This window comes from Ralstonia sp. Ralssp110 (assembly GCF_047325135.1).
GTDB lineage: Bacteria > Pseudomonadota > Gammaproteobacteria > Burkholderiales > Burkholderiaceae > Ralstonia > Ralstonia mojiangensis.
The window spans coordinates 339,740-1,245,322 of sequence record NZ_CP168610.1 but is presented as its reverse complement, the minus strand read 5'-3'; the positions used below and the strand labels follow the sequence as shown (position 1 = coordinate 1,245,322).

Genomic DNA, 905,583 nt, shown 5'->3' with positions numbered 1-905,583 from the left:
TCTTCGGGAACGCCATGGGCGTCGGCAGGATGCGGATCGGCAAATACTGGGCGCAGTGCGCCGCAAACTGGCGCCCCGTGGTGAAAACCAGATCGGTGCGCATCAGCACATACGGCACCAGCCCGAAATACGGTAGCGACACCTGGATCTGTCGCTTCAGCCCTTGCTCTGCAAGTGCCTGATCGATCATGCTGCGCTGCATGACGGCGTACGGCGCGGGTGCAAGATGCGGCATCTCCACATAGTGCTTGAGCGAGATTCCCTTGCGCGCCAGCGGGTGCTGTGCGCCCAGCATGCAGACGACTTCATCGTCGAACAGCGGCGAAATGTGCAGATGTTCGGGCGGCGACAGCCAGTTGCCGATCACCAGGTCCATGCCGCCCTGCTCCAGTGCGGCAAGGTAATCGACGCCGGCATTGAGCGGATGCACTACGAGTTTGGCCTGCGGCGCCTGCTTGCGCAGACGCTCAACGATGTTGGGCAGGAAAAAGGCATCGAGATAATCCGGCGCACCGAGGTGAAACGTGCGGGTCGTGTTGCCGGGGTCGAACTCCTGCGACGGGCGCGCGATGCGCTCCATCGCCTCCAGGCTCTGCTGCGCGAGCGCCAGCAAATCATGGCCGCGCTCGGTTGGCACCATGCCGTTCTTGCCGCGCACCAGGATGGCGTCGCCGGTGATTTCGCGCAGGCGCTTGAGCGTATTGCTGATGGCCGGCTGCGACTGGCCGAGCTTGACCGCCGTACGCGTGACGCTCTGCTCGGTGAGCAGCGTATAGAGAACGCGCAGGAGGTAGGTATCGAGGTGATCTTTGCCGTGCATCTGGAGGCGGGTATCGGCTGCGCCGACCCTTCTAAAAAACGTGCTTGGGGACGCTGCCAGTGTATGTCACTTGCACACCGCGCCGCCAGACCGCTACTGGCGGGTATACCCCGGATTTTGGCTTTCCGATGCGGGTTATCACATGGGCCAAATATTGCATTCCTGGCCCGGTGCTATGGTTCCGTTACACACACAAACAGGCGTAGAACCCCCATGGAGACTCAGCCCATCCGCTTCTTCCACCGCGGTCAGGTCCGCACCGTCACGGATGCCCCGATCACCCGGACGGTGCTTCAATACCTGCGTGAAGACGCACACTGCACAGGCACCAAGGAAGGGTGCGCCGAGGGCGATTGCGGTGCGTGTACCGTCGTGCTCGGCGAACTGCAGGAAGACGGCAGCGTTGGCCTGAAGGCCGTCAACGCGTGCATCCAGTTCCTGCCCACGCTGGACGGCAAGGCGCTGTTCACCGTGGAAGACGTGCGCGGCAAGGATGGCACCCTGCACCCCGTGCAAGAGGCCATGGTGGAGTGCCACGGGTCGCAGTGCGGCTTCTGCACGCCAGGCTTCGTGATGTCGCTCTACGCCTTGTACGAGAACACCGACAATCAGGCGCCCATTCCTTCGCGCCAGACCATCTGCGATTCGCTCACCGGCAACCTCTGCCGCTGCACTGGCTACCGCCCGATCATCGACGCCGGCGAACGCATGTTCGAACTCCCCGCGCCGGCAGGCATCGACCGCACGCAGTTGGCTGAAACGCTGCGCAAGCTGCAGCGCAACGACACCTTCAGCTACGCCCCCGTCGGCACCGAGAATGCGCCACGCTTCTACGCACCGCGTACCGCATCCGCCTTTGCCGCTATCAAGGCCGCGCATCCGAGCATCCGCATCCTGGCCGGCAGCACCGACGTCGGCCTGTGGGTCACGAAGCAGTTCCGCGACCTGGGCGACATCCTGTACATCGGCCAGGTGGCCGATCTCTACGCCCTGGAAAAACGCGACGGCTGGATCGAGATCGGCGCCGCCGTCTCGCTGGAAAAGGCCTACGAATTCCTGGCCGCGGACTACCCCGAAGTAACCGAATTGTGGAAGCGCTTTGCCTCGCTGCCGATCCGCAATGCCGGCACGCTGGGCGGCAACGTCGCAAACGGCTCGCCGATTGGTGACTCGGCGCCCGCGCTCATCGCTATCGGCACGCGCGTCGTACTGCAGCGTGGAGAAGTGCGCCGCGAGTTGCCGCTCGAAGACCTCTACCTCGCCTACCAGAAGAACGCGATGGAAGAAGGCGAATTCGTTGCGGGCCTGCGCATCCCCGCACGTGAGGGCCGCGATGCCTTGCGCTTCCGTACGTACAAGCTATCCAAGCGCTTTGACGAGGACATCTCCGCCGTGTGCGCGGCGCTGGCCATCGAGCTGGACGGTGACATGGTGCGTAGCGCACGCATCGCCTACGGCGGCATGGCGGCAACGTCCAAGCGCGCGACGGAGACGGAAAACGCCATCGTCGGCCAGCCGTGGAACGAAGCGACCGTGCGCGCTGCCATGGCAGCCATGTCGCGCGACTACACCCCGCTGACCGACATGCGCGCGACCGACAACTACCGTCGCATATCGGCTGCCAACACGGTGTACCGCTTCTGGCTGGAAACCCGCACCGATGCGCCGCTCGCGCCCGAACAGATCAATGTGCGCGCGGTCGAATTGAATACCCTCACGGCAGCGTAAGAACATGAACAAGCAAACCGAAGCCTTCCTGCTGGCGGAAGCCGATATTGCTGCCGCCATGCCCGGCCAGCGCGGCGCTGTGGTGGGCATTTCGCGCCCGCACGAATCTGCGCACCTGCATGTTGCGGGCACCGCCACGTACACCGACGACATTCCTGAGCTGGCCGGCACGCTGCACGCAGCGCTCGGCATGAGCACGCAGGCGCACGCGCGCATCGTCAACATGGATCTGGACCGCGTGAAGGCCGCGCCCGGCGTGGTGGCGGTGTTTACATCTGCCGACATTCCCGGCACGAACGATTGCGGCCCGATCATCCACGACGACCCGATTCTCGCAACCGACACGGTGCACTTCATCGGCCAGCCGATGTTCATCGTGGTGGCGACGTCGCACGATGCGGCGCGCCGCGCGGCGCGTCTGGGCAATATCGAATACGAAGTGCTGCCCCCCCTTCTGACGCCCGAAGAAGCGCGCGCCGCCGGCAAGTCCGTGCTGCCCCCGATGCACCTCAAGCGCGGCGAACCGGCCGAGCGCATCGCTGCCGCTCCGCATTCCGAAGCCGGCAAGATGTCGTTGGGCGGGCAGGAGCAGTTCTATCTCGAAAGCCAGATCTCGTACGCCGTGCCGAAGGAAGACAACGGCATGCACGTGTGGTGCTCGACGCAGCATCCGACCGAGATGCAACACATGGTGTCGCACATGCTGGGCTGGCACGCCAACCAGGTGCTGGTCGAATGCCGCCGCATGGGCGGTGGTTTTGGCGGGAAGGAATCGCAGTCGGGCCTGTTCGCCTGCTGCGCTTCGCTGGCGGCGTGGAAACTCGCCTGTCCCGTCAAGCTGCGTCCGGACCGCGACGACGACATGATGATTACCGGCAAGCGGCACGACTTCCGCTTTGCCTACGAAGCCGGCTACGACGACGACGGGCGCATCCAGGGCGTCAAGGTCGACATGACCTCGCGCGCCGGTTTTTCGGCCGACCTGTCGGGCCCGGTGATGACGCGCGCCATCTGCCACTTCGACAATGCCTACTGGCTGCCTGAGGTCGAAATCGACGGCTTCTGCGCACGCACCAACACGCAGTCGAACACTGCCTTCCGCGGCTTCGGCGGCCCGCAGGGCGCGTTTGCCATCGAATACATCATGGACAACATCGCGCGCTCGGTCGGCAAGGACGCGCTCGATGTACGCCGCGCCAATCTGTACGGCAAGGACAAGAACAACATCACACCGTACGGGCAGACCGTGGAAGACAACGTCATCCACGAACTGCTCGACGAGTTGGAGGCGACATCCGATTACCGCGCCCGCCGCGAAGCGATTCGCGCATTCAATGCGACAAGCCCAGTGCTCAAGCGCGGCCTGGCGCTGACGCCGGTGAAGTTCGGCATCTCGTTCAACGTGAAGCACTTCAACCAGGCCGGCGCGCTGGTGCACGTGTACAACGACGGCTCGATCCTCGTGAACCACGGCGGCACCGAAATGGGCCAGGGCCTGAACACCAAGGTTGCGCAGGTCGTGGCGCACGAACTGGGCGTGTCGTTCGCGCGCATCCGCGTGACGGCAACGGACACCAGCAAGGTGGCCAACACCTCGGCCACGGCGGCATCCACAGGCAGCGACCTGAACGGCAAGGCTGCACAAGACGCCGCACGCCAGATCCGCCAGCGCCTGATCGCGTTTGCCGCAGAGCATTACGAAGTGCCCATCGAGACGGTAGCAATCTTGGGCGACCACCTGGAAATCGGCGCACGCCGCGTGCCGTTCGATGAGCTGATCGGCAAGGCCTACGTTGCCCGGGTGCAATTGTGGTCCGACGGCTTCTACGCCACGCCCAAGCTGCACTGGGATCAAGCCAAGCTCAAGGGCCGTCCGTTCTACTACTACGCCTATGGTGCCGCGGTGTCGGAAGTTGTGGTCGACACACTCACCGGCGAATGGCGTCTGCTGCGCGCCGATGTGCTGCACGACGCTGGCCGCTCGATCAACCCCGCCATCGACATCGGCCAGGTGGAAGGCGCATTCATCCAGGGCATGGGCTGGCTGACGACCGAAGAGCTGTGGTGGAACAAGAACGGCAAGCTGATGACGCACGCGCCGTCCACCTACAAGATTCCGACGGTCAACGACTGCCCGCCGGATTTCCGTGTGAACCTGTTCAACAACGCCAACGTGGAAGACAGCATCCACCGCTCCAAGGCGCTGGGTGAGCCGCCGCTGCTGCTGCCGTTCTCGGTCTTCTTCGCCATTCGCGATGCGGTGGCTGCGGTTGGCGATGGCCGCACGAACCCGCCGCTGAATGCGCCGGCCACCAGCGAGGAAATCCTCAAGGCCGTGGACGCCATCCGCAGCGCCCCGCTCTCGGCCTAAGTTCGGAGACCACATCATGGACCACACGCAACTGCGCCCATTCCGCTTCGCCGACGTGCTTGCCACCGTGCAGGCCGGGCAGCCGTGCGTGCTGGTCACAGTGACCGACGTGCAGGGCTCCGCGCCGCGCGAGCCGGGCACGCTCATGCTGGTAGGCACCGACGGCTTCTTCGGCACCATTGGCGGCGGCCATCTGGAATGGCGTGCGATGGAAATCGCCCAAGCGATGATGGACGCGTCCGAGGCCTCCGGCGAAGCACGCCGCCAGTTCGTGCGCATCCCGCTCGGCCCCGCCCTCGGCCAATGCTGCGGCGGCGTAGTCCGCCTGTCGTTGGAGCGCCTCGATGCGCGCGACGTTGAATGGATCAGGCTTGCGGATGACGCCATGCGTCAACGCCGCAGCCTGCGTCGGTTTGTGCCGACCGATGTGGGAGCACCCGTCGAAGCGAGCATCGGCGATGCCGCCGCAGCCGGCGTGACGCTCGACGCCGGCGGTTTCACCCAAACCGTGCTGCCGCCCGACATGTCGATCGTGCTGTGCGGCGCGGGCCATGTCGGCCACGCAATCGTGCGTGCGCTGGCCCATCTGCCGTGCCGCGTGACGTGGGTGGATGAACGCGATGCGATGTTCCCGTTCCCTGCTGAAGTGCCGCCGAACGTCGTCATCGAATCCACCGATACGCCGGAAGCCGTGATCGATCACGCGCCCGCCGGCAGCTACTTCCTGGTCATGACGCACAACCATGCGTTGGACCTCATGCTGTGCGAACACATCATGCGCCGCACGGACTTTGCTTACTTCGGCCTGATCGGTTCCAAGACCAAGCGCGCGCGCTTCGAACATCGCATGGTCGAGCACGGCGTGGACCCAGCCCGCCTGCCGGAAATGGTGTGCCCGATTGGCGTGGCAGGCATTGTGGACAAGGCGCCGGATATCATTGCGGTATCCGTCGTCGCGCAACTGCTGCAGGTGCGAGAGCTGCAACAGCACGCGCTCACCAGCGCCAGCAGCGGCGCGGCGGTCCCTTACCGAGTCCCCACGCCTGTCTAATCATGCCGATCTCTTCCGCGCTTGCAGAACGCATCGCCACCAGCCCCAAAGCTGAACTGCACATCCACATCGAAGGCTCGCTCGAACCCGAACTGATGTTTGCGCTGGCTGAGCGCAACGGCGTGAAGCTGCCGTATGCGTCGGTGGAAGAAGTACGTGCCGCCTACGCCTTCGACGATCTGCAATCGTTTCTCGACCTGTATTACGCGGGCGCCAGCGTGCTGCTCACCGAGCAGGATTTCTACGACATGACGGCCGCTTATGTGGCGCGCGCGCTTGCCGACAACGTCCATCACGCCGAGATATTCTTCGACCCGCAGACACATACCGCGCGCAACGTGCCCATGCATGTGGTCATTCACGGTATCGTCCGCGCCCTGGATGACGCCGAGCGCGAGCATGGTTTTTCCAGCGCCCTAATCCTCTGCTTCCTGCGCCATCTGAGCGAGGAAGACGCATTCGACACGCTCGAAGCTGCGCTGCCCTATATCCAGGACCCGGCCAACCGCATCATCGGTGTGGGGCTGGATTCATCCGAGCGCGGCAACCCGCCGGAAAAATTCGCACGCGTATTCGCACGCTGCAAGGAACTCGGCCTGCGCCTCGTCGCCCACGCCGGTGAAGAAGGCCCGGCGCAATACGTGATCGACGCCCTCGACATCCTCAAGGTGGAGCGCATCGACCACGGCGTACGCGCCATCGACGATGCCGCGCTCGTCAAGCGCCTCGCCGCCGAACGCATCGCGCTGACGGTCTGCCCGCTGTCGAACGAAAAACTGAAGGTCTACCCCGACCTGCGCGACCACTCGCTCAAGCAACTGCTGGACGCTGGCTGCGCTGTGACGCTGCATTCCGACGATCCAGCCTACTTTGGCGGCTACATGAACACCAACTGGCTCGCCACGTTCAACGCCCTTGACCTGTCTGCGGCCGATGCGCACACGCTCGCGCGCAACAGCTTCGAGGCGTCCTTCCTGCCCGAACAGGACAAAGCCCTGTGGCTTGCCAAGGTTGACGACCACTGGAAAGCCACACACTAAAAATCCACGAGACGACATGACCACGATGCCTCCGACTTCCAACACCGTTCACGCTTACCGCGGCCGCGTGCTGCATTTCCTGCACGATCCGCAGTATCGGGAGCGCGATGCCTATGAATACTGGGAAGACGGCCTGCTCGTGGTCTCGGGCGGCAAGGTGGTCAAGGCCGGCGACTATGCCACGCTGCGCGAAGACCTGCCCGCCGGCACGCAATTGCACGACTACAGCGGCAAGCTGATCGTCCCGGGCTTCATCGACACGCATATCCATTTTCCGCAGACGGACATGATCGCGTCGCCCTCGCCGGGCCTGCTGCACTGGCTGGAGACGTACACGTTCCCGGAAGAGCGCCGCTTCGAAAGCGAGCAGTACGCCGCCGGCGTCGCCTCGTTCTTCCTCGACGAACTGCTGCGCAACGGCACGACCAGCGCGATGGTGTGGAGCACCGTGCATCGCGGCTCGACCGAGACGCTGTTCACGCAAGCACAGCAACGCGGCATGCGCATGATCACCGGCAAAGTGATGATGGATCGCAACTGCCCGGAATACCTGCGCGACACGGCTGAATCCGGCGCGCGTGACACGGCTGACCTGATCTCCCGCTGGCACGGCAAGGATCGTCTGGCCTACGCCATCACACCGCGGTTCGCGCCCACCTCGAGCGAAGCGCAGTTGCAGGCCTGCGCAGAACTCGCCAAGCAATACAAGGACGTCTTCATCCAGACGCACGTCGCAGAAAACCCCGACGAAGTGAAATGGGTGGCTGACCTGTTCCCCAACGCACGCAGCTATCTGGACGTCTACGACCGCTACGGCCTGCTGCGCAAAGGCGCCTTCTACGGCCACGCCATCTGGCTGGACGACGGCGACCGCCAGCGCATGGCCGAATCCGGCGCGGCCGTGGCGCACTGCCCCACGTCCAACCTGTTCCTGGGCAGCGGCCTGTACAACTTCCACAAGAACGACGCGTACCGCCTGGCGCTCACGCTGGCCACTGACGTTGGCGGCGGCAGCTCTTTCTCGATGCTGCGCACGATGGGCACGGCGCACAAGGTCGCGCGCATGGGCGGTTATCACCTGACTGCGCTGCGCATGTTCTACCTGGCCACGCGCGGCGCCGCTGAAGCACTCGGTTGGGAAGACCGCATCGGCAGCTTCGTGCCGGGCGCGGAAGCCGACTTCATCGTGCTGGACCCGGCTGCCACGCCGCTGCTGGCCCGCCGCAATGCGCGCTCGGAAACACTGGAAGAGCTGCTGTTCTCGTTGGCGTTGCTGGGCGAGGATCGTGCGGTATCCGCCACTTACGTGCAGGGCGAACCCGCGAAATTTGCGGTTGGCGCCAACGCTTGATGCACTTATAATCGCGGCTTCCATTGGGGAGTAGCCGCTCGAAGTCGTCACTTCGAGGGCCACGTCAACAGACTTGACCGCCGTCGCAACGACAGGTGGTTATGGCGTGGTCAGCCGCACTCAGGGTGCCACCCCGGCACCCGGTGACGCGCCTGGCGAGACCGATGACAACCCACTGCGGACAGGGCCGGCAGTGGCGCGTCATTGGTTCGCATACGGCCCGGACACCACAACAACATGGAAGCCTTTCTCGTCTCCACCGGCATCGTCGCACTCGCTGAAATCGGCGACAAGACGCAATTGCTGTCGATCTTGCTGGCTGCGCGTTTCCGCAAACCAGTACCGATCATTCTCGGCATCTTCATCTCCACCCTCGTCAACCATGCCCTGGCCGGCGCCGTCGGCGGTTGGATCACGCACGTGCTTGGCGAGAACGTGCTCCGGTGGATCCTGGGCGTGGGCTTCATCGCCATGGCTGGGTGGATGCTGATTCCGGACAAGCTCGACGACGAAGAGGCGCCTTCAACTGCGCAGCGCGGGCTGGGCATTCTCGGCACCACCATCGTCGCGTTCTTCTTTGCCGAGATGGGCGACAAAACACAGATCGCGACGGTGGCACTGGCAGCGCGCTTTAACGACGTGTTCTCGGTCGTGGCAGGCACGACCGTCGGCATGTTGCTGGCGAACGTGCCGGCTGTGCTAATGGGCAACAAGTTTGCTGCGCGCATGCCGATCACGCTGGTGCATCGGATTGCGGCGCTGGTCTTCCTGGTGCTGGGTGTACTGGCGTTGCTGGGCGTCGGGAAGTAAGTCGTCAATCCGAGGCTCTGGGGCTGCCCTGCCGGCGCCCCTTGCGGCCGGTGAGGCAGAGGCGAATCGAGCCCAGCCAAGGACACATCGCTGCAGACGCTTCAGGCGAAACGAAAAAAAACGGGGCCGTAGCCCCGTTCAACCCTCACCGGTCATGCCACCCGCTAGGGAACGAATGGCATGCTCCGATAAACCTTTCCGTTGTTGCTCAGCGTGCGCCTCAGTTCGTCTTGGCGCCGCCTTCGAACCACTTGGCGATGATCGTGCGCTCGTCGTCGGTGATTTGCGTCACGTTGCCCAGCGGCATCAGCTTCTGCTGCACGACCTGCTGGTAGACGAGCTGCGCATGCTTGCCCAGTTCTTCCGGCGTATCGAGCAGCACGCCCTTAGCCGGCGAAGGCATCAGGGTAGGATGAGCCGAGTGACATTGGTAGCACCGTGCGGTAACGACTGCCTGTACTTTGGCGAAGTCCGAACCGCCAGCGGCTGTCGGAGTGGCCGCTGCGGCCATACCCGTCGCTGCCGCAGCAGACGTGCTTTCGGCGGCAGGCGCTGCCGGACGCGACACCGGAGCAAGCCACAGCGCAACACCCAGCAGCACGGCCACGCCTGCTGCCGGATAGCCCCAGTTCACGACGCCCTTGTGCTTCAGGATGAAGAACTGGCGGATCAGTACGCCAGCCAGCATGATCAGCACCAGCACAGCCCAGTTGTACTTGGCGGCGTACGTCATGCTGTAGTGGTTCGACAGCATCGCAAACAGCACCGGCAGGGTGAAGTACGTGTTGTGCACGCTGCGTTGCTTGCCGCGCTTGCCGTGGATCGGGTCCGGCTTCTCGCCTGCCTTGAGCGAGGCCACCACCTTGCGCTGGCCCGGGATGATCCAGAAGAACACGTTGGCGCTCATGATGGTCGCGATCATCGCGCCGATCAGCAGGAACGCTGCACGGCCCGAGAACAGGTGGCACGCCGCAAACGCCGCAATCACCACGTAGATCGCCACCAGAATGCCCACCACGCGGTCGTTCTTGCCGAACACACGGCAGATCGTGTCGTACACCAGCCAGCCGACCACCAGGAAGCCCAGTGCTAGCAGCACGGCCGTCGTCGCCGTCATGTCGAACACGCTGCGATCGATCATGTAGACGTTGGCGTTGAACAGATACACCACCGTCAGCAGGGCAAAGCCCGACATCCACGTCGAGTACGACTCCCAGTAGAACCAGTGCAGATGATCGGGCAGTTGCTTCGGTGCCAGCAGGTACTTCTGCGGGTTGTAGAACCCGCCGCCGTGCACGGCCCAAAGCTCGCCGTCGACGCCCTTGTCCTTCAGGTCCGGTGCGCTCGGCTTGGTCAGGCTGTTATCGAGCCAGACGAAGTAGAACGACGAACCGATCCACGCGATCGCGACGATCACATGCAACCAACGCAAGAGCAAGTTGGCCCAGTCGAGGATATAGCCTTCCATGATGACTCCCTGCCCTGTTAGCTGCCGCGATAGGTCGAATACGACCACGGCGATACCAGCAGCGGCACGTGGTAGTGCGCGCTGGTATCGGCCACGCCAAAGCGCAGCGTCACCACGTCCAGGAACGCGGGCTCGGGGAGTTTGACGCCAGCGGCGCGGTAATACTCGCCAACGCCGAAGTCCAGTTCATACACGCCAGCCTGCAGCGCGTCGCCTTCCAGCAGCGGCGCATCGCAACGACCATCGTGATTGGTGCGAACCAATTTGATCGGTTGCCGTTGATTGTCGACAATTTTGAACAGTGCGATCGCCAGGTTTTGGCCCGGCGTGCCTGCGGCGGTGTCGAGCACATGGGTGGTCAAGCGTCCCATTTGTCTTCCTCTGTAGTTCGAATTTTCAGAAGCGCCGCTGCCTCCACTTGCACCTCGCGCCAAACCCTTGTGTGACAAGGGCTAGCGTCGGGGCCCGCTCGGTACGTGCTATGCACGCATCCCGGCGCGCGTCCAGCCGGTTTACGCCTGCCCTCCATATGGGGAGGGGCATGCCAAACCGGCAAAGCCGTCGCTCGTTCTGGGTCCGACGCCGTGTCTCTGCCGTGTCCCTAGACCAGGCTCGAAACAGGGATTTCCCTAGTTTGTCGGATTCCCGAACGCATTTTGTTGACAATATTGAAGGCGGCTATGAATAATTGTCAACAGGTTTTCGCAGTGGCCTATGCCGCGGCGCACTAATGAAAGGCAGGTCTGCCATGTCCAAGAATCTCAAGCTGGTCTCCACGGAAGTGGCGTCGAAATCGGGCGTCAAGGCATCGGGAGCAACACGCATGTCGGTCGAAGAACGGATGTATCACGAGATCTACGACGCGATCATGGAACACCGCCTGCCCCCGCGCACCAAGCTGACGGAACATGCGCTGTGCGAAATCTATGCCACCGCGCGTCATACGGTGCGCAAGGTCTTCTCCCAACTGGCCGCTGACGGCCTGGTCGACCTGGAGCCGAATCGCGGCGCGTTCATCGCAGCGCCCTCCATCGACGAAGCCCACGCCATGTTCGAGTTGCGTCAGATCCTCGAGCGTGCGGTGCTCGACAAGGTCGGCCGCAGCAGCAATCCCAAGGCAGCCATCGCCCCGCTGCTCGAACTCGTCAAGCAGGAACGCCAGGCGTTTGTCACGCAGGATCGCCCGCGCTGGATTCGCCTGTCTGCGGAGTTTCACGTGGCGCTGGCCGAGCAGTCTGGTAACCCGCTGGTGGTCGAGATGATGCGCCGGCTGGTGTCGCGCACCACCCTGATGATCGCCAGCGTCGAGGCCCCAGGCAACAACGCCTGCTCGTTCGACGAACACCTCGACATCCTCAATGCACTGGAGCGCGGCGACGCCAGCGCTGCCCAGGCCCACATGGCCCAGCACTTGCAATGTTGCGCCGATCGCGTACGCCCCGAAGCGCCCGCTGATTTCGATCTGCGTTCGGTATTGGGCCCGCGCGGCGGGAAGGACAAAGTCTAGGACCGGTTTAGCTGTATGGGCGAGCCGGCACGACAGAGGCCGGCCGCCCAAGAACCTGTTCACGATCCGCAGCAATCAGCCCAAGGTTGGCCCGGGAAACACAGCCCTACACGAGTACGGCGAGTGTCACAGGGCAAGCCCGCAGCGCGCAGCAGGAACGTGGTCAGGCTCAAAGCTGGACGCCGTCCGGCTTACCACCCAAAGGAGACCTTTATGGCAAGCAGCACCATCGCCGCCCCCACGGCGGACCTGACCAATGAGCGTGTGGCGTACGGACGCCTGCTCGCATTGGGCCTGCAACATGTATTGGTGATGTATGCAGGCACCGTGGCAGTGCCTCTGATTGTGGGCGGTGCACTGCATCTGCCCAAGGAACAGCTCGCTTTCCTGATCAACGCAGATCTTTTTGCCGCCGGCCTTGCCACGCTCATCCAGGCCTTCGGTGTGTGGAAGTTCGGCATCCGCATGCCGGTCATGATGGGCGTGACGTTCGCGTCGGTGGGCCCGATGATTGCCATCGGCACCGACCCGAGCATCGGCCTGCTCGGCATCTACGGCGCCGTGATCGCGGCGGGGTTGTTCGGCATCATCGTCGCGCCGCTCATGGGGCGCGTGCTTGGGCTCTTTCCGCCGGTCGTGACGGGCACCGTCATCACGCTGATCGGCATGTCGCTGATGGGCGTGGGGATCAACTGGGCAGCGGGCGGCCAGCCGACCATGAAGACCATGGTCGACGGCGTGCTCAAGACCGTGCCCAACCCGGCCTACGGCGATCTGAGCGGCCTGGGCATTGCGCTGGCAGTGCTCGTCATCATCCTGTTGCTGACGAAGTACGGCCGCGGCCTGATCGGCAACATTGCCGTGCTGCTGGGCATCGTGATCGGCACGTTCATCGCCATGGCGTTCGGCAAGGTCAGCTTTGCCGGCATCACCGAGGCCGACTGGGTGGCCGTGATCACGCCGCTGCACTTCGGCATGCCGACCTTCCACTTCGGCGCCATCGCTTCGATGTGCATCGTGATGATGATCACGCTGGTGGAATCGACCGGCATGTTCCTGGCGCTGGCAGAAATCACCGGCAAGAAGCTCTCCACCGATGACCTCACGCGCGGCCTGCGCGCTGATGGCCTGGGCACCGTGATCGGCGGCCTGTTCAACACGTTCCCGTACACCTCGTTCTCGCAGAACGTGGGGCTGGTGACGGTCACGGGTGTGCGTTCGCGCTTCGTGGCAGCCATGGGCGGCCTGATCCTGATCGCGCTGGGCCTGTTCCCGAAGATGGCGCACATCGTGGCGTCGGTTCCCTCCTTCGTGCTGGGCGGCGCGGGCATCGTGATGTTCGGCATGGTGGCCGCCACGGGTGTGCGCATTCTCGGCTCGATCGATTTCAACAAGTATCGCCACAACCTGTTCATCGTGGCGATCTCGATCGGCTTCGGCATGATCCCGACGCTGGCACCGACCTTCTTCCAGTACCTGCCGCATTGGCTGGAGCCGGTCACGCATAGCGGCATCGTGCTGGGCACGCTGGTCGCGGTCATCCTGAACCTTTACTACAACGGCATGCAGTCGGCCGAGCACGCAATGCGCGACGCTGCCGCCAACACCCACGGCACGGAGTAATTGCATGAACGCCACTGTCGCGCACAACGACCCGCTTTTGATCGCCCGCCATGCCGACGTGCTGGTCACCATGGATGCGCAACGCCGCGAGATCCCCGACGGCGCCCTGGTTGCGCGCGGTGGCGTGATCGAATGGGTCGGCGCCACGGCGGATCTTCCGTCGCAGTATCGCGAGGCTATCGGTCAGCCCAACGTGCGCGTGATGGAGTTGCGCGACCAGGTGGTCACGCCGGGCTTCGTCAACACGCACCATCACATGTATCAGAGCCTGACGCGCGCCCTACCCGCCGCGCAGGACGCGGAACTGTTCGGCTGGCTGACGAACCTGTATCCGGTGTGGGCAGGCCTCACGCCAGAGATGGTGCGCGTGTCCACGCTCACGGCGATGGCGGAACTGCTGCTCTCGGGTTGCACGACCTCGAGCGACCACCTGTATCTGTATCCGAACGGCAGCCGGCTCGACGATTCCATCGAAGCAGCGCAGCAGATTGGCATGCGCTTTCACGCGGCGCGCGGCAGCATGAGCGTCGGCCGCAGCCAGGGCGGTTTGCCGCCGGACCGCGTGGTCGAAGGCGAAGAGGCGATCCTCAAGGAAACGCAGCGCCTGATCGAAACCTGGCACAACGCCGATCGCCATTCGATGCTGCGTGTTGTGGTGGCACCGTGCTCGCCTTTCTCCGTCTCGCGCGACCTGATGCGCGAATCGGCCAAGCTCGCGCGCAGCTACGGCGTATCGATGCACACGCACCTGGCCGAGAACGACAACGACATCGCATATTCGCGCGAGAAGTTCGGCATGACGCCGGCCGAGTACGCGGAAGACCTCGGTTGGGTCGGCCGCGACGTCTGGCATGCGCACTGCGTGAAGCTCGACGCCCACGGCATCGACGTATTCGCACGCACCGGCACCGGCGTCGCGCATTGCCCGTGCTCGAACATGCGGCTGGCGTCGGGCATTGCGCCCATCCGCACCATGCGCGATGCCGGCGTGCCGGTCGGCCTAGGCGTGGATGGCAGTGCATCGAACGATGGCGCGCACATGCTCGGCGAAACACGCCAGGCCATGCTGCTCGCACGCGTCGGCTTTGGCCCCGCGGCGATGAGCGCGCGCGAGGCGCTGGAGATCGCCACGCTCGGCGGGGCGCGTGTGCTCAACCGCGACGACATCGGCGCGCTCGCACCCGGTATGTCGGCCGACTTTGTCAGCTTCGATCGCCACCAAGTCAGCTTTGCCGGCGCCGACCACGACCCGGTCGCGGCGCTGGTGTTCTGTGCCCCGTCCAACGTGGCGCACAGCGTGATCAACGGGCGCGTGGTCGTCGAAGACGGCCGCCTGACCACGCTTGAACTCGACGCCCATCTCACGGTTCACCGGAGGCTCGCGCTGGAACTGGCGCAGGCTGCCCGGGCAGTCCCGGCCTGACGCGATGGCGCTTTGTCTTGTTCATGACGCCGCTGTGATGTCGTGAATTTGGAAAGCCGCATTCCACTGTCTGACCGGTGTTGTATGAAGTCTCCTCGACATGAAAAAACCATGACAAACAATAACTATCCGCGCGATCTCATCGGTTACGGCAAGAACCCGCCCAACGCCAATTGGCCGGGCGGTGCACGCGTAGCCCTGCAGTTCGTCCTCAACTACGAAGAGGGCGGTGAAAACTGCGTCTTGCACGGCGACGCCGGCTCCGAGCAGTTCCTCTCCGAAATCATTGGCGCTGCGGCCTACCCCGACCGCCACATGAGCATGGAGGGCATCTACGAATACGGCTCGCGGGCGGGCGTGTGGCGCATCCTGCGCGAGTTTGAAAAGCGCGGCCTGCCGCTGACGATCTTCGGTGTGTCGATGGCCCTGCAGCGCCATCCGGACGTGACGCAAGCCTTCGTTGACCTGGGCCACGAAATCGCCTGCCACGGCTGGCGCTGGATCCATTACCAGAACGTCGACGAAGCGACCGAGCGCGAGCACATGCGCATCGGCGTCGAGATCATCCGCGAGCTGACTGGCAACGCACCGCTGGGCTGGTACACCGGCCGCGACAGCCCCAACACGCGCCGCCTCGTGGTCGAGCACGGCGGCTTCGCCTACGACGCCGACTATTACGGCGATGACCTGCCCTTCTGGACCGAAGTCCAAACCTCGTCCGGCGAGCACAAGCCGCACCTGGTGGTGCCGTACACGCTCGACACCAACGACATGCGCTTCGCCAGCCCACAAGGCTTCAACACGGCCGACCACTTCTACCAGTACCTGAAGGACGCATTCGACGTGCTGTACGAAGAAGGCGATCCCAGCGGGCTCGCGCAGCCGAAGATGCTCTCGATCGGCATGCACTGCCGCCTGCTGGGCCGCCCGGCGCGCTTCCGTGCGCTGCAGCGCTTCCTTGACTACGTGCAATCGCACGACAAGGTGTGGATCTGCCGCCGTATCGACATCGCGCGGCACTGGATCCAGAACCATCCGTATGCCAAGCAACCCGTTTTGAGCACCACAGCATGAGCCAGACCACCTATACCCTCTCGCAACTCAACGGCATGGACGCACCGCAGTTCATGCAAGTCCTGGGTGGCATCTACGAGCACTCGCCGTGGGTTGCCGAACAGGCCGCCACGCAGCGTCCGTTCGCCTCGGCGGAGGCACTCGCAGCCGCCATGCGCAATGCAGTGGATACCGCAGGCATTGAGCCTCAGCTCAAGCTGGTGCGCGCCCACCCGGAGCTGGCCGGCAAGGCTGCCGTGCGCGGTGAACTGACTGCCGAGTCGACGCGCGAACAAAGCGGCGCGGGCTTGAACCTGTGCACGCCGGAAGAGTTTGCGCGCCTGCAGGCGCTCAACGCCCAGTACAACGAGAAGTTCGGCTTCCCATACATCCTGGCAGTGCGCGGCTATGACCGCCACGGAATCATCGAGAACTTCAGCAAGCGCGTGGAGAACGACCGCGATACCGAGCTGCGTACGTCGCTCGAACAGATTCATCGCATCGCAGGTTTTCGCCTGGCCGACTTGATTTCAGCGAACTGATTTTTCAGGTTCATCAGCAAAAACAACGCTGTGGGCGCGGTGTCATGGGGCATGGGACGCCGATCGGCATGGAGCCTGACCAGCCGACCTGCGACCGCATCAAAGAATGCGGCGCAACCCGCAGTGATCTTCAACAACAAAGGAGGTAGCAATGCAGTCGAAATTCAAGCGTGGCGTAGCCGCGCTGGCAGTGGCATCGGCACTGGGGGCAGCAAGTGCCGGTGCGCAAGCGCAATCGTCCGTCACGTTGTACGGCCAGGTGGATGCCTGGGCCGGCGCCACCAAGAGCCTGGGCGCACCGGATCGCGCCTGGGGCGTCAACTCGGGCGGTATGTCGACCTCGTACTGGGGCATGAAGGGCAGCGAAGACCTCGGCAACGGCCTGAAGGCGATCTTCACGCTGGAAGCGTTCTTCCGCCCCGACACCGGCAAGTACGGCCGCTTTGACGGCGACACGTTCTTCGCCCGCAACTCGTTCGTCGGCCTGCAATCGAGCACGTGGGGCTCGATCAAGCTCGGCCGCCTGACGCCGCCGTACTTTGTCTCGACGATCCTGTTCAACCCGTTCATCGATTCGTACACGTTCTCGCCGATGGTGTTCCACACGTACCTCGGCAACGGCCTGAGCGGCCCCGGCGGCATCTCGGGCCTCGTCGGCGATTCGGGCTGGAACAACTCGATCATGTACTCGACGCCGGACTTCAACGGTCTGACGGCCAACTTCATCTACGGCGCGGGCGAGCAAGCTGGCCACAATGGCCAGAACAAGTGGGGCGGCAACTTCCTGTACTTCCATGGCAACTTCGCGGCCACGGCAGCCTTCCAGCAAGTGCGCTTCGACTCCGCTCCGGGTGACCTGAACGCGCTGGTGGCAGGCTTCTCGCGCCAGACGGCCGCGCAACTGGGCGCCACGTACGACTTTGGCGTGGCCAAGGTGTACGGCCAATACCAGTACATCAAGAACGCCATCAACTCGGGCGACGCGAAGAGCAACGGCGGCCAACTGGGCGTGTCGGTGCCGGTGGGCCCGGGCAGCATCCTGGCGTCGTACGCGTACACGAAGACCTCGGGTGCGGCTGACGTGAAGCGCAACACGTGGGCAGTCGGCTACGACTACTCGCTGTCCAAGCGCACCGATGTGTACGCCGCGTACATGCGCGACAAGGTGACGAACCTCAGCTCCGCAGACACCTTCGGCGTGGGCATCCGCGCGAAGTTCTAAGCGGTCGGCAGCAAAGAAAAACGGCGCCTGGACTTTCCCCAGGCGCCGTTTTCTTTTGGACCGCCAACCTTCAGCGGCCCAACATTCGGATCAACCGATCAGCGCGTAGCCGACACGTCTGCCACCGCCAGTGCCGTCATGTTGACGATGCGGCGCGATGTGGCCGACGGGTTCAGGATGTGCACCGGCTTGGCCGCGCCCAGCAGGATCGGGCCCACCGTCACGCCCTGCCCGCCCGTGATCTTGAGCAGGTTGAAGGCAATGTTGGCGGCGTCGAGCGACGGCATCACCAGCAGGTTTGCGCTGCCCGAGAACGCGCTCTTGGGCAGGAAGTGGTGGCGGATGTCTTCCGACAACGCTGCGTCGCCCTGGATCTCACCTTCCACCTGCAGATCTGGCGCTTCGGCCTTCAACAGGTCATACGCGGCGCGCATGCGGCGGGCCGATGCGTTCTTCGACGAGCCGAACATCGAGTGCGACAGCATCGCCACTTTCGGTTCCTGGCCGAAACGGCGCACTTCTTCTGCTGCCAGCTTGGTGATGTCGGCCAGCTCTTCTGCGCTCGGCATTTCATTGACGAACGTGTCGGTGATGAACAGCGTGTGCTTCTCCAGCATCAGGCCGTTCATGGCGGCGAACACCTTGGCGTTCGGCGCCAGACCGATCACGTCGCGCACGTGTTCCAGGTGGGCATCAAAACGGCCAACCGTGCCGCACAGCAGCGCATCGGCATCACCCAGACGCACCAGCAGTGCGCCGATCAGCGTGTTCGAACGGCGCAGTGCCGACTTCGCCATATCCGGCGTCACGCCGTTGCGGCCCATCAGCTCGTGGTAAGCGGTGTGGTACTGGTGATAGCGGCGGTCGTCTTCCGGATCCACCAGCTCGAAATGCACGCCCGGCTTCAGGCGCAGGCCCGCCTTCTGGATACGCATTTCAATCACGTGCGGGCGGCCGATCAGGATCGGCTTGGCCAAGCCTTCGTCGACCACCGTCTGCACCGCACGCAGCACACGCTCTTCTTCACCTTCGGCGTACACGACGCGCTTCGGGTTGGCCTTGGCGGCCGAGAACACCGGGCGCATGGTCAGGCCCGTGTGGTACACGAAGTCGCTCAGCTGGGCGCGATAGGCATCCAGATCCTTGATCGGGCGCGTAGCCACGCCGGACTCTTCCGCGGCCTTGGCGACGGCGGGTGCGATCTTCTCGATCAGGCGCGAATCGAACGGCTTCGGGATGATGTAATCCGGGCCGAAGGTCAGGTCCTGGCCGGCATAAGCCTGAGCCACTGCGTCGTTCGTTTCGGCTTCGGTCAGTTCCGCGATGGCCTTCACGCACGCAAGCTTCATCTCTTCCGTGATCTTGGTGGCGCCACAGTCGAGCGCACCGCGGAAGATGTAGGGGAAGCACAGCACGTTGTTGACCTGGTTCGGGTAATCCGAGCGGCCGGTGGCAATGATGCAGTCCGGGCGCGCCGCTTTGGCCACTTCCGGGCGGATTTCCGGCTCGGGGTTGGCCAGCGCCAGGATGATCGGCTTCGGAGCCATGGTCTTGACCATGTCGGCGGTCAGCACGCCTGCGGCCGAGCAACCGAGGAACACGTCTGCGTCGCGCACGATGTCGGCCAGCGTACGGGCCGACGTGTCTTGCGCATAGCGTGCCTTGTTCGGCTCCATCTTGGCGTCGCGGCCAACATAGATCACGCCCTTCGAATCGACCACGTAGACGTTTTCACGCTTGACGCCCAGGCCCACCATCACGTCCAGGCAGGCGATGGCCGCGGCACCCGCGCCCGACACGGCCACCTTTACGCTGCCGATGTCCTTGCCGACAACCTTCAGGCCGTTGAGCAGCGCCGCCGACGAGATGATCGCCGTGCCGTGCTGGTCATCGTGGAAAACGGGAATGTTCAGGCGGTCGCGCAGCTTCTGCTCGATGTAGAAGCACTCGGGGGCCTTGATGTCTTCGAGGTTGATCCCGCCGAGCGTCGGCTCCAGCGAGGCAATGATGTCGACCAGCTTGTCCGGATCGCGCTCTGCCAGTTCGATATCGAACACATCGACGCCGGCAAACTTCTTGAACAGGCAGCCCTTGCCTTCCATGACGGGCTTGCTGGCCAGCGGCCCAATGTCGCCCAGGCCCAGCACCGCGGTGCCGTTGGTGATCACGCCGACAAGGTTGCCGCGCGAAGTGTACTCCGCCGCCAGCGACGGGTCTTGCTCGATCGCGGTACACGGATACGCCACGCCCGGCGAATACGCCAGCGAGAGGTCACGCTGGTTGATCAGCGCCTTGGTCGGGCGCACCTCAATCTTGCCGCGCGTCGGGGAGCGGTGGTATTCAAACGCCGCGCGGCGCAGTTCGGCCTCGGCGCCTTGGTCTTGGGAATCCGGCGAGGCGTCGTGAAGCTTGTCGTTCATAGCAATGAATCCTGATGGGGAGTTCCGCAGATGGCGCACATGCGCTCAGGCAGAAACTCCCTGAGACGAAGTGGCAAAAAACAGTGGGAACAGAGAGAAACCGGGGGTGAGGCCGCACGCGTTGCACAGCACCGTCAAGAGGGTAGCGACGGGGCGGAGGCGGCGCCGGCCAGGGGTGGCGGTCGACGCGAGACGGGATGAATTGACAACGCTCAAGCGGGATACGGCTGGCGGCCTACAGATTAGGTCATGCATTCTAACGTAGACCGCCAGCCAAAACCCACCCTGGCGCACTACTTGGGTGTCGGCCCGGATGCGGGTTTCGCCGCCGGTTTCACCGATGGATCAACGGGCAATTCTATGAGGATGGGCTGCGCGTTCGGTGCCGGAAAATTGGCAAAGGCGCTGCGTACCAGATAGGGCATCACAGCCGTCAGCGATCCATCCCCTCCCTGCGTTTGCGCCGTCACCTGATACACGCGCTTGCCGGTGGCTGCCTCGTCAATTTCCACGTGATAGGCATAGAACGGCACCTGCACGTTGGTATCCACATATTGTGGCCCCCATGGGCCCCAGGGCCCCCAAGGGCTGCGCCACGGCCCCCAGGGCCCCGGACCCCAATATGGGTCCGGATACACGGGCTGGCGCACCTGCACGAGGCGCGTGGCGGTCGAGTAGTCCAGGCGAACCAGATAGCGTGCGCTGGCACGCGGCACGCTGGTAAAACCGTGGGAAGCTAGTTGGTCAGATGTCCACGCCTCGTAGGTCTGGCGTTCCAGATCATTTTGCTGCGGTGCGGTGTGCTCGAAGGCATAGGTGCGCGGCGGGTTGTCGGTCCAGCCGGGTTGCCGGAACGCGGTCACCTGGCTGGTAACCGTGCTCGCGCAGCTGGCCAGCAGGCTGGCCGCCATCAGCGCGCCGACCATCGGCCAGACGCCCGATGTCTTGATCCATTTCCACATAGAAAATCCCCCTACTCTCAATCAGACAGATGGTCGCGGGCCCCGGAAGCGGGGCTGCGCGCGCTCTGTTACTCAGAGTGACGCCCCGCGCGGAAGATTCCCGCCAAGGGCCTGAGTACAATGGCCTTTTGCGTACCGCTACGAGGATGTTACCGATGTTGCGCACCGATACCGCCGTCACGATTTACCGCAAGGACTACTCCGCGCCCGCTTTCCGCATTGACGAAGTGGCCCTGGAGATCGATCTCGTGCCCGAGCGCACCCGCGTCATCAACCGCATGCGCATGACGCGCACGGATGCCGGCAAGCCCCTCGTGCTGGCGGGTGAAGGGCTGGAACTGGCGGGCGCAACCGTTGACGGCAAAGCGCTGTCCGGCCTGCAGGCCTCCGGCGACACGCTCACCATCGATGCCGTGCCGGCCGATGTCGGCACCAGCTTCACGCTGGAACTCACGACGTACTGCAATCCCGCAGCGAACTCCTCGCTGATGGGTCTGTACGTTTCCAATGGCAATTTCTTCACGCAGTGCGAGGCAGAGGGCTTTCGCAAGATCACCTACTTCCTCGACCGCCCGGACGTGATGACGGTCTACACCGTCACGCTGCGCGCATCGAAAGCGGACTACCCGGTGCTGCTGTCCAACGGCAACCTTATGTCGGAGCGCGACCTGCCGGACGGCCGCCACGAAGCGGTGTGGCACGACCCGTTCAAGAAACCGTCGTACCTGTTCGCGCTGGTGGCGGGCAAGCTCGAGTGCATTGAAGAACGCATCCAGTCAGCTTCGGGCAAAGAGAAGCTGCTGCAGGTGTGGGTGGAAGCGCAAGACCTCGGCAAGACCCGCCACGCGATGGATTCGCTCATCCACTCGATCCATTGGGACGAACGCCGCTTCGGCCTGGAACTGGATCTCGACCGCTTCATGATCGTCGCCGTGGGCGACTTCAACATGGGCGCGATGGAGAACAAGGGCCTGAACATCTTCAATACGAAGTACGTGCTGGCCAATGCCGAGACGGCGACCGATGTGGACTTCGCCAACATCGAATCGGTGGTCGGCCACGAATACTTCCACAATTGGACGGGCAACCGCGTCACCTGCCGCGACTGGTTCCAGCTGAGCCTGAAGGAAGGCTTGACGGTGTTCCGCGATCAGGAATTCTCCGCCGATATGGCGGCACAAGCGGCCGCGCAAGCCGGCAATGAAGCCGCCGCTGCCAGCGCCCGCGCCGTCAAGCGCATCGAAGACGTTCGACTGCTGCGCCAGGCGCAGTTTCCGGAAGATGCGGGGCCGATGGCGCACCCGGTGCGGCCCGACAGCTACGAAGAAATCAACAACTTCTACACCGTCACGGTGTACGAAAAAGGCGCGGAAGTCGTGCGCATGTACCAGACGCTGCTCGACCGCGACGGCTTCCGCAAGGGCATGGACCTGTACTTCCAGCGTCACGATGGCCACGCTGTCACCTGCGACGACTTCCGCGCCGCCATGGCCGATGCCAACAGCCGGGACCTCACGCAATTCGGCCGCTGGTATAGCCAGGCCGGCACGCCGGTCGTGGCAGTCGAAGGCCACCACGATGCCGCCACGCATACCTACACGCTCACGCTGCGCCAGCGCTGCGAGCCGGTCGGTATCGAAGTGAACAGCGGCATCCAGAAGCAACCGTTCCACATTCCGTTTGCGATCGGCCTGATCGACAAGAACGGCCGCGACTTGCCGCTGCGTTTGCGCGGTGAAGCCGCATCGCCCTCGCCCGTGACCACGCGCGTGCTGGACTTCACTGAAACCAAGCAGACCTTCGTCTTCGAAGATGTGGCCGAAGCGCCGTTGCCCTCGCTGCTGCGCAATTTCTCGGCGCCGGTCATCGTGGAATACGGCTACACGACCGAGCAGCTCACCTTCCAGCTCGCGCACGATTCCGATCCGTTCAATCGCTGGGAAGCTGGTCAGCGTCTGGCCACCGATACGCTGCTGCGCATGGTGACGGACATCCAGTATGGCCGCACGCCGGTGGTTGATCCGGCGCTGGTTGAAGCCCTGCGTGCCGTGGTCGCCGACACCTCGCTTGATCCGGCCTTCCGCGAGCAGATGCTGATCCTGCCAGCCGAAGGCTATCTGGCCGAGCGCATGGACGTGGCCGATCCAGCTGCCATCCACACGGCCCGCCGCACGCTGCGCCGCACGCTGGCAGAAAAGCTCAACGCAGAGTTGCTGCGCGCCCATCAGGACAACCAGACCGACGGCCCCTACTCGCCCGACGCGGTATCTGCAGGCAAGCGCGCCCTCAAGAACATCGCTCTGGGCTACTTGGTGGAAACCGAAGCCCCCGAAGCACTGGCCCTGGCCGAACAGCAATATGCCCGCGCGACCAACATGACCGACCGCATGGGCGCCCTCTCCGCAATGGTCACCAGCTATGCCCCGGGACGCGAAGCGGCGCTGGCTGATTTCTACACGCGCTTTGCCGACGATGCCCTCGTCATCGACAAGTGGTTCTCACTGCAAGCCATGCAACCGGGCGCCGCCGGTAAACCGACGCTGGCCACCGTGCGCGCGTTGATGGCCCATCCGGCCTTCACGCTGCGCAACCCGAACCGCGCGCGCTCCCTGATCTTCAGCTTCTGCTCGGGCAACCCGGCGCAGTTCCACGCCGCCGATGGTTCGGGCTATGCCTATTGGGCCGAGCAGGTGCTCGCGCTCGACGCCATCAACCCGCAGGTCTCTGCCCGCCTGGCACGCGCGCTGGACCGCTGGCGCAAATACGTACCCACGCTGCGCGACGCCATGCAGGACGCGCTCAAGCGCGTGGCGGCGCATCCGAGCCTCTCGCGCGATGTGCGCGAGATCGTCGGCAAGGCGCTGGCCTGAATGTCACCGCTTGTATCGTAAAATCGCGCCCGTCTCAGGAGAACCCATGAAGCGCATCAACCTCACCCGCTACCTGATCGAAGAGCAGCGCGAGCACAACACCATCCCGGCCGAGCTGCGTCTGCTGCTCGAAGTCGTGGCGCGCGCCTGCAAGGCGATCTCGCACAGCGTCAACAAGGGGGCCCTTGCCGGCGTGCTCGGCTCGGCCGGCACCGGCAACGTGCAAGGCGAAACCCAGCAGAAGCTGGACGTGATCGCCAACGAAGTCCTGCTTGAAGCCAACGAATACGGCGGCAACCTGGCCGCCATGGCCTCGGAAGAAATGGAATCGTTCTATGAGATTCCGCACCGCTATCCGAAGGGCGAATACCTGCTGCTGTTCGATCCGCTCGACGGCTCGTCCAACATCGACGTGAACGTATCGATCGGCACGATCTTCTCGGTGCTGCACATGCCCCAAGCAGGCCAAGCTGTGACCGAAGCCGATTTCATGCAGCCGGGTGCAAAGCAAGTCGCTGCCGGTTACGCCGTGTACGGCCCGCAGACCACGCTGGTGCTGACCGTCGGTAATGGCGTGCACATGTTCACGCTGGACCGTGAAGTCGGCAGCTTCGTCCTCACCAGCCGCGACGTGAAGATTCCGGTCGACACGAAGGAATTCGCCATCAACATGTCGAACATGCGCCACTGGGCCCCGCCCGTGCGCCGCTACATCGACGAGTGCCTGGCCGGCACCGAAGGCCCGCGCGGCAAGGATTTCAACATGCGCTGGATCGCCTCGATGGTGGCCGACGTGCATCGCATCCTCACGCGCGGCGGCGTCTTCATGTACCCGTGGGACAAGCGCGAGCCGGGTAAGGCCGGCAAGCTGCGTCTGATGTACGAAGCCAACCCGATGGCTTTCCTTGTGGAACAAGCTGGCGGCGCAGCCACCAACGGCGAGCAACGCATTCTGGATATCCAGCCCGAACAGCTGCACCAGCGTGTGGCCGTCGTCCTGGGATCGAAGAACGAGGTGGATCGCGTCACGCAATATCACCTCGACGCCAAGAAAACTGCGTAACGACGCCCCGTAAGACTGTTGTTCCAGCGGTTCTTGCAGAGCGACAAAAAGTTCTGTTAGAATCGCTGTTTCCGACGCCGCTGTAGCTCAGTCGGTAGAGCAGCGCATTCGTAATGCGAAGGTCACCAGTTCGATTCCGGTCAGCGGCACCAGGACATCATTCAAAACCCAAGCCAGTGCTTGGGTTTTGTCTTTTTTGGCGTAATTTTGGCGTACTGCGAGTCCACCACAGCGGACATCGACCGCTAGCGCGATAGCCTCCATCAGGCGCGACACGCCTCCCGCCCCCTCCTACCTTCCCGGCCGCCATCGGAAAAAGGTAATCTCAGTAATCCCTCAAATCGTTTCCGCCGCAAACCTTTGTGGCACAAGGCTTTGCAGGTCATCGAGCAAAGGTAATTTCTTGGTAACCTATAGGTAATCTCATTACCTTTGTAGAGAGTTACCTCTCGCCTTGCTCGGATCTATAAGAATCAAGGGCTTACGAGGCGATTACCTTTTCGATTACCCAGCATTACCATGTAGAGGTAACCAGAAAAGCGGTGTTAGATCAAATAGATACGTTGCTTTTGGGGGTGGGATTACGGAAATTACCTTTTTCCGATACCAGATCCAAAACTACGACAACGACCAGGGCATCGGGTGTCGACGAAATCATTCCTCGCGACAGTAGAGTTTGGCGCTCACCATGAGCTTTCCGTTTTGGCCGCTCGCCTCAGTGAGACAACGGGGGTTGCGATGTCGAACGATGAATCCGGCCGATACGACGAGGCTCCGGCCTTCATTGGTGAGCATGGTGAACGCGAATTGACCGTCTTCGGTGTGCCAGAGGGACACACAGCCCATGCCCTCCCACGCTATTGGGACCCAGGCTCGGAAATCGTCATCGGCGAAAAGCATCACGTCTGTTCCGCTGGATGTTCGCCGCTCTCGCTGCACTATTTGCGATCTCCGAATGCCGCTTTGACGTAATCAGCAGCTTTCTCGCTTGTCCGAGTGACATATACAACAACACAACGTCGAACGCATACATTGCTACCAGCGACCACATTGAAAACTGACTGGGATGCGAAGATGTCTGAATCCCACCCATCAAGCCAATGACCGACTGGGCTCCAAACATAACGACGGCAAGGACACCCAACAATAAATACCGATCCGCGGCGGCGGCTGCCATTCGGCTCCGGTGGAGCGCCAAGTCGAAGTCGCGGTCGCTCTTGATGGCTCGCTCCAAAAGAACCGCATAGTACCTAGCCTCTTTCTCCGTTTTGACGAGACGTGAACGCGTATACCGATGGGAGAGCTTACCAAACCCAACTTGGAGCCACGAGCTGGCAAAGTTAATTAAAACGCCAACGAGTACGACGCTTAGCCAAAAGCTGCTTTTCGTGAGGTTTTGAATAAAATCACTCATCCCCAATCCCATTCATTGAAATTTGCTTGCGCGGGGCAGTTTACCGGATGGCGACGATTCTCAATCACACAAAAATTTACGGCGATGGCCCTGCTGCATCAATCATTTTCTTAAAAAACAAGCAATAAAAAAAACCCGCCTAAAGGCGGGTTTTTTGCGGCATGGTTTTAGGCAGCCTTTCGGTGTTCATCTGGCGGCGTTTCCTTTTGCTCGGCCTGTTCTTGCGCAAGCCTTTCTGCGTACTGAATCAGTAGCACCTTCTTTTCACCTTCCGCAAAACGCACCAGTGCTTCACGCATCAGCGGCTGATAGCCCATGTCGTGGATCTTCGCGATGAGCTTGAAGTCATCGATCAACGCCTTGGGGAGGCGAATCGATACAGCTTGCAGGCCAAGCGTCTTGTCGACCGCTTCACGCATTTCTGCGCTTACTGCCTTGGCATGCTGCTCATCGTTGCCCAGCACACCGGCATCCCAAGCTTCCTCGGTACCTGTGATCTTGTGGGCTTTGGTCATGGCGACTCCTTCCTGTGAGGTTTTTGTTACTTTCCGTGCCGATCGTAGATCCCCTGCACTTGGGGGGATGCGTCGTACGCGGACTTCAGCATGATGTTTCCATCGACTGGAACGAATATGATCTTGAGCTTCCGCCCTCGGTCCGTCTCTGCAACAAACCACAGGGTGGGCGGGTCGGTTCGATGATCCTCTCGATCATCGACAAGGTAGGTCCCGCAGAGGTTTAGAAAGCACTGACGAACCTCCAACTCGGTCACGCCGTGCCTGACTTCCAGCTTGTGTTTGATGCTGGGGGTGATAACTAAGTTCAGCATGCCGCCCCTTTTGTATATACGGACCACCCAGGGCAAAGCAAGGCTACATGCCTAAAAAGTAACCAAACTCCCCAAACGGATGACCCGGCAAGTGCTTTTTTATGCACATCTTTGGTGTTCAACAACTTGTTGAACGGATCATACGTATATACACGCGTTCTGGGAAGGATATCCTGCCGAACAAGTAGGGTCGTTGACGAACTCCTGTCGCGCGAACAACACGCCCCTTCTCCCGCGCGTAGAAGACATGGGGGTCCGGTGAAGCACTCACACAGAAGCTTTCTCAGGCCTGCATGCCGGTCTGCAACAGCCATGCGCATAAATGTGCATAGCTCCGCTGCAATTTGCCCCGGGGTCCACGCACCGTCGAATCACCGCTTTGAGGCCTATGCGCGTGCATAAAAACCGCTCGATGAAGCGCGCAGGTGAGGCGGGGTCCCAACGGCGCGCGCCGGGTCGCGGCACCAGCCTCGCCGGCCTCCTCACCGGTCGCATCAGAACCCCACCGGCATGCGCACAGCGCACGTAGCGACCCAATCAACACGGGATGACGCCACGGGCAACCCGTGCGCAAAGAAGCGCTCCAGCGCCCCGCTAGGTGCCTCACTGTCCACGTCTGCATTGTCTACGTTGACTCGTAGGATCGTGCCTCGGATACTGTATATCCATACAGTATTTTGCAATCATGGCAACGCCCTCTCCGTCCCGCTTCATCCACCGCTATCGCTACATGGAAGCGGGGAAAAAGAACTGGAAATCCACTCGCCACCACATGAGCGAGGAAGATGCCGCGAAGTTTTTTGCCCCAGGACCTGGGCGATACCGCGTTGTAGAAAAATGGGAGCCCATCGAGCAGTCCCGGATGGAGATTCCCGGCACGCCGCTAGAGATCGGACCGGGTGTTGGCGGTGGCCGGCGCAAAGAACCGCCTCGGCTCACGGTTGAAGAGATCAAAGAGATCTGGAAGCGCAACCGAACCCCAGACGTGCATCGGCTTGTCTGGGAGATTTGGTATCTACGGCAAGATATTCATTGGGCTCGCTATGTCGCTACAGTGCTTGAGGTGACTGGCATCGAGCGGCCATTCGAATACCGTCTCACGACCCTGCTGCAGTCGCTACGGCAACACCCTTCGCCCAACGCGCCGCCATTGCGATGGTTTCCCGATGAAGAAGCCGCGTTAGAGCGAATTGCGAAGTCTCGCCGCTGATCTATGATGGCCTGAGTCTATGGGAGCCGCCCATGTGCTACTCCGCCCAAATCGAAGCCGACTATCGACGGTTCGTACACGAGTACGGCGCCATCATGTCGCTCGACGACTTCACGCGGATGGTGATGGAGTACTTCGCCAACCCCAAGATGCGCGTGCCGAGGGCGATGACCGTGCACTTCCTCGAATCGCCCGAGACAGAAGAAGAAAAGAAAATCGCCGAGGTCATCCGCGCGCGCATGGCCGCAGACGAAATCGCGCTGCTGCAGGAGCTGGCCAAGCAGACCGAACGGCTCGAGAAAGCCCAGCAGGCCCTCGCCGCCAAGGCCACCAAGAAAGCCGCTGAAGACGTCCGCATTGCCACCAACAAGATCGCGGCGGCCAAGGGCAAGCTCGAAGAACTCAAGAGCACCGAGCTCAAGCCGCGCGACTCGCGCATCTACCCCGGCTGGTACGCGCCCGTGATGGTCATGGAGAACGGCCGACGCGTCGTCAAACCGATGCGCTACCAGTGCCGCCCCGCCGGCAAACCTGCCTTCTACGACGAGCAGTATCCCGGCACCTACAACGCCCGCCGCGACAACCTGCGCGGCTTCTGGAAAGGCCAGTACGGCCACACGCACGGCCTTGTCCTGGTCGACGCGTTCTATGAATACGTTGCCCAGCCAGACGGCACAAACGCCATCGTCGAATTCCGCCCCGACCCGCCGCAGACGCTGCTCGTCGCCTGCGTGTGGTCACACTGGCGCGCGACCAAGCCCGGCGAGAAGGATCTGCTGTCGTTCGCCATCATCACCGACGAACCGCCGCCGGAGATTTCGGAGGCTGGCCACGATCGGTGTCCGGTCCCTATCAAGCCGGAGAACATCGATGCCTGGCTGAATCCGCAACCGCGCAACCTGGATGCGCTGGACGCCATCCTGGACGATAAATTGCAGCCGTTCTACAGCCACCGCAAAACGACATCCATGTGACGCAGGGCTGCCTGCCCCTCAAATCAGATTTCAAATCTTTTCAGCACCCGTGCCCCCCAAAGCTCGCTAGCATGGCGCCGCCCCCACCAGGTGCACCAGGTAAAGCGTAGCAACGGAGGAATCCCGTGCCCTCAGGACAGAAGCCCTTCATCGTCGTGGGCGACAAAACCACCCACGGTGGCACCGTCATTACTGGCGACATGACGTCCACCATGCAGGGCAAGCCCATTGCCCGCTCTGGCGACATGACAGTGTGTCCAAAATGCAAGGGCACCTTCCCCATACTTAAGAGCGACAGCATCGTCGTTGACGGCGGTGGTAACACGTATGCCCGCCACTTGGACAAGACCGCGTGCGGTGCCAACCTGCTCGCCAGTCAGGCGACTGGTACCGCATCCGCGATGGTTTCCGGTACCGGCAGTCCCACCGGCGCACTGGCAGCACAGGCGGCAACAATTGCAGCACCGACAACGTCCGGCGTTTGCCTGTCATGCCTCATTAAAGCCGCCGCAAGTGGTAGCTCCACTGTCGTTCGGAGCTGATCATGGCGCTTGATGTAGCCGAGCGGTTGGCCGACCTGCAGACAGCCTTTCCCGCACTCCGTCTCTACGCGCTGGTCGACGGCATCCAGTACGAGAATCATCGCGGCGAACGATTGGACTACAGCCCCGGCTTTACATCACTGTTCCACGGCACACCGGATGGAGCGCTAGCGCACGCTGGCCCTTGGCTGGTCGACATCGAAGAGGCCGGCGAGGCCATGGCAAACGACCTCGCAGGCTTGGAGCGCGAAGCCCCGTCCGTGACATGGCTGATCACCGAAGCCGACTTGCATGGTCTCGCGCAACTGCTACGGCTCCACCTCGACGTGCGCATACCAGACGGCCGCGTCGCTCTCCTTCGCTTCTGGGATCCGCGCGTGCTTGCCAGCCTGGCCAACGTACTAGACCCAAAGCAGCGCAAAACCTTCTTCGCCCACATCCACGAATGGCATCTGCTGCGCGACGGCCAGCGCGCTCACATCGGGAGAAAGCATGCTGAGGCTTGACGAGCGCCAGTGGCAAGCACTACAGGCCTGCGACGCCAATCAGTTCGTTGCTACGGTGTGCGACCAGTTTCTGGCAAATCGCCCTGAGCTGCTGCAAGAGCCTGGACGCGAAGTGATTCTCGGGCGCATGCAGGCGGCCCATGACTACGCACAGCGCATCGGCTTCACCTCCACGCCCCATATTGTCTGGCTCATGTACATGGCTGCGGATGCACCAACGCTCGTGACTGATCCTGTCATCGAAACCTACCTTCGGAAGCCCGGCGCCACGCCAGAACAGCGACTAGACGATCTGGAGGCCGTGTTGCAAAAGAAACTTGAAGGGGGCCTTTGATGGCAGCTGCAGCCGCACCACTCATTGAAGGAGCGCTCGCGCGCCTACTGGTCGCCCTCGGCATAGGTGTCGTCGCCGACGGTGCGACCAAAGAAGTGCTCAAGCGGAAAGAGGAAGCCGATAACGCCCGCACCGCGCCCATTGCGAAGACCGAAGCACAAACTAAAACCAAGGAAAAGTGCAAAGACTGCACCCCCGACAAAGGGACCTTGGTAACGCGCAACTGGAATATGTCGGATGTGTCGCGCGCCTACCAGGCACGCATCACGGGCTTTGCGCCGTTCACTGAGTGGAACTTTGCGGGCGTTGATTTTGATGGTTTCCAATCCGCGCCGTGCCTGCTGCTAGAAGCCAAGGCAAAGTACGACCAGTTCTTCGATGATTTCGGACCGTTTGAGTGGTGGAAAGGTGACCAGCCCCTCATGGCAGAAGCCACCAAGCAGGCTCTGGTAGCGAAGCCGATGCCGCCAGTTCAGCTACATTGGCACTTTATGGAGCCACTCAGCTACGCCTATTTCACCCGGATTTTTGCCGCCATGCGGCTCACGATCGAAACGCATTACACACCATGAAGCGTCCCTACGAGCTAACCGCTGTCTTTCGTCATCAAGGCTCCCTGGAAGCCATTGCCTTGCTGCAGGAACTGGCTACGTTTTGCCGCGTGCTGGGTGACCAATCGCCCGAGCTGTCCACGTGGTACCTGAAAGGCGAGTCCAGAGAAGAGGCCACACGGTACGAGGTTTTCGACGCCAACGGCCCGACGACAGCCGCAACTGCGGTTGTTACCGAAGAACTCCGGAAAGAAGTGGATCCGCGCATCATCGGCATTTGGAATGGCAAGACCGACGCCAACGGCGCGTCCCTCCAAATCATCGCGCGGCCTGGCCCCGAGACATCGACTGCCATTTTGCGGGTCAAGCCTGGTGCCTTTCCCCAAGCCTACGAGGGCGCTGTAGCAGTCGTGCAAGCGGCAGCTCTGCAATGGCAAGCAAGCGCCATCACGCTGGAATCTGGCGGGTACTTTCCACTGAAGGTGTTCAAAGACCGCCCGGGCGTAGGCTGGATGATCTATTTGCCGAAGACGCTGACGGTGCAGCAAGTGCCCGAAGCCGGCGCCTTGATTCCTGTCATCGACGACAAAAAGCAGATTGGCACCATTGTCGTGAGCGTCACGGATGCGGCGTTCTCGGACGCTGACCCCGAGCACGTGCGCATCGCAAACAAAATCGAGGTCCGCCTGGTCGACCAAGATTTGCTGCCGCGCGTGGCAGACCTTTGAACGTTGTATGCCTCAGGCCTCGGCGAGCAGGTAAGGCTCAAACCTAACCACCTCCTCCCCCACCCACTCATTAATCGCCAACAGCCGATCCTGCAGCGGCTTAACCTCATTCCGCGCGAACACCAGAGCGGCCTTCTCCACATCCCCAAAGCCCCCGGTGTTCGACGGAATGATCCCCATAAGCTGGGGCGGCACCCGGTGCGAAGCGAGCTGGTCATCGCGCGTCACGCTCTTGATGTTCCAGAATTCATCCTTCGCCGCCACCTCTGACACTGGCAGCAACTGAATCCCGTCCTTCTTCCCCTCCGGCGCGTACACAAACAGGTTGCGGAAGTTGCCCGGCCCCTTCGAGTTCTTCAACGCCTCGCGCAGCGCATCCACGTCTTCCATCTTCTGCGCCGCGTCGGTCATGTACAAAATGAATCCCGCATGCGATCCGTTCTTGTAATACCGCCGGCGGAACAGCGTCGCCGACTCGTTCAGCCACGTCGCATTCAGCGACGATAGGTATTCCGGCAACCCATACACCTCCTGATTGATGTCAGGCTCCTGCAGGTGGAACACCGTGCCCCGCGCAAACTGGTGCGGCTCGGCGGCGCCTTGCACGAAGTAATACGTCGACAGATCGACACCCCGCCGCATGTACTTAGCCATCGCTGGCGCCAATCCCATGCTGGAGCCGGCCCAGCTCAATCGGTTCTCCAGATACGCATTCCCAAACACCTGCCAGTCGAGCACAAAACGCTCAAACGCCGCACGCGAGAACAGCGGATGCGGAATGAACGTGCTGACCAGGATGTTGCGCTTCACATAGATCGCCGAGCTGTGGTGCGCAGCGGCACGAAACGACCGCGCCAACCCTTCCCACGGCAGCGGCGGCTCGAACCACTTCTCCATCCGCATGCACTCCAGGTAGTCGAGCAGCTCGCGCCGATCGAGCACCTCCATCGGGTCACCAAACGAAAACGCCTCCGCACTTGGCGCGTGGCTGCTGTGCTGTTTGACGGACATGGCTGCGCCAGCGGCGCGGCGGTTCTTCCTGCGGCTCATGAAAACTCCAGAATGCTTGAATTGGTCGATGTCGCGCCTTCGAGCGGTTCGTGCGAAAGCGCATGCATGCAGGCCCACGCCAGATCGGCGTGGCTGGTGTCCTCCGAGCGCCCCGCCTGATAGGTGACGCGCGCGCCGGAGGCGGTAACGGTTTTCTTGATGGACATGAACGACGCGGCAAAGTCGGTCCAGCCCGCGTCGAACTCCAGCCGACCCTTGCTGATGACGTCGAACGCCTTCAGCACTAGGCTCGTCTTCACCTCTACGGAATACGAGAAGCCGCGCGCATCCGGCCGCGACTTCGTCACGAGCTGGTAGACGGCGTCTCCAACGCCCGTGCGGTCGATGCCGATGAAGGTGACGTTGTAGCGGCCGCAGACGCGCAGGATCGCGCGCGCTTGCTCCTCAAAATCGATGCCCTTGAACTGGTGCTTCTCCAGCACGCGGAACTTGCCGCCCGGCACCGCCGGGGGCGCCAGCACCACAATGGCCGCACTATCGCCGGTCGGCCCGCCGCCGTTGGGGTCATACCCGAGCCACACCTCCCGCGCCCCAAACGGACGCGGTGCAAACGGCCTAAAGTCCGGCCAAAGCTCCCAGCTATCCACCATCCCGCGCATCAGCATCGACAGCGGGAACACAGACGCCGTGTCATCCACGAACTGGCACATCAACAGGTTCGCGTAATCCGGCTCGCTGTACTCCAGGCGCAGTTGGTCCAGGTCGAACAGATTGCAGCCACCGCGCAGCGCATCCTCCACCGTCACGATCTGCCGCCACTGGCCATCGGCACAGCGCAGCCCGTCGCGCAGCGCGGCATGGCTCACATCAATCTTGACCTGGCTGTCCTTCGCCTTGCCCCGGTTGAAGAGCGCACCCGACCAGAACGGATACGCCTCATGTGCCAGACTGGAAGGCGTCGAGAAATACGTCTGCCGCCAGTGCTTGTGGATCGCCATCCCGGAGGCGACCTTGCGCAGCTCCTGGAAGCGCGGCACCCAGAAGTACTCGTCGAAATACAGGTTGCCGTGATAGCTCTGCGCCGTGCGCGCGTTCGTTCCCAGGAAGTACAGCGTTGCCCCGTTCGGCAGCACGATGGGGTCGCCCTTCAGCTCCACGCCGGCCGCGTCCTTCGCAAACTGCACCATGTATTGCTTGAACACGTGCGCCTGCGCCTTGCTGGCCGACAGAAAGATCTGATTCCGCCCCGTCGTCAGCGCATCGATAAACGCCTCGCGCGCGAAGTACCAGGTCGCCCCAATCTGGCGTGACTTCAGGATGTTGCGAATCCGCTCCGCCTCACCCGCGCGGTGCCACACCTCCTGATACCCAAACAGCGAATCGCGGAACGCATCGAGCAACTGCTCCTGCTCCTCCGGGCTGATCGCGTTGCGCTCCGCCTTCTTGCGCGGCCCCGCATTGCGGTTGGCCACCTTCGGGTTGAGGTCCGTCTCGTTGCCGCCATCGCGGTACCGCTCGCGCCGCGCCACGTTGTTGAGCTGCCGGTTCAACAGGTCAATCTCTTTGAAGTCTCGCCCTTCCTTCTGCTCCTTCGCCACCAGGCGCATCAAGCGCTCTTCAATCGTCAGCGCCACGCGCTCATCCGGCGTCGTGTCCGCCCATCCGTCACGGCGCTTCCAGCTATGCACCGTCACCGGCTTCACCTTGAGCATTTCCGCAATGCGCGCAACGCGGTAGCCCTGCCAGTAGAGCGATCTCGCCACGCGGCGCGGGTCCATTTCCGGATCGATTGAGAGAGAAGCGATAGGCGGCAACGTAGTCATGCCGCCACGCTACCGGCCGCGCGCGCGCGTGCCACGCGCTGCCTGTTGTGGCGCGGGTTCGCACAACACCAACGCGTTGCCCGCGCGATGCACGGCGCTGAAGATGACAGCACCAACGAACCACAGACCACCGAGGACAACATGGGCACCAAGGCCACCAAGTTCTTCCGCATCGCCACCGAAGGCGCCACCAGCGACGGCCGCGTCATTGAACGCGCAGACCTGCTCCAGATGGCGAAGAACTACGACCCGAAGGTCTACAGCGCTCGCATCAACATGGAACACATCCGTGGGTACGTACCGGAGGGGCCGTTCAAGGCATACGGCGACGTCATTGCGCTCAAGACTGAAGAAATCGAACTCGGCGGCAAGAAGAAGCTCGCCCTGTTCGCGCAGATCGACCCTACCGACGAACTCATCGCACTCACCAAGGCCCGCCAAAAAATATTTGCGTCGATGGAAGTGCGGCCGAGCTTCGCCGACACCAAAGAGGCCTACCTGGTCGGCCTGGCCGTGACGGACAACCCGGCAAGCCTCGGCTGCGAAGTGCTGCAGTTCAGCGCCACCGCCAAGATCAACCCACTGGCCGCGCGCAAGCAAGACCCCGACAACCTCTTCACCGAAGCCGTGGAAGTCGACCTCGACTTCACACCCGAGCAGCCCAGCGCCACTGCAGGCCTGGCCGACAGCATCAAGCGCCTCTTCTCGCGCCAGGCCAAAGCCGAGACCGGCACCGACGCCCGCTTCTCCGACGTGCAGGACGCCGTCCAGATCATTGCCACGCAGGTGCAGTCGATGGGCGATCAGTTCACCGCAGGCCTCAAGACCATCAACGATCAGTTGGTCGAATTCAAGGCCCAGGCAGATGAGCGCAGCAAGGCCTTCGACACGTTGAAGCACGGCTTGGAAAACACCCCGGCCTTCACCGCGCGCCCGCCCGCGACCGGCGGCGACGGCACCGCCGACATCAAGACCGACTGCTGACCCTGCCACGGCACAACACAGACCCACACCCGGAGCACTCAATGCGCAACGATACCCGCCGCCTCTACGACGCCTACACGGCCGAAATCGCCAAACTGAATGGCGTCAGCCGCGTCGACACCAAGTTCTCGGTCAACCCGAGCATCCAGCAGCGCCTGGAAACGAAGATTCAAGAGTCGAGCCAGTTCCTGTCCAAGGTGAACATCCACGGCGTCTCTGAACAGGAAGGCGAAAAGATCGGCCTGGGTGTGTCCGGCCCAATCGCCAGCACGACAGACACCACCAAGCAAGATCGCGAAACGGCGGACCTGTCGACGTTCGACGCCATCGGCTACCGCTGCGAGCAGACCAACTCGGACACGCACATCACGTACCGAAAGCTCGACGCCTGGGCCAAGTTCTCGGACTTCCAGACGCGCATTCGCGACGCCATCATCAAACGCCAGGCGCTGGACCGCATGGTGATCGGCTTCCACGGCATCAAGCGCGTGCCCACGTCCGACCGCGTGGCCAACCCGCTGCTGGAGGACGTCAACAAAGGCTGGCTGCAGCACATCCGTGAAAGCGCCCCGCAGCGCGTGATGACGCACGACGGCAAGAACGCCGACAGGATCGTGATTGGCGGTAGCGACTCCGCATACGAGAACCTGGATGCGCTGGTCTTCGACATGGCGGGCAACCTCATGGAGCCGTGGTACGCAGAAGACCCGGAGCTGGTTGTCGTGTGCGGCCGCGAGCTGCTGGCCGACAAGTACTTCCCGATCATCAACCAGCCCAACCGGCCGACCGACACGCTGGCGCTGGACATGATCGTGAGCCAGAAACGCATCGGCAACCTACCGGCCGTGCGCGTGCCCTATTTCCCGGCCAACGGCCTGCTGGTGACGCGGCTCGACAACCTCTCCATCTACTACCAGGAAGGCACCCGCCGCCGCACCATCGTCGACAACGCCAAGCGCGACCGCATCGAGAACTACGAGTCGAGCAACGACGCGTATGTCGTGGAAGAGCTCGGCTGCGTCGCAATGGCCGAGAACGTCCACATCACCGGCGCCGCGCCAAAGGTGGGCGAGAAATGACCAGCCCCGCCCGCAATCACTTCCTGCGGGTCTCCGCCGCCCAGGCGGCGCAGGCCGAGCTGGAAGCCAACCCGCTGCGCCACGCCACCGGCTACGAGCTCATGCTCGCGCAGCTCGCCGAGCATAAGCGCCAGCTCAAACAGGTGCAGTCCGTCGAGCGCAAGGCCGAAACCAAGCGCCGCATGCTCCCCGAATACGCGGCGTGGGTGGAAGGCGTCCTGCAGGCCGACAGCGGCACGCAAGACGACATCTTCATGACCGTGCTCGTCTGGCGCATCGACGTGGGCGACTTCGCCGGCGCCCTGCCCCTGGCCGACTACGCCATCCGTCACAAGCTGGCGATGCCCGACCAGTACCAGCGCACCACCGCCTGCCTCATCGCAGAAGAGTTCGCCAACATGGTCCTGAAGGCGCCCGAGGCCATCAAGGCCGAAGACGCCGAAGCGCTGGCGGAGGTAGAGAAGCTCGTAAGCGACCAGGACATGCCCGACGAGGTGCGCGCCAAGTTGCACAAGGCGCTCGGCTACGTCACCGACGCGCTGGCGACCGGGCAAGACCCGGCTACCGCCGCCGCGTGCCGCGAAGAAGCCCTTACGCATCTGCGCCGCGCGCTGGAGCTGCACGACAAATCCGGCGTGAAAAAAGACATCGAGCGCATCGAGCGCGAGATCAAGAACGCAGCCGCTGCCGGCGCCAAAGATCGCACCGGCAAAAGCTGACACCGAGCGTGACCCCGCGCATCAGGCGGCACGGGGCAGTCTTCCGGCGTGCCGCGAAGCCTCGCCCCGTCCACCGCCTCCCAGCCACTGAACCATGTCTTCCTTCATCGCAGCCGCATCCGTACCGCAGCCGGCCACGCCCGGCGGCCCACCCATCGCCAACGACGGCTTCTTCCCCGATGTCGATGTCGTCAACGCCTACGCCGCCATGCGCCTGGACGGCACCGTCACGCAGCAGCGCATGCGCGCCGCCCTGGTGGAAGCCATGCTCTCCGTCAACGAAGAGCTGGAGCCATGGAAGGCCGCGCAAATGTCCTTCGGCCGAAACACGCTGGCCACCGTGCCTGCACCCAAGATCGACGGCGAAAGCGCGCACCTGCACCGCTACCTGCGCGCCGTCCACTGCCTGGCTGCCGCCTGGCTCATCGAGCGCTACCGCACCATCGACGCCACCGCCGCCGGCGACCGCAAGGCCGAAGCGGAAAACCTCGGCGTAGAAGACCTGCGCCGCGACGCCCGCTGGGCCATCAGCGACATCCAGGGCGCCGCCCGCACCACCGTCGAGCTCATCTGATGCGCGTACGGGCCATCCAGGGCGACACCGTTGACGCCATCTGCCACCGCGTCTACGGCCGTACCGCAGGCGTCACAGAAGCCGTCCTGGCCGCCAACCCGGGCGTTGCCGACCTTGGCCCCGTCCTGCCCCACGGCACCGAGCTCGACATGCCCGACATCTCCCCGCAGCCGGCCATGCAAATGGTCCAGCTCTGGGATTGACCTCCAAGGAACCCAATGGCTGAACCCATCTCCACCGGCTCCACCGCCACCCTCGCCGTCACGGGCGTGGGCGCGTTGTCCCTGCTGCCAGGCGTCGACCCCGGCACCGTGCTGGGCGCCTTCGCCGGCGCCGCAGTGTTCGTGCTCAACAGCGGCGAGCTCGGCACCGTCAAGAAGCTGGGCTTCCTGGCTGCATCCATCGTCGCGGGCCTGCTGTCCGCGCCGCTGGCCGCAGCGCTCATCGCCAAGGCCCTGCCCACCAACACCGAAGTCAGCCACGCCGTGGGCGCCCTGGTCGCCTCCACCGTCGTGGTCAAGCTGCTCCTGGCGCTCATCCGCCTGGCAGACAACAGCGACCGCCTCTTCGCCTCACTCAAGGGCGGCGCAGACAAAGGAGGCAAGCAACCATGAAGACCCTGTTCATCGTGCAAGCCGCGTTGTGCGCGCTCATCGCGCTGCGGCTGCTGCTGTTCAAGCGCGGCGGTGCAGCGCACCGGCCGTGGGCCTCACGCCTCGCGTATGGCCTGGTCGTGCTCGCCGGCGCCGTCACCATCGGCGTGCTGTTCGGCCGGTATGACTGGGCGCTTGCCGCACAGAACGGCATCACCGCAGTGCTCTGCGTCGCTGTCTATGCTGTGCGCGGCAATGTGGTCGAGCTCTTCCGCATGGGCGGCGCGCGGCAATGCTGGTTCGTTCGCATCCTGCGGAGGTCCGCATGACCATCCTGCGTGAAGGCATGGTCGGCGCCGCAGTGCTGGAGCTGCAGCGGCTGCTGATCGCCAACGGCTTCAATGCCCCCGATACCTGCGTGTACTGCTCAGACACCGTCGCCGCCGTGCGCGCGGCACAGATCCGCTTCGGCCTGGTCGTCGACGGCATTGCCGGCCCCAAGACCATGGCCGCACTGCAGTCTGGTGCGCGCAACGTTCGGCACCTCTCCGCCGCAGACCTGCAGGCGGCTGCAGAAGCGCTCGACGTATCGCCGGCGGCCGTGCGCGCGGTGAACGAGGTGGAAAGCCTGGGCAACGGCTTCCTGCCCGACGGCCGCCCGGTCATCCTGTTCGAGCGGCACATCATGCATCGCCAGCTCCAGCGCGCCGGCAAAGATGCAGACGCCCTGGCCCGCCAATTCCCCAACCTGGTCAACCCCAAGCGCGGCGGCTACGTCGGCAACGCCGGCGAGCACATGCGCCTGGCGCGCGCCGTCCAGATCGATGAAGACTGTGCCCTCGCGTCGGCAAGCTGGGGCGCCTTCCAGGTCATGGGCTTCCACTGGAAGCTGCTCGACTACCCCAGCGTGCAGCACTTCGTGTCAGCCATGCGCACCAGCGAAGCCGCGCAGCTCGATGCGTTCGTGCGGTTTGTAAAGGCCGACCCCACCATGCTCAAGGCGCTGCGGGCCAGCAAGTGGGCCACCTTCGCCCAGCTCTACAACGGCCCTGCGTACAAAGCCAACCTGTACGACGTCAAGCTGGCCCGCGCCTTTGACCGCTACCAGGCCGAAGACGAGGTCGCGGCATGAAGCGCGCCGCCGTCATCGTCGCGCTGCTGGCAATCGTCGCAGGCCTCGCCTGGTGGGCCACCGCCAGCTACCACGCCGCAGTCCAGCGCGCCGACCAGGCCGAAACCACCGCCGCCACCCTGCGCAAGCAGCTCGACCACGCCCAGCGCGCCACCGTGACCGTCACCCAATACGTCGACCGCGAGCGCGTCATCCGCCTCAAAGGCGACACCATCATCAAGGAAGTCCCTCGCTATGTCCCCGTTCAAGCTGACGCTGCCTGCGTTGTCCCTCGCGGCTTTGTCCGCCTGCACGACGCAGCCGCCGCCGGCGCCGTGCCAGATGCAAATCCCGGAGATGCTGATGCGGCCCCCGCAGGCGTTGCGCTCTCTGCCGTCGCCGGCACCGTCGCAGCCAACTACACCGGCTGCCACGTCGACGCCGCGCGACTGAGCAGCCTGCAGCAGACGTTGCGCGACCAGGGCGTGACGATCATTGGGGAGGGCACCGCACCATGATGAAGGCCACCAGTCTGCGCGAGGCGCTGACGGCCGCAGTTCCCTACTTGGCCGCGCACCCTGAAGCGCTGCACGTCTTTGTCGATGAAGGAAACGTGGTGGCCACCGGCGCGCGGTCGCTCGGCTTCGAATACCGGTACACGCTCACCTTGATCGTGACCGACTACCCAGACAGCTCTGACACAGTCGTCGTGCCCGTCCTGGCATGGCTGCGCACCAACCAGCCCGACGCCTTCACCAACCCCGACAAGCGGGAAGACGCCTTCAAGTTCGAGGCCGAGATCCTCACGCACGACACCGTCGACATCTCTATCAAGCTGCAGCTCACAGAGCGCGTGACGGTCAGGGTGGATGGCAACGGCTACCAGGTCGAGCACCACCCGGAGCCGATCAACGAAAACGATGACCCGGCCACCTGGAGGCCTGCGTGAGCGACCTGCACGAGCTCGACGCCTACCTGGTCGGCCTGCTGGGAAGATTGGAAGCACCACAGCGGCGGGCGCTGGCCCGCGCCATCGCGGTGGAGCTGCGGCGCCGGCAGTCAGCGCGCATCGCCGCGCAGCGCAATCCGGACGGCTCGGCCTACGAGCCGCGCAAGCCGCAGCTACGGCACAAGCGCGGCGGCATCCGGCGCTCGATGTTCACGCGGCTGCGGATGGCGAAGTACATGCACATTGAAGCGAACCCAAACGCGGCTGTTGTCACGTTTGCAGGCAAGGTGCGGCGCATTGCGGCAGTGCATCATTTTGGCCTGCGGGATCGTGTCAACAAGAACGGGCTGGTGGCTAAATACCCTTCGCGCGCGTTGCTCGGGATTACGCATGAGGACATCGACCAACTTACAGAGCTCATCTCCTCCCATATAACAAACTAGATGAGATATGCCGCCAACAAAGCATTCGTTTTAGTTTGCGGCCGCAGGAGCCGTAGGAGCCGTAGGAGCCGTAGGAGCCGCAGGAGCCGCAGCGGCGAGCATCGCGTCACAAACCTTCTGTGCGTCCTCGTCGGTGAGACCAAGCAAGCCCTTAAGTTCATCGGTCTTGGCATTGACTGCCAATAGATGCGACTCCAACTCTGCGGAGGTGAAAGACACTCTAACGCTATGGCTGCCAACATGATTCACGAATGTAAGCTGGTCTGGGACGCCGACGATCACCATTCCATGAACAATGTTGTTCCTCTGACTGAACGAGATAAGGCCATTCAGCAAGTCAATAGCATCTTTGTGTGCGTTTCCGTGGCGCTTCAGCAAACTAACCAGCTTCCTTACGCGAGGTGCGAAAGTTGTTTTAGCTGTCTCCTCCACCGTCTTTTTTGCATCACCTCCGAGCTCCTTCATGATTCCCGCCAAGACAATGGACTCCAACGTAGCCCACATGATCATGAATAGGCCAAAGTTGTGAGTAACGAGGGTGTGGGGTTTCAATTGCAAGATTTGCTGCGAGTTTTGTGTTTGCATTTTTAATTCAAACTTCGGAGGATGGAGGACCTATCCTTCCACAGCATCAGCCCCCCCGGCAACCCATCTTTTGGTGGGCAAGAAGACGGTGTGTGCAGCCCGCTTGCCACGCTCGAATGCAGGCTACTATCCTCTCCATTCGAAACCGCGCAGATGGAGGGGAGAATGGCCACGGGTATGCTTGATGCACACATGAGCGCAATAGAAAATGCGCTGCTGCAAAACTCGCGGATTCCCGCGAATGCTGGACACACTTTGCACAGGGGCACGCCCAGAGAAAATCTGATCGCCACCTTCCTTAGCTCACATCTGAGTGCCAATGTCGCCATCGGAACAGGTGAAGTCATCGATCACAGGTCGAAACCCCGGGAGCAACGAAACCAGTACGATATTGTTATCTATCGCAGAAACTACCCAAAACTCGATTTCGGTGGTGTGAGCGGATTTCTAGTGGAGTCAGTAGTGGCGACCATTGAGGTGAAGTCGCTTCTCGACTACGGCGCGTTACGGGATGCCATGTCGGCGGCGGCTAACCTCAAGCGGCTCGAGCCAAACTATGGCCGGTCCGCTTCGTTTGGGTGGTTTCCGCCAAAACCTCTGTCATTCGCTATTGCTTACAGCGGGCCAGCAAGCATGGGCACAGTAGGGGACTGGATAGAAAAAGCTCGAACGGAGCTGGATATCGCCCCCGATAAGTGGGAACACGAGAATAGGCTGAAGAGCGCCGGAACGAGTCTAGACGGTATCAGTGTGCTAGGTCGTGGCGTTCACTACCTCTGCAATACCCCATTGTTTGGCGATCAGATAGACCCTCGAGCGAAGTGCTTCTTCTGCGACTGCGATAGTGGTGCTCTACTTCTATTCTTTCTAGCGCTCCAACAGGCATGCATGGGCACAGAGAGCGCACACCTTGTGACGCAGCCGTACCTCGCTGGACACTCGTTCAACGGCTCATTCGGCGTGTGACGCCGCAGGGCGTGCAGCATGCCGAAGCAGCCGCGCGGACGTGTGCAAGCGAAACAGCTAATCGCAACGAGCATATAGTCGATGCTAGCGGCGGACTGTTGTGGAGCCCGTGCATACAACTTTCATGACGTGACCCCCACGCGCGCGCACGGCACTCTGCAGGCATGGACCTCGCAGAACTCGCCCGCCTCATTGAAAACCTGATCCGCATCGGCACCGTGGCCGACGTGCGCCACGGCCGCCCACCGGCCGTGCGCGTGCGCACCGGCGGCGTCACCACCACCTGGCGCCCGTGGTGCGAACGTCGAGCCGGCGCCACCCGCACGTGGAGCCCGCCCACCAAGGGCGAGCAAGTCGTATTGCTCTGCCCCAGCGGTGACCCATCCAACGGCATCGTCTTGTGCGCAATCCCATCGGCCGCCAACGATGTGCCAAGCCATTCGCCCAATGAAACCGTCACGCTTTACCCGGACGGCGCGCTGACCAAATACGACCACGCCGCAGGCTTGCTCACCGTCCAGGGCGTCAAAACCGTCTTCCTGGAAGCCGCCACCAGCGTGCTGGTGAAGTGCCCGGATACCACCTTCGACGGCAACGTCAACGTCAAAGGCCTGCTGTCCTTCATGAACGGCATTGCCGGCCAGGGCGGCGACAACGGCAACGTCATCACCGGCGACCTGGCGCACCAAGACGGCAAGCTGTCGTCCAACGGCGTCGTGCTCGATGACCACGGGCACGGCGGCGTAAAGCAAGGCGGAAGCTGGACGGACGGCACGCGATGACTGGCATGAACAACACCACCGGCCGCGCCGTCAGCGACGTAGCCCACATCCGCCAATCCGTGTGCGACATCCTCACCACGCCCATTGGCTCGCGGGCCATGCGGCGCGAATACGGTTCTTGGGTCCCCGAGCTGCTCGACCAACCGATGAACCCGGCCACCCGCTTGCGCGTCATGTCGGCCTCGGTGTCTGCCTTGGTGAAATGGGAGCCCCGCATCCGCGTCGCGTCGATCCGGCTGGTTGTAGACGCAAAGGGCACCACTGTCGTCGACATCGAGGGCGACCGCGTCGACGGCCCGCGTCGTGAATCACTAGGCCCGATCTCCGTAGCACTTAGGGGCTAAACATGGGCGCAATCGACCTCTCACTCCTGCCCGCGCCCACCGTTGTGGAAGCGCTGGACTATGAAGCCATCCTGGCCGAGCGCAAGGCGTATTTCGTCTCGTTGCATCCGGCCGACGAGCAGGACAGCGTGCGCGCCACGCTGGAGCTCGAATCCGAGCCCATCAACAAGCTGTTACAGGAGAACGCATACCGGGAGCTTGTTTGGCGACGGCGGGTGAACGACGCCGCCTTGGCCGTCATGCTGCCCTTTGCAAAACGCAAAGACCTCGACAACCTAGTCGCCAACTTCAACGTCAAGCGGCTCACTGTCATGCCCGCTGACGACACGACCGTCCCACCCACCCCTCCCGTCACGGAGAGCGACGAGGCGCTGCGCGAGCGCGCCCAAGACGCGTGGGAAGGACTATCCGTGGCCGGCCCCACCAAGGCGTACGAGTTCTATGCGCGCTCGGCTGATGGCCGCGTTGCAGACGCTCGCGCTACCAGCCCGGCCGGCGCAGAAGTCGTGGTCTCAGTTCTTTCCCACCTAGGCGACGGCAGTGCCGATGAAAGCCTGCTGCGGATCGTGTACGCGGCCCTTTCAGGGGAGGACACCCGTCCGGTGGCGGACCGCCTCAAGGTGCAATCGGCAACAATCGTCCCGTATCGCATTCGCGCCATCCTGTACCTGGCACCCGGTCCTGCGGCAGAGCCGATTCTCGATACAGCGGAGAAGCAAGCAACCCGCTACACCACCGCCCGGCGTCGTATCGGCCGCGACATCAATCGCTCTGCCATTACCGCTGCGCTACACGTGGAAGGCGTGGAAAAGCTCGTTCTGGCTGAACCCGTTACCGACATTCCGCTCGATCTCACCCAGGCGAGCTACTGCACGGGCGTGGAGATCATCAACGGGGGCACCAGTGAGTAACGCCACGCTTCTGCCGCCCAACGCTACACCGCTTGAGCGCAGAGCCGCATCTGCCGGCCAGCGCATTGAGTACGTACCGGTGCCGCTGCGCGACCTCTGGAACCCGGCCACCTGCCCCGCCGAACTGCTTCCGTTCCTGGCGTGGTCTTTCTCCGTCGACAGATGGAACCCAGACTGGCCGACGTCCACCAAGCGCGCCGTCACATCCGCGTCGTACCTGGTGCATCGTCGCAAAGGGACCATCGGCGCCATCCGCCGCGCGGTGGAACCGCTCGGGTTCGAGATCCACGTCACCGAGTGGTGGCAGACGGAGCCGCCTGGCCCCCGTGGGTCATTCCAGCTCGATGTGCAGGTCGGAGATTTCGGCATTGACGAAAGCACCCACATCGAGCTGGAGCGCCTGGTCAACGATGCAAAGCCATGCTCGCGCCCGATGTTGGGCCTGCAAATCAGCCTCGTCACGCGCGGCGCAGACAGCGCCAGTGCAGCCGCCTATCTCGGCGACACATTGACCGTCTACCCCTATGCACCACCAGACATTGTCGTCGCGGGAACCACCCGGTTCTCCGGCGCGACGCATCACATCGACACCCTCACCGTCACTCAATAACCGCTATGTCGCAGACATTCTTTGTCGTCCCAACTGCCGCAGGTGAAGCACGCGATGCCAACGCCAAGGCGCTCGGCCTGCCACGTCGCTACACCCACATGGCCATCGGCGACGGCGGCGGCGCGCTTCCCACGCCGGACAGCTACCGCACAAGCCTCGTGCGTGAACACCACCGCGCTCCACTCAACGCCCTATGGCAAGACCCGGGCAACCCCAGCCAATTTGTCGCCGAGCTGGTCATTCCTGAAACGGTGGGCGGCTGGTGGATCCGTGAGCTCGGTCTGTATGACGAAGACGGCACGCTTTGCTACTACGGCAACTGCCCCGAGACCTACAAGCCTCAGATGGCCGAAGGCTCCGGCCGGACACAGGTCGTGCGCATGGCCGTGCTGTCCGCCTCCGGGGCCACCGTGGAATTGAAGATCGACCCCGCGCTGGTCCTGGCCACTCGGCAGTACGTCGATGAAGCCGCAGTCAGGCCGATTGCACAGCTCGCAAGCAACCAGTTGCTGCACATGACCACGGTATTGCGATCGCTCTGCGACACAAACAGGCTCGTCCTGAAGAACCACTATCTATGAAAGGTGAAGCATGACTCTTGAACAACAACTGGCAGACGCCATCGCCGCGCAAAATGCCCTGACACAGGTGGTCGCCGGTAAGCAGGCGCAGATCGATGGGGCGACTGGAGCACAGCAAGCTGCGTTTGCCGCATGGATGGACAACGCGAAGCATCAGTTCGCATCGAACAATCTCCGCGCCCTATTTGTAGGCGGCTCGGAGAGCAAGTGGTACCCGGTCGTTTTTTCCCTACCGGCCCGCGTGCTTGGCCGCGTCAACATCGGCCGCGGCGTGCACAACGATGCAGACAAGTACGGCAAGTTCAACGGTTCAATGAACTTCAGCCTCGATGTCGTCAGCGGTGAATGGGGCGGCGCGCCGGGGCGAGTCATCCCGATCAGTTACCAGTATTCCTTGGGCACGAACGCCGTGAATCCCTATGTCGCCGACTTTGCAGCAGATGTGTACGGCATGGCGCTCGTCGTTTATCTGTTGGGCCAGCGCACATACGACATCTCAACGTCCTGGCAAGGGGACGTGACGGCCTACACGGCAGACAAAAACAATCTGATCTTTTCCGCCGAAGGCGATGAATACGCGATCTTTCGAGACGCCAGAACGGAAGTCGCTGCGTCCATGCTGCCCAACAATTATCTTCGAGGAGGTTAATCATGCAGGCACCGAACGATTCCGTTGGCTTCACAGATCTGAGCGCCGCTCAGAAGGCCGAGCTCCTGAAACAATGGGAGTCTCAGCAGACTCAAATTGCCAAAGAGCGTTTGCGCATGCAAATCGAAGGCGTGGCCGACACAAAGACCCGTGAAGGCGTCATGTCGGACGTCGTCGGCATGATGTTTGTTGGGCTGGCCGAGCTCGTGGTTGCGCTGTCTAAGGCGAAGAGCCTTGCAGACATTAATTCGGCAGTCGAGCCGCTCTTCACGATCGGCAGTGCCGTCGATTCGGCAGTCAAGTCAGGCGCATTGAAACTGCCCTACATGGTCAAGGATGGCGGCGCACAGGGCGTGCTCGCTGACATGACGAAACTGTCGAATGGCATCGCCGCAGTCATTGCAGCGTCTGAGCCCGCCGCCAAATAGCAGCGCTGCCCCCGGGGGCTGGGCGCGTTCTTGTTGTAGCCCCCAGTCCCACAACACCCAGCGCGCGACACACTCGCGCGCGCGCCGCATCCTACCGGGACGATTCAACGTCGGCCCCATCCCGGAGGAATGCATGCCCACCGACTACCACCACGGCGTCCGTGTCATCGAGATCAACGAAGGCACACGCCCCATCCGCACCATTGAAACCGCCGTCGCCGGCGTGGTGTGCACGGCCAATGACGCGGATGCGTCCGCCTTCCCGCTCGACACGCCCGTGCTGCTCACCGACGTGCAAGGCGCCGTTGGCAAAGCCGGCGACAAGGGCACGCTCGCGCGCACGCTGCAGGCCATTGCCGACCAGACCAGCCCGCTCACCGTCGTCGTGCGCGTGGCTGAAGGCAAGGCCGAAGGCGAGACCACCAGCAACCTGATCGGCACCACCAACGACCAGGGCCGCTACACCGGCATGAAAGCGCTGCTGGCCGCGCGCAACCGCTTTGGCATCACGCCGCGCATCCTCGCCGCGCCCGGGCTCGACTCGCTGCCCGTCGCCTCCGAGCTGGCCAGCATCGCGCAAAAGCTGCGCGCCTTCGCCTACGTGAGCGCCGCCGGCTGCAACACCAAGGAAGACGTCGTCGCCTACCGCCAAAACTTCGGCGCGCGAGAGCTCATGGTGCTGTGGCCTGACTTTGTCGGTTGGGACAGCGCCGCCAACGCCGAGCGCACGCTGTGGGCCACGGCCCGCGCTGTCGGCCTGCGCGCCAAGATCGACAACGAGACCGGCTGGCACAAGACGCTGTCCAACGTGCCCGTCAACGGCGTCACGGGCCTCTCGCGCGACGTGTACTGGGACCTGCAGAACCCCGCCACCGACGCCGGCTACCTCAACTCGCACGACGTCACCACGCTCGTCCACCAGAACGGCTTCCGCTTCTGGGGCTCGCGCACCTGCAGCGCGGACAAGCTCTTCGCCTTCGAGAACTACACCCGCACCGCGCAGGTGCTGGCCGACACGATGGCCGAAGCGCACATGTGGGCCAATGACCTGCCAATGACCCCGTCTTTGGTGCGCGACATCCTGGCCGGCGTCAACGCCAAGCTGCGCAACCTGGTACGCAACGGCTACCTGCTCGGCGGCGAAGCGTGGTTCGACCCGGCCGCCAACGCCAAAGAGACGCTCAAAGCCGGCCAGCTCGCCATCGACTACGACTACACCCCCGTCCCGCCGCTGGAAGACCTCACCTTCCGCCAGCGCATTACAGACCGCTACCTCATGCAGTTCGCCGACGCCGTCAACGCGGCTTGAGCGGCGCCACCACCCTGACAAGGACCAACGATGGCACTCCCTCGCATCCTCAAACATTTCAACGTCTTCGCAGACGGTATCTCCCACGCCGGCGCGGTGGAAGAAATCACCCTGCCCAAGCTCACCCGCAAGCTGGAGGAATACCGCGCCGGCGGCATGAACGGCCCGATCGACATCGACCTCGGCAATGAAAAGCTGGAGCTGGAAACCACCTACGGCGGCCTGATGCGCGACATCCTGAAGCAGTACGGCACCACCACCGTGGACGGTGCCCTGGTGCGCTTCTCGGGCGGCTACCAGTGTGAAGACACCGGCGAGGTCGACGCCGTAGACATCATCGCGCGCGGCCGCCACACCGAAATCGACTTCGGCAACGCCAAGGCCGGCAGCAAAGACCCGTTCAAGGTTAAGTCGTCGCTCTCTTACTACAAGCTCTCCGTCAACGGCGAAGACTGGATCGAGATCGACCACGTGAACTTCATCGAGCGCGTATTCGGCGTCGACCGCCTGGCCGAGCAGCGCAAGGCCATCGGCCTCTGATCCCTCACCCGCCGCACAACGCGGCACCCCTCCACTTTCTGAGCCTTCACCACCATGGAACAACTCACCACCAACATCACCCTCGACACCCCCATCAAGCGCGGCGACCAGGTCATCAGCGTGCTGACGCTGCGCAAGCCCGGCAGCGGCGAGCTGCGCGGCGTCAGCCTGATGGACCTGATGCGCATGGACGTGACGGCTCTGCATACCGTTCTGCCGCGCATCACCGCGCCCACGCTCACCACCGCAGACGTGAGCAAGCTCGACCTGGCCGACCTGGTCAAGATCGCTACTGAAGTGACAGGTTTTTTGCTCTCGAAGCAGGACCGGGAAGAAGCCTTCCTGACCGAGTCGAAAACGCCGCCGCAGACGTTGCAGTGATTTTTTGCTTCCGCCTGGAGGAGCTGTACGCGATGAGCATTACCGACCTGATGGAGTGGCGCGAGCGCGCCCGTGAGCGCAGCGAGGCGCAGGAATGAGCGACGCTCGCCGCCTGCGCCTGGAGGTTGTGCTGCAGGCCGTGGACAAGGCCACGCGGCCAGTCCAGAGGCTGCTCGATGCCAACAAGGATCTCGCCCGCGCTGTGAAGCAAGGGCGGGATCAGCTCACGGCGCTCAATCGGGAGCAAAAGCGCCTGGACGGCTTCCGCGAGCTCAAGAGCGGCATCAAGGAAAGCGGCATCGAAATGCGCAATGCCACCGCAAAGGCGGAAGCACTGCGCAAGCAGCTCGATGCTGTCCAAGGCGGCGCCACCCGCAAGAAGGCCATCGACGATCAGATCAAGAGCCTGCAGGCGGTGGAAGCGCAGTTGGATAAGGCCACCATCGCGATGAACAAGCGTGCGCGGCTGGCGGGAAAGACCGCCTATGTCGACGCCGAGCGCGACGCTTTCCTGAAGCTCCAGGAACAGACAGCCAGCACGCTCCGGCAGATCAATCGGCTCAAAGCGGAACAGAAGGCTCTGGCCGCACAGACGCCTGTCAACACAGCGCAGGTCAGAAAACTCAGCCGGCAGTACAAGGACGCCCAAAGCACAGCCGACAAGCTGACGCAGGCCCACAGGAACAAACTGACCACGTTCCGCCAGATGCGAAGCGAGCTGCTTGAGGCAGGTATCCGAACCAAGGAATTCAGCCGCCACGAAGCCGAGCTGAAAACCCGGATCGACGCCACCAAGCAGGCATTGCGCGAGAAAGAGGCAGCGCTCGCCCGCCTTGCCGAAAAAGAGCGCCACCTGGCAGCCGCACAAGCGCAGTACCAAAAGGGCATGGCATCACGCAACGCCATGCTCGGCACAGGCGTTTCGCTCATGGGTGCCGGCACCGTTACGCTCGCGCCGGTCGCCAAAACCGTGAAGGACTACGTCGCGTTTGAGAACGCCATGCTGGGCATCGCTCGGCAGGTAGACGGCGCGCGCGATGCGGGCGGCAAGCTCACCCCTGTCTATTACGACATGGCCCGGCAGATCAAGCAGCTCGGCGCGGAGCTGCCAATCCCCGTCACGCAGATCGCCGAAATGGTGACCGCTGGCGCGCGCATGGAAGTCCCGCGCGAGGAGTTGATCGAGTACACCCGCACGGTGTCGATGATGGCCACCGCCTTTGACGCCATGCCCGACGAGATTGCCGAGAGCATGGGCAAGGTTGCCAAGAACTTCCGCATCCCCACCAACGCCATCATGGGGCTGGCGGACTCCATCAACTACCTGGACGACAACGCCATCAGCAAGGGCAACGACATCATCGACGTGCTCAACCGCACGTCTGGCGTTGTCTCTACCGTTGCCATGTCGGCCCGGGATGCCGCCGCTCTCGGCTCTACGCTGCTCACCTTGGGCGAGCGCACGGAAACCGCTGGCACTGCCATCAACGCCATCGTCCAGAAGTTCGCCGCTGCCGACAAAGGCACAAAGAAGTTCCGGTCTGCGCTCGACGAGATTGGCCTGAGTTCGGCACACGTCCAGCGCGGCATGGCAACCGATGCGACCGGCACGCTGTTTCGCATCATTGAAGCCGTCAAACGCCTGCCGGAAGACAAGCGCATCGGCGTCATGGTCGAGCTGGTGGGCCTGGAGCACTCAGACACGCTGGCCAAGCTGGTCGACAAGCCAGACGAGCTGCAGCGCCAGATCGGGCTGGCCAACGGCAGCCAGGCGAAGGGCTCCATGTCGCGCGAGTTCTCTGCGCGGCAAGACACCATGTCTGCGCACTGGCAGCGCCTGCAGAACCGCATCTTCAACACCAGCAGTGAAAGCGGCGGCGGGCTGCGCGCCACCGTCATCGACCTGATCGACAGCACTGGCCGTCTGCTGGAGCGGTTTGACACCTTTGCAAAGAACAACCCTGGCCTCGTGTCCGGCCTGCTCAAGGCGGCGGCTGCAGCAGGCGCCCTACTGCTGGCCGCCGGCGGCCTCACGCTTTCCATGGCGGCTATGCAGGGGCCATTGGTGATCGCACGTTACGGGTTGCGCCTGCTGAACATCCGCGCGGGCGGGCTTTCGGGCGGATTCAAGCTACTCAAAGCGGGTATCGGGAAAGTCGGCACCGCCTTGAAGTGGATAGGCCGCCTTGCGCTCGCCAACCCCATACTCGCCATCATCGCGGTCATTGCCACCGCCGCGTTTCTCATCTGGGACAACTGGGAAACGCTCGGGCCAAAAATTGAAGGCCTGTGGCAAAGCATCAAGGGCACCTGCTCCTCCGCTTGGAACGGGATAAGGAACACCTGGAACGAGTTCTGGCAGGACATGGACGCCCTCGCCAACGGCGGTACCGTCAACATTAATGCAACGTTGCTGAAGTGGTCGCCCATCACGCCCATCAAGGCTGTCTTTGTTGCCGTATGGGACTTCTTCGTCCCGGAGCAATTTCAGCAGTTCGGCAGCAACATCATCCAGGGCATCATCGACGGGCTGTTCAGCAAGTTCCCGGCGCTCAAAGACGCTGTGGGGAAAATCGCGGCGTGGTTCAAGGGCGTATTCGGAGACGACACCGCAGGGGCGCAGGCCGTTGCCAAAGCCACCCAGATCGAAGCCTCGCTGCCCAAGCCGGCAAAAGCGGGAGCCACCAAGCTGGCGGCCATTGGCACCGGTATCGCCATCGGTACCGCGCCCGCAATGGCGGCGCCCGTGTCGTTCGACACACGCCCTGCGATGACGGTGCGTAGCGCAGCGTCCACACCTGCGCCCGCGCCCATCACCATCAACATCAATGCGCCCGCCGGCGCCGATCCGCAGGCCATCGCGCGCCTAGTGCGCGACGAGCTGCGCCAGATCGACAACCAGCGAGCCGCCCGTCAGCGCTCGCGCCTTGCAGACAGGGATTGACCATGATGATGGCCCTGGGCCTGTTCGTGTTCAGCCTAGACACGGCGCCCTATACGGAATTCCAACGCCAGGTCGCCTGGCGCCACCCGGGCAACAACCGCGTGGGCCGGCGGCCGTCGCACCAGTACGTCGGGCCGGATGAGGAAACCATCACACTCACCGGCAAGCTCTTCCCGGATTTCACCGGCGGCGAATGGTCGCTCTCAGCCCTGGAGCTGATGGCCGACAGCGGCGACGCCTACACCCTCATCGAGGGCACCGGCCGCTACTACGGCCAGTTCGTCATCAACAACCTGGACACCACCCGTACCTACTTCTTCCAGGACGGCGCCGCCCGCGCGTGCGACTTCACCCTCAAGCTGACCCGCGTGGATGACGGCCTGCTATCCAAGGTGGCCAGCGTTGCTACCGGCCTGCTGCAATGACGAGCGCGACCACCGACGCCCTGTCACCCCGCCCAGCCTACCGCATCAAGGTGGGCAACAAAGACATCACCGGCCGCTTCCAGGGGCGGCTCATCAGCCTCACCCTCACAGACAACAGCGGCTTCGAGGCAGACCAGCTCGACATCGAGCTCGACGACAGCGACGGCAAGCTCGACCTGCCCGAGAAAGGCGTACGCCTGTCGCTCTCGCTCGGCTGGGAAGGCGCCGGTCTGGTCGACAAGGGCACGTACAAGGTGGACGAGCTGGAGCACAGCGGCCCGCCCGACCGGCTCATCATTCGCGCCCGCAGCGCCGACATGGACGGCGGCCTCACCACCCGCCGCGAGGGCTCCTACGCCGGCAAGACCGTCGCGCAGATCGTCCAGTCCATCGCCCTGCGCAACAAGTTCACCTGGCTGGTGGGCAAGAAGCTGGCCGATCAGGTCATCGCCCACGTCGACCAGACCGGCGAGTCAGATGCCAACTTCCTCTCGCGCCTGGCGAAGGAATTCGACGCCATTGCGACCGTCAAGAACGGCACGCTGCTTTTCATTCCCGCCGGCGAGCCGACCTGCGGGTCGGGCCTGCCGCTGCCCACCGTCAACATCACCCGCGCGTCTGGCGACACGCACACGTTCAGCATTGCCGATCGGGAGAACTACAACGGTGTGAAGGCGTACTACCAGGACACGCGCGCCGGCGTGCGCGGCGAGGTTGTTATCGATGCTTCCAATGCCGTAGCGACGAAGGAGGAGCGCGCCGCCAAGGGAAAAAAGAAGAAGCGGGAGACGGTACAGGCCGATCCGAACCCGGACAACGTGAAGGTGTTGCGGCACACGTACGCGTCACGCTCCAACGCCGAGCGTGCGGCGCGGGCCGAGTGGCAGAAGATTCAGCGCGGCGTTGCTACGTTCAATATCACATTGGCGCGTGGGCGGGCTGAGTTGTTTCCGTCGCTGCATGCCAAAGTGAGCGGGTGGAAGCCCCAGATTGATGGGACGGGCTGGTCAGTCGGCCGCGTCGTTCACAGTCTGAATGACGGTGGCTTTACGACGGCGCTCGAGCTGGAGATCAAGCCAGATAAGCTCGACACGTGAGACGCGATACCATGTGAGCCCTCACGAGGGAGCGCTCATGACGCACTTAGCTCAGGTTTGCAAGGCAGTTTTCGACGGGTACGGCAATTCCGATGCTGTAGGGATTGCCTACTTCGACCAACATGCCGCGGCTCTCGCCAATCTTGACTATGCCTTGCTGCTGAGTCACCAGGCGGCACACTATCCCCATCGTTACGTCCTGGACTTCATTCTAGGAACGGCAGCGCTGTGGCAGCCATTGGGCGCCAGCTTCTGGGAACGCTACCTGTTGTCGGCCCAGCGGCCTCATACCAGCGACACACTCGACCAAGTTGCGGCGTTCGCAGACATTGAGTTCCTTTCGCGATACGTCGGTGTTGATGCACTAGGCTACCTTTGGCAAAGCGCCGACCATTCCAAACGCCTTGCCCTCTCCGTCTATTTCGCAAAGCACCCCTATGCGCTAGTGCCCAGCGCGCTTGATGAGGCGGACCTAGATGGCATCTATTTTGTTTGCAAGACTGATTTGGAACTGCTGCGGGACAAGCTGACGGGAGCGATGGGCTTCCAGCGAGCGGTGTTTGACGACGCTGGTGCTGAAGCGTACCTCTCGCATCTTGCGGGCCAACTGGAGTTGCCTTAACAAGGCCGCTGTCGAATGCTGTTGTAGTTCTCGCTTACAGGAGCACGTCAACATGCTCGTCACAAAGATCGACGCGGCCCGACGGCAACTCATTACTGCCATTCGCCTTTTTTTCGATGGTGGCGATCCCGTTTCCGTGTACTCGCTCGCGTCGAACGCATGGGAGGTCATTGACGTGCTCTGCACGAGCGCGGGCGTGGATAGCTTCTCCAAACAGGCCCGCGAAAGTCTGCCTGCCGGACATACTCTTAAGCACTACATTAACGAGCCGTGTCGGAACTTCTTCAAGCACGCTCAGCAAGACCCGAACCCAAGTAGCTCGGTCGAACTGCTGGACGCCAACGTCACGGCCATCCTGTTTCTTGCCGTGGAGGACTACATACGGCTACGGCAGGGCGGTCCTGTAGAGGCTCAGGTCTTTCAAGCGTGGTTTATCGCAGTCTTCCCCGAAAAGGTCACCGAAGATGACCCTGTAGCGCAGTCAAAATTGGAAAGCGCCGCACTCGCTTTTCCCGGCATTGCGACGCTTGCTCCGTCAGACCAGGTCAAGATGGGCCGGCGAGTACTGGACGCCGCGAGTAAAGATGCCGAACTCGCGGCCGACACGAAGACCGAGCCAAGCCTCTGACTGCCCCTTTTTCCTTGACACCTGCGTATCGGGCGCGCCGCTGACAGTGCACCGCGTACATGCTCGTTCCAAAAGGCCATCCATGCGCCCACTCCTCCTCGTTACCGCTTGCTTGACGGCATCCCCCTCCTACGCCGCCGTCGCGTGGAAATGCACTTACAACGGCGAGACCTTTTCCGTAGGCATGCCGTGTGACGAGGCTATCAAGCGGGGCATCACGCCACCGTTCAAAGAGCGGCCGGACCCGCCCGAATGCGCAGACCTCAAGGATCAGAAAGACGTTTTGCGGGCAAAATTGAAAGATGCAGTTTCACCGCCCGGCAAAGTTCGTGACGAGGAGGTTGCTCGGCTGGATCGGAGCATTGCTGACTTGGGGAAGGAGCAGCATCGGCATGGATGCAAAGCTGCGCCTCCGGTGCCGTAGGGCATCAATCGAAATGCAAATGGTCGGATTGGCGTTCGTGTCGATCCACGAAGATCGTTGAGAACAAGGGCCACTGTGAGCTACGTATATTCGGCGGAAAACCATGACTGGGACCTGACCTTGCACGCGGCGTCTGAGCTGGTAAGGGCGGGCATACACATGGATCAAAAACCACGAGAGGGGACGCTTTCGATGGGGTTCTCCTACTTCACAGGTGGAATGGTGTTGTGCTTCTCAGCAATCGAGAGCTTCTCAGCTTCAGTGGCGTTCTGCATGGCGTCTGACCCACGCTACCCTAGCTTTGACTTTGAGAGCTACCGAAAGACATTTCGATTCGATGCAAAGATGAAGATGCTGATGGAGGCTGCAGGCATCGAAGTTGATTGGGGCCACGGCCTGTTTCAGCGCATCGCAACTATGCAGCGGTGGAGGAATCTAGTGACTCACGCCACCCCGTATCAAATTACGCCCACGCAGATCGATGATCCTTTGCACTCGCCTGCCTTACACACCGCCAAGCATCACGCCCTTGAGTACGCGCGTAGCTGTGACATCGAGACCGCAAAGGATTTCTACACAACCGCTTTCGACTTCATAAACCTGGTGACTGAAAAAACGGGAATCAATCCTCGTGCTTCCGCGACCTATGTGGCGGCTTGAGGTATCGGTCCTTATTCCGTGCCCCTCCAGATGAGGGAGCAGTAGTTAGTGGCATGTATCCGATACAGCCCCAGATCGCATGCTTCCTACCAAAGGTCCCCAACCAATCGCAAACCATCGTTACACCGCCTCCCTCGCCCTTCAAGTTCGACCACCCCCGCACTAAGCTCAACGTCTAACGCGTTGCCACACTCGTTGACCCACAGCCCCGCCACCGCGCCGTAGCCTCCCCAAGCGGCCCGCGCGCCGCTGTGGGAGATACGTAAGTGAGCAACAAGACAAACATCAAGCAGAGCATTTCCGCCGGCAATGGCAACGTGCAAATCGGCCAGGTCATCCTATGCGGGTCGGCCGCCCGCTCACGCTGCCCCACCCCGCCGGCGCCAGCCAAAGAACGCATGACCATCGAGCAGCGGGCAGAACTCACTCACATCGCATTGCAAATCGAATTGGCAGAGGAAGGCGCCATAGACGCCGGCACGGTTTGGAAGGCCCTTTGCAACCACCTCAACGGGCGCGGCCTGGAGGAGGTGCGAGACAACACCGAGTTGTCGCACGAGCAGTATTGGGCAGCTCGGTCTTACCTGGACGGCTGGTTAGCCTGCGCCCGTGGTGACAGCCTGCCGCGTACCGGCATGATTAGGGAATTAATGCGAATGTGGGGTATTCGCGGCGGGCTGCGTGAGGCCACAATCGGGTTCTGCTCAGCGCAGTTTCAGAAAACCACTTTGCAGAAGCTGACCGATGCCCAACTGAGAGCAGCGTTGTGGGTGACCGTGGCTGATTGGCGTCAGTTTTGGGAGCACAACGAAGCAAACCGCTTCGACTCCAGAAATCTAGGCAGTTGAACACTGTGCAAGCGGAGCATGTATGCGCATCCAACACCTGCGGCTACGCAACTTTCGGTCGATTGTCGATTCAGGACATCTCGCACTCGGTCCTATGAACGTGCTCGTCGGTGCCAACAATGCGGGCAAATCATCGGTTCTGCGCGGCCTGTATCTTTTGCAAGAAGGTTCAGGTCAGACCTTTGCGGACATACGCCTTGGCACGAATGAGTCGATCATCGACATTACGTTCGCGGAAAACACCCTGCCGTATCTGTTCAGCAATTTGCATCAGCCGGAGGGGTTGGTAAGAATTGTGATGCGGACTCAGGACCGTCGCAATGGCAACTTTGCGCTTGCAACGTCGAACACAAACGGCGACGGCGAGCGAGGTATCAATGTCATTCCTGGTGTTGATCCGCACCACCTTATTGTTCCATATCTGTCCAAACGCAAAACGGCGACCTTCAGCGAGGACGTGCGACTTGGTACCACTATGCAAGTCTCACATCAAATGGTGAACTTAGCTGCCAAGTTGTCGAGACTGTCAAATCGCTCTTTTCCAGGAAGCGACGAGTACGCCGAGGCATGCGAGGCAATACTTGGCTTTGTCGTCACAGCCACCCCTTCCGACAATGGGCAACGCGCAGGGGTGTACCTGAAGAGTCGGGAAGTGATCCCGATTGAGCAAATGGGCGAAGGCGTGCCAAACATCGTCGCGCTCTTGGCCGACCTGACGCTCTCCAGCGGAAAACTGTTCCTCGTGGAGGAACCGGAAAACGATCTGCATCCGGAGGCGCTGAAGGCCCTTCTTGACCTTATCGTCGAGAGCTCACAGCGGAATCAGTTCGTGGTCTCAACACATTCGAACATCGTTCTTCGGCACTTGGGTGCAGTAGAGGGAAGCAAAGTGTTTCACGTGAGCGCCCCGAAGGGGGAGCCGCCAACAACCGCGCGCATTGAAGAGGTCGAAAACTCACCCCAAGCCCGCCTTAACGTTCTCCGCGAGCTCGGCTACTCCTTCACCGACTTCGACCTATGGAGCGGCTGGCTAATCGTCGAAGAATCGTCTGCGGAACGCATCATCCGCGACTATTTGATCCCATGGTTCGCCCCAAAACTCTCACGTGTGCGGACACTATCAGCGAACGGGACAGGAAACGTAGAAGCAACGTTTGCAGACTTTGATCGCTTGATGCGTTTTGCTCACCTGGAGCCGATCTATTCGAAAGCGGCTTGGGTAAGAGTCGATGCGGACCCCTCTGGCAAGGAAGTCGTCGAGAAGCTGCGAAACAGCTACAAGACCTGGGATGCAGCCCACTTTGACTGTTTCTCCAAAGAACAGTTTGAGCACTACTATCCTGCGCACTTTGCGGAGAAGGTGGACCAAGTGTTAGCCATCCGAGAGCGTCAACCGAAGAGAGTGGCAAAACGCGAATTGCTCGATGAAGTACGACACTGGCTGGACGAAGACGAAGAGCGTGGCCGCACAGCGCTGGCGGCCTCTGCGAAGGACGTGATTGAAGAGCTGCAGCGTATCGAGGCTCAACTGCAGTAGAGGTCGCCCCGCCTGACGGGGCGCCTTGTTCCTACCCCTTCGGCCCACACCCCTTCAACATCGGGCTCCCCACAATCCTGCCATCCCCTTGGCACACCCAAGCAACCTTCGCCCCCTTCTTGAGCGAGGCGACCATCGCCGCATGCTGATCATCCAGATACGCATGCACGGGCATAAACGGATTGCCGGCAGCGAGCTTCACCACAATGCTGTCTGTGAAGTCCTTGTCGATGCTCTGCACCGTGCCGGTCACCAGTAGGCTCTTGCCCTTGTACTTCTGATCGGCCGCGACCTCGTTGTCCTCGTACGCGCGGAACAGCTCTTGCGCCTTGACCGGCAACGGTGGTTCGGCTGCGTCTGCGGCCTCTATTGCGCTGCCCGCTGTGGCGGCGCTCCCAGACTTCGGCTTCGGGTTCGTCAAGTCACTGAGCACACCAATCACGATGGCAGCGATCGCCAGGCCAAACAGCCACTTCACTACTTTCATTACTGCTCCTTTCTACCTTCCCGTCTGTGTGGATTGATAAAAAGGCTGTATGCCGCGCCCCCGCGTGGCTACTGCTCTATTGGAATTGACTCAATTGCCTCGCGGCTCAAAACAAAGCAGAACCGCGTCCGGCACGCGCATGCCGGCGACCGTAATGTGAAAGCGGTCCTTGTCGTATTCAGATACGACCCAGTTCCGGCCCGTGCTCACGAACTGCTGCGTCATTGCATCGAGCACTGTCACAAACCACGCGCCCGCCCGCTGAATGTCCTCCTGTGTGCGAGCTCCAAATGCTCGCGCCACAATAAACATGGCAGTTGCGGCGGCCTTCTGCGTGTCGTCCTCGTCCGGCGACCAGCCCATGCTGATGCTGAAGCGCGACAGGTTTGTCTCGTCGCCCTCCGCGATGATGCTCATGGAATGGGTGAAGGTGACTTCCGTGAACAATCCACCAGCGTCGTCTGGAGAAGTCTCACGCTTCCGCGCTTTCATGCCGTGAATCAGGTCTTCAAGACTGAGGCCGAGGACCCCTGGCCTCGCCGCGTCCTTCTCCGGAATCGCAGACTTTGTGACGATGCACGCCGCAGAACTAGGCGATGCCACAAACAGCGCGACGGCCGCAACGACACAAGCCCCCAGATTCTTTGCTTTCACTGTTTCGCCCTTTTTCCAGCTGTGCGCCGCGGCCCTCTGACCATTCCTGCGTTAGGCGGCACCTTGGGATAGATATTTCTCATAGAAGGAAAAGCACCGCACCAAACGCGAGAAGCACGCACCCGGAAACAAGTTGGGATTGGAGAATGGTCTGCCACCCCGGATAGCCATACGGCACGGGCGTCGAGAAGCGGATCGGGACAGGCAAGCGCAACAGCCAGATTCGCCATGCATGTGCCACCGCCATGAAGCCACAATCCAGCACGCCGAACCTAGCCAACCGAAGCGGATCCAGTTCAATAGGCAGTCTGAAAAGTTGCATCACGGGGAATACCAGCGCAGCGAGGGCCAATAGCACCGCGGAGGCACGGTAGGCCAGTGTGACGGCTGTCTTGAGCCACTGCGGTGCACCGCTATCGCCTTGCGGTGAGGGAGTCCATGTCATGTTCGTTCGGGGGCCGTTGCGTCTACCCTTGGTGTCAGTACTCAACCCACAAACCGCCGGACCGCAGCGCAGCTTCAATCGTATCGAAGTACTCCACAACAAAATCGTAATACGCCTGTGCTTCTGGCTTGCCAGAGGGGAATTCCTGCATGTGCTTCCGACCGCGCGGAATCAGCAGAGGCATTGGCTCGAAATTCTCACTGAGCCAACAGCCGACAAGATGGTTGACCGTCGACGAAAGGAAGTAGATCGTCGCGTCACGCCGATAAATGCGAGCGGCCATAAACTCCACCTTGTTCGCATCACGGCTCATAGCAGCGGCCTTCTGAACCAACTCCTGCGCCATGTTCTTTTTTGCCGCCGTCAGCAGGCTGTCACGCCGCGCCCTCGCCGCAGCCCGCCGGTCGAGAAGCCAGCGAAAGCGCCTGTACCAAAGCCCGGTCCGGAAAAGAAACGCGGCGCATCCAAGGGCAAAAATGCCCGCGATGTACCACTCAACCATGCGAAGTGTGTCGTCCATAGTCAGTAAAACCATTCCGGTGCATCGTCGGGCAGCTCACCCATCACAAGAGTACTGGCGGCGACACCACACCGCGTAGAGAGGGATGGGCCGACCGAGATTGTGCGGCCCATAGAGGCTCAACGCTGCGAGCGCAAACCTTGTGCGTAGGCTTGCAGCGCTTGACGCCGTGCTTTCGCAGCCGCCCGTCTGGCGAAAAAGCTGCGAAGGCGACGAGACCATAGCCACGCCCACGCCGCAAAAGCCAAACCGGCGACTACGTACATGCCGACAACCAACCAAGAGATGATGCTGAGGTCGTTGCCCATGATCAGAGGCGGCCCGCGACAGTACGCACAGCCAACACCCTGCCGGCTACCGGGTCATAGTCGCACTGGTAACTGACATTCTGATAAGCGCCAAATCCATTTTGGAATTGCACCTTGTCGCCGAGGAAAGTCAGTACGGAGTGTTCCTTGTTGGCCCACCGGAATCGTTCAAACTTCGGTTCAAGCGTGCCATCAACCCACTTGTGGCTGTACTTGGCGTGGCGCTCGACTTCCGGTACACAGGCGAATGTCGCGCGTATCAGGTTTTTGTCACCCCAGCATTGCAAGTCCGCCTTGCAAGCTGCTTCCTCTGCTGCCAACTGTTCGGGCGTTTTCTCAGACGCACCTGGCTTGGATTCGCCACCCATGCAGCTCACGACAGCCGCGATGCCGACGGCCAAGGCTCCCAAGCCAACCAACACCTGCCACGTTCCTACTCCAGGATTCTTGACGCCGCAGTGAGGACACGTCGGGGCAGAACTGGAAACTTCCTTCTTACACTCTTTGCACTTCGTGAGCGCCACGGCTCATCTCCTGCTCCATCCCGCTTCTCTGTTGATCGAATGGCGATATACCACGTCCCCGCGCGGCTATAGCTCTGTGCTTATTTCTTCGTCTTCTTGGCGACCGGCGTTTTCGTCCGGACGCTACCGACCTGGACGTTATTCGATCCGCCAACAATGATTTGGGAGCGCTTGCCAGCCCTCACCGGCTGCGCTTCTGTCGCAGCGCCCGAAAGCCCACCAATCAACGCCAGCACACCTGCGCGCCCGCGCGCATCGAGCTCTCGATAACCAGCAACCACCGCGTCTTCCTCTGGTGACATCAGGGAAGTCGTGTGCTTGCCCGTCACGATGTAAAGAACATCGGCGCCGTTCGCACCCCACCCGGCCAGGGACAAAATCCCGGGCTCTCGTTCCCCAGATTCGTAGTTTGCGTAGGTCCGCAAGGCCACACCGCCGAGCTGGGCCATTTGACCTTGGGACAACCCCAGCCGTATCCGCTCTCGCGCAAGGCGGACCCCGAATTGCAACATTGTGCTGTCCATAGCCAATCTATGTACGTTCGTGCATATCATTAGCTTTCATATGCAAGATTCCCTTTCACGAGTATATCGACCATGCCCCGTGGAAATGTCGCTAAACGTCGCGCGCCAATTGGCGTCGTGACTGACAAGCCCGTCTATATCCGCCTTCGGCCCGAGGAGCTCCAGAAGTTCAAAGCACGCGCCGCCACTGAAGGCCGGTCCCTCGGCAACATGGGCCGCGTTCTCATCCTCAGCGCGCTGGCCCAGCCGAGCCCCAACAAGCATATGCAAGCCGTGCCGCAACGGCACGCAACTTCCGTTGTGGAGGATTAACCATGCACACCCAACACCGAATAGAACACGCCCTGCGCCGCAAGCTCTCTGGCCCCACCCGCCAAGACGTGCAGCACACCATGGGCTGGGACAAAGGCGCCATGAGCCGCTTCCTGAGCGGCGAGCAAGGCGTGCTGATCGACAAGCTGGATACGCTGGTTGGCGTGTGCGGCTACGTGCTGGTCACGCGCAAGTACATGGATGCCGTGGCCACGCTGGGCGAGGTCGGCATGTTCTGTGAGTGCGCCCGCCAAGGCCACGGCGAGTGCGGCCGGCCGCAAGGGGGTGGGAAATGAAACACCTCTGCCCACACTGCGGCACCCGCCTGCATATCCGCACGAGCCGCGCTGTTTCGCTCACGTCCCGCGAGCTCTATGTGCGCTGCCCTGAAGAGCACTGCGCATATACCGGCAAGGCCATCTTGTCGATCATCAGCACCATCGCGCCCAGCATCAACCCCAACCCTCTGGCCTACCTGCCCGTTGGCCGCACGCGTGTGCTGCCCAACGGCACCGGCCAATTGAGCCTGCTGCCCGAATAGGCGCCAGCGGCTCCAGTTACCCCCTTCCCCTCGCATCCGCTTTGGCACGCTCCCCGCCCGGGGTGCGGGGGGCTTTTTTTGCCCATTTTTTCGAGGCCCGTATGCAAACCAACACAGTCCTGACCTTCGAGAACGTCGAATTCGATGTGGTCGATATCCACAACACGCCGTGGCTAAGGGTCTTCCAGATTGGAAGTGCCTTGGGCTACCGGAACCCCAGCTCCGACATGGCGAAGCTGTATGAAAGAAACGCGGACGAGTTCACCGAGAAAATGACCCGACTCTTTGAGGTCGACACAGTTGGCGGTCGACAGCAAGTACGCATTTTCAGCCCGCGCGGCGCCTACCTGTTAGCCATGCTGGCACGCACAGAGCGGGCCAAGGCTTTCCGCCACTGGGTGCTCGACGTGCTGGAAGGCCGGCTGGTGCCGCAAGAGACCGGCCGCATGACGGTGCCGCAGCGGCTTGCAGCGCTCCGATATCGCGGCTCGCTGGTCAAAGAGCTTGCCAATGCCCGCACGGCATCGCTGGCGGTGGAGCTGTACGCCAACCTGCAGCAGGTTTCCCGGCTGCTCGGCATGCAAGCGCAGTCCATCGGCGTACTCGCCCCCGTCGCACGGCAGAACAGCCTGCAGGGCATTGAGTAAGGGGGCGGGCATGAAAACCTACCTCGTCCGTGTCGCCGCCGGCGGCCGTCGGCTTTCATTCCACACCATCGCCGCATCGAGCACCGATGCACTGATGGCCGTCATGCGCACAGCAGAAGTGCTGGGCCTGTCCGCACGCGCCGGCTCGGCCCGCCTGGTCGGGGGGCACGCATGACCGCCCTGCAGCTCATTGCCATGCTCACCACGCTCGCTGTGCAGGCCGCTGCCGTGGGCGTGCTCTTCGCCTGGCGCAGCAAGAACGACCCCACCGTCACGGGCTACCGCGTGCCGCCGAAGCGCTTCAACGACGTCGTGCGGGTGCTGCTCTGGCTGGCCGTGGCGTGCATCGGCGCCGGCGTGGTCACCACGGGCGTGATGGCCTACGGCGTGTTGGTGGAGGCCGCGTAATGCTCGCCCTCGTCAATCTCTGGATGCTGCTCACGGCCTTCGTTTCCGTGGCGCTGCTCAACTACAGCGCCAACACGCAGCGCTGGGGCGCGCTGGTCGGCCTGCTTGGCCAGCCGGCGTGGCTGTACCTCACGCACGTGACTGGCGAGGCGGGCATGTTCACCGCGTCGGTGTTCTTTGTCGTCTGCTACGGGCGGGGCGTGTGGCTGGGCTTCGTCATGCAGAGGCCCCGGCATGGATAAGCCCGCCATCACTGAAGACGACGTGCGCTGGATGCACGGCTTCCTGTGTCTGACAACGCCGTATGAAGCCATGCAGCCGCTGTTGCGCACGGCCGTCATCGCGGCTGCAACGGCGCTGGTGCCGCGCCTGCGCAGGCGCGCTGCGCTCCCTCCTGTCGACTTCAAGCGCCGCGCCGCCGGCGACGTCGACGACTGACCCACTTCCCTGATCGCAATGAACCTCGACCTCTCCTCCGCCATTGCGTCGCGCCTGGTGCACGACTACGGCTTCAAGGAACGATCGAACAAGCTGGAGAAGGGCACATGCCCCTCCTGCGGCAAACGCTCGCTGTGGGCCTTTGCAGACGCGCCCTGGGTCATCCGCTGCAACCGGCTGAACAACTGCGCTGTCGAGTACCACGCCAAAGAGCTGTACCCCGATCTTTTCGCCTCCTGGAGCGACCGCTACGTCAAAACACCCGAAGCGCCCCACGCTGCAGCCGATGCCTACATGCGCGATGCCCGCGGCTTTGACCTGGCACGCGTCGCCGGCTGGTACACGCAAGAGAGCTACTACAGTCACGACCTGAAGATCGGCAGCGCCACCGTCCGCTTCCCCTTGAGCGAAGGCCGCTACTGGGAACGCATCATCGACCAGCCCGAGCGCTTTGGCGACCGCAAGGCCACCTTCAGCGGCTCATACGCGGGCACCTGGTGGCAGCCGCCCACCCTGCCGGCGCAACCAAAGGAGCTCTGGCTGGTGGAAGGCATCTTTGATGCCATCGCCCTGATGCATCACGACGTGGCCGCTGTGGCCACGTTCTCCTGCTCGCACTACCCGACCGCCGCACTGGCGGCGCTGGCCGAGCAATGCGCTGCCGGCGGCCATCGGCGCCCGCACCTGGTGTTCGCCCTGGACAACGACCCAGCCGGCCGGCGCTACGCACTCAAGCACATCGAGCGCGCCGAAGCGGACGGCTGGTCGGCATCCGCCGCGCTGCCCAAGCAGACCGGCCGCGCCAAGCTCGACTGGAACGAGCTGCATATGCGCGACCGCCTGTCGGCCGCAGACCTGAAGGAATACCGCTACCTGGGCGACCTGTTCACCGCGCCCACGCCGTCTGACAAGGCGCGGCTGATGTACAACCGTACCGGCGATGCGCAGTTCCCCTTCGAGCATCGCAGCCGCCTGTACTGGTTCAAGCTGGAGCTGGAGGCCTTCCAGCGCGAAACGACGGCTGTACGCGAGGCCAACATCTGCGAGAACGACGACCAGGTACGCGAGCAAGCCCTGCTGCGCGCCGGCGTCGTGCAGCCCATCGCCAACTGTCTGCCCACCGCGCTCTACTACCAGGCCAGCCCGCAGACCGATGAGTCCTGGTACTACTTCCGCATCGCCTTCCCGCACGATGGCCAGCCTATCAAGGCGACCTTCACCAGCGCGCAAATCGCCAGTAGCAGCGAGTTCAAGAAGCGGCTGCTGGGCGTTGCGCCTGGTGCGATGTACACCGGCAGCGGCCACCAGCTCGACGGCTACCTCGCGCGCCAGCTCGCCCGCATCCCGACCGTGCAGACCATCGACTTTGTGGGCTACACCAAGGAACACGGCTGCTATGTCTACGGCGACGTGGCGGTCAAAGGCGGCAAGCTCTTCCGCCTGAACGACGAAGACTTCTTCGACATCGGCAAGCTCTCGGTCAAAACCATCAGCCAGGCCGCAACGCTGTCCCTCTCCACCGACGTGCAGGGCATGCAAACGACCTGGTTGCCGTTGCTCTGGCAGGCCTTCGGCGCCAAAGGCCTGGCCGCGCTGGCGTTCTGGTTCGGCAGCCTGTTCGCAGAACAGATCCGCCAGGAACACAAGAGCTACCCCTTCCTGGAGCTGGTGGGCGAGCCTGGCGCCGGCAAGACCACGCTCATTGAGTTCTTGTGGAAGCTCTGCGGCCGGCGTGACTACGAAGGCTTCGACCCGAGCAAGTCATCGCTCGCCGCCCGGGCCCGCAACTTCGCCCAGGTGGCCAACCTGCCCGTGGTGCTCATCGAGGGCGACCGCGGCGACGAAGGCGCCAAGCAACGCGGCTTCGATTGGGACGAGCTGAAGACCGCCTACAACGGCCGCAGCACCCGTGCACGCGGCATGAAGAACGGCGGCAACGAAACGTATGAGCCGCCCTTCCGTGGCGCCATCGTCATCAGCCAAAACGCCGAAGTCAGCGCCAGCGACGCCGTGCTGCAGCGGATCGTCCACATCTACTGCGACCGCTCCGCACAGACCCCAGCAACGCGGGCTGCAGCCGAAGCGCTCGAGCGCATTCCCGTGGAGGATGTGTCGGCGTTCCTGCTGGCCACCGTCATGGCCGAATCGAAAGTGCTGGAAACCTTCGCCGCCCGCGTGGGCGTTCACGAGCAGGCCCTGATGGCCCGCCCCGACATCAAGACCGTGCGTATCGCCAAGAACCACGCGCAAATCATGGCCATGGTCGACAGCATGCGCCACGTGCTGCCGCTCACCGACGAGCAGCACGCCGCCGCCCTGGACGAGCTGGGCCGCATGGCCGCAGCGCGACAGCAGGCGATCAGCGCCGATCACAAGCACGTGCAGCAGTTCTGGGAGGTCTACGAGTACATCGAGTCAGCCGACGACGACCGCCCGATCCTCAACCACGCGCGCGGCGACGGCCTCATCGCCATCAACCTGCAGCACATGGAACAAGTCGCCGGCGAGCGCCGCATCGAGCTGCCCCCGATCGCGGACCTCAAGCGCGTGCTCAAGACCTCGCGCCAACGCAAGTTTGTCGATATCCGCGCCGTCAACAGCGCGATCAATGCCCACTTCAACCGTGAATACCTGACTCAGCCCAAGCGGCCGGAGACGGTGAAGTGTTGGGTGTTTGAATGCAATACGAAGGGAGCCAAAGCATGACCACCATGACCCCATTTGCAGTAAGCAACGTCACGCCGGAAGATTTTGCCCGCCTGCTGTCAGACCTACGCAACGTCCTGCAGGCCGTACCGGTATCGGATCAACTGTGGGATGCCGCTGCCATTGGCAACTGGATGGGCCTGTCGCCCGACACCGTCACGGACGCGGTGGTGGTGCGCGAGGGCTTCCCAGCGCCTGTGCAGCCGACCGACGCCCGCCATGGCAAACGGCTGTGGTTTGCCGATGAGGTCATCCAGTGGGCGCGAGCCAATCGCGGCCGGCTACCCAAAGGACGAGGCCGCCCGCGCCGCGCTTAAGCCGACTTCACAACGCCGTCGAGCTGGTCCGCCAGCTCTTCGGCGGTCGGGTTGTAGTACACCATCAAGCTCTTCAGATCCCGATGCCCAATGATGCGCGCCAGCGAAAGCACGTCGACGCGCTTCGACAACTGCGTGCACGCCTCGTGCCGCGTGTCATGAAAATGTAGGTCTTTGAGGCCGGCTTTGACCACGGCGCGGCGGAACAACGTGTCGGCTGTGCCGGTGCTCAACCGGAAGAGCCGCCCAGCCTCATCGCCAGGCAGCAGCTTCAGCAGTTCAATCGCACGCGCAGTAAGCGGCACCTCGCGCCGGTCTCCGTTCTTCGTCCGAGGCAAAATGACGTGCCGCTCACCCAAGCGCGCCGTCGTCTTCGTCAGGCCCAGGATCTCGCCCTTTCGCATCCCGGTCTCCAGCGCCACCAGAAACGCAATCGCAAGCTCCTGCTGCATGGACGTGGGCGCCGCGCCATCGTGAAAATCAAGCGCCTTCACCATTGCGGCCTGCTCTTTCGGAGATACGCGCCGGTTCCGTGGTGGCGGGTCGATTGGCCTGCGCAGGCCATGGGTGGGGTTGTCACGGATCCACTTCCACTCGGTCCGCGCAACCTCGAAGACGGCCGAAAGAAGGTTCAGCTCGCGATTGACCGTGCTGGCCCCGACAGGCTTGCCCATGCGACCGGCCACCTTGCCCGCCAGGCGCGCATCGCGCCACTTCCCCATATCGTCGCTGGTAATATCGCCGACCAGCAGGTCAGCCAGATCAACGGTGTCCCTCAGAAACGCCGTGAGCCGGATCGCCTCCCAGCGCGCGCCTGGCTTGGTGGGCGCCACCTCCTCGATGTAGCGTTCGACAACCTGGCGCAGCGTGCGCTTGGCCGGCTTGCCGCCGCGCCCTTGGTTGGCCAAGATGTCAGCCTCGCGCTCCGTTGCCCACGCAGCGGCCTCGGCCTTGGTGTCAAACGTGCGGCTGTCACGCACGCCCAGGCGAGCGACCTCCGCTTTCCAGACAGTGCCGTCTTTGGTCTTGCGCTTCGTGAATGTAGCCATGGTAGCGGGCGTAAATTTGGCGTAATTGCTACTGGCTTTTTACACCAGAACGCCTAATTTGAGCCCCTTGCCAGGCCATCCAAACAGTCACAAATGGCTACGCGGTGCGGCTTTGCGGGAGATCGCCCCTTTTTCTGGATGTTCGCCGAAAGGCCGGCATTTCCGGTCAGCGGCACCAGAATTAAAAAAAGCCCAGTCTTCATCGACTGGGCTTTTTGCTTTGCGCCTTCCGAAGCCAATCACACCGCCGGAATGCGCAGCTTCTGCCCCGGATAGATCTTGTCCGGATTCGACAGCATCGGCTTGTTGGCTTCGAAGATGGCCGGGTACTTGTTGGCATCGCCGTAGAACTTCTTGGCGATGGCCGAAAGCGTATCGCCGCGCTCCACCGTGTGCCATTGCGATTCTTCCGACTCGGTATTGACCGACATCTGGTCATCCACCGACTTGATGCCCTCGACGTTGCCGCAGCACAGGATGATCTTTTCGCGCGTGGCTTGATCGGGCGCTACACCAAACACCTTGGCAACATCGCCTTCAACCTGCACTGAAAGCGCCGTGGCGCTCAGGCCCTGCTGCGCGATGTAGTCCTGGATGGCTTGGCCCTTGGCATCGTCGGCTGCCTTGGCGGCGCCGGCATCCGCCGATGCATCGGCCGGCGCGGCCGCTGCGCTGCCGTGGAAAAGCTTCTCGCCAGCCTCTTTGATGAAGTCAAAAAAACCCATAACGACCTCCATAAGTACACAACGGGGAACGGGAAAGCTGAAGGGCATGCCCTGGGGGCCTGACCCGTCGCGGCAGTGTAGCCGCTCACCCGCGGTGTCTCCATGACAGTCTCAGGCGCAATTGCAAACTTTGAGCCCCGATGAGGCGTTCAAGAGGCGCTTCACCCACTTTGAATGCTGCGTCGCAACAAAATCACTGGCACACTGTCTTACCAACATCGAAACCACTTGCGGCCCTTCGGAGAGCACGGGCACCATCGTCCTCATCCGCGCCCATTTCCGCCGCCATGCACCGTACTTGGATGAAATCCATCACCCGGCTAGTCGACGCCCTGACCACGCCGGGCTTTGGCCGCCAGTCATGGCCGCCCAAACCGGTTAAGCCGCTCAAGCCAACCGCACGCCGCGATAGCCCACGCCGCGTACGCCCAACGCCCACCCAGGGTACCTTCGTGCGCGAACAGTTCATCTACGAACCCGAGTCGCCCGCCGTGGTGGCGCGCCGCCCTGAATACTGGCTCTACACGCCGCCCACACGCGGCAGCAAACCTCCTGCACTGATGGTGATGCTGCATGGCTGCAAGCAATCGGCAGAAGTGCTCGCGCATGGCACGCGCATGAACGCACTGGCAGACCGCGAGGGCTTTATCGTGCTGTATCCGGAGCAGCCGCGCCGCGCGCATCCGCAATGCTGCTGGCACTGGTATGACCCGGAGCACGCCGGCGCGCGCGAGGCCGACGGCATTGCTCAACTGATCGAACAAACCCTGGCACAAACCGGCGCAGACCCCTCGCGCGTGTACCTGGCAGGCTTGTCAGCCGGCGCGGGATTGGCCGGCCTGATGGCATTGCGCCATCCAAGGCTGTTCGCCGCGCTGGCGCTGCATTCGGGGCCAGCCCTGGGTGTCGCACGCTCGCCAGCGTCTGCATTGAACCTGATGCGTCGCGGGGCACGCGTCGACGCCGTCGATGCGCTCTCAAGCGTGGTGAACGTGGCCTCCTACCCCGGCATGCCGACGATGCTTCTGCACGGCCTGCGCGATGAGGCCGTCAACCCGGCCAACCAGGCGCAGTTGGCCGCGCAATTCCGCGCACTGAACCATCTGGGCGAGGGGGCCAACGTCTTACGCGAAACCACGCGAGGCGAGGGTTATGTCCTGCGCAACGACATACGCGACGGCGAATGCGTCGTCAGCCTGTGCCAACTCACTACCATGGGCCACGCCTGGAGCGGCGGCGACCCGCGCTACGCATTCCACGCGCCGGGTCCCGACTCGACGTGGCTATGGTGGCAATTCGCGCGCCGGCACGTTCGCGACACAGCGCTGGCGGCGTAACCCACGTCAGAGATCGATCGACTGCTGGACGGGGTTGCGTCCCAGCAATTCATCGATCAAGCCATAGCCGCGCGCGAGCCCGGCATCTTCGGCGGCTTCCCGCGTGGGCAGCGGGCGATCGTCATGCGAATGGGCGACAAGCGTTTCGACGGCCGTCGGGTCCGCGCCAGACTCGCAGATGCGCACGACAAAATCCCACTGCGTCGATCCCTGCCCACCCTTGTCCGATTTGCGCTCAGCACGGGGAATGGCCAGTACGTAGACATCGAAGTCCTTGTACAGCTCGGTGCGCCAGTTCGATTCCATTGTCATGTTGCCTCCCGGAAAGCGCCGCGGCCTCTTATCCGGCGGCTGCGCCGTCGACAGACCTGCCCGCAAAAAACAGGCCGGTACATGACCGGCCCGTCGCTACATCATCAGCATTCGCCCTTGCGCGCGTGGCCCGGGGGGCAGTGGTAACGGTCGTCGCGATCGCGGCGACCGTGATCCCAGTCGCGATCGCGGCCACGCCAGCGGCCGTCGTCGCCGCGATCCCAACCACCGTCACGCATTTGCCAACCGTGCGGACCCTGCTCCCAACGCGGCTCGCGCCAGTGGTAACCCGGCCGGCCATGTTCGCGATAGCCGCGACGCCATACATAGCGGCCATCGCGCCATTGCCAGTAACCCGGCACCCATACGTAGCCCGGCTGCAAGACCGGCACAGGCTCGTACTGAGGCGCCGGTGGCGCGTAGGTCGGGCCGATCTGCACACCGATCGACACTTGTGCCTGTGCAGGCAAAGCGATCGAACCGGCCGCCCCAGCGGCCGCCAAGCATGCAGCGAGAATCCATGCGTTCTTCTTCATGTGAGGACCTCCTTCTCAAACCAATCGAACTTGAATGGATCGTAGCATCGGGTTCCGCCGTCGCCTCTAGGGTGTTACGCGGCGTTACCTCCGTTACCGGAGGGCGGAAATGTGTTCACGTTTGCGTGACGTTGCGGTCGTTCCTCGCCCAGCCACGCGCAAAACGCCTGCACCACTTCGTCACCAAGATTGCGCGCAGGGCTGTACCAGTAGTAACTGCGTGCGACCAGCGCGAGATTCGGGAACGGCGCCACAAGACGCCCCTCCTCCAGATCATCCGTGATGAGTGCAGATGGACCCATCGCGACACCCAACCCATCGATCGCGGCTTGAATCGACAGATAGAAATGCTCAAACGTAAGCGCATGTGCGGGCCGCAGATTTGGCACGCCTGCCAGCACCAGCCAGCTTGGCCACACCGAGGGCAGCGTATCCGAATGCAGCAGCGTGTGATGCCGCAAGTCGGACGGCGTCGATAGCGGTAAGCGCTCCAGCAATACCGGGCTGCACACCGGAAAGCGACTCTCGTCCAGAAAGCGTTCCGACTGAAAGCCCGCATGAACCTCCGGCCCGCCGCGAATGATCACGTCGAAATGATCGGGCAAGTCTTCGATCTCTTCGATGGACGTGGTCAGCCGAACCTCCACGCGCGGAAAGCGCATCTGAAACGTCGAGAGCCGTGGAATCAGCCAGCGCATCGTGAACGTCGGGATGCTGTTCACGCGCAGGATGCGCACAGCGTCGCGGTCGCGCAGTGCCTGGCTGGCCGTGCTGATGCGGTCAAGTGCTACGCCAATCTCTGCCAGGTAACGTTGCCCTGCATCGGTCAGATCCACCCGCCGATTCAGCCTGCGAAACAGCGACACACCCAGCCACGCCTCCAGTGCCTGAACCTGGCGACTGACCGCGCCATGCGTGACGTTCAGTTCCTCGCCCGCACGCGTAAAACTCAGATGGCGCGCCGCCGATTCGAAGGCGCGCACGGCATTCAGAGGTGGCAGTTTTCGCATATCGCGTGAGTTTTTTGCACAGATCGAGTCAGTATATATCGATTGTTGAGTGCACTTTGCGGCGCTACGCTGGCACCTTCTTGCTCTCGCTGACACAGCATCGAGTGAGAAAAATCGACCCGACTCTCACTTCACGCACATCGTCACCGTGACCCCCGCCGTCATCGCCTTGGTTCTCTGCGCCGCCCTGCTCCATGCCTCATGGAATGCGTTGCTGAAAAGCGGCTCTGACCGCCTGCGCGCCATCACGTTGATGACGCTGGCCTCAGGCGCGGCAGCAATACCGATGGCGATTGCGTTGCCGTTGCCCGCGCCGGCCGCTTGGCCGTATGTGGCGCTGTCCGCGGTACTGCACGTCGGCTACAACGTGTTCCTCGCGCGCGCGTATCGGTTTGGCGAGTTCGGGCAGGTGTATCCGATTGCGCGCGGATCATCGCCGCTGCTGGTAACGATGGGCGCCGCGCTGTTTGCGGGCGAAATGCCGGGTGTGATTGCGCTGGCGGGCGTGGTGCTGGTGAGCGGCGGCATTCTCAGTTTGGCGCGGGGCCGGAAGGCCGACCTTGGCTCGACCCTGGCGGCGCTCAGCACGGGCGTATTCATCGCGTGCTACACGGTGTGCGACGGCATCGGCGCACGGGCAGCCGGCAATGCGAATGCGTACTCGGCATGGTTGTTCATGCTCGACGGACTGCCGATGGTGCTGCTCTATCGCGTGTGGAAGGGCTCATTGAACATCGACCTGCGCGACGCCAACACGCTCAAGACGTTTGGTGGCGGCGTGGTCTCGCTCATCGCCTACGGCATCGTCATCTGGGCTGTGACGCTCGCGCCGATGGGGCCCGTGTCCGCCTTGCGCGAAACGTCGGTGGTATTTGCCGCGTTGCTCGGTCGACTGTTCCTGAAGGAGTCACTCACAGCACGGCGCCTGTCGGCGTGCTCGGTGATCGCCTTCGGTGCTTACTGCCTGGGGCACCCGGCCTGAGTCCACACTCAAGCTGCGCGCGGCGGATATTTGACTTCGAGGATGTCGATCTGCTCGACGCCCGTCGGCGTGCGCAGCGGCACAGTGTCCCCCTCGCGCGCCTTGATGAGCGCACGCGCAATCGGCGAAATCCAGCTCACGTGCCCGATATCCAGATCGACCTCGTCCATGCCGACGATGGTGACGGTGGTCTCATCACCACGCTGGTTGACGTAGGTGACCGTCGCACCAAAGAAGATCTGATCGTTGTTACCTTGCAAGCTGGCGTCGACAACCTCGGCCTTCTCGATACGGCGCGTGAGAAAGCGGATACGACGATCAATCTCGCGCAGGCGTTTCTTACCGTAAAGGTAGTCGCCATTCTCAGAGCGATCGCCATTGGATGCGGCCCACGACACGATGCCGACCACTTCAGGTCGCTCCGTGTCGATCAGGTGCATCAGCTCAGTACGCAGGCGCTCGTAGCCCGCTGGCGTGATGTAGTTCTTGGAACCCGGCGGCAAGGACGCAGCGCCTTCGGGCAGATCGTCTTCGTCATCGCCGGAATCTTCCCGGACGAAAGCCTTGTTCATGATGGAAGCCACGGTGGATCAAGGCTCTATTATAGAAAGTTGGCCCTCTCGAAGAAAAAGTGAAGAAGGGGGTTCACAAGACGGAAAATCTCTGTATAATCTCATTTCTCGGTTGCGGCTGTAGCTCAGTTGGATAGAGTACTTGGCTACGAACCAAGGGGTCGTGGGTTCGAATCCTGCCAGCCGCGCCAACCTAATACGAGAACGAAAAGGGCTTCCAGAAATGGAAGCCCTTTTCTTTTGTCCGTGCCGAACTCGCATGCAGCGCTGCGTCAAAGCGCTCTAGTGTGTGCGCGGCAAGCGGACCACAAACAAAAAAGCGAAGCCCTCTGGCCTCGCCTTTTGTTTTTGCGTGGAGCATCAATCTCCGCCGCGATCTCGCGCAATGCGAATCACATCCGGGTTGCGCCGCAGCGCGCGCATCACATCGGCCAAGTGCACGCGGTCGTGCACTTGAATCAGGAACGTCATATACGTCGCTTCCTGATCGCCCTCCTGCTCCATCGATACGTGGGCCACGTTGGCGTCAGCCGAAGTCAAATCCGCTGCCACGCGCGCAAGAATGCCCTTCGTATTGCGCACCAGCACCTTGATCGACACGTCGAACGCACGCGTCGTATGTTCAGCCCACATGACGTCAATCCAGTGCTCCGGATCCTTGCCATGCAGGCGCTTGGCCACGCGGCATTCCTGCACGTGGATCTGCAAGCCTTCGCCCTTGCCGATATAGCCGACGATCGGGTCACCGGGGATCGGGCGGCAGCACGACGAGAACACCATCGCCATGCCTTCGTCGCCGCTGACAGTGACGGCGGGGGCTTCTTCGCCAGCAAAGGTGTGTACGGCCGCCATCAACGCCTCGTCGCCGTCGTGGCCACCTTCCTGCAGAAGGATTTCGAGGCGGCGCGCAACCACGGCGGCCACTCGCCGGCCGAGTGCGAGATCAGCGAAGACGTCTTCACGCGCCTTGTTGCCTGTCCATTGCACGATGCGTTCCCACACCTGGGCAGACACGGCCTTCATGTCGATGCCGATCTGACGCAGCGCCTGTTCGAGCAAGCGCTCGCCAAGTTGAATCGCCTCGTCAAGCTTGGCCGTCTTCAGAAAATGTCGGATTGCCGCACGCGCCTTGCCGGTGCGTACGAATGTGAGCCACGCCGGGTTCGGCTTCGAGTACGGCGCCGTCACCACCTCGACGATGTCGCCGTTCTTCAGCTCCGTGCGCAGCGGCAGCAGCTCATTGTTGATCTTGACCGCCACGCACTGGTTGCCCAGGTCACTGTGCACCGCGTAGGCAAAGTCCAGCGCCGTGGCGCCGCGCGGCAGTGCACGGATCTCGCCCTTGGGCGTGAACACGTAGACGGCATCCGGAAACAGGTCGATCTTGACGTGCTCCAGAAACTCCTGCGAATCCCCCGTCTGGCTTTGAATGTCGAGCAGCGATTGCAGCCACTGATGCGCTTGTTGCTGCGCCCGATCGGGCTCGTCGTGGTGCTGCTTGTACATCCAGTGCGCGGCCACGCCGGCTTCCGCAATCTGATTCATCTCGCGCGTGCGGATCTGGAACTCGACCGGCGTGCCGAACGGGCCCACCAGCGTCGTATGCAGCGACTGATAACCGTTGATCTTGGGGATGGCGATGTAATCCTTGAACTTGCCGGGCATCGGCTTGTACAGGCTGTGCAGCGCACCCATCGTCATGTAGCACTGCATCTGCGTGTCGACCACCACGCGGAAGCCATACACATCCAGCACCTGCGAGAACGACAACTGCTTGTCGTGCATCTTGCGGTAAATGCTGTACAGCGTTTTTTCGCGCCCGGTCATTTCGGCCGGGATGCCCGCGTCGGTCAGCGCACGCTGGGCCGTTTCAAGAATACGGCTCACGACCTCGCGTCGATTGCCGCGCGCGGCCTTCACCGCCTTCTCGAGCGTGGCATACCGGAACGGCGAACCGATACGGAAGCTCAATTCCTGCAGCTCCCGGTATGTCGTATTCAGGCCAAGGCGGTGCGCGATCGGCGCGTAAATCTCCATCGTCTCGCCGGCAATGCGGCGCCGCTTTTCCGGCGGCACGTGGTCGAGCGTGCGCATGTTGTGCGTGCGGTCGGCGAGCTTGACGAGAATCACGCGCACATCGCGCGCCATCGCGAGCAGCATCTTGCGGAAGCTCTCGGCTTGCGCCTGCTCGCGGCTCTGGAATTCGAGCTTGTCCAACTTGGTCAGGCCGTCGACCAGCTCCGCGACCTTGGGGCCGAACTTCTCGGCCAGCTCGCTCTTGGTCACGCCCTGGTCTTCGATCACGTCATGCAGCAGCGCCGCCATGATCGACTGCACATCCAGCTTCCAGCCTGCGCAGATCTCCGCCACGGCCACGGGATGCGTGATGTAAGGCTCGCCGCTCTGGCGGTACTGCCCGAGGTGCGCCTCATCGGAGAAGTGGAACGCTTCCTTCACCAGCTTGAGATCAGCCGGCTTCAGATACGAGAGCTTTTCGGTCAGCCCCGAAATGGAAACGACCTGCTGGCGAGGCGGTGCCGCAGGCTGCGAGGTCGGACCAAACAGATGCCGATAGGTCTGCTCCAACACCGCATCGATAAAGAGCGTGTCGGCACCCTCGGGCGTCGCTGCCTGCTCGGGCGCGTCGGCGCTTGCGCCCTTGTGCGATTTTGGCGGCAGGGCTGCCCGCTCCCCTACCAGGTCGGCACCACGCGGATCAGGCAAGTTCGGCGCGCCCGTACGAGGCGACGCAGGGCCGGAGCCGGAAGCGGAGGACGGCATGGAAACGATGGAAACGGTGGAAGACCCGGAAGGAACCGTGGAGACGCCCGGCGCAGAACCGGACGACCTCGCGGACGATTCCACCGACGGCACGTTGTGTTCGTGCGTGGCGGAATGTTTGGTCCTGGGCGAAGAAGCGGGCGAGGTAGGCATGCCGGGGTCTAGTGCGTTCGCGGCTTTCACATCCATGAAAGATCGCCAGAACGATCAATGACCGAGGCAGCGTACCACGCCAGGTAATGCCAGGTAACGCGCCTCAGCTCAGGACGGAACCTTCTTGAGCATCTCGATACCAACTTGGCCCGATGCGATTTCGCGCAATGCGGTCACGGTCGGCTTGTCCTTGGCATCGACCTTGGGCGTGTGGCCCTGCACCAACTGACGGGCGCGGTACGTTGCGGCCAATGCCAGTTCGAAGCGATTCGGAATCTGTTTCAAGCAATCTTCGACGGTAATACGCGCCATGAAAACTCCACCTGGTGGCAAATCTTGTTGATCTCGATATTTTAGCAGCAGCGCAGCACTCACTTCGGACAACACTGGAGCGCAGGCGCTACCACACTTTCGCAATCGCGCTGAAAAACGCGAATGCGCTGCTTGCTCAATGAATGCCCAGCTCGACGAACAGCTCGCCGTGGCGCGCCTTTTGAGCACCGAAGCGCAGACGCGTGGCCTGCACCACGGTGCGCAGCTCGGCCAATGCGGTATCGAACACTTCGTTGATGATCACGTAGTCGGCTTCGGGTGCGTGCGCCATCTCGGAGCCGGCCGCAAGGAGGCGGCGCACGATCACGTTGGGCTCGTCCTGGCCGCGTTTCTTCAGACGCTCCTCCAGCGCCGTAAGCGATGGCGGCAGGATGAAGATTTCGACAGCATTGGAAAAACGCTGGTGCACCTGTTGAGCGCCCTGCCAGTCGATCTCGAGCAGTACGTCGGTGCCGGCACGCATCTGCTCTTCGATCCACACGCGTGAAGTGGCGTAGTAATTGCCGTGCACTTCGGCCCATTCGAGAAACTCGCCGCGATCACGGCAAGCCTTGAACTCCTCGACGGTCATGAAGTTGTATTCACGGCCGTGCTGCTCGCCCGGACGCGGCTTGCGCGTGGTGGCGGAGACTGACAGGCGGATCGAAGAATCCTGCGCCAGCAGCGCATTCACCAGCGTCGACTTACCGGCGCCGGACGGTGCCACGACCATGAACAGGCTGCCCGGAAAATGATTCTCGATGGGCGTATCGACGGCAGAGTGCGCTTGAGAGGATGGCATGTTCTAGTTCTATCGTTTCGAGTTATTCGAGGTTCTGGACCTGCTCGCGCATCTGCTCGATGAGCAGCTTGAGTTCCATCGATGCGTCGGCCAGCTCCTTGGCGGCGGCCTTCGAGCCGAGCGTATTCGCCTCGCGGTTCAGCTCTTGCATCATGAAGTCCAGACGCTTGCCGATCTGGCCGCCCTTTTCCAGAATGTGGCGCGTCTCGCGCAGATGCGCCTGGAGGCGCGAGAGCTCTTCGGCGATGTCGATGCGGATGCCATAAACAGTGGCTTCCTGGCGGATGCGCTCGGACAGTTCGTCGCGCGTCAGTGCCGGCGTGCCTTCCGGCGCAGCCAGGCCAAACGCCTCGCGCAGGCGCTCGGTCAGCTTGTCCTGATGCTGCTGGATCAGGACCGGCACCATCGGCGTGAGTTTGTCGACGATGGCGAGCATTGCGTCAGCGCGGTCTAGCAGCACGGCCTTGAGCGCATCGCCTTCGCGGCGGCGCGATTCCAGAAGTTGCCTGAGCGCCTCTTTGGCAGCCTCGATTACGGCATCGCGCAGCGCGTCCTGTGTCAGTTGTGGCTCGGCCAGGACGCCGGGCCAGCGCAGGATTTCGCCCATGCGCAGCGAACCCGATGCCGGCAGGTGGCGCGTGACCGCCTGCTCCAGCTTGGCGAGTTGTTGCAGCAGGTCCACATTGAGCGCCGCGACATCGCTGGCGGCTTCCTGTCGCTGGAGGTTAATCCGGCACTCCAGCTTGCCGCGCGACAGTGCGCTCATCAGCATTTCGCGCAGGGCCGGCTCGAAGGCGCGGCACTCTTCCGGCGCCCGGAACAGCAGATCGAGAAAGCGCGAGTTGACGGTGCGGAATTCGACCGAGACGGTGGCGACGCTCCCGCTGGGTGCGCCATGGGCATCGGTAAAGGCTGCCTGGCGTGTCGCAACGCCGTAGCCGGTCATGCTGTAGATCATGGAATCGTGGTGTGTTGTTCTTGGTCGAATCAGGAAATCCGGCGGCGGTTATTTAACGCCCGGAATTGGCGGGGAATCCCCCACCTTTTGTCGCTTTACAACGTGTGGACTGGTCAGGGAGAATCCGACAGCCATTTCGCCACACAAACCCATGACAGAGTCAAAAGGCTCAGGACAGCCACGCAGTGCCCCGTTGCCGGTCGGCACCTTGCTGTCCAATTATCGTATTGTAAAGAAGTTGGCCAGCGGGGGGTTCAGCTTCGTCTATCTTGCGACCGACGAACATGGGACGCCGGTGGCCGTGAAGGAATATCTGCCATCTTCGCTGGCGCGTCGTGCGCCGGGCGAATTGATTCCTGTCGTGCCCGAAGAAAGCGCGAGTGCATTCCGGCTCGGGCTCAAATACTTCTTTGAAGAAGGCCGGTCGCTGGCCAAGATTTCCCACCCTGCCATCGTGCGCGTGCTCAATTTCTTCCGGGAAAATGGCACCGTCTACATGGTGATGACGTATGAGCAGGGAAAAACGCTGCAGGAGCACATCCTCACCGCGCGTCAGCAAGGCAAGCTGAAGATGCTGCGTGAACGCTTCATTCGCCAGGTCTTCCATGACCTGATGAGCGGGCTGCGCGAGGTCCACATCCACAAGCTGCTACACCTCGACATCAAGCCCGGCAACATCTACCTGCGCGAAGACTTTTCGCCGATCCTGCTCGACTTTGGCGCCGCACGGCAGACACTCACCGCCGAGGCCTCGCGCTTCCAGCCGATGTACACGCCGGGCTTTGCCGCGCCAGAGCTGTACCGCAAGCACAACGAGCTGGGCCCGTGGACGGACATCTACAGCATCGGCGCCACCATCTATGCCTGCATGGCCGGCACGCCGCCCCAGGAAGCCACGCAGCGCGAGAAAGACGACAAGCTGGAAGAAGGCCTGGAGCGCCTGCGCAAGGTCTATACGGCCAGCCTGATCGATCTAGTTGGCTGGTGCCTGAAGATGAAGCCGGAAGAGCGCCCCCAGAGCGTGTTCCGCCTGCAAAAAGTGCTGCGTGAAGAAAGCAACGCGCTGACCGAGCTGCAGGCGCTGACCGCCATCACCCAGGGTGGCCCGGTGCCTGAAGAAAAAGAGGCGTTGACGACACGTTTCATGAGCCGCCTGTTGCGCCGCCGGGACAGTTGACAGCCAAGTCGCCGCCGATAGGCGGAGTATGATTTCAAAACGGTGCAACACTAGGCAGGACTTGCCGCTGCACCGCATCTCCACATCGAATACTCATCTAGCCGCAATGCGATTCTCGGTTTATCAAGAAAGCAAAAAAGGCGCGCGACGCGTCAACCAGGACCGCATGGGCTACTGCTTCACGCGCGATGCCATGTTGATGGTGCTGTGCGACGGCCTGGGCGGGCATTCCCTGGGCGAAGTTGCCGCCCAGCAAGCGCTGCAGACCATGGCGCGCCAGTTCCAGCGCCACGCACGTCCGTCGATTCGCAATCCGCGTGATTTTCTACACGAGAGCATCATGCTCGCGCACCGCGACATTCACCGCTATGCCGAGACGAACGGCCTGCCCGATGCGCCGCGCACGACCATCGTCTGCGCGCTGGCCCAGCGTGGCTCGCTGCACTGGGCGCACGCCGGCGATTCGCGCATGTATCTGATGCGCAAGGGCGAACTGGTGACGCGCACGCGCGATCACTCCAAAATCGAAAACCTGCTGCAACAGGACCGTGTGCTGCCGATGCAGGTCGCGCACCACCCGGAGCGCAACAAGATCTACAACTGCCTGGGCTCGCCCAATCTGCCCCTGATCGACATCGGCGGGCCGGTCAACCTGGAGCCGGGCGACGTTGCCATGCTGTGCTCCGACGGCCTGTGGGGCAGTGTGCAGGAAGACGAACTGGTCGACACCTGCACCAGCTTCTCGGTCACGCAGGCGATTCCTGAACTGATTGCCCGCGCGCTGCGCAATGCCGGCGACACCGCCGACAACACCACCGCCATCTCCATGATGTGGGAGCTGGACGCGGTGACCACCACGCAGGATTCGGTGCAGACCGATACCCTCCCGCTGAACGCCTTCACCACGTCCATCCTGGACGCGCCGCAAAGCGAATCAGGGCTGATGTCGGAAGAGGAAATCGAGCGCTCCATCGCGGAAATCCGCGCCGCCATCGACAAGACCAGCAATCTGACACGCTAAACGCCGTCACACCGCCTCCATCCGGCCCGCCCTGCTAAGCGCAGCGCGGGCCGGTATCATGTCGGGCTATCCGTTTTCTTCAGCGAGACCCCACATGCGACCCAGCGGCCGCCAGCCCGACCAACTCCGCCCCGTCACCCTCACCCGCAACTTCACCCGCCACGCCGAAGGCTCGGTGCTGGTGTGCTTTGGCGACACGCAAGTGCTCTGCACGGCCAGCGTGTTGCCCAAGGTGCCGCCTCACAAGAAAGGCAGCGGCGAGGGCTGGGTGACGGCCGAATACGGCATGCTGCCGCGCTCGACGCACACGCGCTCCGACCGCGAGGCCGCACGCGGCAAGCAGACCGGCCGCACGCAGGAAATCCAGCGCCTGATCGGCCGCGCGATGCGCACGGTGTTCGATCTGCGCGCGCTGGGCGAGCACACACTGCATCTCGACTGCGACGTGCTGCAGGCCGATGGCGGCACACGCACGGCCAGCATTACCGGCGCGTTCGTCGCGGCATATGACGCTGTCTCTGTCATGCGTGAAAAGGGTCAGCTGGTGGGCAACCCGGTCCGCGACTTCGTGGCCGCCGTATCGGTGGGCGTGGTGGATGGCGTACCGGTGCTCGACCTGGACTACCCCGAAGACTCCGCCTGCGATACCGATATGAACGTCGTCATGACCGGCAGCGGCGGCTTCGTGGAAGTGCAAGGCACTGCGGAAGGCACACCATTCTCGCGCGCCGAAATGGATGCACTGCTGAACCTGGCAGACCAAGGCATCCGCACGCTGATCGGCCTGCAGAAACAAGCGCTGGGCCTGTGATCGTCACTGCCATGCGCAAGATCGTTCTCGCCTCAAACAACGCCGGTAAGCTGGCCGAGTTCAACGCGCTGCTGGGCACCCTCGGGTTTGACGTGACGCCGCAAGGCGCGCTCGGCATTCCCGAGGCGGAAGAGCCTTATGCGACGTTCGTTGAAAACGCGCTCACCAAGGCGCGCCATGCGAGCCGCGAGTCCGGCCTCCCTGCCCTGGCAGACGACTCCGGCATCTGCGTGCATGCGCTGGGCGGCGCGCCGGGCGTGTATTCCGCGCGCTATGCGCAATTGGTGGGTGGGCCGAAATCGGATGCCGCCAACAACACCCGCCTCGTCCGCGAACTGGCCGGCAAGGCCGACCGCGGCGCGCATTATGTTTGCGTTCTCGTCTACGTGCGCCATACCGATGACCCACAGCCGATCATTGCCGAAGGCAACTGGTTTGGCGAGGTGATCGACACACCGCGCGGCGACGGCGGCTTCGGTTACGACCCACACTTCCTGCTGCCCGATCTCGGCAAGACCGCCGCCGAGCTGACCAAGGCTGAGAAGAACAGCGTGAGCCATCGTGCGCAAGCCCTCGCGCAGCTCGTCGAACGGCTGCGCACCTTTGAGAAAGCCTGAAGTTCCGATGATCCCGATTCACCCCGCCGGCGCAGCCAAGACGCCTTCCGTGACCGCCGCTGAAACCGGTGACAAGGTCACCTCCGTCTTTCTGCAGCCGGGCAAGATCAGCCTGCCCGCTTCGCCGCCGCTGTCCTTGTACGTGCACGTGCCGTGGTGCGTGCGCAAGTGCCCGTACTGCGATTTCAACTCGCATGCGGAGCCGGAACAGGGCATCCCGGAAGAGCGCTTTCTCGCTGCCGTGCGGCAAGATTTGGAAGCTGCGCTGCCGATGGTGTGGGGCCGGCATGTGCATACGATCTTCATCGGGGGCGGCACGCCCAGTTTGTTATCGGCGCAAGGGCTGGACCGCCTGCTGTCGGACATCCGCATGCTGCTGCCGGTTGACGCCGATGCCGAGATCACGATGGAAGCCAACCCGGGCACGTTTGAGGCAGAACGCTTCCGCAGCAACCGCGCCAGCGGCGTGAACCGCCTGTCGATCGGCATCCAGAGCTTCAACGACGCGCACCTGCAGGCGCTTGGCCGCATCCACAGTGCCGCCGAAGCGCGCGCCGCGATCGACATCGCCCGCGCGCATTTCGACAACATCAACCTCGACCTGATGTTCGCCCTGCCGGGCCAGACACTCGCCGAATGCGAGGCTGATGTGGAGGCCGCGTTGTCGTTCGATACGAACCATGTGTCGCTGTACCACCTGACACTGGAGCCGAACACGTACTTCGCCAAATACCCGCCCGCGCTGCCGGATGACGACACGGCGTTTGCAATGCAGGACTGGATTCACGCACGGCTGGCGGCAGCAGGCTATGAGCACTACGAGGTATCGGCGTATGCCAAGGCGGGCAAGCGCTGCAAGCACAACCTGAACTACTGGCAATTCGGTGATTACCTCGGCATCGGGCCAGGCGCGCACGGCAAGCTGAGCTTTCCGCACCGGGTCATCCGCGAGATGCGGCACAAGCATCCCGACACGTATCTGCGTCAGGCTGAGACGACCGGCGGTGCGGCGGTCATGCAGGAGCAGCGCGAAGTCGACGTCGCCGACCTGCCGTTCGAATTCATGCTCAATGCGCTGCGTCTGACCGACGGTTTCCCGGTCACGCTGTTCCAGGAACGCACCGGTCTGCCGCTGCGCTCCATTGAGCGTGAACTCGACGCCGCCGAGCAGCGCGGCCTGCTGACGCGCGACCATGTCGCCATCCGGCCCACCGAGCTGGGTCAGCGATTCCTCAACGATTTGCAGGAATTGTTCTTGGCCGACGACGAAAACTGACGGTAACCGGTGCCAAGTTGCGCCAGGTACCGTTACAATGGCGCCCTTGCTCGCAACGAGCAGCGCAGCACGAAGGAAGCGTGGCCGAGTGGTTTAAGGCAGCAGTCTTGAAAACTGCCGATGGGGTGACCCATCCGTGAGTTCGAATCTCACCGCTTCCGCCAGTCCTTGTTCCAAGGCACTCCCAATTTCTCCCGCACTCCCCCGCCGCGTCGAATAACAACGCCGTTCCGCGAGCATTTCCGCTTTTGCCAGTTCCAGGTCTTCAACAGCGCATGCCGTGTTAGTGCCGCGCCATTGGCCAAAGCGCATCAGGATCTTCTCCAAGCGCCTTTGCAATGGCCAGCCGAACGCGCTTTGCCCCATTGCCCGCGATGGAAGAGGACAGCAATTGCGGAGTGACGTCGTCCAGGCCCAGCTTTTCTGAGAGTTCGCGCAAGGTGGCCTTGCCGAAACGCTCGTTGAGTAGGCGTTTTACGGTGGGTACGGTGCGGGGAAATTCGCGCGGATGGGGCGTGGGGCCTGCTACCGGATTTTTCGTCTTGCCCTCCTTCGGCTCTACCGAGAAATCGGCAGACTGAGGGAGAGGATTCTCGGCCATTGACCGGCCTAGGTTTGTCAAAGCTTCGGCTGCGTCTCGCCCTGTGCTGGAGCACATCGTGTCCGGTGCGACCAACACCGCGAAATAGCGTCCGCGATCTTGATACAACCTTACCTTGCAAATCAAATCCATATTATTCGGACGCTAAATCGAAACCGGCTTATTGATTATTCTTTTCTCGAATGGAATAACCTGACAGCCTCTGCTGGGCGTCGCTTCCCAAGCCAAGGAAGCAAGCGCCGCCCCAAGCCCCCCGGGCTTGGGGTTGGTCGAGCGCATGAAGACTCTTTCCCGTTCTTCAAAAAAGTACGACTCGTTTGTATGTTGTTCCCTCACCGATCTTATTGGTGAGGGCCTGCGCATCAACGCCGAAGCAATGTCGCGGAACGCCGACTCGCAAGGGCCAGGGAGAATCCGCTCACCCCGTGTCTACGAATCGGGTTTGGCCAGAGACGGCCAGACGACTTGCTGTTTTCCCCGTTACTCGCCCCGCGCCAGCCCCATGGGACCGCACAGGTGCTGAACATTCTTATTAGGCATGATGCTGACACCGCATATTGTCGGGAACGATAGCAGACGCTATTCTGACTGGCACCCTGCTAATTAGAGGTATGAACCCGCCAGCAGACGCCATTCGTGCAGGCTGCCTTTTAGTGCAGCGGGCTCGGATCAACATATCCGCGGGCGCGGCAAGTTGCTGGCAGCATTGTCATGATCACAACCGTGTGCAACCGTTCGTCGCAATCTGGGATTGCGACCAAGCATCGGTAATGCGCGTGCGGCGCCTGGCCACCGGGTCTTTTGTATTGCAACTAAACGCGGCAGACCATGGAAGTCCTCAATGATGTGAGCGCGATCGCTTTGGCCAATAGTCTTCCAGATGGCGTCTTTCTGGTCGACGAGCGTGGGCGGATCCGTCACGCCAATGCAGCGTGGGAAGACATTCTCGGTTATCGGCCATCCGAGCTGCTGGGGCAATCCATGCTCGAACTCGTGGCGCCGGACGACCGCGACAGAACGCAAAGGCAAGCGGGTCGCGTTCAGGCAGGTGGAAAGTGCACCGGCTTCGAGAATCGCTATCGGCACCAGCTTGGCAGCGATGTGCATTTGTCATGGTCGGCACAGTGGAGCGTCGAGCACCGATTGCGCATCGGCGTGGCACGTAACGTCACCGCAACAAGAACGGCGGCCGAGCGCAGTCCCTTGGCGCAGCTGCAGGCGCGCTTGGCGCCTCACGAATCCAGGGTATTGCAGTTGCTGTTGACTGAAGCTGCAGAAAAGCAGATTGCGGAACAGCTCGGTCTGGCCACGTCGACCACGCACTCTTACATCACGAGCGTCTATCGCAAGTTCGGCGTGCGTGGCCGCGCGGGGCTGATGAGCCTGTGGCTCAAAGAGATGCAAAGCCGCTGATATCCGTTCTGCATCACAGCACCGTCGCATCACCATCTGCCACAAATAGCACGCTCCCCCTGCGCTATACTGCCGCCCGTCGCGCACACAACGTGACCTCGGATTGGCGTCCGAGAGCAGATACAGGCGGGTAACCGCCGGCTGGCGGTTTTTTTACGCCCGTTCATCAAGCGCCTCCTATGGCCGGGCCTTGGTGAGGGAGCGCTCGCGCTCGCCGGTTTCCTGTATCGCCGGTACGCCAACCTTGCCTTGTGCCCGGCCACCCCGATTGGCGTCGGGGGTCGGGTAGCTAAACCCGATACAGGAGCATCGACATGCGCCACGCCTTCGGTCGCCTCGAGGACACGCAATCTCCTTTCCCAGATACCGTTGGTAGTCGCAACGACGCGACTGAATCGCTTCAGCAGCAACGCGCCGACCTCGTGCGAGCGCTGGCAGCGGCCGAAGCATCCGTAAAAACATTCCCCATCGGCTCATTGCAACAGGCCAAGGCGCGGGCCCGTGTCACGCGTTTGCAGAGAGAATTGCGACGCTTGAAAGCCGCGCTTGGCACGTCGAAGCGGCATCGGGACGTCGGCGATTTTTTGATCGAGATGTTCCGCGAGCGCGTTTCTTTCAGCGAATGGCAGTGCATCGTGGCCGAGGCGCGACGCCGCCATGATTCAAAGGCGACGGAAGGTCAAATCGGTACGCTCGCTGCGGGGGCGGGCGCACAAAGCTGATATAGTCGCGTCGCCTCCGATTTCTGAACTTTGCGATGTCTCTCGTACTCCGCCGAACCGTCCTCACGTTCGTTGCCGCAGCCTCGGTTGCGGGCGCCGGCCTCGTCCACGCGCAAGCCAGTGCGCCGCAAGCCCCTGCAGTGTCCACGGCTGTATCGGGCGGCACCGTAGCTGAACTGCAGCAATTGCTGGCGCAGAAGCGCCTGACCGAACTGCGCACGACCTACAACAGCGACTACGGCACGAGCCTGCTGCTGGTCAACGAAGACACCACGGCCTACGTCGCGCTGTCGTATCGCAAAGAATTGTGGCGTGTGTACAAGTTTGCGTCGGTCGCTCCAGCCGAAGGCGCATACGAGACACTGGCCAGCCAGACCCGGACGTGGGCCGAAGATGATCTGCGCCGCGCCGTCACGGCGGGCCAGAAGGCGCAATTGGAGCGCGAAGCCCAGGCAGCTCAGCAGCGCGCCGCATCGCTCAGCCAGGAAGTGCGCATCATGCAGGCGCAGCGCCAGAAAATGCTGACCGAACAGCAGACCATGCGCCAGGAGACGAAGGCGCTGGACATCGAGCGCCGCGCGTATCAGACCCAGGTCGAATCGCTGCAGCAGCAGATCCGCCTGCTGGAAAAGCAGCTCAACGATCCGCACTGGTCGCCGGCACCGTAAAAGTCCGCGACATTCACCTTCCTGGCCTGGCGCAAAAGCGGCAGGCCAGCGACCTTCCTGCCTTCGATGCAGCCCGCTTCGGCTTAAGAGCAATCTGATCGACCACCGTCCATCCACCGCTTAGCATGGCGCCTGCTTGCGCAGCCGGCTTGGATGCGCGCTGCGGCCATCAGCGGAGACGGACTTGGAATCCCCCAACTTCATCATCGACGGACACCTGCGCCTACCGGGCTTGGTGCGCATGCCGCCGCCCTTCGGGCCTGCGCTCGACAGCGCGCAGCCCAGCGCCGCGACACAGGTGAGCGCATCGTCCGATCCGGTAGCTCACACGTGCGGTGACGCCGGTACAGCCCGTCATGGGCAGTGGCGTCAACGCATGACAGCGCTCTCGGTTGGCATGGCATGTACGTTGGCGGCCGCGCTGCTTGGCTGGCAGACCGGGCAGCATCGGCAGCCAGCCGCAGAGTGGGATCAAGCAACCGTGGCCGCCATCGCCCCGCAGACCGTACCACCCCTTCCACTCGAACACGCCCCTGCGTCACCGGCGGCGTCGGCGGAACCAAACGAAGCCACGGAATCCGAGGTGGTTGCCACAGCCGTAGCCAACGTGGTCCAGGCACCCGACATGGCGCTCGACGAAACGGAAGTTGCCACGCCGGTCATCGCTGCAGCAGCGCCGGCCGTAACGCAATTGCCGGCGAGACCGGGGCGACCGCGCCCCGTGGGGCAGGCCGCCGTGCCCGCGTCGACGCCGCCGAAGTTGCAGGGCTCGCCCGTATTGCACGACGAAGCGCCAGCGGCCATCGAAGTCGAGTGGGCAACGGCCGAGACGGCGCCGATCACCTCAGCCTATGCGGCCCCGGGCACGCCGGTGCGCATCGAGCTGCAACGGCATACGCGCTTCACGGACTGACCAGAGCGCGTGTCGCCACGCCGGCTCAGTGCAACTGGCCGCCCGTCTCGCGTACGTCGTGCAACGTGCGCAACGTTGTCTCGATGGCGATGCGCAGGCCGGTGACGATGGTGTCGTGCGCCATGCTCGGTTGCCCCGGGTGCTTGGCGGCCTGCGACGGGAGATATGGGATGTGGATGAAACCGCCGCGCGTCGGCAGCTTGTGACGGGCGATGGCATGCATCAACCCATAGAAGACGTGGTTGCAGACAAAGGTGCCCGCTGTCTGCGAGACGGACGCAGGAACACCGCCCGCACGCAGTTCGCGCACAATCGTCTTGATCGGCAGCGTTGAAAAATACGCGGCCGGCCCGTCACTTGCGATGGCGATATCGATCGGCTGCTTGCCGGCGTTGTCGGCAATGCGTGCGTCGTCGACGTTGATGGCGATGCGCTCGATGGCCATCTCGGCACGGCCACCGGCCTGCCCCACGGCGATCACCACATCCGGCTTCAACGTCTGCAGCAACTTGCCGAGCACTTTGTTGGATTCACCAAAGATGGTCGGCAACTGGCGCGCGACGATGTCGGCGCCTGCGATTCCCTGCCCGTCGAGGGTGCGCACGGCTTCCCACGACGGATTGATGGGTTCGTTCTCGAACGGATCGAAACCGGTGACGAGGACGGTAGGCATGACGTTCTCCTGCTTGCTGCGTAAGACAAAAACGATGATAAACGTCCGTCGAACATCATGCCCAAGCGCGTTGCGGCGTCAGTTTGCCTTGCTGCGCTTGTTCTCGAAGTTCAACAGGATGTCGACTTCTTCCGTGCCTGCGGTGTGCAGCCATTCGCGCGTCAGACGCTCGCCCAGGCGGCGCATATCGCCCTGCAGCGTCACGTCCGGATTGAGCACGCGCACGCCGGTCTTGGCGAGTTCGGCTTCATCGCGCTCGTAGGTCTGGCGGCTCGAATCCCAGCCGCGCGTCTCGTAATCCTTGGCGAGCTTGAGCACCGTCTGCTGCATCGCCGGCGGGAGCTTGGCAAAGCGCGCCTCGTTGATGAACACGGCGTTCTTCGGGATCCACGCGTTGACCTTGTAGTAATAGGTCATGCGCTGGCCAGCCTTCGTCTCCAGACCGGTGGACGGCGAGGTGACCATCGTGTCGATCCGGCCGCCGGCAATCGCCGCGGTCAGATCGGCGGCTTCCACCTGCACGGCCTGGGCACCGTACAACTCGGCAATGCGCTTTTGCGCCGCGTTATACGTGCGCAAACGATGTCCCTTCAGGTCGGACAAACGGGCGATCGGTGTTTCGGAATACAGGTTCTGCGGCGGCCAGGGCACGGCGTACAGCAGACGCAATCCGTTAGCCTTCATCAGCGCTTCGATGTGGCTGCGCGAGGCGTCCCACAGCAGGCGCGCATCGTTGTAGCCCGACACCACGAAGGGAATCGAATCCACGCCGAACAGCGGATCGCGCTGGGCCAGCGTCGAAAGCATCACTTCGCCCGCTTCGGCCTTGCCGTCTTTAACGCCGTCAAAGATGGCGGCCGGCTTGAGCAACGTGCCGTTCGGATAGACCTCGAGCTTGAGCCCGCCATTGGTGGCGCTGCTGACGGCGCTGGCGAAGGCCTGCAGGTTTTGCGTATGGAAATTGAGGGCCGGATACGGCGTGGCCACTCGGAGCGTTTCCGCGCTGGCTTGCGCGGCGGAAATCAACGACAGCGCGCTGGCTGCGAGAACACAAAAAAAGCGGCGTCCCGACATGGAACGGCCGCTCGTCATCTGGCTGCTCATGAATCCCCCCGGAGAAGAGCACGATGCGAGGTCAACGACCGCACACCCTGACTACCCCCTCGGGCGGCGATCACGTCTGGCGGCGTACGCCGGCTGTATTCCGCCAGCGTGACGCGCGCCGCACGCGACGCATTAAACACGATTAGTGCAGCATCAGGAAGTACAAGAGCACGATATTGGCTGTAAGCAACAGCAGCGCGGTGGGGACTTGCGCTTTGATCACAGCGTTCTTATCGGACAACTCCAGCAGCGCAGCCGGCACGATATTGAAGTTGGCCGCCATCGGGGTCATCAGCGTGCCGCAGTAGCCTGAGAACATGCCGATAGCCGCCATCACCGCCGGGTTGGCATGGAACACGCCCACCAGAATCGGCACCCCCACGCCGCCCGTCATGACCGGGAAGGCCGCAAAGCCGTTGCCCATGATGACGGTGAACAGCGCCATGCCCACGCAATAGACGACGACCGCAACGAGGCGATAGTCCATGTTGATGTAAGCGGTAGTCAGGTGCGCCACGGCCTTGCCCACACCGGCATCGGCAAAGACGAGACCCAGCATGGCCAGCATCTGCGGCAGCACCAGCGCCCAGCCGAGCGACTCCGTCAGTCGACGCGACTCACGCATGGCCTGCACCGGCGTGTCGCGCGTCAACCAGCACGCCAGCGCCAGCGAGATGATGCAGCCCAGGCCCAGCGAGACGAACGTCTGGTTCTTCGGATCCAGCAGCAGATCGCCACCGATCTTGATGTCCTTCAGGAACACGCTGCCGATGACGGTGACCAGCGGAATGGTCAGCGCTGGGATGAACAGGCGGTTGCCCAGGCGCTTGGCGGATGCGCGGCGCTCTTCTGCCGGCAGTTCGCCATGCTTGCCCAGCGTCACGCCACCCGTGCCGGCCAGCAGCGCCATCACCACGGCCCCGATGCCCACCACGATCGGCGGGATCTTGTCGCCAACGAGAAAGATGACGGCGAAGATCGCCCAGAACAGGCCCGTGGTCCAGCGGCGCGGATGGTTCTTGTCGGCAAAGGTCATCAGCGCGGTGATCGTCAGGATGATCCCGGCCAGCCAGTACAGATAGTTGATCGACAGAATCATGGCTTACCCCTGCTTGGCCGCAGCCGTGTTGGTATTGCCGGCGGCGCCCCGCTGGTTACCCATTTCACGGGCAAGCCAGCCGTCCAGGCGCTTGAGACGCACCGAGTGGATCAGGAACGCGCAGACCGCCGTCGGGATGCCCCACACCGCGATGTGCAGCGGTTCCACGTCGATGCCCGAGCCGAGCAGGAACGTGTGCATCAGCGCGATGGCGCCGAAGGCCACGAAGATGTCTTCGCCGAAGAACAGGCCGACGTTGTCGGTGGCGGCGCAGAAAGCCAGCAGGCGTTCACGCACCGGCGCCGGCAGCTTGCCGAAGCGGTTTTCAGCGGCGCCTTCGGCCATCGGGGCCAACAGCGGACGCACCATCTGCGGATGACCGCCGAGGCTCGTCAGACCGGCAGCTGCCGTCAGCTCGCGCACGGCGAGGTAGACGATCAGCAGCCGGCCAACGGTGGCCGATTGAATGCGCGCGATCCAGTTCTGCGCGTGCTCACGCAGGCCGTGGCGCTCGAGCAGGCCCACCACCGCGAGCGGCAGCAGGATGATCAGCGGCAACGTCCGCGTCTTGATGATGCCCGTCCCGATCGCCGTCAGGATTTGGTCGATGGACATCGATGCCGCAAAGCCGGTGGCGATGGCGGCCACAGCCACCACCAGCATCGGATTGAATCGCAGGATGAACCCCGCGATGATGACGACCACCCCGATCAGCGGCCATAGATTCACTGCCGTACCCATGTGGTGCTTCCCCCCAAGTTAATAAAAAGCCCCGCTGGAAAACGGGGCCGTGGCTCAGGCGCCGGCGCGAACAGCGATGCCCTCGCTGCCAAGCCGTTCCCGAATGCGTCGCGCGAACGCCAGCGCGTGCGCGCCGTCGCCGTGCAGACAAACCGTTTCCGCGCGGATCGGAACCCACGTGCCGTCGATGGCCTTCACGCGTTGCTCGCGCACCATCGTCAGCGTCTGGTCGAGCGCAGCCTCCTCGCTGTCGATCAGGGCTCCCGGGGTGCCGCGTTTGACGAGCGAGCCGTCAGCGTTGTAGCCGCGATCGGCAAACACCTCTTCCTTGGCCTGCAGACCAAGTTCGCGCGCTGCCTTGACCAGTTCACCGCCGGCCAGGCCGAACACGACCAGCGAAGGATCGAAATCACGGATCGCGCGCACGATGGCGACCGCCAGAGGCCGGTCACGCGAAGCCTGGTTGTACAGCGCGCCGTGCGCTTTCACGTGGGCCAGCTTGCCGCCCTGCGCCCGCACGATGGCAGACAGGCCGCCGATCTGGAACAGCACGCCCGCGTAGATTTCGTCCGGCGGAAGGTGCATCTCCGTGCGGCCGAAGTTTTCGCGATCGGGAAAGCTCGGATGCGCGCCGATCGACACGCCCTGGCGCAGCGCCCAGCCGACGGTCTGGCGCATCGTGTTGACGTCGCCAGCGTGCCAGCCGCAGGCGATGTTGGCGGAACTCACCAGCGTGAGGAGCGCCTCGTCGGTATCGCAGCCTTCGCCAAGGTCGGCGTTCAGATCAATTGCAGTCATGATGTTGTCTTCCGGTGCATCAGGCGTTCAGTCGCGTCTTGGCGGTGCGGTGCGCGCTCGACAGAATGCCCTGGCGCTGCCAGTCCAGCGCGGTTTCGATTTGCTGCAGATACCGTGCCACGTCGGCGCGGGCGGCTTCGGCTTCTTCCAGCGTCACACGCTCGAAGCGCACGCGCGTGCCGAGCGGAATCTGCGCCAGGCGCCATTGGTCAGCCAGGATGACAGAGCCGATCTTCGGATAGCCGCCGGTGGTTTGCGCATCGGCCATCAGCACAATGGGCTGTCCGGACGGCGGCACCTGGATCACGCCCGGCACCACGCCGTGCGAGAGCAGATCGCCGCTGCGCTGCTTCTTGCGCTGGAGTTCCGGCCCCTGAAGGCGAAAGCCCATCCGGTTGCTGTTGGGCGTAAGCGTCCAGTCGGATTCCCAGAACGCGGCTTGTGCGTCGGCAACGAAATCGTCGTATTCGGGACCAGGCAGCACGCGCATGACGGGCGTGTCCTTCTGCGCGCGGTCGAACGTCCAGCGGGCTGCCTTCACGGCAACGGTATCGCCGCTGATGTCGGGGGCGTACGTCGTGTCTGCAGGCAACACCGGCAACCTGTCGCCGTCCTTCAGCGGGCGCCCCTCGAGGCCGCCGAAGCCGGCTTTCAGATCGGTGCTGCGCGAGCCCATCATCTCGGGCACATCGATGCCGCCGGCCACGCAAAGATATGCACGCACACCGCCCTGCGCCACACGCAAGGTCAGCGTCTGACCGCGCTGCACGGGGATGGCACGCCATGCATGCACCGGCGCGCCGTCAAGCGTGGCGCGGCAATCGGCGCCCGTCAGCGCGATCAAGCCATTGGCGTGGAAGCGCAGCGTGGCATTGCCCAGCGTGAACTCGATGCCCGCGGCATCGCTGCGGTTGCCGACCAGGCGGTTGCCCACATACAGCGACAGCGGATCGAGCGCACCGGACGTGCACACGCCAAAGCGGCGATAGCCGGTCCGGCCCAGGTCCTGCACGGAGGCCAGCACGCCGGCCCGCACAATCTCGATCATGGGTTGGGGTTTCGAGCTCATGCGCGCACCTTCGAGGCAACAAATCGGATGCGGTCTCCAGGCGAGAGCAGCGTGGGGGGATTGCGCTGCGGCATGAAGAGCGCCGCGTCTGTGCGGCCAAGCAGTTGCCAGCCACCGGGGGATGCGGCCGGGTAGATGCCAGTCTGCTCGCCGCCGATGCCAACCGAGCCGGCCGGCACGGCCATGCGGGGCTCAGCGCGACGCGGCGTGGCGAGCGACTTGTCGAGCCCGCCCATGTAGGCAAAACCGGGCTGGAAGCCTAAGAAATAGACGATGTATTCGGGCGCGGTGTGACGACGCACGACTTCGGCCGTGCTCAGGCCGGTGTGCTTGGCAACTTCGCGCAGATCGGGACCTTCGTCACCGCCATAGGCGACTTCGATATCGACGAGTTTGCCGTCGGCCACCAGCGCCTGGCTTTCTTCCCAGGCCTCGCGCAGTTGGGTGGTCAATCGCTGCGCATCGGCCAGCGGGCCAAACACGAGCGTGAGGTTGTTCATGCCGGGCACCACGTCGACCACGCCCGCCCAGTTGGACGCGCGCGAAGCCATCGCCCAGATGCGCTGCTGGCAATTCAGGGTGGCCGGCGGCGGCACTTCGCACAACAGCGCCAGTTCGCCCAGCCGGTGAATCGTGCACTGCAACTTAACCCCCGTCTCGTGTGCGCCGTTGGCAGGAAGATCCCAGCAAAACGACGCGCGTTTGAAAACGAAAGCGATACGTTAATAAATTGTCGATAAATTCTGTATAAGAAGTAACCCTTAGTCGCTCAGGGCCAAGTCGCTGCTGAACGCGGTCCGACTGCACCCATCATAGGTGCCGGACACGATCAGCGTGACAGGCATGTTATGCCAAAGTCATATGAAAGGATGAAGACGCCCCTAGAACAAGAGGCGTAGATCGAGACCGGAAGGGAGGGTCAGGCGGCGGGCTCTTCGCGCGTGATGCGCAGACCCAGAAGGAGCGCGAGGATGGCGCATACAGCCATCATGCCCAGCAGCGGCAGCGCGGTCTGGCCGACGGCGGCGACCACCGTGCCGGTCACCATGCCGAGGCCGAATTGCATGGCGCCCATAAGCGCCGAGCCCGTACCCGCACGCGCGCCCTGCCCCGCCATTGCCAGCGCGCCGGTGTTGGGCGAGATGCAGCCGATCGACGCGACGTAGCAGAACAGCGCCGCCAGTACGAGTGGCAGCGGCGTAAAGCCAGCCGCGGCGGCGCCAGCTGCCAGCACGCTGGTGATGGCCGGCACCCACAGCGCCCGCCGCAGCACGCGCGCCGGCGAGTACTTGCGCACCAGCCGCACATTCACGCGCGAGGCGGCGATCATCCCCGCTGCGTTGCTGCCGAACACCCAGGCGTACTGCGACGGCGTCAGCCCATAACCGTCGATCAGCACGAACGACGACACGGTGATGTACGCAAACATGCCTGACAGAAACACCGCCCCGCACCCCATATAGGCGGCGTAATGGTGATCGCGCAGCAGTTCCCAGTAGTCGCGCAGCACGTGGCCGACTGCCAGCTTGCGCGCCTGCTCGGGCGCCAGCGACTCGCGCATCAGGTAATGCACCGCCACCAGCGACAGCACGCCAAATGCCGTCAGCAAGGCAAAGATGACCCGCCAAGTCGCGAACTGCAGCACCGCGCCGCCAATCATCGGCGCGAGGATGGGCGCCACCCCCATCACCAGCATCAGCGTGGAATACGCCTGTGCGGCGCCGGCCGGGTCCATGCGATCACGCACGGCAGCGCGAGCGATGACCATGCCCGCGCAGCCGCCAAACCCTTGCACGCCACGCAGCACGGTCAACATCGTGGCGTCCTTGGCGAAGGCGCAGCCGATGGAAGCGGCGACGTACATTGCGAGGCCGATATAGAGCGGCGGCTTGCGGCCGAAGCGATCGCTGGCGGGGCCGTAGATCAGCTGGCCGATCGCCAAGCTAATCAGAAAGACGGTCAGCGTGAGCCCCGCCGCGGCCGACGACGTATTCAGATCGCGCGCGATGGTCGGCAGGCTGGGCAGATACATGTCGACCGACAGCGGGCCGATGGCCGTAAGCGCGCCAAGCAGCAGGAGCCAACCGGGAATCGGACCGGGCATGCGGGATCGTGCGGGAGCGGGAGCAGTCATGAAGGGAGAACGAGACGCGGCGGACGGTAACCCCGCGCCGGAGCAAACCGAGAACTTTAGCGCAAAGCGACGCGCCACGTGCGCGCACCGGCCAGGTGCAAGACTGCATGAGCGCCCCACCCAAGGGCTGCGCGTGCCACCTGCATACGTCGGCATGACAAGCTGGAACCGGCAAATGGCCCCGATAGGCCCGGCACGGGATTTGCACTCCGCCACCCCTCGTACGAGGCAATCGCCAGCGGGCCGAAATCGCGGTTTGGCACGATGTCGAACGATATAATTCCCGTTTGATGGCGAGCATCAGCCAACCATGATGATTGCTGCGATGCGTCGGCGCGAATCTGCGTCGGCGTCACCTGCTGTGAAGTGTCGTCAACACCCAAAAAGAGACCGCCTCCGCTGCATACCCTGCACGGTGAGCGGCACGGAAACCACGAGCCAACTGTTGTGACACCACTCCCACCACGCCTGTCGCTGACGGGCATGACCAAGCGCTACCCGAGCGTGGTCGCCAACGACGGCGTCAGCCTGACTGTCGCGCCGGGCGAGATCCATGCCGTGCTGGGCGAAAACGGCGCGGGCAAGTCGACGCTGATGAAGATCATCTTCGGCGCCGTGCAGCCCGACGCCGGCGAGATGCTGCTCGACGGCCAGCGCGTCGAGATCGCCAATCCGCACCAGGCGCGCGCCCTGGGCATCGCCATGGTGTTCCAGCACTTCTCGCTCTTCGACACGCTCACCGTGGCCGAGAACATTCTGCTCGGCCTGCCCGCAGGCACCGATCTGCGCGACGTGGCTGATCAGGTGCGCAGCACGGGCGAGAAGTATGGCCTGCCGCTGGAGCCCCATCGCCATGTACATACGCTTTCCGTGGGCGAGCGCCAGCGCGTGGAAATCGTGCGTGCGCTGCTCACCAAGCCGCGCCTGCTGATCCTTGACGAACCGACCTCGGTGCTGACACCGCAGGCCGTCGAAAAGCTCTTCGTGACACTGCGCAAGCTGGCGGCAGAAGGCACGAGCATCCTCTACATCAGCCACAAGCTCGACGAGATCCAGGCCCTGTGCCACACCGCTACGGTGATGCGCATGGGCAAGGTCACGGGCGTGTGCGACCCGCGTCAGGAAACGGCGACGTCGCTGTCGCGCATGATGATCGGCGGCGAGCCTCCGCGCGAGTTGCGCCCGCAGACCACACCGGGCGAAGTGCGCATGGAAGTGGCCGGCCTGTCGCTGCCCAAGGCCCACGCGTTTGCGACAGAGCTGCGTGACATCGCGCTGCAATTGCGCAGCGGCGAAATCGTCGGCATTGCAGGCGTGTCAGGCAACGGGCAGCAGGAACTGCTGGCGGCGCTGTCTGGCGAAGACACCCGCGCCCCGGCACAAACCATCAGCATCGGCAACGAGCCGGTCGCCAAGCTCGACCCGCGTGCACGCCGCAAGCGAGGGTTGTCTTTCGTGCCGGAAGAGCGCCTCGGGCGCGGCGCTGTGCCATCGCTGTCGCTGGCCGCCAATACGCTGCTGACGCATCAGCGTGCGCCGCAAGTGCGTGGCGGGCTCATCGACAAGAAGGCTGCGGCCAAACTGGCCACCAGCATCATCAGCCGATTTGGCGTGAAGGCCGGCGGCCCGGATGCATTGGCCAAGAGCCTGTCGGGCGGCAACCTGCAGAAATTCATCGTCGGCCGCGAAATCGAATGCGCGCCGCGCGTGCTCATCGTCGCGCAACCGACCTGGGGCGTAGACGTGGGCGCGGCGGCACAGATCCACAACGAAATCCTCGCGCTCAAGGCGGGGGGCTGCGCCATCCTCATCGTGTCGGAAGAACTCGACGAACTCTTTGCGCTGTGCGATCGCCTGCACGTGATCGCCAACGGGCGCCTCTCCCCCTCCACGCCCACGCACGCCACCGACCGCGAACAGATCGGCCTGTGGATGAGCGGCATGTGGGACAAAGCAACGGCTTCGGCAGCAGCAACCTCGGAGGTGCCACATGGCTGACGTCATGCATGGCAGCCGACTGGCGCTGCCGGTTTCGCTGGAGCTGCGCGCGATTCCGTCGCGCACCATGGCCTATGCCTCGCCGCTGATCGCACTCGTGCTGACGATGGTGTTTGGCCTGCTGCTGTTCGCGTTGCTGGGCAAAGACCCCGTGGCAGGCCTGCGCGTGTTTCTGGTCGAGCCGCTGGCCAGCAAACGTGCGATTGGTGAAGTGCTGCTCAAGACCGTGCCGCTGGTGCTGTGCGCGCTCGGCTTGTCGGTGTGCTATCGCGCCAACGTGTGGAACATCGGCGCGGAGGGGCAACTGATCGTGGGCGGCATTTTCGCGGCGGCCACGATCATCTACTTCGATACGCCCACGCCCGCCATCCCCGGCGGCTTTGCGTTGGTGCTGGCCGTCGTCGCCGGCGTCATCGGCGGTGCGCTTTGGGCGGCGATTACGGCGCTGCTGCGCGATCGCTTTCATGCCAACGAGATCCTCGTCTCGCTCATGCTCACGTACATCGCGCAGTTGCTGCTGCTGTACGTGGTCAACGGGCCGTTGAAGGACCCGAACGGCATGAACTTCCCGCAGTCGATCGTCTTCGACAGCGCATTTGTTCTGCCGACGCTCGTGGCCGGCACGCGTCTGCACGTCGGCTTTCTGTTCATGCTCGTGATGACGGCGGCGATGACGTTGTTCGTCTTCCGCAGCTTCGCCGGCTACCGCCTGCAAGTGGGTGGGCTGGCGCCGCAAGCGGCCCGTTACGCAGGTTTCTCGTCGCGGGCGGCGCTGTGGACGGCGCTGCTGGTGTCGGGCGGCCTCGCAGGCATTGCCGGCGCCTTCGAAGTCACCGGGCCGATCGGGCAACTGCTGCCATCCATTTCCCCCGGCTACGGCTTTGCCGCCATCGTGGTGGCATTCGTCGGGCGTTTGAATCCGGTCGGCACCGTGCTGGGTGCGATCGTGATGTCGCTGTTCTACATCGGCGGCGAGCTTGCGCAATCGCGCCTGGGCCTGCCGTCGGCCATTACCGGAGTGTTCCAGGGCATGCTGCTGTTCTTCCTGCTCGCCTGCGACACGCTCATCGAATACCGCCTGCGCTGGCGCGCGCATCACTGATCAGGCCGCACACATGGAAAGTCTCGCTCCCCTGATCGCCGCGTCGATCAACGCCGGCACCCCGCTATTGCTGGCCGCCCTGGGCCTCTTGATGAACGAGCGCTCCGGCGTGCTCAACCTTGGCGCCGAGGGCATGATGCTGGTGGCCGCCGTGGTCGGCTTCATGGTTGGCTACCAGACGCAGATTCCGCTGCTGGGTTTTGCCGCCGGCGCAATTGCCGGCATGGTAATGGCTGCGCTGTTTGCCTGGCTCGCGCTGGTGCTCGTGACCAACCAGGTCGCCACCGGTCTTGCTTTGTCGATCTTCGGCACCGGGCTGTCCGCCTTCATGGGGCAGCGCTTTGTCGGCATGTCGCTGCCTGCGCAGGCGCACGGCATCCCGGGGCTGGAGTCGATTCCGTTCGTCGGCCCCGCCTTGTTCGCGCACCACTGGATGGTTTATTTCAGCCTGCTGCTGTGCGGCGCGATTGCCTGGTTTCTGTTCAAGACGCGCGCGGGCCTCACGCTGCGCGCGATCGGTGAATCGCCGGAATCGGCGCACGCGCTTGGCTACCCGGTGCGCACCATTCGCTTTGGCGCGCTGCTGTTTGGCGGCGCATGCTGCGGGCTGGCGGGCGCGTACCTGTCGCTGGTCTATACGCCGATGTGGGTCGAAAACATGGTCGCGGGCCGCGGCTGGATTGCCCTCGCGCTGACCACCTTTGCCACCTGGCGCCCGCTGCGCATCCTGTTCGGTGCGCTGCTGTTCGGCGGCGTGACGATCCTGCAATTCCACCTGCAGGGGATGGGCGTGTCGGTGCCGTCGCAGATTCTGTCGATGGCGCCGTTTGCGGCCACCATCGTCGTGCTGGCCATCATCTCGCGCAATCCGGATTGGATTCGCCTGAACATGCCCGCATCGCTTGGCAAGCCGTTCCGCCCCGGGGCTGCCTAAACTGCAGCGTGAGCCTTCTGCATTTCCGTCTTTTGCTTCAAGCTTCAAAACAGTCAACGAGCCACACAACAGGAGAAATCGATGAACGTTACCCGCAGGATCACGCTGGCCGCCCTGGCCGCCGGCGCTGCCCTGACCCTCTGGGGTTGCGGCAAGTCCAACGACAACGCTGGCGGCAGTGCCGCGCCGGCCGCATCCTCGGCCCCCGCCGCTGCCGCACCGGCTCCGGCCAATGAGCCGCTGAAGATCGCGTTCGTCTACGTCGGCCCCGTGGGCGACGCAGGCTGGACCCACGCTCACGACGACGGCCGCAAGGAAGTCGAAGCCAAGTTCGGCGACAAGGTGAAGACCAGCTTCGTTGAAAGCGTTCCCGAAAGCGCCGCGGATGCCGAACGCGTGTTCCGCGACCTGGCCACCCAAGGCAACAAGGTCATCTTCGGCACGAGCTTCGGTTTCATGGAATCGATGCTCAAGGTCGCGAAGGAATTCCCGGACGTGAAGTTCGAGCACGCCACGGGTTTCAAGACCGCCGACAACCTCGGCCAGTACGACGTTCGCACGTATGAAGGCGCGTATCTGGCGGGCGTGGTGGCCGGCAAGATGAGCAAGTCGGGCAAGCTTGGCGTGGTGGGTTCGGTGCCCATCCCCGAAGTGATCCGCAACATCGACTCGTTCACACTGGGCGCGCGCAGCGTCAACCCGAAGGCCACCACCCGCGTGGTGTGGGTCAACAAGTGGTTCGATCCGGGCAAGGAGCGCGAGGCTGCCACTACCCTTATCGGTCAAGGCGTTGACGTGCTGATGCAGAACACCGACTCCGCAGCCGTCGTGCAAACCGCGCAAGAGAAAGGCGTTTACGCAATCGGCTGGGACAGCGACATGACCAAGTTTGGCGAGAAGGCCCACCTGGCTGCCTCGATCAACAAATGGGGCGTGTATTACACCAAGGTCATCGGCGACGTGCTTGAAAACAAGTGGAAGCCGGAAACCGTGTGGTGGGGCCTGAAGGAAGGCGCGATCGATCTGGGCGCGTACAACACCGTGGTGCCGGAAGACGTGAAGACCCTGGTCGAGACCCGCAAGAAGGGCATCATCGACGGCTCGGCCCCGATCTGGAAGGGTCCGCTCAAGGACAACACCGGCAAGGAAGTTCTGCCCGCCGACAAGGTCGCCGACGACGGCTTCCTGCACGGCATCAAGTTCTACGTAGAAGGCGTCGACGGCAAGATTCCGGGTTAAGTTCACCCCGCCTCGGCAAAAAGCCGGCACGTCGCAAGAGGGCCGGCTTTTTTCATGGACGATGGCGCCAAATCTTGAAAATCGGGCGGTTTCCCCAAGCTGATACGATGCTTTGCCGGTCAACCGCTTTCATGTGACGCCGGCTTTTCATCAAGGAGCCCACGATGTTCGGACGACTCGTCCGCCTGCGGAGCGTGGTGCGCAACGACGCGCGCCTGCTGTGGTTTGCGCTGCGCCATCCGGACAAGCCGTGGTGGCTCGCGCCGGCGGCGCTGCTGCTGGTGGGCTATGTGGTATCGCCGATCGATCTGATTCCGGATGTCATCCCGGTGATCGGCTGGATGGACGACATCGTGCTGGTGCCGCTTGCGCTGCACATGCTGCTGCGCGGCCTGCCCGACCGCGTGCGCGAGGATGCACGCTTTGCCGCCGACCGGCGTGTGAAGCCCACCGGGCAGTAACTTCCTGTCCTACGGCAAGAGGATCGTCGATCCGGTCGTCTTGCGCGATTCCAGATCGCGGTGCGCCTGCGCTGCGTTCTGCAGTTCGTAGCGTTGGTGAATTTCGATTTTCACCTTGCCGCTGCTCACCACATCAAACAACTCAGCCGCCATCGGTTCAAGCAGTTCGCGCCGCGCCGTGTAGGTCATCAGCGTCGGGCGCGTGATCTTGAGCGAGCCTTTTGCGCTCAGCACGCCGAGGTCAACCGGCGGCACCGGGCCCGATGCGTTGCCGTAGGTGACCATCATCCCGCGCGGTGCGAGGCAATCCAGCGAGCCCGTGAACGTGTCTTTGCCAATGCCGTCGTAGACCACCGGCACGCCCTTGCCGCCCGTGATTTCGCGCACGCGTTCGGTAAAGTTCTCGCGCGTGTAGACGATGGTGTGATCGCAGCCGTGCGCGCGGGCAAGTTCAGCCTTGGCATCGCTGCCGACGGTGCCAATCACCGTGGCGCCGAGCGCCTTCAGCCACTGGCACGCAATCAGCCCCACACCACCAGCGGCTGCGTGAAACAGCACCGTATCGCCGGGCTGCACGCGATAGCTGTCGCGAAGCAGGTATTGCGCGGTCATGCCCTGCAGCATCATCGCGGCACCGGTCTCAAAGTCGATCGCATCCGGCAGGCGTACGAGAATGTCGGCCGGCATCGTGCGCACCGCAGCGTAAGCGCCGGTGGGGCGGCCGGCATAGGCCACGCGGTCGCCGGGCTTAACGTGCGTCACCGCCTCGCCCACCGCTTCCACCACACCCGACGCTTCCATGCCGATGCCGCCCGGCAGCGGCTGTGGATACAACCCCGTGCGGAAATACACGTCGATGTAATTGAGACCGATGGCGTGCTGCTTGACCGTCACCTCGCCGGGGCCGGGCGCGGGCACGTCGACATCGACGTACTGCATCACTTCCGGACCGCCGGTCTCGAAGATGCGGATGGCTTTCGCTTGTGTCATGCGTGGATCTCCTTCGGATCGGGCGCCACCCGTTGCAGGGCCGACATCACCAGGTCTGCCGTTGCGAGGTTGGTGGCGCAGGGAATGTTGTGGACGTCGCAGGCACGGACCAGCGCGTTGATGTCGGGTTCGTGCGGCTGCGGCGTCATCGGGTCGCGCAGGAAGATGACGGCGTCGACACGGCCTTCGGCCAACTGCGCGCCAATCTGCAAGTCGCCGCCCCACGGGCCGGACAGCATGCGCTGCACGGTCAGGCCGACTTCCTTCTCGAGCCGGCCGCCGGTGGTGCCGGTCGCCAGCAGGTCGCATTGCGACAGGAAGGCCTGGTGCGTTTGTGCGAAAGCGACCATGTCGTCTTTCTTGTGGTCGTGTGCGATCAGGGCGACGCGGCGTTTGCGAACTGCGCTTTCGGGCGTAATTGGCGTAAGGGTGGTCATGTCGATTGGCTTAAAAGGTGCCAGGGAAGCTGCCGCCATCCAGCAGGATGTTTTGGGCGTTCAGGTAGCCGGCGTGCTGGCTGCACAGGAAGGCACACACGGCGCCAAACTCGGCCGGTTGACCGAAGCGTCGAGCCGGATTGCCCTGGCGCTTGCGGTCGAAATTCTCTTCTGCGCTGATGCCGGCAGCCTTGGCGCCCGCTTCCAGCGTCTTGGTCAGGCGATCGGTCTCGAACTGGCCCGGCAGCAGATTGTTGATGGTCACGCCGTGCTTGGCGACTTCACGCGCCAGGCCGGCCACGAAGCCGGTCAGGCCGGAGCGCGCGCCATTGGACAAACCCAGCACGTCGATCGGCGCCTTGACCGCACCGCTGGTGATATTGACGATGCGGCCCCAGCGGCGCTCGATCATCTTGTCGACGGTGGCTTTGATGAGGTCGATGGGCGTGAGCATGTTGGCGTTGAGCGCGGCATTCCATGCGTCGCGGTCCCAATCGCGGAAGTTGCCCGGCGGCGGGCCGCCTGCGTTGTTGATGAGGATGTCGGGCGAGCCGCCCAGGCGCTCGCACGCGAGCAGCGCTTCGGCGCGGCCTTCCGGCGTGGTGATGTCGGTCGCCACGGCTTCCACGCGCACGCCGTGCGCCGCGCGGATGCGCTCTGCGGCTGCCGACAACGCTTCGGCACCGCGCGCGACGATCACCACGTCCACGCCTTCGGCAGCCAGCGCGTCGGCGCACGCAAAGCCCAATCCCTTGCTTGCGCCGCACACCAGCGCACGCTTGCCTTTCAGGCCCAAGTCCATCTGTCTGACTCCTTGTGATTGTTATTTGGATTATTTCGATCGGCCGCCCGTCAGCCGCGACGGCGTGACAGCAGCGCCATACCGGCAAGCACCAGCGCACTGCCGGCAATCTGCCAAATCGTGATCGGCTCGCCCAGCAGCCACCAGCCCAGCAGCAGCGTCGACACCGGCCCGATCATGCCCGCCTGCGACGCCACCGGCGCACCCACGCGCGCCACCGCCATCATCGTCATCGTGACCGGCGCCACCGTACAGAACACCGAGTTGATGGCCGACAGCCCATACACCTGCCAGGGCAACACCAGCGCCGACATCGGCCGCAACACGAGAAACTGGACGATACAGGCCGCAGTCGACACGCACATCGCATAGGCGACGAGCCGCATCGAACCCACGCGCTTGACCAGCTCACCGCTGGCCAGCAGATAGATACCGTAGCTGACGGCGCTGGCAAGCACCAACCCGCCGCCCAGCCAGACGTTGTTGCCGCCCAGGTTCAGGTCGTGCGCGAACACCAGCACGATGCCGGCATAGGCCAGCGCCAGCGACACCCACTGCAAGCCGGTAATGCGCCGCTTGAATACCGTCGACGTGATCAGCAGCACGAATGACGGCGTCAGAAAGAGGATCAGCCGCTCCAGCCCGGCCGTGATGTACTGCAGGCCGAGGAAGTCGAGAAAGCTGGAGAGGTAATAGCCGATCAGCCCCAAGCCGACGATGCGCCAGCGGTCGGGCACGGTCAGAGGCTCCGCACGGCGCGACTGCCACCACCCCATCGCCATGAACAGCGGCGCGGCCAGCAGCATGCGCAGGGTGATGACCATGACGGCGTCCACCTGGTAGCGATACATCAGCTTGGCGACGATGGCCTTGGCGGAAAACAGCACGGCGCCCGCGGAGGCAAGCAGCAGCCCGCCGGTGTCGGTGGTTCTTGCGGGAGTGGTGGACGCAGAAGACGCGGTGTTCACAGCGGAACGCGGAAGAACCGCGGGCGGTGTTGGAGAGCGTCGTCGATTGTATTGGAATTCAACAAAACGTTCCGGCGCGGGGTGCGCTGCACTTGGCACAGCTTTCGCTTGAGCACGCCGGGGAGCGCCGTACAATCGCGCCTGCATTCCGAATATCTACAACGACAACGGATCCCACATCGACATGAGCCAAACCACCTCTTCCGCCTTCTCCGCGGATGCCGCCGGGGCACCCGACCCGACTCTCTGGAACGAAGACCTCAACCCCACGCCGCCCGCAGCCCGCACCTGGACGGCGACCAATTACGCCGCGCTGTGGGTATCGATGGTGGTGTCGGTGCCGGCCTACATGCTGGCTTCGGGGCTGATGAGCGAGGGCATGAACTGGTGGCAGGCGGTGCTGACGGTGTTCCTCGGCAACCTGATCGTGCTGGTGCCGATGGTGCTGGTGGGCCACGCGGGTACCAAGTACGGCATTCCCTTCCCCGTGCTGGTGCGGGCCTCGTTCGGCGTGCGCGGCGCGCAGTTGCCGGCCATTCTGCGGGCCATCGTGGCGTGCGGCTGGTTCGGCATCCAGACGTGGCTGGGCAGTCAGGCGATCTACACGATCCTCAACGTCGTCACCGACAACATGCTGGTGGGCAGCAACATTCCGGGGCTGGGCATCAACCCGGGCCAGGGCTTCTGCTTCCTGCTGTTCTGGGCGCTGCACATCTGGCTGATCACCAAGGGGCTGGAATCGATCAAGCGCTTCCAGGCGCTGGCCACCCCGCTGCTGATCCTGGCCGCGCTGGGCCTGGTCTGGTGGGCGTATATCAATGCGGGCGGTTTTGGACCGATGCTGTCGGCGCCGTCGGCTTTCTCGGCGGGCGGCAAGCGCGCCGGCGAGTTCTGGGGCTTCTTCTGGCCGTCGCTCACCGCCATGGTCGGCTACTGGGCCACGCTCGCCCTGAACATTCCCGACTTCACCCGCTTCGCGCGCAGCCAGCGCGATCAGCTCGTCGGGCAGGCGATCGGCCTGCCGCTGCCGATGGGGCTGCTGGCGTTGGTGGCCGTGCTGGTCACGTCGTCGACGGTGGTCATCTACGGCCAGGCCATCTGGGATCCGGTCACGCTGGCCGGCAAGATGACCGGCCCGTCGGTCATCGTGGCCTTGCTGGCGCTGATCACCGCCACGCTGATGACGAACATCGCCGCCAACGTGGTCTCGCCGGCGTATGACTTCTCGAACCTGGCACCGCACCGCATCTCGTTCCGTATCGGCGGCTACATCACGGCGGGCATCGGCCTGGCGATGATGCCGTGGAAGATCCTGGAAACCACCAAGGGCTACATCTTCACGTGGCTGGTTGGTTACGGCGCGCTGCTGGGCCCGGTGGCCGGCATCATGATGGTCGATTACTTCCTGGTGCGCCGCACGGTGCTCAAGACCGGTGAACTGTTCCGCGTAGACGGCCCGTACGGTTACGGCAACGGCTGGAACGGCCGCGCCATCGTCGCGCTCATCATCGGCGTGCTGCCCAATCTACCGGGCTTCTTCAAGCAGGCCGGGTTCGTCGCCAGCGTGCCAGGCGTGTTCGAAGCGCTGTACACGTATGCGTGGTTCGTGGGCCTCGCGATCTCCGCCGTGGTGTATGTGCTCCTGATGCGCGGCCGCCGCTGAGCGCTTCCAAAATCGACACGGGGCGCGCCGGTACAATGCGCCCCATCTGAGAATCCCTTGCCGCCATGAAACAAGATCCGCGCTTTCCGAACCTGTTCATCCTCAATCACCCGCTGATTCAGCACAAGCTCACGCACATGCGCGACAAGGACACGTCCACGCGCACGTTCCGCGAGCTGCTGCGTGAGATCACGCTGCTGATGGGCTACGAGATCACGCGCAACCTGCCGCTGACCAGCCGCCACATCGACACGCCGATGGGCCCGATGGAAGCGCCCGTCATCGCCGGCCGCAAGCTGGCCGTGGTGCCGGTGCTGCGCGCGGGCGTGGGCATGAGCGACGGACTGGTGGAGCTGATTCCGTCGGCGCGTATCGGCCACATCGGCGTGTACCGCGATGACCAACACCGCCCGGTGGAATACCTCGTGCGGCTGCCGGATTTGGAAGACCGCACCTTCATCCTGTGCGATCCGATGGTCGCCACCGGTTACTCGGCCGTCCACGCGGTCGACGTGATGAAGAAGCGCGGTGTGCCAGACGAGAACATCCTCTTCCTGGCGCTCGTGGCGGCGCCCGAAGGTGTGGAGGTTTTCCAGCAGGCGCATCCGGGCGTGAAGCTGTTCGTCGCATCGCTCGATTCGCACCTGGATGAAAACGCCTACATCATCCCGGGCCTGGGCGACGCGGGCGACCGCCTGTTCGGCACGAAAAACTGATCGCGCATTCCCAGCGCAAACAAAAACAGCCGGCAATGCCGGCTGTTGTCTTTGGTACGTCAGGCGCTCAGCGTTTCTTCGACCCGCCCAGAATGCTGCCCAGCACGCCGCGCACGATTTCGCGCCCGACGGTGGAACCGATGGTGCGCATCGTCGACTTGGCCAACGTTTCGACAATCGAATCGCCACGGCCGCTGCGGCCCGTGCCCTTCGTGAGGATCGAGCCGACATCGCCCAGCCAACCGCCGCTGCTCTCCTGTTGCGCCGGCGCAGGTGCAGGCGTGGGCACTGAGCCCGTCGATGCCCCGAAGTCCGTGCCGATGGAACCCGGAGTCGGCACCGATGCCGCCCCGCCCTTCGCCACGCGACCACTCAGGATTTCGTACGCCGATTCGCGGTCGATTGCCGTGTCGTAGCGGCCGGCCACCAGCGAATTGCTCATCAGCTCGCGGCGCTCGTCATCCGAGATCGGGCCGATGCGCGACGCGGGCGGGACGACAAACGCACGCTGCGTGATCTCCGGGCGACCGCCCTCGTCAAGCATGGAAATCAGCGCCTCGCCCACGGCAAGTTCGCCGATGGCTTCTTCGATGCTGAACTCCTGGTTCGCGCGCATCGTTGTCGCGGCCGCCTTCACGGCCTTCTGGTCGCGCGGGGTGAAGGCGCGCAACGCGTGCTGCACGCGGTTGCCGAGCTGGCCGAGCACCGTGTCCGGCACGTCGGCAGGGTTCTGCGTCACAAAGTAAACGCCCACGCCCTTGGAGCGGATCAGCCGCACCACCTGTTCCACCTTCTGCAGCAGCGACGGTGGCGCATCGTTGAACAGCAGGTGCGCCTCGTCAAAGAAGAAAGCGAGCTTGGGCTTGTCCACGTCGCCCACCTCGGGCAGATGCTCGAACAGCTCGGAGAGCATCCACAGCAGGAACGTCGCGTACAACTTGGGCGCATTGAGCAGCTTGTCGGCCGCCAGGATGTTGATCACGCCCTGGCCGCGCACGGTCTGCATCAGGTCGTTGATGTCGAGCATCGGCTCGCCGAAGAACTGGTCGGCGCCCTGCTCTTCCAGGGCGATCAGGTTGCGCTGTATGGCCCCGATGCTGGCCGACGAGATGTTCCCATACTTGTTCGTGTAGTCCGACGAATGCTCGCCAACGTGCTGGAGCATCGCGCGCAGATCTTTCATGTCGAGCAGCGCGAGGCCCGAGTCGTCCGCAATCTTGAAGACGAGGTTCAGTACGCCGGTCTGGATGTCATTCAACTCAAGCATGCGCGAGAGCATCAGCGGGCCCATGTCGGACACGGTGGCGCGCACGGGGTGGCCGCGTTCGCCATACACATCCCACAACGTGACGGGGCAACCAGCCCATTGCGGCTCTTCCAGGCCGCGCTCCTGCAGGCGGGCCTTGAGCTTGTCGTTCGACTGGCCGGCTTGCGAAATGCCGGTCAGATCACCTTTTACGTCGGCCAGAAAGACTGGCACACCAATCTTCGACAAGCCCTGGGCGATCGTTTGCAGGGTGACGGTCTTGCCGGTGCCAGTGGCGCCGGTGATCAAGCCATGCCGGTTGGCGAGCTGGGGCAACAGCACCAACTCCGCTTTGGCGTTCTTGGCAATCAGGATGGGATCGGTCATGGCGTTTGGACAAGGATCAATCTGGGGGGATGACACACCAGCAAGTCGACCGGATGGACGGGGCGGCGGGCGTGTGCAGCATGCTAAAATCCGCGACCGATTATAGAGCGTGCAGGTGGCGTCAAACCGCCATCTGGGCGCCAGATTCCACTGCATTCCGCTCGGAGAGTTTCATGGCCGGTCATTCCAAATGGGCCAACATCAAGCATAAGAAAGCCGCTGCCGACGCCAAGCGCGGCAAAGTTTGGACGCGCCTGATCAAGGAAATCACCGTGGCGGCCCGCCTGGGCGGCGGCGATGCCGACTCCAACCCGCGCCTGCGCCTGGCCATGGACAAGGCCACCGACGCGAACATGCCCAAGGACAACATCAACCGCGCCATCCAGCGCGGTGTGGGCGGCCTGGAAGGCGCGAACTACGAAGAAATCCGCTACGAAGGCTACGGCATCAACGGCGCAGCCATAATCGTCGACTGCCTGACCGACAACCGCACGCGCACCGTGGCTGAAGTCCGGCACGGCTTCGACAAGTACGGCGGCAACATGGGCACATCGGGCTCCGTCGCGTTCCTGTTCGACCACATCGGCCAGTTCATCTTTGCCCCCGGCACGCCGGAAGACAAGCTGATGGACGCCGCGCTGGAAGCCGGCGCCGACGATGTCGTCACGCATGAAGACGGCTCGCTCGAAGTCATCTGCCCGCCCCACGATTTCGCCAAGGTCAAGACCGCGCTGGAAGCCGCCGGCTTCAAGGCGGAACTGGCCGAAGTCATCATGAAGCCGCAGACTGAAGTCGAGTTCACCGGCGAAGACGCGGTCAAGATGCAGAAGCTGCTCGACGTCCTGGAAAACCTGGACGACGTGCAGGAAGTCTTCACCAACGCGGTCATCGGGGAGTAAGCCCCGGACACGCGCATAACGGCGATCGACCTCACGATCGCCGTTTTTGTTTTCCAGATTTCGAATCGGATTTTGCAATTTCAGGTAGGTACAGCATGAAAGTGATGGTGGTCGGTTCGGGCGGTCGAGAGCACGCCCTGGCATGGAAGCTGGCACGCTCGCCCAAGGTGCAGGTGGTATACGTAGCCCCCGGCAACGGCGGCACGGCGCTCGACAAGCGCCTGCAGAACCTCCCGATCACGGATCCGGAAGTGCTGGCCGCCTTTGCTGAGCGCGAAGGCATCCACTTCACGGTGGTGGGGCCAGAGGCACCGCTGGCCGCCGGCATCGTCGACCTGTTCCGCGCCAAGGGCCTGCGCATCTTCGGGCCGACCAAGGCCGCCGCACAGCTCGAATCGTCGAAGGATTTCGCCAAGGCGTTCATGCACCGCCACGGCATTCCGACCGCCAAGTACCAGACCTTCGGCGATGCTGCGCAGGCACATGCGTACGTTGACCAGGAAGGCGCCCCGATCGTCATCAAGGCCGATGGTCTGGCCGCCGGCAAGGGCGTGGTCGTGGCGATGACGGCCGAAGAAGCGCACAGCGCCATCGACATGATGCTGGCCGACAACCGCCTGGGCGACGCTGGGGCGCGCGTGGTGATCGAAGAATTCCTGGCCGGCGAAGAAGCGAGCTTCATCGTCGTGTGCGACGGCAAGAACGTCGTGGCACTGGCCACCAGCCAAGACCACAAGCGCCTGCTCGACGGCGACGCCGGCCCCAACACGGGCGGCATGGGCGCCTACTCGCCTGCGCCAGTCGTTACGCCGACGCTGCACGCCCGGGCGCTGCGCGAGATCATCCTGCCGACCATCCGCGGCATGGAGAAGGACGGTATCCCGTACACCGGCTTCCTGTATGCCGGCCTGATGATCGATGCAGAGGGCAACCCCAAGACGCTCGAATTCAACTGCCGCATGGGCGACCCGGAAACGCAGCCCATCATGGCGCGCATGAAGACGGACCTGTACGACGTGCTCGACCGCGCCATCGACGGCAAGCTCGACGGCATGGAGCTGGACTGGGACCGCCGCACCGCGCTGGGCGTGGTGATGGCCGCCCACAACTATCCGGACACGCCGCGCAAGGGCGACGTCATCACCGGCATCCCGAAGGAAACCGAAGACAGCGTCACGTTCCACGCCGGCACCACGCTCAAGGACGGCGTGCTGACCACCAACGGCGGCCGGGTGCTGTGCGTGGTCGGCCTTGCCGATACCGTCAAGGCGGCGCAGCGTGCGGCGTACAACGCCATCGAGCAGATCCACTTTGACGGCGCCCAGTACCGGACCGATATCGGACATCGCGCCATCCGCCATTGAGCGACAGCCCGCCGCGCCAATGCCCCACGATGGGGCAGGCGCGGCATCCGTCACCCCGGGTGATCCCCAACTTGCCCGCGCGGCCCGCCCGCTACAATGGTGACACCCGTATGACTCGGCCCGACTCGCCCCTACGAGCGGCCTCCTCCTGATCGCATGGATACCCAAGCCGTCCGCGCCTACCTGCTGGACCTGCAGGACCGCATCACCACTGCCGCCAGCGCGCTGGACGGCGGCACATTCAGCACCGACGCGTGGGAAAAACCGCCCACCGAGCGCCTGCGCGGCAGCGGCCGCACCCGCATCCTCGAAGACGGCGCAATACTTGAGCGCGGCGGCGTCGGTTTTTCGCACGTGATGGGCGACACCCTGCCCCCCTCCGCGACCGCCAACCGGCCCGAATTGGCCGGGCGCGGGTTCGAGGCGATGGGCGTGTCGCTGGTCTTCCATCCGCGCAACCCGTACGTGCCGACGGTGCATATGAATGTGCGCTGCTTCGTCGCCGTGCGCCCCGATGCCGAGCCCGTCTGGTGGTTCGGCGGCGGCATGGATCTCACGCCTTACTACGGCTTCGCCGAAGACGCCTCTCACTTCCACCGTACCTGCCAGGGCGCCCTGGCCCCCTACGGCGATGAGCTGTACCCCCGCTTCAAGCAATGGTGCGACGACTATTTCTATCTGAAACACCGAAAGGAAGCGCGCGGCGTCGGCGGCATCTTCTTCGACGACTTTGCCGAGCTGGGCTTCGAGCGCAGCTTCGAGATGATGCGCTCGGTGGGTGACGCCTTCCTGCCGGCCTGGCTGCCCATCGCCGAGCAACGCCACGCCACCCCCTACGGTGAGCGCGAGCGCGCATTCCAGGCCTATCGCCGTGGCCGCTACGTCGAGTTCAACCTGGTATTCGACCGCGGCACACTGTTTGGCCTGCAAAGCGGCGGCCGCGCGGAATCGATCCTGATGTCGATGCCGCCGGTGGCCAATTGGCGTTACGACTGGCAGCCGGAACCGGGTTCGCCGGAGGCCGCGCTGTACACCGATTTCCTGCCGGCGCGCGATTGGGTATGACGCTGCCCTCATTCGTGCGCCCCGATCTCGATCGCCCCTACCGGCTTGGCTTGCTGGGCGGCACGTTCGATCCGCCGCACGTCGGCCACATCGCCCTGGCTGAGCTGTGCATTGCCCGCCTCGACCTGGATGAGCTGCTGTGGATTCCGACCGGCGTGTCTTGGCAGAAGGCCGCTGACATCACACCCGCACCGCTGCGCTTTGCCATGACCGAACTGGCCGCCAAAGCGGTACGCAGTGGCCGCGCGCGCGTCCACGTGAGCAGCATGGAAGTCGACCGCCACGGGCCCAGCTACACCATCGACACCGTACGTGAATTGCGCGGTGTTTACGGCCCGGATACCTCCATGGCATGGCTCATGGGCGCCGACCAGCTCGTCGGCCTGGACACCTGGCACGGCTGGCAGGACCTGTTCGAATACGTTCACTTGTGCGTCGCCACACGCCCCGGTTTCGACCTTCAGGCGCTACATGCGCCGGTGCAGGGCGAACTCGATGTGCGCCGGGCCGACACGGCATTGATACAATGCGCACCCGCAGGCCATATGTGGATCGACCAGACCCTGGCTGTCGACCTGTCATCCACCCGCCTGCGCCGGCAGCTTGCCACCGGCGCGCGCTGCGACACCGACCTGCCCGCCGGGGTGGCCGACCTGATCCAATCGCATTCGCTGTACCGCCGTGCCAATGGCACGGTCAGTGCTTGACCGCGTGATTGACCACATTCACGCGTTTTTTCTGACCTTTTTCTCGCCCTTTAAACGTTCTTCTCACTCAGTATGGATATTCGCAAACTACAACGCGTGATCGTCGACGCGCTCGAAGACGTCAAGGCGCAAGACATCAAGGTCTTCAATACGACCCACCTGACCGAACTGTTCGATCGCACGGTCATCGCCAGCGGCACGTCCAATCGCCAGACCAAGGCGCTGGCCGCATCGGTGCGTGACGCCGTCAAGGAAGCCGGCGGCCACGTCATCGCCGTGGAAGGCGAAGACGTGGGCGAATGGGTGCTGGTCGACTGCGGCGACGCCGTGGTCCACATCATGCAGCCGCAGCTGCGCCAGTACTACAACCTCGAAGAAATTTGGGGCGACAAGCCGATGCGCATCGAACTGGGCGGCACCGGCAAGCGCGGCCTGCCCAAGGCCAGCGAAGGTTACGACGACGAGGAAGACGAGGCCGAAGAGGTCACGCCGGCCAAGCGCCGCACCACCAAGCCGAAGCTGGCAGGCGAACGCCCGACCAAGGCCGCCGCACCGGCCAAGAAGGCGCCCGCCAAAACCGCCGCCAAGAAGCCGGCCACCAAGCGGGCAACCGGTGCTGGCAAGACCGCCACCAAGACCGCCGCAAAAACGGCAACCAAGACGGCAGCCAAGCGCGCTCCGGCCAAGAAGCGCGCAGCGTAACGTCGAGCGCGCAGTCTCGCCATGCAGTTGCTGATCGTTGCCGTGGGGCACAAGATGCCGTCCTGGATCGAGGACGGCTTCTCTGAATATGCCAAGCGCATGCCGCCCGAACTGCGCATCGAACTGCGCGAAATCAAGCCTGAGCAGCGCTCCGGCAGCCGCACGGCCGCCACCGTCATGCAGCTTGAAGCAGCGCGCATTGAAGCCGCGCTGCCCAAGGGCTGTCGCATGATCGCGCTGGATGAGCGCGGCAAAGACCTCACCACAGTCGCACTCGCAGAATCCCTCGCCGGATGGCAACAGGAAGGCGGCGACATCGCCTTCGTGATCGGCGGCGCGGATGGGCTGGACCCGGCGCTCAAGGCCAAGGCTCGTATGCTGATCCGCCTATCGAGCCTGACGCTGCCGCACGGCATGGTGCGCGTGCTGCTGGCCGAACAGCTCTACCGCGCGTGGAGCATCACGCAAAACCACCCATACCACCGCGTATGACCATGGATGCACCCGGCGCGCCACACCTCTATCTCGCCTCGCAGAGCCCGCGCCGGCAGGAACTATTGCGCCAGATCGGCGCGCGTTTCGAGCTGCTGCTGGCCAACGACGATGAAGATGCCGAAGCGCTGGAAGCCGTGCTCCCCGGCGAGACGCCCGACGACTACGTCCAACGTGTCTGCGCATTGAAGGCACAGGCCGCGGTGCGCCGCCGCATCGCGCGCAACCTGGCCGCCCTGCCGATCCTCACGTCGGACACCACGGTATGCCTGGGCGGCGAGATCCTCGGGAAACCGACCGACGCAGCCGATGCCCACCGCATGCTGCGCGCGATGTCCGGCCGCAAGCACCGTGTGCTGACCGCCGTAACGGTCGTCACCACCAGCGGCACGCCGATGCACGCGCTGTCCATTTCCGACGTGCGCTTTGCGGTGCTGACAGACAACGACATCGCCCGCTACATCGGCAGCGGCGAGCCCTTCGGCAAGGCCGGCGCGTACGGCATCCAGGGCCGCGCAGCCGCCTTTGTGGCCCATATCTCGGGAAGCTATTCGGGTATCATGGGTCTACCCTTGTTCGAGACCGCAGCACTGCTCGCACAGGCGGGCATCACGCTGTAACTCGCCCCTGACCGGCCGCTGAAGCACGCACCGGACAGCGTGCGAGGGCCGGTTTCAAGACACGCTTCGGGCGCATACGATCAAGCCTGGAGGCGGGTGCTGAAACCCGCTCTCCTGGTACCTCTCCATGTCCGAAGACATCCTCGTCAATATCACGCCGCAAGAAACGCGCGTGGCCATCGTCCAGCAAGCCGCCGTTCAAGAGCTGCACATCGAGCGTACGCTGACGCGCGGCCTGGTCGGCAACATTTACCTTGGCAAGGTGGTGCGCGTGCTGCCCGGCATGCAATCGGCCTTTATCGATATCGGGCTGGAGCGCGCCGCGTTCTTGCACGTTGCCGACATCTGGCACCCGCGCGACGCCAAGGACGCGCCGCCCACCCCGCAGGTCGCCATCGAGAAGACGCTCTTCGAAGGCCAGGCGCTGATGGTGCAGGTCATCAAGGATCCGATCGGCACCAAGGGCGCTCGGCTGTCCACGCAAGTCAGCATTGCCGGCCGCACGCTGGTGTATCTGCCGCAAGACCCGCACATCGGGATCTCGCAGAAGATCGGCAACGAGGCCGAGCGTGAGGCGCTGCGTGCGCGCGTGACTGCCATGGTGCCTGCTGAGGAACGCGGTGGCTTCATCGTGCGCACCATCGCCGAAGAGTCGACCGACGAAGAACTGGCCAACGACGTCGCTTACCTGCGCAAGATCTGGGCGACCATCCGTCACAACGCGACCACCCTGCCCGCGCCGTCGATCCTGTATCAGGACCTGAACCTCGCCCAGCGCGTGCTGCGCGATTTCGTGACGGACGAAACCCGCAGCATCCAGGTCGATTCGCGCGAGAACCACCAGAAGCTCGTCGAGTTTGCGCAGGAATACACGCCGGCCGTGGTCGAGCGCCTGACGCATTACACCGGCGAACGGCCGATCTTCGACCTGTACAACATCGAGGCGGAGGTTGAGCGCGCGCTGTCGCGCCGGGTCGACCTGAAATCGGGTGGCTACCTGATGATCGACCAGACCGAGGCGATGACGACCATCGACGTCAATACCGGCGGTTACGTGGGCGCGCGCAACTTCGACGACACGATCTTCAAGACGAACCTGGAAGCAGCGCACACCATCGCGCGGCAACTTCGGCTGCGCAACCTGGGCGGCATCATCATCATCGACTTCATCGACATGGAGTCGGCCGAGCATCGCGACGCGGTGCTGGCGGAACTGCGCAAGGCGCTGTCGCGCGACCGCACCCGCATCACCGTCAACAGTTTCTCGCAGCTTGGGCTGGTGGAGATGACGCGCAAGCGCACGCGGGAGTCGCTCGCGCATGTGCTGTGCGAGCAGTGCCCGGTGTGCCAGGGCAAGGGTCAGGTGAAGACGCCGCGCACCGTGTGCTACGACATCCTGCGCGAGATCATGCGTGAGTCGCGGCAGTTCAATCCGCGCGAATTCCGCATCCTTGCTTCGCAGTCGGTCATCGACCTGTTCTTGGAAGAAGAAAGCCAGCACCTTGCGATGCTGGGCGACTTCATCGGCAAGCCGATTTCGCTGCAGGTGGAATCGTCGGCGGCCAGCCAGGAGCAGTACGACATCATTCTGATGTAGCACTGCGCCCAGCGCGGCAGCTACGGTTTGACCGGGCTGCCGTGCGAAACCGGCGCAGCTGCCATGGATGCTCGGGCACGCTCCGTTAGACGCGGAATCTGCTCGCGCATGGCGAGCAGCGCGGCCAACACCACCAACATCACGATTCCGAGCATGGCCAGATAGGCCACGGAGCCGCCAGCGGTGATGACGATTGCGCCGGCAAACGCGCTGAGAATTGCGCCCAGCCGCCCAAATGCCACCGCCGATGCCGTGCCTGTCGCGCGCACGGCCGTCGGATAAACGTAGGCGCACAGCGCATACATCGTCGATTGCACAGCATTGACGAACAGCCCATGCAGCCCCAGGCCGACGATCAGCAAGTTCGTGTTGAGCTTTGCATCGACACCCTGCAACGCAAAGGCGCTCACGGCCGCGCCCACGCAACACAGCGCCATTGGCCAACGCGATCCCCACCGTGCGATCGTCACCGCGCAGACCAACGCGCCGATCACCCCGCCCAGGTTGTACGCCGTCAGTCCCGAGCCCGCCACGCTCACGCTCAAACCTTCTGAAGCCAGCATCGTCGGCAGCCAGCTGAACGCTGCGTACACGGCGAGCAGACACATGAAGAAGGCCGCCCACAGCGCCACCGTGTCGCGTGCCTGCCCCGGCGCGAAAAGCGAGCGGAAACTGGCGTGCTGAATGACCTTCTGACCCGCCACATCGGCAAACGCCGTATTGGCGGGTACATCGCGCCCCATCTTCGACAGCAGATGCGCCAGTTGCGGCCAGTGCGATTGGCGACGCGCCAGGAAGCGCGGCGATTCAGGCAGCGCGACCACCAGCACAAATCCGAGCACGAGCGGTAGCGCACCGCCAATCCAGAACAGCCCGCGCCAGCCATAAAGTGGCAGCACGTGGCCGGCAAACAAGCCCGCCAGCATCCCGCCCAGCGGCACGCATACGATCGTGGCCGTCACGGCCAGCGTGCGACGACGCGCAGGCGTGAACTCCGCCGTCATCGTCGTGGAGCTTGGGAGCGCGCCGCCAATGCCCAGGCCTGCGATAAATCGCAGCGCGGCAATCGTCGCCACATTGGGTGCGAAACCGATCGAGCACGTCGCTATGCCAAACACGAACACGCTGCCGATCAACGCCCAGCGTCGCCCAAAGCGATCGGCAAACAGGCCCGCCAACGCGCTGCCCAGCCCCATGCCGATCAGGCCGGCCGCCACCGCTGGGGCGAACGCATTGCGCGTGATGCCCCACTCCTTGATGAGTACGGGGATGGCGAAGCCGATCAACTGGCCGTCGAAGCCGTCCATGACGATAGCGAAGGCCGCAAGCAGCACCGCCAACTTCTGTGCAAGGGAAAACGGCCCGTCATCAAGGACCGTACCGATATCGACCGTGGTGGAGTTCTGACTCATGCCGGCCTCCGCTGGGATGCCAAACATGCGAAAGCGCAATGCAATACCACCGCCGCGCTCACCAATCTGGAACTGCTCATCATGTGGTTGTCTCCGTTGATGTGGCGTCTGCGCGCCATCGAATGAAAGCTTGGGTCGCTCGGCCCGCTAATGCTCCTGCTGGTGTGCGGCCTGCGCCTGCACCTGCACCAACCGCACAAGCTGCATCAACGTCTCTGTGTGCGGCACAGGCACGCCATGCCGGCGGGCTGTCGCCACAACGGCGCCGTTGATGGATTCGATCTCGGTCGGCCGCCCGGCCAGCACGTCCTGCAGCATCGACGGCTTGTGCCCGCGATGCGCAACGATGGCGTGCCGCACGTTGTCGTTCACCTTGGCGGCGTCAACCGTAACGCCGCTGGCACGGGCCACGGTCAGCACTTCGCCCACAATGGTCAACGCCAAGGCTGGGCCGTCTTCTATCGCGCCCAGCGCGTCGACGGGCCGATTCAGCACGGTGCACAGCGGATTCAGCGCGGCGTTGAAGGCGACTTTCTCCCACACCGCGCCCCACACGTTGGCATCGGCCTGGCAGTTCAGCCCGGCGGCGCAGAGCGCATCGACCACGCGGGCCAGCATCGGATGCGGCGCGCCGTCTGCGGTCATCAGCCGGATCGCGCCCGCGCCGTGGGAGCGCACGTGGCCCGGCCCGGCAAGGTCAGCCGGCCACGTCGTCACGCCAACGAAGATCCGCTCCCCCGGCACGACCGACGCCAGCGCCTCTACATTGCCGAGCCCGTTCTGCAGCGTCAGGACATGCGTCGATGCGCCGATGAGATGACGCACGCTCGCCAATGCGGCCCGTGTGTGCATCGCCTTGGTGAAGACGATCAGCAAATCCGGCACGTCTGTCGCATCGCCGGGACGCAGGGCCTGCAGATTGCGGACGTGCCGGTCGCCGGTGGCGGTTTCCAGCCGCAAACCGTGTGCGGCAATCGCGTGCAGATGCGCATCGTTGATGTCGAGCAGCGTGACGTGTTGATCAGCTTCGGCCAGCAGCCCGCCAAACAACGAGCCCATCGCGCCCGCCCCCAGAATTGCGATCTTCATCGGCATCTCAGCTCAGAACGGGTAATGGCGCGGCGTGGTCTGCACCGTCATCCAACGCAGCTCGGTGAACTCCGCCACGCCAGCGCGGCCGCCGAAGCGCCCGAAGCCGCTTGCCTTGACGCCACCAAACGGCATCTGCGCCTCATCGTGGACGGTCGGTCCATTGATGTGGCAGATGCCAGATTCGATGCGGCGAGCGACGTTCATCGCGCGTGCTACATCGCGGCTGAACACGGCGGACGACAGACCATATGCGTTGTCATTCGCACAGGCAACGGCGGCATCGTCGCCGCTTACGCGCACGATGCCCTTGACGGGGCCGAACGATTCTTCCGCATAGATCAGCATGTCGGGCGTGACGTGGTCGAGCAGCGTGGCGGGCATCAACGTGCTGGTGGCCTTGCCGCCGCACAGCAGTTTCGCGCCTTTGGCGAGGGCGTCGTCGATGAGGTGATTGCAGCGATCGACAGTGCTCATGTCGACCACCGAGCCCAGCACCGCCGGCCCTTTGCGCGGATCGCCCAGCGGCAGCGCTGCAGCCTTGGCCGCCAGCTTGGCAACGAACGCATCGGCGATGGACTCGTCCACGATGATGCGCTCGGTGGACATACAGATCTGGCCAGAATTGGCGAATGCGCCAAACGCCGCACCATCGACCGCGGCATCGATATCCGCATCCGACAGCACCAGCAGCGGCGCCTTGCCGCCCAACTCCAGCACCACAGGTTTCAGATACGTCACGCAGGTCTGCGCGATGATCCGACCCACGCGCGTGGAGCCAGTAAAGTTGACGCGCCGCACGGCCGGGTGCGCGATCATCGCTTCCACCACCGCGCCCGCATCGGCCGGAGCATTCGTCACAAAATTGACGACGCCGTTTGGCAAGCCCGCCTCTTGCAAGGCTTCAATGATGAGCCCGTGCGTGGCGGGCGAAACTTCCGAGCCCTTGAGCACGACGGTGTTACCGCACGCCAGCGGCAACGCAATCGCGCGCACGGCGAGGATGACCGGCGCATTCCACGGCGCGATGCCCAGCACGACGCCTGCCGGTTGGCGCACGCCCATGGCGAGGCTGCCGGGCACGTCGGACGGAATGATCTCGCCCGCAATCTGCGTGACCATGGCGGCGGCTTCCTGCAAGCCGCTCGCGGCCAGATGCACGTTGAATCCGGCCCACAGTGCGGAGGCGCCTGTTTCGGCAGCCATCGCTGCGGCAAATGCCTCGCCCTTGGCTTCAAGCGCTTGTGCAGCACGCATCAGCAACGCACGGCGCTCGGTCGGGCCCATCGCCGCCCAGGCCGGGATTGCGGCTGCAGCGGCATCGACGGCGCGGCGCGCGTCGTCCACCGTGGCGGCGGGTGCACGCGTGGCCACGGTGCCGTCGAGCGGGTTACGCCGCTCGAAGACGGCGCCACTGGCAGCTTGCACTCGCTCGCCGTTGATCAGCATCGAGATGTTCTGCGCCGCGTCCAGCGGGGCGACATTCGTGTTCGTCATCAGTCGATCTCCACTTCAATCAAGGTTGGTCCGGTCGATTGCAGCGCGGTGCGCAGCACGGCCTCCAGCGCATGCGGGTCACTCACGCGCTGGCCGGTGCAGCCCATGGCGCGGGCCAGGCCGACAAAATCGATGCCGTGCAGATCCGTGCCCTGCACAGCGTCGGTCGGCGCAAAGCCGAACACCGGCGCGAAATCCTGCAGGGCCGCATAGCGGCGGTTGTTCAGGATCACGAATGTCATGGGCAACTTGAGCAGCGCTGCGCTCCACAGCGCCTGGATGGAATACATGCTCGATCCGTCGCCAATCAGACCAATCACGCGTGTGCCCGGTTTGGCGAGTGCCACGCCAACTGCGGCCGGCATGCCGTAGCCCAAGCCGCCGCTGTCCATCGTGTAGAACGCTCCCGAACGTCGCATCGGCAAGTAAGCCTGCATGGTTGAGCGCGCACTCGGAGCCTCTTCGACGACGATGTCTGCCGGGCCGCGCACCGTATCGAGCGTCTGCAGAACAAAGGCGACCGACATGGGCGAGCCCGGCTCGGCTCGCGGCGATTTGACGCGTGGCGCAGGCAGCGGCCGTGCCGGTGGCGCTGGGCGGGCGAGCAGATCCAGCACACCCAAGCGGATGTTGCCGACGGCGGAAATGCCCTCAGGCGTCCACGCAGCGGTCGCTGGATCGTCGATCAACTGCACGAGCTTCGCACCGACCGGCACATGCGGCCCATGGCCTTCCACGTGATACGTAAACGCCGGGGCGCCGAGTGCAAACACCACGTCGTGCCCCTGCAACAGGCTGACGATCTTTTCACGCATCGCGGGCAGGAAACCGGCGAACAGGCGGTGGTCTTCGGGAAACGCGCCACGCCCGGCCATTGGTGCGGTGAACACGCGCGCGTTGTGCCTCTCGGCGAGTTGCACGACGGCGTCCCACGCGCCAGCGCGGTCAATTGCTGCCCCCACCACGAACGCCGGCCGCTGCGCCGCGTCAAGCAGGTCGCCGATACGCGCTAACGTGGCAGGATCGGGCCGCACCGCGGTGGCAACTTCGTGCACGGCAACGGGCTCCGTCGGCTGATCCCAGTCATCCACCGGAATCGACACCAGAACGGGGCCTCGCGGCTCCTGCATGGCGATGTGATATGCACGGGCCAGCGCCAGCGGCACGTCCTGCGCACGCGCGGGCTCGATGCTCCATTTGACGTACGGCTTGGCCAACTCGGTCGCCTGGTTGGAAGCGAGGAACGGGTCGAACGGCAGGATCGACCTCGCCTGCTGTCCGGCGGTGATCACCAGCGGCGTGCGATTCTTGAAGGCCGTAAAGATGTTGCCCATGGCGTTGCCAACACCGGCCGCCGAGTGCAGGTTCACCAGCGCGGCATTGCCTGTGGCCTGTGCGAATCCGTCCGCCATGCCCACCACCACGGCTTCCTGTAACCCAAGGATGTAGCGAAAATCCTCCGGAAAATCGCGAAACATCGGCAGCTCGGTCGAGCCCGGATTGCCGAACACGTGGGTCATGCCGAGCCGGCGCAGCAGCTCGATGGTGGCGTCGCGCACGGTGGTCAGCGCGAGCGAAGTGCGGGTCATACTGGCAGCCTCCTTGGAACAGGCTGCCAGTATGGAACCCGTAGTTCTTAACGCGATATTGAATTATTTCGCCAAAGTCATTACCTTTTGGCATGACTTTCGATCTGCGCCAGTTACGCGCCTTTACCACCATCGTTTCTGCGGGCAGCCTTGGGCGTGCGGCAGAGGTTCTCCACGTCACGCAGCCGGCGCTCAGCCGCATCATCAAGCGGCTGGAAGACGAGATCGGCGCACCGCTATTCGAGCGGCATTCCAAGGGAATGCAACTGACCGCCATCGGGCAGGCGCTCCTGCCGCACGCGTCGCTGCTGCAGCACGAGGCCGATTACGCACGCGAAGAAATCGACGCGATGCGCGGCCTCGCCAAGGGCACCATCCGCGTGGGCGCGGTCGGGAGCATTGCGAGCTATGTGTTGCCGCTGGCCGTCGGCACGTTGGTCGCACGGTGGCCGAACCTGCGCGTGGAAATTCTCGAAGGCGTGTGGGATCGCTTGGCCGAAGGACTGGTCAAGCACGAAATCGATCTCGCGTTGTCGATGGCGATGCCGGATACCGACGAAATCATCGCTATCGCGGATTGCCGCTGGGAGGATGCGAGTTTCGTGGTCGCATCGCCGGAGCATTCGCTACGCCATCGCCCTGGCCTGACATTGGCCGATACGCTGGATGCATTCTGGGCCGTTCCGCCGCGCGGTACCGGCCCGTACGAGCACATGCGTCAGGTATTCGAGGCAGCCGGACTTGGCTTGCCGAACATCGTGGTGGAAACGCGCTCGGTGACGGCACTCAAGAGCCTCGTGGCGCGCTCCGGATTCCTGAGCTGGATGGCAGAACCGATGATCGATGCGGAGCGCCGCGCCGGCGTGATCGAGCCGCTGCCGATTCCCGGCTTGGTGGCGCGCCGCACCCTCACGGCGTTCCGGCGTCGACACGGCATCCTGCCGAGCCCCGCCGTCAAGCTGCTCGAAGCGCTGCGCGAGCTGACGGCGTAGGCCCGTTGCGCCCTATTTCTTCTCGCGCGGCAAGCGGCCGAGCAGGAAGAACTCGTCATTGGGCCGCATCGAAATTACATTCGCCATGCGGTTCGACAGGCCAAAGAACGCGGTGATGCCGGTGATGTCCCAGATGTCCTCGTCATCGAAACCGTGCGCGCGCAACGCTTCATAGTCGGCGTCATTGACGGTGTGCGAAGCGGTGCAGACCTTCATCGCAAAGTCGAGCATGGCGCGCTGGCGCGGCGTGATGTCGGCCTTGCGGTAATTGACGGCAACCTGGTCGGCCACCAGCGGATTCTTCTCGTAGATGCGCAGGATGGCACCGTGCGCGACCACGCAATACAGGCATTGGTTGGCGGCGGAAGTGGCGACCACGATCATCTCGCGCTCGCCCTTCGTGAGGCTGCTGCCTTCGCGCAGCATCAGCGCATCGTGGTACGCGAAGAAGGCGCGGCATTCGTCGGGCCGATGCGACAGCGCCAGGAAGACGTTCGGCACAAAGCCTCTCTTCTCCTGCACTTCCAGGATGCGCGCACGGATGTCTTCGGGAATGTCGGCCAGTTCAGGAACAGGGAACCGGCTAATGGGCGGCGTGGTGGTCGTCACGATGTCTCCTTTGATTTGAGCATCCTGAGCACGCCGCCCGAAAGGCAAGGCTTACTGGGTAGCGAACTGGATGCGATGGAGTCCAGCATACAACCCATCGCGCTCGATGAGTTCGCGGTGCGTTCCGGCTTCGGCGATCTTGCCGTGCTCCAGCACGATGATGCGGTCGGCGTTTTCGATGGTCGACAGACGGTGCGCGATCACCAGCGTCGTACGCCCTTCCATCAGGCGTTCGAGCGCGGCCTGCACTTGGCGCTCAGACTCCGAATCCAGCGCGGAAGTCGCTTCGTCCAGGATCAGGATTGGCGCGTCTTTGTAGATCGCGCGGGCAATCGCCAGGCGCTGGCGCTGGCCACCGGACAGCTTCGAACCGTTGTCGCCGACATTGGTATCGATGCCCTCGGGCAGGTTGTCGACCACATCGGTCAGATAAGCCGCTTCCAGCGCACGGCGCACGCGGGCCATGTCGATCTCAGAGGCGTCGCGCGCGCCATAGGCCACGTTGGCAGCGATGGTGTCATTGAACAGCACCACATCTTGGCTCACAAAAGCGATCTGGCGGCGCAGGTCATACAGCGCCAGATCCGCCAGCGCATCACCATCGAGCGAGATCGTGCCCGAGGTCGGATCGAAGAAGCGCGGGAGCAGGTTCACCAGCGTGGTCTTGCCGCTGCCCGACGGCCCGACCAGCGCGACGACCTCGCCCGGCTTGACGTGCAGATTCACGTTGTCGAGCGCTGCCCGACCATCTTCGCCGTAACGGAAGGTGACGTTGTCGAAGCGGACATCGCCGCGGGCGCGATCGATCTTCTTGCCGCCTTCTTGCGGTTCGATCGGCGTGTCGATCAGGCCGAAAATAAACTCGGCGGCGGTCAGGCCCCGCTGCAGCGGCTGATTCACGTCGGTCAGGTGCTTGAGCGGCGAAATCAGCAACAGCATCGCCATCACAAAGCCGGTAAAGCCGCCGACCGTGGTCTGATTGGCCTGCGCCTGCATCATGGCAATGGCCAGGATGATCGACAGCGCCAGCGCGGCCAGAAACTGCGTCACCGGCTGGTTCAGGCCACCGGCCACGGCCACGCGCATGGCGTAACCACGCAGACGATTCGTCATGGCATTGAAGCGCAGCGATTCATACGCCTCGCCACCGTGCAGCTTGACGACCTTGTAACCGCCCACGGCCTCTTCCACCACATAGGCGGCCTGGTTGGTCAGGTTTTGGCTCTCGCGGTTGAGCGAGCGCAGGCGGCGGTTGATACGCGACATCAGCAGCCCGATGATCGGCAGGATCACTGCCACCACCAGCGTCAGGCGCCAGTTGGTATAGAACAGGAAAATCAGCAGCGCCAGCACCGTCATTGAATCGCGCACCAGCGTGATGAACACACCGGTCAGCACCTGCAGCACCTGGTTGACCTCAAAGATGACCGCGTTGATGATCGACGCCGCCGTATTGCGCTGATAGTACGAAGCCGGCGCCTGCAGCAGGCGCTCGAACATCTTCATCCGCAGATTCAGCAGCACCTTGTTCGACACGAGGCTCAACAGATACGTCGATGCAAATTGCGCGATGCCGCGCACCACGGCAATACCCACCAACATGGCAGGCACCTGCCACAGCTTGCCGGCGTATTCACCGCCGAAGCCCTGATCCAGCAAATCCTTCACGACTTTGGGGATGATCCCCTCCGTGGCTGCCACCACGCCCATGGCAACCATTGCCAGGATGAAAGCGGTCAATTCGGGGCGCAGGTAGCCCCACAACCGCTTGAGCATCGGCTTGGCGGGCGCTGGGTGATCAGACTTTGCTTGTATACTCACGGCGTTTTCAAATGAGGGTGGGCAGCTTGCGTCGCATGGCGATCGGCTCTGCCGACATCAAGTGCGTTGCAGCGGCTGTCATCCGACAGACGGGCGACCCGGCATTTTAGCGGCAATCCACCACCCGGCCCATCCTGCTGCGCAATCCCCGGTCAAGACGGACCGACGCATCATCTGACGCTTCCGCAATGAGTTCGCGCGTTCCCACGTTTTTCATCAATCTTGACCACGACGCCGGTCGCCGCGAGGCACTGGAACGCCAGCTCGATGCGTTTGGCCTGCCGCATAGCCGCTTCCCCGGTGTGTACGGCAAGACACTTCCCGCCGACGAACTTGCGCGCCACTATGACCACGCACGCGCTACGAGCCAAAGCCGAGAGTTGACCGTCGGTGAAGTCGGCTGCGCGCTGAGCCACCTTGGCGTTTACCAAGCAATGATCGAGCAGGACTTGCCCTACGCGCTCATTCTGGAAGACGACGCGAAACTCGGGCCAGATGTGCCCGCCGTGCTCGACGCGCTGGCACAGAGCGTGTCACCCGACGAACCGGTCGTCACGCTACTCACGCACATCGACCGTTATTACAAACGTAGCGCCCGGCAACTGACAGCTGAGCACCGCACGGTCAAACTTGCCAACTACCAGTGGCTCGCGCATGGTTATTTCGTCACGCACGCCGCAGCCAAACGGATGGTCGAGCAGCTCTATCCCGTGTGGCTGGCCGCAGACTATTGGTACAAGTTCGAGCGTGAAGGCATCGTGCAGATGCGTGCAGTCGTACCTTATGTGATTGGCGTGCAGAACTTCGATAGCGGCTCAAACCTGGAAGCCGATCGCGCCATCAAAAGCCGCGAAGCCGACAACCGGCTCGGTGTCGGCCACCATCTGCACCAGATCTTTGTACGCAAGTTCCTCTATCAGATCTTCGTGCGGCCATTCCTCGGCATCGCCAAGCAGCAGAAGACTTGGTGAGCATGACGGCGCCCGCTCAGGCGCCTTGCTCTCGTAACTCTGTAAGCCCGGTTTCTGCTCGGATGGTGTCGGTATTGCGGCGAGCCATCATGCGCTGATAGTTGGGGCTCTCCTGCTCGCGCGATTGCTCGCGATGCCATAGGTGGAAGACTTCAGTCGCGCAGAAGCCGCGCTTGCGCCGCACGCCGGCGTTGTACAGGCGCACAACAAGGTCGGCGTCTTCATGGCCCCACCCGACGAAGCTCTGATCGAAGCCGTTCACGTGCTCGAAATCGCTGCGCCACACGCCAAGGTTGCAGCTCTTGATGCCGCGCAGGCTGGTGTCCTTGAACGTACGCGGCGCCCGCAAACCTGGCACCAATAGCGGCAGGAACTTGTTGATGCGCCCCGCACGCCAGGCGGCAAACCAATACGCGCGGTCCTTCAGGTGGATATCGATCTGCCGGGTAATGACTTCATGCGTCATCGCTTCATCGAGCAGGATGCGGCTGCCAGACACCAGGCGCCCCTGCTCGGCCAACGCGCGGTGCCGGGCCACAAAATCCGGACGCGGCACGCAATCGCCATCGAGAAAAACAAGGTAATCGGCATCCGTCGCCAGCACGCCTCGGTTGCGTATCTCACCAGCACGAAAGCCGTCGTCTGGGTGCCAGACATGGCGCAGCGGATACGGCGCGACCTTGGCAGCGGCTTCGACCGCCACGCGTGTGTCATCGCGCGAACCGTCGTCGGCGACGACGACGTCGAATGCGCGGTCGGTCTGGGCGCCACACCCTGCCAGCACGCGGGCAAGCGCGTCCGGGCGGTTATACGTCGTAACGATGAGGGCGATGCGACGCGGCGGCTCAGCGCTTGCCATGACGATGCAGCATCATCAGCTTGATGTAGCGGTAATAGGTGCCTTCGGCGTTCGACACGGCGAGCATGAAGCCCTCCGCGCCATCGAGAAAGCCGCGCTGGATGATGTACGTACGGATGAACGCCCAGAGCCCGTGGCCTATCGCGCTACCGAGCGACGCGCGCTTGCCCTTGGCATAGGCTGCGGCTGCACCGGCGGTCGAATAATCGTTGGCCTTATCGAGCGCAGCCCGCAGGTCCGGAATCGAGTAGTGAATGATCGGCGCGCGGAAGTCGCCCACCGTCCCCTCGAAGACCAGGTGCGAGTGCACCGGTGCGTCGAAGAACGTCACCTGCTCGCGCTTAAAAAAACGACGAATGCGGTCCGGCCACCAGCCCGAGTGTTTCATGAAGCGGCCACAAAAACTGGAACTGCGCGGCATGGAGTAGACAGTGTGCGAGCTGCCCGATTCCAGTACGGCGATCATCTCGGCCCGCAATTCGGGGCTGATGCGCTCGTCGGCATCCAGCGAGAGCACCCAGTCGGTGCGCGCCTCGCGCAGAGCGCGGTTGGACTGTTCGCCGTAGCCGGGCCAGTCGGTCTCGAACACGCGCGCACCGAGTTGGCGGCAGATGTCCTGCGTGCCGTCCGTGCTACCGGAATCGAAGACGATGACATCGTCCGCCCAGTCGCGCACGGAACGGATGCAGTCGCCGATATCAGCGGCTTCGTTCTTGGCGACGATGATGACAGCGAGCGTGGCTCGATTGGATGCGGACATGCGAAAGCGATCTTAGAGAACAGGAGCGGCGCCAAGCTGCTGCCGGCGTCGATGAATATGCGCGGTGAATACGGCCACCATCACGCTGTAGAACACGACCGTCTGCGCGATGATCAGCATCACCTCGGTCAGTCCGAACAGTACGAAGCCGACGCATAACGTGAGGCCCATCGCCCCCGTGGTACGGAGAACACGATCGTCGCACAAGGCGGCTCGCAGAAAGTACACGGCAGGCACCAGATACAGCGCCAGCAACGCGCCTATGCCCAGCACGCCAAGCGTGGCGCCATTGTATAGAAACTCGTTGTGGGCATGCTCGAAGGCAGTCGCTTCCTGTGTGATCAGGCCTTCCGCGTGAATCGCCTTGAGAGCGGGCTCAAATTGGCCTCTTCCCACCCCGGCTAGTGGATGGCGCGTCAACATCAGCGTCGCCGCCTTCCAAAGTTGGAAGCGGATGCCGACCGAGGTGTTGGTTTGCCCCGCCTGATAGGCATGGATGTCCTCCATCGCCTGACCAAAGCGGGTGCGCACCATACTCGACGACACGCATACGGTCACCAACAGCGCGAAGAACACCAGCAAGGCAGTCGCTCGCTTCTTCCAGCTCACATGCCGTAGCGTCGCCACGGCGATCAGCAGCAGTATGGGGATTGCAATCCAGCCACCCCGCGACTGCGACAGATACGACGCATAGAGCCCAGCGCCACCTGCAAACACGCGCAAAAGGATAAGCGGCCAGCCGTCACGATTGGACCAACCAATGGAAATCAGCGAGAACAAGCCCATCAACAGCGATAGATTGCCGAAGGGGATTGCATTGGCAAATGCGCCAATCTTGTCTGGCCGTCCGATACGCAGTTCGAGATAAGCCCACACTACCGAGGCCAGCGCGCCCGCAACACAACCCCATTGCACACTCTCCAACTGTTTAGGACGCAATTGCAACAGAGCAAACAGCGCCAAGCCGAACAACCAGAGCCTCCCATAGGCAAAAGGCACATTGCGCGGCGCGGCAGGATTCAATAGCGCACTGATCAGCATGGCAGTCGGCATGGCGGCCATTGCCAGAATCAGCCAGCGATATTCGCGCCACATCGCTCGCAGTCGGTTCATGGCCTCTGCAGGCGCTGCCAGCATCGACCAGATCGCAGCAATAAGTAGCAGCAAGAACGACAGGAACGCTGCGCCGCGCACCGACAGCATGAAGGCCGGGAGGATGGCAATTCCAAACACGGCCAGGGCCGCCGGCGCACTGGATATCAGCGTCCGGCCACGTTGCATCAAGCCGCTCATCGCAATGTCCCCGCGCCGGGTGCGAGCGCCAGCAGTGCATCGATGTGCGCAGCGATGCTCGGGTCATAGCGCAGGTGTTCACGCGGATTCGCGAGGCGCGCCTGGCCGGCCTGCGCGCGGGCAACAGCCGCCTCGATCGTGCGCGCCAGCGTAGCTGGATCGCTCAGATCAAAGGTGGGCGCACCTTCTTCCGAGATCACCTCGGTGCAGGCGATATTGGCTGCCAGTACGGCAGGCGTGCCGCACAGCACAGACTCCACCCCGATCAGCCCGAACGGCTCGTAGTGCGAAGCGAGAATCGTGTAGTCCGCCGCGCGGTAGACATTCTCGATGTCCTTGCGGTATCCCAGGTAGCGGATGTTGGGCGAGGACGACGACACCGGCCGTCCGATCACCGCCAGCTGCACAGGCAAATCCGTCTTCGAGAAAAACGCCTCCAGCAGCGGATAGCCCTTGCGCTTGTGGCTCGACGATGGGAACACAAACGTGACGCGATCCTTCGCAAAGCCCAGCTCATCGCGCAGGCGCTGACGCTCGGCCTCGCCCACCGGCGAGAACTTCGTCTCGCTCACCGGCGGGTACACCGTCTTCACCTTGGCCGCCGGAATGTCGTAATAGTCCAGCACTTCCTGCGCCATCAACCGCGAGTGCGCAACGACAACGTGCGAGCGCACATAGTCTCGGCGCTCCAGCGCGATCTGCTGGCGGTCCCAGAAGGCAGCCTCTTTGGAAAAGCTCTTGAGATAGCCAACGTGCGTACCGCCACAAATGGCGATATCCGATGCCCCCGTGCGGTTGCAGCCGATCATCAAATCGATGTGCTCACGCTTGGCCAGATAGCGCACCAGCCAGCCGAACGCGTGGTCATTCAATTTGCCGGGCAGCTTGCGCGTGGGCAATGCAACTGCCTTGACCTGGCGGTATTCGGGAAGCGCCTTGTCCACCATCTTGGCGAAGAACACAGGACGGATGGCGCGCTCATGCAGACCGCGCACCAGGTCCATCGCGTAGCGCTCGCTGCCGCCGCTGTAGCCCAGCGCGTTGCACGAGATTCCGACGTTCATGGATGCTCTAGTAATAATCGTATTGAGACTGCAGTCGTGCCGAGCGCCCGCCCGGCAATGGCGCCCCCCGCGCCATCTTCGAACTACTCGTACACCGTTGCCACGTTCTCGGCGTCCAGCGCCTGACGCAGCGCGGCGATTGCCGCTTCGCTCGGGACAATGCGCCAGGCGTCGCCGAGCACGGCTTCGCAGCGGGCCTGCTCGCAGACGTAGCTGATACGCACCGAGACGCCATTGCCATCCGCCGCCACATGCGGAGAGAGCAGGTCGCGCAGCCTGGCCGCCGTTGAATCGCCATTCATCGACAGACGGATCGCCCGCGCAAACTTGGCGCGCGCCTGCGTCATGTCCATGACCGACTCGGCTGTCACGCGCACGCCGCCAGTGAACATGTCGTGCCGGGCACTGCCCTGCACAATCAGCACTTCGTCTTCCTTGAACAGCGCGCGGTTGGCTTCAAACACTTCGTTGAAGACCGTCACTTCGGTGGCTTCGCTGGCAGAGCCGTCGTCGAGCATGACGATCAGCATCTTGCCGCGCTGCGTCATCTGGGTGCGCTGGCCGACGATCACGCCCGCCACCGTCTTGTTACGCGCGTCGCGATTGCCGTAGCCGCCGCCATTGCCCTTGTCGGTCACTTCGCGAGCCAGGTCGGCCAGCGTCGTACGCGCAAAGCGGCGCACCTCGTCACGGCATTCATCGAACAGGTGGCCAGAAAGGTAGAAACCCAGCGCCTGCTTTTCTTCCTGCAGCTTGCGCTTGGTCGACCATGCCGGCTCGTCGACGAGTTCGGGGCGATGCTGCTCGGCATCGTCGCCGCTCATCAGATCGAACAGCGACACCTGGTTGGCAGCCGCTGCCTTCTGCTCGGCGGCTTCCATGGCCAAGCCGATCGAGGCAAGCAGCTGAGCACGGTTGTCGTTGAGGCTGTCGAAGGCGCCAGCCCGCACCAGCGCTTCGATTGTGCGGCGATTGACCTGGCGGCGGTCAACACGCTCGCAGAAGTCGAACAAGTCCTTGAAGGGGCCATCCTCGCGTGCCCGCAGGATGTCTTCGATCGCACCCTGACCGCTGCCCTTCACGCCACCCAGGCCGTAGCGGATGGTCTTGGCGTCGGTTGGCGCAAAGCGATACTGGCTCGCGTTGATATCCGGCGGCAGCACGGTCAGGCCGTTCTTGCCTCGGGCATCGTCGTAGAGGATCTTCACCTTGTCGGTGTCGTCCATGGCGAGCGACATGTTGGCTGCCATGAATTCGGCCGGGTGATGCGCCTTGAGCCAAGCCGTGTAGTACGCCAGCAGCGCATAGGCAGCCGCGTGCGACTTGTTGAAGCCGTAGCCCGCGAACTTCTCCATCAGGTCGAAGATTTCGTCGGCCTTTTCGGTGGAGAGCCCGTCCTTGGCCGCGCCCGCACGGAACAACGCGCGGTGCTCGGCCATTTCTTCGGCTTTCTTCTTACCCATCGCGCGGCGCAGCAAGTCAGCGCCGCCGAGCGAGTACCCGCCCACGATCTGCGCCATCTGCATCACCTGCTCCTGGTAGACCATGATGCCGTAGGTCTCCTTGAGCACCGGCTCGACGCGCGGATCGGGGTACTCCACCTTCTCGCGGCCGTGCTTACGGGCGCAGAAGCTAGGGATCAGGTCCATCGGGCCCGGGCGATACAGCGCCACCAGGGCGATGATGTCCTCAAAGCGGTCGGGCTTGGCGTCCTTCAGCATGCCCTGCATGCCGCGGCTTTCCAGCTGGAACACGGCGACCGTGTTGGCCGTCTTGAGGATGTCGAACGCTTTCTTGTCCGTCAGCGGAATATGACTGCAGTTCCAGTCCGCCTTGGACGGATCGAGCATACGGATGTAGCGCTCGGCCCAGTCGAGGATTGTGAGCGTGGTCAGGCCCAAGAAGTCGAACTTGACCAGGCCGACGGCTTCCACGTCGTCCTTGTCGTACTGACTGACGACGCCGGCATCTTCGCCGCCCTGCGTGTAAAGCGGGCAGAAGTCGGTCAGCTTTCCTGGGGCGATCAGCACACCGCCCGCGTGCATGCCGACGTTACGCGTCATGCCTTCTACGCGTTGGGCGAGTTCCAGGAGCTGCTTGACCTCTTCTTCGTTGGCTTCGCGCTCGGCCAGCAGCGGCTCTTCCTTCTTGGCTTCTTCCAGTGTGACGAGCTTGCCCGGCTTGAACGGGATCAGCTTGGCCACGCCATCAACGAAGTTGTAGCCGAGGTCCAGCACACGGCCCACGTCACGCACAGCGGCCTTGGCAGCCATGGTGCCGAAGGTGGCAATCTGCGAGACGGCGTCCTTGCCGTACTTCTCTTTCACGTACTGGATGACGCGGTCGCGGCCGTGCTGGCAGAAGTCGATGTCGAAGTCGGGCATCGACACCCGCTCCGGGTTCAGGAAACGCTCGAACAGCAGGTTGTATTTGAGCGGATCCAGATCGGTAATGCCCAGCGCGTATGCCACCAGCGATCCGGCACCGGAACCCCGGCCCGGCCCCACCGGCACGCCATTGTTCTTGGCCCAGTTGATGAAGTCCGCAACGATCAGGAAGTAGCCCGGGAAGCCCATCTTGATGATGGTGCCGGTCTCGAATTCCAGGCGGGCGTAATACTCGGCGCGTTTGGATTCGCGCACGGCCTCGTCGGGGAACAGCACTTCCATGCGCTTTTCCAGCCCTTCCTTGGCAAGCTGGACGAGATAGTCATCCAGCGACATGCCATCGGGCGTCGGGAACAGCGGCAGCTTGGGCTTGCCCAGTTCCAGCTTGAGGTTGCAGCGCTGCGCAATCTGCACCGCGTTGGCCAGCGCGGACGGGATGTCGGCAAACAGCGCGCACATCTCGTCCTGCGTCTTGAAATACTGTTCGGTCGTGAAACGGCGGGCGCGACGCGGATTGGCGAGCAGTTCGCCCTCCGCAATGCAGGTGCGCGCTTCGTGGGCCGTGAAATCGTCCGGCGTCATGAACTGCACCGGATGCGTGGCAACCACGGGCAACTGCATGGCCGATGCGAGCTTCACGGCTTGCTGGATGTAGGCCTCGGTACCAGTCTGCCCGGCGCGTTGCAGTTCGATGTAGAAGGCGCCCGGAAACACGCGCGACCAGTTCGTCGCCAGCTTGCGCGCCAGCGCCTCGTTTCCGTTGGCCAGCGCCATGCCGATATCGCCGCCCATGGCGCCTGAAAGCGCCAGCAGGCCCGTGGCCAATGGGGCATTCTCCACGCCCGGCTCGTCGAACCATTCGGGGGCGATTTCCGCGCGGCCGCGATGTTGGTTGGAGAGCCAAGCACGGGCCAGCAACTGGCACAGGTTCAGGTAACCCTGCTTGTCACGGACCAACAACAGAAGACGTGCCGGCTTGTCGCGCTCGTCGTGATTGGTGATCCACACGTCGGCGCCGACGATCGGCTTGACGCCCTTGCCGCGCGCCTCCTTGTAGAAGCGCACCAGCCCGAAGGCGTTGGCGAGATCGGTCAGCGCCAAGGCGCCCATGCCGTCTTTGGCTGCGGCCTTGACGGCATCGTCCAGACGGACGTTGCCATCGACGACGGAATATTCGGAGTGGAGACGGAGGTGGACGAAGCGCGGCGAATTCATCCGCGTATTGTACCGGGTGACACCTGCCGTAAAGCATTCCGAGCGCGTCCGGTTGACCATCGACAACTCCGCGCGGCTGCTCGGGCGGCTATAATTTCGGCTTACGAATCAACGGGTTACCCAAGGCGCCAAAAACGGCGCGGCAGCACATGCAGATCGTCAATATTTCCGCTTACAAATTCGTCACCCTCGATGACCGCGAGACCCTGCGCCCCGCCCTGCTGGCCGAGTGCCAGGCGCGCGAGCTGAAGGGCACCGTGCTGCTGGCACCAGAGGGCATCAACATCTTCCTGGCCGGCTCGCGTGAAGCCATTGATGGCATCGTCGGGTGGCTGCGTGCCGACCCCCGTTTTGCTGACCTGGCACCGAAGGAAAGCCTGTCAGACCACCAGCCATTCCGCCGCTTGCTGGTGCGCATGAAGAAAGAAATCATCACCATGCGCCACCCGCTGATCCGCCCGGAAGACGGCCGCGCGCCGTCGGTTGCGCCGCCGGACCTCAAGCGCTGGCTCGATCAGGGCCACGACGACGAGGGCCGCCCCGTGGTGATGCTTGACACGCGCAATGACTATGAAGTTGCCGTCGGCACATTCAAGAACGTCGTCGAATACACCCTCAAGAAATTCACCGAATTTCCACCCGCCATTGCTGCGCACAAGGACGACTTTGCCGGTAAGACGGTCGTGTCGTTCTGTACCGGCGGCATCCGCTGCGAAAAGGCGGCGATCCACATGCAGGAGATCGGCGTCGAGCGCGTCTATCAGCTCGAAGGCGGCATCCTCAAATATTTCGAGGAAGTGGGCGGAGCCCATTACGACGGGGATTGCTTCGTGTTCGACCACCGCACAGCGCTCAACCCCGAACTGCTGCCGGCGGGACCGAAGCAGTGCTTTGCATGCCGCGCTGTGGTAACCCCGGAAGAACAGCAGTCCGCCGACTACATCCCTGGCCAGCGCTGCCCACATTGCGCCGACAGCCAAACGCGCGCCGCCGCATGAAGCGCCTTGCGGCCGCCGTCCTCGTCGGCACGCTATGCCTTGTCGCATTGGCGGCTTGCTCGACGAGCTGCGAGGGTGGCTCGAACCGCGGCGTCTTCTGCGGAGCAGGCATGCGCTTCTGAGCCTTAACAGCGCACCAACAAAAAAACGCCGGACATGCCGGCGTTTTTCTTTGACCGACTCGCTTTACTGACGGCCGCGCACGAACTGATTGGTGATGTCAACAATGCGCTCGCCGAACAGCTTGGCGGTTTCCAGGTCGCCCGGCAACGGGCCCTCTTCAGGGCTCGCATCAGACGGCGATTGCGCCAGCGCGCCGCCAAAGCCCGCCAGGTAATTCACGTCGTTGCGCGTAGCAGCCTTGCTGTTGGCCGGCATCATGCCCGTGCCGACCCAGATCATTCCGTGCTGCTGCGACAGCGTCCACAGGTACTGGATCGACGCGTACTTGTCTCCATTCATCGATGCGGAATTCGTGAACCCCGCGGCGATCTTGTCCTTCCACGCGCCGGTGAACCATGCTTTGGACGATGCATCGGCAAATTTCTTGAAGTCGCCCGAAACGCCGCCCATGTAGGTCGGCGCGCCAAAGACGATTGTGTCGACGCCGGCCAGCAGCGCCCACGTGTCATCGTTGACGTCTGTGACCGAAATCAGGTGTGCTTCGGCGCCGGCGCCTTGCACGCCTGCAAACACGGCCTCAGCCTGCTTCTTGGTGTGGCCATAACCGCTGTGATAAACGACTGCAACTCGTGCCATGGGAATCCTCTTGGGGTTGGGGTACCGCGGGGAACAACGGAAAAGAAAAATGGCGCACACAGCGTGCGCCACGAACATTACGGCAGATCGAACACCAGCACTTCGCTGTCTTCGCCGCCAGAGAGCGTCACCGCCTCTTCTTGCGTCAGCTTGGCTGCGTCGCCGCCGACCAGCGTGCGACCGTTGATGCTCACCTTGCCGCGAACCACGTGCACATAAGCACGGCGGCCTGCGGCGATAGGCAAGGACGCAGTTTCTGCGCCATCAAACTTGCCGGCATAGAGCGCCATGTCCTGGTGCACCTTCACCGAACCGTCGCGACCATCGGTGCTGGCGATCAGGGCGAGCTTTCCGCGCTTGGCAGCCTCGTCGAAATGACGCTCCTCATAGCCCGGCGTGAGATTCAACTGCGCGGGGAGCACCCAGATCTGCAGGAAATGCGTGGTCTGGTCCTGCGCGTGGTTGAACTCGGAGTGACGCACACCTGTCCCAGCCGTCATGCGCTGCACGTCGCCCGGGCGCAGCACGCTGCCGTTGCCCATGCTGTCCTTGTGCGCCAGTTCGCCATCCAGCACGTAGCTGATGATTTCCATGTCGCGGTGGCCATGGGTGCCAAAACCCATACCAGCGGCGACGCGGTCTTCATTGATGACACGCAACGGCCCGAACTGAACGTGTTCCGGGTCCATGTAATCGGCAAACGAAAAGCTGTGATACGACTTGAGCCAGCCGTGGTCTGCGTAGCCGCGATCTTGAGAAGGGCGGATTTCAATCATTTTGATGAATCTCCTATCCAAATTACTGCGTCGATGTGTGAATGGTACGCAGATTGGCTATAGTTTCGGGGTACAGCTTTGACTCAATACATCAAAAATTCTGAATATGGCGCTATCGCTGGAATCTCTCGAAGTGCTGGACGCGATTGAACGCAAGGGCAGCTTTGCCGCCGCGGCGCACGAACTCGGCAAAGTGCCGTCGGCGCTCACATACGTGGTGCGCAAGCTGGAAGACGATCTCGATGTCCTGCTGTTTGACCGCCGCCGCCATCGAGCGGAACTCACGCCCGCCGGCCGCGCATTGCTTGACGAAGGCCGTCACCTGCTGCAGGCCGCCGACGAACTCGCGCGCCGCGTCAAGCGCCTCGCCACCGGGTGGGAAGCCACGCTGACCATCGTAGTTGACGATCTCGTGCACTTTCGCGCACTCATGCCCGTCATCCAGGATTTCTACGCCGAAAACTCCGCCACGCGACTACGCTTTTGCCGCGAAGTACTGGCCGGCACGTGGGATGCACTGCTCTCCGGCCGCGCGGATCTCCTGATCGGGCCCGCGCAGGTGATGCAGGTGCAGGGCATTCAGACGCGCACGGTGGGCAGCATTCCCTTTGTATTTGCGGTGGCGGCACATCATCCGTTGGCGCAAATGGAGGAGCCATTGCCTGCAACCGCCATCACGCGACATCGCATCGTTGCTGTGGGAGATACGTCCCGCAATCTGCCCGCACGCACCATCGGCGTGATGGCCGGGCAGGACACGCTGGTGGTGCCGTCCATGGCTGACAAGGTGCAGGCGCAGATTCGAGGCTTGGGCTGCGGCTGGTTGCCCGTGCCACTGGCGCAGCCGTATCTGGATTCCGGCGTGCTGATCGCCAAGGAAACCACCGAAGACAAGCGCGCCGGCACGTTTCAGGTTGCCTGGCGCAACAACATGCGCGGCAAGGCGTTGCAATGGTGGGTCGACAAGTTGGAAGACCCGCGTCTGGGGCAGGCGCTGATGATGCAGTAGGCGTCCTGGGGCAGATAAATCGCGCACAATAGCGCCATCGACCTCTGCGCCTGGAGCGTTGCGTTGTCCCAAGCCAATCTCGATTTTCCGGAATCCACTACGTCATCGCGCGGCCAATACCGCGGCCGCTTTGCGCCCTCGCCAACGGGGCCGCTGCATATCGGCTCGCTGGTCACTGCGCTGGCGAGCTGGCTGGATGCGCGCGTGCACGGCGGCACATGGCTCGTGCGCATTGAAGACATCGATTTCCAGCGCAACGTGCCCGGCGCCGACCGCGATATCCTCGCCACACTTGATGTGCTCGGACTCATTCCCGACGAGGCGCCGCAGTGGCAAAGCACGCACCTGTCACTCTTTGAACAGGCGCTGGAGCAACTGCAGGCGAACGGCAGCCTCTACCCGTGCGGCTGCACGCGCCGCGAGATTGCGGACTCCGTCACCAGCATCGACGCAAATGGGCATGTGCGTCACCAGACCCTGATCTATCCCGGCACGTGCCGCAACGGGCTGCACGGCCGCCCCCCGCGCGCTTGGCGCGTGCGTGTGCCGGATGCCGATGCCGCCACCATCTGCTTCAGCGATCGCTGGCAAGGCACACAATGCCAGAACCTGGCTGAAGCCGTAGGCGACTTCGTGCTCAAGCGCGCGGACGGCATGTGGGCGTACCAGATTGCGGTGGTGGTAGACGATGCCACGCAAGGCATCACGGACATCGTGCGGGGCGCCGACCTGCTCGACTCGACGCCGCGCCAGATCTATCTGCAGCAGTTGCTCGGGCTGCCCGCGTTGCGCTACCTGCACGTGCCCGTGGTGGTGAACCCCGAGGGCGAGAAACTGAGCAAGCAGACAGGCGCGCGCGCCATCAACCGCAGTCAACCGCTGGCCGCGCTAACGGAAGCGGCACGGCACCTCGGGTTGGACATTCGTGCGGGCGATGTAGATGGGTTCTACCGAGACGCAGTCCCGGCCTGGGCCAATCGTCTTGCACGATTGACCACGGCGGCATAGTGGCCGCCGTTTTCAACAGACTGACTTAACGCTTGCGCGGCACGCCGCCGAGCAGCGCCGCAATCGGGCGCTTGGCGGTACGCGGATGCCCGGTCGCTTGCGCTGGCTTGGCAGCTTCCGCCGATTCCGCTGGCAGAGAGGATTCGTACGGGCGATTGAAGAACGGGTCGTCCGATGGGCGGAAAGGCGGGCGCACGATCGTGTGATCCAACACGCGGGCGCCGTTGCGGTCGTCCCGCTCACGGGCGCGGCGGACTTCACCGCGGGCACGCTTTTCGTCGCGCTCACGGCGCTCACGGTCACGCGCCTGTTCGCCAGTCGGATCGAAATCAGCCAATTGCTCGCGCGGCAGGTTTCGCTTGATCAGCTTTTCGATGTCGGCCAGGAAACGCTCATCACCCGGAGCGAACAGCGACAATGCGTCACCGGAAGCACCGGCACGGCCCGTGCGGCCGATGCGGTGCACGTAATCTTCCGCGTTGAACGGCAGGTCGAAGTTGATCACGCATGGCATCTGCGAGATATCGAGACCGCGCGCCGCCACGTCGGTGGCGACCAGCACATCGACGGTACCTTGCTTGAACGCTTCGAGCGTTTGCATGCGCTCGGTCTGCGTCTTGTCGCCGTGGATGGCGTTGGCGTTGATGCCTTCGCGTTCCAGCGCGCGCGCCAGGCGCGAGCAGCCGATCTTGCTGTTCGAGAAAACAATGCACTGACGCGGCAAGCCTTGCTCTGCGCGCTGCCGCAGCAGGTGCACGAGCGCCGCTTGCTTGTGGTTGTCCGGCACGGTGTAGATGACCTGGCGGACGTTTTCTGCCGTGGCGTTGCTGCGCGCCACTTCAATCGTCTGCGGATGACGCAGGTAGCTCGCGGCCAGCTTCTTGATCTCGGGCGAGAAGGTCGCCGAAAACAGCAGCGTCTGGCGGTGCGCCGGCAGCAGGTTGATGATGCGCTGCAGGTCGGGCAGGAAGCCCATGTCGAGCATGCGGTCGGCTTCGTCCAGCACCAGCATGCGCACCTGCGACAGATTCACGCTGCGCTGCTGCACGTGATCGAGCAGACGGCCCGGCGTGGCAACGAGGATTTCCACGCCGCGGCGCAGTTGCTCCGTCTGCGGGTTCATGTCGACACCGCCGAACACGACGGCGCTGCGCAGCGCCGTGTATTTCGCGTACTTGGCAACGTTGTCGTACACCTGGTCCGCAAGCTCGCGCGTGGGCGTGAGGATCAGCGCTCGCACCGGGTGGCGCGCCGGCGACGCGCTCGTGTTGGCGTCGGGCAGCAGGTTATGGATGATCGGCAGCGAGAAACCGGCGGTCTTGCCGGTGCCGGTTTGTGCGGCGCCCATGACGTCGCGGCCGGCGGTCACCACCGGAATGGCGGCAGCCTGAATGGGTGTGGGCTTGGTGTAACCGCTTTCGGTCAGCGCGCGGAGGACGTCCGGATGCAGGCCGAAGCTGTCGAATGTCACCGATTCATTGGCCGGCGCTTCTGACGCTTCAGACATCGTTGCAGTATTCATAGGGGGAGATGCGGCATGCCGGTTGGCATGGCGGCGCGCCAGACCCAAGCGGAAAACCCGCATGCGGCTCGCGCAAAGCGTTAAAAATCAAAAGTTTATCACGTGAGACTCAGCCTAGGACGGATGTTCGGGCCGCCCCGCTCAATGCCGGCACTACAACGGCCTTGACACGGATCAAGTGGGACGGGCACGCGCTGCGCCACCATCCAGGCATTCCAACCTGCGCCCTGCCCTCTCACATGGTCACCACGCTCTATGAAACGCCCGAGCATGTCTGCCTGATGTTTTCCGACCTGGTCGACGATCACGACGACCTGCCGGTGCAGACCAACCAGTTCCTCATCGTTGACCACGGCCACGGCGCGCTGATTGATCCGGGCGGTCAGATGACCTACAACGCGCTGTTTTTGGCGATGAACCGGTATTTTCCGCCCAAGCAGCTCGACTACGTGCTGGCCTCGCATGCAGACCCAGATATCGTCGCCTCGGCGGGCAGGTGGCTGACGAGCTCGAGCTGCGACATCTTGATCTCGCGCGTGTGGGAGCGCTTTCTGCCGCATTTCTGCAGCGTCGGCAAAACCGAAGGCCGCATCGTGCCGATTCCGGATACGGGCATGGCGATTCCGCTGGGGCAATCGCATCTGCTGGCGGTGCCGGCGCATTTCCTGCATTCGGAAGGCAATTTCCAGTTCTACGATCCGGTGTCGCGCATCCTGTTCTCGGGCGATCTGGGAGCGTCGATGGTGCATGCCAATGTGGCCGCCAAGCCCGTGGAAGATTTTGATGCGCACCTGCCGCTCATGGCGCCCTTCCACCGTCGCTACATGAGCGGCAACCGGGTATGCCGGCTGTGGGCGCAGATGGTGCGGGGGCTCGATATTGAATGGATCGTGCCGCAGCATGGCCAAGCCTTCCATGGCAAAGCCATGGTCAACCGGTTCATCGATTGGGTGGAAACGCTCGACTGCGGCATCGACCTGATGACGCCCGAGGTTTTCCGCCTTCCTGCGTTGCCGAAGGCGCCGGCCGGCGCGACGCTCAAGACGCGCGTGTAGCGCCCGATGCCGGGGCGGCCGGCAGAATGATCTTCATCATGGCGCTCGACAGCTCGTGCGCCAGCACGCCGGCGTCGATGCGCGACGGATCGTGCCACGTATACATAAACCCCATCACGCCGCCCATCGAGTGCGCCGCGACGCGCGCATCGCCAAAGTCGAACACGCCGGCGCGTTTGCCCTCGTCGAGCAGCGCATAGAGATCACGGTAATACGCCCGCGACATGCCATGCAGCCATTCCACCGTTTCGGGGCGCAGGTATTGCCGATCGCGATACGTCAGCGCCGCGGCGTAATGGCAGTCGATGCAACGACGCGCCATTTCCAGCAGACACGCCTGCAGACGCTCCCGCACGGGTAGGGCCAGGTCGGCGGTCTCACGGATGGCCGACAGACACACCTGTGCGGCCTCGCGACACAGAATGTCGAAGATCTCGTACTTGTCGGTGAAGTAGTAGTACACCGCCGGTTTGGTCACGCCGAGCGCGTTGCACAGGTCGCTCATCGTCATGCCGGCATAGCCCTTGGTGAAGAAGAGCTGCGCGGCTGTGTCGAGAATCTGCCGGCGGCGGGCCTCCTGCCGCTCGGCGATGTGCGGGCGCGTGGCCGGCGGTGTGACGCCGGGAGCTTCGGGCGCCTCGGTTTCAGCAGGCGGTTGCACGTCGGGAACGGCAGGTTTGCGGACGGTGGACATGGCGCATATTTTCGCATGTCGCCCGCGTATGCGCCGTCGCATACGCGCATCTTGGCGACATCACTGTCTCAAATGCTTGACGCATCAAAGAACGCTTTCTATATTCATACCCATTGGTATAAAAAATTACTTTCCAGTATAGATAGTGCGGCGCCGCAGTGCGTACGCACTGCACAACCCAACGGAGACAAGCTTTGGCGATGGACGAGTCCGAGTATCTCGGCCGCGTTCGCGCGCTCTGGGCGCGCGCATGGCCGGTCGATACCCCCCGCGAGCCGCATTACCCGATCGGGCGCGTTGCCCTCACCGACTATCTGCGGCACTGGGCGCGCACCACGCCAGACAAACCGGCCATCCACTTTTACGGGCACGACACGACGTTCGCCCAGCTCGACGATCTCTCCGACCGCTTCGCCGCGCTGCTCGCGCAACACGGCATTGGCGCGGGCGACCGCGTTGCGGTGTTCCTTTCGAACTGCCCGCAATTCAATGCGGTGTTTTTCGGCATTCTCAAGCTGGGCGCAGTGTATGTGCCGATCAGCCCGCTATCACAGCGGGCAGAATTGATGCATGCGCTGAGCGACGCGACACCGCGCGCCATCGTCACGCTTGATCGCCTCATGCCGCTGGTGCGCGACGTGCGGCCCGAAACATCGATCGAGCACATCTTCGTCACCCGTTACGCAGACGTGCTGCCCGCACAGCCGACGCTGCCGCTCCCGGCAATGCTGACCGAGCCGCCGCTGGCCTGCGACGATGCAATCGACTTGTTGCCCGCATTGGCACAGACCACGCCGATCCCCCTGCCGCCCGGCTCGCTTGATGCGGTTGCCGCGCTCAACTACACCGGCGGCACGACGGGGCTGCCCAAGGGCTCCATCCACACGCAGGGCGACATGGTGGATATGGCTGCCGCGTTCTCAGCCGTGTCGCTGCGCGCGGATGCCGACACCGTCATGCTCAGCTTCTATCCGCAATTCTGGATTGCCGGTGAGAACACCGGCCTGATCTTCCCTGCCTTCCTTGGCGTGCCGCTGGTGTTGCTCGCTCGATGGGATGCGGAGGCATTCATGGCTGGCGTGCAGCGCTACCGCGTGACCAACGGCTCGATGCTTGTCGACAGCGCGGCCGAGGTGATGGCACATCCGCGTGTGCATGCCTACAACTTACGCTCGCTGCGGCATACGGGCGTGTCGTCGTTCGTGAAAAAGCTCAACCCCGAATACCGCCGAGCGTGGCGTGAACTGACCGGCTCGATGATGGCCGAGAGCGCCTGGGGCATGACGGAAACGCAGACCTGCAACAGCTTCACGGTCGGCATGCAGGACGACGATTTCGACCTGCGATCGCAACCGATTTTCGTCGGGTTGCCGGTGCCGGGCACCGACTTCAAGATCTGCGATTTCGACACGCACGAACTGATGCCGATCGGCGCCGAAGGCGAACTCTGCGTGCGCACGCCGACGCTGCTCAAAGGCTACTGGAACAAGCCGGACGCCACCGCGCAAACCCTGCGCAACGGCTGGTTCCACACCGGCGACATCGGCTGCATCGACGAACACGGCTACGTCCACTACCTCGGCCGCCGCAAGGAGATGCTCAAGGTCAATGGCATGAGCGTATTCCCGGCCGAGATCGAAGCCATGCTCGGCAAGCATCCAGCCATCCTCGGTTCTGCCGTGGTAGGCCGCACCGATGAACAACGCGGCCAGCTTCCCGTTGCCTTCGTGATGCTGCGGCCCGAGGCCGTCGGCACATTGGATGACGCCGCGCTCACCAACTGGTGCCGCGAGAACATGGCCGTCTACAAGGTGCCCGTCGTACGCATCGTCGACGCATTGCCGCTCACGGCCACTGGCAAGGTGCGCAAGCAGGACCTCGCACCACTCGCTGAACAGCTCTAACCCACGCCCGCTCCATGACGTTTCGCAAACTGCTGATCGCCAATCGCGGCGAGATCGCCATTCGCATTGCCCGCGCAGCCGCCACGATAGGCTTGCCGTCCGTCGCTGTTTATTCCGAAGACGATCGCGACGCGCTGCATCCACTGCGCGCCGATGAAGCTGTGCCCTTGCCCGGCACCGGTCCGCGCGCATATCTCGACGGTGCGGCCATCCTCGCAGCCGCACGCGCCGTCGACGCCGATGCGGTGCATCCCGGCTATGGCTTCCTGAGCGAGAACGCTGCCTTCGCACGCCAGTGCGCGCAGGCAGGCGTGCAGTTCATCGGACCGTCACCGCGCGTGCTCGATCTCTTCGGCGACAAGGCACGCGCGCGGGCACTTGCGCACGAGGCCGGCATTCCCATCGTCAGCGGCACGCAAGGCGCGACCACGCTTGAAGATGCGCGCGCCTTCTTCGCCGCGCTGCCGCCCTCGCACGGCATGATGATCAAGGCCGTGGCCGGCGGCGGCGGACGCGGCATGCGCGCCGTGCACGATGCGCAAGCGATTGCCGACGCGTATGCGCGCTGTGTTTCTGAAGCCACCGCCGCGGGTGGTGTCGGCGACGTCTATGTCGAAGCGCTCGTGCCCGCACCGCGCCATATCGAAATCCAGATCGTTGCCGATGCACATGGCCACGTCATGCATCTCGGCGAGCGTGAATGCAGCCTGCAACGCCGTCACCAGAAGCTGATCGAGATCGCGCCCAGCCCCGCGTTGGACGACGCCCTGCGCACGCGCATCGCTGACGCTGCCGTCACGCTCGCCAAAGCGGCGGGTTACACCGGCATTGGCACATTCGAGTTCCTCGTGGAAGGGGCAGGCACGCCGCACGCCACGTTCTACTTCATGGAAGCCAACCCGCGCGTGCAAGTCGAACACACCGTCACGGAGATGGTGACGGGCGTCGACCTGGTGATGACGCAACTGGCCCTGGCGCAAGGTGCTTCGCTCGCCGACCTGGGGCTTGCCCGGCCGATCGCCCCTCGCGGCCACGCTGTGCAAGTGCGGATCAATGCCGAGACGATTGATGCATCCGGACAACCGCACCCGTCCACCGGCATGCTCACCGCCTTCGAGCCGCCCAACGGCCCCGGTGTGCGCGTCGACACCTGCGGCTACGCGGGCTACCGTCCGAACCCGCGCTTCGATTCGCTGCTGGCCAAACTGATCGTCCACGCGCCGCACGGCACATATGCGCAGACGCTGACACAGACGTACCGCGCGCTGTGTGAGTTCCGCATCGAAGGACTGGCCACCAACAAGCAGCTGCTGCAAGACCTGCTGCAAGATGCCGACGTGCAGGCCAATGCCGTGCACACGCAGTTTCTCGATGCGAAGCTCGCCGACTTGGCCGCCGGCAACGGCGAAACCCATCCCGCCCTGCATGCCACGTCGGTCGCCACCACCGATCTGACACCCGCGACCTCATTTGTCGATGAGCTTCCTGACGACGCTGAAGTCCTCACCGCGCCGATGGATGGCGCGCTCATCCAGATCCATGCAGAAGCCGGCGCCACGGTCGCGCGCGGCGAGGTGCTCGCTGTGATTGAAGCGATGAAGATGGAGCACGTCGTCATCGCGCCCGCGGCCGGACGCGTGCTACAAGTCTGCGCTCGGTCAGGCGCAACGGTGCGCGAAGGCCAACCGCTGGCCGTGCTGCAGCCCGGTGATGCGCAGCATGACACCGCTGCGGCCAATGCCAAGATCGACCTCGACCACATTCGCCCCGACCTGCAGGCCGTCATCGACCGCCATGCATTCGGCCTCGATGCAAACCGCCCGGACGCCGTTGCCCGCCGCCGCAAGACCGGCCAGCGCACCGCGCGCGAGAACATCGATCACTTGTGCGACGCCGGCTCATTCATCGAGTACGGCGCGCTCGCCATCGCCGCGCAACGTCAACGGCGCGCGCTCGATGACTTGATTCGCGCCACACCGGCTGACGGCATCATCACCGGTATTGGCACCGTCAACGGCACGCACTTCCCGGATCAGGACGCGCGCTGCATGGTGCTCGCGTACGACTACACCGTGCTGGCCGGCACGCAAGGCACCTTCAACCACAAGAAGACCGACCGCGCGCTGGAGCTGGCGCAGCAATGGAAGCTGCCCGTTGTGCTGTTTGCCGAAGGCGGCGGCGGCCGGCCGGGCGACACTGAAAAGCGCGGCGTCAGCGGCCTGGACTGCCCGACCTTCATTCATTTCGCGCGCCTCTCGGGGCTGGTGCCAACCGTCGGCATCGTGTCGGGCCGCTGCTTTGCAGGCAATGCCGCGCTGCTGGGCTGCGCTGACGTGATCATCGCGACGCGTGACGCCACCATCGGCATGGGCGGTCCGGCCATGATTGAAGGCGGCGGCCTTGGCATCTACGCGCCCGAAGAGGTCGGCCCCGTGAGCGTGCAGGCGCCCAATGGCGTGATCGATGTCCTGGTCGAAAACGAAACCGAAGCCGTGGATGTCGCGCGCCGTTACCTGAGCTATTTCCAGGGTCCGCTCGCCAACTGGGAGGCCGGCGACGTGCGCCACCTGCGCCACGCGATTCCCGAAAACCGCATGCGCAGCTACGACATGCACGCCGTGATCGACGCGCTGGCCGACACAGGCTCCGTACTGGAGCTGCGGCAGGCCTTTGGCGTGGGCATCATCACCGCGCTGATCCGTATCGAGGGTCGCGCCTTCGGTTGCATTGCCAACAACCCGCGCCACCTGGGCGGCGCTATCGATTCTGCAGCGGCGGACAAGGCGTCACGCTTCATGCAGTTGTGCAACGCGTTCGATCTGCCCATCGTCTCGCTGTGCGACACACCGGGTTTCATGGTCGGGCCGGACGCGGAGAAGACCGCCACAGTGCGCCACGTCAGCCGCATGTTCGTGACGGCGGGCAACCTGCGCGTGCCCTTCTTCACCGTCGTGCTGCGCAAAGGCTACGGCCTGGGGGCGATGGCCATGGCGGCAGGCGGTTTCCACGCGCCGTTCTTCACCGCGTCGTGGCCGAGCGGCGAATTTGGCGGCATGGGCATCGAAGGCGCCATCCGCCTGGGTTACCGCAAAGAGCTGGAAGCGGTGGAAGACCTAGCCGAGCGCGAGGCGCTGTTCCGCAAGATGGTCGATGCCGCCTACGAGGAAGGCCGTGCGCTCAACATCGCAAGCTATCTCGAAATCGACGCCGTAATCGATCCGGCCGATACGCGTCGCTGGCTGTTGCGCGGGCTGCAATCGACGCCGCCTGCGCAGCCGCGGCACGCGCGCGACCCAGCCACGCGCCGCTTCATCGACACTTGGTAGACGAGAACACACACAAGGAGGAGACATGCCCGCAGTGATCCGCTTTGCCCGTCCCTTGTCCGCATTGACTTGTGCCGGGGCGCTGTTGTGGGCACCACTGACCTACGCCGCCGACCCAGCCCCGATCAAGGTGGCGTTCATCGATCAACTGAGCGGGCCGCTCTCGAATGTGGGCGAGCAGTTTCTGGCAAATCTGAAACTCGGCATCGACGACGCCAACGGGCAACCGCAGGGCGTGCTGAACGGCGCCCGCTACGAGCTGACGACCTATGACAACAAGCTGTCGGCACAAGACAGTCTGTCGGCCCTGCAAAGCGCCATCGACGCCGGGGCGAAGATCGTCTTCACTGGCGGCTCGGGCTCATCCGTGGTGGCCGCCATGGTGGATGCCGCCACCAAGCACAACGAGCGCAATCCGACCAAGCGCGTGCTGATCATCAACTACGCGTCGATCGATCCCGATCTGACCGGCGCGCATTGCAGCTTCTGGCACTTCGCCACCGAAGCCAACACCGCGATGAAGATGCGCGCACTGGCCAATTTTGTGAAAACGCAGCCCGATATCCGCAAGGTCTACTCGCTGAACCAGGACTACGCGCACGGGCGGCTGTGGGCATCCTTGGGCAAGCAGATGATCTCGGCTGCGCGGCCCGATGTGCAGTTCACCGGAGAGACGCTGCACCCGATCGGCAAGGTGAAGGACTTCGCGCCCTACGTCTCGAAGGCCAAGGCGACGGGCGCTGACACGCTGCTCACCGGCAACTGGGGGCAAGACCTGAACCTGCTTATCAAGGCTGCGGGTGACATGAGCTACGACGTGCGCTATCTGAACCACAGCGGCGCAGGCGCCCCCGGCACCGTGCTAGCCGTGTCGCAGGCCAAGATCGGCAAGGTGACCTGGGTATCGGAATGGACGCCCGGCAACGGCAACGCGCAACTGATGCAGATGGATGCCCGCGTGCGCCAGACGCCCGCCAGCGAACACTTCGCCCCGCGCACCGTGTTGTCCGTCGAACTCGTGACGGACGCCATCCGCAAAGCCAATTCCACCGATCCGCTGAAGATTGCGCTGGCGCTGGAAAGCATGCAGAAGCAGAGCTTCCTGGGTGACGTCACGATGCGCAAGGTCGATCACCAGTTGCTGCTCCCGCAGGTGGTATCAACGATCGCCCCGGTGGACGGGAAGACCGTCAAGGTCGGCTACGACGGCACCCAATGGGGCCACAAGACCGAGAGCACGACCCCGGCCAAAGACTTGGACCTGCCGACCACCTGCAAGATGAAGCGGCCGGCGGGCGCTTAACCGATCAATCCAAAATCAATCAGCGCGGTCCGTGCGCAGCGGGCCGTACTCGATCGGCACCCATGCGAAGGCGTTGCCGTCCCGGCGCACGTGCCCCAGGCCCGGGAACGGCAGATGTGCGCCGGCCACCCAGAGCTTGTCCCGCGCGGCTTCCGCAAACAGCTTGCGGCGCGAGGCAACGGCCGCCTTCTTGTCGACGTCGTATTCGAATGCGACCTCTGGATGCTGGAATTGCACCGCGTGGCTGTGCACGATATCGCCCCACACCAGTAGGCTATGTCCCTTTGATGCAAACAGGTAACCGCTGTGCCCCGGCGTATGCCCGTTGGCGACGACCGACCGCACGCCCGGCACCACCTCATCGCCCGGCTTGAACTGCTTGAGCTTGCCTGCGGCCGCGTACGGGGCCACCGAGTCGCGTGCCATCTTGAAGAACGGTTGCATGTCGCTCGGCTTGGAAGCGGCGATCGTTTCGCTCAACCAGAAATCGGCTTCCGGCGCGGCCACATACACCTGCGCATTCGGAAAGGCCGGCTGGCCTTGCGGCGTCAACAGGCCGCAAGCGTGGTCCGGATGCAGGTGCGTCAACAGTACGGCGTCGATCTGCTCGGGCTGGTAGCCGGACGCACGAACGTTGCCGGCCAGGCCGCCCATCGTCGGGCCGAAACACGTGCCCGAACCCGTGTCGACGAGGATGCGTTTGGCACCCGTGTCGATGAGAAAACCGTTCACCGCCGTCTGCATGCCCGGCGTGTTCGATACAAACATCCGCGCCAGCAGGCTCTGCACCGATTGCGCGTTCATGCCAAGCAGGGTCTTGGCAGGCAGATCGGTGTAGCCGTCGTAGAGCGCGGTCACCACATCGTCGCCGAGCGCCATGCGGTAATAGCCTGGCACTTGGGTGCGTTGTTGCGTTGGTGCGGTGGCGGCAGATGCCGGCGTCTGGGCATAGGTGGATCCGATGGACGCCACCATCGCGGCGGCCACGGCGACTGAAGTAAGCAAACGCATGTCTTGGCTCCCGGAAAAGACCGCTGCCCCGGTGCAGCGGCAAAAGCCGGATCATGCCACCGCCGCAGCACTTTGCATTGCCGCCATTGGCGACAGGGGTATTGCCCAGAGAGAAATACGCGCCCCAAAAGAAACAAGGCCCGACATGCCGGGCCCATGCTTCAGACCAATCGACGGCGGCTGCGCAACCGCGCGTCAACCGGGTACGTGCTTATTGCACGTGGAACTTCGGCGTCGATACCACCGTGCCGCTCACCGTGCAGTCCGGCGTGAGCAGCGCGTTGGTGAACGTGAGCGACGAGTTCGGGTCATTCCAGGCGGTCACGACCTTGCTGGGGCCACAGCTGCCCAGCAGGAACACGCTGACCCCTGCGTTGTTGATCGACAGCTGGGTGGTGCTGTCGGCCTGGCCGGTCCACGGGGTCGTTCCCGAGATGAGGCCGCACGTCCCACCGCCGGTAAACGATGTGGACGTGATGTTGACGATGCCCGAAGGCGTGATCGTACCGGTGAAGGTCGCTGTGCAATTGGCGCTGATGGAGCCTTTGGACAGCGTGGTCTGGCCGGTGACCGAGAATGGCTCGCCATTCGGGTTCATCGGTTGACCATCGACACGCGATACGGTGACGGCAAGTGCGGGTGTGGCTGCTACGGTGGCAAGTGCGAGTGCAACTGCAAGAGATACGACTTTACGTGTGCTCATTTATTGCCTCACTAGAACTGACGGTAGAAACCGCCTTAAGAATGCGGCGCAAACCGGTTCCCGCTCGATTCACGCCGCGCCAATTAGCCAGGCGCAGACAGCCGACACCCGGCTAAAACTTGTACGACACCCCAACGAACGTGATGATCGGATTGGCCTTCAGCGTGGTCTTGGTGGTGGCAAGCGTGGTGCCGTCCGACGCCTTGATGACAGTTGCCGCTTCGGTCTTGAGCGGCAGGTACGACACCGTCGCCGTCAAGGCCCATTGCTTGTTGATCGCGTAGCTCGCCCCGAGGTTGAAGATCGGCGCCCACGAGGAGGACGATTTCCCTTCGACATACGTCGGCCCGGGCTTGCCCGCACCCGCTGCCAACACGCTGCCCAGTTCGCGATTCACCGCCGCCGCAAAGTACGGATTCAGCTCGATGTTGGTGAAGAAGCTGTAGACCACGCCCACACCCACGAACGGACGGAACGTCGACTGCGCGTGCCCGAAGTACCACTGCAGGATGACCCCGGGACTCCACTGGCGCGCCTTGCGCACGGCCGGCTGATTGGATGGATCGTCCAGATCGACGTGGCCCAGTGCGCCTGCAGGCCCGGGCGCGCGGATCACGCCATGCCCGGTCAGCTTGAATTCGGGCGGCACGCCGGCAATCGTGGTCAGCGCGATGTTGTCGGTAAAGAAATGCGTGAGCGTCAGGCCCAGCGTGTTGGCGTTGCTCACGCGCAGCCCGCTGTTGGGCGAGGTGAAGCTACCCGGCAAGCGCAGCGGATCATTGATCGGCGCATTGATCACGCTGGTGGTCAGGTTATTGCTCGAGTCCTGCGGCATGATGTGGAACCAGCCCACCGTCGCCACGTTGTCACCGGCCTGCTGCGCCATGGCGCCTGCGGAAGCGCAGGCCGCCATCAATGCGACAGTCAGTTTCTTCATGATGCTTCCTCCTGTTGTTCTGAGCGGAGCGCGGTTGTCTGTGCCGCGCCCCGTGGCGTGTTATTCCGGAAACGTCACTGCACGAAGGCGCCCACCGTGAAGTACGGGTTCTTCGTATCGCTCATATCCAGGAAGCCGAAGGTCTTGCCGGTGAAGATCAGCTTGCCCGTCGGGGCCGAGCCGGCAGGTGCGCTGGTCTGCGTGGTGCGGATCACGCCCGGGACGGCTTGTGTGAAGTCGAGGTTCAACGGTCGCGCCAGCGCTGCCTGCGACGCATTGAACGGATCGAGCATCGTGGCCTGCGCACCCACCAGCGCCGTGGCACGGTAGTTGAACGTGCTGTCTACACCCGTGTATTCGCCGTCTTGCGAGCCCTGCGCGATGTTGCCGACCGGCGCCATCATCGAAATGCCGGACTCGTCATCTGCCACAGGCGGGCCCGCTGTCAGATCGGAGTTGGCCGCACCCACGCGAATGAAGATCGGCACGAGCTGGCCATACAGCTTGCCCACAATCATCACGCCCTTGCCCGCCTTGGCCGGATCCAGCGACGACACCGTGGCCGGCACTTGCGGCTGATAGTTCAGCGTGGTGAAGGCCGGTGCATCGCCGCGCAGCGTCAGCTTCTGGTTGACCGTCGCGCTTGATGTCAGGCAGGCCCCGCCGTTCTTCACGCCCAAGTTGTCGCACTCGGTGTAGGTGCCGTCCGCGTTGATGGTGAAACGCGCGTCGACCGCCTGCTGCGAGAAGTTCTGCGACGGCACCTGGTGGTAACCCAGCTGGTTGTAGTTGCCCGCGATCTTGTTCAGATCGGTCTCGGTGTTCGAGAAGCTGATGAACGGGTAATACGGGAACGTGGTCTGCGGAATCTTGCCCACGCCAACGATGCCGTCGAACTGGATCGTCGCGCCCGGAATCGTGCCGCCCAGCACGCCCTGCCCAAGGAAGAACCGCGCCGGACGGCTCGGATCGAGGCTTGCGTTATTCAGGCGGAATGCGCACTGGTTCAGCTTCTCGGTCGGCAGCGCCGTTTCCTGCGTGAGCGTGCCGGTCTGCACGTTGTTGGGGGCCGTATCGCGCGTGGGCGCGACGGTGCCCGTCTTGACCGGAATCGGCGAGGCCAGATACGTGATCTGGTACGTCATCTTCGTCGTGTCGAGCTGCACCTTCACGAGTTCGCCCGAGCCCGACCCGCCGGTGAATACGGTGTTGTAGTCGATGGCCTGCGGACACAGGCGCTGGATCACCGGAGCCGGAGAATCATCTCCGCCACCTCCGCAAGCTGTCACCATCGGCGCGCACGCGAGCACGACCAACCATTTACGCCATTGCATTTGCGTCTCCTCCATGTTGTTGTTCAGCCGCGGCAGCGCAGCGCGCACACGTCACGCACGCCGCCGCATGTGGTTTCGTTGCTGCGCGCTTCACTGGACGAATGCACCGACCGTGAAGAACGGGTTGTACTTGTTGTTGTTCATGAGCATTGCGTACACGTTGCCCACCTTGACGGCCACGCCGGTGTCGCCCGCCTTGAACAACGCGACGTTGCCGCTGGCGCCTTGCGCGTTGAAGTCGTTCTGCGCGGTCACGATCAGCTTGCCTGGCGAGGTTTGCGTGTAGTCCAGGCCGAACTGCGCTGTCACACGCGAAGTGAGCGGGTTGATGAAGGCCGCGGTGCCGTTCTGGAACAGCGTGGAGGTGTAGTTGGCGGCCAGCGTCGATACGGCCGTGCCATCGCTGCAGTTGCCGGCATTGGCGTGGAAGAAACCGCCGCTAAAGGAGCCCGACAGTTCCGGGTGATCGATCGTCGCGTTCAAGCCGTTGCCGCTGGCAGGCGCACCGCTCGGGCCGTTGTTGGTGACCACGCCGCATGCCGAGCCGCTGGTCGCCCCGACATAGCCACCCTTGAGTGCATTGGCCGGGATCGCGGTTGCGGGCGAGAGGATCGAGATACCGATCTGGTCATCCGCCACCGAAGCCAACAGGTTCGTCGCATCGCTATGCGAGTAGCCGACACGGATCACCACCGGCACCACCTGCCCGTTCAGCTTGCCTGCGATGAGAATGCCCTTGGCCTGGCTTGGCGCCAGCAGCACCAGCGGCGAGACCTGGCCCACATACGGATACGGCACGCTGCTGCTGGTTGGGTTGCTGACGAACACATTGTCTTGCGAGCCATCGGCGTTCTGACGCAGCGTCCAGGGCGTACCCGTCGTGTGGCACGAATAGTCGATGCCTTCCGCGGTACACGTGCCGTCGGCATTCAACGTTTGCGTCCAGTTGACAGCGTCGGGCTGCCAGCCTTGCGGTGCGGAGGTCTGGCTGCCCGAGCCCGTGGGCGTGACGTGCACACCCACCTGGTTGTAGCGTCCCGCGACCTGCGAGAAGTCCGTCACGGTCTCGGAGAAGCCCAGGAACGGATAGAAATCGAACGTTCGCGAAGGCACTGCGCCAATCACGACGCCGGGAATCGGCTGGATGCCAGCAAATTGGATCGTCGCTCCCGGAATGCCGCCCCCCACGATACCCTGGCCGACAAACAACATCGGCGGGTCTTGCGGATTGACGGTGATGGCGTAGCTACTGTCCGCCGTCTTGCCGGACTGCAGCACGAAAGCGCAGCGGTTCTGCTCGGGGGTCGGCAAGTTGGTCGGATGAACGAACGTGCCGTCGATGGTCAACCCCTTGCGGGTCGTATTGATCTGCCCCGCCGAAGTCGGCACCGACGATTCCAGAAACTGCATCTGGTACGTGTTCTTGCTCGTATCGAACTTGACTTTGATGTACTCGCCGCTGCCAGAGCCACCGGTGTACGTGGTCGTGTAATCCAGCGCCGCCGGGCACAGGCTAGTCGGCGTGCTGGGTGTGGTGACCGCTCCGCTAGGAGGGCAGGAACTGCCCGAACACTGCGCAACATCCGACGAGCCGGGGTCGTCCGCCCCACCGCACCCGCCAATGAACGGCATGGCCACAATGCAACTGGTTGCCATGACAACAAAAAGATGACGTCGACTACCCATGGTTGTCTCCTCACGTTTTGGAACTTGTTGTGTTTTGGGCCGGCGAATGTGTGCAACGGCCGGTCAATACCCCCGCCTGCCGGCAAATGGCAGCCGACAGCGCACGACCTGCCCCGTCGGCAGATCGACCCGCAAACTACAAAAACGACGGACGAGCTTTGGTTGCGTTACCCGCTGGTTTGCCGGGTATCACGCAGATCGGCTGGGTGCCGATCCCAAGAAATCGAGCTAACGCTGCTAGCGTGGACGAGCCGCGCCACCGCTGCTGCAGTGACGACGATGGCGATGACGCGCGGGGGCACGCGCAGAAGCGGAATGCTGGAATGGCCCGTTTTGAATGCGTAACATCCTGTGTCTCCGAAGGATACGCCACTGGCTATTTACTTATCGTTATGGCCGAAACTATGGTCCGCTCAGAGTATGAAGTAAATAGAGATTTCATTCAAAACAGCGGCTGCAATCCCCCGCGCAAGTAGGCGCGGCGCGGTTTGACGGTTTTTCAAACGAGGGAATGAAACGGTTTCGTTTGAAGCGTTTTAAACTCCCCCCTCCATTTGGGGGGAATGACGGCGCAATACGGCGTTATTCAATTATTTCGAAATGAATATATTTCGCCAACACCCATCTGGGTAGCAAAATACGATCCCGCGACGATAGCGCGCGCAAAGGCGAGAGAAAGCCGCCGGATAAAAACGGCACGCAAACGCGGAGAAGGGAAAAAGCGGGAGAAGAAAGATGGTGGGCCGGGTGGGATTCGAACCCACGGTGTCCTTTCGGAGGCGGATTATGAGTCCGCTGCCTGCAACCAGCACGGCGTCCGGCCCCGTGAAACGGGAAAAAAAGAGACCCGGCGCTTAGGCCGGGCCTGGTGCGGGATTTTACCTGAAAGTGGGCGCAAGCCCACTCGGAAAATCGCCTGCTTCGCTACAGAATCAGCTGCCTTCCAGGAAGCTCTTCAGCTTGTCGGAACGGCTCGGATGGCGCAGCTTGCGCAGTGCCTTCGCTTCGATCTGACGGATACGCTCGCGGGTCACGTCGAACTGCTTGCCGACTTCTTCCAGCGTGTGGTCGGTGCTCATTTCGATACCGAAGCGCATGCGCAGCACCTTGGCTTCGCGCGGCGTCAGCGAATCGAGCACGTCCTTCACCACGCCGCGCATGGAGCCATGCAGCGCCGCTTCGGCGGGAGCCAGCGTGTTCGTGTCCTCGATGAAATCGCCCAGATGGGAGTCGTCGTCGTCACCGATCGGCGTTTCCATGGAGATCGGCTCCTTCGCGATCTTCATGATCTTGCGGATCTTGTCTTCCGGCATCTCCATCTTCTCGGCCAGCGTTGCCGGATCCGGCTCGTTGCCGGTTTCCTGCAGGATCTGACGCGAGATGCGGTTCATCTTGTTGATCGTCTCGATCATGTGCACCGGAATACGGATGGTGCGCGCCTGGTCGGCGATCGAACGCGTGATGGCCTGACGGATCCACCACGTGGCGTACGTCGAGAACTTGTAGCCGCGACGGTATTCGAACTTGTCCACCGCCTTCATCAGGCCGATGTTGCCTTCCTGGATCAGGTCGAGGAACTGCAGACCGCGGTTCGTGTACTTCTTGGCGATCGAGATCACCAGACGCAGGTTGGCCTCGGTCATTTCACGCTTGGCCTCACGGGCGCGGCGCTCGCCTTCCGACATCTTGCGGTTGACGTCCTTCAGCTCGGTCAGCGGCAGCACCACGCGCGCCTGCAGGTCGATCAGCTTTTGCTGCAGTTCGTGCACGGCCGGCACGTTACGCTCGACGATGGTGCTGTACGGCTTGCCGTCAGCCACCACGGTCTCGATCCACTTCAGGTTCGTCTCGTTGCCCGGGAAGCGCGCAACGAAGTCGCCGCGCGGCATACCGCACTTGTCGACCACGATGTTCAGGATGGCGCGCTCGAGTTTGCGCACTTCGTCCACCTGGCCGCGCAGCGTGTCGCACAGGCGCTCGACGTTGCGTGCGGTAAAGCGGATCGTCATCAGCTCGGCCTGGATGGCTTCCTGCGCCTTCACGTAAGGCTTGGATTTGTAGCCTTCCTTCTCGAAAGCACGACGCATCTTGTCGAACTGCTCGCCGATCACACCAAACTTGATCAACGCGGCCTGCTTGAGCTCTTCGAGTTGACGGGCCGAGGCTGCGGCAGCGCCGGCGCCTTCATCGTCCTCGTCCTCCTCTTCGTCGCCCTCTTCTGCGGCTTCCTCTTCCTCGAATTCCTCTTCTTCCTCAGCAGCAGCGGCTGCATCGGCTTCAGCGTTCGGGTCGATCAAGCCATCGATGTACTCGTCGATCTTGGCTTCGTCGTTGGCCACGCGCTCGCCCATGGCGAGGATTTCGGAAATGGTGACCGGGCACGCCGAGATCGCCATGACCATGTCCTTCAGGCCGGCTTCGATGCGCTTGGCGATCACGATTTCGCCTTCGCGCGTCAGCAGCTCGACCGTGCCCATTTCGCGCATGTACATGCGGACCGGGTCGGTGGTGCGGCCGAATTCGGAATCAACCGTCGACAGCGCGGCTTCAGCTTCTTCTTCAGCCTCTTCTTCCGTGGTCACGGAAGGTGCGTTGTCGTTCAGGAGCAGCGTTTCAGCGTCCGGCGCCTGCTCGTACACGGCAACGCCGATGTCGTTGAGCGTGGCAACCAACGTTTCCAGCGACTCCACGTCGACCATGTCGTCGGGAAGGTGGTCGTTGATTTCAGCATAGGTCAGGTAGCCGCGCGATTTGCCCAGCTTGATCAGCGCCTTGAGCTTCTGGCGGCGGGCCTCGAGCTCTTCTTCCGAACCGCCTTGCTGCGAGGCAGCGAATTCCTTGAGCAGGGCTTTTTCCTTGGCCTTGCGGTCACGGGCCTTCAGCTTTTCGGTTTTCGGTGCCGGAGCGGCGGGGGTGTCAAATTCTTCAGTCACGTCCGTGCTGCTGTCGTCGTCTGCCTGCGTCTCTGCCTTGGGCTTGCGGCCGCGCTTCTTGGGCTCGGCTGCTGCCTCGGCGCGGGGCGCAGGAGGAGTTGTAGGGGTGGCCTCTGCCTGGGCGGTGCGCTTGGTGTCTTCCGCAGTTGCCTTAGCTGGCTTGGCTGCGGTGCTGGTACGAGCGGTACCCGTCTTGGTTGCGCTTGCGCTGGCAGTGGTCTGCTTGCTCTCGACTTCGGTAACTTTCGATTTCGCCACGGTGGTTGTCTTGCCCTTGAGTGCGACGGAAGCGGCTGTGCCGCCAGGTCTGGCGCTCGTGCTCATCGACGTCGAGACCTTGCCTGAGGTTGAAGATTGGATCGCGCCCTTTGTGCGCGCTGTCGGTTTGACAGTCTTGGCAGCGACGGCGATATCGGCGGTCTGGCGCGGCTGGGTTTTCCCCGTCTTTGCCGGCGCAGTGGCCTTCACCCCTGTCGATCCTGCCTGCCCTATATGGGTCCGACCATTCGCGACTTTCGCCGTTCCCGCTGGTGTCTTTCCTCCTCCGGAGCCGCGCGCCGATGAGGATCGCTTGGCAGAAACAGAAGCAGGACTGGCCTTGGAACCGGCCTTCGCGGAGGTCTTCACCTTCACCATGGGCACGCTCACTCCCCCAAAAATGGGAAAAAGGACTTGCAATCCAAACCGGCTATTCTAGCACGCCAGACCAAGCCGGTCTAAACGAAAATCGGGTTTTCGCCTGAAAAATCAAGGGGCTACCCGCAATTGCCCGCCCCGCTTGGAGCTTGGCGCTGCGGCTTATGCGCTACACGAGCTGCCGACGGCGGCTGATTTCGCCCACCAGCCAGCGCATGCGCTCCTTGTCGTCATCGCCGGCATGGCCGGCTTCCATCTTCCGCTGCAACATCTCCAGCTCGCGCTTAAGTGGCTCGGCCAGCATCTTTTGTACGGCGGTATCGAATTCGGAAATGGCTGGCTCCAGCTCGATATCATCCTGGAGCACGGCGGTGCGCAGCCCGGCAAAAGCTTCGGCATAGGGCGTCTGTCCCAGACGCTCGACAAAGGCTCCGAAGTGCACTTCCGGACCCACGGCGTCGCATTCTGCCAGCAGCCCCGCCAATACCTCACCTTGGGGCAATTGAGGCGCAGTCAACTGGGTGCGGGCATCAGCGTCGAGCCGTGCGGCCAGTGCGGGATAGCGCATCAGGAGGCGCAGCACCTTCTGCTCCAGCGCAGTGGGTGCAGTGCGCGCCACGCGGGGTCGCTTCTGCGTCATGCGGCCTGCTTGGGCCGGGTCGCTGCGAAGGCCACATAGCGCCTCGATGTCGGCGGGCGTGGTGCCGGTCATGTCGGCCAGGCCACGCACGATCTGCAGGCGCAGGCCGCCGGCGGGCATGGCGCTCAGCAGCGGCTTGGCTTCGTATTGGGCGCGAGCACGACCCTCGGGTTGACGCAGGTCGAGGTCTTCGGTCACGGCCTGCAGCAGGAAGCGCGACAGCGGCATGGCGTTGTGCACTTCACGGGCAAAGGCTTCGGTGCCCTCTTCGCGCACGAAACTGTCCGGATCGTGCTCGGAGGGCAAAAAGAGGAACTTGATCGTCTTGTTGTCGGTGGCGTGCGGCAGGCAGGCTTCGAGCGCACGGCGTGCAGCCCGGCGCCCCGCGCTGTCCCCGTCAAACGAGAAGATGACGGTATCGACCTGCCGCAACAGCTTCTGCACGTGGATCGGCGTACAAGCCGTGCCCAGCGTCGCCACTGCATTGGCAAACCCGAGCTGCGCCAGCGCGACCACGTCCATGTAGCCTTCCACGACCAGCACATAGTCGAACTCGCGGATGGCGTTGCGCGCCTCGAACAGGCCGTACAGCTCGGTTCCCTTGCTGAACAGCGGCGTTTCGGGAGAGTTGAGATATTTCGGTTCGCCCTGCCCCAGCACCCGGCCACCGAAGCCGATCACCACACCCTTGGTATTGCGGATGGGGAACATGATGCGATCGCGAAAGCGGTCGTACCGGCGGTGCGAGCCATCGGCGCTGGTCTTTTCGCTTTCGATGACGAGCCCGGCCTCAATGAGCGGTGCAGCGGTGGCGTCTTCGCGATACGGACCGAACACGGCTTCGAGCGATTGCCAGTCGTCCGGCGCATAGCCGAGGCCAAAGTGCGCGGCAATCTCGCCGGTCAGGCCGCGGCCTTTGAGGTATTGGATGGCGTTGGGGGCGCCGCGCAATTGCTTGCGGTAGTGATCGCAGGCGCGCGCCATGACGTCGCCGAGTGCGACCGTCTTGGCTTGCTGTTCGGCACGCGCGGCAGGCGGCAATCCACCGCGTTCTTCGGGCACAACCATGCCGACGGACTGCGCGAGGTCCTTGATGGCCTCGACGTACGACTGCCCGGAAAACTCCATCAGGAAGCCGATGGCCGAGCCGTGCGCGCCGCAGCCGAAGCAGTGATAGAACTGCTTGGTGGGCGACACCGAGAACGACGGCGACTTCTCGTTATGGAAGGGGCACAGCCCCATGAAGTTGGCGCCGCCCTTCTTCAACTGCACGTAGCGGCCCACCACGTCGACGATATCGACGCGGTTGAGCAGGTCGTCAATGAACGGCTGCGGGATCACGCGGGGTGCGCCCCTTGGATGCTGCGACTGTGGAGGGGATTCAGGCGCCTGCCAGAGCGGCCTTTACGCGTGCCGAGACTTGCGTCATGTCGGCGCGGCCGGCCAGGGCCGGCTTGAGGATGCCCATCACCTTGCCCATGTCTTGCGGGCCAGCGGCACCCGCCTTGGCCACGGCGTCACGCACCGCGGCGTCGACTTCGGCTTCCGACAGTTGTGCGGGCATATAGACCTGTAGCACGGCCACCTCTGCCGCTTCCTTGGCGACGAGATCGTCACGGCCCGCTTGCTCGAATGCGGTGATGGAATCCTTGCGCTGCTTGAGCATCTTGTCGATCACGGCCAGCACGGCGGCGTCATCCAGTTCAATGCGCTCATCCACCTCGCGCTGCTTGATGGCAGCCTGCAACAGGCGGATCGTGCCCAGACGATCTGTTTCCTTGGCACGCATGGCGGCCTTCATGTCTTCCGTGATCTGTGCCTTGAGGGACAACTGCGACATTCCGAACTCCGATAAACGGCAAAACCCGCTTGGACGGTGGGCCCAGCGGGTTGCAAACTTTGAAAAATGGATCACTGATCGTAGCACAGAACCCAAACAGTTCCAGGACCGATCCGTGGGGGATCAGCGGGCGGAGGCAGCCTCGCCTGCCGCCACGGCAGACACCCACGCCCACTGGAAGTTGTAGCCGCCAAGCCAGCCCGTCACGTCTACCACCTCGCCGATGAAGTACAGGCCCGGCGCAGATTGCGCCTCCATGGTGGCCGATGACAGCGCGCGCGTGTCGACCCCGCCGCGCGTCACTTCAGCCTTGCGATAGCCCTCACTGCCGGAAGGCGTCAGCTCCCAGCGGTTGAGCGCGCCGCCCAGCACGCGCAGCACCTTGTCCGGCAACTCGGCAATCGGCGCCTGCGGGTTGGCATCGTGCGTGGCGCACCACGCCTGCGCGACGCGTTCCGGCAAGCGCTGCGCCAGCACCGTCCCGAGCTGTTTGCGTGATCCCGACTTCTCATCGCACAGCCACTGCGCGGCGTCAGCGTCCGGCAGCAGATCGATGACAAGCGGCTGACCTGCATTCCAGAAGCTAGAGATCTGCAGCACGGCTGGGCCGGACAACCCGCGATGGGTCAGCAGCAAGTCTTCGCGGAACGTCGTCGCGCTCCCCTTGCGACCACCTTTGCCCGAGGGCTGCGCAACGGTCACGTCCACTTCCATCGACACGCCGGACAGCGCCGAGAACGGCGCCCAATGCTCGGCATGGAAGGTGAGCGGCACCAGTGCCGGATGTGTCTCAACGATCTTCAACCCGAACTGCCGCGCAATGCGATACCCGAAATCCGTCGCGCCGATCTTGGGGATGGACAGGCCACCCGTGGCGATCACCACCTTATTGGCCGCGATTTCGCCCGCGCTGGTCGACAGGCGATAGGCCTCGCCGTCCTTGCCAACTTCAGCGATCGAGCAGCCGGTTCGCCAGATCACGTTGCCGCGCTCGCATTCCGTTTCGAGCATGCGGATGATGTCTTCGGCGCTGTCGTCGCAGAAAAGCTGGCCCTTGTGCTTCTCGTGATACGGAATGCGGTAGCTGGAAACGAGGCTGATGAAATCCTGGGCCGTGTACCGCGCCAGCGCCGAGCGGCTGAAATGCGGGTTGTTCGACAGGTAGTTGGCTGGCCCTGCGTTGACGTTGGTGAAGTTGCAGCGCCCACCGCCGGAGATCCGAATCTTCTCCGCCAGCTTCGTCGCGTGATCGATCAGCACAACGCGGGCGCCGCGCTGCCCGGCCACAGCCGCGCACATCATGCCGGCCGCGCCTGCGCCGATCACCGCTACATCGCACCGCATCATGATGGCTGCGCCGCCCTATTCTTGAAGAAACCGCGCATTTTAACTTGTGCTATCTTCGGCGGCCTTTCCATTGCAATTCCTCACTCCCGCTTGCCATGCTGGTCCTCGGCATCGAATCCTCCTGTGACGAAACCGGCGTCGCCCTATACGACACGGCAGTTGGCCTGCGCGCCCATGCGCTGTATTCGCAGATCGCCATGCACCGCGAATACGGCGGTGTGGTGCCCGAGCTGGCCTCGCGCGATCACATCCGTCGCGTGATTCCGCTGCTGGAAGAGGTGCTCGGCAAGGCCGGCGCCACACGCGCGGCCATCGACGCCGTTGCCTATACAAAAGGGCCAGGACTTGCCGGCGCGCTGCTGGTGGGCGCTTCCGTGGCGAATGCGCTGGCGTTTGCGCTCGGCAAACCGCTGGTAGGCGTGCATCACCTGGAGGGGCATCTGCTTTCGCCCCTGCTGGAGGCAGAGCGGCCCGAGTTTCCGTTCCTGGCGCTGCTCGTCTCGGGCGGGCATACGCAGTTGATGCGCGTCGATGCCGTCGGCCAGTACACGCTGCTCGGCGAGACACTCGACGATGCCGCCGGCGAAGCCTTCGACAAGACCGCCAAGCTGCTCGGCCTCGGCTACCCGGGCGGCCCTGCCGTTTCGCGGCTGGCCGAGTTCGGTAACCCGGGCGTGTTCGATCTGCCCCGCCCGATGCTGCATTCCGGCAATTTCGATTTCTCATTCGCCGGCCTCAAGACCGCGGTGCTGACCCAGGTGCGCAAGCTCAACCTTACCGATAGCGAAACCTGTTACCAGCCACGCGCGGATCTTGCCCGTGCGTTTGTCGACGCCATCGTCGAAGTGCTCGTCAAGAAAACGCTGCGCGCCGCACGCGAGCATGGCCTCAAGCGCATCGTCGTGGCCGGTGGCGTGGGCGCCAATCGCCAATTGCGCGAAGGGCTGAACACCGAGGGCAAAAAACGTGGCCTGCGCGTTTATTACCCCGACCTGCAGTTCTGCACCGACAACGGCGCGATGATCGCCTTTGCCGGCGCGATGCGGCTGCAGGCTGACCCCGCCCAAGTGCAGGACGGCTACGGCTACGGTGTCACGCCCCGCTGGGACCTCGAAGACATCCGCATCCACCAGGCATGAAAAAAGCCGCTCAACCGGGCGGCTTTTTCTTGGGGCGGCGCGTCGATTACTTATCGGTGCGCTTGTCGCGCTCGATCAGAGCATAGGCGCTGTGGTTGTGAATCGACTCGAAGTTTTCCGCTTCCAGCGTGTAGGCGACGATGCGGTCGTCCTGGTTCAGGCGCATGGCGATATCGCGCACCAGGTCTTCCACGAACTTCGGGTTTTCGTACGCACGCTCGGTCACGAACTTCTCGTCCGGGCGCTTGAGCAGGCCCCACAGTTCGCACGAGGCCTCTTCTTCGGCCATGCGGATCAGCGATTCAACCGGCGTATCGGCTGCCAGCTCGGCATCGATCGTGATGTGCGAGCGCTGATTGTGCGCGCCGTACTGCGAGATCTTCTTCGAGCACGGGCACAGGCTCGTCACGGGCACCAGCGCCTTGACGCGGACCTTGGTGTGGCCATCGCGCACTTCGCCGATCATCGTCACCTCATAGTCCATCAGCGATTGCACGCCCGACACCGGAGCGGTCTTGCTGACGAAATACGGGAAGTGGACTTCGATACGGCCGGCGTCGGCTTCGAGCTTCTCCAGCATCTTTTCCAGCAGCAACTGGAACTGCGCCAGATTCAACGGCTCGCGCTCCTCTTCGAGCAGCGCGACGAAGCGCGACATGTGCGTGCCCTTCTGGTCGGCCGGAAGATGCACATCGAGGTTGTACGTGCCAACGGTGTTCTGCACGCCCGAGGGGGTCTGCAGCGACATCGGGTAACGCACGCCGCGCACGCCAACGCGCTGAATAGGAATCTGACGGGTATCGTGGCTGGACTGCACGTCCGGCATCGCGAAAGCCGGGTTCATATCGTTCATGATCGGTTTCCTTTACGGTCGCCCGGCCATCGCAGTCGGCCGGTACGCAACGAGTGTGAAACCGCGGAACCTGGCTGACGGTGACCACCCCTCAAGTGATCGAATCGGCCCATCCCGCGACTGCGCACACAATTCACAAATAAGACTGGCGGAGTGTAAAAGAAATTTCCTACCTCTGCAGTCAACTACTCATACCCGCGGATGCAATACGGGTGATTGATTCTGCCTATGGCCCGAAGCCACAGGTGACTCAGGCGACGCGCGGGGCTGCAGCGCGCGGCTGTACGGCAAACCGCTCGCGGATGGAGGCGAGGATGCCGTTGGCATCGAGCCCGCATTGCGCCAGCAGCGCAGCGTGATCGCCGTGATCGACAAAGCGGTCGGGCAGACCGAGCTGCAGCACCGGCGTTGCGACACCAGCGGCAGCCAGAGCTTCCAAACAAGCGCTGCCGGCACCGCCCATCACGCAGCCTTCCTCGACCGTGACCACGTAATCGTGCGTGCGAGCCATTTCCAGCACGCAGGCCACGTCGAGCGGCTTGACGAAGCGCATGTTGACGACGGTCGCGTCCAAACGCTCAGCCGCTGCCGAAGCCGGGGCAACCATCGAACCAAACGCCAGAATCGCGACGCGCTGACCTGCTGGCGCTGTGGACGCGCGACGCACTTCGGCCTTACCCACCGGCAGCGGCTCCAGCGTCGGCTGCACCGCGACGCCCGTGCCGGCTCCACGTGGATAGCGCACCGCTGTCGGGCAATCCTGCGCGAACGCGGTACTCAGCAGCTGGCGGCATTCGTTCTCGTCGGCCGGCGTCATCACCATCATGTTGGGGATGCAGCGCAGGTAGGCAATGTCGTAGGCACCGGCGTGCGTGGCGCCGTCCGCACCGACCAGACCCGCACGGTCCAGCGCGAACACCACCGGCAGGTTCTGCAGCGCCACGTCATGAATCAGCTGGTCATAGCCGCGCTGCAGGAACGTCGAATAGATGGCGACAACCGGCTTCAGCCCCTCGCATGCCAAGCCGCCGGCAAAGGTGACGGCGTGCTGCTCGGCGATGCCGACGTCGTAATAACGATCGGGAAAGCGCTGTTCGAACTCCACCATCCCCGAGCCTTCGCGCATGGCGGGCGTGATACCCACCAGCCGCTTGTCGGCCGCCGCCATATCGCACAGCCATTGGCCGAACACCTGCGTGTACGTGACCTTTGCTGGGCGCCCAGAAGGTTTGATGCCCTCTTGCGGATTGAACTTGCCCGGGCCGTGATAAAGGATCGGATCAGCCTCGGCCAGCTTGTAACCCTGGCCCTTCTTGGTGACGACGTGGAGGAACTGCGGGCCACCGCCTTCGCGCGCGCGCTGGCGGATGTTCAGCAGCGTCGGCACGAGCGATTCGAGATCATGTCCGTCGATCGGGCCGATATAGTTGAAGCCGAACTCTTCGAACATCGTGGCCGGCACGAACATGCCTTTGGTGTGTTCTTCGAAGCGCTTGGCAAACTCGAGCACCGGCGGCGCCACCGACAGCAGCTTCTCAACGCCTTTCTTGGTGGCTGCGTAGAACTGCCCGCTCATCAGCCGCGCAAGGTAGCGGTTCAGCGCCCCCACCGGCGGCGAGATCGACATGTCGTTGTCGTTCAGCACGACAACCAGCGGCAGGTCTTTATAGACGCCCGCATTGTTCATTGCCTCGAAGGCCATGCCGGCGCTCATCGCGCCGTCGCCGATCACGGCAATGGCGACGCGGTCTTCACCGTTGGTCTTGGCGCCCAGGGCCATCCCCAGGGCAGCCGAAATCGACGTGGACGAGTGCGCGGTGCCAAAGGTGTCATACGGGCTCTCGCTGCGGCGCGGGAAGCCGGAGATCCCGTCCAACTGGCGCAGCGAACCCATCTGGTCGCGGCGCCCGGTCAGGATCTTGTGCGGATAGCTTTGGTGGCCGACGTCCCACACGATGCGGTCTTCCGGCGTGTTGAAGACGTAATGCAGCGCGATGGTCAGTTCGACCGTACCCAGGTTCGACGACAGGTGGCCACCCGTCTGAGAGACGGAATCGAGCACAAAAGCGCGCAGCTCGTTGGCCAGCGGCCCGAGTTGGCGGCGGTCCAGTCGGCGCAGGTCGGCCGGATCGTCGATGGTGTTCAGAAGTTCGTACGTCATGTGGGACCGCCGCTCAGGCGTTTTGGCAAAGACTTCTACCGTCTATGCAATGTTGTTCAGTGGCCACGCCGCACGATCAGGTCGGCCATCTCGGCCAATCGCACGGTACGGGCCTTGCCCAGTTCGCGGGCCAGTTCTGCGACTGCCGCTCCCGCCGCAGCATGCAGCTCGTCGGCCAGCGCCCGGGCCTTGTCCAACCCAAGGATGGAGACGTAAGTCGGCTTGTCGTTGGCCTCGTCCTTGCCGGCGGTTTTGCCCAGCGTTGCAGTATCGGCCGTCACGTCGAGGATGTCGTCGACCACCTGGAACGCGAGGCCGACAGCACCCGCATACGCGTCAACATGCTCCAAGGCAGCGGCATTCACGCCAGCACACTGCGCGCCCATCCGCAGGCTCGCCCGCAGCAAGGCCCCGGTCTTCATGCGGTGCATCGCTTCCAGCTCGTCCTGCGACAGCGCAATGCCGACGCTTTGCAGATCGATGGCTTGACCACCCGCCATCCCGAGCGAACCGGAGGCACGCGCCAATTCACCGACCAGGACGGCCCGCGTTGCGGGGCTTACCGCGCCCAACTCAGCCAGCACGATGAACGCCTGCGTCTGCAAGGCGTCACCTACCAGCAGTGCCGTCGCTTCATCATAGGCGCGATGCACGGTGGGGCGGCCGCGGCGCAAGTCGTCGTCGTCCATGCACGGCATGTCGTCATGGACCAGTGAATAGGCGTGGATCATCTCCACCGCGCAGCTCACGCCGTCGAGCGCCTCACCCGAGGCGTCACCCAGCGCACCGGCGGCGTGCGCCAGCAATGGGCGCACACGCTTGCCCGCACCCAGCGTGGCATAGCGCATCGCGGCATGCAGACGTTGTGGCAAGACGGTATCGGCAGGCAGCGCGCGCTCGAGCGCGCTTTCCGTCCGCGTGACGACGGACGCCATCCACTGGGCGAAATCACTCATGCGTCGCCCTGCTCGTTCGCGTTGGAGTCGTCGCCCAGCGGTTTCAGAGCATCGCCGTCCAGCACGCGCACTTGCTGCTCGACGCGTTCCAGCACTTGCTGGCAGTACTTGACCAACTCAGCCCCGCGTCGATACGCCGCAAGCGAGGCCTCCAGCGGCAATTCACCTGATTCCATGCTGGCGACGAGGGTTTCGAGTTCCGCCATGGCCGCTTCATAGGAAGCCGGCGTGGCAGAGGGAGTGGCGGACGCGCTGCTGGAGGCGTCGTTTGAGGCACGGGGCATGCCGGTTGCGGTCAGAAAAGGACAATCTGGCATTTTACGGCAATTCCGCGTGCGTTCTGCGCACATCCCGCAAGCTGTCGGGTAGCGGTGCGCGGCCGCCGGGCCGGGCATCATCCGCTCGGAGGCCCCATGGAAGGCGGCGGAAAGGGTTCGAAAATCAGGGACTTATCAATTCCCCTGGGGTACAATCCCCCCCTTTCCTCCAAAGGCCGGGCCGGCTTACGCCGCTCCGCACGATGGTTTGGGTCTGTTGGCCCATTGAACGTATGGTCGTTGGCCCAAGCGGGGGCCAGCAAGCGCTCGTTTCCTACCTCAACAGACCCTAGGCCACCTGCCGATGGCGTCCTTTCCCAAATCGATCTTGTCGATGGTTGGGTTGTTCACTGCTTTCACCGTTATTGGGAGTGGGGATAATGTCCAATCTCAGCGCCGCACTGAATCTAGTGCCGTCTGAAACCCAGTTGCCCGTCTCTGCTTACTTCGACGAGGCGCTGTATCAAACTGAAATCGAACGTCTGTTCAAACATGGTCCCGGTTACGTCGGCCATGAGCTGATGGTCGCGGAAGTTGGCGACTATCACACGCTTGCTGCCGAGGCCGAAGGCCGCGTGCTGGTGCGCAATCCGAACGGCGTCGAACTGCTCTCCAATGTGTGCCGACACCGGCAGGCAATCATGCTCAATGGGCGCGGCAATGCCCAGAACATCGTCTGCCCGCTGCATCGCTGGACATACGACCTGCAGGGCGACCTGCTGGGCGCACCGCACTTCGAAAAGCAGCCATGCGTGCATCTGTCGCGCTCGCCGCTGCAGAACTGGAATGGTCTGCTGTTCGAGGGCAAGCGCGACGTGCGCGAAGACCTCGCCCGCCTAGGCGTGGCGCGCGATCTCGATTTCTCCGGCTACATGCTCGACCACGTCGAGGTGCACGACTGCAACTACAACTGGAAGACGTTCATCGAGGTGTACCTCGAGGACTACCACGTCGTGCCCTTCCACCCAGGCCTGGGCCAATTCGTCTCGTGCGACGACCTGGAATGGGAGTTTGGTGAGTGGCACAGCGTGCAGACGGTCGGCATTCACGCCAATTTGCGCAAACCCGGCACGCCGGCTTACCAGAAGTGGCATGACGCCGTGCTCCGCTTCAACAACGGCGAGATGCCGAAGTACGGCGCAGTGTGGCTCACGTACTACCCGAACGTAATGGTCGAGTGGTATCCGAACGTGCTGGTAGTCTCGACACTGCATCCGCTCAGCCCGACCAAGACGCGCAACGTGGTCGAGTTCTACTATCCGGAAGAAATCGTGCTATTTGAGCGCGAATTCGTTGAAGCCGAGCGCGCTGCCTACATGGAAACGTGCATCGAGGACGACGAGATTGCCGAGCGCATGGATGCCGGGCGCCTGGCCCTGCTCAAGCGCGGCACGAGCGAAGTCGGGCCGTACCAGTCGCCCATGGAAGACGGCATGCAGCATTTCCACGAGTGGTATCGGCGCGTGATGGACTACTAGGCGACGACTGAAGGTAGGCATCCGCCGCCTTCCGCGTCACAATAGGAACGGTGCAGCCCTCACAGGCCGCACCGTTTTTTTTGCCCTCGCCCCTCCCTCTCCATGCCTGCCGATACTGCAACCGCTGCTCAGACTGCCGCCCAGACGGCCGACAGCTCTTCCCGCCAATCGCTGTGGATGATCCTCGCTGCCTTTGCCTTCTCGGCGATGGGCGTCTGCGTAAAACTGGCCTCGGCGCATTACAGCACCGGCGAGATCGTGTTCTACCGCAGCGTGATCGGCATGACGCTGATGGGCGCCATCCTGGCCAAGACCGGCGCGGGCATCCGCACGCCCTACCTCATGGCGCACATCAAGCGCAGCGTGTTCGGGGTGACGTCTCTCCTGCTGTGGTTCACGTCGATCAGCCTGCTGCCGCTGGCGACCGCCATGACGCTGAACTACATGTCACCGGTGTGGATTGCGCTGATCATCGGCGCGGGTGCTGCAATGGCCGGCAAGGCAGCGGGTGCCGACAAGAAGATGGTGGCGGCGATCCTGATGTCGTTTGTCGGCGTGCTGTGCCTGCTGCAGCCCAGCGTGGGTAGCGGGCCATCTCAGCTGGCTGGAGGCATGGTCGGGCTGGTCTCCGGCGTGTTCACCGCCCTCGCCTATGTGGAGGTCCGCCAACTGGGCGACCTGGGCGAGAACGAGGCACGTATCGTGTTCTATTTTTCTTTGGTGAGCGCAATTGCCGGCGGCGTCTGGATGCTGATCGGCGGCGCGCAGCCGCATACGTGGCACAGCGCTGGCCTGTTGCTGGCGGTCGGGCTTCTGGCCACGCTGGGCCAGACCGCCATGACGCGCGCCTACAAGCGGGGTAACACGCTACTGACTGCTAACCTGCAATACACCGGCATCGTCTTTGCGAGCGGGTGGGGTATGTTGCTGTGGAATGACCACCTGAACGCGCTGTCGTGGGCGGGCATGGCGCTCATTATCGGCAGCGGCATCGTGACTACCGTCATGCGCGCCCGTCAGTCGGGCACCGAGCATCCGACGCCGCAGACAGCCGTGTCCGGCCCGGAAGCCGAGATTCACCCAGAAGTTTGATCGACCCTGGAGATTGCCGCCATGAGCGAACACGCTCACTACGCCACCCTCATCACCGCACCGCAACTGGCCGCATTGCAGCAGAGCGCGCCCGATGCGGTGGTCGTCATTGACTGCAGTTTTGACCTTGCCAACCCTGCCGCTGGGCGCGATGCGTATCACGCCAGCCATGTGCCCGGCGCGTTCTACATGCATCTCGACAACGAGCTATCGGGCCCGAAAACCGGCACGAACGGCCGCCACCCGCTGCCCGATGCAGAGGCCTTGATCGCACGCCTGCAGGCACTGGGCGTCAACGACGACACGCAAGTCGTCGCGTATGACCGGCAGGGCAGCATGTATGCCGCGCGCCTGTGGTGGCTGCTGCGCTGGGTCGGCCATGCCGATGCGGCCGTGCTCGATGGCGGCCTGCAGGCGTGGGAAGCCGCGCACTTCCCCGTCGAACAGGTCGTGCCCGAAGAACCGCAGCTCAACGCCACGCCCGGCAACATCACGCGCAAGCCTTCGCTTGTGCAGATGGTGACTGCGGATATCGTGCAGAAATACCTGGGCCACGCCGACAAGCCCGTCGTCGATGCCCGCGCCCCCGACCGCTACCGTGGCGAGAACGAAACGCTCGATCCCGTTGGCGGCCACATCCCAGGCGCGCGCAACCGGTTCTTCCGCGACAACCTGCAGGCTGACGGCACTTTCAAGCCTGCGAAACAGTTGCGCGCCGAGTTTGATGGCGTGCTGGCCGGTGCCCGACCGCAAGACGCGACGCTGCAATGTGGCTCTGGCGTAACCGCCTGCCACAACGCATTGGCCATGGAGATCGCCGGCCTGACGGGCGCCGCGCTCTACGCCGGCTCATGGAGCGAGTGGTGCAGCGACCCATCGCGCCCCGTGGCGACGGGGCCGAATCCGTAATCCGCGAATCTGACGCACAGCAAAAAGCCCGGCATCGACCGGGCTTTTTTCTTGAAGCGGATGCGGCGCCTCAGTGGGCGTGACCGTGCAAACCTTCGGTCAGCAAAAAGATCATCGCGATGCCCGCTGCAATCAACGCGACCTGCACCGCCGATTCCTGCCAGCGCGGCCGGCGCTTCATCTGCGGCATCAGATCGCACACGGCGATGTAGATGAAGCTGCTCGACGCCACCACCAGCACGTACGGAATCCACGACGTCAGGCGGTCCAGCAGGTAATAGCCGAGCACCGCGCCCACCAGCGCACAAACACTGCAGAGCAGGTTGTAGACAAAGGCTCGGGTCTTGGAGAACCCGGCGTTGAGCAGCACCATAAAGTCGCCAATCTCTTGCGGAATCTCGTGAGCGGCAATCGCCAGCGCAGTGACGATGCCTACCTTGGTGTCCGCCAGGAACGCCGCGGCAATGACGATGCCGTCCGAGAAGTTATGCAGGCCGTCACCCACAAGGATCATCAGGCCGCTACGGCCCGCTTCCTGTCGGTCATGGCCGTGGTGATGGCCATGACCGTCGCCCTCGTGGTGGTGCGAATGGCGGATCAGCGAGATCTTTTCCAGCAGGAAGAAACCCAGCAACCCGGCCAGCAACGTGGCGAACAGCGCATGCGTATTGGGCTCGATGCCGCGATGCGCTTCGAACGCCTCCGGCAATGAATGCAGCAGTGACGTGGCCAGCAGCACGCCCACAGAGAAACTGACCATCCGATCGACCATGCGCGACAGCACCGTCAATGACAGCACGGCGGCGCCTGCCATGCTGCCGATGCCGGACAGCGCGGTGGCGAGAAGGATGCCTAACAAGGTGGTATCGAAGGTCATGCGGAGGTGACGCAGCGGAGGCCGACAAACGCAACAGAGTTGCAAGAAGGGCGAATTGTATGCCGCTTTATCAACCTTTGCCAGTGCAGGCAAAAAGAAAAGGCCCGAGGTCATGACTGGGGCCTTTTGTGTTCCACGCGTTGAGGCGCTACACCACGCCGTGGTCTTTCAACCAGGCGAGGCACTTCTTCCAGCCGTCTTCCGCGTCAGCCTTCACATAGCTCGGGCGGTAATCGGCGTGAAACGCGTGGCCGGAATTCGGGTACACGATGATGCGCGATGCGTGCGCCTTGGGGTTCTTGGATTTCTCCAACGCGGTTTTCATCGTGTCGCGCACGTCCTCCGTAATCACGGTGTCCTTCGCGCCGTAGAGGCCCAGCACGGGCGCCTTCAGTTCTTCAACCTTGTCGATTGGCGAAACCGGTTGCAAGAGATTCGGACTGCCTTTCAGTGGCCCGTACCACGCCACTGCAGCCTTGATGCTGGGATTGCGCTCCGCAGCCAGCCAGACCTGACGCCCGCCCCAGCAGAAACCGGTGATGCCAATGCGCGCCGCATCTCCACCGTTCTCCTTGGCCCACGCGATCGTGGCGTCGATATCGCCCGCCACCTGGGAATCCGGCACCTTGGAGACCACGTTGGCGACGGTTTCCTGAACCGTGCCGTAAGCACGCGGATCGCCCTGGCGCACAAACAACTCAGGCGCGATCGCCAGATACCCGAGCTTGGCAAAGCGCCGGCAGATATCGGCAATGTATTCGTGTACGCCAAAGATCTCGCTGACGACGATCACCACCGGCAGCTTCGTCTTGCCCTCCGGCTGGGCGCGATAGGCCGGCATCTTAAAATCGCCCACGGGCACCGTTACCTCGCCAGCCGTCAGCCCATTGAAATCGGTATGGATGGTCTGCGCCGACACCGGTAGCACCGCCGCCGCAAAGGCCGAGCCCAGTGCCGTCTTCATGAAGCCGCGACGGTCAAAGCTGCGGCCGGGTACCAGGCTCTCCACTTCTGCATCAAGCTGCATCGCACTCTCCTCGCGCCCACGGGCGGTTACGGTGAACGAAGCGGCTAGTCTACCGAAGCGGATGCATTGCTGCCGAGCCAGGCGTCCGGCGCAAGTACGAGGAACCGCCTAGTGCAGCTTGACTCGCGGATTCGTCTTGCTGCGCAACCAGTGCATGACCGTATCCACCGACATGCGCACCCAACCGTGCAACGCCAGCACGTGCATGCGATACAGCGACGTGTACATCAGCCGTGCCATCAGGCCTTCGATGAACATCGATCCGCCGATCAGCCCGCCCATCAGGCTGCCGACCGCGCTGAAATGGCCGAGCGACACCAGCGAACCGAGATCCTTGAACGCAAACGGCTGGACCGGCTTGCCATCCATGCGCTTGCGCAACGCATCGAACAGATACGTGGCTTGCTGATGCGCGGCCTGGGCACGCGGCGGCACGCTGGACGACGCCTCCGGCCAGGGGCAGCTCGCGCAATCGCCAAAGGCGTAGATCGAATCGTCGCCTTCCACCTGCAGCGTGCGCGAGACGACAATCTGACCCAGCTTGTTCACCGGCAGCCCCAACTCGCCCAGCACCGACGGTGCACGGATGCCTGCAGCCCACACGGTCAGATCCGCCGGAATGGACTTGCCGCTGGCCGTGTTGACGGCGCTGGCGGTGACTTCCGTCACACGTTCGCTGGTGATGACGTCGACGTCGAGCTTGTGCAGCAGCTCGGTGGTCGCAGCCGAAATGCGCTCCTTGAGCACCGGCAAAATGCGCGGGCCGCCCTCGATCAAATGGATACGGATGTCGTGGCGCGGGTCCAACTTGTGCAGCCCATAAGCGGCCAACACGTGGGCGGTATTGCGCAACTCTGCTGAGAGCTCCACGCCCGTGGCACCCGCACCAACGATGGCGATATCCACCTGCGGACGCGCATCGCCCATACCGTTCTGTGCGCGCATGCACGCTGCGATGAGCTTGCGGCGGAAGCGCTCGGCCTGCCATGCAGTGTCGAGGGCGATGGCGTGCTCGGCCGTGCCCGGCACGCCGAAGAAATGCGTCACGCTTCCAATTGACAGCACCAGCGTGTCGTACGCAATGGCGCGCTCGGGCAGCACCTCGGTGCCGTCGGCGTCAACGCATCCGGACACAACGATGGATTTGGCGACGCGATCGAGGCCCTTCAGCTCGCCCTGCTGGAATTCGAAGCCGTGCCAGCGCGCCTGTGCAGCGTATTCGAGCTGATGGGTGTTCGGATCCATGCTGCCGGCGGCGACTTCATGCAGCAGCGGTTTCCAGATGTGTGTGGGGTTACGGTCGACCAGAATGACCTGCGCTGCGCCGCGCTTGCCGAGCTTGTCGCCCAGCCGCGTTGCAAGTTCCAACCCGCCGGCGCCCCCGCCGACCACCACAATGCGCGGCCCGTTCGCCCCGCCTGCGCCATCCGTCTGCCCTGCCATGTGCCTCTCCTGGAGCCGTTGAATCTTTTCGATCACGTGATCTGTCAGGTGCAGTCTGCTGCAACGCAAAATTCACCGCAACCCCGCACGCATGGATATGGCGAATCATGACAGCCGCATGCCAAGGCCGTCCGCAGGCTGCCTCGGCAGGCAACTGGGCGCCGCGCCTTGCTTTGCGGGGTGGCGCTCTGCGGCAAGCGATTGCGTTAGTGGGCTTCTTCCCAGTTGGCGCCTACACCAACTTCGGCCACCAGAGGCACGCGCAGCGTTGCGACGCTGCACATCAGCTCCGGCAGGCGCTCGCGCACCACGGCCAGTTCGTCCTGCGGAACTTCCAGCACCAGTTCATCGTGTACCTGCATGACCAGGCGCGAGCGCATCGCTTCGGCTTCGAGCCAGCCTTGCACAGCCAGCATCGACAGCTTGATCAGGTCAGCCGCCGTGCCTTGCATCGGCGCGTTAATGGCGGCGCGCTCGGCAGCCTGACGGCGCGGGCCGTTGCCGCCATTGATGTCGGGCAGCCACAGGCGACGGCCAAAGACGGTCTCCACATAGCCTTGCTCGCGCGCGCTCTGGCGGGTTTCGTCCATGTAGCTCGCGGCGCCGGGGTAGCGTGCGAAGTAGCGATCGATATAGAGCTTGGCGGCGTCACGCCCAATGCCCAGATTGCTGGCCAGCCCGAACGCGCTCATGCCGTAGATCAGACCAAAGTTGATGACCTTCGCCACGCGGCGCTGGTCGGGTGAGACCTCCAGCGGCGTCACGTTGAACACTTCGGCGGCTGTTGCGCGGTGCACGTCCTGGCCTTCACGGAATGCACGCATCAGCCCTTCGTCCTGCGACAGATGCGCCATGATGCGCAGTTCGATCTGCGAATAGTCGGCCGACACGATCACGCTGCCCGCCGGCGCGATGAACGCTTCGCGGATGCGCCGCCCTTCTTCCGTGCGCACCGGAATGTTCTGCAGGTTCGGATCGGTCGAGGCCAGACGTCCCGTCACTGCCGTCGCCTGACCGTAAGTGGTGTGGACCCGGCCAGTGCGCGGGTTGACCATCTTCGACAGCTTGTCGGTGTAGGTGGACTTAAGCTTGGCCAGGCCCCGGTAATCGAGCAGCAGCTTCGGCAGGGGGTAGTCTTCGGCCAGCTTCTGCAGCACTTCTTCGTCGGTCGACGGCGCGCCGCTCGCGGTCTTCTTGATGACCGGCAGCTTCATCTGGTTGAAGAAGATGTCACCGATCTGCTTGGGTGAGCCAAGATTGAACGGCTGCCCCGCAAGCTTGTGCGCCTCGGCTTCCAGATCGATCAGACGCAGGCCCAGCTCGTTGCTCTGCTTGGCTAGGCGGTCCGCATCGATCAGCACGCCGTTGCGTTCCATCTTCTGCAGCACGATGGACGTCGGCATTTCGATCTGCTCGTAGACGTAGCGCAGCTTGTCATCTTCGGCCACCTTCGGGAACAGCGTGCGATGCAGACGCAGCGTGATATCGGCGTCCTCCGCCGCGTATTCGGTCGCGCGATCGAGCGGCACCTCGTCAAAGCCGATCTGCGACGCACCCTTGCCGCACACGGCTTCGTAGGTGATCGTCTTCAAGTGCAGCACGCGCTCAGCCAGTGCGTCCATGCCGTGATTGCGGTGGGATTCGAGCACGTACGATTCGAGCATCGTGTCGTGCTCGATGCCGCGCAGCGCGATGCCGTGGTTGGCAAACACATGCGCGTCGTACTTCAGATGCTGGCCGACCTTCTTGCGCGATTCATCTTCAAGCCACAACTTCATGCGCGCGAGCACGGTGTCCCTTGAGAGCTGCGCCGCTGCATCAAACCCGGCCACATCGGGGCCCCGATGCGCCACCGGAATGTAGCAAGCCTCGCCCGGCTTGACCGACAGCGAAATGCCAACCAATTGCGCAAGCATCGGGTCGATGGACGTCGTCTCGGTATCGATGCAGACGAGGTCCACTTCATCCAGGCGCTGCATCCATGATTCGAGCTGCGCTTCGGTCGTCACCGTCTCATACTTGATCTCGTCGGGCGGCGCTTCCACGTCGAACAGGTTGGCCTGGGCTTGCAGTTGCGCAGCCTCGCCGGCGTAATTCTTCACTGGCGTCGCGGCCTTGCGCGCGGCGCCCACGCTGCGCGTGTCGGGCAACGCTTCCCCGGAAGCCTCGCGCAGCCATGTCTTGAAGCCGTAGCGCGAGAAGAAATCGACGAGCTTGGATTTGTCTTCGCCGCCGTCGATCAGCGCATCGAATGTCGGCACTTCTTTGCTGAGGTCGCAGTCGAGCTTCACGGTCAGCAGTTCGCGGCCCTTGGGTAGCCACTCAAGCGTGTTGCGCAGGTTGTCGCCCACCACGCCTTTGATCTCGCCTGCACGCGCGATGACGTTGTCGAGCGAGCCGAATTCGGTGAGCCATTTCACCGCGGTTTTCGGGCCGACCTTCGGCACCCCCGGCACGTTGTCCACGGTGTCGCCAATCAGCGAAAGATAGTCGACGATGCGTTCGGGCGGCACACCAAACTTGGCTTGCACGCCTGCCGGATCAAGCGTTTCATTGGTCATGGTGTTGACCAGCGTGACGTGGTCATTCACCAGTTGGGCGAGGTCCTTATCACCCGTTGAGACGATGGTCCGAACGCCTTCGCGAGCAGCCCGTTCAGCCAGGGTGCCGATCACATCGTCGGCCTCGACACCCTCGATCACCAGAATGGGCCAGCCCAATGCCCGCACGGCTTCGTGGATCGGTTCGATCTGCGCGCGCAGGTCGTCGGGCATGGGCGCGCGGTGCTCCTTATAGGCCGGATAGAGGTCGTCGCGAAAGGTCTTGCCTTTGGCGTCGAAAATGCAAGCGCTATACTTGGCCGGGTAGTCGTTGCGCAGTTTGCGCAGCATGTTCACGATGCCGTAGATGGCCCCCGTAGGAAACCCTTCTCCGTTTCGCAAGTCGGGCAGTGCGTGATAGGCACGGTACAGATAACTCGAGCCATCGACGAGCAACAGCGTTTCTTGACTTTCCGACATTCCCATGGACTCTAAAGTGACTGGAACGCCAAAAGGCGTTTCCGATAATGGCGCTTCTGCTGAAGACGGCGTGGCAAAGCAGGCTGCTAGTGCTTCCGCGACGGAGGTTTCGGCGGCTGAACTGACCGGAGTGAGCCCCTCGCGCCAGGCCACCACGGCCGACATGGACGTCAACGTGACGGTGGGCGTTGAACACGAGCCCAAAGCTGACGCGGCACACGGCCGTACCGATCGCAAGATGATCCCCAGCCTGCGGGCACTCGCCGACGAAGAACGCGCCACCGCAAAGAAAGCGCGCGCCTCCTGGCAGATGTTCACGATTATGGCAGAGTTCATCGAGGCGACGGAGTACCTTTCGGAGATCCGTCCGGCCGTCTCGATCTACGGCAGCGCGCGCCTGCGCGAGGATTCGCCGTACTACGAACGCACCATCGAAATCGCCCGGCTGTTCTCGGATGCGGGCTTCGCCGTCATCTCCGGCGGCGGCCCCGGCATCATGGAAGCGGCCAACAAGGGGGCGCACGCCGGCAAGTCGGCCAGCGTCGGCCTGAACATCGAACTGCCACACGAACAGCAAGGCAATCGATACCAGGACATATCGATGCGCTTCCGCCATTTCTTCACGCGTAAGGTCACCTTCGTGAAGAACTCGGATGCGTTCATCGTCATGCCCGGCGGTTTCGGCACGCTCGATGAACTGGCTGAAGTGCTCACGCTCGTCCAGACGGGCAAGTCGCGCAGTGTGCCGGTGGTCATGTTCGGCAGCCATTTCTGGAAGGGCCTGCTGGATTGGTTCCGCTTTACGCTGCTGCCGATGGGCCTGATTGCCGAGCACGACCTGGACATCATGCGCATCGTCGACGAACCCAAGGATGCGCTCGACGCCGTCTACGAGTTCTACGAAAAGCGCGAAGGCACCTCGCCGATTCCGCCCAAGGAAGAAATGTTCTATCTGTAATCTCGGGTGTGGCATTTGGCGCCACGCGAACGGACGATGGCGGGAGGCTGGACTGCTAGAATGTAGGGTCCCAGATCACCCGCCGGAGTCCATGATGGATTCGCTGCTTCACCCGTCCGCCCCCGTCCACTCCGGCTTTGCCAATGCCGCGCGCCTGATGCGCCACGCTGGGCTGCTGGCAGGCGCCGTTTTCTGCCTCGCCCTGCCCGCGCACGCCGAGGTGACCTCCGACAGCGCCGGACTGGACCTGCCCGACGTCAAGGCGATCAACAATCAGCCGATTTCCAAGCCGACCCGCGGCGCGATCCACAACGAGCGCGTCAAGCCGAGCTTCGACTACCGCGACAACGACGGTACGCAGGTCGAGGAATACCGGTTCCAGAAGGGCCAGGCGCCGGATATCCATGTCAAGTCCGGCATGGGCACGTCCTACAACCTGAGCAAGCCGGAAGACAGCTCGCCCCGTATCCGCGAGCGTGGCGATATCGACCGTGTTCCCTCGGTCAACGTCCTGAAGTTCTAAGCCTGTGCCGCAACCGCGGCGCCTGCAGACCGGCCCCTCGGTGGGCTGGCCCGCTTTCCCTCCACCCGTTTCCCGTTCCTGAAGCATGGCTGTTTTCACCCCGGTCTCCGACGCAGAGATCGCTCTCTGGCTGGATCAATACGATGTGGGCGCCGTGCGCGCATTTCGCGGCATCCCGTCTGGGATCGAAAACTCCAACTTCTTCCTGACCACGGAGAAGGATGGGCAGACGCACGAATACGTCGTCACCCTGTTCGAGCGCCTGACGCTCGAGCAACTGCCGTTCTACCTGTACCTGATGCAGCATCTGGCGCAACACGACATCAGCGTGCCGGCGCCAATTCCGGGACGCGACGGCGAGATTCTGCGCACGCTCAACGGCAAGCCGGCGACCATCGTGACGCGTCTGGCGGGTCGCTCAAACCTAGCGCCCACGGTGTCGGAATGTGGCATCGTCGGCGACATGCTCGCGCGCATGCATCTGGCGGGGCGCGACTATCCACGCCATCAACCAAACCTGCGCAGCCTGCCATGGTGGAACGAAGTCGTGCCAGACGTCGTGCCCTTCGTGTACGGCGACACGCGCGCGCTGCTGGAAAACGAACTCGCGCACCAGCAACGCTTCTTCGCCAGCGCCGACTACGCCGCGCTGCCCGAAGGCCCGTGCCATTGCGACCTCTTCCGCGACAACGTGCTGTTCGAGCCGGCCGCCGAAGGTCTGCCGGAACGCCTGGGCGGCTTCTTCGACTTTTACTTTGCCGGCGACGACAAATGGCTCTTCGACGTGGCCGTCACCGTGAACGACTGGTGCATCGACCTGGCCACGGGCGCGCTGGATGCCGAGCGGGCACGGGCCATGCTCCACGCCTATCACACCGTGCGTCCGTTCACAGACGCCGAATCGCGGCACTGGCAAGACATGCTGCGTGCAGCAGCCTATCGTTTCTGGGTCTCGCGCCTGTGGGATTTCTATCTGCCGCGCGACGCCGAACTGCTCAAGCCGCATGACCCCACCCACTTCGAGCGCGTGCTCCGTGAACGGGTTGGCGCGGGCGCCCTGACTCTGGATCTTCCCCAACCATGCAACTGATTGAAGTACCGGCCAAGCAAGGCTACGTCTGGCTGCGCCAGGGTGCGTGGCTGTTTCGCAAGAACCCGATTGGTTTCCTGCTGCTGCTGTTCATCTATCTGTTCGCGGTCAACCTGCTGATGCTGCTGGTGCCGCCGATTGGCGTGTTCGCCATCCTGCTGGTGAATCCGGCCATCTTCGTGGGCTTCATGTCGGCCTGCCGCGATACGGTAGCGGGCAAGCGCGTCGGCCCGGCATCGCTCATCGCGGGTTTTCGCGCCTACGGCAAGGACGCAATGCGCAGCCTGCTCAAGCTCGGCGGCATCTATGGCGCGCTGGTACTGGTGGTCAGCGGCGTGCTGATGACGATGGTGGACGTTGATACGCTCATGACCGTGGTCAGCGACAAGCCGCTCACGACTGAGGCCATCCGCGAGTTCTACCTTGCCATGGTGATGGGCTCAGTGCTGTACATCCCAGTGGCAGTGCTGTTCTGGTTTGCGCCGTTGCTGGTGGCATGGCACAGCGTCCCGGTGGGCAAGGCGCTGTTCTTCAGCTGGATGGTCGTGTGGCGCAACCGGGCGGCCTTCATCGTGTATGGCGTGCTGGTCGCAATCCTGCTGATCGCCGTGCCGCTTTTCATCGATGCGCTGTTCGCGTCGAGCGGCGCCAACAACATCGCCCCGATCATCGCCACGCCGTACCGGATTCTGGTGATGGCGGTGCTGTACTGCTCGTTCTACGCCACGTACCGCGGCTGCTTCAACGTGACGCAAGCCGCCGGCCAGACGACTGACACGACGGCCTGATCGGTCCGATGGCCCGATCGACGCTCAGTTGATCGGGTCGAGCTTGGCGATACCCAACGCCAGCGTCTTCACCCCGTGGCGGTTGAACTTGATCTGGGCGCGCGCCTCGGCGCCCTCGCCTTCCAGCGTCGTGATGACGCCTTCCCCGAACTTGTTGTGGAACACCGACTGGCCGACGCGGAAGCCCGTGGCCTCCGCGCGCTTGGCATCGGCGTAGTTCTTGCCGGTGTCCATGCCGCCAGTCGGGCGGCCGGTGTAGGCGTCGTCATCACCGCGCTCGGGGCGCTTGAACCAGTCCTTGCCCCAGGCGGAATCGCCTTGCACACGGCGCGTCGCCTGGTAGCCCGAGTGCTGCGGCGTCAGCCACTTCAGCGTCTCTTCGGGCAGTTCATCAAAGAAGCGTGAGCGAATGTGGTAGCGGATCTGGCCGTGGAGCACGCGGCTTTGCGCAAACGACAGATACAGCCGTTCGCGCGCACGGGTGATCGCCACATACATCAGGCGGCGCTCTTCCTCCAGGCCGTCTTTCTCCATCTGGCTGTTTTCGTGCGGGAACAGGCCCTCTTCCAGCCCGGTGATGAAGACGACGTGGAATTCCAGCCCCTTGGCAGCATGCACGGTCATCATCTGCACGGCATCCTGGCCGGCCTGGGCCTGGTTGTCGCCTGCTTCCAGCGAGGCGTGCGTAAGAAACGCGACCAGCGGCGTCATCTCCGCGGGCGTCTCGTCGGTCACGAGCTCAGAGGCGGTATCGATCTCGCCGCCTTCGATGCGCAGCATGGCGTCGTGGCGCACAGGCAGCGCGGTTGCAATCGCGTCGATGCCGTAACCTTCTTCGGCAACGAAGGCTTGGGCAGCGGTTACCAGTTCCTGCAAGTTCTCGATGCGGTCCTGGCCTTCCTTCTCGCCCTGGTAATGCGTGATCAGGCCGCTGGCATGAATGACGTGCTGGACGATTTCGGGCAGCGTCATCTGGCGCGTGTCGGCACGCATCTGTTCGATCAGGCGCACAAACGCCGACAACTTGGTGCCCGCCGCGCCCGTGAGATACGGCACCGCCGCCGCGAGCGAAATGCCGTATAGCCGCGCCGCATCCTGCAGTTGCTCCAGTGAACGCGCTCCCACGCCACGCGCCGGGAAATTCACCACGCGACCAAACGCGGCGTCATTGTCAGGATTCTCAAGAAGCTGGAGATACGCCAGCGCGTGCTTGATTTCCGCGCGCTCGAAGAAGCGCAGGCCACCGTACACCTTGTAGGCGATGCCGGCCGAAAACAGCGCGTGCTCGATCACCCGCGACTGCGCGTTGCTGCGATACAGGATGGCGATTTCCGACCGCGACATGCCGGTGGCAATGCGGTCGCGGATCTCATCGACGATCCAACCGGCCTCCTGCCCGTCCGTCGCGGCCTGGTAGACACGCACCGGCTCGCCATGGCCGGCATCGGTACGCAGGTTCTTGCCCAGCCGACGCGTGTTGTGCGAAATCAGGTGATTGGCAGTATCGAGGATGTGGCCGTGCGAACGATAGTTCTGCTCCAGCTTGATCCGGTGCTCGACGCGGAATTCGCGTTCAAAGTCGACCATATTGCCAACGTTGGCACCACGAAACGCGTAGATGCTCTGATCATCGTCGCCCACGGCAAAGATGGCGTTGGGCGTGACGCCAGGCTCGCCGAGGCCGGCCAGAATCTTCAGCCAGGCGTATTGCAGCTTGTTCGTATCCTGGAACTCATCAACCAGGATGTGCTTGAAGCGCCGTTGGTAGTGCGCGCGGATAGCGTCGTTGTAGCGCAGCAGTTCGTAGCACCGCAGGAGCAGTTCGGCAAAATCGACCACGCCTTCGCGCTGGCATTGCGCGTCGTAAGCGGCGTAGAGGTCGGCCATGCGGCGGTCGTACTCGTTGGCGATTTCCAGATCGCCCGCGCGCAGGCCCTGCTCCTTGGCGCCGTTGATGAAGTATTGGACGTTCTTTGGTGGGAATTTCTCGTCGTCGATATTGAGCGACTTGAGCAGACGCTTGACGGCGGACAGCTGGTCTTGCGTATCGAGAATCTGGAACGTCTGCGGCAAGCCGGCATCGCGGAAATGCGCGCGCAGCAACCGGTTGCACAGGCCGTGGAACGTGCCGATCCACATGGCGCGCGTGTTGATCGGCAGCATGGCCTGCAGGCGGGCCGTCATTTCCTTGGCCGCCTTGTTTGTAAACGTGACGGCCAGCACACCTGTCGGCGAGACCCGCGCACTCTGGATGAGCCACGCGATGCGGGTGGTCAACACGCGCGTCTTGCCGCTGCCTGCCCCCGCCAGGATCAGCGCCGATTCATCGGGAAGGGTGATGGCAGCGCGTTGTTCGGGGTTCAGATTGGCGAGCAGGTCGGACATGCGGGAGGAGCCTCGGCAGAATCCTGAAATTATACCGGCCGCATTCGCCGCTTCGCCCGTGCCGGACATCGACACGCCGTATAATTCCAAGCTTTCGCCCGCCATTTTCCTGGGCCAAACGTCTTTTTGCGCCCATTGCGCCCCGTCAGCATGACCGATCAAAACCAGTCCCTCGCCAAGAGTTTCGAACCCGCCACCATCGAGCAGAAGTGGAGCGCGGCTTGGGAAGCGATGGGCGTCTCCCGCGCGACGCTCGAAGCCGGCAAGCCCGACTTCTGTATCCAGCTCCCGCCGCCGAACGTGACGGGCACGCTGCACATGGGCCACGCGTTCAACCAGACCATCATGGACGGCCTGACGCGCCACGCGCGCATGGCCGGCGCCAATACGCTGTGGGTTCCGGGCACCGACCACGCTGGCATCGCCACGCAGATCGTTGTCGAGCGCCAGCTGGATGCCCAGGGCGTGTCGCGCCATGACATGGGCCGCGAAAAGTTTGTCGAGAAGGTTTGGGAATGGAAGGAGCAATCGGGCTCGACCATCACACGCCAGGTACGCCGCATGGGCGCCTCGATCGACTGGGAGCGCGAATATTTCACGATGGACCCGAAGATGTCGCGCGCCGTCAGCGACGTCTTCGTGCGTTTGTATGAGCAGGGCCTGATCTATCGCGGCAAGCGCCTCGTCAACTGGGATCCGGTGCTCGGCACCGCCGTATCCGACCTGGAAGTGGTGAGCGAAGAGGAAGAAGGCTCGCTGTGGCACATCCGCTATCCGCTGGCCGAACCGGACACCGTGCGCGGCCTGACACACTTGACGGTGGCCACCACCCGTCCGGAAACGATGCTCGGCGACACGGCCGTGATGGTGCACCCCGAGGACGAGCGCTACGCCCACCTCATCGGCAAGTTCGTTCACCTGCCGCTGACCGATCGCAAGATCCCGGTGATTGCCGACGAATACGTCGACCGCGAATTCGGCACCGGCGTCGTCAAGGTCACTCCGGGCCACGACTTCAACGACTACGCGGTAGGCCAGCGCCACAAGCTGCCCCAGTTGTCGATCCTGACGCTCGACGCGAAGATCGTTGCCGATGCCCCCGCCGCCTATGCCGGCCTGGATCGCTTCGACGCGCGCAAGAAGATGGTCGAAGACCTCGAAGCGCAGGGCCTGCTGGCTGAAGTCAAGAAGCACACGCTGATGGTGCCGCGCGGCGACCGTACTGGCGTCGTCATCGAGCCGATGCTGACGGATCAGTGGTTTGTCGCCATGAGCAAACCGGCGCCGGAAGGCACGCGCTTCCCGGGCCGCTCCATCGCTGAAGTCGCGCTCGATGCCGTACAGAGCGGCAAGATCAAGCTCGTGCCCGAGCAGTGGGTCAACACGTACAACCAGTGGCTGAACAATATCCAGGACTGGTGCATCTCGCGCCAACTGTGGTGGGGTCACCAGATTCCGGCGTGGTACGACGAAGCGGGCAACGTGTACGTCGGGCGCACGGAAGAAGAAGCGAAAGCGCAAGCAGCCGCCAAGGGCTATACCGGCGCGCTCACGCGTGACGACGACGTGCTCGACACGTGGTTTTCGTCGGCGCTGGTGCCGTTCTCGTCGCTGGGCTGGCCGGCCGATACGCCGGAACTGAAACATTTCCTGCCGTCGACCGTGCTGGTCACGGGCTACGACATCATCTTCTTCTGGGTGGCGCGCATGGTCATGATGACCCTGCACTTCACCGGTGAAGTGCCCTTCCACACCGTCTACGTGCACGGCCTCGTGCGTGATTCGGAAGGCAAGAAGATGAGCAAGTCCGAGGGCAACACGCTCGACCCGGTGGACCTGATTGACGGCATCGCGCTGGAGCCGCTGCTGGCCAAGCGCACCACGGGCCTACGCCGCCCGAAGGACGCACCCAAGGTCGAAAAGCGAACGCGCAAGGAATTCCCCGAAGGCATTCCCGCGTTCGGCGCCGATGCGCTGCGCTTCACGTTCGCCTCGCTCGCCACGCTGGGCCGCAGCATCAACTTTGACCCGGGCCGCTGCGAGGGCTATCGCAACTTCTGCAACAAGCTCTGGAACGCCACGCGCTTCGTGCTGATGAACACCGAAGGCCAGGACTGCGGCATGCAGGAATGCGTCGGTGATTGCGGCCCCGAAGGCTACCTGCACTTCTCGCAGGCTGACCGCTGGATCGTCTCGCTGCTGCAGCGCGTGGAAACCGAAGTGGAAAAAGGCTTTGCCGACTACCGCTTCGACAACATCGCCAACGCCATCTACAAGTTCGTCTGGGACGAATACTGCGACTGGTATCTGGAACTGGCCAAGGTGCAAATCCAGACCGGCACACCGGCTCAGCAGCGCGCCACGCGCCGCACGCTGCTGCGTGTGCTGGAAACCGTGCTGCGCCTGGCCCATCCGATCATTCCGTTCATTACCGAAGAACTCTGGCAGAAGGTCGCGCCGATGGCCGGCCGCGCCAAGGGCGACGGCACCGAAAGCCTCGCGCTGCAGGAATACCCGCGCGCGGTGCTGGCAAAGATCGACGAGCAGGCCGAGCAGTGGGTCCAGCAGTTGAAGGCGCTGGTCGACGCCTGCCGCAATCTGCGCGGCGAGATGAACATCTCCCCGGCCCAACGCGTGCCGCTGTATGTCAATGGCGACGCCGAATTCCTGCAGGTGGCCGCGCCGTACGTGCAAGCGCTGGGCAAGCTGTCTGAGGTGAAGGTCTACACGGACGCGGCCGCCATGGAACAGGACGGCGCCGGCGCACCGGTCGCGATCGTCGGCGAGAACAAGCTGCTGCTGAAGATCGAGATCGACGTGGCTGCCGAGCATGCGCGCCTGTCGAAGGAAATCGACCGCCTGCGCGGCGAGATCACCAAGTGCGAAGCCAAGCTCAGCAACGAATCGTTCGTCGCCCGCGCGCCGGCTGCCGTGGTGGAACAGGAACAAAAGCGCGTGACCGATTTCAAAGCCACGCTGGCCAAACTGGAAGCCCAAATTGCACGGCTGCCGGTACAGGCTGCCTGAGCGCCCAGAACAATCGATATCAAGGAAACCACGATGCAACGCGTCACCAAAGCCGTTTTCCCCGTCGCGGGGCTCGGAACCCGCTTTCTGCCGGCCACCAAGGCCAGCCCGAAGGAAATGCTGCCGGTCGTGGACAAACCGCTGATCCAGTACGCCGTGGAAGAAGCCATGGCCGCCGGCATCACGGAGATGATCTTCGTGACCGGCCGCAGCAAGCGCGCAATTGAAGACCACTTTGACAAAGCCTACGAGCTGGAAGCCGAACTCGAAGCCAAGCAGAAGACCGCGCTGCTCGAAGTCGTGCGCTCGATCAAGCCGTCGCACGTGGATTGCTTCTACGTGCGCCAGCCTGAAGCGCTGGGTCTGGGCCACGCCGTGCAATGCGCTGAAAAGCTCGTCGGCGATGCACCTTTCGCCGTCATCCTGGCTGACGACCTGCTGGACGGCGAGCCGCCCGTGATGAAGCAGATGGTCGACCTATACGACCACTACAACTGCTCGGTGATCGGCGTGGAAGAGATCGACCGCGAGCAGAGCCGTTCATACGGCGTGGTCGACGGCCGCCCGTGGGAAGAAGACGGCAGCGTGATCAAGATGTCGGCCATCGTAGAGAAGCCGGCGCCGGAGAACGCGCCGTCCAACCTCGGCGTGGTCGGCCGCTACATCCTGACGCCGCGCATTTTTGATCACATCCGCAACCTCAAACCGGGCGCGGGCGGCGAGCTGCAACTGACGGACGCCATCCAATCGCTGTTGTCTGCCGAACAAGTCCTGGCCTACCGCTACAAGGGCGTGCGCTACGACTGCGGCAGCAAGCTGGGCTACCTGAAGGCAACGGTGGAGTTGGCGCTCAAGCACAAGGAAGTCGCTGACGACTTCCGAGCCTATCTGGCTGCACGCGGCTGAGCCAATAGGCGCGTCGCCATAGAAAAAACCCGCGCAGCGTGAGCTGACGCGGGTTTTTTGTTGCCGGATCGTGTCCCGTCCGTCCGGCGCGGAGTCCCACCCTTTTGCGAGGAGAGGCTGCGGCCTCTTCTTATTGCGGAGCTGCCAACGGCTTGATGGTGTTGTTCAGCAGGCTCCAGTACGAGCTCGTGCTGTACGGCAGCATCTGCTCAACGTAATTCCACCAGAAGTAACCCCCGATGAACCGCGGATCCGCTGCCATCGAGGTGGTACCCATGGGGTAGTACGACTTGATCAGATTCTGCTGCACCGACAGCGGCGCCGACGTACTGGACGTGCCGATCTCACCAAAGCCCACCTTCGCGACCGGGAAGATGCTTTCCAGCAACTTGAAATCGTTTGCCCACGACGGATTCAAACCGGGGCAGTCCTGGTACGGGTAGTAGCTGAACAACGCGTAGTCCGCACCCTGGCGCACACGCGAGGGCAGGAAGTTGGTCGCCCAGGTACGCCAAGAATCCATCGGCAACTCGTAGCAGTTGGTGCCCTTGCCGTCGTCGTTGTAGTACATCGTCACCGACACAAGACCGCCCGCGCCCTTCACGATGTCGTAGGCGTTGCCCACCATCTGACCGATCTGCTGTTCCTGCGACGTCGCCGTCGTAGTCGGACCGCTCGGATTGGCACGCAACCATTCGCCGTTGATTTCATTGGCGATTTCCCATACGTCCACGACATTCTTCAGCGTGCTCACCAACTCGTTGGTGCGTGCGCTGTAGGTCGTCGAGTCGACCGGGAAATAGTATGAATCCATCACTTCGCCCATCACGTAGGCGACTTGATGAAGCTTGACCAGTGGTGCGTAATAGTCGGCTGCCGATGTACCCGGGTCAAAGACCACGCGCACGGTCGGCTTGTACGGCAGGTGCGTAAGCGAGGCCACGATCGCGTTGATGCTGCTGACGTCGTCAAGCGTGACGCCGTAGATAGGTGCCTTCGGGCGCGTGGCCTGCGCCGAGGCGGTTTGTATTCCCAGGCCTGTCAGCGTTGCCGCCGCCGTCAGACCCACCAAAGCGCGCAGGCTCATGCGCGCCGCCCTCTGTGCTGCTTTTTTGGTTTCCAACATTGTGGTTTTCTATTCCCTCGGACGCAAAACGTTACGCCCAGTACTTCGATGGACAAGCGCCGTCCTACCTGTGCGGTATCCCGATGTGGTGTGACTCCTGTAGCACACTGAACACCGAACGGGTGCGAGCGTCAGATGACGCCCCGGTCGGCGAATGGATGCGCGATTAGAGGTCCTGCCGAGTCGATGGATTGATCGGCGGCCGTGCGCTTATGAGTGGACTGGTACAGCTGGCGCGAGCTCACCCGAGGGCAGCTCGCGGCTTGAAAACATGACAAGCCCTGCACTTCAGTTGACTGCCAACCGCGTTCCCCCCGCTGGCAGCCAAGCGGCATGATACCGGATGTTGCCGGGAGATCAACGAAATTTAATGCTGCTTACGCAGCAATAATAAAAAAACCGCGGGTCGGGCAGACACGCGGTTTCTTCGAAACGCCCACGGGATGGACGTCTTGGCGGCACAGCCGTTTTTACTTGTGCCGGTAGTTGATGCGACCCTTCGTGAGGTCGTACGGCGACATTTCCAGCTTCACACGGTCGCCCGCGAGAATACGGATGCGGTGCTTTTGCATCTTGCCCGATGCGTAAGCCCAGATTTCCACGCCGTTTTCCAACTGCACGCGAAAACGATTGTCGGGTAGTGCTTCAGACACCACCCCTTCAAATTCAATCAGTTCTTCCTTGGCCAAACTCGTTCCTTTGTATGCAGCACGCGGCTGCGCCGATGGTTGCAATGATGTGATGACCCACCCGAACCACGCCACACGCCTTGAGCGGCATGCAGCAGTACGCCGCGATCATCTGCCCGGACAGCGGGCCTGGGGGGTACCGAGTTGCACGAAACACAAATCGCGCCCGCCAAAGGCGCGCGCCGTTTCGTGCAAGCGAGAGCGAGGATGGGTGGCGGTCGCAGATGCGCGCCGCCCGACTCGGCGCGGGGTATTCCCCGGTGCTGGACTCAGCCGCCACCGGCCATGATTGGCGCGGCGGCGAGCCGGATTCGCCCGCTATTCTACCACGGGCAGATTCCGCGGTTTCAGGCGCCGTCGGCAGGAAGCGACAGTTCAGGCACGTCGCCATCGATGATGCTCTCAGCGAAGCGCAGGGCTGCTATGCGCGCAGCACCCACATTGCTGAACTGGCGGTCCCCCGAGAGGCGGAAGACCTGAGTCTGCCCCGGCTCGGGCGACTCCCCCGCCCGACAGATCATCACGGCCGCGTTGTAGCTGCGATCCTCCCTGGCCTCGGGCCAGCGTGCCGTGCGTTCATGTTGGAAAGCCAACGGATAAATGTCGAAGCCTTTGTATTGGCCCGCCGGCGAAGTGTCCATCTGAAATGCCCCCTTCTTGAACGTCGAGTGCTGTCTGACTATACACCCGTGTGTTTTGCATGGCGATGAAAGCGACGGCAACGTTTGACTTCGGGCACGGCACAGCGGGCGCGGGCATGTCGCCGCCGCAAAGACTTCCGGAGCAGCGGCGAAAGCTGGTCTACAGAAGTTTCAGAACGTCACCCCTCCTCGGCAGGGTGAAGCGCAATCCGATTGTGCTAGCTTGGATTGGTGCTTGCCGTGGCATCGAAACCGAAGCGTACGCGCTGAGCAAGGCACCCAATCCCAACCCTTTCAAGAATGACAATGCGCCTGATCTCTCCGATTGCCCTGGCGTGTGCCGGGCTGATGCTGTCTGCCTGTGGCGGTGGCGATGGCGGTCCCTTATTGAGCCCGCAAGTCGGCGCTGCTTCCGATACCGCGATTGCGTCGAAAACGGTAGCTACTACTGCCGGGGCCACCACACCTGCTTGCGGAGTCAACGGCACCTCGCCGCTGGCAGGAGTGCAGACGTGGATGTATCAGTTGCAAGGGATGACCACCGGCGCGCAGATTGACGCGCTGGACGCGCAGCCGTACGACATGCTGGTGATTGAGGCCAACAACACCATCAAGGGGCTGGAGAACTTCAACACCGTCGACATGGTGGCGCGCCTGCGCACCAAGCCCGACGGCTCCGCGCGCAAAGTGCTCGCCTACATTGACATTGGCGAGGCCGAAGACTTCCGCACCTATTGGGTGTCGAGCTGGAAGGCACCGACAGCAGACGGCCCCGGCACGCCCGACTTCATCATCAAGGCCGACCCCGATGGCTGGGCGGGCGACTACCCCGTCGCGTTCTGGGACCCCCGCTGGCAAGCGCTCTGGCTCGGGCCGAACGGTGCCGTTGCGCAACTGGCGCGCGAAGGGTTCGATGGCGTCTATCTGGATTGGGTCGAGGCGTACGCTGAACCTTCCGTGGCAGACGCGGCCCAGGCGGCTGGCATCGATCCGGCCAAGGCCATGGTGGATTTCATCACCAGGATCCGCGCGGCGGGCCGCGCCATCAACCCGCAGTTCGCGGTGATCCAGCAAAACGCACCCTCGTTGATCGACGACGGCGGTGGATCAACGTTGCTGGCAACGATCGATGGCATCTCGCAGGAAGACACGTGGTTCGGCGGCAGTTCCGGCGCCGCTTGGGGTAGCGCCTCCGGCGGCGACAAGGCCGCCAGTGCAGATGACACGCAATGGACGATCGACCAACTGCAGAAATACTGTGCCGGGAACGTGCCCGTCTTTACGATCGACTACGCGTTGAAGACCGCCAACGCGCAGAAGGTCTACACGGCCTCGCGCGGGCTGGGCTTCCACCCGCTGGTCTCGCGCATTGCGCTGTCCAAGCCGACGACTACGCCGCCTTGGAGTTACTGACCACGCTCAACGACGCACCGGCCGACGCATCGGCAAAAGGCAGGCCAACGTAGTTTTCGGCCAGCACGCGGGCGCCGGCTGGGGAGCTGGTCACGTAGTCCAGCTCGGCGCGCTGCAGCTTTTGCATGAACGGCGTGTGGTCGTCAAAACGATGCAGCATCGACGTCATCCACCACGAGAAATGCTCGGCGCGCCAGACGCGTTGCAGGCAGCGTTCGGAGTAGCTCGCAAGTTGGTCAGTGTTGTCCTGCTTGTAGCGGGCGGTGAGCGCCTGGGCCAGCACGCGAACGTCAGCCACAGCCAGGTTCATGCCTTTCGCACCGGTGGGCGGCACGATGTGCGCGGCGTCCCCCGCCAGGAACAGGCGGCCATACTGCATCGTTTCGCAGACAAAGCTGCGCATCGGCGTAACGCTCTTCTGTAGGATCGTGCCTTCCTTCAGGCGCCAGCCGTCGTTGTTCTCCAGTCGCGTGTGGAGTTCATCCCAGATGCGCGCATCGGACCATTCGGCCAGGTTCTCATCGGGCTTGCATTGCAGGTAAAGCCGCGTGATCTTGGGTGAGCGCATGCTGAACAACGCAAAGCCGCGATCGTGGTTTGCGTAGATCAGCTCTTCCGCTGCCGGTTCGGCTTTTGCCAGGATGCCAAGCCAGGCAAACGGATACACGCGCTCGAACACCGCTTGCCGCTGTGCCGGAATCGCCTGCCGGCAGATGCCGTGAAAGCCATCGCACCCGGCGATGTAATCGCATTGCAATGTCTGCGGCACGCCGTCGTGGACGAACTGCACCGACGGCGTGGCGGACTCGATGTCGTGCACCGACACCTCGCTCACATCGAACAGCAGCGGCGCGCCCTGCTCCACGCGCGCCGCAATCAGATCCTTGACCACCTCGTGCTGCCCATACACGGTGATCGAGCGGCCGCCCGACATCGCCGTCAGGTCAATACGATGGCGCTTGCCGCCAAACAGCAGGTCGATGCCGTGGTGCACGAGCCCTTCGCGGCGCATCCGCTCGCCCACACCCGCTTCGTTGAGCACGTCGACCGTGCCTTGCTCCAGCACGCCGGCGCGGATGCGCTCTTCAACGTACGCACGGCTCTTGGTTTCGAGGATGACGGCATCGATGCCGTTGCGGTGCAGAAGCTGCCCGAGCAGAAGGCCTGCCGGGCCTGCACCAATGATGGCGACCTGGGTGCGCATGGTGGTTGTCTCCAGATGATTTGGAATCGTTCTGGCAACCATTGTTGGCGGGCAACTTGATATCGCACAATGCAATATTGGCGATAAACTTTATCGCTAATTCAGATAGTGCGTTTGCCATGACTACCCTGCCCGACTTTGACCTGAACCTGTTGCCGATCCTGCTGGCGCTGCATGACGCGCGCAGCGTAAGCATGGCCGCGCAACAGCTTGGTATGAGCCAGCCGGGCGTGAGCACCGCGCTGGGAAAGCTGCGTGCCGCGTTGGACGACCCGCTGTTCGTACGCACCTCGCGCGGCATGGAGCCGACGCCACGGGCGCTGGCGCTGATTCCGGCGGCGCGCGACGTCCTGGCCCGCGTGCAGGAAGGCATTCTCGAGACCGGCGCGTTCGATCCGGCCACCACCACGCACAGGTTCTCGATCTCGTTGTCGGACGTGGGTGAGATGGTCTTCCTGCCGCGCATTGTCGAGGCGATGGCACGGGAGGCGCCGCGGGCGTCGGTGCAGTCCGTGTCGCTGCCGCCGGCCCAGCTCGAACGCGCGCTGGAGACCGGTTCGCTCGACCTGGCCGTCGGTTACTTCCCCGACCTGAAGAAGAACAATTTCTTCCAGCAGCGGCTGTTTACCCACTACTTCACATGCATCGTGCGCGCCGATCATCCCGTCACGCACGGCGGCAACACAAAGCTGTCGATGGCGCAGTTTCTGGAATACGGGCACGCCGTGGTGCGCGCGGAGGGACGCAGCCAGGAACTGTACGAGCGGTTTCTGGAGCGCAAGCGTATCCGACGTACGCCGACGCTGCTCACGCCACATTTCATGAGCATTCCATTCATCCTCGCACGCACGGACTTGATTGCGACGGTGCCACACGCGGTGGGCCTGTCGTTCATGCAATCGCACGCCAACATCTGCGTGATGGAGCCGCCGCTGGAACTGCCAAGCTTCGATCTCAAGCAGCACTGGCATCGCAAGTTCCATAACGACACGCGCAGCCAGTGGTTCCGGGCGCTGGTGTCGTCGCTGTTCAACGACGAGGCGGATGAATGGCGCGAGCCTGGCCATCGGCCCGCGAAACGCAAGAACACGAAGTAGTCGATCCATCCCGAATGTTCACAATCCGAACACTCGATTGCAATGCGAACACGGAGCCTTTAGGATCGTCGGCACGCGCAGGCGACGCCGTTGCGGTGTCTTTCGGCTCACGCTTGCCGATCAACCTTTGGAGACCTTCATGAAACGTCGTGTGCTGCTGCTGACTGCCGTTGCTGGTGCGCTGATGACCGGCCTGCCCGCCTTTGCGGACGAGCCGATCAAGATCGGCCTGATCGCGCCCTTCTCCGGCCCCTTTGCCGACTACGGCAAGCAGATGGAAGACGGCATCAAGGCGTATCAGAAGCTGCACGGCACAACCGCCGGCGGGCGCCAGGTGCAGATCATCGTGAAGGACACGACTGGCCCCGTGCCGGACGTCGCCAAGCGTCTCGCACAGGAACTGGTGGTGCGAGACAAGGTGGATTTCCTGGCGGGCTTCGGCCTCACGCCAGAAGCGCTGGCGGTGGCGCCCATCGCGCAGCAGGCCAAGAAGCCATTGGTGATCTTCAATGCAGCATCGTCGTCAATCACCACCAAGTCGGACTATGTAACGCGCGTATCGATGACGCTGCCGCAGGTCTCCACGCCCATCGCCTCGTGGGCCCTGAAGAACGGCATCAAGCAGGTGGCGACCGTGGTGGCCGATTACGCGCCCGGCCTCGATGCAGAAAACGCGTTCAAGCAGACGTTCACTGCCGGCGGCGGCCAGGTGGTCGAAGCCGTGCGCGTGCCACTGCGCAATCCTGAATTCGCACCGTTCATCCAGCGCGTGAAAGACAGCAAGCCGCAAGCCGTGTTCGTCTTCCTGCCGGCTGGCGAGCAAGGCGTGGCGTTCATGAAGGGTTTCCGCGAGCGCGGTCTGGCGCAGGCCGGGATCAAGGTCATCGCGACGGGCGACCTGACAGACGACCACGTGCTGCCGGCCATGGGCGACTCGACGCTGGGTGTCATCACGTCGTTCCACTACTCGGCCGCGCACGACTCGCCGCAGAACAAGGCCTTCCTGAAAGCCTTTGCCGAGGCCAACCCCGGTGCAGGCCGCCCGAACTTCATGGCGGTTGCCGCGTATGACGGCATCGGTGCGATCTACAACGTGATCAACAAGCTCGGCGGCAAGATCGACGGGGAAAAAGCCATGGCGGCCTTCAAGGGCATGAAGATCGACAGCCCGCGCGGACCGATCACCATCGACCCGGCCACGCGTGATGTGGTGCAGACGGTCTACATCCGCAAGGTGGAGAAGGTTGGCAACGAGCTTTACAACGTCGAGTTCGACAAATTTGCCGACGTGAAGGACCCGGGCAAGTAAGCCCTACGCAACGGCCACGAGCCGTTGCAGCAACGACGCATCGGCCAGCAGATCGGCGCTGGCCGATGCATGCACGATCCGGCCGCGATCGAGCACCAGCGCGCGCTGCGTGAGTTGCAGCGCCAGACGCGCATGCTGCTCCACCACGATCACGGCCATGCCGCCTTCATCAACGAGCGCGCGGATGGCTCGGCCAAGCTCCTGCACGATGATCGGCGCGAGGCCTTCCATCGGTTCATCCAACAGCAGCAGCGCGGGGTTCGTCATCAGCGCGCGCGCGATGGCGACCATCTGCTGCTCCCCACCCGACAGCTGATTACCAAGGTTGCGGCGCCGCTCCTGCAGGCGCGGAAACGTCTTGTAGACGCGCGCCACATCCCAGGGGCCGGGTCGCGCCACGGCGCTCAGGTGTTCCTGCACCGTCAGCGAGGGAAACATCCACCGCTCCTGCGGCACCCAGCCAAGCCCAGCCCTCGCCCGTCGATGCGGCGGCACCTTCGCGATGTCTGCGCCCTGCCAGCGGATACGCCCGGCATGCAAGCGCGTAAAGCCCATCAGCGTGGTCAGGAGCGTGGTCTTGCCAACGCCGTTGCGCCCCAACAGCGCGAGGCTGCCACCTGCCTCCAGTGCGAACGACACGTCGTCCAGCACCACGGCGTTGCCGTAGCCGGCCGTGACGTTCTCGAACGACAACAGTTCAGGCATGCTCCGTCTCTCCGAGGTAGACCTCGCGTACGCGTGGGTCAGTCGCGATCTCCTGTGGCGTACCTTCGGTCAGAACGCGGCCAGCCACCAGCACGCTGATCCGCTCGGCAAAGCGAAAGACGAGGTTCATGTCGTGCTCGATGAAAAGGATGGTGATATCGCGCGGCAGGCTGGCGATCACCTCGAACAGCTCGGTGCTTTCTCCGCTCGGGATACCGGCGGCTGGCTCGTCGAGCAGCAGGATGCGAGGCTGCGTAGCCAGCGCCAAGGCGATCTCCACCAGCCGTTGTTTGCCGTACGGCAACGCATGCGTCGGCAACAGCGCGTCGTCGCCGAGCTGCAAGCGGCACAGTAACGCCATCGCCTCGTCGCGTGCATCCTTGTGCGATGCGACGGTGCGGTGCCAATGCCACGACGCGCCGATGCGTTCGAAGATCGCGAGCATCACCGATTCCAGCGCCGTCAATCCCGGAAACAACGTGTTGATCTGGAATGTGCGTGTGATGCCTCGCTTGACGCGCTGGTGTGCGGGCAGCCGCGTGATGTCTTCCTCGTCCAGCAGCACCTGGCCCGCAGTGGGCGCCAGCGTGCCGGTGAGCAAGTTGATGAAGGTGGTCTTGCCCGCGCCGTTGGGGCCGATCAATGCATGGCGCGCACCGGGCGCAAAAGACAGCGAGATATCGGAATTGGCGTGAAAGCTGCCCCAGCGCCTGGACAGGCCTCGCGTGCTCAATGTGGGCGCCGGATGCATCGTCGGCACAGTCATGCCCTACCTCCCTTGCGAGCACCGCGCGCTCTGACCGCGGATACGGCAGCTTCCACCCCACCGAGAATTCCGCCACGCGCAAACAGCACGATCACCATCAGCAACAGGCCGATCCAAAACTGCCAGTAGACGGGATTGATGCCGGCCAACACGTCCTGCGCCACCATGAATACCGCCGCGCCGATCAGCGCACCGTACAGCCGGCCTGCTCCGCCCAGCACCAGCATGATCAATAGCTCTGCAGAGCGCGAAAAACCCAGCGAATCCAACCCGACAAACTGCGTGGTCTGCGCGAGCAATCCGCCTGCAACCCCGGCAATCGCTGCGCTCACCGTGAACGCCGCCACCAGCCGCATGCGGACATCCGCACCGATGGCCGGCATGCGTTTCGGCCCCTGCTGAATGCCGCGCAGCGACAGCCCGAACGGCGAGCGCACCAGACGACGCAGCGCCACAAACACCAGGAAGAGCACGACCAAGCTGTAAACGTACGCGGTGCGCCCCTCCAGATCGAACTCAAAGGTGCCGAGCAGGTTGTGCATCGTCACACCGGAGAGGCCATCGACACCGCCCGTAAGAAACGCCATCTTGTTGGCCGCTTCATACAGCATCAGGCCGATGCCGAGCGTGACCATCAATCGCGTCAGGTCTTGCCCGCGCACGACGAGGAAGCTCACACAAAAACCGCCCAGCGCCGCGACGATGGCGCCTGCCGCCAAGCCGGTGAGCGGCTCACCCCAGCCATGCGCCGCGAGCAGTCCGGCGGTATAAGCGCCAAGCCCAAAGAAACCTGCATGCCCGAGCGACACGATGCCCGCATAGCCCAGCACCAGATCCAGCGACAACGCAAACAGCCCGACGATCAGCACCTGGCTGCCAAAGACGAGGTAATCGGGAAGAAGAAAGAACACCGCGATCGGCACGCACCAGAACACGATCTCGAACGGCGACCAGCGCGCGCCCGGCAAGCCATGCGCGGGCGAGCGCTCGACCGGTTGCGCAGCCCGCCTCAGTTGCTGCAGCACACTCATGCGCGCCTCCCCAGCAGACCGCTCGGGAAAAACACGAGCAGCACCACCATCAACCCGTAGATGACGAACGCGCCCACGTCCGGCACGTAGTACTTGCCCGCCACGTCGAACACTCCCAACACAAGCGCGGCCAGCAACGCGCCCTTGATGGAGCCCGCGCCGCCGACTGCCACCACCAGCAGGAAGTACACCATGTACTTGATCGGAAACGCAGGATCGAGCCCGAGCACATCGATGCCCAATCCGCCGCCCAATCCTGCCAGCCCTGAACCCAGCGCAAACGTTACGGAGAACACCAGACTTACGTTGATGCCCAGGCCCGCCGACGCCTGCTGGTGATCCACCGACGCGCGCACCTGGGCGCCAAAGCGCGTGCGCTCGATCAGCCACGCCAGCAGCGCCGTCAGCGCAATCACCACGCCGATCAGGAACAGCCGGTAGCGCCCAACTTCCAACGCACTATCGAACACCCGCCATTGCCCGCGCAGCATCTCCGGCAGTTCAACGGGTTGCTGCGACGGCCCCCACACGTAAGTCGCACCCGCCATCGCCATGAAAACGAGCGCGATGGAGAACAGCACCTGATCGAGCGGGCTCGCGCGATAGAGCCGCCGGTACAGCGTGCGCTCCAGCACAAAGCCAATACCCGCGGTGACGATGAAAGCGATGGGCAGCGTCGCCAGAAACGGCACGCCGAAGCGGTTCATCAGCACCACGCACACATAGCCGCCCGCCATGGCGAACGCGCCGTGCGCGAGGTTGATGAAGTTCATCAGGCCCATCGTGACCGACAGGCCGATGCTGATCAGGAACAACAGACTGCCGTAGGCCAGCCCGTCGAACAACACACCCAATGCGCTGAGCATGGGTCTCCTCCTTGGGCTTTTTCCAGCTCGGCGGCCGGTTTGCCCGGTGTGTTGCGTGGCGTCTCTCCGGAGACGGCGGTGTTACTTCTTCGCAGCGCCCTCCGCATCCATCTCGGCAAACACCGTCTGCGCGAGATGGAAGGCATGGTTGGCAGCCGGCACGCCGCAGTAGATGGCCGTCTGCAGCAGCGTTTCCTGAATCTCGTCGCGCGTGACACCGTTGTTGGCCGCGGCACGCAGATGCAGACGCAACTCACCGTCGCGGCCGAGGGCGACCATCATGGCGATCGTCAGCAGACTGCGCGTGTGGCGCGGCAAGCCGGGGCGTGTCCAGATTTCGCCCCAGGCGTAGCGCGTGATGAGATCCTGGAACGGTGCGGTCAGCTCGGTCTGCGCGGCGTTGGCACGGTCGACGTGGGCATCGCCCAGCACCGCGCGGCGCACTTCCATGCCCGCGGCGTAGCGTTCGCGATCATCCATGGGCAACCTCGCGCACCACGCCGGTCGTCAAGAAGCTGACCAGCGCTTCGGTGTAGCCATCGGCCTGCTCCCAGTTGGCGAGGTGGCCGGCGGAGAGTTCGATGTATTGCGCACCGGGCACGCCGTCTGCAATGAGCTTGGTCTGCGCGGCGGGCGTGGAGATATCGTGCGTGCCGCCGATCACCAGCATCGGCACGCGGATGTCCGGCAGCTGCGCGCGTAAATCCGCATCGCGAATCGCGCCGCAGTTGCCGTTGTAGCCCGCGTCCGGCGTCGACAGCAACATCGCCTTGACGATGTCGACGCGGCTTGCGTTGGCATCGCGGTAGCCCTGCGTGAACCAGCGCTCCAGAACCGTTTCCGTAATGCTCGCCATCCCGCCCTGTTCGACCTGCGCGATGCGGGTGTTCCAGCTTTGCTGCGTGCCGATCAGCGCGGCGGTGTTCGTCACCACCATGCGCGGGAAGCGCTCGCCGTGATACGCGGCCAGCCACAGGCCAGTCAGGCCGCCCATCGACAGGCCGCAGAACAGCGCAAGCTCAATGTCGTAGTGATCGAGCAGTGCAAGCCCATCCCCGCCGAGCTGTGCGACGCCAAACGGCGCGTCGGGCACGCTCGACTGGCCGTGGCCACGCTGGTCATAGCGCAACAGGCGGAAGTGCTGACGCAGCGCTTCGAGCTGCGGCTCCCACATGCCCAGGTTCGTGCCCAGGGAATTCGACAGCACCAGCACCGGCTTACCCGTGGCGGGCCCATCATCGAATTCGTGATACAGGCGGACATTGTCGTGTTCAAGCCAGGGCATGGTGTCTCCGTGGAATGTGTGTTCAGGGATGATGGCGGCGAGCGTGTTCCGCGAGCACGCGGTCGACAGCGGCGCCCGCATCGCCAAGGTAATGGGTGGGATCGAGCAGCGCGCTCAGCCGTTGCGACGTGGCGGTGCCCCAGATGCGCAGGACGTCGGCGTCTTGGGCCAGCACGTCATGCAGCGTTTTGCTCTCTTGTACGGCTTTGCGGCTGGCCGCTTCGACCACATGGTGCGCTTGCAGGCGACCAAGATTTGCGCCGAGCGCCAGCATCACGGCTTCACCGAGGATCAGGCCGTGCGTAACGTCGAGATTTGCGCGCATGCGAGCCGAATCGACCTGCAGGCCTTCAACGATCTCGCACATGCGATCGAGCGCGCCCGCCGCAAGGCAGGCCATCTCGCGCAACGTCGCCCACTGCGCCTGCCAACCGCCGAGCGCGCGTTCGTGCTCCTGCGGCAGCGCGGCCAGCAGCGTGCTCGCCAGGCCAGGCATGCGCGTGGCCGCAGCCAACACCGTCGCGCAGCCAACCGGGTTGCGCTTATGCGGCATGGTGGAAGAACCGCCCTTGCCGGCACCGGACGGCTCGGCAACCTCGCCGACCTCGGTCTGCATCATCAGCGAGAGATCGCGCGCGAAGTGACCCAGCGCGCCGGTCAGCAGTGCAAGCGTGGTCCCAATATCGGCGATTCGATCTTGCTCGCCGTGCCACGACAGAGCAGGCAGCGGCAGATCAAGCGCGTGCGCCAGCGTTTGAGCGACGGCGCATGCATGTACGCCCAGGCTGGCAAGCGTGCCTGCCGCCCCGCCAAACTGCAGCGCGGGCACATGCGCGCGCAACGCGGCAAAACGATCCTGCGCACGATGCACCGCTTCCAGCCAGCCCGCAACCTTGCGCCCGAACGTGGACGGCAGGGCTTGCTGCAACCATGTACGCGCCACCATCGGTGTGTTGCGATGACGTTGCGCCAGCGCGGCCAGACCGTCCGCCAACTTCTGCAAATCCGCTTCGATCAACTCCGCCGATTGCCGCCACTGCAGCATCAAACCGGTATCGATGATGTCCTGGCTGGTCGCGCCCCAATGCACGTAGCGCGCGGCGTTTTCATCGTGCTGCGCGACGGCGGCGGTCAGTTGCTTGACTAGCGGGATCGCCAGGTTGCCAGCGCTGGCAGCGGCGGTGCCCAGCGCATCCAAGTCCAACGTTACGTTGGCGCACACCGCGCGGATCGGCGCGACGGCTTGCGCCGGAATCACGCCAACCGCGCCCTCGGCCTGGGCGAGAGCGGCCTCCACATCGAGCATCGCGCGCACGGTGGCCGCATCGGACCACACCGCCAACATGGCCGGTGTGGAAAATGCGCGATCGAGCAGTCCGCTGGTCACGGCCGTATCAAACGCGTTCGATCACCAGCGCAATGCCCTGCCCCACGCCGATGCACATCGTGCACAGTGCATAGCGTCCGCCCGTGCGTTGCAGCTGATACATCGCCGTCGTCACCAAGCGCGCGCCGCTCATGCCGAGCGGGTGGCCCAGTGCGATGGCGCCGCCATTCGGGTTGACGCGCGGGTCGTCATCACGCAGGCCCAGTTGACGCGTCACTGCCAAACCCTGCGCAGCAAACGCCTCGTTCAGCTCGATCACGTCCATCTGATCAATCGTCAGGCCCAGTTGCTTGAGCAGCTTCTGCGACGCCGGTGCCGGGCCAATGCCCATCACGCGCGGTGGCACACCCGCGGTAGCCATGCCGACGATGCGCGCACGCGGGGTCAGGCCAAAGCGCTTGGCGGAGTCTTCATTGGCAAGGAGCAGCGCGCAGGCGCCATCGTTCACACCCGACGCATTGCCGGCGGTCACGGTGCCGTCCGGACGCACCACGCCCTTGAGCTTGGCGAGCGCTTCCATGCTCGTGGCGCGGGGATGCTCATCCCGGTCCACCACAATGGCATCGCCTTTCTTCTGTGGGATCGTTACCGGAGTAATTTCCTGAGCGAGCGTGCCGTCTTCTTGCGCACGCGCGGCGCTGGCTTGGCTGCGCAGCGCGAAGCGGTCTTGGTCTTCGCGGTTGATCTTGTAGTCGGTGGCGACGTTCTCGGCGGTCTCGGGCATCGAGTCGACACCATATTGCGCCTTCATCAGCGGGTTGACGAAGCGCCAGCCGATGGTGGTGTCGTAGATGGCGGCATCGCGCGAGAAGGCGCTCGCGGCCTTGCCCATCACGAACGGCGCTCGACTCATGCTCTCCACGCCGCCCGCGATCATCAGCGCGGTTTCACCCGAGCGGATGGCGCGCGCGGCGGTACCGGTCGCGTCCATGCCCGAGCCGCACAGGCGGTTGATGGTGGAGCCCGGCACGCTGTCCGGCAAGCCGGCCAGCAGCGACGACATGCGCGCCACGTTGCGGTTGTCTTCCCCTGCTTGGTTGGCGCAGCCGAAGATCACGTCGTCGATGGCCGACCAGTCGACCTGCGGGTTGCGCGCCATCAGCGCCTTGAGCGGCACGGCACCCAGATCATCCGCGCGCACGGCAGACAGGCTGCCGCCGTATCGGCCGATGGGGGTCCGGATGGCGTCGCAGATAAAGGCTTCGGTCATGATGGTTCTGTCTCCAATGGTTCTAGGCACGACGCAACGGCGCCGCCGTCATCGTCTGCAGCGTATCGAAATCGAGGCCGACGGCCATCTCGCGCACCACCAGCCCTTCTGGCGTGATGTCGATCACCGCGAGGTCGGTGTAGATGGTATCGACACAGCCGATCCCCGTCAGCGGATACGTGCACGACGGCACGATCTTGCTTTCGCCCTGCTTGGTCTGGTGCTCCATCATGACGAAAACACGCTTGGCACCGATGGCCAGATCCATCGCACCGCCCACGGCTGGAATTGCATCGGGTGCACCGGTGTGCCAGTTGGCAAGGTCACCCGTGGCCGACACCTGGAAGGCGCCGAGCACGCAATAGTCGAGATGGCCGCCTCGCATCATGGCAAACGAATCGGCATGATGGAAGAACGATGCGCCAGGCTTGACTGTGACCGGCTGCTTGCCGGCATTGATGAGGTCTTCGTCTTCTTGCCCGGGCGCGGGCGCGGGGCCCATGCCCAGCAGGCCGTTTTCGGTGTGCAGGATGATTTCGCGATCGGCCGGCAACTGGTTCGCCACCAGCGTCGGCAAGCCGATGCCCAGGTTGACGACCGAGCCATCGGGAATATCACGCGCCACACGCGTAGCGATCTGGTCGCGCGTCCAGCGTTGAATCTTGGCGGTGGTTTCGGCGCTCATGCGGCCTCCTTCGCTTGCGCAGCGTTGCCGAGTTGCACGACGCGCTTCACAAAAATGCCCGGCGTGACGATGTGCTCCGGGTCCAGCTCGCCAAGCTCCACCGTCTCGCTGACCTGCGCAATAGTGCACTTGGCCGCCATTGCCATCACCGGCCCGAAGTTGCGCGCCGTCTTGCGATAAACGAGGTTGCCCCAGCGGTCGGCGCGCAGGGCCTTGATGAGGGCGTAGTCGGCGGTCAGCGGCAACTCGAACACGTACGGCTTGCCGTCGATGATGCGCGTTTCTTTGCCTTCGGCCAATTGCGTGCCATAGGCAGTCGGGCAGAAGAAGCCGCCAATGCCAGCACCTGCGGCGCGGATGCGCTCGGCCAGGTTGCCTTGCGGCACCAGTTCCAGCTCGATCTCGCCGGCGCGATACAGCGCATCGAACACATATGAATCGGCCTGGCGCGGGAACGAGCAAACGATCTTGCGCACGCGGCGCGCCTTGAGCAGCGCGGCCAGGCCCATCTCGCCATTGCCGGCGTTGTTGTTGATGATGGTCAGCTCACGCGCGCCATGCGCGATGAGCCCGTCGATGAGTTCCGATGGCATGCCGGCAGTACCGAACCCGCCAATCATGATGGTGGCACCGTCCGGGATATCGGCCAGGGCGGCCTCCACAGACGAACAAAGCTTGTTGATCACGTGCATTCTCCGGCAAGGGCGCCGCACATTCTCGATGGCTAGCGCGGTTCGGAGCATCGCGGGGGCCGGACATGGCCGAGCCGCAACCGGGCGGCGTGCGAGTCTCCTGTTTGACGATCGGATCGACACAGGCCTTTGCTGTCCGGCCCACGCTTATCTTCCTACATTTGTTCGCTATACGAACTCAAGTTCGATCCAAGAACTAATCTACGCCTGCCTTCCTGAGCGTGTCAAGGCGTACGCATACCGATCAACCGTTCGAGTAGCGAAACCGGGGTAATGCCAGTAGGCTTGAGGCCACTGCACCGCTTCCATCTTTTTTTGCATGTCTGCTGCCGAACTGCCCACCGAAAAACCCAGCGATTCCTACGTCCAGTCCTTTGCCCGGGGCCTGTCGGTCATCCGCGCGTTCAATGCTGAGCGTCCCGAGCAAACGCTCTCCGAAGTCGCCGAGGCCACAGGGCTGACCCGCGCCGGCGCCCGCCGCATCCTTCTCACGCTGCTCAGCCTGGGTTATGTCAGCTTTGAGGGCCGCCTCTTCCGCCTCACGCCCAAGATCCTCGATCTCGGGTTCGCCTATCTCACCTCGATGCCGTTCTGGAACCTGGCCGAGCCGGTGATGGAAGAACTCGTGCAGACGGTGCACGAAAGTTGCTCCGCCTCGGTCCTGGATGGGACGGAGATCGTTTATGTTTTGCGTGTGCCCACGCAGAAGATCATCGCGCTGAACCTGTCTGTCGGCAGCCGCCTGCCGGCGTTCTGTACGTCGATGGGTCGCGTACTGCTGTCGGGCCTTCCCGAGGACCAGCTCGACATTGCACTGCGCGAGTCCGACCGGCGGGCGCGCACGCAACGCACCATCACAGATGTCGACGCACTGAAGGAGATCATTGCCGGCGTGCGCCAACAGGGTTGGGCGCTGGTCGACCAGGAGCTTGAGGAAGGGCTGATTTCGCTGTCGGCGCCGATCCGCAATCGCGCGGGGGATATCATCGCCGCCATGAACATCAGCGGCCAGGCCAACCGGACTTCAGGCAAACAGATGACGAAGCAGTTTCTCGGCCCGCTGCAGCAGGCGGCCGAGCGTATTTCTGCCATGGTGCGGGTACGGACCTGACCTGAGTTAAAGGCGGCAGCGCCCAGTGCGCTGCGCGCCTCGCATCCCGACAGTTTTTTCAATAAAATTGTGGCTCCGTGGGCAAAGAGGATGTCTGTGACTCAACACACCGCCATTCACACCGGTCTGGATGTGAAAGGCCGCCAACGCCGGGCGCGTGCTTCGTGCATCCTGGCGCTTGCCCTGCCGTTGCTGTCCAGCCCTGTGTGGGCCCAATCGACGTCGCTGGCGACGGCCATGCAGGAATTGACGCCGCTGGCCCGCATGCTGGTGGGCGCCGCCACGGGTCGCAGCACGGCCGCCGCCGGCGTGCCGGCCCTCACGGGCCCTGCCCGCAATGCAGACCGAGCCCTCGCTCAGGCCTGCGCTGAAATCAATCGCTTCACCCCCGTCCCGCTCGACCGCGAAACCTCCCTGGCGCAATGCTCGCTGGCCCAGAAGAAGAACCTCGTCTTCGTCATCACGCTGACCAACTACGCGGCGCACTCGGCCGCATCGCAAGGCTTTCGGCTGAATTTCGTGCCGATCCTGCAGAAGAACATCTGCAATAACGGCGACGTGCGCATCCTCACGCGCCTGGGCCTGAGCTTGGTCTACCGCTATCGCGGTAACGATCACGAGACCGTGGGCGACGTGCCCATCAACGAATCGATCTGCGGAACGCTCTAAGCCCACCCTCTGCCCCGGGAATCCCCTGATGGAGCGCGGTCGGCTGCCATGTCATTAATGGCAGACAAAGTCTCATTTGATCCAACATCTGCCGGGCCCCTGCCTTGCTGCGCCAGCCTTACCGGGCTGCACGCGCGCAACCCGGCAACCCCAACACCCGCCTGTGCATTGCACCCCGCCCCGCTTGCCATCCGCCATCTCTGCCGAGTCGGCATGGACTATAGTTGGGCGTTCCGCGCGGGCCTGGCGTGGGCATTCTGCTCGCCGTCATATGGTTATCCGAAGTCCGCGCATGCAAATCGCGCATACGCCGGTATGCTCGCGGGCGATCCCCGATCCGATCTCGATTCGCACACTGTTCACCACCCAAGTCGTCAAGGAGGAAATCCGATGAAAACAAACCGACGTCTGACGCAATTTGCGGGTGCCGCCATCCTGGCTGCGGCCACCCTGGTCGCCGCCACTGCGCACGCTGATCAAATTTCCGATATCAAAAAGAAAGGCGAGCTCGTCTGCGGCGTGCTCGGCACCGACGAGCCATTCAGCTTCCTGAAAGACCCGATGAGCCGCGAGATCGTCGGCTACGACGTCGACATGTGCGACGCCATCGCGAAGAGCCTGGGCGTCAAGCCCGTGCTCAAGCAACTGGCCGTGGCCGCACGCCTGCCCGAACTGCAGCAAGGCCGCGTGGACCTGCTGGCCGCCTCGCTCACGCACAACAAGGAGCGCGAGGCACAGATCGACTTCTCGGTGTCGACCTTCATCACCGGCCAGAAGGCCATGGTGAAGAAGAGCAGCGGCATCACGTCGCTCGCCCAGCTTGATGGCAAGAAGCTCCTGACGGTCAAGGGTTCGACCATGGAAGCCAACATTGCCAAAGCCATCAAGAACGCCGACGTTGTCTCGTTCGACAACAGCCCGCAGGCGCTGCTGGCCCTGCAGCAAGGCAAGGGCGTCGCCTACGTGAACGACGAAACCACGCTGATCGGCAACATGGCCAAGATGGGTCCGGCAGCCAAGGATTACGCGCTCCTGCCGCAAAACCTGTCGACCGAACACCTCGCACTGGGCATCCGCAAAGGCGAGCCGGCCTTCAAGAAGCAGGTCGACGACGTGCTGCTTGGCATGGAAAAGAGCGGCGAGGCGCAGAAGCTGTTCGACAAGTGGTTCGGCCCGAACACCAAGATGGCCTTCCCGCAGCGCACCTTCAAGATTTCTACCGACAAGATCGATTAATCGTTAAAGGTCGGGCCGCCCGGACGCCGTTCTGGGCGGTGAATCTCCATGCCCCATTTTGATTTGTCGATGCTGCTCTCGGGGCAGTATCACCAGTGGCTCGTCAGCGGTTTCTTCCTGTCGATCAAGCTCTCAGTGCTGGCCTTCGTGCTGGCGCTGCCGCTTGCCATCGTCGTGGCGCTGCTGCGCCTGGCGCCGGCCGCGCCGCTGCGCGGCATCGGCCAGACCTTCGTCGAAGCCATCCGCAACGTGCCGCTGCTCGCCCATATGCTGTTCTGGTATTTCGGCGCGCCGCAGATCCTGCCGGAGTTCATCCGGGACTGGCTCTACAGCATGAACTACGAGGCCGCGAGCGCCGTCATTGCGCTCGTGCTCTACACCGCCGCGTATATGGCGGAAGACATCCGCAGCGGCATCCGCTCGATCCCGAAGGAACAGCTTGAGGCCAGCCGCGCGCTCGGGCTCTCGTTCCTGCAGGCCATGCGCCTGGTGGTGCTGCCGCAATCGCTGCGGGTGACGGTTCCACCGCTGGTTAGCCAAACGTTGAACCTGTGGAAGAACTCGAGCATCGCCATGGTCATCGGCGTGGCCGAGCTGATGTACCAGGCACAGCAGGTGGAGTCCGCCACCTTCCGCGGCTTTGAAGCGTTTGCGTTTGCCACCGCCGCCTATCTGACCATCTCGATTGCGATCACGGTGTTCTCTGCCTGGTATCAGCATCGCTACCCCGTCCGGACGCTGTAGCCATGCTCGATCTCATTCAAACCTACGGTATCTATTACCTGATCGGCCAGTACCCGAACGGGCCGCTGGGCGGGTTGGCGCTGACGTTCCTGCTGGCGTCCGCCGGCCTCGTGCTGGCGCTGCCGATGGGCATCATCCTGGGCCTGTGCCGTGTGAGCCCGATCGCCGCGCTGCGCTGGCCAGCCACCGCGCTCGTCTACGTGGTGCGCGGCACGCCGCTGCTGATGGTGATCTTCTGGGCGTATTTCCTGCTGCCCTCCGTCACCGGCCAGCGCACGGATCAATTCAGCACCATGCTGACCGCGCTGGTGATTTTCGACGGCGCGTATCTGGCGGAGATCGTGCGCGCGGGCATCCAGGCGTTGCCGCGCGGGCAGATGGAGAGTGCCCGCTCGCTCGGTCTGTCGTACATGCAGGCAATGCGGCGGGTGATCCTGCCGCAGGCGCTGCGCAACATGCTGCCGTCGCTCGTCAATCAGCTCGTCTCGACCATCAAGGAAACCTCGCTCGGCTACATCATCAGCCTGCCCGAGGTGTCGTTCGTGGCGGGGCAGATCAGCACCGCCGTGATGGTCAAGTCCGCCGAGGTGTACGGCCTGCTCGGTATCAGCTACTTCATCATGTGCTTCAGCCTCACGCGCGTGGCGTTCTACCTTGAGCGCCGCCTTGCAGCTAGCGCCCCGACCAAACCATGAACATGATCACGATCGAACACGTCGACAAGTGGTACGGCGATTACCACGCGCTGGTCGACATCAACGAAACCGTTGCCAAGGGCGAAGTGGTGGTCGTGTGCGGGCCGTCGGGTTCGGGCAAATCGACGCTCATCCGCACGTTGAACCGGCTCGAAGCCATTCAGAAAGGCCGCATCGTCGTCAACGGGCATGAAGTGCATGCGCCCGGCGTGGACGTCAACGTGTTGCGCAGCGGCATCGGCTTCGTGTTCCAGCAGTTCAACCTGTTCCCGCACCTGACCGTCATGCAGAACTGCGCGCTGGCGCCGGTGCAGCTCAAGCGCATGCAAGCGCAGGAAGCCAAGGATTTTGCGATGAGCCTGCTTGAACGCGTAGGGCTGCCGCACAAAGCAGGCGCCTACCCCGGCGAGCTGTCGGGCGGCCAGCAACAGCGCGTGGCCATCGCGCGTGCCCTGGCCATGAAGCCGCCCGTCATGCTGTTCGACGAGCCGACCTCCGCGCTGGACCCGGAGATGGTGAACGAGGTGTTGCTGGTGATGAAGGACCTCGCCCGCGATGGCATGACCATGGTCTGCGTCACACACGAGATGGGCTTTGCCCGCGACGTAGCCGACCGCGTCCTGTTCATGGATCAGGGACAGGTGCTGGAGCGCGCCACGCCGGAAAACTTCTTCCAGCGCCCGCAACACCCGCGCGCGCAACGCTTCCTGGCCGACATCCGCTCGCCCTGGAGCGAGCCCGCCTGAACCTTCAGGCAGCAGGCGAATAAAAAACGGGGAACACTGTTCCCCGTTTGCTTCGCATGCCGCGACAACGCGGCTTATTGAATGGCCTTGTCGTTCGGGTGTGCGTACAGCTCCTTCATGCCGGCCGTCATCGGGTAGTTCAGGTTCAGGCCCTTCGGCGGAATCGGCGACAGGAACCACTTCTTGTACAGATCGTTTGCCTTGCCCGACTTCATCAGGTCGGCAATCACGTCGTCGGCCACTTTCTTGAACGCCGGATCGTCCTTGCGCATCATGCAAGCGTAGGTTTCGGTCTGCAGCGGCTTGCCCGTGACGACCCAGTCGGCCTGGTTCTTGGCCTTGGTGCGCTCGCCATACAGCGGCGGCTCGTCCATCACAAAGGCCACAGCGCGGCCCGATTCCAGCGTCAGGAACGCCTGGCCGTGATCCTTCGCGAGGATCAGGTTCATCTTGTCAGCGTCCTTGGCTTCGCCGTTCATCTTTTGCAGGATGCGATCTTCGGTCGTGCCGGCGGTAGTCACCACGGTCTTGCCCTTCAGGTCGGGAAAGTCCTTGATGCCCGAGTCCTTCTTCACCAGCATCAGCATGCCGTAGATGAAGATGTTGTTCGAGAACGCCACCTGCTTCTGGCGCTCAAGGTTGTTGGTGGTCGAGCCGCACTCGAAGTCGATCGTGCCGTTCTGCAACAGCGAGATGCGGTTCTGCGATGTGATCGGCGTGAGCTTGACCTGCAGCTTCTTGCCCACCGTCTTTTCCACACCCGCGACGATCATGTTGGAGATCTCTTGCGAGTAGCCCGTGATCGTATTGGCGTCAGCCTGGTACGAGAACGGAATCGACGACTCGCGATAGCCCACCGAGATCACGCCCGATTGCTTGATCTTGGCCAGCGTGTCGTTCGACTGCGCCTGCGCACCGGTCGACAGCACTGCCAGCGCACCGGCCGCAGCCAGCGTCAGGCCACACAGAATACGTTTGGTCGAATGCAAGGTCTTCATGCTTCCCCTCCTATGGGTGTGTTCGCTCCAGACTACTTTGGTTACCAATTGGCGCGGGCCAGACGCACATCGTCAAGCCTGCACGCTCGGTCTTTGAATCTCGTTCTGAATCTCGTTCTTGTGTCATGCAGCCAGCGCATACGGCACTGGGGAAATCGCGGGCTTGCGGCCGGCAATCAGATCGGTCAGCAAGCCTGCGCTGCCGAGCGCCAGCGTAAAGCCCAACGCTCCGTGACCAACGTTCAACCACAATCCCTCCACCGGCGATGTGCCCACCACGGGCACGCCCGTTGGCGTCGCAGGGCGCATGCCAGCCCAGGGTGCGGCATCGGCGCCCGCATCATTCGCCCGCATGGCACCCGGAAACAGCGCGCGCGTTTCGTCATACAGCGTCTGGGCGCGGCGTGTGTCCAGCGCCGTCGACCAGCCCACCAGATCGGCCATGCCCGCCACACGCAACGTCTGCCCAATGCGGGCGTAGACGATCTTGCGCGCGGCATCCGTCACGCTGATCACCGGGGCAACATCGCCCTCCCCGAGCGGCAGGCTGATGCTGTAACCCTTCAGCGGATACAGCCCTGCGTCGATGCGCAATGGACTGAGCAGCCTGGCGCTCGTCACGCCCGCGGCCATCACCACGGCATCAGCGGCAACCTGCTCACCACCGGCCAGTTTGAGACCCCGCACACGGCGACCTTCGGTCCACAACGCATCGACACCGGTATTGAAGCGCAGCGTCACGTTCGGCATCGCGCGCAACCGGTTGAACAGGCCGACGCAGAGTTGGTGGCAATCGGCCACATCTTCGTCGGGCGTGTAGATGGCGCCGACGATCCGGTCACGCACGCCGGCAAGCGCGGGCTCGTGGGCCACGGTTTCGTCGGCGGACAACGCACGCTGCTCGCAGCCGAGCGTCGCCTGATAGCCGACCTGTGCGCGTGCCGATTCAAACGCCGCAGCATCGCGATGGACCACCAGCTTGCCACGGCGCGCAAAGCTGAACGCCAAGTCGGGCGACGCCTCCCGCAACGCTTCCATGCGTGCGCGGCTGTAGAACGACAGCGCGAGCAGCTCACGCGTGGTGCGATCAGCCCGATCACGATTACAGGCCGCGATGAAGCGCAGCCCCCAACGCAGCAACGCCGGGTCCAGCGAAGGCTTCAGGCGCAGCGGCGAATCGCGGCGCAGCAGCCAGCCCGGCACATGCGACAGCACACCGGGGCCCGCCAGCGGCGCCACATAGCTGTAGCTCAACTGGCCGCCGTTGGCGTAACTGGTGCCCTCGCCCGGGCCTGGATGGCGCTCGACCAAGGTGACCTGATGGCCTTCCTGAGCCAGCGCATAGGCCGTGCTGATGCCGATGATGCCGGCGCCGACTACTGCTATTTGCATGAAGAAGCTGCGTATTTTGGAATGTCGGTGCAGCTTAAGGAGCCCGGCAGGGGTTGGGCAAATGCGGAGTTGTTGGGGGGGATGTTGTGGGGCTATGGGTTTTTTGTTGGTTCTTTTGGACTGGTGGTCCATCCCTTGTTTCATCCCCTGCCGGGGCTGACTCACTTTCTTTGTCTTGCCAAAGAAAGTAAGCAAAGAAAGGCGCGCCCGAGATGGCGACTTCCCCTTGAATTTATGTCGCAGAGAGGGGAAGGGAAAAACTCGCTGCGCTCAGACAGTTTCCCTTCCTTTTTCCTCTCTGCAACAGAAATTCAAGGCGCCATCTAGGGCAGGAACGTCAAAGGCCAAACCGGCGCTGGGCTGGGGTCTGCGTGCTAGGGAATGCACGCCGGATGCGGGGATTGAGTGATCCGCGGGGGCGAAATTCCGTGCGTGAGCGGCGGGTGACGCAGCGCCGCTTGCTTGCCGCTAGCTCGCCCCGAGCCTGAAGACGCTCACTGCGCGGCGCAGGTTCCCGGACTGCTCCTGCATCGCTTGCGCTGCGGCGGCGGACTCTTCCACCAGCGCTGCATTCTGCTGCGTCACCTGGTCAATCTGACTGATTGCCTGGCTCACCTGCTCGAGGTTTTGGCTTTGCTCGTCCGACGCCACCGCAATTTCAGCAATGATGCTCGACACGCCTTCAATGGCCACACTCACGCGGGCCATCGCGGCATTCACGCCCGACGCCTGCTCGGAGCTGAGTTCAACTTTTCCGGTGGATGCCTCGATCAGCTCCTTCACTTCCTTCGCAGCCCCTGATGCGCGTTGCGCCAGCGATCGCACCTCGCCTGCCACCACGGCAAACCCTCTGCCCTGTTCGCCGGCTCGCGCGGCCTCCACGGCGGCATTGAGTGCCAGGATGTTGGTCTGGAACGCGATACCCTCGATCAAGCCGGTGATCTCGGCAATCTTCTTGGAGGCCGTGCTGACCTCGCTAACCGTTTGCACCATCGCGGTGACTTCAGCGCGTCCGGCTTCCGTCATCTCCCTCGCACTGGCTGCGAGCGATGTGGCTTGACGCGCGTTATCGGCGTTCCGCTTGACTGCCTCGGTCAGCTCCGTCGTGCTGGCTGCCGTCTCCTCGATCGAAGCGGCCTGTTGCTCGGTGCGCGTGGACAGATCCATGTTGCCCGCCGCAATCTGGCCTGCGGCGCCGGCCACCGACTCGGTTGCAACGCGGATACTTCCGACCGTACCCACCAATTGCTGCGTCATGTCAGCCAGGGCTTGCAACAGCTTGCCGGTCTCATCCTTCGAGTTGGCAGCTTCCACACTCGACAGATCCCCTGCTGCCACACGGCTTGCGATCCCGACCGCCACATGCAATGGCCGCGTGATGCTCACTGTCAGGAAGTAGGCAAAGACAAGGCCAAGCGCCAAGATCAGCCCTTCCAGCACCATCAGCAACGTGCGGCTCTTTGCGGCGCTGGCGTCGATGTCCTTCGCGATATCGTCGATCGACCGGCGCTGCACCTCCAGCAGTTGACGCATGATGTCCTGATACGCATTGGCACCTGGCACGAAGACCTGGTCGAGCACCCGCTGCGCTTCGTCTGGATTGCCCGCAGCCTTGGCCGCGTTGATGGCATCCCGCGCGCTCAAATAGCCTTTGCGCAGCTCGCCGATCTTGGCGAACAGCGTCTTCTCTTCTTCGGTGGACAGCAGCGCTTCCACCTTCTTCTGGTACTCGCCCGAGGCCTTTGATGAAGCCGCTGCCTCTTGTGAAAAATACGGCCCCAGCGTGGGGTCAGCGCTCTTGGCGACCGCAATGGTGCGGCGGATGCCGACGACCAGATTGGCATACCAGTCGCCAATCAGACGCTCCTTGAGCAGCGGCTCATTCATCATGGCCCGCGTCGCCGTCGCGGCATTGTCGAGACGCCAGATTGCAAGGGCGGTGATGACGACAGAAAACGCCAGCACAACGGCAAATCCGAAGGCAAGACGCTTGCCGATTCCCATGTTCCTGATGAGCTGCATTCTGTTCCGTTCCCTTCGCCACCCGCGTGGCCCTAGTCTGCTGATGCTCTCCGCCGATGCTTCGTCGGCTGTAAAGCAGTCCGGAGCGGGAGTTCAGCGCCGGAGCAGCAGCCAAGCGATGTGCAATAGCGAAAGCGAATCGGCCAAGAAATCTTGATTGGGCTGAGGGATGCGAAAAACCCTCCACTCAAAGAGGCCCTTCTTCCCTATCGGATCGAAGTGGAGAATCTGAACCCGCGTCTCGCGGGCAGTTTTCGCTCAGCCAACTCGGTGGGGGGCGGAAGCCAGCAGGCCACCCTCCGTCAGGGCTGCTCTTTACGCGGGACGGGCGGGGCCAGCAGCATGCTGGCCGTGAAACACGGCGCGTTTTCGTCTCTGGCCACTGCAAGCAGGCGTGCCGCAATGCCTTTTCCCTGCCCCAGCGCGGCTGCCATGGCAGCGTCCGTCGAATCGAAATCGGCCGAGGGGTTATGGAAACGCTCCAGGCGCGGATACATCATCACGTCGTCTTCTCGCGTGCAGACGAAGCCTGTGTACGAATAGCCGCGCCGCCGCCTGGTGCCCGGCACAACGAGCACGTGTATCGCACAGCCGTAGAAATGCTGAATCTGCCAGCCCGGCATCATTCCCTCCCCGTTTCTCTTTCCATCTCGTTGTTGCTGCAATATCGCTGGCCGCGCCTGAACGCCGCATCCCACGCCGCGTCTCCCGTCGCATCACGTTTCGAATGGCCTGGCAGCGGGAGCGCGGAGCAACACGAACGCGCTTTGGGCGCGCGCGTGCTATGCCACCTGGAAGTGCTTCACAGATTCCGCCAGCAGATTGCCTTGCTCTTCCAGCGCCTGCGACGCCGCGGCCGCCTCTTCAACCAGCGCGGCATTGCGTTGCGTCATCTCGTCCATTTCGGAAACCGCCGTATGGATCTGCGCAATGCCCTGGCTCTGCTCCGCGCTGGCAGACGCAATGTCCTCAATCAGGCACGTTACGTTGGCCACTGCAGTGGTGACAGATCGCATGGTGTGTCCCGCGCGCCCTACGGCAACATCGCCTTCGCGCACATGCTCGAGCGACGACTCGATCAGCTCTTTGATTTCCTTGGCCGCAGAAGACGAGCGCTGCGCGAGCGTGCGCACCTCGCTGGCCACCACCGCAAAGCCGCGACCCTGTTCACCGGCACGGGCAGCCTCCACCGCAGCGTTGAGCGCGAGGATGTTGGTCTGGAAAGCAATCCCTTCGATGAGCGCGGTGATCTCGTTGATGCGCACCGACCCTGCGCTGATCTTGCCCATGGTCTCGACCATGTTGTCCACCTCGTTACTGCCTTGCCGGGCAACGTCCGATGCGTTGACCGCCAGCGTGGCCGCCTCCCGCGCGTTGGCGGCGTTCTGCTGCACCGTGGTGGTCAGCTCTTCCACGCTGGAGGCCACCTCCTCCAGTGCCGACGCCTGTTCTTCCGTGCGGCTCGACAAATCCACGTTGCCACTGGCGATCTGGCTGGAGCCGGCAGAAACCGACTGTGCCGAATCGCTCACCCGACCGATGAGCGTGCCCAGCCCGTCGCAGATCTGCTTCATTGACGACAGCACGCTTCCATTGGATGCAACCTTGAAGTCTTCCTGCGCACGGAAATCGCCATCTGCAATGCTCGAGGCAATGGCCGCCAGCCTCAAAGGCTCCGCGCCCAGGGCACCCAGCACGCTTCGTGCAATGGCAACGCCCAGCACGCCGGCGGCTGCAAAGGCAAACAACCCGACCACGACGGCAATCCACATCGCAGTGGCTGCGTACGCCCGCGCTGCGTCCACGGCATCGCCCGACCGCTGGGATACGACCGTCTCATACGCTGCAACAGCGTCATCCAGTGCGGCAAGCAGCGGCACGCATTCTCGGTTGATCTTGTCGATTGCGGCGTCGCGATGCCCTGTCTCGCCCAACTTCGCGATGGCTAGCGCAACAGGGCCGTACTTATTCTCAACCGCGCGAATGGCGCCCACCAAGGCGCGCGTCTGGTCATTTGTGTCGGGGCCATTCTTGGCTTCTTCTTCCAGGCGTGTCAGTTGGCTTTGCACCGCTGCATGGGCTTTGGCGATGGCGTCTGACGCGGCGCGCCGGTCTGCATCCGTATCCGCAAGCACCAAGTTGCGTGCAGCAACGGCCCTTCGTTCGACATCCACCTGCACCGCGGCCACCAGCTTTGACCTGAGATAAAGCCCGCGCTCGAAATTCCCGAACCTCGTGCTGAGTGCGTTCAACTGAAAGCACGTCATGGTGGCGACGATGGCCACCAGAACAGCGAGTGCCGTGAACGCGGAAAAGAGTTGTGTCTTGATCTTCATGCTGCTCCCCATTGCAAAAAAACAAGTCTTTCTCTGAAGACGTTTATTCAAGCCACCGTGCGGCCTGTACCGTTCAAACTGCGCTGCCCGACAACGTTGCGTCGTGGTGCCGATGCCCTCCTGGTTTCATTGCTGAGTCACGCGCTGGACTGCGCGGCTTGCGTGGCCCTACCGCGCGAGTCGCTCTCCGGCATGAAGACCGCAAAGACGAGGACTGCCGCAACGGCCACTGCCGCAAGTGCGAGGAACGCGGCCGCAAAGCCGAAACGGTCGACCAACAGGCCGCTGGTGAGATTGCTGAGTGCCGCACCGATGCCCAGGCCCAACGAGACGGCGCCTTGCGCCAGGTTGAAGCGGCCGGTGCCGCGCATGACGTCGGAAAGCATGACGGTGATCACAACGCCGAAGATGCCGGCGCTCACACCATCCAGAAGCTGGATGGCAATGACGGCGTAAGGACTGCTCGTGAGTGCAAACAGAACGCCGCGCACCGGCAGGACCGCCAGCGCAACAAGAAACAGCTTCTTCCGGCCGACACCAGCCTTGATTGCACGACCGACACCGGCAGCAACCACCACCATCACCAACTGCGCCGCAATCACGCAGGCGCCCAGCCAGAGAACGCCCTTATGCGGCGCTTCTGCGGCAATCATCTGGCCGGCAAGCGGCAGCATGGCCGCATTGCTCAAATGGAACAGCACGACTGTGGCGAGCAGTGCCAGCAGATCGCGCCGTTTGAACACGTCCAGAATGGGCTGCGGTTGCCCGGTCCCGCCTTGCAGGTGCAGCGCTTCGCTGCCACGCGCAACCTCATAGTCGATGTCGGCCGGCCGGATGAGCGCCACTGCAAAGGCACTGGCCACAGAGAACGCGCAGACGATATAGAAGAGCCACAGCGTGCCCGCGTAGTGCGTGACGGTGGCCGCCAGGACCGCGCCGCTGAAGTTGCCCGCGTGGTTGAAGACCTCGTTGCGGCTCACGCGTGCGGGCAACCGGCGGTGGCCGACGATCCCAAGACTCAATGACGCGAGGCACGGCCCGATGACCGCGGAGACCAACGCCAGCGCAATCTGCGCGTACAGGATGACGGACCAGGTGGGCGACCATGCGATCAGCATGCAACCGAGTCCGATCACACCGGCCGAGATGGCTATCATGGCGCGCTTGGCGCGCACGGCGTCTACCAGCATGCCAGCCGGTATCTGGGCAACGGCACCAGCGAGGCCGCTCGCGCCCACGACAAGACCGATGTCTGACGAAGACCACTGTTGCGTCCCCTTCAGGAACACCGCCAGAAACGGTCCGACGCCGTCCCGGACATCGGCCATCAAGAAGCTCAGTGCGTCGAGGCCCCGCAGGCTGCGTGTGGAAGCGGTACGGCCGCCGTGCAGATCCAGGTTGGTGTTGGCGGCGACGGAATGCATCGTCATCAGGCGGCACTCGCCCGGTCTGTCCGGGTAGCTGGAGGGGCAATACCGTCGCTGGCCAGCGCGATCTTGTCCACATCGAGCGTACTGGCCAGCGCGCTCGCGACGAGTTCTCCCCACGCATGCACCCGGGTGCCCGGTGTGAAATAGCTCGACGCGTCTTCAGCGGCGCGCACGGCCATGCGCAGCGAAGTACCGCCGCCTAGCAGCGCGCCGCACAGTTCGCCCCCGGGGCCATAGAGCGGCAGCACCACCGTACCGATCATGTCGACCGGTACCCGTTCAACGTCTCGCTCGTCATCGTTATGGCGGCCCCGATTGCGCTCGCGTCCGTCGTCGACGATGGTCTTGCCGTCTTCGGCTTCAATCGCAACCACCGACATCACGTCGAGCCTGAGTGGCGCGACGCCTTTCACACGTACCGTGTCGCCTTGCATGACATGTGCCGCAACGCTTACCGACAAGTGCGGCGGGAAATACACCTGCCAGATACCGTCGAGAATGAAGCCGTCCAGGTCCCCGTGTTCGTTCATCAGGAATTGCGTGACAGAGCCTTGTGCTTCAGTCGGTCGTGCCGGGTCGATCGGATGCATCAGTCGTGCTTCAATCAAGTGGGAGGTGGAAAAGCGGCCGTGAAGTTGCGCCGTCTCGCAGACCCGACCAGGAGCGACGGCCTGCAGAACGATGCGGTATCGGGCGCGCCCGTTCTTGCAGGACAGGCGCTATGGGAGGGGGCAGGACCGACGGGCACAGCACGACATGCGCGTTGCGAAGCGCACGCGGGGGACGCGCAGCATGTCGAGCTTGAGGGGTGGACTGGATTCGTTGCATGGTTCACTCCCGTCGCGGGGCAGTGGATCCATTGCAAACGCTGTGCCATCCCAAAGGCCTTGATAGGACAAGGCCCCGGTGGCCAGTCGCCCCCGGGGCTGTCCGTTTGCTTGACACCCAGATGTCTGTTTTCTTGACGGGCTAGCTCAACCCGAGCGCCGCCATCTTGGTGTAGAGGGATTGACGGCTGATGCCCAGCCGGCGCGCGGCATCGGCCCGATTGCCGTTCGCCAGCGCGAGCGCATGCGTGATGAGCGCCCGCTCCACGCGTTCCACTGCCTCCGCAAGCGGGAGTTCGACAAGCTCGGCAGGCAGTGCGCGCCCGGGCACTGCAGGTGGCTTGCGCAGGAACAGCAGATCGTCTGCCGTGATGGCAGGCCCAGGCGCCAGCGAACAGACGCGCTCCATCGCGTTCTTCAGCTCGCGCACGTTGCCGTGCCACGCGTGCTCGACAAGCAGGCGCTGTGCCTCGGCGGAAAGATGCATGGGGCGCTCCGTCGCGCGCACTGCTGAAGCAAGGAAATACTCGGCCAGGGGCAAGATATCAGCCACGCGCTCGCGCAGGGGCGGCAGATGGAGCGCGACAACATTGAGCCGGTAGAGCAGATCCTGGCGGAACTGGCCCGCTGCCACCATCGCATCGAGATCGCGATGCGTGGCGGCCACCACTCGCAAGTCGATGGGTACGGCCCGGTTGGTGCCCAGCGGCGTCACCTGACGCTCCTGCAGCGTGCGCAGCAGCTTCGCCTGCATGGCGGTCGGCATGTCGCCGATTTCATCGAGCAGCAGCGTACCGCCATTGGCGGCCACCAGCCTGCCGATGCGGTCCGAGGTGGCATTGGTAAATGCGCCCTTGCGATGCCCGAACAGTTCACTTTCGAGCAGGTCGTGTGGAATGGCGGCGCAATTGACGGCAACGAACGGACCGCCCCGCCGATTGGAACAAGCGTGGAGCACGCGCGCCGCCACTTCCTTGCCTGTTCCTGTCTCGCCGGTAATGAGCACCGTCGCGTCGGTCATGGCAGCCCGGCCGACCATCTTCTGCACGGTACGCATCGCGGCGCTGATACCGAGCAGTTGAGGTCGGTCGGCTTCGGGCGCGTCCACGAACGGCGCGCCGCTGTCCGGAGTCATGGCGCACGGCTGATTGGCCGAGAAGATCCGCTCCAGCAGCACTGCGATGTCGCGGCGTCCGACCGGTTTCGTCAGATGCTCGAAGGCGCCCAGGCGCATCGCACCGATGGTGTTGTCGCAACTGGCATATGCAGTGAGCATGACGACCGGAAGCGCCTTCAGCGCGGGCTTTTCGCGCAGCGCCTCGAGCACATCGAGGCCATTCAGATCGGGCAAGCGGAAATCGAGAAACACGCAATCGGCGCACAGCCCGTCGCCCAGCATCTGAAGGGCGCCCTTTCCGGACCCGGCTTCCACAACACGATGCCCGAGATCGGTCAGCGTTTCGGTCAGGCCCTCCCGGAATGCGTCGTCGTCATCGACTACGAGGATGGTTGCCATGGCACTTCCATTACAAATGAGGTGAGGTCGGAGGTCTCGTCCAGCCATGCGCGGCCCCCATGGGCAGCCGCGACCTCGCTGACCACCGCGAGGCCGAGCCCCGAGCCCTCCGGACGGCCGGTTACGAAGGGCTCAAAGATGTGCTGGCGCTGCTCGGGCGGCACGCCGGGGCCACTGTCCGATACGGTGATCCTGAGGCTCGGCCGTGCGCCGGTCTCGATGCGGGTAGCGTGGGCCGTCACCGCGCCACCTTGTCCCGCATGGCGGATGGCATTGATCAGCAAGTTGTCGAGCGCTCGCCGCAATTGTTCCTGATCGAACCGGGGCGGACCGGGCAGTGCGTCGCCATCGGCGCCTCGAACGTCGCACGTTGACACCAGGTTCACGCGCCGCTGCTGGGCAAGCTCCCGGTGCGCATCGACCACGCCGTCCAGCCACTGCGCCACATCGGCTTCTTGCACATGCAGGCGCACCGGCTGTGTCAGCGCCAGCAGGCTGGTCAATTGTGTTTCGATGCGGCCAATCTGCTCGAGGATGACGCGCAGCGCTTCCTGCTGGCGTGTGCTGTCCCCTGCCAGTGCGTTCTCCGCCTTGAGCCGCATGGCCCCGGTCGGGTTACGTATCTCGTGTGCGACCTGCGCGGCCAGCTTGCCCAGCACGCTGAACCGCTCAGCCTGCGCCAGCCGCTGCCCGAGTCTGGCCGTCTCTTGCTGCAGCGCTTCCGCGCGCGCCACATAACCATTGAACGCATCGACGATGCGATCGAGATCCGGTTCCCCCACCAGCGGCAGGCGTGTGCCGTCTCCACGGGGCGGCAAGGCCATTTCGAGTTGCCCGAGTTGACGCTTCCAGCGGCGCAGCACAACCCCAAAGGCCACCGCTGTCACGAGAATCCCGGCAAGCACGATGGCAAGGCCGGTCACCAGTTCTCTGCCGGTTTGCCCCAGCGCGGGCTGGGCTCGCATCATGGTCCAGACGAACACGTCTTGGTGACCCGGGATCGGGCACGCGGCCACAACCACGGCATCGTGCCCGGTCACCACAGCGTCTGTGGCGACCTGCTGCCCTTGAAGGCCAGTTTGCAACGTGCGGAGGATCAGCGGAATTTCCGCCTCCGGAATGTCCCGCTTGATACCGCTGCCCTGGTAGGTCGGGAATGAATAAGCGAGAAAGCCGTTCTGGCTGGGCGCCGCGCGCGATGACCAGAACCCGCCCTCCACGCCCGGCGCCGACGCCAGAACGACGTCGAGAATGCCGCGCATCAGGTCGGCACTGGCAACCGCATCCGAGGGCAGTATCGATTGGCGATAGCGCGACGCAACGGCTTCACAGGTTGCCGTGGCCTGCACCTTTGCGCTTGCCACGTGCCTGTCTGCCGCAGAGCGAGCCATCACCCAGACGACCACGAGCAGCGTGGCACAGATGATGGCGACAAGCCCCCACAGGACGGCGAGCTGGGCGGAGAACGACGGACGTTTCATCGGGACGACCATGACGGCGCAACAGAACAACTGAACCGGTTCTTGGCCGTGAACAGGCGGGAAGCAATGCGAGCGGGGTCGAGCATCGACACCTTGAAGGATGCGAATCGGTAGGCCAGCTCAATGCGAGTTGGATGTAGGTGTGTCCTGGCGTTCATTGAACCGCGCTCAAAGGAGAGTTTCTCTCGGCAGGCCTTTCATCCGCCTTGCAGCATGCCCGTATCTCGACCCGGCACAGTGCGCGTGCGCTCATCCCGCTGTCATGACAGACACGCGGCTGGCGCAGAGGATTCCATCAAGGCCTCCAATCTAGCCCACGGCACCACGCACGGGAGTTTGCGCAAATGCAATCAACACGGGGCCAAGCCAATTCGATCGAATCTGCCGATTCACCTTCCATAGCAGCGTTTTCTAGCAAACGTGCTGATTTAAACGCCATCGTTGTGAGGCATCCGACAGCTCGGCATACACGTCTGCCGAGTAAAAAGCTCGGGGCGCGGAGTTCGGAACCCCATCCGTGGAGCAAAAAGCTCGGGCCGCCGAGCTCAGAGCTCCATCCGCCGAGCAAAAAGCTCGGCCAGTCGAGCTCAGAGCCCCATCCGCCGAGTAAAAAGCTTGGCCAGTCGAGCTCGGAGCTCCATCTGCCGAGCAAAAAGCTCGGGCCGTCGAGCTCAGAGCTCCATCCGCCGAGCAAAAAGCTCGGGCCGCCGAGTTCAGAGCTCCATCTGTCGAGTTCGGAACGCCATCCATGGGGTGCAAAGCTCCGCCCACCGAGTTCAGAGCTCAAAATTTCCGAGCAAAACGTGCCGATGGCCGAGTTCGAACCCCCAAGCGTGGACCACAAAGCCCGGCGCGCCAGCCTCCAGGCCCCGATTACGGAGCAAAAAGCGTCATGGTGTTGCTGCAAAAAGCAGCACGCGCAGAGCAAAAAGCCTCGCGGCTGGCGCTTGAAGCGCCGTGCACGAGGCTTGAAGGGTCGTGAACGGGGGTTGAAGTGTTGCGGGCGGGGTTCCGGACGGCAGCGGAGGCTGTCGGGCATCCTTACTGCAACATGAACGTCTCGTATTCCAGCCGATCCAGCTTGCGGTCCAGGATCACGAGGCTGGCCATCACCACCAACAGCAGCGAGACGGCAAATCCGTATCCGTACCAGGCGGGACCCAGCTGCAGCGTCATCCAGGTCAGCGCGCCGTTGAGCACCACAAACGCCGCCGTCAGCGCCAGCACCACGCGGCGCCGGTCGAGGTAGAAGAAGATGTTCACCACGCCCAGAAACACCACCTGCAAGCTCGCGGCAATGGTGTCGACATACAGCAGCGGCAGGTACAGCTCGGAAATCTGCAGCGCGCGCAGCACCGCGGCGCCCACGGCAAACAGCACCAGCGCGGCCATTGCCTGGATCTTCACGATCTCGTACAGGCCCGCGCGGATGGTCTGCACCATCGTGTTGCGCATGTCTTCGATGTGCTCGAGCGATGCGCCGCCGCGCACGGCGTCGTAGAAGGCGTCGTAGTACTCGACGAAATCCGTCTCGATGCGCACCAGGAACACGGCCATGCCGGGAATGATGCCGAGGTAGGCCAGGAACACCGGAATGTCATAGATGACCGACGCATTCAGCGGGCCGATCACCTGCTGCCCCGTGCCCGGCGCATACCAGAACATGAACTTGTCGAGCCAGATGCCGAGGTTGTACAGCAGCCCGATCAGCATGAGCGACGGGTATGCGAACCGCCGGTCGAACACCTCGAACGACAGGAAGCGCCGGCCGCTGAAATTGCGGTAGATGAGCGCGGCCATGCCGATCAGCAGGCACAGCTGCCCCGTGACGAAGCCCAGCAACAGCCCTTCGAGCCCGAGCCGGTTGAACAGCAGCGCCAGCAGCACGGTGAGCGTGTAGCCGATCAGGAAGATCCACACGATCGCCTTGTACTGCTTCATGCCCGACAGGAAGATCACCGCGATCCAGATGTTAGCCATGACCACGAAACCGGCCAGCATCAGCAGCCGGTAGATGGCCGATTGCTGCGGGAACGCAAAGAGGATGACAAGCAGCCCCAGGCCACCGGCGACCAGCGTCATCACAAGCGACACGGCGTGGTAGTTGGGCAGGATCAGGTCGTCGCGCTTCTCGAACAGGCGGTCGGACGTAAACCGCGTGAAGGCAAGCTGCAGCGGCCCGGTCAGGATCAGGCTGATCGCAATCAGGTAGGTAACCGACACCTGGAACTGCGTGATGAGCGAGCCGGGAATGACAAACGGCAGGCTGAGGATACCGATCAGCAGAATCCCGACGATGGAGAGAATCCACGGCCCGGAACTGATGATGCCGGCGTAGGTGTAGGCCCGCAGCAGCCCGAGCAGGCTGTCGCGCTTGAGCATCTTGCGCAGCTCAAAACCAATGCCGGCCATCAGCGGGCTCCCTCATGTGGCTTGTTCTGCTGGGCGTGGTACGGGCAGGCCGCCGCAGCGGCAGAGCCGGCCTTGGTGCCGTGCTCGGTACTCAGGTCGGGCAAGGTCTGCAGGCGCGTGTACAGCTCGCGGTAGCTGCCGACCATCATCTCTTGCGTGTAGTAACGCTCGACGCGGGCGATGCCGGCGGCCTGCGCGGCATGCCAGCGCGTTTCGTCGCGCAGCAGCGTCAGCACTTCGGCAGCCAGGGCGGCCGGGTCGGCAATGCGCACCACGGCGCCGGCCGCGCCCAGCGCCGCGTCTTCGCCGTCCAGGCCGAACAGCAACTGCCGGCACGAACCCACATCCGTGGTGACGGACGGCACGCCCGCGGCAAACCCTTCCAGCACCACGAGCGGCAGCGCCTCGCTGATCGAACTCAGCACGAGCACGCCCACTTTCGGCAGGATGTCGTCGATCTTCTGGAAGCCCAGGAACTTGATGCGGTCGCCCAGGCCCAGGCTTTCGGCCAGGCTGTGGCATTCCTGCGCGTATTCCGGATCTTCGTCTTCCGGCCCGGCAATCCAGCCTTCCGCGTCGGGCATCTCGCGCGTGATGGTCAGCATGGCGCGAATGAATGTCTTCACGTCCTTGATGGGCACCACCCGGCCGATCAGGCACATCACGCGCGGCACGCTGGCCTGCCGCTTTTCGCGCAGCGCAGCCAGACGCGGCAGGTTGATGCCGTTGGGAATGCTGCGCGTCTTCTCGGCGGGCGCGCCGTCGATGACCTGTCGCTGCCGGTTGCCTTCATACAGCGCGACGATGTCTTCGGCGGCGTCATAGCAGACCCGGCCCATGGTCTCGAAAAAGCGCACCCACAGGTCACGGAAGTAGCTGATCTGCGCGATGTCCTTTTCGAAGATGCTGCGGTTGTCGCGAATCCACTGGCTCTGGAACAGGTCGATCTTGCGTTCCTTCGTGTAGATGCCGTGCTCCGACACCAGCAGCGGCCGCCCGCGCCTGTAGCGCAGCAGCGCGCCCAGGAACCCCGCATAGCCGGTCGAGATGGTGTGGAACACCTTCACCGGGATGAGGTTTTCTGCAATGCGCACAAGCTGCCACAGCGGCTTGTGCATGATGCGCACGGTCCAGAAATAATCGGTGAACGACGGGTCGGTGCAATAGCGCCGGTAGTAGTCCGTCATCATGTCCCACGCGCGGTGGCTGTAGAGGAACTGTTCCTCGGCCAGCGGGCCATCGTCGCGCAGGTCGGCGATCGAGGCGCGGATCAGCTCGGCCGTCTCGCCCTTGTTGGCCGGATTGCGCAGCGCCTCGTGCAGCTTGCGCGAGCGCTCGAAAGCGGCGGCATCGCCACCACTGGCCTGCACCAGCGGCGGCGGCGGAAAGTCGTACAGGTAGTGGCACTCCAGGTGCACCACGTTGTCGGGAATGGCGTAGACGGGCTTGCCGTAATCCTCCCGGCGGCTGCCGATGAAGACGATGGCAAAGCGGATGTCCGGAAACGCCCGGATCATCTGGTTGACCCAGCTCGACACCCCGCCGCTCACATAGGGAAAGGTCCCTTCGAGCAGCAGCGCGACGTCGGCCGACTGGGCGCGAGGAAATTGGTCGTTGCTCATGATGTCCAGTAGCGCAACAGCGGGCGCAGCAACGGCAGCGGAGACCGGCTGGAGAACTGCGCCAGCGCGGCGCGCGCGCCGGCATAGTCGCGGCGCAGGTAGCAGGCTTCGGCCAGCGGCGGCAGCAGGCGGTCCCGCGGGAAGCCGAGGGACTCGGCGCGGCGCAGGTGGGACTCGGCCACATCCGGCTCGCGGCGCGACAGGGCAAGCCGGCCGCGCATGTACCACAGCGCGGCGTTGTCGGGCTGGATGTCGAGCGCGGCGCTGGCATAGCGTTCGACCTGCTCGGCGGTGTAGCGGTACACGTCGCCCTGCACCAGGTTCTGGTAGATCAGCTCCCAGTACAGGTCGGCCAGGCGCTTGTTGATCTCGTAGCGCGCCTCGGGCGTGGTGGCTTCTTCCAGGCGCGGCAGCTCGGCCAGGATCTTCTGCGTGAGCACCTTCTCGGCGTTGTCGAGCATGCCGTAGGCCAGCAGGCGGATATCGTCCACGGGGTCGGCCAGCAGGTCGCGCAGCACGGGGCTGGCCGTGCGCGTGGGCATCGACTGCATGGCCACCAGCGCGGTCATGCGGCTTTGCACCGGCGCGCGCTCGTTGCTCAGCTGCGCACGCAGCCGCGCCCCGCCCCCGTGCGTCACGCGCGAGATCAAATGCGCCACAAAAACCGGCAGGCCGATCTCGGCGATGTCCTTGTCGTCTTCGGGCTTGGGGAAGAGCTTGCCGAGCAGCAGGCTGCCGAGCACCAGCAGGCCACCGGCCACCGGCACGAAAAAGCACAGCGCCGTCAGGTAGCCATACGTCCACACGAACGGCACGCGATAACGGCGCGGCAGCAAGCGCCACGCAGCCAGCCCGATGAGCGCCGCGGCAGTGCCCTGCAGCATCAGGCACGACAGCAGCAGCGCAAGGCTGTTGCCGGCATGCAGCGCCATCGCCACTGCCGCAATCTGGGCCGAGATGCCGCCGAGCGTGAGCTTAAACATGGTCAACCTGCATGGCCGTCCGCCCCCTACCCCTCGAGATGGCAGCGCGCGAGGAAGCGCTGCAGCGCTTCGCCCGGATGCTCGCCGGTCACATGCAACGTCTGCACGCTGATGCGCCCGCCCTCGAAATCGACACCGAACTGCGCGCGCAAGCTGTCTTCAATACGCACCAGATATGCCGACACGGCACCCGCGCCCGACAGCGGCATCAGCGTGATGATGGCGCGGCGGTTCTTGCCGTTGGCCTGCCACACCACATCCAGCGCGCGGCGGCTGCGCACCACGCTCTCGAACAGCGCGTCGCTGGTCTCGTCCTTGTCGAAAATGAGCGCCACCACCGACGAATCGATGCCGGTATCGCGATGCAGCCGCGCCAGCCGGCCGAGATCGAGCGCGAACTCGTACGGCGCGTCGGGCACAAGATCCAGGATCTCGGAGCTGACGGTGAGGTGGCGCACGCCGTCGGCGTAGTAGCCAAGCAGCACAAGCAGGAACTGCAGGTTTTCGTACGACAGCGAGAGGAACGGCATCTGCTGCACGACCACCAGGCCGATCAGCTCATCCGCGCCCGAGAGCACCGGCGCGCACGCCACGTAGCGTGAGCCGTCTTCGGGGTTGTTCACATTCCGCAGCTCGGGCGCCTGTGGGTGGCCCAGCGTGTGGGTGTCGATGCAATGGCGGATCAACGGGTCATCGGCAACGATGTCGAACGGCGTGCCCACGCGGGCCACCGGTTCGGTGTCGATGCGGTTGCCCGTTACGCGCACCATGGCCGCCACTTCCAGCTGGCAGGCCTGCGCCGTCCATTGCAGGAACGGCTCGGCGCCGGGCAGTTGCGCCACGTCAGGCGCGTTGTCGCCCGTGCCGTGCTCGCGCGCGGCCAGCGCGATATTGCGCAGCTGCGTGAGCGTGTCGCGCAGCGTGGTCGGCTTGGCCAGCAGGTCGTTCTCCAGACGCTCGTGCGAGAGGCGCAACAGGAAGTGGTTCTTGGTGAGCGCCGACAGCCGGTCGTTCAGGTAACCGTTGACGGTGCGAGCGCGCGACAACCTCGCACCCCAGATGTCACCGTACTGCCCGCCGATCAGCACGAGCATCAGCCCGCCCAGGAAGTACATGCGCGGGAAACTGCCGGCAGCGGCCGTCTGTCCGTAGAACACGGCCCAGGCGCCCAGCACTACCAGCGCTGCGAGCGCACCGAGGAGCGTGCCGTAGCGCAGCGCCAGGATGAGCGGCACCAGCCAGATCCACGGAAAGCCATGGCCGAGCAGCAGCGGGTTGTCCGGCACGAACAACCAGACGACGCCAATGGCCACCACCACCGCGCCCAGCGTTTCAAGCACCGCGCTCGGGCTGGACACGGCAGGCGCAATCAGGCGCCCATACCAGGTCGACGCGCCAATGCCCTGCGCGTTACGCCGGCGCTCGGTTCGCCCACCCTGGCCGCGCGTATCGGCGGCGGCGCGGCCGGCCGATTGAGCGGATCCTGCCGACCCGGTTTTCATCAGCCTCGGCCCAGCGGCGAAAGCAGCTCGCGCAGCAGCTTCTGCGCCACCGCCGACACGGCATCGCGGCTCCAGCCGGTGCGGCTGCCCGCTGCGCTCCAGATCACGTTGCCGGTCTGCACGTCGATCACCTGCAGCGTAATGCCCACAGCGGGCTCGCCATCCACGCCTACCTTGTAGCGCCATTCATCCACGGCGCCGGTCAGGGCATAGCGGGCTTTCTCGCCGCGCGCCCAATCCAGCGCACGTGCCACGGCCTCGCGCTCGGCCGGCTCGAACAGCGACTCGCTGTTCAGGTTGGCCGGATACTGCTTCAGGTTGGAGAAACCACGCGCCTTGAGGATGCTCGCGGCAATCGTCTCCGCACGCAGGCCGGCCTGCGGCGTTTCGGTGTAGTTGACGATGGGCAGCACCACCCACGCATCCGACGCGCTGGTCGCCGGCGCACGTGCGCTGTCGACCACCGCGCAGGCGGACAACGCAAGTGCGGCACCAACGCCCGCTGCCATGGCCAGCCAACGCCGGCGGCCGGCCTTCATCTTGTTGATCAAGGGTGTCATCGCGTTCTCCCTGGAGTCTTCCGTTGTGTGCTTCATGTCGTTTCTTCCCCGTTGTCTTTGTCTTGTTCTTGCTTGTTGCTAGTACAGCCAGCGGTAGCGCAGGCCGATTTCCGTCATCGGCGCGGTACCGGCGCGCGTGATGGAGGCATGGCTGAACACCAGCGCCAGATGGTCGTTGCCAAACACGCTGCCGGCCACCCCCAACTGGAGTTGCGTGCCCCACCCTTCGCGGTTGTCATGCAGCAGCCCCACATCCATGAACGGGCGCCACGCACGCGTATAGCGATCAAGATAGTCCGTGCCAAAGCCGAACAGCAGCCCGAACTGCGTGAACGACTGCGGCATGAAGGCGGTGGCATCGGGCGCCGTATCGCCCGTGGCCGCTGCAGGCAAGAGCCGCCCCAGCAACGCGCTTGGCGAGCCCGAGGCGCTGTAGTTTGCACGCGTGCCGACCACGCGGATCGTGTAATCGGGGTACTCCACGCGGAAGCGGTAGCCGGCTTCGGCGTCGAACACCATGCCGCTGCCGAGGAACGAACGGTCCTGACCGTAGAAGCGGTTGCCCTCGATGCGCGCGCGAATGTATTCACGCTGCGTCAGGCGCCAGTTGCCGCCAATCGACACCAGATCCTTCACGCCGCCCACGCGCAGTTGCGTGGTTTCTTCGGCCGGCTGGTTGCGACCGACCGACAGCTCGGTGCCGAACGGGCCGGTCTGCCCCAGCAAGCCATCCAGCCGGAACGCGTAGAACGACGCCAGCCCCTGGCGCCAGCCCACCGTGCCCTTCCACTGGCTGTCTTGCGTCTGGTACTGCGAGATCCAGTCGACGCGGCGGTCCTGCGCGGGCACGCCGGTCAGTTGCGTCTCATCGGTTGAGCGCTGGTTCCGCTGCGTGGCGCGCACCAGCATGCTGTAGTGATCGGTCAGGCGAATACCGGCGGCAGCGCTGCTTTCAAAGTACGTGAGCGGCGCCTGCTTGAACCACGTTTCGCGCGGCTCCAGCGCCTGCGCGTTCGTCAGCAGGGTTTCCTGCAGCCGCTGGTGAATCTGCTCGTCGTCGGGTGCGGTGGTCAGGCCCTCGAACGACAGGCGCTGCGCCTCGCCCAGGCGGTCGGTGAGCGTGTTTGCATCGATGCGGTTGTAGAGCGGGATGCGATCAGGCGTGTCGTCCAGCAGGCGGTTGAGCGTTTGCAGGTCGCGCTCGGCCAGGGCGATGGAGATTTCGGCATAGGCCGGCCGCGTCATGCGGCGTGTGTATTGCTGCAGCAGCCACGCGCGCGCCAGATCGTTCGCCTCCCGCGACAGCGCCCAGCCGAGCGCGGCCTCCTTGGCCACGGCAGAGACAAGCTGGTCGCTCACGCGGGCGTTCTTGCGCTTGTCTGCGGGGGCTTCGGGCGGCTCCGGCGGCAACGTATCGATGTCGCCCAGCTCCGATTTCTGCACGGTGGCGCTGCCGCCTTCGCGGGCCTGCCGCGTGGCGCGGCGGTCATCGCGCAGCAGCTCGATCAGCAAGCGCTGAGCAAGATCGCCGGAGCCAAACGTCTGCGCCAGCGCGATGCGGCGGGCGCGCAGTTCAGTGCGAGCGCCCTCTTCAAGCGGTACGGCATCGTTGCGTGCGCCGTTACTGCCCACGACGACACGCGTACCAACGCGGCGATTGGCGGGGCCCTTGTCCTTACCGGTTGCGGCATCCACACCGCCGGCACCGTCAGCGCCCTCGGCACGCCACAGCAGCCACCACGCCTCGCGGCGCAGGCGCCAGGCGGCGTCGGCTTGTCCGGCCATTTCACGCGCATCGGCAAAGGCGAGCAGCCAGAGCGGATCGTTGCGCATCGAGTTGCCCTGGCGGCCGAGGAAGCGCAACGCAAGATTGGCATCGAAGAGTTGCAGACCGGCGGCAGCATACGCGCCCCAGTACGCGGAATCGTTTTCGGCTTCGCCACGCCACAGGGTCAGCGCGCGCTTGAGTTCATCGTTCTGGCCGGAATCGAGCAGGCCCCACAGGAAGGCGGCTTTCACGTCGCTGCCGGCATCGGGCAACGAGACGGCGCGGCGCAGATCGCGCATGGCGATATCCCACTGGCCGCTCTGGCGGTAGTACTCGGCGCGGGCGCCGAGCACGCCGGGCGATTGCTCGGCGGCACGGCGTTGTTCCAGCGTCAGCGAGGCCAGCAGCCCGTCGATGCGACGGAAGGCACGGGCGCGCGTGTAGTAGTAGATGGCCTGCTGCAACGAGGCCATCGTGCCGCTCTTGCGGAAGGCCAGTTCGGCCAGGCGGCCGGCGTCGATCGGGCTGGCATCGTAGAAATCGATCATCGCCGACAGATCGTCCGGCTGGGCGTTGCCGCCAATCAGCAACTGGCGATAAGCCTCGCGCGACAGGTCATCGCGCTGGTTCAAACGCGCGAGCTGGGCGAACGTGCGCCAGTAGAGATCGTCCGTGGGCGACGCCACCTTGCTGGCGACTTCCATGGCGGACAGCGCCTGCTCGAACTGCGCCCGCACGTACAGCATGTTGGCGAGCTTGAGCGCGTAGCGCGCGTTCGGGCCGAACTCCTTCTGCAGGCGCACGTAGGTGTCGTAAGCCTGGTCGTCCTTGCCGGCGCGCTCGGCCAGCATGGCGTAGCGCTCCAGAATCGCCTGACGATGCGGGCCCCGCGCAATGCTGTTCAGATAGGCCAGGCCTTCCACCGGCTCGCCCAACCGCTCATACGCGGCAATCACCTGATCGAGCAGCTTCATGTCGCCGGGCTGGCGGCTGGCCTGATAGCGCAGGCCGGCCAGATAGGCGTGGTCTTCGTTGAGCGCAGGCGCCAGGCGCAGCACGTTCTGCCAAGCCGCATCGTCGCCGGTTGACTGCGCGTAGGCCAGCCAGTACTTCAGCGCAGACATCGGCTGGCGGTTCCACTCCGATACCTGCGCGGCGCGTTCGGTCCAGATCTTCAGGTCCGGGCGCTGGCGCACGGCGGCCTCGGCCACGCGCATGGCGTCGTTCAGGTTGCCGCTGCTCATGAAGACGCGGTATGCGAGATCGTAATCGTCCGCATTGAACGGCGCGATCCCGCGTGCGATGGCCTCAGTGCCGGTGGGCTGCGTGGCGGGAGCGGCGGGTGCAGCGGGTGCGGCCGAATCGTTCACCTTGTCCGCTACGCGCCGGATGCGTGCGGCGTGGCGCTGACGCCGAGCGAGCCCTTCCGGCCCATCCATGAATACCGCATCCGTAGGGGATGGCAACGGCTCCGGCCGGCCCGCGAATGTCCAGTCATGACGGGTTGCGCCTGCGGCCAGGGCAATGCCCTCCTCTATTTGCCGCCACGACAGATGCAGCAGGCGGCGCGCGTACTGATCGGCCAGATCGGGCCGGTTGCACGCCAGGGCCAGGCGCGTGAGGAAACGCAGCGTTTCGGTGTCGTCGAGGAGCGGACCCGCGCGGCGCTGCGCTTCGGTCATGGCGTCGTCGAGCAGGTTGCCGCCTTGCAGCGCCTTGAGCCCGGCGATGAAGTAGCGGCGTTGTTCGTCGAGCGATTTGGCGCTGGCCTGCGCGGCAAAGTTGGCCGCGGCCGCAGCGCGGTATTCGCCCACGCCCAGCGCAATCTCGGCGGTGCGCGCCTGCCATTGCGCGGCGCGTGCCACGTCCTGCCTGGCCAGGCGTTGATAGAACTGCACGGCAATCGCACCCTGGTCCAACGCACGCGCCTTGCCGGCCAGGATCTCCAGCTCGGCGGCGGTCCAGCGGTAGTCGAGCGCCTGCTTGAGCAAGCCGCGCAAGTCATTCAGGATCGACGCGCGCCGCGGGTCGTTCGGCTGCAACGCATAGGCGCGCTGCTCGCGAATCGCAATATCAAGCAGCAGCGCTTCGCGTTCGAGCGACTTGTCGTGCAGCGCGCGCATGCGGTTGAGCATGGTCTCGGCTTCTTCCAGGCGGCCGGTGCGCACGTATTGCGCGGCCAGCACGCTCAGGAATTCGCCGTCGTTGGGGCGTACGCGCAGCCAGGCTTCCAGGTACGCCACCGACAGGGCATCGACCTTGCCGCCTTCCAGCAGGCGTGCTTCCAGCCGCTCGCGCGGGAACATCAAGGCGAGCGCCAGCCCGATCAGCGCGCCAAGCGTGCCGATCAGCCAGGGCGGAAGCAGCCGTTCGCGCGGTGTCAGGTCAGCAGACCACATCGATACGTTGGTAGGTCACGGATTGGGCGGCGGCGCCGTTCAAGTCCACGCGCACCGTATCGCCTTGTGCACGGGTGGTGTGGGCCGGCGCGCCGTTGACCTTCACGCGGCAGGCGCCCACGTTGGCCAGACGGACAAACGGCTTGTAATAGCCACCGGCTTCGAACGACAGGCCCTTGCCGCTACGCGTGAAATCGCGCACAAAGGCCGCGGCTTCAGCAATGTAGGCAGACTTGGCGGGCTCGCCGGCGGGCGCCATGGCAAAGCGTGCGGCGCCATCGTCCAGGTGGATGTAGATGCCGCCTGGTGCCTTGTCGTAGCCGACCACGCCCTGGGCGTCGGCCACGCGGGGCGTGCCGTGTGTCATCCAGCGCAGTTCGCGCAAGTCGCCGTTGCCACGAACGATCCAGTTGTCGTCATCGCGGGCGATGGCCATGTCGCGAAAGTCCATCACCTTCGCGACGTATTCCGTGGAGTAGATGGGAAACACCGGTTGCGAGAGCGCGTAGTCGTAGTCCTTCTTCAAGGCCTTGAGCGACGCAAGCTTGGTGCCCGAATACATGTGGTAGTAGATGTTGATGGGCTTGAATCGGTACGGAGCGTCCGTCATCTGCATCGTTTCAATCAGGCGTTCAAAGCCGTAGTAAGGCCCGGTCCAGTCATTGGTATAGACGTTTTCATTCTGATTGGGCGCAAACACCTGGTAAGCGCCGGGGCCCTTGTCAATGCCGATGGAGGCAATGTCCGTCCATGATGGCGAGCTGCGCGTGATGACGGTATCGCCGCCGTTGATGTTGACCACACCGGCCTGCCACGCCATGCGCACGGCCACTTCGGGCGGGCGGCAGTCGCCCGACCACTGCAGAACCTTCACGCGCTTGCCGGGGGGCGCCAGGCGCTCGTCGATGTAGCGGATGGAGCCGGCGATCTCGCGGTCGAGGCTGAACTTGTAGCCGGGAATGGTCAGCGCGAAGGCGGTATCGCCGCCGCCCGCGTCCTTGCCGGGGCCGGCCGTCGAGCTTTGCACCGTGCGGCTCCAGTCGAACGGGTGCGAATACGTATGGGAGCCCAGCTCGACATACGGCAGCGCAAACATCCTGCGGGCAATGCCTTCCAGCCGCGGCGAAATCTCCGGATACAGGCCCGTCGGGCCCACTTCGCCTTCAATGACGGAAAGCGTGGTCGGAATACGGTATTTGTCCCACACCTCCTGCAGCAGCACCTCGCCCGAATACTCGGGGCCCGGGAATTCCGCACGCGAGGCAAACCCGTCGCCATCCACATGCACGAGCATCAGGCGGCGGCCGTTTTCACTGGTCACGTCGGGAATAGGCATATCGGGCAGCGCCAGCGCGCGGCGCAGGAACTCGATGGGCTGCACCACCCAGCGCGCCTGGTCGATGGTCTCCAGCGCGAACACCGCGAACGGATACATCACGTAGCCGCCCCAGTCAGTGATGGCGGCGGCGTCAAACTCCTGATTGCCGGACTTCAACCGCAGCAGCGATTGCGCGGTGGCGCCGGCCCGGATGGGCACCGTCTCGCGGGCCAGCGGCCGGGGCGGCATCTCGAAGCCCATGATCCTGTCTTGCGACACCACCGACACCGGCCCGCCGCTGCTGGTACCGGCATTGGCCATGCCGCGCACGTATTGCAGGTGCAGCATGTCGGCCAGGCTGCCGTCCACCGGCAGGCCGAAGCGGTTCATGAAGGCAATGCGCACGCCGTCGCGCATGCGGGCGCGCACCCACGCATTGAGCGCCGCGACCTGCTTGACCGGGCTCGTATTCACCCACACCACCACCCCGGCATAGCGGTCGGGCGGCACGTCGGCAGGCAGCGGTTGATTGATGTCGGCGTATTCGACGTCGTAGCCAAGAAAATTGAGCGGCATGGCAACAAAGCGCACGCCCTCGCTGGTCTCGATGGTGGTGCGCGGGGCACGCTCCTGCAGGATCAGCACCTTGCGCGGCAGCACCTCGATCCGGCCCACGCCGATGGTCGACAACGCCGGATCGGTCACGTAGGGGATCAGGCCCTGCGCCTTGATGCGCTTGGCGGTGTCGCGTGCGCAGGCGCGGTCAGCCGGCGGGCAGTAGTCGATCGAGATGACCGGCAGGTGGTATTCGTCGCGAATCTTGCGCGCCTGCCCCATCAGCCAGTCGCGGTCGGCGTCGCTCACTTCTTTGTATTGCTTGGCGCCCTGGTCCCAGCCGCGATACAGCGATTCAAACGCCACTGCATACGCCTGTTCATGCACCTGCGGCAGGATCTCAAACCCGCGGTTGAAAATCAGCTTGGCGTCCGGATAGCGCGCCTTGATTGCGCGAATCACGCGCACCATGCCGCCTTCCTGGGCCGTGCGCGAGGCGTCGTCCTTGGCCACCAACTGATATGAGTCGAGCGTATCGAGGAAAAAGCCGCGGTAGCCCTTGTCCCACAGCGGCTTGATAACGTGATCGACATAAAACGCCGGCCACTCGGGCTGGGCCTGGTCGACCACGCGGGAGGCCCACGCGGCGTTGTCGCCAAGCAACCATGCCTTGGGCAATTCCTTGAACCAGCTACGGTCGGGCGTGACCTCGCCCAGGCTCACGTAGGCGAGCCATTGCGTCCTAGGCGTTTTGAATTGCAACGGGTCGAAGCCGTGGCCCGGCTCCACGACGACGGCATCGAAGGCGCGCAACTGCGCCACGGGCGGTTTGTCGCCGTAGTACCACGCGATGTTCGGCGCGCTGGCCGAGACCGAAGATGCAACCGCAGACACACCGGACCCGGTGGTGGCAGACGTCTGCTGCGCAAACGTCATACAAGGCATCGATACGATGGCAGCGACAAGAAGCCCTGCCAACCGTGTGATCGTCCCTGCCGTATTCCCCCGTTTCCCCCCGGTGCGCCGCTGTAAACGGCTGAGAACCCACATGAACTGGCACTCCGCTATGCAACTATGTGCATTAATTGGGCCGATCTGCGCCGGCACTGAAGATCGGCGCCTCTCATCACGCCGTACGGAACCGCTGTTTTTCTTCCCGGTCGCCGCCCGCAAACGCAGGCCCCGCAAGGCATACCGAGAAAATGTGTCCGAAGGTGAAGTATCGCCGATGCCATGGGTACACGGCAAACCACATTTTTGATGGCCGCCCATCCTCCTCGGACATAAACAATTGTTTGAGATCAGCCGCGCACGCCGTGGTTTGACAAAGCGATTGGGGCTGCACCATGATCAGTTGAAGCCACATTTCACGCGACCGGGCAGTTGTCGCTGCGCAACGCCGCGACTTGTCCGGGCGGCCCCGCCACCATGTCCGCCCTCATCCTTGCCCTGCTGATCCTGATCAGCGCCTTTTTTTCCGCCTCCGAAATTGCCCTCACGGCGTCGCGGCGCACGCGCCTGCAAACCTTGGCCGACGACGGGGACACTCGCGCCATGCGCGTGCTGCAACTCAAGGACATGCCCGGCAACTTCTTTACCGTGGTGCAGATCGGGGTGAATGCAGTCGCCATCCTGGCCGGCGTCATCGGCGACAGCCAGATCTCGGGGCCGTTGGCCGCGGCGCTGAGCGATTGGCTGCCGGCTGCCCGCGCGGAACGGATCGCCAGCATCGTCGGCTTCATCATCGTGACGGGGCTATTCATTCTTTTTGCCGACCTGCTGCCCAAGCGCCTGGCCGTGCTTTATCCCGAGCGCTGCGCGATGTCGATCATCGGCCCGATGCAGTCGTGCCTGCGTGCGCTGCGGCCGGTGGTGTGGCTGTTCAATGGGGCGGCCGACATGTTCCTCAAGCTGTTTGGCGTGCCGACGCACCGCGTCGACCAGATCACCACCGAAGACATCGCCGCCATGGTGGGCGCAGGTGCGCAAGCCGGCGTGCTGCGCAAGCACGAACTGGCCATGATCGAAAACGTATTCGAGCTGGAATCACGCACCATCACCTCAGTGATGACCGTGCGCGACGAGGTGATCTACTTCACGGTGGACGAGCCGGTGGAGTCGATCAAGATGAAGATCATTGCGCAGCCGCACGCGGAATACCTCGTCTGCCGCGAAGACATCGACTCAGTGCTCGGCTTCATCGCGTCCAAGGACATCCTGCAGCAGATCCTGTCGGAAGAGTCCTCCGCCGTGATCCGCAACATCAGCAAGCATTACGACAAGAATCTGCTGGTGCTGCCGGACACGCTCAACCTGTCTCAGGCGCTCACGCGCTTTCGCGAGATGCACGAACGCTTTGGCGCGGTGGTCAACGAATATGGGCTGGTGGTGGGTGTTGTGACGCTCGACGACATTGTCGGCGCGGTGATGGGCGACATCCTGTATCTGGGCGAAGACGAGCAGATCGTGCGCCGCGATGACGGCTCATGCCTGATCGACGGTGTCACACCGCTGGGCGACGTCAAACGCGCCTTCGACCTCGACGACCTGCCCGGCGAACACCACGTCGAAACGCTTGCCGGGCTGGTCATCTACGCGCTCAAGCGCATTCCCAAGAAAAGTGAAACCGTCGACATCGGGCCGCTGCATATTGAAGTGCTCGATATCGACAACCACCGGATCGATCAGTTGCTGGTTTCGCGGCGCATCGATCCGCCGGCCGGGGCCACGCTCTCGGCGTCGTGAGCGGCAAAGACTTCCTTGGCGGCAAACATGCCGTTGAGCGCCGCCGGAAAGCCCGCGTATAGCGCCATCTGCAGGATCGTCTCGGTGATCTCCGTGCGCGTGAGCCCGACGTTGAGCCCGGCCGCAATGTGCACCTTCAACTGCGGTGCCGCGTTGCCCAGCGCCGTGAGCGCGGCAATGGTGGCGATCTCGCGCTCGCGCAGCGTCAGGCCCGGGCGGCTGTAGACATCCCCAAACCCGAATTCGACGATGTAGCGGCCGAGGTCGGGCGAGATGTCGGCCATGGCCTCGACCACGCGTTCGCCAGCTACATCATCGACTTCCTTCAGCTTTTGCCAGCCCCGTACGTAGCGGTCGTCCTGCAGGTTGGCGTGGTTTGCGGCTTGTGCGGTGTGCGTGTTCGGTGTCATGCGCGTCCTCGTTCGGTTGGCGTTTTGGCTGGCGTTTCGATTTGGAAGATGAGGAAGCGGAGCCTGACGCGTTTTCCACGGCTTCAATGCGAGCCCGGATGCCGTCGTAGACGACGAGTTTGACGCGCAGCACGGCCAGCGTTTCGGCCCGCGCGCGCAGCTCCGCTTCCAGCGCCGCAGCATGCAATTCCAGCAGGCGTTGGCGCGCCGACACACTTTCCAGACTGTCGCCCTGCCGCCGCAGCGCGGCGTACGCCTGCATCTGCGCGATCGGCATGCCGGTATCGCGCAGGCGCAGCAGGAACTCAAGCCACGTCATGTCTTCGGCACGGAAGACACGATGGCCGTTATCGCGCCGCTGCACGCTGTCGAGCAGGCCGATGCGCTCGTAATAGCGCAGCGTATGCGTCGACAGGCCGGTGGCTTCTGCAACTTGGGCGATGGTCAGGAATGTGGTCATGAACGGAGCTTAGAAGTTAGAGTGCACTCTAAGTCAAGCGACTTTACGCGACTTTTTCCGGACCGCACAAAACAAAGCGCCGACCCCCTGTGAGAGGCCGGCGCCGTGGTGTGCAGAAAAACTGGCGGACCGCCGTGGATCAGCCGCCCACACCGTACGCGCTCTTGTCCTGATGCTTCGGACGATGGTCGCGTTTCTTTTTCTTCTTGTGGTGCTGTGCCTTCTTCTCGCCTGCGGCCGGTGCCGATGCTGCAGGTGCCGGCGCAGCGGCGGCCGGCGCAGCGGGTGCCGCCGGAGCGGAAGCCTGCGCAAATGCGCCGGCGCTGAAGACTGTAGCCACGAGGGCTGCCAGGAGCTTGTTCATCGTGTTGTCCTTATAGAAGAGACTGGTTTGTGGCGCGTTCCGGTATCGGGTGGAGCGTGACCCAATGCGCTCCCACGCCTGCTGTGCAATGCGCGGCCCGACATCGGAATGACCCGCGCATCACCACGCAGTGTGGTGTAGGCGCCATCGGTTGTCCACCTGAAGCCTGACGGTACGCCGATGCGCGGGGCCGGGCCTTGATGTGTCTCAACCCATCGCGACAGACATCGGAAGTAGCGAAACCCCACCTTGTTACGCGCGCTTACACCGTGGGCAGAACGCTTACAAACGGCGGTCAGCGCGTGCGCAATGTCAGGCGTTTTTGGAGGCATGGATCGCAAATGGGACGAGATCCATGTATCTGGAGTCCCAACATCCCGCTTGTATCTGATTAAGGAGTCTCACATGAAAGTCGCTCAATCCCTGGCCGCTCTGATCGTTGCTGGTGCCTTCGCAGCCCCCGTGTTCGCAGCTGGCACCGCCTCCGCACCGGCCGCCGCACCTGCACCGGCAGCGACCGCTGCAGCGACGACCACCGATGCCGCTTCGGCACCGAAGGCTGAAGCCAAGCACGAGAAGAAGCACGCTCACAAGAAGGCCCACAAGGCTGCAGCCAAGTCGGAAGCGAAGACCGACGCCGCTTCGGCACCGAAGGCCGCCGCGCCCGCCAAGCAATAAGGCAGTCGCCCCATGAAAGACGCCGGGATATTCCCGGCGTTTTTTTTTGCCTGTTTCCCATTGCATCCATGTAGATGCCTCAGAGGCTTCCCCTCTTCGATCGGGGTCCAGCGCTCCGACGGTTCCACTAGAATGGCGTGCCCGCCGTTTCCGTCGCTCACATTCCTTTCGAATTTCCGCCCACCCATGCCGCTGTCCTCGCGTGCCCTGCCCCGCTTTGCGTTCTTCCTTCTGATGACCATCGGCGCATTGAGCACTACCGCGACGGCACAGACAGCAGCCGCCGCCAACGCGGAAAACAGCGCCGACGCCAGCGACTGGAGCATTGCTGTCGGCCCAGCGATCTACATGTCGCCCAAGTACCCAGGCGCGAAATCGAGCTTCGTGTTTCCGTGGATCGATCAGGAGATCGAATACAAGCGCCGGTTCTTTTCCAAGGGGATGGACTTTGCCGGCGTGTACCTCGCCAACAACGACACGTGGCAGGTGGGCGGCAACTTCCAGTTCGACCCGACGTGGCGCCATGCGCATGACGACGCGCGCCTGAATGGCCTCGGCAATGTCAACGCCACGGTGCGCGCGAAGGCGTTCGCGCAGTACACGGTGTCATTCCTCACGCTGTCCACCGATGCGGAGCAGGACATTCTTGGCAATCGCCAAGGTTTGATCGCCAATGCCGATGCCTACGCGAGCGCGCCGGTCGGCCGCTGGCTGTTCAGCCTCGGGACCGGCGTGTCGTGGACGAACGGTCAGTACATGCGTACGTTCTTTGGCGTGGACGATGGGCAAAGCGCCCGTTCGGGCCTGCCGGTATTTGCCACGCATGCGGGGCTGCGCGACATCCACTTCAACGCCATCGTCACCTGCAAGCTCGACGACCGGTGGACGGCCAATGGCTCGCTCACGGTTGCGCGGTTGCACGCAGATGCGGCCGACAGCCCGATCACGCAGCGCCGCCAGCAGACCACAGCCATGGCCTCGCTCACGTACCGGTTCCGCTGACATCGCGCCCAAGACTGGGCGCCGCAGTGTGCGCAATCGCTTGCGCGGGTGGGTGACGTTTGCCTCGCACACTGTGCACACGAGGCAATCTGCCTATGAGACCAGAACTTGGCCCGCGCGCCTCTCAGCCAAACGGACCATGCTTCCTTTTCACAACAGGCATGCACGTGGACTAGCGCAATCGCCCTGCTTTTTTTGCTAGTCTGTTTGGCAAGCGGCGATCACTTCCGATCAATGCGCGGGCAGTGAACGGTGTCTTCCCACCGACGGCGGACACCGCAAGACAGGAGGGCTTGACCATGTTGCGGTGGATTGCAAACTGGGCCTTGAGCCACGCACCCTCTCCCGAGAAGCAGGCCGAACGCGCGCTAAGCGAATTGCGCATGGAGCTGTACCAGGCAGAGCAGCGCGTGATGGATGCACAAATGCACGCGGACTATTACCGCGCCCGTCTCACATTCCTGGAAGACGTCGTCAAGAAGGGCATCGAGCGCGTCTCCGACCAGCGCAAGGGCAAGCAGGAAAGCGCCCACGCATTGCGCGCCGGTCTCAAGTTCACGGCCGAGCTGTGGCGCGAATCGCAATCGCGCGACTCACACCTGCTCAAGCGCCGCACGGCGATGTCCTTCATCGACCCGCACGACGCACAGGCCGACGACTCGCATGCGCCAAAAATCCACCACTTCTCGAAGATCCCCGTGGATTCGCCGTTCGACGATAACGTGAGTGCACTGCCCTCCAAGCACGCCGCAGCGGAGAAGGCGTAGCACGTGAGCTGGCCGGGGCGGCCAGCCCACACGGCCAGCGCGTCAGGTACGTCGACACGTTCGGCTCCGTGTGCAGACGGTGGCGCCTACGGTGCCACCATCGACACGCCGTATTGTGCAAAGATGCGCTGCAGCTCGCCGCTGGCGCGCAGCGCATTGAGCGCGCTCTCCAGCGCCTGCGCCAGTTCACGCTGATCCGCCTTGACAGCCATGCCGATTGCCCAGCCACGTGCTGGCAGCAGCGGCGACTGCAGTTCGGTCGCCACAAAGCGTGTGGCAGATTGGTTCTGCGCCTTCAGCGCACTTTCATATTGCGCCCGCGTCACCATTGCCGCGGCAATCTGGCCGGAGAACAGCGCGCGCAGGGCTTCGTTGGCCTCCGGATAGATCTTCACCTTGTCGCGCAGGGCACCGTTGGCGCTGGAAAGCAGCGCACTCGCACCACCCGATCCCTGCTCGGCGCCGGTCGCCTGGCCGGCGAGATCTTCGAAACTGCTGACCCTGTGGACGCGCTCGCTGTCATACACCAGCACATAGCCTTCGCGAAGGTACGGCGCGACGATCAGCACCTGGCCATTCTGGCGAATGAAATTCGGGTCGACCGGCACATGCAGCATCACGTCGGCCGGGCCGTACCCGAGGTAATGCCCCTTCCAGACCATGTTGCGCAGGTCGCCCGACATACCGTCGTCATCCGCATCAAAGGGCAGCAGCGATGCCGACAGCCCCATCTGCTTGCCGAGCGCATTGGCGAGCGCCACGTCGATGCCGCTGAACTGCCCACCGACGTTGTCGGAGAACGGCGGCAGGCCCTTGTACAGCGCGACCTTCAGGGCGCCACTCTGGCGGATCTTCGCCATGTCGGCGTGTGCGGGCACGGCGCTCACCATCATGGCAGCCGTGGCAAGCAGGAGGGTGGCAAGGCGGCGAAAAGCGCCGGCCGCAGCCAACCGAAAACGGGCGTTCATGAGACATCTCCAGGCGGAAGAAAAATGAGCGAGCCGATGCACGCGAAGGCAGGGACAGCACCGGCTCGCCAAGCTGCCAACTGTGGCAGGCCGACCTACTCCTGTACGCGGCGCGATTCCAAGTACGTCTTGATTGACCAGACCGCTTCCTGGGTCAGCACGCCTTCAAACGGCGGCATGTAGACGCGGCCGTCGCGGGTGCGCCCGTGGCGGACCGTGGCGGTGAAGTACTGCGACACCTCGCCATAGCAGGCTTCCTTCTTCTTGGCGTCGGCCAACGACATGCAGTCGGTGTCGAGCTTGCGCAGGTCGGGCGCGATCCCGCCGGAGATGGCCTCCAGCCCGTGGCAGCGGGCGCAGTTCTGGTTGAACGCGGAGGAGCCGATGCGCAGCGCTTCGTCGTGTGCGGAGCCCGTCCGGTATGGATTGTCCTGACGCCAATCGGCACCGAGTTGCGGTAAGGTGTGCGTGTCTACGGCCTGAGGCGTGACATCGCCGTGAGCGGATGCGGCTGTGGGCAATCCCCCGGCCAGAAGTGCGCAGGCAGAAAGCAGCGCGAGCAAGTTGCGAGGCGTTTTCAAGAGTGTCTCCTTGTTGTCGTTGAAACGATTTTTGGGAGGCATTTCTGCAAGAGCCATACCAAGGCGCAAACCTGCCGGAGGACACGGCCAACATCCGCCAAACGCTCCGGATCTCGGATGCATCGGTTGGCACAGGTGCTCAGGAATGCAACACCCTGGCAAGGGTCTTGCTTCATGGCGCAACACTTCCGGTTCGCATCCTGCTCAAATGAGGCGATCCGGGCGACCCGCACACAGATTGCGGGCGAGGTTTTAGGAGACACACCATGACCCCTCACGCGGCAGCCGACCCGCGCGCTTCCGAGAACGCCCCAGCCGCGCTCGGTGATGCCCCGAACGATCAGCCCGAACTGATCGCGCAGTCCCACGAGCGATCCAAGTCGTACGGCCTGCGGCCCTATGAGTCGCCCGACTTTTGCCCGGTGCTGCACAACGAGCTGAAAACCGAGATCGAGCGCAGCCAGTCGCTGTTCACGCATGCGCTGCCCGTGATGGAGACGCTCTACAGCCAGATCGTCAACACGCAGAGTATGGTGATCCTGACCGACACGTCAGGCCTGATCCTGCATTCGATGGGGGACGACGATTTCCTCGCTCAGGCCAGCAAGGTGGCGCTGCAGCCCGGCGCGCTGTGGTCGGAAGCGAGCCGCGGCACCAACGCCATCGGCACGGCGTTGGCCGAGAGCAAACCCACGCTGGTCCACGGCTCCGAGCATTACTTGCAGGCCAACCAGTTCCTCACCTGCTCGTGTGCGCCGATCTTCGATCCGTACGGCGCCACCGTGGGTGCGCTCGATGTGACGGGTGATCATCGTGGCTTCCACAAGCACACCATGGCGCTGGTGCGCATGTCGGCGCAGATGATCGAGAATCAGTTGTTTGCCAACACGTTCCAGGACGTGGTCTGCATCCACTTCCACTCACGCCCGGAATTCATCGGCACGCTGGTCGAGGGCATTGCGGCGTTCACGCCAGCGGGGCGCTTCCTGTCGGCCAACCGTAGCGGCGAATTCCAGCTTGGCCTGTCGATCCGCGCGCTGCATGCACATACCTTTTCCTCGCTGTTCGGGCTGTCGATGTCGCAGTTGATCGACCGGGAACGCACCGCAGCGGCAGGCATCGTGCAGTTGCAGTTGCCCAGCGGCGTGAAGGTGTTTGCGCGCGTCGAATGGAAACGGCCGGCCAGCCACATGGTGGGCGGCGCGATGGGCGCAGATCTTTCGATCGACCGCGACACGGCACCGCGCCGGGCCTACATCGAGCCATCCCGGCAACCGGCCAGCCTGGAGGCGCTGGATACCGGCGACGCGCAGATCCAGACCGTGATCGGCAAGCTGCGCAAGGTCATCGGCAAGGACATCCCTGTCATGGTCCTGGGCGAAACGGGCACCGGCAAGGAACTGCTCGCGCGCGCCATCCACGCCGACAGCCCGCGCCACGCCGGCCCCTTCATCGCCGTGAATTGCGCGTCGATTCCGGAAGCGCTGATTGAATCCGAACTGTTCGGCTACGAAGAAGGCGCCTTTACGGGCGCGCGCAAGAAGGGCGGCATCGGCAAGATGGTGCTGGCCAACGGCGGCACGCTCTTCCTCGACGAAATCGGCGACATGCCGCTGCACCTGCAAGCCCGCCTGCTGCGCGCGCTGCAAGAGCGTGCGGTTTCGCCGCTGGGGAGCAACAAGCTGATCCAGGTGGATGTGGCGGTCGTGTGCGCGACCCACCGCAACATGCGCGAGATGGTGGCCAGCGGGCAGTTCCGCGAAGACCTGTATTACCGCCTGAACGGGCTGGTCGTGCGCCTGCCTGCATTGCGCGAGCGCACCGACCTGGGCGTCGTAGCCGACAAGCTGCTGAAGCTCGAACAGGCCGACGCGCCCCCCATCAGCGAAGCCGTGATGCAAATGTTCCGCAGCTACCACTGGCCCGGCAACATCCGCCAGCTCGGCAATCTGCTGCGCACCGCCCGGCTGATGGCGGAAGGCGCGCCGGAGATCACCGAGGACCATCTGCCCGACGATTTTCTTGAAGACTGGCAGGCGCGGCATGGTGACCAGCCGGCTGCGAACGTGGCAGGGGCAGGCGCGGTGGCAGCGGCTGCGCCGCCTGTCGCTCAAACCGTTGGCGGCACGCAGCCCAAGCGGCTGGCCGATGTGGAGAGCATGGCCATCATGGCGGCCGTGAAGGCGCACAACGGCAACATCTCCGCTGCTGCCAAGGCGCTCGGCATTTCGCGCAACACGATCTACCGCAGGATCGACGAAGCCGGCGGCCTGCCCTCAGATACCGACTGACCACGCCGACGCACGGATGGCAGCGCCCAGCGCTTTCGCCATCTCGCCCACCGCGAGGTGCCCGCCAGGCACCCACACCAGCCGCGCATGCGGATTCGCTGCAGACAACCGCAGCGCATTGCCGGGTCGGCAAACGTTGTCTTTGCGCCCATGCAGCAGCGTGACGGGCAATCCCCTCGCACCGATGCGCGCAGCCGCCAGCAGCAACGCAGATTTCCCGAGCCCCGCCCGCCGATACAGGTAATGCGCCTGCAGCTGGTACTTGCGCACCAACGCCAGCTGCTCCGGCCACGTCTGGCGACGTGCCTGCGGACGCAATCCCAACAGCCGCTGTTCCGCGCGCTGCCACGCCCGGGCGATGTTCAATTTCTGAACAGTTGTACCAAGCTGCAACATGTCTGTTGCAACGAGAAGGCGACCACGGGCTGCGGGAAAACCCTCGCCTCGCCCATCGATGCTTCGCAAGAGATCACGGCCGGCGCCGCGCGCGTTGAACAGCGCCTGCACATCGTCGAAACCGGTCAGGAAAGCGCCGCGCAGCACGAGTGCCGATACGGCATCGGGAAAGCGATCGGCGTAGGCCAGTGCCAGCGCTGCGCCCCATGACCCACCGACCACGCCCCAACGCTCAATGCCAAGTGCGACGCGCAGTTGCTCAAGATCGGCCAGCAGCGCGGTCACCGTATTGCGCCGTAGCGTGCCCGCCGGCCGTGAACGCCCGGCGCCGCGCTGGTCCGGCAGCACGGCGCGATGCAGCAGCGGATCGAACCACGCGGCCATTGAAGGTGTGCAGCCGCTGCCGGGGCCGCCATGCAGCACCAGCCATGGTTCGCCGCTGTCGGGCCCGCATTGGCGCACATGCAGGCAATGGCCGTCCGGCGTGCGCAGATTGAAGCGGGCGGATGTGGTTGGCCAGTCGAAAGTGGGCATGGATGTTGCCTTGATGGCGATGCGGCTGTGTTCGGCAAACGCCTGCGTCAGCCGCTGAACAACGCAGTGCACTCACTAACTATGCCAACCCTCAAGGAGGAGACATGAACTGGACAACGCCCGCCTACACCGAACTGCGACTCGGGTTCGAGATCACCATGTACATCGCCAACCGCTGATGCTGCGCGGCTGAGCACGCAAGGCTCCACAAGCCCGCCGGTTCTTCACGGCGGGTTTTTTTTCGGCTCGCGGCTCGCACGCTTTCTCGCCATCCCCTGGCCGACTTCTTGCTCAATCCGCCCGACACGTTGGATCTGCATCATGACAATACTCAGGGTTCTCGGCTCGGCCGCCGGCGGCGGTTTTCCACAGTGGAACTGCAACTGTCGCAATTGCGATGGCGTGCGGCGCGGCACCGTGCGTGCCACCCCCCGCACGCAGTCGTCCATCGCACTCGGCGATGGCCAACACAACTGGATCGTGGTGAACGCCTCGCCGGACATCCTCGCGCAGCTGCGCAATTCACCGGCGCTGCAACCCGCGCGCACGCCGCGTGATACGGGCATCGTTGGCGTCGTGCTGATCGATGCGCAGATCGACCACGTGACCGGCCTGCTGATGCTGCGCGAGCATCGGCAAGCGCTGCCCGTCTATGCCAGCGCGGCGGTCATCAGCGATCTGTCCACCGCTTTCCCGCTCACACGCATGTTGTCGCACTACTGCGGTCTCGACACGCGCGCGCTCGCGTTGGACGGCACGGCGTTCTCAGTGCCTCCGCTTGACGACGTAGCGTTGACGGCGATCCCGCTGGAGAGCAAGGCGCCGCCCTATTCGCCCAGCCGCAATGCCCGCCGCGTGGGCGACAACATCGGCGTGCGCATCGTCGACAGAAAGAGCGGCCGGCGTGCGTTCTACGCGCCCGGCCTTGCCCGCGTCGAACCGCATGTGTTCGACGAACTGGGGGCGGCCGACGTGGTGCTGGTGGACGGCACCTGCTGGCAGGACGACGAGATGCTCGCCCTTGGTTTTTCAACCAAGACGGCAGGCGACATGGGCCACCTCGCGCAATCGGGCCCGGGCGGCATGATTGAAGTGCTCGACCAGTTGCCGGCAACGCGCAAGGTGCTCATCCACATCAACAACACCAACCCGATCCTCGATGAAGATTCGCCGCAGCGCCGCGAGTTGGAGGTGCACGGCATCGAGGTGGCTTACGACGGCATGGAAATCTCGCTATGACACATCCTGTTGCGTGGACGGCCGAAGACTTCGAAGCGCGGTTGCGCGCGAAGCAGGCGGGCTATCACATCCATCATCCGTTCAACCTGCGCATGCGCGCTGGCGAATGCACGCCGGAGGAAATCCGCACCTGGGTTGCAAACCGCTTCTACTACCAGGTCAACATCCCGCTCAAGGATGCGGCCATCCTGTCCAACTGCCCTGACCGGGCAACGCGGCGCGAGTGGATCGTCCGCATTCATGATCACGACGGTGACGAGACACGCCCCGGCGGCATCGAGAGTTGGGTGCGGCTGGGCGAAGCCGTGGGGCTCACGCGCGACGCACTGTGGTCTCACCGGTATCTGCTGCCGGGGGTGCGCTTTGCGGTGGATGCGTATGTGAACTTTGCGCGCCGTGCGCCGTGGCAGGAGGCGGTGTGCTCCTCGCTCACGGAGATGTTCGCGCCGGACATCCACAAGGAGCGGCTGGCCGGCTGGCCCGATCACTATCCGTGGGTGCAGCCGGAGGGACTGGCGTACTTCCGCTCGCGCATTCCGCTGGCCTCGCGCGATGTCGAGCACGGCCTGCGCGTGACCCTCGACTACTTCCGCACGCCCGAGCAGCAACAGCGTGCGTTGGACATCCTGCAGTTCAAGCTCGACATCCTCTGGTCGATGCTCGATGCCATCCAACAGGCCCACGCACATGAGCCCTCCCTTGCCTGATCCAGCCCACCCCATGCTGCACCGGACCTTCCGGCTGCAATGGGAAGACATGCAGCAGAGCTGGGTGCTGCTGTACCCCGAGGGCATGGTCACGCTCAATGACAGCGCGGCCGCAATCCTGCAGCGCTGCGACGGCGCCCATACCCTCGACATGCTGATCGACGACCTGCAATCCGCCTTTGGCGTGCAGGGCATCGCTCCGGAGGTCCACGCCTTTGTCAAACATGCATTTGAACGCGGCTGGCTCGTTTGAAGCCGAATCGCTGCTGGCGCCGGCAGCTGCGCCGATGCCTGGTCCGCCGCTCTGGCTGCTGGCCGAGCTGACCTACCGTTGCCCGCTGCATTGCGCCTTCTGCTCCAACCCGGTCGACTACACACGGCACGATCAGGAACTCACCACGGAGCAGTGGTGCGACGTATTCACTCAGGCGCGCGCGCTGGGCGCGGTGCAGCTTGGCCTGTCGGGCGGCGAGCCGCTATTGCGCAAGGATCTCGAAACGCTGGTGGCGCATGCGCATGGGCTCGGGTTCTACGTGAATCTTGTGACGTCCGGGGTGGGCTTGACCGACGCGCGTCTTGGTGCATTGCGCGCTGCGGGGCTCGACCATATTCAGTTGTCGTTCCAGGACTCCACGCGCGAGATGAACGACTTTCTGTCGAGCACGCGCACCTTCGATCTGAAGCGCCGCGTGGCCGATCTCATCAAGGCTCATGGTTATCCGATGGTGATGAACTGCGTGATGCACCGGCATAACCTGCCGCACGTGGGCGCCATCATCGACATGGCGCTGGAGATCGGCGCCGAGTACCTGGAACTTGCCAACACGCAGTACTACGGCTGGGCATGGGAGAACCGCCTCGCGCTGATGCCCACCCTGGAGCAACTGCGCGACGCCGAGGCCGTCGTAAACGACTACCGGACCCGCATTGGCAACCAATGCCAATTGCTTTACGTCGTGCCGGATTACTTCGAGCAGCGCCCGAAGAAGTGCATGAACGGCTGGGGCACAACATTCCTGGGCATTGCGCCGGATGGCGTTGCGCTGCCCTGCCATTCCGCGCGCATGTTGCCGGGGCTGGAGCTGCCCAATGTGCTCAGCCAGCCGCTGCGCGACATCTGGCGAAGCAGCGACGCCTTTCAGCGCTTTCGCGGCACGCACTGGATGCCGGAGCCGTGCCAGTCATGCGAATCGCGCGAGGACGATGCGGGCGGCTGCCGCTGTCAGGCGTATCTGCTGACGGGCGATGCGACGCGCACCGACCCGGTGTGCGGAAAGTCTGCAGATCACGGCGCGCTGCAGAAGGTGGTGCTGCAAGGCCGGATGGCTGCGATGAACGGCTTCGGGCAGATGCGGGACACCCGTACCGGTGAAGTGCCGATCATGTTCCGGACCGATGCCAATTCACGCCGGCTCACACAGCCGTAAAGCGCGGTCATAGAAGAAAAGAAAGGGCCGGACAATGCCGGCCCTCCTCCCTTGCAAGCAACGTAGAGACTTACGAGCCCGAACTTAGCACCCAGGCCACCAATTGCTTCGCCTCGTCTTCCTTGAGGTTGGGATGCGGAGGCATTGGAATGCGGCCCCACGTGCCCTTGCCGCCGTCTCGTACCTTCTGCGCCAGTCTGGTCGGCGCATCAGCATCGCCCTTGTACTTCGCGGCCACGTCGGCAAAGGCTGGGCCGACGATCTTGGCATGCATGCTGTGGCACGAGAAACAGCCGCTCCTGTCGGCCAGGGCCTGCATGTCAGGGGCGGCGTGGGCGGGTGCCGCGCCAATTGCTGCGCACGCTACCGCCAGCAACGAAAACACTCCATTACGCATGATCACGATCTGAAACTCCATGAAGCTGTGCGAGAGGCTGCGCGCCACACAGGGCGCACAGCGCTCAACTCAGCACGTCAGTTCTTGTGCAGCTTGAACACCCAAACCGAACCGCCCTGCTCCAGGAAGTTCACGCGCTTGGCCACTTCACCGCCCCACAGCGGCACTGCACCACCCCAGCCCGACACCACGGCCACGAATTGCTCGCCGTTGTCTTCCCAGGTGACGGGGGGCGCAACGATGCCGCTGCCGGTCTGGAATTCCCAAAGCTCCTTGCCGGTCTTGGCATCAGCCGCCTTCAGGTAGCCCTCGGGCGTGCCCCAGAACACCAGGCCGCCGGCAGTCGTCATCACACCACCCCACAGCGGCGCGTTGTTCTTGATCTGCCATTCGATCTTGCCGGTCTTCGGGTTGATCGCGCGCAGTGCGCCGATGTAATCCTCATTGAGTGGCTTGATGGTGAAGCCGGCACCCAGGTAGGCCGCGCCCTTCTTGTAGCTGACGGGCTCGTTCCAGATGTCCATGCCCCACTCGTTGGCGGGCACGTAGAACAGGCCGGTTTGCGGGCTGTATGCCATCGGCATCTGGTTCTTGCCGCCCAGGAAGCCGGGCTCGGCAAACACGGCCTTGCCCTTCTTCTCTTCACCCGTGGCCTGCGACGGATCGCCTGGGCGGTGGTCCGGTGCGTAGTTCGGGCGGCCGGTCTTGAGGTCGATGCTGGTGGCCCAGTTGACCTTCACGAACGGGAACGCGTTGAGCAGCTTGCCGGTCTTGGCGTCGTTCACATAGAAGAAGCCGTTGCGATCGGCCTTGCCGCCGACGCGCTTGCCGTCCATATCGAACGTCACGAACTCGTTCACGCCGTCGAAATCCCAGCCGTCGTTGGGGGTGTTCTGGTAGTGCCAGACGATCTTGCCGGTGTCCGGGTTGATGGCCAGCGTCGACGATGAATACAGGTTGTCGCCCTTGCGCAGGTGGCTGTTCCACGGCCCCGGGTTGCCGGTGCCGAAGTAGACGAGGTTGGTCTGCGCGTCATACGTGCCGCCCAGCCACGTCGATGCGCCACCGGTCTTCCACGTCTCGCCAGGCCAGCTCGCGTTGAGCGTGCCTGTCATGCCATTCTCGGTCTTGTTGCCGTCCTTGTCGTACTTGTAGCCCATGTGGCCTTCGACGGTCGGACGCGACCAGATCAATTGGCCGGTCTTGGCGTCGCGCGCTTCCACGCGACCTACCACGCCAAACTCGCCACCCGACACGCCCGTCAGCACCATGCCCTTCACGATCAGCGGTGCGGCGGTCGTCGAGTAGCCGGCGGCGTAGTCTTCGATCTTCTCTTTCCAGACGATCTTGCCGGTGTCCTGATTGAGCGCGATCAGTTGCGCATCCAGCGTAGAGAAGATGACGAGATTGTCGTACAGCGCGGCACCACGGTTGACGACGTCGCAGCAAGGCATGATGCCTTCCGGCAAACGCTGCTCGTACTTCCACAGCTTCTTGCCGGTCTTCAGGTCGATCGCGTAGATGCGCGAGTACGACGCCGTGACGAACATCTTGCCGTTGTAGATCAGCGGCTGGGCTTCCTGCCCGCGCTGCTTCTCACCACCAAACGAGAACGACCATGCCGGCACGAGCTGGCCGACATTTTTTGTGTTGATCTTGGTGAGTGTCGAGAAGCGCTGCCCTTGCGTACCCATGCCCCAGGTCAGCACGTCGTTCGACGATTTCGCGTCGTTCTCGATCATGGCATCGGTAACGGGGGGCGTTGCCGCGTGCACGGCAACGCTTGCAGCCGCCATGGCAGCTGCAAGTGCAATCACTCGTAGTGTCCTCATTCTTGTCTCCTCTACCTCTATTTATGGTCCAGGTCCGGCAGTGTGATGTCACACCGGTCGGACTCAGGGCAAATCCCGTGCCATCGAAAAACACCGGGAAATCGCGGTTTCAACCAGCTTGCAGTGCGGTGTTGCGTGCCATACCGCAACACATCGTGTGTTCTGTTGCGAAATGGAGCAGGGCAATGAACGCAGCACGCGACGACCGCGGCTTACAGCGCCCGCGAGCGCCCGCCCGGCAACATGCGCTGCACGCACCGCTGTGCGTCGAGCCATTGGTGCTTGATCACCCCGGCAACGTGGAAGGCAACCAGGCAGAGCAGCAGGTCGGCCGTCGTGCTGTGAACCGTGTAGAACATGTGCTGCAGTGCGCTGTCGACCCAACCCCAGCGGGGCAATGGCACGCCCCAGAAGCGCGTTCCGTATTGATTGAAAGAAGACCCGAGGTAGCCCGACAGCGGCATGACGACCATGCACATGTAGAGCAGGCGGTGGGTGATGCGCGCAAGCTCCGCCTCCCAGCAATGCAGCCCCGGAATTGACGGGGGCGCAGCACGGCGTATGCGCACGGCCACGCGCCACGCAATCACCAGCGCCGCCGTCAGGCCGAGCGATTTATGCAGATTCACCCAGGCAGCCTTGCCGGGCACGCCCTTGGCCAGACCCGTCATGTAGTAGCCCAGCCCAAACAGCCCGCATAGCAGCAAGGCGCTGACCCAATGCAAAGCGATCGGCAGGCCCGCGTAGGCCGGCGCGGGTGCGACGGAGGAGCGATCAGCGCGGCGCATCAAGACTGCCCACCGAGGTTGGATAGGTCACCACACCCCAGGGCAGCTTGTAGCCCGGGAGCGTATCGACGACCTCGCGCTTCTGCGCATCGATCACCTGCACACTGTTCGACCGGCCACAGGCGAGCAGCAGCTTCTGCCCTCCGGGCATGAAGCTGAAATGCCAGCAACGCTTGCCGACCGGAATGGCGGCCACCGGCGCGAAGGTGCGGGCATCGAACACCTGCAGCTGATCTGCGCGGCTGGCGGCCACCCAGAGGTATCGGCCGTCGCGGTCAAACGCGATGCCGTATGGTCCCTGCCCTGTGGGCACAGTCTTGATCGGCTTGAAAGCGGGGTCGAGCAATAACAGGTTGTTCGAGTTTTCCAGCGTCACCACATAGGTCTTGCCATCCGGCGCGATCTTGATGCCGCGCGGCCGATTGCCGAACGGCGCAACATCCACACGACGGATCTGCTTGAGTGTGGACAACTCATAGACACCGACCGTGTTGTCACCCTCGTTCGCCACCAGCAGCAACTTGCCCTCCGGTGAAAATTCGATGGCTTCGGTCTCGCGTGCAGCCTTGATGCGGCCAACCACGGCCCACTGGCTGAGATCGATGATTGCGACTTCGGCGGGGGCTTCGTCCTTCTCGCCTTCGTCTTTCCGGGCACCGTCGTTCTTGGCCGGCGGCCCACCTTCAGACGACGGCTCGTAGGTGACGAATGCCCGGCGGCCGTCGGGCGAGATGCGCATGAATTCGACATTCCTGCCGACTGCGATGCGTTTGATCTCCTTGCGTGTGGCCGTATCAACCACCGACACATCGGCGCTGCCCTGGTTGGCCGTCAGCAGCCAGCGGCCATCGGGGGTGACTGCAAGGCCGCGCGGGTCCTTGCCCACGGCAATCTCGTCAACCCGTTTGAGCGTGCGTGCATTCAGCACGGTCACGCCGCCGCCTTGATTCGTGACATAGGCGACGGGGTCCGGCACCTCTGCTACCGCCTGGAGGGTGGATACCAAACCCACGCTGATCAACGTGGCAATCCGGATGTAGTAGGTCAATGCATTCATGATCGTCTCTTCTACGGGGGCTCAGTCCTTGTCGGCACTGGAGGCTTTGCCTCCAAACGAATACGTCAGGCCAATCCAGATTGCGCGTGGCGGCGCTGGCGTCATGAACTGCTGCGTCGCCAGCGTGTAGATGCTCCGCATGCCCGACAGGCCGTACGTGGAATAGCGCTTGTTGAACAGGTTGCTGATGTACGCCGAGATTTCGAGGTTGCTTGTCGGCTTGTAGTGCAGGTTCAGATTGACGAGGCCGTAGCCGGCCACCTGGCCGTTTGGGTCGGCATTGCTTTCGTTACCGTGCGCGATCTGCTTGCTGACCAGGATCACGTTCCCGCCCATCGACAGGTTCGGGCTGAAGGTGTACGACGCGCCAAGCTTGAGCGTCTTCGCGGGTATGCCGGGGATCTTGTTGCCGCTGACCACGTTCTGCCCGCTGGCCGTGGTGAATGCCGACTTGTAGATCGCATCGACATAACCAAAGTTGGCCGACAACGACCACTTGTCGATCTTCGTGCTTGCGCCCAGCTCAAAGCCACGCCGCTCCGTCTTGCCGACGTTGGCGAAGTAGCCGTACGTGTTTGACGTGGCGATGAACTGGATGTCATTGCTGAGGCGCGAGTCATAGACAGACGCACTCCAGTAGGTGGACTTGCCCAGCTTTCCGCGACCGCCGAACTCGACGGTTTTGGCCACCACGGCTTTCAGGTCTGGATCGCCGTTGAACCCGGTCGGCAGCGAGCACGGGCTGTTCGGATCGGCGCACGACAACTCGATCGATGTCGGCGCGCGCATCGATTCGCTATAGCTGCCGAAGATGCCCTGCCCGGCCCCGAGGTCGTAGTTGAATCCCAATGCCGGGTTGAACCGGTGATAGTGATGCGAGCCGGCCAGACTATTGGTTTCCGGCCCGGCCACTGCGCCTGCCGGGATCCCGTTCGGGGCGGACGCGGCGCCCGATCCGGCGTTCGAATACCGGTAGGCGTTCGCATAGCCGGGGTTGTAGTACGACACGCCCGATACGTCGTCCGTCCACGAGTAACCGCCGTCACCGTTCAGGTATTTGTTGTTGGCGCCGCCCTGGTTGAGGGTGGTGTAGTTGAAGCTTCCGGATGCCGTCACGCTCAGCTTGTCCGTCACGCTCAACGTATCGGTGAAGTACGCGCTGAAGTTGTTTACGTTGGACGACAGGTTGACCGCACCGATCACGTTGTTGCCTGTGAACAAAGCGGGGTTCGATGTCGACGGTGCCGATCCATTGGCGGTGAATCCGTACTCCTGATTGGGAATCACCACGGCCTGATAGTTGATCAACCGAGCCAGGTAAGTGGTCTGGTCGTAGGTGATGCGCGAATGGTCAAACGCACCACCGAACGTGAACGTATTGTTGTGCCCCGCCAGCTGGCTGAAATTCGACCACTGCAGGGACGAGCCCACCGTGTGTTCATGCGTGGCGGAATCGACGACGCTCGTGTTGATGGCGTTCGTCCAGCGGCCGTAGCCCAGCGCGAGCGCATTGGCGCCGGTCACGGCATTTACTGCCGTGCCGTTCGGCGCCTTGTTCGCGCATTTGTAGCCGGTGATGCCACCTGCGGTGGTCGTCGCCAACGAACCGTCGTCATTGAAGCAGCCGTCGTCCAGCTGCGCGTTGCTGTTGACGTTGTGCAGGTTCGCCTTGCGGTAGTAAACGCTGCCGGCCAGTTGATTGGTGTCGTTCAACCAATGGCTGCCCTTCAGGTTCAGCATCGCCATCCGGTTTGAGATGTTGTCGGGCCACGTATAGGCCGCGCTGCGGTTCGCCATCATGTCCATCGGCAACGACTGCGTGCCGCTCAGCGAGGTATCTGCCAGCGCAGCCGACAGCTCCAGTTGAGTAGCGCCGTCGTTGCCGTGCCACCGCGCTTTCCCATAAAGCTGTTTGACGTTCGAACCCGAGTGGTCGCGAAAGCCGTCTTGCCGGTCGATGTTGCCGGCGACGAAGTAATCGGTGCCGTGGGCCTTGTCGACGACGCCCGTCTCGAAGCTCAGCGCCCGGCGGCCAAACGACCCGCCGAGCGCCTCGATCGACGTGCCGGCGTTGTCCTTTCCGTTCTTGGTGTTGACGACAAGCGCGCCACCCAAGGTGTTGAGGCCGAACATCGGATTGGAGCCCGGCAGGATGTTGACGCTGGACATCGCGTTCATGGGAATGAGGTCCCAGTTCACGATGGAGCCGAAGGGCTCGTTCATCCGCACGCCATCAAAGTAGACCGATACGCCAATGGGCACGCCCAGCAGCGAAGACACCTGGAACCCGCGGTAGTTGATGTCGTTCTGGTACGGATTGCCCGATCCATTGCTGATGCTGACCTGGCCGAGGTTGTCGTTCAGCAGGTCCGCCAGATTCGAGCTGCGTTGCTCGCGCGCATCCTTTGCGCTAATGCGCTGCGCATTGGCAGGGAACTGCGACAGCGGGACGCCAATGCTGTCGATCGGGGTTGAGCCGACAACCTGGGCGGTGGGCAACGCCACCGCAATGATCTGGTCCTCGGCAAACGCCGGCGAGTACAGGCCTGCGGCAGCGAGCGCCGCCACCCCGCCTGCCAGACGTGGCGCGGCGTTGCGCAGACGGCTGGCGTCCTTGCCCGAACGGCTGGTATTCGAATGCACGGAGTGTCTCCCTGGTGTTTCTCGTTCGCCGAGCCCGGGCGCGCCAACGGCACATCCCAAAGTGGAAGCGTGGCGAGGGCTATTCCCGACCGGGAATCAGCGGCAATGGGGGGACACCTGCGCGCGCTGCGGCAGTGCAAATGGTTGGCACACGGCCATGTCTCCTCTTCTTTTTTCGCCGGCGAGGTCTTTGCCTCGCAGGTCAGCGGCTGGCGCACGGGTGTCGATGACCATGCGCCAGCCGTCCTGCTACACCATCAGAAGAAGCCCAGCGGCTTGGTGTCGTAGCTCACCAGCAGGTTCTTGGTCTGCTGATAGTGGTCGAGCATCATCTTGTGGGTCTCGCGGCCCACGCCCGACTTCTTGTAGCCACCAAACGCCGCGTGCGCCGGATACAGGTGGTAGCAGTTCGTCCACACGCGTCCCGCCTTGATGGCGCGGCCCACGCGGTACGCGCGGTTGATGTCGCGCGTCCACAGACCGGCGCCCAGGCCGAAATCGGTGTCGTTGGCGATCTGCAGAGCCTGCGCTTCGTCCTTGAAGGTCGTCACGGCAATCACCGGGCCGAAGATCTCTTCCTGGAACACGCGCATGCTGTTGTCGCCCTTGAGCAGCGTCGGCTTGATGTAGTAGCCCTTTGACAGATTGCCGGGCAGCACTTCCACATCGCCGCCGACGAGGCATTCGGCACCTTCCTCCTGCGCGATCTCCAGGTAGCTGCGGATCTTGTAGAACTGCTGCTCCGAAGCCTGCGCGCCAACCATGGTCTCGGTGTCGAGCGGGTCACCGCGCTTGATGGCGGCCACCTTGGTCATCACCGCATCCATGAAGCGGCTGTAGATGGATTCCTGCACCAGCGCGCGCGACGGGCACGTGCACACCTCGCCCTGGTTGAAGAAGCCCAGCACCAGGCCTTCAGCGGCCTTCTCGATGAAGCTCGGCTCGGCCTGCATGATGTCTTCGAAGTAGATGTTGGGCGACTTGCCGCCCAGCTCCACCGTCGACGGGATGATGTTTTCGGCCGCGCACTTCATGATGTGCGAACCCACCGGCGTCGAGCCCGTAAAGGCGATCTTGGCGATGCGCTTGCTGGTGGCCAGTGCCTCGCCGGCTTCCTTGCCGTAGCCGTGCACGACGTTGAGCACGCCCGCGGGCAGCAGATCGCCAATCAGTTCCATCAGCACGCAGATGCCCAGCGGCGTCTGCTCGGCCGGCTTGAGCACCACGCAGTTGCCGGCAGCCAGCGCAGGTGCCAGCTTCCATGCAGCCATCAGCAGCGGAAAGTTCCACGGGATGATCTGGCCGACCACGCCCAGCGGCTCGTGGATGTGATACGCCACGGTGTGCTCGTTGATTTCGGCAGCAGAGCCTTCCTGCGCGCGGATGCAGCCCGCGAAGTAGCGGAAGTGGTCGACAGCCAGCGGGATGTCGGCATTCAGCGTTTCGCGCACGGGCTTGCCGTTGTCCCACGTTTCGGTCACGGCCAGCAGTTCGAGGTTCTGTTCGATGCGGTCGGCAATCTTCAGCAGGATCAGCGAGCGGTCCTGCACCGAGGTACGACCCCAGGCGTCAGCGGCAGCATGGGCGGCGTCAAGCGCGCGGTCGATGTCTTCAGCGGTCGAGCGCGGGAACTCGCCGATCACCTCGCCCGTCACCGGCGTGGTGTTGGTGAAGTACTGGCCCTTGACCGGCGACACGAATTCGCCACCGATGAAATTGCCATAGCGCGGCTTGAACGAAACGATGGCGCCGGGAGTGCCGGGATGAGCGTAACGCATGGGTTGTCTCCTGATGTTTGAGTGATGACCGCAGCGTCGTTGTCTGCGCTGTGTCCGGTCGTCATCTGCAAAACCCGGGCCATCCCCTGCGGCGGATGCTGCATGCCCTTCGAATCAACTGTTCACGCCATTCCGCTTGTGAGACTGCTCCAGAATGGAACACTGGGTGTTGCAAAGCTCAACGCCCCATCGCCTGAACAGCCGATGGACGCGCGTGCGGACACCAAGCACGCATGGCATGACTTTCGCAACACGGGGCTTTCATCTGAACCTGCCAAGGCACACGATGAGAACGGCTTCACTCCATGCTGCCGCTGCCGCGCTGGCCGTCGCGTGCCTGTCTTGGCCGGCCTGCGCCGATACGAATATCGACCCGGCGGCCTCGCCGCTCTGGCCGACGATTCAGCAGGAGGTGTTTGGCGCGGCGCGGACAACGTTCGACAGCCGCATCAGGATCACCGGGCCGGCATTTGCGGAAGACCCGATGCAGGTGCCAATTGCGTTTGACGCGTCAGCGCTCGGCAAGGTCGAACGCATTGTCGTCGTGGTCGACCGCAACCCGATCCGCAAGGTGCTGGAATTCGCGCCCATGCACGTGCGCCCGGCGCTGTCGTTCCGTTTCAAACTGCAGGAGGCCTCTCCGGTGCGCGTGGCCGCACGCACGCCGGACGGTGTCTGGCATGTCGGCACCCTTCAGGTGGATGCCACCGGCGGCGGCTGCACGCTGCCCGGCGCCACACGCCAGGACGCCACGTGGAGCGCCACGCTGAACCAGGTCGAGTGGCGCGTGTTTCCGGGCTTCAACGGCGCGGGCAGCCGCATCCGCCTGCGCGTGATGCATCCGATGGACACGGGCTTGGTGGCGGGCATTCCGTCCTTCCATATCGAGCAGCTCAATCTGCTCGATGCCCGGCGTCAGCCCATGCTTGAACTGGCGCTGTACGAGCCCGTGGCCGAGAACCCGATCTTCTCGTTCGATCTGGATGGCCCTGTTGAACGCGGCATCAGCGTGGCCGGCGTCGACAACAACGGCAACCGCATCCGCGCACAGGTGACACGATGAGCCGACGGCATCCACGGTTGGGCTTCCTTCTGCTATGCCTGGCAATGTTGACTGCCATCGCACGCGCAGAAAGCCCCGATTACCACCTCGTACCGCACGCAATTGCGCCCGGCGTCTGGGTGCTGGAAGGCGCCAACGCAGATTTTTCGGCGCGCAATGGCTGCAACATCATCAACACCGGCTTTATTGATACCGGCGACGGCGTGCTCGTCATCAACACAGGGCCGTCACTGCTGTACGGTGAACAGCAGCGCCAGGCCATCCGCACGGTCACATCGGCGCCGGTGCGCTGGGTGTTCAACCTCAACCTACATCCCGACTATTTCTTCGGCAACCAGGCCTATGCGGATGTCGGTGCCCAGGCGCTGCCCGGCACCATTGCCGGTGCGCAACGCGAAGGCGCGGCCTATGCCGACAATCTCTACCGCATCTGCGGCGCGTGGATGCAGAACACGGTATCGACACCGCCCGGCACGTCATTGAGCCCCGGAGCACGCACCATGGGGCGCCATCGCATCGACCTCATCCGCCTCCACGGACATACCGACGACGATCTCGTCCTGGTGGACCGGACCAGCGGCGTAGTCTTCGCTGGCGGCATTGCTTTTCGCGACCGGATTCCCACCACGCCGCACGCCAACATTGCGCATTGGCTGACGAGTCTCGATCGGCTGCAGAAGATCGTTGCCGACAGCGGCGCGCGCGTGTTGATCCCCAGCCACGGGCCCGCGCTGGGCAACGCCGACGCCATTGCGCAGACACGTCAGTACCTGCAGTGGCTCGATGCCCGCATGCGCCGCGCGGCAACCGAAGGACGCGACCTGGCCGAGGTGATTGCGATGCCGGTAGACGCGCCCTACGCGCAGTGGGGTGGCATGCCCGCGGAGTACACGCGCAACGTGACCCGCTTCTACCCCGGCTACGAGCGCGCCGCGCTGGCGCCCTGACATGGCGCCAGACCCCGTGCGGCGACGTTGGATGCACATGATGCTCGCAACCTTGATCGCTCCGACTCCGGCAGTGTCTGCGGTACCCGCACGCGTCACGCTGTTGCGTCTGCAGGATGGCCTGTACGCTGCGCGCGCCGTCAACGCAGAAGCCTCGCGCGGGAATGCCGGCGAGGTTGTGCCCACGCTGGTGCACACGACCGGCAACGGCGTTCTCGTGGTGGACCCTGGCCCGCACGCGCGATGGGGAAACCATCTGATCGCGGCCATCCGGCACATCACGGCCGAACCCATCCGCTGGGTGGTCAACACGCACGCGCACCCGGAACACGTGCTCGCCAATGCGGCGTTCGCGCAACTGCAACCACGCCCTGCCTTCCTGGCATCGGCGGCCACCACCGACCTGATGCGCCGGCGTTGCCAGACCTGCCTGACGCGGCAAACCGCCCTGCTCGGTGCGCGCGTCATGCAGGAAACGCACATCGTCTATCCCGAGCCCGCATTGCGCGACGGCGATTGGCTGCACACCGGCAAGACAGCGTGGCAGGTCCACGTCCACACAGCAGCACACAGCGCATCTGACACGGTGCTGTACGCGCCGCAGCGCGGGGTGCTGTGCACGGGCGGCCTGGCATATCGGCAGCGCATTCCGGACCTGCAGGAGGGCTCGCTGGTTGGGTGGCAGCGCGCGCTGCATGCGCTCGAGCAACTGCCCGCCGGCATCGTGGTCGGCACCGCCATCGGCACGCCGGCGCAGATGCTGCAACCGACGCTGGCCTATCTCGACATGCTCGACAGCGCGATCACGCGCGCCATTGAAGCCGGTGGCGACGCAGCGCGAGCGCTCGCGTACGTCCCGGGCGACGCCTATCGCGACTGGCGCAACTTCCACCCCCGCCATGCGCTGAACGTCGGACGTGCGTGGCGCGAGCTCGAAGATCGCTGGATGCAAAGCGCGCCGAGCGCCTGATCGCGGCTGCTCCATTGCTGAACAGACGGCGGACATGTGTTGCATCAACTGTCCCGCCTCGCCACATCGCCGGCACAGGTGCCCGCGTCCGCAAACGTTAATCAACTGCTTGCAACTGCGTGCAATGCGCCGCGAACGCCGTGGTATGCATATTGCAAAGTCCCGCCGACGTTGAGCGCGCGCCCTGCGTGTTTAGCGCCAACACCGCATGCGTCCGAGCCAATTCAATGGACGCATCACACAACGACAATACGGAGACAACATGCAGAACACACGCCTTCGACCCTGCGTCCTGACCGCCATTGCGGCCGCCCTCGGCTGCGCAGCGAGCGGCGCCATCGCACAATCGTCGGTCACGATCTACGGCACAGTCGATGCCGGACTCCAGTATCAAAACCGCAGCTCAGCCGGCGGCAGCATCACGGAAATGCATTCGGGTGGCATCAGCCCAAGCATCTGGGGCCTCAAAGGATCGGAAGACCTGGGCAGCGGCCTGAAGGCCAACTTCAACCTCGAAGGGCATTTCAGCAGCGACACCGGCACGCTCACCACCGGCCCGGGCTTCAGCTCGGAGCTGTTCCGCCGGCAGGCGAACGTCGGGCTCAGCGGCAACTGGGGCGCGGTCACGCTGGGGCGCCAGTACAGCCCGGCGCTCATCGGCACGATCGGCACGGAAGCGCGCGGCTTCAAGGAGCAGTTCTCGAATCTGTACGGCTGGGCTTACAACCAACTGCCCGCACCGGGCAACGCGATGGGCGCCGGCACCAACCCCGGCAACGACGTGGGCGTGTTCATTGGCAATGCGCTGCAATACTCCAACAATTTCGGGCCCGTGTGGCTGGGCGTGGCGTACTCATTTGGCGAGACCGCCGGCAGCTTCAAACGCGGCAATGAACTCTCGCTGGGTGCGACGTACACGGGGCCGGTCACAGTTGGCCTCGGCTATCAGTCAACGGCCGACAGCGGCACGGGCGAGACCCTCAGCCGCTTGTGGAGCGCAGGTGTGGCCGTACCGTTCGGCGCCTTCACGGGCCGGGTCAACTACATTGGCGTGACCAACAACGCGCCGAGTGGCCAACGCGTGTCGGACGTCAAATCGATCGGCGCCGGGCTCGACTACAAGTGGAGCCCCGCCAATACCGCCACGCTGGCCGGCTATTACAGCAAGTACGAAAGCAGCGCGCACGACAGCTCCACCAAGTCGATCGTGCTGAGCAACGACTACGCATTCTCCAAACGCACCACGCTGTATGCGCAGCTCGTGTACGTCAATGCGGGCGCGGTGGGCACGGCCGATCCGCTGGAAAGTCTCAAGACTTCCATCGTTGCGGGCGGCACCGCGCCAGGCGCGAAAACGGTGCTGGCAGGTGTGGGGCTGAAGCATTCGTTCTGAGCCGGACCTGTGCAGAAAGAACCCTTGGCCAACACCAAGGGTTTTTTTTTCGCTTCTCAGAAGCGAAGCATGAATCCTGACGCAACGCATGGTCTGGACGGCCGATCCGCGCTACGCTCGCGTATCGTCAACATCACGATTTCTGCCTGCCGGGCCACCCGCGGGCGCTCATTGGAGGAGCCTTGATTCGCGTCCTGCCTGCCTTTGTACTGGGCACGCTTAGCTCAATCCTGCTGGCCCTGAACACACTGTTCTGGAGCGTGCCGCTGTTCACGCTCTCGGCGTTCAAGCTGCTGGTGCCGGCAGCGGCAGTCCGCCGCCGGATCGATCCCATACTCAACTGGGTCGCCACGTGCTGGATCGGTTGCAACAACGCCTGGATCGGCCTGCTGCAACGCCAGCCCTGGAGCATAGAAGGCGCCGACAGCCTGCGTTACGCGGGCTGGTACCTCGTCAATTGCAACCATCGGTCTTGGGTGGACATTTTTGTGTTGCAGCGGGTGTTGAACCGGCGCATCCCTCTGCTCAAGTTCTTCCTCAAGCAACAGTTGATCTACGTGCCGGTCATCGGCCTGGCCTGGTGGGCGCTGGATTTTCCGTTCATGCGGCGGCACTCCAAGGCAGCGTTGCGCAAGCACCCCGAGCTGCGCAATCAAGACCGCGAAACCACGCGTCGCGCGTGCGCCAAGTTCGCCCACGTGCCGACCAGCGTCATGAACTTTGCCGAAGGCACGCGGTACACCCCCGCAAAACACCGGAAGCAGTCGTCGCCCTATCGCCATCTGCTCAAGCCAAAGGCCGGCGCGCTGGCCTTGACGCTCAATGCCATGGGTGGGCGGTTCCAATCGCTGCTCGATATCAGCATTGCCTACCCAGACGGCACACCAAGCTTCTGGCAGTTGGCCAGCGGCCAAGCCGGCCGGGTGATGGTGCATATTCGCGAGCTGCCGATCCCGCCGGGCTTCTGCACGCACGACTACAGCACCGATGCCGCCTTCCGCAGCGACTTCCACCGCTGGCTTGCCCAGCTGTGGGAGGAGAAAGATCAGCAGATCGAAAACATGTTGGCGCGGGCTGCCAGCCGCGCGGCGTGACCGCCGGTGTCGACGCTTTTTCGCCAGACGAAATCTAAGCGCCAAACAAAAAGCCCCTTGGTGGTAAAACCAAGGGGCTTTTGCTACTGCTGGCGGAGAGGGTGGGATTCGAACCCACGGTACCGTCGCCGGTACGCCTGATTTCGAGTCAGGTACATTCGACCACTCTGCCACCTCTCCGGTAACTGGGTCGCTGAATCGCGAAACCGCGAGTATAGCAAAACTTTTCCGACCCGATCAAGGGGGTCTGCGCAACGCATCAAACTGCCGGTTTCAGCACTTCCTGGCCGCCCAGATACGGACGGAGCACCGTGGGCACCGTGACCGAGCCATCCGCGTTCTGGTAGTTCTCCAGCACGGCGACCAGGGTACGGCCCACGGCGAGGCCCGAGCCGTTGAGCGTGTGCACCAGTTCCGGCTTGCCCTGCGCGTTGCGGAAGCGCGCCTGCATGCGACGCGCCTGGAAGTCGCCCATGTTCGAGCAGGAGCTGATCTCGCGGTACGTGTTCTGCGCCGGGATCCACACCTCAATGTCGTACGTCTTGGTGCTGCCGAAGCCCATGTCGCCCGTGCACAGCACGACGGTGCGGAACGGCAGTTCGAGCTTGCGCAGGATGTTCTCTGCGCAGTTGGTCATGGCGTCGAGCGCGGCGGCTGAGGTCTCGGGATGCACGATCTGCACCATCTCAACCTTGTCGAACTGGTGCTGGCGGATCATGCCGCGCGTGTCCTTGCCGTACGACCCCGCTTCGGAACGGAAGCACGGCGAATGCGCAGCAAACATCATCGGCAGCGCATCGGCGGCAACGATCTCATCGCGCACGAGGTTTGTGAGCGGCACTTCGGCAGTCGGGATCAGGTAGAAGTTTTCGACGCGCTCACCGCCTTCCTCTTCTGCGCTGTGCCCCATCTTGCGCGGCACGCGGAACAGGTCTTCCTCAAACTTCGGCAACTGGCCTGTGCCACGCATCGACGCGGCGTTGACGATGTACGGCACGTAAGCCTCGGTGTAGCCGTGCTCCAGCGTGTGCGTGTCGAGCATGAATTGCGCGAGTGCGCGATGCAGACGCGCCACCTGCCCTTTCAGGACGGTGAATCGCGCGCCCGACAGCTTGGCGCCCGCATCGAAATCCAGCCCCAGCGCGGCGCCCAGGTCCACGTGATCCTTGACGGGGAAGTCGAACGTACGCGGCGTGCCTTCGCGGCGCACTTCCACGTTCTGCGTTTCGTCGCGGCCGGCCGGCACGCTTTCGTGCGGCAGGTTCGGGATCGACAGCATCAACTCCTGCACCTTGGCCTGCACCACGTCGAGTTGCGCGGCAGACGCCTTCAGCTCGTCACCGATACCCGACACCTCAGCCATCACGCCCGATGCATCCTCGCCCTTGCCCTTGAGCATGCCGATCTGCTTGGACAGGCTGTTGCGGCGTGCCTGCAACTCTTCCGTGCGGGTCTGGATGGCCTTGCGTTCCGCTTCGAGCGCGGCAAAGCCGGCCACGTCGAGCACGTAGCCGCGATCTTTGAGGCGCGTGGCGACGGCGTCGATGTCTTTGCGCAGCAGTTGGATATCAAGCATGGTGGGAAAAAAAGGAAACCGAAGATTGCGAGCGATCTGAACGATCGAAAAGGCCGATTTTATCGCACCGGCCCGGGGGATTATTTGTTGCGAGAGGATTTGTCCCGCTCGGCATGCCACTGCGCATCCAGCTCGCGCAGGTGCCGCAGTTTCTCGCCAATCTTGCCTTCCAGGCCGCGTGGCGTTGGCACGTACCAGTTCTGCGCGGGCAGATCGTCGGGGAAGTAGGTTTCGCCAGCGGCGTAGGCCTCGGGCTCGTCATGCGCGTAGCGATAGGCGTGGCCGTAGCCAAGTTCTTTCATCAGCTTGGTCGGCGCATTGCGCAGATGCACGGGCACGTTGCGCGACTTGTCCTGGCTGACGAAGGCGCGCGCTGCGTTGTACGCGTTGTAGCCGGCATTCGACTTGGGCGCGATGGCGAGGTAGATCACGGCTTGGGCCAACGCCAGCTCGCCTTCCGGCGAGCCCAAGCGCTCGTACGTTTCCGCTGCATCCAGCGTGATGCGTCCGGCACGCGGGTCGGCCAGCCCAATGTCTTCCCACGCCATGCGGACAATGCGGCGCGCGAGATAGCGCGGGTCGGCGCCCCCGTCGAGCATGCGGCAGAACCAGTACAGCGCGCCGTCGGGATCGGAACCGCGCACGGATTTATGCAGTGCGCTGATCTGATCGTAGAACGCGTCCCCGCCCTTATCGAAGCGGCGCAGGTTTTCCGACAACGCCGATGCCAACAGCGCCTCGTCGACCACGGGAACGGTATCGCCCTCAGCCTGCGAACGCGCGGCGCGGGTGACGATTTCAATGTTGTTGAGCAACTTGCGGCCATCGCCATCGGCGGAGGCGACGATGGCGTCGACTGCGGCGGGCTTCCACTCCAGCCCGCCCAGCTCTTGGCGTGCGCGTTCGGCAAGCTGCTTCAGCTCGTCATCCGACAGGCTCTTGAGCACGTACACCGCGGCACGCGACAGCAATGCGCCGTTCACTTCGAACGAGGGGTTTTCCGTCGTCGCGCCGATAAAGGTGAACAGCCCGCTTTCCACGTGCGGCAGGAAGGCGTCCTGCTGGCTTTTGTTGAAGCGATGGACCTCGTCGACGAAGACGAGCGTGCGTCGGCCATTGGCGCGAAACTGCTCCGCACGCTCCACGGCCTCGCGGATGTCCTTGACGCCAGAGAGCACGGCGGACAGCGCGATGAATTCTGCGTCGAACGCATTGGCCATCAGCCGCGCCAGCGTGGTCTTCCCAACGCCTGGCGGCCCCCAGAGGATCATCGAATGCGGTTCGCCGGAGGCGAAGGCGACGCGCAGCGGCTTGCCCGGCCCCAGCAGATGCTGCTGGCCGATCACATCGTCGGCGGAATGGGGGCGGAGGCGCTCGGCCAGTGGCATGTGGGCGGGCGCGTCCGGGAAGAGAGATGCGGAAGCGTTCATCCGGGGATTGTCGCAGAAACCGGGCGCAACCCCGGCGCCCCTTCGCGCGACGCGCGGTCAGTTTGACGCGCGCTGCACGAGCCCCATGAACGCCTTGGCCGGCAACGGCCCATGGCACGACTGCGGGCCGTTGGCCGCGCGGAGCAGCAACCAGACGTTCTCGCTGGCCGGCGGCTGAATCACGAACGGCTGACGCGCGGAAGCCTCGGGCAGACGCGGATCAACCGGCGCCTGGATCGGCACAACCTGCCCGGCGTGGCCTTTCACCAATGCGCTGCACTCGGCGCCAGGCAGCTCGGTCGCGTGCAGAAAATCCTTGTTGACCAAGGCTTCGGCGAGCACGGTGTCGGGCGCGGTGAGGAAGGAATCAACGTCAAAACGGGACGCCCCGGTGGAAGCGCATCCCGTAAAGACGGCTGCCGCTGACGCTGCGACAGCAAGAGCGGCCGCTCGGTGCAGCGACGTGGTGAACGGCAAAGGCATGGTCGGTCTCCTTGTCGAAAACCGGCCTGCACGCGTCATTGCTTGATTACGTCGGCCCCTTTGGGCGGCGTAAAGCGGAACACGTTGGCCGGCAGTTGCGGATTCTTCTGGATGTTCGAGAACGTCAGCAAGGTGGTGTTCCCGAAGGCGTCGCGCAACTCCATCCCCTGCAGCTCACCGCTGCGAAAACCGATGGCGATGCGCTCGAACTGGGTGTCCTTTGCCTTGGGGGTGAGTTCGGCCCAGTCGATGCCGTCTTTGGCCCCGCCTTCCTTGAGCGTGAAGTTCTTGGCCAGATCGTTGCTGCCGAACAGGATGGCGGCCGGGCTGGAGCCCAGCGACGCATCGAGCTTGCGCTCCGTGATCTGGTTCAGGTCCTTGTCGAAGATGTAGAGCGTCTGGCCATCGGCCGAGAGCTGCTGTTCGTAAGGCTTCACATAGCGCCAGACGAAGCGGCCCGGGCGCGAGAAAACGAAATCGCCGCTGGAGGTACCGGCCACGCGCAACGGGCTGCCGTTGGTGCCGCCCTTCACTTGTCGCTGGACGAACTCGCCGCGCGCGGTGCTGACGTTGCTCACGAAGGCGTTGAGCTGCTCGACGGCGCCCGCATAGGCGCCGGCAGACCACGCCGCCAGCGAGACCAGCCCGGCGGCCATCAGGTGACGTGCTTTCAACACAAACATAGGAATCCCGGTTTCAGTTGATCTTGTTATTAGTGGCCGGCCACGCCCGAACATTCCGCCCGCGAGGTAACGCGATGTAACTGCAAATGCGGGCAAATACGCGCGCCATGCAGGCAGCGTCATTCCTCTTCGACGACGTTGCCGTTGCGATTGGGCGCCAGGATTTCGCGGTTGCCGTTGCCGGACATGGCGGACACAAGTCCCGCCTTTTCCATGTCTTCGAGCAGGCGCGCGGCGCGGTTGTAACCGATGCGCAGGTGACGCTGCACCAGCGAGATCGACGCGCGGCGGTTCTTGAGCACCACGTCGACAGCTTGGTCGTACAGCGGATCGGCCTCGCCGCCGCCGGCACCCACAAGGCCCGCGCCGCCACCAAAGCCATCGCCGCTGCCCTCGCCATCGGCCACACCGCCTTCGAGAATGCCTTCGATGTAGTTCGGCTCGCCCTGGGCCTTGAGGTTATCGACGATGCGGTGGACTTCCTCGTCCGACACGAACGCGCCGTGCACGCGCACTGGCAAGCCGGTGCCCGGCGCCAGATACAGCATGTCGCCCATGCCCAGCAGCGCTTCGGCGCCCTGCTGGTCAAGGATGGTGCGCGAGTCGATCTTGCTGCTGACCTGGAACGCGATCCGCGTCGGCACGTTGGCTTTGATCAGGCCCGTAATCACGTCGACCGACGGGCGCTGCGTCGCCAGCACCAAGTGGATGCCGGCCGCACGCGCCTTCTGCGCGATCCGTGCGATCAGCTCTTCGACCTTCTTGCCGACCACCATCATCAGGTCGGCAAGCTCGTCGATCACGATAACGATCATCGGCAGCTTGTCGAGCGGCTCCGGCGCGTCAGGCGTCAGGCTGAACGGGTTGGGAATCTTCTCTTCACGCGCGGCGGCTTCTTCGATCTTCTTGTTGAAGCCCGCCAGGTTCCGCACGCCCATCTTGCTCATGAGCTTGTAGCGGCGTTCCATCTCGCCCACGGCCCAGTTCAACGCGTGGCCAGCCTGGCGCATGTCGGTCACGACGGGGCACAGCAAGTGCGGAATGCCTTCGTAGATGCTCAGTTCCAGCATCTTCGGGTCGATCAGAATCAGGCGCACAGCGTCGGCCTTCGCCTTGTACAGCAGCGACAGGATCATCGCATTGATCCCGACCGACTTACCGGAACCCGTGGTGCCAGCCACCATGCAGTGCGGCATCTTGGCCAGGTCGGCCACGACCGGCTTGCCGGCGATGTCCTTGCCCAGCGCCAGCGTCAACTGCGATGCGCTCTCGTTGTAGACCTGCGAGCCGAGAATCTCCGACAGGCGCACGGCCTGGCGCTTCGGGTTCGGCAGCTCCAGACCCATGCAGTTTTTGCCCGGAATCGTCTCCACCACGCGGATGGACACCAGCGACAGCGAACGCGCCAGGTCCTTGGCGAGGTTGACGATCTGGCTGCCCTTCACGCCCGTGGCGGGCTCGATTTCGTAACGCGTGATGACCGGCCCCGGATAGGCCGCCACCACCTGCACTTCCACGCCGAAGTCCTTCAGCTTCTTCTCGATCAGGCGCGAGGTGAATTCCAGCGTCTCGGCGCTCACGGTTTCCACAACCGGCGGAATCGGATCGAGCAGCGCGAGCGGCGGCAGGTCGGAATCGTGAATGTCGACAAACAGCGGCTGCTGCTTCTCGCGCTCCACGCGCTCGCTCTTGACCACGGCGGTCGGGCGCACGATCTGCACAGGCGGCGATTCTTCAATACGCACACGGCGGGTTTCGACCACCTCCTCGCGCTCGACCTTGGCGGCCTCGCCAATGGCCCGGTCCTGCTTGCTCTCGCGGCGCGTCTTGAAGCCGACAAACAGCATCTCGACGCCCGCGCCAATCTGCTCGGCCAGATTCAGCCACGAAAAATGGAAGAACAGCGACAGCCCGACCAGGAACGTGAACAGCAGCGCCAGCGTGCCGCCGGTAAAGCCCAGCGAATGCTGCATCGCCCCGCCGATCACGTCGCCCAGCACGCCGCCCGGCGCACGCGGCAGCTTCATGTGCAGCGAGTACATGCGGATGGCTTCCAGACCCATGCTGGAAGCCAGGATGAGTGCAAAGCCGATCCACGTGACACTGGCATCAACGCGCGGCATGGAGGTGCGCGGCAGGCGCTCGTCCGACATCAGCTCGCGCCAGCCGCGCCAGACCCTGCGCACCAGCAGCACCGCCCACCAGTAGGCGGACGCGCCAAAGACAAACAGCAGCAGATCGGCCAGCCACGCGCCCACGCGGCCGCCCAGATTGCGGATTTCGTCGACCTGGCTGGCGTGGGTGAAACCGGGGTCGGCCCGGTTGTATGACAGAAGAATGATCAGGAAGGCGATGGTCACCGCCAGCAACAGGAACCAGCGGACCTCCCCCAGCAGCCGGCCAATGCGGGACGGCAGTGCGGAGGGATCGGTACGGGTTGTCGGAGTGGTGGAAGCTCGAGCCATGCGGGGAGACGGGTGCGCCGCTTGGGCAAGGCCGCGCGGCTTGGGACAGCACAAATACGATGCCGAGGATTGTAACGCGGCCCTATCATCGCCATTGGAATTTACAACCGGGCGGACGAGGGGGTGCCACTTTATAATGGCGCCCATCACCCTCACCTAGCCTGCACGGCGGCGCTCCACCCCTCGTGCCGCGCACACACAGAACGCATCATGGCAAAACACGCAAAAGTGCTGATCCTTGGCTCCGGCCCCGCCGGCTACACGGCCGCGATTTACGCTGCCCGGGCCAACCTGAACCCCGTGCTGGTCACCGGTCTGGCGCAGGGCGGCCAGCTCATGACCACCACCGACGTGGAAAACTGGCCGGCTGACAAGGAGCACCTGCAAGGCCCCGAGTTGATGCAGCGCTTCCTGGAGCACGCCGAGCGTTTCAAGACCGAAGTGCTGTTCGACCACATCCACACCGCGCATCTGAATGAAAAGCCGATCCGCCTCGTGGGCGATTCGGGTGAATATACCTGCGATGCGCTGATCGTCTCCACCGGCGCTTCGGCCCAATATCTGGGCCTGCCGTCGGAAGAAGCCTTCGCGGGCCGCGGCGTGTCTGCCTGCGCCACGTGCGACGGCTTCTTCTACAAGGGCCAGGAAGTGGCCGTGGTGGGCGGCGGCAACACCGCCGTGGAAGAGGCGCTGTACCTGGCCAACATCGCGAGCAAGGTCACGCTCATCCACCGCCGCGACAAGTTCCGCGCCGAGCCGATCCTGATCGACCGCCTGCATGAGCAGGAGAAGAAAGGCAAGATCGAGATCAAGACGAACATGGTTCTCGACGAGATCCTCGGCGATGACTCCGGCGTAACGGGCGCCCGCCTGAAAGGCACGAACGAGAACGAAGGCAAGACCGAAGAGTTCAAGGTGGCGGGCGTGTTCATCGCCATCGGCCACAAGCCGAACACCGACATCTTCCGCGGCCAGCTCGACATGAACGACACGGGCTACATCCGCACGAAGAGCGGCCTGGACGGTATGGCCACCGCCACCAACATCCCGGGCGTGTTCGCCGCGGGCGACGTGCAGGACCACATCTACCGCCAGGCCATCACCAGCGCCGGCACGGGCTGCATGGCCGCGCTGGACGCCCAGCGCTACCTGGAAAGCCTGGAATAAGCGTCATCGCGCCGGAGCTTCCGGGCGCAAACAACACGGCCGATGGGTGACCATCGGCCGTTTTGCCATGGGCGGCACCTTCGTATAATCGACACACGCTCCACCTCGATGTGCTCGCCTGCCCTTCACCATGAAACGCGCCCCCTCCCCCGCCAACAAGCTCAGCCTGACCGACTTGGCCAGCCTGCGTGACCAGCTCAAGCACGAGACAGAAGCACGCGAAGCCGAACGGCAGCGCGCCGAAGCCGCCGCACGCAAGGCCGCAGAAGAAGCCAACGTGTTTCGTGCCAGCATCGGCGAGGTAAGCGCGCTGCGCCAGAACAAGCGCGTCGAGCATCCGCGCAATCCGCCCGCGCCCGACCCCGTGCATTCGCGTGCCGAAGAGCAAACCGTGCTGCGCGATTCGCTGTCGGATGAATTCGACGTAGACAACTTGCTGGAAACCGACGACACGCTTTCCTACCGTCGCCCCGGCATTGGCGACGACGTGCTCAAGAAACTGCGCCGCGGCGAGTGGGCCACGCAAGACCAGATTGACCTGCACGGCATGCGCCGCGAAGAAGCCCGCGAGGCACTGGCTGCCTTCCTGCGCCGTGCCGTGCAGCGTGGCATCCGCTGCGTGCGCGTGGTCCACGGAAAAGGCCTAGGCTCGCCCGACAAAACGCCCGTGCTCAAGGGCAAGGTGCGCTCGTGGCTGGTGCAGAAGGAAGAAGTGATCGCTTTTGTCGAGCCGCGCAACACGGCCGGGGGCGCTGGCGCGGTGCTGGTGCTGCTGCGCCAGCCACACGGTTCCTGAAGCGCTGTCCTTCCATTCACCCGCTTATCACAAGAACAACACGCATATGCACGTGACCCGCCTGCAGCTGGTGATGCACTGGGTGGAGATCCTCGCGGTCTTCTCATTTGCCATCTCAGGGCTGGCGGAGGCCAAACGGCGTCGGCTCGATGCCGTGGGCGCGTTCATCGTCGCGTTCCTGACCGCGTTCGGCGGCGGCACGCTGCGCGATCTGCTCCTGGATCGACGGCCCTTCTACTGGATCGAGCACGAGCAATACCTGCTCGCGCTGTTCGTAATGAGCCTGTTCGCCAACTGGGTGATCCGGCTGGTGAGCCAACTGGTGTCCGATCGCGTGCTGATCGTGGCCGACGCCATCGGCATGGGGCTCTTTGGCGTGCTCGGCACGCAACTAGCGCTCGATGCGGGCGTGCCGATCTTCGTATCGGTGATGATGGGCGTGATCACGTCGGCCTTTGGCGGCCTGCTGCGCGATGTGGTCTGTAATGAAGTGCCCATGCTGCTGCGGGACAATCACCCGTACGCAACGTGCGCGTTTCTCGGGTGCTTCCTTTACGTCGGGCTAACGCACACGGACTTGCTGCCGAGCGTGTCCGTGGTGATCGCCACGCTGGCGATCGTGATCGGGCGGCTGGCAACGCTGCGCTGGAACATCACCCTGCCGCGTTGATCAGCGCTGACCGGCGCGAGCGCGCCGGCCGCAGACAACGGCTTCAGACCGCTGCTTCGTCCTTCTCGCCGGTGCGGATGCGGATCACCTGCTCCACCGGCATCACGAAGATCTTGCCGTCGCCGATCTTGCCCGTCTTGGCGGCCTTGACGATGGTGTCGATCACGTTTTCGACCTGGCTCTCGGCCACCACCACCTCGATCTTGATCTTCGGCAGGAAGTCGACCACGTATTCCGCACCGCGATACAGCTCGGTGTGGCCCTTCTGACGGCCAAAACCTTTGACCTCGGTGACGGTCAGGCCGGTCACCCCCACGTCGGCGAGCGACTCGCGCACTTCGTCCAGTTTGAAGGGCTTGATGATGGCGGTGATCTGTTTCATGGGTGTCTCGCTCACTAGTTGGTGAAGTATTCAAGCGTCCAATAATACTGGAGCCGGTTAATGCGCACATCCTGGGCGATGCCGGCCACCGTTTGCAGCAGCGTCGGATCGTCCGGAAAGTTCTTCAGCACATCGTGCTCACTGCCGTCGCGCAGGGGGCGGCGCTGCCACGTATTGCCATGTTCGTCGTTGTAGGCGATGGGCGTGCTTGAGCCGAACACATACTGGTTATCGAACCACAGGATACGCACGCCGGGCCCGAGCGCGCGGTGCAGACCTTCGACGTGCTGGCGCAAGTCCTGCAGCGGCACATGCGACCACCAGCAGCCTGCCGTCATCACGTCGAATGTGCCCGGCGCGAACGGCAGCGCGTCATTGTCGGCACGCACAAACGATGCTCCGGGGATGCCCTTGTCGCGCGCGATGCGCAGCACGGTGTCGTTGAAATCCGCGCCGACAACGCTGCGCGCGTCCGTCATCGTTTCGGTCCAGAAACCGGTGCCGCACGCCAAATCCAGCACTCGCGCGCCGCGCGTCAGCTCGCGCACACGCGCCTTCAACCACGCCAGATCGCCCTGCCGCTCAGGCTTCGTATAAATGCGCTCGTATTCGGGGGCGCGCTTGGCGTAGTAGTCGAGCATGGCGGCGGCTTACTCTTTGAAGCGCGACGTAATCGGATACCGCCAGTCGCGCCCGAACGCACGCTGCGTCACGCGAATGCCCACTGGCGCCTGACGCCGCTTGTATTCGTTGATCTTGATAAGACGCACGATCTTCTGCACATCGGCCTCGGCAAACCCTGCAGCAATGATGTCAGCCACCGGCTGGTTCTGCTCCATGTAGCGCTGCACGATGGCGTCGAGCGCATCGTATTCGGGCAGGCTGTCCTGATCAGTCTGGTTTTCACGCAGCTCGGCCGACGGCGCGCGGGTCAGGATGCGTTCGGGAATCACTTCCGACAACGTATTGCGATAGCGGCACAGCCGGTATACCAACGTCTTGAAGATGTCCTTGATGACGGCAAAACCACCGGCCATGTCACCGTACAACGTGCAGTAGCCGACCGCCATTTCGCTCTTGTTGCCGGTCGTCAGCACGATGCGGCCGCTCTTGTTGGACAACGCCATCAGCAACGTGCCGCGAATGCGCGCCTGGATGTTTTCTTCCGTCGCATCTTCCGGCAGCCCGCGGAACTCCTCCGCCAACGCGCCCTTGAATGCGTCGAACATCGGGCTGATAGCGATTTCGTCGTACTGCACGCCCAGGCGGGCCGCCATGTCGCGGGCGTCCACCCACGAAATGTCGGCCGTGTAACGCGAGGGCATCATCACTGCGCGCACGCGATCCGCGCCCAGCGCGTCGACGGCAATCGCCAGCACCAATGCTGAGTCGACACCGCCCGACAAGCCGATGATCGCGCCCGGAAAGCCGTTCTTGCCGAGGTAATCGCGCACGCCCAGCTTGAGCGCCTCATACACCTGGGCTTCCAGCGAAGGCTCCGGCACGATCGCGCCCGGCAGCGCGCGTCCACCGTCGAACTGCACGTAGCCGACGCCCTCGACAAACTGCCCCATCCGCACGACAACGTTGCCTTCGGCATCGAGCACGAACGAGCCACCATCGAACACGAGCTCATCCTGCCCGCCGACCAGGTTCGCATACACATGCGGCAAGCCCGATTCCTTCACGCGGTCACCGATGATCCGCTCACGCAGGTCTTCCTTGTCGATGTGATATGGCGAGGCGTTGGGGATCAGCACCACCTGCGCGCCGGCCGCCTTGGCGTAAGCCGTCGCGGTGGCATACCAGGCGTCTTCGCAGATGATCACGCCGAAGCGCGTGCCGTCCACCTCGAACACGAAGGGCTCGGTACCGGGCTGGAAGTAGCGCTTCTCATCAAAGACTTCGTTGTTGGGCAGCTCCAGCTTGTTGTACCGGCCGACCACGCGGCCGTCCGCGGCCACTGTGGCGCTGTTCGTGGGCTTGGGCAACAGGCCGGGCGCCGGGGCTTCCAGCGAGAGTTGCGGGTGCCCGATCAGGACGTGCAAACCCGGGAAGGCCGCCAGCTCGGCAATAAGCGCGTCGAGCGCGCGCGCGCTGGCATCAATAAAGGCCGGGCGCAGCAACAGATCTTCGGGCGGATAGCCGGTGAGCGACAGTTCCGGCGTAAGCAGAATGCGCGCACCAGCCTGGTGCGCTTCGCGCGCGGCGGCGACGATGCGGGCAGCATTGCCGGCGAAATCGCCGACGGTGCAGTTGATCTGGGCGAGAGCGACAGAGACGGTCATGGGGGCAATGTGGATTGCAAGCGCGGCATCCGAAGCTGGAATTAGAATCGGCGGCATGACCTCTCGCCCCCTTGTTCCCGAGCCCCAAGCGCGCGCTGGTTCGCGACACGAATTGGCCGATTATCGCACGCGACTTGTGACCGATCTGCGCGACATCGGCCGCGAGGCGTGGGACGCCCTGCTCGCCCTGCAGCCCGAGGCGACGCCCTTCCTACGCTTCGATTTCCTGCACGCCCTGCATGAGAGCGGCAGCGCATCGCCCGACACCGGCTGGACGCCGCAATACCTGACGCTGTGGGAAGACGGCCCCGATGGCGAAGTGCTCGCTGCGGCCGTACCGCTGTATGTGAAGGGCCACTCCTATGGCGAGTACGTCTTCGACTGGGCATGGGCCAATGCGTACGCCCAGCACGGGCTCGAGTACTACCCGAAATGGCTGTCGGCTATCCCTTTTACGCCGGTGCAGGGCTCGCGGTTGCTGGCGCGGGATGCCGTTTCGCGCGCAGCACTTGTCGACACGTTGCTGGCGGTTGCGCGGCAGAGCGAGTTGTCCTCGCTGCATGTGCTCTTTCCCACCGCCGGCGAGGCCGAACAAATGCGTGCGGCCGGCATGCTGCTGCGGCAAGGGGTGCAATTCCACTGGTGCAATCCGGGCTTTGCCAGCTTCGACGACTTTCTGGCCGCGCTGGAACAGAAGAAGCGCAAGAATATCCGCGCCGAGCGCCGCCGCGTGCACGACGCTGGCATCACCTTCCGCCACGTGCGCGGCGCAGCGGCGACGGACGCGGACTGGCGCTTCTTCCACCGCTGCTATCGCACCACCTACCGCGAGCATCATTCGTCGCCGTATCTGAACCTGGAGTTCTTCCGCCAGATCGGCCAGACGATGCCGGAAAACCTGCTGCTGGTGATCGCCTCGCGCGAGGGCAACGACATCGCCAGCGCGCTGCTGGTCATCGACACGCGGCCTGAAGCGTCCGTGATGTACGGCCGATACTGGGGCGCGATCGAGCATCATCCATGCCTGCACTTTGAGACGGCGTATTACCAGCCGCTGACGTACTGCATCACGCAGGGCATCCGCACGTTCGAAGGCGGCGCGCAAGGCGAACACAAGATGGCCCGCGGCTTCGAGCCCGTTGCGACGCTGTCGGCACACTGGCTCGCGCACCCGGCATTTGCCGATGCGGTAGGCAGGTTTCTCGATCGGGAAACGGCCGGCATGGAAGCGTATCTCGACGAACTGACAGAGCGCTCGCCGTTCAGGCAACGACCCGAATCGGATTAGCAGGGGGAAGCAGCGGAGGCGGGAAAGACAGCGTCCGCACGACCGGCGGACGCGGGGGTGAAGCTTAGTGCGCGGGAGGCTTCTGCTGGGCGATCACGCAGTGTGCGGCGCTCGAATCGACGGCCATGGCGGTCGATGCGACGGCACGCTCGCCAGCGTGAGCTGCGTCCGGCGGCCCCACCAGCAGCGCCCACACGGTGAATGCAGCCATGGCCACAGCGGAAAGCACGGGAACGACAACGGTCTTGTTCAACATCGCAGTACCAAGGGGTGGAGTCAAACTTGACGGGGAGTCTAGAGGGGTCGTTTCCGGTGGGCAAATGAGCGTTTCTTAAATCTCTGTGTAGCAGAACTACCGGGCGGTAAGTATGCGGAATTCATGAAAAACATCATAAAACGCATACAACAGAGCAGATGGCGTTCTGACGCGTGTCGACAAATCCGCGCGCATGACGCTGATGACCTGTCCGCAAAGAAAAAATCCCGGCGCTCCATCCGGAGGCCGGGATTTGTCAGACATGCCGTACGGCAAAATCCTGAAATTGCTTACTTCTTATAGTTGGCAACGCCGTCGGCGATTTCCTTGTGGGCTTCTTCAATGCCGCCCCAGCCTTCGACCTTGACCCACTTGCCGGCTTCCAGCGCCTTGTAGTGCTCGAAGAAGTGCTTGATCTGATCCAGCAGGTTCTGGCCGATGTCCGACAGGTCGGTCATATGAGCCGTGGCCGGGCTCAGCTTGTTGACAGGCACGGCAACCAGCTTGGCATCCACGCCGGATTCGTCCGTCATCTTCAGCATGCCCAGAGCACGGCAGCGCACCACGCAGCCGTGGATGAGCGGGAACGGCGTGACGACCAGCACGTCGACCGGGTCACCGTCGCCCGAGAGCGTCTGCGGGATGAAGCCGTAGTTGGCCGGATAGCGCATGCCGGTGCCAACGAAGCGGTCCACGAACAGCAGCCCGGTTTCCTTGTCGGCTTCGTACTTGACCGGGTCGCTCTGCGCCGGGATCTCGATGATGACGTTGAAGTCGTTGGGGATGTCCTTGCCCGGCGAGACGTTGTTGAAGCTCATGGAAATGCTCCGGAATGCGCGAAGTGCGTAAAAACGCGACGCAAATGGTTAGAAAGAAGCGTGAAAAACTGTCGGCGGGCATTATAGCCCCTCATACCAGGCCGCTTGCTCTACCCGCCCCGCAGCCGTGCGAAAATCGCGCGTTGCCGATCTTTTGCAGGACCCCCCCATGCATGCCCAGCACTTCATCGCCAACCGTCTGATGTCGCCCGATTCGGGGATGCGCATCAAGGTGTTCGATCCGTCCGACGGCCAATCCTTTGCCGAGATTGCGCGCGGCAACGCCACCGACATCAGCGTGGCCGTGCACGCAGCCCGGCGTGCGTTCGAGGGCGTCTGGGGACAGTTGCCGCCAGCCGAGCGCGGCCGTGTGCTGATGCGTGTGGCCCTGCGCCTGGCCGATCACGAAGAAGAGCTCGCCCGCCTGGAAGCCCGCGACACCGGCAAGCCCATGCGTCAGGCGCGCGCCGACGCCCGCGCCGTGGCCCGCTACTTCGAGTTCTACGCTGGTGCGGCCGACAAGCTGCACGGGCAGACCATCCCCTACCCGGCCGACACCACCGTGCTGACCGTGCGCGAGCCGCATGGCGTGACTGCGCACATCATCCCGTGGAACTACCCGATGCAGATCTTCGGGCGCAGCGTGGGGGCTGCATTGGCAGCGGGCAACGCGTGCGTGGTCAAGCCGGCGGAAGACGCGTGCCTGTCTGTCCTGCGCGTGGCCGAACTGGCCGCCGAGGCGGGCCTGCCTGATGGCGCACTCAACATCGTGACCGGCTATGGCCACGAAGCGGGTGCCGCACTGGCGGCGCATCCCGGGATCAATCATGTGTCGTTCACCGGGTCACCGGAAACGGGCAAGGCCATCGTGCGAGCGGCCGCGGAAAACCATGTGCCCGTGACGCTGGAACTGGGCGGCAAATCTCCGCAGATCGTGTTTGCCGATGCCGATCTGGAAGCGGCCATTCCGTCCGTGGTGAACGGCATCATCCAGAACGCCGGACAGACGTGCTCCGCCGGCAGCCGCGTACTGATCGAGCGCAGCGTGTACGAGGCGATGCTGGACCGGCTGGCCACGGTGTTCGAATCCATCCGGGTCGGCCCCTCGTCGCTGGATCTGGATTGCGGCCCGCTCATCAACCCCAAGCAGCAGCAGCGCGTATGGGATTTCGTCTCAGATGCGCAGCACGCCAACATTCCGGTGATGGCGCAGGGCCAGGTGGTGCCCGAGGCGCCCGAGACCGGCTACTACCAGGCACCGATGCTGTTGCGTGACGTGCCGCACACGCATCGCCTCGCACAGCAGGAAGTGTTCGGCCCGCTGCTGGCCGCCATGCCATTCGATACCGAAGCCGAGGCGCTGGCCTTGGCCAACGGCACACCGTACGGCCTGGTGGCCGGCGTGTGGACGAACGACGGTGGCCGCCAGATGCGTCTCGCGCGCAAGCTCAAGGCCGGCCAGGTCTTCATCAACAATTACGGCGCGGGCGGCGGTGTTGAACTGCCCTTCGGTGGGACGGGCCAATCGGGCCACGGGCGTGAAAAAGGCTTTGAAGCGCTCTACGGCTTCACCACGCTCAAGACCATCGCCATCCGTCACGGTTAAGGCACAACGCAACATCCACCCACGACACGAGGAGACACCATGCGGCTTGCCGGCAAAATTGCCATCGTCACGGGCGCGGGTTCGGGTTTTGGAGAAGGCATCGCCAATACCTTTGCCCGCGAAGGCGCGCGCGTCGTCGTCAATGACTTGAATGCGGAGGCCGGCGAACGCGTGGCCAGCGCCATTCGCGTGGCCGGCGGCGATGCGCATTTCGTGCACGCCGACGTGTCGAATGGGGACTCCGTCGCCAAGTTGTTGGGCGCCACGCTGGCGCGCTACGGCGATCTGCACATCGTCGTGAACAACGCCGGCACCACGCACAAGAACAAGCCGCTGCTGCAGATCACCGAGGACGAGTTCGACCGCGTGATGGCCGTCAACGTGAAGAGCATTTACTGGACGGCGCATCACATCGTCCCGCACTTCCGGGAGCGCGGCGGCGGCGTGTTCGTCAATGTGGCGTCCACCGCAGGCATCCGGCCGCGGCCGGGCCTCGTCTGGTACAACGCCAGCAAGGGCGCCGTCATCACGGCCAGCAAGGCAATGGCGGCCGAACTGGGCCCCGACAAGATCCGCGTGAACTGCGTGAACCCGGTGATGGGCGCCACGGGCCTCATCGAGCAGTTCATGGGCGTACCTGACACCCCCGAGAACCGCGCGCGCTTCCTGGCGACGATCCCGATGGGGCGGCTCTCCACGCCGCAGGATGTGGCCAACGCATGCCTGTATCTGGCGTCGGACGAAGCGGAGTTCATTACCGGCACGTGTTTGGAAGTGGACGGCGGGCGCTGCGTATAAACCCTGCCGGCGGGCGTCTTGGCGCATTCGCCCGAGAAGCGCAGAATGCTGTGGCGGTTTTCCAGGCCGAGGTAGGTAACGAGGAGCACTCGGCCTGAACTCACAATAACTCTGGAGACCCGATGGCCATCACCACCCCTCCCACCTCACCGGTTGGCGGCGCAGGCACGCTGCCGCCACAGTCCACAAGCGCATTTGAAGAAGCTACTTACCGCAAGGTGACGTGGCGTCTCGTTCCGTTCCTGCTGCTGTGTTACGTGGTCGCGTATCTCGATCGCGTCAACGTGGGCTTTGCCAAGCTGCAGATGCTCAACGATCTCAAGTTCAGCGAGACCATCTACGGCCTTGGCGCCGGCATCTTTTTCATCGGCTACTTCCTTTTTGAAGTGCCGAGCAATGTGATCCTGCACCGCGTGGGCGCGCGCATCTGGATCGCGCGGATCATGATCTCGTGGGGCATCATCTCGGCGGCCATGATGTTCGTGACCACGCCGGCCATGTTCTACGTGATGCGCTTTCTGCTGGGCCTGGCAGAGGCCGGCTTCTTCCCGGGCATCATCCTGTACCTCACGTACTGGTATCCGGCGCAGCGGCGCGGGCGCACCACCACCTTTTTCATGACGGCGATTGCGCTGTCGGGCGTGATCGGCGGCCCCATCTCGGGTTGGGCGATGAAGGCATTTGCCGGCGTCTATGGCCTGGCCGGTTGGCAGTGGATGTTCCTGATCGAAGGCATTCCGTCGATCATCGTCGGCATCTTCGTGCTGGCTTATCTGGACGACCGCATCAGCCACGCGAAGTGGCTGACCGAAGAAGAGAAGGCGCTTCTCGCCCGCAACATCGCCGCGGAAGACGCCGAGAAGGAGGACCCGCCCATCCGCACCGTCATGGCCAGCCCGCGCGTGTGGCTGATGAGCCTGATCTACTTCACCTTCGTGATGGGCCTGTATGGCGTGAGCTTCTGGCTGCCGACCCTGATCAAGCAGACCGGTGTGGCCGATCCGTTCTCGGTAGGCTTGCTGACGGCGATCCCGTACGGCGCGGCAGTCGTCGCCATGGTCCTGGTGGCCCGCAGCGCAGACCGTCTGCGCGAGCGCCGCTGGCACATCGCGATTCCCGCGGTGGTGGGCGCGGTCGGGCTTGTCCTGTCGGCCGTGTGGCACACCGACACCACGCTGGCCATGGCCGCCCTCACGCTCGGCACCATGGGCATCCTGACCACGTTGCCGCTGTTCTGGAGCCTGCCGACTGCATTCCTGGCCGGCACTGGCGCCGCCGCTGGCATTGCGCTCATCAATTCGCTGGGCAACCTCGCGGGCTTCCTGAGCCCCTACGCCGTCGGCTGGCTGAAAGACGCCACGCAGAGCACCGATTCGGGCATGTACATGCTGGCCGCGTCGATGGTGCTGGGTGCGATCCTCACGCTTTCCGTGCCGGCACGGATGGTGAACAAATAGGTGCCGTCACCGCCAAGAAAAAAGGCCGGGATCATCCCGGCCTTTTTCATTTCACGGCAAGCAATGCGCTTTGCCGGTAGTGGCGCTGCGCGTCTTCCATGCGCTCCGTCTGCTCGAACATCTGTGCAAGCGCCAGATGCGCATGGGCGCGGAGGTTGCCGGAGTGATCGGCATCGGCGTACTTCAATGCCGACTCCAGGTTCGACTGCGCCTTGCCCCAGAGCTGCTCCTTGAAGCACAGCATGCCGAGCGTGTAGAACAGGTCGGCATCCACCGGATGCTGGGCGAGCCATTTCTCGGCCTGCTGGATCAGCGGCAGCGCCTTGCCCGGCACTGCGCAATCGGCGTAGCGGCGGATCAGGCGGCTATCCCAATGCGTCTTCAGGCCATCTTCAACGATGCGCTTGGCGTCATCGGTGCGGCCAAGCTGTGCGAAATACAGCGCTGCCTGCGAGGCAATGCGCGGCGAGCGGCGTTCTTCCGTGGTCAGCTCGCGCCAGAAGCTGTTCAGCGCATCGGCATCGTGGCGGCGCTCGGCCAGCAGCGTTTCACACGCCATCTGCTTAAGACGCGCGGCCAGCACAGAATGGATGGCGTTGCGCTTTTCCAGGGCGCGCGTGAGGCGCAACACCTCGCTCCAGTTCTTCAGATGCTGATGCGCACGCAGGGCAATGCGTTGCGCCTGAATCTGCCGCGAGCCCTGCGATTGCAGCTGCGCGATCTTCTCCAGCGCACCTTCCGCATCGCGGGCGTCGACCAGCAACTCGGCCATCGACACGAGTTTCGCCTGCTCACGATCGGGCGAAGACACTTCGGCCATCCAGGCGTCGCGGCGCTCGGTTTCCTGCATGCGGTGTGCGGCACGGGCGCCGATCAGCGCGGCCGTCTCACGCTGCGGCTCCCAGGCCTGGGCTTCGCGCGCCTGGCGTTCCGCATGGCCGAAGCGGCCGGCAAACAGGCTTTCCATCGCTTCGCGCAACGCGGCCGATGCCTTCAGGATGCGGTTGCGCTCGCGATACGCCGCAGCACGCGCCGGCATGCCGGCCACGTGGTGGAAAAGGCGCATCACAAGATGCAGCACCACGAACGTCGCCAGCAGCGCAGCCAGCACGAAATTGAGCGACATCTCGACCCGGTACGGCGGGTAGAACAGCACGACGTTGCTCAGGTTAAGTTCAGTGAACAGCGCCAGCCCAACGGCGGCGGCAAACAGGAGCGCGACCCAGAATACCCAGCGCATGCTCACTCCTTGCCCGAACCGCGCACGGCGGCAAGGCTGTCAGCCAGCGTCGGCACCTGCAGCGTGCCGGCCGTCGCGCGCACCTGAGACAGTTGATTCTGCACCGTGGTCACGCGCGAAGACTGCGTATCGAAGTAGCGTGCGAGCAGCGTATCGGCGCGCCCCAGGTCGGCACGGAACACAGCGTCATTGCGCGAGAGCAATGCCAGGCGCGCATTCATCAAGCGCAGCTTGAGGTTTTCGCGCAGGAACCACGCTTGGTCGGAAGATAGCAGCAGCGCTTCGGTCTGATCGACGCGGCGCACCTGTACGATCTGGCCGAGCTCGTCGCGAACGTCGTTCCACAGGCGGGCCCACCAGGCGCGCACACCCACCGACCATCCGGCGTTTGGCGGCGTCGCCGCAACCGGCGCCGACGCGGCCGCAGCGTGCGCCTTGGCATTCTTCGTGGGTTTCGCGGCCGCATGCGGCGCCTGTGCAGCCTGTTCCGCCTCCAGCGGCTGGGCCGACGAGATGAGCGGCAGCGTGTCGACAGCGTTGATTGCGTCATCCAGCCGCAGCGTCGCACCCGCCAGATCAAACGACGGCATCGCCTTGAGCTTGGCCATGTCGCGCGATACGGCCCGGCGCACGGCGTTGAACTGCGGCTTGTCGAGCGTGGCCAGGCGTGCATCGACCGTTTGCAGCGCAGCCAGCGCACCGGCGACATTACCGGTCAGTTGCAATTGCTCGGCCGTGACCTCCAGCGAGCGCTGAATCTCGGCGCGCTGCCAGTCATCACGGTTGCGCAGAAGGTCTTGGTTGGCCTGCTCCAGCGCGGCTTGGCGATCGCGCGTTTCAGCGGTGCGGGCGTCCAGCGCCCCGAATTTCTGTTGCAGTTGGGAAACCGAATCCCGGTCTGCACGGGACAGCACGCGCATCTCCTGCGCCAGCGCTTCATTTGTCTGGGCATGCTGACGGATCTCGCGTGCGAGGCGCTCATTGCGCACCTGCAGCGCGGCCACCGCTGCCACGACCGCAACCAGCACCACCCAGATCACCCAACCGCCACGGCGTTGCGCTTGGTTGACCGTCATGGTGGGCGCAAACGCAGCCGGCGGAGCAGCAGGCGCAGGGGCCGGGCTCGGCTTGGTTGCCGCGGATGCGGGCGCTGGTGTCGAAGCGGGGGCAGAAGCGGGAGCCGCCAAGGGAACGGGAGTCTGCGTCACAGTCGAAGAAGAAGTAGACGATTTTGATTCAGCCGACACCGCTGCCGGGGCATGCTCGGACGCCGATACCGGCCCGGCCCAGGCGAGCACGCTGGCGAGCAGCCGGTCGTCGCCGGCGCCGGTCAGCGTCACGTCGCGAAAGCCCAGCGATTTGGCCTGTTCGACGATGCGGGCGTGCGAAGCAAAGCACGGCGCGCCATGCAGCGTGTCGAGATCGGCCGGCGAAAGATTCGCGCGAGCCAGCTCATCGAGATTGCGGACAGCTTCCGAACTGGTGAGCGTCCAGGCATGGCGGGCCGGAAGCACGGCACGCAACGCGAGCCACGCCGCAGCATCGGGCACCGGGACGCTGCGGCGATACGCCTCCACCGTACGGACCGATGCGCCGGCTTCGCGCAGTTGATCGGCCAGCCATTCGCGGCCGCCATTGCCGCGCACGATCAGAACTTCACGACCGCTCAACGACGGCACATCCAGCCTCGCGTACAGCGCTTCGGAATCCTGGCGAGCGTCGTCGGCATGCGTGTCAGGCTGGATCACACGGTGCGCGGGCGGCGCAACGCCGTGCTGGGCGAGCGCCAGTGCGCTCGCGGGGCCCACCACCGCTACAGGCACTTCCTGCGGCCAGCGGAAGCCTTCCGGCATGGCGGCAAACGCCTGCTGCACGGCGTTAGGGCTGACGAACACGACCAGCACATAGCGCGAAGGATCGCCCAACGCGGCGCGCAAGTCGTCGAGATTGGGCGTCGGCGCAATGTCGAGCAGCGGAAACTGGTGCGTGCGCAGGCCGTGGCGCTCAAGCGCCGCCACCAGCATGGGCGCCTGCGCGCGCGGACGCGTAACCACCACCACGGGCGGGGTTGCCGGTTGAGCAGGCGGCGTGCTGGATGCGGGCGACGATGGTGACAAGCGCGGTGGCAAGTGGTCGTCCATGGCGAGCCGTGGGAGTTAGGTAGCGGGTGGGGCGTCGGCGCCCAGCATGGCAAGGATGTCGCGTGCGCCGCCAGTCAGCATCTGCTGGGCGACGTGCACGCCCAGTGCGTCGGCTTCGGCCAGCGTGGATGGCGTGGCCTCGCCATCTGCGGCAAGTTTGCGGGTGCCGTCCTGCGAAGCGACAAAGGCGCGCAGGCGCAGCGTGCCGGTATCCGACCACTGCGCAAACGAAGCCAGTGGCACCTGGCAGGAACCGCCGAGGATGCGCGAAACGGCGCGTTCAGCCGTCACGGCCAGCGCGGTGGGGTCATCGTGCAGCGGCGCGAGACACGCTCGTACGTCTGCACGATCGGCGCGAATCTCGATGCCGAGCGCACCCTGCCCTGCTGCCGGCAGCGATTCTTCCGGCGTGATGGTCGAGCGGATACGATCAGCCAGGCCAAGGCGTTTAAGCCCGGCAGCAGCCAGGATGATGGCGGCGTAGTCGCCACGATCGAGCTTGCCGAGGCGCGTATCGAGGTTGCCCCGCAGCGGCTGGATGACCAGATGCGGGAAGCGCGCCCGCAGCGAAGCCTCGCGGCGCAGGCTGGACGTGCCCACGATGGCGCCGGCCGGCAGCGAGGCCAAATCGGCGTAGTCGTTGGAAACAAAGGCGTCGCGCGGATCTTCGCGTTCGAGGATGGCCGAAAGCGCAAAGCCTTCCGGCAATTCCATCGGCACATCCTTGAGCGAATGCACGGCGAGATCGGCGCGCCCCTCGGCCAGCGCGACTTCCAGCTCCTTTACGAACAAACCTTTGCCCCCCACCTTTGCGAGGGAGCGGTCGAGAATCTGGTCGCCGCGCGTGGTCATTCCAAGGATGGACACGTCGCACGCGGGATAGTATTTTTGCAATGCAGCACGCACGTGTTCGGCCTGCCAGAGGGCAAGCCGGCTTTCGCGCGAGGCAATGACCAGCTTGGTCGGCGCCTGGGCTGCAGGAGTCGTTGCAAGCTGGGATTGACGGGAGGTCGGGCGGGCGTTGGAAGGCATGCGGCAATGGTAGCACGCAGCATTTTCGCGACAGTCCGGCTATCACGTTGAAGTGATGCAGAAAAGAGGGCCGTTCAGGCACCTTACCTACCCAATCTAGGAGACACCATGACGCAGCCCGCCGCGCGCCGCGCTTCCTCGCGCGCGACCCCCGCCCGCAAGGCTTCAGCCGCCCCCGCCAAGACCAGCAAGACCTCGAAAGCAGTCAAGACTGCCAAGCCCGCCGCCAAACCGGTGGTCAAGGCCAATGGGGCGGACGAAGCCAACGGCGCATCACTCGGCCCCACTTCCCGACGCTCGTCGGGCAGCGCCGCGGCCAAGGATCAGCCGCTGAAGGAAGACATCCGCTTCCTCGGGCGCCTGCTGGGCGACGTGCTGCGTGACCAGGAAGGCGGCACCGTCTTCGAAACGGTCGAGACCATCCGCCAGACCGCCGTGCGCTTCCGCCGCGACGGCGACCGCCAGGCCGAGCAGGATCTCGACCGGCTGCTGAAAACCCTCTCGCGCGACCAAACCACGTCGGTGGTGCGCGCCTTCAGCTATTTCTCGCACCTGGCGAACATCGCTGAAGACCAGCACCACAATCGCCGCCGCCGCGTGCATGCGCTGGCCGGATCGCCGCCGCAGCCGGGCAGCCTGATGCGCGCGCTGCTGTCGGCCGCCGATGAAGGCATGTCGGGCGACGTGCTGCGCCGATTCTTCGAAACCGCGCTGATCGTGCCGGTGCTGACCGCCCACCCGACCGAGGTGCAGCGCAAGAGCACGCTCGACGCACAACGTGAAATCGCCCGCCTGCTGGCCGAGCGCGACGCGCCGCTCACCACGCGCGAGCGCGAGCGCAACACTGCGCTGCTGCGTGCCCATGTCACCAAGCTGTGGCAAACGCGCATGCTGCGCACCACGCGTCTGATGGTGGCGGACGAGATCGAGAACGCGCTGTCGTATTACAAAACCACCTTCCTGCGCGAAATTCCCGCGCTGTACCGCGAGCTTGAAGAAGACATCGCGACGGTCTTCCCGCGTCGCGGCGCACGCGGCGAATCGGCACCGTTGCCACCCTTTTTCCAGATGGGCTCCTGGATCGGCGGCGACCGTGACGGCAACCCGTTCGTCACCGCGACGACGTTGCTCGACGCTGCACGGAAGCAGGCGAGCGTGATCCTCGCGTGGTACCTGGAAGAGATCCACGCGCTGGGTGCGGAACTGTCGATGTCGACGTCGCTGGTGGATGTGAGTGCCGAGCTGCAAGCGCTGGCCGAGCGCTCACCCGACCACTCCGAACACCGCGTGGACGAGCCGTACCGCCGTGCGCTGATTGGCGTGTATGCACGCTTGGCTGCCACCTGCCGCGAGCTGACCGGTGAAGACGCCGGCCGCCACGCCGTCGGGCCCGCTCCGGCTTACAGCAACGCAGAAGAACTGCGCGCCGATATCCAGATCGTGATCGATTCGCTGGCGGCGCACCACGGCGAGGTGCTGGCCGACGCGCGGCTGGCATCGCTGGCGCGCGCAATTGATGTGTTCGGCTTCCACCTGTCATCGATCGACCTGCGGCAGGTGTCGGACGTGCACGAAGCGACCGTCGCCGAGCTGCTGAATGTAGCGGGCGTGGAAGGGGCGTACGCCGCGATGTCCGAGGCCGACAAGCGCACGCTGCTGCTGCGCGAGTTGCAACAACCGCGCGTGCTGACGCTGCCGTTCCACGCATACAGCGAGCAGACCACGTCGGAGATCGACATCTTCCGCGCCGCGCGTGAGGTGCGTGCCCGCTACGGCAACCGCATCGTGCGCAACTACATCATTTCGCACACCGAGACGCTGTCCGACCTGCTGGAAGTGATGCTGCTGCAGAAGGAAGCCGGCATGTTCCGCACGGGCGCCAATGGCAGCGGCAGCGCCGCGCTGGACGTCATGGTGATCCCGCTGTTCGAAACCATTGAGGACTTGCGCAACGCCCCCGAGATCATGGGCGACCTGCTTGCCCTGCCCGGCTTCGATGCCGTGCTCGCAGCGCAGGGCAACGAGCAGGAAGTGATGCTCGGCTATTCGGATTCCAACAAGGACGGCGGTTTCCTCACCTCCAACTGGGAGCTGTACAAGGCCGAGTTGGCGCTGGTGGAGCTGTTCGAGCGCAAGGGCGTGCGCCTGCGCCTCTTCCACGGCCGCGGCGGCACGGTGGGCCGAGGCGGCGGCCCGACCTATCAGGCCATCCTGTCGCAGCCGCCGGGCACGGTGAACGGGCAGATCCGCCTGACCGAGCAGGGCGAAATCATCTCCAGCAAGTTCGCCAACCCCGAGATCGGCCGGCGCAATCTGGAAACCATCGTCGCCGCCACGCTGGAAGCGACGCTGCTGCCCACGCGCAACCGTCCGAAGGGCCTGGAAGATTTCGAAGCCGCCATGCAGGCGCTGTCGGACAACGCCTTTGCCGCGTACCGCAATCTCGTCTACGAAACCCCGGGCTTCAAGGATTACTTCTTCGCCACCACGCCGATCACCGAGATTGCCGATCTGAACCTGGGTTCACGCCCGGCCTCGCGCAAGCTGATGGATAAGAAACACCGCCGCATTGAAGACCTGCGCGCGATTCCGTGGGGCTTCTCGTGGGGCCAATGCCGTCTGCTGCTGCCGGGCTGGTTCGGCTTCGGCAGCGCGGTGCAGCGCTGGCTCGACGATGCGGGCAACGCCAAGGCCCGCGCCGCGCGCCTGGCCACGCTCAAGCGCATGCACAAGCAATGGCCGTTCTTTGCGAACTTGCTCTCGAACATGGACATGGTGCTGTCCAAGGCCGATCTGAACGTGGCCTCGCGCTACGCGCAGCTCTGCGACGACCGCAAACTGCGTAACGCGGTGTTCTCGCGCATCTCGGCGGAGTTCACATTGACCGAGCAGATGCTGGCCGCCATCACGGGGCAGTCGGAGCGCTTGGCCGACAACCCGCTGCTGGCGCGTTCCATCAAGAACCGCTTCCCGTATCTCGACCCGCTGAATCACCTGCAGGTCGAACTGCTCAAGCGCTTCCGCTCGGGCAAGGCCGGCAGTGACGATGCGCGCGTGCGACGCGGCATCCATCTGTCGATCAACGGGATTGCTGCAGGCCTTCGCAATAGCGGCTGATCAGGCAACCAGCGCGGTGGCGGCCGGGCGACGGCTGATCCACGCCATCGCCATCGCGCCGGCGTACGACAGCGTCATCAGGCCAAACACCAGCGGCGAGGCATGCGCCAGACCGGGCACCACCGTAACGACCGCGCCCGCCGCTGCGACGCCCAGCAAACTGCCCGTCTGCCGGGCGGCGTTGAGCAAGCCCGACGCCGTGCCGGCCAATTCGCCCGGTGCCGCAGACAGGATGGTCGACGTCATGGGCGCAATCGCCAGCGCGGTACCGCCGCCGTAAGCCATCATCGTTGCACTGACCACCCAGATGTGCACATGGCCCGTCAGCGCAGCCGACGTTGCCAGCAAACCCGCAGCGCCGATCAAGAGACCACTCAGCATCATCGTCGGCGTAGAAAAATGTGCCATCAGCTTGCCCGCGAAGATGTTGCCCGCCGACAGGCTCACCGCCATTGGCAGCATGACCAGGCCGGTCTGGCGTGCGCTCAGCTGTTCGACATTTTGTAAATGCAGGCTTAGCACGAACAACGCGCCGTAATAGCCGAAGTTCAGCAGAAACCCCACGCCGTTGACCGCGCCCAGCGTGCGATGCCCCAGCCAGGCCAGCGGCACCAGCGGTGCCCGCGCCCGGCGTTCGGCCAAGACGAACAGCACCCCGGCCACCACCGTCAACAGCGCGGTACCCCACACCCACGGCGATTGCGCGCCGCGCACCGGCCATTCAATCGCGGCAAAACACAGCGCTGCGAGCATCACCGCGCTCGTCACCTGCCCCGCCCAGTCGAACGGCTTGGCGCGTGCAGGCTGCACGTGACGCACGATGACCCACGTGCCCAGCATGCCGACCACGCCCAGCGGCACGTTGATCAGGAAGGCACTGCGCCAGCCATATGTGTCAACCAGGACGCCACCCAGCGCAGGGCCCACGGCCGCGGCTGTCGCGACGATTGCACCCCACAGGCCAATGGCCCAGGCCCGCTCACGGGGGTCTTCAAACGTGCTGCGAATGAGCGATAGCGAACTCGGCAGAAACATCGCCGCGCCCACGCCCTGCAGGATGCGCGCGGCAATCAGCGTGGTCACTGAAGGCGCCAGCCCACAGCCGGCGGAGGCCACGATGAACACCGCCATCCCCGCCATGAACACGGTGCGAGCGCCAATGCGGTCGCTCAGCAAACCGCCTGTGAGGATGAAAGCGGCAAAGGCCAGCGTGTAAGCGTCAACAATCCAGGCGAGTTCTGCGACGCTGCTGTGCAGGCTGTCGCGCATAGCGATGAGCGCCACGTTGACCACGGTCGTATCGAGCACCGCCATGAACACACCCGACGTGAGAATGCCCAGCGTGGCGTTGCGGCGCCACCGGCTGAGATCGGGTTGCAAGTCAGCTCGGGGACCGGCGCCCAAGGTATTGGCGTGGCATGAAGACATGGCGGAACCGTTTGGCAATTTCATGCAGCCAAGTGTAGGCTGGAGAACGCATGCAAAAAAGCAGCGTTTTTGCATTGCAACGCTGCAAATTTGCATCACTCATCTACAAATATTCGGAGCCCGATGTGAACTGGGACAACGGACGCTTCTTCCTGGCCGTGGCGCGCACCTGCACGCTGCGCGGTGCGGCACAGCGCCTGGGCGTGGATCAGGCCACGGTGGGCCGCCGCATCGCCGCGCTGGAAGACGAGCTATCGGCCAAGCTCTTCCTGCGCACGTCGACCGCACTGGTGCTCACACCTGCCGGCGAAGCGCTGATCGGCCCGGCCGAAGCGATGGAGCAGGCGGCACACACCATCGAGCGCCGCGTGGCCGGCATCGACGAGCAACTCGCCGGCACGATACGCCTGGCCACGACCGACACCATGGCGGCCACCTTTGTGTTGCCGGCTATTGCGACGCTGCGGCACCGGCATCCTGGCATCGACGTCGTCTGCATAGCGTCCAAGAGCATTGCCAACCTGACCAAGCGCGAAGCCGATGTGGCCGTGCGCACGCTGCGGCCGGATTCGCCGGACCTCATCGCGCGGCGCATCGGACAAATGGAAACCGGCATCTATGCGAGCCGCAGCTACGTTGCGGCCCGCGGCGAGCCGGAGGAAGGGACGGCCTTTGCGGGGCACGACCTGGTGCTTTATCCGCGCAACGAAGTGCCGTGGATGTGGGAAGACCTTTGCGGAGAGCCCATTACGCGCGGGCGCGTCGTCTTGCAGAGCAACTCGGCGCTGGCGCTGTTCGAGGCGGTGGCCGCAGGCATTGGGATCACCGAACTGGTTTGCCGCCGCGCGCAAGCGTATCCACAACTGGTGCGCGTGCTGCCAAACCGCCGGAGCATGCAGGACGTCTGGCTCGTCACGCACGCCGATCTGCACAAGACCGCACGCGTGCGGGCCTTGCTCGATTGCATCGTCGAAGCGTTCGACGCGCACAAAAAAACCGCCACACCGTAAACGAGCGGCCGGCGTGGCGGCCCAACAAACCCTTCAGCTGATGAATGCCACCGGCACCGGGTCTTCACCCAACACCGAAAGCAGCACTGCCCAATGCATTGCCTCGTCGCCCAGGATGCTGGCGGCGGCCTTGGTCAGGTCGCGCGTGTAGAAATTCGGCAGCACGCCCAAGTAGGCCGAAGTGGCGCCCTTTTCCAGGCCGGCGGCAAAACGCAGCACGTCGGCCTGCGTCTTGAGCTGGCTGACCGGGAAGTTGTATTCCGCCACCTTCTTTTCCATGACCGGCGTACCACCCAGCTTGGACACCGTGCCCGCCAGCACCGACGCGTGTGCCTTGTGGTGGCCCTGGAACTTCACGGCCGTCGCGAGCACGGGCTTTTGCAACAAGCCGCTTTCTGCCCCCACCTGATAGGCGGCGATGGCCTGGTACTCCAGCCCGAGCGCCACGTTCAGGATGTTGATGTCGTCTTTCACGCTGCCCGACTGGGTCTGCGCCCAGGCAGGCATCGACTGGCCCAGCGACACCGCCGCCAGCGAACCCAGCGCCATCAGCCCCGGCGCGCGCAGCAGCACGCGGCGACGCGCGTCGATGCGCGGGCTGTCACTCTCCAACTGATCCATCTCTTTGGTTGTGTCCATCGTCAGTCTCCTTGCATATGTGGGGAAAAGCGCGATCCGTGCGGTGCGTGATGCGAATCGCGGGCGTTTGTTCAGCGCCTGACCACTTATACGAAGGGCGCATCCAACTGGATGCAAATACCTCAGCACCTTTCACGTGAATTCCCCCGGCAACCACGGTTTCTACCTACACTTTGGGCAGAACCGTCCACAAAAAACTGCCCACGTGCTCACCTTCCAGCGCACCGCCGACGACCACGCCGCGCAAGACACCGATCCACCGACGGCGGCCGCGGCAGCGCGCCCCCAAAGCGCCGACGCGGAAGAGCTGGCGGCGTTGCTGCAGCGCATCGGCCTGGGCGACCGCGACGCCCTGCGCGCGCTATATTCGCGCTGTGCACCGAAACTGTTTGGGCTCGCGCTGCGTATCTTGGTCAGGAAGGACTGGGCCGAGGACGTCTTGCAAGAAAGCTTCGTCAACATCTGGCGCCATGCCGGCGATTACCGCCCCCACATGGCCGCCCCCATGACGTGGATGACCACGATCGTGCGCAACCGTGCACTCGATTGCCTGCGCCGGCAACATGCCGAGCGCGCGCAGGAATCCGTGCCGCTGGATGACAGCTACGCCGATGTCCTGGCCGACCACGCCCCTGGTCCCGCCGACCTCGCGCTGGCCGGCCAGCAAGCCCGCGCGCTGGCCGAATGCCTCAAGCGCCTGGACCCGAAGCAGCGCGAAGTCGTGTCGCTCGCCTATCTGCGAGACCTGTCGCACAGCGAGCTGGCACAAGCGCTGTCACTACCGCTGGGCACCGTCAAATCCTGGATGCGGCGCGGATTGGACCGCCTGCGCGAATGCCTCGGAGCACCCTGATGGACCCGCGCCGCCACCCCGATCTCGTCGACAAGCTGGCCGCCGAATACGCGGTCGGCACATTGCGCGACGGCGCACGCCGCCGGTTCGAGCAGATCCTTCGCCACGACGACGCCGTGCGTGCCACGGTCGAACGCTGGCAACGCTATCTGGCCGACCTGCCCGCGCTTCAGCCGGCGACGGCGCCGCTGCCGGAGATTTTGTGCCGCGTTGAAGTGCAACTAGGCTGGCGCGAGCCGGCGCCACCACGAAAAGCGCTCTGGCAACGGCTTTGGCAAGGCACCGGCTTCTGGCGCGGCGCCACCGCAGTCGCCGCGGTGATTGCGGCGGTGGCGATCGGGCTGAACCTGCGGCTGGCGCAGCAATTGCGCGAGGCGCCTGTCGCCAACGCCGTGGCCGTGCTGCAGGATGCGAAGGCACAAGCGGCCGTCCTCGTCACCTGGGATGCGCGCACCGGCACGCTATCGCTCAAGCGGCTGGACGCAACGCCGCTCAACACTGAACAGGCCTTGCAGCTCTGGGCACTGCCGCCCGGCGGGCATCCTCAGTCACTTGGGGTGATCGGGCACCAGCGCGCCGTGCGGCTGACGGTGGCGCAGCCGTTGCGGCAGGTGCCGGCGCTGGCCATCAGCGTGGAACCGCGTGGCGGCTCGCCCAACCCGGAGGGGCCGACCGGGCCCGTCGTCTTCAAGGGCGCGCTGATCGACAGCACGTTGTAGCCAGCCCCGGCGCGGGGGCTGAAAGGCCCGGCGGGCGATATAATCGCGGTTTCCTGAATTTGCGGCTGGCCCTTCTCGCTGGCCGCACTCCTCCAGCTGTCCGCCCATGACCTCCCAACTCGCCAAGAAGGCCGAAGCGTGGTCCGCCCGCTTTAACGAGCCGGTATCCGATCTCGTCAAGCGCTATACCGCATCGGTGTTCTTCGACAAGCGCCTCGCACTGTTCGACATCCAGGGCTCGCTAGCGCACGCCGCCATGCTCGCCAAGCAGGGCATCATCGCCGAGGCAGACCGCGCCGCCATCGAAAAGGGCATGGCGCAGATCCGCCAGGAGATCGAGGCCGGCACGTTCGAGTGGAAGCTGGACCTGGAAGACGTGCACCTGAACATCGAAGCGCGTCTGACCGCCATGGCGGGCGACGCCGGCAAGCGCCTGCACACGGGCCGCTCGCGCAACGACCAGGTTGCCACCGACATCCGCCTATGGCTGCGCAGCGAGATCGACAACATCGTCGGTCTGCTCAAGGCCCTGCGCAGCGCGCTGCTGGACTTGGCCGAGCAGCACACCAACACCATCGTCCCGGGCTTCACGCACTTGCAGGTCGCGCAACCGGTGGTGTTCGGCCATCACCTGCTGGCCTACGTCGAGATGTTCACTCGCGACACCGAGCGCATGCTGGACGCCCGCAAGCGCGTCAACCGCCTGCCGCTGGGCGCCGCCGCGCTGGCCGGCACGAGCTACCCGATCGACCGTGAATTCGTCGCGCAGCAACTGGGCTTTGATGGCGTGTGCCGCAACTCGCTGGACGCCGTGTCCGATCGCGACTTCGCCATCGAATTCTGCGCAGCGGCCGCACTCGTCATGACGCACATCTCGCGCTTCTCCGAAGAGCTGGTGCTCTGGATGAGCCCGCGCGTGGGCTTTATCGACATTGCCGACCGCTTCTGCACCGGCAGCTCGATCATGCCGCAGAAGAAGAACCCCGACGTGCCGGAACTCGCGCGCGGCAAGACCGGTCGCGTCAACGGCCACCTGATCGGCCTGCTCACGCTGATGAAGGGTCAGCCGCTGGCCTACAACAAGGACAACCAGGAAGACAAGGAACCGCTGTTCGACACCGTGGATACCGTGGTCGACACGCTGCGCATCTTTGCCGACATGGTGCCGGGCATCACCGTCAAGGCCGACGCCATGCGCGCCGCTGCGCTGCAAGGCTACGCCACCGCCACCGATCTGGCCGACTACCTGGTCAAGCGCGGCCTGCCCTTCCGCGATGCACACGAAGCCGTTGCCCACGCCGTGCGCGCGTGCGACGACCTGCGCTGTGATTTGGCAGACCTGTCCGTGGCACAACTGCGTGACATCTGCGGCCTGGGCGACAAGTCCGATCTCATTAGCGACGATGTGCACGCCGTGCTGACGCTGGAAGGCTCGGTCGCCTCGCGCAACCACATTGGCGGAACGGCGCCGGAGCAGGTGAAGCAAGCCATTGCGTTTGCGCGCGCGGCGCTGGCTGAATAATCGGCCGCACGCACCAAACAAAAACGCCGCGCTGACTAGATCAGCGCGGCGTTTTTGTTTGTGCAGCTGAACCTCAGCGCACGCAGTCGACGAAATACCCCATCTTGCCGTCGACTTCTTCCTCGACCAGACCGTGAATGTCAGTCTCGAAGCCCGGGAACAGCTTGTTGAACTCGCGAGCGAATTGCAGGTACTGCACGATCGTCTTGTTGAAGCGTTCGCCAGGAATCAGCAGCGGAATGCCCGGAGGATACGGCGTCAGCAGGATAGCGGTGATGCGGCCCTCCAGGTCGTCGATCGCCACACGCTCGGTTTCACGGTGGGCCATCTTGGCCCAGGCGTCCGACGGCTTCATCGCTGGTTCCATGTTCGACAGGTACATCTCCGTCGTCACGCGGGCCACGTCGTTGGCCTGGTAGACGCTGTGGATGCTGTCGCACAGCTCCCGCAGCCCGATGCGCTCGTACTGCGGATACTGGCGCACGAACTCCGGCAACACGCGCCACAGCGGCTGGTTGTTGTCGTAGTCGTCCTTGAACTGCTGCAGCTCGGTCACCATCGAGTTCCAGCGGCCCTTGGTGATGCCGATGGTGAACATGATGAAGAACGAGTACAAACCGGTCTTCTCGACGATGATGCCGTGCTCAGCCAGGTAACGCGTCACGATGGCGGCCGGGATGCCCGAGTCGCTGAACTTGCCGTCGACGTCCAGGCCCGGGGTGATGATGGTGGCCTTGATCGGGTCGAGCAGGTTGAAGTCTTCCGCCAGGTTGCCGAAGCCGTGCCAGCGCTCGTTGGCCTTGAGCATCCATGCTTCGCGGTCTTCGATGCCCTCGTCGGACAGGTCGTTCGGGCCCCAGACCTTGAACCACCAGTCGTCGCCGCGGCCGTTGCCACCGTTCGTGCCCAGGTATTCGTGCTCCACCTTGCGCATGGCGCGGCGGAAGTCCAGCGCTTCGGCAATGCTCTCCTCCACCAGCGCAGTGCCGCCCGGCGCTTCCATCATCGCCGCGGCCACGTCGCATGAAGCGATGATCGAGTATTGCGGGCTCGTCGACGTGTGCATCAGATACGCCTCATTGAAGCGGTACGTATCGAGCTTGCGCGTCTCGGAATCCTGCACAAGGATCTGCGAGGCCTGCGACAGGCCTGCCAGCAGCTTGTGCGTGCTCTGCGTGGCAAACACCAGCGCGTCCTTGCTGCGCGGGCGGCCATGACCAATGGCGTGCATGTCCTCGTAGAACGGGTGGAACGACGCGTGCGGCAGCCACGCTTCATCAAAGTGCAGCGTGTCGATTTCGGTCGACAGCATGTTCTTGATCATCTCGGCGTTGTACAGCACGCCGTCGTACGTGCCCTGCGTGATGGTCAGGATGCGCGGCTTCTTGTTCTTGGCCTGGCTGGCGAACGGGTGATCGGCGATCTTCTTGGCGATCGTTTCGGGCTCGAACTCGCTCTTCGGGATCGGGCCGATGATGCCGAAATGGTTGCGCGTCGGCATCAGGAACACAGGGATCGCGCCCGTCATCATGATCGCGTGCAGGATCGACTTGTGGCAGTTGCGGTCCACCACCACGATGTCGCCGGGCGCCACGTTGGCGTGCCACACCATCTTGTTCGACGTCGACGTGCCGTTGGTCACAAAGAACATGTGATCGGAGCCGAAGATGCGTGCGGCGTTGCGCTCAGACGCGGCCACCGGGCCCGTGTGGTCAAGCAACTGGCCCAGTTCTTCCACAGCGTTGCAGACGTCGGCGCGCAGCATGTTCTCGCCGAAGAACTGGTGGAACACCTGTCCCACCGGGCTCTTCAGGAACGCCACGCCGCCCGAGTGCCCCGGGCAATGCCACGAATACGAGCTGTCCTGCGCGTAGTCGATCAGCGCCTTGAAGAACGGCGGCGGCAGTGAATCCAGATAGTTGCGCGCTTCACGGATGATGTGTCGGGCCACGAACTCGGGCGTGTCCTCGAACATGTGGATGAAGCCGTGCAGCTCGCGCAGCACGTCGTTCGGCAGATGGCGCGAGGTGCGCGTTTCGCCGTACAGGAAGATGGGAATGTCGGCGTTGCGGCGACGCACCTCGGCCACGAAGGCGCGCAGGTTTTCAACCGCTTCCGGTTCCGGCTTGTCGTTGTCCGGGTTGATGAATTCATCGTCGTCGATCGAGACGATGAAGGTGGAGGCGCGGCTCGACTGTTGAGCGAACGAGGTCAGGTCACCATAGCTGGTGAGACCAGTCACCTCCATCCCCTCCTGCTCGATGGCTTGGGCCAGCGCGCGAATGCCCGACCCGGAGATGTTCTCGGAGCGGAAGTCCTCGTCGATGATGATGACGGGAAAACGGAATTTCATCGTGGTTCCTTATGGATGAAGCTAAAGGCACCGCTCCGGATACGCCTGAACGCGCGGAAACGGACTACAAAAACTAGGTCTTGGGCAGCGTCACACCGTGCTGGCCCTGATACTTGCCACCACGATCCTTGTACGAGGTTTCGCATTCCTCGTCGCTCTCGAAGAACAGCACCTGCGCGCAGCCTTCGCCGGCGTAGATCTTGGCGGGCAGCGGCGTGGTGTTGGAGAACTCCAGCGTCACGTAGCCTTCCCATTCGGGCTCGAACGGCGTGACGTTCACGATGATCCCGCAGCGCGCGTACGTGCTCTTGCCTAGACACACCGTCAGCACCGTGCGCGGGATGCGGAAATACTCCATCGTGCGGGCCAGCGCGAACGAGTTCGGCGGGATGATGCACACATCGCCCTTGAAGTCGACAAACGACTTCTCGTCGAAGTTCTTCGGATCGACGATGGTGCTGTTGATGTTGGTGAAGATCTTGAATTCGTCGGCGCAGCGGATGTCGTAGCCGTAGCTCGACGTGCCGTAGGAGACGATGCGGCGCCCTTCGGATTCACGCACCTGGCCGGGCTCGAACGGCTCGATCATGCCGTGCTGCTCGGCCATGCGGCGGATCCACTTGTCGGATTTGATGCTCATGGAGCGTCCAGATACCTTGGATGAACAAATGGGGGCAGGCTTCGCGGTGCGAAAACTGTCCCCATTTGGTCACGCCAGCAGGCCGGCCCGCGGCTGGGGCCGGTTTGGAACGCGGATTGTACTCCCAAACCTGTGACGGAAAACCCCGTAGCGGCCGATGGCTTGCGCGGGCCTTATCCGAACAAACGCCGGCAGATCAGCGGCCGGATTCCGCCGGCTGGGGAAGCTCCCCGCGCGGCCCGACCGTGCCGGCCACCTCCAGCTCGGCCACAAAACGATCCCGCCCCGTATAGAGCAGAAAGTGCCGCCCAGTGCACCGCGCGAACAGCGTCAGGTTGACCCGCTGTGCCATCTGGTGGCCCATCTGCGTGACGCCTGAGCGCGACAGCAGAAACGGAATGCCCATCTGCGCGCCCTTGATGACCATCTCGGAGGTCAGGCGGCCGGTGGTATAGAAGATCTTGTCGCCGCCGCTCAGTCCTTCAAGCCACATGAGGCCGGCAATGGCATCCACGGCATTGTGGCGGCCCACGTCTTCGATGAAGTGCAGCAGTCCGCCCTGCGCATCGAACAGCGCGCAGCCATGCACCGAGCCCGCTTGCTTGTAGATCGACTGCTGCAGGCGGATGGTGTCGACCACCCGGTACAGCGTGGTCTGCGTCATGCGCGCGTCGGGGGGCAAATGGATGGCGTCGATTTCGTCCATCAGCGAGCCGAACACGGTGCCCTGCCCGCAACCGGTGGTCACGGTGCGGCGGGCGGTCTTCTCATCCAGGTCTGCAATGCCGCCGCGCGTGGTGACGGCAGCCGATTCGGTTTCCCAGTCGACCTGGATGGAGGCGATGTCGTCGATGCTGCTGACCAGGCGCTGGTTACGCAGATAACCGAGTACGAGCGCTTCAGGCGCGCCGCCCAGCGTCATCAGGGTGACCAGTTCGCGCTTGTCGAGGTAGACGGTGAGCGGGCGTTCACCGGGGATGTAGACATTGCGTGCGCGGCCCAGCTCGTCGAGCACTTCAACCTCGTCGAGCAGTGGAACGGAAGCGTTGGTCAGTTCGGGGCGCAGCGGCATCAATGTCTTCGTTCAAATAAAAATGCGCACGGCAAGCGTGCGCATGGTGCGGCTGGTACCTGCGCGGGAGCAGGTACCGCGTGCGGGCGATCAGTTCGCCACGATCACGCCGCAGGCGATGCGCCCGCCGGAATTGCCGGTGGGCTGGGTCATGTAGTCGTCCTTGCCTGCGTGGACGATCAGCGCATGGCCGACCAGGCTGGTGGGCCCAGGCGACAGCGTCACGCCGGAAAGAACGATCGAGCCGACGGCCTTGCCGTTGGCATCAGATTGCAGCATCGGGATATCGCCAGCATGGTGCGCGCCGCTACGCGGATCGCCATGCTGCTGGCCTGTCGGGTTGAAGTGGCCGCCGGCGCTATTGCCATCCGCCGACGAGCAATCGCCCTTCTCGTGCACGTGGAAACCGAACATACCGTTGGCCGGCAGGCCCGAAATATCCACAGCCATGGCAACCCGATTGTCGCCCTGCTGCGCCAGCTTCACGCTGCCCTGCACGGTGCTGCCGCTCTTGGGCGCCAGCACGGCCGAGGCCGCCATGCCCGAATCGGCCGCCTTGGCCGTCGATGCGGTATTCGATGCGCAGCCAGCCATCAGGCCGATCGCGGCGAGTGCAATCACGAGTTGCTTCATGTGTCACCTCCAGTCAGGGTTCACTCGGGGAGCGGACGATTGTACTGCCGGATGATGAACACGCAACATTGGCAACAACGGTTCACCCTTTGGCCGCCGGTGCAGATGCTGGAGGCACCGGCGCAACAAACGGCCCCGGATCAACGCACGGCGCGCCCGGTTGCGTATGCGCAGCCTTGCCGCCAGCCTGGTAGGACGCCGCCACCTTGTCCTGGGCCTTGCACGTCTGGAACGCGGCTACCTTGTCGCCCCAGGCTGCCTTGGCCTTCGCCGCATCCGCCTGTGCCTTCTGTTCTTCCGTCGGTGCCGGCAGCTTGGCGCCGGCCAGTCCGCTTGTCAGGCTCAGCATGGCGGCAGCAAGTGCCATACCTGCGGCGCGGCTCGGAGCGGATGCATGCATGGTGAGATTCCTTGAATCGGTTGAGGTCGATGGCGTCATGACTTGGCGGGCTGCTCGCTCGGCGCTGGCGGCACAGGCGGTTGCGACCGCTGCGCGGGGATCTTGCCGGCTTTGACGTCGTCGTACCAGAGCTCGTGGTGCTCCTTCGCCCAGGCCTCATCGACATAGCCATCACGCATGGCGCGGTAAGCGCCTTCCATGCCGATCGTGCCCATGTAGATGTGGCCCAGCGACATGCAGATCATGCCAACCGCCGCGATCGCGTGAATGACCTCGGCGAGTTGCATCGTGCTGCGGTAGTAATCCACGCCCGGGACAATGCGATCGAGCATCCAGCCCGAGGCCGACAGGACCAGCCCGAACACGACGAGGCCGCCCCAGAACCAGAGTTTCTCGCCGGCATTGAAGCGGTGCGACGGCACTTCGGCGCCATGCTCTCCGGCAAACATGCCGCCCAGGCTCAGCAGCCATTTCAAATCACCGCTGCGCGGCAGGTTGTCCCGCACCCACATCACGAAGGCCACGATGATGCTGACCGTGAAGAGCGGCCCCACCAGGTTGTGCAGGTTTTTCAGCACATATGTCAGCCAGCCGAACAACTGGTGGCCGAGGACCGGCAACAGGAAATGCTTGCCCCACAGCATGACGATGCCCGACACGCCGAGCGTGACGAACGAGATGGCCATCGTCCAGTGCACGTAGCGTTCGGTGGGTGTGAAGCGCTCGATCTTGCGGCCGGTGGGCGCCTCCTTCAGTGGAATCGTGCCGCGCCAGAGGAAAAAACCCAGGATAAGCAGCGGCACCAGCACCACGAGCCAACCGCCCCACACGGTGATCACGCCATTGCGGAACAACCGCCATTTTTGCCCTGTGCGCTGGATCAGCACGCCGGCTTCGAGCCCGGGAATGCTGGCGTAATGCGCCTTATCAGAGTTCACCTCACGCCAGACAGGCGCGTTGTTGCCGGGTTGCGTGGTGCGGCGGCCGGTCTGGTCGTGCGCCTCCTTGGCGAGATCGCGCTTTTGCAGATCAAACACGTTCTCCGAGACGATGTTGGAGAACGGCTGCGCCGGTTGTACGGCCGGATTGACGGGCGCGTTGTTGGCTACCGGCGCACTGGCCGGCTGCTGCGCGCTCGCCAATGCTGCTGCGCCGCCGAGCAACACGGCCATCACGAGATGTTTCCAGGAAGTGCCCATGGACGAACCTCCGCTCGTACGTGTCATGGCGTCACGGCGTCTTGTTGTACTCGTTCTGGTACTGGCCGCGCGCGCGGATCTGGTTTTCCCAGCTCGTGCGGTCACCGGGTGTCCAGTTCTTGGCCATGAACGGATCGCCTTCTGCACCCTTGTAGGCTGGCGCGTCGTCCTTGCGGTGCGAGGCAAATGCGGTTTGCGAGCGTTCACCGCAGGCACCGAGCAACAGCGCAGCGCCAAGGGCGATCAGCAGACTGGTCGATCGGGCTCGGGCGGTCATGATTGCGCTCCCGGCGTTGAAGCAGGCGCGGCGGGCGCGGCAGGGGTAGCCGGCGTTGCTTGGCTGCCCTTACCTTGCGCACCGCCGTAAGCCGTGCCCCACCCGAACAACTCCGCGCCCTTCCCGCGTTTCATGACGCGATTGCGCAGGATGTCGGAAATCACATCGCCATCTCCGCCCAGCAGCGCCTTCGTCGAGCACATTTCCGCGCAAAGCGGCAGCTTGCCTTCGGCAAGGCGGTTGCGCCCGTACTTCTCGAACTCCTCCTCGCTGCCGTTCTTCTCGGGGCCGCCGGCACAGAACGTACACTTGTCCATCTTGCCGCGCACGCCAAATGTGCCCTGGCTCGGGAACTGCGGCGCACCGAACGGGCACGCATACGAGCAATAGCCGCATCCGATGCAGACGTCCTTGTCGTGCAGCACCACGCCGTCTTCGGTGCGGTAGAAGCAGTCGACCGGGCAGACCGCCATGCACGGCGCATCGGAGCAATGCATGCACGCCACGGAGATGGATTTCTCCGCGCCGATCATGCCGTCGTTGATGGTGACCACGCGGCGCCGGTTCACGCCCCAGGGCACCTCGTGTTCGTTCTTGCAGGCCGTGGCGCAGGCGTTGCATTCGATGCAGCGCTCGCTGTCACAGATGAATTTCATGCGTGCCATGTTGATCTCCCCGTCCTTATGCGAACCGCTCGATCTGGCAGACCGTCGTTTTCGTTTCCTGCATCATCGTTACCGAGTCGTAGCCGTAGGTCGTGGCCGTGTTGACGGCCTCGCCACGCACGATCGGGTGGGCGCCCTCCGGGTAGTAATCGAGCAGGTCCTTGCCCTGCCACCAACCCGAGAAGTGGAACGGGATGAAGGCGTGGTCGACGCCCACGCGCTCCGTCACCAGCGCGCGCACCTTGATCTGGGCGCCGGTCGGCGTCTTGACCCAGACAAAGTCGTTGTGACGGATACCGCGGTCGGCTGCAGCCTTTGGGTTGATCTCGACAAAGTTCTCCTGCTGCAGCTCGGCGAGCCACGGGTTGGAGCGCGTCTCCTCGCCGCCGCCCTCGTATTCGACAAGTCGGCCGGACGTGAGGATGATCGGGAATTTCTCGTAGACCTTGTTTTCGATATTGCGCTGCTGCACTGTCTTGTACAGCGTGGGCAGGCGCCAGAAGGCCTTCTTGTCGTCGTGCGTGGGGTACTTGGCGACCATGTCGGGCCGCGTCGAATACAGCGGCTCGCGATGCTGCGGAATGCCGTCGGGGAAGTTCCACACGATCGCGCGGGCCTTGGCGTTGCCGAACGGGTGGCAGCCGTGCTTCATCGTCACGCGCTGGATGCCGCCGGACAAATCGGTCTTCCAGTTCTTGCTTTCAGCGGCCTTCTTCTCTGCGTCGGTCAGGTCGTCCCACCAGCCGAGTTTCTTGAGGAACACGTGATCGAACTCGGGGTAGCCTGTCGTCAACTCCGAACCCAGCGAGAACGAGCCATCTTCGGCCAGCAGGTTGACGCCGTCGCGTTCCACGCCAAAGTTGGCGCGGAAGTTGCCGCCGCCTTCCATCACATGCTTGCTGGTGTCGTACAGGTTGGGCGAGCCGGGATGCTTGAGTTCCGGCGTGCCGTAGCACGGCCAAGGCAGGCCGAAGTAATCGCCGGTGAGGTCGTAGCCGGTTTCGGCATCCTTTCCGCCCTTGCAGCGCAGCGTACGCACATCAAACAGATGCATGTTGCGCATGTGGGCCTTCAGGCGTTCCGGCGATTGCCCGGTGTAGCCGATCGTCCAGTTGCCGCGATTGATTTCACGCAGGATCGACTCGATCTCCGGCTCACGCCACGTCATGCCGGCGCGCTTGTATTCAGTGATCTTGTAGTTCTTCGACAGCTCCTTGCCGAAGCCGAGGCGATCGGCAAACGCCTGCATGATCACGTGGTCGGGCTGCGATTCGAACAGCGGCTCGATCACCTTCTCGCGCCATTGCAGCGAGCGGTTCGATGCCGTGCATGAGCCCGACGTTTCGAACTGTGTTGCGGCCGGCAGCAGGTAGACGGCACGGTTCGGATTGGGCGGCGTGCCGTCGGCGGCGGGCATGTTGGCCATGGCCGCCGTGGCCGACGGGTATGGGTCGATCACCACGAGCAGGTCGATCTTGTCGAGCGCACGCTTGATGTCCATCCCGCGCGTTTGCGAGTTCGGTGCGTGGCCCCAGTAAAAGACGGCGCGAACGTTGTTGTCCTGATCGATCAGGTCATTCTTCTCGAGCACCGCATCGGCCCACCGCGAAACCGTGGTGCCCGATTTTTCCATCATCGCCTGCGAGGCGAAGCGGCCTTTGATCCAGTCGTAATCGAGCCCCCACACGGAGGCGAAATGCTTCCACGCGCCCGCAGCGAGGCCGTAATAGCCTGGCAGCGAATCCGGATTGGGCCCGACGTCGGTCGCGCCCTGCACGTTGTCGTGGCCGCGGAAGATGTTTGCGCCGCCGCCCGACTTGCCGATATTGCCCAGCGCCAGCTGCACGATGCACGATGCGCGCACGATGGCGTTGCCGATGGTGTGCTGCGTCTGGCCCATGCACCACACCAGCGTGCTGGGGCGGTTCATCGCCATCATCTCGGCGACCTTGTGGACCTGCGCTTCCGGCACCCCGCACACCTCTTCGACCTTGTCCGGCGTCCACTTGGCGAGCACTTCCTCGCGCACCTTGTCCATGCCGTAGACTCGGTCGTGGATGTACTGCTTGTCTTCCCAGCCGTTCTTGAAGATGTGATACAGCACGCCGAAGAGGAACGCGATATCGGTGCCCGAACGAATCCGCACGTATTCATCGGACTTGGCCGCTGTGCGTGTGTAACGCGGGTCGACGACGATGACCTTGCAGCCCGTTTCCTTGGCATGCAGCAGATGCAGCATCGATACCGGATGCGCCTCGGCCGCGTTCGAACCGATGTACAACGCGCACTTGGCGTTCTGCATGTCGTTGTACGAGTTCGTCATCGCACCGTAGCCCCACGTGTTGGCCACGCCGGCGACGGTGGTGCTGTGGCAGATGCGTGCCTGATGGTCGCAGTTGTTGGTGCCGAAGAACGACACCCACTTGCGCAGCAGATACGACTGCTCGTTGCTGTGCTTGGATGAACCCACGAAGAAAAACGAATCCGGCCCGGTTTCCTGGCGGATCGTGTTCATCTTGGCGACGATCTCGTTCAGCGCCTGCTCCCAGCTGATGCGCTGGTAACGGCCATCGACGAGCTTCATCGGCGTCTTCAGGCGGTATTCGCCGTGACCATGCTCACGCAGGGCGGCGCCTTTGGCGCAGTGCGCGCCCAGGTTGATCGGCGAGTCGAATACCGGTTCCTGCCGCACCCACACGCCGTTCTGCACGACGGCATCCACCGAGCAGCCGACCGAGCAGTGCGAGCACACCGTGCGGCGCACAACGATGTCGCCCTTGCCTTCGGCGGCGTGTGCCTCACCCACCACCGATTTCTTCACCAGCGAAAGCTGCGTCGCGGCCAGCCCAGCGCCAACGCCGATGCCGGAGCGCTTGAGGAAGGTGCGGCGGTCCATGGTCGGCAGTGCGCCGGCCAGGCTGCGGGCCAGACTGCCGGCAAGCGATGCGGCGCCCTGGCCGTTTGAACGCCGCGCCGGTGCGGCTTTGGTGTCCTGTACCGCCGGTTTGCGGGTCAGAAGCATGAGGTCACCTGAGGATGTGGGATGCGTGCAATGACGATGGAGCAGGAGCGGCGCGCATGCGACCGCGTCAGATCCACGTCGTCTTGTAGTACTTGCGGATGTGTTCGCTCAGACGGTAACCGGTGGCGCCGTCATCAGCGGCGTCAGCCGGTGGCGAGGCGGAGGCGGCGGGCGCTTGCACCAGATGGCTGGCCGTAGCGGCCGTGCCTGCGGCGGCAGCGGCCAACGCGGTGCCCATCAGGAAGCGGCGGCGCGTGGGGCCGGATTCAGCGGAATCCGCCTCGGGGCGGGCGTGAGGGACGGTGTTCGGACCTGGCATTTCGATGCTCCCCGGCTCATTCAAACCGATGACCGAATGTAATAGGAATTTTCGAACACATTTTAGGAGTAACGGCATGAGAAAACCATGCCCAAAACCCCTCACCCCGGGATTTTCCTGACGATTTACCGATGAATTTTTTCAATGAGTACGGTTTGAACCGGTCCGCCGTGACGCGGACGGGGCGCGACTCTTGGCCGACCTCTCAATTTTTAGGCAGTCGGCCGCATTGCGGTCACGCCAATTCCAGCGCGAGCCGCTCGACGTCGAAAAACGCCTTTGCCAATCCCGCCACGTCGGCATAAAACGCGGCGCGCGGATGCTGCGATACAGCATCACAAGCCGTATCGACCCACGGGGCCAGATGGCGCTGGAAAAAAGCGCGCTGCTCTTCGATGCGCGCAACGGCAACATCGTCGCCGGCGATGAGGTAACGCATGACCTCGCACAGCGTAGCGAGGTGATCTTCCGTCTCCGTGACGCCCTCGGCGCGCTCCAGGCCATAGCGGCGCAAATCATCGCGCAGCACCACGAGCGGCTTTTCGTTCATGAAACCGGCCTGGTAGTACGAGCCGTACAGGAACACCTCCGGCTTGCCGATGCCGATGAAGAGCTCGGTGTATTCGTCGTCGGCCTGCACGGCGGTCGTCTTGCCGGCGCGGGCGACAAGCTTTCGCCACGCCTGGGTGAGTGCGCTGCTGGCGGCAGCTTCCGCATCGGCCGGGGCGATATCGCCATCGCCGACCGGGTCCAGCGGTGCGGCGGCAATGCGCTGCAGCAAATCGGCGTCTGCCGCTTGGAAGAACAGCGTGGCCAGCAGGCCGTACAGGTCCGCACGAGCGAGATCCTCGGCGCTGTCGGCAGGGGTGGCGGCGGGCTGGAATTGCAGGGGCTGGGCGTCGGTCATGGAATCAGAGATCGGCTTGAATGCGCGGCTTCAATGCGCGGTTTTCAGTGCGGGGCGCCGGGGCGTTCGCCGTGCTGCATCATGTCGATCACGCGGCAGTCGCTGCACATCTTGAGGCGCTCGGCGGCGGCGCCCGAAAACGCCGGGTGCGCGCCCAGCTTGGCCAGCATCGTCGTGACCATCTGCGCGGTGCCGAACGGCTTGTTGCAGCGGATGCAGTGGAACGGCTGGGCCTCGTTGAGCGTGACCGATTGGCGGGCTTCGGCCGACAGGTTCAGACGCGGAACGAGGGCGATGGCGCTTTCCGGGCACGTGGTTTCGCACAGGCCGCACTGGACGCAGTTGCGCTCGATCATGGCCAGCACGGGGCGCTCGGCCTGATCGCGCAGCGCCTGCGACGGGCACGCGCCCACACAGGCCATGCACAGCGTGCAGCTTTCGCGATTCACGGTGATGGCGCCAAACGGTGCCCCTGCCGGCAGCGGGATGACGGCCTCGGTGGCCTTGGCGTGGCGCGCAAGATGGTCGAGCGCGAAATCCAGCGTCTCGCGCTTGGCGGCGGCCACCGCAAACGTGGCGGCCGGCATGTCACGGCGAAAGCCGCGCAGCGGGCCCGAAACGTCAGCGCGGCCCAAGCGCGCGTCGAGCGCAGTCGCATCCGCCACGTCGATCAGCACTACGCCCACCTCATCCGCCGGCTCGCCAAGCCCTTGCATCAGGGCCTGCGCCACGGCAACCTGCTCGGCGAGCATCGCGCGGTACTGCGGTGTGTCGTCTTCCGTCAGCAGGATAGCGATGCGCGCGGCGCCGTAAGTCAACGCTGCAAGCCACAGGTCCAATCCCGTCGATGCCGCGTGGAAGACCTCGACCGGCAGCACATTCACCGGCACGCCCTGCGCCTTGCCGATACGCGCGGCCCGGCCAAGTTGCTCGATCAGCGTGCGGCCGCGCCCACCGTTATGCAGCAGAACCACAGCATCACGCCCACCCGCCGATGCATACGTGCTCAGCAGGGTCTTGAGCTTGCGCCCCTGGTAAGGCGCGCTGGGATAGGCATAGGTGATGGCGCCGGTCGGGCACGCGGTCGTACACGCGCCGCAGCCCACGCACAGATTGGGCGTGACGTGCACGCTGCCGCGGCCGTCCTTCCACTGCGACGCAATGGCCGACGCAGAACACACCTGCACGCAAGCGTCGCAGCCCACCTGGCCGTTACGCCCGTGCGCGCAGATGGATTCCTTGTATTGGAAGAATTTGGGCTTCTCGAACTCACCCACCATTTGCAGCAGTGCCAGCGATGCCGTCAATTGACGGCCTGCGTCTGCGCCGGCGTGGAAATAGCCCTGCGGCGGCTGATGCTGCGCAAACGCTGGCGCATCGTTCAAATCGAAGATCAGGTCGAACTGGCCCGAGAGCGCCTGCGGTGCATCCACGCGGCTGAAATCGATGGCCATCGCATCGCCGCATGCTTTTACACACGCGCGATGGTCTCGGCATGCGTCCAGATCGATCTGGTAAAGCGCGTCGATGGCGCCTTCGGGGCAGACATCAATGCAGGCGTTGCAGCGGGTGCAGCGGTCCAGGTCGATCGGATTGCGGTTGCGCCACTGCACTTCGAACGTGCCAAGCCAGCCCTTCACCTCCTGCAGCTCGCCTGCTTGGACGGGCCAGCGGCGCTCCATCGGCGGGACAAGCAGACCCTTTGCGCGATCACGCCCGGTGACGAGCACCGTCACGCTCAGTTGGTCGGCCAGGCGTTCGGCCCACGGCATCGCCCGCTCGGCAGGGCCGACGATCAACACGTTGCCGTCGGAGTGGTAGTCGACCACGGGCACCGGGTCCGGCGCCGGCAACCCTGCCACGGCCAGCAGCGCCGCAGTCTTGGCACGGAAACCGCGCGCATCGCGCTTGGCTCCCGCTGACCACCCGCCCGTTTCGCGCACGTTGACGAAATGGATTGGCGCCGTCACGCCCTCGTGCTGTGCGGCCACTTCTGCAAACAGTGCCTTTTCCTGCGTGCACGCGACGATGACGTCTTCCGTGCCCTCCAGCGCCTGCGTGAACGCGCCGATCTCGCGGCGGCACAGCAGGTGGTGCGTCTTGCCTGGCGCGTCGATGACGGCGTCGGACGCGCGCAGGGCGTCGCCCACCGCATCGGCATCGATCGGCATGGTGTGATTGCAACTGCAGAGCAGCGTCGGCATGGATTTGTGCGTGAGCGCCCACGTGCATGGCGCAGGCTGTGGAGACATGGCCGCTCGGTCTTTGCCGCGCGGTCTTCTTTTTTATTCTACGGACGGCGGCTTAGCACCGCCATGCGGGGTTGCCTGGGCGGGGCCGTCCGGGAGGGGCGATTCGGCATCGGCAGGTTCCCGCGGCATCTCGCCGGTCACAGCGGGCGAGGCGGGCGAAGGGTCCGATACCGGTTCGATTCCTGTCGGCGCAGCCGCCTCCTCTTCCAGCGGCTCGAACAACCGCAATCCCACCGTATGGCGCAGCTCGCGCAACATCTCAGGCGGGATCGGGTCGGGCTGCGAATAGTCGTCGATGTAGGTATCGAGCCCGTCCATCACATTGAAGTGCGGATCGGCGAAGAGCTTCTTGAGCGCGGCACGCTTGACGGTTTCGTCCACCCCGTGCGCGACGAAGGGCGCGAAATCATCGGATGGCGTCAGCTTGGCGGCGTCTTCCAGCGTGAGCGGTGGCGGCGCCTCGGGCGGGGGCTCGGGCGGCGACACTTCGGGCACCACGGCGGGTGCCGGCTCCGCGGGCGGGGCCGCTTCCGGTTCGGGTTCGCCGCGCCGCTCGGCGGCCTTGCGGCGTGACCAGCGCGAGAGGAAAGTTTCGTCGCTCACGTCAGCTTCGCTCAGAACTTTGCGCGGTCTTCCGGCGGCAGGAACGACTCCGGCCGGCGCCGCTTCTTCGGCTCAGGCCGGTAGTTTTCGGCCACGTACGCCTGCAGCCACTCCAGCGCCGCAGCGTCCAACGGCACGTTTTCGACCGTCTCGCCACCGTCGAGCCAGCGGCCAGCCTCGTTGTAGCTCAGCGAAACCGTATGCGGAATCGCGCGGCCTTCGTCAGCGGTGCCCGATTCGCCCAGGCGCCACAGCACAAACCAGCAGGGCGCGGCGGAGGTCACGTTCAAGTAATAACCCTCAGCCTCGTCGCGAAATAGCGTGACGGAGAAGCCGGGCGTGAGCCAGCGCTCGTCGCCCTTCTCATCGTCGGCGTGATCCAGGCAGCGCGGTGCGGTGCCGTATTCGCCCAAGTCAGGCACAACAGCCTCCAGCCGCCACTGGAACGGCTGCCAGCGGTTGGCCGTCGGGCGGCGGCACAGCACCACCGCCACCCGCACGGACGGGCGCTCCGTCTGACGATCGTTGGGCAACGGCTCGCTGGCATCCATGGTTTTTCGCTCAGGTGTTCTGCACGACGATCGACGGGAACTTGCTCGTCATGTCCTTCGCCTTCTCGGCCACGGCAATGGCGACGCGGCGCGCGATCTGCTTGTAGACGCCAGCAATTGCGCCGTCGGGATCGGCCACCACGGTCGGACGGCCCGAATCGGCCTGCTCACGGATGGACAGATTGAGCGGCAGGCTGCCCAGGAACGGCACGTTGTACTGTTCGCACATTTTCTCGCCGCCGCCGGCGCCGAAAATGTGTTCAGTATGGCCGCAGTTCGGGCAGCAGTAGACCGCCATATTCTCGACCACGCCGATGATGGGAATGCCCACCTTCTCGAACATCTTCAGGCCCTTCTTGGCGTCAAGCAGCGCGATGTCCTGCGGCGTGGTGACGATCACCGCGCCCGTCACAGGCACCTTCTGCGACAGTGTGAGCTGGATATCGCCCGTGCCCGGCGGCATGTCGACGATGAGGTAATCCAGGTCGCGCCAGTTGGTCTGCTTGAGCAGTTGCTCCAGCGCCGAGGTCACCATCGGACCGCGCCAGACCATCGGGTTGTCCTGCTCGATCAGGAAGCCGATCGAGTTGGCCTGCAGGCCATGGCCTTCCATCGGTTCCATCGTCTTGCCGTCGGCCGAGTCAGGCTGGCCCTGGATGCCCAGCATCATCGGCTGGCTCGGACCGTAAATATCGGCGTCCAGAATACCGACGTTGGCGCCTTCCGCCGACAGCGCCAGCGCGAGGTTCACGGCAGTAGTCGACTTGCCCACCCCGCCCTTGCCCGAAGCCACGGCGATGATGTTTTTCACATTCGGCATCAGGTGCACACCACGCTGCACCGCGTGCGCGACGATCTTCATCGACACCTGCACGCTCACATTTTCGACACCTTGCACCTGGCGCAGCGCCCCGATCACCAGCTTGCGGATCGGTTCGAACTGGCTCTTGGCGGGGTAGCCGAGTTCCACGTCGAGCGACACCTCGCCGCCATCGACCCGGATGTTGCGCGCCGATTTGGACGACACGAGGTCGCGCCCGGTATTGGGATCCACCACGCCGCGCAGCGCTTCGGTGATCTGTTCGATGGTTACGCTCAACATTTGCTCCACAAATCTAATGCGAATGGGGGACGGGCCAACGGTGACGCGGCATGAACTTTGCGGCGCCCTGGCCACTCTACGTACTGTTTTGCTATTGTATTTTGCCGGCGCGTCGTTCGTCCGATTCCTCCCCCAATATCCCTCTGATGCGCCGGATATCGGCAAACCCACAAGAACCGATCCCGTTACTCGTAGGAGAAACCATGAAAGCCAAGCTTATTTCCGTCTCGCTGATCGCCCTGCTGGCCGCAGGCTGTGCGACCGAGCAGCAGAACCAGACCGCCATGGGCACCGGCGTTGGCGCGGCCGTGGGCGCTGGCATCGGCGCGCTGGTCGGCAACGGCAAGGGCGCCGCCATTGGCGGTGCGCTGGGCGCGGCAACCGGTGCAGCCGTCGGCTACAACTGGGGTGCCATCAAGTCCAAGCTGGCTGGCGATACGGCCGGTACCGGCACGCAAATTTCAGAGCAACCCGACGGTTCGCTCAAGCTGAACATTCCGAGCCAGGTTTCGTTCGACACCGACAGCGCGGTAATCAAGCCGTCGTTCCGCGGCCCGTTGGATAGCGTGGCACAAACGCTCACGCAACATCCGGAATTGGCCGCCAATGTGGTCGGCCATACGGACAGCACCGGCAACCCGAACTACAACATGACGCTGTCGCAAAAGCGTGCGCAGAGCGTGGCGAGCTACCTGACGGACCGCGGCGTGGCCCGTAACCGTCTCTCGGCTGAAGGCCGCGGCCAGAACCAGCCCGTTGCCGACAACGCCACGGAGGCCGGCCGCGCCCAAAATCGCCGCGTCGAAATTTATTTGAAACCAATTCAGGGCTAACCCTGTCATAGAAAACAGGTGCCGCTTGCCACACGTTGCTGGCTCGCGATGCGTGGCTGACCTCCCGGGCGGTACCTGATTTCTCCTCCTTTTCCGTTGTGGAAAGCTGCGCCGGCTCTGACCGGCGCTTTTTTTTTGGGTCACACCGTGCGCGGCATCGTGACGCATAGGCCAACCCCACGATCACACCCGCGATTCCGCAGATTCCTCTCTGACGGGCTCGCCGCCGCCGGGCGCGCTAAAATATGCGTTTCTCCGCGCGCCGCGCCCTGATCGCGGCCTGCCCGCACTTTTCTGGCTCGCTCATGTCCGAACGTCGCATCCTCGTCACTTCCGCCCTGCCCTATGCCAACGGGCCGATTCACATCGGCCACCTGGTCGAGTACATCCAGACCGATATCTGGGTGCGCTTCCAACGCATGCGGGGGCATGAGACCTACTACGTGGGTGCCGACGACACGCACGGCACGCCCGTCATGCTGCGCGCCGAGAAGGAAGGCCTGACACCGCGCCAACTGATCGAACGCGTCTGGACGGAACACAAACGCGACTTCGACAACTTCCTCGTCTCGTTCGACAACTACTACAGCACCGACTCCGACGAAAACAAGGAGCTGTGCCAGAGCGTCTACCTCAAGCTCAAGGAAGCCGGCCTGATCGACGTGCGCGAGGTCGAGCAGTTCTATGACCCGGTCAAAGAGATGTTCCTTCCGGACCGCTTCATCAAGGGCGAATGCCCGAAGTGCGGCGCGAAAGACCAGTACGGCGATTCATGCGAAGTGTGCGGTGCGACGTACCAGCCGACTGACCTGAAGAATCCGTATTCCGTGGTGTCGGGCGCGACGCCGGTGCGCAAGTCGTCGGAGCACTACTTTTTCAAGCTGTCTGACCCGCGCTGCGAAAACTTTCTGCGTGAATGGGTAGCCGACCTGGCCCAGCCCGAAGCGACCAACAAGATGCGCGAATGGCTCGGCGACGAAGGCGAGGCCAAGCTGTCGGACTGGGACATCTCGCGTGATGCGCCGTACTTCGGCTTCGAGATTCCGGGCGCGCCGGGCAAATACTTCTATGTGTGGCTGGATGCGCCGGTCGGCTACTACGCCAGCTTCAAGAACCTATGCGCCAAGCGCGGTCTGGATTTCGACGCGTGGATCAACGAACACTCGACCACCGAGCAGTACCACTTCATCGGCAAGGACATCCTGTATTTCCACACGCTGTTCTGGCCGGCGATGCTGAAGTTCTCGGGCCACCGCACGCCGACCAACGTGTTCGCGCACGGCTTCCTGACCGTGGACGGCGCCAAGATGAGCAAGTCGCGCGGCACGTTCATCACCGCACAGAGCTACATCGACACTGGCCTGAATCCGGAATGGCTGCGCTACTACTTCGCCGCCAAGCTGAACGCGACGATGGAAGATCTGGATCTGAACCTGGACGATTTCATCGCGCGCGTGAACAGTGATCTGGTCGGCAAGTTCGTCAACATCGCCAGCCGCTCGGCCGGCTTCCTCGTCAAGCGCTTCGAGGGCCGCGTGAGCGATGCCGCGCTGGGTCATCCGCTCATGGTGCAACTGCGCGAAGCCGCCCCGCAGATCGCCGATCTGTACGAAAAGCGCGAGTACAGCAAGGCGCTGCGTGCCGTGATGGAACTGGCCGACGCCGTCAACGCCTTCGTCGACACCGAGAAGCCGTGGGATCTGGCCAAGGACGAGGCCAACCGCGAAAAGCTGCACGCCGCGTGCTCGGTCGCGCTGGAAGCGTTCCGCCTGCTGGCCGTGTACCTCAAGCCGATTCTGCCGACTACGGTCGAGCGCATCGAAGCGTTCCTCAACGTTGAGCCGCTGACGTGGCGCTCGATCGATTCGCAACTGTCGTCGGCCAAGCCGATCCAGCCGTACTCGCATCTGATGACGCGCGTTGACAAGAAGCAGGTGGATGCGCTGGTGGAGGCAAATCGTCAGTCCCTGCAGGCCACCGCCGATGCCCCGGCTGCTACCGCCAACGGCGCTGCCGCCATCGAGCCGATGGCCGAGACCATCACCATCGACGACTTCGCCAAGATCGACCTGCGTGTGGCCAAGATCGTCGCCTGCCAGCGCGTGGAAGGGTCGAACAAGTTGCTGCAGCTCACGCTGGATGTGGGCGAAGGACAGACGCGGAATGTGTTTTCTGGCATCCAGTCGGCATATGCGCCGGAAGATCTCGTGGGCAAGCTGACCGTGATGGTTGCCAACCTCGCCCCGCGCAAGATGAAGTTTGGGATGTCGGAGGGGATGGTGTTGGCGGCTTCGGCGGCTGATGAGAAGGCTCAGCCTGGGCTTTATATTCTTGAGCCGCATTCGGGGGCGGTGCCAGGGATGCGGGTGCGTTGATTTGGTTTGAGGGGGGATGGGCCTTGGTGGTCCACTTCCCTTTCGTTCCCTGCCGGGACCGACTTACTTTTCTTTGTCTTGCCAAAGAAAGTGAGTCAGCCCCGGCAGGGGATGAAACATGGGATGCACCACAAGAACATCCTCAGGGCGAAGGGCGAAAGCCCAAACCGCAATCAGCTACGCCCCATTCAACCGATCATCACTCCGCGAAGTCGTCGTAACCCGCCCATCCGTCCCAAAGTGCACATTGAAGAAAGCCCGCTCTGTCGCGCTTTCCATCCACCGATACCCCCAAACCTCTTCCTGCTTCAGCTTAAACACCTCCACCTTCCCGGGCTTGCCCAGCATCCGGCGAACGTCATCCTTACTCTGCCCAATCCGCACGCGCCCAAAATTCTCGGCGGTCAACACCTGGTCGATCTTCTGCACGTGCCCGTCAGGCCCGATCGTCACCATCCACGTTGAAGTCCCTTCTGGCCCGCGCGGATACTCAAGCTGCCGCGTGCCGCCTTCGTTTTCCCAGATCATCTCGGGCTGACCGGCGGTGGCCCTGACATCGTCTTCGGTGGATTGCCCTGCCACGATGCCTTTGAACAGCAGGTTGTCCGGCTTGGCCGATTGCCACGCCCGCTTGGCGGCATCGCCCGCACGATTCACAGCCTGGTCAACCTTCTGCTGATCACAGCCGAACAACCCCAGCAATGAAGCCAGAATGCCCATGGTGACTCCCACTTGTGCGAGTTGACGAAGATGCGGCATGGAACCCCTCGTGTGAAACGTGTACCCGTCGCCATTCTGGCAGCCGGGCCAATCGATTACCAACGCTTGTTGAACAGGACCGACGCACCGTTGATCGTGCCGCCGCGTGCCACCACAGACCACCGCCGCGAGAACTGCCACGTCAGTTTGACGATGGAGTCGGCCGTCGACAGGCTCTGCTCATAGCCGACGGTGATGCGCTCCGAAATCGCCTTGCCGAGGCTCACAACCTGCGGGTCGGTGAGACCAGCGGTGGACGGCCCGATCGAGAACTCGTCGAGCCCGAAGCGCCGCGCCACGTTCTTGCCTGCCACGTTGCCCAGCAGCCCCAGGGCCGCGCCGGACATCGCCTGCTGCTGGCCCAGGCCGGCATTCGATGCGCTGTAGCCGAACATCAGCCAGGAGAGTTTGTCTTCATCAGGCACGTTGGGCTCGGAGACGAGCTTGACGCGTGGCTGGCGCACCGTGCCGGTCACCTGCACGCCCGCTTCGACTTCCTGGTTGCGCCGCATGGCGGTGATGTTGAACGACGGATTGTTGATCGGCCCGACGAAGTTCAGCACGCCCCGTTCGATGGCCAGCTTGCGGCCGAACGCTTCGTACGTGCTGCCCTCGCGCACGTAGATCGTGCCGGTGCCGCGCAGGGGCACAAGCGGCTCGCTGTGCACGTGCATCTGACCACCAAGTGACAGGTCTGCGCCGGCACCCTTGAAGCGGAAGTTGTCGCCAAAATCGACATCGACATCCACCACCGGGCTGAAGCGGCCAGCCGGCTTTTCTTCGCGCTTGACGCCGCGTTCGGCCTGGTTGCGGGCGGCGTCGGCACGACGGACGATGACCACGTCGTCGCCAAGCGAGGGCGCGCCGTCCTTTGGCAAATCGAATAGGCCCCGGTCGACCTTGAACTTGCCGGTAACGGCCACGCGGTCGTTGTCGTTGGTAATGCGCGCCTGGCCCGACAGCACCAGCGTGCGATCCGGATCGGCAAAGAGTTGCAGCTTGTCGGCAACGATGGAGCCTGCCAGGTTCGGGTTCGCCTCGCCAAGCTGCACGCGTCCCTGCGCCCGCACGGTGCCGTCTCCGCCATGGAACACCACCTCTTGCAGGTCGACCACGTTCTGGTCGAGCGCCACACGCACGACGCCCTTCGTCAGGCGGATGCCCTGGTCGTACAGCGCCACCTCGACGTCCTGGCCGGTCATGAAGCCGCTCACCTTGGGCGCGCCCACGGTGCCCGCAAACGTCAGGCTGGCCGCAAGCTGCCCGTCCGTTGCGACGTCGGGCCCAAGCAGATCTCCAATGCTCTTGAGATGCGGCAGGCTGATCGTCAAACCGCCGGAGAGCGGCGACGAGGGCGCCATAAGCGCCAAAGTGCCCGGGCCAGGATCACGCACGAGCCCGACGCCCGCATCAAGATAAAGGTTGCCGACGCGCGTCGATTGCACAGTGCCGCGCAGCCCGAGGCGCATGCCTTCGCCGCGCGCTTCGACGGTCGCTTCAGTCAGGCCCAGCGGGGTGAAACCACGGCCGGCGTTGATCGACAGGTCGCCGCTGCGCCGGGCGATGCGCGCCGTGCCGGTGGCCGTGCTGCCGAGGTCCAGATCCCACTGGCCGTCGACGACGAGATCCGTGCGCACCGGCGGTGCCTGGCCCGTCCAGGTGCGCACAAGCTCCAGCACCCGCGCAATCTGCAACCCGTCGACGCGGCCGGCGCTGCGCACGTGACCCTGGGTCGATTCGACACGCTCGATGTGGATGGGGGTCTGGTCCAGTGTCAGATCTGCACGACCCATCATCAGGCGGCCCGGGGCCACCGACAGCTTCACAGGAGCCTTGAGCTGCAGGTTGGGCTCGCCCTGCGCCGACAGAGTGGAGATCGTGCCATCCCAACCATCACCGTCCTTGCCGGGTGTCAGCGCACCGTCGCCTGCCAGCGCGAACTTGAACGGCTGGTTGCGTACGTTGCCGTCAGCGTCGGCGCGGAAGCGGTGGGCGCGTCGCGTGCCATCCAGCGTAGCATGCACTTCCCGCAATGACAGGCTCGGGCCCGTCACTCGCTGCGCGGTCAGCTCGAACAGCAATGGCCCGTCGATCCCGTCGCGGATCTGCGCACGGCCGTTGGCGGTGTCGATCTTGTTTCCTTGATAGGCAAGCTGATTGGCGCGGAACGTGGCATCCACCTGCGGGCGCTTGATCGTGCCGGAGACATCGCCGGACAAGGTCAGCGCCCCACTCACCCCAAGCTGCAGGCGGGCGAGTTGCGGCGCATCGACGTCGACATGCATGCGGTCGCCCGCCCCGCCAAAGCTACCCCGCAGGCTGGCTTTGTTGCCGGCCACGTCGAGCTTGGCGTCGCTGGGCAGCAGGCGTTCACCGCGTACGTGGACGTTGCCGTCGCCGGTCATCGGCAAGCCGGCGTAATCGCTATCGCGCACGGCAAACTTGACGGCGGCGTCGATGGGCTCACCGAGCGTGCCGCGCGCATCGAACTCGGCATTGACGCGGCCCTTGGCCACCTTGGCCAGCCGCGACGGATCGAACTCCGCCAGGTTGCCCTTGAAGACGAACGACTGCGCATCGTCGTGCTTGAGCATGCCCGCCAGCGTCAGCCGCGAGCGCCCCAGCGACACCTGGGCGCTCTCCACCGCGACCTGCGCCGCATCCAGCACGGCTTTCGCTTGCGCACGCATGTCGCCGCCCGCCAGATCGAGCGCCACATGCTGCGTGCCGCCCGCAAAATCCACGGTGATGGGGCCAGCGAGTTTCGTCTTCTCCAGCGATGCGTGCAGCGCGTGCAGATCGAGCTGGCGCACATCCACGCGCAGTGCGCCATGCCCCTTCTGCACATCGGCGCCGCCCGTGAGCACCGCGCCGCCCAGCAGCCGCACATCGAGACCGGTGAGTTGCTGATCGTTTTCGTTCAGCCGCACCTGAGCACGCAGCGATTGCAGCGGCAGCTTCTGCTTGTCGAGCGTGCCGGGCTGCGCGTTGTCGATCTGGATGGGGCCCGCCACCGTCAGCGTCTTGGCCTTCTCGTCGGGACGCAGGTCCGCATGGATCGACAACGATGCTTCCGGCGCGCCCGGCGCAAACGCACGCGGATTCACGTGCTCCGCCGACACAACTGCGCGCGACAGAGGCAACGCGCCGAACGGCGTGGCGTCAATCAGCGCCTGCGCAGTCAGCTTGGCCCCGGTGCCGGTCGCCTCGATATGCAGCGCTTCCAACGAGCCCGACAGTTGCGCCGACACCGACGCATCCTGCTTCTGCCCGCTCACCTCGAACTGCGTGGCCAGCGTGGCAGCCCCGGTAAGCGGATACGGGCGCGTACCGGTCATACGCAGCGTGGCGGCCAGTTTACCGGCGGGCGTCTCCATGCCGTCGAGCAGCACGTTGTGATGCGTTCCGTCGGTATGCAGGCTGCCGGCAATCGACTTCAGTTCGGTGGTCGACGTGCCCTGCCGGATGGCAAGGCGATCGACGGCGAGGCGGTCCACATCCAGCGCAAGCGGCAGCACCAGCGAATTGGGCGGACCACTCGGCGGTGTGGGCGGCGTCGGATGCAGGATCACCTCGACATTGCCGGCACGGAGGTACGCGAAATGCGCATGCCACGGGCCACGCGTGATGGCCCAGCGGCCTTCCACATGGTCGATGCGCACTTCCGTGCTGCCCGCGCGCACGTGCAGATCGCGCAGCGACACGCCCTCGCGCACCGTGCCGCCCTCCAGCTTGCCCGACACATAAGCGTTGCCAAAGCGCGTGGCGAGTGACCACAACTGCGCCGTGCCCGATTGCGAATGGATGGCCCAGACCAGCCAGCCGGCCAGCGCCAGCACGATTACAAGGACGAGGGCGACAAAGGCGCCGAACCAGCGCAGCGTGCGACGGCCCCAGCCGCGCTTGGCACGTTCGGAGCGTGGTGCTTCGGGTTGCTTGGGTTGAGGCGTTTGCGGATCGGTCATCGTCATATTCAGAACGCGATCCCCAGCGATACGCTCGGCCGGAACTGTTTCTGCTGGATGCCATAGGCCATGTCGAGCTGGATCGGCCCCACGGGGCTCTTCCAACGTACGCCCACACCCACACCGTTGAACCAGCGGCGCTCCGACCAGTTGTCGGTGGCGGTGCCGGTATCCCAGAACACGGCGGCACCCCATTGCGGCAGAAACCAGCGTTGATACTCCAGCCCGCCCGTGACGAGGAACTTGGTCGGCAACGTGCTGCCGTTGACGTCGTTACCGATGCTCTGGAAATCGTAGCCGCGCACCGACTGCGTGCCGCCCGTGCGAAAGCGCAGCGTGGCCGGTACGCCATCGCCGGAACCGGAGGTGATGACCGCGCCCAACTCACCGCGCGCAACGAAGATATCGCGCTGCCCCACCGGCACGAACTGGCGAATGCGGCTGTATGACCGCACGAATGATTGGTCCGTCAGCACGCCCTTGACTGCCGCGCCGATCTGCGTGGTGATGATGTTGCCGCGGCGCGGGAACAGCGGGTCGTCCACATCGCGGCGCGTCCAGGCGAAACCCGGGACGAGCGCCTTGCTCAACTGGCGCTCGGCGCCATCGGGCCGCAGGTCGTCGTAGTAGAAATCAACGGTGAACGACGTCTCATAGATGCCGCGCACACGCGTCTGCTTGAAGCCGGAACGATAGCTGCGCGTGTCGGTGCCCGAGGTGTCGGTGCGGTCCATGCTGGTGTAGAGACTGTTGACGTATTGCTTGTCGTCGGGCGGCACGGTCACGCCGGCAAACAGGTACTGGCGGCGCTGTTCGATGCGGGCCTGCGTGTCGAGCACCCAAGCCTTGCTGAACAGGTTCAGATATTGATAGCGCCCTTCCACCGAGGCACCCGTGTCCGTGCCGTAACCCACACCACTGGTGATGCGGTTGGGCGGATACTCCCGCACACGCACGCGCACCGGCGCGTTGACCGGGTTCTTCGGGTCGTCGCCCAGGTCAACGATGGCGTTGGAGAAATACGGTTGCCCCTGGATGGCGGCCTGCAGCGCCTGCAGACGATCGGCGGAGTAATCCTCACCCACGCGCAGCGGGTTCACGTGATTGATGATGCTGAGCGGGTAGCGCGACAAGCCCTGCACGTCCAGCGGCCCCAATGTGTAAGCCGGACCGCTGTCATAGCCCACCGACAGGTCTGCCTTGCTTTCGTCCGGATCGACGCGCGCCTGCGAAGACGTCTGCTTGGCCGCGTAATAACGTTTGCTCTGCAGCGCGGCCAGACCGTCGTCCTTGGCCTTGTCCCAGCCCGACTGGCGGAAGGCCATGCCGTGCTGCAGGCTCCACGACTTTTTCAATTCGTCGATGCGCTTGGCGTCTTGCGTGATCGCGCCGGTAAAGTCGAGCGCCACGGTATCGATGGTGGTACGCGGGCCGGGCTCGACCTTCACGTTGACCACGCGGTGGTCCGGCGGGCCGTCCAGCTTCGCGGTCGCCTTCGGCACGAAATAGCCCTCGGTGGCCGTCAGCTTGGTGACCTGGTCGCCAATGGTCTCGACCATGTACTGGAGCTGGTCGTCGGTGATGTCCTTGCGGTCTTTGTAACGCGACAGGTCCAGATGGCGCTCAAGCAAGTCGCGAATGGACTTCGGCGCATCGATCTTGACGTCGTATTCAGCGTGCGCCGGGGCGCAGGCGAGGGACAGCACAAAGCCGGCCGCCAGCGCGGCGGCGGGCAAACCCAGGAAACGAAAGCGTGGTGGTCGTGACGGTCGCGATGGTCGATTGGAGCCGGTCATCGTGGCAAGCGTGGCGCCGCCCCACGGGCAGGCTGAGTCGAAGGAAAGGCGTATTTGACCATACCGCCCCCCGCCGGTGCCCAGGCAATTGCAACGAACGCGGCCTTCCGAATCGGCCGACAGGGTTTCGCACGTGCCGTGCCCAAGGCCTTTACGCCGGCCAATACGGTAAAATGCGCCGGTTTTCCGCCCGGGAGCTTTCCGTGCGGGCAAGATCATCCAACATCACATACCGCCATGGCCCTCTACAAGTCCGAGATCACCCAGTTCCTGGAAGAACTCAAGACCCAGAAGCCCGACCTGGAAGCGCAGCAGCGCCAAGGCCGGTCCCTGCTGTGGGACAAGGACCCGATCGACCTGGAAGAGCGCGCGCGTGCCAAGTCCGCCCGCGTGCCGCAAAAGCCGTACGTCTACTCGCTGGACTGATCGGCCACCGGCCCTCGGCCCGCCAGGCTCACCGCCGCATGACCACTTCCGCGCAGGACAAGCTGCCACTGCCCGTCGAGCTGCCCAGCGTGGCGCCCGATCAGGATTCCACGCCCGCGCAGGTCGACGGCCTCGCCTTCGCGCGGCTCTACGGCGAGCCGCTGTTCAAGCTCCCGCAGGATCTCTACATCCCGCCCGATGCGCTCGAGGTCTTTCTCGAAGCATTTGAAGGGCCGCTGGACTTGCTGCTGTACCTGATCCGCCGCCAGAACTTCAATGTGCTGGACATTCCGCTGGCGCAAGTCACGCGGCAGTATCTGGCGTATATCGAACAGATCCGCACGACCAATCTTGAACTGGCTGCTGAATATCTGCTGATGGCGGCCATGCTCATCGAGATCAAGTCGCGCATGCTGCTGCCGGTCAAGAAGACCGACGAAGGCACCGAGCCCGAAGACCCGCGCGCCGAACTGGTGCGCCGCCTGCTCGAGTACGAGCAGATGAAGCTCGCCGCGCAGAAGCTGGACACCGTACCGCAACTTGGCCGCGATTTCCTGCGCGCACAGGTCTATATCGAGCAAAGCCTCGCGCCGCGCTACCCCGACGTCAATTCCGACGACCTGCGTGTCGCCTGGGCAGATGTGCTGCGCCGGGCCAAGCTCACCCAGCACCACAAGATCTCGCGGGAAGAGCTGTCCGTGCGCGAGCACATGAGCCAGATCCTGCGCCGCCTGCAGCACGCGCGGTTCATGGAGTTCACCGAGCTGTTTGAAGAAGCGATCCAGTCCGGCAAGGGCGCACCCATCGTGGTCGTCAACTTTGTCGCCATGCTCGAGCTTTCGCGCGAATCGCTGCTCGAAATCACGCAGGCCGAACCATACGCACCCATTTACGTGCGCCTCGCCTATTCCCCGACGTAAATCGTCCGATCTGACCCGGGCCGAATCACACAACAACTATGAAAGTCATCTCGTCGATCCAGGAATTGCGCGACCAGTTGCGCGGCCAGAACCGCGTCGCCTTCGTGCCGACCATGGGCAACCTGCATGAAGGCCACCTGAGCCTGATGCGCCTGGCACGCCAGCATGGCGATCCGGTGGTGGCGTCCATTTTTGTGAACCGCCTGCAATTCGGGCCGAACGAAGATTTCGACAAATACCCGCGCACGCTGCAGGACGACATCGAGAAACTGCAGAAGGAAGGCGTGTACGTGCTGTTTGCGCCCACCGAGCGCGACATGTATCCAGAGCCGCAGGAATACCGCGTCGACCCGCCGCACGACCTGGGCGACACGCTGGAAGGCGAATTCCGCCCCGGCTTCTTCAAGGGTGTGTGCACGGTGGTGATGAAGCTGTTCTGCTGCGTGCAACCGCGCGTGGCCGTGTTCGGCAAGAAGGACTACCAGCAGTTGATGATCGTACGCCGCATGGCACATCAGTTTGCGCTGCCGGTCGATATCATCCCCGCCGAAACGGTGCGCGCGGATGACGGCCTGGCGCTATCGTCGCGCAACGTCTACCTGACCAACGAAGAGCGCGCAGAAGCCCCCGAGCTGTACCGCACGCTGCACCAGGTGCGTCAGGACGTGCTGGAGACTGTGCTGCAAGGCCAGGCGTCGCACGAAGAGGTGACGGCCAAGGCCATGGAATACCTGCGTGGCCGCGGCTGGCAGCCCGACTACGTGGCCGTGCGCCGCCGTTCCGACCTGCAGAAGCCGACGCCCGAGAACATCGCTGCAGGCGAGCCGCTGGTCGTGCTGACCGCCGCCAAACTCGGCAAGACGCGCCTGATCGATAACCTCGAAATCTGAGCGACGCAGCCTCGTCCCACGAAAAAGCCCGGCACTGCCGGGCTTTTTTCATGCCGCCGCCGACGTGTCGGTGACGCTCGCCTGCGTAGGCGACTCCCCCAGCCAGTCGAGAATGCCGCTCCACTGCTCCACGTCCTTGGCCACCCGCGAGGGCGCCACGTCCCACAGCGTCAAGCCGTGCGCGGCGAGTTGCACGTAATTCTGCGTATCGCGCAGATAACCCAGGATTGGCACCTCCAGCCCCTGCACGAAGCGCTGGAGCTGTTCAGCGGCGCGCGTACGCATATCGACGCGCATGCCGACCACGCCCAGCTTGACCTCGCCATGGCGCACCGGTTTTTCATCGGCCAGCTTGCGCAGGAAGGTCTGCGTGGCAAGGATGTCGAACATGGAAGGCTGCAGCGGCACGATCACGTAGCCGGACATCTTCACAAGATCCCCCAGCCGCCAGCCGTGGAGGCCCGCCGGCGTATCGAGCACTACGTGCGTCGTACCCTTGGGCGGCTTGGCGATGTGATCAGCGTTGATTTCCCACGTGCGGATGGGCTTGGCGGTTTCCGGGCGCAGGGCCAGCCACTCGCGTGAGGACTGCTGGCGATCGGTGTCGCCCAGCATCACGGCGTGATCCCGCGCCGCAAAGTAGCCGGCCAGATTGGTGGCCAGCGTGCTTTTGCCCACTCCGCCCTTCGGATTCGCTACAACGGCCACCGGCATGCCCGCCTCCTTGCGCTCATCGAATCATGTGCCGAGTTAGTCACCCAGCGGATCTGTCCATCCGGTAATTATGGCTCACCCCGCACGTGGCAACGTTTGGAACAGCGTAGCAAGGTCCAGATGCGCTTCGCACGTGTCAGCAAGTCGTTCGAGCGATGCCTCACGCAACGCGGCGTAGTCCTGCGCCTGCGCATCGCGCACACCGGCCCAGGCAAGCAACGCTCGGCACGCCTCGGGCGCATCGAACAAGCCGTGCAGGTAAGTCGCGAGGATTTGCCCGTCTGCGGAGATCGCGCCATCTGCGCGGCCATCGTCGAGTTGCACGGCGGGGCGTGCGAGGGCCGCCCCCTTGGTCACGCCCATGTGGATTTCGTAGCCGGTGATGGTCGCACCGCTTTCCGTCAGGATGCCGCGCACCTGACGCAACTGCTTGGCAGCCTCCAGCGTCGTCTCGAAATCGAGATAGCCGAAACCCTCGACGCTACCTGCTGCGCCTTCCAGCCCGTGCGGATCATGCAAGCGCCGCCCCAGCATCTGCATGCCGCCGCAGATGCCGATCAGCTTGCCGCCATAGCGCAGATGCCGCGCGATGGCCGCTTCCCAACCGTTGGCACGCAGCCAGGCAAGATCGGCCTGCACGCTCTTGCTGCCGGGCAGGATGATGAGGTCTGCGGGCGGAATTGGCTGACCGGGGCCGACCAGTCGAACGTCCACCTGCGGGTGCGCGCGCAGCGCGTCGAAATCGGTGTGGTTGGACACACGCGGCAACACCGGAATGACGACGCGCAGCGCATCGGCTGAGGCTGCGCGCTGCACGGTCTGCACCGCGTCTTCCGCGTCGAGGTGCAGACCGTGCAGATACGGCAGCACACCCAACACCGGCTTGCCCGTCTGCGCGGTCAGCCAGTCGAGCCCGGGCGTGAGCAGTGAAATATCGCCGCGAAACCGGTTGATGATGAAGCCGCCCACGCGCGCGCGTTCGCTGTCGGACAGGCAGGCCAGCGTGCCGACAAGGTGCGCGAACACGCCACCGCGATCGATGTCGGCAACGAGCACGACGGGGCAATCGACGGCTTCGGCAAAGCCCATATTGGCGATATCGCGGTCGCGCAGGTTGACCTCCGCCGGGCTGCCGGCGCCCTCCACGAGCACGAGGTCGTACTGCGCGCGCAGCCGCGTGTGCGATTCGAGCACGGCGGCCATGGCGGTGGGCTTGTAGTCGTGATACGCGCGGGCATCAAGGTCAAAGCGCGGCTGCCCGTGGATGATGATCTGCGCGCCGGTGTCGCTGTTGGGCTTGAGCAGCACGGGGTTCATGTCGACCGTGGGGGCGACGCCCGCCGCCTGCGCCTGCAACGCCTGGGCGCGGCCGATCTCGCCGCCGTCGGCGGTGACGGCGCTGTTGAGCGCCATGTTCTGCGGCTTGAATGGCGCCACCCGCACACCGGCTCGATGCGCGACGCGGCACAGACCGGCGACCAGCGTGCTCTTGCCAGCATCGGACGTGGTGCCCTGGATCATCAGCGTGCCCCGAAGCGAGCCCGGCGGCACAGGAAATGGAGCTTTCGACATGCGCGGATTATCGCACCCACCTTGTTGCGCCTGACCCCCGCGCCCCCGCTAAAATGCTGGAATGTCACGCCACCTCACTCTCGTCCTCGGTGGTGCCCGCTCGGGCAAAAGCCACCACGCCGAACAGCTCGCACTGCAATGCGCGGGGCCGGTCACGTACGTCGCCACCGCCGGCGAGGGCGACGAAGAGATGCAATTGCGCGTGGCCCTCCACCGCGCGCGGCGCCCGGCCAATTGGGGGCTGGCCGAAGAGCCCGTGCGCCTGGCCGAAGCCCTCTACACGCACGCGCAGCACGGTGGCTGCGTGCTGGTCGATTGCATGACGCTGTGGCTCAACAATCTGCTCTTCTCAGAGCACCATGAATACCCCGAGACAGGCCTCGTCACGCCCCCCGAAGCCTGGACAGCGGAGATTGATGCGCTACTCACCGCGCTGCCGTTGCTGCCCGGCGAGGTCATCCTCGTGAGCAACGAGATCGGCCTGGGCGTGGTGCCGATGGGCGCCGTCACGCGTTTCTACGTGGATGAACTGGGCCGGCTGAACCAACGTCTAGCCGCGCTGGCCGACAACGTGCACCTACTGGTGGCCGGTATTCCGATGGTGATGAAAGGGCCGGCGATCGGCGCTGCCACGTGAGCGTGTCGCCGGGCGGCGTATTCGATCTCGGGTGGCCGCTCGTGACGCTGGCCGCGCTCGCGGGCGTGCTGCTCGATCAGCTCTTCGGCGAGGTACCGCGCTGGCATCCACTCGTTGGCTTCGGACGCATCGCCAAAGCGATTGAGCGCTGCATGAACCACACACCGGCTGCGTTGGCGTGGTCACGCGTCGTCGGTCTCGTTGCATGGGCGGGCGCCGTGCTGCCGTTCGCGCTGCTTGCGGGATGGCTCGCCGGCATGGCGCGCGATGTGTCGCCTTGGCTGGTGGCAGCACTTGATGCCATCGCGCTCTATTTCGCCATCGGAGCGCGCAGTCTGCATGACCACATCGCGCCGATCGCGCTTGCGCTACGCGATGCGGATCTGCCCCGCGCACGCACCCTCGCCTCGCGCATCGTCTCGCGTGACCTCAAACAAGCCACGGATGAGCCCATCGCCCGCGCCGCGGTGGAATCCGCGTTGGAAAACGGCAGCGATGCCGTCTTCGCGCCGCTGTTCTGGCTTGTGGTGGCGGGCGCGCCGGGCGTGGTGCTGTATCGGCTGGCCAATACACTCGATGCAATGTGGGGCTACCGCAATGCGCGCTTTACCGGCTTTGGCTGGGCGGCCGCGCGCATCGACGACGTGCTCAACTGGATTCCCGCCCGCCTCACGGCAATCAGCTACGCGCTGCTTGGCCACACCGCCGATGCGCTGCGCTGCTGGCGCACGCAGGCTCCGCAATGGTCGAGCCCCAACGCCGGTCCGGTGATGGCCGCGGGCGCGGGCAGCCTGCGCGTTCAGCTCGGCGGCGCCGCATGCTACGAAGGTGTGGAAGAAGCCCGCCCGTCGCTCGGCACTGGCAAGGCGGCGACCGCAGCAGATATCGCGCGGGCGTTGACGCTCGTGTCGCGCACGTTGTGGTTGTGGCTCGGCGTACTGGGCCTGATCGCGGCGTTGGCGTGGGGCCTCTCGTGAACGCCATCGTCCACGGCGGCAATCTCGCGGCCGCACGCGCGCTGTACGGAGAGCCTGCCGGCGGCTGGCTTGACCTGTCCACGGGCATCAACCCGCACGGCTATCCGATTCCGCCGATTCCACCTGATGCGTGGTTGAGCCTGCCTGAAGACGATGGCCTCGAAGCACAGGCCGCCGCGCACTACGGCGTGACCGACACGCGCGCCGTGCTGGCGGTTGCAGGATCGCAAGCGGCGATCCGCACGCTGCCGACGCTGCTGCCGCGTGGACGAGCCGGCATCGCGCAGATCGGCTACAGCGAATACGCACCTGCCTTTGCGCGTGCCGGTCACGACGTCGTGCCACTGCCCGAAGCCACCTTCCTCGGCGACCTGCCAAACGACGTGCAGCACTTGGTTGTCGTCAACCCGAACAACCCAACCGCGCGCGTGCTGCCGGCAGAAACCCTGTGCGATTGGCACACGCGCCTGCACGCGCGCGGTGGCACGTTGATCGTGGACGAGGCCTTTATTGAGGCGTTCGACGATGGCCCCACATTGGCGCCACTGGCTGGCGTGCCGGGGCTCGTGGTGCTGCGCTCGATCGGCAAGTTCTACGGGCTGGCGGGCGCCCGCATCGGCTTCACACTGGCGGCGCCGGAGCTGCTGTCTGCCCTGCGCGAGTCGCTGGGGCACTGGACAGTCAACGGTCCGGCCCGTGCCGTGGTGCGTGCGGCGCTGGCCGATACCGCCTGGCAAGTTTCAACGCGCGCGCAACTGCTGCATGCGGGGGCGCGGCTCTCAGCGTTGTTGGATCGCCACGGCCTGCCGAATGCCGCCACACCGCTGTTTGCCTGGGCACACGGCCCACATGCGCGGGCGCTGCATGCAGGCCTAGCGCGCCTCGGCATCTGGACCCGCCTGTTCGATGCGCCCATCAGCGGCTTGCGCTTCGGCCTGCCCCCGGATGAAACCGGATGGCAACGTCTTGCCGATGCGCTAGCATCGCTGTCGCACTCCGCTTGACCTGCCCTCCCCCCGATGCCCGTTCGTCTCTCTTGTCTCGCCCGTCGCCTGTGCGCACGCGGCCTCTTCGCACTTGCGCTCACGATCGCAGCCGCACCGGCATTTGCCACCATTTCCGTCACGGACGATAGCGGCGCCACCGTTACGCTGCAGCGCCCCGCGCAACGCATCGTCAGCCTCGCCCCGCATGCGACCGAGCTGCTGTTCGCGGCTGGCGGCGGTGCACGCATCGTCGGCACCGTGGCTTACAGCGACTACCCGCCACCCGCACGCGACATTCCTCACGTGGGCGATAACCGCTCGCTCGATCTGGAGCGTATCGCCGCCCTCAAGCCCGATCTGGTGGTGGTCTGGCGCCACGGCAACGCGCAGAAGCAGATCGACCGGCTGCGCGCGCTGGGCATTCCGCTGTTCTTCTCCGAGCCGCATCGCATGAGCGATATCCCGCGCTCGATCGAGGCACTCGGGACGCTGCTCGACACCCGTGCCAGCGCGCACGACGCGGCCCAGCAATTCCGCCAACGCACCGATACGCTGCGCCAGCGCTACGCCAGCCGCCCGCCGGTTTCGGTGTTCTATCAGGTATGGGAACAGCCGCTGATGACGCTCAACGGCCAGCACATCTTCTCTGACATGCTGGCGCTTTGCGGCGGCCGCAATGTGTTTGCCGGCGAGCCCTTGCTGGTGCCGACCGTTTCGCCCGAGGCCGTGATTGCAGCCAACCCCGAAGTGCTGCTGTCCGCCAGCATGGGGGCCACGCAAGGCAGCCGCCCGATCGATACGCTCGACGCGTGGAAGCGCTGGCCGCAATTGCTGGCCGTGCAGCGCGGCAACCTCTTCAGCATCAATGGCGACCTGATCAACCGCTTTGGACCGCGCCTGGTAGAAGCCGCAACGCTGATGTGCGAAGACTTGGAGCAAGCGCGTATGCGGCGCCTGGGGTCACAAACCACCAACGGGTTGGGTCGCTGAATCGCGTCGCCGGTCAACGGTTCCAGAACAGCAACACCGGCAACGCGTCGGGCTGCACACGAAAGCCGCAGGCGGCCCCCCATTGCAGCGGCCATTGCAGCGTCTCGGCCAATGGCCGCTGCAACCAGTGCGCCGCCAGGGCGCGCATGCAGCCGGCATGCGTCACCGCCCACACGCAAGACGCGGGCGTCGCGCTTGTCGCCTCGGCCCAGGTCGTCACGCGCGCCAGCAAATCTGCTGCAGATTCCCCGCCATGCGGATTGCCGTGCACAAGATCGCGCGCCCACTGGTCTATTTCCGCGCGCGGGATGTCCTCCCACTGGCAGCCTTCCCAGGCGCCAAAATCGAGTTCCATCAATTGCGCATCGATCTCGATCGGGGGAAGTTGAGCCATTTGCGCTAAGGCTTCGGCTGTCAGGCGGCTGCGTTGCAATGGACTCGCCAGCAGGCGATGCGGGGTGTGGGCGCTGAGTTTCTCGACGATGGCCGAAGGCTCGGGGTCCATCGGCGAAGCCAGCTCCAGATCGGTACGGCCATAACAGAGACCCGCCGTCATGGCGGGCCGCGCGTGGCGGATCAGGATGACATCCATGCCAGCAACCCCCACAGAATCAGCAGCTCGAACATCTGCTGCGCCATCCCAAGACAATCACCCGTGATGCCGCCGATGCGACGCACGAAGTATCGACCCAGCAGCCAGCGCGCAACGATCAACCCGACGACAACGAGCGCCGTGCACATCGGCCCGAACCATAGAAGAGGGGCGATGCCGAACACGCCGGCCCACAACGCATCGCTCCATCGCATGCGTTGCGCCACTGGCTTGGCTTTGCCTTCAGCGCGCACGTAGTCGTGGGTGAGCAGGTAGCTGACGGCCGCCGCGCGGCTTGCAGCATGCGCGCTCACCATTGCCACAAGGATGGCGATGCCATGCGGCGCCATCGCGCTCAGCAATTGCCACTTCAGCAGCAGCGCCATGCACACGGAAATCGCCCCGAACGCGCCGATGCGCGAATCGTGCATGATGCGCAGCCGGTCTTCAGGCGTGTAGCCCCCGCCAAAGCCATCGGCGCAATCGGCAAGACCGTCCTCATGAAACGCACCGGTCAGCAACAGCGTAGCCACCATCGACATGGCCACCGCCACACCTGACGCAGACACCGTGCACGACACGAGCCAATACACCGCTGCTGCCACGGCGCCCACCAACCAGCCAATCAGCGGAAAGTAGCGCGCCGCGCGATTCAACCCCGCCTGCGAGAAACCGACCGACGCCGGGACGGGGATGCGGGTGAAGTACCCGACCGCTGTCCACAGCGCTTGCCAATGTTCACGCAAGGCGTTCATGGCTATGCGCGCTCGCTCACGCCTGCGCTGGCGAAGGTCGCCATCTCGCGCAGGAACGCCACGGCCGACACGACCACCGGATAGGCCAGTACCGCACCGCTGCCCTCGCCCAGCCGCAATGACAGTGACAGTAGCGGCCGCGCATCGAGCACCTCCAGCAGCGCACGATGACCGCGCTCGTCCGACACATGCCCGAACACGCAATAGCGCAGCACGTCGGGCGCCACCTGAGCCGCTACCAGCACAGCGGCCGTCGCGATAAACCCATCGACGAGGATGACCATGCGCCGCTGCGCAGCCTCAAGCACCGCACCCACCATCGCCGCGACCTCAAAGCCACCAAAGCATGCAAGCACGTCCAGCGGCTCACGGACGTCAGCATGCTTGGCCATCGCCGCCTCCAGCACAGCACGCTTGTGGGCGAGGCCGTCATCGTCGAGCCCCGTGCCGCGGCCAACGCATTGCGCAACCGGCAAATCGCATAACCGCGCCATCAGGCATGCGGCAGACGCCGTGTTGGCGATGCCCATTTCGCCCAGTGCGATGACGTTGGTGCAGAGTGCTGCATGGTGCGCCACCCGCTGCGCGCCGAGTGCCATGGCACGGTCACGCTCGTCGGCGGTCATGGCGGCTTGCGCAGCACCCTCGTCGGCAAAGTTGCGCGTGCCGGGCCCGACAGGTGCATCGAACAGGCCCGGCGTATCCGCTGTCCACAATGGTGCGGCAACACCGGCGTTCACCACCTCCAATGCAAACCCATGCTGGCGGCAGAACACATTGACAGCCGCGCCACCCGCGATGAAGTTGAGCACCATCTGCGCCGTCACCGCTTGCGGGTATGCACTCACGCCAGCGTGGGCGATGCCGTGGTCTGCAGCAAAGACTACCATTGCGGGGCGCGTCAGCTGCGGGGTGTCGGTGTTCTGGATCAGGCCGATCTGCACGGCCAGCGATTCAAGCCGGCCCAGTGCGCCGAGCGGCTTGGTCTTGCTGTCGACGGCGGCCTGCAGGCGCACGCGCAGCGCGTCATCAAATGGCGGAATGTGTACGGCTTGATTCATCACAGTTCGACTCCTGGCTGCGCCTGGATGCCTTGGGAAAATGCGTGCTTGACGAGCGTCATGTCGGTCACGGTATCTGCTGCGTCGATCAGCTCAGGGGGCGCACCGCGCCCGGTAATCACCACATGCTGCGCTGGCGGGCGCGCGCGCAAATCGGCCAGCACGGTCTGCACGTCAAGGTAGTTGTACTTGAGCGCAATGTTCAGTTCATCCAGCAGCACCAGGCCGACGGTCGGGTCGCTCAGCAGATCGCGTGCGCAGGCCCAGGCGGCTTGCGCCTTTTCAATGTCGCGCGTGCGATCCTGCGTCTCCCATGTGTAGCCCTCGCCCATCACGTGGAAGCTGCATTGTTCTGGGAAACGACGCAGGAACCGCTCTTCGCCCGTCGGGATCGCGCCCTTGATGAACTGCACCACGCCGACCTGCATGTCATGGCCCATGGCGCGGATCACCATGCCAAAGCCGGAGCTCGATTTGCCCTTGCCGTTACCGGTGTTGACAAGCAGCACGCCGCGCACGTCGGTGGCGGCGGCGATCTTGGCATCCACCACGGCCTTCTTGCGCTGCATGCGCGAGCGGTGGCGCTCGTTCAGCGCGTCATTGTTGTCTTCAGTCGTCATCGGAATCATCAGAAATCAAGGCCGTCAGGCGGCCGTCGGCCACCTCGGCAATAGGGGTGCGCAGCACGCGCGCGCAGTGTTCGGGGGTGAGCACATCGGCCGCGATGCCTGCGGTGGTGTGCCCGGCGCCGTCCATCAGCAGCGCGTGCGTAGCAAAGCGGCGTGCGAGGTTCAAGTCATGCACGGTCAACACGACCAGCCACCCGTGTTTGCGGCAGCCTTCGCGTAGCAGGCGAAGCACGGCGACCTGCTGATGCAAATCGAGGTGCGCGACGGGCTCGTCGAGCAGCAGCACGCGCGCCTCCTGCGCCACCACGGCAGCCATCGCCACGCGCTGACGCTCACCACCAGAAAGCGTGCGCACATCGCGTTGTGCCAGAGGCTGCAACTGCAGCGCAGACACCGCAGCATCGACGGCGCGGGCATCGGCGTCGCCCTCCCATTCCCAGCGCGCAAGATGCGGGTGGCGGCCGGTCATCACGGCGTCGCACACGGTGATGGGGAAGGTGTCATGCAAGGTCTGCGGCAGAAACGCGCGACGACGCGCCATCGCCAGCGCCGGCCAATCGGAGAGCGGAACGCCATCGAGCGTGACGCTGCCGCTGTCTGGCGAGCGCAAGCCTGCCAGCACGGAAAGCCATGTCGACTTGCCCGCGCCGTTCGGCCCGATCACGCACCAGAGTTGGCCCGCAGTGGCCGTCATAGATAACCGCTCGATTAACACGCGCCCATCGATGATCACCCGCAGATCGTGCAGCGCGAGTTCCGGCGCTGCGTCCAAGTGCGCGAATGCATCCTGTGCGGGACGTGGGCGGCGCCACCAACTCATCGCGCGCTCCGCATCAGCAGGTAAAGAAACGTTGGCACCCCGAGCAGGGTGGTGATCACGCCCACGGGCAGCTGCGTTGGGGCGATCAGCGTTCGGGCGATCAGGTCGGCCAGCATCAGCAGGCCCCCGCCGGCCATTGCCGTGGCGGGCAAATGGATGCGCACGTCGCGGGTCCACGCCAGGCGCACCATGTGCGGCACCAGCAGGCCGACAAAGGCCACCGAGCCTGCAATCGTGACCGCCACTGCCGTACACAGCGACGCCACCACGTAGATCAACGCGCGCACACGCGCCACCGGCACACCCAGCGCGCGGGCGCGGGTTTCACCGGTCAGCAGGACGTTCAGGTCGCGCGCATGCGGCAACACCACAGCAACCGCCGCCAGGAGCGCCACCAATGCGCCCGCATAACGATCGGCGCCACCCAGGTCGCCGACCATCCAGAAAATCATGCCGCGCAGCTTGTTCTCGGGCGCCACCGTCAAGATAAGTGTGATCAGGCCGACCCAGCCGGAGGCCATTACCACGCCGCCGAGCAGCAAGCGCGCATTGGCCTCGCCCGGCTCACCGCGCCACAGGTGCTGACGCGCCAGCGCCGCCACCAGCGCCATCGACAACAGTGCTCCGGCTCCGGCACTCGTCTGCACCGCCCACCACGGCAGCGAAAACAACATCGCCGTGAGGGCCGCCACGGCCCCGCCGCCGGACACGCCCAGCACATACGGATCGGCCAGCGGATTGCGCAGCAGCATCTGCATGAGCGCCCCGGCAAAGGCCAACAGCCCGCCCGCAGCAAATGCAGCGCCCGCACGCGGCAGGCGCAATTCGGTGACGATGCCTGCTGCCAGGCCATCGCCACCGCTATTGCCAAAAAAGAGGGCCCGCCAGACTTCAGCGGGCGACAGCTTCACACTGCCGAGCATCAATGACGCCACCAGCACCACCACGCACGCAAGCGCCAGCAGCGACCACAGTCGCCAGGCAAAACCGCGTGCGCGCAGTGCAGGTGTTGTCATCGCTTCGGTTCGTGCTGTTGCCACGACAGCGTGAAGAACACCCCACGCGACGCCGTGTTGTACGGATAGACCAACTGGTAGTTCTTGTTTGTCACGTTTTCAACACGTGCCGACACTGCCCAGTCAGGCGTGATCTGGTAGCGGCCGACCAGGTTCAGCAGGCCATAGCCGCCGAGCGCCTTGGTCGAGTCCTGACGGTCTCCCGCCGCATTCCACTCCACGCCCGCCGAGAACGGCCCGAACGTCTTGTACGCCGAAACGCTGCCGAAGTGCCGTGCACGGCGCGACAGCAACTGGTTGGCCGACAAGTCCTGCGGGTTCTGCATGGTAAAGCTGGCACGCAGATCCACGCCATAGATCGAACCCCGATACGACGTCTCGAGCCCGTTCACACGCGCACGGTTGACGTTGGCTGCGGAGCAATTGAAATCTGCGTCGCATACAGCCGTGATCAGGTTGCTGTAGTCCGTCTCGAACGCCGTTACGCGCACCAGGCCGATCGCGCTGCTGTATTCCACGCCGCCCTCAACCGAGCGTGCCTTCTCAGGCTGCACGTTCGGGTTGCCGAAGAACGGGTAGTAAAGCTCGTTGAAGCTCGGCGCGCGGAAGGCGTTGCTCACGCTCGCCACCGCCTTCCATTGCGGATTGAACGCAAAGCCGTAACCGGCGTAGTAGCTGTTGGCACCACCGAAGTCCGAGTAGCGGTCGCGACGCAGGTTCAACTGCAACTGGTGCGGGCCGAACTTGCCTTCGTAACCGATGTAAGCGGAATCGACGTTGCGCGTGGGCACGTTGTAGGCATCGCTGTCGATGCTGGTCTGCAGATGCTCCAGGCCCACCTTGAACAACTGATTCGGCATGAAGGCCCAATCGTTCTGCCAGCTCGCCGTTTGGTTGCGCGTGTTGAAACGCGCCGGCATCTGCAACACGCCGTTCGTGTAATTCAAGCTGCGGTCATCGCCCTGCGACAGCGTTACACGCGTCTTCCAGTCCTGCGTCACCTTGCCGTCCACATAGGCCGACATCGAGCGCACCACGTTGTGCGCAACATTGTTATCGGTCGGCTTGCCGAAGGCGTTGTCGTAGCTGACATCGCCCCAGGTCTGGAAGTACGTCAGGCCCGCTTGCCAATCTGCGGAGAAGCGATGCGACAGCTGCGCCGACACGCTCTTGTTCGTGTACGGATTGTCGTTCGGGTTGGCCTTGGGCGCCTGCAGCGGGTTGATTGTCGAGAAGCCGTTGGTCTTGAATTCCGACACCGACACCGCAAACGACGTATCCCCGTTCTCGCCTAGCGACCCGCTGATGCCGGCCTGCGCGCGTTTGGTATTGCGGGCGCCGTATTCGATCTCCGCATTGGCCAGCGGGCCGTGGCCGCGGCCGTTGCGGGTGAAGATTTGCACCACGCCGCCAATCGCATCGGAGCCGTACAGCGCAGACACGTTGCCGCGCACAACCTCGATGTGATCGATCTGATCGGCCATCAATTGCGCGATCTGCGCGCCGCCGGAGGTGCCGGACGCCACACGCACACCGTCAATCAGAATCAGCGTCTGATTGGAACCGGCGCCGCGCATGAAAAGGCTGGCGTTGGCCCCAGGGCCACCGTTCTGCGCGACTTCGATGCCAGCCTCGCGACGCAGCAGCGTCACCGCATCCGGCGCTTGCGAGCGCTCGATATCGGCGCGGCTGATGACCGTCGTGTGCGGCAGTGCATCCGACAGGGGCTGCTCGCTGCGCGAGGCCGTCACCACAGTCGGATTCAGTTCACCCACTGACGTGCTGGCTGCCGGTGTATTGCTTTGTGCCCAGGCCGGCGCAACTGCACCTGCCATGACCCCCGTTAGTGCGCTGGCAAGCGCGCGCGTGGCCGTCCGGGGCATCCGGAGTGGCCGCTTTGTAGTCAAGCTCATGTTGAAAAGACAAGAAGCGTCAGCCGGACCCGTTCCCCCGCGGGTCGCTGGCAGCAGGATCTCGATGCGGTTCCCTCACATCGGCTTAGAACCGGTTCACGATCCGTAGCGATCGGTCCGAGCTTGGCTCGAGAAACGCAGCCGTACATGGGTACGGCGCGTATCACAGGGCCAAGATCGGGCGGCGCAGCAGGATCGTGAACTGGTTCGCTGAGATCCACCGTCCTGGCCGGTATCCGGGCTGGCGAAGCGGCCTGTCCGCCTTCCCATTCCAAAGGAACAGTGGCATATGGACAGACCGCGCGGCACCCATCTTCTTCGCGAGATGGCGGGTACACGCGGCGTTCGCTTACCGTTGCGGGGGCAGCGCAGGTTGGCGCATCGCTTGGGGCGCGCGCTCCCTGCTTCCCGTTTAACTGCAGATGGTGCTGCGGGCACCAGGACGCCGCGAAGTTTAACGGAAAAGGCACGCCAAACCCGCCCCAGTCGCGGTAAAAACACACCCTCCGCACGTTGTGCCCGCTGCGTCGCCTCATGCCGCCGCCTATTGCGCATCCGTAAGGAGGACAGGCGCGACGCGCATGATCGGCTAAAATCCCCCCCACTCGATTCTGATTGACACCCAATGCTGAACGAACTCGAACAACTTGCCGGCAAGATCACGCGCGTGCTGCGTCACGCCGATGCGCTAGCCGCCGAGAACCAGCGCCTGCGCGCCGAAGTCGAGCGGCTTCAGGCGGAAGCCGAGGCCTCCAAGACCGAGCGCGACGCGATGGTCGCCGACCGCAGCGTGCTCAATGCCAAGATCGAAGAAGCGCAACTGCGCATCCAATCGATTCTCGACAAGCTGCCCACGGCCACCGACGCGCGCCAGCTTGACCTCCTCGGCCAGGCCGCAGGCGCCGATGAAACAACGGCCGCCCCCGCCCCGCACTCGGAGACCTAAGCATGAGCAGCAAGCAAATTGAAGTGAACATCGCCGGGCAGCCTTACAAGTTTGCCGTCTCGGTCGATAACGAAGCAGCCCTGCGTGAAGCCGCAGCCATGGTCGACAACCAGATGACGCGCATCAAGAACGGCTCGAACACCAAGGGCATCGAGCGCGTTGCCGTGATGGCCGCCATCAGCATCGCGTCGGATTTGCTGTCGATGCAACGCCAGGCCGCATCCGATTCCGCCCTGCCGATCGACACGATTCGCGCCAAACTGGCCGACCTGAACGCCCGCACTGACGAGGCGCTGCGCCAGTACGGCGAAGTCATTTAGCGAAGGTCAAAACGTGTTTGTAACCGGATCGCATCCGGGCTTGGGTTCGGATGCGAACGGGTGTATAGTGTGACCCAATGGCTGCCGCGATCTCCCGCAAACCCTTACAACATAAGGCTTTAGCGACTACAGAGTAGAGAAAAACGGTTGCCTGCGATGAATCTTTCAGACGCATCGCCATGCGCTCAAAACACAGCGTGATGATGCGTCTGACAGTTTCCCTGCCTGGTTCGCCATGGCCATTAATTCCTTGAACCGATAAGCATTGCTTGGTGCGGGATATGCCGTGTGGGCGAGCGCGTCTTCCAGTGCATAGCGTGCGACGCAAGTCGTGGGCTCCCTGCGCCGGTGATGTACCCGAAATGCGGCTTCCGCTGCCACTCTGAACCTCACTTGGGTTCAGGATGCGGGTCTAGCGGCCAAGGTGGGGACCCAACAAAAGGCGGTAGTGCACATGTGCGCTACCGCCTTTTTCTTTGTCTATCCTCCATACACCCGTCATTGCCGCACCGCCAATGGCGAGGCCGCGGCCGTGTTGCTATGCTGCGCACACCGTCACTTCCCCGCACGTCGCCCGCGCGCCCCACACGATGGCCACCCAGTACTGGTTGATGAAGTCCGAGCCCGACGAGGCCAGCATCGATACGCTGCACGCCGAAGGCACCTTGCCCTGGACGGGCGTTCGCAACTATCAGGCACGCAACTTCATGCGCGACCGTATGCGCATCGGCGACGGCGTGCTGTTCTACCACTCGTCCTGTCCGCAGCCCGGCATCGCGGGGCTGGCGGAAGTCTGCTCGACCAGCTATCCAGATCCCACGCAGTTCGACGCCAAGAGCCATTACCACGACCCCGCATCGAAGCCGGAAGCGCCGCGCTGGATGCTGGTCGACGTGAAGTTCGTGCGCAAATGCCCGCTGATCGATCTGCCGACGTTGCGTGCGCAGGAACAGCTGACCGACATGACGGTGCTGCAACGCGGCAACCGCCTGTCGATCACGCCCGTCACGCCCGCGCAGTGGCGTTACATCACCACTAAATTGATGCGTGATCCTGAGTGAATGGTTGGTATCGGCAGGGAATTGTTACAAACGTGATGAACGATGCGCGTAACGACCAGTCAGACGCATCACATTGCTTTTTTGGGAGAACACGATGAAATCTGTCCTGGCCGCAACTATTTTGGGGACTGCAATGATGACGACTGCTTTCGCACAAGCCGCTCCTGAAACGAATCATTCGGGCGTACTGTCGCTGGATGCGCAGGCCGTGGCCGAAGTGCCGACCGACACCGTCACGCTCACCCTGGGCGCCGAACAGGAAGGCGCGGACCCGGGCGCGATCTCCACGGCCCTGTCGCGCAAGGCCGATGAGGTGATCAACCAGGCAAAGCGCACATCCGGCGTGCAGGCAGAAACAGGCGGTTTCAACATTTATCCGAACACTGATCGCAACGGCAAGATCAGCGTCTGGCGCGGCCGTGCGGAGGTGCGCATCACGTCGAAGGACTTTGCAGCGGCGTCCAAGCTGGCGGGCCAACTGGCCAACCAGATGCAGGTGCAGAACGTGAATTTCACGCTCTCGCGCGAGGCGCGCACGGCGGCCGAAGCCAAGCTGATCGATCAAGCCGTGAATTCGTTCCGTGACAAGGCACTGACGACCACCAAGCTGTTCGGCTACACGAGCTACACGATCCGCGACGTGCATGTGAGCGAGGGCAGCAACAACCCGGGCCCGCGTCCGATGATGCGCATGGCAGCGGCTCCCGCATCTTACGATTCGGCGCCGGTGCCCATCGAGGGCGGCAAGGCTCAAGTGACAGTGACCGTTTCCGGCGCCGTGCAGATGCTGAAATAAGTAGCGAGCCGCGCCATGAAAAAAGCCACCGGACTTCGGTGGCTTTTTCTTTGCGCGGTTGCAACGTCAGGCGTGTGCCTGGTCTTTTGCACCGTTGCCTGCGCGACGATAGGACCAGACCAGCATAGAGATGCCGATCAGGATCATCGGCAGCGACAGCCACTGCCCCATCGACAGGTTCGCTGCGAGCAGGCCGAGGAAGTTGTCCGGCTCGCGGGCAAATTCTGCAGCAAAGCGGAACACGCCATAGCCGAGCAGGAATGCCCCAGACACCGCGCCCATCGGCCGCGGCTTGCGCGCATATAGCCACAGCAGGATGAAGAACAGCACACCCTCGCCGAGGAACTGGTAGATCTGCGAGGGGTGGCGCGGCAGCATGTGGTACTGGTCGAACACAGCCTGTACGCCGCTGGTGACGGCCTCTTGCGCATGCGAAAGCAGCCACTCCCTGTCTTCGCCCTGCGCCTGCGGGAACATCATCGCCCAAGGCAGATTGGGCGACGACACACGGCCCCACAGCTCGCCGTTGATGAAGTTGCCGAGGCGCCCCGCTGCGAGGCCACACGGCACCATCGGCGCGATGAAATCGGTCACCTGCATCCACGAGCGGCCGCGCATGCGCGCATACAGCATCATCGCCACGACCACGCCGAGGAAGCCGCCGTGGAAAGCCATGCCGCCCTCCCATACCTTGAAGATGTCGAGCGGGTGGGCGAAATACCAATCTGGCTTGTAGAACAGCACGTAGCCCAGGCGCCCACCGAGAATCACACCGAGCACGCCGTAAAACAGCATGTCGTCGAGGTCGCGGCCAGTCCAGCCTTCGGCGGCGATGTGCGGCTGGCGGGTGCGCAGGCGGCCGAACCACAGGAACATGATGAACGCCGCCAGATACATCAGGCCGTACCAGCGGATGGCGAGCGGCCCCAGATGCAGGGCGACGGGATCGAATTGCGGATGGATGAGCATGAATCCTGCGGGTTTCAGGTTTGGTTGTCTTCTTGCAGCTTGGCGACGGCTTCGGCACTGGCCACGAACCACGGGAGCACCGGCGAAGCGGCATCGCGCCGCCACACCAGGCCGGTCTCGATGATCGGGCTCGGCGCGGCGAGTTCGAGATAGACCACGCCAGTCCGCTGCAGGTTGCATAGCGATGCCGGCACCAGCGCGACGCCCATCTCGGCGGAGACCAGGCTGACGATGGTCTGCATCTGGATGGCTTCCTGGCCGATGCGCGTGGCAGCCCCAGATTCTCGGGGCCAGCCACCGTGCGCGGCATGATAGCCGGTAATGATGTCATACAGCGCAGGCGCGGACCGACGCGGGAAAATGATCAGCGGTTCGGCCGCGGCGTCCGCCAGCGCAATCGGCTGGCCGGGTGCCACCCTCCATTGCGCCGCGCGCGATGTGGGCGCCGCCAGCACAAGGCGCTCGCGTACCAGCGGGCGGTATTCCAACTCTCCAGGCACCGAGCCCGCATGATGCGCAATCACGACGCCGGCATCCACATCGCCGGCCAGGAGCGCTTCGATTTGCACATCGCTCGTGGCCTCGCGCAGCAGAAGCTGCACATCGGGGCGCGCATCGCGAAAGTGTCGGAGCAAGGCGGGCAGGATGCCGTAGTCGGCGGTGCTGACAAAGGACAGCGACAGCGAGCCCACCTCCCCGCGCGCCAGCCGCTGCGCGAGGCCAGGCAGCGCGTTCGCCTCAGCAAGCACACGCCGCACCTCGACCAGCCAGCGCGCGCCGACGGCCGTCAGCGCCACAGAGCGCTGTGTGCGATGGAACAGCGTGACGCCCAGTTCGTCTTCCAGCGCGCGAATCTGCTGCGACAGCGGCGGCTGCGTCATCGAAAGACGCTCGGCGGCGCGCCCGAAATGCAACTCCTCGGCAACGGTCACAAAGTAGCGAAGCTGGCGCAGATCCATATCGGCAATTGATATATTTTTCGACTCAATAATCGCTCAATAATATATTTGACGCGCCATTTCTCCAAGCGCATGCTGGGCGCCAGGCTGTTGACTACAACGATAGTGCCGACCCCACGGAGACCCCCATGCCAGACAACAAGCGTTCGCAACACATCACACAGGGTGTGGCGCGCTCGCCCAATCGCTCGATGTACTACGCGCTGGGCTACACAAAAGACGACTTCAACAATCCAATGATCGGCGTGGCCAACGGCCATTCGACCATCACGCCGTGCAACTCGGGCCTGCAGAAGCTGGCCGATGCCGCCGTGGCTGCGATAGAGGACGCTCGCGCGAATCCGCAGATCTTCGGCACGCCCACCATTTCCGATGGCATGTCGATGGGCACGGAGGGCATGAAGTTTTCGCTGATCTCGCGCGAAGTGATTGCTGACTGCATCGAAACCTGCGTCAACGGCCAATGGATGGATGGCGTCGTCGTCATCGGCGGCTGCGACAAGAACATGCCCGGCGGCATGATCGCCCTGGCCCGCACGAATGTGCCGGGCATCTACGTGTACGGCGGGACCATCAAGCCGGGGCACTGGAAGGGCAAGGACCTGACCATCGTCTCGTCGTTCGAGGCCGTGGGCGAATTCACCGCAGGCCGCATGAGCGAAGAAGACTTCGAGGGCATCGAGAAAAACGCCTGCCCCTCGAGCGGTTCGTGCGGCGGCATGTACACGGCCAACACGATGAGTTCATCGTTTGAAGCGCTGGGCATGTCGCTGCTGTATTCATCGACGATGGCCAATCCCGATCAGGAGAAGGTCGACAGCGCAGCCGAATCCGCGCGCGTCCTGGTCGAAGCCGTGCGCCGCGACCTGAAGCCGCGCGACATCATCACGCGCAAATCCATCGAGAACGCCGTAGCCGTGATCATGGCCACCGGCGGCTCCACCAACGCCGTGTTGCACTACCTGGCCATCGCCCACGCGGCGGAGGTGGAATGGACGATCGATGACTTCGAGCGGGTGCGCCAGCGCGTGCCCGTCATCTGCAATCTCAAGCCGTCGGGCCAATACGTGGCGACCGACCTGCACGAGGCCGGCGGCATTCCGCAAGTGATGAAGCTGCTGCTCAACGCAGGCCTGCTGCATGGCGATTGCATCACCATCACGGGCAAGACGCTGGCAGAAGAACTCGCGCACGTTCCTGACCAACCGCGCGCTGATCAGAACGTGATCCTGCCGATCGACAAGGCTCTCTACAAAGAAGGCCACCTCGCCATCCTGAAAGGCAACTTGGCCGAGGAAGGCGCCGTGGCGAAGATCACCGGCCTGAAGAACCCCGTCATCACGGGCCCGGCGCGCGTGTTCGACGATGAGCAAAGCGCGATGAGCGCGATCCTGAGCGACCAGATCAAGGCCGGCGATATCCTCGTGCTGCGCTATCTGGGGCCGAAGGGCGGCCCCGGCATGCCGGAGATGCTGGCCCCGACCTCAGCCATCATCGGCAAGGGCCTGGGCGAATCGGTTGGCTTTATTACCGACGGACGCTTCTCGGGCGGCACGTGGGGCATGGTGGTCGGCCACGTCGCGCCGGAAGCGTACGTGGGCGGCACGATCGGCTTGGTGCACGAAGGCGATTCGATCACCATCGATGCGCACCGGCGCCTGCTGCAGTTGAACGTGCCCGATGATGAACTCGCCCGCCGCCGCGCGGCGTGGAAGCAACCCGCGCCGCGTTATACCCGTGGCGTGCTGGCGAAGTTTGCGAAACTGGCAGCCACGGCCAGCAAGGGCGCCGTAACGGACTGAGTTCGGGCAACACCAACAAAAAACCCGCCAGACGGCGGGTTTTTCTTTGTGCGATCAGCGCTGCGGCGGCTTCTGCTGCGCGGCGAGCGCATCGTCCAGCGCCGCGCCCAGCCAATCCATCAGGCGGGCCTCCAGCGTGCGGGTCAGGTCAGCGGCAAGCTGTTCGCTTAGCAGCGAGAGGCGCGATTCCATGGCTGCGCGGCACTGCGCTTCGATCAACGCCGGCCATTCGGACTGGAAACGCCACATCACGTCGCCCATCACGCGGGCGGCATCGGTGCCTGCGGGAGGCATGGCCGAGGTGGGTGCAAGGCCTTGCTCACGCAGTGCGGGCGGAACGTCCACATTGGGGGCTTCAGTTGGGGCGTGCGGCGGCGCGGCAGGCGCGGCCGTAGGCGCCACATCCTCCAGTTCGACAATCTCCGTCAGAACGGGGATGTTGTTGTCCGCGTGGGACCCGGGATAGCGTCCGTCGGTCATGCGCGCCCCACGTCGTGATGTTGGATCGGATAGCCGCGATCGCGGTAGAAGCGGAAGCGATCGCGCGCTGCTGCGCGATCGGCATCGTCATCGCCAACGATCTCGATCAACCGGCTAAAGCGTGCGAACAGCGCCGGCGGTTCAGGCGACAGATTGACCAGAATGTCGTGATGTGGCGCGTCGTCCAGCGGCTCGGATGCATCTGCCAGCAGGATGGGCGTCTGCGCAGCCAGCGGATGCCGCAGGCCGCAATGCGGCAGGAAATCGAGCTGACTGAACGTCCACAATTGCGTGTCGAACGCTTGCAGCGCAGCTTGATCTCCGACCACGATCACTTTCTGGCCCGCGCCGTAGGCCTTGCGCACCAGCCGGCAGGCATACGCCAGCTTGCCGGGCACGTTGCTGTGAAAGTCGACGCGAGTCATACGGTGCTTTGCCTCTGCCACCAATCAACCGCGGTCCATCAGGAAGCGCGTCAGCAGCGGCACCGGGCGGCCCGTGGCTCCCTTAGCCGCGCCGCTCTTCCAGGCGGTGCCGGCGATGTCCAGGTGGGCCCAGTCGTACTTTTCGGTAAAGCGCGCCAGGAAACAGGCTGCCGTCACGCTGCCGGCCGGACGGCCACCGATGTTGCCCATGTCGGCAAAGTTGGACTTGAGCTGCTCCTGGTATTCCTCATCCAGCGGCATGCGCCACGCGGTATCGAGCGATTGCTTGCCGGCCGCCACCAGCGCGCCCGCCAGCGCATCGCTACGGGCGTACATGCCGGTATTGATGTGACCGAGCGCAATGATGCAGGCGCCCGTGAGCGTTGCCACGTCGATCACCACCGCAGGCTTGAAGCGTTCCACGTAAGTGAGCGCATCGCACAGAATCAGGCGGCCTTCGGCGTCGGTATTCAGGATTTCGATGGTCTGGCCCGACATGCTGGTCACCACGTCGCCCGGCTTGGTGGCGACACCGCTAGGCATGTTCTCGCAGGTCGGCACCACGGCGATGACGTTCTGCTTGAGGCCCATTTCGGCCACAGCACGCAGCGTGCCCAGCACCGAAGCGGCGCCGCACATGTCGTACTTCATCTCGTCCATGCCCTCACCCGGCTTGAGCGAGATGCCACCCGTATCAAACGTGATGCCCTTGCCGACCAGTACGACCGGGGCCTGCTTTGCCGGGCCGCCCTCGTAGCGCAGCACGATGAAGGCTGGCGGCTCCACGCTGCCCTTTGTCACGGCCAGGAAGGCGCCCATCTTCAAGGCTTCGATCTGCTTGCGGCCAAGCACTTCCACCTTGAGCTTGAAGTCCTTGGCGATCTGGCGTGCGGTGTTGGCCAGGTACGTCGGCGTGCAGATGTTGGACGGCAGATTGCCCAGATCGCGCGTGAGGTCCATGCCGTTGGCGATGGCAGTGCCGCGCGCTGCGGCCACGGCGGCCGCCTTGGCATCGGCTGCCGGCGCGGCCAGAACGACCTTGCGCAGGCTCGTACCGTTTTTGTCGCGCTTGCTCTTGAGTTCCGGGTGACGTTCGATGAAGCGGTAGCTGGCTTCGCGGATGAGCGTGACGGCGGTCAGGACGGCCCAAGCGGTGTCCTTGTCGCGCGCGGTGTGCTCGGTGAGCGTCCACGTCACGCTGGCGGCCTTGGTGCTGGCCAGCGCGCGCAGTGCGGTGCGCACGGCTTCGGCGTAGGCGCGGTCGGTGAAATCGGCTTCCTTGCCCAGACCGACCAGCAGCACGCGGGCAGCGCCCACGCCAGCCACTTCGTGCAGCAGCAACGACGTGCCGCGCTTGCCTTCAAAGTCGCCCAGCTTGACGAGGCGAGCGACCAGGCCCTTGGTGGCCGCGTCCAACGCCTTTGCGGCGCCCGCCAGGGTCTGCGACTCGAACAGACCGATCACGAGGCAATCGCTCTTGGCGGCCAGGGCGCCCGCTTTGGCCCAGTCCAGGGCTTTTGTGCTAAATTCCATCGCGCTTCTCTCTATGAGGCGAGTCAACGAAAGCCCACATTATCCGCCATTTTGCGCAGGGGCTCCGGTGGAACGCACGCCGGCCATGACCTCGCCCTCCCATCCCGCATCCGCATGATTTTTGAACAAGCCCTGCGACGCGAGCTGTCATTCACCGCCGGCGCCGTCTTTCTCGTGCTGCTGACGTTCATGCTGACCACCCTGGTGATCCGCATTCTCGGCATGGCCGCCAACGGCGAAGCGAACCCGAACGACGTCCTGCTCCTCATCGGCCTGGCAACGCTGGGCTACCTGGCGATTCTGCTGTGCGCCACACTCTTCATCTCGGTCTTGCTGGTGCTGACGCGCTGGTACAAGGATTCCGAGATGGTGGTGTGGTTCACCTCCGGCATCAGCCTGACGGATTTCATCCGCCCGGTGCTGCGCTTCTCGCTGCCGTTCATCGTGCTGGTGGCGCTGCTGGCGCTGTTCGGCTGGCCGTGGGCCAACCAGCAGAGCGCGCTGTTCCGAGACCGCTTCGAGCAGCGCGATGTGCTGTCAATGATCTCAGCCGGCCGCTTCATCGAGCCCGCGCATGGCAGCTACGTCCTCTTTATCGAGGGCGTCGATAACGGCATGAAGCACGCCCGCAACCTGTTCGTCGCCAATGCCGAGCAGGACAAGATCGGCGTGGCGATGGCCAAGACCGGCGAATTCAAGACCATGCCAAACGGCGACCGCTTTGTCGTGCTCGACAAGGGCCGCCGCTATGAAGGCACGCCCGGCAAGCTCGACTACCGCATCGTCGAATTCGACAAATACGGCGTGAAGGTGGCTAACAAGCCGCCGCAGGCAGATGCCAGCCTACCAACCAAGAGCCGCTCCACGAAAGATCTGCTCGCCAACCCGACGCCCGAGAACCTTGGCGAATTGGTCTGGCGAATCGGCCTGCCGCTGCTGGCGTTGAACTTCGTGCTGATCGCCATTCCGCTGGCCTACGTCAACCCGCGCCTGGGCCGCTACACACCGATGATCTTCGCGGTGCTGATCTACCTGACGTACTCCAACCTGCTGAACCTGTCGCAGGCGTGGGTCTCGCAGGGCAAGATGAATGTGTTCATGGCCTGGTGGCCGATCCACCTTGTCGCCTTCATTTGCGCGGTGTTGCTGTTCCGCTTCCGCCATTACAGCGCGGCCGGCCTGAAGGGGATTTCCGCCCTGCTCGGCTTCGCGCCCAAGAAGGCGGGGGCATGATGAAGATGCCGGTCTACGAGAAATACTTCGCACGCCAGATCTACGGCGTGTTCGTCTTCATCCTGTTTGCGGTGCTGGCGCTGTTTATCTTCTTCGACATGCTGGGCGAACTGGGCTCGGTAGTCGGACGCTACACCACGCTCATCGCGTTCTTCCACGTGATGCTGCAGGCGCCGACGCGTGTGTATGAAGTGATTCCGGTGGCGGCGCTTATCAGCGCCATCTATGTGTTCTCGCAGATGGCGAGCCAGTCGGAGTTCACGATCTTTCGCGTGGCCGGGCTCGATACGCGCCGAGCGCTGATGTCGCTGTTCAAGATTGCGCTGCCGCTGGCGCTGGTCACGTACATCTTCGGTGAATTCATCGGGCCGAAGGCCGAAGAGTACGCACAGAAAGTACGGCTGGAAGCGCTGGGCGCGACGGTGTCGGCCGGCTTCCGCTCGGGCGTGTGGGTCAAGGATCGCGGCCCCGCCAAGCCCGACGGCACGGGCGGCGAAGTCACCCGCTTTGTCAACGTCGGCGCGCTGCAGCCGGACCAGTCCATCAAGGGCCTGCGCATCTATGAATTCGATTCGGACTACCGCCTGAGTTCGATCCGCGTGGCGGAGCAGGCGCGCTACCAGGGCCACCAGAACTGGCAACTGAACGGCGTGACGGAAACGCGCTTCATTGAATTCCCGCGCAAGCCAGGAACCGTCGCCCCGCAAGACACCGTGCAGGCCGTGCCCGGCGCACCCGATGCGTTGGCGCCCGACTTCCGCGGCGAGCAGATCAAACTGCCGCAGCAGGAGATGCGCTCTGAGCTCACGCCGCAGATCCTGTCGGTGCTGATGGTCACTCCCGACCGCATGGCCACGCTGGACCTCTTCCAGTACATCCGCCATCTGCGCGACAACAAGCAGGACACGCAGCGCTACGAGATCGCGCTGTGGAAGAAAGTGGTCTATCCATTCACTGTGCTGGTGATGATGGCGCTGGCCCTGCCTTTTGCGTATCTGCATGCACGGGCGGGGGCGGTTGGCCTGAAGGTATTCGGCGGCATCATGCTGGGGTTGTCGTTCCAGTTGGTGAACAACCTCTTCTCGCACGTCGGCCTGCTGAACACGTGGCCGGCCATTTTCACGGCCATCGTGCCGGGCGCGTTGTATTTGGCACTGGCGTTGGTCAGCCTGCGTTGGGTGGAGCGCCACTGATGGCCGACCGGGCGCTCGTTCTGTTTGCACACGGCGCACGCGATGCCCGCTGGCGTGAACCATTCGACCGCCTGCGCGCGCGTTTGGCTACCCAGCAGCCTGACGTTGACACGCGCCTAGCCTTTCTCGAACTGATGGCTCCCGATCTGCCGGGCACCATCGCTGACCTGGCCGCAAACGGCATGCGGAGTGTCACCATCGTGCCGGTGTTCTTTGGGCAAGGCGGCCACCTGCGGCGCGATCTGCCTGCATTGGTCGCGCAATGCGCGCAAGCTCATCCCTCCCTCTCCATCCGTTGCGCAGATGCTGTTGGCGAAGACGACGCCGTGCTCGACGCCATCGCGGGTTACTGCGTCCGCCAACTCGGCTAAGCCGGACATCGCCTCACTGCGGCTCTGCCGCGCGCGTGAAGCGCGCATGCACGTTGTTCTCGACGTGAAAACCATGCGTAGCAAACTCCACCAATTCCAGCGTCAATCCAAGATAACGACGCGCAAGCACGTCAGCCAGATGCGCGCGCATGGCGGCGAACATAGCCGCACAGACGGGCCCCGTCACGTTTTTGGGCCGCCCTGCCTTGATCCTCAACGTCACGTGGATGAAGGCGTCGTCCGCACTGCCGTCCGCCATGCGGTATTGGTCTAGCCGCAGCGCGCGCGTGCGGATGCCACCGATGGGAAACACGGCGGCGTTGCAGATCAGCACGTCGTTGAGCGCGCGCATCAGCTCCGGGATGCGCGCGTCGGCTTCGACGTTGGCTGTGTATTCGATGATGACGTGCGGCATCGCAGGCGCCTGAAAAGAACATTAGGTGATTAACGCGCCACCGCGGCTTCAGTGCACAACGCCGATTCGAGCGAATCCACCACGCGCCCCAGCCGGCCAAGCGACGGCGCCCGGTGCACACAAACATCCCAAAGAGCGGGCGCTGCTGCCAGCTTGTGGGCCGAGAGCGACCCTTCGTCAATCTGCGGGCCAATGAGCCGCGACGGCGCGAAGCCTAGTCCGAAGCCCTCCGCCACCAGCGCATGCTGCAACGGCACCGATTGCACCTCGGCAGCCACGTTCGGCGTCAGCCGGTCTGCCTCGTAGCGGCCGAGCAACCACGCACGCATTTCGCAACCGGCCGGATTCAGCACCCAGGCTTCGTCCCGGACCTGCGCCATCGACAACGCGGCCGGGAGCTTGCGCGACGGCGCAGCAATCAGGACGACCGGCTCGGCGCCGATCACGCGGATACCGCCATCCGAGCGATGACCGGCGGCCCCCGAAGGGGCCAACCACAGCGCAGCGTCCAGCTCGGCGCGCTGCAGACGCTCACGCAGGACGCCGCCCCACTCACAGCTCAAGCGAAACGACACCGCCGGGTAACGCTCCCGCAGACCCGACAGCACGCGCGCGAATCGCACGTCGCCCACGGCGTGGCTTACCCCAACACGCAGCACACCTTCCGGTTCACCCGATGTACGCACGCTACCGCGCAGCGCTTCGAACTCGCCGACGATGATGCGGCACCGGGCAAGCACTGCCTCGCCCTCGGCCGTCAGGCGGAATGGTTTGACGCGACGGTCGAAAAGCACGGTATCAAGCGCGCGTTCGAGCCGCTGAATCTGCTTGGTGACGGCCGGTTGCGTGAGCGGCAGACGCTCCGCTACGCGCGCGATCGAGCCCGTCTGCGCCAACAGCACAAAGGTACGCATTTCTTCGAGCATGTCGACATTCCTATTAGTTATGTTTTTTCTGAACAAATTGAATTTGATTCATCTTATGACATGCGCCAAAGTCATGCCAGACGCACCTGATGCGCCCCTCCCCCAAACACTCCTGCCAAGAGGAATCCATGAAAGCACTGGCTCTGACCGACGGTTACGGCATCGATACCCTGCGCCCCATCGAGCGGGACGATCCGATGCCTGCCCCCCACGAGATCATCGTGCGTACGCGCGCTGCATCGCTCAACTACCGCGATCTCGAAATCGTCTGCGGCACCTTCTTCACGCGCTTTCCGTTACCGCTGATTCCGCTTTCGGATGGGGTTGGAGAGGTGGTGGCTGTGGGTGAACAGATCACGCGAGTACACCCGGGGGACCGCGTGGCTGGCACGTTCTGGCAGCGCTGGGACGCCGGCGACTTCCGCAACGCCGACACACGCCGCATGCTCGGCGGCCCCATCGACGGCTGGCTGGCCGACACCATGCGGCTGGATGCAGGTGGCGCGGTGATCGTTCCTGCGCACCTGAGCGACGCGGAAGCGGCCACGTTACCCTGCGCGGGTGTCACCGCCTGGCATTGCCTGATCGAGGCAGGCAGCCTGCAGCCCGGCGAAACCGTGCTTGTGCAGGGCACGGGCGGCGTGTCGATGTTCGCCGTGCAATTCGCGCTGATGGCCGGCGCACGGCCCATCGTCCTATCCAGCAGCGACGCCAAGCTGGACCGCGTCCGAGGTCTGGGCGTGCCTGAGTCCGACACGATCAACTATCGAACGACGCCCGAATGGCATGAAGCGGTCTTGGCTCGCACGGAAGGCCGGGGCGTCGATCACGTCATCGAGGTGGGCGGTGGCGGCACGCTGCAACGCTCGCTGAAGGCGTTGCGGATTGGAGGACAGATTCACCTTGTCGGCTACCTCGCTGGACGCGAGGGCGGCATCTCTCCGTTGGAGATCTTCGCGCGCAAGGCGGTGATCCGGCCAGCATCGGTGGGGCCACGCGCGTCATTTGAAGCGATGAACCAGGCGGTGGCGTTGCGCGGCCTGCATCCGATCGTCGATCAGGTACTGCCATGGCAGGACTCGCCCCAGGCCTTCAGGGCCCTGCAAGCTGGGAAGGTGTTCGGGAAGATTGCGCTTGCGTTCTGACGCAGGCTGAAATCCTCAGGCGGCCAGGATATGCGGCTCGCCAGCCAGAATTTCCGAGGCCGCAGCCGACGCACGCACGGCAAATGCATCACCGATCATCAGCAGGCTCGGATGCTCTGGGTTGATCCACGCTGCGGCGGCGCCATCGGCCATCTGCTGCAGGGTGAAGCAGGCTGAGCGCTGCTCGGGCGTGGTGGCAGCCTCGACCACCCAGGCGGGTGTCGACGGCGCGCGGCCACGGGCAATCAGGTCCGCAGCGATGGAGGCAGCTTGATCGCGGCCCATGTAGTAGACGAGCGAATCCGCCTGCGCAACAGGTTCCGGCAAGACGCCTTCGGGTTGCGGCGTGTCCGGATCGGCAGCCTTGGCTTGCGTAACAAACGCGACGCTGCGGGCGGCACCGCGCTTGGTCAACGGCTGACGGATCGCGGAAGCGGCTGCCAGCGCCGCCGTAATGCCCGGAACGATTTCGTAGTCGATGCCAGCTTGCTCGAGCGCCTGCAGTTCCTCGTCGGCACGGCCGAACAGCATCGGATCGCCGCCCTTCAGGCGCACCACGCGCTGATACTTGGTGGCCAGATCGACGAGCTGGCGATTGATGAAGCGCTGCGCGGTTGAGCGCTTGCCGCAGCGCTTGCCGACTGCAATCAGCACAGCTTGCGGGCAGTACTGGAAGACCTCCGGCGAGACCAATGCGTCATGCAGCACGACCTCGGCTTCGCCCAACAATCGTGCACCGCGCACCGTGATGAGGTCAGCGGCGCCGGGGCCCGCACCAATCAGGCTCACGTGGCCGAGTGTTTTGGGGGTCTTCGCTTCCATTGCCTAGGTTCCTTTGCTTTTTCCTTGTGGGCGCAACTTACCGCGCCCTATTCACGCTAGGAAAACGCACGGATCATGCCAGCCGCCACCGTATGGTGCGTGGCTTCGTCCACCAGGATGAACGCGCCGGTGGCCGGGTTATCGCCATACGCATCGCAGACGATGGGCTTCTGCAGGCTGATATTGACCGTACCGATATCGTTGAGCGCGATCTGCTTACGGCCGGTTTCGTGCGAGAGCGTATGCACGTCCAGCACGCGCTCCACATCCGACACGCGTGCGAACACGGTAGCCGTGGTGTGCTTGAGCACGTATTTCCGGGCCGGGTTCAGTTCGTGTTCGTCGAACCAGCACAGGTCGGCATGCAGCTTCTTTGCGGCGTTGGCGGCAGTCGTCGGGGCTGCGACGATCGTGTCGCCGCGCGAAATATCCACGTCGTCGGCCAGGCGCACGGTGATGGTCTCGCCGGGGCCGGCAGAATCAGCGGCGCCATTGGGCGTCAGCACTTCGGCCACCGTGGTTTCGCGGTTAGCTGGCAACACGCGCACGGCTTGGCCGACGCGCACCGTGCCGGCTTCCACACGGCCCATGTAGCCGCGGAAATCGTCGGCCTGCGAGCCATCCTGGCGCGCCACGAGCTGCACGGGGAAGCGCAGCGCATCGTCGCCCGCAGGGGCGGTCTCTTCCACCTTCAAGTCTTCCAGCAACGCCAGCAGCGGCTCGCCTTGGTACCACGGCATGGCTTCGGACGCGTGAACGATGTTGTCGCCGCGCAGCGCAGACACCGGCACGTAGCGCACGTCGCGCAAGCCGAGTTGTGCGGCCAGTGCATCGTAGGCGGTACGGATTTCGTTGAAGCGCGCTTCGCTGTAGTCGACCAGGTCCATCTTGTTGATGGCCACGATCACGTGCTGCAGTTCCAGCAGCTTCACGATGGCCGAATGGCGCTTGGTCTGGGCCAGCAGCTCCGTCTTGCCGTCGACGGTCGTCACACGCGTGGCATCGATCAGGATGATGGCGGCGTGCGCGGTCGAGGCGCCGGTCACCATGTTGCGCGTGTACTGCTCGTGGCCCGGCGTATCCGCAATGATGAACTTGCGGCGCGCGGTCGAAAAATAGCGGTACGCCACATCGATCGTGATGCCCTGCTCGCGCTCGGCTTCCAGGCCGTCGGTCAGCAGCGAGAAGTCAATCTGCTCGCCGGCAGTGCGTTTGTTCTTGGCGTTGGCCAGCGCTTGCAACTGGTCGGTCAGCACGGCCTTGCTGTCGTACAGCAGACGGCCGATCAGCGTGCTCTTGCCGTCGTCAACGGAACCGGCGGTGATGAAGCGCAGCAGGCCTTGGTGCGATGCAGGATGCGTCGCTGGGTGCGTCGAATTCGTCGTCATGATCAGAAATACCCTTCCTTCTTGCGCTTTTCCATCGAGGCTTCGCTCGTCTGGTCGTCCATGCGCGTGGCGCCGCGTTCGGTAATTTCGGTAATGGCCGTCTCGGCGATGATCTCGGTCGGCGTGGCGGCGGTGCTCGCCACCGGGCATGTGCAGCTGATGTCGCCCACGGTGCGGAAGCGCACCGACAGGACTTCGCTCACGTCGCCGTCTGCCTTGGGCGTGATCGGCGTGACGGGCACCAGCAGGCCGTTCTTGCGCACAACTTCACGTTGATGCGCGTAGTAGATCGGCGGCAGGGCCAGGTTCTCGCGGGCGATGTACTGCCACACGTCGAGTTCCGTCCAGTTGGAGATCGGGAATACGCGCATCTGCTCGCCCTGCGCCATACGGGCGTTGTACAGGCTCCAGAGTTCCGGGCGCTGGGCCTTCGGATCCCACTGGCCGAACTCGTCGCGGAACGAGAAGATGCGTTCCTTCGCGCGGGCCTTTTCTTCATCCCGACGGGCGCCGCCCATCAGGGCGTCGAAGCCGTGCGATTCGATCGTTTCCAGCAGCGTGACGGCCTGGGCGGCGTTGCGCGAGTCGGTTTCCTTGCGCAGGCGCACCGTGCCGCGCTTGATGGAATCTTCCACATGCCCGACCACCAGACGCGCACCCAGCTTGGCAACCTGCTCGTCGCGGAAGGTGATCACTTCCGGGTAGTTGTGACCCGTGTCGATGTGCACCAGCGGGAACGGCAGATCGATCTTGCGATTGCCCAGGCGGAATGCCTTGAGCGCCAGATGCAGCATGACGATCGAATCCTTGCCGCCCGAGAACAGCAGCGCCGGGTTACGGCATTCGGCCACCACCTCACGGATGATGTAGATAGACTCGGCTTCCAGCCAGTCGAGGTGTTCGTTCTGCACAGGCGTCAGGGCCGTGCCGGGGATCTCGCTCATCACTCCCATGATTCTTCCTTAGCTCTCGCTCAATTCTTTTGCGACAGATTCGTCGCCGAATTTGTCACCGCATTTGCCGCATGCAGACCGCATTCCTTGCTGTCGCGGGATTCCCACCACCAGCGGCCGGCGCGTACGTCTTCACCGGCACGCACCGCGCGCGTGCAAGGCTCGCAGCCGATGCTGGGATAGCCTTTGTCGTGCAGCGCGTTGGTGGGCACGTTGTGCTGCTCGAGGTACGCCCAGACTTCCGCCTCGGACCAGTCGAACAGCGGGTTGTACTTGGCGATGCCGCGGGCGTCGTCGTCTTCGGCAAACGGCAGGTCGGCACGGGTGACGGCCTGCTCGCGGCGCTGGCCCGTAAGCCACGCGTCGGCGTCTTTGAGCGCGCGATTCAGCGGCACCACCTTGCGGATGTTGCAGCAGGCCTTGCGCAGTTCGATGCTGTCGTAAAACGCGTTGAGGCCGTGGTCACGCACGTAGGCTTCCACTGCGCGGGCATCCGGTGCGTACTGCTCGATCGCATAACCGTAGTGCGCGCGAATGCGATCAAGCATCGCCAGCGTTTCGGCGTGCAGCCGGCCGGTCTGCAGCGTGAAGATCGGCAGGTGCGCCCGCACGGCCTCGGGGCTGCGCAGGATCGCATCGGTCACGACCATGTCTTCGGCGGCCAGGCTGGTGGCGAACTTTGCCACGCCGTGCTTGGCGGCAATCTCGGCCAGGCGCTCGAACAGCGCGCCTTCCTTCGCAGCCAGGGCTTCAGCCGTGCCGGTGTAGACGGGGCGCGTCCACAGCACCGGGCGCCCGATTGCGGACACCGGCACTTCGGACACGGCGATGTCTTGGGTGTCGCTCATGCTGCATTCGCCTCGGTTGTGCGCTCGCGGCGGAACAGCGGACGCGGCTCGTCGATGGCGCCCTGGTAGCGCACGCTGATCTCGCCAAAGCCATTCAACGCGTCGTCGATGTTCTTGTCCGCGCGCACGGCGTAGGCATCGAAACCGCAGCGGCGCATGAAGTCGAGCTGATCGCGCAGCACGTCGCCGATAGCGCGCAACTCACGCGTAAAGCCCAGGCGTTGGCGCAGCAGGAACGCGGTGCTGTAGCCACGGCCATCGCGGAATACCGGGAAATCCACCGCCACCAGCGACAGGTTCGGCAGGTCAGTCTCCAGCACAAACGGCTCGTCGTCGGGAGCGAGCCAGACGGCCAGCGTGCCAGCGCGGGCGCGGCCGAGCAGCGTGTCGCGGTTGGCTTGCCAATAGGCCAGCGGCACGATGGCGTGCGCGGCGGCATCCACATCGGCTTGCGTCAGTTCGCCGCCTTCCGGCGTGCGCAGCACGGTCCATTCGTCAGCCACGATTTGCGGGGCACCGTTTTGCAGCTTGATGATCTTGCTCATGTTCATTTCCCTCGGCGGTCAGGCTTCTTCACGGGCGTAGACGCGTTCCTTGAACGGAGCCATGCCGATGCGGTGATAGGTGTCGATGAACAGTTCGTCTTCCGTGCGGTTGGCGACGAAGGTGTCGATGATGCGCTCGATCACGTCGGGCATTTCTTCAGCCTTGAACGACGGCCCGATGATCTTGCCGATCGCCGAATCGTTGCCCTGCGCGCCGCCCAGCGACACCTGGTACCACTCTTCGTCGTGTTTATCGACACCCAGGATGCCGATGTTGCCGACGTGGTGATGCCCGCACGAGTTGATGCAACCCGAGATGTTGAGCGACAGCTCGCCCAGGTCGTGAACGAAGTCGAGGTCGTCGAAACGCGCTTGAATTGCCTGCGCGATGGGAATCGACTTGGCGTTCGCCAGCGAGCAGAAATCGCCGCCCGGGCACGCAATGATGTCGGTCAGCAGGCCGATGTTGGCGGTGGCCATGCCGTGCTCTTTGGCCAGTTGCCACAGCGCGAACAGATCGTGTTTCTTCACGTCCGGCAGGATCAGGTTCTGCTCGTGCGCGACACGCAGCTCGCCAAAGCCAAAGCGCTCGGACCAATCCGCCACCAGCGCCATCTGCTCGGCCGTCGCGTCGCCCGGAGGCAGCGCCACGCCCGGCTTGAGCGACAGCGTGACTGCGGCGTAGCCCGGCACACGGTGCGGATGCACATTGCGGCTCACCCAGCGGGCGAACGCCTTGTTCTCCAGCAGCGCCTTTTCATAGGTGGCATCGGTGTCGGCCAGCTTTTCATACGCAGGCGGCGCGAAGAACTGCGCCACGCGGTCGAATTCGGCCTGCGTGATGGTCGACGGACCGTCCTTGATGTGCTGCCACTCTTCTTCCACCTGGCGGGCGAATTCTTCCGCGCCGATGGCCTTCACGAGAATCTTGATGCGCGCCTTGTACTTGTTGTCGCGACGGCCGTAGCGGTTGTACACACGCACGGCGGCCTCGATGTACGACAGCATGTGCTGCCACGGCAGGTCTTCCTTGATGATCGCGCCCAGAATCGGCGTGCGCCCCATGCCGCCGCCAGCCAGGATGCGAAGCAGCGTCTGGCCGTCCTTCTCATAGGCGTAGACGCCGATGTCGTGCAGTTGCGTTACGGCGCGGTCTTCGCGCGAGGCCGACACGGCAATCTTGAACTTGCGCGGCAGGAACGCGAATTCGGGGATGAACGTCGACCATTGGCGCAGGATTTCCGCCAGCGGGCGCGCATCGATCACCTCGTCGGGCGCCACGCCGGCAAACTGGTCGGTCGTGATGTTGCGGATGCAGTTGCCCGAGGTCTGGATGGCGTGCATTTCCACCGAGGCCAGCTTGGCCAGGATGTCGGGCACCTGTTCCAGCTCGATCCAGTTGTACTGGATGTTCTGGCGCGTGCTGAAGTGGCCGTAGCCGCGATCGTGCTCGGCGGCGATGTGGCTGAGCATGCGCAGTTGCTTGGCGCGCAGGTGGCCATACGGAATCGCCACGCGCAGCATGTAAGCGTGACGCTGGTAGTACAGACCATTCTGCAGACGCAGCGGCAGAAACTCTTCTTCCGTCAGTTCGCCCGAAATGCGGCGGCGTACCTGGTCGCGGAATTGCGCGACGCGGTCGGCGACGAGGCGGTGATCGTAAGCGTCGTATTGGTACATGACTGTTCAGTCCAATCCGGCTGGGCCGGCGTGCGATTCAATTGGGGGAAAGCGTTTCGTTATGGTGCTGCTGCCGGCTCAGCGACAGCAGCCACAATCAAGCAGGGCCGGCATGAGATCACGCATCACGACACCAGCTTGATGGCCGTGATCGTCAGCGTGGCAGCAAGCGCGCCGCGCACCAGACGTTCCGGCAGATTCTTGGACAGGCGCGCGCCAAGCCAGATACCCGGGATGGAGCCCACCAGCAGCGACACGAGCAGGTTCCAGTCGATCGTGCCCAGATACATATGGCCCAGACCCGCCACGGCGGTCAGCGGCACGGCATAGGCAATGTCGGTGCCGGCCACTTCGGCGCTCTTCAACTCGGGATACAGGATCAGGATGAGCGTCGCGCCCACCGCACCTGCGCCAATGGACGACACCGTTACCAGCACGCCCAGCACCGCGCCAACCACAATGGTGGCCACTGCCAGCCCGGCGCCCTGCAGGCGATAGCGCGGGTTGCGAGCCAGCCAGCCCAGCACGCGCTGGCGGAACAACAGCGAAATCACGGTCAGGATCACGGACACGCCAATCGTCAGGCGAATCAGGTGCATCCATTCAGCGTCGAGGTTGCCGGCGTTCTTCAGCACGATCACGGTCACCAGTGCCGCAGGCAGGCTGCCCAGGCAGAGGCGCTTGACGATGTCCCAGCGAATATGACCGTGGCTGCGATGCGCGATCGTCCCAACGCCCTTGGTGAGCGACGCAAATGCCAAGTCCGTACCCACAGCAGTCGCTGGCGAAAAACCGAACATCAGCGTCAACAACGGAGTCATCAGCGAGCCGCCGCCAACGCCCGTCAGGCCGACCAACAGGCCGACCAGCAAACCGGAAACCGTATAGGCGAGCGTCATGGCGCGGGAGACAGTGAGGGCGTGTTATCACGAAGTTCGAGCATCGTAATGAACTGGCCTCATATCCCAAACCAATAAAAAATTGTTTGTTTATATGGCGTCGGTTATAAGTAGCGTTCAGTTCGCACTCGTTCTTCTTTATCGACCGCGCAGCCATGAACCTTCACCAATTTCGCTTCGTGCGCGAAGCCGTGCGGCAGAAATTCAACCTGACAGAGGCCGCGAAAGCGCTCTATACATCACAACCAGGCGTTTCAAAAGCCATCATCGAGCTGGAAGAGGAGCTGGGTGTCGATATCTTCACCCGGCACGGCAAGCGCATCCGGGGTCTCACGGAGCCGGGTCGGCGCATCCTGGCGTCGGTCGAGCGCGTGCTGGAAGAGGTCGAAACCCTCAAGCGGGTCGGCAAAGACTACGCCGCGCAGGATCAGGGCAACTTCACCATCGCCACCACGCATACGCAGGCGCGCTACGCGCTGCCCAAGGCGATTGCGGAGTTCACGCGCAAATACCCCAAGGTGCGCCTTTCCATTCAGCAGGGCACGCCCGCGCAGATTGCCGAGATGGTGCTGCACGACCAAGCGGACATCGCCATCGCGACCGAAGGCATGTCGCACGTGAAGGATCTGATCTCGATCCCGGGCTACCAGTGGCAGCATGTGGTGGTGACGCCGCCTGATCACCCGCTGCTGGCGCGCCAGCACCTGACGCTGGAAGACCTGAAGGGTTACCCGCTCATCACGTACGACCACCACTTTGCAGGCCGGCCCAAGATCGACCACGCCTTCGAGCTGCGTCAGATCAAGCCCGACATCGTGCTCGAAGCCATCGACGCAGACGTCATCAAGACCTACGTAGAAGTTGGGCTGGGCGTGGGCATCGTGGCGGGCGTCGCCTTTGACGCCGAGCGCGACCGCAACCTGCGGGCGATTCCCGCCGGACACCTCTTCGGCACCAACGTCACGCACCTCGGCGTCAAACAAGGCGCGTATTTGCGCGGCTTCGTCTACACCTTCATCGAACTGTTTGCGCCGACGCTCACGCGCAAGCTGGTCGAACAACTCATGTCCGGCGATCACGAAGCGTACGAGCTTTGATCCGCCAGCAATCTGCAACACTCGAACCTCCCGGAGATTTCATGACGACCCGACGTCGCCTGCTGTGCGGCATGGCCCTCTTTGCCAGCGCTGCTGCACTTGCCCTGCCCGCCCAAGCCGACATCCGCGTGGGCGTGGTGCTGTCGACCACCGGCCCCGCCGCGGCCATCGGCATTCCCAGCAAGAACACCGTGCAGATGTGGCCGGCGACCATCGGCGGCCAGCGCGCGCAGGTCATCGTGCTGGACGACGCATCCGACCCGTCGATGGCGGTGCGCGACGTGCGCAAGCTGATCGCCGAAGACAAGGTGGACGTGATCGTCGGTCCGACGATCGTGCCGACGGCGCTGGCATCCCTTGATGCGGTGGCCGAAGGCCAAACGCCGATGATCACGCTGGCTGCCTCCGCTTCCATCGTCGAGCCGCAGGACGCCAAGCGCCGCTGGGCCTTCAAGATGCCGCAGAACGATTCGCAGATGGCCACGCTCGTCACGCAGCACATGGCAGACAACGGCGTGCACACCGTCGGCTTTATCGGGTTTACCGATGCGTATGGAGAAAGCTGGTGGCGTGAATTCTCGAAACTGGCAGACGTACGCAAGCTGAAGGTGGTCGCCAACGAGCGCTTTGCGCGCACAGATACCAGCGTGACCGGCCAGATTCTCAAGTTGATGGCTGCCAAGCCCGACGCCATCCTGATTGCCGGGGCCGGCACCCCGGCCGCGTTGCCCCAACGCACGCTGGTCGAGCGCGGCTACAAGGGCCGCATCTATCAGACGCACGGGATCGCCAGCACGGAATTCCTGAAGGTGGGCGGCAAGGACGTCGAAGGCACCCTCTTCCCGACCGGCCCCGTGGTGGTGGCGCGCGAGCTGCCGGCCAGCCATCCGGTGCGCAAAGTAGCCGTGGAATTTGCCGATCGCTATGAAGCCAAGTATGGCCCCAACACCGTCACGCAATTTGCGGGCGACGCGTGGGGCGCGTGGCAGCTGCTCGACAACGCCACGGCCCGCGCCCTCAAGACCGGCGCCAAGCCTGGCACGCCCGCTTTCCGCGCCGCCCTGCGCGACGCGCTGGAAACCACGCGCGATCTGACTGTGCCCAACGGCGTGCTGAACCTGAATGCCCAGGATCACCAAGGCTTCGACCAACGCTCGCGCGTGATGGGCATCATCAAGAACGGCCGCTTTGCTTACGCTGGCCCGCGCTAATCAAACACGCACAAATCTGCCATGACACGTATCGCCTTCATCGGCCTCGGCAACATGGGCACGCCGATGGTCCAGCACCTGATTGCCGCCGGACACACCGTGCGCGCCTATGTGCGCCGTCCGGAGGCCGCCAACAACGCCCGCGCCATCGGCGCAGAGCCTTGCAGCACCCCCGCCGAGGCTGCACGCGACGCCGAAGTCATTTTCACCAACGTCACCTCCACGGCCGATGTGGAGGGCGTGCTGCTGGGGCCGGACGGCGTCGTCCATGGCGCACCACGCGGCGCGGTGTGCATCGACCACAGCACGATCTCCGCCGTGGCCACGCGCCGCATGGCCGCCGAGCTGGAAGCGGCGGGCCTGGAGTTTCTGGATGCGCCGGTCTCCGGCGGTACCGCAGGCGCCCAAAAGGCCACGCTGTCGATCATGGTGGGCGGCAAGGCCGAGGTGCTGGAACGCGTGCGCCCGCTGCTGCAACTGCTGGGCACCACCATCACACACGTCGGCCATCACGGTGCCGGGCAGGTCGCCAAGGCGTGCAACCAGATCGTGCAGGTCATCAATATCCAGGGCATTGCCGAAGCCATGCTGTTTGCACGTGCTCAAGGCACCGACCCGTCGCGCGTGCTGGCCGCCATCGGCCCGGGCTTTGCCGGCAGCCGCATGCTCGACCTGGAAGGGCCCAAGATGGCCGAGCGCAACTTTGCCGCAGGTATTGAAGCGCGCCTGCACGACAAGGATTTCGGCCTTGTGCGCGAGATCGCCCAGGAACTCGGCCTGCAGATGCCGGCGATGGAGCTGGTGGCTTCACAGCTCAATACGCTGGTCGCCAATGGCTGGGGGTATGACGATACGGCGTCCCTGCTGCGCGTGCTGGAGCAGCAGAACAATCAGCACGCGGATTGAGCATTGCCTGGCCGCCTTGTTCGGATGGCCGGACTTCTGGCATAATTGCCGGCTCATCAGCACCTGCCCGAGTGGTGAAATTGGTAGACGCAGGGGACTCAAAATCCCCCGCCGCAAGGCGTGCCGGTTCGATTCCGGCCTCGGGCACCAGGATTCAAGCCGCTTCTGTTCACGCAGAAGCGGCTTTTTCATTGGGCACTCGCCAACCCGACGGCAGCCGGCAACACGCCTCGCCTGGCGTGGGATAATGCGGGTTTTGCCCCGGGCGCGGCTCAAGAGGTTGATCGCACGGGCATGAGGGCCTGTATCCGCGTGGCCCGCTCCCCATTTCGAACCTTCTTCAGTACGCACAATGCCCGCATACCGCTCCAAAACCTCCACCGCCGGCCGCAACATGGCGGGGGCGCGCTCGCTCTGGCGCGCCACCGGCATGAAAGATGAAGACTTCCAGAAGCCGATCATCGCGGTGGTCAACTCGTTCACCCAGTTCGTGCCCGGCCACGTGCACCTGAAAGACCTGGGCCAGCTCGTCGCGCGCGAGATCGAAGCCGCGGGCGGGGTTGCCAAGGAATTCAACACGATTGCCGTGGATGACGGCATCGCCATGGGCCACGACGGCATGCTGTATTCGCTGCCCAGCCGCGACATCATTGCCGACTCGGTCGAATACATGGTCAACGCGCACTGCGCCGACGCCATGGTGTGCATCTCGAACTGCGACAAGATCACCCCGGGCATGCTGATGGCCGCCATGCGCCTGAACATTCCGGTGATCTTCGTCTCGGGCGGCCCGATGGAAGCGGGCAAGACGCGCCTGGCCAACCCCGTTACCAAGGCCATCGAGATCAAGAAGCTCGACCTGATCGACGCGATGGTGATCGCGGCCGACAGCAAGTATTCCGACGAGGAAGTGGCCGAAGTCGAACGCTCTGCGTGCCCGACCTGCGGTTCGTGCTCTGGCATGTTCACGGCCAACTCGATGAACTGCCTGACCGAGGCGCTCGGCCTGTCGCTGCCCGGCAACGGCACCGTGGTCGCTACGCACGCAGACCGCGAACAGCTCTTCAAGCGCGCCGGCCACCGCATCGTTGAACTGGCCCGCCAATACTACGAACAGGACGACGAACGCGTGCTGCCGCGCTCGGTTGGTTTCAAGGCTTTTGAGAACGCGATGACGCTCGACATCGCGATGGGCGGATCGACCAACACGATCCTGCACCTGCTGGCCATCGCACAGGAAGCCGAGATCGACTTCACGATGGCGGACATCGACCGCCTTTCACGCGTCGTGCCGCAGCTGTGCAAGGTTGCGCCGAACACGAACAAGTACCACATCGAAGACGTGCACCGCGCTGGCGGCATCATGGCGATCCTGGGTGAACTGGACCGCGCCGGCAAGCTGCACACGGACGCCCCCACCGTGCACGCGCCCACGATGAAGGATGCGCTGGACCAGTGGGACATCGTCCGCACATCGGACGAAGCCGTGCAGACGTTCTATCGTGCCGGCCCGGCTGGTATCCCGACGCAGGTCGCGTTCAGCCAGAACTCGCGCTGGCCGAGCCTGGATCTGGATCGCGCCGAGGGCTGCATCCGCTCGAACGAGCATGCGTTCTCGAAGGAAGGCGGCCTGGCCGTCCTGAGGGGCAACATCGCGCTGGACGGCTGCGTGGTGAAGACCGCCGGCGTGGACGAAAGCATCCTCGTGTTCGAAGGCACGGCACACGTGACGGAATCGCAGGACGAAGCGGTCGAGAACATCCTCGCCGACAAGGTCAAGGCCGGCGACGTGGTGGTTGTGCGCTACGAAGGCCCGAAGGGCGGCCCTGGCATGCAGGAAATGCTGTACCCGACGAGCTACATCAAGTCCAAAGGCCTGGGCAAAGCCTGTGCCCTGCTGACGGACGGCCGCTTCTCGGGCGGCACCTCGGGCTTGTCGATCGGTCACTGCTCGCCGGAAGCGGCCGCAGGCGGCGCGATTGGCCTGGTGCGCAACGGCGACAAAATCCGCATCGACATCCCCAACCGCACGATCAACGTGCTGGTGTCGGACGAAGAACTCGCACGCCGTCGCGAAGAGCAGAACGCCAAGGGCTGGAAGCCCGCGCAGCCGCGTCCGCGCAAGGTGTCGGCCGCACTCAAGGCATACGCCAAGTTGGTCATGTCGGCAGACAAGGGCGCGGTGCGCGACCTGTCGCAACTGGACGACTGAGGCACCGCGGGCCATGCGCCCGACTGATGCAAAAAAGCCGCTCTTCGGAGCGGCTTTTTCTATTGCGTCGGTGGCGCGATGCTCAATCCCACTGCGGCGCGAGCCCGTCAGGCGAAACCTCGCGGCCGTTGCGCTCGAGCGCGGCAATCTGCGCCATGTCGTCGGCCGTCAGTTGCAGCATTCGCGCGCGCAGGTTGCTCGCAAGGTTTTCCCGCTTGGTCGACGACGGGATCACCGAATAGCCGAGCTGCATCGCCCAGGCCAGCGCCACCTGCGCCGGCGTTGCCTCGTGCCGCCGTGCAATCGCGCCGATCACCGGATCGCCCAGCACCTTGCCGTATGCGAGCGTCATGTACGACGTGACGTGAATGCCCTCGCGCTGCAGGAAATCGACGAGCTTGCGGTTCTGCAGATACGGGCTCAGCTCGATCTGGTTGGTGGCGATGGCGTCTTTGCCAACCACCGCCATCGCCTGTTGCGTCAGCGCGATGTTGAAGTTCGAGACGCCGATCTCGCGCGTCAAACCCCGGGCCTTCGCTTCGGCCAGCGCGGTCATGAATTCCTCGAGCGACACGCCGTTGTTGGGCGCAGGCCAGTGGATCAGCGTGAGGTCGACGTAATCGGTGCGCAGCTTGGCGAGGCTGTCTTCAAGACTCGCCGCGAGCTTGCCTTTGGCGTAGTTGTCGACCCAGATCTTGGTAGTCAAAAACAGGTCTTCACGGCGCACGCCGGAGCCGGCACTTGCCTCGCCCACCTCGGCTTCATTGCCATAGATTTGGGCAGTATCGATTGCGCGGTAGCCGAGTTCGAGGCCATTGCGGACCGAGTCGATGACAACCTGACCCTTCAGGCGAAACGTACCAAGGCCAAAAGCGGGGATCTTGTTCATCTTGTGCTCCAAGGGAAATCGAATCAGGGGTTCATGGCAAGGCGCGTCCGGCGCTGCACAACGTGCAGCCCAACCAGCGCGAGACCTGCTGCCGCAATCACTGCACCGACGATCGGTACAGCCGCATAACCCAGGCCTGCGGAGATGGCCGCACCGCCCGCAGCCGCGCCCAGCGCGTTGCCGAGGTTGAATGCGCCCACGTTGACAGACGACGCAAGGCCCGGCGCTTCAGCCGCAGCACGCATCACGCGCATCTGCAGCGGCGGCACGACCGCGAACGTGGCAATGCCCCACACCAGCAACGCGGCGGCTGCACCGACGTGCGTCTTGGCCAAAACGGGAAACGCGAGCATCGTCACGATCAGCAGCAACAGAAAGCCGATCAGGCTGCCGTCGAGCGAGCGATCGGCCAGACGGCCGCCGGCGATGTTGCCAATCGAAAAACCGATGCCGATCAGCACCAGCATCGCCGTCACGAATGCCGGCGAGGCGCCGGTCAGTTGGGCGAGCGTCGGCGCGACGTACGTGTAGAGCGTGAACATCGCGCCCGCACCGAGCACCGTGGTGGCAAGCGCGCCCAGCACGACGGGACGTGTCAGCACGGCCAGTTCCGCACGCAGGTTGGGCATCTTGCCGGCATCGCCCTTCGGCAACGCGGCGAACAGACCCGCGATGGCGATCAGGCCCAGGCTGGCCGTGGCGGCAAACGACATTCGCCAGCCGATCATCTGTCCAAGCCACGTCGCGGCCGGCACGCCGCCGACGTTGGCGATCGTCAATCCCATAAACATCGTGGCCACGGCGCTGGCCTGCTTCTCGCGCGGCACGAGGCTCGCGGCAACCACCGAACCGAGCCCGAAGAACGCGCCGTGGTTGAGGCTGGTGACGAGCCGCGCGAGCAGCAGCGTCGTGTAATCCGGCGCAACGGCCGACAACAGGTTGCCGATGGTGAAGATGCTCATCAGCGCGATCAGCGCCTTACGCCGCGGCCAGCGTGCGAGCAGCAACGTCATGATCGGCGCGCCGACCATCACGCCGATCGCGTACGCGCTGATCAGCATGCCCGCCTGCGGAATCGATACATGCACGCCGTCGGCAATCACGGGCAGCAAGCCCATCGGCGAAAACTCGGTGGTGCCGATGCCAAAGGCGCCGGCGGCAAGCGCGAGCAGCGGCAGCGTCGCGCTGCTACGCGTGGGCTCGGCGGAAGTGGGGGTGGGGTTCATGCGGTGTACTCCAAAGCAGAGGAATGGAAAGCGGGCAGAACCTCTGCCGCGATTTCCGCAAACGTTTCAGCAAGCGGGCGACGATTTCGGCGGAAATGCAGCCCGATATGCTGCACACCGGCCTCGCGCATCGCTGCCAACTCTTCGGTCAGTGCGATGCGCCCGGCGCGTGCGCCAAAGCGATGGCGTTGCAGCGGTTCGTGCGGGTCATCCGTCAGATCGAGGTGGATGAAGCTCACGTAGGGCTTGTCGCCGGCAACGGCACGCCACGCGGCGGCGCGTTGCGCGTGATCGGCCGGGGTGCCCGGATAGGCGAGGCAACCGTCTATGTGTGTGCCGATCCAGGCCGGCGTCTGTTGCGCGAGGCCGGCCACCAGCAGCGGGAGCGGCGCGCGCATGGCCGGCAGAACCTCCACGCCGGCGGGCAAGCTGCCGCGCGCGCTGTCACGCAAAAGCGCGATCTGGTCACGGAAGCTTTCCCCGCGCGATTCGAAGTCGCGGCCGAACAACGGATATTCGACGGGTCGGTCACCGCTGGCCACACCGAGCATCAGACGACCGCCGCTCAGCTCCTGGATCGTTGCGGCCGATTTGAGCGTCAGCAGCGGCTCGCGCAGCGGCAGCACCACGGCGGCCGTGCCGAGCAGGATGTTGCGCGTGATGCCGGCCAGGTAGCCCAGGTACGTGAAGACTTCGAACACCTGCGCAGCATCGCCGAATGCGGGGTCATACACCGGCACATCGCGTACCCACAGGGCACGAAAGCCGAGCGAATCGGCGAGTCTGGCGAGGGTTGCGTGGTGTTCGATATCGGGCACACCGTGGCGGCGCCCGTCATGCAGGCGCTTGGCGTCGCCGGTGGCGGACCAATCGTTGTCGAGCGGCAGTTCAATGCCGATGGTGAAGCCGCCGTGGGTCAGTTTGTCGAGTACGGGGGGCATGGTCGTGATCGGGTCAAAAGGCGCGCTGCGGGCGATGCGTTCGCTATCAGCGCAATGAGCATGGACCGCAGTGTGCGTGTTCCACCTTTGCAGAAAAACCCAGCCGTCTACGAAACAGTCTTGATTGGCAATCAACAATCCATGCATCTCAGAACGCACTCCGGGTTGGCAATACACCAGGAGGCAGGTTTTTCCCAAATATGTCACATCGTGATATATTCCGGCCTGAACCGTTTGATTCCGCCATGGCCACCCCCGCTCGACCTTTGTCCAAGCAGGATTTCGAGAGCCTCTCCGATTTCCGCTACCACCTGCGCCGCTTCCTGCGCGCCTCTGAAGACCTCATCCACGCCAAGGGCATCACGCCGCTGCAGTATCAACTGCTGCTGCACGTGAAAGGCTATGCCGGGCGCGAATGGGCCACCGTCGGCGAACTGGCCGAGCGGCTGCAGGCCGCGCCGCATGGCACGGCGGCGCTCATCACGCGTTGCGAAGAAGCGGGCCTTGTCGAACGCCGCCAGAGCGACACCGACGCGCGCCAGGTGGAAGTGCACCTTTCCCGGAAGGGTGACCACCTCGTCGCGCTGCTGGCCGGGTTGCATCAGAGCGAGCTGTCGGCCTTCAGCCGCGCTTTCAAGATCCCCCACCTCGATCACCCTGCCGAACCCTCCGCCGAGCAGTAACGTCATGCACACCCTTGAACACCACCAGCACCGGCGCGACTTTGCGACCGACACCACGCTGTTCCGCACCACCGCGCTGGCGGTCGTCATCGCTGCGTTTGCCACGCTGGCCGCCGTGGTGCTGCTCAATCTGATCCGTTTCTTTACCAACCTGTTCTTCTTCCAGACGCTGTCGCTGGCGGATCGCTCGCCGGCAACCAACACGCTGGGCGCATGGGTGATTGCGGTACCGCTCATCGGCGGGCTGATCGTCGGGCTGATGGCGCGCTTTGGCTCGGAGAAGATTCGCGGCCACGGCATTCCCGAGGCCATCGAAGCCATCCTCTTCGGCAAGAGCAAGATGTCGCCGAAGGTGGCGGTGCTCAAGCCGCTGTCCTCGGGCATCGTAATCGGCAGCGGCGGCCCGTTTGGCGCGGAAGGCCCGATCATCATGACGGGCGGCGCGATTGGCTCGCTGTTCGCGCAGTTCTTCAAGCTGACGGCCGCCGAGCGCAAGACGCTGCTGGTGGCCGGTGCCACGGCAGGCATGACGGCCGTGTTCGGCACGCCGGTGGCTGCGCTGCTGCTCGCGGTGGAACTGCTGCTGTTCGAATGGCGCCCGCGCAGCATGCTGCCCGTGGCGGTGGCGTGCGCCGTGGCGGGCTTTCTGCGTGTGCTCGCGCTGGAACCCGGCCCCCTCTTCCCGCTGGAAACCGCACCGGCGACGCTCTCGGCGCTAGGCTCGTGCGTGATCGCCGGGTTGCTGTGCGGCGCGCTTGCACGCTCGCTGTCGATGGCGCTGTACAAGACCGAAGACCTGTTCGGCCGCCTGCCGATCCACTGGATGTGGTGGCCGGCCATCGGCGGTCTGGTGGTTGGCATTGGCGGCTATTTCGAGCCGCGTGCGCTGGGTGTCGGCTACGACGTCATCGGCGATCTGCTGCACAACCATCTCGCTATCCGCGTGGCGCTGGCGCTGCTGGTGGTCAAGGCCATCATCTGGGTCATCGCGCTGGGTTCCGGCACGTCGGGCGGCGTGCTCGCCCCGCTGCTGATGATGGGCGCCGGCTTGGGGGTGCTGATCGGTCCCGTGCTGCCGGGTGGGGACCCGGGCCTGTGGCCGCTCGTGTGCATGGCCGCCATGCTGGCCGGTGTGCTGGGCGCTCCGCTCACGGCCATCGTCTTCGCCTTCGGGCTCACACACGATGTGAATGCGCTGCTGCCGATTCTGCTGGCGGTGGCAGTGTCCTACGGCTTTGTCGTGCTGACCATGCCGCGCTCGATCATGACCGAGAAGATCGCGCGCCGCGGCTTCCACATCTATCGCGAATACGCCGTCGATCCGCTCGAGCGTCACGCCGTGGATGAGGTGATGACGCGTTCGGTGCAGACGATCGACGCGCAGGCCACGCTGGCCGATACACTCGCCAACCGCTTTGGTGCCAAGCAGGCACACCGCGCGTTTCCGGTGGTGCAAGGTGGCCCAGATGGCGCGTTGATCGGCATGCTCGACCGCGATGCGCTGCTGGCGGGCCAGAAGCGCGGCGCCATCACCGTTGCCGAATTGTTTGGTGCGAATGCTCCCGTGATGGCGTTGCCTGGTGAGACCTGCCGCATCGTCGCTACGCGCCTGGCAGTGCATGGGTTGGAGCGGCTGCCGGTGGTGGCCGACTCGCAATCGCGCGCGCTGGTGGGCATTGTTTCACGCAGCGATCTGGTCAAACCCTCGCTGGCATTCTTTGATGAGGAACAGCGCCGAGAGCGCTTCCGCCGTGTGCCGCTGTCGGGCACGCGCACCCAGCTCGAACTTCGCCGTCGCCGCGCGGGCCGCGTCGCGCGCTAGTCTCAGCCGGCCACGTGCCGGTTGCGCCCGCTTTCCTTGGCCCGATACAGCGCCAGGTCGGCGCGCTTGAGCATCTCCGACGCGGTATCGCCCGGCCGGCAGACCGTCATGCCCATGCTGACGGTCATCGACAGCCCGGTCGGGAAACTCTCGTCCGTCTCGGCCACCGCCGTACGCAGGCGCTCCGCTACCTCGGTGGCCGTTTCCAACGTGGTGCGGCCCATCACCATGGCGAATTCCTCGCCACCCAAACGCCCGACCAGATCACTGCTGCGCAGCACGCCCGTGGCAAGCGACGCAAAGCGCTGCAACGCCATGTCCCCCACAGCGTGGCCCCACGTGTCGTTGATGCGCTTGAAGTGATCCAGATCGGCCAGCACAAGCACGAGCGGTTCGGCGCGGTTGTGGGAACGTGCAAGCACCGTGTCGAACAGCGCCAGGAAGCGGCGGCGCGTCAGCACACCCGTGAGATGGTCGAAATGCGCCTCATTGGCGAGCGCGCTGTTGGTGCGCTGCAGCCGCTGGTTGAGATGGCGCGTTACACGGTGATGCTGGCGCTCGCGCACCAGAGACCACGCCACCAGCACGAACGTCACCAGCACGCTCACGAACAACACAAAGCCGATCGCGCGGTTGCGCGCATGGTTGGCGAGCTGCTGGCCCCACGCAGGCAGCGGCTCGGCCACGACGATGGTGAGGTCCGCACTGGCATTGCGCGACACGGTGAGCGAAGGCATCGCACTGCCCTCACGCCAGGCCAGCGTGTCCCGCACCTCAGCCGGCACCCACCCCGGCACATCGTGATGCGCGCTGGCGGTGGGTTGATAGGGCCAGGGCTCGAAATCGACGCGCTGGTAGGCGTTGTACCGGTCGCTGGCACCCATGCGCTGCAGGCGCGCATCCGGCAGGATCTTCCCCACCAGCGACGCATCTGTCGACAGAATGATCAACCCGTTTGGATCGGTCACCAGCGATGTCGGGTGCGACACCCAGTGCTGCAGCCTCGCGAGGCTCACCTTAGTGCCCATCGCCGCGACTAGGTATCCACCGGCGTCATACACCGGCGCAGCGAAGAACAGGCCCGGCACGCCCGTCACCCGGCCCACCGTGAACTGCTCGCCCAGGCCGCCCAGCATCGCCTCCTTCATGTACGGCTGCATGCTCGACTGCACGCCGACAAACGAATCAGGATGACCGGCGTTATTGGCGAGCACCACGTAGTTGTGCTCGTTGACGACCCACACGTAGTCCAGCCCGAGATTGCCAGCGGTCGCGTTCAGGAACGCATCGATATCGACCACTTCCGGGTGTGACATCGCCTCTTCAGCACGCGAGCCCTGATCCATCAGGTTCCAGCGCCGGGTGTCGACGCGCGCCACGGCACGCGGGATGGCGTCGATCTGTGCGAGCGTCTGCGGCAGCGCGCGCAGCAAGGCCACGTCGGCCGTGATCTGGCTCGACATCCCTTCCGCCACCTGCGCAGCCAGCTGGCGGCGAGCATCGACCATCTGCTGCATGTCGCGTGCGCCCATCGAATCCGCCACGAAGCTTGCGGCAAACCATGAGACTCCTACGCCCACCACCGCCGCCGACAGCCAAAGCGCCAACCGCGCAACGCGCAGCCGGGCGCCGTGCGACGACGTTGCAGGTGCGGGCGCGGGCACCTTCATGTCAGGCCTCGCTGCTCAGGAAATCCGCCACCGTCGGGTAGCGCAGCGCCACGCGCAACTCGCGCGCAAGCCGTGTATTGCACAGCCGGCGCGATTCGCTCATGAACGACAGCAGCGCCGGCTCGATCTGCTGAACGGCCTCGGCCCGCGAAATGCGCGGCGGCCGCTGCAAGCCTCGTGCGTCGGCCACGGCATCAAAGTAATCGCCCATGCGCAGCTCCGATGCATCGCTGGCATGCACAACGCGCTGCGGTTTCCCCCGGAACAGCGCGGCAATGACGGCGCGCGCAAGGTCGTCGGCGTGAATGTGGTTGGTGTAGACATCGTCTTCCGCACGCAAGGCGGGCGTACCGCGTTCGAGCCGCGCGACGGGCAGCCGGTCCGCCGCATAGATGCCTGGAATGCGCAAAATCGACGTGCGCCAGCCGCCGCCCGCACCGAACCAGCGCACGCGGCGCTCAGCGGCGACACGGCGTTGGGCACGGGCCGTGGTTGGCTTTACTGTGCGGGATTCGTCGACCCAGGCACCGCCCGCATCGCCGTAAACGCCACTGGTGCTGGCATACACGAACGCACGCGCTTGGAGGCGAGTTTTCAAGCGGCCAGTGAGGCCACCCGACCTGCGTGCCCGCTCGGGTAAAATGCGACGTTTTGTGGCCGGGGAAACCGGGGCCGGCCGCGTCAGCGCGTGCAGTAACGCGGCGGTACGCGGATCATCGTTGCCGATAGCGGGCGGCGGCGCCAGATGCAGCACGCGGGGGCTTAAACCTCGCAGGCGGCGCAGCGACGCGGGATCGTCCAGATTGGCGACAATCGGCACGGCGCCGGCTTCGCGCAACGAAGCGCGACCTTCAACGCGCGAGGTGACGGCGAAGACGCGAAAACGCGTGCGGAGCATCGCCAGGCAGCGTTGCCCGACATCGCCGCAGCCGACGATCAGCACGCGGGGAAGGCCCAAGCGCAGTGCAGTTTTGGATGGCCAAGCGGCTGACTGATTCACCATCGGACGTGCTGCCGGATTGACCATCGTTGCATGCCCAGACGGGCGACCAGACACACTTTTCAACATATTCGGATTGTAGTATGGCTTACCAGATCAACGTGCTGCCCAGCGGCCGCCAGTTCCAGGCCGAAGACGGCGAGACCATCCTTGCAGCGGCGCTGCGCCAGGGCATCGGCCTGCCATACGGCTGCAAAAACGGTGCGTGCGGTTCCTGCAAGGGCCACGTGCGCGAGGGCTCCATCGTCCAGGGCAACCACTCGCCCAACGCGCTGTCCGCCCAGGAAGCCACCGAAGGCCGCGCGCTGTTCTGCTGCGCTACGCCCGCCACTGACATCACGATTGAAGTGCGTGAGGTGCAAGGCGCCGGCGACGTACCCATCAAGAAGATTCCGTGCCGCGTAGCATCGCTGGAAAAGGCCGCGCCGGACGTCACCATCGTCAAGCTGCAACTGCCTGCCACCGAGCGTATGCAATTTCTGGCCGGACAGTATGTGGAATTCCTCCTGCGCGACGGCAAGCGGCGCAGCTACTCGATCGCCAACCCGCCCCACGAGGAAGGCCCGATCGAGCTGCATATCCGCCACATGCCGGGCGGTGCATTTACCGACTACGTGTTCGGCGCCAAGGAAGGCGCCCCGGCCATGAAGGAGCGCGACATCTTGCGCTTCGAGGGGCCGCTGGGCAGCTTCTTCCTGCGTGAAGAATCCGACAAGCCGATCATCCTGCTGGCCTCCGGCACCGGTTTCGCGCCCATCAAGGCGATCATCGAGCACGCCCAGTTCATCGGCAGCACGCGTCCGATGACGCTGTACTGGGGCGGCCGCCGCCCGCAAGACCTGTACATGCACGCCAAGGCCGAAGAATGGGCGCGCACGCTGCCGAACCTCACCTACGTGCCGGTCGTCTCCAACGCCTTGCCGGAAGACGCGTGGACGGGCCGCACCGGCTTCGTTCACCAAGCGGTGATGGCCGATCACCCCGATCTGTCGGGCTACGAGGTCTACGCCTGCGGCGCGCCGGTGGTGATCAACTCGGCTCGCGCGGACTTCGCCGCCCAATGCGGAATGCACCCGGACGCGTTTTTCGCCGATTCCTTCACCTCAGAGGCCGATCTCCATCCGGCCGGCTGACGTTGCACAAATCCCAAGAAGGTCAAAATTTCGTTTTGACTTGACTTGGCATCCGTCTTATTCTTGCGCCTTATGAACCAAGCACTGCACCTCCGACGCCGCCGTACGTTGCTCCCTCCGGGAAGCCACGCGGCTGTCTGCTGATTGCATATCGGGTTCACAGGATTCGACGATCACAAGGCCACGGGGCAACCCCCGTGGCCTTTGTCTTTTTCCAACTCGTGTTTTTTCGGTTTTTCATCTTCCTGCCGCCTTTTTCTGGAGCTTTGCCATGGCGTTTGCTGACTACCCCGTCCAGTCCCTGATGTACATCACCAACCGGCCCGAGATCGTCTTCACCGAAGGCAAGGGCTCGTGGCTGACGGACCACAACGGCAAGCGATACCTGGACTTCGTGCAAGGCTGGGCCGTCAACTGCCTCGGTCACTCCAACGACGGCATGATCGAAGCGCTGAACGCGCAGGCCCGTAAGCTGATCAACCCGAGCCCGGCGTTCTACAACGAGCCGATGGCCAAGCTGGCCGGCCTGTTGACCGCGCACAGCTGTTTCGACAAGGTGTTCTTCGCCAACAGCGGCGCCGAAGCCAACGAAGGCGCCATCAAGCTCGCCCGCAAGTGGGGCAAGAAGCATAAGAATGGCGCGTTCCAGATCATCACGTTTGACCACAGCTTCCACGGCCGCACGCTCGCCACGATGAGCGCGTCGGGCAAGGCCGGCTGGGACACCATCTTCGCGCCGCAGGTACCAGGCTTCCCGAAGGCCATCCTGAACGACATCGCGTCGGTGGAAGCGCTCATCACGGACGAGACTGTCGGCGTGATGCTTGAGCCGGTGCAAGGCGAAGGCGGCGTCCTGCCGGCCACGCCGGAATTCATGCAGCAACTGCGCGCGCTGACCAAGAAGCACAAGATCCTCTTGATCGTTGATGAAGTGCAGGCCGGTTGCGGCCGCTGCGGCACGCTCTTCGCCTATCAGCTTTCGAACATCGAGCCGGACATCATGACGCTGGGCAAGGGCATCGGCGGCGGCGTGCCGCTCTCGGCCCTGCTGTGCACGGATGAAGTTGCCAGCTTCGAGGCCGGCGACCAAGGCGGCACTTACAACGGCAACCCGCTGATGACGGCCGTCGGCTGCTCGGTGATCGAGCAACTCCTAGCCCCCGGCTTCCTGGCCGGCGTGCAAGAACGCGGCGCCTATCTGCGTACGCAACTACTTAAGCTGAGCGAAGAGTTCGGCTTGGCCGGCGAACGCGGTGACGGCCTGCTGCGCGCCCTGCTGCTCGGCAAGGACATCGGCGGCCAACTGGTCGAAGCTGCACGCGAGATGAACCCGACGGGCCTGCTGCTGAACGCCCCGCGTCCGAACATCCTCCGATTCATGCCCGCGCTCAACGTGACGACCGAAGAAATCGACACGATGATCGGCATGCTGCGCACGCTGCTGAAGGCGCACGCCTAACACGCATCGTTCGACCCGGGGCGGCGCGCAATGCGTCGCCCTTCATCGCTCCATCGCTGCTCCCACTCTGAGGTTTGCCATGGCCGTGACGCGAGAAATTCCGGCCACGGGGATCGTGTTGTCTGATGATTCCGCGTGGCTTCCGCTGGACGACATCTACACCTTCCTCTCGCAGGAAACGTTCTGGGCCCGCGGCCTGCCCCGCGATGTGTTTGACCGATCGGTCGCGAACTCACTGTGCTTCGCCGCCTATCGTCGGAACGGCGATGGCTCGCACGGCGACCTCGTGGGCTTTGCGCGGGTCATTACCGATCGTGCGACGTTTGCGTATCTGTGCGATGTATTCGTGTTGCCGGCGTGGCGTGAAAAAGGCGTCTCGCACGCGCTGATGGATTTCCTGCGCGAGCATCCGGAACTGCAGACACTTCGCCGCACTGTGTTAGTGACAACGGGCGCCGACTGGCTTTACCGCAAGCATGGCTTTGCCGATGTGCGCGAGGGCGTCGGGTTCATGCAATTGCATCGACCGAACATCTACACAGCAGCATCTGCCTGAATCGTCGGGCACGCGCAAAGAAAAAGCCCCGCAATTGCGGGGCTTTTTCATGATGCTTGAGGGTGCTTATTCGCCCAGGTAGGCGGCACGCACCTTCGGATCGTCGAGCATCTGCTTGGCATCGCCGCTCATGGTGATGAGACCGGAGTCCATCACGTAGCCGCGGTGCGCTGCCTGCAGCGCCAGGCGCGCGTTCTGCTCAACGAGCAGCACGGTCACGCCTTGCGCCGAGATGTCGCGCACGACCTCGAAGATCTTCTCCACCATGATCGGGGAGAGACCCATCGACGGCTCGTCCAGCAGCAGCAGCTTCGGTTGGCTCATCAGCGCACGCGCCATGGCCAGCATCTGCTGCTCGCCGCCCGACATCGTGCCGGCCAGCTGGTTTGCACGTTCCTTCAGGCGCGGGAAGATGCCGAACATGCGGTCGATATCGGCCTTGATCTGGGCCTCGTCGTTGCGCGTGAAGGCGCCCATCTGCAGGTTCTCGACGATGGTCATGCGCGCGAACACGCCGCGGCCTTCCGGCACCATCGCCAAGCCCTGCTTGAGCAGGTTGTAGCTCGGCACGCCCTTGATGGACTTGCCCAGATACTGCACGTCACCGCCGGCCCAGCCTTGCAAGCCGGTGATGGCCTTCATGGTGGTCGTCTTGCCGGCGCCGTTGGCACCGATCAGCGTGACCAGCTCACCTTCGCGAATCTCCAGATCCACGCCCTTGACCGCCTGGATGCCGCCGTAAGCGACCTTCAGGCTGTCGATCTTCAACATTACTGGTTTCATATTCCGTTCCTCTGCGTCAGTGCGCTGACGCGCCGAGGTAGGCCTCGATCACCGCCGGGTTGGTCTGCACTTCCTGCGGCAGGCCTTGTGCGATCACCTTGCCGTAATCCAACACGGTCAGGCGGTTGCACAGGCCCATCACCAGCTTCACATCGTGCTCGATGAGCAGGATGGTCTTGCCGTCGGAACGGATCTTGTCGAGCAGGCCACGGAGCTCCACCTTTTCAGTGGCATTCATGCCGGCAGCCGGTTCGTCCAGGGCCAGCAGCTTTGGCTGCGTGGCCAGGGCACGCGCGATTTCCAGACGACGCTGGTGACCGTACGACAGGTTGCGCGCCGTGTAGTTGGCGTACTTGCCGATGCCGACGTAGTCCAGCAGATCGTGCGCCCAGTCTTCGATGGAGGCTTCTTCCTCGCGTGCCGCCTTGGTGCGGAACACCGCGCCGATCAGGCCGGCCTTGGTCCGCACGTGGCGGCCCACCATGACGTTCTCCGCCGCAGTCATGTCGCCAAACAGGCGGATGTTCTGGAACGTGCGCGCAATACCGGCCTTGGCCACTTCGTGCACGGCGGTGGGCTGGTAGGGCGTGCCGCCCAGCACGAACTCGCCTGCGTCAGGCGTATACAGGCCCGTGATGACGTTGAAGAACGTGGTCTTGCCGGCGCCGTTCGGGCCGATCAAACCGTAGATTTCGCCTTCGCGAATTTCCAGGCTCACGTCGGACAGCGCTTGCAGGCCGCCGAAACGCTTCTGGACTCCTCGGATCGAGAGGAGGACGTTGTTGTTGCTCATGTGCGTGCCTCCATCAGATACGGGACAGTCCACCAGCCCGCTGCTTCTGCGGACGGTCTTCCTTGCGCGGCGAGGGCCACAGGCCCGCGGGGCGATACAGCATCACCACCACCATCGCCAGGCCGAACAGCAACTGACGCAGCACTTCCGCTTCCACGATCACATGGCCGAACAGCTTGTTCTGCACCGGCTCGGCCAGCGCGCGCAGCAGTTCCTGGAAGCCCACCAGCAGAATGCCGCCCAGGATCACGCCCGGGATATGGCCCATGCCGCCGAGCACCACGATTGCCAGGATGTAGATCGACTCCCACAGCACGAACGATTCCGGCGACACGAAGCCCTGGAACGACGCGAACATCGCACCCGACACGCCACCGAACGACGCACCCATCGCAAAGGCCAGCAGCTTGATGTTGCGGGTGTTGATGCCCATCGCCTTGGCAGCGATTTCATCTTCACGCAGCGCCACCCACGCGCGACCGATACGCGAGTTCTGCAACCGCAGGCACACGATGATGATGATCGCGGCCAGGAACACGAACAGGTAGTAGTACATGTAGACCGAGTCGAAGCGGATGCCGAAGAAGTCATGGCGCTTCGAGAAGTCGAACCCGAAGATCTTGACCGGCTCGATCAGGTTGATGCCCTTCGGACCGTTGGTGATGTTCACCGGGCGGTCGAGGTTGTTCATGAAGATCCGGATGATTTCACCAAAGCCCAGCGTCACGATGGCGAGGTAGTCACCGCGCAGCTTCAGCACCGGCGTGCCCAGCAGAATGCCGAACAGCGCCGCCAACCCGGCACCCAGCGGAATCACCCACCAGACGATCAGGTGCAACCCATTGGGGAACAGGTTGTGGATCCACTCAAACTGATTGGAAAGGTGCGGCGAACCCAGCAACGCCATCATGTAGGCGCCCACCGCGTAGAACGCGATGTAGCCCAGATCAAGCAGGCCGGCAAAGCCCACCACGATGTTCAGGCCCAGGGCCAGCATGATGTACAGCAGCGCGAAGTCCAGCACGCGCACCCAGTAGTTGCCACCTGCGGCACCCACGATGAACGGCGCGAAGATCGCGAGGATCAGGAAGCCGTACAGCGCGGCGCGCGTCTTCATCGGCGCTTTGAAATTTTCTGTCATGGCGCTCCCCTTCTTATGCGCGGTCCGCAACGCGTTCGCCCATGATGCCGGACGGGCGGAACAGCAGCACGCCAATCAGCACGATGAATGCGAACACATCCTGGTAGTTCGAACCGAACACACCGCCAGTCAGATCGCCGATATAACCGGCACCCAGTGCTTCGATCAGGCCCAGCAGCATGCCGCCAACCATGGCGCCTGCGAGGTTGCCGATGCCGCCCAGCACTGCGGCGGTAAACGCCTTCAGGCCCGGGATGAAGCCCATGTAGAAGTGAGCGTTGCCGTAGTTGGTCGCCATCATCACGCCAGCGACCGCAGCCATGGCAGCGCCGATCATGAAGGTGGCGGAGATCACGAAGTTCGGGTTGACGCCCATCAGGCCTGCCACACGCTGGTTCTCGGCGGTAGCGCGCATCGCGCGGCCAAGCTTGGTGCGGTTGACCAGCAGGATCAGCCCAACCATCACCAGGATCGAGACCACGATGATGACGATTTCCTTGCCCGTAATCGTTGCGCCGGTGGAGCCGATATCAATCGGGCTCGAAGGCAGCAGTTGCGGGAAGGTGAGCGGGTTGCGCGACCAGATCATCATCGCAAGCGTCTGCAGCACGATCGACACGCCGATGGCGGTGATCAGCGGCGCCAGGCGCGGTGCATTGCGCAGCGGCCGGTAAGCGACGCGTTCGATGGTGTAGGCCACGATGGCGCAGACCGGCATTGCAAACAGCAACGCAAACACCAGCGTGAGCCAGTCAGGCAGATTGGGGAAATACTTTTGGAGGAAGTTGATGGCAGTCAGGGCAGACATTGCCCCAACCATCAGAACATCGCCGTGGGCGAAGTTGATGATGCCGAGAATACCGTAGACCATGGTGTAGCCAAGTGCGATCAGCGCGTAAATGCTGCCGAGCACCAGACCGTTCACGATCTGCTGGATAAAGATATCCATGAGAACAGCTCCTGCTATGCCTTGCTTTGTTGTAGGCGACGGGATGACGTGCCCGCAAGGTATGCGATCAATCGGATGGGTAAGGTGAGGTTGCTGGTAAGCGGCCTGCCGACACGCCCATGGTGAGGGCCTTGTTTCATTGGCGAGGCTATAAAAAACGGCACCGCAGGGGTAGTCGCGGTGCCGTTTTTAGGGCGGATAACCCTTCGATTACATCTTCACAACGTCAAGAACGCTCTTCTTCTTGTCCTTGTAGTTGTACAGGGTGATGGAGCCTTGCTTCAGGTCACCCTTGTCGTCGAACGCGATGTTGCCGATCACGCCGTTGTAGTTGGTTGCCGGCATGGCAGCCAGGATCTTGGCAGCGTCGGTCGAGTTGGCACGCTTCATCGCGTCGATGATCACATTGACGGCGTCATACGTGAACGGTGCGTAGATCTGCACCGGCGTGTTGAAGCGCGCTTGGTACTTCTTCTCGAAGTCCGCGCCCTTCTCCATCTTCGACAGCGCCAGGCCTGCTTCCGAGCAGACGATGTTGTCGATTGCGTCGCCAGCCAGTTCGGCCACCTTGTCGGTACACACGCCGTCGCCGCCAACGATCTTGGCCGTGATGCCCAGTTCCTTGGCTTGCTTGGCGAACGGACCGCCGGTGGCATCCATGCCGCCGTACATGATCACGTCCGGCTTCTTGCCCTTGATCTTGGTCAGAATGGCCTTGAAGTCGGTCGCCTTGTCGTTGGTGGCCTCACGCGCCACAACGTTCACGCCGTCAGCCTTCGCGGTCTTCTCGAACTCGTCGGCCAGGCCCTTACCGTAGGCGGTGGCATCGTCAACGATGGCCACGGTCTTGGCACCCAGGGTCTTGGCGGCGTAGTTCGCCAGTGCCGGGCCTTGCTGCGCGTCGGTCGCAACCACGCGATAGGTCGTCTTGAAGCCTTGCTTGGTGTAGTCAGGGTTCGTCGACGACGGCGAGATCTGCACGATGCCTGCATCGCTGTAGATCTTCGAGGCCGGGATCGAAACGCCCGAGTTCAGGTGGCCCACGACAGCAACAACGTGCTCGTCAACCAGCTTCTGGGCGACGGCGGTGCCGGTCTTCGGGTCGCCCGCATCGTCTTCACCGACCAGTTCCAGCTTGATCTTCTTGCCGTCGATGGTCAGGCCGTCCTTGTTGGCTTCTTCAACGGCCAGGCGTGCACCGTTTTCGTTGTCTTTGCCAAGGTGAGCAATACCGCCCGTGAGCGGAGCCGCGTGACCGATCTTGACGACGGTCTCGCCACCGCCGGCAGCAGCAGCCGGAGCCGACGTTGCTGCAGGTGCAGCAGCTTGGTCTGCGGGCTTTTCCTCGTTCTTACCGCAAGCTGCTACGAGTGCCACGGCAGCCGCAAGCGGCAGAACTTTGGCAAACTTAATTTGCATGAGTGATCTCCTAGATCTCGCAAGAGCAAGAAGAGCGTCCTGCCTCCCGGCCGCTCCCCCCGCGCCGATTGTTTCAATTTGAAACGCGCGAATTGTATCCCCTTTTATTGCGGATGCAATACGCGTCGCAACAACGATTTTTGCAGTAACTACGCCGCTTTACGGGCTTTCCCCAATGCCCAAACAGGCGTCATTTCGCGCAGGCATTCGCGAACGGCGCATAGGCTTATCAAGAACCGTGCCAGACTAGGGGAAACCCCCTATTTGTGCGGCTTGGCGGGCGATTCGCACGATAAATCAAGGCTTCGCCGGCATTGAAGAGGTTTCTGCAATGCACAAAACAAAACGGCCACTCCTGAAAGAAGTGGCCGTCGATTCCTCGAAAGCGCTTTATGCACCGCATTAGGGCGCACAGTTTTTGTGCGTTTTTAAGTGGGCATTTACATAAAGGCATTCAATTGATTTGAAGACCCCTCGGAAGGGGGAAGGACATGTTTTCCTGGATGCCATCAAGCGGACGCACGGTGCGCGCGCCCAGCGCCTTGAGACGGTCAACGATCGATTGCGCCAGTTCTTCGGGCGCCGAAGCCCCCGCGGTCAGCCCGACGCGGCGCTTGCCCGCCACCCATTCGGGCCTCACCTGTTCAGGCGTGTCCACCATATAGGCGGGCACACCCAGCTTTTCGGCCAGCTCACGCAGGCGGTTTGAGTTCGAGCTGTTCGGACTGCCGACCACGATCACCACTTCCACTTGCGGCGCCATGAATTTCACCGCGTCTTGGCGATTCTGCGTCGCGTAGCAGATGTCCTGCTTCTTCGGCTCGTGCACCGCCGGAAAACGTGCCTTGATGGCCGCCACAATCTCCTGGGTCTCGTCCACCGACAACGTGGTCTGCGTCACGTAGGCCAGACGCGTCGGGTCTTTCACCTCAAGATGCGCTACGTCGTCGACGGATTCGACCAGCAGCATGCCGTCGTTGGCTTGGCCCATGGTGCCTTCCACCTCCGGGTGCCCCTTGTGCCCGATCATGATGATCTCGAAACCCTGCGCGCGCATCTTCGAGACTTCCACGTGCACCTTGGTCACCAGCGGGCAAGTCGCATCGAACACGCGTAGGCCGCGCGCCTCCGCCGCCTCGCGCACCGCACGCGACACACCATGCGCGCTGAAGATGACCGTGCCGCCCACAGGCACATCATCGAGCTCCTGCACGAACACCGCGCCCTTGTTGCGCAGATCGCCCACGACATAGGCGTTGTGCACGATCTCGTGACGCACGTAAATGGGCGCGCCAAACAGCTCCAGCGCGCGCTCGACGATCTCGATGGCGCGATCCACGCCGGCGCAGAAGCCGCGCGGCTGCGCCAGCAAGACCTCGGCGTCGGCCTGGGTGACAGGATCAATGGAATCGAGCGGGGTGTTCACAGCGTTGCTCATATCAGAGGATGCCGATCAACTGGACTTCAAACACGATCGTCTGGCCAGCCAGCGGGTGATTGAAGTCGAACAGTGCGGAGGTCTCACCGACTTCCTTGAGCACACCAGCATACTTACCGCCGCTCGGCGCATTGAACTCAACCAGGTCGCCCGGCTGGTAATCCTCTTCAAACGAAGAGTTTTCGCGCAGCGTGGCCAGCGACACGCGCTGCAACAGTTCCGGATTGCGTGGGCCGAACGCGTGCTCGGGCGCAAGGCGGAACGTCGTGCGCTCGCCCTCGCGCATGCCGAGCAGCGCCTGTTCCAGCGTCGGCGCCATCTGGCCTTGCCCCAGCAACAGCGTGGCCGGCTTGTCGTCGAACGTGGTGACGATGTCCGTGTCGTTTTCCAGCGCGATGCGATAGTGCAGCGTCAGAAAGGAATCCGGGCCAACCACCTTGCCTGCGTCGCTCGGCGCCGCCCCGGACGCCTCGTTCACCAAATTTTGCACGCTTAACCTGCTTGACCAAAAAGTAACCCGTTATTGTACGTCAGCCCTCCCCGCGGCCGCAGGCGCGAAGCCCACCGCACTCTCGCTGGCGGGGCCTTTCCTCTGCTCCTGGCTACCCTATGGCAATCGTCGACTGGCCCGCCCACGAGCGGCCGCGTGAAAAACTGCTCGCCCACGGCCCTGCCGCGCTCTCCGACGCGGAATTGCTAGCCATCTTCCTGCGCGTGGGCATGCCAGGCAAAAGCGCTGTCGACCTCGCCCGCGAACTGCTCATGCACTTTGGATCGCTCGCACGGCTGTGCCATGCGTCACAACAGGAGTTCTCGTCGATCAACGGCATGGGCCCCGCCAAATACGCGCAACTGCATGCGCTGCTCGAAGTTGGTCGGCGTGCACTAAAAGAAGACTTCACCCAGGGCCAGACCTTTGACTCTCCACAAAGCGTGAAAGATTTCTTACGCCTGACGCTCGGCCACCGCCCGCACGAGGTTTTCGCCTGCTTCTTTCTAGATGTGCGCCACCGACTGATTGCCTGGGAGGAACTCTTCCGGGGCACGCTGACGGAAGCCCGCGTCTATCCGCGCGAGATTGCCAAGCGCGCGCTACATCACAATGCAGCCGCCGTGATCCTGGCCCACAACCACCCGACCGGGAATACAGAGCCCAGCGAATCCGACATCACGCTGACCCGCGAATTGTGCCGCGCGCTGGCCATGCTCGACGTGATGGTCCTGGATCACATGATCGTCGGTCGCACTCACGTCTACGGCTTCCGGGAACACGGCAAAATGTAGCGCCGATGCCGCATTGCACAGTGCCCAACGGCAATCCATCGATCTCGTTGATTTGTCAGCGGTTTTGTGTGTATAATCCGCGTTTCGCTGAAGTCCCACCCCTACAGTGGCGCTGCGCTTGGTTTTGGTCCCAGCGCCCGGTCGCAAACTGTAGCCAACGAATTTAGTTAGGAGTGCTCCATGGCACGCGTCTGTCAAGTGACCGGGAAAGCGCCGATGGTCGGCAATAACGTTTCCCACGCAAACAACAAGACCAAGCGCCGTTTTCTGCCGAACCTGCAGAATCGTCGCTTCTGGGTCGAATCCGAAAACCGCTGGGTGAGCCTGCGCGTCTCGAACGCTGGTCTGCGCCTGATCGATAAAAAAGGCATCGACGAAGTGCTCGTGGACCTGCGCGCACGCGGCGAAGTCTAATTAGGAGTTAAACATGGCCAGCAAAGGCGGACGCGACAAGATCAAGCTGGAATCGACCGCAGGTACGGGTCATTTCTACACGACCACCAAGAACAAGCGCACCAAGCCGGAAAAGATGGAGATCATGAAGTTCGATCCCGTCGCCCGCAAGCACGTCGCTTACAAGGAAACCAAGATCAAGTAATCCTCGCGGATTGCGCATCTTGCTTCCGTCGGCATGACCGACAGCAAAAACCCGCTCTCAGGCGGGTTTTTTGTTGCCTGCTGTTTGGCGCATGCTGCGGTGTACACTGCTCTTCTTTCCGATTGACACGCGACTGTGTTATTCACCAGCCGCGCCTGCACCGCGTCCCGCGTCTTTCATGAATTTCGATGTTGCCGTTGTTGGCAGCGGCCTGGCGGGCCTGACCGTCGCCCTGCACCTAGCCGATCACCGCCGCGTGGTCGTCATCAGCAAACGCAGCCTGCCTGAAGGCGCCAGCGATTGGGCGCAGGGCGGTATTGCCGCAGTGCTCGATTCAGGCGACAGCCATGACGAGCACGTCGACGACACGCTCATCGCCGGGGCGGGGCTATGCGATGAAGCTGCCACCCGCTACATCGTCGAAAATGGGCGCTCGGCCATTGAATGGTTGATCGGCCATGGCGTGCCTTTCACGCGCGACGAGCAGGCTGAACTCGGCTTCCACCTGACGCGCGAAGGCGGCCATCGCCATCGACGCATTATCCACGCCGCCGATGCCACCGGCCATGCCGTGGTCACGACGCTGGTTGAGAAGGTACGCAACCACCCGAACATCACGCTGCTGGAAGACCACTTTGCGATCGACCTGATTACCGATGCGAAGCTGGGCCAGCCGGGCATGCGCTGCCATGGCCTGTACGCACTCGACATTGCATCAGGCCACGTCAAGACGATTACCGCAAGCCAAACCGTGATGGCCACGGGCGGCGCAGGCAAGGTCTATCTCTACACGACGAATCCGGACACGGCCAGCGGCGACGGCATCGCCATGGCTTGGCGTGCGGGCTGTCGTGTGGCGAACATGGAGTTCATCCAGTTCCATCCCACGTGCCTGTACCACCCGTTCGCAAAATCGTTCCTGATTACCGAAGCCGTGCGCGGTGAAGGCGGCAAGCTGATCCTGCCCGACGGCACGCGCTTCATGCCGGCGCACGATGAGCGCGCTGAGCTCGCTCCACGCGATATCGTCGCCCGCGCCATCGACTTCGAGATGAAGAAACGTGGCCTGGATTGCGTCTACCTGGACATCAGCCACCAGAGCCCCGCGTTCCTCAAGGAACACTTCCCCACCATCATGGCGCGCTGCTTGGAGCTGGGCATCGACATCACGCGCCAACCGATTCCGGTCGTGCCGGCAGCGCACTACACGTGCGGCGGCGTGGTGACGGACCATCTTGGGCGCACGGATATCGCTGGCCTGTACGCCGTCGGCGAGACGGCTTACACCGGCCTGCACGGCGCCAACCGGCTGGCGAGCAATTCGTTGCTGGAGTGCATGGTGATCGGGCGCGGCGCGGCGGAAGACATCCTCGCGCAACCGGCCTCCGGCCCAACATCGGTGCAGATTCCCGCATGGGACGAAAGCCGCGTGACCGATCCCGATGAGGAAGTCGTCGTCTCACACAACTGGGACGAACTGCGCCGCATGATGTGGAACTACGTCGGCATCGTGCGTACGAACAAGCGGCTGGAGCGGGCGCAGCACCGCATTGCGCTGTTGCGCGAAGAGATCACGGAGTACTACGCCAACTTCCGCGTGAGCCACGATCTGCTGGAGCTGCGCAATCTCGTCGAGGCTGCCTCGCTGATCGTCGACAGTGCGCTGTCACGGCATGAGAGCCGCGGCCTGCATTTCTCGCGCGACTACCCCGAAACGTTGCCCAAGGCGCTGCCGACGGTCATGCAGCCGACCCATCGGCAGATCGCCCGGAAACGCTAAGGCTTACTCGACGACGATCCGCAAAGAGAAGTCGGTCGCGCGCACGTCCTTCGTGAGCGCGCCGACGGAGATGCGGTCCACGCCCGTCTCGGCAAAGGTGCGGATCGTCTCGATGTTCACGCCGCCGGACACCTCCAGCAGCGCCCTGCCCGCCGTCACGCGCACAGCCTCACGCATCGCGGGCGGTTCGAAGTTGTCGAGCAGCACGGAGGTAGCGCCCGCCGCCAGCGCCTCTTCAAGCTGAGTCAGCGTTTCTACCTCGATCTGGATTGTCACGCCGGTGTTCAGTGCCTGCGCCGCACGCAGGGCTGCCGTCACGCCGCTCGCCGCAGCGATGTGGTTTTCCTTGATCAGGATGCCGTCATACAACGCCAGGCGTTGATTCTCGCCACCACCGATACGCACGGCGTACTTCTGCGCCAGGCGCAGGCCCGGCAGCGTCTTGCGCGTATCGAGCACGCGGGCGCGCGTGCCGTCGATGGCCGCAGCGTAACGCGACGTCGTTGTCGCCACACCGGAAAGCAATTGCAGGAAGTTCAGCGACGGGCGTTCGGCTGTCAGCAGGGATCGCGCCGGGCCTTCAATCTCGCACACCACCGAATCGGGCGCCATGCGGTCGCCTTCGTGCTGGCGCCATGTAACGCGCAGCGCCGGATCAACGGCGCGCATGCACGCATCGAACCAAGGCGTGCCGCACAGCACGGCGGTCTCGCGCACGATCACCCGCGCGCGCACATGGCGATCGGAGGGGATCAGCAAACCGGTGCGGTCACCCGTGCCGACGTCCTCGGCAATAGCAGCAGACACGTTGGCGGACAGCGCCTCGCGCAGTGCCGGGCCAAAGCTATCGAAAATTGTCTGAGCCGGTGTGGCAAAGCTCGTCGCGTTAATCTGGGTTGCCGTCATGCCGGGCCGATTCCTTGAAAGAGTTGCGCGTTTGCTGCCAGCTCACCTTGCGGGCGGACCATGGCCTTTTCCCGCGCGGCAAAATCCAGCATGCGATCGATGCAGACCACGGCCTGCTTGCCGACGGCGGGATCGACGTGGATCTCGTTGCGACCGGTCTCCAGCACCTCGGCCAGATTGGTCAGCGCATTCATCGCCATCCATGGGCAATGCGCGCAACTTTTGCAGGTGGCGGCGTTGCCGGCGGTCGGCGCCTCGATGAAGCGCTTGCCCGGAGCCGCCATGCGCATCTTGTGCAGGATGCCGTTGTCGGTCGCCACGATGAATTCCTGCGCGGACAACGACTGCGCTGCCGCAATCAGCTGCGAAGTCGAACCCACCACATCGGCCTGCGCCACCACCGATTCCGGCGATTCAGGGTGGACGAGAATCTTCGCGTTCGGGTGTTCGGCGCGCAGCAGGTCAAGCTCGACGCCCTTGAACTCGTCGTGCACCAAACAGGAGCCCTGCCACATCAGCATGTCGGCGCCGGTCTGCTTCTGAATGTAGCTGCCCAGGTGGCGATCGGGCGCCCACAGGATCTTCTTTCCCTGCGCGTGCAGGTGCTGGACGATCTTCAGGCCAATGGACGAGGTCACCATCCAGTCGGCACGCGCCTTTACGGCGGCGCTGGTGTTGGCATAGACGACCACGGTGCGATCCGGATGCGCATCGCAAAAGGCGACGAACTCTTCCGGCGGGCAACCCAGATCCAGCGAGCAGGTCGCGTCAAGATCCGGCATCAACACGGTCTTTTCGGGGCTCAGAATCTTGGCGGTCTCGCCCATGAAGCGCACGCCCGCCACGATCAGTGTCTTGGCCGAATGGTCGCGACCAAAGCGCGCCATCTCCAGCGAATCGGACACGCAGCCACCGGTCTCCTCGGCCAAGTCCTGCAGGTCGGCGTCAACGTAGTAGTGCGCGACCAAGACGGCCTCGCGTTCCTTGAGCAGGCGCTTGATGCGAGCCTTCAGTTCGTCGCGTTCCTCTCGCGACAGCACCGGCGGCACCTTGGCCCAGGCGTGGGCCACGCAACTGGCGCCGGATTGCGCCTCGGAAAGCATATCCGGGCGCTCGAATTCAACCGTCTTGATGTGGGTTTCCATGGTGGTCTCCGCGTCCATTCGCGCTGTTAAGGCGCCGAGAAGCTGGCGCGGCAATGAAACGGACGGCGTGTGAGGAGGACTGGCACCGCGATACATTGTCGCGGCCCGTTAAAAATGTGAGTTGGGGCAGTTTACCCAAAAGAAAAGCCCCGCTGCGGAGCGGGGCTTCACCTATGAAACAAGAAACTCAGGCGTAACGGCGCAGGCGAACAGCAAATTCCTGCAGCGCGTGGATGCCGCTTTCCTCAGCGCGCTTGCACCACTCTTGCAGTTGATGCAGGAGTTGCTCACGCGTGGCGTTCGAACGACCCCACAGCGCGCCAAGCTCGCGGCGCATCTCAACGAAGGTGTGCAACGCCGAATGGTCCGACACGATTTGCGAGAGCTGCTCACGCTGCGGCGCGCCCAGCTTGGTCTCGTCGCGGTGGAACCACTTGCGGGCGGGCTTTAGTGCACGATATTCCACAGCCCGCGAGTCCTTCAGCTTGGCCAGCTCTTGGCGGTAAGCCGCCTTCACAGTCTTGGCGTAGCGGGCCATCACGTCGTAGCGGTTGGCGATGATGGCTTCCAGCGTGTTCTGGTCAACCGGCTTCACGTCGCCAAAACGGGCCTTGGGCGCCACTTTCTTGACCTTCGCCAGACCGATGATCTCCAGCGCTCGGATGTAACCCCAGCCGATATCGAACTCATACCACTTGACCGAGAACTTGGCCGACGTGGCGTACGTGTGGTGGTTGTTGTGCAGCTCTTCGCCGCCGATGATGATGCCCCACGGCGACACATTGGTCGAAGCGTCTTCGCAGTCGAAGTTGCGGTAGCCCCAGAAGTGGCCCAGACCGTTGATGATGCCGGCAGCGTGGATCGGGATCCATAGCATCTGCACCGCCCACACCGTCAGGCCCAGCGCGCCGAACATCAGCACGTCCAGAATCAGCATCAAACCGACGCCCTGCCATGTGAACTTCGAATACACGTTCTTCTCGACCCAATCGTCCGGCGTACCGTGGCCAAACTTCTGGATCGTTTCCTTGTTCTTGGCCTCGGCGCGATACAGCTCAGCACCTTCCATCAGCACCTTGCGGATGCCACGGGTCTGCGGGCTGTGCGGATCCTCTTCGGTTTCACACTTAGCGTGGTGCTTGCGGTGAATGGCGGTCCATTCCTTGGTAACCATGCCGGTGGTCATCCACAGCCAGAAACGGAAGAAGTGTCCGGCGATGGGATGCACGTCCAGCGCCCGGTGCGCTTGGCAACGGTGCAGAAAAATCGTGACGCTGGCGATGGTGATGTGCGTCATCACCAGCGTGAAAATCAGAATCTGCCACCAGGCCCAGTCCAGGGTGCCGTTGGCAAGGAAAGTCAGAAAGGAGTCGATCAAAGTGTTCTCCGTGGTCAACTCGGGGTGATCAAAGCAGCCTTTGGTCCGTCAATCGATCGGAACGGTGCTGCCTCTTAAGGCCATCCGCTGTCGTAGCGTTACGACAATGGGGTCGTGTTGGCGGTGATTCGGGTGCGGGCACCCGGCTTGCGCGTCACATCGGCGAGCTTCTCGCTGCCGGTCATGTGATCTCCGCCCCAGCGCAATACAAGGTATTTGCGGTGCTTTGTCGCAAATGCTAGGCCTTTGCGACGGCCCGTCTGATCCTTTGTGGGAGCAATCGGCATTTTAACCGAATACCCCCTCTATTCCATGGGGGAAAACCGCCGTTTTGACCTCGGACAAGGGTGCACCGTTCCGCCCGCAGGTATGTTAGGCCTGCAGGGACGCGCCGGATGAGGCTACCGCATCACCCGAAGTGCTTGAAGCGCCCTGCTGCAGCACCAGCGGCCCGAGCACACGCACTTCCCGCTGCGGATACGGAATGTCGATGCCGGCCGCTTTGAAGCGGCGATAGATGGTGCGGTTCAGGTCAGACTGCACGCCAAGCTTGCCGTTGTGCGGATCGCCGATCCACACACCAAGTTCGTATTCGATGCCGCTGTCGGCAAACAAGGCCATGAACGCGGCAGGGGCCGGCTCGGGCAGAATGCGCGGGATGCCCTCGGTGCATTGCAGCAGCAGCGCCAGCACCGTTTCCGGATCGGCGGCATACGATGCCTGCACGCGCACTGTCACGCGCACCGTGCCGCGCTCGTTGTGGTTCTGCACCGCCTGCGCGACCATCAATTCGTTCGGAACCAGCGTATCGCCATCGCCGTTGCGCACCACGGTGTAGCGCGTGCGGATCTGCGTGACGATGCCGGTGTATGTGCTGACCGTAATCTGATCGCCGAGCTTGAGCGAGCGCTCGAGCAGGATGATGAAGCCCGAGACGTAATTGCTGGCGATCTTCTGCAAGCCAAAGCCCAAGCCCACACCCAGCGCGCCGCCAAACACCGACAGCACCGTCAAATCGATGCCCACGAGCGACAGGCTCAGTAGCAGCGACACCAGCAGCAGCACCGCCTTGGTTACACGCGACAGCACCACCTTCAGGTTGGCATCAATGGCCGAAGCGCGCGTAATGCGGCTGTCCAGCCACGAGCCGAACCACATCGCCACGAGCACTGTGACGAGAATCCACACCACGCCCATCAGCATGGCGGCGAGGCTCACCTTCTGCTTGCCGCCCAGCGCAAAGCGAATGCCGTCTAGGTAGTCCACCACGTCGCCCAGCACACCCAGTACATAGAGCACCATGCCCATCCACATCAGCGTGGTCAGCACCCGCTCGGCGACGACGAGCATGCCGTGCAACTCACCATTGCCCGACAGCACACGGCGCAGTACGTAGAAGCCGAGATAGAGAATCGCCAGGCCGAACAGCGGCACGGCAGCCAGGCGGAACACGCTGATCGGCATGGTGCCGATCAGGGCATAGCGCGCACCCACCACCAGCAGCCAGCCGATCAGCGGAAACACCGCCCGCTCCAGGCTCGACCAGGCAAAACGCAAGGCGAACGTGTCGTTCACATGGGCCGTATGCAAGCGCCGCGAAATCGGTCGCGCGACCAGCCACGCGGCAACGAGCACCAGCACCAGCACGCCCAGTTGCCAGATGAAACGCGGACCACCCAGATCGGAGACGATGTCGTCGATCATGTGGCCCAGCGCGATATGGTTCAGATTCAGCGGCAATCCGTTCATTGGCGTGACCGGTTATTGCGAACCCTTATTGGGTCCGATAGGGCAACGCGTCGCCCGCATGCTTCTGCCAGTTGGCGGCATAGCGCTGGGCAAGGTCAGCGTCGCCGCGCACGATCAAGACGTTCTCGGCATTGCCGCGCTGCGCGGTCTGCGTAAAGTTGAAGCTGCCGGTGACCAGCACTGGGTGCGCCCCGCGCGGGTCGATCACGATGACCTTGTTGTGCGCGTTCTTGTAGCGCACCTCCAGCCAGACGGGGATGCCCGCATTCGCCACCTCGGGCACGCGGCTGCCGCCGGAGCGCGTCATCTGTTCGCGATCGGCCAGCACCCGCACATCCACGCCGCGCTGATGCGCCGCCAGCAGTGCATGCGTAATCGCCTTGTTTGACAGCAGATATGCCTGCACCAGCACCTGCTCACGCGCCTGGTCGATGGCGTCTGCCAACAACCCTTCGATGTCATCGTCGGGCGTGAAGGCTGCCTGCACCGTGCCCTTGGCCGGCTGCACCGGCGGCGTGCTGCGGGCCAGCGCCTCGCCACCTGCAGCAAACGCCAGCCATGCGGCCAGCAGCCAACCCAAACGGCGCAGCATCATGCGCGGCGCTCCAGCACGGCCGCGAAGAAGCCGTCGGTCTGATGCGTGTGCGGATACAGCTCCAGGTAGGGCCCCATTTCCAGGGCGATCTTCTGCGCGGCGAGCACCTCACCGGCGGGCACGAGCACAAAGTCTTCATGCGCAGCCAGGAACTGCTCGACCACCTGCTGGTTCTCGCGCGCCAACACGCTGCAGGTCGCGTAGACGAGGCGGCCACCCGGCTTCAGCAGCCGCGCCGCCGACGTGAGGATCGACAGCTGCTTGGCCGACATTTCTTCCACGGCCTGGGCAGATTGGCGCCACTTCAGGTCCGGATTGCGGCGCAGCGTGCCCAAGCCGCTGCACGGGGCGTCGACCAGCACACGATCGATCTTGCCCGCCAGGCGCTTGACCTTGGCATCGTGCTCGCTGTCGATGCGGCCCGGATGCACGTTCGACAGGCCGCTGCGCGCCAGGCGTGGCCCCAGGTTCGACAAGCGCTTTTCCGATACGTCGAAGGCATACAGGCGCCCCGTCGAGCGCATCGCCGCGCCGATCGCCAGGGTCTTGCCACCGGCGCCGGCACAGAAATCGACCACCATCTCGCCGCGCTTAGGTGCCAGCAATTGGCAGAGCAGTTGACTGCCCTCGTCCTGCACCTCGACCGTGCCGTTGGTGAAGATATCGAGTTTGTTCAACGCCGGCTTGCCCGCCAGGCGAATGCCCACTGGCGACAACGGCGCCGCGGCACCTTCGATACCGGCTTCGGCCAGTGTGGCGAGCACGGCTTCGCGCTCACCCTTGAGCGTATTCACACGCAAGTCCAGCGGCGCGGGCGTGAGCCACGCTTGCGCCAGTGCTTCGGTGAAGTCCGCACCGTGCTGGGCAACCAGCGCGTCGAACAGCCAGTCGGGCAGGTTGGCACGCACGCGGGCCGCCAGCGCGGCGCGGTCCCGATTTTCCCAGCGATCCAGCCATTCGGCCTCCGCCGGGTTCAGGAACGGGGCAATGGCCTCACGCCCGGCCGTCTGCAGCAAACCGAGCAGCACTAGGCGACGACGCGCCGGGCCAGTGCCGCTCTCGGCAAACTGGCCGAATTCCACCTTGCGGCGAAGCACAGCAAAGGCCGCTTCGGCGATGATGCCGCGCTCTCGGTGGCCCAGTTCATGGTGCTCGCGGAAATACTGGCTGACCACCATGTCAGCGGGCGCCGCGAAGTGGAGCAGGCGCGCAAGCACCTTGTCTAGGTGTTCCAGATGGCTGCCATGCACGCCCGTACGCGGGCGCGGAGAGCTGCGGGGTGCCGGCTTGCCCTGCGGTGCCCGATACCAGCCACCACCGCCGGAACCCGCGCGCTTGTTGGCCGACCCGCTGTTTCCATTGCCGCGCGAACGCTGACGATCCTGACTCATGCTGCCTCCCGGGCGTTGACGCCAATGACAAGCTGCGATTCATCCGGAGAGACGCGCACAACACCGTCTTCGATCGACAACCGCCCTTCCACGAACCAGCGCACGGCACGCGGATAAATCGTGTGTTCCTGCGCCAGCAGCCGCCCGGCCAGCGAATCCGGCGAGTCGTCCTGACGCACGTCGATGATGGCCTGCAGCACGATCGGGCCGTGGTCCAGGTCAGCCGTGACGAAATGCACCGTCGCGCCATGCACCTTCACGCCCATGGCCAACGCGGCCTCGTGCGTGTGCAAACCCGGGAAGCACGGCAACAGCGACGGATGAATGTTCAGCATGCGCCCCGCGTAGCGCTTTACAAAGCCGGGCGTAAGGATGCGCATGAAGCCGGCCAGCACCACGAGATCGGGCGAAAAGCCGTCGATCACCTGTGCCAGGGCGGCGTCGAAGCTGTCGCGATCGGGGAACGCCTTGTGGTCGACCACCGCGGTGGCAATGCCGTGCGAAGCGGCAAATTTAAGTCCTGCCGCATCGGGCCGATTAGAAATGACGGCGGCAATGCGTCCCGACCAACCTTCAGCCTGACAGGCGCGGACAATGGCTTCCATATTGGAGCCGCGTCCGGAAATGAGAATGACGATGTTTTTCATCGCGGCATTTTATCAAGTGCGCCGGAGTTCCCCGAGAAAATCGGGTGTGACGCCTGCGCAGCCATGCCGCGGGCGCTTTTGCAGCCACCGTGGCATTTTGCCGACGCATGCCCGCAAAAACTCTGTCATGCCGGCAAAAGGAAGGGGCAACCGTTGGCGCGCTTTGGCGCGCTCTGATAATCTCAGCGCCATAATTGTCCGCGCTCCCGAGGGGTCGGGTGGGCTGCCAGCGGTGATCCGACGCGTATCAAACGTCCGTTCATCCTGCGCTGCAACATCGTGCGGGCGATACCGTGACGGTCGATCGGCACAGGGTGAGACACCCGGCCTGTCGGCCATCGCCCGCGCCGGGTCGACACGCGTACAACAACAAGAGGGCATTGCCCTCACCGGGGAATAAGAATGACGAGCTCGCTGCGTAGCCTGCTGGTGGTCGACGACCACCCTCTCGCCTTATCTGGCACGACCACGTTTCTTGCGCACGCCTTGCCTGAAGTTCAGGTGCACGCGGCTATTGGCCGGCGCCAAGCGCTGGCGCTGATTGAAGAAGGCGTCCGACCGGACGTCGTGCTGCTGGACGTGTGGCTGTCCGATTGCACAGGTTTCGACGCCATGCGCGAACTGCGCGGCAAACTGCCGGAAGCGCGCTTTGCCTTCATGTCGGCGGAAAACACGCCGGAAATCGTCGCCAAGGCTCAAGCGCTGGGCGCCATCGGGTTCATCGGCAAGCACGCCGATGCCCATGCATTCTCCAAGGCAGTGGCCGGTATTTTTGGCGGCGATGCGTCGTTCCCGTCGGAAGACGATATGGGGGGCATCAACGGCAAAGGGGGCGCCTCGCATGGCATCCCCATCACGCCGGCAGAACTGGGGCTGACGCCGCGCCAGGGCTCGGTGCTGGCGCTGCTGCTCGAAGGCCTGCCGAACAAGTCGATCGCACGCCAGTTGGGCCTGACGGAAAACACCGTCAAAGAACACGTCTCGGCGATTTTGCAGCGGCTGGGCGTGCGCACGCGCATCCAGATCATCTCGCGCATGGAACGCTTTCGCCTGACGGGCGCAGCCTGATCTGCGCATCTGAACTGATCATGCCGGCGCCGCCATCGACGGCGCCGTTTTACATTTCCGTCAGTAAGCGACCTGGGGCTCGGCTGAGCGACCGCGCAGCCAGCGCTTGAGCAGCACGCGCAGCATGTTCGGGTCCATCGGCTTGGCCAGCAGTAGATAGCCGGCTTCTTCGGCGCGCGCGAGGGCGGCGGAGTTGCGATCGCCAGTCAGCAGTACGGCGTGGGCATCGGGGTGGCTGACTTGCCAGCGTTCGAGCAGTTGCAGGCCATCCTCCTCGCCAGGCAGGCGCAGGTCGCAGAAGATGATCTGCGGACGGATGCCGCGCGCGAGAAGTTGCTCTGCGGAGCGGCCATCTGCGGCGCTGTGGACCTCCACACCCCACGCTTCTAGCAGCGCGTGCCAGGCCTTGCGGATCTGCGGGTCGTCATCCACCACCAGCACCACGCCGGAGAACCGCGGCTGATCAAGCACGGCGCGCTTTTGCTCGGCGCGTGGCTGGGTGGCCAGCGGCGCCTTGATCTCAGCGGGCACCGGCCGCAGCGCCATCCAGAACATCGAGCCGCGCCCCGGCACCGAGCGCACGCCAAACGTCCCGCGCAGCAGACGCACACATTCCTTGTAGATCGACAGGCCCAAACCCAAGCCCTGACTCGGATCGCGCTCGGGGTTTTCGACCTGGTAGTACGTCGAGAAGATGTCTTTCTGATGCTCAGGCGCGATGCCGATGCCGGTATCCCAGACCTCGATCCGCAAATGCTTCTGGCGCACGCGCAGCGCCACCATCACGCCGCCGCGCTCGGTGTAACGCAGCGCGTTCTGCAGCAGGTTGAACAGCGCCCGGCGCAGCAGCACCGGCTCGGCCATCCCGAATACAGGCAGTGGCGGAATGCGCGCTGCGAGCGTCAGGCCCTTGGCGCGCGCGTCGGGCATGAACTGCTGGACCACTTCGGTGATGACCTCACCCAGATCCACCGGCTCCAGCGTCGGCGAGGTTTTGCGGCTCTCCAGCTTGGACAGATCCAGCAGCGAGCGGAAGAGCAGATCGATGGTCGCAGCGCCCGAGGCCAATTGCTCCACCAGCGGCGCCAAGGATTCCGACTGGTTGCGCGCCCGCAGCGCCTCCACCAGCAGCACGATCGCATGCACCGGCTGGCGCAAGTCGTGACTGGCCGCAGCCAGGAAGCGCGATTTTTCTTCCGATGCCGACAAAGCGCGTTGCTTCTCGTCCTGATAGCGGCGCGCAAGCTGGCGGCTCTCGTTTTCAAGCTGAATTTCGCGCACCAGCGTGTTGTGGATGTTCACGGCATGCCGCGTCAGCAGCGCCGCAAAGAACAGCAGCACACCGCGCAAATACAGCCCATGCCCCGGAAACGCCTGCTCGGCCAGCACAAAGTGCGGCGCCAGGATGCCCGTCCCGAGGATCAGCAGGCTGGACGGTACCGGCGCCTGCGACAACACGGCCGCCGCCGCCACACCGATGATCACGATCATCAGCAGGCTGCTGAACTCCAGCGACGGCGACATCAGATACAGCCCCGCCGAACAGCCCCACGCCACCCCGCCCACCGCCGACATGACGTGCATGCCCGTCCACCACTTGCGAGTGTGCGCGGCCAGCGTCATGCGGGTCAGGTCGTAGCGATAGCCGAAATAGAAGCGCAGACCTGACGCCGTCAGGCACAGCATGATCAGGCACCAGCCCAGCAGCACGGGGCGGTTCGAGGCATCCCAGAACGCAGCGACCGTCAAGGCGGGCAGCACGACCGAGGCAGCAATCCCCATAGGGGCCCCGCGATGCACGGCGGCGAGCAGCTTGGCTCGGGCGTCCAGTTCAAGCGGCGCGCGGCTGGCAAGCCCGAACTTGGCGAAGAAAAGGCGCAGCGAGGCGTTCAAGGAAATATTGGGAAGAAACTGGATACCGGATTGTGCCGCAAGCATGCGCCGCGCGGGCGCACCGTTCGGACGATTGTGCAACACCCCGACACCCAGCCACGTGCGCGCCGGGGATGGGGCAATCCCTTATATAATGTGCGTTTTGCTGGATTTTGGCGGCTGCCACGCCAATCCGGCACGAAAACGCACTTCCCCTTTCCTCGACCACCGACGCTTCTCGTGAAAGTCTTTCGCGGCCTGCCCAACGCCGAAAGTCGCGCGCCCTGCGCGTTGACCATCGGCAACTTCGACGGCGTGCACCGCGGGCACCAGTCTCTGCTGGCCCGCGCACGCGCGGCGGCTGACGCACGCGGATTGCCGCTCACGGTGATGACGTTCGAGCCGCATCCGCGCGAATTCTTCATGCCGGACCGCGCGCCCACCCGCATTGCGCTGCTGCGCGACAAGCTGGAAAGCCTGCGTCGCCAGGGCGTCGACCGCGTGGTCGTGGAGCATTTCAATGCGCATTTCGCTGGGCAGACGCCGGACGAGTTCGTGCGCAATGTTCTGGTCGATGGCCTGCACACGCGCTGGCTGCTGGTGGGCGATGATTTCCGCTTCGGCGCCAAGCGCGCGGGCGATTTCAACTATCTGCAGGCCGCCGGTGCCCAGTTCGGCTTTGAAGTCGAGCAGATGGGCTCGGTGTCGGAATCCGGCATCCGCATCTCCAGCTCGGCCGTGCGCGAGGCGCTGGCCGCGGGCGACCTCGAACATGCCCGCCGCCTGCTCGGTCACGGTTATGCCATCAGCGGACACGTGGTGCATGGGCAAAAGCTCGGCCGCTCGCTCGGCTTCCCGACGCTGAATCTGCGCATCTCGCACCGCAAGCCGGCAGTGGCCGGCATCTTCGTCGTGCAGGTGCACGGGCTGGCTGAAAAACCGCTGCCGGCCGTCGCCAGCATTGGCGTACGCCCGACGGTGGACGACTCCGGCCGCGTGCTGCTGGAAGTGCACGTCTTTGATTACAACGCCAGCGTCTACGGCAAGCTGGTCCGCGTGGAATTCATGAAGAAGCTGCGCGACGAGGCTCGCTACGACTCGCTCGATGCGCTCAAGGACGCCATCGCGCAGGACTGTGTTCACGCGCGGCAGTTCTTCGGCCTGCCTGTTCCGCCGGCTGGCGAGTCGCCCACGCTGCGGCGCGACTTCGCCACCTCGGCCACCGACCGAATTCAGTAGGCGGCCGACACGTTCGCCGCCCAGAAGCCACACGCTGCGCACGCGCGTCCTGCACTGTCAGCCGCGCCTGCACCCACCCGAATTGCCCGAATCTGCCCCACATCACATCATGTCTGACGCCAAGAAGCCCACGCCGGAGAAGAGCAAGTACCCGGTCAACCTGCTGGACACGCCTTTCCCCATGCGCGGCGACCTGCCCAAGCGCGAGCCGCAGTGGGTCAAGCAATGGCAGGACAAGCAGCTTTACAAGAAGATCCGCGCTGCGCGCAAGGGCGCGAAGAAGTTCATCCTCCACGATGGCCCCCCGTATGCCAACGGTGATCTGCACATCGGCCACGCGGTCAACAAGATCCTCAAGGACATGGTGATCAAGGCGCGCGGTTTGACTGGCCTGGACGCCGTCTACGTGCCGGGCTGGGATTGCCATGGCATGCCGATCGAAATCCAGATCGAGAAGCAGTTCGGCAAGGGCCTGCCGGTCAAGGAAGTGCAAGAGAAAGCGCGTGCGTACGCCACCGGCCAGATCGCGCGCCAGAAGGCGGATTTCGAGCGCCTGGGCGTGCTGGGCGACTGGGCCGATCCGTACCTGACCATGAACTTCCGCAACGAAGCGGATGAAGTTCGCGCGCTGGGCAAGATCCTGGAGAAGGGCTACGTCTTTCGCGGCCTGAAGCCGGTCAACTGGTGCTTCGACTGCGGCTCGGCGCTCGCTGAAGCTGAAGTCGAATACGCGGACCGCACCGACCTGTCGATCGACGTCGGCTTCCCGTTTGCCGATATCGACGCACTGGCCAGCGCCTTCCACGTTGGCGCCGACGTGCTCAAGGCCAAGCCGGGCTGGATCGTGATCTGGACGACGACCCCGTGGACGATCCCCTCCAACCAGGCGTTGAACCTGCACCCGGAAATCGAATACGCGCTGGTCGACACGCCGCGCGGTCTGCTGATCGTCGCCAAGGAGCGCGTCGAGGCCTGCCTGCAAAGCTGGAAGCTCGAAGGCACCGTGCTGGCCACGTGCGAAGGCGCGGCGCTGTCGGGCGTGCGCTTCCACCACCCGCTCGCCAAGATGGACGCGGGCTACGACCGCACCTCGCCCGTCTACCTGGGCGACTACGTGACCATCGATACCGGTACCGGCATCGTCCACTCCGCGCCTGCCTATGGCGTGGAAGACTTCCAGTCGTGCAAATCGCACGGCATGCCCGACTCGGAAATCATCAACCCGGTGATGGGCAACGGCGTGTACGCATCGACGCTGCCGCTGTTCGGCGGCCAGATGATCTGGGACGCCAATCCGAAGATCGTCGAAGTGCTGCGCGAATCCGGCAACCTGTTCGACGCCCACAAGCACCCGCACAGCTACATGCACTGCTGGCGCCACAAGACGCCGATCATCTATCGCGCCACCTCGCAGTGGTTTGCGGGGATGGACGTGCAGCCCAACGACGGCAACGCCACGCTGCGCGAGACCGCGCTGGCAGGCATCGATGCCACCGCGTTCTACCCGTCGTGGGGCAAGCAGCGCCTGCACAACATGATCGCCAACCGCCCGGACTGGACGCTCTCGCGTCAGCGCCAATGGGGCGTGCCGATGGCCTTCTTCGTACACAAGGAAACCGGCGCGCTGCACCCGCGCACGCCTGAGCTGCTGGAGCAGGTCGCCCAGCGCATCGAACTGAGCGGCATCGAAGCCTGGCAGACGCTCGACCCGCGCGAGCTGCTCGGCGACGAGGCTGACATGTATGAGAAGAACCGCGACACGCTCGACGTATGGTTCGACTCGGGCACGACGCACTGGCACGTCATTCGCGGCTCGCACGCGGCGGATCTGTACGACGCTTCGGCCGACCTGCCGGACGGTCGCCTGGCCGATCTGTACCTGGAAGGCTCAGACCAGCACCGCGGCTGGTTCCACTCGTCGCTGCTGACGGCTTCGATGCTGTACGGCAAGCCGCCGTACAAGGGCCTGCTCACGCACGGCTTCACGGTGGACGGCGAAGGCCGCAAGATGTCCAAGTCGATCGGAAACACGATCGCGCCGCAGGAAATCGCCAACAAGATGGGCGCTGAGATCATTCGCCTGTGGGTGGCCTCGACCGACTACTCGGGCGAACTCGCCATCTCGGATGAAATCCTGAAGCGCGTGGTGGAAGGCTATCGCCGCATCCGCAACACGCTGCGCTTCCTGCTCGCCAATCTGACGGATTACGACCACGCCAAGCATGCGCTGCCGACCGAGCAATGGCTCGAAATCGACCGCTATGCCGTGGCGCTGACGGATTCGCTGCAGAAGGAAGTCCTGTCGCACTACGACGTGTACGAGTTCCACCCGGTCGTCGCCAAGTTGCAGACGTTCTGCTCGGAAGACTTGGGCGGCTTCTACCTCGATGTGCTGAAGGACCGCCTGTACACCACGGCGCCCGACTCCGTGGCGCGCCGCTCGGCACAGAACGCGCTGTACCACATCACCCAGGCAATGCTGCACTGGATGGCACCGTTCTTGTCGTTCACGGCCGAAGAGGCATGGCAGGTCTTCGCACACGGCACCGAGCACACCGACACCATCTTCACCAGCACCTACTACAACGCTCCAGTACCGCAAGGCGCCAGCGCGCTGCTGGAGAAGTGGGCCGCCATCCGCAACGTGCGCGGCGAAGTGACCAAGCAGCTGGAAGCGCTGCGCATCGACGGCAAGATCGGCTCGTCGCTGCAGGCGGAAGTGACGGTGTCGGCGGGTGAGTCGGTGCATGACGCGCTGGCCAGCCTTGGCGACGACCTGCGCTTCGTGCTGATCACGTCCGCAGCTAAATTGGAGCGCGCCCCGGAAGGCGGCGATCTGCTCATCACCGTGGTGCCGTCCACGCACGCCAAGTGCGAGCGCTGCTGGCACTACCGCGCCGATGTCGGCCACGACGCGGCCCACCCGACCCTCTGCAAGCGTTGCACCGACAACCTGTTCGGCGCCGGCGAACAACGGAGCGCTGCCTGATGGCCACTCGCAACAACGGCAAGAGCAAATCGATCGGGTTGAAGAAGAGCGGCGGCGGTCATGGCGTGGGCCCCTGGCTCGGCCTGGCCGTCATCTGGATCCTGCTGGACCAGTTGACCAAGATCGCCATCCTCAAGACCTTCACCTACGGCGAGTCGCGGCCGATCACCGGCTTCTTCAACCTGGTGCTGGCCTATAACAAGGGAGCGGCGTTTTCGTTCCTGGCCGCGGCCGGCGGCTGGCAGCGCTGGTTCTTCACGGGCCTCGGCGTGGCGGCGGCGCTGTTCATCGTGTGGCTGCTCAAGCGGCACAGCGGGCAAAAGCTGTTCTGCTTTGCGCTGGCGCTCATTCTGGGCGGCGCGCTGGGCAACGTGATTGACCGTGTCATCTACGGTCATGTGGTGGACTTCCTCGACTTCTACCTGCACAACTACCACTGGCCGGCCTTCAACGTGGCGGACTGCGGCATCACCATCGGTGCGGTGCTGCTGATCGTTGACGAACTGCGGCGGGTGCGTCGCTGACGCTGCCGTGTCAAACCTCCAGCATTGGAACGGCGAAGCGGTGCTGTGCCTCGATGAGGCTGGCCCGCGTATCGCCAGCGAGCAGGATGCGCTGGACCACCTGATCGGCGAGGCGCTGGGGCATGGCGCATCGATGGTTGCCGTGCCGGTCAGCCGCCTTGATGCGGCGTTCTTTGCGCTGCGCACCGGCCTGGCCGGCGGCATCGCGCAGAAGATCACGAACTACCGACTCAAGCTCGCCGTGGTCGGCGACATCTCGGCGCACCTGGAGGCCAGCAGCGCCCTGCGCGACTGGGTGCGGGAATCCAACAAGCGCGACACGATCCGCTTCGTCCCCTCGCTGGACGACCTGGCCGCCGATACGCGGCCCATGCCTGCTGAATGAGGCTCAGGCCCAGTAACGCACGGCGTACCACGCCCGTTTGACGTACTCGGCAAGAATCGACCCGGCTTCGTAGATCGGCACCGACTTGGCCAGCGTATCGCCCGGGAATACGCCGTGTGCACCCCAAGTGACTTCCGGCCATACCTTGCGGAACACCGCCAGCGCCCGGCCGGTGTGATACCAGCTCGTCACCAGTATTGCGCTGTTGACGTGCAGGCCCGCCAACGTCTCGCGCGTCATCCGCGCATTTTCCATCGTGCTGCCGGACACACATTCGTGGCCGATGCGCTCCGCCGGCACGCCGGCCATTACAAGGCGGCGCTCGATCAGCAGGCAATCGCCCTGTCCGCTAACGAACACGCGAGGCGCTACGCCCGCGTGATACAGCTCGGCAGCGCCGATCACGCGCTGCCCCGATTCGCCGCCCAGTACGACGATCACGTCTGCGTGCGCGAGCCCCGGCTCCTCACGCAGCCATGCCTTCGCCCCGCAGACGAGTACCGCGCCGGCCACCACCGCAACGATGGCGCAACCGCCAATCCAAGCGAGAACATTGCGAACTGCGGAACAACCGAAAACCATATCGAGAATGCGCTTTTGAGGAAAAACCCGAGCGCCAGACGCGCCGCGGGGCAAGCCGGTATCATCGCCTCTGTTCAGCAGGAAGCCCCGGGCACCGGGTTGTATCCTGCCCGCGCATATTGCGTCAATCGGATTCCCAAGCGGGTTGTTATGGAACTGCAAGGCAAACATTTCGTGCTCGGCCTGACCGGCGGCATCGCGTGCTACAAGTCGGCCGAGCTGGTGCGGCTGTTGACCAAGGCGGGCGCAACCGTGCAGGTGGTGATGACCGAGGCCGCCGCGCACTTCATCACGCCAGTGACAATGCAGGCGCTTTCCGGGCGACCTGTCTTCACGTCGCAGTGGGACGGCCGCATCGGCAACAACATGCCGCATATCGACCTCTCGCGCGAGGCGGATGCCATCGTCATCGCGCCGGCGTCCACCGACTTTCTGGCCAAGCTCGCGCACGGCATGGCCGACGATCTGCTCTCCACGCTGTGCATCGCGCGCGATTGCCCGCTGCTCGTCGCGCCCGCGATGAACCGGCAGATGTGGGCCGCGCCCGCCACCCAACGTAACGCCGCCCAGTTGCGCGCGGATGACGTCACCCTGCTCGGCCCCGATGCCGGCGACCAGGCCTGCGGCGAAGTCGGCGACGGCCGCATGCTAGAGCCCGAAGACATCGTCGAGCAGCTCATCGGCTTCTTCCAGCCCAAGCTGCTGCGCGGTCACCGCGTGCTGCTGACGGCCGGCCCGACCTTCGAGCCGATCGACCCGGTGCGCGGCATCACGAATCTGTCCAGCGGCAAGATGGGTTTTGCGCTGGCGCGGGCCGCATCGCAGGCCGGTGCAGAAGTCACGCTGGTTGCCGGGCCGTGCCATCAGGACACGCCCGCAGGCGTGCTGCGCATCGATGTGCAAACCGCCCAGCAAATGCACGACGCCGTCATGCACGAGCTGGATGCGGCGAAGAACGACATCTTCATTGCCGTGGCCGCTGTGGCCGACTGGCGCGTGGCGCAAGCCGCGGAACAGAAGCTCAAGAAGCAGAACGATTCCGACGTACCGTCACTTACGTTCACACAGAACCCGGACATCCTGGCCGGTGTGGCGCGCAGGGCGAATGCGCCTTTCTGCGTCGGCTTTGCGGCCGAAACCGAACGGTTGGAAGAGTTCGGCGAGGCCAAGCGCAAGAAGAAAGGCATTCCTCTGCTGGTCGGCAATCTTGGTCAGCAGACCTTCGGCCGCGACGACAACGAAGTCGCACTCTTCGATGCAAAGGGCATCACGCGCTTGCCGCGCGCCGACAAGCTGACGCTGGCGCGCCAGATCGTCGCCGCCATCGCCGACCGCGTCCATGGAGCACGGTCATGAGCGCCGCGCCGATCCGTCTATCGGTCCTGGACCAAAGCCCGGTCATCTACGGCCACAGCGCACGCGACGCCATTGCCGCGACGGTCGATCTGGCGCAACTGACGGATTCGCTCGGCTACACGCGCTACTGGTGCGCCGAGCACCACGGCCTGCGCGGCGTGAGCAACCCCGCGCCGGAAGTGATGATTGCCCGCGTGGCGAGCGCCACGAGGCACTTACGCGTGGGCTCTGGCGGCGTGATGCTGCCGTATTACAGCCCGTTCAAGCTGGCCGAGCAGTTCCGCCTGCTGGAAGCACTGTTCCCGAACCGCATCGACCTGGGTGTCGGCCGCGCACCCGGCGGCGACATGCGCACCGCGCAAGCCGTGGCCATGGGCGATTACAACCGCGGCGACATCTTCCCGCAGCAGGTGCAGGAACTGATCTGGCACCTGACAGGCACGCTGCCGCCAGACCACCCCGCAGCCGGCGTTCTGCTACAACCCGAGATCGATACCAAGCCCGAGTTGTGGATGCTCGGCTCCAGCGATTTTGGTGGGGCGCTGGCCGCGCGCCTGGGCATCCGTTTCGCGTTCGCGCATTTCATCAACCCGCACGTCGGGCACATCGTCGCCCAGCAGTACCGCACGGATTTCGAGCCCGGCTACGATGCGCGCCCGTATAGCGCCGCCGCCGTCTTCGTGATCGCGGCTGATACCGAGGCGGAAGCGCGCCGCTATGAAGCCGCCATCGACCTGCGCCGCGTGCAGATGGCGCTCGGCGTGAACGGTCCGATCCCGACTGTCGAGCAAGGCGAAGCCCACGTCTACACCGAGCGCGACCAGGCCATCGTCATGCGCGAGCGGCCACGCAGCATCATCGGCACACCGGAATCCGTGGCCGAACAGATGCATGCGCTCAAGGAACGCTTCGTCGCCGATGAACTGATCGTGCTGACCGTCGCACCCAGCTACAAGGCGCGCCTGCGTTCATATGAGCTGCTGGCGGAGGCGTTTGCGCTACCATCTCCGGCTTCTGCAACCTCTTCGGCCTGCCCCGCATGAAACTCGACGTCAAGATCCTCGACGCCCGCCTGCACGAACAGCTCCCGCAGTACGCCACCACCGGCAGCGCCGGGCTGGACCTGCGCGCATGCATCGACGCCCCGCTCACCATTGAGCCCGGCACCACGCATCTGGTCCCGACCGGCATGGCCATCCACCTGGCTGATCCGGGTTATGCCGCGCTGATCCTGCCGCGCTCTGGCATGGGCCACAAGCACGGCATCGTGCTCGGCAACCTGGTCGGCCTGATCGATTCCGACTACCAGGGCCAGCTCATGGTCAGCACGTGGAACCGTGGCAGCACGGCGTTCGTGCTCAATCCGATGGAGCGCCTTGCACAACTCGTGATCGTGCCGGTGGTGCAGGCAGAGCTGAACATCGTCGATGACTTTGCCGAGAGCGAGCGTGGCGCAGGTGGTTTCGGCAGCACCGGGCGCCACTGACAACATCGCCCACACATAAGAAAAAGGCCCGGAGATTCCGGGCCTTTTGTTTGGTGCGACAAACTTCGTCAAGCTTCCGCTTCTTCCTGGGCAGGTGCCGGCGGCGCTTCGTTCTCGGAGAACTCCAGCTTCACCGCATCCGCATTGTCCAGATCCACGACCACCTTTCCGCCGTTCACCAGCTTGCCGAACAGCAGCTCGTCGGCCAGCGCCTTGCGGATCAGGTCTTGAATCAACCGTTGCATCGGGCGTGCACCCATCAGCGGGTCGAAGCCCTTCTTCGCCAGGAAGCGACGCAGCTTCTCGGTAAAGATGGCATCCACCTTCTTCTCGTGCAACTGCTCTTCCAGCTGCATGAGGAACTTGTCGACCACGCGCATGATGATTTCCTCATCGAGCGAGCGGAAGCTGATGGTTGCGTCCAGACGGTTGCGGAACTCCGGCGTGAACATGCGCTTGATGTCGGCCATCTCGTCGCCCTGTTCGCGCGCCGTGGTGAAACCGATCGTTGCCTTGTTCATCGTCTCGGCGCCCGCATTGGTCGTCATGATGATGATCACGTTGCGGAAATCCGCCTTGCGGCCGTTGTTGTCCGTCAGCGCGCCGTGGTCCATCACCTGCAGCAGGATGTTGAAGATGTCCGGGTGGGCCTTCTCGATCTCATCCAGCAGCAGCACGCAATGCGGCTTCTTGGTCACAGCTTCCGTCAGCAGACCGCCCTGATCGAAGCCCACGTAGCCCGGAGGCGCGCCGATCAATCGGCTCACCGCATGGCGCTCCATGTACTCCGACATGTCAAAGCGGATCAGCTCGATGCCCAAGATGAATGCGAGCTGCTTGGCGACTTCGGTCTTGCCCACTCCCGTGGGGCCGCTGAACAGGAACGAGCCAATCGGCTTGTCCGTCTTGCCCAGGCCTGCACGCGACATCTTGATCGCCGAAGCGAGCGCATCAATGGCCGGATCCTGCCCGAACACGACCGACTTCAGGTCGCGCTCCAGCGTCTGCAGCTTGCTGCGATCGTCCTGCGACACGCTTTGCGGCGGGACGCGGGCGATACGCGAAACGATGTCTTCGATCTCACCCTTGCCGATCGTCTTCTTCTGCTTCGACTTCGGCAGGATGCGCTGCGCTGCACCGGCTTCGTCGATCACGTCGATCGCCTTGTCCGGCAAATGGCGGTCGGTGATGAAGCGGGCCGACAATTCAGCCGCAGCCGTGAGTGCCGACGACGCGTACTTCACGCCGTGGTGCTCTTCAAAGCGGGACTTCAGGCCGCGCAAAATCTGCACGGTCTGATCAACCGTCGGCTCCACCACGTCGATCTTCTGGAAGCGGCGCGACAGCGCTGCGTCTTTCTCGAAGATGCCGCGATATTCCGTGAACGTCGTCGCACCGATGCATTTGAGTGCGCCCGACGACAGCGCCGGCTTGAGCAGGTTGCTTGCGTCCAGCGTGCCGCCCGAAGCCGCACCGGCGCCGATCAGCGTATGGATCTCGTCGATGAACAGGATCGCGTTTGGATTGTCCTTGAGCGACTTCAGCACGCCCTTCAGGCGTTGCTCAAAGTCGCCGCGGTACTTCGTGCCGGCCAGCAGCGCACCCATGTCGAGCGAATAGACGACGGACTTCGCGAGGATGTCCGGCACTTCGCCCTTCGTGATGCGCCATGCCAAACCTTCCGCGATGGCCGTCTTGCCGACACCGGCCTCGCCCACCAGCAGCGGGTTGTTCTTGCGGCGGCGGCACAGCACCTGCACCACGCGCTCGACTTCCTGCTCACGGCCGATCAGCGGGTCGATCTTGCCGGCCTTGGCCAGCGCGTTCAGGTTCTGGGTGAACTGCTCCAGCGGGCTTTCCTTCCCGTCGCCGCCTTCGCCTTCGGGGTTGCCTTCGCCCTGCTTGGCGGGCTCAGCCTGGTCCTTGCGGATGCCGTGGCTGATGAAGTTCACGACGTCCAGCCGGGTCACGCCCTGCTGCTGCAGGTAGTACACCGCGTGCGAATCCTTCTCGCCGAAGATGGCGACAAGCACGTTCGCGCCCGTCACTTCCTTCTTGCCGTTGGACGTGGATTGCACGTGCATGATGGCGCGCTGGATCACGCGCTGAAAACCCAGCGTGGGTTGCGTGTCCACCTCGTCCGTGCCGGGCACCACAGGCGTGTTGTCGGCGATGAAGTTCTTCAGATGCGTGCGAAGGTCTTCGATGTTGGCGGCGCAGGCGCGCAGCACCTCCGCGGCCGTCGGATTGTCCAGCAGCGCAAGCAGCAGATGCTCCACCGTAATGAATTCGTGGCGAGCCTGCCGGGCTTCGACAAACGCCATGTGCAGGCTGACTTCCAGTTCTTGCGCGATCATGCTTCCTCCATCACGCACTGCAGCGGATGCCCCGCTTGCCGTGCATGGGTTGACACTAATTCCACTTTCGTCGCGGCGATATCCCGTGTGTAGATACCGCACACGCCCCTACCTTCCCGATGCACAGTCAGCATGATCTGTGTGGCGGTCTCCCGGTCTTTGCTGAAATACTGCTGAAGAATCATCACGACGAATTCCATCGGGGTGTAGTCGTCGTTGAGCAGCAGCACCTTGTACATCGCGGGCGGTTTGAGCGCTTGCTCTTTCCGCTCGAGGACGGTGCCTGCATCGTGTTGTGGAGTGGTCGCTTGCCGGATTGCCATGGTCTTATTCTAACCACTCCTTTCGAGTTCGCAATTTGGGGAAATAACACCGACTTCAAGGTCTACAAACGGTTTGGCCCGTGGAGCGTGCGTCCGTCAGCCCTCGAACGCGAGGCGTTTTACCGCCCCTGCGTTGACTGGAACCGGCGCAAGCTCCGCGCCTGAGATGCCAATCGTTTTCCGTACTTGGAGGCGATCGGCTGGATTTCGAGCAAAACCTCTTCAGAAACTGACCGTTTTTCGCCACAAACCCACCCTTTGTGGCCTTGACAGTCTCTTACAATCCTCGAACAATCGAATTCAGCATGTGCGCCCTACTGCCCCGCAAACCGTTGGCAGCGAGCCGCATGAATGGTGAGCCCGGGAGGCCTCACACCAGTCGACAACAGATCGACAACCGCTTCAGGCTGTGGCGTTTGCCACAAGAAGACCGATCGCTTGCGGCGCGGTTCCACCCGCGCCATTCGTCGTGCCGTGCTGGCCGGCGGCCGGGCGATGACTGCGCGGTACCGCTCTGCACTGCCCCGACAGGCATACCTCCCGGCTCGGACTTGTGTTTTAACGGAGGGGTTTTCATGGCACTCGGTACGGTCAAATGGTTTAACGACGCCAAGGGTTTCGGTTTCATCTCGCCTGACGAAGGCGGTGAAGAGCTGTTTGCGCATTTCTCGGCCATCCAAATGGCTGGCTTCAAGACGCTCAAGGAAAATCAGCGCGTCTCGTTTGAAGTGACGCAAGGCCCGAAGGGCAAGCAGGCCACCAACATCCAGGCTGCCTGATAGGCGTTGCGCGGCACCCCGCCGGATGGCGACGGTGTCCAAATGCAAAAAACCCGGCGACATGCCGGGTTTTTTGTTGCCGCGGCGCGAGACAATGCCGGAGATATCTCGCCGCACGCAACACGTCATTTCAGCGGGTTGTGCGCTACGGCATGGATGATCCCCGTGTCATTTCAAGGAGCCCCCGCCCATGAAACATTCTCTGCCCCGCACCGCCGCCACGGCCACGCTGCTGATTGCCGTGCTATTTCCTGCAGCCGCCCGCGCCCAGCTTGGCGACCTCATCAAGGGGGCCACGCAGGGCAACAGCCAGGGCGCCACAGGCGGCCTTGGCAGCATTGGCAGCCTGGGCGGTGTGCCGTCGCTCGGGTCATTGACGTCGGGGAGCACCGGCAATGTAGCTGGCGTGCTGGAGTTCTGCATGAAGAACAATTACCTGGGCGGCGCGACCGATGCGGCGTCGGTCAAGGACAAGCTGCTCGGCAAGCTGGGCGGTGCGCCGACGTCCAACCCGGGTTACACCGACGGCACAAAAGGCATCCTGACCGGCTCGGATGGCAACTCATTCGACCTGAGCAGCATCAAGTCGCAAATCACCCGGCAGGCGTGCGACAAGATCCTGTCGCAGGGCAAATCCCTGCTTTGAGCCGCGGCGCAGGCAAGCGCGCACTACACTGCAATATCGACTGACCGTTCGCCTGTCTTCCACGCCCCGAGGGAGCCTCATGCTGGAAACCGCCGCGCTGGCCGCCGGGCTGTCTTGGACCAGCGGATTCCGCCTCTATCTGGCCGTATTTGCTGCTGGCGTACTCGGCCGCACGGGTTGGCTGCATTTGCCGTCCGGCCTGCAGATGCTGGAATCGTGGTGGGTGATTGGCCTGGCCGGCGTACTGGCCGTGGCGGAATTTCTCGCCGACAAGATTCCCGGTTTCGATTCCGTTTGGGATGGCATTCAGACCTTCATCCGCGTGCCTGCGGGCGCGATTCTGGCTGCGGCCGCGTTCGGGCAGCTCGATCCGCAATGGATGGTGGCTGCCGGACTGATTGGCGGGACGCTGGCCGGCACGGCACATGCCACCAAGGCCGGTACGCGCGCGCTGATCAACACGTCGCCGGAACCGTTCTCGAACTGGGTGGCGTCGTTCAGTGAAGATGTAGCCGCCAGCGGTGGTTTGCTGATGGCATTTTTCCTGCCAGTTGCGTTCTTGGTGGTCCTGGGGCTGCTGCTGTTGGTATCGGTGTGGTTACTGCCCAAGCTGTGGCGCGGCGTGCGGCGCCTGCGGGATGCGCTGCGCGGGCGATCACCTGAGCCGCCGCCGGCCGGCACCACCCGGCTGCCGCGCTAAGGCGCTATCCAAAGGCGCGCAGCAGTCCGAACAACGTCAGGGCCAGCGCGCACGCCCACCCGGAAAACAGCACGCGCCAGACCTTGTTGCGCGGAACAAACCCCACACCGCGCACCAGCCCCGCGCTCATCGCCCAGAACAGCAGCACGGCAAGACCGTGGTCGGCATGCCCGTCGCGATTGGCGAGGATGTACGGATACACCGTGCCCACCGCCATCACGAGCAACCCGGCTGCCAGGCTGGCGGCGTGGATGCGCGGCTTGTCGGTGGTGCTCACGTTGGCTGTGCTCACTCGCGGTCCGAGTTCGGATTGTTCGCGTTGGCGGCGCGGTCGTCGCTCACCTCACCCCACATTGCGTTGAGCACCGCCAGCAGCACAGCAAAGCCGACACCCAGGACCCAACTGAAGTACCACATGGATTTGCTCTCCTGTGCGGCGGTTAGTAAGCCGAGTGCTCGTTGGCGCGGATGTGTTCGACCGTCACCTTGCCGCGCATCACGCGGTAGCACCAGCTTGTGTAGGCGATGACGATGGGCGTGAAGATGATCGCCGCCCAGAACATCAGGCCCAGCGTGAAGTGGCTGGAAACGCTGTCCCACACCGTGAGGCTGGCGCCGGGCATGCTGGACGAAGGCAGCACGAACGGGAACATCGATGCCCCGGCCGTGGTGATGATGCCCGCCAGCCCCAGCGACGACAGCACAAACGCAGTAAGCGTGCGCCCCGCCCGCGACAGCACGACGGCCAGCAGCGGGCCAATCACGCCAATTGCCGGCAACGCCCACAGCAACGGCTGCTTCTGATAGTTGCGCCACCATGCGTCAGCCGTGCGCGCGACGGTCTTGGCCATCGGGTTGGCAAGCCCCGCGGGGTCGATAGCCGACGTGATGACGTAGCCTTCGATGCTGCCGGCGTGCAACCATGCGCCGGCCGCAATAAACGCCACCACCGCGACGATGGCTGCGCCAGTGGCAGCACTGGTGGCGCGTTGTTGGACAACGCCCTCCGTCCGGTGGGCGAGATAGATGCCGCCATGCATGGTGATCATCGCGCTCGACACCACGCCCGTCAGGATGGCAAACGGATTCAGCAGTTGCCAGAACGTGCCGGTGTACGTCACCACCATGAAGTTGTCGAAGTGAAACGGCACGCCCTGCAGCAGGTTGCCGAACGCCACGCCAAAGATGAGCGGCGGCACCGCGCCCCCGATGAAGAGGCCCACGTCCCACACTTTGCGCCACGTGGCGTTATGGATCTTGCTCCGGTAGTCAAACCCGACCGGCCGGAAAAACAACGCCCACAGCACCGCCAGCATCGCCCAGTAGAACCCGCTGAACGCGGTGGCGTATACCAGCGGCCACGCGGCAAAGATGGCGCCACCGCCCGTGATAAACCAGACTTGGTTGCCGTCCCAGTGCGGGCCGATGGTGTTGATCATCACGCGGCGCTCGTCGTCCGTCTTGCCGACAAAGGGCAGCAGCGTGCCGACGCCCATGTCGTGTCCGTCCATGATGGCAAAGCCGATCAGCAATACGCCGATGAGCAGCCACCAGATGACCTTGAGGGTTGGGTAGTCGAACATGGCGTTCTCCTCAGGCGTGGGCGGCTTCGAAATCGTAGCGGCCAGTGCCAAGGCTGCCCGGCCCCTGGCGAGCGAACCGGATCATCAGGTACATCTCAACGATCAGCAGCAACGTGTAGAAACCGATGAAGCCCGCGAGCGACCCATACAGGCTGGCCTCGCTCAACGTCGACACACTCAGATGCGTGGGCAGCACGCCGTAGATGGTCCACGGCTGACGCCCGTACTCCGCCACCACCCAACCCAGCTCGATGGCGATCCATGGGGCGGGCAGCATCCACAGCGCCCAGCGCAGCAGCCATGCCGGTGCCCTGCGCTGCGGCCGCAACGTGCTCCAGAACGACAGGCCAAACAGCGCCAGCATCAGGAAGCCCAGCCCAACCATCACGCGGAAGCCCCAGAACATCGGCCATACGCGCGGCACGGTATCGTCGACAGCCTTGTTGATCATTTCGGGCGTGGCTTGCCGCACATCGCTCACGTACTTCTTGAGCAACAGGCCAAAGCCCAAGTCTTGCTGATGGATCTGCAGGGTCTGGAGCGCCGCCGCATCGCCGGGGTGCTGGCGCACCGTTTCCAGCGCGGCCACGGCCTCGATACCGCTCATGATTCGGCCGCGATTGCGCGCCTTGATCTCGTGGATGCCCGGAATCTGCTTGGACACCGAGCGCGTGCCGATCAGCCCCATCACCCACGGAATCTCGACCGCCCAGTCGTTCTTCTGCTCGCGCTGGTTGATCGACGCAATCACGTTGAAGCTGGCCGGCGCGGGCTCGGTCTCCCACATGGCCTCGATGGCGGCCATCTTGGTTTGCTGCGCTTCGCCCACGGTGTAGCCGGACTCATCGCCCAGCACGATCACGGAGCACACGCTGGCCAGGCCGAACGCAGCCGCCACGCGAAAGCTGCGCCGCGCGAATTCCACATCGCGGCCGCGCAGCAAGTACCAGCTCGAAATCGACAGCACGAACATCGCGCCCGTCACGTAACCCGCCGACACGGTATGCACGAACTTGGCCTGCGCGATCGGGTTGAAGACCACGGCCCAGAAGTCATGCATCTCCATGCGCATGGTCTGCCAGTTGAATTCGGCGCCGACCGGGTTCTGCATCCAGCCGTTGGCGATCAGGATCCACAACGCGGAAAGATTGGTGCCGATCGCCATCAGCGTCGTTACCAACAAGTGCTGCGTCTTGGAAAGGCGATCCCACCCGAAGAAGAACAGGCCGATAAAGGTGGATTCCAGAAAGAACGCCATCAGCCCTTCGATGGCCAGCGGCGCACCAAAGACGTCGCCCACGTAGTGCGAGTAGTACGCCCAGTTGGTGCCGAACTGGAATTCGAGCGTGATGCCCGTCGTCACGCCCAGCGCAAAGTTGATGCCGAACAGCTTGCCCCAGAAGCGCGTCATGTCTTTCCAGATGACCTTGTTGGTCATCACGTAGACGCTTTCCATGATGACCAGCAGCCAGACCATGCCCAGCGTGAGCGGCACGAACAGGAAGTGGTACATCGCCGTGGCTGCGAACTGCAGCCGGGACAGATCGACGAGATGTTCGGAAATCACGGTTGTCCTCCCTGCACTGCTGACGGTGTCACGATCAGGCGATCAGCGGCCCGCTCGGCATCGACCGGCACCCGGTGATCTCGCACGAATACCCACCACAGCGCGCTCAGCACCACCAGCTTGATGGCGACGACGATGAGCAGATGGCGGACGAGTCGGCGGTCGTTGGGGCTCACGGGCGGACGAGACTTGGCGCGCGTCGGTGCCACTTGCAGGGGGTCCCGGCCAGTGGCACAGAAAGTCACATGTGATCCAGTCTAGTCATGGATGGAAGGGGTGACAAACCATTTCTGAGGGGAGTTGTGAGGTATCGGGCGCTTGAGCGGGCCGCCGTCGACGGCGTTTTTCGTGACGTTTTGCCACGGAGGCCGCTAGCCCTCTCGTGCGTGAACACCTCCGGCGCAACGCTGGAAGAACTGAAACGCAACGCGCAGGAAGCCGTCGAGCCGATGCATGAAGACGGCGATCAAGATGTTCGTGCACTCGCCCACGACGTCAATTCGCTATGCAGGATGTTCAGCGAGGACGACAGCGGATGCTGGCTGTTCGTCAACATTGACCTCACCAGGATCGGATCGAAGGCCGTGCGCCTGAACATCAGCCTGCCTGACCGGCTTGTGCTGCAGATCAATGCGGCCGTCAGCGACAGGTGACGTCCACCCGTCGGCAACCTCTAGTGCTGCGGCTTCTTCATGGCCTCGGATTCTCTCGCGGCGTTCAGTTCTTCGCTGGCCTCAATCGGATCCATTGCCTCATCAATCGAGGAGGCCGCACGTTCTATTTCGCCTCGCTCTTCGGCCAGGAATTCATCCGACTCCTCCAGCTCGCCGGGAGGAGGCTCCAGCATATCGTCCAGCATGGCACCCAACTCGGGCGTGTCCCATGGCTCGCCTCGGTGCATCTTTTGCTTTATGTAATGACGAATCTCAGCATCTTGTTCGGGAGTCAATGGAAGCCCGCGAAAAGTGCTCTTGGGGTCGGTCTCGGGCATGATGTTTCTCCCGTACTGAGTAGATTTTTTAGTGTACGCCGGGCTTTGCGGGAGTGCTCGGCGACGTTGCCGGGCCAACAGGAAACCGAGAGACCAGTCATCCAACAGGGCACACCGGGCGGCATTGGCGCCGGTCGTCAGCAAATTCTGATTTATAGTTTCGCCCCTGCTCAGACGAAGCGGCCATCGGTACACTCTGCGCCATCGCTTTCAGTGCCATAGGGAAAGCGATCGAGGTGTGGAAACCTCGTGCGTAACGGGTGAGAACCGAGCATAGGTTCTTGCCCTCGATTGCTATGGCTTGGCTTCGTCTCCCTCCTGGGGCGAGCCAGGCATGAGCGGCTTCGGCCGCGCCGACTGTTACGCATCGGTTTTCCACCTTGCCTGTGCTCGCCCACCCCTCTCCCATGGGTTGGGCGCGGTTCCGTTCATCACATGAAGAGGAATGCCGTGACCCGCTCGATCTCCCAATCCGTCGATTCCCCGGCTGGCAATTCGCTCGCCAAATATCAGAAAGGTGTTGGCGCTGCGCGTGAATTTTTGCGTGCCCTGTCCGCGCGCGCCGCAGCCCCCAAGCATTCCGCAACCAGCACGACGGACTCGCCAGAACACCCCGAGCAACCCCGCTGATTCATGGGCGAGGCCCAGCGCATGGGCCCCGGCGCCCTTGTTGCAGCATCGGCGTTGGGGCTTGCTGGGGCTCGCCCGCCCTTTTTGCGAGTACGAACCGGTCAAGACTGCGAGCATCTGCAGATGGTCGGCTGCGCTTGAAACAAAAAACCCCGGCGAGCCGAAGCTGCCGGGATTTTTCCACATCCACGGCGGGGTGCCGCGAGCGACATGCATCGATCATTCTCGCTGAATCGCCCGTAAAACTCCGCCCTGCTACGGCTGCCAAATACGGGGACCCAGGGCAGTTGAGCTACCGCCCCAGATCCTTAGCCGACACGCCCGCAATGCCCCAGTTCTCCTTTGGCACGTCATGGATCCATACCCGGACGTTCTCCTTCGGAGCGCCGGTCGCCTCGACAAGGGCGGTCGTAACCTTGTCGATTACGGCGCGCTTCTGCTCGGTGGTGCGACCTTCGATCATGTAGATCTGTGCAAACGGCATGGCTTCCTCCTTGGTATGTGCAATGGCCGGCGATAGTCAGGCCGCCTGCGCTGCCAGGATGCCGCGCTGACGAGCCATGGTGAGTGCCGTGTCCTCGATCATGTCTTCCTGACCGCCCACCATGCCGCGCCGGCCCAGTTCGACCAGCAGATCACGCGCCGGTACACCGTATTTCTTTTCTGCACGTTTGGCGAACAGCAGGAAGCTGCCGTACACACCGGCATAGCCGAGCGTGAGCGCATCGCGGTCGATGCGGATGGGGAAATCCATGATGGGCACCACAAGGTCTTCAGCCACGTCCTGAATCTTCCAAACATCCACGCCGGTCTTGATGCCCATGCGGTCGCACACCGCCACCAGCACCTCCATTGGCGTATTGCCTGCACCGGCTCCCAGCCCCGCTGCAGCCGCATCGATGCGCGTGGCACCGCATTCGATCGCGGTAATGGAGTTGGCGATGCCCATGGCCAGGTTGTGGTGGCCATGGAAACCCAGTTCGGTCTCAGGCTCGAGCGCGTCGCGCACGGCAGCAAGGCGCGCCTTCACGTCATCGGGCAGCATGTAGCCGGCTGAGTCGGTGATGTAGATGCAGTTGGCGCCGTAGCTCTCCATCAGCTTGGCTTGCTTGACCAAGCCTTCGGGACTGTTCATATGCGCCATCATCAGAAAGCCGACGGTGTCCATATCGAGCTTGCGCGCGTAGCTGATGTGCTGCTCCGAGACGTCGGCCTCAGTGCAGTGCGTGGCCACGCGAATCGTATGCACGCCGAGTTCACGCGCCATTTTGAGATGGTCAACCGTGCCAATACCGGGCAGCAGCAGCGCCGACACCTTGGCTTGCTTCATGAGCGGGATGACTGCACCCAGGTACTCCTCGTCGCTGTGCGCGGGAAAGCCGTAGTTGAGCGATGAGCCGCCCAGACCGTCGCCGTGGGTGACTTCAATCAGGGGAACTCCGGCGGCGTCCAGCCCCTGCGCAATGGAGCGCATCTGCTCAAGCGTCATCAGGTGGCGCTTGGGATGCATGCCGTCGCGCAACGTCATGTCATGAACGGTAATGCTCTTGCCTTGCAGCGTAGTCATGTGAGGCTCCTCGTCAGGCGGTTTCAGTGGCGGGGGCGGCCGAGGTGGCGCGCAGGGTCAGTTCACCCTTGAGGATCTCCTCGGCGAACATCTCGGCAGTGCGCGCGGCAGCGGCGGTCATGATGTCGAGGTTGCCGGCGTACTTGGGCAGGTAATCGCCTAGGCCCTCGACCTCCAGGAACACGCTCACGCGGTTACCGTCGAACACCGGGCCGTTGACGAGCTTGTAGCCCGGCACGTACTTCTGTACCTCTTTGATCATCGCGTGGATCGACGCGGTGATGGCCGCCTGATCCGGCTCAGTTTCCGTCAGGCAATGCACGGTATCGCGCATGATCAGCGGTGGCTCGGCGGGGTTGATGACGATGATGGCCTTGCCCTTCTTCGCTCCACCCACGCGCTCGACCGCACCGGCCGTGGTGCGCGTGAATTCGTCGATGTTCTTGCGGGTGCCCGGCCCCACCGACCGGCTCGACACCGTAGCAACGATCTCGCCATACGCCACGGGTTGCACGCGGCTGACGGCCGCCACCATCGGGATGGTGGCCTGCCCGCCGCAGGTCACCATGTTGACGTTCATCTCGGCGCGACCGAGGTGCTCTTTCAGGTTAACCGGCGGCACGCAATACGGGCCAATGGCCGCAGGTGTGAGGTCAATCATCAACACGCCCAGCGCATTGAGCTTACGGGAGTTCTCCGCATGCACATAGGCGCTGGTGGCGTCAAAGGCAATCTGCACGCCGTCGGCCAGCACGTGCGGAAGCAGGCCGTCGACACCGTCTGCCGTGGTCTTGATGCCCATCTCGCGGGCACGCTTGAGCCCGTCGGATTCCGGGTCGATGCCCACCATCCACACAGGTTCCAGCACGGGGCTGCGCTGCAGTTTGGCCAGCAGATCGGTGCCAATGTTGCCGGGGCCGATCAGGGCGCATTTGATCTTTTGAGTCATGGTCGCGGTCTCCAATACGCAATGTTCAACTTGGCATTCAATTCACGAAGCGCATCGACACGTTGCCCAGATCCTGGAAACGCACGCATACGCTGTCGCCTGCTGCCACCGCAATCGCCTCGGTCACGCCGCCGGTCATGATGAAGGTGCCAGCCGGGATCTCCTGGCCTCGTGCGCCGAGGTGGTTGGCCATCATGGCCACGGCGGCCGCCGGGTGGCCAAGCACGGCAGCGCCCGCCGCCATGGCGACAGCGCGGCCATTCTTCTCCAGCACCACGCCCAGGGTGCGCAGGTCCAGCTCCTCCAGACTGCGGGAACGGCCACCGACCACGAAACGCGCGGCCGACGTGTTATCGGCAATCACGCTCTTGAGGTCAAACTTGAAATCGCGGTACCGGCTGTCAATGATCTCGACAGCCGGGATCACGAAGTCGATTGCCGCCAGCACATTGCCGACATGGCAGCCCGGACCACGCAGCGCAGCCTTTGTGACGATGCAGATCTCGGCTTCCACCTTGGGATGGATCAGCTCCGACATGCGAATTTCACTGCCCTCCGCACGGGCCATGTCCTCGCTCACGAAGCCGAAGACCGGCGTTTCAACGCCCATTTGCTTCATCTTCGCGAAGGAGGTCAGCCCCGCCTTCAAGCCGACGATCTTCAGCCCGCGCGCTTCCTTGCGCCGACGGATCTCGTCCTGGATGTCGTAGGCATCGGCCCAGTCCATGTCGGGGTATTCGTCGGTGATCTTGGTGATGTCGCGTACGTGCAGCTGCGCGGATTCCACATGCGCAGCCAGCGCTTCAATGGTTTGGCGATTCAGTGCCATGGTGTGTGTCTCCTCGATGCTCGATTGGGCGTCAGATGAAGCGCACCGAGGTGCTACCGAGGCCGCCCACGCTGCAGTGAAGGCTGTCACCCGGCTTGACCGGCACGAGCGGCGATTGCGAACCCGACAAGATCACATCGCCGGCCTTGAGCGCGATGCCAAGTCGGCCCAGCGTATTCGCCAGCCACGCCACAGCGTTCACAGGCGAGCCCTGGACGGAGGCACCGCACGAGGTGCTCACGATCTCGCCGTTCTTCTCCAGCACCATGCCGGCCAGCGCCAGATCAAGATCGCGCGGGCTGCGGCGCGTGCCGCCCAGCGTGAAGACGCCGCACGAGGCGTTGTCGGCCACGGTGTCCTGGATCTTGATCTTCCAGTCGCGGATGCGCGAATCGACGATCTCGAAACATGGCATCACGCAGTCGGTCGCGCGCAGCACGTCGGCCGCCGTCACGCCGGGGCCGCAAAGGTCCCGTGAGAGCACGAAGGCCACCTCGGCCTCTGCCTTCGGCGCGATCATCTTGCCGGTGTCGACCGGCTCGCCCTCGTTGAAAACCATGCCCGAGAGCAGATGGCCGAAGTCGGGCTGGTTCACGCCAAGCATGTCCATCACGATCTGGCTGGTCACGCCGATCTTCTTGCCGATCACGGTTTCGCCGGCTTCGATGCGGCGGCTGATCATGCGCAGCTGGATCTGGTAGGCGTCGTCGATGGTGATGCCGGGTTGGCGGTCGGTCAGCGGCTCGACCGGCGTGCGCGAGCGCAACGATTCGTAGAGCGCATCGCCGTAGTGTTGGATCTTGAGAGCGTCCATGGGAAGGTCTGCGTAAGAGAGTGGTTCAGGTGGCTGCGCCAGCATCGGCTTCGGCCAGGAAGTTGTTCACGAGCTGGGCAAAACGGGCGCTGTGTTCGATCTGTGTCCAGTGCCCGCAGTGGCCGAAGACATGCAGCTGGCTATTGGGAATCCAGTCAGCCAGCGTGAGCGAGTTCGATAGCGGGATCACCTGATCCTCCCGCCCGTGCAGCACCAGTGTTTCGTGCGGCAGCGCGCGGATGTCGGCTTCGGCGCTCGCCATGGCATCCACCCAGCGCTGCCTGGGCGCCGGGAACATGGCGGCATAGGACTCCTGCACACCCGGCACGATGGTGGCCTCGTAGCGCAGTTGCGCCAGTTCGTCGGTCACACGGCCGCGGTCGTAGGCAAACACGTCGAGCAGACCGCGCATGGCCGCCAGCGATGGTGTGTAGCCCCACACCGCATCGAGCGCCGGCGTGATGGCAAACGGCACACCCACCGCGCCCATCAGCACCAGCCGCCGCACACGCTCGGGCGCCCGGATCGCCAGCGCCAGTGACAATCCGCCGCCAAAGGAATTGCCAACCAGATCGACCTGCGGCAATCCAAGGGCATCCAGCAGGTCGATGGCTTGCTGAACCCAAACGTCCATGTTGTAGACCTGCCCCGCGGGCCGGTCGCTCAGGCCGAAGCCCAGCATGTCGGGCGCAATGACGCGGCGCTGCCGGGCCAGCGCAGGCATGACCGGCCGCCAGTTGACCCATGCGCTCACACCCGGGCCTGACCCGTGTATGAGCAGCACCGGTGCGCCCTGCCCGACATCGTGCACGTAGGTCTGTACGGCACCGGTGCGGACGTAGCGGGCATCCGCGCCTTCAAGGTTGATCGTGCTCATAGCTTCACCATCACGTTGCGCAGCTCGGTATAGAACTCCAGCGAATGCACGCCGCCTTCGCGGCCGATGCCGGATGCCTTGGCGCCGCCGAATGCGGTGCGCAGGTCGCGCAGGAACCAGCTGTTGATCCAGCACAGTCCCACCTCAACGGCGCGCGCCATGCGGTGGGCCGTGCCCAGGTTTTGCGTCCACACCGTGGTGGCCAGGCCGTAGTCCGTGGCGTTCGCAAGCGCGATGGCTTCTTCCTCGGTGTCGAACGGGGCAATGTGGCAGCAGGGACCGAAGATCTCTTCGCGAATCACGCGGGCGCTTTCCGGCAGCCCGGTCCAGATGGTCGGCTGTACCCAATGGCCCTCGGCCAGCGCGGCGGGCATGTCCGGCGCACCGCCTCCGGTGATCACAGTTGCGCCCTCCTCCTGGGCCAGTGCGTAGTAGGACATGACCTTGGCCTTGTGCTCGGCGGAGATCAACGGGCCCAGACCCACCCCCGGCTCACCCGATGGCCCGATCTTCAATGCCTCAGCCTTCTCCTTCAGTGCTTGCACAAACTTGTCGAAGATCGGCCGTTGAACGTAGACGCGCTCGGTGCCCAGGCAGACCTGCCCGCAGTTCTCGAACGCACTGCGCGTGATGCCGGCCACGGCCTTGTCGAAATCGGCATCCGCGAAAACGATGCCCGCGTTCTTGCCGCCCAGTTCGAAGCTCACCGGTCGCACGCCTTTGGCAGCCGCGGTCATGATGGCCTCTCCGGTGCGCGTCTCACCGGTGAAGGTGATGCCGTTGACCCCCGGATGTCGCGTGAGGAACTCTCCGGCAGAGCCCGGCCCGAAGCCGTGCACGACGTTGTAGACGCCCTTGGGGATACCCACGTGCGCCATGACCTCACCCAGCAGCGTGGCCGTGGCTGGCGTCTCTTCCGAGGGCTTGACGATGACGGTGTTGCCGCAAGCCAGCGCGGGCCCCACCTTCCACGTCATCAGTAGCAGCGGCAAGTTCCAAGGGCACACCACAGCCACCACACCCAGCGGCGAACGCAGCGCATAGCTGACGGCAGTACCGCCGTCGGGCGTAGCCATCTCGAAACTCTCGGTCGGCACGTTCTTCACGATGTCGGCAAACACCTTGAAGTTGGCCGCGCCGCGCGGAATGTCGATGTGCGCGGCCAAGCTGCGCGGCTTACCTGTGTCAGCCAGTTCGGCTTCAAGGAAATCGTCAAAACGCCGATTGATCTCGTCTGCCACCGCATGCAGCAACTCGACGCGCTTGACCACGGTCATCCGGCCCCAGTCGCCTTGCAACGCGGCTCGCGCAGCAGCGACGGCGGCATCCACCTCTGCCTGACCAGCCTCGTGAACCAGGCCGATCACGCTGTTATCCACCGGCGCGCGGTTCTCGAACGTCTTGTGGGTGGCGACGAACTCGCCATTGATGAAATTGAGGAATTGCTTCACGGTTGGATTCCCGAAACAGACGATTCTTCTTTTGGTTGAGGAGAGACCTTCTTCACAGGCCGATCGCGCGTAGCCCTGCGCGGGCACACGCTTCGTCCTGCTCCGCCGAGCCGCCAGACACGCCAATGCCACCGATGCGCTGGCCCGCGTTGATGATCGGCAGGCCACCGCCAAACATCACCAGTCGCGGGCGCTCGGCCAGCCCCAGGCGCAGCATTTCATCGCCGGCCAGCAAGTCGCCCCACTGCGCGGTGGGAAAGCCGAAGCTGGCCGCCGTATAAGCCTTGTCGATGGCAATGTCGATCGAGTGCAGAAACGCGCCCGACATGCGCGCAAAAGCCACGAGCGTGCCGCCGCCATCGACCACGGCCACGTTGATGCACAGCCCCTGTGCCTGCGCCGACTCCACCGCCGCCGCAACGGCAGCCTGGGCCGCGGGGAGCGTGATCTGGCTGCGTACCTCGCTGAGGAAGGTGGCGTCGTGTGCAGTACATGTGGACATGGCAAGACGGGACGTGGAAATGGCGGTTCAGGCGGCTCGGCAAACAGGCTCGGACAGATCAGGTGTAGACATCGGTGAACGACGGCACCGCTTCACCCGTGTGGTAGAAGATGCCGGTCCACAGCTTGTCTTCGCTCCACGTGGTGACGGGACGGTCTGGCTGCGCGAGGTAGCCCAGTCCAGCGAACGTCTCGTTGCGGTTGCCGCTGGGGTCGAAGAAGTAAATCGTCTCCCCGCGCGTGATGCCGTGGCGCGTAGGTGCCACGTCGATCTTGGTCTGGTTCTTGGCCATGACGTCTGCAGCCTTGAGCACGTCGTGCCATGAATCCAGGAAGAAGGCGATGTGGTGCAGGCCACTGCGCGGACCACCGACGAACGCGATGTCGTGCGGCGTGGTGCTGCGGGCCAGCCATGCGGCAGCCTGTACGGCGCCGCCCGGGCCGACGACGACCTGCTCCGTCAGGAAGAAGCCCAGCACCTCCTGCATGAACCGCGTGTTTTCGGCAACCGTGTTGATGCCAGCTTCCGGATTCAGCTCGCACATCAGCAGGGCATGATCCAGCCAATGCACGCCAGCGCCCTTGAGGTTGTCCGGCCACGGGTCGGGGTTGAGACTGCCCACCTCGGTGCCGACCACCTCTTTCATCGCATAGAGCCGCATCTCGTGGCCGCTTGGCAGATTGAACTGCAGCATGCGGCCAGTAGCAGGCAGCGTCCCCTCTGGCAGCATCACCGTCTTGAGACCCCACGCTTCAATCTTCCCCTGCAGCTCGTCGAGGTCGGCGTCTTTCTCGACCTTGTAGGCGAGATGGTTCAGGCCTGCCTGGTCCGACGGCGTGAGGATGAGCGAGTATTTGTCCCACTCGTCCCAGCACTTGAAGTAGACGTTGCCGGCGTTGTCCTGCATCGTCACCTTCAGGCCGAGCACGTTTTCGTAGTGCCGAACGGCGGCGGCCATGTCCATCACCTTTAGGCTGGCATGCCCGATTCGTAGAACACCCATGCTTGTCTCCTGGTTGATCAAACTCACTGCGGTTTCTTGTCGGACTGCGCCCCCGCAGATGCGGCGAAGCCTCTGGAAAACGGTTTTTCAAATCTGCCCAGCACAGCCAGCCGGACGGCGGTCAGCGGTGCTTCACGGCAGGCCAGCGTCACGCCCTGCGCTTCTTCGTCTGCGCTGACGTGGGCACGGCTGAGCGGCCCCAGGCGCACGGTGCTGCCTTCAAGCACGCGCACCTTGCACACCCCGCAGCCGCCATTGACACAGCCCACGGGAATGCCCTTGCGCCCGAGGCGCAACATGCCCGTCAGCAAGCTCTCGGTGGTGGCGCATGGGTAGTGCTCCTGGGTCTGTTCCACGCACACGTCCACCTTGGGTCGGGTATCCAGCATTGCGTGGCCCTCCTTTCAAACCCGCTTGAACAGCGGGCTGCGCTGCGCGTTGGCATCGGCTGCGGAGAGGAACTTCTCGGTGTAGATGTCATCCTCGAACAGCCGGCCCTGCATGAGCGCACCGATGGCAGCCTCGACCATCGGCGGCGGCCCGCACAGATACGCCTTGTGCCCTGAGAACTGTCCGTTGAAATGCACCTTGGCAGCGTCGTGGGCAAAGCCGCGCGCACCGTCCCAGGCGCTCCCCTCGGCTTCGTTCGACAGCACCGGCACGTAGTGAAAGTTCGGGTGGCGATTGGCCAGCGCAACAAACTCCTCGTGGCCGTACAGCTCTTCACGACTGCGTTGTCCGTTGACCAGCGTGATGGGCAACGTGCAGCCCTGTTCCAGCAGATCAAGGATCATCGACCGCGGGCTGGACAGACCCGAACCACCTGCGACGAACAGCATCGGCTTGGCCGCTGACTGCCGCACGAAGAACCGGCCGTAAGGACCTGTCACGTGCAGCGTGTCGCCCGCGCCAACTTGCTCGTGCAGCACACCGGTTCCGGCGCCGCCGGGGACGCGGCGCACCTGCAACTCGATCTCGCCCGTGCTTGCCACATTGCTGGGCGAATTGGCGATCGAGAAGGCACGCCGTTGACCGAGCCCTGGAATCTCCACCATCACGTACTGGCCAGCCTGGAAGTCGATCGGCTGATCGAGCTTCAGGCGCAGCCCCTTGATGGTGGGCGTGAGGGCTTCAACGCGCGTGACCGTCGCCACAAAATCCCGCACGGGAATGACACGCGCGTCCGGCTCGTCGTCCACATCGGCTTCGATGCAAACGTCGCTCAGCGCGGTGGCGCAACACGCCAGCGTCTTCCCCTCTTCACGCTCGATGTCCATGAGCGCGAAGGGATTGGCTGGGCCGTGGTCCACCTCGCCGTGCGTGACCTGCACCTTGCACGTACCGCACAGTCCGTGGCCGCACGCATGCGGGATGTACACCCCCGAGCGCAACGCGGCGTCGAGCAGGGTCTGGCCCTCGGCCACGTCCAGCGTGGCGCCAATGGGCTCGATGGTGAGTTGATTACACATGGCTTAACTGCAGGAACCGTTGATGCCGGTGAGGCCCGGCGTACGAAAACGGATCACGTCCTTGTGGCCCAGCCCGTTACCGGCCAACGACTTGGCCGAATCGGGCGTCCAGGGCTGGCCGGACTTGAACCACTGCACAGCGCTCCAGTCGATGCGTTCAAAGTCGGGGTGCTCGGCATACAGCCCGGGCAGCACCTGTGTCACCACCGCGCCGAATGGCATCTCCGCCGGCAGTGGCAGGCAGAACGGTGCGCTGAACATCAGGTGGTCTTCCCACCCGATGTAGAGCAGCGGCGCAGGAAAGTTCTCGCGCACGTCCTTCATCGGAAACTTGTAGGGCGCGGCTTTCGGATTGGTCACGACGCTCATGCTGTTTCTCCCGTCCAGGCGGCGAAGTTCTTCTGGTCTTCCGAGCCTTCGAAGTCGAAGTTGTCACGTCCGATGTTCATCTCGTAGTACTTGAGCACCGCCATCAACGGGTCGAACCCTTCGGCGGTCGGGTCTGTGCCCTCAGGGAAGCAATGACCCTGGTAGACCTGGTGCACAGGCAGCCAGCTCTGCACATACTTCTCGGGTTCGTCGTCGAAGATGTGTTTGCAGTGGTCCGAGCAGAAGTGATACTTGTTGCCGAAGTAGTCGCTCTCGCGATAGGCGATCTTGGTGGCGTCGCCCGGCTCGGTGAAGAACATCGGCACCTGGCAGGTCGTGCACAGCATCGGCAACGTCTTGTTGTAGAAGCGCCGTCCTTCCTCGGCCCGCTCGCGCCAGAATTCAAAGCGCGGGCGATAGAGCTTGTCGAAGGAGTCCGGATACTTCTGCGCGAGCCACTGCATCTCGTCCTCGTTCGGAATCCACGTGTGGAACGGTGCGGCCGCGCCGTAGTTGTAGAACGTGGCCCACGCCTGGTGGCTGATGTGGTCCTTGCCTTCGCACGCGTCCTTCCAGCCCGCCGGCTCGCGAATGCCATAGCGCGCCAGGTCCTTGAAGAGCGCGCCGCCGTTGCCCTCGGCGTACATCTCCCAGGCCTCCTTCCAGCTCATCACGCGCTTGGGCAGCATGTAGTCCTGCATCATCGCGACGATGGTCAGCAGCCGGTAGCCGCGCCAGAACCACTTGTCGATCCAGCGCTGAACGATGGGCACGTTGTCGGGATCCTGCTCCAGCATGAACTTGATGCATTCGATGCCCAGCGTCATGTGCCGCGACTCATCGGACTGCGCAGAGAAGCCGAAGGTGACGGTGCTCATGTCGCCGTTGTGCGCGGCGCCGGACATGAACGGCACGAACAACAGGTTGGTCAGCACGTATTCGAACGAGAAGCTGACCGCCGTCAGGAACTCGAACGGACCGGCCGTGCACGCATCTTCGAAGAACGACTTCGGCACCGACAGGTACCAGACACGGTCGAACCAGTGGTTCGGGCTGTGCATGCCGTTGAAGTATTTGTTGTAGTGCGAGATCGCATGCGTCTCGGTCTGGTAGTGGCGCAGTTCGTCGATGGACTGCATCTGCGCAGCCACGCGCGCACCTTCGCCCGTGAACTGACGGCCCACGTGGGCAAACCCACGGTGCGCGTTGTATTCCAGTGGCGTGACGCCCTGGATGAACAGCTTGAGCGCGTTGACGTAGCGCGCATCGCTGATGCCGAGCTGACCGTTGTTCTGCGCAAAAGCCTCAATCACGGCGTAGAGCTTCTTCTCCTTCTCGCCCTGATACTTCCAGTACGCATCCATGGTCAGGCGGAACGGGTCTTGCCACTTGTCCCAGTCGTGGATCTTGATCCCCTCGTAGGTGTCGTACGGAAAGACCTTGTCCATCGGCTGATAGGTCGTTTCCCAGCCCAGGCCGCGCGTCATGGCGGCGTAGCGCTCTTTCAGGCCAAGCTTCTTCTTGGCAACACGGGTGTCCATAGGGTGTCTCCTCTCGTATGTGTAGGTGTGCGAGGTCTTTCGTGTTCAGTGCTGCCAGCTCAGCGTCAACTGATCGTCGTCTTCGTCGATGTGGCCCGAGAGCGTGACGAGGTTGACGTGCAGTTGCTGAAGGTCGAAGGGCCGGCCTGTCTGCTCTTCGATGGTCTCGCGGCGGATGGTCAGGCGCCCTGGGGCGTCGATCTTGACCAGGCCAGTCGGGTAGGTGACGACGGCCTCCGGGTTGTCGGTCACGATGGCCTCGATCACAGGGCGCGACTCCTCGTTGGCCTGGAAGGCAATAAAGACTTGAGACATGGGTTTCCTCTGCAAGCAATCGGAAGACGTGGAGTTCAGAGCGACAAGCCAAGCTTGGCCGCACGAGCGTCAAGGGCGGCACGCACTTCGCCCAGTGCCGCAGCGCCGTGCTCGCCCAAGGCCATCTCGGCCACGGGTGCCAGCGCGGCCTGTGCACGGTCGGCCCACTGCGCGAACCATTGCGAGAGCAAAGCGCGGTTGCCAGCGGCTTCGGGCTCCGATGCGCTCGCCATGGTCTTGATGACCGCGTCGATCCAGCGCGCGGTTTCGTCGTGCCACTCGGGCATGAAGCTCGTCAGAATGGCCACGGCCGTACCGCCTTGCAGAGCGAGGTGGTCATCGACAAAGTGCCCACAGATGAGCGGATACAGCAGCCCGTCCAGTGCAAGGTTCTGGGCCACGAACAGCTCGACCGGGTCCTGCACCACGAAGCTGTCTTCCACGTAGCGGCGCAAGCCTTGCCAACGGGGGTCCTCCAGCCAGGCCCGCTTGCCGGCATCGAGCACGGCAGGCTCGTCCAGTGCCAGGGCCAGACGGGTAATCAGCTGTGCAATCCCGAGATCGTCCATGGCGTGGAACATCGCGGGCGCGGTGAAGGCCGTGCCGTAGCCATACGCGCAGATCGACGCGTTGTTCATGTTGGCGCCCCACGCCACGTGGCGCAGCGGCAGCAGCACCTGCAGCGCGCGGTCGCGCAGCGCATCACCCATCGCAGATGCCAGCCCGCGCGACTCGACAAACTGGAAGTTCGCTTCCACCGCTTCCTGTTGACGCGCGCGGGTCATGGTCCAGGTGGCGTAATAGAACTGGCGCGGATCTTTGAGCGCCTGCCAGTCAGCCAAGTGAATGCGGCTGCGGCTCGGGTCGTACAACTCGTGCGCGGGGTCCCACGTCGGGCGATAGTGAAAGTTCGCCATGGACTGCGCGCCGTAAGTCGCTTCCTGGTAGCGCGTGGCTGCCTTGCCTTCGCCGATGAGGCGGGCAACGTGGGCGAAGGTCTGCCGCAGCGGTGTGATTTCGCGGGCCTGCAAGTCGATGTTCATGCGGGTTGTCTCCTGGGTGTTTTATGGGGTGTGGCGGTGGACGGTCTGCGCCGTCTCAGGAATCCAGCCTCGTCACCTGGTGGCGCTGACAGAACGCGGTGAAGGCCGGCTCGGGCAGCAGCAAGTCGACACTCAGCTCGGGCCAGCCGATGGCGAACTCGAAGCTCACCAGCCCATCGTCGCGTCGCTCAATACGACTCACGTATTTGCGCGTGAGATCGACGATGGGCATCTCGTCGGATGACAGGTTGATTTGCGTGGTCATGGGCATATCCGCTGTTGAGGTCGGGATTGCCACCGACGCTGAGCTGTCGCCGGTGACGGCTCCTCTTTTGCAGAAGCTGTGCCAGCTGGGCGGAGCTTCTTCAAAAATCTCGATATTTCAAGGGAAAACCCCAACAACGAGACAGCCTTTATGCGGTGTCATGCACGCAAAACACGGGGCAATGGCAGCGAATTTCGCTTGATCAGGCAGGCGAATTGATCATTTGATCGAGCCACTCGGGGCGGTTTTCATCAAATCGTCGAGCCCGGCCGTGGCCTTACAGGCTTGGAATAACCGGAAAACAGGCGGACGACAGGCTCATTGCGGGCCGCGCGCTCCGACTTCGAGAAAACACTCTGGCGCCGGATAGGCGTATATCGGCTGTCCGGGGTGCGCTACGCCGAAGCAGAATCCGGATTCTCGAGATTCTTATCAATTGATCAAATCAGACGGCAAGGCAATGGCGACCGAATCTGATCAAAAACTGAAATCGCGATGGGGATGAGCGCTTCTGCACTGCACACAGGCAGCGCACAGGCGTGTCGACGGCGCGCGTCGATACAGGCGTCAGGGATTTTTGCGTTGCACCAACCCACGGCAGGCGCTGCGGTTGGCACCGCCCTTGCAATGGAGGACCGCCCAGCGCAAATGCGACCGCGCTGAGACCACCAAGCAAAAGCACTACAGACCCACCAAGGAGACATCACCATGGCGTTACTGGAACGCGCCGCGTGGTACGACATCGCACGCACGACCAACTGGACCCCGAGCTACGTCACCGAGTCCGAGCTGTTTCCCGACATCATGACCGGCGCGCAGGGCGTACCGATGCAGACATGGGAAACCTACGACGAGCCATACAAGACGTCGTATCCCGAATACGTCCGCATCCAGCGCGAGAAAGATGCCGGTGCGTACTCGGTCAAGGCTGCGCTAGAACGCAGCCGCATGTTCGAAGACGCCGACCCGGGCTGGCTGTCGATTCTGAAGGCGCACTACGGCGCCATTGCGCTCGGCGAATACGCCGCGATGAGCGCGGAGGCACGCATGGCCCGCTTCGGCCGCGCACCGGGCATGCGCAACATGGCCACCTTCGGCATGCTCGACGAGAATCGGCACGGCCAGCTGCAGTTGTATTTCCCGCACGACTATTGCGCCAAGGACCGTCAGTTCGATTGGGCCCATAAGGCTTATCACACCAACGAATGGGGCGCGATCGCGGCACGCAGCACGTTCGATGATCTGTTCATGTCGCGCAGCGCGATCGATATTGCGATCATGCTGACGTTCGCTTTTGAGACGGGCTTTACCAACATGCAGTTCCTCGGCCTCGCCGCCGACGCTGCAGAGGCGGGTGATTTCACCTTCGCCAGCCTCATCTCAAGCATCCAGACCGATGAGTCGCGGCATGCGCAGATCGGTGGTCCGGCACTGCAGATCCTAATCGCGAACGGTCACAAGGAGCAGGCGCAGAAACTCGTCGACATTGCCATTGCGCGCGCCTGGCGGCTGTTCTCGCTGCTCACCGGCACCTCGATGGATTACGCAACGCCGCTGCACCATCGCAAGGAGTCGTTCAAGGAATTCATGACGGAGTGGATCGTCGGGCAGTTTGAACGCACCTTGATCGACCTGGGCCTGGACCTGCCCTGGTACTGGGATCAGATGATCAACGAGTTCGACTACCAGCACCACGCCTACCAGATGGGTATCTGGTTCTGGCGTCCGACGATCTGGTGGAACCCCGCTGCCGGCATGACGCCTGATTGCCGCGACTGGCTCGAAGAAAAATACCCCGGCTGGAACGACACATTCGGCAAAGCCTGGGACGTCATCATCGACAACCTCTTGGCCGGCAAGCCCGAACTGACCGTGCCCGAGACACTGCCGATCGTATGCAACATGAGCCAGCTGCCGATCTGCGCAATTCCGGGCAACGGCTGGAACGTGAAGGACTACCCGCTCGACTACAAGGGCCGCACGTACCACTTCAATTCCGAGATCGACCGCTGGGTCTTCCAGCAAGACCCGCTGCGCTATCGCGACCACCTGACGCTGGTCGACCGATTCCTCGCGGGGCAGATTCAGCCACCCAACCTGATGGGCGCACTTCAGTACATGAACCTGGCGCCTGGCGAGTGCGGAGACGACGCCCATCACTACGCGTGGGTCGAGGCGTATCGCAATCAGCGCTACCAAAAGAAAGCCGCGTGAGGCGGCACGCAAACGGAGGACGACATGGCACTTTTTCCTGTGATTTCGAATTTTCAGTACGACTTCGTGCTGCAGCTCGTCGCGGTGGATACCGAGAACACGATCGACGAGGTGGCCGCAGCAGCGGCACACCACTCGGTGGGGCGCCGCGTGGCACCGCAGCCCGGCAAGATCGTCAGGGTCCGGCGCCAGGGCGGCGAGCAGTTCTATCCGCGCAACGCCAAGCTGGCCGACACCGACATCAAGCCGATGGAAGCGCTCGAATTCATTTTTTGCGATGCATGAGGCCGCGATGAACTTCCAGAAAGTCTGCTCGCTCGACGAGCTTTGGGAAGGCGACATGACCGAGGTCGAAGTCGCCGGCCATGTGATCGTGCTGGTGCGCCCCGAAGGGGGTGAACCGCGCGCGTTCCAGGGAATCTGCCCGCACCAGGACATCCCGCTGGCCGAGGGCAAGTTCGACGGCCGGGTGCTGATGTGCCGCGCACATCAGTGGACCTTCGATGCCAACACCGGCAAAGGCATCAACCCCGGCGGCTGCCGGCTTGCCGAGTACGCCTTGAAAGTCGAAGGCGACGACATCTTCGTCGCAATCGAGGGCGTTGAGCCTCTCTTCGCCAATTGCTGACATCGCCAAGGAACCCACCATGAGTATCGCCAACACCGCCGAGGCCTACCGCAACAATCGCGTCGGTCCCGTACTGCGCGCGAGCAGCATCACTGCCGGCGTCATCGAAGCCGCACAGGAAGACAACCCGGGCAAGAGCATCCGCATCGACGACAAGCTCGCCTATGTGCGCATCGACACCGACGGCGAACTGATCCTGCGCCGCGCCACGCTCGAAGAGGCACTGGGGCGACCGTTCAAGATGTCCGAGCTCGAAGTCAACCTCAGCTCGTTCGCCGGCCGCATCGAAACGACGGATGACTACGTCCGGTTCTACTACGAAAAAACGCTGTAATCGGAGACACACATGACAACGCAAGCTGAAGTCCTCAAGCCGCTCAAGACCTGGAGTCACCTGGCCGCGCGGCGACGCAAGCCCAGCGAGTACGAAATCGTCTCGACCAACCTGCACTACACCACCGACAACCCCGATGCGCCGTTCGAGCTCGACCCGAATTTCGAGATGGCGCAGTGGTTCAAGCGCAACCGCAACGCATCTCCCCTGACCCACCCCGACTGGAACGCGTTCCGCGATCCGGATGAACTGGTCTACCGCACGTACAACATGCTGCAGGACGGGCAGGAGACCTATGTGTTCGGGCTGCTCGACCAGTTTTCCGAGCGCGGGCACGACGCCATGCTCGAACGCACCTGGGCAGGCACGCTGGCTCGCCTGTACACGCCCGCGCGCTACCTGTTCCACACGCTGCAGATGGGCTCGGCCTATCTGACGCAACTGGCGCCCGCCTCGACCATTTCGAACTGCGCGGCGTATCAGACGGCCGATTCGCTGCGCTGGCTGACACATACCGCGTACCGCACCAAGGAGCTGTCTCAAACCTTCAGCGATCTCGGCTTCGGCACCGATGAACGCCGCTACTGGGAGCAGGACCCGGCTTGGCAAGGCTGGCGCAAGCTCGTCGAACACGCGCTGGTGGCGTGGGACTGGGCCGAGTGCTTCGTTGCCCTGAGCCTGGTGGTACGGCCGGCGGTGGAGGAAGCCGTATTGCGCAGTCTTGGCGAAGCGGCCCGGCACAACGGCGACACCCTGCTTGGCCTGCTGACCGACGCGCAACTTGCCGATGCGCAACGCCATCGCCGCTGGGCCGGCGCACTTGTACGCATGGCGCTGGAACAGCCCGGGAACCGCGAGGTCATCACCGGCTGGCTCGCCAAATGGGAGCCCCTGGCAGATGAAGCCATCGTGGCCTACTGCGCAGCCCTGCCCGACGCGCCAGCGGCGCAGGCGCGCGCCACCGCTGCGGTGCGCGAGTTCCGGCACAGCATCGGCCTGTGAGACCAAACAGCCCGGGCGACATCATTCCATCCAAACCATGGCCAACGACACATCGGAACTGGCGATGACACACCAGATCACCATCGAAGGCGGCGCCGCTTTTTCCGTCGCTGCAGAAGAAGACACCTTGCTGCGGGGCGCGTTGCGCGCCGGCATTGCCCTGCCCCACGAGTGCAGCGTCGGGGGCTGCGGTGCATGCCGCTTTGACCTGCTCTCGGGTCTCGTGGAATCCATCTGGCCGGAAGCACCCGGGCTGTCTGAACGCGACCGCAAGCGCGGCAAACATCTCGCCTGCCAGTCGCGCCTGCTGGGCGATTGCACGATCCGCGTGCGCTGCGACGAAGCATATCGCCCGGTCGTATCACCGGGCCGCTGGCCGGCCGTGCTGCTGGCCCGGCGCGAGCTGACGCCCGACATGAGCGAGTTCACATTTCAGATACAGGCCCCGGCAGAGTTCCGTCCGGGCCAGTACGCGCTGCTGTATCCGCCGCACACGCCGGGTGCGCGCGCCTATTCGATGTCGAACCTCCCCAGTCAGGACGGCATCTGGAAATTCGTGATCCGGCGCGTTCCCGGCGGTGCTGGCAGCAACGCCTTGTTCGATCACGTTGCAATCGGGCAGACCATCACGCTCGATGGCCCCTATGGCCACGCCTACCTGCGTGACGACAACGCACGCGACATTGTGTGCATTGCCGGAGGCTCGGGGCTTGCGCCCATGCTGTCGGTCGCCCGTGGAGCGCTTTCCGAGAACCGCGCGAGACGCGTGCACTTCTTCTACGGCGGGCGCTCACAGCCCGACCTCGGTGCCATGGCGGCACTTGAAGACCTCGTGGCAGACAGCCGCTTCGCACTCTCGGTCGTGCTGTCTGCGCCTGCGCCTGAGCTTGCGTGGCAAGGACCGACCGGCTTCGTACACGCCGAGGTCGAGCGGGTGTTGGCAACACCGCTGGACCATTTCGAGTTCTACTTCGCCGGCCCTCCGCCCATGATCGAAGCCGTGCAGACATTGCTGATGCACACGCATCACGTGCCGTTCGAACAGATGCACTTCGACCGCTTCGTTTAAGCCAGCAACCCATCAAGAATCGCGAGCCCAGCAACGCGACGAACACAGCACAGCATCGACGATCAATTTCACAGATCGGCCATGTCGCGTACTTTCACCAATCCCCATATCTGGAAGCTGAGGTTAAGCTCATTCGATCGAACCTTGTATGACGTCCGCGGACCGTCCGACGACAGCAGTCAGCCGGTACCGCGTAAGCGCCAGCCGCTCGCCGTCGCGACGGCAATCCATCTGGCCGCGATCGAGGAGACCATGGCAAAACGGCATCCGCGACAATCCAAATCCGACGCAACGGCACCGGCGCGACCCGATCGCGACCCAAAACACCCGGGAGCCACCGAGATCCGCGTGCCGGCCATCCACGACCTCGCCAAACGCTTGCGCTTCGCTCCCCAGCAAGGCCGGATCTGGTTGGACGACCAACGCATGATGCTCATGCACATCAGCTCGCTCGGCGCGCTGAGGCAAGAGCTCATCGAAAGCCTGGGCAAGGAAACGGCGCGCGGGCTGATCACCCGCATCGGCTATCAGGCCGGTACGCACGATGCCGCCATGGCGCGCAAGGTTCGCGCAGGCTTCAACAGCTACGACGACTTCCTGGCAGGCCCGCAACTGGTCTCGCTGGAAGGCATGGTGCACTGCGAGCCGGTCGCACTCGATATCGATGTACAGCGTGGCCACTATTTCGGCGACTTCTACCTGATCGACAGCTCCGAGGCCGAGGCCCACGTCGCCAGCTACGGCATCGGCAACGAACCGGTGTGCTGGATGTTGATCGGCTATGCGTGCGGATACACCAGCGCTTTCATGGGTCGCCCCATCCTCTGGCGCGAGATCGAGTGTCGCGGCATGGGACATGCGAAGTGCCGCGTGGTTGGCAAACCCGTTGAAGAGTGGGAAGACGCCGAAGACGACCTGCGTTTCCTGCAGATCGGCGATTTCGTCAAATGGGCACCCCAACACGAGGCGCCATTGCCCGCCACAAGCCGCATCGCAGCGCGTTTGGCCGCCGCACCGGCAAACAGCTTCGGCGTGGTTGGAATCTCTGCCGGTTTCAACACCGTCTGCCATATGGTGAACAAGGTGGCCCCCACCGAAGCCACCGTGCTGTTCCTGGGCGAAAGCGGTGTCGGCAAGGAAGTCTTCGCCAACAATCTGCATCGTCTGAGCAAACGCGCCGACGGGCCATTCGTCGCCGTCAACTGTGCGTCGATCCCCGAACATCTGATGGAATCGGAATTGTTTGGCGTGGAGCGTGGCGGATTCACGGGCGCGACCACATCACGGCCCGGGCGCTTTGAACGCGCCGACGGCGGGACGCTCTTCCTCGATGAAATCGGCACGCTCAGCCTGACAGCACAAGGCAAACTGTTGCGCGCGCTGCAGCAGGGGGAAATCGAGCGCGTGGGCGATACGCGCACACGCAAGGTCAACGTGCGGGTGATTGCCGCAACGAACGTGAACCTGCGCGAAGCCGCCAAGGCGGGCCAGTTTCGCGAAGACCTGTTCTTTCGGCTGAACGTTTTCCCGATCCAGGTCCCGCCACTGCGCGAACGGCGGGACGACATCCCGCTGATGATGAACTGGTTCCTCCAGCGCTTGGCCAAGAAGCACGACAAACAGATCACCGGCTTTCGCGAACGTGCCGTCGATGCGCTGTTCGCCTACGACTGGCCCGGCAATGTCCGCGAGCTGGAGAACATGATCGAACGCGCCGTGATCCTGGCCGAAGATGGCGGGTCACTGGACTTGTGCCATCTTTTCACCAGCGGAGAGGAGATCGACACCGCCTCGTTCATCCTCAAACGCAGTGGCAACATCGGGCAGAGCAGCGAGACGGCTGAAGACGTCGCGCCGTCCAGCACAGCCATTCCCCGGCCAGGCCTGGAGGAAACCGAGGTGGCGATGTTGCGCGCCGCCGTGGTCGAGGCCAACGGCAACCTGTCGCGCGCGGCACGGGTGCTCGGCATCAGTCGCCCGACGCTGGCTTACCGGCTTCGCAAGTATCACATTCCGGTCGACGGAAGCTGATCCGTGCAAGCCTGGGCGACAAGGTTTCGTCGCCCAGGCACGTGCGCCCTAGAAGCGCTTCTGATACGCAATCACGGCGTTGACTTGCGAGTGCGTCACGCTGATCGGCACAGCCGTATTGGGCTGGCTCGAATTGGCCAGCGTCTTGCGCAGCGCTACCGACAGCGCAAAGTCGATCACATCGTTCTTGCCGATTGCATAGGAAACGCCGCCGGTCAGGCTCGTCGTAGGCGTGGCGGGCACCACGGCCAAAAGCATGTTGCCCGGAATGGCCTCCTGCGCGTAATGGAACCCGCCACGGAACGTCCACTTTGCGTTGTAACGGTACTCGGCGCCGATCCCGAACACGCTGATATCGCGGTAGTTCTGCGGCAGCGACAGATCCAGATTGGCACCCGTGCCCGACTGCACGAACCCGACGTTCATGTCCTTCATCACGCTTGACCAGAACACACGCTGGTAGTCCGCTGACACCAGCAGTTGCTCGTTGAACCGATGACTGATGCCTACGGTCAGTTGCGCGGGCATCTGGAAGTTTCGAACCGTCACGTCACCCTTGAGCGGAATGTTGCCTGCGACCGAACTGACGGCGGCAAGCGTTGCTTGGCCCGTGAGGTCGCCAACATGTGTCTTCGCGTTATACGCGGCACCGATGCGGGTATCCGGCGTGACCTGATAGGTCAGACCCAGCCGCCCGCCGATGCCCCAGGCCTGAGCGCCGCCCCCCACCGGCGCATTGCGTGCGAAGTTGATGTAACCACCGGAAAGCCCTGGCACGCCCATCAAGGTGGGAACAAGCGTGCCCGAGACGCGCCCCTGGCCGGCCAGCGTACCGATCTGGGAAACATCCAGCAGTGTCCCGAGATTCAGCGACGTCCAGGCAGCATCCAGCGATGCGCCCACGGTCAACTTGTCGGTGACTTGGTATGCCGCCGAAAACGGCACACGCAACACCAGCAGCCGAGAGAACTGGTCCAGCCCGGTGTCCACACCGTTGGAGGTGCGCGAAAGGAAGCTGCTGCCACCGTATTGCGTGCCCAGGCCACCCTCCGCGAAAATGCCCGCCCCAAACGCGTACCTGCCCTGCCGATAAACAAACGCTGTCTGTGGCGCAAAATATGGGCCGTTGTTATTGCCGTGGTTGCCCGAACTCGCTGTCTCGCCGGTTGCCGTATTCGTGGCCTTGATGTCGGTCGACACAACATCGAGCCCCAGGCTGAAATGGCGGCCCTCGCCCATCAGGCTAAGTGTCGCGGGATTTTCCATCATGGCGGCGGCCCCGATATCGAAGGCCGCGCCCGTGCCGCCCATTGCGCGCGAGATCGGACCAAAACCCTCCAGATTGAACACGTCTGTCGCCCTGGCGTGGGTCCCACAGACCGCAACACAGATGGCCGTGGCCGCGCGAACGTAGTTGCCTTTCACGGGTGTCTCCTTGTCTATTGATTGATGCGAGATAACAAGACGGCGGCACTGCCCGATCGCGACGAACATGCGCCGCGGACACACCGCCGGAATCGCGACCGGCAAAGCGCTGCTGCGCGGTCGCGGGAGTCGGTTTGCAGAAGGCATGCCAGCTGCGACCGCCTGGCTAAATAATCTCGATATTTCAAGGGAAAACCATGACGTTTCGGCTCGATTTCCCGCGCGTATTCCGGGCCCCAAGTGGGGTCGCTGCTCCCGGTACGGAGACCCCCTTCTCCTTTTTAATGATTTGGTGGGATTGGTCAACATCGGCGTTTTATCAATTGATCAAAGCCCTCGCCCCTGCCGGAAACCCCGCTGCTTCCGGTGCTTGCTGTCTTCCTGCTTATCCAGGAGAATATCGAGATTCCGGCCAATTCCGCCCTCACCCAGGAGGCCGCGCGCTGTGCAAGCCAAGTTCAATTACCCCTCAGACGCCGACCTGCGGCGCCTGCTGCATTTCGAACCCGAGAGCGGCACCATCTGGCTGGGCGAGCGGCGCATGCTGTTGCTGCACACCGCCGCGCTGAGCGGTTTGCGGCAAGACCTGATCAATTCGGTAGGGCCGGTTCATGCGCGCCGCCTGTTGACCCGCATGGGGTATGCCTCCGGGCGTCGCGATGCCGAATTTGCTCGCAAGACGCGTGGAGCGCTGTCACTCGATGCCGCCTTCATGGTCGGCCCGCAGTTGCACATGCTCGAAGGGGCGGTGCGTGTCACACCGGTCCAGCTCGACTTCGACCCCGCGAGCGGGCGGTTCTTTGGCGAGTTCCGCTGGGACAATTCCTGGGAAGCGCACGCCCACCGTCAAGCCTACGGCGTGGTGGACGAACCGGCTTGCTGGATCCAACTCGGCTATGCCAGCGGCTACACCAGTGCGTTCATGGGCCGTCTTATCCTCTTCAAGGAAAGCACCTGTGCCGCATGTGGCGCCGATCACTGTGAGATCGTGGGCAAACCGATTGATGAATGGCCCGACGGGGATGAGCAGCGCCAGTACTTTGAAGACGAGTCATTGCTCGACACGATTGCGGCGCTTAGCGAACAAGTGCAAGCCCTCAAAACCACGATCGAGTCGACACGTGAGCCGCTCGTGGCAGCGGGCATGCTGGTAGGCCGCTCGCCCGCGTTCCAGCGCGCCCACGAACTGCTGAACCGTGCAGCTGCCACCCACGTGACGGTGCTGCTCACAGGCGAGACAGGCGTGGGCAAGGAGCGTTTTGCGCGGGCTCTTCACGAAGGCTCGCCCCGAGCAACGGGCCCCTTCGTCGCCGTCAATTGCGCCGCCCTGCCGGCCGATCTGATCGAAGCCGAGCTGTTTGGCGTCGAGCGCGGCGCCTATACCGGCGCCCACGCGGCGCGCACCGGCCGCTTCGAACGGGCGGATGGCGGCACGTTGTTCCTGGACGAAGTGGGCGACTTACCGCTGCCCGCCCAAGCCAAGCTCCTTCGCGTTCTGCAAGAGGGCGAAATCGAGCGACTTGGCGCCGAAAGCACACGCAAGGTGAACGTGCGTCTCGTGGCAGCCACCAACGTCGATCTTGAAGCCGCGGTAGCTCAGGGGCGCTTTCGTCGCGATCTGCTGTATCGACTGAACGTCTATCCGATCTGCATCCCGCCGCTGCGAGAACGCATGACTGATATCGAGCCGCTGGCCAATCACCTGTTGGCCCGTTTCACAGCCTTGCACCAGAAGCGCCTCGCTGGTTTTGGGGAACGCGCGATGCAAGCGCTCATGCATCACGACTGGCCCGGCAACGTCCGAGAGCTGGAGAACCTCGTGGAGCGCGGCGTCATCCTCGCACCACAGGGTGAAAGCATCGAGATTGAACACCTCTTTCCCAACCAGCCTTCAGGCATGCAATCGCAGCTGAGCCCCCAAGGTCGCCTGGCACCCGTGCGGCTCGAAAGCGAACAGACCCTGTGCGCGCGCATTCTGGACAGCGGCCTGAGTCTCGAAGCATTGGAAACGCAACTGCTTGACCTTGCAGTCGAGCGTGCCAAGGGCAATCTTTCCGGCGCCGCACGCCAGCTGGGCCTCACCCGCCCCCAATTGGCCTATCGCCTCAAGCGGCATCTAGACAGAGGTAGCGAGGAATGAAACGCGCCATACAAGCCGGCGTGTCTGGCGCACAAGCGGCCAGCACAACCACGGTTGCGCATACAGAACCCGAAGTGCCCCGTACCCTATGCGAGCGCGCTTACCTCGATCTGCGGCAAGACATCATTCGGGGCCGTCTCGCTCCGGGCGAGCGCCTGCGCGTTGAACATCTCAAGGATCGATATAACGTGGGGGCCGGCACGCTGCGCGAAGCACTGGCGCTCCTCGTCTCGGACGCGCTCGTCACGGTGGAGGGCCAGCGCGGCTATCGCGTGACGGGAATTTCGTTGGCCGACCTGCAGGACCTCACCGACACGCGAGTGATGCTGGAAACGGAGGCTGTGCGCTTGTCCATCCGTCACGGCGATGCGCAATGGGAAGCACACCTGCGCGCCACCTTTGATGCCCTGAGCGACGCGGAATCGCTGGGTCCATCGGCCAATCCCGAACACTGGGAACGTGCCAACCGGCAGTTTCATGAAGCACTCATCGCTGCGCACCGTTCACCGTGGAGCAAGTACCTGCTGGACCTGCTCTACCGCCATGGCGAACGTTATCGGCGCGTGGCCATTCGGCGGAGCACCGTGCAACCCAGCAGCCGCAACGTGCATGAGGAACATACGGCCATATTCGAAGCGGCCATGGCACGGCAGGAAGCCCGTGCGGCATTGGCGGTTGAAGTGCACATCCGACTTACATACGAGTTACTGGCAAAGCTCGGACTGGAGACGGGGACGAGTGAATAGAGGTAGCAAACGGTGGATGTGATGGCGTGGCGGGCGATTTGCACCAGGTGAATTTTGGCCAGGACATCACTTCTGCCAACGCTCACAATCCCATGCCGCCAGGGCCTTTTCGCGTACATACAGGACGCTGCAAGTTGCAGGCCGCGCGGCCGGAGTGCCGGATTCTCGCTCGGAGGTGAGATTAAGGAGGGTTTTTCAAGATCCTCCTTACCGCTCTGAATGGTCCCCACCAAGTGACGCTTGCCATGATGCCGCCTGGTACGACCTGAAAAGAAAAAACCCCGGAGATCGTTGATCTACCGGGGTTTCTGGTTCGCCGTGAAATCAGGCGAAACGATCTCACATGTTGTCGATCATCACTTGACCGAAGCCCGAGCACGACACTTGGGTCGCGCCTTCCAGCAGGCGGGCGAAGTCGTACGTGACCTTCTTCGACAGGATCGACTTCTCGATCGACGAGATGATCAGGTCAGCGGCTTCCGTCCAGCCCATGTGACGCAGCATCATTTCGGCCGACAGGATTTCCGAACCCGGATTCACGTAGTCCTTGCCTGCGTACTTCGGAGCCGTGCCGTGGGTGGCTTCGAACATCGCCACCGAATCCGACAGGTTGGCACCCGGGGCGATACCGATACCGCCGACTTGTGCAGCCAGGGCGTCGGAGATGTAGTCGCCGTTCAGGTTCAGCGTTGCCACCACCGAGTACTCGGCCGGACGCAGCAGGATCTGCTGCAGGAAGGCGTCGGCAATTGCGTCCTTGACGACGATTTCCTTGCCCGTCTTCGGGTTCTTGAACTTGCACCACGGGCCGCCGTCGATTAGCTCGGCGCCGAATTCCTTCTGTGCCAGCGCGTAGGCCCAGTCACGGAAACCACCTTCCGTGAACTTCATGATGTTGCCCTTGTGCACGATCGTGACCGACGGCTTGTCGTTGTCGATCGCGTACTGGATGGCCTTGCGCACCAGGCGCTCCGTGCCTTCGCGCGAGACCGGCTTGACGCCGATACCGGAGGTTTCCGGGAAGCGGATCTTCTTGACGCCGAACTCGTCCTGCAGAATCTTGATCAGCTTCTTGGCCTTGTCGCTCTGGGCTTCGAATTCGATACCGGCGTAGATGTCTTCCGAGTTCTCGCGGAAGATGACCATGTCGGTCTTCTCCGGCTCTTTGACCGGCGAGGGCACGCCCTTGAAGTAGCGCACCGGGCGCAGGCAGACGTACAGGTCCAGCTCTTGGCGCAGCGCCACGTTCAGCGAACGGATGCCGCCGCCCACCGGCGTCGTCAGCGGGCCCTTGATCGACACCACGTAGTCCTTCAGGACTTGCAGGGTTTCTTCCGGCAGCCACACGTCCGGGCCGTACACCTTGGTCGACTTCTCGCCGGCGTAGATTTCCATCCATGAAATCTTGCGCTCGCCCTTGTAAGCCTTCTCAACCGCTGCGTCCACCACCTTGATCATCACCGGGGTGATGTCGAAGCCGGTGCCGTCACCTTCGATGTAAGGAATGATCGGGTTGTTCGGAACGTTCAGGGAGAAGTCTTGATTGACAGTGATCTTCTCGCCGGCCGGGACCTTGATGTGTTGATACATGGACGACTCCAGTGCAGACCGCAGGTAGCGGGTGGACGGTGGGGGTTGACAGCACAGCGCGCCGCTCACGGGTTGGCCGGCGTGGCGCGCTGCAATGAACTGGCGATTCTAACGGCCTACGATGACGCGCTCACGATGCACCGCACAAAATCTCGCATCTGGCGCAAGCCGTAACTCTTATATAAGACACAAGAGTGAATTCCACATTATGCCGGAAAATTTCACCATCCGCCATACTTCCAGCCCCTGAGCGGGCGCCGTCAACGGCCCGTCCGGTCGGCACCGGAAGCGCACGCCATCAAGGCGCGAACATCGACCGAGGCGGCTTCCGCATCCCGCCGGGCGCCCCAGGCATCCACCAGCCGGACCAACGCGGCACGCAGATCGCGCGCGTTGTCAGCCTCAAGCAAGCGGACCAGGCCGGCAGCATCCACGCCCGGATGCCTGCGCACCAACCACGCAAGCGTCTGGATGTGCTCGATAAAGCGATCGTCAGTCCGGTGCAGATGGCTGAAACAGGACAGCCCAGTGTGGCGATCCAGCGGCGCGCCGGAAATCGTCTGTGACACGAGCATGAAATCGTCGAGGGCGGAAGCGCCGTGCGAAGGCGGCCACAAACCGGGGACGGCGCCCAGCACAATCAACGCGCCGCAACCCAGGGCGAAATCGCGGCGCAGGAAACGGGCCGGCAGAACCGGGGCGGCGGGCTTGGTGGGGCGGGAAGATGACGGCGGGAGAGACACGGCAAGCCTTGAGCAAAATCGGCTCGCATTCTGGAGGTGCAAGCGCCGCCATCCAATCAGACCGCTCCGAAACGCAGGCGCCCAAGCCGGGTGGCGGGCATCTTTCTTGCGCAGCGCAACATGCGCCACATCGCCGATCAGGAAGTAAGGATTCTTCTGTCTGCCCCCACAAAAAATTCAGTGCAACGTGTCAACGCGCCTGTAACGGCCTGCGTTATTGCAGATGACTCATTTAGCGGGTCGTTGGTTAACTCACTGATCTATAAAAGGATTCACCATGAAGAAGCTGATCGCTGCCCTGATCGCCGGCCTGTTCGCCACCGGTGTGTTCGCTCAAGCCTCCGCTCCGGCTGCTGACGCAGCTGCTGCTCCGGCTGCTGCCGAAAAGGCTGCTCCGAAGGCCAAGAAGGCCAAGAAGCACCACCACAAGAAGGCTGCCAAGAAGGCTGCTGACGCTTCGGCTCCGGCTGCTGACGCCGCCAAGCAATAAGCTTGTGTTTCTGCCGGGCCCACGCGGCTCGGCCGATACAGAAAAAGCAGGTGCTCATGCATCTGCTTTTTTTTCGCCCTCGTCTGCCGAACGGAAATACCGGCCGCGCATGCAGGGCTGTCAAAATAGCGCCATCAAGCTTGAGTACCTTGCCCGTTCCTCACAACAAGAAACAGGGATGGCGCAATGGAATTCCGATCGATGTTCGCTCCGGTGCGACGAAAACGCACCGTGTTCACGATGCTCTCTCTTGCCGCGCTGGCCGCTGCGGCCGTGATTGCCGGCTGCGGTGGCTCGTCGTCCGATTCAACGCCGGTGTCGACGGCCACGCCGTCGGACGCAGCTACGGCTGATGCCAACATCCAGGCTGCCTGGGTGGAGATCGGCGACAGCAACCAGGCTGTCGTGCGCGCCGTCACGAGCTACACGAACAGCGCCTCGCCCGTCGACAGCTCGGTCTGCCCGCTCCTGACGGTGGACGGCACCTCCACGCGCATGGCGCTGCGTGTGGCCGCCGGCACCCCCGCACAGCGCACCACGGCCAGCGCCGCCAGCGATTCGAAAGCTTCGTCCTTCCCTGTGAACGCCTGCGAAGCCACCGTGGCCTCCACGGCCAAGGCCGCGTCGATCGGCGCGCGCGTGCTGCCCCTGCCGAAGGCGAACCCGCAGCGCGTGGTGATCCTGGCAGACACCGGCTGCCGCATGAAGAAATCGAGCAACACGTTCCAGTCGTGTAACGACTCGCTGTCGTGGCCGTTTGCCAGCGCTGCTGCCACGGCCGCCAAGATGAATCCCGACCTCGTCCTGCACGTGGGCGATTACCACTACCGCGAAAACGCCTGCCCGCCCGACGTGGCCGGCTGCCAGGGCAGCCCTTGGGGCTACGGCTGGGATACGTGGCAGGCTGACCTCTTCCAGCCCGCCGCCCCCCTGATGGCTGCGGCCCCGTGGGTGCTGGTGCGCGGCAACCACGAGGAATGCGCGCGTGCTGGCCAGGGCTGGTACCGCTTCCTGGATCCGCGCCCCTACTCGGCCGACCGCTCCTGCGACAACCCGGCCAACGACACGGCTGCCAACGCCTCAGACCCGTACGCCGTCGCGCTCGGCAGCGATACGCAGGTCATCGTGTTCGACTCAGCCAAGGCGGGCACGACGGCCTTGGCGACGACCGACCCGTGGTTCCAGACGTACCAGAAGCAGTTCAGCACGGTGGGCACGCTGGCCGCCAAGCCGGGCGTGATGTCGATCTTCACCAATCACCATCCGATCCTGGGTTTCGTGCCCATCGCAGGCAGCACGCCGCTGGGTGGCAATGCCGCGCTGCTGTCGGTCATGAACAGCCTGAACGCCACGGCGTATTACCCGCCGGGCGTGCAAGTCGCGCTGCACGGCCACGTGCATGACTTCCAGGCCATCAACTTCACGAGCAACCACCCCGCAACCATCGTTGCAGGCAACGCCGGCGACTCGCTCGACGTGGCCCTGCCCGATCCGTTCCCTGCGATCAGCCCGGCTTCGGGTGTGACGGTTGGCAGCATCTCGCACAACAACTCGTTCGGCTTCATGGTGATGGACCGCCAGCCCGCGCCCGGCAAGGGCTGGCTGTTCAAGGCCTACACCGTGGCCGGCAAGCTGCTGACGACGTGCACGCAGAACGGCACGAGCCTGGTGTGCGACAAGACCGGCTTCGTCGCACCTTGAAGCGCCTGAGCATTGCGCTGTGGGTTGCTGCCGCGCTCATCCCGGGCGTGGCGGTGGCCGAATCGGTCGGCATGACGCCCAGGCTGGACGCCGTGCCGCCGCCTGCCGAGTCGACCGCGTTCAAGCCGGACCCGAACCTTGTCGCGCTCGGCAAGCGGGTGTTTTTCGACCCGCGCCTGTCGGAGCCGCAAGGAACGTCGTGCGCGGCGTGCCATGACCCCGGCCGCGCATTCGCGCCAACGCTGAAGGGCGAGGCACTGCGCATCGGTGTGCCGGCCGGCAGCCGCCCCGGGCACGTGGCGGCACGCAACGCGCCGTCGCTGCTGTATCTGCGCTACATCCCGCATCGCTATTTCTTCCAGGACGACGACGCGAGCTTCCCTTCGCCGTTTGGTGGCTTCTTTGCCGATGGCCGGGCCGACTCCATCCCCGAGCAGATCCGCGGCCCGCTGTTCAATCCCGACGAAATGGGCAACCGTTCGGCGGGCGAGCTGCAGCGCAAGGTGGCCGGCACGGACCTTGGCCTGGCGTTGACGAAACAGTTCGGCGCCAATGCGGTGCGTGAACCCGAACGCCTCGTCGCCGCGTTGGGCAAGGCGCTGGAGGCGTATTTCCAGAGCGACGAATTGGCGCCGTTCACCTCGCGCTTCGATGATTTCCTGCGCAAGCGCACGCCGCTTTCCGTCGCCGAGATGCGCGGCCTCGCCCTGTTCCGCAATCCGGACAAAGGCAACTGCGCGTCGTGTCATCTGATGGTGGAATCGTCATCGCGTCCGGAGCGCTCGCTCTTTACGGATTTCGGCTACGACGCGATCGCCGTGCCGCGCAATCCGCTGCTGCCCGCCAACAAGGACCTGCGCCACTTTGACGTGGGGCTGTGCCAGACCGCCCATAAGCTCAAGTGGCCGGAGCCCGGTCAGTGGTGCGGCTACTTCCGCACGGCCGGCCTGCGGAATGTGGCGGTGCGCCAGACGTTCATGCACAACGGCGTGTTCCGTACGCTACGCGACACGGTGGCGTTTTATGCCACGCGCTCGACCGACCCCGCGCAGTGGTATCCCGGCGGCAAGCGTTTCAACGACGTGCCCGCCAAATACCAGGGCAACATCAACGTGAATGCCGTGCCGATGAACCGCCGCCCCGGCACCACGCCTGCGCTGACAGAAGACGAGATCGACGACATCGTTGCCTTCCTGCGTACGCTCACCGATGCGCGTTATGTGGCGCTGATGCCCGATCCGGCGGCGGACAAGGCGCGCTCCGCGCATGCGCCCAAGGCGGCCGCGCAGACGATCGCTGTTGACCGGCAAGCTTCCAATACGCGGTAACAACTTCGTCGCACGGCCAGCGGCTGTCTGATTGACGGCGGCTGGCCGAGTGCCGATCATGGAGCGTTTCTTTTTCGACCCGTTCGCGCCATGACTACCCTATCCCGCCTCTTTGCTGCTCTGTCGCTGGCCGTCGCCGCCACCGGGGCGCTCGCCCAGACTCCCACCGCCCCCAATGCCGGCCTGCCCGTGGCCGACCTGACCATCGGCATGTACAAGGTCAAAGCCGAAGTGGCGGCCACCCCGCAAACGCGCGAAACCGGCCTGATGTTCCGCAAGACCATGCCCGATACCGCGGGCATGCTCTTCGTGTTTGATGAATCCGCCGGCCACTGCTTCTGGATGAAGAACACCGATCTGCCGCTGTCCATCGCTTTCATCACCGACGACGGCACCATCTCCGACATTGCCGAGATGAAGCCGCAGACCGAAGACAACCACTGCCCCACCAAGGCCGGCAGCTACGCGCTGGAAATGAACAAGGGCTGGTTTGCACGCAAGGGCGTCAAGCCTGGCATGAAGGTGGGTGGGCTGCCGCGCTGAAGCCCACGCATATTCAATAACAGAGAGGAGACCGCCGCATGCATGCTTTCGACAACAACCGTCGCCGCTGGATGCAGCAGGCCGGCGCGCTGGCCGTGGGTGCGGGCGCGGCGTCGGCAGGTTTGCCGCTGAGCGCCTTGGCCTCGGATGCACCCAAGAAGGGCACGCGGTTGATCCTGCTGGGCACGGCGGGCGGGCCGACGCCGAAGAAGAATCGCTCGGCGCCGGCACAGGTGATCGTCATCAACGGCGTGTCGTACGTGGTCGATTGCGGCAACGGTGTCGCACGCCAATACGTGACGGCGGGCCTCAAGCTCAAGGACATCCGCCACGTCTTCATCACGCATCAGCACTCCGATCACAACGCCGATTACGGCACGCTGATGCTGCTCGCCTGGGCCACCGACCTGACCGGCCCCGTCGACGCCTGGGGCCCGCCCCCGCTGGCCGCGATGACCACCAAGTTCCTTGAGCTGTACGACTACGACATCCGCACCCGCATTGCCGATGAGGGCCGCCCGCCGCTTGCGCCGATGCTGCATCCGCACGAGCTGACCGAAGGCGGGCTGGTCATGCGGGACGCCAACGTGAAGGTGACGAGCGCGCTGGTCAAGCATCCGCCGGTGTCGCCGGCATTTGCGTTTCGCTTCGATTCGGCAGACCGCTCCATCGTCATCTCCGGCGATACGGCGCCGAGTGAGAACCTCGTGCGGCTCGCTTACGGCGCCGATGTGCTCGTCCATGAGGTGATGCACCTGCCGTCGCTCGACAAGCTGTTGTCCACCGAGCCCAATGCAAAGACGCTGCGCGAGCATTTGCTGGCGAGCCACACCTCCACCGAAGAGGTCGGCCGCATTGCCACCGAGGCCAAGGTGAAGACGCTGGTGCTGTCGCACTTCGTGCCCGGCGGCTATCCGTTCCTCGAAGATTCAGTCTGGCTGGATGCCGTTCGCCCGCACTTCAAGGGCGAGATCATCGTCGGGCACGATCTGCAGGAAATTTAAGGACGGCCGCTGGTTGCTTCGCTGCAATCGCGGTAGAGCTGATTGCGGCTACCGGGCAGGGTCTCGTCGGCGAGGAAGCCGGTGGGGCCCTTCGTCCACCACACATACTGGCCCGACGCATAGCGCGCACCCGAAGCGGCCATCACATTGGCAAACACGAGCGTCTTGCCGTTGAGCGTCATGGCGGCCAGCGGCGTATCGCCCACCGTCATGTATTTCACGAGGAGCGTCTTGCCGCCTTCGCACGTGTAGCGCACGTCGTGCGGGTCCTTGATCGGCAATGCGGAATACGCACGCGCCTGATCGATCGCCTTGTTGAGCCCCGCCTTGGCAAAGTCGAGCGCGGTATTCAGATCGTCGGACGACATGCCCGGCACCGGCGACTGCTGCGCGGTGGCAATACCGCTAAATACGCCAGCGCCCAGCGCCAGCCCAAACATCACTGCGGTTGCAAAACGACGCATGGATCCGTCTCCTGGGAATGGTCGGCGCAAGCCGGTTAGTCTGCTGCGTCGCTGTCAGGTTCTGTGGGCTTGAGCACAAATGCGGTGGGCTCGACACGTTGGGGCAGCTCATCGGACAGCGCACGCGCGGCCTCGGCAAAGCACTGCACAAGACTATCTGCCAGCGATGACGGCGCGTGATGCTCGGCACGCATGGCGCGCACGTCAAACGTCTGCGCCGGCTCCAGCGCGAACAGCGCGATGCGCTCCATGCTGCCGGTGGCGGCTGTGAACTGATCGAGCATCGTCACGCCGAGCGACTCCTCCACCAGCGAACGCGCCAACGAATACGTCTGCACTTCCAGCGTCGACTGCGGCGCCAGACCGCCACGTGCCAGCGTCTGCCCGACCAGCGAGCCCAGCGATATCTGGTCTTCCAATCCGATGAAAGGCTTCTCGGCAACGAGCTTGTGCAGCGCGCGGCCATCCGTCTTGCCGCCGACCCAGGCGCGCGGTGTGGCCAGCAGGATGCGGCCCTGCGCGACCGGCGTGGTGCTGATGGCCGGATGCACAGGCGGCGCAAAGGCAAAGCCGACGTCAATGTCCTGCGAGAGCAAACCCTGGACAATTTCAGCCGTGTGATGCGTGAACACGCGCACCAGCGTATCGGGATGCCGCTGCGAGAAACGCCGCACGGCAGGCGCCAGGATGCTGGGCGCGAGGCTGGGCGTCGCGGCCACACGCAAGCGCCCCGCCCCCTTGTGGCGCAAATTGGCCGACACGCGCCGCACGCGCTCGACCTCCTGATACAGCCGCTCGACTTCGCTGAACAGTTCGAACGCCTCGGCGGTGGGCTGTAGGCGCCCCTTGGTGCGGTCAAACAGGCGAAAGCCGAGTTGCAGCTCGGTGTGCTGAAGCACGCGCGTTACCACGGGTTGCGACACGTTCAGCATGCGCGCGGCCTCGCTGACGGTCCCGACCAGCATCACGGCGCGGAAGACTTCAATCTGGCGCAGACGCATGGCCGCCGGTCCTCACAATCCGAATAGGGAAGCGCCGATTGTGACATCCAGCGCTGGTCTTCGGCTAGGCGGGCGCGGGTGTGGCGGAAACGCCCTCCGCTTCCAGCGCATCCAGAAACACGCGCACCTTGCGCGGCACCAGCTTACGGGCGGGCATCAGCGCGTAGACGCGCAGCGCGGTCAGCGCGAAATCCGGCAGCACACGTACGAGCCGGCCGGCCGCGACTTCCGTATCGCCCACGGAGCGGGCCATGCGCGCCACGCCCAGGCCACGCACGGCGGCGCGGGCGCGCATTTCGGCATTCAAGGTCTGCAGGCGCGGCTGGATCGGGACTTCGATGGGCTCGACCGCGGGCTGGCCGACGGGGCGGAAAGCCCAGCTCGCGTCGTCGGGGCCGGACAGGCACGGCCAGCCGGCAAGGTCAGCGGGCGTCTTGAGCGGCGGGCGTTCCGCCAGCAAGGCCGGCGACGCATACAAACCGCGCGGGATCAGCACCACGCGACGCGCCACGAGCGACGAATCCGGCAGCATCTGGTCGACCATCACAAAGACGATGTCGTAGCCGCTGGCCAGCAGGTCAGGCTGCTCCCACGAGATGTGCACCTGGATTTGCAGATGCGGATACTTCTCAAGCGTGCGGCACACGGGTTCGGTCAGGTGCTGCGCACCGACTTCGTACGGCGCGGCGATGCGCAGCGTGCCGGCCACGGTTTCGCTGGCTGCGGTGGTGTCGGCGTGCACTTCGCGCAGGCGTTCGAACAACGGCGCGATGTCGTCGTAGAAGTGCGAGCCCGCTTCGGTCAGCCGCAACTGGCGCGTGGTGCGCGTCATGAGCCGCACGCCCAGCCCGGCCTCCAGCCGTGATACGGCGGCGCTGGCGGTCGATTTGGGGATGCCCAGCGCCTCGGCGGCGGCGGTGAAGCTGCCGGCCTCCACCACGCGGCAGAAGGTTTCCCAGTCGTTCCACTCCATTGTTCGCATGACTGGACAGTGTTCCTAGAGTTGGCCGTTTATCCGGCTGGCGGGCAAGTTTATGCTCGGGCACATGTCGCTGCAAATCCTCAAACCCGCGTCGCTGCGGGCGTTTCCCCACTTTTCTTCGGCGCGCGTCCACGCATTTGGACTGGCGTTGGGCCTCTCCACAGGCCTCGATTTTGTCTCTTCGCAGATGTTCGCCGTGGCGGGCCAGCACATCCAGGGCGGTGTGCACGCGAGCCCCGAGGCGTATCTGTACGCCGTCACAGCGTATGCCGTGGCGGCCGTGGTCGCCAACCTCGCCATCGGCCGCATTGCCGCGCACGTGGGCTATCGGATGTATTCGCTGGTGGGCATCGTGCTGTTCGCCATCGGCTGCGTGGTGTGCACCCAATCCAACAACATCGGCGAACTGGTCATCGGTCGGACCATCCAGGGCCTGGGCGCGGGCGGCTTGTTTTCGGCATCGCGCATTCTGGTGCAGCTCACGACCGAACCCGATGAGCGCATTCCTCCAATGCTGATGTTCAGCGTCGGCCTGTTCGGGCTGACCACGATTGCGCCGTGGATCTGCGCCGAGGTGCTGGAGTACAGCGAATGGCGCGTGATCTTCTGGATCGAACTGGCGCTGGCCGGCGTCGCATGGGTGGCGATGTTCCTCCTCCCGCCCGAACACCATCAGCCTCGCACACGCGCTGCACGCCGCCCCGATGAAGCGCCGCCCCAAGAAAGCCAGTGGGATTGGGTTGGCGTAGGTGCCATGGCCATCGGCGCGCTGTCGTTCCTTATGGGTCTGTCTGAACTGCGCTACAGCCGGCTGACGGCCTCGCCTTTGATTCCGCTGTTGTTGCTGGGCGGTGCGGCTTCGCTGCTGCTGGCCATCCACCGCCTGCGCACGCACCCGGATCCGTGGCTCGATCTCTCACGCCTGAACGGCCGCCGCTACCTGTGGGGCATCGGTTTCTACGGCATCTATTACTTGATGAGCGGGTACTGGTCGTACCTGTTTCCGGCGGTGTCGCAAGGCGGCCTGGGCTTTACGTTCCGCACGACCACGCTCTTTTTGATGATCAGCGGGGCAGTGTCGACGGTGGTGGCCGTGGTCATGACGGTCTGGTTGCCGTTCTTCTTCCGCAAGCGCCGTTTCATTGCCATTGGCTTTGCGGTGTACGCCGCAGCAGCGCTGCTGCTGGCGACAAGCCTGATGCCGGGTGCGCCAGACTATGCGTTCTTCCCCGTGTCGGTCCTGGAAGGCATCACGCCCGGCGCGGTGATGATCCAGGTCGCGATGATGACCTACCTCGATCTCGACCGCGAAGACTTCGCGCACGGCTATCAGATGAAGAACATCGCGCGCCAGTTTGCGACCGCGGTGGGCACCGGGCTGGCGGCTGTGTCACTGCAGACGCAGCAGGCGGAATCGCGCTCGCTGATCGTGGCGCACGTCACGCGCTTCACGGCAGACCTGCAGGCCGCCAACCCGCTGACGCCCGAGCGCCTGGCTAGCTTGTCCGCCGAGATTGATCGACAAGCCACGCTGCTGGCCGGTACGCAGCTCTTCAGCTGGTTTGCGGTGGCGTGCGGCGTGTTTGCCGTGCTGGTGTTGGTACAGCGGTCGTTGCGCTAAGCGCGCGCATCACGACTTCTGCACCGCGTATCTCCCCGGCCCTGTCGCGGCCAGCAGGAACAGACCGCCCATGATGCTCAGGTTCTTGAAGAACTGGATCTTGTTGGCGGCTTCCATGGCGCCTTGCATATCCCAGTAGGAATGGGCGATGAACGACGTGCCGAGCACGAATAGCGCCATCAGAAGGGCCAGCGGCCGCGTCCACAGGCCAATGAGCAAGGCGATGCCCACGCCAAACTCCATGACGACGGCAACCGCAGCAGCGACCATCGGCATGGGCGCTCCGGTGCTGGCCATGTAGCCGACCGTGCCTTGGAAGCCTGTCAGCTTGCCCCATCCGGACATCACGAACAGCACCATCATCAGGATGCGGGCGAGCAGGATCAATTCGTCGCGCCAGCGTTGAATGAATGCGTCCATCGCGGCCTCCGCAGCCAGCCTTGGTGCATCCAGTCTAGGCGCTGGAATTGCCAAGTGTGGTTTCGAGCGCATCGAGTACCGCCTGAATCACACCGTGCCGCACATGCTCTTTTCGCTCGATCATGCCGACGGCGCGCACGGGCGTCTGCGGCGGCATGGGCAGGACGCGTAGAGCCGGATCGCTCTCCCAGCTCGCCCGGCGCAGGCGCGGCACTAGCGTCACCCCCACCTGCTGGCGCACCAGCTCGACAATCGCCTCGATTGAATTGACTTCGATGAATTCGTTGACCGCCATGTGCGTCTTGCGCAGGGCACGGTCGATCAGCGCGCCGGTGCGCACCGCGCGGTCGAAGCGCAAAAACGGATGGGTGCGCAGAACTTCCTCGGCGCGACCCCGTGTATGGCGGCCCGCTACCACCACCAGGGGCTCGGTATAGAGCGGGTGCCAGGCAAGGTTTGCAGGCAGGCGTTCCAGGTGTTCGACCACCAGCGCGCCATCCAGCTCGCCGGCTTCCACCTGCTCCGCCAGCTCACCCGATTTGCCGGTGATGAGCTTGACGTCCAGCCCCTTGTGTACCTGCTTGAGCCCCGCCACCGCATGTGCCAACGATCCCATCACCGACACCACCGCGCCAATCGCCACGGCCCCGGACAGTTCCGTCTGCGGCTCGTCGCCGATGCGCATGGCGTCGTACAGCGCCAGGAGGTGCTCGGCTTGCGGCAGCAGCGCGCGACCATGCGCGTTGAGGGTGACAGTGCGCCCCGACCGGTCAAACAGGTCACGGCGCAGTTCGGTTTCCAGCGCACGCATCTGCAGGCTCACCGCGGCCTGCGTCAGCGCAACGCGCTCGGCGGCGGCGGCAAACGAGCCATGGCGTGCCACGGCAACAAAAGTGCGGAGGAAGCGGACGGTACTCACGGCAGGGTGCGTCGTATTCTCAAGTTTTTCTTAAGCAGTATCCAATGAATTTTAACTTTATTAAATCCGGCGCACCGCAAATAATCATTCGTCAAACATTCCCGCTTATTCGCGCTTAAGCCCCATGTCCCACCGCTTCGATTGGCAAAACCCGTATCCCACCGTCCGCATTCCGCTGTTTGCGCGCAACGTTGTCTCCACGTCTCACCCGCTGGCCGCGCAAGCCGGACTGCGCATGCTGCTCGCGGGCGGCAGCGCCGTGGATGCGGCCATCGCGGCGGCGGCCATGCTGACCGTGGTCGAGCCTGTCTCGTGCGGTCTCGGCAGCGATGCATTCGCCATCTTGTGGGACGGCAAGGCGCTGCACGGCCTGAACGCCTCCGGCACCGCGCCGCAGGCCTGGAACCTCGACTACTTCCGCAACAAGTACGGCGAAGACGCCAACGGCAACCCCAAGCGCCCCATGCGCGGCTGGGACGCGGTGACCGTGCCCGGCGCCATCTCCGCCTGGGCTGCACTGCACGAACGCTTCGGCAAGCTGCCATTTGCCGATGTGCTGGAACCCGCCGCCGAGATTGCCGAGCGCGGCCACACCATCGCGCCCATCGTTGCGCACAAATGGGCAGCGGCCATTCCCGAGCTACACAACCAGCCCGGCTACGCGCAGGCCTTCATGCCGCACGGCCGCGCGCCGGAAGTGGGCGAAAAGTTCAAATTGCCCGACGCAGCCGCCACGCTGCGGCGCCTTGGCCAGACCAACGGCCGCGATTTCTACGAAGGTGAACTCGCCGAGCGCATTGCCGCGTACTCGCGCGAATGCGGCGGCGGCATGACCGCACAAGACCTGCGCGACTATCGCCCCGAATGGGTCAAGCCGATCACCAAGCGCTACCGCGGCTACGACCTGCACGAGATTCCGCCGAATGGCCAGGGCATCGCCGCGCTCATCGCGCTGGGCATTCTCGACCGCTTCGACCTCGGCGCCCTGCCCGTCGACTCGGCGGATTCGCAGCATCTGCAAATCGAAGCGATGAAGCTGGCGTTTGCCGATCTGTACAAATACGTGGCAGACCCGCGCTCGATGGAGGTCACGCCCGAGCAGATGCTCGACGACGCGTACCTCGATGCACGCGCGAAGCTCATCGACATGGGCCGCGCGCAGATGCCGACTTTCGGCATGCCGCGCGCCGGCGGCACGGTGTACCTGTCGGCCGCTGACGAGCACGGCATGATGGTCTCGTTCATCCAGTCCAACTACATGGGCTTCGGTTCCGGCGTGGTGGTGCCCGGCACCGGCATCAGCCTGCAGAACCGTGGCTTCGGATTCTCGATGGATGCGCGCTCGGCCAACGTGGTGGAAGGTGGCAAGCGGCCGTTCCACACGATCATCCCCGCGTTCCTGACCAAGGATGGCCAGCCGCAAATGAGCTTTGGCGTGATGGGCGGCGACATGCAGCCGCAAGGCCACCTGCAGACGCTCGTGCGCATGCTCGATTACAAACAGCAGCCGCAGGCCGCGTGCGACGCGCCGCGCTGGAAGGTCAACCGCGATTTCACGCTCGACGTGGAGGGCACGATGAACGCCAAGACCGTCGCTGCCCTGGAGGCGCGCGGGCACAAGCTTGAATCGGTGGCCGATCCGTACATGGATTTCGGCTCCGGCCAGTTCATCTGGCGCCTGTCGGACGACGCCGACCACGGCTACGTGGCCGCCAGCGACAGCCGCCGCGACGGCCACGCGGTGGGCTTCTAAAAAAAGGCCGCCGCACCAGCGCGCTGACCCGTCGGACCGGGCGGGCAACGCGCTGCAGTTCCCATAAAAACGATCCCGGCCGGCACCAAAGGAACCCTCATCATGACCGCCCCCTCTGCGGCAGGCACTGCTGCGCCTGCTCGGCCCGCAACAACGAGTGCAGCGCATGCACGCCGCATCGTCATTTCGTCGTCGATCGGCAATGCGCTGGAGTGGTACGACTTTCTCGTCTACGGCTTCTTTGCATCCGTGATTGGCAAGCTGTTCTTTCCGGCCGATGACGAATGGGTCTCGCTGCTGTTTGCGGTGGGCAGCTTTGGCGTGTCGTTCATCACGCGGCCTGTGGGCGCGATCGTGCTGGGTATGTATGCCGACAGGAAGGGGCGCAAGGCGGCACTCACGCTGTCGATCCTGCTGATGATTGTCGGCACGTTGGTGATTGCCGTGATGCCGAGCTACCAGCAGATCGGCATCGTGGCGCCCATCACCATCCTGCTTGCACGCCTGGTGCAGGGCTTTGCGGTGGGTGGAGAATTCGGCAGCGCCACGGCCTTCATGGTGGAGCACAGCACGCGCGGGCGCGGGTACTACGCAAGCTGGCAATTCGCCAGCCAGGGCATTGCCACCATTCTTGCGGCGGGGCTGGGGGCGCTGCTCACGGCATCGCTCTCGCCGGCCGATCTGGAAGGCTGGGGCTGGCGGCTGCCGTTCATCTTCGGCCTGCTGGTCGGCCCGGTGGGTTTCTACATCCGCCGCCATCTGGACGAGACGCCCGAGTTCGTTGCCGAGCAGAAGAAGACGACGGTCGACCCGCAAGCTTCCTTCAAAGCGCAGTGGATCAACTTGCTGCTTGCGGTGGGCGTGGTGGCGCAATCGACTGTGTCGGTGTATGTGCTGCAGCTCTACATGCCCACGTACGCCGTCAAGCAGTTGCATTTGCCGGCGGCGCAGTCGTTCGCGGTGGTCGTGCTCAACGGCGGGCTGCAGTTTTTGCTCTCGCCTGTGATGGGTGCGCTGTCGGATCGCATTGGCCGCATCCGTATCATGCTCACCACATCGGTGCTGATGATCCTGCTGATCTATCCGATGTTTGCGCTGTTGCGCACGTATCCGACCATCGGCGCGCTGCTTGCGCTGCAAGCCGTGTCGGGCATCTTCAAGGCCGCGTATTCAGGCCCAATGCCGGCGCTGATGTCGGAGATCTTTCCCACGCGCGTGCGCTCGACTGGCCTGTCGCTCGGCTACAGCCTGGGCGTCACGCTGTTCGGTGGGTTCGCGCCGTTTATCGTCACGTGGCTGATCCACACCACGGGCGATACGCTGGCGCCGAGCTACTACGTGCTGACCGCGGCTGCGGTAAGCGGCATCTCGCTGACGGTCATCGCGCTGCGTCGTCGCAAGGCAGTGCGCGCTGCCTGAGCATTTACGCTTTCTTTACGCAGCGTCACGCCCCTTTTTCACGCTTTTTACGAGCGAATCGATACGGTGTCGTCATGTTCAACGACATGGCGACGCGGGCCGTCGCCAACTCATCATGGCGCGATCGATGCTCCTGTCTTCGCTGGTTCCGCAATTGCTGCCGCCTTCGCCGGCGACCGTGCCCCGCGCGGTAGCGCTGCCGGCACGCCAATATGTGTGCCTGCGCGTGACGGTGCCCGGCGATGCACCGGATGCAATTCGCCGGCAGTTGCATGCACTGCTCGGCAACACGCTCGGGCTGTACATCGTCCGGCATGACGCTCGCCGCAAGGCAATCACCGTTGATTTGGAACTGGCCCATGCAGATGTGGAAGCGGTAATTGGCGCGCTGCTGCGTGGCCTGCCCTGTGCCACGCTGGGCCGCATCACGCCGCTGTGCATGTCGCGCGGGCGCGCGATCGCGTCGCTGCACTGAGGCGCGCCATGTTCTCGGGAATCTGGATTCCGCTGGTCACACCGTTTCACCGCGATCGCGTCGACACCGCCGCACTGCGTCGATTGGTGCGCCATTACCAAAGCACCGGTGTGTCGGGTTTCGTCGCACTCGGCACGACGGGCGAAGCCGCGCTGCTCTCGCAAATCGAGCGCTATACCGTGCTGGAAGCCATCGCCGACGCTTGCGACGATCGCACGCCCTTCCTGATAGGCGTGGGCGCGGCCGATACGCGCGAAGTCTGCGCGCAAATCCGACACTACGAGCGTTGGAACAGCGCGGGCTACCTGGTGCCACCGCCTTACTACGTCTGCCCGTCACAGGCGGGATTGCGCTGGCATTACGCACAAGTCGCCGCCAGCACGACCCGCCCGGTCGTGCTCTACAACGTACCCAAGCGCGCGGGCGTCTCGATCGCGCCGCAGACCGCGCTGGTGCTGGCCGAGCAAGCCAACATCGTCGCCATCAAAGAATGTGTGGCCGAGCATTTCGGCGCGTTGCAAGGCGGGCCGCTGGATGTGTTGAGCGGAGATGACGGCGCGCTGCTCGATTGCCTGGCGCATGGCGGCACGGGCGGCATCCTGGCCGGTGCGCATCTGCGGCCTGAGCTATTCGTGGCACTCGTGGCGCACCACCGCGCGGGTCGCATCGACGAGGCCCGGCACTTGGCCAATGCACTGGCACCGCTGGCTGCGCTGCTGTTTGCGGAGCCAAACCCGGCGCCGGTCAAGGCACTGTTGTCGGCGCAGGGAAGCATTGGCGCAGATACGCGCGCGCCGATTCTGCCGGTATCGGAATCGCTGCACCGCCGCCTCGTGGCAGCGATGCACGCGTTGGAAAACGTCGACGCGGATTGCCCGCTGCGACTGGTCTACAGAGCGACGGCCGATCAGGCGCCCTTGTACCAGGCCGCATTGAACGGCGCGCCGTGGCGCGTGTAACGCGTGCCGCGATGATGACGGCGCACGTTGGCAGATGCCGGCGCGTCGTTGTCTTCCAGGGCCTCGCGTTCGGCCACCGTGCGGGCGCGCGGCTGCTGCACTTGCGAATACACACGTTGTTCCATCCGATCACGCGCTGCCGCAACGCGGTCGGGTGATGCGGGTTGCGTGGCAGCTTCCGCGGGCGCAGGCGCCACTGCCGACGCCGGCGTGGCTGCGTTGGCAGGCCCGGCAGCCATGGCAACGCTCATCGCATCACCGGCCTGGGCGGCCGTCGGCGTGTGGCCGGCAAGGCTCTTCACCCAGGGCGCGTGGTACATCCCAACGTAGATGGCCCCCGTCACGGCAATCAACGCGGCTGCAACACTGCTGAATGCACCGCCGACTACGGCCCCCGACACGCGCTCCCACCAGGGCTTGCGCTCTGCGTCGGCCTGTTCCACATCCGACACCTCGGTCGGATCAACATGGGTGGCAGCCAGATGCGACGACTCTGCGGCGTTTGGTGGTTGAGCAGTGATTGAAGCAGGCAAGCGCATGGTAAGAACTCGAAATAATGGATCGGCAGCGTCATCTGCTACCGAACGTTATTCGGGAACCGCCGCATGTCATCTGTGTGACAGCCGGACGGAGGATGAGCAGCCTTGGTTAGCAAGTTTCCTGCCGGGCTTTGTGCGATGCCGCAAATCGCCGCCAGCCCTTGCTGTTGCTCGCACCAGCCCTGCGTACAGACGATTCGGCAGCGCGGCGGCATGCCCGTACGTACGCACAGCAGGTAGACTTTGCAAAGTTTACCGGGTGTGACGCCCCGGGCTGACCCTGCCCTACTAGCCTCACAGGCCTCTCAAGGAGAACATCGTGCGTTGGGATGACATGCGCGAAAGCAATAACGTCGAGGATGAGCGCGCCTCCTCTGGCGGCGGCTTCGGCGGCGGCGGCATGCGGCTGGGCATCGGCGGCATCGCAATCGTGGCCGTCGTGGGCTTGCTGATGGGCAAGAACCCGCTGGAAATCCTCAGCATGGTGATGCAGGTATCGCAGAACGCGCCGACGCAATCCGCGCAGCACAGTCCTGCCCGACCCACCGGCGAGACCGACAACGACCGCAGCAAGCAATTGGTTTCGCACGTGCTGGGCGACACCGAAGACACCTGGACGCAACTGTTCAAGCAAGCCGGCCGCGCGTATCAGCCGCCCAAGCTGGTGCTGTTCCGCCAGGGAATCCGCTCAGGCTGCGGCGACGCCACTTCGGCAGTTGGCCCGTTCTATTGCCCGGCCGACACCAAGGTCTACCTTGACCTCGGCTTCTTCGATGAACTGCGCCGCAAGTTTGGCGCCCCGGGCGACTTTGCCGCCGCGTACGTCGTCGCGCACGAGGTCGGCCATCACGTGCAGAACCTGCTGGGCGTGTCGGAGAAGGTTAACCGCGCGCAAGCCGGCAAATCACCGGCTGCAGCCAATGCGCTCTCGGTCAAGCTGGAGCTGCAGGCCGATTGCCTGGCCGGCGTGTGGGGCCACTTTGCACAGCAGCGCGGCCTGCTGGAGCGCGGCGACCTGGAGCAGGCGCTGACCGCCGCGCACGCCATCGGCGACGACACGCTGCAGCGCAACGCCGGCCGCAGCGTCACGCCCGACGCCTTCACGCACGGCACGTCTGAGCAGCGCATGCACTGGTTCCGCCAGGGCTTCGATGGCGGCGACCTTCGCCAGTGCGATACCTTCCGCTCCGGAGCGAATGCCTGATTGCCGATCAGCGCCCACCAGAACAATCCAGCAGCGCGCCCGTCACGTAAGACGCCGCATCGGAGAGCAGCCAGACGATGGTCTCGGCCACTTCCTGCGGCGTGCCGGGCCGGCCGATCGGCGTGGCGCCGCCCAGGCGCTGCGCCCGATCGGGCTGGCCGCCTGAGGCGTGAATATCGGTCTCGATCAAACCGGGGCGCACGGCATTGACGCGCACGCCATCGCGCCCGAGTTCACGCGCCAACCCCAGCGTCATGGCGTCGACAGCACCCTTTGATGCGGCGTAGTCGACATACTCGTGCGGCGACCCCAGCCGCGATGCCGCCGACGACACATTCACCACCGAACCGCCCACGCCACCGCGCGACGTCGACAGCCGCCGCGCTGCCTCGCGCGCTACCAGAAAGGCGCCCAGCACATTCGTCTCGAACATCGTGCGCAGCCGGTGCGTGGTCATGTCGGCCACGTCCTGAGCCTCCGCCACGATGCCGGCGTTGTTGACCACGCCATGCAGCGCGCCAAAGCGCCCCGTCGCGGCCTCGAATAGCGCGATCACATCTTCATCGCTCGACACATCGCCCTGCACCGCCAGCGCGTGGCCGCCCGCCTGTTCGATCAGCCCCACCGTCTCTTCCGCCGCCTGCCGGTTGCCGCGATATTGCAGCGCGACAGACCAGCCGCGTTGGCCACACAGTACCGCCGTGGCGCGGCCGATACCCCGGCTCCCGCCGGTAATGACGATGGTCTTGGACATGCCGATCTCCCGATGTGTTGTTGTGTCCGCAATTGTGCCGAGATGCCGCGTTTTTGACATCGAGGGATGTGTCCGAATCCGGCGAACCCATGCGACTCGACAGGGCTAGACTAGCTGCCAAGTCACCCGATCACTACCATGCATCTCGACCACAATGCCTGCTACCACGCCGTGCAATCGCGCGACCGTCGCTTTGACGGCTGGTTCTTTGTCGGTGTGACATCCACCGGCGTATATTGCCGCCCCGTGTGCGCGGTTCGCACGCCGCTGGAAAAGAACTGCCGCTTCTTCACCACGGCAGCCGCTGCGGAGCGCGCGGGCTTTCGGCCGTGCCTGCGCTGCCGGCCAGAACTGGCACCGGGGCACAGCTTGGCCGAGATGTCGTCGAGCCTCGCGCGGGCCGCCGCCCGCATGATCGACGAAGGCTTTCTGCAAGAGCACGACCTTGCCGCGCTGGCCGCAGCCGTGGGCGTGACCGACCGCCACTTGCGCCGCATCTTCCGCGCCGAGTTCGATGTCTCGCCGATCGAGTACGCGCAAACGCAGCGCCTGCTGCTCGCCAAGCAACTGCTGACCGATACCGCCATGGCCGTCGGCGATGTCGCCTTTGCGGCCGGGTTCGGGAGCGTGCGCAGGCTGAACAGCGGTTTTATCGAGCACTACGGCTTTGCGCCCACGCGCCTGCGCTCGCGCACGACGGCACCGCGCGCCGAGGACGGCCCCACGCTCATGCTGGGCTATCGCCCACCGTTTGCGTGGCAGGCATTGCTCGAATTCTTGCGCGCCCGTGCGATCGATGGCGTCGAAGTGGTCGACGCCGACAGTTACGCACGCACGATCACCGTCGACTACGCCGGAGCGCGGCACATCGGCTGGCTTCACGCGCGCAATGTGCCGCAACGCCATGCGGTGGCGCTCACGCTGTCGCCCAGCCTGCTGCACGCCATGCCGCCCGTCCTGGCCCGCGCGCGACGGCTGTTCGACCTCGATTGCCGGCCCGATCTGGTGGACGCGCACCTCGGCACGCTGGCTGCCGAAACGCCAGGCCTGCGGGTGCCGGGCGCCGTGGACGGCTTTGAGATTGCCGTACGTGCCATCGCCGGGCAGGTCATTTCGCTGGTGCAGGCGCGGCGCATTCTCGGGCGCATGACTGCCGTGTATGGCGTGCCGTTGCCGCAATTGCGCGAAGGGCTGTCGATGGCGTTTCCGAGCGCTGCCGCACTGGCAAAAATTGATGCGCAAGCGCTGTCGGCGCAGACCGGTCTGCAAGCCAGCCGCGCCGCCGCCGTCGTCGAGCTGGCCCGCGCCATCGACGGCGGGAGCCTGCGGCTCGAACCCCTGGTGCCGCTCGCGCCCACGCTGGCTGCCTTGCAAGCGCTGCCTGGTGTCGGCGAATGGACAGCGCAATACGTCGCCATGCGCGCGCTGGGCTGGCCGAACGCATTTCCCCTGGGCGATTACGTCCTGCGCAAGCGCCTCGCCAACGAAGACGGCGCGCTTCCTACGCGCCGTGCCATGGTCGAGCGCGCAGAACCGTGGGCGCCGTGGCGCGCGTATGCCGCCATGCATCTCTGGCACCGCGAGGATGCGCTCACCCAACCCGCTTCGCATTGACCGACCGCCATGTACCGCCACACCTTTGCCTGCCCGCTCGGCGATCTGCTGTTGACCGCGACCGACACCCACCTGACCGGCGCGTTCTTTCCCGGCCAGAAGACGATTCCCGTGCAGGCCGCGCGCATGTCGCCCGGCGCGGAGGTGCCAGTCATCCGCGAGGCACAGGCGCAGTTCACCGCGTACTTTGACGGCAAGCTGCATGACTTCGATCTGCCGATGGCTCCCCAGGGCACGCCGTTTCAGCAAGACGTCTGGCGCCTGCTGTGCGACATCGCATTCGGCAGTCGCACCACGTACGGGCAGATCACCGCGCGCCTGGGGCTCACGCGCGAACATGCGCGCGCGGTGGGCACGGCCGTGGGCCGCAACCCGATCTCGATCGCCATCCCGTGCCACCGTGTGGTCGGCGCGGATGGCGCGCTCACGGGCTATGCCGGCGGCTTGCCGCGCAAGGCCGCGCTGCTGCGGCTCGAAGGACATCCCGCGCAGGTTGGCGAACGTCTGCCCATGGCCGACGACGACCGCCAAGGCACGCTGGCACTGCTACCTGCATAAAACTCAAATCACGCGGACAATGCGCGCACAGCACCCCAACAACGATAACGAGACCCCTTCATGCGCCGCTCCGACGTGCTCGAACTCCTCACCCTGGCAGCCCTATGGGGCGGCTCCTTCCTGTTCATGCGTGTGGCAGCGCCGCCTTTCGGGCCGGTTGCGCTCATTGCGCTGCGCGTGGCGATTGCTTCGTGCTTTCTCGTCCCAATGCTCACCTTGCGCGGCGGCATGGGCGCGCTGCGCACGCACTGGCCGCATCTGCTGGCCGTGGGCGTGCTGAATTCGGCCATCCCGTTCTGCCTGTTCGCCTATGCCGAACTCACGCTCACGGCGGGCTTCACCTCGGTGCTCAATGCGGCGGCCCCCTTGTTTGCGGCCATCGTCGCTTTCACCTGGCTGGGCGAGCGGATGTCGTCGCTGCGCGTGCTTGGATTGGCGATCGGCTTTATCGGCGTCATCGTGTTGGTGGGCGGATCGTCTGTCATCGACGCAAAACAAGGCGGCGTGGCGGTAGCCGCAGCGCTGTCGGCCACCGTGCTGTACGGCGTGGCCAGCAGCTACACCAAGCGCTTCCTGACCGGCGTGCCGCCGCTGGCCGTGGCGACCGGCAGCCAATTGGCCGCCACCATCGTGCTTGCACCGCTGGCCTACTGGTTGTGGCCCGCGCAGACGCCCACCGGCAGCGTGTGGTTGCACGTCATCGCCTTGGGCATCGCATGCACGGGCGTCGCCTATATCCTCTTCTTCCGCCTTGTCGCGCACGTAGGGCCGACGCGCGCAGTGTCGGTCACCTTCCTGATCCCGGTGTTCGGCGTGCTGTGGGGCATCCTGTTCCTGGGCGAGCAGTTGACGCTCAACATGGTGATCGGCTGCGCGGTCATCCTGCTCGGCACGTCGCTGTCGACCGGTGTGTTCGCACCCGGGAAAAAAGCCCATGCAAATGCGGCGACCGTGGCAAAGGATGAGGATCCGCTTCTGCGTTCCGGTCGTTGAGTAGCCGCGTTGATCGTGCCCCGGTGGTCGGGGCACTGCCCGGATCGATCAAAACCCATTGAAGCCGGCGCTTAAATCCGTGGCTGATTTCATAAGCAATGCGGTTATGCCTTCTGCGCCCTCACATTGCGAAGGAATTTCCCGCCGATTCCTGCCGCGCGACAAAGCGTTGGCACCGCTGCGATAAATCGTCGATTTGTAATGAATACCCTGTCGTGCTGGCCCCTGTGAAATTTATTCAATGGCGTCAGCATTGACTCTCCAGCTCGATTTAAAAAATCTGCAAAACTGAAGTAGACAGCTGAAACATCGACCAGCGCGCACTCGATCTTAATGATCCGATAATCCGATTTGAGAAACTTGCATCATCGAAATCGGATTTCCGTGCGCGTTGCGCAGATTTTCTTTGTTATGCTCGCCATCGGTCGATGAGGGGCGTGCAAGGGAATGGCATATTTGCTGCAAAGCAGCCAAATTCCCAATTGCCGGCGGGTTCTCCGCTGCACAGCCGACTAAGCACGCTCCATCAAATACGTTGGATACGCGCATGCTGGACGTCTACCTGAATAAGCATCTGATCGGTCAGCTATCGTGCGGCCGCAGCGGTTGGGCGTTCGAATACGATTCTCGCTGGCAGGCTTCGTCGCAGGGCTTTGATCTGAGCCCGCACCTGCCACGCACCGCCGGCAATATCGCCGACACGGCAAAAGCCCAGCCGGTACGCTACTTTTTCGAGTACCTGCTGCCTGAACCGGCACGCAACACGCCCAAGGCCGCCGCCACCGCGCTGGAGCATCTCGCGCAAGCGGCGCCGCATCTGGATGGCCCGCTGGCCCTGGTGCCCGCCGGCCTCAAACCATGCAGCGGCCGCGCAGACGGGCTGTCCGAGCGCGATCTCGTGCTGCAGTTCCAGCAAACCGTCGGGCGGCCACCCCGCAGCACGCCGCTGCATGTGGCCGAACCTCGCGCGCGCTACGGCACCGACACTGCCGCGACGTCCGAAGAAATCAGCCTGCCCTTTCTGTCCTCAAACGGCCTGCCGGTATCGATGTGGCTCGGCCGGTTTTCCGCACCGGCCAATGCCGCTCAATCGAGCCACTTCGTGCGGCTGGATCTGGGCGAAGGCGCGCACCTGCCGTACGCCACCATCAACCACTGCTGGGCGACGCTATTGGGCCGCAGCATCGGGCTGGACACGCCGTTCATCGGTCTGCGCCAGTTTCCCGAAACAGCCGCCGTGGTGCAGCGCCTTGATCGCACCCTGCGCTGCAAGAGCGACGATACGGCGCTGGTGCAGGCGCGCTATGTCGTCTCGGCAGTGCAGCTGCTGGGGCTCTCACCCAAACACCGCTTCCTTCCGATTACCGTCGAGCAGGTCGCGCAATGTGCGGGCCTGTGCGCAGACCCGGCTTCCGCTACGGCCGCGCTGTTCCGCTGGATGGTGTTCTGCCTGCTGATCGGCGGGCGCAATGCATCGGCCGGCACACTGCATTTCCACATCGGTGCGGACGGCGTCCGTCTTGCGGCGCACGACCACCTCTTCTGCGCGGCGGTTTACGCCAACGAATGGAATGCCGATGAACTGGCGCCGGACGCACAAGCGCGCTATGAGGCCATCGACCAGGACGCCCTGCTCGCCCTGGCCGATCACCTCGGCTACGACGCCAGCCAGGCGCGCCGCGAGTTGCTGCGACTGATCAGCATGCTGGCGCCGCAGTCTTCATTCGTGGCGACGCATCTGTCACAGGCACTTGGGCATTCGCCGACACGCGCCGCCGAGATCGATTTCCTCGCGCGCATCCACCGCCATGTGTCCGAAACGGCACGGCGGCTGGGCGGCAAGACTGCCGAAGTCTGAGCTGAAGCGCGAGGCTGGCGCCCCAACAAACTTAGAGCGCGGCCAGGCTGACCGTGCCATAGCGGGCGTAGCCGTGCGCGGCCAGCGTATCCATGGCCTCAGCCTCGGCGCGGGCAAATGTCAGCGCGAGCGTATCGGGGCTTCCTGCCCCGCTGGCGAAGGCCTGGTAGGCCGCGAACGCCTCGCGCGGCGACACACCACTGCGTTCAAGCACGCGCTGCGCGGCCTCGAGCGCCGCACGAATCGCCGTCTCCCCGGGCGGGGCATCGCGAAACGCTAGCTGTAGACAAAACGTCGTCGGATTCATCCGCGTTTCGATGTTCGATTCACTGGAACAGCACACCTGACCCAGTCTAGGAAAGCGCCTACCGAGTGCCAAGCGTGGCGCTCGCCCCTGAGCGTGTTCCACCCAACGCGAATGATCGACCTCGGGATGCCCCCGGGTGCACATGCCGTGAATCGCGTTGCATAATCGAATCGATTGACGAAGCAACGACTTTGTTGGCGCCGCCACTACGACAGGAGACATCGATGATCACGCCCCCCATCCGGTTGAAACGCACCGCAGTTGCTTGGCTGCTGGCCAGTGCAGCCTTGCCGACGTTCGCGCAGATTCCGTTCAGCCCTGGCGGCACGTCATCCACGCCTGCACAGGCTGCGGGCGCCACGGCCGGCGGGATCGACGTGGCGCAGATCAAACCGGCGGTGGATGCCGCGGTCAATGCCGAATACGGTCAACTCGACCTGCTCTACAAAGACATCCACGCGCATCCGGAACTGGCGTTCCAGGAAACGCGCACTGCGGCCACGCTCGCAGCGCAGATGCGCAAGATCGGCTTCGACGTGACGGAGCACGTGGGCAAGACCGGCGTGGTCGCGGTCTATCGCAATGGGGCGGGCCCGACGATCCTGGTGCGTACTGAACTCGACGCACTGCCGATGGAGGAGAAAACCGGTCTGCCCTACGCAAGCCACGTCCATACGAAATGGCGCGGCGAAGACGTGGGCGTGGCGCATAGCTGCGGGCACGACGTACACATGGCGTCGTGGGTCGGCACGGCCAAGACGTTGGTCTCGCTCAAGGACCGCTGGCACGGCACGCTGGTGTTCGTCGCGCAACCTGCCGAGGAAACCGTGACAGGCGCGCAGAGCATGATCGACGACGGCTTCTTCAAGCGCTTTCCCAAGCCTGACTATGCGTTTGCGCTGCACACGGGCCCGGGGCCCTACGGTTCGATCGTCTTCAACAGCGGTCCGATCACGTCCAACTCCGACGGGCTGGAGATTACGTTCAAAGGCCGCGGCGGCCATGGCTCTGCACCCGACAAGACTATCGATCCGGTGATGATGGCGGCGCGCTTCGTGGTCGATCTGCAAAGCGTAATCAGCCGAGAGAAAGATCCGCAGGAATTTGGCGTGGTGAGCATCGGGGCCATCCAGGGCGGCAGCGCCGAGAACATCATCCCCGACAGCGTTCTGCTGCGCGGCACGATTCGCTCATACAAGCCCGCGGTGCGTCAGAAGATGCTCGACGGCATCCGCCGCACGGCCAAGGCCGTCACGGAGATGTCGGGTGCGCCGGACGCCGAGATCAAGATCACCGAGGGCGGCAAGGCGGTCAACAACGACCCGACCGTGGTTGCGCGCACCGAGGCGATGTTCAAGACCGCCTTTGGCAACGACCGCGTGCTGCGCGTGCCGCCCATCACGGCTAGCGAAGATTTCTCGGCGTTTGTTGACGCGGGCATCCCGTCAATGTTCTTCTTCATCGGCGTGAATGATCCGCAGACGTTCTTTGCCTCGCTCAAGCCGGGCGCCAAGCCGCTGCCGACCAATCATTCGCCACTGTTCGCGCCCGTGCCGGAGCCGTCCATCAAGACGGGGGTGACGGCGATGTCGCTGGCGGTACTCAATGCGCTGCAATGGAACAAGGCGTCGGGCCAGTAAGCCGGCGTTGATATGGGCGCGGCCCGTCTTGGCTGCCGAAGCGGCCGCGCTTTTGATTTTTCCGGAGGGGATTCCATGTTGAACCGTTTCATCCGCACGAGCGCCCTGCTGCTGTGCGCCTGCGCCGCGGCACCCGCCCTGGCGCAAACCACGCCCGCCACCCCGGCCACCAACCGTCTCGACGAAATCGTCGCGCGTGGGACGCTGCGCGTCGGCACCACTGGCGACTACAAGCCGTTTACTTACAAGAACCCCGCCGATGGCCGCTTTATCGGCCTGGACGTCGAAATGGGCGAGCGCCTGGCCAAAGCACTCGGCGTGAAGCTGGAAATCGTGCCGACCACGTGGTCGACGCTGATGCAGGACTTTGCGGCCGACCGCTACGACATCGCCATGAGCGGGGTGTCGGTCACGCTGGAACGACAAAAGAAGGCGTTCTATTCGATCCCGTATCAGCGCGACGGCAAGACGCCAATCACGCGCTGCGAGAACCAGTCGAAATACCAGACGCTGGCGCAGATCGACCAGCCCAATGTGCGCGCGGTGGTCAACCCGGGCGGCACCAACGAGAAATTCGCGCGCGAGCATCTGAAGCAGGCGCAGATTCGCGTGTATCCGGACAACGTGACGATCTTCAACGAGATCGTCGCTGGCCGCGCAGACCTGATGATGACCGACGCGGTGGAAACCAAGCTGCAGCAGAAGCTGCACCCGGAGCTGTGCGCCGTGCACCCCGAAGCGCCGTTCGATTTCTCTGAGAAGGCTTACCTGCTGCCGCGCGACGTGGTGTTCAAGAATTTCGTCGACCAGTGGCTGCGGCAGACCGCCGAGAGCGGTGAATTCGCCAAGCGCTTTGATGCGTGGCTGGCGTATCCGTGGAATACACCGGCCAAGTAAGCGGCGTGAGCCGTGCTATGCCCGTGCGGCGCGCCTGGCAGCGCCGCCCATCAGCAGCACGAGGCACACGCCGTTAAGCAGCGCGCCGAGCAGCCAGACCGTGCCGGGCCACACCGGCGCGGTCATCGCATACACCGCTGTGGCCGCCAGCGGGCCGATCATGGCGGCCACACTGGCGAGGCTGGCCAGCGCGCCCTGCAACTCGCCCTGCTCATGGTCACCGACCTGGCGCGAGAGCATGGCCTGCAGCGCCGGCATGCCAATCTCGGCCATGCACAGCACCACCATGGTCGGGTAGACCATCCAGCCGGCGCTGATCCAGGCCATGGCCGCAAACCCGGCCACATCCATCATCACACTCAGCACCACGGCGCGGCGCTCGCCCAGCGCGCGGGAAATCGGCCCGGTCAGGAACGCCTGCGCCAGCGCATGCATCAGCCCGTAAGCCGCCAATGACAAACCAGCGGCGCGCGTGTCCCAACCGAAGTGCGCCTCGCCGTGAATGACCCACAGCGTTTGCGGAATCTGGCCGACGATTTCGATGATCGCCAGCACAGCCAGCAACGGCAACAGCGTCGGCACACGTGCGACGCGGCGTAGCGACTGCACCGGCAGCAGCGCGCGCCACGCAAATGGCGCACGGTCGGCGCGGCGCGACTCCGGCAATGCGAAGCAGGCAACCAGGAAATTGACGCCATTGAGCGCCGCCGCCAGCAGGAACGGCGCGCGCAGCCACCAGTCGCCCAGCAGCCCGCCCAACGCCGGCCCAGCGATGAATCCCAGGCCGAAGCACGCGTTCATCAGCCCGTAACGGCGCGCGCGATCGGCCGGCGCTGTGATGTCGGCGACGTACGCTGTCGCCACCGCATAGTTGGCCCCGGTAATGCCCGCCACCACGCGGCCGACGTACAGCACCCACGCGTGCGGCGACAGTGCCATGACGAGGTAATCGACCGCAGCCCCCGCCAACGACAGCAGCAGCACCGGCCGGCGCCCGAAACGGTCGGCCAGCGCGCCCAGAATCGGCGCAAACACAAATTGCATCGCCGCATACGCCGCAATGAGCAGGCCGAATTCGAATGCAATATCGCCCGTATGGTCCAGCTCGCGCAGCAGGCTCGGCAGGATGGGCAGAATCAGCCCGACGCCCATGGCATCGAGCGTCAGCGTGAAGAGGATGACGGCAAAGGCAGGCATGCGAATGCGCCGCGAGCCAGTCGGGCGGCGGCGCTTCGAAAACAGGAAGCCGAGATGATGCCGTGGAAGTGCGCGCCTTGCAGCGTCGCGCAGCGCTCAGGCGAAAGCCGCTGGCAAGCTCAGTGGAGGTTGGCCGGATCGCCGTGTTGCAAGGCCAGCGCGTCGCGCAGCAGCGCGTCGGTCATGTCGCGGCCCAGGAGCGCCGGGTTGAAGCGCGCCGAAAAACGCGTCGAGCAGGATTCCACTTGCAGCACCACCTGGCCCGGCGGCAGCAGTTCGATGTCGACGTGGATGACCTCGTCGTCTTCGGTAAAGGAATGCAGCAGCGTGAGTGCGCGATAGCCGTCGGCGCGTTCCACAGCGGATTCCGTCCAGGACGGCGCCAGCAGCGCGCAATTGACCAGCGTTTCAGGCTCGTCAGGGCGATACAGATGCAGGCCCATCATGGTCGAGGCGGCATCGGCCACGCTGGACCATTCAGCCGCCGGAATCAGGTCGCCCAGCAGGCGGATGTCGTCGACCGAGGCATCGGTCTTCACAAAAGCAGCGCCCAGGAAAAACGCGGTCTCGTCGCGGAAACCACCCGCCACGGTATTGCGCCACAGGCGGTGGCTGCTCTTGCTGCCGAGCGCCACTTGCGACAGCACCTTGGCCGCACGCGCGCCGTCGGCGCCCGACCACTGCTCCACCGCGCCGTGCGAGAACAGGCGATCGGCCATCACCAAACCCACGCCTTCGGGCAGCACGCGCTCTTTCAGCCAGTTGGCCAGGACGTGCACACCGCTGAACGGCATGTCCGGACGCCCGATCGCATGTGCGCGCACGCGGCCGTTTTCCGGCACATGGAACGGCATGGCAAACAGCCTCGCCTGATAAGCGACGCCGTCGATCTCAAAACGGGCGATGGAAGCGGTGGTGATGGACATGATGGCCTTCCTGCTGCAAGGGGCGGAAAACGCCGCCCGTACCTGCATCAACGACCATCCACGCCGAATGTTTAGCCGCCACATTGGAGGGTCGAGGGGAGGGGAATCCCCATGTCTGTAATGCGACGCAACAATCAGGAACTTCAGCGCAGGAATTTTTTCCCGCGCCAGCCGTCACACCTTCGCATTAAGGGTTATCCCGCATCTCACATTTTCATTGCAATTCAATGACTTATGTGCAGATTGCGGTGCTTGAAGGGTCACAATTGTTCTCATTTTTTGAACAAAGAGTTTAATAGAACTGCTTTTTTACCCTCCGAGCAACGACTAAGCTTATGCCATCGCGTTACCGCACCGCAGCGAAACTGCCTTGCGGCAATGCTCACCCCCCCTGTTGTGGAGTCCATCATGAAGACCAAGAACCTGATTCTCGCCTCGCTGATCGCTGTTGCCGCTATTCCCGCTTTCGCTGCCGGCGTGCAAAGCAAAGACCCGTACACCAACGGCCAAGCCGTGACCAAGGCTGATCCGTATACCGACGGCGCCCGCAAGGCTGACGTCTACACCGACGGCGCTGTGCGCAAGGCTGACCCGTACACCGATGGCGCGCTGCGCAAGGCCGATCCGTACACCGATGGCGCCCTGGTCGGCAAGGCTGACCCGTTCAGCGACGGTCAATAAGTCGTCCATCCGCTGTTCGCATCACCCGTATCACTCTCCCTCCCCGATGCCGGAGCCCTCGTTGGCGCCGGTACCGGCTTACTGAAGCGGCCTTTGTGGCCGCTTTTTTTTCGGCTACACCTGCAGAGTTCACATGGCGAGCCCGGACTTTTCCCCCTCAAGGCCGCGGCCGCACGTCCGATAAAAGAGAATGCATCCATTGGCGGGCAGCCTTTCCTTGAACCCGTTGCGCAAAAAACGTGCTTCGCCACGGACTGATCTCTGAACATCAACATGCGCAAGCGCATCGCCATCGAACACCTGCGGGTGGGCATGTACCTCGACGAATTTGTCGGCTCGTGGCTGGACCACCCGTTCTGGCGGGCCCGTTTTCGCGTGGAAGACGCCACCCAATTGCAGCGCCTGCGTGCCAGCGGCGTGCGCGAGGTGTGGATCGACACCACGCGCGGCACCGACGTGGCCGCCGCCAATGCAGCGCCTGCTGCGCCTGAAGTTCCGGCACCGCCTTCCTGCTCGGCTGACGCCAATATCGCGCCCCGCCCGATCACGTATGCGGAAGAAATGCGCCACGCCGCTCGCCTCATCTGCAAAGCCGAGGTGGCCGTGCAGGCCATGTTTGCCGACGCGCGCATGGGCCGCACGATCGAAGCGCGCGACGCACTGCCGTTGGTGGAAGCCATTTCGGGCTCCGTCGACCGCCACCCGAGCGCGCTGACAAGCCTGGTGCGCCTGAAAGCGAAAGACCGCTACACGTTCCTGCATTCCGTAGCGGTATGCGCGCTGATGGTGTCGCTGGGCCGCCAGCTGGGGCTGTCCGATGACGAAGTCCGCGATGCGGGCCTGGCCGGCCTGCTGCATGACATCGGCAAGATCGCGATTCCGCCCGAGGTGTTGAACAAGCCCGGCGCGCTGACCGATGCTGAATTCCGTCACGTGATCGTCCACCCGCAGGCAGGACACGACATCCTGGCCGGCGACAGCAGCATGCGCGACATCGCGCTCGACGTTTGCCTGCACCATCACGAGCGCATGGACGGCACCGGTTATCCGCACAAGCTCGCGGGCGAGGGCATCTCGCTGTTTGCGCGCATGGGCGCCATCTGCGATGTATACGACGCGGTCACGTCCGACCGCCCGTACAAGAAAGCGTGGGAAGCCGCCTACGCTGTGCAGCGCATGGTCGAATGGCGCGGCAACCATTTCGACCCGATGGTGTTCAACGCCTTTGTCAAAAGCGTAGGCATCTATCCGGTGGGCTCGCTGGTCCGGCTGCGTTCGGGCCGGCTGGCAGTGGTCGTGCAGCATGCGCCGGGAGCGCTGCTCACGCCCACGGTCAAGGTATTCTTCTCAATATCGTCGGGCACGCGGATTGCGCCCGAACTCATCGATCTGGCGCAGACTGGCGACCAGATCGTCTCACGAGAAGAACCCCGCGACTGGGGCCTGACCGACCTCAACGAACTTTGGATACACGGCGACTGATCCGTAGTTCCCTCCTGTGGCGCTTGCTGGCATGGCTTGCGCTGGGCTGGCTGACGTGCAGCGCATCGGCCTTCGCTGAACCATCACTGCGGATCGGCTCCAAACGCTTCACCGAGTCGTACGTGCTGGGCGAGATCCTCACGCAGACCGCAAACCCACGCGGCCCTGCCGAGCACGTCCCGGGCCTGGGCAACACCGCCATCGTCTTCGCCGCGCTCAGGAACGGCAGCATCGACGTCTATCCGGATTACCTCGGCACCATCGCCGCCGAAATCCTCCACTTACCCGCAGACCAAGCTGCCAACCCCGATCAGGCCGCGCTGCTGGCCGACGTGAACCGTGGCCTGGCGCCGATGGGCCTGGCGGCCGGCGTGCCTCTCGGCTTTGAAGACACCTACGCGCTTGCCATGCGCGACGCCGATGCCGAACGCGAGCACATCCGCACGCTGGCCGATCTGGCGACGCACCCAGCGCTACGGCTTGGCCTATCGCACGAATTTCTCGGCCGCGCCGACGGCTGGCCGGCCATTGCTCAGCACTACAAGCTGCCGCAACACCCGACGGGCCTCGACCACGGCGTCGCCTACGACGCGCTGCGCGCCAGGCAGGTCGACGTGATCGACATCTACTCCACCGACGCGAAGATCCGGCGCGAACATCTGCGTGTGCTCGACGACCCTGCGCACGTCTTCCCGCGCTACGACGCCGTGCTGCTGTACCGCGCCGACGTTGCGCATCGACACCCGGCCCAATGGCAGGCCATCAGCGCCCTCGCTGGGCGCATCCAGCGCGACGACATGGTGGCGATGAACGCGGCGGTTGAACTCGAAGGCCAGTCGTTCTCGGAAGCCGCGCGGCAGTTTCTCGCTGGGCATGGCAGTACGCCGGCCGCAACGCCGGCTCATGCATTCCTCACCCGGCTGACGGACGGCCTCGGACGGCTCACGCAACGACATCTGATGCTGGTGGGTATTTCGACGGGCGTTGCCGTGCTGCTGGGCGTGCCGCTGGGCCTCATGGCCGCGCGTCGCCGGATCAAGCAGCCGATCCTTGCCGTCGTGGGCGTGCTGCAGACGATTCCGTCGTTGGCCTTGCTCGCGATGCTCATCCCGATCGTCGGGTCGATTGGCGTGGTGCCGGCGCTGATTGCGCTGGCGGTCTATGCGCTGCTGCCCATCGTGCGCAACACCATCGTCGGGCTGGAGCAGGTGCCCGATGGCCTGCGCGATGCGGCCTTGGCGCTGGGGTTCACACCGTCGCAACGCACGCGCGTGGTGGATCTGCCGCTGGCGCTGCCGGTCATCCTGGCCGGCGTCAAAACCGCCGCGGTCATCAGCGTCGGCACGGCGACCATCGCCGCGTTCATCGGCGCCGGCGGCTATGGCGAGCGCATCGCCACGGGGCTCGCCCTCAACGACAGCGCAACGCTGCTTGCAGGCGCCATCCCGGCGGCGGTGCTGGCGCTGCTCGTGCAGGGCGCGTTTGAGGTGGCCGAATGGTGGCTGCGCCGACACGGCAGCGACGCCCCGCTCCGCTGACGAGCGCGCGCGTGGGCCTTCCATTACCATCGCGGTCATTCCAGCCGCCTTACACGCCCCGCTTATGACCACGCTTCCGTTTTCCACTGCCCTGCTCGTCGCTGCGGCCGGCGTTTATGCCGGCGCCCAAAATGCCCTGGCGGGCGGCGGGTCGTTCATCACGTTTCCGGCCTTGCTGCTGGCGGGGCTCAACCCGCTGGGCGCCAACATGACATCGACGATCGCGCTGTTCCCCAGTCAGATCACCTCGTCGATTGCGGGGCGCAAACTGGCTGGCGGCGTCGACGCTGGCGAACATCACCTCTCGCTCAAGCAGCTCATTGTCATCAGTCTGGTGGGCGGCGTGCTCGGCGCGCTGTTGCTGCTGGCGACACCGCCATCGTTCTTTGCCAGGCTGGTGCCGTATCTCGTGCTGTTTGCGACGAGCGTGTTTGCGTGGGGCAGTTTTCGCCGCAAACCGCTGCACGCGGCATCCGGCATGTCGACCACCGCGCTGGCGACCGCACAGTTTGCAATTGCCATTTACGGCGGCTACTTCGGCGGCGGAATCGGCTTCCTGATGCTCGCGGCGCTGACTGTGGCCGGCCAGCAGGTGCGCATGGCGGGCGCGACCAAGAACGTGCTCGCCATGACGATGAATGCATCCGCCGTGGCAGTGTTTGCGTTCTCGCCGCAGGTCAACTGGGCGGCCGTGGTGGCGCTGGGCATTGGCGGCATCGCGGGCGGATTTGCCGGCGCGTGGCTGCTGCACCGGCTGCCGGAAAAAGTGCTGCGCGGCTTCGTCGTCATCGTCGGGATCATCCTGACGGTTTGGCTGTTCATGCGCGCCTGAGTGCAGCATCTGAGGTTGGCTTGACAGCGTTTGTCCGACAGACGGTTCAGTGAATGTCTACTGTCTGCCGGGTTGCCGCTTTCCTATTGTGACGTTCGGGACGCGCAAGATGGCACGCCGAATGCGTGTCGTGGAGTTCGCCCCGTTTCACAACAAGGAGAACGAGCATGCAAGCACGCAAGATGTCGAGTCTGGCTGCGGCGATCGCCGTGGCCGCCTGCGCGTGGATCGGCGCGGCGCCCGCGCAGGCCCAGCAAAAGGATCACAGCGCAGTGACGGGCGTCGACAGCCAAATGGAAGGACCGCGCACCCAGGTTCAGCGCAACGCCGATGCCGCTGCCAACCCCGGCTATCACAACAATGCCACTGGCGCGCAACCCGAAGCCACGCCTGGCACGCTCAAGCAGAAAGTCCATCGTGCGCATGTGAAGACCGACAAGTGGGTCGACAAGCACGTCACGCACCGCCATGGCAAGGGCAAGACGACCGCCGAATCGTCCTCAGACCGCGCATTCTGGTCACATCGCGCCAACCAGTGCGATTCGCTGGTGGGTGAAGCCCAGCGCGTTTGTCGAGAACGCCGGTCTGAAGCTGCCGGCAGCATGCAATAACGCTATCTGCCCATGAAAAAAGCCGACGGTTATGCGTCGGCTTTTTTCATTGCGGCGATAACTGCGTCAGACGATGCCGGTGGCGTAGAACACGGCAATCACGAAGAACACGGCCAGCGTCTTGATGATCGTCACGCAGAACACATCGCGATACGCCTCGCGGTGCGTGAGGCCCGTCACGGCGAGCAGCGTGATGACGGCGCCATTGTGCGGCAGCGTGTCCATACCGCCCGACGCCATCGCCGCCACGCGGTGCAGAACTTCCATCGGAATGCCCGTCGCCTGCGCGGCCTGCACAAACTGATCGGCCATTGCCGCCAGCGCAATGCTCATGCCGCCCGACGCCGAGCCCGTGATGCCCGCAAGCGTGCTCACCGTCACGGCTTCATTGACCAGTGGATTCGGGATCGCGCGCAGGCCATCGGCCAGCACCAGGAAGCCCGGCAGCGCAGCAATCACGCCACCGAAACCGTATTCCGAAGCGGTGTTCATCGCGGCCAGCAGCGCGCCCGACACCGCCGCCTTGCTGCCTTCGGCAAAGCGGCCCTTCACGGCGCGGAAACCAAACACGAGCACCACGATGATGCCGATCAACAGCGCCGCTTCCACGGCCCAGATCGCGGTCAGCTTGTCGGCTTCAACCGTCAGCGGCTTGGGCAAGCCGGGCAACGCAACGGTGACGATCTTGCCGTACCACGTCGGGATCCAGCGCGTGAACAGCAGGTTCATCACGCCCACCAGCACCAGCGGCAACAACGCGACGAGCGGATGCGCGAGCGTGCCGGTCTCGGCGGTCTCGGGCTCGTTCACCAGCTTGGTGAGCCCGTGGTCGTAGCCTTGGCCATTGCGCAGGGCTGCGCGGCGGCGCCATTCCAGATACGACATGCCGACCACGATGATGAACAGCGCGCCGATGGTACCCAGCCACGGCGCAGCCCACGACGTGGTGTGGAAGAACGTGGTCGGGATGATGTTCTGGATCTGCGGCGTGCCCGGCAATGAATCCATCGTGAACGAAAAAGCGCCCAGCGCGATCGTGCCCGGGATCAGGCGCTTGGGGATATTGCCCTGGCGGAACATCTCCGCTGCAAACGGGTACACCGCAAACACCACCACGAAGAGCGACACGCCGCCGTACGTCAGCAGCGCACACACCAGCACGATGGAAAGCATCGCCCGCTTGGCCCCCACCACGCGGATGACCGACGCGACGATCGAGCGCGAAAAGCCCGACAGCTCGATGACCTTGCCGAAGACAGCACCAAGCAGGAATACCGGGAAATACAGTTTGACGAAGCCGACCATCTTCTCCATGAAGATGCCGGAGAACACCGGCGCCACAGCCGATGGGTCAGTCAGAAGCACCGCGCCCAGGGCAGCCAGCGGTGCAAACAGGATGACGCTGTAGCCGCGATACGCGGCGAACATCAGAAATGCCAGCGCAGCCAGCACGATGATGACGGACATCGACAATCTCCTCGCATGCTTTTCTTTTAAGAGCGATGGATTGTATGTCGCGATGCAACAGATTCCGTTACGCAATCACGCGTATTGAACTGACGGCGGAACTGGCGTTCAGCCGCACCGGATGTGCGTCTTCGTCACGTCAAGATGACGATTCAGTGACGATGCCCCCAGCCGCGTCCGCCCCATCCCCGACCACCCCAGCCGCGATGGCAGCCCCAGCAGCCACCCCCGCCAATCCACACACTGCCGAAGACCGGCGCCGGGTAAACCGGCGCAGGATAATAAGCCGGCCCGTAGTAGTAATAGGGATCGTACGGATACGACGGATAGGCTGCCACCGGCGCAGGCGCCACGGCTGCAGGCGCGATTGGGTTGCCATAAGCGTCGTAATACGGTGCGACCACGCAGCCGCCCAGCAAGATGGCTGCGCACGCGGCCACCGCGCCCGGCAGGATGGCGGCAAAACGATGGCCCGGTTGCGGCGTGCGGTTCATGATGTGCTCCGTTGGATGCATGTGCATATGCGTTCGACAGTGTTTGGCCGCCTCAATTCCACAGTCTTCCTATAGCGCTGCAGCGAATCGCTGCCGGATCACTTACCATGACCGCTTCGCCGCCCGCACTGGGGAGAGATCGAGCAGGCGATGCCCATAAAACACTGGAGGACACATCCATGCAAGCCACGGCAGCGCCCACTCAGGGCGATCGGGCACCAGCACCGGCCATCTCTGCGGCCACCCGACGCAAGGCCATCATCGCCGCCACCATCGGCAACGGCCTCGAATGGTTCGACTTTACGGTCTACAGCTTCTTCGCGGTCATCATCGCCAAGCTGTTCTTTCCCACCGGCAACGACTTCACCTCGTTCATGCTGACGGTCGCCACGTTCGGCGTGGGGTTCTTCATGCGCCCGGTCGGCGCCGTGGTGCTCGGCATCTACGCCGACCGCGTGGGTCGCAAAGCTGCACTGACGCTCACCATCATGATGATGGCAATCGGCACCGCCATCATCGGCCTCGCGCCGACGTACGCGCAAATCGGCATCGGCGCACCCATCCTTATCGTGATTGCGCGGCTCATCCAGGGCTTCTCGGCCGGCGGTGAAGTCGGTGGCGCCACGGCGTTCCTGATCGAGTATGCGCCGGACGAAAGGCGCGGCTACTTCGCGAGCTGGCAGCAAGCGAGCCAGGGCATCTCGTTCATCCTGGGTGCCGCCATGGGCGCGATCGTCACGAATGGTCTGTCGCCCGAGCAGATCGATGCGTGGGGCTGGCGCATTCCGTTCCTGTTCGGCTTGCTGATCGGGCCGGTCGGCATGTACATCCGCTCGCACCTGCACGAGCCACCCGCGTTCGAAGCGCAGAAGGCAAAGGCCGCGAAAGAGTCGCGTCTGGCACCGCTGTCGCAAGTGCTGCGCGATCATCCGCGCGAAGTGCTCGGCGGCCTGGGCGTGACGATTCTCTGGACCGTCTGCACCTACACACTGGTGTTCTACATGCCGACGTACGCGAAGCAACAGCTCGGCCTGCCGCTTGGCGCGACCTTCCAGTCAACGGCGCTTTGCGGCGCGATCATCTTCGTGCTGTGCCCGCTGATGGGCACGCTGTCCGACCGCATCGGGCGCAAGCGCATGCTGGGCACGGTGGCACTCGTCATTGCAGCTGCGGCGTATCCGCTCTTCCACTGGCTCAACGTCAACCCGACGGTGCAGACGCTGCTGCAGGTGCAGGTGATCCTGGGTGTGTTGCTGGCGGCGTTCACGGGCCCGGCACCGGCCGTGCTGGCCGAGCAGTTTCCGACGGCGGTGCGCTCTACCGGCCTGTCGATTTCATACAACCTGGCGGTCACGATCTTCGGTGGTTTTGCTCCGCTGATCGTGACGTGGTTGATTGCCAGTTCCGGGAGCAAGCTGGCACCGTCGTACTACGTGATGGTCGCAGCGATCATCAGCGTGTTTGCGCTGTCACTGATGCACGACCGCACGGGCAAGCCGATCGAAAAGTAATCGCTTGAAATAGCTCCCACGCGAAGCACGAGCGAAAAACGGCCGGTGGATCACCCCACCGGCCGTTCGTCTTTTGCGGCCAGCAAGGCTGCGTTCTCCAACACACGCACACCCGGCGCATCCACGCGCGCCGCCATGACCAGCGCTGCCGCCACCGATTCCGCCGAGACCGGTCGCCATGTCTTCGGAATCGTCCATCCGATTGCGCGCGACAAGCCTTGCGCAATGCGTTCACCAAGTCGAAATTCTGTGCGCGTGCCGAGCAGCAGCGAAGGCCGAACCACCGTCACGGACGGAAAGCCGATCGACAGGATTTCCGCCTCCACCTCGCCCTTGCAGCGGTTGTAAAAAACACGGGAGCGCGCATCGGCGCCCAACGCGCTCACCAGCAGAAAATGATGCGCGCCAGCGGCAAACGCGCGCCGCGCCAGTTCAACCGGATACTCGACATCAACGCGACGGAATGCCGCCTGCGAGCCGGCCTGCCGGATCGTCGTGCCAAGCGCGCAGATGACGATATCGGCGGCAAACGCAGACTGCGTTTCGGGCGCATCCAGATGCTCGAAATCGACCACGCATTCGCGCAATCGACCGGGCGTCGCCTGCCCTGCTGTCAAGGCCCCACGCCGCCGTACAAGCGCGGTCACGCTGCCCGCCCAGGGCTGCGCGACGAGACGACGCACCACCGCATGTCCCACCAGCCCGTTGGCGCCGGCCACCAGAACGGCCGGTCCGCGCGGTTGCTCCGGCGCTTCGCCGCCGACCGCGAAGCCTTGTCCGACAGGCATTTGCGCACTCGACATGATGTTCTCCATGAAGTTGGCACAGGCGCCAGAAGACAGTGTACGGCGTCTGGCGAACCGGTTCGCTGCCGCGCCGACTGCGCGCTTTCGGTGCGTTCCTGGCCTGAAGAACGCTGGCGGAAATGCAAACAAACCGTGTCGATATCAGGTGTTTCCCGGATGCCCGCCCGCAAACCCATACGGGGCAAGTGTCGGCTGCAAGCAACGGCCCGCAAACCCTTGCAGTTAGGGGATGTGCAACCCTTCGCAACGGTGATATAAAACGGGTCGCAGTACAACGCTGTCCAACAAACCTGAAGTGGGGAACTGACATGACGACCAAATCCGAACTCGTAGCCGCCATTGCGAAAGACGCTGAACTGAGCAACGCCGCCGCCGAGCGCGCGCTGAACTCCGCGCTGGAAAACATCAAGAAGACCGTCGCCAAGGGCGGCACCATCACGCTGGTTGGCTTCGGTTCGTTCTCGTCGGGCAAGCGTGCAGCACGCACGGGCCGCAACCCGCGCACCGGCGAAGCCATCAAGATTCCGGCAACCAAGACCGTGAAGTTCACGGCTGGCAAGGGCTTCAAGGACGCCGTGAACAAGAAGAAGTAATAGTCTTCTGCCGAGCCTGGCATGCATGCCGGGCCGGGAGACTTGCAAGGGACCCTACGGGGTCCCTTTTCTTTTGGTGCGTTTGATCTGGCGCAACGTCAGCCGACCGGCCACAAGGCCACCAGATAACCGACCGAACCGACACGCGCGACAACCGTGTCTGGATCGCCCTCTGCATCGAGCCATGCAGCGGCGCCCCGCGGTACATCGTCGGCGCCGATCGATAACAGGCCGTGCACGCAATACACCAGCCATTGCATCCCCCGATGCAAGCGCGGCAGCGAGCGACGCTCGCCGGCTGCCAGGGCAATCGCTTCGGCGTGATGTGCCCAGGCGTCGCGCCGCGTCATCACGTTGAAATCCGACAGCGGCGCGTCGAGCGTGGCATGCACATTCGCTTCGCCGGGAAAGCGCGCGGGCGCTTCGCCAGGCGCAAGCATCACGGCTTCGGCGTCAGCGCGATGCATCGTCAGCCGGCCGCCCGCAATCACGGCCAGCGATCGGTCAACGCCGACAAAGCGCGAGAACGGCCCGGCCGCATCCACCTGCGCGGTGCTCACGCGCCAGTCGAAATTGTCGAGCGTGGCGCCAGCTGGCGCGATGGCGATTTCGGTCGTGACACCACCACCGTTCTTCCACGGCATGCGGCGCATTGCGTCTGCAGGAATCAGTTTCATGAACGGCGCAACAAGTGATACGCAAGACGCGCCGCAACGCGCACTGTGCGGCGGTCCTGGTCGTACTCGGGGTTGGTCTCGGCGATGTCCGCCACGCGTACCTTGCCGGTGGCGCAGACATGCTGCACGAGGGCTTCGAGCACAGTCAGCGTGATGCCGTATGCCGCAGGCGCGGACACGCCAGGCGCAATGGCGGCGGCCAGCACATCCATGTCGATGGTCAGGTAGACATGATCGGCATCTGCCAGCCATGCATCGAGATCGGCCATGCGCGCATCGAGGTGGCGCTCCTGCACGTCGGTGTCTTCCACGTAGTGCGCGTGCAGCGCATCGGCGCGATCAAACAGCGCGGGCGTGTTCGACAGGCGGCTCACACCCAGGCAGCAATACGTCAGGTCGATGCCGTGTGCGGCGCAGTCTTCGGCGATCTGGTCGAACGGCGTGCCAGAGTTGCCGGGGCGGCTCGTGCGCAGGTCGAAATGCGCATCGAAGTTGACAATGGCCAGACGCCCCTGCCAGCCTTGTTTCTGCCAATGCCGACGCAGGCCCTGATAGGTGCCGAAGGCAACCTCGTGGCCACCACCAAGCACGACCGGTCGCGCGCCGGCTTCGAGTAGTTCGCACACGGTTTCGCCGAGTTCGGCTTGCGCGCCTTCCAGATCCCCGTCGTCACACGTGACATCGCCCGCATCCGCAAGCACCGACTGGCCATGCGCGGGCACGTTGGCCAACGCACGTCGGATTTCGCGCGGGCCCTGTGCAGCACCGGCGCGGCCGTGGTTGCGCACGACGCCCGCATCGCACGCAAACCCTACCAGCGCAGGCACACCAGACAACGTCATCGCATAGGCGGACTGCACGACCTGGAACAGGCGCGTCACGTCACCGCGTTCGCCTGTGTCGTCACGCCCCTGCCAGATGGAAGCATCGAACGTCGTCGTCATGCGCGTGTCAGCACCGCCTGCAGGAACGAACGCGTTCGCGCTTCCTTGGGCTCACCAAAGATGACCGACGGCGGCCCGGCTTCGACGATGCCGCCGCCGTCCATCACCACCACCACGTCGGCCACTTCGCGCGCGAAACCCATCTCGTGCGTGACGACCAGCATCGTCATGCCTTCCTTGGCGAGCACCTTCATTACCTGCAGCACTTCACCAACGAGTTCCGGGTCAAGCGCAGACGTCGGCTCGTCAAACAGCATCACCTTGGGCCGCATCGCCAGAGCGCGGGCAATGGCCACGCGCTGCTTCTGTCCACCCGAAAGGCTGGCAGGCATCGCGTCGGCCTTGTGTGCCAGGCCCACTTTCTGCAGCAGTTCGCGCGCTTCGGCTTCCGCTTCGTGCTTCGACTTGCCGCTCAGCATGCGCGGGCCAACCGTGACGTTGTGCAGCACCGAAAGATGCGGGAACAGATTGAACGACTGGAACACCATGCCGACCTGCTGCCGCAATTGATTCAACTCGCCATCGGGCAGCAACTTGCCGTTGTCGATCAGCCGCTTGCCGCAGATGTCGATGGTGCCGCCTTCGGCTGTCTCCAACCCGTTACAGCAGCGCAGGAACGTGCTCTTCCCCGAGCCGCTGGGGCCGATAACGACCACCACCTGCGAGGCGTCGACATCAAAGTCGATGCCCTTGAGCACGGTGTGATCGCCATACGATTTGGTGAGGCCGCGGATCTGGATCATGGGCACATCCAGCGCGGATTTGAGCGTTTGCAGGTTCGCATTCGTCATGTTCATTGCACCATGCCTCCTGCACGGATGTTGCGTTCAAGCCGATGCAGCAGATAGCTCGCGGCGCTGGTCAGCACCAGATACACCAGCGCAATCGCCAGATACACCTCCAGCGAGCGATACGACACGCTGATGATCTTCTGCCCTTCGTGCATCAGGTCGTGGATCGTGAGCAGCGACACCAGCGCCGAGTTCTTGATCAGGGCGATGAACTCGTTGCCCAGCGGCGGAATCATCCGCACCACGGCCTGCGGCAGGATGATTGCGCGCATCGACTGCGCCGACGACATGCCGATCGAGCGTGCCGCCTCCATCTGCCCGCGATCCACTGACTGAATCGCACCGCGCACGATTTCCGACACGTAGGCGCCCGAATACACGCCCAGCCCCAGCACGCCGCACACAAACGCCGGCAGCAGAATGTCGAACTGCGGCAGCCCGAAGAACAGCAGGAAGAGCTGCACCAGCAGCGGCGTGCCGCGGATGAACGTCACGTACACCGTGCAGATGCCGTAGATGAATCGGCGGCGCGGGTTCAGCCGCCCGATGCCGATCAGCAAGCCGAGCACGCAGCCGAGCACCAGCGCGGCGGCCGTCACCTCAACCGTGACGAGCGCACCGCGCAGGATGTCCGTCCAACCGGCCCAGACAGGAGAGAAATCCAGTTCCATCAGCGTGTCCGTCGGTCGTTACTTGGCAGCGGCGCCAAACCACTTCTTGACGATCTGGTCGTACGTGCCGTCGGCCTTGATCTTCTCCAGCGCGGCGTTCAATGCCTTGGTCAGTTCAGGCTGATCACGGCGCACGGCGATGCCGTATTCCTCGGTGGTGAGCGCCGGCTCAACCAGACGCAGACCAGGGCGTGCCTTCACGTAGTACGCGGCAGCGGGGCGGCCCGTAACTGCGGCATCGGCGCGGCCGATCTCAACGAGGTTGAACATCTCGTTGTTCTTCTCGACTTCCACGCGCTCGACCTTCGGGTAGTTCTCGCGCAGGTAGTTGACCGACTTGGTACCCACCTGCACGCTCACCTTCTTACCATTCAGGTCAGCCGGCGTCTTGATGGCCGTGTTGCCTTGCTTGACCAGCGCGACCAGGCCGCCGTGGTAGTACGGCACGGTGAAGTCGACCACCTTCTTGCGCTCTTCCGTGATGTAGATGCCCGAGATGGCCACGTCGAAGCGGCGCGAGATCAGACCCGGCACGAGTCCCTTGAAGTCGATGTCGGTCCACTCGACCGGACGGCCCATGGTGCGGGCCAGCGCGTCGATCAGGTCCACATCAAAGCCGGTGCGCTTGCCGTTTTCGACAAACTCCATCGGCGCGAACGTCGCGTCGGTGGCGACGCGCAGCGGCTCCCCAGCAGCGTGCGCAGCGGTTGCGAAAGACGCCGCAGCGGACAACGCCACGGCACAAGCCAGCATCGAATGCATGAAGTGACGACGATTCCCCATGAGTGGTCTCCTTGTGTGATGCATGTGGGGTGAGAAAAAAAGAACCGGAAAAATCGAAAATTCAGAGGTCCTGCAATCGCGCAGAAATGGACGCAGCCGCTGCAACGGTCATATCAATCAGGCGGTGCTCCTTGCCGCGCACGCGCGTTGCGGGCGCCATCAACGTAATGGAGCCGAGCGCGTGGCCGGGCAGCCGGAACACCGGCACGCTCACGCCCCAGACGCCGGGGTCGACCTCGCCCTCGGACAGCGCATAGCCCGCGGCGCGAATGTCTGTGAGTTCAGCTTGCAGTTGCGCCTGGGTGTCGGCATCGATAGCCAGCAGATCGGCGAGGATGGCGCGCGCCGCTGCGGGCGGCATGAAGGCGAGCAACGACTTGGCAGAGGCGCCGGCCAGCAGCGGCACGCCACGCCCTTTTTCGAACGAGCAGCGCAGCGACTGCTGGCTCTCGACCATCTCCAGGCAGACGGCCTGGTCCTTTACGGCCACGACCAGCCCCACCGATTCGCCCGACTCGGCCACAAGTTTGGCCATGCCGATGCGCGCCTCCTGCACCAGATGCGAGGCGTGGTCGAAACCGAGCGCGAGCTGCAGGCTGATCGGGCCCGGAGCATAGGTGCCGGCCGATTCCAGCACGAAGCCCCAGCGCTTGAGCATCGCCACCTGGCGGTACAGCGTGCTCTGCGGCAGGCCGGTCAGTTCGACCAGCTCGCGCGCGGCAACCGGGCGGCCGTGGCGCGCGATGGTGGCGAGCACCATCAGCACGCGGTCCGAGCCGCTCGTGGCGGCAGCGGGTTGTGCTGGCGAAGCGGCCAAGCCGGGCTCGGTCATCGCGAAACTCCGTCGAGTGATGTTGCGACGGAGAATGCGACGATTTTCTCAATTCATCAATTCAACATTCCCATGGGACGGGAATACATTGCGAATTCGGTATTTACACCTAGGACGCATCGGTCACATTTCCGGCGCCTTCGTCCAATCGCGCTTCCAGAAACGCGACGACGGCGTGGGCGGATGCCTCGCTGCGGCATGTCGTCAGCGCGGCGTAAAGCGGTGCGGCCAGGCCGTTGAGAAAGTCGATGGGCGCTTCCGGACCTTCGGCGAGATAGCGCTGCAAAGCCGAGAAGGCGCCGGCCTGGCTCAGGCGCCAGTCGGCAATCGAGGCCTGCCGCACGTGGCGCGGCGCAAACGGCGCAGCCTGCACCGGCTTGGGCGCGGTCTTGATGGGCGCGCGGCTTGCGACATGGCCGTCGGCCATCAGGCGCGCGAGGTCTTCGGCGCGGTCTTCAATATCGGGGCCGGCGCTGCTCAACTGCGCCAGGATGTCCGCCGCGCAACGCTCGCCATTGACCAGCAGCAGGATCGCCCGCTGCCGATGCGTGACGTGCCCGCTGCGCGTTTGCAGCTCCTGCGTGCCGCGCTCCGTGCGCGACAGGATATGGCTCAGATCCACCGTCCCCTCCCTTGTTTTTTATGTGTCTGTTCGATGAGAGGCCAGTCTAGAAAAACCTGGCGCGGCGCGGACCATTTGAACGCAGCTCGGCGCGCGATACCGACTATCACGTGCGCTGGATTGCGTTCGCGCGGACGACCGACATGGCGATCGATCATCAAATCTGGATTGAAACCAGATCGACTCACAAGCCCTTTATCGTCTGCGATTGGAAATCTACAGTGCAGCGCTTCACCACCAACGGAGTCCACCATGCTTATCCGCCCCGCCCTGCTCGCCGCCGCCGTGCTGACGCTGTCCGCCCTCGCAATGGCACCGGCAGCCATTGCGTCAACGTCCGATGCTGATCTCATTCGCGCGGACCACGTCGCCGCGCCCGACACGCCGCAGGCTGCAGCCGCCGTGCTGGCCGCACGTCGCTACGCCACCTTCTGGCATACCGGCGATGCGCGCTATGCCACGCAGGCCCTGTCGCCCGCGTTTGTCGACCGCACATTGCCCGCCGGACGCGTGCAGGGCACGCAAGGCCCGCTCGATGCATCCAAGGCGTTCCGCACAGCGGTGCCCGACATGCGCGTGGAGATTGAAGACATGGTCGTTGCCGGCGACCGCGTTTCGGTTCACCTGCGCTTTCGCGGACACTTCACCGGAGAGTTCGGCCGCACGCACGGGCAGAACCAACCGATCGACTTCCAGGCCTTCGACCTGTACCGGATTGCCGACGGCAAGATCGCCGAAAACTGGCATCTGGAAGACAACCAGACGCTGCTGCGGCAGATGGGCCTTCAACCGTAATCCACACGGCTTCATTAACGCCCATTAACAGCTCAACTCCCTGCTCCCGCTATGCTTCGGCCCAGCTTGCAGACCGCCTAGCGGCTGCCAAAGCGTCAGAAGAATCGAGCCAATCAACACACAAGAAAATCTTCGGGAGAAGCACATGGGAAAGGGGTTTCAAGGCGCGCTGCGCGCCTGGGCGGGCGCGCTCGCCTGCGCGGCGGTGCTGGGTGCGATGGGAGCGATGGGTGCTACGGCAGCCCACGCGCAACAGGCCAGCGATCCGCAACAGGAAATGAAGCAGGCCTGGGCCGCCGCCAAGGCCGCTGCGAAGGTCGGCCCCACTTCGATCGAACTGCGTGACCAAGCCACGCTCAAGATCGGCAAGGACGAGGTGTTCATCCCGCAGCCGGCTGCCGGGCAGCTCATGCACGCCATGGGCAACAGCAACAACCCCGACATGCTCGGCCTGATCATGCCCACCAGCGACGATGACGAATGGATGGTCGTCGCCAAGTACGAAGCCTCGGGCTACATCAAGGATGACGACGCCCGCGACTGGAACGTCGACGATCTGTACAAATCGCTCAAGGAAGGCACCGCCGCCGCCAACGAAGAGCGCGAGAAGCGCGGCATCCCCGCACTGGAAATCCAGGGCTGGGTCGAGCGTCCGCACTATGACGCCGCCACGCACCGCCTCATCTGGTCGATGGCTGCACGCTCCAAGGGCCAGCCCGCTGATGACCCCGGCGCGGTCAACTACAACACCTACGCCCTGGGCCGCGACGGCTACATCAGCCTGAACCTGATCACCGGCCGCAACCACGTCGACGCCGACAAACCCGCCGTGCAAAAGCTGCTCGCCGATCTCGATTTCAAAGACGGCAAGCGCTACACCGATTTCAACGCGAAGACCGACAAGGTGGCCGAGTACGGCCTGGCCGCGCTGGTCGGTGGCATCGCCGCCAAGAAGCTGGGCCTGTTCGCGGTGATCGCCGCGTTCCTGGCGAAGTTCGCCAAGGTGGCGATCCTGGCGGTGGCAGGCTTTGGCGCCGCCATCGCCAAGTTCTTCAAGCGCAAGCCGAGCGCATAAGCCGTGGCCAAGCTGCTGATCCTGCTGTTTTCAGGGCTGAAGTTCGGCAAGCTGCTGACCACCGGCGGCACGATGCTGCTGTCGGTGGCCGCCTATGCCTTCGTGTTCGGCTGGCGCTATGCGGTGGGCTTCGTGGTGCTGCTGTTCATCCACGAGATGGGCCACTTCATGGCGGCACGCCAACGCGGGCTGGCGGTGGGGGCGCCCACCTTCATCCCGTTCGTGGGCGCATGGATCGACCTGAAAGAGCAGCCGATGGATGTGGAAACCGAGGCCCATATCGGCTTGGCCGGGCCCGTCGCCGGCACGGTGGGCGCGATGCTCTGCTACGGGCTCGCACGCTACATCGACAGCCAGTTGCTGCTTGCGCTGGCCTACGCCGGCTGCTTCCTCAACCTGTTCAACCTGATCCCGCTCTCACCGTTTGACGGTGGACGGATTACGGCGGTGCTGTCGCCGCGCATCTGGTTTCTGGGCGTGCCGGTGCTGGTGGCGCTGTTCGTCTGGCGGCCGAGTCCGATCCTGATCCTGATCGCTGTGCTGGCCGTGCCGCAGTTGATGAAGGCGTGGCGCTACGACCCGCATGCGCCGGAAAACCGCGCGTATTACAGCATCTCGAACGAATCTCGCCTGACCTACACGGTGTATTACATCGGCCTGGTCGTCTTTCTGGCGATGATGAGCCACGAATTGCACGACATGCTCGGCAGCGTGCGCGCATAAAAAAACCTCCGCTTGTGCGGAGGTTCTTTCTGGATCGCCGGAGCGATTCGTCTTAGGCGAAGTTCTTGGCAACGAAGTCCCAGTTGACCAGGTTCCAGAACGCCTCGACGTACTTCGGACGGGCGTTGCGGTAGTCGATGTAGTAGGCGTGTTCCCACACGTCGCAGGTCAGCAGCGGCTTCGCGTCGGTCGTCAGCGGCGTGGCGGCGTTCGAGGTCGACACCAGATCCAGCGAGCCGTCGGCCTTCTTCACCAGCCAGGCCCAGCCCGAACCGAACGTGCCGATGGCCGTCTTGGTGAACTCTTCCTTGAACTTGTCGAAGCTGCCCCACTTGGCGTTGATGGCGTCAGCCAGCGCGCCGGTCGGTGCGCCACCGCCTTGCGGCTTCAGGCCGTTCCAGTAGAACGTGTGGTTCCAGACCTGTGCGGCGTTGTTGAACACGCCACCCGAGGACTTCTTGACGATGTCTTCGAGGCTCAGGTTCTCGAACTCGGTGCCCTTGATCAGGTTGTTCAAGTTCGTGACGTAGGTCTGGTGGTGCTTGCCGTAGTGGAACTCCAGCGTTTCCTTGGAGATGTGCGGCGCCAGAGCGTCTTGGGCGTACGGCAGCGGGGGGAGCGTGTGTTCCATTGTTCTTGCCTTCTGTGGGTTGTACAGGTTGGGAGCGACGATTGTAGGAGACTTGCAAAACCGGCGCAAACCGCATGCCAAATAGTCGGAATACCCGCTAAACGCGTGCGGAATCGCGATCGTTGCCGCTATCAGGTCATGCGCCGGTCACAGTTCGAGCTTCGGTTGCACCCGGGCGATTTCGATATCGGCCGTGCCTAACGCCAGCCGGGCCTCGATGCGCGCCCGGGCATGCAGTGCGTTCGGATCGCGAATGGCGTGGCCCTTGGCATCGAGCAGCACCGCATAACCACGCTCCAGCGTGCGCTGCGGCGCCAGCAGTTCCAGCCCGCTGTGCTGACGGGCCAGACGCTCCTGCGCGCGGGCCAGCCTGTCTCGCATGACGCGTGCCAGCGTCGCTTCGGCTTGCTGCAGGCGCGTGCGCTCTCGCGTGGCGTCGGGGCGGGCCGCGGCCACGCGCATCGTCAGCAGACGTCGGAGATGTTCCGCGCGCTGCACGCGGCCGGTGAGGGCAAAACGCAGACGGCCCTCCAGATGGGCGAGTTGCGTGCGGCGTTCGCGCATCTGCGCCTGCGGGCTGCGCAGGCGGCGCGCGAGCCAATCGACGGTCTGCGCGCGGCGATCGAGCTGGCGGCGGAACTGTGCGGAGAGCGCATCCCAGTCGCGCCCCACATCGCGCAGCATGCGGGCACGGTCGGGGCTGACGAGTTCGGCGGCCGCGGTGGGCGTGGGTGCCCGCACGTCGGCCACAAAGTCGACGATGGTCACATCTGTTTCATGCCCGACGCCCGCCACGATGGGAATGTCCGATGCGGCCACCGCGCGCGCCACCGGCTCTTCGTTGAAGGCCCATAGGTCTTCAATGCTGCCGCCGCCCCGACACAGGATGACCACGTCGACCTCTGCCCTGGCATTGACCCGCTCCAGCATGGCAGCGATGCGCTCTGACGCACCGGCGCCCTGCACCGGCACGGGATAGACCACCACCGGCACATGCGGAGCGCGCCGGCGCAGCGTGGTCAGCACGTCGCGCAAGGCCGCCGCCTGCAGCGACGTCACCACGCCAATCGCACGCGGATGCCGCGGCAAGGGGCGTTTGCGGTCGGCTTCGAACAAGCCTTGCGCCTCCAGCGCGGCCTTCAGCCGCAGGAAAGCCTCGTACAGATTGCCCAGGCCAGCCCGGCGGATGGCTTCAACGCTCAATTGCAATTCGCCGCGCGCTTCGTACAGCGTGACCAGCGCGCGCACTTCGACGGCCTCGCCTTCGCAGGGGGTGAAATCGGCGTACTGGTTGCGACCCTTGAACATCACGCAGCGGATCTGCGCGCCCGCATCCTTGAGTGAGAAATACCAATGTCCGCTAGCCGCGCGCGTGAAGTTGGAAATCTCGCCCCGCACCCAACCCAGCGGAAAGTTGCGTTCAAGCAGCCCCGCAATGCGGCGGTTGACGTCGCTGACGGTGAGCACGTCCTGCGAGCCCCGACCCGGTGCAGACGCAGCGGCTGGTGCGGCCGACATCTCAGGGGGGGATGCGGGCGTGGGTGCGGTGGCATCCATCCAAAATGGGCGGCGGGAAGACGGCGGCGGGGTCATAAGTGGTGCGAGGAGCGCAAAACAATGAGGCTTTGGGGCGACTTCTACCTTGAATAGGGGAGGCAATAGACGCTGAGCGGGCTACCTGTCCACAGCATAACGTGGTTGTCAAGCTTGACAGAGGCCGGGTGACTCGCTCTCTGCATTTTGACGCAACCCCTTGATTTTTATGAAAAATCCATTCATGTCAAAATTTCAGCAGCGCAAGTAATTTCGTTCTGCGTCAAGCATTTAGCGCAGGCGCCCCAAGGATGTTCACAAAGTTATCCACAGCGGCGCTGGAAAACCGTGGTGTGACGCCTGGGCAGTGGATAAATCGGCCGTCGATTCTCACACGTTCGGGCCGCACATCCCAATTTTTTCGGGTGAAACCCCGCTGCACAATTTTTAAGCGACGCCTCGAACACCCTTTTGAATCAGTCACTTAAGGTGCTTGTCCGGGCAATGTCCACAGCCCGTCCACAAGACTGTCCCGTGTGGGTGTGGATTTCCTCGCGCTTTTTCGAGGCGCGCCCTCGTTTTTCTCCAGATCCACGCCGAAACCCCGGTTGCCTCATTTTTGAGCACGCCATTGGACTTCCTTTTAGATCAAGCACTTAACGTACTTGTTGAGGCAATGTCCACAACCCATCCACACAACTGTCCCGCAGCGGTGGGGATTACTCGCCGTTTTACCGGATCCGACAGCGCTTGTTCATGAATTGACCACAAAAATGCCGTTTGCATATTTTTTAAGCACGGCCCCGAACTCCCTTTCGCATCAAGCACTTAGTTTGCTTGTTCGGGCAATGTCCACAACCCGTCCACAAGACTGTCCCGCGCGGCTGTGGATTGTGCGGCCAGCATCTTTCGTGACAACGCGTTGACCATTGTCTGCGCATGTCGCGATGCCACGCCATCGTGTTGCCGTGGCAGGTCCGACGCGCTAGAGTGCTGCCTGTTTTTGCCGCAACGGACAGCGTTCGGGGACGCGGACGGCACAAGCAGCAAACCAGAACAGAATCACACTCCTTCCACAACGACAAAACGGGTTGTCCAGTGTTTTCCATCATTCAAGCCGCCGGCTGGCCGATCTGGCCGCTATTGATCGCCTCGGTGCTCGCACTCGCGCTCATCATCGAACGCTTCGTCGCCTTGCAACGCAAGAAGATCATTCCGCCCAAGGTGTATGACGAGGCGCTGGCCGTCGCGCATCAGCGCCGCGCCACCCCAGAAGTGGTGAACACGCTGGAACAGGGCTCGCCGCTGGGCCGGCTGCTGGCAGCTGCGCTGCGCCACGTGGTGCTGCATCCGAACACCACGCGCGATGCCGCCAAGGAAGTGGTGGAAGAAGCCGGCCAGAATGTTGCCCACCGCCTGGAGCGCTATCTGAACGCGCTCGGCACGATCGCTTCGGTGGCGCCCCTGATGGGCCTGTTCGGCACGGTGGTCGGCATGATCGAGATCTTCGGCAGCCAGACCGCCGCGGGCACAAACCCGCAGGCGCTGGCGCACGGCATCTCGGTCGCGCTGTACAACACGGCGCTGGGCCTGGTGGTGGCCATCCCCACACTGATCTTCTGGCGCTACTTCCGTGGCGTGGTCGATAACTACGTGGTCGAGCTGGAGCATCTCTCCACCACGTACCTCGACGCGATCCTGCCGCCGCGGCGCGGCTGATCCGGGCAACGCCCTACTGGAAACAGCCATGCGCTTCCGCCCGCGCCGTGCCCGCGAAGAGCCGGAGATCAACCTGATCCCGCTGATCGACGTGCTGCTCGTGATCCTCATCTTCCTGATGATCACGACCACGTATTCCCGTTACACCGAACTGAAGGTCAACCTACCCACCGCCGAGGCCGAAAAGGCCACCGAGCGCCCAGGTCAGATCGTCGTGTCCGTCACTGCCAACGGCGTCTACTCTGTCGACAAGCAAGTGCTCGACACGCGCGATGTCACCAGCCTGGCCGACGCCCTGCGCAATGCCGCAGGCAAGGCCGGCGGCCCTGAGCCCATCGTCATCGTCAACGCCGATGCGCAGGCCGCGCACCAGGCGGTGGTGAATGTCATGGAAGCCGCACGTGTGGCCGGTCTCTCGCACCTGACCTTCGCCACGCAAACCGGCAACGCCCGCTAAGAGATCGCTTCTCAACCACCATCACGCATGCCCGTCGCCCAGCACCGTCTCGCCAGCTTCGTCACCCGCCAATGGCAGCAACGTGGCTGGTTTGCGTGGGTGATGTGGCCGCTGTCGTGGCTGTTTGGTGGGGTGAGCGCCCTGCGCCGGCTGCTGTTCCGCACGGGCGTGCTGCGCTCGGTGCAACTGCCGATGCCGGTGGTGGTGATCGGCAACGTGACGGTGGGCGGAGCCGGCAAGACGCCCGCCGTGATTGCGCTGGCGTCGGCGCTGGCTGAAGCCGGCCTGCGGCCGGGCATCGTCTCGCGCGGCTACGGTGCGCAACTGAAGCATCCGCGCCCTGTGCGCGAACACTCCCGCGCAGAAGACGTCGGCGATGAACCACTGCTCATCGCACGCGCCACCGATCTGCCGGTGTGGGTCTTCCCCGATCGCGTGCTGTGCGCGCAGACGCTGCTGGCCTCGCACCCGGGCTGCAACGTGATCGTCTGCGACGACGGCCTGCAGCACTACCGCCTGCGCCGCGATATCGAAATCATCGTGTTCGACACGCGCATGGGCGGCAACGGCTTCCTGCTGCCCGCCGGCCCGTTGCGCGAGCCGATGACGCGCCGCCGTGACGCCACGCTCATCAACGACCCGAACTACCGCGCCACGCCCGACCGCCCGGACGTCTTCGGCATGCACCTCGAGCTGCAGGACACCTACAACCTGGCCGACCCGGCGCTGCGTCGCCCGCTCGCCCAGTTCGTGCGCATCGAAGGCGGGCAATTGCTGGCCGCGGCCGGCATCGGCAACCCCGAGCGATTCTTCGCATCGCTGCGCGCCGCCGGCCTCAAGCCGAGCACGCTGCCGTTGCCCGATCACTACGATTTCGCCAACAGCCCCTTCACCGACAGCCACGCCGAAGTCATCCTGATCACCGAAAAGGATGCCGTAAAATGCGGCCATCTCGACGACCCGCGCATCTGGGTGGTGCCGACCACACCGGTGGTCGACGCGGCGCTGGTCGAACAGGTCTGCCAGCGCGTGCGCGCCCTGGCCGATCGCGCAACGCTCAAGGCAAGCGCACAATAACGCCACCCTTCCGCTGTACCGGCGCGCCGCCCTACCTTTTGAGCGGCCGCCACGGAGCCTCTACCGCCATGGACAATCGCCTGCTGGAAATCCTCGTCTGCCCGTTGTGCAAGGGCACGCTGCAACACGACCGCGCCAACAATGAACTGATCTGCCACGTCGACAAGCTGGCCTACCCGATCCGCGACGGCATCCCGGTCATGCTGGCTGACGAAGCGCGCCAGACCGTGGAAGGCACGCCGGTCGACCCGGCCTGATACGAAGGTCGCCGCCATGTCGCACGCGCCGTTCATCGCTGTCATTCCCGCGCGGCTGGCGTCCACGCGGCTGCCCAACAAACCGCTGGCCGATATCGACGGCAAGCCGATGGTGGTGCGCGTGGCTGAACGCGCGCATCAATCGTCGGCCGCACGCGTGGTGGTCGCCACCGATGCCGCGTCGGTCGCCGACGCCTGCATGCAGCATCACGTGGAAGCCGTGCTCACGCGCGCCGACCACGCCTCCGGCACCGACCGCCTCGCCGAAGTGGCCACCGTGCTGGGCCTGCCCGATGACGCCATCGTCGTCAACGTGCAAGGCGACGAACCGCTGATCGCACCGACGCTGATCGACAACGTGGCCGCGCACCTGCGCGATCACCCCGACTGCGCCATCGCCACCGCTGCCCACCCCATCCACGACCCGGCCGACATCTTCAACCCGAACGTCGTCAAAGTCGTGCTGGACGCTGCCGAGCGCGCACTGCTGTTCTCGCGCGCGCCGCTGCCCTGGGCGCGCGACACTTGGACGCCCGCCGTCATGGCGCGGTCCGTTGCGGAGCGCCCGCTGCCGTCCATGCCCGTGCTGCGCCATATCGGCATCTATGCGTACCGCGCCGGATTCCTGCGCCGCTTCCCGCAATTGGCCGCCGCCCCCATCGAACAGACGGAGCAGTTGGAGCAGCTGCGCGCCATGTGGCACGGCGAACGCATTGCCGTGCTGACCACCGATGACGCTCCCGCCGCCGGTGTCGACACCCCCGAAGACCTCGCCCGGGTGCGCGCTGCCTGGGGCGAACTCCTGGCCCAGGACGGCCCCTGAAGCCGCGATTTCTCTGAACTTTGCGCGTGGGGCTGCCAAAACCCCGGCCCCGCCATGGCATAATCGCGAGGACGACAAGCCGCATGACGGCGCCCACGCAGGCGCCACAGCGGCGACAGGGAGACAAATCGAGCCATGGGTGCCGCCGTCCGGCGGACGCCTGATTCCCCAGAGTCCGGTAAGGCTGGCGTCAACTTCGCCCGCTAGGCTGCCTGTTTGCGTCGATTGCGTCGCCATGGCTTGATCACCAGGCGTATTGGGAATCCGCCCTCTCGGACCGATTCCCAACGCGCTTTATACGGCCTGACAGCGCGACAGGATTCGAAAACTTGAGGAACTCGTCACCATGCGGTTGATTCTGTTGGGCGCGCCCGGCGCCGGCAAAGGTACGCAAGCCAAATTCATCTGCGAAAAGTTCGGCATTCCGCAGATCTCCACCGGCGACATGCTGCGCGCGGCTGTCAAGGCAGGTACCCCGCTGGGTATTGAAGCGAAGAAGGTAATGGATGCCGGCGGCCTGGTGTCGGACGACATCATCATCGGCCTCGTAAAGGACCGCCTGCAACAGCCTGACTGCAAGAACGGCTACCTGTTCGACGGCTTCCCGCGCACCATTCCGCAAGCGGAAGCCATGAAAGATGCCGCCGTGGCAATCGACTACGTGCTGGAAATCGACGTGCCGTTCGACGCCATCATTGAGCGCATGAGCGGCCGCCGCGTGCACGTGGCATCCGGCCGCACGTACCACGTCAAGTACAACCCGCCCAAGACCGAAGGCGTGGACGACGAAACCGGCGAACCGCTCATCCAGCGCGACGACGACAAGGAAGAGACCGTGCGCAAGCGCCTGGACGTGTATGAGAACCAGACGCGTCCGCTGGTGGATTACTACTCGCAGTGGGCCGCCAACGGCAATGGTGCCGCCAAGATTGCGCCGCCGAAGTACCGCAAGATCAGCGGCATGGGCAACGTGGACGAAATCACGGCCCGCGTATTCGGTGCCCTGCAGGACTAAGCGCACCTCACAAATACCCGCCAGGAAAAAGGCGCCTCGATCATGAGGCGCTTTTTTTTTTGGACGATCGCTGGCCGCTTCGCGCTACCATATGACGTTGACGTAAACGTCAAGTAACTCGCAATCCACAAACGAGGAGACACGGCATGGAGATTCGCGATCAGGTATTCATCGTTACCGGCGGCGCGTCGGGACTGGGCGCAGGTACGGCACGGACGCTGGCCGAAGCCGGCGGCAAGGTGGTGATTGCCGACCTGAACGAGGCCGCCGGCACCGCGCTGGCGCAGGAACTGCGCGGCCGCTTCGTGCGCTGCGATGTCACGTCTGAAACGGATGGCCAAGCGGTGGTGGACGCCGCCACGTCGCTGGGCACGTTGCGCGGGCTGGTGAACTGCGCGGGTATCGCTACGGCGTCGCGCACGGTGGGCAAGACGGGGCCGCACCCGCTGGACCAATTTGCACGCGTGATCAACGTCAACCTGATCGGCACGTTCAACATGATCCGCCTGGCCGCGACGGCCATGGCCGGCAACACACCCAATGCCGGCGGCGAGCGCGGCGTGATCATCAACACGGCATCGGTGGCGGCATTTGACGGGCAGATTGGTCAGGCGGCCTACGCGGCGTCAAAGGGCGGCGTGGTGGCGATGACGCTGGCGATTGCACGTGACCTGTCGCGCGACGGCATCCGCGTGATGACGATTGCACCGGGCATTTTCGAGACACCGATGCTGCTCGGCATGCCGGCGGAAGTGCAGGACGCGCTGGGCAAGATGGTGCCGTTTCCGCCGCGCCTCGGTAAGCCGGCAGAGTATGCGCAACTCGCGCGCGCGATCGTCGAGAACCCGATGCTCAATGGCGAAACCATCCGCCTGGATGGCGCCATCCGCATGCAGCCGAAATAAGCGCGGTCAGGTGGTTAGGCGGCTGGCAGCGCCATCCGGCGGATCATCTGCCACGCTGCCTCGGCCGCCGGCGAGAGCGACCTGTCATGCCGCCGCGCCAGCACGATGGCGCGCGTCTCCTTGGGCGACAGCGGCACCGCCACCAATGGCGACGACGACGGTAGCGGCAACGACAGCGACGGCACGACGCCCGCGCCGATGCCCGCTTCCACCATGCCAAACACGGCGCTGCTGTGACCCATCTCCTGCGCAACGTCAGGGTGAACGCCGTGGCGCAGGAAGATGCGGTCGATAAGCGGGCGACTGCCCGAGGCGTGATCGAGCAGGACGACCGCTGTGCGATGCAGATCTTTCCACCGCACGCTGCTGCGCTGCGCGAACGGGTGATCCTTGCGGCAGACGAGGCAAAACGGATCGATCAGCAGCGGCTCGGTCCACAGGCCTTCGGTATCGAGCGGCTCCACCACCACACCGAAATCTGCTCCGCCCGTGCGGATCAATTGCAGCGTATCGACCTGCACGGAGTCACGCACGATCATGCGGATATCCGGATAGCGCACCGCGCACTCCGCCACGTACACCGGCATCAGACGTGTCGACACGGTCGGGCTGGATGCCACCACCACCCGCCCGCGCCGCTGCTCGCTCACCTGGCGCGCCTGCTGCAACGTGTCGTCGAGGTCGGCCACGAGGCGGTCGAGCGCCGTCGCCAGCGAGCGCCCCACTTCCGTCAGCACGACTTCGCGGGTGGTGCGGTCGAGCAACTTCAAGCCCAGTTCGCCTTCCAGTTCGGAAATCGAGCGGCTCACGGCCGGCTGCGTCAGGCCGATGGTGTCGCCGGCGCGACTGAAGCTGTGCGCACGTGCCACCGCAAGAAAGACGCGCAACTGGCGCAGGGTCACATTCATGCTAACGACGTATGAATTGATTCGATCAATGCATTTGTATTCTAGATAGGGATGTTGTGCAATAGCGTCTATCCCGCCATCCAACCCGCGCCGTCGCGTAACGGTGACTGCGCACGCACATGAAGATTCCGCTTCTGTCTCCGTTGTTGTCCCATATCGATGGGTTCATTCGCGCCATGCTGGTGATGGTCGCGCTGGCCCTGTTCTTCCCCGCGCTTGGCGCGAGCGACGGTCCGCTGCGGCTGGACATCGTCACCATCGTCGGCGTGTCGCTGGTGTTCTTCCTGCACGGCGCGGCGCTCTCGCGCGAGAAAATCGTCGAAGGCGCGCGCAACTGGCGCCTGCATTTGTTCGTGCAGAGCTGCACCTTCATCCTGTTTCCGCTGATTGGCGCGGTCATCCTGTTTGTGTGCAAGCCGTTCATTCCGGCTGAGCTGCTGTTGGGCGTGTTCTATCTGTGCGCGCTGCCGTCCACGGTGTCGTCGTCGGTGGCGATGACGGCCATGGCCAAGGGCAACGTGCCGGCCGCCATCTTCAACGCGACCATCTCAGGGCTGATCGGCATGATCGCCACGCCGCTGCTGATGAGCTTCGTGATCCAGGCGTCGGGCGCGGACCTGTCGGTCGGCAAGGCGCTGCTGGGCGTGGCCGAGCAACTGCTGCTGCCCTTCGTGCTGGGCCAGTTGCTGCGCCCGGTCATCGGCGGGTTCATCAACAAGCACAAGGCGATCATCAACAAGGTCGACCGCGCGGTGATCCTGCTGATCGTGTTCAACTCGTTTGCCGATTCGACGCATGCGGGTGTGTGGTCGAAGTATCCGTGGGAGACCATCGTGGCGGTGGCCATCATGAGCGGTGCACTGCTGTTCGTCGTGCTGGGTGCGACGACATGGCTGTCACGGCGCGCAGGCTTCAATCTGGCCGACGAGATCACCGCCGTGTTCTGCGGCTCGAAGAAGAGCCTGGCGAACGGCGTGCCGATGGCGAAGATCCTGTTTGCCGGCAACCCCGCGCTCGGCCTCATCGTGCTGCCGCTGATGATCTATCACCAGTTGCAGTTGATCGTGTGCTCGACGCTGGCGCGCAGGTATGCGGATCGCGTTGCCCACGCGGAGGCTGGCGCTGGCGCCCCGGCCAGCCGCCTGGCTTGATCAGCGCAAGCCCATCAGACTCGCAAGTTCCGCTTCCGGCCAGTGGTAGGTGCGCACCCAGGCGTACCCGCCATCGGCCGTCTCCAGCCAATCCCGGCTGACCGGCACACCGCCCAGGGCTTCGTAGAAGCCGACCGCGGCGGTGTTCGCCTCGTACACCAGCAGATGCAACTGTGTGATGCCCTGGGCCGCGGTCCAGCGCGCCGCTTCGCCCATCAGGCGCTTGCCGACACCATGGCCGCGTGACGCCGGCAGCAGATGCAGGTTGTCGACGAGCGCACCCCAAGGCGTGCCGTCTTCACGCAGGGTGCAGAGAAAACCAATGGTTTCGCCGTCCAGATCGGCACACCACACGCATTGCCCAGCCACGGGTGCAGTCATGCGTTCATGCCACTTGGCCTGCATCTCTACGTTGGCCACGTCGTCGAGATACGCATCGGACAGGATACCGAGCCCGCGATATGCGCTCTGCCAGCTCCGCGTGTGGATGTCAGCGATGGTGCTGGCGTCAGACGCACCGCCTTCGCGCAGTACGAGCGTCGTCATGCATCAGACGCCCGGGTTGCGCGACAACGGCGGGTTCTTGGCAAAGTAGGCCCGAATGCCGCGCAAGATGGCGTCGGCAAGCTGGTTCTGGTGGCCCAGATCGTTGAGCTTGGCTTCTTCTTCCGGGTTGGAGATGAACGCCGTCTCGACCAGGATGGACGGAATATCCGGCGCCTTGAGCACCGCAAAGCCCGCCTGCTCGACCTGCCCCTTGTGCAGCCGGTTGATGCCACCAATCTGGTCCAGCACCGCCCTGCCGACCTTCATGCTGTCGGTAATCTGCGCGGTGGTCGACAAGTCCAGCAGCACGCGCGTGACCTGCGCGTCTTTCGAGCCGAGATTCGCCCCGCCGATCATGTCCGCAGCGTTTTCCTTGTTGGCGAGCCACTTGGCCTGCGCGCTCGAGGCACCTCGATCGGACAGCACAAACACCGATGCCCCGCGCGCCTCCGGCGAAAGAAACGCATCGGCATGGATGGAGACGAACAGATCCGCCTGCACGCGGCGCGCCTTCTGCACACGCACGCCCAGCGGGACGAAGTAGTCGGAATCGCGCGTCATCATGGCGCGCATGTTGGGCTGGGCGTCGATCTTGGCCTTGAGCATGCGGGCGATCGACAGCACCACGTCTTTCTCGTGCGTGCCGGCACCGCCCGTGGCGCCCGGGTCTTCGCCGCCATGACCCGGGTCGATGGCGACCGTGAGCAGGCGGCGCATGCGCGGGCCGTTCGACGGCGCGCGCGGCACGGGTTGCTCGGGAATAATCTCCAGCGGCGGCGTGTTGGGCGCGTTGGCAAGCGTCGACGGAGGATGCGCAGAGGTCGCCGGCGGTGTCCTGCGCGGCGGCGTGCGGTTGGCAAGCGCCGGGGGCTGCGGCTCTTCGATCGGCGTCTTGGTCGGGCTGCCGCCGCTGTTGCGGCGTGCCAGCGCGGCGATTGGATCGTCGTCATCCGACGGTTCCGGCATCGGCGTGCCGCCTGACGCAGCAAAGCGTTCCTGCTTGCCCTCGGTGGCCTGCACGAGCTGCATCAGCGGGTCAGGCGGGTTGGTCGGGTACAGATCGAACACCAGCCGGTTCCGATAGCCTGCAATCGGCAGCAACGTGAACACCTGCGGGTTGACGCTTTCCTTCAGGTCGAACACCAGGCGCACGACGCTCGGCCGGTTCTGGCCCACGCGCACCTGTCGGATGTACGGATCGTTCGGCGCAATCTTGGCCACCAACTCGCGCAACGTCGGGTTCAGGTCGAGCCCGTCGATGTCGACCATCAGGCGATCCGGATCCTTGATGAGCTGATGCGTGGCCTTGAGCGCGACGTCTGATTCGATGGTCACGCGCGTGTAGTCCTCGGCGGGCCACACGCGCACGGCGACGATGTTGGCGCCGCGTGCGATCTGCGGGCCCACCAGGCTCAGGATCACCGTGCCTGCGCCGGCCTTCGCCATGCGCGTGAGCCATTGGCGGCGGGCCTGGCTTGGCAGGTTGGGATCATCCGGTTGGTCGGTCGGCAGATGCTTGATCAGCATGGGAACAGGTGTTGCAACGACTGTAGAAGTTGAAGGCCGGTCTGCGTGCGCGCGGTCAGACGTGCGGCGCGCGGTGCATGCTCAACGCCGTCATCATAGGTTTCGTGCACAACGTCGACCGATAAAGCAATGTGCAGGTCGGGCGCACCGAGCAGCGCCTGCGCCTTCTCGGGCCATTCGACCAGGCACAGCGCAGGTTCGGCAAAACAGTCACGGAACCCGGCATCGGTCCACTCTTCGGGATCGGCAAAGCGGTACAGGTCAAAGTGATAGACCTTCTGCGTGCCAGTGGTTCCGGCAACGTCGTACGGCTCGACCAGCGTATAGGTGGGACTGCGCACGCGTCCGGTGTGCCCGAGGCCGCGCAGGATGGCGCGCGACAGCGTCGTCTTGCCCGCGCCCAGATCGCCGGAAAGCTGCACCTGCACGGGCCGCGGACCCAATGCCAGCACGGCCTGCGCGAGTGCCGCGCCAAAGGCCGACGTGGCCGCTTCATCGGTGAGCGAAAGCGTGCGCTCGGCGAGCGGAGGGGTCAGACCAGAAGGCGCTTCAGCAGAGAGCACGGTGGGCATTACGTACAATTTGGGCATGTCCGCCACCCCCACGTCATCACCAGAAACGAACCTGGATGCACGCTTGCCAGCCGATGCGGCCGGCATGCACGCGCTTGTGGCGCAGATTCGCTCCTGGGGCGCCGAACTCGGTTTCGATGCGGTCCGCATCGCCGATGTCGACCTGTCGCATGCTGAAGAAGGGCTTCAGACATGGCTTGCGCAGGGGTTTCACGGTGACATGGATTATATGGCGAACCATGGCATGCTCCGCGCACGCCCGGCCGAACTTGTTGCCGGAACGGTACGCGCCATCGTCGCGCGGATGCCGTATCTGCCACATCTGGATAATCCGCGAATGGCCGGCAGCGACTGGCGTGCCGTCGAGTGGGACCGCCTGCGCCGCCCCGAAGACGCCACCGTCTCGCTCTATGCACGCGGCCGCGACTATCACAAGGTGCTGCGCCAGCGCCTGCAAAAGCTGGCAGAGAAGATTGCCGGTGCCGTGGGGCCGTACGGCTTTCGGGTGTTCACCGATTCAGCACCGGTGCTGGAAGTGGCACTGGCTACCAACGGCGGCTTGGGCTGGCGCGGCAAACACACGCTGCTGCTGGACCGCGATGCGGGCTCGATGTTCTTCCTCGGTGAAATCCTCGTCGATCTGCCGTTTCCCGTTGATCCGCCCGTGGAGCCACACTGCGGCAACTGCACACGCTGCATCGACGTCTGCCCCACGCGGGCCATCGTCGCGCCATACACGGTCGACGCACGCCGTTGCATCTCGTACCTGACCATCGAGCATAAGGGCAGCATTCCGGTTGAGCTGCGCGCGGCGATGGGCAACCGCGTCTACGGCTGCGACGACTGCCAGCTCATCTGTCCGTGGAATAAGTTTGCAGTGCCGGCCAACCTGCCCGACTTTGACGTGCGCAACGGGTTGGATGCGGCCACGTTAGCTGAGCTGTTCAACTGGACCGACGCCGAATTCAACCAGCGGTTGGAAGGCAGTCCGATCCGTCGCATCGGCCACGAGCGCTGGCTGCGCAACATTGCCGTGGCGATTGGTAACGCGCTGCGCGGCCCGCTCTCGGATGCCACTCGCACGCAACTGACAGCCGCCCTCCATGCACGCGCAGATGACACCTCGGCGCTCGTCCGCGAACACGTCGCATGGGCGCTCGCCCAATGACGTGAGCACTTCCTGCGATTGATCACACCCGCGTATGAACATTGTGAGGCGCTCTTAATCTAGTTTTTCACGTGGCCTACCGATTGTTTTAAAAACAAAACAACGCGCGTCTAACACAAGCTTGTGAATACCGCTTAAGACTGACGTCGGCAGGGCCTTATACCACCTCGTACGCAAACGCTTGCGCATCAGGGCAGACACTGATTGTTTGCAAATAAAATATCGGGAAAATGGCGGCTTAATCTCAAACCGCTCACTTCGATGTTTTCCGCTCTTGTTCATCTCCGTCGCGCCTTGCAAGTTGCTGTCTGTGCCCGCTCATTCTGGATGGCACGTGCGTGGCGTGGCGGCGTCATGGGCGCGATGCTCTGCGCTGCGTGCGCAAGCCCGGCATGGGCAACGGTGAACGTCGAGGGCGTGCCATTCGATGACGCCGCACGCGTGGCCGGCCACGAACTGCTACTCAACGGCACGGGCCTGCGTTCAGTATTTGTCATCAAGGGCTATGTCGCCGGCTTGTACCTGCCCGAGCGTGCGAAGAACGCGGCGGTCATCCTCGGCATGAAGGGGCCGAAGCGGCTGCAGATCCACCCGCTGCGCGATGTGGGCGCCGATACGTTCATCCACGCGCTGAACGACGGCATCCACCGAAACCAGACGGAAATTCAGTTGCAGAGGCTGGCCAACCGTCTGACGCAGTTGGAGGACGCGATGCGCCAGATTGGCTCCACCAAGCGCGGCGACACCATCAACTTCGACTACGCGCCCGATGCCGGCACCACCATCAGCATCAATGGCGTGGCGCGCACCAAGGCCATCCCCGGCGAAGATTTCTACCAGGCTGTGCTCAGCATCTTCATCGGCAACAGCCCGGTCGACCGCGATCTGAAAAGCGGGTTGCTCGGAACCTGACAATCTGACGATTGGCTTTTCAGGGTTTCCCCGGTTGCCGTGTGGCTGGCGTTTGCCGTTGTGCTATTCAGCAGTTTCCCCACAAGAACGCAGAACGCACACCAAGCTACAAGGAAGAGACGATGACCAAGGGACGACTGATCGCCAGCCTGATCGCCACCGCTGGAACGCTGTTGTGCGGGCCGGCGCTGGCCGACAACTACCCCGCCAAGCCGCTCAAGCTGATCATTCCGTTTCCGCCGGGCGGCACGACGGACATCGTGGGGCGGGGCGTGGCCGACCAGCTTTCCAAGGTGCTGGGCCAGGCCGTGGTGGTGGAAAACAAGGGCGGCGGCGGCGGTTCGATCGGCGCAGATGCCATCGCCAAGGCTGCGCCGGACGGCTACACGATCGGCATCGCCACCGTCTCCACGCATGCCGTCAACCCGGCGTGCAACCCGAAGCTTTCGTACGACCCGCTCAAGGATTTCAAGCCGATCACCAACCTGGCCACCGTGGCCAACGTGATTGCGGTCAACCCAACCTTTCCGGCCAAGAACTACAAGGAGTTTGTCGCGGCGCTGACGGCCAACCCCGGCAAATATTCGTTCGCGACGTCGGGCACCTGCGGCATCGGCCACATGCTGGGGGAAGAGTTCAAGGTGCTGACCAAAACGCAGATGGTCCATGTGCCATATCGCGGCGCTGGGCCTGCGCTGAACGACGTGCTCGCCAACCAGGTGCCGATCATGGTCGACAACCTGCCCTCGTCCATGCAGTTCATCAAGAGCGGCAAGCTACGGCCAATCGTGGTGGCGTGGAACAAGCGCATCGATAGCCTGCCCGACGTGCCCACCTTTGCCGAAGTCGGCCTGAAGGACGCAAATGACCCGGCGTGGTACGGACTTGTCGCGCCGGCCGGCACGCCGGACGACATCATCCGCAAGCTCAACGAAGCTTCGGTCAAGGCGCTGAAAGATCCGGGCCTGGTCGATCGATTCCGCGGTGCCGGTGCCGAGCCCGTCGGCAATACGCCGCAGCAACACACGGCCGAGATCAAGCGTGAATTCGACAAGATGCGCACGCTGGTCAAGCAGCAGAACATCAAGCTGGATCAGTAACGCTGCCTGCCTGGGGGCCTGTGCTAGATTCGCAGGATTGTTTATAGCGCCGGCCCCTGTCATGCCATCCCCTTTCGACGCCGTTCTGGAAGCGCCCTTCGGCAAGCTGGGCGTGCGCGTGGCCGACGGCGCCCTGCGTGAACTCGTTTACCTGCCCGATAGCACGCCCCTCGTCGATTCATCAGACGCGTTGATCGCCAGGCTGGCTCGCCAGCTCGACGCGTACTACGACAATCCCCGCGCGACCTTCGATATCCCGCTCGCGCCCGCCGGCACGGACTTCCAGCACCGCGTGTGGCAGGTCATCAGCGCCATCCCGTGCGGCAGCGTCATCACCTACGGCACCATCGCGCAACAGATCGGCAGCGTGCCGCGCGCGGTCGGGCAGGCGTGCGGCGACAACTGGTTCCCGATCCTCATCCCTTGCCACCGCGTGGTGAGCGCGTCCGGCATCGGCGGGTTTTCGCACCACACAGATGGCTACCTGCTGAACATCAAGCACTGGCTGCTGCGCCACGAAGGCGTGATGCTGATATGAGAAAGGCTGCACAGAAAGACCCCGAATCCCCGGCCCTGCCGCCACAAAGCGCAGATGCCATCCAACGCTTTTGCGACGCACTGTGGCTGGAGGACGGCCTCGCCCGCAATACGCTCGATGCGTACCGGCGCGACCTGACGCTTTATGCGCATTGGCTGGCCGAGCGCAGCAAGTCCATCACCGAAACCGAAGACGGTGACCTGGCCGATTACTTCGCCGCACGCCACGCCGAGAGCCGGGCATCGTCTGCCAACCGGCGCCGCACCGTGTTCAAGCGCTTCTTCCAGTGGGCGCTGCGCGAGCACGTTGTGAGCACCGATCCGTCGCGACTGCTGCCGACGGCCAAGCAGCCGCCGCGCTTTCCGAAGACGCTGTCCGAAACGCAAGTCGAGGCGCTCATCAACGCGCCCGATGTCGACACGCCGCTCGGCCTGCGCGACCGCGCGATGATCGAACTGATGTATGCGAGCGGGCTGCGCGTGTCGGAAATCGTCGCGCTGAAAACGGTGGAAGTCGGCCTGAATGAAGGCGTGGTGCGCGTGGTCGGCGGCAAGGGCGGCAAGGATCGTCTGGTGCCGTTTGGCGCCGAAGCGGGCGACTGGCTGCGGCGTTATTTACGCGATGGCCGCACGGCGCTGCTCGGCGAGCGCACGGCGGATGCGCTGTTCGTCACCGCGCGCGGAGAAGGCATGACGCGCCAGGCGTTCTGGTATCTCATCAACCGCTATGCGCTGCTCGCCGATATCCACGCGCCGTTGTCTCCGCATACGCTGCGGCACGCGTTTGCCACGCACCTGCTCAACCACGGCGCAGACTTGCGCGTGGTGCAGATGCTGCTCGGCCACGCGGATATTTCCACCACGCAGATCTACACCCACGTCGCGCGCGAGCGGCTGCGCACGCTGCACGCGCAGCACCATCCGCGCGGATAGTGATCGTTCTTCCCTGCCCCGTATGAGCAAGTCCAAGCACGTTTCCGAGACGCCCGCCACGCAGTACCTCAAGGCGCATGGCGTGGCCTTTACCGAACACACCTACGACTACGTCGACAAGGGTGGCACGACCGAGTCATCCCGCCAACTTGGCGTGGACGAGCACGCCGTCGTCAAGACGCTCGTCATGGAAGACGAGCACGCCAAGCCGCTGATCGTGCTGATGCACGGCGATTGCTCAGTCTCGACCAAGAACCTCGCGCGGCAGACCGGCCGGAAGACCGTGCACCCGTGCAAGCCCGAGGTAGCGCAGCGGCATAGCGGTTACCTCGTCGGCGGCACATCGCCGTTTGGCGTGCGTAAGGCGATGCCGGTGTACGTGGAGGCGAGCGTGCTGGAGCTGGAGCGCATCTACATCAACGGCGGGCGGCGCGGCTTTCTGGTGAGCCTGGCGCCCAGCGTGCTGACGTCGGTGCTGAACGCGCAGCCCGTCAATTGTGCAAACCCCGATTGAAACGAACGCCGCCGCTGGGGCACGCTTGCGGCCACGCTACAATCCCGCAGCCTGATTTCTCACATTCCATATGTCACCAGTCGTCGCAACCGTCATTTTTGCCGTGGCCGCCTACATGATCGGCTCGATTTCGTTTGCCGTGGTGGTGAGCCGCGCCATGGGTCTGGCAGACCCACGCACCTACGGCTCGGGCAACCCCGGCGCCACTAACGTGCTGCGTTCGGGCAACAAGAAGGCAGCCATCATCACGCTGCTCGGTGATGCGGCCAAGGGCTGGCTGGCGGTGTGGCTGGCGCTATTCCTGGCGCCACGCTTTGGCGTAGATGAGACCGGCATCGCGCTCGTGGTGATCGCCGTGTTCCTGGGCCACTTGTTTCCCGTCTTCCACCGCTTTGCAGGCGGCAAGGGCGTGGCCACGGCGGCGGGCATTCTGCTGGCGCTGAACGTGTGGCTCGGGCTGGCCACGCTGGCTACGTGGCTCATCATCGCCGTGTTCTTCCGCTACTCGTCGCTGGCGGCGCTGGTGTCGGCGGTGTTCGCGCCGTTCTTCTACGTGCTGATGAACGGCTTCGACTGGATTGCCGGGGCGGTTGCGCTGATGGCGGTGCTGCTCATCGCGCGCCACCGTGCCAATATCGCCAAGCTGCTGGCCGGCAAGGAAAGCCGCATCGGCGAGAAGAAAAAGGCCGCTTAATTTCGCAGCTCGGCGCGCACCGAATGCGCGCGCCGATGCTCCCCCGGCGGCCGGCCCGTGTGCCGCCGGATCAACCGCCGGAAGGCGGACATGTCTTGATAGCCGCACTGCTCGGCAATCGTCGTCAGGCTCAGCGTGCTGACTTCCAACAGGTGGCACGCGCGTTCCACGCGCAGCCGGTGCAGCAATTGCAGCGGCGACATCCCCACCGTTTTCGTGAAATGCCGCAACAACGTCCGCTCGCTGGTCGAGGCGACGGCGGCGAGTTTCCCCAGATCAAACGGTTCGTGCAGATGCTGCTGCAGGTAACGCCGGGCGCGCAGCACAACGCTGTCGCGGATGGCCGGTTTGCTGCGCAGCCAGATGCCGATCGCCTCGCCGCGTGAGGGGTGATCGAGCACCGTATTGCCCAGCGTGCGCGCGAGCCGCGCATCAGCCAGCCGTGCAACCACGCGGTGCATGAGCGCCACGCCATGCTCCATGGCCCGCGCCGTGATGACGTTGCCGCTGCTGATGATGGCCTGCGCCGGCACCACCTTCAGACTGGGGAAATTGCCCTGCACCCATCCGGCAATCAGCCACGTGACGGTGAGGCGCTGGCCGGGCGGCAGCACGTCGGCCAGCATCGCCACGCCTGTGAAGGATGACGCTACCAACCGTCCTGCATCCAGATAACGGCGGACCGTGGCGCGTTCCACTTCCAGCAAGGCCAGACGCTGCTCGAGCGTGCCGATGTGGTCGAAATGCAGCGGGGGGACGATCAACGCATCACCAAGCTGCGTGTCCTCTTCCGGTAGTGCGTCACAAGAGCACGCGAGCGTTTCTGCCGCAGCCTGCCAACGCGACGGGTCCCGCGCGATGAGTCGCCAACCGAACACCGGCGTCTTGGCAGCATCGGTCCGCTTGCCCGCCTGCATGGAGGCCAGCGCATTGGCCACGCCAAGCGTGTCGGCAGCGGTCGCCAACGTAGAAAAGGCGACGTCGGGATAGGTCAGCAGGTCGATTCTGGGCATGCACGAGTATAGGCGCGGGCCACAATCCGCGTGGCGATATCGACCCCAACTTTGGCGGGAATACCTCTTTCGAATAGGACCAGCCCGATTGACGATGCGGCGACGGCTGCGCGCAGACGCAACCGCCCATAACAACACCGACCTCAGGAGACAACGCACGATGCAGCGATTCATGCAGGGTTTCGCACCGCGCGCCACGCTTGCCATGGCCGCGCTTACGGCACTGGCCGGCTGCGCCAGCACAGACAGCGGCTGGGCCACGCCTTCGGACACCGGCCTTTCGGCCGAAATCAGCCGCACCCGCTTCGGCATTCCGCACATCCGGGCCAACGACTACGCCAGCCTCGGCTTCGGGATGGCCTATGCCTATGCGCAGGACAACGTGTGCCTGCTCGCCGACCAGGTCGTCACTGTCCACGGCGAGCGCTCGAAGACATTCGGGCCAGACGGCACCGTCGTGGTGTCGTTCAAACCGGTGCCCAACGCGCAAGCCGACGCCTTCTTCAAGAGTGCGTTTGATGAAGCTGGCCTGCGCGCTGGCTATGCACAGATGTCGCCTGAAGCGCGCGAGCTGCTGCGCGGCTACATCGCGGGCTACAACCGCTATCTGAAAGACACGCCGGCCGCCAACCGTCCGGCAGCATGCCGCAATGCCGACTGGGTCCGCCCCCTCACGGTGGCCGACATGATGCTGATGGGCGAAGAGAAGGCCATCCAGGCCAGCGCGGGCGCCATGCTGGCGAGCATCGTCGCCGCGCAGCCGCCGGGCGGCGCGCCTGCCTCGGCGGTCATTCCACCGCATGCCGTCGACACCGCTGCACTCGACCGCGACCTTCAACTGCGCGACATGCCGATCGGCTCCAACGGATGGGCCTTCGGCAAGGCCGCCACGGACAACGGTCGCGGTGTGCTGCTCGGCAACCCGCACTTCCCGTGGACGACCACCAACCGCTTCTATCAAGTCCACTTGACCGTGCCGGGCAAGCTGGACGTGATGGGTGCGTCGATTGCCGCGTTCCCCGTCGTCAGCATCGGCTTCAACACAGACGTGGCATGGACGCACACCGTTTCCACCGGCCGCCGCTTCACGCTGTTCGAATTGAAACTGGCCGAGGGCGATCCGACCACCTACCTGATCGACGGCAAGCCGCACAAAATGACGACGCGCACCGTCGCGTTTGACGTGAAGTTGCCAGACGGCCGCATCGAGCGGCGCACACACACCTTCTACAACACGGTGTACGGGCCGGTGCTGTCGATGCCCGCCGGTGGCATGCCATGGACCTCGCAAAAGGCCTACACGCTGCGCGACGTCAATCGCAACAACACGCGCTCCATCGATACGTGGCTGCATATCGCGCAGGCCAAGGACGTGGCGGGCATCCGGCAGGCCATCAGCAACCTCGGCATCCCCTGGGTGAACACGATTGCCACCGACCGCAACGGCCGTGCGCTGTTTGCCGACGTGTCGACCACGCCGGATGTGTCGGCTGAAGCGCTCAAGCGTTGCGCGCCGTCTCCGCTGGCCGACAAGCTGTTCAAGGGCGTGGGATTGGTGCTGCTCGACGGCTCACGCAGTGCGTGCAATTGGCAGGTCGATCCGGCATCGCCCGTGCCGGGCTTGGTGGCGCCCGCACGCATGCCGGTGTTGGAGCGCGATGACTACGTCGCCAACAGCAACGACAGCTCGTGGTTGAGCAATCCGGCGCATAAGATGACCGGGTTCTCACCGGTGATGGGCTCGACCGACGTACCGCAACGCCTGCGCACCCGCATCGGCCTGATCGAGATCGAGCGCCGCCTCGCCGGCACCGACGGGCTGCCCGGCAACAAGGTCAACCTGCCGAACCTGCAGGCGATGATCTTCCGTGACGCCAACCTCGCCGGCCACCTCGTGCGCGATGATCTGCTCGCCGCCTGCAAAACCACGGACAACCTCGATGCCGATGTGCGCGATGGCTGCGCTGCTCTTGCGCAATGGAACCTCACGGACAACGTCGACGCTCGCGCTGCGCACCTGTTCCGCGAGTTCTGGATGCACGCCAAGGACATCCCGCATGTCTACGCGGTCGACTTCAACCCGGCGGATCCGATCCACACGCCGCGCAACCTGCGCATGAGCGATGCAACAGTGCGCACGGCCGTGTTCAAATCCCTGAAGGAGGCGGTGGGTGCCGTCCGCACCGCCGGTTTTGCGCTGGATGCACCGCTAGGCACTGTCCAGGCGGCACACACGCCGGGTGGCGATATCGCCCTGCACGGTGGCGAGGAGTACGAAGGCGTGCTGAACAAGCTGCAAAGTACGCCGATCGGGCCGAAGGGCTTGCAGGTGTATTTCGGCACGAGCTACATCCAGACCGTCACGTTCGACGATCAGGGCCCCGTGGCCGATGCGCTTCTGACCTACGGTGAATCGACCGATCCGGCATCGCCGCATGCGTTCGACCAGATGCGCGAGTTCTCTGCCAAGCGCTGGAACCGGCTGCCGTTCTCGGAAGCCGCCATCGCCGCCGATCCGGCACTGAAGGTGACCAAGCTGTCGCAGTGAGGTTTTGCCGCTGCAAATGCAAACGCCCCGCTCGTGCGGGGCGTTTTGCCTGGAAGCGCGACGGGCTCAGTCGCGAAAGTTATTGAAATCCAGCGGCGTGTCGCTCACGTCCTTGCGCAGCATGGCAATCACGCTTTGCAGGTCATCCCGCTTGGCGCCCGTCACACGCACAGCATCACCCTGGATGCTTGCCTGCACCTTGATCTTGCTGTCCTTGATGGTCTTGACGATCTTCTTGGCCAGATCACCCGAGACGCCTTTTTTGATCTTGACGACCTGCTTCATCTTGTCGCCGCCGATCTTCTGCTTGTCTTGATAGTCGAGGAAGCGCACGTCGACGTTGCGCTTGGCAAGCTTGTTCATCAGCACATCGTTCACCTGGCCGATCTTGAAATCGTCATCGGCAAACAGCGTGAGTTCCTGCTCCTTATGCTCGACGCGGGAGTCGGAGCCCTTGAAGTCGAATCGCGTCGAAATTTCTTTGTTGGCCTGTTCCACGGCGTTCTTCACTTCCACCATGTTGGCTTCGCATACCACGTCAAACGACGGCATCGTGTTCTCCTTGCAGACTTGAATTCGGGTTGCGGCGGCGCCTCGCTACGGGTGCCGCGTGCGCCATGGCTTCTATAATCTCGGCTTTCCCAGCAGATTTGGCGCCATGGCGTTGCTCGACACGCATTATCCCCTAGGCCAGCACAACACGTTCCGTTTTGAGGCCACCGCTCGCTACGCCGCCCACGTGCGCACGCCGGAAGACATTCCCGCCGCGCTGGCCGACCCGCGCGTGCAGGGCCTGCCTGTTCTGGTGCTGGGTGGTGGCAGCAACGTCGTGCTCACGCGCGATTTCGAAGGCCTCGTGCTGCTGATGGAGATTCCGGGCATCGCCACCGGCCGAAGCATGGTCGATGGCCGCGCAGTCCACACCGTCACCGCAGGCGGCGGCGAATCGTGGCATGGCCTGGTCGCCCACACGGTGGCGCATGGCTTGCCTGGGCTGGAAAACCTCGCGCTGATTCCCGGCACGGTGGGCGCCGCGCCCATCCAGAACATTGGCGCATACGGCGTCGAGATCAAGGACCGCTTCCATTCCCTGCGCGCCTACGACCGCCACGCCGGCGAATTCGTCACCCTTACCGCCGCCGATTGCGCCTTTGGCTACCGCGACAGCGTCTTCAAACGCGCCGGTGCCGATCGCTACGTCATCACCGAGGTGACGTTCGCCCTGCCGGTCGACTGGCAGCCCGACACGCACTACGCCGAACTCGCACGCGAGCTGGCCGCGCAACATATCGCCAGCCCGACGGCCCAGGACATCTTCGATGCGGTGGTCACCATCCGCCGCCGCAAGCTGCCCGACCCGGCTGAGATCGGCAACGCCGGCAGCTTCTTCAAGAACCCCATCGTCGATGCCGCCACGCGCGATGCCCTCGTCGAGCGTTTCCCGAATCTGGTCGGATATGTGCAGCCCGACGGCACGTACAAGCTCGCAGCCGGCTGGTTAATCGATCAATGCGGCTTCAAGGGCCGGCAGAGCGGCGCGGTGGGCGTATATGAAAAACAGGCGCTGGTGCTGGTGCACCGTGGCGGCGGCAGCGCGGTCCAGTTGATGACGCTGGCGCGCGAGATTCAGGACGCGGTTCATGCGCGCTTTGGCGTGCGCATCGAACCCGAACCCGTGGTGGTGTAAATAGCCCGGCGGACGGGCTTCTTGAGCACCTTGCGCCACATCCCGTCCGTCTAGACCCTGGCAGCCCTCGCCTGACGTACCCGCGGTCGACCCAATAGCCTAAAATGATTGGTTTGTCCCTACGACTTCCCTTTTCGCGCTCCATTTCATGACCACCGAAACCTTTGACGGCGTCCGCCTGACCACCAAGGCCAATGTGTACTTTGACGGAAAGTGCGTCAGCCACAGCTTTATCCTGCCTGACGGCACCAAGAAGTCCGTAGGCGTGGTGCTGCCGGCCACGCTGACTTTCGGCACGGCCGCCGCCGAGATCATGGAATGCGTGGGCGGTTCGTGCGAATACAAGCTCGACGGCAGCGATGAATGGAAGACGTCCGGCGCAGGCGAAAGCTTCCAGGTTCCGGCCAACTCGAAGTTCGACATTCGGGTGACCGAGGCCTACCACTACATCTGCCACTACGCCTGAAACCGGCTCACGATCCTACTGCGCATTCCGATCTTGGCCCTGCGATGCTCGCCGTACCCATGTACGGCTGCGCTTCTCGAACCAACCTCGGAGCGCTCGCTACGGATCGTGAGCCGGTTTGAATCCTGAACGGCTATTTGAAGAGAAAGATTATGGAAACCATCCTGCAACACGTTCCCGTCGGCCAGAAGGTCGGCATTGCCTTCTCCGGCGGTCTCGACACCAGCGCTGCGCTGCGCTGGATGAAGAACAAGGGCGCGCTGCCCTATGCCTACACCGCCAATCTCGGCCAGCCCGACGAGGAAGACTACGATGCCATCCCGCGCAAGGCCATGGAGTACGGCGCAGAGAAGGCCCGCCTGATCGACTGCCGCCCACAACTTGCCAATGAAGGCATTGCCGCCATCCAGGCCGGCGCCTTCCACATCAGCACCGGCGGCATCACGTACTTCAACACCACGCCGCTGGGCCGCGCCGTAACCGGCACCATGCTGGTCGCCGCCATGAAGGAAGACGACGTCAACATCTGGGGCGACGGCTCGACCTTCAAGGGCAACGACATCGAGCGCTTCTACCGCTACGGCCTGCTGACCAACCCGGCGCTGAAGATCTATAAGCCTTGGCTGGACCAGGCCTTCATCGACGAGCTGGGCGGCCGCGCTGAAATGTCGGCCTTCATGACCAAGGAAGGTTTCGGCTACAAGATGAGCGCCGAGAAGGCGTACTCGACGGACAGCAACATGCTGGGCGCCACGCACGAGGCCAAGGATCTGGAGCATCTGAACAGCGGCATCCGCATCGTCAACCCGATCATGGGCGTGGCGTTCTGGAAGCCGGAAGTCGAGGTCAAGGCGGAAGAAGTGTCGGTCACGTTCGACGAAGGCCGTCCAGTCGCCGTCAATGGCCGCGAAATCGCAGACCCGGTGGAAATGTTCCTGGAGCTGAACCGCATCGGCGGCCGTCACGGCCTGGGCATGAGCGATCAGATCGAGAACCGCATCATCGAAGCCAAGAGCCGCGGCATCTACGAAGCCCCGGGCATGGCGCTGCTGCACATCGCCTACGAGCGCCTGGTGACCGGCATCCACAACGAAGACACCATCGAGCAGTACCGCATCAACGGCCTGCGCCTGGGTCGTCTGCTGTACCAGGGGCGCTGGTTCGACCCGCAAGCGATCATGCTGCGCGAAACTGCCCAGCGCTGGGTCGCTCGCGCCGTGACCGGCACCGTCACGCTGGAACTGCGTCGCGGCAACGACTACTCGATCCTGAACACAGAATCGCCGAACCTGACCTACGCACCTGAGCGTCTGTCGATGGAGAAGGTCGAAGACGCACCGTTCAGCCCCGCCGACCGCATCGGCCAACTGACTATGCGCAACCTCGACCTGATGGACACGCGCGACAAGCTGGCGATCTACTCGAAGGCGGGCCTGCTGTCGCTCGGCACCGCCAACGCGCTGCCCCAACTCGACGGCGGCAAGAAGTAACTGCCTGCCGCTTCAAGGCAAAAAGGCCGCTCCGACGTCAATCGGAGCGGCCTTTTTCTATGGCGTCAGGCTCGAGTTTAGTAACGACCGCAGAGCAAGTATTCCATCAGCGCCTTCTGCACGTGCAGGCGGTTTTCCGCCTCATCCCACACGACGCTTTGCTTGCCGTCGATGACGGCCGCCTCGACTTCCTCGCCGCGGTGTGCGGGCAGGCAGTGCATGAACAGCGCATCGGGTTGCGCGCGCTGCATCATCGCCTCGGTGACCATCCAGTCGCCGAAGGCTTTCTTGCGCGCTTCGTTCTCCGCCTCATAGCCCATGCTGGTCCACACGTCGGTGGTCACCAGATGCGCGCCGTCGCACGCTTCGAGCGGGCTTTCGAACACATGCACAAACGGCAAAGCGGAATCGGCCACCATGGCCGGATCCAGCTGATAGCCCTTCGGTGCAGAAAAATGGAAGCGGAAGCCGAGAATCTCAGCCGCCTGGATCCACGTGTAGGCCATGTTGTTGGCATCGCCCACCCACGTGACGGTCTTGCCCTTGATGGGGCCGCGCTGCTCGATGAAGGTGAAGATGTCGGCCAGCACCTGGCACGGGTGGTATTCGTTGGTCAGCCCGTTGATGACCGGGACGCGCGAATGCGCGGCAAAACGCTCGATGATCTCCTGCCCGAACGTGCGGATCATGATGATGTCAGTCATGCGGGAGATGACCTGCGCGGCGTCTTCGATCGGCTCACCGCGCCCCAGCTGGGAATCGCGCGTGTTCAGGAAGACCGCATGGCCGCCAAGCTGGTGAATGCCGGCTTCGAACGACAGACGCGTACGCGTGGAATTCTTCTCGAAGATCATGGCCAGCGTGCGGTCGTGCAGCGGGTGCCACGTCTCGTAGTTCTTGAACTTGGCCTTGAGGATCGCGGAACGGTCCAGCAGGTATTCGTACTCTTCCAGCGAAAAGTCCTTGAACTGCAGGTAGTGCTTGATCGAGCTTGGTGGGTTCATAAAACAACGAAGGCGGCCTGCAGATGACGCACCGGGAACATCCCGTGGCACATCGCCCTAGCCGCCTTGCCTGTTGAAGATTCAGCCCATCATACGGGATCGCCACTCATTTGGCGAGTTTCGCGCCTGTCCTGGCGGCTACCATAAGGGCCCAGGTGAAAGGCCGATGAAAGTCTTATATAAGATATAATACTGGCTGCTTCGGATGCCGCAACCGCCCGCAAACCGGCACGACGAGCCGGTCCGTCCGGTTCATGAATCGGCAACCAGGCAGGCGCATCATCCGCACCACAAGTGCACCCCGCTCGAACGTTGCGGCACCCGCACGGTCGAAGTCGTTTGCAAATCTCCACAGCCCCACGCAGTCCATGGCAGCCAACCCTCGCCAATTCTTTATCCAGGGCGTCACCCGCGACGGAAAGACCTTCCGCCCGAGCGACTGGGCCGATCGGCTGTGCGGCGTGATGGCGCAGTTCCGCCCCGCCGGTGATATCGGAGACCCCCGCTTCACCTACTCCCCATATGTGCGCCCCGTCATGTCGGGCGGCATCCGCAGCGTGTTCGTTGACGAGCGTCTGCGCGATATCGAACCCAAGGCGCTGGATTTCGTGCTGAACTTCGCGCACGACAACAACTTGCAACTTGTGGAAGCCTGCATCCTGCCCGAAGGCGGCGCTCCCACGAAAAGCTAATCCGCTAAGAACATCGCTCCGCGCAGCGCCTCGCACATTGCAGGCGCGCAGAATGCAAAAAGCCCGTCCGAAGACGGGCTTTTTTATCGTCGGAGCGCGACGTTGCGTGTCGCGCCATGCCGGCTAGGCCGGCATCACCCGAACTTAGGCAGCCATTGCCTTGATGGCAGCGGACAGACGCGACTTGGCGCGTGCAGCCTTGTTCTTGTGGACGATCTTCTTGTCAGCGATGCTGTCGATCGTGCTTTGGGCAGTCTTGAATGCAGCAGCTGCGGCAGTCTTGTCGCCAGCGGCCACAGCCTTGCGGACGCCCTTGATTGCGGTACGCAGACGCGAGCGCAGAGCCGAGTTGTGAGCGTTCTGAACGACGGCTTGGCGTGCGCGCTTGCGTGCTTGTGCGGTGTTTGCCATGGAAAAATCCCTGAAGAAACGGTAGCAAGCGCCCCGGGAGACACGGAAGGCCGAAGCGCGCAAATTGGTGAAAGACAGCAATTATACGCAGACTTCCGCGCCCAACGCAAACCCTGTTGTGAAATCACCCGGATAACTGCAGTTTGCGGCTTTTGCGGCACTTTTGGGCGCATGGCGAGCCGGTCCCTATAATACGGCCGCAATTGTGCCCTCCGGTCACGTCAGTCACGCGGGCGCGAACCCCGCATGGCGCCGTCGGTCAGACCGCCATCGCCGTGTTTGCCTCCCCAGGCGGCGCCCAACCACGCATTCATCTTGAATCTCCTCAAAACACTTGCCACGATCAGCGGCCTGACGATGCTCTCGCGCATCACCGGGCTTATCCGTGAAACGCTGATCGCCCGCGCCTTCGGCGCCTCGGTGTACACCGATGCCTTCAACGTCGCTTTCCGCATCCCGAACCTGCTGCGCCGGCTCTCGGCCGAGGGCGCGTTCTCGCAAGCGTTCGTACCAATCCTGGGCGAATTCAAGAACCGTCAGGGGGAGGCGGAAACGCGCGCGCTGGTCGACTCCGTGGCCACGGTGATGACATGGTTCCTGGTGATCATCTCGGCGCTGGGCGTGATCGGCGCGCCGTTGATCGTCACCGCTGTCGCGACGGGTTTCAAGGAGCACGAGAGCCAAGCCTATATCTCGGCGATCTTCATGACGCGCGTGATGTTTCCGTACATCGGGCTCGTATCGTTGGTGGCGCTGGCGTCGGGCATTCTGAATACGTGGCGGCAGTTTGCGGTGCCGGCTTTCACGCCCGTGCTGCTGAACCTGTCGTTCATCGTGGCAGCGGTGTTTGTGGCGCCGTACCTTGAAACCCCTATCTATGCACAGGCCTATGCCGTGATAGTGGGCGGCATCCTGCAGTTGGCCATTCAGATTCCGTCATTGCGCCGCGTGGGCATGCTGCCCCGCGTGTCGTTCAACGTGCGCGCGGCGTGGCATCACCCGGGCGTGCGGCGCGTGCTCAAGCAGATGTTGCCGGCCACGCTGTCGGTGTCGGTCGCGCAGATCAGCCTCATCATCAACACCAACATCGCGTCGCGCCTGCCGACGGGCAGCGTGTCGTGGCTGAACTACGCAGACCGTTTGATGGAATTTCCTACCGCATTGCTGGGCGTGGCGCTCGGGACGATCCTGCTGCCAAGCCTGTCGAAGGCAAGCGCCGACAACAACCGTGAAGAGTACTCGTCACTGCTCGACTGGGGCCTGCGGCTGACCGTGCTGTTGGCTGTGCCTTCTGCGGTGGGGCTGTTCGTGTTCGGCGCGCCGCTCACAGCCACGCTGTTCCACTACGGCAAATTCACCGGCATGGACGTCGAGATGACGCGCCAAGCGCTGACGTCATACGGCGTGGGGCTCATCGGGCTGATTGTCATCAAGATCCTGGCGCCGGGCTTCTATGCGCGGCAGGACATCCGCACGCCGGTGAAGATTGCGCTGGTGGTGCTGGTGGCGACGCAGTTATCCAACTATGTTTTCGTGCCGATTTTCGGACACGCGGGGCTGGCGCTGTCGATCAGCTTTGGCGCAACCATCAATGCGGCGCTGCTGTTCTTTGGCCTGCGCCGGCGCGGTTATTACCATCCGCTGCCGGGCTGGGGACTGTTCATCGCACAGGTGATATCGGCCGTGCTGCTGCTGGCTGGCGTACTGCTATGGCTCGCCCACAATTTCGATTGGGTCGGACTGGGCGCCAAGCCGCTCGTGCGCATCGCGCTGCTGGGGGCAAGCCTGGTCCTGTGCGCGGTGGTCTATTTCGGTACACTGTGGCTCACCGGATTGAAGTTTTCCACGTTCCGAAAAAAGGCCATCTGATGACCACTAAAGTCCTCGATTATTTTTCGGCCCTGGTCGCGGACGACGACAGCATTCCCCTCACAGAAACCGCCCTGTCGGTTGCGCAGGACGCGTATCCGGATCTGGACCTGCAGGCAGAGCTTGCCGCCATTGACGTGCTTGTCGCGCGAATCAAAAACCGCATCGCCGACGGCACGCCGGCCATCCAGCGCCTGCGCCTGCTCAATCAGTTCTTCTATCGCGAGCTGGGCTTCGGGCCCAATGCAAACGATTACTACGATCCCGAGAACTCCTATCTGAATGCGGTGCTGCAGAGTCGGCGCGGCATTCCAATCTCGTTGGCGGTGCTGCTGATGGAGATCGGCCAGCAGATTGGCCTGCCCCTCAAGGGTGTGTCTTTTCCCAACCACTTTTTGGTGCGCATGAGCATTCCTGCGGGCGAGGTCGTGCTGGATCCGCTGACGGGCCAGACGCTGTCGAAGGAAGAGTTGCAGGACATGCTCGACCCGTACCTGGAGAAGGAAGGCATTGAAGACCCGAACTCGGTGCCGCTCGGGGTGTTCCTGCAGGTGGCCACTCACCGCGAGATCATCGCGCGCATGCTGCGCAATCTGAAAGCGATCTATCTGCAGGAATCGCGCTGGCAACGCCTGCTGGCGGTGCAGCAGCGTCTGGTGATTCTGCTGCCTGACTCGATCGAGGAAGTGCGCGATCGGGGGCTGGCCTACGCCAACCTGGAGTGCTTCCGGCCCGCGCTGGAAGACCTGGAAGCCTACGTCGATGCCCGGCCCGATGCAGCCGATACAGCCAAGCTCAAGGAGCGCATGCCAACGCTGCGCGCCATGAGCAAGAACTTGAATTGACGCCTATTTCGGGGTCACAGCGCCCCGACGGCGCCTGAGCAGCTTCCACAGCCCGCCCAGCGCCAGCGGCACGATCGCCGCGCCCAGCCCGATGAGCACAATCGTGTTCAGGTGGTCACGAATGATGGGTACGGCGCCGAATGCCTCGCCCGCCAACACCAGGATCGCCACCCACAGCACGGCGCCGATCATGTTGAAGAGCTGGAACTTGGCAAACGTCATCTTCGATACGCCCGCCACAAACGGCGCGAACGTACGCACCACCGGGATGAAGCGTGCCATCACCAGCGTTTTGCCACCGTGGCGCTCGTAGAAACCATGCGTTTTCATCAGCGCTTCGTGATCAAGGAAGCGGATGTGACCGTCGAATACCTTGGGCCCGATCCAGGAGCCAACGAAATAGTTAACGGTATTGCCCGTCACGGCGGCAGTCACCAGCAGCACGATGAGCAGCCAGGCGTCCATCTGACCCGTGGCGCACATGGCGCCTGCAATGAAGAGCAGCGTGTCGCCGGGCAGGAAGGGCAGCACCACCAAGCCGGTCTCGGCAAAGACGATGGCGAACAGCAGCACGTAGACCCACGCGCCGTACTGCTGAATGAGCAGTCCCAACGATTTGTCGACATGCAGAACGATGTCGACGAGTTGCATCACGATATCCAAACCAACCCCCGATTGAGCAGCGGGGAATGATACCGGATGTCAATTAATTTTCCCCTTGCGCTTGCCGGGCTTGCGTCGGTGCGCCGCACAGGGCGTGACATTTATAATGCCGCGATGACCTCCGCCTCGACTTCCCGCCGCCCCATCCGCCCGCTTCCCGACCAGCTGATCAGCCAGATCGCGGCCGGCGAGGTGGTCGAACGGCCCGCGTCCGTGGTCAAGGAGCTGCTGGAAAACGCACTGGATGCCGGCGCCACGCAGCTTCAGATCAAGCTGGAGGAAGGCGGCGTGCGGCGCATTGCCATCACCGACAACGGCGGTGGCATTCCGGCGGGCGAATTGCCCGTCGCGCTGATGCGGCATGCGACCAGCAAGATCGGCTCGCTGGAAGAGCTGGAATCGGTGGCGACGCTGGGGTTTCGGGGCGAGGCGCTGGCCTCGATTGCCTCGGTGGCGGAACTGACGCTCACGTCGCGCACAGCGAACGACGCTCACGCCACGCAGATCATTGCGCAAACCGGGCGGGCGCAGCCGGCTTCGGGCGGCGTCGGCACCACGGTTGATGTGCAGCATCTGTACTTCAACACGCCGGCGCGCCGCAAATTCTTGAAGACGGAGCAGACCGAGCTGGGCCACTGCATGGAGGTGATCCGCCGCACCGCGCTCGCGCGGCCGGACGTGGCCATCTCCGTGCATCACAACGGGAAACCCCTGGAGCATTGGAACGCCACGCAGGCGGACTCGCGCACCGCCGCCGTACTCGGCACCGAATTCGCCCGGGCGCGATTGCCCTTCGAAGAATCTGCCGGCGAACTGCGTTTGTTCGGCTTCGCGGGCCTGCCAACCGCCTCGCGCGGCCGGGCTGATCATCAGTTCTTCTACGTCAACGGCCGCTTCGTGCGCGACCGTTTGCTCACACACGCCGTGCGCAGCGCCTATGAAGACGTGCTGCACGGTGACCGTTTCCCCGCCTACGTTCTGTGCCTGGAGTTGCCGCCCGAAGCGGTGGACGTGAACGTGCATCCGTCCAAGATCGAGGTGCGCTTCCGCGACAGCCGCGCGGTGCACCAGTTCGTCTATCACGCGGTGCAACGCGCGCTGTCCCGCCACGCCGGCGAACAGGGCGACAGCCTGCGCACCGACATTACCGATGCGCCCGAGGTTGCCGGGGTTACGGCAGCGCCTTCGCCTACCGACAACACCACGCGCTGGATCAACCAGATGGCTGCGCGACAGACGTCGCTCGGCATTGCGCAGCCGCGTGCGGAATACCTGTCGATGATGCGCGGCGATAGCGCGCCCATGCCGGCGAGCCGCCCCGTGTGGATGACCGATGTGCCGAGCGCCGCAACGTTGTTCGACGGCGGCACCGCGACTGTCCAAACGCCCGCCGCCGTTGCAGAGCAGGCTGCAGCGCCACGGGCCGATGACGACGACGATCATCCGCTCGGTTTTGCCGTGGCCCAGTTGCATGGCATCTACGTGCTGGCGCAGAACACGCGCGGCATGGTGCTCGTCGACATGCATGCCGCGCACGAGCGCATCCTCTACGAACAGCTCAAGACCGCGCTCGAAACCAAGCGCGTCGAAGTGCAGCCGCTGCTGATTCCGGTCACGTTTGCCGCAAGCCCGGTGGAGATCGGCACTGCAGAGGAATTTCGCGACACGCTCACGCTGCTCGGCTTCGATATCTCCGCCGTGTCGCCGACCACGCTGGCCGTGCGATCGGTGCCGACACTGCTGCAGAAGGCAGATGCGCAGGCGCTGGCCCGTGACGTGCTGCGCGATCTGCACGCCTACGGCGGCTCGCGCGTGTTGGCCGAACGCCAGAACGAACTGCTCGCCACGCTGGCGTGCCACTCCGCCGTGCGCGCCAACCGCCGCCTGAACCTGGACGAGATGAACGCACTGCTGCGCCAGATGGAAGCCACCGAACGCGCCGACCAATGCAACCACGGCCGCCCGACGTGGATCCAGTTGACCGTGGCGGACCTGGATCGCCTGTTCCTGCGCGGTCAGTAACCGATGACTGCATCTGCTGCAAGCGCACCGCGCGCGATTTGCCTGCTCGGGCCCACGGCGTCCGGCAAGACCGCCGCCGCATTGAAGCTGGCCGAACGCTGGCCGGTGGAGATCATCAGCATGGATTCCGCGCTGGTGTATCGCGGCATGGACATCGGCACGGCCAAGCCCAGTGCCGAAGAACAGGCCATCGCGCCGCATCACCTGATCGACATCATTGATCCGCTCGATGCGTATTCCGCCGCGCAGTTTGCCAATGATGCGAGCGCGTTGATCGACGCCATCCGCGCACGCGGCCGGCTTCCGCTGATCGTCGGCGGCACGATGCTGTATTACAAGGCGCTCACACAAGGTCTCTCCGATTTGCCCGGCGCCGATCCGGCCATCCGCGCGGAAATCGACGCCGAAGCGGCGCGCGACGGCTGGCCGGCCCTGCACGCGAAGCTCGCAACGGTCGACCCCGTGACGGCCGCGCGATTGCACGCGACCGATGCGCAGCGCATCCAGCGCGCGCTCGAACTGTATCGGCTGACCGGTCAGCCGATGTCCGCCCTGCTCGCCCGCGAGGTTGGCGCGAACGCGTTCCAGCAGCACGATGCAGCGGCGCCGTATCTGACGATCGCGCTGGAGCCCTCCGACCGCCTCGTGCTGCATGCGCGGATCGCGCAGCGCTTTGATGCAATGCTCGCCGGCGGCCTGCTCGACGAGGTGGAACGCTTGCGCCGCCGCGGCGATCTTTCGCCCACGCTGCCGTCCATCCGCTGCGTCGGTTATCGCCAGGCGTGGGCGTACCTCGACGGCGAAATCGACATGACCGGTCTGCGCGAACAAGGCATCGCCGCCACGCGCCAGCTCTGCAAGCGCCAGATCACCTGGCTGCGCAGCACGCCCGAGCGGCACGTGGTCGATTGCCTCGCGCCCGATTACGTCGACCAGGTCGCGCGCCTGGTCCAAACCTCACTGGAATCGCAATCACAATGACCGCCACCTCAGCGACCCGCTTCACGCTGCGCCCTGCCACACCCGACGACTGCGCCTCGCTCGTTCGCCTGATCTCTGCGCTGGCCGAGTACGAAAAGCTCACGCACCTCGTGCAAACCACGCCTGACGCGCTGGCGACGATGCTGTTCGGGCCGCGCCCGTATTGCGAAGCGGTGCTGGCGGAAGTCGACGGCCGGGCCGTGGGCTTTGCGCTGTTCTTCCACAACTTCTCGACCTTCCTGTGCAAGCCGGGACTGTATCTGGAAGACCTGTTCGTGGAGCCCGAATACCGCGGCCTGGGCATCGGCAAGGCACTCCTGATCCACCTCGCGCGTCTGGCCCAGGAGCGGGACTGCGGCCGCTTCGAATGGAGCGTGCTCGATTGGAATGCGCCCTCCATCGCCTTCTACGAAGCCATGGGCGCGGATGTGCTGCCCGAGTGGCGCATCTGCCGCGCCACCGGCGACGCGTTGACCAAGCTGGCCGCCACGACCATGCCCGCCAGCCTGGCCGCACAGGCCTGAATTTGACCGCAAGCTCCGGAGTGCCGCGCGCACTCCCGTGAGCGTAGGCTTGGCATATCGAATCTCCGAACGGAGCGCATATGCCGCCTTCCACTGCCGCCGCGCATGTCAGCGCGGGGCACCGTCCCAATTTTGATGACATCGACTGGCATGCCGTTGATGACGCCCTCAATGAGGTCGGCAGCGCCGTGTTGCCCAGCCTGCTCACGCATGACGCATGCGACGCGCTCGCCGCGCTGTATCCGCAGGATCACCTGTACCGCTCGCGCGTGGTGATGGAGCGCCATGGCTTCGGGCGCGGCGAATACCAATACTTCGCCTATCCGCTGCCGGACCTGATTGCGCAGTTGCGCGCGTCGCTCTACCCACCGCTGGCGACCATCGCCAACCGCTGGAACCAAGCCATGGACATCGACGTGCGCTATCCGGCCAAGCACGCCGATTTCCTGCGCCGCTGCCACCAAGCCGGCCAGTTGCGCCCCACGCCACTGATCCTGCGATACGGCGCCGGCGACTACAACTGCCTGCATCAAGACCTCTATGGCGAGCACGTCTTCCCGCTGCAGGTCGCCATCCTGCTGTCCGAACCCGGCCTGGATTTCATCGGCGGCGAGTTCGTCATGACTGAGCAGCGCCCACGGATGCAATCGCGGCCCGAGGTGGTACCACTGCGCAAAGGCGATGCTGTGGTCTTTGCGGTGCACCATCGCCCCGTACAAGGCACGCGGGGCACGTATCGCGTGAACCTGCGCCACGGTGTGAGCCGCTTGCGTTCGGGCCAGCGGCATACTGTGGGCATCATCTTCCACGACGCACTGTAACCAGCTCACCATGACGACCGGCGATCTGTTTGCCGACCACGCACCCGCTGACGACGCGCGCATCGCGCTCGGCGAGGCGGCGTTTGTGCTGCGTGGCTTTGCGCTGGCGGATGCGCCGGCCCTGCTGGCGGCGGTGGACGCCATCGCGCAGCAGGCAGCGTTCCGTCACATGGTCACGCCGGGCGGCTTCGAGATGTCGGTCGCGCTCACAAACAGCGGCACGCTGGGCTGGACGTCAGACCGCCGCGGCTACCGCTATTCCACGCTCGACCCGCTCACGGGCAACGCGTGGCCACCGCTCCCCGATGTCTTCCTACGCCTCGCACGCAACGCCGCCGCTGAATCGGGCTTCCCGGGCTTCACACCGGATGCCTGCCTCATCAACCGCTATGTGCCAGGGGCGCGCCTGTCACTGCATCAGGACAAAGACGAGCAGGATTACGGCGCGCCCATCGTCTCCGTGTCGCTTGGCATGCCGGCCATCTTCCTATTTGGCGGACATCGCCGCGCCGACAAAACGCAGCGCATTCCGCTTTTTCATGGGGATGTCGTCGTCTGGGGTGGCCCGGACCGCCTGCGCTATCACGGCGTAGCGCCGCTCAAAGACCACCCGCACGCACTGCTGGGCAGCCAGCGCATCAACCTCACGTTCCGCAAGGCCGGCTGACCGGCAAATCAGCGCATGACCATCGCCGCAGACCTTTCCGAAAGCGCCTACCGGCAAGCCGCAACGTTTCTAGCCTCGCTGGACGAAGACTGGGACCGCCATGTTGCCGCCGTCGGCCCCTGCCGCCACGCCGCCAAGCCTGCGCGCGAGCCTTATGAAGCGCTGATTCGCGCGATCGCCTATCAGCAGTTGCACGCCAAAGCCGGTGACGCCATCCTCGGACGTTTTCTCGCGCTCTATCCGGTAACCGCTTTTCCTGCACCGCAGCAGGTGCTCGCCACCGACGAGGCAGCGCTGCGCGCCTGCGGTTTCTCTGCGACCAAACTGGCGACCATTCGCGGCATTGCACAAGCCGCGCTCGACGGTGTCGTGCCCACACGCGAACATGCGCTCATCATGTCAGACGAAGCGCTCATCGATCGGCTGGTGACACTGCGCGGAGTTGGCCGGTGGACAGTCGAAATGCTGCTGATCTACACGCTGGAGCGCTCGGACATCCTGCCTGCAGACGACTTCGGCGTGCGCGATGGCTACCGACGTCTGAAGCGGCTCGACGCCACGCCCACACGCAAACAGATGGAGACGATTGGTCGTGCATGGAGCCCGTATCGAACCGTCGCGGCTTGGTATTTATGGCGTGTGCCCAGCAACGTTTCAGGCGCGTGAATTCGGCAAATCTTGCGCTAGATCACGCCCCAACGACATATCGCTTGCGCGACATATGTCACGCCGGGATCATGCGAAAACCTTGAATTCCCGTGCGACGTTCACTTTACTGGAAAACGTTCGCGCGCCATTTGCGCCGCCCTTATTGGTCGAGTCATCGTGGAACAGCCCCAAAACGTCGACGCGCAACGTAAATCCGAAGAACTGCGTAGCTTTCTGTTTCTGACGGCCGTCATGGTGCCGGTTCTCTCCGTCGTTATCGTGGCCGGATATGGCTTTATCGTCTGGGCGTCCCAATTGCTGAGCGGTCCGCCAACGCATTGATATACCGCCCGGGGGGTCCAAGGGCGAGTCGGGTCATATGTTCGCGCAGCACTGATTAGAAAAGGCGTTTATCGCCAAAACAGCGTCATGCGAAACACAAGAAAAATAGATATCCCCGTTCGGCCGGCGCCGCTCGATGACGACGAGTGGCATATCGCTGGCGTCCTGGTCCAGACGCGGCCAACCCATATTGCATCCGTAAGCAAGTCCATCGAAGCCATCGCCGGCAGCGAAATCCATGCGGCCAGCGATAACGGCAAGCTCGTGGTCACGCTTGAGGCGCCCAGCTCGCGCGCCATCGCAGCTCACCTGACATTCATTCAACAGATCGACGGTGTGCTGAACACCGCCCTGATCTATCAGCACAACGAAATGGCCGACGCCATGAATGAGGAAATGGACGATGAAAGTCTCTCGCCGCGCGTTCATTAAGCAGACCGCTGCCGCTGCCACCGCTTCGGTAGCGGGCGTCACGCTTCCTGCTGGCGCCGCCAACCTCGTCACCGACAAAGAGCTGACTCAGCTCAAGTGGTCGAAGGCGCCTTGCCGATTCTGCGGCACGGGCTGCGGCGTTGAAGTCGCCGTCAAGGACAACCGCGTGGTTGCCACGCAGGGCGACCCGAAGGCCGAAGTCAATCGGGGGCTGAACTGCGTCAAGGGCTACTTCCTTTCGAAGATCATGTACGGCAAGGACCGGCTGACCCAGCCGCTGCTGCGCATGAAGAATGGCAAGTACGACAAGAACGGCGATTTCACGCCCGTGAGCTGGGATCGCGCGTTCGACGAGATGGCGGTGCAGTTCAAGCGCGTCATCAAGGAAAAGGGCCCGACCGCTGTCGGCATGTTCGGTTCGGGCCAGTGGACGATCTTTGAGGGCTACGCCGCCGTCAAGCTGATGAAGGCGGGCTTCCGCTCGAACAACCTCGACCCCAACGCGCGTCACTGCATGGCCTCCGCCGTGGCCGGCTTCATGCGCACCTTCGGCATGGACGAGCCGATGGGCTGCTACGACGACTTCGAAGTCGCCGACGCGTTCGTGCTGTGGGGCTCGAACATGGCGGAGATGCATCCGATCCTGTGGTCGCGCGTGACAGACCGGCGCCTTTCCGCGCCCAAGACGAAGGTCGCGGTGCTCTCGACGTTCACGCATCGCTCGTTCGATCTGGCCGACATTCCCATCGTCTTCACGCCACAGGCCGATCTCGCGATGCTCAACTACATCGCGAACTACATCATCACCAACAAGAAGGTCAACACAGACTTCGTCAACAAGCACACCGTCTTCAAGCAGGGCGTGACCGACATCGGCTACGGTCTGCGGCCGGACAACCCCGTGCAGAAAGCCGCCAAGAATGCCGACAAGGTGGGCGACTCCAAGCCGATCTCGTTCGACGAGTTTGCGAAGTTCGTCTCGACGTACGACCTGGACTACACCACCAAGCTGGCGAACCCGGACAAGAGCAAAGAGAAGGAATTCAAGCAGCAGTTGCAGAAGCTTGCTGAGCTGTACGCCGATCCGAAGATCAAGGTCGTGTCGTTCTGGACGATGGGTTTTAATCAGCACACCCGCGGCACCTGGGCGAACAACATGATCTACAACCTGCATTTGCTGACAGGGAAGATCGCCACGCCGGGCAACAGCCCGTTCTCGCTGACGGGCCAGCCCTCGGCCTGCGGCACCGCGCGCGAGGTGGGCACGTTCTCGCACCGCTTGCCGGCCGACATGGTGGTGACCAACCCGAAGCACCGCGAAGAAGCCGAGCACATCTGGAAGCTGCCAGCAGGCACGATTCCGGAAAAGCCTGGCTATCACGCCGTGCTGCAGAACCGCATGCTGAAGGACGGCAAGCTCAACGCCTACTGGGTGCAGGTCAACAACAACATCCAGGCTGGCGCAAACATCAACCAGGAAGGCTACCCGGGCTACCGCAATCCGGAAAACTTCATCGTTGTCTCGGACGTGTACCCCACCGTCACTGCGCTGGCCGCCGATCTGATCCTTCCGAGCGCGATGTGGGTTGAGAAGGAAGGCGCCTATGGCAACGCAGAGCGCCGCACGCAGTTCTGGCATCAACTTGTTGATGCACCGGGTGAGGCACGTTCCGACCTGTGGCAGCTGGTGGAATTCTCCAAACGCTTCAAGGTGGAAGAGGTCTGGCCCGAAGAACTCATCGCCAAGAAGCCCGAGCTGCGCGGCAAGACGCTCTACGACGTGCTCTACCGCAATGGCAACGTCGACAAGTTCCCGGTCAAGGACATCGATCCGGAATACAGCAATGCCGAAGCCAAGGCATTCGGCTTTTACCTTCAGAAGGGCCTGTTCGAAGAGTACGCAAGCTTCGGTCGTGGCCACGGCCACGACCTGGCACCATTCGACGACTATCACAAGGCGCGCGGATTGCGCTGGCCGGTGGTCAATGGCAAAGAGACGCGCTGGCGCTACAAAGAAGGCAGCGATCCGTACGTCAAGGCCGGCACCGGCTACCAGTTCTACGGCAATCCCGACGGCAAGGCGGTGATCTTCGCCCTGCCCTATGAGGCACCCCCGGAAGTGCCGGACAAGGAATACCCGTTCTGGCTGTCGACCGGCCGCGTGCTGGAACACTGGCACTCGGGTTCGATGACGCGCCGGGTGCCCGAGCTGTATCGCGCCTTCCCGAACGCGGTCTGCTTCATGCATCCGGAAGATGCGAAGGCGCTGGGGCTGCGACGTGGTGTCGAGGTCGAGGTGATCTCGCGGCGCGGCAAGATGCGCACCCGCATTGAAACGCGCGGCCGCAATCAGCCGCCTAAGGGCCTGGTGTTCGTGCCCTGGTTCGATGCGAGCCAGCTCATCAACAAGGTCACACTGGATGCAACCTGCCCGATCTCGCTGCAGACGGATTTCAAGAAATGTGCCGTCAAGATCGTGAAGGTCTGACGAGCACGGGCAGACGACACACGCGCAACAGGAAAATGTCATGAAGCTCAGCCGACTCTTGGGACTGCCAGCCGCCATCTGCGCGCTGTTGCTGGCGACCCTTGCCAACTTGCCCGCGCAGGCTCAAGGCGTGGTCGACGCCATGCGCGGCTCGACGCCGATCACCGCCGAATCGACGCCGCCGATCCTGTATCCCACCGAGAACAGGGACGTGCGCCGCGAGCGCAACTACACCGGGCAGCCGCCGACGATTCCGCACAAGATCGACGGCACGTACATGTATCAGATCAACAAGGATCACAACGGTTGTCTATCCTGCCATGCGCGTACGAAGGCCGAAGAGATGCGTGCGATCGCGATCAGCCCCACGCACTACGTTGACCGCGATGGCCATCAACTGGCCGACGTTTCGCCGCGCCGCTTCTTCTGCACGCAATGCCACGTGCCGCAGGCCGACGCCAAGCCGCTTATCACCAATACGTTTGTCGATGTCGATGAACTGCTCAAACGCAAGCCTGATGGCAAGAGCGTGGGCAAGAACTGAGGCGGTGCAGCCATGCTCAACCTGATCAAGCGCTACTGGCGCACCATCAACCGGCCCAGCGCGTATTTCAGCCTGGGTTTTCTGACGTTGGGCGGCTTTGTTGCAGGCGTGGTGTTTTGGGGTGCATTCAACACCGCGATGGAGGTGGCCAACACCGAGGCGTTCTGCACGGGTTGCCACGAAATGCACGACAACGTGTACCAGGAGCTACAGAGCACGATCCATTACACCAACCGCAGCGGTGTACGCGCGATCTGCTCCAACTGTCACGTTCCGCACGCCTGGACGAACAAGATCGCACGGAAGATGCAGGCTTCCAAGGAAGTGTGGGGCAAGATTTTCGGCACCATCGACACGCGCGAGAAATTCGAAGCGCACCGGCTTGAGCTGGCCCAGCACGAATGGGATCGACTCAAGGCCAACGATTCATTGGAATGCCGGAACTGCCACAATTACGAATCGATGGACTTCACGCGGCAAAGCCCGCGCGCGTCGGCCATGCACGCCCAATATCTGGGCAGCAAAGAGAAAACCTGTATCGACTGCCACAAGGGTATTGCGCACCATCTGCCCGACATGTCGAAGATGAAGACCGAGTAAAGCACGTGAACGTGCTGCCGGCGCTAGACCCCGTTTCACTCAGCCCCCCAATGCCGTGCTTGTTGCCAGCCAATTGACGTTTTCGCGCGCCGGCCGTCGGATCTTCCGCGAGCTGGACCTCTCGGTGTCGGCGGGCGAGCTGGTGCAGGTAACGGGCGCGAACGGCAGCGGCAAGACCACGCTGCTGCGCGTGCTCTGTGGCCTGCTGGCACCGGCAAGCGGCTCGCTGACATGGCACGGCGCGCCGGTGGGCAGCGGCGATCCCGCCTTCCTCAATGCGCTTTGCTACGTTGGCCACACCAACGGCATCGACCCAGATCTCACTGTGACGGAGAGCCTGCGCTTGGCCATGCAACTGGCCGGATTGCGCGATTCGGCATCCGAGCCGTTTGGCATCGGGCTTGCACTAGAAGCGCTCGAACTCGGCAAGCTGGCCGCCACGCCCGTGCGCAAGCTCTCGCAAGGCCAGCGTCGGCGGGTGGCACTGGCGCGCTTGCTGCTTGCGCGGCGCGAGCTGTGGCTGCTCGACGAGCCGATCGCCTCGCTCGACGACCATGCCGTCGGGCTCTTCACCGCACAACTCGATGCGCACCTGCACGCAGGCGGCATGGCAATCATGGCCACGCATCAGTTGCTAGAACGTCCGCAAGGGGCAAATCGCGTGCTTCGGCTTGGGGGCACCGCATGAAGCCGATGCTGATGGCCATCCTGCGACACGATCTGGCGCTGTCATGGCGGCGGCGCGGCAACCTCGTCGGTGGCGTGGTGTTCTACGTCATTGCGGCGAGCCTGTTTCCGCTGGCTATCGGCCCCGACCCGCAACAGTTGCGCATGCTTGCGCCGGGCATCCTGTGGGTCGCGGCGCTGCTGGCGTCGATGCTCTCGCTCTCTCGGTTGTTTGCGCAGGAACACGCTGATGGCAGCCTCGATCAATTGCTGTTGTCGCCACACCCGCTTGCCCTGATTGTGCTGACGAAGATTGCCGCACACTGGTTCGCGAGCGGCTTGCCGTTGCTGCTGCTCACGCCCATCCTGGCGCAGCAGTACAGCCTGCCGCTGCACGCAACGCTGCTGCTGACAGCCACGCTGCTGGTCGGCACGCCTGCCATTGCGCTGATCGGCGCCGTTGGTGCAGCGCTCACTCTGGGCGTGCGCAATGGCGCAGCGCTGCTGTGCATCCTCGTCCTGCCGTTGTGTGTGCCCGTGCTTGTGTTTGGTGCGGGCGCGGGCTCGGCGGCCGATGCGGGGCTTGATGTCATGCCGCATTTCTCGCTGCTGGGCGCTTGCCTGGCGCTATCGCTGTTTGTCTGCCCGCTGGCTGCTGCCGCCGGGCTGCGCATTGCCGTGGAATGATCCGATGACGAACCGCTCCGGACTCCACAGCACCTCCGTCGCTGCGCGCCAACCTGTTTTCCGACGCTGGAACTGGCTCGCGTATGCGTCGCCCGTGCGGTTTGATCCGCTCGCGCGCAAGTTGGCGCCCTGGTTTGGCGTGGCCGCACTCCTGTTCCTCGCCGCTGGCCTCTACGTCGGTTTTGTTGTGGCGCCTACCGATGCGCAACAGGGCGAGGTCTACCGGATCATCTTCCTGCACGTGCCGGCCGCCTGGATGTCGATGTTCATCTATCTGGTGATGGCCGGCTATTGCGCGCTGGCGCTTGTGCTGCGCACACGGCTTTCGTCGATGATGGCCTCGGCGCTGGCACCCACCGGCGCGCTGTTCACTGCCATTGCGCTGTGGACAGGCGCGCTGTGGGGCAAGCCAACGTGGGGCACGTGGTGGGTGTGGGATGCACGGCTGACGTCCGAGTTGCTGCTGCTGTTTTTGTACCTTGGCTTCATCGCGCTGGAGAGCGCCATTGAAGACCCGCGCCGCGCCGAACGCGCGTGTGCCGTGCTTGCCGTGGTGGGCGTGGTCAACATCCCCGTGATCTATTTCTCGGTGCAGTGGTGGAACACGCTGCATCAGGGCGCGTCCATCAGCCTGACGGCGGCTCCGTCGATGGCGATGACGATGTTGCTCGGCATGCTGCTGATGACACTCGCGTGCTGGATGTACAGCATCTGCGTGGCGCTGATTCGCGTGCGTTGCATCATGCGCGAGCGCGCCGACGATGACCACAACCTGAGCACGCCGGCATGAGTCAGTTCTCCGTCAATCACGTCGACTATATTGCGGGCGCGTTTGCCGTGGCCGCCATCTGCATCGCGGCCGAGTTGCTGCTGCTCGCACGCCGCTGGCGCGCCGCCAATCGCCTTCACTCTCATCCTGAGGGCAGCAACCAATGACACGCAGACAACGCCGCCTCGGCATCCTGCTCGCCGCGCTGGTGTGCGCGGGTGCGGCTACCGCCCTCACGCTGAATGCATTCCGCTCCAATCTGGTGTTCTTCTTCAGCCCCAGCCAGATCGCCGCCAAGGAAGCGCCTGTGGCACAGATCTTTCGCCTGGGTGGCCTAGTCGAACGCGGCTCCATCCAACGCGAACGTAACGGCATGACCATCCGCTTTATCGTCACCGACACGGCGCGCGGCGTGCCGGTCGTCTACCACGGCTTGCTGCCGGACCTGTTCCGCGAAGGCAAGGGCGTCGTCGCGCGCGGGCGGCTGGGCGAGGACGGCGTCTTCGTCGCCAACGAGGTGCTCGCCAAGCACGACGAAAACTACATGCCGCCCGAAGCCGCTGATGCCTTACGTCGCGCCGCACAGGTCAACGAGCAGATGGCGAAGGAAACTGCCCGGAGCGTGTCTCGATGATTGCCGAGCTGGGCCACTTCGCGTTGATCCTGGCGCTGCTGACTGCGGTCATGCAATCAGTGCTGCCGCTGGTGGGCGCGGCGCGCGACAACGCGCGTTGGATGGCCGTGGCGCGCCCCGCGGCGCGCATGCAGTGTGCGTTGGTGCTGCTGGCGTATGGCGCGCTGACTTGGGCGTTCGTCAGCAATGACTTCAGCGTGCTCTATGTGGCCGCCAACTCGAACAGCGCGCTGCCGCTGCCTTATCGCGTGGCTGCCGTGTGGGGCGGGCACGAGGGATCAATGCTGCTGTGGACGACGATGCTGGCGGTGTGGTCGCTGGCCGTGTCGTTGTTCAGCCGGCAACTGCCGTTGCCCGTGGTGGCGCGCGTACTGGGCGCGATGGGTGCCATCAGCACGGGGCTGCTGCTTTTCCTGCTGTTGGTGTCCAACCCGTTCCTGCGCCTGTTGCCGCCGGCCATGGAAGGGCGCGACCTCAACCCACTGCTGCAGGACCCAGGCATGGTGTCGCATCCGCCCATGCTCTACATGGGTTACGTGGGCTTTGCGGTGGCGTTTTCGTTTGCGATGGCCGCGCTCCTGTCGGGTCGGCTCGATGCCACTTGGGCGCGCTGGTCTCGGCCTTGGACAACCGCCGCCTGGGCATGCCTGACGACCGGCATCATGCTCGGCAGCGCCTGGGCGTACTACGAACTCGGCTGGGGCGGCTGGTGGTTTTGGGACCCGGTCGAAAACGCGTCGTTCATGCCGTGGCTGGCGGGCACAGCGCTGATCCATTCACTGGCGGTGACGGAAAAGCGCGGCGTGTTTCGGGCATGGACGGCGCTGCTGGCCATCTTCACGTTCTCGTTGAGTCTGCTTGGCACGTTCCTCGTCCGTTCGGGCGTGCTGACGTCAGTGCATGCTTTTGCGGTGGACCCAAAGCGCGGTCTGTTCATCCTGGCCTTGCTGGGCATCGTGACGGGCGGTGCGCTGGGTCTGTTTGGGTGGCGCGCAAAACGGTTGTCCAGCGGCGCCTCGGAAAGTGCGACGTTCTCACTATTCGCCCGTGAATCGTTCCTTCTGGCCAACAACGTGCTCCTCGCGGTGGCTGCGGCCACAGTGCTGCTCGGCACGCTGTATCCGCTGGCGCTGGATGTGCTGCGGCTGGGCAAGATTTCGGTCGGGCCGGCGTATTTCGAGCAAGTCTTTGTGCCGCTGATGTCGCCTGCTGTGCTGCTGATGGGCGCGGCGCCACTGGCGCGCTGGCGTCACGGTGCACTGCCGGCAATGGCCGTGCGGCTGCGCTGGGCGGCCGCGGCGAGTGTTGCCGTGGGGCTTGGGCTGACGGTGTTTTATGGAACGTCCGCGCTGGCGGGCCTCGGGCTGACGCTAGCCGCATGGTGTCTTGCGAGTGCGCTGGCCAGTCTGGCCGAAAAACTTCGCCAGCCCGGCAATCGATTGACGACGCTGCGGCAGTTGCCGCCGAGCTACTTCGGCATGCTGGTGGCGCACGCGGGGGTCGGTGTGTTCATCGCGGGCGTCACGCTGGTGCTCAGCCAGGAGACGCTACGCGAGCTGCCGATGCGCGTGGGCGGCACGGTTGAGGTGGGTGGCTACATGTTCCACCTCACTAACGTTGCGCCGGCGCAGGGCCCGAATTACGACGTCTTGCGCGGTCACGTCGAAGTCAGCCACTACGGCAAACCGGTGGCCACGCTGCTGCCCGAGCGGCGCCTGTACCGCAGCCAGGAAACCCCCACGACCGAAGTCGCCATCGACACCGGCATCACACGCGACCTTTATGTCGCGCTGGGCGAATCACTCGGACAAGACAACTGGGCCATGCGCATCTACATCAAGCCCTTCGTCGGTTGGATCTGGGGCGGCTGTGCGCTGATGGTGCTGGGTGGCTTACTGGCCGTGTGCGATCGCCGCTACCGTCTGCGCCGCCGCTCCACAGCGCCGCGCACCACGCCAGACACTGCACTGGCCGGCCCATCACTGGCGATGCCGGCGACCGAGGAGCCACGGTGAAGCTGCGCTACGTGCTGCCGCTGGCAGCGTTCTTCGTTCTGGTGATTGCGCTGGCGGCGGGGCTGTCGCGTGACCCGCGTGAACTGCCCTCGCCGCTGATCGGCAAGCCCGCCCCGGCGTTCAGGCTGACGGCGCTGGAATCGTCTGCCGGCCCGATCACGCCGCAAGACCTGCGCGGCAAGGTGTGGATGCTCAACGTCTGGGCGTCGTGGTGCACAGCCTGCCGCGCAGAGCACGCCGTGCTGAACGCGTTCGCCAAGCAATCCTCCGTGCCGATCTACGGGCTGAACTACAAGGACGACGCCGACGCTGCACGCGCGTGGCTCAAACATATGGGCGATCCGTATGTCGCGTCACTCATCGACGCAGACGGCAAGGTCGGCATCGACTACGGCGTCTACGGCGTGCCGGAGACCTTCGTCATCGATCGCGCCGGCGTGATCCGCTATCGGCAGGTCGGCCCCGTGACGGCCGAGTCGATGGAACGCAAGATCTCGCCGCTTCTGCAGCAACTGGAGCAGGAAGGTGGTCATGCATAAGCGCTTGGCCGCGCTCGTTCTGGCAGGCGCCGCGGCGTTCACGTTGCAGATGCCCGCCTGTGCCGCAGCGTCGGACGTCGATCTCGACACCCGCGTCCACGCGCTGTCGGAGCAACTGCGCTGCCTCGTGTGCCAGAACCAGACCCTCGCCGATTCCAACGCCGACCTGGCCGTCGACCTGCGCCGCCAGATTCGAGAACAACTCCGTGCCGGCGCCACCGAGGCCGCCGTAAAGGACTACCTCGTGCAGCGCTATGGCGATTTCGTCCTGTACCAGCCGCCCGTCAAGCCCCTGACCTATCTGCTGTGGTTCGGCCCAGTGCTGTTGCTGATGGCGGTGGTATTCGGCATCGTGTCGTCCCGCAAACAGAAGGTGCCCCCTGCCGAGATGGACGCTGACGCGCAAGCGCGCCTCGCCGCCCTGCTTGCAGCGTCGCCACCGGAAGACCCCCGCCCATGACCGTGATGACCCTGTTCTGGCTGCTGGCGGCCGCCCTCACGGCCGTCACCATGGCAGTTCTGCTGACGCCGTTGCTGCGACGCGCGCGCAACGATGTGGGCGATACATTCATTCAGAGCCCCACCGCACGCACCCAGATGGTCCGCTGGTACCAAGACCAACTGCGCGAGCTGGATGCCGACCTGCGCAACGGCGCTATCGATGCCGCGGGCCACGCGCACGCACGCGCAGAGCTTGGCCGGCGCTTGCTGGACGATACGGCCGACACCGCCAGCACCTCGCAGGCGCGCCCCGACCGCCGCGCCGTTCTGCTCGCCGCAGTACTGCTGGCTGCGTTGCCCGCGTCCGCCGTGCTGCTCTACCAGCACCTGGGCAAGCCCGCTTCGCTGTGGATGCCGGGCGACATGATGACCGCCGCCCGCAGCGATCACACCGGTGGAGACGCGCAGATCGAATCGATGGTCAACAGCCTCGCGCAACGGCTGCGCGACACGCCCGACGACGCACCCGGCTGGGCATTGCTCGCGCGGTCCTACAGCACGATGGAGCGCCCCGCCGACGCCGTCGCCGCCTATGCGAAGGCGGTGGCCCTTGCCCCCGACGTCGCCAGCCTGCGTGCCGATTACGCCGACGCACTCGCTACCGCCCAGGGCGGCGCCCTCGCTGGTGCGCCCACGGAGCAGGTGCGCCTCGCCCTGAAGGCCGACCCGGACGAGCCCAAAGCGCTGGCACTGGCTGCTTCCGCCGCCGTCGAACGTGGTGACGTGAGCGATGCAATCGCCCAGTGGGAGCACCTGTACCGGCTGCTGCCCCCTGAATCTGCCGGCGCCAAGCAGATCGCCGCCAACTTGGCCGCTGCGCGCGCCGATCGGCAAAACGAATCTCGCAGCAAGTGATGCGATCGATACTTCGAATTTGACAGCAAGACGCGGAGTGCCCGGCCAGACGGACGTACCTACAGTACAGTCATCGCAGTCCACTGGATGACGCCATGCAAACCTCCGCCCGCCCCGTACCGGACACCACCCTCGTTGAACACGACCCGCGCTGGACTCGCGTGCTGGCGCGTGATGCCTCTGCCGACGGGCAATTCGTCTATGCGGTGAAGACCACCGGCGTGTATTGCCAGCCGAGCAGCCCGTCGCGCCTGCCGCGCCCGGAGAACGTCGAATTCTTCGACACGCCGGCCGACGCAGAAGCCGCCGGTTATCGCCCGAGCCGCCGCGCCGCCCCGGATCAGACCACCGTGCGCGCGCAGCAAACCGCGCTGGTCGCACAGGCATGCCGCCGCATCGAGGCAGCCGACACGCCGCCCACGCTCGACGCGCTCGCGCAAGACGCCGGCCTGAGCCCGTATCACTTCCATCGCCTGTTCAAGAGCGTCACGGGCCTCACGCCCAAGGGTTACGCCGATGCGCATCGCGCCCGCAAGCTGCGTGCGCAACTGGGACGCGGCAGCACCGTCACCGAGGCCATCTACGACGCCGGATTCAACGCCAGCAGCCGCTTCTACGAGGCATCCGACAACGTGCTCGGCATGACGGCGAGCCGCTACCGTGCCGGTGGCGCCCAGACGACGATCCGCTTCGCGGTGGGCGAATGCTCGCTCGGTTCGATCCTGGTGGCGCAGAGCGATCGCGGCATCTGCGCGATCCTGATGGGCGACGATCCCGACGCCCTTGTGCGCGATCTGCAAGACACGTTCCGGAAGGCCGAACTCATCGGCGGGGATGCGGGCTTTGAGGACCTCGTGGCTCGGGTGGTGGGGCTGATCGAGGCGCCATCCATCGGGCTGGAACTGCCGCTGGATGTGCGCGGCACCGCGTTCCAGGAGCGCGTGTGGCAAGCGCTGCGTGAAGTGCCGCCGGGCAGCACCACAAGCTACGCTGAGATTGCAGCGCGCATCGGCGCACCCAAGGCGGTACGCGCGGTGGCGCAGGCCTGTGCGGCCAATCACATTGCGGTGGCCATCCCGTGCCACCGCGTGATCCGCCGAGACGGCAACACCTCGGGCTATCGCTGGGGGGTGGAGCGCAAGCTGGCCCTGCTGGAGCGCGAAGCGCAATCCGCCGCATGAAATCGCGTGAGAACGTGGACCCTCATCGGCGCGGACGGCCAGCCCTATGAGAGCGCCGCGCCCGGCACGCTGGGCGGGCATCGGCGCGCGCGCATCTATGGCCGGCTCGATTGCGCAGCAGCACGTCGGGCCATCGAGCGCGGCGGCTATGTGCGTCACCGCGTGTTCTTCCTCAACGAAGCCAACGCTCGCGGCGCCGGCTATCGGCCCTGCGCCGTGTGCATGCCACAGGCTTATGTGGCATGGAAAAAATCAGCCAGTTGCGGGTAAAGTCGTGGGCTGAACATCGCCGACACGCTCCGCACATCATGATCAAACCCCTGCTGCTTGCCGTGCTCACCGCTCTCGCGCTGGCGGGTTGCGGCCGCTCCGACGACGCGCACAAGCCTGCCGCGCCCGCTCCAGCTTCCGCACCTGCGGCCCCCGCCCTTGGCGCGTCCAACGCGGCCAATGCGCCGACCGCCAGCGCGCCCGCCGTCAGCGAAGCCGAACAGGCAAGGGCCGTCGATCTGGCCCGCGCTGCCATCGAGAAATACAAGCTGACCGCCCTGTCGCAGGAGTGCCTGTCGTTCGTGGTGGACCGGGCCGACGACACGCACAACAGCGTCGAAGTGCTGGAAAACCACACTTCGGCTTGCGGCGGCGACCCGAACACCGCGCCGCGCGTCGTCACGCTGCTCATCGACAAAAACACCGGCGCGCTGCAGAAGGACGACCCGGCCAGCGGCGAATACGTCCCGCTCAAATAAGCGCCGCCCAAACAGAACGCGCATAAAAAAACCGCCGAACGCATCGGCGGTTTTTTGTGGGTGCGAAGCTCGCGTCAGACCACGATCGTCTGCGCTTCGCCAGCCTGGCGGGCGCGGATTTCGCCGATCTGGTAGACCGTCTCGCCCGCGTCCTTCAGGTGCGCGATGGCGGCCGGTGCATCGGCTGCCGACACGATCACCACCATGCCGATGCCGCAATTGAACACGCGGTGCATTTCGTCATCGGCCACGTTGCCGGCCTTCTGCAGCCACTGGAACAGCGGCGGCAGCGTCCACGCGTCTTTGTGCAGCACGGCGGTCAGGTGGTCTTGCAGCACGCGCGGCACGTTTTCGGTCAGGCCACCACCGGTGATGTGCGCCATGCCCTTGACGGTCAGCGTCTCGATCAGCGATAGCAGCGGCTTCACGTAGATGCGCGTCGGCGCCATGATGGCGTCCTGCAGGCGCTGGCCGTGGAAATCGGCGTTCAGATCGGGGCGCGACACCTCGATGATCTTGCGCACCAGCGAGTAGCCATTCGAATGCGCACCCGACGAAGCCAGGCCCAGCACCACGTCGCCCTCGGCAATGGTGGTGCCGTCGATGATCTTGCGCTTTTCGACCGCGCCGACGGCAAAGCCGGCCAGGTCGTATTCGCCGTCCGGGTACATGCTCGGCATTTCAGCGGTTTCGCCGCCGATCAGCGCGCAGCCCGCCAGCTCGCAACCCTGGGCGATGCCCTTGACCACGGTGGCAGCGGTGTCGACGTCCAGCTTGCCGCAGGCGAAGTAATCCAGGAAGAACAGCGGCTCGGCGCCCTGCACGAGGATGTCGTTCACGCTCATGGCGACCAGATCCTGGCCCACCGTGTCATGGCGGTTCAGCGCAAAGGCCAGCTTGAGCTTGGTGCCCACGCCGTCGGTGCCGGACACCAGCACCGGCTCCTGGTACTTCTTGGACAGCTCGAACAGCGCGCCGAAGCCGCCGATGCCGCCCAGCACGCCTTCGCGCATGGTGCGCTTGGCAAACGGCTTGATGCGGTCGACAAGGGCGTCACCCGCCTCGATGTCGACGCCCGCGTCGCGGTAAGACAGGCCGGTCGATGCGGATGGGGTTTCGGAAGCGCTCATACAGTCGTCTGAATTGAAAAAACCGGGAAAGAAAGCGAGACGGCGGCGGGAAGTCACAAAAACTAGACCCGCCGGTCCAGTAAAATCGCGATTTTACCGGATGCGGCCACCCCGATGGCCGCTTTTCCGACTCGTCCACCCCGCCATCGAAACCGTCGCCCCTCATGAACGCCCCCGTGCTGTCGCAGGAAACCAAGCGCACGCTCGCCTGGATCGCCGTGGCGCTTGTCTTCCTGGCCCTGCTCAAGGCGCTGGCGCCCACGCTGACGCCCTTCGTCTTCGCGTTCATCCTGTCGTACATCCTGCACCCGGGCGTGGAATGGCTGCAACGCCATCGCGTACCGCGCGTGCTGGGCGTGTTTTTGATGATTCTGGTGCTCTCGGTGGTGGGCGTGGCGCTGATGCTGCTGATCCTGGCGGTGCTGCAGCGTGAAATTCCGGCCATCCGGGAGCAACTGCCCGGCATGCTCGCCAAGCTCAACGCATTTCTGTCGCCCAAGCTGGACGAACTGGGTCTGCATGTCAGCTTTGATTTTCCGGGCCTGCGCGCGTTGCTCACCGAACAGCTCGCCGCCAGCCCGGATGACGTGGTGGCCCGGGTGCTGACTTATCTGCGCGTGTCGGGCTCGGCGGCCATCCAGGTGCTGGGCATCTTCTTCCTGGTGCCGATCGTGATGTTCTACCTGCTGATGGACTGGAACATGCTCATGCGCCGCATCGAAACCGCCGTGCCGCGCCGCTGGCTGTCAAAAACGCGCGAACTGGCCACCGAAACCGATGGCCTGCTTTCACAATATCTGCGCGGGCAGATCATCGTGATGCTGGTGCTGGCGGTGTACTACTCGGCGGGGCTGGCACTGGCCGGCTTTGACGTGGCGCTGCCCGTAGGCATCTTCACGGGGCTGGCGGTGTTCATTCCGTACATTGGCTTTGGCGTGGGGCTCACGCTGGCCATCCTTGCCGCACTGTTGCAGTTCGGCAACCTCTACGGCTTGCTGGCAGTCGCCGTGGTGTACGGCATCGGCCAGTTCCTGGAAAGCTTCTACCTGACGCCGCGCCTGGTCGGCGAACGCATTGGCCTGCACCCGCTGGCGGTCATCCTCGCCTTGCTGGCTTTTGGCCAATTGTTCGGATTTTTCGGTATCCTGCTGGCCCTACCGATCAGCGCAGTGCTGCTCGTCGGTTTGCGGCAGATTCGCCAGCTCTATCTGGGCAGCAAGCTGTACCGCGAATAACTCACCCGCCGCCTCACGTTTCATGGCCACACCCGAACAGCTCCCGCTCGAACTCGGTGCGACACCCGCCCCGACCTTCGACAACTTCGTCGCCACCGGCAACGAAGAGGCGGTGCTGCGCCTGCGCGCCCTGATTCCGCAGGTGGTGGACGGTACCGCCACAGACCGCCTGGTCTACCTCTGGGGCGAGGAAGGCAGCGGCCGCAGCCACCTGCTGCAAGCCATCTGCGCCCAAACCGAGGCTGGCGGCTACGAAGTCCGCACGCTGGAACCCGACGCCCCGCCCGAAGCCTTCGAATTCGACCCGACGATCACCGTCTGGACGATCGACGACGCCGAGCGCCTGGACGAATGGGCGCAGATCGCCGTGTTCAACCTCGTCAATGAAGTGCGCGCGCATCCGCATGCCGCCATCGCCATCTCCGGGGCCGCCGCGCCGATGGCGATGCCGCTGCGTGAAGACCTGCGCACCCGCCTGGGCTGGGGCCTTGTCTACTGGCTACGCCCGCTGTCCGACGCCGACAAGGTGGAAGCCCTGCGCCAAGCCGCCCGCGAACGCGGCATGCAGCTCTCGGCCGACGTGCCGCAGTGGCTCGTGACGCACTCCTACCGCGACATGCCGAGCCTGATGGCCCTGCTGGACGCTCTCGACACCTATTCGCTGGCCCGCAAGCGCGCCGTCACCCTGCCGCTCGTGCGCGACATGCTCGCGCTGATGAAGTGAATCCCGGGGCTCGCGCGGCCGGTGATGTAACGTTCGGGTAAAATCGCGCCCCATGAATCTGGCCCTCTTCGACCTCGATCACACCCTCATCCCCACCGACAGCGACCATGAGTGGGGACGTTTCCTCATCCGCCGCGGCGTGGTGGATGAAACCGAATACCAGCGCAAGAACGATCAGTTCTATGCCGACTACAAAGCCGGCACGCTGGATATCCATGCGTTTCTGCGCTTTGCCTTGGCGCCGCTGGCCGCCCACCCGCGCGACACGCTCGCCCAGTGGCACGCCGAGTTCATGCACGACGTGATCCGTCCGAAGATCACGCCGCAGGCGCAAGCGCTGGTCTACAAGCACCTGGACGCCGGCGACCTGTGCTGCGTGGTCACGGCCACCAACAGCTTCGTCACCCGCCCGATTGCCGAGGCCTTCGGTATCGACCACCTGATCGCCACCGAACCGGCCACCGCCGACGGCAACCCGGACAGCGCCTTCACCGGCGACGTGGCCGGCACGCCGAGCTTTCGCGAGGGCAAGGTCGCGCGCGTGCACGAGTGGCTGGCCAACATGGGCCGCGGCTGGAGCGATTTCGAGCGCAGCACCTTCTACAGCGATTCGGCCAACGACGTGCCGCTGCTGGAGGAAGTGACCGACCCCGTCGCCACCAACCCGGACGACACGCTGCGCAATCTGGCAGCCGCGCGCAATTGGCGCATCATGGATCTCTTCTAAGCAAGGCGCGGCGTGATCAAGAAACTCATCAATCGCCTGCTGGGCAAGACCTCCGCAGAGCCCCACGCTCCGGCTGAACCGGGAGCACCCGTTGCCAGGAAGGCCCGCACGCCCAAGGCACCCAAAACGGCCAAGGCGCGCGCCAAGTCCGCCGGCGGCGTGCCGCGCCAGGCACGGGTATGGAGCGTGGACGAGCACGGCATCGACCCGAAGCTGCTCTCGCGCAACGCGGTCAAGGTCACATCCACGCTGCAGGAAGCCGGCTACGCCGCCTTCATCGTGGGCGGCGCTGTGCGCGACTTGCTGTTGGGCATCAAGCCGAAAGACTTCGATGTAGCGACCAACGCCACGCCCGATCAGGTCCAGGCGCTGTTCCGCCGCTCGCGCATTATCGGACGCCGCTTCCAGATCGTGCACGTCACGTTCTACGGTGGTCGCGATCAGGAGATCATCGAAGTCTCGACCTTCCGCGCGCTCGTCGACGCGGTCGACGCCGAGCAGGTGCCCGCCGGCAAGCGCGTCAAACGCACCGAGCTGGATCACCACACGCACGCTGTCGACGCCAGCGGCCGTGTGCTGCGCGACAACGTCTGGGGCACCCAGGCCGAAGACGCCACCCGCCGCGACTTCACCGTCAACGCGATGTATTACGACCCCGCCGACGAAACCGTGCATGACTACCATCACGGCATGGAAGACATGCGCGCACGCACGCTGCGCATGATCGGCGATCCGCACACCCGCTACCGCGAAGATCCGGTACGCATGCTGCGCGTGGTGCGCTTCGCGGCCAAGACCGGCTTTGACATCGACGCCGACACGCGCGCGCCCATTGCGGAGCTCGGCCCGCTCATCCACAACGTGCCGGCCGCCCGCCTGTTCGACGAGATGTTGAAGCTGCTGATGTCGGGCCACGCCTGGGCGTCGCTGCAGGAGCTGCGCAAGGCGGGCCTGCACAGCGGCCTGCTGCCGCTGCTTGACGTCGCGCTGGAGCAGCCGATGGGCCAGCGCTTCGTGCAGCTCGCCCTCGACAACACCGACGACCGCGTCAAAGCTGGCAAGCCGGTCTCGCCGGGCTTCCTGTTTGCCTCGCTGCTGTGGCATCACGTGGTCGAGCACTGGAACCGCCGCCGCGCTGCCGGCGAGCCGCTGATCCCCGCGCTGCACACCGCCATGGATGAAGTGCTCGACCGCCAGACCGAGCAACTCGCCATCCAGCGCCGCTTCACCTCCGACATGAAGGAAATCTGGAGCATGCAGCCGCGCTTTGAAAAGCGCTCGGGCCGCATGCCGTATCGGCTGCTGGAGTCGCCGCGCTTCCGTGCCGGCTACGACTTCCTCGCGCTGCGCTGCGCCTCGGGCGAATTGCCGCAGGAACTCGCCGACTGGTGGACCGACTTCCAGAGCGGTGACGGCGAAGCCCGCGAAGCCCTCCTGGCACAAGCCAAGCACGCCCCGAGCCCCTCCTCAAATGCCGGTCCGGCCAGCCCCGGCAAGCGCCGTCGCCGCCGACGTGGTCCGGCAAAATCGGATACAGTCGGTGACGTCAATCCGGGAAGTTCGGAGGAAACGTGAAGACAGTGGCGTACATCGGCATCGGCGCCAACCTGGGCGACGCGCGCCAGGCAGTGAAAGACGCCGTGGTCTGCCTCGCACAGCAGGTCGGCATCACCGTCACCGGCAAATCGAGCCTGTATCGCAGCGCGCCCGTCGAATCCAGTGGCGATGACTACATCAACGCCGTAGTGCGCATCGACACGCATTTCACTGCCGACCAGCTACTCCGCATCTGTCACCACATCGAAGACCAGTTCGGCCGCGAGCGGCCGTTCCACAACGCGCCGCGCACGCTCGATCTGGACTTGCTGCTCTACGGCGACCACGTCCTCACCTCACCCGAGCTGACGGTGCCCCACCCGCGCGTGGGCCAACGCGCCTTTACCCTGCTGCCGCTGCATGAACTGGCGCCCGATCTCGTGATTCCGGGCATTGGCGCCGTGGCTGCACTGCTGCCCGGTGTGTCCGACCAGCGCATCGAAAAGACCACGATGTGCCAGTGCATGCGCGCCAAGCAGCCCGCCGCCTGATCACCCCCCACCACACAAACCACCCGCTGATGGCACTGGATCACCTGCGCCGCATTGTTGTCGAAGGGCCCATTGGCGTGGGCAAGACCGCGCTGGCCCAGCGTCTGGCCGATCATCTGCGCGCGTCGACGTTATTCGAGACGCCCGCCGAAAACGCCTTCATCGCCCGCTTCTACGAAGACCCTGCGCGCTATGCGCTGCCGGTGCAGCTGCGCTTCCTGCTGCAGCGTGCCGAGCGTCTGAAGGCGTGGCACAAGGCGACGCTCGCCGGTGAGCGCATCGTCGCCGACAGCTTCCTGCCGCGCGACCGGCTGTTCGCCCAGCTCACGCTGCCCGCCGATGAACTCGCGCTGTACGACGCGATGGCCCATGCGCTGGCCCTGCCGCAACAGCGCATTGATCTTGTCATCTGCCTGCAGGCGCGCGCCGAGGACCTGCTGCCACGCGTCACCCGTCGCGCCGTTCCCTACGAAACCGGCATCGATGCGGAGTATCTCGAACGCATCTGCGCCGCATACGGCGAGCTGTTTCTGTATTACGATGCCGCACCGACGATGATCGTCGACACCGCTGCCTTCGACCCCGCAGGCAACGACGACGATTTCCGCACCTTGCTCGCCCGCATCGACGCGATGCGCGGGCCCAAGGAATTCATCAAGCTGGCAACGCGCTAGTTAGTCGACGCACCACATGGTCTGCGTGGGCGCTCGCGATGCCCCAATGAGTCTCAGTCCATGAGCTACCTCCAGGAATCGAACCGCAAGGCCGTCACGGTGACTTCGCTGCAGGCCATGCGTGCCGCCGGCGAGCGCATCGCCATGCTGACCGCCTACGACTCCAGCTTCGCCGCCCTGATGGATCGCAACGGCACCGACGTGCTGCTCGTCGGCGATTCGCTCGGCAACGTGATGCAGGGCCAGAAGACCACGCTGCCCGTCACGCTTGAGCACATCGTCTATCACACCGAATGCGTGTCGCGCGGCATTGACAAGGCGCTGCTCGTGTCGGACCTACCGTTCGGCACATATGGCACACCCGAACAGGCCTTCCATAGCGCCGTGCGCGTAATGCAGGCCGGTGCGCAGATGGTCAAGCTTGAAGGCGGCGTGTGGCTCGCGCCAACGATCAAGTTCCTCGTTGAACGCAGCATTCCGGTGTGTGCGCACATCGGCCTGACGCCGCAATCGGTACATGCGTTTGGCGGCTTCAAAGTGCAGGGTCGCGGCGATGAAGCGGCCGCGCAACTGAAGGCCGATGCGCTGGCGGTGCAGGATGCCGGCGCGCAGCTCGTCGTCATGGAAGCCATCCCGGCCGATCTGGCCGGCGAAGTCACACGCCTGCTGGCAATTCCCACCATCGGCATCGGCGCCGGGTTGGAGTGCTCGGGCCAAGTGCTCGTGATGCACGACATGCTGGGCGTGTTCCCCGGGCATCGCCCCAAGTTCGTACGTAACTTCATGGACGGGCAGACTACCATCGATGGCGCCGTCGCGGCCTATGTGGCCGCCGTCAAGGATGGCACGTTCCCCGGCCCGGAACACACCTTCGCCTGAGCGGGCATCCGCATGGAAATCTGGTCGGCCACCGTCGACGCCTTCGCCCTGCTTGCCAGCGGCGACGCGGCGTTGTGGCTGATCGTATGGGTGTCGTTGAAGGTGGCGATCGCGGGGCTACTGCTGGCGGCGCCCCCAGGTCTACTCATCGCCTACCTCATCGCCATGCACCGTTTTATGGGGCGCCGTGCGCTGGTGGTGCTGGCGCAGGCATCGCTGTCATTTCCGACGGTGCTGATCGGGCTGCTGCTGTATCTGTTGCTTTCGCGACAGGGGCCGCTGGGCGGCTTCGGGCTGCTGTTCACGCAGGGTGGGATGATCCTCGGGCAAGCGGTGCTTGGCCTGCCGGTGATCGTCGCGTTTGCACTGACGACGCTTGAACGCGCGGATCCGCGTCTCGCCGAGACAGCGCGTGTGCTTGGCGCCGGGCGCGTCCGGTTACTGCTGACCGTCTTTCGTGAATTGCGCTTCGGCTTAATGGCGGCCGTGGTGGCCGGCTTTGGGCGCGTGATCGCGGAGGTGGGCTCGGCGCTAATGGTCGGCGGCAACATCGAAGGCGTCACACGCACCATGACCACGGCGATTGCGCTGGAAACAAGCAAGGGCGAATTCGCGCAGGGCATCGCGCTGGGCATCGTGCTGATCGTGCTGGCGCTGCTCGTCAACCTCGTGCTCGCGTGGTTGCAAGGGGCTGGCAACTATCGCAGGGAGCCGGCATGAGCGCGTCGTCGCGGCCAACCCTGGTGTTTGAAGGCTTGCGCTGCCAGCACAGCGCGCGCGTGCTGTTCGAGATCCCGCGCCTGGCACTGTCTGCAGGACATGCGATCGTCATCACGGGCGCAAACGGCGTCGGCAAGACAACGCTGCTGCGCATGCTGGCCGGGCTTGCACCCGCCAATGGTGCGACCGTTGATATGGGCCACGGACAGCAGGCGCTGTCGCCCTATCCGGCCGAGCTGCGCGCGCGACTGACCTACGTGCACCAGCATCCCTATCTGTTCCGCACTTCGGTACGCGCGAATCTTGCCTATGGCCTGACCACGGGCGCACATCGTGTGGCACATGCGGAGTTGGCTGACCGAGTTGACGATGCCCTGCACTGGGCTGGCCTGCAGCACGTGGTGGATGTGCCGCCCGAACGGCTGTCCGGCGGCGAAACGCAACGCCTCGCACTGGCGCGGGCTCGTGCGCTGCACACGGATGTGCTTCTGCTCGACGAACCGACTTCGAACCTGGACGGCGCCGCGCGCGAGCAAGTCATTGCACTGGTGGGAGAACTGGCAGCAGAAGGCCGCACGCTGCTGATGGTCTGCCACGACCGCGAACTGATCAACCTGCCCGGCGTGGCCCGCTGGAAGCTAGAGCACGTCGGCGGCCAAGGCCGGCTCGAAATGCGCGGGCACCACGCCGCGTAGGGCGTTACATACGGCGATGGCCTCGGCGCGAGCAACCTCGGTGCGCGTGAGCGAACGTTCCTGCAGCGGCCCATCAAGCCACGGCGACGCGTCTTTCAACAGCACCGCACGCATCACGCCCGGCAAGACACCCGCGGACAGCGGCGGCGTCCACCACGCGCCGTCGAGCTTGACCAGCAACGTGCTGCGGCCGCCTTCGGCCAACGTGCCATCGGCGTTGAAGAACACCGTATCGAATGCACCTTCGCGCTCGGCCGCCTGCCAGGCAGCGTCGTAGCCTGCCCGCAACGTGGTCTTGTGCGTCGGCAGACTGTGTGTGACCTCGCGCGGTTGCGCGGCAACGAGCAGGCGGACCGGCGCCTCCCAGCTCGCATGCAGCGGAGACAGGGGCACCGCCGATACGTTTGCCGCACCCTCCGGCGTGAGCAACAGGCGCATGCGATAAGCGTCCTCGCCTTCGAGCGTTGCGCACGCAAGTGCCACGTCATTCGTCAGCACAGTTCGGTCGAAAGGGAAACCGAATGCAGCGGCCGAACGTTCCAACCGCGCCAGATGCCAATCCAGGAGCGCCACACCATCACGCGTCGCGCGCATCGTCTCGAACAACGACAGCCCTGGATCGAGTGCCGTCACGAAACGCGCCTTCAGTTGGCACTCCGCGTACTCCTCGTCGGCGACGCTGTCGTGCACGATGCCGGAGCCGATGCCGAGTTCGCCGCTGCGCAGGCCATCAGCGCCGGGCGGGCCGAGCACCAGCGTGCGGATCGCCACTGAAAAGCATGCGTCGCCCATCGCACGATCATCGACAGGCGCATCGATCCAACCGATCGCGCCGGTGTACAGGCCGCGTGGCTCTGGCTCCAGCGTCTCGATGACCTCCATCGTCCGCCGCTTGGGCGCCCCAGTGATGGAGCCGCACGGAAACAGCGCTCGCAGGCAATCAGCAAGGCCGGTGGCCGGCGGAATCTCGGCCTCCACGGTCGACGTCATCTGGAGCACGCTGCCGAACGGCGTCACCTCGAACAGCGCCGGCACATGCACGGAACCGGCACGCGCGAGGCGGCCGAGATCGTTGCGCAAGAGGTCGACGATCATCAGGTTTTCGGCACGGTTTTTTTCGTCAGCTGCGAGCGCCATGGCGCGGGCTTCGTCGACTTCAACGTCGCCGGTGGCAGGCGCGGTGCCTTTCATCGGCCGCGCAACAAGCTGGCCCGCGTGATGCGAAAAGAACAGCTCCGGCGAGCACGACAGAATCGCACCGCCCTCCGGTAGCGCGATGAATGCGCCGTAGGGCACGGGCTGGCGCGCGCGCAGGCGCCGATACAACGCCGCCGGCGCGCCAAACGCAGTCATGCGCAGGCGGTACGTGTAGTTGACTTCGTAGGTGTCGCCCGCCGCAATCCAGTCGTGGATGCGCGCGACGGCGTCGGTGTAGGTGGCGTGATCGACGCTGGCGGCACAGTCGAACAGGCCCGCTGCACTCGTTGCATCGGGCCATGCGTCGAACAGCGTATCGACCTCTGCCGACGACAGCACCCGCATCGTGCGAAACAGCAGCACGCGCAGGCGGCCATCGTGGCCAGGCAATGAGGAAGAGATTTCGGTGGAAGCCGGCAGACCGACCAGCGGCTCGCCAAACTCGTACGGCGCAACGATCAGGGCATGCAAACCCCGGCGCCAAGCGGCACGAAGGTCATCGTCCAGCCCATCCAGGATGCCCACCGGCCGGAAGAACTCGCCGGCATAATCGGTGTACCAGCGCGAGCACGGCGCGCCGCCCGAGGTGGCATCGTCCAGCAGCGCGAACGGCGCGCCGGCTTCTGGCGCTTGGAGCGGCTGCATGACGATGTCCTTGATTGAAAAGGTGGTGTTTAAGAAGCCTCGAAAAGCGTAGCGAGCGGCCAGAGGTTGGTCCGAGAAACGCAGCCGTACATGAGTACGGCGAGTATCGCAGGACCAAGATCTGGCCGCGCAGTAGCTTTACGCGGCTTCTTACGAGGAGAAGAAGTTCTTTACCTTGTCCATCCACGACTGCTCTTGCGGGCTGTGCCGCGAGCCGCCTTCATGCACGGACTTGTCGAACTGCTTGAGCAGATCCTTCTGGTGCTCCGTCAGCTTGACCGGCGTCTCGATGTTGATGTGTACATAAAGATCGCCCGCATAGCCCGAACGCACACCCTTGATGCCCTTGCCACGCAGGCGGAACGTCTTGCCGGCCTGCGTGCCTTCGGGCACCGTGAACGAAGCGCGACCGCCCAGCGTCGGCACTTCGATGTCGCCGCCAATGGCTGCCGTCGCAAACGAGATCGGCATCTGACAGTGCAGGTCATCGCCGTCGCGCTCGAACACCGGGTGCTGCTTGATGTGGATTTCCACATACAGGTCGCCCGGGGGGCCGCCGTTGATACCCGGCTCGCCGTTGCCCGACGAACGGATGCGCATGCCTTCGTCGATGCCGGCCGGAATCTTCACTTCCAGCGTCTTCTGGCTCTTCAGTTTGCCCTGGCCGTGGCACTTGGTACACGGCTTGGGGATGTACTTGCCGCTGCCGTGGCACTTCGGGCAAGTCTGCTGCATCGTGAAGAAGCCCTGCGACACACGCACCTGACCGGCGCCGTGACACGTTGGGCAGGTCTCCACGCTGGAGCCAGGCTCGGCGCCTTTGCCGTGGCAGTGGTCACACTCGTCCCAATGCGGCACGCGGATCTGCGTGTCGTAGCCATGCGCGGCCTGCTCCAGCGTGATCTCCATGCTGTAGCGCAGATCAGCGCCGCGATACATCTGCGGGCCACTACCGCGGCGTCCGCCCTGGCCCTGGGCCTGACCAAAGATATCGCCAAAGATGTCGCCAAAGGCCTCGGCAAAACCGCCGCCAAAACCTGCGCCGCCCGCGCCAAAGCCGCCGGCCATGTTCGGGTCGACGCCCGCGTGGCCGTACTGGTCGTAGGCAGCCTTCTTTTCGGCGTCGGAGAGCATCTCGTAGGCCTCTTTGGCCTCCTTGAACTTGTCTTCCGCTTCCTTGCTGTCCGGATTGCGGTCGGGGTGGTACTTCATCGCGAGCTTGCGATAAGCCTTCTTGATCTCGTCGTCGCTCGCGTTCTTACCCACCCCGAGCACTTCGTAGTAATCACGTTTTGCCATGGTGGCTTCAGTCGTCGCCTGTTTTTACTGCGTGTCGAATAGCAAAAAAGCCGAGCGTGACATCAGGTGCGTCCCGCACAACCCGATGATCACTGCCCGGCGTACCGCAACGTCCGCCTGGCGGACGAGTTGGCTTACTTCTTATCGTTCACTTCCTTGAACTCGGCGTCGACGACGTTATCGTCGTGCGGCGCGCCTTGTCCGGCTTGCGCGCCTGGCTGGGCACCGGCAGCGGCTTGTTCCGCACCGCCGGCCTCGCCCTTGGCTTGCATGTCGGCATAGACCTTTTCGCCGAGCTTCTGCGAGGCGGTTGCCAGCGCTTCGGTCTTGGCGTCAATCGCGGCCTTGTCGGTCCCCTTCAGGGTCTCTTCAAGTTCCTTGATCGCGGCTTCGATCTTGTCCTTCTCGCCAGCTTCCAGCTTGTCGCCGTACTCGCCCAGTGCCTTCTTGGTGGAGTGCACCAGCGCTTCACCCTGGTTACGGGAGTCGACCAGTTCGCGCAGCTTCTTGTCTTCCTCGGCGTTAGCCTCGGCGTCCTTCACCATGCGCTCGATCTCGGCTTCCGACAGGCCGGAGCTTGCCTTGATCGTGATCTTGTTTTCCTTGCCGGTCGCCTTGTCCTTGGCGCCCACGTGCAAAATGCCGTTGGCGTCGATGTCGAACGACACTTCAATCTGCGGCGTGCCGCGCGGTGCCGGCGGAATGCCCTCAAGGTTGAATTCGCCCAGCATCTTGTTGCCGGAGGCCATCTCACGCTCGCCCTGGTACACCTTGATCGTCACGGCCGGCTGATTGTCGTCGGCGGTCGAGAACGTCTGCGAGAACTTGGTCGGGATGGTCGTGTTCTTACCGATCATCTTGGTCATCACGCCACCCAGCGTTTCGATGCCCAGCGACAGCGGCGTCACGTCCAGCAGCAGCACGTCAGTACGGTCACCGCCCAGCACCTGACCCTGGATGGCGGCGCCCACGGCAACAGCCTCGTCCGGGTTCACGTCCTTGCGGGCTTCCTTGCCGAAGAACTCCTTCACCTTTTCCTGCACCTTCGGCATACGCGTCATGCCGCCGACCAGGATCACGTCGTGGATGTCCGACACTTTCACGCCAGCATCCTTGATGGCGGTGCGGCACGGATCGATCGTACGGGCGATCAGGTCTTCGACCAGCGCTTCGAGCTTGGCGCGCGTGATCTTCAGGTTCAAGTGCTTCGGGCCCGAAGCATCGGCCGTGATGTACGGCAGGTTGATTTCGGTCTGTTGCGTGCTCGACAGTTCGATCTTGGCCTTTTCAGCGGCTTCCTTCAGGCGTTGCAGCGCAAGCACGTCCTTCGACAGGTCGACGCCCTGCTCCTTCTTGAACTCGCCGATGATGTAATCGATGATGCGCTGGTCGAAATCTTCGCCGCCCAGGAACGTATCGCCGTTGGTCGACAGCACTTCGAACTGCTTCTCGCCGTCCACGTCGGCAATCTCGATGATCGAGATGTCGAACGTACCGCCGCCCAGGTCATACACGGCGATCTTGCGGTCGCCCTTCTCGTTCTTGTCCAGGCCGAATGCCAGCGCAGCCGCGGTCGGCTCGTTGATGATGCGCTTGACGTCCAGACCGGCGATGCGGCCGGCGTCCTTGGTGGCTTGGCGCTGCGAATCGTTGAAGTAGGCCGGCACCGTGATCACGGCTTCGGTCACTTCCTCGCCCAGGTAATCCTCGGCGGTTTTCTTCATCTTGCGCAGGGTTTCAGCCGAAATTTGCGGCGGTGCCAGCTTCTGGCCGCGCACTTCCACCCAGGCGTCGCCGTTGTCGGCCTTGGTGATGGTGTACGGCATCAGGCCGATGTCCTTCTGGACTTCCTTTTCTTCAAACTTGCGGCCGATCAGGCGCTTGACGGCGTACAGCGTGTTCTTCGGGTTGGTCACCGCCTGGCGCTTGGCCGGGGCACCGACCAGGATCTCGCCGTCTTCCATGTAGGCGATGATCGACGGGGTGGTGCGAGCGCCTTCTGCGTTCTCGATCACCTTGGGGGTGTTGCCCTCCATGATGGAGACGCAGCTGTTGGTGGTACCAAGGTCGATACCGATGATTTTGCCCATGTTCTTGCTCCTCGAATCTGGTGTCAGGACTGCACTGAATACAAACTTGGATCGGATGTGGGAGTGCCGTCCGGCTTTTCAAGGCCGAATTTTGAAAAGTTGAGCATTTTGGCCGGTTTTTCTTGGGAAAGCACCCGAAAACGTGCGCTACCGGGCAAAAACGCGTGTTTTGAACGCCCAGAGCCGCAAACCAGGCACAAAAGGTGTGGGTGTTACCCTTGCGCGCATTGCCACTCGCCGGACGCCAACCCGGCTTTTGCGCCCATGCCTTTGCACCCTCTCCGAACCATTCTTGGCGCTGCCCTGCTTGCCGCATGCGCCGTGCCCTCCGCCGATGCCGCCGTTGCCCTGCTCCAGCCCTCCCGCCGCGTCAACGCCAACCAGCCCTTCACCCTGACCCTCGTCATTTCGGGCGATGCCGCTCAGCGCAGCTATGCCGTCCCGGCCAAGCTGCGCGTAACGGCCAGCGCTGATCTGCAGGGCCCGGTAGAAGTGATTCTTGATCGACACAATGCCGGCGCCGAAACCCTTCACCTGCGTCCGGGCCAGGTCCGCACCGTCACCTACACCGGCACGCTGCCCGAGGTACTGCGCGGTACGGTTCGGATCGATGTGCCGGATCTGGATGCGGCGCCGGTTCTGGTGACACTCGTGCGCGGCGCAGACGCCCCGCAGATTGCCGCCGATGGCGCCCCCACAGGCGCCGCCCGCAACGCCGCCGCCGAAGCGACCCGCCCCGGGGGGGCGCTGGGCACCAATCCGAATGCGCCCGCTGCCAACGCAGCCGCTACAGAGCCCACTCCCCTGACAGTGGCCGGCAACGGCGAGGCATCCCGCCCGCCCGAAGAAACCGCGCGCCTGACTTTCCACGAACCCATGTTCGCCGCAGTGGGCGCACACGGGGGCCTGAACGCCAAGTTCCAGTTGAGCTTCAAATTCCGGATTTTTCAGCCAGAGAACCCGGCATCGGCAGCACTGCTGGATAACGTGTACTTCGGTTATACGCAGTTCTCTCTGTGGGATGTGGGCAAGGAATCGGCGCCGTTCCGCGATACGAACTACCGGCCCAGCGTGTTCTATTACCGTCCCGATACGGGCATCCATGGCGGCGCCCTCACGCGGCTATCGTTCGCGGGCGGCATCGAGCACGAATCGAACGGCCGCGACGGCGACGCCTCACGCGCCATCAACACCGTGTTCGTACGCCCGACGTTTCACTTTGGTGATCTGAACGATTACCACTGGAAGTTCGAGCCCAAGCTGTACGCGTACCTCACGCGCACCGGCAACACTGACATCGCGCACTACCGTGGTTTTGGGGATTTCCGCGTGTCCTACGGCGCCCCCAATGGCTGGGAATTGGCCGCCACGCTACGCAAAGGCACCCGCAAAGCCTATGGCAGCGTCGACGCGCAATTGACATATCCGATGAGCCGGATCTTCACCGGCACGGCCGGCTACCTATTCATCCAGTATTTCACCGGCTACGGCGAGAGCCTGCTCGACTACAACCACAAGCTGGGCTCGCAGTTGCGTGTCGGGTACAGCCTCTCGCGATAGGACGCGGCCGGCTTACAGGGTGTGCTGGCCGCTGGCCTCGGGCTGGAACGCAACGCGATCGATGCGCAAGGAACGCTCGGCACCATTGGGCGCCGAGTATTTGACCGACTTGCCCGCACGCGCGCCCAGCAGCGCAGCGCCCATCGGCGAAAGAACCGACAGCTTGGCCGAGGTCACGTTGGCGTCTTCCGGGTAGACGAGCGTCCACTCTTGCTCTGCGCCGGCGTCATCAACCACGCAGACGACGGAGTTCATGGTCACCACATCGGCGGGAATCTTGTTGCCGGGCACCACGTTGGCACGGGTAATCAGGTCGTCGACCAGATCGGCCAGCGGCGAGTTGCTGCCCGCGCGGGTGGCGGCATTTTCCAGGCGGGTGAGGTCCAGCTCGGTCAGGTAGATGGCGGCTGCTTTGGACATGACGATCTCCTACAGGTCAATGTTCAACACTAGGCAAAGCCGCTGCCGATGGCCTTCCGGGCCAATGCAACGCAGCGGCAAGAAAACCGGCGGGCACACAAGCCGGCCGGCGGTGATACGAAACTGAAACTTCTGGTGGGAGTGAAGAGAGCCCGGCGGCGACGTGCCGCAGGGGCACTAGAACAACCGCCGGGCGGCGGCAAGGGCCGCGGTCATCGCCTGGGCGGCGCGCGGCGAGGTGCGCGCCACACGCTTGCGGCGCACGGCACGGACGGACGAAACGATAAGGAAGGCCGCAACCATCGGCATCGACGTCATGATGGTCGCTGCCTCAGATAAGCGGCTTGCCCGCCAGCTTGTTGCGCGCATTGGCAACGGCGGCGGCAAACTGCGCGTGGCCATGCCAACCGGTCGCCCGGCCGAGCTTCTTGCCACGATGGAAGAACATGAACACCGGAACGCCATGCAGGCCAAAGCGCTGGCCCAATTCCGGGTGTGCGTAGACGTTGACATGGAGCCAGTTCAGCTCATGCTCACGCACAGCGGCCGGTTGCGCGAGCATGGCTTTCTTGGCCATCTCGCAGTTGAAGCAATCCACGCCCCAGAAGAATAGGCACACGAGCGCATCGCCCGCCGCCGCAATGGCTGCGTCGAAGGTCTCGGTGTTCACCTCGCGCATGCCAAACGCCGCGAACGCGGTCTTATCGACCGGGATCGCGCCGTTGGCGTCTTGCGAAGTGGTGGTGCTCTGGAGGATCACGGGGCGTCAGCTTACTTGGGCGCCGCCACCGTCACGAGCGCGGGGCGCAGCACGCGGTCGGCCAACGTGTAGCCGCGCTGAAGCACCGCCACCACGGTATTGGCTTCCTGATCAGCGGGGACCATCGAGATCGCTTGATGGCGATGCGGATCGAACTTTTCACCCACGGGGTTCAGCTCGGTCACACGCCCCTTTTCGAACGCGGCGTAAAGCTGCTTGAGCGTAAGTTCAACGCCCTCACGCAGCTTGGTGGCGTCGCCCGACGTGTCGGCCAAAGCGGCCTGAAGGCTGTCCATCACCGGCAGCAGGTATTCCGCAAAACCTTCGATGGCGAACTTGTGGGCCTTCGCCACATCGTCCTGACCACGGCGGCGGATGTTCTCGCCTTCGGCCGTGGCGCGCGCCCAGTTTTCATAATTCTGGCGCGCCTTTTCTTCAGCGGCTTCCAGTTGACGGCGCAGTTCAGCGATGTCCATGTCGGCCACGGCTTCTGCCACGGCGGCTTCGTCACCGGCGACAGCCTGAGCGTCGGCGCTTGCGCGCTGAGCCTGGCTCGAATAAGCGTGGGCCGCCTGGCCCGTCGCCGACTGGTTCGGCTGGGTGGCTTGGGTGTCCGCTGGCATGTCCGAGTTCGAGGGGGTGTCCGGAGTGTGTTTCATAGCGCTGGATAAAAGGGAATCGACGCACGGCATGTGCCTGAAGACGATCCGCTGGATTTTTACAAACGATTTGTCCCCGTTATGGGGCATTTGGCGCGCTTTTCAAGGGCGCCGGATGCGCGACAACTGTGCGCCGTGCATCACGAAATATGGGGTTACAACTTTCATCAGAATGCAACGGCACAGCAATTGCGAGGCCCTTATGGGCCGCCTATGATGCAAGAAAAAACTGGGGGGCGCGAGCTTCTTTGAGGGTTCGTACCATGCACAACAAGCTGCCCGTTCTGACCGTGCTCCTGCTGTTGACCCTGACCGCAGCCACAACGTTCATTTGCCTGTCTGGGGCCGTCACACCGCGTTATACGGAGTACGGTAGCGGCAAGGCATTCTTCAAGCACTACATCATCAAGCCTGCGCAGATGCAGCAGATGCCGCGCGGCTTGAGCTTATCAAGTTAGCACACACTCGCGCGGAGTGCGTCATTCTCCGCCGAGTTTATCGATGCGCCGCCGGTCCCGCTTGGTCGGCCGGCCGGCGATTTGTGTGGCCGGTTCCCGATACAGTCGACGTTTGTCCGCACTCTCTTCGCGTTTTAAGCGGCTGATGTCCGTCTCGGCGTAAAGCGTTTGTGCGACCGACGCAGGGCCGCGCACTTCGGCCAGTGCCAGTACTTCCACTTCCCACTGTTGTTCATGCGCGTGCACTCGCACGCGGTCGCCAATCTTGACATCCTTGGCGGGGCGAACCGGCTGATCGTTGATCTGCACGCGACCGCGCTCCACCGCATCAGTCGCCTGCGACCGCGTCTTGAAGAAACGCGCCGCCCACAGCCATTTGTCGATGCGCACGCGGTCAGCCGCGTCGGTGCTCACTTTCATGCGGCAGCGCCCTTGCTCTGCGCGCGCGTGCGACTCGCTTCCAGCACATGCGGATGCGTCAGCGTGAGGGGCCAGCCCTGCAGATGCGCCAGCGCAATGTCGGCAATGCCGGCGATCCATGCCTCGCTGTCGTTCAGGCACGGGATGTAATGGAATTCCTTGCCGCCGGCGACGCGGAAGGTCGACTGCCCTTCCATGGCGATCTCTTCCAGCGTTTCCAGGCAATCGGCCGGAAAACCCGGGCAGAACACGTCGACGCGATTGGTGCCGACGCGGCCAAGCTCTTCCAGCGTGGGCGCGGTGTACGGCTGCAGCCATTCGGCGCGGCCAAAGCGTGACTGGAACGTGACCAGGTACTGACCCGGCTGCAGACTGAGCGCTTCGCCCAACAAGCGGCCGGTCTTCAGGCATTCGCAGTGGTAGGGGTCACCCAACTCCAGCGTTCGTCGCGGCACGCCATGGAACGACAGCACCAGTTTGTCGCCATGCGCAAAATCAGGTGCGCCGTGCTGTGCCCAATACGCCCCCACCTGCTGGTGCAGCGCATTGATGTAGGCAGGGTCATCGTGGAAATGCTTGACCAGCCGCAACTCCGGCTGATTGCGCATTTCGCCCAGCACGCGGAAAACCTCATCGAAGGCCGTGGCGGTGGTGGTGCCGGAATACTGCGGATACATCGGCAACACGAGGATGCGCTCGACGCCCTGCTTGCGCAGCGCCTGCATGACGGACGGAATCGAAGGATTGCCATAGCGCATCGCACAGGCAACCACCACATCGTGGCCCTGCGCGTTCAGCAGTTGCTGCAGCGCATGCGCCTGGCGCTCGCTGTAGACAAGCAGCGGCGAGCCGGTCATGTTGGCCTCACGCAGCCAGATGCTTTCGTACTTGTGCGCCGACGCCCGCGAACGCAGCGGCACGATCAGCACGTTGAGGATGAACCACCATGCGGCGCGCGGAATTTCCACAACGCGGGGGTCGGACAGGAACTGACGCAGGTAGCGGCCGACCTCGCGCGGCGACGTGCCGTCAGGCGTACCGAGGTTGACGAGCAGGATCGCCGTGCGATCGGGCTGGCCGTGCTGGAACAGGGGTTCGGGCAGGAAGGGCATGGGCGCGGGTTCGCGATAGACCGGCCGATTATACGAGCCGCGTCGTCGCGTGTTCCTTACGCCACCAAGGCGCCGTCCTTGACCACGCCCACACACGGGTTCAGCCCCATCGCGTACGCCAGATCGGCGGGCCGATCGATGCGCCAGAGCGCGAAATCGGCGGCGCAGCCTGGAGCCAGCACGCCACACGTACCTGACAGGCCCAGCGCTGCGGCAGCATGACGCGTGGCGCCGGTCAGCGCTTCCAGCGGCGTCAGGCGGAACAGCGTGCAGGCCATGTTCATCGCCAGCAGCAGCGACGACAGCGGCGATGTGCCAGGGTTGCAGTCGGTCGACACGGCTATGGGCACACCGGCGGCGCGCAGCGCGGCCATCGGCGGCAGGCGCGTCTCGCGCAGGCAGTAGAACGCGCCGGGCAGCAGCACGGCCACCGTGCCGGCTTGCGCCATGGCGGCAACACCTGCATCGGTCAGACATTCGAGGTGATCCGCAGAAAGGCCACCATAGCGTGCGACCAATGCCGCGCCACCCTGATCGGAGAGCTGCTCGGCGTGCAACTTTACCGGCAGGCCCAGGCGCTGCGCGGCATCGAACATACGCGCCGTTTGTGCAGGCGTGAAGCCAATGGTTTCGCAGAAGGCGTCGACGGCGTCGACGAGACCTTCTGCCGCGAGCGCAGGCAGCACATCGGTGCAGAGGTGACTGATGTAGTCATCCGCGCGGCCGGCGAATTCAGGCGGCACGGCATGCGCACCGAGGAACGTTGTCCGCACGCGCACCGGCAACGCCTGGCCGAAGCGGCGCGCAACCCGCAGCATGCTGCGCTCGGTTTCCAGGTTCAAGCCGTAGCCGGACTTAATTTCGACGGTGGTGACACCTTCGGCGCGCAGAGCATTCAAGCGAGGCCGACTGGCTTCGGCCAACGCGTCTTCGCTGGCCGCACGCGTGGCGCGCACGGTGGAGAGAATGCCCCCGCCCGCCCGCGCGATCTCTTCGTACGGCACGCCGTTCAGGCGCGCTTCGAATTCATTGCTGCGATTGCCGGCGTAGACGAGGTGCGTGTGGCAATCGATCAGGCCGGGCGTGAGCCACGCGCCGCCGCCATCGTGCTCCCGCGTTGCGCGGGCATTGACGGGCAGATCGGCCCGGTAGCCAAGCCACGCAATGCGGCCATCCTTGACGGCGATGGCACCGTCGCGGATCTCGCCGTAGCCGTCAGCATCGGCGGTGAGCGTGGCGAGGTGGACGTTGGTCCAGAGCGCATCCCAGTGCGGGTTGGCCGGATCAGTCATGTGCGGCTCCCTGCAGGCCAATGCCGTCTGCCACGCGCGCCACAAGACGGGCAGCAACACGTGCCGTGTGGTTGTCGATGTCGAGCGACGGGTTCAGTTCCGCCACATCCGCCAGCCGTAGCTTGCCGGAGCTGACCACGCGATCGACGATGGGCTCGATCACGTCCATCCCCACGCCGCGTGCGGATGGCGCGCTCACCCCAGGGGCAACAGCGGCCGGCAGCACGTCCAGGCACATCGTCAAATAAACGTGATCGACCTGGCTCAGGAACACCTCGACCACCTTCAGCACGTGGGCGAGTTGCATGACGTCCATCTCGTCGTCGTGCATCCAGCGCACGCCGAGCTGGCGCGCACGCGCGAACAGCGCTTCGGTGTTGGCGTAGGTGCTCACGCCCAGGCAAGCGTAGTGGAACGGCCAGCCGCGCCGCGCGCAGTCTTCTGCGATCTGGCGGAAGGGTGTGCCCGAGCTGCCGCGCTCACCCGCACGCAGATCGAAATGCGCGTCAAGGTTGAGAATGCCGATTCGCGGGAGCTGATCGGATTTCGCCGCCAGATGCCGCGCCAAGCCCCCGAACGAAGCCCATGCGATCTCGTGCCCGCCGCCCAGGGCGATCGGAAACGCACCGCGGTCGAGCAAGTCCTGCAGCACACCGGACAATTCGCTCTGCGCGTCTTCCAGCGCATCGCCCTGGCATGTGACGTCGCCCGCGTCGACGACCACACGGCCGGCACGCGCGGGCAGGTTCGCGAGCATCTTGCGGATGGCGGCCGGGCCCGCCTGTGCCCCGGTTCGCCCGTGGTTGCGTGCGACGCCCGCATCGCAGGCAAAGCCCGCCAGGGCGACGGTGTTGGCCAGCGGCGTCGATGCATCGATACGGCGCACCGTCTGGTGCCAACGCAAGCCCAGCGGGCCTTCTTCCGCATCGACGCGGCCTTGCCAGACGTTCGGTTCGGCTTGGGCGAGCATGGTCAGACGAGTGCGAGTTCGCCGACGTGCGCGCGGCACGAATCGCCGAGGTCGCCGTCGAGCACGAGGCGGCGGGCGCCTTCGATGTCGGGAGCGAACAGGCGATCTTCACCGTAGTACGCCACGCGCGCGCGGATGCAGCCATGTGCCTTCTGCAGCGTGTCGGACGTCGCCAGCGGCTTGTGGAAGTCAATGCCTTGCGCTGCCGCCAGCGCTTCGATACCGACGATGGTGGCAGTGTTCTCTGCCATGTCCTGCAGACGGCGGCCGGCAAAGGTCGCCATGCTGACGTGGTCTTCCTGGTTGGCGGAAGTCGGCAGGCTGTCGACGCTGGCCGGGTGGGCGAACGTCTTGTTTTCCGAAGCCAGCGCGGCCGCAGTGACGTGCGCAATCATGAAACCCGAGTTCAGACCCGGCTGCTCGACCAGGAACGGCGGCAGGCCCGACAGCGTGGAGTCGATCAGCAACGCGATGCGGCGTTCCGACAGCGCACCGATCTCGGCAATCGCCAGCGCAAGCATGTCGGCAGCAAACGCTACCGGTTCGGCGTGGAAGTTGCCGCCCGAAATCACTTCACCGGCGTCGGCATAGACCAGCGGATTGTCGGTGACTGCGTTGGCTTCGGTGAGCAGCGTGGCGCCGGCTTGGCGGATCAGATCGAAACATGCACCCATGACTTGCGGCTGGCAGCGTAGGCTGTACGGGTCTTGCACGCGCTTGTCGCCCACGAGGTGCGACTGGCGGATGGCGCTACCGGCCAGCAGGTTGCGGTACACCGCGGCGGTCGCAATCTGGCCTGGCTGGCCACGCACGCTGTGCACGCGCGGGTCGAACGGTGCATCGCTGCCCTTGGCGGCATCCACCGACAACGCACCCGACACGGTGGCAGCTTGCAGCAGACGCTCGGCCAGGAACAGGCCGTTGAGCGCCAGCGCAGTCGACACCTGCGTGCCGTTGATGAGCGCCAGGCCTTCCTTGGCAGCCAGCGCAATCGGCTCGATCCCGGCCGCAGCCAGTGCCGCACGTGCCGGCGTGCGCACGCCATTCACGCGCACGTCGCCCTCGCCCAGCAGCGCCAGCGTCATGTGCGCCAGCGGTGCCAGATCGCCAGACGCGCCCACCGAACCCTTGGACGGAATGCACGGCACGATGCCGGCGTTCAGGAGCGCCAGCAGCGTGTCGATCACGACACGGCGCACGCCCGAATAGCCGCGCGCCAGGCTCGCTGCCTTCATCAGCAACACGAGGCGCGCCACGCTGTCGCTCAGGTCTGCGCCGGTGCCGACCGCGTGCGACAGGATCAGGTTGCGTTGCAGGCGCTCCAGCTCATGTGTGGCGATCTGCGTCTTGGCCAGCAGGCCGAATCCGGTGTTGATGCCGTAGGCCGGCGCGCCCTTGGCGACGATGGCCTGCACAGTGGCCGCCGAGGCTTCAATGGCGGCCGCGCAATCGCCCGACAGCGCAACAGGCGTCGGGGCGAGCCAGACGCGGCGCAGGTCGGCAAAGGACATTGCGCCCGGCTGCAACGTGATGATGGGGGGCGTGGTCATGGTGTTCATAGCAATACAAGAAGATGTCTTTAACTTAGCCGATCATCGGCAGGTTCAAACCATTGCGCTTGGCGCAGGCGATGGCGGTTTCGTAACCGGCATCGGCATGGCGCATGACGCCCGAGCCCGAATCGTTGACGAGCACACGGCCCAGACGCTTGGCCGCCGCGTCGGAGCCGTCGGCGACGATCACCACGCCCGAGTGCTGCGAATAGCCCATGCCGACACCACCGCCGTGGTGCAGCGACACCCACGTCGCGCCGCCGGCCGTGTTGAGCAGCGCGTTGAGCAGCGGCCAGTCCGATACGGCGTCGGTGCCGTCGCGCATGGCTTCGGTTTCGCGGTTGGGGCTGGCGACCGAGCCCGTGTCGAGGTGATCGCGGCCGATCACGATCGGCGCCTTCAGCTCGCCATTCTTGACCATCTCGTTGAAAGCCAGACCGGCCAGGTGCCGCTCGCCCAGGCCCAGCCAGCAGATGCGGGCGGGCAGGCCCTGGAAGGCGATGCGGTCCCGCGCCATGTCGAGCCAGCGATGCACGTGCGTGTTGTGCGGGAAGAGTTCCTTGATCTTGGCGTCGGTCTTGTAGATGTCTTCCGGATCGCCCGACAGCGCCACCCAGCGGAACGGGCCCTTGCCCTCACAGAACAGCGGACGGATGTAGGCCGGCACGAAGCCCGGGAAGTCGAAGGCGTTTTTCACGCCCTGGTCGAACGCGACCTGGCGGATGTTGTTGCCGTAGTCGACGGTCGGAATGCCCATGGCCTGGAAATCGAGCATGGCCTGCACGTGCACGGCGCAGGACTTCGCGGCCTCGTCAGTCAGGCGGGCGTGCTGCGACGGATCGCGTTGCGCAGCACGCCATTGCTCGACCGTCCAGCCAATCGGCAGATAGCCGTTGACCAGATCATGCGCCGAGGTCTGGTCGGTCACCAGATCCGGCTTCAGGCCACCGGAGCGTGCACGCTTGACCAGCTCCGGCAGGATTTCCGCCGCATTGCCGAGCAGGCCGATGGACACGGCCTCGCCGCGCTCGCAATGGTGGCGAATCAGGTTGAATGCGTCGTCGATGTCCTTGGCTTGCTTGTCGAGGTAGCGCGTACGCAGGCGGAAATCGATGCTCGATTGCTGGCACTCGATGTTCAACGACACGGCGCCGGCCAGCGTGGCGGCCAGCGGCTGGGCGCCGCCCATGCCACCCAGGCCTGCGGTCAGGATCCACTTGCCGGCCAGCTTGCCGTCGTAATGTTGGCGGCCGGCTTCGGCAAACGTCTCGTACGTGCCTTGCACGATGCCCTGGCTGCCGATGTAGATCCAGCTGCCGGCAGTCATCTGACCGTACATGAACAGGCCCTTGCGATCCAGCTCGTTGAAGTGTTCCCAGTTCGCCCACTTGGGCACGAGGTTGGAGTTGGCGATCAAGACACGCGGCGCATCCGGGTGGGTCTTGAACACGCCCACCGGCTTGCCCGATTGCACAAGCAGCGATTCGTCGTCGTTCAGCTCGCGCAGCGTTTCCAGGATCTTGTCGAAGCAGGCCCAGTCGCGCGCGGCGCGGCCGATGCCGCCATACACGACGAGGTGCTTGGGGTTCTCGGCCACATCCGGGTCGAGGTTGTTTTGCAGCATGCGGTAGGCGGCTTCGGTCAGCCAGCTCTTGCAGTGCAGCTCGGTGCCGCGCGGGGCGCGGATTTCACGCGAAGCGTCGTAGCGCGGATCGTTGTTCAGGTGGGCAGCGTTGGTCGGGGCGTTCATGTGAGGTCTCCTGCGAACTCCTTTGTCATGGAGCGCATCTTATGTTGTATATACAACTTAGGCAAGAAAACTTTACAAGCTAAGAGCAAACCCTGATGATGACCGCCATCCGCACATCACTTCCGCGGCCCTAACCGCACCGCAAGCCACGCCCATGTCACACGACCCGTCCGCCAGCACCCCCGCCTTCCAGCGCATCAAGGAAGACATCCTCACGCGCATCCGCAGCGGCGAGTGGCAAGAGGGCGAGATGATTCCGGGAGAGACCACGCTCGCGCAGACCTTTGGCGTCTCGCGCATGACGGTCAACCGCGCGCTGCGCGAGCTGACCGCCGAGCAGATCCTCACGCGCGTGCAGGGGTTGGGAACGTTCGTCGCACAGCAGAAGTACCAGGCGACGCTGGTGGCGATCCGCAACATCGCGGAGGAAATTGCAGCGCGCGGTCATCAACATCGCGCCGAACTGCACAAGTTGGAGCGCGCCCGCGCCAACGAAGCGATGGCAGCTTCGTTTGGCGTGCCGGCCGGCCGCGTGCTCTTTCATTCACTGATCGTGCACTTCGAAAACGACCTGCCGATCCAGGTGGAAGACCGTTGGGTGAACGCGGCGTTGGCGCCCGAATACATGGAGCAGGATTTCACGCAGACCACGCCGAACGCCTACCTGATGCGTGCCGCCCCGTTGCAGGGTGTGGATTACGGCATCGAGGCCCGACTGCCTCCGCGCGAGATTGCGGAGATGCTGCACATGGACGTGCGTGAACCCTGCCTGATGCTGCGGCGCAAGACGCTGTCGCAAGGCCAGGTCGCCTCGGTGGCGACGATGTGGCATCCGGGCGGGCGTTATCAGTTCACGGGCAGTTTCTGAGCGCCTCGTTGCGCTACATCATGACCTTGTCCCTGGGTGCGGACGAGAATGCTCGAAAGGGAAAGGATGCGCGGCGGGTTGCTCCGATACGCCCTGCCCGCTACTCCCACACTCCACACCCGGCCCAGGAGAGCACTGTCATGAGCGGCATGCCCGAATTCAAAAGCGTGGTCAAAGATGTGTCTGCGCACATGCGCAACTTGCGCGAATCGCAGCCAGAGCTGATGGCTGCGTTCAGCCAACTGGCGGCGGCCGGCACAAAAGACGGTGCACTGAGCAAGAAGACGCGAGAACTGGTGGCGCTGGGAATCGCCATCGCCAGCCGCTGCGACGACTGCATCGGCTTCCATGTCCAGGCGCTGGTCAAACTCGGCACAACCCGCGCTGAACTGGAAGAGGTACTGGGAACAGCCGTCTATATGGGAGGCGGCCCTTCGATGATGTACGCCACGCATGCGCTGGCGGCGTTTGAGCAATTCTCGGCCTGAGACATTGGCGGGCCGCTTCGCCCGCCGCAGGCCGCGCTGCCTCAATACTGGCTGAGCGTGCTGGACAGCAGCTTGGCCGTGATATCCACAATTGGGATCACGCGCTCATATGCCATGCGCATCGGCCCAATCACGCCAAGTGTGCCGACGATCTTGCCGTCCACCTCATACGGCGCGGTGATGACCGCCATGTCTTCGTGCGGCACAAGGCTGCTTTCGCCGCCGATGAAGATCTGCACGCCCTCGGCGCGGCTCGATACATCGAGCAACTGCAGCAAGCCGGTCTTCTGCTCGAACACGGCAAAGAGCCGGCGCAGCTTGTCCATGGACGAAGACAGGTCCTCTACATCCAGCAGCTTGCGCTCGCCCGAGATGACGACCGGTTCTTCCTCCGACGCCGCGCTGCTGCCCGCCTCCACCGCCGCCTGCATCAGCGCGGTCATGTCGGCCTGCAGCGCAGACAGCTCGCCGCGCAGGCTTTCGCGCACCGCATCGAACGTCTGGCCGCCATAGTGCGCGTTGATGTAGTTGGCCGCTTCCACCAATTGCGACGGGGTGTAAGGCGTATCGGTATGGATGATGCGGTTCTGGACGTCGCCTTCGGGCGTGACGACGATCAGCAGGATGCGAGACTCCGACAACCTCAGGAATTCGATCTGCCGGAACGTATGTGTGCGACGCGGCGTCATCACGATGCCGGCAAACTGCGAGAGGTTGGACAAGGTCTGCGCCGCCGCCGCAATCACCCGCTGCGACGATTCCGACCCATGCGACGCCAGTTGCGTGCGCACCTGCTCTGCAATCGCACCCACCATCTGCTGCGCCATGCGGTCCTGCGTGCTCAGCACATCCAGCGGGCTGGCCGTCAGCATCGTGTCGACAAAGAGGCGGTAGCCGCGCGGCGTCGGCACGCGTCCGGCCGAGGTGTGAGGGCTGGCGATGAAGCCCATCTCCTCGAGGTCGGACATCACATTGCGGATAGTGGCCGGCGAAAGATCGAGCCCTGAATACTTCGACAAGGTGCGCGAGCCCACGGGCTGGCCCTCGGCGATATACCGTTCGATCAGGGTCTTGAGGAGGATGGTGGCGCGCTTGTCCATAATTCTTCAATTTTACGCAAAATCGGCGCCAATCTACGGGTGATGTCGGCGTTTCTCCACTAAACACGCGCTGACGTGGCGACGGTCATATCGATATGGTGTAATGCGCGCATGTCGATTCCCCCGTCTGCCGTGGCCCCGCAAGCTCCCGCCGCCTCGTCTTCGCCTGTTTCGCCTTTCAAGACCGTTGCGCTGGTCGGCCGGTATTCGGCCGCCAACATTGCCGGCCCCCTCATGGAACTGGCGTCGTGCATTGCCGCGCGCGGGCATGACATCGTGTTCGAGCGCGAAACGGCGCTCAACATCGGCGTCCAGGATTACCCTGCCCTGCCGCCCGAAGAGATGGCGCGCCACGCCGATGTGGCCGTCGTGCTCGGCGGCGACGGCACGCTGCTCGGCATCGGGCGCCACCTGGCCGGTGCCAGCGTTCCCGTGATCGGCGTCAACCACGGGCGGCTCGGCTTCATGACCGACATCCCGTTCGACGACGTGCACACCGTGCTGCCCGACATGCTGTCGGGCCGCTACGAGGCCGAAACCCGCACGCTGCTGCAGGCCCAGGTCGTGCGAGACGACGAAGTCATCTTCTCTGCCCTCGCCTTCAACGACGTCGTGGTCAACCGCTCGGGCACTTCGGGCATGGTGGAATTGGCCGTGTCGGTCGACGGCTTCTTCATGTACAACCAGCGTTCGGACGGCTTGATCGTTTCCACGCCGACGGGCTCGACGGCGTATGCGCTGTCCGCGGGCGGCCCGATCCTGCATCCGGCGCTCTCGGGTCTGGTGCTGGTGCCCATCGCGCCGCACTCGCTGTCGAACCGGCCGATCGTCATTCCGCAAGACGCGGAGGTGGTCATTCAGGTCACCAGCGGGCGCGATGCCAGCGTCAACTTCGACATGCAGTCGCTCACGTCCTTGCTACCCGGTGACCGCATCGTGGTGCGCCGCTCGGAACGCACGGTGCAGCTGCTGCACCCGATCGGGTACAACTACTACGCCACGCTACGCAAGAAGCTGCACTGGCACGAGTACCCGACCGAAGACAACCGGCTCTAAGAACCTGCCCATGATCCTACTGCGCAGCCCGATCTTGAACCTGCGATGCTCGCCGTACGCATGTACAGCTGCGCTTCTCGCTTCAACATCGAGCCGCTCGCTCCGAATCATGGGCAGGTTCTAAAACTCCACGCTGACCCTTTCCATGCTGCGCAGCCTCACCATCCGCGATTTCGTCATCGTTCACGCGCTGGATCTCGATCTGGCCGACGGCTTTACCGTATTCACGGGCGAGACCGGCGCGGGCAAATCCATCCTGATCGATGCACTCGCGCTCACGCTGGGCGAGCGCGCCGATGCGGCCGTCGTGCGCGAAGGTGCGCCGCGCGCTGACATCACCGCCGAGTTCGACGTGCACCCGCAGGTGGCCGCATGGCTCGAGGCGCATGAACTGCACGACGACGAGGGCGTGATTCTGCTACGCCGCACGGTCGATGCAGCAGGCCGCAGCAAGGCCTTCATCAACGGCGCGGCCGTCACACTGGCGCAACTGCGCGAAGTGGGCGAGCAACTGGTCGACATCCACGGCCAGCACGCGCATCAGTTGCTGCTCAAGGCGGATGCGCAGCGCAGCCTGCTCGACGCTCACGCGGGCCTGGAAGGTGCCGTGCGCGTGGTCGGCGAACGCTACCGGGAATGGCACGCCGTGGTGCGCGCACGCGAAGCTGCCGAGCAGCACTCGCGCGAAGTCCAGCTCGAGCGCGAGCGCATCGAATGGCAGGTCAACGAATTGCAGAAGCTTGGCCCCCAGCCGGGCGAGTGGGAAGAGGTGCAGGCCGAGCACCGCCGCCTGTCGCATGCGGCCAGCCTGATCGAAGGCACGCGCACGGCGCTGGACGGTTTGTCCGAGTCGGAAGGTGCGGTGCTCACGCAACTGGGCGCGACGCTCCATACGCTGCGTGAACTGGCCGAGATCGACCCGGCGCTGGCCGATGTGCTGGCCGCGCTGGAGCCGGCCGAGGTGCAGATCCAGGAAGCCGTGCACACGCTTGCCCGCTATGCCGATCGCGCGGAGCTGGACCCGGACCGCCTGGCCGAAGTCGACGCGCGCATGCAAGCGTTGCACACCATGGCGCGCAAATACCGCGTCGCTCCCGAAACGCTGCCAGCTGAACTGGCGGAACGCCAGGCGCAACTCGCCGCGCTTCAAGCTGCATCCGATCTTGAGACGCTGCAGGCCCAGGAAGCGCAAACCCACGCCGCATATATGGTGGTCGCGCAATCGCTGTCGCGCGACCGCGCAAAGGCCGCGCGCGAGCTGGCCGACGCGGTGACCGGCGCCATGCAAGGTCTTTCAATGGCCGGCGGGCGCTTCGACATCGCGCTGCATGCGTTGGAGCACAGCGGCGCGGCGGGGCTGGAGCAGATCGAATTCCTCGTCGCCGGGCATGCGGGCGTTTCGCCGCGGCCTTTGGCGAAAGTCGCCTCAGGCGGCGAGCTGGCGCGGATCAGCCTGGCCATCTCGGTGATTGCCAGTGAGGCGAGCCCCACGCCCACGCTCATCTTCGACGAAGTGGACTCCGGCATTGGCGGTGCAGTGGCAGAAGTCGTGGGGCGGCGCCTGCGCGAACTCGGCATGCGCCGCCAGGTGCTGTGCGTCACGCACCTGCCGCAAGTGGCCGCGCTCGCCAATCACCATATTCAGGTCGCCAAGCAGACGGTGGCAGGCAGCACGCGGTCCGACCTCGTGGTGCTGGACGCCACGGGCCGGGTGGATGAGATTGCCCGCATGTTGGGCGGCGCGTCGCTCACCGACACCACGCGCCGTCATGCAGACGAGATGCTTACCGCGGGCCGTGCGCCATCGGCACCGGAATCTTCAGCGCGGAAATCCCGCCGCGCGGCACAGTGATCATCTATACCGGAACCATTGCCGCCAGAGTTGGCACAACGGTTCCGGCTGCACACGCGACAAACATCCTCTACCGAATCCAAGGAGAACCTCATGGCCCGCATGGCCCGCACGATCCAACCGGCTGCCCGCCCTCGATCCCTGCTGTCGACCGTCAAGCCCGCGCTGGCGGTGGCTCTAGGCCTGTGCCTGCTGGCCGCGTGCAAGTCCGTGCCGGCCATTGACCCGGGCAAGCCGCCTGCCATGGACCCGGCCTCGGTCAACACCCAGCCTCCGGCTTCCGTGTCGGCTGCACACAGTCTGGGCGACGTCATCATCGGCCTGAGCACGCCCACCACCTCGTCCGCCACCGTGCAAGGCGTGCTGGATGCTGCGGGCGCACGCGCAACGCCACGGCTTGCGTTTGCGGTGGTACGTCCGATGTCGGGTGGATTCTGGGTGGTGCGCGCCAGCTCGGGCGATGCATCGGCCACGCTGGATGGCGCGGTGGCAGCGTTGCGCAGCACGCCCGGCATCGCCTCGGCCGACCCGGATCGCATCATGAAGATCCAACGCTGAACTGCTTAGCACCACTCCACACTGTGAATGATCGGGCGCTGCGGGGCGGCCCGCTTCCATCTCATTTCCCCTGGCAGGCCTGCATTCTGCTGGGGCCGGCGCACCGACCGGCCTTTTCCCCCTCGCAAACGTGATCGGCCACCGCCACCACACCAAGCGGGCGAGTCGCATGCTACCTTTGGTTTTGTGTAACGGTCTGTCAACGATCACATCCTGACGACGTTTCTCATTACAACGAGACACCACGGAGCACGCGCTGATGACCCCCTCCCTCTTCCGGTTGAAGTCTTGGCTGTGCGCTGGCGCCGGCCTTGTCTGCCTTGCCTCGGCGATGGGCAGCCAAGTCGCCGCAGCTGCCACACCGCAGCCGCAATACACCGGTGACCTGATCATCAAATGGCGCGACGACACGAGCGGCACGCGCAAGGCGCTCTCTGCCAGCGAGGCTAGCAACCGCTTGTTGTCGGTAGCGCAAGCGGCGGGGAGCACGCTGCAGATCAAGCGTACGCTGGCTACCAATGCGCAGCTCATGCACACGGGCCTGACCGATGCCGCCAGCATCCAGGCGACCGTCGACAAGATCGCGAAGGACGCCCGCGTGGCCTATGTGGTGCCAGATCGCATCCTGCGGCCCAACACCATTCCGAACGATCCGCTGTTTGCCACGCAGAACAACCTGGCCGCACCGGCGCTGGTGCCCGGCGGCATTAACGCGGCCGCGGCGTGGAGCATCACGCAGGGCTCGACGGGCATCGTGGTGGCGGTGGTCGATACCGGCTACACCGATCATCCCGATCTCTCAGCCAAGATCCTGCCGGGCTACAACTTCATTTCGGACCCGGCGCGGGCCGGTAACACCTTCGGTCGCGGCACGGACGCGCATGACCTGGGCGATGGCGTAACCAGCACGCAATGGCAGAACATTTCGGGCTGCACCAGCAACGACGTCGCCAACAGCAGCTGGCACGGCACGGAGGTCAGCAGCGTGCTCGCCGCCCAGACAAACAACACGCTTGATATCGCAGGGGTCGGCTGGAACACGCCGATCGTGCCGGTGCGCGTGTCGGGCAAATGCGGCGCGTTGCTGTCTGACACGGTCGACGGCATGTTGTGGGCAGGCGGCATCAACGTGTCAGGCGTGCCGACCAACGCCAACCCGGCCCGCGTGGTGAACGTGAGCCTGGGCAGCACAACGCAGTGCTCTGCGGCAGAACAGGACGCCGTCAACCAGTTGGCCGCACGTGGCGCCATCGTAGTGGCCGCCGCGGGCAACGAAGCCGCACAGACCGTTGACGCGCCGGCCAATTGCACGGGCGCCATCGCCGTCACCGCGCACGTCGACAGCGGCGAGAACGCCAGCTACGCAAACGTGGGGCCCCAGGTGGCGTTGTCCGCGCCGGGGGGCGGCTGCGGCAACTCGAAGGTCGTCACAACGACAAATCCGGCAACTTGCGCGGAACCCGTTTCCGTTATCCAGGCCGACTCCAACGACGGTGCACAGACTGTCGGCAACCCCACGGTCAAGTCAGTGGCTGGTACGAGCTTCTCCACGCCTGAAACAGCGGCCACCATCGCGCTGATGCTGAGCGTGCAACCGCAGTTGTCGAACGCGCAGATATTGGCCGGCCTGAAGCAGACCGCGCGGCCACATCCGAGCGGCACATTCTGCGCAGTGAACACCGGCATCTGCGGAGCGGGCCTGCTGGATACCGCAGGTGCCGTCAGTTATGCGCAGAATACGGCGCCGGCAGGTGCGGGCAGCGGCTCCTCGGGGTCGAGCGGCTCAACTGGGTCGACGGGCGGTACCAGCAGCGGCGGTGGTGGCGGTGGTGGGGCCGTGCCGCTGATTGGGGCTGCGCTGCTGTTGGCGCTGGGGTTGGCCAGCAGCAAACGACGTCCGCTTTCGCGTTGAGACCGTCATACGGTTCACGAAACCGCCTCCCTGCGAGGCGGTTTTTTATGGCTCAACGCAGATGTGCGTGGCCTTTCAGCCGGCGTTGCCCGGGCCATAGCTGCCCAGGCTCGCGATACTAGGGTTTCTACCTAAACCCAACGAACATTCGCGACATGGAAATCCTTTAGGAAAATGCCTCGGCAAAATTTCACAATCCTCACAAAAACAATCGAGGCGATTCGCATGAAGACAGGGGTCTCAGGGGGTGTGGCTCGCGCGCTGGTGGCGCTCGGGCTGGCGTCGTATCACGCCGTGCCGGCGCTGGCAGTGGGCAGAACCACCACGCCGGCACCGCAGTTGCAATGGGTGACGCAGCTCATCGTCAAAGAGAAAAACAGCGGCCTGAAGACGCAATCGGTTGCGCCGGGAGCCGCCGTTGCGCGCGCTGACGTTGCGGCGGTGCAACGTTGGTCGGTCGCCGCGCAATTGCCGGTGACCTATAAGCGCGCGATGTCAGGCGGCGCCCACGTGGTCACGCTGCCGAGCACGATGTCGGTGGCCGACGCACAGACGGTAGCCCAGCGGATGCAAGCGAGCGGCCAGTTCGAGTACGTCTCGCCGGATCGCATCATGCGGCCGACCTCCGTGCCCAACGATCCGAAGTTCGTGAATCAGTGGAGCCTGTGGCCGAGCACCGTTGTTGCCAGCGGCCCGGCTACCCCGGCTGTCGGCGGAGCCAACATCACGACCGCATGGGATTCGACCAAGGGCGCCAGCACGGTCAATGTCGCCGTCATCGATACGGGCCTCCTGGCCAATCATGAGGACTTCGTGGGCGCAAATATCCGCCCCGGCTACGACTTCATCAGCAACGATGTCTACAACGCGATGCCCGACCCGGCCAGCCACAAGACCGTGCCGCTGGGCTTCGTTGAAAACGACCCGTTGGACACGCCCGCCGGCCGCGACACCAACCCGTCCGACCCGGGCGACTGGGTGACTACCCAAAACGCCGCGGACTATCCAACCTACTGCGGCAGCGCGTCCGACAGCAGCTGGCACGGCACTTTTGTCACGGGCCAGATCGTCGCGCAGCACAACTCGGTCGGCATCGCGGGCATTGCGCCCAACGTTACGATCCAGATGGCCCGCGCGCTCGGCAGGTGCGGCGGCGCCACGTCGGACATCATGGACGCCCTGGCCTGGGTGACCGGCGACAACGGTGTGCCGGGCGCAGGCGGCGCGGCGCTGCCGCCGAACTCGCCGATGGCCCAGGTCGTCAACATGAGCCTGGGTGGTCAAGGCACGTGCTCCAGTGCTGAACAAGCCGTCATCACCGCTGCCCGTGCGCGCGGCGCCACCATCGTCGTGGCGACCGGCAACGACGGCTTGAATACCATCAGCACGCCGGCCAACTGCAAAGGCGTGATTGCAGTGACGGCGCATACCGTCGATGGCGATCTCGCCGTTTATGCCAACGTGGGCAGCGGTACAACGCTCAGCGCCCCCGGCGGTGGCCCGGGCGCGATCGTCAATACGGGCAGCGCTGGTGCGGTCAGCAGCCGGCAGATTGTGTCGTTGTCCAATCAAAGCCTCACCTCGCCGGACACAGGTACGAGCTACTACACGACCGAGATGGGCACCTCGATGGCCACACCGCATGTGGCTGCGGTTGCCGCGCTGTTGCTGTCTCACAAGCCGACGCTGAGCGTGGATGATATCCAGGCGATCCTGACGCAATCGGCGCGCGCGTTCCCGGCCGGGACGTTCTGCACGCAGAACCCCGGGCTCTGCGGTTCCGGCATGCTGGATGCCGGCGCGGCCATCGCGCTGTCGGTCGGCACGCCAACGGTCAGCGTGTCGAGTTCGGCGAGCACGATTGTGGCCAACAGCCCAGTCACGCTCACGGCCGTCGTCGGTGCTGGCTTTGGCAATACGTTCCCGAGCGGAGGCATCCAATGGACGCAGACCAGCGGCCCTGGCGTGACGCCCACGGTGGCCGGCCCGGACAGCAACGGCAACGTCACCGCCACCTTTACCCCCAGCGCCGCCGGCACCTACAGCTTCACGGTCACGGTCACGAATAACCTGGGCGGCACGGCCTCGGCATCGACTTCCGTCACAGTGACGGCGCCGCCGACAACCACGCCTGGCACCGGCACGGGCACGCTGCCCTTCAGTGGCGGCACCAGCGGAACGGGGTCCCTGAACCAGAGCGGTGGCGGTGGCGCTCTCCCCCTGGGACTGGCGGCCCTGCTATTCATCAGCGGTGTACTGACCTCCCGCCGTCGCAAGGGCTGATCGAGCACTCTCGCGATCGTCTCAACGCAAAACGGACACCCTGGCCCCGCCAGCGTGTCCGTTTTTTTCTTCATGCATCGGCACGTGGCTTTCTGCGGATCAACGTGGCGTCTGCCTGCCCCCTTGCGCACACCACTCTCCAAGCACCCAGATCAGCAATCCGCTCACCGCGCCAAAGGCATGCGCAATGCGCACCACGCCAAACCCCCAGTGCGGGTCATAGGCAATGGGCGACAGCCACGATTGTTCGAGCCACACCTTCACCAGCACGCCCACGCACAGCGCCACGCCAATCCAGCGTGAGAAACGATCCTCGGCCCCGTCCGCGGACGGCTTCAGCAACCGCAGGCCGCCCCATGCCGCCAGGCCATGCAGTGCACCGGAGAGACCGCCGTACCACTGCACCGTCGGCTGATTGAGCAGTGCGATCTGCACGAGCACCCCGCACACCACCAGCGCTCCAACGATGACATGCGGCCGCAACACGCGCGCGAGCAGCAAGATGAGCCCTGCCGCCGCCATCGCATCCGCCAACCAATGCCACGTGCCCAGATGCACCCACATGGCGGTCACGATGCGCCACCACTGACCCGCGCGCACGGCCTCGCGTTGATACAGTCCAACCGCGTACAGCCACGGCACGAACGAGAACGTCGCCGACAGCGCAGCCACACCGGTGCACGCGCCCCACGTGTGCAACGTGTGTCGATGCACCCTCATTGCGCAGGCCCGAACACCTGCTCCCACAACGCACGTACGTAAGCGGCCTCGTGCGCGCAGGTGTCGACCGGTGCGCGCGCAGCGGGTTGTCCGTCGAGCCGTAACTTGTGCTGGCGCGCACGGAAGTCCCGATAGGCATCGGCCACTTGCGCAGCTGCCGTCGCATCGATCAGCCCGAGTTCGCCAGCCATGCGCAGGAGCGCGATGTTGCCCTTGTTGAGGGTCAGCTCGGCATGCGCTGCGCTGTGCAGAAGCACCAGAAATTGCACGGTGAATTCGATATCGACCATGCCGCCGCGATCGTGCTTGAGATCAAACAGCCCAGTCGGATTCGCATGGCCTTCCGCCACGCGCTCGCGCATCGCCACGATCTCGTCGCGCAGCGGGCCGCGTTCGCGCTCCTGGCGCAACACGGCCGTACGCAGCGCCTCGAAGCGTTCGCCGATTTCCGCATCGCCCGCGCAGAAGCGTGCGCGCGTGAGCGCCTGGTGCTCCCACACCCACGCAGCGTTGTCGCCCTCGCGCATCTGATAACGGCGGAAGGCTTCGAAGTGCGTGACCATCAAACCCGCGGCGCCGTTCGGCCGCAAGCGCGTATCGACGTCGAACAGCATGCCCGCGGCGGTATGGCTCGTCAGCCACGTGATGAGCTTGCGCGCAAATGACGCGTAGACATCGGGCGCGCGTTCGTCATCGTCGTCATACAGGAAGATGATGTCGAGGTCCGACGCATAGCCGAGTTCCTTGCCGCCCAGCCGCCCATAGGCAACCACGGCAAAGCGCGGCACCTCCCGGTGGCGCGTGGCGACCTGCTTCCAGACCGTTTCCAGCGTGAGGTCCAGCATGGCGTCGGCAAGATCCGAAAGCCGGTCGCTGATGTGCTCGACGCTCAGCATGCCCTGCAGGTCCTGCAGCAGCACGCGGAAGGTTTCTGCATGGTGCTCCTGGCGCAGGATGTCCATCTGCATTTCGACATGGTCGGACGCGGCCTCCAGGCGTTCCCGCACGCGCGCCCTGAACGCCGGCCAGTCGGGCTCGGCTGACAGCGCCTCCACGTCGAGCAGTTCATCGAGCAGTTGCGGATGGCGCGTGAGGTAGTCCGCCGCCCAGCGCGACGCGTGCAGCGTGTGGGCCACGCGCTCCATGGCCTGCGGATATTCGCTCAGCAGCGACAGGTACGAGGAGCGCCGGCTGATCGCATCAAAGAAATCGAGAAAGCGCGCGATGGTGACATCGGCATCGGTCTGCCGCGATGCCTGATCAAGCGCACGGTTGATCAGCAAGTCGAAACGCTGGCGGCTGACTTCGGACAACGCGCGGTAACGCGGCGAATTGCGCGTCGCACGCAGACGCTCCAGCACACTGACGGGCTCGGCATAGCCGAGTTCGGCGAGCTGCGCGCGAGCGGTTTCCGTGTGTTCATCGTCGAGCAGGTCTGCGTGCCAGACGGCCGTGCACGGCGGCTGGCTGTCCTGCTTGTCGGAAAAGGTCTGCTCAAAATGCTGTGCGACTTCGTCCTGGTATGCCTCAAGCTTGGCGACCAGCGCCACATAGTCGTCAAAACCCATCATGCGCGCCACGCGCAACTGGTCTTCCGGCGAGCCCGGCAGGTTGTGCGTCTGCGCGTCTTCGATGTACTGCAGCCGGTGCTCGAGCTGGCGCAGGAAGCGATAAGCCTCAGTCAGGCGCGCCACGGCTTCGGCGTCGATCAGGCCGCGTTCCGACGCCGCCCGCAGCACCTCCAGCGTGGGCCGCACACGCAGCCCGAAGTCCTGTCCGCCGCGAATGAGCTGAAACACCTGCGCGACGAATTCGATCTCGCGGATACCGCCGCGCCCGAGCTTGATGTTGGGCGAGCGCGCCTGCACGTGGCCCGCGTTATCGCGCTGCTGGTTGGCACCATTGCTGCGCTTGGCGGCCTCGCTGCGGATCTGTGCATGCAGCGCGCGAATGGCGGAGATCACGCCGTAATCGAGATAGCGCCGGAAGACGAACGGGCCGGTCACGCGCTCCAACTGTTGAATCACCCGGGCCGCATGCGGGCTGGCCGGGTCGGTGATCACCCGGCCCTTGATCCAGGCGTAGCGCTCCCACTCGCGGCCCTGCACGACGAAATACTCCTCGAGCATGCCCAGGCTGCACGCGAGCGGCCCCGCATCGCCGTTGGGGCGCAGGCGCATGTCGACGCGGAAGACATAGCCGTCCTCCGTCACATCGGCCAGCGCGTTGATCAGCCGCCGGCCAAGCTTGGTGAAATATTCGTGGTTGGAGAGCGGTCGCGGGCCGCCCTGCGTGTCGCCGTCATCGTCGTAGAGAAAAATCAGGTCGATGTCGGACGAGACGTTCAGCTCGCGCCCGCCCAGCTTGCCCATGCCGACCACCACCAACTCCTGCACCTCGCCGGAGGATTGCCCGATCGGCTGGCCGTGCAGTGCGCTCAGTTCCTGGCCGATCACGGAAATGGCCGTGCGCACCGCAAACTCGGCCAGGTCGGTCATCGTGCCCGTGACCTCATCGAGCGTCGCGGCGCCGGACAAATCGCGCTCGACCAGTGTGCCGAACACTTCATTGCGCAGCAGGCGCAAGGCGCGCTTGAGCGCAGCGTCGACCTCCACGGCCAGGGTGTCGAACAGCTCGGTAAACCGCGCGGATAGCCACGCCATGTCAATCGGACGGCCTGCGCCGGCCTGCACGCGCTCGGCCCAGCCCTCGCGCGCTTGCGCCTGGCGCTGGAGATAGCGCGAATACGCAAGCGCAAAAGGCAGTGCAGCAGCGGGAGCCTCCGGCGCGCGGGCCGGAGCTTGCAAAAACGGCTGGGCGGACAAGGCGGAATCAGTCATGCGGGCGCGTCGAGCATTGGCGGAAACATCCATTCTCGCTGAAATGCGCGCCGGTATAAGTAGGCCAATTCGTGATCACCAACGTTCACGGGCATTGGGCGTGCTTGCCGCTGGGCAGGCGCGACGCCTCACTCCAAATATGGCGCCGCCTCCTGAATATCGGATAATCCGCATCATGCCCCGCCCGTCCCAGCCCCCAGAATCGCCGAAGTCCGATGGTGGACACGCCAGCACCCTGTCCACACGCGGGGTGGGCCGGCCCACGGCCTGGGCGTGCCTGGTGCGATTCGTCAGCCGGATCGGCACGGGCATTGGGATTGTTTTCCGCGCCCCGATCTGGCGCAAGCTGTGGCGCGTGCTCTGGAAGACGGCGGCAGCGCTGGCCGTCCTGGCGGTCGTGGGCATGCTGGCGGTGCGCTTCATCCTCTGGCCGCGCGCAAGCCTGGCGCGCGACTGGATGGAGCGCGAGGCGTCCAGCGCACTGCACGCCACCGTCGGCATCGGCTCGCTTGAGACCTACTGGGAGGGCTGGCACCCGGCCTTCCGCGCCCAGCGCATCGACGCGCACGACGCCGCGGGCCGTCGCACCTTCGCGGTACAGGACGTGCAGGCGCGGCTGTCCTGGCGCTCGTTGCTGCGCATGCAGATCACCTTTGCCGCCCTGCACGCCAGCCAGGCCGACGTGCTGGTACGGCGCAATGCGCAGGGTGCCTTGCTCGTCGCGGGCATGCCGCTCGGCCCGAGCACCGGCGGCGACAGCGATTTCCTCGACCAGCTCCTCTCCCAAGGCGACATCGATTTCCAGCAAGGTGCCGTCCGCTGGCTCGACGAGCAGCAGAAGCTGCCCGAAGTGGCGCTGGGCAATGTGCGGGTGCAGCTACGCAGCGGCCCGACGCGGCACCGGCTGGAGGCCAGCGGGACCTCGCCCACGCTGTTCAACGGCCCCATCAAACTGCACGCGGATTTCCGTCACGACCTGCTGGCCCGCCCAGGCGACTGGCGCCACTGGCACGGCCAGGCCTCCTGGCAGGTCGATACGCTTCAGTTAGCCTCCGTACAGCGCTATGTGCCCGTGCTGGCCGCCGCCAACAGCGGCACGCTCACCTCCGACGGCTCGGTGGAGTTTGCCGACGGCGTGTTCACGCGCAGCCAGGCACGGCTGACAGGGCAGCAGCTCGATCTGCAGGTCCGCAAGGATCTGGACCCGCTGCAGCTGCGCAGCCTCCAGGCGCTGGCCACGCATCAGCGCAATGCGCGCGGTGAGCACACCTTGCGCCTCGACACGCTGCTCTGGCAGCCGCTGAACCCGCCCGCCCAACCGCCGTCGGTGCCCGAATTGGCAGGCCCCGGCATCCAGGCGCCGGCCAACCCAGCCGGCACGCCGCGCGGCTTGCGCAATGTCACCGTGGGGTGGGCGCTCGACTCGCGCGACGCCCTGCGCAGCCTGCAAGTCAAAGCCACAACGCTGGATTTGGCGGACCTGCGCAACATCGCCACCGCGCTGCCGCTGCCTGCCGGCGTGCTCGAACCGCTGCGTTCGAAGCAACCGTCCGGCCGCATCGACGATCTCGACATCAACTGGCAGCGCGATGTTTCCCGCTGGCGGCCAAATGCGCCGGCGCCCGTGCACTTCACCGGCCGCGCCACGATGCGTCAAGTGTCGTTCGGCCCGGGCGCGCTGCCCGCGGTGCCGCCGGGCCAGCATCCCGAGCCAGCCGTGCCCGGCGTTGAAAACGTCTCCGGCAACGCCGTCTTCTCCAACGACAAGGGCACGCTGCGCATCGAGTCCAACGACACCGCGCTGCTGCTGCCCGGCACCTTTGCCGATGCCCGCGTGCCGCTGGACCGGCTGCAAGGGACGTTCAACTGGACATATCGCAAGCAGGAACTGGTTGTCAGCAGTGACAACCTTGCATTCTCCAACGATGATCTGTCAGCGCGCATCACGGGCAGCTATCGTCACGCACCAGACACCAGCCATCTCGGGACCATCGACCTGAAGGGCACGCTGGACCGCGCCAACGTTCCACGTGTGCCGCGCTACCTGCCGCTGTCGATTGGCCAGCATCTGCGCGACTACCTGGGCGGTGCGTTGCAAGCGGGTACGGCCAGCAACGTCGATTTCGCACTGGCGGGGGATCTGCACGACTTCCCGTTCCGGCCGCCGCACAAGGGCGTCTTCCGTGTGGAAGTGCCGATCCAGGACGTGACATACCAATCGGCGCCGCCCGAAGCCGCGCACAACCCTCCGGGCCGCGTGCCCACGCACCCGGGTGACTGGCCGGCGTTCACCAGCATCGACGGCACGGTCATCTTCGATCGGGCATCCCTGGCGTTCAAGGTGGCGCGCGCCAAGGTGATGGGCGTGAACCTGCAGGACGTGAATGGCAGCCTGCCCGACATGGGCGACCACAACCCGCTGCTCACCATCGACGGCCGCGGTGACGGCGCCACGCAAAACTTCCTGCAATACGTCGAGGCCAGTCCCATCGGCCAGTGGATCGGGCATTTCACCAAGGACGCACGCGCCCAGGGCAACGCTACGCTGGCACTCAAGCTGGACCTGCCTCTGCACGAGATGCATTCGACGCGCGCCCAGGGCAGCGTCACGTTTCTGCGCAATGACGTCACGCTCGTGCCGCAGGCGCCGCCGCTCACCGATGTGAACGGCGCGCTGACCTTTACGCAGAAGGGCATCGGTTTCGATAACCTGCGCGCGCGCTTTGCCGGCGGCGAAATCCGCCCCACGGGCGGCACCGCGCCCGACGGTACGATCCGCATCCAGGTGGCGGGCACCGCGTCGGCGCAAGGGTTGCGCGAGACGACGCCCGAAAACAGCCCCGTGGCCGCCGTCGCCCGCTCGCTGGAGGGCAGCGCGCCTTACAGCGCGACCATCAGCGTCAAGCAGCATCGCCCGCTCATCCAGGTGCAGTCCGACCTCACGCCGATGACGGTGCGTCTGCCGGCGCCGCTCAACAAGGCCGCCGGGCAACCGCTGCCGGTGCGCTTCGAGATGCAGCCGCTGGCTTCGAACAACGCCATCGACGAGATCGTTCTGCAGGTCGGCAATATCGTCAGCGCGCGCTACGAACAACGCAGCACAGGCAACGGCATCGAGGTGCTGCGAGGCGGCATCGGCGTACGGCAACCGGTGCCGCAGCCGCAGGACGGCGTGCAGGCCAACCTGGCGCTGGATCAGCTGGACGTCGACGCCTGGCGCCATGCCTTTGCCGCACCCGCGGCTGACAAGAGCGCCAGCCAGATTGCCACCGAACATGCGGCCAATGCCACCAACGCCTCCGATAGCCATAGCGCGTATCTGCCCAGCCGCCTGAGCGCCCGCGCGCAAACGCTGCGCATCCTGGGCCGCGACTTCAACGCCGTGCGCATCGATGCCACGCGCGACGGCGCCAACTGGCAATCGACCATCGATTCACGCGAAATTGCAGGTAGCGCGCGCTGGCACGCCGAAAGCGCCGCCGTGCCCTTTGGCGAGCTGACGATGCGGCTGTCTCGCATGAGCATCCCAGACGCGAAGGAAGAGACGGCGCTCACCGAATCGCTGGCCAGCAGTTCGCAGGAAATTCCGTCGCTCGACCTCGTCGCCGACAAATTCGACCTGCGTGGCAAGGCGCTCGGCAAGCTGGAGATCAAGGCGCGCAGCCAGATCACCGAGGGCGCGCCCGTCTGGACGCTTGAGACGCTGAAGATCGAGCAGCCCGCTGCCACGCTGACGGCGCATGGCACGTGGCGCATCCCGCGGCGCCTGCGCGGCGGCGGTGATGATCCGGAGCGCCGGACGCTGCTCGACTTCAGCCTCGACCTGCGCGACACCGGCGACCTGCTGCAGAAGATGGGCTTCGCCAAGGTGATCGACGGTGCCAAGGGCAAGTTGGAAGGCCGCGTGGTCTGGCGCGGCTCGCCCATGTCGATCGACTACCCGACGCTCAACGGCCGCATGGCGCTGAACCTGGAGCGCGGCCAGTTCCTGCCGGTCGATCCGGGCCTGGCCAAGCTGGCCGGTGTGCTGAGCCTGCAGGGGTTGCTGCATTTCGCGACCGACCTGCGCAGCGCCACCGGGCGCGGCACGCCGTTCGAGAGCGTGGCGGCCACCGGCACCATCGCCAGCGGCGTTGCCCACACCGAAGATTTCGCCGTCAAGGGCCCGCAGTTCCAGGTGGCCATGCAGGGGTCGGCAAACATCCTCGATGAAACGCAGGATCTACGCGTGAAGGTCACGCCCAAGGTGGACGCCACGTCGGCCTCGCTGGCGGCGGCGTTCATCAACCCGGCCATCGGGCTGGGCACGCTGGCCGCGCAGCTGGTCCTGGGCGATCAGTTGTCGAAGGCATTCGTCACGCAATACCGCGTGACCGGTAGCTGGGCGGATCCGAAGATCGAGAAAGTCGCATCCAACGGCAATTCGGGCAGCCAATCGCAAACCTCGGCAAAATAGGCGCCATGACCTCGACCACCGTTGCTCCGGCCCCCGTCGCATCCGGTATGGATGCGCCTTTCGATGCACCTTTTCGCGTTGCCGCCATCCAGACCGTGACGGCCATCGACGTGGACGCCAACCTGGCGCGCGCAGACGCGCTGCTTGCGGAGGCGGCCGCCCAGGGCGCGCAACTCGCGTTGCTGCCTGAATATTTCTGCATGATGGGCCGCAAGGACAGCGACAAGGTCGCCATCCGTGAGGACGATCAGGATGGCCCGATCCAGACATTCCTCGCCGATGCCGCGCGCCGCCACAAGCTGTGGCTCGTCGGCGGCACGTTGCCGATGTGGTGCGAAGACGAACAGCGCGTGCGCAATACGTCGCTCGCATTCAACCCGGCCGGATTGCGTGTCGCACGCTACGACAAGATCCACCTGTTCAACTTCGTACGCGGTGAAGAGCGCTACGACGAGGCCCGCACCATCGAGCCCGGCGCCGCGCCGGTGGCCTTCGATGCGCCGTGCGGCCGCGTGGGCATGTCGGTGTGCTACGACCTGCGCTTTCCTGAGCTGTACCGGGCGCTGGCGTCGCAAGGCAACCTGAACTTGATTCTGATGCCGGCGGCCTTCACCTACGTGACGGGCGCCGCGCACTGGGAAATCCTCCTGCGCGCCCGCGCCATCGAGAACCAGTGTTACGTGCTCGCCGCTGCTCAGGGCGGGCGCCATGAGAACGGCCGCCGCACGTGGGGCCATTCCATGCTGGTCGACCCGTGGGGCGAAGTCATTGCCTCCGTGCCCGAGGGCGAAGGCGTTGCCATCGGCGACATGGACCCCGCCCGCATCGCACAAGTGCGCCGGGATCTGCCGGCGCTCAAGCACCGCGTGATGTAAGCCAATCGAATTTTTTTGCGAGAACCGATCATGAACGCAGGCGACATCGCCATCCAGAATCTGTCCATCGCGCGCCGCGTGCTGCTCGATCCGTACGGCCTTGATGAAGCGCACCTGCAGCGCGCGCTGGCCGACATCTTCACGCACCGCGTGAACTATGCCGATCTCTACTTCCAGTACACACGCAACGAGGCGTGGAGCCTGGAAGAAGGCATCGTCAAATCCGGCAGCTTCAGCATCGACCAGGGTGTGGGCGTGCGCGCCGTCTCTGGCGACCGCACCGCGTTTGCCTATTCCGACGACATCAGCCTGCCTGCGCTGATGCAGGCCGCCGGCGCCACACGCACCATCGGCAAGGCCGGCGCCGGCCGCGTGAAGGTGGCGAGCAGCTTGGCCAGCACCCCCGGCAGCCACTCGCTGTATGCGCCGAACGACCCGCTCGATTCGATGACAGCGTCAGAGAAGGTTGCGCTCCTGGAGCGGATCGAAAAGCTCGCCCGCGCCAAAGACCCGCGCGTCGTGCAGGTGATGGCCGGCCTGGCCGGTGAATACGACGTCATGCTGGTGGCGCGCAGCGACGGCGTTATTGCCGCGGATGTGCGCCCGCTGGTGCGCATCTCCGTCACCGTCATTGCCGAGCAGAACGGGCGCCGCGAGATGGGCAGCTCCGGCGGTGGCGGCCGCTATGCCTACGGCTACTTCACCGACGAACTGCTGCGCGAATACGTGGACGAGGCAGTCTCCTCCGCACTCGTCAACCTGGAAGCCAAGCCGGCCCCGGCTGGCACGATGACCGTGGTGCTCGGCCCGGGCTGGCCCGGCGTGCTGTTGCACGAGGCCATCGGCCACGGGCTGGAAGGCGACTTCAACCGCAAGGGCTCGTCGGCGTTCTCCGGACGCATGGGCGAGCGCGTGGCCGCCAAGGGCGTCACCGTGGTGGACGACGGCACGCTTGCCAACCGCCGCGGCTCGCTCAACCTCGACGACGAGGGCAACCCCACGCAGTGCAACACGCTCATCGAAGACGGCATCCTCACGGGCTACATGCAGGACACGCTCAACGCGCGCCTGATGAAGATGCCCGTGACTGGCAACGCCCGCCGCGAGAGCTACGCCGCCCTGCCCATGCCCCGCATGACCAACACCTACATGCTCGGCGGCGACAAGGACCCGCAAGAGATCATCGCCAGCGTCAAGAAGGGCCTGTACGCGGTCAACTTTGGCGGTGGCCAGGTCGACATCACCAACGGCAAGTTCGTGTTCTCGGCCAGCGAGGCCTACCTGATCGAAGACGGCAAGATCACCGCCCCGGTCAAGGGCGCGACGCTGGTCGGCAGCGGCCCGGAATCGCTCAAGCACGTGACCATGATCGGCAACGACATGCGCCTCGATTCGGGCATTGGCGTGTGCGGCAAGGAAGGTCAGAGCGTGCCGGTGGGCGTGGGCCAGCCGACGCTGCGCATGGAGAACATGACGGTGGGCGGCACGGTCTGATTGCCCTGAAAACGTCGTTTTGGCGCCGCAGGCCCGGGAAATCCGCGCTTGCGGCCCTCAAAGAAAGGGTTTATAAAGACGGTTCGATTGGTGCGGCGCAGTAGTTTCAAGTCACCTCTGCGCCACAATTTTTCCTGCATCGACTCGTTTTCCTCTCATGTCCTTCGCCAAGTTTTTTTACTTTTACTTTTGGCATCTCGCACCGCTGGCGGAAGGAGAGGGGCGCTTGCAGCAAAAATAAAGCACCCAGCAGATACCGAAAACCGCCAGCGACCCTGGCGGTTTTTTTTCGCCCAGTCACCTGCCCCACCCCGGCACCGACGCGAAACATGATCCGAACACAGTAGACGTTTCCAATAGAACTCAAGACACATCCCCGGAGCTTTCCATGCCGAAGAACACCGATGATTTGCGCATTCGCGAACTGAAAGAGCTGACGCCGCCGTCGCATCTGATCCGCGAATTCCCGTGCAGCGACACCGTGTCCGACCTGATCTACCAAAGCCGGAACGCGATGCACCGCATCCTGCACGGCATGGATGATCGCCTGATCGTCATCATCGGCCCCTGCTCCATTCACGACACCAAGGCAGCGATGGACTACGCCCGCCGCCTGGTCGAGCAGCGCGAGCGCTTCAAGAACGAGCTGGAAATCGTGATGCGCGTGTACTTCGAGAAGCCGCGCACCACGGTCGGCTGGAAGGGTCTGATCAACGATCCGTACATGGACGGCAGCTTCAAGATCAACGACGGCCTGCGCACCGCACGCGAGCTGCTGATGAACATCAACGAACTGGGCCTGCCCGCCGGCACCGAATACCTCGACGTGATCAGCCCGCAGTACATCGCCGATCTGGTGAGCTGGGGTGCCATCGGCGCGCGCACCACCGAAAGCCAGGTACACCGCGAGCTGGCTTCCGGCCTGTCGTGCCCGGTCGGCTTCAAGAACGGCACCGACGGCAACGTGAAGATCGCCGTGGACGCCATCAAGGCCGCATCGCAGCCGCACCACTTCCTGTCGGTCACCAAGGGCGGCCACTCGGCCATCGTGTCGACGGCGGGCAACGAGGATTGCCACATCATCCTGCGCGGCGGCAAGGCGCCCAACTATGACGCCGCCAGCGTGCAGGAAGCCTGCGACGCCATCTCCAAGTCGGGCCTGGCCGCTCGCCTGATGATCGACGCTTCGCACGCCAACAGCAGCAAGAAGCACGAGAACCAGATCCCGGTGTGCGAAGACATCGGCCGCCAGATGGCTGCCGGCGACAACCGCATCGTGGGGGTGATGGTGGAGTCGCACATCAACGCTGGTCGCCAGGACCACGTGCAGGGCACGCCGGTGTCGGACCTGGTCTACGGCCAGAGCGTGACTGATGCGTGCATCGGCTGGGACGATTCGGTGAAGGTGCTGGAAACGCTGGCCGACGCTGTACGCAAGCGCCGTCTGGTACCGGGCAGCGGCAACTGAGTCACGCAAGAGTGACACAAAGAAGGACGCCTTAGGGCGTCCTTTTTTGTTTCCGCGCAGGACGAACGCCGCACGCCGGGGCGATCCGGAGGCTGACCAGAACCACGATGGACAAGTTGTTCTCTCTGTCGTCTTGCCGCACCTGGATCGGCCCCCGATCACCGCGCTTGAAGCGAGCAACCCACCCAACGGGGCAATCGTGCGATAGATCAAATAGAAGCGAGCACGATGTGATCTTACGGTTACCCCTCTTAATAAAATGGTGACTCCCCCTTAAGTCCACCCTCCCCCCCCCGGGAAGAACAAGTCAGCATGCCCAACTCCCACACAGCCAAGCGTACGAAAAAGCGGCTTTTGCAGTTCATGCTCATGACCGCGACATTTGCCGCGTGGCAGTGCGGGGCGCAAGCCCAACTACAGCCGGTCGCGCCTACGCATGCCTCTGGCGCTTCGCTGGGTACGACGACACCCGCGGCTCGTACCATCGCCGCTGCGCATACGCAGTTGCCCCAGGTGATTGACGACCTGCCTGCGAGCGATGCGAAGACCATGGACGATGCGACGCGCGCGCAAGTGGCGCGAGGGCGTTATGTGGCGCGGCTGGGCGACTGCGTCGCATGTCATACCAGCGATAAATCCAAGCCGATGGCCGGCGGGCTTGCACTGCAGACGCCGTTTGGCGTGCTGTATTCCACCAACATCACGCCAGAAACCACAACAGGCATCGGGCGCTATACCTTTGACCAGTTTGATCGCGTGATGCGTAGGGGCATCGCCGCGGATGGTCACAACCTGTATCCGGCCATGCCGTATCCGTCCTACGCCAAGATGACGCCGGAGGACATGCGGGCGCTGTACGCCTATCTGATGAAGGGTGTGGCGCCAGTGGAGCAGACCAACAGGCCGCTGGGTATGTCGTTTCCTTTCAACCAGCGCTGGGGGTTGTCGCTGTGGAACTGGGCTTTTCTGGATAGCCAGCCGTTCCGGCCGAATGCTTCGCAATCTCAGGAGTGGAACCGGGGGGCTTACATCGTGCAAGGCCTGGGGCACTGCGGCGCCTGTCATACGCCGCGCGGTATCGGCTTTCAGGAAAAGACCATGACGGAGGCCGACTCCAGCGGCAGATACTTCCTGGCCGGTGAAACGGTCGAAGGCTGGCGGGCCCTGAGTCTGCGCAGCCTCTGGACACCGCAGGATGTCGCTGAAATGCTCAAGACCGGGCGCAACCGCCATGGCGCCGTCTCGGGCAACATGGTGGACGTAGTACAGCACAGCACGCAGTACATGACGGACGGCGATTTGCTGGCGATTGGCGAGTACCTGAAGTCTTTGCCCACCAGCAAAATCGACAAGCCGATGCAGATTGCGCAAGGGCCTGCGCCCATGATCGTCCCACCTTCCCCGGGGGCATCGACACAGCCGGTGCAGCATGCCACCGGCACGCCCAACCCGCCGCCAAATCTCTACACCAGCCGCGGCGGCTTGGGGTATCTGCAGTTCTGTGCCGATTGCCACCGCAGCAACGGCGATGGCGTGCCCAACGTGTTCCCGCCACTGGCAGGCAACCCGGTACTGGGCGAGAGCAATCCGGCCACACTGCTGCATATTCTGCTGACTGGCTCTGCCACTGCACAGACGGTCAGCCATGCCCGAGTGCTGACCATGCCTTCGTTTGCTCGGCTGGGCGACCAGGAAATCGCCGAGATCGTGAACTTCACGCGCGAAAGCTGGGGCAGCGCCAAGCAGCAACAAGTGGCTGCATCCGACGTGGGCAAGGCACGCAAGGAACTGGAGGTCAGGAAACTGGATGCCACCCCGTTCGAAACACCGCGCTTGGCAGCCGTGCTCGATGAACCCAACGCCAAGCAGTTGGTGCTGGGCGCGCGCCTGAACATCGATACGCACAACATGCTGCCCAAGAACGTTGGCAACAAGCTCAATTGCGCCAGTTGTCACCTCAATGCAGGCACGGTTGCCGACGGGTCGCCCTATGTCGGAATCTCCGCCTTCTTCCCCAGCTACGCACCGCGCGCCGGGCGTGTCATAACGCTCGAAGAGCGCATCAATGGTTGCTTCCTTCGCTCGATGAACGGCAAGCCTTTGCCGGTGAATTCCGAAGAGATGAAAGCCATGGTCGCCTATTTCGACTGGATGAAGCGTGAGGCCAAGCCGGAAGACAAGATCCCTGGACGCGGCGTGGGCAAGATCGACAAGAGTCTGGTGCCCAATGTGGAAAATGGACGGAACATCTATACGGCCCAGTGTGCGCTGTGCCACGGTACCAACGGAGAAGGCATCACGAACGCACAAGGCCAATATGTCTATCCGCCGCTTTGGGGTGACCAGTCGTTCAACATTGGCGCAGGCATGGCGCGCACCTACACCGCGGCAGCCTTTGTGAAGCACAACATGCCGATCGCATTTCACAATCGCTTCCCGCTGGGTCAAGGCGGGCTGACGGATCAAGAGGCAGTGGATGTGGCGCAGTTCTTCTCACACATGCCCCGCCCGGATTTTGCGCCCAAGGTCAATGACTGGCCGAAGGATAAGAAACCTGGCGATGCTCGCTATTGACCACGGCCCTCGCATGCAACATAGGCGCCATGAAATGACGGCGAAGGCCATCGGGGGCGCCTTCTGTTGCCGGTGCGGGCGCTGGTGCGGCGCAACATATAACAAATGTGAGCAAGACGCATCAAAGTCACACAAGTGCGTTGTCTTTGACATATCGTAGGTGGATTCCCCCTGCTCCCCCCGGAGGCATCCATGGCAGACACCCTGGCAGAAACCGCCGTCAACACCGCAAGCAAGTACCAGGCGATCGTGGCGCAATACGCCACCGACGTCGGTATGAAGATCCTCGCTGCCATCGTTTTCTGGGTGGTCGGCCGCTGGCTGATCCATCTGGCGGTACGCATGGTGGAAGGCTCGCTGACCCGGCAGAAGGTCGATCCGACCGTGCTTCGCTACGTCGGGTCAATCATCACCGTTACGCTGAACGTGCTGCTGGTGATCGGCATCCTGGGCTATTTCGGCATTCAGACGACGACGTTCGCTGCGCTGATTGCCGCCGCCGGCGTGGCGGTTGGCATGGCGTGGTCGGGGCTGCTGTCGAACTTTGCGGCGGGCGCGTTCCTGATCGTGCTGCGGCCGTTCAAGGTGGGCGACTTCGTGACGGCCGGCGGCGTGACGGGCACGATCAAGGAGATCGGCCTGTTTGCCACGACCATCAACACGCCGGACAACGTGGTCACCATTGTCGGCAACGGCAAAATCTTTGCCGACACGATCCAGAACTACACTTCCAACCCGTTCCGCCGTGTCGAGCTGAAGGCGCAATTGGCCGGAAGTGCTGACCACCGCGCCGCCATTGCGCTGCTCAAGGAAAAGGTTGCCGCCATTCCGAACGTGCTGACCGATCCGGCCGTCGATGTGGAGATTCTGGAATTCAACCTGGTCGGGCCCGTGCTGGCTGTACGCCCTTACACCCACAACGACAACTACTGGCAGGTGTACTTCGACACCAACCGCACGATCAAGGAAGCGTTGGCCGAAGGCGGCTTCCCGGCGCCGACGCCATCGCAGGCGCTGACCATCACCACGCCGGGGCAATTGGCGGGGCTGGCTGCTGTGGCACAAAGCACCACGACGCCGACGATCGTGAACTGATTCAGCGCGCTGCAAAGCAAACGGCCCGGCCGAGGTAGCAACCTCGCCGGGCCGTTTCTTTATGGTGTGGACGCCGATCAGGTCGGCTTGTGCTCGTCGCGTTTCCACAGCACATCCGTGCCGCCGTCCGCACGATTGAGCACGCGCGCCAGCACGAACAACAGGTCCGACAGGCGATTGACGTACTGGCGCGGCGCCTCGCCGATGGACTCTGCGCGGCCGAGCGCCACGATGCTCCGCTCGGCACGGCGTGCGACGGTGCGACAGACATGCGCCTGTGCCGCAGCGCGGCTGCCGCCGGGCAGGATGAATTCGGCCAGCCGGGGAAGATCGGCGTTGTAATCGGCCAGCCATTGGTCGAGCCGCAGCACGTGCGCGGTCGTCACCATGGTGTAGCCGGGAATGCACAGTTCGCCACCCAGATCGAACAGGTCATGCTGGATGGCCGTCAGCGCGGCGCGCACGCCGTCGGGCAGCGTTTCCGTGAGCAGCACGCCGATGTGCGAGTTCAGCTCGTCGACGTCGCCGATGGCGGCGATACGCAGGCTGTCCTTGGCCGTGCGGCTGCCGTCGCCGAGGCCGGTGGTGCCGTCGTCGCCGGTGCGGGTAGCGATTTTGGATAGGCGGTTGCCCACGGTGCGTCTCCCTGTATAGCGTCAATGTTGGTGGCGCCATTATCGCAAGGGCGGCATGGCCCCGGCGTTAGAATGACAGCCCGAGCCGGCTTCAGACCGCCGCCCCACGCGAGACGCCATGAACCATCCAGCCCCTCCCTCCCAGTGCATCCGCAAGCCGATTCCGCCTGCGATGCTCGACGCGCTGCGCACCCGCTTCGGCGACCGCATCTCCACCACCGAAGCCGTACGCGCCCACCACGGCCGCGATGAATCCGCCTACGACCCGATGCTGCCCGACGCCGTCGTCTTCGCGCAGACCACCGAGGAAGTCGCCGCCGTCGCCAAACTCTGCTTTGAACATGAGACTCCGCTGATCCCGTATGGCGCCGGCTCGTCGCTCGAAGGCCATCTGCTGGCCGTGGCCGGCGGCGTGAGCCTCGATCTCTCGCAGATGAACCACGTGCTGTCGGTGTACCCCGAAGACCTGACGGTGACGGTCGAGCCGGGCGTCACGCGCAAGCAGCTCAATACCGAGATTCGCGATACCGGTTTGTTCTTCCCGATCGACCCGGGGGCGGACGCGTCCATCGGCGGTATGTGCGCGACACGCGCGTCCGGCACCAACGCCGTGCGTTACGGCACGATGCGCGAGAACGTGCTGAACCTGACAGTGGTCACCGCTGACGGCCGCATCATCAAGACGGCCAACCGCGCGCGCAAATCGTCGGCGGGCTATGACCTCACCCGCCTCTTCATCGGCAGCGAAGGCACGCTCGGCATCATCACGGAGATCACGCTGAAGCTGTATCCGCAGCCGGAAGCCGTGTCCGCGGCTGTGTGCGCGTTCCCGAGCATGGGCGATGCGGTGTCCGCTGTGATCGACACCATCCAGATGGGCGTGCCGATTGCGCGCGTCGAGTTTGTCGACGCGCTTGCCATCCGCGCGATCAACCAATACGACAAGCTCACGCTGCCCGAAATGCCGACGTTGTTCTTCGAGTTTCATGGCTCGGAGCACGGCGTGCAGGAACAGGCCGAGACCGTCCAGCAGATCGCCGCCGAACACAAGGGCCAGGGCTTCGAATGGGCCACGCGCCCCGAAGACCGCAGCCGCCTGTGGAACGCCCGCCACAACGCCTACTTTGCGTTCCTGCAGCTCAAGCCCGGCTGCCGCGCCGTCACCACAGACGTGTGCGTGCCGATCTCGCGCCTGGCCGACTGCGTGGTGGAAACCGAGAAGGACCTGCTCGCCAGCGCGCTCCAGCTGCCCGCGCCCATCGTCGGCCACGTGGGCGACGGCAACTTCCACGTTGCGCTGCTGATCGACCCGAACAAACCGGAAGAACTGGAAGAAGCCGAGCGCATCAACCAGCGCATCGTCGCGCGTGCAATCGCCATGGACGGCACCTGCACGGGCGAACATGGCGTGGGCCTGCACAAGATGGACTTCCTTATCGCAGAACACGGCAACGATGCGATCGACCTGATGCGCAGCGTCAAGCTGGCGCTGGACCCGAAGCACATCCTCAACCCCGGCAAGATCTTCCACCTCTAACCGACTCACCCACCAGCGACCGCCCGCATGTCCTCCGTCTTCAAGCGCGTTCCTCCACTGCATCTGTTGATTGCCTTTGAGGCGGGGGCGCGCCATGCGAGCTTCGCGCGTGCGGCCGAAGAGCTTTCTGTCACGCCCAGCGCGGTATCGCACCGCATCAAGAACCTCGAAGAACTATGGGGCGAAGACCTGTTCGTGCGCACCGGCACGGCGCTGCGGCTGACCGCCGCGGGCACGCGCTACCTGCGCAGCGTGCAAGTCGCGCTCGACACGCTGCACGAACTGGCGCGGCCGGAGTTCAGCAAGCAGCGCGCGCGGCTTCGCGTGGCGATTCCGCCCACGTTCGGCCGCCAGCACCTCGTGCCTCGTCTGCCGGAATTCAACGCGCTGTACCCGCACATTGATCTGGAATTGCATCTCTCCATCCCGTTCCTTGATGTGAAAGCCGAGGACACCGATGTCGAGATCCGCTACGGCACCGGCCGCTATCCGGACCTGAAGACCACGCTGCTGCTCAACGAGCCGGTGTTCCCGGCGTGCGGGCGCGGCTACTTCGAGCAGATCAGCGGCAACACCATCACCGAAGCATCGCAGTTGCTGAACCTCACGCTGCTGCGCAGCCCGCTGGAGCCGTGGCGCCCGTGGTTTGAGGCGGCGGGGCTGGACGCACCCGAGCCTGCCACCGGCTCGCTGTTCAACGACATCGGCCTGATGCTCGAAGCGGTGGCCTCCAACCAGGGCGTTGCGCTGGTGCGGCAGGCGATGGCGCGCAACTGGCTGGGCTCGGGGCAGATCGTCCGGCTACTGGACATCGAATCGACGTCGCCACATGCTTATTACATCGTCCAGCGCGAACAGGCGCCGATGAAGCCCGAGGCGCGGCAGTTTGTGGATTGGTTGCTTGGGCTGGATTGGTAAACCGGTCAGCCGCGGGCAGCCAAGCCTCGTAACTGGCCCTCAAACCACCGGATTCGAAACTTTTAGTATCGACGTTGAGGCTCGGAACCCCAGCGTTGATGAAAAAAGCAGCAACGTCGGAGCAAAAAGGGGCATGGGCCGAGCCTCCGGGCCTAGAAGTCGACGTTCTGAACCTCATCGCTGCTGCTTTTTTCATCAACGCTGACCATATTTGCCTCACGCGTGAGGTACCCGAACCTCGGATTCGAAACTTTTAGTGTGAAGCTCGATGGTTTGAGCCCCACCATCGACGGTCGAAGGCTCGATCATGGAGGTCGGACCTCCACGAACGAGCGGTAAAACCTTGCCGCAACGCGATGAACCGCATTGGCCGCCTCGGCGAGCCAAATTCATCGCAGCAAAAGTCCTTAACACGCCGCATGGCACGGCGGCCGGGCTATAGTGCCTCCCACCCCGGCCACCGCTGCCGGGCACAACGATGAGAGACACCCCATGAACGCGTCGCTGCCCGCCACCGCCCGCGATCAATCTGCCCTGCAGGCCGAGCTGACCGCTGCGCTGTCCCAGATCGTGTCCGACGACGCGCTGCTCTGGGAGCGCGAAGACACCACCCCGTATGAATGCGATGGCCTCGCCGCTTACCGGCAGGTGCCGCTGGCCGTGGTGCTGCCAGATACCGAAGCGCAAGTCGTCGAAATCCTGCGCGTGTGCCACCGCATGGGCGTGCCCGTGGTGCCGCGCGGCGCCGGGACGAGCCTGTCGGGCGGCGCGATGCCCACGCCGGGCGGGCTGGTGCTGTCGCTGGCCAAGTTCAAGCGCATCATCAAAGTCGACCCGTATACGCGTACGGCGGTCGTGCAGCCGGGCGTACGCAACCTCGCCATCTCGGAAGCAGCCAATCCGCACGGGCTGTATTACGCGCCCGATCCGTCCTCGCAGATCGCCTGCACCATTGGCGGCAACGTCAATGAGAACTCGGGCGGCGTGCATTGCCTGAAATACGGCCTGACCGTGCACAACGTGCTGCGCGTGCGCGCGGTGATGATGGATGGCGAGGTGGTCGAGTTCGGCAGCGAAGCGCCCGACGCACCCGGCCTGGATCTGCTGGCCACGGTGATCGGCTCCGAAGGCATGCTGGCCGTGGTGACGGAAGTGACCGTGCGCCTGATCCCAAAGCCGCAGTTGGCGCAGGTGATCATGGCGAGCTTCGACAACGTGGAATCCGGCGGCAACGCCGTGGCCGACGTGATTGCCGCCGGCATCATCCCGGCCGGGCTGGAAATGATGGACAAGCCTGCCACCGCGGCTGTTGAGGAATTCGTCTGCGCCGGCTACGACCTCGATGCGGCCGCCATCCTGCTGTGCGAGTCCGACGGCACGCCCGAAGAAGTGGCCGAAGAAATCGCGCGCATGAGCGAAGTGCTGCGCGCCTCGGGTGCCACGCGGATCCAGGTCTCGCAAAGCGAGGCCGAGCGCCTGAAGTTCTGGAGCGGACGCAAGAACGCCTTCCCGGCAGCCGGGCGCATCTCGCCGGACTACTACTGCATGGACGGCACCATCCCGCGCAAGCACATCGGTACGCTGCTGCGGCGCATCCAGCAGATGGAGCAGAAGTACGCCCTGCGTTGCATCAACGTGTTCCACGCCGGCGACGGCAACATGCACCCGCTCATCCTCTTCAACGGCGAAGACCAGGACGAATGGCACCGCGCCGAACTGTTCGGCTCCGACATCCTCGAGACCTGCGTTGAACTCGGCGGCACCGTGACGGGCGAACACGGCGTGGGCGTGGAAAAGCTCAGCTCGATGTGCGTGCAGTTCTCGGCGGAAGAACGTGACGCCTTTTTGCGCGTAAAAACGGCTTTCGACCCGGTGCGCCTGCTGAACCCCGACAAGGCTATCCCCACGCTCGCGCGCTGCGCCGAATACGGCAAGCTGCACGTGCGCAACGGCCTGCTGCCGCATCCGGACCTACCGCGCTTCTGAAGCACGTAGCCATGAAGAATCCGCCCCGTACCGTCCGGAACCGCTGGCACGCCCACAATGCGCGCCTTGGCGAATATCTCGGCAAACCCGAGAGCGGCTGGCGCGCGCATTGGTACGCCATCATCTTTGAAGCCGAAACACGATCCGGCAGGCTGTTCGACCTGACCCTGCTTGGCGCCATCCTCGCCAGCGTGCTGGTAGTGATGCTCGACAGCCTGCCGAGCGTCAGCGGCCGCGCAGGCACGCTCTTCACGGTGCTCGAGTGGCTCTTCACACTGCTGTTCACGGGGGAGTACGTCATGCGCATCCTCGTAGTGCGCAGACCTTGGCGTTACGTGCTCAGCTTTTACGGCGTCATCGATTTCATCTCGATCCTGCCGACGTGGCTGGCGATCTTCGTGCCCGAGCTGGCCTACCTGCTCGATGTGCGGCTGCTGCGTCTGCTGCGCATCTTCCGGATACTGAAGATCACGGTCTACTTTGAAGAGGCGCAGATCCTCCTGCGTGCGCTGTTGAACGCGCGGCACAAGATCTTCGTGTTCCTGGGTACCGTCTTCATCATCACCATCATCCTCGGCACGGTGATGTACGTGGTGGAGGGGCCGCAGCATGGCTTCACCAGCATTCCGGTCAGCATGTACTGGGCGGTGGTCACGCTCACCACCACAGGCTTTGGCGACCTCGTGCCCCGCACGCCGCTGGGCCAGTTCATTACCTCGCTCACCATCCTCCTCGGCTACAGCATCATCGCGTTCCCGACCGGCATCATCGGCGCCGAACTAGTGAACACCATGCGCGAAGGATCTGCCTCGGCCGTCCCACCGCAGGCCCGCGCGTGCAGCGGCTGCACGCTCGACCGTCACGACACTGACGCCGCATTCTGCAAGCGCTGCGGCACCAAGCTTCCGCTCCACCCCATCGAGACCGCGCACAGCCAGTGAGCTGCGCACCTGAAGGTTCGCCATGCCAAGCACGCCAGACACAGCCCTTTCGCCCACGCTCGCACGGTTTCGTGAGGCCATCGCACACGCAGCCGACAGCCACACGCCACTGACCTTGCGTGGCGGCGGCACGAAGGATTTCTACGGCCGCGCACCGGCACCCCACGGCACCGTGCTCGACACACGCGAATGGTCCGGCATCGTCGATTACGACTGCGCCGAACTTGTCGTCACCGCGCGCAGCGGCACGCCGCTCGTCGAGATCGAAGCTGCGCTGGCCGAGCACCGGCAGATGCTGGCGTTCGAACCGCCGCACTTTGCTGCGGACGGCAAGCAGGCGACCGTCGGCGGTGCGTTTTCATCCGGCCTGTCCGGGCCGCGCCGGCAGTCGGTGGGTGCGCTGCGCGATTTCGTGCTCGGCGCCGTCGTCATGGACGGCCGCGGCGACATGCTGAACTTCGGCGGCCAGGTGATGAAGAACGTGGCCGGCTACGACGTCTCGCGCTTGATGGCCGGCGCGCTCGGCACGCTCGGCCTGATCGTGCAGGTGTCGCTCAAGGTGCTGCCGATGCCGTTCTGCGATGCAACGCTGCGCTTTGCCATGGCGCAAGGCGAAGCCATCGACACCCTGAACCGCTGGGGCGGCCAGCCACTGCCGATTGCGGCGTCTGCGTGGATCGACGGTGCGCTGTGGGTGCGCCTGAGCGGCGCTGATGCAGCCGTGCGCGCAGCCATTGCCAAGCTCGGCGGCGAGCGTGTTGATGACTCAGAAGCAGCGGCGTTCTGGCACGACCTGCGCGAACAATCACATGCGTTTTTTTCGCGTGCCGTGCAGGGCAGCCTGCCGCTATGGCGCATCGCCCTGCCCCCGGCCACGCCGCCGCTGGCGCTCGGACATGCTTCTGCCGACGAACAACTCGTCGAATGGGGCGGCGGCCAGCGCTGGTGGATCGACACCGCCAACACCTCGGCTGACGTCATCCGCGATGCAGCACGCAAGGCCGGCGGCCACGCCACGCTGTTCCGCAACGGCGACCGCGCCAGCGACATCTTCACGCCCGTCGCCGCGCCGTTGATGGCGGTGCACAAACGCCTGAAAGACAGCTTTGATCCGCACGGCATCTTCAACCCGGGCCGTCTGTATTCAGCGTTCTGACTGCCGACTTCTAACGCAAGCCCATCATGCAAATCACGCTCGCGGCGTTCCTGCGCAACACCCCCGACGGCGAAGAAGCCCAAAGCATCGTGCAGAAGTGCGTGCACTGCGGTTTCTGCACGGCCACCTGCCCGACCTACCAACTGCTCGGCGATGAGCTGGACGGCCCGCGCGGGCGCATCTACCTGATGAAGCAGGTGCTGGAGGGACAACCCGCCGGCGCCGCTACACGCCTGCACCTGGACCGCTGTCTGACCTGCCGCAACTGCGAATCGACCTGCCCGTCCGGCGTAACGTACGGGCGCCTGGTGGAGATCGGCCGCAAGATCGTCGATGACCAGCTCGACGCGAAAGGAGAGTCGCGCCCGCTGGGCGAACGCGCCGTGCGCTGGGCGCTGCGCGAGGGGCTGACACGGCCGGCGCTGTTTGGCTCCGCGCTCAAGCTCGGGCAGGCGGTGCGGCCGATGTTGCCGCAAGTGCTGCGCAACAAGGTCCCGGCCAAGCAACCCCACGCCGGCGTGCGACCAAACACCGTGCACGCGCGCAAGATGCTGCTGCTCGAAGGCTGCGTACAACCCGCCATGTCGCCCAACATCAATGCAGCCACGGCGCGCGTATTCGACAAGCTGGGCGTGCAGCTCATCAGCGCAGACCGCGCAGGCTGCTGCGGCGCCATCCGCTATCACATGAACGACCACGCAGGCGGCCTCGGCAACATGCGCGCCAACATCGATGCGTGGTGGCCGCATATCGAAGCCGGCGCCGAGGCCATCGTCATGACCGCTTCCGGCTGCGGCGCGATGGTCAAGGAATACGGACACCTGCTGCGCGACGATCCGGCCTATGCCGAGCGTGCGGTGCGCGTGTCCGCCATGACGCGTGACCTGTGCGAGGTGCTGCCGGCGTTCTCGCAACAGCTTCTGCAGAAGGCCAAACCGGAAGCGCAACGGCCGCGCGTGGCGTGGCACCCGCCCTGCACGCTGCAGCACGGTCAGCAGATTCGCGGCGCGGTCGAAACGCTCCTCACGTCGCTGGGCGTGGACGTCAAGCTCTGCGCCGACAGCCACCTGTGCTGCGGTTCGGCGGGCACGTATTCGGTGCTGCAACCGGAGCTGGCCTACCGCCTGCGCGACGACAAGCTCGCCAAGCTGCAAGCGACGCAGCCCGAGCGCATCGTTACCGCCAACATCGGCTGCGTGACGCATCTGCAGAGCGGCACGGACACTCCGGTTGAACACTGGATCGAGCTGGTCGACCGCATGCTGGCCTGAAGCGAACGCAGCCGGGTTCTATACTTGGCGCTTCGTTTTGCCCGGAGGCCCCATGCTGCAAACCTTCGCGATCCTGTTGACGTTCCAGTCGGTGGGAGAGCTGTTGACGTATTCGCTGCACCTGCCGGTGCCCGGTCCGGTGATCGGCATGGTGCTGCTGGTCATCTACCTGCTGGTGGACAAGGGCCGCGTGCTCGAAGTCATGCAGGGCACCGTCAGCGAATTGCTGCGGCACCTGACCATCCTGTTCGTACCGGCCGGCGTGGGCGTCATGACGCAACTGAACCGCATCGGGCAGGAATGGCTGCCGATCGTGGTGGCGACCGTCGTGTCGACGTGGCTGTCGATTGCTGCCGGTGCGCTCGTCACCCGCGCCCTGATGCGCCGCATGGGCCGCATTGACCACGGCGGCGGCGAAGGCCACGAGGAGCTGGCCCCATGAACGCGATGGCTCCGAACCTTCATCAACTCTGGGTCTACCTGGCCGCCAGCCCGCTGCTGGGCCTGACCGCCACGCTCATCGCTTACCTGATTGGCGTACGCCTGCATGAACGCAGCCGCTTCAACCCGATGGTCAATCCGCTGCTGATTGCGGTCGTCATCCTGGGCACACTCCTGACGCTGACGGGCACGCCGTACAAGACGTACTTTGACGGCGCGCAGTTCGTGCACTTCCTGCTGGGGCCGGCCACGGTTGCGCTGGCGGTACCACTGTTCCAGCAATGGGCGAAGCTGCGCCGCCACGCGCTGCCGCTGATGGGCGGGCTCCTTGCGGGGTCGGTCGTGGCGGTGGTGTCAGCCGTAGGCATCGCATGGCTGCTGGGCGCATCGCCCGAAACGCTACGCTCCATGGCGCCGAAATCGGTAACGATCCCGATCGCGATGGGCATCTCGGAGAAGATCGGCGGCGCACCGACCATTACGGCGGTGCTGGTGCTCATTACCGGCATTGTCGGTGCGACCACCACGACGCGGCTGCTGAACCTGCTGCGCGTGCGCGAATACAGCGTGCGTGGCTTTGCGACCGGCATTGCGGCGCACGGCATCGGCACAGCGCGCGCGTTTCAGGTCAATCCCGAGGCGGGTGCGTTCTCCGCGCTGGGCATGGGACTGAACGGCGTGCTGACGGCGGTGCTGGTGCCGCTGCTGGCAGGCTGGATTCCGCACTGAGCTGTTCCCCCACCGCCCGGCTTTCACTGCCTGGGCAACGTACAACACACTCCGCAATCCTCCTGAATGCTCCTGACAGAACGCTGTCAGGAGCCCCCCGCCAGAATCGCTTCACCTTAACGAGACAGGTTCCCCCAACCGCCTGCCTCATCAACCGGAGCGACAACATGGCAAGCGTCATCAACTGGTTTGAAATCCCCGCCAACGATTTCCCGCGTGCGGTGAAGTTTTACGAGAACGTCTTCGACACGCAGCTCAAGCAGGAAGACATGGGCGACCTGACCATGGGCGTGTTTCCGGCGGGTGAGACGACCATCCACGGTGCGCTGGTCAAGGGCGAAGGCTTTGCGCCGTCCGACAAGGGCAGCGTGGTCTACCTGAACGCACCCAATCTGGATGCGGTGCTGGAACGCGTGAACGGCAGTGGCGGCCAATGCGTATTCGGCCCGATGACGCTGCCCGACCATATGGGCCGCATCGCCCACATCGTCGACACCGAAGGCAACCGCGTCGGCCTACATGAGCCGGATGCCAAGACGCAGGCGTACCTGCTACAGCAGTAACGCCCCCAGGGCCGGTGCGCGGGCGCCGGCCTTTACTACGAGACAGAGAAGAAGAACACCATGCCGAGTCAATCCCCGTATCTCATGCGTGCCGCGGATATCACCGCGCGCACGCAGTCGTTTTCGCACCCCTGGAACAGCCTGTCGGAAATCCACGGCACCATGATGGGCCGGCTGCTCGGGCTCAAGCGCACCGGCGTGAATTTCGCGCGCGTGCCGCCGGGCAAGGAATCATTCGTCTATCACTCGCACCAGCGCGAAGAGGAATGGATCTACATCCTCTCGGGCGAAGCGCAAGCTGAAATCGCCGACAGCATGTTCACCGTGCGCCCCGGCGATTTCATGGCGTTCCCCACGGGCATCGCGCACCACCTGCGCAACTGCGGCAAGGAAGACCTCGTCTATCTGTGCGGCGGCGAACATCTCAACATCGAGATTGCCGACTTCCCGCGACTGGGCAAGCGCATGCTGCGCCGTGGCGAACAGGTCGATGTGGTGGACATCCACCCGCAACGTGAGCTGACGCCCTTCGGCGCGTAGGGGATATGGCGCGCGTTGCACCCGGGCCGAAGGCCACTACAATGCCGCGCATGACCCGCCGCGCCGACCGCCTGTTCCAGATTGCCCAGATCCTGCGAGGCCGCCGTTTGACCACGGCGGCCATGCTAGCCGAGCGCCTCGGCGTGTCCGAGCGCACGGTGTATCGCGACATCCGCGATCTGTCCGTCTCAGGCGTGCCGATCGAAGGCGAAGCCGGTATCGGCTACCGCATGCGCGCAGGCTTCGACCTCGCACCGCTCATGTTCACCGCCGATGAAGTTGAAGCCCTGGTGGCCGGCGCGCGGATGATCAAGGCATGGGGCGGCGGCACCATGGCCGACTCGGTGGAAGCGGCACTGGAAAAACTGATGGGCGCCCTGCCCGCGGAGCGCCGCAACGAAGCCGAGACCACGCGCATCTTTGCGCCCGGCTACGGCATGGGCAACGAGGTCAAGCAGGTATTCGACACGCTGCATGCGGCGCTTGGGCGCCACGCCGTCGCGCGACTCTCCTACCGGGATGCGCAAGGTCAGTTGACCGAGCGCTGCATCCAGCCGCTCGGCCTGTTCTTCTGGGGACAAGTCTGGCTGGTGGCCGCCTGGTGCGAGCACCGTCAGGACTACCGCACCTTCCGCCTCGACCGCTGCGTCAAGGTCGACATTCTGGAGCGCCACTTTGCCGAATCCGCCGAGCGCTCGCTGGCGGATTTCATGCGCAAGGTGCGAGGCTCGTCGGATTAACGACCGCAACGTCAGGCGGGATCGGGCTCCGCCAGCAGCCGTTCAATATCGTCGGCGATCTCTTCCGGCTTGGTCATGGGCGCGTAGCGCTTGTAGACCGTGCCGTCGCGGCGCAGCAGAAACTTGGTGAAGTTCCATTTGACCGCTTCGATGCCGAGCACGCCGGGCTTTTCCGAGGTCAGCCACTTGTAGAGCGGATGCGCGTTCGAGCCATTCACGTCGATCTTGCCGAACATCGGGAACGAGACGCCGTAGTTTTTCTCGCAGAACGCGCCGATTTCGTCTTCGCCGCCCGGCTCCTGCTTGCCGAACTGGTTGCACGGAAAGCCGAGCACCTCGAGGCCTTTCTCATGCAGCCGCTTGTACACCGCTTCCAGCCCAGCGTATTGCGGCGTGAATCCGCACTTGCTCGCCGTGTTCACGATCAGCAGGACCTTGCCTTTGTACTGCGACAGCGGCACGCGCTGGCCGGTCAACGAATCGGCCTCGAATGCGTAGACATCACTCATGGCTACTCTCCGGATGGTTGCGGGAACGGGGTGCTCCGGCATCTGTCCGGAATTGTAACGGCCCGCGCTGGGCGGGCCGTTTGGGGCGATTCGGATCAGTGCTTGTCGGTTTCAGAGAACCAGAAGGTGCGCTTGCGTTTGCCGAGGCCCTTAGGTGTCACTTGGACGGGGGCCAGCGCGGAGCCGCCTCCACCGGTGCCCGTCTGATTGCCGCAGCCGAAGCACACCGGCACTGGCGTCGTACCGCCGTTGCCGTTGTTCACCAGCACCACGCCATAGACCGACGAGGGCGGGAAGCCGCCGCCATCCAGCACCACCGAACGATTCGGGTTCTGGCCGGTGCCCGTCAGGAAGCTGACCGAATACGTGCGGGCGATGCCCAAGTTCGGGTAGCACGCACCGGCAGACGGAACCGCCGGGGTGTTGGTTCCGAACGTGGTGTAGCCAGCCACCGTAAGGGGGGCGTTCACGACCTTCTCGCCCGGATTCGGCAGCGTGATGTAGAAGCCCGAGCCTGTCCCGCTGTACGCCGTCGAAGTGGAATCAACGAGGTTGGCTTCCGTCAACGGCACCCATCCCGCCGGCACGGGGCCGAGATTCGGGTCCTTCAGCATGTAAAAGCGGTTGACCACGTTGTAAGCGGTGCCCGGTGTTGTAGAAGCCGAATAGAGCGGGTGCTCGCGGTCGCCAGTGCCTGCCAAGACGGCGTTGAACGCCGCAGTGGGGACCACATCGGCCGCATAGAAGAACTTGCGCGCGTTATTGGTGTTGGCCGCGCCGCCCAGTGACGCGAACTGCGTCAGCGCCCAGTTGGCGGGCGTATTGCCGGACGCACTCTGGAAATCCACACGCCAAATGTTGCCGCCCAGATCGCCCACGTAGGCCATCTGGATGTAGCCGCTGCCTGTGCGATCGACCGTAGTGACATCCGAGGCAATCGAGCGGGTCAGGCTGGTGTTCTTCACACACACGCCGGCCACACCGGTGCAGTTCGCCAAAGCGCTCCACACCGGCACGCCGCTGTAGGCATCAAGCACGATGATGCCGCGCCCCATGGTGTCGGTGCCGGGCGCGGGGTCGCTATCTTCGGAAGACGCATCGTAGCCGGCGCCCATGATCAGCACAGGGTTGGCGTAACCGGCCACACGCATCAGACGCGGCTTGGACCACGTCTGGCCAAGTTCGGGAATGTCACTGTTACTGCGCGACCAGAGATAGCGCGGATTGAGCGGGTCCGACACGTCCAACGCATAGATCAAGCTGCCGCCACGTCGCGCGGTCAGATAGATGATGGTGCGCGGACTCGTCGCGTTGCGTTGGTCCTGCATGACGGTGGTGCTGCCATCGAAGAAGTCGTCGCGCGGCGTTGGCGTCGGCGTGATGCCATTCGGCGTGGTGGACAATTTCACCTCCGGCGAATTGGCATAAAGCCGGCTCAGCTTGCCAATAAACTCCGGTGGGATGAAACCCCAGAGCTCGCCGCCAGGGCGCACGCCGTTGATACCACTCGACTGGTTGCCATTGATCGCATGGAAGACACCATCGTTGGCACCGTAAAACACCACGATGCCGGTGGTACCGCCGTAGTTGATAACCACCGGCCGGGAGTGCAACACGTCACCATGGATCGACGGACGGATCGTCACCGGCGAGCCCGGGCCGGTTTCGGCCTCTTGTCCAGCGACTGCGGAATTATCCAGCGCGTAGACATCGCGCCCGCGTACCCAGTTGATGAAGTTGGTCTGTTCACTCGACGTGATGGTGGGCGCGCCGTTCGTACTGTTGTAGGAATTGATGGCGTTCAGCCCCGAATTGCCCGCCAGCCATGTGTTGGCCGTATCGAATGTCGGCATGGCCGTGCTGGTCGGGCAGGTGCCTGCACCATTGCAAGTCAGTAGCGTTCGGCCAGTCTGGCTCGTGAGAAACTGGACTCGCAGCATTTCGCCGGCCCCTCCCTTCTCTACGACTTCGCCGTCTGGGGAGTCGAACGCCCATCCCTTGCTGGAAGGGCTGTTTTGCCAGAAGCCCTTGCTCGGCCAGTTGGCCAGGCTGCTGCCATAGCCACTTGAGCCGAACGACAGCGGCGGATCGGCCGTCCAGAAGCTGATCGCGTTGGGCGACATGAAACCCGTGCCTGCGTTGCTAAGCGCCGCGTTGCCAACGGAATCCAGCAGTTGCAGGCTGCCGTTGGCGTCGAAGCCCACCTGATACTGCTTGAGATTGCCCATCCAGCGCGGAGCCGCCGTCGCGTCAGGGCGGAACATGCCGATATACACCTGATTCAGGAACTGGCCCTGCGCGTTGACGGCCGCCGGCAAGCTGACCGACGCGAACACGCTATTGACCGCCTGGATTTCATTGAAGATCGACAGCAGTGCATCCTGCAGGCCCGCCACATCGCCAAGCTGCACGGTGTAGGCTTTGCCGCCACCGTTGGTAGCCATGCTGTTGTCGAAGTTGACGTAGTCCTGATTCTTGCCGTCCGTCACCGTGATGGCATAGGTGATGACGTTCTGCGGGTTGGCAGTGTTGGCCGTTCCTTGCAGGTCGCTCTGGTACATGTAGCGTGCCCACTCATCACCCCAGTTAGACGCGTACTTGCTGTTGATGGCGATTTGCGTCGTCTGTGCAGCCGTGGGCGTGGGCACCGCCGCCTGAAGCGCCGCCAGCATCTGCGTGTCACTTTCAGCCGGGTGACCGCTGTTGGTGGCGTTGCCAATGTAGATGACGAAATTGCGCTGGCAGGGGTTCGTGATGGGCGACGTGTACTTCGTGCCTGACAACCCCGTCACACCGGTGTTCTTGTAGCCGGCATAGAACGACCAGGCCTCTTGCATTGCGCCGGAGGTCTGGACGTTATTGCCGTTCAGATCGCCGGGAAACTGGTTTTGCAGGTACGACAGCAGGCTGTTCACGCCCGTGCTGTCCATCAACTGCAGTGTCTGCGATGACTTCGGGTTCGCCGTCGGAAACCTGAACAGGCCGCCCGGACTTTTCGGGTCAAACATCATCAGACCAAGATTGACGTTGCCCAGCAGCGAAGGATTGTTGGCAATCGACTGTGCGGCACCGTACAGAGCACACTGCTCGGCTCCCGAGCTTTTGCTCGGGTTGGCCACCGTCAACCCCGTCGCAGAACACGTGAACGACGCATTGGCGTCAGAGTTGGCGCCATCGTCAAAGATGATCACCACATTGGGCTTGCCGGCGTTCTGCTGCAGCCCCGTATACAAATCGATGTCTTCAGCACTTGCGGGTTGAGCGCCTGACAGCGCAAGTGCCGTGGCGGCAAACGCAAATCGTTGAGCAAATGAGCGCATATGAGTTCTTCCTGGCTTTGCGCGTTGGCTTACGGACACGCCGCGCCGGTCAGCACGCGAACCGCAACGCCCTGATGCAGCGTGGTGTTCACGGCTGTGCCGTTCACATCGTTGACGGTGGCGGCGACATCCCACTGCGTCGCACTGCAATTCGACATGCCACCCGGTGTACCGGCGGCAGTCAGGATGCCGGTGTCGGAGTTGTTGTTCACGCCGCTGAAGCAAGAGGAGTCGGCGGCAAAGTTGGGGCTGGTCGTATCGGTGGTCAATTGCGTGTTGGCGATCGCCTTGGTTGCCACGCAAGCGGGCGCGGCAACCTGCGCGGTGTAATCCGTCTTGCCATCGCCGTTCACGTCCACCGGCACGCTGGTGGCGACCGGGTTGGAGGTGAAATCCACACTGATGACTTGCTCAATGCCCTGCTGCGCGGCGCTGCGCGCTTCCAGGCCGTATTGCTGGTTGGCGGCGATCTTGGTGTTGATCACGCCCGAGTTCATCATCATCACGACGATGCCCATGAAGATCGCCAGGAAGATCAGCGTGACAACAAGGGTCACGCCCGACTGACGTGCCGATTGGCGAACCGATAAGCGCCGCATGGCTACTCCCGAGGGCCGGCCACATTGGCGACGCGCGCGAGTTCCGCATAGACGTGTCGCTTGTAGCCATCGTTGAAAGGGGCGGTGAGCGTGCCGCGGCCCATGTCGTAAGACCGCGTGTCCGTCCAGCCCGGCGACACGCCCAGCGTGCGCGCGAGCACGTTGATGCGCACGGCCGTCACGTTGCTCCAGTTGGTCGCGGCGGATGCGAGCCAGTTGTAGCCGCTCACGGTGGTACAGGCGGCGCTGTTATCGATGCCTGGATTGGCCACGTAGCAATCGGGCGAACCGTTGCCGTCCATATCGACGCCATAGACGAAATGCACGTCGTCGATGCCTTGGGCGATCGAGTTGGGCGGTTGCATTGCACCGCTGGAAAACTCGACCATCTTGAGCGTGGGAATACTGTCGCCACCCGTGCCGCAGCGGTCGCACGTGGCGAGGTAGAACGCTCGCACGCTGACTTGGCGAAGGTCTGCCAGCTTGCCGCAGGTCTTGTCCTTGAGCGTGAAGTCCGTTGCGGTGGCGCTAAACACAAAGGGCGCGGTGTCCGTACTGCAGAACGAATCCTGCAGATACGCTTGCCCTGCTGCTACGGCGCTCGCGGAGGTGACGGTGCTCGACACGCGCCGCACCACCAGGATTTCGGAGTTGGGCGACAGGTTGGGCAGGCATGGCGCCGCGTTCGCACCGGGCACGTAACCGTAGATGGCCACCGGCACCGTCGCAGGGCTGTTGGTAAAGCCAAGTGCGTTGGTGGCGCTTGCGCACACATCGGGCGTTGCCACCGCTGAGGTTCCCAGCAGATTCAGATCGCCAAGGAAGCCTCCGAGCCCGACTTCCTGGCTGATGATGTCGAGCGCGTAGCGGCCGCTCTCGATCTGCGTGGCGCTGTTGCCCAGTTGCACGCGCGATTGCGAGGTGGACGCATACAGGCTCGCCAGAGCGGTCAGCAACAGCAGCCCCAGCGCCATGCCGACCATCAGTTCGACCAGCGACATCCCGCGCTGCAGACGGCGCAACGTGCGGTTCGGCGTCATGACAGCACCCCCATGCGCACCTGCACGCTGATGGCGCGCCGATAGGCATCGTTACCGTAATTGCCGCTGCCGCTGCCGCAAGGCAGCGCCGGCGCCACGGTCTGCACCAAGCCTTGCCATGCGACGGTCACGCGATAGACCTGGTTGACCGTGTCGACAGCCTCGATACAGCCGCGCGCCCCGATCATGGCGCCCAAGGCCACGGTGCCGCTGGCGGCGGTCTCCGTATTGCCGAGCAGCGCATTGTTCCAAGCGGCGAGATCGGTGGTGACGGTGGCTTGCTGTGCGGCCGTGCCGGTCGTGCAACTGGGTGCCGAGACACCGCCCGTGCCGACGGTGGTCATCGCACCGGCCACGGCGTAGCACGAGGCCACCTGGCGGTTCGCGTTGAGCCGCGCGGCCATGTCCTGCAACAGCGTCAGGGCCTGCACGCGCTGGTAAGACTCCATCTCGGACTGGTTCGAGCGGACCATCATGCCGGCCGCGCCCAGCAGCGCGACCAGCAGGATCACGACCGAAATCAGGATTTCGATCAGAGTCGACCCGCGCTGCGCGGCCTTGCGCGGCCTGCGATGGTGAAAGCGTGCGGCGGCGCTCATGAGCACGTCCCCGACACCACGGCGACGCGGCCGGTGCCGCCCACCTGTACGCAGCTCGAGGAGACCGATTGCGACGCGCTCGTCGGCGTGACCTGGAACGTAACGCCGCCTGCAGTCGGTCGGCCATCGTTGCCGAACGACAGCGTGTTGCCGTTGCTCGCCGCGATGGTCACGCCGCTGTACGGGCCGAATGTGCGGATCACCGTGGCAGGCGTGCCCGCCATCAGCGTCCATCCGGCCGCCCAAGTGCTGCTGGTCGATACGGTGACGATGGTGTTCTGCTTGACAGCCTCCGCACGCGCCAACGACACGGCAGACGACAGGTCGAACGATGCATTGCGTGTGGCCTGGGTCGCGATCATGCCCGAGAACGAGGGCACCGCAATCGTGACGAGGATGGCGAGCACGGCCAGCGTGACCATCAGCTCGGTCAGCGTGAAACCTTGAATGGGCTTGCGCAGGATATTCATGGCTCGCCTCACTTCCAGCAGTTCGAGGCGCCCGTGGACGCCGTCTTGGCACCGGTGTTCGTCAGCGTCAGCGTGCCGCACGCGCTGTCGTTCACCTGCTGCGAGCCTTGGGGAGTCGCCGCCAGTTGGTAAGACGGCGGCACGCTGCTGGCGCTCAACGTGAAGGTGTAGTTGGGCGAAACGTTGGCCGGCACGTTGCTGGCGTATTGCAACGCGGTCAGATTCGGCGCATAGGCACGGTTGTCGAGCAGGAAGCGCTCCTGCGCGGCCGCAACTTCCTGCATGAAGGATTCCGCCGCTGCCCGATTGGAGCGGACGATGTACTGGACGTAGCTGGGATAAGCAATGATCGCCAGGATGCCGACAATGGCCACTGTGATCATGAGCTCAATCAGCGTAAAACCCCGCGCCGCCCGCGCGCGCTGATACCTCGGCTTGCTTGCCACGTTTTTACCCACCCGGATTTGCTGTTGCTTTTATCGTTTTGATGCGCGCCCGCCGATGACTTGGCAGGCCCGCTCACCGCTTAAACGGCAATTCTCAGCAAATATTAAGGAAAGATCATGACGACCGGGCGGTCTTCCGAGTGACGCAAACGTTATGCGCCGCAAATTACCTCAAATGGTGTAGCGCTTTCGACACATCACACGACGTTGAGATGCTCGGTGCCAGCAGACAGATCCGTCTGCCCGCCACGCTTGCTGTGCAGCTTGATCTGCAAGCGCAGATCGTTGAGGGAGTCCGCATTGCGCAACGCGTCCTCGTAAGTGATCTTGTTTTCCTCGTACAGCTCGAACAACGCCTGATCGAACGAGATCATCCCTTGCTCGCGGGATTTCTTCATGACCTCCTTCAGCTCGTGCACCTCGCCCTTGAAGATGAGGTCTTGCACCAGCGGGGTGGCCAGCATGATTTCGACGGCCGGCACGCGCCCTTTTCTGCCCTGACGTGGCAGCAGGCGCTGCGCGATCATCGCGCGCAGGTTCAGCGACAGGTCGATCAGCAACTGCTGACGCTTCTCTTCCGGGAAGAAGTTGATGATCCGGTCGATCGCTTGGTTTGAGCTGTTGGCGTGCAGCGTGGCGAGGCACAAGTGGCCGGTTTCCGCGTACTGGATGGCGTATTCCATCGTGTCGCGATCCCGGATTTCGCCGATCAGGATCACATCCGGCGCCTGGCGCAGCGTGTTCTTCAGCGCCACGTGCCACGACTCGGTATCCACGCCCACTTCACGCTGCGTCACCACGCAGTTCTGGTGGGTGTGCACGTATTCCACCGGATCTTCGATGGTGATGATGTGGCCATACGAATTCGCGTTGCGATAGCCCACCATCGCCGCCAGCGAGGTCGACTTGCCCGAGCCCGTGGCACCCACCACGATCACCAGCCCGCGCTTGCTCATCACGATCTCGTTCAGGATCGGCGGCAAATCCAGCTCGCCCAGCGTCGGGATCTTCGTGTTGATGGTCCGCAGCACCATGCCGGCGCGGCCCTGCTGCATGAACGCCGACACACGGAAACGCCCCGCACCCGGCGCCGTGATGGCGAAGTTGCATTCCGAGCTGTCTTCGTACTCGCGCAGCTGCTTCTCGTTCATGATCGACTTGACCAGACCGACGGCCTGCACGGCATTCAGCGGCTGCTGCGAAATCGGCGTGACCTTGCCGTCCACCTTGATCGCGGGCGGAAATTCCGACGTGATGAACAAGTCCGAGCCACGGCTGTTCACCATCAACTGCAAGAGTTCGTGGATGTATTTGGTGGCGGCTTCGCGGTCAAGCATGGCGTGCCCCTCCTGAAGAAAATTGGAAAGCGCGCTTGACGTATCAGTCAGCGCATCAGTTCACGTATCAATTCGCGAACGCGTCCGGGTTCTTGGCGATGGCGCGCGCGTCTGCGTAGTTGATCGCCGAGCGCTTGATCAGCTCCGACAGACATTGGTCGAGCGTCTGCATGCCCATGCCGCTGCTCGTCTGCATCATCGAGTACATCTGCGAGATCTTGTTCTCGCGGATCAAGTGACGGATGGCCGGCGTGGCAATCATGATTTCATGCGCCGCAATCCGGCCCGACCCGTCGCGCGTCTTGAGCAGCGTCTGCGAGATCACCGCCTCCAGCGATTCGGAAAGCATGGTCCGGACCATCTCTTTTTCGTCCGACGGAAACACGTCGACGACCCGGTCGATGGTCTTGGCAGCCGAGCTGGTGTGCAGCGTGCCGAACACCAAGTGGCCCGTTTCTGCGGCCGTGAGCGCCAGGCGAATGGTCTCAAGATCACGCAATTCGCCCACCAGCACCACGTCCGGGTCTTCACGCAGCGCCGACTTCAGCGCATTGGCGAACGAGTGTGTATGCGGACCAAGCTCGCGCTGGTTGATCAGGCTCTTCTTCGATTCATGCACGAATTCGATCGGGTCCTCCACCGTGAGGATGTGGCCCATGTCGTTTTCGTTGCGGTGGTTGACCATCGCGGCAAGCGTCGTCGACTTGCCCGAGCCAGTCGGGCCCGTGACGAGCACCAGGCCGCGCGGCTTCATCGCCAAGTCCGCAAACACGGCAGGCGCCTTCAGGTCGTCCAGCGAGAGCACCTTCGACGGAATCGTCCGGAATACGGCCGAAGCGCCGCGGTTCTGGTTGAACGCGTTGACCCGGAAACGCGAGAGGCCGGGGATCTCAAACGAGAAGTCGACTTCCAGGTTTTCTTCGTAGACCTTGCGCTGCCCGTCGCTCATGATGTCGTACACCATGGAGTGCACATCTTGGTGCGTGAGCGGTGGCACGTTGATCCGGCGCATGTCGCCGTGGATCCGGATCATCGGCGGCAGTCCGGCCGACAGGTGCAAGTCCGACGCCTTGTTCTTGGCGGAAAACGCCAGAAGCTGCGCGATGTCCATCTTATAATGACCCCCGACTTTTTTATGTCGCCCGGGCGTCGCAATGGCGCCTCCAGACGCGCTCCGAGCCGTTGTTTTGACGTGCCGGAACCTTGTTTATTTGTAACAAACGTCGCCGGATTATGTCTGTAATCGCCGCCAACTTGCAAGCCGTGCGTCAACGGATCACAACGGCCTGCACACTGGCTTCGCGCGATGCTGCGGGTGTCACATTGCTGGCCGTTTCCAAGACGTTCGACGCCGATGCCGTGCGCGCCGCACATGCCGCTGGGCAACGCCTCTTCGGCGAAAACTATGTGCAGGAAGGCATCGCCAAGATCGACGCGCTGGCCGACCTGCGTGCGGGCCCGGACCCGATCCGCTGGCACTTCATCGGCCCCCTGCAGAGCAACAAGACGCGCGCCGTGGCCGAACAATTCGACTGGGTGCACAGCGTTGACCGCCTCAAAATTGCCGAGCGCCTCTCGGCCCAGCGCCCCGACACCTTGCCGCCGCTGCAAGTCTGTCTTGAGATCAACATCAGCCGCCAGGCCAGCAAACATGGTCTGATGCCAGATTTCGATGAAGTGCTTGCCGTGGCACAAGCCGTCTCGGCGCTGCCCCGTCTGCAATTGCGCGGCTTGATGGCCGTGCCTGAGCCGAGCGATGACCCTGCCGCGCAGCGCAAGCCGTTTGCTGATCTGCGTGCGCTGGCAGGTCGGCTGGGCGAGGCCGGCATCCCGCTCGATACGCTGTCAATGGGCATGTCCGCCGACCTGGAAGACGCCATTGCCGAAGGCGCCACCATTGTGCGTGTCGGCAGCGCCATCTTCGGGGCGCGGCAGTATGCCAACGCCTGAATTCCTGTTTTCTCTCACACCACCACTCTCATGCTCGACACTCTGAAACTCGGCTTCATCGGCGGCGGCAACATGGCGGCGGCCCTCATCGGCGGCCTGATTGCCAAGGGCGCGCACGGCGCCAACATCGTGGTGGTGGATCCGACCGAGCCTGCCCGCAGCCGCGCCGAACAGGCCTGGGGCGCCCACACCGCTGCCGCCCCGGGCGCAGAACTGGCCGACCGCGACGTGATCGTCCTGGCCGTCAAGCCGCAGCAGATGCGTGAGGTCTGCGCGCAACTCGCCCCGCATCTGGGCAACAGCCTGGTGCTGTCGGTGGCGGCGGGCATCCGGATTCAGGATCTGTCACGCTGGCTGAATGGCCACGCTCGTGTGGTTCGGGCGATGCCGAATACACCAGCGCTCTCCGGTCTGGGTATGACGGGCCTGGCCGCCAACGCGGGCTTGTCCGACGCCGACCGCGCGACCGCCAGCGCCATCGCCAATGCTGTCGGCAAGAGCGTCTGGGTGCCCGCCGAGGCCCAGATTGATGCAGTGACGGCCATCTCGGGCAGCGGCCCGGCGTACGTGTTCTATTTCATCGAGGCGATGCAGCAGGCGGCGCAGGAGCTGGGGCTGTCGGCGGAGGATGGGCGCACGTTGGCGGTGGAAACGTTTGTTGGCGCGGCCACGCTGGCAGGCCAATCGTCTGAGCCGGTTGAGGTGCTGCGCGAGCGCGTGACGTCCAAGGGTGGGACGACCTATGCGGCGCTCACTTCCATGGAGGGGGCGAGTATCAAGGCTGCCTTTGTACGCGCGATGCATGCTGCGGCGGCACGCGGTAAGGAGATGGGGGAGGAATTCGGGCGGGATTGAACCTATCGGTCCATCCCCGACTGAGTATGAAGCGCGGGATGGACCAACAACGCCCTAGCGCAGCAAATACGCCCCCACCACGCCAGCAAACAAACAAGCCCCCAGCCAATTGTTATGCCGGAAAACAAAAAAGCACTTCATCCGATCCCGCGTCTGCAGCATCGGGTAATACCAAAGCGACAACGCCACGGCAGCGGCAAACCCGATCCAATACGCCACGCCTAGCGCCATCACGTGGCCGGCCCAGGCCATGATTCCAAAGAACCCCACGTAGCACAGCATGATCGCCGTCACGTCATAACGTCCAAAGGTAATGGCCGACGTTTTGATGCCGATGAGCAGATCGTCATCGCGATCGACCATGGCATACGCAGTGTCGTAGGCAATCGCCCAGAACACATTGCCGGCAAGCATCAGCCACGCCAGCACCGGCACCTGATCCTGCACTGCCGCGTACGCCATCGGAATCCCAAACCCGAACGCAATACCGAGGTACGCCTGCGGAATTGCGAAAAACCGCTTGAAGAACGGATACGTGCCGGCAACCACGATGGCGGCGACCGACATCCACTTCGTCAGCGCATTGAGCGGCAGGATCAGTGCGAAGGCGATGAGCGACAGCACCGCCGCAACCGCCAGCGCTTCCCATGGGGCGATCAGGCCGGCGGTAATCGGCCGCTCCTTGGTGCGTTTGACGTGTTTGTCAAAGTCGCGATCTGCCCAGTCGTTGACGGCGCAGCCAGCCGAGCGCATCAGGAATGTGCCGACCGTGAAAATCACCACCAGCGACACCGGCGGATGGCCATCAGCGGCCATCCATAGCGCCCACAGCGTCGGCCACAGCAGCAGCAGCGTGCCGATCGGTTTGTCCATGCGCATCAGGCGCGCATAGAGCACGAGGCGGCTGGGTTGGGCAGCGGACGATTGCATGGAAATCACCAAAGAAAATGGCGCCTGCACGAGGCAAGGCGCCATTTTAGTCCCGCCGAAAGCAGCTTAGGCGGCAGCCAAATCGAAGCGGTCGAGATTCATCACCTTGACCCAAGCGGCAACGAACTCGCTGATGAAGCGCTCCTTACCGTCGGCGCTGCCAAAAACCTCGGCCAGCGCGCGCAGGATCGAATTCGAGCCGAACACCAGATCGACGCGCGTGCCGGTCCACTTGAGTTGACCCGTCTTGCGATCGAACCCCTCGTAGATGTTGCCGGCGGCCTTCCATTCGGTGCCCATGTCGAGCAGGTTGACGAAGAAATCGTTGGTCAGCGCGCCCGGCGTGGCGGTAAATACGCCGTGCTGGCTGCCATCCGCGTTGATGTTGATGGCGCGCAGGCCACCGATCAGCACGGTCAGCTCAGGCGCGGTCAGCGTCAGCAACTGAGCCTTGTCGAGCAGCAACACTTCGGCCGGCATCGCGTAATCGGCTTTCTGGTAGTTGCGGAAGCCGTCGGCCACCGGTTCGAGCGGCGCGAACGAGGCGGCGTCGGTTTGCTCGGCCGTTGCATCGACGCGGCCCGGCGTGAACGGCACGGAGATCGTCGTGCCAGCTGCCTTGGCGGCCAGTTCGATACCGACGCTGCCCGCCAGCACGATCACATCGGCCAGCGAAGCCTTGCCGGAAGCGCGTTGAATCTCCTCCAGCTTGGCCAGCGTGCCGGCCACCGGCTGGTTGACTGCCCAGTCGTTCTGCGGGGCCAGGCGAATGCGAGCACCGTTGGCACCGCCGCGCTTGTCCGAACCGCGGAAGGTCGAGGCGGATGCCCATGCCACCGCAACCAGCTCGGAGGCCGACAGACCTGAAGCAGCAATCTTCGCCTTGAGGTCGGCGATGTCGGCTTCGGTCGGCTTGTGCGTGGCAGCCGGAAGCGGGTCTTGCCAGATCAGGTCTTCACGCGGCACTTCGGGGCCGAGGTAACGCGACTTCGGGCCGAGATCACGGTGCGTGAGCTTGAACCAGGCGCGCGCAAAAGCTTCAGCAAATGCCTGCGGGTTGTCGAGGAAGCGGCGCGAGATCTTTTCGTACGCCGGATCGAAGCGCAACGACAGGTCGGTCGTCAGCATCGTGGGGCGACGCTTGGGCGAATCGGGCGTCGGGCCCGGAATGATCGCCTCGGCGTCCTTGGCCACCCATTGCAGCGCGCCGGCCGGGCTCTTCTCCTGCACCCATTCGTACTTGAACAGGTTTTCGAAGAAGAAATTGCTCCATTGCGCAGGGGTCTGCGTCCAGGTGACTTCCAGCCCGCTGGTGATGGCGTCGGCACCCTTGCCGGTCCCATATGTGCTGGCCCAGCCCAGGCCTTGCGCTTCCAGCGGAGCCGCTTCGACATCGGCGCCAACGTGGCTTGCCGCGCCCGCGCCGTGCGTTTTGCCGAAGGTGTGGCCGCCAGCGATCAACGCGACGGTTTCTTCATCATCCATCGCCATGCGTGCGAAGGTGTCGCGGATGTCGCGTGCGGCGGCCAGTGGATCGCCGTTGCCGTCCGGGCCTTCCGGGTTCACATAGATCAGGCCCATTTGCACGGCGGCCAGCGGGTTCGCAAGATTGCGGTCGCCCGAGTAGCGGCTATTGGGGTTGTTGGTGGGCGCGAGCCAGGTGGTCTCGCTGCCCCAATAGACGTCGTTGTCCGGTTCCCAGGTGTCTTCACGGCCAGCGGCAAAGCCGAAGGTGCGGAAGCCCATGGTTTCGAGTGCCACGTTGCCGGTCAGGATCAGCAGGTCGGCCCACGAGATTGCCTGGCCGTACTTCTGCTTGATCGGCCACAGCAAGCGGCGCGACTTGTCGATGTTGACGTTGTCGGGCCAGGAGTTGAGCGGTGCGAATCGTTGCTGGCCGCGCCCTGCGCCGCCACGGCCATCACCCGTGCGGTACGTGCCGGCAGCGTGCCATGCCATGCGGATGAACTGCGGGCCATAGTGCCCAAAGTCTGCCGGCCACCAGTCTTGCGAATCCGTCATCAGGCGGCGCAAATCGGCCTTGAGCGCGTCGTAGTCGATCGCATTGAAGGACTTGCGGTAGTCGAACTTCGGGCCGAGCGGATCCGACTTCTCGGAATGCTGGTTCAGCAGATCAACGCGCAGCTGATTGGGCCACCAGTCTTTGTTGGCCGTACCGCCACCGAAGGCGTGCGAAGCAGCGGGAGCATGGCCGGGAAACGGGCATTTGGCTTCAGTCGTCATGATTCTCTCGTTTAGGTCATGGGGTTGATGCTGTCACACCCGCAACACAACGGGCTTGCGGGTGGGACGCAATTCGCTGCTGTCGAAACGCCTGTCGCAATCTTGGCGAACGGCCGTCAAGCCAGCCTTAAGCCAGTAGCGAGCGCAGCATCCACGCGGTCTTCTCGTGGATGTCCATGCGTTGCGTCAGCAGGTCGGCGGTCGGTTCGTCGGCGGCCTTGTCGACATCGGGGAACAGGCTGCGGGCGGTGCGCGTCACGGCTTCGTGGCCGGCTACCAGCTCACGCACCATGTCCATCGCCTCGGGAATGCCCTTCGATTCCGGAATCGACGACAGCTTGGCGAACTCCGAATACGAGCCCGGCGCGGGATAACCCAGCGCGCGGATACGCTCAGCCACCGGGTCGACGGCATTCCACAGTTCGTTGTACTGCGTCTCGAACATCAGATGCAGCGTGTTGAACATCGGGCCGGTGACGTTCCAGTGGAAGTAATGCGTCTTCAGATACAGCGAGTAGGTATCGGCCAGCAGGCGCGACAGGCCTTCTGCGATCTTCTTGCGATCCTTGTCAGCGATGCCGATGTTGATCTGGGCTGCGGCAGTCGCGCCGTTGTTCTTCTTTGCCATCTGGATTCCCCTATGAAGTGGTGTGCAAAAACGCGATGCCCTTGCCTTGATTCAGCGTCGGGCCATGCGTGCTTCAAGCCTTCTTTCGGTTGCCGCTCGCGCAGCAAGTTCCGATCGTCCCATCGTCCTATGACGAAACGCACAGCGGATGGCAACCGAGCATCCGGCCGGTCATCAGACCATGAGCTGCACCGTACCGTGCAGGAGCACGATCATAGCGCCGGCAGCCACGATCGTTAGACCGATCTGCTTGCGCACCCACTTGCGTTGCAGGCGAGCGGATTCTGCAGCGCGGGTGCCGAGCCCGCCAGCCGCACTGCCGGGCATACCGGACAACGTCGGCACTTCTGCCTGCGACGCGCGCACGGTGCCCGCAAACCCCTGCCATTCCGAAACAAACATCCGCACCATTGCCATGCTTTTTCTCCTTGCGACCCCGCGCGTTCCTGATGCCCGAACGACAAGCGCGGGCAGCTTCATGCATCCATCAGGTCAGTGCGATTCACCATAGGCAGCGAGCCATTCCAGCACGGTCGCGACGGTGTTCGAGGCAAGCGGCAGGGACATGACGGGCTCCACGGTGATTGGGCAGTGAGCGATGCGCTCACCATGGAAAACAGTCTACCAATGAGCTATCGATGCGTATATTTGATTGTTTTTATCTATTAATTAGACGTGCGCTATGGCCGTCATGGAGTGACGGCCAGCGGCTACCTCAGAGGATCAATGAATCAGCGGGGTGGGCGGCAACAGCTTGATGCCGGGCAGTTCGCATTGCGCGACCGCCTTAGCCACCGCTTCGATCGCGGCAATGCGGGTGAAGCTCTTGCGCCAGGCCAGAACAACGCGGCGGTCGGGCACAGGCTCCTGGAAGGGCACGTAACTGAGCAGATCGGTGGCGGCAGGCTGCATGCTGGGCACCGACGTGCGCGGCAGCACCGTAATGCCCACGCCGCTGGCGACCATATGGCGGATCGTTTCCAGCGACGAACCTTCGAACGTCTTCTGAATACCGTCCGCGTTCTGCGAGAAGCGCGACAGCTCCGGGCACACCCCGAGCACATGATCGCGGAAGCAATGCCCGTTGCCGAGCAGCAGCATGGTCTGCTGCTTGAGCGCTTCCGGGTCCACCGACGACGCCTTGGCCAGCTCGTGGCCACGCGGCACCGCCACGACAAAGGGCTCGTCATACAGCGGCGCCGTCATCAGACCGGCCTCGGGAAACGGCTCGGCCATGATGGCGCAGTCGATCTCGCCCTGCTTGAGCAGCTCCACCAGCCGCACGGTGAAGTTCTCCTGCAGCATCAGCGGCATCTGCGGGACGGTGTCGATCATCTGCTTGACGAGCGCGGGCAGCAGATACGGCCCAATCGTGTAGATCACCCCCAGGCGCAGCGGCCCGGCCAGCGGGTCCATCCCCTGCTTGGCAATCTCGCGGATCGCCATCGTCTGTTCAAGCACGCGCTGCGCCTGTGTGACGATTTGCTCGCCGACGGGCGTGACGCTCACTTCCGACGCACCGCGCTCGAAAATCTGCACGGCCAGTTCGTCTTCCAGCTTCTTGATGGCGACCGACAGCGTCGGCTGTGAGACGAAGCAGGCCTCGGCGGCACGCCCAAAGTGGCGTTCCCGCGCGACGGCGACGATGTATTTCAGTTCAGTGAGCGTCATGACGATCAATCGGCTTGGGGATATCGATAGATTTTACCAAGGGACGTGCAATGTTGCTTGAGGTTCGAACGGCGGCCTGGCATTGACAACGCTGCCAGCCGCCCCATCTTCCGGGGATACGCCCCACCGAGACAAAAGGAGCCGCCCCCACATGAGTGACGAACCTAACGGCAGCCGATCCCTGCCCCGCGGCAGACGCCGCTTCCTGATGACAACAGTCGGGCTCATGGCAGCGCTGCATCTCTACATCGGATGGCGGCTGCTGCCGGATCTGGGCTGGAACGGTGCGGGCTGGGCTGCAGGCGTCCTCTTCCTGCTCGTATCGACGGTGATGATTCCAACCGGGATGGCAGCGCGCTTCGTGATCCGTCCCATCTCGCTGGCCGATCGCGTGACCTGGGTTGGCGCCTTGCTGATGGGCCTGTTTTCGTCGCTGCTGGTCCTGACGCTGCTGCGCGACGTCGCGCTGATCGTGCTGCCGCAGACTTATCGGCACGACTCGGCCCTGCTCGTCGTCGCCCTCACCTTGCTGGTGACGTTGATCGGCTATGTCAATGCGCGCCGCATTCCCCGCGTCGCACGGGTGACGGTGCCCATTGCGGACCTGCCTGCCGCGCTGCACGGCTTCACCATCGCGCAAATCACCGATCTGCATGTCGGGCCCACAATCAAGCGTGCCTATGTGACGGGCGTGGTCGAGCGGCTCAATGCATTGCAACCGGATGTCATCGCCGTGACGGGCGATCTAGTGGACGGCGAGGTGGACGTGTTGCGTCCGCATATCGCGCCGCTGGCCGGCATGTCGGCTCGGCACGGCGTTTTTGCGGTGACGGGCAATCACGAGTACTACTCCGGCGTCGGCCCTTGGGTGTCTGAGTTCGAGCGGCTCGGTATGCGCGTGTTGATGAACGAGCATGCGGTGCTTGAACACGACGGCGCGTCACTGGTGATCGCGGGGGTGACGGATTTCAGTGCAGGCAAGTTCGACGCCGCGCATGCGAGCGATCCAACGCGGGCGCTGGCAGGGTCGCCGCCGGGCGTCACGCCCACCATCCTCCTCGCACATCAACCGCGCAGCGCTCCTGCCGCAGCAGAGGCCGGCTTCGACCTGCAACTGTCGGGGCACACGCATGGCGGCCAGTTCTGGCCGTGGAGCCTGTTTGTTCCGCTGCAGCAGCCATTTACGGCTGGGCTGCACAAGCTGGGGCGCCTGTGGATCTACACCAGCCGCGGCACAGGATATTGGGGCCCGCCCAAGCGATTCGGGGCGCCATCGGAGATTACGCTGATACGGCTGGAGCCGACCGTTGGCTAAACCGTAAGACCGGACATTCGACGAAGAACCATCCGACCTCAACGTCTTGCCGCCTGCCGATTCTTTGCGCACCGTCGCAGTGCATACGAAAGTTGTAACGGCGCCTCACACCGGCGACATTTCGGTCTATGCCGTTCGGGTGACGGGCTAGAATCGCCCGACTCACAGCCACACCCGCGCCGCGCCCCATGTCGTTCGACCACCCGCCTCTGCAAAACCCCGCCACGCTCCTTGAAATCGTGCGAGCGCAGTCAGAGATCGCCAAGCTGGGCACAGATCTGGGCGCGATCATGGCGCTGGTTACCGAGCGGGCACAGCATCTGACGTGCGCGACGGGGGCGGTCGTCGAATTGGCGGAAGGCGATGAGATGGTCTACCGCGCCACCTCGGGCCTGACCGAAACGCTGCTGGGCCTGCGGCTGGCGCGCAAGGGCAGCCTGTCGGGCCTGTGCGTGCAGACCGGCGAAATCCTGCAATGTACAGACTCCGAAACCGACGCGCGCGTCGACCGCGAAGCCTGCCGCCGCGTAGGTTTGCGTTCGATGGTGGTCACGCCGCTGCGGCATCTCGACACCACGGTCGGCGTGCTTAAGCTGGTGGCACCGGAAGTGGACGCCTTCAGCGAAAGTGACATCAGCGTGCTGGAGCTGATGTCAGAGCTGATCGCCGCAGCCATGTTCCACGCCGCCAACGCCGAGCGCGATCAGTTATATCTGCGCGCCACGCACGACGCGCTGACCGACCTCCCCAACCGCGCGCTGTTCTATGACCGCCTGCGCCAGTCGATCCATCTGGCGCAACGCGCGCATGGCGGCCTGGGTGTGCTCAATGTCGACATGGACAATCTCAAGCTCATCAATGATCGCCACGGCCACCGCGCGGGCGATGCCGCCATTCGCGAGACCGCACAGCGCATGGGCCGCACGGCACGGCGCTCCGACACGGTGGCGCGCGTGGGCGGCGACGAGTTTGCCGTGATCCTGCCCGGCATTGGCGCGCGGGCGGATGCGCAGGCGCAAAGCGAGCGGCTCATCGAAGAGGTGCAGCAACCGTACGTGTTCGAAGGCCAGCCGCTGGACCTGCGCGTGAGCATCGGCGTGGCGGTGATGCCCGAAGACGGCACCGAGATCACGGCCCTGCTTGATCAGGCCGATCGCGAGATGTACACCGCCAAGCGCTTGCGCAAGCAGGCACAGTTGGCGCACTAAAAGAAGGCGCGCGCCACCGGCCTTAGACGCGCAGGTAGTGCTCGCGCTCGCCGAGCCAGCGCTTGAGATGGATGTCGACGGCTTCCGGAAAGCGGGCCAGCATGTCGTCCGCCGCTCCTTGGGCAAATTCGACGAGCCAAGCATCGTGGTTCAGATCGGCAAAGCGCAGCATCGCTTCGCCCGACTGCCGCGCGCCGAGGAATTCACCGGGGCCGCGGATCTCCAGATCGCGCCGGGCGATTTCGAAACCATCGGTGGTCTCGCGCATGGTCTGCAGGCGCTGCTTGGCCGTCGGCGACAGAGGCGCTTGATACAGCAGCACGCACACCGATTCCGCCGTGCCGCGGCCCACCCGCCCGCGTAGCTGATGCAGCTGCGCAAGGCCAAAGCGCTCGGCGTGCTCGATCACCATCAACGAGGCATTGGGCACGTCCACACCGACTTCAATGACGGTGGTGGCCACCAGCACGTGCAGCTCGCCGCCTGCGAAGGCGCTCATCACGGCGGCCTTCTCGGCCGATGGCAGACGTCCATGCACGAGACCGACCTTCAAACCTTCCAGGCTCTGGGAAAGCGTCTCGAAGGTTTCGACGGCAGTCTGCAGCTGCAGCGCCTCGCTCTCTTCGATCAGCGGGCAAACCCAGTAGACCTGCCGGCCTTCGCGTGCGGCGGCGTAGATGCGCTCAATCACTTCGTCGCGGCGCGCATCGTTCACCAGGCGCGTGACGATGGGCGTGCGGCCGGGCGGTAGCTCGTCGATGGCTGAGACGTCGAGATCGGCGTAATACGTCATCGCCAGCGTGCGCGGGATCGGCGTGGCGGACATCATCAGCTGGTGCGGCACTTGCGCGTTGGCGGCCGCGGGAGCATCGCCATTGCTCGCCTTGCCGCGCAGAGCGAGCCGCTGTGCCACGCCAAAGCGATGCTGTTCATCGACCACCGCCAGACCCAGCCGCGCGAACGTCACGGCGTCCTGAATCAGCGCGTGCGTGCCGATCACGAGTTGCGCCGTGCCGGCCGCCACGCGCGCCGCCGCCTCCTCCTTCTGCTTGCGTTTGAGGCTGCCAGCCAGCCAGACGATGTCCACGCCCAGCGGTTCCAGCCAGGCAGAAAGCTTGCGGTAATGCTGCTCGGCGAGCAGCTCGGTCGGCGCCATCAGTGCTGCCTGCCAGCCGGCATCGATGGCCTGGCACGCTGCCAGCGCGGCTATGACGGTCTTGCCGCTGCCCACGTCGCCCTGCAGCAATCGCTGCATCGGGTACGGGTGCGCAAGGTCGGCGCGGATCTCTTCCCACACGCGGGCCTGGGCGCCGGTCAGTTTGAACGGCAGCGCATTCATGAAGCGCGCGAGCAGCCCATCCTTGCCGCTGTCGCGCAGGATGGGCGCATTGCGCATGCGGCGCGCGGCCTGCGCACGCTTGAGCGACAACTGCTGCGACAGCAGTTCATCGAACTTGATGCGCAGCCATGCCGGGTGTGTGCGCTCGACGAGGCTGTGCTCGTCGACATCGGGCGTCGGTTGATGCAGCAGGCGCACGGCATCGGCAGGCGTCATCAGCTTGAGCGGCGCGAGCGGGCCGCTGATGAGGCTGTTCGGCAGCGTTTCCGGCAGCGGCGTGCGCGTGAGCGCGTTCAGGATCGCCTTGCGCAGATAGGCCTGCGCCACGCCAGCCGTGCTCGGATACACCGGTGTCAGGCGGTCGGGCAGCGGTTCATCTTCCGCCACGGCGCGCACGGTCGGGTGCACCATCTCTGCGCCGAAGAAGCCAGCGCGCACTTCACCGCGCACGCGCAGGCGCATGCCTTCGGCCATCTGCTTGACTTGGCTGCCGTAGAAATTGAGAAAACGCAGAACCAGCTCGCCCGACTCATCGGCGATATGCACAACGAGTTGCCGGCGTGGCCGGAATGCCACTTCGTTGCGCGTGACCGTGCCTTCCACCTGCGCGGCCCAACCGGTATTGGCCCGAGCCGTGGCTTCTGCAATGGTCAGGAGGGTGGTTTCATCCTCGTAGCGCATCGGCAGATGCAGGACGAGATCGACGTCGCGGTGCAGGCCAAGTTTGGCGAGTTTGTCGGCCGGGCGGGCGGTCTTGGCTGCTGCCTTGGCTGGCTTGTCTGCCGGGGCTGCACGTTTTGGCTTCGGCGCCGGCGCGGTATCAGCGTCGGGCATAGGAGCAGCATCAGTGGCGGAACGGGCGCGAGGCGGCACAGGACGTTTACAATGGCGAACTTTGCGAGTCGCCCGATTGTACCGGCGCCCGCCACCATCACTTGGCGCAATCCACGTCTGCGCCACTTTTCATGCTGACGCTGTCCGATTTCGACTTCGATCTGCCGCCCGAGCTGATCGCACAAACCGCCCTGCCCGACCGCACCGCGAGCCGCCTGCTGGCCGTCCGCCGTACGGAGGATGCCGTGCATTTCGAAGACCGCCAGTTTGCCGATCTGATCGACTACCTGCGCCCCGGCGACCTGCTCGTCTTTAACGACACCCGTGTCATCAAGGCACGCTTTTTCGGCCACAAGGCCAGCGGCGGCAAGGTGGAGGTGCTCATTGAGCGCTTGCTGGACGAGCACACCGTGTTGGCGCAAATCCGCTCCAGCAAATCACCGGTCGAGGGCACGACACTGCGCCTGGCCGACGCCTTTGACGTGACGGTCGGCCCCCGCGCCGAGCCGTTCTTTACGTTGCGTTTCCCGCAGCCGGCGCTGGATCTGATCGAGCAATACGGCCGCCTGCCGCTGCCGCCCTACATCGAGCACGACCCCGACAGCTTTGACGAGACGCGCTACCAGACCGTGTATGCGCGCAACCCGGGTGCCGTCGCGGCACCCACAGCGGGCCTGCATTTTGACGATGCGCTGTTCGCCAAGCTGGACGCGATGGGCGTCAAGCGCGGCTTCCTTACGCTGCACGTGGGCGCCGGCACGTTCCAGCCGGTGCGCGTGGAAAACATCGCCGAGCACCGCATGCACAGCGAGTGGTACGAAATCACGCCCGAACTGGCCGAAGCCATCCGCGCCACGCGCGCAGCCGGCGGCCGCGTGATCGCGGTGGGCACCACGTCGATGCGCGCGCTTGAATCGGCCGCGCAGCCAGACGGCACGCTCAATGCCTGCAGCGGCGAGACCGACATTTTCATCACCCCCGGCTACCGGTTCCGCGCCGTCGACCTGCTGGTGACCAACTTCCACCTGCCTAAATCGACGTTGTTGATGCTGGTATCGGCATTTGCCGGCATGAGCGCCATCCGAGGCGCCTACCAGCACGCCATCGCCCAGCGCTACCGCTTCTTCAGTTACGGCGACGCCATGCTGCTGACGCGCGCCCCTACCGAACCCGGCGAAACCCAATCGCTCTGACCATGCTCAAGTACGAACTGCTCACCACCGATGGCCTCGCCCGACGCGGCCGCATGACCCTGAACCACGGCGTGGTCGAAACGCCCATCTTCATGCCGGTGGGCACCTATGGTGCGGTCAAGGCGATGTCGCCGGCCGAGCTGAAGGACATCGGCGCGCAGATCATCCTGGGCAACACGTTCCACCTGTGGCTGCGCCCAGGGCTGGAGGTAATGGACGCACACAAGGGCCTGCACGGCTTCAATGGCTGGGATAAGCCCATCCTGACCGATTCCGGCGGTTTTCAGGTGTTTTCGCTGGGTGATCTGCGCAAGATCACCGAAGAAGGCGTGACGTTCGCATCGCCCATCAATGGCGACAAGCTGTTCCTGTCGCCGGAGATCTCGATGCAGATCCAGCGCCGGCTGAACTCGGACATCGTCATGCAGTTCGACGAATGCACGCCGTACAAGATTGGCGATCGCCCCGCAACCGAGGCCGAAGCTGCAGCCTCAATGCGCATGAGCCTGCGCTGGGCACAACGCTCGCGCAACGAATTCGAGCGCGAGAAAAATCCGAACGCGCTGTTCGCCATCGTCCAGGGCGGCATGTTCGAGAATCTGCGCGATGAATCGCTGGCCGGTTTGCAGGCGATTGACGCCGATGCTGGCGGCGAAGGTTTCGGCGGCTATGCCATCGGCGGCCTGTCGGTCGGCGAGCCCAAGGAAGACATGATGCGCGTGCTGCAGCACGTGGCGCCGCGTCTGCCTGCCAACAAACCGCATTATTTAATGGGCGTAGGCACGCCGGAAGATCTGGTGGCAGGCGTTGCCAGCGGCATCGATATGTTCGACTGCGTGATGCCGACTCGCAACGCGCGCAACGGCTGGCTCTTCACCCGCTTTGGCGACATCAAGATCAAGAACGCGGTACACCGCAATGATCCGCGCCCGCTGGACGAGACCTGCGGCTGCTACACCTGCAGCAATTTCTCGCGCGCCTACCTGCACCACCTGCAGCGCGTCGGCGAAATCCTGGGGGCCCGCCTGAACACCATCCACAACCTGTATTACTACCTGGAATTGATGGCCGAGATGCGCACCGCCATCGAGTCGCACGGCTTTGCCGCATTCCAGGCGCGCTTTGCCGCAGACCGCGCGCGGGGGGCGCTGTAACCCCGCTCCACAGGGCGCCAGGCGCGCCCATTTGCCGCGGCACCGCAATGGTAGAATGTCCGGTCCGATTTTTGACCGATTGACGAACCATTACGGAGTTCTGACGTGTTCCTGATTTCCGACGCTTACGCGCAAACTGCACCGGCTGTTGGTGGTGCCGCGGGTGGCCTGATGAGCTTCCTGCCCATCATCCTGATGTTCGTGGTGCTGTGGTTCATCATGATCCGCCCGCAAATGAAGCGCCAGAAAGAAACCAAGGCGATGCTCGAAGCCCTGGCCAAGGGCGACGAAGTCGTCACCGCTGGCGGCATTCTGGGCAAGGTTAGCAAGGTGGCTGAGCAGTACGTCACCGTGGAAATTGCTGCCAACACCGAAATCACCGTCCAGAAGAGCGCCGTGACGACCGTGCTGCCCAAGGGCACGCTCAAAGCACTGTAATCGGCCCATCCCGGCGCGGCGCACGATTGCGCTGGCGCCGGAACCCCAGGCAGCGCCTATTCTAAGAATCCGCGCCCGCGCCCCTCGGCGTCGCCTCTCTGCATTCCAAGATGAATCGCTATCCGCTCTGGAAATACATTGTGATCCTGGTGGCGCTTGCCATTGGGTTCCTCTATACGCTGCCGAATTTCTTCGGTGAGGCGCCTGCTGTGCAGGTGTCTTCGGGCAAGGCCACCGTCAAGGTCGACCTGAACGTGCAAAAGCAGGTCGAAAGCCTGCTGGCCGCGGCCAGCATTCAGCCCAACGGCGTGTTCTTCGACAACAACGGCACCTCCGCCAGCGTGCGCGTGCGTTTTGCCGACACCGACACGCAGCTCAAGGCCAAGGACGTCCTGGCTCGCGGCCTGAACACTGATCAAGCCGATCCGACCTACATCGTGGCGCTGAACCTGCTGCCAGGCTCGCCGCGCTGGTTGAGCGGCGCACCGTTCTTCGCCAAGCCGATGTTCCTCGGCCTGGATTTGCGCGGTGGCGTGCACTTCCTGCTGCAGGTCGACATGAACGGCGCCGTGACGAAGAAGCTCGACTCGCTGGCCGGCGACATCCGCACGCAATTGCGCGACAAGGGCATCCGCCACAGCGGCATCGACCGCAACAACAACACGATCACGGTCAAGTTCAGCACCCCGGACGACGCCGACCGCGCTCGCGGGCTGCTGGCAGACTCGACCCGCGAACTGGCCTACACCGTGGACAAGAGCGCCGACGGCGCCACACTCACCGGTACCTTCACCGCCGCTGCGATGAAGGAAGTGCAGGACAACGCAGTCAAGCAGAACATCGTCACGCTGCACAACCGGGTGAACGAACTCGGCGTGGCTGAACCGGTGATCCAGCAGCAGGGTCCGGACCGCATCGTCGTGCAACTGCCCGGCGTGCAGGACACGGCCAAGGCCAAGGACATCATTGGCCGCACCGCCACGCTGGAAGCGCGCCTGGCAGATCCGAACGCGCCGCTCGTGCCGCGTGCCGGCGATCCGGTGCCGCTGGGCGACGAACTGTTCACGCAAGGCCGCAGCGCTCCGGTGCTGCTGCAAAAGCAGGTGATCTTCACGGGTGACCGCATCACGAGCGCTTCGGCCGGCTTCGATCAGAACCACAATTCGTCGGTCGACATCACGCTCGATGGCCAGGGCGGCCGCATGCTGCGCGATGTCTCGCGTGACAACATCGGCAAGCGCATGGGCATCGTGCTCTTTGAAAAGGGCAAGGGCGAAGTGCTGACGGTGGCGACCATCCAGTCCGAACTGGGTTCGCGCTTCCAGATCACCGGCATGGGCTCGACCGAGGCGGCGTCCGACCTGGCGCTGCTGCTGCGTGCAGGCTCGCTGGCCGCGCCGATGGAAATCATCGAAGAGCGCACCATCGGCCCGTCGCTGGGTGCCGACAACATCAAGAAGGGTTTCGATTCGGCGCTGTACGGCTTCCTCGCCATCTCGGTGTTCATGGTGCTGTACTACATGCTGTTCGGCGCGTTCTCGGTGGCGGCCCTGGGCGTCAACGTGTTCCTGCTGATCGCACTGCTCTCGATGCTGCAGGCCACGCTCACGTTGCCCGGTATTGCAGCTATCGCGCTGGCGCTCGGTATGGCCATTGACGCGAACGTGCTGATCAACGAGCGCGTGCGTGAAGAGTTGCGCAGCGGCGCGTCGGCACAGATGGCCATCGCGGCCGGCTTTGACCGTGCCTGGGCGACCATCCTCGATTCGAACGTGACGACGCTCATCGCCGGTCTGGCGCTGATCGCCTTTGGTTCGGGCCCGGTACGCGGCTTCGCGATCGTGCACTGCCTGGGGATCGGCACGTCCATGTTCTCGGCGGTGTTCTTCAACCGCGGTCTCGTGAATCTCTGGTACGGCCGCAAGAAGAAGCTGCAGAGCGTCGCCATCGGGCAGGTGTGGAAGCCGGGCAATACGAACACGGAATCGCCCGCCAAGTAATCACGCCACCCACAACGAATCTCGCATAAAACCGGCACCGCCCCGACACGAAGGGACGGTCGCCACAAAGGGCAGACCATGGAGTTTTTCCGCATCCGCCGCGACATTCCGTTCATGAAGCACGCGTTGATTCTCAACGCGCTGTCGTTCCTGACGTTTATCGCCGCTGTCTTCTTCCTGTTCCACAAGGGCCTGCACCTGTCGGTGGAGTTCACTGGCGGTACGGTGATGGAAGTCGCTTACACCCAGGCCGCCGATCTGCCGAAGATCCGCGGCGACGTTGAGAAGCTTGGCTATGCCGATGCGCAGGTGCAGAACTTCGGCACCTCGCGCGACGTGATGATCCGCCTGCCGCTCAAGACCGGTCCGGATGGCAAGCCCATCGCTTCGGCCGTGCAAAGCCAGCAGGTGATGACGGCCCTGAACGCCGCCAACCCTGACGCCAAGCTGCAGCGCGTTGAGTTCGTCGGCCCGCAGGTCGGCAAGGAACTCGCCACAGACGGCCTGCTGGCGCTGCTGTTCGTGGTGATCGGCATCGTGATCTACCTGTCGATCCGCTTCGAATGGAAGTTTGCCGTGGCGGGCGTGATCGCCAACCTGCACGACGTCGTGATCATCCTGGGCTTCTTCGCATTCTTCCAGTGGGAGTTCTCGCTGTCGGTGCTGGCGGGGGTGCTGGCGGTGCTGGGCTATTCGGTCAACGAATCCGTGGTGATTTTCGACCGGATCCGCGAAGCGTTCCGCAAGTACCGCAAGATGAACACGCACGAGGTGATCGATCACGCGATTACCAGCACCATCTCGCGCACGATCATCACCCACGGGTCGACCGAAATGATGGTGGTGTCGATGCTGGTATTCGGCGGCCCGACGCTGCACTACTTCGCCCTGGCCCTGACGATCGGTATTTTGTTCGGCATCTACTCGTCGGTGTTTGTGGCCGCTGCGCTGTGCATGTGGCTGGGCGTCAAGCGCGAAGACCTGGTCAAGTCTGAGAAGAAGGCCGGTGGGCCGAAAGAAGACGATCCGAACTTTGGCGCACAGGTTTGAAGATCCTGCTACGCGCTGCCCGGAGGACTCATTCCTTGGGCAACAAAAAAGCCCCGCAATTGCGGGGCTTTTTCTTTGGCTGTGGCGATCGCGTGGCTTACTGCTGTGCGACGTTGGTGTCTTGCTTGATGCCTTCCACCTGAATCTTCAGCTTGGTTTCCATGTTGAAACCGTAAGCCTTGCCGTAGTCGACGCCGAAGTCATCGCGCTTGAACTTCATCTCGGCATCGGCGCCGCAGACTTCACGCTTGAGCATCGGATGCGGCATGCACTTGAACGCGTCGATTTCCAGCTTGGCCGGCTTGGTCACGCCGTGCAGCGTCAACTGGCCTTCGGCTTCGGTCGGCACGTCGCCCTTGAACTTCGTGAAGTTGCCCTTGAACGTGGCGGTCGGATACTTGGCCACGTCGAAAATCTCGGCGCTCTTGGCGTGCTCGTTCATCTTGGCGAGACCGAAGTCGATGCTGTCGGTCTGCACAGTCACGTCAATGCTGCCGGTCTTGGCTGCGCGATCCAGCGTCACGGTGCCGCTGGACTTTTCGAACTTGCCGCGCCACTTCGACAGACCGCCCATGTGGTCGGCTTCAAAGCTCGGGTACGTATGGCTCGGATCGAGCTGGTACGTAGCAGGGGCAGCAAAGGCTGCGGTGGCGGCAACAGCGGACAGGGCGGCAACGAGGATACGCAATTTCATGAGAACTCCTGCGGAATAAAAGCGGCACACGAGGGCCGGAAAAACGTTGGGATGAGACTTCCGATTACTTCTTGGCGATGACGACGCGGAACTTGATCGTCACGTCGTCCGAGACGACCGACGTGTCCTTCCACTCACCATCACCCACCTTGAATACGTTGCGCTTGACCGGTAGCGCACCTTCAAAAATCTGATTGGAACCTTCCTGCTTGAACGTCACGGGTGCCGTCACGTCCTGCGTGACGCCCTTGATGGTCAGCTTGCCGACCACGTCCACCTTGCCGCCTGCACCAGGCTTGAATGCAGATGACACAAACGTCGCCTTCGGATACTTGGCGGTATCGAACCAGTCCTTCTTCTTCAGTTCGTCGTTGTATTCCTTGCTGCCGACGTCGACGCTAGTGACATCGATGTCGACCTTCGCCGTCGAGGCAGCCACATTGGCCGCGTTGTAATTGACGGCGGCGTCGAACTTGCCGAACTTGATGTCCATCGGCACGCCGAGTTGCTTGCCGGTGGCGGTGACGCTGCTCTTGGCGGCATCCACCTGGGCGATGGCCGATACCGATACGGCAGCGATCGACAGCGCGCCGGCGGCAACCAGGGCAATCGCGCGGGGGCGCACAAAACGTTTCATCATCAGACTCCTTCGGTCAGGCCGGGTCATGCCGGCAGTCTTGGTCAGGATGGAAAGGCAGGGGCGCCGGCACACACCGTGCGCCAGCGCGCTGGGAAATCAGCGGAGGAACGGCACCATGCGGCGCAGCGTGCCGTCGCGATCGACGACGTGGTGCTTGAGCGCAGCCAGAATGTGCAGCACGACGATGGCCGCCATGGTCCAGTTCAGCCATTCGTGCGCCATGCTGAAGATGTCTTTCAGCGCATCGCTCTTGTCGAACGGCATCGGCAGTTCCCACAGGCCAAGATAGACAACCTTCACGCCGGCCGCGACGCTCAGCAGATAGCCGGTCAGCGGCACCGCCAGGATCAGCAGATAGAGCCCGAGGTGCGCGGCTTCGGCGGCGGCGTGCTGCCATTTCGGCAGACCGGGGACGGGGCCCGGCGCCGGGTGCGTCAGGCGCCACAGCACGCGCAGCACCGCAAAGATCAGCACCGTGATGCCGATCCACTTGTGATACGAGAACAACTTCAGCTTGGTCGGCGTAAAGCCCGGGATATCGGTCATGTACAGACCGAGCCCGAAGGCCGCGAAGATCAACAGCGCGATGATCCAGTGCATCGCAATCGCGGGCTTGGCATAGGCGCCGTGGTCAGCGGCGCCGCGCGTGGCGAAATTCGAGTGGGCGGCTTGGGACATCGGTTCCCTCGGTGTTTTGGAGCGCTCAGTAGGCGGCGCCTGTGGGTATGACCACGGCGCCAAACGATTGTGCATTATTTGCGCGATCCGACCGGTCAAGGCAGCCCGAAGTTCACGAAGCGATTCAAATTTTTTGATTGATCAGGCAGCTTTTAAGAGATGGTGCAGCAGACTGTTCTATGGAGCGTAATAAACAAAACGGCCCGCCCTCTGATCCGAGAGCGGGCCGTTCCTAAGACGGTACCACCAAATTTTTGCAACAATCAGGCGATACGGCGGGCCAGTTCTTCTGCCTTGCCGATGTAGCTGCCGGGCGTCATGTCCAGCAGCAGCTTGCGGGCGTCTTCGGGAATCGCCAGCGTGCCGATGAATTCACGCAACGCTTCGCGGGAGATACCCTTGCCGCGCGTCAGTTCCTTCAGTTGCTCGTACGGATTAGCGATGCCATAGCGGCGCATCACGGTCTGCACGGGCTCGGCCAGCACTTCCCAGCAAGCATCCAGGTCTTCGGCCAGTCGGGCCGGGTTGGTTTCCAGCTTGCCAAGGCCGCGCAGGCAAGCGTCGTAGGCCAGCAGGCTGTAGCCAAACGCCACGCCAATATTGCGCAGCACGGTCGAATCCGTCAGGTCGCGCTGCCAGCGCGACACAGGCAGCTTTTCCGACAGGTGGCGCAGCACCGCGTTGGCCAGGCCGACATTGCCTTCGGAATTTTCGAAATCGATCGGGTTGACCTTGTGCGGCATGGTCGACGAGCCGATCTCGCCGGCCTTGGTCTTCTGCTTGAAGTAACCCTGCGAGATATAGCCCCAGACGTCGCGGTCCAGATCCAGGATGATCGTGTTGGCGCGCGCCACGGCGTCGAACAGTTCGGCCATGTAGTCGTGCGGTTCGATCTGGATGGTGTACGGGTTGAACGTGAGGCCCAGGCGCGTCTCGATCACGTTCTTCGAGAAGGCCTCCCAGTCCAGCGACGGATATGCCGACAGGTGCGCGTTGTAGTTGCCCACGGCACCGTTCATCTTGCCCAGCAGTTCAACGGCTTCGATGCGGCGAATGGCGCGGTCCAGGCGGGCGGCCACGTTGGCCATTTCCTTGCCCAGCGTAGTCGGGCTTGCCGGCTGGCCGTGCGTGCGCGACAGCATCGGCACGTCTGCGTTGGCGTGAGCAAGTTCCACCAGGCGAGCCTGCACGCGGCGCAGCGTCGGCACGATCACGGTGTCGCGCGCGCCCTTGAGCATCATCCCGTGCGAGGTGTTGTTGATATCTTCCGACGTGCAGGCGAAGTGGATGAACTCGCTGGCGGCTTCCAGCTCGGCGTTGCCCTTCACGCGCTCCTTCATCCAGTATTCGACGGCCTTCACGTCATGATTGGTGACGGCTTCGATCTCTTTGATCCGGGCGGCGTCTGCCTCGGCAAAGTTCTCGACCAGCGCCAGCAACGCGCCCTCGGCAGCAGCGGAGAAACGCGGAATCTCGGCCAGCCCGGCCTGCGACAGGGCGATCAACCAATGTACCTCCACCTTCACGCGATTGCGCATGAAAGCGGCTTCCGACAGCCACTCGCGCAGCGGATCGGCCTTGGCAGCGTAGCGGCCATCGATGGGAGACAGAGCGGTCAGGGCAGAAAGCGACGACATGGCAGGCGGGGAAAAATGTGAAGGGAATCTCAATCCGGACAACCCGGACGCGGCGTTGCGCGTTGAACCAAGGTGCATACGCGCACCCAAGCGAGCCCGCGATTTTACCACCCGGCACCTGTCTTTCACGGCCAATCCGGCCTAAAGCAAGGCTCCGTTTGGTTGAGTTGGGTTCAGGCGCCGCGCAGCGCACTCGGGAAAGTGCGCAGCTATACTTCCGCCTCCAACATGACATGCCTATGAAACTGATCGGATCGCACGCCAGCCCGTACACCCGCAAGGTGCGCGTGGTCCTGGCTGAAAAGAAAATCGACTACCAGTTCGTGCTGGAAGACGTGTGGAGCGCAAGTACGCAAATCCACCAGTTCAACCCGCTGGGCAAGGTACCCTGCCTGGTGATGGACGACGGCGGCGCCCTATTCGACTCGCGCGTCATCGCGGAATATGCCGACACGCTGTCGCCGGTGGCGCGCCTCATTCCGCCTTCGAGCCGGGAACGCGTGGAAGTGCGCTGCTGGGAGGCGCTGGCCGACGGCCTGCTCGACGCCGCGCTCATGCTGCGCATCGAACATACGCAGCGCACGCCGGAACAGCGCAGCGAAACATGGCTCGCGCGCCAGACTCACAAGATTGACCAGGCGCTGCAAGCCATGTCGCAAGGCTTGGCCGACAAGACTTGGTGCAACGGCAACCACCTGACACTGGCCGACATCGCCGTCGGCTGCGCGCTTGCCTACCTGGATTTCCGCCAGCCACAGATCGACTGGCGCGAACGTCACGCCAATCTCGCTTCGTTCTACACGCGCATTGAGAAGCGGCCGAGTTTCATGGAAACCCAGCCGCAGTAATCGATGGAAGTTCGCGAGCGTTACACGGCCACCGGGTCAAACCGTTCGGCCTGGGCCATCGGCCAGTAGCGTTCGTACAGCTGAAAGCGATATCGCCCGGCCAGCAGATCGCCGGGTTCCAGGTACTTGAGCAGCGCGGAGAGCAACTGCACCTCGTTGCCCGACACGCGCCGCACGATGTGGTGCGCGCGGAAATCCGCCGGATGCTGCAGGCCGGCCGCCTGCGTCAGTTCCAGCAGCGCATGCAGCGTGTGCGCGTGATATTGATGCACGCGCTCGGCCTTGTCGGGCACCACGAGTGCCTTCTGCCGAGACGGGTCTTGTGTCGCCACCCCGGTCGGGCAGCGATCGGTGTGGCACTTCTGTGCCTGGATGCAGCCCAGCGCAAACATGAAGCCGCGCGCAGCATTGCACCAATCGGCACCCATTGCCAGCGTGCGGGCGACGTCGAACGCCGTGACGATCTTGCCTGAGGCGCCAATCTTGATCTTGTCGCGCAGGTTGGTGCCGACCAGCGTGTTGTGCACCAGCAGCAGCCCTTCCTGGAGCGGCGTGCCGACGTGGTCCGTAAATTCGAGCGGTGCCGCACCCGTGCCGCCCTCCGCGCCGTCGACAACGATGAAGTCCGGCAGGATGCCTGAGTCCAGCATCGCCTTGACGATGCCGAAGAACTCCCACGGATGCCCGATACACAGCTTGAAGCCGGTCGGCTTGCCACCGGATAGCGTGCGCAACCGGTCCACAAACTGCAGCAACCCCAGCGGCGTGCTGAACTCCGAATGCGCGGCTGGCGAAATACAATCCTTGCCGATCTGAATGCCGCGCGTGGCGGCAATCTCGGGCGTCACCTTGGCGGCAGGCAATACGCCGCCGTGCCCTGGCTTGGCACCCTGCGACAGCTTCACTTCAATCATCTTTACCTGCGGGCTGCGCGCCTGTTCGGCAAAGCGGTCCGGATCGAAGCGGCCGTTCGCGTCGCGGCAACCGAAGTAGCCTGACGCCACTTCCCAGATCAGGTCTCCGCCCTCTTCGCGGTGGTACGGCGAGATCGAACCCTCGCCCGTGTCATGGATGAAGTTGCCGAGCTTCGCACCACGGTTGAGCGCGCGAATGGCATTGCCCGACAGCGCCCCGAAGCTCATCGCCGAGATGTTGAACACCGACATCGAATACGGCTTGGCGCGGCCCTCGCCCACCATCACGCGAAAATCTGACGAGGCAATGCGCGTGGGCGCCAGCGAGTGGCCGATCCACTCGTGCCCCGGCACCTTCACATCAACTTCGGTGCCGAATGGGCGGCTATCGACTTCGCCCTTGGCGCGCTGATAAACGATGCTGCGCTGGGCGCGCGAGAACGGCTTTTCATCCGTGTCGTCTTCAACGAAGTACTGGCGGATTTCCGGGCGAATGAATTCAAAGAGGAAACGGAAATGGCCCCAGAGCGGGTAGTTGCGCAGCACCGAATGGCGCGTCTGCGTGATGTCGTGCACGCCCAGGATGACGAACATGCCCGGAATGACCGCGCACACCCAATGCAGACGCCCCGCTATCGCAAACCCGGCGGTGACGGCAAACAACAGCACAACGCCCGCGAAGGCCCAGTAGCGACGTGGCAGCATGACCAACCCTGTGTGGAGACAAATCAGGGCGCAAGCTTAAACGAGTGCTGCAACAGCCGCAGCCGGCACAACGCAGTGTTGCGAAAACCGCTCAGGCGACCGCCTTTTCGACGATCGCCGGCTCAGCCGCAGAAATAATGCCGCCGCCCAGGCAGATTTCACCGTCGTACAACACCGCGGATTGGCCCGGCGTGACAGCCCACTGCGCTTCGGGGAAGGTCAGCGTGAGCGCGCCATTTGCCGCGCGTGCCACCGTGCAAGGCGCATCCGCCTGGCGGTAACGCGTCTTGGCGCCAAGGTGGGCGCCTTCGGTGGGCGCGTGGCCGGCCACCCAGCTCAGATCATCGGCGTGCACGGTATGCGCCAGCAGCCACGGGTGATCGTGGCCCTGCACTACGTACAGCGTATTGGCCGCCATGTCCTTGCGTGCGACGTACCAGGCATCGCCGTTGCCGTCGCGGCTGCCGCCGATGCCGATGCCCTTGCGCTGCCCCAGCGTGTAGAACGCCAAGCCGATGTGCTCGCCGATGGTCTTGCCGTCGGGCGTCTTGATCGGGCCGGGCTTGGTCGGCAGGTAGCGGTTGAGGAAATCGCGGAAAGGCCGCTCGCCAATGAAGCAGATGCCGGTGGAATCTTTTTTCTTAGCGTTCGGCAGGCCGATCTCGGCGGCGATCTCACGCACCTTCGTCTTCGGCATCTCGCCCAGCGGGAAGAGTGTGCGCGAGAGCTGTGCCTGGTTCAGCCGGTGCAGGAAATAGCTTTGGTCTTTCGTGTGATCGAATGCCTTGAGCAGCTCAAAGCGACCATCGACCTCGCGCACGCGGGCGTAGTGTCCGGTCGCGATCGTGTCGGCGCCCAGGGCCATCGCGTGATCGAGGAAGGCTTTGAACTTGATCTCGGCGTTGCAAAGCACGTCGGGATTAGGCGTGCGTCCGGCCGAATATTCGCGCAGGAAGTCCGCAAAGACGCGGTCCTTGTACTCGGCGGCAAAGTTGACGGCTTCGACATCCACGCCGATCAGGTCGGCCACCGATACCACGTCGATCCAATCCTGCCGGGTCGAGCAGTATTCGCTGTCGTCATCGTCTTCCCAGTTCTTCATGAACAGGCCGACGACGTCGTAGCCCTGCTGTTTAAGCAGCCACGCGGTCACGGACGAATCCACCCCGCCGGACATCCCAACGACGATGCGCTTCTTGCTCATGGCTGCGCTCCGAGCCCGTACACACTGGCGTGCGTATGGATGACGTCTAGCGGATAGCGCTTGCCGGCCAAGTAATCTTCGACGCAGGCGAGCAGCAACGGGCTGCGATGGCGCTCGCGGCTGGCGCGGATTTCATCCGGTGTCATCCACACGGTGCGGACGATGCCGTCGTCCAGGGCGCGGCGAGGGTCTTGGGGGCCGAGCTCGCCGGTAAATGCCATCCGCACATAGGTGATCGGATCCCCCTGCGGCGGTTGGAACTGCGCCATGTAGCAGCCCAGGAAGGCGGTCGGCACAAAGCTGTACGCGGTTTCTTCCATTGCCTCACGCGCGACGGCGTCGACCAGGCTTTCGTCTGGGTCGAGATGGCCGGCGGGCTGGTTCAGGCGCAAGCCCACATCGGTGTGCTCCTCAACCAGCAGAAAGCGCCCATCTTGTTCAATGACGGCGGCAACGGTAACGCTGGGTTTCCAGCGGACAGCTTGGTTCATGGCAAAAAGGCAACAAAAACAAGGCGTTATTGTAGCTGGAGGCTGCCCTCCACGCTTGCCCAGCGCGTTGGAGCAGACGTATATCGCCGCGCGCCGCCGTTGTGAGCAATTGAGCACACGTTTGCGCAGGATCGGCCCGCATTCCGTGTGGGTTCGGATATTCGACATGCCATTCGACGAGCGTCCGTGCGCCAAAAAGTTCGGGTAAGCTGCACGTCGATCCTGATCCAGCGCGCCTTCGTTCACTTCGCGCGCATCCTAAACATAATCAGCGAGGAGAGAACACGATGCACATCGGCATCCCGCAGGAGACGCGGGCGGACGAGACGCGCGTTGCCGCGACCCCGGAAACGGTGAAAAAGTACGTGGCGCTTGGCCATCAGGTGACGGTGCAATCGGGTGCCGGCGTCGCCGCTGCCCAGCCTGACGACGCCTACGTGGCGGCCGGCGCCAAGATCGGCACCGCCGCCGAGGCGCTTGGCGCGCAGATCGTGCTGAAGGTGCGCTCACCGGAAGCGGCGGAACTGGCGCAGATGCAGCCGGGCGCGGTACTTGTCGGCATGCTCAACCCCTTTGATGACGAAAATACGGCCCGCCTCGCCGCCGCCAACGTCACCGCGTTTGCGCTGGAAGCCGCGCCGCGCACCACGCGTGCGCAGAGCATGGACGTGCTCTCCTCGCAGGCCAACATCGCCGGCTACAAGGCCGTGATGGTGGCGGCCAACCATTACCAGCGCTTCATGCCGATGCTGATGACTGCAGCCGGCACCGTAAAAGCCGCGCGCGTGCTGATCCTTGGCGCCGGTGTGGCCGGCCTGCAGGCCATCGCCACGGCCAAGCGCCTCGGTGCTGTCATTGAGGCGTCCGATGTGCGACCGGCCGTGAAGGAGCAGATCGAATCGCTGGGGGCCAAGTTCCTCGACGTGCCGTTCCTGACGGACGAAGAGCGCGAGATCGCGCAGGGCGTGGGCGGCTATGCCCGCCCCATGCCGCCCGACTGGATGCGCCGCCAGGCTGAACTCGTGCATACGCGCGCAACCCAGGCCGACATCGTCATCACCACGGCGCTGATCCCTGGCCGCCGCGCGCCGACGCTGCTGTCCGAAGCCACCGTGCAGGCAATGAAGCCAGGCTCGGTCGTTGTCGACCTGGCAGCGGCGCAAGGCGGCAACTGCCCGCTGACCGAAGCCGACCGCGTGGTCGTCAAACACGGCGTCACGCTGGTGGGCTACACCAACCTCGCGTCGATGGTGGCGGCCGACGCCTCTGCCCTCTACGCCCGCAACGTGCTCGATTTCCTCAAGCTGATCATCGACAAGGATGGCGGCCTGAACATCAACCGCGAAGACGACATCGTGGCCGCCTGCCTGCTCAGTCAGGCCGGCCAGGTGGTGCGCGCTCCCGCAGCCACGAGCGCCGCCAAATAAGAACGGAGACGGCGGCCTGCCAGGCGTCACAACCCGGCGCGGTCGCCAGTGGCGATTTCATTTCTGTTTCAAGGAAAGCTTCATGCAACGCAACATGCTTCGCGCCAAGCTGCACCGCGCGACGGTCACCCAGGCCGATCTGGACTACGAAGGCTCGTGTGGCATCGACGAGGATCTCCTCGACGCCGCCGACATGCGCGAATACGAAAAGATCGAGCTGTACAACGTCAACAACGGCGAGCGCTTCTCGACCTACATCATCAAGGGCAAGCGCGGCTCGGGCGAGATTTCGCTCAACGGTGCCGCCGCGCGCCGCGCACATGTGGGCGATCTGCTGATCATCTGCACCTACGCGCCGATGAACGAAGAAGAAGTCGCCAGCTACAAGCCCAAGGTCGTGCTGCTGGGCGAGGGCAACAAGATCAAGGCCATCAAGGAAACCTGACACGCCAGGCGGCCCATGTCTGCATGACAGGGCCGCTTCGCACATCGACCAAGAAGCGAGGAGGAGCACTCATGGAGCTGGTCAATCACACGGTGATCAACCTGATCATCTTCGTGCTGGCGATCTACGTCGGCTACCACGTGGTTTGGACGGTCACGCCGGCGCTGCATACGCCGTTGATGGCTGTGACGAATGCCATTTCGGCCATCATCATCGTCGGCGCCATGCTGGCAGCCGGCCTGACGCAGACCGGCCTGGGTCGCACGATGGGCGTGGTGGCGGTGGCACTGGCAGCGGTCAACGTGTTTGGCGGCTTCCTGGTCACCCAGCGCATGCTGGAGATGTTCAAGAAAAAAGAGCCGAAGGCCAAGGGCGGACAGTCCGAGGGAGCCAAGCAATGAGCATGAACCTCGTCACCCTGCTGTACTTGCTGGCGTCGGTGTGCTTTATCCAAGCGCTCAAGGGGCTTTCGCACCCGACCACGGCGCGGCGCGGCAACGCGTTCGGCATGACGGGCATGGCGATCGCCGCCGTCACGACCATCGCGCTCATCTACAAGCTCAAGGCCGAGATGTTCGCCGGCACCGAGAGCGGCACATCCACGGGTTTCATCCTGATCTTCGCGGGCCTGGTGGTTGGCGGCGGCATCGGCGCCTATGTGGCACGCACGGTCGAAATGACCAAGATGCCCGAGCTGGTGGCGGCCATGCACTCGCTGATCGGTCTGGCGGCGGTGTGCATTGCCGTGGCCGCCGTGGCCGAACCGTCGGCGTTCGGCATCACGATGGCTGGTGACAACGTGCTGCCGCTGGGCAACCGCGTGGAACTGTTCATTGGCACGTTCGTCGGCGCCATCACGTTCTCCGGTTCGGTGATCGCGTTCGGCAAGCTGTCGGGCAAGTACAAGTTCCGCCTGTTCCAGGGCGCGCCGGTGCAGTTTGCCGGCCAGCACATGCTGAACTTGCTGCTGGCGGTGGCCATGCTCGGCTTCGGCATCCTGTTCTTCCTGAGCCAGAACTGGCTGCCGTTCATCATCATGACGGCCATCGCCTTTGTGCTGGGCGTGCTGATCATCATCCCCATCGGCGGCGCCGACATGCCGGTCGTGGTGTCGATGCTGAACTCGTATTCGGGCTGGGCGGCGGCGGGCATCGGCTTCTCGCTCAACAACCCGATGCTGATCATTGCCGGCTCGCTGGTCGGTTCGTCCGGTGCAATTCTGTCTTACATCATGTGCAAGGCGATGAACCGGTCGTTCTTCAACGTGATCCTGGGCGGCTTCGGTTCGGAGGCTTCCGCCGGAGCAGCCGCGGGTGGCGCGGGGCAGCAGCGCCCGGTCAAATCGGGCTCGCCGGACGATGCGGCCTTCCTCATGGGCAACGCCGAGACGGTCATCATCGTCCCCGGCTATGGCTTGGCGGTGGCGCGCGCACAGCACGCCCTGAAGGAGCTGACCGAGAAGCTGTCGGACAAGGGCGTGACGGTCAAATACGCAATCCACCCGGTCGCAGGCCGCATGCCGGGCCACATGAACGTGCTGCTGGCCGAAGCCGAAGTGCCGTACGACCAGGTGTTTGAAATGGAAGACATCAACGGTGAGTTCGGCCAGGCCGACGTGGTGCTGGTGTTGGGCGCAAACGACGTGGTCAACCCGGCCGCCAAGAACGACCCGAAGTCTCCCATTGCTGGCATGCCGATCCTGGAGGCTTACAAGGCCAAGACCATCATCGTGAACAAACGCTCGATGAACGCCGGCTACGCCGGACTCGATAACGAGCTGTTCTACATGGACAAGACCATGATGGTGTTTGGCGACGCCAAGAAGGTTGTCGAAGACATGGTCAAATCTGTCGAGTAAGGCAGGACACTGACGGCCGTCAACGGGTCGTCAGGTCCGACGGGTTCCCCTTGCCCCCGGTGGCGGCAGGCAGTAACGTAGTGCAAACGGGCAGCGTCGGCCACACCGGCCGTGCGCTGCACCCTGCCCTCTTCCGATTCCTCCCGACGTATGCAACAGGACAGCGCCCTGCCGGTCTATTTCCACCCCACCCTGACAGTGGTGGTCGACGACAGCCAATCGTTCGTGGAAAGCCTTGGGTTCCAGATGGACCCATCGCGCGCGCTGTTGGCCTTCAATGATCCGGAAGAGGCGCTGGCGTGGCTGCGCCAGTGGCATTCGCTTCGCATGCCGGGTTTCCTGCCGGTGCGCGTCACGCACGATGACCTGACGTTCTCCACCGAGCGCCGCACCATCCAGCTTGACGTCGACCGCGTCTACCGCCAGATCCACGAGGTCAATCGTTTTCTGCAGCCCTCAGTCATCGTGGTGGATTACTCCATGCCGCGCATGAACGGGCTGGAGTTCTGCGCCAAGCTCAAAGATCTGCCGTGCATGACGATCCTGCTCACGGGCATGGCCGACGAGAACATCGCCGTGCAGGGTTTCAACGACGGCCTGATCGACCGCTACATCAAGAAAGACAATCCGGCGATGGCCGAGCGGCTCAGCGCGGAAATCGAGGCATTGCAGGTGCGCTACTTCAGCAACCTGTCGAGCACACTGCGCGATCTGCTGTCGCGCCACTCGTTCAGTTTTCTGTCCGACCCCGCGATCACACGGCTCGTGCGCGAGTTGTCCACGCGCTACCGTTTCATCGAGTACTACTTGTATCCGCACCCCGCCGGCGTGCTGCTGCTCACGGCCGACGGGCGCGCCACGCTCATGGTCATCGAGACCAATGCGAGCATGCTCACGCACCTGGAAAACGCCGAGGCGTACAACGCGCCCGATGCGCTGCTCAAGGGCCTGCACGACAAGCAGATCGTCCCGTTCTTCTGGCCTGGCGATGGCATGTACACCCCAGCGTGTGTGGAGTGGGAACAATATTGCCTGCCTGCAGAGGTGTGTCAGGGGCGAGAGCCGTACTACTACGCGCTGTTCGACATGCCGAGCCATCTGCTGCCGGCACAGGTCTACAGTTACACCCAATTCCTCACCAACTACAAGCAGGATCCGGACGCGCTCACCGGCCGCAAATCACGCTGAGGCGGTGTTTCCGCTTTGCTCTGCCCTGCGGGTTTCCACATTGTGTGGGTCACATTCGGCAAGTACAATCGATTGCATCATTCGGCAGCCATGACGTCAGAGCGTGGCCCGGCTGAATCGCCCTGATGCATGCGCGGCATAGCTGCGGCATCATGGCGAACGAGGGTGCCGGCACGCAACATTCAAAGCGGCACCCCGAGTTCATTACTGTGCGGGATTCTCCTTGAGAGACGATTTGGGATGCAGCAGCGAGCCGCGCGTTCAAGCAGCGCGCGTTACGGATGTCAGGGGAGTGCATCGTTCCAATCTGGTCATGGTTCACGGTTGCACGATTCCCGTTGCACGCTGTTGATCGGCGGGCAGTAGAGGTGCCTCGGTAGCAGTACTGAAGGCGCCGGCTGCAGTCGGCCATCTTCCCCGATCTTCTCGGAGCGGGTTTGGGCGAGAGACGCCCGGGCTGGCGCGTATTGCGCACGGCCAGCGGACGGCTTCAAGCACGCTTTCACGACTGATGCGGCGGCATGCCCGGCAGTGTCGGCGGGGCGCGTCGTATTCGCGGCGCCCGGATTCGCAGTGCGATCCCGGGTGCGCGGTTGTTGGAGTGAGCGTCCCGCTTGGCAGACGTTTTCCCTGAAGTCTCCGGCAAATTCGCACCGTGTACTCACCCAACCAAATCGATCCCGCGGTCAGCTTCCGCAACTCACAGGGTCAGCAGGTCCGCGGCACCATCATCACGCTGCAGCGGCGTGCCCTGGTGATGGAGATCTACAACCCGTACTCGATCGTGCAGGTGAGCGAGGTGCTGTCCGAACTCGCGATCAAGATGGGGACGCGGCAAGCCTATCTTGGCAAGGCGGTGGTGATCAGCCTGGTGAACACGGGCCTGACCGCCGTCGTCTCGCTCACGCTGATCGACGAATGGCGCGAGCTGTCGGAAGTGGCCGACACGCCCGCCTCCGTGGGCGAAGAAGCGCGAACGTTCGTGCAGGAATGGCAGGAACGCTTCCGCATCCATCGCGACTATCAGATCGTCGTCAACGAGATGCGGGCGTTCCTGGCCGAAGTGTCACGCTGGGTAGAACAGGTGGATCTGTCGAAGACATTGCCGCGCGAAGACAACAAGCTGCGCATGGATGTCTTCCAGGAGCTGGCCGAGCCGATCATGCTCAAGCTCAAGGGTTACATGGATGGGCTGGAGTCGGAGGCGAGCAAGGTCGAGGCGGAGCTTGCACCTGCGCACCGCACGTTCGCGCAAGCCGCACTGCATCCGCTGCTGTTGCGCGCGCCGTTCATCTATCGCACGTACACCAAGCCGCTGGGCTACGCGGGCGATTACGAGATGGTCAACCAGATCCTCTCCGACCCGCGAGAAGGTCCGAACACGTACTTCCAGATCGTCAACGCCGCCTTCCTGCGCACCGACGTGGCAGAGGCGCACCGTAACCGCATCGACATTCTTGTGCAGTATCTGAGCGACCTGGCTGCACAGGCGAAGGCGGCAGGCCGGACGTTCAAGGTGCTGAACGTGGGCTGCGGGCCGGCGGTGGAAATCCAGCGCTTCATTCAGCAGCATCCCGAACCGTCGCTGCTATCGTTCGAGCTGGTGGACTTCAGCGAAGAGACGCTCGACTACACCCGCGAGCAGATGCGCCGCGCGATGGATCGCGCGCGCAAGACCGTCACCGTCGATTTCTTGCACGAGTCGGTGCATCAACTGCTCAAGCGCCGCATCACGGCCGACAGCCCGCAGGCCGGAGATTGCGATGCGGTGTACTGCGCCGGCCTGTTCGACTATCTGTCCAACAAGGTCTGCCAGCGCCTGCTCTCCTACTTTGCAGCGCGTACGCGGCCGGGCGGCGCCATTCTTGCGACCAACGTGCACGGCAACAACCCGATGCGCTTTGTGATGGAACACGTGCTGGAGTGGTATCTCGTCTATCGCGATGAACCGCTGATGGCCGAACTGCTACCCGAAGGCTCGCACGACGTGCGTGTCTATACCGACGTGACCGGCGTCAACGTATTCGCCCAGGCCAGCGTGGCCGGGCCTGCCACAGCCGCCGCTTAATCCGCTGCCCAGGAACACGCATGGAGCCCATTACACATCGCGGATACCAGGCCGAGCTGAAGCAGTTCCGGCTCGTCTTCAGCCGCATGGCAGCCGTTACGGGCATCGTTCTGGTGCTGGCAGGCGTCGGGCTGGACTACGGCATGTATGTGGACAGGCTCTGGCTGTTCGCTTCGCTGCGGGTCATCACCTCGCTCATCATGCTGGGCGCACTGCTGGTGCTGTATACGCGCTGGGGCGAAGAGCATGTGCAGAGCCTGACGTTCTTCTGGCTGATCTGTCCTCAGATCATGATCTCGTGGATGATCTACGACACCGAGGGCGCCAGTTCACCGTATTACTCGGGGCTGAACCTGGCAATCTACGCGGTAGGCATGGTGATGCCGATCGGCTTCCTGCAGGCCGTGCTGTTCGGCACCTGCACGTACATCTTCTGGGTGATCGCGTGCACGCTGCATCCGGGCGGCATCCAGTCGCGCGAGATATTCATCGTGCATTCGATGTTCATCCTGTTCTCCATTGCGACGAGCACGCTCTACACGTACTTCAACGAACGCGGGCGCTTCCAGCTCTTCCGGCTCAAGGAAGAAGTGGCGCAGAAGAACGCGCAGTTGGCGCAGACCAATCAGAACCTCACCGACATCAAGGGCCAGCTTCTGCAACAGGAAAAGATGGCCGCCATCGGTACGCTGTCTGCGGGCCTGCTGCATGAGATCAACAACCCGGTCAACTTCTGCCTGATGGCGATTGCCGTGGCGCAGGAAGACCCGACCGCCAAGGGTAGCCCGATGCTGCTCGAATGCCTGACCGATGCCAAGGAAGGCATGCAGCGCGTGCAGCACATCGTGTCCGACCTGAAGACCTTCGCTTATCGCAGCCCAGAGAAGGGCGAGGCCGATGCGCCGTTCCTGGTGGAGAAAGCCATCGACTCGGCGATCCGCCTGACCAGCCATGAGCTACGCGGCGTGACCCTCGAACGCAAACTTCCGCCGGACACGCTCGTGCGCGGCGACGAGGCGGCCATCATCGGCGTGCTTATCAACCTGCTATCGAACGCAGCGCTTGCCATGCAAAAGGTGCAGCGCGAGAACCCGCGCATCGAGATTGCCGGCGAGTGGATCGACAACCGCCTGCATGTGGTGGTGACCGACAACGGCCCGGGCATCTCTGAGAAGAACCTGTCACGCGTGTTCGAGCCGTTCTTCACCACGCGCGATGTCGGCAAAGGCCTGGGCCTCGGCCTATCGATCAGCTACAGCGTCATCCAGCGTCACGGCGGCACCCTGGCCGTGACGAGCCAGGAAGGCGAATGGGCGCGCTTCACGTTCGATCTGCCGCGCTCGGAGTAGACGCATCATGGACACCACGCCGGACACCGTCACCATCCTCTACGTCGACGACGAAGCGCAAGCCTGCAAATGGTTTGCGCGCACGATCGGCACCGGCTACGAGGTGCTGACGGCCAACAGCGTCGAAGAGGCCAAAACCGTGCTGCACGATTCGCACGAACGCATCAGCGTGGTCCTGACGGACTTCCGCATGCCGGGCGGCGACGGCACCGAACTGCTGCGCTTCATCGATGCGGAATACGGCGACATCGCTACCATCCTCGTCACCGCGTATGCCGACAAGGATTTGTTGATTCAGGCCGTGAACACCGGGCGCGTGTTCAAGATCCTGGAGAAGCCCTATCAGCCCGAAGACGTGCGGCGCTCGCTGCAAGAGGCACTGGCACTGCGCCAGGATCGCCTCTTGCGTACCCAGCGCCTCATGGCAATCGACGAAACGCTGGCTTTTCTTGCGCACGAGCTGAACACGCCATTGGCCGCCATCTCGAACTTTGCACGCGGCATCCGCATGCGCATAGACCAGACCGATCCCACGCCCGGGGCCCTTCCCGAAATCGGCCGCGCCGCCGATCGCGTGCAGGACAACGCGCGCTACTGCCTCTCGGTGATCGCCACGTTTCTGAATTCGGTGCGCAACACGTATGGCAAGCCCGGCACAGCAGCTACGCCCAACAGCGCGGGTGGGCTGATCCGCTCGTTGTTTGACACATACCCGTTCACGAACGCGCAGCGCGAATGGGTGTCGTACCGCGTGGAAGACGATTTTCCGATCCAGACGCTGCCCAACTGCGTGATGCTCGTGCTCTCGTCGCTCACGAGCAACGCGTTGCAGGCATTGCGGCACACCAATGCGCCGAAGCTTGAAATTGTTGCCAGCCGTGTGCCGGACGCCGGAACTACACAGCACATGATCCGCATTGAGGATAACGGCCCCGGTATCGCGCGCGACGTTCTCGCGCGGCTGACCATCGACCCCGTGACGACGCGCGCCGAAGAAGGCGGCAACGGCATGGGCATGATTTTTTGTACGCGGATCATGCAATCGTTCGGGGGAGCGATTGCGATTGATTCCGCACCCAGCGCAGGCACGCGCGTGACTCTCACGTTCCCATGACAAGACCACAAGACTTACGAACCAGGCCGTACGTGATCCGCGCGTTTGCCGTATCGGCTGCAATTGCTATGAGGAGTGACGGATGACCAATCCCGGGGGCCACACGCCTACTAACCCGCCCAAGATCCTGTACGTGGACGACGAGACATTGGCGCTGACTTACTTCGGCCGTGCCATCGGTTCACTGGCGCCGGTCGTCACCGCCACCTCGGTCGAAGAAGGCAAGCGCATGCTCGACGAGCACGCCGCCACGCTCGGCGTGCTCGTGTCGGACCAGCGCATGCCCGGTGAACTCGGCAACGAGTTGCTGCGCTACGCACGCGAGCGCTATCCACACCTCGTGCGCATCCTGACGACCGCCTACTCCGAAATCGAAGACACGGTGGAGGCCGTCAACCAGGGGCAGATTCACCGCTACATCAAGAAACCGTGGGACATCACCGCGCTGCGCGTGGAACTGAAGCAGGCATTGGAATTCTCCGATCTGCGTCGCGAACGTGACGCGCTGCTGCGCGAGAAGATGACCGTGCGCCAAAGCCAGACGCTTACACATCGCATCGGTGCGCTGCAGACGCTGTACCTCGCGGTGTCGGGGCTGTCGTCGTTCAGCGCCGTCAACGATTACCTGCGTGCCGCCGCCGCCGTGGGCCTGCAATCGCTGGCACAGCCCGACTGGGCGATGAAGGATTACACCGAGCTGGTCGGCGAAGAAAGCCTGCGTACCGGTGAGTTCAGCCACGCAGTGCGGCAGGCATATGTGGACTTGTCATCGCGCTTTGACAGCAAGCCCGCGGCGCAGGCGTTGGAAGTGCTGGCCGAGGTGCTTGACGGCAAGGTGTCGCCGTCAGGCAGCGATGCGGCGGCGGTAGTGGATCTCACCGCGCTGACGGAATTCCTGGAGGCGGCGTCCACGCACAAGGTGTCGGAATCGCACGCCAAGTGGCTGGCGTTCCTGCTGTGGCTCGACGGCAAGGGTTGGTCGCTCACGGCCGAGCGCGATGGTGCGACGGTCAAGCTGCGCCTGCTCGACAACCAGACGCAGCTCACGCCGGATCAACTCGCGGCGTGGATGGAACATTTCCAGGATCTGCAGGCCGCCTGAAAGGAGCCCGCAGTTGTCATACAACGCCGATGCTTATGCGTCGGCGTTGTCGTTTGAAGCATCGCCCTGCGCGGTCCGCTCGGGCCGATCGCGCATGCCGCCCTTCACCATATCGAAGCGGAACAGACGGCATTCGATGTTGCCGTTGTAGAGCGGCGTGCGCTGCGATTCCTTCAGCCGCATCCGACGCGGCATCGACAGATCGCCTGTGAAGACGAACGCCTTCCATCCGGCAAATTCGCGCTTGAGCGTACCGGCAAAGGCTTGCGCAAATTCGTTGGCAGCGGCCTCTTCCTCGGGGTCGAGCGGCGGTGGCGGCTCCGGCTGGCGCAGCTCGCGCATCGGACGGCGACCATCATCGCGCGGGGCGCCCATTGCGCGGCTGGCGCGCTCGAACACGGTGCCATCCTCGTCGCCCTCACCTTCCGGCCGGCGGCGGCGCGAACCGTGTGCACCACGCACGACAATACGCTCGCCGTAAGGTGGATTCATCAGCAACACACCGGCAGTCTCGAACGGCGGCTTGCCGAAACGCGCATCGACTTGCTTGAGCACCGGCTCGCCCGGCAGGCCGGCACGCTGCCAGTTGGCGGCGGCATAGGCGAGCATGTCGGTGGAAATATCGGCGCCGGCCACCAGCGGCGGCGTACGGCGCATGGATGCGGCAGCCGCGTCGGCAGCGGCTTCGCGCAGGCGCTTGAAGCATTTAGCGTCGTGGTCCTGCAACCACTCGCAAGCGAAGGCGCGTTGCCCACCCGGTGCAATGCCAAGCGCACGTTGCGCTGCTTCCACGAGGAACGTGCCGCTGCCGCACATCGGATCGTAGAACGGCATGCCGTGAGCACCCGTCCAGCCCGTCAGGCGCAGGATGCCCGCGGCGAGGTTTTCCTTCAGCGGTGCCTCGCCCTTTTCCTGGCGCCAGCCGCGCTTGAAGAGCGGCTCGCCGGTGGTGTCGAGGTAGATCGTGCAGTCGGTCTCGGTCAGGTACGCGTAGATACGCACGTCGGGGGAGACCGTATCGACGCTGGGCCGCGCGCCCATGCGTTGGCGGAAGCGGTCACACACCCCGTCCTTCACGCGCAAGCCGACAAACTTCAAGCTCTGCAACGGCGATTTGTGCGCCGTCACGTCCACACGAATCATCTCGTCGGGCGTGAAGTAATCCTCCCATCGCTGCGCGGCGGCCAGCGCGTAGATGTCGTCTTCCGAGCGATACCCGCGCGAAGCCAGGCGCATCAGCACACGGCTGGCGATGCGGCTGTGCAGGTTGACGGCATACGCCGCACCCTGCGTGCCGAAGAAGTGCACACCACCCGGCACGGTGCGGCCCACCTCGAACGCCGCCAGCTCATCCACCTCGGGGCGGATGGCGATTTCGGCCAGTTCATCGGCCAGCGCCTGTTCTAGCCCACGGGGGCATGGCGCGAAGTAAGCAGTTGCCATCGGAAAACAAAATAGTTAGAGATCGCTGCAAAATGAAGCGATGCGGTTCTGACGGTTCAACGCCGACGCAGACAGTACAAGTCGTACGGCAAGGAGGGGTTGGGCCGTCAGAATCATTTTGCAGGGATCTCAGAACGGCTTGACGACCACCAGGATCGTAATCGCCAGCAACAACAGCACCGGCAGTTCATTGAACCAGCGGTAGAACTTGTGGGAGCGCTTATTGGCGCCCGCCTCGAACTTGCGCAGTAGCACGCCACAACCGTGGTGATATCCGATCGTCACGAGCACCAGTGCGAGCTTCGCGTGCATCCAGCCATTAGGCGGATACAGTCCGATGCGATATCCCAGGAACAGCCACAGCCCAAGCAGGATCGCGACAATCGCCAGCATGGTCGTGAAGCGGAACAGCTTGCGCGCCATGATCAGCAGGCGCGTGATGGCCGCTCGCTCGGTTTCCATCGCCAGGTTGACGAAAATGCGCGGCAGATAGAACAGCCCGGCAAACCACGACGCAATGAAGACGATGTGAAAGGCTTTGACCCAGAGCATGCGAACAGTCCCGTGAATGGTGAAGCGCGAACGGTAAACACATCGCGCGCCGCTCGCGGTGGCGCTCAACGTGCAACAAGCGATATCAGGAGCGGATCTCGCCGTGCCCGAACACGACGTACTTCAACGAGGTCAGCCCCTCCAACCCGACCGGTCCACGCGCGTGGAGCTTGTCGTTTGAGATGCCGATCTCGGCGCCCAGGCCGTACTCGAAGCCATCGGCAAATCGCGTGGACGCGTTGATCATCACGCTGGCCGAATCGACCTCGCGCAGGAAGCGCATGCCGGTCGAATAGTTCTCGGTGATGATGGAATCGGTGTGTGCGGAGCCGTAGGTGTTGATGTGCTCGATGGCGGCGTCCAGGCCGTCAACGGTGCGGATCGACAGGATCGGCGCAAGGTATTCGGTGTGCCAGTCGGCCTCGATGGCGTCCTTCAGATTGCCGAAGCCGACGGCTTCCAGCGTGGCGCGCGTGGCTGGGCACACGCGCAGTTCGACGCCCTTGTCCTGGTAGATCTTCGCCAGCGGCGGCAACACCCGCGCAGCCACATCGCGCGACACGAGCAGCGTCTCCATCGTGTTGCACGGCGCATAGCGCTGCGTCTTGGCGTTGTCGCACACGCGCACGGCCTTTTCGATGTCCGCATCGGCGTCAATGTAGACGTGGCAGATGCCGTCCAGGTGCTTGATCATCGGCACCCGGGCTTCTTCGATCAGGCGCGCGATCAGGCTCTTGCCACCGCGCGGCACAATCACGTCGACATACTCCGTCATGGTGATGAGCTTGCCGACCGCCGCGCGGTCTGTGGTGGCCACCACCTGCACGGCGTTGGCAGGCAAACCGGCATCGGCCAGCCCTTCCTCGATGAGCGCCGCCAGCGCGCCATTCGATTCGATCGCCTCGGAGCCGCCGCGCAAAATGGTCGCGTTACCTGACTTGATGCACAGCGCCGCGGCATCCACCGTCACGTTCGGACGCGACTCATAGATGATGCCGATCACGCCAAGCGGCACGCGCATCTGGCCGACCTGGATGCCGGTCGGACGAAACTTCATGTTGCTGATCTCGCCAATGGGGTCCGGCAGCGCGGCGATCTGCTCCAGGCCAGTGGCCATGGTATCGATGGCACGGTCGGTGAGCGTCAGGCGGTCGATGAAGGCAGCATCCTGGCCGTTGGCGCGGGCACGCTCGACGTCTCGGGCGTTGATTTCTTTGAGCTTGGCAGCATCGCGACGGATGGCGGCCGCAATATGCAACAGCGCGCGGTTCTTTTGCGCTGTGCCGGCCCGGGCCATGCCACGCGAGGCGGTGCGCGCCTGACGGCCGACCAGGGCCATGTATTCGTTCACGTCGAGCTGCTTCATGATGATCGCGACCGGCGAGCTGCCGGCAAATTCAGTGTGAGGACAATTCGGAGGCTTGCGCCGATAGGCGGATCAGGCCGGCACCAGGAGGCTGCCCGGCCGCGCGATGCGCATCGCCAGTTGCAGCAGGCCATCCCATGGCTCGGCCGGCAGCGATGGTTCGCGCAAGCCCTTGACCTGCCGATCCAGCTTGGCGGCCATGGAGAGCGCACCCTCCAGCTCGTGCTGTGACAGCCGCTGCGCCGCCTGCGGCACCAGCCGCTCGCGTGGCCCCCACACCCGGAGTTCTCGCAGCATGGACGCCACCGGCTTGCCTTGGGCCGCGCCCGAGGCGATTTTTGATAATACGCGAATTTCTTCCGTCAACGTCCAGAGGACCAGGACCGTGGCCTCGCCCTCGCCGCGCAAGCCTTCGAGCATGCGCACCAGACGCGGCACATCTCCAGCCAGCATGGCTTCGGACAGCTTGAACACGTCGTAGCGCGCCACGTTGAGCACCGCATCGTGCACATCGTCGAACATCAGCACGCCCGGAGGATGCAGCAGACCAAGCTTCTGGATTTCCTGATGCGCGGCCAACAGATTGCCTTCCACACGGTCGGCAATGAACTGCAGGGCGCGTCGACCAGGCTCACCGGGCTCCACACGCTGCTGCTGGCGCGCGAGGCGCTCGCCAATCCAGCCGGGCAGCTTGGTACGGTCTACCGAATCGATCTTGATCGACACGCCGGCGCCTTCCAGCGCGGCAAACCACGCCGACTTGGCGGTCGCAAAGTCCAAACGCGGCAGCGTGATCAGCGTGAGGGTATCGGTGGCGGGGCCCGACGGCGTGCCTGCAGCCAATGCGCGCAATGCCTCACCGCCATCCTTGCCGGGCTTACCGGATGGAATGCGCAGCTCGACGATCTTGCGATCCCCGAACAGCGACATCGACTGCTGCGCCTCGGTCACGCGCGACCACGAAAAACCGCGCTCGACGCTCATCACCTCGCGCTCGGTAAAGCCCTGCGCGCGTGCGGCCTGGCGCAGCGCATCGACCGCTTCCAGTGCGAGCAGGTGCTCATCCCCGTGCACCACATACAGCGGCGCCAGACCTTTGGCGCCGGCCTGCTTGAGGTGCCCTTCGAGCGCGTCGAGCCGCAGTTGCATGACCAGCCGGCCGCTTATGACGGCAGCTTCACGGCACCGAGGCGCCGCACGAGCTGATTAATCGTATCGCCCTGCATGTCGCGGTAGAGCGCCGCTTCTTCGTAGTCCTTGGCGAGCACCTGCGTCTCGTTATACGAGAGATCGCGGAACTGCGTGATTTCCGACGGGGGGATCAGCAGGTTGTCGTGCGCATCGCGCAGCTGGAAGCGGAAGCGATACGTGATGCGGTATTCGCGCACCACACCTTGCGGCGTGAGCGACGAGATGGTCTTCACGCGGTCTTCGGCCAGCACGTCGAGCAACGCATCGGCGTCTTTCTTGTCCGACACGATCACGGTGTCGGAGCCGTTGTCGATCAGCCGCCGCAGCTGCGCGCGCATCTGCGAGTTCTGCGGCAGGTTGATGTACAGCCGCTTGAACGCGAAGTCGGTATTGCCCCGCATATGGAAGCCGCAGGCGGACAGCGTCGGCAGCGCGATCGCCAGGGCAAGGACAGAGCGACCAAAGCGGCGGCGGGACAAACCTCGGGACAACGACATAACCATGCGTTCCTTGAGTGGGATGGCCCGGTCAGGCCACCACGTTCACCAGACGGCCCGGCACCACGATGATCTTCTTGGGCGGCTTGCCTTCAGCAAATTTCTGAACCGCTTCGTCCTTGGCGGCAATCGCTTCGATGGCGGCACGGTCGGCATCGGCCGGGACGATGATGCTGCCGCGTACCTTGCCGTTGACCTGCAGCACGAGTTCGATCTCGCTCTGCACCAGCGCGCCTTCGTCGACCTGCGGCCACGGGGCGTCGAGCAAGTCGCCATACGCGCCGGCGTAGCCCAGTTCCGTCCACAGCACGTGGGTGATGTGCGGCACCACCGGATACAGCACGCGCAGCAGCAGCCCCAGGCCTTCGCGGCGCGCATCGGCACCCGCGTCCTTGGCGCCTTCCAGCGCGTTGAGCATCTTCATCGTCGCCGAGACGACGGTGTTGTACTGCAGACGCTCGTAGTCGTAGTTGGCCTGCTTGAGCACGGTGTACAGCTCACGGCGCAGCGCGCGATCGGCATCCGTTGCACCCGCCACGACGCCATTACCGTGACCAGCGCGAATTGCATCAGCGTGCGCCACGCCAAAGTTCCACAGACGGCGCAGGAAGCGCGAGGCGCCTTCCACACCGGCATCGTTCCACTCGAGCTGTTGCTCGGGCGGCGCTGCGAACATCGTGAACAGGCGCGCCGTGTCGGCACCGTATTGGTCGATCAGCGCTTGCGGGTCGATGCCGTTGTTCTTCGACTTCGACATCTTCTCCACACCGCCGATCACCACCGGCTGGCCGTCGGCCTTGAGCGTGGCTCCCACCGGGCGACCGCGCTCGTCGGTCTGCACGTCAACATCGGCCGGGTTGATCCACTGCTTCTTGCCTGAGGCATCTTCGCGGTAGTACGTCTCGTTGAGCACCATGCCCTGCGTGAGCAGGTTGGTGAACGGCTCGTCGAACTTGACCAGCCCCAGGTCACGCATGACCTTGGTCCAGAAGCGCGCGTACAGCAGGTGCAGGATCGCGTGCTCGATGCCGCCGATGTACTGATCCATCGGCATCCAGTAATCGTTGCGGGCGTCGACCATGGTGTCGCCGTCCGGGCACGTATAGCGCATGTAGTACCAGCACGAATCGATGAACGTATCCATCGTGTCGGTCTCGCGGCGCGCAGGCTTGCCGCACGACGGGCACGTGCATTCCAGGAAACGCGGGTCCTTGTTCAGCGGGTTGCCCGTGCCATCCGGAACGAGGTCTTCGGGCAGGCGCACCGGCAGATCCTGTTCGGGCACCGGCACGACGCCGCAGCTCTCGCAATGGATCAGCGGGATCGGCGTGCCCCAGTAGCGCTGACGCGAGATGCCCCAGTCGCGCAGGCGCCAGGTGGTCTTCTTCTCGCCCAGGCCTTGTGCGGCCAGATCGGCAGCCACGGCGTCGACAGCCTGTTGATAATTCAGGCCGTCGTACTTGCCGCTGTGGAACAGCACGCCGTGTTCCTTGTCGCCGTACCAATCGGCCCAGGTGGTCGTGTCGTACGACTGCCCCTTCACGTCGATGACTTGCTTGATGGGCAGCCTGTACTTGTTGGCGAAGGCGAAGTCGCGCTCGTCGTGCGCGGGCACGCCCATCACGGCGCCATCGCCGTAGGTCATCAGCACGTAGTTGCCGACCCACACCGGCACGGATTCGCCCGTGAGCGGGTGCGTGACGGTCAGGCCAGTCGGCATGCCCTTCTTTTCCATGGTGGCCATGTCGGCTTCCATGACGCTACCGTGCTTGCACTCTTCGATGAAGGCCGCAAGTGCCGGGTTCGTCTGAGCGGCGTGCGTAGCGATGGGGTGTTCAGCGGCCACGGCGCAGAAGGTCACGCCCATGATGGTGTCGGCACGCGTTGTGAAGACGTACAGCTTGCCGTCGTTGATCAGCTTGCCGTCGTCACCGGAAATGTTGTGCGGGAATGCAAAACGCACACCCTCGCTCTTGCCGATCCAGTTCTGCTGCATGAGCTTGACACGCTCCGGCCAGCCCAGCGGATCAAGGTCGGAGAGCAGCTCCTGCGCATACTTGGTGATGCCCAGGTAGTACATCGGGATCTCGCGCTTTTCCACGATCGCGCCCGAGCGCCAGCCGCGCCCATCGATCACCTGCTCGTTGGCGAGTACGGTCTGGTCCACCGGGTCCCAGTTGACGGTGCCGGTCTTGCGGTAGGCGATGCCCTTTTCGAGCATCTTCAGGAACAGCCACTGGTTCCAGCGGTAATAGTCCGGGCTGCACGTCGCCACTTCGCGCGACCAGTCGATCGCCAGACCCATCGACTGCATCTGCTTCTTCATGTAAGCGATGTTGTCGTAGGTCCATGCAGCCGGTGCCACGCCGTTGTTGAGCGCGGCGTTTTCCGCCGGCATGCCGAAGGCGTCCCAGCCCATCGGCATCAGCACGTTGTACCCCTTCATGCGCAGCTGACGCGTCATCACGTCATTGATCGTGTAGTTGCGCACGTGGCCCATATGCAGCTTGCCCGACGGATACGGCAGCATCGAGCACGCGTAGAACTTGGGCTTGTCCGAGCCGTCAGCAGCGCGCGCGTGTTCGGTCACGCGGTAGGCATCCAGGGCCTGCCAATGTTGCTGCGCTTGCTGTTCGACTTCAGACGGGGAGTATTTGTCTTGCATGGTGATGGGTCGTCCGGGTGCCCCGGGCGATTGCAGCCGCGCCACCAACGCGCGCAGCCGGATTGAATAACGGAAAAGGCCCGATTATACCGTCGCCACCCGCCCCATCCGGGCGATCGCGAGCAGTGAAAAAAAGGCGCCGGACGGGCTTGCCGGCGCCTTTTCCTACCCGCCTGATTACAAGCCGAGCACGTCGTTCATGTCGTACAAACCTTTCTTGCCGGCCACATACACCGCTGCGCGTACGGCACCTTCGGCATACGACTGGCGCGTGTTGGAGCGATGCGTGATCTCGATGCGCTCGCCGTCACCGGCAAACAGCACGGTGTGGTCGCCTACGATGTCGCCGCCGCGCACCGTGGCAAAACCGATGGTGCCCAGCTCCCGCGGGCCGGTCTCGCCTTCGCGGGCATAGACCGCGCGATCGGCCAGTTTGGTGCCCTGTGCCTCGGCTACGATCTCGCCCATCTTGAGCGCGGTGCCCGACGGCGCGTCAATCTTGTGCTTGTGGTGCGCCTCGATGATCTCGACGTCGTAGCCCTGCGCCAGGATCTTCGCGGCGACTTCGATCAGTTTGAAGGTCGCATTCACGCCCACGCTCATGTTCGGGGCCCAGACCACGCCGATCGACTCACCGTAGGTCTTGAAGCTGGCCTTCTGCTCTGCCGTGAAACCGGTCGTACCGATCACGACGGCAGTGCCCAGTTCACGCGCCACATTCAGGTGATTGAGCGTCGCGTCAGGACGCGTGAAATCGATCAACACGTCGGCCTGCGAGAGCCCCGCACGCACGTCGTCGGTCACAATCACGCCCGTGGTCTTGCCAAGCTTGGCGCCGGCGTCCTGTCCCACGGCATCGCTGCCAGCGCGGTCCAGCGCGGCGCCCAGTGTCACGCCCGGCGTGCGTAGTACGGTGTCGATCAGCATCTGGCCCATGCGGCCCGAGGCGCCTGCAATCGCAATTTTCATGTCGGTGGAAGCGAAAAGCTGCAAAAGAAAAACGGTCTGTAAAACGCACAAGCGGCGGAACCCGTCCGCCGCTCGCTCGAAGTCGTGATGCCGGCGCGCTGGCTATGCGCGCTTAACGGCGTTCACTGCGATTGGGTGGCCGGCGGCGGAACGCTGGTGTCAGTACCACCACCGCCAGTGCGGCGCTCCGGCAGCGTCACGTCAACGTTGTTTTTGGAACCGGTGGTCGACTGCACGCGGTCAGTGACTTCAGCCGACGGAATCGACGGTGCGCGCGCTGCCGGAGCGGCGCCCGCAGCGGCGGCAGCTTGCGCGGCATCCTTCTTCGGGCGCTTGATGCCATCGATCTCGGAGATCAGCTCCGATTCGGACGGCAGCTCATCAGCGCCCACCCACTTGGAGAGACGATCGCCGTCAAACCACACGGTCAGCTTGCGTTCCTGCACAACGGCCGTGTTGCCACGCTTGAACGAGAAGATGTAATCCCAGCGGTTGGCATGGAACATATCCGTCAACAGCGGCGTGCCGAGTACGAAGCGCACCTGGTCGCGCGTCATGCCTTCCTTGAGCTGCGCTGCTTGCTCGCGCGAGACGAAATTGCCTTGCACAATATCGATGCGATACGGCGTGATGGCATTGGCGATCTTGCGCGTGGTGCTGTCATAGGTGCCGCATCCGGCCAGCAACGCCGACGCAGCGAGCATGGCACCCACCAACAGGCCGCCACGACGGGCGACGTGGGTAAAACGGACAGGACTGCGCGCAAAGGAAAAGGTCATGAGCGATCGGCCTTCAAACGGTTCCGGACATGCCGGTACGGGAGGAATCGGCGACGGCTGGGCACATCGTGCATGCCCGTCAATAGGACTTTTGCCGCCAAAACCCTTATGATTGGAATCCGAACATTGTACTCTAGGGAGCCTGGCGCATGCCGAGTCCTGCAGACCTCAAGAACATCGGTCTGAAAGCCACGGTGCCGCGGTTGAAGATCCTCGAGATCTTTCAGACCAGCGAAGAGCGCCATATGAGCGCCGAAGACGTGTACCGCATCCTGCTCGCCGAGCACATGGACATTGGCCTGGCCACGGTCTATCGCGTGCTGACGCAGTTCGAACAGGCGGGCCTGCTGTCACGCAACAACTTCGAGTCCGGCAAGGCCATCTACGAACTCAACGAGGGCAAGCACCACGATCACTTGGTGTGCCTCGATTGCGGCCGCGTGGAAGAATTTTTCGATGCCGAGATCGAGCAGCGCCAGCAGAGCATCGCCCGTGCGCGCGGCTTTGCGCTGCAGGAGCACGCGCTGTCGCTCTATGGCAATTGCACGAAGGAAGCCTGCCCGCATCGACCAAAGCGCTGAAGCGTTACATCGCAAAAGAAAACGGCCGCATCGTCTGCGGCCGTTTTTCATTGGAGCGGCGAGATGGCGGATGTCAGGCGGACAGCCGCGTCTCGTCCTCCTTTTCTGCGTCGCCCTGGCCGCCTTTTTCTGCCTTGCCGTGCTCATTGGCCTGCATGGGCGGATGCGCCGGAGCGCCTGACGCCTGCCCGGTGTATTCGGCTACGACCTGCTTGAAGAGCTGACGCGCCCACACAAGCATCGGATGCGTGTTGCGGCTACGGTGCCACAGCATGTTCAGGCCCAGCACGGTTTCAAGCTCCGCGGGCAGCGGGAACGCGTTCAGGTCGTACATCTTGCAGACCATGTCTTTCATCAGCGAGTTGACCGTGAAGATCATGTCGGTCTGGGCGGCCACTTCGCCCTGCGTGCGCCAGCTATGCACGGTCATGGTCGAGTTGCGCTTGAGGCCGCGCTGCTGCAAGGCGTAGTCCAGCGGGATGAGCGACGGCGCAACGCGGCTGCCGGGGCTGCCCTGCGCGATGAAGATATGCTCGCAGTCGAGGTATTGCTCGAGCGTGCAGCGATCCCCGAGGATCGGGTGGTCCTTGCGCGCGCAGACCCACATGTTGAAGGAGGTCACGACCTCTTCCATGATCTCGGGGTGGCGCGTGGGGAACGGCGAGAACGCCAGGTCCAGCTCGTTCGCACGCATGGCCGCCACATCGGCTTCCCACGAAGACGACTCAGTCAGGCGCACCTGCAATGCCGGCGCCAGACGCTTGATGCGCAGCAGGAAGCGATCGAACAGCGCATCCCCCAACGTGCCGGCAAAGCTGACGTTGAACGTGCCGGTGGCTTCGGCCGGGTCAAACGTGGCGATATCGCCCTCGTTGATGGCGGCCCACAGGTCGAGCATCTCACGCACTTTGGGACCCAGTTCGAGCGCCTTGGGCGTCGGCGTCAGGCCGTGCGGGACACGGATAAAGAGGGGATCGTCGAAAATTTCGCGCAAGCGGCCCAGCGAATGCGAGACAGCCGGTGCGGTCATGTGCATCTTTTCAGCCACGTAGGTGGCGTTGCGCTTGCTGAGCAGCTCAACAAAAATCACCAGCAGCTTGGTATCGACGTTGACCATGGGACGCCTTGGCTCGAACACGTTGGAAAACTGGAAAGGCAACCATTGCCAAGGCAATGGGCCGGACGTGACGTAAAAGCCCGCCACATCACAATGTAGTAATTGTTCAGTGTACGGACTGCAACCCGATTTTCAAAGCGAATTCCTGTAGCCCGAATTCAAAATTTGCGCATCCGCAAACGTTTTCTTTCCGGTCGGTAACAAACGTCGAGCAGGCCCCCGATAAGCGCCGTGTGGCCGTGACGACTCCTCCGCTTCGCCTGTCTAGGAAAAAACGCGCCCGAAGGCGCGTTCTTCCGGGCCGTTAAGCAGGATTACTTGCCGACCACGCGCGCCATTTCCAGGCACTTGTTCGAGTAACCCCACTCGTTGTCGTACCAGCTCACGACCTTGATAAACGTGCCGTCCAGTGCGATGCCGGCTTCGGCGTCGAAAATCGAGGTGCGTGCATCGCCGCGGAAATCCGTAGCGACGACCTTGTCTTCGGTGTAGCCCAGCACGCCCTTCAGCGCGCCTTCGCTTTGTGCCTTCATTTCGGCGCAGATTTCAGCGTACGTGGCAGCGCTTTCCAGCTCGACGGTCAGGTCAACGACCGACACGTCCGACGTCGGCACGCGGAACGACATGCCGGTCAGCTTCTTGTTCAGCTGCGGGATCACCACGCCGACGGCCTTGGCGGCGCCGGTGGACGACGGGATGATGTTTTCCAGGATGCCGCGGCCGCCGCGCCAGTCCTTGTTGGACGGGCCGTCAACGGTCTTCTGCGTGGCAGTGGCAGCGTGCACGGTAGTCATCAGGCCGCGCTTGATGCCCCACTTGTCGTTCAGCACCTTGGCAACCGGTGCCAGGCAGTTGGTCGTGCACGAAGCGTTGGAGATGATGGCCTCGCCCTTGTACGTTTCGTGGTTCACGCCGTACACGAACATCGGGGTGTCGTCCTTGGACGGGGCCGACATGATCACCTTCTTGGCGCCCGCGTCGATGTGCTTTTGCGCGCCTTCCTTGGTCAGGAAGATGCCGGTCGATTCGATCACCACGTCGGCGCCGACTTCGCCCCACTTCAGCTCAGCCGGATCCTTCACGGCGGTCAGGCGGATCTTCTTGCCGTTGACGACGAGCGTGTTGCCGTCGACCGACACTTCACCGTCGAAGCGGCCGTGTACCGAGTCGTACTTCAGCATGTACGCCAGGTAGTCGGGTTCGAGCAGGTCGTTGATGGCAACAACTTCGATGTCCTTGAAGTTGGCGGCGGCGGCGCGGAACACCATGCGTCCGATGCGGCCGAAGCCGTTGATGCCGATCTTGATGGTCATGGTCAGTCTCCTGATAGCAGAAAAGAAATCGACGATGCGATAAAAACCAGCGCGGCACCTCGTGGGTGCCGCGTACGCAAATTCAGTTAAGCAATGACGCTCTTGGCGGTGTTCACGACGTTCTCGACGGTAAAGCCGAAGTGCTTGAACAGCACGCCCGCCGGGGCGGATTCACCGAACGTGTCGATACCGACCACGGCTTGTACCTGGTACTTCCACCAGAAATCGGTCACACCCGCTTCGACCGCGATACGCGGCACGCCGGATGGCAGCACGCTGGCCTTGTAAGCGGAGTCTTGCTTGTCGAACACGGTGGTGGCCGGCACCGACACCACGCGCGCGTGGATACCCTCGGCAGCGAGTTGATCTGCTGCACCGACCGCCAGGCCGACTTCGGAGCCGGTGGCGATGATGACCACGTCCGGCTTGCCGTTGGCGGCATCGCGGAGCACGTAGCCGCCGCGGGCGATGGCCTCGCGCGTGGCCGGATTGCGCGCCTGGAACGGCAGGTTCTGGCGGCTGAAGATCAGGCAGCTCGGGCCGTTCTGGCGCTCGATGGCGGCGGCCCATGCGACGGCGGTTTCGGTAGTGTCGGCGGTGCGCCAGACATCCATGTTGGGGATCAGGCGCAGGCTGGCAACGTGCTCGATCGACTGGTGCGTCGGGCCGTCTTCGCCCAGGCCGATGGAATCGTGCGTGAAGACGAAGATCGAGCGGATCTTCATCAGCGCGGCCATGCGCAGCGCGTTGCGGCTGTAGTCGGAGAACGTCAGGAACGTGCCGCCGTACGGAATGTAGCCGCCGTGCAGCGCGATGCCGTTCATGATGGCGCTCATACCGAACTCGCGCACGCCGTAGTTGATGTGGTTGCCCCAGGCATCCACACGCACGGCTTTGCTGCCGCTCCAGTTGGTCAGGTTCGAGCCGGTCAGGTCGGCCGAGCCGCCCAGCAACTCGCCCAGCACCGGGCCATAGGCTTCGAGCGTGTTCTGGCTGGCCTTGCGCGTGGCAATGGTCTCGGCCTTCTGCTCGCACTTCTCGATGAACTCGGCGACGGCCTTTTCGAAGGCTTCCGGCAGTTCACCACGCATGCGGCGCTCGAATTGCTCGGCTTCGGCCGGGTGGCGCTCGGAGTACGCATCGAACAGCGCGTTCCAGGCCTTTTCCAGTGCTTGGCCCTGACCCTTCGCATCCCACGCGTCGTACACGGCTTGCGGCACTTCAAACGGGGCGTGCGGCCAGGCCAGCGCTTCGCGCGCGGCAGCGATTTCAACGCCGCCCAGGGGGGCGCCGTGCACATCGTGACCGCCTTCCTTGTTGGGCGCGCCCTTGCCGATGAGCGTGCGGCAGCAGATCAGGGTCGGTTTGTCCGACTTCTTGGCTTCGGCAATGGCGGCGTCAACGGCGTCAACGCTGTGGCCATCCACGGCGCGGATCACGTTCCAGCCGTACGCTTCGAAGCGCTTCGGGGTGTCGTCGTTGAACCAGTGGACAACGTCGCCGTCGATCGAGATGCCGTTGTCGTCCCACAGCGCGATCAGCTTGTTCAGCTTGAGCGTGCCGGCCAGCGAGCATGCCTCGTGGCTGATGCCTTCCATCAGGCAGCCGTCGCCCAGGAAGACGTAGGTGTGATGATTGACGATGTCAAAGCCCGGGCGATTGAATTCCTGGCCCAGCAGACGCTCAGCAAGGGCCATGCCGACGGCGTTGGTGATGCCCTGGCCGAGCGGGCCGGTGGTGGTTTCCACGCCCGGGGTGATGCCGTATTCCGGGTGGCCGGCGGTCTTGCTGTGCAGCTGGCGGAAGTTCTTCAGCTCCGACATCGGCAGGTCGTAGCCGGTCAGGTGCAGCAGCGCGTAGATCAGCATCGAGCCGTGGCCGTTGGACAGCACGAAGCGGTCGCGGTCCGGCCAGCGCGGGTTCAACGGGTTGTGGCGCAGGTGGCGGCTCCACAGTGCCACGGCGATATCCGCCATGCCCATCGGCGCGCCGGGGTGGCCCGAATTGGCTTGCTGGACGGCGTCCATGGCAAGCACGCGAATGGCGCTGGCCATCAACTGGGTAGGCTGGGTGGTATTCGAGTGGAGGGCGGGGGCGGTCATGCGAACCTGCGGCAGGAGATAGGCGGGAAAACCGCGATTTTACCAGACGGGAATGACCCGGCTGGGGTGATCGCGGTCAGTAAAACGTGCTACGACGTCCCCTCCCCCGCCCGGCTTACCACTCCGCGACGGAACCGTCGGCATGGCGCCACACCGGGTTGCGCCAGTCGGGGGCTTCCTTGCTCCGTTCGATGACCAGCGCCTCGTCGATGTCCACGCCCAGGCCGGGCAGGCGCGGCGGGCGGATATAGCCCCCTTCCAGCGCGAAATCGGCCTTGTTTCGCACGTAATCGAGCAGTTCGGCGCCCTTGTTGTAATGGATGCCCATGCTCTGTTCCTGCAACGTGGCGTTCCAGCTGACGAAATCCACGTGCAGGCACGCGGCCAGCGCGATGGGGCCCAGGGGGCAATGCGGCGCCAACGCCACATCGTAGGCCTCGGCCATGGCGGCGATCTTCACGCATTCAGTAATGCCGCCAGCGTGGGACAGGTCCGGCTGCAGGATCGATACCCCACCCGCTTCCAGCACGCGCTTGAAATCGAAGCGCGAGAACATGCGCTCGCCGGCAGCGATGGGCAGATGGGTGTGGGCGGCTAGGCGGGCGTAGGTTTCTGCCTGCTCGGCCAGCACCGGTTCCTCGATAAAGAGCGGGCGATACGGCTCCAGCTCCTTGATCAGCACCTTGGCCATCGGCGCAGAAACGCGACCGTGAAAATCGAGCCCGAATTCGACGGTGTTGCCGAACGCCGAGCGAATCTCGGCAACCTTGGCGACCGCCGCGTCCACCGCGCGGGACGTGTCGATGATGCCCATCTCTTCGCAGCCGTTGAGCTTGAAGTGATCGAAGCCGCCGGCCTGCAGCGCCTTCATGCCCGCAATTACGTCGGCCGGACGGTCGCCGCCGACCCAGCTGTAGGTGCGCATCTTGTCGCGCACGAGGCCGCCGAGCAGTTCGTATACCGGCACGCCCAGCACCTTGCCCTTGATGTCCCACAACGCCTGGTCGATGCCGGCGATGGCGCTCATCAGGATCGGCCCGCCGCGGTAGAAGCCGGCGCGGTACATGGTCTGCCAGAGGTCGTTGATGCGGCTCGGGTCTTGGCCGACGAGGTAGTCGGACAGCTCGTGCACCGCCGCCTCCACCGTGCGCGCACGGCCTTCGATGACGGGTTCGCCCCAGCCGGTGACGCCCTCGTCGGTCTCGACTTTCAGGAACATCCAGCGCGGAGGCAGGCGGTACGTGGTCAGGCGGGTGATTTTCATGGATCGAATCGATGGTGCGTTCAGGTGCGTTCAGGTGCGGACAGATTGGGCGGCGCGGTAGGCGGCGACAAAGGCGCGCGCACGTTCGGCGGTGCGCTCGACAGGCTGGCCCGGGCGATACAGGTCGCTGCCGAGGCCTGCGCCGATGCAGCCGGCGGCAAGGTAATCGGCGAGGTTCTCCGGCGTGATGCTGCCGACGGCAAACACCGGCACCTCGGCGGGCAGCACGGCCTTGAGCGCGCGCACGTAGCCGGGGCCGAGCGCGCCGGCCGGGAAAATCTTCAGCGCCTGCGCGCCCGCATCGAGCGCGGCAAACGCTTCGGTGGCAGTCATGCAGCCAATGCAGGTGACGAGGCCCGCGTGGGCAGCGGCGCGAATCACCGGCGCATGCGTGTTGGGCGTGACGACCAGCTTGCCGCCGGCCGCGACCATCAGGTCAACGTCTTCGGGGCGCAGCACGGTGCCCGCACCAATCAGCGCCCGGTCGCCAAAAGCACGCGCGGCGAGCTGCACGCTCTGCGCCCAGTCGGGCGAGTTCAGCGGAATTTCGATGGCGTCGAAACCGGCATCGACCAGCGCCTGCGTGTGCGCGAGCACCTCGTCAGGCCGGATGCCGCGCAGGATGGCGATCAGCGGAAGGTGGGTTGTCCAGGTCATTCGTGATAGAGCTGCGAGCGCCCGCCATCGATCAGGATGTCGGTCGCGTTGATGAAGCGCGCCTCGTCGGAGGCGAGGAACAGCGCGGTGTAGGCCACCTCTTCGGGCTCGCCGATGCGCTTGCACGGCAGCAGCTCGGCCTGGCGGCAGCGTTCGGCTTCGGGGTCAGGCGCGGCGGCAAAGCCGGCCTCGGCAATCGGCGTGAGAATCAGTCCCGGCGAAATCGAATTCACGCGGACACCACGCGCCGCATATTCAATGCCCAACGCCCGCGTGAGCCCGATCAGCCCATGCTTGGCCACCGGATACGGAAACGCGCCCGGAATGATCTTGTGCCCATGCACCGAGGCGATGTTGACGATGCTGCCCGCCCCCCGCGCCAGCATGTGCGGCAGCACGGCACGCGCGCAGTGCCACGCGCCTTCCAGATCGACGGAAAGGCAGCGCGCCCAGTCGTCCTCGCTCAACTTGAGCGGATCGGCAAACACGTTGATGCCGGCGTTGTTGACCAGCACGTCAATCCCGCCAAAGCGCTCGACACCTGCGGCGACCATCGCGTCGATCTGCGCACGGTCGCGCACGTCGGCTTGTACGAGGAGGATGTTGTCGTCATTGCCGACGCTGTTGCTAATTTCGGCGGCAAAAGCCTCGGCGCGCTCGTCACGCACCAACGCGTTGACGATCACGCGTGCGCCGTGCTGCGCGAACAGCTTGGCAATCGCACCACCAATGCCTTGCGTGGCGCCCGTCACCAGGGCGACCTTGCCTGCGAGACGCGGCGGAAAAGACGTCTGAGAAGCGGTCATGCGTCAAAACCATTCACGGTGAATTGATAGCTGCGCTGCAGGCTTTGGCCGGGGCCGAGGATGGTCAGGCCGTGGTCTTGCTGAGCGCACGACGAGCCAGGCAGGTTGTGCGCATTGATCGCGTGGTCAACCGGCTCGAAGCAAAAGAAGTCGTACGCGACCGGTGTGTAAAGCACATAGCGCGAGGTGTCGGCGGCAATTTGCACAGACGTGCGGCGGCTGGGCCAGACGATCTCGGCGCGGCCGTCCCAGCCTTCAAAGCTGTGATTGATGGCGGCGTTGGTCTCCAGCATCCGAAGCTCGCGAAAGTCTGCCTCCGAAGAGAGCGCCTGCAAGACCGTTGGCAGATAGTCCGGTGCGGATTGCCACATGGCCGTTGCGCCAGCACGCAACCGAACATCGGGCGTGCGCGGAAAGAACGGATGCACGCCCAGCCCGAATGGCAGCGGCGCGCCTTCGTTGCGTACCGTCAGCACGATCTGCAACGTGTTCCTCATCAGCGTGTAGCGCTGCACCGCCTGATAGCGGAATGGGCGCCCCTGCTCGACCACCGCAGCGAGTTCAACGGAGGCATCTGTTTGCGACACTGCATGCCACGGCATCAGCCAGCCATGACCATGCAGCGGATACGGTTCGTCGTCACGCGTTCGCGGCACTTCGATGGTCTGCCCCTGGAACGGGAAGCGCCCGCCGCCGATGCGGTTGGACCATGGCACCAGCGGATAGCAGGCCAGCGTTCTCGGATCGCGCAGTGCAGCGTCTGCTTCGCCCGGCCGGAAGATGGCTGTGACATCGCCATCGCGCAATAGATCGAAACGCAGCAACCCGCCACCCGCCTCGGGGAGCACCTCGGCGCGTAGCACGCCGTTTTCAAGCCGCAACGTAGGCATGGCCGAACCGGCCCTCCGGCAATCCTCGTACGTTAGGTACGGCAAGCTGCAGCGTCGCGCCGGCGTTTACGTCTTCTGCCAGGCGGTGCGCCGACAAACCGTCGCGCGCCGTCGTCAGATACAGCGTGTCGAGCGCCTCGCCGCCAAATACCGGGCACGTGGGCTGCGAGGCCGGCACGGACATGCGCGCCAGCACGCGCCCATCCGGCGCGTATCGTGTCAGGCGGTTGCCGCCCCACTCTGCATTCCACAGGCAGCCGTCTGCGTCGACGGTGGAGCCATCGGGCGAGCCCTTGTGCGCGCCATCGGCATCCTGGTCGCGCAGATCGGCGAAGACGCGAATATTGGCGACTGCGCCGGTCTGCCCGTCGTAATCGCATGCGTGGATGCGCCGGCTGTTGGTATCGCACCAATACATGATCTCGCCGTCGGGGCTGAAGGCGATGCTGTTGGCGATGGCGATGTGCGGCAGCGCCAGACGTTGCAGCGTGCCCATCGGCGTGAAGCGATAAAAGCTGCCGGTGGGTTCCGAGCCGCCTTCGTGCATGGTGCCGAAGACGTAGTTGCCAAAGCGATCTGCACGGCCATCATTGACGCGCGTGGTCGGGTTGTCGGGCTCGACGTCGGCCAGCAGCGTAAGCGCGCTGGTGCGCGTGTCGAAGCGGGCAATGTTCTTGGCGAGGCCGAGGATCAGCACGCCGGGTTCGTCCGTCAGCACGAAAGAGCCCACGCGTTGCGGCAGCGGCCATTGGCGCTCCTGCCCCGTCGCCGGATCATGCTGCCACAGCAGCGATTCCTGGATGTCCGTCCACCAGAGCAGGCGCTGGGCGTCGTCCCAGACAATGCCTTCGCCCAGCGTGCAGCGCAGATCGGAGAGCGTGGTTGCGGTTGTCATCTGCGTAGCCTCACTCACGGCCGCCGCGGTTCTTCAACTGGTCGACCAGCACCGCTGCCAGCAGAATCGCGCCGCGCACCAGGTACTGGTAGAACGCGTCGATATTCAGCAGGTTCATGGCGTTCTGCACGGTGCCCATGATCAATACGCCGACCAGCACCCCGCTGATCGTGGCGCGGCCACCGAGCAGCGAAACGCCGCCCAGCACGCAGGCCGAGATCACGTTCAGTTCAAAGCCTTGCGCCGCATTCGGCTGGCCGCTGGTGATGCGCGCCGCCAGAATCACGCCGGCCAGCGCAGCAATCACGCCCTGGATCAGGAAGATGACGATGCGCGTCATGTTGACGTTCACGCCCGCCAGCCGTGCCGCTTCCGGATTGCCGCCAATCGCCAGCGTATTGCGGCCGTAGATCGTCTTGTTGAGCAGCACGCCAAACACCACGAAGCACAGCGCCGCCACCCACACCGGCGTCGGCACGCCAAAGACGATGGTGTTGCCCAGGTCGAAGAAATCCATGTCGGACACGCCCACCGCCTGCCCATGCGAGGCAATGAAGGCGAGGCCGCGCACGATTTCCATCGTGGCCAGCGTGGTGATGAGCGCGTTGATCCTCAGCTTGGCGATCACGAAACCGTTGACGCCACCGATGATCGCGCCCGCCACCAGGCTGCCGCCGATGCCAAGTGCAATGCTGCCGGTGGCGTTGATGATCATCGCGCACAGCACGCCGGCAAACGCCACCGTGGAGCCGATCGACAGATCGAAATCACGCGACGCCAGGCAGAACATCATCGTGCAGGCAACCATGCCGATCTGCGAGACGGACAACGCAAGGCCGACCATGTTCTGCCACGAGAAGAAATACTCGACCGAGAACGACAGCGCGGCAAAGAGGATGGCGAAGATCAGCGGCAGGCTGAAATCGTCCAGCAGGCGAAGTAGGCGCGTCTTGTTCATGGCAGAGCGTGCCGATGCGGCGAGCGCATCGGAATGTTGCAGGGGTTGAGACTGGGACATCTTGGACTCCGGGGTTCTCAGGCGGCCAACGGCGGCATGGGCGCAGATGGCAGCGGCGCAGATTCAGGGCGTAGCGCGAGCTTGAGCACTGCCTGCTCATTGGCCTGCTCGCGCGGCAGTTCGCCGGCGATGCGGCCTTCGCTCATCACGAGCACGCGATCGGCGACACCGAGGATTTCCGGCAATTCGCTGGAAATCATCAGCACGGCCACGCCACGTTCGGCCAGTTCGTACAGCACCTGGTAGATCTCGTTCTTGGCACCGACGTCGATGCCGCGCGTGGGCTCGTCGATGATCAGCACACGCATGTCGTCTTCGGCCAGCCAGCGCGCCAGGATGGCCTTCTGCTGGTTGCCGCCCGACAGCAGGCGGATCGGCTGCTCCCGGTTGGGCGTCTTGATGCGCAGGCGCGTGATGTAGTGGTCGGCCGTCTTCGCTTCCTGCCTGTCATTGACGAACAGGCCGAAGCGGCGCTGGTTGCGCCGGCAGCTGATGTTGATGTTTTCCGACACCGAGCGGCAGCCGATAATGCCCTCTTCCTTGCGATCTTCCGGGCACAGCACGATGCCCTGGCGGATGGCGTCGGCCACATCGCGGATGCGGATCGGCGCGCCATCGAGCGTGATGCTGCCCGCCGTCTTGCGATCGGCCCCGTAGATCAGTCGGGCCAGTTCCGACCGCCCCGCGCCCACCAGCCCGAACAGGCCAACGATCTCGCCGCGGCGCACGGACAGGCTTGCCGGCTCGGCCAGCTTCGGGCCCACCAGACCATCCACCTGCAAGCGCACGTCGCCGAGCGGGCGCGCGCGGTAATCGAAGATGTCGTCGATCTGGCGGCCGACCATCTGCGCTACCAGCTCGTCGCGCGTAACGTTGGCCATCGATGGGAAATCCGCCACCTTGCGGCCATCGCGGAAGATCGTGCAGCCATCGCACAGCTCGAAAATCTCATCGAGCCGGTGCGAGATGTAGATCAGCGCCCGGCCCTGCGCACGCAGGTCTTTCACGAGACGGAACAGGATGTCGGTCTCGCGGATCGACAGCGAACTCGTCGGCTCGTCCAGCGCAATCACGCGCGCATCGCGCAGAATCGCCTTGCAGATCTCGACCATCTGGCGCTGGCCGATCGACAGGTGCTTCAGCCTGGCGCGCGGGTCCAGGTCGACACCGATGCGGCCCAGCTGCTCGCGCGTCCAGGCCATCGCCTCGCGCTGGCGGATGAACCCGCCGCTGGCCGGCAGGTGGCCGAGCAGCAGGTTGTCCATCACCGTCAGCTCGGGCACCGTCTGCAGCTCCTGGTGGATGACGGCAATGCCCGCATCCAGCGCTGCCCGCGTGGTCAGGAACGCCGTCGGCTTTCCCTCGACGACGATCTGACCGCCATCGGGCTGATAGTCGCCGCCCAGGATCTTCAACAGCGTCGACTTGCCCGCGCCGTTCTCGCCCAGCAAGCCGTGCACGCGGCCGCATTCGATGCCAAACGACACATCGGACAGCGCCCGCACACCCGGAAACACCTTGCTGATGCCACGAAACTCAAGAAACGCCGACATGGCAAGTCTCCTTCAACAACGTTGTCCGCAAGATCACAAACCCATCTCTTGGCGGACGGCCTTTTCGTTGTCGCGCGTCATCAGGCGGCCGCTGGTCAGGATCAGCGGGTCCGGCGCCTTGTTGTTCTTGATCCACTCGTACATGTTGAGCGAGGTTTCATAGCCATGACGCTTCGGGCTGATCAGCACGGTGCCGAAGAAGCCGGTCTTCTCGGGCTTGGCAAACTCATTGAGCGCCGACTGGCTGCCGCCGATGCCCACACCGATGATGTCTGCCGGCTTCACGCCGTGGCCTTCCGCTGCGCGCACGGCGCCCAGCACGGCTTCGTCATTCAGGCCGAAGGCAATCCAGTGCTTGAACTTCGGGTTCTTGGTCAGGGTGATGTTGGCGGCGTTGAAGGCGGCTTCGGTATCCGTCTTGGCCTGCGGGCTGGTCAGCACGTTGGCGGCCGGGAAACCCGCTTTGGTGAGCGCTGCGACTGCGCCGTCGGTGCGCTCCTTGGCAGTCGGCAGTTGGTCATACGCAATACGGATGGCACCGACTTCCGACAGATTCCAGCCGCGCTTCTTCATTTCCTGCGCGATGGCGTCGCCCACCTGTTCGCCGATCTTCGTGGCCGAGATGCCCATGTGCGGCACCGACTCGATCGGCTTGCCAGCACCGTCGACCAGGCGGTCATCCACCGTCATCAGCTTGAGGTTGTTCTGCTTGGCCTTGGCCACGACTGCCGGTCCGAGCTTCACGTCGGGCACGCAGATCACGAAACCCTGCGCATGCTGCGCGCCCAGGTTGTCAATGGCCGTCAGCACTTCACCGCCGCTGGGCACGCCGATCTTCACCAGCTTGAAGCCCTTTTCCTTGGCGGCCTGGTCTGCGAACTTCCATTCGTCCTGGAACCACGGCTCTTCGGGCTGCTTGACCAGGAAGCCGATCTTCACGTCATCGGCTGCATGGGCAAACACCGAGAGGCCGCCGGCCATGGCAAACAGCGTGGCGGCAGCAATGGCCTTGAATGTCCCGCGTCGTTGTTGTTGCATGTTGTCTCCTTGCGATGCCGTCTTTGCGGCATCTGTTCTGCGTTGGATGAAAGATGGGATGGCGTGGGCGTCGGGCTTACGCCACCTTCAAGGTTTTGACCAAGCCGCGCTCGCGTGCGATGGCGATCGCGCCGCTGCCGGCCAGGTGCTCCTGCTGTTCACTGCTCGTGACGGTGACCTTGCCCGAGAAGAAATCGTCGTCTGAGACCAGCACGGCGAGCGCTTCGCGCAGCAGCGGCTTGCCCGTGATGACGAACTGCGTGCCCGGATTCATGCGGATCGCGCTGCTGTTCTTGAGCGTGAGCAGATCCGCGCCCAGCACGGCGCCCAGCAGGAAGTTGGCCCGCGCATTGCGCTCGTAGATCGTGAACTGACCCAGCGTGCGCACCATGAAACAGGCACGCCCCAGTCCGATGCTGCTGGCGCTGCGCGCGCCGGACAGCAACATTTCCGGATCGACCTCGGTGGCAAAGTCGGAGTCGAGCGCGTCGGCCAGGATGGTGTTGTGCGTGATCACGTGGAGCAGCTCGCCGGCCAGCGTCGTCACACAGCCGGTGATGCGCTGATCCGCGTCCAGATGCACAAACTTCGAGTGCGAACCCGGCAGCACGATCACCGCCGGCTCTGTGATGCCGAGGCGCGAAACCAACCCCATGGTCTCGACCTCTTCGCCGCGCATCATGTCCATCGACTCGATGTTGTGCAGACCAAGGTTGTCCACCGGATTGCGCACGCCCGGCACAAACCAGATTGGCTGGGCACACACCTCGGGGATGGTCGCCTGCACCATCCCCGCCGCCAAGTCGCGCAGGCCGGCCGGCGCCATCAGGTGCGGGACTTCGTGCAGGCCGACGTTTGAGGTAATCATGCCGGACGCCAGCACCAAGTCGACCTGGCTCATGCCGAACCCGGCCTTTTGCAGCGCAGCTTCAATCGTGTCTTGCACGCCGCGCTGCAGCGTCGTCCGGTTGCCGGTGATGGCGGTGTCGCGCACGCCAACCTGGCGCGCAGCCTGGCAAAGCGCAACGTCATCGCGCCAGACCGTAACGCGTGTGTTGGTGGTACCGGTATCGATGGTGAGGATGTTCATGCGTGGCATTGCTTGGTGTGACGTGGGTCGGACCCGGGGGTTAAAACCGTTTCATGATCCGCAACGAGCGGCCCGCGATTGACTTGGAAAGCGCAGCAGGATCATGAGCGGTTTTTTTAGAACGAGTGAACGATACCGGTGTAGGCACCCAGTTGGTTCTTACCCGGCGCCGGATTGTTGTTGGTCGCCTCCACCGAGAAATTGGCGGTGGCGCTGTTCTGCACCGTACCCACGCTCGCGTACAGCATCGTGCGCTTGGACAGGTTGTAGTTGGCACCCGCCATGAACAGATTGGCGTTGCCGCCGCCGTGGTTGACGTTGACGCGGTACGCCGCGCCGATCAGCGTCAGCGCCGGCGTGACTTCGTAGTTGATGCCCAGCCAGTAATGATTGGCCTTGGTCGGAGCGCCCGCTGCCGCATCCGGAGCCGACAGGTTTTCATACGCAGCAAACAGCTTCGCCTTGCCGATGGTGTACGTACCGCCGATCGTCGCTTCCTTCGAGAAGTTGAAGATGTCGCTGAACTTGCCGTTGCCGTCGCGGATCACGTCGTAGATCGCGCGCACTTCCAGCGGGCCGGCCGTGTAGACAGCGGACACGCCATCGCGACGGCTGTTCGTGAACGAACCCGGTTGTTCGCCCAGGCCGGTCTGCAGGCCGATCTGGAAGCCGCCCCAGGTCGGGCTTTGATATTCGACGATGTTGTTCGCGCCCGGCCAGTTGCGCCCGCGCACCAGCGTGGCCGAGCCGATGAACTGCTGGCCGGTCGGGTCCAGGAACCAGACGTCGTTGCTGATGAAGAGGTTCTTGCCGGCCGTCAACGTGCCCCAGGTCGGGCTGGACAGGCCGACGTACGAACGGCGGTTGAAGAGCGCATCGCCGTTGGTTTTGCCCTGGGCTGCGCCGAAGCCGGATTCGAGCCGGAAGACCGCCTGCAGGCCACCGCCCAGATCCTCCTTGCCCATGAACCCGAACATGCTCGTGCCCCACTGGTTGTCGGCGGCGCGCCAGAGGCTGCCGCCTGGCGAGGTCGCGGTGGGGGCGACGTTGTTCTGGTAGTCGATGCCGCTGGCGACGCGGCCGTACAGCGTGACGTTGGTTTGTGCGAGGGCGGGAGCGGTCCAGCCAGCGAGCGCAAGGCCGCACGCCAGCATCCCGCGAACAGCGGTGGTTCGATTCATGACGTCTCCTGAAATGTTTTTGTAGGCGGGGTCCGGTGCGTCGCGTGGTTTGAGATCGCTGGAGGCACACACCAAGCATCGTCACCGTCCCCAGGCGCATTTGTAGTCGGGCCGCCCTTAACGTGGCAAACTACAAATTCTTCGTTGGACGTTAAATTTTTCTTAACGAGAACGCATGCCACGGCGCCTCCCTCCCCTCAATGCATTGCGCGTCTTTGAAGTCGCGGGCCGCCATTTGAGCTTTAGCCGCGCTGCGGACGAGCTTTGCGTGACCAACGCCGCTGTCAGCCACCAGATCAAGCAGCTCGAAGATCATCTAGGTAAAAAGCTCTTCGCGCGCCGCAACAACCAGCTCACGCTGACAGACGCCGGCGACAACTACCTCCCTCGCGTGCGCGACGCGCTGCGTGCGCTCGAACAAGCCACCGACCTGTTGATGGACACCGCCGATGCGCCGCTGCGCGTGGCTGTGCCGCCAACCTTCGGCGCAAAATGGCTGGTGCCGCGGCTGTATCGGTTCTTCAACCAGCACCCGCACGTGCGTGTCGAAGTCTCGACCGCCGACGTGCAAGACCACGGCCAGTTCGATCTGTGCATCGACGACCGGCAAGTCAACGCGCCCAACCTGCGCGTCGAGTGGTTCACCTCCACTGATTTCTTTCCGGTATGCAACGCCACGCTGCAGGCCGCCATCCGCATGCCGCAGGACCTCGCCACTCAAACGCTGCTGCATGAGCGCGGCGGCCGCCATCTGGCGCACCATCCGACGTGGCGGCAATGGCTCGACGAGGTCGGTGTGCCCCACATCGATGCCACACGCGGGCCGGCCTTCTCTGAAGCCCTGATGGCGCTGCAAGCGGCCATTGACGGCCAGGGCGTCGCACTCGGCCAGGGCATCCTCGTCGAATACGACATCGCCGCCGGACGCCTCATGCGGCCGCTGGCGACCGAAGCCTCTTTGCGCCTGTCGTACTACCTGATCCATCCACACCAGGCGGCGGAGCACGCGGGCTTTGCATTGTTCCGCCAGTGGCTCGTCGATGAAGTTGCGCGCAGCGGCGGCCGGGCGCGCAACCAGCCCCCGGCAAGCGAGGTGTTTTGATTTCTTTTTGATTGTGGCGTGGCGGGCGCTCTACACTACTCGTCCCTGGCTGCATTGCGCCGAAGAAGGAGCCCGCCATGAGCTTCCCCCGCCCCGCCAACACCCCGTGGCTTGTCCCGTACCTGACCGTGCGCGACGCATCGGCCGCCATCGCCTTCTATCGCAACGCGTTCGGTTTTGATGTGCAGGATGAAATGCACGACCATGGCCGCCCGATCCACGTCGAGATGACCTACCAGGGCCAGCTCATGCTGATGTTTGCGCCCGAAGGCGTCTTTGGCTCCACCGCGAAAGCCCCGGCCGGCGCGGGCTTTGAATGCCCGCAAAGCTTCCACCTGTATTGCGACGACGTCGACACCGTGTATCAGAACGCGCTCGACCAGGGCGCCGCGTCCATCATGGCGCCGCACGATGCCTTCTGGGGCGAGCGCTACGCCGCCGTGCGCGATCCCGACGGTTATCGCTGGGGCCTCGCCTGCCGCCCAGCGGCGGCCTGATCGCTCCATCGCCTGATCGCCTGACCGATTCACCACAAGGATTGCTGTAATGGGGCTTCCCCGTTTTTTCGTCGATACGCCGCTTGCGCCCAACATCACCGTCACGCTGCCCGAGGCCGTCACGCGCCACATCCACGTGCTGCGGCTGGCCGTCGGCGATGACGTCTGCCTGTTCGATGGCTCCGGCAACGAATTTCGTGCTCGGCTCGACGCCATCAACAAGCGCGACGCCGCAGCCAGCCTTACGGATGCCACACAGCCCGACACGGAGGCCCGCTACGCCATCACCCTCGCGCAAGGCATTGCCGGTGGCGACAAGATGGATTGGCTGATCGAGAAGGCCGTCGAACTGGGTGTGAATGCGGTGGCTCCGCTACAGACCGAACGCGCCGTGGTGCGCCTCTCCGGCGAGCGTGCCGCCAAGCGCGTGCAGCACTGGCAGGCACTGGTGCAGGCCGCCTGCGAGCAATGCGGCCGAGCCCGCGTGCCGGTGGTCGCACCGGTCGCCACGCTGCGTGAATGGCTTGCCGCCGGTCAGTCGAACGACGCGCCGCGCGTGCTGCTGTCACCGCGCGGCACGCAATCGCTCACCCAATGGGCTGTGCAATCGCGCACGCGCATCGAAGGCAGCGGCATCGTCCTGCTGATCGGCCCCGAAGGCGGTCTTTCGCCCGACGAAGAAGCGCTGGCCGAGGCCGCCGGTTTCTTACCGCTGACACTCGGGCGACGTATTCTGAGAACGGAATCGGCGGCGCTCGTTGCCGTGTCCGCGCTGCACGCCGTGCTCGGCGAGTTCTAAGTTCTGACGACGAAACACTGACCGTTTGATCCCACCGGCGGGCCTTTCCCCCATGCCCGCCACTGACCAAAGGAGCTTCATCATGGGTCTACTCGATTCGATTCTCGGCGGCGGCAATGACGCCAGCGGCGCGCAATCGTCCTTGCTGGGCAACAAGAAGGTGCTGCTTGCCGTGGGCGTGCTGGCCTACCTGGCGATGAAGCACAAGTCGCAAGGCGCGGGCGATGCAGCCGCGCCGCAAGGGCAGGAAGATCAGGGCGGCGGCCTGTTCGGTTCGCTGGGTGGCTTGCTGGGTGCAGCAGGCGGTGCCGGCGCGCTGGGCAGCCTGCTCGGCGGCGCGGGCGGAGCGGGTGGCCTTGGTGGTCTGCTCGGCGGTTTGCTGGGCGGCGGCAGCGGCAATGCGGACCAGGCGGCCGTCGGAGGCCTCGGGCCGCTGCAGCAGATCCTGGAGCAAGCCGGTCTGGGCGAACAGGTCAAATCGTGGATCGGCAACGGCCAGAACCTGCCAGTGTCCGGCGAGCAGATTACCCAAGCACTGAGCGGCACGGGCGCGCTGGAGGAGGTGTCGAAACTGGCAGCCAACTTCGGCATCAACGAGGGCGATCTCGCCAACCAGCTGGCCGAAGGCCTGCCCGAAGCCGTCAATCACCTCACGCCGCAGGGCGCAGTGCCCGCTGCCTGAACGTTTATCGCCGCACAGAGGAAAGCCCGCAATTGCGGGCTTTTTTTTTCGCCGACGGTCAACCCTCGCCGTAGGCCGTTCGGCCCGCGTCGCGCAGTGCCTGCACCACATGCAGCGCCGCCGGAGACAACAACCGGTCCGTGCGCGTGATGATCCCGAAGTCGTCCATCTGGCACGGCATCGGCAACGGAAGAATCGCCAGCATCTGATACGACGCGTAGTACTGCGCGACATCGGTGCCGATCACGGCCAGCATGTCGCTCTGCTCGAGGATGCGCGTCAGGAACAGCAGCGCCGAGGTTTCCACCACGCTGGACGGCGCTGTCAGGCTCTCCCGCTGGAACATCAGGTCGAACCGGTGACGCAGCACACTGCCGATGGGCGGCACCACCCAGGTGGCCGGCTGCACGTCCGCAAGCGTCAGCGATGGTTCCGCCAGCAGCGGATGCCCCGGCCGCGCCACGGCAACCACCGGCTCGTCGGCCAGCGGCTCATAGCGCAGATGCAGCTTGTCGTGCTCGGCGAACAGGCGGCCGACCACCAGGTCGAGCTTGTCCTGCGCCAGGCGTTCCAGCAACACGTTGCTGCTTTCGATTTCCAGCGACACCCGCAGCCCCGGATGCTCGCGCGTGATCTGCGCCACTACGGGCGGCAACAGCCGCACGCCCGGCGAGGTGATCGTGCCGACCGCCACATGCCCCAAGTGGCCGGCCTTGAGGCCGAGCACTTCCTCCTGCGCCTGGTCCAGGCTGCCCACGACCGCACGCGCGTGCCGGATCAGCGCATCGCCGTAACGCGTGGGCCGCATGCCGCGCGGCATGCGCTCGAACAATTGAACATCCAGCATGGCTTCCAGCTCGCGCAGCAGCTTGGAGGCGGCGGGCTGCGTCATGTTGAGCGCGGCGGCCGCCCGGTGGATGTTGCCCTCCTCGGCCAAGGCAATCAGCAGCAGCAGTTGTCGCGTCTTCAGGCGCGCGCGGACGTACCAGGGGCTGTTCGACATCGGGTCTTCCTCGGGATATCAAATCGGATATCGGTCACGGCCAATATTTCATTGGAAGGATATCAGGGCGCTCCGTACACTCGGTCCGATCAAAAAACCACAACCACACCGGAGACAACGGACGTGCCGCGCGGCCCGCAAGTGCCACGCAGCCGATCGATGCGCGCGCGCCTCGACAACCACGTCCGTGACACACGCACATGTCGGAATCGAAACCCAAGCTGCGCTCGGCCCAATGGTTCGGCACCGCCGATAAGAACGGCTTCATGTACCGAAGCTGGATGAAGAACCAAGGCATCCCCGATCACGAATTCGATGGCCGCCCGATCATCGGCATCTGCAACACGTGGTCGGAGCTAACACCTTGCAACGCACATTTCCGCAAGCTGGCCGAGCACGTCAAGCGCGGCATTTACGAGGCGGGCGGGTTTCCGGTGGAGTTTCCGGTGTTCTCCAACGGCGAATCGAACCTGCGCCCGACTGCCATGCTCACGCGCAACCTCGCGGCCATGGATGTTGAAGAGGCGATTCGCGGCAACCCGATCGACGCGGTGGTGCTGCTCACCGGCTGCGACAAGACGACGCCCGCCCTGCTGATGGGCGCGGCAAGCTGCGACGTGCCGGCCATCGTCGTGACGGGCGGGCCGATGCTCAACGGCAAGCTCGACGGCAAGAACATCGGCTCCGGCACGGCGGTGTGGCAACTGCACGAATCGCTCAAGGCGGGCGAGATCGACCTGCATCGCTTCCTGTCGGCGGAAGCGGGGATGTCGCGCTCGGCAGGCACGTGCAACACGATGGGCACGGCGTCCACCATGGCGTGCATGGCCGAAGCACTCGGCACATCGCTGCCGCATAACGCAGCCATTCCGGCGGTGGACGCGCGGCGCTACGTGCTGGCGCATATGTCGGGCATTCGCATCGTCGAGATGGCGCTGCAAGGGCTGACGCTGTCCAAGATCCTCACGCGCGCCGCGTTCGAAAACGCAATCCGCGCCAACGCAGCCATTGGTGGTTCGACCAACGCCGTGATCCACCTGAAGGCGATTGCCGGGCGCATTGGCGTGCCGCTTGAGCTGGAAGACTGGTCCCGCATCGGCCGGGACACGCCGACCATCGTTGACCTGATGCCCTCGGGCCGCTTCCTGATGGAGGAGTTCTACTACGCGGGCGGTCTGCCCGCCGTGCTGCGCCGCCTGGGTGAGGCGAACCTGCTGCCGCATCCCGATGCGCTGACCGTCAACGGCCGTACGCTGTGGGACAACGTCAAGGACGCGCCCATCACCGACGATGAAGTCATCCGCCCGCTCAGCAACCCGCTGATCGACGATGGCGGCATTCGCGTGTTGCGCGGCAATCTGGCGCCACGTGGCGCGGTGCTCAAGCCATCTGCGGCGAGTCCCGAGCTGCTCAAGCATCGCGGCCGCGCCGTCGTATTCGAAAACCTGGAGCACTACAAGGAACGCATCGTCGACGAGTCCCTGGAGGTGGATGCCAGCTCCGTGCTGGTGATGAAGAACTGCGGACCGAAGGGTTATCCGGGCATGGCCGAGGTTGGCAACATGGGCCTGCCGCCCAAGCTGCTGCGCCAGGGTGTGAAGGACATGGTGCGCATTTCCGACGCACGCATGAGCGGCACCGCCTATGGGACGGTGGTGTTGCACGTGGCGCCCGAAGCTGCGGCAGGCGGCCCGCTGGCCGCGGTGCAGGACGGCGACTGGATCGAACTCGACTGCGAGGCCGGCACGCTCCACCTGGACATCGCCCCCGAAGAACTCGCGCGCAGGCTGGCGACCTACCAGCCCCAGCGTTCGCATGGCGAGGCCGGCGGTTACCAGCGCCTGTACGTCAACCACGTGCTGCAGGCTGACGAAGGCTGCGACCTCGATTTCCTGGTCGGATGCCGTGGCGCCGCCGTGCCGCGCCACTCGCACTGAGCCGAGGAAAGACCGATGGAAATCTCTCAAACCGCAGGCGCCGTTCCGGCTTCGGCCGATGCATCGGAAGAGCAGCGCATCATCCGCCTGCTCACGCGCAAGCTGATGCCGTTTCTGGCGCTGATCTACGTGGTGGCGTATATCGATCGCTCCGTAGTCGGCTTCGCCAAACTGCACATGAACGCGGCAGTAGGCATCGGTGATGCTGCCTACGGGTTGGGAGCGGGCCTTTTCTTCATTGGCTATTTCCTATGCGAGGTGCCGAGCAACCTGGCACTCGAACGCTTTGGCGCACGCCGCTGGTTCGCGCGCATTCTGTTCACGTGGGGCGTCATCACCATGGCCATGGCGCTGGTCAGCGGCCCGGTCAGCTTCTATGTGCTGCGCTTCCTGCTCGGTGCGGCCGAGGCCGGCCTGTACCCCGGCATTCTCTATTTCCTGACCAAGTGGTTTCCGATGCGCCATCGTGCGCGCATCGTCGGCTTGCTGGTGCTGGCACAGCCCGTCGCGCTCATCATCACGGGGCCGATGGCGGGGTGGTTGCTGTCGGTGCCGGGGCTCTTCGGCATGTCGAGCTGGCAAACGCTGTTCGTGGTCAGCGGCCTGCCGGCCACGCTGCTGTGCGTGCCGACGCTGCGTATCCTGCCGGAATCCCCGGCGCATGCGCGCTGGCTGCCCGCCGCGGACCGCGCGTGGATCGAGCGCAAGCTGGCCGCAGACCAGGCCGCTTATGCGCTGAAGTCGCACGGCAGCCCGCTCAAGGCACTCAAGGATGTGCGGGTGCTGTTGCTGGCGCTGCTGTTTCTGCCGTTTCCGCTGAGCATCTACGGCCTGTCGCTGTGGCTGCCGACGATCATCAAGCAGTTTGGCGTGAGCGATGTCGCCACCGGTCTGCTGTCCGCCGTGCCCTATCTGTTTGCCGTGGTGGGCTTGTACCTGGTGCCGCGCCATTCGGACCGCACGGGCGAGCGTTACTGGCACATCGCCATTCTCTCGGCGCTGGCCGCGCTCGGCATGGCGGGTAGCGCGTGGGTTCAAACGCCCGCGCTGCAATTGGGCTGCCTCTGCCTGTTCGCGTTCTCGGCCTATGCAATCCAGGCCGTGTTGTGGACGCTGCCGGGACAGTTCCTTACCGGCACGAGCGCCGCCGTGGGTATTGCAACCATCAACTCGCTGTCCAACCTGGGCGGTTACCTCGGCCCCTATGGCATGGGCATCCTCAAGAACGCCACAGGCAGCCTGTCTGCCGGCCTGTACTTCCTTGCCGCCGCGCTGGCATTTGCCGTGGTGATGACGTTCATCGTTCGCGCCGTGCTGGGCGGACGCCAGCATCTTTCCTGACACCCGTTCCCGACTTCACGATTTCATGACCCGCAACAGCAAGCCGCGCTACCAAGGCATCTTTCCGGTGGTGCCCACCACGTTTACTGAAACCGGCGAGCTCGACCTCGCCAGCCAGAAGCGCGCGATCGATTTCATGATCGATGCCGGCTCGGATGGCCTGTGCATCCTGGCCAATTTTTCCGAGCAGTTCTCGCTGTCCGATGACGAGCGCGAAGTGCTCACCCGCACCGCGCTGGAACACGTAGCCGGCCGCGTGCCCGTGATCGTCACCACCTCGCACTACAGCACCCAGGTCTGCGCGCAACGCAGCCGCCGCGCGCAAGACATGGGCGCCGCCATGCTGATGGTGATGCCGCCCTACCACGGCGCCACCTTCCGCGTGCCAGAAGCACAGATCTACGAATTCTTCGCGCGCGTGTCAGATGCCGTGGGCATTCCGATCATGATTCAGGATGCGCCGGCCAGCGGCACGGTGCTGTCTGCGGCGTTCCTCGCGCGCGTGGCCCTCGAAATCGAACAGGTGGCCTACTTCAAGATTGAAACGCCCGGTGCGGCGGCCAAGCTGCGCGAGTTGATCCGCCTCGGCGGCGACGCCGTCGAAGGCCCGTGGGACGGCGAAGAAGCCATCACGCTGCTGGCTGATCTGGATGCCGGCGCCACGGGCAGCATGACCGGCGGCGCATATCCCGACGGCATCCGGCCAATCATCGAGGCGCACGCGAAGGGGCAGCGCGATCTCGCCTTCGATCTGTATCAACGCTGGTTGCCGCTCATCAATCACGAGAACCGGCAGGCCGGCATCCTGGCCGCCAAAGCGCTCATGAAGGAAGGCGGCGTGATTGCCTGCGAGGCATCGCGGCATCCGTTGCCGGCCATGCATCCGGACACGCGCCGGGGCCTGATCGACATTGCCCGGCGGCTCGATCCGCTGGTCTTGCGCTGGGGGCGATAGCCATGCACGGTGAACTCCATCCGGTGTCGATCGGGATCGTCGGCGTTGGCAAGATCGCGCGCGATCAGCATCTGCCAGCCCTCGCCGCGCAGCCCGGCTTTACGCTTGCGGCCTGCGCGAGCCCGCATTCGCGCGTTGAGGGCCTGCCACATTACACGACGCTCGAGGCCATGCTGGCAGACGAACGCGCACTGCAGGCAGTGTCGCTGTGCACGCCGCCGCAGGTGCGGTTTGCCCAGGCCCGCGCGGCGCTCGCCGCAGGCAAGCACGTGATGCTGGAGAAGCCTCCCGGCGCCAGCGTGTCGGAAGTAGCGATCCTCGCTGATCTGGCGCGGCAGCACCGCTGCACGTTGTTCGCCTCCTGGCACTCACGCCACGCGCCCGGTGTCGAGGCCGCTCGGGAGTGGCTTGCAAGCCGGGCGATCGTCTCCGTCAACGTGCAATGGAAAGAAGATGTGCGCCGCTGGCACCCCAACCAGGCATGGATCTGGGAGCCCGGCGGCCTGGGCGTGTTCGACCCGGGCATCAACGCGCTGTCGATCCTGACCCGCGTGCTGCCGCATGCGTTCTTTCTGACGTCCGCCGACCTGTGGGTGCCCGCCAATCAGCAGACGCCCATTGCCGCCCACCTCGCATTCACCGATGAACGCGGCACGGCCATCGCAGCGGAATTCGACTGGCGCCATGACGCGGGCGAACTATGGCAGATCGACGTCACCACGCGCGACGGCACCTTGCGGCTGGCACAAGGCGGCAAGCAATTGACCATCGACGGCGTTGAGATCGAGGTCGGCCCCGAACGCGAATACCCAAGCCTGTACACACGCTTTCTCGAACTGATCGCCAGCGGCGAAAGCGATGTCGATGTCCGCCCGCTTCAGCACGTGGCCGACGCCATGCTGCTCGGTCGGCGCCATCTGATTGATCCGTTCGTGCCGTGAAGCACGCCCGACTCACGTAGTGCCATAAGAGCCATTCCAACGAGGAGACAACCATGCAACGCAAACTTCGCCGCCTGACCCTATCCGCCCTGGCAGCCACCCTGTGCCTGGGACCGCTGGCCGCTGCCCTGCCCGCCCACGCCGACGAGCCGCTCAAGATCGGCTTCCTGGTCAAGATGCCCGAGCAAGCGTGGTTCATCAACGAACAGAAAGCCGCCACCGCACTTGGCCAGAAGGACGGCTTTTCGGTGGTGAACATCGGTACGCCCGATGGCGAGAAGGTGCTGTCCGCCATCGACAACCTGGGCGCACAAGGTGCCAAGGGCTTCGTCATCTGCGCGCCGGACGTGCGCCTGGGGCCGGCTATATCGGCACGCGCCAAGCACTACAACATGAAGTTCGTCACGGTTGACGATCAACTCGTCGACTCGTCCGGCAAGCCGCTGGCCAACGTGCCGCACCTGGGCATGTCGGCATTCAAGATCGGCAACCAGGTCGGCCAGGCCATCTCCGACGAAATGAAGCGCCGTGGCTGGAAGCCCGAGGAAGTGGGCGCGCTGCGCATCACCAACTACGAGCTGCCGACCGCCAAGCTGCGCACAGACGGCGCCACGCAGACGCTGCTGGCCGGCGGCTTCAAGAAGGAGAACATCTTCGACGCGCCGCAAAAGACCACCGACGACGCAGGTGGCTTCAATGCCGCGTCGCCGGTGCTGGCACAGCATGCAGGCATCAAGAAGTGGGTCATCTTCGCGCTCAATGAAGAGAGCGTGCTGGGCGGTGTGCGCGCAACCGAGCAGTTGCACATTCCCGCAGCCGATGTGATCGGCGTCGGCATCAACGGCGCCGGCGAGGCGTTTGCCGAGTTCCAGAAGAAGGAGCCGACGGGCTTCTTCGGCACGATTGCGGTCAGCTCGACCAACCATGGCAAGGACAGCGCTGCAAACCTGGTCGATTGGATCAAGACCGGCAAGCAGCCGCCGGCCGATACGCAAACCACCGGCAAGCTGATGGTGCGCAGCAATTGGCAAGAGGTCCGCAAGGAACTGGGCATTTGATGCAACGCGCGGCGCGGGCCGGTCCCCGCGCCGCATGAGCACCTGCAGAGAGCAACCGATGACAGTTCAATCACTTGATGAGAGCGGCCCGCCCGACGCTTCCGCAGGCGCCTATCTGAAGCTTGACGGCATCACCGTGCGCTTTCCCGGCGTACTGGCACTCGACCACGTCTCGCTCGACATCCGCCGCGGCGAGGTGCACGGCCTGATGGGCGAGAACGGCGCGGGCAAGTCGACGCTGCTCAAGGTGCTGTCGGGTGTCAACCAGCCGGAGGACGGCACGCTGTCGCTCGACGGCGTGCCGCAGCAGTTCACGAACACCCGCGCAGCCATCGCGGCGGGCATCGCGATCATCTATCAGGAACTGCACCTCGTACCCGAACTGACGGTGGCAGAAAACCTGATGCTCGGCGCGCTACCCAATCGCTTTGGCGTGCTTGACGAGAAAACGCTGATCGCGCGTGCGCTGCGCGAACTCGAACGGCTGGGCGAGAAGCTCGATCCGGCCCAACCCGTCAAGCATCTGTCGATCGGCCAGCGCCAGATGATTGAGATCGGCAAGGCATTGATGCGCGACGCCCGCGTGATCGCGTTCGACGAACCGACGAGTTCGCTCTCCTCGCGCGAGACGACGCAGTTGTTCCGCATCATTCGCGCGCTCAAGGCCGAGGGCCGCGCGGTCATCTATGTCACACATCGCATGGAAGAGGTGTACGAACTGTGCGATCGCGTGACCGTGTTCCGTGACGGCCGGCATATCGACACGTTCAACGCCGGCGCGAGCCTCGACCGCGAACGGTTGATCCGCTGCATGGTCGGCCGTTCGATCCAGGACGTGTATGGCTACAAGCCACGCCCGCTCGGCGAGGTGAAGGTCGACGTGCGCGGCCTGATGGGGCCTGGCTTGACCGAACCCGCTTCGTTCCGAGCGCATGCAGGCGAAATCGTCGGCTTCTTCGGGCTGGTGGGCGCGGGGCGCTCGGAGCTGATGAAGCTGCTCTACGGCGCGGTCAAACCCACAGCGGGCGAGGTTCACCTCAAAGGCAAGCGCGTCCACTTCAATACGCCGCGCGATGCGGTGCGCGCGGGTGTCGCGCTCTGCCCGGAAGATCGCAAGCAGGAAGGCATCGTCGCGATCGCCTCTGTGTCGGACAACCTGAACATCAGTTGCCGGCGCCACTTCAGCCGCTTCAGCGTGCTGAACAACCGGCAGGAAGCGCGGACCACCAAGTCGTTCATCGACAAGCTGGCCATCAAGACACGCAACGGTGAAACACCTATCGGCAAGCTGTCGGGCGGCAATCAGCAGAAGGTGATCCTCTCGCGCTGGCTCGCGGAAGACATCGACGTCTTCCTGATGGACGAGCCCACGCGCGGCATCGACGTTGGCGCCCGCAGCGAAATCTACAGCCTGCTCTACGGCCTCGCCGAAGCGGGCCGCACCGTCATCGTCGTGTCGAGCGACCTGGCGGAAGTCATCGGCGTTGCCGACCGCGTGCTCGTCATGAAACAGGGCCGCATCGTCGGCGATCTGCCCAGAGAGCACGCCTCGCCTGACACCCTCATCAAACTCGCGCTGCCACGCTAGCGCGCGATTCACGCCCTCATGGAAACCGATCCTATGCAAACGCCATCCACCGAATCCGTGCCGGGCGGCCCGCCATTGGCCGCCCCGGGCATCCCCAGCCGCGCCGCCCTCACGTGGGAGCTGGTCAACCGATCGGGCATCGTCGTGGTGTTCCTCTTGCTGTTCACCGCGCTGGCGTTCACGGTGCCCGGCTTCGTCAGCAGCCGCAACATCCAGGGCCTGCTGCTCTCCGTCACCTTGATCGGCTCCATCTCGGTCACGATGATGTTCGTCCTCGCACTCGGCGAGGTGGACCTTTCCGTCGCCTCCATCGTGGCGTTCGCGGGCGTGGTGGCCTCCACGCTCATCACCGCAACCCATAGCGTGGTGCTTGGCGTCGGGGCCGGCGTGCTGGCGGGCGGCATGGTCGGGCTCGTCAACGGCGTGCTGGTGGCGCGCTATCAGATCAACTCGCTGATCGTCACGCTGGCCATGATGGAAGTCGTGCGCGGCCTCGCCTTCATCACCTCCAACGGCGACGCGGTGATGATTTCCGAAGAGAGCTTCTTCGACCTGGGCGGCGGGTCATTCCTTGGCATCTCGTACCCGATCTGGAGCAACATCGTCGGCTTTGCCCTCTTTGGCTTCCTGCTCAAGAAGACGGTGTTCGGCAAGAACGTGCTCGCCGTCGGCGGCAATGAAGAAGCCGCGCTGCTTGCCGGCCTGCCGGTGATGCGCATCAAGATCGCCGTGTTCGTCCTGCAGGGCCTGGTAACGGGTTTTGCGGGCGTGATGCTCGCCTCGCGCATGAGCTTGGGCGATCCGAAAACGTCGGTCGGGCTTGAACTGGGCGTGATCTCAGCCTGCGTGCTGGGTGGGGTTTCGCTCACGGGCGGGGTGGCAACCGTGTCCGGTGTGCTGGTCGGCGTTCTGATCATGGGGTCAGTGCAGAACGCGATGAGCCTGATGAACGTGCCAACGTTCTATCAATACCTGATTCGCGGCGGCATTCTGCTGCTGGCAGTATGGTTCGACCGAATTCGCCGCAACAAGCGGGCGGGCTGACCAGCCGGGCAGCACATTCACAAGGCAACAAAAAAGCCCGCATTTGCGGGCTTTTTCATTTCCGGGCCGATCAACCGGTCGAGCGGCCTAGTTCATGCGAACGAATAGAAGACGCGGAACTGGACCTTGCGTTCGCCCCAGAATTCGGCCGCGTCGCGGAATACGTCCAGCAGCACTTCGCGCGCTTCCTTGTCGAACTTGGGCTGGCACGGCAGGCCCTCGAGCACGATGACAAAACCCGGCTGCGGGCCAGCCTTGTAGATCATGTCGGTCAGGCAGTCAGCCAAGGCGTCGAAGTTCTTGCCGAAATGCTTCGGGAACAGAAACTCGCGAGCAATCACGTCGAGCACTTCGCTCTTGGTGGTCGCAGCCGCGCAGTTGGCGTACAGGAAATGCTGGCCAAGGCTGGCCGCCGACTCGGCCAGATCCGCCACGCGAAACGCGCGGATCGACTGCACGATATTCGGACGCACCGTCTTGAACAGGTTCATGGCGTCTTCGCGAGCTCCGTCGTCGTCCGTCTGAGTGATGTCCTGCGTCATGATGTTCTGCGGTGCGCTTTGAGGCAACTTGGCCGCTCCGCCGACGCGTGCGCCGAGAGCTTGCATCCCAACCACACCGTCGTACAGATTTTGCGCTTTGTGCCACGCCTCGCGGGCCACGCGCTCATCGCGTGCGGTGAGCGAGTCGTCCAGCCCAAACATGTTGGTCGTCATCGCTGTATCCGTTGAAAACTGTTGTAGTGATCTTCCGTGTAGTAGCAATCGTTAGCCGCTTGCAGATTGCCGCCGCAGATGATGCGTCGGGCGCCGCGGTTGCGAGCCCCCCGCGTCTTCACGGTGTACTCGTGGTAATAACCACGCCGCTGCGCAGGCAAACGTCGTTCATAGTTGCCGAACGTGGTGCCATCTTTTGCATAGGGAAACGGGCCGCCCTGCTCAATCAGTGCCAGCGTACGCTGCGCCTCGTTGGGCAGGTCTGCCGGGCGAATGGTTCCCACGGCGGCAGCCATGCCGGTGGTGTCCCGAGCAACCGCATTGGCCGGCAAGCCGATCACCGACAACGCAAGCATTGCCGTCAGCGCGCCACGCGCCATCGCCTGAGATACGGAGCGGCCGATCCACGCTCCAAGTCGCTTTGTCATCAGCAGGCCCTAACGGGAGAATCGCGCCGACCGAAGCCCGGCGCAGGTCACAAGCGCAGGTAGCTGTCCAATAACGACCGGGCAGCCGGTTTGCAGCTGAAAGCGAAGCGGCTCAATGCGTGAGAGGCCTAGCAGGGAATGACAAGTCGGGCGACTGCCGAAGACTTGGGGAATCCTTCCGCCTGCAAAAACCACTCATTGCGCGCACCGAATAAGGTGAACCAGTCAGACGTATCTACGGAAAACCTCTTTTTTCGACGCCGTCGGCCCGGTTCGGACCTCATGTGCTCAGAAGCACCCCTTCAGCCCGTAAGGGTACGCTCATCGATGACAACAATCAACCGACGGTAAAAGTCTGAAGGGTTTTTTCATACAGACATTAAGTTTGCATAAATGTAAGCGCACGCAAACTTAGCGGACAAAAAAAGGGAGCGCAGCATCGTGCGCTCCCTTTTTTGGTGCAGTGACGATCAGCGTTGCGCTTGTGCGGCAGCATCCACAACGGTCAACGCCGTCATGTTGAGAATGCGTCGCACCGTAGCCGATGGCGTCAGGATGTGCACCGGCTTCTTCGCGCCCAGCAGGATCGGGCCGATGGCGATGTTGTTGCCGGCAGCCGCTTTCAGGAGGTTGTAAGCGATGTTCGCGGCGTCGATGTTCGGCATGACCAACAGGTTCGCCTCGCCCTTCAGGGTCGAGTCCGGCACCAGCGATGCGCGCAGCTTCTCGTCAAGCGCGGCATCGCCGTGCATTTCCCCGTCCACTTCCAGGTTCGGGGCGCGTTCGCGCAAGATCGCCAGCGTTTCGCGCATCTTGACGGCCGAAGGTGCCTCCGACGAGCCGAAGTTCGAATGCGACATCAAGGCAACCTTCGGTTTGATGCCGAAGCGGCACAGCTCCTCGGCGGCCATGATGGTGATCTCGGCCAACTGCTCGGCAGTCGGGTCAACGTTGACGTGCGTGTCCGTGAGGAAGACTTGGCGACCCGGCAGAACCAGACCGTTCATAGCCGCGTACACGCAGTTCGTGCCGCCCAGAATCTGGTCGATGTAGCGCAGATGCGCAGCCGTATTGCTGATGGTGCCGCAGATCATGCCGTCCGCTTCGCCCTTGTGGATCATGAGCGCGCCGATCAGCGTGTTGCGGCGACGCATCTCCAGCTTGGCGTATTGCGGCGTCACGCCCTTGCGCGCCATCAGCTTGTAGTACGTCTCCCAGTAATCGCGAAAGCGTTCGTCATGCTCGGGGTTGACCACGGCGAAGTCCACGCCTTCGCGCAGGCGCAGGCCGAAGCGCTCGATGCGGTGGGCGATCACGTTCGGGCGGCCGATCAGGATCGGGCTGGCGAGCTTTTCGTCCACGACGATCTGCACGGCGCGCAGCACGCGCTCTTCTTCGCCCTCGGCAAAGACGATGCGTTTGTTCTCCATTGGCACCTTGCGGGCAGCCGAGAAGATCGGCTTCATCAGGGTGCCGGAGTGGTAGACGAACTGCTGCAGGTGCTGGCGGTAGGCGTCCATGTCTTCGATCGGACGCTGCGCCACGCCCGAGAGCATGGCGGCCTGCGCCACGGCCGGCGCGATCTTGACGATCAGGCGCGGGTCGAACGGCTTCGGGATCAGGTATTCGGGGCCGAACGACAGGTCCTGGATGCCATAGGCGGAAGCAACGATGTCGCTTTGCTCCTGGCGGGCCAGTTCAGCCACGGCGTGCACGGCGGCAACTTCCATCTCACGCGTGATGGTGGTCGCGCCCACATCCAGCGCGCCGCGGAAGATGAACGGGAAACACAGGACGTTGTTGACCTGGTTCGGGTAATCCGTGCGGCCGGTGCCCATGATGACGTCGGGGCGCACTTCCTTGGCCAGCTCCGGCAGGATTTCCGGGTTCGGGTTGGCCAGCGCGAAGATGATCGGCTTATCCGCCATCTTCTTGACCATGTCCTGCTTGAGCACGCCAGCGGCGGACAGGCCCAGGAAAATGTCGGCGCCATCGATGACTTCGGCCAACGTGCGCAGGTCAGTCTTCTGTGCGAAGTGCGCCTTGTCCGGGTCCATCAGTTCGGTGCGGCCTTCGTAGACCACGCCCGCCAAGTCCGTCACCCAGATGTTTTCGCGCGGCAGGCCCAGGTCAACCAGCAGGTCAAGACAGGCCAGCGCTGCGGCGCCCGCGCCCGAGGCTACGAGCTTGACCTTCTTGATGTCCTTGCCGACGACCTTCAGCGCGTTTGTAATGCCAGCGCCCACCACGATGGCGGTGCCGTGCTGGTCATCGTGGAAGACGGGGATCTTCATGCGCTTGCGCAATTCGCGCTCGACGAAGAAGCACTCCGGGGCCTTGATGTCTTCGAGGTTGATGCCACCGAAGGTGGGCTCCAGCGAGGCGATGATATCGACCAGCTTCTGGGGGTCTTTTTCGTTGATCTCGATGTCAAACACATCGATGCCAGCAAATTTCTTGAACAGGCCGGCCTTGCCTTCCATGACCGGCTTCGAGGCTTCCGGGCCGATATCGCCCAGGCCGAGCACGGCCGTGCCGTTGGTCACCACGCCGACGAGGTTGCCGCGGGCGGTGTAGCGGAACGAGTTGGCGACGTCTTCGACAATCTCCTCACAGGCTGCGGCAACACCCGGCGAATATGCCAAGGCGAGGTCGCGCTGGTTCGACAGCGGCTTGGTCGGCGTGACGGAAATTTTGCCCGGGGTCGGAAACTCGTGGTACTCCAGCGCGGCCTTGCGCAAGGCGGCGCGCTGCTGCGCCTTGAGTTCTTCATCCGTGCGGGCGGGCTGCTGAGGCTGGGTATCCACCGTGGTCATGGGTCTCTCGTATCGGGTGGCCAGCGCGCGCGCCGGCCGTCGCATCTAGCGGGCCACCGGGATACCCTCACGAGCGCCACGGGAATACGGTCCGCCTCCTTGGGCCCGTCATTTTATATAGTGAAAAGCGATCTCACAACGGGATTTTGGGTGGGGGTGACATGCGTATTCGCTACAATATTCCACCGTCCTGTCACGGCACCATCGGGCTTGCCCCATACTCTTCCATCGCTGCTGCCGTGTCCAAGCCCGCAAATCCCCGCAACTCCACCGATCGCGCGGCAAATTTATCCGAATTTGAGCTAATCCGGCGCTATTTCACGCGGCCAACGCCAAAAGCAACATTGGGCGTGGGCGACGACTGCGCCCTCCTCGCGCCGCGTCCCGGGCACGAGTTGGCGATTTCCACCGATATGCTGGTCGCCGGCCGTCACTTTTTTCCGCATGCGGAGCCGCGCGCACTTGGACATAAAGCGTTGGCTGTCAACCTGTCGGATCTGGCCGCCATGGGTGCGGAGCCGCGCGCTTTTACGCTGGCTGTGGCGCTGCCTGAAGCCAACCCTGCCTGGCTTAAACCGTTTTCCGAAGGCCTGTTCGCCCTGGCGGATGCCTTTCACTGTGAACTCATCGGCGGCGACACCACGCGCGGGCCGCTCACGCTGAGCGTGACGGTCTTCGGCGACGTCCCCACCGCTGCGGCACTACGCCGCGACGCTGCCCGGCCCGGCGATGACCTCTGGGTCTCGGGCACCGTAGGCGACGCGCGGCTGGCCCTCGGCGCCCTGCGCAACGAATGGGCGCTTACGCCCGACGCACTCGGCCAAGTGCAGCCGCGCATGGACATGCCCACGCCGCGCGTCGCACTCGGCCTGGCATTGCGCGGTGTCGCCCGTGCAGCGCTCGACATATCGGATGGCTTGTTGGGCGATCTTGGCCACATCCTCGCGCAATCCCGCGTCGGGGCGACGATCACGGTCGACGATGTACCGCGCTCGGCGACGCTCGCAGCGCAGCCTCCGGCGCTGCAGTTGCAATGCACGCTGGCCGGCGGCGACGACTATGAACTTTGCTTCACCGCCCCTGCCGATGCACGCGACGCCGTGGTCGTTGCGGGCCAGCGTGCGGGCGTGGCCGTCACACGTATCGGCCGCATCGATGCTGAAACGGGCTTGCGGCTCGTCGATGCCCACGGCGCGCCCGTCCTCTTCACGCACGGCAGTTTCGACCATTTCTCTTCCGCCTCATGATGTCTCCCGCTCCCTTCCCGCCCTCCAATCCGCCGGGCCAGCTTGAAAGCGTCGTCCTCGAGGCAGGCCAGACCGTGCAGGTGCGGCGCCCGACAGCACGCTTCATGTTCGGCCATCCGGCACGCATCCTGACGCTCGGCTTCGGTTCGGGCCTGTCGCCCATCCTGCCGGGCACGGTCGGTACGCTATACGCGTGGCTGATCTACGTGGTGTTTGCACGGTGGATTTCGGGGCCGACTTGGCTGCTGATCGCAGCAGTTGGCTTCGTGATCGGCATCTGGGCATGCGCCCGCACGGCGCGTGATCTGGGCGTGGCCGATCATGGCGCCATGGTGTGGGACGAGATGGTCGCGTTCTGGCTCGTGCTGGCTTTCGTCACGCCAACCACGCTGGGCGGGCAGTTCGCCGCGTTCGTGTGGTTCCGTTTCTTCGACATGGTGAAGCCAGCTCCCATCCGTTATTACGACCGCTCGCTCAAGGGTTTTGGCGTGCGCGGCGGCTATGGCGTGATGGTCGATGACATTCTCGCGGCGTTCTACACGCTGCTCGTGTTTGCGCTGTGGCGCTCGTTTTGACGTCTAGGTATTGCAATGGCTGAATCCCGCGCCCTGGCCCAACTGGCCGAACTGGTGGCTGACACGTTGAACAAGCGCAGCCTGATGATGGCGTCCGCCGAGTCGTGCACAGGCGGGCTGGTGTCTGCCGCCGTCACCGATGTATCAGGCTCGTCCGCGTGGTTTGAGCGCGGCTTCGTCGTCTATTCCAATGAAGCGAAATCGCAGATGTTGGGCGTTCCGGCGACGCTGATCCGCGAACATGGCGCCGTGAGCGAGCCCGTGGCGCATGCCATGGCCGAGGGCGCAGTGCTTAACAGCCGCGCGCAGGTGGCCGTCGCCATTACCGGTGTGGCGGGCCCAACCGGCGGCACGCCCGACAAGCCTGTCGGCATGGTGTGCTTCGGGTGGAGCAATCGCCTGCAGACGCGCGTGGAAACGCGCCACTTCAAGGGCGACCGCAAACAGGTTCGTCTGCAGGCGGCGGAGCATGCGCTGCGCGGCCTGCTCGACTTCCTCGATTCAGCGGAGTCCTGATCTAGATTTCGCTAGGATGATCCGGCCGGCGACGATCTCCGTGATCATGTTCCGGTTGATGCTCGTGGTCGTGCTCGTGGCGACGGTCGCGATCATGATCGCGGCGCGTCGTCTCGTGCTCGTGGGTGTCGTCGCGCTCTTTCTCGAGCTTGCGGTCCGGATCCTTGCCGGTCTCTTCCCGGTGCGTGCCGGCAACGGGGCGGTGCGGATGCGTGGTCATGGCGTCCTCGCTCTCACCGCAACCGGACCGATAAGGCGGATCAGTTGCGGAACTGGTTGATCTGGTCCCGAGTGGCAAGCGCCACGCGGCGGGCGGCATCGGCGAAATCGCTGTCGGTGCTGGCGTAGAGAATGGCCCGTGACGAGTTGATCATCATGCCGGTGCCGTCGGCCGTGCGGCCAGCGCGCACCGTGGCTTCGATGTCGCCGCCCTGGGCGCCCACGCCCGGAATCAGCAGCGGCATGTCGCCGACAATTTCTCGCACCTTGGCAATCTCTTCGGGGAAGGTCGCGCCCACCACCAGGCCCATCTGGCCACTGGTATTCCACACGTCACGCGCGCGTTCTGCCACGACTTGGTAGACGGGGCGGCCGTCGGTTTCCAGAAACTGCACATCGCTGCCGCCGGCGTTGGACGTGCGGCACAGCACGATCACGCCCTTGTCGGCATGCGCGAGATACGGCTGCATCGAATCAAAACCCATATATGGGCTGACGGTGATGGCGTCGGCCTGATAGCGCTCGAAGGCTTCCTTGGCGTAGTGCTCGGCGGTCGAGCCGATATCGCCGCGCTTGGCATCAAGAATGACGGGGATGCCCGGATATGCCTCGTGGATGTAGTTGATGAGCTGCTCGAGCTGGTCTTCTGCGCGCTGCGAGGCGAAGTAGGCGATCTGCGGCTTGAATGCGCAGACCAAATCGGCGGTCGCGTCCACAATGGCGCGGCAGAACGAGAAGATCGCTCCGCCCGTGCCCGTCATCGACGCCGGCAGGCGCGACGGGTCAGGATCGAGCCCGACGCACAGCAGGGAGTTGTTGCGTTGCCAGGCGGCAGCCAGTTGTTCGGTAAATCGCATGGTGTCGGGAATGTGAGAGCGGCCGGCCGGCCGCATGACTTGTCTGCATTTTACCCGTCGGGCGGCCCGGTGGCGGCATCTTCCGGGCGTGGCGCCTGCCCCACGCGTGCGCGCTAAGCCACCGCTTGTGGCTGAACCTGCCGCCTCTTTACGCTACACTCGGCGCGATTTTTTCGCCGCCCGTTCAACGCCTGCTTCAAGGAAACGCCCCATGATCAACCTGTTCGTCGTGCAAAAAGGCCGTCTCGCGCAGGAACAGGTCGAAGAACGCAGCGAACTCCTGCAGCATAAGCCGATCTGGATCGACGTGATCGACCCCGACGACGAAGAGCTGGCGTGGATCAAGGAAGCCTACGGCGTGGTCCTGCCCGAGCTGGAGCAATTAGGGGACCTGGAAGCCTCGGCCCGCTACTTTGAAGGCGAAGACGGCCACATCCACATCCGCACCGATTTCCTGCTCGACGAAGAAACCACCTCCCGTAACGTGCGCGTGGCCTTCGTGCTGACCAAGGATGTGCTCTTCTCCATCCACGACGAGGATTTGCCCGCATTCCGGCTGGTGCGCATGCGTGCGCGGCTTCGCCCGGGCTCGGTGCGTAACGCCAAAGATGTGCTGATGGATCTGTACGCCACCGACGCGGAATACTCGGCCGACTCCATCGAAGAAGTCTACGAACGTCTGGAAGATGCCAGCAAACGCGTGCTGGCCGATGAGGTGACCGACGCTGCCGCTGCCGACGTGCTGGAGATCATCGCCCGCGTGGAAGACTTGAATGGCCGGATCCGCCGCAACGTGATGGATACGCGCCGCGCTGTGTCGTTCCTGCTGCGGAGCCAGTTGCTCTCAGCTGACCAGCAGGACGAAGCGCGCCAAGTGCTGCGCGACATCGATTCCATCGAGAACCACACGGCGTTCCTGTCGGACAAGGTCAACTTCCTGATGGACGCCACGGTCGGCTTCATCAACATCAACCAGAACAAGATCATCAAGCTGTTCTCGGTGGTGTCGGTAGCGCTGATGCCGCCCACGCTGATCGCCTCGATCTATGGCATGAACTTCAAGGTCATGCCGGAGCTGGACTGGGCGGAAGGCTACCCCTACGCGATCGTGATGATGGTGGTGTCGGCGGCGATTCCGCTGGTGTACTTCCGCCGCAAGGGCTGGCTGAAGTAGGCCGACGCGAAGTTAATCCGGCAACGTGGCCGAGCCCATGCGGTTGGCGATCACGGTGGCCTTGCGCGTGAAGTTGACGTGCACATTGGCGCAGTAGCTCTTCTTGTCGAAGCACTTCGGCGCGGGCAGCGCCGCAGCCAAGCGCGCCGCCTGCCCCACCGTAAGCTGCGAGGCCGGGCGCTTGAAGTAATGCTGCGCTGCCGCTTCGGCGCCGAATACCCCTTCGCCCCATTCCACCGAATTCAGATAGATCTCGAGGATCCGTTCCTTGTCGAGCCAGAACTCAAGCATCCATGTGATGACGAGTTCTTCACCCTTGCGCAGGTAGTGGCGCTCGCCCGAGAGGAACAGGTTCTTGGCCAGTTGCTGCGTGATGGTCGAGCCGCCCGCGACCACGTGGCCGCGCCGCTTGTTTTTCTCCCACGCGTCGAGCATGGCGTCGACTTCCCAGCCGCTGTGCGAGACAAAATCTGCGTCTTCACTGGCGATGACCGCGCGCTTGAGGTTGCGTGAGATCTGGTCGTAATTGACCCAGCGGTGGTCGACCTTGCAGGTAAAGACGTTAGCGCCGCACAGGCGCATGCGCTCGGCGCGCATGAAACTGGTAGACGACGGATCGAACACCTGCCAACTCGCGATGGCGGCAAAGAAGTACAGATTGAGCGCGACCACGCCCGCAACGAAGCAGCCGATCACGTAGCCGAACCAACGCATCATCGCGGGGCTTCGCTCCAGGTTCAGCGAGGCGCGCGCGCCGCGACGGCGGCTTCGCCCTGCAGCCCCTCGCGCATGGCGAGCAGCACCGGAGCGGTGTCCGGACGCACGTTGCGCCAGACGAAGAACGATTCCGCCGCCTGCTCCACCAGCATGCCCAAGCCGTCCCATGCGCGGGCGCCGTTGCGCCGGGCAAACTCCATGAACACCGTCGGCCGCGGTCCGTACATCATGTCGTAGGCCAGTGCGTTGGGGCCAAACACCGTGGTCGGAATCGGCGGCACTTCGGCCTGGAGGCTGCTCGCCGTAGCGTTGATGATGACGTCGAAAACGTCGTCCGCAGCAAGTTCGTCATAGCCGCCGCCCACGAGCTCGACCTCGTGCAGCTTGGCCGAAACCTCGAAGCGATCGACCAGCTTGTTGGCGCGATCGGCCGTGCGGTTGGCAATGAACACGCGCGCGGGCTTGTGTTCCAGCAGCGGCAGCAGCACGCCACGTGCCGCACCGCCCGCGCCCAGGAGCAGCACCCGTTCGCCTTCGAACGAGTTGCCGATGTTGTGGGTGATGTCGCGCATCAGCCCGACGCCGTCGGTGTTGTCGCCAAAGATCTCTTCGCCATCGAACTTGAGCGTGTTGACCGCACCGGCCGATTCCGCCCGCAGCGACAGCGACGTCGACATGGCATACGCATCGAGCTTGAACGGCACAGTGACGTTGAGCCCGCGCCCGCCTTCGCGCACGAAGTTCATCACGGTTTCGTCAAACGCGATCAGTTCGGCGTAGATGCGGTCGTAGCGGATGAGCTGCCCGGTCTGCTGCGCAAACGCAGCGTGGATGGTGGGCGACTTGCTGTGCGAGATCGGGTTGCCGATCACGCCATAACGATCTGTGGGCGGGGCGCTCGCAGCAGCGAGGATGGCCTCTTGAAACGACGACGGCATGGACGACGAAATCAGCGGGTCTGCAGGTGGGTTTCCAGGCCTGCTCGGGTGAACTTGAAGGTAGCAACGACATCCTGGATGTCGACGCGCTTGCGCATCTCGGCCGGGAAGCCGCCAAACGGTGAAGACGAACGCACGATGGCGACGGCCTGACGATCCAGCGCGGGGTTGCCCGAGCTTTTGGCGATCTCGATGCCCTCGATCTTGTAGCCGTCCTGGTTGTAGCCGAGCTGGCCTTCGCGGTTGATGCTGATCACGACGATCAGCTCGCCGTACAGCGGGCGGCCGTTCTGGCTAGGAAAATTGGCGGTGCCGCGCGCTTCGATCTTGCGGCGAACAGCATCGTAGTAGCGGGCGTAATCCACTTGGCGCGCGCTGGCGGCTGTCAGCACATTGCGGCGCGGGCGCTTGGCGTAGTTCTCGAGGTTGCGGTCGATCTCCGCCTGCAGGCGCGCGATTTCGTCTTGCGTAGTGCGGTCGTCGGTGCCGTTGGTGGGCGACGGCTGCGGACGCTCGCCAGGCTTGACCTGACGATCGTTGACCAGCGGTGCACGCTCGGTCGATTGCGTGAGCAGGCGGCGCTGCTCTTGCTCAAGATATTCAACGCGGCGCTGCGTGAGCTTGATGGCGTCGCCGGTCTGCTCGTTGGTGTCCGCGGGCAGCGGCGTGGTGGCGCGTTGTTGATCGTATTCGCCACCGCCGTTCAGGTTGACCTGGGCCACGGCCGTCGCCTTGGACGGTGCCGTCGACGATTTGGCGTTCACCAGCACCACATCCAGGCCCGGATCTTCGCGCTTGATATCGAACGCCTCGGGGGCCACCACACGCACGAACAGCAGCAGAACATGCACGGCCAGCGACACCACCAGTGCCTTGGTGAGCGTGCTGCTGCCGGACCAGTCCGGACGGTTTGCAAGGGCGGCCATGGGGCGATTCCTGGTCGATGCGCGAAGAATGAAGGTCAGACAGCGATTGTAGTTAGGCAGCGCCAGGCGTTCCACCGCTCTCGCCGTCGTGCGGCGGCTGCGCCACAGCTGCCTCGGCTTCCGCACGTGCCTCTTCCCCATCAGCGGCCGGTTGTGGTTCAGCCGGCACATCGGCTTCAGTCTCTGCCTCGGCCAGTTCTTCTTCGATGGCTTCGGCTTCAGCTTGTGCGTCCGCTGCGGGTGTGAGGATTTCGACCACGCGGCACGACACTTCCAAGCTGATCTCGTCGGTGTCCAGAATATCGAGCACGACATGGGTGCCGCGTGGCGTTTGCGCCAGTTCGGGCACCTTCGTTACCAGCGGAATGTCGGCGAAGCGCACGGCGCCTTCCTTGAGCACCACGGCCTGCATTCGCGTGCGGTTTTCCTGCTTGAGCCAGCGCAGGCACCAGTAGCGCTCCATGGTCGACTGATGGTCGGCATAGGCAGCGTAGGTGGCTTCGAAGTCGGCCACGGCAGCCAGCAGGTCGGCATCTTTGGGCTTGAACGGCGCGATCAGCTTGGCCGTCACGCCGTGCTGCGCCACCGCTGCGATCTGCCATTGGTTGACCAGATCGACGTAGCGGCGCAGCGGCGAGGTGCTCCACGCGTACTGCGCCACGCCCAGACCTTCATGCGGCGCCGGATACGTCTGCATGCGCGTGCGATGCATGCCCCACGCCTTCTGCGTGCGATAGATGCCGGGCACCCCGGCGTCGGCCAGCATGCGGCCCCACGTGCTGTTGGCCAGGATCATCAGCTCGGCCACGATCTTGTCCAGCGGCGAGCCGCGTTTGCGCTGTTCGATCCGCACGCGCTCGCCACCGCCTTCCGCTTCCGGAAGCGCATCGATGTAGAACGAATAATCGCCCTTCTGCGCGCCCTCCGGCTTCAGACCGCTGGCAATGCGGGCCTGCTGGCGGCCGTCATACAACGCGCAGACGAACGGCCACAGCACGGCCAGTTCGGCCTTGAACGGGTAGTCGCCCGAGCCATCGGCCAGCGCGTCGGCGGTAATCACGTCGTCGAGCAGGTTGTGACGCAGGTTGGCAGCCACGGTCACGGATTCGCAGCGCGTTTCGCTGGCGGTGACCGTCCACGTGGCGCGGTCGACCGTCGCATACAGCGACAGCGCCGGGCACGCGCGCCCTTCCTGCAGCGTGTAACGATCCACCACCGACTCCGGCAGCATCGTGATCTTGTCGCCGGGGAAATACACGGTCGACAAACGCTGGCGTGCAATCACGTCTAGCGGTTCGCCGCGCTGGATGCCGAAGCCCGGCGCGGCAATATGGATGCCGATGCGCACGGTGGCGTCGTCAATAGGCGTGACCGAGATGGCGTCGTCGATTTCCGTGGTGGTCACGTCGTCGATCGAGAAGGCGCGCACATCGGCGGCCGGCAGTTCCATCGCCGGTTCCGGCACGGTCACATCGGGGAAGCCTGTGCCCTTCGGGAAGCACTCCGACAGAAAGCGCGCCTCGTGCAGCGCGCGGGCGTTGGCGATGCCGCCCACCGCCACCATCAGGCGCATCGGCGACAGGCCCAGCGCCGTGCACGCCGCGTCGAGCGCCTTGTATTCGAGACTGTTCTTGTCCGGCTTGAACAGCAGTTGCAGCGTCTTGCCGCGGAAGGCCTCGGGCAAGCGCTTCGCCTTCAGCTCGGCTTCGTATTCAGCCTGCAGCGCAGCTTGCTGCTTCTTGCGCTCCAGGCCCGCGAGCGCGGCTTTCAGTTGATCTTCTGGTGCGCGCTGATAGCGGCCGCGGCCCTTGCGGCGGAAGTAGATCGGCGAGCCATGCAGCGCGATCGCCAGCGCGGCTTGCTGCGTGGCATTGGCGCCAGCGCCGAAATATTCACCGGCCAGATCGGTAAAGCCGAATTCTTCGGCCGAAGCGCATTCCCAGAGGAAATCCAGGTCGATCTCTGCCGACAGCGCCTGAGCGGCCTGCGACAACTCGCCGGCGGACGGCTGCGCGAATTGCAGCAACACGTCGCGCGACTTGACCTTGGTGCGCTTGGCGCTCGGCAACTCGACCTGATAGGCCTCGCCCTGTTGGGACAAGACGGTGCCCGCGCGGATCTCGCCGCCTTCTTCAAACAGCAACTGCATGGATTTGTATGGATTGCGGCACTCGCACAACCGGGCACCGCTTTGAATGAGGTGGAATGGCCGCGCACCCTGACGTTACAACGTAATACGCGGCGATAAAAAGTTGGGGGCGATGATACCGCACTGGCTGAACGCCCGGCCCCCGAAATACGCCTACCGCGGCGGGTGGAAGTTGGCCAGCGCGGGTAGGAAAACCTCCGTCACCAGCATCGCACTCGCGCCACGCCGGAACACCGATCGGCGGGCCGGCAACCGGGCGGTCCCGGCAACAGGCGCGTCGCCGAGCGCCCCCTGCGCCCGGCGCACCAGCGGGTGGCGCGCGTCCAGCAAGGCGAATTCGAAATCCCCGCGCTCGACACGGGGATCGGCAAACAGCGAGTGCCCCAGCGGCTGCGTCCCCAGTGCCTTCAGGAACGGCCAGTCAAGCGCCACGCTGCGCGGATGGACGATGGTGTGGGCATAGACCACCGGGATGTCGTCGCAGATCAGCAAAACCTCGCGGACCAATGTGTCGGCAGGGCCTGCCATGCCGAGGGAACGCCACTCGTCGCGCAACGGCATCGCACGGCACTGGCCCAGTAATTGAACGCCGAAGCGCGACGATGCCGCACGAAGCCGGGCGGTCAGCGAATCGACACCTACGGCCCAGCGCGCCCAATGCCGGTCGTAGACGACAGCCGGAGGCAACGCGCTGCGCCAGAGGCTGCGCGGGTAAGACGGGAAATCGGTCATGCGGCGCTAAACGGATGCGCAGCTAATAGCTCGGCAGGAACGCCACAAAAGACAAGCACTTCGTCCATGTATTGAGCAAAATCGCTGATGCCGTGGTCACTCCCGTCAAGGACGCGCGTGACGGCGCCTGGAAAGTGGCTGAGCATTTCGCGGTAATCGAGCACCTCGTCGCCGGTGGCTGCGAGCAGGTAGTAGCGCTCGGGTTGCGTGATGGCGGGCACGACGAGCGCGCGCAGCTCATCAAGGTGATACGGCTCGACGCGAATCGTGCCGCCACCATGCCACAAGGGCTGCTCGCCAACGTATTTGGCGAGATCGCGCTCTGGGCGCGTAGCAGGATTGAGCATAGCCGCGCGGAGCCCGTGCCGCTCAGCCAGCCAAGTGGCGTAAAAGCCTCCCAGAGAAGAGCCGATGAGCACAGGTTTGATGCCGTCACGCGTACCCAACTCAGCGAGGAGCGCCTCTGTTTCGACCATCGCCTCGCGTGGTGACACGGGCAGCGTCGGGCAAACGTACTTGTCTGCCAGCCCCACAGAGGCCATCCGCCGGCCTAACAACTGCGCTTTGAACGAGCGCGGCGAGGAACGGAATCCGTGCAGATAGACGATGGATGCCGACATATACAGATCAGCTGGAGGCGCCGACGCGTTCAGCCAAGGCGTTCAGCAGCTTCTGATGGACGCCGCCAAATCCGCCGTTGCTCATAACCAGGACATGGTCCCCCGGGCGAGCGGCAGCCGTGACGTCTGCGACCAGGGCGGTCAGATCAGAGAATGCCTTCGCGCGCTTCCCCAGCGGTGCCAGCGCGCCAGCCAGATCCCAGCCGATTGCGTCGCGGCCATCGGCAGCTCCGTAAGCAAAGACTTGATCCGCTCCGCACAAGCTGTCCGGAAGCGCCTGTTTCATCACACCCAACTTCATGGTGTTTGAACGTGGCTCTAACACCGCAAGGATGCGGCCCTTCCCCACGCGACGGCGCAGACCCTCGATCGTCGTACGAATGGCAGTCGGATGATGGGCAAAGTCGTCGTAGACGGTTACGTCATTGACGGTGCCGCGCACTTCCATGCGTCGTTTCACATTTTCGAAACGGGCCAGGCTTTCAATGGCTTGAGCCGGCGGCACGCCCACGTGGCGCGCGGCTGCAATGGCCGCCAGCGCGTTCATGCGATTGTGGTCGCCCTGAAGGTCCCACCGGACCCGGCCCTGCGGTTGGCTGGTGAAAACCACCTCGAAGCTGTCGTCCTCACTCAGGTTCGCGATTTCCCAGCCGAGGCCGTCTTCTGCGCCAAATTGCTCGACTTCCGACCAGCATCCGCGCTCAAGTACACGCTTCAGACTATCTTCGCGGCCGTTGACGAGGAGGCGACCCTGACCGGGAACCGTGCGCACCAAGTGGTGAAATTGGGTTTCGATTGCGGCAAGATCAGGAAAGATGTCGGCGTGATCGAATTCCAGATTATTCAATATGGCCGTACGGGGGCGGTAATGGACGAACTTGCTGCGCTTGTCGAAGAAGGCCGTGTCGTACTCGTCGGCCTCGATCACGAAGAAGTCGGATTCCGTCAGCCGCGCCGACAGCCCGAAGTTGCGCGGCACACCGCCCACCAGGAACCCCGGGTTGTAGCCTGCATCCTGCAGAATCCACGCAAGCATAGACGTGGTGGTCGTCTTGCCATGCGTGCCTGCCACGGCAAGCACCCATTTCTGACGCAGTACGTTGTCACCCAGCCATTGCGGGCCAGACATGTAAGGCAGATTGCGATCCAGGATGGCTTCCATCAGCGGATTGCCGCGGGAGACCACGTTGCCGATCACGTACAGATCGGCACCAATGGAGAGCTGTTCGGGGTCAAAGCCCTCAATCAGCTCGATACCTTGCGCCTCGAGCTGCGTGCTCATCGGCGGGTAGACGTTGGCGTCGCAGCCAGTGACGCGGTGACCGGCCTGGCGGGCAATCAGGGCAATGCCGCCCATGAAGGTGCCGCAGATTCCAAGGATGTGGATATGCATGGGAGCCATCTCAACTTCGTTGCGCCGCATTGTACCTGCGGCTTCAGACCGGCCCCTGCGCTTCAGTAAAATAGAGCCATGTCTAAACGCCCCACCCTCGACCCCGCCCGCGTGCGGGAGGAAATTGCCGTCACCGCCGCCCGCATGATCGCGGAAGACGGCGCTGACTACGCCACTGCCAAGCGCAAGGCCGCGCGCCAGGTGCTTGGCACGGAATCCCGCGCCCCCGGCGAATGGCTGCCGGACAACGAACAGGTCGAAACGGAAGTCCGCGAATACCAAGCGCTGTTCCAGGCCGAGTCCCAGCCGCGCGTGCTGGCGTTGCTGCGTCGCATCGCGCTGCTGCTCATGGAGGGGCTGGCGGTCCATCACCCGTACTTGGCGGGCGCGGTCTTCAACGGCACGGCCAGCGAGCACTCCGACATCCACCTGCAGGTCTTCTGCGACAGCCCGAAGGACGTGGCGATCTTCCTGCTCAACGCCGGCGTGGATTTCGACACAACAGAGAGCGCTCACTTCGCCGGTCGAGATGAAGTGGAAACGCTTAGCTTCCTGTGGCGCGGCCAATGGCCCGCGGGGGCTGAATCCCGTGAGCTTGCGCGCGAGCTACGGGCCGAAACAGGCACACCCGTGGGCGTCCATATCGCCCTATATGACATGAACGATGTGCGCGGTGCGCGGCGCGCAGACGCCACCGGCAAGGCCCAACGCGGCGACGCGGCGGCGGTGCGAGCCCTACTGTCGCAGGGGTAATCAGCCGACAGGAGTACAATCCCGCACGCTCCGCCTCTGTATATATAGAGACCTCCGCAAAACCATGTCCCGCCGTACCACTCTGATTGCCCTATTGATCGCCGGCCTGATTGCCGCGGCGGCGGGCATCTATTTTGGACATCGCGCCACCGAGCCCAAAACGCCGGCTGACAATGCCGTCGCTGCGTTCTACGGCAGCAAGCTCCCAGACGCCAATGGCGCTCCCCTGGATCTGGCAGCTTTTCGTGGCCAGCCGGTGGTGATCAATTTCTGGGCACCATGGTGCGGTCCTTGCGTGGAAGAAATGCCAGAGCTGTCCGCGCTGGCGCAGGAGCAGAAGGCCAAGGCAAAGTTTATCGGTATCGGCATTGACTCGGCATCCAATATCCAGACGTTCTTAAGCAAGGTGCACGTCACATATCCCATCGCCGTGGCAGGCTTTGGCGGGACAGAACTGGGCCGTCAGTTCGGCAACGAAGTCGGTGGCCTTCCGTTTACTGTGATTCTCAACGCACAAGGCGAAATCACGTTCCGAAAGATGGGCCGCGTGCATGCCGACGAACTACGTGAGGCCCTGCACCGCACGTGAATATGTAAAAACGTCATATGACGTTCATGTGCACGCAACTCCCCTTCTTCTCCGGGAAAAGCGTCGAGGGCACGCTCAAGATCGGTGAAAACACCGATTTGTTGAGAGTTTTTCAGCAAAAACTAGACAAAGCATTCTAAGTTGCTGTAAATTGCGCCCAACTTCGCTCAACCGGTCAAACCGTGGCTGATAAACCCATCGCCAAAGCGCTTCGCAACGTGCTCGTACTGCACGGCCCGAACCTCAATTTGTTGGGGACGCGCGAGCCCGAAGTCTATGGTGCAACTACCCTGTCCGACATCAATGCCGCCTTGGTCGAACGCGCCACGGCGCGCGGCGTGACGCTGGCGCACTTCCAGTCGAACCACGAAGGTGCGCTGGTTGACCGCATCCATGCTGCCAAGAGCGAAGGCGTCGAATTCATCATCATCAATCCGGCGGCCTACACGCACACAAGCGTGGCCCTGCGCGATGCGCTAGCCGGCGTGGTGATCCCGTATATCGAAGTGCATCTGTCCAACGTGCATCGTCGCGAGCCCTTCCGCCACCATTCGTATCTGGCGGACCAGGCGGTGGGCGTGATTTGCGGACTTGGCTGGCGCGGCTATCTGGCGGCGCTGGACTTCGCAATCGACCAACACGGCGGCTGATCAGCCGTCTTCTTCCTTTTATTTCAACTACTTAACCAACGCAACGACGCCAGCGCCTGGAGCGCCTTTGACCGATGCGCGGCTGAAGAGCCATTCGCGCGCATCCACTGCCCCAGACCGCCGACGCTGCAGGAGAACGTTCATGGATTTGCGCAAGCTGAAAACGCTGATCGACCTGGTGGCCGAATCGGGCATTTCGGAACTCGAAGTGACCGAAGGCGAAGGCAAGGTCCGCATCGTCAAGTCGGCGCCTCAAGTGGTGGCGCCGATGCAATATGCGCCGATGCCGATGCAAGCTGCACCGGCTATGGGCGCACCTGCCGCAGCGGCTCCGGCCGCCGTTGGCGCTGAGGCGGCTGCCCCGGCCCTGCCGGCTGGCCACATTGTGACGTCGCCGATGGTCGGCACGTTCTACCGCTCGCCGTCGCCGGGCGCGGCCGAGTTCGTCAAGGTGGGCGACACCGTCAAGGAAGGTCAGACCATCTGCATCATCGAAGCGATGAAGCTGCTCAACGAGATCGAAGCGGACAAGGCCGGCGTCATCAAGGAAATCCTGATCGAGAACGGCCAGGCTGTGGAATACGGCCAACCGCTGTTCGTGATCGGCTGATCTTCCGGCATCTGACCCTCATCGTGCGGCGCACAGCGTGCCGCATCCGAGCGCGAGCCGGCGCACAAGGGCTGCCTGAGCGCAGCCCAGCCACAGCGCCCTCGCCTCTCCTTTTTGTAGCGAGAACACGATGTTCGATAAGATCCTGATCGCGAATCGCGGCGAGATCGCTCTTCGCATCCAGCGCGCCTGCCGCGAACTCGGCATCAAGACCGTGGTGGTCTATTCCGAGGCGGACAAGGAAGCCAAATACGTCAAGCTGGCCGACGAAGCCGTGTGTATCGGCCCGGCACCGTCGCCGCTGTCGTACCTGAACATGCCGGCCATCATCTCGGCCGCCGAAGTCACCGACGCCCAGGCCATCCACCCTGGCTACGGCTTCCTGTCGGAAAACGCCGACTTTGCCGAGCGTGTGGAGCAATCCGGCTTCACCTTCATCGGTCCGACGCCCGAGTCGATCCGCCTGATGGGCGACAAGGTGTCGGCCAAGCAGGCGATGATCAAGTCCGGCGTGCCGTGCGTGCCAGGCTCGGAAGGCGCCCTGTCGGAAGATCCGAAGGAAATTCTGGCAACGGCCAAGAAGGTCGGCTATCCGGTGATCATCAAGGCGGCTGGCGGCGGCGGTGGCCGTGGCATGCGCGTGGTCCACACCGAGGCTGCGCTCATCAACGCCGTCAACATGACGCGCGAAGAAGCCGGCCGTGCTTTCGGCAATCCGGAAGTCTATATGGAGAAGTTCCTGGAGCATCCGCGCCACGTGGAGATCCAGATCCTGGCCGACCAGCACCGCAACGCCGTCTGGCTGGGCGAGCGTGATTGCTCCATGCAGCGCCGCCACCAGAAGGTGATCGAAGAAGCGCCGGCACCGCACATTCCGCGCCGCCTGATCGAGCGCATCGGCGACCGCTGCGCCGAGGCCTGCAAAAAGATCGGCTACCGTGGCGCCGGCACGTTCGAGTTCCTGTACGAAAACGGCGAGTTCTACTTCATCGAAATGAACACGCGCGTGCAGGTTGAACATCCGGTCACGGAAATGATCACGGGCGTCGACATCGTGCAGGAGCAGATCCGCGTGGCGGCCGGCGAAAAGCTGCGCTTCCGCCAGAAGGACATCGTGCTCAAGGGCCACGCCATCGAGTGCCGCATCAACGCGGAAGATCCGTTCAAGTTCACGCCGTCGCCGGGTCGCATCACGTCGTGGCACGTGCCGGGTGGCCCGGGCGTCCGCGTGGACTCGCATGCTTACAACGGCTACTTCGTGCCGCCCAACTACGACTCGATGATCGGCAAGGTCATCACGTACGGCGCCACGCGTGAGCAGGCCATCGCCCGCATGCGTATCGCCCTGTCGGAAATGGTGGTGGAAGGCATCCAGACCAACGTGCCGCTGCACCGCGACCTGATGCTCGACGCCAACTTCGTGGAAGGCGGCACCGACATTCACTACCTGGAGCACCGTCTGGCGCAACAGGAAGTGGCCAAGGGTGGCGGCAAGTGACGTACCGCGAATGCGTGCTTGAAGTGGCGCGTGACGACGCCGAAGCGTTGTCCGAAGCCCTGTTTGATCTCGGCGCGCTGTCGGTCTCGGTGGAAGACGCCGATGCCGACACGCCCGAAGAGCAACCGCTCTTTGGCGAGCCCGGCCACGAGCCAACACGCCTGGCGTGGAACCGCTCGCGCGTGGTTGCGCTGCTCGCTGACGATGCCGACCCGGCACTGCTGGTGGCAGCCGCGGCCAACGAGATCAAGCTGACGCCGCTGCCTGCGTACACCGTGCGCGAAGTCGAAGAACAGGACTGGGTTCGCGTCACGCAGTCGCAGTTCGAGCCCATTCATATTGGTGAGCACATCTGGGTCGTGCCGTCTTGGCACGACGCGCCGGAGCCCGAGGCCGTGGTGCTGGAACTGGACCCGGGCCTCGCGTTCGGCACAGGCAGCCACCCGACCACGCGCCTATGCATGGAATGGCTGGAGCAGCACGTGCAGCCTGGCGAACGCACGCTCGACTACGGCTGCGGCTCCGGCATCTTGGCCATCGTCGCCAAGAAGCTCGGCGCCGGTGAAACCGTCGGTGTCGACATCGATCCGAACGCGGTGGAAGCCTCGCGCTACAACGCCGAGCGCAACCACGTCGAAGCCACCTTCGCATTGCCCGACGATGCACCGGAAGGCACGTTCGATCTGGTCGTCGCCAACATCCTGTCGAACCCGCTCAAGCTGATGGCTGCCATGTTGTGCGCGCGCGTGCGCCCGGGCGGCCGACTGATTCTGTCAGGCGTGCTTGAGCGCCAAGCCGAAGAAGTGGCCGCCGCGTATGCCTCGGTCATTCCACTCACCGTGTGGCGTGCACGTGACGGCTGGGTCTGCCTGCACGGTGTGAAGCCCGCGTAATTTCAAGGTATTGCGCGCCAGTGTCGCCTGCAAAGGTCGACGCTGGCGCCGCTGTCTGCAATACTCGCGCGGTCGGCCTTTTTTCTCCTCGTCCCGCATGGCAACTGCGCCACAAGCTGCGCCACGTTTGGCCGCCCGCTGCCCCAACTGCCAGACCGCATTCCGCGTTGTCGCCGATCAGCTTCGGCTGCGCGGCGGCCTCGTCCGTTGCGGCCGCTGCAATCACGTCTTCGATGGCCGCGATCATCTGATCGAGCTCGGCGCCGCACCCATGCCTGCGGCGCCCACCACCGAAGCACCGCAGCCACAGCAATCGCCGGAACACGCTGCTCGCATCGCGCCGCTCTCAACGCCAGTCACTCCTGAACCGGAAACGCCCGCGGCGCCACCTGCCGCAGAGGACGACCACGGCTTCGGCATGACGCTGATCTGGGAAGAAGACGTTCCAGAAGAAGACGTTGCCGAAGTGCATCTGGGGGAAGTTGAAGGCGCAACACCCGTGCCCGACATACGATCGACCGCGCCGGACACGCGCCCGCTACCGGACGAGGCGCCGATCGAGCACGCTGCCGAGCCTGCCGCCGAGCCCGCGCAGCAGACAGCGCAACCCGAACCGCCTGCCGCCTCCGCCTCTCCCACCGATCCGTTCCACGGTCTGCCGCCCATCCGCGACCTTGATGACGAGGAAGACGCATTCGCCGCCGCCGTGCCCAAGCAGCCGTCGGCAGACCTGCCGGTAGCGCCGGCCATCGCGCCCACGGCGACTCTCTCAGCGACCGCTTCGGCGCCGTCAGCCGCCACATCCCCGAAGCCGGAGGCCGAGAAGCATGATTCGGTCTGGATGCGCCACGAAACCGATCCGCACACGCTTTTTGCGCCGGTGCCGCGCCGCCATGGTCACGCACGTCGCACGCAAGCCGAGCCGACCGGCCCGACGCCGCAACGCACGCTGACCGGCGCCCCGCGCAAGGTGCGTGGACCGAATCATGGTGTCTCTGCCGCAACGCTGGATTTTCTGCGTGCCGCGCAGGCTCGCGAGCAGGCGCGCAAAACGACCGGACGCCGTGCCCTCGCTCGCATCGCGATCGGCTTGCTGACGGTGTTGGCGGTAGCGCAGATCCTCTTCCTCGCCCGCGCCGAGATCGCCCGACGCGCGCCGTCCGCACGCCCGATGTTGGAAGCCCTGTGCCAGCCGTTGCATTGCACGATTGCGCCACCGCGTGACCTCGATGCATTGCAGATCGAATCGTCGCAACTGCAGCGGCAAGAAGGCGATGCATCCGACCAGTACGTGCTGACGGCTACGTTGCGCAACCGCGCCGGCGGCCCCATCGCCCTGCCGGCCATCGAGCTGGTAACAACCGACCTGCAGGATCAACTGCTCTCGCGCCGTGCGCTGCTGCCGAGCGACTACCTCAACCCGAGCGACAGTGCATACAGCAAGTCAGGGCTGCCCGCCCGCGCCGAACTACCGATTCGGGTACGATTCCAGTCCCAGCGCCCGACGGCCAACTACCGGGTCCTGATTTTTTACCCCTGAGTTTTCACCCCTGGCTTAGACCGCTAACAAGATCTTGCCGGCCTGGCGCGGCGACGCAGATGCAAGCACGGTCTTGTTAGCGGCTTTTCCCCAACACGCATCAAAGGAAGGAGTAACACCATGGCAAACGTGACCCTTGGCGGCAACCCGATCGAAGTCGGCGGCCAATTCCCGACCGCAGGCTCGAAGGCCCCGGCATTCACGCTGGTCGGCGCAGACCTGAAGGACGTCTCGCTCGCTGACTTTGCCGGCAAGCGCAAGGTTCTGAACATCGTGCCGAGCCTGGACACCCCGGTGTGCGCCACCTCCACGCGCAAGTTCAACGAAGCCGCCGCCAAGCTGGACAACACCGTCGTGCTCTCCATCTCTGCTGACCTGCCGTTCGCGGCCGGCCGCTTCTGCACCACCGAAGGCATCGCGAATGTGAAGCCGCTGTCGACCTTCCGCGACAAGGGTTTCAAGCAAGCCTACGGCGTCGACATCACGTCGGGCCCGCTGGCTGGCGTGACCGCGCGTGCCGTGGTTGTGCTCGACGCCAACGACAACGTCCTGTATTCGCAACTCGTGCCCGAGATCAAGGACGAGCCGAACTACGACGCTGCCCTGGCTGCGCTGAAGTAAGCTGAACTGAGTGCATCGAGACCGGCTTCCGGTCTCTCGTTCATCACACGGCCGTCCACTGGGCGGCCGTGTCATATCTGGAGTGCTTCAATATGGCCAGCGTGATCTGCGGCTCGGTTGCCTACGACACCATCATGACGTTCGACGGACACTTCCGCGAACACATCCTGCCCGACAAGATCCACATCCTGAACGTTTCCTTTCTGGTGCCGACCATGCGCCGGGAGTTCGGTGGCTGCGCAGGCAACATCGCCTACACGCTGAAGATGCTCGGCGGCGAGCCCATCATCATGGGCACCGTCGGCCAGGACGCGGGCCCGTATCTGGACTACCTGAAAAAGCTCGGCATCTCGACGGCGCATATCACGGAGGTTCCGGACACGTTCACCGCGCAAGCGATGATCACGACCGACCGCGACAACAACCAGATCACTGCCTTCCACCCGGGCGCGATGAGCCATTCGAGCGTCAATTCGGTCAAGAATGCACTGCCGGCAAGGCTCGGCCTGGTGGGCCCCGACAGCCGCGAAGGCATGCTGCACCACGCCACCCAATTTGCCGAATCCGGCGTGCCTTTCATCTTCGATTTGGGCCAGGCAATGCCGCTGTTTGACGGCGCCGACCTGCGCCACTTCGTTGAACTCGCCAGCTACGTGGTGGTCAATGACTACGAAGCGCAGGTCATGCTGTCACGCACGGGCTACAGTGCGGCAGAACTTGCGCAGCGCGTCGAGGCTTACATCGTTACGCGCGGGGAAGAAGGGGCGGAGATTTACGCCGGCGGCAAGCAGTACACTGTTCCGGTCGTGCCGGCCGAACGTGTGGTCGACCCGACCGGTTGCGGCGACGCGTTCCGCGGCGGCCTGCTCTATGGCATCGAGAACGGTCTGGACTGGGACACCACCGGCCGCCTCGCCAGCCTCATGGGCTCACTCAAGATCGCTTGCCAAGGCCCGCAGAATCACGGCCTGCCCGTCGACGAGATTGCCCGGCGCTTTGAATCCGCTTTCGGGTACCGGTATCAATAAGGAATCAACATGAAACCCATCTATCGCATCGGCGCCGCGACTCTGCTGGTCGCCGCCCTTGGCCTGCAAGGCTGCGCCATGGGCACCAATTCCAACAGCGCTTACACCTCCGGTCAGGCGCAGCGCGAGCAGACCGTGCGCTTCGGTACGGTAGATTCCGTGCGCAATGTCGTGATCGACCGTGAGCAGACTGGCGTTGGCACCATTGCCGGCGGCGCGATCGGCGGCATCGGTTCGGCAGCAGCCATCGGGCGCGGCAACGGCTCGGTGGCGGCGGGTGTGCTCGGTGCGATTCTCGGTGGCGTTGCAGGCAGCGCGCTTGAGGGTCAGATGAACAAGCGTCCGGGCCTGGAAATCACGGTCAAGCTCGACAACGGCGAGTACCGCGCCATCACGCAAGACGCCGACGAGGCCTTCCGCCCTGGTGAGCGCGTGCGCTTGCTCTCATCGGGTGGCGTGACGCGCGTCACGCACTGATCGACAACTCCCGGCCGATAGGCCGAGGGGTTTATCGGAAACACCGCATCGGCATCGCGCCGGTGCGGTTTTTTTATGCCCGCGAGAAACGTATGCGCGACGCTCGGGCAAGAAAAAGCCCGCCGGGGCGTGAGCCGATCGGCGGGCGGTGCAAGACACTGAGGTCTTGCGGACCGGATACGCAGTATCCGATCAGGTGGGCGCGACTTGCGCGCCGCTGTGGCCCCGGAGGATCACCGTTGTAAGAATGGCTTACGGACGGTTGCCGGTCGGGAACGGCCATGCCGCAGCCGGGTTCAGCGCGGTCTTGGCAGCAGGTGCAGCAGGTGCAGCGGCCGGAGCAGCAGCGGGCTTGGCAACAGCCTTCTTCGCGGGGGCCTTCTTCGCAGCAGGCTTGGCAGCAGCCTTCTTCGCAGCCGGGGCCTTCTTGGCGGCAGCCTTCTTCGCAGCAGGCTTAGCAGCAGCCTTCTTCGCGGCCGGAGCCTTCTTGGCGGCAGCCTTCTTCGCAGCAGGCTTAGCTGCAGCCTTCTTCGCAGCCGGAGCCTTCTTGGCTGCGACCTTCTTCACTGCAGCTTTCTTGGCCGGAGCCTTCTTGGCTGCAACCTTCTTCACTGCAGCTTTCTTGGCCGGGGCCTTCTTGGCTGCAACCTTCTTCACTGCGGCCTTCTTGGCGGGTGCCTTCTTGGCAGCGACCTTCTTAGCTGCAACCTTCTTGGCCGGAGCCTTCTTAGCGGCCGGAGCGGCCTTCTTCGCAGCAGCCTTCTTGGCGGCCGGAGCCTTCTTTGCAGCGGCCTTCTTGGCCGGGGCCTTGGCGGCCGGTTTCTTCTTAGCAGCAGTTGCCATGGGAAACTCCTTCAAGATTGGGTATCGAACTATCGAGATTGAGCAACCCGACCGGTCCGATCCCACGATGCATTGGCATCGCCAGACCAACCGAGCGAGCGATTCATCGGCGCACCACCCAACGGCAGTCGCACGCTAATGAATTCGGTAGGAAGATCTGCGCCTTGCGCGGCAAACACACGCAGCAAGTTGCACGCCTCGGTCGCGCGCACAAGCGCAACCGCAGTCGGCCAGACAGATTGCATCCGGCGAGTCTTCATCAATTGAGAGGACCGGGGCATCGTGGCCACACCGGTCGAAATCTGATCTTGCGCGAATCGCTGCGTGGACCGCAAAGCCGCGTGCAGCGTGACTTTGCGGACAGCGAAAAACTGGAGAGCGCGCGTTTTCTTTTGGGGGTAGTACGCCCATCCCGACGGGGGGATCGCAGAGACGGCACCGAGTTCGAACAGCCCTGTCGGCGTGGCGTGCATCAAAGTGGTTACGCTCCTCGACTACCTTTCACTTGCCGCTTGGAACTTCATCGTCGTTGATCGCGCGAAGCTTCCTTGCATCGAAGTCAACGTCTTGTCAAGGCGAATCATAATTCGTTTGCGCGGTGATGTTAAGAGATTTATGCAAAAAGCGCGGCGAGTTTTGGTGAAGGATTGCGCTGCGTCTGTGCGTCGCTGCGATTCGCATCGCGCATGCGCGCAGATCGCTGTCGCGAATGCGCATTTTCTTGCGTCGTGACATCACGTTGCGACGTTGCTCCACGTTGACACACGCGTCCCGCAAACCCAGTGTTCATGCTGGTTTACAGCAACACACGATGTTGTTCACGCATGCATCGTGAACGCGCGCACGCGGCTCGTGCGCATTCGGCAGCGTCGTGCGCGACGACGTGCGAGCTGCGCGATGCGCGTCGAAAAAAAACGATGCGTAGATGCGACAACGCGCGCGAATTTTTCGCACTCAACACGTCCATACGCGTGCGATCGGTGCGATCGACGCGTGCATATCGACGTGCGGAGCATGTAGATCGACGCTGCTGACACATCGCGCTCACCTTCGATCGGCACCGCGCGATGTCGATGCGATTGCGAAGACCAACTGCATGCGTGCAGCACCCGCAAATCGCGTGCCGCGCATCCGATGCGCGAGGTCGCTGCGATGGGCCGAAGCATCGACGCGTGCATGAGCGCGACATCGATCCGCGCACGCGGGATGGATGCCGATGCATGCGACGCTGACATCGGATCGTGACGATGCTGAACTGCGTGCGCGCATGGCCTCGACAGCGCGGCCCGCACGACGCTCATCCGAGCGTCGATCGCGGGAAAACCCTGCTCAGCAACCGCTGAAAACTTCACGCAATCGCGTTTGAAACGACGCTGTTTTACGACGATAGAAGGATTGTTCTACGGCAATCTAGAGGCCAATTTTGCTGCGGGGTTGTTGCCCGAAGAATGGCGTGCCGTGGCGTTTTATTCGGAATCATGTTCGCGAATTGCTGCAACCGCATATCCGGGTGTCAGGTTGGCGCTGATTGTCATGCCATTCGGTTTCACTTCACGATCCGCTCACCACATGAGCACGACATCGATCGCGCGGTGTGGCACGGACCAGCGCGTGGCCCGTGACAAGACAGGGAGGTCGTCGCCAACCCCACAGCCGGGCGACGACAAACCCGACGAGCAAAGAGCGCAAGACAGAAGGGGTCCAACACAAGCGTTCTGTTCTGAGTAGTGGAGGCACAAGATGCGCGATCGAGCGTTCTTGTCGAAATCGAATCCGCCGAAGCGCGGAGTGTTCCTGCAGTGCGTGCTGGCGACGGCATCGCTCGCCATGCTGGCGGGCTGCGCGAATTCGGGCAGCGGCGACATGGGTACGTCGCTGGGCGGCGGTAGCGATTCGCAATCCAAGCCGGCGATCACTGCATCGACCTCGCCCACGTGGTCGAACGACAACAGCAGCAATGCAACGGGTAGCACCGGATCGACCGGCAGCACGCCCATCGCGACGCTGACCGGCCCTGTCGAGCAGGTGACGACCACCACCATCACCGCCATCGTGCCGCTCACCAGCACGCTGACTTCCGCCACGCAAACGCTGGGCGCCACCACGGGCCTGGGCGCACCAGTGAGCAACGTGCTGGCGACGCTGGGCAGCGCGCTCGGCAGCGAGGGCCGCACGATCACGACGGCCGGCAAGGGTGATGCGCTGGTGTCGACGTTGGGCAACACGGTCGGTGCGCTCGGTTCGCTCACCACCGGGTTGTCGACGATGGTCTCGCCAGCGGCGCCGTCTGCCGCGAGTGGTACGCCGGGCAGTGCGCTGACCGGTGCACTCGGTGGTGCGCTGTCGCCGGTCACGACGGCAGTCGGTTCGCTCACGGCGGGATTGCCGGGTGCGGGTGCGCTCGGCTCGGTTGGCGCGGTCAGCAGTAGCGGTACCGCCACGACCGGTCCGCTGGGGGGATTGGGCAGCGTCGGCACAACGTTGGGCGGATTGGTTGGCGGTGTGCTGTCGGGTGTGACATCCGGCGTGCATCACTAGCCACTGCTCTGTAGAACTTTCTTTGCATTCGACAGCAAACGCAGGCGGATGCTACCCGCTGGACGCCAGATGCGCGTTCTTCTGACCCGGCGGTGACACGCGGTACGGGCCGCGCTTACAAGGAGACTCACCATGAAAATTCAGAACCCGCTCCACACTTCTTCTTCCGCTTCGTTGTCCGCCGTTGCGGCATCGCGCACGCTGTTGGCAGCGGCCGCTGTGGCCGTGCTGACGCTGGCCGGTTGCGCTTCGGGTGGCAATCCGAACGGTGATACGACGCCCTCGTCGTCGGCCAACAACGACCCAGGTGCAGTGCCGGTCGGCAACGTGGCCGGAGGTGGCGGCAACGTGGTCACGCAGACGGGCAAGACCGTCAGCGACCTTGGCACGACGATCGGCACGGCGTCGGTGCCCGTCATCGGCGGCACGGCGGCGCAGAAGGATCTGGGTGCGACAGTCACGTCTGCCGGCAATACGGTCCAAACATTGGGCGGCGGCATCAGCAATGGGCTCGGCAAGATCGGCTCGACGCCCGACCCGGTCGGCACCACGGTGCAAAGCTCGGGTGACGTGATCCGCTCCGCCGGGGTGACGGTCGGCAACGCTGGGCAGACCGTCTCGGATCTGGGTGCCGCCGGCAGCCCGCTGGCGCCGCTGAATCCGGTGACGTCGCCGGTGGGCAGCGGTGTGTCTGCACTGGGTCAGGTGATGCAGGGTGCTGGCGGGCTCGTCACGATTGGCACGTCGAGTGGCCCGGTGCAACAGATCACGCAGCAGACCAGCAACGCGATCGTGCCGCTGTCGTCGCAGGTGGTGAAGGGCACGCAGACGGTCGGCAGCACAACGATGCTCGGTGGCCCGCTGGCCGGTGCGCTCAACACGGTTGGCGGCGGTCTGCAGAGCGCTGGGGCACAAGTCGGCGCGGCTGGCGGCAACCCGCTCACGGCTGACGTGGGCGGTGTGGTCGGCGCCGTCGGGGGCACGGTGGCCAGCGCCGGTGGCCTGGTCAATGGCGGTAGCGGCGGCTCGACGAATCCGCTGGCACCGATCACGGGCGCGCTCGGTGGCGGCCTCGGCGGCGGCAGCAATCCGCTGGCGCCGGTCACGAGCGCACTGAGCGGCGCAGCCGGTAGCGGCAACCCGCTCGCCCCGATCACGAATGCGCTGGGTGGCGTCACGAACGCCGCCGGCACCTCCGGCAGCAATCCGCTGTCACCCCTGACCGGTGCGTTGAGCGCGCATTGATCCCTGCGCCGACATCATCGATCAGCCCTCACCGATTCTTTTGACTGACAACAAGGAGACTCCACGATGAAACATACCCCCCACTCTCTCGCGCGCCTGGCTAGCGCACTGGCCCTCGCACTGGCAGCCGGCAGCGCTTTCGCGCAAGCCAGCCCCGCCGGCACCTGGAAGACCATCGACGACAACACGGGCAAACAGAAAGGCGAAGTGACGATTGTCGATAACGGCGGCACGTTCTCGGGCAAGGTCAGCAAGATCCTCGTGCCTGGCGACGAGAACAAGACCTGCACCAAGTGCACGGACGACCGCAAGGACCAGCCGATCAAGGGCCTGACGATCCTGACGGGCCTGAAGCCGAACGGCAACAACAACTGGGATGGCGGCCAGATCCTGGACCCGGAAAACGGCAAGGTCTACAGCGCCAAGATGTCGCTGTCGGAAGACGGTCAGAAACTGAATGTGCGCGGCTTCCTGGGCATCAGCCTGCTGGGCCGTACGCAGACCTGGATTCGCGAGCAATGATCGACCGCCGATAGCGAAACCTCCCAACGCGCGGCGGTGCCCCTCCTTGTGGGTGGGCGCCGTCTCTTCGGGCGCCGGTGCAAGCCGGCGCCTTCTTTTTGCGGAAATCCGCACACTGCGCGCGCGGTATATCCACTAAAGAAGGCCACTCCCTCGCCGTTACACCGTTGCGGAGTCGTCAAACAATAAGTGGAGAAAACGCGACATGCGACAGTGGACACTCAAAGCAAAGCTGCGCCTGGCGCTCGCCCTGATGTGGCTGGGGCTGATTGGCGTTGGCATCTGGAGCGCGATGGAGACCCGCGCGACCATGCTCGACGAACGCAAGGTCGGGCTGCAAAACCTGGTGGACGCCGCCGAAGGCATCGCCAAGCTGTATCACGGCCGCGCACAAGCCCGCGCCATGAGCGAAGCCGATGCCAAGAAAGCCGCGCTGTTGGCGCTCGCGTCGATGCGCTTTGGCTCGACCGGCTATCTGTTCGTGGTCGATTCACAGTTCATCCTGCTGATGCATCCGACGCTGGCCGACATGGTCGGCAAGAGCACCGCAGGCTTCAAGGACCCGACCGGCAAACCGGTCTACCCGACCATCGTCAACGCCGCCAAAGACAAGGGCTTCGGCTTTGCCGAATACCAAGGCCGCTTGCCCGGCAGCGAGACTGCATTGCCGAAGATCGGCTACGTGAAGCACTTTGCGCCCTGGGACTGGAACATCTCCAGCGCCGTTTTTCTGCAGGAAGTGGATGCGGCGTATCGCCATTCGCTCATCTCCAACCTGATCGTCATTCTGCTGGTGGGCGGCGCGGTGTCGCTGGCCATGTCGCTCATCATCCGCAACGTGCAGCGCGGGCTCGGCGGTGAGCCCAGCTACGCCACCGAGGTCGCACGCCGCATTGCCGGTGGCGACCTGGCCGTGCACGTGCAAACCCGCACCGACGACCGCGACAGCATGCTGGTCGCCATGGCGCAGATGCAGCAGCAACTGACCGGCACCATCAGCCATATCAAGACATCAGCGGACTCGATCGCGAGTGCCACCAAGCAGATCGCAGCCGGCAACGCCGATCTGTCGCAGCGCACGGAAGAGCAGGCTTCGTCGCTGGAAGAAACCGCGTCGAGCATGGAAGAGCTGACGAGCATCGTGCGTCAGAACGCCGACAACGCGCGCCAGGCGAGCACACTGGCCGTCAACGCGTCGGACATCGCGGCCAAGGGCGGCGAGGTGGTCGGCCGTGTGATCGACACCATGGCGGGCATCAACGAAAGCAGCAAGAAGATTGCCGACATCATCGGCGTGATCGAAGGCATCGCGTTCCAGACGAACATCCTGGCGCTCAATGCCGCGGTCGAGGCCGCGCGCGCAGGCGAACAGGGCCGCGGCTTCGCCGTGGTGGCCGGTGAGGTGCGCAACCTGGCGCAAAGCTCGGCTGGGGCGGCCAAGGAGATCAAGGAACTCATCGGCGATTCGGTTGGCCGCGTAGAAAACGGCACCACGCTGGTGGCCGAGGCGGGCAGCGTGATCGACGAGGTGGTGATCGCCGTCAAGCGCGTGACCGACATCATGGGCGAGATCAGCTCGGCCTCCGAAGAGCAAAGCTCGGGCATCGAGCAGGTGAACCAAGCCGTGAGCCAGATGGACGAGGTGACGCAGCAGAACGCCGCGCTGGTCGAGCAGGCCGCGGCCACTGCGCTGTCGCTTGAAGAACAGGCACAGGTGCTGCGCGACGCGGTGGCGTCGTTCCGCACCGTCTGATCGCCGAAATTTCATGCGCTATTCCCCAACGAGGGGAGGGGCGCCGCGCCGTTCTCTGGTGTGTCGCATGGTGCTATGCTGCGCGCCAGAGAGTTGACAAAACAAAGTTGGAATAGCCATGCCCGAGCGCAACCGGCCGCCATTGAGGGGCCCTTTTGGCGCGATTGCCGGGTCGACCACCAGCGTCTATGCCGCAGCAGGAGACACTGCAGGCGACGCCCATGAGCCGATGTCCGGCGGCCGCTCCAGTGCCGTGCGCGATGTCGCTGCACAGGATCTGGCCAGCGACACCGCGCTGTGGCGCTTTGCGCTGGCCGCAGAGCACGGCGGCCGCGCGCCCCACCCCGACGCCGCCTTGCGCGACGATCTTTCCGTCCTGCGCATCCTGCGCCACGCCGATGGCCTGCGCCTGCTCAGGCAAGGATTGCGAAGTGCGTTCCCGGGTGCGGCCCTGCGCCTGACCACCTTCTGGCCCGAAGAGCAGCCGCACGCCTACCCGGCCCGCGCCGAAGCCCGTCCGGCGGAATTCGGCGATCTGCTCGTGCTGCTGCGCCTGCGCGGCGCGGTGCCCACGCTCGATTGCCGCGCACTGTTTCTCACCAGCCGCCGCATCGACCAGCCCGACGATGCGCTCGACAAGCACCACGCGCTGCCGCAGATCAACCTGTATGAAGGCTGGCCCGACTTCAACGTCTATGCGCGTTCGCCGATCAAGTCGCGCAACGCAACCTTCCTGGGCAAGTTCGACCTGTCGGCCGAGCTGGACCCGCTACGCCGCGTTGGCCGCGACCAGCGCCAGTGGCGCTACCTGACGCCCTGCACGGGCCTGCAGCAGTACGCGCAATGGCCTGGCGCACGGCCGGCCTCGCCGCTGCAATGGCGCTGGCCCTCGGGTGCGCAAGCTGGCGGCGCACGGCCCAGTTCCGGTTCGTTCACCGGCCTGCTGCGCCAGCTCGCTCGCCCGGAAGGCCCCGGCGAAGATTGCTCCGCCGGCACCGACGTGCCGACCTGGGGCCGCCTCATCAACAAGCTGCTGGACCACAGCTGGGAAGTCGCCCCGAGCCACGCGCTCAAGAGCGGGAATATCAGCTCGCTGGCGTTCTGGACGCGGCTGCGCGGCTTCCTGACGGCGGAATACCTGCTCGGCTCGCACTCGTTGCAGAAGGGCTTTGGCGCGTCGTTGCAGTTCGAGATGGCCAACGGCCTGCAGGACATCGCCCGCGACGACTGGACGGCCACCACCGGCTTCGATCCCGAAGACCTCGACGTGCCAGGTGTGCGCGGCACGCTGCAGCGCATCGCGGCATCCAAACTGGCCGTCTTTGGCATGAGCGCCGAAGACCCGGCACCGCTCGCCGCCCCGCGCCCGCAGCGCGGTGTGACCCCGCGCCCCGACGGCGAACGCGAAGGCCAGCGCGTGTTGCTGATCGACGTGATCCGCCCCAGCGCTGCCGCCCTGTAAGTTCGTCAATTCGATAAAAAGCGACGCCCGCGCCGCCGAGAACGCAACGATTTCTCAGCGGCGCGCGGCTATGCTGTGGCGTTGCCCTGCCGCGCTTTCTGCCGTCCCTCCGCTGTCGCTCATGTCTTCCGCTGCTTCCGCCTCCAACGCTTCCACGACGACGACCTCCCCCTGGATGCCCATCCTTGCACTGATGGGTTCGATGGCCTCCGTCTGCCTCGGCAACTCGTTCGCCAAGACGCTGTTTCCGGTGCTGGGCGCTGCAGGCACCGTTACGTATCGCGTGACGATTGGCGCGGTGATCCTGCTGGCGTTCTGGCGGCCGTGGCGCCTGCACCTGAGTCGCGCCGATGCCGGCCGCATCGCGCTGTACGGCGTCACGCTGGCGAGTATGAACCTGCTGTTCTACCTGTCGCTGCAGCGGTTGCCGATCGGCATTGCGATCGCCATCGAATTCACGGGCCCGCTGGTGCTGGCCGTGCTGCTGTCGCGCCGCGCGCTGGATTTCGTGTGGATCGGGCTGGCCGTGGTCGGCCTGCTGATGCTGACGGTGGCCGACAAGTCGGTCGGTCAGGTTGACCATCTGGGCGCGGTGTATGCACTGGCCGCCGGCGTGTGCTGGGCGCTCTACATCCTGACGGGCAAGAACCTCGGTGGCCTGCATGCGGGCCAGGCGACGTCGATCGGCATGCTGGTCGGTGCGCTGTTTGCGATTCCATTTGGCGTGGCGCAGGCGGGGTCGGCGCTGCTTGCGCCATCGCTCATTCTGGCGGGACTGGGCATCGGCCTGCTGTCCAGCGCGATCCCGTATTCGCTCGAGATGGTGGCGCTCAAACACCTGCCGGGCAAGACGTTTTCCGTGTTGCTGAGCCTGGAGCCGGCCATCGGCGCGCTGGCCGGGGCGATCGTGCTGCACGAACAGCTGACGGGGCGCCAGTGGGTTGCAATCCTGGCCATCATCGCCGCGTCGGCGGGGTGCGCGCTGACGGTGCGGGCGCCCAAGCCCGTCCAAAGCTAGCCGGAAAACCGCGCCACGGCTTGCAATACAGCCATGCGCGTCTGCGCGTAGACCATCCCCTTCCATTCCGGCACGTCGCAATAAAACGCATCACGCAGTGCCTGGCGGATGCCGGCGCGCTGCCCAGCGCCCTGCTCCGGATGGCGATGCAGCCAATGATCGGCGCGCAGCGCCTGCAGCACCGCCAACGGTGCGAGCGTGCCGAACTCCAGCGTCACGCAGGTCTTCTCGACGCCGGGCAGCAGTTCGTAGGCGACGCCCACCAGATCGCCCTTGACGACTGACGAGACCGAACCCGCTGCCGCAATCGGCCGGACATCGGCGCCCCAGGTGCGCATGGCGCGCTCCAGTTCGGCTGGATCGGGGCTGTTGAAAATCTTCTCACCGTGGCCGTAGTGGCCGAGCCCGGTATGCAGGTCGATCCACACCAGGCGGGACATGCCGGCCGCATGTCGCGACACGATCCCGCGCATCTGCAGCGTGCTCCAGCACGGCGCGCTGCCGCCGTAGAACATGCCGTCCGGCACGCGGTACTGGCCACTCGTTGCGGCGTCTTGGAGGGCTTTCTCGCCGCGGGTGACCATGTAGTGCTGCAACGCTGCCTGATCCGCCTGGCTGGGCGGCCACGTGCGCGGCAGCAAAAGCGGATCGACGTCCAGATAGGCAGGGTTGGCGGAAGCGGCCTCGGTGAAGTCGACACTGTTGCGGTTCAGGTCAACGTTGTCTTCATTCACGCGCCGCAGGTGCGCAAACCCATACGGATTGACCGCGTGCACCAGCAGCAGCGAGACCTTGCCAGCGGCCAGCCTCGCGAAGAGTTCGTCGTCTTGCAGCAAGCCGGTCTGGCAACCGGAGCCGCAGAACCCCTCCACGCCATGGACGCCGGAGGTGACGATCAGCAGCGCTTCAGCCTGCGCGGGCGCAAGCAGTGCGGTGTCGATGGAAAGCTGCTCGCCGGATGGCCCGACCGCATCCGGATGCAGATGACGCTCGATGCGGAGCCCCCGGGCCTGCGCAGCGGCGAGGAACTTGCCGCGGGCTTCATCGTAGGTCTGCGAGAAGAAAGCTTCGACCGTCATGGCGGGAATCCGGGTGCAGTGGTTGCCGCAGCCTGCCACGCCTGACAGGTGCGGCGCAATCGCACGCACGTAAATCGATCGCCCCAAATGCAAACAGGCGACGCGTGGTGCGTCGCCTGTTTGCGTTGATGCGGGTCGAGCCCGTGGCTCAGATCACTCCCAGGACAGCGCGCCGCCGGTCTGGTACTCGATCACGCGCGTCTCGAAGAAGTTGCGCTCCTTCTTCAGGTCGATCATCTCGCTCATCCACGGGAACGGGTTTTCCTCGTTCGGGAACAGCGCGTCCAGGCCGATCTGCTGGCAGCGACGGTTGCAGATGAAGCGCAGGTAGCCCTTGAACATCGGCGCGTTCAGGCCCAGCACGCCGCGCGGCATGGTGTCTTCTGCGTAGCGGTATTCTAGGTCGACAGCCTTCTTGAACAGCTCCGTGATCTCAGCCTTGAACTCGGCCGTCCACAGGTGCGGGTTCTCCAGCTTGATCTGGTTGATCAGGTCGATACCGAAATTGCAGTGCAGCGACTCGTCACGCAGGATGTACTGGTACTGCTCGGCAGCGCCGGTCATCTTGTTCTGGCGGCCCATCGCCAGGATCTGCGTGAAGCCGACGTAGAAGAACAGGCCTTCCATGATGCAGGCGAAGACGATGAGCGACTTCAGCAGCTTCTGGTCGTTCTCAGGCGTGCCGGTCTTGAACGACGGATCGGTCAGCGTGTCGATGAACGGGATCAGGAACTCGTCCTTGTCGCGGATCGACTGCACTTCGTGATACGCGTTGAAGATCTCGGCCTCGTTCAGGCCCAGCGATTCAACGATGTACTGATACGCGTGCGTGTGGATCGCCTCTTCAAACGCCTGGCGCAGCAGGTACTGGCGGCATTCCGGTGCGGTGATCTGGCGGTATGTGCCCAGCACGATGTTGTTGGCGGCCAGCGAGTCGGCCGTCACGAAAAAGCCCAGGTTGCGCTTGATGATGCGGCGCTCGTCTTCGGTCAAACCGTTCGGGTCTTTCCACGTCGCGATGTCGCGCGACATGTTGATTTCCTGCGGCATCCAGTGGTTCGCGCAACCGGCGAGGTACTTTTCCCAGGCCCACTTGTACTTGAACGGCACCAGCTGGTTGACGTCGGTCGCGCCATTGATGACGCGCTTGTCGGCGGCATTCACACGGCGGTTGCTCTGTGCGGCAGCGGCGTTTGGGTTATTGCCGAGAATGCCCGTGCCAACGGCAGCAGCCGTGGCCGACGGAGGCAGCACGCCGCCCTGGTCAGCGGTGGCCGTTTGCAGTTGCGGTTGCGGTTGATACACCGGCTGCGGTGCAGCCGAAGGTTGTGCGGCAGGTTTGACGTCGTCGTCCCAGCTCAGCATATGTGTTTCTCCTAATTCTTTGCTCGTCGCTCCCGCTCTTTCGGAGCGCGAGTCCAGTGTCGTTCAGGTCACGGCGCCCCCGCTTGCGCGGGAGCAACCTCAGACACTGTTTTGACTTATTGGCAGGCTTCGCATTCCTCGAAACCGGGGTCGCCCGGGCGCATCGTGCACACGGCGCCTTCAGCTTCCGGCATGGCCTGCGCAGTGGCAGCAGCGGCGTCCAGTGCGCTGGTCGGTGCGGCCGAAGTCACGCCGGATGCGCCTGCAGCCGACACACCACCCACATCGCTACCCGACGACACCGCATTGAGCGTGCCGCGCGACACGGTCGACTTCTCGACGTGCGTGGCGCCGATCGTGCGCAGGTAATACGTGGTCTTCAGGCCACGCAGCCACGCCAGCTTGTATGTGTCGTCCAGCTTCTTGCCCGACGCGCCGGCCATGTAGATGTTCAGCGACTGCGCCTGGTCGATCCACTTCTGGCGGCGCGATGCCGCTTCCACCAGCCACGTCGGCTCCACCTCGAAGGCCGTTGCATACAGGTCGCGCAGGTCTTGCGGGATGCGGTCGATGCGGGCCAGCGAGCCGTCGAAGTACTTCAGGTCGGCGACCATCACTTCGTCCCACAGGCCGCGTGCCTTCAGGTCGCGCACCAGGTAGTCGTTGACCACCGTGAATTCGCCCGACAGGTTCGACTTGACGTACAGGTTCTGGTACGTCGGCTCGATACAGGCCGACACGCCGATGATGTTGGAGATCGTTGCCGTCGGGGCGATCGCCACGCAGTTCGAGTTGCGCATGCCGAACTGCTTGATGCGGCCGCGCAGGCTGTCCCAGTCCATCGTCGACGACATGTCGGTTTCCAGGTAGCCGCCACGCTCTTCGGCCAGCAGCTTGAGCGAGTCTTGCGGCAGGATGCCGCGATCCCACAGCGAGCCCTTGTAGCTGCTGTAGCGGCCACGCTCTTCGGCCAGCTCGGTCGACGCCCAGTAGGCGTAGTAGCACACGGCTTCCATCGAGGTATCGGCAAACTGCACCGCTGCATCGCTGGCGTACGGCACACGCAGCACGTGCAGCGCGTCCTGGAAGCCCATGATGCCCATGCCGACCGGACGGTGACGCAGGTTCGAATCACGTGCCTTCTTGACCGCGTAGTAGTTGATGTCGATCACGTTGTCGAGCATGCGCATGGCCGTGCGCACGGTCTTCTTCAGTTTCTCGTGATCGAGCACCACGCTGCCGTCCGCCTGCTTGACCAGGTGGGCGACCAGGTTGACCGAACCCAGGTTGCACACGGCGATTTCGCTGTCGTTCGTGTTCAGCGTGATTTCCGTGCACAGGTTGGAGCTGTGCACCACACCCACGTGCTGCTGCGGGCTGCGGATGTTGCACGGATCCTTGAACGTGATCCACGGGTGGCCGGTTTCGAACAGCATGCCCAGCATCTTGCGCCACAGTTGCAGCGCCGGCATCTTCTTGAAGAGCTTGATCTCGCCGCGCGCGACCTTGTCTTCATAGGCCAGGTAGGCCTGCTCGAATGCCTTGCCAACCTTGTCGTGCAGGTCCGGGCAGGTGGACGGCGAGAACAGCGTCCACTCGCCACCTTCCATCACACGCTTCATGAACAGGTCCGGAATCCAGTTGGCCGTGTTCATGTCGTGCGTGCGGCGGCGGTCGTCGCCGGTGTTCTTGCGCAGTTCCAGGAATTCTTCGATGTCCAGGTGCCACGTTTCCAGGTACGCGCAGACAGCGCCCTTACGCTTGCCGCCCTGGTTCACGGCCACGGCCGTATCGTTGACCACCTTCAGGAACGGCACCACGCCTTGGCTCTTGCCGTTCGTGCCCTTGATGTGCGAGCCGAGCGCACGCACGTTGGTCCAGTCGTTGCCCAGGCCGCCGGCAAACTTGGAGAGCAGCGCGTTTTCCTTCAGTGCCTCGTAAATGCCATCCAGATCATCCGACACGGTGGTCAGGTAGCACGACGAGAGCTGCGAACGGCGCGTGCCCGAGTTGAACAGCGTCGGCGTGCTCGACATGAAGTCGAACGACGACAGCAGCTGGTAGAACTCGATGGCGCGGGCTTCACGGTCGATTTCGTTCAGCGCTAGGCCCATCGCCACGCGCATGAAGAATGCCTGCGGCATCTCGATGCGGGTTTCGTTGATGTGCAGGAAGTAGCGGTCGTACAGCGTCTGCAGGCCGAGGTAGTTGAACTGGAAGTCGCGCGAGGCGTCCAGCGCCGCGCCCAGGCGCGCCAGGTCGAACTGCGCCAGCTTGTCGTCGAGCAGCTCGGCGTTGATGCCGCGCTTGATGAACTGCGGGAAGTAGTCGACGTAACGCGCGCCCATTTCGGCTTGCGTGACTTCTTCGCCGAGGATTTCGCGACGGATCGTGTGCATCAGGATGCGCGCCGTGACCTGGCTGTACGCCGGGTCCTTTTCGATCAGAGTACGCGAGGCCAGGATGGCCGAGTCGTACACCTGCGTCATCGGCACGCCTTCATACAGGTTCTTGACCGTTTCCTTGAGGATCGGCTCCGGGTCCACCGCTTCGCCCAGACCTTCGCAGGCCGAGACGATCACGTTGCGCAGCGCCGCCATGTCCAGCGGGCGGGTGATGCCGCCGTCGGTCACGTTCAGGCCGATGAAGGCCGGTTGCTGCTGGGTTTCGCCGGCTTGCGCGCGCTCCTGGGCGCGGCGCTCACGGTACAGCACGTAGGCGCGGGCCACGTCGTGCTCGCCCGAGCGCATCAGGGCCAGTTCCACCTGGTCCTGCACGTCTTCGATATGGAACGTGCCGCCGTTCGGGCGGCTGCGCAGCAGTGCACGCACCACGTTCTGCGTTTGTTGGTCGACCAGCTCGCGCACACGCGCGGAAGCAGCACCCTGCCCGCCATTCACGGCGAGGAAGGCCTTGGTCATGGCCACGGCGATCTTCGAAGGCTCGAAGCTGACCACGGCGCCGTTGCGGCGGATGATCTTGTAGTCCGCGTAGCCAGTGCTGGGGGCAGCGGCCGTGCCGCCAGTGCTTTGCGCAAATTGGGAGGGGTTGGCGGTGCCGGAGTGGATTTCTGGTTGGGCCGTCTGCATGTGGACTCCTGTTGAACCGTTCGTTTTATTGGCGCGCCGGGGGTGAAGCACCCTGGGCGAATCCTTGCGCTACGCGGAGAAATGAGACGGAAAAGACCCCTGCCTTTCCTCAGCCCCCAAGCGCCGGCTCGACCTGCCGTACGCCCGCCCCCGCGTGGCGCTGAAATAAGAATCCCGGAAAGCGACCACTACATCTAGTGCCCAACTCCGGGATTGACGCTAAGTATAGTGGCCCAATCGAATTTGCCTAGACTTGACAGGTGGGGGCAGAGGGCTATTTTTCACCCGCAAATGCGGTGCCGCAAACCCGCTACGCCAGTCTGCACAAAGGGTCGGCGGGACTGGCGTGCGGCGTCGCAATGACCGTCTCTTCAGAATAATTCTTTCTATCGACGCCGCAAGTTCAATAGACGTCACCTCATCCACGGTAGGGGCATGTGTGCGGTGCACTGCACCGGTGCACGCCTACCGCCCCCGGGGCCTTTTTCGACATTCCACCCGCTCAAGAAATCCGAATAGCGGCATCAGCATTCTTGCCGCGGCTGTCACTTGAGCGACAGGCCCCCACCCTACGCTTCGGTCGCATTGCAGGGAGCGCAATCACAGCGGCAACACATCGCTGCGTACAACGACCGAGGAAATCGACATGGCTTGGAATCACCCCGCGCGCCGCCTGCTGACGGCCGCGCTGAGCACCACCGTCGCCACGACGCTGGCGACCGCATTGACCGCATGCGGCGGTAGCGACAGCAGCCCCATCGCCAACCAGGGCAGCACGGACGCGCCCACCACCAGCGCCAGCAAGAAAGTGCTGGTGGTCGGCGTAGACGGTGCCACCTATGCGCAGGTGCAGAGCGCGCTCCTGCAGCGCAGCCTGCCGAACCTGGGCGCCCTGGCGGTGATGCCGGCTTCGACGGGCGGCACGCTGGGCACCACCACCGCCCAGCCGCCGCTGGACACGCCAAGCTGGGCCACCGTGCTGACCGGCACTTGGCAGAACCGCCACAGCGTGACGGATGACACCGTCACCACCTTGGCCGCCCCGAGTGTCTTCAGCTATGCGCGCAGCGCAGCCAAGGCGGCCGGCACCACGCAACGGCTCGGCGCCGCCGTCAGCTCGGCCACGCTGCCAGCGCTGCTCAAGGCGGATCAGCAAGCCGGCAATCTCGACACGCTCGTCGATTGCGCCCAGGTGGACACCTGCGTGACGCAGAACAGCGTGAAGCTGGTGCAGTCGGGTTACGACGTCGTCTTCGCGCAATACACAGCGCCGGCAGCCGCCGCGCTGGCCTCGGGCCTGCAAAGCGATGCGTACGCGGCTGCGCTGGCCAACGTCGATCAGGCGCTGGGCACGTTGCAAGCCGCCATCGCCCAGCGCCGCACCGCCAACCCGAACGAAGACTGGCTCGTTGTCGTCACCACCAGCCACGGCCTGGACGCCACAGGCGCCACCACGTCGGCGCCGACGCTGGAAAACCGCACCGCGTTCATCGCGCTGAACAAGAGCGTCAATCCGGTGCTCGGCAAGAACGGCATGGCCGCGCCCACGTCGGAAGCCACGCTGGCGGCCCTGCCGAGCGAGGCTGACATCGTGCCGACCGTGCTGGCGCAATTGAACGCCGCCGTGCCGGCTACCGCCCACAAGTTGGATGGTGCGGCGCTCACCGCCAACGCGATCGGCGTGCGCAACGTCCAGAGCACTGTGGGCGCGTACAGCGCATCGCTGGTGCTGAACTGGCAAAACCCGACAGCAGCGAGCGGCCCCATCACCGTGCTGCGCGACGGCAAGCAGGTCGCCACACTGCCCGCCACGGCCACGCAGTTCACCGACAGCAACATCGCCACCGCAAGCGGCATCTACCGCATCAACTACACGCTGGTGCGCAACAACGTGCCGGTGTCGATGCTTGCGCAGATCGCCTACGTTGCGCCGACGCCGCTGGCGACGTCGCTCACCAACGGCCTGGCCACGTATTACAGCTTCGATCCGCTGCCGCCCTCCGACCGCAAAGCCAGTTCGACGATCGGCCCCTGGGTGGCCGGCACCGACGGCGGCTCCGCAACGGCCGATCCGTTTGGCGGCACGGCCCTCTCGGTCGATTCGCGCATCGACGCCTACAAGCTCACGCAGAACGGCGCCGACATCGCGCTAAGTCAGCAATTCACCATCGGCTTCTGGTTCAAGTCGGATTGCACACAGGGCAATGGCACCGGCGAGCCGATCCTCGCCAACAAGGATTACTACTCCGGCTCCAATGCGGGCATCGCCATCGGATTGTGGGGCGGCTGCGAAGTGCGCTTCAACCTGGGCAGCGGCGGCAAGCGCGACGACATCCAGGGCATGAAGTTCAGCGCCAACCAGTGGGCGTATCTCGCCCTATCGGTCGACACGCAGGCCAAGCGCTTCAGCGCTTACATCCTCGACCCGGTGCTCGGCGTGCAGAAGGTGGAAGACAAGGCCATCGCCAATACCGACGTCACCAAGCTCAATGGCCTGGCCACCAAGGTCTGGGGCCTGAACGACGACGCCACGCACAACTACGTGCCCAACAACCCGGGCTCGCTCAAGGGCGTGATGGCCTACGACGACCTCGCCATGTGGACGCGCCGGCTGACGCTGGACGAACTCAAGACGATCAACGGCTCGCACCAGCCGCTGTCGACGCTGAACCCCTGATCCCCTCCCCCAACCCAAACGAGACCGCTCATGAAGCCTTTCATCAACCCTCTCGCGCGGCCGCACTGGCTGGCCGCCGTGCTGCTGTGCGCCGCCACCTTGTCGTTGTCGGCCTGCGGCGGCGATTCGAACGACGGCACGCCGAGCACTGGCCCCGGCGCCGCCCAGCCCGATCAACCCGGCCAGCCGCCGGCCAACAAGCCGACCCTGCACTGCGCTCCGTAACGCGCGGCTTCCCATCGACTTGCGTTTGAGACCGACATGACTTCCGACACGAACCACGCCAACAACGGCAGCCGCCGCAACTTCCTCAAGATGGCCAGCACGGGCGCGATTTCCGCCGCTGCGCTCGCCGCCTTCCCGCCGTCGATCCGCCGTGCGCTGGCGATTCCCGCCAACAACGCCACCGGCACGATGCGTGACGTTGAACACGTGGTGATCCTGATGCAGGAGAACCGCTCGTTCGACAACTACTTCGGCACGCTGCAAGGTGTGCGCGGCTTTGGCGACCGCTTCCCCATCCCGCTGGCCGGCGGGCTGAACGTCTGGCAGCAGACCTACGTGCCAAGCGGCGGGCCGAGCCGCACGGTGCTGCCGTATTACCTCGACAGCAGCGCCGGCAACGCGCAGCGCGTCTCGGGCACGCCGCACAGCTACCCCGATGCTCAAAACGCATGGGACCTCGGCCGCATGAGCAAGTGGCCGACCTACAAGCAGACGCAGTCGATGGGCTACTACAAGCAGGCCGAGCTGGACTTCCAGTTCGCGCTGGCCAACGCCTTCACGCTGTGCGATGCGTACCACTGCTCGTTCCACGGCGGCACCAACACCAACCGCCTGTTCCACTGGACGGGCACGAACGACCCGACCGGCGCTGCGGGCGGCCCGGTCATCGACAACAGCGGCGACCACCTCGACGCCGGCGTCACGTACAACTGGACGACCTACCCCGAGCGCCTGCAAACGGCCGGCGTGTCGTGGAAGGTCTACCAGAACATGCCGGACAACTTCACCGACAACCCGCTCGCCGGCTTCAAGGCGTACCGCGACGCCAACGCCGCGCGCGGCAACCTGGCCGACGGCAGCCCGTTCCCGCCGTACACACCGGCCGACGAGACCGTCAGCCCGCTCATCAAAGGTGTCGGCAACACCATGCCCGACGGCGGATTCCTGCAAGCGCTGAAGGACGACATCGCCGCGGGCCTTCTGCCGCAGGTGTCGTGGATCGTGGCACCGGCCACGTATTCCGAGCACCCCGGTCCGTCGAGCCCCGTGCAGGGCGCGTGGTACACGCAGGAAGTGCTCAACGCACTCACCGCCAACCCGGCCGTGTGGAGCAAGACCGTGCTGTTCATCAACTTCGATGAAAACGACGGCTTCTTCGACCACGCGCCGCCGCCCGCAGCCCCCGCCTATGACAACGGCGTGCTGGCCGGCAAATCGACGGTCAGCACGGCCGGCGAATACCACACGGACCAACACCCCTATGGCCCCGGCCCGCGCGTGCCGATGTACATCGTTTCGCCGTGGAGCCGCGGCGGCTGGGTCAACTCGCAGGCGTTCGACCACACCTCGGTGCTGCGCTTCCTGGAGCTGCGCTTCAACGTCAAGGAGCCGAACATCAGTGCATACCGTCGCGCGGTGCTGGGCGACCTGACCAGCGCCTTCAACTTCGTCAACCCGAACAACGAGACGCTGCCGACGCTGCCCAGCCGCGACAAGGCAACGGCCGACTCCATCCGCACCGCGCAAGGATTGAAGCCGCAGGTGCCCCTGCCCTCCGTTACGGCGCAGCAGATGCCGACACAAGCCACCGGCACCCGCCCCTCGCGCGCGCTGCCGTACGAGCTGCACGTCAGCGCGCGCGAAGACGCCACCAACCGCGCGCTGCGCCTGATCTTCAGCAACACCGGCACGGCCGCCGCCGTCTTCCACGTGTACGACCGCCTGCATCTGGACCGCGTGCCGCGCCGCTATGCGGTCGAGCCCGGCAAGATGCTCGACGATGCGTGGGACGTGTTCACCGCCGACAAGGGCAAGTACGACCTGTGGGTGCTCGGCCCCAACGGCTTCCACCGCGCGTTCTCGGGCGATGTAAGTGCCGTGTCGGCAGCGGGTTCGAGCGCGCCGGAAATCCGCGTGTGCTACGACCTGGCCAACGCCGAGGTCTACGTCACGATGATGAACACCGGCACCGCTGGCTGCACCTTCACCGTCAAACCCAACGCCTACCGCACCGACGGCCCGTGGACGTTCGACATCCCGGCCGGCAAGCAGCTCGACCAGCACTGGCCGATCGCGCGCCAGGGCAACTGGTACGACTTTACGGTGACGGTGCCGCAAGGCGGCTTCACGCGGCGCTTTGCCGGTCGCATGGAAACGGGCAAGGACGGCGTGTCCGACCCGGCGATGGGGACCTGAGGCAGCGCGCTGAAGTAGAAAGATCGACAGGGGAAAACGCGGGCGGCCTTCGAAAGGAGGCTGCCCGCTTGCGTTTCGTCGTCCGCAGGGAGTGACTTGCGGCGTGCCGGCGTTGAAGGGTCGAACGCCACGGTTTCACCCCCGACGCTTGAGCCTCTCATCGTGACGTTCGAGACCTTTATCTGCGCGCCCTGGGGCCCCGACCGCCGTGTTCTGAGGTTCGACCGTCATGCGCGAGCCTCAAACAGGGGATGAATCGCCCCGACTTTCCTAGACACCCGCGAGCCGTTGGGAATGGCGTTGTTCGAACTCTACCGGTGATAGACCGTTGGCGCTCGAATGGCGCCGTGTTGGGTTGTAAAACATCTCGATGTAGTTGAAGACATCGGACTTGGCCTCCTGCCGGGTGGCATAGATCTGCCGGCGCACCCGCTCGCGTTTGAGTAACTGGAAGAAGCTCTCCGCCACTGCGTTGTCGTGGCAGTTGCCGCGCCGGCTCATGCTGCACAGCAGGTTGTGCTCGCGCAGGAAGCTTTGCCAGGTGTGGCCGGTGAACTGGCACCCCTGATCGGAGTGAATCAGAACCTGCTGGTGCGGGCGCCGCCGCCATAGCGCCATCAGCAAGGCATCCAACGCCAACTGGGTATCGATGCGCTGCCCCATGGACCAGCCCACGACCATGCGCGACCAGAGATCGATGACCACGCTCAGATACAGCCAGCCTTCGTGTGTGCGGATATAGGTGATATCGGTCACCCAGGACTGATTCGGGCCGTCGACCGTGAATCGCCGTTGCAAGTGGTTGGGCGCGACCACCGCCGGCTTGCCGGCCCACCTCGCCGGACGCCGCCGGTAGCCCGATTGCGAACGCAGCCCCTCGGCCTTGAGCAGCCTCGCCACGCGGTGCTTGCCGCAGCGCTCACCCAAGTCGCGCATGTCCAGGGTGAGCTTGCGATAGCCATAGACCCCGCCGCTCTCGAACCACGCCTGCTTGAGCAGGCCAAGCAGGCGCTGGTCGTCCCTCGCACGCGGGCTCAAGGGCTGCGCCTGCCAGGCGTAATAACCGCTGGGATGCACCGCCATCGCTTTGCACAGACGGCGCACGCTGTATTGACCCGCGTGCGCCTTGATGAAGGCGTACCTCACCCGGATTGCTTGGCAAAGTACGCTGCGGCCTTTTTTAGGATGTCGCGCTCCTCGGTCACCCGCTTGAGTTCAGCCTTGAGCCGGCGCACCTCCTCGGATTGCGATACCTGCCCTTGCGGCTCTGCCACGGGCTGGCGTCGCTGTTTGATCCACTGGTACAGGCTGTGCTGGCTCACGCCTAACCGCTGCGCGACCTCGGCCACGCTGTGGCCTCTATCCACGACCTGATTGACCGCCTCGACCCTGAATTCTTCGGTGTATCTCTGTGCACTCATCGCACCTCCTGTCTAACCTCTAGTTTGAGGCTCACAGGTGTCTACTGGGGCCGGGGCGATTCACTGCCTGGACATTGGCGTTCCATAGTTTCACCCTCGTGCCTGAGTCTTGGAGGGTGACACTCCACGGTTTTGCCCTCGCACGTGAGCTGCAGACCGTGAGACGTCAGGGGGTTGTCGCGTCAGAGCGCGTGCTGATACGGAAACAACGCCGCGTTGAACCCGCCGAGCGCCCGCAGGTGCGCCCAGTCGAAATGCGGCCCTGGATCGGTCTTCCGGCCCGGTGCAATGTCCGAGTGCCCGGCAATCGCCGTAATGGGATACGCCGCGCAGATCGCCCGCACCAGCGACGCCGTGGCGGCGTACTGCTCGGGCGTGAAGGGCAGATCGTCGGTGCCCTCGATTTCGATGCCGATCGAGAAATCGTTGCAGCGCGTTCGGCCGAAAAAGTCCGACGCACCGGCATGCCACGCGCGCGCGTCGCACGGCGCGAACTGCACGCACTCTCCTGTGCGACGGATGAAGAAATGCGCCGATACACGCACGCCGCGCAACTGATCGAAGTACGGATGCGCGTCGCAGTCGAGCGTGTTGGTGAAAAAGTCGAGCACATGCTCGGTGCCGAAATCGGCGGCGGTCTGCGCAGGCGGCAGGCTGATGTTGTGCAGCACGATCAGGTCGATCGGCATGCCTTCGGGCCGCGCGTCGATATTCGGCGACGGATGCCGGCGCGCGCCATCGACCCATCCGTCAACACCGATATGCACCCGATCAGGCATCGCCGTTCAGCCCATTTCCGGCAGGTTCGCCCACGCTGCCAGGCGCTTCAATGTCCCGCGGGTCACGAATGCCAAGTTGCTGCATGCGATAGCGCAACTGGCGGAACGACAATCCGAGCAGCTTGGCCGCTGCTGTGCGGTTGAAGCCCGTCTGGTCCAGGGCGGCCAGGATCACGTTGCGCTCAACCGACTCCAGATAGGCCGGCAGATCGATCGGCAATGCCACGCTCGGCAGCGACGGCTCCGCCGGCTGCGCTACGGGGGCCGGCTCGGGCTGCGCCATCGGTTGCGGCATCCCCATGGGGCTAGGCACGGCCGCCGGCATGTAGACGGCATCAGGCCAGCTCGTCATCGGCGGCGACATCGGGTGATGGGCCGCTGCGGCAGCCTGCGCCTCGCGCGTGCGGTGGAACAGCGGCGAGCGCTCGATCTCGGCGCCCAGCGCGCCAAGGTCATCCACGTCGATCGACTCGCCTTCCGCAAAGGCGTAGGCGCGTTCCAGCAGGTTCTCCAGCTCGCGCACGTTGCCCGGGAACGGGTACGCGCACAGTTGCTGCAGTGCCGGACGCGTCAGGCGTTTGGGGCGCGGATCGCCGTAGCGGCTGGCGAGCTGTTCGAGCAGCACGCCGGCCAGCACGGGCACGTCTTCGCCCCGCTCGCGCAGCGTGGGCATGCGCAGCTCCAGCACGTTCAGGCGGTAGAACAAGTCTTCGCGGAAACGGCCAGCGGCCACCAACCGCGCAAGGTTCTGGTGGCTGGCGCAAACGACGCGCACGTCGACCGGGTCTTCGCGGCTCTCGCCGATCTTGCGCACGCGGCGCTCCTGCAACGCGCGCAGCAATTTCACCTGCATCGTGAGCGGCAGGTCGGCCACCTCATCGAGCATGAGCGTGCCGCCATTGGCCGCCTGGAAGAAACCCTGGCGATCGCTGTCGGCGCCGGTAAAAGCGCCTTTCACGTAGCCGAAAAACTCGGCTTCCATCAGGTTCTCGGGAATCGCACCGCAGTTGACCGCCACGAACGGCCGCGATGCACGCGCAGACAGCGCATGCACGGCACGCGCCGCACGTTCCTTGCCGCTGCCGGATTCACCGCTGATCACCACCGGCGCCATGCTGCGCGCCAGGCGCATCAGCGAACGGCGCACTTCCTGCATGGCGGCGGAATGGCCGGGCAGCAGGTCGTTGGTGCGTTCAGCCAGGTCGGCATTACCGGGATCGGGATCGCGCTGCTGACGCCCCAGTGCGTTGAGTACAAGGCTGCGCAACTGGTCCAGCGAGAGCGGCTTGGCGATGTAATCGAACGCACCGGCCTTGAGCGCTTCGACCGCGTTCTCGGCGCTGCCATAAGCGGTGATGACGGCCACAGGCGTGCGATCTGCCGTGGCAGAAAGCTGGCGCACGAGTTCAATGCCCAGGCCATCGCCCAGGCGCATGTCGGTCAGCACGAGTGCGAAGCGCTGGCGGGAGAGCGCCTCGCGCGCTTCTGCCAACCCGCTGGCGAGCACGACGTCGTGCCCCATGCGGCGCAGGGAAATCTCCAGCAGCTCGCGCAGGTCGGCTTCGTCATCGACGACGAGAATGGGTTCGCGAACGATGGCGGCTTTGGACATGGATCAGCAGAAGGTCGGCAGAAATTCGCGGCCAGCGGATCATTCCGCGATCGGCACGGTCGGTTGGTCAAACATCAGGGTGATGACGAAGGCGCGGCGCGGCAACGTGTCGCGCGCCTCCATGGTCAACGCTCCGGTGCGATCGAGCAAGGATTCCAGTGCGATGGCGCCGTAACGGATCTGCGCATCGTTGGCGCTACACAACTCGCGCGCCATGTAGAGGCCCAGGCCAGTGCCTTGGGCGTCATTCGTGAAGAACGGCTCGAACAGGCTGCGTTGCTGCTCGGTCGGCACTTCCGGGCCGTCGTTCCAGATCACGAGTTCGGCGTGGGTGTCGTCCAGCGCGTAGGCTGCCAGCTGGATCGAGCCCGGCACGCGGCGGCAATAGCGCAGCGCGTTGTCGAGCATGTTGCCCACCACCTGCTGCAACTGCGCCGGGTCGAACAGCACGGGCTTGTCCAGGTCAACCGCCACGCGCACGAGGTTCGGGTTGATCTCGGTTGCTTCACCTGCGCGGCGCAGGGCCTCGGCACGCCAGCGCTCCACAACTTCGGGCAGTACCTGCGCCAGTTGCACGCGCACGCGTTCGCCACGCGGGCGGCGCGAGAGCATCAGCACGTCGGCAACCACCTGGTCGAGCCGGCGCACGTTGTCACGGATGATGCGCAGCAGGCGGGTCTCCACGCCGGAGCTTTCCGGGCGCACGTGTGCGCCGCCATCCTGGCCGTCGCCCGGATCGTCCAGCAGTTCCGCGGCTTGGCTGATCGCGGCCAGCGGGTTGCGGATCTGGTGCGCGACGCTGGCCACCAGCCGCCCCATCGAGGCCAGCTTTTCCTGCTGGGCCTGCTCCGCCACACGCTCCCAGCTTTCCACATGGACGAGCACGGTGTCATGCAGCTCGTGACGCAGAAACACTTCGTCATCCGCCGACCAGCCCTGCGGGATGGCCTCGGCCGATGGAATGCGCGGACGCATCTCGGCGCCCTCGCCCAACAAGCTCAGGCCGATCGAGCTGACAAGGCTATCCATATAGACACTGCGCAGGTTGGCCAGGCTCGGCAGGATGAAGCGCAGGCGCAGGCGGGCGCTCAACATGGCGCGGCCAGTCCGGCCACCCGAGGCGATGGGCAGCAGGTCGAGGATGCGCGGTGCGTCGTCGTCGCCGGTGCCATCGGAGGGACGGCTCTTGCGGCGCAGCCACTGGCGCAGCGTTTCGAGCAGCGGGCGCAGGTGTGGCACGTCCTTCAAGTCAAACAGCATCGCACCGCTGCCGACAAACGCGCTCTGCGGCACGCCCAGCAGCATGGCTGCGGCCGGGTTGGCGGCAACGACACGGCCGTCGGCACGCACCAGCATCACGCCGTCCTGCATGTCGTAGACCATCAGGCGGTTGACGAGCTGTTGCAGGCGCAACTCGCGCTCGCGGGCCATCGTCAAACGTTCCTGCGCAATCTGACGATGCGACAGGCCGTACATCGTCGACGCGGCCATCATGTAGACCAGGCCGTACAGCCCGGCAGATGCCAGCCCCGGCGCAATCACGCCGTCGCTCATCATCTGCAGGAACGGATCGGCCAGCACCACGATCGAGGCCACGGCCGCCGTGAACAGCGCAAACAGCAGGCTGGTGAGCGCGCCGGCGGCCAGCACAGGCACCAGCAGCACCATCGCCACGCTGGCCGACAGGCGCGAGAGCGTGGCATACGCCAGCCCCAGGAACAGCAGATCGAGCACCACGTCCAGCCGCACGCGGAATTGGAATCGCGTGCGCCACCAGCCGGCCGCCGCCAGAATCAACAGGGCCATCGCCAGATACGGCAGCGTCAGACTGAGCAGGGCGTCGCTATTGGGCAGGCCGACTGCGTCGTTGTGCTCGCGCGGCACCATCACGAATAGCAACAGCACCAGCGCCACGGCTGCGCGGCTGAAGGCGAAATAGCGCAGCAGGCGCCACTGGAATTCAGGCGGATCGGGCTCCAGCCAGACCGATCGGATTGCGCGCCAGGCGTTCAGGCGCGAGAGCAGGCTGCGCGCGGCGGACGGCGTTGCCCGCGCGACCCCCGACGCTTCGGGTGTCATGTGTTGCCCCGGTCAGCATGCTCGGGGCAGCGATAGCGGCCGCCCGGCAGCGCGATCATGCCGGTGCGCGGTGCATGCACGCCGCACACGGCACATTGCTCGATGGGTTGCGAAACCTTGGGCTCAGGAGTGCGATTGGGCGCGCCCTGCCCGCGCGAGGCTGTCTGGCCCTGCCCCGAAGAGCGGGAGGAACGCGTCCCGAGGCGGCTCAACCACCACCAGCCGGCGAGCAGCATCAGGATCAGCAGGACAGGACGGGACATGGGGAACAGACAAGGACAAGTAACAGCGCAGGCGCCAGGGGCGCACTAGGCGCGATGCAGGATGACTTCGAGCACGAAGCGGCTGCCCACGTACGCCAGCAGCAGGATCGCAAAGGACGCCATCACCCAGCGAAGCGCCACACGTCCGCGCCAGCCGCGAAAACGTCGGCCGATCAGGATGCCACCGAACATCGCCCAGGACAGCACGGCAAAGATGTTCTTGTGATCGAAATGGAAGGCGCTGTGGAACAGCTGTTCGGAGAACAGCACGCCCGAGGCAATCGTCAGCGTCAAGAGCACGAAGCCCGCGCCGATCAGGCGGAACAGCAGTTTTTCGAGCGTGAGCAACGGCGGCAGCAGATCCAGCCAGCGACTGAACCAGCTTGCCTCCGGGCGATTGATGGTGTGCAGGCGACGCTCTGCAGCCAGCATGAGGATCGCGTGGAATGCCGCCAGCGTGAACAGCCCGTAGGCGACGTTGGCAATAGCGAAGTGCAGCTTGAACAGCGGGCTGGCCGCATAGCCGAGAATTTGCGTGCCGGGGAAGGCCACCGGCAGCAGGCTTCCGACCAGCGCCACCGGCATCACCAGCAGGCCGAGGCCGGCCAGTGAGAAGAAGAGGCTTTCGATCCAGAAAATGCCCACGCCCAGCCAAAGCATGGCCGACAGAGCATAGGCAAAGCCAAATACCATGGCGCTGGCCGGGAAGATCGTCTCGTGCAGCAGGAACCCGTGTGCGATCAAGGCGGCCAGCAAACCCCAGCGCCACCAGGCCGGGACAGTGTCGGCAGCGCCCGGAGGCGGCGGAACGAGCACCGTGGCACCCGGCGATTGACCGCCTGCCGCCATGGCTCCCGCCGGGGCCTGGGCACCCAGTCCACCGCGTCGCGCCCACGCTACCGAAGCGAGGATGCCGTAGAGAAGCGCCGTCAGCGCATACAGTACAATTGCCATTTGCACAGTTTACCGCAGCGCACCCCGGTTTTGGCTGGGGCCCGCCCCCCCGTCGAAAGCCTCGTTGGGCGGCAACGCAACATGCGCGCATTAAGCACATTCCCTGCCGGTGCAAACCAAACGCGCGCCGGCCTCCTCTTCATCCCGTCCCCAATTCCGGATCTCTGTCACTGTCATGCTGGATAACCTGACCCAACGGCTCGCGCGCGTGGTCAAGACCATGCGCGGCGAAGCGCGCCTGACCGAAGCCAACACCGCCGAGATGCTGCGCGAAGTCCGCCTGGCACTGCTCGAAGCCGACGTGGCGCTGCCGGTCGTGCGCGAGTTCATTGCCCGCGTCAAGGAAAAAGCGCTCGGCGAAGACGTCATCACGAGCCTTTCGCCTGGCCAGGCGCTGGTCGGCATCGTGCAGCGCGAACTGACGGCCATCATCGGCGGCCAGGAAGCGCTGGAAGGCGTCGGCAGCAACATCATGGGCGGCCGCGCGGCGGAGCTGAACCTCAACGTCACGCCGCCCGCGATCATCCTCATGGCCGGTCTGCAGGGCGCGGGTAAGACCACCACGGTCGGCAAGCTCGCCAAGTGGCTCAAAGAGAACAAGAAGAAGAAAGTGCTGACGGTGTCGTGCGACGTGTATCGCCCCGCCGCCATCGCGCAGTTGAAGACTGTTTCCGAGCAGGTCGGCGCGGACTTCTTCCCCTCTCAGCCGGACCAGAAGCCGGTGGACATTGCCGCTGCAGCACTCGACTGGGCCAAGAAGCACTACCACGACGTGCTGATCGTCGATACGGCCGGCCGCCTCGGTATCGACGAGGCGATGATGCAGGAGATCGCCGCGCTGCACGCCACGCTCAAGCCGGCTGAAACGCTGTTCGTAGTCGACGCGATGCTCGGCCAGGATGCCGTCAACACCGCCAAGGCCTTCAACGACACCCTGCCGTTGACCGGCGTGGTGCTGACCAAGCTCGACGGGGATGCGCGCGGTGGCGCGGCGCTGTCGGTACGTCACATCACGGGCAAGCCGATCAAGTTCGTCGGTGTGGCCGAAAAGCTCGACGGGCTGGAGCCGTTTTATCCCGACCGCATGGCCCAGCGCATTCTGGGCATGGGCGACATCCTTGCGCTGGTGGAAGAAGCCCAGCGCGGTGTCGACATGGAAGAGGCGCAGAAGCTTGCGGCCAAGATCAAGAAGACCGGCGGCTTTGACCTCGAAGACTTCAAGGCGCAGATCGGCCAGATGAAGAAGATGGGCGGCCTGGGCAGCCTGATGGACAAGCTGCCGGCACAGTTTGCGCAACAGGCGCAGGGCGCCAACATGGACCAGGCGGAAAAGCAGGTCCGCCGCATGGAAGGCATCATCAACAGCATGACGGCCGCCGAGCGTGCCAAGCCCGAACTCATCAAGGCGAGCCGTAAGCGCCGGATTGCCGCCGGTGCGGGCGTGCAAGTGCAGGAAGTCAACCGTCTGCTCAACCAATTCGAGCAGATGCAAGGCATGATGAAAAAGCTCAAAGGCGGCGGCATGATGAAGATGATGCGCGCCATGGGCGGCATGAAAGGCGGCATGAAGGGGATGTTCGGCGGCCGCTGAGCGGGCTACCCTCCTTCCTGAATCGCACCTTTGATCCACACACCGAACCGTTTCACCGAACTGACAAGATGCTGAGCGCAGAACAGGCCCGCGAACTCTGGGCCAACTCCGAAGAAATCGTCAGCGAAGACGCCGTGCGCGGCTCGCTGGACCGCATGGCCGAACAGATCACCGAGAAGATCGGCGACACCTTCCCGATGGTGCTGTCCGTGATGGGCGGCGCAGCCGTCTTTACCGGCATGCTGCTGCCCAAGCTGGCTTTCCCGCTGGAGTTCGACTACATCCACCTCTCGCGCTACAACAACAAGACGGTGGGCGGCGAGATGCAGTGGCGGGTGGCACCGCGCGAGTCGGTCAAGGGCCGTACGGTGCTGGTGCTGGACGATATCCTCGACGAAGGCGAAACGATGGCCGCCATCCGCTCGCGCATCATCGACATGGGCGCCGCCGAGTTCTACTCCGCCGTGCTGTGTGAGAAGACGCTCAGCAAGTCCAAGCCGCTGTACCCGGACTTCTGCGGCTTCAACGTGCCGGACCGCTACGTGTTCGGCTGCGGCATGGACGCCAAGGGCTACTGGCGCAATCTGCCGACCATCCGCGCGCTCAAGAACACCTGAGGCGGCACCGCGGCAAACAAAAAAGGGCGACTAATGTGTCGCCCTTTTTATTTGCCCACGCCCTGCAGTCAAAGCTGGTGCGCGAACGTGCGGATGCCCTTGAGCAGCATCTCCACCGAGATCGCCACCAGAATCAGCCCCATCAGGCGCTCGAACGCCATCACCGTGCGTTCACCCACGAGGCGCTGGATATGCGTGGCGCTCAGCAGCACCACGGCGCACACGGCCATCGTCGCGCATAGCGAGCCGACCCACGTCCACATGCGCCCGGGCGCCTGTGACACCAGCAGCATCACCGTGGCCATCGCCGACGGCCCCGCGATGGCCGGAATCGCCAGCGGCACGATGAAGGGCTCGCCCGTGGGCTGCGACTCGGCAGCCCCCTCACGCGGGAAGATCATCCGCAGTGCGATGAGGAACAGCACGATGCCACCTGCAATCTGCAGCGACATGTCGGTCAGGCTCATCATGCGCAGGAAACTCTCGCCGAAGAACATGAAGACGAGCAGCAGCACGAACGCAATACCGACCTCGCGCAGCACAACGCGGTTGCGGCGCTCGGGCGCCACCGGCCGCAGCGCCGAGATGAAGATGGGAATGTTGCCGAGCGGATCGGTGATCAGCACCAGCAGGACAGTCGCGGAGAGGAACGTATATTCCATCGCCTAACGTCGATCAGGCGCCGCGACGGTATGGGCGTTCACGCAGCCATTTGGTGGCGATCCATTTTTCACCGCGTTCGACCGGCAGCCCGGCATGCAGCGTGTCTTCGTCCAGTGTGCCGTCGGGACGCTTGTAGACGAAAAAGACCGCGTTGCCCTTGACCGGCGCCACCTCAAGCCCGAGCTTCGGAAAGCCCGTCGCGCCACCAGCCTGCACGCTGTTCAGGTAGATGACCATGGTGGCCACGCGCTGGCCGCCGACTTCAAGCTGGCGCGCCTCGCCGCTGCGGCCCGGGTTGAAGAAATCGAAGTGCGGTTGATATTCGCCACCGGGCTGGTAGTTCAGGACCTGGAAGCCTTCACCGTGTTCCACCGGCACGCCCACCGCCTGTGCGATGCGTGCCTCGATCTTGGCGATCAATGGATGCTCGCCCACCTGGAACATGCCGCCTTGGCTGGTGCGGGCCGAGATCAGGTTTTCCTCACCCGTATCGGGGTTCACGACGGGCGAACGCTTGAGGCGATTGCGCCCGATCGCGATCAGCTCGTCACACTCCTGGTCCGACAGAAAGTGCTGGAACAGCACGATGCGCGGCGTCTCGATTGCAAACAGGATCGGGATGTCGCCATCGGCGGTATGCACGGCATTGCTGTTTTCGACCGCCTGATCGGCAGCCGGCGTCGGCGCAGGCGCCACCACGGGGGCGGGAGCGCGAGCAGTCAGCGCCTCATCAACAACACGGCGCGCGAAGGCGCGGTCGTAACCGGATTGCACCATCGACGCCACCAGGGATTCGGCTTCGAAACCTTCGGTCACGTGACGCTGCAGCCAGTCGCGCAGCGCGTCAGACATGGTCGCGTACGGTTGGGTGGTGGACATGCGGGATGGGGATGCGGGCGAGCGAGAGATGGCCCTATTGTAGGCCGACCGCTCGCCGACGGAAGATCACGAACCGCCGGCCGGACCGCCAGCAATACGCAGCGGGGAGAACGGATTGCGCGCCGGAACTTCCGGCAACGCCTTGGCGCGCGGCGTTGGCGAGACGGGCTCGGCAGGAACCGGCGCAGACACCGTCATCGCGCTCGACTCCTGATACTGCCAGCGCTTCCAGGCGGCCAGCACGGCATTCGGATATTGCGGCTGCCCGCGGCTACCGTTGTAGCGGCCCAGCGCCAGATACAGATTGCCGCCTTCCATGTCGAGGTAATGACGCAGGATCGTGCAGCCGTAGCGCAGATTACTCTGCAGATGGAAGAGCTTGCGCGCGTCGTTGTCGCCGATGCTGCGTGTCCAGAATGGCATCACCTGCATCAGCCCCATCGCACCGGCACTGCTCATGGCGTACTTGCGGAAACCGCTTTCCACCTGGATCAGGCCGAGCACCAGCGCCGGGTCCAGGCCTGCGCGCTTGGCTTCGTAATACGCCGTCTCGATCAACTCGACACGCACCGATGCCTGCGGAATCTTGCCCGACATGCGCACCGACATCTCGGCCAGCCAGCGCAGGTAGCCGAGTTGCTCGTCGTTGCTGGCAAATACCGGGCGCAGCGGGCGGCTGTCGGCCACCGCGGCAGACAGCGCGCTGCGCACGGAGTCGGCCAAGTACTCCTCTTTCTGGGCGCCCGCCCATACCACCTGCGTGCCCGCGAGCAACGTCCCTGCGCACAGCGCAGTGGCGATCAGGCGGGGGGAAAACAAGCGGGGCATGCGTGGCGGGTCCTGCCGTTGCGTTACTGCGCGAGACGCGCCTTCAGCGTAGCCAGCACGTCGGCCGGTGCCACGGCGGTGGCGGCTTCGTCGCGGCGGCCCTGGAATTCCAGCTTGCCTTCCTTCAGGCCTCGGTCGCCCACCACCACGCGGAACGGCACGCCGATCAGCTCCCAGTCGGCGAACATCGCGCCGGGGCGCTCGCCGCGATCGTCCAGCATCACGTCGATGCCGGCGGCGACCAGCTCGGCATGCAAGCGATCGGCCTCGGCGCGCACGGCGTCGGAGCGGTCGTAGCCAACCGGGCAGATCACCACCTGGAACGGGGCGATCGACGCCGGCCAGATGATCCCGCGCGCATCGTAGTTCTGCTCGATGGCCGCACCCAGGATCCGCGTGATGCCGATGCCGTAGCAGCCCATCACCATCGGCTGCGTCTTGCCGTTTTCGTCGAGGAACGTCGCGTTCATCGCTTCGGAATACTTCGTGCCCAGCATGAAGACGTGGCCGACTTCAATGCCGCGGCAGACGGCGAGCGTGCCCTTGCCGTCCGGCGACGGATCGCCCGCCACCACGTTGCGCAGATCGTAGACCTCGGGTTCGGGCAGATCGCGGCCCCAGTTCACGCCGGTGAAGTGGTAGTCCTCTTCATTGGCGCCAATGACAAAGTCGCTCATGACCGCAACGGCGCGGTCCGCCACCACCTTGATCGGCTGCTTGCTGCCGATCGGGCCCAGGTAGCCCGGAGGCGTGCCAAACGCGCGCAGGATTTCCCCTTCCGTGGCGAAGCGGAATTCGGCCAGGCCCGGCACCTTCGATGCCTTGACCTCGTTGAGTTCGTGATCGGCACGCAGCAGCAGCATCCAGATCTGCGGCTCAGCACCCTCGACTTCCGTGGCCAGCACGATGGATTTGACGTTGCGCTCCAGCGCAATGCCCAACTGTTCGGCAACCGCCTCGCACTTGGTCCGGCCCGGCGTGTGCGTCTTGGTGAACGCCTCCGTCGGCGCAGCGCGCGGCGTGGCCGGTGCGAGCGCCTCGGCGGCTTCGATATTGGCGGCGTAGTCCGAATCGGGGCAGTAGATGATGGCGTCTTCGCCCGTCTCGGCGATCACGTGGAATTCCTGCGAACCCGATCCGCCGATGGCGCCGTTGTCAGCCGCCACCGCACGGAAATCCAGCCCAAAGCGCCGGAAGATGCGCATGTAAGCGTCGAACATCTTCTGATACGACACCTTCAGCCCCTCGGCGTCGCGGTCGAAGGAGTACGCGTCCTTCATGGTGAATTCGCGGCCGCGCATGATGCCGAAGCGCGGGCGACGCTCGTCGCGGAACTTGGTCTGGATCTGGTAGAAATTGACCGGCATCTGCTTGTACGAGCGGATCTCGGTGCGGGCGATGTCGGTCACCACCTCTTCGGAGGTCGGCTGGATGACGAAGTCGCGCTCGTGGCGGTCCTTCACGCGCATCAGCTCGTCGCCCATCTTGTCCCAGCGGCCGGTTTCCTGCCACAACTCGGCCGGCTGCACCACCGGCATCAGCACTTCCACCGCGCCGGCGGCATTCATTTCTTCACGCACGATCTGCTCGACCTTGCGAATCACCCGCAGGCCCACGGGCATATACGTATAGAGACCTGCGCCGAGCTTCTTGATCATGCCGGCACGCATCATCAACTTATGCGAGACGATCTCCGCGTCGGAGGGCGCTTCCTTGAGCGTGGAAATGAAGAATTGGGACGCTTTCATGCGACTGACAATAAGGGATGACGCAGCCAACCAAAGCCGCGAAAACAAGGGCAAAAGCCACCGGAATCAGGAGATGAGACGAGGCGCCAGGCGCACATTCGCGCAATCGGCACCCCTCCCCCAGGAGGCGCGAGTGAGCGGCAACATTTCGGCTTCTGTGACAGCCGAGCGACGGGCCGCTCTATAATCGGCGTAATTCTAAAGTATTCGAGGTGCAGTCATGCTCGATCGTGAAGGCTTCCGCCCGAACGTCGGCATCATCCTCATCAACGCAAGAAACGAGGTGTTCTGGGGCAAGCGCATTGGCGAGCACTCCTGGCAGTTTCCACAAGGCGGCATCAAGTACGGCGAGACGCCCGAACAAGCGATGTTCCGCGAACTGCACGAAGAAGTCGGCCTGTTGCCAGAACACGTCCGGATCGTCGGTCGCACGCGCGACTGGCTGCGGTATGAGGTGCCGGACAAGTTCATCCGCCGCGAAATACGCGGCCACTATCGGGGCCAGAAACAGATCTGGTTCCTGCTGCGCATGGTCGGTCGCGACTGCGACATCCAACTGCGTGCCACCGAGCATCCGGAATTCGATGCTTGGCGGTGGAGCCAGTACTGGGTGCCGCTCGAAGCCGTCATCGAGTTCAAGCGCGAGGTGTATCAGCTGGCGCTGTCGGAGCTTTCGCGCTTCGTGCAGCGGCAGACTCGCGCACCGCTCTCGCCTTACGGGCGCGGCGGGCAGCACCGTGAGCGCGACGGACGAGATGGGCGCGAGGGCCGCAAACGTTCCGGCGGCCAAAGCGGCCAAAGCGGCCGAAACGAGCAGTATGCCCAGCCGGCCCTGACGGTTACCACCACGACGGTCATCGTCGAAACGGTGAGCGTATCCGCACCTGCCCCCTCCCTTCCCAACCCTGACGACACGGCTCCCAAGGACAATTCGTGAATCTGATGACGACGACACGTGGAGCGCGCCGCGCTCTCGTGCCGCTCGCGCTGGCGGCTGCGCTGGCGTTGACGGCATGTGGCCATAACCGCACCGGCGACCTCGAAGACAAGCTGTTGATGGACCCGTTCAACGACAAGCCCTTCAAGGAAGACGCCGTGACCTTCCCGGCCCCGCCGGTCGACCGTGATGCCGTGCCGTTCGATGTGGGCGGCCGCACTGATTCGCCACTGCGTTTTGCCATCGACCCGAAATCGGTGTCGATCGGCAAGGACAACGTGGTGCGCTACACCGTGCTGATTACCAGCAAGACCGGCGCGCGCAACGTGAACTACGAAGGCCTGCGCTGCGACACGGCCGAGCGACGCATCTATGCGACGCTGCGCAATGACTCCAACCAGTGGGTCGGGAACCGCGCGGTCGACATGAATGAAACCGCAAATGCTGAATCCGCCAGCATGAACGCCTACAAGCCGGCCACCGATTGGCAGCGCGTTGGCAATGGCGGGCCGACGGACTATGCGTCGGCCCTGATGCGCTCGTACTTCTGCGACGTGCGCTCAGTAGCGGGAGATGGAAAGGCGTCTACGCTGGTGCAACGGCTGGGCGGCAGCGGGCGCTATTTCGGGCCGTAAACGCCTGGAGATTTTGATTGGACGTTGGTGGCCAACCTCTCCTTTCGCCCCCCCCTGCCGGGGCCGAAGAGGGCAAGCCACCAACATCCCAACTCAGAGCAATACCAGATTGTCCCGGTGCACCAACTCGGCAGCACTCACATACCCCAGCACCGCCTCGATCTCCGAAGACGACTTCCGCGCAATCAAGCGGGCCTCAGCTGACGAATAGTTCGTCAACCCCCGGGCAACTTCCAGCCCCGCCGCGTCCACGCACGAGATCACTTCGCCGCGCGCAAACTCCCCCTGCACTTCGGTCACGCCAATCGGCAGCAACGACTTGCCGCCGGCCGTGAGTTTTTCTACCGCACCGGCATCCAGCACCACGCGACCGCGCAGCTGCAGATGATCGATCATCCACTGCTTGCGCGCCGCCATCCGCCCGGTCGGCGCGCGAAGTTGCGTGCCGATGGCCTCGCCGCTCGCCAGCCGCGCAAGCACGTCAGCCTCGCGGCCCGACGCGATGATCGTGTGCGCGCCGGATTTTGCCGCGCGCTTGGCCGCCAGAATCTTCGTCAGCATGCCGCCCTTGCCGATACTCGAACCGGCACCGCCGGCCATCTGTTCGAGATCCGGTGTGCCGGCTTGCGCCTCATCGACAAAGCGAGCGCCTGGGTCCTTGCGCGGGTCAGCGGTGTACAGGCCGCGCTGGTCTGTCAGGATGATCAGCGCATCGCCTTCGATCAGGTTGGTGACAAGCGCCCCCAGCGTGTCGTTGTCGCCGAACTTGATTTCATCGGTGACGACGGTGTCGTTCTCGTTGATGATCGGCACGACACCGAGGCTCAGCAGCGTGAGCAGGGTGGAGCGTGCGTTGAGATAGCGCTCGCGATCGGCCAAATCGCCATGCGTGAGCAGTACCTGCGCTGTGCGGATGCTGTGCCGCGCGAACTCAGATTCGTACACCTGTGCCAGCCCCATCTGCCCGACCGCAGCGGCGGCCTGCAACTCATGAATTTCCTTCGGACGCTTGGCCCAGCCCAACCGCTGCATGCCCTCGGCGATGGCGCCGGAGCTGACCAGCACGACCTCCTTGCCCGCCGCCCGTAACGCCGCAATCTGCGCGGCCCAGCGGGCAATGGCGGCCTGGTCGAGGCCACGGCCATCGTTGGTAACCAGGCTGGAACCGACCTTGACGACAAGGCGGCGCGCATCGGCAATCAGCGAATGCAGGGCCATGGTGGGCGTGTCTCCGAAGGATGTTGTGTTTAGGCTTGACCGTCGTGGTCGACGTTGTGCAGTGTCGGGTCCAAACGCTGGTCGGGCGCGGCCGCCGCGGCGTCCTCTTCGGCGCGCAGCTCGTCGAGGTATTCCTGGATCGCGTGGACAAGCGCCTGCGTGCCATCGTGCGTCAACGCAGAAATGCGGTGCACCGGACCCTTCCACTTGAAGCGCTTCACGAAGTCTTTCACGCGCGCTTCGCGTTCGTCCTCGGGCACCATGTCGAGCTTGTTGAGTACGAGCCAGCGCGGCTTGTCGAAGAGTTCAGCGTCGTATTTCTTCAGCTCGCCGACAATTGCCTTGGCTTCGGCCACCGGGTCGACGTTCTCATCGAACGGGGCGAGATCCACCACGTGCAGCAACACGCGCGTGCGCTGCAGGTGCCGCAAGAACTGGTGGCCCAAACCAGCGCCTTCCGCTGCGCCTTCGATCAGGCCGGGAATGTCCGCCACCACGAACGACTTCGATGGGCCACTCCGGACCACACCCAGATTCGGGTGCAGCGTCGTGAACGGGTAGTCCGCAATCTTCGGACGCGCATTGGAAATGGCGGTGATCAGCGTCGATTTGCCCGCATTGGGCATGCCGAGCAAGCCCACGTCGGCCAGCACCTTCAATTCGAGGCGCAAGTTGCGACGCTCACCGGCCTTGCCGTCGGTCTTCTGGCGCGGCGCGCGATTGGTGCTCGACTTGAAGTGGATGTTGCCCCAGCCGCCCTCGCCGCCCTGCGCCAGGCACAGGCGCTGGCCGTCGATCGTCAGGTCGGCAATCAGCTCTTCCGTGTCGGCATCGTAAATGGCCGTGCCCACAGGCATGCGCAGCGTGATGTCGTCGCCAGCGGCGCCGTAGCAATCGGCACCACGGCCGTTTTCGCCGTTGCGCGCGAGGTGCTTCTTGGCAAAGCGGTAGTCGATCAGGGTGTTGATGTTGCGGTCAGCCACGGCCCACACACTGCCGCCACGCCCACCGTCGCCACCGTCCGGTCCGCCAAACGGGACGAATTTCTCGCGGCGCATCGAGGCGCTGCCGTTGCCGCCGTCACCAGCGATCACTTCAATCCGGGCTTCGTCGATGAACTTCATGGAGGTCTCCGCCCGTGCGGCACGCGCACGGCAGGTAAAAAGAAATCGGCGCCACTCGCGCCATTGCTAACAGAACGCGCCTGGAAACACGCGCCAAGAAGCAGCGTACCGCCCAGGGTCGCGTTTTGTTAGCAGCCAGAAACGAAAAAGCCCCGCACGGGTGCGGGGCCTTTCTACTACAAGGCTAAATCAGGCCGCCGGAACAACGTCGACGAACTGCTTCTTGCCTTCGCCGCGGTTGGCGAACTTCACGTGGCCATCGACCAGCGCGAAGAGGGTGTGGTCCTTGCCCATGCCCACGTTCACGCCAGCGTGCGTGCGGGTGCCGCGTTGGCGAACGATGATGCCGCCAGCGTTGATGGCTTGACCACCGTACACCTTCACGCCCAGGCGCTTCGACTCGGAATCGCGGCCGTTCCGTGTGGAACCGCCGCCTTTTTTCTGTGCCATGACTGAACTCCTATCCGGTTACGTAGACGACGCAGCCTTAGGCCACGATCGAGTCGATACGCAACTCGGTGTAATTTTGACGATGCCCTTGGCGCTTTTGATAGTGCTTACGACGGCGCATCTTGAAGATGTGCACTTTGTCGTGACGACCGTGGGAGATGACGGTGGCTTTGACGGCAGCCCCGCTCACCAGCGGCGCACCAACCTTGAGTTGGTCGCCGGCGCCCACTGCGAGCACCTGGTCAAGCGTGATTTCTGCGCCAACGTCCGCCGGTATCTGTTCTACTTTCAGTTTTTCGCCAGCAGCAACCTTGTATTGCTTACCGCCGGTTTTTACGACCGCGTACATTGTCGGACCTCGATAAAAGAACTAAAACGTGACTCTTGTGCCACTCGACGCCCACCTGCGCGGACAACGGACACAGAGAACTCGCGACTATACAAGAAAAACCCAAGCAAATCAAAGGTTAATGCGTTACAGGCGTGCTGCGCCCGCGCAACGCACCCGCCACGTCAAGCGTGGTGCGCCGGGCCATCGGCAAACCACCCTGTTGCTCTATAATCTCGCGGTTTTTTGCGCAGCATCGTACGCGCGCAAATTGACCACCAGCCACACGCTTTCTGTCGGAATTCGCCTTGACCCAGTCCTCCGCCTCCGTCCTGCTCGCCCCTGTCGCTGAAGACATGCGCGCCGTCGATGCCGTGATCCGCCGCCGCCTGGGCTCGGAGGTGGTGCTGATCAATCAGATCGGCGAATACATCATCAGCGCCGGCGGCAAGCGGTTGCGCCCGGTGATTCTGCTGCTGGTGGCGAATGCGCTCGGCTACAAGGGCGAGCATCAGCACGAACTGGCCGCCGTGGTCGAGTTCATCCACACGGCCACACTGCTGCACGACGACGTGGTTGACGAATCCGACCTGCGCCGCGGCCGAAAGACCGCCAATGCCGTGTTCGGCAACGCGGCCAGCGTGCTGGTGGGCGATTTCCTGTATTCGCGCGCCTTCCAGATGATGGTGCAGGCCAACAGCATGCGCATCATGCAGATCCTGGCCGACGCAACCAACATCATTTCCGAAGGCGAGGTTCTGCAACTGCTGAACATGCATGACCCGGACGTAACGGAAGAGCGCTACCTGCAGGTCATTCGCTACAAGACCGCCAAGCTGTTCGAGGCAGCCGCCCAGATCGGTGCAGTGCTCTCAGGCGCGGACACCGCCATCGAAGAAGCTGCCGCCGAATACGGCCGCCGCATTGGCACCGCGTTCCAGATCGTCGATGACCTGCTCGACTACACGTCCACCGCTGATCAAATGGGCAAGAACGCTGGCGACGACCTGCGCGAAGGCAAGCCGACCCTGCCACTCATCCACCTGCTGTCAAACGGCACGGAAGAGCAGCGCGCACTGGTGCGCCAAGCCATCGAGCAAGGCGGCACGGAACATTTCGATGCAATCTTCGCTGCCATTCAGGCTTCCGGCGCGCTGGAGTACACGCGCCTGGCCGCCGAGCGCGAAGCCGCCGCAGCTGAAGCAGCGGCAAACGCATTACCCCCTTCCCTTTTCCGTCAGACGCTGATAGACTTGTGTGCTTTCTCGCTGCAACGTCAGTCCTGACACGCACGAGATCTGCGAAGAAGCATCGGGGTGTAGCTTAGCCTGGTAGAGCGCTACGTTCGGGACGTAGAGGCCGGAGGTTCGAATCCTCTCACCCCGACCAGTTTCTCGTATTCAAGTCATTCCGGCGGCACGGTTTTCAGCATCGCCGCACAGCAATTCCAAGCATTTTCCGCATCGTCCGCTTATTTCAGCGGGGTGTTGCGCTGTCCGCGCGGCCAATGGCCGTGTGCGCAGAAGCGGCAAACCCCTCTGTTATAGTGGGCGCTTCGCCGCCCTTCCTCTCCCGCTTTGGACTCTTGGCCGCTCTGGGCACAAATCGGCGCCGTCGTGCTGCTGTTGTGCTGCTCCGCCTTCTTCTCGATTTCCGAAACCGCGATGATGGCCCTGAACCGCCATCGCCTGCGGCATCTTGCCAAGTCCAACGTATCGGGCGCGCGCAATACGCAACAGTTGCTTGGTCAGACCGACAAGCTGCTCTCGCTCATCCTGATCGGCAACAATCTGATCAACACCGCTGTGCCGGTGCTGATCACCACCTTGGCGATCCACTACTTCGGCAACAACGGAACGACGCTGTCGATTGCCACGGCCATCGTCGCGTTTCTCATCATCGTATTTGCGGAGATTGCCCCCAAGATCGTGGGCGCGACCTACCCCGAACGCGTGGCCTTCCCTGCCAGTTTCATCATCAAGCCGCTGCTGCAGATTTCGACGCCGCTGGTCGCGGTGGTCAACGCGTTTGCCATGGGTGTCCTGCGATTGGTGCGCATCAACACGCGCAAAGCGCCGGAGCAGCGCATGTCGACCGAGGAACTGCGCACGCTGGTGCTGGAATCAGGCAACTTCATTCCGCACAAGCACCGCAGCATCCTGCTCAACCTGTTCGACCTTGACGTCATCACCGTGGACGACGTGATGACGCCGCGCGCGCGCGTGGAATCGCTCGATCTGTCACGCCCGATTGAAGAAGTCATCCAGCAGCTCGAAACCTGCTATCACAACAAGCTGCCCGTGTTCGAGCAGGATAGCGATCAGGTGATCGGCATCCTGCATGTGCGCAAGGCACTGTCACTGCTGGGGCACACCGAACTCACGCACGACGATTTCCGGGGCCTGCTCGCCGAGCCGTATTTTGTACCGAGCGGCACGCCCGTTTTCCGCCAGCTACAGTACTTTCAGGAGAACCGCCGCCGTCTCGGCCTGATCGTCAATGAATACGGCGACATGCTGGGATTGGTGACGCTTGAAGACATCATCGAAGAGATGATCGGCGAGTTCACCACCACGCTGCCCAACGCCGGCAAGCTGGCCTGGGACAAGGAAGGCACTTATCTTGCGGATGCGGGAATGTCGTTGCGCGATCTGAACAGGCGTCTAGGCTTGGGCCTGCCAACCGACGGCCCGAAGACGCTCAACGGGCTGTTACTGGAAGTGCTGGAAGAGATTCCCGAAGCGACGGTGAGTGTGAAGATTGCGGGCTGCGTGATGGACATCGTCCAGATGGACAGCCAATCGATCCGCACGGTACGCCTGCATCAGCCGCCGCAACCAAAGCGCAGTTGACGCCACACTCAAGCGCGAACGCTTCAGTTGGAGCGGTTTTCTGCCGATGTGGCACAAATGCAAGCTGCGCTTTGATGTGCGCTTTACAAATGCAGGGGCGGTCGGCAAACTGCCCCGGTTCCGGACACCACCCCCCACGAATGGGTGGGGTACCGGCTGCAGAACATAAAACAATCGCCTTGGGGGGCGAGCGCACGCTGGAGGCGGTGGGGCCCGGCGCGCGCTGAAATGGTCAGCTTCAGCCTGACGGACTGGACTCATGACACTCGGACTCGCTCTAGCGCAGAGCCGGCGGATCGCGCCGACGCTACTCACCCAGCTCGAACAGAGCGCGCGTGAAAAACGCACGCAATTGATCGACGAACTGGTGGGCAGCGGGATCATGAGTGCGCACGACCTCGCCGTGTTCGTGGCCGGCAAGTATCAGATGCCGCTGCTCGACTTGGCTCAGTACAAGCTCGACACCGTGCCGGCCGTGCTGTCAGCCAACAAGCACTTTGCCCAGTTGCGCCTGTTGCCGCTGGGCCGCCGCGAAAACCGCCTCATCCTCGCCACGTCCGACCCCAGCGATCCGAAACCGATCGAAGAGCTGCGTCAGAAGATGAACGTGGCAATCGAAACGGTCATCGTCGAGCACGACAAGCTGGTGCGCCAGCTGAGCCTCGCCAATGAGGCACCGGCCGAGATCAAGTCACTCTTCACCAAGCAGGAAGCCACCCAGATCGAGTACGACCCGGGTGCCGCTGCCGCCACGCGTCGCACGACCGCCGATGGCATCGACGATGCCCCCGTGGTGCGCTTCCTGCAGAAGCTCTTTACCGAGGCCTTGTTGCGCGGCGCGTCGGACTTGCATTTCGAGCCCTTTGAAACGTTTTACCGGGTGCGTTTCCGTATTGACGGCATCCTCGCGCAGGTCGCGCAGCCGCCGCTGGATATCCGCGACAAGATCGCGACGCGCATCAAGGTGCTGTCGCGCCTGGATATCTCGGAAAAGCGCGTGCCGCAAGACGGCCGCATGAAGCTGCTGATCACCGTTCCGAAAGACCGCAAGGACAAGGACAACAAGGAGACGATCGAGCGCGCCATCGACTTCCGGGTATCGACGCTGCCAACGCTGTTCGGCGAGAAAATCGTGATCCGGATTCTGGAGTCGTCCACCGAGCGGCTCGATATCGACCAGCTCGGCTACGAGCCGGAACAGAAGCAGTTGCTGCTCGACGTGATCAAGCGCCCGTACGGCATGGTGCTGGTGACGGGGCCAACGGGCTCGGGCAAGACCGTGTCGCTGTACACCTTCCTGAACAGGCTGAATCAGGGCGACATCAATATCTCTACCGCCGAAGATCCGGCGGAAATCCAGTTGCCCGGCATCAACCAAGTCAACGTGAATGACAAGGCGGGGCTGACCTTTGCGGCGGCGCTGAAGTCGTTCCTGCGGCAGGATCCGGACATCATCATGGTGGGCGAAATCCGAGATCTGGAAACGGCCGACATTTCGATCAAGGCCGCGCAGACCGGGCACTTGGTGTTTTCCACGCTGCACACCAACGATGCCCCGACCACGCTGACTCGCCTGATGAACATGGGGGTGGCGCCGTTCAACATCGCGTCGTCGGTGCTGCTGATTACAGCGCAGCGTCTGGCACGCCGGTTGTGCAAGGATTGCAAGAAGCCGGGGCCGCTGCCCAAGGAAACACTGCTCGACGCGGGCTTTACCGAAGCGGACGTCGACGGCTCCTGGCAGCCGTATCACCCGGTCGGTTGCGAAACCTGCAACGGCAGCGGCTACAAGGGCCGGGTCGGCATCTACCAAGTCATGCCGATCACCGAGGCGATCCAGGAGATCATCCTTACGCACGGCACGGCGCTGCAGATCGCCGAGCAGGCGCGTAAAGAGGGCGTGCTGTCGCTGCGCGAATCGGGCTTGCGGAAAGTGAAGCAGGGGCTGACTTCCCTTGAGGAAGTGCTAGCCACAACGAACCAATAACCTTCTCGATCAATCGTTCCCATACCGGGGGGTAGGAACCAACCATGGCCACACGAGCACCCGCCGCGAACCGCGCGGCCGCCGCGCCGGCGCGAAAGACTGCCAAGACAAAGGCGCCCACGCAGTACATCTTCGAGTGGGAAGGCAAAGATCGCAAAGGCAAGATCTTCAAGGGCGAGATGCGCGCCGAGAGCATCACCGAGGTGAATGCCATCCTGCGCAAGCAAGGCCTGTCGATCACGAAGTCCAAGCGCCGCCGTGCGGCCCGCGGCAAGAAGATCACGCCGAAGGACATCGCCTACTTCACGCGCCAGCTCTCGACCATGCTGAAGGCCGGCGTGCCGCTCCTGCAGTCGGTCGACATCATCGCGAAGGGCCATGCCAATCCAAACTTCACGCAACTGCTGACGGAAATCCGTGTCGACATTGAGTCGGGCAGCAGCATGGCGCAAGCCTTCCGTCGTCATCCGAAGTACTTTGACACGCTGTACTGCAACCTGATCGACGCTGGTGAGCAAGGCGGTATTCTCGATGCCCTGCTGGAGCGGCTTTCGCTGTACATGGAGAAGTCGATCGCGCTGAAGGCGCAGATCAAGTCGGCGATGATCTATCCGATCTCGGTGCTGACGGTGGCTTTCCTGGTGACGGTGGTGCTGATGATTTTTGTGGTGCCAGCGTTTAAGGGCGTGTTTTCCAGCTTCGGTGCTACGCTGCCGGCCCCAACACTGGTGGTGATGGGCATCTCCGACTTCTTCGTGCAATGGTGGTACATCATCGTTTTTGCCCCCATCATCGGCATCGTGCTGTTCATGCGGGCATTCAAGCGCTCGGAGAACGTGCAGCGCTCCACGCACCGCTGGATTCTGCGCATGCCGATCTTCGGCAGCATTATCCGCAAAGCCACCATCGCCCGCTGGACGCGTACGCTGGCCACCATGTTTGCCGCCGGCACGCCGCTCGTGGAATCGATGGAATCGGTGGCTGGCGCCGCCGGCAACTGGATCTATCACGACGCCACGATCGAGATCCAACAAGCCGTGCGCATCGGTACCAGCCTGACCAACGCCATGCAGGCCACGCACGTGTTCGACAACATGGTGCTGCAGATGACGCAGATCGGTGAAGAATCCGGTGCGCTCGACAGCATGCTGCTCAAGGTGGCCGAGTTCTACGAGCGCGAGGTGGACGATGCGGTGGCTAACATCTCGGCGCTGATCGAGCCAATCATTATCGTGATCCTGGGCGTGCTGATTGGCGGCATGGTGGTGGCAATGTACCTGCCGATCTTCAAGTTGGGTCAGGTGGTCTGATGCCAGAGTTGTTTGTCATCCCCACGCTGGCGCAACTGCCGGCGTGGTTTGTGATTGCGGCCGGGGCGCTGGTGGGCTTGCTGGTCGGCAGTTTTCTCAACGTGGTGATTCACCGCCTGCCGCGCATGATCGAGCGGGAAGAAGCCAACTACATCGCCGAGTTGCGCGAAGAGCCGCTGCCTCACCCCGACGCATACAACCTGGTCGTGCCACGCTCCGCATGCCCGTCGTGCGGTCACCAGATCAAAGCGATCGAGAATATTCCCGTATTGAGCTGGCTGGCGCTGCGCGGCCGCTGCAGTGCCTGCAAGACACCGATTTCATGGCGCTATCCCGCAGTGGAGCTGGTCACGGGGCTGCTGACGGCGGCCTGCCTGTGGCACTTCGGCCCGACGTGGGTGGCAGTCGCATCGGCGGTGCTGCTGTGGTTTTTGATCGCCGGCACGATGATCGACGCAGACACGCAGCTGTTGCCGGACGCCATCACCCAGCCGCTGCTCTGGCTCGGCCTGGGCGTGAATCTGTTCGGCATGTTCGCGCACCTGCACGACGCGGTGATTGGCGCGATGGCCGGCTACCTGTTCCTGTGGTCGATCTACTGGGCGTACAAGCTGCTGCGGGGCCGCGAAGGCATGGGCTACGGCGACTTCAAGCTGATGGCCGCACTGGGCGCGTGGTTCGGTTGGCAGGCGCTGCCGCTGCTCGTGCTGCTGTCGTCGGTCGTGGGACTGGTGTTTGGGCTGGTGCGCATTGCGCGCGGCGCGACGAGCGAATCGCCGTTCTCGTTCGGACCGTTCATTGCCGGGGCCGGCGTGATCGCACTGCTGGCCGGCCCGCAGTTGCTCATGCTGGCAGGGCTCGGCCCGCTGCTTGCGCCATAAGGGCATGGCGAACATGCGCGTGATCGGCCTGACCGGCGGCATTGGCAGCGGTAAAAGCTACGTGGCAGACCGCCTGGCGGAACGCGGCGCCGCCATTGTCGACACCGACGCGATCGCCCATGAGATCGCCGCACCCGGGGGGGCGGCCATCCCCAAGCTGGTCGAGACGTTCGGCGCCGCCATCCTGCGCGCGGACGGTGCCATGGACCGCGATGCCATGCGCGCTCTCGCGTTTTCGGACGCCACCGCCAAATCGCGACTGGAGCAGATCACGCATCCGCTCATCCGCGAGATCGCGTTGTCGCGCGGAGCCGCCGCGCAGGCATCGAGCGCGCACCCGTACCTAGTCTACGTGGTCCCCCTGTTGGTGGAATCCCTCGCCGGGCATCACAGTTGGCGCACGCTGGTCGACCGCATTCTGGTGGTCGACTGCGCGGTTGAGACGCAGATTGCCCGCGTGATGGCCCGTAGCGGGCTGCCGCGCACGCAGGTGGAAGCCATCATCGCGCGCCAGGCTTCACGCGAAGCGCGCCTTGCCGCAGCCGACGACGTGATCGACAACAGCGGCACGCTGGCTGACCTCCTGCCGCAGATCGACCGTCTGGACCTAACCTACAGGACGAACTGAAACGGTCTGAAAGCGGTCGTCACAGCCCTTTGCATTGTGATGAACGAGGGTCTCGCATAGAATGCGGGCAGATCGAGGCCAAATGGGCTTCGGGGCCGCATATGCCAGCAGGCCAGCAAACCGGGCACCCAAGTTTTGATCCTGTACGAATATCCCTTCAACGAACGCATTCGGACGCTGCTGCGCCTCGAAGACCTGTTCGAGCGGCTGGATTTCTTTCTCGTTCAGGAACACCCGCTGCAGCACCATGTGGCCCTGACCACGCTGTTCGAAGTGGTGGACGTAGCCGGGCGTGCCGACCTCAAATCCGATCTGCTGAAAGAACTCGATCGCCAGCGCCAGACGCTCACCGCGCTGCGCGCCAATCCGCAGATCGACCAGGACGCGCTTGATGCCGTCATCAGCGAGCTGGAAACCGCCTCGGGCAATCTCACTGCCACACATGGCAAGGCGGGCCAGCTCATCGCCGACAACGAGTGGCTGACGAGCATCCGCAGCCGCGCGATCATCCCCGGCGGTACGTGCGAGTTTGATCTGCCCGCGTATTTTGCATGGCAGCATCACCCCGCCGAGCGCCGCCGCGCCGACATCATCAAATGGGCCCAACCGCTGGTGCCGCTACGCGACGCCACGATGATCGTGCTGCGCCTGCTGCGCGAATCGGGCCAGAGTGGCAAGGTGATTGCTAACGCTGGCAGCTATCAGCAGATGCTGTCGGGCCGTGTGTACCAGCTGATGCAGGTGCGCCTGGACGAGTCGGCGCTGGGGTTCATTCCCGAGATCAGCGCCAACAAGTACATGCTTTGGGTGCGCTTTACCCAGCAGGATGGCGACCTGCGACCGAAGCCCGTCGATGCGGATATCCCGTTCCAGCTGAAGCTCTGTAATTTCTGAGCCGCACCATGAATGTGAAGACCGTCAAATGCCCCAGCTGCGGCAAGCCCGTGCCCTGGGTGCCTGAGAGCCGCTACCGCCCCTTCTGCTCCGAACGCTGCAAGCAGATCGACCTGGGTGCCTGGGCCGCCGAGCAGTACACCATCCCCGTGGTCGAAGAAGACGACCTGCCCGAGGCACCTGGCGGCGATACGAGCAACAAGCTCAACTAGCCGTCGCTTCCTCGCGCATCCATTCGAAGACGGGCAACGTTGCCGGCAGCACCGGATCAACGTTGATCGGCAGCGTCTGCCAGGCGAAGTCCTGACCTTCCAGCGCGCGCAATGTCCCGTCCCACGCCGTTACCTTGCAGAAGTGCAGGCGCACATATGCGTGAGGGTAATCGTGCTCGATGGTGTGCCAGGGCACGCAGGCGCGCAACGTAACGTCCAGTTCTTCCTTGAGTTCACGCGTGAGCGCAGCTTCCACCGATTCGCCCGCCTCCAGCTTGCCGCCAGGGAATTCCCAGTAGCCCGCGTACGGCTTGCCCTCGGGACGCTGTGCAAGCAAGAACTGGCCGTCCGGCTGCACCAGCACGCCAACGGCCACCTCGGTGATCTTGCGACCGTCGGAGGTGTGCGTGGGTGGCACTTGCGTCAGATTGTCAGTCGACATGCTGCCGCCCATGCTTGCCGCCCCAGTCGCGGGCGAACTGCCATGCCACGCGACCAGAGCGCGAACCGCGCTCGAGCGCCCAGACCAGCGCATCGCCACGCGCAGCGGCGATGTCCTCGTCGCTGCAGCCGAAATGCCGGAGCCAGTGGCCGACGATGGTCAGATATTCATCCTGCTTGGGCGGGTAGAACGACAGCCACAGCCCGAAGCGCTCCGACAACGAGATCTTCTCTTCCACCACCTCGCCCGGATGGATTTCGCCATCCGATGTGTGCTGATAAGTCTCGTTGTCCTTCATGTATTCGGGCAGCAAATGGCGCCGGTTGGACGTCGCGTAGATCAGCACGTTGTCTGACTGCGTTGCCACCGAGCCGTCCAGCGCAGACTTCAGCGCCTTGTAGCCCGATTCGCCCTCTTCAAACGAAAGGTCATCGCAGAAGATCGCGAAGCGCTCCGGGCGCGTCGACAGTTGCTCGACGATATCGCCCAGATCAGCCAGATCATCCTTGTCGACTTCGACAAGACGCAGGCCTTCCTTCACGAATTCGTTCAGGCACGCCTTGATGAGCGATGACTTGCCGGTGCCCCGCGCACCCGTGAGCAGCACATTGTTGGCCGGCAACTTACGCACGAACTGGCGGGTGTTGGCGACGATGGCGTCTTTCTGGCGCTCGATGTTGTGCAGATCGCTCAGGTGGATCGGCGGCAGCTGGCGGATCGGCACGAGATAGCCGATGTTGCCGAACAAGCTCTGGCGTTTGCGCCAGCGGAAGGCAACGGCCTCGTTCCAATCAGCCTCAGTCAGTTCGGGCGGCAGCCATTGCTCAAGCCGCCCAAGAAAGCGGTCGAGCCGTGCGGAAAGGTCGGACGACATAGCGGCTGACTCCGAATTAGGAACGGTAGTCCGCGTTGATCGACACGTAATCGTGCGAGAAATCGCACGTCCACACGGTGGCGGTGGCGTTGCCGCGGCCGAGTGCGATGCGCACGGTGATCTCTGCCTGCTTCATCACGCGCTGGCCGTCCTCTTCGCGGTATTCGGGGTTGCGGCCACCGTCACGCGCAACCCACACGTCGTCGAGCCACAGGTTGACGCCGTTCACGTCGAGGTCCGTCACACCGGCGTAGCCAACGGCGGCCAGGATGCGGCCCAGGTTGGGGTCCGAAGCGTAGAACGCGGTCTTCACCAGCGGCGAGTGCGCGACCGCGTAGGCGATCAATCGGCACTCCTCAACGTTGCGGCCACCCTCAACCTGGATGGCCATGAACTTGGTCGCGCCTTCGCCGTCGCGCACGATCTTCTGCGCCAGCTCCTGTGCGAGACCCGTCAACGCATCGCGCAACGCAGCATAGTCGGGGTGCGATTCGGAATCGATGCGCGGCGTGCCGGCACGGCCCGTGGCGATGACGACGAACGAGTCGTTGGTGGAGGTATCGCCATCCACCGTCACGCTGTTGAACGAATGATCAGCCGCGTGGCGCACCAAACCTTGAAGCACAGCTTCATCCACATTGGCATCGGTGGCGATGAAGCCGAGCATCGTCGCCATGTTCGGGCGGATCATGCCTGCGCCCTTGCTGATGCCCGACATGCGCACGGTCTTGCCCGACAGCGTGCACGTGGCGGACGCTGCTTTGGGTACGGTGTCGGTGGTCATGATGGCTTCAGCGGCGGCCAGCCAGTTGTCCGGCTTGGCGTTCGCCTCAGCAGCAGGCAGTCCGGCGATGATGCGGTCGACCGGCAGCGGCTCCAGAATCACGCCCGTGGAGAACGGCAGCACCTGCTCCGCCGACACGCCCAGCAGCTTGGCCACGGCATCGCAGGTCTGGCGCGCGTGCGCGAGGCCCGGTGCGCCCGTTCCGGCATTCGCGTTGCCTGTGTTCACGACGATCGCACGTGCGCCCTTGCCGCTCGCCAAATGCTCGCGGCACACCTGCACAGGTGCCGCGCAGAAACGGTTCTGCGTGAACACACCGGCCACCGTCGAGCCCTCTGCGATACGAACCAGCAGCACATCCTTGCGATTGGCCTTGCGCACACCGGCCTTGGCCCAGCCCAGGTCCACACCGTCGATCGGCAACAGGGAGTCAGCGGCAGGCGCGACGAGATTCACAGCCATGGAGCACACCTTTCAAAATGAGGATGCCCGCATTGCGGGCATCGTGAATCAACAGAAAACAGGTCTAAACAGCGTCAGGCAAGTTTGCCGTGGCACTGCTTGTACTTCTTGCCCGAACCACATGGGCACGGATCGTTGCGGCCAACTTTCGGCACTTCGCCAGCCAGTGCGGCAGCAGCGGCAGATGCCGCCGAACGCGGTGCGGCCATAGCCGGCGTCGCGCCGTGAATCTCCGCATCGCCCGCGGCCACTTCGGCCAGTTCGCTGAATTCGTCGTGCTTGTACTGCAGGTTGCTCAGCGCGGAAAGATCTTCTTCGATCTGCTCGGATGCCTGCTCCAGCTCTTCCTGCGACTGGATGCGCACCGTGAAGACAATACGCGTGACTTCGTTGCGAATGGTATCGAGCAGGCGGCCGAACAGTTCGAACGACTCGCGCTTGTACTCCTGCTTCGGGTCCTTCTGCGCATAGCCGCGCAGGTGGATACCCTGGCGCAGCATGTCGAGCGCCGCCAGGTGCTCACGCCAGTGCGTATCGAGGCTTTGCAGCATCACCGAACGCTCAAAGCCGGCGAATGACTCGCGGCCCACCTGCGCCACTTTGCCTTCGTACACCGCTTCAGCGGCGTCCAGCACCATCTTCAGCAGATCTTCGTCTTCGATCGACTGCGCATCTTCCAGCGTCTTCACCAGCGGCTGATCGACGCCCCAGTCTTCACGCAGGGCCTTCTCCAGACCAGCGACATCCCACTGCTCTTCCATGGTTTCGGCCGGCACATAGGTGCGGAACAGCTCAGTGAACACGGATTCGCGCAGGTTCTTGACCAGATCGCCCACATCCTGCGCTTCGAGAATCTCGTTACGCAGTTTGTAGAGCTCCTTGCGCTGATCGTTGGAGACGTCGTCGTATTGCAGCAGTTGCTTGCGGATATCGAAGTTGCGGCCTTCGACCTTGCGCTGCGCCGATTCGATCGAGCGCGTGACGATGCCTGCTTCGATCGGCTCGCCTTCGGGCATCTTCAGGCGGTCCATGATCGCGCGCACGCGGTCGCCCGCGAAGATGCGCAGCAGTTGGTCATCCAGTGACAGATAAAAACGTGACGAACCCGGATCGCCCTGACGGCCGGCACGGCCACGCAGCTGGTTGTCGATCCGGCGCGACTCGTGGCGCTCGGTGCCGACGATGTGCAGACCGCCGGCGGCCTTCACCTGCTCGTGCAGCGATTGCCATTCGTCCTGCAGTGTCTTCACGCGCGAGGCCTTCTCGGCGTCGGAGAGCGACTCGTCGGCCATCACGAAGCCAGACTGCTTTTCCACGTTGCCGCCCAGCACGATGTCGGTACCGCGGCCAGCCATGTTGGTGGCAATGGTGATCATCTTCGGACGACCGGCCTGCGCGATGATCTCAGCTTCACGTTCGTGCTGCTTCGCGTTGAGCACCTGATGCGGCAGCTTCGCCTGGTTCAGCAGGTTCGACAGCAGTTCGGAGTTTTCGATGGACGTCGTGCCCACCAGCACCGGCTGGCCACGCTCGTAGCAATCGCGAATATCGCGAATGACGGCGTCGTAGCGCTCCTTCGAGGTCTTGTAGATCTGATCCTGCAAGTCCTTGCGCTGCGGCGTGCGGTTGGTCGGGATCACCACGGTTTCCAGGCCATAAATCTCCTGGAATTCATACGCTTCCGTGTCAGCCGTGCCGGTCATGCCCGACAGCTTGTTGTACATGCGGAAGTAGTTCTGGAACGTGATGGTCGCCAGCGTCTGGTTTTCCTGCTGGATCTGCACGCCTTCCTTGGCTTCCACGGCCTGATGCAGACCGTCGGACCAGCGGCGGCCCGCCATCAGCCGGCCGGTGAATTCATCGACGATCACCACTTCACCGTTCTGCACCACGTAGTGCTGATCGCGGAAGAACAGGCTGTGCGCACGCAGGGCGGCGTACAGATGGTGCATCAGCGTGATGTTCTGCGGCGCGTAGAGCGATTCGCCCTCGCCGATCAAGCCGGCTTGCAGCAGGATCTGCTCGGCTTTCTCGTGGCCCGATTCGGTCAGGTAGACCTGATGCGATTTTTCGTCGACATAGTAATCGCCCGGCTTCTCGACGCCTGTGCCATCCGACTTCTCTTCACCGATCTGGCGCGTGAGCTGCGCCGGGATGCCGTTCATGCGGCGGTACAGGTCGGTGTGGTCTTCTGCCTGGCCAGAGATGATCAGCGGGGTGCGCGCTTCATCGATCAGGATCGAGTCGACTTCATCGACGATCGCGTAGTTCAGCGGACGCTGCACGCGCTGGCCGGCGTCGTACACCATGTTGTCGCGCAGGTAGTCGAAGCCGAATTCGTTGTTGGTGCCGTAGGTGATGTCCGACGCGTAGGCGGCCTGCTTCTGGTCGTGGTCCATGGTGGTCAGGTTGACCCCCACCGACAGGCCCAGCCAGTTGTACAGGCGGCCCATCCACTCGGCGTCGCGCTGGGCGAGGTAATCGTTGACCGTCACGACGTGCACGCCCTGACCCGAAATGGCGTTCAGATACACAGCCAGCGTTGCGGTCAGCGTCTTGCCTTCACCCGTGCGCATTTCGGCGATCTTGCCGTCGTGCAGGACCATGCCGCCGACAAGCTGCACGTCGAAGTGCCGCATCTTCATCACGCGCTTGCTGGCCTCGCGGCACACAGCGAACGCTTCGGGCAACAACGCGTCGAGGGTTTCGCCCTTGGCAAAACGTTGGCGGAATTCTTCGGTCTTGGCCTGCAGCTCGGCATCGGAGAGCGCTTCGAACTTGGGCTCGAGCGCATTGATCTGCGCCACCTTGCGGCGGTATTGTTTGATCAGCCGTTCATTACGGCTGCCGAAAATCTTCTTGAGAAGGCCCGTGATCATCGATGGCTAGGGCTGGTGAGCCACCCGGAAAACGCGTCGGAGAGACCGCGAAACACAGGCAGCACAACGGCCCAGAAAGGGTTGGCGCAAAGGCGGGAGTTTAGCATGTGCAAAACACCCGCTTGATGGCAGCAGAACCGCCAGATGTGGCAGGAACGCCGCACTTTGGGGCCGCACGAACGTCGTCCGGGCGGCTACACACTCACGCTGAACTGGGGACGGGCGCCCCAATTGCAACCCGCGCTAGATCAATGGCCGGCCGCCGCCATGCTCTTTCCGATATCGGCCGCCGCAACCTTCGGCGCGGGCGCCTTGTTGGCTGCCATCTTGGGCTGACCGGCGTTCTCCAGGAAGGCCACCGGATTCTGCGGGACGTCGTTGACGTGCACCTCGAAGTGCAGATGCGGCCCAGTGGCGCGGCCGGTACGGCCGATCAGCGCGATGCGCTCGCCCGCCTTCACGATGTCGCCGACCTTCACAAACACCTTGGACGCGTGCGCATAGCGCGTCTTCAGGCCGTTGCCATGGTCGATGTCGATCATGTTGCCGTATTCGTGGTGGAACTCGCTGGCCACCACCACGCCACCGGCAGCAGCCACGATGGGCGTTCCAACCGGACCGACAAAGTCGACGCCGTCATGCTGCGTGCGCCGGCCCGTGAACGGATCGATGCGCGTGCCGAAGCCCGAGGAATCGTAGCCCGTGGCCACCGGGCGCACGGTCGGCATCATCTTGGCGTGGATCTGCCGGTCCATCAGGGTGCTTTCAAGCACGCTGAGGTAATCGTTGCGCTGGTCTGCCGAGCGCGTCAGGCGATTCAGCTCGGACTGAATTTCCGGCATCGACATCGGCCGCGAGAATGCACCCTCCGGCCCGCCACGGCTCGGCTGTGATTTGAAATCGAACTCGCGCGGCGGCACGCCTGCCAGCCCCGACACACGGGCGCCCAGCGCGTCCAGGCGCGCGATCTGCGCCTGCATTTCGCCAATGCGCGCAGCCATCAGGTTGAGGTTTTCGCGGGTGACGCGCTGGTCTGCGCCAGGAACCGCGGAAGCAGCCGCACCCGGCAGCAGCCCCTGCTTGGCCGCCAACCAGGTCCCACCGACGGACAGGCTTGCCACGGTCAGCAGCACTGCGCCAATAGCCACGAAGACGCCGCGTCGCGACAGGTGCATCGCGCCGGCCTTGCGCGGGTGAATCAGGATGATCTGCATCGCTCGTTTTCCGGACAAAAAAGCTGCCCACCAGCACGAAAGCGCGATGAAGCGCCCTACAATGCCGGCATGCGAATCTTTGTTCATCCCGCTCTCAAGACGCCTGTGGCTAAACCCGTCCAGGACTGGCTCTCGGGTGCCGGTTCGGTCGGCCCGCTGATGCAGGCGGCCAGGCAATTGGCGACGTTGGAAGCGGAGGTGTTGTCGCTGCTGCCGCCCGGTTTGGGCGGCGGGGTGGCGGTCGGTGGCATCAAGAACGATGCGCGCGACAGCCGCGAAGCGACTCTGGTGTTGCTCGCCGCACATAGTGCGGCTGCGGCGCGCTTGCGGCAGGTGGTACCCACCTTGCTGGAGCGTCTGCAGCGCCGGGGATCGCAGATTACCGCAATTCGTGTACGGGTACAACCGCAGGGCGGCAACGACAGTTTATGGCCACAAGAGACTGAAAAGCCGCCTAAACGCGCCAAGATGACCGCAGTTGGAGTCAACAGCCTGGCGGCCCTGGCCAATGAACTGCCCGATTCGCCGCTTCGGCAGGCCTTGGCCGAAATGATTGCGCGACACGTTGCACCGGCCGCCAAGCCCAAATAAAAAGCGCCCCGCAGGGCGCTTTTTTCATACGAACGACCGCTCAGCCGATCACGAGAAGGCCGGTTGCAACTGCGGCAGGAACGCGCGCGGCGCTTCTTCCACCTTGTCGAACGTCACGATCTCGTAAGCCGTTTCGTCGGCCAGGAGCGCGCGCAGCAGCGCGTTGTTCAGGCCATGACCCGACTTGTGCGCGGTGTACGCAGCGATCAGCGGGTGGCCCACCACATACAGGTCGCCAATCGCGTCGAGAATCTTGTGACGGACGAACTCATCGCCATAGCGCAGTTCGTCGTTGTTCAGCATGCGGTGCTCGTCGAGCACGATGGCGTTGTCGAGGCTGCCGCCGCGCGCCAGACCGACCTCGCGTAGCATTTCAACTTCATGCGCGAAACCGAACGTACGGGCGCGGGCGATTTCGCGCGTGTAGCTGGTGTCAGCAAAGTCGATCTCGAACGTCTGGCCGGTCTTGTCGACAGCCGGGTGGCGGAATTCGATCGTGAACGACAGCTTGAAGCCGAAGTATGGGTCGAGGCGGGCAAGCTTGTCGCCCTCGCGGATTTCCACCGGCTTGAGCACGCGGATGAACCGCTTGGCTGCGCCCTGCTCTTCGATGCCCGCCGATTGCAACAGAAACACGAATGAGGCCGCGCTGCCGTCCATGATGGGGATTTCTTCGGCGTCGACGTCGACATAGAGATTGTCGATACCGAGGCCGGCGCAAGCGGACATCAAATGTTCGACGGTCGACACGCGGGCGCCGTCTTTTTGCAGCACGGACGCAAGGCGGGTGTCGCCGATGGCGCTGGCGGTAGCGGGAATCTCGACGGCCGGATCGAGGTCAACGCGCGTGAAGACGATGCCGGTGCCTGCGGCTGCCGGGCGCAACGTCAACGTCACCTTACGGCCCGAGTGCAACCCGATGCCGACGGTCTTGACGAGGGACTTGATGGTGCGTTGTTTCAACATGGCCGCCCTCAACTCACGAAATTTCTACGATTGTTTTTATCTATGCGGTCTGCATAGGTGATAACCCTAATCATACCATTTTCACATCCCTGCCTTCAAAACGACTTTTGTATCGGGATGTTAGGGGTGCTCACACTCTGCTCAACCTTAGTGCACGCAGATTCAGGGCCACGAACTCATCAGCCTTGAGGCGAGGCGGCATAGCGGGCGGTACTCCGCCATTTGGGGGAGCCGCCAGCGTGGCGTCAGAGTATCGCCAGGATCGATTCGGCGCTGCTGACGGCGAACTGCCCGGGCGCTTCCACCTGTAGCGCTGTTACCACACCGTCCTTCACGACCATCGCGTAGCGCTGCGAGCGCACGCCCATGCCGCGCTTGGAGAGGTCCTGGTCAAGGCCGAGCTTGCTGGTGAACTCTGCGCTGCCGTCACCAAGCATGCGGATTTTGTCGTCGGTTCCCTGTGTTCGGGCCCAGGCGCCCATCACGAAGGCGTCGTTGACGGACACACACCATATCTCGTCGACACCCTTGGCGCGCAGCGCGTCGAAGTGGGCGAGGTAGCCGGGCACATGCCGCGCCGAACAGGTCGGCGTGAACGCACCTGGCAGCCCGAAGATGACGATCGTCTTACCCTCTGCCAGATGCTGGACGGAGAAAGCATTGGGGCCGAGCGCGCAGCCGTCCTTTTCCACTTCAAAGAACTCGTAGAGCGTTGCGTCGGGAAGCGGTTGACCAGGCTGGATCATGATCGTCAGGGAGCGTGCGCGGATATCGCGATCATAGAACTTGCCGCGCGACCGCGCAGCCGGTTCGTAAAACGAGACCGCCCGCGTGAACGAATCACGCGGGCGGTCTTGGGAGACAACACTATCAGGCCGCTTGGGTCGGAACGCACCGCGCGCGGCACAACGAACGGATACACCCGCCGGGCGGGGTGAACCCTTCCGGGGAGGCGGCCAGAGGCCAACCTGCCCGGCGGCAACGACTGTGTCCGGTTCGTCGAGCGCTGTCGACTTGCGAGCAGCGGGCCATCACACAACGGCGATCACGGGAGGGGAGCCGTGAACCGCGCGCGGCGTGCGGTGCCGCAGGCAGTCGGACGTGCGCGAGCGCTATCGAACCAACGCAGGCCCGATCAGTCCGCCTGCTTGCGCAGGAATGCCGGAATGTCGTACGTGTCGACGCCCTTCTCTTGCAGTGCCGCCACGTGAGCCGATGCCGACTCACGCGAGCTGCGCCACACGGCGGGGGTGTCGAAATTGCTGTAGTCCGGCGCGGCCGCCACCGAGTGACCGGCGCTACCGCCGAAAGCCACCGGCTGGTTGTCCGTACCGGTCTTCAGCAGCGTCATCGTCTGTTGCTGTTGCTGCTTGTTGCGAGCAGCGCGACCCAGGCCCGTCGCAACCACGGTCACCCGCAGTGCATCGCCCATGGCGTCGTCGTAGACCGTACCGAAAATGACGGTGGCATCTTCCGCGGCATAGCTGCGGATGGTGTTCATCACTTCCTTGGTTTCGGACAGCTTGAGCGAGCGGCTGGCCGTGATGTTGACCAGCACGCCCCGCGCGCCCGAAAGGTCCACGCCTTCCAGCAGCGGGCTTGCCACGGCTTGCTCAGCGGCCAGACGTGCACGGTCGACGCCGGACACGGTGGCCGTGCCCATCATCGCCTTGCCTTGTTCGCCCATCACGGTCTTCACGTCTTCGAAGTCGACGTTCACCAGACCATCGACGTTGATGATTTCCGCGATGCCGGCCACTGCGTTGTGCAGCACGTCGTCGGCGCACTGGAAGCACTTGTCCATCTCGGCATCATCGCCCATGACTTCGAAGAGCTTTTCGTTGAGCACGACGATCAGCGAATCGACGTTGCCTTCGAGGTCGTTCGCGCCATGCTCGCCAACCTTCGAGCGGCGTGCGCCTTCGAATTCGAACGGCTTGGAGACCACGCCCACGGTCAAGATGCCCATTTCCTTGGCGACCTGTGCGACCACCGGTGCTGCGCCCGTACCCGTACCGCCGCCCATGCCGGCAGTGATGAAGACCATGTGCGCGCCGCGCAGTGCGTCGGCGATCTGCTCACGGGCTTCCTCTGCGCAGTGCTTGCCCACTTCGGGCTTGGCACCGGCGCCGAGGCCCGTGCTACCGAGCTGCAGCACGCGCGATGCGGTCGAGCGCTTGAGCGCCTGCGCATCGGTGTTCATGCAGATGAATTCCACGCCTTGCACGCCGCGGTTGATCATGTGCTGCACGGCATTACCGCCCGCGCCGCCGACGCCGACCACCTTGATGATGGTGCCGTCCTGCATTTCCGTTTCAATCATGTCGAAGTCCATCATTGCCTCCAGAAGTGATCAGTCCCAGACGATGCAGCCTCCCCGCCGCAACTCCTGGTTCCTGAACAAAAAACATCAAAACAAGAAACTCAACTTGCTCCCCCCAGGGAGCACATCGCCAACACCCGGCACACACGTGCTTAGAAGTTGCCGATGAACCATTCCTTCATGCGCGTCCAGATCTGCTTGGCCGATCCGGACTGCACCACAACCTTGCGCCCCCGCACCCGCTGCACGCGACCTTCCTGCAGCAAGCCCATCACGGTGGCGTAACGCGGGCTCTTCACCACCTCGTGCAGGTTGCCGCGGTACTCCGGCACGCCCACACGCACGGGCTTCAAGAACATGTCTTCACCCAGCTCGACCATGCCGGGCATCATTGCGGTACCGCCAGTGAGGACCACGCCGCTGGAGAGCAGTTCCTCATAGCCGGATTCGCGCACCACCTGATGCACGAGCGAGAACAGCTCTTCCACGCGCGGCTCGATCACGGCAGCCAGCGCTTGACGCGAAAGCGTGCGCGGCCCGCGGTCGCCGACGCCCGGCACATCGATCATCTCGTCCGGATCGGCCAGCACCTGCTTGGCGATGCCGTACTGGATCTTGATGTCCTCGGCGTCCGGCGTCGGCGTGCGCAGGGCCATCGCGATGTCGTTGGTGATCTGGTCGCCGGCGATGGGGATCACGGCCGTGTGGCGGATCGCGCCTTCGCTGAAGATCGCGATGTCGGTCGTGCCGCTGCCAATGTCGACCAGCACCACGCCGAGTTCCTTCTCGTCTTCGGTCAGCACGGCCAGGCTTGATGCGAGCGGCTGCAGAATCAGGTCGTGCACCTCCAGCCCGCAGCGACGCACGCACTTGACGATGTTCTGCGCCGCACTCACTGCGCCCGTCACGATGTGCACCTTCACCTCGAGCCGGATGCCGCTCATGCCAATCGGCTCGCGCACGTCTTCCTGGCCGTCGATGATGAATTCCTGCGTGAGAATGTGCAGGATCTGCTGGTCGGTCGGGATGTTGACGGCCTTGGCGGTCTCGATCACGCGGGCCACATCGGTGGAGGTGACTTCCTTGTCCTTGATCGCCACCATGCCGCTCGAGTTGAAGCTGCGGATATGGCTGCCGGCAATGCCCGTGAAGACCTCGCCGATCTTGCAATCGGCCATCAGCTCCGCTTCTTCGAGCGCCTTCTGGATCGACTGGACGGTCGCCTCGATATTGACGACCACACCCTTCTTGAGCCCCTTCGATTCGGTCTGGCCCATGCCGATGACCTCGTAGGCGCCGTCAGGACGCAGCTCGGCGACCACCGCCACCACCTTGGAGGTGCCGATGTCCAGCCCGACCAGAAGATCCTTGTATTCCTTGCTCATCGCGTTTTCTCTGTGCTTCGCGTTGCTTTGTTGTTGGCCGCCGGCTTACCCCCCAGCGTGGCTTTCGGCTTTGCAGCACTGCTGGTGCCATTCGCGGTGCCAGGCAGCTTGCCCCCCTTGGCCAGCACCGCAGCCTGCGCATCGGTCAGGAAGCGCACACCCGCCGCCCGAACTGCGAATCCGTTGGGATACCGCAGATCGGCGTATTCGATCTGACCGCCCCAGCGCTTCGTCACCTCGGGCCACGCACGCACAAAGCGGCGGGCACGCGCGGCCAGCGCTGTGCGGTCATCGTCATTCAGTTCGCGGCCCAGCTCGATGACCGTGCCGTTGGACAACCGCGCGCGCCAGGCGTAGCGGTCGGTGAGCGTCACGCTCAGCGGCTCGACATTCATCGGCTTGAACCACTCGGTCATGGTCTCCAGTTTGTCGACCACGTCCTGCTCGGTTCCTTCGGGGCCAGCCAGCGCAACCAGGTCGGTGTCATCTTCAGCTTCGGCCAGGTTGGCCACGAAGACTTCGCCATACGTGTTGACCAGCTTGCCGGACTCATTGCCGCCCCAGGTGCCGAGCGCTTCGTGCTCCTGCACTTCCACCAGCAGCCCGTTCGGCCACACGCGGCGCACGCTCGCACGCCGCACCCACGGCACCGATTCGAATGCGGCACGCGCGTCGTCCAGATTCAGCGAGAAGAAATTGCCGCGCAGCTTGGTCAGCGCGTTGGCGCGCAGACTCGGCACATTCACGTGGCGCAACTCGCTGCCGGCCATCGGCATCACCCGCACCTGCTGCAGCTGGAACATCGGTCGCTGCATCAGCCAGACCGTCCCAACGCCCAACGCGCCAAGCGCGAGCAGCGCATAGAGCGCACTCGCGACGGCGTTGAGGAGACGGGTGTTGTGCCACATAACGTTGTGTTGTCCGGTTTCGCTGACGTTGCGTTGATTACTCTGGTTTCCAGTCGGTGCTCGCGTGCAGCTCCAGCGACGCACTCGCGGCCAGTTGCAGCACAAAATCTTCATAGCTGATGCCGGCCGCGCGCGCGCCCATCGGCACCAGCGAATGGCCGGTCATGCCCGGCGACGTGTTCATCTCCAGCAGGAACGGCGCGTTGTCGGACTTGCGCAGCATGATGTCGGCACGGCCCCAGCCACGGCAGCCCAGCCCGCGATATGCCTGCACCACCAGCGCCTGCACGCGCACGGCCACATCGGCGGGAATCGGTGCCGGGCATTCGTAGCGCGTGTCGTCGGTGAAGTACTTGTTCTGGTAGTCGTAGTTGGCCTGCGGCGCGACGATGCGGATGAGCGGCAACGCGGTCGCGCTCTCGCCTTCGCCGATGATCGGGCAGGTCAGCTCGTCGCCTTCGATGAACTGCTCGGCCATCACATCGCGGTCCAGGCGCGCAGCCTTCTCGTAGGCGGCGGGCAGCTCGGCGGCGCTCGTGACCTTGGTCAGACCGATCGACGAACCTTCGCGCGCCGGCTTGACGATCAGCGGCAGGCCAAGGCGGTCGGCCACGGCTTGCCAGTCGGCGCCGGCGTGCAACATCACGAAGTCAGGCGTGGGCAGGCCGTGAGTCTGCCATTGGCGCTTGGTGGCTTCCTTGTCCATCGCCAGCGCAGACGCGAGTACGCCGCTACCGGTGTACGGAATGCCGAATTGCTCGAGCAAGCCCTGGATCGTGCCGTCTTCGCCAAAGCGGCCGTGCAGCGAGATCACCACGCGGTCGAACCCTTGCTTGGCCAGATCGGCCACGGCCTGCAGGCCCGGGTCGAACGGGTGCGCATCGACGCCCCGCGCGCGCAGCGCAGCCAGCACGCCGTTGCCGGACATCAGCGAGATTTCGCGTTCGGCGGACCGGCCGCCCATGAGCACGCCCACCTTGCCGAGGGACTTCGGATCAATCGTCGGATTTGGAACAAACGGACCGGTCGTCATGCTGCGGCGCCTCCGTTCAGATCCACGACATTTGTGCTGCGCGCCTGCGCCTGCAACGCCACCACTTGACCGGGCACCTGCCCGATCGAACCTGCGCCCATGGTGATGACCACGTCGCCGTCCTGCGCCGCATTCAGAATCGCTTGCGGCATGTCTTCGATCTGCTCTACGAATACCGGCTCGATCTTGTTGGCTACGCGCAGCGCACGCGTCAGCGCGCGGCCGTCGGCGGCGACGATGGGAGGCTCACCGGCGGCGTACACCTCGGCGAGCAGCAACGCATCTACGGTGCCGAGCACCTTCACAAAATCTTCGAAGCAGTCGCGCGTGCGGGTAAAGCGGTGCGGCTGGAACGACAGCACAAGGCGACGACCGGGGAACGCGCCGCGCGCCGCGGCCAGCGTGGCAGCCATCTCGACGGGGTGGTGGCCGTAGTCATCGATGAGCGTGAAGCGGCCCTTGCCGTCGGCGGTCGGCACTTCGCCGTAGCGTTGGAAGCGGCGGCCCACGCCGTTGAATTCGGCCAACGCCTTGACGATGGCCTCGTCCGGCACTTCCAGTTCGGTAGCGATGGCGATGGCGGCCAGCGCGTTCTGCACGTTGTGCAGGCCCGGCAGGTTGAGCGTGATCGACAGCGGCGGCTCGGCATGGCCGTTGATCTGGCGGATCACGGTGAATTCCATGCGGCCATCGACGGCGCGCGCATTGACCGCACGCACTTGCGCATCTTCGGCAAAACCGTAGCGCACGACAGGCTTGGAGACGAACGGCAGAATTTCGCGCACGTTCGAATCATCCACGCACAGCACGGCAATGCCGTAGAACGGCAGACGCTGCGTGAACTCGATGAACGCCTGCTTCAGACGCGAGAAATCGTGCCCGTAGGTCTCCATGTGATCGGCATCGATATTGGTGATGACCTCGATCACAGGGAACAGGTTGAGGAACGACGCGTCGGATTCGTCGGCCTCGGCGACGATGAAATCGCCCGTGCCCAGCCGAGCGTTGGCGCCGGCAGAGTTCAGGCGGCCGCCGATCACGAAGGTCGGGTCCAGGCCGCCTTCAGCCAGCACGGAGGCGACAAGGCTGGTGGTCGTCGTCTTGCCGTGCGTGCCGGCAATGGCGATGCCCTGCTTCAGGCGCATCAGCTCGGCCAGCATCACCGCACGCGGCACGATGGGGATGCGTTTGGCGCGCGCGGCCAGCACTTCGGGGTTGTCGCCGCGCACGGCGGTGGAGACGACCACGGCATTGGCGCCGATCACATGCTCCGGCGCGTGGCCCTGCATGATTGTCGCGCCGAGGGTTGCCAGCCGCTGCGTGGTCGCGCTGCTGCCCAGATCTGAGCCTGTCACGCGGTAGCCGAGGTTCAGCAGCACCTCGGCGATGCCGCTCATACCGGCGCCGCCGATGCCTACAAAATGGATGTTCTTGACGATGTGCTTCATATCGATTCGATTCCCTATGCCCGTGCCACCGCTACACACACGTCGGCGACACGCTCGGCCGCTTCGGGCCGTGCCTGCTCACGTGCTTTAGCCGCCATATCGGCCAACTGCGCACGCGTCAGGGACGCGAGTGTATCTGCCAGCGATGCCGGACCCAGTTCCTGCTGCGACACCAACAGCGCTGCGCCGCGTTCCGAAAGGAAGCGCGCGTTGGTGGTCTGGTGATCGTCCACGGCGTGCGGGAACGGCACGAACAGCGCCGCGACACCCGCCGCGGCCACTTCTGAAACAGTCATTGCGCCCGCACGGCAAATCACGAGATCGGCGTGCGCATACGCGGCCGCCATGTCGTCGATGAAGGGCACGGGTTGCGCGTGGGCATCGTCAATGCCCGCGGCGGCATAGTTGGCGCGCAGCGTGTCGATCTGCTTGGCGCCAGCCTGATGGATGACGATCGGGCGTGTATCAGCCGGCAGCAACGCCAGCGCCTTGGGCACCACGTCGTTGAGCGCTGCCGCGCCCAGGCTGCCGCCCACGACCAGCACGCGCAGCGGGCCGGTTCGCTCGGCGTAGCGCGCTTGCGGTGAAGCCAGCATGGCAAGGTCGGCGCGGATCGGGTTGCCGACCCACTCAGCGCCGGACAGCGCATTCGGAAATGCGCACAGCACGCGATCCGCTACGCGCGCAAGCACGCGGTTGGCCAGACCTGCGATGGAATTCTGTTCGTGCAGCACCAGCGGGCGCCCCAGCAGCACGCTCATCATGCCGCCCGGGAACGTGATATAGCCGCCCATGCCCAACACCACGTTTGGACGCACACGACGTACCACACCGAGGCTCTGCCAGAACGCGCGCAACAGGTTGAGCGGCAGCAGAAACTTGGTAACGAGGCCCTTGCCGCGCAGGCCACCAAACTGTACCGACTCCAGCGGAAAGCCATGCTTGGGCACCAGTTGGCCTTCCATGCCGTTCGCGTTGCCAAGCCACACCACCTTCCAGCCACGCGCGGCAAGCAGCTTGGCCACCGACAGCGCGGGGAAGATGTGACCGCCCGTACCGCCGGCCATGACGAGGAGCGTGCGAGGCGCCGTACCTACCGTCATACCTTGCCCCCCCGCATCAGCACGCGGTTTTCGTAGTCGATACGCAGCAGCAGCGCGAGCGCCACGCAGTTCATCAGGATGCCCGAGCCGCCGTAGCTGACCATCGGCAGTGTCAGGCCCTTGGTTGGCAGCAGGCCGAGGTTCACACCCATGTTGATGAAGGCCTGCCAGCCGATCCAGATACCCAGGCCTTTAGCGACCAGGCCGGCAAACGTGCGGTCGAGCTGCAATGCGGTGCGGCCGATCTCGAATGCGCGCCGCACCATCCAGTAGAACAGCAGGATCACGATCAGCACGCCGACGAAGCCCAGTTCCTCGCCGATCACAGCCAGGATGAAGTCGGTGTGCGCTTCCGGCAGGTAGTGCAGCTTCTCGATGCTGCCGCCCAGGCCGACGCCGGTCCACTCGCCACGGCCGAAAGCGATGAGCGAGTGCGTGAGCTGGTAAGCCTTGCCCTGTGCGTATTCCTCCTGCCAGGGGTTCAGGTACGCAAAGATCCGCTCACGCCGCCACGGCGACGCCACGATCAGCAGTGAGAAAGTTGACACCGCCGTCAGCACGAGGCCGCCGAACAGCTTGCCGTTCACGCCGCCCAGGAAGAGGATGCCCATAGCCACGGCCGCGATCACTAGGAACGCGCCCATGTCCGGCTCCAGCAGCAGGAGCGAGCCCACAAACGCCACGGCCACGCCCATCGGCAGGAAGCCCTTGCGCACGCTCTGCATCCAGTCCTGCTTGCGCACGGTGTAATTGGCGGCGTACAGCACGACCGCCAGCTTCATCAGCTCGGACGGCTGGAAGTTCATGACGCCCAGCGGCAACCAGCGGCGCGCGCCGTTCACGCCCTTACCCACGTGCGGCACGAGCACGATCACCAACAGCACCAGCGCGATGATGAAAAGCTTCGGTGCGTATTTGTCCCAGAACTTGACCGGAATCTGGAATGCGACGATCGCACCGATGAGGCCGATCACCAGCGAGAAAATGTGGCGGATCAGGAAGTGCCCGTTGCTGTAGTTGGCGTACTTGGGCGAATCCGGCAACGCGATGGACGCCGAATACACCATCACCAGCCCGAGGCCGAGCAGCACAATCGCAACCCACATCAGCGGCTGGTCGTACTCCATCATCTTGGAGCGCGTGGGCTTGACCCCCGAAACGGCATCACGCAGGCCATCCCACGCATTGCCGATGGTCGCGCCGATGAAGCCGCTGCGCTTGATCTGGGTGTCGCTCATAGGAGGACTCCTCGGTCTGCCGCCAGTGCGGCCACGGCCTCGTGGAACACCTGGGCGCGATGTTCGTAGTTGCGGAACATGTCAAAGCTGGCGCACGCCGGCGACAACAGCACGGCATCGCCCGGTTGCGCATGAGCGGCGGCTTGCGGCACAGCGGCTTCCAGCGTCGGCGCATCGATCAGCGCGACACCGGTATTGGCCAGCGCCTCACGAATCAGCGGTGCATCGCGGCCGATGAGGATCACGGCGCGCGCGTACTGCGCGACCGGCTCGGCCAGCGGCGAGAAGTCCTGACCCTTGCCGTCGCCACCCGCGATCAGCACGACATGCTTGGACAAGCCCGAGAGTGCAGCCACCGTCGCGCCGACGTTGGTGCCCTTGCTGTCGTCGAAGAATTCGATGTCGTCAAATGCGGCGATCAGTTCGACGCGGTGCGGCTCGCCGGCGTAGTCGCGCAGGCCGTGCAGCAGCGCGCTCACCGGAAGGCCGATCGCCCGGCACAGTGCCAGCGCAGCCATCGCGTTGGTCGCGTTGTGCAAGCCCCGGATGCGCAGTGCGTCAGCTGGCATCAGGCGCTTGAGGCGCACTGGCACCGGCGCGGCCGGCACGTTGTCGCTTTTCTTGCGGCGCGTGGGCTTGGGAAGATCGTCCTCATCGGCTTCCGCCAATACGATCCAGGGCATGCCGCCATCGCGCAACAGGCCGAGCGCATCGGGCGTGCCCGGTTCGTCGATGCCGAAGGTGATGTCGCCACCGTTCTTGCTGGCGAATGCCATCACGGCAGCATCCTGACGATTCAGCACACGCACGGTGTTGGCGCCAAAGATGCGGCCCTTGGCCGCGGCATAGGCGTCCAGCGTGCCGTGCCAGTCGAGGTGATCCTGCGTAATGTTCAGGACGGTGGCGGCGTCTGCGTCCAGCGTGTGCGTGGTTTCGAGCTGGAAGCTGGAAAGCTCGAGCACCCACACGTCGGGCAGCGTGCCGGCGTCAATGCATTCCCCGAGCTTATCGAGCGCCGACGGGCTGATGTTGCCTGCTACGCCGACAGTCTTGCCGGCGCGCTCCACCAAGGCGCCCGTGAGCGCAGTGGTGGTTGTCTTGCCGTTGGTCCCAGTGATGGCCAACACGCGCGGCGTGTAGCTCTGCGCGGTCTTGAGACCCGCCAACGCGCGGGCAAACAATTCGATCTCGCCCCACACCGGCACGCTGCGCGCATTGGCGGCGCTCAGCAGTGCGGCGACGTTGGCATCCAGCGGCGACAGCCCGGGACTGATCGCCACCAGCGTCACATCGTCCAGCAGCGACACGGCGAATGGGCCGCTCACGAATTCGGCATCCGGCACGTGCGCACGCAACGTCGGCAGGTTGGCCGGCGCCTCGCGCGTGTCGGCCACGCGCACTCGCGCGCCATGACGGGCACACCAGCGCGCCATTGCCAGGCCGGATTCACCAAGGCCGAGCACCAGCACCGCCGGCGCGTCGAAGTCGCCGAACATGCGCGGCTCCTGGGCGGTTTCGGCAGCGGGCATCGGTTCGGTGGAATCGAGCGTCGCGACAACGGCGTCCACGGCCGCTTCCGGCTGTGTGGCGTCCATGTCGTCCGGGCTGATCGATTCGGTCATGTCGGTCATTTGCGTGCTCACCGCAGCTTCAGGGTCGACAAGCCGATCAGCACCAACATCATGGTGATGACCCAGAAGCGCACGACCACTTGCGTTTCCTTCCAGCCGGAGAGCTCGAAATGGTGATGCAGCGGCGCCATGCGGAACAGACGCCGGCCCTCGCCATAACGCTTTTTGGTGAACTTGAACCACGTCACCTGCAGCATCACCGAGACGGTCTCGGCCACGAAGATGCCGCCCATGATGAAGAGCACGATTTCCTGACGCACGATCACGGCGATCGTGCCCAGCGCGCCGCCAAGCGCCAGCGCGCCAACGTCACCCATGAACACCTGCGCCGGATGCGCGTTGAACCACAGGAAGGCAAGCCCGGCCCCCGCCATCGCCGAGCAGAAGATCAGCAGCTCACCCGCACCTGGAATGTGGGGGAACAGCAGGTACTTGCTATAGACGGCGCTGCCCATCACGTAGGCGAACACGCCTAACGCACTGCCTACCAGCACGACCGGCATGATGACGAGGCCATCAAGGCCGTCGGTCAGGTTCACAGCATTGCTGGAACCAACGATGACGAGATACGTCAGGATGATGAAACCGAACACGCCCAGCGGGTAGCTGATCTCTTTGAAGAACGGCACGATCAGGTGCGACTTGGCCGGCAGGTTGAGTGACAGGCCGCTGCGCACCCAATCCATGAACAGCTCGAGCACGCGCATGTTGCTCGTCTCCGAGACCGAGAACGCCAGATATGCCGCAGCAAAGAGGCCGATCACGGTCTGCCAGAAGAATTTCTCGCGCGAGGACATGCCCTTCGGATCACGGTGCACGACCTTGCGGTAGTCATCCACCCAACCGATCGCGCCGTAGCCCAGCGTGACGAGCAGCACGATCCAAATGAAGCGGTTGCCCCAGTCCGCCCATAGCAGCGTCGACACAGCAATACCGATGAGCACCAGCACACCGCCCATCGTGGGCGTGCCCGCCTTGACCAGATGCGTTTGCGGGCCATAACTGCGCACAGCCTGGCCGACCTTCAGCTCGGTCAGGCGACGGATCACCCACGGCCCAAACCCGAGGCCGATCACCAGCGCCGTGAGAGATGCCATCACGGCGCGGAACGTCAGATAGTTGAAGACGCGCAGGAAGCCGTAGTCGTTCTGCAACCATTGCGCCAATGCCAATAACATGGGTTCTTGCTTCCCTTAGTGCTGCTGTTGTGTGCTGGAACCGGTCGACAAATCCGCAACCGGGTCTTTCAAGACCAGCGCTTCCACAATGCGTTCCATCCGCATGAAGCGCGAGCCCTTCACCAATACCGTCGCAGCCGGCGCAATGGCGGGCACGCCGTGTTCAATCAAGTCCTCCGCCGACGCAAAATGCTGCGCGCCTGCGCCGAAAGCGTCGACGCTGTGGCGCGCAAGCTCGCCGGTTGCCAGCACCGCGTCGATGCCGTGCTCCCGCGCATAAGCGCCGATTTCTTCGTGGAATGCCGGACCCTGCGAGCCAACCTCGCCCATGTCACCCAACACCAACCAGCGCGGCGCCGGCAGCGTGACCAGCGCATCGATCGCTGCGCGCATCGAATCGGGGTTCGCGTTGTACGTGTCGTCGATGACGAGGCCGCCGTGCGTGCCCTGCTTGCGCTGCAGCCGCCCCTTGACCGGAGCAAAGTTGCCCAGCGCCTGTGCTATCACCTCGGGAGCGACACCGGCTGCGAGCGCGCATGCCGTCGCGGCCAGCGCATTGCGTGCGTTGTGCAACCCGAGCAGCGGCAACGTGATGACGAAGCGTTGCCCAGGGGCCTGCACATCGATGCGTTGCCCGTCGGCGGTGTCCGCCGCCGTGCCCGTCACAGCCCCGGCCTCGATACCGAAATCGAGCACGCGACGCGAACCGGCCGCGGCTTGCCACACCGGCGCATATTCGCCACCGTTGGCCGCATCACGCGGGAACACCGCAACGCCATCGGGCGGCAGCGCGGCCAGCACGGCGGCGTGCTCTTCAGCCACCGCTTCCACGCTGACCATGAATTCCTGGTGCTCGCGCTGAGCGTTATTGATCATCGCCACGGTGGGCTGGGCAATGGCGGCCAGCACGGCCGTCTCGCCCGGATGATTCATCCCGAGTTCGAGCACGGCCAGCTTGTGTTGCGCATTCAAGCGGAACAGCGTGAGCGGCAGGCCGATGTCGTTGTTGAAGTTACCGGCGGTCGCCAGGCGAGCGTCTTCACCCACAGCCTGCGCGAAGATCGCGGAGATCATTTCCTTGACCGTGGTCTTGCCGTTGCTGCCCGTCACGGCGACGACGGGAATCGGGAACTGGCGGCGCCAGCCGGCGGCAAGTTGGCCGAGTCCGATACGCGTATCGGCAACGGTCAGCACGGCCACCTTCGTCACATCCAGCGTGGCAGCAGGTGCGCGCGACACCAGCACGGCGGCAGCGCCACGCGCCACCACCTCGGGCAGGAAATCATGCGCATCGAAACGCTCGCCGATCAGCGCGACGAACAGGTCGCCGGGCTGCACGGCGCGGCTGTCCGTTGTCACGCGCAGGATCGCCGCATCGGGGCCAGCCAGATGGGCACCGGCCATCCAGGCAGCGGCGTCGGTGGCATGCATCATCACGGTCAGGGCGCTCATGCATTCACCCCGCGGGCGGCGAGTGCCAGGCGCACATGTTCCTGATCGGAGAACGGTCGCTTGCGACCAGCAATCTCCTGCGTCGATTCATGCCCCTTGCCGGCCACGACGATCACGTCATGCGCATCGGCGTGGCGCACGGCGTGCAGGATGGCGGCCGCGCGGTCTTCGATCTGGGTGGCGGCGCGCGGATTGTCCATGCCGTCGGCGATCTCGTCGAGGATGTGCTGCGGATCTTCGCTGCGCGGGTTGTCGGAGGTCAGCACCACGTGCGGCGCCAGGCGCTCGGCGATGGCGCCCATCTGCGGACGCTTGCCAGGGTCGCGGTCACCGCCGCAGCCGAACACAGCCCACAGCTTGCCGCCGCGCGCCTCGGTAATCGGCGCAAGCGCGCGCAGCGTTTGCTCCAGCGCGTCGGGCGTATGGGCGTAATCGACCACCACGAGGGGCCCGTCTTCACCGCCGAAACGCTCCATGCGGCCGCTCACCGGCTGCAGCTTTTCCAGGCGCGCAATGGCGTCCTGCCACGGCACACCAGCCGCCAGCAGTGCACCCAGCACACCCAACAGATTCGATACGTTGAACAGGCCGACGGTGGGGGCATGCACGGTCGCGTGACCGAAGCTGCCGTCCACGTCGAACGTCGTACCGGTGCGATGCGCGCGCACGTTGCTGGCGCGCAGCCATTGTCTGGCGCCGTGCTGCGCAGCGGCTTCGCCGTCGATGCCGTATTCGAGGGTTTCGACTTCGGCGCGGGCGTTCTGCAGCAAGCGCACACCGGCCGCATCGTCGCGATTGATCACCGCCGCGCGCAGGCCCGGCCAGCTGAACAGACGCGCCTTGGCGAGCTCGTACTCGGCCATCGTGCCGTGGTAGTCGAGGTGATCCTGCGTCAGGTTGGTGAACACCGCGATGTCGAAGCTGGTGCCATCCACGCGGCCTTGCTCCAGGCCATGCGACGACACTTCCATGGCGATGGCGCGAGCACCCGCACGGTGCAGATCGGCAAGGCTGTGCTGGAGCTGGATGGCATCCGGCGTGGTAAAGCCGGTCGCGGCCAGCGCATCGACAAACCCGGTGCCGAGCGTACCCACCACTGCGCAACGCTCGCCGTGTTTGGTCAGCGCCTGCGCAATCCATTGCGAACACGATGTCTTGCCGTTGGTGCCTGTCACGCCAATCACGCGCAGGGCGTCCGCGCCCGGTACGCCGTACCACTGCGCGGCAAGCGGACCGGCCAGTTCAGCCAGACCGTCCACCGGCAGGATGCGCACGGGCGCGTCTGCGGGCATTGCGTAGCCATGGGCTTCGGCCAGCACGGCGGAAGCCCCTGCCTCGATGGCCTGAGGAATATGCGGACGGCCGTCGCCATGCTGGCGCACATTGCCGAGCACGTAGGCGACGAACACATCGCCAGTCTTGAGCTTGCGCGTATCGCTCGTGAGGTCGGCACCCGCTGGCGCTTGTACGCGCAGCCAGTCCGCCACGGGCGCCAGGCGCGCGGCGATGGTCGGACGATCGGACGTCGGCTTGGCCGTCATTGCAGCCCTCCCACCGGCTCTTCCGGCACGTCCGGCGTCATCACGAGCTGACGCACCGGCGAATCCGGCGGCACGTTCAACGCGCGCAAGGTGCCGCCCACGATCTGCGAAAACACCGGACCGGCGGCGCCGCCACCGTAGCGGTTACCCACAGTGGGCTCATCCACGCTCACCGCCACGATGATGCGCGGGTTCGACATCGGCGCCAGACCAATAAACGAGGCGCGATACTTCGAGCGGTCATAGCCGCGCCCGGTGTGCTTCCACGCCGTGCCGGTCTTGCCGCCGACGCGATAGCCCATCACCTGGGCCTGCGGTGCGGTACCGCCGGGCGCCGTCACCGTCTCGAGCATCTGACGGACCTGCCGCGCCACCTCCGGCGAGATCACGCGCTCGCCCTGCGGCGGCTGGCCGTCGGTGCGGTACATGGTGATCGGAATCAGCTCGCCATCGTGCGCAAAGATGGTGTACGCATGCGCAATCTGGAACAGCGACACCGACAGGCCGTAGCCGTACGACATGGTCGCCTGCTCGATGCGGCGCCATTTGTTTGCCGGCCGCAGCCGCCCCGCCACCGCGCCCGGGAAGCCGATCTTCGGTGCCTGCCCCAAGCCCACACTGGTGAACATGTCCCACATTTCCTGCGGCTTGAGCATCATCGCGATCTTGGTCGTACCGATGTTGCTGGAGTGCTGGATCACCTGGGCGACCGTCAGCGTGCCGTAGTTGCCGGTATCGGAAATGGTCGCGCCTTCAAAATTGTATTTGCCGTTGGTCTGCACCAGCGTAGTGGGCGTCACGCGCTTGAGCTGCAACGCGAGGCTGATGGTGACCGGCTTCATCATCGAGCCGGGCTCGAAGGTGTCGGTCAGCACGCGGTTACGCAGTTGCTCGCCAGACAGGCGGGTGCGGTCGTTCGGGTTGTAGGTCGGGTAGTTGGCGAGTGCCAGCACCTCGCCGGTCTGGGCGTCCAGAACGATCGCACTGGCGGCCTTTGCGTGGGTACGCTCGATGGCGGCCTTCAGTTCATTGAAGGTCAGGTACTGGATCTTGGCGTCGATCGACAGCGTCTGATCATGCCCATCACGCGGAGCCTTGAGCACGCCCACGTCTTCCACCACGCGGCCCAGCCGATCCTTGATCACCTGACGCTGTCCGGCGGCACCGGCGAGGTCGGACTCGCGCGCCAGCTCCATGCCTTCCTGGCCTTTGTCCTCGACGTTGGTGAAACCGACGATGTGCGCCATCGCCTCGCCTTCCGGGTAGAACCGTTTGTATTCACGCGTCTGATAGATGCCATCGATCTTCAGCGCGGCAATCTGGTCGGCCACCTCGGGCAGCACCTGACGCTTGAGGTAGACGAAGCCCTTGTCTTCGCCCAGCTTGCCCGAAAGCTCCTTGTTGTTCATGCCGAGCAGCTTGGCGAGCTTCTTCATGTCTTCGCCAGGCACGTTGTTGGGCACGTCTTCGGGCACGGCCCAGATGGCCTTCACCGGCAGGCTCGTGGCCAGCACCAGACCATTGCGATCAAGAATCTTGCCGCGCGTGGCCGGCAACTCCAGCGTGCGTTGGAAGCGCTTCTTGCCCTCGGCCTCATAGAAACGGTTGCCGGGGCCTTGAATCCACAGCGCGCGACCGATCAGCGCCAGGAAGGCCGCGAACATCAGGAACACGACCAGCTTAGAGCGCCACATCGGCAGGCGCAGGCCCAGCACGGGGCTGGCGGAAAACTGGCCCAGGCGCGCGCGCGCCGTGGTGCCGTTGGATTTGCGTGCGCCGCTCATGGCTGTACTCCGGAAGCCGTGGGCGCGCTCGCCGCCGCCGAGGACGCCCCGGAGCCCCCCCCTGCTGTCGGCAAATCGGCAAACCCCTGCAGATACTGCGTGCGACCCGCCTGTGCGGGCGACATCTTCAACTGCCTGCTCGCGATGTCGGCAATGCGAGCGCTCTTGCCCAGCGCGCTCTGCTCATATTGCAGACGCGACCAATCGGTGTTGAGTTGCTTCTCTTCCGCCTGCGCGCGATCCAGCGCGACAAACAGTTGCCGCGCCTGATGCTGTGCGTTGACCAGCGACAGCGCACACAGCACCAGCGCGGTCAGCAGGAACATGTTCAGGCGGTTCATGGCGTGCGGCTCCGTCGGCTCAGCAACGCTCGGCCACGCGCATGATGGCCGAGCGCGCACGCGGGTTGGCCGACACCTCGGCCTCCGACGGCTTCACGCGGCCAAGCAGGCGCAACTGCGGCGCCGGCAATTCATGCGCACGCAGCGGCGCCCGACGCAGTTCCGGCGCGGCGGATTGGTCCGGGCGCGCCAGGGCCTGCATGAAGCGCTTGACGATGCGGTCTTCCAGCGAATGGAAGCTGATCACGACGAGACGTCCCCCCTGTTCCAGGCGTTCAAAAGCGGCCTTCAGACCGGTTTCGAGGTCCGCAAGCTCTTGATTGACGTGAATCCGTAAAGCTTGAAAGGTGCGGGTCGCAGGGTCTTGGCCCTTCTCGCGTGTTTTGACGGCTTGCGCCACGAGCGCGGCAAGCTCGGATGTGCGATCGAGAGGACCTCGATCCCCGGATTGGCCCCGGCGAGCAACAATCGCCTTTGCAATCTGTACAGCAAACCGTTCTTCCCCATAGTCCCGTATCACCCTCGCAATGTCGCGCTCATCAGCCTCAGCCAGCCATTGGGCTGCGGTGATGCCGCGCGTGGTGTCCATCCGCATGTCGAGCGGGCCATCCATCCGGAACGAGAAGCCACGTGCGCCTTCGTCGATCTGCGGCGAGCTGATGCCGAGATCGAGCAGCACGCCGGCCACTCGCTCCACGCCACGCGCGTCCAGGCACTGGGCCATCTGCGCGAAGCTGTCATGCTCAATAGCGAAGCGGGCATCCTCTACGGTGCCCGCTTCGGTGATTGCTGCCGGGTCCTTGTCGAAGGCGACAAGTCTGCCGCCGGGCCCCAGCCGTTCCAGGATGAGCCGGCTGTGCCCGCCTCTCCCGAAGGTTCCATCGATATAGAGGCCGTCGTCGCGCCAGATGAGCGCGTCGACCGCTTCGTCTAAGAGCACCGTCTGATGGCGCAGTCCCGTACTGGCTTGGGTTGTCATCGTGCGTCATCAAAAGGAGAAATTCTTGAGGGCGTCGGGCATGCCTTGCGCCATGGCGGCTTGCTCCTTCGCGGTGTACGTGGCGGCGTCCCAGACTTCGAAGTGGCTGCCCATGCCGAGCAGCATCACGTCACGTTCCAGGGAGGCAGCCGTGCGCAGTTCTGGGGTAATGAGGACGCGGCCGGCGGTATCGAGTTCGACATCTGCGGCGCTGCCCAGGAAGATCCGTTTCCACCAGTGGGCTTCCATCGGCAGCGCAGCGATGCGCTCGCGAAAGCGTTCCCACTCGGGGCGCGGAAACAGCATGAGGCAACCGTCCGGGTGCTTGGTCACAGTCACCCGGCCCTCGGCCTGCAGCTGGAGCGCTTCGCGGTGCCGAGACGGAATGGACATCCGCCCTTTGGCATCCAGCGTTAGCGCCGACGCACCCTGGAACACGTTTGTTTCTCTCTCCGTGTGGCGATTCGATCGCCACTCACCTTGCCGTCAACTGGCCTGCAAACGGCCTCTTTAAACCACAAAACTACACTTTCTGACACTGTTTCCCACTTTAGAGGAACGACTTTAGGCGGTCAAGGCTTGCGAAGGGCTGCGAGACGGAAAATTTGCAATCAGAACAATGACTTAGCGCATCTCCCCGGAGCAGCCAAGTCACTTTTCTCAATCAAATGAAGGAGATAGCGTGGTTTATGCAGAAACCACGTGAGAGAACAGCGAGCGGCCGCGCCCTCGTAAGAGGGTACAAACCGCAGGCAGCAAAGCTCGGGCGAATGGAGGAGCGTGCGCCGTGTCGCCGGGTCGTCGACCCGCCACACGTGCGTCAGATGCGATAGGCGGCGGTGGTCATGACGCGTGACGCGGCACGCATGGCTTGGCGGATCGGCGCAGGCAGATCAATGCCGCCGGCTTGGCGCGCGTTGTCGCCGTGGCGGATTTCGTCGTCGCGCATCTGGGCGACGATGGCACGCGAGCGGGTGTCCTGTTCGGGCAATGTATCGAGATGACCGTCGAGGTGATGCTCGACCTGGCGCTCGGTCTCGGCGACGAAGCCGAGGCTGATCTTGTCGCCGAGGCGTCCGGCCACCGCGCCGATCGCGAAAGCGCCGGCGTACCACAGCGGATTGAGCAGGCTCGGGCGGTCGTTCAATTCCTGCAGGCGCTGGGCGCACCAGGCGAGATGGTCTTCTTCTTCGCGTGCGGCTTCGTCAAGCTGGGCTCGGATGGCCGGGTCCCGGGCAAACAGCGCTTGCCCCTGGTACAGGGCCTGCGCGCAGACCTCGCCGACATGGTTCACGCGCATCAGGCCGGCGGCATGGCGGCGGTCGGCCTCGGAAAGCTTGGTCGCGTTGTCGGCCCTATCCGCGGAGGTGGACACGATCACGGCGTCAGCAGGGTTCGGTCGGCTGGCGCGGGTGACGCCTGCCACAGCGCGCAGGGCGCGGTCGAATTCGGGGATGAAGCGGTCGAGCATAGGTACGGGCACCGCCGACAGTGGCGTGCGGCGCGATCGCCATTGTAAAGCCGACGCTGCGCGGGACCTTGCGTCCGGTCAGAAGCGGGTTGACCAAACACTACTGTACGGGATAACCCTGTTGGCGCGCGGATCGCATCTAAAACCGCAACGAATCAAGCGCGCTCATCGCCGATCTATTTCAAATTCGGAAACAGCCTGTTGCCGGGATCAGACAGCAAACGCGCGTTTACGAACATTCGTTCGCAAATTTCGACCGAGCCCAGTATCGCGTTGCTACATTAGTCAGCGACTTCGATTGAAAGTCATGGGGCGGGAAGACAAGAACGGAGGGTCTGCCTGCCACCGAACTCAATAAATAAAGATCTGGAGACCGACCGATGAAGAAATCGCTGCTGGCATTGGCAGTGCTGGGCACGTTTGCGGGTGTTGCGCAGGCTCAGTCGAGTGTGACGCTGTATGGCGTGGTCGACGCGAACGTCGAGTACGTCAACCACGAGCAGAACGTAACGGCGGCAGGCGTCGCCATTCCGGGCAGCAGCGGTTCGCGCCTTGCAATGCAGGCAGGCGGGCTGTCTTCCAACCGTTGGGGCTTGCGCGGCGTTGAAGACATCGGCGGCGGGCTCAAGGGTCTGTTCGTGCTGGAATCAGGTTTCGGCATGGACACCGGCACGCTGCAGCAAGGTGGCCGCCTGTTCGGCCGGCAGGCGTTTGTTGGCTTGCAAGGCAACTGGGGCAAGATCACGCTGGGTCGTCAGTACACGACGATCTTCGACATGATGGCGAACTTCTCGCCGAGCGGGTACGCCACGCAGTGGGAGCCGGTGGTCGGCCTGCTGGGCGCGAACTTCCGCGAAGACAACATGATCAAGTACGGCGCCACGTTCGGCCCGTTGACGGTCGAAGCCCACTGGTCGTTCGGCGAGCGCACGGGCAGCAACACGGCCAATTCGGCCTACGGCGCCGGCGCGAACTACTTCGCTGGCCCGTTTGGCTTGGGTGTCGCATATGACGAAGTGAAGGTGCTGACGGCCGCAGAAGCCCTGGGCCTGTCGGGCGGCAACGAATATGCCCGTGACAAACGCGCCGCCATTGCGGCCAGCTACACCACGGGCCCCGTCAAGGTGATGGCAGGCTTCCGCTACGGCAACACCGAAGCGCCTTCCAGCGGCGCCGCAGCCGCACTGACGCCGCACCGCGATGATCTGTACTGGCTGGGCGTGAACTACCAGGCAACCCCGGCACTCGGCCTGACGCTGTCGTACTACTACGACAACATCAAGGAAGCGACCATCGGCGGCGCCACCATCAACCCGCGCAACCCGCAGCAGTGGAACTTCATCGCCGACTACAACTTCTCGAAGCGCACCGACGTGTACCTGACGGCCGCGTATTCGCGCAATGGTTCGCTGAACTGGGATTCGATCGGCTACGCGACCAACCCGGCAACGGGCGCGCAGACATCGGTGGGCTATCTGCCGGCGGCATCGCAGACGTACTTCATCACGCCGAACTCGGATAACCAAGTCGGTGTGGCAGTGGGTGTGCGCCACAAGTTCTGACGCACGCTTTGGTTTTTGCCCGCCGCCCCTCTCCTTGGCGGGCGCAGGAAGGCACCTTCGGGTGCCTTTTTGCATGGCCGCGCGCTATGCTCTGCGATCGAGCCCGCCGCCGGACAGCAAGACGGCAAGACGGCAACACAACAACGCGCGGCGCTTCATAACGACAACAACGCGAACCTCACCGGAGACCCGCATGTCCTCTTCGACTTCTCCAACCATGGCGCCCGCTGCCCCCGACGCGACGGCCGACGCCAGCCGCTCGCGCATCGTCTTTGCGAGCTTCATCGGCACGGCCATCGAGTTCTACGATTTCTATGTCTATGCGACCGCCGCGGCGCTGGTGATCGGCCCAGTGTTCTTTCCACATGGGTCTGCCACGGCGCAAGCGCTGTCGGCGTTCGTCACCTTTGGTATCGCGTTCATTGCGCGACCGATCGGCTCGTTCCTGTTCGGCCACTTTGGCGATCGCATCGGGCGCAAGTCGACGCTGGTGGCGTCACTGCTGGTGATGGGCATTTCAACCACGCTGATCGGCCTGGTGCCGGGATACGACAGCATCGGCACGCTCGCACCGATTCTCCTGTGCGTGCTGCGCTTTGGCCAGGGCATTGGCCTGGGCGGTGAATGGGGCGGCGCGGCGCTGCTGGCCACCGAAAATGCACCGGCCGGCAAGCGCGCGTGGTTTGGCATGTTTCCTCAGCTCGGCCCGTCGGTCGGCTTCCTGGCATCGAACGGCCTCTTCTTCGGGCTGGCCATCGCATTGTCGGACGAGCAGTTCCGCAGTTGGGGCTGGCGCGTGCCGTTCCTGGTCAGCGCAGTGCTCGTGGCGCTGGGCTTGTATGTGCGATTGAAGATCGCCGAGACCCCGGCCTTCCAAGCCGCCATCGACCGGCAGGAGCGCGTGAAGGTGCCGGTCGCCACGCTGCTGGCGCACCACTGGTGGCCCACGCTGCTGGGCGCGCTGGCCATGGTGGTCTGCTACACGTTGTTCTATATCTCGACGGTGTTTTCGCTGTCGTACGGCGTGGGCACGCTGCATTTCTCTCGCCCGAGCTTCCTGGGGTTGCTGTGCCTGGCAGTGGTGTTCATGGGGCTGGCAACGCCGCTGTCGGCGTGGGCGTCGGACCGTTTTGGGCGCAAACCGGTGCTGATCGTCGGCATCATCGCGGCCATTCTGTCGGGCTTTGCGATGGCGCCGCTGCTGGGCAGCGGGCAGACGCCGCTGGTGGCGCTGTTCCTCATCATCGAGTTGTTCCTGATGGGCGTGACCTTCGCGCCGATGGGCGCGCTGCTGCCGGAGCTGTTCCCGACCAACGTGCGCTACACCGGCGCCGGCGTGTCGTACAACCTCGGCGGCATTCTCGGCGCGTCGATTGCGCCGTATATCGCGCAGAAGCTTGCCGAGCAAGGTGGCCTGAGCTGGGTAGGCATGTATGTGTCGGCCGCCGCGGTGGTCAGCCTGATCGGTGTGCTCTGCATGCGCGAGACGCGCGATACACGGCTGATGTAAGGATCCCGCATAGCAACGCGCTTAATCCCACGAGTGGCGGCCCGAGCGACCACGCTTGACGTCGCCACGCGCGCGCTTGCCTTCCAGACGGCGCGTCTTGGACGCGCGCGTAGGCTTGGTGGCGATCCGCGACTTCGGCACCGAAAGCCCCGTCGCGATGAACGCGACCAGACGTTCACGCGCATCCTGGCGGTTGCGGTCCTGCGTGCGAAACCGTTGTGCATCAATCACAATCACGCCCTGATCGGTCAAGCGGCGGTCGCGCTTTCCCAACAGGCGAGCGCGCAATGCGTCCGGCAACGACGGCGATTGGGCGATGTCAAAGCGCAACTCCACCGCCGTCGATACCTTGTTGACGTTTTGCCCACCCGCTCCGCTTGCGCGCACAAAGCGCTCGACCAGCTCGGTCTCCGGAATAGACAATTGGGGGGTGATTTTGAGATCGGTGCCGGGCATTGGGGCATTGTAGGGAGAACCCGTTTTTTCTGGAGATCAGCGTATGTATCGGGGAGAACGTTTCAACGGCTTCAGCCACCTGGCCGGGGCCATCCTTGCCGCCGCTGGCATGGCCGTTCTGGTAACGTCGTCCGCCCTCCACCACGACGCGTGGAAGGTCGTCAGCTCAGTCGTCTACGGCACGACGCTCGTCTTGCTCTACACCATCTCCACGCTGTATCACAGCCTGCGCGGGCCGGCCAAAAGCATCTTCCAGCGGCTCGACTATTGCGCCATCTACCTGCTGATCGCCGGTAGCTACACGCCGTTTGCGCTCGTTACGTTGCGCGGCCCCTGGGGCTGGGCGCTGTTCGGCATCAACTGGGCGTTGGCGGCCATCGGCATTGCGCAGGAACTCTGGATCGGCCACCGCACGCGCCTGTTCTCGCTGCTGATCTACGTGGTGATGGGCTGGCTGGTGCTGATTGCCATGGGGCCGTTGGCAGCCGCCCTGCCTGCCCCGGGCCTGTGGTGGCTGGTGGCGGGTGGCGCGCTTTACACGGTCGGCATCGGCTTCTTCCTCTTTGACGAGAAGGTGCGGCACTTCCACGGCATCTGGCACCTCTTCGTCTTGGCGGGCAGCGCGTGCCAGTTCGTCAGCATCCTGCTGTACGTGGGCTGATAGGCAACAAAAAAGCCGCGACGAACGCGGCTTTTTCTTTGCGGCTACGCAGACTCAGGCACGCTTCTTCATCGCCTCGTCTCGCAGTTCGCGGCGCAGGATCTTGCCCACGTTCGTCTTCGGCAGTTCGTTGCGGAACTCGATGAACTTCGGGCGCTTGTAGCCGGTGAGCTGGTCTTTGCAGAACTCCTGCAACTTCTGTTCCGTGAGCGACGGATCGCGACGCACCACGAACAGCTTCACCACCTCGCCCGAATGCACGTCGGGCACGCCCACGGCGGCCACTTCCAGCACGCCCGGGCACATCGCCACGACGCCTTCGATTTCGTTCGGGTACACGTTGAAGCCCGACACCAGGATCATGTCCTTCTTGCGATCGACGATCTTGGTGTAGCCGCGCTCGTCCATCACACCCACGTCGCCGGTCTTGAAGAAACCATCGGCATACATGACCTTGGCGGTCTCGTCCGGGCGCTTCCAGTAACCGGCCATGACCTGCGGGCCACGGATGCAGATTTCGCCCGGCTGGCCGATCGGCTGATCGCGGCCTTCGTCGTCGCGAATGGCGATTTCAGTGCCCGGAATCGGCAGGCCGACGGTGCCTGAAAACTTGTCGGTATCGGTCGGGTTGCAGATGGCCGACGGCGAGGTCTCCGACAAGCCGTAGCCTTCGATGATCGGGCAGCCAGTCACTTCGAGCCACTTCTTGGCCACGGCCTCCTGCACCGCCATGCCGCCGCCGTTGGCCACGCGCAGGTTCGAGCAGTCGACATCCTTGAATTCGGGATTGTTCAGCAGCGCGTTGTAGAGCGTGTTCACCGCCGGGAACATGTGGAAGCGGTACTGCTTGAGTACCTTGATGAAGCCCGGGATGTCACGCGGATTCGGGATCAGCACGGCCAGCCCGCCCTTGCGCATCGACAGCAGGCAGCACACCGTCAGCGCGAAGATGTGATACAGCGGCAGCGCGGTGATGGTGACGATTTCTTCGTCGGCGGCCAGCATGCGGCCGTCGCGGCCGGGCTTGGTGAGCGCCGGGTTCATCCACGCTTCCGATTGCAGCACGTTGGCGACGATGTTCCGATGCAGCAGCGTCGCGCCCTTCGACACGCCGGTCGTGCCACCTGTGTATTGCAGGAAGGCGACGTCGTCGGGGCCGACGGAGGTTGGCTTGAGCGTCTGCTTGGCGCCATCTTCCAGCGCGGTGTTGAAGCGGATGCAGCTGGGCAGTTCCCACGCCGGCACCATCTTCTTGACGCTGCGCACGACAAAATTGACCAGCATGCCCTTGAGCCTGCCAAGCATGTCGCCCATGCTGGCCACCACGATGTGCTTGATCGGTGTATTGGGCAGCACCTGCTGCAGCGTCGTCGCGAAGTTCTCCAGGATGATGATGGCTTCGGCGCCGCTGTCCTTGAGCTGGTGTTCCAGTTCGCGCGGGGTGTAAAGCGGATTGACGTTGACGACCACGTAGCCGGCGCGCAGCACGGCGGCCAGCGCCACCGGGTACTGCAGCACGTTCGGCATCATCAGCGCGACACGGGCGCCTGGGGTCAGACCGCGCGATTGCAGCCACGCCGCCAATTGGCGCGAGAGCGTATCCAGCTCGCCGTAGGTCAGCACCTTGCCCATGCATTCAAATGCACGGCGGTTGCGGTTCTTCTGGAAAGAATCCTCAAGCAGATGGGCCAGCGATCGATACTGCGATGCATCGATCTCGGCCGGCACCCCAGCGGGGTATTGCTTCAGCCACGGCTTATCCATGGGTGTGTCTCCTGGCGATTGTCGATTTTTTCGAATGGTCGTTCGTTTTTTTCGGCATCCTACGCGGATGTCTGTGTCAAAACAATAACTTAGACAGTTCCCTCAGCCGGTCGAGGCTGCTTGAAACTGGTGCAAAAACCGATCTTGGCATCACTTTTGCGTGACGCCGGCCTCCGTGGTCATCGCCGGAGGCGCAAGCGCCCGCAGCACTGCCTCGCGCTGCGATTTGGATTCGGCCGCCATCGCTTTGACGTCGGCATAGAAGCGAGCCCAGTCGCCGCCATCGCGCTGGTACAGCGCCGTGAATGCCGGCACCCATTCCAGGTAACTCGCGACTGCTCCCAGATGCGCGTTCGACAGGGGCTGCGCAAACCAACGGTCGTAACCGGTATAACCGCGCCAGCTTGCTTTGAGCTTGGCGTAATCCGCCTGCAGGCTCGCGAAGATGGCGCGTTTTCCGGCGCGCTTCTCGTCGTCCGACACGGGGCTGGCATACAGCGTCTCAAGCCGGTTGCGATACTCCAGCAGCAGGGCGCGGAATTGTACGCGGCGGGCGTCGTACGTGGCGTATTCCGCGCGGATTTCGGGCGTGGCAGCATCCGCCAGCCAGCGTTCGACGCCAATGGTTTCGACGGCGGTGGCAAACGATTCGTTGAACGCGGTATCACCCTTGGCGTAGACGACCTGATGCGCCAACTCATGAAAAATCAGCCGCGCCAGCTCGCCTTCGGGCAGACCGACGAAGGTGTTGAGCAACGGATCGTCGAAATAACCCAGTGTGGAATACGCAGGAATGCCGGCCACATCGACGTCCAGGCCTTGGGCGCGCAGGGTGTCGGCGTAGGCCATGGCGGCGTTGCGGTCGTAATACCCGCGATAGGTCACGCAGCCGACGACGAGGAAACACCATTCCTTGAGCTGGACCGACAGCTCGGGTGCGGCAAATACGTTCCACACCGCAAAGGGGCGCTTGAGATTGGCATAGACGCGATAGCTGCCGTTGTCGGGCAGGCCCAGCTCGCGCGAGGCATAGATGCGAATGCTGCGCGCATCTTCCAGGCGCTTGGCGAGCTTGTCGTTGTGGGCCTGCCGCGCGTTGTCGATGGCCTGGTCGATCGACTCGCGCTGCGCCATCAGCGAGAGATGTCCGCTGACCGACTGGTAGTAATAGCCGACGGTGTCGCAGCCGGCCAGCAACGTCGAACCGGCAAGCGACAGCGCAAGGCACAGCGCGCGTGCGGCACGCATGATGGCCCCGTCAGGCTGCGTGTGCCAACGGCGCGACCTCGACCAGGCAATCGTAGAAGGTGGGCGCCCGCCCCATGTCGGTCAGGCGCTGGCTGGTCAGCTCGTTCGCGTTGGTGCCGTCGGGCGCGAGCTTCTTCCACCAGATCGACAGGCCGACGACCACGCCGCGCCGCGCGCGGTCCGTCACGCGGGCGCGCGCCTGCATGGTGCCGCGATCGTTGAAGATGCGGACCAGCTCGCCATCGACAACGCCGCGTGCGTTCGCATCGTCGGGGTGGATGTCGAGATGCGGCTCGCCTTCGGTGTTACGCAGGCTGTCGACGTTGACGAAGGTAGAGTTCAGGAAGTTGCGCGCCGGCGGCGAGATCATCGACAGCGGATAGCGCTTGGCCAGCTCTGGCGTGCTGATGGCCGATTCATGCGGCGGCACATAGCCGGGCAGCGGGTCGAGTCCGTCCTTGGCCATCTGTTCGGAATAGAACTCGCAGCGGCCCGACGGCGTGCGATAGCCGCCACGTGCGAGCGGCGCGGCAGGGTGCGCCAGCTTCTGCCAACCCTCGCGCTTGAGCGTCGCCCAGTCGATGTGCGCGGAGGCCGGGTCGTCACGGCGCACGGCCTGGCTGGCGATGTCGTCGTCCGAGTCGGCAAAGCAGGCGTCGTCAAAACCCATGCGCTTGGCAATGCGACGGAAGATCTCCGTGTTCGGCAGCGACTGCCCCATGGGCGCGATGGCAGCGTTGTTGGCCAGCACGTAGGTGTGGCCATACGCCTTATGCACATCGACATGTTCGAGCTGCGTGGTGGCGGGCAGGAGGATGTCGGCGTAGTCGGCGGTGTCGGTCTGGAAATGCTCCAGCACCACGGTGAAGAGGTCTTCGCGCGCAAAGCCGGCGGCGACCTTGCGCGACTCCGGCGCCACCGCCACGGGGTTGCTGTTATAGACAACCACCGCCTCGACCTTGGGGCCGAACGACGCATCGCCCGCATGCAGCAGCGCATCGCCGATGGTGCTCATGTTGATCGTGCGCGGCAGCGCGGGCCAGCTCGGCAGCAGGTCAGGACGCTGCAACTTCGCATTGTCGATGGGGAAGAAACCCGACGTCGACAGTTGCAGGCCGCCCGCAGCATCCCGCCATGCGCCCACCAGCGACGGCAGGCATGCGACCGCGCGCACGCCCTGACCGCCGCCATGCGCGCGCTGCATGCCGTAGTTCAGGCGAATGGCCGCCGGCTGCTTGTCGCGCACGACAGTCGTGCCGTACAGCTTGGCGAGCCACTCGATATCCGCCGCGTCCACCCCGCACAGCGTGGCCGCATATTCCGGCGTGTATTGCTGCGCGCGCTCACGCAGCGCATCGAAGCCCAGCGTATGGTTGGCGATGTACTCGTGGTCGAGCAGGTCATCACGGATCAACACGTGGATCATCGCCAGTGCCAGCGCCGCATCGGTACCTGGGCGCACCGCCAGATGGCGATGGCATTTCTCGGCCGTCAGTGAGCGGTACGGATCGATGGCGACAAGCGTGGCGCCACGCCGTTTGGCTTCCTGCGCGCGCGTCCAGAAATGCAGGTTCGACGCGATCGGATTGGCGCCCCAGATCAGGATCAGCTTGGCGTCCTGCACGTGCTCGATGTCCATGCCCAAGCTCGCGCCGTACGTGTAACGCAGCGCCGTCGCCCCGGCCGATGCGCAGATCGTGCGATCGAGCAGCGACGCCCCGAGCTTATGGAAGAAGCGCGCGGCCATGCTCTCGCCCTGCACCAACCCCATCGTGCCGGCGTAGCTGTACGGAAGGATGGCCTCGGGATTGCGCGCCGCAATGTCGCCCAGGCGGGTGGCGATGGTGTCGATGGCCTCGTCCCACGAAATCGCTTCGAACTTGCCCTCGCCCTTGGCGCCCACGCGCTTCATTGGCGTCAGCAGGCGGTTGGGGTGGTATGTGCGTTCTGCATACCGATTGACCTTGGTGCACAGCACACCGGCCGTCGTCGGGTGGTCCGGATCGCCCTGGACGCGTGTGGCGCGGCCGTCCTCGACGGTGACAAGCAAGGCGCAGGTGTCGGGGCAGTCGTGCGGGCAGGCGGCACGGATGACTTGGGTGGACATCAGGAGACTCCGGAGTGGGTGGCGGCGGGTGCATGTGGTTGTCGTCGCACCGCCGCGGGTATCCGGAAATTGTAATCGCCTGCTAGGGGCTTCGCAGCGGTGTGGAGCCGCGCGTGACGAGCCGCCCCGTAAGCAACACGCGACGCGTCGGCAAGGCCGGCTGGGCGAGGCGATCCTGCAGCATTGCCATTGCCATGCGGCCGATGTCGTAGACCGGTTGCTCGATCACGGTGATGCCCGGGCCGGCGAGTTCTGTCCAGGGCTCGTTGTCAAAGCCCGCCACGGCGATATCACGCGGCACATCGAGCGACAGCCGCCGCAACGCCCTCAGCACGCCCAGCAGCGATTGCGCGTTACTCGCGACCAGCGCGTCGGGGCGATCACGTTCCGCGCCGGACAGCCACGCCAGCGTCTCGGCCTCGGCGGCCTCGGCGGTCGGCAGGATGAAACGTGCCTCGGCGGTGATGCCGTGGCGTGCCAGCGCCGTCGCGAATCCGGCCTGGCGTTCAGCGCCCGTGCTGCTCGTCCGCCCGAACAGGCCGCCGATACGCCGGTAACCTTGCGCGGCGAGATGCTCGGCCAGTGCTTGCGCGGCCTGCTGGTTGTCGAGCACCACGGCATCGGTCCCACAGGTCGGGCCCGCTCGGTCGATCAGCACGACCGGGTAGCCGAGTTGCACCGGTTGCTGCGCTTCGGCAATGCCGCGCGTCGGCGAGAGGATCACGCCGGTCACGCGCTCCTCTTCCATCAGACGCAGGTACATCGCCTCCTTCTCCGGGTCTTCATCGGAATTGCAGAGGATGACGCGCAGGCCGGCGGCATAGGCCGCGTCTTCCACCGCCCGGCTGACGCTGGTGAAGAAAGGGTTGCGGATGTCCGAGACGATCAGCCCGACGGTCTGCGCCTGCTGCGAGCGCAGCCGCCGCGCCGACAGGTTCGGGCGATACCCGGACGCCGCCACCGCCGCGTCGACGCGCCGGCGCAGTTCCGCGCTCACGGGGCCGCCGGCGAGCGCGCGTGACACCGTTGCCACCGACACCCCCGCTGCCGCCGCTACGTCCTTGATTCGAACCGTCATGCTGAAATCGTTTCCAATGAAAGCGTCATCATAGCGAATGACTGCATCACCTCCAATCTTCCTAGCTCCTAGGGAAAACCCCGTAAATACGGGGATATACATCACTTTCTGTCGCGACGCACATTGACACTCCAACTGTAATCGATTTCAATTCGCGATCATCGACGACACGCATGCCGGGCCTTGGAGCACGGCAGCCGCAGGAGACCCCGCCGCATGGCTTCCGCCCTGATCTGCGCCGAACGCATCCGTCTGCAGCAACGCGCCACCGACAAGGAAAGCGCCATCCGCGCCGCCGGCCAATTGCTGGCCGACGCAGGCTGCATCGACCCCGCCTATATCGACAGCCTGCTGCGCCGCGAGACCGTGGCCAACACGTTCCTCGGTCACGGCGTCGCCATTCCGCACGGCATGGGCGAGGACCGCCACCTGATCCGCCAGACGGGCATTGCGGTGCTGCAGTTTCCTGAGGGGCTGGAGTGGCACCCGGGCCAGACGACGCACCTGGTGTTTGCCATCGCCGCGCAGTCGGACGAGCACATCACGCTGCTGCGCCGACTGACACGGCTGCTGAATGACGATGCGCGCCTGCAGCAGCTCTTCACCACGCAGAATGCTGAAGAGCTTGTTGCCGCACTCTCCAGCGACGCACCCGCGCCCGCCGCCGGCACACCAGGCACCGACCTCGCCGAGCAGCGCACCCTGACGCTGGAATACCCGAGCGGCTTGCACGCCCGCCCGGCCGCGCAGTGGGTGGAAGCTGCCCGCCGCTTTGCCGCGCGCGTGCAAGTCCGCCATGGTGACGAAACCGCCGACGCAAAGAACCTCGTGGGGTTGCTGCAATTGGGGCTGGCGGCCGGCGCCAAGCTCATCGTTTCTGCGGAAGGCCCCGACGCCGGGGCCGCGCTCGACGCCCTGCTGCAGACCATCCGAGGCCTGACGACGCAGGAGCGCGCCCAGGCAGCGCGCGACACGCAGGCAGCCCGCACGCGCCAGACCGCGCACGGCTGGCAAGCAGACGCGGCGTTGCCCGCCATCGGCGGCATTGCGGCGAGCCCGGGCTTGGCGATCGGCCCCATCCACGTATTGCAGCACGGCGCGTCGACCGTGCCTGATCACCCCGTCGCGCTGACCATCGGCGGCGATCTGCTGGACCAGGCGCTGGCCAGCACGCGCGCCGAGCTGGAAGCCCTGGCGCGCGACACCGCCGCCCGCCTGGGGGAAGCCGAAGCGGGCATCTTCAAGGCGCAGGCCGAATTGCTGGGCGACACCGACCTTATGACGCTGACGTGCCAGGCCATGGTCGAGGGCCACGGCGTGGCATGGTCGTGGCATCAGGCCGTCGAGCGCCTCGCCGAGCGGCTGGGCGCGCTCGGCAATCCACTGCTGGCCGCGCGCGCGGCCGACTTGCGCGATGTGGGTCGACGGGTGCTCGGCCATATCGACCCGTCGCTGCGCAGTGCAGCGCAGACACTGCCCGACACGCCCTGCATCCTGGTGGCGGCGGACCTGTCGCCTTCGGATACGGCGGCGCTCGACACGCGACGCATCATCGGCATCGTCACGGCGCAGGGCGGTCCGACCTCGCACACGGCCATCCTGACGCGCACGCTGGGCATCCCGGCCGTCGTGGCCGCCGGCCCGGCCGTGCTTGATGTGGCGACGGGCACGCAGGCCATCATCGACGGCACGGGCGGCCGTCTGGTGCTTGATCCTGATGCCGCCAGCATCGCGAGTGCCCGCGCCTGGCTGCAGGAAGACGCCGCGCGCACGCAACGTGAGGAGGCAGAGCGCGGCTTGCCCGCCCGCACACGTGACGGCCACACGGTGGAAATCGCCGCCAACGTCAACCTGCCCGCACAGGCGGTCGAAGCCATCACGCTCGGCGCGGAAGGCGTTGGCCTGATGCGCACCGAATTCCTCTTCCTTGAACGCGATCACGCGCCGGACGAAGACATGCAATACGCCGTCTACGCCGACATGCTCAACGCCCTCGGCGGCCGCCCGCTGATCGTGCGCACACTGGATATCGGCGGCGACAAGCAAGTCCCGCATCTGAACCTGCCGACGGAAGACAACCCGTTTCTCGGCGTGCGCGGTGCGCGCCTGCTCTTGCGCCGGCCCGACCTCATGGAGCCGCAACTGCGCGCGCTCTATCGTGCCGCCCGCGATGCTGGCAAGGCGAGTGCCCTGTCGATCATGTTCCCGATGATCACCTCGTTGGAGGAAGTAACGTCGCTGCGCGCTGCATGCGAGCGCATTCGCGCTGAAATCGACGCTCCCACCGTGCCGCTGGGCATCATGGTGGAAGTGCCGGCCGCCGCACTACTGGCCGATCGCCTGGCCGAGCATGTCGACTTCTTCTCCGTCGGAACGAACGACCTTACGCAATACACGCTGGCGATCGATCGCCAGCATCCCGACCTCGCGGCCGAGGCCGACAGCCTGCACCCGAGCGTGCTGCGTCTGATTCAGCAGACGGTGCAAGGCGCCGCGCGCCACGGGCGCTGGGTCGGCGTATGCGGCGGGCTGGCCGGAGACCCGTTCGGCGCGCTGCTGCTCACAGGGCTTGGCGTGCAGGAGTTGTCGATGAGCCCGCGCGATATTGCGCCGGTCAAGGCGCGGCTGCGCGAGGCGCACCTCCGCGCCCTGTCGCAGCTCGCAGAACGCGCGTTAGCCTGCGCTTCCGCCCAGGAAGTGCGCGCCCTGGAAACCACATCGCCGATGCAGGCCGGTGGCGAGGAGAAGGCCGCATGAGCCGCCAGTCGCACATCGTCACCGTTACGCTCAACCCGGCCATCGACATGACCATCGGTCTGGAGCGTCTCGAACGCGGCCGCGTCAACATAGGCCGAAGCGTCACGCAACAGGCCGGCGGCAAGGGCGTGAACGTCGCCGCCTGCCTCGCCGACTGGCAGGTGCCGGTGATTGCCACGGGCCTTCTCGGCGACGCCAATGCCGAACTGTTCGAGGCGCTGTTTGCGCGCAAGGGCGTGGTCGACGGCTTCTGCCGCGTGCCCGGCACCAATCGCACCAACATCAAGATCAGCGACCAGGCAGACGGGCAGACCACCGACATCAATCTGCCCGGCATTGACGCCACGCCCGCCGACTTCGACGCGCTGTGCGAGCGCATTGATGCGCTGCCCGACATGGCCGGCGCGGCGCTGTGCGGCAGCCTCGCCGGTGGCTTGCCGCCGGATGCCTATGTGATATTGCTGGCACGGCTCAACCGCCGCGGCGTACCGACCTTGGTCGACACGAGCGGCGCCCCGCTCGCACAGGTGCTGGCCGCGCCGCGCGACGCGCTGCCGACGGCCATCAAGCCCAATCGGCACGAACTGGAACTGTGGGCGGGTACATCGCTGCCGACGCTGGCTGAAACGGTGGACGTGGCACGCGCCATCCACGCGCGTGGCGTGGCGCAGGTCATCGTGTCGCTCGGCGAGGAGGGTGCGCTGTTCGTCACGGCAGACGGCACGTGGCAAGCGAGTCTGCCGCCGGTGCGCGCCGCCAGTACCGTCGGTGCGGGTGACGCCATGGTGGCCGGCGTGCTGGCCGGTTGGCACGCCGGTGCCGGCATGGAAGAGACAGTGCGCCTTTCGGTGGCCTTTGCCGCGTGCAAGCTGCAGCGCCTGGGGCCGCACCTCCCCGCCCCTGGCGAAGTGCGCGAACGCGCCGCCGCCGTCCAGATGCGGCGCGTAGCCTGACGCCCCGACCAACCATCGCATCGCCACACGCTCAACGCATTCAAGGAGCCGATCATGGCAAACCTGCTGGCAATTCTCGGTGCGGACGGCCGCACCACCCGCGCGATGCTCGCCGGCGCGGCCCTGCGCCACGCGGCGCGCGAATCCGGCTACAAGCTCGACGTTGACGTGCGCGGCCCGGATATCACCTCCGTCGTCGACACGGCGGCGCTGGCCACCGCCGAAGCCGTCGTCTGGGCCGGCCTGTCGCCAGATGCGGCCGCTCGTCACGCCAATCCGCGCACGCTTGAAGTCACGCTCGACGAAGTGCTGGCCGACGCGCGGGCGGTGCTGGCCCGGGTGATGCACAACGCCTCGCCCGCGCCAGAATCCGGTGTGCAAGCTCGGCGCATTGTCGCCATCACGTCGTGCCCGACCGGCATCGCGCACACCTTCATGGCCGCCGAGGCGCTCACGCAGGCCGCCGGCGCGCTCGGTCACACGATCCACGTGGAAACGCAGGGGTCGGTTGGCGCACAGAACACGCTGTCGGCCGATGCCATCGCGCGTGCGGATCTCGTGCTGATCGCCGCTGACACGCAGGTAGACCTGTCTCGCTTTGCGGGCAAGCGCGTCTTCCGCGCCGGCACCAAGGCCGCCATTCACGATGGGCAGGCGCTGATCCGCCGCGCATTCGAAGAGGCGGCCGTGGAAGGCAGCGGAACGGCGCAATCAGGAGGCACCGCTGCCGCCGCTGCCGAACAGCAGCGCACCGGCCCGTACAAGCACCTGATGACCGGCGTGTCGTTCATGCTGCCGTTCGTGGTGGCGGGGGGCATTCTGATTGCGCTGGCGTTTGCCCTCGGCGGCATCTACGTCACCGACGCCTCGGCCAGCCACACGCTGGGCGGCGCGCTGTTCCAGATCGGAGCCAAATCGGCGTTTGCCTTGATGGTGCCGGTGCTTGCCGGATACATCGCCTATTCGGTCGCCAGCCGGCCGGGCATCGCACCGGGGATGGTCGGAGGCATGCTGGCCGCCAGCCTGGGCGCCGGGTTTCTTGGGGGCATCGTCGCCGGGTTCGTCGCTGGCTATGGCACCGAGGCGCTCAACCGTTGGCTGAAGCTGCCGCGCAACCTGGAAGGGCTGAAACCGGTGCTGATCCTGCCCGTGCTCGGCTGCCTGCTGACGGGCCTGGTGATGCTGTATGTGGTCGGCGCGCCGGTTGCCGCGCTGCTTGCGTCCCTTACCGCCTGGCTGCGCGGCGTGCAGGGCGCCAACGCGGTCCCGCTGGGCGCTTTGCTGGGCGGCATGATGGCCTTCGACATGGGCGGCCCCATCAACAAGGCGGCGTATGCCTTCAGCACAGGGTTGATCGGCGCGCAGGTCTACACGCCGATGGCGGCCACGATGGCGGCAGGTATGACGCCACCGCTGGGCATCGCTCTGGCGGCATGGCTGTTCCCCTCGCGGTTCACCCGCGACGAACGCCAAGCGGCAAGGGCCACCGCCGTGCTCGGCCTCGCCTTCATCAGTGAAGGGGCGATCCCGTATGCGGCCCGGGACCCATTCCGCGTGATTCCGGCGCTCGTGGTGGGATCAGCCTGCGCGGGCGCCCTATCGATGCTGTTTGGGGCAGAACTGCGCGTGCCGCACGGCGGAGCGTTCGTGCTGCCGATCCCGAACGCGGTCACTCACCTGGGCGGCTACGTGGCGGCGCTCGTTGCCGGAACCGTCGTCACCGCCGTGCTGCTGGCGGTGATGAAGCGACGGGTGGCGGAAACCGCCTGAAACGGCCCCATGTGAAGAAAGCCGTGCACATCGCGCGGGTTCTTTGTCTCAAAAACGCTCAAAAGCGACGCTGCCCGCCCGATTCTGTTTGCCTCCCCAACGCGTTTAGCTATGATGCCGGGCAAATCAACTCTCGGGGGAGAGCAATGCAATCTCGCAGAATCACTGGGCTGCTGGCCATGTTCGCAGCCGGCATCCTCGGCACTGCCTCAAGCAGCGTGCTCGCGGAGACGGGCGTGACCAACGAGGCGATCGTCGTCGGCCAATCGGCATCGATGAGTGGGCCGGCGGCGCAACTCGGTCAGCAGATGAACCGCGGCGCTCAGCTTTACTTCAACGCCGTCAACGCAGCAGGCGGCATCAACGGACGCAAGATCGAGCTGAAGGTGCTCGACGATTTCTATGAGCCCGATGCGGCTGCCCGCAATACCAAAACGCTCATCGAAGACACCAAGGTCTTTGCCTTGTTCGGCTATGTCGGCACGCCGACCAGCTTGGCGGCGCTGAAGATCGCCAACCCGGCGGGTGTACCGTTCTTCGCGCCGTACTCGGGCGCCGCGGCGCTGCGCGAGCCCTTCGCGCGCAATGTGTTCCACGTGCGCGCCAGCTACAACGATGAAACCGCCGCGATCGTGCAGCAGATCCGTACGACCGGCCTCAAGCGCATTGCGGTGGTCTACAACGATGACGCGTACGGCAAGGCCGGCCTGGACGGTGTGCAGCGTGCGCTGAAGCTGCCAGCAAACCAGGGCGTTTTGCTGGCCGCGCAGGCCAGCGTGGTGCGTAACACAACCGACGTCAAGGGGGCAGTCGGCACGGTGCTGGCACAGAAGCCGGACGCGATCGTCGTCATCAGTGCTTACCAAACCGTAGCGGCACTGGTGAAGGGCGCGCAGGAACAGGGCTACGCGGGGCAGTTCTACAACGTGTCGTTTGTCGGCACCAAGGCGTTGGCCAATACGCTCGGCAAGGCCGGCGGCGGCGTGATCATCTCGCAGGTGATGCCGTATCCGTATAGCGGTGCATCGCCGCTGGTGCGTGATTATCAGAAGCTTCTTAAGTCCGACGGCATTACCGATTTCGACTACGGAAGCATCGAAGGCTACGTCGCGGCGCGCGTCTTTGTTGAAGGTCTGAAGCGTGCCGGCCGCGACCTGACACGCGAGAAGTTCATCGGTGCGCTGGAGTCGATGGGCAACTACGACGTGGGCGGCTTCAACGTGAACTTCTCGCCCTCCAGCCATGTGGGCTCCAAGTTTGTTGAGATGACGATCATCAACTCGAACGGTCAAGTGATCCGCTGAACGCGCAGCGCTTACAGGAAAAAGCCGGGCCACGTGCCCGGTTTCTTTTTGCGCTCAAGCGGGCTGCGTCTGCCGCTGCGCGAGCCGCCGCATGAATGCTTCGCACTGCGCAATCTGTGCAAGCTCGATGTACTCGTTCGGCTTGTGCGCTTGCTCGATATTGCCCGGACCGCACACCACACTCGGAATGCCTGCGCGCGAAAACAGTCCCGCTTCCGTCCCATAGTCGACCTTGCCGACCGTGCCTCGCCCATCGGCCAACGCTTGCGCGAGCGCCACCAGCTCGTGCGACGGCGCAATCGATAGCCCCGGCGTGTTGGCCTTCATTGCGAAGCTGATGTCAGCATCGGCAGAGATCTCGCGCATCTGCGGCAACAACGTCTGTTGCGCATAGCGCTCGACCTCGCCGAACAGCCAATCCGGATCGGTGCCCGGGAGATAGCGGAAATCGAAGGTGAATTCGCAATCGCGCGGCACCACGTTGGTGGCAATACCACCCTTGATCGTGCCCGTGTTCAATGTGGTGTGCGGCACGACAAAGGCAGCATCGCGCGCCTCTTCCGCCGCCAGACGCGCGGCCAGCGAACGGATATGCGCGATGACCAGCGCCGCAAACTCGATGGCGTTCACACCCTGCGGCGTCAACGCAGAATGGGCTTCCTTGCCGCGCACGCAGCATCGGTATTCGCGCTTGCCCTTGTGCGCAATGATGGCGCGCATTGACGTAGGTTCGCCAACGATGCAACCCGCAGGCTGAATGCCGCTGGCTTCCAGATCGCGCAGCATGAACGCGGGCACATTCGCGAGCGCCACAGCAATGAAGCTTTTCATGTCGGCTGTGCCGCGCCCGTACAGGCGGCCATCGCGGATCTGCGCATCAAACGGGTTCGTCTCCCACGACTGGCCATCGACGGGCACCACGTCGGTGTGCCCTGACAGCACCAGCCCTGGCTTGCGGCCCGGCGATAGCGTCGCAAACAGGTTCGCCTTGCCGCCCGTTGCGTCATACGTCAGTCGGCAGTCCGCGCCCTGCGCGCGCAAGCGATCGCGTACCCACTCGATCAGGCCAAGATTGGAATTGCGGCTGACCGTATCGAACGCCACCAGCGTGCGGATCAATTGCAGAACTTCGTCGGAAGGTTGCGATGCAGCAGCGATGGCGTCGGCAGACATGATGGGCTCGGATCGTTCACGTGGCGCTCGGAGAACCGCGGGGAAGCTCAGAGGGTGGCGCGCGGTCAATTGGCGAACCTCCAGTGTAGGCGTTTCGGCCGCCCGGCTTCGGCTGTAAACGAGAGCGCACAAGCCGTCGCGCGAAAGAATCCATACGAAACTGCATGGACGGATCAAGCAATTGGCTGATAGCCGGTCGGAAATCGCCCTTCGGCGTATCATCGAACGTGATTCCGAACCTTCAGCCAGAACACGAGCATCTCATGAAGCTGATCCCAGAAATCCAAGCCGCGCAGCCCGAGATCCAGGCGCTGCGACGCGACATCCACGCACACCCCGAACTCTGCTTCGAAGAGCAGCGCACCTCCGATCTGGTCGCCGCGAAGCTCGCCGAATGGGGCATCGAAGTGCATCGGGGCCTGGGCAAGACCGGCCTGGTTGGCGTTATCCGCAACGGCGAGGGCAAGAGCATCGGCCTGCGCGCTGATATGGACGCCTTGCCGCTCGCAGAGGCCAACCAGTTCGAGCATCGCTCCAAACACGACGGCAAGATGCACGCGTGTGGGCACGACGGCCATACGGCAATGCTGCTCGGCGCAGCGCATTACCTGTCCAAGCACCGCAATTTCAGTGGCACCGTAAACCTGATCTTCCAACCCGCCGAAGAAGGCGGTGGCGGCGCGCGCGAGATGATCAAGGACGGCCTGTTCGATCGATTCCCGTGTGACGCCGTCTTTGGTCTGCATAACTGGCCAGGCGTGCCGGTTGGTGCATTCGGTACACGCGCCGGTGCGCTAATGGCATCGAGCAACGAGTTCCGCATCACGATCAAGGGAAAGGGTGCGCACGCCGCGCTGCCGCACAACGGCAACGATCCGGTGTTTGTCGGCGCTCAGGTGGTATCGGCGCTGCAAGGCATCATCACACGCAACAAGCGCCCGATCGACACCGCCGTCCTCTCCGTCACACAGTTCCATGCCGGTGATGCGACCAACATCATTCCGAACGAAGCCTGGATCGGCGGCACGGTACGCACGTTCTCCACCGAAGTCCTCGACTTGATCGAGCGCCGGATGGAAGAAGTCTCCAGGGGCATCGCCGCCGCATACGATTGCACGGTCGACTTCGTGTTCCATCGCAACTATCCGCCGACTGTGAACACGGAGAATGAAACGCAGTTCGCGGCAGCTGTGATGCGAGAGCTGGTCGGCGCAGATAACGTGGAAGCTAATATCGATCCGACCATGGGCGCGGAAGATTTCTCGTTCATGCTGATCGAGAAGCCCGGCTGCTTCGCCTTCATCGGCAACGGTGACGGCGACCACCGGGAACAAGGCCATGGTCTGGGCCCGTGCATGCTGCACAATCCGAGCTACGACTTCAATGACGAGTTGCTGCCGCTGGGCGCGACATATTGGGTTCGCCTCGTCGAGAAATTCTTGGCACGAAGCTAATCAGTCTTGCAAGCGAGCACGCAGACGCCTCCGTTTGGAGGCGTTTTGTTTTGTGCGGGGGAGCGGAGGGGGGTGTAGTCGGGATCTGGCCGGCAGATCAATGCAGCAGGCCGGGAGCGCTCTGATCGCGCAAAGGCAAACACCCCAGCTCTGTGTGAGAGCTGGGGTGTAGATGGGAGAGCCTGGCGATGACCTACTTTCACACGGGAATCCGCACTATCATCGGCGCGGAGTCGTTTCACGGTCCTGTTCGGGATGGGAAGGGGTGGTACCGACTCGCTATGGTCACCAGGCTATGACTTGTCGCCACGTTGACGAGGTCAACGCGACCAATATGGGAATGTAGATTTGGGGTTGTGATTTGTGTGTATCAGGCACAAGGCGGACCCAGCCGGAAACATACCGGTTATAGGATCAAGCCGCACGGGCAATTAGTACTGGTTAGCTGAACGCATTACTGCGCTTCCACACCCAGCCTATCAACGTCCTGGTCTCGAACGACCCTTCAGGGAGATCAAGTCTCCAGGGAATCCTCATCTTCAGGCAAGTTTCCCGCTTAGATGCTTTCAGCGGTTATCTCTTCCGTACATAGCTACCCTGCGATGCCTCTGGCGAGACAACAGGTACACCAGCGGTACGTCCACTCCGGTCCTCTCGTACTAGGAGCAGCCCCCGTCAAGATTCCAACGCCCACGGCAGATAGGGACCAAACTGTCTCACGACGTTTTAAACCCAGCTCACGTACCTCTTTAAATGGCGAACAGCCATACCCTTGGGACCGGCTACAGCCCCAGGATGAGATGAGCCGACATCGAGGTGCCAAACACCGCCGTCGATATGAACTCTTGGGCGGTATCAGCCTGTTATCCCCAGAGTACCTTTTATCCGTTGAGCGATGGCCCTTCCATACAGAACCACCGGATCACTATGTCCTGCTTTCGCACCTGCTCGACTTGTCGGTCTCGCAGTTAAGCACGCTTTTGCCATTGCACTTTAGGTACGATGTCCGACCGTACCAAGCGTACCTTCGAACTCCTCCGTTACACTTTGGGAGGAGACCGCCCCAGTCAAACTGCCTACCATGCACTGTCCCCGACCCGGATTCACGGGCCAAGGTTAGAACCTCAAACAAACCAGGGTGGTATTTCAAGGACGGCTCCACCGAAACTAGCGTCCCGGTTTCAAAGCCTCCCACCTATCCTACACAGATCGGTTCAAAGTCCAATGCAAAGCTACAGTAAAGGTTCATGGGGTCTTTCCGTCTAGCCGCGGGGAGATTGCATCATCACAAACACTTCAACTTCGCTGAGTCTCGGGAGGAGACAGTGTGGCCATCGTTACGCCATTCGTGCAGGTCGGAACTTACCCGACAAGGAATTTCGCTACCTTAGGACCGTTATAGTTACGGCCGCCGTTTACCGGGACTTCAATCAAGAGCTTGCACCCCATCATTTAATCTTCCGGCACCGGGCAGGCGTCACACCCTATACGTCCACTTTCGTGTTTGCAGAGTGCTGTGTTTTTATTAAACAGTCGCAGCCACCATTTTATTGCAACCCCTTCGTCCTTCTGGCGCGAGCCAGTCAAACTACAAGGGCGTACCTTATCCCGAAGTTACGGTACCAATTTGCCGAGTTCCTTCTCCGAGTTCTCTCAAGCGCCTTAGAATACTCATCTCGCCCACCTGTGTCGGTTTGCGGTACGGTCTCGTATGACTGAAGCTTAGAGGCTTTTCTTGGAACCACTTCCAATTGCTTCGCGACCTAAAGTCGCTCGCCCCACACCCTTGAATCACGCACCCGGATTTGCCTAAGTGCCATCTCCAATGTAGGGACCGGGACATCCAACACCCGGACAACCTTCCGCGATCCGTCCCCCATCGCATCATACGACGGTGCAGGAATATTAACCTGCTTCCCATCAGCTACGCATCTCTGCCTCGCCTTAGGGGCCGACTCACCCTACGCCGATGAACGTTGCGTAGGAAACCTTGGGCTTACGGCGAGGGGGCCTTTCACCCCCTTTATCGCTACTCATGTCAGCATTCGCACTTCTGATACCTCCAGCATCCTTTACAAGACACCTTCACAGGCTTACAGAACGCTCTCCTACCATGCACTTACGTGCATCCGCAGCTTCGGTATATTGCTTAGCCCCGTTACATCTTCCGCGCAGGACGACTCGATCAGTGAGCTATTACGCTTTCTTTAAAGGGTGGCTGCTTCTAAGCCAACCTCCTGACTGTTTTAGCCTTCCCACTTCGTTTCCCACTTAGCAATATTTAGGGACCTTAGCTGGCGGTCTGGGTTGTTTCCCTCTTGACACCGGACGTTAGCACCCGATGTCTGTCTCCCGTGATTGCACTCTTCGGTATTCGGAGTTTGCTATGGCGGGGTAATCAGCAATAGACCCCCAACCATGACAGTGCTCTACCCCCGAAGGTGAGACACGAGGCACTACCTAAATAGTTTTCGGAGAGAACCAGCTATTTCAAGTTTGTTTAGCCTTTCACCCCTATCCACAGCTCATCCCCTAACTTTTCAACGTTAGTGGGTTCGGTCCTCCAGTACGTGTTACCGCACCTTCAACCTGGCCATGGATAGATCACTTGGTTTCGGGTCTACACCCAGCGACTGAACGCCCTATTCGGACTCGCTTTCGCTACGCCTTCCCTAATCGGTTAAGCTTGCCACTGAATGTAAGTCGCTGACCCATTATACAAAAGGTACGCCGTCACCCGTTTCCAGGCTCCGACTGTTTGTATGCATGCGGTTTCAGGATCTATTTCACTCCTCCCGGGGTTCTTTTCGCCTTTCCCTCACGGTACTGGTTCACTATCGGTCGATTACGAGTATTTAGCCTTGGAGGATGGTCCCCCCATCTTCAGACAGGATTTCACGTGTCCCGCCCTACTTGTCGTACACCTAGTTCCACAATACTGTTTTCGCATACGGGGCTATCACCCACTATGGCCGGACTTTCCATTCCGCTTTGCTAACAATACTGCTAAAGAGTACAAGGCTGATCCCATTTCGCTCGCCACTACTTTGGGAATCTCGGTTGATTTCTGTTCCTGCAGCTACTTAGATGTTTCAGTTCACTGCGTTCGCTTCTGTTACCTATGTATTCAGTAACAGATGACCCATTCGGGCCGGGTTTCCCCATTCGGATATCTGCGGATCAAAGCTTGTTTGCCAGCTCCCCGCAGCTTTTCGCAGGCTACTACGTCCTTCATCGCCTGTAATCGCCAAGGCATCCACCACATGCACTTATTCGCTTGACCCTATAACGAGTATGTCTCGCTATAGGCTGAGTTCTCGCGTTGTGCCGTATTCCAAGACAATCTTTCGATTGCTCTGGTAATACTGGTTGATACAATCACAACCCAGTGTCGCGTTTTAGTGTGCGTCTCATCAACGCACCGCGACACCTTTACTACATTCCATATTGTTAAAGAACAGCCGAACTTTTACGCTCGTCTTGGCTAGGCCAAACGCAAACACCATCGACATAGCGTCGATGCTTGCGTTTGGTAACCAAAAGGTAATGGTGGAGGATGACGGGATCGAACCGACGACCCCCTGCTTGCAAAGCAGGTGCTCTCCCAGCTGAGCTAATCCCCCAGTCACGGCAGAGAACAACTTCCACCGTCCGTAACTTGGTGGGTCTGGTAGGACTTGAACCTACGACCCCCGCCTTATCAAGACGGTGCTCTAACCACCTGAGCTACAGACCCTTGGCTGTAACATCAAACAAACCGATAAGTGTGGACGCCTAACGTCGGATGCACGCTCTTAAAGGAGGTGATCCAGCCGCACCTTCCGATACGGCTACCTTGTTACGACTTCACCCCAGTCATGAACCCTACCGTGGTAATCGCCCTCCTTGCGGTTAGGCTAACTACTTCTGGTAAAGCCCACTCCCATGGTGTGACGGGCGGTGTGTACAAGACCCGGGAACGTATTCACCGCGGCATGCTGATCCGCGATTACTAGCGATTCCAGCTTCACGTAGTCGAGTTGCAGACTACGATCCGGACTACGATGCATTTTCTGGGATTAGCTCCACCTCGCGGCTTGGCAACCCTCTGTATGCACCATTGTATGACGTGTGAAGCCCTACCCATAAGGGCCATGAGGACTTGACGTCATCCCCACCTTCCTCCGGTTTGTCACCGGCAGTCTCTCTAGAGTGCCCTTTCGTAGCAACTAGAGACAAGGGTTGCGCTCGTTGCGGGACTTAACCCAACATCTCACGACACGAGCTGACGACAGCCATGCAGCACCTGTGTCCACTTTCTCTTTCGAGCACCTAATGCATCTCTGCTTCGTTAGTGGCATGTCAAGGGTAGGTAAGGTTTTTCGCGTTGCATCGAATTAATCCACATCATCCACCGCTTGTGCGGGTCCCCGTCAATTCCTTTGAGTTTTAATCTTGCGACCGTACTCCCCAGGCGGTCAACTTCACGCGTTAGCTACGTTACTAAGGAAATGAATCCCCAACAACTAGTTGACATCGTTTAGGGCGTGGACTACCAGGGTATCTAATCCTGTTTGCTCCCCACGCTTTCGTGCATGAGCGTCAGTGTTATCCCAGGGGCTGCCTTCGCCATCGGTATTCCTCCACATCTCTACGCATTTCACTGCTACACGTGGAATTCTACCCCCCTCTGACACACTCTAGCCGTGCAGTCACCAATGCAATTCCCAAGTTAAGCTCGGGGATTTCACATCGGTCTTGCACAACCGCCTGCGCACGCTTTACGCCCAGTAATTCCGATTAACGCTTGGACCCTACGTATTACCGCGGCTGCTGGCACGTAGTTAGCCGGTCCTTATTCTTCCGGTACCGTCATCGACCCCAGGTATTAACCAGAGCCATTTCTTTCCCGGACAAAAGTGCTTTACAACCCGAAGGCCTTCTTCACACACGCGGCATTGCTGGATCAGGCTTTCGCCCATTGTCCAAAATTCCCCACTGCTGCCTCCCGTAGGAGTCTGGGCCGTGTCTCAGTCCCAGTGTGGCTGATCGTCCTCTCAGACCAGCTACTGATCGTCGCCTTGGTGGGCCTTTACCCCACCAACTAGCTAATCAGACATCGGCCGCTCCTATAGCATGAGGCCTTGCGGTCCCCCACTTTCACCCTCAGGTCGTATGCGGTATTAGCTAATCTTTCGACTAGTTATCCCCCACTACAGGGCACGTTCCGATGTATTACTCACCCGTTCGCCACTCGCCGGCAGGAAAGCAAGCTTTCCCCCGCTGCCGTTCGACTTGCATGTGTAAGGCATGCCGCCAGCGTTCAATCTGAGCCAGGATCAAACTCTTCAGTTCAATCTGCTGTTTTCGCTCTTTACGAGCGGTCGCTCACTCTCAGAATCTGACTTGAACTTTCGTTCAAACCTTACTTCTGTGCGAGCACTTCATTACTTGTTAGCTAGCGGATCGAAATCCGCCGCACCCAGTATTAAGCGCCCACACTTATCGGCTGTTTGCTTGTTAAAGAACTTCGCGATCAACTTTGTTTACCGCGTCGCTGCGTTGTCTGCAGCAGAGAAACGAGATTATGCAGAGCTTTTTCGTCGCTGTCAACAACTCGTCGAAGAATTTTTATCATCAACTCGCCGCCAACTACTCCTGAATTTCCAGCCAATCGCCAACCACCCAATCGACCGCAAACCCGCTCCACCACTACTTCTCCACCGCCTCAACCACCCCGCCGTCGCTTTCGTTTCGGCGCTGTCGTTTGCAGCGAGGGGCGAACTATAGGCGGGTTCTTGGAGGTTGGCAACACCTTTGTCGTGACGAGTTGATGACGCGTTCGTGAAGAATCGCCGCCAGCCCCGTCTGTGCCTAGGATTGCGGCCGCTAAGCACGCGCAAAAAGGGGACAAGGATACCCGAGACTATCACTCGGGTATTCCCGAGATCACTCCGCTACCTCGTGCTTATTGGTGCTTGAACGCGGGTGCGCGCTTCTCGACGAAGGCGCGCATGCCCTCTTTCTGGTCTTCCGTGGCGAATGTCGAGTGGAACAGGCGGCGCTCGAGATGTACGCCCTCGCTAAGCGAGGTCTCGTAGGCCGCATTGATCGACTCTTTGATCATCATGACCGTGGGCAGCGAGAAAGCGGCAATGGTTTCTGCGGCGTGGATGGCTTCGTCGAGCAGCTTGTCGGCGGGGATGACGCGCGAGACCAAGCCGGCGCGCTCGGCTTCTTCAGCGCCCATCATGCGGGCGGTCAAACAGAGATCCATGGCCTTGGCCTTGGAGACGGCGCGCGGCAGGCGCTGCGTGCCGCCAGCGCCTGGCATGGTGCCAAGCTTGATTTCCGGCTGGCCGAACTTGGCGGTGTCGGCGGCGAGGATGATGTCGCACATCATGGCCAGCTCGCAGCCCCCGCCCAGCGCGTAGCCGGCCACCGCGGCAATCACCGGCTTGCGGATGCGGCGGATGGTTTCCCAGTTGCGTGTGATGTATTCGTTCTTATAAACGGTGGCGAAGTCGTAGTCGGCCATGGCGCCGATATCTGCGCCCGCGGCGAACGCCTTTTCGCTGCCGGTGATGACGATGGCGCCGATGTTGGCATCGGCATCGAAGGTGAGCAGCGCGGCGCCAAGCTCATCCATGAGCGCATCGTTGAGGGCATTGAGCGCCTTCGGACGATTGAGCGTAATAAGACCGACGCGGCCGCGCGTTTCGACCAGAATGTTTTCGTAGGACATGGAAGCTCCAGTTGGAATGGATGTAATATTAGCCGACCAACCGGTCGGTTAATCAATGAACCGATGACCGAGGAGGAGACAAGATGACTAGCCCGACCATTCTGCTTGACTGGCATGAACGCGTGGCAACCATCACGCTGAACCGGCCCGATCAGCTCAACAGCTTCACGGCCGGCATGCACCAGGAACTGCGCGACGCGCTGGACAAGGTGGAGCGCCAGCGCGCCCGCGCTTTGATCCTGACCGGAGCGGGACGCGGCTTCTGCGCGGGGCAGGATCTTTCCGAACTCAATTTCACGCCCGGGCAGATGACCGACCTGGGCCAGCTCATCGACGAGCAATTCAACCCGCTGGTGCGCCGTCTGCGTGCCATGCCCCTGCCGGTGATTGCCGCCGTGAATGGCGTGGCCGCCGGCGCCGGCGCAAACCTCGCGCTGGCGTGCGACATCGTGATGGCCGCCGAGAATGCGTGCTTCCTCCAGGCCTTTGTAAAGATCGGGCTGCTGCCGGATTCGGGCGGAACGTGGTTCCTGCCGCAGCGCATTGGCGTGGCGCGGGCCATGGGGCTGGCGATGTTGGGGGAAAAGCTCGACGCCAAGACGGCGCTCGCCTGGGGCCTGATCTGGGGCGTTTATCACGACGCCAAGATCCTGATGACCGAAGTGAATTGCATGGCCGACCATCTGGCGAAGCAGCCGACGCGGGCGCTGGCCGCCATCAAGCGGGCGATGCATGCGGCGCCTACTCAGTCGCTCGACGCGCAGTTGGATCTGGAACGCGACCTCCAGCGCGAACTCGGCAACTCCCATGATTACGCCGAGGGCGTCGATGCGTTCCTCAACAAGCGCGTGGCGCATTTCACCGGCGAATAGAGGAATCTGCATGACCGAGACCGCCCTCCACGATGCGCAGGCCCTCGCCGAAGCCGCCTGCAAGAGCATGTTTGACGCCGATGCCTGCACTAGCTGGCTCGGTATGCGCGTGGAGGCGGTCGGGCCCGGCTATGCCCGCTTATCCATGACCGTGCGGCCGGAATTCCTGAATGGCCATCGCACGTGTCATGGCGGGCTGATCTTCACGCTGGCGGACTCGGCTTTCGCGTTTGCCTGCAACAGTCACAACCACAACACGGTGGCGGCGGGCTGCAGCGTGGAATTCCTGCGGCCGGCGCACGGCGGCGACGTGCTGGTCGCCGAAGCCATCGAGCAGGTTCTTTCGGGCCGTCACGGCATCTACGACGTGCGCGTGACAAATCAGGCCGGCGAGGTGGTCGCCATGTTTCGCGGCAAGTCCGCACAGATTCGCGGCCACGTCATTCCCGTTTCCGACAGCAGCGAGGTCTAGCCTCGCCATCGTTATAAAGATCCGAGATCGCGCCACCACAAGAGGACGCCGCATGACGGTGTCCCGAGGAGACCCGCATGCGCCCCCGCTCGACCGACCTGCCGCTCGATCCGATCGAGACCGCCAGCCGCGACGCCATCCAGGCGTTGCAGCTTGAACGCTTGAAACACAGCCTAGCGCATGCGTATGAGAACGTGCCAGCGTACCGGGCCAAATTCGACGCGGCGGGCGTGCATCCGTCGGACTTGCGATCGCTTGCCGATCTGGCGAGATTTCCATTCACGACCAAGGCTGATCTGCGCGACAACTATCCGTTCGGCATGTTTGCGGTGCCACAGGATCGGATTGCGCGCATCCATGCGTCGTCGGGCACGACGGGCAAACCCACGGTCGTCGGCTACACGCTGGCGGATATCGATACGTGGGCCGGGTTAGTGGCGCGCTCGATTCGGGCGGCGGGGGCACGGCGCGGCGACAAGGTCCACGTGAGCTACGGCTACGGGCTTTTCACCGGCGGCCTGGGCGCGCATTACGGCGTGGAGCGCGCTGGGCTGACGGCCATCCCGTTCGGCGGGGGGCAGACCGAGCGACAAGTGCAGCTGATCGCCGATTTCCAGCCGCAGATCATCATGGTCACGCCCAGCTACATGCTGGCGATTGCCGACGAGTTCGAACGCCAGGGGATGGACCCGGCCGCGTCGAGCCTGCAGATCGGCATCTTCGGCGCCGAGCCATGGACGCCCGAGATGCGCAGCGCCATCGAAGCACGCATGGGGCTTTCAGCGGTCGATATCTACGGCCTGTCAGAAGTGATGGGCCCAGGTGTGGCCAGCGAATGCGCCGAAACCAAGGATGGCCCGACCATCTGGGAAGACCACTTTTATCCAGAGATCATCGATCCGGACACGGGCGAAGTGCTGCCCGACGGCGAATTCGGCGAACTGGTCTTCACGTCGCTGACCAAGGAAGCGATGCCCGTGGTGCGCTATCGCACGCGCGATCTGACGCGTCTGTTGCCGGGCACGGCGCGTCCGGGCTTCCGGCGCATGGAAAAAATCACCGGCCGCTGCGACGACATGATGATCGTGCGCGGCGTAAACGTGTTCCCATCGCAGATCGAAGAATTGATCCTGAAGCACGCGGCACTCTCGCCGCACTACCAATGCGTGCTCGGCAAGGAAGGGCCGCTGGATACGCTGACGGTGCGGATCGAGGCGGCGCTGGGCGCGTCGGCTGACGCAGCCCGATCTGCCAGCAGCCAACTGGCGCACGACATCAAGTCGTTGATTGGTGTGACAGCCGCGATCGAGACGCTGGCCAGCGGCGGGATCGAGCGCTCAGTCGGCAAGGCGCGCCGCGTGGTGGACTTGCGACGCGGTTAGTCCCTCGTCTTAGCGGGCGGCAACGCCCACGCTGCCACCCTTCGGCACGAGCACCCAAAGGCGGCCCGCCTGCTTCATGCGCCCAGCCAGATCGCCCGCGGCATCGCCATGGCCGAAGTAATAATCAGCACGCACGGCGCCGCGAATGGCTGAGCCTACGTCCTGCGCAAAAACGAGTTTCTGGATGGGATCGGTCGACAGCGGCTTGGTTGTCGACAGAAACACTGGGGAGCCCAGCGGAATGTAAGTCGGGTCCACGGCAATCGAACGCTCGTCCGTGAGTGGCACGCCGAGCTTGCCGATCGGGCCACCCGTGTTGCCAGGCGTCTCTGCAAAGAAAACGTAGCGCGGGTTGATGTTGAGCATCTCCTCGACGCGGCCCGGATTGGCGCGTGCCCAGGCCTTGATGCCCTGCATGGTCGCCTGCACCGGTGTGATTTCACCCATGTCGAGCAACCAGCGGGCGAACGAGCGGAACGGCTGATTATTGGTCCCGCCCACGCCCAGGCGCATGATGCCGCCCTCTTCCAACTGAACCTGGCCCGAACCCTGGATCTGCAGGAACGCCGCTTCGACCGGGTCGTCCACCCAGACAATCTCTTGGCCCTGGAGCGCCGGACTGCGGATCAATTGCGCGCGGGCCGGCAGCGTCTTGCCGCGCCACGCTGCGGGCATGCGGTACAGCGGCGTCTGATAGGCCCCGTGGCGGGTGCGCGAGCCGCGCAGCAGCGGTTCGTAGTAACCGGTGATGAGACCACTGTCGGTGCCGTCGTCCTTCACAACCCGATACGGCGTGAAGTTGTCTTCAAAGAAGACGCGCATGGCGATCGGATCGCTGGCATCGACCATCAAACCGGCGGTACACGCGCGCGACCATTCGGCGCGGCGCTTCATCGCCTGGCAATTCGATTGCAGTGCGGGCCAGGCGGAGGCGAGGTCATCGGCAGTCCAGCCGGACACATCAGCCCACGCGGCGGGGGCCAGATGGCCGCCGAGCGTGCCGGTGGGCGCTTGCGGCGTTTCGACGCGCGGCGGCGGCCCGCTCGTGCAGGCTGCCAGCATTGCGGTGACCAGGGCTGCGGCCAGAGAACCGAACCGCGCAGCCCATCGGCGGTGCAGAGCGTTGCGAGCCCGAGTCGGTGCGTTCAAGGTTGCTGCTGTCATGCGTGTTCCATCCTGTCCGATGCGGCCGCGGGCTTGGCTACAATGCCTCGCACCCGAGCTTCCCGTCGTCGACCATGAGCGAATTCTTTGAAAACCATCCGATGATGCTGTTCGGCCTGGAGGCCGGCGTGGCGCTGTTCCTGCTGATCTTCATCGTGATCTGGACGATGTCGGGCGCCAAGAAGCACCCGCGCCCCCTGCGCGCGCCGCCCGAACACCCGTCGCGCCACAGCGACGCTGCCAAGCCTTCGGAATCGACCGCCGGCGCCTCGAAAGATTCGCAAGCAGCCAAATCCGACGCGCCCTGATTCCCGATCAGTGCAGCATGCGCGGCATCACCAGCGCAAATTCGGGGATGGGCGCCTCGAAGCGGTGACCGTCTTCGGCCACGCAGAAGTATTCGCCGCGCATCGTGCCCACGGGTGTCTTGATGGTCGCCCAGCTCGTGTATTCGAAGGATTCGCCCGGTGGCAGCAGCGGCTGGTGGCCAACCACGCCCAGGCCGTTCACTTCCTGCACCTGCTCGTCGGCGTCGGTAATCAGCCAGTGGCGGGAAATAAGCTGGCTCGGCACGTCACCGGTGTTGCGGATGGTGATGGTGTAGGCGAAGGCGTAGCTGCCCTGCTCCGGCTCGGATTGCTCCGGCAAATAGCGCGTCCGGACCTGGACGGTGAGTTCGTAGCTCGGCATGTCGATCCACAATCAGAATTGGCGCCCATTGTGCGGCATGGCTGTGGCAGCGGCAAGGCGCGGACAGACGGCCGATCCGGCTAAAATAGCGGCCTCCTTTGCGCATCTGCGCGCCTTATCCGTCTCCCAACATGTCCGCAGCCATCGATCCGTCCGGTTTCCGCATCGCCCCGTCCATCCTGTCCGCCGACTTCGCCCGCCTTGGCGAAGAAGTGCGCCGCGTGCTCGAATCGGGCGCCGACTGGATCCATTTCGACGTGATGGACAACCACTATGTGCCGAACCTGACGGTCGGGCCGCTGGTCTGCGAGGCGATCCGCCCGCACGCGCAAAAGGACGGCAAGCCGGTGCCGATCGACGTGCACCTGATGGTCAGCCCCGTCGACCGCATCATCCCGGACTTTGCCAAAGCCGGCGCTGACCTGATCACGTTTCACCCGGAAGCTTCGGAGCACATCGACCGCTCGCTGGCGCTGATCCGCGACAACGGCTGCAAGGCTGGCCTCGTCTTCAACCCGGCTACGCCGCTGCACTATCTGGATCATGTGATGGATCGCCTGGACATGGTGCTCATCATGTCGGTCAACCCGGGCTTTGGCGGCCAATCGTTCATTCCGGAAGCGCTGAACAAGCTGCGCGCCGTTCGCCAGAAGCTCGACGCATACCAGGACAAGACCGGCCGCAAGATCCTGCTTGAGATCGACGGCGGCGTGAAGGCGGACAACATCGCTGAGATTGCCAAAGCCGGCGCTGACACCTTCGTCGCGGGTTCGGCCGTGTTCGGCAAGCCGGATGCGGACGGCGGCTACCGCGGCACCGTGGGCGCGCTGCGCCAAGCGCTGGCACCCCTGGCATGACGACGGGCGCGCTACCCGCCGGCCCCGTCCGCGCTGTCATCATCGACCTGGACGGGACGATGGTCGACACAGCGGGCGACTTCCACGCCGCCATCAACGCAATGCTGGAGGCACTTGGCGCCGCGCCTGACATGCCCGCCGAAGAAGTTGTCGGCTACGTCGGTAAAGGCTCTGAAAACCTCGTGCGGCGCGTGCTGGATGCGCGCTTGCCGCCGGCCCAGGCCAACAGCCGCTTTGCGGAGGGGCTGGAGGCGTACCAGCGCGCCTACATCGCCATCAACGGTCAACACGTGAACGTCTATGAGGGCGTGCGCGAGGGGCTGGCTGCATTGCGCGACATGGGCCTCGCTCTCGCTTGCGTGACGAACAAGCCACACGACTTCACGCAGCCGCTTCTAGCGCAGCTCGGTCTGAACACGTACTTCGACCTCGTCTACCCGGGTGACGCCTTCCAATATCGCAAGCCCGATCCGTACCCCATGCTGCGGGTGGCGGAGGCACTTGGCGTGACACCGGCTGAAATCGTGGCCATTGGCGACTCGGAAAACGACGCCCGCGCGGCCCGTGCTGCCGGCATGCGCGTGCTGGCGGTTCCGTATGGCTACAACCACGGCCAGCCTATACAGGGCGCAGGAGCCGATGCTATAGTCGACACACTTTTTGCGGCAGCTGAGCTGATCCGGCCCTATGCAGAGCCACACAGCATCGTCTCTGCCGCTTCCAACTGACGATCCATGTTCCTGAATCGCAAACGCGTCGACGCTGGTGGTGACCGGGGGGCCTGGCCCTGGCGGCCCTGGCACGCCCTCGTCCGGGCGTGAGCGTTTGCACGGCTGCTGATCGTTCTTCCTCGGTTTTGGCACTCTGGCGCGTCACGAACGCGCCTCCCGAACCACCCTCGCATCTCCTGCCCCAAACGCTGACCGCCCGCCGGTCTTCCGCTGGCCCGCTATCGGCTGCGGACGACCCTTGCGGGATCGCACGGTCGCTTTTACGACGTTCGCGCGTTCCCATCCCTGATGTTCTGCTAACGTTCCGACGGCATCATTGACGCTCTTGCGTTTGCCGTGGAGCGAACGCATGCCGATGGGCGCGCAACCGCCCGCCTGGCGAATCGACCTGACCGCTCATGACCGAACTCGAATTCAAATCGCTGGCCGACCAGGGCTACAACCGTATTCCGCTGATTGCCGAGGCATTGGCCGACCTGGAGACGCCGCTGTCGCTGTATCTGAAGCTGGCGCAATCGCACGACCGCGGCACGCATACGTTCCTGCTGGAATCGGTGGTGGGCGGGGAGCGCTTCGGGCGTTACTCCTTCATTGGCCTGCACGCGCACACGCTGCTGCGCGTCAAGGGCAACCACACCGAGGTGGTGACCGACGGCAAGGTGGTGGAAACGCACGACGGCAATCCGCTGGACTTCATTGCCGCGTTCGAGCGCCGTCAGAAAGTGGCGCTGCGCCCGGGCCTGCCGCGGTTCTGCGGTGGCCTGGCTGGTTATTTCGGCTACGACGCCGTGCGCTTCATCGAGCCCCGCCTGGCTGAAACCGCTCCGCCCGACGATCTGCAACTGCCCGACATCCAGCTCATGCTGTGCGAAGAGCTGGCCGTGATCGACAACCTGTCGGGCAAGCTCTACCTCATCGTCTACGCCGATCCGTCCAAGCCCGAGGCCTATTCACGCGCCAAACAGCGCCTGCGCGCGCTGCGCACGAAGCTGCACCAGCCGGTGGATGTGCCGGTGACGTCGCCGTCGGTGCGCACCGACACCATCCGCGAGTTCGACAAGGCGGACTACATCACCGCCGTGCTCAAGGCCAAGGAATACATCGCCGCCGGCGACATGATGCAGGTGCAGATCGGTCAGCGCCTGGTCAAGCCGTTCCGCGACGCACCGCTTTCGCTGTACCGCGCGCTGCGCTCGCTGAACCCGTCGCCGTACATGTACTTCTACAACTTCGGCGACATGCAGATCGTCGGCGCGTCGCCCGAAATCCTGGTGCGCCAGGAAGAGCGTCGTGTGCCGGCTGCTGAAAACAACGGCAACGGCGCGGACGAGTCCGCCCGCATCGTCACCATCCGCCCGCTGGCAGGCACCCGTCCGCGCGGCAGCACGCCCGAGCGCGATGCCGAACTGGCCACCGAACTGCTCAACGACCCGAAGGAAATCGCCGAGCACGTCATGCTGATCGACCTGGCGCGCAACGACATCGGCCGCATTGCCGAAATCGGCTCCGTCAAGGTGACGGACCAGATGGTCATCGAGAAGTATTCGCACGTGCAGCACATCGTCAGTTCCGTCGAGGGCCGCCTGAAGCCCGGCATGACCAACATGGACGTGCTGCGCGCGACCTTCCCGGCCGGCACGCTCTCGGGTGCACCCAAGGTGCGGGCGATGGAGATCATCGACGAGCTGGAGCCGGTCAAGCGTGGCATCTACGGCGGCGCGGTCGGTTACCTGTCGTTCTCGGGCGAGATGGACCTGGCCATCGCCATCCGCACCGGCATCATCAAGGACGGCAATCTCTACGTGCAGGCCGCCGCCGGCGTGGTGGCCGATTCGGACCCGGATGCCGAATGGAGGGAAACCGAACACAAGGCGCGCGCCGTGCTGCGTGCGGCTGAGCAAGTGCAAGACGGCCTCGACGCCGATTTCTGAGGTCAAGGAGAACACCATGCTGCTGATGCTCGATAACTACGACTCCTTTACCTACAACATCGTCCAGTACTTCGGCGAACTCGGCCAGGATGTGCACACGGTGCGCAACGACGAGATCACGATCGAAGAGATCGAAAAGCTGAACCCGGAGCGCATCTGCCTGTCGCCCGGCCCGTGCACGCCGACGGAAGCCGGCATCCTGGTTCCGGCGCTCAAGCACTTTGCGGGGCGCGTGCCCATCCTGGGCGTGTGCCTCGGGCACCAGGCGATTGCCGATGCGTTCGGCGGGCGCGTAATCCGCGCGCAGAAGGTGATGCACGGCAAGGTCAGCACCATCGAAAACACCGGCGTGGGCGTGTTCGCCAACCTGCCGCGGCATTTCAAGGTGACGCGCTATCACTCGCTGGCGATCGAGCGCGAAACGCTGCCGGACTGCCTGGAAATCACCGCCTGGACGGAAGACGGTGAAATCATGGGCGTGCGCCACAAGACGCTGCCCGTCGAAGGTGTGCAATTCCACCCGGAATCGATCCTATCGGAACATGGCCACGCGCTGCTTGCCAACTTCCTGAAGGAACGCGTCTGATGCGCGGCGCGTGCGCGGTGGCGCTGGCGATGACGGCAAGCCTGCCGGCGATGGCCGGTACGCTGGAAGCCTGCCGAGCCGCTCAGCCTGAGGCCGGCAACGTCGCCCAATGCGTGCAGACCGCACGCAAGGCGGCGCAAACGGAACTGGCGTCTGCAGAATCGACACGCCGCACCGCGCTCCGCGCCCGTATCGCTGCCAACAAAGGCACGGACCGCGGCGTCGCCATGGCATTCGACCGCACCGTGCGCGCACACCAACTCTACCGGCAGGCCGAATGCGACCTGTCCCGCCGCCTGGCCCGCAATGCGCCCGATGCCGAACTGGCAGAAGCCGCGTGTGAGGCCGATCTCTCGCGTGAGCGCATCGGCGCCTTGCGCGACGCCGCACAGCCGGTCACCCCGGCTGCGGCAACGGCAGCGCCCAACTGAATACGGAACGACCATGTCCATCACTCCGCAAGAAGCGCTCGTCCGCTGTATCGAACATCGGGAAATTTTCCACGACGAAATGCTGCACCTGATGCGGCTCATCATGCGCGGCGAGATGTCGCCCGTCATGGCAGCCGCCCTCACCATGGGGCTGCGCGTCAAAAAAGAGACCATCGGCGAAATCGCGGCCGCTGCCACCGTCATGCGCGAATTCGCCACCAAGGTCGATGTGCCCGCTGAGGTGTCCGATCACTTTGTCGACATCGTCGGCACGGGCGGCGACGGCGCCAACACGTTCAACATCTCCACCGCCTCGATGTTCGTGGCGGCAGCGGCCGGCGCGCGCATCGCCAAGCATGGCGGGCGCGGCGTCAGCTCCAAGTCGGGCAGCGCCGATGTGCTCGAAGCGCTGGGCGTCAACATCATGCTCACGCCCGAGCAGGTGGCCGAATCCATCGAGACGGCAGGCATCGGTTTCATGTTTGCGCCTAATCACCACCCCGCCATGAAGAACGTCGCCCCGATCCGCAAGGAACTGGGCGTGCGAACGATCTTCAACATCCTCGGGCCGCTGACCAACCCGGCCGGCGCGCCGAACATCCTGATGGGCGTGTTCCACCCGGACTTGGTCGGCATTCAGGTGCGTGTGATGCAGCGCCTGGGCGCCAAGCACGCCGTGGTCGTCTACGGCAAGGACGGCATGGACGAGGTCTCGCTGGGTGCCGCCACGCTCGTCGGGGAACTCAAAGACGGCGTGGTGACCGAATACGAAATCCACCCGGAGGACTTCGGCATGCAGATGGTCTCCAACCGCAGCCTGAAAGTGGCCGACGCGGAAGAGTCCAAAGCCATGCTGATCGACGCGCTGGAAAACAAGCCCGGCACCCCGCGCGAAATCGTGTCGCTCAACGCGGGCGCGGCGCTGTACGCAGCCAACATCGCCGGTTCAATCGGCGACGGCATGAAGCTGGCCCGCGAGGCGATCGCCTCCGGCGCAGCGCGTGCCAAGCTCGACGAACTCGTGCGCGTCACCAACCAGTTCAAAGCCTGATATGTCCGACATCCTGCAGAAAATCCTGGCCGTGAAGGCCGAAGAAGTGGCCGCCGCGCGCAAGCACCGCGACCTCGCCAGCGTGCGTGCCGAAGCTGAAGCCAACCGCAACGACAGCGCGCTCGGCCCCCGCGGCTTTGCCAAGGCGATGCGCGAAAAGATCGCCGCCGGCAACGCCGCCGTCATCGCCGAGGTGAAAAAGGCGTCGCCGTCCAAGGGCGTGCTGCGTCCGAACTTCAAGCCCGCCGACATCGCCCGCAGCTATGCGGAGCACGGCGCCGCGTGCCTGTCGGTCCTGACCGACGAGCAGTTCTTCCAGGGCCACGCCGATTACCTGCGCGAAGCCCGCGCCGCCTGCACGCTGCCGGCACTGCGCAAGGATTTCATGGTCGACCTGTACCAGGTGTACGAAGCGCGCTCGTGGGGCGCGGACTGCATCCTGCTGATCGTTGCTGCGCTGGATCAGGGCCTGATGGTCGAACTCGAAGCGTGCGCGCTCGAACTCGGCCTGGACGTGCTGGTGGAAGTGCACGACGGCCATGAGCTGGACCGCGCGCTGCGTCTGCAAACGCCGCTGGTGGGCGTGAACAACCGCAACCTGCGCACGTTTGAGACCTCGCTCGACACCACGCTCGACCTGCTCAAGCACATGCCGCACGATCGCATCGTCGTCACGGAATCCGGCATCCTCACGCCCGACGACGTGCGCAAGATGCGCGCCGCCGCCGTCAACGCGTTCCTCGTCGGCGAAGCCTTCATGCGCGCAGACGACCCGGGCGCCGAACTGGCCCGCCTGTTTGCCTGAGCGCCACGCCATGGCCCGTGAGATTGAACTGAAGCTGGCCGTTGCGGCCGGCACGCACGACGCACTGGTCGGCTGGCTGGACGCCAATGCGAAGGCGGCCGGGTCGGTGGAATTGGCGAACGTCTACTACGACACACCCGACCAGGCGCTGGCACGCAATCGCGCCGCGTTGCGCGTGCGCCGTCAGGGCAGTCAATGGCTGCAAACGCTGAAGACCGCAGCAGTGAGTACGTCCGGTTTGAGCGCCCGCCACGAATGGGAGGTGCCGCTGCAGAACGATGTGCTGTCGGTCGATGCCTTCGTCGCCCACAACGCCGCTGAAGCCGCCGATTATGTTCGGCCACACGCAGCTGCGCTTGCGCCGCTGTTCCGCACCGATTTCACGCGCCGCCTGTGGCATGTCGCAGCAGATGGCTGTGAGATCGAGATCGCGCTGGACGCCGGCGCCATCCTAATCCCCGGCACACAAGCGCGCGAGCCGATCGACGAACTGGAACTGGAGTGGAAGCCGGCCGCTGACAGCACGCTCAGCGAAGACGCAATTGCCGAGCGACTGCATGCCTGGACCGAGACGCTGCGCACCGCCGTGACCGGACTCACGCCGCTCGACATCAGCAAGGCGCAACGCGGCTACCAGTTGCGCGCGAAAGCCATCGGGGGCCAGACATGACGCGACGCGCCAATCCAGCGCAGGCCGCGCTCTTCGATGAACCCGCGGTGGACACCCCCGCTGGGAATTTCATCCCGCTGGCGAGGCAATTCGACGCACTGCCCGCCGACTGGAAGGCCGTGCTGACGCCTTGCATTGCGCAGACCAACTGGCCCGAGTTGTGCGCCTTCGTCGATGGCGAGCGCGCGGCGGGCAAGCCGATCTTTCCGACGGATGTCTTCCGTGCGCTGCACCTGACCTCGGTGGACGATGTGCGCGTCGTCATTCTCGGCCAGGACCCGTATCACGGCACGGGCACCGTCGATGGCCGCGAGATTCCGCAGGCGCACGGCTTGGCGTTCTCGGTGCCGGCCGGTGTGCGTGTGCCACCGAGCCTGCGCAACATCTACAAGGAAATCGAAGCGGAATTCGGCTGCAAGCTGCCAGGCTCGTCCGGCAACCTGGAGGGCTGGGCACAGCAAGGCGTGCTGCTGCTGAACACGGTGCTGACCGTCGAGCAAGGCCAAGCCGCGAGCCACGCCAAGCGCGGCTGGGAACGCATTACCGATTGCCTGCTGGAGCAACTGGCGCGCATCGGCCACAAGCGCGTGTTCATGCTGTGGGGCAGCCACGCGCAGGCCAAGCGCGCGCTGCTGTCGGATGGGCATCTGGTGCTGGAGGCGCCGCACCCGTCGCCGCTTTCGGCGCATCGGGGGTTTTTGGGATGCGGGCATTTCAAGACGGCCAACGATTGGCTGGCGGCACAGCACCAACCCACCATCGACTGGCTGAAACCGCAGGCCGCTTGAGCCGCGCGGGCCATGCGGCCCCATCGACGAGCCCCCGAGCGTCGGCTTTGAGTGTCTGGAAGCCGGGTTCGGCGCTCCAGGACTCAACGTTGAATCTCCGAGGCCCGGCTTCGACTCTCTGAGGCACGACCCTTTGGCTCTCCGAGGCCCATCGTCGGCCCTCCGAGACTCAACTCTGGCCCTCTGAGGCTGACCTTTGACGCTCGGATACTGGAAGTCGACTGTCTGTAGCTGGACGTCGGCTCTCTGAGCCCCGTCGTCGAAGGTCCAGGGCTCAGCGCAGTCGCGGTGGAAAATCGCCGCCCGTGCGAAGCCTTTCAGCCACCAGCCGCGCTAGTCCTTCGAAATACGCAGCGCGCGTCCGAGCGCCCCGCAGCGCAATGCAATCTTGGCCGTATCGGCCCGCAGCGCCTGCAGGCGCCGCTCCAGCAAGTGCATCGCCGATAGCGAATCCGATTCTGCTGCCGCATCGACCATGCGGGAACGGGCGGATTTATCGGCGAAATCCGCAGCGCCCAACTCTTGCGTATCGCGCGGACGCACGCCCCAACCGCCTTCATGCACGGCTTGGTCGAAACGCTCCTTGGCGCGGGCAAGGCTTTCGAGCGCGGCTTCGGCGGTCTGCTCGACCAGCGCGCGGGTGTCAGCTTCGTCCAGTTCCCGCGCGCGCTGACGCATCAAGATGCGCACCGCCGCCACATGCGCGGCCACCAAGTAGTTCTGGACGATGAAGCGGTTGAGGTTGTCGACGGCGCGGTGGCGGCTCTTGGGCTCGTCCAGCATGCGCGCGAAGGCCGAGATCAGCCCCGTGAGCGATTCCATGAATTGCTTGCGCTGCACGCGATAGGCGAAATCATCCTTGAGCGTGCCGAGCAGCAGCTCGCGCGCGGCCTCAATAAAGCGCCGGTTGGTGCGCAGCACGTCGTCCACCAGCTTGGGCAGGTTGCGATATTCCCACGCGGGCAACACGTAGCTGAAGGCGGTGGCGATGGCCGCGCCGATCAGCGTGTCGACCAGCCGTTCACCAATGGCGCCCTTGCTGCCTGGCAGCAGCAGGTTGATCTGGATAAGCACCTGCACGCACGCCGCAATGGCCGTGTAGCGGTAGCGCACGGTGACGAACGCCGCGCTGGCCGCCGTCGACAGGTACAACACACCCATCAGGATCCACGTCGAATGGGTGAAGCGCAGAATCACCGCCGCGATCACGCAGCCGATGAGTGTGCCAAGCACACGATCGAAATTGCGCTGGCGCGTCATGCTGAACGTCGGCTTGAGGATCACGACAATGGTCAGCAAGACCCAGTAGCCGTGCGACGCATATGGCAGGTGGTCGGCGATCCACAACCCGGCAGCCACCGCCATCGAGATGCGCAACGCAAAGCGCAGCACCGGAGACCGCCAAGTCAGTTCTTCAAGCACCAGACGCAGTTCGTATTTCTGGCGTGTGAGGAACGGCGTCATGTCCGGGCGCAGCAGCACCTGCGACGGCTCGACCTGCGTGTCGGTGGCGGCATGCAACTGCGCCATCAGGCGGATCGCGCCGCGCACCGTGGCCACCGATTCTTCCAGCGCCGCAATGGCTTCGATTGGCACGCCATGGTGGTCGCGTTGGAGTTCGAGCAGCGCTGCCTCAATGGCGGCCATCTCCTTGTCGTACGACATCGGCGTAGGCGATGGCCGATCCCGGCCGACGGCATAGGCGACGCCTTCGATGTCCAGGCGCATGCGCTCGATCAACTCGCGCAGCAGACGCAACACCTCGGCATCGGCCAGCCATTGGCGCAGCACGGTGTAATCGGTGTTGGACGACAGCAGGTACTCGTAGATGTCGAGCATCCGCATGTGGATCTGCACGAGGCGCCCGTCGCTGGCGGTGCGGTTATCGCGGAACACGAAATCGCGTGCCACCTGCTGCTTGTCGGCCACCGAAATCTGCTGACGCACGAGCGCATTGAACTGCTCGTCGAAATCCTTGGATGCGTCGTAAAAGCCGGCTTTGCATTCCACGTACACGGCCAGTTCGTACAGGCATTCGGCCAGCACCTGTTCTTTGATGCGTCGCCGCTGGCCCCACGCCACTGCCATCGCAAAGGCCATGTAGCCGATGGCGCCGAGGAAGAACTGCAACGTGTGCTCTACGGCTTCGCGAAAGGCGAATTCCTCGGTAAAGGTGAGCGTCATGACGAACAGCGCCGCAAACTGCAGCGGCATCGTCTTGTTGCCGTACGCCACCATGAGCCCCGCCAGAAAGCTCACCACCACGATCACGGCCGGCAGGATCGCGTATGGCGTCACCACTGCCACGAGAAACGTGACGGCGGTCGTCAGGAGCACGCACGCCATCATCTCGTTGAACTTGTGCCGCAGCGGGCTGGGCAAATCCATGAGGCTGGTGCAAAGCGCACCGATCGACACCACCATCGCGCCCTGCAAGTCCATCACCAGCAGTGCGAGCAGCGTCAAGCCGATCACGCCCGTGGCAGTACGGATGCCGCGCGAGACGTAATGGCTATAGAGAAAGGTGCGTGGATCGTGGACGTAATCCATCGGATCAGGCGGCGCGCGTCAGGCCGACTTGCCGCGCGCCACCTTGCGCGCAGCCGCCCGCTTGCCCAGCCACGCCGAGCGCAGCGGCGAGGGCTCCGTGGCCAGCGCCAGTGTGAACTGCGGCGTCGCATCCGCGGCAAGCGTCACGTTCAGCGTCATCAGTTCGTCGCGGCGGAACACGTGTACCGGCACGGTATCGCCGGCGCGATGGCGCGTGAGTGTCTTGTCGAGCTGGCCGGCCGGCACACGCAGGCCATCCACCGCAACGATCAGATCGCCGGCAGATAACCCGCCGCGCTGCGCGGGGCTGCCATCGAAGACCTGCTGCAGCTTGACGAAGCCGTTCTCAGCGGCGGTCTTGACGCCCAGCGCGAGCGCCGCGTCGGCTGCCTTGCGCGTGGCGCTCACGCCCATCGCCTTGAAGAGCGCCGGCAGCGGCGGGTCGTCGCGGCCTTCGCTCAACTGGCGGACCAGCGTGCGCAGGCGCACACCGGTGGTCTCTTCCATCAAGGTGATCAACCCGGCTTCGGTCACGCCGCGCTGCGTGTGGCCGGCGGCGTAGAAATCGCGGCCGTACGTCACCCACAGGGCACGCATCACGTCGTCGAGCGAACGTTCGCCGTGGGTCTGCGTGCGGATCGTCAGGTCCAGTGCCAGCGCCACCAGAGAGCCCTTGGTGTAGTAGCTGACGATGGCATTGGGCGCGTTCTCGTCCTGGCGGTAATACTTCGTCCACGCATCGAACGAGCTTTCGGCCACGCTCTGCTTCAGTCGGCCGCTGCCGCGCAGCACACCATTCCACGTCTTGCCGAGCATCTCCAGATATTGCGCTTCGGAGATCAGGCCTGAGCGCACCAGCATCAGGTCGTCGTAGTAGCTGGTGAACCCTTCAAACAGCCACAGCAGCGGTGTGTGGACCTCGCGGTCGAGCGCGTACGGCACGAAGGTGGCCGGCTTGATGCGCTTGACGTTCCAGGTGTGGAAATACTCATGGCTGACGAGGCCAAGGAAGGTACGATAGCCCTCGGTGGTCTCGTCGCGGCCGGTCACGGGCAAGTCATTGCGCGCGCACATCAATGCGGTGCTGGCGCGATGCTCGAGGCCGCCGTAGCCGTCGGTGGTGACCATCGTCATGAAGACGTAGCGGTGGTTGCTGTCGAGGAACGGCGCCGTGGCGGTGTGCGGCTCGAACAGGCGGATCTGCGCTTCGCAGATGCGCTTGAAGTCGCGGGCGATGCGTTCCAGATCGAGATTCGGCACCCGGCCGGTAAAGACGGCGTCGTGCTGTGCGCCGCAGGCTTCGAACGACACTAGCTCGAACGTGCCCATCTCGACCGGGTGGTCGATCAGTTCATCGTAATTGGCCGCTTCGTACCAGCCAAAGCCGTAGCGCTTGGCGCCAGCCTTGCCCTGAACGCGGCCGGTCGCTTCGCGCAGCGCGGTGGCCACGCGCCAGCCGCGGTAGGCATCTCCGGCGGGCGGCTGGATGTCGACGAGGCAACGCTGGTCATCCGCGCCTTCCACGCGCAGGAACACCGACGTGCCGTTGAAGAAACCGTGCGTGGCGTCCAGATGCGCGGCGCGCACCGACAAGTCCCACGCATAGACGTCGTAGGAAATCGTCAGCGGTCCGGTGCACGGTGCGGCCCACCACGTGTGCTTGTCGACCTTGGTCAGACGCACCGGCCTGTGGGCGGACGATGCCTCGATCCGCACGATGTTGCGTGCGAACTCTCGGATCATGTAGCTGCCCGGAATCCATGCCGGCAGCGAAAAACGCTGGCCCTGGCTGTCGGGCGCGTCAACCGTGACGGTGACGGTGAAAACGTGCGCCTCGGGCGCGGCGGGGGCGATGGTGTAGCGGATCGGCTTCATGGCGGACATTGTAGCGTTGCCGTCCCACGCTGCCGAAGGCAAATCGTCCGCAAACCCGCCTGCCAGCCTATCGGTTGACGTCGACCACGACGCGCCCGCGCATCTTGCCGGCCATGATGTCGTGTGCGGCGTCGATGGCCCCTGAGAGCGTCACTTCGCGCGTGATGGCGGCCAGGCGATCGGGCAGCAGATCGGCGGCCAGGCGCTGCCACGCGGTCTGGCGCAACGCACGCGGCGCCATCACGCTGTCGATCCCGTGCAGCGTCACGCCGCGCAGGATGAACGGCGCCACCGTGGCCGGAAAATCCATGCCCTGTGCCAGCCCGCACGCCGTGACCACGCCGCCATAGCGCACCTGTGCACAGGCATTGACGAGCGTATGCGAGCCCACCGAATCGACCACTGCCGCCCAGCGTTCTTTCTGCAGCGGCTTGCCCGGGGCGGCAAGCTCGGCACGGTCGATGACATCCTTCGCGCCCAGTGCCTGCAGAAAATCGGCCTCGTTCGTCTTGCCGGTGGACGCCACCACGCGGTAGCCCAGCTTGCCGAGCAGCGCGATGGCGATCGAGCCCACGCCGCCCGACGCGCCGGTCACCAGCACCTCGCCATCGCCGGGTTTCACGCCGGCGCGCTCCAGCGCCAGCACCGACAGCATCGCCGTGTAGCCTGCCGTGCCGATCGCCATGGCCTGCCGGGCGTCGAGCCCTGCCGGCAATGCCACCAGCCAATCGCCGGAAAGCCGCGCCTGCTGGGCAAGGCAACCCCAGTGCGTCTCGCCGACGCCCCAGCCGTTGAGCACGACCGCATCGCCCGTCCGCCAATCCGGGTGCGTAGATTCGAGCACGACGCCCGCACCGTCGATACCGGCCACCATCGGCCATTTGCGCACGACGGGGCCTTTGCCGGTGATGGCAAGGCCGTCCTTGTAATTGATGGTCGACCAGTCCACGCGGATCAGCACGTCGCCAGCGGTCACGTCGTTGGCAAGCGCTTCGGGCGTGGACAACGCCGCGTCGTCGAGGTCAACGATGTGGGCCAGCGACCCGTCATCCTGCTTTTCCAGCATCAGCGCGCGAAACGACATGCCAAGTCTCCGAGGGTGTGGTGAATGCGAGCGCCCAAAGAAAAAGCGCCGGATCGACCGGCGCTTCCTTCGTGCGAATTACGACTTCTTGAGCGCGGCGAACTTGCGCTCCAGCGTGGCCGCGTCGATCAGGCCGGGGGCCCGAGTGCCGTCCGGGAAGATGATGGCCGGCGTGCCAGTCACGTTCAGTTGCTGACCAAGCTTCAGGTTGGCTTCCAGCGGTGTGTCGCAGGTGCCGGCGCCGCCCGGGGCGGTCTTGGCGGTCATCCAGTCACGCCAGGCCTTGGCACGGTCGGCGGAGCACCAGATCTGCTTGGCTTTGGTGTTCGAGTCTTCCGACAGGATCGGGAACAGGAAGGTGTAGACGGTGACGTTGTCGACCTGCGTGAGCATCTGCTCTAGCTTGTGGCAGTACGGGCAGTTCGGATCGGAGAACACGGCGATCTTGCGTGCGCCGTTGCCCTTGACCCACTTCACGGCGCGGTCCAGCGGCAGGTCGGACCACTTCACGCGGTTCAGCTCGGCCAGGCGCTCTTGTGTGAGGTTGGTGGCGGTCTGCGTATCAAGCAGGTCGCCGTTGAGCACGTAGCGGCCAGTGGCATCGCTATAGACGACCTGGCTGCCGAGGTTGATTTCGTACAGGCCAGCCAGCGGCGACTTGGTGACGCTTTTGATCTCCACGTTCGGGCCCAGGGCCTTCTGTACCGTGGCCTTGACCTTGTCCAAAGCGGGCTCGGCGGCACCGGCGCTCAATACATAGCCCGCGCCAATGGCTGCCACTGCCACCGCAGAGGCGATGGCCGCCACCCGAATACGAAACGACATAACGACTCCTGGAACCCCGAAAAACCACAAACCCGCTGAGATTGCCTCAGCCGAGTGCGTGCTTGATCAACAAGCGTTTGATAAATGGCGTCATGCCCACCATGCGCATCCCCGCGTTACGTACTGTGCGGGGCAGCGCGCCCGGCAGGGCGAACAGTTTGTGCAGACCGTCCGTCGCGGCCGTGAGCGAAAGCAGATCTTCGCGGCGGGCACGTTCGTAACGGCGCAGCAACCTCAGATCGCCATGATCGCGCATGGTTTCACGTTCCGCCATCACCCTGCCAATTTCGGACACATCCCGAAGCCCGAGGTTCATGCCCTGCCCGGCCAGCGGATGAATCACATGCGCAGCATCGCCCACCAGCGCCACGCGCGGCGCGACCGCCCGGCTGGCGTGTTGCAGCACGAGCGGGAAGCCCTGCGCCGGCGTGATGTTCGAGAGGCGCCCAAAGCGGGCGGCGATGGCGCCACCCGCGGCGGCTTCCACGGCACGGCACAACGCCTCGGGCGACAGCGCGAGCAGCTCGCGGGCGTGGTCTTCGCTGGCGGACCACACCATCGACACGCGCCGATCGGGCAGCGGCAGCATCGCGAGGATCTCGCCGCGTACCGGGGCTGCGTCATCCGGGGCGGCGGCCTGCTCGGCAGATGCACCGAGGAACCATTGCCACGCGGTGTCCTGATGCCAGCGCTCGGCCTGGAAGTTGGCGACCACGCCAAGCTGGCGATACGGCTTTGCTTCGGCCTGGATGCCGGCCTGCTGGCGCACCCAGGAATGCTTGCCGTCGGCGCCGATCACGCATTCCGCGCGGATCGTCTGGCCGTCGGCCAGCGTCAGCTTTACGGCTTCGGCTTCCATTTCGAAGCCGGCGGCGGCGTGCGGGAAGGTCTGCACCGTGTGGGCGAAGCGCAGCGCCGTTTCCAGTGCGCGCTCGACGAGCGACGATTCAGCAATCCACGCCAGTTGCGGCGTGCCGGCTGCGTAGGCGGAAAAATGCAGGTCCGGGTGGGCGTGCTCGCCGCGCGCAGCAGCGTCGTCGCCGAAGATCCGCATGTCGTGCACAGGCTGCACGCGCGTCATGTCGAGCGCCGGCCAGATGCGCAACTGCTCCAACAATGCTTGAGAGCTGGACGAGAACGCGTAGACACGCGCATCCCAGGCGTCCGGCCCGGCCGGTGCGGAGGCTGGAGCAGGTGGTGCGATATGCGCGATGCGCAAGCCGATCTGCGCCAGCCGCAGCGCGCAGGCGCTCCCGACGATGCCGCCGCCCACCACGGCCAAGTGGTAAGGCACTGCCTCTTTTGGCACCGCCTTGGAAGAGGAAAACGCGGGTGTATTCATGGTGCGCCGATTATAGCGGCGGGGGATCTTGCAGCCTTGTGGCCGCGCAAATGTGTCACGGCCGACACTTGGCGCCATGACATCCCGGCTCGGTGTTTACGCGCAGCACCGGCCCGGCGAGACGTCTGCATCACCCGGGCCTATTGCAACGTACAGCGCATATTTGCCGCTTTGAGATGGCGTTTGCGCCGCATATGTGCCAAGCACGTCGCTCACCCACAAACCCGCGATGTGACGCCATTTCCACCTTGGATCGGGCCCTCAAGCCATCCGTCAGGATGGACGATAAAAGCTGGGTAATTCGACGTTTTGACACGCACGACCCGCCGATACAGTGCGGGTCCGATCCACGCATTCCTCATCGCCATGTGGACTTTCTCCGAACGCTCCGCCATATCGCTGATGCTGGCCGCGCTGCTGGCACTGGCCGGCTGTGCGCAAATGCCTGCCCAGACGCCTGCCCCGGTGGCCCGCACCGCGCCCACGGGCGAAGTCATGACCTTCGCCATCCCGCCCGATGCACTGGGCGCGCATGACCCGCAACTGACCGCCGTGCTGACCAAGGCCGGCGCGTTGGCCGCTGCGCAAAAACGCCCGGCGACGATTCAGGTGGCCGCGCTGGCGCAGGATTTCCGCTACCTGAACCAGGCGCTGTGGAACGGCGTGCCCGCGCAGCGTGCCGGCTACGTCCGCCTGGAAAATCTGACCGTCAGCGCCAGCCAGCCTTACAGCGTGACGATCCGCACGCAGGATTAAGAGGACCGTCATGCGTATGCCCCATTTGCTTTTCGCGCTCACCGTCGGCCTGCTGACCGTACCGGCCGCATCGGCCTTTGCCGCGCCACCCGACGCACTGATGCCGGCGACGGCCGCAGCGCCCGACCGCGTCTATCCGCCCCTGCCCTCGCTGGCGATGCTGCCGCCCGGCGGCGGGGCCGAAACCGAGGCCGTGCCCGCCGTGCACACGCGCGGCGGCAAGCGCAAGGTCGTGACCCCCCAGTGGCGCAAGGCGACCGAGCCGGTGCCGCGCATGGTGGTGTCGGAGGCATCGCACACGTATCTGGCCGGTATCGAGCGTCAGCTTGAAGCGGCCCTGCAGAAGTAATCAGAAACCGCCGGAGCCGTCATGCACCTCGCTCGCCCTCTTCGCTTGACCGGCAGCCGCATTGGCGCGGCGCTTGTGCTGGCCGCCTCCAGCTTTGCCGTGCACGCGGCTTCGGGCGATTGCTTCGAGCAGGCCGGCACCTATCAGGGCGTGAATCCGACTGTGCTGCGCGCGATCGTGTGGTTCGAATCGAAGGGCGATGCCGGCGCCATCCACCGCAACGCCGACGGCTCGGTCGACATCGGCCAGGCGCAGATCAACTCGATCCACTTCAGTACGCTGGCCCGCTATGGCGTGCCGCGCCGTGCACTGACCGACGCCTGCGTCAACGTGTTCGTGGCGGCCTGGCTGCTCAAGCAAAAGATGGTGCGCCACGGAAACACCTGGCGGGCCATCGGCGCGTACCACTCGGAAACGCCTGTCCACCGCGACGCCTATGCGCGCAGCATCCAGCGGGTATTGATGTCGTGGGGAGAATTGCGGGCCGACCGCTGAATCGGGTCCGGCCCGGGAACCGCTCTGCCGCTCAGTAGTACGAGACGGCGGCGTACGCCTGACGTGCGCCAATGGCGCGGCGCTCGCCGCTGACCAGACGCATCAGTTCATCCTGGCGCGGGCAGACCAGCGCACGCACACGGGCGTCGTTGGCCAGGATACGCATCATCAGGTCGCGCTTGCGTTGCACTTCTTCGTGCGACAAGGCCGGGCGCAGACCGTGGCCCAGGCGCTCCATGTGGGCCGCGCATTCGCGCTCCAGCAAGCTCACCTCGTCCCAATCGCCGCGTTCGGCCGCATCCACCATGTCTTCGGACAGGCTCGCGATGGCCTCGTAGCAGGCGAACAAGCCGGCGCTGTCGGAAACCGTATGGATCGGGCGGGCGGCGGTGGCGACGGTCCAGGACATGCTGTGCTCCAGAATCAAACGTGTTGTTTGCGGGAAGCCAGTGCAATAGGCATGCCCGGGCGGCCCGCCGCCGTCTCCAGCGCGCTCGGAAACGACGCTCAAGCCTTTGCCGGCTTGGCCTAGCAGGATACGGAGGGCATCTGATGGCGGGCGTAGCAGACCCGAAAAACGGCCGCTTCAAGCGAAGTTGTTACGTTTCTGGAACGTAACGCGTAACGGGGCCCGTAACGCCGCCTCCCCCTCGCCCATGCAGCCGGGAAGTGCCTTGTTTGACCGAAGCGCCTTCTAGAATGAGGGCATCGCGCCGCGCCCGTGCGGTCTGTTGCTCGAGCCGGGCATCTCCGGGGGCGCCGATCGCCCATCGCATGAGAACTCACATGGACCAGACGAACGACGGGCACCCCGCCTTGCGCACGGTGCTGCTCACCAGCATCACCATGGTGGCGTTCGCGTCGAACTCGCTGCTGTGCCGGCTGGCGTTGCAGCACGCGGCCATCGACGCGGCGAGCTTTTCCAGTATCCGGCTGGTGTCGGGCGCCGTCGTGCTGGCCGTCCTTGCGCGGGCAAGCGCGGGGCGGGCGGCGCCAGCGCGTGTTGATTGGGCTGCCGCGACGATGTTGTTCCTCTACGTCGCGTTCTTCTCGTTTGCGTATCTGACGTTGAGCGCGGGCACCGGCGCGCTGATTCTGTTTGGCGCCGTGCAGCTCACCATGCTGGCAGCCGGCCTGCGTGCCGGCGAACGGTTCGATGCGCTTGGCTGGGCGGGTTTTGCGCTGGCGGCAGGTGGGCTCGTCTATCTCGTATCACCGGGCGTGACAGCGCCGACGCCGCTGGGTGCCGCGTTAATGACGGTGGCGGGCGTTGCCTGGGGCGTGTATTCGCTGCGCGGGCGCGGGCTCGACAATCCGCTGGCTGCCACTGCCAGCAATTTCTTGCGCGCCGCGCCCATGGCGCTTGCGCTGAGCCTGTTGCTGTATGGCCGCGCACGCGCCAGCCCGGCCGGCATCCTGCTCGCGCTCGCCTCCGGCGCGCTCACTTCAGGCATCGGCTATGTGCTCTGGTACGCCGCGCTCAAAGGGCTGTCGGCGATCCGTGCGGCAGCGGTACAACTGTCGGTGCCACCCATTGCTGCGTTCGGCGCGGTGCTGTTCCTGGCGGAGCCGCTGACCCCGCGCTTGGCGGCCGCCTCCGCCGCCATCCTCGGCGGCATCGCCCTGGTGCTGGCCAGCCGCACACAGCGCAAGCGCGCCGAAGCGGCATCGCAGGGCTAGACCCCATCCGGAGCGGTTACAATCACGCCTTTCCGTGAACGACCCGCACAGCCCGGATTCCACTGTGCTGCCGCCTCCCCCGCGTCACGCAACCCCTTGATTTAGAGCCTTTTTCACCATGAGCCTCCAATGCGGCATCGTCGGTCTGCCGAACGTCGGCAAGTCGACCCTGTTCAATGCCCTGACCAAAGCCGGCATCGCTGCCGAGAACTACCCGTTCTGCACGATCGAGCCCAACGTAGGCGTGGTGGAAGTGCCGGACGCCCGCCTGCAAGCGCTGGCCGACATCGTCAAGCCCGAGCGGGTGCTGCCGGCGGTGGTCGAGTTCGTCGACATTGCGGGCCTGGTGGCGGGCGCGTCCAAGGGTGAAGGCCTGGGCAACCAATTCCTGGCCAACATCCGCGAGACGGATGCCATCACGCACGTGGTGCGCTGTTTCGAAGATGAAAACGTGATCCACGTCGCCGGCAAGGTCGACCCGATCGCCGACATCGAAGTCATCAATACCGAACTGGCCCTCGCTGACCTGGGTACGGTCGAAAAGGCGCTGCAGCGCTACACCAAGGCCGCCAAGTCGGGCAACGACAAGGAAGCCGCCAAGCTGGTCGCCGTGCTGGAAAAAGCGCAGAAGGTTCTGGATGAAGCCAAGCCCGTGCGCGGCCTGAACCTGACCGACGACGAGTGGGCAACCATCAAGCCGCTGTGCCTGATCACCGCCAAGCCGACCATGTACGTTGCCAACGTGCGCGAAGACGGCTTCGAGAACAATCCGCACCTGGACGCTGTGCGCAACTACGCTGCGCAGACGAATTCGCCGGTGGTGGCCGTGTGCGCCGCCATCGAAGCCGAAATCGCGGATCTGGACGACGCCGACAAGGCTGAATTCCTGGCCGACATCGGCATGGAAGAACCCGGCCTGAACCGCGTGATCCGCGCGGCCTTCAAGTTGCTCGGCCTGCAAACTTACTTCACGGCCGGCGTGAAGGAAGTGCGCGCCTGGACGATCCACATCGGCGACACGGCCCCGCGCGCTGCCGCGGCCATCCACACCGACTTCGAACGTGGCTTCATCCGCGCGCAGACCATTTCGTACGACGATTTCATCCAGTTCAAGGGCGAACAAGGTGCCAAGGAAGCCGGCAAGATGCGCGCCGAAGGCAAGGAGTACATCGTCAAGGACGGCGATGTGCTGCACTTCCTGTTCAACGTCTGAGCAGCACAAGCACAACGAAAAAGCCCCGCAGCAATTGCGGGGCTTTTTTCATGGGCGAAGCGAGCTTGCACGCCTGGGCAACGGGGCAGTTCGGCCACCCTTCCAGCCTTGTAACGTTGAAGCGACCCAGCATCACTTTTTTACCTGTGGGAAGGGCCGAGAACGCAGCTTCAGTGCTCCATTGGGCGCACCGCTATGCCGTTTTGGCGTGTCGGGCACGTCGCTTGCGTAGCGCACAGCGGATACGCTGAACCCCGGCAGGCCGCTTCCGCCCGGGGCAGCCCGCCGCACCCGCCCGGCATTCAGCCAAGGCTTCGGGGCGGCGCACTCGCCCAACGCCATGAGTTCGCAATCGCCTCCGCCCTTGTCCGTAGTTGATGACGTCGATGCCTCGCCCGGTATTGGCAGCCACGCTGCCATCCAGTCGCGCGGGGTGTTGCTATGCCTATCCGAACCCGATTTACGCATCCACCAGGTGAGCGAAAACCTGGAGGCTGCGCTGGGTACGCCAGTGGCCACCGCGCTGCAGGCGCCCGTGGACCGTGTGATCGGCACCGCCGGCCGCGAGGTGCTGGAGCGCGCCCTGGGCACACACAGCATCGACGGCCATCCGCTGTATATCGGCACGCTGCAGACGCCGCACGGCCACGCGCTCGACGCGGTGATGCATCGGCACAAGCGCACGCTGATCCTGGAGCTGGAACCCGCGGTGCATGCGGCCGACGGCGCGTTTGCATCGATGTATCCGCTGGTGCGGACGTTCGTTGCCAGCCTGCAAGCCGTCAGCACGGTCGATGCGCTGACGGACCTGGCAGCGCGCGAAGTCCGCCGCCTTACGCACTTCGGCCGCGTCACGATCTATCGCATTGACCGCGATGGCTCCTTGCAGGCACTCGCCGAAGCGCGCGATGAGGCCTATGACACGCTGGTCGGCACGCACCTGTCTGGAGCCGGCATGACGCCCGAACTCCGCAACCTGTATAGCCACAACCCCTTGCGTCTCGTGGCAGACGTCGACGATACGCCGGTGGGTCTGGTGCCGCCGCTGCATCCGTACACCGGGCGCGCGACTGATCTGACGTACGCGGCGCTGCGCGCGGCGTCCGAGGCGCAGCGCCAAACCATGCGCCGCATGGGCGCGAAGGCCTCGCTCACGCTGGCGCTTACAGTGCGAGGCGACCTCTGGGGCCTGATCGCCTGCCACCATGCGACGCCATGCTCTTTGTCGTTTGAAGTGCGCACGGCATGCGAACACCTCGCGCAAATTCTGTCGCTGCAGATCGAAGCGAAGGAAGACCGTGCCGAGATCGCCCACCGGCTGGAACTGAGACGCATCCTGGTGCGCCTGCTGGCCGCAATGGCGGATCGTGACCATTTTCAGGAAGGTCTGATCGAACATCCCGCCGATCTGCTGAGCTTTGCCTCGGCCAGCGGCGCCGCCATCGTGCGCCAGGGCGAGTGTGTGCGCATCGGTGCCGCGCCTGACGAAGACAGCATCCTGCGCCTGACCGAATGGCTGGCCGATGAGCACCCTGGCGATGTCTTCCACACCGACCATCTGGCCGCCGCCTATCCGGACGGCGCCGAACTGCTGCCCCAGGCCAGCGGCGTGCTTGCTGTGCAGGTTTCGCAACTGCATCGCCACTACGTGCTGTGGTTCCGTCCCGAAACCCCGCACACCGTACGGTGGGCGGGCGACATGCCGGACCCGGCCACCGCTCACGATACCGGGCAGATGCTCGCACGCACGCATTATTGGCACGAGCACATCGCACGCACATCGCGCCCGTGGCGTACGAGCGAAGTGGAAACCGCTGCGGAGTTCCGCTACGCCGTGCTCAACATCGTGCTGCGCCGCGCCGAAGAAGCCGCGGAGTTGACCAGCGAGTTGCGCCGCGCCAATCACGAGCTGGAAGCGTTCTCGTATTCCGTTTCGCATGACTTGCGCGCGCCGCTGCGCCACATTGCCGGCTATGCGGAATTGCTCGACGAGATGGAGGGTGAGCACGTCTCGGCGCGCGGGCGGCATTTTCTGCAAACGATCTCGGAGTCGTCGCGCTTTGCGGGCAAGCTCGTCGACGACCTGCTGACCTTCTCGCAGATGGGGCGCGGCGCGCTCCACCTGACCGATGTCGACCTCGCGCAACTCGTACGCGGCATCGTCCGCGACCTGACGATTGACCAAGGGCGTCGCCATATCGAATGGAACATCGCCGCGCTGCCGGTGGTGCGCGCCGACCCGACATTCCTGCAACTGGCGATGCGCAATCTGCTCTCCAACGCCGTCAAATACACGCGTGACCGTGATCCGGCGCGCATCCATATCGACGCCGAACAGACCGACGCCGAAACCATCGTGCGCGTTGCCGACAACGGCGTGGGATTCTCGATGGAATACGTGGCCAAGCTGTTCGGCGTGTTCCAGCGGCTGCATCGCATGGACGAATTCGAGGGGACCGGCATCGGCCTGGCCAATGTGCGGCGCATCATCGATCGCCATGGCGGCCGCACCTGGGCCGAGGGCGAGCTCAATCGCGGCGCAACGTTCTACTTCGCGCTGCCGCGCACGCCCGACCCGCAGGCGGCATCCAGAACGGGCCTGCACACACCCGCGACTCGCGATACCTGATCGTTCTTTCCACGTTCATTGTCACCATGCTTAAACCCATCCTGCTCGTCGAAGACAACCCAAACGACCTCGAGCTGACCCTGCTGGCGCTGGAGCGTAGCCAACTCGCCAACGATGTGGTCGTCACGCGCGATGGCGCCGAGGCACTGGATTACCTGCACGCACGCAACCTTTACGCGCAACGCGTGCCGGGCAACCCGGCTGTGGTGTTGCTCGACTTGAAGCTGCCGAAGGTCGACGGCCTGGAAGTGCTGGCCGAGATTCGCGCCACGCCCGTGCTCAAGAGCCTGCCGGTGGTCATGCTCACCTCGTCGAGAGAAGAAACCGACCTCTTGCGCAGCTACGAGCTGGGCGTCAACGCCTATGTGGTCAAACCGGTGGAATTCCGCGCGTTTGTCGATGCGATTGCCGATCTGGGGGTATTCTGGGCAGTGCTCAACGAACCGCCGCCTGGCTCCACCCGGGCACGCCGTACGTTGCTGCCGGCGAGCTAGCCGCCCCCTCCGGAGCAATCGCCCCCATGCCCAATCTGCAACTGCTGCTGGTCGAAGACAATCCGCTCGACGCAGAACTGACGCGCGCGCGACTGGAAACCGCCAACCTGCAGGCCGACACCACGCTGGTCGACAACGAGACCGACTTCGTCGCCCAGCTCAGCGCACGGACCTTCGACGCCATCCTGGCCGACTACATGCTGCCGCAATTCACGGGGGCGGAGGCGCTGGACATTGCGCGCCGCATGGCGCCGCAAACGCCATTTATCTTCGTATCGGGTGCGCTGGGCGAGGAACATGCGGTGGACATGCTCAAGCGCGGCGCCACCGATTACGTCATCAAGCAGCGCCTGCAGCGCCTGCCCGTGGTGCTGTTGCGCGCGCTGGCCGAAGCCGCCGAACGCCGCCAGCGCATCGCTGCCGAAGCGGCCCTGCGGGAAGCGGAAACGCACTTTCGCCTGCTGATCAACGCGCTCAAGGAGCACGCCGTGCTCTCGCTAGACCCGCAGGGCATCGTGCGCACCTGGAACGCGGCATCGCGCAGCATTCTCGGCTATGCGCGCGAGGACATCCTCGGCAAGTCGGCCGAGATTCTGTATCCGCAGGCTGCGCGCGAGGCCGGTGAATTCCAGCGCAAGCTCGAACGCGCGCGCCGCGAAGGCAGCCTCACCGACGACCGCTGGATGTTGCGCAAGGACGGCACGCCGTTTTACGCATCAAGCGTGGTCACCGCCATCCACAACGAGACCGGGCAACTGGTCGGCTTCTCCAAGATCATCCGCGACTCCACCGAAGAGCGCATCGCGGCCGACGCCCTGCGCCGTGCCAAGGAAGAAGCCGAGACCGCCAACCACGCCAAGGACCACTTCCTGGCCGTGCTCTCGCACGAACTGCGCACGCCGCTCACGCCCATCCTGACCGCCGTGCATCTGCTGGAACTGCGCCAGGATTTGCCGGCGTATGTAGTCGCACAGCTTGAAGTCGTGCGCCGCAATGCCGAGCTGGAAGCGCGCCTGATCGACGACCTGCTCGACATCACCGGCATTGCACGCGGCAAGCTGGCAGTCAGCTTCGCGCTGGTCGACCTGTATCCGTTGCTGGAGAGCACGCTGGAGATGTCGCGCAACGACATGCAGGCCAAGCGGCTGTCGCTCAAGACGCGCTTCGAAGCAGGCCGTAGCCGGCTGTACGCCGACGGCGCGCGCATCCAACAAGTGATCTGGAACCTTGTGCGCAACGCGGTCAAGTTTACGCCCGAAGGCGGCGCCATCGAGGTACGGGTCTGGAACCCGTCGCCCTCTGCCGTTGCCGTGTCCGTGAAGGACAACGGCATCGGCATCGAACCCGAAGCGCTGCCGCGCATCTTCTCGGCGTTCGAACAGGCCGATGCATCGATCACGCAGCGTTTTGGCGGGCTCGGCCTGGGTCTGGCGATTGCCTATGCGCTGGTGCAGAAGCATGAAGGCTCGCTGATTGCCGAGAGCGCCGGCCGCCACGAGGGGGCCACGTTCACGCTCACGCTGCCCTTGGCCACCGAGATGGTGCAGCCCGAGACACCGCCCTCCCCGCCCTTGCCTCGCGCCCAACCAACGCGCGGCCTGCACGTGCTGCTGGTCGAAGACAACGCCGATACTGCCGAAGCCATGTCGCAAATGCTGGAGATTCTCGGCCACAGCGTCGCCGTGGCCAATAGTGCCCGCACGGCCATGCAAGCCGCTGAATCTGGCACGTTCGATCTGCTGATCAGCGACATTGGTCTGCCGGACGGCAGCGGCCTGGACGTGGTGCGCGTGTTTGCGGAGCGGCAAGCCGCACCATCAATCGCGATTACGGGCTATGGCATGGAAGAAGACATCGCCCGCTGCCAGGAGGCGGGCTTTACCGATCACCTGACCAAACCGGTGGACTTCAAGCGGCTGGAAACGCTGATGGCCGGATATCTGGCCGCACGCGATGCGCGCGCCGCCGACGTGGGCGCGGGCTGAAACGCGCCAGAATGCCGCAGGACACTTGATCTAGCGGCGCAGCAGGCCCCAGGCGGCAGGCAGCAGCATGGCGCCCACCACGGCGCTCGTCCACGCCATGATTTGCCCATCGGCATACAGGTGGGCAAACTGGCCGCTGTAGTAACCGAACAACGCGCCGAGCCCGCCCGTCACGAGCGCAGCCAACCAGCCCAAGCGCTTGCCTGCAGGATGCAGCCAGCGCGCAGCCACGCCCACCGCCAGCCCGATCCACAGCGGCCCGATCCACCCCATGCCTGTTCTCCGTATTGCCCTTGAGCGATTCAACTGGACGCGTACCTTAGCGCAGGACGCCGCAGAAGGCCACGGCAGCACAGCGCGCAGCACGTGACGAATAATCGACATTCAGTCACACATGCCACCAGATTTGACCTGCGTCCTGCTCATCTGGGGGGCGGGCGTTATAATCCGGAGTACTCAAAATTCGTGCCGTCCCTTTTAACCGGCCGCCCCACATGCAGTTGCTGACGCTCGGAATCAACCACCACACTGCGCCGCTTTCCCTGCGCGAGAAGGTGGCGTTTCCGCTCGAGCAGCTCAAGCCCGCGCTGGGGACGCTGCGCCAGCACCTACCGCACCTCAGAAGCACGGCCGAAGCGGCCATCCTTTCCACCTGCAATCGCACTGAAATCTACTGCGCAACCGACGGCAACCTGCCCGAGCAGACCGCGCACGAGCATGCGATTCGCTGGCTGGCACAGCACCACAACATCGACGCCGGCGAACTCGCGCCCCATGTGTATTCGCTCGGCCAGTCGCTGGCGGTACGTCACGCGTTTCGCGTTGCCAGCGGGCTCGATTCGATGGTGCTGGGTGAAACGCAGATCCTCGGCCAGATGAAAGACGCCGTGCGCACCGCCACCGAGGCGGGCGCCCTGGGCACATACCTGAATCAGCTATTCCAGCGCACCTTTGCAGTGGCCAAGGAAGTGCGCGGCACGACGGAGATCGGCGCGCATTCCGTGTCGATGGCCGCTGCCGCCGTGCGCCTGGCGCAGCGCATCTTCGAATCGATCGCGGATCAGCGCGTATTGTTCATTGGCGCCGGCGAAATGATCGAGCTGTGCGCCACCCACTTCGCCGCGCAGACGCCACGTGAAGTGGTGATCGCCAACCGCACGCTGGAACGCGGCGAGAAACTCGCCGAATCGCTGTCGAACCAGGGCCTGAACGCTCGCGCCGTGCGCCTGGCCGAACTGCCGACCAAGCTCGCCGAGTTCGACATCGTGGTCTCCTGCACCGCCAGCACGCTGCCCATCATCGGCCTGGGCGCCGTGGAGCGCGCCATCAAGCAGCGCCGCCACCGCCCGATGTTCATGGTCGACCTGGCCGTGCCGCGCGACATCGAACCCGAAGTCGCGCGCCTGTCCGACGTATTCCTCTACACCGTGGATGACCTGGGCGCCATCGTGCGCGAGGGCAACGCGCTGCGGCAGGCTGCCGTGGCACAGGCCGAGGCCATTATCGAAACACGCGTGCTGAACTTCATGCACTGGCTCGACGCGCGCAGCGTGGTGCCCGTCATCCGGGATCTGCACGCGCAGGCCGAAACGCTGCGCCAAGGTGAGCTGGAACGCGCCCAGCGCATGCTCGCGCGCGGCGATGACCCGGCGCAGGTGCTTGAAGCGCTGTCGCAGGCGCTGACCAAGAAATTCCTCCACGGCCCGACGCATGCGCTCAACCACGCGCAGGGCGAAGGCCGCGAACAGCTCATCGACCTGCTGCCGGCGTTGTTCCGCCAGTCCAGCCACTCCGAGCGCTAGCGGCCAGCGCATCGCACGCGCGCTGCCTGTGTTCACTCCGGCACGCAACTTCTGGCGCGGTATCATGCGCCGCCCTCGCTTCCAGCGTTTCCCTCCGCGACTGCCCGAATGAAGCCCAGCATGCTGTCCAAGCTCGACCAATTGGCCGAGCGCATCGTCGAAATCAACGCGCTGCTTGCGCGTGAAGACGCCACCGCCAACCTCGACCAATACCGCAAGCTCACGCGCGAACACGCCGAGCTGGAGCCCGTGGTCGCGCAATTTGCCGCGTGGAAGCAGGCCGAGGAAGACATCGCCACCGCACAGGAACTGGCGGCCGATCCGGACATGAAGGCATTTGCCGAAGACGAACTTCGCGCCGCGCGTGAGCGGATGGAGTCTCTCGAAGGCGAGCTGCAGCGCCTGCTGCTGCCCAAAGACCCGAACGACCATCGCAACATTTTCGTGGAAATCCGCGCCGGGACGGGCGGCGATGAATCCGCGCTCTTTGCCGGCGACTTGCTGCGCATGTACACGCGCTACGCCGAACGGCAGCGCTGGCAAGTCGAGATCGTGAGCGAATCGCCGTCGGACCTTGGCGGCTACAAGGAAGTGATCGCGCGGCTGGTGGGCGAAGGTGCGTACTCGCGCCTGAAGTTCGAGTCTGGCGGCCACCGCGTGCAGCGCGTGCCGGCCACCGAGGCCCAGGGGCGCATCCACACGTCGGCCTGCACCGTGGCGGTCATGCCCGAGGCCGACGCGCTGGCCGACATCCAGATCAACCCGGCGGATTTGCGCATCGATACGTTCCGCGCGTCGGGCGCGGGCGGCCAGCACATCAACAAGACGGATTCGGCCGTGCGCATCACGCACCTGCCGACCGGCCTGGTGGTGGAATGCCAGGACGACCGCAGCCAGCACCGCAACAAGGACCGCGCCATGCAAGTCCTGGCCGCGCGTCTGAAGGATCGCCAGGAGCGTGAGGCGCAAGCCAAGGAAGCCAGCGCACGCAAGAGCCTGATCGGCTCGGGCGACCGCTCCGACCGCATCCGCACGTACAACTTCCCGCAAGGCCGCGTGACCGATCACCGCATCAACCTGACGCTGTACAAGATCGACGCGATCATGGACGGCGACATCGATGAACTCGTCGGTGCCTTGGCCGCTGAGCACCAAGCCGAGCAGCTTGCAGCGCTGGGTGAAGACGCCTGAGCGCCCAATCGTTAAAAAAGCGCACCGTCCGTAACATCCGCTTGCGTTTGATACAGCTTTGCGCGATGGCGCGCCGGCCCCGCGTTCCTATAATCGATCTCGATCACGCCGAGTGCATCGCCGGTCGCATCCGGCGCGCACTCACCAACAAGCGCGGCAACATCACGATTAGGAGAATCGCAATGCGTACCCAACTGCTGGCCATCACTGTCGCCACCTCCCTCGCACTCGGTCTGGCCGCCTGCGGCAAGAAAGACGACGCCACCGACCAGGCCGCCAAGAGCGCGATGGAACAATCGAAGGACGCCGCCAAACAGGCGATCGACAACGCCGGCACCGCCGTGAGCAAGGCCGCCGACGCCGCTAAGGTAGAACTCTCGCAAGCGGCCTCGGATGCGCAGGTCTCCGCTTCGGGCGCGCTGGCCCAGGCCAAGGATGCTGCAAAAACCGCGGCCGACAAGACGGCCGACGCCGCCAAGGTTGCAGCCGACAAGACCGCTGACGCCACGAAGGAAGCGGCCAACAAGGTCAAGGACGCGACCAAGCAATAAGCGCTGTTTAACCACAGCGACCCGCTCGCGGGCCCGCGCCACATCGGCCGGGCCCGTGTTATTTTGTGCGCCCGATCTTCGCTGCTGGTCTGTTGCCGTGTCGTCTTCCGCCGTAATTTCGCCCGAAACCCTGGCTCGCGTGGCCGATGCGCTGACAGCGCTGGCGCGTGCCGGCTTGCCTGCCCTGGAAGCACGCATGCTGGTCTCGCACGTGACGGGCCTGTCGCGCGTGCAACTCATCACGCAAGACACCTGCGCCATCGACGTGGCCGCGCGCGCGCACATCAGCGAACTTGCGACGCGGCGCCTGGCCGGCGAGCCGATGGCCTATCTGCTCGGCGAACGTGAATTCTTCGGCCGCACGTTCAAGGTGACGCCAGCCGTGCTGATTCCGCGGCCCGATACCGAATTGCTGGTCGAACAGGCGCTGGACCGCCTCGAAGAACGCGATGCGCCAGCCGTGCTCGACATGGGCACGGGCAGCGGCATCATCGCCATCACGATCGCGCTGGCGCGACGCGACGCGCGCGTGTGGGCCACCGATGCGTCCGCCGATGCGCTGGCCGTGGCAATCGACAACGCCAAGGCGCTCGGAGCCACCAATGTCCAGACTGCGCTGGGCGACTGGTATGGCGCGCTGGCCGATGCCGATGCGCCACCTGCTTTCGCCCTGATCGCCAGCAACCCGCCCTACATCGCCGCCACCGACGCGCACCTCGACGAGGGAGACCTGCGCTTCGAACCCGCCAGCGCCCTCACCGACCACGATGACGGCCTGCGCCACCTGCGCAGCATCGTCGCAGGCGCGCCTGCGCGGCTTGTCTCCGGCGGCTGGCTGCTGCTCGAACACGGCTACGACCAGGGCGAACCCGTGCGGGCGCTGCTGAACGGCGCCGGCTTCGCCAACGTTTTCACCGCGCAAGACCTCGCCGGCCACGACCGCTGCAGCGGCGGGCAATGGCCGGATCAAAACGCCAGTACGCGTTCCTCGCTAAAATAGACGGGTTTTCCAATGTGGATGGCAACCCGGAAACCCAGCTGCCGCCCCTCACCAAATCGAGTCTCCCCATGAGCACCACGCACGAAAAGATCGACCAGATCGTCAAAGGCCACCCCGTCGTCCTCTTCATGAAGGGCACGGCGCAATTCCCGATGTGCGGCTTTTCGGGCCGCGCTATCCAAATCCTGAAGGCCTGCGGCGTGGACCGGCCGCATACCGTGAACGTGCTGGAAGACGACGAAATCCGCCAGGGCATCAAAGACTACGCCAACTGGCCGACCATTCCGCAGCTCTACATCAAGGGCGAATTCATCGGTGGCTCGGACATCATGATGGAGATGTACCAGAGCGGCGAACTGCAGCCGCTGCTGGCTGCTTGAGCTCCGCTCTCGTTTCAGCGTGACTTCAACCCCGAACGCCGCCGCTCAAACGCCACCTGTACGCCGCATCATCGTGGCGATCACGGGGGCGTCGGGGGCAATCTACGGTGTGCGGCTGCTGCAGGTTCTGCAGGACCTGCGGGAATCAGCGGGGGTGGAATCGCACCTGCTGATGTCGCCCGCAGGGCTGATGAATGTGCAGCACGAGCTGCACATGGCACGCGAAGAAGTGGAAGCGCTGGCGCACGTCGTGCATAACGTGCGCGATATCGGCGCGACCATCGCGAGCGGTTCCTTTGCTGCCGAAGCGATGGTGGTGGCGCCCTGCTCGATGAAGACGCTGGCGGCCGTTGCGCACGGCCTGTCGGACAACCTCATCGCCCGCGCTGCCGACGTCACGCTCAAGGAGCGCCGCCGTCTGATCCTGATGGTGCGCGAAACGCCGTTGAATCTGGCGCATCTGCGCAACATGACGGCCGTCACCGAGATGGGCGGAATCGTGTTCCCGCCCGTACCGGGCTTTTACCAGCGCCCCAAGACGATCGACGACTTGGTCGACCACACAGTCGGCCGCGTGCTGGACCTGCTTGGCTTGCCGCAGACGTTGGCGCCGGGCTGGCCGGGCTTGCGTTCAACGGACTAGGCGCAGATCAGCCAACTGCCGATCAGCGGTGGTGGTAATTGAAGTACACCGACGGTCCACCCCAATATCCGCCGTAATAGGCCGGATAAGCCGGTGCGACATAGACCGGCGCAGGGGCCACGGCCACCGGTGCCGGATACACCGCACACCCCCCAAGCGTCGCGGCCAACAAGGCCAGAGCCACGATTTTCATGATTAGCGTCCTTCGGCCCCGCTAGTGGAGCCATGTGGACGTTATAAGCCGACGCGAGCGGCGTCGGCGTCATGCGGGTGTAAGCGGTGTAACCGAAAACTACGAACATGTGTCCGTAAGTTCACTGCTTAGGCGTCGGCTTGCCTGAAGAGGGCTTGGCCGTTGCGGCGGGCGCTGAAGCCGCCACGCCAGACGCAGCAGCCGGCTTGGGTGCGTTCGGATCGACTTCTGCACGCATCTGGTCCATGACCGCCCCGGCGCGCGGTGCCCAAAGGAATTCCACCGTGCCGTTCTGCGGCTCTTCGGGAATCGCGTACATCGTGATGATGGTCTGATGGCCTGCCCAGCGTGCGCGCAGCGAATCGACCGTCTTGCCAGACTTCAGCTTGAGCGGGGCCTTACCTTCCTGCGCAGGCTTGCCGTAACGATCGGACAGGGCCTGGAAGACGCGCTGTTCGGTATCCACGCCGCGCGTCGGCACGAACATGCCGGCGATGTTGCCATCTTGGTCAATCAGGAGCACGGCCTGCGGCCCATCCATCAACTCGGGGCGCAATGCCTGCGGCACGCCAAGCGAGCGCGTTCGGCCATGCGATTCAAGCGCATCGGAGCAGTATTCGGCGACATCCTTGCCACCATTCGCGCGTACGTCTTCGCACGAAGGCAGCTTGCGCAGCGGCTTGCCGAGCGGGAAGGCATCGAGCAGCACCGCCACGTCGCCGGGATCGCGCACAGCCTTGGCGGGCGCTGCAGACTTGGGAGCCGCCTTGGCTGCGGGTGCTGCAAACGCCACGGGCGCGAGCAACGAGGTCGAAAGGGCAAGCGCGGCAGTTGCCGTGGCGCGTCGCGTCCAGCAGGTCATGCGAACTCCATGGAGGAAAGAGCCGAGAGTGTGCCACGCGGGAATCCCGGCACACGGCAAAGCGGTTCTGACTGCCGGCCGGCGGTGTGCGTTCCCCTCAACCGAATGGTTGGCCCGCCACAGACCGCCTGATTACACGCCATTTGACGCGGATGTCGGCCCGATGCGGCCAGAAACATTATCAAAATGTTGCCGGTTTTGATCTCGCAAAGGTACGGCGGGTAAAATCTCGGCGGCACAGACGAATGACCGGCAGGACCGAAGCGTCACGTTCCTCGGCCCGCCGCATAGACGCGATCTCATTTTGAACATTCCCTCCGCTGTTTCCTCCCGCACGCCGGGGGCCGCTCGCGCGGCACGCACCCGTTCGGTAGCCAGCTATGCACGGCTGGCCGTTGGCCTGCTGGCGCTGGCTTCGGCGCACGCTGCGCTGGCCTTCGGTTTCAACGATGTGGCCACACGCGCCAAGCAACTGGCCTCCAAACCGTACCAGGCGCCCGCCGACACCCTGCCCCGCGAATTGCGCGAGCTGCGCTACGACCAGTACCGCGAAATCCGCTTCAAGTCCGACCAGGCTTACTGGCGCCGCGACAAGCTGCCGTTCGAACTCGGTTTCTTCCACGAGGGTTCGTACTACGACCAGCCCGTGAAGATCAACGAAGTGTCGCCCGCCGGCGTGCGCGAAATCCGCTTTGATCCACGCCTGTTCGACTACGGCCCGGTCAAGCTCGACCCGAAGCAGTTGCAGAAGCTCGGCTTCGCCGGCTTCCGCGTGCATTACCCGATGAACACGCCCAAGTACAAGGACGAGGTCATCGTGTTTCTGGGCGCGTCGTACTTCCGCGGCATCGGCAAGGGGCAGGTCTACGGCCTGTCCGCGCGCGGGCTGGCCATCGACACTGCGCTCAATTCGGGCGAGGAATTCCCCCGCTTCACCGATTTCTGGATCGAACGGCCGGCCGCCAATGCGAAAGAGCTGACGATCTACGCGTTGCTCAACTCGCGCCGCGCCACGGGTGCCTACCGCTTTGTCATCAAGCCGGGCAGCGACACGGCGGTCGAGGTGAAGGCGCAGCTATACATGCGCGAGAACGTGAGCAAGCTGGCCATCGCGCCGCTCACCAGCATGTTCTTCTTTGGCGAGAACCAACCGGCGCCTGCGCTGGATTTCCGCCCCGAGGTGCACGACTCCGACGGCCTGTCGGTGCTTTCTGGTACGGGTGAATGGATCTGGCGCCCGCTGACGAACCCCAAGCGCCTGCTGGTCAGCTCGTTCGGGACGACCAACCCGGGCGGCTTCGGCCTGATGCAGCGTGACCGCGCGTTCTCCAGCTACCAGGAAATCGGCGACCGCTACGAACTGCGCCCGAGCGCGTGGGTCGAGCCCGTCGGCAAATGGGGCGCGGGCCGCGTGGAGCTTGTGCAGATTCCGACGCCGGACGAGACGAACGACAACGTGGTCGCCTACTGGGTGCCTGAAAACCCGCCCAAGCCGCATCAGCCGTTCAATCTTGAATACCGCCTGCTGTGGCAGAAAGACGCCGACAAGAAGCCGGCGCTGGCATGGGTTACGCAGACGCGCCGCTCGCACGGCTGGACGACCAAGCGCCCGGACGAGCGCAAGCCCGACGATACGATCGCCTTTGTGGTCGACTTCGAAGGCCCCGCGCTGGCAAAGCTTCCGCCCAATGCACCGGTTGAGCCGGTGTTCTCGGCAGATGCCAACGGCAAGATCGAATCGATCTTCGGCCAACCCAACACCGCGACCGGCGGATGGCGCGTGACCGTGCGCCTCAAGCGGGTCGATGACGATAAACCCGTCGAAATGCGCGGCTACCTGCGCAGCGGCGGCACCGGACTCTCTGAGACGTGGAGCTACCTGTTACCTCCGGGCTGAACGTGACGACAGCCCAGACCGGCGGTGCCGCTGGCACTGCCCCCTCCACCAGCCCTGCCACAGCGCAGTCTGTGGCCGACCATTACCTAGAGGCGCTGCCGCTGGCGGCCGAGGCGCGCGCTACGCTGCTGCGCACCGCGGGCATCACAGCGGGCGACGACGATGCAGCAGCGCTCGCGAAGCTGCATCGCGCACTGGCCACGCTCGACCCCGCACAGACGACGTCGCTCGACGCCGACGCGCCGGCTTACGCGTCCGTAGGCTCGCGCCTGGATGCTGCGTATGGCGCCACGCGCGCCGATGCCGCATCGACGGAGCCCTCCGCCCAACCTGCGCCACCCGTTGAGCACGACAGCCAGGGCCGTATCCACCTGGATACCGGCCCCACGCCCGCGCGCCGTTCGATGGTGCCGTGGCCATGGGTGCTCGGCCCGATCTGGCGCACGCGCAAGGCCATCGACCGCTGGATGCATGGCGGCAAGAAGCCGGTGCCGTATGAAGCGCCCGACTCGCCGGACCCGAAAGGCATCTGGCGCTTCGTCGGCGCACGCCGCCGCCTGACGCTGCTCGCGCTGATGATCGCGCAGACCGTCGCCGCCACCTGGGCGATGAGCACGGTGCTGCCGTATCACGGTGCCGACTGGCTCGAAGCCATCATCATCGTCCTGTTTGCGGTGCTGTTCTGCTGGGTATCGGCGGGCTTCTGGACGGCCATCACGGGCTTCCTGCTGCTGGCCTTCCACGGCGACCGCTTCGTCATCTCGCGCCGCGCCACGCCCGACGCCACGATTCCCGACGATGCACGCACGGCCATCGTCATGCCGATCTGCAACGAAGATGTGCAGCGCGTCTTCGCCGGGCTGCGCGCGACGTACGAATCGTTGCAGCGCACGGGACATCTGGAGCACTTCGACTTCTTCGTGCTGTCGGACTCCGGCGACCCGGACATCCGCACGGCAGAAGCCGATGCCTGGCTGCACATCTGCCGCGCGCTCGATGGTTTCGGCCGCATCTTCTACCGCTGGCGCCGCCACCGCGTGAAGCGCAAGAGCGGCAACATCGACGATTTTTGCCGGCGCTGGGGCGGCAAATACCGCTACATGATCGTGCTCGACGCCGACAGCGTGATGAGCGGCGATTGCCTGACGCGCCTCGTGCAGTTGATGGAAGGTGCGCCCAGCGCGGGCATCATCCAGACCGCCCCGCGCGCGGCCGGCCGCGACACGCTATATGCGCGTATCCAGCAGTTCGCCACGCGCGTGTACGGGCCGCTGTTCACCGCCGGCCTGCACTACTGGCAACTCGGCGAATCGCACTACTGGGGCCACAACGCCATCATCCGGCTGGACCCATTCATCAAGCACTGTGCGCTGGCGCCGATTCCGGGCAAAGGTTCGCTCTCGGGCGAGATCATGTCGCACGACTTTGTCGAGGCCGCGCTGATGCGCCGCGCCGGCTGGGCCGTGTGGATCGCCTACGACCTGGACGGCAGCTACGAAGAAATGCCGCCCAACCTGCTCGACGAGCTGGGCCGCGACCGCCGCTGGTGCCACGGCAACCTGATGAACTTCCGTCTGTTTGGTGCGCCGGGCTTCCACCGTGTGCACCGCGCGGTGTTCATCACCGGGGTGATGGCGTATCTGTCGGCGCCGCTGTGGTTCCTGTTCCTGCTCCTGTCGACAGCCCTGCTGGCCAAGCACACGCTGATCGCGCCGGAATACTTCACGCAGCCCCGCCAGCTCTTCCCGATCTGGCCGGAGTGGCATCCGGAAAAAGCCGCAGCGCTATTCTCTGCCACCGCCACCGTGCTGTTCCTGCCCAAGATCCTCAGCGTGCTCGTGCTGTGGGCGCAGGGGCCGAAGCGCTTTGGCGGGGCGATCCACCTGGCGTTGTCGATGGCGATTGAGGCGGCGTTCTCGGTGCTGGCCGCGCCGGTGCGCATGCTGTTCCACACGCGCTTCGTGACGGCCGCGTTCCTCGGCTGGAAGGTGCACTGGAAATCGCCGCCGCGCGAAGACGCGCAAACACATTGGGGCGACGCCGTCCGCCGCCACGGCCTCCACACCGTGATCGGCATTGTCTGGGCTGCGATCGTGTATTGGCTGAACCCGAGCTTCCTCTGGTGGCTTTCGCCAGTCGTGGGCGCGCTGATCGTGTCGATTCCGCTGTCCGTGTTCTCCAGCCGTGTGAGCTTGGGCCGCCGCATGCGGCGCTTGCGCCTCTTCATGATTCCCGAGGAAGTGCGCCCGCCGCGCGAACTCCGCGCCACGCGCAAGCACCTGCGCAATGCGCCGCCGATGCCCGACTTCCGTCAGGCCGTGGTCGACCCCGTCACCAACGCGCTGATGTGCGCGATCGGCACCGCGCGCTTTCCGCACGACCGGCGCCTGATTGCTGTGCGGGAAGCACATGTGCGTCACGCACTGGAAGTCGGCCCCGACAAGCTCACGGGTAAGCAGAAGCTGGTGTTGCTGTCGGACCCGTTCTCGCTGTCGGCGCTGCACCTGGCGGTGTGGTCGTCACCTGAACAGCGTGCGGCCTGGGAGCCTGCACAAGGCTGAACGATTCTGCCCTGCGCCATCCCGCGCCCCACCAGCGTTTTGCCGGTGGGGCGCTTTACTTTCCGTTACATCCGTAGGATTTGCGTATCACCTGAAGCGCCCGGCGGTTCATAGAATGGCTTCACGAACTTGATATACGAAGTCGACGGCACCTCGGCCCCGGCCTCGCAACCGTAAGGAGAAGCATCATGAAACGCACACTGCTCGCATTCGTTCTGGGTGGGGCCGCGCTGTGCGCCTCGACGGCGGCGCTGGCGCATGTGGACGTCGGCGTATCGATCGGCGTGCCCGCGCCGGTATATGTAGCCCCTGCACCTGTCTATGCACCGCCTCCGGTGGTGTATCGCCCTGCCCCGGTCTATGCCCCGGCTCCCGTAGTCTATGGTGGCTACTACCGCGACCGCGACTACTGGCGTGAGCGCGAATGGCGTCGTCACGAATGGCGCGAACGCGAATGGCGCCACGATAACGGCTGGCACCGCGGTTGGGACCGCTAATGCCTGACGTTTAAGGCAAACCACAAGCCGCATCGGCACACGGGCCGCTCAATCGAGCGGCCCGTTGCTTTTGTACGCTCGACTGCCTGCACAATCCGCAAACCGACCTATGCTGACGTAGCGGCCACTGCAATCCCGCCGCCGGCCGCACAGCACACGGGAGGACGCCATGTCGATCTCCAGCACCCTCGACGGCTGCCTGCGCAGCAAGGGCTGCATGTACGAGGTGATTCGCCATCCGCATACCCACACAAGCACGGAAACCGCCCAATCTGCGCATGTCCCGGGCGACCGTCTGGCCAAGACGCTACTGCTCGAAGACAAGCTTGGCTATGTCGCAGCCGTGTTGCCGTCGACGTATCACCTGCATCTGTCCGAGTTGCAAAAGGAATCAGGCCGCTTCGACCTTACGCTGGCCGATGAATCGGAGTTGCGCGAAGTCTTCCGGGACTGCGATGCAGGGGCCGTTCCGCCCGTGGGCATGGCCTACGGCATGCCGACCTACATCGACAGCAGCCTGATGACCCACGGCGACGTCTACTTCGAAGCTGGCGACCACGAAAACGTCGTGCACATGGACATGGATCAGTTCATGGCCTTGATGCGCGACGCCAAGCCCGCCCACTTCGCGTATCGCATGCAGGGCATCCTCTTCTGAGGAGGTCGACATGGCCGACGATGTCGTCATCACGGTCCGCAACAACGGGCCGTGTCACATCAAGGGAAGCTTCCGGATCGTCACCCAGGGCGGACGCGAATTGCCGGTGGAGGAAGGGCAGGCGTGGCTGTGCCGCTGCGGGCACTCGCTGAACAAGCCGTTCTGTGATGGCTCGCACAAACGCGTCGAGTTTGACAGCAACCTCGACGCGCCTGCGCCGGTTGAGGCAGACCGGTCACCGTAAGCGGGAACGCGGGCCGAAAGACCCGCGCGTCCTCGCTTAACGTGTAACGGGCTTGTAGCGGATACGCTTGGGCTTCGCGCCTTCTTCGCCCAGACGCTTCTTCTTGTCGGCTTCGTATTCCTGGTAGTTGCCCGGGAAGAATTCGACGTGCGAATCGCCTTCGAAGGCAATGATGTGCGTGGCGATACGATCGAGGAACCAGCGATCGTGCGAAATCACCATCACGCAGCCGGCGAACTCAAGCAACGCGTCTTCCAGCGCACGCAGCGTTTCCACATCAAGGTCGTTCGACGGTTCATCCAGCAGCAGCACGTTGCCGCCCGAGATGAGCGTCTTGGCCAGATGCAGGCGCCCACGCTCGCCGCCCGACAGCGTGCCGACGTGCTTCTGCTGATCGCCGCCCTTGAAGTTGAAGCGGCCGATGTAGGCGCGCGAGGGCGTCTCATACCGGCCCACCGTGAGGATGTCGGAGCCGTTCGAAATCTCTTCGAAGACGGTCTTGTCTGCGGACAGCGCATCGCGGCTCTGGTCAACGTAAGCCAGCTTGACCGTCGGACCGATCTTGATGGTGCCCGAGTCCGGCTGCTCCTTGCCCGTGATCATGCGGAACAGCGTCGACTTACCAGCGCCGTTCGGGCCAATGATGCCGACGATCGCGCCCGGCGGAATCGTGAAGCTCAGGTTGTCGATCAGCAAGCGATCGCCATAGCTCTTGCTGACGTTGGTGAATTCGATCACTTCATTGCCCAGACGCTCGCCCGCCGGAATGAAGATTTCCTGCGTTTCGTTGCGCTTCTGGTATTCCTGGCTGTTCAGCTCGTCAAAGCGAGCCAAACGCGCCTTCGACTTGGCCTGACGGCCCTTCGGGTTCTGGCGCACCCACTCCAGCTCTTTCTTCAGCGCCTTCTGGCGGGCCGATTCGCTCGACTCTTCCTGCTTCAGGCGCGTCTCTTTCTGATCGAGCCACGAGCTGTAATTGCCCTTCCAGGGGATACCGTGGCCGCGGTCGAGTTCGAGAATCCACTCGGCGGCGTTATCGAGGAAGTAGCGGTCGTGAGTGACTGCCACCACGGTGCCCGGGAAGCGCGTGAGGAACTGTTCAAGCCAGTCCACCGATTCAGCATCCAAGTGGTTGGTCGGCTCGTCGAGCAGCAGCATATCGGGGCGCGAGAGCAGCAGCTTGCATAGCGCGACACGACGCTTTTCACCGCCCGAGAGGTGCTCGATCTTGGCGTCCCACGGCGGCAGGCGCAGTGCATCGGCGGCAATTTCCAGCTGCAGCTCGACGTTGTCGCCGGCACCAGCGGCGATGATGGCTTCCAGGCGCGCCTGCTCTTCGGCCAGCTTGTCGAAGTCGGCGCCTTCCTCGGCATACGCTGCGTAGATCGCTTCGAGCTGCTTTTGCGCATCCATCACTTCGCCCAGGCCGCTCTCGACCTCTTCACGCACGGTCTTGGCGGGATCGAGCTGCGGCTCCTGCGGCAAGTAACCGATGTTTAGGTTGGGCATCGGCGTGGCTTCGCCTTCGATGTCCTTGTCGAGGCCGGCCATGATCTTGAGCACGGTCGACTTGCCGGAGCCGTTCAGGCCCAGCACGCCGATCTTGGCGCCCGGGAAGAACGACAGTGAGATGTCCTTGAGGATCTGACGCTTGGGCGGAACGATCTTGCCCACGCGGTTCATGGTGAAAACGTACTGTGACATGGCGGAATTGCGGGGGGAAACGCAGAAATGGGGAACCCGGCGAGTTTAACAAAGCCGCGGCATGGCAAACCCAAGGCTCAAGGCCGCACAAGCAAAAGAAAAAGGCGCCCACCAGGGGCGCCCTTCCGATGCAGCGGAGGCCAGGCCTCGTTACATCGTCATCATGTTGGCGTTCATGTTATGCATGACCCACAGCGAGCCGACAACGACGATCGCCAGGATCAGCAGCGTGAAGAGGAAAGCCATCACGTTCCAGCGCTGGGCGGACGAGCCGTCCAAGTGCAGGAAATAGATCAGATGCACGACGATCTGCACGACCGCCAGAGCCATCACCGTCACCAGCACCGTCTGATGCGAGTAGCCGCCGTCCATCACCATCTTGAATGGGATGGCCGTCAGGATCACCGCCAGCACGAAGCCGATCAGGTAGCCCTTGACGGTGGCATGACCGGCGCCGCCCGCTGCATGACCGTGGGCATCATCGTGGGCAATGCCCGTCGAAACGTTGGTCTGTTCCATTTACATCGCTCCCAGCAGATACACGACGGTAAACACGCCGATCCACACCACGTCCAAGAAGTGCCAGAACAGGCTCAGGCACGACAGGCGGGTCGATTGCGTCGGAGTCAGCCCTTTGCGGCTGATCTGCCACATCAGGACAATGATCCACAGCATGCCGCTCGCCACGTGCAGGCCGTGCGTGCCGACCAGCAGGAAGAACGACGACAGGAATGCGCTGCGGCTCGGCCCCGCACCTTCTGCGATCAGGTGGTGGAACTCGTTGATTTCCATGCCGACGAACGCGGCGCCCAGCAGCAGGGTGATGCCGAGCCACAGCATCACTTGATCCTTGCGGCCGTTCTGCAGGCTGATCATCACCATGCCGTAGGTGATGGACGACACCAGCAGAATGCCGGTTTCGATCGCCACGTACGACAGATCAAAAAGCTCCTTGCCCGTCGGGCCGCCGGCCGTCGCACCGCGCAGGACGCAGAACGTGGCAAACAGCGACGCGAAGATGATCAAGTCGCTCATCAGGTACACCCAGAAGCCGAAGACCTTGGTGTCTGCAGCATCGTGGTGGTGCGCATGGTCATGCGCATGGTCGTGGCCGTGCGCGTGACCGTGCGCGGCGTGACCGTCTAGAACATTGGAAGCCATGGTTTAAGCCTGCGAACCGACACGTTGGAAGTAGGCCGACTCGGTCTCGTGAACCTCATGAGCGGGCACGTAGTAATCGATGTCGTCGTTGTTGCTGCGAAGGATGAAGCTGCCGATCATGCCGACCAGACCCAGCACGGCCATCCACCAGATGTGCCAGATCAGCGCGAAGCCCATCACGATCGAGAACATGCCGATGAAGAAGCCGGCGCCGGTGTTCTTCGGCATGTGGATCTTTTCGTAGCTCGGTGCGACCTGCGTCAGCACTTCACCGCGCGCCTTCATGTCTGCAAAGGCGTCGATGTCACGGATGACCGGCACGCGCGCGAAGTTGTAGTGCGCCGGCGGGGACGACGTCGCCCACTCCAGCGTACGGCCACCCCAGGGGTCGCCCGTCAGATCAGCCAGCGCATGACGGTTGCGGATGCTCACGAAGATCTGGATGAGCTGCGAAGCGATACCGCAGGCGATGATCGCGGCGCCGATCACGGCGACGATCAGCCACGGTTGCCATGCCGGATTGTCGGTATGGTTCAGACGGCGCGTCATGCCCATGAAGCCCAGCACGTACAGCGGCATGAACGCGGTGTAGAAACCCACGAACCAGCACCAGAAGGCGCGCTTGCCCCACTTCTCGTCCAGCTTGAAGCCGAAGGCCTTCGGGAACCAGTACGTGATACCAGCCAAGTAACCGAACACCACGCCACCGATGATGGTGTTGTGGAAGTGCGCGATCAGGAACAGACTGTTGTGCAGCAGGAAGTCGGCGCCCGGCACAGCCAGCAGCACGCCGGTCATGCCGCCGATCACGAAGGTGATCATGAAGCCGATCGTCCACAGCATCATCGAGTTCAGCTCGACGCGGCCGCGGTACATCGTGAACAGCCAGTTGAAGATCTTCACGCCCGTCGGGATCGAGATGATCATCGTCGCGATACCGAAGAACGCGTTGACGTTCGCACCCGAGCCCATGGTGAAGAAGTGGTGCAGCCACACCAGGAACGACAGCACGGTGATGCCGGCGGTCGCCCACACCATCGACGTGTAGCCGAAGAGCTTCTTGCGCGAGAACGTCGAGACGATTTCCGAGAACATGCCGAAGGCCGGCAGGATCAGGATGTACACCTCGGGGTGGCCCCAGATCCAGATCAGGTTCACGTACAGCATGGCATTACCGCCGCCATCGTTCGTGAAGAAGTGCATGTCCAGGTAGCGGTCAGCACCCAGCAGCGCCAGCGCCACGGTCAGCACCGGGAAGGCGGCCACGATCAGGATGTTGGCGCACAGGGCGGTCCACGTGAAGATCGGCATGCGCATCAGCGTCATGCCCGGCGCACGCATCTTGAAGATGGTCGCGACGAAGTTCACGCCGGTCAGCAATGTCCCGAGGCCCGATATCTGCAACGCCCAGATGTAGTAATCGACCCCCACGCCCGGGCTGTATGCCAGCTCCGACAGCGGCGGGTACGCCAGCCAGCCGGTGCGGGCGAATTCACCCACGCCCAGCGACACGTTGATCAGCACCACACCCGCAGCAGCCAGCCAGAACGACAACGTGTTCAGGAACGGGAATGCCACGTCGCGCGCGCCAATCTGCAGCGGCACGATCAGGTTGATCAGACCCGTCATCAGCGGCATGGCCATGAAGAAAATCATGATCACGCCGTGCGCGGTGAAGATCTGGTCGTAGTGCTCAGGCGGCAGATAGCCGGCGCCGCCGCCCGAGGCGACCGCCAGTTGCGAGCGCATCATGATGGCATCGGCAAAGCCGCGCAGAAGCATCACGATGGCCAGAATGCAGTACATCACGCCGATCTTCTTGTGATCGACCGAGGTGATCCACTCATTCCAGAGGTAGGACCACTTCTTGAGATAGGTGATCAGGCCGAACACGCCTGCGCCACCCAACAGAATGGCCGACACCGTCACGACCACGATGGGCTCGTGCAGTGGAATGGCCTCCAGACTCAACTTGCCAAACATCGTCAACTCCTAGGAATTCTTGGCCGCGCTCTTGGGAGCAGGCAGGGCGGACTGCACCGGCAGCGGACGCGTTGCGGCCTCAGCCGTGGCTGTCGTGCAGTTGGCGCCTTCAAGCGCCTCGTCGAGCGTCAGGACCTTCTCCCCTTCGCCCATCTTGTCCATGTATTTGTGCAGGATGCTGTGATACAGCGTCGGGTCGACGGATGCGTACGCTGCCGGCGGCACCTTCTCGCTCGGCTTGGACAGCTCGGCGTAGCCTTCCTTGGTCAGGTTCTGCGACGACTCGCGAACTTGCTTGACCCAGGCGTCGAACTCTTCGTTCGTCATGGCCGTGGCCTTGAACTTCATGCCCGTGAAGCCCGAGCCGCTGTAGTTCGACGACATGCCGTCAAACACACCGGTCTCGTTGGCGATCAGGTGCAGCTTGGTCTGCATGCCCGCCATGGCGTACACCTGGCTGCCGAGCTGCGGGATGAAGAACGCGTTCATCACCGTATCGGACGTGATCTTGAAGTTGATCGGGGTGTTGGCCGGGAACGCCAGCTGATTGACCGTCGCGATCTTCAGTTCCGGATAGATGAACAGCCACTTCCAGTCGAGCGAAACGGCCTCGACCGTGATGGGCTTCACATCCGATTCGATCGGCTTGTACGGGTCGAGCGCGTGCGTGGACTTGTAGGTGATCACGCCCAGCACGATGATGATCAGGCAGGGGATCAACCACACCACAGCCTCGATGGCGTTGGAGTGCGACCAGTCCGGCTCGTAGCGAGCCTTGGTGTTGGACGCGCGGTACTTCCACGCGAACACCAGCGTCAGCACGATCACGGGAATGACGACCAGCAGCATCAAACCGGTCGCCACCAGGATCAGCGTCTTTTCTTCAGCCGCAATCATCCCCTTCGGGTCCAGGACCGTCAGGTTGCAACCCGCCAGCAGGAGCGGGAGGCTTGCGGCGAGGAGCCGCTTCATATGTGGAACGAGTGTGTTCTTCATGTCTTGCACAATTGCGCCGGCGATGCTTCCGGACATCACGGGAGCCCAGCAGCCCAGACAGCGGCCACAGGCGGAAAAACGCGGGAAATGAGAAAAGACCGAACTACCGGCACCCCGAATACGCCTGGGTGCAGCAGCGGATCTTCGATCACATCGGGCGCCGGTCAGGGAGAAGCTGAACCCAACGCCCTCAGTTGGCGAGGCGGGCTTCGCTCATGCCAGGCATGGGCGAGGCCGAGCACCGCCGCGTCGCACAAAGCGGCGGACGACAGATCGGGGGCGTAAAAGGTCGGAGCAGGCACTACGTCATGCGCCCGTTGGGGGAGCGCGGTTGGGAGTGGAATGCGGGCGCGATCTTACCGCCAGACGGCGCTTCGGATCGCGCTATCTGCTCAGGCAAATAGAAAGCGACGTCGATTGACAAGTGATGTCCTCGCCGTACGGCTAGGGTTTACGTGGCTTTGCGGGTAAGCAAATCGAAAGTGCATGTTGTTGCACTGCGACAATCAGCCACAGTGGTGCGCAGCCGACGTTGTCTCCAAATGTGCGCTCTCGGGTGGAATTGAGGCGAGCCACCGAGGTGGCCCGCTTCTGGTTTCCTTACGGCGTCATTGGGTCAACAGCCCGGCAATCCGCACCAGCACCAGCCCCGCCGCCCCCACGAGATAACCGCGCAGCACAAACATCCACGTGCGCTTGAGAGGTGTCCAGCGTGCGGGCGTGAGCTGCTCGAGCGGCGGCATCGTCCAGTGATCGCGGTCCAGCACGCTCACACGCTGCGGATGATGCGGCCGACGGGCGCGTCGCTCGATACGCCACAACACTAGCGACATCACCACCGCGATCAAGGTGCCGCCAATCAGGATGGCGCCAATCTCGAATTCGCCAATGCCCGGGAACAGCACGGCGGCCGTGAGGATGACGGACAACATCACAAGCACAGCCACCACACCGCCCGTGAAGATGTTCATCGCGCGGCCGTTCGTCCACGGGCCGAGCACCGCCTTGTCGTTGCACAACAGCAGCAGGAACACCGTGGCGCTCGGCAGCAGCACCCCGGCCAGCGATTGCACGGCGTTGGTCAGCAAACCGAGCGGCACGCCTGGCGTCAACACGAGCCCGGCGGCCAGCAACGTCAGTCCAAAGTACACGGCATAGAAGCCCTTGGCCTCCGTCGGCTTGCGATGCAGCGAATGGCGCACGGCAAACACATCGCCAATCGCATACGCGGTCGACAGCGACACTGCGCACGCGCCGATGATGCTGGCGTCAAGCAGCGCAATCGCAAACAGCACACCGGCCCAGCGGCCAGAGTGGCGCTCCAGACCGTGCGCCGTGCCGAGCGCGTCGGTGTAGTTGCCGAACTCCGGCGTGCCGTGAAACGCCTGGGCGCTGAAGGCGATCATCGCCACCGCGCCGGCGATCACGAGGACGATGCCGAGCCACAAATCTGCGCGTTCATAGCGGATGAAACGCGCGGTGATGCGCTTGTCGATCACGTAGCTCTGCTGGAAGAACAACTGCCACGGTGCCACCGTCGTCCCCACGATGGCGATGATCAGCAGCATCACCTCGGCCAGCGGCGCCCCCGCCGGCAGTGCGGGAACGAAGAAGTCGCGCGCCACCTGCCCCATCGGCGGATGCACCATCAAAAACACGGGGATCAGCGTGAGACTGCCGGCCACGAGCACCAGCGCAAAGCGCTCGAAGCGGCGGAAGTCGCCGGTGGATGCCGCCAGCATCACCAATGCCGCCGCCGCGCACACGCCCCAGTGTCGCGGGATGCCGAGGTACTCGAGCGCCAAGCTGATGCCGATGAACTCCGTCACGAGCGTCAGCGCGTTCACCAGGAACAGATCGATGACGGAGAAGCTGCCCCAGAACTTGCCGAAACGCGCAAAGATCAAGCGCGCATGGCCAACGCGCGTGACGGCGCCCAGGCGCAGGACCATCTCCTGGTTCACATACAGCACCGGAATGAGCAGTAATAGCGTCCACAGCAGCGTGGTGCCGTAGTTCTGCCCGGCCTGCGTGTATGTGCCGAAGGCGCCGGCGTCGTTGTCGCCGACCATCACAATCAGGCCCGGCCCGAGGATGGCGAGCAGCGTGCGAAAGCGCGCGCGCCAGCTGTTGCGCTCACCCGTATCGTGGTGAGCGATGGTGCCGAGCGCGCCGCGAATATCGCCCACGTGGGCATCGTCGAGCGCGGCATGACGTGGTGGTGCGTCGATGCCCGAAGCGAATTGGGTCATGTCGACCTCCGTTTGTTTGGTGTTGTTGGATGAGCTGCCTTGCGCTACCAATACGTGCGCGAGAGCCGGATCGCCGCCGCCGCATAGCCGTGGTTGGACGGAGATTGGCCGCCGTCACCGGCACGCCGGTTGGACGGGGTCGATGCGGCGTCGGCACGCTGGGGCGCACCGGCCCGGGCCTGCACGAACGGCGAGCTGAACGGCAGTGCGATCGCCGAGAAACGGCGGGCGGGAATCATGAATTTGCGCATGACACACTCCTCGCCGCGCGCGCATACGCACGGCACGCGGCCATCGCCGCCGGCATTGCACACGCGCGGCGGCATAGTCGAAACAATCAAGGAGCGATGCAGACACCGCTGCCTTGCCAGGGCGGCAAGTCAGCAGCAGGGAACAACCATGCGGCGGACTCGCCTAGTGGGAAAAAGACGTTTGGTAAGGTCGACTCGGACTGTCCATATGGGTCCTCCTACGGTTAGAACTCGGCGTGAACACGCACGCCCACGAACTTGGCCGGACCGCGATCGCGGTTGTAGCCCGGATTCTGAATGAGCTGGAAATCCGGGCTGATCGCCAGGGCCTTGGTTACCTGCAAGCTGTAGAACACTTCCAGCACGCGCTCGGGGCCATAGTTCAAGCCGCCATCGCCAAGGAACGCGCCGCTACCGCCCGCGGCCAGATAGGCGCGGTGATCCGGCCCAAGCATGTTCACCGCAACAGCCATCCCCAGCACATCGTTCGCGCGGCGCCACGCTGTGCCCTTCAGCAACCCGCCAAACGAAACGCTGCGGCCAACTTCGGTGAAGGCGTACGTTTCGGTCTTGTCGTCCGACCAATTCAGGCGTGCGAACAGGCCGAGGTTATCGCCGGCTTTCTGTTCGAACGAGATGCCAGCGCCCAGCTTTGCGTGCGCCTTGCGCACCTGCCCGACGTCGGGCGCCGCGCCAATGGCCGCGCCCAGCGCCATCGCATCGTCAAACCGGCCCATGCGCGCTTGGTTGCGCCAACCGAGCAACCGCGCCGTGCCTTCCTGGCCGAACAGCGTGTAGCGCTTCTCCAGCTCGAGGATGTCGCCGTAGTGCTTGAGGAATCGCGTGTCGAGCGGCAAACCGTTCGATTGCTCCGGCTGCAGGAAACGGCCTGCGCGCACGGCCCAACCGTTCTCGCTGTCGATGTATTCAAACGCCACGCCCCAGTTGTAGCCGCGCGCGTCGGCGGGATAGTCGAACGACGGGTGCGCCATGAACGACCAGTTCATGAACTGGGTGCGCGGGTCTTGCGCATACGACACCGCATCGAAGACATCAGGCACCGCGAAGTTGCCGGCAGTCAGCACCACCCTGCGCTTGTCGACGACGTTGGCGAACTGGTTGAAATCGGCGTCGACTTGTTCCGTGTCGCCGCCCAGGCCCCACGTCTGGCGCAGGAAGGCGCGAGCACGGTAGAGCGTTGGATTCGTCCCGGCGGTCTTGGCCAGCTCGCCGTTGGGCAAGCCGCCAAGGCCATGCAGTTCTGAGAACGCGACGCCCTGCGCGACCTCGGGGTTGAAGTGGAACTCGGCTCCTTTCCACAAGCGCATGCCAAGGTCGAGCGTGGCCGTGAAGGAATAACTCTTTGCGCGCGCGGCACCGAGGCTGTTGTCGCCGCTATACGCTGCATCGAATGCAGGTTTGCGTTGCCACACATAGGTGGTCTGGCCATGGAAGCCGAAGCGGTCATCCAAGTCGCCGCCGGCAATGAGCGGAATGTCATCCGCTGCGTGCGCCATCGACATGGCCGACACCACGGCCGCCGCCCCCGCCAGCAAGCGAACCCAAACCAGCGGACGCGCCGCCACCCAGACGTACTGCAGCATCGAGAAGAACGGCATGAGACCTCCCCCGCCCGCTTCTCCGACGGACGTAGGCAAACGCCGGCCGCACCTTGCGATGGCGCGCGCGCAGACGCACGCAGCCACGTGGCTGTGCCGGATACAACAATCGAATTCAGGAAGGGACTTACGCAGAGGACCCACGCAAGCGCCACTACCCGCCGTGCAATACGGCTAGGCAGTGGTGAGGCGCGAAAACGGTGCGCCGAGACTGTCTAGCCGTTCAATGTGCGATCGAGGATCGACTAGAACAACTGTCCATGGAGATGCACTCCGTAGCTATGACGGGGCGCAGAGTAACAAAGTCTCGTTGACGGCGGCAAGCGTTTTCTTGGAGGTGTCGCGAAGCCCATTGCGCGACGGCAACAACCCGATGAGAGATGCCTCGCAAGGCGGTATCGGTACACTGCCGTCACGATCGAGCGCATCACGTGAGGGCGCTCGCCACAGCGATATCAGACGGAGGTTGTATGACGCGCTTAGCAACGCTGCTCACCACGATTGCAGCAATAGCAGGCATGGCCGGCTGCTCGACGGCAGGCTCAGAACAGGCCAGGAACGGGGAGGAATCCAAGATGACCGGACACACACCACCCCCTGCCACTTGCCAGGCAGCCGCCGCTCCTGACAACTCCCTGATCGGCAAATCCGAACAGGAGGCCACGGCACTGCTGAACGGCTGCCTCTGGCGCATCAGCGAACGCGACGGCAAAGCCCTGCCCGGCACCATGGACTACCGCGAAGAACGCCGCAACCTCGGCATTCAGGGAGCCAAAGTGATCTGGGTGCGGCGCGGTTGAAGCACGCGAAGCTGGATCGCGGGCGACCAGGGGGAGGTCCGAAACTGGCGCGTCCGCAGGAGATGCAGGCATTAGGATCGACGTAGATCTTGCTCTTCCATGCCCCACATGATGCTTCGAACCAGCAAAGACATCGTCATGGATGCGTGGCGTGCATTCGCCTCTCGCGATGCCGCCCGCATTGCCGACTGTTTCACAGCCGACGCGCAATGGCTCGCCCCCGAAGGCAACGCCACCGCCATTGCGCTCGACTGCACGCATCACATGATCGGGCGCGACGCCATCGTGCATTTCCTCACAGTCGCGTTTCCGAAGCTTTTCGTCGCCGACGTCTTGGTAGAACTCAGCGGGCTCCACGCTGATGGCGAAACGGTGATCGTGGAGGAACACATGCAGGCCACGCTGGCGAACGGCCGGCGCTACGACAACGCCTATTGCTTCGTCTTCATGCTGGAGGGCGAGCGGATCGCACGCGTGCGCGAGTACATGGATACGAGGCGCGGTTGGACGTGCATCTTTGGAAAAGAAGAGCGCGTCTAGCGGACTAAACCGGCCGGACAAAAGAAAACGGCCTCCGCAAGGGAGACCGTTTCCGTGATGCTGGTGCCGGCTGCAGGACTCGAACCCGCCACCTGATGATTACAAATTTGCCCTTAACGCCGTATTCCTAGAGAAACCAAGCGTATACGAGCGTAGTCCAAAGTACAGAAAAGTACTTATGCATCAGCAACTTAGCGTAGCTTGGCGTAGCCTACCTGACCTGATCACTGTACCGCAGGTGTACCGATGCCCTGCAAGTCTTTGTCACCCCACAGGCTTGTTAGCGCTTGCCCTAAAGCAGTCCTATAACGGTGGACGCCGTGCTCGACCCCACCGCCATTGCGGTCAGCCGTGCGGCGATGGTGTTCATGCGACTGATTTCTCGATTCGCCCGAAATTGAGCCGCCCACCACGCGAGTTGGGCGAGTTCGGGTACAACCGGCACGATCGCGTTCGGTTCACCATCAAGCGGATCAATCGGCACTCGTGTCGATTTGCTCCAGTACCAGGCCGCCGCAAGCCCAAAAAGCAGGCCCCAGATCGCCAGCTCTATTGCAATGCCTTTCATTGTGGCAATCACCGTCAACGGTTAGCTCCTTGCTTAATACGAAGGCGTTCCGCCCGTCGGGTGCGCTTTCGCAGATTGGCAAACGAATCCGGCTGAACGCTGGGCAAAGTAGATCGCTGCGCATGTCGGTGAGCATCACACGTGTACGATGCGCGCGCCAATGCTTTTGCTTTTCGTTGACGACTCCACCCGGCTCTACGGGAAAGGAGGCTCGCCTTTCTTTCCCCGCAGCGTCTGCTCTATGGCGGCTCGCCCACGCCTACCTCCATAACGAGCACCGCAACCGGACTTCCTTGTTTGACAAAAAAAGACTCACTGTACCCGTAGGGCCAGTGAGTCTTTATCACTTACGTCGGACCGCACTATTAGCGGCCCTCTACGTGTTGACGGTGTGCCCGGGGCACGCGTGCCTTAGCTCCAGTTCGCAGCAATTACAGGATTCAAAGACGCCTGGTAGTCCGGAGGCAACGTAGTTTGACCAACTGCGGGCGGCGCAAATGACGCCATCGCAGAAACTAACGCGTCTACATTGCTATCCACGAGAACCTTTCCATCGGACGTTTTAAATTGCTCGACGTGATATGCATTACCGGAATACCAGTTGCTGACAGTGATCTTGTCCGTCGTGCCGATGATACTCACCTCCAGATCCGAACCGACATGACGGAACCAGAGTTGGCTGTCGGTGATATCGGCTCCCAGAGATAGTACGTCTGTGTTCCCTGGATTGTAGTCATAGTCGCTAACTACATCCGTACCGGAGCCGCGGCCAAACAGATAGGTATCGTTGCCATACCCACCGTCCAGGGTGTCGTTGCCGGCACCGCCGTCGAGTACGTCGTCACCATTGCCGCCAGACAGGGTGTCGTTGCCGGCACCACCGATCAGCGTGTCGTTGCCGTCACCACCATCGAGATAGTCGTTGCCATCCCCGCCGTCGATGTAGTCGTTGCCCCCTTGGCCATAGACGGTGTCGTTGCCACCCTGTGCATAGATGGTGTCGTTGTCGGTGTAGCCGACCAACCGTTGGTCGGTGTCATCACCCGCCAGTGCCTTGGCCTTGATGGTGGTCAAATCCCAGATGGTGCCGTCGCTGAAGGCGATCTGCTGCACCGGGTTGTACGGGTTGGTCGGGCTGTCCCAGTAGAAGAACATGCTGGCGGTGATCTTGTCGCTGGTGCCAGCGATCGACAGCACCAGGTCCGAGCCCGAGCGGCTCACCACCACATCAGCAGGCGACACGCCTTGCTTGAACTGCACCGTGCTCAGCTTGCTGGCCGAGGTGTCGTAGTAGCCGCCGTTGATGACGTCCTGACCATCACCCTTGCCGAACAGGTAGGTGTTGTTGCCGTAGGCGCCGTCCAGGGTGTCGTTGCCGGCACCGCCGTCGAGTACGTCGTCACCATTGCCACCAGACAGGGTGTCGTTGCCGGCACCACCGATCAGCGTGTCGTTGCCATCGCCTCCATCCAGGTAGTCGTTGCCGTCGCCACCGTCGATGTAGTCGTTGCCCCCTTGGCCATAGACGGTGTCGTTGCCACCCTGTGCATAGATGGTGTCGTTGTCGGTGTAGCCGACCAGGCGCTGGTCGGTGTCGTCACCGGCCAGTGCCTTGGCCTTGATGGTGGTCAAATCCCAGATGGTGCCGTCGCTGAAGGCAATCTGCTGCACCGGGTTGTACGGGTTAGTCGGGCTGTCCCAGTAGAAGAACATGCTGGCGGTGATCTTGTCGCTGGTGCCAGCGATCGACAGCACCAGGTCCGAGCCCGAGCGGCTCACCACCACATCAGCAGGCGACACGCCTTGCTTGAACTGCACCGTGCTCAGCTTGCTGGCCGAGGTGTCGTAGTAGCCGCCGTTGATGACGTCCTGACCATCACCCTTGCCGAACAGGTAGGTGTTGTTGCCGTAGGCGCCGTCCAGGGTGTCGTTGCCGGCACCGCCGTCGAGTACGTCGTCACCATTGCCACCAGACAGGGTGTCGTTGCCGGCACCACCGATCAGCGTGTCGTTGCCGTCACCACCATCGAGATAGTCGTTGCCATCCCCGCCGTCGATGTAGTCGTTGCCCCCTTGGCCATAGACGGTGTCGTTGCCACCCTGTGCATAGATGGTGTCGTTGTCGGTGTAGCCGACCAGGCGCTGGTCGGTGTCATCACCCGCCAGTGCCTTGGCCTTGATGGTGGTCAAATCCCAGATGGTGCCGTCGCTGAAGGCGATCTGCTGCACCGGGTTGTACGGGTTGGTCGGGCTGTCCCAGTAGAAGAACATGCTGGCGGTGATCTTGTCGCTGGTGCCAGCGATCGACAGCACCAGGTCCGAGCCCGAGCGGCTCACCACCACATCAGCAGGCGACACGCCTTGCTTGAACTGCACCGTGCTCAGCTTGCTGGCCGAGGTGTCGTAGTAGCCGCCGTTGATGACGTCCTGACCATCACCCTTGCCGAACAGGTAGGTGTTGTTGCCGTAGGCGCCGTCCAGGGTGTCGTTGCCGGCACCGCCGTCGAGTACGTCGTCACCATTGCCACCAGACAGGGTGTCGTTGCCGGCACCACCGATCAGCGTGTCGTTGCCGTCACCACCATCGAGATAGTCGTTGCCATCCCCGCCGTCGATGTAGTCGTTGCCCCCTTGGCCATAGACGGTGTCGTTGCCACCCTGTGCATAGATGGTGTCGTTGTCGGTGTAGCCGACCAACCGTTGGTCGGTGTCATCACCCGCCAGTGCCTTGGCCTTGATGGTGGTCAAATCCCAGATGGTGCCGTCGCTGAAGGCGATCTGCTGCACCGGGTTGTACGGGTTGGTCGGGCTGTCCCAGTAGAAGAACATGCTGGCGGTGATCTTGTCGCTGGTGCCAGCGATCGACAGCACCAGGTCCGAGCCCGAGCGGCTCACCACCACATCAGCAGGCGACACGCCTTGCTTGAACTGCACCGTGCTCAGCTTGCTGGCCGAGGTGTCGTAGTAGCCGCCGTTGATGACGTCCTGACCATCACCCTTGCCGAACAGGTAGGTGTTGTTGCCGTAGGCGCCGTCCAGGGTGTCGTTGCCGGCACCGCCGTCGAGTACGTCGTCACCATTGCCACCAGACAGGGTGTCGTTGCCGGCACCACCGATCAGCGTGTCGTTGCCATCGCCTCCATCCAGGTAGTCGTTGCCGTCGCCACCGTCGATGTAGTCGTTGCCCCCTTGGCCATAGACGGTGTCGTTGCCACCCTGTGCATAGATGGTGTCGTTGTCGGTGTAGCCGACCAGGCGCTGGTCGGTGTCGTCACCGGCCAGTGCCTTGGCCTTGATGGTGGTCAAATCCCAGATGGTGCCGTCGCTGAAGGCAATCTGCTGCACCGGGTTGTACGGGTTAGTCGGGCTGTCCCAGTAGAAGAACATGCTGGCGGTGATCTTGTCGCTGGTGCCAGCGATCGACAGCACCAGGTCCGAGCCCGAGCGGCTCACCACCACATCAGCAGGCGACACGCCTTGCTTGAACTGCACCGTGCTCAGCTTGCTGGCCGAGGTGTCGTAGTAGCCGCCGTTGATGACGTCCTGACCATCACCCTTGCCGAACAGGTAGGTGTTGTTGCCGTAGGCGCCGTCCAGGGTGTCGTTGCCGGCACCGCCGTCGAGTACGTCGTCACCATTGCCACCAGACAGGGTGTCGTTGCCGGCACCACCGATCAGCGTGTCGTTGCCGTCACCACCATCGAGATAGTCGTTGCCGTCGCCACCGTCGATGTAGTCGTTGCCCCCTTGGCCATAGACGGTGTCGTTGCCGCCTAGCGCATAGAGGACATCATTTCCTGAAGTCCCCGTTAAATTGTCTGCACCATTGGTTCCACCGCTCGCTCTCGCGACTATGTCCGTCATGCTCCAGATGGTGCCGTCGCTGAAGGCGATCTGCTGCACCGGGTTGTACGGGTTGGTCGGGCTGTCCCAGTAGAAGAACATGCTGGCGGTGATCTTGTCGCTGGTGCCAGCGATCGACAGCACCAGGTCCGAGCCCGAGCGGCTCACCACCACATCAGCAGGCGACACGCCTTGCTTGAACTGCACCGTGCTCAGCTTGCTGGCCGAGGTGTCGTAGTAGCCGCCGTTGATGACGTCCTGACCATCACCCTTGCCGAACAGGTAGGTGTTGTTGCCGTAGGCGCCGTCCAGGGTGTCGTTGCCGGCACCGCCGTCGAGTACGTCGTCACCATTGCCACCAGACAGGGTGTCGTTGCCGGCACCACCGATCAGCGTGTCGTTGCCATCGCCTCCATCCAGGTAGTCGTTGCCGTCGCCACCGTCGATGTAGTCGTTGCCCCCTTGGCCATAGACGGTGTCGTTGCCACCCTGTGCATAGATGGTGTCGTTGTCGGTGTAGCCGACCAGGCGCTGGTCGGTGTCGTCACCGGCCAGTGCCTTGGCCTTGATGGTGGTCAAATCCCAGATGGTGCCGTCGCTGAAGGCAATCTGCTGCACCGGGTTGTACGGGTTAGTCGGGCTGTCCCAGTAGAAGAACATGCTGGCGGTGATCTTGTCGCTGGTGCCAGCGATCGACAGCACCAGGTCCGAGCCCGAGCGGCTCACCACCACATCAGCAGGCGACACGCCTTGCTTGAACTGCACCGTGCTCAGCTTGCTGGCCGAGGTGTCGTAGTAGCCGCCGTTGATGACGTCCTGACCATCACCCTTGCCGAACAGGTAGGTGTTGTTGCCGTAGGCGCCGTCCAGGGTGTCGTTGCCGGCACCGCCGTCGAGTACGTCGTCACCATTGCCACCAGACAGGGTGTCGTTGCCGGCACCACCGATCAGCGTGTCGTTGCCGTCACCACCATCGAGATAGTCGTTGCCATCCCCGCCGTCGATGTAGTCGTTGCCCCCTTGGCCATAGACGGTGTCGTTGCCACCCTGTGCATAGATGGTGTCGTTGTCGGTGTAGCCGACCAGGCGCTGGTCGGTGTCGTCACCGGCCAGTGCCTTGGCCTTGATGGTGGTCAAATCCCAGATGGTGCCGTCGCTGAAGGCAATCTGCTGCACCGGGTTGTACGGGTTAGTCGGGCTGTCCCAGTAGAAGAACATGCTGGCGGTGATCTTGTCGCTGGTGCCAGCGATCGACAGCACCAGGTCCGAGCCCGAGCGGCTCACCACCACATCAGCAGGCGACACGCCTTGCTTGAACTGCACCGTGCTCAGCTTGCTGGCCGAGGTGTCGTAGTAGCCGCCGTTGATGACGTCCTGACCATCACCCTTGCCGAACAGGTAGGTGTTGTTGCCGTAGGCGCCGTCCAGGGTGTCGTTGCCGGCACCGCCGTCGAGTACGTCGTCACCATTGCCACCAGACAGGGTGTCGTTGCCGGCACCACCGATCAGCGTGTCGTTGCCGTCACCACCATCGAGATAGTCGTTGCCATCCCCGCCGTTCTCGATGTCGTCGCCCCTACTGCCGATTGTCGTGTCGTCTCCGCTCCCGCCCACATAGATCCCAGAGGAACCTAGGTGACCGTCCATGAATGCCGCGCCGCTTCCCGCGTGAAATTCATTGACTCCTGCACCGCCGACAAACGATGCCCGTCCGCTACCACCAAAGAAATACTGGTTCGAGCCCGCTGTTGCATCGACCGAGACATCACCCTTCCCGGCAAGAAAGACATTGTTAGTGCTGCCCTGGCCCGCAACAGCCCGACTAGGATCAGTGCTGTCAAGCAGGAATACGCCGCTGGCCTCTCCATTCTGACCTGTTGCAACCGGCTGACCAGCATTCGCAAAATGAATCGTGTTGCCCCCCGCCTCCAGCTTATCCAGTAGGCTGCGCTCTGCAAGGCCGCTGACCATCTTGATAACCTGGGGTGCGATTTGAACCCCAACTTGCGACAGCAACCTGCCCCCATAGCGAAGCAAGTCCGCAGCGTCCTCTGTAGCTGCGACTGGGTCCTGCTCGTACCGGTTCTGCAGCAGCGTGGACACTTCCGCCGCCCCCTGCGTCAACGCTGCATCGGCATATTCCACTAGCCGCGTCTGCAATACCAGGCCGCTATAAACCGATTGCAACAGCGCATCGTAGCTCTGCTGCAGACGATCCATCTGCTGCGTAGACAGGCCAATCTGAAGCACCGTAGGTTCAAGTAACGAAGGCGCTGGCGCCCCTGAGCCTGAATACGCACTGGTACTGCCGTCTGGGTTGACTGCTGAGAATAACGCCCGGTTGTGCCCCCACATCCAGCTGGAATCAGCGGAGAATAGCGTCTGCCCATTAAACGTTTCCAGAACATCGACCATATGGACCCACTTGTTATAGTCGTTGGTCCAGTTGCTCTTGGAAATCAAGGTATCGAACCCCAGGTCCTTTCTTTGATACTGCTCTACGCCGGCAAACGTATATTCGTAGTTAATACTGTTGTTCGCATACGTGTTGCGCTCCATCATTGGCGAGAAACTGCTGGTTGCAGCCCATGCATCCACCAACGCAGGTAGCAATGCCATCTGATCCGCGCGCGTACCTGCGACGGCGTATTGCTTGAGCAAGGCCGCAAATGTGTCGGAGCGCGCAGCCGCTTGCTGGGTATCACGTACCTGACCGCTGCCACTCAACAATGGCAGGGCAGCCTGCTCCACAGTCAGCGGCAGCTTATCTGTGAACGTCGTGTAGAACCCGTTGGTGACAAGATTCGCTTCCAGCATCTGCGTTTGGTGCCCGTCCGCCCAGGTGACAGTGGCAACACCGGTGGCAACATTGCCGCCACCCATATTCTGGAAAGTCGAACGCTCGCTGGTCAGATCGATATCCTTAACACCCAGCTGACTGAGCAATGTCACCTCACTGCCCTGCTCCATGCCGTCCTGGTTAGCATCCACCCACACCGCAAGCTGGTTGAAGGCTGCATCGTCGCCATTAATATGACCGTCGCCATTGCTATCTTGGGAAGCAAGCGCGCTAAAGCCGTCCTTGGCCAGCGTGCCATCTGGCAAGGCGCGCGCATCGCCGAACAGTTGCGCTCCGCTAGTGACCGCACCATCCGCCGTGTTAACCAGGAAACCACCGGAATTGATCCAACCAACGGCTTCTTTTTGGCCACTATTGGCGAGATCAAACTGTACGTTGCTCCGGTCTACACCAACTGCTGAGATCCCGTTCCCTGTGTCCAATACGAGAGGATCTCGACCGCTATCGAATAGCGCGCCGCGAAACGCTTGGTTAACTCGCGCGTCGATCTTTCCGACCAAACTTACTAAAGCATCATCGCCTATCGCACTAGCAAAGAGATCAAATAACTTCTTCCATCCATCAAATATATTCGCCCCAAGCTTATCCCCCGCGTATGCCGCGGCACCAACAGCAACAAATACCAGAACAGCGGCCGGCGCACCTACGATTCCCAATGCAGCGACCGCCGCAGTTACAAGACCCGCCGCAATCTCCGCACCTGCTATAGCCCCGCCAACTCCCGCTGCAGTAACACCAAACGAGTTCCAGTCCCCTGAGTCAATTGCATTGTTGAGGCCAATCGCAAGATTGGTTGCATCAACTAATGTGCCCCCGACCGCCGCAAGGTTGGCGCGAGAGGCCTCTCTTACCGCCGTCCCTATGCTTTCTCCGTACCGAGTGTATGCCTCTGCACCACTTTCTCGCATACTCTCAATGTTACGCATCATGGTAGATGCAATGTCACTTAGCGCCGCTCGCTCCGCAGCAGTACCTTGCCCCTCTGCCAGATTTGTCAGTCCTCTTGCATAGTCCGCAGCCAAATCAGCCATCTGCCTACCCAAGGCCTCATATTGAGCAGCAGACCCGGCTTGCTTGGATATCCAGTCTGAGGAGCCCGAGATTGCGTTTGTCAGCCCCGTCCATAGAGACGAGAGATCATTTGACATATTCGACAGCAATCTTTGAAGAGAATCGTAATCGATCAATTAATCACCCATTTCAATGTACGTGAGATGAAATTTGTTGCCTCAAACAGCACCCAAATCCAAAAAGCACAAAACAGAACAAAAACCCCACTGACCCAGAGCAGCAGAAACAACCTATCTTTTGACACCGCCTCAAAGAACCAAAAAGAAAACTGCCCAGTCGACACACGAAGCTCAAGGAAATATGGCGCAGCCAAAAACATAATCGCCGCAAAAAAATAGATTACGCGCGAGGTCAATGATTTACTAATTGCGGCACCCCGGAATTTCTCCACATCAACTTTTGCGAAGCACACTGCAACACCAAATATCAAAGATCCAATTAGTGCCCCAGCATATGACATCGCTGCAGCCATTGGGAATGCAGATATTGAAGCCACATAAGCGACGTCCGCCATATGCGAGATCGTAGAACAAAGCAAAGAGTGCAGACCACAGTCCAAGGGAGCAGGAAAAAACAAGGCCACGGCGGCCAGCACGCAAAGCTCCACGCATCCAAATACTTTCAGAGCAGAAGCTGGAAGCCAAGCAAACCAAATGGAATCGGATTTCATAAGAGACTTATTTTTCTGAATTTAAGAAGTGCCCACGCCCAAGCCGGCCGACTACTGCCAACAACCGAAGCCGCGCCGACTGCCATTCGGATATGCCGCGAACCCTCTCCTGTAGTGCATCCGCGAGCGCCGATTGCGTCGACAGTAACTCCAGAATGTCGGCTGCCCCCTTCGTATAGCGTTTTTTCGACGACGCCATCGCGGCTCGTGCGGACTGGAGCAGCACGTCAGAGGCTTCCAAATTGCCCAAGGCCGAGATGGCGTCGGCATGAGTCTTGATCACGTCGATCAAGATTTGATGCTCGGTATCCTCGAACTGGGCGGCACTTTGCTCTGCCTGCGCTGTCGCACCTTGCACCTTGTAGGTTCGTGTGAAGCCTTCAAACAGCGGAATCGTCAGTGTCACGCCGACGGTAGTGACCGTGCTGCGTGTGCCCTGCAGTCCCTGGTTCGGGTAACCGTTCTGATAGATGTTCCCCGTTAGATCAACCGTCGGTAAACCTTCGTCGCGGACTTGTCGAATCTTCGCCCTAGCCGCTTCCCACTGAGCACGCGCAGCGGCAATCGCTGGGTGCTTTGCCTTGGCTTCCTCCAACCAACCGGCCAGATCTTTAATAGAATCAGTCGTCGTGGTTTCGGGCATATCGGATAACTCGATTGATTCGCCCGGAGGTAAACCAGTGGTGTAGACAAGCGCAGCCAGTGCTTTGCTGTAGTCCGCCTTTGCCCGCTCCGCCGCCAACTGCGCCTTGGCCCAGGCAGTGCGGGCCTGCAGGGTGTCGTTTTGGCCAGCGGCGCCGCGGTGCTCCCGCCGCTCTGTCGCTTCAAGCGTCTCTCGTGCAAGGCGCAGTGATTCAGCTCTTGCCATCGTTGCTGAGCGAGCGGTCTGCGCATCGAAGTACGCTTGCACTACCCCTGCGATCGCCTTCTGCAATGCTGCGTCATACGCGGCCAACGCAGCGGCCAATAGTGAATTGGCCGCTTCGCGGTTGGCGGCCCGTGTACCGAAATCGAAAATGCGCCAAGTGAGCCCCGCATGCAGGGTGTGGCCATCCGTCGAATTATTTGCCTGTGACTGGCCTGGAAATTCGTTGCGTGAGTGCAGTTGCGACAGTGTGGTGGTCACATTCGGCAAATAGGCTGCGCGGGCCTCACCCACAGAACCAACCTGGATCTTGATTGCCGCCCAAGCCGCCTTGACCTGCGGGTTGCTGCACAAGGCCAAATCAACCGCTTCATCCAGAGGGAGCGGGTGATCAAATGCAGGCCCAGTCCGGCAAGTGATGGGGCTGCCATCGCCCGGCAAAGTCACCCCTGTGTCCAGCACGGGCGGTCGTGCATTCAAGGGATCGTCTAGCGCGGCAGACCAACTCCATGGCATTGCTGGAAGCGCATGCAGCAAGCTCCACGCGACAATCAATCCACTCACGACTCGCCTTGGCGCCACTATTCCTACAACCTTAGCGCTCATGCAAACTTTCCCGTCCATGCTGAATCAGCGGTGACAACACATACTCGATCACGCGCCGCGTACCCGTTTTAATATCGACCGTCGAACTCATGCCAGGAGTCAATGCCACTTGCTCGCCCTCGACATCGAGTGAACGCTTGTCCAGCGCAACCTTGACCGAGTAGATCAGACCTTTCTTTTCATCCTGGATAGCATCGCGCGACACATGCGTGACGTGTGCAGGCACGGTGCCGTACTTGGTGTACTCGAAGGCGTCGATCTTCACTTGCGCTTCCTGCCCTTCCTGCACGAAGCCGACGTCCTTGTTTTCCATGAAGGCTTCGACCTCGATGACGCCCTGCTGCGGCACGATCTGCATGAGGGGCTGGGCCGCCGGCACGACCCCGCCGACGGTGTGCACCGTCAACTGCTGGACGGTTCCATCCACCGGCGCCACGAGCTTTAGCAATTCGCTGTGCACACCCGCACGGCGCGCGTCCTGTGACGATTGCCCCAGGACCTTCTTGGCCTCGTTCAGGCTGTCCTGGGCAACGCGGCGCGTCTCCGCTGTGAGGGCAGCTTTCTGGTTGCGGGCGTCGACCAGTTGACCCTCGAGGTCGACCCGTGCCTGTTCCTTTTCCAGGTAGGCATGGCGTGAGACATCGTGACTTTCAGCCAGCTCGGCGTAGTCCCGGGCGCGCTGGGCTGCCAGCGGCAGCGCTTCGCCATAGCGGTGGATCGCGCCATCCAGCCGGTTCAACTTGGCGATGTAGTCGCGCCACTGGTCCATCAAGTACTGCTCGGCTTCGCTCCAGCGCTGCTGGGGAACACCTTCAACAGGAGGCAAGCGCGGATCCTTACCGCTGTCGATCGCATCGAGCAACGCACGCGAGCGTGCTGCCTGAAGGCTGGCCAACTGTTCATCACCGATAGCCTTGTCGCGCTCGCTGTCGCTGGCGCGCGCATCAAGTTCGACCAGCAGATCCCCTGCCTTGATAGCTTGCCCCTCCTGCACATACAGCGCCCGCACGCTGGCCACCTCCACCGAGGCAATCGTCTTGGTGCGATCCGACGGGATGATCTTGCCCTGGGCATTCACGATGATGTCGATCTTGCCTAGAGTGGACCACGCGATCAGGACGACCATGAGCAGCATCAGGATGCGCGCCACCCAACGCCCTGCCGGCGAGACGGGCTGAGCCTGCAGCGACAACGCCGCCGGCAGGAATTCGGCCTCGTGCACCTCAAACTTCGGCAGGCTCAGGGCATCCCGGTTCTGCCAGGCGTGCCGGAATACAGCCCCATAGTGCTGCCGTAGTTCTTTCCAGGCTTCCAAGCGGTGTCGCAAGCTCATACCGCGCCTCCCTGCTGGAGGGAGTAAAGGTGCGAGTAGATACCCTGCGGGTTCGTGAGCAGTTCTTCATGACTACCCATTTCCGCGATCTGACCGCGCTCCATGACGATGATGCGATTGGCTTCCCGCACGGCGGATAGCCGATGCGCGATGATCAGGACGGTGCGGCCCTGGCAGATCCTGCGCATGTTGTCCTGGATGATCTTCTCGGACTCGTAGTCCAACGCGCTGGTCGCTTCGTCGAAGATCAGGATGCGCGGGTTGGTAATGAGCGCTCGGGCAATGGCGATGCGCTGGCGCTGCCCACCGGACAACCCCGTGCCATGTTCGCCAACAACGGTGTCATAGCCCTCCGGCAGCTCGCAGATGAAGTCGTGCGCGCCAGCCAGCTTGGCGGCTTCGATGATGGTCTCCAGGCGAGCCGCGGGGTTCGTCAAGGCGATGTTGTCGCGGATCGAACGGGTGAACAGGGTGTTCTCCTGCAGCACAACGCCGATCTGCTGGCGCAGTGAGGCTGTGTCGATGATCGCGATGTCCTGGCCATCGATCAGCACGCGGCCGCGCTCGGGCACATAAAGCCGCTGGACCAGTTTGGTAAGAGTGCTCTTACCGGAGCCCGACCGACCAACAATACCGATAACCTCGCCGGGGGCGATCGCTAGCGAGAGCCCTCGGATCACGTCTGGCGCGTCCGGGCGGTAGCGGAAAGCCACTTGATCGAAGCCGATGGCGCCGGCCAGCTTGGGTAGACGGGACTTCTGCCCGGCGACCTCCGTGCGAGCGTTCAGGATGTCTCCCAGGCGGCTCATCGAAATGCCGACCTGCTGGAAGTCGTTCCATAGCTGTGCGAGGCGCAGGATCGGCGCGGACACTTGGCCGGACAGCATGTTGAAGGCGACAAGCTCCCCCACCGTCATCTTGTGGTCGATGACCAAGCTGGCGCCCAGCCACATGATGCCTGCGGTAACGAGTTTGCTGATTAGCGTCACGCCCCCACTGGCAATGGTCGAGACGTTGGTGACGGCAAGGCCCGCCGTCACGTAAGAGGCCAATTGCTGATCCCACTTTTGGGTCCAGCGCGGCTCCACAGCCATAGCCTTGACGGTGTCGATACCGCTGATGGTCTCGACCAGGAACGACTGGTTCTCCGCGTTGCGATTGAACTTGACGTTCAGGCGCGCTCGGATGATGGGCGTGAAAATGGCCGACAGCGCGATATACAGCGGGATTGAAACCACCACGATCAGCGTCAGCCAGGCGCTGTACCACAGCATGACCGCCAGGAAGATGAACGAGAACAGCAGGTCCAACATGACCGTCATGGCGTTCCCGGTCAGGAAGCTGCGGATGTTCTCCAACTCCCGCACGCGGGCCACCGAATCCCCCACGCGTCGCGCATGGAAATACGCCAGTGGCAGGCTCAGCAGGTGCCGGAACAGGCGTGCCCCCAACTCCACGTCGATCTTGCTGCTAGTGTGTGCAAAGACCCAGGTGCGGATACTAGTAAGCGTGACCTCGAACAGGTTTGCACAGATCAAGCCGATGGCGATCACGTTCAACGTCTTCATGGCGTGATTGACCAGCACCTTATCCATCACCACCTGGAAGAACATCGGCGTAACCAAGCCGATAATCTGCAGCGTGAGCGAAATCAGCAGCACCTCGCCCAGCAGCTTGCGGTACTTGACCACGGCCGGTACGAACCAACTGAAGTCGAACTTGGCCATCTCTCCGGCGAAGCTGGCCTTGCTTGTGCACAAGACCAGTTCGCCCGACCAGAGCGCGAGGAAGTCCTGCAGGGACAGTACGCTGGGTGGGTTGCCTGGATGCTGGATCAGGACACGCGGCGAGCCGTTGCCTGTGTCGTACTTGCCGACGATGAAGTAGCGGCCGGATTGGTCGATGCCTATGGCTGGTAGCGGCGCGCGATCCAGTCGCTCTAAAGGCTGCCGCACCAGCTTGGCGGACAGACCGAGCTGTTTGAAGGCCAACAGCATGGTCTGCGTGTCGAACTTGCGGTGGCCGAATTCGTGGCGTAGCTGGGCTTCTTCTGCGGCAATGCCATGTAGGCTTGCCATGATGAGGGTGCAGCTTAAGGCCGTATCAAGACCGTTTGCAGTGTCCTCGCCACCTTGGGAGGACACCGGATCAATTGTGGTTTGAGTCATTGGCGTCTGGGACAAACACGACGTGGACGCTTGCTGCCGTAATCAGCATTTGGCGCGAGATAAGTTAATGAGTTTTGTATTACGCCGAATGCAAATTCACTGGCCCTTCTGTGCACGCGAGCTTCAAAATTTCCCCATAGCGCTGCACACCGCATTGAGAGCTATATGTAGACGCCGTCATTCTGGCTGCCTGCCGGAGCGCGTCGTACCGTTGCGGTATTGCTAACGCAGACAGAACGCTATTGGCAATCTCAATCGGCTTAAAGAAGTCCACCGGCAAGCCGTTCCCACCGTGCTGCAGAACCTCCTCCACCGGAGCCGTACGCGACCCAATCACCAAGCATCCACTAGCCATTGCTTCGAGCAAGGACCACGACAGCACAAATGGGTATGTGAGATACACATGTGCCGCTGACACCCGGAGAACGCGCTTGTAGGTCGCGTAAGACACCTTCCCAAGAAAATGCACGCGACTCATATCGACTGGGTTTTCTCGCAATAGCTTCTCTCGCCAGTTGGCAGCATCCGACGGCGAATTGCCATAGCTGACGCCGTCGCCACCCACAATAACCACTTGGCAAGACGAGTGCTCTTGCAGAATGTGTGGCAGCGCCCGCATAAATTGATGGAAACCTCTGTAGGGCTCCAAATTGCGCGCCACGTAGGTGACGATGGGCTGCCCCGCACTCAACGTATTCCCATTCGGCAACGTCAAAGTGGCTGCGGGGTCAGGTGCCAGTTGATCGACCGGGATTCCCTCATGGGCGATCACGAGTTTGTCCCGGTACGCCTGTGGGTGGAGTTGATGTTGCCAGTGGGTGGGCGTAATACCGAGATCGCACTGCTCCAGATTCAATAGATGCAGGGCGTTGCGGACACGAATTTGTGCCGCTCCATCGATACTGAGTGGAAACTCTGGGTCAAAGGCAGCATCGGCGCCTTTCGAGCGATAGTAGTACTCGCAGAAGTGCACCAACTTGGCGTCGGGGAATGCCTCTTTGATGAAGAGAGATTCCCCCCAGCCCGGATGCGCAATGATGACGTCCGGACGATAACCTTTTGCCTTTAGATCCAGTAGGATGCGCAGGACCGCCTGCCCGTGGAGCACGCAGTCCTCATAGCTTCGGACGTAGTGATGTGTCTCAGTTCGCGCTGTTCTGTGCGGGCTGTACCGTATCAATTGGACCCCAGGGATGCCCGGGGCTGTGTCGCGCCCAATTGCCAGGACCTCCCAGTCAGGCGAGTCAGCCAGATGTACCGCAATATGGCGAAACTGTCCGGGAAAGTTCTGGTGGAGGAACAGCACTTTTGTAACCGACATCCCTGCCGGGACTTTGCGTTGCAAAGCGACGTGTATTTTGGCGTCGTGACGCGGCGGAGCAACCGTTTGCTTTGATCGGCATTGATCGCGCGAAAAAATGCCCGCTCCCATGGGCTCCCCATCCCTTAGCGAATCGTGGCCGCGCGTCACCAAGAGGCATGTGCTCTGCCTGGAACTCGAGGTCTTTCTCGCGCTGCACCTTAAAATTGTGTGAATCCTAAGGTTAAGTGCACGTCCTTGAATACCCCACATGGGGTCTATTTTCCGGGCGAGTCGTTTCTTTATTTTTACTTCTGAAATCAAAATTCCTTTTCACAGATCCCACTTTGTCTCCATGGAACCCTCTCTCGGCCGCCTTACAGCTGCTTACGGGCAAAATGTCGCGTCGGGCCAGCAGGCGGCCGAATCTGGTCCATTCGAATGAGCGGGCTTGGCGAATGCGCAATCCGCGTTCGCCAACAAAACGGGATTGCGGACGGCAAAGAAAAGCGGCTTCCCACTGGGAAGCCGCTTCGGTACTGGTGCGGCTGCAGGACTCGAACCCACTACCTGATGGCTACAAACTTCCTTGTAAATCAATAAGTTATCGATAGACAAGGGAACGTGACCGCAACCAGGCACAACCAAAAGTACTTTGCATTCAGTAAGTTAGCGAAAGGTACCGAAGGGCAAGAAAAACCTGTGTGTGTACCCCTGGCGTACCGCACCACAGCCTCGTTGGGGGGGCGATTACATCGTCCGGCTGGTGCGCCCTACACTACGCAGCGTTTTGGGAACGTGGTTCGACGTGCCCATGGCGCGTTGCTGGCGGCGTCTGTTACCGGCCAGTTCCCGCCTGCAAGGCGGTCTGCTACGCGGTTTTTGAACTCTGCGGCGAATTCGCTGCGGTGACCGGCACTAGGCTTGCTCGTACCCATGCTTCATGAGCCTGGGAGATATCGTCACAGCCCACCGCGCAAAACTGGACATCGCGGGCCTGATCAGCCGACAACTCGCCAACGCGCACAACATCATTCGCCAGCATCAAGGTCGCAAGGTCAGCGGTTTTTAGTTCATAGAACTGGCCCAGGCAGATCCAAGTGCACTTGGGCAAACAACACGATCCCCGAGGCAGATAGAACGCAGGGAAGCGATTGCCAGATTGACAGCCAAAGTCGTTCCTATATCTGTCACCTCGCGAAGTCGTCTTAACAGCAACGAGCCTCTCGTCTTGGTCTGCAAGGACCACAAGATACTTGTCCGCAGTTGTGCCGTCCTCAAAGCGGAAATTCTTATGGAGCAGAATGGAGCCGCAAGGGACCATTTATTTTCCTTGCAGGGCGCCAATCATTTCGAGATGGTCTGCAGCCACCCTTCGTATAGCGTCGGCTTCCTGAGCCCGCACTGCGAGCTCGTACGGAATCTTCCCGCTGTCACGCTTCTGGACGTTGTAGACCTGGTGCCATGGAAGGTTCTCCAGGTGTGTTGCCTCAATCATCTCGTCTGCGTCTGCGGTCTTGAACTCGGTGGCTAGGCGCTCGAGTAGACGCAGCTCGCGCTTGGAGAAGTGCGACGCATCGAATTCGGCAATCGGCGTAACGGAGAGCATGGGCTTCTTACCCGCACGCACGGAACGTTGGCCGAATCGAATCTTCGTCGCCCAGTCGTCCCCCGGATTGTCCAGCTCGTGGTAGAGATCGGTCGGTACTGGGCCCATCTTCCAAGCGGAGTAGTCCATCCCCGTGACAGACCTACCTGTGTCTCGATAGTGTTCGAAGTCGAGGAAGTACAGAAGCTTGAACAGCTTGGTCTTGCCCAGCTTCTCCACGTGACTTGCGAAGAAGCAAACCGCCTCAATCAGTTTTTGCCGCTCATGACTTACCAGCATGGGGGCTCCTTGATTGAATAAATATGGCATTGCGCGCACTTACGCCGCGCATTGCTCTTTGGCTGTGCACCATATAGCAAAGCTGTACCAGCCACAATCCGTCGAGCGGAAGAAAATTGCCGCACTGTTGGTTCAACGCAAATTAGTCTCAGCCAACCCGACGGCATTTGCCGCTACCCGACCTTTCAAGGCCGATGCCGGAAGAGAAAAACACTCGGGTTCGTGAACTGGCAGGCCCGAGTCGCAGGCACAATTGGGCATAAGGCCCGCTCTCGGTCGCTCCCGGCTTGGAGAAAGCAATGGACACCCCCCGTGACGATGACACTGCTCGGTCGTTGTATGAACTGTTCGGGCCGCCCCTGCGCCGTGAGCGCAGGCTGCAGTGCTTGACGCTTTACGATCCGTCGACCCGCATGTATCACCTGTACCGACTCGGCTTGGCCGGCCTGGTGCAGATTCGCACCCTCGGGCCGGTCAACGTGCGCGACGCTAAGCACATCGAACAGTCGTTTGGGGAGGACGAGGCATGACCCGCGATGAGCTGATTGCAGCGGTGCCGATCCGGGAGTCCCAGGGCCATTTGTACGTGCGCATGGACGACGTGCCTGAGCCATGGCGGCAGCAGTTTGCTAAGGCGATGATAGGCAGCGCGTTCGTTGCGGTCCAAGGCGAGACGTGCATCACCCCGCATGCCCACGATTGGGATGCGTGGGTGAATGACCGGTGGGGCGGCCGCCCCGGACCGACTGGGCTCTCCACAAGGAGAAAAACCGGTGAATAGGGACGATCTGCAAAGCTTGCTCATGCACCAAGAGGCGGTGCGGATGGTTCGTGCCGATCCGTCGCTGGAAGCTCGGGCCCTGGAGATCCTGGAGCGCTGGGATACGGTGGCCTCCATTCGCTCCAAGCCGCTGCGCGATGAATGGAAGCGCATCATTGCTGAGCGCAACTGGAAGCTGGCCTTGGAAGAGTCCGAGCGTGGCCAGCAACTGCGCCAAGCCTCTCCCATGGCGAGCCTGCTGCCCGAACAGGTCCGGCTCGACATCATCCAGTCCGCGCGTGCCATGCATGCATCCAAAGGGCCGCGCAGCCCGTGGAAGACGCGCTATTTTGTCGATACCGAGTTCACAGACTTTATTGATTGCCAACTCATCAGCCTGGCAATCGTGAGCGAGGATGGGACCGAGTTCTACGGGGAGGTGTCGGACTTCGAACTGTCCGCGTGCAGCCAGTTCGTGCGGGCGGCTGTGCTGCCGCAGCTCGGCCAGTTTCCCAGCCGCTCGATGCCGGCCGCGCAGTTGCGCGACGAGCTATTGGCGTGGCTGCTCGCCGTGCCGGCAAAGGCCAAGCGCGTATTGTGCTTCGACTATCAAGGCGACTTCGACCTGGTGCTCGATCTGCTCGATGGTGAAATCCCCCCTGGGTGGAAGTGCGAGCACGTAGGTCGCCGGCTTGATATGGAACGCCTAGAAACGTACTTCCGTGAGCACGGTGGCCGGCATCACGCGCTGCACGATGCGCGCGCCAATGCCTTCGCTTTTTTCTGACGACTGCACCAGGCTCTAGAGGAAAAGAGGCTCGCCGAGCTTTTGGCGCCGTAGCGCCTCTTCTATGGCGGCCTCCTCACGCCGGTTGGCCTCAAGGCGGCCTTCCTCAGTCTCCGGTCCACGCAGCGCTTCAAGCTGCGATAGAACCGCCCACCCACATCGCCACCGCCCCTCGTGGGTTACCTCCACGAACTCCGGGTCCTGGTCGCAGCGCACCCGCTTTTCTTGGTCTGCCATATCACTACCTTCGGATACGTGAGCCGATTTGGGAGTCATTTCCCTAACGCCACCTTGCCAACTATTGTTTGCCAACCCGTCGCGCCCTGCCCAGCCCGGTCGAGCGATGGGCAAGTTACACGCAGTCCTGCGGGCCCTTCTAAGGGCTCATACGTGAGCCGATTTGGGAGTCATTTTCCCTACCGCCACCTTCCCAACTATTGTTTGCCAAATCGTCGCGCTCTGACAGGCCTAGTCGAGCGATGGACAAGTTACACGCAGTCCTGTGAGCCCTTCTAAGGGCTCATACGTGAGCCAAAGTGGGAGTCATTTCCCTACCGCCACCTTGCCAACTATTGTTTGCCAAACCGTCGCGCTCTGCCGTGCCTGATGGAGCGATGCCGAGTTACACACAGTCCTGTGGGCCCTTCTATGAGCTCATACGTGAGCCGAAGTGGGAGTCATTTCCTTCGTCCTTGCGGCTTCCGGCGCTGGCCGCCTGCTCGAACCGCTTGTTCGTGCTCGCCACGGCCCGCTGCCATGAAGTCGCTCCCAAATTGGGCGAACTTCTCCATCACCCCAGGGTAGAGCGCAGGTCCAGCGGTTGAAGTTGGGGTGATGCGCAACCATTCGCCCAAGACCTGCTGCACGCAGTGTTGGCACAAATCGAGACTAATCGTGCTGCCATCGCCAAACACAGAATCAAAGCCGCAGGCCTGGTCAAACGATAGGCGCTCCTGCCACTCACCCGGCTCCTCGGGAGTCAGGCGACGTTTGCAACGGTCGCAGGTACACGAGACCACCCCTTTGACAGTCCGGCGTTTGTATTCGCGCATGGCAATCCTGGATGGAGAATTTAAGGCTTCGCCTGTTATGTCTGCCTGGCCTCGCTGACCCTAAGGATCGCCCGCCGAGCTTCCAGGATCACTGGCAGCAGGTCCGCCTCGGGCGGCGCAATGCCGTGCTTGATCATTGCCGCGTGCAGCGCCCGCACTTCACGGGTGATCGCACTTAGCGCTAGCACAGCCTCCGTTTCGTGATCCACATCCGCTTTGCGTCCCAGAGCTGCGCGGCGCGCGAACTCGGACACGTCCATCTGCCGCACGGCAGCGGCCTTTTTTATCTTTAATTCTTCGGCCGCAGTCACCCGCATCACGATCCGCTTGGAGCGCTTCTCTGCCTCTTCTTTGGTCGTGAATAGTTTGGTCATCGGCACCCTCCAGGTCATGAACTTCAGTTTAGCCGGGTGTTGGGGTCTCGGGGCAAAGCCCTGAGTGACTGCGACGGGCGCGCAGCGACCTAGCGGTCAGGATCAGTTGCGTGCCGTGAGGCACACAACTGGCATCCTGCCCTTCACCATTCCCCAATTCCGGCGAAAGCGCAGCAAAGCCGGTTCACTCGGGTTGAATCTAGTTTACTGACGATGAAACCTCGCCGAATCTGGTTTTCTTGCGAGGCAGACACCGCGAAAGCAGATGAAATTTTGCGACCGCCAACTGCATTACCTCGGCCTGCAAAAGATTTCGTACAAATTGTTACATCTTTTTTGATCTCAAATTAATCAACGACTTACACAAGCCGAAGTCGACTTAACTGTTAATAATTAACAGTTAAGTCCGCTTTGCAAAAGATCGGGGACTTTACGCAGGCTACGGAACGCAGTTGAATTCGGTTCATGGCAAGCGAACGAAAGTACCCACTAGACGAATTTTTTCGATCCACGGCCCCGGCAGGGAAGGGATCTAAGCTCATTGATTTTTGGCCAGAGATTGAATCGGCGCGCGTCAAGAAATACACGCTTTCCCAGATTTGCGAATGGCTCGCACGCAACGATATTTCGGTGACTATTCAAGGCCTATCAAAATTCATCCGAGCCCAGGAAGCTAGGCGACAAGCCGAATTGGAATTGCAATCCAAGCCACCGAGCAAGCCAACCGCCAGCACTTCAATACCACGTCTAAATAAACCACCTAGCAATCCATTGAAGCGAATCGAAGGCGCCAGGGGCGCAGACTCATTTAGCCCAATACCTAAACCCGTAGAAATTGAGAAAGACTGACATGAACAACGTGCACATGATCCTGCAAGGCAAAGGCGGCGTAGGAAAGTCACTTACCGCCGTGCTTGTTGCGCAATACCTCAAAAGCATAGGGGCAAATGTCCTTTGCGCTGACACCGACCCGGTGAACGCGACCTTTACGCAATACAAGAGCCTTGATGTTACTCACGTCGACATTGCTAAGAATGGAACGGTACTGCAAACGGGATTTGACCCTTTGATGGAAGCGGTTCTCAGCAGCGAAGCAGATTTCGTTATCGACAATGGCGCGGCGACGTTTCTTCCACTGACCAAGTATCTCGCCAATAACGACATCTATAAGATCTTCGAAGATGCCGGAAAGAAGGTTTTTATTCACACAGTGATGACGGGTGGCCAAGCGAAGACGGACACCTACAACGGCTTTTGCGAGCTGGTTGGCAAGACTAGCGGTAATGCGAAGATCGTTGTCTGGGAAAACGAGTTCTGGGGACCCGTCGAATACAACGGTCACACGATCGAATCAACTAAGCCTTATAGGGAGGCCGAACGCGCTGACAGGATTGCGGGGCGCGTGAGGATCGAGGACCACAGCCATGACGATGCGATGGTTACCGCGATTTCAGCCATGACATCGGCCCATTTGACCTTGGTTGATGTGAATGCTTCACCCGAGTTCAATTTCCTTGTGAAGAACCGACTCAGCAAATTTGTCGGCGCAGTCTTCACGGAACTCAAGAAGATCAACTGGCAATGAAACCGGAACACGCGATACCCATGCTGGCCGGTAGGGGCCACAAGTTGACCACGGACGAACCGCTGCTCATCTTGCTAAAGCTTGTGGATAGGGAAGAACTAATCCGCCATCTTCCACAAGATCGAAACCGGGTTAAGAGGCTCCTCATGGAGCACGGGTACAGGATCGGTGACGACGATCCGCTATTCCTCGTGCTCGATCTGCTGCAGATCCAATACTTTTCGCTTGTGTCCAGCATCAAGCTCACGGAACGCAAGGCGTCCCGCAAGCATGGGCCGATGGCCGCTGCTCTGAGTGCCGCAGTCGGACTCGTAGGGCTGATCGCTGGCATCTGGTTGTCTTATGGGCACGTCGAGCCGTCCTATGTGGCAGTGGGTGCGATCTCATTGGCGCTTGCTGGCCTGGGGATCGGGTGCGGATGGCTGGTCTGGAAGCGAGGTCTGCCCGATGGCACCTGACGACTTCGTCCAGTCTCTCCAGCAGATCCGCGCCGAAGTGCAGGCGTTGTACGCCATGCAATGCATGGCCCGGATCGAGCTGGATCAGTGTGTTCAGTCCGTATTTGGACTTATCGACCAACAGATCAGCGCGGCTGTGCGAGCCAGCGTCTCCAACCTAATTCAAACCGCCAGGGAGATGAATCGTGAGGTAGTGCCGCCGAACAGACTGCACGGCCGGTATTTTGGCGTGGTTTTGGACCGCAATATCTTTGGACTTCTAATCGCAAACCGGACAAATACCGCCATCGTCATCCCACTATCCGACATACCCAGCTTGGACGAAGAGCCGACGACGGGCGATCAGATAGCCGCCACCTACTCAGATGGGAGATGTGAAATAACGATCCGCACCTGACAAAAAGCGAAGCGCCCGAACTGCAGGAACAGTCGGGCGCCTCTAGCCGAGACAATCCAGGACCACCAGATCGACACATGGCCGCTGAAATTCTACCCGCTACGACGCAGTTGGCAACCCAATACAAGCTGCCCGACCGACACCGCCAAGCGATCCGCTCCCAGGCCCCATCAGCTCAAGTGGCGACCGCAATCGAGCGCCAGAGAGAAAAGTTCATTGACACGTACGGATGCCCGTTTGGGCTAGAGCAGACCGACAACTGAGATCTTTTGCAGCAAAAGAAAAGGGACTGGTAATGGAAAACGCAAACAAGAAATCGCTGACACACGCACACATGGCGCTTGCCATCTCAATTGTCCTAGCCGGCAGTGCCGTCCCGGTCTACATGGCCAGCAAGGGCAATCCCTGGCCCTGCGTCGTGCTCATTGTTGCCGGCCTGGCTTACCTGCCGATCCGCCGCCGCCAGCTCAACAAGTGAGAGATACATGAAACTTAAGACCCGAATCGCAGGCTTCATCGCTGCCGCCCTCTTTGCTACGCCGGCCTTGGCTGGCTCCGTCGCGGGGACTGGTGGTTCGACAGAAGTTACGCAAATTCTGAACAACCTGCAGCTCATCCAGAGCTACGAGCAGCAGGTGCAGTCGTACGTGATGCAAGGCCGTCAAGTCGAGGCCGAGCTGAAGAATCTCATTTCCAACCCGACCTCCATACTTGGCCCTGATGTCGGGCAAATGATCAACACCATTGGGCAGATCTGGAGCGGCGGGCAGTCCATTGGCTACAACCTCGCGCAGATCGACCAGAACTTTGCGCGAACGTTCAAGAGCCCCACGGCGGGCAATCTCGCCAAGATGTTCACTTCTTGGCATCAAACCAACACGGACACGCTGCAGTCGGCGCTCCGCGCCGTTGGAGCACAGCGCGATCAGTATGCATCGAGCCAGGCTGCCCTGACCGACCTCTACAACCGGAGCCAGGCCACGAACGGCAATCTCGATGCCCTGCAGACACTCTCTCAGATCAACGTGCGCCAGATCCAGGAACTGCAGTCCTTGAAAGAACTGATGGCGACCCAAGCCACGGCAGCGACGACGTACATGGCGACACAGAACGCAAAGGATCAGAAGGGGCTGGATGACGCCGCGGGGCTTATGCAGGCCTACAAGACGCCGATACCTTCGGTTCAGTCAGCGCCGGCGCCAAAGTGGAAGAATTTTCTCCCCAACTGACTAATGGATTTGACTCATGAACAAGATCATCGCGATTCTCATCGTCACCGCTACCGCCGCTCTGGCAGGCTGCGGAGCAAAGTCTGGTTCCGCCTCCGTTGCCGGGACGTATGTCGATAAGGACGGTTCCAAGCTCGTGTTTGAGGGAAGCAAAGTCAAGGTAGTTGGGGGGACTGCCGGTGAGACAGATTTCACCGTGACGGGGAACACCTTGAAATACAAGTTCGCTAACGGCTTCCCGGTCGAGGCAACTATCAATGGTGACGGCACATTCACCACCAACTACGGCTACGTCTACAAGAAGGCGGACTGACGATGAGACACCGAGCGAGGTTTTTGACTCTGGTGCTATTGCTGGCTGCCTCTCACAGCGTCTTCGCTCAAGTTCCGGGCTCGGACACTGTGTTGGAGACCATCAAGCAGGCGATGCTGCCAGCGTTTACCAAGCTAAACGAACAGGCGCTCCCGTGGCTTGCGGCGTTCTCGACCGCTCAGTTCTTCGTCACGAACTGGAAGCTTCTAATGGGTGACGGCGATCTGCAGGGAGCGGTTGGAAAGATGGTTGGCGCCGTAGCGTGGGTCGGTTTCTGTCTATATCTCATCGCTCATGCGCCTGGCTGGATCGTGGCGGTCAGCGATCAGATGTTTGCGCTCGTTGGCGATATACCGACGCCAGCGTCAATCATGAAGACCACGTTTGGATTGGTGGGAGTTCTTGCAGGGCTTGCGCTCGGCGTCGGAGCGGTTCCATTGGTCGGAGGTACAGCAGGAAATATCGTTATCTTGGTCCTGCTTGTTGTCCTAGGGGTCGGCATGTACCTAGCCCTAAAAATCTTCATGCTTCAGTTGGAAGCCGTTCTCATCGCTACGCTCAGCCCGATGAGCTTCGCACTTTTGGGGCTAAACACGCTGCGGGATCAGGGCATTGCGCCGTTCAAATCGCTGCTCTCGCTGGCGTACCGGATTGTCTTGGTGGGAGTCATGATGAGCGCTTTCAGTGCCATGAGCGAAGCCCTGACGTCGGTCCTCAATGCCATCACGGTGCAACAGATGATCACTGATGGGTTGGGCTCCGTCCTTAGTCCCGTTGTGTCGATCATCGGTGCGTACTTACTGCTGGCCTTTTGCCTGTTCAAGAGCGATGCAATCGCCAGCTCGCTCGCCGGCGGCACATCGGCAATAGGCGCCAGCGACGTGACTACTGCCGTCGCCGCAGGGGCCGCAGCAGGCGCAGCCGCAGCAACTGGCGGAGCATCTGCAGTCGCAGGAGCGGGGAAAGTACCTCAGGCCATGAGCCGCTTCATGGACATGCTGAAGGGGGGCGGTGGCTCAATCCAGGACGCTTCGTCGATGGGCAGCGGTGGCGACGCGCCGGTCTTCACTCCACCAACTGCGCCCGCCTTATCTGTCAGCGGCGGTGGTACAGCGAGCGCTCCTGCTTCGGGCGGAGCCCCGGCCGGCGTGTCATCCAGCAGGTCACAACCTGGCGTTGCTTCGAGCCCACCCAAATCCAACGTCGCTTCAGGGCGATATGGCGGGCCATATGACGCGGAGACGACCGAGACTGACAGCCAAGCCGCTAGAACAACAGCTGGCGCGGCGAACAGCGGCCAGCCTGACCAGAAGGGAGCTGCAAGCGCCGGCAAGAGAGCCTTGCCCGCCGAAACGGCTGACGAAGCCAGTGGATCAGCAAGGGGGGCAACGATTGGCGGTCAGCATGGATCAACAAAGTTGGAGGAAACGCTCGACAAGCTAGTCGATCACCTCAGCCAACCCAGCAAACCGAAGGCTGGCCAGCAGTTGCGCGATCTGGATCAACGCCTGGCGCACGACAAAGCCACGGTCGGCGTCTCCATCAACCCGCACCATGATTGATGTGTGTTCGTAGGGGAACACGGAAGAGCGCTCCGGCGCTCTTTTTTTGGTTCATCGCCGATTTCCGGGAAGGCAGTGCAAATCTTGAGGAAGAGGTAATGGTCATCGCGGAAGCCATAGGCCATGCACTTGCGCGATCAAGAATTTGTCACGATTCTTGCCGAACCACGCTGATGCACGACCTCGATCGGACCACGTGGCGCCTGTCTTCGGATCTTGATTATTTCGGAGCCACAGCTTTCTTGCTAGCCAACGCAAAGCAAACTTGATTTGTCGCGAGATGCAGCATGAGCCACTATTGGCGGCAACGCCCTATTCCGACTAGAACGGTGAGACAGGGCGCTCGCGTGAAGCCGCTTTTTTCTCCATCGACTTAACCAATTTCGAGGAGATCAACACACCCCAGCGGCGACTCACGATTGACCAACGCCAGAGCGAGATTGGCCTTCGCGACAAGCTCCAAGGGCCGCAAGTTCTGGACGTAATGGCCGTGGGTGATGCGGTCCATTCCTGCCCCGGCGAGCTTGGCTACCGTTCGTAGGCTCGCGGTCAAGACGACGCTGTCGAGCCTGGCACCGTGCAGGATAAGGTTGCGTTGCCGATAGAGGCGGTGAAATGACTCGCCAATCGAATCTCGAATCGATTGCAGCTGTGGTCTCGGATTGGCAAGCAATTTCTCCAGTCGTGTCACAGCAGCTTGGTCCCCCACACCGGGCATTTGCGGCAAGCGCCGCTCGAGAATCATCTTGGCGAGGACGCGCGAGCGTTCACGATTGGTCGGCAACTCGCTCAGTTCAGCGCAGTCGCGAGGATGCGCTTGCTGCGCCCGGTACGACAATGCAGTGAGTTCGGCGCGAGGAAACGAGCAAGCCACCAATGTGGCAAGGTTGTCCGCTGCACTGGCCCGGTCGCTGGGATCAGCGAGCAGGCCTTCAATTGCACCCCACCCCCCAGCCACCGCTGCCGGAGGCGAGCTTTCCTCCAGATGCGCAAGTAGCTCTAGTGCAGCGTCAACACTCTGGCTGACGTCTGTGGAGAACACGCGATCTTCGCGAAAAAGTTCGGTGACGCCAACACCGCGAGAATCTTCTTTCAGTGTTGCGGGTTCACGGGCACCTTTCACCCATAGCAACGGAAACCGACTTAGCGGCCTGCCTGTCGCGATTAGCGCGCGTGCCGCGTATCGGTCCGACTCACTGCGTGCCAACTGTGCTGCACCATGTTCATCGCGGGCGCGGACACTTACTGCCATGGCAACAGGGCAGCGTACGCCCGACGTGTCGAAACCGGATTCTTTCAGCCACGCGATGACGGCTGGCCCCTTTAACCACGAAGCGGGGATCCCATTTGGCATGCCGGGGACTGTTGTATATGCAAGCAGCACCTCGAATTCGCGCGCCGGCTTTGCGCTGACCTCGTCATGGAGCGCATTACACAACTCAGCCAGCGTGATCGGTTCGGGAGCATCGAGGCGTGCTTTGATGAAGCCGTGCAAATGCTGTCCAGAAAAGCCTGCATCAAGTAGATACGCCGCGACGCTGCGCGCAAAAAGCTCGACCGGCAATGGTCCTTGAGTTACAGCGTGCCCCCAGCGCTTGAGATAGTCAGCGGCAACCCGCACCGATAGTTCACGTATCCCGAAGTGCGCTGCTCCCTCAGCACGTGGCACCTGTTGAAGCTGGAGACGGAGAAACTGACGTTCGTCTTCCGAGAATGCCGGGTGGAGCCCAACGCGCTTTTGAAGCGAAGAGGCGATCCGCTTAACGGATGCCTCGCTGAGATGGCCCTGGCGCATGGCGGCGCACGCTTCGTACAGTTCCTCCATGGCGAGAACAACGCCGATGCCCCATAGGGATCGAGACCACGGCTTTCTTTCGGAGAAAAATTCGAGCAGCCGAACGACGGCATGTGTATCGATCGGATTGACTGTTTTGAGCATGCGGCGTAGTATGCCGTATCGGCCATCTATTTGGCCCACCGTCTAAGTGGGGCGCGACCCGAGAGGAAGCGGCAGTCTGACTGCTCAATCTAATTGGCTCCCGCCCCCAGTTCTTGAAGGCCCTGCACTGCAGGGCCTTTTTCTTTGATCCTTCCACCAGATTGGTACCCAAGGGCCAGCCGGTGTGGGCGAGGATGCCCGCCAGGTTAGGCTTGAGCCGCTAGGCGAACTGGCATAGCGCCCCATCCCGCTGTTGATGGCGCGCTCGTACCAGCCTTGCCTGAAGCGCCCAGCGTAAGAGGATCTTTTGCAGCAAAAGTGTGACACGACACGCGCCCCGTTGGCTGTGTTTGCGCCCCTACAACAGCTTACGTGTGGCTTCCAGGAGCCAAGCGGCCCGTTTGTTGGTGCGTGCGGGCGCTATCGCCCTGTGCGTCGCCACTCGGGCAGTTCAGGGAAAGCGGTACGGGTAGACACCCTCGCATTGGCGCGCAGTTGACGCTTCGTCGCGGTGGTGACGATAACGCGCCTGCCTGACCGTCGCACCACAACCTTCGGCGCAGCAACAGCCAGCGTCGCGATGTTCTTGCCGTTGCTACTGGTGCTCATATCAGCCCCCTTGCAAGTAATCTAGCAGCATTTGCCCACCGGGCCCTCGCGCACCCACCTGGCGGTATCGATCGCACCTCCTCCAAATACAGAACGGGACAATCCTCCCCGCCGTTGTTCAAAGTTTTCCACAGCAGCACGCCCTCCTACTATCAGGTGAAAATTAGAGGAAAGACTTAAAGGCAAACCTTATAGGTTTAGGGGGGGACCAATCTAACGGGCCTGGGGGGGCTCATCTAACGGTCGTCCCGGCCCTTTTGGGGTCCGATTTATCGGCTTTGGGGGGGCCGATCTAACGTGAACAACTCCTCTCTCTCACAGGCTTGTCAACAGCTTCCGCCTGCAGCCAGAGATGCTCGACTTAGCAGAACACAGGCGATCCGTCAGAGTCTGATTGGCGGCGGAAATGGGGGGGCCGGATTTAACGATACCAGACGTCCGCCTACGCCCCCTTGTAGGGTACTGGCGGGGGCGAAGCCATTAGCATCAGGCCTCGCTCCACTTGCTTGACCTTGGCTTGCGGATAGACCACGAGGACATTCTTCAAGGCCGGCAAAAACTTCTTCTTGAAGTTCTTGTCAGCCTCCTTGCCCTCGTACTCCTGGGCGAACTGCTCGCGCAGAGCCTTCCAACGCAGAATTCGCGGCCCGCCCTCGATGCGGTGGAGTCGGTGCGCCAACCAAGCGTAGGTATCCAAAGCCAGCGCCGACCCTTTGAGCGCACAGAGGGCACGATTGTCGAGCGGCACACCGTGTTCCTGCAGCTCGTGATAGTACGACTCGGACAGCAACATCACGCCCGGCCACAAAGCGCGTGAATGTGTCTCTCTATCAGGAATCCACGCGTCGAACTGTTCGACCGGTTGGCCGTTGAACGTGCGACCCTTGAAGCCGAGTTGCAGTCGGCAGGCTGCCAGCGCATGCATCTGCTTGCGCAAGGTCTTGTAGCGGTTGCCCTGATCATCCATGCCCATGTTCCTCAGGAACTCCGACGCACTGTCGCCGATGGGAATTTCTCGTGTCTTGTAGCGCTTGGCGTAGGTGGAAACCCATGACAGCGCGAGACGGGGCATGGGGCCATAGGGGACAGGCTGCTGAACTGGCCCCTTACCTTCGTCCAGGAAGCCGGCCTGAATGCTCACCCATGCGTCGCCGGACTGGCGCATGAACTCTCGCCCGCGTACCTCCGAGCGTGGCAGACCGACCTGGCACAACACGGCATGGGTAAACGCCAGCTCATCGCCGCTCGGTCGTTTGTCCGCGATGAGTGTGCCCGCCATGAGAAGCTTAGTTTCGGCGGTAGTGCCCGGCTTACGGTCGATCACGGCCATCTCACTCGCCGCTCAAAACCTTCGAGATCTCCGCTGTACGGAAGTAAATTCGGCGACCCAGTTTGATCTTGGCCGCATTAATGGATCGGGACCAATCCGAGTCAGACCTTAGACATATGCGCAGGCCGTCAGTTGACCGGTGTAGCACTTGGGCAAGCTGAGCCAGGTTCAACAGCGGTCCGTACAGCTTTGTCAGTACCTCTTCAATCGGCATAGCGCAGGCGTCTTGCGATCGCAGTTGTCAGTAAACAATCGCAAGGCTACGGTCCTTTTCGCTACAATACGACAGCGCTTTCTGAAAAAAAATTGCCCACGTGAAACCCGTTCTTGGCAGGTTCGTTCCGTTTGCTGGCACCGACAAGCGTGTATCAGCGGCGATGTGCCGATGCTTCAGTCTGCTCACTCAATACCACTCCATCACTTCGCGGCGCCACTCGATCTCGTCGCTGATCGATCGCGAGCTCGACGTTGAAATTTGCCGGGTGATCCGCGCCTACTGTGTAGAGCAACGAGTTGACGTTTTAACCGGCTTTCGCCTCTCGCGTGTATGGCAACGGCCTCCGGAAGGCTGCTTGCCTTCCGCATCAGGGCTGAACAAGGTTGAGGCAGCCAATCGATGTGCAAGTCAGTGGCGCGACCTCTTGAAGAGTACGGTTCGTGAAGCCAATAGGCGAGCGGGTATGCGGTCTTCTACAAAAACCGTCCGCTTCTGCAGAACCCTCGATTCGGTCATGCAGTTCATCGACGTACTGCAAGGCCTGAAACCCGCTCACACGCATGATGGGGAAGGTAAAAGGGTCTCGCTTAGAGCGAAATCGAATCACGCTGCGTACTGCGAACTCTGTTGGCGGCCGACTATGTTCTCTACCGTACGCGATCACAGGCATGCCGAGGACGCTCAGAGAGGGGTAAGTCGACGCTTCTGCTCTGAACATAGTCCCCAAACGTCGGCTTCGATCTATCGCCGCGACCTTGCATTCAAGGAGCGATTCGAACAAGAGATCAATTTTCTGCGCGAAGGCTGGAGCAGAATCAGGGACACCATTGGACCGATCGTCAAGCTACGAGATGCCAGCAAGCCGACGGGTTATGAAGTGCATTTGGTCCCAGTAACACCAGACCCGGAAGACATCAGACGCGCCGCATACGCGCTTGTGCACGGCAAGCTCCAAGGGACAGGCTCGCAGTGCTGGATCCTGAAGCAGGAGGGACGCTCGTCACGACAAATCGCGGAAAACTTGATGATCCCGGATCGCACCGTTCGGTCAGCACTGGCAATGTTTGAGGTGAAGCTAGCTCAGGCGGACAGGATTCGATTGGGTACCAACTTCAGGGACCTTCACCGCCTTTGAATCTTGTCCAGCTTCTCAACTAGGTCCTCCGCGCGGAGGTGGGTGTAGCGCTTCAGCATTTGCATCGACTTGTGCCCGCTGATCGAGGCAACCTCTTGATCGCTCAAGCCCGCCTCGACGAGCCGACTAACGGCTTCGTGCCGTAGATCGTGGAAATGCAGGTCGTCAAAGCCTAGGTCCCGCACGATGCTAGACCACAATTTCTGAAACACGTAGGGCTTGCGCATCCCGTCTCGCCCCGGCTCCCCGAAGAACACCAAGTCGGTGTCGGTCGGCCGTATAGGGTTGTCGAGCGCTGAACGCAGGATTTCGGCTGCCCCCCGCGTTAGCGGGACGACACGCCCCGAGCCGTTTTTTGTGTCCTTCAAGATGACAACTCGTCGATCCACATCGACCTGCGAGCGCCGCAGCCCCGTGATCTCAGACGACCGCATGCCTGTCTCAACAGCAAGCCGCACGATCCAGTTCAGCATCGGATTACTGTGAGCTGCAACGGCGTCAAACAACCGCTGCTGCTCCTCCGAGTTCAGACGCCGATCCCGACCAGCACCCGGGCTCGGTTTTCGGATATTGGCGACTGGGTTGAAGGTGAGGCCAATCCCCCACTCCTGGATCGCGACCCGAAACAAATGCCCGAGCATCGCCAGCTCGATGCGCACGGTATTGTTCGATTTGCCTGCAGCAAGTCGCTCATCGCGGTACTTGGCGACGAGCTCTGCGCTGACGGCCGCCATTGAGTACTTCCCGAAGAACGCGCCCAAATGCTGCGAGGTGAAGCGCTCGCTGCGCTGTGTAGTCGGCTTCTTGATGGCCGACACCTCTTCCATGTAGCGCTTCAGGGCAGCCGAGACCGTGAGCTTTTCGGAGGGCGCGCGTGACAGGTAGACCCCTCGGACCATCTCATCTTCGGTCCGACGCGCCCAGTCTTCGGCATCGCGCTTGGTACGGAACGTCTTTGCGGTGGTCGGCCAGCCAATCTTGCGAACTACGGCTTTCCATGTACCGGAGGGAGTCTTGACGATCGTCGCCATATCGATCCTATTTGCAGGCTTTGGCCAAGTCGGACAACGGGCGCGAAGGCGACTCAGGCAAGCTAAATGGCGCGTCGCCGAATGATCGGATCACGGACCCCTTCTCACCGAGCAATACGAAGGTGCTACCAAATCCCTGCAAGAGATAGAACGGTTCCCTTGGCGACCCGACAGTGTCGGGATCGGCTAGCGCCACCGACCGATATTGCGACAGCATTGAACGGCCTTCGCACGCCCACGTTTGCAACGTTGTGCTGGCAACCTTCGCCGGAATGTACTGGTAGGGAATGTGCCCGGTAACAGCCGCATACGTCTTGACGAAAGCTCGCGCACCCTCCGCCTTCGCCGGGCTAAGCAGCACGAGTTGCAACAAGAGGTAGATGCCCGTTGCGAAGAACGTGACCGAGACCGTGAGTATCAGCGTTAGCGTGATAGGACGCAGCCGCGTGGCTGTCCCGGCAGAGCTCGTTTTGCGCGCAGTGCGACGCAAGCGACGACGTCCAATGAGTTTCCGCTTGATGCGTTCGATGACTGCCGCGCGCTGCTCGGGAGGAACCCGTTTGCTCGCAGTGCGCAGAGCATATGCGAACCGGAGGCGCAACGCCCACTCGGAGCATCTGTCTTGCCACCGACGGCGGCCCTTTACCTTCGACCGTCGCTCAGCCCACCACTCGGGGACCACAACGTTTGCCCAAAGGTACAAGGTAGAAAGCACAACGACGAACGCCGCTGTGCGCCACACGCTCTGAAGTTGAACACCCGCGAGAATTGTGTCGTATATGTCGGGCCGAAACATCATGCCGGGCACGCCCGCCATCTCGGCCCAGCCGTCCAGGTGAGAACGACCGACTGCGTAGCTGAGTGCAGCCGTCCCCGAAAAAACTAGCGCAACGCCTTCGAATACGTGCTCAGTAAGGTATGCCCACATGCGTGAGCCAAGGTTCGGCCGTGGAAGCGGCGTGCTTTCGGAAGTGCTCGTCGTCACAGGTTGTTTTTCCAGTTCGATTGTCTGCAGCGGGCCATGACGAATCACCCGTCTGCACCCCCCGGTGTACCGAAACTGTACTTTTTGACGCCGCAAAAGCACAAGGGGTTACGCGAACCTCACGTAACCCCTTGATTTTATTGGTGCCGGCTGCAGGACTCGAACCCGCCACCTGATGATTACAAATCAACTGCTCTACCAGATGAGCTAAGCCGGCAAAGAAACGCGATTCTAACCTAACACGCGTTACTTGACGACCTTTAGCGCAGGCTTGCCACCGATGCGCGGTACATTCGGCGGTGTCGGGTCGTCTTCCGGGCCGGCTTCGGCTTCGGCAGGGACCGGCGCAGGCACCGATTCAGAATCCACCGCGGCCAGCTTGGGCGGCGGATTATTCTCGCGTTCGGTTGCAGCTTGCGTCGTCGGTGTACTGCGCTCCACCGGAAATGCCATACCTTGTCCGTTCTCGCGCGCATACACGGCGAGCACGTTTTCGATTGGCACCTCGATCTTGCGCGAGACGCCCGAGAAGCGTGCGTGGAACGTGATCCACTCGTTGCCCATGTCGAGCTGACTGGTCGCGTCAAAGCTCACGTTCAGCACGATCTCGTCGTTCTTGACGAACTCACGCGGCACGTTGGTGCTGTTGTCGACAAAGACAGCGATGTACGGCGTGAAGCCGTTGTCCGTGCACCATTCGTAGATTGCACGGATCAGGTAGGGCTTGGTGGAGGTTTCCGACATGATGAAATCAGTGACCGTTGGGCGCGGCCGCGCGCAGGCTCAGCCCGGGCACGGCCAGCGACCCGGCGGCGATCAGCGGCGCATGACCTTTTCGGACGGCGTCAGCGCTTCAATATACGCCGGACGGCTGAAGATACGCTCAGCGTATTTCATCAGCGGGGCCGCATTCTTGGAGACCTCAATGCCGTAGTGGTCCAGGCGCCACAGCAGCGGCGCAATCGCCACGTCCAGCATCGAGAACTCTTCGCCCAGCATGTACTTGTTCTTCAGGAAGATCGGCGCCAGCTGCGTAAGGCGGTCACGGATGGCCGCGCGTGCCTTCTCGTGATTCTTCTCGGCAGCCTTGCCCTTTTCGTTCTCGAGCACGGAGACGTGCGTGAACAGCTCCTTCTCAAAGTTGAACAGGAACAGGCGGGCACGGGCGCGCTGCACCGGATCGGCCGGCATGAGCTGCGGGTGCGGGAAGCGCTCGTCGATGTACTCGTTGATGATGTTCGACTCGTACAGAATCAGGTCGCGCTCAACCAGGATAGGCACCTGGCCGTACGGGTTCATCACCGCGATGTCTTCCGGCTTGTTGAAGAGATCGACGTCGCGAATTTCGAAATCCATGCCCTTTTCGAACAGGACGAGGCGGCAACGCTGCGAAAACGGGCAAGTGGTGCCCGAGTACAAGACCATCATGGTTGTAGTTCCTTGGCGCATGGGCCGGGGGCGGCCCTATGACGGTACAACCGTGACGACAAAATGACATCGCCACGGCACAAAAAGCGAAAAGGCAAAGGGCTAGAGCCAGTTCTCCACCGGCCTAGCCCTTGCCCGGAAAACAGGGATTTTACTTGATGTCCTTCCAATAGGCCGCATTCAGGCGCCAGGCCAGCACGAAGAACACGCCGATGAACAACAATACCCAGACGCCGAGACGCTTGCGCAGGTTGCCAGCGGGCTCAGCCATCCAGTCCAGATAACTGACCAGATCAGCCACCGCCTGGTCATATTCGACCTTGTTCATCTTGCCCGGGACCGTCACTTCAAGGCCGACCAGCTTCTTCTCGGCCTCGCCGTGCTCGGACTTCACTTCGGCGTACTTCGGCACTTGCTGGCCTTGCAGCTCCCACAGCACATGCGGCATGCCCACCTTGTCGAAGACCAGGTTGTTCCAGCCGGTCGGACGCGTGTCGTCACGGTAGAACGTGCGAAGGTAGGTGTAGAGCCAGTCGCTGCCACGCGCCCGGGCGATCACCGACAGGTCCGGCGGTACAGCACCAAACCACTTCTTGGCGTCTTCACGGTCCATGGCGATGTGCATCGTGTCGCCGACCTTGTCTGACGAGAAGAGCAGGTTTTGCTTGATCTGCTCCTCACTCAAACCGATGTCGCGCAGGCGGTTGTAGCGCATCGCGCTGGCGCCGTGGCAGTTCAGGCAGTAGTTGACGAACAGCTTGGCGCCGCGCTGCAGCGCAGACGTGTCGCTGGACTGGTTGGGCGCCGGATCGAGCGGCACACCGCCCTCATTGGCCATCACGGGCGCGGCAAACACGAGACCGGCCAAGGCGAAAATCGCAAGCAGCTTTTTCATTCTTGTGTCCTTCATGGGTCCTTGTGCGCGGGCTCTATCAGTGCGGCGTGAACGTAACGCGCTCAGGCACTGGCTTGAACGTCCCGATCTGGCTCCAGATCGGCATCGCGAGGAAGAACGCGAAGTACAGAATGGTGCCGATCTGCGAGATGATCGAACCGACCGGGCTCGGCGGCTGAATACCCAGGTAGCCGAGCACAGCAAAAGCGATCACGAAGAGGATCAGCAGCGTCTTGTGGAAGCCCGGCCGATAGCGGATCGACTTGACCGGGGACTGGTCCAGCCACGGCAGGAAGAAGAAGATCACCACCGAGCCGCCCATCACGACGACGCCCCAGAACTTCGCGTCGATAAACGCGAAGCCCAGCGCCAGAATCACGGCCACCGCCACCGCCACGCCCTTGACCTTCATGCTCTTGGAGCGCACGAACAACAGCCCCAGCATGATGGCGATGAAGCCCCACAGCCACGGCAGGAAGTCCGACGTGGTCGCGCGCAGCATCGAGTAGAACGGCGTGAAGTACCAGACCGGCGCAATGTGCGGCGGCGTCTTCAGCGAGTCTGCCGGGATGAAGTTGTTGGCTTCCAGGAAGTAGCCACCCATTTCCGGCGCAAAGAACACGATCGCGCTGAAGATAAACAGGAACACCGCCACACCGACGATGTCGTGCACCGAGTAATACGGATGGAACGGAATGCCGTCGAGCGGAATGCCGCGCTCGTCCTTCTTGGCCTTGATCTCGACGCCGTCCGGATTGTTCGAACCCACTTCGTGCAGCGCGATGATGTGCGCCACCACCAGGCCCAGCAGCACCAACGGCACGGCGATGACGTGGAACGAGAAGAAGCGGTTCAGCGTCGCGTCCGACACCACGTAGTCACCCCGGATCCACAGCGACAGGTCCGGGCCGATCAGCGGGATGGCGGAGAACAGGTTCACGATGACCTGCGCGCCCCAGTACGACATCTGGCCCCACGGCAGCAGATAGCCCATGAAGGCTTCGGCCATCAGGCACAGGAAGATCAGGCAGCCGAAGATCCAGACCAGCTCGCGCGGCTTACGGTACGAGCCGTACAGCATGCCGCGGAACATGTGCAGATACACGACGATGAAGAACGCCGACGCGCCGGTCGAGTGCATGTACCGCACCAGCCAGCCCCACGGCACCTCCCGCATGATGAACTCCACGCTCGCATAGGCGACGGGGATGCCGGCGGCGTTGAGCGTGCCGTCCGGCTTGTAGTTCATCACCAGGAAAATGCCCGTGACGATCTGGATCACCAGCACCAGCAGCGCCAGCGACCCGAAGAAATACCAGAAGTTGAAATTCTTCGGCGCGTAGTACTCGGACAGATGCGCCTTCCACAGCTCCGATGCCGGGAAGCGTGCGTCGATCCAGCCCAGCAGCCCGGTTGTCTCCACCTTCTTCTCGGCCATGATCAAGCCTCTCCTTTCTCGTCTTTACCGATCACCAGCTTCGTGTCGGACAGGAACATGTACGGCGGAACGTCGAGGTTCTGCGGCGCGGGCTTGTTCTTGAACACGCGGCCAGCCAGGTCGAACGTTGAACCGTGACACGGGCAGACGAAGCCGGGGTCTCCGGCAAGCTGCACGTTGGCGCCCGCGGGAAACGGACCAGACGGGGAGCAGCCAAGATGGGAGCAGATGCCGACCACGACCAGCAGGTCTTTATGCTCGGCACGGGAGCGGGTTTCGTTCTTGCAATAGTCCGGCGTCTTCATGGTGAAGGGCACGTCGGACTTGGGGTCGGCGACTTCGTTATCGGTCTTCTTGAGCGATTCCAGCATGTCGGGCGTGCGCTTGAGCAGCCAGACCGGCTTGCCGCGCCATTCCACCACCTTCATCTGGCCGGGGGCCAGGTCACTCACGTCCGCCTCTACGGGCGCGCCCGCTGCACGGGCTTTTTCAGATGGTGCGAATGTGCAAACGAAAGGGGCCGCAACTGCAACCCCTCCCACACCACCAGCCACGGACGTCGCAATCAATAGATTACGGCGACCCTTGTCCACGTTTTGCTGGTCACTCATTCAAGACCCCAGATGAGAAATCAAGATAGATTCGCGTCAACCAAAAATTATACCCGACCGTACCTAGCCAACGGTAGCGGTCGCGGGGGGCGGTCGTTGCAGATATAGTGGACGCACCGATTGCCCGCCAGCCCAGTACAGGCAAGGCTTCGGCATGCCTCTTGCAACCTCGCTTTCAACAATTCAGGTCAACCGTTCGCTAGCTTGACCGTTTGTCTCGAATCAAACAATCCGGAGAAAACCGATGGCACTGATGCAAGACTTCAAGAAATTCGCGATGCGCGGCAACGTGATCGACCTGGCAGTGGGCGTGATCATCGGTGCGGCGTTCGGCAAAATCGTCGATTCGCTTGTCAATGATCTGATCATGCCGCTAATCAGCCGCATCGTGGGCAAGCTGGATTTCTCGAACCTGTTCATCCAACTCGCAGAGGCACCTGCGGGTGTGCCACACACCCTTGCCGATCTGAAGAAGGCCGGCGTGCCAGTCTTCGCCTACGGCAACTTCATCACCATGGCGGTCAATTTTCTGATTCTGGCGTTTATCGTGTTTCTGATGGTGCGCGCCATCACGCGCGTGATCGACGCCAACCCGCCGGCGGCGCCGGCCGAAACACCTGAGAACATCCTGCTGCTTCGCGAGATTCGCGACAGCCTGAAGAACAAGCCGTAATCAGGCGCGAATCACACCGGATTCGGGATATCGATAAAGGTGTGACGCACGCCGAAGCGCTCGGCCAGGTGATTGCCGAGCGCCCGAACGCCGCCGCGCTCAGTGGCGTGGTGGCCCGCACCAATGTAGGCGACACCCGATTCGCGCGCCAGATGCGTTGTCTGCTCAGACGCTTCGCCGCTCAGATACACGTCCACACCAGCGGCGACGGCAGCATCAAACCAGCCTTGGGCACCGCCCGTGCACCAACCGACTGTGCGCACCGGACGATCCTCCTCGCCAATCACGAGGGGCACTCGATTCAGCTTGGCCGATACCGTCTGCGCGAAAGCGCCCAGCGTGGTCCCTTCGGCAAGCGTACCAATCCAGCCGAGTTCATCGTCGCCGAACCGGCCCTGGGGCGAGACGCCCAGCAACGCACCCAGCTGTGCGTTGTTGCCCAGCTCAGGGTGCGCATCGAGCGGCAGGTGATACGCGAACAGATTGAGATCGTGCGCCAAAAGTTGCTTCAAGCGCGCATGCTTCTGGCCCACGACACGGCCGTCCTCCCCCTTCCAGAAGTAACCGTGATGCACCAGGATGGCGTCGGCACGTGCGTCGATGGCGGCCTCGATCAGCGCCAGGCTGGCAGTCACGCCCGTCACGACATGCGTAATGGTGTCGCGCCCTTGTACCTGTAGACCATTGGGGCAATAGTCCCGAAAACGGGCCGCCTGCAACAGGTCGTTCAAGTACAATTCAAGTTCTTTTCGATCCATTTGGACTCAATTTCGCTCTATGTTGCGCCGCTTTTGGCTGTTTTTTGCGCAAGCCGTCACGGTCGTCCTGGCCGTCTGGTTTGTGATCGCCACGCTCAAGCCTGATTGGCTGCAGCGCGGCAAGGTCGCAGTGCAATCCGGCTCGCCCATCGTCGCGCTGAAGGAAGTCGCGCCGATCGGCCACGGCGGCACCTCCAGCAACTCCTACGCGGAAGCCGCCAAGGTCGCCATGCCTGCGGTGGTCAATATCTTCAGCAGCAAGAACGCGCCGAAGCGTGGCAGTAACCCACAAGCCAGCGCAGACCCGTGGTTCCGCTTCTTCTTCGGCGACCGCGCCCCTGAGCAGCGCCAGGAACCCACGGCCAGCCTGGGCTCGGGCGTGATCGTCAGCTCGGAAGGCTACATTCTAACGAACCACCACGTGGTGGACGGCGCCGACGAAATCGAAGTCGCCCTGACCGACGGCCGTAAGGCCAACGCCAAAGTGGTCGGCTCCGATCCGGAAACCGACCTGGCTGTCCTCAAGATCAACCTGCCGAATCTGCCTGCCATCACGCTCGGCCGGCTGGAGAATGTGCGCGTTGGCGACGTGGTGCTGGCCATTGGCAACCCCTTCGGCGTGGGCCAGACGGTGACAATGGGCATTGTCTCTGCCTTGGGCCGTAGCCACCTGGGCATCAACACCTTCGAAAACTTTATCCAGACCGACGCCGCGATCAACCCAGGCAACTCGGGCGGCGCGCTGGTCGACGCCGACGGCAACCTCCTCGGGATCAACACGGCGATCTACTCGCGCTCGGGCGGCTCGCTGGGCATCGGCTTTGCGATTCCGGTGTCGCTGGCCAAGCAGGTGATGGAATCCATTATCTCGACCGGTAGCGTGGTCCGCGGCTGGATCGGTGTTGAGCCGCAGGATGTGACGCCGGAAATTGCCGAGTCGTTTGGCTTGTCCCGCAAGGATGGCGCGCTGATCGCCGCCGTGGTTCAAGGTGGCCCCGCAGACAAGGCGGGCCTGCGCCCGGGAGACATTCTCACCAGCGTCAATGGTGAGCCGATCCTGGATACGACAGCGCTACTCAACAGCATCGCGCAGCTGAAACCCGGTGCGGAAGCCAAGGTGACGGTATCACGCAAAGGCAAGGCGGTGGAACTGACCATCGTTGTCGGCAAACGTCCGCCACCGACGCGTCGCAACGTACCGATGCCCTCACAGGACGACGAAGAACAACAACAGTAAGGGGTAGGTTTCGGAACACCAAAACGGCGGCCAGATGTGCCGCCGTTTTTTTATACGCGCACGCTTGAGCATCAAGCCAACACGTTGATGGGGCGAGAGCCGCCTTGATACCGCCGCGCCCCGCTCAACTCAACGAGCAATCCGACGTACCAACCGCTGCGTTGTGTCGATATGAGTTGCCCTTGTTCCGCTCTGCTGGGCGCCCCCGGGGCGTATGCCGTCGCAAAGTAACAGGCGTAACGCACAGCTGTCGCGCCCCTTGCCCTCACCATCAACTAAAGCTTGCACACCAGCCAGGCGACCCTTGGCAGCGCTTCAGCCATGGAGGTGCGCTGCGAATCGTTCGCACAAAGAAAAACGCCGATCCCTTTCGGAATCGGCGTTTAACCGTTTAATTCGATGCGCTCTTACGAGCGCGTCAAATTAGAACTTGTGACGCAGGCCGACGGTAGCGCCGAACTGGTTGTTGCTGTTGTTCGTGCCCGAGAACACTTGGTTGCCGTTCGTCAGCGTCGTGCCAGCGTAGCCAGCATCGTTCAGGCCCATCACGCCCAGACCCGAGCCGCCGCTGTTCTTAGCATAGGCCACGTTGAAGTAGGCGTCGGTGCGCTTCGACAGAGCGTAGTCGGTACCGACCACGAACAGCCACGGGTTGCCCGTGCCGCTGTTCTTGAACTGTTGGTAGTAAGCCGTACCCGTCAGCGACAGAGCCGGAGTAGCTTGGTAACCCAGGCCAGCCCAGTACAGGTTCGAACGCAGGTTGCCGTTGCCAGCAACAGTTGCGTAGTTAGCCTTGTACCAACGGTAGCCAGCGTACAGCTTGGCCGGGCCGAAAGCGTACGTGCCAGCGATCGTGGCGCGTTGTTCGCGGTTGTCGCTGCCAACGGTCGTCGAGTTGGTCTGGTCGTACACTGCGCCGATACCCAGCGGGCCGCCAGCGTAGTTAGCACCCAGGCTCCACTCACGGCCGGTCTTGTTGCTGCCAGCCACTTCGTTGCCGTTGTAGTTGAACGAGTACAGACCGGAGACGCTCAGACCACCGAACGTGCCGATGTACTTGACGGCGTTGTCAGCACGGCCAGCGAAGAACTGGTCTTGCGAAGCCAGCGAGTAACGCGTGGCGATTGCCATCGGGTCATAGATCAGCGAGAAGTCATACAGCAGGTTTTGCTGACGACCCAGGGTCAGTTGACCCCACTGGCCTTGCAGACCAACGTAAGCGTTACGACCGAACAGACGGCCACCTTGACCCGACGTGCCGGTGTCCAGGTTGAAGCCGCTTTCCAGGTTGAAGATACCCTTCAGGCCACCGCCCAGGTCTTCAACGCCACGCAGGCCCCAACGCGAGCCCGACAGGCCGCCCGAATCCAGACCAAAACGCGAGCCGCTCGAACCAGCGGTTGCGCCCGGCACCTTGTTTGCGTAGGTCAGACCAGCGTCGACCACGCCGTACAGGGTCACGGAGGATTGTGCATAGGCGCCACCGGCGGCCAGAGCTGCAACAGCAGCTGCAAACAGTTTCATCTTCATATCGACACTTTCCTTGTCAACTGATTGGGAAATCTTGACTGTCCTTATGGACGACGCAGATACCTCACGTCTGACCGCATTATGTGCCAGCGTTGACTGATTCCGGAAACCCTTTCTGGCTCTGGGCCGCGATTTGCGGCCAAGTTGTTGCTCATGGGCAACACGCGCCAAGCCCCGTTTAGAGGGGGGCGCGACCCGCTTTTTGCGCGGTGGCACAGGGGTTGGCGGGCGATTGTCACCCCCTTCCTGTGCAACAAATTTGGCAGTTGGTGACAGTTCTGAATTGTCGCCTTCGCACCACGTTACGGCAATAAGTGCTTCTTTATTCTCTTTTTATCGGCCGAGTGCGGCGTGCCATCGCTTCAGGAAATCGGCTCGGCGGAGCTGATCTTGATGGGCGAGTAAACCCGGGCCGACGGGAATGGGTCGATGGGTGTTCCCAAGTTCGGCGAGCAGCCGCTTGGCAGTGAGCCCGGTTTCAACATCCTGGCGCAGCGAAAACAAGAACGCGCGGTCCGCCATCACGCTCTGGCCATCACGCGAGAGCATGAAGTCGAGCCAGAGGCGCGCAGCGTTCGGGCGGGCAGCGCGCCGCGCGATGAAGGCGACGCGCGTGGCGACCAGCGTGTAGTCAGTCGGCATCTTGATGGCGAGCGCCGGATTGCGATCGACGTAGCGCGCGGCGTAGGAGCCGATCACGTTGTAGGCGAGCAGGCTCTCGCCGGAGGCGACGCGCTCCAGCATCGCGGCCGTGGTGATGTACAGGTTGACGTTGACGCCACCCAATGCCTTGGCAACATCCCAGAATACAGGCGTGGTGCGCGCATCTTCGGCGGCGAAGAGGAAGGCGGAGCCCGAGTGCTCAATGTCGTACGACGCGACGCGGCCGCGCAGCAAGTCACGGTGGCCATTGAGAATGCGGGCGAAATCAGCGTGGGTGGATGGGATCAAGTCCGCCGGCAACTGGCGCGTGTTGTAGACGAAGACGACCGGCTCGTAGCTCGTGCCGTACGCCTCGTTCTTCCAGATCGCCCACGACGGCAGGTACGGCCGTTCGGGCGAGGCGTATGAGAGTGCGTGGCCGTCGTTCACCAGCTTGAACTGCTCGGGCATGGCCGAACTCCAGACCACATCGGCGCCCGGCGACTTGGCGGCGAATTCAGCAAGAAAGCGGCGATAAATGTCGTCGCTGTTCTGCTCGCGGTAGTCGACGGTGATGCCGGGGTAGCGCGTTTCGAAGGCGCGGATAAGCGGGTACGCGGCCGAGAAATCCGTCGTGGAATACACCGTGACACGGCCTTCGCGGCGCGCGGCGTCGATCATCGTGCCGTAATCGCGCGGGTAGTACGACGGCAGCTCCGGCGCCGGACGGGCCAGCCACTGCGCGTGCGCCCCACGCGCGACAACGCCGCTTGCAGCCAGCAATGCGGCGGTCTGACAAAGCCAGCGGCGACGGGAATTGGGGATGGACGACATGCCGGTTGAAGCGCATCTAGGCGGCGCATCAGGTGAACGGTGTGATCGGCGACATGGCCGAGATCAGGGCGCCACGCATTATCATGAAAAAGTAGCCAGAACGATATTGAGAGACACCCGATGCGGATTTTGCTGGTGGAGGATGAGGAAGAATTGGCGGCATGGCTGGCGCGCGCGCTGGCGCAAAGCGGCTTCGTGATCGAGCGCGCGGCCGATGGCGTCATCGCGGAAGCCTTCCTCGGCTCCGGAGAATTTGACGCAGTGGTGCTGGACCTGCGCTTGCCGCGCAAGGATGGCTTTGCCGTGCTGGCCGACATGCGCGCGCGCGATGACCGCACGCCGGTATTGATCCTCACCGCGCAGGGCGCGCTGGACGAGCGCGTGCGCGGGCTCAATGCCGGCGCGGATGATTTCCTCACCAAGCCGTTCGCGTTGTCCGAACTGGAAGCGCGGTTGATGGCGCTCATCCGCCGCAGCCGCGGCCGGGCGTTCCCGCGTCTGCGTTGCGGGCCGCTGGAGTTCGACACCGGACGCAAGGCATTCCTGTTGTCCGGCGAGCCACTGTCGCTCACGCCGCGTGAGCACGCCGCGCTGTCGGCGCTGCTGCACAAGACCGGCCAGCCGATCAGCAAGGTGCATCTGTTCGACAAGGTCTTCAACCTGGACAGCGATTCCAGCCCCGACGCCGTGGAGGTGGTCGTGCACCGCCTGCGCAAGAAGCTCGCGGGCACGGGCGTGCAGATCGTCACCGTACGCGGGTTGGGCTACCTGCTCGAAGCCGGCGATGGTGAAGCGCCCGCCCCCGTCGATAGCAGCACATGATGCAGCGGCTCGCTTGGCTTCGGCTGCCGCGCAGCCTGAAACTCACACTGCTCTGGTTGCTGCTGCCGGGGCTGGTGGGTGTGTTGGCCATCGACATCGTCTCGGCGTACCAGGCGCTGCGTAGCGCGACCGATCGCGCGTACGACCGCGCCCTGCTCGGCTCGGTGCGCGCCATCGAGAACGGCGTGACGATCGAGCGCGGGCAGGTCCAGGTCAACGTGCCGTATGTGGCGTTGTCCATGTTCGAATCGACCGCGCAGAGCAATGTCTATTACCGCGTCGCTTTCGAGCCCTTGCCTGGCAAGGCGCCTGAAGCCGCACTGACCGGCTACGACGATCTGCCGCTGCCCGTCACACGGCTGGAGAACGACACCCCGCTCTTCTACGACGCGACGTACCACGACGAGCCCGTACGCGTGGCCGCCGTGGCCAAACCGCTCTACCAGCCCGGGCTGCCGGCGCGCATCGTCATTCAGGTGGCGGAAACCATCGAGACGCGACGCGCGCTGCAGCAGGCGGTGTGGCGCGGTACGCTGCTGCGCGATGCGGCGCTGGTGGCGGTCAGCGCCGCGCTATTGTGGCTCGGCGTGACCGTCGCGCTGCGCCCGCTCAATCGCCTGGCAAGCAGCATCGGCGTGCGCGCGTCGGATGACCTGCGTCCGCTCGACGCCACGGACGTGCCTGCCGAAGTCCGCCCGCTGGTCGACGCGATCAACCACCACATTCATCGCTACGCCGAACTTGCGGAGGCGCAAAGCCAGTTCCTCGCCGATGCGTCCCACCAGCTGCGCACGCCACTGGCCGTGCTGCTCACGCAAGCCGAATACGCGCTGCGCGAAACCGATCCGGCGCGTGTGCGCGAAAGCCTGTCCGCCATCATCGCGCGCCTGCAGTCGACGAACCGGCTGACCACGCAATTGCTCGCTCTTGCGCGCGCACGACATGCGGGGCAGGACGCGCCGGCCGAAATCTTCGACTTTGGTGAATTGGCACGCGACGTGGTGGTGGATGCACTGCCGCTGGCGCGCGAAAAGCAGCAAGACCTCGGGTGGGATGACGGCGGCCTCGCCATGGCGCTGCCTGTCGTCGGCTATCCGGCCTTCCTGCGCGAGGCGCTCTCCAACCTCGTGCACAACGCCATCCGCTACACGCCGGCCGGCGGACGCATCACCGTACGCGCCACGGCGGAAGGCGATGCCGCGCTGGTCTGCGTGGACGACACCGGGCCCGGCATGAACGCTGACGAACGCGCACACGCGTTCCAGCGCTTCCGCCGCGCGCACGAGGGCGGAGGGCGATCGGGTAAACCCAAGGTCGCGCCCAAAGACGCCCGCTATGCCGCAGAAGGTTCCGGCCTCGGCCTGGCCATCGCACGTGCCTATGCAGCGCGTAGCGGCGGGCAAATCGAGCTGGCCGACGGCGAGCCGAACGAGCATGGTGGTATGGGTTTATCGGCGCGGATCCGCGTGCCGCTGGCGGCCACGGCCTCCCCCTTTGAACATGCTGCGATGCAGCAGCCGCAATGAAAGCGTGACGAAAGCGCGCGATTTCTATAATCCGCCGCACCTGGGGCCATCCGTCCGAGCTGTACGCAACAAGCCATAAGCAGCCGGCCCCACACCATCACAAGCAAACAGGAGACAAACCCATGCTTCGTGGACGCTTTACGCCTGCGCACGCCGCTCTCGCTTCGATCGCGGCTGCCGCACTGACCCTCAGCGCCGCCGCCTTCGCGCAAGTCCCGGCCGGCTACCCCGCCAACTACGCCGACACCATCGCTGCCGCCAAGAAGGAAGGCAAGGTGGTCGTGTATGCAACGACCGACACCAAGGCTGCAGATCCGCTGATCAAGGATTTCGAGTCGCTCTACCCCGGCGTGAAGGTCGAGTACAACGACATGAACAGCAGCGAGTTGTACAACCGCTTCATCAGCGAGCAGGCTGCCGGTGGCGCCTCTGCTGACATGATGTGGAACTCGTCGATGGACTCGCAGCTCAAGCTCGCGCAGACCTACGCGATGAAGTACGACTCGCCCGAAGTGCCGAACCTGCCCAAGTGGGCCGTCCACAAGGGCATCGCATACGGCACGACGTATGAGCCGGCCGTGTTCCTGTACAACAAGCGCCTGATCAAGGATTCGGAAGTGCCGCAAACGCACGCCGATTTCGCCAAGCTGGTCGCCAGCCAGCCCGAGCGCTTCAAGAACAAGGTCACGACGTACGACATCGAGAAGTCGGCCGTGGGCTTCATGATGGCGGCGCAAGACAATCTGGATTCGCCGCAGTACTTCGACTTCGTCAAGGCCGTGGGCCCGAACCTGGTGCTGCAGTCCTCCACCGGCAC

845 protein-coding genes, 10 tRNA genes, 3 rRNA genes, 1 other RNA gene, 1 pseudogene and 2 riboswitches (2 of these 862 only partly in view) are annotated in these 905,583 nt (G+C 63.8%); of the genes and pseudogenes, 438 read left to right on the top strand and 422 right to left on the bottom strand.

The genetic code is table 11. The annotated features are described in order from the left end of the window. On the bottom strand, positions 1-820 hold the 5' portion of the coding sequence (locus ACEN9T_RS14620) for a LysR substrate-binding domain-containing protein (RefSeq protein ID WP_024975264.1). The gene continues 128 nt to the left of window position 1, outside the view; only the first 820 of its 948 coding nucleotides appear in the window; it begins with the start codon at positions 818-820; its stop codon lies beyond the left edge, outside the window. 213 nt (positions 821-1,033) lie between these two features. Between ACEN9T_RS14620 and xdhA the strand changes: the two genes are divergently transcribed. The 6 genes from xdhA to ACEN9T_RS14590 all read left to right on the top strand — a co-directional run bounded on the left by xdhA (position 1,034) and on the right by ACEN9T_RS14590 (position 9,171). After that, complete coding sequence (gene xdhA / locus ACEN9T_RS14615; protein ID WP_413708106.1) at positions 1,034-2,548, top strand: xanthine dehydrogenase small subunit; 1,515 nt, start codon at positions 1,034-1,036, stop codon at positions 2,546-2,548. 4 nt (positions 2,549-2,552) lie between these two features. After that, positions 2,553-4,919 carry a xanthine dehydrogenase molybdopterin binding subunit gene (xdhB, locus tag ACEN9T_RS14610; RefSeq protein WP_413708105.1) on the top strand — a complete coding sequence of 789 codons (2,367 nt, stop codon included), beginning with the start codon at positions 2,553-2,555 and terminating at the stop codon, positions 4,917-4,919. Between the two features lie 16 nt (positions 4,920-4,935). Next, positions 4,936-5,970, top strand: coding sequence for a xanthine dehydrogenase accessory protein XdhC (gene xdhC / locus ACEN9T_RS14605; RefSeq protein WP_413708104.1), 1,035 nt, complete (start codon positions 4,936-4,938; stop codon positions 5,968-5,970). A gap of 2 nt (positions 5,971-5,972) precedes the next feature. After that, entirely contained in the window at positions 5,973-7,010 is a 1,038-nt protein-coding gene (locus ACEN9T_RS14600; RefSeq protein ID WP_413708103.1) for an adenosine deaminase, read from the top strand. Between the two features lie 16 nt (positions 7,011-7,026). Continuing rightward, positions 7,027-8,361 (top strand): guanine deaminase, encoded by a 1,335-nt coding sequence (gene guaD / locus ACEN9T_RS14595; protein ID WP_413708102.1) that lies wholly within the window; start codon positions 7,027-7,029, stop codon positions 8,359-8,361. Positions 8,362-8,374: 13 nt separating this feature from the next. After that, a riboswitch (yybP-ykoY riboswitch) is annotated at positions 8,375-8,544 on the top strand. Between the two features lie 54 nt (positions 8,545-8,598). Further along, positions 8,599-9,171: a TMEM165/GDT1 family protein gene (locus tag ACEN9T_RS14590; RefSeq protein WP_413708101.1), complete on the top strand. Its 573-nt coding sequence runs from the start codon at positions 8,599-8,601 to the stop codon at positions 9,169-9,171. A gap of 220 nt (positions 9,172-9,391) precedes the next feature. Here ACEN9T_RS14590 and ACEN9T_RS14585 read toward each other — a convergent pair whose 3' ends face one another. Further along, entirely contained in the window at positions 9,392-10,639 is a 1,248-nt protein-coding gene (locus tag ACEN9T_RS14585) for a urate hydroxylase PuuD (protein ID WP_413708100.1), read from the bottom strand. A 17-nt stretch (positions 10,640-10,656) separates the two neighbouring features. Continuing rightward, positions 10,657-11,010, bottom strand: coding sequence for a hydroxyisourate hydrolase (gene uraH, locus ACEN9T_RS14580; protein ID WP_413708099.1), 354 nt, complete (start codon positions 11,008-11,010; stop codon positions 10,657-10,659). Positions 11,011-11,387: 377 nt separating this feature from the next. Between uraH and ACEN9T_RS14575 the strand changes: the two genes are divergently transcribed. The 6 genes from ACEN9T_RS14575 (at position 11,388) to ACEN9T_RS14550 (ending at position 18,009) form a co-directional block, all read left to right on the top strand. Beyond that, a complete protein-coding gene (locus tag ACEN9T_RS14575) occupies positions 11,388-12,146 on the top strand; it encodes a GntR family transcriptional regulator (protein WP_413708098.1) in 759 nt (252 codons plus the stop codon). Positions 12,147-12,359: 213 nt separating this feature from the next. After that, positions 12,360-13,769 (top strand): nucleobase:cation symporter-2 family protein, encoded by a 1,410-nt coding sequence (locus tag ACEN9T_RS14570; protein WP_092969491.1) that lies wholly within the window; start codon positions 12,360-12,362, stop codon positions 13,767-13,769. A gap of 4 nt (positions 13,770-13,773) precedes the next feature. Next, positions 13,774-15,192, top strand: coding sequence for an 8-oxoguanine deaminase (locus tag ACEN9T_RS14565; RefSeq protein ID WP_413708097.1), 1,419 nt, complete (start codon positions 13,774-13,776; stop codon positions 15,190-15,192). A 111-nt stretch (positions 15,193-15,303) separates the two neighbouring features. Then, entirely contained in the window at positions 15,304-16,266 is a 963-nt protein-coding gene (gene puuE / locus ACEN9T_RS14560; protein WP_413708096.1) for an allantoinase PuuE, read from the top strand. Beyond that, entirely contained in the window at positions 16,263-16,787 is a 525-nt protein-coding gene (uraD, locus tag ACEN9T_RS14555) for a 2-oxo-4-hydroxy-4-carboxy-5-ureidoimidazoline decarboxylase (protein WP_413708095.1), read from the top strand. The genes puuE and uraD overlap by 4 nt, the downstream gene beginning before the upstream one ends. A gap of 151 nt (positions 16,788-16,938) precedes the next feature. After that, positions 16,939-18,009 (top strand): porin, encoded by a 1,071-nt coding sequence (locus ACEN9T_RS14550; protein ID WP_092969479.1) that lies wholly within the window; start codon positions 16,939-16,941, stop codon positions 18,007-18,009. Positions 18,010-18,107: 98 nt separating this feature from the next. On the opposite strand, the gene ACEN9T_RS14545 is transcribed toward ACEN9T_RS14550, so the two are convergent. Together ACEN9T_RS14545 and ACEN9T_RS14540 are read right to left on the bottom strand one after the other, a co-directional pair. Continuing rightward, a complete protein-coding gene (locus ACEN9T_RS14545; RefSeq protein ID WP_092969476.1) occupies positions 18,108-20,429 on the bottom strand; it encodes an NADP-dependent malic enzyme in 2,322 nt (773 codons plus the stop codon). A gap of 293 nt (positions 20,430-20,722) precedes the next feature. Next, a complete protein-coding gene (locus tag ACEN9T_RS14540; protein WP_092969473.1) occupies positions 20,723-21,391 on the bottom strand; it encodes a DUF4136 domain-containing protein in 669 nt (222 codons plus the stop codon). A 155-nt stretch (positions 21,392-21,546) separates the two neighbouring features. Here ACEN9T_RS14540 and pepN point away from each other — a divergent pair, with 155 nt between their 5' ends. The 3 genes from pepN to ACEN9T_RS14525 all read left to right on the top strand — a co-directional run bounded on the left by pepN (position 21,547) and on the right by ACEN9T_RS14525 (position 25,476). Continuing rightward, entirely contained in the window at positions 21,547-24,261 is a 2,715-nt protein-coding gene (gene pepN, locus ACEN9T_RS14535; RefSeq protein WP_413708094.1) for an aminopeptidase N, read from the top strand. Positions 24,262-24,307: 46 nt separating this feature from the next. Then, on the top strand, positions 24,308-25,324 hold the full coding sequence (locus tag ACEN9T_RS14530; protein WP_092969467.1) for a class 1 fructose-bisphosphatase: 1,017 nt from the start codon (positions 24,308-24,310) through the stop codon (positions 25,322-25,324). A gap of 76 nt (positions 25,325-25,400) precedes the next feature. Next, positions 25,401-25,476 (top strand) — tRNA-Thr (locus tag ACEN9T_RS14525). 731 nt (positions 25,477-26,207) lie between these two features. Here the strand turns inward: ACEN9T_RS14525 and ACEN9T_RS14520 are convergent. Together ACEN9T_RS14520 and ACEN9T_RS14515 are read right to left on the bottom strand one after the other, a co-directional pair. Next, a complete protein-coding gene (locus tag ACEN9T_RS14520) occupies positions 26,208-26,738 on the bottom strand; it encodes a hypothetical protein (protein ID WP_413708093.1) in 531 nt (176 codons plus the stop codon). 167 nt (positions 26,739-26,905) lie between these two features. Continuing rightward, positions 26,906-27,253 carry a hypothetical protein gene (locus tag ACEN9T_RS14515; RefSeq protein WP_413708092.1) on the bottom strand — a complete coding sequence of 116 codons (348 nt, stop codon included), beginning with the start codon at positions 27,251-27,253 and terminating at the stop codon, positions 26,906-26,908. 999 nt (positions 27,254-28,252) lie between these two features. On the opposite strand from ACEN9T_RS14515, the gene ACEN9T_RS14510 reads away from it, so the two are divergent. The 7 genes from ACEN9T_RS14510 to ACEN9T_RS14480 all read left to right on the top strand — a co-directional run bounded on the left by ACEN9T_RS14510 (position 28,253) and on the right by ACEN9T_RS14480 (position 32,412). Continuing rightward, on the top strand, positions 28,253-28,777 hold the full coding sequence (locus ACEN9T_RS14510) for a hypothetical protein (protein WP_413708091.1): 525 nt from the start codon (positions 28,253-28,255) through the stop codon (positions 28,775-28,777). A 32-nt stretch (positions 28,778-28,809) separates the two neighbouring features. Further along, positions 28,810-29,751, top strand: a complete 942-nt coding sequence (locus tag ACEN9T_RS14505; RefSeq protein ID WP_413708090.1) for an SOS response-associated peptidase family protein — start codon at positions 28,810-28,812, stop codon at positions 29,749-29,751. A 200-nt stretch (positions 29,752-29,951) separates the two neighbouring features. Next, on the top strand, positions 29,952-30,293 hold the full coding sequence (locus ACEN9T_RS14500; protein ID WP_413708451.1) for a PAAR domain-containing protein: 342 nt from the start codon (positions 29,952-29,954) through the stop codon (positions 30,291-30,293). A 2-nt stretch (positions 30,294-30,295) separates the two neighbouring features. Next, positions 30,296-30,799 carry a DUF4123 domain-containing protein gene (locus tag ACEN9T_RS14495; RefSeq protein WP_413708089.1) on the top strand — a complete coding sequence of 168 codons (504 nt, stop codon included), beginning with the start codon at positions 30,296-30,298 and terminating at the stop codon, positions 30,797-30,799. Next, positions 30,786-31,133 (top strand): hypothetical protein, encoded by a 348-nt coding sequence (locus tag ACEN9T_RS14490; protein WP_413708088.1) that lies wholly within the window; start codon positions 30,786-30,788, stop codon positions 31,131-31,133. The genes ACEN9T_RS14495 and ACEN9T_RS14490 overlap by 14 nt, the downstream gene beginning before the upstream one ends. Further along, positions 31,133-31,705 (top strand): restriction endonuclease fold toxin 5 domain-containing protein, encoded by a 573-nt coding sequence (locus tag ACEN9T_RS14485; RefSeq protein ID WP_260799620.1) that lies wholly within the window; start codon positions 31,133-31,135, stop codon positions 31,703-31,705. Before ACEN9T_RS14490 ends, ACEN9T_RS14485 begins: the two co-directional genes overlap by 1 nt. Next, complete coding sequence (locus ACEN9T_RS14480) at positions 31,702-32,412, top strand: Imm52 family immunity protein (protein WP_413708087.1); 711 nt, start codon at positions 31,702-31,704, stop codon at positions 32,410-32,412. The genes ACEN9T_RS14485 and ACEN9T_RS14480 overlap by 4 nt, the downstream gene beginning before the upstream one ends. Before the next feature lie 12 nt (positions 32,413-32,424). On the opposite strand, the gene ACEN9T_RS14475 is transcribed toward ACEN9T_RS14480, so the two are convergent. Beyond that, positions 32,425-33,462 (bottom strand): phage portal protein, encoded by a 1,038-nt coding sequence (locus ACEN9T_RS14475; protein WP_413708086.1) that lies wholly within the window; start codon positions 33,460-33,462, stop codon positions 32,425-32,427. Continuing rightward, entirely contained in the window at positions 33,459-35,246 is a 1,788-nt protein-coding gene (locus ACEN9T_RS14470) for a terminase ATPase subunit family protein (protein WP_413708085.1), read from the bottom strand. Before ACEN9T_RS14470 ends, ACEN9T_RS14475 begins: the two co-directional genes overlap by 4 nt. An 87-nt stretch (positions 35,247-35,333) precedes the next feature. Here ACEN9T_RS14470 and ACEN9T_RS14465 point away from each other — a divergent pair, with 87 nt between their 5' ends. The 11 genes from ACEN9T_RS14465 (at position 35,334) to ACEN9T_RS14415 (ending at position 41,698) form a co-directional block, all read left to right on the top strand. Continuing rightward, on the top strand, positions 35,334-36,230 hold the full coding sequence (locus tag ACEN9T_RS14465; RefSeq protein WP_413708084.1) for a GPO family capsid scaffolding protein: 897 nt from the start codon (positions 35,334-35,336) through the stop codon (positions 36,228-36,230). A gap of 41 nt (positions 36,231-36,271) precedes the next feature. Beyond that, positions 36,272-37,309: a phage major capsid protein, P2 family gene (locus tag ACEN9T_RS14460; protein WP_413708083.1), complete on the top strand. Its 1,038-nt coding sequence runs from the start codon at positions 36,272-36,274 to the stop codon at positions 37,307-37,309. Beyond that, positions 37,306-38,028, top strand: a complete 723-nt coding sequence (locus ACEN9T_RS14455) for a terminase endonuclease subunit (protein WP_413708082.1) — start codon at positions 37,306-37,308, stop codon at positions 38,026-38,028. The genes ACEN9T_RS14460 and ACEN9T_RS14455 overlap by 4 nt, the downstream gene beginning before the upstream one ends. Before the next feature lie 94 nt (positions 38,029-38,122). Further along, complete coding sequence (locus ACEN9T_RS14450; protein ID WP_413708081.1) at positions 38,123-38,602, top strand: head completion/stabilization protein; 480 nt, start codon at positions 38,123-38,125, stop codon at positions 38,600-38,602. Continuing rightward, positions 38,602-38,805, top strand: a complete 204-nt coding sequence (locus tag ACEN9T_RS14445) for a tail protein X (protein ID WP_413708080.1) — start codon at positions 38,602-38,604, stop codon at positions 38,803-38,805. The genes ACEN9T_RS14450 and ACEN9T_RS14445 overlap by 1 nt, the downstream gene beginning before the upstream one ends. Positions 38,806-38,820: 15 nt before the next feature. After that, complete coding sequence (locus tag ACEN9T_RS14440) at positions 38,821-39,216, top strand: phage holin family protein (protein ID WP_232040515.1); 396 nt, start codon at positions 38,821-38,823, stop codon at positions 39,214-39,216. Next, on the top strand, positions 39,213-39,524 hold the full coding sequence (locus ACEN9T_RS14435) for a phage holin family protein (RefSeq protein ID WP_413708079.1): 312 nt from the start codon (positions 39,213-39,215) through the stop codon (positions 39,522-39,524). Before ACEN9T_RS14440 ends, ACEN9T_RS14435 begins: the two co-directional genes overlap by 4 nt. After that, positions 39,521-40,327 carry an N-acetylmuramidase domain-containing protein gene (locus tag ACEN9T_RS14430; protein ID WP_413708078.1) on the top strand — a complete coding sequence of 269 codons (807 nt, stop codon included), beginning with the start codon at positions 39,521-39,523 and terminating at the stop codon, positions 40,325-40,327. The genes ACEN9T_RS14435 and ACEN9T_RS14430 overlap by 4 nt, the downstream gene beginning before the upstream one ends. After that, on the top strand, positions 40,324-40,824 hold the full coding sequence (locus tag ACEN9T_RS14425) for a hypothetical protein (RefSeq protein ID WP_413708077.1): 501 nt from the start codon (positions 40,324-40,326) through the stop codon (positions 40,822-40,824). The genes ACEN9T_RS14430 and ACEN9T_RS14425 overlap by 4 nt, the downstream gene beginning before the upstream one ends. After that, positions 40,821-41,255 (top strand): phage tail protein, encoded by a 435-nt coding sequence (locus ACEN9T_RS14420; RefSeq protein WP_413708076.1) that lies wholly within the window; start codon positions 40,821-40,823, stop codon positions 41,253-41,255. Before ACEN9T_RS14425 ends, ACEN9T_RS14420 begins: the two co-directional genes overlap by 4 nt. Then, positions 41,252-41,698, top strand: a complete 447-nt coding sequence (locus ACEN9T_RS14415; RefSeq protein ID WP_413708075.1) for a phage virion morphogenesis protein — start codon at positions 41,252-41,254, stop codon at positions 41,696-41,698. The genes ACEN9T_RS14420 and ACEN9T_RS14415 overlap by 4 nt, the downstream gene beginning before the upstream one ends. A gap of 30 nt (positions 41,699-41,728) precedes the next feature. Here the strand turns inward: ACEN9T_RS14415 and ACEN9T_RS14410 are convergent, their stop codons facing one another. Continuing rightward, a complete protein-coding gene (locus ACEN9T_RS14410) occupies positions 41,729-42,283 on the bottom strand; it encodes a hypothetical protein (protein ID WP_413708074.1) in 555 nt (184 codons plus the stop codon). Positions 42,284-42,448: 165 nt separating this feature from the next. On the opposite strand from ACEN9T_RS14410, the gene ACEN9T_RS14405 reads away from it, so the two are divergent. The 20 genes from ACEN9T_RS14405 (at position 42,449) to ACEN9T_RS14310 (ending at position 58,969) form a co-directional block, all read left to right on the top strand. Then, positions 42,449-43,249 carry a DUF6602 domain-containing protein gene (locus tag ACEN9T_RS14405; protein WP_413708073.1) on the top strand — a complete coding sequence of 267 codons (801 nt, stop codon included), beginning with the start codon at positions 42,449-42,451 and terminating at the stop codon, positions 43,247-43,249. Positions 43,250-43,413: 164 nt separating this feature from the next. Beyond that, a complete protein-coding gene (locus tag ACEN9T_RS14400) occupies positions 43,414-44,031 on the top strand; it encodes a phage baseplate assembly protein V (RefSeq protein WP_413708072.1) in 618 nt (205 codons plus the stop codon). Between the two features lie 5 nt (positions 44,032-44,036). Then, positions 44,037-44,375 carry a GPW/gp25 family protein gene (locus ACEN9T_RS14395; RefSeq protein WP_413708071.1) on the top strand — a complete coding sequence of 113 codons (339 nt, stop codon included), beginning with the start codon at positions 44,037-44,039 and terminating at the stop codon, positions 44,373-44,375. A gap of 2 nt (positions 44,376-44,377) precedes the next feature. Further along, positions 44,378-45,286, top strand: coding sequence for a baseplate J/gp47 family protein (locus ACEN9T_RS14390; protein ID WP_413708070.1), 909 nt, complete (start codon positions 44,378-44,380; stop codon positions 45,284-45,286). Next, a complete protein-coding gene (locus tag ACEN9T_RS14385; protein ID WP_413708069.1) occupies positions 45,279-45,896 on the top strand; it encodes a phage tail protein I in 618 nt (205 codons plus the stop codon). The genes ACEN9T_RS14390 and ACEN9T_RS14385 overlap by 8 nt, the downstream gene beginning before the upstream one ends. A 5-nt stretch (positions 45,897-45,901) precedes the next feature. Beyond that, the gene (locus ACEN9T_RS14380) at positions 45,902-46,477 is read left to right on the top strand and encodes a phage tail protein (RefSeq protein WP_413708068.1); all 576 of its coding nucleotides are present in this window, start codon (positions 45,902-45,904) and stop codon (positions 46,475-46,477) included. A gap of 10 nt (positions 46,478-46,487) precedes the next feature. Further along, a complete protein-coding gene (locus ACEN9T_RS14375) occupies positions 46,488-47,126 on the top strand; it encodes a hypothetical protein (protein WP_413708067.1) in 639 nt (212 codons plus the stop codon). A 2-nt stretch (positions 47,127-47,128) separates the two neighbouring features. Next, a complete protein-coding gene (locus ACEN9T_RS14370) occupies positions 47,129-47,554 on the top strand; it encodes a hypothetical protein (protein ID WP_413708066.1) in 426 nt (141 codons plus the stop codon). Between the two features lie 133 nt (positions 47,555-47,687). Further along, positions 47,688-48,863, top strand: a complete 1,176-nt coding sequence (locus ACEN9T_RS14365) for a phage tail sheath protein (RefSeq protein WP_413708065.1) — start codon at positions 47,688-47,690, stop codon at positions 48,861-48,863. Positions 48,864-48,893: 30 nt separating this feature from the next. Continuing rightward, positions 48,894-49,403 carry a phage major tail tube protein gene (locus tag ACEN9T_RS14360; protein WP_413708064.1) on the top strand — a complete coding sequence of 170 codons (510 nt, stop codon included), beginning with the start codon at positions 48,894-48,896 and terminating at the stop codon, positions 49,401-49,403. 54 nt (positions 49,404-49,457) lie between these two features. Beyond that, positions 49,458-49,784, top strand: coding sequence for a phage tail assembly protein (locus tag ACEN9T_RS14355; protein WP_154207047.1), 327 nt, complete (start codon positions 49,458-49,460; stop codon positions 49,782-49,784). After that, positions 49,781-49,882 (top strand): GpE family phage tail protein, encoded by a 102-nt coding sequence (locus ACEN9T_RS14350; RefSeq protein ID WP_413708063.1) that lies wholly within the window; start codon positions 49,781-49,783, stop codon positions 49,880-49,882. The genes ACEN9T_RS14355 and ACEN9T_RS14350 overlap by 4 nt, the downstream gene beginning before the upstream one ends. Beyond that, positions 49,879-52,728 (top strand): phage tail tape measure protein, encoded by a 2,850-nt coding sequence (locus ACEN9T_RS14345; RefSeq protein ID WP_413708062.1) that lies wholly within the window; start codon positions 49,879-49,881, stop codon positions 52,726-52,728. The genes ACEN9T_RS14350 and ACEN9T_RS14345 overlap by 4 nt, the downstream gene beginning before the upstream one ends. Positions 52,729-52,730: 2 nt before the next feature. Further along, complete coding sequence (locus ACEN9T_RS14340) at positions 52,731-53,153, top strand: phage tail protein (RefSeq protein WP_413708061.1); 423 nt, start codon at positions 52,731-52,733, stop codon at positions 53,151-53,153. Continuing rightward, on the top strand, positions 53,150-54,250 hold the full coding sequence (locus ACEN9T_RS14335; RefSeq protein ID WP_413708060.1) for a phage late control D family protein: 1,101 nt from the start codon (positions 53,150-53,152) through the stop codon (positions 54,248-54,250). The genes ACEN9T_RS14340 and ACEN9T_RS14335 overlap by 4 nt, the downstream gene beginning before the upstream one ends. A 37-nt stretch (positions 54,251-54,287) precedes the next feature. Then, a complete protein-coding gene (locus tag ACEN9T_RS14330) occupies positions 54,288-54,872 on the top strand; it encodes a hypothetical protein (protein ID WP_413708059.1) in 585 nt (194 codons plus the stop codon). Positions 54,873-54,924: 52 nt separating this feature from the next. Continuing rightward, positions 54,925-55,500 (top strand): hypothetical protein, encoded by a 576-nt coding sequence (locus ACEN9T_RS14325; protein WP_413708058.1) that lies wholly within the window; start codon positions 54,925-54,927, stop codon positions 55,498-55,500. A gap of 583 nt (positions 55,501-56,083) precedes the next feature. Next, positions 56,084-56,584 carry a hypothetical protein gene (locus ACEN9T_RS14320; protein WP_413708057.1) on the top strand — a complete coding sequence of 167 codons (501 nt, stop codon included), beginning with the start codon at positions 56,084-56,086 and terminating at the stop codon, positions 56,582-56,584. A 266-nt stretch (positions 56,585-56,850) separates the two neighbouring features. Further along, positions 56,851-57,432: a hypothetical protein gene (locus ACEN9T_RS14315; protein WP_413708056.1), complete on the top strand. Its 582-nt coding sequence runs from the start codon at positions 56,851-56,853 to the stop codon at positions 57,430-57,432. A gap of 22 nt (positions 57,433-57,454) precedes the next feature. Beyond that, the gene (locus tag ACEN9T_RS14310) at positions 57,455-58,969 is read left to right on the top strand and encodes an ATP-dependent nuclease (protein WP_413708055.1); all 1,515 of its coding nucleotides are present in this window, start codon (positions 57,455-57,457) and stop codon (positions 58,967-58,969) included. 31 nt (positions 58,970-59,000) lie between these two features. Here ACEN9T_RS14310 and ACEN9T_RS14305 read toward each other — a convergent pair whose 3' ends face one another. The 6 genes from ACEN9T_RS14305 to ACEN9T_RS14280 form a co-directional block, all read right to left on the bottom strand. Further along, entirely contained in the window at positions 59,001-59,456 is a 456-nt protein-coding gene (locus tag ACEN9T_RS14305; RefSeq protein WP_413708054.1) for an OB-fold protein, read from the bottom strand. Positions 59,457-59,546: 90 nt separating this feature from the next. Next, positions 59,547-60,110: a hypothetical protein gene (locus ACEN9T_RS14300; RefSeq protein ID WP_413708053.1), complete on the bottom strand. Its 564-nt coding sequence runs from the start codon at positions 60,108-60,110 to the stop codon at positions 59,547-59,549. 79 nt (positions 60,111-60,189) lie between these two features. Next, entirely contained in the window at positions 60,190-60,555 is a 366-nt protein-coding gene (locus ACEN9T_RS14295) for a hypothetical protein (RefSeq protein ID WP_413708052.1), read from the bottom strand. Positions 60,556-60,589: 34 nt separating this feature from the next. Continuing rightward, positions 60,590-61,057, bottom strand: a complete 468-nt coding sequence (locus ACEN9T_RS14290) for a hypothetical protein (protein WP_413708051.1) — start codon at positions 61,055-61,057, stop codon at positions 60,590-60,592. A gap of 328 nt (positions 61,058-61,385) precedes the next feature. Next, positions 61,386-61,907, bottom strand: coding sequence for a zinc ribbon domain-containing protein (locus ACEN9T_RS14285; RefSeq protein WP_413708050.1), 522 nt, complete (start codon positions 61,905-61,907; stop codon positions 61,386-61,388). An 80-nt stretch (positions 61,908-61,987) separates the two neighbouring features. Then, on the bottom strand, positions 61,988-62,356 hold the full coding sequence (locus ACEN9T_RS14280; RefSeq protein ID WP_413708049.1) for an XRE family transcriptional regulator: 369 nt from the start codon (positions 62,354-62,356) through the stop codon (positions 61,988-61,990). A gap of 192 nt (positions 62,357-62,548) precedes the next feature. Between ACEN9T_RS14280 and ACEN9T_RS14275 the strand changes: the two genes are divergently transcribed. From ACEN9T_RS14275 to ACEN9T_RS14230, 10 genes are all read left to right on the top strand, one after another. Further along, entirely contained in the window at positions 62,549-62,743 is a 195-nt protein-coding gene (locus tag ACEN9T_RS14275; RefSeq protein ID WP_413708048.1) for a hypothetical protein, read from the top strand. Positions 62,744-62,745: 2 nt separating this feature from the next. Further along, positions 62,746-63,039, top strand: a complete 294-nt coding sequence (locus ACEN9T_RS14270) for a DNA-binding protein (RefSeq protein ID WP_413708047.1) — start codon at positions 62,746-62,748, stop codon at positions 63,037-63,039. Further along, positions 63,036-63,284: an ogr/Delta-like zinc finger family protein gene (locus ACEN9T_RS14265; protein WP_027681326.1), complete on the top strand. Its 249-nt coding sequence runs from the start codon at positions 63,036-63,038 to the stop codon at positions 63,282-63,284. The genes ACEN9T_RS14270 and ACEN9T_RS14265 overlap by 4 nt, the downstream gene beginning before the upstream one ends. Positions 63,285-63,385: 101 nt before the next feature. Further along, entirely contained in the window at positions 63,386-63,931 is a 546-nt protein-coding gene (locus tag ACEN9T_RS14260; RefSeq protein ID WP_413708046.1) for a Bro-N domain-containing protein, read from the top strand. Positions 63,932-63,941: 10 nt separating this feature from the next. After that, the gene (locus ACEN9T_RS14255) at positions 63,942-64,106 is read left to right on the top strand and encodes a hypothetical protein (protein ID WP_413708045.1); all 165 of its coding nucleotides are present in this window, start codon (positions 63,942-63,944) and stop codon (positions 64,104-64,106) included. Beyond that, entirely contained in the window at positions 64,103-64,339 is a 237-nt protein-coding gene (locus ACEN9T_RS14250; protein WP_413708044.1) for a hypothetical protein, read from the top strand. Before ACEN9T_RS14255 ends, ACEN9T_RS14250 begins: the two co-directional genes overlap by 4 nt. Then, the gene (locus tag ACEN9T_RS14245) at positions 64,339-64,581 is read left to right on the top strand and encodes a hypothetical protein (RefSeq protein ID WP_413708043.1); all 243 of its coding nucleotides are present in this window, start codon (positions 64,339-64,341) and stop codon (positions 64,579-64,581) included. The genes ACEN9T_RS14250 and ACEN9T_RS14245 overlap by 1 nt, the downstream gene beginning before the upstream one ends. Continuing rightward, positions 64,574-64,777 (top strand): hypothetical protein, encoded by a 204-nt coding sequence (locus ACEN9T_RS14240; protein WP_413708042.1) that lies wholly within the window; start codon positions 64,574-64,576, stop codon positions 64,775-64,777. Before ACEN9T_RS14245 ends, ACEN9T_RS14240 begins: the two co-directional genes overlap by 8 nt. Before the next feature lie 18 nt (positions 64,778-64,795). Further along, complete coding sequence (locus tag ACEN9T_RS14235; RefSeq protein WP_413708041.1) at positions 64,796-67,483, top strand: toprim domain-containing protein; 2,688 nt, start codon at positions 64,796-64,798, stop codon at positions 67,481-67,483. Beyond that, positions 67,480-67,800 (top strand): hypothetical protein, encoded by a 321-nt coding sequence (locus ACEN9T_RS14230; protein ID WP_413708040.1) that lies wholly within the window; start codon positions 67,480-67,482, stop codon positions 67,798-67,800. Before ACEN9T_RS14235 ends, ACEN9T_RS14230 begins: the two co-directional genes overlap by 4 nt. On the opposite strand, the gene ACEN9T_RS14225 is transcribed toward ACEN9T_RS14230, so the two are convergent. Next, complete coding sequence (locus ACEN9T_RS14225; protein WP_413708039.1) at positions 67,797-68,849, bottom strand: tyrosine-type recombinase/integrase; 1,053 nt, start codon at positions 68,847-68,849, stop codon at positions 67,797-67,799. The two genes, ACEN9T_RS14230 and ACEN9T_RS14225, sit on opposite strands and share 4 nt — an antisense overlap. A 239-nt stretch (positions 68,850-69,088) precedes the next feature. Further along, positions 69,089-69,574, bottom strand: a complete 486-nt coding sequence (lysM, locus tag ACEN9T_RS14220; RefSeq protein WP_413708038.1) for a peptidoglycan-binding protein LysM — start codon at positions 69,572-69,574, stop codon at positions 69,089-69,091. 302 nt (positions 69,575-69,876) lie between these two features. On the opposite strand from lysM, the gene ACEN9T_RS14215 reads away from it, so the two are divergent. Then, positions 69,877-70,911 (top strand): alpha/beta hydrolase family esterase, encoded by a 1,035-nt coding sequence (locus ACEN9T_RS14215; protein WP_092969462.1) that lies wholly within the window; start codon positions 69,877-69,879, stop codon positions 70,909-70,911. A gap of 6 nt (positions 70,912-70,917) precedes the next feature. Here ACEN9T_RS14215 and ACEN9T_RS14210 read toward each other — a convergent pair whose 3' ends face one another. The 3 genes from ACEN9T_RS14210 to gcvA (ACEN9T_RS14200) form a co-directional block, all read right to left on the bottom strand. Beyond that, on the bottom strand, positions 70,918-71,223 hold the full coding sequence (locus tag ACEN9T_RS14210) for a hypothetical protein (RefSeq protein ID WP_092969459.1): 306 nt from the start codon (positions 71,221-71,223) through the stop codon (positions 70,918-70,920). Between the two features lie 104 nt (positions 71,224-71,327). Beyond that, positions 71,328-71,759, bottom strand: a complete 432-nt coding sequence (locus tag ACEN9T_RS14205) for a YXWGXW repeat-containing protein (RefSeq protein ID WP_092969456.1) — start codon at positions 71,757-71,759, stop codon at positions 71,328-71,330. 74 nt (positions 71,760-71,833) lie between these two features. After that, a complete protein-coding gene (gene gcvA, locus ACEN9T_RS14200; protein WP_413708037.1) occupies positions 71,834-72,769 on the bottom strand; it encodes a transcriptional regulator GcvA in 936 nt (311 codons plus the stop codon). A gap of 148 nt (positions 72,770-72,917) precedes the next feature. Here gcvA (ACEN9T_RS14200) and ACEN9T_RS14195 point away from each other — a divergent pair, with 148 nt between their 5' ends. Beyond that, positions 72,918-73,751, top strand: coding sequence for an EamA family transporter (locus ACEN9T_RS14195; protein WP_413708036.1), 834 nt, complete (start codon positions 72,918-72,920; stop codon positions 73,749-73,751). 8 nt (positions 73,752-73,759) lie between these two features. Here ACEN9T_RS14195 and greB read toward each other — a convergent pair whose 3' ends face one another. Beyond that, complete coding sequence (greB, locus tag ACEN9T_RS14190) at positions 73,760-74,323, bottom strand: transcription elongation factor GreB (protein ID WP_413708035.1); 564 nt, start codon at positions 74,321-74,323, stop codon at positions 73,760-73,762. 114 nt (positions 74,324-74,437) lie between these two features. Between greB and ACEN9T_RS14185 the strand changes: the two genes are divergently transcribed. Next, positions 74,438-74,514 (top strand) — tRNA-Arg (locus ACEN9T_RS14185). 169 nt (positions 74,515-74,683) lie between these two features. Here ACEN9T_RS14185 and ACEN9T_RS14180 read toward each other — a convergent pair. After that, a complete protein-coding gene (locus ACEN9T_RS14180) occupies positions 74,684-77,104 on the bottom strand; it encodes a RelA/SpoT family protein (RefSeq protein WP_092969444.1) in 2,421 nt (806 codons plus the stop codon). Here ACEN9T_RS14180 and ACEN9T_RS14175 point away from each other — a divergent pair. Next, positions 77,103-77,318: a hypothetical protein gene (locus tag ACEN9T_RS14175; RefSeq protein WP_175537050.1), complete on the top strand. Its 216-nt coding sequence runs from the start codon at positions 77,103-77,105 to the stop codon at positions 77,316-77,318. The two genes, ACEN9T_RS14180 and ACEN9T_RS14175, sit on opposite strands and share 2 nt — an antisense overlap. 47 nt (positions 77,319-77,365) lie before the next feature. On the opposite strand, the gene rpoZ is transcribed toward ACEN9T_RS14175, so the two are convergent. The 3 genes from rpoZ to ACEN9T_RS14160 form a co-directional block, all read right to left on the bottom strand. Further along, a complete protein-coding gene (rpoZ, locus tag ACEN9T_RS14170) occupies positions 77,366-77,569 on the bottom strand; it encodes a DNA-directed RNA polymerase subunit omega (RefSeq protein ID WP_004630929.1) in 204 nt (67 codons plus the stop codon). 136 nt (positions 77,570-77,705) lie between these two features. Further along, entirely contained in the window at positions 77,706-78,371 is a 666-nt protein-coding gene (gene gmk, locus ACEN9T_RS14165; RefSeq protein WP_024975230.1) for a guanylate kinase, read from the bottom strand. Positions 78,372-78,393: 22 nt separating this feature from the next. Next, a complete protein-coding gene (locus ACEN9T_RS14160; protein ID WP_092969441.1) occupies positions 78,394-79,329 on the bottom strand; it encodes a YicC/YloC family endoribonuclease in 936 nt (311 codons plus the stop codon). A 151-nt stretch (positions 79,330-79,480) separates the two neighbouring features. Between ACEN9T_RS14160 and ACEN9T_RS14155 the strand changes: the two genes are divergently transcribed. The 6 genes from ACEN9T_RS14155 to ACEN9T_RS14130 all read left to right on the top strand — a co-directional run bounded on the left by ACEN9T_RS14155 (position 79,481) and on the right by ACEN9T_RS14130 (position 84,395). After that, complete coding sequence (locus ACEN9T_RS14155; protein WP_004630936.1) at positions 79,481-80,506, top strand: serine/threonine-protein kinase; 1,026 nt, start codon at positions 79,481-79,483, stop codon at positions 80,504-80,506. A 106-nt stretch (positions 80,507-80,612) separates the two neighbouring features. Further along, complete coding sequence (locus ACEN9T_RS14150; RefSeq protein WP_092969438.1) at positions 80,613-81,527, top strand: PP2C family protein-serine/threonine phosphatase; 915 nt, start codon at positions 80,613-80,615, stop codon at positions 81,525-81,527. A gap of 94 nt (positions 81,528-81,621) precedes the next feature. Next, a complete protein-coding gene (gene rph, locus ACEN9T_RS14145) occupies positions 81,622-82,338 on the top strand; it encodes a ribonuclease PH (RefSeq protein WP_413708034.1) in 717 nt (238 codons plus the stop codon). 11 nt (positions 82,339-82,349) lie between these two features. Beyond that, positions 82,350-82,955, top strand: coding sequence for an RdgB/HAM1 family non-canonical purine NTP pyrophosphatase (rdgB, locus tag ACEN9T_RS14140; protein ID WP_413708033.1), 606 nt, complete (start codon positions 82,350-82,352; stop codon positions 82,953-82,955). A 7-nt stretch (positions 82,956-82,962) separates the two neighbouring features. Beyond that, entirely contained in the window at positions 82,963-84,231 is a 1,269-nt protein-coding gene (gene hemW, locus ACEN9T_RS14135; protein ID WP_413708032.1) for a radical SAM family heme chaperone HemW, read from the top strand. A gap of 74 nt (positions 84,232-84,305) precedes the next feature. Further along, positions 84,306-84,395, top strand: a tRNA-Ser gene (locus ACEN9T_RS14130). A gap of 119 nt (positions 84,396-84,514) precedes the next feature. On the opposite strand, the gene ACEN9T_RS14125 is transcribed toward ACEN9T_RS14130, so the two are convergent. Continuing rightward, positions 84,515-84,832: a hypothetical protein gene (locus ACEN9T_RS14125; protein WP_413708031.1), complete on the bottom strand. Its 318-nt coding sequence runs from the start codon at positions 84,830-84,832 to the stop codon at positions 84,515-84,517. An 828-nt stretch (positions 84,833-85,660) separates the two neighbouring features. On the opposite strand from ACEN9T_RS14125, the gene ACEN9T_RS14120 reads away from it, so the two are divergent. The 4 genes from ACEN9T_RS14120 (at position 85,661) to ACEN9T_RS14105 (ending at position 88,548) form a co-directional block, all read left to right on the top strand. Continuing rightward, on the top strand, positions 85,661-86,245 hold the full coding sequence (locus ACEN9T_RS14120) for a LuxR family transcriptional regulator (protein ID WP_092969426.1): 585 nt from the start codon (positions 85,661-85,663) through the stop codon (positions 86,243-86,245). A 314-nt stretch (positions 86,246-86,559) separates the two neighbouring features. Then, complete coding sequence (locus ACEN9T_RS14115; protein ID WP_413708030.1) at positions 86,560-86,967, top strand: hypothetical protein; 408 nt, start codon at positions 86,560-86,562, stop codon at positions 86,965-86,967. 35 nt (positions 86,968-87,002) lie between these two features. Continuing rightward, positions 87,003-87,635: a DUF2968 domain-containing protein gene (locus ACEN9T_RS14110; protein WP_413708029.1), complete on the top strand. Its 633-nt coding sequence runs from the start codon at positions 87,003-87,005 to the stop codon at positions 87,633-87,635. A 184-nt stretch (positions 87,636-87,819) separates the two neighbouring features. Beyond that, positions 87,820-88,548 carry a ribonuclease E gene (locus ACEN9T_RS14105; protein ID WP_413708028.1) on the top strand — a complete coding sequence of 243 codons (729 nt, stop codon included), beginning with the start codon at positions 87,820-87,822 and terminating at the stop codon, positions 88,546-88,548. Between the two features lie 25 nt (positions 88,549-88,573). Here ACEN9T_RS14105 and pcp read toward each other — a convergent pair whose 3' ends face one another. From pcp to ACEN9T_RS14065, 8 genes are all read right to left on the bottom strand, one after another. After that, positions 88,574-89,221 (bottom strand): pyroglutamyl-peptidase I, encoded by a 648-nt coding sequence (gene pcp, locus ACEN9T_RS14100; protein WP_092969417.1) that lies wholly within the window; start codon positions 89,219-89,221, stop codon positions 88,574-88,576. A gap of 78 nt (positions 89,222-89,299) precedes the next feature. Continuing rightward, positions 89,300-90,325: a TRAP transporter substrate-binding protein gene (locus ACEN9T_RS14095; protein ID WP_252691053.1), complete on the bottom strand. Its 1,026-nt coding sequence runs from the start codon at positions 90,323-90,325 to the stop codon at positions 89,300-89,302. 142 nt (positions 90,326-90,467) lie between these two features. Further along, positions 90,468-91,424, bottom strand: a complete 957-nt coding sequence (locus tag ACEN9T_RS14090) for a DUF979 domain-containing protein (protein WP_413708027.1) — start codon at positions 91,422-91,424, stop codon at positions 90,468-90,470. A gap of 3 nt (positions 91,425-91,427) precedes the next feature. Next, positions 91,428-92,165, bottom strand: a complete 738-nt coding sequence (locus tag ACEN9T_RS14085; protein WP_316889600.1) for a DUF969 domain-containing protein — start codon at positions 92,163-92,165, stop codon at positions 91,428-91,430. Between the two features lie 54 nt (positions 92,166-92,219). Then, entirely contained in the window at positions 92,220-92,963 is a 744-nt protein-coding gene (gene pxpA / locus ACEN9T_RS14080) for a 5-oxoprolinase subunit PxpA (protein WP_092969405.1), read from the bottom strand. A 19-nt stretch (positions 92,964-92,982) separates the two neighbouring features. Further along, positions 92,983-94,032, bottom strand: coding sequence for a biotin-dependent carboxyltransferase family protein (locus ACEN9T_RS14075; protein ID WP_413708026.1), 1,050 nt, complete (start codon positions 94,030-94,032; stop codon positions 92,983-92,985). Next, positions 94,029-94,676: a 5-oxoprolinase subunit PxpB gene (gene pxpB / locus ACEN9T_RS14070; protein WP_092969399.1), complete on the bottom strand. Its 648-nt coding sequence runs from the start codon at positions 94,674-94,676 to the stop codon at positions 94,029-94,031. Before pxpB ends, ACEN9T_RS14075 begins: the two co-directional genes overlap by 4 nt. A 275-nt stretch (positions 94,677-94,951) precedes the next feature. Continuing rightward, complete coding sequence (locus tag ACEN9T_RS14065) at positions 94,952-96,166, bottom strand: multidrug effflux MFS transporter (RefSeq protein ID WP_413708025.1); 1,215 nt, start codon at positions 96,164-96,166, stop codon at positions 94,952-94,954. A gap of 483 nt (positions 96,167-96,649) precedes the next feature. Between ACEN9T_RS14065 and ACEN9T_RS14060 the strand changes: the two genes are divergently transcribed. The 5 genes from ACEN9T_RS14060 to ACEN9T_RS14040 all read left to right on the top strand — a co-directional run bounded on the left by ACEN9T_RS14060 (position 96,650) and on the right by ACEN9T_RS14040 (position 101,900). Further along, the gene (locus ACEN9T_RS14060) at positions 96,650-98,164 is read left to right on the top strand and encodes an ABC transporter ATP-binding protein (protein ID WP_413708450.1); all 1,515 of its coding nucleotides are present in this window, start codon (positions 96,650-96,652) and stop codon (positions 98,162-98,164) included. Further along, a complete protein-coding gene (locus tag ACEN9T_RS14055) occupies positions 98,157-99,266 on the top strand; it encodes an ABC transporter permease (RefSeq protein ID WP_092969393.1) in 1,110 nt (369 codons plus the stop codon). The genes ACEN9T_RS14060 and ACEN9T_RS14055 overlap by 8 nt, the downstream gene beginning before the upstream one ends. Positions 99,267-99,279: 13 nt before the next feature. Next, on the top strand, positions 99,280-100,200 hold the full coding sequence (locus ACEN9T_RS14050; RefSeq protein WP_063391503.1) for an ABC transporter permease: 921 nt from the start codon (positions 99,280-99,282) through the stop codon (positions 100,198-100,200). An 81-nt stretch (positions 100,201-100,281) separates the two neighbouring features. Next, complete coding sequence (locus tag ACEN9T_RS14045) at positions 100,282-101,439, top strand: BMP family ABC transporter substrate-binding protein (protein WP_092969391.1); 1,158 nt, start codon at positions 100,282-100,284, stop codon at positions 101,437-101,439. Between the two features lie 164 nt (positions 101,440-101,603). Next, positions 101,604-101,900 carry a YkvA family protein gene (locus ACEN9T_RS14040; protein WP_413708024.1) on the top strand — a complete coding sequence of 99 codons (297 nt, stop codon included), beginning with the start codon at positions 101,604-101,606 and terminating at the stop codon, positions 101,898-101,900. A 9-nt stretch (positions 101,901-101,909) separates the two neighbouring features. Here ACEN9T_RS14040 and ACEN9T_RS14035 read toward each other — a convergent pair whose 3' ends face one another. From ACEN9T_RS14035 to ACEN9T_RS14020, 4 genes are read right to left on the bottom strand one after another with little or no spacing between them, the layout of a single operon-like run. Further along, complete coding sequence (locus tag ACEN9T_RS14035; protein WP_413708023.1) at positions 101,910-102,890, bottom strand: quinone oxidoreductase family protein; 981 nt, start codon at positions 102,888-102,890, stop codon at positions 101,910-101,912. Next, positions 102,887-103,327 (bottom strand): methylglyoxal synthase, encoded by a 441-nt coding sequence (locus ACEN9T_RS14030; protein WP_037027174.1) that lies wholly within the window; start codon positions 103,325-103,327, stop codon positions 102,887-102,889. Before ACEN9T_RS14030 ends, ACEN9T_RS14035 begins: the two co-directional genes overlap by 4 nt. A gap of 10 nt (positions 103,328-103,337) precedes the next feature. Continuing rightward, positions 103,338-104,129, bottom strand: a complete 792-nt coding sequence (locus tag ACEN9T_RS14025) for an SDR family oxidoreductase (RefSeq protein WP_413708022.1) — start codon at positions 104,127-104,129, stop codon at positions 103,338-103,340. A 50-nt stretch (positions 104,130-104,179) separates the two neighbouring features. Then, a complete protein-coding gene (locus tag ACEN9T_RS14020) occupies positions 104,180-105,097 on the bottom strand; it encodes a DMT family transporter (protein ID WP_316884043.1) in 918 nt (305 codons plus the stop codon). Between the two features lie 184 nt (positions 105,098-105,281). Between ACEN9T_RS14020 and ACEN9T_RS14015 the strand changes: the two genes are divergently transcribed. Beyond that, positions 105,282-106,760, top strand: coding sequence for an NCS1 family nucleobase:cation symporter-1 (locus ACEN9T_RS14015; RefSeq protein ID WP_316884045.1), 1,479 nt, complete (start codon positions 105,282-105,284; stop codon positions 106,758-106,760). Positions 106,761-106,825: 65 nt separating this feature from the next. Then, entirely contained in the window at positions 106,826-107,476 is a 651-nt protein-coding gene (gene upp / locus ACEN9T_RS14010) for a uracil phosphoribosyltransferase (RefSeq protein ID WP_027680948.1), read from the top strand. A 67-nt stretch (positions 107,477-107,543) separates the two neighbouring features. Here the strand turns inward: upp and ACEN9T_RS14005 are convergent, their stop codons facing one another. Beyond that, positions 107,544-109,109 (bottom strand): helicase HerA-like C-terminal domain-containing protein, encoded by a 1,566-nt coding sequence (locus ACEN9T_RS14005; protein ID WP_413708021.1) that lies wholly within the window; start codon positions 109,107-109,109, stop codon positions 107,544-107,546. A gap of 173 nt (positions 109,110-109,282) precedes the next feature. Between ACEN9T_RS14005 and ACEN9T_RS14000 the strand changes: the two genes are divergently transcribed. The 8 genes from ACEN9T_RS14000 to rng all read left to right on the top strand — a co-directional run bounded on the left by ACEN9T_RS14000 (position 109,283) and on the right by rng (position 116,555). Further along, a complete protein-coding gene (locus tag ACEN9T_RS14000; RefSeq protein WP_092969365.1) occupies positions 109,283-110,008 on the top strand; it encodes a YebC/PmpR family DNA-binding transcriptional regulator in 726 nt (241 codons plus the stop codon). Positions 110,009-110,103: 95 nt separating this feature from the next. After that, positions 110,104-111,372 carry a phosphoribosylamine--glycine ligase gene (purD, locus tag ACEN9T_RS13995; RefSeq protein WP_027680945.1) on the top strand — a complete coding sequence of 423 codons (1,269 nt, stop codon included), beginning with the start codon at positions 110,104-110,106 and terminating at the stop codon, positions 111,370-111,372. Between the two features lie 156 nt (positions 111,373-111,528). Then, positions 111,529-112,437: an oxygen-dependent coproporphyrinogen oxidase gene (gene hemF, locus ACEN9T_RS13990; RefSeq protein WP_413708020.1), complete on the top strand. Its 909-nt coding sequence runs from the start codon at positions 111,529-111,531 to the stop codon at positions 112,435-112,437. Then, on the top strand, positions 112,434-113,144 hold the full coding sequence (locus ACEN9T_RS13985) for a nicotinate-nucleotide adenylyltransferase (RefSeq protein ID WP_413708019.1): 711 nt from the start codon (positions 112,434-112,436) through the stop codon (positions 113,142-113,144). The genes hemF and ACEN9T_RS13985 overlap by 4 nt, the downstream gene beginning before the upstream one ends. Positions 113,145-113,216: 72 nt before the next feature. Next, complete coding sequence (gene rsfS / locus ACEN9T_RS13980; RefSeq protein WP_413708018.1) at positions 113,217-113,846, top strand: ribosome silencing factor; 630 nt, start codon at positions 113,217-113,219, stop codon at positions 113,844-113,846. Positions 113,847-113,867: 21 nt separating this feature from the next. Next, positions 113,868-114,338 carry a 23S rRNA (pseudouridine(1915)-N(3))-methyltransferase RlmH gene (gene rlmH / locus ACEN9T_RS13975; RefSeq protein ID WP_024975193.1) on the top strand — a complete coding sequence of 157 codons (471 nt, stop codon included), beginning with the start codon at positions 113,868-113,870 and terminating at the stop codon, positions 114,336-114,338. Further along, positions 114,335-114,958 carry a Maf family protein gene (locus ACEN9T_RS13970; RefSeq protein ID WP_413708017.1) on the top strand — a complete coding sequence of 208 codons (624 nt, stop codon included), beginning with the start codon at positions 114,335-114,337 and terminating at the stop codon, positions 114,956-114,958. Before rlmH ends, ACEN9T_RS13970 begins: the two co-directional genes overlap by 4 nt. Before the next feature lie 127 nt (positions 114,959-115,085). Continuing rightward, complete coding sequence (gene rng / locus ACEN9T_RS13965) at positions 115,086-116,555, top strand: ribonuclease G (RefSeq protein ID WP_413708016.1); 1,470 nt, start codon at positions 115,086-115,088, stop codon at positions 116,553-116,555. Positions 116,556-116,575: 20 nt separating this feature from the next. Here the strand turns inward: rng and ACEN9T_RS13960 are convergent, their stop codons facing one another. The 4 genes from ACEN9T_RS13960 to mdlC all read right to left on the bottom strand — a co-directional run bounded on the left by ACEN9T_RS13960 (position 116,576) and on the right by mdlC (position 122,142). Then, entirely contained in the window at positions 116,576-117,967 is a 1,392-nt protein-coding gene (locus ACEN9T_RS13960; protein ID WP_413708015.1) for an MFS transporter, read from the bottom strand. 147 nt (positions 117,968-118,114) lie between these two features. After that, complete coding sequence (locus ACEN9T_RS13955) at positions 118,115-119,056, bottom strand: ketopantoate reductase family protein (RefSeq protein WP_413708014.1); 942 nt, start codon at positions 119,054-119,056, stop codon at positions 118,115-118,117. 12 nt (positions 119,057-119,068) lie between these two features. Further along, a complete protein-coding gene (locus ACEN9T_RS13950) occupies positions 119,069-120,553 on the bottom strand; it encodes an aldehyde dehydrogenase (protein WP_413708013.1) in 1,485 nt (494 codons plus the stop codon). Continuing rightward, complete coding sequence (mdlC, locus tag ACEN9T_RS13945) at positions 120,553-122,142, bottom strand: benzoylformate decarboxylase (protein WP_413708012.1); 1,590 nt, start codon at positions 122,140-122,142, stop codon at positions 120,553-120,555. The genes ACEN9T_RS13950 and mdlC overlap by 1 nt, the downstream gene beginning before the upstream one ends. 92 nt (positions 122,143-122,234) lie before the next feature. Between mdlC and ACEN9T_RS13940 the strand changes: the two genes are divergently transcribed. Further along, positions 122,235-123,134, top strand: coding sequence for a LysR substrate-binding domain-containing protein (locus ACEN9T_RS13940; protein ID WP_413708011.1), 900 nt, complete (start codon positions 122,235-122,237; stop codon positions 123,132-123,134). Between the two features lie 12 nt (positions 123,135-123,146). Here ACEN9T_RS13940 and ACEN9T_RS13935 read toward each other — a convergent pair whose 3' ends face one another. Further along, positions 123,147-123,743, bottom strand: a complete 597-nt coding sequence (locus ACEN9T_RS13935) for a peroxidase-related enzyme (protein WP_413708010.1) — start codon at positions 123,741-123,743, stop codon at positions 123,147-123,149. Positions 123,744-123,794: 51 nt separating this feature from the next. Then, a complete protein-coding gene (msbA, locus tag ACEN9T_RS13930; protein ID WP_092969325.1) occupies positions 123,795-125,519 on the bottom strand; it encodes a lipid A export permease/ATP-binding protein MsbA in 1,725 nt (574 codons plus the stop codon). 233 nt (positions 125,520-125,752) lie between these two features. On the opposite strand from msbA, the gene ACEN9T_RS13925 reads away from it, so the two are divergent. After that, positions 125,753-126,535 (top strand): glycosyltransferase family 25 protein, encoded by a 783-nt coding sequence (locus ACEN9T_RS13925; protein WP_413708009.1) that lies wholly within the window; start codon positions 125,753-125,755, stop codon positions 126,533-126,535. Between the two features lie 16 nt (positions 126,536-126,551). Here the strand turns inward: ACEN9T_RS13925 and ACEN9T_RS13920 are convergent, their stop codons facing one another. From ACEN9T_RS13920 to dnaE, 5 genes are all read right to left on the bottom strand, one after another. Beyond that, complete coding sequence (locus ACEN9T_RS13920; protein WP_413708008.1) at positions 126,552-127,394, bottom strand: glycosyltransferase family 2 protein; 843 nt, start codon at positions 127,392-127,394, stop codon at positions 126,552-126,554. Next, a complete protein-coding gene (locus ACEN9T_RS13915) occupies positions 127,381-128,154 on the bottom strand; it encodes a glycosyltransferase family 2 protein (RefSeq protein ID WP_092969316.1) in 774 nt (257 codons plus the stop codon). Before ACEN9T_RS13915 ends, ACEN9T_RS13920 begins: the two co-directional genes overlap by 14 nt. 12 nt (positions 128,155-128,166) lie before the next feature. Continuing rightward, positions 128,167-129,447 carry an O-antigen ligase family protein gene (locus ACEN9T_RS13910; RefSeq protein WP_413708007.1) on the bottom strand — a complete coding sequence of 427 codons (1,281 nt, stop codon included), beginning with the start codon at positions 129,445-129,447 and terminating at the stop codon, positions 128,167-128,169. Then, positions 129,444-130,511 (bottom strand): glycosyltransferase family 4 protein, encoded by a 1,068-nt coding sequence (locus tag ACEN9T_RS13905; RefSeq protein ID WP_413708006.1) that lies wholly within the window; start codon positions 130,509-130,511, stop codon positions 129,444-129,446. Before ACEN9T_RS13905 ends, ACEN9T_RS13910 begins: the two co-directional genes overlap by 4 nt. Before the next feature lie 83 nt (positions 130,512-130,594). Continuing rightward, a complete protein-coding gene (dnaE, locus tag ACEN9T_RS13900; RefSeq protein ID WP_413708005.1) occupies positions 130,595-134,113 on the bottom strand; it encodes a DNA polymerase III subunit alpha in 3,519 nt (1,172 codons plus the stop codon). Between the two features lie 149 nt (positions 134,114-134,262). Here dnaE and ACEN9T_RS13895 point away from each other — a divergent pair, with 149 nt between their 5' ends. Beyond that, positions 134,263-135,111 carry a sulfurtransferase gene (locus ACEN9T_RS13895; protein WP_413708004.1) on the top strand — a complete coding sequence of 283 codons (849 nt, stop codon included), beginning with the start codon at positions 134,263-134,265 and terminating at the stop codon, positions 135,109-135,111. A gap of 186 nt (positions 135,112-135,297) precedes the next feature. Here ACEN9T_RS13895 and ACEN9T_RS13890 read toward each other — a convergent pair whose 3' ends face one another. Further along, positions 135,298-135,870: a flavodoxin family protein gene (locus ACEN9T_RS13890; protein WP_413708003.1), complete on the bottom strand. Its 573-nt coding sequence runs from the start codon at positions 135,868-135,870 to the stop codon at positions 135,298-135,300. A gap of 77 nt (positions 135,871-135,947) precedes the next feature. Then, on the bottom strand, positions 135,948-136,646 hold the full coding sequence (locus tag ACEN9T_RS13885; RefSeq protein WP_092969304.1) for a pirin family protein: 699 nt from the start codon (positions 136,644-136,646) through the stop codon (positions 135,948-135,950). 106 nt (positions 136,647-136,752) lie between these two features. On the opposite strand from ACEN9T_RS13885, the gene ACEN9T_RS13880 reads away from it, so the two are divergent. Together ACEN9T_RS13880 and gluQRS are read left to right on the top strand one after the other, a co-directional pair. After that, a complete protein-coding gene (locus ACEN9T_RS13880) occupies positions 136,753-137,655 on the top strand; it encodes a LysR substrate-binding domain-containing protein (protein ID WP_092969301.1) in 903 nt (300 codons plus the stop codon). 63 nt (positions 137,656-137,718) lie between these two features. After that, positions 137,719-138,663 (top strand): tRNA glutamyl-Q(34) synthetase GluQRS, encoded by a 945-nt coding sequence (gene gluQRS, locus ACEN9T_RS13875; RefSeq protein WP_413708002.1) that lies wholly within the window; start codon positions 137,719-137,721, stop codon positions 138,661-138,663. Between the two features lie 25 nt (positions 138,664-138,688). Here gluQRS and ACEN9T_RS13870 read toward each other — a convergent pair whose 3' ends face one another. Next, positions 138,689-140,170 carry a DEAD/DEAH box helicase gene (locus ACEN9T_RS13870; protein ID WP_392397858.1) on the bottom strand — a complete coding sequence of 494 codons (1,482 nt, stop codon included), beginning with the start codon at positions 140,168-140,170 and terminating at the stop codon, positions 138,689-138,691. A 254-nt stretch (positions 140,171-140,424) separates the two neighbouring features. Here ACEN9T_RS13870 and ACEN9T_RS13865 point away from each other — a divergent pair, with 254 nt between their 5' ends. Beyond that, positions 140,425-141,240 carry an MBL fold metallo-hydrolase gene (locus ACEN9T_RS13865; RefSeq protein WP_045206072.1) on the top strand — a complete coding sequence of 272 codons (816 nt, stop codon included), beginning with the start codon at positions 140,425-140,427 and terminating at the stop codon, positions 141,238-141,240. Here ACEN9T_RS13865 and ACEN9T_RS13860 read toward each other — a convergent pair. Further along, positions 141,224-141,934, bottom strand: a complete 711-nt coding sequence (locus ACEN9T_RS13860) for a TetR family transcriptional regulator (RefSeq protein WP_413708001.1) — start codon at positions 141,932-141,934, stop codon at positions 141,224-141,226. The genes ACEN9T_RS13865 and ACEN9T_RS13860 overlap by 17 nt on opposite strands. A gap of 200 nt (positions 141,935-142,134) precedes the next feature. Here ACEN9T_RS13860 and ACEN9T_RS13855 point away from each other — a divergent pair, with 200 nt between their 5' ends. The 3 genes from ACEN9T_RS13855 to ACEN9T_RS13845 are packed head-to-tail and all read left to right on the top strand — an operon-like array spanning position 142,135 to position 148,467. Further along, positions 142,135-143,838, top strand: a complete 1,704-nt coding sequence (locus tag ACEN9T_RS13855; RefSeq protein WP_413708000.1) for an AMP-binding protein — start codon at positions 142,135-142,137, stop codon at positions 143,836-143,838. 14 nt (positions 143,839-143,852) lie between these two features. Then, positions 143,853-147,164, top strand: coding sequence for a carboxyl transferase domain-containing protein (locus ACEN9T_RS13850; RefSeq protein ID WP_413707999.1), 3,312 nt, complete (start codon positions 143,853-143,855; stop codon positions 147,162-147,164). Between the two features lie 25 nt (positions 147,165-147,189). After that, on the top strand, positions 147,190-148,467 hold the full coding sequence (locus ACEN9T_RS13845) for a branched-chain amino acid ABC transporter substrate-binding protein (RefSeq protein WP_413707998.1): 1,278 nt from the start codon (positions 147,190-147,192) through the stop codon (positions 148,465-148,467). 15 nt (positions 148,468-148,482) lie between these two features. Here the strand turns inward: ACEN9T_RS13845 and ACEN9T_RS13840 are convergent, their stop codons facing one another. From ACEN9T_RS13840 to rpoD, 7 genes are all read right to left on the bottom strand, one after another. Beyond that, positions 148,483-149,478 carry an MBL fold metallo-hydrolase gene (locus ACEN9T_RS13840; protein WP_413707997.1) on the bottom strand — a complete coding sequence of 332 codons (996 nt, stop codon included), beginning with the start codon at positions 149,476-149,478 and terminating at the stop codon, positions 148,483-148,485. A gap of 211 nt (positions 149,479-149,689) precedes the next feature. Next, positions 149,690-150,181, bottom strand: a complete 492-nt coding sequence (locus ACEN9T_RS13835; protein WP_092969277.1) for a hypothetical protein — start codon at positions 150,179-150,181, stop codon at positions 149,690-149,692. A 112-nt stretch (positions 150,182-150,293) separates the two neighbouring features. Then, positions 150,294-151,118 (bottom strand): OmpW/AlkL family protein, encoded by an 825-nt coding sequence (locus tag ACEN9T_RS13830; RefSeq protein ID WP_004631054.1) that lies wholly within the window; start codon positions 151,116-151,118, stop codon positions 150,294-150,296. A gap of 74 nt (positions 151,119-151,192) precedes the next feature. Next, positions 151,193-152,452, bottom strand: coding sequence for a DUF2957 domain-containing protein (locus tag ACEN9T_RS13825; protein WP_092970666.1), 1,260 nt, complete (start codon positions 152,450-152,452; stop codon positions 151,193-151,195). A 90-nt stretch (positions 152,453-152,542) separates the two neighbouring features. Further along, positions 152,543-154,138, bottom strand: a complete 1,596-nt coding sequence (locus tag ACEN9T_RS13820; RefSeq protein WP_413707996.1) for a DUF2957 domain-containing protein — start codon at positions 154,136-154,138, stop codon at positions 152,543-152,545. Between the two features lie 736 nt (positions 154,139-154,874). Beyond that, positions 154,875-154,962: transfer RNA gene (locus tag ACEN9T_RS13815), tRNA-Ile, on the bottom strand. A gap of 108 nt (positions 154,963-155,070) precedes the next feature. Beyond that, positions 155,071-157,395 carry an RNA polymerase sigma factor RpoD gene (gene rpoD, locus ACEN9T_RS13810; RefSeq protein WP_254775589.1) on the bottom strand — a complete coding sequence of 775 codons (2,325 nt, stop codon included), beginning with the start codon at positions 157,393-157,395 and terminating at the stop codon, positions 155,071-155,073. Here rpoD and ACEN9T_RS13805 point away from each other — a divergent pair. Further along, positions 157,388-157,768: a hypothetical protein gene (locus ACEN9T_RS13805; RefSeq protein WP_252691012.1), complete on the top strand. Its 381-nt coding sequence runs from the start codon at positions 157,388-157,390 to the stop codon at positions 157,766-157,768. The genes rpoD and ACEN9T_RS13805 overlap by 8 nt on opposite strands. Before the next feature lie 108 nt (positions 157,769-157,876). On the opposite strand, the gene dnaG is transcribed toward ACEN9T_RS13805, so the two are convergent. The 3 genes from dnaG to ACEN9T_RS13790 form a co-directional block, all read right to left on the bottom strand. Further along, positions 157,877-159,688: a DNA primase gene (gene dnaG, locus ACEN9T_RS13800; RefSeq protein WP_092969271.1), complete on the bottom strand. Its 1,812-nt coding sequence runs from the start codon at positions 159,686-159,688 to the stop codon at positions 157,877-157,879. Positions 159,689-159,728: 40 nt separating this feature from the next. After that, positions 159,729-160,178, bottom strand: a complete 450-nt coding sequence (locus ACEN9T_RS13795) for a GatB/YqeY domain-containing protein (RefSeq protein ID WP_024542213.1) — start codon at positions 160,176-160,178, stop codon at positions 159,729-159,731. A 132-nt stretch (positions 160,179-160,310) separates the two neighbouring features. After that, complete coding sequence (locus ACEN9T_RS13790; RefSeq protein WP_413707995.1) at positions 160,311-161,534, bottom strand: NAD(P)/FAD-dependent oxidoreductase; 1,224 nt, start codon at positions 161,532-161,534, stop codon at positions 160,311-160,313. A 95-nt stretch (positions 161,535-161,629) separates the two neighbouring features. On the opposite strand from ACEN9T_RS13790, the gene tsaD reads away from it, so the two are divergent. Then, a complete protein-coding gene (gene tsaD / locus ACEN9T_RS13785) occupies positions 161,630-162,673 on the top strand; it encodes a tRNA (adenosine(37)-N6)-threonylcarbamoyltransferase complex transferase subunit TsaD (protein ID WP_413707994.1) in 1,044 nt (347 codons plus the stop codon). 46 nt (positions 162,674-162,719) lie between these two features. Here the strand turns inward: tsaD and folE2 are convergent, their stop codons facing one another. From folE2 to ACEN9T_RS13765, 4 genes are all read right to left on the bottom strand, one after another. Next, complete coding sequence (gene folE2 / locus ACEN9T_RS13780) at positions 162,720-163,526, bottom strand: GTP cyclohydrolase FolE2 (RefSeq protein ID WP_024975157.1); 807 nt, start codon at positions 163,524-163,526, stop codon at positions 162,720-162,722. Positions 163,527-163,776: 250 nt separating this feature from the next. Further along, complete coding sequence (dxs, locus tag ACEN9T_RS13775; RefSeq protein WP_092969263.1) at positions 163,777-165,687, bottom strand: 1-deoxy-D-xylulose-5-phosphate synthase; 1,911 nt, start codon at positions 165,685-165,687, stop codon at positions 163,777-163,779. A 56-nt stretch (positions 165,688-165,743) separates the two neighbouring features. Continuing rightward, positions 165,744-166,643, bottom strand: a complete 900-nt coding sequence (locus tag ACEN9T_RS13770; protein ID WP_413707993.1) for a polyprenyl synthetase family protein — start codon at positions 166,641-166,643, stop codon at positions 165,744-165,746. Then, positions 166,640-166,927 carry an exodeoxyribonuclease VII small subunit gene (locus tag ACEN9T_RS13765; RefSeq protein ID WP_027680903.1) on the bottom strand — a complete coding sequence of 96 codons (288 nt, stop codon included), beginning with the start codon at positions 166,925-166,927 and terminating at the stop codon, positions 166,640-166,642. The genes ACEN9T_RS13770 and ACEN9T_RS13765 overlap by 4 nt, the downstream gene beginning before the upstream one ends. Positions 166,928-167,340: 413 nt before the next feature. On the opposite strand from ACEN9T_RS13765, the gene ACEN9T_RS13760 reads away from it, so the two are divergent. The 3 genes from ACEN9T_RS13760 to ACEN9T_RS13750 all read left to right on the top strand — a co-directional run bounded on the left by ACEN9T_RS13760 (position 167,341) and on the right by ACEN9T_RS13750 (position 170,439). Next, positions 167,341-168,438: an aromatic ring-hydroxylating oxygenase subunit alpha gene (locus ACEN9T_RS13760; RefSeq protein ID WP_092969257.1), complete on the top strand. Its 1,098-nt coding sequence runs from the start codon at positions 167,341-167,343 to the stop codon at positions 168,436-168,438. A 102-nt stretch (positions 168,439-168,540) separates the two neighbouring features. Beyond that, positions 168,541-169,530, top strand: a complete 990-nt coding sequence (locus tag ACEN9T_RS13755; protein WP_092969254.1) for a DMT family transporter — start codon at positions 168,541-168,543, stop codon at positions 169,528-169,530. A 21-nt stretch (positions 169,531-169,551) separates the two neighbouring features. Continuing rightward, positions 169,552-170,439, top strand: coding sequence for a sulfurtransferase (locus ACEN9T_RS13750; RefSeq protein ID WP_092969251.1), 888 nt, complete (start codon positions 169,552-169,554; stop codon positions 170,437-170,439). 70 nt (positions 170,440-170,509) lie between these two features. On the opposite strand, the gene ACEN9T_RS13745 is transcribed toward ACEN9T_RS13750, so the two are convergent. The 4 genes from ACEN9T_RS13745 to polA all read right to left on the bottom strand — a co-directional run bounded on the left by ACEN9T_RS13745 (position 170,510) and on the right by polA (position 176,806). Further along, entirely contained in the window at positions 170,510-171,316 is an 807-nt protein-coding gene (locus ACEN9T_RS13745; RefSeq protein WP_092969248.1) for a ZIP family metal transporter, read from the bottom strand. Positions 171,317-171,464: 148 nt separating this feature from the next. Further along, positions 171,465-172,343, bottom strand: a complete 879-nt coding sequence (locus ACEN9T_RS13740) for a dienelactone hydrolase family protein (protein ID WP_413707992.1) — start codon at positions 172,341-172,343, stop codon at positions 171,465-171,467. Positions 172,344-172,451: 108 nt separating this feature from the next. Continuing rightward, positions 172,452-173,786: an NAD(P)/FAD-dependent oxidoreductase gene (locus ACEN9T_RS13735; protein WP_413707991.1), complete on the bottom strand. Its 1,335-nt coding sequence runs from the start codon at positions 173,784-173,786 to the stop codon at positions 172,452-172,454. Positions 173,787-173,992: 206 nt separating this feature from the next. Next, a complete protein-coding gene (gene polA / locus ACEN9T_RS13730) occupies positions 173,993-176,806 on the bottom strand; it encodes a DNA polymerase I (protein ID WP_413707990.1) in 2,814 nt (937 codons plus the stop codon). 4 nt (positions 176,807-176,810) lie between these two features. On the opposite strand from polA, the gene ACEN9T_RS13725 reads away from it, so the two are divergent. The 4 genes from ACEN9T_RS13725 (at position 176,811) to ACEN9T_RS13710 (ending at position 180,165) form a co-directional block, all read left to right on the top strand. After that, positions 176,811-177,764 carry a TIGR00730 family Rossman fold protein gene (locus ACEN9T_RS13725; protein ID WP_092969240.1) on the top strand — a complete coding sequence of 318 codons (954 nt, stop codon included), beginning with the start codon at positions 176,811-176,813 and terminating at the stop codon, positions 177,762-177,764. Between the two features lie 94 nt (positions 177,765-177,858). After that, positions 177,859-178,287, top strand: a complete 429-nt coding sequence (locus ACEN9T_RS13720) for a hypothetical protein (protein ID WP_252690998.1) — start codon at positions 177,859-177,861, stop codon at positions 178,285-178,287. A gap of 85 nt (positions 178,288-178,372) precedes the next feature. Further along, the gene (locus ACEN9T_RS13715) at positions 178,373-179,377 is read left to right on the top strand and encodes a homoserine kinase (protein WP_413707989.1); all 1,005 of its coding nucleotides are present in this window, start codon (positions 178,373-178,375) and stop codon (positions 179,375-179,377) included. Then, the gene (locus ACEN9T_RS13710) at positions 179,368-180,165 is read left to right on the top strand and encodes a BPSS1780 family membrane protein (RefSeq protein ID WP_413707988.1); all 798 of its coding nucleotides are present in this window, start codon (positions 179,368-179,370) and stop codon (positions 180,163-180,165) included. The genes ACEN9T_RS13715 and ACEN9T_RS13710 overlap by 10 nt, the downstream gene beginning before the upstream one ends. Before the next feature lie 24 nt (positions 180,166-180,189). On the opposite strand, the gene ACEN9T_RS13705 is transcribed toward ACEN9T_RS13710, so the two are convergent. Further along, positions 180,190-182,550 carry a UvrD-helicase domain-containing protein gene (locus ACEN9T_RS13705; protein WP_413707987.1) on the bottom strand — a complete coding sequence of 787 codons (2,361 nt, stop codon included), beginning with the start codon at positions 182,548-182,550 and terminating at the stop codon, positions 180,190-180,192. A gap of 150 nt (positions 182,551-182,700) precedes the next feature. Between ACEN9T_RS13705 and ACEN9T_RS13700 the strand changes: the two genes are divergently transcribed. Continuing rightward, the gene (locus ACEN9T_RS13700; protein WP_413707986.1) at positions 182,701-185,577 is read left to right on the top strand and encodes a valine--tRNA ligase; all 2,877 of its coding nucleotides are present in this window, start codon (positions 182,701-182,703) and stop codon (positions 185,575-185,577) included. Positions 185,578-185,610: 33 nt separating this feature from the next. Further along, a complete protein-coding gene (galU, locus tag ACEN9T_RS13695; RefSeq protein WP_092969225.1) occupies positions 185,611-186,483 on the top strand; it encodes a UTP--glucose-1-phosphate uridylyltransferase GalU in 873 nt (290 codons plus the stop codon). Between the two features lie 130 nt (positions 186,484-186,613). Here the strand turns inward: galU and ACEN9T_RS13690 are convergent, their stop codons facing one another. From ACEN9T_RS13690 to ACEN9T_RS13680, 3 genes are all read right to left on the bottom strand, one after another. Then, a complete protein-coding gene (locus tag ACEN9T_RS13690) occupies positions 186,614-187,609 on the bottom strand; it encodes a hypothetical protein (RefSeq protein ID WP_092969222.1) in 996 nt (331 codons plus the stop codon). A gap of 470 nt (positions 187,610-188,079) precedes the next feature. Next, on the bottom strand, positions 188,080-188,298 hold the full coding sequence (gene infA, locus ACEN9T_RS13685; RefSeq protein WP_004631109.1) for a translation initiation factor IF-1: 219 nt from the start codon (positions 188,296-188,298) through the stop codon (positions 188,080-188,082). Positions 188,299-188,645: 347 nt separating this feature from the next. After that, positions 188,646-188,939, bottom strand: coding sequence for a hypothetical protein (locus tag ACEN9T_RS13680; protein ID WP_004631110.1), 294 nt, complete (start codon positions 188,937-188,939; stop codon positions 188,646-188,648). A gap of 306 nt (positions 188,940-189,245) precedes the next feature. On the opposite strand from ACEN9T_RS13680, the gene ACEN9T_RS13675 reads away from it, so the two are divergent. Further along, positions 189,246-190,352 carry an endo alpha-1,4 polygalactosaminidase gene (locus ACEN9T_RS13675; protein WP_413707985.1) on the top strand — a complete coding sequence of 369 codons (1,107 nt, stop codon included), beginning with the start codon at positions 189,246-189,248 and terminating at the stop codon, positions 190,350-190,352. On the opposite strand, the gene pobA is transcribed toward ACEN9T_RS13675, so the two are convergent. Next, the gene (pobA, locus tag ACEN9T_RS13670) at positions 190,330-191,556 is read right to left on the bottom strand and encodes a 4-hydroxybenzoate 3-monooxygenase (protein ID WP_413707984.1); all 1,227 of its coding nucleotides are present in this window, start codon (positions 191,554-191,556) and stop codon (positions 190,330-190,332) included. The genes ACEN9T_RS13675 and pobA overlap by 23 nt on opposite strands. Positions 191,557-191,675: 119 nt before the next feature. Between pobA and ACEN9T_RS13665 the strand changes: the two genes are divergently transcribed. Beyond that, complete coding sequence (locus ACEN9T_RS13665) at positions 191,676-192,653, top strand: LysR family transcriptional regulator (RefSeq protein ID WP_413707983.1); 978 nt, start codon at positions 191,676-191,678, stop codon at positions 192,651-192,653. Between the two features lie 139 nt (positions 192,654-192,792). Beyond that, on the top strand, positions 192,793-193,962 hold the full coding sequence (locus ACEN9T_RS13660; protein ID WP_413707982.1) for an ABC transporter substrate-binding protein: 1,170 nt from the start codon (positions 192,793-192,795) through the stop codon (positions 193,960-193,962). 3 nt (positions 193,963-193,965) lie between these two features. On the opposite strand, the gene ACEN9T_RS13655 is transcribed toward ACEN9T_RS13660, so the two are convergent. The 10 genes from ACEN9T_RS13655 to ACEN9T_RS13610 all read right to left on the bottom strand — a co-directional run bounded on the left by ACEN9T_RS13655 (position 193,966) and on the right by ACEN9T_RS13610 (position 202,589). Next, on the bottom strand, positions 193,966-194,667 hold the full coding sequence (locus tag ACEN9T_RS13655) for an ABC transporter ATP-binding protein (RefSeq protein WP_413707981.1): 702 nt from the start codon (positions 194,665-194,667) through the stop codon (positions 193,966-193,968). After that, positions 194,660-195,433, bottom strand: coding sequence for an ABC transporter ATP-binding protein (locus ACEN9T_RS13650; RefSeq protein ID WP_413707980.1), 774 nt, complete (start codon positions 195,431-195,433; stop codon positions 194,660-194,662). Before ACEN9T_RS13650 ends, ACEN9T_RS13655 begins: the two co-directional genes overlap by 8 nt. After that, the gene (locus ACEN9T_RS13645) at positions 195,430-196,464 is read right to left on the bottom strand and encodes a branched-chain amino acid ABC transporter permease (protein WP_413707979.1); all 1,035 of its coding nucleotides are present in this window, start codon (positions 196,462-196,464) and stop codon (positions 195,430-195,432) included. The genes ACEN9T_RS13650 and ACEN9T_RS13645 overlap by 4 nt, the downstream gene beginning before the upstream one ends. Next, on the bottom strand, positions 196,461-197,330 hold the full coding sequence (locus tag ACEN9T_RS13640; protein WP_252690984.1) for a branched-chain amino acid ABC transporter permease: 870 nt from the start codon (positions 197,328-197,330) through the stop codon (positions 196,461-196,463). Before ACEN9T_RS13640 ends, ACEN9T_RS13645 begins: the two co-directional genes overlap by 4 nt. Before the next feature lie 81 nt (positions 197,331-197,411). After that, positions 197,412-197,810: a 4-carboxymuconolactone decarboxylase gene (gene pcaC / locus ACEN9T_RS13635; protein WP_037028357.1), complete on the bottom strand. Its 399-nt coding sequence runs from the start codon at positions 197,808-197,810 to the stop codon at positions 197,412-197,414. Further along, positions 197,803-198,615, bottom strand: a complete 813-nt coding sequence (gene pcaD / locus ACEN9T_RS13630; RefSeq protein WP_413707978.1) for a 3-oxoadipate enol-lactonase — start codon at positions 198,613-198,615, stop codon at positions 197,803-197,805. Before pcaD ends, pcaC begins: the two co-directional genes overlap by 8 nt. Before the next feature lie 22 nt (positions 198,616-198,637). Further along, positions 198,638-200,002 carry a 3-carboxy-cis,cis-muconate cycloisomerase gene (locus ACEN9T_RS13625; protein ID WP_413707977.1) on the bottom strand — a complete coding sequence of 455 codons (1,365 nt, stop codon included), beginning with the start codon at positions 200,000-200,002 and terminating at the stop codon, positions 198,638-198,640. 7 nt (positions 200,003-200,009) lie between these two features. Next, a complete protein-coding gene (gene pcaF, locus ACEN9T_RS13620; RefSeq protein WP_092969191.1) occupies positions 200,010-201,212 on the bottom strand; it encodes a 3-oxoadipyl-CoA thiolase in 1,203 nt (400 codons plus the stop codon). Between the two features lie 22 nt (positions 201,213-201,234). Then, positions 201,235-201,897, bottom strand: a complete 663-nt coding sequence (locus ACEN9T_RS13615; protein ID WP_413707976.1) for a CoA transferase subunit B — start codon at positions 201,895-201,897, stop codon at positions 201,235-201,237. After that, positions 201,894-202,589, bottom strand: coding sequence for a 3-oxoacid CoA-transferase subunit A (locus ACEN9T_RS13610; protein WP_413707975.1), 696 nt, complete (start codon positions 202,587-202,589; stop codon positions 201,894-201,896). Before ACEN9T_RS13610 ends, ACEN9T_RS13615 begins: the two co-directional genes overlap by 4 nt. A 319-nt stretch (positions 202,590-202,908) precedes the next feature. Here ACEN9T_RS13610 and ACEN9T_RS13605 point away from each other — a divergent pair, with 319 nt between their 5' ends. From ACEN9T_RS13605 to ACEN9T_RS13580, 6 genes are all read left to right on the top strand, one after another. Continuing rightward, positions 202,909-203,700 (top strand): IclR family transcriptional regulator, encoded by a 792-nt coding sequence (locus ACEN9T_RS13605; RefSeq protein WP_413707974.1) that lies wholly within the window; start codon positions 202,909-202,911, stop codon positions 203,698-203,700. Between the two features lie 90 nt (positions 203,701-203,790). Then, the gene (locus tag ACEN9T_RS13600; RefSeq protein WP_413707973.1) at positions 203,791-204,369 is read left to right on the top strand and encodes a hypothetical protein; all 579 of its coding nucleotides are present in this window, start codon (positions 203,791-203,793) and stop codon (positions 204,367-204,369) included. A gap of 390 nt (positions 204,370-204,759) precedes the next feature. Beyond that, positions 204,760-205,605, top strand: coding sequence for an ABC transporter substrate-binding protein (locus ACEN9T_RS13595; RefSeq protein WP_413707972.1), 846 nt, complete (start codon positions 204,760-204,762; stop codon positions 205,603-205,605). A 48-nt stretch (positions 205,606-205,653) separates the two neighbouring features. Continuing rightward, entirely contained in the window at positions 205,654-206,349 is a 696-nt protein-coding gene (locus ACEN9T_RS13590; protein WP_045206031.1) for an amino acid ABC transporter permease, read from the top strand. Between the two features lie 2 nt (positions 206,350-206,351). Next, entirely contained in the window at positions 206,352-207,044 is a 693-nt protein-coding gene (locus ACEN9T_RS13585; protein WP_252690975.1) for an amino acid ABC transporter permease, read from the top strand. Then, positions 207,041-207,790 (top strand): amino acid ABC transporter ATP-binding protein, encoded by a 750-nt coding sequence (locus ACEN9T_RS13580; RefSeq protein ID WP_413707971.1) that lies wholly within the window; start codon positions 207,041-207,043, stop codon positions 207,788-207,790. The genes ACEN9T_RS13585 and ACEN9T_RS13580 overlap by 4 nt, the downstream gene beginning before the upstream one ends. A 74-nt stretch (positions 207,791-207,864) precedes the next feature. Here the strand turns inward: ACEN9T_RS13580 and ACEN9T_RS13575 are convergent, their stop codons facing one another. Together ACEN9T_RS13575 and ACEN9T_RS13570 are read right to left on the bottom strand one after the other, a co-directional pair. Then, positions 207,865-208,788 carry a glutamate/aspartate ABC transporter substrate-binding protein gene (locus ACEN9T_RS13575; protein ID WP_413707970.1) on the bottom strand — a complete coding sequence of 308 codons (924 nt, stop codon included), beginning with the start codon at positions 208,786-208,788 and terminating at the stop codon, positions 207,865-207,867. Positions 208,789-208,911: 123 nt separating this feature from the next. After that, positions 208,912-210,180, bottom strand: coding sequence for a D-amino acid dehydrogenase (locus tag ACEN9T_RS13570; protein WP_413707969.1), 1,269 nt, complete (start codon positions 210,178-210,180; stop codon positions 208,912-208,914). Here ACEN9T_RS13570 and ACEN9T_RS13565 point away from each other — a divergent pair. Then, positions 210,175-210,507 (top strand): hypothetical protein, encoded by a 333-nt coding sequence (locus ACEN9T_RS13565; protein ID WP_413707968.1) that lies wholly within the window; start codon positions 210,175-210,177, stop codon positions 210,505-210,507. The two genes, ACEN9T_RS13570 and ACEN9T_RS13565, sit on opposite strands and share 6 nt — an antisense overlap. Positions 210,508-210,648: 141 nt before the next feature. On the opposite strand, the gene ACEN9T_RS13560 is transcribed toward ACEN9T_RS13565, so the two are convergent. The 14 genes from ACEN9T_RS13560 to ACEN9T_RS13495 all read right to left on the bottom strand — a co-directional run bounded on the left by ACEN9T_RS13560 (position 210,649) and on the right by ACEN9T_RS13495 (position 233,856). Next, complete coding sequence (locus ACEN9T_RS13560; RefSeq protein WP_413707967.1) at positions 210,649-212,202, bottom strand: methyl-accepting chemotaxis protein; 1,554 nt, start codon at positions 212,200-212,202, stop codon at positions 210,649-210,651. Between the two features lie 302 nt (positions 212,203-212,504). Next, positions 212,505-212,867: a hypothetical protein gene (locus tag ACEN9T_RS13555; RefSeq protein WP_413707966.1), complete on the bottom strand. Its 363-nt coding sequence runs from the start codon at positions 212,865-212,867 to the stop codon at positions 212,505-212,507. A 117-nt stretch (positions 212,868-212,984) separates the two neighbouring features. Then, positions 212,985-214,538 (bottom strand): methyl-accepting chemotaxis protein, encoded by a 1,554-nt coding sequence (locus tag ACEN9T_RS13550; protein ID WP_413707965.1) that lies wholly within the window; start codon positions 214,536-214,538, stop codon positions 212,985-212,987. A 137-nt stretch (positions 214,539-214,675) separates the two neighbouring features. Next, positions 214,676-215,968, bottom strand: a complete 1,293-nt coding sequence (locus ACEN9T_RS13545; protein WP_413707964.1) for an MFS transporter — start codon at positions 215,966-215,968, stop codon at positions 214,676-214,678. Continuing rightward, positions 215,968-216,558: a hypothetical protein gene (locus tag ACEN9T_RS13540; RefSeq protein ID WP_413707963.1), complete on the bottom strand. Its 591-nt coding sequence runs from the start codon at positions 216,556-216,558 to the stop codon at positions 215,968-215,970. The genes ACEN9T_RS13545 and ACEN9T_RS13540 overlap by 1 nt, the downstream gene beginning before the upstream one ends. A gap of 379 nt (positions 216,559-216,937) precedes the next feature. Next, positions 216,938-218,311: a sigma-54-dependent transcriptional regulator gene (locus tag ACEN9T_RS13535; RefSeq protein WP_413707962.1), complete on the bottom strand. Its 1,374-nt coding sequence runs from the start codon at positions 218,309-218,311 to the stop codon at positions 216,938-216,940. Beyond that, positions 218,293-219,792 carry a sensor histidine kinase gene (locus tag ACEN9T_RS13530; protein ID WP_413707961.1) on the bottom strand — a complete coding sequence of 500 codons (1,500 nt, stop codon included), beginning with the start codon at positions 219,790-219,792 and terminating at the stop codon, positions 218,293-218,295. The genes ACEN9T_RS13535 and ACEN9T_RS13530 overlap by 19 nt, the downstream gene beginning before the upstream one ends. A gap of 1,041 nt (positions 219,793-220,833) precedes the next feature. Further along, entirely contained in the window at positions 220,834-222,204 is a 1,371-nt protein-coding gene (gene pelG / locus ACEN9T_RS13525) for an exopolysaccharide Pel transporter PelG (protein ID WP_413707960.1), read from the bottom strand. Next, on the bottom strand, positions 222,204-223,826 hold the full coding sequence (pelF, locus tag ACEN9T_RS13520) for a GT4 family glycosyltransferase PelF (protein ID WP_413707959.1): 1,623 nt from the start codon (positions 223,824-223,826) through the stop codon (positions 222,204-222,206). Before pelF ends, pelG begins: the two co-directional genes overlap by 1 nt. Continuing rightward, positions 223,823-224,809, bottom strand: a complete 987-nt coding sequence (locus ACEN9T_RS13515; RefSeq protein WP_027680863.1) for a tetratricopeptide repeat protein — start codon at positions 224,807-224,809, stop codon at positions 223,823-223,825. The genes pelF and ACEN9T_RS13515 overlap by 4 nt, the downstream gene beginning before the upstream one ends. A gap of 26 nt (positions 224,810-224,835) precedes the next feature. After that, complete coding sequence (locus ACEN9T_RS13510; protein ID WP_413707958.1) at positions 224,836-226,311, bottom strand: PelD GGDEF domain-containing protein; 1,476 nt, start codon at positions 226,309-226,311, stop codon at positions 224,836-224,838. After that, positions 226,311-226,871, bottom strand: a complete 561-nt coding sequence (locus ACEN9T_RS13505; RefSeq protein ID WP_413707957.1) for a penicillin-binding protein activator LpoB — start codon at positions 226,869-226,871, stop codon at positions 226,311-226,313. Before ACEN9T_RS13505 ends, ACEN9T_RS13510 begins: the two co-directional genes overlap by 1 nt. 78 nt (positions 226,872-226,949) lie before the next feature. Beyond that, positions 226,950-231,038 (bottom strand): tetratricopeptide repeat protein, encoded by a 4,089-nt coding sequence (locus tag ACEN9T_RS13500; protein ID WP_413707956.1) that lies wholly within the window; start codon positions 231,036-231,038, stop codon positions 226,950-226,952. Further along, entirely contained in the window at positions 231,025-233,856 is a 2,832-nt protein-coding gene (locus ACEN9T_RS13495) for a bifunctional glycoside hydrolase 114/ polysaccharide deacetylase family protein (protein WP_413707955.1), read from the bottom strand. Before ACEN9T_RS13495 ends, ACEN9T_RS13500 begins: the two co-directional genes overlap by 14 nt. Before the next feature lie 483 nt (positions 233,857-234,339). On the opposite strand from ACEN9T_RS13495, the gene ACEN9T_RS13490 reads away from it, so the two are divergent. Further along, entirely contained in the window at positions 234,340-235,656 is a 1,317-nt protein-coding gene (locus tag ACEN9T_RS13490) for a hemolysin family protein (RefSeq protein ID WP_092969147.1), read from the top strand. Here ACEN9T_RS13490 and ACEN9T_RS13485 read toward each other — a convergent pair. The 3 genes from ACEN9T_RS13485 to ACEN9T_RS13475 form a co-directional block, all read right to left on the bottom strand. After that, on the bottom strand, positions 235,596-236,066 hold the full coding sequence (locus tag ACEN9T_RS13485) for a carboxymuconolactone decarboxylase family protein (RefSeq protein ID WP_092969144.1): 471 nt from the start codon (positions 236,064-236,066) through the stop codon (positions 235,596-235,598). The genes ACEN9T_RS13490 and ACEN9T_RS13485 overlap by 61 nt on opposite strands. Beyond that, positions 235,969-236,526, bottom strand: a complete 558-nt coding sequence (locus tag ACEN9T_RS13480) for a MerR family transcriptional regulator (RefSeq protein ID WP_413707954.1) — start codon at positions 236,524-236,526, stop codon at positions 235,969-235,971. Before ACEN9T_RS13480 ends, ACEN9T_RS13485 begins: the two co-directional genes overlap by 98 nt. Before the next feature lie 139 nt (positions 236,527-236,665). Continuing rightward, complete coding sequence (locus ACEN9T_RS13475; protein WP_413707953.1) at positions 236,666-236,890, bottom strand: signal peptidase; 225 nt, start codon at positions 236,888-236,890, stop codon at positions 236,666-236,668. A gap of 405 nt (positions 236,891-237,295) precedes the next feature. Here ACEN9T_RS13475 and ACEN9T_RS13470 point away from each other — a divergent pair, with 405 nt between their 5' ends. From ACEN9T_RS13470 to ACEN9T_RS13460, 3 genes are all read left to right on the top strand, one after another. After that, positions 237,296-237,568, top strand: coding sequence for a hypothetical protein (locus ACEN9T_RS13470; protein ID WP_004631175.1), 273 nt, complete (start codon positions 237,296-237,298; stop codon positions 237,566-237,568). 186 nt (positions 237,569-237,754) lie between these two features. Then, positions 237,755-238,570, top strand: a complete 816-nt coding sequence (locus ACEN9T_RS13465) for a MipA/OmpV family protein (RefSeq protein ID WP_413707952.1) — start codon at positions 237,755-237,757, stop codon at positions 238,568-238,570. A gap of 326 nt (positions 238,571-238,896) precedes the next feature. After that, the gene (locus tag ACEN9T_RS13460; RefSeq protein WP_413707951.1) at positions 238,897-239,337 is read left to right on the top strand and encodes a hypothetical protein; all 441 of its coding nucleotides are present in this window, start codon (positions 238,897-238,899) and stop codon (positions 239,335-239,337) included. An 86-nt stretch (positions 239,338-239,423) separates the two neighbouring features. Here the strand turns inward: ACEN9T_RS13460 and ACEN9T_RS13455 are convergent, their stop codons facing one another. Together ACEN9T_RS13455 and pedF are read right to left on the bottom strand one after the other, a co-directional pair. Further along, positions 239,424-240,305 (bottom strand): substrate-binding periplasmic protein, encoded by an 882-nt coding sequence (locus ACEN9T_RS13455; protein WP_413707950.1) that lies wholly within the window; start codon positions 240,303-240,305, stop codon positions 239,424-239,426. A gap of 95 nt (positions 240,306-240,400) precedes the next feature. After that, complete coding sequence (gene pedF / locus ACEN9T_RS13450; RefSeq protein WP_092970658.1) at positions 240,401-240,886, bottom strand: cytochrome c-550 PedF; 486 nt, start codon at positions 240,884-240,886, stop codon at positions 240,401-240,403. Positions 240,887-241,152: 266 nt separating this feature from the next. Here pedF and ACEN9T_RS13445 point away from each other — a divergent pair, with 266 nt between their 5' ends. Beyond that, on the top strand, positions 241,153-243,177 hold the full coding sequence (locus ACEN9T_RS13445; RefSeq protein ID WP_413707949.1) for a sigma-54-dependent Fis family transcriptional regulator: 2,025 nt from the start codon (positions 241,153-241,155) through the stop codon (positions 243,175-243,177). Here the strand turns inward: ACEN9T_RS13445 and ACEN9T_RS13440 are convergent. After that, positions 243,163-244,107, bottom strand: coding sequence for an alpha/beta fold hydrolase (locus ACEN9T_RS13440; protein ID WP_413707948.1), 945 nt, complete (start codon positions 244,105-244,107; stop codon positions 243,163-243,165). The genes ACEN9T_RS13445 and ACEN9T_RS13440 overlap by 15 nt on opposite strands. A 104-nt stretch (positions 244,108-244,211) precedes the next feature. Here ACEN9T_RS13440 and pqqA point away from each other — a divergent pair, with 104 nt between their 5' ends. The 5 genes from pqqA to pqqE all read left to right on the top strand — a co-directional run bounded on the left by pqqA (position 244,212) and on the right by pqqE (position 247,480). Next, a complete protein-coding gene (gene pqqA, locus ACEN9T_RS13435; protein WP_009277446.1) occupies positions 244,212-244,286 on the top strand; it encodes a pyrroloquinoline quinone precursor peptide PqqA in 75 nt (24 codons plus the stop codon). 142 nt (positions 244,287-244,428) lie between these two features. Beyond that, positions 244,429-245,346 carry a pyrroloquinoline quinone biosynthesis protein PqqB gene (gene pqqB, locus ACEN9T_RS13430; RefSeq protein ID WP_413707947.1) on the top strand — a complete coding sequence of 306 codons (918 nt, stop codon included), beginning with the start codon at positions 244,429-244,431 and terminating at the stop codon, positions 245,344-245,346. Then, a complete protein-coding gene (gene pqqC, locus ACEN9T_RS13425) occupies positions 245,343-246,053 on the top strand; it encodes a pyrroloquinoline-quinone synthase PqqC (RefSeq protein WP_252690949.1) in 711 nt (236 codons plus the stop codon). Before pqqB ends, pqqC begins: the two co-directional genes overlap by 4 nt. Further along, positions 246,034-246,306 carry a pyrroloquinoline quinone biosynthesis peptide chaperone PqqD gene (gene pqqD, locus ACEN9T_RS13420; protein WP_092969117.1) on the top strand — a complete coding sequence of 91 codons (273 nt, stop codon included), beginning with the start codon at positions 246,034-246,036 and terminating at the stop codon, positions 246,304-246,306. Before pqqC ends, pqqD begins: the two co-directional genes overlap by 20 nt. Further along, positions 246,278-247,480: a pyrroloquinoline quinone biosynthesis protein PqqE gene (gene pqqE / locus ACEN9T_RS13415; protein ID WP_092969114.1), complete on the top strand. Its 1,203-nt coding sequence runs from the start codon at positions 246,278-246,280 to the stop codon at positions 247,478-247,480. Before pqqD ends, pqqE begins: the two co-directional genes overlap by 29 nt. 70 nt (positions 247,481-247,550) lie before the next feature. On the opposite strand, the gene ACEN9T_RS13410 is transcribed toward pqqE, so the two are convergent. The 6 genes from ACEN9T_RS13410 to ACEN9T_RS13385 all read right to left on the bottom strand — a co-directional run bounded on the left by ACEN9T_RS13410 (position 247,551) and on the right by ACEN9T_RS13385 (position 255,975). After that, positions 247,551-247,883: a c-type cytochrome gene (locus ACEN9T_RS13410; protein WP_092970654.1), complete on the bottom strand. Its 333-nt coding sequence runs from the start codon at positions 247,881-247,883 to the stop codon at positions 247,551-247,553. Positions 247,884-247,954: 71 nt separating this feature from the next. Further along, the gene (locus tag ACEN9T_RS13405; RefSeq protein ID WP_092969111.1) at positions 247,955-249,709 is read right to left on the bottom strand and encodes a PQQ-dependent methanol/ethanol family dehydrogenase; all 1,755 of its coding nucleotides are present in this window, start codon (positions 249,707-249,709) and stop codon (positions 247,955-247,957) included. Between the two features lie 212 nt (positions 249,710-249,921). After that, the gene (locus tag ACEN9T_RS13400; RefSeq protein WP_092969108.1) at positions 249,922-250,497 is read right to left on the bottom strand and encodes a cytochrome b; all 576 of its coding nucleotides are present in this window, start codon (positions 250,495-250,497) and stop codon (positions 249,922-249,924) included. After that, entirely contained in the window at positions 250,484-251,554 is a 1,071-nt protein-coding gene (locus ACEN9T_RS13395) for a beta-propeller fold lactonase family protein (protein ID WP_413707946.1), read from the bottom strand. The genes ACEN9T_RS13400 and ACEN9T_RS13395 overlap by 14 nt, the downstream gene beginning before the upstream one ends. Before the next feature lie 21 nt (positions 251,555-251,575). After that, complete coding sequence (locus ACEN9T_RS13390; RefSeq protein WP_413707945.1) at positions 251,576-254,197, bottom strand: TonB-dependent receptor; 2,622 nt, start codon at positions 254,195-254,197, stop codon at positions 251,576-251,578. 257 nt (positions 254,198-254,454) lie between these two features. Continuing rightward, positions 254,455-255,975 (bottom strand): aldehyde dehydrogenase family protein, encoded by a 1,521-nt coding sequence (locus ACEN9T_RS13385; RefSeq protein ID WP_045205996.1) that lies wholly within the window; start codon positions 255,973-255,975, stop codon positions 254,455-254,457. A gap of 286 nt (positions 255,976-256,261) precedes the next feature. Here ACEN9T_RS13385 and ACEN9T_RS13380 point away from each other — a divergent pair, with 286 nt between their 5' ends. The 5 genes from ACEN9T_RS13380 to ACEN9T_RS13360 all read left to right on the top strand — a co-directional run bounded on the left by ACEN9T_RS13380 (position 256,262) and on the right by ACEN9T_RS13360 (position 261,442). After that, the gene (locus ACEN9T_RS13380) at positions 256,262-257,038 is read left to right on the top strand and encodes a quinoprotein dehydrogenase-associated SoxYZ-like carrier (protein WP_413707944.1); all 777 of its coding nucleotides are present in this window, start codon (positions 256,262-256,264) and stop codon (positions 257,036-257,038) included. Beyond that, positions 257,035-257,985, top strand: a complete 951-nt coding sequence (locus ACEN9T_RS13375) for a quinoprotein relay system zinc metallohydrolase 1 (RefSeq protein WP_413707943.1) — start codon at positions 257,035-257,037, stop codon at positions 257,983-257,985. Before ACEN9T_RS13380 ends, ACEN9T_RS13375 begins: the two co-directional genes overlap by 4 nt. Before the next feature lie 40 nt (positions 257,986-258,025). Beyond that, positions 258,026-258,955 (top strand): MBL fold metallo-hydrolase, encoded by a 930-nt coding sequence (locus ACEN9T_RS13370; protein ID WP_413708449.1) that lies wholly within the window; start codon positions 258,026-258,028, stop codon positions 258,953-258,955. A gap of 262 nt (positions 258,956-259,217) precedes the next feature. Beyond that, a complete protein-coding gene (locus ACEN9T_RS13365) occupies positions 259,218-260,348 on the top strand; it encodes a porin (RefSeq protein WP_413707942.1) in 1,131 nt (376 codons plus the stop codon). Positions 260,349-260,530: 182 nt separating this feature from the next. Continuing rightward, complete coding sequence (locus tag ACEN9T_RS13360; protein WP_413707941.1) at positions 260,531-261,442, top strand: acyltransferase; 912 nt, start codon at positions 260,531-260,533, stop codon at positions 261,440-261,442. 90 nt (positions 261,443-261,532) lie between these two features. Here ACEN9T_RS13360 and ACEN9T_RS13355 read toward each other — a convergent pair. The 6 genes from ACEN9T_RS13355 to ACEN9T_RS13330 form a co-directional block, all read right to left on the bottom strand. Continuing rightward, positions 261,533-261,622, bottom strand: a tRNA-Ser gene (locus ACEN9T_RS13355). 79 nt (positions 261,623-261,701) lie between these two features. Beyond that, entirely contained in the window at positions 261,702-263,018 is a 1,317-nt protein-coding gene (gene serS / locus ACEN9T_RS13350; protein WP_092972979.1) for a serine--tRNA ligase, read from the bottom strand. Between the two features lie 80 nt (positions 263,019-263,098). After that, positions 263,099-264,406, bottom strand: a complete 1,308-nt coding sequence (locus ACEN9T_RS13345) for a replication-associated recombination protein A (RefSeq protein ID WP_413708448.1) — start codon at positions 264,404-264,406, stop codon at positions 263,099-263,101. A 99-nt stretch (positions 264,407-264,505) separates the two neighbouring features. Beyond that, positions 264,506-264,931: a hypothetical protein gene (locus ACEN9T_RS13340; protein WP_413707940.1), complete on the bottom strand. Its 426-nt coding sequence runs from the start codon at positions 264,929-264,931 to the stop codon at positions 264,506-264,508. A gap of 35 nt (positions 264,932-264,966) precedes the next feature. Continuing rightward, entirely contained in the window at positions 264,967-265,614 is a 648-nt protein-coding gene (lolA, locus tag ACEN9T_RS13335; protein WP_092972975.1) for an outer membrane lipoprotein chaperone LolA, read from the bottom strand. 119 nt (positions 265,615-265,733) lie between these two features. Next, positions 265,734-268,079, bottom strand: coding sequence for a DNA translocase FtsK (locus ACEN9T_RS13330; protein ID WP_092972973.1), 2,346 nt, complete (start codon positions 268,077-268,079; stop codon positions 265,734-265,736). A 210-nt stretch (positions 268,080-268,289) separates the two neighbouring features. Between ACEN9T_RS13330 and trxB the strand changes: the two genes are divergently transcribed. The 3 genes from trxB to ACEN9T_RS13315 all read left to right on the top strand — a co-directional run bounded on the left by trxB (position 268,290) and on the right by ACEN9T_RS13315 (position 270,712). Further along, the gene (gene trxB, locus ACEN9T_RS13325; RefSeq protein ID WP_413707939.1) at positions 268,290-269,246 is read left to right on the top strand and encodes a thioredoxin-disulfide reductase; all 957 of its coding nucleotides are present in this window, start codon (positions 268,290-268,292) and stop codon (positions 269,244-269,246) included. A gap of 130 nt (positions 269,247-269,376) precedes the next feature. After that, a complete protein-coding gene (locus tag ACEN9T_RS13320) occupies positions 269,377-270,042 on the top strand; it encodes a Smr/MutS family protein (protein WP_024975076.1) in 666 nt (221 codons plus the stop codon). Positions 270,043-270,088: 46 nt separating this feature from the next. Then, a complete protein-coding gene (locus ACEN9T_RS13315; protein WP_092972969.1) occupies positions 270,089-270,712 on the top strand; it encodes a trimeric intracellular cation channel family protein in 624 nt (207 codons plus the stop codon). A 43-nt stretch (positions 270,713-270,755) separates the two neighbouring features. On the opposite strand, the gene ACEN9T_RS13310 is transcribed toward ACEN9T_RS13315, so the two are convergent. Genes ACEN9T_RS13310 through ACEN9T_RS13300 form a run of 3 tightly spaced genes read right to left on the bottom strand, consistent with a single transcriptional unit; the run spans position 270,756 to position 273,382 of the window. Continuing rightward, the gene (locus ACEN9T_RS13310) at positions 270,756-271,094 is read right to left on the bottom strand and encodes a P-II family nitrogen regulator (RefSeq protein ID WP_004631293.1); all 339 of its coding nucleotides are present in this window, start codon (positions 271,092-271,094) and stop codon (positions 270,756-270,758) included. A gap of 14 nt (positions 271,095-271,108) precedes the next feature. Continuing rightward, positions 271,109-271,735, bottom strand: coding sequence for a class I SAM-dependent methyltransferase (locus ACEN9T_RS13305; protein ID WP_413707938.1), 627 nt, complete (start codon positions 271,733-271,735; stop codon positions 271,109-271,111). Positions 271,736-271,744: 9 nt separating this feature from the next. Further along, complete coding sequence (locus tag ACEN9T_RS13300) at positions 271,745-273,382, bottom strand: NAD+ synthase (RefSeq protein ID WP_413707937.1); 1,638 nt, start codon at positions 273,380-273,382, stop codon at positions 271,745-271,747. 55 nt (positions 273,383-273,437) lie between these two features. Here ACEN9T_RS13300 and ACEN9T_RS13295 point away from each other — a divergent pair, with 55 nt between their 5' ends. After that, entirely contained in the window at positions 273,438-274,670 is a 1,233-nt protein-coding gene (locus ACEN9T_RS13295; protein ID WP_092972965.1) for a GNAT family N-acetyltransferase, read from the top strand. 64 nt (positions 274,671-274,734) lie between these two features. On the opposite strand, the gene ACEN9T_RS13290 is transcribed toward ACEN9T_RS13295, so the two are convergent. Together ACEN9T_RS13290 and ppa are read right to left on the bottom strand one after the other, a co-directional pair. Further along, positions 274,735-274,926, bottom strand: coding sequence for a hypothetical protein (locus ACEN9T_RS13290; protein ID WP_092972963.1), 192 nt, complete (start codon positions 274,924-274,926; stop codon positions 274,735-274,737). Between the two features lie 290 nt (positions 274,927-275,216). After that, complete coding sequence (ppa, locus tag ACEN9T_RS13285) at positions 275,217-275,744, bottom strand: inorganic diphosphatase (RefSeq protein ID WP_024975070.1); 528 nt, start codon at positions 275,742-275,744, stop codon at positions 275,217-275,219. 169 nt (positions 275,745-275,913) lie between these two features. Here ppa and ACEN9T_RS13280 point away from each other — a divergent pair, with 169 nt between their 5' ends. The 3 genes from ACEN9T_RS13280 (at position 275,914) to ACEN9T_RS13270 (ending at position 279,605) form a co-directional block, all read left to right on the top strand. Further along, positions 275,914-277,350, top strand: a complete 1,437-nt coding sequence (locus ACEN9T_RS13280; protein WP_413707936.1) for an aldehyde dehydrogenase family protein — start codon at positions 275,914-275,916, stop codon at positions 277,348-277,350. A 39-nt stretch (positions 277,351-277,389) separates the two neighbouring features. After that, entirely contained in the window at positions 277,390-278,148 is a 759-nt protein-coding gene (locus ACEN9T_RS13275) for an SDR family oxidoreductase (RefSeq protein WP_252690930.1), read from the top strand. Between the two features lie 122 nt (positions 278,149-278,270). Continuing rightward, positions 278,271-279,605: an MFS transporter gene (locus tag ACEN9T_RS13270; protein WP_413707935.1), complete on the top strand. Its 1,335-nt coding sequence runs from the start codon at positions 278,271-278,273 to the stop codon at positions 279,603-279,605. A 46-nt stretch (positions 279,606-279,651) separates the two neighbouring features. On the opposite strand, the gene ACEN9T_RS13265 is transcribed toward ACEN9T_RS13270, so the two are convergent. From ACEN9T_RS13265 to hemC, 3 genes are read right to left on the bottom strand one after another with little or no spacing between them, the layout of a single operon-like run. Next, positions 279,652-280,845, bottom strand: a complete 1,194-nt coding sequence (locus ACEN9T_RS13265; protein WP_253538218.1) for a heme biosynthesis protein HemY — start codon at positions 280,843-280,845, stop codon at positions 279,652-279,654. Between the two features lie 2 nt (positions 280,846-280,847). Next, complete coding sequence (gene hemDX / locus ACEN9T_RS13260) at positions 280,848-282,986, bottom strand: fused uroporphyrinogen-III synthase HemD/membrane protein HemX (RefSeq protein ID WP_413707934.1); 2,139 nt, start codon at positions 282,984-282,986, stop codon at positions 280,848-280,850. A gap of 15 nt (positions 282,987-283,001) precedes the next feature. Beyond that, complete coding sequence (hemC, locus tag ACEN9T_RS13255) at positions 283,002-284,018, bottom strand: hydroxymethylbilane synthase (RefSeq protein ID WP_413707933.1); 1,017 nt, start codon at positions 284,016-284,018, stop codon at positions 283,002-283,004. 108 nt (positions 284,019-284,126) lie between these two features. On the opposite strand from hemC, the gene ppc reads away from it, so the two are divergent. Next, positions 284,127-287,135 (top strand): phosphoenolpyruvate carboxylase, encoded by a 3,009-nt coding sequence (gene ppc, locus ACEN9T_RS13250; protein WP_413707932.1) that lies wholly within the window; start codon positions 284,127-284,129, stop codon positions 287,133-287,135. On the opposite strand, the gene ACEN9T_RS13245 is transcribed toward ppc, so the two are convergent. Beyond that, positions 287,136-288,563: an MFS transporter gene (locus tag ACEN9T_RS13245; protein WP_413707931.1), complete on the bottom strand. Its 1,428-nt coding sequence runs from the start codon at positions 288,561-288,563 to the stop codon at positions 287,136-287,138. It lies immediately after the preceding gene. Between the two features lie 125 nt (positions 288,564-288,688). Between ACEN9T_RS13245 and ACEN9T_RS13240 the strand changes: the two genes are divergently transcribed. Next, positions 288,689-289,573, top strand: a complete 885-nt coding sequence (locus tag ACEN9T_RS13240) for a LysR family transcriptional regulator (RefSeq protein ID WP_092973031.1) — start codon at positions 288,689-288,691, stop codon at positions 289,571-289,573. Between the two features lie 33 nt (positions 289,574-289,606). Here the strand turns inward: ACEN9T_RS13240 and ACEN9T_RS13235 are convergent, their stop codons facing one another. After that, positions 289,607-290,212: a ferritin-like domain-containing protein gene (locus ACEN9T_RS13235; RefSeq protein WP_092972947.1), complete on the bottom strand. Its 606-nt coding sequence runs from the start codon at positions 290,210-290,212 to the stop codon at positions 289,607-289,609. A 205-nt stretch (positions 290,213-290,417) separates the two neighbouring features. Between ACEN9T_RS13235 and ACEN9T_RS13230 the strand changes: the two genes are divergently transcribed. The 3 genes from ACEN9T_RS13230 (at position 290,418) to argH (ending at position 293,306) form a co-directional block, all read left to right on the top strand. Further along, positions 290,418-291,065 (top strand): RNA polymerase sigma factor, encoded by a 648-nt coding sequence (locus ACEN9T_RS13230; protein ID WP_413707930.1) that lies wholly within the window; start codon positions 290,418-290,420, stop codon positions 291,063-291,065. Continuing rightward, complete coding sequence (locus ACEN9T_RS13225; protein ID WP_413707929.1) at positions 291,065-291,784, top strand: anti-sigma factor domain-containing protein; 720 nt, start codon at positions 291,065-291,067, stop codon at positions 291,782-291,784. The genes ACEN9T_RS13230 and ACEN9T_RS13225 overlap by 1 nt, the downstream gene beginning before the upstream one ends. Before the next feature lie 106 nt (positions 291,785-291,890). Continuing rightward, a complete protein-coding gene (gene argH, locus ACEN9T_RS13220) occupies positions 291,891-293,306 on the top strand; it encodes an argininosuccinate lyase (RefSeq protein ID WP_027680809.1) in 1,416 nt (471 codons plus the stop codon). Positions 293,307-293,379: 73 nt separating this feature from the next. Here the strand turns inward: argH and ACEN9T_RS13215 are convergent, their stop codons facing one another. From ACEN9T_RS13215 to apbC, 15 genes are all read right to left on the bottom strand, one after another. Beyond that, positions 293,380-295,659: an arginine/lysine/ornithine decarboxylase gene (locus ACEN9T_RS13215; protein ID WP_092972941.1), complete on the bottom strand. Its 2,280-nt coding sequence runs from the start codon at positions 295,657-295,659 to the stop codon at positions 293,380-293,382. A gap of 73 nt (positions 295,660-295,732) precedes the next feature. Continuing rightward, positions 295,733-296,299: a dCTP deaminase gene (gene dcd / locus ACEN9T_RS13210; protein ID WP_012762552.1), complete on the bottom strand. Its 567-nt coding sequence runs from the start codon at positions 296,297-296,299 to the stop codon at positions 295,733-295,735. Between the two features lie 196 nt (positions 296,300-296,495). Then, complete coding sequence (locus ACEN9T_RS13205) at positions 296,496-297,371, bottom strand: formate dehydrogenase accessory sulfurtransferase FdhD (RefSeq protein ID WP_413707928.1); 876 nt, start codon at positions 297,369-297,371, stop codon at positions 296,496-296,498. A gap of 90 nt (positions 297,372-297,461) precedes the next feature. Then, positions 297,462-298,004, bottom strand: a complete 543-nt coding sequence (locus ACEN9T_RS13200) for a superoxide dismutase family protein (protein ID WP_092972937.1) — start codon at positions 298,002-298,004, stop codon at positions 297,462-297,464. An 82-nt stretch (positions 298,005-298,086) separates the two neighbouring features. Beyond that, positions 298,087-298,404, bottom strand: coding sequence for a hypothetical protein (locus ACEN9T_RS13195; protein WP_413707927.1), 318 nt, complete (start codon positions 298,402-298,404; stop codon positions 298,087-298,089). Between the two features lie 35 nt (positions 298,405-298,439). After that, positions 298,440-299,603: a formate dehydrogenase subunit gamma gene (locus ACEN9T_RS13190; protein WP_413707926.1), complete on the bottom strand. Its 1,164-nt coding sequence runs from the start codon at positions 299,601-299,603 to the stop codon at positions 298,440-298,442. 31 nt (positions 299,604-299,634) lie between these two features. After that, positions 299,635-299,880, bottom strand: coding sequence for a hypothetical protein (locus ACEN9T_RS13185; protein ID WP_092972931.1), 246 nt, complete (start codon positions 299,878-299,880; stop codon positions 299,635-299,637). Next, a complete protein-coding gene (fdh3B, locus tag ACEN9T_RS13180) occupies positions 299,877-300,545 on the bottom strand; it encodes a formate dehydrogenase FDH3 subunit beta (protein ID WP_092972929.1) in 669 nt (222 codons plus the stop codon). The genes ACEN9T_RS13185 and fdh3B overlap by 4 nt, the downstream gene beginning before the upstream one ends. A 16-nt stretch (positions 300,546-300,561) precedes the next feature. After that, complete coding sequence (locus ACEN9T_RS13175; RefSeq protein ID WP_413707925.1) at positions 300,562-303,567, bottom strand: molybdopterin-dependent oxidoreductase; 3,006 nt, start codon at positions 303,565-303,567, stop codon at positions 300,562-300,564. Positions 303,568-303,634: 67 nt separating this feature from the next. Continuing rightward, positions 303,635-303,886: a ubiquinol-cytochrome c reductase iron-sulfur subunit N-terminal domain-containing protein gene (locus tag ACEN9T_RS13170; RefSeq protein WP_413707924.1), complete on the bottom strand. Its 252-nt coding sequence runs from the start codon at positions 303,884-303,886 to the stop codon at positions 303,635-303,637. 235 nt (positions 303,887-304,121) lie between these two features. Continuing rightward, positions 304,122-304,793, bottom strand: coding sequence for a molecular chaperone (locus ACEN9T_RS13165; RefSeq protein WP_413707923.1), 672 nt, complete (start codon positions 304,791-304,793; stop codon positions 304,122-304,124). 44 nt (positions 304,794-304,837) lie between these two features. Beyond that, positions 304,838-306,997 (bottom strand): 4Fe-4S binding protein, encoded by a 2,160-nt coding sequence (locus ACEN9T_RS13160; protein WP_413707922.1) that lies wholly within the window; start codon positions 306,995-306,997, stop codon positions 304,838-304,840. Between the two features lie 81 nt (positions 306,998-307,078). Beyond that, a complete protein-coding gene (locus tag ACEN9T_RS13155) occupies positions 307,079-307,648 on the bottom strand; it encodes a DUF3306 domain-containing protein (protein WP_413707921.1) in 570 nt (189 codons plus the stop codon). 11 nt (positions 307,649-307,659) lie between these two features. Then, the gene (locus ACEN9T_RS13150; RefSeq protein WP_092972917.1) at positions 307,660-308,199 is read right to left on the bottom strand and encodes a DUF3305 domain-containing protein; all 540 of its coding nucleotides are present in this window, start codon (positions 308,197-308,199) and stop codon (positions 307,660-307,662) included. A gap of 10 nt (positions 308,200-308,209) precedes the next feature. Next, positions 308,210-309,298: an iron-sulfur cluster carrier protein ApbC gene (apbC, locus tag ACEN9T_RS13145; protein ID WP_092973028.1), complete on the bottom strand. Its 1,089-nt coding sequence runs from the start codon at positions 309,296-309,298 to the stop codon at positions 308,210-308,212. Positions 309,299-309,504: 206 nt separating this feature from the next. Between apbC and ACEN9T_RS13140 the strand changes: the two genes are divergently transcribed. Both ACEN9T_RS13140 and metG read left to right on the top strand, forming a co-directional pair. After that, the gene (locus tag ACEN9T_RS13140) at positions 309,505-310,134 is read left to right on the top strand and encodes an OmpA family protein (protein ID WP_012762565.1); all 630 of its coding nucleotides are present in this window, start codon (positions 309,505-309,507) and stop codon (positions 310,132-310,134) included. Positions 310,135-310,439: 305 nt separating this feature from the next. After that, on the top strand, positions 310,440-312,509 hold the full coding sequence (metG, locus tag ACEN9T_RS13135; RefSeq protein ID WP_413707920.1) for a methionine--tRNA ligase: 2,070 nt from the start codon (positions 310,440-310,442) through the stop codon (positions 312,507-312,509). A 177-nt stretch (positions 312,510-312,686) separates the two neighbouring features. Here metG and ACEN9T_RS13130 read toward each other — a convergent pair whose 3' ends face one another. The 3 genes from ACEN9T_RS13130 to ACEN9T_RS13120 form a co-directional block, all read right to left on the bottom strand. Further along, entirely contained in the window at positions 312,687-313,229 is a 543-nt protein-coding gene (locus ACEN9T_RS13130; protein ID WP_413707919.1) for a hypothetical protein, read from the bottom strand. 95 nt (positions 313,230-313,324) lie between these two features. After that, a complete protein-coding gene (locus ACEN9T_RS13125) occupies positions 313,325-317,239 on the bottom strand; it encodes a translocation/assembly module TamB domain-containing protein (RefSeq protein WP_413707918.1) in 3,915 nt (1,304 codons plus the stop codon). 2 nt (positions 317,240-317,241) lie between these two features. Continuing rightward, positions 317,242-319,029 carry an autotransporter assembly complex protein TamA gene (locus ACEN9T_RS13120; RefSeq protein WP_092972909.1) on the bottom strand — a complete coding sequence of 596 codons (1,788 nt, stop codon included), beginning with the start codon at positions 319,027-319,029 and terminating at the stop codon, positions 317,242-317,244. A 237-nt stretch (positions 319,030-319,266) separates the two neighbouring features. On the opposite strand from ACEN9T_RS13120, the gene ACEN9T_RS13115 reads away from it, so the two are divergent. From ACEN9T_RS13115 to panC, 3 genes are read left to right on the top strand one after another with little or no spacing between them, the layout of a single operon-like run. Continuing rightward, positions 319,267-319,455: a DUF3460 family protein gene (locus ACEN9T_RS13115; protein WP_024975037.1), complete on the top strand. Its 189-nt coding sequence runs from the start codon at positions 319,267-319,269 to the stop codon at positions 319,453-319,455. Positions 319,456-319,493: 38 nt separating this feature from the next. Next, on the top strand, positions 319,494-320,375 hold the full coding sequence (locus ACEN9T_RS13110; protein ID WP_092972906.1) for a segregation and condensation protein A: 882 nt from the start codon (positions 319,494-319,496) through the stop codon (positions 320,373-320,375). A 38-nt stretch (positions 320,376-320,413) separates the two neighbouring features. Beyond that, entirely contained in the window at positions 320,414-321,265 is an 852-nt protein-coding gene (gene panC / locus ACEN9T_RS13105; RefSeq protein ID WP_092972904.1) for a pantoate--beta-alanine ligase, read from the top strand. Positions 321,266-321,313: 48 nt separating this feature from the next. Here the strand turns inward: panC and ACEN9T_RS13100 are convergent, their stop codons facing one another. Both ACEN9T_RS13100 and ACEN9T_RS13095 read right to left on the bottom strand, forming a co-directional pair. After that, entirely contained in the window at positions 321,314-321,979 is a 666-nt protein-coding gene (locus tag ACEN9T_RS13100) for a ParA family protein (RefSeq protein ID WP_092972902.1), read from the bottom strand. A gap of 75 nt (positions 321,980-322,054) precedes the next feature. After that, positions 322,055-323,551, bottom strand: a complete 1,497-nt coding sequence (locus ACEN9T_RS13095; RefSeq protein WP_413707917.1) for a cobyric acid synthase — start codon at positions 323,549-323,551, stop codon at positions 322,055-322,057. A 61-nt stretch (positions 323,552-323,612) separates the two neighbouring features. Between ACEN9T_RS13095 and cobU the strand changes: the two genes are divergently transcribed. Genes cobU through ACEN9T_RS13075 form a run of 4 tightly spaced genes read left to right on the top strand, consistent with a single transcriptional unit; the run spans position 323,613 to position 327,141 of the window. Beyond that, a complete protein-coding gene (gene cobU / locus ACEN9T_RS13090; protein ID WP_413707916.1) occupies positions 323,613-324,188 on the top strand; it encodes a bifunctional adenosylcobinamide kinase/adenosylcobinamide-phosphate guanylyltransferase in 576 nt (191 codons plus the stop codon). Continuing rightward, the gene (gene cbiB, locus ACEN9T_RS13085; RefSeq protein ID WP_092972896.1) at positions 324,185-325,165 is read left to right on the top strand and encodes an adenosylcobinamide-phosphate synthase CbiB; all 981 of its coding nucleotides are present in this window, start codon (positions 324,185-324,187) and stop codon (positions 325,163-325,165) included. The genes cobU and cbiB overlap by 4 nt, the downstream gene beginning before the upstream one ends. Next, positions 325,162-326,169 carry a threonine-phosphate decarboxylase CobD gene (gene cobD, locus ACEN9T_RS13080; RefSeq protein ID WP_413707915.1) on the top strand — a complete coding sequence of 336 codons (1,008 nt, stop codon included), beginning with the start codon at positions 325,162-325,164 and terminating at the stop codon, positions 326,167-326,169. The genes cbiB and cobD overlap by 4 nt, the downstream gene beginning before the upstream one ends. Before the next feature lie 15 nt (positions 326,170-326,184). Next, on the top strand, positions 326,185-327,141 hold the full coding sequence (locus tag ACEN9T_RS13075) for a cobalamin-binding protein (protein WP_413707914.1): 957 nt from the start codon (positions 326,185-326,187) through the stop codon (positions 327,139-327,141). Between the two features lie 13 nt (positions 327,142-327,154). On the opposite strand, the gene cobC is transcribed toward ACEN9T_RS13075, so the two are convergent. From cobC to ACEN9T_RS13040, 7 genes are read right to left on the bottom strand one after another with little or no spacing between them, the layout of a single operon-like run. Continuing rightward, positions 327,155-327,733 (bottom strand): alpha-ribazole phosphatase, encoded by a 579-nt coding sequence (gene cobC, locus ACEN9T_RS13070; RefSeq protein ID WP_413707913.1) that lies wholly within the window; start codon positions 327,731-327,733, stop codon positions 327,155-327,157. Next, positions 327,718-328,488: an adenosylcobinamide-GDP ribazoletransferase gene (locus ACEN9T_RS13065; RefSeq protein ID WP_413707912.1), complete on the bottom strand. Its 771-nt coding sequence runs from the start codon at positions 328,486-328,488 to the stop codon at positions 327,718-327,720. Before ACEN9T_RS13065 ends, cobC begins: the two co-directional genes overlap by 16 nt. Positions 328,489-328,490: 2 nt before the next feature. Next, complete coding sequence (cobT, locus tag ACEN9T_RS13060; RefSeq protein WP_413707911.1) at positions 328,491-329,549, bottom strand: nicotinate-nucleotide--dimethylbenzimidazole phosphoribosyltransferase; 1,059 nt, start codon at positions 329,547-329,549, stop codon at positions 328,491-328,493. Further along, the gene (gene cobO, locus ACEN9T_RS13055) at positions 329,549-330,169 is read right to left on the bottom strand and encodes a cob(I)yrinic acid a,c-diamide adenosyltransferase (RefSeq protein ID WP_092972884.1); all 621 of its coding nucleotides are present in this window, start codon (positions 330,167-330,169) and stop codon (positions 329,549-329,551) included. The genes cobT and cobO overlap by 1 nt, the downstream gene beginning before the upstream one ends. Continuing rightward, on the bottom strand, positions 330,159-330,998 hold the full coding sequence (locus ACEN9T_RS13050) for an ABC transporter ATP-binding protein (RefSeq protein ID WP_413707910.1): 840 nt from the start codon (positions 330,996-330,998) through the stop codon (positions 330,159-330,161). Before ACEN9T_RS13050 ends, cobO begins: the two co-directional genes overlap by 11 nt. Beyond that, on the bottom strand, positions 330,995-332,014 hold the full coding sequence (locus ACEN9T_RS13045; RefSeq protein WP_413707909.1) for a FecCD family ABC transporter permease: 1,020 nt from the start codon (positions 332,012-332,014) through the stop codon (positions 330,995-330,997). The genes ACEN9T_RS13050 and ACEN9T_RS13045 overlap by 4 nt, the downstream gene beginning before the upstream one ends. Continuing rightward, on the bottom strand, positions 332,011-333,927 hold the full coding sequence (locus ACEN9T_RS13040; protein ID WP_413707908.1) for a TonB-dependent receptor domain-containing protein: 1,917 nt from the start codon (positions 333,925-333,927) through the stop codon (positions 332,011-332,013). Before ACEN9T_RS13040 ends, ACEN9T_RS13045 begins: the two co-directional genes overlap by 4 nt. A gap of 209 nt (positions 333,928-334,136) precedes the next feature. Further along, positions 334,137-334,384: riboswitch (cobalamin riboswitch) on the bottom strand. Positions 334,385-334,552: 168 nt separating this feature from the next. On the opposite strand from ACEN9T_RS13040, the gene ACEN9T_RS13035 reads away from it, so the two are divergent. From ACEN9T_RS13035 to ACEN9T_RS13015, 5 genes are all read left to right on the top strand, one after another. After that, the gene (locus ACEN9T_RS13035) at positions 334,553-334,873 is read left to right on the top strand and encodes a hypothetical protein (RefSeq protein ID WP_092972876.1); all 321 of its coding nucleotides are present in this window, start codon (positions 334,553-334,555) and stop codon (positions 334,871-334,873) included. A 2-nt stretch (positions 334,874-334,875) separates the two neighbouring features. Next, complete coding sequence (locus tag ACEN9T_RS13030) at positions 334,876-335,193, top strand: cell division protein ZapA (protein WP_092972874.1); 318 nt, start codon at positions 334,876-334,878, stop codon at positions 335,191-335,193. Between the two features lie 215 nt (positions 335,194-335,408). Then, positions 335,409-335,628, top strand: a non-coding RNA gene (ssrS, locus tag ACEN9T_RS13025) — 6S RNA. A 155-nt stretch (positions 335,629-335,783) separates the two neighbouring features. Continuing rightward, a complete protein-coding gene (locus ACEN9T_RS13020; protein WP_413707907.1) occupies positions 335,784-336,254 on the top strand; it encodes an EVE domain-containing protein in 471 nt (156 codons plus the stop codon). A gap of 94 nt (positions 336,255-336,348) precedes the next feature. Beyond that, the gene (locus tag ACEN9T_RS13015; protein WP_092972872.1) at positions 336,349-337,050 is read left to right on the top strand and encodes an SIMPL domain-containing protein; all 702 of its coding nucleotides are present in this window, start codon (positions 336,349-336,351) and stop codon (positions 337,048-337,050) included. A gap of 66 nt (positions 337,051-337,116) precedes the next feature. On the opposite strand, the gene lgt is transcribed toward ACEN9T_RS13015, so the two are convergent. Both lgt and ACEN9T_RS13005 read right to left on the bottom strand, forming a co-directional pair. After that, positions 337,117-338,019: a prolipoprotein diacylglyceryl transferase gene (gene lgt, locus ACEN9T_RS13010; protein WP_092972870.1), complete on the bottom strand. Its 903-nt coding sequence runs from the start codon at positions 338,017-338,019 to the stop codon at positions 337,117-337,119. 14 nt (positions 338,020-338,033) lie between these two features. Beyond that, a complete protein-coding gene (locus ACEN9T_RS13005) occupies positions 338,034-338,978 on the bottom strand; it encodes a LysR substrate-binding domain-containing protein (protein ID WP_413707906.1) in 945 nt (314 codons plus the stop codon). A gap of 128 nt (positions 338,979-339,106) precedes the next feature. On the opposite strand from ACEN9T_RS13005, the gene ilvD (ACEN9T_RS13000) reads away from it, so the two are divergent. Further along, on the top strand, positions 339,107-340,780 hold the full coding sequence (gene ilvD / locus ACEN9T_RS13000) for a dihydroxy-acid dehydratase (RefSeq protein ID WP_413707905.1): 1,674 nt from the start codon (positions 339,107-339,109) through the stop codon (positions 340,778-340,780). 54 nt (positions 340,781-340,834) lie between these two features. Here ilvD (ACEN9T_RS13000) and ACEN9T_RS12995 read toward each other — a convergent pair whose 3' ends face one another. The 3 genes from ACEN9T_RS12995 to ACEN9T_RS12985 are packed head-to-tail and all read right to left on the bottom strand — an operon-like array spanning position 340,835 to position 343,218. Continuing rightward, entirely contained in the window at positions 340,835-341,260 is a 426-nt protein-coding gene (locus ACEN9T_RS12995; RefSeq protein WP_413707904.1) for a DUF2486 domain-containing protein, read from the bottom strand. Further along, positions 341,257-341,685 (bottom strand): DNA polymerase III subunit chi, encoded by a 429-nt coding sequence (locus ACEN9T_RS12990; protein ID WP_024975014.1) that lies wholly within the window; start codon positions 341,683-341,685, stop codon positions 341,257-341,259. Before ACEN9T_RS12990 ends, ACEN9T_RS12995 begins: the two co-directional genes overlap by 4 nt. Before the next feature lie 24 nt (positions 341,686-341,709). Further along, complete coding sequence (locus ACEN9T_RS12985; protein WP_092972861.1) at positions 341,710-343,218, bottom strand: leucyl aminopeptidase; 1,509 nt, start codon at positions 343,216-343,218, stop codon at positions 341,710-341,712. 114 nt (positions 343,219-343,332) lie between these two features. On the opposite strand from ACEN9T_RS12985, the gene lptF reads away from it, so the two are divergent. Genes lptF through ACEN9T_RS12970 form a run of 3 tightly spaced genes read left to right on the top strand, consistent with a single transcriptional unit; the run spans position 343,333 to position 346,015 of the window. Further along, positions 343,333-344,451, top strand: a complete 1,119-nt coding sequence (gene lptF / locus ACEN9T_RS12980) for an LPS export ABC transporter permease LptF (protein WP_413707903.1) — start codon at positions 343,333-343,335, stop codon at positions 344,449-344,451. After that, positions 344,451-345,644 (top strand): LPS export ABC transporter permease LptG, encoded by a 1,194-nt coding sequence (gene lptG, locus ACEN9T_RS12975; RefSeq protein WP_343618943.1) that lies wholly within the window; start codon positions 344,451-344,453, stop codon positions 345,642-345,644. The genes lptF and lptG overlap by 1 nt, the downstream gene beginning before the upstream one ends. Beyond that, positions 345,644-346,015, top strand: coding sequence for a sirohydrochlorin chelatase (locus tag ACEN9T_RS12970; protein ID WP_413707902.1), 372 nt, complete (start codon positions 345,644-345,646; stop codon positions 346,013-346,015). The genes lptG and ACEN9T_RS12970 overlap by 1 nt, the downstream gene beginning before the upstream one ends. A gap of 13 nt (positions 346,016-346,028) precedes the next feature. Here ACEN9T_RS12970 and ACEN9T_RS12965 read toward each other — a convergent pair whose 3' ends face one another. Together ACEN9T_RS12965 and ACEN9T_RS12960 are read right to left on the bottom strand one after the other, a co-directional pair. Further along, positions 346,029-346,430 (bottom strand): 5-carboxymethyl-2-hydroxymuconate Delta-isomerase, encoded by a 402-nt coding sequence (locus ACEN9T_RS12965; RefSeq protein ID WP_413707901.1) that lies wholly within the window; start codon positions 346,428-346,430, stop codon positions 346,029-346,031. A gap of 29 nt (positions 346,431-346,459) precedes the next feature. Then, complete coding sequence (locus ACEN9T_RS12960) at positions 346,460-347,356, bottom strand: LysR family transcriptional regulator (RefSeq protein WP_413707900.1); 897 nt, start codon at positions 347,354-347,356, stop codon at positions 346,460-346,462. A gap of 128 nt (positions 347,357-347,484) precedes the next feature. On the opposite strand from ACEN9T_RS12960, the gene ACEN9T_RS12955 reads away from it, so the two are divergent. Further along, positions 347,485-348,501 carry a zinc-dependent alcohol dehydrogenase family protein gene (locus tag ACEN9T_RS12955; RefSeq protein ID WP_413707899.1) on the top strand — a complete coding sequence of 339 codons (1,017 nt, stop codon included), beginning with the start codon at positions 347,485-347,487 and terminating at the stop codon, positions 348,499-348,501. A gap of 15 nt (positions 348,502-348,516) precedes the next feature. Here ACEN9T_RS12955 and cobA read toward each other — a convergent pair whose 3' ends face one another. The 7 genes from cobA to ACEN9T_RS12920 all read right to left on the bottom strand — a co-directional run bounded on the left by cobA (position 348,517) and on the right by ACEN9T_RS12920 (position 355,636). Further along, positions 348,517-349,323 carry a uroporphyrinogen-III C-methyltransferase gene (gene cobA, locus ACEN9T_RS12950; protein WP_413707898.1) on the bottom strand — a complete coding sequence of 269 codons (807 nt, stop codon included), beginning with the start codon at positions 349,321-349,323 and terminating at the stop codon, positions 348,517-348,519. Positions 349,324-349,379: 56 nt separating this feature from the next. After that, complete coding sequence (locus ACEN9T_RS12945; protein WP_009241284.1) at positions 349,380-350,711, bottom strand: sulfate adenylyltransferase subunit 1; 1,332 nt, start codon at positions 350,709-350,711, stop codon at positions 349,380-349,382. 2 nt (positions 350,712-350,713) lie between these two features. Then, positions 350,714-351,664, bottom strand: coding sequence for a sulfate adenylyltransferase subunit CysD (gene cysD / locus ACEN9T_RS12940; protein ID WP_092972844.1), 951 nt, complete (start codon positions 351,662-351,664; stop codon positions 350,714-350,716). Between the two features lie 20 nt (positions 351,665-351,684). Beyond that, positions 351,685-352,512 carry a phosphoadenylyl-sulfate reductase gene (locus ACEN9T_RS12935; protein WP_092972841.1) on the bottom strand — a complete coding sequence of 276 codons (828 nt, stop codon included), beginning with the start codon at positions 352,510-352,512 and terminating at the stop codon, positions 351,685-351,687. Further along, on the bottom strand, positions 352,509-353,057 hold the full coding sequence (locus ACEN9T_RS12930; RefSeq protein ID WP_092972839.1) for a DUF934 domain-containing protein: 549 nt from the start codon (positions 353,055-353,057) through the stop codon (positions 352,509-352,511). Before ACEN9T_RS12930 ends, ACEN9T_RS12935 begins: the two co-directional genes overlap by 4 nt. Positions 353,058-353,075: 18 nt before the next feature. Then, positions 353,076-354,737 (bottom strand): nitrite/sulfite reductase, encoded by a 1,662-nt coding sequence (locus ACEN9T_RS12925; RefSeq protein ID WP_413707897.1) that lies wholly within the window; start codon positions 354,735-354,737, stop codon positions 353,076-353,078. A 125-nt stretch (positions 354,738-354,862) separates the two neighbouring features. Beyond that, positions 354,863-355,636, bottom strand: a complete 774-nt coding sequence (locus ACEN9T_RS12920) for a sulfite exporter TauE/SafE family protein (protein ID WP_092972835.1) — start codon at positions 355,634-355,636, stop codon at positions 354,863-354,865. A 155-nt stretch (positions 355,637-355,791) separates the two neighbouring features. On the opposite strand from ACEN9T_RS12920, the gene ACEN9T_RS12915 reads away from it, so the two are divergent. The 5 genes from ACEN9T_RS12915 (at position 355,792) to ilvD (ACEN9T_RS12895) (ending at position 361,062) form a co-directional block, all read left to right on the top strand. Continuing rightward, positions 355,792-356,733 carry a CysB family HTH-type transcriptional regulator gene (locus ACEN9T_RS12915; RefSeq protein WP_413707896.1) on the top strand — a complete coding sequence of 314 codons (942 nt, stop codon included), beginning with the start codon at positions 355,792-355,794 and terminating at the stop codon, positions 356,731-356,733. Positions 356,734-356,774: 41 nt separating this feature from the next. Then, positions 356,775-357,944: an ABC transporter substrate-binding protein gene (locus ACEN9T_RS12910; RefSeq protein WP_413707895.1), complete on the top strand. Its 1,170-nt coding sequence runs from the start codon at positions 356,775-356,777 to the stop codon at positions 357,942-357,944. 21 nt (positions 357,945-357,965) lie between these two features. Next, positions 357,966-358,850, top strand: coding sequence for an NAD(P)-dependent oxidoreductase (locus ACEN9T_RS12905; RefSeq protein ID WP_413707894.1), 885 nt, complete (start codon positions 357,966-357,968; stop codon positions 358,848-358,850). Positions 358,851-358,915: 65 nt separating this feature from the next. Continuing rightward, positions 358,916-359,000: transfer RNA gene (locus ACEN9T_RS12900), tRNA-Leu, on the top strand. Between the two features lie 202 nt (positions 359,001-359,202). Beyond that, positions 359,203-361,062 (top strand): dihydroxy-acid dehydratase, encoded by a 1,860-nt coding sequence (gene ilvD, locus ACEN9T_RS12895; RefSeq protein ID WP_092972827.1) that lies wholly within the window; start codon positions 359,203-359,205, stop codon positions 361,060-361,062. Between the two features lie 82 nt (positions 361,063-361,144). Here the strand turns inward: ilvD (ACEN9T_RS12895) and dkgB are convergent, their stop codons facing one another. The 3 genes from dkgB to ACEN9T_RS12880 are packed head-to-tail and all read right to left on the bottom strand — an operon-like array spanning position 361,145 to position 364,118. Next, positions 361,145-361,951 (bottom strand): 2,5-didehydrogluconate reductase DkgB, encoded by an 807-nt coding sequence (dkgB, locus tag ACEN9T_RS12890; RefSeq protein ID WP_413707893.1) that lies wholly within the window; start codon positions 361,949-361,951, stop codon positions 361,145-361,147. A gap of 23 nt (positions 361,952-361,974) precedes the next feature. Next, positions 361,975-363,177, bottom strand: a complete 1,203-nt coding sequence (locus ACEN9T_RS12885; protein WP_413707892.1) for an MFS transporter — start codon at positions 363,175-363,177, stop codon at positions 361,975-361,977. Continuing rightward, on the bottom strand, positions 363,174-364,118 hold the full coding sequence (locus ACEN9T_RS12880; RefSeq protein WP_413707891.1) for a TIGR03571 family LLM class oxidoreductase: 945 nt from the start codon (positions 364,116-364,118) through the stop codon (positions 363,174-363,176). Before ACEN9T_RS12880 ends, ACEN9T_RS12885 begins: the two co-directional genes overlap by 4 nt. A gap of 245 nt (positions 364,119-364,363) precedes the next feature. Between ACEN9T_RS12880 and ACEN9T_RS12875 the strand changes: the two genes are divergently transcribed. After that, positions 364,364-364,801: a MarR family winged helix-turn-helix transcriptional regulator gene (locus ACEN9T_RS12875; RefSeq protein ID WP_092972820.1), complete on the top strand. Its 438-nt coding sequence runs from the start codon at positions 364,364-364,366 to the stop codon at positions 364,799-364,801. Between the two features lie 4 nt (positions 364,802-364,805). Then, a complete protein-coding gene (locus ACEN9T_RS12870) occupies positions 364,806-366,623 on the top strand; it encodes a chloride channel protein (protein ID WP_413707890.1) in 1,818 nt (605 codons plus the stop codon). Between the two features lie 2 nt (positions 366,624-366,625). Here ACEN9T_RS12870 and ACEN9T_RS12865 read toward each other — a convergent pair whose 3' ends face one another. Together ACEN9T_RS12865 and ACEN9T_RS12860 are read right to left on the bottom strand one after the other, a co-directional pair. Beyond that, on the bottom strand, positions 366,626-368,293 hold the full coding sequence (locus tag ACEN9T_RS12865) for a sensor domain-containing diguanylate cyclase (RefSeq protein WP_092972816.1): 1,668 nt from the start codon (positions 368,291-368,293) through the stop codon (positions 366,626-366,628). 1 nt (position 368,294) lies between these two features. Beyond that, positions 368,295-369,296 (bottom strand): NAD-dependent epimerase/dehydratase family protein, encoded by a 1,002-nt coding sequence (locus tag ACEN9T_RS12860; RefSeq protein ID WP_413707889.1) that lies wholly within the window; start codon positions 369,294-369,296, stop codon positions 368,295-368,297. An 80-nt stretch (positions 369,297-369,376) separates the two neighbouring features. Between ACEN9T_RS12860 and ACEN9T_RS12855 the strand changes: the two genes are divergently transcribed. From ACEN9T_RS12855 to ACEN9T_RS12845, 3 genes are all read left to right on the top strand, one after another. Continuing rightward, a complete protein-coding gene (locus ACEN9T_RS12855) occupies positions 369,377-370,426 on the top strand; it encodes a CDP-6-deoxy-delta-3,4-glucoseen reductase (RefSeq protein ID WP_413707888.1) in 1,050 nt (349 codons plus the stop codon). A 271-nt stretch (positions 370,427-370,697) separates the two neighbouring features. After that, positions 370,698-371,885 (top strand): acetylornithine transaminase, encoded by a 1,188-nt coding sequence (locus ACEN9T_RS12850; RefSeq protein WP_092972812.1) that lies wholly within the window; start codon positions 370,698-370,700, stop codon positions 371,883-371,885. Positions 371,886-371,964: 79 nt separating this feature from the next. After that, the gene (locus tag ACEN9T_RS12845; protein ID WP_413707887.1) at positions 371,965-372,441 is read left to right on the top strand and encodes a GNAT family N-acetyltransferase; all 477 of its coding nucleotides are present in this window, start codon (positions 371,965-371,967) and stop codon (positions 372,439-372,441) included. 66 nt (positions 372,442-372,507) lie between these two features. Here the strand turns inward: ACEN9T_RS12845 and ACEN9T_RS12840 are convergent, their stop codons facing one another. The 7 genes from ACEN9T_RS12840 to ACEN9T_RS12810 all read right to left on the bottom strand — a co-directional run bounded on the left by ACEN9T_RS12840 (position 372,508) and on the right by ACEN9T_RS12810 (position 379,454). Next, positions 372,508-373,224, bottom strand: a complete 717-nt coding sequence (locus ACEN9T_RS12840) for an ABC transporter ATP-binding protein (RefSeq protein WP_092972809.1) — start codon at positions 373,222-373,224, stop codon at positions 372,508-372,510. Positions 373,225-373,240: 16 nt separating this feature from the next. Beyond that, entirely contained in the window at positions 373,241-374,017 is a 777-nt protein-coding gene (locus ACEN9T_RS12835) for an ABC transporter ATP-binding protein (RefSeq protein ID WP_092972807.1), read from the bottom strand. A 13-nt stretch (positions 374,018-374,030) separates the two neighbouring features. Next, positions 374,031-375,158 carry an ABC transporter permease subunit gene (locus tag ACEN9T_RS12830; protein WP_092972805.1) on the bottom strand — a complete coding sequence of 376 codons (1,128 nt, stop codon included), beginning with the start codon at positions 375,156-375,158 and terminating at the stop codon, positions 374,031-374,033. Positions 375,159-375,171: 13 nt separating this feature from the next. Then, complete coding sequence (locus tag ACEN9T_RS12825) at positions 375,172-376,107, bottom strand: branched-chain amino acid ABC transporter permease (protein WP_092972803.1); 936 nt, start codon at positions 376,105-376,107, stop codon at positions 375,172-375,174. Between the two features lie 210 nt (positions 376,108-376,317). After that, positions 376,318-377,526 carry a branched-chain amino acid ABC transporter substrate-binding protein gene (locus ACEN9T_RS12820; RefSeq protein ID WP_092972801.1) on the bottom strand — a complete coding sequence of 403 codons (1,209 nt, stop codon included), beginning with the start codon at positions 377,524-377,526 and terminating at the stop codon, positions 376,318-376,320. Positions 377,527-377,980: 454 nt separating this feature from the next. Beyond that, the gene (gene ispH, locus ACEN9T_RS12815) at positions 377,981-378,964 is read right to left on the bottom strand and encodes a 4-hydroxy-3-methylbut-2-enyl diphosphate reductase (protein ID WP_252690861.1); all 984 of its coding nucleotides are present in this window, start codon (positions 378,962-378,964) and stop codon (positions 377,981-377,983) included. A 1-nt stretch (position 378,965) separates the two neighbouring features. After that, complete coding sequence (locus ACEN9T_RS12810) at positions 378,966-379,454, bottom strand: FKBP-type peptidyl-prolyl cis-trans isomerase (protein WP_092972797.1); 489 nt, start codon at positions 379,452-379,454, stop codon at positions 378,966-378,968. 119 nt (positions 379,455-379,573) lie between these two features. Between ACEN9T_RS12810 and radC the strand changes: the two genes are divergently transcribed. From radC to nadB, 4 genes are all read left to right on the top strand, one after another. Beyond that, positions 379,574-380,248 carry a RadC family protein gene (radC, locus tag ACEN9T_RS12805; RefSeq protein ID WP_092972795.1) on the top strand — a complete coding sequence of 225 codons (675 nt, stop codon included), beginning with the start codon at positions 379,574-379,576 and terminating at the stop codon, positions 380,246-380,248. 180 nt (positions 380,249-380,428) lie between these two features. Next, entirely contained in the window at positions 380,429-380,662 is a 234-nt protein-coding gene (rpmB, locus tag ACEN9T_RS12800; protein WP_004631999.1) for a 50S ribosomal protein L28, read from the top strand. A 13-nt stretch (positions 380,663-380,675) separates the two neighbouring features. Then, on the top strand, positions 380,676-380,846 hold the full coding sequence (gene rpmG / locus ACEN9T_RS12795; protein WP_003262397.1) for a 50S ribosomal protein L33: 171 nt from the start codon (positions 380,676-380,678) through the stop codon (positions 380,844-380,846). A gap of 178 nt (positions 380,847-381,024) precedes the next feature. Further along, positions 381,025-382,626, top strand: coding sequence for an L-aspartate oxidase (nadB, locus tag ACEN9T_RS12790; protein ID WP_092972793.1), 1,602 nt, complete (start codon positions 381,025-381,027; stop codon positions 382,624-382,626). A 3-nt stretch (positions 382,627-382,629) separates the two neighbouring features. Here the strand turns inward: nadB and nadC are convergent, their stop codons facing one another. The 7 genes from nadC to purN all read right to left on the bottom strand — a co-directional run bounded on the left by nadC (position 382,630) and on the right by purN (position 390,437). Continuing rightward, positions 382,630-383,532, bottom strand: coding sequence for a carboxylating nicotinate-nucleotide diphosphorylase (gene nadC, locus ACEN9T_RS12785; protein ID WP_413707886.1), 903 nt, complete (start codon positions 383,530-383,532; stop codon positions 382,630-382,632). Beyond that, positions 383,529-384,677 (bottom strand): quinolinate synthase NadA, encoded by a 1,149-nt coding sequence (gene nadA, locus ACEN9T_RS12780; protein WP_413707885.1) that lies wholly within the window; start codon positions 384,675-384,677, stop codon positions 383,529-383,531. Before nadA ends, nadC begins: the two co-directional genes overlap by 4 nt. Positions 384,678-384,864: 187 nt before the next feature. Next, on the bottom strand, positions 384,865-386,055 hold the full coding sequence (locus ACEN9T_RS12775; RefSeq protein WP_092972787.1) for an acyl-CoA desaturase: 1,191 nt from the start codon (positions 386,053-386,055) through the stop codon (positions 384,865-384,867). 372 nt (positions 386,056-386,427) lie between these two features. Continuing rightward, entirely contained in the window at positions 386,428-387,804 is a 1,377-nt protein-coding gene (locus ACEN9T_RS12770; protein ID WP_413707884.1) for a mechanosensitive ion channel family protein, read from the bottom strand. A 25-nt stretch (positions 387,805-387,829) separates the two neighbouring features. After that, entirely contained in the window at positions 387,830-388,399 is a 570-nt protein-coding gene (locus ACEN9T_RS12765) for a phospholipase D family protein (RefSeq protein ID WP_092972783.1), read from the bottom strand. Continuing rightward, positions 388,396-389,790: an RsmB/NOP family class I SAM-dependent RNA methyltransferase gene (locus ACEN9T_RS12760; protein ID WP_413707883.1), complete on the bottom strand. Its 1,395-nt coding sequence runs from the start codon at positions 389,788-389,790 to the stop codon at positions 388,396-388,398. The genes ACEN9T_RS12765 and ACEN9T_RS12760 overlap by 4 nt, the downstream gene beginning before the upstream one ends. Next, on the bottom strand, positions 389,787-390,437 hold the full coding sequence (gene purN, locus ACEN9T_RS12755; RefSeq protein WP_092972778.1) for a phosphoribosylglycinamide formyltransferase: 651 nt from the start codon (positions 390,435-390,437) through the stop codon (positions 389,787-389,789). The genes ACEN9T_RS12760 and purN overlap by 4 nt, the downstream gene beginning before the upstream one ends. Positions 390,438-390,839: 402 nt before the next feature. Between purN and ACEN9T_RS12750 the strand changes: the two genes are divergently transcribed. Continuing rightward, complete coding sequence (locus tag ACEN9T_RS12750; RefSeq protein ID WP_024974972.1) at positions 390,840-391,505, top strand: response regulator transcription factor; 666 nt, start codon at positions 390,840-390,842, stop codon at positions 391,503-391,505. A 60-nt stretch (positions 391,506-391,565) separates the two neighbouring features. Here ACEN9T_RS12750 and ACEN9T_RS12745 read toward each other — a convergent pair whose 3' ends face one another. Then, positions 391,566-393,398, bottom strand: a complete 1,833-nt coding sequence (locus ACEN9T_RS12745; protein WP_092973020.1) for a hybrid sensor histidine kinase/response regulator — start codon at positions 393,396-393,398, stop codon at positions 391,566-391,568. A 219-nt stretch (positions 393,399-393,617) separates the two neighbouring features. Between ACEN9T_RS12745 and ACEN9T_RS12740 the strand changes: the two genes are divergently transcribed. From ACEN9T_RS12740 to ACEN9T_RS12725, 4 genes are all read left to right on the top strand, one after another. Beyond that, positions 393,618-394,616, top strand: coding sequence for a bifunctional riboflavin kinase/FAD synthetase (locus tag ACEN9T_RS12740; protein WP_092972776.1), 999 nt, complete (start codon positions 393,618-393,620; stop codon positions 394,614-394,616). 109 nt (positions 394,617-394,725) lie between these two features. Next, positions 394,726-397,605, top strand: a complete 2,880-nt coding sequence (gene ileS, locus ACEN9T_RS12735; protein ID WP_092972774.1) for an isoleucine--tRNA ligase — start codon at positions 394,726-394,728, stop codon at positions 397,603-397,605. After that, positions 397,605-398,129 carry a signal peptidase II gene (gene lspA / locus ACEN9T_RS12730; protein WP_092972772.1) on the top strand — a complete coding sequence of 175 codons (525 nt, stop codon included), beginning with the start codon at positions 397,605-397,607 and terminating at the stop codon, positions 398,127-398,129. Before ileS ends, lspA begins: the two co-directional genes overlap by 1 nt. Before the next feature lie 7 nt (positions 398,130-398,136). Continuing rightward, complete coding sequence (locus ACEN9T_RS12725) at positions 398,137-398,514, top strand: DUF4180 domain-containing protein (protein ID WP_092973018.1); 378 nt, start codon at positions 398,137-398,139, stop codon at positions 398,512-398,514. Positions 398,515-398,517: 3 nt separating this feature from the next. On the opposite strand, the gene ACEN9T_RS12720 is transcribed toward ACEN9T_RS12725, so the two are convergent. Continuing rightward, positions 398,518-399,096 (bottom strand): YdcF family protein, encoded by a 579-nt coding sequence (locus tag ACEN9T_RS12720; protein ID WP_092972770.1) that lies wholly within the window; start codon positions 399,094-399,096, stop codon positions 398,518-398,520. Between the two features lie 150 nt (positions 399,097-399,246). Between ACEN9T_RS12720 and coaBC the strand changes: the two genes are divergently transcribed. The 3 genes from coaBC to dut are packed head-to-tail and all read left to right on the top strand — an operon-like array spanning position 399,247 to position 401,938. Next, complete coding sequence (gene coaBC / locus ACEN9T_RS12715; RefSeq protein ID WP_413707882.1) at positions 399,247-400,452, top strand: bifunctional phosphopantothenoylcysteine decarboxylase/phosphopantothenate--cysteine ligase CoaBC; 1,206 nt, start codon at positions 399,247-399,249, stop codon at positions 400,450-400,452. Beyond that, positions 400,449-401,495, top strand: coding sequence for an LLM class flavin-dependent oxidoreductase (locus ACEN9T_RS12710; RefSeq protein WP_092972766.1), 1,047 nt, complete (start codon positions 400,449-400,451; stop codon positions 401,493-401,495). The genes coaBC and ACEN9T_RS12710 overlap by 4 nt, the downstream gene beginning before the upstream one ends. After that, positions 401,492-401,938 (top strand): dUTP diphosphatase, encoded by a 447-nt coding sequence (gene dut, locus ACEN9T_RS12705; protein ID WP_024974963.1) that lies wholly within the window; start codon positions 401,492-401,494, stop codon positions 401,936-401,938. Before ACEN9T_RS12710 ends, dut begins: the two co-directional genes overlap by 4 nt. A gap of 68 nt (positions 401,939-402,006) precedes the next feature. Here dut and clpA read toward each other — a convergent pair whose 3' ends face one another. Then, positions 402,007-404,295, bottom strand: a complete 2,289-nt coding sequence (gene clpA / locus ACEN9T_RS12700) for an ATP-dependent Clp protease ATP-binding subunit ClpA (RefSeq protein ID WP_413707881.1) — start codon at positions 404,293-404,295, stop codon at positions 402,007-402,009. Further along, the gene (gene clpS / locus ACEN9T_RS12695; protein WP_011002382.1) at positions 404,292-404,618 is read right to left on the bottom strand and encodes an ATP-dependent Clp protease adapter ClpS; all 327 of its coding nucleotides are present in this window, start codon (positions 404,616-404,618) and stop codon (positions 404,292-404,294) included. The genes clpA and clpS overlap by 4 nt, the downstream gene beginning before the upstream one ends. Before the next feature lie 575 nt (positions 404,619-405,193). Here clpS and ACEN9T_RS12690 point away from each other — a divergent pair. The 3 genes from ACEN9T_RS12690 (at position 405,194) to ACEN9T_RS12680 (ending at position 406,743) form a co-directional block, all read left to right on the top strand. After that, entirely contained in the window at positions 405,194-405,397 is a 204-nt protein-coding gene (locus tag ACEN9T_RS12690) for a cold-shock protein (protein ID WP_004631953.1), read from the top strand. A gap of 190 nt (positions 405,398-405,587) precedes the next feature. After that, positions 405,588-406,043: a DUF2501 domain-containing protein gene (locus ACEN9T_RS12685; RefSeq protein ID WP_413707880.1), complete on the top strand. Its 456-nt coding sequence runs from the start codon at positions 405,588-405,590 to the stop codon at positions 406,041-406,043. Positions 406,044-406,122: 79 nt separating this feature from the next. Further along, positions 406,123-406,743 (top strand): DUF4126 domain-containing protein, encoded by a 621-nt coding sequence (locus ACEN9T_RS12680; protein WP_413707879.1) that lies wholly within the window; start codon positions 406,123-406,125, stop codon positions 406,741-406,743. 4 nt (positions 406,744-406,747) lie between these two features. Here the strand turns inward: ACEN9T_RS12680 and ACEN9T_RS12675 are convergent, their stop codons facing one another. The 5 genes from ACEN9T_RS12675 to cydP are packed head-to-tail and all read right to left on the bottom strand — an operon-like array spanning position 406,748 to position 410,069. Beyond that, the gene (locus ACEN9T_RS12675; protein ID WP_413707878.1) at positions 406,748-407,020 is read right to left on the bottom strand and encodes a cyd operon YbgE family protein; all 273 of its coding nucleotides are present in this window, start codon (positions 407,018-407,020) and stop codon (positions 406,748-406,750) included. 11 nt (positions 407,021-407,031) lie between these two features. Continuing rightward, positions 407,032-407,160 carry a cytochrome bd-I oxidase subunit CydX gene (gene cydX / locus ACEN9T_RS12670; protein WP_092972760.1) on the bottom strand — a complete coding sequence of 43 codons (129 nt, stop codon included), beginning with the start codon at positions 407,158-407,160 and terminating at the stop codon, positions 407,032-407,034. A gap of 23 nt (positions 407,161-407,183) precedes the next feature. Beyond that, positions 407,184-408,326, bottom strand: a complete 1,143-nt coding sequence (gene cydB, locus ACEN9T_RS12665) for a cytochrome d ubiquinol oxidase subunit II (RefSeq protein WP_092972758.1) — start codon at positions 408,324-408,326, stop codon at positions 407,184-407,186. 10 nt (positions 408,327-408,336) lie between these two features. Next, a complete protein-coding gene (locus tag ACEN9T_RS12660; RefSeq protein ID WP_413707877.1) occupies positions 408,337-409,893 on the bottom strand; it encodes a cytochrome ubiquinol oxidase subunit I in 1,557 nt (518 codons plus the stop codon). Continuing rightward, positions 409,890-410,069 (bottom strand): cytochrome oxidase putative small subunit CydP, encoded by a 180-nt coding sequence (gene cydP, locus ACEN9T_RS12655; protein ID WP_413707876.1) that lies wholly within the window; start codon positions 410,067-410,069, stop codon positions 409,890-409,892. The genes ACEN9T_RS12660 and cydP overlap by 4 nt, the downstream gene beginning before the upstream one ends. A 210-nt stretch (positions 410,070-410,279) precedes the next feature. Between cydP and ACEN9T_RS12650 the strand changes: the two genes are divergently transcribed. Further along, the gene (locus tag ACEN9T_RS12650) at positions 410,280-410,546 is read left to right on the top strand and encodes a type II toxin-antitoxin system HicB family antitoxin (RefSeq protein ID WP_175537143.1); all 267 of its coding nucleotides are present in this window, start codon (positions 410,280-410,282) and stop codon (positions 410,544-410,546) included. A 20-nt stretch (positions 410,547-410,566) separates the two neighbouring features. Here ACEN9T_RS12650 and ACEN9T_RS12645 read toward each other — a convergent pair whose 3' ends face one another. The 18 genes from ACEN9T_RS12645 to ACEN9T_RS12560 form a co-directional block, all read right to left on the bottom strand. Further along, positions 410,567-410,884 (bottom strand): hypothetical protein, encoded by a 318-nt coding sequence (locus ACEN9T_RS12645; protein ID WP_092972749.1) that lies wholly within the window; start codon positions 410,882-410,884, stop codon positions 410,567-410,569. Positions 410,885-411,244: 360 nt separating this feature from the next. Beyond that, positions 411,245-411,730, bottom strand: coding sequence for a hypothetical protein (locus tag ACEN9T_RS12640; protein WP_413707875.1), 486 nt, complete (start codon positions 411,728-411,730; stop codon positions 411,245-411,247). Positions 411,731-411,806: 76 nt separating this feature from the next. Next, positions 411,807-411,998 carry a 2-hydroxymuconate tautomerase gene (locus tag ACEN9T_RS12635; protein ID WP_092972745.1) on the bottom strand — a complete coding sequence of 64 codons (192 nt, stop codon included), beginning with the start codon at positions 411,996-411,998 and terminating at the stop codon, positions 411,807-411,809. 36 nt (positions 411,999-412,034) lie between these two features. Further along, complete coding sequence (gene dmpG / locus ACEN9T_RS12630) at positions 412,035-413,081, bottom strand: 4-hydroxy-2-oxovalerate aldolase (RefSeq protein ID WP_092972742.1); 1,047 nt, start codon at positions 413,079-413,081, stop codon at positions 412,035-412,037. A 13-nt stretch (positions 413,082-413,094) separates the two neighbouring features. After that, on the bottom strand, positions 413,095-414,030 hold the full coding sequence (locus ACEN9T_RS12625) for an acetaldehyde dehydrogenase (acetylating) (RefSeq protein WP_045202776.1): 936 nt from the start codon (positions 414,028-414,030) through the stop codon (positions 413,095-413,097). A 37-nt stretch (positions 414,031-414,067) separates the two neighbouring features. Beyond that, positions 414,068-414,859, bottom strand: coding sequence for a 2-oxo-3-hexenedioate decarboxylase (dmpH, locus tag ACEN9T_RS12620; protein WP_413707874.1), 792 nt, complete (start codon positions 414,857-414,859; stop codon positions 414,068-414,070). Between the two features lie 31 nt (positions 414,860-414,890). Beyond that, positions 414,891-415,673 carry a 2-oxopent-4-enoate hydratase gene (gene dmpE, locus ACEN9T_RS12615; protein ID WP_413707873.1) on the bottom strand — a complete coding sequence of 261 codons (783 nt, stop codon included), beginning with the start codon at positions 415,671-415,673 and terminating at the stop codon, positions 414,891-414,893. 25 nt (positions 415,674-415,698) lie between these two features. Then, positions 415,699-416,550, bottom strand: coding sequence for an alpha/beta fold hydrolase (locus ACEN9T_RS12610; RefSeq protein ID WP_413707872.1), 852 nt, complete (start codon positions 416,548-416,550; stop codon positions 415,699-415,701). Further along, positions 416,547-418,001: a 2-hydroxymuconic semialdehyde dehydrogenase gene (locus tag ACEN9T_RS12605; RefSeq protein WP_092972734.1), complete on the bottom strand. Its 1,455-nt coding sequence runs from the start codon at positions 417,999-418,001 to the stop codon at positions 416,547-416,549. Before ACEN9T_RS12605 ends, ACEN9T_RS12610 begins: the two co-directional genes overlap by 4 nt. Before the next feature lie 52 nt (positions 418,002-418,053). Further along, positions 418,054-418,503, bottom strand: a complete 450-nt coding sequence (locus ACEN9T_RS12600; RefSeq protein ID WP_092972732.1) for a GlcG/HbpS family heme-binding protein — start codon at positions 418,501-418,503, stop codon at positions 418,054-418,056. 58 nt (positions 418,504-418,561) lie between these two features. Next, positions 418,562-419,506 (bottom strand): catechol 2,3-dioxygenase, encoded by a 945-nt coding sequence (locus tag ACEN9T_RS12595; RefSeq protein WP_092972730.1) that lies wholly within the window; start codon positions 419,504-419,506, stop codon positions 418,562-418,564. 23 nt (positions 419,507-419,529) lie between these two features. Continuing rightward, positions 419,530-419,895, bottom strand: a complete 366-nt coding sequence (locus tag ACEN9T_RS12590) for a 2Fe-2S iron-sulfur cluster-binding protein (RefSeq protein ID WP_045202769.1) — start codon at positions 419,893-419,895, stop codon at positions 419,530-419,532. Between the two features lie 15 nt (positions 419,896-419,910). Then, positions 419,911-420,975, bottom strand: a complete 1,065-nt coding sequence (locus ACEN9T_RS12585) for a phenol 2-monooxygenase domain-containing protein (RefSeq protein ID WP_325654260.1) — start codon at positions 420,973-420,975, stop codon at positions 419,911-419,913. A gap of 3 nt (positions 420,976-420,978) precedes the next feature. Further along, positions 420,979-421,344, bottom strand: coding sequence for a phenol hydroxylase subunit P4 (locus ACEN9T_RS12580; protein ID WP_413707871.1), 366 nt, complete (start codon positions 421,342-421,344; stop codon positions 420,979-420,981). Continuing rightward, positions 421,341-422,885, bottom strand: coding sequence for an aromatic/alkene/methane monooxygenase hydroxylase/oxygenase subunit alpha (locus tag ACEN9T_RS12575; RefSeq protein WP_092972724.1), 1,545 nt, complete (start codon positions 422,883-422,885; stop codon positions 421,341-421,343). The genes ACEN9T_RS12580 and ACEN9T_RS12575 overlap by 4 nt, the downstream gene beginning before the upstream one ends. 45 nt (positions 422,886-422,930) lie before the next feature. Further along, positions 422,931-423,200: an MmoB/DmpM family protein gene (locus ACEN9T_RS12570; RefSeq protein ID WP_012430589.1), complete on the bottom strand. Its 270-nt coding sequence runs from the start codon at positions 423,198-423,200 to the stop codon at positions 422,931-422,933. Positions 423,201-423,235: 35 nt separating this feature from the next. Then, the gene (locus ACEN9T_RS12565; RefSeq protein ID WP_413707870.1) at positions 423,236-424,243 is read right to left on the bottom strand and encodes an aromatic/alkene monooxygenase hydroxylase subunit beta; all 1,008 of its coding nucleotides are present in this window, start codon (positions 424,241-424,243) and stop codon (positions 423,236-423,238) included. A 55-nt stretch (positions 424,244-424,298) separates the two neighbouring features. Continuing rightward, positions 424,299-424,508 carry a phenol hydroxylase subunit gene (locus tag ACEN9T_RS12560; RefSeq protein ID WP_045202764.1) on the bottom strand — a complete coding sequence of 70 codons (210 nt, stop codon included), beginning with the start codon at positions 424,506-424,508 and terminating at the stop codon, positions 424,299-424,301. Between the two features lie 708 nt (positions 424,509-425,216). Between ACEN9T_RS12560 and ACEN9T_RS12555 the strand changes: the two genes are divergently transcribed. The 7 genes from ACEN9T_RS12555 to ACEN9T_RS12525 all read left to right on the top strand — a co-directional run bounded on the left by ACEN9T_RS12555 (position 425,217) and on the right by ACEN9T_RS12525 (position 431,786). Continuing rightward, positions 425,217-426,722, top strand: coding sequence for a toluene monooxygenase (locus ACEN9T_RS12555; protein ID WP_413707869.1), 1,506 nt, complete (start codon positions 425,217-425,219; stop codon positions 426,720-426,722). A gap of 24 nt (positions 426,723-426,746) precedes the next feature. After that, the gene (locus ACEN9T_RS12550) at positions 426,747-427,007 is read left to right on the top strand and encodes a toluene-4-monooxygenase system B family protein (RefSeq protein ID WP_045202762.1); all 261 of its coding nucleotides are present in this window, start codon (positions 426,747-426,749) and stop codon (positions 427,005-427,007) included. A 7-nt stretch (positions 427,008-427,014) separates the two neighbouring features. Continuing rightward, on the top strand, positions 427,015-427,350 hold the full coding sequence (locus ACEN9T_RS12545) for a Rieske 2Fe-2S domain-containing protein (protein ID WP_413707868.1): 336 nt from the start codon (positions 427,015-427,017) through the stop codon (positions 427,348-427,350). Between the two features lie 19 nt (positions 427,351-427,369). Beyond that, complete coding sequence (locus tag ACEN9T_RS12540) at positions 427,370-427,684, top strand: MmoB/DmpM family protein (protein ID WP_045202760.1); 315 nt, start codon at positions 427,370-427,372, stop codon at positions 427,682-427,684. Between the two features lie 12 nt (positions 427,685-427,696). Continuing rightward, positions 427,697-428,686: an aromatic/alkene monooxygenase hydroxylase subunit beta gene (locus tag ACEN9T_RS12535; protein ID WP_045202759.1), complete on the top strand. Its 990-nt coding sequence runs from the start codon at positions 427,697-427,699 to the stop codon at positions 428,684-428,686. 37 nt (positions 428,687-428,723) lie between these two features. Next, positions 428,724-429,755, top strand: coding sequence for a 2Fe-2S iron-sulfur cluster-binding protein (locus ACEN9T_RS12530; protein WP_413707867.1), 1,032 nt, complete (start codon positions 428,724-428,726; stop codon positions 429,753-429,755). Positions 429,756-430,007: 252 nt separating this feature from the next. After that, a complete protein-coding gene (locus tag ACEN9T_RS12525) occupies positions 430,008-431,786 on the top strand; it encodes a sigma-54-dependent Fis family transcriptional regulator (RefSeq protein WP_260779770.1) in 1,779 nt (592 codons plus the stop codon). 48 nt (positions 431,787-431,834) lie between these two features. Here ACEN9T_RS12525 and ACEN9T_RS12520 read toward each other — a convergent pair whose 3' ends face one another. Further along, a complete protein-coding gene (locus ACEN9T_RS12520; RefSeq protein WP_413707866.1) occupies positions 431,835-433,211 on the bottom strand; it encodes an OmpP1/FadL family transporter in 1,377 nt (458 codons plus the stop codon). Between the two features lie 445 nt (positions 433,212-433,656). On the opposite strand from ACEN9T_RS12520, the gene ACEN9T_RS12515 reads away from it, so the two are divergent. Continuing rightward, positions 433,657-435,351 (top strand): sigma 54-interacting transcriptional regulator, encoded by a 1,695-nt coding sequence (locus ACEN9T_RS12515; RefSeq protein WP_325654246.1) that lies wholly within the window; start codon positions 433,657-433,659, stop codon positions 435,349-435,351. After that, the gene (locus ACEN9T_RS12510; protein WP_413707865.1) at positions 435,348-436,097 is read left to right on the top strand and encodes a GntR family transcriptional regulator; all 750 of its coding nucleotides are present in this window, start codon (positions 435,348-435,350) and stop codon (positions 436,095-436,097) included. The genes ACEN9T_RS12515 and ACEN9T_RS12510 overlap by 4 nt, the downstream gene beginning before the upstream one ends. A gap of 339 nt (positions 436,098-436,436) precedes the next feature. On the opposite strand, the gene icd is transcribed toward ACEN9T_RS12510, so the two are convergent. Next, complete coding sequence (icd, locus tag ACEN9T_RS12505) at positions 436,437-437,687, bottom strand: NADP-dependent isocitrate dehydrogenase (protein WP_092972710.1); 1,251 nt, start codon at positions 437,685-437,687, stop codon at positions 436,437-436,439. A gap of 260 nt (positions 437,688-437,947) precedes the next feature. Continuing rightward, on the bottom strand, positions 437,948-438,430 hold the full coding sequence (locus tag ACEN9T_RS12500) for a sugar dehydrogenase complex small subunit (RefSeq protein ID WP_413707864.1): 483 nt from the start codon (positions 438,428-438,430) through the stop codon (positions 437,948-437,950). A gap of 277 nt (positions 438,431-438,707) precedes the next feature. Here ACEN9T_RS12500 and ACEN9T_RS12495 point away from each other — a divergent pair, with 277 nt between their 5' ends. The 5 genes from ACEN9T_RS12495 (at position 438,708) to ACEN9T_RS12475 (ending at position 443,496) form a co-directional block, all read left to right on the top strand. After that, the gene (locus ACEN9T_RS12495; RefSeq protein ID WP_004631913.1) at positions 438,708-438,920 is read left to right on the top strand and encodes a hypothetical protein; all 213 of its coding nucleotides are present in this window, start codon (positions 438,708-438,710) and stop codon (positions 438,918-438,920) included. 186 nt (positions 438,921-439,106) lie between these two features. Then, a complete protein-coding gene (locus ACEN9T_RS12490) occupies positions 439,107-440,621 on the top strand; it encodes a metallophosphoesterase (protein WP_413707863.1) in 1,515 nt (504 codons plus the stop codon). After that, the gene (locus ACEN9T_RS12485) at positions 440,618-441,949 is read left to right on the top strand and encodes a cytochrome-c peroxidase (RefSeq protein ID WP_413707862.1); all 1,332 of its coding nucleotides are present in this window, start codon (positions 440,618-440,620) and stop codon (positions 441,947-441,949) included. The genes ACEN9T_RS12490 and ACEN9T_RS12485 overlap by 4 nt, the downstream gene beginning before the upstream one ends. A gap of 90 nt (positions 441,950-442,039) precedes the next feature. Continuing rightward, positions 442,040-442,492, top strand: coding sequence for a DUF192 domain-containing protein (locus ACEN9T_RS12480; protein ID WP_092972704.1), 453 nt, complete (start codon positions 442,040-442,042; stop codon positions 442,490-442,492). Positions 442,493-442,530: 38 nt separating this feature from the next. Beyond that, on the top strand, positions 442,531-443,496 hold the full coding sequence (locus ACEN9T_RS12475; protein ID WP_413707861.1) for an MBL fold metallo-hydrolase: 966 nt from the start codon (positions 442,531-442,533) through the stop codon (positions 443,494-443,496). On the opposite strand, the gene ACEN9T_RS12470 is transcribed toward ACEN9T_RS12475, so the two are convergent. The 3 genes from ACEN9T_RS12470 to ACEN9T_RS12460 all read right to left on the bottom strand — a co-directional run bounded on the left by ACEN9T_RS12470 (position 443,493) and on the right by ACEN9T_RS12460 (position 445,934). Next, complete coding sequence (locus ACEN9T_RS12470; RefSeq protein ID WP_092972700.1) at positions 443,493-443,960, bottom strand: MliC family protein; 468 nt, start codon at positions 443,958-443,960, stop codon at positions 443,493-443,495. The genes ACEN9T_RS12475 and ACEN9T_RS12470 overlap by 4 nt on opposite strands. Before the next feature lie 35 nt (positions 443,961-443,995). Continuing rightward, positions 443,996-444,961: a LysR family transcriptional regulator gene (locus ACEN9T_RS12465; RefSeq protein WP_092972698.1), complete on the bottom strand. Its 966-nt coding sequence runs from the start codon at positions 444,959-444,961 to the stop codon at positions 443,996-443,998. 64 nt (positions 444,962-445,025) lie between these two features. Continuing rightward, positions 445,026-445,934, bottom strand: a complete 909-nt coding sequence (locus tag ACEN9T_RS12460; protein ID WP_413708447.1) for a LysR family transcriptional regulator — start codon at positions 445,932-445,934, stop codon at positions 445,026-445,028. Positions 445,935-446,007: 73 nt separating this feature from the next. On the opposite strand from ACEN9T_RS12460, the gene ACEN9T_RS12455 reads away from it, so the two are divergent. Then, on the top strand, positions 446,008-447,564 hold the full coding sequence (locus ACEN9T_RS12455; RefSeq protein WP_413707860.1) for an MFS transporter: 1,557 nt from the start codon (positions 446,008-446,010) through the stop codon (positions 447,562-447,564). Positions 447,565-447,573: 9 nt separating this feature from the next. On the opposite strand, the gene ACEN9T_RS12450 is transcribed toward ACEN9T_RS12455, so the two are convergent. After that, positions 447,574-447,984, bottom strand: a complete 411-nt coding sequence (locus tag ACEN9T_RS12450) for a DoxX family protein (protein WP_092972694.1) — start codon at positions 447,982-447,984, stop codon at positions 447,574-447,576. Between the two features lie 34 nt (positions 447,985-448,018). After that, positions 448,019-448,903 carry a LysR family transcriptional regulator gene (locus ACEN9T_RS12445; RefSeq protein WP_413707859.1) on the bottom strand — a complete coding sequence of 295 codons (885 nt, stop codon included), beginning with the start codon at positions 448,901-448,903 and terminating at the stop codon, positions 448,019-448,021. Between the two features lie 124 nt (positions 448,904-449,027). Here ACEN9T_RS12445 and ACEN9T_RS12440 point away from each other — a divergent pair, with 124 nt between their 5' ends. From ACEN9T_RS12440 to dapA, 4 genes are all read left to right on the top strand, one after another. Then, positions 449,028-450,656, top strand: coding sequence for a gamma-glutamyltransferase family protein (locus ACEN9T_RS12440; protein ID WP_413707858.1), 1,629 nt, complete (start codon positions 449,028-449,030; stop codon positions 450,654-450,656). A gap of 102 nt (positions 450,657-450,758) precedes the next feature. Beyond that, entirely contained in the window at positions 450,759-452,075 is a 1,317-nt protein-coding gene (locus tag ACEN9T_RS12435) for an MFS transporter (RefSeq protein WP_413707857.1), read from the top strand. Positions 452,076-452,202: 127 nt separating this feature from the next. After that, positions 452,203-452,550 (top strand): hypothetical protein, encoded by a 348-nt coding sequence (locus ACEN9T_RS12430; protein WP_092973012.1) that lies wholly within the window; start codon positions 452,203-452,205, stop codon positions 452,548-452,550. Positions 452,551-452,558: 8 nt separating this feature from the next. Beyond that, positions 452,559-453,509, top strand: coding sequence for a 4-hydroxy-tetrahydrodipicolinate synthase (gene dapA, locus ACEN9T_RS12425; protein ID WP_413707856.1), 951 nt, complete (start codon positions 452,559-452,561; stop codon positions 453,507-453,509). Here the strand turns inward: dapA and ACEN9T_RS12420 are convergent. Beyond that, on the bottom strand, positions 453,458-454,048 hold the full coding sequence (locus tag ACEN9T_RS12420) for a hypothetical protein (protein WP_413707855.1): 591 nt from the start codon (positions 454,046-454,048) through the stop codon (positions 453,458-453,460). The genes dapA and ACEN9T_RS12420 overlap by 52 nt on opposite strands. 319 nt (positions 454,049-454,367) lie before the next feature. On the opposite strand from ACEN9T_RS12420, the gene ACEN9T_RS12415 reads away from it, so the two are divergent. Then, entirely contained in the window at positions 454,368-455,252 is an 885-nt protein-coding gene (locus ACEN9T_RS12415) for a neutral zinc metallopeptidase (protein ID WP_092972684.1), read from the top strand. 7 nt (positions 455,253-455,259) lie between these two features. On the opposite strand, the gene ACEN9T_RS12410 is transcribed toward ACEN9T_RS12415, so the two are convergent. Then, the gene (locus tag ACEN9T_RS12410; RefSeq protein ID WP_092972682.1) at positions 455,260-456,006 is read right to left on the bottom strand and encodes an SDR family oxidoreductase; all 747 of its coding nucleotides are present in this window, start codon (positions 456,004-456,006) and stop codon (positions 455,260-455,262) included. 138 nt (positions 456,007-456,144) lie between these two features. Between ACEN9T_RS12410 and ACEN9T_RS12405 the strand changes: the two genes are divergently transcribed. The 4 genes from ACEN9T_RS12405 to ACEN9T_RS12390 all read left to right on the top strand — a co-directional run bounded on the left by ACEN9T_RS12405 (position 456,145) and on the right by ACEN9T_RS12390 (position 461,029). Continuing rightward, the gene (locus tag ACEN9T_RS12405; RefSeq protein ID WP_413707854.1) at positions 456,145-457,620 is read left to right on the top strand and encodes an AlkA N-terminal domain-containing protein; all 1,476 of its coding nucleotides are present in this window, start codon (positions 456,145-456,147) and stop codon (positions 457,618-457,620) included. 9 nt (positions 457,621-457,629) lie between these two features. Then, the gene (locus tag ACEN9T_RS12400; RefSeq protein WP_092972678.1) at positions 457,630-458,178 is read left to right on the top strand and encodes a methylated-DNA--[protein]-cysteine S-methyltransferase; all 549 of its coding nucleotides are present in this window, start codon (positions 457,630-457,632) and stop codon (positions 458,176-458,178) included. A 60-nt stretch (positions 458,179-458,238) separates the two neighbouring features. Beyond that, a complete protein-coding gene (locus tag ACEN9T_RS12395) occupies positions 458,239-459,171 on the top strand; it encodes a DMT family transporter (protein ID WP_413707853.1) in 933 nt (310 codons plus the stop codon). Between the two features lie 547 nt (positions 459,172-459,718). After that, on the top strand, positions 459,719-461,029 hold the full coding sequence (locus ACEN9T_RS12390) for a HipA N-terminal domain-containing protein (RefSeq protein WP_413707852.1): 1,311 nt from the start codon (positions 459,719-459,721) through the stop codon (positions 461,027-461,029). Positions 461,030-461,060: 31 nt separating this feature from the next. Here ACEN9T_RS12390 and ACEN9T_RS12385 read toward each other — a convergent pair whose 3' ends face one another. Beyond that, the gene (locus tag ACEN9T_RS12385) at positions 461,061-461,336 is read right to left on the bottom strand and encodes a hypothetical protein (protein WP_092972672.1); all 276 of its coding nucleotides are present in this window, start codon (positions 461,334-461,336) and stop codon (positions 461,061-461,063) included. A gap of 224 nt (positions 461,337-461,560) precedes the next feature. Here ACEN9T_RS12385 and ACEN9T_RS12380 point away from each other — a divergent pair, with 224 nt between their 5' ends. After that, positions 461,561-462,976: a M20 family metallopeptidase gene (locus tag ACEN9T_RS12380; RefSeq protein ID WP_092972670.1), complete on the top strand. Its 1,416-nt coding sequence runs from the start codon at positions 461,561-461,563 to the stop codon at positions 462,974-462,976. Positions 462,977-463,051: 75 nt separating this feature from the next. Next, positions 463,052-463,873, top strand: coding sequence for a transporter substrate-binding domain-containing protein (locus tag ACEN9T_RS12375; RefSeq protein WP_092972668.1), 822 nt, complete (start codon positions 463,052-463,054; stop codon positions 463,871-463,873). 15 nt (positions 463,874-463,888) lie between these two features. Here the strand turns inward: ACEN9T_RS12375 and tet are convergent, their stop codons facing one another. Both tet and ACEN9T_RS12365 read right to left on the bottom strand, forming a co-directional pair. After that, positions 463,889-465,070 (bottom strand): Tet(A)/Tet(B)/Tet(C) family tetracycline efflux MFS transporter, encoded by a 1,182-nt coding sequence (gene tet / locus ACEN9T_RS12370; protein WP_413707851.1) that lies wholly within the window; start codon positions 465,068-465,070, stop codon positions 463,889-463,891. Positions 465,071-465,189: 119 nt separating this feature from the next. Then, on the bottom strand, positions 465,190-465,996 hold the full coding sequence (locus ACEN9T_RS12365; protein WP_092972666.1) for a hypothetical protein: 807 nt from the start codon (positions 465,994-465,996) through the stop codon (positions 465,190-465,192). A gap of 408 nt (positions 465,997-466,404) precedes the next feature. On the opposite strand from ACEN9T_RS12365, the gene ACEN9T_RS12360 reads away from it, so the two are divergent. The 5 genes from ACEN9T_RS12360 (at position 466,405) to ACEN9T_RS12340 (ending at position 471,140) form a co-directional block, all read left to right on the top strand. Further along, positions 466,405-466,677 carry a hypothetical protein gene (locus ACEN9T_RS12360; protein WP_092972664.1) on the top strand — a complete coding sequence of 91 codons (273 nt, stop codon included), beginning with the start codon at positions 466,405-466,407 and terminating at the stop codon, positions 466,675-466,677. Between the two features lie 273 nt (positions 466,678-466,950). After that, positions 466,951-468,159: an HD-GYP domain-containing protein gene (locus tag ACEN9T_RS12355; protein ID WP_092972662.1), complete on the top strand. Its 1,209-nt coding sequence runs from the start codon at positions 466,951-466,953 to the stop codon at positions 468,157-468,159. Then, positions 468,141-469,697: a glycine betaine ABC transporter substrate-binding protein gene (locus ACEN9T_RS12350; RefSeq protein WP_092972660.1), complete on the top strand. Its 1,557-nt coding sequence runs from the start codon at positions 468,141-468,143 to the stop codon at positions 469,695-469,697. Before ACEN9T_RS12355 ends, ACEN9T_RS12350 begins: the two co-directional genes overlap by 19 nt. Before the next feature lie 64 nt (positions 469,698-469,761). Continuing rightward, entirely contained in the window at positions 469,762-470,529 is a 768-nt protein-coding gene (locus ACEN9T_RS12345; protein WP_092972658.1) for a sulfite exporter TauE/SafE family protein, read from the top strand. Between the two features lie 167 nt (positions 470,530-470,696). Next, positions 470,697-471,140 carry a hypothetical protein gene (locus ACEN9T_RS12340; protein WP_092972656.1) on the top strand — a complete coding sequence of 148 codons (444 nt, stop codon included), beginning with the start codon at positions 470,697-470,699 and terminating at the stop codon, positions 471,138-471,140. Positions 471,141-471,206: 66 nt separating this feature from the next. On the opposite strand, the gene ACEN9T_RS12335 is transcribed toward ACEN9T_RS12340, so the two are convergent. Both ACEN9T_RS12335 and ACEN9T_RS12330 read right to left on the bottom strand, forming a co-directional pair. Further along, on the bottom strand, positions 471,207-472,607 hold the full coding sequence (locus ACEN9T_RS12335; protein ID WP_413707850.1) for a GntP family permease: 1,401 nt from the start codon (positions 472,605-472,607) through the stop codon (positions 471,207-471,209). A gap of 152 nt (positions 472,608-472,759) precedes the next feature. After that, positions 472,760-473,101 (bottom strand): hypothetical protein, encoded by a 342-nt coding sequence (locus tag ACEN9T_RS12330; RefSeq protein WP_413707849.1) that lies wholly within the window; start codon positions 473,099-473,101, stop codon positions 472,760-472,762. A gap of 179 nt (positions 473,102-473,280) precedes the next feature. On the opposite strand from ACEN9T_RS12330, the gene ACEN9T_RS12325 reads away from it, so the two are divergent. After that, entirely contained in the window at positions 473,281-474,612 is a 1,332-nt protein-coding gene (locus tag ACEN9T_RS12325; RefSeq protein WP_092972652.1) for an MFS transporter, read from the top strand. A 50-nt stretch (positions 474,613-474,662) separates the two neighbouring features. Here ACEN9T_RS12325 and ACEN9T_RS12320 read toward each other — a convergent pair whose 3' ends face one another. Continuing rightward, positions 474,663-475,415 (bottom strand): oxidoreductase, encoded by a 753-nt coding sequence (locus ACEN9T_RS12320; protein ID WP_413707848.1) that lies wholly within the window; start codon positions 475,413-475,415, stop codon positions 474,663-474,665. 311 nt (positions 475,416-475,726) lie between these two features. On the opposite strand from ACEN9T_RS12320, the gene ACEN9T_RS12315 reads away from it, so the two are divergent. Next, on the top strand, positions 475,727-476,011 hold the full coding sequence (locus ACEN9T_RS12315; protein WP_003272088.1) for an HU family DNA-binding protein: 285 nt from the start codon (positions 475,727-475,729) through the stop codon (positions 476,009-476,011). 98 nt (positions 476,012-476,109) lie between these two features. Here the strand turns inward: ACEN9T_RS12315 and ACEN9T_RS12310 are convergent, their stop codons facing one another. From ACEN9T_RS12310 to ACEN9T_RS12280, 7 genes are all read right to left on the bottom strand, one after another. Further along, positions 476,110-476,688, bottom strand: a complete 579-nt coding sequence (locus ACEN9T_RS12310) for a HutD family protein (RefSeq protein ID WP_413707847.1) — start codon at positions 476,686-476,688, stop codon at positions 476,110-476,112. Further along, the gene (gene hutG, locus ACEN9T_RS12305) at positions 476,685-477,632 is read right to left on the bottom strand and encodes a formimidoylglutamase (RefSeq protein ID WP_413707846.1); all 948 of its coding nucleotides are present in this window, start codon (positions 477,630-477,632) and stop codon (positions 476,685-476,687) included. Before hutG (ACEN9T_RS12305) ends, ACEN9T_RS12310 begins: the two co-directional genes overlap by 4 nt. Beyond that, entirely contained in the window at positions 477,629-478,429 is an 801-nt protein-coding gene (locus ACEN9T_RS12300; RefSeq protein ID WP_092972646.1) for an amino acid ABC transporter ATP-binding protein, read from the bottom strand. The genes hutG (ACEN9T_RS12305) and ACEN9T_RS12300 overlap by 4 nt, the downstream gene beginning before the upstream one ends. Continuing rightward, positions 478,426-479,094: an amino acid ABC transporter permease gene (locus ACEN9T_RS12295; RefSeq protein WP_147213372.1), complete on the bottom strand. Its 669-nt coding sequence runs from the start codon at positions 479,092-479,094 to the stop codon at positions 478,426-478,428. Before ACEN9T_RS12295 ends, ACEN9T_RS12300 begins: the two co-directional genes overlap by 4 nt. Positions 479,095-479,112: 18 nt before the next feature. After that, positions 479,113-479,877 carry a glutamine ABC transporter substrate-binding protein gene (locus ACEN9T_RS12290; protein WP_027680680.1) on the bottom strand — a complete coding sequence of 255 codons (765 nt, stop codon included), beginning with the start codon at positions 479,875-479,877 and terminating at the stop codon, positions 479,113-479,115. Positions 479,878-479,938: 61 nt separating this feature from the next. Beyond that, positions 479,939-480,709 (bottom strand): IclR family transcriptional regulator, encoded by a 771-nt coding sequence (locus ACEN9T_RS12285; protein WP_413707845.1) that lies wholly within the window; start codon positions 480,707-480,709, stop codon positions 479,939-479,941. Between the two features lie 109 nt (positions 480,710-480,818). After that, complete coding sequence (locus ACEN9T_RS12280) at positions 480,819-481,331, bottom strand: hypothetical protein (protein ID WP_413707844.1); 513 nt, start codon at positions 481,329-481,331, stop codon at positions 480,819-480,821. Positions 481,332-481,583: 252 nt separating this feature from the next. Here ACEN9T_RS12280 and ACEN9T_RS12275 point away from each other — a divergent pair, with 252 nt between their 5' ends. The 3 genes from ACEN9T_RS12275 to ACEN9T_RS12265 all read left to right on the top strand — a co-directional run bounded on the left by ACEN9T_RS12275 (position 481,584) and on the right by ACEN9T_RS12265 (position 483,924). Beyond that, on the top strand, positions 481,584-482,126 hold the full coding sequence (locus ACEN9T_RS12275) for an ester cyclase (RefSeq protein WP_092972638.1): 543 nt from the start codon (positions 481,584-481,586) through the stop codon (positions 482,124-482,126). A gap of 145 nt (positions 482,127-482,271) precedes the next feature. Beyond that, a complete protein-coding gene (locus ACEN9T_RS12270; RefSeq protein ID WP_092972636.1) occupies positions 482,272-483,201 on the top strand; it encodes a DUF2167 domain-containing protein in 930 nt (309 codons plus the stop codon). Positions 483,202-483,204: 3 nt separating this feature from the next. Beyond that, the gene (locus ACEN9T_RS12265; protein ID WP_413707843.1) at positions 483,205-483,924 is read left to right on the top strand and encodes a site-2 protease family protein; all 720 of its coding nucleotides are present in this window, start codon (positions 483,205-483,207) and stop codon (positions 483,922-483,924) included. A 52-nt stretch (positions 483,925-483,976) separates the two neighbouring features. Here ACEN9T_RS12265 and sodB read toward each other — a convergent pair whose 3' ends face one another. Both sodB and xseA read right to left on the bottom strand, forming a co-directional pair. Further along, positions 483,977-484,555 carry a superoxide dismutase [Fe] gene (sodB, locus tag ACEN9T_RS12260; protein WP_009241368.1) on the bottom strand — a complete coding sequence of 193 codons (579 nt, stop codon included), beginning with the start codon at positions 484,553-484,555 and terminating at the stop codon, positions 483,977-483,979. Positions 484,556-484,702: 147 nt separating this feature from the next. After that, complete coding sequence (xseA, locus tag ACEN9T_RS12255; RefSeq protein WP_413707842.1) at positions 484,703-486,112, bottom strand: exodeoxyribonuclease VII large subunit; 1,410 nt, start codon at positions 486,110-486,112, stop codon at positions 484,703-484,705. A gap of 1,074 nt (positions 486,113-487,186) precedes the next feature. Here xseA and ACEN9T_RS12250 point away from each other — a divergent pair. The 7 genes from ACEN9T_RS12250 (at position 487,187) to ACEN9T_RS12220 (ending at position 492,341) form a co-directional block, all read left to right on the top strand. Further along, on the top strand, positions 487,187-487,807 hold the full coding sequence (locus ACEN9T_RS12250) for a MotA/TolQ/ExbB proton channel family protein (RefSeq protein ID WP_045202714.1): 621 nt from the start codon (positions 487,187-487,189) through the stop codon (positions 487,805-487,807). Between the two features lie 28 nt (positions 487,808-487,835). Continuing rightward, positions 487,836-488,264 (top strand): ExbD/TolR family protein, encoded by a 429-nt coding sequence (locus ACEN9T_RS12245; RefSeq protein ID WP_004631807.1) that lies wholly within the window; start codon positions 487,836-487,838, stop codon positions 488,262-488,264. 27 nt (positions 488,265-488,291) lie between these two features. After that, entirely contained in the window at positions 488,292-489,341 is a 1,050-nt protein-coding gene (lpxK, locus tag ACEN9T_RS12240; protein WP_413707841.1) for a tetraacyldisaccharide 4'-kinase, read from the top strand. 68 nt (positions 489,342-489,409) lie between these two features. Further along, complete coding sequence (locus ACEN9T_RS12235) at positions 489,410-489,598, top strand: Trm112 family protein (protein WP_004631803.1); 189 nt, start codon at positions 489,410-489,412, stop codon at positions 489,596-489,598. 16 nt (positions 489,599-489,614) lie between these two features. Beyond that, positions 489,615-490,421: a 3-deoxy-manno-octulosonate cytidylyltransferase gene (gene kdsB, locus ACEN9T_RS12230; protein ID WP_092972628.1), complete on the top strand. Its 807-nt coding sequence runs from the start codon at positions 489,615-489,617 to the stop codon at positions 490,419-490,421. A 346-nt stretch (positions 490,422-490,767) separates the two neighbouring features. After that, the gene (adk, locus tag ACEN9T_RS12225; RefSeq protein ID WP_092972626.1) at positions 490,768-491,436 is read left to right on the top strand and encodes an adenylate kinase; all 669 of its coding nucleotides are present in this window, start codon (positions 490,768-490,770) and stop codon (positions 491,434-491,436) included. Positions 491,437-491,582: 146 nt separating this feature from the next. Next, entirely contained in the window at positions 491,583-492,341 is a 759-nt protein-coding gene (locus ACEN9T_RS12220) for a 3-hydroxyacyl-CoA dehydrogenase (RefSeq protein ID WP_413707840.1), read from the top strand. Positions 492,342-492,355: 14 nt separating this feature from the next. Here ACEN9T_RS12220 and ACEN9T_RS12215 read toward each other — a convergent pair whose 3' ends face one another. Then, on the bottom strand, positions 492,356-493,249 hold the full coding sequence (locus ACEN9T_RS12215; RefSeq protein ID WP_004631794.1) for a LysR family transcriptional regulator: 894 nt from the start codon (positions 493,247-493,249) through the stop codon (positions 492,356-492,358). A gap of 119 nt (positions 493,250-493,368) precedes the next feature. Here ACEN9T_RS12215 and ACEN9T_RS12210 point away from each other — a divergent pair, with 119 nt between their 5' ends. Then, positions 493,369-494,400, top strand: a complete 1,032-nt coding sequence (locus ACEN9T_RS12210; RefSeq protein WP_413707839.1) for a bile acid:sodium symporter family protein — start codon at positions 493,369-493,371, stop codon at positions 494,398-494,400. On the opposite strand, the gene ACEN9T_RS12205 is transcribed toward ACEN9T_RS12210, so the two are convergent. Genes ACEN9T_RS12205 through tsaE form a run of 3 tightly spaced genes read right to left on the bottom strand, consistent with a single transcriptional unit; the run spans position 494,401 to position 497,045 of the window. Continuing rightward, a complete protein-coding gene (locus ACEN9T_RS12205) occupies positions 494,401-494,946 on the bottom strand; it encodes an N-acetyltransferase family protein (RefSeq protein ID WP_413707838.1) in 546 nt (181 codons plus the stop codon). It abuts the gene before it with no gap. Between the two features lie 3 nt (positions 494,947-494,949). Beyond that, entirely contained in the window at positions 494,950-496,473 is a 1,524-nt protein-coding gene (locus tag ACEN9T_RS12200; RefSeq protein WP_413707837.1) for an N-acetylmuramoyl-L-alanine amidase, read from the bottom strand. Continuing rightward, the gene (gene tsaE, locus ACEN9T_RS12195) at positions 496,467-497,045 is read right to left on the bottom strand and encodes a tRNA (adenosine(37)-N6)-threonylcarbamoyltransferase complex ATPase subunit type 1 TsaE (RefSeq protein WP_413708446.1); all 579 of its coding nucleotides are present in this window, start codon (positions 497,043-497,045) and stop codon (positions 496,467-496,469) included. Before tsaE ends, ACEN9T_RS12200 begins: the two co-directional genes overlap by 7 nt. A gap of 16 nt (positions 497,046-497,061) precedes the next feature. On the opposite strand from tsaE, the gene queG reads away from it, so the two are divergent. The 7 genes from queG to plsY all read left to right on the top strand — a co-directional run bounded on the left by queG (position 497,062) and on the right by plsY (position 502,903). Next, positions 497,062-498,213: a tRNA epoxyqueuosine(34) reductase QueG gene (gene queG / locus ACEN9T_RS12190; protein ID WP_092972616.1), complete on the top strand. Its 1,152-nt coding sequence runs from the start codon at positions 497,062-497,064 to the stop codon at positions 498,211-498,213. 261 nt (positions 498,214-498,474) lie between these two features. After that, on the top strand, positions 498,475-499,125 hold the full coding sequence (locus ACEN9T_RS12185) for a chalcone isomerase family protein (protein WP_092972614.1): 651 nt from the start codon (positions 498,475-498,477) through the stop codon (positions 499,123-499,125). A 122-nt stretch (positions 499,126-499,247) separates the two neighbouring features. Next, positions 499,248-500,225, top strand: a complete 978-nt coding sequence (locus ACEN9T_RS12180) for a tripartite tricarboxylate transporter substrate binding protein BugE (RefSeq protein ID WP_413707836.1) — start codon at positions 499,248-499,250, stop codon at positions 500,223-500,225. Positions 500,226-500,286: 61 nt separating this feature from the next. After that, positions 500,287-500,763: a methylated-DNA--[protein]-cysteine S-methyltransferase gene (locus ACEN9T_RS12175; RefSeq protein ID WP_413707835.1), complete on the top strand. Its 477-nt coding sequence runs from the start codon at positions 500,287-500,289 to the stop codon at positions 500,761-500,763. Beyond that, positions 500,760-501,695, top strand: a complete 936-nt coding sequence (gene xerD, locus ACEN9T_RS12170) for a site-specific tyrosine recombinase XerD (RefSeq protein ID WP_413707834.1) — start codon at positions 500,760-500,762, stop codon at positions 501,693-501,695. Before ACEN9T_RS12175 ends, xerD begins: the two co-directional genes overlap by 4 nt. Before the next feature lie 22 nt (positions 501,696-501,717). Next, positions 501,718-502,209 carry a Cys-tRNA(Pro) deacylase gene (ybaK, locus tag ACEN9T_RS12165; protein ID WP_092972606.1) on the top strand — a complete coding sequence of 164 codons (492 nt, stop codon included), beginning with the start codon at positions 501,718-501,720 and terminating at the stop codon, positions 502,207-502,209. A 70-nt stretch (positions 502,210-502,279) separates the two neighbouring features. Next, positions 502,280-502,903 carry a glycerol-3-phosphate 1-O-acyltransferase PlsY gene (gene plsY / locus ACEN9T_RS12160; protein WP_413707833.1) on the top strand — a complete coding sequence of 208 codons (624 nt, stop codon included), beginning with the start codon at positions 502,280-502,282 and terminating at the stop codon, positions 502,901-502,903. Here the strand turns inward: plsY and ACEN9T_RS12155 are convergent. Further along, the gene (locus ACEN9T_RS12155; RefSeq protein ID WP_092972602.1) at positions 502,900-503,916 is read right to left on the bottom strand and encodes a GlxA family transcriptional regulator; all 1,017 of its coding nucleotides are present in this window, start codon (positions 503,914-503,916) and stop codon (positions 502,900-502,902) included. The two genes, plsY and ACEN9T_RS12155, sit on opposite strands and share 4 nt — an antisense overlap. 160 nt (positions 503,917-504,076) lie before the next feature. Between ACEN9T_RS12155 and ACEN9T_RS12150 the strand changes: the two genes are divergently transcribed. Next, positions 504,077-506,464, top strand: coding sequence for an acylase (locus ACEN9T_RS12150; protein WP_413707832.1), 2,388 nt, complete (start codon positions 504,077-504,079; stop codon positions 506,462-506,464). A gap of 66 nt (positions 506,465-506,530) precedes the next feature. On the opposite strand, the gene ACEN9T_RS12145 is transcribed toward ACEN9T_RS12150, so the two are convergent. Further along, on the bottom strand, positions 506,531-507,016 hold the full coding sequence (locus ACEN9T_RS12145; protein ID WP_009241389.1) for a YajQ family cyclic di-GMP-binding protein: 486 nt from the start codon (positions 507,014-507,016) through the stop codon (positions 506,531-506,533). 106 nt (positions 507,017-507,122) lie between these two features. Between ACEN9T_RS12145 and murB the strand changes: the two genes are divergently transcribed. From murB to argG, 3 genes are all read left to right on the top strand, one after another. Next, the gene (murB, locus tag ACEN9T_RS12140; protein ID WP_413707831.1) at positions 507,123-508,151 is read left to right on the top strand and encodes a UDP-N-acetylmuramate dehydrogenase; all 1,029 of its coding nucleotides are present in this window, start codon (positions 507,123-507,125) and stop codon (positions 508,149-508,151) included. Between the two features lie 148 nt (positions 508,152-508,299). After that, positions 508,300-508,617 carry a pyrimidine/purine nucleoside phosphorylase gene (locus tag ACEN9T_RS12135; RefSeq protein WP_092972596.1) on the top strand — a complete coding sequence of 106 codons (318 nt, stop codon included), beginning with the start codon at positions 508,300-508,302 and terminating at the stop codon, positions 508,615-508,617. A 152-nt stretch (positions 508,618-508,769) separates the two neighbouring features. Continuing rightward, complete coding sequence (gene argG, locus ACEN9T_RS12130) at positions 508,770-510,107, top strand: argininosuccinate synthase (protein WP_413707830.1); 1,338 nt, start codon at positions 508,770-508,772, stop codon at positions 510,105-510,107. Between the two features lie 77 nt (positions 510,108-510,184). Here the strand turns inward: argG and argF are convergent, their stop codons facing one another. Next, positions 510,185-511,111 carry an ornithine carbamoyltransferase gene (gene argF / locus ACEN9T_RS12125; protein ID WP_024974875.1) on the bottom strand — a complete coding sequence of 309 codons (927 nt, stop codon included), beginning with the start codon at positions 511,109-511,111 and terminating at the stop codon, positions 510,185-510,187. Between the two features lie 368 nt (positions 511,112-511,479). On the opposite strand from argF, the gene ACEN9T_RS12120 reads away from it, so the two are divergent. Further along, positions 511,480-511,803, top strand: coding sequence for a DUF3579 domain-containing protein (locus tag ACEN9T_RS12120; RefSeq protein WP_092972592.1), 324 nt, complete (start codon positions 511,480-511,482; stop codon positions 511,801-511,803). Positions 511,804-511,947: 144 nt separating this feature from the next. Here the strand turns inward: ACEN9T_RS12120 and rpsT are convergent, their stop codons facing one another. After that, the gene (gene rpsT, locus ACEN9T_RS12115) at positions 511,948-512,214 is read right to left on the bottom strand and encodes a 30S ribosomal protein S20 (RefSeq protein WP_004631753.1); all 267 of its coding nucleotides are present in this window, start codon (positions 512,212-512,214) and stop codon (positions 511,948-511,950) included. Positions 512,215-512,529: 315 nt separating this feature from the next. On the opposite strand from rpsT, the gene murJ reads away from it, so the two are divergent. Further along, positions 512,530-514,083: a murein biosynthesis integral membrane protein MurJ gene (murJ, locus tag ACEN9T_RS12110; RefSeq protein WP_413707829.1), complete on the top strand. Its 1,554-nt coding sequence runs from the start codon at positions 512,530-512,532 to the stop codon at positions 514,081-514,083. Beyond that, positions 514,083-514,928, top strand: a complete 846-nt coding sequence (locus ACEN9T_RS12105) for a SirB1 family protein (RefSeq protein WP_413707828.1) — start codon at positions 514,083-514,085, stop codon at positions 514,926-514,928. Before murJ ends, ACEN9T_RS12105 begins: the two co-directional genes overlap by 1 nt. Before the next feature lie 3 nt (positions 514,929-514,931). Here ACEN9T_RS12105 and ACEN9T_RS12100 read toward each other — a convergent pair whose 3' ends face one another. Beyond that, a complete protein-coding gene (locus ACEN9T_RS12100; RefSeq protein ID WP_092972586.1) occupies positions 514,932-515,579 on the bottom strand; it encodes a VTT domain-containing protein in 648 nt (215 codons plus the stop codon). 126 nt (positions 515,580-515,705) lie between these two features. Between ACEN9T_RS12100 and mutL the strand changes: the two genes are divergently transcribed. From mutL to ACEN9T_RS11985, 23 genes are all read left to right on the top strand, one after another. Further along, on the top strand, positions 515,706-517,613 hold the full coding sequence (gene mutL / locus ACEN9T_RS12095) for a DNA mismatch repair endonuclease MutL (protein WP_413707827.1): 1,908 nt from the start codon (positions 515,706-515,708) through the stop codon (positions 517,611-517,613). Positions 517,614-517,616: 3 nt separating this feature from the next. Then, the gene (miaA, locus tag ACEN9T_RS12090) at positions 517,617-518,594 is read left to right on the top strand and encodes a tRNA (adenosine(37)-N6)-dimethylallyltransferase MiaA (protein WP_092972582.1); all 978 of its coding nucleotides are present in this window, start codon (positions 517,617-517,619) and stop codon (positions 518,592-518,594) included. Continuing rightward, a complete protein-coding gene (locus ACEN9T_RS12085) occupies positions 518,591-519,118 on the top strand; it encodes an N-acetyltransferase family protein (RefSeq protein WP_413707826.1) in 528 nt (175 codons plus the stop codon). The genes miaA and ACEN9T_RS12085 overlap by 4 nt, the downstream gene beginning before the upstream one ends. An 80-nt stretch (positions 519,119-519,198) precedes the next feature. Then, a complete protein-coding gene (locus tag ACEN9T_RS12080; RefSeq protein ID WP_413707825.1) occupies positions 519,199-519,939 on the top strand; it encodes a 2OG-Fe(II) oxygenase in 741 nt (246 codons plus the stop codon). Positions 519,940-519,949: 10 nt separating this feature from the next. After that, the gene (gene alkB / locus ACEN9T_RS12075; protein ID WP_413707824.1) at positions 519,950-520,606 is read left to right on the top strand and encodes a DNA oxidative demethylase AlkB; all 657 of its coding nucleotides are present in this window, start codon (positions 519,950-519,952) and stop codon (positions 520,604-520,606) included. Positions 520,607-520,621: 15 nt separating this feature from the next. Beyond that, positions 520,622-521,272 carry a DNA-3-methyladenine glycosylase family protein gene (locus ACEN9T_RS12070; protein ID WP_092972575.1) on the top strand — a complete coding sequence of 217 codons (651 nt, stop codon included), beginning with the start codon at positions 520,622-520,624 and terminating at the stop codon, positions 521,270-521,272. Positions 521,273-521,431: 159 nt separating this feature from the next. Beyond that, the gene (gene napE / locus ACEN9T_RS12065; RefSeq protein WP_092972573.1) at positions 521,432-521,596 is read left to right on the top strand and encodes a periplasmic nitrate reductase, NapE protein; all 165 of its coding nucleotides are present in this window, start codon (positions 521,432-521,434) and stop codon (positions 521,594-521,596) included. 87 nt (positions 521,597-521,683) lie between these two features. Beyond that, positions 521,684-522,028 (top strand): chaperone NapD, encoded by a 345-nt coding sequence (locus ACEN9T_RS12060; protein WP_092972571.1) that lies wholly within the window; start codon positions 521,684-521,686, stop codon positions 522,026-522,028. Further along, a complete protein-coding gene (gene napA / locus ACEN9T_RS12055; protein ID WP_413707823.1) occupies positions 522,000-524,516 on the top strand; it encodes a periplasmic nitrate reductase subunit alpha in 2,517 nt (838 codons plus the stop codon). The genes ACEN9T_RS12060 and napA overlap by 29 nt, the downstream gene beginning before the upstream one ends. Before the next feature lie 40 nt (positions 524,517-524,556). Further along, complete coding sequence (locus ACEN9T_RS12050) at positions 524,557-525,060, top strand: nitrate reductase cytochrome c-type subunit (protein WP_024974862.1); 504 nt, start codon at positions 524,557-524,559, stop codon at positions 525,058-525,060. Positions 525,061-525,072: 12 nt separating this feature from the next. Continuing rightward, positions 525,073-525,660: a cytochrome c3 family protein gene (locus tag ACEN9T_RS12045; RefSeq protein ID WP_413707822.1), complete on the top strand. Its 588-nt coding sequence runs from the start codon at positions 525,073-525,075 to the stop codon at positions 525,658-525,660. Between the two features lie 55 nt (positions 525,661-525,715). Continuing rightward, positions 525,716-526,348 carry a cytochrome c biogenesis heme-transporting ATPase CcmA gene (gene ccmA, locus ACEN9T_RS12040; RefSeq protein WP_413707821.1) on the top strand — a complete coding sequence of 211 codons (633 nt, stop codon included), beginning with the start codon at positions 525,716-525,718 and terminating at the stop codon, positions 526,346-526,348. After that, positions 526,345-527,013, top strand: a complete 669-nt coding sequence (gene ccmB, locus ACEN9T_RS12035) for a heme exporter protein CcmB (protein WP_413707820.1) — start codon at positions 526,345-526,347, stop codon at positions 527,011-527,013. The genes ccmA and ccmB overlap by 4 nt, the downstream gene beginning before the upstream one ends. A 4-nt stretch (positions 527,014-527,017) precedes the next feature. Continuing rightward, complete coding sequence (gene ccmC, locus ACEN9T_RS12030; protein WP_413707819.1) at positions 527,018-527,803, top strand: heme ABC transporter permease CcmC; 786 nt, start codon at positions 527,018-527,020, stop codon at positions 527,801-527,803. Then, positions 527,800-527,949, top strand: coding sequence for a hypothetical protein (locus tag ACEN9T_RS12025; protein WP_413707818.1), 150 nt, complete (start codon positions 527,800-527,802; stop codon positions 527,947-527,949). Before ccmC ends, ACEN9T_RS12025 begins: the two co-directional genes overlap by 4 nt. Continuing rightward, the gene (gene ccmE / locus ACEN9T_RS12020; protein WP_413707817.1) at positions 527,946-528,416 is read left to right on the top strand and encodes a cytochrome c maturation protein CcmE; all 471 of its coding nucleotides are present in this window, start codon (positions 527,946-527,948) and stop codon (positions 528,414-528,416) included. Before ACEN9T_RS12025 ends, ccmE begins: the two co-directional genes overlap by 4 nt. Then, positions 528,413-530,431 (top strand): heme lyase CcmF/NrfE family subunit, encoded by a 2,019-nt coding sequence (locus tag ACEN9T_RS12015; protein WP_413707816.1) that lies wholly within the window; start codon positions 528,413-528,415, stop codon positions 530,429-530,431. Before ccmE ends, ACEN9T_RS12015 begins: the two co-directional genes overlap by 4 nt. Further along, a complete protein-coding gene (locus ACEN9T_RS12010) occupies positions 530,428-530,970 on the top strand; it encodes a DsbE family thiol:disulfide interchange protein (RefSeq protein ID WP_413707815.1) in 543 nt (180 codons plus the stop codon). Before ACEN9T_RS12015 ends, ACEN9T_RS12010 begins: the two co-directional genes overlap by 4 nt. Further along, positions 530,963-531,430, top strand: a complete 468-nt coding sequence (locus tag ACEN9T_RS12005) for a cytochrome c-type biogenesis protein CcmH (protein WP_413707814.1) — start codon at positions 530,963-530,965, stop codon at positions 531,428-531,430. The genes ACEN9T_RS12010 and ACEN9T_RS12005 overlap by 8 nt, the downstream gene beginning before the upstream one ends. Beyond that, complete coding sequence (gene ccmI / locus ACEN9T_RS12000) at positions 531,427-532,326, top strand: c-type cytochrome biogenesis protein CcmI (RefSeq protein ID WP_413707813.1); 900 nt, start codon at positions 531,427-531,429, stop codon at positions 532,324-532,326. Before ACEN9T_RS12005 ends, ccmI begins: the two co-directional genes overlap by 4 nt. 95 nt (positions 532,327-532,421) lie before the next feature. Then, a complete protein-coding gene (ada, locus tag ACEN9T_RS11995; protein WP_413707812.1) occupies positions 532,422-533,507 on the top strand; it encodes a bifunctional DNA-binding transcriptional regulator/O6-methylguanine-DNA methyltransferase Ada in 1,086 nt (361 codons plus the stop codon). Between the two features lie 6 nt (positions 533,508-533,513). After that, on the top strand, positions 533,514-533,777 hold the full coding sequence (locus tag ACEN9T_RS11990; RefSeq protein ID WP_092972547.1) for an Ada metal-binding domain-containing protein: 264 nt from the start codon (positions 533,514-533,516) through the stop codon (positions 533,775-533,777). Between the two features lie 38 nt (positions 533,778-533,815). Beyond that, positions 533,816-534,256 carry a hypothetical protein gene (locus ACEN9T_RS11985; RefSeq protein WP_413707811.1) on the top strand — a complete coding sequence of 147 codons (441 nt, stop codon included), beginning with the start codon at positions 533,816-533,818 and terminating at the stop codon, positions 534,254-534,256. A gap of 74 nt (positions 534,257-534,330) precedes the next feature. Here the strand turns inward: ACEN9T_RS11985 and purM are convergent, their stop codons facing one another. Further along, a complete protein-coding gene (gene purM / locus ACEN9T_RS11980; RefSeq protein WP_092972544.1) occupies positions 534,331-535,386 on the bottom strand; it encodes a phosphoribosylformylglycinamidine cyclo-ligase in 1,056 nt (351 codons plus the stop codon). Between the two features lie 164 nt (positions 535,387-535,550). On the opposite strand from purM, the gene ACEN9T_RS11975 reads away from it, so the two are divergent. The 9 genes from ACEN9T_RS11975 to ACEN9T_RS11935 are packed head-to-tail and all read left to right on the top strand — an operon-like array spanning position 535,551 to position 543,127. Continuing rightward, positions 535,551-536,621, top strand: coding sequence for an AI-2E family transporter (locus ACEN9T_RS11975; RefSeq protein WP_413707810.1), 1,071 nt, complete (start codon positions 535,551-535,553; stop codon positions 536,619-536,621). Between the two features lie 22 nt (positions 536,622-536,643). After that, positions 536,644-537,345, top strand: coding sequence for a DnaA regulatory inactivator Hda (gene hda, locus ACEN9T_RS11970; RefSeq protein WP_004631704.1), 702 nt, complete (start codon positions 536,644-536,646; stop codon positions 537,343-537,345). 52 nt (positions 537,346-537,397) lie between these two features. Continuing rightward, a complete protein-coding gene (locus tag ACEN9T_RS11965; RefSeq protein ID WP_092972540.1) occupies positions 537,398-538,072 on the top strand; it encodes an HAD family hydrolase in 675 nt (224 codons plus the stop codon). A 12-nt stretch (positions 538,073-538,084) separates the two neighbouring features. Continuing rightward, the gene (gene pcnB / locus ACEN9T_RS11960; protein WP_092972538.1) at positions 538,085-539,647 is read left to right on the top strand and encodes a polynucleotide adenylyltransferase PcnB; all 1,563 of its coding nucleotides are present in this window, start codon (positions 538,085-538,087) and stop codon (positions 539,645-539,647) included. Next, positions 539,644-540,159, top strand: a complete 516-nt coding sequence (gene folK, locus ACEN9T_RS11955; RefSeq protein ID WP_024974845.1) for a 2-amino-4-hydroxy-6-hydroxymethyldihydropteridine diphosphokinase — start codon at positions 539,644-539,646, stop codon at positions 540,157-540,159. Before pcnB ends, folK begins: the two co-directional genes overlap by 4 nt. A gap of 29 nt (positions 540,160-540,188) precedes the next feature. After that, positions 540,189-540,833 carry a deoxynucleoside kinase gene (locus ACEN9T_RS11950; protein ID WP_092972537.1) on the top strand — a complete coding sequence of 215 codons (645 nt, stop codon included), beginning with the start codon at positions 540,189-540,191 and terminating at the stop codon, positions 540,831-540,833. Between the two features lie 60 nt (positions 540,834-540,893). Next, entirely contained in the window at positions 540,894-541,712 is an 819-nt protein-coding gene (gene panB, locus ACEN9T_RS11945; protein WP_092972535.1) for a 3-methyl-2-oxobutanoate hydroxymethyltransferase, read from the top strand. Positions 541,713-541,724: 12 nt separating this feature from the next. Then, positions 541,725-542,432 carry an ABC transporter permease gene (locus ACEN9T_RS11940; protein WP_413707809.1) on the top strand — a complete coding sequence of 236 codons (708 nt, stop codon included), beginning with the start codon at positions 541,725-541,727 and terminating at the stop codon, positions 542,430-542,432. Then, positions 542,429-543,127 (top strand): ATP-binding cassette domain-containing protein, encoded by a 699-nt coding sequence (locus ACEN9T_RS11935; protein ID WP_413707808.1) that lies wholly within the window; start codon positions 542,429-542,431, stop codon positions 543,125-543,127. Before ACEN9T_RS11940 ends, ACEN9T_RS11935 begins: the two co-directional genes overlap by 4 nt. Here the strand turns inward: ACEN9T_RS11935 and ACEN9T_RS11930 are convergent. The 3 genes from ACEN9T_RS11930 to dnaK all read right to left on the bottom strand — a co-directional run bounded on the left by ACEN9T_RS11930 (position 543,071) and on the right by dnaK (position 548,358). After that, positions 543,071-544,969 (bottom strand): chorismate-binding protein, encoded by a 1,899-nt coding sequence (locus ACEN9T_RS11930; RefSeq protein ID WP_413707807.1) that lies wholly within the window; start codon positions 544,967-544,969, stop codon positions 543,071-543,073. The two genes, ACEN9T_RS11935 and ACEN9T_RS11930, sit on opposite strands and share 57 nt — an antisense overlap. A 150-nt stretch (positions 544,970-545,119) precedes the next feature. Continuing rightward, the gene (gene dnaJ / locus ACEN9T_RS11925) at positions 545,120-546,268 is read right to left on the bottom strand and encodes a molecular chaperone DnaJ (protein ID WP_092972527.1); all 1,149 of its coding nucleotides are present in this window, start codon (positions 546,266-546,268) and stop codon (positions 545,120-545,122) included. A 134-nt stretch (positions 546,269-546,402) separates the two neighbouring features. Continuing rightward, positions 546,403-548,358 (bottom strand): molecular chaperone DnaK, encoded by a 1,956-nt coding sequence (gene dnaK / locus ACEN9T_RS11920; protein ID WP_092972525.1) that lies wholly within the window; start codon positions 548,356-548,358, stop codon positions 546,403-546,405. Between the two features lie 264 nt (positions 548,359-548,622). On the opposite strand from dnaK, the gene ACEN9T_RS11915 reads away from it, so the two are divergent. Then, a complete protein-coding gene (locus ACEN9T_RS11915; protein WP_092972523.1) occupies positions 548,623-549,918 on the top strand; it encodes a phospholipase A in 1,296 nt (431 codons plus the stop codon). 12 nt (positions 549,919-549,930) lie between these two features. On the opposite strand, the gene rnk is transcribed toward ACEN9T_RS11915, so the two are convergent. The 4 genes from rnk to grpE all read right to left on the bottom strand — a co-directional run bounded on the left by rnk (position 549,931) and on the right by grpE (position 551,757). After that, positions 549,931-550,338 (bottom strand): nucleoside diphosphate kinase regulator, encoded by a 408-nt coding sequence (gene rnk / locus ACEN9T_RS11910; protein ID WP_092972521.1) that lies wholly within the window; start codon positions 550,336-550,338, stop codon positions 549,931-549,933. Positions 550,339-550,515: 177 nt separating this feature from the next. Next, positions 550,516-550,656, bottom strand: a complete 141-nt coding sequence (locus ACEN9T_RS11905) for a hypothetical protein (RefSeq protein WP_252690730.1) — start codon at positions 550,654-550,656, stop codon at positions 550,516-550,518. 13 nt (positions 550,657-550,669) lie between these two features. After that, positions 550,670-551,095, bottom strand: coding sequence for a thioredoxin family protein (locus ACEN9T_RS11900; protein ID WP_413708445.1), 426 nt, complete (start codon positions 551,093-551,095; stop codon positions 550,670-550,672). Positions 551,096-551,109: 14 nt separating this feature from the next. After that, positions 551,110-551,757: a nucleotide exchange factor GrpE gene (grpE, locus tag ACEN9T_RS11895; RefSeq protein WP_092972517.1), complete on the bottom strand. Its 648-nt coding sequence runs from the start codon at positions 551,755-551,757 to the stop codon at positions 551,110-551,112. A gap of 263 nt (positions 551,758-552,020) precedes the next feature. On the opposite strand from grpE, the gene ACEN9T_RS11890 reads away from it, so the two are divergent. After that, the gene (locus ACEN9T_RS11890) at positions 552,021-552,215 is read left to right on the top strand and encodes a hypothetical protein (RefSeq protein WP_413707806.1); all 195 of its coding nucleotides are present in this window, start codon (positions 552,021-552,023) and stop codon (positions 552,213-552,215) included. Between the two features lie 21 nt (positions 552,216-552,236). Here ACEN9T_RS11890 and ACEN9T_RS11885 read toward each other — a convergent pair whose 3' ends face one another. From ACEN9T_RS11885 to hutU, 6 genes are read right to left on the bottom strand one after another with little or no spacing between them, the layout of a single operon-like run. Continuing rightward, on the bottom strand, positions 552,237-552,635 hold the full coding sequence (locus ACEN9T_RS11885) for an RNA-binding S4 domain-containing protein (protein ID WP_092972514.1): 399 nt from the start codon (positions 552,633-552,635) through the stop codon (positions 552,237-552,239). After that, on the bottom strand, positions 552,632-553,747 hold the full coding sequence (hemH, locus tag ACEN9T_RS11880; RefSeq protein WP_092972512.1) for a ferrochelatase: 1,116 nt from the start codon (positions 553,745-553,747) through the stop codon (positions 552,632-552,634). Before hemH ends, ACEN9T_RS11885 begins: the two co-directional genes overlap by 4 nt. A 56-nt stretch (positions 553,748-553,803) precedes the next feature. Then, the gene (gene hutI, locus ACEN9T_RS11875; RefSeq protein WP_413707805.1) at positions 553,804-555,039 is read right to left on the bottom strand and encodes an imidazolonepropionase; all 1,236 of its coding nucleotides are present in this window, start codon (positions 555,037-555,039) and stop codon (positions 553,804-553,806) included. Continuing rightward, positions 555,032-556,009 carry a formimidoylglutamase gene (gene hutG / locus ACEN9T_RS11870; protein WP_413707804.1) on the bottom strand — a complete coding sequence of 326 codons (978 nt, stop codon included), beginning with the start codon at positions 556,007-556,009 and terminating at the stop codon, positions 555,032-555,034. Before hutG (ACEN9T_RS11870) ends, hutI begins: the two co-directional genes overlap by 8 nt. A gap of 2 nt (positions 556,010-556,011) precedes the next feature. Further along, on the bottom strand, positions 556,012-557,568 hold the full coding sequence (gene hutH, locus ACEN9T_RS11865; protein WP_413707803.1) for a histidine ammonia-lyase: 1,557 nt from the start codon (positions 557,566-557,568) through the stop codon (positions 556,012-556,014). Between the two features lie 25 nt (positions 557,569-557,593). Continuing rightward, the gene (gene hutU / locus ACEN9T_RS11860) at positions 557,594-559,312 is read right to left on the bottom strand and encodes a urocanate hydratase (RefSeq protein WP_413707802.1); all 1,719 of its coding nucleotides are present in this window, start codon (positions 559,310-559,312) and stop codon (positions 557,594-557,596) included. 154 nt (positions 559,313-559,466) lie between these two features. On the opposite strand from hutU, the gene hutC reads away from it, so the two are divergent. Then, positions 559,467-560,180, top strand: coding sequence for a histidine utilization repressor (hutC, locus tag ACEN9T_RS11855; RefSeq protein ID WP_012762808.1), 714 nt, complete (start codon positions 559,467-559,469; stop codon positions 560,178-560,180). A gap of 140 nt (positions 560,181-560,320) precedes the next feature. Then, complete coding sequence (locus ACEN9T_RS11850; RefSeq protein ID WP_092972502.1) at positions 560,321-560,668, top strand: carboxymuconolactone decarboxylase family protein; 348 nt, start codon at positions 560,321-560,323, stop codon at positions 560,666-560,668. A 41-nt stretch (positions 560,669-560,709) separates the two neighbouring features. On the opposite strand, the gene hrcA is transcribed toward ACEN9T_RS11850, so the two are convergent. Beyond that, positions 560,710-561,768, bottom strand: coding sequence for a heat-inducible transcriptional repressor HrcA (gene hrcA, locus ACEN9T_RS11845; RefSeq protein ID WP_092972501.1), 1,059 nt, complete (start codon positions 561,766-561,768; stop codon positions 560,710-560,712). Between the two features lie 111 nt (positions 561,769-561,879). Between hrcA and ACEN9T_RS11840 the strand changes: the two genes are divergently transcribed. The 5 genes from ACEN9T_RS11840 (at position 561,880) to ACEN9T_RS11820 (ending at position 569,429) form a co-directional block, all read left to right on the top strand. Then, on the top strand, positions 561,880-562,824 hold the full coding sequence (locus ACEN9T_RS11840) for an NAD kinase (protein WP_413707801.1): 945 nt from the start codon (positions 561,880-561,882) through the stop codon (positions 562,822-562,824). Positions 562,825-562,969: 145 nt separating this feature from the next. Next, on the top strand, positions 562,970-564,676 hold the full coding sequence (recN, locus tag ACEN9T_RS11835; protein ID WP_413707800.1) for a DNA repair protein RecN: 1,707 nt from the start codon (positions 562,970-562,972) through the stop codon (positions 564,674-564,676). 93 nt (positions 564,677-564,769) lie between these two features. Beyond that, entirely contained in the window at positions 564,770-565,234 is a 465-nt protein-coding gene (locus ACEN9T_RS11830) for a hypothetical protein (RefSeq protein ID WP_092972498.1), read from the top strand. A gap of 259 nt (positions 565,235-565,493) precedes the next feature. After that, positions 565,494-567,146 carry an MprA protease, GlyGly-CTERM protein-sorting domain-containing form gene (gene mprA, locus ACEN9T_RS11825; RefSeq protein WP_413707799.1) on the top strand — a complete coding sequence of 551 codons (1,653 nt, stop codon included), beginning with the start codon at positions 565,494-565,496 and terminating at the stop codon, positions 567,144-567,146. Between the two features lie 225 nt (positions 567,147-567,371). Further along, positions 567,372-569,429 carry a S8 family serine peptidase gene (locus ACEN9T_RS11820; protein WP_413707798.1) on the top strand — a complete coding sequence of 686 codons (2,058 nt, stop codon included), beginning with the start codon at positions 567,372-567,374 and terminating at the stop codon, positions 569,427-569,429. 99 nt (positions 569,430-569,528) lie between these two features. Here the strand turns inward: ACEN9T_RS11820 and rrtA are convergent, their stop codons facing one another. Further along, complete coding sequence (gene rrtA / locus ACEN9T_RS11815) at positions 569,529-570,149, bottom strand: rhombosortase (protein WP_413707797.1); 621 nt, start codon at positions 570,147-570,149, stop codon at positions 569,529-569,531. Then, positions 570,146-572,989, bottom strand: a complete 2,844-nt coding sequence (gene glnE, locus ACEN9T_RS11810; protein WP_413707796.1) for a bifunctional [glutamate--ammonia ligase]-adenylyl-L-tyrosine phosphorylase/[glutamate--ammonia-ligase] adenylyltransferase — start codon at positions 572,987-572,989, stop codon at positions 570,146-570,148. The genes rrtA and glnE overlap by 4 nt, the downstream gene beginning before the upstream one ends. Positions 572,990-573,164: 175 nt before the next feature. On the opposite strand from glnE, the gene ACEN9T_RS11805 reads away from it, so the two are divergent. The 6 genes from ACEN9T_RS11805 (at position 573,165) to ACEN9T_RS11780 (ending at position 584,951) form a co-directional block, all read left to right on the top strand. Continuing rightward, a complete protein-coding gene (locus ACEN9T_RS11805) occupies positions 573,165-577,445 on the top strand; it encodes a YhdP family protein (protein WP_413707795.1) in 4,281 nt (1,426 codons plus the stop codon). 5 nt (positions 577,446-577,450) lie between these two features. Continuing rightward, on the top strand, positions 577,451-578,320 hold the full coding sequence (locus ACEN9T_RS11800; protein ID WP_092972492.1) for a carbon-nitrogen hydrolase family protein: 870 nt from the start codon (positions 577,451-577,453) through the stop codon (positions 578,318-578,320). 30 nt (positions 578,321-578,350) lie between these two features. Beyond that, positions 578,351-579,814 carry a metalloprotease TldD gene (gene tldD, locus ACEN9T_RS11795; protein ID WP_413707794.1) on the top strand — a complete coding sequence of 488 codons (1,464 nt, stop codon included), beginning with the start codon at positions 578,351-578,353 and terminating at the stop codon, positions 579,812-579,814. Positions 579,815-580,202: 388 nt separating this feature from the next. Then, positions 580,203-581,282 carry a 3-deoxy-7-phosphoheptulonate synthase AroG gene (aroG, locus tag ACEN9T_RS11790; protein WP_413707793.1) on the top strand — a complete coding sequence of 360 codons (1,080 nt, stop codon included), beginning with the start codon at positions 580,203-580,205 and terminating at the stop codon, positions 581,280-581,282. Positions 581,283-581,651: 369 nt separating this feature from the next. Continuing rightward, on the top strand, positions 581,652-583,856 hold the full coding sequence (locus tag ACEN9T_RS11785; protein ID WP_413707792.1) for a c-type cytochrome: 2,205 nt from the start codon (positions 581,652-581,654) through the stop codon (positions 583,854-583,856). A 192-nt stretch (positions 583,857-584,048) separates the two neighbouring features. Next, positions 584,049-584,951 carry a mechanosensitive ion channel family protein gene (locus ACEN9T_RS11780; protein WP_413707791.1) on the top strand — a complete coding sequence of 301 codons (903 nt, stop codon included), beginning with the start codon at positions 584,049-584,051 and terminating at the stop codon, positions 584,949-584,951. Between the two features lie 77 nt (positions 584,952-585,028). Here the strand turns inward: ACEN9T_RS11780 and ACEN9T_RS11775 are convergent, their stop codons facing one another. Continuing rightward, positions 585,029-585,586, bottom strand: a complete 558-nt coding sequence (locus tag ACEN9T_RS11775) for a cob(I)yrinic acid a,c-diamide adenosyltransferase (protein WP_092972489.1) — start codon at positions 585,584-585,586, stop codon at positions 585,029-585,031. Between the two features lie 118 nt (positions 585,587-585,704). On the opposite strand from ACEN9T_RS11775, the gene ACEN9T_RS11770 reads away from it, so the two are divergent. The 11 genes from ACEN9T_RS11770 (at position 585,705) to ACEN9T_RS11720 (ending at position 596,408) form a co-directional block, all read left to right on the top strand. Beyond that, positions 585,705-587,123, top strand: coding sequence for an FAD-binding oxidoreductase (locus tag ACEN9T_RS11770; RefSeq protein ID WP_413707790.1), 1,419 nt, complete (start codon positions 585,705-585,707; stop codon positions 587,121-587,123). 27 nt (positions 587,124-587,150) lie between these two features. After that, entirely contained in the window at positions 587,151-588,041 is an 891-nt protein-coding gene (locus tag ACEN9T_RS11765) for a LysR substrate-binding domain-containing protein (protein WP_092972487.1), read from the top strand. A 492-nt stretch (positions 588,042-588,533) separates the two neighbouring features. Then, complete coding sequence (locus ACEN9T_RS11760) at positions 588,534-590,027, top strand: FAD-linked oxidase C-terminal domain-containing protein (RefSeq protein ID WP_413707789.1); 1,494 nt, start codon at positions 588,534-588,536, stop codon at positions 590,025-590,027. 11 nt (positions 590,028-590,038) lie between these two features. Further along, on the top strand, positions 590,039-590,968 hold the full coding sequence (locus ACEN9T_RS11755; RefSeq protein ID WP_092972485.1) for an ion transporter: 930 nt from the start codon (positions 590,039-590,041) through the stop codon (positions 590,966-590,968). Between the two features lie 22 nt (positions 590,969-590,990). Beyond that, positions 590,991-592,124 carry a glycolate oxidase subunit GlcE gene (gene glcE / locus ACEN9T_RS11750; RefSeq protein WP_413707788.1) on the top strand — a complete coding sequence of 378 codons (1,134 nt, stop codon included), beginning with the start codon at positions 590,991-590,993 and terminating at the stop codon, positions 592,122-592,124. 26 nt (positions 592,125-592,150) lie between these two features. Then, positions 592,151-593,395: a glycolate oxidase subunit GlcF gene (glcF, locus tag ACEN9T_RS11745; RefSeq protein ID WP_413707787.1), complete on the top strand. Its 1,245-nt coding sequence runs from the start codon at positions 592,151-592,153 to the stop codon at positions 593,393-593,395. 52 nt (positions 593,396-593,447) lie between these two features. Further along, positions 593,448-593,837 (top strand): CidA/LrgA family protein, encoded by a 390-nt coding sequence (locus ACEN9T_RS11740; protein ID WP_045202631.1) that lies wholly within the window; start codon positions 593,448-593,450, stop codon positions 593,835-593,837. Continuing rightward, positions 593,834-594,565 carry an LrgB family protein gene (locus ACEN9T_RS11735; protein WP_092972481.1) on the top strand — a complete coding sequence of 244 codons (732 nt, stop codon included), beginning with the start codon at positions 593,834-593,836 and terminating at the stop codon, positions 594,563-594,565. The genes ACEN9T_RS11740 and ACEN9T_RS11735 overlap by 4 nt, the downstream gene beginning before the upstream one ends. A gap of 167 nt (positions 594,566-594,732) precedes the next feature. After that, a complete protein-coding gene (locus ACEN9T_RS11730; RefSeq protein ID WP_027680594.1) occupies positions 594,733-595,128 on the top strand; it encodes a VOC family protein in 396 nt (131 codons plus the stop codon). A gap of 60 nt (positions 595,129-595,188) precedes the next feature. Beyond that, entirely contained in the window at positions 595,189-595,668 is a 480-nt protein-coding gene (locus tag ACEN9T_RS11725) for a cupin domain-containing protein (RefSeq protein ID WP_413707786.1), read from the top strand. 41 nt (positions 595,669-595,709) lie between these two features. Continuing rightward, on the top strand, positions 595,710-596,408 hold the full coding sequence (locus ACEN9T_RS11720; RefSeq protein ID WP_413707785.1) for a helix-turn-helix transcriptional regulator: 699 nt from the start codon (positions 595,710-595,712) through the stop codon (positions 596,406-596,408). 11 nt (positions 596,409-596,419) lie between these two features. Here the strand turns inward: ACEN9T_RS11720 and ACEN9T_RS11715 are convergent, their stop codons facing one another. The 9 genes from ACEN9T_RS11715 to ACEN9T_RS11675 form a co-directional block, all read right to left on the bottom strand. Continuing rightward, the gene (locus tag ACEN9T_RS11715; RefSeq protein WP_092972479.1) at positions 596,420-596,917 is read right to left on the bottom strand and encodes a glutathione peroxidase; all 498 of its coding nucleotides are present in this window, start codon (positions 596,915-596,917) and stop codon (positions 596,420-596,422) included. A gap of 95 nt (positions 596,918-597,012) precedes the next feature. Further along, a complete protein-coding gene (locus tag ACEN9T_RS11710; protein WP_413707784.1) occupies positions 597,013-600,237 on the bottom strand; it encodes a pilus assembly protein in 3,225 nt (1,074 codons plus the stop codon). Between the two features lie 29 nt (positions 600,238-600,266). Continuing rightward, positions 600,267-600,836: a PilX N-terminal domain-containing pilus assembly protein gene (locus ACEN9T_RS11705; protein WP_092972477.1), complete on the bottom strand. Its 570-nt coding sequence runs from the start codon at positions 600,834-600,836 to the stop codon at positions 600,267-600,269. A gap of 2 nt (positions 600,837-600,838) precedes the next feature. Then, positions 600,839-601,876 carry a PilW family protein gene (locus tag ACEN9T_RS11700; RefSeq protein WP_092972476.1) on the bottom strand — a complete coding sequence of 346 codons (1,038 nt, stop codon included), beginning with the start codon at positions 601,874-601,876 and terminating at the stop codon, positions 600,839-600,841. Beyond that, positions 601,873-602,475 (bottom strand): type IV pilus modification protein PilV, encoded by a 603-nt coding sequence (gene pilV / locus ACEN9T_RS11695; RefSeq protein WP_413707783.1) that lies wholly within the window; start codon positions 602,473-602,475, stop codon positions 601,873-601,875. Before pilV ends, ACEN9T_RS11700 begins: the two co-directional genes overlap by 4 nt. Beyond that, positions 602,472-602,945 (bottom strand): GspH/FimT family pseudopilin, encoded by a 474-nt coding sequence (locus tag ACEN9T_RS11690; protein WP_045202622.1) that lies wholly within the window; start codon positions 602,943-602,945, stop codon positions 602,472-602,474. The genes pilV and ACEN9T_RS11690 overlap by 4 nt, the downstream gene beginning before the upstream one ends. Before the next feature lie 8 nt (positions 602,946-602,953). Next, entirely contained in the window at positions 602,954-603,391 is a 438-nt protein-coding gene (locus ACEN9T_RS11685; protein ID WP_413707782.1) for a type IV pilin protein, read from the bottom strand. A gap of 197 nt (positions 603,392-603,588) precedes the next feature. Next, positions 603,589-604,728: a PilT/PilU family type 4a pilus ATPase gene (locus tag ACEN9T_RS11680; protein ID WP_092972473.1), complete on the bottom strand. Its 1,140-nt coding sequence runs from the start codon at positions 604,726-604,728 to the stop codon at positions 603,589-603,591. Positions 604,729-604,795: 67 nt separating this feature from the next. Next, positions 604,796-605,839, bottom strand: coding sequence for a type IV pilus twitching motility protein PilT (locus tag ACEN9T_RS11675; RefSeq protein WP_009241469.1), 1,044 nt, complete (start codon positions 605,837-605,839; stop codon positions 604,796-604,798). Positions 605,840-605,961: 122 nt separating this feature from the next. On the opposite strand from ACEN9T_RS11675, the gene ACEN9T_RS11670 reads away from it, so the two are divergent. Continuing rightward, positions 605,962-606,678, top strand: a complete 717-nt coding sequence (locus ACEN9T_RS11670; RefSeq protein WP_413707781.1) for a YggS family pyridoxal phosphate-dependent enzyme — start codon at positions 605,962-605,964, stop codon at positions 606,676-606,678. A gap of 30 nt (positions 606,679-606,708) precedes the next feature. Continuing rightward, positions 606,709-607,533, top strand: coding sequence for a pyrroline-5-carboxylate reductase (gene proC / locus ACEN9T_RS11665; RefSeq protein WP_413707780.1), 825 nt, complete (start codon positions 606,709-606,711; stop codon positions 607,531-607,533). Between the two features lie 54 nt (positions 607,534-607,587). Here the strand turns inward: proC and ubiA are convergent, their stop codons facing one another. The 5 genes from ubiA to ACEN9T_RS11640 form a co-directional block, all read right to left on the bottom strand. Next, positions 607,588-608,463 carry a 4-hydroxybenzoate octaprenyltransferase gene (ubiA, locus tag ACEN9T_RS11660; protein WP_413707779.1) on the bottom strand — a complete coding sequence of 292 codons (876 nt, stop codon included), beginning with the start codon at positions 608,461-608,463 and terminating at the stop codon, positions 607,588-607,590. Between the two features lie 66 nt (positions 608,464-608,529). Beyond that, entirely contained in the window at positions 608,530-610,707 is a 2,178-nt protein-coding gene (katG, locus tag ACEN9T_RS11655) for a catalase/peroxidase HPI (RefSeq protein ID WP_413707778.1), read from the bottom strand. Between the two features lie 127 nt (positions 610,708-610,834). Then, positions 610,835-611,335 (bottom strand): Dps family protein, encoded by a 501-nt coding sequence (locus ACEN9T_RS11650; protein WP_045202616.1) that lies wholly within the window; start codon positions 611,333-611,335, stop codon positions 610,835-610,837. 174 nt (positions 611,336-611,509) lie between these two features. Then, positions 611,510-611,752: a hypothetical protein gene (locus ACEN9T_RS11645; RefSeq protein ID WP_092972468.1), complete on the bottom strand. Its 243-nt coding sequence runs from the start codon at positions 611,750-611,752 to the stop codon at positions 611,510-611,512. A gap of 306 nt (positions 611,753-612,058) precedes the next feature. Then, positions 612,059-613,006, bottom strand: coding sequence for a LysR substrate-binding domain-containing protein (locus tag ACEN9T_RS11640; RefSeq protein WP_253538981.1), 948 nt, complete (start codon positions 613,004-613,006; stop codon positions 612,059-612,061). Between the two features lie 151 nt (positions 613,007-613,157). On the opposite strand from ACEN9T_RS11640, the gene ACEN9T_RS11635 reads away from it, so the two are divergent. Together ACEN9T_RS11635 and ACEN9T_RS11630 are read left to right on the top strand one after the other, a co-directional pair. Then, complete coding sequence (locus tag ACEN9T_RS11635; protein WP_413707777.1) at positions 613,158-614,321, top strand: metallophosphoesterase; 1,164 nt, start codon at positions 613,158-613,160, stop codon at positions 614,319-614,321. Between the two features lie 188 nt (positions 614,322-614,509). Continuing rightward, entirely contained in the window at positions 614,510-615,529 is a 1,020-nt protein-coding gene (locus ACEN9T_RS11630; protein WP_413707776.1) for a diguanylate cyclase domain-containing protein, read from the top strand. A 22-nt stretch (positions 615,530-615,551) separates the two neighbouring features. Here ACEN9T_RS11630 and recG read toward each other — a convergent pair whose 3' ends face one another. Continuing rightward, positions 615,552-617,702 (bottom strand): ATP-dependent DNA helicase RecG, encoded by a 2,151-nt coding sequence (gene recG, locus ACEN9T_RS11625; protein WP_413707775.1) that lies wholly within the window; start codon positions 617,700-617,702, stop codon positions 615,552-615,554. A gap of 131 nt (positions 617,703-617,833) precedes the next feature. On the opposite strand from recG, the gene queA reads away from it, so the two are divergent. The 5 genes from queA (at position 617,834) to secF (ending at position 623,537) form a co-directional block, all read left to right on the top strand. After that, entirely contained in the window at positions 617,834-618,895 is a 1,062-nt protein-coding gene (gene queA / locus ACEN9T_RS11620) for a tRNA preQ1(34) S-adenosylmethionine ribosyltransferase-isomerase QueA (RefSeq protein ID WP_413707774.1), read from the top strand. Positions 618,896-618,897: 2 nt separating this feature from the next. Then, entirely contained in the window at positions 618,898-620,049 is a 1,152-nt protein-coding gene (gene tgt / locus ACEN9T_RS11615; RefSeq protein ID WP_024979061.1) for a tRNA guanosine(34) transglycosylase Tgt, read from the top strand. Positions 620,050-620,154: 105 nt separating this feature from the next. Further along, a complete protein-coding gene (yajC, locus tag ACEN9T_RS11610) occupies positions 620,155-620,487 on the top strand; it encodes a preprotein translocase subunit YajC (protein ID WP_024979062.1) in 333 nt (110 codons plus the stop codon). A 110-nt stretch (positions 620,488-620,597) separates the two neighbouring features. Further along, positions 620,598-622,487: a protein translocase subunit SecD gene (gene secD / locus ACEN9T_RS11605; protein WP_092972462.1), complete on the top strand. Its 1,890-nt coding sequence runs from the start codon at positions 620,598-620,600 to the stop codon at positions 622,485-622,487. Positions 622,488-622,565: 78 nt separating this feature from the next. Beyond that, positions 622,566-623,537, top strand: a complete 972-nt coding sequence (gene secF / locus ACEN9T_RS11600; protein ID WP_092972461.1) for a protein translocase subunit SecF — start codon at positions 622,566-622,568, stop codon at positions 623,535-623,537. 97 nt (positions 623,538-623,634) lie between these two features. Here the strand turns inward: secF and ACEN9T_RS11595 are convergent, their stop codons facing one another. From ACEN9T_RS11595 to purB, 4 genes are all read right to left on the bottom strand, one after another. Beyond that, on the bottom strand, positions 623,635-624,231 hold the full coding sequence (locus ACEN9T_RS11595; RefSeq protein ID WP_092972460.1) for a YceI family protein: 597 nt from the start codon (positions 624,229-624,231) through the stop codon (positions 623,635-623,637). A gap of 64 nt (positions 624,232-624,295) precedes the next feature. Then, positions 624,296-624,868, bottom strand: coding sequence for a YceI family protein (locus ACEN9T_RS11590; protein WP_092972994.1), 573 nt, complete (start codon positions 624,866-624,868; stop codon positions 624,296-624,298). A 99-nt stretch (positions 624,869-624,967) separates the two neighbouring features. Further along, entirely contained in the window at positions 624,968-625,549 is a 582-nt protein-coding gene (locus ACEN9T_RS11585; protein WP_092972459.1) for a cytochrome b, read from the bottom strand. Between the two features lie 263 nt (positions 625,550-625,812). Next, entirely contained in the window at positions 625,813-627,186 is a 1,374-nt protein-coding gene (gene purB / locus ACEN9T_RS11580; protein ID WP_092972458.1) for an adenylosuccinate lyase, read from the bottom strand. Between the two features lie 239 nt (positions 627,187-627,425). Here purB and ACEN9T_RS11575 point away from each other — a divergent pair, with 239 nt between their 5' ends. Next, positions 627,426-628,034 (top strand): glutathione S-transferase, encoded by a 609-nt coding sequence (locus ACEN9T_RS11575; protein WP_045202604.1) that lies wholly within the window; start codon positions 627,426-627,428, stop codon positions 628,032-628,034. Positions 628,035-628,054: 20 nt separating this feature from the next. On the opposite strand, the gene ACEN9T_RS11570 is transcribed toward ACEN9T_RS11575, so the two are convergent. From ACEN9T_RS11570 to ACEN9T_RS11560, 3 genes are all read right to left on the bottom strand, one after another. Beyond that, entirely contained in the window at positions 628,055-629,653 is a 1,599-nt protein-coding gene (locus ACEN9T_RS11570) for an FMN-binding glutamate synthase family protein (protein ID WP_413707773.1), read from the bottom strand. A gap of 91 nt (positions 629,654-629,744) precedes the next feature. Next, positions 629,745-630,857 carry a tRNA 2-thiouridine(34) synthase MnmA gene (gene mnmA, locus ACEN9T_RS11565; protein ID WP_092972456.1) on the bottom strand — a complete coding sequence of 371 codons (1,113 nt, stop codon included), beginning with the start codon at positions 630,855-630,857 and terminating at the stop codon, positions 629,745-629,747. Beyond that, entirely contained in the window at positions 630,854-631,348 is a 495-nt protein-coding gene (locus ACEN9T_RS11560) for an NUDIX hydrolase (RefSeq protein ID WP_092972455.1), read from the bottom strand. The genes mnmA and ACEN9T_RS11560 overlap by 4 nt, the downstream gene beginning before the upstream one ends. A gap of 287 nt (positions 631,349-631,635) precedes the next feature. Between ACEN9T_RS11560 and ACEN9T_RS11555 the strand changes: the two genes are divergently transcribed. The 9 genes from ACEN9T_RS11555 (at position 631,636) to ACEN9T_RS11515 (ending at position 641,899) form a co-directional block, all read left to right on the top strand. Further along, positions 631,636-632,775: a Re/Si-specific NAD(P)(+) transhydrogenase subunit alpha gene (locus ACEN9T_RS11555; RefSeq protein ID WP_147215965.1), complete on the top strand. Its 1,140-nt coding sequence runs from the start codon at positions 631,636-631,638 to the stop codon at positions 632,773-632,775. Positions 632,776-632,857: 82 nt separating this feature from the next. Continuing rightward, a complete protein-coding gene (panD, locus tag ACEN9T_RS11550) occupies positions 632,858-633,220 on the top strand; it encodes an aspartate 1-decarboxylase (protein WP_009241493.1) in 363 nt (120 codons plus the stop codon). Positions 633,221-633,291: 71 nt separating this feature from the next. Continuing rightward, complete coding sequence (locus ACEN9T_RS11545; RefSeq protein WP_024979075.1) at positions 633,292-633,621, top strand: NAD(P) transhydrogenase subunit alpha; 330 nt, start codon at positions 633,292-633,294, stop codon at positions 633,619-633,621. Next, positions 633,618-635,078: an NAD(P)(+) transhydrogenase (Re/Si-specific) subunit beta gene (locus ACEN9T_RS11540; protein ID WP_045202597.1), complete on the top strand. Its 1,461-nt coding sequence runs from the start codon at positions 633,618-633,620 to the stop codon at positions 635,076-635,078. The genes ACEN9T_RS11545 and ACEN9T_RS11540 overlap by 4 nt, the downstream gene beginning before the upstream one ends. A gap of 150 nt (positions 635,079-635,228) precedes the next feature. Beyond that, positions 635,229-636,266, top strand: a complete 1,038-nt coding sequence (locus tag ACEN9T_RS11535) for a two-component system response regulator (RefSeq protein WP_092972452.1) — start codon at positions 635,229-635,231, stop codon at positions 636,264-636,266. A gap of 655 nt (positions 636,267-636,921) precedes the next feature. After that, on the top strand, positions 636,922-638,334 hold the full coding sequence (gene phcB, locus ACEN9T_RS11530; protein ID WP_413707772.1) for a class I SAM-dependent methyltransferase PhcB: 1,413 nt from the start codon (positions 636,922-636,924) through the stop codon (positions 638,332-638,334). A 20-nt stretch (positions 638,335-638,354) separates the two neighbouring features. Next, positions 638,355-639,683, top strand: coding sequence for a sensor histidine kinase (locus ACEN9T_RS11525; RefSeq protein ID WP_092972450.1), 1,329 nt, complete (start codon positions 638,355-638,357; stop codon positions 639,681-639,683). A gap of 7 nt (positions 639,684-639,690) precedes the next feature. After that, positions 639,691-640,797 (top strand): two-component system hybrid sensor histidine kinase/response regulator PhcR, encoded by a 1,107-nt coding sequence (phcR, locus tag ACEN9T_RS11520; protein ID WP_092972449.1) that lies wholly within the window; start codon positions 639,691-639,693, stop codon positions 640,795-640,797. 82 nt (positions 640,798-640,879) lie between these two features. Next, positions 640,880-641,899 carry a response regulator gene (locus tag ACEN9T_RS11515; RefSeq protein WP_092972448.1) on the top strand — a complete coding sequence of 340 codons (1,020 nt, stop codon included), beginning with the start codon at positions 640,880-640,882 and terminating at the stop codon, positions 641,897-641,899. Positions 641,900-641,932: 33 nt separating this feature from the next. Here ACEN9T_RS11515 and ACEN9T_RS11510 read toward each other — a convergent pair whose 3' ends face one another. The 8 genes from ACEN9T_RS11510 to ACEN9T_RS11475 form a co-directional block, all read right to left on the bottom strand. Further along, positions 641,933-643,342: a THUMP domain-containing class I SAM-dependent RNA methyltransferase gene (locus ACEN9T_RS11510; protein WP_092972447.1), complete on the bottom strand. Its 1,410-nt coding sequence runs from the start codon at positions 643,340-643,342 to the stop codon at positions 641,933-641,935. A gap of 129 nt (positions 643,343-643,471) precedes the next feature. Next, entirely contained in the window at positions 643,472-643,894 is a 423-nt protein-coding gene (locus tag ACEN9T_RS11505; RefSeq protein ID WP_027680553.1) for a CopD family protein, read from the bottom strand. Between the two features lie 85 nt (positions 643,895-643,979). Next, positions 643,980-645,260 carry a glutamate-5-semialdehyde dehydrogenase gene (locus tag ACEN9T_RS11500; RefSeq protein ID WP_092972446.1) on the bottom strand — a complete coding sequence of 427 codons (1,281 nt, stop codon included), beginning with the start codon at positions 645,258-645,260 and terminating at the stop codon, positions 643,980-643,982. A 72-nt stretch (positions 645,261-645,332) separates the two neighbouring features. After that, positions 645,333-646,409, bottom strand: a complete 1,077-nt coding sequence (gene holA / locus ACEN9T_RS11495; protein WP_413707771.1) for a DNA polymerase III subunit delta — start codon at positions 646,407-646,409, stop codon at positions 645,333-645,335. Positions 646,410-646,423: 14 nt separating this feature from the next. Then, complete coding sequence (gene lptE, locus ACEN9T_RS11490; protein WP_092972444.1) at positions 646,424-646,948, bottom strand: LPS assembly lipoprotein LptE; 525 nt, start codon at positions 646,946-646,948, stop codon at positions 646,424-646,426. A 31-nt stretch (positions 646,949-646,979) separates the two neighbouring features. Next, positions 646,980-649,613, bottom strand: a complete 2,634-nt coding sequence (leuS, locus tag ACEN9T_RS11485; protein WP_092972443.1) for a leucine--tRNA ligase — start codon at positions 649,611-649,613, stop codon at positions 646,980-646,982. 177 nt (positions 649,614-649,790) lie between these two features. Continuing rightward, positions 649,791-650,582 (bottom strand): 4-hydroxy-tetrahydrodipicolinate reductase, encoded by a 792-nt coding sequence (gene dapB / locus ACEN9T_RS11480; RefSeq protein WP_252690667.1) that lies wholly within the window; start codon positions 650,580-650,582, stop codon positions 649,791-649,793. A 122-nt stretch (positions 650,583-650,704) separates the two neighbouring features. Then, complete coding sequence (locus ACEN9T_RS11475) at positions 650,705-651,361, bottom strand: outer membrane protein assembly factor BamE (protein ID WP_413707770.1); 657 nt, start codon at positions 651,359-651,361, stop codon at positions 650,705-650,707. A gap of 149 nt (positions 651,362-651,510) precedes the next feature. Here ACEN9T_RS11475 and fur point away from each other — a divergent pair, with 149 nt between their 5' ends. Continuing rightward, positions 651,511-651,942 (top strand): ferric iron uptake transcriptional regulator, encoded by a 432-nt coding sequence (fur, locus tag ACEN9T_RS11470; protein WP_004632868.1) that lies wholly within the window; start codon positions 651,511-651,513, stop codon positions 651,940-651,942. 73 nt (positions 651,943-652,015) lie between these two features. On the opposite strand, the gene ACEN9T_RS11465 is transcribed toward fur, so the two are convergent. The 13 genes from ACEN9T_RS11465 to ACEN9T_RS11405 all read right to left on the bottom strand — a co-directional run bounded on the left by ACEN9T_RS11465 (position 652,016) and on the right by ACEN9T_RS11405 (position 666,866). Next, complete coding sequence (locus ACEN9T_RS11465) at positions 652,016-653,059, bottom strand: LysR family transcriptional regulator (RefSeq protein WP_413707769.1); 1,044 nt, start codon at positions 653,057-653,059, stop codon at positions 652,016-652,018. Positions 653,060-653,373: 314 nt separating this feature from the next. After that, a complete protein-coding gene (gene gap, locus ACEN9T_RS11460; RefSeq protein ID WP_092972439.1) occupies positions 653,374-654,372 on the bottom strand; it encodes a type I glyceraldehyde-3-phosphate dehydrogenase in 999 nt (332 codons plus the stop codon). A gap of 86 nt (positions 654,373-654,458) precedes the next feature. Further along, positions 654,459-656,474, bottom strand: a complete 2,016-nt coding sequence (gene tkt, locus ACEN9T_RS11455) for a transketolase (RefSeq protein WP_092972438.1) — start codon at positions 656,472-656,474, stop codon at positions 654,459-654,461. Between the two features lie 115 nt (positions 656,475-656,589). Continuing rightward, positions 656,590-657,738 (bottom strand): galactonate dehydratase, encoded by a 1,149-nt coding sequence (dgoD, locus tag ACEN9T_RS11450; protein WP_104610513.1) that lies wholly within the window; start codon positions 657,736-657,738, stop codon positions 656,590-656,592. A gap of 30 nt (positions 657,739-657,768) precedes the next feature. Beyond that, entirely contained in the window at positions 657,769-658,395 is a 627-nt protein-coding gene (locus ACEN9T_RS11445; protein WP_413707768.1) for a 2-dehydro-3-deoxy-6-phosphogalactonate aldolase, read from the bottom strand. After that, positions 658,392-659,201: an SDR family oxidoreductase gene (locus tag ACEN9T_RS11440; protein ID WP_413707767.1), complete on the bottom strand. Its 810-nt coding sequence runs from the start codon at positions 659,199-659,201 to the stop codon at positions 658,392-658,394. The genes ACEN9T_RS11445 and ACEN9T_RS11440 overlap by 4 nt, the downstream gene beginning before the upstream one ends. Then, the gene (locus ACEN9T_RS11435; protein ID WP_092972434.1) at positions 659,198-660,091 is read right to left on the bottom strand and encodes an aldose 1-epimerase; all 894 of its coding nucleotides are present in this window, start codon (positions 660,089-660,091) and stop codon (positions 659,198-659,200) included. The genes ACEN9T_RS11440 and ACEN9T_RS11435 overlap by 4 nt, the downstream gene beginning before the upstream one ends. After that, the gene (locus tag ACEN9T_RS11430; protein ID WP_413707766.1) at positions 660,072-660,986 is read right to left on the bottom strand and encodes an SMP-30/gluconolactonase/LRE family protein; all 915 of its coding nucleotides are present in this window, start codon (positions 660,984-660,986) and stop codon (positions 660,072-660,074) included. The genes ACEN9T_RS11435 and ACEN9T_RS11430 overlap by 20 nt, the downstream gene beginning before the upstream one ends. Before the next feature lie 10 nt (positions 660,987-660,996). Beyond that, positions 660,997-661,944, bottom strand: a complete 948-nt coding sequence (gene araH / locus ACEN9T_RS11425) for an L-arabinose ABC transporter permease AraH (protein WP_413708444.1) — start codon at positions 661,942-661,944, stop codon at positions 660,997-660,999. Between the two features lie 77 nt (positions 661,945-662,021). Beyond that, positions 662,022-663,557: an L-arabinose ABC transporter ATP-binding protein AraG gene (gene araG / locus ACEN9T_RS11420; RefSeq protein ID WP_413707765.1), complete on the bottom strand. Its 1,536-nt coding sequence runs from the start codon at positions 663,555-663,557 to the stop codon at positions 662,022-662,024. 33 nt (positions 663,558-663,590) lie between these two features. Further along, positions 663,591-664,595, bottom strand: coding sequence for an arabinose ABC transporter substrate-binding protein (locus tag ACEN9T_RS11415; protein ID WP_392398006.1), 1,005 nt, complete (start codon positions 664,593-664,595; stop codon positions 663,591-663,593). A gap of 76 nt (positions 664,596-664,671) precedes the next feature. Then, positions 664,672-665,685 (bottom strand): 2-dehydro-3-deoxygalactonokinase, encoded by a 1,014-nt coding sequence (locus ACEN9T_RS11410; RefSeq protein WP_413707764.1) that lies wholly within the window; start codon positions 665,683-665,685, stop codon positions 664,672-664,674. A gap of 116 nt (positions 665,686-665,801) precedes the next feature. Next, complete coding sequence (locus ACEN9T_RS11405) at positions 665,802-666,866, bottom strand: porin (RefSeq protein WP_413707763.1); 1,065 nt, start codon at positions 666,864-666,866, stop codon at positions 665,802-665,804. Positions 666,867-667,041: 175 nt separating this feature from the next. Here ACEN9T_RS11405 and gcvA (ACEN9T_RS11400) point away from each other — a divergent pair, with 175 nt between their 5' ends. The 4 genes from gcvA (ACEN9T_RS11400) (at position 667,042) to ACEN9T_RS11385 (ending at position 669,946) form a co-directional block, all read left to right on the top strand. After that, the gene (gcvA, locus tag ACEN9T_RS11400; RefSeq protein WP_252690655.1) at positions 667,042-667,968 is read left to right on the top strand and encodes a transcriptional regulator GcvA; all 927 of its coding nucleotides are present in this window, start codon (positions 667,042-667,044) and stop codon (positions 667,966-667,968) included. 77 nt (positions 667,969-668,045) lie between these two features. Beyond that, positions 668,046-668,465: a VOC family protein gene (locus ACEN9T_RS11395; RefSeq protein ID WP_004632896.1), complete on the top strand. Its 420-nt coding sequence runs from the start codon at positions 668,046-668,048 to the stop codon at positions 668,463-668,465. Between the two features lie 49 nt (positions 668,466-668,514). Further along, positions 668,515-669,264, top strand: coding sequence for a 16S rRNA (uracil(1498)-N(3))-methyltransferase (locus tag ACEN9T_RS11390; RefSeq protein WP_413707762.1), 750 nt, complete (start codon positions 668,515-668,517; stop codon positions 669,262-669,264). Positions 669,265-669,346: 82 nt separating this feature from the next. After that, a complete protein-coding gene (locus ACEN9T_RS11385; protein ID WP_260774319.1) occupies positions 669,347-669,946 on the top strand; it encodes a YidB family protein in 600 nt (199 codons plus the stop codon). A gap of 58 nt (positions 669,947-670,004) precedes the next feature. Here ACEN9T_RS11385 and ACEN9T_RS11380 read toward each other — a convergent pair whose 3' ends face one another. Then, a complete protein-coding gene (locus tag ACEN9T_RS11380; RefSeq protein ID WP_413707761.1) occupies positions 670,005-670,949 on the bottom strand; it encodes a LysR family transcriptional regulator in 945 nt (314 codons plus the stop codon). A gap of 200 nt (positions 670,950-671,149) precedes the next feature. On the opposite strand from ACEN9T_RS11380, the gene ACEN9T_RS11375 reads away from it, so the two are divergent. From ACEN9T_RS11375 to araH (ACEN9T_RS11345), 7 genes are read left to right on the top strand one after another with little or no spacing between them, the layout of a single operon-like run. Beyond that, on the top strand, positions 671,150-672,886 hold the full coding sequence (locus ACEN9T_RS11375) for an IlvD/Edd family dehydratase (RefSeq protein WP_413707760.1): 1,737 nt from the start codon (positions 671,150-671,152) through the stop codon (positions 672,884-672,886). Positions 672,887-672,901: 15 nt separating this feature from the next. After that, the gene (locus ACEN9T_RS11370) at positions 672,902-674,227 is read left to right on the top strand and encodes an MFS transporter (RefSeq protein WP_413707759.1); all 1,326 of its coding nucleotides are present in this window, start codon (positions 672,902-672,904) and stop codon (positions 674,225-674,227) included. 25 nt (positions 674,228-674,252) lie between these two features. After that, a complete protein-coding gene (locus ACEN9T_RS11365) occupies positions 674,253-675,182 on the top strand; it encodes a dihydrodipicolinate synthase family protein (RefSeq protein ID WP_413707758.1) in 930 nt (309 codons plus the stop codon). Positions 675,183-675,184: 2 nt separating this feature from the next. Further along, positions 675,185-676,123: a Gfo/Idh/MocA family protein gene (locus ACEN9T_RS11360; protein WP_413707757.1), complete on the top strand. Its 939-nt coding sequence runs from the start codon at positions 675,185-675,187 to the stop codon at positions 676,121-676,123. 53 nt (positions 676,124-676,176) lie between these two features. After that, the gene (locus ACEN9T_RS11355) at positions 676,177-677,181 is read left to right on the top strand and encodes an arabinose ABC transporter substrate-binding protein (protein ID WP_045204826.1); all 1,005 of its coding nucleotides are present in this window, start codon (positions 676,177-676,179) and stop codon (positions 677,179-677,181) included. 58 nt (positions 677,182-677,239) lie between these two features. After that, positions 677,240-678,769: an L-arabinose ABC transporter ATP-binding protein AraG gene (gene araG / locus ACEN9T_RS11350; RefSeq protein WP_413707756.1), complete on the top strand. Its 1,530-nt coding sequence runs from the start codon at positions 677,240-677,242 to the stop codon at positions 678,767-678,769. 33 nt (positions 678,770-678,802) lie between these two features. After that, on the top strand, positions 678,803-679,813 hold the full coding sequence (gene araH, locus ACEN9T_RS11345; protein ID WP_413707755.1) for an L-arabinose ABC transporter permease AraH: 1,011 nt from the start codon (positions 678,803-678,805) through the stop codon (positions 679,811-679,813). Positions 679,814-679,905: 92 nt separating this feature from the next. Here araH (ACEN9T_RS11345) and ACEN9T_RS11340 read toward each other — a convergent pair whose 3' ends face one another. The 3 genes from ACEN9T_RS11340 to ACEN9T_RS11330 form a co-directional block, all read right to left on the bottom strand. Beyond that, on the bottom strand, positions 679,906-680,529 hold the full coding sequence (locus ACEN9T_RS11340) for a barstar family protein (protein WP_092972419.1): 624 nt from the start codon (positions 680,527-680,529) through the stop codon (positions 679,906-679,908). Beyond that, on the bottom strand, positions 680,526-680,957 hold the full coding sequence (locus tag ACEN9T_RS11335) for a ribonuclease (RefSeq protein WP_413707754.1): 432 nt from the start codon (positions 680,955-680,957) through the stop codon (positions 680,526-680,528). Before ACEN9T_RS11335 ends, ACEN9T_RS11340 begins: the two co-directional genes overlap by 4 nt. A gap of 470 nt (positions 680,958-681,427) precedes the next feature. After that, positions 681,428-683,773, bottom strand: a complete 2,346-nt coding sequence (locus ACEN9T_RS11330) for an NADP-dependent malic enzyme (RefSeq protein ID WP_092972417.1) — start codon at positions 683,771-683,773, stop codon at positions 681,428-681,430. Positions 683,774-683,934: 161 nt separating this feature from the next. Here ACEN9T_RS11330 and thiL point away from each other — a divergent pair, with 161 nt between their 5' ends. Genes thiL through ACEN9T_RS11315 form a run of 3 tightly spaced genes read left to right on the top strand, consistent with a single transcriptional unit; the run spans position 683,935 to position 686,111 of the window. Next, positions 683,935-685,020, top strand: coding sequence for a thiamine-phosphate kinase (thiL, locus tag ACEN9T_RS11325; protein WP_413707753.1), 1,086 nt, complete (start codon positions 683,935-683,937; stop codon positions 685,018-685,020). Beyond that, a complete protein-coding gene (locus ACEN9T_RS11320; RefSeq protein ID WP_413707752.1) occupies positions 685,017-685,595 on the top strand; it encodes a phosphatidylglycerophosphatase A in 579 nt (192 codons plus the stop codon). Before thiL ends, ACEN9T_RS11320 begins: the two co-directional genes overlap by 4 nt. 15 nt (positions 685,596-685,610) lie before the next feature. Then, on the top strand, positions 685,611-686,111 hold the full coding sequence (locus ACEN9T_RS11315) for a CinA family protein (protein ID WP_413707751.1): 501 nt from the start codon (positions 685,611-685,613) through the stop codon (positions 686,109-686,111). 1 nt (position 686,112) lies between these two features. Here the strand turns inward: ACEN9T_RS11315 and ACEN9T_RS11310 are convergent, their stop codons facing one another. Both ACEN9T_RS11310 and pyrF read right to left on the bottom strand, forming a co-directional pair. Next, positions 686,113-686,331, bottom strand: coding sequence for a metal transporter (locus ACEN9T_RS11310; RefSeq protein WP_082076083.1), 219 nt, complete (start codon positions 686,329-686,331; stop codon positions 686,113-686,115). A gap of 40 nt (positions 686,332-686,371) precedes the next feature. Next, positions 686,372-687,187, bottom strand: a complete 816-nt coding sequence (gene pyrF, locus ACEN9T_RS11305; protein ID WP_092972990.1) for an orotidine-5'-phosphate decarboxylase — start codon at positions 687,185-687,187, stop codon at positions 686,372-686,374. Positions 687,188-687,398: 211 nt separating this feature from the next. Here pyrF and corA point away from each other — a divergent pair, with 211 nt between their 5' ends. Further along, complete coding sequence (corA, locus tag ACEN9T_RS11300; RefSeq protein WP_024972131.1) at positions 687,399-688,361, top strand: magnesium/cobalt transporter CorA; 963 nt, start codon at positions 687,399-687,401, stop codon at positions 688,359-688,361. A gap of 12 nt (positions 688,362-688,373) precedes the next feature. Here corA and mtgA read toward each other — a convergent pair whose 3' ends face one another. The 7 genes from mtgA to mpl form a co-directional block, all read right to left on the bottom strand. After that, the gene (gene mtgA, locus ACEN9T_RS11295) at positions 688,374-689,078 is read right to left on the bottom strand and encodes a monofunctional biosynthetic peptidoglycan transglycosylase (RefSeq protein ID WP_012436427.1); all 705 of its coding nucleotides are present in this window, start codon (positions 689,076-689,078) and stop codon (positions 688,374-688,376) included. A 20-nt stretch (positions 689,079-689,098) separates the two neighbouring features. Beyond that, on the bottom strand, positions 689,099-690,016 hold the full coding sequence (gene aroE, locus ACEN9T_RS11290; RefSeq protein ID WP_092972412.1) for a shikimate dehydrogenase: 918 nt from the start codon (positions 690,014-690,016) through the stop codon (positions 689,099-689,101). Positions 690,017-690,027: 11 nt separating this feature from the next. Beyond that, positions 690,028-690,942, bottom strand: a complete 915-nt coding sequence (locus ACEN9T_RS11285; protein ID WP_092972411.1) for an energy transducer TonB — start codon at positions 690,940-690,942, stop codon at positions 690,028-690,030. A gap of 52 nt (positions 690,943-690,994) precedes the next feature. After that, the gene (locus tag ACEN9T_RS11280; RefSeq protein ID WP_413707750.1) at positions 690,995-693,091 is read right to left on the bottom strand and encodes a ribonuclease catalytic domain-containing protein; all 2,097 of its coding nucleotides are present in this window, start codon (positions 693,089-693,091) and stop codon (positions 690,995-690,997) included. 153 nt (positions 693,092-693,244) lie between these two features. Beyond that, positions 693,245-693,823 carry a chorismate--pyruvate lyase family protein gene (locus tag ACEN9T_RS11275; RefSeq protein WP_413707749.1) on the bottom strand — a complete coding sequence of 193 codons (579 nt, stop codon included), beginning with the start codon at positions 693,821-693,823 and terminating at the stop codon, positions 693,245-693,247. Next, positions 693,820-694,443, bottom strand: coding sequence for a YqiA/YcfP family alpha/beta fold hydrolase (locus tag ACEN9T_RS11270; protein ID WP_413707748.1), 624 nt, complete (start codon positions 694,441-694,443; stop codon positions 693,820-693,822). Before ACEN9T_RS11270 ends, ACEN9T_RS11275 begins: the two co-directional genes overlap by 4 nt. A 7-nt stretch (positions 694,444-694,450) precedes the next feature. After that, positions 694,451-695,836 carry a UDP-N-acetylmuramate:L-alanyl-gamma-D-glutamyl-meso-diaminopimelate ligase gene (gene mpl / locus ACEN9T_RS11265; RefSeq protein ID WP_413707747.1) on the bottom strand — a complete coding sequence of 462 codons (1,386 nt, stop codon included), beginning with the start codon at positions 695,834-695,836 and terminating at the stop codon, positions 694,451-694,453. 78 nt (positions 695,837-695,914) lie between these two features. On the opposite strand from mpl, the gene ACEN9T_RS11260 reads away from it, so the two are divergent. From ACEN9T_RS11260 to ACEN9T_RS11215, 10 genes are all read left to right on the top strand, one after another. Beyond that, positions 695,915-696,589, top strand: a complete 675-nt coding sequence (locus ACEN9T_RS11260) for a UDP-N-acetylmuramate--alanine ligase (RefSeq protein ID WP_413707746.1) — start codon at positions 695,915-695,917, stop codon at positions 696,587-696,589. Positions 696,590-696,653: 64 nt separating this feature from the next. Further along, the gene (locus ACEN9T_RS11255; protein ID WP_092972405.1) at positions 696,654-697,178 is read left to right on the top strand and encodes a TlpA family protein disulfide reductase; all 525 of its coding nucleotides are present in this window, start codon (positions 696,654-696,656) and stop codon (positions 697,176-697,178) included. 182 nt (positions 697,179-697,360) lie between these two features. Next, entirely contained in the window at positions 697,361-697,828 is a 468-nt protein-coding gene (aroQ, locus tag ACEN9T_RS11250; RefSeq protein ID WP_413707745.1) for a type II 3-dehydroquinate dehydratase, read from the top strand. 142 nt (positions 697,829-697,970) lie between these two features. After that, entirely contained in the window at positions 697,971-698,438 is a 468-nt protein-coding gene (gene accB / locus ACEN9T_RS11245) for an acetyl-CoA carboxylase biotin carboxyl carrier protein (RefSeq protein WP_065859727.1), read from the top strand. A gap of 130 nt (positions 698,439-698,568) precedes the next feature. Next, positions 698,569-699,936 carry an acetyl-CoA carboxylase biotin carboxylase subunit gene (gene accC / locus ACEN9T_RS11240; RefSeq protein ID WP_045204807.1) on the top strand — a complete coding sequence of 456 codons (1,368 nt, stop codon included), beginning with the start codon at positions 698,569-698,571 and terminating at the stop codon, positions 699,934-699,936. Beyond that, on the top strand, positions 699,933-700,829 hold the full coding sequence (gene prmA, locus ACEN9T_RS11235; protein ID WP_092972403.1) for a 50S ribosomal protein L11 methyltransferase: 897 nt from the start codon (positions 699,933-699,935) through the stop codon (positions 700,827-700,829). The genes accC and prmA overlap by 4 nt, the downstream gene beginning before the upstream one ends. 97 nt (positions 700,830-700,926) lie before the next feature. Next, the gene (locus ACEN9T_RS11230; protein WP_413707744.1) at positions 700,927-702,369 is read left to right on the top strand and encodes a DUF3426 domain-containing protein; all 1,443 of its coding nucleotides are present in this window, start codon (positions 700,927-700,929) and stop codon (positions 702,367-702,369) included. A gap of 120 nt (positions 702,370-702,489) precedes the next feature. Beyond that, positions 702,490-702,990 carry a thiol peroxidase gene (gene tpx / locus ACEN9T_RS11225; RefSeq protein ID WP_024979133.1) on the top strand — a complete coding sequence of 167 codons (501 nt, stop codon included), beginning with the start codon at positions 702,490-702,492 and terminating at the stop codon, positions 702,988-702,990. A gap of 92 nt (positions 702,991-703,082) precedes the next feature. Next, positions 703,083-704,018, top strand: a complete 936-nt coding sequence (locus ACEN9T_RS11220; RefSeq protein ID WP_413707743.1) for a carbohydrate kinase family protein — start codon at positions 703,083-703,085, stop codon at positions 704,016-704,018. Between the two features lie 9 nt (positions 704,019-704,027). Then, complete coding sequence (locus ACEN9T_RS11215; RefSeq protein ID WP_009241557.1) at positions 704,028-704,495, top strand: membrane protein; 468 nt, start codon at positions 704,028-704,030, stop codon at positions 704,493-704,495. A 252-nt stretch (positions 704,496-704,747) separates the two neighbouring features. Here the strand turns inward: ACEN9T_RS11215 and ACEN9T_RS11210 are convergent, their stop codons facing one another. Further along, positions 704,748-705,338, bottom strand: a complete 591-nt coding sequence (locus ACEN9T_RS11210) for a histone H1-like DNA-binding protein (RefSeq protein ID WP_092972400.1) — start codon at positions 705,336-705,338, stop codon at positions 704,748-704,750. Positions 705,339-707,078: 1,740 nt separating this feature from the next. Here ACEN9T_RS11210 and ACEN9T_RS11205 point away from each other — a divergent pair. The 6 genes from ACEN9T_RS11205 (at position 707,079) to ACEN9T_RS11180 (ending at position 713,876) form a co-directional block, all read left to right on the top strand. Continuing rightward, positions 707,079-707,876, top strand: a complete 798-nt coding sequence (locus ACEN9T_RS11205; RefSeq protein ID WP_413707742.1) for a collagen-like triple helix repeat-containing protein — start codon at positions 707,079-707,081, stop codon at positions 707,874-707,876. A 132-nt stretch (positions 707,877-708,008) separates the two neighbouring features. After that, positions 708,009-709,121, top strand: a complete 1,113-nt coding sequence (locus tag ACEN9T_RS11200; RefSeq protein WP_092972395.1) for a collagen-like triple helix repeat-containing protein — start codon at positions 708,009-708,011, stop codon at positions 709,119-709,121. Positions 709,122-709,187: 66 nt separating this feature from the next. Continuing rightward, positions 709,188-709,643, top strand: a complete 456-nt coding sequence (locus tag ACEN9T_RS11195) for a DUF2147 domain-containing protein (protein ID WP_092972394.1) — start codon at positions 709,188-709,190, stop codon at positions 709,641-709,643. Positions 709,644-709,848: 205 nt separating this feature from the next. Beyond that, the gene (locus ACEN9T_RS11190; protein ID WP_413707741.1) at positions 709,849-711,396 is read left to right on the top strand and encodes a methyl-accepting chemotaxis protein; all 1,548 of its coding nucleotides are present in this window, start codon (positions 709,849-709,851) and stop codon (positions 711,394-711,396) included. Between the two features lie 118 nt (positions 711,397-711,514). After that, positions 711,515-712,858 carry a peroxidase gene (locus tag ACEN9T_RS11185; RefSeq protein WP_092972392.1) on the top strand — a complete coding sequence of 448 codons (1,344 nt, stop codon included), beginning with the start codon at positions 711,515-711,517 and terminating at the stop codon, positions 712,856-712,858. A gap of 121 nt (positions 712,859-712,979) precedes the next feature. Next, the gene (locus ACEN9T_RS11180) at positions 712,980-713,876 is read left to right on the top strand and encodes an EamA family transporter (RefSeq protein ID WP_175537138.1); all 897 of its coding nucleotides are present in this window, start codon (positions 712,980-712,982) and stop codon (positions 713,874-713,876) included. Here ACEN9T_RS11180 and ACEN9T_RS11175 read toward each other — a convergent pair. The 3 genes from ACEN9T_RS11175 to ACEN9T_RS11165 form a co-directional block, all read right to left on the bottom strand. Continuing rightward, positions 713,873-714,955, bottom strand: coding sequence for a M14 family metallopeptidase (locus ACEN9T_RS11175; RefSeq protein ID WP_413707740.1), 1,083 nt, complete (start codon positions 714,953-714,955; stop codon positions 713,873-713,875). The genes ACEN9T_RS11180 and ACEN9T_RS11175 overlap by 4 nt on opposite strands. A gap of 153 nt (positions 714,956-715,108) precedes the next feature. Further along, positions 715,109-716,320, bottom strand: coding sequence for a ribonucleotide-diphosphate reductase subunit beta (locus tag ACEN9T_RS11170; protein ID WP_045204795.1), 1,212 nt, complete (start codon positions 716,318-716,320; stop codon positions 715,109-715,111). A gap of 116 nt (positions 716,321-716,436) precedes the next feature. Continuing rightward, positions 716,437-719,409, bottom strand: a complete 2,973-nt coding sequence (locus tag ACEN9T_RS11165) for a ribonucleoside-diphosphate reductase subunit alpha (protein WP_413707739.1) — start codon at positions 719,407-719,409, stop codon at positions 716,437-716,439. 646 nt (positions 719,410-720,055) lie between these two features. Here ACEN9T_RS11165 and ACEN9T_RS11160 point away from each other — a divergent pair. The 3 genes from ACEN9T_RS11160 to ACEN9T_RS11150 are packed head-to-tail and all read left to right on the top strand — an operon-like array spanning position 720,056 to position 724,507. Further along, complete coding sequence (locus tag ACEN9T_RS11160) at positions 720,056-722,086, top strand: alkaline phosphatase family protein (RefSeq protein WP_413707738.1); 2,031 nt, start codon at positions 720,056-720,058, stop codon at positions 722,084-722,086. Positions 722,087-722,116: 30 nt separating this feature from the next. Beyond that, complete coding sequence (locus ACEN9T_RS11155; protein WP_092972387.1) at positions 722,117-722,311, top strand: hypothetical protein; 195 nt, start codon at positions 722,117-722,119, stop codon at positions 722,309-722,311. Positions 722,312-722,347: 36 nt separating this feature from the next. Continuing rightward, positions 722,348-724,507: a phosphocholine-specific phospholipase C gene (locus tag ACEN9T_RS11150; RefSeq protein WP_413707737.1), complete on the top strand. Its 2,160-nt coding sequence runs from the start codon at positions 722,348-722,350 to the stop codon at positions 724,505-724,507. 270 nt (positions 724,508-724,777) lie between these two features. Here ACEN9T_RS11150 and ACEN9T_RS11145 read toward each other — a convergent pair. The 6 genes from ACEN9T_RS11145 to ACEN9T_RS11120 all read right to left on the bottom strand — a co-directional run bounded on the left by ACEN9T_RS11145 (position 724,778) and on the right by ACEN9T_RS11120 (position 731,615). Beyond that, a protein-coding gene (locus ACEN9T_RS11145) for an IS3 family transposase (protein WP_413706277.1) occupies positions 724,778-725,928 on the bottom strand; the annotation gives its coding sequence in 2 pieces (ribosomal slippage) (positions 724,778-725,682 and positions 725,682-725,928; 1,152 coding nt in all). A 182-nt stretch (positions 725,929-726,110) separates the two neighbouring features. Beyond that, a complete protein-coding gene (gene ampD / locus ACEN9T_RS11140; RefSeq protein WP_092972385.1) occupies positions 726,111-726,707 on the bottom strand; it encodes a 1,6-anhydro-N-acetylmuramyl-L-alanine amidase AmpD in 597 nt (198 codons plus the stop codon). Next, positions 726,700-728,319: a sigma-54-dependent transcriptional regulator gene (locus tag ACEN9T_RS11135; RefSeq protein WP_092972384.1), complete on the bottom strand. Its 1,620-nt coding sequence runs from the start codon at positions 728,317-728,319 to the stop codon at positions 726,700-726,702. The genes ampD and ACEN9T_RS11135 overlap by 8 nt, the downstream gene beginning before the upstream one ends. A gap of 39 nt (positions 728,320-728,358) precedes the next feature. Then, positions 728,359-730,398 carry an ATP-binding protein gene (locus ACEN9T_RS11130; protein ID WP_092972383.1) on the bottom strand — a complete coding sequence of 680 codons (2,040 nt, stop codon included), beginning with the start codon at positions 730,396-730,398 and terminating at the stop codon, positions 728,359-728,361. Beyond that, positions 730,395-730,661 carry a hypothetical protein gene (locus tag ACEN9T_RS11125; RefSeq protein ID WP_413707736.1) on the bottom strand — a complete coding sequence of 89 codons (267 nt, stop codon included), beginning with the start codon at positions 730,659-730,661 and terminating at the stop codon, positions 730,395-730,397. The genes ACEN9T_RS11130 and ACEN9T_RS11125 overlap by 4 nt, the downstream gene beginning before the upstream one ends. 45 nt (positions 730,662-730,706) lie before the next feature. Beyond that, entirely contained in the window at positions 730,707-731,615 is a 909-nt protein-coding gene (locus tag ACEN9T_RS11120) for an inner membrane protein YpjD (protein WP_092972381.1), read from the bottom strand. 175 nt (positions 731,616-731,790) lie between these two features. Between ACEN9T_RS11120 and ffh the strand changes: the two genes are divergently transcribed. Both ffh and ACEN9T_RS11110 read left to right on the top strand, forming a co-directional pair. Beyond that, entirely contained in the window at positions 731,791-733,206 is a 1,416-nt protein-coding gene (gene ffh / locus ACEN9T_RS11115) for a signal recognition particle protein (RefSeq protein ID WP_413707735.1), read from the top strand. Positions 733,207-733,274: 68 nt separating this feature from the next. After that, positions 733,275-733,823 (top strand): hypoxanthine-guanine phosphoribosyltransferase, encoded by a 549-nt coding sequence (locus tag ACEN9T_RS11110; protein WP_024979154.1) that lies wholly within the window; start codon positions 733,275-733,277, stop codon positions 733,821-733,823. Between the two features lie 68 nt (positions 733,824-733,891). Here the strand turns inward: ACEN9T_RS11110 and ACEN9T_RS11105 are convergent, their stop codons facing one another. From ACEN9T_RS11105 to ACEN9T_RS11090, 4 genes are all read right to left on the bottom strand, one after another. Next, positions 733,892-734,485, bottom strand: a complete 594-nt coding sequence (locus ACEN9T_RS11105; protein ID WP_012436452.1) for a MarC family protein — start codon at positions 734,483-734,485, stop codon at positions 733,892-733,894. 13 nt (positions 734,486-734,498) lie between these two features. After that, positions 734,499-735,365, bottom strand: coding sequence for a 2OG-Fe(II) oxygenase (locus ACEN9T_RS11100; RefSeq protein ID WP_102066860.1), 867 nt, complete (start codon positions 735,363-735,365; stop codon positions 734,499-734,501). Positions 735,366-735,431: 66 nt separating this feature from the next. Beyond that, the gene (locus ACEN9T_RS11095) at positions 735,432-736,193 is read right to left on the bottom strand and encodes a lytic transglycosylase domain-containing protein (protein WP_413707734.1); all 762 of its coding nucleotides are present in this window, start codon (positions 736,191-736,193) and stop codon (positions 735,432-735,434) included. A gap of 23 nt (positions 736,194-736,216) precedes the next feature. Then, a complete protein-coding gene (locus ACEN9T_RS11090; protein ID WP_413707733.1) occupies positions 736,217-737,941 on the bottom strand; it encodes a proline--tRNA ligase in 1,725 nt (574 codons plus the stop codon). A gap of 220 nt (positions 737,942-738,161) precedes the next feature. Between ACEN9T_RS11090 and ACEN9T_RS11085 the strand changes: the two genes are divergently transcribed. Both ACEN9T_RS11085 and ACEN9T_RS11080 read left to right on the top strand, forming a co-directional pair. Then, positions 738,162-738,878, top strand: a complete 717-nt coding sequence (locus ACEN9T_RS11085) for an RNA pyrophosphohydrolase (protein ID WP_413707732.1) — start codon at positions 738,162-738,164, stop codon at positions 738,876-738,878. A 5-nt stretch (positions 738,879-738,883) separates the two neighbouring features. Continuing rightward, complete coding sequence (locus ACEN9T_RS11080) at positions 738,884-739,513, top strand: CNP1-like family protein (protein WP_092972375.1); 630 nt, start codon at positions 738,884-738,886, stop codon at positions 739,511-739,513. Between the two features lie 93 nt (positions 739,514-739,606). Here ACEN9T_RS11080 and proB read toward each other — a convergent pair whose 3' ends face one another. From proB to rplU, 4 genes are all read right to left on the bottom strand, one after another. Then, entirely contained in the window at positions 739,607-740,731 is a 1,125-nt protein-coding gene (gene proB / locus ACEN9T_RS11075) for a glutamate 5-kinase (protein ID WP_175537137.1), read from the bottom strand. A 29-nt stretch (positions 740,732-740,760) separates the two neighbouring features. Further along, positions 740,761-741,855 (bottom strand): GTPase ObgE, encoded by a 1,095-nt coding sequence (gene obgE / locus ACEN9T_RS11070; RefSeq protein WP_316671662.1) that lies wholly within the window; start codon positions 741,853-741,855, stop codon positions 740,761-740,763. A gap of 189 nt (positions 741,856-742,044) precedes the next feature. Then, positions 742,045-742,305 carry a 50S ribosomal protein L27 gene (gene rpmA / locus ACEN9T_RS11065; protein WP_004633021.1) on the bottom strand — a complete coding sequence of 87 codons (261 nt, stop codon included), beginning with the start codon at positions 742,303-742,305 and terminating at the stop codon, positions 742,045-742,047. 37 nt (positions 742,306-742,342) lie between these two features. Next, positions 742,343-742,654 carry a 50S ribosomal protein L21 gene (gene rplU, locus ACEN9T_RS11060; RefSeq protein WP_004633023.1) on the bottom strand — a complete coding sequence of 104 codons (312 nt, stop codon included), beginning with the start codon at positions 742,652-742,654 and terminating at the stop codon, positions 742,343-742,345. A gap of 335 nt (positions 742,655-742,989) precedes the next feature. On the opposite strand from rplU, the gene ispB reads away from it, so the two are divergent. The 9 genes from ispB (at position 742,990) to ACEN9T_RS11015 (ending at position 751,397) form a co-directional block, all read left to right on the top strand. Beyond that, complete coding sequence (gene ispB / locus ACEN9T_RS11055; RefSeq protein ID WP_413708443.1) at positions 742,990-743,919, top strand: octaprenyl diphosphate synthase; 930 nt, start codon at positions 742,990-742,992, stop codon at positions 743,917-743,919. A 26-nt stretch (positions 743,920-743,945) separates the two neighbouring features. Further along, positions 743,946-744,022, top strand: a tRNA-Pro gene (locus ACEN9T_RS11050). Positions 744,023-744,210: 188 nt separating this feature from the next. Beyond that, positions 744,211-745,485: an HlyC/CorC family transporter gene (locus ACEN9T_RS11045; protein ID WP_092972372.1), complete on the top strand. Its 1,275-nt coding sequence runs from the start codon at positions 744,211-744,213 to the stop codon at positions 745,483-745,485. A gap of 259 nt (positions 745,486-745,744) precedes the next feature. Then, on the top strand, positions 745,745-747,472 hold the full coding sequence (gene pilB, locus ACEN9T_RS11040) for a type IV-A pilus assembly ATPase PilB (protein WP_252690568.1): 1,728 nt from the start codon (positions 745,745-745,747) through the stop codon (positions 747,470-747,472). A 44-nt stretch (positions 747,473-747,516) separates the two neighbouring features. Beyond that, positions 747,517-748,782, top strand: a complete 1,266-nt coding sequence (locus tag ACEN9T_RS11035; RefSeq protein ID WP_252690566.1) for a type II secretion system F family protein — start codon at positions 747,517-747,519, stop codon at positions 748,780-748,782. Then, positions 748,782-749,663: a prepilin peptidase gene (locus tag ACEN9T_RS11030; RefSeq protein ID WP_413707731.1), complete on the top strand. Its 882-nt coding sequence runs from the start codon at positions 748,782-748,784 to the stop codon at positions 749,661-749,663. Before ACEN9T_RS11035 ends, ACEN9T_RS11030 begins: the two co-directional genes overlap by 1 nt. A gap of 13 nt (positions 749,664-749,676) precedes the next feature. Next, positions 749,677-750,291, top strand: a complete 615-nt coding sequence (gene coaE / locus ACEN9T_RS11025) for a dephospho-CoA kinase (RefSeq protein WP_092972983.1) — start codon at positions 749,677-749,679, stop codon at positions 750,289-750,291. Positions 750,292-750,426: 135 nt separating this feature from the next. After that, positions 750,427-751,185 carry a cell division protein ZapD gene (gene zapD / locus ACEN9T_RS11020; protein WP_004633038.1) on the top strand — a complete coding sequence of 253 codons (759 nt, stop codon included), beginning with the start codon at positions 750,427-750,429 and terminating at the stop codon, positions 751,183-751,185. Positions 751,186-751,193: 8 nt separating this feature from the next. Then, complete coding sequence (locus ACEN9T_RS11015) at positions 751,194-751,397, top strand: DNA gyrase inhibitor YacG (protein ID WP_092972367.1); 204 nt, start codon at positions 751,194-751,196, stop codon at positions 751,395-751,397. On the opposite strand, the gene ACEN9T_RS11010 is transcribed toward ACEN9T_RS11015, so the two are convergent. The 5 genes from ACEN9T_RS11010 to ACEN9T_RS10990 form a co-directional block, all read right to left on the bottom strand. After that, positions 751,390-751,839 carry an NUDIX domain-containing protein gene (locus tag ACEN9T_RS11010; RefSeq protein ID WP_092972981.1) on the bottom strand — a complete coding sequence of 150 codons (450 nt, stop codon included), beginning with the start codon at positions 751,837-751,839 and terminating at the stop codon, positions 751,390-751,392. The genes ACEN9T_RS11015 and ACEN9T_RS11010 overlap by 8 nt on opposite strands. Continuing rightward, positions 751,829-752,713, bottom strand: a complete 885-nt coding sequence (locus ACEN9T_RS11005; RefSeq protein ID WP_092972366.1) for an ATP-binding protein — start codon at positions 752,711-752,713, stop codon at positions 751,829-751,831. Before ACEN9T_RS11005 ends, ACEN9T_RS11010 begins: the two co-directional genes overlap by 11 nt. A 16-nt stretch (positions 752,714-752,729) precedes the next feature. After that, on the bottom strand, positions 752,730-753,959 hold the full coding sequence (gene argJ / locus ACEN9T_RS11000) for a bifunctional glutamate N-acetyltransferase/amino-acid acetyltransferase ArgJ (protein ID WP_413707730.1): 1,230 nt from the start codon (positions 753,957-753,959) through the stop codon (positions 752,730-752,732). 74 nt (positions 753,960-754,033) lie between these two features. Next, a complete protein-coding gene (secA, locus tag ACEN9T_RS10995) occupies positions 754,034-756,838 on the bottom strand; it encodes a preprotein translocase subunit SecA (RefSeq protein WP_092972364.1) in 2,805 nt (934 codons plus the stop codon). 248 nt (positions 756,839-757,086) lie between these two features. Further along, positions 757,087-758,052, bottom strand: a complete 966-nt coding sequence (locus ACEN9T_RS10990) for a M23 family metallopeptidase (RefSeq protein ID WP_413707729.1) — start codon at positions 758,050-758,052, stop codon at positions 757,087-757,089. A gap of 69 nt (positions 758,053-758,121) precedes the next feature. Between ACEN9T_RS10990 and ACEN9T_RS10985 the strand changes: the two genes are divergently transcribed. Beyond that, the gene (locus ACEN9T_RS10985; protein ID WP_027680318.1) at positions 758,122-758,643 is read left to right on the top strand and encodes a DciA family protein; all 522 of its coding nucleotides are present in this window, start codon (positions 758,122-758,124) and stop codon (positions 758,641-758,643) included. 48 nt (positions 758,644-758,691) lie between these two features. Here ACEN9T_RS10985 and lpxC read toward each other — a convergent pair whose 3' ends face one another. The 18 genes from lpxC to coq7 all read right to left on the bottom strand — a co-directional run bounded on the left by lpxC (position 758,692) and on the right by coq7 (position 779,424). Next, positions 758,692-759,609: a UDP-3-O-acyl-N-acetylglucosamine deacetylase gene (gene lpxC, locus ACEN9T_RS10980; RefSeq protein ID WP_092972362.1), complete on the bottom strand. Its 918-nt coding sequence runs from the start codon at positions 759,607-759,609 to the stop codon at positions 758,692-758,694. Between the two features lie 245 nt (positions 759,610-759,854). Next, complete coding sequence (locus ACEN9T_RS10975; protein ID WP_092972361.1) at positions 759,855-760,355, bottom strand: peroxiredoxin; 501 nt, start codon at positions 760,353-760,355, stop codon at positions 759,855-759,857. A 389-nt stretch (positions 760,356-760,744) separates the two neighbouring features. Then, complete coding sequence (gene ftsZ, locus ACEN9T_RS10970; RefSeq protein WP_024979177.1) at positions 760,745-761,944, bottom strand: cell division protein FtsZ; 1,200 nt, start codon at positions 761,942-761,944, stop codon at positions 760,745-760,747. Between the two features lie 140 nt (positions 761,945-762,084). Beyond that, positions 762,085-763,317 (bottom strand): cell division protein FtsA, encoded by a 1,233-nt coding sequence (ftsA, locus tag ACEN9T_RS10965; protein ID WP_004633059.1) that lies wholly within the window; start codon positions 763,315-763,317, stop codon positions 762,085-762,087. Next, on the bottom strand, positions 763,314-764,225 hold the full coding sequence (locus ACEN9T_RS10960) for a cell division protein FtsQ/DivIB (protein WP_092972360.1): 912 nt from the start codon (positions 764,223-764,225) through the stop codon (positions 763,314-763,316). The genes ftsA and ACEN9T_RS10960 overlap by 4 nt, the downstream gene beginning before the upstream one ends. 37 nt (positions 764,226-764,262) lie before the next feature. Then, positions 764,263-765,258 carry a D-alanine--D-alanine ligase gene (locus ACEN9T_RS10955; protein ID WP_092972359.1) on the bottom strand — a complete coding sequence of 332 codons (996 nt, stop codon included), beginning with the start codon at positions 765,256-765,258 and terminating at the stop codon, positions 764,263-764,265. Next, on the bottom strand, positions 765,255-766,706 hold the full coding sequence (gene murC, locus ACEN9T_RS10950; RefSeq protein ID WP_413707728.1) for a UDP-N-acetylmuramate--L-alanine ligase: 1,452 nt from the start codon (positions 766,704-766,706) through the stop codon (positions 765,255-765,257). Before murC ends, ACEN9T_RS10955 begins: the two co-directional genes overlap by 4 nt. 14 nt (positions 766,707-766,720) lie before the next feature. Continuing rightward, positions 766,721-767,809, bottom strand: coding sequence for an undecaprenyldiphospho-muramoylpentapeptide beta-N-acetylglucosaminyltransferase (murG, locus tag ACEN9T_RS10945; protein ID WP_413707727.1), 1,089 nt, complete (start codon positions 767,807-767,809; stop codon positions 766,721-766,723). Beyond that, entirely contained in the window at positions 767,806-769,047 is a 1,242-nt protein-coding gene (gene ftsW, locus ACEN9T_RS10940; protein ID WP_092972356.1) for a putative lipid II flippase FtsW, read from the bottom strand. Before ftsW ends, murG begins: the two co-directional genes overlap by 4 nt. Continuing rightward, positions 769,044-770,543, bottom strand: a complete 1,500-nt coding sequence (murD, locus tag ACEN9T_RS10935) for a UDP-N-acetylmuramoyl-L-alanine--D-glutamate ligase (protein WP_413708442.1) — start codon at positions 770,541-770,543, stop codon at positions 769,044-769,046. Before murD ends, ftsW begins: the two co-directional genes overlap by 4 nt. Positions 770,544-770,686: 143 nt before the next feature. Next, positions 770,687-771,856 carry a phospho-N-acetylmuramoyl-pentapeptide-transferase gene (gene mraY / locus ACEN9T_RS10930; protein WP_092972354.1) on the bottom strand — a complete coding sequence of 390 codons (1,170 nt, stop codon included), beginning with the start codon at positions 771,854-771,856 and terminating at the stop codon, positions 770,687-770,689. A gap of 15 nt (positions 771,857-771,871) precedes the next feature. Continuing rightward, positions 771,872-773,308, bottom strand: a complete 1,437-nt coding sequence (locus ACEN9T_RS10925; protein WP_413707726.1) for a UDP-N-acetylmuramoyl-tripeptide--D-alanyl-D-alanine ligase — start codon at positions 773,306-773,308, stop codon at positions 771,872-771,874. Further along, positions 773,305-774,849, bottom strand: coding sequence for a UDP-N-acetylmuramoyl-L-alanyl-D-glutamate--2,6-diaminopimelate ligase (locus ACEN9T_RS10920; protein WP_413707725.1), 1,545 nt, complete (start codon positions 774,847-774,849; stop codon positions 773,305-773,307). The genes ACEN9T_RS10925 and ACEN9T_RS10920 overlap by 4 nt, the downstream gene beginning before the upstream one ends. Further along, complete coding sequence (locus ACEN9T_RS10915; protein ID WP_252690541.1) at positions 774,846-776,633, bottom strand: peptidoglycan D,D-transpeptidase FtsI family protein; 1,788 nt, start codon at positions 776,631-776,633, stop codon at positions 774,846-774,848. The genes ACEN9T_RS10920 and ACEN9T_RS10915 overlap by 4 nt, the downstream gene beginning before the upstream one ends. Continuing rightward, positions 776,630-776,974, bottom strand: coding sequence for a cell division protein FtsL (gene ftsL, locus ACEN9T_RS10910; RefSeq protein WP_092972350.1), 345 nt, complete (start codon positions 776,972-776,974; stop codon positions 776,630-776,632). The genes ACEN9T_RS10915 and ftsL overlap by 4 nt, the downstream gene beginning before the upstream one ends. A 19-nt stretch (positions 776,975-776,993) precedes the next feature. Continuing rightward, a complete protein-coding gene (gene rsmH, locus ACEN9T_RS10905) occupies positions 776,994-777,953 on the bottom strand; it encodes a 16S rRNA (cytosine(1402)-N(4))-methyltransferase RsmH (protein ID WP_413707724.1) in 960 nt (319 codons plus the stop codon). Positions 777,954-777,962: 9 nt separating this feature from the next. After that, positions 777,963-778,391 carry a division/cell wall cluster transcriptional repressor MraZ gene (gene mraZ / locus ACEN9T_RS10900; RefSeq protein WP_024979191.1) on the bottom strand — a complete coding sequence of 143 codons (429 nt, stop codon included), beginning with the start codon at positions 778,389-778,391 and terminating at the stop codon, positions 777,963-777,965. A 382-nt stretch (positions 778,392-778,773) separates the two neighbouring features. Next, positions 778,774-779,424, bottom strand: a complete 651-nt coding sequence (coq7, locus tag ACEN9T_RS10895) for a 2-polyprenyl-3-methyl-6-methoxy-1,4-benzoquinone monooxygenase (protein WP_316671686.1) — start codon at positions 779,422-779,424, stop codon at positions 778,774-778,776. A gap of 380 nt (positions 779,425-779,804) precedes the next feature. Here coq7 and ACEN9T_RS10890 point away from each other — a divergent pair, with 380 nt between their 5' ends. Both ACEN9T_RS10890 and ACEN9T_RS10885 read left to right on the top strand, forming a co-directional pair. After that, the gene (locus tag ACEN9T_RS10890) at positions 779,805-780,986 is read left to right on the top strand and encodes a porin (protein WP_092972347.1); all 1,182 of its coding nucleotides are present in this window, start codon (positions 779,805-779,807) and stop codon (positions 780,984-780,986) included. Positions 780,987-781,179: 193 nt separating this feature from the next. Further along, on the top strand, positions 781,180-782,496 hold the full coding sequence (locus ACEN9T_RS10885) for an MFS transporter (protein WP_092972346.1): 1,317 nt from the start codon (positions 781,180-781,182) through the stop codon (positions 782,494-782,496). Between the two features lie 21 nt (positions 782,497-782,517). On the opposite strand, the gene arfB is transcribed toward ACEN9T_RS10885, so the two are convergent. Beyond that, entirely contained in the window at positions 782,518-782,952 is a 435-nt protein-coding gene (arfB, locus tag ACEN9T_RS10880; RefSeq protein WP_413707723.1) for an alternative ribosome rescue aminoacyl-tRNA hydrolase ArfB, read from the bottom strand. A gap of 43 nt (positions 782,953-782,995) precedes the next feature. On the opposite strand from arfB, the gene trhA reads away from it, so the two are divergent. Then, positions 782,996-783,613 carry a PAQR family membrane homeostasis protein TrhA gene (gene trhA, locus ACEN9T_RS10875; RefSeq protein WP_413707722.1) on the top strand — a complete coding sequence of 206 codons (618 nt, stop codon included), beginning with the start codon at positions 782,996-782,998 and terminating at the stop codon, positions 783,611-783,613. A 54-nt stretch (positions 783,614-783,667) separates the two neighbouring features. On the opposite strand, the gene ACEN9T_RS10870 is transcribed toward trhA, so the two are convergent. The 4 genes from ACEN9T_RS10870 to ACEN9T_RS10855 form a co-directional block, all read right to left on the bottom strand. Then, a complete protein-coding gene (locus tag ACEN9T_RS10870; protein ID WP_413707721.1) occupies positions 783,668-785,377 on the bottom strand; it encodes a long-chain fatty acid--CoA ligase in 1,710 nt (569 codons plus the stop codon). A 150-nt stretch (positions 785,378-785,527) separates the two neighbouring features. Further along, on the bottom strand, positions 785,528-786,625 hold the full coding sequence (locus ACEN9T_RS10865) for an aminopeptidase (RefSeq protein WP_413707720.1): 1,098 nt from the start codon (positions 786,623-786,625) through the stop codon (positions 785,528-785,530). Between the two features lie 10 nt (positions 786,626-786,635). Then, positions 786,636-788,732, bottom strand: a complete 2,097-nt coding sequence (locus ACEN9T_RS10860; protein ID WP_413707719.1) for a molybdopterin-dependent oxidoreductase — start codon at positions 788,730-788,732, stop codon at positions 786,636-786,638. Between the two features lie 82 nt (positions 788,733-788,814). After that, complete coding sequence (locus tag ACEN9T_RS10855) at positions 788,815-789,810, bottom strand: LacI family DNA-binding transcriptional regulator (protein ID WP_413707718.1); 996 nt, start codon at positions 789,808-789,810, stop codon at positions 788,815-788,817. A 216-nt stretch (positions 789,811-790,026) separates the two neighbouring features. On the opposite strand from ACEN9T_RS10855, the gene ptsP reads away from it, so the two are divergent. From ptsP to ACEN9T_RS10835, 4 genes are all read left to right on the top strand, one after another. Beyond that, positions 790,027-792,567, top strand: a complete 2,541-nt coding sequence (gene ptsP / locus ACEN9T_RS10850) for a phosphoenolpyruvate--protein phosphotransferase (RefSeq protein WP_413707717.1) — start codon at positions 790,027-790,029, stop codon at positions 792,565-792,567. Next, positions 792,564-793,520 (top strand): 1-phosphofructokinase, encoded by a 957-nt coding sequence (pfkB, locus tag ACEN9T_RS10845; protein WP_413707716.1) that lies wholly within the window; start codon positions 792,564-792,566, stop codon positions 793,518-793,520. Before ptsP ends, pfkB begins: the two co-directional genes overlap by 4 nt. Positions 793,521-793,574: 54 nt before the next feature. Continuing rightward, the gene (locus tag ACEN9T_RS10840; protein WP_413707715.1) at positions 793,575-795,290 is read left to right on the top strand and encodes a PTS fructose transporter subunit IIC; all 1,716 of its coding nucleotides are present in this window, start codon (positions 793,575-793,577) and stop codon (positions 795,288-795,290) included. A gap of 146 nt (positions 795,291-795,436) precedes the next feature. Continuing rightward, entirely contained in the window at positions 795,437-796,594 is a 1,158-nt protein-coding gene (locus tag ACEN9T_RS10835) for an ABC transporter substrate-binding protein (RefSeq protein WP_413707714.1), read from the top strand. A 54-nt stretch (positions 796,595-796,648) separates the two neighbouring features. Here ACEN9T_RS10835 and ACEN9T_RS10830 read toward each other — a convergent pair whose 3' ends face one another. Next, complete coding sequence (locus ACEN9T_RS10830) at positions 796,649-797,767, bottom strand: M20/M25/M40 family metallo-hydrolase (protein WP_413707713.1); 1,119 nt, start codon at positions 797,765-797,767, stop codon at positions 796,649-796,651. A gap of 263 nt (positions 797,768-798,030) precedes the next feature. Here ACEN9T_RS10830 and ACEN9T_RS10825 point away from each other — a divergent pair, with 263 nt between their 5' ends. Continuing rightward, positions 798,031-799,221: a M20 aminoacylase family protein gene (locus ACEN9T_RS10825; protein WP_413707712.1), complete on the top strand. Its 1,191-nt coding sequence runs from the start codon at positions 798,031-798,033 to the stop codon at positions 799,219-799,221. A 180-nt stretch (positions 799,222-799,401) separates the two neighbouring features. On the opposite strand, the gene rrf is transcribed toward ACEN9T_RS10825, so the two are convergent. The 6 genes from rrf to ACEN9T_RS10795 all read right to left on the bottom strand — a co-directional run bounded on the left by rrf (position 799,402) and on the right by ACEN9T_RS10795 (position 805,945). Beyond that, a 5S ribosomal RNA gene (rrf, locus tag ACEN9T_RS10820) occupies positions 799,402-799,514 on the bottom strand. A gap of 117 nt (positions 799,515-799,631) precedes the next feature. Next, positions 799,632-802,504, bottom strand: a 23S ribosomal RNA gene (locus tag ACEN9T_RS10815). Positions 802,505-802,768: 264 nt separating this feature from the next. Then, a tRNA-Ala gene (locus ACEN9T_RS10810) sits at positions 802,769-802,844 on the bottom strand. 36 nt (positions 802,845-802,880) lie between these two features. Next, a tRNA-Ile gene (locus ACEN9T_RS10805) sits at positions 802,881-802,957 on the bottom strand. 60 nt (positions 802,958-803,017) lie between these two features. Next, a 16S ribosomal RNA gene (locus ACEN9T_RS10800) occupies positions 803,018-804,555 on the bottom strand. Together the 16S, 23S and 5S rRNA genes with 2 tRNA genes alongside form the textbook arrangement of a ribosomal RNA operon. Positions 804,556-805,168: 613 nt before the next feature. Further along, positions 805,169-805,945 carry an enoyl-CoA hydratase gene (locus tag ACEN9T_RS10795; protein WP_092977117.1) on the bottom strand — a complete coding sequence of 259 codons (777 nt, stop codon included), beginning with the start codon at positions 805,943-805,945 and terminating at the stop codon, positions 805,169-805,171. Positions 805,946-806,028: 83 nt separating this feature from the next. On the opposite strand from ACEN9T_RS10795, the gene paaG reads away from it, so the two are divergent. From paaG to paaK, 3 genes are all read left to right on the top strand, one after another. Beyond that, a complete protein-coding gene (gene paaG, locus ACEN9T_RS10790) occupies positions 806,029-806,817 on the top strand; it encodes a 2-(1,2-epoxy-1,2-dihydrophenyl)acetyl-CoA isomerase PaaG (RefSeq protein ID WP_112183537.1) in 789 nt (262 codons plus the stop codon). Positions 806,818-806,827: 10 nt separating this feature from the next. Then, positions 806,828-807,289 (top strand): hydroxyphenylacetyl-CoA thioesterase PaaI, encoded by a 462-nt coding sequence (gene paaI, locus ACEN9T_RS10785; protein WP_092977122.1) that lies wholly within the window; start codon positions 806,828-806,830, stop codon positions 807,287-807,289. A gap of 77 nt (positions 807,290-807,366) precedes the next feature. Next, positions 807,367-808,671 (top strand): phenylacetate--CoA ligase PaaK, encoded by a 1,305-nt coding sequence (paaK, locus tag ACEN9T_RS10780; RefSeq protein ID WP_413707711.1) that lies wholly within the window; start codon positions 807,367-807,369, stop codon positions 808,669-808,671. A gap of 9 nt (positions 808,672-808,680) precedes the next feature. Here the strand turns inward: paaK and ACEN9T_RS10775 are convergent, their stop codons facing one another. Then, positions 808,681-809,835, bottom strand: coding sequence for a murein transglycosylase A (locus ACEN9T_RS10775; RefSeq protein ID WP_413707710.1), 1,155 nt, complete (start codon positions 809,833-809,835; stop codon positions 808,681-808,683). Positions 809,836-809,909: 74 nt separating this feature from the next. On the opposite strand from ACEN9T_RS10775, the gene ACEN9T_RS10770 reads away from it, so the two are divergent. Beyond that, complete coding sequence (locus tag ACEN9T_RS10770) at positions 809,910-810,143, top strand: hypothetical protein (RefSeq protein ID WP_092977128.1); 234 nt, start codon at positions 809,910-809,912, stop codon at positions 810,141-810,143. 7 nt (positions 810,144-810,150) lie between these two features. Here the strand turns inward: ACEN9T_RS10770 and apaG are convergent, their stop codons facing one another. After that, a complete protein-coding gene (gene apaG, locus ACEN9T_RS10765) occupies positions 810,151-810,525 on the bottom strand; it encodes a Co2+/Mg2+ efflux protein ApaG (RefSeq protein ID WP_092977146.1) in 375 nt (124 codons plus the stop codon). 131 nt (positions 810,526-810,656) lie between these two features. Between apaG and rpe the strand changes: the two genes are divergently transcribed. The 9 genes from rpe to ACEN9T_RS10720 all read left to right on the top strand — a co-directional run bounded on the left by rpe (position 810,657) and on the right by ACEN9T_RS10720 (position 818,375). Beyond that, complete coding sequence (gene rpe, locus ACEN9T_RS10760; RefSeq protein WP_004636669.1) at positions 810,657-811,382, top strand: ribulose-phosphate 3-epimerase; 726 nt, start codon at positions 810,657-810,659, stop codon at positions 811,380-811,382. Beyond that, positions 811,379-812,110: a phosphoglycolate phosphatase gene (locus tag ACEN9T_RS10755; protein WP_413707709.1), complete on the top strand. Its 732-nt coding sequence runs from the start codon at positions 811,379-811,381 to the stop codon at positions 812,108-812,110. The genes rpe and ACEN9T_RS10755 overlap by 4 nt, the downstream gene beginning before the upstream one ends. A gap of 401 nt (positions 812,111-812,511) precedes the next feature. After that, positions 812,512-814,044, top strand: coding sequence for an anthranilate synthase component I (gene trpE / locus ACEN9T_RS10750; protein WP_024977772.1), 1,533 nt, complete (start codon positions 812,512-812,514; stop codon positions 814,042-814,044). Between the two features lie 16 nt (positions 814,045-814,060). Continuing rightward, positions 814,061-814,630, top strand: a complete 570-nt coding sequence (locus ACEN9T_RS10745) for an aminodeoxychorismate/anthranilate synthase component II (protein WP_045203097.1) — start codon at positions 814,061-814,063, stop codon at positions 814,628-814,630. Then, positions 814,630-815,061 carry a lysozyme inhibitor LprI family protein gene (locus tag ACEN9T_RS10740; protein ID WP_092977136.1) on the top strand — a complete coding sequence of 144 codons (432 nt, stop codon included), beginning with the start codon at positions 814,630-814,632 and terminating at the stop codon, positions 815,059-815,061. Before ACEN9T_RS10745 ends, ACEN9T_RS10740 begins: the two co-directional genes overlap by 1 nt. Before the next feature lie 13 nt (positions 815,062-815,074). Beyond that, positions 815,075-816,112, top strand: a complete 1,038-nt coding sequence (gene trpD, locus ACEN9T_RS10735; RefSeq protein ID WP_092977138.1) for an anthranilate phosphoribosyltransferase — start codon at positions 815,075-815,077, stop codon at positions 816,110-816,112. 1 nt (position 816,113) lies between these two features. Further along, positions 816,114-816,917, top strand: coding sequence for an indole-3-glycerol phosphate synthase TrpC (trpC, locus tag ACEN9T_RS10730; RefSeq protein ID WP_413707708.1), 804 nt, complete (start codon positions 816,114-816,116; stop codon positions 816,915-816,917). A 10-nt stretch (positions 816,918-816,927) separates the two neighbouring features. Then, complete coding sequence (locus tag ACEN9T_RS10725; RefSeq protein ID WP_413707707.1) at positions 816,928-817,587, top strand: CYTH domain-containing protein; 660 nt, start codon at positions 816,928-816,930, stop codon at positions 817,585-817,587. Then, complete coding sequence (locus ACEN9T_RS10720; RefSeq protein WP_413707706.1) at positions 817,584-818,375, top strand: uracil-DNA glycosylase; 792 nt, start codon at positions 817,584-817,586, stop codon at positions 818,373-818,375. The genes ACEN9T_RS10725 and ACEN9T_RS10720 overlap by 4 nt, the downstream gene beginning before the upstream one ends. 333 nt (positions 818,376-818,708) lie before the next feature. Here the strand turns inward: ACEN9T_RS10720 and ACEN9T_RS10715 are convergent, their stop codons facing one another. The 5 genes from ACEN9T_RS10715 to ACEN9T_RS10695 form a co-directional block, all read right to left on the bottom strand. Then, positions 818,709-820,925, bottom strand: coding sequence for an FUSC family protein (locus ACEN9T_RS10715; RefSeq protein ID WP_413707705.1), 2,217 nt, complete (start codon positions 820,923-820,925; stop codon positions 818,709-818,711). A gap of 18 nt (positions 820,926-820,943) precedes the next feature. Further along, entirely contained in the window at positions 820,944-822,800 is a 1,857-nt protein-coding gene (locus ACEN9T_RS10710) for a M61 family metallopeptidase (RefSeq protein WP_413708441.1), read from the bottom strand. A gap of 67 nt (positions 822,801-822,867) precedes the next feature. After that, positions 822,868-823,884, bottom strand: a complete 1,017-nt coding sequence (locus ACEN9T_RS10705; RefSeq protein WP_413707704.1) for an MDR family oxidoreductase — start codon at positions 823,882-823,884, stop codon at positions 822,868-822,870. A 78-nt stretch (positions 823,885-823,962) separates the two neighbouring features. After that, positions 823,963-824,709 carry a DsbC family protein gene (locus ACEN9T_RS10700; RefSeq protein WP_092975612.1) on the bottom strand — a complete coding sequence of 249 codons (747 nt, stop codon included), beginning with the start codon at positions 824,707-824,709 and terminating at the stop codon, positions 823,963-823,965. A 46-nt stretch (positions 824,710-824,755) separates the two neighbouring features. After that, a complete protein-coding gene (locus ACEN9T_RS10695; RefSeq protein WP_413707703.1) occupies positions 824,756-826,051 on the bottom strand; it encodes a UbiH/UbiF family hydroxylase in 1,296 nt (431 codons plus the stop codon). 366 nt (positions 826,052-826,417) lie between these two features. Between ACEN9T_RS10695 and ACEN9T_RS10690 the strand changes: the two genes are divergently transcribed. The 3 genes from ACEN9T_RS10690 to ACEN9T_RS10680 are packed head-to-tail and all read left to right on the top strand — an operon-like array spanning position 826,418 to position 827,651. Beyond that, a complete protein-coding gene (locus tag ACEN9T_RS10690) occupies positions 826,418-826,807 on the top strand; it encodes a hypothetical protein (RefSeq protein WP_413707702.1) in 390 nt (129 codons plus the stop codon). A 10-nt stretch (positions 826,808-826,817) separates the two neighbouring features. Further along, entirely contained in the window at positions 826,818-827,156 is a 339-nt protein-coding gene (locus ACEN9T_RS10685; RefSeq protein WP_092975621.1) for a hypothetical protein, read from the top strand. 21 nt (positions 827,157-827,177) lie between these two features. Beyond that, a complete protein-coding gene (locus tag ACEN9T_RS10680; RefSeq protein WP_092975624.1) occupies positions 827,178-827,651 on the top strand; it encodes a lytic transglycosylase domain-containing protein in 474 nt (157 codons plus the stop codon). Between the two features lie 31 nt (positions 827,652-827,682). Here ACEN9T_RS10680 and ACEN9T_RS10675 read toward each other — a convergent pair whose 3' ends face one another. Beyond that, positions 827,683-828,060, bottom strand: coding sequence for a flagellar protein FliT (locus ACEN9T_RS10675; RefSeq protein ID WP_092975627.1), 378 nt, complete (start codon positions 828,058-828,060; stop codon positions 827,683-827,685). Between the two features lie 377 nt (positions 828,061-828,437). Between ACEN9T_RS10675 and ACEN9T_RS10670 the strand changes: the two genes are divergently transcribed. The 5 genes from ACEN9T_RS10670 to ACEN9T_RS10650 all read left to right on the top strand — a co-directional run bounded on the left by ACEN9T_RS10670 (position 828,438) and on the right by ACEN9T_RS10650 (position 835,652). Further along, positions 828,438-829,331 carry a DMT family transporter gene (locus tag ACEN9T_RS10670; protein WP_413707701.1) on the top strand — a complete coding sequence of 298 codons (894 nt, stop codon included), beginning with the start codon at positions 828,438-828,440 and terminating at the stop codon, positions 829,329-829,331. A gap of 118 nt (positions 829,332-829,449) precedes the next feature. Next, positions 829,450-830,544, top strand: coding sequence for a redox-regulated ATPase YchF (gene ychF / locus ACEN9T_RS10665; RefSeq protein ID WP_252694972.1), 1,095 nt, complete (start codon positions 829,450-829,452; stop codon positions 830,542-830,544). Between the two features lie 340 nt (positions 830,545-830,884). Further along, the gene (locus ACEN9T_RS10660; protein ID WP_413707700.1) at positions 830,885-833,173 is read left to right on the top strand and encodes an ATP-binding protein; all 2,289 of its coding nucleotides are present in this window, start codon (positions 830,885-830,887) and stop codon (positions 833,171-833,173) included. Between the two features lie 26 nt (positions 833,174-833,199). Further along, positions 833,200-833,667 carry a response regulator gene (locus ACEN9T_RS10655; protein ID WP_009241984.1) on the top strand — a complete coding sequence of 156 codons (468 nt, stop codon included), beginning with the start codon at positions 833,200-833,202 and terminating at the stop codon, positions 833,665-833,667. A 26-nt stretch (positions 833,668-833,693) separates the two neighbouring features. Then, on the top strand, positions 833,694-835,652 hold the full coding sequence (locus tag ACEN9T_RS10650) for a response regulator (protein WP_413707699.1): 1,959 nt from the start codon (positions 833,694-833,696) through the stop codon (positions 835,650-835,652). 30 nt (positions 835,653-835,682) lie between these two features. Here ACEN9T_RS10650 and ACEN9T_RS10645 read toward each other — a convergent pair whose 3' ends face one another. Beyond that, entirely contained in the window at positions 835,683-835,925 is a 243-nt protein-coding gene (locus ACEN9T_RS10645) for a GlsB/YeaQ/YmgE family stress response membrane protein (RefSeq protein ID WP_092975642.1), read from the bottom strand. Positions 835,926-836,146: 221 nt separating this feature from the next. Between ACEN9T_RS10645 and hemA the strand changes: the two genes are divergently transcribed. From hemA to ACEN9T_RS10615, 6 genes are all read left to right on the top strand, one after another. Continuing rightward, complete coding sequence (hemA, locus tag ACEN9T_RS10640; protein ID WP_092975645.1) at positions 836,147-837,454, top strand: glutamyl-tRNA reductase; 1,308 nt, start codon at positions 836,147-836,149, stop codon at positions 837,452-837,454. A 108-nt stretch (positions 837,455-837,562) separates the two neighbouring features. Further along, positions 837,563-838,645: a peptide chain release factor 1 gene (gene prfA, locus ACEN9T_RS10635; RefSeq protein WP_012436504.1), complete on the top strand. Its 1,083-nt coding sequence runs from the start codon at positions 837,563-837,565 to the stop codon at positions 838,643-838,645. A 182-nt stretch (positions 838,646-838,827) separates the two neighbouring features. Then, entirely contained in the window at positions 838,828-839,196 is a 369-nt protein-coding gene (locus ACEN9T_RS10630; protein ID WP_092975651.1) for a hypothetical protein, read from the top strand. Positions 839,197-839,293: 97 nt separating this feature from the next. Continuing rightward, entirely contained in the window at positions 839,294-840,196 is a 903-nt protein-coding gene (prmC, locus tag ACEN9T_RS10625) for a peptide chain release factor N(5)-glutamine methyltransferase (protein WP_413707698.1), read from the top strand. Between the two features lie 68 nt (positions 840,197-840,264). Next, positions 840,265-840,576, top strand: a complete 312-nt coding sequence (gene grxD, locus ACEN9T_RS10620; RefSeq protein ID WP_009241977.1) for a Grx4 family monothiol glutaredoxin — start codon at positions 840,265-840,267, stop codon at positions 840,574-840,576. Between the two features lie 19 nt (positions 840,577-840,595). Beyond that, positions 840,596-841,219 (top strand): UbiX family flavin prenyltransferase, encoded by a 624-nt coding sequence (locus ACEN9T_RS10615; RefSeq protein ID WP_092975869.1) that lies wholly within the window; start codon positions 840,596-840,598, stop codon positions 841,217-841,219. 22 nt (positions 841,220-841,241) lie between these two features. Here ACEN9T_RS10615 and ACEN9T_RS10610 read toward each other — a convergent pair whose 3' ends face one another. Continuing rightward, on the bottom strand, positions 841,242-841,412 hold the full coding sequence (locus ACEN9T_RS10610) for a hypothetical protein (RefSeq protein WP_175537192.1): 171 nt from the start codon (positions 841,410-841,412) through the stop codon (positions 841,242-841,244). Positions 841,413-841,533: 121 nt separating this feature from the next. Further along, the gene (locus ACEN9T_RS10605) at positions 841,534-842,274 is read right to left on the bottom strand and encodes a hypothetical protein (protein ID WP_260774152.1); all 741 of its coding nucleotides are present in this window, start codon (positions 842,272-842,274) and stop codon (positions 841,534-841,536) included. A 310-nt stretch (positions 842,275-842,584) separates the two neighbouring features. Between ACEN9T_RS10605 and ACEN9T_RS10600 the strand changes: the two genes are divergently transcribed. The 5 genes from ACEN9T_RS10600 to ACEN9T_RS10580 all read left to right on the top strand — a co-directional run bounded on the left by ACEN9T_RS10600 (position 842,585) and on the right by ACEN9T_RS10580 (position 848,131). After that, the gene (locus ACEN9T_RS10600; protein WP_413708440.1) at positions 842,585-844,171 is read left to right on the top strand and encodes a glucan biosynthesis protein G; all 1,587 of its coding nucleotides are present in this window, start codon (positions 842,585-842,587) and stop codon (positions 844,169-844,171) included. Next, entirely contained in the window at positions 844,144-846,732 is a 2,589-nt protein-coding gene (mdoH, locus tag ACEN9T_RS10595; protein WP_413707697.1) for a glucans biosynthesis glucosyltransferase MdoH, read from the top strand. Before ACEN9T_RS10600 ends, mdoH begins: the two co-directional genes overlap by 28 nt. 188 nt (positions 846,733-846,920) lie before the next feature. Continuing rightward, positions 846,921-847,229: a hypothetical protein gene (locus tag ACEN9T_RS10590; RefSeq protein WP_092975663.1), complete on the top strand. Its 309-nt coding sequence runs from the start codon at positions 846,921-846,923 to the stop codon at positions 847,227-847,229. Between the two features lie 169 nt (positions 847,230-847,398). After that, complete coding sequence (locus ACEN9T_RS10585; protein WP_092975666.1) at positions 847,399-847,887, top strand: aminoacyl-tRNA deacylase; 489 nt, start codon at positions 847,399-847,401, stop codon at positions 847,885-847,887. 10 nt (positions 847,888-847,897) lie between these two features. Beyond that, positions 847,898-848,131, top strand: coding sequence for a CDGSH iron-sulfur domain-containing protein (locus tag ACEN9T_RS10580; RefSeq protein WP_092975669.1), 234 nt, complete (start codon positions 847,898-847,900; stop codon positions 848,129-848,131). A 36-nt stretch (positions 848,132-848,167) separates the two neighbouring features. On the opposite strand, the gene ettA is transcribed toward ACEN9T_RS10580, so the two are convergent. The 8 genes from ettA to ACEN9T_RS10540 form a co-directional block, all read right to left on the bottom strand. Further along, positions 848,168-849,835, bottom strand: a complete 1,668-nt coding sequence (gene ettA, locus ACEN9T_RS10575) for an energy-dependent translational throttle protein EttA (protein WP_024977805.1) — start codon at positions 849,833-849,835, stop codon at positions 848,168-848,170. Positions 849,836-849,985: 150 nt separating this feature from the next. Beyond that, positions 849,986-850,354, bottom strand: a complete 369-nt coding sequence (locus ACEN9T_RS10570) for a cytochrome o ubiquinol oxidase subunit IV (RefSeq protein WP_112183489.1) — start codon at positions 850,352-850,354, stop codon at positions 849,986-849,988. Then, positions 850,355-850,996: a cytochrome o ubiquinol oxidase subunit III gene (cyoC, locus tag ACEN9T_RS10565; RefSeq protein ID WP_027680203.1), complete on the bottom strand. Its 642-nt coding sequence runs from the start codon at positions 850,994-850,996 to the stop codon at positions 850,355-850,357. Between the two features lie 3 nt (positions 850,997-850,999). After that, the gene (gene cyoB / locus ACEN9T_RS10560) at positions 851,000-852,979 is read right to left on the bottom strand and encodes a cytochrome o ubiquinol oxidase subunit I (protein WP_413707696.1); all 1,980 of its coding nucleotides are present in this window, start codon (positions 852,977-852,979) and stop codon (positions 851,000-851,002) included. 9 nt (positions 852,980-852,988) lie between these two features. Continuing rightward, on the bottom strand, positions 852,989-853,975 hold the full coding sequence (cyoA, locus tag ACEN9T_RS10555) for a ubiquinol oxidase subunit II (protein WP_413707695.1): 987 nt from the start codon (positions 853,973-853,975) through the stop codon (positions 852,989-852,991). A gap of 608 nt (positions 853,976-854,583) precedes the next feature. Then, entirely contained in the window at positions 854,584-856,227 is a 1,644-nt protein-coding gene (locus tag ACEN9T_RS10550; RefSeq protein ID WP_092975675.1) for an Nramp family divalent metal transporter, read from the bottom strand. Positions 856,228-856,271: 44 nt separating this feature from the next. Beyond that, on the bottom strand, positions 856,272-856,478 hold the full coding sequence (locus ACEN9T_RS10545) for a hypothetical protein (RefSeq protein ID WP_092975878.1): 207 nt from the start codon (positions 856,476-856,478) through the stop codon (positions 856,272-856,274). 224 nt (positions 856,479-856,702) lie between these two features. Beyond that, the gene (locus tag ACEN9T_RS10540) at positions 856,703-858,097 is read right to left on the bottom strand and encodes a carbohydrate porin (protein WP_413707694.1); all 1,395 of its coding nucleotides are present in this window, start codon (positions 858,095-858,097) and stop codon (positions 856,703-856,705) included. Positions 858,098-858,567: 470 nt separating this feature from the next. Between ACEN9T_RS10540 and ACEN9T_RS10535 the strand changes: the two genes are divergently transcribed. Continuing rightward, the gene (locus ACEN9T_RS10535) at positions 858,568-858,897 is read left to right on the top strand and encodes a hypothetical protein (RefSeq protein WP_413707693.1); all 330 of its coding nucleotides are present in this window, start codon (positions 858,568-858,570) and stop codon (positions 858,895-858,897) included. Between the two features lie 108 nt (positions 858,898-859,005). Then, a complete protein-coding gene (locus ACEN9T_RS10530) occupies positions 859,006-859,437 on the top strand; it encodes a nuclear transport factor 2 family protein (RefSeq protein WP_413707692.1) in 432 nt (143 codons plus the stop codon). A gap of 292 nt (positions 859,438-859,729) precedes the next feature. On the opposite strand, the gene ACEN9T_RS10525 is transcribed toward ACEN9T_RS10530, so the two are convergent. Together ACEN9T_RS10525 and ACEN9T_RS10520 are read right to left on the bottom strand one after the other, a co-directional pair. Beyond that, positions 859,730-860,017: a hypothetical protein gene (locus tag ACEN9T_RS10525; RefSeq protein WP_413708439.1), complete on the bottom strand. Its 288-nt coding sequence runs from the start codon at positions 860,015-860,017 to the stop codon at positions 859,730-859,732. 399 nt (positions 860,018-860,416) lie between these two features. Continuing rightward, on the bottom strand, positions 860,417-865,495 hold the full coding sequence (locus ACEN9T_RS10520; RefSeq protein ID WP_413707691.1) for a calcium-binding protein: 5,079 nt from the start codon (positions 865,493-865,495) through the stop codon (positions 860,417-860,419). A 1,044-nt stretch (positions 865,496-866,539) separates the two neighbouring features. On the opposite strand from ACEN9T_RS10520, the gene ACEN9T_RS10515 reads away from it, so the two are divergent. Beyond that, the gene (locus ACEN9T_RS10515) at positions 866,540-867,109 is read left to right on the top strand and encodes a hypothetical protein (protein ID WP_413707690.1); all 570 of its coding nucleotides are present in this window, start codon (positions 866,540-866,542) and stop codon (positions 867,107-867,109) included. A 782-nt stretch (positions 867,110-867,891) separates the two neighbouring features. On the opposite strand, the gene ACEN9T_RS10510 is transcribed toward ACEN9T_RS10515, so the two are convergent. From ACEN9T_RS10510 to ACEN9T_RS10490, 5 genes are all read right to left on the bottom strand, one after another. Beyond that, positions 867,892-868,449, bottom strand: a complete 558-nt coding sequence (locus tag ACEN9T_RS10510) for a hypothetical protein (protein ID WP_413707689.1) — start codon at positions 868,447-868,449, stop codon at positions 867,892-867,894. A 7-nt stretch (positions 868,450-868,456) separates the two neighbouring features. Next, positions 868,457-869,878 carry a TolC family protein gene (locus ACEN9T_RS10505; RefSeq protein ID WP_413707688.1) on the bottom strand — a complete coding sequence of 474 codons (1,422 nt, stop codon included), beginning with the start codon at positions 869,876-869,878 and terminating at the stop codon, positions 868,457-868,459. 31 nt (positions 869,879-869,909) lie between these two features. Beyond that, positions 869,910-871,253, bottom strand: coding sequence for an HlyD family type I secretion periplasmic adaptor subunit (locus tag ACEN9T_RS10500; protein WP_413707687.1), 1,344 nt, complete (start codon positions 871,251-871,253; stop codon positions 869,910-869,912). Further along, positions 871,250-873,421, bottom strand: a complete 2,172-nt coding sequence (locus ACEN9T_RS10495) for a type I secretion system permease/ATPase (RefSeq protein ID WP_413707686.1) — start codon at positions 873,419-873,421, stop codon at positions 871,250-871,252. The genes ACEN9T_RS10500 and ACEN9T_RS10495 overlap by 4 nt, the downstream gene beginning before the upstream one ends. Positions 873,422-873,500: 79 nt before the next feature. Further along, positions 873,501-874,742 carry a glycosyltransferase family 4 protein gene (locus tag ACEN9T_RS10490; protein WP_413708438.1) on the bottom strand — a complete coding sequence of 414 codons (1,242 nt, stop codon included), beginning with the start codon at positions 874,740-874,742 and terminating at the stop codon, positions 873,501-873,503. Between the two features lie 922 nt (positions 874,743-875,664). Between ACEN9T_RS10490 and ACEN9T_RS10485 the strand changes: the two genes are divergently transcribed. After that, a complete protein-coding gene (locus ACEN9T_RS10485) occupies positions 875,665-875,793 on the top strand; it encodes a hypothetical protein (protein WP_413707685.1) in 129 nt (42 codons plus the stop codon). A gap of 252 nt (positions 875,794-876,045) precedes the next feature. On the opposite strand, the gene ACEN9T_RS10480 is transcribed toward ACEN9T_RS10485, so the two are convergent. Next, on the bottom strand, positions 876,046-876,609 hold the full coding sequence (locus ACEN9T_RS10480; RefSeq protein ID WP_413707684.1) for a Panacea domain-containing protein: 564 nt from the start codon (positions 876,607-876,609) through the stop codon (positions 876,046-876,048). 299 nt (positions 876,610-876,908) lie between these two features. Here ACEN9T_RS10480 and ACEN9T_RS10475 point away from each other — a divergent pair, with 299 nt between their 5' ends. Genes ACEN9T_RS10475 through ACEN9T_RS10465 form a run of 3 tightly spaced genes read left to right on the top strand, consistent with a single transcriptional unit; the run spans position 876,909 to position 878,156 of the window. Then, positions 876,909-877,139 (top strand): hypothetical protein, encoded by a 231-nt coding sequence (locus ACEN9T_RS10475; RefSeq protein ID WP_413707683.1) that lies wholly within the window; start codon positions 876,909-876,911, stop codon positions 877,137-877,139. Then, positions 877,136-877,390, top strand: a complete 255-nt coding sequence (locus ACEN9T_RS10470; protein ID WP_413707682.1) for a hypothetical protein — start codon at positions 877,136-877,138, stop codon at positions 877,388-877,390. The genes ACEN9T_RS10475 and ACEN9T_RS10470 overlap by 4 nt, the downstream gene beginning before the upstream one ends. Before the next feature lie 22 nt (positions 877,391-877,412). Continuing rightward, positions 877,413-878,156, top strand: coding sequence for a hypothetical protein (locus ACEN9T_RS10465; protein ID WP_413707681.1), 744 nt, complete (start codon positions 877,413-877,415; stop codon positions 878,154-878,156). A gap of 677 nt (positions 878,157-878,833) precedes the next feature. Here ACEN9T_RS10465 and ACEN9T_RS10460 read toward each other — a convergent pair. Continuing rightward, complete coding sequence (locus ACEN9T_RS10460; RefSeq protein WP_413707680.1) at positions 878,834-879,208, bottom strand: hypothetical protein; 375 nt, start codon at positions 879,206-879,208, stop codon at positions 878,834-878,836. Between the two features lie 35 nt (positions 879,209-879,243). Continuing rightward, positions 879,244-879,582, bottom strand: coding sequence for a plasmid mobilization protein (locus ACEN9T_RS10455; RefSeq protein WP_413707679.1), 339 nt, complete (start codon positions 879,580-879,582; stop codon positions 879,244-879,246). Between the two features lie 850 nt (positions 879,583-880,432). Here ACEN9T_RS10455 and ACEN9T_RS10450 point away from each other — a divergent pair. The 7 genes from ACEN9T_RS10450 to ACEN9T_RS10420 all read left to right on the top strand — a co-directional run bounded on the left by ACEN9T_RS10450 (position 880,433) and on the right by ACEN9T_RS10420 (position 885,126). After that, positions 880,433-881,167: an AAA family ATPase gene (locus ACEN9T_RS10450; RefSeq protein ID WP_197335094.1), complete on the top strand. Its 735-nt coding sequence runs from the start codon at positions 880,433-880,435 to the stop codon at positions 881,165-881,167. Between the two features lie 146 nt (positions 881,168-881,313). Further along, positions 881,314-881,625 (top strand): hypothetical protein, encoded by a 312-nt coding sequence (locus ACEN9T_RS10445; RefSeq protein ID WP_197362770.1) that lies wholly within the window; start codon positions 881,314-881,316, stop codon positions 881,623-881,625. Beyond that, the gene (locus ACEN9T_RS10440; protein WP_413707678.1) at positions 881,615-882,022 is read left to right on the top strand and encodes a hypothetical protein; all 408 of its coding nucleotides are present in this window, start codon (positions 881,615-881,617) and stop codon (positions 882,020-882,022) included. The genes ACEN9T_RS10445 and ACEN9T_RS10440 overlap by 11 nt, the downstream gene beginning before the upstream one ends. Positions 882,023-882,317: 295 nt before the next feature. Next, positions 882,318-882,500, top strand: coding sequence for a hypothetical protein (locus tag ACEN9T_RS10435; protein ID WP_247565877.1), 183 nt, complete (start codon positions 882,318-882,320; stop codon positions 882,498-882,500). Between the two features lie 7 nt (positions 882,501-882,507). Then, positions 882,508-883,251 carry a conjugal transfer protein TrbJ gene (locus tag ACEN9T_RS10430; RefSeq protein ID WP_413707677.1) on the top strand — a complete coding sequence of 248 codons (744 nt, stop codon included), beginning with the start codon at positions 882,508-882,510 and terminating at the stop codon, positions 883,249-883,251. A gap of 16 nt (positions 883,252-883,267) precedes the next feature. Beyond that, complete coding sequence (locus tag ACEN9T_RS10425) at positions 883,268-883,564, top strand: hypothetical protein (RefSeq protein ID WP_413707676.1); 297 nt, start codon at positions 883,268-883,270, stop codon at positions 883,562-883,564. Positions 883,565-883,653: 89 nt separating this feature from the next. Then, positions 883,654-885,126, top strand: a complete 1,473-nt coding sequence (locus ACEN9T_RS10420; RefSeq protein ID WP_413707675.1) for a hypothetical protein — start codon at positions 883,654-883,656, stop codon at positions 885,124-885,126. A 102-nt stretch (positions 885,127-885,228) separates the two neighbouring features. Here ACEN9T_RS10420 and ACEN9T_RS10415 read toward each other — a convergent pair. The 3 genes and pseudogenes from ACEN9T_RS10415 to ACEN9T_RS10405 form a co-directional block, all read right to left on the bottom strand. Further along, positions 885,229-885,345 (bottom strand): annotated as a pseudogene (locus ACEN9T_RS10415) (H-NS family nucleoid-associated regulatory protein); the annotation flags it as partial. A gap of 154 nt (positions 885,346-885,499) precedes the next feature. Next, complete coding sequence (locus ACEN9T_RS10410) at positions 885,500-887,065, bottom strand: integrase (protein WP_413707674.1); 1,566 nt, start codon at positions 887,063-887,065, stop codon at positions 885,500-885,502. A gap of 1,051 nt (positions 887,066-888,116) precedes the next feature. Continuing rightward, the gene (locus ACEN9T_RS10405) at positions 888,117-889,004 is read right to left on the bottom strand and encodes a replication protein RepA (RefSeq protein WP_413707673.1); all 888 of its coding nucleotides are present in this window, start codon (positions 889,002-889,004) and stop codon (positions 888,117-888,119) included. A 314-nt stretch (positions 889,005-889,318) separates the two neighbouring features. On the opposite strand from ACEN9T_RS10405, the gene ACEN9T_RS10400 reads away from it, so the two are divergent. Continuing rightward, positions 889,319-890,356, top strand: coding sequence for a hypothetical protein (locus ACEN9T_RS10400; protein ID WP_413707672.1), 1,038 nt, complete (start codon positions 889,319-889,321; stop codon positions 890,354-890,356). Here the strand turns inward: ACEN9T_RS10400 and ACEN9T_RS10395 are convergent. From ACEN9T_RS10395 to petA, 7 genes are all read right to left on the bottom strand, one after another. Next, positions 890,344-891,387, bottom strand: a complete 1,044-nt coding sequence (locus ACEN9T_RS10395; RefSeq protein WP_413707671.1) for a tyrosine-type recombinase/integrase — start codon at positions 891,385-891,387, stop codon at positions 890,344-890,346. The genes ACEN9T_RS10400 and ACEN9T_RS10395 overlap by 13 nt on opposite strands. Positions 891,388-892,513: 1,126 nt before the next feature. Then, positions 892,514-892,589, bottom strand: a tRNA-Thr gene (locus ACEN9T_RS10390). A 29-nt stretch (positions 892,590-892,618) separates the two neighbouring features. Then, positions 892,619-893,116, bottom strand: a complete 498-nt coding sequence (locus ACEN9T_RS10385) for a ClpXP protease specificity-enhancing factor (protein ID WP_092975684.1) — start codon at positions 893,114-893,116, stop codon at positions 892,619-892,621. Between the two features lie 72 nt (positions 893,117-893,188). After that, the gene (locus tag ACEN9T_RS10380; RefSeq protein WP_004634649.1) at positions 893,189-893,800 is read right to left on the bottom strand and encodes a glutathione S-transferase N-terminal domain-containing protein; all 612 of its coding nucleotides are present in this window, start codon (positions 893,798-893,800) and stop codon (positions 893,189-893,191) included. A gap of 151 nt (positions 893,801-893,951) precedes the next feature. Next, a complete protein-coding gene (locus ACEN9T_RS10375) occupies positions 893,952-894,695 on the bottom strand; it encodes a cytochrome c1 (RefSeq protein ID WP_024977815.1) in 744 nt (247 codons plus the stop codon). A gap of 37 nt (positions 894,696-894,732) precedes the next feature. Further along, positions 894,733-896,136, bottom strand: coding sequence for a cytochrome b (locus ACEN9T_RS10370; RefSeq protein ID WP_037028792.1), 1,404 nt, complete (start codon positions 896,134-896,136; stop codon positions 894,733-894,735). Next, positions 896,136-896,744, bottom strand: a complete 609-nt coding sequence (gene petA / locus ACEN9T_RS10365) for a ubiquinol-cytochrome c reductase iron-sulfur subunit (protein ID WP_009241960.1) — start codon at positions 896,742-896,744, stop codon at positions 896,136-896,138. Before petA ends, ACEN9T_RS10370 begins: the two co-directional genes overlap by 1 nt. Positions 896,745-896,988: 244 nt before the next feature. Between petA and mscL the strand changes: the two genes are divergently transcribed. Next, positions 896,989-897,417 carry a large conductance mechanosensitive channel protein MscL gene (mscL, locus tag ACEN9T_RS10360; RefSeq protein ID WP_092975687.1) on the top strand — a complete coding sequence of 143 codons (429 nt, stop codon included), beginning with the start codon at positions 896,989-896,991 and terminating at the stop codon, positions 897,415-897,417. A gap of 11 nt (positions 897,418-897,428) precedes the next feature. On the opposite strand, the gene ACEN9T_RS10355 is transcribed toward mscL, so the two are convergent. Beyond that, positions 897,429-898,175 carry a Nif3-like dinuclear metal center hexameric protein gene (locus ACEN9T_RS10355; RefSeq protein ID WP_413707670.1) on the bottom strand — a complete coding sequence of 249 codons (747 nt, stop codon included), beginning with the start codon at positions 898,173-898,175 and terminating at the stop codon, positions 897,429-897,431. A gap of 19 nt (positions 898,176-898,194) precedes the next feature. On the opposite strand from ACEN9T_RS10355, the gene ACEN9T_RS10350 reads away from it, so the two are divergent. Beyond that, on the top strand, positions 898,195-899,412 hold the full coding sequence (locus ACEN9T_RS10350) for a Do family serine endopeptidase (protein ID WP_092975693.1): 1,218 nt from the start codon (positions 898,195-898,197) through the stop codon (positions 899,410-899,412). Positions 899,413-899,835: 423 nt separating this feature from the next. On the opposite strand, the gene ACEN9T_RS10345 is transcribed toward ACEN9T_RS10350, so the two are convergent. Beyond that, on the bottom strand, positions 899,836-900,942 hold the full coding sequence (locus ACEN9T_RS10345; RefSeq protein WP_092975696.1) for a porin: 1,107 nt from the start codon (positions 900,940-900,942) through the stop codon (positions 899,836-899,838). A 333-nt stretch (positions 900,943-901,275) separates the two neighbouring features. Continuing rightward, positions 901,276-902,418 carry an extracellular solute-binding protein gene (locus tag ACEN9T_RS10340; protein ID WP_092975699.1) on the bottom strand — a complete coding sequence of 381 codons (1,143 nt, stop codon included), beginning with the start codon at positions 902,416-902,418 and terminating at the stop codon, positions 901,276-901,278. A gap of 120 nt (positions 902,419-902,538) precedes the next feature. Here ACEN9T_RS10340 and ACEN9T_RS10335 point away from each other — a divergent pair, with 120 nt between their 5' ends. From ACEN9T_RS10335 to ACEN9T_RS10325, 3 genes are all read left to right on the top strand, one after another. Beyond that, positions 902,539-903,240: a response regulator gene (locus ACEN9T_RS10335; RefSeq protein ID WP_092975702.1), complete on the top strand. Its 702-nt coding sequence runs from the start codon at positions 902,539-902,541 to the stop codon at positions 903,238-903,240. After that, positions 903,237-904,766: a sensor histidine kinase gene (locus ACEN9T_RS10330; RefSeq protein WP_413707669.1), complete on the top strand. Its 1,530-nt coding sequence runs from the start codon at positions 903,237-903,239 to the stop codon at positions 904,764-904,766. Before ACEN9T_RS10335 ends, ACEN9T_RS10330 begins: the two co-directional genes overlap by 4 nt. Positions 904,767-904,888: 122 nt before the next feature. Beyond that, a protein-coding gene (locus ACEN9T_RS10325) for an ABC transporter substrate-binding protein (protein WP_092975708.1) crosses the window boundary here: on the top strand, positions 904,889-905,583 show its 5' portion. 412 nt of this gene lie beyond the right edge of the window; the window shows 695 of its 1,107 coding nt (coding positions 1-695); the start codon lies at positions 904,889-904,891; the stop codon falls past the right edge of the window.

What these genes read in the sequence shown, in the direction of transcription:
- ACEN9T_RS13340 (WP_413707940.1), bottom strand. Translation starts at nt 264,931, where the DNA reads ATGCCTTTGCCGTTCACCACGTCGCTGCACCGAGCGGCCGCTCTTGCT.
- ACEN9T_RS11385 (WP_260774319.1), top strand. Translation starts at nt 669,347, where the DNA reads ATGGGTCTACTCGATTCGATTCTCGGCGGCGGCAATGACGCCAGCGGC.
- ACEN9T_RS12435 (WP_413707857.1), top strand. Translation starts at nt 450,759, where the DNA reads ATGACCGCCCCCTCTGCGGCAGGCACTGCTGCGCCTGCTCGGCCCGCA.
- ACEN9T_RS12635 (WP_092972745.1), bottom strand. Translation starts at nt 411,998, where the DNA reads ATGCCGTTTGCACAGATCTACATGATCGAAGGTCGCACCACCGAGCAG.
- ACEN9T_RS11560 (WP_092972455.1), bottom strand. Translation starts at nt 631,348, where the DNA reads ATGAACCAAGCTGTCCGCTGGAAACCCAGCGTTACCGTTGCCGCCGTC.
- ACEN9T_RS13895 (WP_413708004.1), top strand. Translation starts at nt 134,263, where the DNA reads ATGCAGATCGTCAATATTTCCGCTTACAAATTCGTCACCCTCGATGAC.
- paaK (WP_413707711.1), top strand. Translation starts at nt 807,367, where the DNA reads ATGCGCCCCCGCTCGACCGACCTGCCGCTCGATCCGATCGAGACCGCC.
- ACEN9T_RS12405 (WP_413707854.1), top strand. Translation starts at nt 456,145, where the DNA reads ATGCATCTCGACCACAATGCCTGCTACCACGCCGTGCAATCGCGCGAC.
- ACEN9T_RS12870 (WP_413707890.1), top strand. Translation starts at nt 364,806, where the DNA reads ATGCACACCCTTGAACACCACCAGCACCGGCGCGACTTTGCGACCGAC.
- ACEN9T_RS13345 (WP_413708448.1), bottom strand. Translation starts at nt 264,406, where the DNA reads ATGCCACTGGCCGAGCGCCTCCGCCCCCATTCCGCCGACGATGTGATC.
- ACEN9T_RS10405 (WP_413707673.1), bottom strand. Translation starts at nt 889,004, where the DNA reads ATGGCCGTGATCGACCGTAAGCCGGGCACTACCGCCGAAACTAAGCTT.
- ACEN9T_RS12995 (WP_413707904.1), bottom strand. Translation starts at nt 341,260, where the DNA reads ATGACCGACGGACGCTATCCCGGGTCCCACGCGGACAACAACATCCCC.
- ACEN9T_RS10680 (WP_092975624.1), top strand. Translation starts at nt 827,178, where the DNA reads ATGCACCTCGCTCGCCCTCTTCGCTTGACCGGCAGCCGCATTGGCGCG.
- purM (WP_092972544.1), bottom strand. Translation starts at nt 535,386, where the DNA reads ATGAGCGCTTCCGAAACCCCATCCGCATCGACCGGCCTGTCTTACCGC.
- ACEN9T_RS11110 (WP_024979154.1), top strand. Translation starts at nt 733,275, where the DNA reads ATGCTGAGCGCAGAACAGGCCCGCGAACTCTGGGCCAACTCCGAAGAA.
- ACEN9T_RS10500 (WP_413707687.1), bottom strand. Translation starts at nt 871,253, where the DNA reads ATGAGCTTGCGACACCGCTTGGAAGCCTGGAAAGAACTACGGCAGCAC.
- ACEN9T_RS11355 (WP_045204826.1), top strand. Translation starts at nt 676,177, where the DNA reads ATGCAACGCAAACTTCGCCGCCTGACCCTATCCGCCCTGGCAGCCACC.
- ACEN9T_RS11035 (WP_252690566.1), top strand. Translation starts at nt 747,517, where the DNA reads ATGGCCACACGAGCACCCGCCGCGAACCGCGCGGCCGCCGCGCCGGCG.
- ACEN9T_RS11190 (WP_413707741.1), top strand. Translation starts at nt 709,849, where the DNA reads ATGCGACAGTGGACACTCAAAGCAAAGCTGCGCCTGGCGCTCGCCCTG.
- ACEN9T_RS12565 (WP_413707870.1), bottom strand. Translation starts at nt 424,243, where the DNA reads ATGAACATCGACTTGCAGGCCCGCGAAATCACACCGCTGCGGCAGACC.
- ACEN9T_RS11260 (WP_413707746.1), top strand. Translation starts at nt 695,915, where the DNA reads ATGTCTAAACGCCCCACCCTCGACCCCGCCCGCGTGCGGGAGGAAATT.
- ACEN9T_RS13735 (WP_413707991.1), bottom strand. Translation starts at nt 173,786, where the DNA reads ATGGCAGGGCAGACGGATGGCGCAGGCGGGGCGAACGGGCCGCGCATT.
- ACEN9T_RS11430 (WP_413707766.1), bottom strand. Translation starts at nt 660,986, where the DNA reads ATGACAACCGCAACCACGCTCTCCGATCTGCGCTGCACGCTGGGCGAA.
- ACEN9T_RS10385 (WP_092975684.1), bottom strand. Translation starts at nt 893,116, where the DNA reads ATGTCGGAAACCTCCACCAAGCCCTACCTGATCCGTGCAATCTACGAA.
- ACEN9T_RS14400 (WP_413708072.1), top strand. Translation starts at nt 43,414, where the DNA reads ATGGACCTCGCAGAACTCGCCCGCCTCATTGAAAACCTGATCCGCATC.
- ACEN9T_RS12770 (WP_413707884.1), bottom strand. Translation starts at nt 387,804, where the DNA reads ATGAACGGATTGCCGCTGAATCTGAACCATATCGCGCTGGGCCACATG.
- dnaK (WP_092972525.1), bottom strand. Translation starts at nt 548,358, where the DNA reads ATGGGCAAAATCATCGGTATCGACCTTGGTACCACCAACAGCTGCGTC.
- ACEN9T_RS14260 (WP_413708046.1), top strand. Translation starts at nt 63,386, where the DNA reads ATGCAAACCAACACAGTCCTGACCTTCGAGAACGTCGAATTCGATGTG.
- ybaK (WP_092972606.1), top strand. Translation starts at nt 501,718, where the DNA reads ATGAGCAAGTCCAAGCACGTTTCCGAGACGCCCGCCACGCAGTACCTC.
- ACEN9T_RS13315 (WP_092972969.1), top strand. Translation starts at nt 270,089, where the DNA reads ATGCACGTGACCCGCCTGCAGCTGGTGATGCACTGGGTGGAGATCCTC.
- ACEN9T_RS11215 (WP_009241557.1), top strand. Translation starts at nt 704,028, where the DNA reads ATGAAACCCATCTATCGCATCGGCGCCGCGACTCTGCTGGTCGCCGCC.
- glcF (WP_413707787.1), top strand. Translation starts at nt 592,151, where the DNA reads ATGCAAATCACGCTCGCGGCGTTCCTGCGCAACACCCCCGACGGCGAA.
- xseA (WP_413707842.1), bottom strand. Translation starts at nt 486,112, where the DNA reads ATGGATGCCACCGCACCCACGCCCGCATCCCCCCCTGAGATGTCGGCC.
- ACEN9T_RS10715 (WP_413707705.1), bottom strand. Translation starts at nt 820,925, where the DNA reads ATGGATTACGTCCACGATCCACGCACCTTTCTCTATAGCCATTACGTC.
- ACEN9T_RS11465 (WP_413707769.1), bottom strand. Translation starts at nt 653,059, where the DNA reads ATGGTCAACGTCGATACCAAGCTGCTGGTGATTTTTGTTGAGCTGCTC.
- ACEN9T_RS14060 (WP_413708450.1), top strand. Translation starts at nt 96,650, where the DNA reads ATGACCAAGCGCTACCCGAGCGTGGTCGCCAACGACGGCGTCAGCCTG.
- ACEN9T_RS10435 (WP_247565877.1), top strand. Translation starts at nt 882,318, where the DNA reads ATGGAAAACGCAAACAAGAAATCGCTGACACACGCACACATGGCGCTT.
- ACEN9T_RS11175 (WP_413707740.1), bottom strand. Translation starts at nt 714,955, where the DNA reads ATGACGGTCGAAGCTTTCTTCTCGCAGACCTACGATGAAGCCCGCGGC.
- recN (WP_413707800.1), top strand. Translation starts at nt 562,970, where the DNA reads ATGCTGCGCAGCCTCACCATCCGCGATTTCGTCATCGTTCACGCGCTG.
- ACEN9T_RS13380 (WP_413707944.1), top strand. Translation starts at nt 256,262, where the DNA reads ATGAGAACGGCTTCACTCCATGCTGCCGCTGCCGCGCTGGCCGTCGCG.
- ACEN9T_RS12580 (WP_413707871.1), bottom strand. Translation starts at nt 421,344, where the DNA reads ATGAGCGTCGTGACCAATCCGAAAGCCGCGCCCTACAAGTTTCCGATG.
- ACEN9T_RS13600 (WP_413707973.1), top strand. Translation starts at nt 203,791, where the DNA reads ATGTCTGTGACTCAACACACCGCCATTCACACCGGTCTGGATGTGAAA.
- ACEN9T_RS11200 (WP_092972395.1), top strand. Translation starts at nt 708,009, where the DNA reads ATGAAAATTCAGAACCCGCTCCACACTTCTTCTTCCGCTTCGTTGTCC.
- ACEN9T_RS14540 (WP_092969473.1), bottom strand. Translation starts at nt 21,391, where the DNA reads ATGTGGAAATGGATCAAGACATCGGGCGTCTGGCCGATGGTCGGCGCG.
- fdh3B (WP_092972929.1), bottom strand. Translation starts at nt 300,545, where the DNA reads ATGGCACGCATGAAATTCATCTGTGACAGCGAGCGCTGCATCGAATGC.
- ACEN9T_RS10830 (WP_413707713.1), bottom strand. Translation starts at nt 797,767, where the DNA reads ATGTCTGCCGACGCCATCGCTGCTGCATCGCAACCTTCCGACGAAGTT.
- ACEN9T_RS14160 (WP_092969441.1), bottom strand. Translation starts at nt 79,329, where the DNA reads ATGATCTACAGCATGACCGGCTACGGCGTTGCGACACGCCAGGCAGCC.
- ACEN9T_RS13170 (WP_413707924.1), bottom strand. Translation starts at nt 303,886, where the DNA reads ATGCCAGGTCCGAACACCGTCCCTCACGCCCGCCCCGAGGCGGATTCC.
- ACEN9T_RS14480 (WP_413708087.1), top strand. Translation starts at nt 31,702, where the DNA reads ATGAAGCGTCCCTACGAGCTAACCGCTGTCTTTCGTCATCAAGGCTCC.
- holA (WP_413707771.1), bottom strand. Translation starts at nt 646,409, where the DNA reads ATGCAACTGCGGCTCGACGCGCTCGAAGGGCACCTCAAGCAGGCCGGC.
- ACEN9T_RS13985 (WP_413708019.1), top strand. Translation starts at nt 112,434, where the DNA reads ATGACGCTGCCCTCATTCGTGCGCCCCGATCTCGATCGCCCCTACCGG.
- ACEN9T_RS11230 (WP_413707744.1), top strand. Translation starts at nt 700,927, where the DNA reads ATGGCAACTGCGCCACAAGCTGCGCCACGTTTGGCCGCCCGCTGCCCC.
- ACEN9T_RS12300 (WP_092972646.1), bottom strand. Translation starts at nt 478,429, where the DNA reads ATGAACATGACGAATGCGAACCTGCAAACGCTCAAATCCGCGCTGGAT.
- ACEN9T_RS12965 (WP_413707901.1), bottom strand. Translation starts at nt 346,430, where the DNA reads ATGCCGCACGTCATCATCGAATACACAGCCAACGTCGAAGCCGACGCG.
- ACEN9T_RS14345 (WP_413708062.1), top strand. Translation starts at nt 49,879, where the DNA reads ATGAGCGACGCTCGCCGCCTGCGCCTGGAGGTTGTGCTGCAGGCCGTG.
- ACEN9T_RS14210 (WP_092969459.1), bottom strand. Translation starts at nt 71,223, where the DNA reads ATGACAATGGAATCGAACTGGCGCACCGAGCTGTACAAGGACTTCGAT.
- folE2 (WP_024975157.1), bottom strand. Translation starts at nt 163,526, where the DNA reads ATGAACGATATGAACCCGGCTTTCGCGATGCCGGACGTGCAGTCCAGC.
- ACEN9T_RS10475 (WP_413707683.1), top strand. Translation starts at nt 876,909, where the DNA reads ATGGACACCCCCCGTGACGATGACACTGCTCGGTCGTTGTATGAACTG.
- ACEN9T_RS13150 (WP_092972917.1), bottom strand. Translation starts at nt 308,199, where the DNA reads ATGGATGCCAGCGAGCCGTTGCCCAACGATCGTCAGACGGAGCGCCCG.
- ACEN9T_RS10425 (WP_413707676.1), top strand. Translation starts at nt 883,268, where the DNA reads ATGAACAAGATCATCGCGATTCTCATCGTCACCGCTACCGCCGCTCTG.
- ACEN9T_RS13960 (WP_413708015.1), bottom strand. Translation starts at nt 117,967, where the DNA reads ATGAGTCAGAACTCCACCACGGTCGATATCGGTACGGTCCTTGATGAC.
- ACEN9T_RS12595 (WP_092972730.1), bottom strand. Translation starts at nt 419,506, where the DNA reads ATGGGTGTTCTACGAATCGGGCATGCCAGCCTAAAGGTGATGGACATG.
- ACEN9T_RS10835 (WP_413707714.1), top strand. Translation starts at nt 795,437, where the DNA reads ATGCAATCTCGCAGAATCACTGGGCTGCTGGCCATGTTCGCAGCCGGC.
- xerD (WP_413707834.1), top strand. Translation starts at nt 500,760, where the DNA reads ATGAGAAAGGCTGCACAGAAAGACCCCGAATCCCCGGCCCTGCCGCCA.
- ACEN9T_RS11700 (WP_092972476.1), bottom strand. Translation starts at nt 601,876, where the DNA reads ATGACGCCGAACCGCACGTTGCGCCGTCTGCAGCGCGGGATGTCGCTG.
- ACEN9T_RS14225 (WP_413708039.1), bottom strand. Translation starts at nt 68,849, where the DNA reads ATGGCTACATTCACGAAGCGCAAGACCAAAGACGGCACTGTCTGGAAA.
- trpE (WP_024977772.1), top strand. Translation starts at nt 812,512, where the DNA reads ATGACCGAACTCGAATTCAAATCGCTGGCCGACCAGGGCTACAACCGT.
- ACEN9T_RS10885 (WP_092972346.1), top strand. Translation starts at nt 781,180, where the DNA reads ATGTCCTCTTCGACTTCTCCAACCATGGCGCCCGCTGCCCCCGACGCG.
- ACEN9T_RS14450 (WP_413708081.1), top strand. Translation starts at nt 38,123, where the DNA reads ATGTCTTCCTTCATCGCAGCCGCATCCGTACCGCAGCCGGCCACGCCC.
- ACEN9T_RS12015 (WP_413707816.1), top strand. Translation starts at nt 528,413, where the DNA reads ATGATTGCCGAGCTGGGCCACTTCGCGTTGATCCTGGCGCTGCTGACT.
- ACEN9T_RS11570 (WP_413707773.1), bottom strand. Translation starts at nt 629,653, where the DNA reads ATGCTGCCACGTCGCTACTGGGCCTTCGCGGGCGTTGTGCTGTTGTTT.
- ACEN9T_RS11730 (WP_027680594.1), top strand. Translation starts at nt 594,733, where the DNA reads ATGGCAAGCGTCATCAACTGGTTTGAAATCCCCGCCAACGATTTCCCG.
- ACEN9T_RS10955 (WP_092972359.1), bottom strand. Translation starts at nt 765,258, where the DNA reads ATGACGACCGGTCCGTTTGTTCCAAATCCGACGATTGATCCGAAGTCC.
- xdhB (WP_413708105.1), top strand. Translation starts at nt 2,553, where the DNA reads ATGAACAAGCAAACCGAAGCCTTCCTGCTGGCGGAAGCCGATATTGCT.
- cobA (WP_413707898.1), bottom strand. Translation starts at nt 349,323, where the DNA reads ATGGAAGCGAAGACCCCCAAAACACTCGGCCACGTGAGCCTGATTGGT.
- ACEN9T_RS12290 (WP_027680680.1), bottom strand. Translation starts at nt 479,877, where the DNA reads ATGGGGAATCGTCGTCACTTCATGCATTCGATGCTGGCTTGTGCCGTG.
- ACEN9T_RS14320 (WP_413708057.1), top strand. Translation starts at nt 56,084, where the DNA reads ATGGATCAAAAACCACGAGAGGGGACGCTTTCGATGGGGTTCTCCTAC.
- queA (WP_413707774.1), top strand. Translation starts at nt 617,834, where the DNA reads ATGCTGACGCTGTCCGATTTCGACTTCGATCTGCCGCCCGAGCTGATC.
- ACEN9T_RS14470 (WP_413708085.1), bottom strand. Translation starts at nt 35,246, where the DNA reads ATGACTACGTTGCCGCCTATCGCTTCTCTCTCAATCGATCCGGAAATG.
- ACEN9T_RS13455 (WP_413707950.1), bottom strand. Translation starts at nt 240,305, where the DNA reads ATGAACGCCCGTTTTCGGTTGGCTGCGGCCGGCGCTTTTCGCCGCCTT.
- ccmE (WP_413707817.1), top strand. Translation starts at nt 527,946, where the DNA reads ATGACACGCAGACAACGCCGCCTCGGCATCCTGCTCGCCGCGCTGGTG.
- ACEN9T_RS11315 (WP_413707751.1), top strand. Translation starts at nt 685,611, where the DNA reads ATGGCTGAATCCCGCGCCCTGGCCCAACTGGCCGAACTGGTGGCTGAC.
- corA (WP_024972131.1), top strand. Translation starts at nt 687,399, where the DNA reads ATGATCAACCTGTTCGTCGTGCAAAAAGGCCGTCTCGCGCAGGAACAG.
- ACEN9T_RS14600 (WP_413708103.1), top strand. Translation starts at nt 5,973, where the DNA reads ATGCCGATCTCTTCCGCGCTTGCAGAACGCATCGCCACCAGCCCCAAA.
- ACEN9T_RS13825 (WP_092970666.1), bottom strand. Translation starts at nt 152,452, where the DNA reads ATGCAATGGCGTAAATGGTTGGTCGTGCTCGCGTGCGCGCCGATGGTG.
- araG (WP_413707756.1), top strand. Translation starts at nt 677,240, where the DNA reads ATGACAGTTCAATCACTTGATGAGAGCGGCCCGCCCGACGCTTCCGCA.
- ACEN9T_RS14110 (WP_413708029.1), top strand. Translation starts at nt 87,003, where the DNA reads ATGTCTCTCGTACTCCGCCGAACCGTCCTCACGTTCGTTGCCGCAGCC.
- ACEN9T_RS13790 (WP_413707995.1), bottom strand. Translation starts at nt 161,534, where the DNA reads ATGATGCGGTGCGATGTAGCGGTGATCGGCGCAGGCGCGGCCGGCATG.
- ACEN9T_RS12955 (WP_413707899.1), top strand. Translation starts at nt 347,485, where the DNA reads ATGAAAGCACTGGCTCTGACCGACGGTTACGGCATCGATACCCTGCGC.
- ACEN9T_RS13280 (WP_413707936.1), top strand. Translation starts at nt 275,914, where the DNA reads ATGCATGCCCAGCACTTCATCGCCAACCGTCTGATGTCGCCCGATTCG.
- ACEN9T_RS11715 (WP_092972479.1), bottom strand. Translation starts at nt 596,917, where the DNA reads ATGAGTGATGTCTACGCATTCGAGGCCGATTCGTTGACCGGCCAGCGC.
- ACEN9T_RS14365 (WP_413708065.1), top strand. Translation starts at nt 47,688, where the DNA reads ATGCCCACCGACTACCACCACGGCGTCCGTGTCATCGAGATCAACGAA.
- trxB (WP_413707939.1), top strand. Translation starts at nt 268,290, where the DNA reads ATGGCAAAACACGCAAAAGTGCTGATCCTTGGCTCCGGCCCCGCCGGC.
- ACEN9T_RS13005 (WP_413707906.1), bottom strand. Translation starts at nt 338,978, where the DNA reads ATGGATCTGCGCCAGCTTCGCTACTTTGTGACCGTTGCCGAGGAGTTG.
- alkB (WP_413707824.1), top strand. Translation starts at nt 519,950, where the DNA reads ATGACGACCGGCGATCTGTTTGCCGACCACGCACCCGCTGACGACGCG.
- ccmI (WP_413707813.1), top strand. Translation starts at nt 531,427, where the DNA reads ATGACCGTGATGACCCTGTTCTGGCTGCTGGCGGCCGCCCTCACGGCC.
- hutU (WP_413707802.1), bottom strand. Translation starts at nt 559,312, where the DNA reads ATGAACGCCCCGACCAACGCTGCCCACCTGAACAACGATCCGCGCTAC.
- ACEN9T_RS10985 (WP_027680318.1), top strand. Translation starts at nt 758,122, where the DNA reads ATGCGAATCTTTGTTCATCCCGCTCTCAAGACGCCTGTGGCTAAACCC.
- ACEN9T_RS10455 (WP_413707679.1), bottom strand. Translation starts at nt 879,582, where the DNA reads ATGACCAAACTATTCACGACCAAAGAAGAGGCAGAGAAGCGCTCCAAG.
- ACEN9T_RS13655 (WP_413707981.1), bottom strand. Translation starts at nt 194,667, where the DNA reads ATGCCTGAACTGTTGTCGTTCGAGAACGTCACGGCCGGCTACGGCAAC.
- ACEN9T_RS10375 (WP_024977815.1), bottom strand. Translation starts at nt 894,695, where the DNA reads ATGAAAAAGCTGCTTGCGATTTTCGCCTTGGCCGGTCTCGTGTTTGCC.
- uraD (WP_413708095.1), top strand. Translation starts at nt 16,263, where the DNA reads ATGAGCCAGACCACCTATACCCTCTCGCAACTCAACGGCATGGACGCA.
- dut (WP_024974963.1), top strand. Translation starts at nt 401,492, where the DNA reads ATGAAACTCGACGTCAAGATCCTCGACGCCCGCCTGCACGAACAGCTC.
- ACEN9T_RS13185 (WP_092972931.1), bottom strand. Translation starts at nt 299,880, where the DNA reads ATGACCGCCCGAGCCCGATCGACCAGTCTGCTGATCGCCCTTGGCGCT.
- ACEN9T_RS12710 (WP_092972766.1), top strand. Translation starts at nt 400,449, where the DNA reads ATGAGCGCCGCGCCGATCCGTCTATCGGTCCTGGACCAAAGCCCGGTC.
- ACEN9T_RS14115 (WP_413708030.1), top strand. Translation starts at nt 86,560, where the DNA reads ATGCGCCACGCCTTCGGTCGCCTCGAGGACACGCAATCTCCTTTCCCA.
- ACEN9T_RS11360 (WP_413707757.1), top strand. Translation starts at nt 675,185, where the DNA reads ATGCACGGTGAACTCCATCCGGTGTCGATCGGGATCGTCGGCGTTGGC.
- ACEN9T_RS12210 (WP_413707839.1), top strand. Translation starts at nt 493,369, where the DNA reads ATGAAGATTCCGCTTCTGTCTCCGTTGTTGTCCCATATCGATGGGTTC.
- murB (WP_413707831.1), top strand. Translation starts at nt 507,123, where the DNA reads ATGGCGTTGCTCGACACGCATTATCCCCTAGGCCAGCACAACACGTTC.
- ACEN9T_RS12720 (WP_092972770.1), bottom strand. Translation starts at nt 399,096, where the DNA reads ATGGTTTTCGGTTGTTCCGCAGTTCGCAATGTTCTCGCTTGGATTGGC.
- ACEN9T_RS12100 (WP_092972586.1), bottom strand. Translation starts at nt 515,579, where the DNA reads ATGCAACTCGTCGACATCGTTCTGCATGTCGACAAATCGTTGGGACTG.
- ACEN9T_RS13400 (WP_092969108.1), bottom strand. Translation starts at nt 250,497, where the DNA reads ATGCGCCGCGCTGATCGCTCCTCCGTCGCACCCGCGCCGGCCTACGCG.
- ACEN9T_RS11670 (WP_413707781.1), top strand. Translation starts at nt 605,962, where the DNA reads ATGTCTGTAATCGCCGCCAACTTGCAAGCCGTGCGTCAACGGATCACA.
- ACEN9T_RS12200 (WP_413707837.1), bottom strand. Translation starts at nt 496,473, where the DNA reads ATGCTGATCAAGCATCTGCCGACCGACCAACCGGATGATCCCAACCTG.
- ACEN9T_RS14180 (WP_092969444.1), bottom strand. Translation starts at nt 77,104, where the DNA reads ATGCCGTCCTCCGCTTCCGGCTCCGGCCCTGCGTCGCCTCGTACGGGC.
- ACEN9T_RS12845 (WP_413707887.1), top strand. Translation starts at nt 371,965, where the DNA reads ATGGCCGTGACGCGAGAAATTCCGGCCACGGGGATCGTGTTGTCTGAT.
- araH (WP_413708444.1), bottom strand. Translation starts at nt 661,944, where the DNA reads ATGAACAAGACGCGCCTACTTCGCCTGCTGGACGATTTCAGCCTGCCG.
- ACEN9T_RS13245 (WP_413707931.1), bottom strand. Translation starts at nt 288,563, where the DNA reads ATGTCTTCATGCCACGCCAATACCTTGGGCGCCGGTCCCCGAGCTGAC.
- ppa (WP_024975070.1), bottom strand. Translation starts at nt 275,744, where the DNA reads ATGAGCTTCAACAACGTCTCGCCGGGCAAGGACATCCCCAACGACTTC.
- ACEN9T_RS11760 (WP_413707789.1), top strand. Translation starts at nt 588,534, where the DNA reads ATGAACGCGTCGCTGCCCGCCACCGCCCGCGATCAATCTGCCCTGCAG.
- ACEN9T_RS10855 (WP_413707718.1), bottom strand. Translation starts at nt 789,810, where the DNA reads ATGACGGTTCGAATCAAGGACGTAGCGGCGGCAGCGGGGGTGTCGGTG.
- ACEN9T_RS14380 (WP_413708068.1), top strand. Translation starts at nt 45,902, where the DNA reads ATGTCGCAGACATTCTTTGTCGTCCCAACTGCCGCAGGTGAAGCACGC.
- ACEN9T_RS13570 (WP_413707969.1), bottom strand. Translation starts at nt 210,180, where the DNA reads ATGCAAATAGCAGTAGTCGGCGCCGGCATCATCGGCATCAGCACGGCC.
- ACEN9T_RS12025 (WP_413707818.1), top strand. Translation starts at nt 527,800, where the DNA reads ATGAGTCAGTTCTCCGTCAATCACGTCGACTATATTGCGGGCGCGTTT.
- pqqB (WP_413707947.1), top strand. Translation starts at nt 244,429, where the DNA reads ATGACAATACTCAGGGTTCTCGGCTCGGCCGCCGGCGGCGGTTTTCCA.
- ACEN9T_RS12440 (WP_413707858.1), top strand. Translation starts at nt 449,028, where the DNA reads ATGTCCCACCGCTTCGATTGGCAAAACCCGTATCCCACCGTCCGCATT.
- cyoC (WP_027680203.1), bottom strand. Translation starts at nt 850,996, where the DNA reads ATGGCTTCCAATGTTCTAGACGGTCACGCCGCGCACGGTCACGCGCAC.
- ACEN9T_RS12455 (WP_413707860.1), top strand. Translation starts at nt 446,008, where the DNA reads ATGTCGCTGCAAATCCTCAAACCCGCGTCGCTGCGGGCGTTTCCCCAC.
- ACEN9T_RS13970 (WP_413708017.1), top strand. Translation starts at nt 114,335, where the DNA reads ATGACCATGGATGCACCCGGCGCGCCACACCTCTATCTCGCCTCGCAG.
- ACEN9T_RS13050 (WP_413707910.1), bottom strand. Translation starts at nt 330,998, where the DNA reads ATGAGTTGGTGGCGCCGCCCACGTCCCGCACAGGATGCATTCGCGCAC.
- ACEN9T_RS13475 (WP_413707953.1), bottom strand. Translation starts at nt 236,890, where the DNA reads ATGAACAAGCTCCTGGCAGCCCTCGTGGCTACAGTCTTCAGCGCCGGC.
- ACEN9T_RS13750 (WP_092969251.1), top strand. Translation starts at nt 169,552, where the DNA reads ATGAGCGAACACGCTCACTACGCCACCCTCATCACCGCACCGCAACTG.
- ACEN9T_RS14340 (WP_413708061.1), top strand. Translation starts at nt 52,731, where the DNA reads ATGATGATGGCCCTGGGCCTGTTCGTGTTCAGCCTAGACACGGCGCCC.
- ACEN9T_RS10975 (WP_092972361.1), bottom strand. Translation starts at nt 760,355, where the DNA reads ATGATCCAGCCTGGTCAACCGCTTCCCGACGCAACGCTCTACGAGTTC.
- ACEN9T_RS13590 (WP_045206031.1), top strand. Translation starts at nt 205,654, where the DNA reads ATGCCCCATTTTGATTTGTCGATGCTGCTCTCGGGGCAGTATCACCAG.
- ACEN9T_RS14120 (WP_092969426.1), top strand. Translation starts at nt 85,661, where the DNA reads ATGGAAGTCCTCAATGATGTGAGCGCGATCGCTTTGGCCAATAGTCTT.
- ACEN9T_RS11415 (WP_392398006.1), bottom strand. Translation starts at nt 664,595, where the DNA reads ATGCAACAACAACGACGCGGGACATTCAAGGCCATTGCTGCCGCCACG.
- ACEN9T_RS11185 (WP_092972392.1), top strand. Translation starts at nt 711,515, where the DNA reads ATGCCCGAGCGCAACCGGCCGCCATTGAGGGGCCCTTTTGGCGCGATT.
- ACEN9T_RS10710 (WP_413708441.1), bottom strand. Translation starts at nt 822,800, where the DNA reads ATGAAGCCGATCCGCTACACCATCGCCCCCGCCGCGCCCGAGGCGCAC.
- ACEN9T_RS11740 (WP_045202631.1), top strand. Translation starts at nt 593,448, where the DNA reads ATGCTGCAAACCTTCGCGATCCTGTTGACGTTCCAGTCGGTGGGAGAG.
- ACEN9T_RS11595 (WP_092972460.1), bottom strand. Translation starts at nt 624,231, where the DNA reads ATGAAATTGCGTATCCTCGTTGCCGCCCTGTCCGCTGTTGCCGCCACC.
- pqqE (WP_092969114.1), top strand. Translation starts at nt 246,278, where the DNA reads ATGCATTTGAACGCGGCTGGCTCGTTTGAAGCCGAATCGCTGCTGGCG.
- ACEN9T_RS14375 (WP_413708067.1), top strand. Translation starts at nt 46,488, where the DNA reads ATGACTCTTGAACAACAACTGGCAGACGCCATCGCCGCGCAAAATGCC.
- thiL (WP_413707753.1), top strand. Translation starts at nt 683,935, where the DNA reads ATGCGTATTCGCTACAATATTCCACCGTCCTGTCACGGCACCATCGGG.
- ACEN9T_RS14255 (WP_413708045.1), top strand. Translation starts at nt 63,942, where the DNA reads ATGAAAACCTACCTCGTCCGTGTCGCCGCCGGCGGCCGTCGGCTTTCA.
- ACEN9T_RS12360 (WP_092972664.1), top strand. Translation starts at nt 466,405, where the DNA reads ATGAAGACCAAGAACCTGATTCTCGCCTCGCTGATCGCTGTTGCCGCT.
- ACEN9T_RS13700 (WP_413707986.1), top strand. Translation starts at nt 182,701, where the DNA reads ATGACCGATCAAAACCAGTCCCTCGCCAAGAGTTTCGAACCCGCCACC.
- ACEN9T_RS11395 (WP_004632896.1), top strand. Translation starts at nt 668,046, where the DNA reads ATGAGCTTCCCCCGCCCCGCCAACACCCCGTGGCTTGTCCCGTACCTG.
- gap (WP_092972439.1), bottom strand. Translation starts at nt 654,372, where the DNA reads ATGACCATCAAGATCGGCATCAACGGCTTCGGCCGCATCGGACGCATG.
- ACEN9T_RS11335 (WP_413707754.1), bottom strand. Translation starts at nt 680,957, where the DNA reads ATGACAAAGCGACTTGGAGCGTGGATCGGCCGCTCCGTATCTCAGGCG.
- ACEN9T_RS11640 (WP_253538981.1), bottom strand. Translation starts at nt 613,006, where the DNA reads ATGACGCTCACTGAACTGAAATACATCGTCGCCGTCGCGCGGGAACGC.
- ACEN9T_RS11765 (WP_092972487.1), top strand. Translation starts at nt 587,151, where the DNA reads ATGTCCTCCGTCTTCAAGCGCGTTCCTCCACTGCATCTGTTGATTGCC.
- ACEN9T_RS12470 (WP_092972700.1), bottom strand. Translation starts at nt 443,960, where the DNA reads ATGCGTCGTTTTGCAACCGCAGTGATGTTTGGGCTGGCGCTGGGCGCT.
- ACEN9T_RS12935 (WP_092972841.1), bottom strand. Translation starts at nt 352,512, where the DNA reads ATGAGCGACACCCAAGACATCGCCGTGTCCGAAGTGCCGGTGTCCGCA.
- ACEN9T_RS11125 (WP_413707736.1), bottom strand. Translation starts at nt 730,661, where the DNA reads ATGTCCCGTCCTGTCCTGCTGATCCTGATGCTGCTCGCCGGCTGGTGG.
- lptF (WP_413707903.1), top strand. Translation starts at nt 343,333, where the DNA reads ATGATTTTTGAACAAGCCCTGCGACGCGAGCTGTCATTCACCGCCGGC.
- pcaD (WP_413707978.1), bottom strand. Translation starts at nt 198,615, where the DNA reads ATGCCCTGGCTTGAACACGACAATGTCCGCCTGTATCACGAATTCGAT.
- lptG (WP_343618943.1), top strand. Translation starts at nt 344,451, where the DNA reads ATGAAGATGCCGGTCTACGAGAAATACTTCGCACGCCAGATCTACGGC.
- ACEN9T_RS14360 (WP_413708064.1), top strand. Translation starts at nt 48,894, where the DNA reads ATGGCACTCCCTCGCATCCTCAAACATTTCAACGTCTTCGCAGACGGT.
- ACEN9T_RS10840 (WP_413707715.1), top strand. Translation starts at nt 793,575, where the DNA reads ATGGCAAACCTGCTGGCAATTCTCGGTGCGGACGGCCGCACCACCCGC.
- ACEN9T_RS10740 (WP_092977136.1), top strand. Translation starts at nt 814,630, where the DNA reads ATGCGCGGCGCGTGCGCGGTGGCGCTGGCGATGACGGCAAGCCTGCCG.
- ACEN9T_RS11780 (WP_413707791.1), top strand. Translation starts at nt 584,049, where the DNA reads ATGGCAGACACCCTGGCAGAAACCGCCGTCAACACCGCAAGCAAGTAC.
- ACEN9T_RS13830 (WP_004631054.1), bottom strand. Translation starts at nt 151,118, where the DNA reads ATGAAGAAACTGACTGTCGCATTGATGGCGGCCTGCGCTTCCGCAGGC.
- dapA (WP_413707856.1), top strand. Translation starts at nt 452,559, where the DNA reads ATGTTCTCGGGAATCTGGATTCCGCTGGTCACACCGTTTCACCGCGAT.
- ACEN9T_RS14410 (WP_413708074.1), bottom strand. Translation starts at nt 42,283, where the DNA reads ATGCAAACACAAAACTCGCAGCAAATCTTGCAATTGAAACCCCACACC.
- ccmB (WP_413707820.1), top strand. Translation starts at nt 526,345, where the DNA reads ATGAAGCCGATGCTGATGGCCATCCTGCGACACGATCTGGCGCTGTCA.
- greB (WP_413708035.1), bottom strand. Translation starts at nt 74,323, where the DNA reads ATGAACAAGGCTTTCGTCCGGGAAGATTCCGGCGATGACGAAGACGAT.
- ACEN9T_RS13030 (WP_092972874.1), top strand. Translation starts at nt 334,876, where the DNA reads ATGAGCAGCAAGCAAATTGAAGTGAACATCGCCGGGCAGCCTTACAAG.
- ACEN9T_RS12510 (WP_413707865.1), top strand. Translation starts at nt 435,348, where the DNA reads ATGAAACGCGCCATACAAGCCGGCGTGTCTGGCGCACAAGCGGCCAGC.
- pcaF (WP_092969191.1), bottom strand. Translation starts at nt 201,212, where the DNA reads ATGACCGAAGCCTTTATCTGCGACGCCATCCGGACCCCCATCGGCCGA.
- ACEN9T_RS11575 (WP_045202604.1), top strand. Translation starts at nt 627,426, where the DNA reads ATGAAACTGATCGGATCGCACGCCAGCCCGTACACCCGCAAGGTGCGC.
- ACEN9T_RS11280 (WP_413707750.1), bottom strand. Translation starts at nt 693,091, where the DNA reads ATGCAGTTGCTGTTTGAAGAAGGCGGCGAGATCCGCGCGGGCACCGTC.
- queG (WP_092972616.1), top strand. Translation starts at nt 497,062, where the DNA reads ATGTCCGCCACCCCCACGTCATCACCAGAAACGAACCTGGATGCACGC.
- ACEN9T_RS10395 (WP_413707671.1), bottom strand. Translation starts at nt 891,387, where the DNA reads ATGGCGACGATCGTCAAGACTCCCTCCGGTACATGGAAAGCCGTAGTT.
- ACEN9T_RS10660 (WP_413707700.1), top strand. Translation starts at nt 830,885, where the DNA reads ATGAGTTCGCAATCGCCTCCGCCCTTGTCCGTAGTTGATGACGTCGAT.
- ACEN9T_RS13295 (WP_092972965.1), top strand. Translation starts at nt 273,438, where the DNA reads ATGACCTCTCGCCCCCTTGTTCCCGAGCCCCAAGCGCGCGCTGGTTCG.
- ACEN9T_RS14495 (WP_413708089.1), top strand. Translation starts at nt 30,296, where the DNA reads ATGGCGCTTGATGTAGCCGAGCGGTTGGCCGACCTGCAGACAGCCTTT.
- hemF (WP_413708020.1), top strand. Translation starts at nt 111,529, where the DNA reads ATGGATACCCAAGCCGTCCGCGCCTACCTGCTGGACCTGCAGGACCGC.
- ACEN9T_RS12475 (WP_413707861.1), top strand. Translation starts at nt 442,531, where the DNA reads ATGCATGCTTTCGACAACAACCGTCGCCGCTGGATGCAGCAGGCCGGC.
- ACEN9T_RS14390 (WP_413708070.1), top strand. Translation starts at nt 44,378, where the DNA reads ATGGGCGCAATCGACCTCTCACTCCTGCCCGCGCCCACCGTTGTGGAA.
- ACEN9T_RS14545 (WP_092969476.1), bottom strand. Translation starts at nt 20,429, where the DNA reads ATGAACGACAAGCTTCACGACGCCTCGCCGGATTCCCAAGACCAAGGC.
- ACEN9T_RS13035 (WP_092972876.1), top strand. Translation starts at nt 334,553, where the DNA reads ATGCTGAACGAACTCGAACAACTTGCCGGCAAGATCACGCGCGTGCTG.
- ACEN9T_RS12970 (WP_413707902.1), top strand. Translation starts at nt 345,644, where the DNA reads ATGGCCGACCGGGCGCTCGTTCTGTTTGCACACGGCGCACGCGATGCC.
- ACEN9T_RS13915 (WP_092969316.1), bottom strand. Translation starts at nt 128,154, where the DNA reads ATGTCCGCATCCAATCGAGCCACGCTCGCTGTCATCATCGTCGCCAAG.
- ACEN9T_RS13890 (WP_413708003.1), bottom strand. Translation starts at nt 135,870, where the DNA reads ATGGCACGAGTTGCAGTCGTTTATCACAGCGGTTATGGCCACACCAAG.
- ACEN9T_RS13870 (WP_392397858.1), bottom strand. Translation starts at nt 140,170, where the DNA reads ATGTCTGAAGCGTCAGAAGCGCCGGCCAATGAATCGGTGACATTCGAC.
- ACEN9T_RS12135 (WP_092972596.1), top strand. Translation starts at nt 508,300, where the DNA reads ATGACCACCGAAACCTTTGACGGCGTCCGCCTGACCACCAAGGCCAAT.
- ilvD (WP_092972827.1), top strand. Translation starts at nt 359,203, where the DNA reads ATGCCCGCATACCGCTCCAAAACCTCCACCGCCGGCCGCAACATGGCG.
- secA (WP_092972364.1), bottom strand. Translation starts at nt 756,838, where the DNA reads ATGATCACGGGCCTTCTCAAGAAGATTTTCGGCAGCCGTAATGAACGG.
- ACEN9T_RS11285 (WP_092972411.1), bottom strand. Translation starts at nt 690,942, where the DNA reads ATGGCCGCCCTTGCAAACCGTCCGGACTGGTCCGGCAGCAGCACGCTC.
- ampD (WP_092972385.1), bottom strand. Translation starts at nt 726,707, where the DNA reads ATGCCTGATCGGGTGCATATCGGTGTTGACGGATGGGTCGATGGCGCG.
- ACEN9T_RS10520 (WP_413707691.1), bottom strand. Translation starts at nt 865,495, where the DNA reads ATGGACGGTCACCTAGGTTCCTCTGGGATCTATGTGGGCGGGAGCGGA.
- ACEN9T_RS13680 (WP_004631110.1), bottom strand. Translation starts at nt 188,939, where the DNA reads ATGGACACTTCGCCGGCGGGCCAATACAAAGGCTTCGACATTTATCCG.
- ACEN9T_RS11890 (WP_413707806.1), top strand. Translation starts at nt 552,021, where the DNA reads ATGCACAACAAGCTGCCCGTTCTGACCGTGCTCCTGCTGTTGACCCTG.
- ACEN9T_RS12120 (WP_092972592.1), top strand. Translation starts at nt 511,480, where the DNA reads ATGGCAGCCAACCCTCGCCAATTCTTTATCCAGGGCGTCACCCGCGAC.
- ACEN9T_RS10775 (WP_413707710.1), bottom strand. Translation starts at nt 809,835, where the DNA reads ATGACAGCAGCAACCTTGAACGCACCGACTCGGGCTCGCAACGCTCTG.
- ACEN9T_RS11375 (WP_413707760.1), top strand. Translation starts at nt 671,150, where the DNA reads ATGTCGGAATCGAAACCCAAGCTGCGCTCGGCCCAATGGTTCGGCACC.
- ACEN9T_RS13845 (WP_413707998.1), top strand. Translation starts at nt 147,190, where the DNA reads ATGCCCGCAGTGATCCGCTTTGCCCGTCCCTTGTCCGCATTGACTTGT.
- ACEN9T_RS14075 (WP_413708026.1), bottom strand. Translation starts at nt 94,032, where the DNA reads ATGAGCTCGAAACCCCAACCCATGATCGAGATTGTGCGGGCCGGCGTG.
- ACEN9T_RS14205 (WP_092969456.1), bottom strand. Translation starts at nt 71,759, where the DNA reads ATGAAGAAGAACGCATGGATTCTCGCTGCATGCTTGGCGGCCGCTGGG.
- mdlC (WP_413708012.1), bottom strand. Translation starts at nt 122,142, where the DNA reads ATGACCCGCACTTCGCTCGCGCTGACCACCGTGCGCGACGCCACCATC.
- ACEN9T_RS13200 (WP_092972937.1), bottom strand. Translation starts at nt 298,004, where the DNA reads ATGAAGCAACTCGTGATTGCACTCGCCGCGATCGGCCTGATGGCTGGC.
- ACEN9T_RS13115 (WP_024975037.1), top strand. Translation starts at nt 319,267, where the DNA reads ATGGCCCTCTACAAGTCCGAGATCACCCAGTTCCTGGAAGAACTCAAG.
- icd (WP_092972710.1), bottom strand. Translation starts at nt 437,687, where the DNA reads ATGTATCAACACATCAAGGTCCCGGCCGGCGAGAAGATCACTGTCAAT.
- ACEN9T_RS12840 (WP_092972809.1), bottom strand. Translation starts at nt 373,224, where the DNA reads ATGAAACCAGTAATGTTGAAGATCGACAGCCTGAAGGTCGCTTACGGC.
- grxD (WP_009241977.1), top strand. Translation starts at nt 840,265, where the DNA reads ATGAGCACCACGCACGAAAAGATCGACCAGATCGTCAAAGGCCACCCC.
- ACEN9T_RS10465 (WP_413707681.1), top strand. Translation starts at nt 877,413, where the DNA reads ATGCACCAAGAGGCGGTGCGGATGGTTCGTGCCGATCCGTCGCTGGAA.
- ACEN9T_RS12945 (WP_009241284.1), bottom strand. Translation starts at nt 350,711, where the DNA reads ATGACGACGAATTCGACGCACCCAGCGACGCATCCTGCATCGCACCAA.
- ACEN9T_RS14445 (WP_413708080.1), top strand. Translation starts at nt 38,602, where the DNA reads ATGCGCGTACGGGCCATCCAGGGCGACACCGTTGACGCCATCTGCCAC.
- nadC (WP_413707886.1), bottom strand. Translation starts at nt 383,532, where the DNA reads ATGACGGCAACCCAGATTAACGCGACGAGCTTTGCCACACCGGCTCAG.
- rsmH (WP_413707724.1), bottom strand. Translation starts at nt 777,953, where the DNA reads ATGACAACCCAAGCCAGTACGGGACTGCGCCATCAGACGGTGCTCTTA.
- ACEN9T_RS13160 (WP_413707922.1), bottom strand. Translation starts at nt 306,997, where the DNA reads ATGCCGACGCTGCTCTGCAGTTGCAATCACACCATGCCGATCGATGCC.
- ACEN9T_RS13835 (WP_092969277.1), bottom strand. Translation starts at nt 150,181, where the DNA reads ATGAGCACACGTAAAGTCGTATCTCTTGCAGTTGCACTCGCACTTGCC.
- fur (WP_004632868.1), top strand. Translation starts at nt 651,511, where the DNA reads ATGCCGAGTCCTGCAGACCTCAAGAACATCGGTCTGAAAGCCACGGTG.
- ACEN9T_RS14435 (WP_413708079.1), top strand. Translation starts at nt 39,213, where the DNA reads ATGAAGACCCTGTTCATCGTGCAAGCCGCGTTGTGCGCGCTCATCGCG.
- ACEN9T_RS13395 (WP_413707946.1), bottom strand. Translation starts at nt 251,554, where the DNA reads ATGAATGCATTGACCTACTACATCCGGATTGCCACGTTGATCAGCGTG.
- ACEN9T_RS10860 (WP_413707719.1), bottom strand. Translation starts at nt 788,732, where the DNA reads ATGTCCACCCAAGTCATCCGTGCCGCCTGCCCGCACGACTGCCCCGAC.
- kdsB (WP_092972628.1), top strand. Translation starts at nt 489,615, where the DNA reads ATGTCGCACGCGCCGTTCATCGCTGTCATTCCCGCGCGGCTGGCGTCC.
- ACEN9T_RS12855 (WP_413707888.1), top strand. Translation starts at nt 369,377, where the DNA reads ATGGCTTACCAGATCAACGTGCTGCCCAGCGGCCGCCAGTTCCAGGCC.
- hemW (WP_413708032.1), top strand. Translation starts at nt 82,963, where the DNA reads ATGATCCCGATTCACCCCGCCGGCGCAGCCAAGACGCCTTCCGTGACC.
- ACEN9T_RS13615 (WP_413707976.1), bottom strand. Translation starts at nt 201,897, where the DNA reads ATGAGCGCCGAAACCACCGCCAAGATTCAACGCTGGACGCGCGACCAG.
- panD (WP_009241493.1), top strand. Translation starts at nt 632,858, where the DNA reads ATGCAACGCAACATGCTTCGCGCCAAGCTGCACCGCGCGACGGTCACC.
- ACEN9T_RS12530 (WP_413707867.1), top strand. Translation starts at nt 428,724, where the DNA reads ATGGCCAACGACACATCGGAACTGGCGATGACACACCAGATCACCATC.
- ACEN9T_RS11805 (WP_413707795.1), top strand. Translation starts at nt 573,165, where the DNA reads ATGCCCCGCCCGTCCCAGCCCCCAGAATCGCCGAAGTCCGATGGTGGA.
- ada (WP_413707812.1), top strand. Translation starts at nt 532,422, where the DNA reads ATGCAAACCTCCGCCCGCCCCGTACCGGACACCACCCTCGTTGAACAC.
- miaA (WP_092972582.1), top strand. Translation starts at nt 517,617, where the DNA reads ATGACTGCATCTGCTGCAAGCGCACCGCGCGCGATTTGCCTGCTCGGG.
- ACEN9T_RS12060 (WP_092972571.1), top strand. Translation starts at nt 521,684, where the DNA reads ATGCGAAACACAAGAAAAATAGATATCCCCGTTCGGCCGGCGCCGCTC.
- coq7 (WP_316671686.1), bottom strand. Translation starts at nt 779,424, where the DNA reads ATGCTCGACCGCTTCATCCCCGAATTCGACCGCGCCCTGCGCGCTGTG.
- ACEN9T_RS13215 (WP_092972941.1), bottom strand. Translation starts at nt 295,659, where the DNA reads ATGAAATTCCGTTTTCCCGTCATCATCATCGACGAGGACTTCCGCTCC.
- ACEN9T_RS13720 (WP_252690998.1), top strand. Translation starts at nt 177,859, where the DNA reads ATGGATTCGCTGCTTCACCCGTCCGCCCCCGTCCACTCCGGCTTTGCC.
- ACEN9T_RS13470 (WP_004631175.1), top strand. Translation starts at nt 237,296, where the DNA reads ATGAAAGTCGCTCAATCCCTGGCCGCTCTGATCGTTGCTGGTGCCTTC.
- ACEN9T_RS12105 (WP_413707828.1), top strand. Translation starts at nt 514,083, where the DNA reads ATGACCACTAAAGTCCTCGATTATTTTTCGGCCCTGGTCGCGGACGAC.
- ACEN9T_RS12380 (WP_092972670.1), top strand. Translation starts at nt 461,561, where the DNA reads ATGATCACGCCCCCCATCCGGTTGAAACGCACCGCAGTTGCTTGGCTG.
- ACEN9T_RS12645 (WP_092972749.1), bottom strand. Translation starts at nt 410,884, where the DNA reads ATGCCCGAGACCGACCCCAAGAGCACTTTTCGCGGGCTTCCATTGACT.
- ACEN9T_RS10685 (WP_092975621.1), top strand. Translation starts at nt 826,818, where the DNA reads ATGCGTATGCCCCATTTGCTTTTCGCGCTCACCGTCGGCCTGCTGACC.
- panB (WP_092972535.1), top strand. Translation starts at nt 540,894, where the DNA reads ATGAGCTACCTCCAGGAATCGAACCGCAAGGCCGTCACGGTGACTTCG.
- ACEN9T_RS10990 (WP_413707729.1), bottom strand. Translation starts at nt 758,052, where the DNA reads ATGCAGATCATCCTGATTCACCCGCGCAAGGCCGGCGCGATGCACCTG.
- cobC (WP_413707913.1), bottom strand. Translation starts at nt 327,733, where the DNA reads ATGGATGTCATCCTGATCCGCCACGCGCGGCCCGCCATGACGGCGGGT.
- ACEN9T_RS12545 (WP_413707868.1), top strand. Translation starts at nt 427,015, where the DNA reads ATGAACTTCCAGAAAGTCTGCTCGCTCGACGAGCTTTGGGAAGGCGAC.
- ACEN9T_RS10650 (WP_413707699.1), top strand. Translation starts at nt 833,694, where the DNA reads ATGCCCAATCTGCAACTGCTGCTGGTCGAAGACAATCCGCTCGACGCA.
- ACEN9T_RS11935 (WP_413707808.1), top strand. Translation starts at nt 542,429, where the DNA reads ATGAGCGCGTCGTCGCGGCCAACCCTGGTGTTTGAAGGCTTGCGCTGC.
- ACEN9T_RS13595 (WP_413707972.1), top strand. Translation starts at nt 204,760, where the DNA reads ATGAAAACAAACCGACGTCTGACGCAATTTGCGGGTGCCGCCATCCTG.
- ACEN9T_RS14310 (WP_413708055.1), top strand. Translation starts at nt 57,455, where the DNA reads ATGCGCATCCAACACCTGCGGCTACGCAACTTTCGGTCGATTGTCGAT.
- plsY (WP_413707833.1), top strand. Translation starts at nt 502,280, where the DNA reads ATGTCACCAGTCGTCGCAACCGTCATTTTTGCCGTGGCCGCCTACATG.
- ACEN9T_RS12590 (WP_045202769.1), bottom strand. Translation starts at nt 419,895, where the DNA reads ATGCTGGATACCCGACCCAAGGTGGACGTGTGCGTGGAACAGACCCAG.
- accB (WP_065859727.1), top strand. Translation starts at nt 697,971, where the DNA reads ATGGATTTGCGCAAGCTGAAAACGCTGATCGACCTGGTGGCCGAATCG.
- hemH (WP_092972512.1), bottom strand. Translation starts at nt 553,747, where the DNA reads ATGCCCTTCCTGCCCGAACCCCTGTTCCAGCACGGCCAGCCCGATCGC.
- ACEN9T_RS12920 (WP_092972835.1), bottom strand. Translation starts at nt 355,636, where the DNA reads ATGACGCTCGCCTATACGGTTTCCGGTTTGCTGGTCGGCCTGTTGGTC.
- ACEN9T_RS14325 (WP_413708058.1), top strand. Translation starts at nt 54,925, where the DNA reads ATGCTCGTCACAAAGATCGACGCGGCCCGACGGCAACTCATTACTGCC.
- ACEN9T_RS10705 (WP_413707704.1), bottom strand. Translation starts at nt 823,884, where the DNA reads ATGTCGTTTCGCGCGCTGATGCTGGAAAAGCAGGATGACGGGTCGCTG.
- ACEN9T_RS11690 (WP_045202622.1), bottom strand. Translation starts at nt 602,945, where the DNA reads ATGAATATCCTGCGCAAGCCCATTCAAGGTTTCACGCTGACCGAGCTG.
- ACEN9T_RS10450 (WP_197335094.1), top strand. Translation starts at nt 880,433, where the DNA reads ATGAACAACGTGCACATGATCCTGCAAGGCAAAGGCGGCGTAGGAAAG.
- ACEN9T_RS14175 (WP_175537050.1), top strand. Translation starts at nt 77,103, where the DNA reads ATGGAAACGATGGAAACGGTGGAAGACCCGGAAGGAACCGTGGAGACG.
- ACEN9T_RS14485 (WP_260799620.1), top strand. Translation starts at nt 31,133, where the DNA reads ATGGCAGCTGCAGCCGCACCACTCATTGAAGGAGCGCTCGCGCGCCTA.
- ACEN9T_RS14050 (WP_063391503.1), top strand. Translation starts at nt 99,280, where the DNA reads ATGGAAAGTCTCGCTCCCCTGATCGCCGCGTCGATCAACGCCGGCACC.
- ACEN9T_RS11930 (WP_413707807.1), bottom strand. Translation starts at nt 544,969, where the DNA reads ATGCAGCCGCTCCAAGCGCCAGAAGCCGGCGCGCCGTTCGCGCTGCTG.
- ACEN9T_RS12145 (WP_009241389.1), bottom strand. Translation starts at nt 507,016, where the DNA reads ATGCCGTCGTTTGACGTGGTATGCGAAGCCAACATGGTGGAAGTGAAG.
- mtgA (WP_012436427.1), bottom strand. Translation starts at nt 689,078, where the DNA reads ATGATGCGTTGGTTCGGCTACGTGATCGGCTGCTTCGTTGCGGGCGTG.
- ACEN9T_RS11705 (WP_092972477.1), bottom strand. Translation starts at nt 600,836, where the DNA reads ATGCGGCGCTTATCGGTTCGCCAATCGGCACGTCAGTCGGGCGTGACC.
- ACEN9T_RS11720 (WP_413707785.1), top strand. Translation starts at nt 595,710, where the DNA reads ATGCCGCGCATGACCCGCCGCGCCGACCGCCTGTTCCAGATTGCCCAG.
- pepN (WP_413708094.1), top strand. Translation starts at nt 21,547, where the DNA reads ATGTTGCGCACCGATACCGCCGTCACGATTTACCGCAAGGACTACTCC.
- accC (WP_045204807.1), top strand. Translation starts at nt 698,569, where the DNA reads ATGTTCGATAAGATCCTGATCGCGAATCGCGGCGAGATCGCTCTTCGC.
- ACEN9T_RS10510 (WP_413707689.1), bottom strand. Translation starts at nt 868,449, where the DNA reads ATGAAATCCGATTCCATTTGGTTTGCTTGGCTTCCAGCTTCTGCTCTG.
- ACEN9T_RS11155 (WP_092972387.1), top strand. Translation starts at nt 722,117, where the DNA reads ATGAAGCCTTTCATCAACCCTCTCGCGCGGCCGCACTGGCTGGCCGCC.
- pcp (WP_092969417.1), bottom strand. Translation starts at nt 89,221, where the DNA reads ATGCCTACCGTCCTCGTCACCGGTTTCGATCCGTTCGAGAACGAACCC.
- ACEN9T_RS11085 (WP_413707732.1), top strand. Translation starts at nt 738,162, where the DNA reads ATGCTCGATCGTGAAGGCTTCCGCCCGAACGTCGGCATCATCCTCATC.
- ACEN9T_RS11830 (WP_092972498.1), top strand. Translation starts at nt 564,770, where the DNA reads ATGGCCCGCATGGCCCGCACGATCCAACCGGCTGCCCGCCCTCGATCC.
- dgoD (WP_104610513.1), bottom strand. Translation starts at nt 657,738, where the DNA reads ATGAAAATCACCCGCCTGACCACGTACCGCCTGCCTCCGCGCTGGATG.
- ACEN9T_RS13140 (WP_012762565.1), top strand. Translation starts at nt 309,505, where the DNA reads ATGAAAGCCAAGCTTATTTCCGTCTCGCTGATCGCCCTGCTGGCCGCA.
- cydX (WP_092972760.1), bottom strand. Translation starts at nt 407,160, where the DNA reads ATGTGGTACTTCAGTTGGGTCCTGGGTGTCGGCTTTGCTGTGCTGCTG.
- ACEN9T_RS13330 (WP_092972973.1), bottom strand. Translation starts at nt 268,079, where the DNA reads ATGGCTCGAGCTTCCACCACTCCGACAACCCGTACCGATCCCTCCGCA.
- ACEN9T_RS12395 (WP_413707853.1), top strand. Translation starts at nt 458,239, where the DNA reads ATGCGCCGCTCCGACGTGCTCGAACTCCTCACCCTGGCAGCCCTATGG.
- ACEN9T_RS10535 (WP_413707693.1), top strand. Translation starts at nt 858,568, where the DNA reads ATGACGCGCTTAGCAACGCTGCTCACCACGATTGCAGCAATAGCAGGC.
- mnmA (WP_092972456.1), bottom strand. Translation starts at nt 630,857, where the DNA reads ATGAGCAAGAAGCGCATCGTCGTTGGGATGTCCGGCGGGGTGGATTCG.
- argJ (WP_413707730.1), bottom strand. Translation starts at nt 753,959, where the DNA reads ATGGCTGTGAATCTCGTCGCGCCTGCCGCTGACTCCCTGTTGCCGATC.
- ACEN9T_RS14250 (WP_413708044.1), top strand. Translation starts at nt 64,103, where the DNA reads ATGACCGCCCTGCAGCTCATTGCCATGCTCACCACGCTCGCTGTGCAG.
- ACEN9T_RS13675 (WP_413707985.1), top strand. Translation starts at nt 189,246, where the DNA reads ATGCGCCTGATCTCTCCGATTGCCCTGGCGTGTGCCGGGCTGATGCTG.
- hemDX (WP_413707934.1), bottom strand. Translation starts at nt 282,986, where the DNA reads ATGGACGACCACTTGCCACCGCGCTTGTCACCATCGTCGCCCGCATCC.
- hutG (WP_413707846.1), bottom strand. Translation starts at nt 477,632, where the DNA reads ATGACGACGACGTTCGATGCTTCCATCTGGCAGGGGCGTGACGACACA.
- ACEN9T_RS10690 (WP_413707702.1), top strand. Translation starts at nt 826,418, where the DNA reads ATGTGGACTTTCTCCGAACGCTCCGCCATATCGCTGATGCTGGCCGCG.
- rpmA (WP_004633021.1), bottom strand. Translation starts at nt 742,305, where the DNA reads ATGGCACAGAAAAAAGGCGGCGGTTCCACACGGAACGGCCGCGATTCC.
- ACEN9T_RS11270 (WP_413707748.1), bottom strand. Translation starts at nt 694,443, where the DNA reads ATGTCGGCATCCATCGTCTATCTGCACGGATTCCGTTCCTCGCCGCGC.
- ACEN9T_RS13320 (WP_024975076.1), top strand. Translation starts at nt 269,377, where the DNA reads ATGAAACGCGCCCCCTCCCCCGCCAACAAGCTCAGCCTGACCGACTTG.
- ACEN9T_RS12690 (WP_004631953.1), top strand. Translation starts at nt 405,194, where the DNA reads ATGGCACTCGGTACGGTCAAATGGTTTAACGACGCCAAGGGTTTCGGT.
- ACEN9T_RS13530 (WP_413707961.1), bottom strand. Translation starts at nt 219,792, where the DNA reads ATGAAACGTCCGTCGTTCTCCGCCCAGCTCGCCGTCCTGTGGGGGCTT.
- murD (WP_413708442.1), bottom strand. Translation starts at nt 770,543, where the DNA reads ATGTTCGGCGACTTCGACGCGCCGGCGGTGCTGGTGCTCGGCCTTGGT.
- ACEN9T_RS11150 (WP_413707737.1), top strand. Translation starts at nt 722,348, where the DNA reads ATGACTTCCGACACGAACCACGCCAACAACGGCAGCCGCCGCAACTTC.
- ACEN9T_RS13605 (WP_413707974.1), top strand. Translation starts at nt 202,909, where the DNA reads ATGTCTGCTGCCGAACTGCCCACCGAAAAACCCAGCGATTCCTACGTC.
- ftsL (WP_092972350.1), bottom strand. Translation starts at nt 776,974, where the DNA reads ATGAACCGCCTGAACATGTTCCTGCTGACCGCGCTGGTGCTGTGTGCG.
- ACEN9T_RS11525 (WP_092972450.1), top strand. Translation starts at nt 638,355, where the DNA reads ATGGAGCCCATTACACATCGCGGATACCAGGCCGAGCTGAAGCAGTTC.
- ACEN9T_RS12340 (WP_092972656.1), top strand. Translation starts at nt 470,697, where the DNA reads ATGCAAGCACGCAAGATGTCGAGTCTGGCTGCGGCGATCGCCGTGGCC.
- ACEN9T_RS12315 (WP_003272088.1), top strand. Translation starts at nt 475,727, where the DNA reads ATGACGACCAAATCCGAACTCGTAGCCGCCATTGCGAAAGACGCTGAA.
- pelF (WP_413707959.1), bottom strand. Translation starts at nt 223,826, where the DNA reads ATGAGCAACGACCAATTTCCTCGCGCCCAGTCGGCCGACGTCGCGCTG.
- ACEN9T_RS13490 (WP_092969147.1), top strand. Translation starts at nt 234,340, where the DNA reads ATGTCCGCCCTCATCCTTGCCCTGCTGATCCTGATCAGCGCCTTTTTT.
- pilB (WP_252690568.1), top strand. Translation starts at nt 745,745, where the DNA reads ATGACACTCGGACTCGCTCTAGCGCAGAGCCGGCGGATCGCGCCGACG.
- rph (WP_413708034.1), top strand. Translation starts at nt 81,622, where the DNA reads ATGCGACCCAGCGGCCGCCAGCCCGACCAACTCCGCCCCGTCACCCTC.
- ACEN9T_RS13705 (WP_413707987.1), bottom strand. Translation starts at nt 182,550, where the DNA reads ATGTCCGACCTGCTCGCCAATCTGAACCCCGAACAACGCGCTGCCATC.
- ACEN9T_RS11850 (WP_092972502.1), top strand. Translation starts at nt 560,321, where the DNA reads ATGAGCGGCATGCCCGAATTCAAAAGCGTGGTCAAAGATGTGTCTGCG.
- ACEN9T_RS13955 (WP_413708014.1), bottom strand. Translation starts at nt 119,056, where the DNA reads ATGAAGATCGCAATTCTGGGGGCGGGCGCGATGGGCTCGTTGTTTGGC.
- secF (WP_092972461.1), top strand. Translation starts at nt 622,566, where the DNA reads ATGGAGTTTTTCCGCATCCGCCGCGACATTCCGTTCATGAAGCACGCG.
- ACEN9T_RS11820 (WP_413707798.1), top strand. Translation starts at nt 567,372, where the DNA reads ATGAAGACAGGGGTCTCAGGGGGTGTGGCTCGCGCGCTGGTGGCGCTC.
- rpoD (WP_254775589.1), bottom strand. Translation starts at nt 157,395, where the DNA reads ATGAGCACGAGCGCCAGACCTGGCGGCACAGCCGCTTCCGTCGCACTC.
- ACEN9T_RS14035 (WP_413708023.1), bottom strand. Translation starts at nt 102,890, where the DNA reads ATGACACAAGCGAAAGCCATCCGCATCTTCGAGACCGGCGGTCCGGAA.
- metG (WP_413707920.1), top strand. Translation starts at nt 310,440, where the DNA reads ATGTCCGAACGTCGCATCCTCGTCACTTCCGCCCTGCCCTATGCCAAC.
- ACEN9T_RS13860 (WP_413708001.1), bottom strand. Translation starts at nt 141,934, where the DNA reads ATGTCCACCGTCCGCAAACCTGCCGTTCCCGACGTGCAACCGCCTGCT.
- ACEN9T_RS14475 (WP_413708086.1), bottom strand. Translation starts at nt 33,462, where the DNA reads ATGAGCCGCAGGAAGAACCGCCGCGCCGCTGGCGCAGCCATGTCCGTC.
- ispB (WP_413708443.1), top strand. Translation starts at nt 742,990, where the DNA reads ATGCGCGCCGTCGATGCCGTGATCCGCCGCCGCCTGGGCTCGGAGGTG.
- ACEN9T_RS13640 (WP_252690984.1), bottom strand. Translation starts at nt 197,330, where the DNA reads ATGCTCAGCGCATTGGGTGTGTTGTTCGACGGGCTGGCCTACGGCAGT.
- recG (WP_413707775.1), bottom strand. Translation starts at nt 617,702, where the DNA reads ATGCCCGACGCTGATACCGCGCCGGCGCCGAAGCCAAAACGTGCAGCC.
- ACEN9T_RS12085 (WP_413707826.1), top strand. Translation starts at nt 518,591, where the DNA reads ATGACCGCCACCTCAGCGACCCGCTTCACGCTGCGCCCTGCCACACCC.
- ftsZ (WP_024979177.1), bottom strand. Translation starts at nt 761,944, where the DNA reads ATGGACTTCGACATGATTGAAACGGAAATGCAGGACGGCACCATCATC.
- ACEN9T_RS12365 (WP_092972666.1), bottom strand. Translation starts at nt 465,996, where the DNA reads ATGTCCATCACCACCGCTTCCATCGCCCGTTTTGAGATCGACGGCGTC.
- ACEN9T_RS12150 (WP_413707832.1), top strand. Translation starts at nt 504,077, where the DNA reads ATGCAGCGATTCATGCAGGGTTTCGCACCGCGCGCCACGCTTGCCATG.
- coaBC (WP_413707882.1), top strand. Translation starts at nt 399,247, where the DNA reads ATGGAACTGCAAGGCAAACATTTCGTGCTCGGCCTGACCGGCGGCATC.
- cysD (WP_092972844.1), bottom strand. Translation starts at nt 351,664, where the DNA reads ATGGGAGTGATGAGCGAGATCCCCGGCACGGCCCTGACGCCTGTGCAG.
- pxpA (WP_092969405.1), bottom strand. Translation starts at nt 92,963, where the DNA reads ATGACTGCAATTGATCTGAACGCCGACCTTGGCGAAGGCTGCGATACC.
- ACEN9T_RS14570 (WP_092969491.1), top strand. Translation starts at nt 12,360, where the DNA reads ATGGCAAGCAGCACCATCGCCGCCCCCACGGCGGACCTGACCAATGAG.
- clpA (WP_413707881.1), bottom strand. Translation starts at nt 404,295, where the DNA reads ATGATCGCGCAAGAACTGGAAGTCAGCCTGCACATGGCGTTTGTCGAA.
- ACEN9T_RS10490 (WP_413708438.1), bottom strand. Translation starts at nt 874,742, where the DNA reads ATGTCGGTTACAAAAGTGCTGTTCCTCCACCAGAACTTTCCCGGACAG.
- lptE (WP_092972444.1), bottom strand. Translation starts at nt 646,948, where the DNA reads ATGTCGTTGTCCCGAGGTTTGTCCCGCCGCCGCTTTGGTCGCTCTGTC.
- ACEN9T_RS13865 (WP_045206072.1), top strand. Translation starts at nt 140,425, where the DNA reads ATGGTCACCACGCTCTATGAAACGCCCGAGCATGTCTGCCTGATGTTT.
- ACEN9T_RS14430 (WP_413708078.1), top strand. Translation starts at nt 39,521, where the DNA reads ATGACCATCCTGCGTGAAGGCATGGTCGGCGCCGCAGTGCTGGAGCTG.
- ACEN9T_RS11885 (WP_092972514.1), bottom strand. Translation starts at nt 552,635, where the DNA reads ATGAAAGTGAGCACCGACGCGGCTGACCGCGTGCGCATCGACAAATGG.
- rpoZ (WP_004630929.1), bottom strand. Translation starts at nt 77,569, where the DNA reads ATGGCGCGTATTACCGTCGAAGATTGCTTGAAACAGATTCCGAATCGC.
- ACEN9T_RS10410 (WP_413707674.1), bottom strand. Translation starts at nt 887,065, where the DNA reads ATGCTCAAAACAGTCAATCCGATCGATACACATGCCGTCGTTCGGCTG.
- ACEN9T_RS12205 (WP_413707838.1), bottom strand. Translation starts at nt 494,946, where the DNA reads ATGACGACGCTCGTACTGCGCGAAGGCGGTGCGTCTGACGCCAGCACC.
- ACEN9T_RS13505 (WP_413707957.1), bottom strand. Translation starts at nt 226,871, where the DNA reads ATGACACCCTTGATCAACAAGATGAAGGCCGGCCGCCGGCGTTGGCTG.
- ACEN9T_RS14565 (WP_413708097.1), top strand. Translation starts at nt 13,774, where the DNA reads ATGAACGCCACTGTCGCGCACAACGACCCGCTTTTGATCGCCCGCCAT.
- ACEN9T_RS11410 (WP_413707764.1), bottom strand. Translation starts at nt 665,685, where the DNA reads ATGAACATCCTCACCATCGATACCGGTACCACCAACACACGCGTTACG.
- ACEN9T_RS13310 (WP_004631293.1), bottom strand. Translation starts at nt 271,094, where the DNA reads ATGAAACAGATCACCGCCATCATCAAGCCCTTCAAACTGGACGAAGTG.
- ACEN9T_RS11975 (WP_413707810.1), top strand. Translation starts at nt 535,551, where the DNA reads ATGAACGCCCCCGTGCTGTCGCAGGAAACCAAGCGCACGCTCGCCTGG.
- ACEN9T_RS11195 (WP_092972394.1), top strand. Translation starts at nt 709,188, where the DNA reads ATGAAACATACCCCCCACTCTCTCGCGCGCCTGGCTAGCGCACTGGCC.
- ACEN9T_RS11500 (WP_092972446.1), bottom strand. Translation starts at nt 645,260, where the DNA reads ATGAAGCAGCTCGACGTGAACGAATACATGGCCCTGGTCGGCCGTCAG.
- ACEN9T_RS10890 (WP_092972347.1), top strand. Translation starts at nt 779,805, where the DNA reads ATGAAGAAATCGCTGCTGGCATTGGCAGTGCTGGGCACGTTTGCGGGT.
- ACEN9T_RS12235 (WP_004631803.1), top strand. Translation starts at nt 489,410, where the DNA reads ATGGACAATCGCCTGCTGGAAATCCTCGTCTGCCCGTTGTGCAAGGGC.
- ACEN9T_RS13690 (WP_092969222.1), bottom strand. Translation starts at nt 187,609, where the DNA reads ATGTTGGAAACCAAAAAAGCAGCACAGAGGGCGGCGCGCATGAGCCTG.
- ACEN9T_RS13445 (WP_413707949.1), top strand. Translation starts at nt 241,153, where the DNA reads ATGACCCCTCACGCGGCAGCCGACCCGCGCGCTTCCGAGAACGCCCCA.
- ACEN9T_RS12535 (WP_045202759.1), top strand. Translation starts at nt 427,697, where the DNA reads ATGACAACGCAAGCTGAAGTCCTCAAGCCGCTCAAGACCTGGAGTCAC.
- ACEN9T_RS14490 (WP_413708088.1), top strand. Translation starts at nt 30,786, where the DNA reads ATGCTGAGGCTTGACGAGCGCCAGTGGCAAGCACTACAGGCCTGCGAC.
- ACEN9T_RS14420 (WP_413708076.1), top strand. Translation starts at nt 40,821, where the DNA reads ATGATGAAGGCCACCAGTCTGCGCGAGGCGCTGACGGCCGCAGTTCCC.
- ACEN9T_RS13940 (WP_413708011.1), top strand. Translation starts at nt 122,235, where the DNA reads ATGACTTTCGATCTGCGCCAGTTACGCGCCTTTACCACCATCGTTTCT.
- tsaD (WP_413707994.1), top strand. Translation starts at nt 161,630, where the DNA reads ATGCTGGTCCTCGGCATCGAATCCTCCTGTGACGAAACCGGCGTCGCC.
- ACEN9T_RS13820 (WP_413707996.1), bottom strand. Translation starts at nt 154,138, where the DNA reads ATGGGTAGTCGACGTCATCTTTTTGTTGTCATGGCAACCAGTTGCATT.
- ACEN9T_RS11220 (WP_413707743.1), top strand. Translation starts at nt 703,083, where the DNA reads ATGGCCAGCGTGATCTGCGGCTCGGTTGCCTACGACACCATCATGACG.
- ACEN9T_RS11590 (WP_092972994.1), bottom strand. Translation starts at nt 624,868, where the DNA reads ATGAAACGTTTTGTGCGCCCCCGCGCGATTGCCCTGGTTGCCGCCGGC.
- ACEN9T_RS11160 (WP_413707738.1), top strand. Translation starts at nt 720,056, where the DNA reads ATGGCTTGGAATCACCCCGCGCGCCGCCTGCTGACGGCCGCGCTGAGC.
- prfA (WP_012436504.1), top strand. Translation starts at nt 837,563, where the DNA reads ATGAAGCCCAGCATGCTGTCCAAGCTCGACCAATTGGCCGAGCGCATC.
- obgE (WP_316671662.1), bottom strand. Translation starts at nt 741,855, where the DNA reads ATGAAGTTCATCGACGAAGCCCGGATTGAAGTGATCGCTGGTGACGGC.
- tldD (WP_413707794.1), top strand. Translation starts at nt 578,351, where the DNA reads ATGAACGCAGGCGACATCGCCATCCAGAATCTGTCCATCGCGCGCCGC.
- mutL (WP_413707827.1), top strand. Translation starts at nt 515,706, where the DNA reads ATGACCTCCGCCTCGACTTCCCGCCGCCCCATCCGCCCGCTTCCCGAC.
- argF (WP_024974875.1), bottom strand. Translation starts at nt 511,111, where the DNA reads ATGAACCCACCAAGCTCGATCAAGCACTACCTGCAGTTCAAGGACTTT.
- ACEN9T_RS11645 (WP_092972468.1), bottom strand. Translation starts at nt 611,752, where the DNA reads ATGGCAATGGTGCGGATGTTTGTTTCGGAATGGCAGGGGTTTGCGGGC.
- ACEN9T_RS13265 (WP_253538218.1), bottom strand. Translation starts at nt 280,845, where the DNA reads ATGCGCTGGGTATTCTGGGTCGCGCTCCTGTTTGCCGCCGCCGTTGGG.
- murG (WP_413707727.1), bottom strand. Translation starts at nt 767,809, where the DNA reads ATGACGGTAGGTACGGCGCCTCGCACGCTCCTCGTCATGGCCGGCGGT.
- ACEN9T_RS10430 (WP_413707677.1), top strand. Translation starts at nt 882,508, where the DNA reads ATGAAACTTAAGACCCGAATCGCAGGCTTCATCGCTGCCGCCCTCTTT.
- rnk (WP_092972521.1), bottom strand. Translation starts at nt 550,338, where the DNA reads ATGTCCAAAGCAGCCGCCATCTACCTGACCGAGCTGGACCTCACCCGC.
- ACEN9T_RS10380 (WP_004634649.1), bottom strand. Translation starts at nt 893,800, where the DNA reads ATGATGGTCTTGTACTCGGGCACCACTTGCCCGTTTTCGCAGCGTTGC.
- ACEN9T_RS11540 (WP_045202597.1), top strand. Translation starts at nt 633,618, where the DNA reads ATGAGCATGAACCTCGTCACCCTGCTGTACTTGCTGGCGTCGGTGTGC.
- ACEN9T_RS13880 (WP_092969301.1), top strand. Translation starts at nt 136,753, where the DNA reads ATGGCGCTATCGCTGGAATCTCTCGAAGTGCTGGACGCGATTGAACGC.
- ACEN9T_RS12275 (WP_092972638.1), top strand. Translation starts at nt 481,584, where the DNA reads ATGCTTATCCGCCCCGCCCTGCTCGCCGCCGCCGTGCTGACGCTGTCC.
- ACEN9T_RS10330 (WP_413707669.1), top strand. Translation starts at nt 903,237, where the DNA reads ATGATGCAGCGGCTCGCTTGGCTTCGGCTGCCGCGCAGCCTGAAACTC.
- msbA (WP_092969325.1), bottom strand. Translation starts at nt 125,519, where the DNA reads ATGCTCAAGCGGTTGTGGGGCTACCTGCGCCCCGAATTGACCGCTTTC.
- ACEN9T_RS14330 (WP_413708059.1), top strand. Translation starts at nt 54,288, where the DNA reads ATGACGCACTTAGCTCAGGTTTGCAAGGCAGTTTTCGACGGGTACGGC.
- ACEN9T_RS12820 (WP_092972801.1), bottom strand. Translation starts at nt 377,526, where the DNA reads ATGCAAATTAAGTTTGCCAAAGTTCTGCCGCTTGCGGCTGCCGTGGCA.
- tet (WP_413707851.1), bottom strand. Translation starts at nt 465,070, where the DNA reads ATGCCTGCCTTTGCCGTCATCCTCTTCACGCTGACGCTCGATGCCATG.
- ACEN9T_RS12070 (WP_092972575.1), top strand. Translation starts at nt 520,622, where the DNA reads ATGACCATCGCCGCAGACCTTTCCGAAAGCGCCTACCGGCAAGCCGCA.
- ACEN9T_RS13560 (WP_413707967.1), bottom strand. Translation starts at nt 212,202, where the DNA reads ATGCAGCTCATCAGGAACATGGGAATCGGCAAGCGTCTTGCCTTCGGA.
- ACEN9T_RS14155 (WP_004630936.1), top strand. Translation starts at nt 79,481, where the DNA reads ATGACAGAGTCAAAAGGCTCAGGACAGCCACGCAGTGCCCCGTTGCCG.
- ACEN9T_RS12005 (WP_413707814.1), top strand. Translation starts at nt 530,963, where the DNA reads ATGCATAAGCGCTTGGCCGCGCTCGTTCTGGCAGGCGCCGCGGCGTTC.
- ACEN9T_RS13715 (WP_413707989.1), top strand. Translation starts at nt 178,373, where the DNA reads ATGGCTGTTTTCACCCCGGTCTCCGACGCAGAGATCGCTCTCTGGCTG.
- ACEN9T_RS10460 (WP_413707680.1), bottom strand. Translation starts at nt 879,208, where the DNA reads ATGCGCGAATACAAACGCCGGACTGTCAAAGGGGTGGTCTCGTGTACC.
- rpe (WP_004636669.1), top strand. Translation starts at nt 810,657, where the DNA reads ATGTCCGCAGCCATCGATCCGTCCGGTTTCCGCATCGCCCCGTCCATC.
- ACEN9T_RS12490 (WP_413707863.1), top strand. Translation starts at nt 439,107, where the DNA reads ATGGAATTCCGATCGATGTTCGCTCCGGTGCGACGAAAACGCACCGTG.
- ACEN9T_RS11090 (WP_413707733.1), bottom strand. Translation starts at nt 737,941, where the DNA reads ATGAAAGCGTCCCAATTCTTCATTTCCACGCTCAAGGAAGCGCCCTCC.
- ACEN9T_RS13500 (WP_413707956.1), bottom strand. Translation starts at nt 231,038, where the DNA reads ATGTGGTCTGCTGACCTGACACCGCGCGAACGGCTGCTTCCGCCCTGG.
- ACEN9T_RS14245 (WP_413708043.1), top strand. Translation starts at nt 64,339, where the DNA reads ATGCTCGCCCTCGTCAATCTCTGGATGCTGCTCACGGCCTTCGTTTCC.
- glnE (WP_413707796.1), bottom strand. Translation starts at nt 572,989, where the DNA reads ATGACTGATTCCGCCTTGTCCGCCCAGCCGTTTTTGCAAGCTCCGGCC.
- ACEN9T_RS12610 (WP_413707872.1), bottom strand. Translation starts at nt 416,550, where the DNA reads ATGAGCACGATCAACCTTGAAGGCGCGGATGCCCGCTACGTCCGCACC.
- ACEN9T_RS10550 (WP_092975675.1), bottom strand. Translation starts at nt 856,227, where the DNA reads ATGACCCAATTCGCTTCGGGCATCGACGCACCACCACGTCATGCCGCG.
- ACEN9T_RS13045 (WP_413707909.1), bottom strand. Translation starts at nt 332,014, where the DNA reads ATGACAACACCTGCACTGCGCGCACGCGGTTTTGCCTGGCGACTGTGG.
- ACEN9T_RS13270 (WP_413707935.1), top strand. Translation starts at nt 278,271, where the DNA reads ATGGCCATCACCACCCCTCCCACCTCACCGGTTGGCGGCGCAGGCACG.
- dnaJ (WP_092972527.1), bottom strand. Translation starts at nt 546,268, where the DNA reads ATGGCAAAACGTGATTACTACGAAGTGCTCGGGGTGGGTAAGAACGCG.
- ACEN9T_RS12915 (WP_413707896.1), top strand. Translation starts at nt 355,792, where the DNA reads ATGAACCTTCACCAATTTCGCTTCGTGCGCGAAGCCGTGCGGCAGAAA.
- ACEN9T_RS11840 (WP_413707801.1), top strand. Translation starts at nt 561,880, where the DNA reads ATGTCGATTCCCCCGTCTGCCGTGGCCCCGCAAGCTCCCGCCGCCTCG.
- ACEN9T_RS12400 (WP_092972678.1), top strand. Translation starts at nt 457,630, where the DNA reads ATGTACCGCCACACCTTTGCCTGCCCGCTCGGCGATCTGCTGTTGACC.
- ACEN9T_RS13510 (WP_413707958.1), bottom strand. Translation starts at nt 226,311, where the DNA reads ATGAAAACCGGGTCGGCAGGATCCGCTCAATCGGCCGGCCGCGCCGCC.
- pcaC (WP_037028357.1), bottom strand. Translation starts at nt 197,810, where the DNA reads ATGGATGATCGCGAACGCTACGCCGCGGGCATGGAAGTGCGCCGCGCG.
- ACEN9T_RS12750 (WP_024974972.1), top strand. Translation starts at nt 390,840, where the DNA reads ATGACGAGCTCGCTGCGTAGCCTGCTGGTGGTCGACGACCACCCTCTC.
- ACEN9T_RS14550 (WP_092969479.1), top strand. Translation starts at nt 16,939, where the DNA reads ATGCAGTCGAAATTCAAGCGTGGCGTAGCCGCGCTGGCAGTGGCATCG.
- ACEN9T_RS14025 (WP_413708022.1), bottom strand. Translation starts at nt 104,129, where the DNA reads ATGGACTTGGGCCTGAAAGGCAAGCGTGCGCTGGTGTGCGGCGCAAGC.
- hutI (WP_413707805.1), bottom strand. Translation starts at nt 555,039, where the DNA reads ATGACTGATCCGGCCAACCCGCACTGGGATGCGCTCTGGACCAACGTC.
- purD (WP_027680945.1), top strand. Translation starts at nt 110,104, where the DNA reads ATGAAAGTGATGGTGGTCGGTTCGGGCGGTCGAGAGCACGCCCTGGCA.
- tsaE (WP_413708446.1), bottom strand. Translation starts at nt 497,045, where the DNA reads ATGCCCACCGTGCTCTCTGCTGAAGCGCCTTCTGGTCTGACCCCTCCG.
- ACEN9T_RS13495 (WP_413707955.1), bottom strand. Translation starts at nt 233,856, where the DNA reads ATGCCTTGTATGACGTTTGCGCAGCAGACGTCTGCCACCACCGGGTCC.
- ACEN9T_RS10605 (WP_260774152.1), bottom strand. Translation starts at nt 842,274, where the DNA reads ATGACCTGCTGGACGCGACGCGCCACGGCAACTGCCGCGCTTGCCCTT.
- panC (WP_092972904.1), top strand. Translation starts at nt 320,414, where the DNA reads ATGAAAGTCATCTCGTCGATCCAGGAATTGCGCGACCAGTTGCGCGGC.
- proC (WP_413707780.1), top strand. Translation starts at nt 606,709, where the DNA reads ATGCTCGACACTCTGAAACTCGGCTTCATCGGCGGCGGCAACATGGCG.
- ileS (WP_092972774.1), top strand. Translation starts at nt 394,726, where the DNA reads ATGTCTGACGCCAAGAAGCCCACGCCGGAGAAGAGCAAGTACCCGGTC.
- ACEN9T_RS12410 (WP_092972682.1), bottom strand. Translation starts at nt 456,006, where the DNA reads ATGTCCAAGACCATCGTCATTACCGGCGGGAGCCGGGGTATCGGCCGC.
- ACEN9T_RS11330 (WP_092972417.1), bottom strand. Translation starts at nt 683,773, where the DNA reads ATGACCACGGTGGATACCCAGCCTCAGCAGCCCGCCCGCACGGATGAA.
- ACEN9T_RS12385 (WP_092972672.1), bottom strand. Translation starts at nt 461,336, where the DNA reads ATGAATCCGACGACGTTTTGTCTACAGCTAGCGTTTCGCGATGCCCCG.
- ACEN9T_RS14460 (WP_413708083.1), top strand. Translation starts at nt 36,272, where the DNA reads ATGCGCAACGATACCCGCCGCCTCTACGACGCCTACACGGCCGAAATC.
- dnaE (WP_413708005.1), bottom strand. Translation starts at nt 134,113, where the DNA reads ATGAATTCGCCGCGCTTCGTCCACCTCCGTCTCCACTCCGAATATTCC.
- ACEN9T_RS10545 (WP_092975878.1), bottom strand. Translation starts at nt 856,478, where the DNA reads ATGCGCAAATTCATGATTCCCGCCCGCCGTTTCTCGGCGATCGCACTG.
- ACEN9T_RS13120 (WP_092972909.1), bottom strand. Translation starts at nt 319,029, where the DNA reads ATGACCGGCTCCAATCGACCATCGCGACCGTCACGACCACCACGCTTT.
- ychF (WP_252694972.1), top strand. Translation starts at nt 829,450, where the DNA reads ATGAGCCTCCAATGCGGCATCGTCGGTCTGCCGAACGTCGGCAAGTCG.
- grpE (WP_092972517.1), bottom strand. Translation starts at nt 551,757, where the DNA reads ATGAAACACACTCCGGACACCCCCTCGAACTCGGACATGCCAGCGGAC.
- ACEN9T_RS11005 (WP_092972366.1), bottom strand. Translation starts at nt 752,713, where the DNA reads ATGTCGTCCGACCTTTCCGCACGGCTCGACCGCTTTCTTGGGCGGCTT.
- ACEN9T_RS12245 (WP_004631807.1), top strand. Translation starts at nt 487,836, where the DNA reads ATGCGCTTCCGCCCGCGCCGTGCCCGCGAAGAGCCGGAGATCAACCTG.
- gmk (WP_024975230.1), bottom strand. Translation starts at nt 78,371, where the DNA reads ATGCCATCCTCTCAAGCGCACTCTGCCGTCGATACGCCCATCGAGAAT.
- ACEN9T_RS14405 (WP_413708073.1), top strand. Translation starts at nt 42,449, where the DNA reads ATGGCCACGGGTATGCTTGATGCACACATGAGCGCAATAGAAAATGCG.
- ACEN9T_RS12835 (WP_092972807.1), bottom strand. Translation starts at nt 374,017, where the DNA reads ATGAGCAACAACAACGTCCTCCTCTCGATCCGAGGAGTCCAGAAGCGT.
- ccmC (WP_413707819.1), top strand. Translation starts at nt 527,018, where the DNA reads ATGACGAACCGCTCCGGACTCCACAGCACCTCCGTCGCTGCGCGCCAA.
- ACEN9T_RS14095 (WP_252691053.1), bottom strand. Translation starts at nt 90,325, where the DNA reads ATGAGCAGCCAGATGACGAGCGGCCGTTCCATGTCGGGACGCCGCTTT.
- ACEN9T_RS10585 (WP_092975666.1), top strand. Translation starts at nt 847,399, where the DNA reads ATGTCGATCTCCAGCACCCTCGACGGCTGCCTGCGCAGCAAGGGCTGC.
- ACEN9T_RS10470 (WP_413707682.1), top strand. Translation starts at nt 877,136, where the DNA reads ATGACCCGCGATGAGCTGATTGCAGCGGTGCCGATCCGGGAGTCCCAG.
- ACEN9T_RS12375 (WP_092972668.1), top strand. Translation starts at nt 463,052, where the DNA reads ATGTTGAACCGTTTCATCCGCACGAGCGCCCTGCTGCTGTGCGCCTGC.
- ACEN9T_RS11755 (WP_092972485.1), top strand. Translation starts at nt 590,039, where the DNA reads ATGAAGAATCCGCCCCGTACCGTCCGGAACCGCTGGCACGCCCACAAT.
- gcvA (WP_413708037.1), bottom strand. Translation starts at nt 72,769, where the DNA reads ATGCGAAAACTGCCACCTCTGAATGCCGTGCGCGCCTTCGAATCGGCG.
- ACEN9T_RS11180 (WP_175537138.1), top strand. Translation starts at nt 712,980, where the DNA reads ATGTCTTCCGCTGCTTCCGCCTCCAACGCTTCCACGACGACGACCTCC.
- ACEN9T_RS14395 (WP_413708071.1), top strand. Translation starts at nt 44,037, where the DNA reads ATGAACAACACCACCGGCCGCGCCGTCAGCGACGTAGCCCACATCCGC.
- ACEN9T_RS13235 (WP_092972947.1), bottom strand. Translation starts at nt 290,212, where the DNA reads ATGGACACAACCAAAGAGATGGATCAGTTGGAGAGTGACAGCCCGCGC.
- ACEN9T_RS11135 (WP_092972384.1), bottom strand. Translation starts at nt 728,319, where the DNA reads ATGTCCAAAGCCGCCATCGTTCGCGAACCCATTCTCGTCGTCGATGAC.
- rplU (WP_004633023.1), bottom strand. Translation starts at nt 742,654, where the DNA reads ATGTACGCGGTCGTAAAAACCGGCGGTAAGCAATACAAGGTTGCTGCT.
- ACEN9T_RS11405 (WP_413707763.1), bottom strand. Translation starts at nt 666,866, where the DNA reads ATGAATCGAACCACCGCTGTTCGCGGGATGCTGGCGTGCGGCCTTGCG.
- ACEN9T_RS13110 (WP_092972906.1), top strand. Translation starts at nt 319,494, where the DNA reads ATGACCACTTCCGCGCAGGACAAGCTGCCACTGCCCGTCGAGCTGCCC.
- dmpG (WP_092972742.1), bottom strand. Translation starts at nt 413,081, where the DNA reads ATGACTACGCTGCAAGGCAAGAGCATTACCGTTCATGACATGACGTTG.
- mscL (WP_092975687.1), top strand. Translation starts at nt 896,989, where the DNA reads ATGGCACTGATGCAAGACTTCAAGAAATTCGCGATGCGCGGCAACGTG.
- ACEN9T_RS13575 (WP_413707970.1), bottom strand. Translation starts at nt 208,788, where the DNA reads ATGAAGACCTTGCATTCGACCAAACGTATTCTGTGTGGCCTGACGCTG.
- apaG (WP_092977146.1), bottom strand. Translation starts at nt 810,525, where the DNA reads ATGCCGAGCTACGAACTCACCGTCCAGGTCCGGACGCGCTATTTGCCG.
- ACEN9T_RS11320 (WP_413707752.1), top strand. Translation starts at nt 685,017, where the DNA reads ATGATGTCTCCCGCTCCCTTCCCGCCCTCCAATCCGCCGGGCCAGCTT.
- ACEN9T_RS13905 (WP_413708006.1), bottom strand. Translation starts at nt 130,511, where the DNA reads ATGAACGTCGGAATCTCGTGCAACGCGCTGGGCTACAGCGGCGGCAGC.
- ACEN9T_RS13665 (WP_413707983.1), top strand. Translation starts at nt 191,676, where the DNA reads ATGACTACCCTGCCCGACTTTGACCTGAACCTGTTGCCGATCCTGCTG.
- ACEN9T_RS11165 (WP_413707739.1), bottom strand. Translation starts at nt 719,409, where the DNA reads ATGCAGACGGCCCAACCAGAAATCCACTCCGGCACCGCCAACCCCTCC.
- ppc (WP_413707932.1), top strand. Translation starts at nt 284,127, where the DNA reads ATGACGCAGCCCGCCGCGCGCCGCGCTTCCTCGCGCGCGACCCCCGCC.
- ACEN9T_RS13540 (WP_413707963.1), bottom strand. Translation starts at nt 216,558, where the DNA reads ATGCATCCGATCGACCCGGCACGACCGACTGAAGCACAAGGCTCTGTC.
- ACEN9T_RS12910 (WP_413707895.1), top strand. Translation starts at nt 356,775, where the DNA reads ATGACGACCCGACGTCGCCTGCTGTGCGGCATGGCCCTCTTTGCCAGC.
- ACEN9T_RS10570 (WP_112183489.1), bottom strand. Translation starts at nt 850,354, where the DNA reads ATGGAACAGACCAACGTTTCGACGGGCATTGCCCACGATGATGCCCAC.
- gcvA (WP_252690655.1), top strand. Translation starts at nt 667,042, where the DNA reads ATGCCACGGCGCCTCCCTCCCCTCAATGCATTGCGCGTCTTTGAAGTC.
- ACEN9T_RS10825 (WP_413707712.1), top strand. Translation starts at nt 798,031, where the DNA reads ATGAAGCTGATCCCAGAAATCCAAGCCGCGCAGCCCGAGATCCAGGCG.
- rdgB (WP_413708033.1), top strand. Translation starts at nt 82,350, where the DNA reads ATGCGCAAGATCGTTCTCGCCTCAAACAACGCCGGTAAGCTGGCCGAG.
- ACEN9T_RS10590 (WP_092975663.1), top strand. Translation starts at nt 846,921, where the DNA reads ATGAAACGCACACTGCTCGCATTCGTTCTGGGTGGGGCCGCGCTGTGC.
- ACEN9T_RS11275 (WP_413707749.1), bottom strand. Translation starts at nt 693,823, where the DNA reads ATGACCGATTTCCCGTCTTACCCGCGCAGCCTCTGGCGCAGCGCGTTG.
- ACEN9T_RS14085 (WP_316889600.1), bottom strand. Translation starts at nt 92,165, where the DNA reads ATGGGTACGGCAGTGAATCTATGGCCGCTGATCGGGGTGGTCGTCATC.
- ACEN9T_RS10655 (WP_009241984.1), top strand. Translation starts at nt 833,200, where the DNA reads ATGCTTAAACCCATCCTGCTCGTCGAAGACAACCCAAACGACCTCGAG.
- puuE (WP_413708096.1), top strand. Translation starts at nt 15,304, where the DNA reads ATGACAAACAATAACTATCCGCGCGATCTCATCGGTTACGGCAAGAAC.
- ACEN9T_RS12295 (WP_147213372.1), bottom strand. Translation starts at nt 479,094, where the DNA reads ATGGAACTGGATTTCTCTCCTGTCTGGGCCGGTTGGACGGACATCCTG.
- upp (WP_027680948.1), top strand. Translation starts at nt 106,826, where the DNA reads ATGAAACAAGATCCGCGCTTTCCGAACCTGTTCATCCTCAATCACCCG.
- hemA (WP_092975645.1), top strand. Translation starts at nt 836,147, where the DNA reads ATGCAGTTGCTGACGCTCGGAATCAACCACCACACTGCGCCGCTTTCC.
- ACEN9T_RS12330 (WP_413707849.1), bottom strand. Translation starts at nt 473,101, where the DNA reads ATGAACCGCACGCCGCAACCGGGCCATCGTTTTGCCGCCATCCTGCCG.
- ACEN9T_RS10335 (WP_092975702.1), top strand. Translation starts at nt 902,539, where the DNA reads ATGCGGATTTTGCTGGTGGAGGATGAGGAAGAATTGGCGGCATGGCTG.
- ACEN9T_RS11515 (WP_092972448.1), top strand. Translation starts at nt 640,880, where the DNA reads ATGACCAATCCCGGGGGCCACACGCCTACTAACCCGCCCAAGATCCTG.
- ACEN9T_RS12540 (WP_045202760.1), top strand. Translation starts at nt 427,370, where the DNA reads ATGAGTATCGCCAACACCGCCGAGGCCTACCGCAACAATCGCGTCGGT.
- ACEN9T_RS12285 (WP_413707845.1), bottom strand. Translation starts at nt 480,709, where the DNA reads ATGACCGAGCCCGGCTTGGCCGCTTCGCCAGCACAACCCGCTGCCGCC.
- ACEN9T_RS12875 (WP_092972820.1), top strand. Translation starts at nt 364,364, where the DNA reads ATGGCCACCCCCGCTCGACCTTTGTCCAAGCAGGATTTCGAGAGCCTC.
- ACEN9T_RS11770 (WP_413707790.1), top strand. Translation starts at nt 585,705, where the DNA reads ATGAACCATCCAGCCCCTCCCTCCCAGTGCATCCGCAAGCCGATTCCG.
- ACEN9T_RS11940 (WP_413707809.1), top strand. Translation starts at nt 541,725, where the DNA reads ATGGAAATCTGGTCGGCCACCGTCGACGCCTTCGCCCTGCTTGCCAGC.
- ACEN9T_RS11650 (WP_045202616.1), bottom strand. Translation starts at nt 611,335, where the DNA reads ATGGCAAAGAAGAACAACGGCGCGACTGCCGCAGCCCAGATCAACATC.
- ACEN9T_RS12215 (WP_004631794.1), bottom strand. Translation starts at nt 493,249, where the DNA reads ATGAATGTGACCCTGCGCCAGTTGCGCGTCTTTCTTGCGGTGGCACGT.
- ACEN9T_RS11390 (WP_413707762.1), top strand. Translation starts at nt 668,515, where the DNA reads ATGGGGCTTCCCCGTTTTTTCGTCGATACGCCGCTTGCGCCCAACATC.
- ACEN9T_RS14040 (WP_413708024.1), top strand. Translation starts at nt 101,604, where the DNA reads ATGTTCGGACGACTCGTCCGCCTGCGGAGCGTGGTGCGCAACGACGCG.
- dcd (WP_012762552.1), bottom strand. Translation starts at nt 296,299, where the DNA reads ATGAGCATCAAATCCGACAAGTGGATCCGCCGCATGGCCGAGCAGCAC.
- ACEN9T_RS11015 (WP_092972367.1), top strand. Translation starts at nt 751,194, where the DNA reads ATGAATGTGAAGACCGTCAAATGCCCCAGCTGCGGCAAGCCCGTGCCC.
- xdhA (WP_413708106.1), top strand. Translation starts at nt 1,034, where the DNA reads ATGGAGACTCAGCCCATCCGCTTCTTCCACCGCGGTCAGGTCCGCACC.
- hutG (WP_413707804.1), bottom strand. Translation starts at nt 556,009, where the DNA reads ATGCTCGCCCAAGCCGAACCGAACGTCTGGCAAGGCCGCGTCGATGCG.
- ACEN9T_RS13660 (WP_413707982.1), top strand. Translation starts at nt 192,793, where the DNA reads ATGAAACGTCGTGTGCTGCTGCTGACTGCCGTTGCTGGTGCGCTGATG.
- dmpE (WP_413707873.1), bottom strand. Translation starts at nt 415,673, where the DNA reads ATGGACGCTCTCAAGATCCAACACTACGGCGATGCGCTCTACGAATCG.
- cyoB (WP_413707696.1), bottom strand. Translation starts at nt 852,979, where the DNA reads ATGTTTGGCAAGTTGAGTCTGGAGGCCATTCCACTGCACGAGCCCATC.
- ACEN9T_RS14015 (WP_316884045.1), top strand. Translation starts at nt 105,282, where the DNA reads ATGAGCCAAACCACCTCTTCCGCCTTCTCCGCGGATGCCGCCGGGGCA.
- ACEN9T_RS12310 (WP_413707847.1), bottom strand. Translation starts at nt 476,688, where the DNA reads ATGAAACTGATTCCTGCAGACGCAATGCGCCGCATGCCGTGGAAGAAC.
- dkgB (WP_413707893.1), bottom strand. Translation starts at nt 361,951, where the DNA reads ATGAACAAGATCCCCGCTTTTGGCCTTGGTACGTTTCGCCTGAAGGGT.
- ACEN9T_RS10350 (WP_092975693.1), top strand. Translation starts at nt 898,195, where the DNA reads ATGTTGCGCCGCTTTTGGCTGTTTTTTGCGCAAGCCGTCACGGTCGTC.
- ACEN9T_RS11170 (WP_045204795.1), bottom strand. Translation starts at nt 716,320, where the DNA reads ATGCTGAGCTGGGACGACGACGTCAAACCTGCCGCACAACCTTCGGCT.
- ACEN9T_RS13300 (WP_413707937.1), bottom strand. Translation starts at nt 273,382, where the DNA reads ATGACCGTCTCTGTCGCTCTCGCCCAGATCAACTGCACCGTCGGCGAT.
- ACEN9T_RS12560 (WP_045202764.1), bottom strand. Translation starts at nt 424,508, where the DNA reads ATGACCACGCAAATCAACCTGTCATCCGACGAGATGCCCATCGTCGAT.
- ACEN9T_RS13755 (WP_092969254.1), top strand. Translation starts at nt 168,541, where the DNA reads ATGCCTGCCGATACTGCAACCGCTGCTCAGACTGCCGCCCAGACGGCC.
- cydB (WP_092972758.1), bottom strand. Translation starts at nt 408,326, where the DNA reads ATGTTCGACTACCCAACCCTCAAGGTCATCTGGTGGCTGCTCATCGGC.
- ACEN9T_RS14455 (WP_413708082.1), top strand. Translation starts at nt 37,306, where the DNA reads ATGACCAGCCCCGCCCGCAATCACTTCCTGCGGGTCTCCGCCGCCCAG.
- ptsP (WP_413707717.1), top strand. Translation starts at nt 790,027, where the DNA reads ATGGCTTCCGCCCTGATCTGCGCCGAACGCATCCGTCTGCAGCAACGC.
- ACEN9T_RS12905 (WP_413707894.1), top strand. Translation starts at nt 357,966, where the DNA reads ATGACACGTATCGCCTTCATCGGCCTCGGCAACATGGGCACGCCGATG.
- pilV (WP_413707783.1), bottom strand. Translation starts at nt 602,475, where the DNA reads ATGAGCGCCGCCGCACGCTTTCACCATCGCAGGCCGCGCAAGGCCGCG.
- rng (WP_413708016.1), top strand. Translation starts at nt 115,086, where the DNA reads ATGTCCGAAGACATCCTCGTCAATATCACGCCGCAAGAAACGCGCGTG.
- trpC (WP_413707708.1), top strand. Translation starts at nt 816,114, where the DNA reads ATGTCCGACATCCTGCAGAAAATCCTGGCCGTGAAGGCCGAAGAAGTG.
- ACEN9T_RS13580 (WP_413707971.1), top strand. Translation starts at nt 207,041, where the DNA reads ATGAACATGATCACGATCGAACACGTCGACAAGTGGTACGGCGATTAC.
- ilvD (WP_413707905.1), top strand. Translation starts at nt 339,107, where the DNA reads ATGCCAGACAACAAGCGTTCGCAACACATCACACAGGGTGTGGCGCGC.
- ACEN9T_RS12460 (WP_413708447.1), bottom strand. Translation starts at nt 445,934, where the DNA reads ATGGAGTGGAACGACTGGGAAACCTTCTGCCGCGTGGTGGAGGCCGGC.
- ACEN9T_RS10920 (WP_413707725.1), bottom strand. Translation starts at nt 774,849, where the DNA reads ATGACGGCCAAGCCGACGTCCGATCGTCCGACCATCGCCGCGCGCCTG.
- ACEN9T_RS11535 (WP_092972452.1), top strand. Translation starts at nt 635,229, where the DNA reads ATGCAACAGGACAGCGCCCTGCCGGTCTATTTCCACCCCACCCTGACA.
- ACEN9T_RS12850 (WP_092972812.1), top strand. Translation starts at nt 370,698, where the DNA reads ATGGCGTTTGCTGACTACCCCGTCCAGTCCCTGATGTACATCACCAAC.
- ACEN9T_RS11440 (WP_413707767.1), bottom strand. Translation starts at nt 659,201, where the DNA reads ATGACCGCTTCTCAGACGTCTTTTCCGCCGCGTCTCGCAGGCAAGGTC.
- ACEN9T_RS12155 (WP_092972602.1), bottom strand. Translation starts at nt 503,916, where the DNA reads ATGCCCAGAATCGACCTGCTGACCTATCCCGACGTCGCCTTTTCTACG.
- ACEN9T_RS12080 (WP_413707825.1), top strand. Translation starts at nt 519,199, where the DNA reads ATGCCGCCTTCCACTGCCGCCGCGCATGTCAGCGCGGGGCACCGTCCC.
- ACEN9T_RS14090 (WP_413708027.1), bottom strand. Translation starts at nt 91,424, where the DNA reads ATGATTCTGTCGATCAACTATCTGTACTGGCTGGCCGGGATCATCCTG.
- rlmH (WP_024975193.1), top strand. Translation starts at nt 113,868, where the DNA reads ATGCAGTTGCTGATCGTTGCCGTGGGGCACAAGATGCCGTCCTGGATC.
- ACEN9T_RS13290 (WP_092972963.1), bottom strand. Translation starts at nt 274,926, where the DNA reads ATGTTGAACAAGACCGTTGTCGTTCCCGTGCTTTCCGCTGTGGCCATG.
- ACEN9T_RS11635 (WP_413707777.1), top strand. Translation starts at nt 613,158, where the DNA reads ATGAGTGACGAACCTAACGGCAGCCGATCCCTGCCCCGCGGCAGACGC.
- ACEN9T_RS11675 (WP_009241469.1), bottom strand. Translation starts at nt 605,839, where the DNA reads ATGGACATCGCGCAGCTTCTGGCGTTTTCCGCCAAGAACAAGGCGTCG.
- ACEN9T_RS12450 (WP_092972694.1), bottom strand. Translation starts at nt 447,984, where the DNA reads ATGGACGCATTCATTCAACGCTGGCGCGACGAATTGATCCTGCTCGCC.
- paaG (WP_112183537.1), top strand. Translation starts at nt 806,029, where the DNA reads ATGACTAGCCCGACCATTCTGCTTGACTGGCATGAACGCGTGGCAACC.
- leuS (WP_092972443.1), bottom strand. Translation starts at nt 649,613, where the DNA reads ATGCAAGACAAATACTCCCCGTCTGAAGTCGAACAGCAAGCGCAGCAA.
- ACEN9T_RS10925 (WP_413707726.1), bottom strand. Translation starts at nt 773,308, where the DNA reads ATGAGCGCCCTGACCGTGATGATGCATGCCACCGACGCCGCTGCCTGG.
- pobA (WP_413707984.1), bottom strand. Translation starts at nt 191,556, where the DNA reads ATGCGCACCCAGGTCGCCATCATTGGTGCAGGCCCGGCAGGCCTTCTG.
- petA (WP_009241960.1), bottom strand. Translation starts at nt 896,744, where the DNA reads ATGAGTGACCAGCAAAACGTGGACAAGGGTCGCCGTAATCTATTGATT.
- uraH (WP_413708099.1), bottom strand. Translation starts at nt 11,010, where the DNA reads ATGGGACGCTTGACCACCCATGTGCTCGACACCGCCGCAGGCACGCCG.
- araG (WP_413707765.1), bottom strand. Translation starts at nt 663,557, where the DNA reads ATGTCGGCGTTTCTTGAGTTTCGTGGCATCAGCAAGGTGTTTCCGGGT.
- ACEN9T_RS12325 (WP_092972652.1), top strand. Translation starts at nt 473,281, where the DNA reads ATGCAAGCCACGGCAGCGCCCACTCAGGGCGATCGGGCACCAGCACCG.
- ACEN9T_RS14235 (WP_413708041.1), top strand. Translation starts at nt 64,796, where the DNA reads ATGAACCTCGACCTCTCCTCCGCCATTGCGTCGCGCCTGGTGCACGAC.
- ACEN9T_RS13850 (WP_413707999.1), top strand. Translation starts at nt 143,853, where the DNA reads ATGACGTTTCGCAAACTGCTGATCGCCAATCGCGGCGAGATCGCCATT.
- ACEN9T_RS13405 (WP_092969111.1), bottom strand. Translation starts at nt 249,709, where the DNA reads ATGAGGACACTACGAGTGATTGCACTTGCAGCTGCCATGGCGGCTGCA.
- ACEN9T_RS14295 (WP_413708052.1), bottom strand. Translation starts at nt 60,555, where the DNA reads ATGACATGGACTCCCTCACCGCAAGGCGATAGCGGTGCACCGCAGTGG.
- pqqD (WP_092969117.1), top strand. Translation starts at nt 246,034, where the DNA reads ATGAGCCCTCCCTTGCCTGATCCAGCCCACCCCATGCTGCACCGGACC.
- ACEN9T_RS11985 (WP_413707811.1), top strand. Translation starts at nt 533,816, where the DNA reads ATGATCAAACCCCTGCTGCTTGCCGTGCTCACCGCTCTCGCGCTGGCG.
- ACEN9T_RS12640 (WP_413707875.1), bottom strand. Translation starts at nt 411,730, where the DNA reads ATGCATGTCGCTCGCGGCACCCCGCCGTGGATGTGGAAAAATCCCGGC.
- ACEN9T_RS14500 (WP_413708451.1), top strand. Translation starts at nt 29,952, where the DNA reads ATGACGTCCACCATGCAGGGCAAGCCCATTGCCCGCTCTGGCGACATG.
- ACEN9T_RS14005 (WP_413708021.1), bottom strand. Translation starts at nt 109,109, where the DNA reads ATGACCGATCCCATCCTGATTGCCAAGAACGCCAAAGCGGAGTTGGTG.
- ACEN9T_RS11205 (WP_413707742.1), top strand. Translation starts at nt 707,079, where the DNA reads ATGCGCGATCGAGCGTTCTTGTCGAAATCGAATCCGCCGAAGCGCGGA.
- ACEN9T_RS12685 (WP_413707880.1), top strand. Translation starts at nt 405,588, where the DNA reads ATGAAACATTCTCTGCCCCGCACCGCCGCCACGGCCACGCTGCTGATT.
- ACEN9T_RS14240 (WP_413708042.1), top strand. Translation starts at nt 64,574, where the DNA reads ATGGATAAGCCCGCCATCACTGAAGACGACGTGCGCTGGATGCACGGC.
- aroG (WP_413707793.1), top strand. Translation starts at nt 580,203, where the DNA reads ATGCCGAAGAACACCGATGATTTGCGCATTCGCGAACTGAAAGAGCTG.
- ACEN9T_RS11445 (WP_413707768.1), bottom strand. Translation starts at nt 658,395, where the DNA reads ATGACCTGGACAACCCACCTTCCGCTGATCGCCATCCTGCGCGGCATC.
- ACEN9T_RS12420 (WP_413707855.1), bottom strand. Translation starts at nt 454,048, where the DNA reads ATGCGCTTGCCTGCTTCAATCACTGCTCAACCACCAAACGCCGCAGAG.
- ACEN9T_RS11800 (WP_092972492.1), top strand. Translation starts at nt 577,451, where the DNA reads ATGACCTCGACCACCGTTGCTCCGGCCCCCGTCGCATCCGGTATGGAT.
- ACEN9T_RS13370 (WP_413708449.1), top strand. Translation starts at nt 258,026, where the DNA reads ATGCTCGCAACCTTGATCGCTCCGACTCCGGCAGTGTCTGCGGTACCC.
- ACEN9T_RS13175 (WP_413707925.1), bottom strand. Translation starts at nt 303,567, where the DNA reads ATGCTTCTGACCCGCAAACCGGCGGTACAGGACACCAAAGCCGCACCG.
- ACEN9T_RS14280 (WP_413708049.1), bottom strand. Translation starts at nt 62,356, where the DNA reads ATGGCCCAGCTCGGCGGTGTGGCCTTGCGGACCTACGCAAACTACGAA.
- hrcA (WP_092972501.1), bottom strand. Translation starts at nt 561,768, where the DNA reads ATGGACAAGCGCGCCACCATCCTCCTCAAGACCCTGATCGAACGGTAT.
- ACEN9T_RS13885 (WP_092969304.1), bottom strand. Translation starts at nt 136,646, where the DNA reads ATGATTGAAATCCGCCCTTCTCAAGATCGCGGCTACGCAGACCACGGC.
- ACEN9T_RS12555 (WP_413707869.1), top strand. Translation starts at nt 425,217, where the DNA reads ATGGCGTTACTGGAACGCGCCGCGTGGTACGACATCGCACGCACGACC.
- trhA (WP_413707722.1), top strand. Translation starts at nt 782,996, where the DNA reads ATGTATCGGGGAGAACGTTTCAACGGCTTCAGCCACCTGGCCGGGGCC.
- ACEN9T_RS14125 (WP_413708031.1), bottom strand. Translation starts at nt 84,832, where the DNA reads ATGGCCGAGAATCCTCTCCCTCAGTCTGCCGATTTCTCGGTAGAGCCG.
- ACEN9T_RS12930 (WP_092972839.1), bottom strand. Translation starts at nt 353,057, where the DNA reads ATGAGCAAGATCATCAAGCTGCAAAACGGTGCCCCGCAAATCGTGGCT.
- ACEN9T_RS13585 (WP_252690975.1), top strand. Translation starts at nt 206,352, where the DNA reads ATGCTCGATCTCATTCAAACCTACGGTATCTATTACCTGATCGGCCAG.
- ACEN9T_RS13165 (WP_413707923.1), bottom strand. Translation starts at nt 304,793, where the DNA reads ATGACCGACGCCCAGCCCCTGCAATTCCAGCCCGCCGCCACCCCTGCC.
- radC (WP_092972795.1), top strand. Translation starts at nt 379,574, where the DNA reads ATGGCAATCGTCGACTGGCCCGCCCACGAGCGGCCGCGTGAAAAACTG.
- ACEN9T_RS10340 (WP_092975699.1), bottom strand. Translation starts at nt 902,418, where the DNA reads ATGTCGTCCATCCCCAATTCCCGTCGCCGCTGGCTTTGTCAGACCGCC.
- ACEN9T_RS12990 (WP_024975014.1), bottom strand. Translation starts at nt 341,685, where the DNA reads ATGACTCGCGTCGACTTTCACAGCAACGTGCCCGGCAAGCTGGCGTAT.
- ACEN9T_RS13840 (WP_413707997.1), bottom strand. Translation starts at nt 149,478, where the DNA reads ATGCGTTTGCTTACTTCAGTCGCCGTGGCCGCCGCGATGGTGGCGTCC.
- ACEN9T_RS12760 (WP_413707883.1), bottom strand. Translation starts at nt 389,790, where the DNA reads ATGAGTCAGGATCGTCAGCGTTCGCGCGGCAATGGAAACAGCGGGTCG.
- ACEN9T_RS13765 (WP_027680903.1), bottom strand. Translation starts at nt 166,927, where the DNA reads ATGCCCCGTGCCTCAAACGACGCCTCCAGCAGCGCGTCCGCCACTCCC.
- nadB (WP_092972793.1), top strand. Translation starts at nt 381,025, where the DNA reads ATGAATTTCGATGTTGCCGTTGTTGGCAGCGGCCTGGCGGGCCTGACC.
- ACEN9T_RS11545 (WP_024979075.1), top strand. Translation starts at nt 633,292, where the DNA reads ATGGAGCTGGTCAATCACACGGTGATCAACCTGATCATCTTCGTGCTG.
- ACEN9T_RS11095 (WP_413707734.1), bottom strand. Translation starts at nt 736,193, where the DNA reads ATGCCCCGCTTGTTTTCCCCCCGCCTGATCGCCACTGCGCTGTGCGCA.
- ACEN9T_RS11555 (WP_147215965.1), top strand. Translation starts at nt 631,636, where the DNA reads ATGCACATCGGCATCCCGCAGGAGACGCGGGCGGACGAGACGCGCGTT.
- clpS (WP_011002382.1), bottom strand. Translation starts at nt 404,618, where the DNA reads ATGGCAATCCGGCAAGCGACCACTCCACAACACGATGCAGGCACCGTC.
- ACEN9T_RS14530 (WP_092969467.1), top strand. Translation starts at nt 24,308, where the DNA reads ATGAAGCGCATCAACCTCACCCGCTACCTGATCGAAGAGCAGCGCGAG.
- ACEN9T_RS11505 (WP_027680553.1), bottom strand. Translation starts at nt 643,894, where the DNA reads ATGCTCTGGGTCAAAGCCTTTCACATCGTCTTCATTGCGTCGTGGTTT.
- ispH (WP_252690861.1), bottom strand. Translation starts at nt 378,964, where the DNA reads ATGAGCAACGCTGTGAACACCCCGCTCGATTCCATTGATCCTGTCACC.
- hemC (WP_413707933.1), bottom strand. Translation starts at nt 284,018, where the DNA reads ATGCCTTCCAACGCCCGCCCGACCTCCCGTCAATCCCAGCTTGCAACG.
- araH (WP_413707755.1), top strand. Translation starts at nt 678,803, where the DNA reads ATGCAAACGCCATCCACCGAATCCGTGCCGGGCGGCCCGCCATTGGCC.
- sodB (WP_009241368.1), bottom strand. Translation starts at nt 484,555, where the DNA reads ATGGAACACACGCTCCCCCCGCTGCCGTACGCCCAAGACGCTCTGGCG.
- cobU (WP_413707916.1), top strand. Translation starts at nt 323,613, where the DNA reads ATGTCACGCCACCTCACTCTCGTCCTCGGTGGTGCCCGCTCGGGCAAA.
- ACEN9T_RS12335 (WP_413707850.1), bottom strand. Translation starts at nt 472,607, where the DNA reads ATGTCCGTCATCATCGTGCTGGCTGCGCTGGCATTTCTGATGTTCGCC.
- coaE (WP_092972983.1), top strand. Translation starts at nt 749,677, where the DNA reads ATGCGCGTGATCGGCCTGACCGGCGGCATTGGCAGCGGTAAAAGCTAC.
- ACEN9T_RS12270 (WP_092972636.1), top strand. Translation starts at nt 482,272, where the DNA reads ATGGGAAAGGGGTTTCAAGGCGCGCTGCGCGCCTGGGCGGGCGCGCTC.
- ACEN9T_RS13770 (WP_413707993.1), bottom strand. Translation starts at nt 166,643, where the DNA reads ATGAGTGATTTCGCCCAGTGGATGGCGTCCGTCGTCACGCGGACGGAA.
- lgt (WP_092972870.1), bottom strand. Translation starts at nt 338,019, where the DNA reads ATGCTCATCCATCCGCAATTCGATCCCGTCGCCCTGCATCTGGGGCCG.
- ACEN9T_RS10795 (WP_092977117.1), bottom strand. Translation starts at nt 805,945, where the DNA reads ATGTCCTACGAAAACATTCTGGTCGAAACGCGCGGCCGCGTCGGTCTT.
- ACEN9T_RS13190 (WP_413707926.1), bottom strand. Translation starts at nt 299,603, where the DNA reads ATGGGCACTTCCTGGAAACATCTCGTGATGGCCGTGTTGCTCGGCGGC.
- argG (WP_413707830.1), top strand. Translation starts at nt 508,770, where the DNA reads ATGGAAACCATCCTGCAACACGTTCCCGTCGGCCAGAAGGTCGGCATT.
- ACEN9T_RS11010 (WP_092972981.1), bottom strand. Translation starts at nt 751,839, where the DNA reads ATGTCGACTGACAATCTGACGCAAGTGCCACCCACGCACACCTCCGAC.
- ACEN9T_RS14290 (WP_413708051.1), bottom strand. Translation starts at nt 61,057, where the DNA reads ATGGTTGAGTGGTACATCGCGGGCATTTTTGCCCTTGGATGCGCCGCG.
- ACEN9T_RS10915 (WP_252690541.1), bottom strand. Translation starts at nt 776,633, where the DNA reads ATGAGCGGCGCACGCAAATCCAACGGCACCACGGCGCGCGCGCGCCTG.
- ACEN9T_RS10630 (WP_092975651.1), top strand. Translation starts at nt 838,828, where the DNA reads ATGCGTACCCAACTGCTGGCCATCACTGTCGCCACCTCCCTCGCACTC.
- ACEN9T_RS11735 (WP_092972481.1), top strand. Translation starts at nt 593,834, where the DNA reads ATGAACGCGATGGCTCCGAACCTTCATCAACTCTGGGTCTACCTGGCC.
- dapB (WP_252690667.1), bottom strand. Translation starts at nt 650,582, where the DNA reads ATGAAAATTGCGATTGCAGGCGCCTCGGGCCGCATGGGCCAGATGCTG.
- ACEN9T_RS12050 (WP_024974862.1), top strand. Translation starts at nt 524,557, where the DNA reads ATGAAGCTCAGCCGACTCTTGGGACTGCCAGCCGCCATCTGCGCGCTG.
- ACEN9T_RS12575 (WP_092972724.1), bottom strand. Translation starts at nt 422,885, where the DNA reads ATGGACACCCGTGTTGCCAAGAAGAAGCTTGGCCTGAAAGAGCGCTAC.
- ACEN9T_RS12390 (WP_413707852.1), top strand. Translation starts at nt 459,719, where the DNA reads ATGCTGGACGTCTACCTGAATAAGCATCTGATCGGTCAGCTATCGTGC.
- ACEN9T_RS13095 (WP_413707917.1), bottom strand. Translation starts at nt 323,551, where the DNA reads ATGTCGAAAGCTCCATTTCCTGTGCCGCCGGGCTCGCTTCGGGGCACG.
- ACEN9T_RS14215 (WP_092969462.1), top strand. Translation starts at nt 69,877, where the DNA reads ATGAAATCCATCACCCGGCTAGTCGACGCCCTGACCACGCCGGGCTTT.
- galU (WP_092969225.1), top strand. Translation starts at nt 185,611, where the DNA reads ATGCAACGCGTCACCAAAGCCGTTTTCCCCGTCGCGGGGCTCGGAACC.
- ACEN9T_RS10495 (WP_413707686.1), bottom strand. Translation starts at nt 873,421, where the DNA reads ATGACTCAAACCACAATTGATCCGGTGTCCTCCCAAGGTGGCGAGGAC.
- rpmB (WP_004631999.1), top strand. Translation starts at nt 380,429, where the DNA reads ATGGCACGCGTCTGTCAAGTGACCGGGAAAGCGCCGATGGTCGGCAAT.
- ACEN9T_RS10720 (WP_413707706.1), top strand. Translation starts at nt 817,584, where the DNA reads ATGACGCGACGCGCCAATCCAGCGCAGGCCGCGCTCTTCGATGAACCC.
- ACEN9T_RS13480 (WP_413707954.1), bottom strand. Translation starts at nt 236,526, where the DNA reads ATGACCACATTCCTGACCATCGCCCAAGTTGCAGAAGCCACCGGCCTG.
- secD (WP_092972462.1), top strand. Translation starts at nt 620,598, where the DNA reads ATGAATCGCTATCCGCTCTGGAAATACATTGTGATCCTGGTGGCGCTT.
- ACEN9T_RS14505 (WP_413708090.1), top strand. Translation starts at nt 28,810, where the DNA reads ATGTGCTACTCCGCCCAAATCGAAGCCGACTATCGACGGTTCGTACAC.
- ffh (WP_413707735.1), top strand. Translation starts at nt 731,791, where the DNA reads ATGCTGGATAACCTGACCCAACGGCTCGCGCGCGTGGTCAAGACCATG.
- ACEN9T_RS11370 (WP_413707759.1), top strand. Translation starts at nt 672,902, where the DNA reads ATGGAAATCTCTCAAACCGCAGGCGCCGTTCCGGCTTCGGCCGATGCA.
- hda (WP_004631704.1), top strand. Translation starts at nt 536,644, where the DNA reads ATGGCCACACCCGAACAGCTCCCGCTCGAACTCGGTGCGACACCCGCC.
- ACEN9T_RS13920 (WP_413708008.1), bottom strand. Translation starts at nt 127,394, where the DNA reads ATGGCAAGCGCTGAGCCGCCGCGTCGCATCGCCCTCATCGTTACGACG.
- ACEN9T_RS13465 (WP_413707952.1), top strand. Translation starts at nt 237,755, where the DNA reads ATGCCGCTGTCCTCGCGTGCCCTGCCCCGCTTTGCGTTCTTCCTTCTG.
- ACEN9T_RS13745 (WP_092969248.1), bottom strand. Translation starts at nt 171,316, where the DNA reads ATGACCTTCGATACCACCTTGTTAGGCATCCTTCTCGCCACCGCGCTG.
- ACEN9T_RS12570 (WP_012430589.1), bottom strand. Translation starts at nt 423,200, where the DNA reads ATGTCTCAAGTCTTTATTGCCTTCCAGGCCAACGAGGAGTCGCGCCCT.
- ACEN9T_RS11365 (WP_413707758.1), top strand. Translation starts at nt 674,253, where the DNA reads ATGACCCGCAACAGCAAGCCGCGCTACCAAGGCATCTTTCCGGTGGTG.
- ACEN9T_RS13645 (WP_413707979.1), bottom strand. Translation starts at nt 196,464, where the DNA reads ATGAGTGTGCTGCAGCAACTGAGGCGGGCTGCGCAACCGGTCGAGCGC.
- ACEN9T_RS14370 (WP_413708066.1), top strand. Translation starts at nt 47,129, where the DNA reads ATGCAGGCACCGAACGATTCCGTTGGCTTCACAGATCTGAGCGCCGCT.
- ACEN9T_RS11710 (WP_413707784.1), bottom strand. Translation starts at nt 600,237, where the DNA reads ATGCGCTCATTTGCTCAACGATTTGCGTTTGCCGCCACGGCACTTGCG.
- ACEN9T_RS13760 (WP_092969257.1), top strand. Translation starts at nt 167,341, where the DNA reads ATGTCCAATCTCAGCGCCGCACTGAATCTAGTGCCGTCTGAAACCCAG.
- rpmG (WP_003262397.1), top strand. Translation starts at nt 380,676, where the DNA reads ATGGCCAGCAAAGGCGGACGCGACAAGATCAAGCTGGAATCGACCGCA.
- ACEN9T_RS14270 (WP_413708047.1), top strand. Translation starts at nt 62,746, where the DNA reads ATGCACACCCAACACCGAATAGAACACGCCCTGCGCCGCAAGCTCTCT.
- tkt (WP_092972438.1), bottom strand. Translation starts at nt 656,474, where the DNA reads ATGACCGCCCCCGCCCTCCACTCGAATACCACCCAGCCTACCCAGTTG.
- ACEN9T_RS13650 (WP_413707980.1), bottom strand. Translation starts at nt 195,433, where the DNA reads ATGACTGTGCCGACGATGCATCCGGCGCCCACATTGAGCACGCGAGGC.
- ACEN9T_RS12465 (WP_092972698.1), bottom strand. Translation starts at nt 444,961, where the DNA reads ATGCGTCTGCGCCAGATTGAAGTCTTCCGCGCCGTGATGCTGGTCGGG.
- lpxC (WP_092972362.1), bottom strand. Translation starts at nt 759,609, where the DNA reads ATGTTGAAACAACGCACCATCAAGTCCCTCGTCAAGACCGTCGGCATC.
- ACEN9T_RS12430 (WP_092973012.1), top strand. Translation starts at nt 452,203, where the DNA reads ATGCTCCTGTCTTCGCTGGTTCCGCAATTGCTGCCGCCTTCGCCGGCG.
- ACEN9T_RS10770 (WP_092977128.1), top strand. Translation starts at nt 809,910, where the DNA reads ATGAGCGAATTCTTTGAAAACCATCCGATGATGCTGTTCGGCCTGGAG.
- pelG (WP_413707960.1), bottom strand. Translation starts at nt 222,204, where the DNA reads ATGGCCGGCATTGGTTTTGAGCTGCGCAAGATGCTCAAGCGCGACAGC.
- ACEN9T_RS10645 (WP_092975642.1), bottom strand. Translation starts at nt 835,925, where the DNA reads ATGGGGTGGATCGGGCCGCTGTGGATCGGGCTGGCGGTGGGCGTGGCT.
- mprA (WP_413707799.1), top strand. Translation starts at nt 565,494, where the DNA reads ATGACCCCCTCCCTCTTCCGGTTGAAGTCTTGGCTGTGCGCTGGCGCC.
- ACEN9T_RS13365 (WP_413707942.1), top strand. Translation starts at nt 259,218, where the DNA reads ATGCAGAACACACGCCTTCGACCCTGCGTCCTGACCGCCATTGCGGCC.
- ACEN9T_RS12175 (WP_413707835.1), top strand. Translation starts at nt 500,287, where the DNA reads ATGCCATCCCCTTTCGACGCCGTTCTGGAAGCGCCCTTCGGCAAGCTG.
- mpl (WP_413707747.1), bottom strand. Translation starts at nt 695,836, where the DNA reads ATGCATATCCACATCCTTGGAATCTGCGGCACCTTCATGGGCGGCATT.
- purN (WP_092972778.1), bottom strand. Translation starts at nt 390,437, where the DNA reads ATGAAAAACATCGTCATTCTCATTTCCGGACGCGGCTCCAATATGGAA.
- ACEN9T_RS11130 (WP_092972383.1), bottom strand. Translation starts at nt 730,398, where the DNA reads ATGACACCCGAAGCGTCGGGGGTCGCGCGGGCAACGCCGTCCGCCGCG.
- napA (WP_413707823.1), top strand. Translation starts at nt 522,000, where the DNA reads ATGAAAGTCTCTCGCCGCGCGTTCATTAAGCAGACCGCTGCCGCTGCC.
- polA (WP_413707990.1), bottom strand. Translation starts at nt 176,806, where the DNA reads ATGTCGGAAAGTCAAGAAACGCTGTTGCTCGTCGATGGCTCGAGTTAT.
- ACEN9T_RS10670 (WP_413707701.1), top strand. Translation starts at nt 828,438, where the DNA reads ATGGACCAGACGAACGACGGGCACCCCGCCTTGCGCACGGTGCTGCTC.
- ACEN9T_RS13195 (WP_413707927.1), bottom strand. Translation starts at nt 298,404, where the DNA reads ATGCATGCATCCGCTCCGAGCCGCGCCGCAGGTATGGCACTTGCTGCC.
- ACEN9T_RS12550 (WP_045202762.1), top strand. Translation starts at nt 426,747, where the DNA reads ATGGCACTTTTTCCTGTGATTTCGAATTTTCAGTACGACTTCGTGCTG.
- aroE (WP_092972412.1), bottom strand. Translation starts at nt 690,016, where the DNA reads ATGCCGTCGTCGTTTCAAGAGGCCATCCTCGCTGCTGCGAGCGCCCCG.
- rpsT (WP_004631753.1), bottom strand. Translation starts at nt 512,214, where the DNA reads ATGGCAAACACCGCACAAGCACGCAAGCGCGCACGCCAAGCCGTCGTT.
- pfkB (WP_413707716.1), top strand. Translation starts at nt 792,564, where the DNA reads ATGAGCCGCCAGTCGCACATCGTCACCGTTACGCTCAACCCGGCCATC.
- xdhC (WP_413708104.1), top strand. Translation starts at nt 4,936, where the DNA reads ATGGACCACACGCAACTGCGCCCATTCCGCTTCGCCGACGTGCTTGCC.
- mraY (WP_092972354.1), bottom strand. Translation starts at nt 771,856, where the DNA reads ATGTTATTGGCATTGGCGCAATGGTTGCAGAACGACTACGGCTTCCTG.
- ACEN9T_RS12320 (WP_413707848.1), bottom strand. Translation starts at nt 475,415, where the DNA reads ATGTCGAGTGCGCAAATGCCTGTCGGACAAGGCTTCGCGGTCGGCGGC.
- ACEN9T_RS11905 (WP_252690730.1), bottom strand. Translation starts at nt 550,656, where the DNA reads ATGACGTCGATGCCGATGGTTGCGGCCTTCCTTATCGTTTCGTCCGTC.
- ACEN9T_RS12480 (WP_092972704.1), top strand. Translation starts at nt 442,040, where the DNA reads ATGACTACCCTATCCCGCCTCTTTGCTGCTCTGTCGCTGGCCGTCGCC.
- ACEN9T_RS10480 (WP_413707684.1), bottom strand. Translation starts at nt 876,609, where the DNA reads ATGCTGGTAAGTCATGAGCGGCAAAAACTGATTGAGGCGGTTTGCTTC.
- ACEN9T_RS13610 (WP_413707975.1), bottom strand. Translation starts at nt 202,589, where the DNA reads ATGCACGTGATCAACAAGCTTTGTTCGTCTGTGGAGGCCGCCCTGGCC.
- ACEN9T_RS11255 (WP_092972405.1), top strand. Translation starts at nt 696,654, where the DNA reads ATGTCCCGCCGTACCACTCTGATTGCCCTATTGATCGCCGGCCTGATT.
- phcR (WP_092972449.1), top strand. Translation starts at nt 639,691, where the DNA reads ATGGACACCACGCCGGACACCGTCACCATCCTCTACGTCGACGACGAA.
- ACEN9T_RS13040 (WP_413707908.1), bottom strand. Translation starts at nt 333,927, where the DNA reads ATGAGCTTGACTACAAAGCGGCCACTCCGGATGCCCCGGACGGCCACG.
- ACEN9T_RS12585 (WP_325654260.1), bottom strand. Translation starts at nt 420,975, where the DNA reads ATGTGTAATCAACTCACCATCGAGCCCATTGGCGCCACGCTGGACGTG.
- ftsW (WP_092972356.1), bottom strand. Translation starts at nt 769,047, where the DNA reads ATGAGCGACACCCAGATCAAGCGCAGCGGCTTCATCGGCGCGACCATC.
- ACEN9T_RS14065 (WP_413708025.1), bottom strand. Translation starts at nt 96,166, where the DNA reads ATGACTGCTCCCGCTCCCGCACGATCCCGCATGCCCGGTCCGATTCCC.
- ACEN9T_RS14045 (WP_092969391.1), top strand. Translation starts at nt 100,282, where the DNA reads ATGAACGTTACCCGCAGGATCACGCTGGCCGCCCTGGCCGCCGGCGCT.
- argH (WP_027680809.1), top strand. Translation starts at nt 291,891, where the DNA reads ATGACCTCCCAACTCGCCAAGAAGGCCGAAGCGTGGTCCGCCCGCTTT.
- ACEN9T_RS10530 (WP_413707692.1), top strand. Translation starts at nt 859,006, where the DNA reads ATGATGCTTCGAACCAGCAAAGACATCGTCATGGATGCGTGGCGTGCA.
- ACEN9T_RS11340 (WP_092972419.1), bottom strand. Translation starts at nt 680,529, where the DNA reads ATGACGACCAACATGTTTGGGCTGGACGACTCGCTCACCGCACGCGAT.
- cobT (WP_413707911.1), bottom strand. Translation starts at nt 329,549, where the DNA reads ATGAATCAAGCCGTACACATTCCGCCATTTGATGACGCGCTGCGCGTG.
- ACEN9T_RS11915 (WP_092972523.1), top strand. Translation starts at nt 548,623, where the DNA reads ATGCCTTTGCACCCTCTCCGAACCATTCTTGGCGCTGCCCTGCTTGCC.
- ACEN9T_RS12345 (WP_092972658.1), top strand. Translation starts at nt 469,762, where the DNA reads ATGACCACGCTTCCGTTTTCCACTGCCCTGCTCGTCGCTGCGGCCGGC.
- ACEN9T_RS14335 (WP_413708060.1), top strand. Translation starts at nt 53,150, where the DNA reads ATGACGAGCGCGACCACCGACGCCCTGTCACCCCGCCCAGCCTACCGC.
- ACEN9T_RS12185 (WP_092972614.1), top strand. Translation starts at nt 498,475, where the DNA reads ATGTTTTCCGCTCTTGTTCATCTCCGTCGCGCCTTGCAAGTTGCTGTC.
- arfB (WP_413707723.1), bottom strand. Translation starts at nt 782,952, where the DNA reads ATGCCCGGCACCGATCTCAAAATCACCCCCCAATTGTCTATTCCGGAG.
- guaD (WP_413708102.1), top strand. Translation starts at nt 7,027, where the DNA reads ATGACCACGATGCCTCCGACTTCCAACACCGTTCACGCTTACCGCGGC.
- ACEN9T_RS13440 (WP_413707948.1), bottom strand. Translation starts at nt 244,107, where the DNA reads ATGCCCACTTTCGACTGGCCAACCACATCCGCCCGCTTCAATCTGCGC.
- ACEN9T_RS12825 (WP_092972803.1), bottom strand. Translation starts at nt 376,107, where the DNA reads ATGGATATCTTTATCCAGCAGATCGTGAACGGTCTGGTGCTCGGCAGC.
- ACEN9T_RS14355 (WP_154207047.1), top strand. Translation starts at nt 49,458, where the DNA reads ATGGAACAACTCACCACCAACATCACCCTCGACACCCCCATCAAGCGC.
- ubiA (WP_413707779.1), bottom strand. Translation starts at nt 608,463, where the DNA reads ATGCAATCGTCCGCTGCCCAACCCAGCCGCCTCGTGCTCTATGCGCGC.
- ACEN9T_RS12680 (WP_413707879.1), top strand. Translation starts at nt 406,123, where the DNA reads ATGCTGGAAACCGCCGCGCTGGCCGCCGGGCTGTCTTGGACCAGCGGA.
- ACEN9T_RS12045 (WP_413707822.1), top strand. Translation starts at nt 525,073, where the DNA reads ATGCTCAACCTGATCAAGCGCTACTGGCGCACCATCAACCGGCCCAGC.
- ACEN9T_RS11680 (WP_092972473.1), bottom strand. Translation starts at nt 604,728, where the DNA reads ATGCTTGACCGCGAAGCCGCCACCAAATACATCCACGAACTCTTGCAG.
- ACEN9T_RS14590 (WP_413708101.1), top strand. Translation starts at nt 8,599, where the DNA reads ATGGAAGCCTTTCTCGTCTCCACCGGCATCGTCGCACTCGCTGAAATC.
- purB (WP_092972458.1), bottom strand. Translation starts at nt 627,186, where the DNA reads ATGTCGTCGCTTTCTGCCCTGACCGCTCTGTCTCCCATCGATGGCCGC.
- ACEN9T_RS13065 (WP_413707912.1), bottom strand. Translation starts at nt 328,488, where the DNA reads ATGAACGCCTTGCGTGAACATTGGCAAGCGCTGTGGACAGCGGTCGGG.
- ACEN9T_RS13550 (WP_413707965.1), bottom strand. Translation starts at nt 214,538, where the DNA reads ATGAAGATCAAGACACAACTCTTTTCCGCGTTCACGGCACTCGCTGTT.
- ACEN9T_RS14305 (WP_413708054.1), bottom strand. Translation starts at nt 59,456, where the DNA reads ATGAAAGTAGTGAAGTGGCTGTTTGGCCTGGCGATCGCTGCCATCGTG.
- ACEN9T_RS11725 (WP_413707786.1), top strand. Translation starts at nt 595,189, where the DNA reads ATGCCGAGTCAATCCCCGTATCTCATGCGTGCCGCGGATATCACCGCG.
- ACEN9T_RS14055 (WP_092969393.1), top strand. Translation starts at nt 98,157, where the DNA reads ATGGCTGACGTCATGCATGGCAGCCGACTGGCGCTGCCGGTTTCGCTG.
- hutC (WP_012762808.1), top strand. Translation starts at nt 559,467, where the DNA reads ATGTCACACGACCCGTCCGCCAGCACCCCCGCCTTCCAGCGCATCAAG.
- ACEN9T_RS14520 (WP_413708093.1), bottom strand. Translation starts at nt 26,738, where the DNA reads ATGAGTGATTTTATTCAAAACCTCACGAAAAGCAGCTTTTGGCTAAGC.
- tpx (WP_024979133.1), top strand. Translation starts at nt 702,490, where the DNA reads ATGGCAAACGTGACCCTTGGCGGCAACCCGATCGAAGTCGGCGGCCAA.
- murC (WP_413707728.1), bottom strand. Translation starts at nt 766,706, where the DNA reads ATGAAGCACATCGTCAAGAACATCCATTTTGTAGGCATCGGCGGCGCC.
- ACEN9T_RS11630 (WP_413707776.1), top strand. Translation starts at nt 614,510, where the DNA reads ATGTCGTTCGACCACCCGCCTCTGCAAAACCCCGCCACGCTCCTTGAA.
- pyrF (WP_092972990.1), bottom strand. Translation starts at nt 687,187, where the DNA reads ATGCGATTTACCGAACAACTGGCTGCCGCCTGGCAACGCAACAACTCC.
- ACEN9T_RS10700 (WP_092975612.1), bottom strand. Translation starts at nt 824,709, where the DNA reads ATGTCGTTTCGTATTCGGGTGGCGGCCATCGCCTCTGCGGTGGCAGTG.
- ACEN9T_RS10695 (WP_413707703.1), bottom strand. Translation starts at nt 826,051, where the DNA reads ATGAATACACCCGCGTTTTCCTCTTCCAAGGCGGTGCCAAAAGAGGCA.
- lysM (WP_413708038.1), bottom strand. Translation starts at nt 69,574, where the DNA reads ATGGGTTTTTTTGACTTCATCAAAGAGGCTGGCGAGAAGCTTTTCCAC.
- ACEN9T_RS11105 (WP_012436452.1), bottom strand. Translation starts at nt 734,485, where the DNA reads ATGGAATATACGTTCCTCTCCGCGACTGTCCTGCTGGTGCTGATCACC.
- ACEN9T_RS10865 (WP_413707720.1), bottom strand. Translation starts at nt 786,625, where the DNA reads ATGCGTGCCGCACGCGCGCTGTGCCTTGCGCTGTCGCTTGCCGGTTCG.
- ACEN9T_RS10960 (WP_092972360.1), bottom strand. Translation starts at nt 764,225, where the DNA reads ATGTGGCACAACACCCGTCTCCTCAACGCCGTCGCGAGTGCGCTCTAT.
- katG (WP_413707778.1), bottom strand. Translation starts at nt 610,707, where the DNA reads ATGACGACTGAAGCCAAATGCCCGTTTCCCGGCCATGCTCCCGCTGCT.
- ACEN9T_RS11120 (WP_092972381.1), bottom strand. Translation starts at nt 731,615, where the DNA reads ATGGCAATTGTACTGTATGCGCTGACGGCGCTTCTCTACGGCATCCTC.
- ACEN9T_RS11030 (WP_413707731.1), top strand. Translation starts at nt 748,782, where the DNA reads ATGCCAGAGTTGTTTGTCATCCCCACGCTGGCGCAACTGCCGGCGTGG.
- ACEN9T_RS12600 (WP_092972732.1), bottom strand. Translation starts at nt 418,503, where the DNA reads ATGTCCACATGTACTGCACACGACGCCACCTTCCTCAGCGAGGTACGC.
- ACEN9T_RS13855 (WP_413708000.1), top strand. Translation starts at nt 142,135, where the DNA reads ATGGACGAGTCCGAGTATCTCGGCCGCGTTCGCGCGCTCTGGGCGCGC.
- ACEN9T_RS13485 (WP_092969144.1), bottom strand. Translation starts at nt 236,066, where the DNA reads ATGACACCGAACACGCACACCGCACAAGCCGCAAACCACGCCAACCTG.
- ACEN9T_RS11950 (WP_092972537.1), top strand. Translation starts at nt 540,189, where the DNA reads ATGGCACTGGATCACCTGCGCCGCATTGTTGTCGAAGGGCCCATTGGC.
- ACEN9T_RS12830 (WP_092972805.1), bottom strand. Translation starts at nt 375,158, where the DNA reads ATGACAGAAAATTTCAAAGCGCCGATGAAGACGCGCGCCGCGCTGTAC.
- ACEN9T_RS12860 (WP_413707889.1), bottom strand. Translation starts at nt 369,296, where the DNA reads ATGGTGAATCAGTCAGCCGCTTGGCCATCCAAAACTGCACTGCGCTTG.
- ACEN9T_RS12865 (WP_092972816.1), bottom strand. Translation starts at nt 368,293, where the DNA reads ATGAAGGTGCCCGCGCCCGCACCTGCAACGTCGTCGCACGGCGCCCGG.
- ACEN9T_RS10445 (WP_197362770.1), top strand. Translation starts at nt 881,314, where the DNA reads ATGGAGCACGGGTACAGGATCGGTGACGACGATCCGCTATTCCTCGTG.
- glcE (WP_413707788.1), top strand. Translation starts at nt 590,991, where the DNA reads ATGCCAAGCACGCCAGACACAGCCCTTTCGCCCACGCTCGCACGGTTT.
- ACEN9T_RS13275 (WP_252690930.1), top strand. Translation starts at nt 277,390, where the DNA reads ATGCGGCTTGCCGGCAAAATTGCCATCGTCACGGGCGCGGGTTCGGGT.
- ACEN9T_RS14000 (WP_092969365.1), top strand. Translation starts at nt 109,283, where the DNA reads ATGGCCGGTCATTCCAAATGGGCCAACATCAAGCATAAGAAAGCCGCT.
- ACEN9T_RS12355 (WP_092972662.1), top strand. Translation starts at nt 466,951, where the DNA reads ATGCGCAAGCGCATCGCCATCGAACACCTGCGGGTGGGCATGTACCTC.
- ACEN9T_RS10485 (WP_413707685.1), top strand. Translation starts at nt 875,665, where the DNA reads ATGAGCCTGGGAGATATCGTCACAGCCCACCGCGCAAAACTGGACATC.
- ACEN9T_RS11100 (WP_102066860.1), bottom strand. Translation starts at nt 735,365, where the DNA reads ATGTCCACCACCCAACCGTACGCGACCATGTCTGACGCGCTGCGCGAC.
- ACEN9T_RS14585 (WP_413708100.1), bottom strand. Translation starts at nt 10,639, where the DNA reads ATGGAAGGCTATATCCTCGACTGGGCCAACTTGCTCTTGCGTTGGTTG.
- rsfS (WP_413708018.1), top strand. Translation starts at nt 113,217, where the DNA reads ATGGATATTCGCAAACTACAACGCGTGATCGTCGACGCGCTCGAAGAC.
- ACEN9T_RS12495 (WP_004631913.1), top strand. Translation starts at nt 438,708, where the DNA reads ATGAAGAAGCTGATCGCTGCCCTGATCGCCGGCCTGTTCGCCACCGGT.
- ACEN9T_RS11380 (WP_413707761.1), bottom strand. Translation starts at nt 670,949, where the DNA reads ATGTCGAACAGCCCCTGGTACGTCCGCGCGCGCCTGAAGACGCGACAA.
- ACEN9T_RS13375 (WP_413707943.1), top strand. Translation starts at nt 257,035, where the DNA reads ATGAGCCGACGGCATCCACGGTTGGGCTTCCTTCTGCTATGCCTGGCA.
- tgt (WP_024979061.1), top strand. Translation starts at nt 618,898, where the DNA reads ATGCTCAAGTACGAACTGCTCACCACCGATGGCCTCGCCCGACGCGGC.
- ACEN9T_RS10540 (WP_413707694.1), bottom strand. Translation starts at nt 858,097, where the DNA reads ATGCCGTTCTTCTCGATGCTGCAGTACGTCTGGGTGGCGGCGCGTCCG.
- ACEN9T_RS12180 (WP_413707836.1), top strand. Translation starts at nt 499,248, where the DNA reads ATGACCAAGGGACGACTGATCGCCAGCCTGATCGCCACCGCTGGAACG.
- ACEN9T_RS12925 (WP_413707897.1), bottom strand. Translation starts at nt 354,737, where the DNA reads ATGTACCAATACGACGCTTACGATCACCGCCTCGTCGCCGACCGCGTC.
- adk (WP_092972626.1), top strand. Translation starts at nt 490,768, where the DNA reads ATGCGGTTGATTCTGTTGGGCGCGCCCGGCGCCGGCAAAGGTACGCAA.
- lolA (WP_092972975.1), bottom strand. Translation starts at nt 265,614, where the DNA reads ATGTTTGTGTTGAAAGCACGTCACCTGATGGCCGCCGGGCTGGTCTCG.
- ACEN9T_RS13535 (WP_413707962.1), bottom strand. Translation starts at nt 218,311, where the DNA reads ATGGCAACCATCCTCGTAGTCGATGACGACGACGCATTCCGGGAGGGC.
- ACEN9T_RS11785 (WP_413707792.1), top strand. Translation starts at nt 581,652, where the DNA reads ATGACCGCGACATTTGCCGCGTGGCAGTGCGGGGCGCAAGCCCAACTA.
- ACEN9T_RS14230 (WP_413708040.1), top strand. Translation starts at nt 67,480, where the DNA reads ATGACCACCATGACCCCATTTGCAGTAAGCAACGTCACGCCGGAAGAT.
- ACEN9T_RS10580 (WP_092975669.1), top strand. Translation starts at nt 847,898, where the DNA reads ATGGCCGACGATGTCGTCATCACGGTCCGCAACAACGGGCCGTGTCAC.
- ACEN9T_RS13385 (WP_045205996.1), bottom strand. Translation starts at nt 255,975, where the DNA reads ATGCGTTACGCTCATCCCGGCACTCCCGGCGCCATCGTTTCGTTCAAG.
- ACEN9T_RS10675 (WP_092975627.1), bottom strand. Translation starts at nt 828,060, where the DNA reads ATGTCCTGGACCGTCGCCACCGCCGCCCGCCCGATCCATACGGTTTCC.
- ACEN9T_RS13515 (WP_027680863.1), bottom strand. Translation starts at nt 224,809, where the DNA reads ATGTTTAAGCTCACGCTCGGCGGCATCTCGGCCCAGATTGCGGCAGTG.
- dxs (WP_092969263.1), bottom strand. Translation starts at nt 165,687, where the DNA reads ATGACGTACGAACTTCTGAACACCATCGACGATCCGGCCGACCTGCGC.
- ACEN9T_RS12625 (WP_045202776.1), bottom strand. Translation starts at nt 414,030, where the DNA reads ATGACTCAAAAGATCAAATGCGCCCTGATCGGCCCCGGCAACATTGGC.
- ACEN9T_RS13950 (WP_413708013.1), bottom strand. Translation starts at nt 120,553, where the DNA reads ATGACGAACACGAATGTCGCCCCGCTGGACGCGGCGCAGAACATCTCG.
- ACEN9T_RS14440 (WP_232040515.1), top strand. Translation starts at nt 38,821, where the DNA reads ATGGCTGAACCCATCTCCACCGGCTCCACCGCCACCCTCGCCGTCACG.
- hutH (WP_413707803.1), bottom strand. Translation starts at nt 557,568, where the DNA reads ATGAACACCATGACCACGCCCCCCATCATCACGTTGCAGCCGGGCGCA.
- ACEN9T_RS10345 (WP_092975696.1), bottom strand. Translation starts at nt 900,942, where the DNA reads ATGAAGATGAAACTGTTTGCAGCTGCTGTTGCAGCTCTGGCCGCCGGT.
- lspA (WP_092972772.1), top strand. Translation starts at nt 397,605, where the DNA reads ATGGCCACTCGCAACAACGGCAAGAGCAAATCGATCGGGTTGAAGAAG.
- ACEN9T_RS14150 (WP_092969438.1), top strand. Translation starts at nt 80,613, where the DNA reads ATGCGATTCTCGGTTTATCAAGAAAGCAAAAAAGGCGCGCGACGCGTC.
- ACEN9T_RS14515 (WP_413708092.1), bottom strand. Translation starts at nt 27,253, where the DNA reads ATGACCAAAGCCCACAAGATCACAGGTACCGAGGAAGCTTGGGATGCC.
- ACEN9T_RS10355 (WP_413707670.1), bottom strand. Translation starts at nt 898,175, where the DNA reads ATGGATCGAAAAGAACTTGAATTGTACTTGAACGACCTGTTGCAGGCG.
- ACEN9T_RS11965 (WP_092972540.1), top strand. Translation starts at nt 537,398, where the DNA reads ATGAATCTGGCCCTCTTCGACCTCGATCACACCCTCATCCCCACCGAC.
- ACEN9T_RS11210 (WP_092972400.1), bottom strand. Translation starts at nt 705,338, where the DNA reads ATGGCAACTGCTGCTAAGAAGAAACCGGCCGCCAAGGCCCCGGCCAAG.
- lpxK (WP_413707841.1), top strand. Translation starts at nt 488,292, where the DNA reads ATGCCCGTCGCCCAGCACCGTCTCGCCAGCTTCGTCACCCGCCAATGG.
- trpD (WP_092977138.1), top strand. Translation starts at nt 815,075, where the DNA reads ATGTCCATCACTCCGCAAGAAGCGCTCGTCCGCTGTATCGAACATCGG.
- ACEN9T_RS14265 (WP_027681326.1), top strand. Translation starts at nt 63,036, where the DNA reads ATGAAACACCTCTGCCCACACTGCGGCACCCGCCTGCATATCCGCACG.
- ACEN9T_RS10440 (WP_413707678.1), top strand. Translation starts at nt 881,615, where the DNA reads ATGGCACCTGACGACTTCGTCCAGTCTCTCCAGCAGATCCGCGCCGAA.
- ACEN9T_RS10725 (WP_413707707.1), top strand. Translation starts at nt 816,928, where the DNA reads ATGGCCCGTGAGATTGAACTGAAGCTGGCCGTTGCGGCCGGCACGCAC.
- ACEN9T_RS13015 (WP_092972872.1), top strand. Translation starts at nt 336,349, where the DNA reads ATGAAATCTGTCCTGGCCGCAACTATTTTGGGGACTGCAATGATGACG.
- ACEN9T_RS12985 (WP_092972861.1), bottom strand. Translation starts at nt 343,218, where the DNA reads ATGGAATTTAGCACAAAAGCCCTGGACTGGGCCAAAGCGGGCGCCCTG.
- ACEN9T_RS13130 (WP_413707919.1), bottom strand. Translation starts at nt 313,229, where the DNA reads ATGGGCATTCTGGCTTCATTGCTGGGGTTGTTCGGCTGTGATCAGCAG.
- ACEN9T_RS10755 (WP_413707709.1), top strand. Translation starts at nt 811,379, where the DNA reads ATGACGACGGGCGCGCTACCCGCCGGCCCCGTCCGCGCTGTCATCATC.
- ACEN9T_RS13205 (WP_413707928.1), bottom strand. Translation starts at nt 297,371, where the DNA reads ATGCCGCTGCGCCCCGAACTGACCAACGCTTCCGTTCCACTGCTCGAC.
- serS (WP_092972979.1), bottom strand. Translation starts at nt 263,018, where the DNA reads ATGCTTGATATCCAACTGCTGCGCAAAGACATCGACGCCGTCGCCACG.
- ACEN9T_RS12220 (WP_413707840.1), top strand. Translation starts at nt 491,583, where the DNA reads ATGGAGATTCGCGATCAGGTATTCATCGTTACCGGCGGCGCGTCGGGA.
- ACEN9T_RS13740 (WP_413707992.1), bottom strand. Translation starts at nt 172,343, where the DNA reads ATGCAGCTTGATGCAGAAGTGGAGAGCCTGGTACCCGGCCGCAGCTTT.
- ACEN9T_RS13925 (WP_413708009.1), top strand. Translation starts at nt 125,753, where the DNA reads ATGAGTTCGCGCGTTCCCACGTTTTTCATCAATCTTGACCACGACGCC.
- ACEN9T_RS11510 (WP_092972447.1), bottom strand. Translation starts at nt 643,342, where the DNA reads ATGGCAACTGCTTACTTCGCGCCATGCCCCCGTGGGCTAGAACAGGCG.
- cobO (WP_092972884.1), bottom strand. Translation starts at nt 330,169, where the DNA reads ATGACGACTGAAGACAACAATGACGCGCTGAACGAGCGCCACCGCTCG.
- ACEN9T_RS14465 (WP_413708084.1), top strand. Translation starts at nt 35,334, where the DNA reads ATGCACGGCGCTGAAGATGACAGCACCAACGAACCACAGACCACCGAG.
- ACEN9T_RS12960 (WP_413707900.1), bottom strand. Translation starts at nt 347,356, where the DNA reads ATGCTCGAAGAAATGCGTACCTTTGTGCTGTTGGCGCAGACGGGCTCG.
- nadA (WP_413707885.1), bottom strand. Translation starts at nt 384,677, where the DNA reads ATGGAAACCCACATCAAGACGGTTGAATTCGAGCGCCCGGATATGCTT.
- proB (WP_175537137.1), bottom strand. Translation starts at nt 740,731, where the DNA reads ATGGCCCTGCATTCGCTGATTGCCGATGCGCGCCGCCTTGTCGTCAAG.
- ACEN9T_RS13305 (WP_413707938.1), bottom strand. Translation starts at nt 271,735, where the DNA reads ATGCTCGACTACTACGCCAAGCGCGCCCCCGAATACGAGCGCATTTAT.
- ACEN9T_RS13225 (WP_413707929.1), top strand. Translation starts at nt 291,065, where the DNA reads ATGGACCCGCGCCGCCACCCCGATCTCGTCGACAAGCTGGCCGCCGAA.
- ACEN9T_RS13100 (WP_092972902.1), bottom strand. Translation starts at nt 321,979, where the DNA reads ATGCCGGTGGCCGTTGTAGCGAATCCGAAGGGCGGAGTGGGCAAAAGC.
- ACEN9T_RS10870 (WP_413707721.1), bottom strand. Translation starts at nt 785,377, where the DNA reads ATGGATAAGCCGTGGCTGAAGCAATACCCCGCTGGGGTGCCGGCCGAG.
- ACEN9T_RS10610 (WP_175537192.1), bottom strand. Translation starts at nt 841,412, where the DNA reads ATGAAAATCGTGGCTCTGGCCTTGTTGGCCGCGACGCTTGGGGGGTGT.
- ACEN9T_RS11475 (WP_413707770.1), bottom strand. Translation starts at nt 651,361, where the DNA reads ATGACCTTTTCCTTTGCGCGCAGTCCTGTCCGTTTTACCCACGTCGCC.
- ACEN9T_RS11585 (WP_092972459.1), bottom strand. Translation starts at nt 625,549, where the DNA reads ATGTCCCAAGCCGCCCACTCGAATTTCGCCACGCGCGGCGCCGCTGAC.
- ACEN9T_RS12765 (WP_092972783.1), bottom strand. Translation starts at nt 388,399, where the DNA reads ATGATGCTGCGCCGTTTGGGTTGGCTGCTGGCCGCATGGCTGGCGTTT.
- ACEN9T_RS12885 (WP_413707892.1), bottom strand. Translation starts at nt 363,177, where the DNA reads ATGAACCCCACCCCCACTTCCGCCGAGCCCACGCGTAGCAGCGCGACG.
- rrtA (WP_413707797.1), bottom strand. Translation starts at nt 570,149, where the DNA reads ATGAGGGTGCATCGACACACGTTGCACACGTGGGGCGCGTGCACCGGT.
- ACEN9T_RS11435 (WP_092972434.1), bottom strand. Translation starts at nt 660,091, where the DNA reads ATGCCTACGTTGCGGCTTGAAAACGGCGTGCTACGCGCCGAGGTGCTC.
- ACEN9T_RS13075 (WP_413707914.1), top strand. Translation starts at nt 326,185, where the DNA reads ATGCCCGTTCGTCTCTCTTGTCTCGCCCGTCGCCTGTGCGCACGCGGC.
- ACEN9T_RS14510 (WP_413708091.1), top strand. Translation starts at nt 28,253, where the DNA reads ATGGCAACGCCCTCTCCGTCCCGCTTCATCCACCGCTATCGCTACATG.
- ACEN9T_RS13125 (WP_413707918.1), bottom strand. Translation starts at nt 317,239, where the DNA reads ATGACGATGACCGATCCGCAAACGCCTCAACCCAAGCAACCCGAAGCA.
- dmpH (WP_413707874.1), bottom strand. Translation starts at nt 414,859, where the DNA reads ATGGCACTGAATCGCCAAACCATTGAAGCGCTGGCTGCGCATGTGGAA.
- ACEN9T_RS11310 (WP_082076083.1), bottom strand. Translation starts at nt 686,331, where the DNA reads ATGACCACGCATCCGCACCGCCCCGTTGCCGGCACGCACCGGGAAGAG.
- ACEN9T_RS13710 (WP_413707988.1), top strand. Translation starts at nt 179,368, where the DNA reads ATGCAACTGATTGAAGTACCGGCCAAGCAAGGCTACGTCTGGCTGCGC.
- ettA (WP_024977805.1), bottom strand. Translation starts at nt 849,835, where the DNA reads ATGTCACAGTACGTTTTCACCATGAACCGCGTGGGCAAGATCGTTCCG.
- ACEN9T_RS12880 (WP_413707891.1), bottom strand. Translation starts at nt 364,118, where the DNA reads ATGCCCCCCGTACTCGACAAACTGACCCACGGCGGCTTCACCATCGGC.
- ACEN9T_RS11080 (WP_092972375.1), top strand. Translation starts at nt 738,884, where the DNA reads ATGACGACGACACGTGGAGCGCGCCGCGCTCTCGTGCCGCTCGCGCTG.
- ACEN9T_RS13545 (WP_413707964.1), bottom strand. Translation starts at nt 215,968, where the DNA reads ATGACGATGCATTCCGTCGCCGCCAACACCAACCTGGATCTGCACGGC.
- ACEN9T_RS14030 (WP_037027174.1), bottom strand. Translation starts at nt 103,327, where the DNA reads ATGACCACCCTTACGCCAATTACGCCCGAAAGCGCAGTTCGCAAACGC.
- ACEN9T_RS13910 (WP_413708007.1), bottom strand. Translation starts at nt 129,447, where the DNA reads ATGAGCGGCTTGATGCAACGTGGCCGGACGCTGATATCCAGTGCGCCG.
- ACEN9T_RS12525 (WP_260779770.1), top strand. Translation starts at nt 430,008, where the DNA reads ATGGCAAAACGGCATCCGCGACAATCCAAATCCGACGCAACGGCACCG.
- ACEN9T_RS13020 (WP_413707907.1), top strand. Translation starts at nt 335,784, where the DNA reads ATGGCCACCCAGTACTGGTTGATGAAGTCCGAGCCCGACGAGGCCAGC.
- paaI (WP_092977122.1), top strand. Translation starts at nt 806,828, where the DNA reads ATGACCGAGACCGCCCTCCACGATGCGCAGGCCCTCGCCGAAGCCGCC.
- ftsA (WP_004633059.1), bottom strand. Translation starts at nt 763,317, where the DNA reads ATGAGCAAGGAATACAAGGATCTTCTGGTCGGGCTGGACATCGGCACC.
- ACEN9T_RS14425 (WP_413708077.1), top strand. Translation starts at nt 40,324, where the DNA reads ATGAAGCGCGCCGCCGTCATCGTCGCGCTGCTGGCAATCGTCGCAGGC.
- ACEN9T_RS10745 (WP_045203097.1), top strand. Translation starts at nt 814,061, where the DNA reads ATGCTGCTGATGCTCGATAACTACGACTCCTTTACCTACAACATCGTC.
- cyoA (WP_413707695.1), bottom strand. Translation starts at nt 853,975, where the DNA reads ATGAAGAACACACTCGTTCCACATATGAAGCGGCTCCTCGCCGCAAGC.
- pqqC (WP_252690949.1), top strand. Translation starts at nt 245,343, where the DNA reads ATGACACATCCTGTTGCGTGGACGGCCGAAGACTTCGAAGCGCGGTTG.
- ACEN9T_RS14575 (WP_413708098.1), top strand. Translation starts at nt 11,388, where the DNA reads ATGTCCAAGAATCTCAAGCTGGTCTCCACGGAAGTGGCGTCGAAATCG.
- ACEN9T_RS13725 (WP_092969240.1), top strand. Translation starts at nt 176,811, where the DNA reads ATGGACTCTAAAGTGACTGGAACGCCAAAAGGCGTTTCCGATAATGGC.